778 protein-coding genes, 8 tRNA genes, 3 rRNA genes, 2 other RNA genes, 17 pseudogenes and 2 riboswitches (1 of these 810 running past the window's edge) are annotated in these 922746 nt (G+C 49.9%); of the genes and pseudogenes, 494 read left to right on the forward strand and 314 right to left on the reverse strand.

All coding sequences use genetic code 11. The features are described 5' to 3' along the window. Window positions 1–99 precede the first annotated feature (99 nt). The 14 genes from tssC (AC3ISQ_RS02805) (at window position 100) to AC3ISQ_RS02870 (ending at window position 18983) form a co-directional block, all read left to right on the forward strand. On the forward strand, window positions 100–1524 hold the full coding sequence (gene tssC / locus AC3ISQ_RS02805) for a type VI secretion system contractile sheath large subunit (protein WP_489353100.1): 1425 nt from the start codon (window positions 100–102) through the stop codon (window positions 1522–1524). A gap of 3 nt (window positions 1525–1527) precedes the next feature. Further along, window positions 1528–1944: a type VI secretion system baseplate subunit TssE gene (tssE, locus tag AC3ISQ_RS02810; protein ID WP_489350464.1), complete on the forward strand. Its 417-nt coding sequence runs from the start codon at window positions 1528–1530 to the stop codon at window positions 1942–1944. A gap of 34 nt (window positions 1945–1978) precedes the next feature. Continuing rightward, entirely contained in the window at window positions 1979–3694 is a 1716-nt protein-coding gene (gene tssF, locus AC3ISQ_RS02815) for a type VI secretion system baseplate subunit TssF (RefSeq protein WP_489350465.1), read from the forward strand. Then, complete coding sequence (gene tssG, locus AC3ISQ_RS02820; protein WP_489350466.1) at window positions 3673–4650, forward strand: type VI secretion system baseplate subunit TssG; 978 nt, start codon at window positions 3673–3675, stop codon at window positions 4648–4650. The genes tssF (AC3ISQ_RS02815) and tssG (AC3ISQ_RS02820) overlap by 22 nt, the downstream gene beginning before the upstream one ends. A 2-nt stretch (window positions 4651–4652) precedes the next feature. Beyond that, a complete protein-coding gene (gene tagH, locus AC3ISQ_RS02825) occupies window positions 4653–5888 on the forward strand; it encodes a type VI secretion system-associated FHA domain protein TagH (RefSeq protein ID WP_489350467.1) in 1236 nt (411 codons plus the stop codon). Beyond that, the gene (gene tssJ, locus AC3ISQ_RS02830; RefSeq protein ID WP_489350468.1) at window positions 5885–6409 is read left to right on the forward strand and encodes a type VI secretion system lipoprotein TssJ; all 525 of its coding nucleotides are present in this window, start codon (window positions 5885–5887) and stop codon (window positions 6407–6409) included. Before tagH ends, tssJ (AC3ISQ_RS02830) begins: the two co-directional genes overlap by 4 nt. 10 nt (window positions 6410–6419) lie before the next feature. Further along, entirely contained in the window at window positions 6420–7763 is a 1344-nt protein-coding gene (gene tssK / locus AC3ISQ_RS02835; RefSeq protein ID WP_489350469.1) for a type VI secretion system baseplate subunit TssK, read from the forward strand. After that, the gene (icmH, locus tag AC3ISQ_RS02840; protein WP_489350470.1) at window positions 7763–8530 is read left to right on the forward strand and encodes a type IVB secretion system protein IcmH/DotU; all 768 of its coding nucleotides are present in this window, start codon (window positions 7763–7765) and stop codon (window positions 8528–8530) included. Before tssK (AC3ISQ_RS02835) ends, icmH (AC3ISQ_RS02840) begins: the two co-directional genes overlap by 1 nt. Window positions 8531–8542: 12 nt before the next feature. Further along, complete coding sequence (tssH, locus tag AC3ISQ_RS02845; RefSeq protein WP_489350471.1) at window positions 8543–11185, forward strand: type VI secretion system ATPase TssH; 2643 nt, start codon at window positions 8543–8545, stop codon at window positions 11183–11185. Then, a complete protein-coding gene (gene vasI / locus AC3ISQ_RS02850) occupies window positions 11179–11862 on the forward strand; it encodes a type VI secretion system-associated protein VasI (RefSeq protein ID WP_489350472.1) in 684 nt (227 codons plus the stop codon). The genes tssH (AC3ISQ_RS02845) and vasI overlap by 7 nt, the downstream gene beginning before the upstream one ends. Before the next feature lie 7 nt (window positions 11863–11869). After that, a complete protein-coding gene (tssA, locus tag AC3ISQ_RS02855; protein WP_489350473.1) occupies window positions 11870–13252 on the forward strand; it encodes a type VI secretion system protein TssA in 1383 nt (460 codons plus the stop codon). Between the two features lie 108 nt (window positions 13253–13360). Continuing rightward, window positions 13361–16780 carry a type VI secretion system membrane subunit TssM gene (tssM, locus tag AC3ISQ_RS02860; RefSeq protein WP_489350474.1) on the forward strand — a complete coding sequence of 1140 codons (3420 nt, stop codon included), beginning with the start codon at window positions 13361–13363 and terminating at the stop codon, window positions 16778–16780. A gap of 45 nt (window positions 16781–16825) precedes the next feature. Continuing rightward, window positions 16826–18178, forward strand: coding sequence for a VasL domain-containing protein (locus AC3ISQ_RS02865; RefSeq protein WP_489350475.1), 1353 nt, complete (start codon window positions 16826–16828; stop codon window positions 18176–18178). 28 nt (window positions 18179–18206) lie between these two features. Further along, window positions 18207–18983 carry a lipoprotein YafT gene (locus AC3ISQ_RS02870; protein WP_489350476.1) on the forward strand — a complete coding sequence of 259 codons (777 nt, stop codon included), beginning with the start codon at window positions 18207–18209 and terminating at the stop codon, window positions 18981–18983. A 232-nt stretch (window positions 18984–19215) separates the two neighbouring features. Here the strand turns inward: AC3ISQ_RS02870 and AC3ISQ_RS02875 are convergent, their stop codons facing one another. Continuing rightward, window positions 19216–19917: a pirin family protein gene (locus tag AC3ISQ_RS02875; RefSeq protein WP_489350477.1), complete on the reverse strand. Its 702-nt coding sequence runs from the start codon at window positions 19915–19917 to the stop codon at window positions 19216–19218. Between the two features lie 107 nt (window positions 19918–20024). Here AC3ISQ_RS02875 and AC3ISQ_RS02880 point away from each other — a divergent pair, with 107 nt between their 5' ends. Both AC3ISQ_RS02880 and AC3ISQ_RS02885 read left to right on the forward strand, forming a co-directional pair. After that, a complete protein-coding gene (locus AC3ISQ_RS02880; RefSeq protein WP_489350478.1) occupies window positions 20025–20930 on the forward strand; it encodes a LysR family transcriptional regulator in 906 nt (301 codons plus the stop codon). Window positions 20931–21029: 99 nt separating this feature from the next. Further along, window positions 21030–22355 (forward strand): IS4 family transposase, encoded by a 1326-nt coding sequence (locus AC3ISQ_RS02885; protein WP_489349961.1) that lies wholly within the window; start codon window positions 21030–21032, stop codon window positions 22353–22355. A 36-nt stretch (window positions 22356–22391) separates the two neighbouring features. Here the strand turns inward: AC3ISQ_RS02885 and AC3ISQ_RS02890 are convergent, their stop codons facing one another. The 8 genes from AC3ISQ_RS02890 to exuR form a co-directional block, all read right to left on the reverse strand. After that, complete coding sequence (locus tag AC3ISQ_RS02890) at window positions 22392–23378, reverse strand: glutathione S-transferase family protein (RefSeq protein WP_489350479.1); 987 nt, start codon at window positions 23376–23378, stop codon at window positions 22392–22394. Window positions 23379–23450: 72 nt separating this feature from the next. Then, a complete protein-coding gene (locus AC3ISQ_RS02895) occupies window positions 23451–23846 on the reverse strand; it encodes a DoxX family protein (RefSeq protein WP_489353102.1) in 396 nt (131 codons plus the stop codon). Between the two features lie 255 nt (window positions 23847–24101). Then, window positions 24102–24386 (reverse strand): YqjK-like family protein, encoded by a 285-nt coding sequence (locus AC3ISQ_RS02900; RefSeq protein WP_489350480.1) that lies wholly within the window; start codon window positions 24384–24386, stop codon window positions 24102–24104. Further along, entirely contained in the window at window positions 24383–24781 is a 399-nt protein-coding gene (locus tag AC3ISQ_RS02905) for a phage holin family protein (RefSeq protein ID WP_489350481.1), read from the reverse strand. Before AC3ISQ_RS02905 ends, AC3ISQ_RS02900 begins: the two co-directional genes overlap by 4 nt. Beyond that, a complete protein-coding gene (locus AC3ISQ_RS02910) occupies window positions 24781–25086 on the reverse strand; it encodes an ElaB/YgaM/YqjD family protein (protein ID WP_489350482.1) in 306 nt (101 codons plus the stop codon). Before AC3ISQ_RS02910 ends, AC3ISQ_RS02905 begins: the two co-directional genes overlap by 1 nt. A gap of 94 nt (window positions 25087–25180) precedes the next feature. Beyond that, on the reverse strand, window positions 25181–25552 hold the full coding sequence (mzrA, locus tag AC3ISQ_RS02915) for an EnvZ/OmpR regulon moderator MzrA (RefSeq protein ID WP_489353103.1): 372 nt from the start codon (window positions 25550–25552) through the stop codon (window positions 25181–25183). Further along, window positions 25552–26226 carry a DedA family protein gene (locus AC3ISQ_RS02920; RefSeq protein ID WP_489350483.1) on the reverse strand — a complete coding sequence of 225 codons (675 nt, stop codon included), beginning with the start codon at window positions 26224–26226 and terminating at the stop codon, window positions 25552–25554. The genes mzrA and AC3ISQ_RS02920 overlap by 1 nt, the downstream gene beginning before the upstream one ends. A 317-nt stretch (window positions 26227–26543) precedes the next feature. Beyond that, window positions 26544–27320: a transcriptional regulator ExuR gene (gene exuR, locus AC3ISQ_RS02925; RefSeq protein ID WP_489350484.1), complete on the reverse strand. Its 777-nt coding sequence runs from the start codon at window positions 27318–27320 to the stop codon at window positions 26544–26546. Between the two features lie 341 nt (window positions 27321–27661). Here exuR and uxaC point away from each other — a divergent pair, with 341 nt between their 5' ends. Then, window positions 27662–29071, forward strand: a complete 1410-nt coding sequence (uxaC, locus tag AC3ISQ_RS02930; protein WP_489350485.1) for a glucuronate isomerase — start codon at window positions 27662–27664, stop codon at window positions 29069–29071. A gap of 190 nt (window positions 29072–29261) precedes the next feature. Continuing rightward, window positions 29262–30743, forward strand: a complete 1482-nt coding sequence (locus tag AC3ISQ_RS02935; protein WP_489350486.1) for a DUF1996 domain-containing protein — start codon at window positions 29262–29264, stop codon at window positions 30741–30743. A 59-nt stretch (window positions 30744–30802) separates the two neighbouring features. On the opposite strand, the gene sstT is transcribed toward AC3ISQ_RS02935, so the two are convergent. The 7 genes from sstT to AC3ISQ_RS02970 all read right to left on the reverse strand — a co-directional run bounded on the left by sstT (window position 30803) and on the right by AC3ISQ_RS02970 (window position 37071). Continuing rightward, the gene (gene sstT / locus AC3ISQ_RS02940; protein WP_489350487.1) at window positions 30803–32044 is read right to left on the reverse strand and encodes a serine/threonine transporter SstT; all 1242 of its coding nucleotides are present in this window, start codon (window positions 32042–32044) and stop codon (window positions 30803–30805) included. Window positions 32045–32321: 277 nt separating this feature from the next. Next, entirely contained in the window at window positions 32322–33284 is a 963-nt protein-coding gene (locus tag AC3ISQ_RS02945) for a TerC family protein (protein ID WP_489350488.1), read from the reverse strand. 390 nt (window positions 33285–33674) lie between these two features. After that, window positions 33675–34397, reverse strand: coding sequence for a glutamine amidotransferase (locus AC3ISQ_RS02950; RefSeq protein WP_489350489.1), 723 nt, complete (start codon window positions 34395–34397; stop codon window positions 33675–33677). Window position 34398: 1 nt separating this feature from the next. Further along, window positions 34399–35379, reverse strand: a complete 981-nt coding sequence (locus tag AC3ISQ_RS02955) for a Gfo/Idh/MocA family protein (RefSeq protein WP_489350490.1) — start codon at window positions 35377–35379, stop codon at window positions 34399–34401. 567 nt (window positions 35380–35946) lie between these two features. Further along, complete coding sequence (locus AC3ISQ_RS02960) at window positions 35947–36456, reverse strand: M48 metallopeptidase family protein (RefSeq protein ID WP_489350491.1); 510 nt, start codon at window positions 36454–36456, stop codon at window positions 35947–35949. After that, window positions 36449–36772 (reverse strand): HigA family addiction module antitoxin, encoded by a 324-nt coding sequence (locus AC3ISQ_RS02965; protein WP_489350492.1) that lies wholly within the window; start codon window positions 36770–36772, stop codon window positions 36449–36451. The genes AC3ISQ_RS02960 and AC3ISQ_RS02965 overlap by 8 nt, the downstream gene beginning before the upstream one ends. Before the next feature lie 8 nt (window positions 36773–36780). Then, a complete protein-coding gene (locus tag AC3ISQ_RS02970; RefSeq protein ID WP_489350493.1) occupies window positions 36781–37071 on the reverse strand; it encodes a type II toxin-antitoxin system RelE/ParE family toxin in 291 nt (96 codons plus the stop codon). 228 nt (window positions 37072–37299) lie between these two features. On the opposite strand from AC3ISQ_RS02970, the gene rlmG reads away from it, so the two are divergent. Then, window positions 37300–38439 (forward strand): 23S rRNA (guanine(1835)-N(2))-methyltransferase RlmG, encoded by a 1140-nt coding sequence (rlmG, locus tag AC3ISQ_RS02975; protein ID WP_489350494.1) that lies wholly within the window; start codon window positions 37300–37302, stop codon window positions 38437–38439. Between the two features lie 42 nt (window positions 38440–38481). On the opposite strand, the gene AC3ISQ_RS02980 is transcribed toward rlmG, so the two are convergent. Beyond that, a complete protein-coding gene (locus AC3ISQ_RS02980; RefSeq protein WP_489350495.1) occupies window positions 38482–40503 on the reverse strand; it encodes an oxidoreductase in 2022 nt (673 codons plus the stop codon). A 427-nt stretch (window positions 40504–40930) separates the two neighbouring features. Here AC3ISQ_RS02980 and AC3ISQ_RS02985 point away from each other — a divergent pair, with 427 nt between their 5' ends. From AC3ISQ_RS02985 to AC3ISQ_RS02995, 3 genes are all read left to right on the forward strand, one after another. Then, complete coding sequence (locus AC3ISQ_RS02985) at window positions 40931–42550, forward strand: ABC-F family ATP-binding cassette domain-containing protein (protein WP_489350496.1); 1620 nt, start codon at window positions 40931–40933, stop codon at window positions 42548–42550. Window positions 42551–42780: 230 nt separating this feature from the next. Further along, window positions 42781–43101, forward strand: a complete 321-nt coding sequence (locus tag AC3ISQ_RS02990; RefSeq protein WP_489350497.1) for a helix-turn-helix domain-containing protein — start codon at window positions 42781–42783, stop codon at window positions 43099–43101. Continuing rightward, complete coding sequence (locus AC3ISQ_RS02995; RefSeq protein WP_489350498.1) at window positions 43091–44356, forward strand: type II toxin-antitoxin system HipA family toxin; 1266 nt, start codon at window positions 43091–43093, stop codon at window positions 44354–44356. Before AC3ISQ_RS02990 ends, AC3ISQ_RS02995 begins: the two co-directional genes overlap by 11 nt. 38 nt (window positions 44357–44394) lie before the next feature. Here the strand turns inward: AC3ISQ_RS02995 and pdxR (AC3ISQ_RS03000) are convergent, their stop codons facing one another. Continuing rightward, on the reverse strand, window positions 44395–45864 hold the full coding sequence (pdxR, locus tag AC3ISQ_RS03000) for a MocR-like pyridoxine biosynthesis transcription factor PdxR (protein WP_489350499.1): 1470 nt from the start codon (window positions 45862–45864) through the stop codon (window positions 44395–44397). A gap of 122 nt (window positions 45865–45986) precedes the next feature. Here pdxR (AC3ISQ_RS03000) and AC3ISQ_RS03005 point away from each other — a divergent pair, with 122 nt between their 5' ends. Both AC3ISQ_RS03005 and AC3ISQ_RS03010 read left to right on the forward strand, forming a co-directional pair. Further along, window positions 45987–47252, forward strand: coding sequence for a 4-aminobutyrate--2-oxoglutarate transaminase (locus AC3ISQ_RS03005; RefSeq protein WP_489350500.1), 1266 nt, complete (start codon window positions 45987–45989; stop codon window positions 47250–47252). Between the two features lie 12 nt (window positions 47253–47264). Beyond that, on the forward strand, window positions 47265–48719 hold the full coding sequence (locus AC3ISQ_RS03010) for an NAD-dependent succinate-semialdehyde dehydrogenase (RefSeq protein ID WP_489350501.1): 1455 nt from the start codon (window positions 47265–47267) through the stop codon (window positions 48717–48719). 709 nt (window positions 48720–49428) lie between these two features. On the opposite strand, the gene AC3ISQ_RS03015 is transcribed toward AC3ISQ_RS03010, so the two are convergent. From AC3ISQ_RS03015 to AC3ISQ_RS03025, 3 genes are all read right to left on the reverse strand, one after another. After that, window positions 49429–52536, reverse strand: coding sequence for an efflux RND transporter permease subunit (locus tag AC3ISQ_RS03015; protein ID WP_489350502.1), 3108 nt, complete (start codon window positions 52534–52536; stop codon window positions 49429–49431). A gap of 16 nt (window positions 52537–52552) precedes the next feature. Further along, window positions 52553–53725 (reverse strand): efflux RND transporter periplasmic adaptor subunit, encoded by a 1173-nt coding sequence (locus tag AC3ISQ_RS03020; RefSeq protein ID WP_489350503.1) that lies wholly within the window; start codon window positions 53723–53725, stop codon window positions 52553–52555. Window positions 53726–53975: 250 nt separating this feature from the next. Next, on the reverse strand, window positions 53976–54656 hold the full coding sequence (locus AC3ISQ_RS03025) for a helix-turn-helix domain-containing protein (RefSeq protein ID WP_489350504.1): 681 nt from the start codon (window positions 54654–54656) through the stop codon (window positions 53976–53978). A 377-nt stretch (window positions 54657–55033) separates the two neighbouring features. Here AC3ISQ_RS03025 and AC3ISQ_RS03030 point away from each other — a divergent pair, with 377 nt between their 5' ends. Beyond that, a complete protein-coding gene (locus AC3ISQ_RS03030) occupies window positions 55034–55591 on the forward strand; it encodes an Ail/Lom family outer membrane beta-barrel protein (RefSeq protein WP_489350505.1) in 558 nt (185 codons plus the stop codon). 72 nt (window positions 55592–55663) lie between these two features. On the opposite strand, the gene AC3ISQ_RS03035 is transcribed toward AC3ISQ_RS03030, so the two are convergent. Next, window positions 55664–56044: a Spy/CpxP family protein refolding chaperone gene (locus AC3ISQ_RS03035; RefSeq protein WP_489350506.1), complete on the reverse strand. Its 381-nt coding sequence runs from the start codon at window positions 56042–56044 to the stop codon at window positions 55664–55666. Between the two features lie 200 nt (window positions 56045–56244). Continuing rightward, window positions 56245–56871: a glutathione transferase gene (gene yfcF, locus AC3ISQ_RS03040; protein ID WP_489350507.1), complete on the reverse strand. Its 627-nt coding sequence runs from the start codon at window positions 56869–56871 to the stop codon at window positions 56245–56247. 248 nt (window positions 56872–57119) lie between these two features. Between yfcF and AC3ISQ_RS03045 the strand changes: the two genes are divergently transcribed. The 3 genes and pseudogenes from AC3ISQ_RS03045 to AC3ISQ_RS03055 all read left to right on the forward strand — a co-directional run bounded on the left by AC3ISQ_RS03045 (window position 57120) and on the right by AC3ISQ_RS03055 (window position 60247). Then, window positions 57120–58322, forward strand: a complete 1203-nt coding sequence (locus AC3ISQ_RS03045; protein ID WP_489347145.1) for an IS256 family transposase — start codon at window positions 57120–57122, stop codon at window positions 58320–58322. Between the two features lie 36 nt (window positions 58323–58358). Next, window positions 58359–59738: pseudogene (locus AC3ISQ_RS03050) on the forward strand (chemotaxis protein CheW); the annotation flags it as partial. Further along, entirely contained in the window at window positions 59735–60247 is a 513-nt protein-coding gene (locus AC3ISQ_RS03055) for a chemotaxis protein CheW (protein WP_489350508.1), read from the forward strand. The pseudogene AC3ISQ_RS03050 and the gene AC3ISQ_RS03055, both read left to right, overlap by 4 nt. 85 nt (window positions 60248–60332) lie before the next feature. Here the strand turns inward: AC3ISQ_RS03055 and AC3ISQ_RS03060 are convergent, their stop codons facing one another. The 3 genes from AC3ISQ_RS03060 to AC3ISQ_RS03070 form a co-directional block, all read right to left on the reverse strand. Beyond that, window positions 60333–60647 (reverse strand): BrnA antitoxin family protein, encoded by a 315-nt coding sequence (locus AC3ISQ_RS03060; protein ID WP_489350509.1) that lies wholly within the window; start codon window positions 60645–60647, stop codon window positions 60333–60335. Then, window positions 60634–60864: a BrnT family toxin gene (locus AC3ISQ_RS03065; protein WP_489350510.1), complete on the reverse strand. Its 231-nt coding sequence runs from the start codon at window positions 60862–60864 to the stop codon at window positions 60634–60636. Before AC3ISQ_RS03065 ends, AC3ISQ_RS03060 begins: the two co-directional genes overlap by 14 nt. A gap of 424 nt (window positions 60865–61288) precedes the next feature. Further along, window positions 61289–61365: transfer RNA gene (locus AC3ISQ_RS03070), tRNA-Ile, on the reverse strand. Window positions 61366–61508: 143 nt separating this feature from the next. Between AC3ISQ_RS03070 and mug the strand changes: the two genes are divergently transcribed. Beyond that, on the forward strand, window positions 61509–62012 hold the full coding sequence (gene mug / locus AC3ISQ_RS03075) for a G/U mismatch-specific DNA glycosylase (protein WP_489350511.1): 504 nt from the start codon (window positions 61509–61511) through the stop codon (window positions 62010–62012). A gap of 42 nt (window positions 62013–62054) precedes the next feature. Here mug and rpoD read toward each other — a convergent pair whose 3' ends face one another. From rpoD to rpsU, 3 genes are all read right to left on the reverse strand, one after another. Next, the gene (gene rpoD / locus AC3ISQ_RS03080; protein WP_489350512.1) at window positions 62055–63890 is read right to left on the reverse strand and encodes an RNA polymerase sigma factor RpoD; all 1836 of its coding nucleotides are present in this window, start codon (window positions 63888–63890) and stop codon (window positions 62055–62057) included. Window positions 63891–64051: 161 nt separating this feature from the next. Further along, entirely contained in the window at window positions 64052–65800 is a 1749-nt protein-coding gene (gene dnaG / locus AC3ISQ_RS03085) for a DNA primase (protein WP_489350513.1), read from the reverse strand. A 125-nt stretch (window positions 65801–65925) separates the two neighbouring features. Continuing rightward, entirely contained in the window at window positions 65926–66141 is a 216-nt protein-coding gene (rpsU, locus tag AC3ISQ_RS03090) for a 30S ribosomal protein S21 (RefSeq protein WP_001144069.1), read from the reverse strand. A gap of 304 nt (window positions 66142–66445) precedes the next feature. Between rpsU and tsaD the strand changes: the two genes are divergently transcribed. Next, the gene (gene tsaD, locus AC3ISQ_RS03095; protein WP_489350514.1) at window positions 66446–67459 is read left to right on the forward strand and encodes a tRNA (adenosine(37)-N6)-threonylcarbamoyltransferase complex transferase subunit TsaD; all 1014 of its coding nucleotides are present in this window, start codon (window positions 66446–66448) and stop codon (window positions 67457–67459) included. 30 nt (window positions 67460–67489) lie between these two features. On the opposite strand, the gene plsY is transcribed toward tsaD, so the two are convergent. After that, window positions 67490–68128 (reverse strand): glycerol-3-phosphate 1-O-acyltransferase PlsY, encoded by a 639-nt coding sequence (gene plsY, locus AC3ISQ_RS03100; protein ID WP_489350515.1) that lies wholly within the window; start codon window positions 68126–68128, stop codon window positions 67490–67492. Between the two features lie 155 nt (window positions 68129–68283). Between plsY and folB the strand changes: the two genes are divergently transcribed. Both folB and bacA read left to right on the forward strand, forming a co-directional pair. Further along, window positions 68284–68637, forward strand: a complete 354-nt coding sequence (folB, locus tag AC3ISQ_RS03105) for a bifunctional dihydroneopterin aldolase/7,8-dihydroneopterin epimerase (protein ID WP_489350516.1) — start codon at window positions 68284–68286, stop codon at window positions 68635–68637. A gap of 109 nt (window positions 68638–68746) precedes the next feature. Next, window positions 68747–69571: an undecaprenyl-diphosphate phosphatase gene (bacA, locus tag AC3ISQ_RS03110; RefSeq protein WP_489350517.1), complete on the forward strand. Its 825-nt coding sequence runs from the start codon at window positions 68747–68749 to the stop codon at window positions 69569–69571. A 40-nt stretch (window positions 69572–69611) separates the two neighbouring features. Here the strand turns inward: bacA and AC3ISQ_RS03115 are convergent, their stop codons facing one another. Continuing rightward, entirely contained in the window at window positions 69612–70850 is a 1239-nt protein-coding gene (locus AC3ISQ_RS03115) for a multifunctional CCA addition/repair protein (protein WP_489350518.1), read from the reverse strand. Between the two features lie 93 nt (window positions 70851–70943). Beyond that, window positions 70944–71564 (reverse strand): TIGR04211 family SH3 domain-containing protein, encoded by a 621-nt coding sequence (locus tag AC3ISQ_RS03120; RefSeq protein ID WP_489350519.1) that lies wholly within the window; start codon window positions 71562–71564, stop codon window positions 70944–70946. Between the two features lie 256 nt (window positions 71565–71820). Between AC3ISQ_RS03120 and AC3ISQ_RS03125 the strand changes: the two genes are divergently transcribed. The 4 genes from AC3ISQ_RS03125 (at window position 71821) to yjeH (ending at window position 78749) form a co-directional block, all read left to right on the forward strand. After that, complete coding sequence (locus AC3ISQ_RS03125; protein ID WP_489350520.1) at window positions 71821–73128, forward strand: CYTH domain-containing protein; 1308 nt, start codon at window positions 71821–71823, stop codon at window positions 73126–73128. Between the two features lie 15 nt (window positions 73129–73143). Continuing rightward, the gene (gene glnE / locus AC3ISQ_RS03130; protein WP_489350521.1) at window positions 73144–75981 is read left to right on the forward strand and encodes a bifunctional [glutamate--ammonia ligase]-adenylyl-L-tyrosine phosphorylase/[glutamate--ammonia-ligase] adenylyltransferase; all 2838 of its coding nucleotides are present in this window, start codon (window positions 73144–73146) and stop codon (window positions 75979–75981) included. 63 nt (window positions 75982–76044) lie between these two features. Continuing rightward, window positions 76045–77475 (forward strand): bifunctional D-glycero-beta-D-manno-heptose-7-phosphate kinase/D-glycero-beta-D-manno-heptose 1-phosphate adenylyltransferase HldE, encoded by a 1431-nt coding sequence (gene hldE, locus AC3ISQ_RS03135; RefSeq protein WP_489350522.1) that lies wholly within the window; start codon window positions 76045–76047, stop codon window positions 77473–77475. 29 nt (window positions 77476–77504) lie between these two features. Beyond that, window positions 77505–78749, forward strand: coding sequence for an L-methionine/branched-chain amino acid transporter (gene yjeH, locus AC3ISQ_RS03140; RefSeq protein WP_489350523.1), 1245 nt, complete (start codon window positions 77505–77507; stop codon window positions 78747–78749). Between the two features lie 33 nt (window positions 78750–78782). Here yjeH and ubiK read toward each other — a convergent pair whose 3' ends face one another. Beyond that, complete coding sequence (gene ubiK, locus AC3ISQ_RS03145) at window positions 78783–79052, reverse strand: ubiquinone biosynthesis accessory factor UbiK (protein ID WP_489350524.1); 270 nt, start codon at window positions 79050–79052, stop codon at window positions 78783–78785. 147 nt (window positions 79053–79199) lie between these two features. Next, window positions 79200–79359, forward strand: a riboswitch (FMN riboswitch). A gap of 108 nt (window positions 79360–79467) precedes the next feature. On the opposite strand from ubiK, the gene ribB reads away from it, so the two are divergent. Beyond that, window positions 79468–80121: a 3,4-dihydroxy-2-butanone-4-phosphate synthase gene (ribB, locus tag AC3ISQ_RS03150; protein ID WP_489350525.1), complete on the forward strand. Its 654-nt coding sequence runs from the start codon at window positions 79468–79470 to the stop codon at window positions 80119–80121. 196 nt (window positions 80122–80317) lie between these two features. Here the strand turns inward: ribB and zupT are convergent, their stop codons facing one another. Then, window positions 80318–81085: a zinc transporter ZupT gene (zupT, locus tag AC3ISQ_RS03155; RefSeq protein WP_489350526.1), complete on the reverse strand. Its 768-nt coding sequence runs from the start codon at window positions 81083–81085 to the stop codon at window positions 80318–80320. A 200-nt stretch (window positions 81086–81285) separates the two neighbouring features. Between zupT and ygiD the strand changes: the two genes are divergently transcribed. Next, window positions 81286–82068 carry a 4,5-DOPA-extradiol-dioxygenase gene (ygiD, locus tag AC3ISQ_RS03160; RefSeq protein WP_489350527.1) on the forward strand — a complete coding sequence of 261 codons (783 nt, stop codon included), beginning with the start codon at window positions 81286–81288 and terminating at the stop codon, window positions 82066–82068. Window positions 82069–82270: 202 nt separating this feature from the next. Continuing rightward, the gene (locus AC3ISQ_RS03165; RefSeq protein ID WP_489353104.1) at window positions 82271–82936 is read left to right on the forward strand and encodes a phosphoribosyltransferase; all 666 of its coding nucleotides are present in this window, start codon (window positions 82271–82273) and stop codon (window positions 82934–82936) included. A gap of 283 nt (window positions 82937–83219) precedes the next feature. On the opposite strand, the gene AC3ISQ_RS03170 is transcribed toward AC3ISQ_RS03165, so the two are convergent. Continuing rightward, on the reverse strand, window positions 83220–84227 hold the full coding sequence (locus AC3ISQ_RS03170; RefSeq protein ID WP_489350528.1) for a LacI family DNA-binding transcriptional regulator: 1008 nt from the start codon (window positions 84225–84227) through the stop codon (window positions 83220–83222). 214 nt (window positions 84228–84441) lie between these two features. Between AC3ISQ_RS03170 and AC3ISQ_RS03175 the strand changes: the two genes are divergently transcribed. Genes AC3ISQ_RS03175 through AC3ISQ_RS03195 form a run of 5 tightly spaced genes read left to right on the forward strand, consistent with a single transcriptional unit; the run spans window position 84442 to window position 88792 of the window. Next, window positions 84442–86208: a class I mannose-6-phosphate isomerase gene (locus AC3ISQ_RS03175; RefSeq protein WP_489350529.1), complete on the forward strand. Its 1767-nt coding sequence runs from the start codon at window positions 84442–84444 to the stop codon at window positions 86206–86208. A gap of 3 nt (window positions 86209–86211) precedes the next feature. Beyond that, complete coding sequence (locus AC3ISQ_RS03180) at window positions 86212–86640, forward strand: PTS sugar transporter subunit IIA (protein WP_489350530.1); 429 nt, start codon at window positions 86212–86214, stop codon at window positions 86638–86640. A gap of 10 nt (window positions 86641–86650) precedes the next feature. Then, entirely contained in the window at window positions 86651–87154 is a 504-nt protein-coding gene (locus tag AC3ISQ_RS03185) for a PTS sugar transporter subunit IIB (protein WP_489350531.1), read from the forward strand. A 16-nt stretch (window positions 87155–87170) separates the two neighbouring features. Further along, window positions 87171–87971, forward strand: a complete 801-nt coding sequence (locus AC3ISQ_RS03190) for a PTS mannose/fructose/sorbose/N-acetylgalactosamine transporter subunit IIC (protein WP_489350532.1) — start codon at window positions 87171–87173, stop codon at window positions 87969–87971. After that, on the forward strand, window positions 87971–88792 hold the full coding sequence (locus AC3ISQ_RS03195) for a PTS system mannose/fructose/sorbose family transporter subunit IID (protein ID WP_489350533.1): 822 nt from the start codon (window positions 87971–87973) through the stop codon (window positions 88790–88792). The genes AC3ISQ_RS03190 and AC3ISQ_RS03195 overlap by 1 nt, the downstream gene beginning before the upstream one ends. 39 nt (window positions 88793–88831) lie before the next feature. Here the strand turns inward: AC3ISQ_RS03195 and AC3ISQ_RS03200 are convergent, their stop codons facing one another. Then, the gene (locus AC3ISQ_RS03200; RefSeq protein ID WP_489353106.1) at window positions 88832–89617 is read right to left on the reverse strand and encodes a glucose-6-phosphate isomerase family protein; all 786 of its coding nucleotides are present in this window, start codon (window positions 89615–89617) and stop codon (window positions 88832–88834) included. A gap of 10 nt (window positions 89618–89627) precedes the next feature. After that, window positions 89628–90191, reverse strand: coding sequence for a glucose-6-phosphate isomerase family protein (locus AC3ISQ_RS03205; protein WP_489350534.1), 564 nt, complete (start codon window positions 90189–90191; stop codon window positions 89628–89630). A gap of 193 nt (window positions 90192–90384) precedes the next feature. On the opposite strand from AC3ISQ_RS03205, the gene AC3ISQ_RS03210 reads away from it, so the two are divergent. Together AC3ISQ_RS03210 and AC3ISQ_RS03215 are read left to right on the forward strand one after the other, a co-directional pair. Then, window positions 90385–90681: a type II toxin-antitoxin system RelE/ParE family toxin gene (locus AC3ISQ_RS03210; protein ID WP_489350535.1), complete on the forward strand. Its 297-nt coding sequence runs from the start codon at window positions 90385–90387 to the stop codon at window positions 90679–90681. 11 nt (window positions 90682–90692) lie between these two features. Further along, window positions 90693–90998, forward strand: coding sequence for a HigA family addiction module antitoxin (locus tag AC3ISQ_RS03215; RefSeq protein WP_489350536.1), 306 nt, complete (start codon window positions 90693–90695; stop codon window positions 90996–90998). A gap of 96 nt (window positions 90999–91094) precedes the next feature. Here the strand turns inward: AC3ISQ_RS03215 and AC3ISQ_RS03220 are convergent, their stop codons facing one another. Continuing rightward, on the reverse strand, window positions 91095–92255 hold the full coding sequence (locus AC3ISQ_RS03220) for a glutathionylspermidine synthase family protein (protein WP_489350537.1): 1161 nt from the start codon (window positions 92253–92255) through the stop codon (window positions 91095–91097). A gap of 3 nt (window positions 92256–92258) precedes the next feature. Beyond that, window positions 92259–92921, reverse strand: a complete 663-nt coding sequence (locus AC3ISQ_RS03225; protein ID WP_489350538.1) for a DUF1190 family protein — start codon at window positions 92919–92921, stop codon at window positions 92259–92261. A 194-nt stretch (window positions 92922–93115) separates the two neighbouring features. Here AC3ISQ_RS03225 and dhaK point away from each other — a divergent pair, with 194 nt between their 5' ends. Genes dhaK through dhaM form a run of 3 tightly spaced genes read left to right on the forward strand, consistent with a single transcriptional unit; the run spans window position 93116 to window position 96267 of the window. Continuing rightward, window positions 93116–94186 (forward strand): dihydroxyacetone kinase subunit DhaK, encoded by a 1071-nt coding sequence (gene dhaK / locus AC3ISQ_RS03230; RefSeq protein ID WP_489350539.1) that lies wholly within the window; start codon window positions 93116–93118, stop codon window positions 94184–94186. A gap of 9 nt (window positions 94187–94195) precedes the next feature. Further along, window positions 94196–94825: a dihydroxyacetone kinase subunit DhaL gene (dhaL, locus tag AC3ISQ_RS03235; RefSeq protein WP_489350540.1), complete on the forward strand. Its 630-nt coding sequence runs from the start codon at window positions 94196–94198 to the stop codon at window positions 94823–94825. 11 nt (window positions 94826–94836) lie between these two features. Further along, window positions 94837–96267: a dihydroxyacetone kinase phosphoryl donor subunit DhaM gene (gene dhaM / locus AC3ISQ_RS03240; protein ID WP_489353108.1), complete on the forward strand. Its 1431-nt coding sequence runs from the start codon at window positions 94837–94839 to the stop codon at window positions 96265–96267. A gap of 96 nt (window positions 96268–96363) precedes the next feature. Here dhaM and tolC read toward each other — a convergent pair whose 3' ends face one another. Continuing rightward, window positions 96364–97782 carry an outer membrane channel protein TolC gene (tolC, locus tag AC3ISQ_RS03245; RefSeq protein ID WP_489350541.1) on the reverse strand — a complete coding sequence of 473 codons (1419 nt, stop codon included), beginning with the start codon at window positions 97780–97782 and terminating at the stop codon, window positions 96364–96366. Between the two features lie 274 nt (window positions 97783–98056). Between tolC and nudF the strand changes: the two genes are divergently transcribed. From nudF to AC3ISQ_RS03285, 8 genes are all read left to right on the forward strand, one after another. Further along, window positions 98057–98689, forward strand: a complete 633-nt coding sequence (gene nudF / locus AC3ISQ_RS03250; protein ID WP_489350542.1) for an ADP-ribose diphosphatase — start codon at window positions 98057–98059, stop codon at window positions 98687–98689. Next, the gene (locus AC3ISQ_RS03255; protein ID WP_489350543.1) at window positions 98689–99114 is read left to right on the forward strand and encodes a DUF1249 family protein; all 426 of its coding nucleotides are present in this window, start codon (window positions 98689–98691) and stop codon (window positions 99112–99114) included. Before nudF ends, AC3ISQ_RS03255 begins: the two co-directional genes overlap by 1 nt. A gap of 27 nt (window positions 99115–99141) precedes the next feature. Continuing rightward, on the forward strand, window positions 99142–99969 hold the full coding sequence (gene cpdA / locus AC3ISQ_RS03260; protein ID WP_489350544.1) for a 3',5'-cyclic-AMP phosphodiesterase: 828 nt from the start codon (window positions 99142–99144) through the stop codon (window positions 99967–99969). Continuing rightward, complete coding sequence (yqiA, locus tag AC3ISQ_RS03265) at window positions 99969–100550, forward strand: esterase YqiA (protein WP_489350545.1); 582 nt, start codon at window positions 99969–99971, stop codon at window positions 100548–100550. The genes cpdA and yqiA overlap by 1 nt, the downstream gene beginning before the upstream one ends. Window positions 100551–100597: 47 nt before the next feature. Further along, window positions 100598–102493, forward strand: a complete 1896-nt coding sequence (gene parE / locus AC3ISQ_RS03270; protein WP_489350546.1) for a DNA topoisomerase IV subunit B — start codon at window positions 100598–100600, stop codon at window positions 102491–102493. Window positions 102494–102932: 439 nt separating this feature from the next. After that, window positions 102933–104195 carry a glycoside hydrolase family 68 protein gene (locus AC3ISQ_RS03275; RefSeq protein ID WP_489350547.1) on the forward strand — a complete coding sequence of 421 codons (1263 nt, stop codon included), beginning with the start codon at window positions 102933–102935 and terminating at the stop codon, window positions 104193–104195. A gap of 289 nt (window positions 104196–104484) precedes the next feature. Beyond that, a complete protein-coding gene (locus AC3ISQ_RS03280) occupies window positions 104485–105690 on the forward strand; it encodes an aldose 1-epimerase family protein (RefSeq protein ID WP_489350548.1) in 1206 nt (401 codons plus the stop codon). An 83-nt stretch (window positions 105691–105773) separates the two neighbouring features. Beyond that, window positions 105774–106670 carry a LysR substrate-binding domain-containing protein gene (locus AC3ISQ_RS03285; RefSeq protein ID WP_489350549.1) on the forward strand — a complete coding sequence of 299 codons (897 nt, stop codon included), beginning with the start codon at window positions 105774–105776 and terminating at the stop codon, window positions 106668–106670. Window positions 106671–106682: 12 nt separating this feature from the next. Here AC3ISQ_RS03285 and AC3ISQ_RS03290 read toward each other — a convergent pair whose 3' ends face one another. After that, a complete protein-coding gene (locus AC3ISQ_RS03290; protein ID WP_489350550.1) occupies window positions 106683–107264 on the reverse strand; it encodes an NAD(P)H-dependent oxidoreductase in 582 nt (193 codons plus the stop codon). Between the two features lie 286 nt (window positions 107265–107550). On the opposite strand from AC3ISQ_RS03290, the gene parC reads away from it, so the two are divergent. The 3 genes from parC (at window position 107551) to ftsP (ending at window position 112280) form a co-directional block, all read left to right on the forward strand. Then, complete coding sequence (parC, locus tag AC3ISQ_RS03295; protein WP_489350551.1) at window positions 107551–109824, forward strand: DNA topoisomerase IV subunit A; 2274 nt, start codon at window positions 107551–107553, stop codon at window positions 109822–109824. Window positions 109825–110035: 211 nt separating this feature from the next. Continuing rightward, window positions 110036–110776: a 1-acylglycerol-3-phosphate O-acyltransferase gene (locus AC3ISQ_RS03300; protein WP_489350552.1), complete on the forward strand. Its 741-nt coding sequence runs from the start codon at window positions 110036–110038 to the stop codon at window positions 110774–110776. Window positions 110777–110864: 88 nt separating this feature from the next. Next, the gene (gene ftsP / locus AC3ISQ_RS03305; protein ID WP_489350553.1) at window positions 110865–112280 is read left to right on the forward strand and encodes a cell division protein FtsP; all 1416 of its coding nucleotides are present in this window, start codon (window positions 110865–110867) and stop codon (window positions 112278–112280) included. Here the strand turns inward: ftsP and AC3ISQ_RS03310 are convergent, their stop codons facing one another. Then, window positions 112281–113189 (reverse strand): LysR family transcriptional regulator, encoded by a 909-nt coding sequence (locus tag AC3ISQ_RS03310; RefSeq protein WP_489350554.1) that lies wholly within the window; start codon window positions 113187–113189, stop codon window positions 112281–112283. A gap of 146 nt (window positions 113190–113335) precedes the next feature. On the opposite strand from AC3ISQ_RS03310, the gene xapA reads away from it, so the two are divergent. Together xapA and AC3ISQ_RS03320 are read left to right on the forward strand one after the other, a co-directional pair. Then, the gene (gene xapA, locus AC3ISQ_RS03315; RefSeq protein ID WP_489350555.1) at window positions 113336–114157 is read left to right on the forward strand and encodes a xanthosine phosphorylase; all 822 of its coding nucleotides are present in this window, start codon (window positions 113336–113338) and stop codon (window positions 114155–114157) included. 74 nt (window positions 114158–114231) lie between these two features. Further along, entirely contained in the window at window positions 114232–115491 is a 1260-nt protein-coding gene (locus AC3ISQ_RS03320; protein WP_489350556.1) for a nucleoside permease, read from the forward strand. 54 nt (window positions 115492–115545) lie between these two features. Here AC3ISQ_RS03320 and AC3ISQ_RS03325 read toward each other — a convergent pair whose 3' ends face one another. Then, window positions 115546–115809 carry a hypothetical protein gene (locus AC3ISQ_RS03325; RefSeq protein ID WP_489350557.1) on the reverse strand — a complete coding sequence of 88 codons (264 nt, stop codon included), beginning with the start codon at window positions 115807–115809 and terminating at the stop codon, window positions 115546–115548. 600 nt (window positions 115810–116409) lie between these two features. Here AC3ISQ_RS03325 and AC3ISQ_RS03330 point away from each other — a divergent pair. Continuing rightward, window positions 116410–116733, forward strand: a complete 324-nt coding sequence (locus AC3ISQ_RS03330; RefSeq protein WP_489350558.1) for a hypothetical protein — start codon at window positions 116410–116412, stop codon at window positions 116731–116733. 56 nt (window positions 116734–116789) lie between these two features. Here the strand turns inward: AC3ISQ_RS03330 and AC3ISQ_RS03335 are convergent, their stop codons facing one another. The 3 genes from AC3ISQ_RS03335 to AC3ISQ_RS03345 are packed head-to-tail and all read right to left on the reverse strand — an operon-like array spanning window position 116790 to window position 120130. Beyond that, window positions 116790–117722 (reverse strand): PfkB family carbohydrate kinase, encoded by a 933-nt coding sequence (locus AC3ISQ_RS03335; RefSeq protein WP_489350559.1) that lies wholly within the window; start codon window positions 117720–117722, stop codon window positions 116790–116792. Beyond that, the gene (locus AC3ISQ_RS03340; RefSeq protein ID WP_489350560.1) at window positions 117719–119107 is read right to left on the reverse strand and encodes a purine-cytosine permease family protein; all 1389 of its coding nucleotides are present in this window, start codon (window positions 119105–119107) and stop codon (window positions 117719–117721) included. Before AC3ISQ_RS03340 ends, AC3ISQ_RS03335 begins: the two co-directional genes overlap by 4 nt. Before the next feature lie 6 nt (window positions 119108–119113). Continuing rightward, entirely contained in the window at window positions 119114–120130 is a 1017-nt protein-coding gene (locus AC3ISQ_RS03345; RefSeq protein WP_489350561.1) for an ADP-ribosylglycohydrolase family protein, read from the reverse strand. A gap of 188 nt (window positions 120131–120318) precedes the next feature. Between AC3ISQ_RS03345 and AC3ISQ_RS03350 the strand changes: the two genes are divergently transcribed. Continuing rightward, window positions 120319–121053, forward strand: coding sequence for a GntR family transcriptional regulator (locus tag AC3ISQ_RS03350; RefSeq protein ID WP_489350562.1), 735 nt, complete (start codon window positions 120319–120321; stop codon window positions 121051–121053). Window positions 121054–121142: 89 nt separating this feature from the next. After that, window positions 121143–123317 (forward strand): YgiQ family radical SAM protein, encoded by a 2175-nt coding sequence (locus tag AC3ISQ_RS03355; RefSeq protein WP_489350563.1) that lies wholly within the window; start codon window positions 121143–121145, stop codon window positions 123315–123317. A 46-nt stretch (window positions 123318–123363) separates the two neighbouring features. Here the strand turns inward: AC3ISQ_RS03355 and AC3ISQ_RS03360 are convergent, their stop codons facing one another. The 3 genes from AC3ISQ_RS03360 to AC3ISQ_RS03370 all read right to left on the reverse strand — a co-directional run bounded on the left by AC3ISQ_RS03360 (window position 123364) and on the right by AC3ISQ_RS03370 (window position 126872). Further along, window positions 123364–123969, reverse strand: a complete 606-nt coding sequence (locus AC3ISQ_RS03360) for a transglycosylase SLT domain-containing protein (RefSeq protein WP_489350564.1) — start codon at window positions 123967–123969, stop codon at window positions 123364–123366. 390 nt (window positions 123970–124359) lie between these two features. Further along, the gene (locus AC3ISQ_RS03365; RefSeq protein ID WP_489350565.1) at window positions 124360–125295 is read right to left on the reverse strand and encodes a LysO family transporter; all 936 of its coding nucleotides are present in this window, start codon (window positions 125293–125295) and stop codon (window positions 124360–124362) included. Between the two features lie 374 nt (window positions 125296–125669). Continuing rightward, the gene (locus AC3ISQ_RS03370) at window positions 125670–126872 is read right to left on the reverse strand and encodes an ROK family protein (protein ID WP_489350566.1); all 1203 of its coding nucleotides are present in this window, start codon (window positions 126870–126872) and stop codon (window positions 125670–125672) included. A gap of 107 nt (window positions 126873–126979) precedes the next feature. Between AC3ISQ_RS03370 and AC3ISQ_RS03375 the strand changes: the two genes are divergently transcribed. From AC3ISQ_RS03375 to AC3ISQ_RS03405, 7 genes are all read left to right on the forward strand, one after another. Next, window positions 126980–130270, forward strand: a complete 3291-nt coding sequence (locus AC3ISQ_RS03375; RefSeq protein ID WP_489350567.1) for a DUF5107 domain-containing protein — start codon at window positions 126980–126982, stop codon at window positions 130268–130270. 3 nt (window positions 130271–130273) lie between these two features. Beyond that, window positions 130274–131698: a sugar porter family MFS transporter gene (locus AC3ISQ_RS03380; protein WP_489350568.1), complete on the forward strand. Its 1425-nt coding sequence runs from the start codon at window positions 130274–130276 to the stop codon at window positions 131696–131698. Window positions 131699–131873: 175 nt separating this feature from the next. Beyond that, a complete protein-coding gene (locus tag AC3ISQ_RS03385) occupies window positions 131874–132818 on the forward strand; it encodes a substrate-binding domain-containing protein (RefSeq protein ID WP_489353110.1) in 945 nt (314 codons plus the stop codon). 13 nt (window positions 132819–132831) lie between these two features. After that, complete coding sequence (locus AC3ISQ_RS03390) at window positions 132832–134340, forward strand: sugar ABC transporter ATP-binding protein (protein WP_489350569.1); 1509 nt, start codon at window positions 132832–132834, stop codon at window positions 134338–134340. Window positions 134341–134350: 10 nt separating this feature from the next. Continuing rightward, window positions 134351–135337, forward strand: coding sequence for an ABC transporter permease (locus tag AC3ISQ_RS03395; protein ID WP_489350570.1), 987 nt, complete (start codon window positions 134351–134353; stop codon window positions 135335–135337). A gap of 44 nt (window positions 135338–135381) precedes the next feature. Further along, complete coding sequence (locus AC3ISQ_RS03400) at window positions 135382–136440, forward strand: zinc-dependent alcohol dehydrogenase family protein (protein WP_489350571.1); 1059 nt, start codon at window positions 135382–135384, stop codon at window positions 136438–136440. 9 nt (window positions 136441–136449) lie between these two features. Then, window positions 136450–137328, forward strand: coding sequence for an aldose 1-epimerase (locus AC3ISQ_RS03405; protein ID WP_489350572.1), 879 nt, complete (start codon window positions 136450–136452; stop codon window positions 137326–137328). A gap of 41 nt (window positions 137329–137369) precedes the next feature. On the opposite strand, the gene dkgA is transcribed toward AC3ISQ_RS03405, so the two are convergent. After that, window positions 137370–138206: a 2,5-didehydrogluconate reductase DkgA gene (gene dkgA / locus AC3ISQ_RS03410; protein ID WP_489350573.1), complete on the reverse strand. Its 837-nt coding sequence runs from the start codon at window positions 138204–138206 to the stop codon at window positions 137370–137372. A gap of 134 nt (window positions 138207–138340) precedes the next feature. Beyond that, window positions 138341–139504, reverse strand: a complete 1164-nt coding sequence (yqhD, locus tag AC3ISQ_RS03415) for an alcohol dehydrogenase (protein ID WP_489350574.1) — start codon at window positions 139502–139504, stop codon at window positions 138341–138343. A gap of 209 nt (window positions 139505–139713) precedes the next feature. On the opposite strand from yqhD, the gene AC3ISQ_RS03420 reads away from it, so the two are divergent. After that, window positions 139714–140598, forward strand: coding sequence for an AraC family transcriptional regulator (locus AC3ISQ_RS03420; protein WP_489353111.1), 885 nt, complete (start codon window positions 139714–139716; stop codon window positions 140596–140598). A gap of 199 nt (window positions 140599–140797) precedes the next feature. On the opposite strand, the gene AC3ISQ_RS03425 is transcribed toward AC3ISQ_RS03420, so the two are convergent. Then, complete coding sequence (locus AC3ISQ_RS03425; protein ID WP_489350575.1) at window positions 140798–141457, reverse strand: DedA family protein; 660 nt, start codon at window positions 141455–141457, stop codon at window positions 140798–140800. 130 nt (window positions 141458–141587) lie between these two features. After that, on the reverse strand, window positions 141588–142778 hold the full coding sequence (gene metC, locus AC3ISQ_RS03430) for a cystathionine beta-lyase (protein WP_489350576.1): 1191 nt from the start codon (window positions 142776–142778) through the stop codon (window positions 141588–141590). Window positions 142779–143062: 284 nt separating this feature from the next. Between metC and exbB the strand changes: the two genes are divergently transcribed. Both exbB and exbD read left to right on the forward strand, forming a co-directional pair. Next, on the forward strand, window positions 143063–144040 hold the full coding sequence (exbB, locus tag AC3ISQ_RS03435) for a tol-pal system-associated acyl-CoA thioesterase (protein WP_489350577.1): 978 nt from the start codon (window positions 143063–143065) through the stop codon (window positions 144038–144040). Between the two features lie 3 nt (window positions 144041–144043). Next, on the forward strand, window positions 144044–144466 hold the full coding sequence (gene exbD, locus AC3ISQ_RS03440; protein WP_489350578.1) for a TonB system transport protein ExbD: 423 nt from the start codon (window positions 144044–144046) through the stop codon (window positions 144464–144466). A gap of 656 nt (window positions 144467–145122) precedes the next feature. On the opposite strand, the gene AC3ISQ_RS03445 is transcribed toward exbD, so the two are convergent. Further along, window positions 145123–145941: a shikimate 5-dehydrogenase gene (locus AC3ISQ_RS03445; RefSeq protein WP_489350579.1), complete on the reverse strand. Its 819-nt coding sequence runs from the start codon at window positions 145939–145941 to the stop codon at window positions 145123–145125. A 603-nt stretch (window positions 145942–146544) separates the two neighbouring features. On the opposite strand from AC3ISQ_RS03445, the gene AC3ISQ_RS03450 reads away from it, so the two are divergent. The 14 genes from AC3ISQ_RS03450 to AC3ISQ_RS03515 all read left to right on the forward strand — a co-directional run bounded on the left by AC3ISQ_RS03450 (window position 146545) and on the right by AC3ISQ_RS03515 (window position 158958). Further along, window positions 146545–147093, forward strand: coding sequence for a tyrosine-type DNA invertase (locus AC3ISQ_RS03450; protein WP_489350580.1), 549 nt, complete (start codon window positions 146545–146547; stop codon window positions 147091–147093). Between the two features lie 494 nt (window positions 147094–147587). Further along, entirely contained in the window at window positions 147588–148115 is a 528-nt protein-coding gene (locus tag AC3ISQ_RS03455; protein WP_489350581.1) for a fimbrial protein, read from the forward strand. A gap of 95 nt (window positions 148116–148210) precedes the next feature. Beyond that, window positions 148211–148888, forward strand: a complete 678-nt coding sequence (locus AC3ISQ_RS03460) for a fimbrial biogenesis chaperone (RefSeq protein ID WP_489350582.1) — start codon at window positions 148211–148213, stop codon at window positions 148886–148888. A 109-nt stretch (window positions 148889–148997) separates the two neighbouring features. Next, complete coding sequence (locus AC3ISQ_RS03465) at window positions 148998–151586, forward strand: fimbria/pilus outer membrane usher protein (RefSeq protein WP_489350583.1); 2589 nt, start codon at window positions 148998–149000, stop codon at window positions 151584–151586. 10 nt (window positions 151587–151596) lie between these two features. Beyond that, entirely contained in the window at window positions 151597–152586 is a 990-nt protein-coding gene (locus AC3ISQ_RS03470; RefSeq protein ID WP_489350584.1) for a fimbrial protein, read from the forward strand. A gap of 125 nt (window positions 152587–152711) precedes the next feature. Further along, complete coding sequence (locus AC3ISQ_RS03475; protein ID WP_489350585.1) at window positions 152712–153251, forward strand: fimbrial protein; 540 nt, start codon at window positions 152712–152714, stop codon at window positions 153249–153251. 116 nt (window positions 153252–153367) lie between these two features. After that, entirely contained in the window at window positions 153368–153895 is a 528-nt protein-coding gene (locus AC3ISQ_RS03480; RefSeq protein ID WP_489350586.1) for a fimbrial protein, read from the forward strand. Between the two features lie 37 nt (window positions 153896–153932). After that, window positions 153933–154445, forward strand: a complete 513-nt coding sequence (locus AC3ISQ_RS03485; RefSeq protein ID WP_489350587.1) for a fimbrial protein — start codon at window positions 153933–153935, stop codon at window positions 154443–154445. A gap of 33 nt (window positions 154446–154478) precedes the next feature. After that, on the forward strand, window positions 154479–154628 hold the full coding sequence (locus AC3ISQ_RS03490; RefSeq protein WP_489350588.1) for a hypothetical protein: 150 nt from the start codon (window positions 154479–154481) through the stop codon (window positions 154626–154628). 396 nt (window positions 154629–155024) lie between these two features. Beyond that, a complete protein-coding gene (locus AC3ISQ_RS03495) occupies window positions 155025–155720 on the forward strand; it encodes a LuxR C-terminal-related transcriptional regulator (protein WP_489350589.1) in 696 nt (231 codons plus the stop codon). A gap of 14 nt (window positions 155721–155734) precedes the next feature. After that, window positions 155735–156418 carry a LuxR C-terminal-related transcriptional regulator gene (locus AC3ISQ_RS03500; protein ID WP_489350590.1) on the forward strand — a complete coding sequence of 228 codons (684 nt, stop codon included), beginning with the start codon at window positions 155735–155737 and terminating at the stop codon, window positions 156416–156418. 45 nt (window positions 156419–156463) lie between these two features. Then, window positions 156464–157150, forward strand: a complete 687-nt coding sequence (locus AC3ISQ_RS03505) for a LuxR C-terminal-related transcriptional regulator (protein ID WP_489350591.1) — start codon at window positions 156464–156466, stop codon at window positions 157148–157150. A gap of 63 nt (window positions 157151–157213) precedes the next feature. Then, a complete protein-coding gene (locus tag AC3ISQ_RS03510; protein WP_489350592.1) occupies window positions 157214–157657 on the forward strand; it encodes a hypothetical protein in 444 nt (147 codons plus the stop codon). Continuing rightward, window positions 157654–158958 carry an FKBP-type peptidyl-prolyl cis-trans isomerase N-terminal domain-containing protein gene (locus tag AC3ISQ_RS03515; RefSeq protein WP_489350593.1) on the forward strand — a complete coding sequence of 435 codons (1305 nt, stop codon included), beginning with the start codon at window positions 157654–157656 and terminating at the stop codon, window positions 158956–158958. The genes AC3ISQ_RS03510 and AC3ISQ_RS03515 overlap by 4 nt, the downstream gene beginning before the upstream one ends. Window positions 158959–159072: 114 nt before the next feature. On the opposite strand, the gene AC3ISQ_RS03520 is transcribed toward AC3ISQ_RS03515, so the two are convergent. Continuing rightward, window positions 159073–162240, reverse strand: a complete 3168-nt coding sequence (locus AC3ISQ_RS03520) for an autotransporter outer membrane beta-barrel domain-containing protein (protein ID WP_489350594.1) — start codon at window positions 162238–162240, stop codon at window positions 159073–159075. 499 nt (window positions 162241–162739) lie between these two features. Next, the gene (locus tag AC3ISQ_RS03525; RefSeq protein ID WP_489350595.1) at window positions 162740–163324 is read right to left on the reverse strand and encodes a tyrosine-type recombinase/integrase; all 585 of its coding nucleotides are present in this window, start codon (window positions 163322–163324) and stop codon (window positions 162740–162742) included. A 175-nt stretch (window positions 163325–163499) separates the two neighbouring features. Between AC3ISQ_RS03525 and AC3ISQ_RS03530 the strand changes: the two genes are divergently transcribed. The 21 genes and pseudogenes from AC3ISQ_RS03530 to AC3ISQ_RS03630 form a co-directional block, all read left to right on the forward strand. Then, the gene (locus AC3ISQ_RS03530; protein ID WP_489350596.1) at window positions 163500–164420 is read left to right on the forward strand and encodes a LysR family transcriptional regulator; all 921 of its coding nucleotides are present in this window, start codon (window positions 163500–163502) and stop codon (window positions 164418–164420) included. 925 nt (window positions 164421–165345) lie between these two features. Beyond that, the gene (locus AC3ISQ_RS03535) at window positions 165346–165630 is read left to right on the forward strand and encodes an exopolysaccharide production protein YjbE (protein ID WP_489350598.1); all 285 of its coding nucleotides are present in this window, start codon (window positions 165346–165348) and stop codon (window positions 165628–165630) included. Between the two features lie 63 nt (window positions 165631–165693). After that, on the forward strand, window positions 165694–166338 hold the full coding sequence (locus tag AC3ISQ_RS03540; protein ID WP_489350600.1) for a YjbF family lipoprotein: 645 nt from the start codon (window positions 165694–165696) through the stop codon (window positions 166336–166338). Further along, entirely contained in the window at window positions 166338–167087 is a 750-nt protein-coding gene (locus AC3ISQ_RS03545; protein WP_489350602.1) for a capsule biosynthesis GfcC D2 domain-containing protein, read from the forward strand. Before AC3ISQ_RS03540 ends, AC3ISQ_RS03545 begins: the two co-directional genes overlap by 1 nt. Further along, window positions 167084–169192 (forward strand): YjbH domain-containing protein, encoded by a 2109-nt coding sequence (locus AC3ISQ_RS03550; protein ID WP_489350604.1) that lies wholly within the window; start codon window positions 167084–167086, stop codon window positions 169190–169192. Before AC3ISQ_RS03545 ends, AC3ISQ_RS03550 begins: the two co-directional genes overlap by 4 nt. Before the next feature lie 740 nt (window positions 169193–169932). Then, complete coding sequence (locus tag AC3ISQ_RS03555) at window positions 169933–173775, forward strand: AMP-binding protein (RefSeq protein WP_489350606.1); 3843 nt, start codon at window positions 169933–169935, stop codon at window positions 173773–173775. 115 nt (window positions 173776–173890) lie between these two features. Beyond that, window positions 173891–179500 (forward strand): SDR family NAD(P)-dependent oxidoreductase, encoded by a 5610-nt coding sequence (locus tag AC3ISQ_RS03560; RefSeq protein ID WP_489350608.1) that lies wholly within the window; start codon window positions 173891–173893, stop codon window positions 179498–179500. Window positions 179501–179506: 6 nt separating this feature from the next. Continuing rightward, a complete protein-coding gene (locus tag AC3ISQ_RS03565) occupies window positions 179507–185083 on the forward strand; it encodes an SDR family NAD(P)-dependent oxidoreductase (RefSeq protein WP_489350609.1) in 5577 nt (1858 codons plus the stop codon). Further along, window positions 185083–189750 carry a type I polyketide synthase gene (locus AC3ISQ_RS03570; RefSeq protein WP_489350611.1) on the forward strand — a complete coding sequence of 1556 codons (4668 nt, stop codon included), beginning with the start codon at window positions 185083–185085 and terminating at the stop codon, window positions 189748–189750. The genes AC3ISQ_RS03565 and AC3ISQ_RS03570 overlap by 1 nt, the downstream gene beginning before the upstream one ends. A gap of 33 nt (window positions 189751–189783) precedes the next feature. Further along, the gene (locus AC3ISQ_RS03575) at window positions 189784–195459 is read left to right on the forward strand and encodes a type I polyketide synthase (protein WP_489350613.1); all 5676 of its coding nucleotides are present in this window, start codon (window positions 189784–189786) and stop codon (window positions 195457–195459) included. Continuing rightward, window positions 195460–198561 (forward strand): type I polyketide synthase, encoded by a 3102-nt coding sequence (locus AC3ISQ_RS03580; protein ID WP_489350615.1) that lies wholly within the window; start codon window positions 195460–195462, stop codon window positions 198559–198561. Between the two features lie 17 nt (window positions 198562–198578). Next, window positions 198579–199598 carry a beta-ketoacyl-[acyl-carrier-protein] synthase family protein gene (locus AC3ISQ_RS03585; protein ID WP_489350617.1) on the forward strand — a complete coding sequence of 340 codons (1020 nt, stop codon included), beginning with the start codon at window positions 198579–198581 and terminating at the stop codon, window positions 199596–199598. 52 nt (window positions 199599–199650) lie between these two features. Then, window positions 199651–201537 (forward strand): HAD-IIIC family phosphatase, encoded by a 1887-nt coding sequence (locus AC3ISQ_RS03590; RefSeq protein WP_489350619.1) that lies wholly within the window; start codon window positions 199651–199653, stop codon window positions 201535–201537. A 19-nt stretch (window positions 201538–201556) separates the two neighbouring features. Next, window positions 201557–201784, forward strand: a complete 228-nt coding sequence (locus tag AC3ISQ_RS03595; protein WP_489350621.1) for a hypothetical protein — start codon at window positions 201557–201559, stop codon at window positions 201782–201784. A gap of 13 nt (window positions 201785–201797) precedes the next feature. Continuing rightward, window positions 201798–202580, forward strand: coding sequence for a 2-oxo acid dehydrogenase subunit E2 (locus tag AC3ISQ_RS03600; RefSeq protein WP_489350623.1), 783 nt, complete (start codon window positions 201798–201800; stop codon window positions 202578–202580). After that, the gene (locus AC3ISQ_RS03605) at window positions 202581–203789 is read left to right on the forward strand and encodes an FAD-dependent monooxygenase (RefSeq protein ID WP_489350625.1); all 1209 of its coding nucleotides are present in this window, start codon (window positions 202581–202583) and stop codon (window positions 203787–203789) included. A gap of 27 nt (window positions 203790–203816) precedes the next feature. After that, complete coding sequence (locus tag AC3ISQ_RS03610) at window positions 203817–204893, forward strand: alpha/beta hydrolase (RefSeq protein WP_489350627.1); 1077 nt, start codon at window positions 203817–203819, stop codon at window positions 204891–204893. A 27-nt stretch (window positions 204894–204920) separates the two neighbouring features. Then, complete coding sequence (locus tag AC3ISQ_RS03615) at window positions 204921–205697, forward strand: thioesterase II family protein (RefSeq protein WP_489350629.1); 777 nt, start codon at window positions 204921–204923, stop codon at window positions 205695–205697. Window positions 205698–205711: 14 nt separating this feature from the next. After that, window positions 205712–206143, forward strand: a complete 432-nt coding sequence (locus AC3ISQ_RS03620; protein ID WP_489350630.1) for an SRPBCC family protein — start codon at window positions 205712–205714, stop codon at window positions 206141–206143. Window positions 206144–206534: 391 nt separating this feature from the next. Further along, window positions 206535–206798: pseudogene (locus AC3ISQ_RS03625) on the forward strand (transposase); the annotation flags it as partial. 33 nt (window positions 206799–206831) lie between these two features. Continuing rightward, a pseudogene (locus AC3ISQ_RS03630) lies at window positions 206832–207019 on the forward strand (IS3 family transposase); the annotation flags it as partial. Between the two features lie 105 nt (window positions 207020–207124). Here the strand turns inward: AC3ISQ_RS03630 and AC3ISQ_RS03635 are convergent. Next, a pseudogene (locus tag AC3ISQ_RS03635) lies at window positions 207125–207322 on the reverse strand (transposase domain-containing protein); the annotation flags it as partial. 43 nt (window positions 207323–207365) lie between these two features. Here AC3ISQ_RS03635 and AC3ISQ_RS03640 point away from each other — a divergent pair. Continuing rightward, window positions 207366–207671 (forward strand): annotated as a pseudogene (locus AC3ISQ_RS03640) (IS110 family transposase); the annotation flags it as partial. A gap of 99 nt (window positions 207672–207770) precedes the next feature. Here the strand turns inward: AC3ISQ_RS03640 and AC3ISQ_RS03645 are convergent. The 5 genes and pseudogenes from AC3ISQ_RS03645 to AC3ISQ_RS03665 all read right to left on the reverse strand — a co-directional run. Next, window positions 207771–207983: pseudogene (locus AC3ISQ_RS03645) on the reverse strand (tyrosine-type recombinase/integrase); the annotation flags it as partial. Further along, window positions 207953–208264 (reverse strand): annotated as a pseudogene (locus AC3ISQ_RS03650) (hypothetical protein); the annotation flags it as partial. The pseudogenes AC3ISQ_RS03645 and AC3ISQ_RS03650, both read right to left, overlap by 31 nt. A gap of 110 nt (window positions 208265–208374) precedes the next feature. Then, a pseudogene (locus AC3ISQ_RS03655) lies at window positions 208375–208686 on the reverse strand (hypothetical protein); the annotation flags it as partial. Next, window positions 208683–209936: a tyrosine-type recombinase/integrase gene (locus tag AC3ISQ_RS03660; RefSeq protein WP_489350632.1), complete on the reverse strand. Its 1254-nt coding sequence runs from the start codon at window positions 209934–209936 to the stop codon at window positions 208683–208685. The gene AC3ISQ_RS03660 and the pseudogene AC3ISQ_RS03655, both read right to left, overlap by 4 nt. A gap of 193 nt (window positions 209937–210129) precedes the next feature. Further along, window positions 210130–210205: transfer RNA gene (locus AC3ISQ_RS03665), tRNA-Phe, on the reverse strand. A 643-nt stretch (window positions 210206–210848) separates the two neighbouring features. Here AC3ISQ_RS03665 and speF point away from each other — a divergent pair. Together speF and AC3ISQ_RS03675 are read left to right on the forward strand one after the other, a co-directional pair. Continuing rightward, window positions 210849–213011: an ornithine decarboxylase SpeF gene (gene speF / locus AC3ISQ_RS03670; protein WP_489350634.1), complete on the forward strand. Its 2163-nt coding sequence runs from the start codon at window positions 210849–210851 to the stop codon at window positions 213009–213011. 96 nt (window positions 213012–213107) lie between these two features. After that, window positions 213108–214223 carry a GGDEF domain-containing protein gene (locus AC3ISQ_RS03675; protein WP_489350636.1) on the forward strand — a complete coding sequence of 372 codons (1116 nt, stop codon included), beginning with the start codon at window positions 213108–213110 and terminating at the stop codon, window positions 214221–214223. 33 nt (window positions 214224–214256) lie between these two features. On the opposite strand, the gene mltC is transcribed toward AC3ISQ_RS03675, so the two are convergent. The 3 genes from mltC to mutY all read right to left on the reverse strand — a co-directional run bounded on the left by mltC (window position 214257) and on the right by mutY (window position 216758). Then, window positions 214257–215333, reverse strand: a complete 1077-nt coding sequence (gene mltC / locus AC3ISQ_RS03680) for a membrane-bound lytic murein transglycosylase MltC (RefSeq protein ID WP_489350638.1) — start codon at window positions 215331–215333, stop codon at window positions 214257–214259. A 70-nt stretch (window positions 215334–215403) separates the two neighbouring features. Continuing rightward, window positions 215404–215676, reverse strand: a complete 273-nt coding sequence (locus AC3ISQ_RS03685; RefSeq protein ID WP_489350640.1) for an oxidative damage protection protein — start codon at window positions 215674–215676, stop codon at window positions 215404–215406. Beyond that, window positions 215673–216758: an A/G-specific adenine glycosylase gene (mutY, locus tag AC3ISQ_RS03690; RefSeq protein WP_489350641.1), complete on the reverse strand. Its 1086-nt coding sequence runs from the start codon at window positions 216756–216758 to the stop codon at window positions 215673–215675. The genes AC3ISQ_RS03685 and mutY overlap by 4 nt, the downstream gene beginning before the upstream one ends. Before the next feature lie 167 nt (window positions 216759–216925). On the opposite strand from mutY, the gene trmB reads away from it, so the two are divergent. The 5 genes from trmB (at window position 216926) to AC3ISQ_RS03715 (ending at window position 220256) form a co-directional block, all read left to right on the forward strand. Further along, window positions 216926–217645, forward strand: coding sequence for a tRNA (guanosine(46)-N7)-methyltransferase TrmB (gene trmB, locus AC3ISQ_RS03695; RefSeq protein WP_489350643.1), 720 nt, complete (start codon window positions 216926–216928; stop codon window positions 217643–217645). Continuing rightward, window positions 217645–217971: a YggL family protein gene (locus AC3ISQ_RS03700; protein ID WP_489350645.1), complete on the forward strand. Its 327-nt coding sequence runs from the start codon at window positions 217645–217647 to the stop codon at window positions 217969–217971. Before trmB ends, AC3ISQ_RS03700 begins: the two co-directional genes overlap by 1 nt. Window positions 217972–218043: 72 nt before the next feature. Then, on the forward strand, window positions 218044–218964 hold the full coding sequence (gene glsB, locus AC3ISQ_RS03705) for a glutaminase B (RefSeq protein ID WP_489350647.1): 921 nt from the start codon (window positions 218044–218046) through the stop codon (window positions 218962–218964). 30 nt (window positions 218965–218994) lie between these two features. Continuing rightward, window positions 218995–219717: a YggN family protein gene (locus AC3ISQ_RS03710; protein ID WP_489350649.1), complete on the forward strand. Its 723-nt coding sequence runs from the start codon at window positions 218995–218997 to the stop codon at window positions 219715–219717. 104 nt (window positions 219718–219821) lie between these two features. After that, window positions 219822–220256, forward strand: a complete 435-nt coding sequence (locus AC3ISQ_RS03715; protein ID WP_489350650.1) for a DUF29 domain-containing protein — start codon at window positions 219822–219824, stop codon at window positions 220254–220256. Window positions 220257–220299: 43 nt separating this feature from the next. On the opposite strand, the gene hemW is transcribed toward AC3ISQ_RS03715, so the two are convergent. From hemW to AC3ISQ_RS03745, 6 genes are read right to left on the reverse strand one after another with little or no spacing between them, the layout of a single operon-like run. Further along, entirely contained in the window at window positions 220300–221439 is a 1140-nt protein-coding gene (gene hemW, locus AC3ISQ_RS03720) for a radical SAM family heme chaperone HemW (RefSeq protein ID WP_489350652.1), read from the reverse strand. Beyond that, window positions 221432–222025 (reverse strand): XTP/dITP diphosphatase, encoded by a 594-nt coding sequence (locus tag AC3ISQ_RS03725; RefSeq protein ID WP_489350653.1) that lies wholly within the window; start codon window positions 222023–222025, stop codon window positions 221432–221434. Before AC3ISQ_RS03725 ends, hemW begins: the two co-directional genes overlap by 8 nt. A 16-nt stretch (window positions 222026–222041) precedes the next feature. Then, on the reverse strand, window positions 222042–222332 hold the full coding sequence (gene yggU, locus AC3ISQ_RS03730; protein ID WP_489350655.1) for a DUF167 family protein YggU: 291 nt from the start codon (window positions 222330–222332) through the stop codon (window positions 222042–222044). Then, the gene (locus AC3ISQ_RS03735) at window positions 222329–222883 is read right to left on the reverse strand and encodes a YggT family protein (RefSeq protein WP_489350657.1); all 555 of its coding nucleotides are present in this window, start codon (window positions 222881–222883) and stop codon (window positions 222329–222331) included. Before AC3ISQ_RS03735 ends, yggU begins: the two co-directional genes overlap by 4 nt. A 30-nt stretch (window positions 222884–222913) precedes the next feature. Continuing rightward, window positions 222914–223735, reverse strand: coding sequence for a pyrroline-5-carboxylate reductase (gene proC / locus AC3ISQ_RS03740; protein WP_489350658.1), 822 nt, complete (start codon window positions 223733–223735; stop codon window positions 222914–222916). Window positions 223736–223749: 14 nt separating this feature from the next. Further along, window positions 223750–224457, reverse strand: coding sequence for a YggS family pyridoxal phosphate-dependent enzyme (locus tag AC3ISQ_RS03745; protein WP_489350660.1), 708 nt, complete (start codon window positions 224455–224457; stop codon window positions 223750–223752). 20 nt (window positions 224458–224477) lie between these two features. Between AC3ISQ_RS03745 and AC3ISQ_RS03750 the strand changes: the two genes are divergently transcribed. From AC3ISQ_RS03750 to AC3ISQ_RS03780, 7 genes are all read left to right on the forward strand, one after another. Further along, window positions 224478–225470 carry a type IV pilus twitching motility protein PilT gene (locus AC3ISQ_RS03750; RefSeq protein WP_489350662.1) on the forward strand — a complete coding sequence of 331 codons (993 nt, stop codon included), beginning with the start codon at window positions 224478–224480 and terminating at the stop codon, window positions 225468–225470. Between the two features lie 111 nt (window positions 225471–225581). Continuing rightward, window positions 225582–225797: a type II toxin-antitoxin system RelE/ParE family toxin gene (locus tag AC3ISQ_RS03755; protein WP_489353113.1), complete on the forward strand. Its 216-nt coding sequence runs from the start codon at window positions 225582–225584 to the stop codon at window positions 225795–225797. 8 nt (window positions 225798–225805) lie between these two features. Beyond that, entirely contained in the window at window positions 225806–226186 is a 381-nt protein-coding gene (locus tag AC3ISQ_RS03760; protein WP_489350664.1) for a HigA family addiction module antitoxin, read from the forward strand. A gap of 157 nt (window positions 226187–226343) precedes the next feature. After that, window positions 226344–226985 (forward strand): response regulator, encoded by a 642-nt coding sequence (locus tag AC3ISQ_RS03765; protein ID WP_489350666.1) that lies wholly within the window; start codon window positions 226344–226346, stop codon window positions 226983–226985. Then, window positions 226978–230532 carry an ATP-binding protein gene (locus AC3ISQ_RS03770; RefSeq protein WP_489350667.1) on the forward strand — a complete coding sequence of 1185 codons (3555 nt, stop codon included), beginning with the start codon at window positions 226978–226980 and terminating at the stop codon, window positions 230530–230532. The genes AC3ISQ_RS03765 and AC3ISQ_RS03770 overlap by 8 nt, the downstream gene beginning before the upstream one ends. Before the next feature lie 122 nt (window positions 230533–230654). After that, the gene (locus AC3ISQ_RS03775; RefSeq protein ID WP_489350669.1) at window positions 230655–231095 is read left to right on the forward strand and encodes a DUF1090 domain-containing protein; all 441 of its coding nucleotides are present in this window, start codon (window positions 230655–230657) and stop codon (window positions 231093–231095) included. Between the two features lie 122 nt (window positions 231096–231217). Then, the gene (locus tag AC3ISQ_RS03780; protein ID WP_489350670.1) at window positions 231218–233401 is read left to right on the forward strand and encodes a fimbria/pilus outer membrane usher protein; all 2184 of its coding nucleotides are present in this window, start codon (window positions 231218–231220) and stop codon (window positions 233399–233401) included. On the opposite strand, the gene ruvX is transcribed toward AC3ISQ_RS03780, so the two are convergent. The 5 genes from ruvX to endA form a co-directional block, all read right to left on the reverse strand. Continuing rightward, window positions 233364–233786, reverse strand: coding sequence for a Holliday junction resolvase RuvX (ruvX, locus tag AC3ISQ_RS03785; protein WP_489350671.1), 423 nt, complete (start codon window positions 233784–233786; stop codon window positions 233364–233366). The genes AC3ISQ_RS03780 and ruvX overlap by 38 nt on opposite strands. Beyond that, the gene (locus AC3ISQ_RS03790; RefSeq protein WP_489350673.1) at window positions 233786–234349 is read right to left on the reverse strand and encodes a YqgE/AlgH family protein; all 564 of its coding nucleotides are present in this window, start codon (window positions 234347–234349) and stop codon (window positions 233786–233788) included. The genes ruvX and AC3ISQ_RS03790 overlap by 1 nt, the downstream gene beginning before the upstream one ends. 62 nt (window positions 234350–234411) lie before the next feature. Further along, on the reverse strand, window positions 234412–235365 hold the full coding sequence (gshB, locus tag AC3ISQ_RS03795; protein ID WP_489350674.1) for a glutathione synthase: 954 nt from the start codon (window positions 235363–235365) through the stop codon (window positions 234412–234414). A gap of 10 nt (window positions 235366–235375) precedes the next feature. Further along, window positions 235376–236107, reverse strand: a complete 732-nt coding sequence (rsmE, locus tag AC3ISQ_RS03800) for a 16S rRNA (uracil(1498)-N(3))-methyltransferase (protein ID WP_489350675.1) — start codon at window positions 236105–236107, stop codon at window positions 235376–235378. A 105-nt stretch (window positions 236108–236212) separates the two neighbouring features. Next, window positions 236213–236908: a deoxyribonuclease I gene (endA, locus tag AC3ISQ_RS03805; protein ID WP_489350677.1), complete on the reverse strand. Its 696-nt coding sequence runs from the start codon at window positions 236906–236908 to the stop codon at window positions 236213–236215. Window positions 236909–237184: 276 nt separating this feature from the next. Between endA and AC3ISQ_RS03810 the strand changes: the two genes are divergently transcribed. Beyond that, a complete protein-coding gene (locus AC3ISQ_RS03810) occupies window positions 237185–237595 on the forward strand; it encodes a hypothetical protein (RefSeq protein WP_489350679.1) in 411 nt (136 codons plus the stop codon). A gap of 113 nt (window positions 237596–237708) precedes the next feature. Here the strand turns inward: AC3ISQ_RS03810 and AC3ISQ_RS03815 are convergent, their stop codons facing one another. The 3 genes from AC3ISQ_RS03815 to AC3ISQ_RS03825 all read right to left on the reverse strand — a co-directional run bounded on the left by AC3ISQ_RS03815 (window position 237709) and on the right by AC3ISQ_RS03825 (window position 239013). Further along, a complete protein-coding gene (locus tag AC3ISQ_RS03815; RefSeq protein ID WP_489350681.1) occupies window positions 237709–238092 on the reverse strand; it encodes a type II toxin-antitoxin system death-on-curing family toxin in 384 nt (127 codons plus the stop codon). Further along, entirely contained in the window at window positions 238089–238313 is a 225-nt protein-coding gene (locus tag AC3ISQ_RS03820) for a type II toxin-antitoxin system Phd/YefM family antitoxin (RefSeq protein ID WP_489350683.1), read from the reverse strand. Before AC3ISQ_RS03820 ends, AC3ISQ_RS03815 begins: the two co-directional genes overlap by 4 nt. Window positions 238314–238515: 202 nt before the next feature. After that, window positions 238516–239013 (reverse strand): SprT family zinc-dependent metalloprotease, encoded by a 498-nt coding sequence (locus AC3ISQ_RS03825; RefSeq protein ID WP_489350685.1) that lies wholly within the window; start codon window positions 239011–239013, stop codon window positions 238516–238518. Between the two features lie 219 nt (window positions 239014–239232). Here AC3ISQ_RS03825 and fumA point away from each other — a divergent pair, with 219 nt between their 5' ends. Beyond that, window positions 239233–240879: a class I fumarate hydratase FumA gene (gene fumA / locus AC3ISQ_RS03830; protein WP_489350687.1), complete on the forward strand. Its 1647-nt coding sequence runs from the start codon at window positions 239233–239235 to the stop codon at window positions 240877–240879. Between the two features lie 51 nt (window positions 240880–240930). Here the strand turns inward: fumA and AC3ISQ_RS03835 are convergent, their stop codons facing one another. The 3 genes from AC3ISQ_RS03835 to AC3ISQ_RS03845 all read right to left on the reverse strand — a co-directional run bounded on the left by AC3ISQ_RS03835 (window position 240931) and on the right by AC3ISQ_RS03845 (window position 244125). Then, the gene (locus AC3ISQ_RS03835; protein ID WP_489350689.1) at window positions 240931–242325 is read right to left on the reverse strand and encodes a sugar porter family MFS transporter; all 1395 of its coding nucleotides are present in this window, start codon (window positions 242323–242325) and stop codon (window positions 240931–240933) included. Window positions 242326–242584: 259 nt separating this feature from the next. After that, a complete protein-coding gene (locus AC3ISQ_RS03840) occupies window positions 242585–243550 on the reverse strand; it encodes an XdhC family protein (protein ID WP_489350691.1) in 966 nt (321 codons plus the stop codon). A 5-nt stretch (window positions 243551–243555) separates the two neighbouring features. Next, window positions 243556–244125 carry a nucleotidyltransferase family protein gene (locus AC3ISQ_RS03845; RefSeq protein ID WP_489350693.1) on the reverse strand — a complete coding sequence of 190 codons (570 nt, stop codon included), beginning with the start codon at window positions 244123–244125 and terminating at the stop codon, window positions 243556–243558. A gap of 202 nt (window positions 244126–244327) precedes the next feature. Between AC3ISQ_RS03845 and AC3ISQ_RS03850 the strand changes: the two genes are divergently transcribed. Genes AC3ISQ_RS03850 through AC3ISQ_RS03860 form a run of 3 tightly spaced genes read left to right on the forward strand, consistent with a single transcriptional unit; the run spans window position 244328 to window position 248906 of the window. Continuing rightward, window positions 244328–247117, forward strand: coding sequence for a xanthine dehydrogenase family protein molybdopterin-binding subunit (locus AC3ISQ_RS03850; RefSeq protein ID WP_489350695.1), 2790 nt, complete (start codon window positions 244328–244330; stop codon window positions 247115–247117). Further along, window positions 247114–247668, forward strand: coding sequence for a (2Fe-2S)-binding protein (locus AC3ISQ_RS03855; RefSeq protein ID WP_489350697.1), 555 nt, complete (start codon window positions 247114–247116; stop codon window positions 247666–247668). The genes AC3ISQ_RS03850 and AC3ISQ_RS03855 overlap by 4 nt, the downstream gene beginning before the upstream one ends. Continuing rightward, window positions 247665–248906 carry a c-type cytochrome gene (locus AC3ISQ_RS03860; RefSeq protein ID WP_489350699.1) on the forward strand — a complete coding sequence of 414 codons (1242 nt, stop codon included), beginning with the start codon at window positions 247665–247667 and terminating at the stop codon, window positions 248904–248906. Before AC3ISQ_RS03855 ends, AC3ISQ_RS03860 begins: the two co-directional genes overlap by 4 nt. A 49-nt stretch (window positions 248907–248955) precedes the next feature. Here AC3ISQ_RS03860 and AC3ISQ_RS03865 read toward each other — a convergent pair whose 3' ends face one another. From AC3ISQ_RS03865 to AC3ISQ_RS03875, 3 genes are all read right to left on the reverse strand, one after another. Beyond that, window positions 248956–249906, reverse strand: a complete 951-nt coding sequence (locus tag AC3ISQ_RS03865) for a glycoside hydrolase family 43 protein (protein WP_489350701.1) — start codon at window positions 249904–249906, stop codon at window positions 248956–248958. Between the two features lie 9 nt (window positions 249907–249915). After that, window positions 249916–251316: a glycoside-pentoside-hexuronide (GPH):cation symporter gene (locus AC3ISQ_RS03870; RefSeq protein WP_489350703.1), complete on the reverse strand. Its 1401-nt coding sequence runs from the start codon at window positions 251314–251316 to the stop codon at window positions 249916–249918. A gap of 192 nt (window positions 251317–251508) precedes the next feature. Beyond that, the gene (locus AC3ISQ_RS03875; RefSeq protein ID WP_489350705.1) at window positions 251509–252885 is read right to left on the reverse strand and encodes an amino acid permease; all 1377 of its coding nucleotides are present in this window, start codon (window positions 252883–252885) and stop codon (window positions 251509–251511) included. A 636-nt stretch (window positions 252886–253521) separates the two neighbouring features. Here AC3ISQ_RS03875 and pdhR point away from each other — a divergent pair. The 5 genes from pdhR (at window position 253522) to acnB (ending at window position 264674) form a co-directional block, all read left to right on the forward strand. Continuing rightward, window positions 253522–254286, forward strand: a complete 765-nt coding sequence (gene pdhR, locus AC3ISQ_RS03880) for a pyruvate dehydrogenase complex transcriptional repressor PdhR (RefSeq protein WP_489350707.1) — start codon at window positions 253522–253524, stop codon at window positions 254284–254286. 166 nt (window positions 254287–254452) lie between these two features. Further along, window positions 254453–257116: a pyruvate dehydrogenase (acetyl-transferring), homodimeric type gene (aceE, locus tag AC3ISQ_RS03885; protein WP_489350709.1), complete on the forward strand. Its 2664-nt coding sequence runs from the start codon at window positions 254453–254455 to the stop codon at window positions 257114–257116. A 13-nt stretch (window positions 257117–257129) separates the two neighbouring features. Then, on the forward strand, window positions 257130–259004 hold the full coding sequence (aceF, locus tag AC3ISQ_RS03890; protein ID WP_489350711.1) for a pyruvate dehydrogenase complex dihydrolipoyllysine-residue acetyltransferase: 1875 nt from the start codon (window positions 257130–257132) through the stop codon (window positions 259002–259004). Between the two features lie 222 nt (window positions 259005–259226). Beyond that, window positions 259227–260651 carry a dihydrolipoyl dehydrogenase gene (gene lpdA / locus AC3ISQ_RS03895; protein WP_489353115.1) on the forward strand — a complete coding sequence of 475 codons (1425 nt, stop codon included), beginning with the start codon at window positions 259227–259229 and terminating at the stop codon, window positions 260649–260651. A gap of 1425 nt (window positions 260652–262076) precedes the next feature. Beyond that, window positions 262077–264674 carry a bifunctional aconitate hydratase 2/2-methylisocitrate dehydratase gene (acnB, locus tag AC3ISQ_RS03900; protein ID WP_489350713.1) on the forward strand — a complete coding sequence of 866 codons (2598 nt, stop codon included), beginning with the start codon at window positions 262077–262079 and terminating at the stop codon, window positions 264672–264674. A 67-nt stretch (window positions 264675–264741) separates the two neighbouring features. Here acnB and araD (AC3ISQ_RS03905) read toward each other — a convergent pair whose 3' ends face one another. The 3 genes from araD (AC3ISQ_RS03905) to AC3ISQ_RS03915 are packed head-to-tail and all read right to left on the reverse strand — an operon-like array spanning window position 264742 to window position 268619. After that, entirely contained in the window at window positions 264742–265437 is a 696-nt protein-coding gene (araD, locus tag AC3ISQ_RS03905; protein WP_489353116.1) for an L-ribulose-5-phosphate 4-epimerase, read from the reverse strand. A 7-nt stretch (window positions 265438–265444) separates the two neighbouring features. Next, window positions 265445–266947 (reverse strand): L-arabinose isomerase, encoded by a 1503-nt coding sequence (gene araA, locus AC3ISQ_RS03910; RefSeq protein ID WP_489350715.1) that lies wholly within the window; start codon window positions 266945–266947, stop codon window positions 265445–265447. A 10-nt stretch (window positions 266948–266957) separates the two neighbouring features. Next, window positions 266958–268619: a ribulokinase gene (locus AC3ISQ_RS03915; protein ID WP_489350717.1), complete on the reverse strand. Its 1662-nt coding sequence runs from the start codon at window positions 268617–268619 to the stop codon at window positions 266958–266960. A gap of 263 nt (window positions 268620–268882) precedes the next feature. On the opposite strand from AC3ISQ_RS03915, the gene araC reads away from it, so the two are divergent. After that, the gene (araC, locus tag AC3ISQ_RS03920) at window positions 268883–269725 is read left to right on the forward strand and encodes an arabinose operon transcriptional regulator AraC (protein WP_489350719.1); all 843 of its coding nucleotides are present in this window, start codon (window positions 268883–268885) and stop codon (window positions 269723–269725) included. On the opposite strand, the gene AC3ISQ_RS03925 is transcribed toward araC, so the two are convergent. Beyond that, window positions 269717–270541 (reverse strand): helix-turn-helix domain-containing protein, encoded by an 825-nt coding sequence (locus AC3ISQ_RS03925; RefSeq protein ID WP_489350721.1) that lies wholly within the window; start codon window positions 270539–270541, stop codon window positions 269717–269719. The two genes, araC and AC3ISQ_RS03925, sit on opposite strands and share 9 nt — an antisense overlap. A 239-nt stretch (window positions 270542–270780) precedes the next feature. Between AC3ISQ_RS03925 and AC3ISQ_RS03930 the strand changes: the two genes are divergently transcribed. Together AC3ISQ_RS03930 and AC3ISQ_RS03935 are read left to right on the forward strand one after the other, a co-directional pair. Beyond that, complete coding sequence (locus AC3ISQ_RS03930) at window positions 270781–272184, forward strand: MFS transporter (protein WP_489350722.1); 1404 nt, start codon at window positions 270781–270783, stop codon at window positions 272182–272184. Window positions 272185–272214: 30 nt separating this feature from the next. Then, window positions 272215–274170, forward strand: a complete 1956-nt coding sequence (locus tag AC3ISQ_RS03935) for a glycoside hydrolase family 127 protein (RefSeq protein ID WP_489353118.1) — start codon at window positions 272215–272217, stop codon at window positions 274168–274170. A 51-nt stretch (window positions 274171–274221) separates the two neighbouring features. On the opposite strand, the gene AC3ISQ_RS03940 is transcribed toward AC3ISQ_RS03935, so the two are convergent. Further along, window positions 274222–275934: a carboxylesterase/lipase family protein gene (locus AC3ISQ_RS03940; protein WP_489350724.1), complete on the reverse strand. Its 1713-nt coding sequence runs from the start codon at window positions 275932–275934 to the stop codon at window positions 274222–274224. A 247-nt stretch (window positions 275935–276181) separates the two neighbouring features. On the opposite strand from AC3ISQ_RS03940, the gene yacL reads away from it, so the two are divergent. From yacL to AC3ISQ_RS03975, 7 genes are all read left to right on the forward strand, one after another. Further along, entirely contained in the window at window positions 276182–276544 is a 363-nt protein-coding gene (gene yacL, locus AC3ISQ_RS03945) for a protein YacL (RefSeq protein ID WP_489350726.1), read from the forward strand. Window positions 276545–276610: 66 nt separating this feature from the next. Further along, window positions 276611–277594, forward strand: a complete 984-nt coding sequence (gene ebgR, locus AC3ISQ_RS03950; protein ID WP_489350728.1) for a transcriptional regulator EbgR — start codon at window positions 276611–276613, stop codon at window positions 277592–277594. A 100-nt stretch (window positions 277595–277694) separates the two neighbouring features. Next, complete coding sequence (locus AC3ISQ_RS03955; protein ID WP_489350730.1) at window positions 277695–278024, forward strand: tRNA-binding protein; 330 nt, start codon at window positions 277695–277697, stop codon at window positions 278022–278024. A gap of 170 nt (window positions 278025–278194) precedes the next feature. Then, a complete protein-coding gene (locus AC3ISQ_RS03960) occupies window positions 278195–279151 on the forward strand; it encodes a 2-keto-3-deoxygluconate permease 1 (protein WP_489350732.1) in 957 nt (318 codons plus the stop codon). Then, window positions 279148–280419, forward strand: a complete 1272-nt coding sequence (gene dtnK / locus AC3ISQ_RS03965; RefSeq protein ID WP_489350734.1) for a D-threonate kinase — start codon at window positions 279148–279150, stop codon at window positions 280417–280419. The genes AC3ISQ_RS03960 and dtnK overlap by 4 nt, the downstream gene beginning before the upstream one ends. Before the next feature lie 16 nt (window positions 280420–280435). Beyond that, window positions 280436–281392 (forward strand): D-threonate 4-phosphate dehydrogenase, encoded by a 957-nt coding sequence (locus AC3ISQ_RS03970; RefSeq protein WP_489353119.1) that lies wholly within the window; start codon window positions 280436–280438, stop codon window positions 281390–281392. 3 nt (window positions 281393–281395) lie between these two features. Then, complete coding sequence (locus AC3ISQ_RS03975) at window positions 281396–282154, forward strand: DeoR/GlpR family DNA-binding transcription regulator (protein ID WP_489350736.1); 759 nt, start codon at window positions 281396–281398, stop codon at window positions 282152–282154. Window positions 282155–282237: 83 nt separating this feature from the next. On the opposite strand, the gene speD is transcribed toward AC3ISQ_RS03975, so the two are convergent. The 3 genes from speD to AC3ISQ_RS03990 all read right to left on the reverse strand — a co-directional run bounded on the left by speD (window position 282238) and on the right by AC3ISQ_RS03990 (window position 284453). Further along, window positions 282238–283032 carry an adenosylmethionine decarboxylase gene (gene speD, locus AC3ISQ_RS03980; RefSeq protein WP_489350738.1) on the reverse strand — a complete coding sequence of 265 codons (795 nt, stop codon included), beginning with the start codon at window positions 283030–283032 and terminating at the stop codon, window positions 282238–282240. Window positions 283033–283073: 41 nt separating this feature from the next. Next, window positions 283074–283928, reverse strand: coding sequence for a polyamine aminopropyltransferase (gene speE / locus AC3ISQ_RS03985; protein ID WP_489350740.1), 855 nt, complete (start codon window positions 283926–283928; stop codon window positions 283074–283076). A 177-nt stretch (window positions 283929–284105) separates the two neighbouring features. Next, window positions 284106–284453, reverse strand: a complete 348-nt coding sequence (locus tag AC3ISQ_RS03990; protein ID WP_489350742.1) for a YacC family pilotin-like protein — start codon at window positions 284451–284453, stop codon at window positions 284106–284108. A gap of 147 nt (window positions 284454–284600) precedes the next feature. On the opposite strand from AC3ISQ_RS03990, the gene cueO reads away from it, so the two are divergent. Together cueO and hpt are read left to right on the forward strand one after the other, a co-directional pair. Next, entirely contained in the window at window positions 284601–286238 is a 1638-nt protein-coding gene (cueO, locus tag AC3ISQ_RS03995) for a multicopper oxidase CueO (RefSeq protein WP_489350743.1), read from the forward strand. Between the two features lie 100 nt (window positions 286239–286338). Next, window positions 286339–286875, forward strand: coding sequence for a hypoxanthine phosphoribosyltransferase (gene hpt, locus AC3ISQ_RS04000; protein ID WP_489350745.1), 537 nt, complete (start codon window positions 286339–286341; stop codon window positions 286873–286875). Window positions 286876–286918: 43 nt separating this feature from the next. On the opposite strand, the gene can is transcribed toward hpt, so the two are convergent. Continuing rightward, window positions 286919–287572 (reverse strand): carbonate dehydratase, encoded by a 654-nt coding sequence (can, locus tag AC3ISQ_RS04005; protein WP_489350747.1) that lies wholly within the window; start codon window positions 287570–287572, stop codon window positions 286919–286921. 180 nt (window positions 287573–287752) lie between these two features. On the opposite strand from can, the gene AC3ISQ_RS04010 reads away from it, so the two are divergent. The 3 genes from AC3ISQ_RS04010 to AC3ISQ_RS04020 all read left to right on the forward strand — a co-directional run bounded on the left by AC3ISQ_RS04010 (window position 287753) and on the right by AC3ISQ_RS04020 (window position 290850). After that, a complete protein-coding gene (locus AC3ISQ_RS04010; RefSeq protein ID WP_489350749.1) occupies window positions 287753–288676 on the forward strand; it encodes an ABC transporter ATP-binding protein in 924 nt (307 codons plus the stop codon). Beyond that, window positions 288673–289443: an ABC transporter permease gene (locus AC3ISQ_RS04015; RefSeq protein ID WP_489350751.1), complete on the forward strand. Its 771-nt coding sequence runs from the start codon at window positions 288673–288675 to the stop codon at window positions 289441–289443. Before AC3ISQ_RS04010 ends, AC3ISQ_RS04015 begins: the two co-directional genes overlap by 4 nt. A gap of 126 nt (window positions 289444–289569) precedes the next feature. Continuing rightward, a complete protein-coding gene (locus AC3ISQ_RS04020; protein ID WP_489350753.1) occupies window positions 289570–290850 on the forward strand; it encodes a polysaccharide deacetylase family protein in 1281 nt (426 codons plus the stop codon). A 71-nt stretch (window positions 290851–290921) separates the two neighbouring features. Here the strand turns inward: AC3ISQ_RS04020 and panD are convergent, their stop codons facing one another. The 3 genes from panD to panB form a co-directional block, all read right to left on the reverse strand. Next, a complete protein-coding gene (panD, locus tag AC3ISQ_RS04025) occupies window positions 290922–291302 on the reverse strand; it encodes an aspartate 1-decarboxylase (protein ID WP_489350755.1) in 381 nt (126 codons plus the stop codon). Window positions 291303–291537: 235 nt separating this feature from the next. Then, a complete protein-coding gene (gene panC / locus AC3ISQ_RS04030) occupies window positions 291538–292392 on the reverse strand; it encodes a pantoate--beta-alanine ligase (protein ID WP_489350757.1) in 855 nt (284 codons plus the stop codon). A gap of 17 nt (window positions 292393–292409) precedes the next feature. After that, window positions 292410–293204 carry a 3-methyl-2-oxobutanoate hydroxymethyltransferase gene (panB, locus tag AC3ISQ_RS04035; protein ID WP_489350759.1) on the reverse strand — a complete coding sequence of 265 codons (795 nt, stop codon included), beginning with the start codon at window positions 293202–293204 and terminating at the stop codon, window positions 292410–292412. A 142-nt stretch (window positions 293205–293346) separates the two neighbouring features. Between panB and qseB the strand changes: the two genes are divergently transcribed. Together qseB and qseC are read left to right on the forward strand one after the other, a co-directional pair. Next, on the forward strand, window positions 293347–294009 hold the full coding sequence (gene qseB, locus AC3ISQ_RS04040; RefSeq protein WP_489350761.1) for a quorum sensing response regulator transcription factor QseB: 663 nt from the start codon (window positions 293347–293349) through the stop codon (window positions 294007–294009). Further along, entirely contained in the window at window positions 294006–295370 is a 1365-nt protein-coding gene (gene qseC, locus AC3ISQ_RS04045) for a quorum sensing histidine kinase QseC (protein ID WP_489350763.1), read from the forward strand. The genes qseB and qseC overlap by 4 nt, the downstream gene beginning before the upstream one ends. Here qseC and folK read toward each other — a convergent pair. From folK to thpR, 6 genes are all read right to left on the reverse strand, one after another. Further along, a complete protein-coding gene (gene folK, locus AC3ISQ_RS04050) occupies window positions 295367–295855 on the reverse strand; it encodes a 2-amino-4-hydroxy-6-hydroxymethyldihydropteridine diphosphokinase (RefSeq protein ID WP_489350765.1) in 489 nt (162 codons plus the stop codon). The genes qseC and folK overlap by 4 nt on opposite strands. Beyond that, the gene (pcnB, locus tag AC3ISQ_RS04055; RefSeq protein WP_489353121.1) at window positions 295855–297174 is read right to left on the reverse strand and encodes a polynucleotide adenylyltransferase PcnB; all 1320 of its coding nucleotides are present in this window, start codon (window positions 297172–297174) and stop codon (window positions 295855–295857) included. The genes folK and pcnB overlap by 1 nt, the downstream gene beginning before the upstream one ends. 292 nt (window positions 297175–297466) lie before the next feature. Further along, window positions 297467–298378 (reverse strand): tRNA glutamyl-Q(34) synthetase GluQRS, encoded by a 912-nt coding sequence (gene gluQRS / locus AC3ISQ_RS04060; RefSeq protein ID WP_489350767.1) that lies wholly within the window; start codon window positions 298376–298378, stop codon window positions 297467–297469. 63 nt (window positions 298379–298441) lie between these two features. Continuing rightward, entirely contained in the window at window positions 298442–298897 is a 456-nt protein-coding gene (gene dksA / locus AC3ISQ_RS04065) for an RNA polymerase-binding protein DksA (protein ID WP_489350769.1), read from the reverse strand. A 237-nt stretch (window positions 298898–299134) separates the two neighbouring features. Next, a complete protein-coding gene (gene sfsA, locus AC3ISQ_RS04070; RefSeq protein ID WP_489350771.1) occupies window positions 299135–299842 on the reverse strand; it encodes a DNA/RNA nuclease SfsA in 708 nt (235 codons plus the stop codon). Next, window positions 299839–300381 carry an RNA 2',3'-cyclic phosphodiesterase gene (gene thpR, locus AC3ISQ_RS04075; protein WP_489350773.1) on the reverse strand — a complete coding sequence of 181 codons (543 nt, stop codon included), beginning with the start codon at window positions 300379–300381 and terminating at the stop codon, window positions 299839–299841. Before thpR ends, sfsA begins: the two co-directional genes overlap by 4 nt. Window positions 300382–300449: 68 nt before the next feature. Here thpR and hrpB point away from each other — a divergent pair, with 68 nt between their 5' ends. The 6 genes from hrpB (at window position 300450) to fhuB (ending at window position 311732) form a co-directional block, all read left to right on the forward strand. Next, window positions 300450–302900 carry an ATP-dependent helicase HrpB gene (gene hrpB, locus AC3ISQ_RS04080; protein WP_489350774.1) on the forward strand — a complete coding sequence of 817 codons (2451 nt, stop codon included), beginning with the start codon at window positions 300450–300452 and terminating at the stop codon, window positions 302898–302900. A 202-nt stretch (window positions 302901–303102) separates the two neighbouring features. Continuing rightward, window positions 303103–305580, forward strand: coding sequence for a bifunctional glycosyl transferase/transpeptidase (gene mrcB / locus AC3ISQ_RS04085; RefSeq protein WP_489350776.1), 2478 nt, complete (start codon window positions 303103–303105; stop codon window positions 305578–305580). A 251-nt stretch (window positions 305581–305831) separates the two neighbouring features. After that, entirely contained in the window at window positions 305832–308009 is a 2178-nt protein-coding gene (fhuA, locus tag AC3ISQ_RS04090; RefSeq protein WP_489350778.1) for a ferrichrome porin FhuA, read from the forward strand. Window positions 308010–308056: 47 nt separating this feature from the next. Further along, window positions 308057–308854, forward strand: coding sequence for a Fe3+-hydroxamate ABC transporter ATP-binding protein FhuC (fhuC, locus tag AC3ISQ_RS04095; RefSeq protein WP_489350780.1), 798 nt, complete (start codon window positions 308057–308059; stop codon window positions 308852–308854). Next, window positions 308854–309750 (forward strand): Fe(3+)-hydroxamate ABC transporter substrate-binding protein FhuD, encoded by an 897-nt coding sequence (fhuD, locus tag AC3ISQ_RS04100; protein ID WP_489350782.1) that lies wholly within the window; start codon window positions 308854–308856, stop codon window positions 309748–309750. Before fhuC ends, fhuD begins: the two co-directional genes overlap by 1 nt. Then, window positions 309747–311732, forward strand: coding sequence for a Fe(3+)-hydroxamate ABC transporter permease FhuB (fhuB, locus tag AC3ISQ_RS04105; protein ID WP_489350784.1), 1986 nt, complete (start codon window positions 309747–309749; stop codon window positions 311730–311732). The genes fhuD and fhuB overlap by 4 nt, the downstream gene beginning before the upstream one ends. 48 nt (window positions 311733–311780) lie before the next feature. Here fhuB and AC3ISQ_RS04110 read toward each other — a convergent pair whose 3' ends face one another. The 3 genes from AC3ISQ_RS04110 to metK form a co-directional block, all read right to left on the reverse strand. Continuing rightward, window positions 311781–312371: a methyltransferase family protein gene (locus AC3ISQ_RS04110; protein WP_489350786.1), complete on the reverse strand. Its 591-nt coding sequence runs from the start codon at window positions 312369–312371 to the stop codon at window positions 311781–311783. Window positions 312372–312475: 104 nt separating this feature from the next. Further along, the gene (gene cmoA / locus AC3ISQ_RS04115) at window positions 312476–313204 is read right to left on the reverse strand and encodes a carboxy-S-adenosyl-L-methionine synthase CmoA (protein WP_489350788.1); all 729 of its coding nucleotides are present in this window, start codon (window positions 313202–313204) and stop codon (window positions 312476–312478) included. Between the two features lie 448 nt (window positions 313205–313652). Further along, a complete protein-coding gene (metK, locus tag AC3ISQ_RS04120) occupies window positions 313653–314807 on the reverse strand; it encodes a methionine adenosyltransferase (RefSeq protein ID WP_489350790.1) in 1155 nt (384 codons plus the stop codon). Between the two features lie 473 nt (window positions 314808–315280). On the opposite strand from metK, the gene AC3ISQ_RS04125 reads away from it, so the two are divergent. From AC3ISQ_RS04125 to AC3ISQ_RS04230, 22 genes are all read left to right on the forward strand, one after another. After that, window positions 315281–315424, forward strand: coding sequence for a hypothetical protein (locus AC3ISQ_RS04125; RefSeq protein ID WP_489350792.1), 144 nt, complete (start codon window positions 315281–315283; stop codon window positions 315422–315424). A 98-nt stretch (window positions 315425–315522) separates the two neighbouring features. Continuing rightward, on the forward strand, window positions 315523–315654 hold the full coding sequence (locus AC3ISQ_RS04130; protein WP_489350794.1) for a hypothetical protein: 132 nt from the start codon (window positions 315523–315525) through the stop codon (window positions 315652–315654). After that, window positions 315647–317623, forward strand: a complete 1977-nt coding sequence (gene speA, locus AC3ISQ_RS04135) for a biosynthetic arginine decarboxylase (protein ID WP_489350796.1) — start codon at window positions 315647–315649, stop codon at window positions 317621–317623. The genes AC3ISQ_RS04130 and speA overlap by 8 nt, the downstream gene beginning before the upstream one ends. 196 nt (window positions 317624–317819) lie before the next feature. Beyond that, window positions 317820–318278 (forward strand): hypothetical protein, encoded by a 459-nt coding sequence (locus AC3ISQ_RS04140; RefSeq protein WP_489350798.1) that lies wholly within the window; start codon window positions 317820–317822, stop codon window positions 318276–318278. Between the two features lie 246 nt (window positions 318279–318524). Next, window positions 318525–319793, forward strand: coding sequence for an HlyD family secretion protein (locus AC3ISQ_RS04145; protein ID WP_489350800.1), 1269 nt, complete (start codon window positions 318525–318527; stop codon window positions 319791–319793). Between the two features lie 2 nt (window positions 319794–319795). Further along, on the forward strand, window positions 319796–321961 hold the full coding sequence (locus AC3ISQ_RS04150) for a peptidase domain-containing ABC transporter (RefSeq protein WP_489350802.1): 2166 nt from the start codon (window positions 319796–319798) through the stop codon (window positions 321959–321961). A 168-nt stretch (window positions 321962–322129) separates the two neighbouring features. Beyond that, window positions 322130–323050 (forward strand): agmatinase, encoded by a 921-nt coding sequence (speB, locus tag AC3ISQ_RS04155; protein ID WP_489350804.1) that lies wholly within the window; start codon window positions 322130–322132, stop codon window positions 323048–323050. 190 nt (window positions 323051–323240) lie between these two features. Then, a complete protein-coding gene (gene rluF / locus AC3ISQ_RS04160; protein ID WP_489350806.1) occupies window positions 323241–324107 on the forward strand; it encodes a 23S rRNA pseudouridine(2604) synthase RluF in 867 nt (288 codons plus the stop codon). Window positions 324108–324337: 230 nt separating this feature from the next. Next, window positions 324338–324652 carry a Rieske (2Fe-2S) protein gene (locus AC3ISQ_RS04165; protein ID WP_489350808.1) on the forward strand — a complete coding sequence of 105 codons (315 nt, stop codon included), beginning with the start codon at window positions 324338–324340 and terminating at the stop codon, window positions 324650–324652. 3 nt (window positions 324653–324655) lie between these two features. Continuing rightward, the gene (locus AC3ISQ_RS04170; RefSeq protein WP_489350809.1) at window positions 324656–324964 is read left to right on the forward strand and encodes a recombinase-like helix-turn-helix domain-containing protein; all 309 of its coding nucleotides are present in this window, start codon (window positions 324656–324658) and stop codon (window positions 324962–324964) included. A 22-nt stretch (window positions 324965–324986) separates the two neighbouring features. Then, complete coding sequence (locus tag AC3ISQ_RS04175) at window positions 324987–326030, forward strand: Rieske 2Fe-2S domain-containing protein (protein WP_489350811.1); 1044 nt, start codon at window positions 324987–324989, stop codon at window positions 326028–326030. After that, window positions 326027–326782: an SDR family oxidoreductase gene (locus tag AC3ISQ_RS04180; RefSeq protein ID WP_489350813.1), complete on the forward strand. Its 756-nt coding sequence runs from the start codon at window positions 326027–326029 to the stop codon at window positions 326780–326782. The genes AC3ISQ_RS04175 and AC3ISQ_RS04180 overlap by 4 nt, the downstream gene beginning before the upstream one ends. A gap of 13 nt (window positions 326783–326795) precedes the next feature. Further along, window positions 326796–327590: an IclR family transcriptional regulator gene (locus AC3ISQ_RS04185; RefSeq protein WP_489350815.1), complete on the forward strand. Its 795-nt coding sequence runs from the start codon at window positions 326796–326798 to the stop codon at window positions 327588–327590. A 97-nt stretch (window positions 327591–327687) separates the two neighbouring features. Continuing rightward, entirely contained in the window at window positions 327688–328617 is a 930-nt protein-coding gene (locus AC3ISQ_RS04190; protein WP_489350816.1) for a VOC family protein, read from the forward strand. Further along, the gene (locus tag AC3ISQ_RS04195) at window positions 328614–329825 is read left to right on the forward strand and encodes an NAD(P)/FAD-dependent oxidoreductase (RefSeq protein ID WP_489350818.1); all 1212 of its coding nucleotides are present in this window, start codon (window positions 328614–328616) and stop codon (window positions 329823–329825) included. The genes AC3ISQ_RS04190 and AC3ISQ_RS04195 overlap by 4 nt, the downstream gene beginning before the upstream one ends. A 56-nt stretch (window positions 329826–329881) precedes the next feature. Then, the gene (locus tag AC3ISQ_RS04200) at window positions 329882–331144 is read left to right on the forward strand and encodes an MFS transporter (protein ID WP_489350820.1); all 1263 of its coding nucleotides are present in this window, start codon (window positions 329882–329884) and stop codon (window positions 331142–331144) included. Window positions 331145–331175: 31 nt separating this feature from the next. Continuing rightward, window positions 331176–331700 carry a cupin domain-containing protein gene (locus tag AC3ISQ_RS04205; protein ID WP_489350822.1) on the forward strand — a complete coding sequence of 175 codons (525 nt, stop codon included), beginning with the start codon at window positions 331176–331178 and terminating at the stop codon, window positions 331698–331700. Next, window positions 331700–332518, forward strand: coding sequence for an alpha/beta fold hydrolase (locus tag AC3ISQ_RS04210; protein WP_489350824.1), 819 nt, complete (start codon window positions 331700–331702; stop codon window positions 332516–332518). The genes AC3ISQ_RS04205 and AC3ISQ_RS04210 overlap by 1 nt, the downstream gene beginning before the upstream one ends. Continuing rightward, window positions 332515–333309, forward strand: a complete 795-nt coding sequence (locus AC3ISQ_RS04215; protein WP_489350826.1) for an SDR family oxidoreductase — start codon at window positions 332515–332517, stop codon at window positions 333307–333309. Before AC3ISQ_RS04210 ends, AC3ISQ_RS04215 begins: the two co-directional genes overlap by 4 nt. A 16-nt stretch (window positions 333310–333325) precedes the next feature. Further along, the gene (locus tag AC3ISQ_RS04220) at window positions 333326–334117 is read left to right on the forward strand and encodes an aspartate dehydrogenase (RefSeq protein WP_489350828.1); all 792 of its coding nucleotides are present in this window, start codon (window positions 333326–333328) and stop codon (window positions 334115–334117) included. Between the two features lie 30 nt (window positions 334118–334147). Then, a complete protein-coding gene (locus AC3ISQ_RS04225; protein ID WP_489350830.1) occupies window positions 334148–335617 on the forward strand; it encodes an aldehyde dehydrogenase in 1470 nt (489 codons plus the stop codon). Between the two features lie 39 nt (window positions 335618–335656). Beyond that, window positions 335657–337297, forward strand: a complete 1641-nt coding sequence (locus AC3ISQ_RS04230) for a thiamine pyrophosphate-binding protein (RefSeq protein ID WP_489353123.1) — start codon at window positions 335657–335659, stop codon at window positions 337295–337297. A 42-nt stretch (window positions 337298–337339) separates the two neighbouring features. Here AC3ISQ_RS04230 and loiP read toward each other — a convergent pair whose 3' ends face one another. Beyond that, a complete protein-coding gene (gene loiP / locus AC3ISQ_RS04235) occupies window positions 337340–338092 on the reverse strand; it encodes a metalloprotease LoiP (protein WP_489350832.1) in 753 nt (250 codons plus the stop codon). Window positions 338093–338481: 389 nt separating this feature from the next. On the opposite strand from loiP, the gene tkt reads away from it, so the two are divergent. Then, window positions 338482–340476, forward strand: coding sequence for a transketolase (gene tkt, locus AC3ISQ_RS04240; RefSeq protein ID WP_489350834.1), 1995 nt, complete (start codon window positions 338482–338484; stop codon window positions 340474–340476). Between the two features lie 122 nt (window positions 340477–340598). Here tkt and AC3ISQ_RS04245 read toward each other — a convergent pair whose 3' ends face one another. The 18 genes from AC3ISQ_RS04245 to AC3ISQ_RS04330 all read right to left on the reverse strand — a co-directional run bounded on the left by AC3ISQ_RS04245 (window position 340599) and on the right by AC3ISQ_RS04330 (window position 364186). Beyond that, window positions 340599–340952 carry a DUF6277 family protein gene (locus AC3ISQ_RS04245; protein ID WP_489350836.1) on the reverse strand — a complete coding sequence of 118 codons (354 nt, stop codon included), beginning with the start codon at window positions 340950–340952 and terminating at the stop codon, window positions 340599–340601. A gap of 18 nt (window positions 340953–340970) precedes the next feature. Next, window positions 340971–344426 (reverse strand): type VI secretion system membrane subunit TssM, encoded by a 3456-nt coding sequence (gene tssM / locus AC3ISQ_RS04250; protein WP_489350838.1) that lies wholly within the window; start codon window positions 344424–344426, stop codon window positions 340971–340973. A 10-nt stretch (window positions 344427–344436) separates the two neighbouring features. Next, a complete protein-coding gene (gene icmH / locus AC3ISQ_RS04255) occupies window positions 344437–345960 on the reverse strand; it encodes a type IVB secretion system protein IcmH/DotU (RefSeq protein WP_489350840.1) in 1524 nt (507 codons plus the stop codon). Beyond that, on the reverse strand, window positions 345957–347312 hold the full coding sequence (tssK, locus tag AC3ISQ_RS04260; protein WP_489350842.1) for a type VI secretion system baseplate subunit TssK: 1356 nt from the start codon (window positions 347310–347312) through the stop codon (window positions 345957–345959). Before tssK (AC3ISQ_RS04260) ends, icmH (AC3ISQ_RS04255) begins: the two co-directional genes overlap by 4 nt. Window positions 347313–347317: 5 nt before the next feature. Then, window positions 347318–347845, reverse strand: a complete 528-nt coding sequence (locus AC3ISQ_RS04265; protein WP_489350844.1) for a type VI secretion lipoprotein TssJ — start codon at window positions 347843–347845, stop codon at window positions 347318–347320. Further along, window positions 347842–348207, reverse strand: coding sequence for a PAAR-like domain-containing protein (locus AC3ISQ_RS04270; RefSeq protein WP_489350846.1), 366 nt, complete (start codon window positions 348205–348207; stop codon window positions 347842–347844). Before AC3ISQ_RS04270 ends, AC3ISQ_RS04265 begins: the two co-directional genes overlap by 4 nt. A gap of 7 nt (window positions 348208–348214) precedes the next feature. Then, the gene (locus AC3ISQ_RS04275; protein ID WP_489350848.1) at window positions 348215–348826 is read right to left on the reverse strand and encodes a DUF3540 domain-containing protein; all 612 of its coding nucleotides are present in this window, start codon (window positions 348824–348826) and stop codon (window positions 348215–348217) included. Continuing rightward, the gene (locus tag AC3ISQ_RS04280; RefSeq protein ID WP_489350850.1) at window positions 348819–349952 is read right to left on the reverse strand and encodes a pentapeptide repeat-containing protein; all 1134 of its coding nucleotides are present in this window, start codon (window positions 349950–349952) and stop codon (window positions 348819–348821) included. The genes AC3ISQ_RS04275 and AC3ISQ_RS04280 overlap by 8 nt, the downstream gene beginning before the upstream one ends. 21 nt (window positions 349953–349973) lie before the next feature. After that, window positions 349974–352157: a DUF2169 family type VI secretion system accessory protein gene (locus AC3ISQ_RS04285; protein WP_489350851.1), complete on the reverse strand. Its 2184-nt coding sequence runs from the start codon at window positions 352155–352157 to the stop codon at window positions 349974–349976. A 15-nt stretch (window positions 352158–352172) separates the two neighbouring features. Then, complete coding sequence (locus AC3ISQ_RS04290) at window positions 352173–354224, reverse strand: type VI secretion system Vgr family protein (RefSeq protein WP_489350853.1); 2052 nt, start codon at window positions 354222–354224, stop codon at window positions 352173–352175. A 22-nt stretch (window positions 354225–354246) separates the two neighbouring features. Next, entirely contained in the window at window positions 354247–356826 is a 2580-nt protein-coding gene (gene tssH, locus AC3ISQ_RS04295) for a type VI secretion system ATPase TssH (RefSeq protein ID WP_489350855.1), read from the reverse strand. Window positions 356827–356842: 16 nt separating this feature from the next. After that, window positions 356843–357808 carry a type VI secretion system baseplate subunit TssG gene (gene tssG, locus AC3ISQ_RS04300; RefSeq protein WP_489350857.1) on the reverse strand — a complete coding sequence of 322 codons (966 nt, stop codon included), beginning with the start codon at window positions 357806–357808 and terminating at the stop codon, window positions 356843–356845. After that, window positions 357801–359645 (reverse strand): type VI secretion system baseplate subunit TssF, encoded by a 1845-nt coding sequence (tssF, locus tag AC3ISQ_RS04305; RefSeq protein ID WP_489350859.1) that lies wholly within the window; start codon window positions 359643–359645, stop codon window positions 357801–357803. The genes tssG (AC3ISQ_RS04300) and tssF (AC3ISQ_RS04305) overlap by 8 nt, the downstream gene beginning before the upstream one ends. Before the next feature lie 14 nt (window positions 359646–359659). Then, window positions 359660–360100: a type VI secretion system baseplate subunit TssE gene (locus AC3ISQ_RS04310; RefSeq protein ID WP_489350861.1), complete on the reverse strand. Its 441-nt coding sequence runs from the start codon at window positions 360098–360100 to the stop codon at window positions 359660–359662. Between the two features lie 197 nt (window positions 360101–360297). Beyond that, window positions 360298–360816 (reverse strand): Hcp family type VI secretion system effector, encoded by a 519-nt coding sequence (locus AC3ISQ_RS04315; protein ID WP_489350863.1) that lies wholly within the window; start codon window positions 360814–360816, stop codon window positions 360298–360300. A gap of 312 nt (window positions 360817–361128) precedes the next feature. Further along, entirely contained in the window at window positions 361129–362658 is a 1530-nt protein-coding gene (gene tssC / locus AC3ISQ_RS04320; RefSeq protein WP_489350865.1) for a type VI secretion system contractile sheath large subunit, read from the reverse strand. Next, on the reverse strand, window positions 362658–363218 hold the full coding sequence (tssB, locus tag AC3ISQ_RS04325; protein WP_489350867.1) for a type VI secretion system contractile sheath small subunit: 561 nt from the start codon (window positions 363216–363218) through the stop codon (window positions 362658–362660). The genes tssC (AC3ISQ_RS04320) and tssB (AC3ISQ_RS04325) overlap by 1 nt, the downstream gene beginning before the upstream one ends. 20 nt (window positions 363219–363238) lie before the next feature. Next, on the reverse strand, window positions 363239–364186 hold the full coding sequence (locus AC3ISQ_RS04330) for a type VI secretion system protein TssA (RefSeq protein WP_489350869.1): 948 nt from the start codon (window positions 364184–364186) through the stop codon (window positions 363239–363241). Window positions 364187–365133: 947 nt separating this feature from the next. On the opposite strand from AC3ISQ_RS04330, the gene AC3ISQ_RS04335 reads away from it, so the two are divergent. The 8 genes from AC3ISQ_RS04335 to rbsK are packed head-to-tail and all read left to right on the forward strand — an operon-like array spanning window position 365134 to window position 373180. Further along, complete coding sequence (locus AC3ISQ_RS04335; protein WP_489350871.1) at window positions 365134–365991, forward strand: DeoR/GlpR family DNA-binding transcription regulator; 858 nt, start codon at window positions 365134–365136, stop codon at window positions 365989–365991. Window positions 365992–366010: 19 nt separating this feature from the next. After that, window positions 366011–366997 carry a substrate-binding domain-containing protein gene (locus AC3ISQ_RS04340; protein ID WP_489350872.1) on the forward strand — a complete coding sequence of 329 codons (987 nt, stop codon included), beginning with the start codon at window positions 366011–366013 and terminating at the stop codon, window positions 366995–366997. 2 nt (window positions 366998–366999) lie between these two features. Continuing rightward, window positions 367000–368517 (forward strand): sugar ABC transporter ATP-binding protein, encoded by a 1518-nt coding sequence (locus tag AC3ISQ_RS04345; RefSeq protein ID WP_489350874.1) that lies wholly within the window; start codon window positions 367000–367002, stop codon window positions 368515–368517. Continuing rightward, entirely contained in the window at window positions 368510–369499 is a 990-nt protein-coding gene (locus tag AC3ISQ_RS04350) for an ABC transporter permease (RefSeq protein ID WP_489350876.1), read from the forward strand. Before AC3ISQ_RS04345 ends, AC3ISQ_RS04350 begins: the two co-directional genes overlap by 8 nt. A gap of 10 nt (window positions 369500–369509) precedes the next feature. Then, a complete protein-coding gene (locus tag AC3ISQ_RS04355; protein ID WP_489350878.1) occupies window positions 369510–370580 on the forward strand; it encodes an ABC transporter permease in 1071 nt (356 codons plus the stop codon). 30 nt (window positions 370581–370610) lie between these two features. Continuing rightward, window positions 370611–371291 carry a D-allulose 6-phosphate 3-epimerase gene (gene alsE / locus AC3ISQ_RS04360; protein WP_489350880.1) on the forward strand — a complete coding sequence of 227 codons (681 nt, stop codon included), beginning with the start codon at window positions 370611–370613 and terminating at the stop codon, window positions 371289–371291. 15 nt (window positions 371292–371306) lie between these two features. Next, on the forward strand, window positions 371307–372251 hold the full coding sequence (gene alsK, locus AC3ISQ_RS04365) for an allose kinase (protein ID WP_489350882.1): 945 nt from the start codon (window positions 371307–371309) through the stop codon (window positions 372249–372251). Next, on the forward strand, window positions 372248–373180 hold the full coding sequence (gene rbsK / locus AC3ISQ_RS04370; protein WP_489350884.1) for a ribokinase: 933 nt from the start codon (window positions 372248–372250) through the stop codon (window positions 373178–373180). Before alsK ends, rbsK begins: the two co-directional genes overlap by 4 nt. 83 nt (window positions 373181–373263) lie before the next feature. On the opposite strand, the gene AC3ISQ_RS04375 is transcribed toward rbsK, so the two are convergent. Next, window positions 373264–373593 carry a putative quinol monooxygenase gene (locus AC3ISQ_RS04375; RefSeq protein WP_489350886.1) on the reverse strand — a complete coding sequence of 110 codons (330 nt, stop codon included), beginning with the start codon at window positions 373591–373593 and terminating at the stop codon, window positions 373264–373266. 386 nt (window positions 373594–373979) lie between these two features. Here AC3ISQ_RS04375 and epd point away from each other — a divergent pair, with 386 nt between their 5' ends. The 4 genes from epd to mscS all read left to right on the forward strand — a co-directional run bounded on the left by epd (window position 373980) and on the right by mscS (window position 378457). Then, entirely contained in the window at window positions 373980–374996 is a 1017-nt protein-coding gene (gene epd, locus AC3ISQ_RS04380) for an erythrose-4-phosphate dehydrogenase (protein WP_489350888.1), read from the forward strand. A 65-nt stretch (window positions 374997–375061) separates the two neighbouring features. Continuing rightward, window positions 375062–376225: a phosphoglycerate kinase gene (pgk, locus tag AC3ISQ_RS04385; RefSeq protein WP_489350890.1), complete on the forward strand. Its 1164-nt coding sequence runs from the start codon at window positions 375062–375064 to the stop codon at window positions 376223–376225. Window positions 376226–376325: 100 nt separating this feature from the next. Beyond that, a complete protein-coding gene (fbaA, locus tag AC3ISQ_RS04390) occupies window positions 376326–377405 on the forward strand; it encodes a class II fructose-bisphosphate aldolase (RefSeq protein ID WP_489350892.1) in 1080 nt (359 codons plus the stop codon). A gap of 203 nt (window positions 377406–377608) precedes the next feature. Beyond that, window positions 377609–378457, forward strand: coding sequence for a small-conductance mechanosensitive channel MscS (gene mscS / locus AC3ISQ_RS04395; protein WP_489350893.1), 849 nt, complete (start codon window positions 377609–377611; stop codon window positions 378455–378457). A gap of 730 nt (window positions 378458–379187) precedes the next feature. Here mscS and araD (AC3ISQ_RS04400) read toward each other — a convergent pair. The 12 genes from araD (AC3ISQ_RS04400) to AC3ISQ_RS04455 all read right to left on the reverse strand — a co-directional run bounded on the left by araD (AC3ISQ_RS04400) (window position 379188) and on the right by AC3ISQ_RS04455 (window position 391742). Then, window positions 379188–379889, reverse strand: coding sequence for an L-ribulose-5-phosphate 4-epimerase (araD, locus tag AC3ISQ_RS04400; RefSeq protein ID WP_489350895.1), 702 nt, complete (start codon window positions 379887–379889; stop codon window positions 379188–379190). After that, window positions 379883–380743 carry an L-ribulose-5-phosphate 3-epimerase gene (locus AC3ISQ_RS04405; protein ID WP_489350897.1) on the reverse strand — a complete coding sequence of 287 codons (861 nt, stop codon included), beginning with the start codon at window positions 380741–380743 and terminating at the stop codon, window positions 379883–379885. The genes araD (AC3ISQ_RS04400) and AC3ISQ_RS04405 overlap by 7 nt, the downstream gene beginning before the upstream one ends. Window position 380744: 1 nt before the next feature. Further along, on the reverse strand, window positions 380745–381401 hold the full coding sequence (ulaD, locus tag AC3ISQ_RS04410; protein ID WP_489350899.1) for a 3-keto-L-gulonate-6-phosphate decarboxylase UlaD: 657 nt from the start codon (window positions 381399–381401) through the stop codon (window positions 380745–380747). A 13-nt stretch (window positions 381402–381414) separates the two neighbouring features. After that, on the reverse strand, window positions 381415–382890 hold the full coding sequence (locus tag AC3ISQ_RS04415) for an FGGY-family carbohydrate kinase (protein WP_489350901.1): 1476 nt from the start codon (window positions 382888–382890) through the stop codon (window positions 381415–381417). Continuing rightward, window positions 382890–384185: an MFS transporter gene (locus AC3ISQ_RS04420; RefSeq protein ID WP_489350903.1), complete on the reverse strand. Its 1296-nt coding sequence runs from the start codon at window positions 384183–384185 to the stop codon at window positions 382890–382892. Before AC3ISQ_RS04420 ends, AC3ISQ_RS04415 begins: the two co-directional genes overlap by 1 nt. 213 nt (window positions 384186–384398) lie before the next feature. Next, window positions 384399–385370 (reverse strand): DUF4862 family protein, encoded by a 972-nt coding sequence (locus AC3ISQ_RS04425; RefSeq protein ID WP_489350905.1) that lies wholly within the window; start codon window positions 385368–385370, stop codon window positions 384399–384401. A gap of 15 nt (window positions 385371–385385) precedes the next feature. Next, a complete protein-coding gene (locus AC3ISQ_RS04430; RefSeq protein ID WP_489353124.1) occupies window positions 385386–385850 on the reverse strand; it encodes a NanQ anomerase/TabA/YiaL family protein in 465 nt (154 codons plus the stop codon). Between the two features lie 19 nt (window positions 385851–385869). Beyond that, entirely contained in the window at window positions 385870–386868 is a 999-nt protein-coding gene (gene yiaK / locus AC3ISQ_RS04435) for a 3-dehydro-L-gulonate 2-dehydrogenase (RefSeq protein WP_489350907.1), read from the reverse strand. A 256-nt stretch (window positions 386869–387124) separates the two neighbouring features. Beyond that, window positions 387125–387985, reverse strand: coding sequence for an SMP-30/gluconolactonase/LRE family protein (locus AC3ISQ_RS04440; protein WP_489350909.1), 861 nt, complete (start codon window positions 387983–387985; stop codon window positions 387125–387127). 12 nt (window positions 387986–387997) lie between these two features. Further along, window positions 387998–389098 (reverse strand): ABC transporter substrate-binding protein, encoded by a 1101-nt coding sequence (locus AC3ISQ_RS04445; protein ID WP_489350910.1) that lies wholly within the window; start codon window positions 389096–389098, stop codon window positions 387998–388000. A 15-nt stretch (window positions 389099–389113) separates the two neighbouring features. Continuing rightward, the gene (locus AC3ISQ_RS04450) at window positions 389114–390196 is read right to left on the reverse strand and encodes an ABC transporter permease (protein ID WP_489350912.1); all 1083 of its coding nucleotides are present in this window, start codon (window positions 390194–390196) and stop codon (window positions 389114–389116) included. After that, the gene (locus AC3ISQ_RS04455) at window positions 390189–391742 is read right to left on the reverse strand and encodes a sugar ABC transporter ATP-binding protein (protein WP_489350914.1); all 1554 of its coding nucleotides are present in this window, start codon (window positions 391740–391742) and stop codon (window positions 390189–390191) included. Before AC3ISQ_RS04455 ends, AC3ISQ_RS04450 begins: the two co-directional genes overlap by 8 nt. Window positions 391743–392116: 374 nt before the next feature. On the opposite strand from AC3ISQ_RS04455, the gene AC3ISQ_RS04460 reads away from it, so the two are divergent. The 3 genes from AC3ISQ_RS04460 (at window position 392117) to AC3ISQ_RS04470 (ending at window position 394508) form a co-directional block, all read left to right on the forward strand. Then, window positions 392117–392935 carry an IclR family transcriptional regulator gene (locus tag AC3ISQ_RS04460; RefSeq protein ID WP_489350916.1) on the forward strand — a complete coding sequence of 273 codons (819 nt, stop codon included), beginning with the start codon at window positions 392117–392119 and terminating at the stop codon, window positions 392933–392935. Between the two features lie 124 nt (window positions 392936–393059). Then, window positions 393060–393677: an arginine exporter ArgO gene (gene argO / locus AC3ISQ_RS04465; RefSeq protein WP_489350917.1), complete on the forward strand. Its 618-nt coding sequence runs from the start codon at window positions 393060–393062 to the stop codon at window positions 393675–393677. A 114-nt stretch (window positions 393678–393791) separates the two neighbouring features. Next, complete coding sequence (locus tag AC3ISQ_RS04470; RefSeq protein ID WP_489350919.1) at window positions 393792–394508, forward strand: oxidative stress defense protein; 717 nt, start codon at window positions 393792–393794, stop codon at window positions 394506–394508. A gap of 38 nt (window positions 394509–394546) precedes the next feature. Here AC3ISQ_RS04470 and AC3ISQ_RS04475 read toward each other — a convergent pair whose 3' ends face one another. Continuing rightward, entirely contained in the window at window positions 394547–395440 is an 894-nt protein-coding gene (locus AC3ISQ_RS04475) for a LysR family transcriptional regulator ArgP (RefSeq protein WP_489350921.1), read from the reverse strand. 182 nt (window positions 395441–395622) lie between these two features. Here AC3ISQ_RS04475 and rpiA point away from each other — a divergent pair, with 182 nt between their 5' ends. Beyond that, window positions 395623–396285, forward strand: coding sequence for a ribose-5-phosphate isomerase RpiA (gene rpiA / locus AC3ISQ_RS04480; protein WP_489350923.1), 663 nt, complete (start codon window positions 395623–395625; stop codon window positions 396283–396285). Between the two features lie 287 nt (window positions 396286–396572). Continuing rightward, on the forward strand, window positions 396573–397811 hold the full coding sequence (gene serA / locus AC3ISQ_RS04485) for a phosphoglycerate dehydrogenase (protein WP_489350925.1): 1239 nt from the start codon (window positions 396573–396575) through the stop codon (window positions 397809–397811). A gap of 60 nt (window positions 397812–397871) precedes the next feature. On the opposite strand, the gene AC3ISQ_RS04490 is transcribed toward serA, so the two are convergent. The 3 genes from AC3ISQ_RS04490 to zapA all read right to left on the reverse strand — a co-directional run bounded on the left by AC3ISQ_RS04490 (window position 397872) and on the right by zapA (window position 399044). Then, window positions 397872–398468 (reverse strand): 5-formyltetrahydrofolate cyclo-ligase, encoded by a 597-nt coding sequence (locus tag AC3ISQ_RS04490; RefSeq protein WP_489350927.1) that lies wholly within the window; start codon window positions 398466–398468, stop codon window positions 397872–397874. A 22-nt stretch (window positions 398469–398490) separates the two neighbouring features. Next, window positions 398491–398672: non-coding RNA, 6S RNA (ssrS, locus tag AC3ISQ_RS04495), on the reverse strand. A 42-nt stretch (window positions 398673–398714) separates the two neighbouring features. After that, on the reverse strand, window positions 398715–399044 hold the full coding sequence (zapA, locus tag AC3ISQ_RS04500) for a cell division protein ZapA (protein ID WP_489350929.1): 330 nt from the start codon (window positions 399042–399044) through the stop codon (window positions 398715–398717). Between the two features lie 169 nt (window positions 399045–399213). Here zapA and AC3ISQ_RS04505 point away from each other — a divergent pair, with 169 nt between their 5' ends. The 14 genes from AC3ISQ_RS04505 to AC3ISQ_RS04570 all read left to right on the forward strand — a co-directional run bounded on the left by AC3ISQ_RS04505 (window position 399214) and on the right by AC3ISQ_RS04570 (window position 415781). Then, window positions 399214–399792, forward strand: coding sequence for a YecA/YgfB family protein (locus AC3ISQ_RS04505; RefSeq protein WP_489350930.1), 579 nt, complete (start codon window positions 399214–399216; stop codon window positions 399790–399792). 102 nt (window positions 399793–399894) lie between these two features. Next, a complete protein-coding gene (locus AC3ISQ_RS04510) occupies window positions 399895–402633 on the forward strand; it encodes a sigma-54-dependent transcriptional regulator (RefSeq protein WP_489350932.1) in 2739 nt (912 codons plus the stop codon). Between the two features lie 149 nt (window positions 402634–402782). Continuing rightward, window positions 402783–403205, forward strand: a complete 423-nt coding sequence (locus AC3ISQ_RS04515) for a PTS sugar transporter subunit IIA (RefSeq protein WP_489350933.1) — start codon at window positions 402783–402785, stop codon at window positions 403203–403205. Window positions 403206–403219: 14 nt separating this feature from the next. Beyond that, window positions 403220–403948 (forward strand): BtpA/SgcQ family protein, encoded by a 729-nt coding sequence (locus AC3ISQ_RS04520; RefSeq protein WP_489350935.1) that lies wholly within the window; start codon window positions 403220–403222, stop codon window positions 403946–403948. Then, the gene (locus AC3ISQ_RS04525) at window positions 403945–404418 is read left to right on the forward strand and encodes a PTS sugar transporter subunit IIB (RefSeq protein ID WP_489350937.1); all 474 of its coding nucleotides are present in this window, start codon (window positions 403945–403947) and stop codon (window positions 404416–404418) included. Before AC3ISQ_RS04520 ends, AC3ISQ_RS04525 begins: the two co-directional genes overlap by 4 nt. Window positions 404419–404428: 10 nt before the next feature. Further along, on the forward strand, window positions 404429–405190 hold the full coding sequence (locus AC3ISQ_RS04530) for a PTS mannose/fructose/sorbose/N-acetylgalactosamine transporter subunit IIC (protein WP_489350939.1): 762 nt from the start codon (window positions 404429–404431) through the stop codon (window positions 405188–405190). Further along, window positions 405174–405992 carry a PTS system mannose/fructose/sorbose family transporter subunit IID gene (locus AC3ISQ_RS04535; RefSeq protein ID WP_489350941.1) on the forward strand — a complete coding sequence of 273 codons (819 nt, stop codon included), beginning with the start codon at window positions 405174–405176 and terminating at the stop codon, window positions 405990–405992. The genes AC3ISQ_RS04530 and AC3ISQ_RS04535 overlap by 17 nt, the downstream gene beginning before the upstream one ends. A gap of 216 nt (window positions 405993–406208) precedes the next feature. Further along, a complete protein-coding gene (gene pepP / locus AC3ISQ_RS04540; RefSeq protein WP_489350943.1) occupies window positions 406209–407522 on the forward strand; it encodes a Xaa-Pro aminopeptidase in 1314 nt (437 codons plus the stop codon). A 1-nt stretch (window position 407523) separates the two neighbouring features. Then, window positions 407524–408702: a 2-octaprenyl-6-methoxyphenyl hydroxylase gene (gene ubiH, locus AC3ISQ_RS04545; protein WP_489350945.1), complete on the forward strand. Its 1179-nt coding sequence runs from the start codon at window positions 407524–407526 to the stop codon at window positions 408700–408702. Window positions 408703–408871: 169 nt separating this feature from the next. Then, complete coding sequence (ubiI, locus tag AC3ISQ_RS04550) at window positions 408872–410074, forward strand: FAD-dependent 2-octaprenylphenol hydroxylase (RefSeq protein WP_489350947.1); 1203 nt, start codon at window positions 408872–408874, stop codon at window positions 410072–410074. Between the two features lie 415 nt (window positions 410075–410489). Continuing rightward, complete coding sequence (gene gcvT / locus AC3ISQ_RS04555) at window positions 410490–411587, forward strand: glycine cleavage system aminomethyltransferase GcvT (RefSeq protein ID WP_489350949.1); 1098 nt, start codon at window positions 410490–410492, stop codon at window positions 411585–411587. Between the two features lie 31 nt (window positions 411588–411618). Continuing rightward, window positions 411619–412005, forward strand: coding sequence for a glycine cleavage system protein GcvH (gene gcvH / locus AC3ISQ_RS04560; protein WP_489350951.1), 387 nt, complete (start codon window positions 411619–411621; stop codon window positions 412003–412005). Window positions 412006–412078: 73 nt separating this feature from the next. After that, window positions 412079–414958 carry an aminomethyl-transferring glycine dehydrogenase gene (gcvP, locus tag AC3ISQ_RS04565; RefSeq protein WP_489350952.1) on the forward strand — a complete coding sequence of 960 codons (2880 nt, stop codon included), beginning with the start codon at window positions 412079–412081 and terminating at the stop codon, window positions 414956–414958. Window positions 414959–415034: 76 nt separating this feature from the next. Beyond that, complete coding sequence (locus AC3ISQ_RS04570; protein ID WP_489350954.1) at window positions 415035–415781, forward strand: SDR family oxidoreductase; 747 nt, start codon at window positions 415035–415037, stop codon at window positions 415779–415781. 17 nt (window positions 415782–415798) lie between these two features. Here the strand turns inward: AC3ISQ_RS04570 and AC3ISQ_RS04575 are convergent, their stop codons facing one another. Beyond that, entirely contained in the window at window positions 415799–416407 is a 609-nt protein-coding gene (locus AC3ISQ_RS04575; RefSeq protein ID WP_489350956.1) for an HD domain-containing protein, read from the reverse strand. Between the two features lie 170 nt (window positions 416408–416577). Between AC3ISQ_RS04575 and trhA the strand changes: the two genes are divergently transcribed. Next, a complete protein-coding gene (gene trhA / locus AC3ISQ_RS04580; protein ID WP_489350958.1) occupies window positions 416578–417246 on the forward strand; it encodes a PAQR family membrane homeostasis protein TrhA in 669 nt (222 codons plus the stop codon). Between the two features lie 154 nt (window positions 417247–417400). Here trhA and ygfZ read toward each other — a convergent pair whose 3' ends face one another. Beyond that, entirely contained in the window at window positions 417401–418393 is a 993-nt protein-coding gene (gene ygfZ, locus AC3ISQ_RS04585; RefSeq protein WP_489350960.1) for a tRNA-modifying protein YgfZ, read from the reverse strand. A gap of 281 nt (window positions 418394–418674) precedes the next feature. On the opposite strand from ygfZ, the gene sdhE reads away from it, so the two are divergent. The 5 genes from sdhE to creD all read left to right on the forward strand — a co-directional run bounded on the left by sdhE (window position 418675) and on the right by creD (window position 422900). Then, window positions 418675–418941 carry an FAD assembly factor SdhE gene (gene sdhE / locus AC3ISQ_RS04590; protein ID WP_489350962.1) on the forward strand — a complete coding sequence of 89 codons (267 nt, stop codon included), beginning with the start codon at window positions 418675–418677 and terminating at the stop codon, window positions 418939–418941. Beyond that, complete coding sequence (locus tag AC3ISQ_RS04595; protein ID WP_489350963.1) at window positions 418922–419341, forward strand: protein YgfX; 420 nt, start codon at window positions 418922–418924, stop codon at window positions 419339–419341. Before sdhE ends, AC3ISQ_RS04595 begins: the two co-directional genes overlap by 20 nt. Continuing rightward, window positions 419341–420036, forward strand: a complete 696-nt coding sequence (gene creB, locus AC3ISQ_RS04600; protein WP_489350965.1) for a two-component system response regulator CreB — start codon at window positions 419341–419343, stop codon at window positions 420034–420036. The genes AC3ISQ_RS04595 and creB overlap by 1 nt, the downstream gene beginning before the upstream one ends. Then, window positions 420033–421451, forward strand: coding sequence for a two-component system sensor histidine kinase CreC (creC, locus tag AC3ISQ_RS04605; protein ID WP_489350967.1), 1419 nt, complete (start codon window positions 420033–420035; stop codon window positions 421449–421451). Before creB ends, creC begins: the two co-directional genes overlap by 4 nt. Window positions 421452–421535: 84 nt before the next feature. Beyond that, window positions 421536–422900, forward strand: a complete 1365-nt coding sequence (gene creD, locus AC3ISQ_RS04610; protein WP_489350969.1) for a cell envelope integrity protein CreD — start codon at window positions 421536–421538, stop codon at window positions 422898–422900. Between the two features lie 36 nt (window positions 422901–422936). Here the strand turns inward: creD and fldB are convergent, their stop codons facing one another. Then, the gene (fldB, locus tag AC3ISQ_RS04615) at window positions 422937–423455 is read right to left on the reverse strand and encodes a flavodoxin FldB (RefSeq protein ID WP_489350971.1); all 519 of its coding nucleotides are present in this window, start codon (window positions 423453–423455) and stop codon (window positions 422937–422939) included. Between the two features lie 91 nt (window positions 423456–423546). Between fldB and xerD the strand changes: the two genes are divergently transcribed. The 3 genes from xerD to recJ are packed head-to-tail and all read left to right on the forward strand — an operon-like array spanning window position 423547 to window position 426917. Continuing rightward, window positions 423547–424443 carry a site-specific tyrosine recombinase XerD gene (gene xerD, locus AC3ISQ_RS04620; protein ID WP_489350973.1) on the forward strand — a complete coding sequence of 299 codons (897 nt, stop codon included), beginning with the start codon at window positions 423547–423549 and terminating at the stop codon, window positions 424441–424443. A gap of 26 nt (window positions 424444–424469) precedes the next feature. Beyond that, window positions 424470–425177 carry a bifunctional protein-disulfide isomerase/oxidoreductase DsbC gene (gene dsbC, locus AC3ISQ_RS04625; RefSeq protein WP_489350975.1) on the forward strand — a complete coding sequence of 236 codons (708 nt, stop codon included), beginning with the start codon at window positions 424470–424472 and terminating at the stop codon, window positions 425175–425177. Window positions 425178–425183: 6 nt separating this feature from the next. Further along, on the forward strand, window positions 425184–426917 hold the full coding sequence (gene recJ, locus AC3ISQ_RS04630) for a single-stranded-DNA-specific exonuclease RecJ (protein WP_489350977.1): 1734 nt from the start codon (window positions 425184–425186) through the stop codon (window positions 426915–426917). 46 nt (window positions 426918–426963) lie between these two features. Here the strand turns inward: recJ and AC3ISQ_RS04635 are convergent, their stop codons facing one another. Further along, window positions 426964–427305, reverse strand: coding sequence for a helix-turn-helix domain-containing protein (locus AC3ISQ_RS04635; protein WP_489350979.1), 342 nt, complete (start codon window positions 427303–427305; stop codon window positions 426964–426966). Further along, the gene (locus AC3ISQ_RS04640; RefSeq protein WP_489350981.1) at window positions 427298–427684 is read right to left on the reverse strand and encodes a type II toxin-antitoxin system RelE/ParE family toxin; all 387 of its coding nucleotides are present in this window, start codon (window positions 427682–427684) and stop codon (window positions 427298–427300) included. The genes AC3ISQ_RS04635 and AC3ISQ_RS04640 overlap by 8 nt, the downstream gene beginning before the upstream one ends. A 253-nt stretch (window positions 427685–427937) precedes the next feature. On the opposite strand from AC3ISQ_RS04640, the gene prfB reads away from it, so the two are divergent. From prfB to AC3ISQ_RS04675, 7 genes and pseudogenes are all read left to right on the forward strand, one after another. Then, window positions 427938–429036 (forward strand): peptide chain release factor 2 gene (prfB, locus tag AC3ISQ_RS04645; protein ID WP_489350983.1). Its coding sequence is split into 2 segments (ribosomal slippage): window positions 427938–428012 and window positions 428014–429036, totalling 1098 coding nucleotides; the frame shifts between segments, so codons are not numbered across the junction. 9 nt (window positions 429037–429045) lie between these two features. Continuing rightward, a complete protein-coding gene (gene lysS / locus AC3ISQ_RS04650) occupies window positions 429046–430563 on the forward strand; it encodes a lysine--tRNA ligase (RefSeq protein WP_489350985.1) in 1518 nt (505 codons plus the stop codon). A gap of 159 nt (window positions 430564–430722) precedes the next feature. Next, window positions 430723–430796: transfer RNA gene (locus AC3ISQ_RS04655), tRNA-Gly, on the forward strand. 241 nt (window positions 430797–431037) lie between these two features. Beyond that, window positions 431038–431280 (forward strand): type II toxin-antitoxin system RelB/DinJ family antitoxin, encoded by a 243-nt coding sequence (locus AC3ISQ_RS04660; RefSeq protein ID WP_489350987.1) that lies wholly within the window; start codon window positions 431038–431040, stop codon window positions 431278–431280. Further along, entirely contained in the window at window positions 431270–431554 is a 285-nt protein-coding gene (locus tag AC3ISQ_RS04665) for a type II toxin-antitoxin system RelE family toxin (protein WP_489350989.1), read from the forward strand. Before AC3ISQ_RS04660 ends, AC3ISQ_RS04665 begins: the two co-directional genes overlap by 11 nt. 544 nt (window positions 431555–432098) lie before the next feature. After that, window positions 432099–432344: a type II toxin-antitoxin system Phd/YefM family antitoxin gene (locus AC3ISQ_RS04670; protein WP_489350991.1), complete on the forward strand. Its 246-nt coding sequence runs from the start codon at window positions 432099–432101 to the stop codon at window positions 432342–432344. Then, window positions 432326–432654 (forward strand): annotated as a pseudogene (locus AC3ISQ_RS04675) (type II toxin-antitoxin system death-on-curing family toxin). Before AC3ISQ_RS04670 ends, AC3ISQ_RS04675 begins: the two are co-directional and overlap by 19 nt. 62 nt (window positions 432655–432716) lie before the next feature. On the opposite strand, the gene AC3ISQ_RS04680 reads toward AC3ISQ_RS04675, so the two are convergent. Further along, window positions 432717–433226, reverse strand: a complete 510-nt coding sequence (locus AC3ISQ_RS04680; protein WP_489350993.1) for a P-loop nucleotide/nucleoside kinase family protein — start codon at window positions 433224–433226, stop codon at window positions 432717–432719. A gap of 152 nt (window positions 433227–433378) precedes the next feature. Between AC3ISQ_RS04680 and uraH the strand changes: the two genes are divergently transcribed. Further along, complete coding sequence (gene uraH / locus AC3ISQ_RS04685) at window positions 433379–433804, forward strand: hydroxyisourate hydrolase (protein ID WP_489350995.1); 426 nt, start codon at window positions 433379–433381, stop codon at window positions 433802–433804. A gap of 166 nt (window positions 433805–433970) precedes the next feature. Continuing rightward, a complete protein-coding gene (gene actS, locus AC3ISQ_RS04690; RefSeq protein ID WP_489350997.1) occupies window positions 433971–434699 on the forward strand; it encodes an amidase activator ActS in 729 nt (242 codons plus the stop codon). A 46-nt stretch (window positions 434700–434745) separates the two neighbouring features. Here actS and lldD read toward each other — a convergent pair whose 3' ends face one another. Then, window positions 434746–435888 (reverse strand): FMN-dependent L-lactate dehydrogenase LldD, encoded by a 1143-nt coding sequence (gene lldD, locus AC3ISQ_RS04695; protein WP_489350999.1) that lies wholly within the window; start codon window positions 435886–435888, stop codon window positions 434746–434748. Window positions 435889–436369: 481 nt separating this feature from the next. On the opposite strand from lldD, the gene AC3ISQ_RS04700 reads away from it, so the two are divergent. The 22 genes from AC3ISQ_RS04700 (at window position 436370) to AC3ISQ_RS04805 (ending at window position 459258) form a co-directional block, all read left to right on the forward strand. After that, window positions 436370–436549 carry a DUF4762 family protein gene (locus tag AC3ISQ_RS04700; RefSeq protein ID WP_489353126.1) on the forward strand — a complete coding sequence of 60 codons (180 nt, stop codon included), beginning with the start codon at window positions 436370–436372 and terminating at the stop codon, window positions 436547–436549. 113 nt (window positions 436550–436662) lie between these two features. After that, entirely contained in the window at window positions 436663–437331 is a 669-nt protein-coding gene (locus AC3ISQ_RS04705; protein ID WP_489351001.1) for a DsbA family protein, read from the forward strand. Next, the gene (locus AC3ISQ_RS04710) at window positions 437331–438278 is read left to right on the forward strand and encodes an LpxL/LpxP family acyltransferase (protein ID WP_489351003.1); all 948 of its coding nucleotides are present in this window, start codon (window positions 437331–437333) and stop codon (window positions 438276–438278) included. Before AC3ISQ_RS04705 ends, AC3ISQ_RS04710 begins: the two co-directional genes overlap by 1 nt. A gap of 24 nt (window positions 438279–438302) precedes the next feature. Beyond that, complete coding sequence (locus tag AC3ISQ_RS04715; protein WP_489351005.1) at window positions 438303–440432, forward strand: peptidase domain-containing ABC transporter; 2130 nt, start codon at window positions 438303–438305, stop codon at window positions 440430–440432. A 2-nt stretch (window positions 440433–440434) separates the two neighbouring features. Then, window positions 440435–441601: an efflux RND transporter periplasmic adaptor subunit gene (locus AC3ISQ_RS04720; protein ID WP_489351007.1), complete on the forward strand. Its 1167-nt coding sequence runs from the start codon at window positions 440435–440437 to the stop codon at window positions 441599–441601. Continuing rightward, window positions 441546–443537, forward strand: a complete 1992-nt coding sequence (locus tag AC3ISQ_RS04725) for an ABC transporter permease (RefSeq protein WP_489351008.1) — start codon at window positions 441546–441548, stop codon at window positions 443535–443537. Before AC3ISQ_RS04720 ends, AC3ISQ_RS04725 begins: the two co-directional genes overlap by 56 nt. Continuing rightward, entirely contained in the window at window positions 443534–444934 is a 1401-nt protein-coding gene (locus tag AC3ISQ_RS04730) for an efflux transporter outer membrane subunit (RefSeq protein ID WP_489351010.1), read from the forward strand. Before AC3ISQ_RS04725 ends, AC3ISQ_RS04730 begins: the two co-directional genes overlap by 4 nt. Continuing rightward, the gene (locus tag AC3ISQ_RS04735) at window positions 444927–446177 is read left to right on the forward strand and encodes a beta-ketoacyl-[acyl-carrier-protein] synthase family protein (protein ID WP_489351012.1); all 1251 of its coding nucleotides are present in this window, start codon (window positions 444927–444929) and stop codon (window positions 446175–446177) included. The genes AC3ISQ_RS04730 and AC3ISQ_RS04735 overlap by 8 nt, the downstream gene beginning before the upstream one ends. 2 nt (window positions 446178–446179) lie before the next feature. Next, window positions 446180–446953, forward strand: a complete 774-nt coding sequence (locus AC3ISQ_RS04740; RefSeq protein ID WP_489353128.1) for a MaoC/PaaZ C-terminal domain-containing protein — start codon at window positions 446180–446182, stop codon at window positions 446951–446953. Window positions 446954–446973: 20 nt separating this feature from the next. Continuing rightward, window positions 446974–447219: an acyl carrier protein gene (locus tag AC3ISQ_RS04745; protein ID WP_489351014.1), complete on the forward strand. Its 246-nt coding sequence runs from the start codon at window positions 446974–446976 to the stop codon at window positions 447217–447219. 4 nt (window positions 447220–447223) lie between these two features. Beyond that, complete coding sequence (locus tag AC3ISQ_RS04750; RefSeq protein WP_489351016.1) at window positions 447224–447958, forward strand: SDR family oxidoreductase; 735 nt, start codon at window positions 447224–447226, stop codon at window positions 447956–447958. A 246-nt stretch (window positions 447959–448204) separates the two neighbouring features. Next, window positions 448205–448753 (forward strand): tyrosine-type DNA invertase, encoded by a 549-nt coding sequence (locus AC3ISQ_RS04755; RefSeq protein WP_489351017.1) that lies wholly within the window; start codon window positions 448205–448207, stop codon window positions 448751–448753. Window positions 448754–449251: 498 nt separating this feature from the next. Continuing rightward, entirely contained in the window at window positions 449252–449773 is a 522-nt protein-coding gene (locus tag AC3ISQ_RS04760; protein WP_489351019.1) for a fimbrial protein, read from the forward strand. A gap of 100 nt (window positions 449774–449873) precedes the next feature. Continuing rightward, window positions 449874–450548, forward strand: coding sequence for a fimbrial biogenesis chaperone (locus AC3ISQ_RS04765; protein WP_489351021.1), 675 nt, complete (start codon window positions 449874–449876; stop codon window positions 450546–450548). Window positions 450549–450651: 103 nt separating this feature from the next. After that, window positions 450652–453210, forward strand: a complete 2559-nt coding sequence (locus AC3ISQ_RS04770) for a fimbria/pilus outer membrane usher protein (protein ID WP_489351023.1) — start codon at window positions 450652–450654, stop codon at window positions 453208–453210. 7 nt (window positions 453211–453217) lie between these two features. Beyond that, window positions 453218–454267 (forward strand): fimbrial protein, encoded by a 1050-nt coding sequence (locus AC3ISQ_RS04775; protein WP_489351025.1) that lies wholly within the window; start codon window positions 453218–453220, stop codon window positions 454265–454267. Between the two features lie 45 nt (window positions 454268–454312). Then, window positions 454313–454846, forward strand: a complete 534-nt coding sequence (locus AC3ISQ_RS04780) for a fimbrial protein (protein WP_489351027.1) — start codon at window positions 454313–454315, stop codon at window positions 454844–454846. Window positions 454847–455141: 295 nt separating this feature from the next. Beyond that, window positions 455142–455849, forward strand: a complete 708-nt coding sequence (locus AC3ISQ_RS04785; RefSeq protein ID WP_489351029.1) for a LuxR C-terminal-related transcriptional regulator — start codon at window positions 455142–455144, stop codon at window positions 455847–455849. 20 nt (window positions 455850–455869) lie between these two features. Beyond that, entirely contained in the window at window positions 455870–456538 is a 669-nt protein-coding gene (locus tag AC3ISQ_RS04790) for a helix-turn-helix transcriptional regulator (protein WP_489351031.1), read from the forward strand. 89 nt (window positions 456539–456627) lie between these two features. Next, a complete protein-coding gene (locus AC3ISQ_RS04795) occupies window positions 456628–457449 on the forward strand; it encodes a hypothetical protein (RefSeq protein ID WP_489351032.1) in 822 nt (273 codons plus the stop codon). A gap of 4 nt (window positions 457450–457453) precedes the next feature. Next, complete coding sequence (locus AC3ISQ_RS04800; protein WP_489351034.1) at window positions 457454–457885, forward strand: hypothetical protein; 432 nt, start codon at window positions 457454–457456, stop codon at window positions 457883–457885. After that, window positions 457882–459258 carry an FKBP-type peptidyl-prolyl cis-trans isomerase N-terminal domain-containing protein gene (locus tag AC3ISQ_RS04805; RefSeq protein WP_489351036.1) on the forward strand — a complete coding sequence of 459 codons (1377 nt, stop codon included), beginning with the start codon at window positions 457882–457884 and terminating at the stop codon, window positions 459256–459258. Before AC3ISQ_RS04800 ends, AC3ISQ_RS04805 begins: the two co-directional genes overlap by 4 nt. Before the next feature lie 47 nt (window positions 459259–459305). On the opposite strand, the gene AC3ISQ_RS04810 is transcribed toward AC3ISQ_RS04805, so the two are convergent. After that, complete coding sequence (locus AC3ISQ_RS04810) at window positions 459306–459857, reverse strand: tyrosine-type DNA invertase (protein ID WP_489351038.1); 552 nt, start codon at window positions 459855–459857, stop codon at window positions 459306–459308. 592 nt (window positions 459858–460449) lie between these two features. Here AC3ISQ_RS04810 and AC3ISQ_RS04815 point away from each other — a divergent pair. The 8 genes from AC3ISQ_RS04815 to agaF all read left to right on the forward strand — a co-directional run bounded on the left by AC3ISQ_RS04815 (window position 460450) and on the right by agaF (window position 468281). Continuing rightward, window positions 460450–461418, forward strand: a complete 969-nt coding sequence (locus AC3ISQ_RS04815) for a TerC/Alx family metal homeostasis membrane protein (protein ID WP_489351040.1) — start codon at window positions 460450–460452, stop codon at window positions 461416–461418. A 143-nt stretch (window positions 461419–461561) separates the two neighbouring features. After that, on the forward strand, window positions 461562–463223 hold the full coding sequence (locus tag AC3ISQ_RS04820) for a multidrug ABC transporter permease/ATP-binding protein (RefSeq protein WP_489351042.1): 1662 nt from the start codon (window positions 461562–461564) through the stop codon (window positions 463221–463223). Between the two features lie 372 nt (window positions 463224–463595). After that, on the forward strand, window positions 463596–464369 hold the full coding sequence (gene agaR / locus AC3ISQ_RS04825) for a transcriptional repressor AgaR (protein WP_489351044.1): 774 nt from the start codon (window positions 463596–463598) through the stop codon (window positions 464367–464369). Window positions 464370–464392: 23 nt separating this feature from the next. Further along, entirely contained in the window at window positions 464393–465676 is a 1284-nt protein-coding gene (locus AC3ISQ_RS04830; RefSeq protein ID WP_489351046.1) for a D-tagatose-bisphosphate aldolase, class II, non-catalytic subunit, read from the forward strand. A gap of 2 nt (window positions 465677–465678) precedes the next feature. Continuing rightward, window positions 465679–466155 carry a PTS N-acetylgalactosamine transporter subunit IIB gene (agaV, locus tag AC3ISQ_RS04835; protein WP_489351048.1) on the forward strand — a complete coding sequence of 159 codons (477 nt, stop codon included), beginning with the start codon at window positions 465679–465681 and terminating at the stop codon, window positions 466153–466155. Between the two features lie 14 nt (window positions 466156–466169). Continuing rightward, window positions 466170–466952 (forward strand): PTS N-acetylgalactosamine transporter subunit IIC, encoded by a 783-nt coding sequence (agaW, locus tag AC3ISQ_RS04840; protein ID WP_489351050.1) that lies wholly within the window; start codon window positions 466170–466172, stop codon window positions 466950–466952. Beyond that, window positions 466942–467835 (forward strand): PTS system mannose/fructose/sorbose family transporter subunit IID, encoded by an 894-nt coding sequence (locus AC3ISQ_RS04845; RefSeq protein ID WP_489351052.1) that lies wholly within the window; start codon window positions 466942–466944, stop codon window positions 467833–467835. Before agaW ends, AC3ISQ_RS04845 begins: the two co-directional genes overlap by 11 nt. Window positions 467836–467846: 11 nt before the next feature. Next, a complete protein-coding gene (gene agaF / locus AC3ISQ_RS04850; protein WP_489351054.1) occupies window positions 467847–468281 on the forward strand; it encodes a PTS galactosamine/N-acetylgalactosamine transporter subunit IIA in 435 nt (144 codons plus the stop codon). Window positions 468282–468325: 44 nt separating this feature from the next. Here the strand turns inward: agaF and AC3ISQ_RS04855 are convergent, their stop codons facing one another. From AC3ISQ_RS04855 to AC3ISQ_RS04890, 8 genes are all read right to left on the reverse strand, one after another. Continuing rightward, window positions 468326–468751 (reverse strand): ion channel, encoded by a 426-nt coding sequence (locus tag AC3ISQ_RS04855; RefSeq protein ID WP_489351056.1) that lies wholly within the window; start codon window positions 468749–468751, stop codon window positions 468326–468328. 1 nt (window position 468752) lies between these two features. Then, window positions 468753–469742: a hypothetical protein gene (locus tag AC3ISQ_RS04860; protein ID WP_489351058.1), complete on the reverse strand. Its 990-nt coding sequence runs from the start codon at window positions 469740–469742 to the stop codon at window positions 468753–468755. A 50-nt stretch (window positions 469743–469792) separates the two neighbouring features. Then, a complete protein-coding gene (locus tag AC3ISQ_RS04865) occupies window positions 469793–470887 on the reverse strand; it encodes an HlyD family secretion protein (protein WP_489351060.1) in 1095 nt (364 codons plus the stop codon). After that, window positions 470884–472404: an efflux transporter outer membrane subunit gene (locus AC3ISQ_RS04870; protein WP_489351062.1), complete on the reverse strand. Its 1521-nt coding sequence runs from the start codon at window positions 472402–472404 to the stop codon at window positions 470884–470886. The genes AC3ISQ_RS04865 and AC3ISQ_RS04870 overlap by 4 nt, the downstream gene beginning before the upstream one ends. Then, window positions 472388–473506 (reverse strand): AI-2E family transporter, encoded by a 1119-nt coding sequence (locus AC3ISQ_RS04875; protein WP_489351064.1) that lies wholly within the window; start codon window positions 473504–473506, stop codon window positions 472388–472390. Before AC3ISQ_RS04875 ends, AC3ISQ_RS04870 begins: the two co-directional genes overlap by 17 nt. 395 nt (window positions 473507–473901) lie before the next feature. After that, window positions 473902–475632 carry an ABC transporter ATP-binding protein/permease gene (locus AC3ISQ_RS04880; RefSeq protein ID WP_489351066.1) on the reverse strand — a complete coding sequence of 577 codons (1731 nt, stop codon included), beginning with the start codon at window positions 475630–475632 and terminating at the stop codon, window positions 473902–473904. Between the two features lie 153 nt (window positions 475633–475785). Then, window positions 475786–476430, reverse strand: a complete 645-nt coding sequence (locus AC3ISQ_RS04885) for a DsbA family protein (RefSeq protein WP_489351068.1) — start codon at window positions 476428–476430, stop codon at window positions 475786–475788. 25 nt (window positions 476431–476455) lie between these two features. Beyond that, window positions 476456–477340, reverse strand: coding sequence for an MBL fold metallo-hydrolase (locus AC3ISQ_RS04890; RefSeq protein ID WP_489351070.1), 885 nt, complete (start codon window positions 477338–477340; stop codon window positions 476456–476458). Window positions 477341–477450: 110 nt separating this feature from the next. Here AC3ISQ_RS04890 and AC3ISQ_RS04895 point away from each other — a divergent pair, with 110 nt between their 5' ends. Next, window positions 477451–478368 (forward strand): LysR family transcriptional regulator, encoded by a 918-nt coding sequence (locus AC3ISQ_RS04895; protein ID WP_489351072.1) that lies wholly within the window; start codon window positions 477451–477453, stop codon window positions 478366–478368. Here AC3ISQ_RS04895 and AC3ISQ_RS04900 read toward each other — a convergent pair. Beyond that, window positions 478365–479288 carry a LysR family transcriptional regulator gene (locus AC3ISQ_RS04900; RefSeq protein ID WP_489353130.1) on the reverse strand — a complete coding sequence of 308 codons (924 nt, stop codon included), beginning with the start codon at window positions 479286–479288 and terminating at the stop codon, window positions 478365–478367. The genes AC3ISQ_RS04895 and AC3ISQ_RS04900 overlap by 4 nt on opposite strands. Window positions 479289–479411: 123 nt before the next feature. Between AC3ISQ_RS04900 and lysA the strand changes: the two genes are divergently transcribed. Further along, entirely contained in the window at window positions 479412–480668 is a 1257-nt protein-coding gene (gene lysA / locus AC3ISQ_RS04905; protein ID WP_489351074.1) for a diaminopimelate decarboxylase, read from the forward strand. 20 nt (window positions 480669–480688) lie between these two features. Here the strand turns inward: lysA and AC3ISQ_RS04910 are convergent, their stop codons facing one another. The 4 genes from AC3ISQ_RS04910 to galR form a co-directional block, all read right to left on the reverse strand. Then, window positions 480689–480991, reverse strand: coding sequence for a helix-turn-helix domain-containing protein (locus AC3ISQ_RS04910; protein WP_489351075.1), 303 nt, complete (start codon window positions 480989–480991; stop codon window positions 480689–480691). A 5-nt stretch (window positions 480992–480996) separates the two neighbouring features. Then, complete coding sequence (locus tag AC3ISQ_RS04915; RefSeq protein ID WP_489351077.1) at window positions 480997–481341, reverse strand: type II toxin-antitoxin system RelE/ParE family toxin; 345 nt, start codon at window positions 481339–481341, stop codon at window positions 480997–480999. Between the two features lie 128 nt (window positions 481342–481469). Next, on the reverse strand, window positions 481470–482480 hold the full coding sequence (locus AC3ISQ_RS04920; protein ID WP_489351078.1) for a LacI family DNA-binding transcriptional regulator: 1011 nt from the start codon (window positions 482478–482480) through the stop codon (window positions 481470–481472). Window positions 482481–482633: 153 nt separating this feature from the next. Beyond that, window positions 482634–483653 carry an HTH-type transcriptional regulator GalR gene (gene galR, locus AC3ISQ_RS04925; protein WP_489351080.1) on the reverse strand — a complete coding sequence of 340 codons (1020 nt, stop codon included), beginning with the start codon at window positions 483651–483653 and terminating at the stop codon, window positions 482634–482636. Between the two features lie 786 nt (window positions 483654–484439). Between galR and aas the strand changes: the two genes are divergently transcribed. Together aas and lplT are read left to right on the forward strand one after the other, a co-directional pair. Next, on the forward strand, window positions 484440–486593 hold the full coding sequence (gene aas / locus AC3ISQ_RS04930) for a bifunctional acyl-ACP--phospholipid O-acyltransferase/long-chain-fatty-acid--ACP ligase (RefSeq protein WP_489351082.1): 2154 nt from the start codon (window positions 484440–484442) through the stop codon (window positions 486591–486593). Then, the gene (gene lplT, locus AC3ISQ_RS04935) at window positions 486593–487780 is read left to right on the forward strand and encodes a lysophospholipid transporter LplT (RefSeq protein ID WP_489351084.1); all 1188 of its coding nucleotides are present in this window, start codon (window positions 486593–486595) and stop codon (window positions 487778–487780) included. The genes aas and lplT overlap by 1 nt, the downstream gene beginning before the upstream one ends. A 35-nt stretch (window positions 487781–487815) precedes the next feature. On the opposite strand, the gene AC3ISQ_RS04940 is transcribed toward lplT, so the two are convergent. The 4 genes from AC3ISQ_RS04940 to mutH all read right to left on the reverse strand — a co-directional run bounded on the left by AC3ISQ_RS04940 (window position 487816) and on the right by mutH (window position 490858). Next, the gene (locus AC3ISQ_RS04940; RefSeq protein WP_489351089.1) at window positions 487816–488856 is read right to left on the reverse strand and encodes an NADP(H)-dependent aldo-keto reductase; all 1041 of its coding nucleotides are present in this window, start codon (window positions 488854–488856) and stop codon (window positions 487816–487818) included. Between the two features lie 162 nt (window positions 488857–489018). After that, window positions 489019–489237 carry a YgdI/YgdR family lipoprotein gene (locus tag AC3ISQ_RS04945; protein ID WP_489351091.1) on the reverse strand — a complete coding sequence of 73 codons (219 nt, stop codon included), beginning with the start codon at window positions 489235–489237 and terminating at the stop codon, window positions 489019–489021. Window positions 489238–489372: 135 nt separating this feature from the next. Continuing rightward, window positions 489373–490092: a TerC family protein gene (locus AC3ISQ_RS04950; RefSeq protein ID WP_489351093.1), complete on the reverse strand. Its 720-nt coding sequence runs from the start codon at window positions 490090–490092 to the stop codon at window positions 489373–489375. An 82-nt stretch (window positions 490093–490174) separates the two neighbouring features. Then, window positions 490175–490858 carry a DNA mismatch repair endonuclease MutH gene (mutH, locus tag AC3ISQ_RS04955; protein WP_489351094.1) on the reverse strand — a complete coding sequence of 228 codons (684 nt, stop codon included), beginning with the start codon at window positions 490856–490858 and terminating at the stop codon, window positions 490175–490177. Window positions 490859–491551: 693 nt separating this feature from the next. Here mutH and rppH point away from each other — a divergent pair. The 12 genes from rppH to recD all read left to right on the forward strand — a co-directional run bounded on the left by rppH (window position 491552) and on the right by recD (window position 510089). Then, window positions 491552–492079: an RNA pyrophosphohydrolase gene (rppH, locus tag AC3ISQ_RS04960; protein WP_489351096.1), complete on the forward strand. Its 528-nt coding sequence runs from the start codon at window positions 491552–491554 to the stop codon at window positions 492077–492079. Between the two features lie 12 nt (window positions 492080–492091). Continuing rightward, complete coding sequence (gene ptsP / locus AC3ISQ_RS04965; RefSeq protein ID WP_489351098.1) at window positions 492092–494338, forward strand: phosphoenolpyruvate--protein phosphotransferase; 2247 nt, start codon at window positions 492092–492094, stop codon at window positions 494336–494338. Between the two features lie 164 nt (window positions 494339–494502). Beyond that, entirely contained in the window at window positions 494503–495375 is an 873-nt protein-coding gene (lgt, locus tag AC3ISQ_RS04970) for a prolipoprotein diacylglyceryl transferase (protein ID WP_489351100.1), read from the forward strand. 6 nt (window positions 495376–495381) lie between these two features. Beyond that, window positions 495382–496176 carry a thymidylate synthase gene (thyA, locus tag AC3ISQ_RS04975; RefSeq protein ID WP_489351101.1) on the forward strand — a complete coding sequence of 265 codons (795 nt, stop codon included), beginning with the start codon at window positions 495382–495384 and terminating at the stop codon, window positions 496174–496176. A gap of 214 nt (window positions 496177–496390) precedes the next feature. Next, the gene (locus AC3ISQ_RS04980) at window positions 496391–496897 is read left to right on the forward strand and encodes a prepilin peptidase-dependent protein (RefSeq protein WP_489351103.1); all 507 of its coding nucleotides are present in this window, start codon (window positions 496391–496393) and stop codon (window positions 496895–496897) included. Continuing rightward, window positions 496885–497460, forward strand: a complete 576-nt coding sequence (locus AC3ISQ_RS04985; RefSeq protein WP_489351105.1) for a prepilin peptidase-dependent protein — start codon at window positions 496885–496887, stop codon at window positions 497458–497460. Before AC3ISQ_RS04980 ends, AC3ISQ_RS04985 begins: the two co-directional genes overlap by 13 nt. Then, window positions 497457–497900 (forward strand): YgdB family protein, encoded by a 444-nt coding sequence (locus AC3ISQ_RS04990; protein ID WP_489351107.1) that lies wholly within the window; start codon window positions 497457–497459, stop codon window positions 497898–497900. The genes AC3ISQ_RS04985 and AC3ISQ_RS04990 overlap by 4 nt, the downstream gene beginning before the upstream one ends. Then, a complete protein-coding gene (locus tag AC3ISQ_RS04995; RefSeq protein ID WP_489351109.1) occupies window positions 497890–498243 on the forward strand; it encodes a type IV pilus modification PilV family protein in 354 nt (117 codons plus the stop codon). Before AC3ISQ_RS04990 ends, AC3ISQ_RS04995 begins: the two co-directional genes overlap by 11 nt. 21 nt (window positions 498244–498264) lie before the next feature. After that, on the forward strand, window positions 498265–501636 hold the full coding sequence (gene recC, locus AC3ISQ_RS05000) for an exodeoxyribonuclease V subunit gamma (protein WP_489351111.1): 3372 nt from the start codon (window positions 498265–498267) through the stop codon (window positions 501634–501636). A 184-nt stretch (window positions 501637–501820) separates the two neighbouring features. Continuing rightward, on the forward strand, window positions 501821–504709 hold the full coding sequence (gene ptrA / locus AC3ISQ_RS05005; protein ID WP_489353132.1) for a pitrilysin: 2889 nt from the start codon (window positions 501821–501823) through the stop codon (window positions 504707–504709). After that, complete coding sequence (gene recB, locus AC3ISQ_RS05010) at window positions 504706–508245, forward strand: exodeoxyribonuclease V subunit beta (protein WP_489351113.1); 3540 nt, start codon at window positions 504706–504708, stop codon at window positions 508243–508245. Before ptrA ends, recB begins: the two co-directional genes overlap by 4 nt. Next, a complete protein-coding gene (recD, locus tag AC3ISQ_RS05015) occupies window positions 508242–510089 on the forward strand; it encodes an exodeoxyribonuclease V subunit alpha (protein WP_489351115.1) in 1848 nt (615 codons plus the stop codon). The genes recB and recD overlap by 4 nt, the downstream gene beginning before the upstream one ends. A 26-nt stretch (window positions 510090–510115) precedes the next feature. On the opposite strand, the gene argA is transcribed toward recD, so the two are convergent. Next, entirely contained in the window at window positions 510116–511441 is a 1326-nt protein-coding gene (argA, locus tag AC3ISQ_RS05020) for an amino-acid N-acetyltransferase (RefSeq protein ID WP_489351117.1), read from the reverse strand. Between the two features lie 227 nt (window positions 511442–511668). Here argA and amiC point away from each other — a divergent pair, with 227 nt between their 5' ends. Then, window positions 511669–512925 carry an N-acetylmuramoyl-L-alanine amidase AmiC gene (gene amiC / locus AC3ISQ_RS05025; protein ID WP_489351118.1) on the forward strand — a complete coding sequence of 419 codons (1257 nt, stop codon included), beginning with the start codon at window positions 511669–511671 and terminating at the stop codon, window positions 512923–512925. A gap of 181 nt (window positions 512926–513106) precedes the next feature. Here amiC and AC3ISQ_RS05030 read toward each other — a convergent pair. The 3 genes from AC3ISQ_RS05030 to AC3ISQ_RS05040 form a co-directional block, all read right to left on the reverse strand. Further along, window positions 513107–513183: transfer RNA gene (locus AC3ISQ_RS05030), tRNA-Met, on the reverse strand. A 64-nt stretch (window positions 513184–513247) separates the two neighbouring features. Further along, window positions 513248–513324 (reverse strand) — tRNA-Met (locus AC3ISQ_RS05035). 63 nt (window positions 513325–513387) lie between these two features. Continuing rightward, window positions 513388–513464 (reverse strand) — tRNA-Met (locus AC3ISQ_RS05040). Between the two features lie 213 nt (window positions 513465–513677). Here AC3ISQ_RS05040 and mltA point away from each other — a divergent pair. Beyond that, entirely contained in the window at window positions 513678–514823 is a 1146-nt protein-coding gene (gene mltA / locus AC3ISQ_RS05045; protein WP_489351120.1) for a murein transglycosylase A, read from the forward strand. An 82-nt stretch (window positions 514824–514905) separates the two neighbouring features. Then, on the forward strand, window positions 514906–515712 hold the full coding sequence (gene tcdA / locus AC3ISQ_RS05050) for a tRNA cyclic N6-threonylcarbamoyladenosine(37) synthase TcdA (protein WP_489351122.1): 807 nt from the start codon (window positions 514906–514908) through the stop codon (window positions 515710–515712). Here the strand turns inward: tcdA and csdE are convergent. After that, complete coding sequence (csdE, locus tag AC3ISQ_RS05055; protein ID WP_489351124.1) at window positions 515703–516137, reverse strand: cysteine desulfurase sulfur acceptor subunit CsdE; 435 nt, start codon at window positions 516135–516137, stop codon at window positions 515703–515705. The genes tcdA and csdE overlap by 10 nt on opposite strands. Window positions 516138–516145: 8 nt before the next feature. Then, window positions 516146–517351: a cysteine desulfurase CsdA gene (gene csdA, locus AC3ISQ_RS05060; RefSeq protein WP_489351126.1), complete on the reverse strand. Its 1206-nt coding sequence runs from the start codon at window positions 517349–517351 to the stop codon at window positions 516146–516148. 448 nt (window positions 517352–517799) lie between these two features. Between csdA and AC3ISQ_RS05065 the strand changes: the two genes are divergently transcribed. From AC3ISQ_RS05065 to rlmM, 3 genes are read left to right on the forward strand one after another with little or no spacing between them, the layout of a single operon-like run. Beyond that, window positions 517800–518714: a transcriptional regulator GcvA gene (locus AC3ISQ_RS05065; protein WP_489351128.1), complete on the forward strand. Its 915-nt coding sequence runs from the start codon at window positions 517800–517802 to the stop codon at window positions 518712–518714. A 54-nt stretch (window positions 518715–518768) separates the two neighbouring features. After that, window positions 518769–519164: a DUF423 domain-containing protein gene (locus AC3ISQ_RS05070; protein ID WP_489353134.1), complete on the forward strand. Its 396-nt coding sequence runs from the start codon at window positions 518769–518771 to the stop codon at window positions 519162–519164. After that, window positions 519157–520257, forward strand: coding sequence for a 23S rRNA (cytidine(2498)-2'-O)-methyltransferase RlmM (rlmM, locus tag AC3ISQ_RS05075; protein WP_489351130.1), 1101 nt, complete (start codon window positions 519157–519159; stop codon window positions 520255–520257). Before AC3ISQ_RS05070 ends, rlmM begins: the two co-directional genes overlap by 8 nt. Before the next feature lie 156 nt (window positions 520258–520413). On the opposite strand, the gene xni is transcribed toward rlmM, so the two are convergent. The 3 genes from xni to queF form a co-directional block, all read right to left on the reverse strand. Next, window positions 520414–521172, reverse strand: coding sequence for a flap endonuclease Xni (gene xni / locus AC3ISQ_RS05080; RefSeq protein ID WP_489351132.1), 759 nt, complete (start codon window positions 521170–521172; stop codon window positions 520414–520416). 47 nt (window positions 521173–521219) lie between these two features. Then, window positions 521220–522584 carry a nucleotide 5'-monophosphate nucleosidase PpnN gene (ppnN, locus tag AC3ISQ_RS05085; RefSeq protein ID WP_489351134.1) on the reverse strand — a complete coding sequence of 455 codons (1365 nt, stop codon included), beginning with the start codon at window positions 522582–522584 and terminating at the stop codon, window positions 521220–521222. A 180-nt stretch (window positions 522585–522764) separates the two neighbouring features. After that, window positions 522765–523613 (reverse strand): NADPH-dependent 7-cyano-7-deazaguanine reductase QueF, encoded by an 849-nt coding sequence (gene queF / locus AC3ISQ_RS05090; protein ID WP_489351136.1) that lies wholly within the window; start codon window positions 523611–523613, stop codon window positions 522765–522767. A 63-nt stretch (window positions 523614–523676) separates the two neighbouring features. Between queF and syd the strand changes: the two genes are divergently transcribed. From syd to AC3ISQ_RS05110, 4 genes are all read left to right on the forward strand, one after another. Then, complete coding sequence (syd, locus tag AC3ISQ_RS05095; protein ID WP_489351138.1) at window positions 523677–524228, forward strand: SecY-interacting protein; 552 nt, start codon at window positions 523677–523679, stop codon at window positions 524226–524228. An 818-nt stretch (window positions 524229–525046) separates the two neighbouring features. Then, window positions 525047–525373: a YqcC family protein gene (locus tag AC3ISQ_RS05100; protein WP_489351140.1), complete on the forward strand. Its 327-nt coding sequence runs from the start codon at window positions 525047–525049 to the stop codon at window positions 525371–525373. After that, a complete protein-coding gene (truC, locus tag AC3ISQ_RS05105; protein ID WP_489351142.1) occupies window positions 525373–526146 on the forward strand; it encodes a tRNA pseudouridine(65) synthase TruC in 774 nt (257 codons plus the stop codon). The genes AC3ISQ_RS05100 and truC overlap by 1 nt, the downstream gene beginning before the upstream one ends. 29 nt (window positions 526147–526175) lie before the next feature. Next, entirely contained in the window at window positions 526176–526625 is a 450-nt protein-coding gene (locus AC3ISQ_RS05110; protein WP_489351144.1) for a flavodoxin, read from the forward strand. A gap of 32 nt (window positions 526626–526657) precedes the next feature. Here AC3ISQ_RS05110 and AC3ISQ_RS05115 read toward each other — a convergent pair whose 3' ends face one another. From AC3ISQ_RS05115 to map, 4 genes are all read right to left on the reverse strand, one after another. Next, window positions 526658–527047 (reverse strand): DUF3461 family protein, encoded by a 390-nt coding sequence (locus tag AC3ISQ_RS05115; protein WP_489351146.1) that lies wholly within the window; start codon window positions 527045–527047, stop codon window positions 526658–526660. 124 nt (window positions 527048–527171) lie between these two features. After that, the gene (dapD, locus tag AC3ISQ_RS05120; RefSeq protein ID WP_489351148.1) at window positions 527172–527996 is read right to left on the reverse strand and encodes a 2,3,4,5-tetrahydropyridine-2,6-dicarboxylate N-succinyltransferase; all 825 of its coding nucleotides are present in this window, start codon (window positions 527994–527996) and stop codon (window positions 527172–527174) included. Between the two features lie 43 nt (window positions 527997–528039). After that, window positions 528040–530709 (reverse strand): bifunctional uridylyltransferase/uridylyl-removing protein GlnD, encoded by a 2670-nt coding sequence (gene glnD / locus AC3ISQ_RS05125; RefSeq protein ID WP_489351150.1) that lies wholly within the window; start codon window positions 530707–530709, stop codon window positions 528040–528042. Window positions 530710–530780: 71 nt separating this feature from the next. Then, window positions 530781–531575, reverse strand: a complete 795-nt coding sequence (gene map, locus AC3ISQ_RS05130) for a type I methionyl aminopeptidase (protein ID WP_489351152.1) — start codon at window positions 531573–531575, stop codon at window positions 530781–530783. A gap of 353 nt (window positions 531576–531928) precedes the next feature. Here map and rpsB point away from each other — a divergent pair, with 353 nt between their 5' ends. From rpsB to AC3ISQ_RS05220, 18 genes are all read left to right on the forward strand, one after another. Next, window positions 531929–532654 carry a 30S ribosomal protein S2 gene (gene rpsB, locus AC3ISQ_RS05135; RefSeq protein ID WP_489351153.1) on the forward strand — a complete coding sequence of 242 codons (726 nt, stop codon included), beginning with the start codon at window positions 531929–531931 and terminating at the stop codon, window positions 532652–532654. A gap of 131 nt (window positions 532655–532785) precedes the next feature. Further along, window positions 532786–533637, forward strand: a complete 852-nt coding sequence (tsf, locus tag AC3ISQ_RS05140) for a translation elongation factor Ts (protein WP_489351155.1) — start codon at window positions 532786–532788, stop codon at window positions 533635–533637. 147 nt (window positions 533638–533784) lie between these two features. Further along, window positions 533785–534510 carry a UMP kinase gene (gene pyrH, locus AC3ISQ_RS05145; protein ID WP_337261329.1) on the forward strand — a complete coding sequence of 242 codons (726 nt, stop codon included), beginning with the start codon at window positions 533785–533787 and terminating at the stop codon, window positions 534508–534510. Between the two features lie 121 nt (window positions 534511–534631). Next, entirely contained in the window at window positions 534632–535189 is a 558-nt protein-coding gene (gene frr / locus AC3ISQ_RS05150; protein ID WP_489351157.1) for a ribosome recycling factor, read from the forward strand. Window positions 535190–535346: 157 nt separating this feature from the next. Further along, complete coding sequence (gene ispC / locus AC3ISQ_RS05155) at window positions 535347–536543, forward strand: 1-deoxy-D-xylulose-5-phosphate reductoisomerase (RefSeq protein WP_489351159.1); 1197 nt, start codon at window positions 535347–535349, stop codon at window positions 536541–536543. 280 nt (window positions 536544–536823) lie between these two features. Next, window positions 536824–537582, forward strand: coding sequence for a (2E,6E)-farnesyl-diphosphate-specific ditrans,polycis-undecaprenyl-diphosphate synthase (gene ispU, locus AC3ISQ_RS05160; protein ID WP_489351161.1), 759 nt, complete (start codon window positions 536824–536826; stop codon window positions 537580–537582). 9 nt (window positions 537583–537591) lie between these two features. After that, window positions 537592–538440 (forward strand): phosphatidate cytidylyltransferase, encoded by an 849-nt coding sequence (gene cdsA / locus AC3ISQ_RS05165; protein ID WP_489351163.1) that lies wholly within the window; start codon window positions 537592–537594, stop codon window positions 538438–538440. 28 nt (window positions 538441–538468) lie between these two features. Further along, on the forward strand, window positions 538469–539824 hold the full coding sequence (rseP, locus tag AC3ISQ_RS05170) for a sigma E protease regulator RseP (RefSeq protein WP_489353136.1): 1356 nt from the start codon (window positions 538469–538471) through the stop codon (window positions 539822–539824). A 33-nt stretch (window positions 539825–539857) separates the two neighbouring features. Next, window positions 539858–542263 (forward strand): outer membrane protein assembly factor BamA, encoded by a 2406-nt coding sequence (gene bamA / locus AC3ISQ_RS05175; protein WP_489351164.1) that lies wholly within the window; start codon window positions 539858–539860, stop codon window positions 542261–542263. A 159-nt stretch (window positions 542264–542422) separates the two neighbouring features. Continuing rightward, window positions 542423–542920 (forward strand): molecular chaperone Skp, encoded by a 498-nt coding sequence (gene skp / locus AC3ISQ_RS05180; protein WP_489351166.1) that lies wholly within the window; start codon window positions 542423–542425, stop codon window positions 542918–542920. A 3-nt stretch (window positions 542921–542923) separates the two neighbouring features. Further along, complete coding sequence (lpxD, locus tag AC3ISQ_RS05185) at window positions 542924–543946, forward strand: UDP-3-O-(3-hydroxymyristoyl)glucosamine N-acyltransferase (RefSeq protein WP_489351167.1); 1023 nt, start codon at window positions 542924–542926, stop codon at window positions 543944–543946. A gap of 160 nt (window positions 543947–544106) precedes the next feature. Next, a complete protein-coding gene (gene fabZ, locus AC3ISQ_RS05190) occupies window positions 544107–544562 on the forward strand; it encodes a 3-hydroxyacyl-ACP dehydratase FabZ (RefSeq protein ID WP_021179919.1) in 456 nt (151 codons plus the stop codon). Window positions 544563–544565: 3 nt separating this feature from the next. Further along, entirely contained in the window at window positions 544566–545354 is a 789-nt protein-coding gene (gene lpxA, locus AC3ISQ_RS05195) for an acyl-ACP--UDP-N-acetylglucosamine O-acyltransferase (protein WP_489351170.1), read from the forward strand. Window positions 545355–545357: 3 nt separating this feature from the next. After that, window positions 545358–546506 (forward strand): lipid-A-disaccharide synthase, encoded by a 1149-nt coding sequence (lpxB, locus tag AC3ISQ_RS05200; RefSeq protein ID WP_489351172.1) that lies wholly within the window; start codon window positions 545358–545360, stop codon window positions 546504–546506. Beyond that, window positions 546503–547096 (forward strand): ribonuclease HII, encoded by a 594-nt coding sequence (gene rnhB, locus AC3ISQ_RS05205; RefSeq protein ID WP_489351173.1) that lies wholly within the window; start codon window positions 546503–546505, stop codon window positions 547094–547096. Before lpxB ends, rnhB begins: the two co-directional genes overlap by 4 nt. A gap of 50 nt (window positions 547097–547146) precedes the next feature. Then, window positions 547147–550635 (forward strand): DNA polymerase III subunit alpha, encoded by a 3489-nt coding sequence (dnaE, locus tag AC3ISQ_RS05210; protein ID WP_489351175.1) that lies wholly within the window; start codon window positions 547147–547149, stop codon window positions 550633–550635. A 12-nt stretch (window positions 550636–550647) separates the two neighbouring features. After that, window positions 550648–551607 (forward strand): acetyl-CoA carboxylase carboxyl transferase subunit alpha, encoded by a 960-nt coding sequence (gene accA, locus AC3ISQ_RS05215; protein ID WP_489351177.1) that lies wholly within the window; start codon window positions 550648–550650, stop codon window positions 551605–551607. A 114-nt stretch (window positions 551608–551721) separates the two neighbouring features. Then, entirely contained in the window at window positions 551722–553857 is a 2136-nt protein-coding gene (locus AC3ISQ_RS05220; RefSeq protein ID WP_489351179.1) for a lysine decarboxylase LdcC, read from the forward strand. A 3-nt stretch (window positions 553858–553860) separates the two neighbouring features. Here AC3ISQ_RS05220 and AC3ISQ_RS05225 read toward each other — a convergent pair whose 3' ends face one another. Beyond that, the gene (locus AC3ISQ_RS05225) at window positions 553861–554403 is read right to left on the reverse strand and encodes a MarR family winged helix-turn-helix transcriptional regulator (protein WP_489353138.1); all 543 of its coding nucleotides are present in this window, start codon (window positions 554401–554403) and stop codon (window positions 553861–553863) included. Between the two features lie 148 nt (window positions 554404–554551). Here AC3ISQ_RS05225 and AC3ISQ_RS05230 point away from each other — a divergent pair, with 148 nt between their 5' ends. The 8 genes from AC3ISQ_RS05230 to AC3ISQ_RS05265 all read left to right on the forward strand — a co-directional run bounded on the left by AC3ISQ_RS05230 (window position 554552) and on the right by AC3ISQ_RS05265 (window position 564109). Further along, window positions 554552–554785, forward strand: coding sequence for a glutaredoxin family protein (locus AC3ISQ_RS05230; protein WP_489351180.1), 234 nt, complete (start codon window positions 554552–554554; stop codon window positions 554783–554785). A 116-nt stretch (window positions 554786–554901) separates the two neighbouring features. After that, window positions 554902–555291 carry a VOC family protein gene (locus tag AC3ISQ_RS05235; RefSeq protein WP_489351182.1) on the forward strand — a complete coding sequence of 130 codons (390 nt, stop codon included), beginning with the start codon at window positions 554902–554904 and terminating at the stop codon, window positions 555289–555291. Window positions 555292–555395: 104 nt separating this feature from the next. Further along, window positions 555396–556949, forward strand: a complete 1554-nt coding sequence (gene cadC, locus AC3ISQ_RS05240; protein WP_489351184.1) for a lysine decarboxylation/transport transcriptional activator CadC — start codon at window positions 555396–555398, stop codon at window positions 556947–556949. A gap of 366 nt (window positions 556950–557315) precedes the next feature. After that, window positions 557316–558659, forward strand: coding sequence for a cadaverine/lysine antiporter (cadB, locus tag AC3ISQ_RS05245; protein WP_489351186.1), 1344 nt, complete (start codon window positions 557316–557318; stop codon window positions 558657–558659). Window positions 558660–558754: 95 nt separating this feature from the next. Then, a complete protein-coding gene (gene cadA, locus AC3ISQ_RS05250) occupies window positions 558755–560896 on the forward strand; it encodes a lysine decarboxylase CadA (protein WP_489351187.1) in 2142 nt (713 codons plus the stop codon). A 64-nt stretch (window positions 560897–560960) separates the two neighbouring features. Beyond that, entirely contained in the window at window positions 560961–562409 is a 1449-nt protein-coding gene (gene dtpD, locus AC3ISQ_RS05255; RefSeq protein ID WP_489351189.1) for a dipeptide permease DtpD, read from the forward strand. A 56-nt stretch (window positions 562410–562465) separates the two neighbouring features. Beyond that, entirely contained in the window at window positions 562466–563785 is a 1320-nt protein-coding gene (tilS, locus tag AC3ISQ_RS05260) for a tRNA lysidine(34) synthetase TilS (protein ID WP_489351190.1), read from the forward strand. Between the two features lie 6 nt (window positions 563786–563791). Beyond that, complete coding sequence (locus AC3ISQ_RS05265) at window positions 563792–564109, forward strand: c-type cytochrome (RefSeq protein ID WP_489351192.1); 318 nt, start codon at window positions 563792–563794, stop codon at window positions 564107–564109. Between the two features lie 51 nt (window positions 564110–564160). On the opposite strand, the gene rof is transcribed toward AC3ISQ_RS05265, so the two are convergent. Further along, window positions 564161–564418 (reverse strand): Rho-binding antiterminator, encoded by a 258-nt coding sequence (rof, locus tag AC3ISQ_RS05270; protein WP_489353139.1) that lies wholly within the window; start codon window positions 564416–564418, stop codon window positions 564161–564163. Beyond that, window positions 564411–564611, reverse strand: a complete 201-nt coding sequence (locus AC3ISQ_RS05275; RefSeq protein ID WP_489351194.1) for a YaeP family protein — start codon at window positions 564609–564611, stop codon at window positions 564411–564413. The genes rof and AC3ISQ_RS05275 overlap by 8 nt, the downstream gene beginning before the upstream one ends. A 169-nt stretch (window positions 564612–564780) precedes the next feature. On the opposite strand from AC3ISQ_RS05275, the gene AC3ISQ_RS05280 reads away from it, so the two are divergent. From AC3ISQ_RS05280 to AC3ISQ_RS05300, 5 genes are all read left to right on the forward strand, one after another. Beyond that, window positions 564781–565329: a YaeQ family protein gene (locus AC3ISQ_RS05280; protein ID WP_489351196.1), complete on the forward strand. Its 549-nt coding sequence runs from the start codon at window positions 564781–564783 to the stop codon at window positions 565327–565329. 3 nt (window positions 565330–565332) lie between these two features. Then, window positions 565333–565746 (forward strand): alternative ribosome rescue aminoacyl-tRNA hydrolase ArfB, encoded by a 414-nt coding sequence (arfB, locus tag AC3ISQ_RS05285; protein WP_489351198.1) that lies wholly within the window; start codon window positions 565333–565335, stop codon window positions 565744–565746. A gap of 24 nt (window positions 565747–565770) precedes the next feature. Further along, a complete protein-coding gene (gene nlpE / locus AC3ISQ_RS05290; protein WP_489351200.1) occupies window positions 565771–566454 on the forward strand; it encodes an envelope stress response activation lipoprotein NlpE in 684 nt (227 codons plus the stop codon). Between the two features lie 141 nt (window positions 566455–566595). Beyond that, complete coding sequence (locus tag AC3ISQ_RS05295) at window positions 566596–566838, forward strand: type II toxin-antitoxin system ParD family antitoxin (protein WP_489351202.1); 243 nt, start codon at window positions 566596–566598, stop codon at window positions 566836–566838. Further along, window positions 566831–567145, forward strand: a complete 315-nt coding sequence (locus AC3ISQ_RS05300) for a type II toxin-antitoxin system RelE/ParE family toxin (protein ID WP_489351203.1) — start codon at window positions 566831–566833, stop codon at window positions 567143–567145. The genes AC3ISQ_RS05295 and AC3ISQ_RS05300 overlap by 8 nt, the downstream gene beginning before the upstream one ends. Window positions 567146–567183: 38 nt before the next feature. Here AC3ISQ_RS05300 and proS read toward each other — a convergent pair whose 3' ends face one another. The 6 genes from proS to metN all read right to left on the reverse strand — a co-directional run bounded on the left by proS (window position 567184) and on the right by metN (window position 572901). Continuing rightward, window positions 567184–568902, reverse strand: a complete 1719-nt coding sequence (proS, locus tag AC3ISQ_RS05305) for a proline--tRNA ligase (protein WP_489351205.1) — start codon at window positions 568900–568902, stop codon at window positions 567184–567186. Between the two features lie 120 nt (window positions 568903–569022). Continuing rightward, entirely contained in the window at window positions 569023–569730 is a 708-nt protein-coding gene (tsaA, locus tag AC3ISQ_RS05310; RefSeq protein ID WP_489351207.1) for a tRNA (N6-threonylcarbamoyladenosine(37)-N6)-methyltransferase TrmO, read from the reverse strand. Beyond that, a complete protein-coding gene (gene rcsF, locus AC3ISQ_RS05315) occupies window positions 569727–570137 on the reverse strand; it encodes an Rcs stress response system protein RcsF (RefSeq protein ID WP_489351209.1) in 411 nt (136 codons plus the stop codon). Before rcsF ends, tsaA begins: the two co-directional genes overlap by 4 nt. 114 nt (window positions 570138–570251) lie before the next feature. Then, window positions 570252–571067, reverse strand: a complete 816-nt coding sequence (locus AC3ISQ_RS05320) for a MetQ/NlpA family lipoprotein (protein WP_489351211.1) — start codon at window positions 571065–571067, stop codon at window positions 570252–570254. Window positions 571068–571223: 156 nt separating this feature from the next. Continuing rightward, window positions 571224–571877: a methionine ABC transporter permease MetI gene (locus AC3ISQ_RS05325; RefSeq protein WP_489351213.1), complete on the reverse strand. Its 654-nt coding sequence runs from the start codon at window positions 571875–571877 to the stop codon at window positions 571224–571226. Continuing rightward, the gene (metN, locus tag AC3ISQ_RS05330; protein ID WP_489351214.1) at window positions 571870–572901 is read right to left on the reverse strand and encodes a methionine ABC transporter ATP-binding protein MetN; all 1032 of its coding nucleotides are present in this window, start codon (window positions 572899–572901) and stop codon (window positions 571870–571872) included. Before metN ends, AC3ISQ_RS05325 begins: the two co-directional genes overlap by 8 nt. Before the next feature lie 187 nt (window positions 572902–573088). Here metN and gmhB point away from each other — a divergent pair, with 187 nt between their 5' ends. The 6 genes from gmhB (at window position 573089) to rrf (ending at window position 579298) form a co-directional block, all read left to right on the forward strand. Next, window positions 573089–573652 (forward strand): D-glycero-beta-D-manno-heptose 1,7-bisphosphate 7-phosphatase, encoded by a 564-nt coding sequence (gene gmhB, locus AC3ISQ_RS05335; RefSeq protein WP_489351216.1) that lies wholly within the window; start codon window positions 573089–573091, stop codon window positions 573650–573652. A 391-nt stretch (window positions 573653–574043) separates the two neighbouring features. Then, a 16S ribosomal RNA gene (locus AC3ISQ_RS05340) occupies window positions 574044–575585 on the forward strand. Window positions 575586–575659: 74 nt separating this feature from the next. Beyond that, window positions 575660–575736: transfer RNA gene (locus AC3ISQ_RS05345), tRNA-Ile, on the forward strand. 137 nt (window positions 575737–575873) lie between these two features. Then, window positions 575874–575949 (forward strand) — tRNA-Ala (locus AC3ISQ_RS05350). A 218-nt stretch (window positions 575950–576167) separates the two neighbouring features. Further along, window positions 576168–579077, forward strand: a 23S ribosomal RNA gene (locus tag AC3ISQ_RS05355). Between the two features lie 105 nt (window positions 579078–579182). After that, window positions 579183–579298: ribosomal RNA gene (gene rrf / locus AC3ISQ_RS05360) — 5S ribosomal RNA — on the forward strand. Together the 16S, 23S and 5S rRNA genes with 2 tRNA genes alongside form the textbook arrangement of a ribosomal RNA operon. Window positions 579299–579531: 233 nt before the next feature. On the opposite strand, the gene pssA is transcribed toward rrf, so the two are convergent. From pssA to trxC, 4 genes are all read right to left on the reverse strand, one after another. Continuing rightward, window positions 579532–580887: a CDP-diacylglycerol--serine O-phosphatidyltransferase gene (pssA, locus tag AC3ISQ_RS05365; protein ID WP_489351218.1), complete on the reverse strand. Its 1356-nt coding sequence runs from the start codon at window positions 580885–580887 to the stop codon at window positions 579532–579534. Between the two features lie 281 nt (window positions 580888–581168). Next, on the reverse strand, window positions 581169–583805 hold the full coding sequence (locus tag AC3ISQ_RS05370) for a bifunctional acetate--CoA ligase family protein/GNAT family N-acetyltransferase (protein WP_489351220.1): 2637 nt from the start codon (window positions 583803–583805) through the stop codon (window positions 581169–581171). Between the two features lie 42 nt (window positions 583806–583847). Next, window positions 583848–584543, reverse strand: coding sequence for a tRNA-uridine aminocarboxypropyltransferase (locus AC3ISQ_RS05375; protein ID WP_489351222.1), 696 nt, complete (start codon window positions 584541–584543; stop codon window positions 583848–583850). A gap of 76 nt (window positions 584544–584619) precedes the next feature. Next, complete coding sequence (gene trxC, locus AC3ISQ_RS05380) at window positions 584620–585039, reverse strand: thioredoxin TrxC (protein ID WP_489351224.1); 420 nt, start codon at window positions 585037–585039, stop codon at window positions 584620–584622. Window positions 585040–585205: 166 nt separating this feature from the next. Here trxC and AC3ISQ_RS05385 point away from each other — a divergent pair, with 166 nt between their 5' ends. Continuing rightward, window positions 585206–586288, forward strand: coding sequence for a tRNA/rRNA methyltransferase (locus AC3ISQ_RS05385; RefSeq protein WP_489351226.1), 1083 nt, complete (start codon window positions 585206–585208; stop codon window positions 586286–586288). Window positions 586289–586343: 55 nt separating this feature from the next. Here AC3ISQ_RS05385 and emrB read toward each other — a convergent pair whose 3' ends face one another. The 10 genes from emrB to AC3ISQ_RS05435 all read right to left on the reverse strand — a co-directional run bounded on the left by emrB (window position 586344) and on the right by AC3ISQ_RS05435 (window position 599465). Further along, on the reverse strand, window positions 586344–587840 hold the full coding sequence (gene emrB / locus AC3ISQ_RS05390; RefSeq protein WP_489353141.1) for a multidrug efflux MFS transporter permease subunit EmrB: 1497 nt from the start codon (window positions 587838–587840) through the stop codon (window positions 586344–586346). Between the two features lie 56 nt (window positions 587841–587896). Further along, window positions 587897–589069, reverse strand: a complete 1173-nt coding sequence (emrA, locus tag AC3ISQ_RS05395) for a multidrug efflux MFS transporter periplasmic adaptor subunit EmrA (protein WP_489351228.1) — start codon at window positions 589067–589069, stop codon at window positions 587897–587899. A gap of 38 nt (window positions 589070–589107) precedes the next feature. Further along, window positions 589108–590565: an efflux transporter outer membrane subunit gene (locus AC3ISQ_RS05400; protein WP_489351230.1), complete on the reverse strand. Its 1458-nt coding sequence runs from the start codon at window positions 590563–590565 to the stop codon at window positions 589108–589110. A 29-nt stretch (window positions 590566–590594) separates the two neighbouring features. Further along, the gene (mprA, locus tag AC3ISQ_RS05405; RefSeq protein ID WP_489351231.1) at window positions 590595–591113 is read right to left on the reverse strand and encodes a transcriptional repressor MprA; all 519 of its coding nucleotides are present in this window, start codon (window positions 591111–591113) and stop codon (window positions 590595–590597) included. A gap of 356 nt (window positions 591114–591469) precedes the next feature. Continuing rightward, window positions 591470–592672, reverse strand: coding sequence for an MFS transporter (locus AC3ISQ_RS05410; RefSeq protein WP_489351233.1), 1203 nt, complete (start codon window positions 592670–592672; stop codon window positions 591470–591472). Between the two features lie 144 nt (window positions 592673–592816). Continuing rightward, window positions 592817–593818 (reverse strand): glycine betaine/L-proline ABC transporter substrate-binding protein ProX, encoded by a 1002-nt coding sequence (gene proX / locus AC3ISQ_RS05415; RefSeq protein WP_489351235.1) that lies wholly within the window; start codon window positions 593816–593818, stop codon window positions 592817–592819. Window positions 593819–593878: 60 nt separating this feature from the next. Beyond that, on the reverse strand, window positions 593879–594967 hold the full coding sequence (gene proW / locus AC3ISQ_RS05420) for a glycine betaine/L-proline ABC transporter permease ProW (protein WP_489351237.1): 1089 nt from the start codon (window positions 594965–594967) through the stop codon (window positions 593879–593881). After that, a complete protein-coding gene (gene proV / locus AC3ISQ_RS05425; RefSeq protein ID WP_489351239.1) occupies window positions 594964–596163 on the reverse strand; it encodes a glycine betaine/L-proline ABC transporter ATP-binding protein ProV in 1200 nt (399 codons plus the stop codon). Before proV ends, proW begins: the two co-directional genes overlap by 4 nt. Before the next feature lie 293 nt (window positions 596164–596456). After that, complete coding sequence (gene wzz(fepE), locus AC3ISQ_RS05430; protein WP_489351241.1) at window positions 596457–597578, reverse strand: LPS O-antigen length regulator Wzz(fepE); 1122 nt, start codon at window positions 597576–597578, stop codon at window positions 596457–596459. A 294-nt stretch (window positions 597579–597872) separates the two neighbouring features. Further along, window positions 597873–599465 carry an ATP-binding protein gene (locus AC3ISQ_RS05435; RefSeq protein WP_489351243.1) on the reverse strand — a complete coding sequence of 531 codons (1593 nt, stop codon included), beginning with the start codon at window positions 599463–599465 and terminating at the stop codon, window positions 597873–597875. Between the two features lie 663 nt (window positions 599466–600128). Between AC3ISQ_RS05435 and AC3ISQ_RS05440 the strand changes: the two genes are divergently transcribed. From AC3ISQ_RS05440 to AC3ISQ_RS05450, 3 genes are all read left to right on the forward strand, one after another. Then, a complete protein-coding gene (locus AC3ISQ_RS05440; RefSeq protein ID WP_489351245.1) occupies window positions 600129–606200 on the forward strand; it encodes a non-ribosomal peptide synthetase in 6072 nt (2023 codons plus the stop codon). A gap of 114 nt (window positions 606201–606314) precedes the next feature. Further along, window positions 606315–606602 carry a CopG family transcriptional regulator gene (locus AC3ISQ_RS05445; protein WP_489351247.1) on the forward strand — a complete coding sequence of 96 codons (288 nt, stop codon included), beginning with the start codon at window positions 606315–606317 and terminating at the stop codon, window positions 606600–606602. After that, window positions 606603–606890: a type II toxin-antitoxin system RelE/ParE family toxin gene (locus AC3ISQ_RS05450; RefSeq protein ID WP_489351249.1), complete on the forward strand. Its 288-nt coding sequence runs from the start codon at window positions 606603–606605 to the stop codon at window positions 606888–606890. 36 nt (window positions 606891–606926) lie between these two features. Here the strand turns inward: AC3ISQ_RS05450 and nrdF are convergent, their stop codons facing one another. The 5 genes from nrdF to AC3ISQ_RS05475 form a co-directional block, all read right to left on the reverse strand. Then, window positions 606927–607871 (reverse strand): class 1b ribonucleoside-diphosphate reductase subunit beta, encoded by a 945-nt coding sequence (nrdF, locus tag AC3ISQ_RS05455; RefSeq protein WP_489351251.1) that lies wholly within the window; start codon window positions 607869–607871, stop codon window positions 606927–606929. Between the two features lie 8 nt (window positions 607872–607879). Beyond that, window positions 607880–610024, reverse strand: a complete 2145-nt coding sequence (nrdE, locus tag AC3ISQ_RS05460; protein ID WP_489351253.1) for a class 1b ribonucleoside-diphosphate reductase subunit alpha — start codon at window positions 610022–610024, stop codon at window positions 607880–607882. Next, entirely contained in the window at window positions 610006–610410 is a 405-nt protein-coding gene (gene nrdI / locus AC3ISQ_RS05465) for a class Ib ribonucleoside-diphosphate reductase assembly flavoprotein NrdI (RefSeq protein ID WP_489351255.1), read from the reverse strand. Before nrdI ends, nrdE begins: the two co-directional genes overlap by 19 nt. Before the next feature lie 9 nt (window positions 610411–610419). Further along, complete coding sequence (nrdH, locus tag AC3ISQ_RS05470) at window positions 610420–610644, reverse strand: glutaredoxin-like protein NrdH (RefSeq protein WP_489351257.1); 225 nt, start codon at window positions 610642–610644, stop codon at window positions 610420–610422. Window positions 610645–610901: 257 nt separating this feature from the next. Continuing rightward, window positions 610902–611333 (reverse strand): carboxymuconolactone decarboxylase family protein, encoded by a 432-nt coding sequence (locus AC3ISQ_RS05475; RefSeq protein ID WP_489351258.1) that lies wholly within the window; start codon window positions 611331–611333, stop codon window positions 610902–610904. A gap of 98 nt (window positions 611334–611431) precedes the next feature. Between AC3ISQ_RS05475 and pdxR (AC3ISQ_RS05480) the strand changes: the two genes are divergently transcribed. The 3 genes from pdxR (AC3ISQ_RS05480) (at window position 611432) to AC3ISQ_RS05490 (ending at window position 614005) form a co-directional block, all read left to right on the forward strand. Then, window positions 611432–612850, forward strand: a complete 1419-nt coding sequence (pdxR, locus tag AC3ISQ_RS05480) for a MocR-like pyridoxine biosynthesis transcription factor PdxR (protein ID WP_489351260.1) — start codon at window positions 611432–611434, stop codon at window positions 612848–612850. Window positions 612851–613140: 290 nt separating this feature from the next. After that, the gene (gene asr / locus AC3ISQ_RS05485) at window positions 613141–613446 is read left to right on the forward strand and encodes an acid resistance repetitive basic protein Asr (RefSeq protein WP_489351262.1); all 306 of its coding nucleotides are present in this window, start codon (window positions 613141–613143) and stop codon (window positions 613444–613446) included. Between the two features lie 220 nt (window positions 613447–613666). Next, entirely contained in the window at window positions 613667–614005 is a 339-nt protein-coding gene (locus AC3ISQ_RS05490; protein ID WP_489353143.1) for a DUF2002 family protein, read from the forward strand. A gap of 32 nt (window positions 614006–614037) precedes the next feature. Here AC3ISQ_RS05490 and AC3ISQ_RS05495 read toward each other — a convergent pair whose 3' ends face one another. Then, the gene (locus tag AC3ISQ_RS05495; protein WP_489351264.1) at window positions 614038–614484 is read right to left on the reverse strand and encodes a DUF1198 family protein; all 447 of its coding nucleotides are present in this window, start codon (window positions 614482–614484) and stop codon (window positions 614038–614040) included. Window positions 614485–614542: 58 nt separating this feature from the next. Next, entirely contained in the window at window positions 614543–614875 is a 333-nt protein-coding gene (locus AC3ISQ_RS05500; protein ID WP_489351266.1) for an MbeD/MobD family mobilization/exclusion family protein, read from the reverse strand. Window positions 614876–615063: 188 nt separating this feature from the next. Here AC3ISQ_RS05500 and smrA point away from each other — a divergent pair, with 188 nt between their 5' ends. Next, window positions 615064–615636: a DNA endonuclease SmrA gene (gene smrA / locus AC3ISQ_RS05505; RefSeq protein ID WP_489351268.1), complete on the forward strand. Its 573-nt coding sequence runs from the start codon at window positions 615064–615066 to the stop codon at window positions 615634–615636. A 44-nt stretch (window positions 615637–615680) separates the two neighbouring features. Here the strand turns inward: smrA and AC3ISQ_RS05510 are convergent, their stop codons facing one another. From AC3ISQ_RS05510 to AC3ISQ_RS05525, 4 genes are all read right to left on the reverse strand, one after another. Further along, window positions 615681–616094 carry a DoxX family protein gene (locus AC3ISQ_RS05510; RefSeq protein ID WP_489351270.1) on the reverse strand — a complete coding sequence of 138 codons (414 nt, stop codon included), beginning with the start codon at window positions 616092–616094 and terminating at the stop codon, window positions 615681–615683. A gap of 172 nt (window positions 616095–616266) precedes the next feature. Next, window positions 616267–617004, reverse strand: a complete 738-nt coding sequence (locus tag AC3ISQ_RS05515) for a class I SAM-dependent methyltransferase (protein ID WP_489351272.1) — start codon at window positions 617002–617004, stop codon at window positions 616267–616269. A 20-nt stretch (window positions 617005–617024) separates the two neighbouring features. Beyond that, on the reverse strand, window positions 617025–617555 hold the full coding sequence (locus AC3ISQ_RS05520) for a rhodanese family protein (protein ID WP_489351274.1): 531 nt from the start codon (window positions 617553–617555) through the stop codon (window positions 617025–617027). Then, window positions 617552–617869 carry an ArsR/SmtB family transcription factor gene (locus AC3ISQ_RS05525; protein WP_489351276.1) on the reverse strand — a complete coding sequence of 106 codons (318 nt, stop codon included), beginning with the start codon at window positions 617867–617869 and terminating at the stop codon, window positions 617552–617554. The genes AC3ISQ_RS05520 and AC3ISQ_RS05525 overlap by 4 nt, the downstream gene beginning before the upstream one ends. A gap of 644 nt (window positions 617870–618513) precedes the next feature. On the opposite strand from AC3ISQ_RS05525, the gene tssB (AC3ISQ_RS05530) reads away from it, so the two are divergent. The 14 genes from tssB (AC3ISQ_RS05530) to AC3ISQ_RS05595 all read left to right on the forward strand — a co-directional run bounded on the left by tssB (AC3ISQ_RS05530) (window position 618514) and on the right by AC3ISQ_RS05595 (window position 638323). Further along, window positions 618514–619011 (forward strand): type VI secretion system contractile sheath small subunit, encoded by a 498-nt coding sequence (gene tssB, locus AC3ISQ_RS05530; protein WP_489351278.1) that lies wholly within the window; start codon window positions 618514–618516, stop codon window positions 619009–619011. Between the two features lie 44 nt (window positions 619012–619055). After that, window positions 619056–620600 carry a type VI secretion system contractile sheath large subunit gene (gene tssC, locus AC3ISQ_RS05535; RefSeq protein ID WP_489351280.1) on the forward strand — a complete coding sequence of 515 codons (1545 nt, stop codon included), beginning with the start codon at window positions 619056–619058 and terminating at the stop codon, window positions 620598–620600. Between the two features lie 13 nt (window positions 620601–620613). Beyond that, window positions 620614–621963, forward strand: a complete 1350-nt coding sequence (tssK, locus tag AC3ISQ_RS05540; protein WP_489351282.1) for a type VI secretion system baseplate subunit TssK — start codon at window positions 620614–620616, stop codon at window positions 621961–621963. Then, entirely contained in the window at window positions 621960–622649 is a 690-nt protein-coding gene (tssL, locus tag AC3ISQ_RS05545; RefSeq protein ID WP_489351284.1) for a type VI secretion system protein TssL, short form, read from the forward strand. Before tssK (AC3ISQ_RS05540) ends, tssL begins: the two co-directional genes overlap by 4 nt. Then, the gene (locus AC3ISQ_RS05550) at window positions 622649–624328 is read left to right on the forward strand and encodes an OmpA family protein (protein WP_489351286.1); all 1680 of its coding nucleotides are present in this window, start codon (window positions 622649–622651) and stop codon (window positions 624326–624328) included. The genes tssL and AC3ISQ_RS05550 overlap by 1 nt, the downstream gene beginning before the upstream one ends. A 3-nt stretch (window positions 624329–624331) precedes the next feature. Further along, complete coding sequence (locus AC3ISQ_RS05555) at window positions 624332–624823, forward strand: Hcp family type VI secretion system effector (RefSeq protein ID WP_489351288.1); 492 nt, start codon at window positions 624332–624334, stop codon at window positions 624821–624823. 181 nt (window positions 624824–625004) lie between these two features. Next, window positions 625005–627656 (forward strand): type VI secretion system ATPase TssH, encoded by a 2652-nt coding sequence (tssH, locus tag AC3ISQ_RS05560; RefSeq protein WP_489351290.1) that lies wholly within the window; start codon window positions 625005–625007, stop codon window positions 627654–627656. Then, the gene (locus AC3ISQ_RS05565; RefSeq protein ID WP_489351292.1) at window positions 627653–630010 is read left to right on the forward strand and encodes a type VI secretion system Vgr family protein; all 2358 of its coding nucleotides are present in this window, start codon (window positions 627653–627655) and stop codon (window positions 630008–630010) included. Before tssH (AC3ISQ_RS05560) ends, AC3ISQ_RS05565 begins: the two co-directional genes overlap by 4 nt. A gap of 9 nt (window positions 630011–630019) precedes the next feature. Further along, window positions 630020–632392 (forward strand): hypothetical protein, encoded by a 2373-nt coding sequence (locus tag AC3ISQ_RS05570; RefSeq protein ID WP_489351294.1) that lies wholly within the window; start codon window positions 630020–630022, stop codon window positions 632390–632392. A gap of 103 nt (window positions 632393–632495) precedes the next feature. Next, window positions 632496–633335 (forward strand): hypothetical protein, encoded by an 840-nt coding sequence (locus tag AC3ISQ_RS05575; RefSeq protein WP_489351296.1) that lies wholly within the window; start codon window positions 632496–632498, stop codon window positions 633333–633335. A 445-nt stretch (window positions 633336–633780) separates the two neighbouring features. Continuing rightward, complete coding sequence (locus tag AC3ISQ_RS05580; protein WP_489351298.1) at window positions 633781–635283, forward strand: EF-hand domain-containing protein; 1503 nt, start codon at window positions 633781–633783, stop codon at window positions 635281–635283. 28 nt (window positions 635284–635311) lie between these two features. Further along, window positions 635312–636486 (forward strand): IS3 family transposase gene (locus AC3ISQ_RS05585; protein WP_489349540.1). Its coding sequence is split into 2 segments (ribosomal slippage): window positions 635312–635576 and window positions 635576–636486, totalling 1176 coding nucleotides; the frame shifts between segments, so codons are not numbered across the junction. Continuing rightward, on the forward strand, window positions 636480–637391 hold the full coding sequence (locus AC3ISQ_RS05590; protein ID WP_489351300.1) for a hypothetical protein: 912 nt from the start codon (window positions 636480–636482) through the stop codon (window positions 637389–637391). The genes AC3ISQ_RS05585 and AC3ISQ_RS05590 overlap by 7 nt, the downstream gene beginning before the upstream one ends. Before the next feature lie 2 nt (window positions 637392–637393). Then, window positions 637394–638323 carry a hypothetical protein gene (locus AC3ISQ_RS05595; protein ID WP_489351302.1) on the forward strand — a complete coding sequence of 310 codons (930 nt, stop codon included), beginning with the start codon at window positions 637394–637396 and terminating at the stop codon, window positions 638321–638323. Between the two features lie 49 nt (window positions 638324–638372). Here the strand turns inward: AC3ISQ_RS05595 and AC3ISQ_RS05600 are convergent, their stop codons facing one another. After that, on the reverse strand, window positions 638373–638900 hold the full coding sequence (locus tag AC3ISQ_RS05600) for an IS1 family transposase (protein WP_489351304.1): 528 nt from the start codon (window positions 638898–638900) through the stop codon (window positions 638373–638375). A 651-nt stretch (window positions 638901–639551) separates the two neighbouring features. Here AC3ISQ_RS05600 and AC3ISQ_RS05605 point away from each other — a divergent pair. The 17 genes from AC3ISQ_RS05605 (at window position 639552) to AC3ISQ_RS05685 (ending at window position 663376) form a co-directional block, all read left to right on the forward strand. Beyond that, on the forward strand, window positions 639552–641909 hold the full coding sequence (locus AC3ISQ_RS05605) for a type VI secretion system Vgr family protein (protein ID WP_489351306.1): 2358 nt from the start codon (window positions 639552–639554) through the stop codon (window positions 641907–641909). Window positions 641910–641923: 14 nt separating this feature from the next. Further along, complete coding sequence (locus AC3ISQ_RS05610) at window positions 641924–644827, forward strand: hypothetical protein (RefSeq protein ID WP_489351308.1); 2904 nt, start codon at window positions 641924–641926, stop codon at window positions 644825–644827. Beyond that, window positions 644824–645684 (forward strand): hypothetical protein, encoded by an 861-nt coding sequence (locus AC3ISQ_RS05615; RefSeq protein WP_489351310.1) that lies wholly within the window; start codon window positions 644824–644826, stop codon window positions 645682–645684. The genes AC3ISQ_RS05610 and AC3ISQ_RS05615 overlap by 4 nt, the downstream gene beginning before the upstream one ends. 369 nt (window positions 645685–646053) lie before the next feature. Next, a protein-coding gene (locus AC3ISQ_RS05620) for an IS1 family transposase (RefSeq protein ID WP_489351311.1) occupies window positions 646054–646748 on the forward strand; the annotation gives its coding sequence in 2 pieces (ribosomal slippage) (window positions 646054–646318 and window positions 646318–646748; 696 coding nt in all). 48 nt (window positions 646749–646796) lie between these two features. After that, entirely contained in the window at window positions 646797–647183 is a 387-nt protein-coding gene (locus AC3ISQ_RS05625; protein WP_489351313.1) for a hypothetical protein, read from the forward strand. A gap of 411 nt (window positions 647184–647594) precedes the next feature. Beyond that, window positions 647595–647858: a PAAR domain-containing protein gene (locus AC3ISQ_RS05630; RefSeq protein ID WP_489351315.1), complete on the forward strand. Its 264-nt coding sequence runs from the start codon at window positions 647595–647597 to the stop codon at window positions 647856–647858. Between the two features lie 2 nt (window positions 647859–647860). Beyond that, window positions 647861–649066 carry a hypothetical protein gene (locus AC3ISQ_RS05635; RefSeq protein ID WP_489351317.1) on the forward strand — a complete coding sequence of 402 codons (1206 nt, stop codon included), beginning with the start codon at window positions 647861–647863 and terminating at the stop codon, window positions 649064–649066. Continuing rightward, on the forward strand, window positions 649063–652422 hold the full coding sequence (locus tag AC3ISQ_RS05640; RefSeq protein ID WP_489351319.1) for an ImcF-related family protein: 3360 nt from the start codon (window positions 649063–649065) through the stop codon (window positions 652420–652422). Before AC3ISQ_RS05635 ends, AC3ISQ_RS05640 begins: the two co-directional genes overlap by 4 nt. Further along, a complete protein-coding gene (gene tssA, locus AC3ISQ_RS05645; RefSeq protein WP_489351321.1) occupies window positions 652419–654014 on the forward strand; it encodes a type VI secretion system protein TssA in 1596 nt (531 codons plus the stop codon). The genes AC3ISQ_RS05640 and tssA (AC3ISQ_RS05645) overlap by 4 nt, the downstream gene beginning before the upstream one ends. 33 nt (window positions 654015–654047) lie before the next feature. After that, window positions 654048–655817 carry a type VI secretion system baseplate subunit TssF gene (gene tssF / locus AC3ISQ_RS05650; protein WP_489351323.1) on the forward strand — a complete coding sequence of 590 codons (1770 nt, stop codon included), beginning with the start codon at window positions 654048–654050 and terminating at the stop codon, window positions 655815–655817. Beyond that, window positions 655781–656863: a type VI secretion system baseplate subunit TssG gene (gene tssG, locus AC3ISQ_RS05655; protein WP_489351325.1), complete on the forward strand. Its 1083-nt coding sequence runs from the start codon at window positions 655781–655783 to the stop codon at window positions 656861–656863. The genes tssF (AC3ISQ_RS05650) and tssG (AC3ISQ_RS05655) overlap by 37 nt, the downstream gene beginning before the upstream one ends. Window positions 656864–656896: 33 nt before the next feature. Next, window positions 656897–657421 carry a type VI secretion system lipoprotein TssJ gene (gene tssJ, locus AC3ISQ_RS05660; protein ID WP_489351327.1) on the forward strand — a complete coding sequence of 175 codons (525 nt, stop codon included), beginning with the start codon at window positions 656897–656899 and terminating at the stop codon, window positions 657419–657421. Between the two features lie 4 nt (window positions 657422–657425). Continuing rightward, window positions 657426–659888 (forward strand): type VI secretion system Vgr family protein, encoded by a 2463-nt coding sequence (locus tag AC3ISQ_RS05665; RefSeq protein WP_489351329.1) that lies wholly within the window; start codon window positions 657426–657428, stop codon window positions 659886–659888. 6 nt (window positions 659889–659894) lie between these two features. After that, complete coding sequence (locus AC3ISQ_RS05670; RefSeq protein ID WP_489351331.1) at window positions 659895–660884, forward strand: DUF6402 family protein; 990 nt, start codon at window positions 659895–659897, stop codon at window positions 660882–660884. A 2-nt stretch (window positions 660885–660886) separates the two neighbouring features. Next, on the forward strand, window positions 660887–661270 hold the full coding sequence (locus AC3ISQ_RS05675; RefSeq protein ID WP_489351333.1) for a hypothetical protein: 384 nt from the start codon (window positions 660887–660889) through the stop codon (window positions 661268–661270). 211 nt (window positions 661271–661481) lie between these two features. After that, window positions 661482–661919: a type VI secretion system baseplate subunit TssE gene (tssE, locus tag AC3ISQ_RS05680; protein WP_489351335.1), complete on the forward strand. Its 438-nt coding sequence runs from the start codon at window positions 661482–661484 to the stop codon at window positions 661917–661919. 2 nt (window positions 661920–661921) lie between these two features. Continuing rightward, on the forward strand, window positions 661922–663376 hold the full coding sequence (locus AC3ISQ_RS05685) for a VasL domain-containing protein (protein ID WP_489351337.1): 1455 nt from the start codon (window positions 661922–661924) through the stop codon (window positions 663374–663376). 150 nt (window positions 663377–663526) lie between these two features. Here AC3ISQ_RS05685 and AC3ISQ_RS05690 read toward each other — a convergent pair whose 3' ends face one another. The 19 genes and pseudogenes from AC3ISQ_RS05690 to AC3ISQ_RS05780 all read right to left on the reverse strand — a co-directional run bounded on the left by AC3ISQ_RS05690 (window position 663527) and on the right by AC3ISQ_RS05780 (window position 677019). Further along, window positions 663527–664597 (reverse strand): ABC transporter ATP-binding protein, encoded by a 1071-nt coding sequence (locus tag AC3ISQ_RS05690; protein ID WP_489351339.1) that lies wholly within the window; start codon window positions 664595–664597, stop codon window positions 663527–663529. After that, window positions 664590–666359 carry an ABC transporter permease gene (locus tag AC3ISQ_RS05695; RefSeq protein WP_489351341.1) on the reverse strand — a complete coding sequence of 590 codons (1770 nt, stop codon included), beginning with the start codon at window positions 666357–666359 and terminating at the stop codon, window positions 664590–664592. The genes AC3ISQ_RS05690 and AC3ISQ_RS05695 overlap by 8 nt, the downstream gene beginning before the upstream one ends. Before the next feature lie 146 nt (window positions 666360–666505). Further along, window positions 666506–667594: an ABC transporter substrate-binding protein gene (locus AC3ISQ_RS05700; RefSeq protein WP_489351343.1), complete on the reverse strand. Its 1089-nt coding sequence runs from the start codon at window positions 667592–667594 to the stop codon at window positions 666506–666508. A gap of 282 nt (window positions 667595–667876) precedes the next feature. Continuing rightward, window positions 667877–667966 (reverse strand): annotated as a pseudogene (locus AC3ISQ_RS05705) (2-phosphosulfolactate phosphatase); the annotation flags it as partial. A gap of 275 nt (window positions 667967–668241) precedes the next feature. Then, window positions 668242–669408 (reverse strand): tyrosine-type recombinase/integrase, encoded by a 1167-nt coding sequence (locus tag AC3ISQ_RS05710; protein WP_489351345.1) that lies wholly within the window; start codon window positions 669406–669408, stop codon window positions 668242–668244. Continuing rightward, window positions 669366–669575, reverse strand: a complete 210-nt coding sequence (locus AC3ISQ_RS05715; RefSeq protein WP_489351347.1) for an excisionase — start codon at window positions 669573–669575, stop codon at window positions 669366–669368. The genes AC3ISQ_RS05710 and AC3ISQ_RS05715 overlap by 43 nt, the downstream gene beginning before the upstream one ends. Before the next feature lie 48 nt (window positions 669576–669623). Next, window positions 669624–670202: a 3'-5' exonuclease gene (locus tag AC3ISQ_RS05720; protein WP_489351348.1), complete on the reverse strand. Its 579-nt coding sequence runs from the start codon at window positions 670200–670202 to the stop codon at window positions 669624–669626. Then, window positions 670195–670431, reverse strand: a complete 237-nt coding sequence (locus AC3ISQ_RS05725) for a hypothetical protein (protein WP_489351350.1) — start codon at window positions 670429–670431, stop codon at window positions 670195–670197. Before AC3ISQ_RS05725 ends, AC3ISQ_RS05720 begins: the two co-directional genes overlap by 8 nt. Further along, window positions 670428–671171: a DUF551 domain-containing protein gene (locus tag AC3ISQ_RS05730; protein WP_489351352.1), complete on the reverse strand. Its 744-nt coding sequence runs from the start codon at window positions 671169–671171 to the stop codon at window positions 670428–670430. Before AC3ISQ_RS05730 ends, AC3ISQ_RS05725 begins: the two co-directional genes overlap by 4 nt. A gap of 15 nt (window positions 671172–671186) precedes the next feature. Beyond that, the gene (locus tag AC3ISQ_RS05735) at window positions 671187–671360 is read right to left on the reverse strand and encodes a hypothetical protein (protein ID WP_489351354.1); all 174 of its coding nucleotides are present in this window, start codon (window positions 671358–671360) and stop codon (window positions 671187–671189) included. Between the two features lie 56 nt (window positions 671361–671416). Beyond that, complete coding sequence (locus tag AC3ISQ_RS05740) at window positions 671417–671539, reverse strand: hypothetical protein (RefSeq protein WP_489351356.1); 123 nt, start codon at window positions 671537–671539, stop codon at window positions 671417–671419. After that, the gene (locus AC3ISQ_RS05745) at window positions 671536–672231 is read right to left on the reverse strand and encodes a hypothetical protein (protein WP_489351358.1); all 696 of its coding nucleotides are present in this window, start codon (window positions 672229–672231) and stop codon (window positions 671536–671538) included. Before AC3ISQ_RS05745 ends, AC3ISQ_RS05740 begins: the two co-directional genes overlap by 4 nt. Next, window positions 672228–672416, reverse strand: a complete 189-nt coding sequence (locus AC3ISQ_RS05750; protein ID WP_489351360.1) for a DUF1482 family protein — start codon at window positions 672414–672416, stop codon at window positions 672228–672230. The genes AC3ISQ_RS05745 and AC3ISQ_RS05750 overlap by 4 nt, the downstream gene beginning before the upstream one ends. Next, window positions 672416–672949: an HD family hydrolase gene (locus AC3ISQ_RS05755; RefSeq protein WP_489351362.1), complete on the reverse strand. Its 534-nt coding sequence runs from the start codon at window positions 672947–672949 to the stop codon at window positions 672416–672418. The genes AC3ISQ_RS05750 and AC3ISQ_RS05755 overlap by 1 nt, the downstream gene beginning before the upstream one ends. Window positions 672950–673034: 85 nt before the next feature. Next, a complete protein-coding gene (locus tag AC3ISQ_RS05760) occupies window positions 673035–673862 on the reverse strand; it encodes a YfdQ family protein (protein WP_489351363.1) in 828 nt (275 codons plus the stop codon). 54 nt (window positions 673863–673916) lie between these two features. After that, window positions 673917–674289: pseudogene (locus AC3ISQ_RS05765) on the reverse strand (hypothetical protein). 555 nt (window positions 674290–674844) lie between these two features. Next, window positions 674845–675072 carry a hypothetical protein gene (locus AC3ISQ_RS05770; protein WP_489351365.1) on the reverse strand — a complete coding sequence of 76 codons (228 nt, stop codon included), beginning with the start codon at window positions 675070–675072 and terminating at the stop codon, window positions 674845–674847. A 345-nt stretch (window positions 675073–675417) separates the two neighbouring features. Next, on the reverse strand, window positions 675418–675813 hold the full coding sequence (locus AC3ISQ_RS05775) for a hypothetical protein (RefSeq protein WP_489351367.1): 396 nt from the start codon (window positions 675811–675813) through the stop codon (window positions 675418–675420). Between the two features lie 186 nt (window positions 675814–675999). Further along, window positions 676000–677019 (reverse strand): S24 family peptidase, encoded by a 1020-nt coding sequence (locus AC3ISQ_RS05780; RefSeq protein WP_489351368.1) that lies wholly within the window; start codon window positions 677017–677019, stop codon window positions 676000–676002. A 2-nt stretch (window positions 677020–677021) separates the two neighbouring features. On the opposite strand from AC3ISQ_RS05780, the gene AC3ISQ_RS05785 reads away from it, so the two are divergent. The 40 genes from AC3ISQ_RS05785 to AC3ISQ_RS05980 all read left to right on the forward strand — a co-directional run bounded on the left by AC3ISQ_RS05785 (window position 677022) and on the right by AC3ISQ_RS05980 (window position 707683). After that, entirely contained in the window at window positions 677022–677258 is a 237-nt protein-coding gene (locus AC3ISQ_RS05785) for a DNA-binding protein (RefSeq protein WP_489351370.1), read from the forward strand. Window positions 677259–677303: 45 nt separating this feature from the next. Continuing rightward, window positions 677304–677834 (forward strand): YmfL family putative regulatory protein, encoded by a 531-nt coding sequence (locus AC3ISQ_RS05790; RefSeq protein ID WP_489351371.1) that lies wholly within the window; start codon window positions 677304–677306, stop codon window positions 677832–677834. 194 nt (window positions 677835–678028) lie between these two features. Further along, window positions 678029–678718, forward strand: coding sequence for a phage antirepressor KilAC domain-containing protein (locus AC3ISQ_RS05795; protein WP_489351372.1), 690 nt, complete (start codon window positions 678029–678031; stop codon window positions 678716–678718). Between the two features lies 1 nt (window position 678719). Beyond that, window positions 678720–678899, forward strand: a complete 180-nt coding sequence (locus tag AC3ISQ_RS05800) for a DUF4222 domain-containing protein (protein WP_489351373.1) — start codon at window positions 678720–678722, stop codon at window positions 678897–678899. Continuing rightward, window positions 678896–679735 carry a conserved phage C-terminal domain-containing protein gene (locus AC3ISQ_RS05805; protein ID WP_489351374.1) on the forward strand — a complete coding sequence of 280 codons (840 nt, stop codon included), beginning with the start codon at window positions 678896–678898 and terminating at the stop codon, window positions 679733–679735. The genes AC3ISQ_RS05800 and AC3ISQ_RS05805 overlap by 4 nt, the downstream gene beginning before the upstream one ends. After that, window positions 679732–680418 carry a replication protein P gene (locus tag AC3ISQ_RS05810; protein WP_489351375.1) on the forward strand — a complete coding sequence of 229 codons (687 nt, stop codon included), beginning with the start codon at window positions 679732–679734 and terminating at the stop codon, window positions 680416–680418. Before AC3ISQ_RS05805 ends, AC3ISQ_RS05810 begins: the two co-directional genes overlap by 4 nt. Beyond that, complete coding sequence (locus AC3ISQ_RS05815; RefSeq protein ID WP_489351376.1) at window positions 680415–680957, forward strand: phage N-6-adenine-methyltransferase; 543 nt, start codon at window positions 680415–680417, stop codon at window positions 680955–680957. Before AC3ISQ_RS05810 ends, AC3ISQ_RS05815 begins: the two co-directional genes overlap by 4 nt. Next, window positions 680954–681322 (forward strand): RusA family crossover junction endodeoxyribonuclease, encoded by a 369-nt coding sequence (locus AC3ISQ_RS05820; protein ID WP_489351377.1) that lies wholly within the window; start codon window positions 680954–680956, stop codon window positions 681320–681322. Before AC3ISQ_RS05815 ends, AC3ISQ_RS05820 begins: the two co-directional genes overlap by 4 nt. Further along, window positions 681319–682344, forward strand: coding sequence for a DUF968 domain-containing protein (locus tag AC3ISQ_RS05825; RefSeq protein ID WP_489351379.1), 1026 nt, complete (start codon window positions 681319–681321; stop codon window positions 682342–682344). The genes AC3ISQ_RS05820 and AC3ISQ_RS05825 overlap by 4 nt, the downstream gene beginning before the upstream one ends. Further along, window positions 682341–683177, forward strand: a complete 837-nt coding sequence (locus AC3ISQ_RS05830) for an antitermination protein Q (RefSeq protein WP_489351381.1) — start codon at window positions 682341–682343, stop codon at window positions 683175–683177. The genes AC3ISQ_RS05825 and AC3ISQ_RS05830 overlap by 4 nt, the downstream gene beginning before the upstream one ends. 282 nt (window positions 683178–683459) lie before the next feature. Continuing rightward, on the forward strand, window positions 683460–683720 hold the full coding sequence (locus AC3ISQ_RS05835; protein ID WP_489351383.1) for a type II toxin-antitoxin system RelE family toxin: 261 nt from the start codon (window positions 683460–683462) through the stop codon (window positions 683718–683720). Window positions 683721–683787: 67 nt separating this feature from the next. Next, a complete protein-coding gene (locus tag AC3ISQ_RS05840) occupies window positions 683788–684162 on the forward strand; it encodes a helix-turn-helix domain-containing protein (RefSeq protein WP_489351385.1) in 375 nt (124 codons plus the stop codon). 207 nt (window positions 684163–684369) lie between these two features. Further along, window positions 684370–684765: a phage holin family protein gene (locus tag AC3ISQ_RS05845; RefSeq protein ID WP_489351387.1), complete on the forward strand. Its 396-nt coding sequence runs from the start codon at window positions 684370–684372 to the stop codon at window positions 684763–684765. Then, a complete protein-coding gene (locus tag AC3ISQ_RS05850; protein WP_489351389.1) occupies window positions 684762–685373 on the forward strand; it encodes a glycoside hydrolase family 19 protein in 612 nt (203 codons plus the stop codon). Before AC3ISQ_RS05845 ends, AC3ISQ_RS05850 begins: the two co-directional genes overlap by 4 nt. Window positions 685374–685575: 202 nt before the next feature. Next, window positions 685576–685947, forward strand: a complete 372-nt coding sequence (locus AC3ISQ_RS05855; protein WP_489351391.1) for a DUF2570 family protein — start codon at window positions 685576–685578, stop codon at window positions 685945–685947. Further along, entirely contained in the window at window positions 685883–686101 is a 219-nt protein-coding gene (lysC, locus tag AC3ISQ_RS05860; protein ID WP_489351393.1) for an Rz1-like lysis system protein LysC, read from the forward strand. Before AC3ISQ_RS05855 ends, lysC begins: the two co-directional genes overlap by 65 nt. Continuing rightward, entirely contained in the window at window positions 686101–686298 is a 198-nt protein-coding gene (locus AC3ISQ_RS05865) for a hypothetical protein (protein WP_489351395.1), read from the forward strand. Before lysC ends, AC3ISQ_RS05865 begins: the two co-directional genes overlap by 1 nt. A gap of 19 nt (window positions 686299–686317) precedes the next feature. Further along, window positions 686318–686668: an HNH endonuclease gene (locus AC3ISQ_RS05870; protein ID WP_489351397.1), complete on the forward strand. Its 351-nt coding sequence runs from the start codon at window positions 686318–686320 to the stop codon at window positions 686666–686668. After that, entirely contained in the window at window positions 686665–686889 is a 225-nt protein-coding gene (locus AC3ISQ_RS05875) for a hypothetical protein (RefSeq protein ID WP_489351399.1), read from the forward strand. The genes AC3ISQ_RS05870 and AC3ISQ_RS05875 overlap by 4 nt, the downstream gene beginning before the upstream one ends. A gap of 203 nt (window positions 686890–687092) precedes the next feature. After that, complete coding sequence (locus AC3ISQ_RS05880) at window positions 687093–687566, forward strand: phage terminase small subunit P27 family (protein WP_489351401.1); 474 nt, start codon at window positions 687093–687095, stop codon at window positions 687564–687566. Window positions 687567–687569: 3 nt separating this feature from the next. After that, window positions 687570–689321 (forward strand): terminase large subunit, encoded by a 1752-nt coding sequence (locus AC3ISQ_RS05885; protein ID WP_489351403.1) that lies wholly within the window; start codon window positions 687570–687572, stop codon window positions 689319–689321. Beyond that, window positions 689318–689479 carry a hypothetical protein gene (locus tag AC3ISQ_RS05890; RefSeq protein ID WP_489351405.1) on the forward strand — a complete coding sequence of 54 codons (162 nt, stop codon included), beginning with the start codon at window positions 689318–689320 and terminating at the stop codon, window positions 689477–689479. Before AC3ISQ_RS05885 ends, AC3ISQ_RS05890 begins: the two co-directional genes overlap by 4 nt. Continuing rightward, window positions 689469–690689 carry a phage portal protein gene (locus AC3ISQ_RS05895; RefSeq protein ID WP_489351407.1) on the forward strand — a complete coding sequence of 407 codons (1221 nt, stop codon included), beginning with the start codon at window positions 689469–689471 and terminating at the stop codon, window positions 690687–690689. Before AC3ISQ_RS05890 ends, AC3ISQ_RS05895 begins: the two co-directional genes overlap by 11 nt. After that, complete coding sequence (locus tag AC3ISQ_RS05900; RefSeq protein WP_489351409.1) at window positions 690682–691281, forward strand: HK97 family phage prohead protease; 600 nt, start codon at window positions 690682–690684, stop codon at window positions 691279–691281. Before AC3ISQ_RS05895 ends, AC3ISQ_RS05900 begins: the two co-directional genes overlap by 8 nt. 18 nt (window positions 691282–691299) lie before the next feature. Continuing rightward, a complete protein-coding gene (locus AC3ISQ_RS05905) occupies window positions 691300–692514 on the forward strand; it encodes a phage major capsid protein (RefSeq protein ID WP_489353145.1) in 1215 nt (404 codons plus the stop codon). An 86-nt stretch (window positions 692515–692600) separates the two neighbouring features. Beyond that, complete coding sequence (locus AC3ISQ_RS05910; RefSeq protein WP_489351411.1) at window positions 692601–692894, forward strand: head-tail connector protein; 294 nt, start codon at window positions 692601–692603, stop codon at window positions 692892–692894. A gap of 7 nt (window positions 692895–692901) precedes the next feature. Further along, window positions 692902–693240, forward strand: coding sequence for a phage head closure protein (locus AC3ISQ_RS05915; RefSeq protein ID WP_489351412.1), 339 nt, complete (start codon window positions 692902–692904; stop codon window positions 693238–693240). Continuing rightward, window positions 693227–693616, forward strand: coding sequence for a hypothetical protein (locus AC3ISQ_RS05920; protein ID WP_489351414.1), 390 nt, complete (start codon window positions 693227–693229; stop codon window positions 693614–693616). Before AC3ISQ_RS05915 ends, AC3ISQ_RS05920 begins: the two co-directional genes overlap by 14 nt. Beyond that, window positions 693613–694005: an HK97-gp10 family putative phage morphogenesis protein gene (locus AC3ISQ_RS05925; protein WP_489351416.1), complete on the forward strand. Its 393-nt coding sequence runs from the start codon at window positions 693613–693615 to the stop codon at window positions 694003–694005. Before AC3ISQ_RS05920 ends, AC3ISQ_RS05925 begins: the two co-directional genes overlap by 4 nt. A gap of 35 nt (window positions 694006–694040) precedes the next feature. Beyond that, window positions 694041–694496, forward strand: a complete 456-nt coding sequence (locus AC3ISQ_RS05930) for a phage tail protein (protein ID WP_489351418.1) — start codon at window positions 694041–694043, stop codon at window positions 694494–694496. Between the two features lie 34 nt (window positions 694497–694530). Continuing rightward, window positions 694531–694896, forward strand: coding sequence for a phage tail protein (locus AC3ISQ_RS05935; protein ID WP_489351420.1), 366 nt, complete (start codon window positions 694531–694533; stop codon window positions 694894–694896). Window positions 694897–695127: 231 nt separating this feature from the next. Then, window positions 695128–698457 carry a phage tail tape measure protein gene (locus tag AC3ISQ_RS05940; RefSeq protein WP_489351422.1) on the forward strand — a complete coding sequence of 1110 codons (3330 nt, stop codon included), beginning with the start codon at window positions 695128–695130 and terminating at the stop codon, window positions 698455–698457. A gap of 9 nt (window positions 698458–698466) precedes the next feature. After that, the gene (locus AC3ISQ_RS05945) at window positions 698467–698808 is read left to right on the forward strand and encodes a phage tail protein (RefSeq protein ID WP_489351423.1); all 342 of its coding nucleotides are present in this window, start codon (window positions 698467–698469) and stop codon (window positions 698806–698808) included. Between the two features lie 58 nt (window positions 698809–698866). Beyond that, window positions 698867–699604: a phage minor tail protein L gene (locus tag AC3ISQ_RS05950; protein WP_489351425.1), complete on the forward strand. Its 738-nt coding sequence runs from the start codon at window positions 698867–698869 to the stop codon at window positions 699602–699604. Window positions 699605–699606: 2 nt separating this feature from the next. Continuing rightward, the gene (locus AC3ISQ_RS05955) at window positions 699607–700326 is read left to right on the forward strand and encodes a C40 family peptidase (RefSeq protein ID WP_489351427.1); all 720 of its coding nucleotides are present in this window, start codon (window positions 699607–699609) and stop codon (window positions 700324–700326) included. Continuing rightward, window positions 700319–700936 carry a tail assembly protein gene (locus AC3ISQ_RS05960; RefSeq protein ID WP_489351429.1) on the forward strand — a complete coding sequence of 206 codons (618 nt, stop codon included), beginning with the start codon at window positions 700319–700321 and terminating at the stop codon, window positions 700934–700936. Before AC3ISQ_RS05955 ends, AC3ISQ_RS05960 begins: the two co-directional genes overlap by 8 nt. 55 nt (window positions 700937–700991) lie before the next feature. Beyond that, window positions 700992–704183, forward strand: a complete 3192-nt coding sequence (locus AC3ISQ_RS05965) for a TipJ family phage tail tip protein (protein ID WP_489351431.1) — start codon at window positions 700992–700994, stop codon at window positions 704181–704183. Between the two features lie 6 nt (window positions 704184–704189). After that, entirely contained in the window at window positions 704190–705167 is a 978-nt protein-coding gene (locus AC3ISQ_RS05970) for a DUF6453 family protein (RefSeq protein ID WP_489351433.1), read from the forward strand. Window positions 705168–705235: 68 nt separating this feature from the next. Further along, a complete protein-coding gene (locus AC3ISQ_RS05975) occupies window positions 705236–706381 on the forward strand; it encodes a phage tail fiber protein (RefSeq protein WP_489351435.1) in 1146 nt (381 codons plus the stop codon). Between the two features lie 78 nt (window positions 706382–706459). After that, window positions 706460–707683, forward strand: a complete 1224-nt coding sequence (locus AC3ISQ_RS05980; RefSeq protein ID WP_489351437.1) for a phage tail fiber protein — start codon at window positions 706460–706462, stop codon at window positions 707681–707683. A 477-nt stretch (window positions 707684–708160) separates the two neighbouring features. Here the strand turns inward: AC3ISQ_RS05980 and ssrA are convergent. Both ssrA and smpB read right to left on the reverse strand, forming a co-directional pair. Beyond that, window positions 708161–708524, reverse strand: a transfer-messenger RNA (tmRNA) gene (gene ssrA / locus AC3ISQ_RS05985). Between the two features lie 49 nt (window positions 708525–708573). Continuing rightward, complete coding sequence (gene smpB / locus AC3ISQ_RS05990; RefSeq protein WP_489351439.1) at window positions 708574–709056, reverse strand: SsrA-binding protein SmpB; 483 nt, start codon at window positions 709054–709056, stop codon at window positions 708574–708576. 161 nt (window positions 709057–709217) lie between these two features. On the opposite strand from smpB, the gene AC3ISQ_RS05995 reads away from it, so the two are divergent. Next, entirely contained in the window at window positions 709218–709652 is a 435-nt protein-coding gene (locus AC3ISQ_RS05995) for a type II toxin-antitoxin system RatA family toxin (protein ID WP_489351440.1), read from the forward strand. Next, complete coding sequence (locus tag AC3ISQ_RS06000; RefSeq protein ID WP_489351442.1) at window positions 709645–709929, forward strand: RnfH family protein; 285 nt, start codon at window positions 709645–709647, stop codon at window positions 709927–709929. The genes AC3ISQ_RS05995 and AC3ISQ_RS06000 overlap by 8 nt, the downstream gene beginning before the upstream one ends. A gap of 111 nt (window positions 709930–710040) precedes the next feature. Here the strand turns inward: AC3ISQ_RS06000 and bamE are convergent, their stop codons facing one another. From bamE to nadK, 4 genes are all read right to left on the reverse strand, one after another. After that, window positions 710041–710379, reverse strand: coding sequence for an outer membrane protein assembly factor BamE (gene bamE / locus AC3ISQ_RS06005; RefSeq protein WP_489351444.1), 339 nt, complete (start codon window positions 710377–710379; stop codon window positions 710041–710043). Then, on the reverse strand, window positions 710369–710491 hold the full coding sequence (locus AC3ISQ_RS06010; RefSeq protein ID WP_489351446.1) for a hypothetical protein: 123 nt from the start codon (window positions 710489–710491) through the stop codon (window positions 710369–710371). Before AC3ISQ_RS06010 ends, bamE begins: the two co-directional genes overlap by 11 nt. 66 nt (window positions 710492–710557) lie before the next feature. Continuing rightward, the gene (gene recN / locus AC3ISQ_RS06015) at window positions 710558–712219 is read right to left on the reverse strand and encodes a DNA repair protein RecN (protein WP_489351448.1); all 1662 of its coding nucleotides are present in this window, start codon (window positions 712217–712219) and stop codon (window positions 710558–710560) included. Window positions 712220–712305: 86 nt separating this feature from the next. Continuing rightward, a complete protein-coding gene (nadK, locus tag AC3ISQ_RS06020) occupies window positions 712306–713184 on the reverse strand; it encodes an NAD(+) kinase (RefSeq protein WP_489351450.1) in 879 nt (292 codons plus the stop codon). A 124-nt stretch (window positions 713185–713308) separates the two neighbouring features. On the opposite strand from nadK, the gene grpE reads away from it, so the two are divergent. After that, the gene (grpE, locus tag AC3ISQ_RS06025) at window positions 713309–713890 is read left to right on the forward strand and encodes a nucleotide exchange factor GrpE (RefSeq protein ID WP_489351452.1); all 582 of its coding nucleotides are present in this window, start codon (window positions 713309–713311) and stop codon (window positions 713888–713890) included. A gap of 64 nt (window positions 713891–713954) precedes the next feature. Here grpE and ung read toward each other — a convergent pair whose 3' ends face one another. Then, on the reverse strand, window positions 713955–714638 hold the full coding sequence (ung, locus tag AC3ISQ_RS06030; protein WP_489351454.1) for a uracil-DNA glycosylase: 684 nt from the start codon (window positions 714636–714638) through the stop codon (window positions 713955–713957). Window positions 714639–714996: 358 nt separating this feature from the next. Here ung and grcA point away from each other — a divergent pair, with 358 nt between their 5' ends. After that, on the forward strand, window positions 714997–715380 hold the full coding sequence (grcA, locus tag AC3ISQ_RS06035) for an autonomous glycyl radical cofactor GrcA (protein ID WP_489351456.1): 384 nt from the start codon (window positions 714997–714999) through the stop codon (window positions 715378–715380). 59 nt (window positions 715381–715439) lie between these two features. On the opposite strand, the gene cspE is transcribed toward grcA, so the two are convergent. Both cspE and srmB read right to left on the reverse strand, forming a co-directional pair. Next, a complete protein-coding gene (cspE, locus tag AC3ISQ_RS06040; RefSeq protein WP_489351458.1) occupies window positions 715440–715643 on the reverse strand; it encodes a transcription antiterminator/RNA stability regulator CspE in 204 nt (67 codons plus the stop codon). A gap of 242 nt (window positions 715644–715885) precedes the next feature. Further along, on the reverse strand, window positions 715886–717211 hold the full coding sequence (gene srmB / locus AC3ISQ_RS06045) for an ATP-dependent RNA helicase SrmB (protein WP_489351460.1): 1326 nt from the start codon (window positions 717209–717211) through the stop codon (window positions 715886–715888). Window positions 717212–717298: 87 nt separating this feature from the next. Between srmB and trmN the strand changes: the two genes are divergently transcribed. Continuing rightward, a complete protein-coding gene (trmN, locus tag AC3ISQ_RS06050; protein ID WP_489351462.1) occupies window positions 717299–718078 on the forward strand; it encodes a tRNA(1)(Val) (adenine(37)-N(6))-methyltransferase TrmN in 780 nt (259 codons plus the stop codon). 26 nt (window positions 718079–718104) lie between these two features. Here the strand turns inward: trmN and nadB are convergent, their stop codons facing one another. Then, the gene (gene nadB, locus AC3ISQ_RS06055) at window positions 718105–719706 is read right to left on the reverse strand and encodes an L-aspartate oxidase (protein WP_489351464.1); all 1602 of its coding nucleotides are present in this window, start codon (window positions 719704–719706) and stop codon (window positions 718105–718107) included. A gap of 212 nt (window positions 719707–719918) precedes the next feature. On the opposite strand from nadB, the gene rpoE reads away from it, so the two are divergent. The 4 genes from rpoE to rseC are packed head-to-tail and all read left to right on the forward strand — an operon-like array spanning window position 719919 to window position 722606. Continuing rightward, window positions 719919–720494, forward strand: a complete 576-nt coding sequence (gene rpoE, locus AC3ISQ_RS06060; protein WP_489351466.1) for an RNA polymerase sigma factor RpoE — start codon at window positions 719919–719921, stop codon at window positions 720492–720494. A 32-nt stretch (window positions 720495–720526) separates the two neighbouring features. Continuing rightward, a complete protein-coding gene (rseA, locus tag AC3ISQ_RS06065; protein ID WP_489351468.1) occupies window positions 720527–721180 on the forward strand; it encodes an anti-sigma-E factor RseA in 654 nt (217 codons plus the stop codon). Beyond that, complete coding sequence (gene rseB / locus AC3ISQ_RS06070) at window positions 721180–722133, forward strand: sigma-E factor regulatory protein RseB (RefSeq protein ID WP_489351470.1); 954 nt, start codon at window positions 721180–721182, stop codon at window positions 722131–722133. The genes rseA and rseB overlap by 1 nt, the downstream gene beginning before the upstream one ends. Further along, window positions 722133–722606: a SoxR-reducing system protein RseC gene (rseC, locus tag AC3ISQ_RS06075; RefSeq protein WP_489351472.1), complete on the forward strand. Its 474-nt coding sequence runs from the start codon at window positions 722133–722135 to the stop codon at window positions 722604–722606. The genes rseB and rseC overlap by 1 nt, the downstream gene beginning before the upstream one ends. Here rseC and AC3ISQ_RS06080 read toward each other — a convergent pair. After that, window positions 722603–723445 carry a hypothetical protein gene (locus AC3ISQ_RS06080; protein WP_489351474.1) on the reverse strand — a complete coding sequence of 281 codons (843 nt, stop codon included), beginning with the start codon at window positions 723443–723445 and terminating at the stop codon, window positions 722603–722605. The two genes, rseC and AC3ISQ_RS06080, sit on opposite strands and share 4 nt — an antisense overlap. Window positions 723446–723887: 442 nt before the next feature. On the opposite strand from AC3ISQ_RS06080, the gene lepA reads away from it, so the two are divergent. The 7 genes from lepA to acpS all read left to right on the forward strand — a co-directional run bounded on the left by lepA (window position 723888) and on the right by acpS (window position 730378). Further along, window positions 723888–725687, forward strand: a complete 1800-nt coding sequence (gene lepA, locus AC3ISQ_RS06085; protein WP_489351476.1) for a translation elongation factor 4 — start codon at window positions 723888–723890, stop codon at window positions 725685–725687. Between the two features lie 22 nt (window positions 725688–725709). Continuing rightward, on the forward strand, window positions 725710–726687 hold the full coding sequence (gene lepB / locus AC3ISQ_RS06090; RefSeq protein WP_489351477.1) for a signal peptidase I: 978 nt from the start codon (window positions 725710–725712) through the stop codon (window positions 726685–726687). 185 nt (window positions 726688–726872) lie between these two features. Continuing rightward, window positions 726873–727553 carry a ribonuclease III gene (rnc, locus tag AC3ISQ_RS06095; RefSeq protein ID WP_489351479.1) on the forward strand — a complete coding sequence of 227 codons (681 nt, stop codon included), beginning with the start codon at window positions 726873–726875 and terminating at the stop codon, window positions 727551–727553. Continuing rightward, window positions 727550–728458: a GTPase Era gene (era, locus tag AC3ISQ_RS06100; RefSeq protein ID WP_489351481.1), complete on the forward strand. Its 909-nt coding sequence runs from the start codon at window positions 727550–727552 to the stop codon at window positions 728456–728458. The genes rnc and era overlap by 4 nt, the downstream gene beginning before the upstream one ends. 8 nt (window positions 728459–728466) lie before the next feature. After that, window positions 728467–729198 (forward strand): DNA repair protein RecO, encoded by a 732-nt coding sequence (recO, locus tag AC3ISQ_RS06105; protein ID WP_489351482.1) that lies wholly within the window; start codon window positions 728467–728469, stop codon window positions 729196–729198. Between the two features lie 68 nt (window positions 729199–729266). Beyond that, window positions 729267–729998 carry a pyridoxine 5'-phosphate synthase gene (pdxJ, locus tag AC3ISQ_RS06110; protein ID WP_489351484.1) on the forward strand — a complete coding sequence of 244 codons (732 nt, stop codon included), beginning with the start codon at window positions 729267–729269 and terminating at the stop codon, window positions 729996–729998. Beyond that, window positions 729998–730378, forward strand: a complete 381-nt coding sequence (gene acpS / locus AC3ISQ_RS06115) for a holo-ACP synthase (RefSeq protein WP_489351486.1) — start codon at window positions 729998–730000, stop codon at window positions 730376–730378. The genes pdxJ and acpS overlap by 1 nt, the downstream gene beginning before the upstream one ends. Before the next feature lie 28 nt (window positions 730379–730406). On the opposite strand, the gene AC3ISQ_RS06120 is transcribed toward acpS, so the two are convergent. Next, window positions 730407–730667, reverse strand: coding sequence for a YfhL family 4Fe-4S dicluster ferredoxin (locus tag AC3ISQ_RS06120; protein ID WP_489351488.1), 261 nt, complete (start codon window positions 730665–730667; stop codon window positions 730407–730409). 522 nt (window positions 730668–731189) lie between these two features. On the opposite strand from AC3ISQ_RS06120, the gene AC3ISQ_RS06125 reads away from it, so the two are divergent. Together AC3ISQ_RS06125 and AC3ISQ_RS06130 are read left to right on the forward strand one after the other, a co-directional pair. Further along, complete coding sequence (locus tag AC3ISQ_RS06125; RefSeq protein ID WP_489351489.1) at window positions 731190–731564, forward strand: hypothetical protein; 375 nt, start codon at window positions 731190–731192, stop codon at window positions 731562–731564. Continuing rightward, window positions 731561–732469: a YadA C-terminal domain-containing protein gene (locus tag AC3ISQ_RS06130; RefSeq protein ID WP_489351491.1), complete on the forward strand. Its 909-nt coding sequence runs from the start codon at window positions 731561–731563 to the stop codon at window positions 732467–732469. The genes AC3ISQ_RS06125 and AC3ISQ_RS06130 overlap by 4 nt, the downstream gene beginning before the upstream one ends. Window positions 732470–732524: 55 nt before the next feature. Here the strand turns inward: AC3ISQ_RS06130 and AC3ISQ_RS06135 are convergent, their stop codons facing one another. Then, window positions 732525–733373: a MurR/RpiR family transcriptional regulator gene (locus AC3ISQ_RS06135; RefSeq protein WP_489351493.1), complete on the reverse strand. Its 849-nt coding sequence runs from the start codon at window positions 733371–733373 to the stop codon at window positions 732525–732527. Window positions 733374–733541: 168 nt separating this feature from the next. Here AC3ISQ_RS06135 and murQ point away from each other — a divergent pair, with 168 nt between their 5' ends. From murQ to yfhb, 3 genes are read left to right on the forward strand one after another with little or no spacing between them, the layout of a single operon-like run. Beyond that, window positions 733542–734435 carry an N-acetylmuramic acid 6-phosphate etherase gene (murQ, locus tag AC3ISQ_RS06140; RefSeq protein ID WP_489351495.1) on the forward strand — a complete coding sequence of 298 codons (894 nt, stop codon included), beginning with the start codon at window positions 733542–733544 and terminating at the stop codon, window positions 734433–734435. A 19-nt stretch (window positions 734436–734454) separates the two neighbouring features. Next, window positions 734455–735822: a PTS transporter subunit EIIC gene (locus AC3ISQ_RS06145; protein WP_489351497.1), complete on the forward strand. Its 1368-nt coding sequence runs from the start codon at window positions 734455–734457 to the stop codon at window positions 735820–735822. Between the two features lie 3 nt (window positions 735823–735825). Continuing rightward, entirely contained in the window at window positions 735826–736458 is a 633-nt protein-coding gene (gene yfhb / locus AC3ISQ_RS06150) for a phosphatidylglycerophosphatase C (RefSeq protein ID WP_489351499.1), read from the forward strand. 46 nt (window positions 736459–736504) lie between these two features. Here the strand turns inward: yfhb and yiaY are convergent, their stop codons facing one another. Continuing rightward, window positions 736505–737656: an L-threonine dehydrogenase gene (yiaY, locus tag AC3ISQ_RS06155; RefSeq protein WP_489351501.1), complete on the reverse strand. Its 1152-nt coding sequence runs from the start codon at window positions 737654–737656 to the stop codon at window positions 736505–736507. 305 nt (window positions 737657–737961) lie between these two features. Between yiaY and tadA the strand changes: the two genes are divergently transcribed. Next, complete coding sequence (gene tadA, locus AC3ISQ_RS06160; protein WP_489351503.1) at window positions 737962–738468, forward strand: tRNA adenosine(34) deaminase TadA; 507 nt, start codon at window positions 737962–737964, stop codon at window positions 738466–738468. Here the strand turns inward: tadA and mltF are convergent, their stop codons facing one another. Further along, entirely contained in the window at window positions 738469–739929 is a 1461-nt protein-coding gene (mltF, locus tag AC3ISQ_RS06165) for a membrane-bound lytic murein transglycosylase MltF (protein WP_489351505.1), read from the reverse strand. Window positions 739930–740209: 280 nt separating this feature from the next. Here mltF and purL point away from each other — a divergent pair, with 280 nt between their 5' ends. The 6 genes from purL (at window position 740210) to glnB (ending at window position 750572) form a co-directional block, all read left to right on the forward strand. Then, complete coding sequence (gene purL, locus AC3ISQ_RS06170) at window positions 740210–744100, forward strand: phosphoribosylformylglycinamidine synthase (protein WP_489351507.1); 3891 nt, start codon at window positions 740210–740212, stop codon at window positions 744098–744100. A 758-nt stretch (window positions 744101–744858) separates the two neighbouring features. Continuing rightward, complete coding sequence (locus tag AC3ISQ_RS06175) at window positions 744859–746295, forward strand: sensor histidine kinase (protein WP_489351509.1); 1437 nt, start codon at window positions 744859–744861, stop codon at window positions 746293–746295. A 3-nt stretch (window positions 746296–746298) separates the two neighbouring features. Next, on the forward strand, window positions 746299–747150 hold the full coding sequence (qseG, locus tag AC3ISQ_RS06180; RefSeq protein ID WP_489351511.1) for a two-component system QseEF-associated lipoprotein QseG: 852 nt from the start codon (window positions 746299–746301) through the stop codon (window positions 747148–747150). Next, complete coding sequence (gene glrR, locus AC3ISQ_RS06185; protein WP_489351513.1) at window positions 747147–748487, forward strand: two-component system response regulator GlrR; 1341 nt, start codon at window positions 747147–747149, stop codon at window positions 748485–748487. The genes qseG and glrR overlap by 4 nt, the downstream gene beginning before the upstream one ends. Before the next feature lie 110 nt (window positions 748488–748597). Continuing rightward, the gene (locus tag AC3ISQ_RS06190; protein WP_489351515.1) at window positions 748598–750220 is read left to right on the forward strand and encodes an NAD+ synthase; all 1623 of its coding nucleotides are present in this window, start codon (window positions 748598–748600) and stop codon (window positions 750218–750220) included. 13 nt (window positions 750221–750233) lie between these two features. Beyond that, the gene (gene glnB, locus AC3ISQ_RS06195; RefSeq protein ID WP_004847623.1) at window positions 750234–750572 is read left to right on the forward strand and encodes a nitrogen regulatory protein P-II; all 339 of its coding nucleotides are present in this window, start codon (window positions 750234–750236) and stop codon (window positions 750570–750572) included. Window positions 750573–750626: 54 nt separating this feature from the next. Here glnB and AC3ISQ_RS06200 read toward each other — a convergent pair whose 3' ends face one another. The 4 genes from AC3ISQ_RS06200 to AC3ISQ_RS06215 all read right to left on the reverse strand — a co-directional run bounded on the left by AC3ISQ_RS06200 (window position 750627) and on the right by AC3ISQ_RS06215 (window position 766981). Continuing rightward, window positions 750627–751790, reverse strand: coding sequence for a beta-barrel domain-containing protein (locus AC3ISQ_RS06200; protein WP_489353147.1), 1164 nt, complete (start codon window positions 751788–751790; stop codon window positions 750627–750629). Between the two features lie 7 nt (window positions 751791–751797). Then, the gene (locus AC3ISQ_RS06205) at window positions 751798–753981 is read right to left on the reverse strand and encodes a type I secretion system permease/ATPase (RefSeq protein ID WP_489351517.1); all 2184 of its coding nucleotides are present in this window, start codon (window positions 753979–753981) and stop codon (window positions 751798–751800) included. After that, window positions 753978–755384, reverse strand: a complete 1407-nt coding sequence (locus AC3ISQ_RS06210) for a TolC family outer membrane protein (protein ID WP_489351519.1) — start codon at window positions 755382–755384, stop codon at window positions 753978–753980. The genes AC3ISQ_RS06205 and AC3ISQ_RS06210 overlap by 4 nt, the downstream gene beginning before the upstream one ends. 113 nt (window positions 755385–755497) lie before the next feature. After that, window positions 755498–766981, reverse strand: coding sequence for a BapA/Bap/LapF family large adhesin (locus AC3ISQ_RS06215; protein ID WP_489351521.1), 11484 nt, complete (start codon window positions 766979–766981; stop codon window positions 755498–755500). 885 nt (window positions 766982–767866) lie between these two features. On the opposite strand from AC3ISQ_RS06215, the gene AC3ISQ_RS06220 reads away from it, so the two are divergent. From AC3ISQ_RS06220 to AC3ISQ_RS06260, 9 genes are all read left to right on the forward strand, one after another. After that, window positions 767867–768775, forward strand: a complete 909-nt coding sequence (locus AC3ISQ_RS06220; protein WP_489351522.1) for a LysR substrate-binding domain-containing protein — start codon at window positions 767867–767869, stop codon at window positions 768773–768775. A gap of 133 nt (window positions 768776–768908) precedes the next feature. Beyond that, the gene (locus AC3ISQ_RS06225; protein WP_489351524.1) at window positions 768909–770351 is read left to right on the forward strand and encodes a gamma-aminobutyraldehyde dehydrogenase; all 1443 of its coding nucleotides are present in this window, start codon (window positions 768909–768911) and stop codon (window positions 770349–770351) included. Between the two features lie 62 nt (window positions 770352–770413). Beyond that, entirely contained in the window at window positions 770414–771565 is a 1152-nt protein-coding gene (gene ydcS / locus AC3ISQ_RS06230) for a putative ABC transporter substrate-binding protein YdcS (protein ID WP_489351526.1), read from the forward strand. A 17-nt stretch (window positions 771566–771582) separates the two neighbouring features. Then, on the forward strand, window positions 771583–772611 hold the full coding sequence (locus AC3ISQ_RS06235) for an ABC transporter ATP-binding protein (protein WP_489351528.1): 1029 nt from the start codon (window positions 771583–771585) through the stop codon (window positions 772609–772611). Between the two features lie 7 nt (window positions 772612–772618). After that, window positions 772619–773557, forward strand: coding sequence for an ABC transporter permease (locus AC3ISQ_RS06240; RefSeq protein WP_489351530.1), 939 nt, complete (start codon window positions 772619–772621; stop codon window positions 773555–773557). Then, window positions 773547–774353 (forward strand): ABC transporter permease, encoded by an 807-nt coding sequence (locus AC3ISQ_RS06245; protein WP_489351532.1) that lies wholly within the window; start codon window positions 773547–773549, stop codon window positions 774351–774353. The genes AC3ISQ_RS06240 and AC3ISQ_RS06245 overlap by 11 nt, the downstream gene beginning before the upstream one ends. 23 nt (window positions 774354–774376) lie before the next feature. After that, window positions 774377–775801, forward strand: coding sequence for an aminobutyraldehyde dehydrogenase (gene patD, locus AC3ISQ_RS06250; RefSeq protein ID WP_489353149.1), 1425 nt, complete (start codon window positions 774377–774379; stop codon window positions 775799–775801). 85 nt (window positions 775802–775886) lie between these two features. After that, entirely contained in the window at window positions 775887–777785 is a 1899-nt protein-coding gene (locus AC3ISQ_RS06255; protein ID WP_489351534.1) for an NAD(P)-binding protein, read from the forward strand. Further along, window positions 777782–778957 (forward strand): c-type cytochrome, encoded by a 1176-nt coding sequence (locus AC3ISQ_RS06260; protein ID WP_489351536.1) that lies wholly within the window; start codon window positions 777782–777784, stop codon window positions 778955–778957. Before AC3ISQ_RS06255 ends, AC3ISQ_RS06260 begins: the two co-directional genes overlap by 4 nt. Before the next feature lie 46 nt (window positions 778958–779003). Here the strand turns inward: AC3ISQ_RS06260 and AC3ISQ_RS06265 are convergent, their stop codons facing one another. From AC3ISQ_RS06265 to hmpA, 8 genes are all read right to left on the reverse strand, one after another. Continuing rightward, entirely contained in the window at window positions 779004–780299 is a 1296-nt protein-coding gene (locus tag AC3ISQ_RS06265) for a YhfT family protein (protein ID WP_489351538.1), read from the reverse strand. 11 nt (window positions 780300–780310) lie between these two features. Continuing rightward, window positions 780311–780664, reverse strand: a complete 354-nt coding sequence (locus AC3ISQ_RS06270; RefSeq protein WP_489351539.1) for a DUF2620 domain-containing protein — start codon at window positions 780662–780664, stop codon at window positions 780311–780313. Beyond that, a complete protein-coding gene (locus AC3ISQ_RS06275; RefSeq protein WP_489351541.1) occupies window positions 780661–781554 on the reverse strand; it encodes a phosphotriesterase-related protein in 894 nt (297 codons plus the stop codon). The genes AC3ISQ_RS06270 and AC3ISQ_RS06275 overlap by 4 nt, the downstream gene beginning before the upstream one ends. Next, window positions 781551–782780 (reverse strand): phosphopentomutase, encoded by a 1230-nt coding sequence (locus AC3ISQ_RS06280; RefSeq protein ID WP_489351543.1) that lies wholly within the window; start codon window positions 782778–782780, stop codon window positions 781551–781553. The genes AC3ISQ_RS06275 and AC3ISQ_RS06280 overlap by 4 nt, the downstream gene beginning before the upstream one ends. After that, complete coding sequence (locus AC3ISQ_RS06285; protein ID WP_489351545.1) at window positions 782773–783939, reverse strand: YhfX family PLP-dependent enzyme; 1167 nt, start codon at window positions 783937–783939, stop codon at window positions 782773–782775. Before AC3ISQ_RS06285 ends, AC3ISQ_RS06280 begins: the two co-directional genes overlap by 8 nt. Window positions 783940–784031: 92 nt before the next feature. Further along, window positions 784032–784397: a PRD domain-containing protein gene (locus AC3ISQ_RS06290; protein WP_489351547.1), complete on the reverse strand. Its 366-nt coding sequence runs from the start codon at window positions 784395–784397 to the stop codon at window positions 784032–784034. Window positions 784398–784408: 11 nt separating this feature from the next. After that, window positions 784409–785308, reverse strand: coding sequence for a GntR family transcriptional regulator YhfZ (gene yhfZ / locus AC3ISQ_RS06295; protein ID WP_489351549.1), 900 nt, complete (start codon window positions 785306–785308; stop codon window positions 784409–784411). A gap of 177 nt (window positions 785309–785485) precedes the next feature. Further along, entirely contained in the window at window positions 785486–786676 is a 1191-nt protein-coding gene (hmpA, locus tag AC3ISQ_RS06300; RefSeq protein ID WP_489351551.1) for an NO-inducible flavohemoprotein, read from the reverse strand. A gap of 345 nt (window positions 786677–787021) precedes the next feature. Here hmpA and glyA point away from each other — a divergent pair, with 345 nt between their 5' ends. After that, complete coding sequence (glyA, locus tag AC3ISQ_RS06305) at window positions 787022–788275, forward strand: serine hydroxymethyltransferase (protein ID WP_489351552.1); 1254 nt, start codon at window positions 787022–787024, stop codon at window positions 788273–788275. A 153-nt stretch (window positions 788276–788428) separates the two neighbouring features. Here glyA and fucA read toward each other — a convergent pair whose 3' ends face one another. The 5 genes from fucA to AC3ISQ_RS06330 all read right to left on the reverse strand — a co-directional run bounded on the left by fucA (window position 788429) and on the right by AC3ISQ_RS06330 (window position 795228). Then, window positions 788429–789076, reverse strand: coding sequence for an L-fuculose-phosphate aldolase (gene fucA / locus AC3ISQ_RS06310; RefSeq protein WP_489351554.1), 648 nt, complete (start codon window positions 789074–789076; stop codon window positions 788429–788431). Between the two features lie 257 nt (window positions 789077–789333). Then, the gene (fucK, locus tag AC3ISQ_RS06315; protein ID WP_489351556.1) at window positions 789334–790776 is read right to left on the reverse strand and encodes an L-fuculokinase; all 1443 of its coding nucleotides are present in this window, start codon (window positions 790774–790776) and stop codon (window positions 789334–789336) included. A gap of 59 nt (window positions 790777–790835) precedes the next feature. Further along, on the reverse strand, window positions 790836–792608 hold the full coding sequence (gene fucI / locus AC3ISQ_RS06320; protein ID WP_489351558.1) for an L-fucose isomerase: 1773 nt from the start codon (window positions 792606–792608) through the stop codon (window positions 790836–790838). 32 nt (window positions 792609–792640) lie between these two features. Continuing rightward, entirely contained in the window at window positions 792641–793996 is a 1356-nt protein-coding gene (locus AC3ISQ_RS06325; protein WP_489351560.1) for an APC family permease, read from the reverse strand. A gap of 59 nt (window positions 793997–794055) precedes the next feature. Beyond that, window positions 794056–795228 carry a MalY/PatB family protein gene (locus AC3ISQ_RS06330; RefSeq protein ID WP_489351562.1) on the reverse strand — a complete coding sequence of 391 codons (1173 nt, stop codon included), beginning with the start codon at window positions 795226–795228 and terminating at the stop codon, window positions 794056–794058. A gap of 447 nt (window positions 795229–795675) precedes the next feature. Between AC3ISQ_RS06330 and fucR the strand changes: the two genes are divergently transcribed. Together fucR and AC3ISQ_RS06340 are read left to right on the forward strand one after the other, a co-directional pair. Continuing rightward, the gene (gene fucR / locus AC3ISQ_RS06335) at window positions 795676–796413 is read left to right on the forward strand and encodes an L-fucose operon activator (RefSeq protein ID WP_489351564.1); all 738 of its coding nucleotides are present in this window, start codon (window positions 795676–795678) and stop codon (window positions 796411–796413) included. 97 nt (window positions 796414–796510) lie between these two features. Then, the gene (locus AC3ISQ_RS06340; protein ID WP_489351565.1) at window positions 796511–797656 is read left to right on the forward strand and encodes a 3-phenylpropionate MFS transporter; all 1146 of its coding nucleotides are present in this window, start codon (window positions 796511–796513) and stop codon (window positions 797654–797656) included. On the opposite strand, the gene csiE is transcribed toward AC3ISQ_RS06340, so the two are convergent. Further along, on the reverse strand, window positions 797622–798710 hold the full coding sequence (gene csiE, locus AC3ISQ_RS06345; RefSeq protein WP_489351566.1) for a stationary phase inducible protein CsiE: 1089 nt from the start codon (window positions 798708–798710) through the stop codon (window positions 797622–797624). The genes AC3ISQ_RS06340 and csiE overlap by 35 nt on opposite strands. 155 nt (window positions 798711–798865) lie before the next feature. On the opposite strand from csiE, the gene AC3ISQ_RS06350 reads away from it, so the two are divergent. Further along, window positions 798866–799501, forward strand: a complete 636-nt coding sequence (locus tag AC3ISQ_RS06350; protein ID WP_489351568.1) for a DUF1007 family protein — start codon at window positions 798866–798868, stop codon at window positions 799499–799501. Further along, the gene (locus tag AC3ISQ_RS06355; RefSeq protein WP_489351569.1) at window positions 799492–800514 is read left to right on the forward strand and encodes a nickel/cobalt transporter; all 1023 of its coding nucleotides are present in this window, start codon (window positions 799492–799494) and stop codon (window positions 800512–800514) included. The genes AC3ISQ_RS06350 and AC3ISQ_RS06355 overlap by 10 nt, the downstream gene beginning before the upstream one ends. A gap of 55 nt (window positions 800515–800569) precedes the next feature. On the opposite strand, the gene suhB is transcribed toward AC3ISQ_RS06355, so the two are convergent. Beyond that, window positions 800570–801373 carry an inositol-1-monophosphatase gene (suhB, locus tag AC3ISQ_RS06360; RefSeq protein WP_489351570.1) on the reverse strand — a complete coding sequence of 268 codons (804 nt, stop codon included), beginning with the start codon at window positions 801371–801373 and terminating at the stop codon, window positions 800570–800572. A gap of 154 nt (window positions 801374–801527) precedes the next feature. On the opposite strand from suhB, the gene trmJ reads away from it, so the two are divergent. The 11 genes from trmJ to sseB all read left to right on the forward strand — a co-directional run bounded on the left by trmJ (window position 801528) and on the right by sseB (window position 810413). Further along, window positions 801528–802253 carry a tRNA (cytosine(32)/uridine(32)-2'-O)-methyltransferase TrmJ gene (trmJ, locus tag AC3ISQ_RS06365; protein ID WP_489351572.1) on the forward strand — a complete coding sequence of 242 codons (726 nt, stop codon included), beginning with the start codon at window positions 801528–801530 and terminating at the stop codon, window positions 802251–802253. Between the two features lie 162 nt (window positions 802254–802415). Then, the gene (iscR, locus tag AC3ISQ_RS06370; protein ID WP_489351574.1) at window positions 802416–802910 is read left to right on the forward strand and encodes a Fe-S cluster assembly transcriptional regulator IscR; all 495 of its coding nucleotides are present in this window, start codon (window positions 802416–802418) and stop codon (window positions 802908–802910) included. A gap of 179 nt (window positions 802911–803089) precedes the next feature. Further along, a complete protein-coding gene (locus tag AC3ISQ_RS06375) occupies window positions 803090–804304 on the forward strand; it encodes an IscS subfamily cysteine desulfurase (protein ID WP_489351575.1) in 1215 nt (404 codons plus the stop codon). Between the two features lie 24 nt (window positions 804305–804328). Beyond that, window positions 804329–804715, forward strand: a complete 387-nt coding sequence (gene iscU / locus AC3ISQ_RS06380) for a Fe-S cluster assembly scaffold IscU (RefSeq protein ID WP_489351577.1) — start codon at window positions 804329–804331, stop codon at window positions 804713–804715. Window positions 804716–804799: 84 nt separating this feature from the next. After that, window positions 804800–805123 carry an iron-sulfur cluster assembly protein IscA gene (gene iscA, locus AC3ISQ_RS06385; RefSeq protein WP_489351579.1) on the forward strand — a complete coding sequence of 108 codons (324 nt, stop codon included), beginning with the start codon at window positions 804800–804802 and terminating at the stop codon, window positions 805121–805123. Between the two features lie 67 nt (window positions 805124–805190). Beyond that, window positions 805191–805709, forward strand: coding sequence for a co-chaperone HscB (hscB, locus tag AC3ISQ_RS06390; protein ID WP_489351581.1), 519 nt, complete (start codon window positions 805191–805193; stop codon window positions 805707–805709). 25 nt (window positions 805710–805734) lie between these two features. Continuing rightward, on the forward strand, window positions 805735–807585 hold the full coding sequence (gene hscA / locus AC3ISQ_RS06395; protein ID WP_489351583.1) for a Fe-S protein assembly chaperone HscA: 1851 nt from the start codon (window positions 805735–805737) through the stop codon (window positions 807583–807585). Between the two features lie 2 nt (window positions 807586–807587). Beyond that, complete coding sequence (gene fdx, locus AC3ISQ_RS06400) at window positions 807588–807923, forward strand: ISC system 2Fe-2S type ferredoxin (protein ID WP_489351585.1); 336 nt, start codon at window positions 807588–807590, stop codon at window positions 807921–807923. A 2-nt stretch (window positions 807924–807925) separates the two neighbouring features. Further along, on the forward strand, window positions 807926–808126 hold the full coding sequence (iscX, locus tag AC3ISQ_RS06405) for a Fe-S cluster assembly protein IscX (RefSeq protein WP_489351587.1): 201 nt from the start codon (window positions 807926–807928) through the stop codon (window positions 808124–808126). A gap of 83 nt (window positions 808127–808209) precedes the next feature. Next, window positions 808210–809505: an aminopeptidase PepB gene (pepB, locus tag AC3ISQ_RS06410; RefSeq protein ID WP_489351589.1), complete on the forward strand. Its 1296-nt coding sequence runs from the start codon at window positions 808210–808212 to the stop codon at window positions 809503–809505. Between the two features lie 80 nt (window positions 809506–809585). Beyond that, window positions 809586–810413: an enhanced serine sensitivity protein SseB gene (gene sseB / locus AC3ISQ_RS06415; protein ID WP_489351590.1), complete on the forward strand. Its 828-nt coding sequence runs from the start codon at window positions 809586–809588 to the stop codon at window positions 810411–810413. A gap of 106 nt (window positions 810414–810519) precedes the next feature. On the opposite strand, the gene AC3ISQ_RS06420 is transcribed toward sseB, so the two are convergent. Continuing rightward, window positions 810520–810744, reverse strand: a complete 225-nt coding sequence (locus AC3ISQ_RS06420; RefSeq protein ID WP_489351592.1) for a Hok/Gef family protein — start codon at window positions 810742–810744, stop codon at window positions 810520–810522. Window positions 810745–811104: 360 nt separating this feature from the next. Between AC3ISQ_RS06420 and AC3ISQ_RS06425 the strand changes: the two genes are divergently transcribed. From AC3ISQ_RS06425 to AC3ISQ_RS06485, 13 genes are all read left to right on the forward strand, one after another. Beyond that, complete coding sequence (locus tag AC3ISQ_RS06425) at window positions 811105–816096, forward strand: alpha-2-macroglobulin family protein (RefSeq protein WP_489351594.1); 4992 nt, start codon at window positions 811105–811107, stop codon at window positions 816094–816096. A gap of 58 nt (window positions 816097–816154) precedes the next feature. After that, on the forward strand, window positions 816155–818479 hold the full coding sequence (gene pbpC / locus AC3ISQ_RS06430; RefSeq protein WP_489351596.1) for a peptidoglycan glycosyltransferase PbpC: 2325 nt from the start codon (window positions 816155–816157) through the stop codon (window positions 818477–818479). Window positions 818480–818636: 157 nt separating this feature from the next. Continuing rightward, a complete protein-coding gene (gene ndk / locus AC3ISQ_RS06435) occupies window positions 818637–819062 on the forward strand; it encodes a nucleoside-diphosphate kinase (RefSeq protein WP_489351598.1) in 426 nt (141 codons plus the stop codon). A 242-nt stretch (window positions 819063–819304) separates the two neighbouring features. Then, window positions 819305–820501: a dual-specificity RNA methyltransferase RlmN gene (rlmN, locus tag AC3ISQ_RS06440; protein WP_489351600.1), complete on the forward strand. Its 1197-nt coding sequence runs from the start codon at window positions 819305–819307 to the stop codon at window positions 820499–820501. A gap of 97 nt (window positions 820502–820598) precedes the next feature. After that, window positions 820599–821381, forward strand: a complete 783-nt coding sequence (gene pilW, locus AC3ISQ_RS06445; protein ID WP_489351602.1) for a type IV pilus biogenesis/stability protein PilW — start codon at window positions 820599–820601, stop codon at window positions 821379–821381. Beyond that, window positions 821371–822351: a cytoskeleton protein RodZ gene (rodZ, locus tag AC3ISQ_RS06450; protein ID WP_489351604.1), complete on the forward strand. Its 981-nt coding sequence runs from the start codon at window positions 821371–821373 to the stop codon at window positions 822349–822351. Before pilW ends, rodZ begins: the two co-directional genes overlap by 11 nt. Window positions 822352–822398: 47 nt before the next feature. Further along, window positions 822399–823520, forward strand: a complete 1122-nt coding sequence (gene ispG, locus AC3ISQ_RS06455) for a flavodoxin-dependent (E)-4-hydroxy-3-methylbut-2-enyl-diphosphate synthase (protein WP_489351606.1) — start codon at window positions 822399–822401, stop codon at window positions 823518–823520. A 134-nt stretch (window positions 823521–823654) separates the two neighbouring features. After that, window positions 823655–824929, forward strand: a complete 1275-nt coding sequence (gene hisS / locus AC3ISQ_RS06460) for a histidine--tRNA ligase (protein ID WP_489351608.1) — start codon at window positions 823655–823657, stop codon at window positions 824927–824929. A 13-nt stretch (window positions 824930–824942) separates the two neighbouring features. After that, window positions 824943–825563, forward strand: coding sequence for a YfgM family protein (locus tag AC3ISQ_RS06465; protein ID WP_489351610.1), 621 nt, complete (start codon window positions 824943–824945; stop codon window positions 825561–825563). 11 nt (window positions 825564–825574) lie between these two features. Continuing rightward, window positions 825575–826756, forward strand: a complete 1182-nt coding sequence (gene bamB, locus AC3ISQ_RS06470; RefSeq protein WP_489351612.1) for an outer membrane protein assembly factor BamB — start codon at window positions 825575–825577, stop codon at window positions 826754–826756. An 89-nt stretch (window positions 826757–826845) separates the two neighbouring features. Beyond that, complete coding sequence (gene der, locus AC3ISQ_RS06475) at window positions 826846–828333, forward strand: ribosome biogenesis GTPase Der (RefSeq protein WP_489351614.1); 1488 nt, start codon at window positions 826846–826848, stop codon at window positions 828331–828333. A 78-nt stretch (window positions 828334–828411) separates the two neighbouring features. Next, window positions 828412–829368 carry an AEC family transporter gene (locus AC3ISQ_RS06480; RefSeq protein ID WP_489351616.1) on the forward strand — a complete coding sequence of 319 codons (957 nt, stop codon included), beginning with the start codon at window positions 828412–828414 and terminating at the stop codon, window positions 829366–829368. An 11-nt stretch (window positions 829369–829379) separates the two neighbouring features. After that, on the forward strand, window positions 829380–829601 hold the full coding sequence (locus tag AC3ISQ_RS06485) for a zinc ribbon domain-containing protein (protein WP_489353151.1): 222 nt from the start codon (window positions 829380–829382) through the stop codon (window positions 829599–829601). Window positions 829602–829952: 351 nt separating this feature from the next. Here AC3ISQ_RS06485 and AC3ISQ_RS06490 read toward each other — a convergent pair whose 3' ends face one another. The 4 genes from AC3ISQ_RS06490 to AC3ISQ_RS06505 all read right to left on the reverse strand — a co-directional run bounded on the left by AC3ISQ_RS06490 (window position 829953) and on the right by AC3ISQ_RS06505 (window position 834803). After that, complete coding sequence (locus AC3ISQ_RS06490) at window positions 829953–830087, reverse strand: hypothetical protein (RefSeq protein WP_489351618.1); 135 nt, start codon at window positions 830085–830087, stop codon at window positions 829953–829955. A gap of 333 nt (window positions 830088–830420) precedes the next feature. Next, complete coding sequence (locus AC3ISQ_RS06495; RefSeq protein WP_489351620.1) at window positions 830421–831383, reverse strand: lysophospholipid acyltransferase family protein; 963 nt, start codon at window positions 831381–831383, stop codon at window positions 830421–830423. After that, on the reverse strand, window positions 831370–833559 hold the full coding sequence (locus AC3ISQ_RS06500; RefSeq protein WP_489351621.1) for a peptidase domain-containing ABC transporter: 2190 nt from the start codon (window positions 833557–833559) through the stop codon (window positions 831370–831372). Before AC3ISQ_RS06500 ends, AC3ISQ_RS06495 begins: the two co-directional genes overlap by 14 nt. A 20-nt stretch (window positions 833560–833579) precedes the next feature. Beyond that, the gene (locus AC3ISQ_RS06505) at window positions 833580–834803 is read right to left on the reverse strand and encodes an HlyD family secretion protein (RefSeq protein ID WP_489351623.1); all 1224 of its coding nucleotides are present in this window, start codon (window positions 834801–834803) and stop codon (window positions 833580–833582) included. Window positions 834804–835115: 312 nt separating this feature from the next. Between AC3ISQ_RS06505 and AC3ISQ_RS06510 the strand changes: the two are divergent. Next, window positions 835116–835277, forward strand: a pseudogene (locus tag AC3ISQ_RS06510) (helix-turn-helix domain-containing protein); the annotation flags it as partial. An 18-nt stretch (window positions 835278–835295) separates the two neighbouring features. After that, window positions 835296–835379 (forward strand): annotated as a pseudogene (locus tag AC3ISQ_RS06515) (transposase); the annotation flags it as partial. A gap of 45 nt (window positions 835380–835424) precedes the next feature. On the opposite strand, the gene AC3ISQ_RS06520 reads toward AC3ISQ_RS06515, so the two are convergent. The 3 genes from AC3ISQ_RS06520 to AC3ISQ_RS06530 all read right to left on the reverse strand — a co-directional run bounded on the left by AC3ISQ_RS06520 (window position 835425) and on the right by AC3ISQ_RS06530 (window position 837926). Next, window positions 835425–835757 (reverse strand): protealysin inhibitor emfourin, encoded by a 333-nt coding sequence (locus AC3ISQ_RS06520; protein ID WP_489351625.1) that lies wholly within the window; start codon window positions 835755–835757, stop codon window positions 835425–835427. Further along, complete coding sequence (locus AC3ISQ_RS06525; RefSeq protein ID WP_489351627.1) at window positions 835757–836782, reverse strand: M4 family metallopeptidase; 1026 nt, start codon at window positions 836780–836782, stop codon at window positions 835757–835759. Before AC3ISQ_RS06525 ends, AC3ISQ_RS06520 begins: the two co-directional genes overlap by 1 nt. Before the next feature lie 61 nt (window positions 836783–836843). Beyond that, window positions 836844–837926 (reverse strand): LacI family DNA-binding transcriptional regulator, encoded by a 1083-nt coding sequence (locus tag AC3ISQ_RS06530; protein ID WP_489351629.1) that lies wholly within the window; start codon window positions 837924–837926, stop codon window positions 836844–836846. 361 nt (window positions 837927–838287) lie between these two features. On the opposite strand from AC3ISQ_RS06530, the gene AC3ISQ_RS06535 reads away from it, so the two are divergent. Then, window positions 838288–839595 (forward strand): MFS transporter, encoded by a 1308-nt coding sequence (locus AC3ISQ_RS06535; RefSeq protein WP_489351631.1) that lies wholly within the window; start codon window positions 838288–838290, stop codon window positions 839593–839595. A gap of 11 nt (window positions 839596–839606) precedes the next feature. Continuing rightward, window positions 839607–841973, forward strand: a complete 2367-nt coding sequence (locus AC3ISQ_RS06540) for a glycoside hydrolase family 31 protein (protein WP_489351632.1) — start codon at window positions 839607–839609, stop codon at window positions 841971–841973. 7 nt (window positions 841974–841980) lie between these two features. On the opposite strand, the gene xseA is transcribed toward AC3ISQ_RS06540, so the two are convergent. After that, complete coding sequence (gene xseA / locus AC3ISQ_RS06545) at window positions 841981–843357, reverse strand: exodeoxyribonuclease VII large subunit (protein WP_489351634.1); 1377 nt, start codon at window positions 843355–843357, stop codon at window positions 841981–841983. A gap of 170 nt (window positions 843358–843527) precedes the next feature. Between xseA and guaB the strand changes: the two genes are divergently transcribed. The 3 genes from guaB (at window position 843528) to AC3ISQ_RS06560 (ending at window position 847063) form a co-directional block, all read left to right on the forward strand. Then, window positions 843528–844991 carry an IMP dehydrogenase gene (gene guaB / locus AC3ISQ_RS06550; protein WP_489351636.1) on the forward strand — a complete coding sequence of 488 codons (1464 nt, stop codon included), beginning with the start codon at window positions 843528–843530 and terminating at the stop codon, window positions 844989–844991. 93 nt (window positions 844992–845084) lie between these two features. Then, a complete protein-coding gene (gene guaA / locus AC3ISQ_RS06555) occupies window positions 845085–846662 on the forward strand; it encodes a glutamine-hydrolyzing GMP synthase (protein WP_489351637.1) in 1578 nt (525 codons plus the stop codon). Between the two features lie 182 nt (window positions 846663–846844). Further along, window positions 846845–847063 carry a DUF6500 family protein gene (locus AC3ISQ_RS06560; RefSeq protein WP_489351639.1) on the forward strand — a complete coding sequence of 73 codons (219 nt, stop codon included), beginning with the start codon at window positions 846845–846847 and terminating at the stop codon, window positions 847061–847063. 82 nt (window positions 847064–847145) lie between these two features. Here the strand turns inward: AC3ISQ_RS06560 and rluF (AC3ISQ_RS06565) are convergent. From rluF (AC3ISQ_RS06565) to AC3ISQ_RS06590, 6 genes and pseudogenes are all read right to left on the reverse strand, one after another. Continuing rightward, window positions 847146–847871, reverse strand: a pseudogene (rluF, locus tag AC3ISQ_RS06565) (23S rRNA pseudouridine(2604) synthase RluF); the annotation flags it as partial. Between the two features lie 140 nt (window positions 847872–848011). After that, window positions 848012–848149: a YHYH domain-containing protein gene (locus AC3ISQ_RS06570; RefSeq protein WP_489351641.1), complete on the reverse strand. Its 138-nt coding sequence runs from the start codon at window positions 848147–848149 to the stop codon at window positions 848012–848014. A 214-nt stretch (window positions 848150–848363) separates the two neighbouring features. After that, window positions 848364–849275: a carbohydrate kinase family protein gene (locus tag AC3ISQ_RS06575; protein WP_489351643.1), complete on the reverse strand. Its 912-nt coding sequence runs from the start codon at window positions 849273–849275 to the stop codon at window positions 848364–848366. Between the two features lie 154 nt (window positions 849276–849429). After that, a complete protein-coding gene (locus AC3ISQ_RS06580; RefSeq protein ID WP_489351645.1) occupies window positions 849430–850452 on the reverse strand; it encodes an SIS domain-containing protein in 1023 nt (340 codons plus the stop codon). Window positions 850453–850455: 3 nt separating this feature from the next. Continuing rightward, window positions 850456–851532 carry an ADP-ribosylglycohydrolase family protein gene (locus AC3ISQ_RS06585; protein ID WP_489351646.1) on the reverse strand — a complete coding sequence of 359 codons (1077 nt, stop codon included), beginning with the start codon at window positions 851530–851532 and terminating at the stop codon, window positions 850456–850458. A 17-nt stretch (window positions 851533–851549) separates the two neighbouring features. Further along, complete coding sequence (locus AC3ISQ_RS06590) at window positions 851550–852293, reverse strand: GntR family transcriptional regulator (protein ID WP_489351648.1); 744 nt, start codon at window positions 852291–852293, stop codon at window positions 851550–851552. Between the two features lie 455 nt (window positions 852294–852748). On the opposite strand from AC3ISQ_RS06590, the gene AC3ISQ_RS06595 reads away from it, so the two are divergent. The 5 genes from AC3ISQ_RS06595 (at window position 852749) to ushA (ending at window position 858813) form a co-directional block, all read left to right on the forward strand. Beyond that, window positions 852749–854083: an MFS transporter gene (locus AC3ISQ_RS06595; protein ID WP_489353153.1), complete on the forward strand. Its 1335-nt coding sequence runs from the start codon at window positions 852749–852751 to the stop codon at window positions 854081–854083. A 72-nt stretch (window positions 854084–854155) separates the two neighbouring features. Next, entirely contained in the window at window positions 854156–855052 is an 897-nt protein-coding gene (locus tag AC3ISQ_RS06600) for a nucleoside-specific channel-forming protein Tsx (protein WP_489351650.1), read from the forward strand. Window positions 855053–855214: 162 nt separating this feature from the next. Then, entirely contained in the window at window positions 855215–855985 is a 771-nt protein-coding gene (locus AC3ISQ_RS06605; protein WP_489351652.1) for an oligogalacturonate-specific porin KdgM family protein, read from the forward strand. A gap of 19 nt (window positions 855986–856004) precedes the next feature. Continuing rightward, window positions 856005–857165, forward strand: coding sequence for an esterase-like activity of phytase family protein (locus tag AC3ISQ_RS06610; protein WP_489351654.1), 1161 nt, complete (start codon window positions 856005–856007; stop codon window positions 857163–857165). 22 nt (window positions 857166–857187) lie between these two features. Next, a complete protein-coding gene (gene ushA / locus AC3ISQ_RS06615) occupies window positions 857188–858813 on the forward strand; it encodes a bifunctional UDP-sugar hydrolase/5'-nucleotidase UshA (protein WP_489351656.1) in 1626 nt (541 codons plus the stop codon). A gap of 139 nt (window positions 858814–858952) precedes the next feature. Here ushA and AC3ISQ_RS06620 read toward each other — a convergent pair whose 3' ends face one another. From AC3ISQ_RS06620 to AC3ISQ_RS06645, 6 genes are all read right to left on the reverse strand, one after another. After that, window positions 858953–861799 (reverse strand): RHS repeat-associated core domain-containing protein, encoded by a 2847-nt coding sequence (locus AC3ISQ_RS06620; RefSeq protein ID WP_489351658.1) that lies wholly within the window; start codon window positions 861797–861799, stop codon window positions 858953–858955. Further along, window positions 861799–862017, reverse strand: a complete 219-nt coding sequence (locus AC3ISQ_RS06625; protein WP_489351660.1) for a hypothetical protein — start codon at window positions 862015–862017, stop codon at window positions 861799–861801. The genes AC3ISQ_RS06620 and AC3ISQ_RS06625 overlap by 1 nt, the downstream gene beginning before the upstream one ends. A gap of 33 nt (window positions 862018–862050) precedes the next feature. Further along, complete coding sequence (locus AC3ISQ_RS06630) at window positions 862051–864924, reverse strand: RHS repeat-associated core domain-containing protein (protein WP_489351662.1); 2874 nt, start codon at window positions 864922–864924, stop codon at window positions 862051–862053. A 54-nt stretch (window positions 864925–864978) separates the two neighbouring features. Beyond that, window positions 864979–869382, reverse strand: coding sequence for a SpvB/TcaC N-terminal domain-containing protein (locus AC3ISQ_RS06635; RefSeq protein WP_489351664.1), 4404 nt, complete (start codon window positions 869380–869382; stop codon window positions 864979–864981). A 49-nt stretch (window positions 869383–869431) separates the two neighbouring features. After that, window positions 869432–873898, reverse strand: a complete 4467-nt coding sequence (locus AC3ISQ_RS06640; protein WP_489351666.1) for a Tc toxin subunit A-related protein — start codon at window positions 873896–873898, stop codon at window positions 869432–869434. A gap of 112 nt (window positions 873899–874010) precedes the next feature. Beyond that, window positions 874011–878246 (reverse strand): Tc toxin subunit A, encoded by a 4236-nt coding sequence (locus tag AC3ISQ_RS06645; RefSeq protein WP_489351668.1) that lies wholly within the window; start codon window positions 878244–878246, stop codon window positions 874011–874013. 299 nt (window positions 878247–878545) lie between these two features. Between AC3ISQ_RS06645 and AC3ISQ_RS06650 the strand changes: the two genes are divergently transcribed. Beyond that, the gene (locus AC3ISQ_RS06650; RefSeq protein ID WP_489351670.1) at window positions 878546–879418 is read left to right on the forward strand and encodes a LysR family transcriptional regulator; all 873 of its coding nucleotides are present in this window, start codon (window positions 878546–878548) and stop codon (window positions 879416–879418) included. A 182-nt stretch (window positions 879419–879600) separates the two neighbouring features. Further along, window positions 879601–879690 (forward strand): annotated as a pseudogene (locus AC3ISQ_RS06655) (alpha/beta hydrolase); the annotation flags it as partial. Window positions 879691–879708: 18 nt separating this feature from the next. Here the strand turns inward: AC3ISQ_RS06655 and AC3ISQ_RS06660 are convergent. Beyond that, window positions 879709–880602, reverse strand: a complete 894-nt coding sequence (locus AC3ISQ_RS06660; protein ID WP_489351672.1) for a LysR family transcriptional regulator — start codon at window positions 880600–880602, stop codon at window positions 879709–879711. A 27-nt stretch (window positions 880603–880629) separates the two neighbouring features. Next, window positions 880630–881082, reverse strand: coding sequence for a GNAT family N-acetyltransferase (locus AC3ISQ_RS06665; protein WP_489351674.1), 453 nt, complete (start codon window positions 881080–881082; stop codon window positions 880630–880632). A gap of 127 nt (window positions 881083–881209) precedes the next feature. On the opposite strand from AC3ISQ_RS06665, the gene AC3ISQ_RS06670 reads away from it, so the two are divergent. The 3 genes from AC3ISQ_RS06670 (at window position 881210) to AC3ISQ_RS06680 (ending at window position 883782) form a co-directional block, all read left to right on the forward strand. Further along, window positions 881210–882214, forward strand: a complete 1005-nt coding sequence (locus tag AC3ISQ_RS06670; protein ID WP_489351676.1) for a Fic family protein — start codon at window positions 881210–881212, stop codon at window positions 882212–882214. Window positions 882215–882308: 94 nt separating this feature from the next. Continuing rightward, window positions 882309–882399, forward strand: a riboswitch (TPP riboswitch). Window positions 882400–882434: 35 nt separating this feature from the next. After that, complete coding sequence (gene thiD, locus AC3ISQ_RS06675) at window positions 882435–883262, forward strand: bifunctional hydroxymethylpyrimidine kinase/phosphomethylpyrimidine kinase (RefSeq protein ID WP_489351678.1); 828 nt, start codon at window positions 882435–882437, stop codon at window positions 883260–883262. Window positions 883263–883323: 61 nt separating this feature from the next. Then, window positions 883324–883782: an inhibitor of vertebrate lysozyme family protein gene (locus AC3ISQ_RS06680; RefSeq protein ID WP_489351680.1), complete on the forward strand. Its 459-nt coding sequence runs from the start codon at window positions 883324–883326 to the stop codon at window positions 883780–883782. A 1-nt stretch (window position 883783) separates the two neighbouring features. On the opposite strand, the gene AC3ISQ_RS06685 is transcribed toward AC3ISQ_RS06680, so the two are convergent. Beyond that, entirely contained in the window at window positions 883784–884710 is a 927-nt protein-coding gene (locus AC3ISQ_RS06685; protein ID WP_489351682.1) for a LysR family transcriptional regulator, read from the reverse strand. A gap of 165 nt (window positions 884711–884875) precedes the next feature. Here AC3ISQ_RS06685 and AC3ISQ_RS06690 point away from each other — a divergent pair, with 165 nt between their 5' ends. Beyond that, window positions 884876–885955, forward strand: a complete 1080-nt coding sequence (locus AC3ISQ_RS06690) for a 4-oxalomesaconate tautomerase (protein ID WP_489351684.1) — start codon at window positions 884876–884878, stop codon at window positions 885953–885955. Between the two features lie 56 nt (window positions 885956–886011). Beyond that, a complete protein-coding gene (locus AC3ISQ_RS06695; RefSeq protein ID WP_489351686.1) occupies window positions 886012–887445 on the forward strand; it encodes an anion permease in 1434 nt (477 codons plus the stop codon). Here AC3ISQ_RS06695 and AC3ISQ_RS06700 read toward each other — a convergent pair. The 5 genes and pseudogenes from AC3ISQ_RS06700 to AC3ISQ_RS06720 form a co-directional block, all read right to left on the reverse strand. Next, on the reverse strand, window positions 887393–887761 hold the full coding sequence (locus AC3ISQ_RS06700) for a transposase domain-containing protein (RefSeq protein WP_489351688.1): 369 nt from the start codon (window positions 887759–887761) through the stop codon (window positions 887393–887395). The genes AC3ISQ_RS06695 and AC3ISQ_RS06700 overlap by 53 nt on opposite strands. Window positions 887762–887896: 135 nt before the next feature. After that, window positions 887897–888112, reverse strand: coding sequence for a hypothetical protein (locus tag AC3ISQ_RS06705; RefSeq protein WP_489351690.1), 216 nt, complete (start codon window positions 888110–888112; stop codon window positions 887897–887899). Window positions 888113–888200: 88 nt separating this feature from the next. After that, window positions 888201–889478, reverse strand: a complete 1278-nt coding sequence (locus tag AC3ISQ_RS06710) for a tetratricopeptide repeat protein (protein WP_489351692.1) — start codon at window positions 889476–889478, stop codon at window positions 888201–888203. A 491-nt stretch (window positions 889479–889969) separates the two neighbouring features. Further along, the gene (locus tag AC3ISQ_RS06715) at window positions 889970–890656 is read right to left on the reverse strand and encodes a GntR family transcriptional regulator (RefSeq protein WP_489351694.1); all 687 of its coding nucleotides are present in this window, start codon (window positions 890654–890656) and stop codon (window positions 889970–889972) included. A gap of 104 nt (window positions 890657–890760) precedes the next feature. After that, window positions 890761–891636, reverse strand: a pseudogene (locus AC3ISQ_RS06720) (MFS transporter); the annotation flags it as partial. Window positions 891637–891720: 84 nt separating this feature from the next. Here AC3ISQ_RS06720 and AC3ISQ_RS06725 point away from each other — a divergent pair. Beyond that, on the forward strand, window positions 891721–893046 hold the full coding sequence (locus AC3ISQ_RS06725; protein WP_489351696.1) for an IS4 family transposase: 1326 nt from the start codon (window positions 891721–891723) through the stop codon (window positions 893044–893046). A gap of 12 nt (window positions 893047–893058) precedes the next feature. Here AC3ISQ_RS06725 and AC3ISQ_RS06730 read toward each other — a convergent pair. The 8 genes and pseudogenes from AC3ISQ_RS06730 to AC3ISQ_RS06765 form a co-directional block, all read right to left on the reverse strand. After that, window positions 893059–893523: pseudogene (locus AC3ISQ_RS06730) on the reverse strand (MFS transporter); the annotation flags it as partial. Between the two features lie 57 nt (window positions 893524–893580). Continuing rightward, window positions 893581–895038 (reverse strand): mannitol dehydrogenase family protein, encoded by a 1458-nt coding sequence (locus AC3ISQ_RS06735; protein WP_489351698.1) that lies wholly within the window; start codon window positions 895036–895038, stop codon window positions 893581–893583. Window positions 895039–895119: 81 nt separating this feature from the next. Beyond that, on the reverse strand, window positions 895120–896514 hold the full coding sequence (locus AC3ISQ_RS06740) for an MFS transporter (protein ID WP_489351700.1): 1395 nt from the start codon (window positions 896512–896514) through the stop codon (window positions 895120–895122). A 64-nt stretch (window positions 896515–896578) separates the two neighbouring features. Then, the gene (locus AC3ISQ_RS06745; RefSeq protein WP_489351702.1) at window positions 896579–897592 is read right to left on the reverse strand and encodes a Zn-dependent oxidoreductase; all 1014 of its coding nucleotides are present in this window, start codon (window positions 897590–897592) and stop codon (window positions 896579–896581) included. 14 nt (window positions 897593–897606) lie between these two features. Then, window positions 897607–898818 carry a D-mannonate dehydratase ManD gene (gene manD, locus AC3ISQ_RS06750; protein WP_489351704.1) on the reverse strand — a complete coding sequence of 404 codons (1212 nt, stop codon included), beginning with the start codon at window positions 898816–898818 and terminating at the stop codon, window positions 897607–897609. Window positions 898819–898997: 179 nt separating this feature from the next. After that, entirely contained in the window at window positions 898998–899897 is a 900-nt protein-coding gene (gene yegS, locus AC3ISQ_RS06755; RefSeq protein ID WP_489351706.1) for a lipid kinase YegS, read from the reverse strand. A 467-nt stretch (window positions 899898–900364) separates the two neighbouring features. Beyond that, window positions 900365–901666 (reverse strand): prephenate-dependent tRNA uridine(34) hydroxylase TrhP, encoded by a 1302-nt coding sequence (trhP, locus tag AC3ISQ_RS06760; protein WP_489353155.1) that lies wholly within the window; start codon window positions 901664–901666, stop codon window positions 900365–900367. 290 nt (window positions 901667–901956) lie between these two features. Beyond that, the gene (locus AC3ISQ_RS06765; protein WP_489351708.1) at window positions 901957–902295 is read right to left on the reverse strand and encodes a YegP family protein; all 339 of its coding nucleotides are present in this window, start codon (window positions 902293–902295) and stop codon (window positions 901957–901959) included. Between the two features lie 342 nt (window positions 902296–902637). Between AC3ISQ_RS06765 and AC3ISQ_RS06770 the strand changes: the two genes are divergently transcribed. From AC3ISQ_RS06770 to AC3ISQ_RS06780, 3 genes are all read left to right on the forward strand, one after another. After that, a complete protein-coding gene (locus AC3ISQ_RS06770; RefSeq protein ID WP_489351710.1) occupies window positions 902638–902832 on the forward strand; it encodes an antitoxin in 195 nt (64 codons plus the stop codon). 73 nt (window positions 902833–902905) lie between these two features. Further along, on the forward strand, window positions 902906–903181 hold the full coding sequence (locus tag AC3ISQ_RS06775) for a type II toxin-antitoxin system TacA family antitoxin (RefSeq protein ID WP_489353157.1): 276 nt from the start codon (window positions 902906–902908) through the stop codon (window positions 903179–903181). Further along, window positions 903169–903648 carry a GNAT family N-acetyltransferase gene (locus AC3ISQ_RS06780; RefSeq protein ID WP_489351711.1) on the forward strand — a complete coding sequence of 160 codons (480 nt, stop codon included), beginning with the start codon at window positions 903169–903171 and terminating at the stop codon, window positions 903646–903648. Before AC3ISQ_RS06775 ends, AC3ISQ_RS06780 begins: the two co-directional genes overlap by 13 nt. Before the next feature lie 8 nt (window positions 903649–903656). Here AC3ISQ_RS06780 and baeR read toward each other — a convergent pair whose 3' ends face one another. From baeR to AC3ISQ_RS06810, 6 genes are read right to left on the reverse strand one after another with little or no spacing between them, the layout of a single operon-like run. After that, on the reverse strand, window positions 903657–904364 hold the full coding sequence (gene baeR / locus AC3ISQ_RS06785) for an envelope stress response regulator BaeR (RefSeq protein ID WP_489351713.1): 708 nt from the start codon (window positions 904362–904364) through the stop codon (window positions 903657–903659). Then, window positions 904364–905746 carry an envelope stress sensor histidine kinase BaeS gene (gene baeS / locus AC3ISQ_RS06790; RefSeq protein WP_489351715.1) on the reverse strand — a complete coding sequence of 461 codons (1383 nt, stop codon included), beginning with the start codon at window positions 905744–905746 and terminating at the stop codon, window positions 904364–904366. The genes baeR and baeS overlap by 1 nt, the downstream gene beginning before the upstream one ends. Then, window positions 905743–907170 carry an MFS transporter gene (locus AC3ISQ_RS06795; RefSeq protein WP_489351716.1) on the reverse strand — a complete coding sequence of 476 codons (1428 nt, stop codon included), beginning with the start codon at window positions 907168–907170 and terminating at the stop codon, window positions 905743–905745. The genes baeS and AC3ISQ_RS06795 overlap by 4 nt, the downstream gene beginning before the upstream one ends. Window positions 907171–907174: 4 nt before the next feature. Continuing rightward, entirely contained in the window at window positions 907175–910255 is a 3081-nt protein-coding gene (mdtC, locus tag AC3ISQ_RS06800; protein WP_489351718.1) for a multidrug efflux RND transporter permease subunit MdtC, read from the reverse strand. Beyond that, the gene (locus AC3ISQ_RS06805; protein WP_489353159.1) at window positions 910252–913377 is read right to left on the reverse strand and encodes an MdtB/MuxB family multidrug efflux RND transporter permease subunit; all 3126 of its coding nucleotides are present in this window, start codon (window positions 913375–913377) and stop codon (window positions 910252–910254) included. Before AC3ISQ_RS06805 ends, mdtC begins: the two co-directional genes overlap by 4 nt. Window positions 913378–913385: 8 nt before the next feature. Then, the gene (locus tag AC3ISQ_RS06810; RefSeq protein WP_489351720.1) at window positions 913386–914642 is read right to left on the reverse strand and encodes an MdtA/MuxA family multidrug efflux RND transporter periplasmic adaptor subunit; all 1257 of its coding nucleotides are present in this window, start codon (window positions 914640–914642) and stop codon (window positions 913386–913388) included. Window positions 914643–914841: 199 nt separating this feature from the next. On the opposite strand from AC3ISQ_RS06810, the gene AC3ISQ_RS06815 reads away from it, so the two are divergent. After that, window positions 914842–915795, forward strand: coding sequence for an aldo/keto reductase (locus AC3ISQ_RS06815; protein WP_489351722.1), 954 nt, complete (start codon window positions 914842–914844; stop codon window positions 915793–915795). A 77-nt stretch (window positions 915796–915872) separates the two neighbouring features. Here AC3ISQ_RS06815 and yegD read toward each other — a convergent pair whose 3' ends face one another. Continuing rightward, complete coding sequence (yegD, locus tag AC3ISQ_RS06820) at window positions 915873–917225, reverse strand: molecular chaperone (protein ID WP_489351724.1); 1353 nt, start codon at window positions 917223–917225, stop codon at window positions 915873–915875. A gap of 142 nt (window positions 917226–917367) precedes the next feature. Here yegD and alkA point away from each other — a divergent pair, with 142 nt between their 5' ends. Next, window positions 917368–918843: a DNA-3-methyladenine glycosylase 2 gene (alkA, locus tag AC3ISQ_RS06825; protein WP_489351726.1), complete on the forward strand. Its 1476-nt coding sequence runs from the start codon at window positions 917368–917370 to the stop codon at window positions 918841–918843. On the opposite strand, the gene mgtE is transcribed toward alkA, so the two are convergent. Further along, a complete protein-coding gene (gene mgtE / locus AC3ISQ_RS06830) occupies window positions 918840–920273 on the reverse strand; it encodes a magnesium transporter (RefSeq protein ID WP_489351728.1) in 1434 nt (477 codons plus the stop codon). The genes alkA and mgtE overlap by 4 nt on opposite strands. Window positions 920274–920411: 138 nt before the next feature. Continuing rightward, window positions 920412–920591, reverse strand: a complete 180-nt coding sequence (locus AC3ISQ_RS06835) for a YfgG family protein (RefSeq protein ID WP_489351730.1) — start codon at window positions 920589–920591, stop codon at window positions 920412–920414. A gap of 425 nt (window positions 920592–921016) precedes the next feature. On the opposite strand from AC3ISQ_RS06835, the gene AC3ISQ_RS06840 reads away from it, so the two are divergent. Further along, on the forward strand, window positions 921017–922746 hold the 5' portion of the coding sequence (locus tag AC3ISQ_RS06840) for an EAL domain-containing protein (protein ID WP_489351732.1). It continues 484 nt past the right edge of the window; only the first 1730 of its 2214 coding nucleotides appear in the window; the start codon lies at window positions 921017–921019; the stop codon falls past the right edge of the window.

Below are 922746 nucleotides of genomic sequence, written 5' to 3' on the forward strand. Positions count from 1 at the left end.
ATTTTAGGTTTTAACAAGGGATTGACTATGACTGAAGCTATCGCACAAACAAAAAGCTCTATTCCTAATTCAACGCCACAAGCAGCTGAACCAATAAGTTTGCTCGATCAAATTGCATCGCAAACTAATTATTCACCTACAGATGAAAGTTACGATATTGCCCGGCAGGGAATAGCAACATTAATTTCACATCTGTTGGACACCAATAGTACCGAAGAGCCAGTTAATAAACAGTTGGTCGACCGCATGATTGCCGAATTGGATAAAAAACTGAGTAGCCAACTGGATGAGATTCTACACAACGAAGAGTTACAAAGAATTGAGTCATCGTGGCGCGGATTAAAATTATTGGTTGACCGAACTGATTTTCGCGAAAACATCAAAATTAATCTGATGTATGTCACGAAAGGTGAACTGTTAGACGATTTTGAATTCGCACCTGAAATCACTCAGTCTGGGTTATACAAACATGTTTATTCGGCACAGTATGGGCAATTTGGTGGTGAACCTATTGGTGCAATTCTAGCGGATTATCAGTTCCTGCCGAGTGCGCCAGATATAAAACTGCTGCAATATGTCTCAGCCGTTGGTGCGATGTCTCATACGCCATTTATTTCCTCCGCAGCACCGCAATTTTTCGGTATTGATAGTTACACCCAGCTCGATAGTATCAAAGAACTCAGTTCAGTATTTGAAGGCCCGCTTTATACTAAATGGCGCTCGCTGCGCGAAGCCGAAGACTCCAGAATGCTTGGTTTATTAACGGTACGAAATCTGGCACGTCTACCCTATTCGCAAATGGACAACCCGGTGAAAAGTTTTGGTTACGAAGAGGACGTTAGTCGCGATCATGACCATTACCTGTGGACCAACGCCGTGTATGCATTTGGCACGCGTCTAACGGACAGTTTCGCCCAATATCGCTGGTGCCCGAATATTATCGGCCCAGAGAGCGGTGGTGCAGTTGAAGACCTGCCGGTTCACGTGTTCGAAGCGATGGGTGAATTGCAAACCAAGATCCCTACCGAGACTTTAATCACTGACCGGCGCGAATTTGAGCTGGCAGAAGAGGGCTTTATTGCGCTGACAATGCGTAAAGGTTCCGATAACGCGGCGTTCTTCTCCGCACAATCGGTGCAGAAACCGCTGAAATTCCCGAATACCGAAGAGGGTAAAGCGGCAGAAACCAACAGCAAGTTGGGAACGCAACTGCCGTATATCATGCTTTCAACGCGTATTGCGCATTATCTGAAAGTTATCCAGCGTGAAAAGCTCGGTTCGTATCAGGAATCGGCGGATGTTGAGCGCAACCTGAACACCTGGTTGAAACAGTACGTCTCGGATCAAGAGAATCCGCCAGTAGACGTGCGCTGCCGTCGGCCATTCCGCGCGATTAGCCTCACCGTCAGCGATGTGCCAGGCGAGCCGGGTTGGGTGAAAACACGTCTGTTGCTGCGTCCGCATCTGAAAAGCATGGGATCGTACACTGAACTATCGCTAGTGGGGCGTCTTGACAAGGAGTAACCCATGGCGACGTTGCGGCGTTGGAATACCTCTAACAAAGGCAGCTTATTCGATCGTTTACAGATTGACGGCAAGCAAACTGAAGGCGACGCGGCTTTCATCAAGTCGATCAAGAATAACTTGCGCCATATTTTCAACGCCAGACCTGGTGAGTGTCATGGAACCAAAGAGCTGGGCATCATTGATGTGAATGATGCCCTGCTGGGAACGGAGGAGATCCAAAATGCGATGTGTCACTCCATTCGCCAGTGCATTGCTCGGTATGAACCGCGCATCAGTCATACCGAAGTCAATGTCAGGCAGGATCCACTGACGTTTAACTGGTATTTCATGGTGGTGGCAGATATCGCTCAGTTACGAGATATAGCCAAGATAGAACTGGACATCAGAATAGCTAACAATAAATTAGAAGTTATTTAGTTTATTTTTTCTGAATACTATTAGGGATAATAAGTTGTTAGATAACTATATTAAGCAGGAAAAATATTATCTCAATAATGAGAGCCAAGGATTTGTTGAGGCATTTCCTCAGCTCTCCCAGTTTCTGTCTGAATCCTGTTTGGATCCGGATGTCGTTCGTACTCTGGATGGTTTTACCTACCTGACCAGTTTGCTACACGCTAAACTGCATAGGGAATATCCGCAGCTGACTACCAATTTAATGGATATGCTGTGGCCAAATTACCTGTTGCAAACCCCGAGCATGGCAATTATTGAGTTTCGTGTCGATGGGGAAAGTGGGGAGGACATTACTCCGCAAGCCACGGTGATGAGCGAGCCGACGGCGGAGGTACCACAATCCTGCACCTTCAATATTACCCGCCATACTTGGGTAACCCCTTTTACCGTAACGAAAAGTGAGAAGGTTTCATCTAGCGTTATTCACATAACATTTAGTGCTGGGGATCTGCAAAATTTGCAGGTGGCAGGTATTGATAAAATGCGCCTGTTTCTCGGAGCCGATTTGATGAGTGCCTCCCACCTCTATTTTTGGTTTTCAGAGTATATTGCTCGCGTCACGTTGGTGACAGAGGAGCATAAGATCTCGTTGCCTGATTTTACGATGCATGGGGTGGGGTTTGATGCCGCGGACGCCATACTGGTTTATCCACGCAACACCTATGCGGGTTATCGCCTGTTACACGAATATTTCAGCTTCACAGAAGGGTTTCTCTTTTTGGCGCTGGCGGGGTTGCCTGATTATTTGGCGCAGCTTAACAGCCAACAGTTTACGCTTTGTTTCGAGTTTACTAGGCCGCTACCAGAAACGCTGAAACTGACGGCTAACTCAGTCAAAGTGAACTGTGCCCCAGCGATTAACCTGTTCTATCACGATTGCGAACCCATTCGTCTGACCGGTGATAAAACCGAATATCCGCTCTATATTAGTCACCAGCAGCGTGATTCTATTGAGCTTTTCGCAATTGACAGCGTGACGGGGTGGGCACAAAACCAGACGCGAAAATATGTCCACTTCGATAGTTTTCTGCATCAGACCGAGTATGAGAAGGGGGCGGTGCCGCTCTATTACTATTTGAATCGCAGATCGGCTCGTGAGCCGGAGCGGATCGATTATTCGCTCTACTTTGTGCGCGGTGACGAGACAAAACAGCAGCAGCATGATGAGATTATCTCGATTAACGCCCTGTGCAGTAATGGTGATGAGGCGCAAAAGCTGCGTATGGGGGATATCTCTCGCCGGGGGAAACATATCCCAGCAACTGTTTCACTGACCAATATCACTTTTCCATCAGGGGTGACTCGCCCGAGTTTGAACGGCAGCATGCAGTGGACGGCGATTTCATCCCTATCGCTAAATTACCTCTCCTTGCTCAGTAAAGATGCACTCTGTCAGATCCTGCAAAATTACAATTTTACTGCCCGCTATAACTCGCGTGCAGATAAGCACTTGGCGAAATTATTGGCGAGTATTCATCGCTTTGAATCGTCGGCACATCAGCAATACTATCGCGATTTAATTATTGAGGGGCATAAATCAACGCTTGAGATCGCGCCCGATGCTTTCAGTAGTGAAGGCGAAATGTATCTCTTCGGCGCCGTGCTGGCACATTTCTATTCGATGTATGCCACAGTCAACTCTTTTCATTTTCTGGAACTGGTTAATTCATCAACACGCGAGGTGTACCAATGGCCGTTGATGAATGCCTGATCCCTCCTCAGGCGGAGAAATATGATTTCTATCAGTTGGTTGAACTGCTTGCAAAATCGAGCGATGTTGATATCGATGATTTGTTGAGCTTGCCCGCCCATAAAGAGTTTATTCAGTTTATCAGCGACCCTTCGCTGAGTTTTACTATTCGGGATATTTCTTCGGTAGCATTAAATAATAAACGGGTGGAGATTAAGATCCCCTTCCTCAGCCTGACTGGCGCGCACTCGCCGTTGCCGAATTATTATCTCGAGGATATGGCATGGGAAGAGATCCAACAGGATCACCGCATTATTTCGTTGCTCGATCTGTTTAATCATCGGCTGGCTACTTATTTATTTAAAATCTGGCGTAAATACCGCTACTACATCTGCTACAAACACAGCGGTCAGGATGAGTTTTCTGAGCGAATGTTCGCACTAGTTGGGCTGGAAAATAACAGTATTCGCCAGTCGTTACAGGTCAACCAAAGCAAGATGCTCTCCTACGCTGGAATTATCTCCAGCTCTGGTCGTTCGCCCGCGCTGATGGCTTCATTAATTGCTCACTGTTTTGATTTAGCCGATGTTTGCATTGAGTCGTGGCAATACAGACGTGTTGCTATTCCTCCTGCGCAGCAAAACTATATCGGCCTCGCTAATACTGTGCTTGGGGAGAATTTTATTATTGGTACACATATTCCTGATTACAGCGGGAAATTCATCTTGAAAATAAGCCAGTTGACACGACAGGCAATGGCACTCTTTTTACCCACAGGAGCATTGCATCAGCCTCTGCATAACTTTGTGACGTTTATTTTGCGGGGGCAATTTGCCTGGGATTTACAGTTGATATTGGCTGATAACCAGATTGGTGCCATGGAATTAGGCAGTGACTCCGGATGCTATCTCGGCTGGACCACCTTCCTGAAAGATCCACCAGGCAAGCCCAGCATTATGCTGAAGATGCAGGAGTAATTATGAATAATTTAACTACGCTGACCCTACAAATACTCAACCATGAAAATCTGGCGAGTGGTAAACATGCGCATACGTTAATTGCTCGTGAAGGGGCGACCATTGGTAGTAACGCGGATAATTTTTGGTCAATACAAAACCAGAAGGGTCAAATTGAATCTTTGCATGCCAAAGTGGAGATGATTGACTCCCACTTCTGTATCAGTGCTTATGCGCCCGATCTGCATTTGAACGATATCGATCTTTTCGCCAAAGCGAAGCCAGTGCGTTTACAACATGGGGATGTGATTAAGCTTGCTGATTTTAAGATCAAAGTACAGCTTAACGTGAACGGTAAACTCTATCAGGATCCGCTCTCGGCTCGCCCGGAAGATATCATTGCCAGTCACCATGATCCGATTAACGAGATCCTCACGAAGAAAGTCAGTGCTTCAGTACAGACGCTGACTGATATCGTACCGTCTTCTGCGGTGCTTTCCTCTTTGCCGCGTGATCCGCTTAAAGTGCTGGATGAGGAAAATTCTCTGACGCAGTACGCTACCAACACCATTCCACCCGTGATTACCAGTCAAAATGTGCTTGAACAGGCGATCCAGTTAGATAGGCAGAGCGACCACGGTAGCACTTTGCTCGACAATGATCTGACGCATCTGGCGATCAACCCGTTGTTTCAAGGGTTGAATCACACCGTTCAACTGAAGGATAGCCAACAAGCCTATGAGCTGCTGGAGGAGGTAGGCTACAGTATCAAAGCTGTGATCAATGGGTTAAGCGCGCTACACGAAGCTAACCTCTATTCGTCAGATAAACATTTGCGACCGATTGAGGATAATCCACTGCATCTCGCGCTCAACTACGAGCAAATGGTGGATTTGCTCTACTCCACCAACAAATGTCCAGTACATCTCTCCGCACCCTCGGCATTTGCAGAGAGCTTGAACCAAGTGCGGCTGCACCATGTTGCTAACCAACGAGCCATCTCCGAGGCGCTATCGGCGTTACTACAAGCGCTGTCGCCCCAGGCGCTGATCTCCCGTTTCCAGCGCTACCGGCGCGCGAGCGAAAAAATGCCACTGGACAGCGCTTGGGCGTGGGAGATGTACAGCAGCTACTTTGACGAACTGACCTCCAATCGCCAGCAGGGATTTGAGAAGTTGTTCCAGGAGATTTATGCCCAGTCATACGACAGACATATCCGCCAGCTCCAGCAAGAGTGCGATGGTAAGGGTGAGCTATGAGTCGTGTGCAGATAATGGCTGTGTTGTTAATCAGCCTCTGTGTAACAGGCTGCGAAGTGTCAAAAAAAATCTATACCGTGATTACCGATCCTGAGGTGCCTGTTGGGTATCCGCAAGAGAATCCGAGTGAAATTGAGTTTGAATTACTGGCAGATAATGACATCAACCAGAACCTGGAGGGCGAGCCATCGCCGACGGATCTGCAAGTTATTTATCTGGAAGATGATTCGACACTTCTTAGCACCGACTATTACCAGATTGCGACCGAACCTTTAGAAAAAATATTAGGTAAAAATTATATCGATCATCAGGACTACACCTTAGAGCCGGGGCAGTTTAAGCCAGTAAAGTCAGTAAAAATAGATCCTAAAACGCAATATCTGGCGGTGGTTGCCCACTACATGGGTATCGATTCTGGCAACATTTACTGGATGGATGTGGTGGATATCGATGGGGTAGGTAAGAAGTATAAAATACTAATTCATTTACGCTCTGGCACAGTGGAAATAAAGAAACCATAAAGGCATAAACATGGCAAATAAGAACCGAGTAATCTGGCGAGAAGGACTCTCAATCGCGCCTCAGCATTTACAACAGCAGCAGCGACATATTGATTATTTAATTCATGGCCGGGTTAATACTGCGGTTAATTATGCCTGGGGTTTTAGCCGTCTGGCTATTGATCATGAAATGCTGAAGCTGGGCCGGGTTAGTATTACCGATGCTGCAGGAGTGATGCCTGACGGTACGTTGTTTGATATTCCGTTTGAGGATATTCCACCACAGCCTATCGAAATTAAACAGATCCCGAGCACTGAAAGTCGTGATATCTATCTGGCACTGCCGATTATCAGCGATGTAATCACCGAACTGCACCATGATCTAGAAAGCCAGGGTGAGATCTCAAGATTCAAAAATCATCCTCATCAGATCAGGGATCTACATACACAGAACGGAAATTACGTACAGGTTAATGTTGCCCGATTGACCCCACGTCTTATCCGGGGATCGGATAACCTCAGCGCCTGGACTCTGCTGCCGCTGTGCCGGATAAAAGAGGTTCGTGCTGACGGTACCTTGATGCTAGATGAAACCTTTATTCCCACCATCTCCCGGTTGCAGGTTGCCCCACATCTGCATACCTTCCTGGAAGAGGTGGCGAACTTGGTCGCTGAGCGCGCGAAGCAGCTTTCCGAAAAGATTGGCTCCCCCACACAGCAGGGGATCTCCGGTGTCGCCGAGTTTTTGATGCTGCAACTGCTTAATTCGGCAAAACCAGTGTACCGGCATTTGGCACATACCCAGATAGTCCACCCAGAAACGCTTTATATGATGCTGACTCGCACCTGCTCAGAGTTGATGACATTTACCTCTGAAGCCCGAGCCGCTCAGGATTTTCAGCTATATAACCATGACGATCTGACTCGCACCTTCTCAGATTTAATTCTGAAAACGCGGTTGGCGCTGAGTATTGTATTAACGCCAAGGGCGGTGCCAATTCCGCTGGCCGAGCACAGTGGGATCCACACGGGGGTGATTAACGATATCGATCTGCTTAAAACGGCCAATTTCATTCTGGCAGTCAAGGCGCAGTTGCCGCAGGATCAGTTGATTCGTCTGTTTATCCAGCAAACCAAAATATCGACGCCGGCCAAAATCGAGCATTTGGTCAGAGTGCAACTGCCGGGTATTCCACTCAGCCCGCTTTCAGCGGCTCCGCCTCAGCTTCCTTTCCATGCGGGCTATATCTACTTCCAACTGGACAGCCACGTACCGGAATGGGAGCACATTACTAAAGCCAGCAGTATAGCCTTCCACGTTGCCGGTAATTTCCCAGAACTTGACCTGCAACTGTGGGCCATAAGGAGTAAATAATGAGCGAAGAACTCCTGTGGCACGGTGCCGAACAGACCAGTCGCTATGCCAACAAGTTGGAGCAGTATTCCCTGAATTTGCGCGGTAACAATATCAATCCCATTATTGATGCGGCCACGCCGCTGCTGGGGATGATTTTGCGTATGCAGGATCTGTCGGTGAATATTTCTGAGCCAGAGTATCTCTATCGCCAAATCCAGACGGATATAGAAAGTATCGAGCAGTTTCTTGAGATGGAAGGATATGAGCCCGGCTCGATTATTACCTTCCGTTATATGCTCTGTACCTTTATTGATGAGTGCGTGATGAGTGCTGATTCATCGCTGGCAAAATTCTGGAGCCATAAATCGCTGCTGATCCATTTTCATAATGAAGGATGGGGTGGGGAGCGTATTTTCCAGATCGTCGAGCGGTTAATGAATGAACCCAAGCGCTATAAAGATATGCTGGAGTTTATTTATCTCTGTTTCGGCTTGGGATTTCGTGGGCGCTATAAAGTGCAAAATGCGGCGCAAAATGATGAATTCGAGCGCCTGTTCCGGCGTCTGCACGATATTTTAACCTCACTCAACGGCGAACCTGCCTCGACGTTGTTACACGTAGGTGAAGTACATCCCTCGCGCTACGTTTTACCTAAGCAACTGACTACACGGCATATTGTGATTGCTACTGTCACTGTCTTGGTGTTGATTTATTCGTGCTATGCATTCTGGCTCAGTTCGCAAAGTGCCAGCGTGTTGGATCATCTCAATATGTTGCTCAAATAAAGGGATTTAGCCATGATTCGGATAGAAATTTCCAAGCTTCTTCAACAGCTAAACCCCGTGAGTCGGCACGTTTTTGAAAATACGGCGGCGCTTTGCGTGAATTCTCGTAGCGCAGAAATCACGGTAGTACATTTTCTGTTACAGAGTCTGGACACCGTGCTGTGCGATATCCGACAGATATTATCCCGCGCCAATATTGATACCGATTTGCTGCGTGGTTTGCTGGAGCAAACTCCCAGCGATAATAGCCAGAATGCGGAAACACCAAGTTTCTCACCGTTGTTGGTTGAACTGTTGCAGGATGCGTTATTGCTGAGTAGCGCTGAATTCAAAGAGAGCAACCTCAGAACTGGCGTCATCTTATTGGCGATTCTCCACACGCCAAACCGCTACCTCGCCAAACCAGTCGTTCAGATTTTAACCGCCATCAATAAAGACGAGTTTCAGGCAGAGTTTCACTTCTGGGTCAGTGGTTCGGCGGAAAATAGTGTTCAGAGCGCGCCGCGTACCGGGGGAAATAGTGTTCCTGACCATGAAGCGTCGTTACTCAAAAAATATGCCACCAACATGACTCGACAGGCCGAAGAGGGCAAGCTCGATCCCGTGTTGTGCCGGGATAAAGAGATTGATTTGATGGTGGATATCCTATCTCGACGTAGGAAGAACAACCCCATTGTTGTGGGCGACGCTGGCGTTGGTAAAAGTGCATTGATAGAGGGATTGGCGCTGCGTATTGCCAATAAACACGTTCCGACCCGGTTGGCAGGGACACAAATCATGTCTTTGGATTTGGGGGCATTACAGGCTGGGGCGTCCGTCAAAGGGGAGTTTGAAAAGCGCTTCAAGGGGATTATGGCTGAAGTTACCCACTCTCCTGAACCGATTATTTTGTTTATTGATGAAGCTCACACGCTGATTGGCGCGGGAAACCAGCAGGGTGGGTTAGATGTCTCGAACCTGCTTAAACCTGCGCTGGCTCGCGGTGAGCTGAAAACTATTGCTGCTACCACCTGGAGTGAATACAAAAAGTATTTTGAAAAAGATGCGGCACTCTCTCGTCGTTTCCAGTTAGTGAAAGTGAGTGAACCTACAGCGGTTGAAGCCGTGATTATCATGCGCGGCTTGCGAGAAATTTATGAACAGGCTCACAGCGTCCTGATTGACGATGAAGCCTTACAAGCTGCGGCGCATCTCAGTGAGCGCTATATATCAGGCCGCCAGTTGCCGGATAAAGCCATCGACGTGCTGGACACCGCCTGCGCGCGTATCTCCATTAACCTCACCTCGTCCCCCCGGCAGGTGACGGTGCTGGAAAATACCCAACATCAGATTACGCAAGAGATGACGCTGTTGGAGCGTGAGCAGCGTCTTGGCCTAAAAGAGAATAGCGATCGTATCGCCGACCTGAAGATGCGCGATGATGAGAACCGACTGGCGTTAGAAAACCTGCACGCGCGCTGGCAGAAACAGCAGCAGTTGGTGCACCGCATTATTGAGCTGAGAACCTTGCTACTGTCCGATCCGGCTTGCGCAAGCATGGAAAACGACGCCATTACCGAGTGTGGTCGCGAACAGCAGCAGTTACGTGAGCTCAGCACGTTGACGGCTGAACTCTCAGCGCTACAGCACGAAGGGCTGCTGGTTTCTCCGCATGTCGATAAAGCCCAGATTGCCGCCGTTATTGCGGAGTGGACGGGCGTGCCACTGAACCGCATTTCTCAGAACGAACTGTCGATTGTCACCGAACTTCCCCGTTATCTGAGCGCCGAGATCAAAGGACAAGAGCTAGCGATTGAAAACCTGCATAAACATCTACTGACGGCGCGAGCCGATCTGCGCCGCCCGGGCAGGCCGTTGGGAGCTTTTTTGCTGGTGGGGCCAAGCGGGGTGGGCAAAACCGAGTCGGTGATTCAAATTGCTGAACTGATGTTTGGTGGCAGGCAGTATCTCACCACGATAAATATGTCGGAGTATCAGGAGAAACATACCGTATCAAGGTTGATCGGCTCACCTCCAGGTTATGTGGGCTACGGTGAGGGCGGGATTCTTACTGAAGCCATTCGCCAAAAACCTTGGTCGGTGGTGCTGCTGGATGAAGTGGAAAAAGCGCATCCAGACGTACTCAATCTTTTCTACCAGGCTTTTGATAAAGGTGAACTCGCGGACGGCGAAGGGCGAGTTATCGATTGTAAAAACGTGGTATTTTTTCTCACCTCCAACCTGGGTTATCAAACTATTGTCGACAATGCCGATGTGCCGGAGCGCATCCATGACCCTCTCTATCGTGAACTGACTGACTTCTTTAAACCCGCGTTGCTGGCCCGTATGGAGGTAATTCCTTATCTGCCGCTCTCTCCTGCTGTGCTGAATGTGATTGTGAAAGCGAAGCTGCAAAAGCTTGAGCAGATGCTGCGTAACAAGTTTGACGCCAGCGTGTTGTTTGATGATGTGGTGGCAGAGCAGATTATTGCTCGGGCGACGCGTGCCGAGAACGGTGCCCGTATGCTGGAGTCTATCATTGATGGACAATTACTGCCGCCGGTGGCGCTCCAACTGCTGAATAAAATGGCGGCGGGTGAGGCGGTGCAGTACGTGCATTTCAGCGTTACCGATGACCGTTTCACCTCGTTCGTGGGGGAGGCACCGGCATGCTGAAAGTGAGCGGTTTGCTTCTCTACTGGCTGTTGACATCGATGATGTTGAACAGCTCTGTGGGTGCGATGCCCGTGCCGAAAGTTACCGAGAAAACCGAACTTGAACAGGCCATGATCCGCTGCCGAAGCGAGCAGTCGGCACTGATCCGCCTCAGTTGTTATGACGATTTGCTCAGCAAAACAGAGGTGACCACTCAGTGGCTGGTCGTGACGGAGCGTGCTGACACGGTTAAAAAAGCGATTCAGCTTGAGAAGCAACGCCAGCAGGACTCCAATGTCTTTCTTATCAGCGAGAGCGAAGGCGCTCTCTCCCCCGAGGTGATTATTTCCATCCCAGCCTCCGGGGTTCGCCCTCCGAAGCCGTTGTTGATTTTTAGTTGCCAGGACAACATCACCCGCATGCAGATTGCCTTTTATAAACAACTGACGGCAGGCAGCAGCACGATTGTACTAAAAACCGACCATGGCGCAGCCTTCAAAAGCTACTGGTTTATTCGCGATAACGGCCTGTTGTTGGAAAGCAGTCGGGGGCTTGCGGGAATCGAGGAGATAAAGCGCTTGTTCGAGGCTGAAACACTCTCGATCAGTACAGAGGACAAAACGATCGGTGCACTCTCTTTCCCAATAAGTGGACTGGCAAAGGCTCTTATACCACTACGACAAGCTTGCAGGTGGTGAGTTAATTATGGAATTTATTACGCAACATCCCTGGCGTGACCTGATTCGACAGCCAATGCTCGATGCCCAACTGGGGCTTGCCATCCCGTTGGAAAATAGCGACTGGGAGTATATTGATACCGAAATGGCGAAGCTTGGCACCATAAGCCATGAAATGGTGAATATTCCTACGGTTCAGGATCGGATATTAAAATTACTCTCTGAAGAGACGAAAGATTTTCGCTTGCTGGCGCATTTGCTGAATACCTTACAGCGTGGCGAGCGTACCGATAGTATTTTGTTGGCTATTGCGTTGTTGGGGGATTACGTCGAATGCTGGTGGAACGTTGCCGCCCCGCAGAAAAATAAGTTACGTATTGCTCAAACGGTGTTGCAGCGCTTTACGATGGCCAAAGAGATATTCAGCCAGTTGGCGATAGCTAAAGAACGAGAGAGAGCGATAAGCGAGTTCGTTCGCCTCAAGCTGTTATGGGAAACACATACGCCGCTATGTGACGAATTGGATAAGCTGATTATCAGCTATGGAAAATCCTCTGTGAGTGCCTTGCCGCCCGAGTCTACGCTGTCGCCAGCATCCGATACTCAGGGAAACCTGCGGCCTGCCGTGCTGGCATCAACGGGTACGCTGCCCTCTGTGACATTGGATGACTCCTCTGATCGCGCTTGGTGTAAGACATTACTGAAGATGGCGGAAATCGAATCTACCCGTAGCTTCGCGACACCTATCGGGTTCCAACTGCGGCGCCATGCTGTGTGGTTCAACATTACGGCGCTGCCTGCGTCCAGACAGGGAGTCACCACCGTTCCGGCGCTGCCGATTGAGAAAATTAGCGAGTTTGAACGTGAGCTAGCGCAGCCGACCCAAGCATTGTGGCTCAAAGTTGAAAATACCATTGCCTATTCGCCCTACTGGTTCAATGGTCACTATATGTCGGCCTGTATCGCCAATAAGCTGGGCTATCCGCGTTGTGGCGATGCGATCCGCAATGAGTTGCTGTGGTTTCTCGCCCGTTTCCCTGAGTATCCACCGCTCTGTTTCGCTAACGGCGAACCCTTTATGAATCCGCAAACACAACAGTGGCTGCAACAAAAAGAGAGTCGGGTATCGCAGGATGAACATTTCACTCAAGTACAGGCGCTGTTTGATAGTGAAGGGCTGAATGCCGCTTTAACGTTTATTGAGCAGACCACCAATAATGAACTTCGATCATTGTGCTACAGCCAGTTGCGAACCATCCGGTTATTGCACCAAGCCGGCTGTTATAAGTTAGCTAAACAGCAACTCGACAATCTGGAAAATAAGGCCGCCCAACTCTCGGTCAGAGAGTGGGAACCCTCTTTTTTTGATAGCTGTAATGGACTGAAAGATATATCAGGTAACAAGGAGTAAGGAATGCGGTTGCCATCAATATTTAAGCCTCGGTTACCAAAGCTGGATGGTCTGGCGAAAAAGCCAAGCTTATCAAAAATCCCGGTAAAAAAAGCTCGGCTTTATGTCATGACAGCTATCTGGCTGCTGTTTATGTTTTGGATGTGGAATTACGGCGACAACGTCGAAATAATGGAGATGAAACCGTTTTCTCCCACCGAACGCCGCTGGCTTATTACGCTGATTACCCTATTAGGGGCGATGACAGCCTTCGTATTACGCCTCTTTTTTACTAACAGACGTCTACAGACCACGCACAAACAGGTCAGGCAGGAAGTCAAAGATCCACTTCAACTGGAAGTGGGAATTCAGCAGCGCTATTTCGACCGCTGGCTCATTAACCTGCAAAAACAATTGACGGTCAAAAACTATCTGTATCAACTGCCATGGTATCTGGTGATTGGTAGCAGGGAGAGTGGGAAATCAACGCTGCTGAAAGAGGGGTATAAACTCAACGATCTCTATACGCCGGAGCAGCAGCAGTTGGTTCACTGCTGGATGAACGATAAAGCCGTTATTATTGAAGCCGACGGTGTATTGCTGGATCAGCCAACTGATCTCAGTATGCCCACGCTCTATGAACGACTATGGAAAAATACCCTATCGTGGTTGGTGGCGGTACGTCCGGTTCAGCCACTCAACGGTATTGTATTGACGGTGGATCTGTTTCAGCTCTGTACCTTTAATAAGACGGAAAAAGAGAACCATATTGCCGCGATCAAATCTCGGCTCGGCGAAATAAGCCAATCTCTCTCTACCCGTTTACCTGTCTATGTGGTGTTCACAAAACTGGATCTGCTCTACGGTTTTGGGGCGATGTTTCAGGCGCTGGATAAAACCCAGCGTGAAGCGATTCTAGGCATCACATTTCCGCTTGGAAACCGGGATTGGGAGGCAGCACTCGATGGCTTCTGGCAGCAGTGGCTTTCGCAGCTTAATAGTGCGCTCGCCGGAATGATGGCTAACAACGTCGATATCAGCCAGCGCAGCCAGGTATTTACCTTTATTCGCCAAATCAACGGCATCCGCGACTATATCCATGCGTTTATCAACAATGGATTATTCTCGTTGGAGCAGCCGTTACTATTACGCGGTGTCTACCTGACCTCTTCGGTACAGAAAGGACAGATGGAAGATCTGTTTGTTAAATCTGCGGCATCGCAATACAACTTGCCGGAACAGATCTACCCGAGCTGGCAAACACCTCTCTCACACACCTATTTCACCCACGAGCTATTAAATAATTTGCTGTTTGAAGAGCCGCAAATCGCCAGTAAGAATGAACGCTATCGTAGTGAAAGTCGCCAGCGTTTGCTGCGCTGGGGAACCAGTGCTGCCGGGATTACGGCGGTAATGGTGCTCGGTTGGCAATACTTCTATAGCGATAATTTGAAATCGGGCGAAGTCGTTTTAGCCAAAGCCAAACAGTATGTCGAAATTGAATTGCCGCACCAGAAGGATTACTTGGGAGCGCTACAGCTTCCGCTATTGAATCCGGTCAGTCAGGCTGCGTTTGCCTATGGGGATTACACGCACCGTAGCTTCTTCTCCGATATGGGGCTCTATCAAGGGGCGAAAATTGGGCCTTATGTCGAGTCAACCTATCGCAAACTTTTGCTACAGCGTTTTCTGCCTGCGATCATGAACGGGCTGGAGCGGCAGCTTAGCAGCGAAAAAGAGGGGAGTGACAGTAAGCTTAAAACCTTGCGTATCATGCGCATGATTGAGGATGAGAGTGGGCGCGATAAAACCCTGGTGATGGACTATATGATGGGGCGTTGGAGCGAGGAATTTAAAGGGCAAAATGATGTACAGATGCAGCTCGAAAATCATCTCTCTTACGCGCTGGATAATATCCAATGGAAGGCGGAGCGCGAGAATAAGAACCGCCTCGCTATCGACAGCTATCTGCCTTATGCGCAATCAATTCAGGATGCGCAGGTTGATCTGCGCCAACTCTCTATTTACCGCCGTGTCTATCAGGGATTGCAGGGGCAGGCAAAATCTGCCTTGCCAAACGATCTCAATATTCGTAATCAGGTCGGAGCCAGTTTTGATTCGGTATTTACTGCTGATGATGAAGCATCGTTAAAAATCCCGCAGTTGTTAACCCGAGCCGGGCTGAGTAATTTCTTTGTTCTCCAGGATGAGTCGTTGATCGATTACACCTCGCTTGACAGTTGGGTGCTGGATATCACTAAAGACGTGCATTACAGCAAAGCCGATCGGGAAGAGATCCAAAAGCAAATTACTTCGTTATACCTGAATGACTATGTCACCACTTGGCACCACGGCTACAACAATATTCATATTCGCAAATTCGAGAGCATCCCGGATGCTATTACGGGTTTAGAGCAAATCACTAGTGGTGAATATGTCTTTAAACGCATTATGGGGTTACTGCGTGAAAACACTACGCCGAAGGCCTCGGCGATTGGCGAAGGTTCTAAGCTGCTTAGCACCAGTACGACCTCACAAAGTCAGGATTATCGACTACTTAACTATCTGAGCCATCAGTTCACCAAAGAGAATAGCGTCACCATTGAGGATAAAGATCAGCTAAGCGCTCTAGGTAACATCAGTACCAAAATTACTGAACTGCACCGCTATTTGATGGCTATTCAGAACTCACCGTCGCCAGGACGTTCAGCGTTACAAGCGGTTCAGCTTCGTTTAAGTAACAACGACAGTGACCCTGTGTTTGAAGTACAGCAGCAGGCCAAATCACTGCCAGAACCCCTTGGGCGCTGGGTAAACGAGCTAGCGACTGAAGTGTGGGATGCGATCATGATTGAAGCGATCAGATCGTTGGAAGTGGAATGGAATGACAAAATCGTAACGCCGTATCAACAGACATTTGCGCACCGCTATCCGTTTGCGGCTGGTGCAAAACAGGACGTGCCACTCAGTGATTTTGAGCGCTTCTTTGGCTATGACGGCACGCTGGATACCTTCTATCAAAAGAACCTCAAAGTGTTTATTGATAATGCCCCGGAGATAAATGGTACTGGCGAGCCGCTGATTAATCCTCAGGTTATTCGGCAGCTTGATGTTGCCGAGAAGATCCGCCGTGTCTTCTTTAAAAAGCAAAGTGGGTTGGGTATTCAGTTCTCAATACAACCTATCAATATGTCTGGTAACCGTCGGCGCGGCGTGCTGAATCTCGATGGGCAGTTAGTGGAGTATCGTCACGCTACCAGCGTTCCTGTACGCCTGATTTGGCCAAACTCAATGCGTGATAACGTCGAGAGCAAGCTGACACTAATTGGTAGCGATCGCAGCAACCGTGCTCTCAGTTATAACAATGCGTGGGGATTATTACGGATGATTAATTCAGGCAAGTTAACCAATGTCGACAATAACTCCTTTGACGTGCGTTACGACATTGATAATGGCTACATCATCTACCGTATTTTTGTCGATGAATCTGACAACCCGTTTGCTGGTGGGTTGTTTAGCCAGTTCTCTCTGCCAGAAACCCTTTATTAAAGTACCGTGTGGCCGGCATTGTCCGGCCTTCTCTGGAGAGAAAAGATGCACAAGGATATCCATATTGGCGGCGACCCACGCAACTATCTTGAGTTTTCTGAGATACGTAATGAGATTAACAAGCTTAACCATCCTGCAGCCCCTGAGGTCGATTTCCTACTGATTGTTACGTGCGCGAAGGAGTTATTCAGCAGGAATGGTATGGATCTGCAAACGGTTAATTATTTTATTTTTGCCCAGACTAAATTGAAGGGATTATCAGCCGTTAAGGAGGGCTGCGAGTTACTTGCTGTTTTAATCACTCGGCATTGGCAGCAGTTGTGGCCCGAAGGTGAGACTGCGCGTATCGAGATGCTTAACTGGCTTGCAAACCGGATAAGCGATGACGTGCGCACGTTTGCCTATACCACACAGCACATTCCACTGTTGATTGAGCTGGAACAACCGTTGCACACCATTGCTGACGGAGTGAAGGCACTATTGTTAAAAAAAGAGCCTGCGATTATCGACCTCTATAACTTTGTTCACCACACTCGGGAAACGCTGGAAAAGCGAGCGGCAACCAATATTATCAATGAGCGAAAAAGAACGCGGCAGACCAGAGTGGTTGAACAACCAGCTGAACTGAAACTGCAGCCCGTTGAGGCGCTCGTCGTCGCCGAAGCGCCGGTTGTCACTGCTGCGCTACCGGTTCCTGAGATACCTCCGCTGGTAATCGCACCGTTGCCGGAAAAGTTGATTCCACGATTAAGCGCGTGGCATGGTTTTTTTATGGGGGTGGGGACTAGCGCGCTAGTTTTTCTAACGGCTGTGGTGCTCTTCCAGCAGCCGAACCGTGCGCTGATGGAACCACAACTCTTTTCACCACTCTCTTCACAAGAGATTGTCGAGTATGCCAGTCAGCTACATGCCATACCTTTCTGGCAAAGGCAGCCCGATTTTCAGGTATTTCAGCAGCAACTGACGCAACTCAGCCAGGCATCGCCGGTGGCCAGTTATTTCTATGGTGATAACCTGACAGCGTTGATGGCCCAACTTTGGCCCGACTCTAAAAAAGTGGCGGCGATGGACCAGCGGTGGCAGCAGCGTCTGGCGCAGCAAAGAGCCGTGCAGAACTCTGCTGAGTCTTGGCTAGTGTTGCAGCAACAGGTCTCGGCGCTAATCCGGCAGGTTAATCAGGCACAAGTGCGGGGTTCGACGCTCTCCGATGTGCGGCTGCTCGCGGGACTCAATACGATTCAGCGTCAGCTAAATGACAGTCACCTCCCTGTTGAGAGCCTGATCCTCATGCAAGCTGACGCCACAGAGCGGGATGCCATACAACTCGAGCATATTGAACAGCGTATTAATGGCCTGCTAAGCCGCTACCACGCGTTAATAACCGATGGAAAACAGTAACAAAGACGCTTTTATATAAAGGGACGACATGATGCAATCATTTAAGCGCTGGGGCTCAGTCACGCTGTTATCATTACTGCTTATTTCAAGCGCAATGCTCAACGGCTGCGGTAACTCAGGATCAGAGTTCAAATCCAGAGCTGCGCAACTATCCGGTAAAAACCAGTTAACCGAACAGGAAGTGTTAGATATTGATCCGCTTGCCGAAGTGACCGAAGAGGATATTCAGCAGGTGGTTATCGACGCTAGCCAGCATCAATTTACCATTCCGCGCAATACATCCATTGTGTTAGTTCAGTCCGGAACTAACGTGCCTGACGCCACGATGCAGCAGGAAATGAGCCAATATTATAGTGTTTCAGTCTACTCCGGATTATCGCCGACTAAACCCCGCGTACCTGTTGCTCGCAAAGATGAAGAGCAGACGCTGCTCCCACAGCCGAACTACATTAAATCGCTGCGCTTGGCCTCAGCCAAGGCTCGGTTGGACAAGATAATTGTCTACTGGGGAGATGTGGAGATGGGGTTGTCCAGAAAAAACAACATAGATATCATTTGGTTGCCCTACCGCGAAGGTAGTGATGACAGTACTCTGAAGGAGGCAAAATATTTGCGCTATAGCATCCGGTTTGCGGCGGTGGATGTTAAAACTGGTATGTGGGTGATGTATATCCCCCCCAATGGTGAAACGGAAATTGTGCCTTCTGGCCAGGATCGATTTATGCAGATTCTTGAAATCAAGAAAGCGGCTAGCGTACTGGCGAGTAAAAACTTTGCTGAGCGTTTTAGCGCTGCGAGTTACTAATCATATTGCAAGCGTGTTTTTATTGAAGCACGACTTGTTGCATGATGATTTCTTGATGGCGGATAGCAATGTTATCCGCACCATGTGGAAATTTAAGCGAAACCGCCGTTAACACGAATGACCTAGAGGTTGATCCAGCTTGTATTATGCAGCGGCTTCGCCCTGCCTCGCTTCGTGCTCCACGATTATTCTTTGCAGTGAGTCGCCGCATTTCTGAAACAAGGAGATTTGATTACACGGGCAAATCAATCAACAACGCGCGCAGTGGTGTTTCGGCGCGAATCGTCAGACTGTTTTCCTCACGAATAAACGCACCGTCGCCGCAGGTCAGGCGTTGACTTTCATGGTGTTCGCCAGTGGCATCAATGGTGCCGTGGATCGATTGCAAATAGGCGCGTGGGCCATGCAGCGTCAGCGTTTGTTGTTCACCTGCTTGCAAATCCAAATGATGAATCCATACCTGCTGGCGCAATTGCAGACTACCTTGTGTACCGTCGGGTGAGGCCAGCAAAGTATGAGGTTCTTGTGGCAGTACTAACCGTTGAACGGCCTCATTATTACGCTCAGGGCAGGCATCCAGCCACAGTTGCAATCGGGTTAGTGGTGTCTCATTGCTCAGATTCTGTTCGCTGTAACTTAAGCCGGCTTGAGTACCCAACAGCAAGACATCACCGGCTTTGGCGCGCACGCTATTACCGTCACTGTCGCGGTATTCCGCTTCGCCCTGCAGGATCAGATTGAGAATATCCACGGGTGGATAGGTACGCGGCTGAAACGCGGCTCCTGGAGCCAATACTTCTTGATTCAGTACCCGCAATGAGGCGTAGCCCATCAGCTTGGGATCGAAATAATGCCCAAAGGAAAAAGTGTAGCGAGCCTGTAACCAACCAAAGTCGGCTTGCCCGCATTGTTGTGCTGCTCTGCATGTGATCATGGCAATTGGCTCTCTAATTTCATTCTCTAAATGGTAAGCATCTGGACGCCGGATTGTTAGCCAGTTAATCTGGTCGGCATATTCAAATTTCCTGACAGAGAGAGCTTATGGCCAGAGATCGGGCGTTAACGCTTGAGGCATTGAGGGTAATGGATGCCATCGACCGTCGTGGTAGCTTTGCTGCGGCAGCGGATGAACTGGGGCGCGTGCCCTCGGCACTCAGTTACACCATGCAAAAATTAGAAGAAGAACTGGATGTGGTGTTGTTCGATCGTTCAGGCCATCGCACCAAGTTCACCAATGTCGGGCGTATGTTACTAGAACGCGGTCGTGTACTGCTGGAAGCGGCAGATAAGCTGACCACCGATGCAGAAGCGTTGGCTCGAGGCTGGGAAACTCACCTGACTATCGTCAGTGAAGCACTTTCACCGCCGAGTAAACTGTTCCCGTTGATCGATAAATTAGCGCTGAAAGCCAACACGCAGGTCTCTATTTTTACTGAGGTATTAGCTGGTGCCTGGGAGCGCTTGGAGCAAGGGCGCGCCGATATCGTGATTGCGCCAGATATGCATTTTCGCGCTTCGTCAGAAATTAACACTCGCAAACTATATAAAGTCATGAGCGTGTACGTCGCTGCGCCAGAGCACCCCATCCATCTGGAGCCAGAACCGCTTTCTGAGACTACGCGAGTGAAGTATCGCGGCATTGCCGTGGCGGATACTGCCCGCGAGCGCCCAGTATTGACGGTGCAACTGTTGGATAAACAACAACGTCTGACGGTGAGTACCATAGAAGATAAACGCCGTGCATTGTTGGCGGGGCTCGGTGTCGCTACCATGCCGTATCCGATGGTGGAAAAAGACATTGAAGAAGGGCGGCTGCGCGTTGTCGGGCCGGAATACAGCCGAGAAGTCGAAATTATCATGGCTTGGCGACGTGACAGCATGGGGGAAGCTAAAGCTTGGTTCCTGCGTGAGATCCCACGTCTGTTTGCTCAAACGGAAAGACAATAACCCCGCTTTATCGAACGTAATGCCGATCGTTTAAGAGTACTTGAACGATCCTACCAGTAAGAGACAATCCGGGATCAGCCCTCTGCTCCCGGATTTTTTATGTCTGAACATGATATGGATTTTGTCGTCGATGCTTTTTCTTCTGAGCTGGATGCTTTTTCACGCTCGCTTGACCCCGCTTGGATACACCAAGCGCTGACCGCCTGCCAGAAAGCCAGTATTCGCAGACGTCGCCTGCCTGCTGAACAGGCCGTATGGCTCATCCTTATGATGGGGTTGTTGCGAGACTTATCCATCAAGGACGTCTGTCACCATCTGGATATCGTTCTTCAACCCGATGACACCTACCAAAGCCTCGCACCCAGTGTGTTAACCGCTGCACGCCAACGACTGGGGGAAGCACCGCTTCGCTATCTTTTTCATGCCTGCAATGAAGCATGGCAGCCTGCTGCTCTCGGACCGGCTACTTTCCATGGACTCCGTGTGTTGAGTGTTGATGGGACGCTTTTTCGCACACCGGACTCACCGGATAACGCAGCGGCTTTTGGTTTTATTGACCCCTCCGCGGGCACATTCCCTCAAGTACGTATGGTCGCACTGATGGCAACCCACTCTCATATGTTGCTGGATGCCGCGTTCGGAGGCGTAGCCGAAGGCGAGTTAACGCTGGCTCATCGTCTGATTTCTTCTGCTCCAGACCATACTCTGACACTGTTTGACCGGTGCTATTTCAGCGCCGCTTTTTTCATCGAATGGCAACAGGCGGGACGCTGTACTCACTGGCTGACGCCCGTAAAAAGCAAGCTTCGCTATCAGGTCATCGAACGATACAGCGATTACGACATGCTAATTGAGATGCCGGTTTCTCCACAGGCACGTAAGGCGGCTCCGCATCTACCGGATGTCTGGCGGGCAAGAATGGTGAGCTATGTCAGCGGCGGCGGTAAAGGAAAGATCACCGGATTTCTCACGTCCATGACCGATCCTGCGGCCTATCCGGTAGAAGATTTATTGCGTATTTATTGGGAGCGCTGGGAAATTGAACTGGGTTATGGCGAACTGAAACGGCGACAACTGAAAGGGGAAGTCACCCTGAGGAGCCGCTTTCCAGAGGGCGTAAAGCAAGAATTATGGGGGATACTGATCTCCTACAATCTGCTGAGAAAAGAAATGGTAGATATTGCCGGGGAAGCCGGGGTCATACCGACACGAATAAGCTTTGTCGCTGCGTTAAACATTCTGGTGTCACAGGCTCGGGTGAGTGGTAAAGGTGCCGCAGGGAATATCCCTAATCATCTGAAAGGAATGAGGGAAAATGTAAAAGCGTTTATTCTTCCGGAAAAAAGAAAGCACCGACGATATTCTCGTTCAGTGCTTTATATTCCACCTAAATATCCGTTCAGCTATAAGTCACGTGAGGCTTAAGTGAACGGCATTAGCTTTATCGAACGGGGCTGTTGTTTAACTGAATTGCTGATCGCGTCCGTGTGGCGCGGTCAGATCCTGCTCCGGGCCAATCGAGATAATCCCATGCGGATTGATACCAGTATGGCTGCGGTAGTAATGGTTACGGATATGCGCCACGTCGACTGTTTCTGCGATCCCCGGCATTTGATAAATGTCGCGCAGGAAACCGTACAGGTTAGGGTAATCGCTGATACGGCGTAGATCACATTTAAAATGTGTCACATACACTGGATCGAAACGTATTAGTGTGGTCCACAAACGTAGATCGGCTTCAGTCAGTTGTTTACCTGTCAGATAACGTTGTTGGCTGAAGATTTCTTCTAACCGATCCAGTGCGCCAAATAGGGTACCGACGGCTTCGTCATAAGCGACTTGGCTGGTGGCAAAACCGGCTTTATAGACCCCGTTGTTAACCTGATCGTAAATCCAACTATTCAGAGTATCGATTTCTACCTGTAATGCTTGTGGGTAATAATCCCCGGCCAAGGCACCCACTTGATCAAACTCGCTGTTGAACATGCGAATAATATCGGCAGATTCGTTACTGACGATGGTTTGCTGCCGTTTATCCCACAGTACCGGAACAGTAACGCGACCGCTGTAGTGTGGATCGGCACGTAGGTAAAGTTGATAGAGATAATCGGCATGGTACAGCGGATCACCCGTTGCGGCGGGGAAATCGGTATCGAACGTCCAACCGTTCTCAAACATCAACGGGTTAACCACGGAAACAGGGATAATCTGCTCTAACCCTTTCAATTTACGCATCAAAAGAGTGCGATGTGCCCAAGGGCAAGCCAGTGAGACGTACAGATGATAACGATCTGACTCGGCTTTAAAGCCACCTTTGCCGTATTCACCGGGTTGACCATCGGCGGTCACCCAATTACGGAACTGTGCGGCTGAACGTTGGAAGCGGCCACCAGTGGATTTAGTGTCGTACCAGATGTCCTGCCAAATGCCATCGACTAGTTGTCCCATGGTTTCCCTCATCTAAGTTTTAGGTAAAAAAAACAGAGTCAGGCTGTTACGCCCAACCCTCAGGAATTTAACTTACCATTTCTTGTTCAGTGCGCGGTCGATGCTGAAAGCACCCGGCCCGGTAATCGCTAACAGAATGAAACCGCCTGCGATGGTGAAGTTTTTCATGAACATCAGTTGGTTCACGCCTTCTGCAAAGTTAGTGTGGAACAACAATGCTGTCAGGATGGTGAAGCCCGCAGTGAACAGCGCGGTAGTACGAGTCAGGAAACCGAACAGAATTGCCAAGCCACCGCCAAACTCCAACAGAATGGTCAGCGGCAATAAGAAGCCCGGGACGCCCATGGCTTGCATGTATTGTTGGGTGCCAGCATAAGCATCACCCATTTTGCCGTAACCTGCGACGATGAACAGGATTGGCATCAGAATACGAGCAACCAGCAAACCAGCATCTTCTAATTTTTTCATCATTAACTCCAAAAGTGATTTATTCAGTGGCAGCGTTGTTCTGCCGATGTCTTGTTGATGGAGTGAATGTTAACGGTGAGTCGCGTTGATTGTTAGCAAGTAAAATTGTCGTTTTTCTTCAAAAAATTTGAATTCGCAGTTTGCTAACAAATGACTAGGAATCAAAACGTTGTGATGAACACCAGCGGATCTTGATAACAACTAAAGAAAATTGAGGGGTAATGCTACGGAAGAATTGAAGTAAAAAGAGGGCGGTTACTTGGAGTAGAAAGTCTTACGAATCAATCTAATGGTTCCCCATACGCTAAAGGCGCGACGTGACCAACGGATGAGTTTACTTGGATGACGAGCCCCGTACAGTGCCATCACACTAGAACCGATCAGCAGGTATTTACGCAAGTTATAAACCGTCTGCCAGCCCTGATCGATTCGTTCGGTTTTTTCTAACCACAGCACTTTGCTTTCAGCCAGATCCAAGCGTTGTTGCTGGATCTGCCGAATCAGTTGTTCTTTGCGCTGCATCCGATTTTGCTGGCTCATGCTTTATCTTCCAACTCAGAGCGGTCAATCGCTAGCTGTTGGCGTGTTGAACCGAGGAAAGTTGAGCGGCGTGCTTTCGCTACCGTCCAGATGACGCCAATAATTGCCAGTAGCAGCAATACGGCGGTGGTGGTGGCGAGAGCGATTAAGCGATAAGCCGGATCGATAGCCCAGAAGATCAAAATCAACAGGCTCATCAGGCCGAAAGCGGTGAACAACAAGGTGATGCCAGCCATCAGTAACAGTTGGACAAGATTGGCTTTCTCTTCTTCCAACTCAACTGCGACCAGACGCACACGGGTTTCCACCATACTGACCAGAATGGTCAGTATGCGTTGACCGATATCCAGGACCCCTTTAGCGGGGCCCTGTGCACGTTGTGGCTGTTCAGTCATTAGCGACGCGCCAGCAACACACCTAACACCACACCGACTGCCGCGCCGATACCGACGCCAGCCCACGGATTACCACGTACATACTCATCAGCTTGGCTGGCGACTTGCTTGGTCTGAGTCGCGATTTTGTCACCAGCCTCGCTCAGGCGTGCACGAGACTCTTTCAGCGCACTTTCGGCTTTGGAGCGCAGTTTCTCCACCTCAGCTTTTGGTTTGTCGGTGGAAGTATTCAGTACTTCTTCCAGCGTATCGGCGAGGGCTTTCAGTTCAGCGCGTAAATTTTCTGCATTTGAATCATTTGCCATTTCGATAATTCCTTAACTTTTAACTGCGGGGACTTTTCACCATAACGGATTTCTTCGGTCAGGCAAAGAGACAGGATCTGCTTTCTTGTTGAGATTAGCCGAGATTTAACGGTGCACGGGCAAATTCACGTACCCAATGCGTTGGCGTGGGGACTTCGCTGAGTGCAACGGTGTAACCAGGGGGGAGAATGGTTTGCAGCGCTTCGCGTGCCAGCAATTGTTGCTCGGGAGAATCTAAGCGGATCACCAAGCTATTACGCTCTGGCGTGATGCTTTTGATGCGAATACCACGTTCATCAAGACGTTGATAAACGAAGAAACCATCTGGCAATGACAGCCCTTGCTGGGTAGTGTGGATGCGTAATTCGCTTTCGGTTTGTACCATGCAGGGCACTAATAATGTAACGAGCGCCAGCAGAGCCAGCGCTATCATCAAAACATACTGCCAGCGCGGACGCTGACTTATCACGTCCCATTCCTTTGATTGCCCGAGCGTTTCTTACGCCAGAGCACAATCAAAGAGCCCACCAGACCGGCCACCAATAACACCAGTGGTAACAGCATCAGGCAGAACATGAGTTGGTCTTCGTACTTACGGAATACCGGTGTTTTACCCAGTGCAAAACCCAACGAAGTCAGAATCAGCACCCACAGCAAGCCGCTCATCCAGTTAAAGAATTGGAAACGAGCATTGCTCAGGCCTGAAAGCCCGGCGATGGTTGGCAACAAAGTACGGATGAAGGCTAAGAAGCGACCCACCAGTAGGGCTGATAATCCGTGACGGTGGAATAAATTATGTGCGCGCTGGTGGTAATGGGCTGGCAGGTGTGAGAGCCAACCCTGAACGGTTCGTGTATTCCCGAGCCATTTCCCCTGTATGTAACTGACCCAGCACCCCAAGCTGGCGGCAACGGTGAGGATAAAAACGGTCAGTGGGAAACCCATAGTGCCTTTGGCGATCAGTACGCCAACCAGAATTAATAAGCTATCACCGGGTAGGAACGCAGCGGGTAAAAGGCCATTTTCTAAAAATAAGATTATGAAAAGTATACCGTAGAGGGTCCACACGAGTGATGGGTTGGCGAGGGTCTCGAAATCCTGCTGCCATAAAGCATCGATCAATTGTTTAATGATGTCCATCAGGTGTTCCTAAAAACGTCTGTGTTGCTCTTCTCTCAGCAGGGGATCATTAATTGGCTGAAAGCGCTCGGGCGATCCAAGTTGCTGATAATAATAAAACGGCGTTGCTTTGTTGTTGATTCTCGTCAGCGCGACACCGGTTTTGAATGGCAATTCAACAAGGGTAAAAAAAGAGGCCTAACTCTACCAAAAGCACCGGTTGGGAAACAGGGAAATTTACGCTGTCAGCGGTGAAATACTACACGGCAAAATGGCGTTTCAGGCATCGATTCAGCGGTTTTTACATTACCTGACATAACTCGGTGACTTTTGGCGATTTATTTATTATTGATTGCCATTCCATTTAGGTTGATCACCGGGTTTTCGGCAAACAGATAACGGTCAGCATTATATTCGAAATCATCAGTAGAAGCGTTAAACAGCATCTGTTTAGTATTTTCCAGATGTTGCCACATTGCTAGTTTGGCGGCAGCGGGATCTTTACGCATCAGCGCCTTGAGGATTTGATCGTGATCGTCACACCAACTGGCTATCGAGCGGTCATCAATGTGTTCATGCAGTTTGATCCAATAAGGGTTATTAACCCGTTGAACCCACATCTTTTCTACGATGGTCGCCATGGCGCTGTTTTGGGTTGCCAGCGCGACCTGCACGTGGAATTTGAGATCCCACTGCGAATCGCGGAAACGTTCCTCTTTGCGTGCCTGTTCCTGAATCTCCATCAATTGGACGATATCTTGCTTGGTGACTTGGGTGGCAGCAAATTCAGCAATGTTACTTTCGATCAGTTGGCGAGCCTGCAATAACTCGAAGGGTCCAGCGGTAGCGAACTCCATGCCTTCGCTGGGGATCACTAGGTGCTTTTGCTGGTTGGAAATCACATGAATACCTGAGCCTTTACGCACTTCGACGTAGCCTTCCACTTCCAGCATGATGATCGCCTCACGCACCACGGTGCGGCTGACATTCATCTCTTCGGCGATATAGCGTTCGGCGGGGAGCTTTTCACCCACCAGATAAACGCCGCCTTCAATACGCTGTTTAAGTTCGGCAGCCAACTGTTGATATAAGCGTCGGGTTTCAGTGAATTCCATAGTGAATACTCGTGTAGGAAGGGCGTGTTGTTATACCACTTATCAACGAGTGTCGCCAGTAGTGGCATAGCTCAGTAATAAAGACAAATGTCACTGATCAGGATAGGAAAATAACAACTTGTCATACAGATTTAAAGGTTGAGCGATATCACAAAAATCATTATTCAGCTCAGTCACCATTTTTAGTTGAAAAATGAGTACGTACTGCCGTTTTTAGTCTGTTCTCATGAGGTATAGCGGTGTGAAAGCCAAAAATAGCGCTGGACGCTCACTTTAATTGGTGTGATAACTTTTAAATATTGAATGAAAATGAAATTGGTAGCATAAGGTGAGGAACCGAGATGGTTACGTTTTTGAGTGAAGACTTTTTGTTGGATAGTGAGTTTGCTCGCCGTCTATACCATGACTATGCGGCAGATCAGCCAATATTTGATTATCACTGTCACTTGCCGCCTGAGCAGATCGCCGAAAATACGCGTTTCAGCAATCTGTATGATATCTGGTTAAAAGGCGATCACTACAAATGGCGGGCAATGCGTACCAATGGCGTTGCTGAGCGCTTGTGTACGGGTGATGCTAGCGATCGCGAGAAGTTTGATGCTTGGGCGGCGACGGTGCCGCATACCATTGGTAACCCACTGTATCATTGGACACATTTGGAATTGCGCCGTCCGTTTGGCATTACCGGGACTTTATTATCCCCAGCGACCGCCAATCAGATTTGGCAGCGTGGTAATGAGCTATTGGCACAGGATGATTTTCGGGCGCGCGGTATCATGCAACAGATGAATGTCAAAATGGTTGGCACCACCGACGACCCGATTGACGATCTGCGCCACCATAAGACGATTGCTGCTGACACGAGTTTCTCTATCAAAGTGCTACCCAGCTGGCGACCTGATAAGGCGTTCAATATCGACTCCGAGGGTTTTGCTGATTACCTGTCAAAATTGGAAGCCGCTGCTGATATCACCATCAATCGCTTTAGTGAACTGTGCGATGCATTGAAAAAACGTCTAGACCATTTTGCCGCTCATGGCTGCAAGATTGCCGATCACGCTTTGGATGTAGTGACTTACGGTGAAGCCGACGAAGCCACACTGGATAACATTCTGATGCAGCGCCGGGCTGGAAAAATGTCGACGCCAGAACAGAGCGCACAATTCAGAACCGCGGTACTGCTGTTCCTCGGCGGAGAGTATCAACGCCGTGAATGGGTACAGCAATATCACATTGGTGCATTGCGTAATAATAACCGTCGGATGTTTGAAACTATTGGCCCTGACATCGGTTTTGATTCCATCAACGATCAACCGTTAGCGCAGCCACTATCACGTTTGTTGGACGCTCAAGCCAAACATAGCGGCTTGCCAAAGACCATCCTTTATTGCCTGAACCCGCGCGACAATGAAGTGATTGGCACCATGGTAGGTAATTTCCAAGGTGAAGGGATAGCAGGCAAGATGCAGTTTGGTTCTGGTTGGTGGTTTAACGATCAAAAAGACGGCATGCAGCGCCAGATGATGCAATTAGCGCAACTCGGTCTGCTCAGCCGTTTTGTTGGCATGCTGACCGATAGCCGTAGTTTCCTTTCTTACACGCGCCATGAATATTTTCGCCGTATTTTGTGCCAGATGGTGGGGCGTTGGGTGGAAGAGGGGGAAGCACCAGCAGATATCCTGTTGTTAGGGGAGATGGTAAAAAATATTTGCTTTGATAATGCCAAACAGTATTTCGCGATCGAATTGTAGGTCGACGCCCTCGCACCCTATATCCCAATAGGGTGCTTAGCGATGATTCGATGTGAAGTCTTCAATATTTCTCACAATACCCCATAAAATATTTTAAAGCAGAGCGGTGGATTTACTCCTAAATTGATAGAGGTATAAGGAAATACAAATGTTTCTTCGGGTTCAAACTTCTATCATTAAGGAATAACGCATGAATAAGCTTTACCTCTCGGTTGCTGGAGTGGCACTACTTAGTACTTGTTCGTTGGCTCAGGCAGAAGACGTTCTGACTAATGGTGCCGGTAACGTCGTCTGTAATTATTCACATACTTTGCCGGACGATCCGATTATCTACCCCGAGCGTGCCGGTGTAGCGATGTCACATGATTTTTTTGGTAATACGAAAACTGATGCCCATTCCAACAAAGATACTCTATTAGCCCAAAATGAAACGACCTGTAATAATGTCGCGGATAGCACGGCTTATTGGGCTCCTTCGCTGCGGTTGCCTGATGGTACGGTAGTCCGCCCACTGTACCAAAAAACCTATTACAACAACATTGCAGTACCCAGTAGCAAGCGCTACGCGGTACAGCCATTCCCGACAGGGCTGCAGATATTGGCGGGTAACCACAATGGGACGGCGCCGAACCCAAACATTTCCTTCTTGTGTACTGGGCGTAATTACACGGGCACTATTCCAACCAACTGCGTGCCAGACCCGAAAACAGGGACGCAATTTAATATCGGTGTGAGCTTCCCGACCTGCTGGGATGGTAAGAATCTGGAGCCGGCCATTAACAGCATGATGCAAAATGGTAAAGCGATGAACATGACTCTAGAGAGTATGATGAGTCATAACAATGTCGCCTATGCGAATAAGGATGGGAGTTGCCCGGTGGACTACCCGGTACGTATTCCGCATATCAGTATGAACATCGCCTATAAGTTGGGGAATATCACCGATCTGACAAACGTACAACTTTCACTCGATCCGACGTTGGACGAGCACGGCAAAGTTGTGCAAGAAAACTGGGGATCGCTGTATACCGCCCACGGGGATTTCTTCGCCGCTTGGCGGGAAGCGTCAGCGGACTTCATGGCGAAATACTGCCTTAATGCAGCTCGTGAATGCGATACCAAAATTGCCTACAGCTACAACACAGCGCTGGCTGACAGTTATGTCGTTGGCGGAGCAGAAGCGGATAAAAATTTCGGCACTGCTGATAAGTTGTTATTACAACGTGCGGAGGGAAACACACCTGAAGGTTATGCAGTAATGCGTTTTGCTATCCCTGAAGGGATCGACAAAATTCCTGCCAATTATAACCCGGCCTATCATTTGTTAATTTACGGTGTTAACACCACCGACACGACGTCTAACCTGCTTTATATTTATGGTATGGAAAATCAATGGGATGAGAACAGCATCACCCATAATAATGCTCCAACCTGTGTGACCGGTAGTGGTGCGCCGAGCGGCAATGCAAATTTTAACGGTACGCCAATCTACCGTCCAATAAACATTACCAGCATAGTTAAGGCGGCGGCAGACAAGGGGGAAAAGGAAGTCTCGGTGTGCGTTAAACTCCAATCAGGATCAACTCCGGTGAATTACAGTCTCGACAGCAAAGAAGGGACCAATAAACCGGTACTTTATCTGTTAGGTGTCGATCCAAAAATTAAAGCTTGATAGCAATAAAAATGCCCCGGTTTTAGCCCGGGGCATTTGGCAACTCAATAATAAGCCTGTTATTGGCGAGTCACCTTCAACGGATCTTCGTTAGCCAGACGTTGGTCTTCCGCTTGGCAAGCTGCTGCTGTGAACAGCACGTCGGTTGACGAGTTCAGCGCGGTTTCGGCAGAATCCTGCAACACACCAATGATAAAGCCGACAGCAACCACTTGCATCGCCACATCGTTCGGGATACCGAACATGTTACAAGCCAGAGGGATCAACAACAGAGAACCCCCCGCCACGCCAGAAGCTCCGCAAGCACAGATGGCTGCAACGACGCTCAGCAGCAGTGCAGTCGGGATATCAACCGGAACTCCCAAGGTATGAACCGCAGCCAGTGTCAGTACGGTGATGGTGATTGCCGCACCAGCCATGTTGATGGTGGCGCCCAGCGGGATGGAAACCGAATAGGTGTCTTCGTTCAGGTTCAGCTTCTTACACAGTTCCATGTTTACCGGGATGTTAGCGGCCGAGCTGCGGGTGAAGAAAGCAGTAACGCCACTTTCACGCAGGCAAGCGAACACCAACGGGTACGGGTTACGACGGATTTTCCAGTAAACGATCAGCGGGTTCAGTACCAACGCCACCAACAGCATACAACCGATCAACACCACCAACAGTTGGGCATAGCCCCACAGCGCGCCGAAGCCGGTATCTGCCAGCGTAGAAGCCACCAGACCGAAGATACCTAAAGGTGCACAACGGATCACCGCGCGAACCACCATGGTGACGGCGTGTGACATATCGTTGATCAGTGCTTTGGTGCTCTCAGAGGAATGACGTAGTGCCAGACCTAAGCCAATTGCCCAAGCCAGAATACCGATGTAGTTAGCGTTAATCAGCGCATGGAACGGGTTGGCAACCACGCTCATCAGCAAACCTTTTAACACTTCGACAATGCCGCCCGGTGGGTTGATGTCTGCGTTATTGGTCGCCAGCGCCAGCGTTGAAGGGAACATAAAGCTCACAACAACCGCCACCAGTGCCGCGGCGAAAGTCCCCAACAAATAGAGCACCAGAATTGGGCGAATGTTGGTTTTCTGCCCTTGTTTGTGGTTAGCGATAGATGCCATAACCAGCACTAGAACCAGAACTGGAGCGACGGCTTTCAATGCGCCAACAAACAGCGAACCCAGCAAACCGACGGCGGTGGCGGCGCCTGGAGAGATAAATGCGACAATGATGCCGGCAATCAGGCCGACCATGATTTGTTTAACCAGACTGCCCTGTGTGATCCGTTGGAGTATTTTATGCATGATGCTTTTCGCGTTTCCGCTTCCCAATGTGGTGATGACACAAACCCCAAACCTCGACAGGAACGTTGCCGGGCAAATTATATTCGGGTCTGTAACTAAGTGTGTTTGCCGAGCCAGTATTCAGGAAACGGGGGAGGTTGAAAAGGGGCGAAAGTGAAATTCTATGTACGGATCAACTCTTGATAACATTCTGCTTACATTTGTGTGATCGCAATAACATTTGGCATTTGGGGAGAATTGCCAAACAATAACGGGGCGACTAGCGCCCCGATAATATTTATGACAAGCGATCATTGCGGTGGTTAACCCAAGCATTGATCAACAACGTCAGAACCAGAATGCCGGCTACTACGCCCAACGAAATACCGATAGGGATGTGGAACAGATCGATCAACATCATTTTGCTACCGATAAACACCAAAATGACTGACAGACCATACTTCAACATTGAGAAGCGTTCCGCGACGTTAGCCAGCAAGAAGTACATGGCACGAAGGCCCATGATGGCAAACAGGTTAGACGTCAGCACGATGAACGGATCGGTCGTGACGGCAAAGATCGCTGGGATACTGTCGACGGCAAAGATCACATCACTCAGTTCGACCAAAATCAGCACCAGTACCAACGGCGTTGCAAATAACAAGCCGTTACGACGCACGAAGAAACGTTCGCCTTCCAGATTATCGGTCATGCGTAAGTGGCTACGTAGCCATTTCACTAATGGTTTGTCGCCAATGGCTGAGCCATCTTCTTTCGCCAACGCCATCTTGATACCGGTGAATAGCAGGAATGCGCCGAACACATACAGCATCCATTGGAACTGGGTAATCAGCCAGCTACCGGCGAAGATCATGATGGTACGCAGTACGATCGCACCTAATACACCATAGATCAGGACACGACGTTGCAGATTGGCAGGAACGGCAAAGTAACTGAATAGCATCAACCAGACGAAGACGTTATCTACCGCCAGCGCTTTTTCAATTAGATAACCGGTGAGGAAGGCCAGAGCCTGAGTGTCGGCAACGGCACGTCCGGCGGTTTCGTTCAGGTAATACCAGAACCCTAGGTTGAACAGCAGCGTCATGCTGACCCATACCAACGACCAGCAGGCCGCTTGTTTAAATGTCATCGACTGCGCGCCACGACGACCCTGGAGCAGTAAATCAATTGCAAGCATCACAACTATGATGGCGGCAAAAGCGCCCCATAACCACGGTGTGCCAACGGTATTCATCATTAAAATTTCCTTCAAAACAAAAACGGCCAACGTCGGAAGACGCTAGCCGTTCTATGAACGCTGCAAGCAAACCTCGCCTTCCGGCAAGGTCTCACTTACAACGTTGATGAAGGTTTTTTGAAACCTTTGACATCAGGTTGCCCGGTAACCGGATGCTTGCGCATCGTAATGACGATTAAACCGGCAAGATACCCTTCATCTTTCAAGCCGCCGCTGTGTTGGCTTCCCTCTGTCACCCTAGTCACTTAGTTGATCTAAGCTCCCAGGGATTCCTTCGGTTGCCGCCTTGCCGCACCTTGAAATCTATTGGGTATAAAAGTTACTCCCCTTTGCACGACGGAAAATAATTCAAAATGTGTCAGTGGTCAATGTTTAATAGCAAATAATCTGTTAAGTGCGCTGGGCACCCAGACTTACGACGAAGCCCTGTAGCAATAATTGGCTGTAGGGCGTATCGCTAACCTGTTGTTGCTTCGCTTTATATTCTTCGCATTTTTCTGGCTCTAGCTCGTCAAGCCAAGTTAAATAACTTTGCATGACGGCACCGTTGAATTCTGGATGGAACTGAGTGGTGAGAGCATGATCGCCATAACTCAGGATTTGGTTAGCATCTTGCTGCGAACGCGCCAACACCGTCGCTTCTGCTGGAGGCGTTAGAACGCTTTGCGCATGGATCAGGTTAGTTTTGAAACGCGGAGGCAAAAATGCCAACCGACGATCGGTCGTCGCGGAAGGTAATAACTCAATTTCTAGCGTCCCCACCTCCATCCCTTGCGGGAGATAGCCGACTTCGCCGCCTAAGGCATAAGCCAACAGCTGATGCCCGTAGCAGGCACCGAAGATCGGTAATTTAATCTTCATTGCCTGCCGCAACCACTCTGCGGCCTGTTCGCTCCAAGGGAGTTGTTCAGTCACCATGGCCGGTGAGCCGGTGATCACCACGCCACAATAATGATTGGGATCTAAAGGACGATCGCCGTTTGGCAAATGGACGATCTGTACCCGCTCGGTTGAGATATTGCCTTGTTGCAGGAACATCTGTTCAAAGTTGTGATGCTCTTTGAGGATGGCTTCTGGTGCATCGCCGGTTTGCATCAATAACAATGGCTTCATTTCACACTCCATCCGCTGGGAAAACAACGCCGGTCTGACGACGGATCTCGGTGAGTAAACGCGCGATTCTCAGTGAGTTCTCTAATCCTTGATGCTCAACCTGTTGATTTTTCACTAAGTCAGCAAATACCTGAGCTTCATACAGCATGGTGTTAATGTGCTGTGGTTGGCTGAGATCCTGGCGGTTACCATTACGAGGTGTTAGCGCGACGGCCTGACACTCCGAGATTTTCTCAACGATGAGTGTTCCTTCTTCACCTTGAATCTCACTGGGAATATCCGAGTTACTGACTTTTGAGTGGGTGATGATCGCGTCGAAATCACCATAGTTAAGGATCACAGAACCATGCGCATCCACGCCGGTGTTGAGCAATGTGGCGCTAGCGAGTACCGACTGCGGCTCACCAAACAATGCCACCGCACTAGCCAGACAGTAATAACCGATGTCCATAATCGAACCGTTGGAGAACTGCGGATTAAAGGTATTTGGATTTTCGCCGGCTAAGTAGCGCGGATAACGTGATGAATATTGGCAATAATTCAAAATGGCTTTACGCAATTTACCAATTTTTGGCAGTGCTTGTTGTAGAGCTAAGAAGTTGGGTAGGTGAGCGGTTTTGAACGCTTCGAACAGCACCACTTGATTTTTGCGCGCACAAGCCACCAGTTGCTCGACTTGTTGTAGATTAGATGCCAGTGGTTTTTCGCAAATCACATGCTTTTTATGGCTGAGGAACAGTAGCGATTGTTGGCAATGCAGAGAGTTGGGGCTGGCGATATAAACGGCGTCGATGAGGGAGGATTGCGCAAGTGCTTCAAGGGAATCAAAGAAATGTTCAACCTGATACTGAGCACCAAACGTTTGTGCTTTTTCTAATTCACGCGAATAGACAGCGGTTAAACGCATCTCACCACACTCGTGTGCTGCATCGATAAAACGTTCGGTAATCCAGTTGGTGCCAACAACAGCAAAGCGAATCATAGCTAACTCCGTTCCCAAAAACTGAAAAATTCAGATTATCACGGGGGCGGAAAAAGACGTACTTTAGTGGTGACGCTCAAAACAAAAAAACCGTCCCAAAGGACGGTTTCTCCGTGCTGGCTGGGTTAGCAGTCCTGCCAGCAAATGCGTTATTAATTTAACGCAAGCACACCCAAGCGCATTTATGGTCGGTCACTTTACATACATTGTCAAGTGTTCGCTTCTGTTTGATTCATGTACAATAATTGCGGCCCTTTTCGCCGTGTAGCAACGGGCACCGGGTATGAGAAAAGGATGTTCCATGGCCGTAAACGCGAGCACACCCAAGTGCTTGTATTCGCCGTGATATCTCCGGTGGTATGACTGTGAAGCGGTCTATGCAAGGACCGCGCAATGAAACGATACTGTTGTATTGTGCTCGTTGTATCTGGGGCGCTGTTGTCAACCGGGAATGGGGGTTGGAATATCTCTCATAACTCGTTCACGGTAACCATCAACACCACAGGCAAGTAGCTAGGTAGCCGCTCCTTTTTGGGGCGGCTTTCCTTAAATACACTCATCAAACCATTAATACAACTCGCCCAACAATGACAAATGGGTCAGATACATACGGGTATCGAACTCCAGTTGGTGGTATTGCGGTTCCATATGGCAGCACAGGTTATAAAAGGCTTTGTTATGGTCTTTCTCTTTGAGGTGCGCCAGTTCATGGACTACGATCATTCGCAAAAAAGGCTCTGGTGCGTTCTTAAATACTGTCGCGACGCGAATCTCTGCTTTGGCTTTTAATTTCCCCCCCTGAACGCGTGAAATGGCGGTATGCATTCCCAACGCGTGTTTCATTACCTGGATCTTGCTGTCATAAGCCACTTTGCTTAGTGGCTGAGCATTGCGCAGGTATTGGTTTTTCAGATCGAGCGTAAATTGATACAGCGATTTATCGGTGGTGCAATCGTGTACTTGCGGATAGCGCTGGAGCAAAACCTCGCCCAGACGTTGCTGGTGGATCAACTGTTGTACCTGGCTTTGCAGATGTTCAGGGTAGCCTTGCAGATAGCTGAGTTCGGGGTCATGCATGAGTAATTTTACGCCCTAATATTTCCATAATTGGTGGTAAATGGGCGCGTTTGGCATAGGTTTGACGAGCCTCCCAACGGTCATGAGCGGCTTGAAGATTTAGCCAAAAATCAGGAGTGGTCTCAAATAGATCGGCAAACATATTGGCTTCTTCGACGCTCAGACGTCGGTGCCCTTTACATAACCTATTTACTGTCGCTCTGGTAACACCTAATACTTTAGCTAGGTCTTCTTGCCCGATCCCAAGAGGGGTCAAAAATTCTTCCTGTAGAATTTCACCAACCGTAGTGGGTTCACGGGTCGTGGTATCTAACATAGTACCTCCTAAGTATCTTGGTGCGGATCGAGGTAAACTTGCTCGGCAAAATCGTTATGCCACTGAAACATCAAACGCCACTGAATATTGACTCGCACACTTGACCAACCATGCAAGGTGCCAGAAAGGCGCTTGTAGTAATTGCTAATTGGGATAAATAAATCACATTCTTTTTGAGCCGCAGCTAGCATATCGAGCTTCCTCGCTAACTGTCTCTCTATCGTTGCTGGAATCGAGCGATCTCGTTTCCCTTCTTTATAAAAAAACTCTAGTGCCTTATCGCGAAAAGACTTGATCATCAGCTCACCACTCCATTGGCTATTTCAGTGTAACATTAAAAGTTACTATTTAAGGTATGAAACCTTATCTAAAGGGGGCTTATGACGTGGATGCTATAGTTAACACGGTAAAAATGCTGTTTTGCGCGCAAGATACTCGAGGTGGTACGCAATTTATCTGAAAAAACATTTTACTGATGAACGTTTTTAGGGGATAAACAGCCCAAATTTTATCAGTCAGGAGGGGCAATGAGCCAACTCGATCTGGGAACACAGCAACTTGAGCTGGAGCGTTATCCCCAACAGGAAGAATCCACTCAATTGCAGGCGTGGGAAGCGGCGGATGAATATCTGCTGCAACAGCTTGAAAACGTGAATATTGGCGATCGTCCGGTGCTGATTTTCAACGATAATTTTGGCACCTTAGCCTGTGCGTTACACGGCCATCATCCCTACAGCATCAGTGATTCGTACATGAGTCAGTTGGCAACGCGCCACAATCTGGAGTTGAACGGGTTGGATGTTGAACCGATAACATTGCTGGGTAGTTTGGATGAATTACCTGCCTCTCCGGCGGTGGTGTTGATCCGTATTCCAAAAGCCTTGGCACTGCTGGAACAACAGCTGCGCGCTCTGCGTGATGTGGTGGCGCCAGACACGGTGATTATCGCCGGAGCCAAAGCGCGCGATGTTCATACTTCTACCATGCAACTGTTCGAGAAAGTGTTGGGGCCAACCCGCACCAGCTTGGCATGGAAGAAAGCGCGTCTGATTTATTGTGAAGTGGCGGACATCGTACCGCCAGCCGCGCCAGAAACCACCAACTGGACGCTGGATGGCACCGACTGGCTGATTCACAATCACGCCAATGTGTTCTCACGCGGTAGTTTGGACATTGGTGCTCGTCTATTTATGGAAAACCTGCCACGCGATCTGACTGGCGGCATTGTTGATCTGGGTTGTGGCAACGGCATCATTGGTATGAAAGCATTGGCGCAAAACCCGCAGGCGGATGTGACCTTCGTTGATGAGTCTTACCAAGCGGTGGCATCGAGCGAATTGAATGTGGTGCACAACCTGCCGCAAGACATCGAGCGTTGTCAGTTTATAGTCAACAACTCACTGGCAGGGATGGAAGGGGGCAGCATGCAGGCAGTGTTGTGCAATCCACCGTTCCACCAGCAACATGCGATCACCGATCATACCGCTTGGCAGATGTTTCTCGATGCCAAACGTTGCCTGAAAGTAGGCGGGGAGCTGCGCATCGTGGGCAACCGTCATTTGGATTACTATCAGAAGCTGAAACGTCTGTTCGGCAACTGCACCACGGTGGCTTCGAACCAGAAGTTCTTGATCTTGAAATCAGTGAAAACCGGCGCGAAATATTAATGGTGGTAGGCGCAGTTATCTTTGAACTGCGCCTATCTGTAATTACAACGCCATCGCCAGCCGAGTGCCTTGATTGATCGCGCGGCGGGCATCCAATTCAACCGCGACATCTGCACCACCAATCAGATGCACCGTTTTTCCCATCTCCAGCAGCGGTTGCTGCAATTCGCGGCGGGGTTCCTGCCCGGCGCAGATAATAATGGTATCTACTGGCAAACAACTGGCCTGTTCGGCACGAGTAATATGCAGCCCCTCGTCATCAATACTTTGATAACTCACGCTGTTTAGCATTTTCACGCCACGCATGGCCAAACTGGCACGGTGGATCCAGCCGGTAGTTTTACCCAATCCGTCACCGACTTTGCTGCTTTTGCGTTGTAGCAGGAAGATTTGTCGTGGGCTGGCTGGCATGGCCGAGCCTTGGCTGGCGAGACCTCCGCGTTGATTGAGCTGTCCGTCGATGCCCCATTCATGCATGAATTCTTGCGGATCTAAGCTGCTGGAAGCGCCGTGCTGACTGAGATATTCGGCAGTGTCAAAACCGATACCACCCGCACCGATGATCGCCACGCGTTGACCGACCGGCTTTTTATCACGCAGAACATCCAGGTAAGTCAGTACGTTAGCGTGTTCGATTCCGGGGATCTCCGGGGTACGTGGCACGATCCCGCAGGCGAGGATCACTTCGTCGAATTCTGCCAGATCCGCCGCTTGCACTTTCTGCCCTAATTTCAGCGTGACTTCGTGCAACGCCAACTGACGGCGGAAGTAGCGCAGAGTCTCGTGGAACTCTTCTTTGCCGGGGATTTGTTTGGCGATATTGAATTGCCCGCCGATCTCATCAGCGGCATCGAATAGCGTGACCCGATGCCCACGGCTGGCGGCGGTAGTGGCAAACGCTAATCCAGCGGGGCCAGCACCAACTACCGCCAAGCGCTTAGGTTTGAGCGCTGGCAGCAATGGCATTTCGGTTTCATGGCAGGCGCGTGGATTGACCAAGCAAGAAGTGAGTTTGCCGTCAATAATCTGATCCAGACAGGCTTGGTTACAACCGATACAGGTATTGATCTCATCGGCGCGACCTTCGGCGGCTTTACGCACGAATTCGGCATCGGCAAGGAACGGGCGTGCCATCGAAACCATATCGGCACAGCCATCGGCCAACACCTGTTCTGCCACTGCGGGATCGTTAATGCGGTTGGTGGTGATCAGCGGAATACTGACTTTCCCCATCAGCTTGCGCGTCACCCAAGTGAACCCTGCGCGTGGCACCATGGTGGCGATGGTCGGAATGCGCGCTTCATGCCAGCCGATACCAGTGTTGATCAAGGTCGCCCCTGCTTGCTCAATAGCGACAGCAAGTTGTTCGATCTCCTGCCAACTGGAGCCGTTCTCGACCAGATCTAGCATCGATAAGCGATAAATCAGGATAAACTCTCGTCCTACTGTCTGGCGTACCGCTCGAACAATTTCCAGCGCAAACCGCATCCGGTTTTCGAAACTGCCGCCCCATTGGTCAGCGCGCTGATTGGTGCGTGCCACCAGAAATTGGTTGATCAAATAACCTTCGGAACCCATCACTTCCACACCATCGTAACCAGCCTGCTGCGCCAGAGCGGCACAGTGGGCGAAATCGGCGATAGTTTGCTCAATCTCCTCGTGACTCAGAGCGCTGGGTACGGCGGGATTAATGGGCGCCTGTATCGCAGAAGGTGCAACAGGTTGGGGTTGATAGCTGTAACGCCCGGTATGCAGGATCTGCAACGCAATTTTACCGCCAGCCTGATGCACTGCATCGGTCACTGTGCGGTGATGGGGGATTTGCTCTTCTTGGTTGAGAACGGCACCGCCACGAAAAACCACGCCTTTTTCATTGGGCGCGACGCCGCCAGTGACGATCAGCGCCACGCCCGCCGCCGCGCGTTCGCCATAGAATGCCGCCAAGCGTTCTGGGCCGTTGGGCAACTCTTCTAGCCCGGTGTGCATCGAACCCATCAATACCCGGTTTTTCAGTGTCGTGAAGCCGAGATCCAACGGCGCTAACAAGTGGGGGTAGTTGCTCATCACAGTCTCCAAACATTCATACCCTGCATCTTTCAAACCACAGCGTTGTTGGCTACGTTCGCTCACCCCAGTCACTTACTAGAGTAAGCTCCTGGGGGTTCTCGAACTTGCCGCCTAGCTGTAGCTTGAAAGCTATTGGGTATGATTAGTTGTTATTCTTATGTTAACCTTAAGTGGTCGGATGAGCTAAATCTAGCCGTTGTTTTAGCGCTTGGGAACTCAGTTTTTACCGAATGTGATGGGTGTCATGAATACAGATTGCTGTTTGCATTGCATACAGTAAATCGGTTAGCATTTGCCCGCTTTTACTTTTCTCTCTCTGCGGAGCCATTACCGAAAATGAACAAACACACCTACTGATTTCTGATCCCACGCTGAGCACTGCCGTGCCTGGTGGGGAGGTTTTGATTTCAATTCAGGAGTGCTTATGGCTCATTTTGCGCAGTCCCCTTATCTCGTATTACATCAATTAAGCTGTCAGTTTGCCGATGGCGAAACCTTGTTTGGCCCATTAAATCTCAGCTTGGATCAGCATCATTGCGGATTGGTTGGGCGTAATGGCGTTGGCAAAACTCGTTTGCTGCGTTTGCTGGCCGGTTTGGATCAACCCAGCGCCGGGCATGTGGAAACCCATGGTGCGCTGGTGTATGTCGCCCAACAGACGGATTTCTCACCAGACACCACTTTGGCGCAACTGCTGGGCTATGGTGAAATCTTTGCCGCCCAGCAGCGTTTAGAACGCGGCGAGCCGCAGCTGGATGATATTGAACGGTTGGAAGGGCATTGGGATCTGGCGGAACGCCTGCAAACGGCGTTTATTGACGCTGGGCTGCCCGCGTTTGAACCCTTACAACTTGCCAGCGATCTTAGCGGTGGTGAACGGTTACGCGCGACGCTATGCGGTGCATTTCTGTCTGGCGCTGATTTTTTATTGCTTGATGAACCGACCAACCATCTCGACCAAACTGCGCGTCAATGGTTGTATCAACAGCTTGAACAATGGTGCGGTGGCATGTTGATCGCCAGCCATGATCGGCAATTATTGATGCGTATGGCACGCATCGTTGAACTTTCCCCCGGCGCATTGCGCAGTTACGGCGGCAATTATCAGGATTATCATCACCAACGTGAACTGGAACAACAGGCTGCCCGCGCTAGTTTGGAACATGCTGCTCAAGGACGTAAACGAACTCGAGCTCGCTTGGTAAAAGAGCACTATGCTAGCCAACGTCGTTCGGCACAGACGTTAAAAATGGTCGATACACTGAACATCGCTTCTTTTGAACGTTTTGCCTATAAAACAGCGGCAAAAGAAAGCCTCGGTACGTTACGTAAGCAGCATCAACAACAAAAAACCGAACTCGATAGTGCGGTACGCGAAGCGCGAGATCGGGTCGAACAAGATACCCCGATCATGCTGACGTTGCCGGGAAGCGCACTGGCAGCGGGTAAACAGGTCTTGGTGCTAGAACAGTTGCAACTACCTTTCGTCACCACGCCGACGTTGGATTGGCGGATGGATGGCCCAATGCGGGTGGCGATCACCGGGCCAAACGGCTGCGGGAAATCGACGCTGTTAAAAGTGATCCACGGGCAACTTGCGCCGTTGAGTGGGCATTGCCAACTGGGTGTCACGGCGGCTTATTTGGATCAAACCCTGAATCAACTCGATCTACACTTATCGGTCATGGACCATCTGGGTTTGGATGGCTCACCATTGACTGAAGGCGTGTTGCGCAGCCAATTGGCACAACTGCAACTCACTGCCGACCGGGTGACGTTACCTTTGAGTGCATTAAGCGGTGGCGAGCGACTGAAAGCCGCGCTGGCCTGCGTGTTATGGCGTCAGCAGGCCGCGCAGTTATTGCTACTGGATGAACCAACCAACCATTTGGATCTTGCCTCTTCGCAAGCGATCGAAGCGGCTCTGGCGGAGTTCCCCGGGGCGATGCTGGTGGTATCGCATGATGAAACTTTCTTACAGGCGCTGAAACTGACGCATCGTCTGGATTGGCGGGAAGATGGTTGGCAGTTTCAAGCACTCTGAAGACAGGCCAGCAGCAGCGTAAAAGCGGTTTCTTCTTTTACCATCCGGTTCCGTTCAATTGGGTGGAATGCGCAATAGCGATGTGTGAGATTATAAATCCATTTTAGTGTGGTTTAAATTACTATTTAATATTTAAGTCACATAATATTGGATTTAACTTTCTTTCCTCTTCATCCACCTAACTCTATAATATGGGGTATTAAACTCACTTTATGATTATAAGCCACATTATGATGGATTTAACTCTCAGTAAGCCTGATGAAATAGTGAAACTGCTGTGCGAGCGGCTGCGCAAAGAGCGTCTCTCGCAGTCTATGACGCAGGCCGAGGTGGCGGCTAGGGCAGGGATGGGGGTCAACACCGTGTCTAATCTGGAATCCGGTCGCAATGTGGGATTTGAAAATCTGGTCAGGGTGGCGATGGTGCTTGGGCGGGGCAAAGAGCTGGAGGCGCTGTTTGCACCGAAGATCGACAGCCTTGATGATCTGCAGCGCTATGAAAAAAACACCACCCGTCAGCGCGTGAAGAGGAGCTCTCGCCATGGTGAATAAAGTGGAAGTCTGGTACGAGGGATGGGGAGAGAGTTGGCTCTGGGGAACGCTGGTCTCTTCGACTGCGCTCACCGGGCGCCCGCTGATTATGTTTGAATACAGTGAAGAGGCTCTTCGCCGCAAGTTAGAGCTCGCTTCCCTGACTCTGCCACTGAAAGGCCCCCGTTTGCGCAGAGACTTCCCGGCTCATCAAATGGGGCTACCCGGTCCTGTCTATGATGCACTGCCTGATGGCTGGGGCATGTTGTTAATGGACAGACTATTCCGTCAGCGCGGACTCAATGCGGCACGTATTGGACCTTTAGAGCGGTTGACCTGGATCGGCAGCAATGCGATGGGGGCGATGTCGTTTGAACCTTCCCAGCCTGAAGCCGCGAGCCAGGTGGAAGATATTGCACTCGCGCAACTCTCGGCTGAGGTTCAGGAGGTGCTGGACGGCGCAGGTGGCGAGTTTTTGCAGCGGCTATTGCAGATGGGCGGTTCGCCACAGGGGGCGAGACCCAAAGCGTTGTTGTATCGCGATCCCGCCAGCAGTCACTTCAGCACCGTTGCCTCTCCGGGCTTAGATGCTTGGTTGATCAAGTTCCCTGCCCGGCAGGAGCACCCAGAAGTGTGTGCTATTGAGGCGGTCTATGCGCAGTGTCTGCGCGAGTGCAACATCAGCACGCCAGAAACCGCGTATTTTGCGCTACCCAATGGCCAAGCGGCCTTTGCCTCCCGGCGATTTGATCGGCAAAACGGTTTGTGTGTGCCGATGCAGAGTCTGGCGGCCTACACCGGAGCAAACTATCAGGTACCGGGCGCACTGGACTACACCCATTTTCTACGAGCCACACAGTTGTGTACCAATGACGTTAGGCAGAAAGCGCTGGCGTTTGAGCGGGTCGTGTTCAACGTTGTCTTCAACAATCGTGATGATCATCCGAAGAACTTCGCTTATTGCATGTCAGCCAGCGGAGAGTGGCAACTGGCCCCGGCGTATGACATCACCTACTGTGAAGGGCCGGGAGGGTATCACCAAATGGATGTGATGGGCGAGGCGTTGGATATTCGCCGGAAGCATATGCTAGCGCTAGGGCAGCAGGAGGCCGAACTGACGGCATCGCAGGTCGACGCCGTTATACAGCGGCATTGTGACGTGGCATCTGGCTTTGCCAGGAAAGCGGCCGCGGTATTGCCCGGGCAGATCACCGAAGATACGTTGCGCACCCTTCAGGCGCGTATTAATGACAATATTCAGCGGTTGCTGAAATAATCCTCCGGTATGGATTGGCATGAACAAGGTTGGCAATTTCAAGCACTCTGAAGACAGGCCAGCAGCACTGTAAAGGCAGCTTCCATTTGTTCTTCCGGTACGCTGGCGAAGCCTAACAACAACCCTTGCCGGGCATTAGGTTGCATGTAATAGCGCGACAAGGGGCGCACTAATACGCCACGGTTGCTGGCTGCGGCAGCGATGGCAACGTCATCGGCGTCGTCTGGCAGATTCAGCACCAGATGCAACCCGGCATTGCTGTTGAACTCGCTCAGCGCCGATTTGCCCAAGTGTTGTTCGATCAACCCCACGAGGAACGCACGGCGTTTGGCGTACAATAGACGCATCCGACGAATATGGCCGGTGTAGTGGCCTTCTTGAATGAATTGCGCCAGCGTGGCCTGCATCAGCAAATGGCCACCTCGGTACAGCTCGGCATGAGCGGTTTTCAGTTCATTCATCAACGGCTTGGGTAACACCACGTAACCCAATCGTAGCGCAGGGTACAAGGTTTTACTGAAAGTACCGATGTAGATCACCGGAGCATCGGCCTCCAATCCTTGCAGTGCTGGGATCGGCTGACCCGAAAAGCGGAATTCGCTGTCGTAATCATCTTCGACGATCCAACTGCCAGTATTACGTGCAAGTGCGAGCAAGTGCTGACGGCGAGCCAGAGTCATCACCGAGCCCAATGGATACTGGTGTGATGGGGTGACGAAAATCAACCGAGGTGCGGCGATCGGGGGTTCCGGCAAGGTCATGCCAGCTTCATCCACCGGTTGTGGGCAGATATTCACTTCATTCATGCGCAGAATATTGCGAATGCCCCAATAGCCCGGTTCTTCAATCCAAGCGTCGTCGCCGGGATTACACAGCATTCGTGTGACCAGATCGATCGCTTGATGAATACCTTCAGTAATCAAGATCTGCTCTGGTGAACAGCGTACTGAGCGCGAACCGCGCAGATAATCCACCAATGCCTGTTGTAGCTCCGGGCTGCCGCCTTGATTACTGTAGGTCAAACGCTGGGGCATCGGGCGGCGGCTGATTTTCGCCTGAATCTTGCTGAATAACTGATGTGGAAAAGCGTTAACGTCGGGCACGCCGGGGATAAAAGCTCCCCATTGCTTAGGGCTGGCGCTGGCGTGCTGTAAGAGCGTGATACCGCGTTGCGAAAGCTCAATACCTCGCTCGTTACCCGAACGACTCACGGGCTGACTTATCGACGAGAGATAGTTGTCTGGCACGGTTTCTGCGACATAAGTACCGCTGCCAGCGCGTGCAATAACATAACCTTCCGCCAGTAATTGTTCATAAACTGTGAGTACAGTGTTACGTGAGAGCCTAAGCTCCTGCGCCAGATCGCGAGAAGCGAGTAAACGGCTGGAAGGGGGCAGGCTGCCGTCCAGAATACTGGTGCGGATCGCATTATATAGCCGCTTATGCAGCTTATCATCGGTCTGTTCACCGAGACGCTGTAACAACAGATCACCACTCAATGAGCGCAATTGGATCCCTCAATTATTTGGAACTGGCTCTCGATTATAGAGCCACATCCGGGGTAAATACATGTCATTGCTTCAAAGTTGTGAACGAATTGTTTAACTGGCTGCTGAGCGGAGAGAACAACATGAAAAACGCAGAATTGAATCAACGTCGTCTGGATGCCACCCCTCGCGGGATCGGGGTGATGTGTGGCTTTTACGCTGAACGAGCCGAAAATGCGACGCTGTGGGATGTCGAAGGTAATGAAGTGATTGATTTCGCTGCGGGTATCGCGGTGTTGAATACTGGTCATCGTCATCCGAAAGTGATCGCCGCCATCGAAAAACAACTCAAAGCGTTCACCCACACAGCCTACCAAATCGTGCCTTACGAAAGCTATGTGTCACTGGCTGAACGTATCAATCAATGTGCCCCTATCGACGGCCCATGCAAAACAGCATTTTTCAGTACCGGGGCAGAAGCGGTCGAGAACGCGGTTAAAATCGCCCGTGCTTACACAAAACGTCCGGGGGTGATCACTTTTGGCGGTGGTTTCCACGGTCGTACCTATATGACCATGGCACTGACCGGCAAAGTGGCTCCTTATAAAATCGGTTTTGGCCCATTCCCCGGATCGGTGTTCCACGGCCAATACCCCAATGCGCTGTATGGCGTGAGCACTCAGGATGCCATCGACAGTCTGGAGCGTATATTTAAAGCCGATATCGAAGCCACGCAGGTGGCGGCGATTGTGCTGGAACCGGTGCAAGGGGAAGGCGGTTTCGTGGTTGCGCCAACTGACTTTATGCAAGCGCTGCGTGCATTGTGCGACCAGCACGGTATCCTATTGATTGCTGACGAAGTTCAAACCGGTTTTGCTCGTACTGGCAAGCTGTTTGCGATGGAGCACCATTGCGTCAAACCTGATTTGATCACTATGGCGAAAAGCCTCGCAGGCGGTATGCCGCTGTCGGCGGTGGCGGGACGCGCCGAAGTGATGGACGCGCCAGCGCCGGGCGGATTGGGTGGCACTTATGCCGGTAACCCACTGGCGGTCGCGGCGGCTCACGCGGTGCTGGATGTAATTGAAGAAGAGCAACTGTGCCAACGTTCGCAACGTTTAGGGCAGCACTTGGTTGAGGTGTTGCAAAAGGCACGTAGCCGTTGCCCGGCGATCGTCGATATTCGTGCTTTGGGTTCGATGGTGGCGGTCGAGTTTAACGATCCGGCTACCGGCAAACCTTCGCCGGAAATAACTCGTCAGGTGCAGCAAAAGGCGCAGCAAGAAGGGCTGTTGTTATTGAGCTGCGGAACCAATGGCAACGTGATTCGTTTCCTGTATCCGTTAACCATTCCTGATACACAATTCAACCAAGCGTTGGCGATTTTATCGCGCGCGTTGGTGCTGTAAGGAGCGGACAACATGAAATTGCAAAACCCTGAGTTGCTGCGCAACCAATGTCTGATTAACGGCGAATGGTGTGATGCTCGCAGCGGTAAAAGTGAAGCGGTGATCAACCCGGCGACGGGCGTAGAGCTGTCGACCATCCCGTTGGTGAGTGAAGCTGAAACGGAGCAAGCTATTGATGCGGCGCTGCGTGCGCAACAGAGCTGGAAGCAACTGACGGCCAAACAACGTTCGGCATTACTGCTGGCGTGGGCGGATAAAATCTTGGCAGCGCAGGAAGATCTGGCGCAGTTGATGACCGCCGAACAAGGTAAATCCCTGACCGAAGCGCGTGGTGAAATTATTTATGCAGCATCCTTCATCACCTGGTTTGCCGAAGAAGCCAAGCGCGTCGATGGCGCGGTATTGCAGGCTCCACAAGCGAATCAACGGTTGGTGGTGTTGAAACAACCGATCGGTGTTTGTGCGGCAATTACCCCGTGGAACTTCCCGGCAGCCATGATCACCCGCAAAGTAGCTCCAGCACTGGCGGCGGGTTGTACCATGATCGTCAAACCGGCGGAGCAAACACCGTTGACCGCACTGGCGCTCGGCAAACTGGCGCAGGATGCGGGTATTCCGGCCGGTGTGCTGCAAATCATCACTGGCGAAGCGTCGCAGGTGGGCAAGGTGCTGTGCGACAGCTCGGTAGTGCGCAAGTTGAGCTTCACCGGTTCGACCGAAGTGGGGCGGATCTTGATGGCGCAGTGTGCGCCAACCATCAAGAAACTGTCGTTAGAACTGGGCGGTAATGCGCCAGTCATCGTCTTCGATGACGCTAATTTAGACGCGGTAGTCGCTGGCATTATGGCTTCTAAGTTTCGTAACAGCGGTCAAACCTGTGTTTGTGCTAACCGCATCTATGTGCAGGACGGTATTTACGATCGTCTGGCAGAGAAACTGGTGGCTGCGGTTGAACAGCTTAAAGTGGGTGACGGCACTCAAGACGGCGTGAATCAAGGGCCATTGATTGATTCTGCTGCGGTCAAGAAAGTGCAGGAACACATCGATGATGCGTTGATCAAAGGGGCGCAGATCGCGACGGGGGGGCAGCCACATGCATTGGGACGCACCTTCTTCCAACCGACGGTCATTACCGGTGTGACGCAGAAAATGCGTTTTGCTAAAGAAGAAACCTTTGGCCCGGTAGCTCCGTTATTCCGCTTCCACGATGAAGCTGAAGTGATTGCGATGGCGAATGATACCGAGTTCGGATTGGCGGCTTATTTGTTTACCCAGAACGCGGCGCGTCAGTGGCGAGTACCGGAAGCCTTGGAATATGGCATGGTGGGGGTTAACACTGGTTTGATTTCCAATGAGATTGCGCCGTTTGGCGGTGTGAAACAATCGGGGTTGGGGCGCGAAGGTTCGCGTTATGGCATTGAAGAATATCTGGAGTTGAAATATTTGTGTGTTGATGTTGGGGATTAACTCTTTCATATAAGCTTGGGTTTTTTAGCGGTTTTTGCCAATTCGGTGTCATTAGAATTGCCGCAACTTTTAGCAATTTCTGTCAGTCTTGTGTAACTGGAATTGCCGCAAATGTACGCGATTCTATGCAGCAATAATGCACGGCAATTGAAGGGGCTTAAAGGCGAAGCCCCTTCACCCCGCGCCTACGCTTAACATGGCCTGTTTTCCCTCACTGCGTTACAGTTGTCGGGCGGGTCGGCTCAATTCACGTCCCTGTTCAAATCGCCTCACCGGGTCATCCATGACCCGGTGCCCCTGACAACTGTGCCTTGTTCGGCAGGCCATGATGCGCTCTCAGCGTCAAAACACCCATCCTCAGCCACCGGGCAACCTCATATTATTAAAAGCAAAACAACTGCTGAGTGGAGCTCCGGTGTTAACGCCATTGAAGGCGCCGAACGGAGAAACGGAGCATAGGCAAACGCGCCATGGAGGGCGCGTTTAGGCGAGTTATACATGGACGTATATCGTAGCCGGCCGTGATGCGCAGTGCCGAAGTTCGGGCAGTTGCGCCAGCAACCGCCTGATTTGGCAAGGGCTCGGGGTGCAGGGGGCGCAGCTCTTGGCGCCCCCTGCTCGGTCGCGGTCATCCGCGTTATATGAAATCACGAATGTATAGCGACCGAAACTTACGCTATATCGGCAAAAATACGCTAATTGGCGAGCATTAGGTGCAGTGGCCGCCGAATCGGCGCAATACCACCACGAAGAACACCGGTACCAAGAAGATCGCCAGCAAGGTGGCACTGATCATCCCGCACATTACCCCGGTGCCGACCGCATTCTGCGCACCAGAACCCGCACCGTTACTGAGTACTAGCGGCAATACGCCGAGGATAAAGGCCAGCGACGTCATTAGGATTGGGCGCAAGCGCATCCGCGTGGCTTCTAGCGTGGCGGCGATCAGCGGTTTACCTTCTTTGTCGATCAAATCTTTAGCGAATTCGACGATCAAAATGGCGTTCTTAGCAGATAAACCGATGGTGGTCAGTAATCCGACTTGGAAGTAAACATCGTTGTTGAGGCCGCGCAGGCTGGCTCCGAGCAGGGCACCGACTACGCCGAGTGGCACGACTAACATCACCGAGAACGGGATCGTCCAACTCTCATACAGCGCTGCCAGACACAGGAACACCACGATCAGCGAGATGGCATACAACGCTGGAGCCTGATTGCCCGACAGACGTTCCTGATAGGACATGCCGGTCCAGTCGTAACCGACACCTTTTGGCAACTTGGTGGCCAGTTTCTCCATAAACATCATCGCTTGACCGGAGCTGCGTCCCGGAGCCGGTTCACCGAGGATCTCCATCGAAGGCAAGCCGTTGTAACGTTCCAGACGCGGTGAGCCGTATTCCCAGTGCGCGCTGGCAAAGGCTGAGAATGGCACCATCTGGCCGCGATTGCCTTTCACGTACCAGTTGTCGAGATCGCTCGGTAACATGCGGTATTGAGTATCCGCCTGTACATAAACCTTCTTCACGCGACCACGGTCGATGAAGTCATTGACGTAAGTACCGCCCCAAGCGGTGGAAAGCGTCTGGTTGATGGAATCGATCGACACACCCAGCGCCTCGGCTTTGGCCTGATCAACATCCACTTTGAACTGTGGAGTATCTTCCAAACCGTTCGGGCGCATTTTGGTGACGATATCTGGCCGCTTGTGAGCCATAAACAGCAACTGGTTACGCGCTTTGGTTAAGGCTTCATGTCCTAGACCGCCGTTATCGATCAGCTCGAAGTCGAAGCCGGTCGCGGTGCCGAGATCGGTTATCGCCGGCAGGTTAAAGGCGAAAGCGATACCTTGCTTGATGGTGCGGGCGAAGGTCATATTGGCGCGCTTGATGATCGCCTCAACCTTGTTTTTATCGCCGGGGCGCTGGCTCCAATCTTTCAGGCTGACAAACGCCAAACCGTTGTTCTGACCATTACCGTTGAAACCAAAACCTGCGACGGTAAACACCGATTTTACATTGGCCTTTTCTTTGGTCAGATAGTATTGCGTCAGGTGATTCAGCACGCCTTCGGTGCGTTGTTGCGTCGCTCCGGCAGGTAGCATCACCATATTCATAAACACCCCCTGATCTTCATCCGGCAGGAAGGCGGTGGGTAAACGGATAAACAGCACCGCCATCCCGATGACAATCAACAGATAAATCAGCAGCATGCGCCCCGTGCTTTGCAGAATATTGCCGACGCTATTTTGATAGTGATCGGTACTGCGATCGAAAATGCGGTTAAACCAAGCGAAGAAGCCGGTTTTCGGCGCGTGACCGCCGGGTTTTAGCAATGTGGCGCAGAGTGCCGGGGTGAGGATCATCGCGACCAGCACTGACAGCACCATCGCTGACACGATAGTCACCGAGAACTGGCGATAGATAGCGCCGGTCGAACCGCCGAAGAACGCCATGGGGATAAACACCGCCGACAGTACCATCGCGATACCGACCAATGCGCCTTGGATTTGTCCCATCGATTTGCGGGTGGCTTCTTTCGGCGGCAGTCCTTCTTCCGCCATCACCCTCTCGACGTTTTCCACCACCACGATGGCGTCATCCACCAATAACCCTATCGCTAGCACCATGCCAAACATAGTTAACGTATTGATCGAGAAACCAAATGCCGCAAGGATGGCGAAAGTGCCGAGCAACACGACCGGTACGGCGATGGTGGGGATCAGCGTGGCGCGTAGGTTCTGCATAAACAGATACATCACCAAGAACACCAATACGATGGCTTCAAACAGCGTTTTGACCACTTCGTTGATCGAGATTTTGACGAACGGAGTGGTGTCGTATGGGTAAACCACGTGCATCCCGGCAGGGAAATACGGTTCCAGACGGCTGATGTCGTCTTTCACCGCCTTGGCGGTATCCAGTGCGTTAGCCCCGGTCGCCAGTTTGATACCCAAACCTGCCGCTGGTTTGCCGTTGTATTCGGCGCTGGTGTTGTAGTTTTCACTGCCGAGGGCAATGCGTGCGACATCGCGCAGATGCACCTGTGAACCGTCCTGATTGACTCGCAGCAGAATATTACCGAACTGCTCTGGGGTGCTTAAACGCGTTTGCGCAATGATAGATGCATTAAGTTGTTGATTCTTCTGCGCGGGTAAGCCGCCTAACTGCCCACCGGCAATCTGATTATTCTGCGATTTGATGGCGCGAATCACTTCTTCTGGCGTCATCTGGTAGTTGTTCAGCTTGTTCGGATCGAGCCAAACACGCATGGCATATTGCGCACCAAACAACTGTACTTGCCCGACGCCCGGTGCACGGCTGATGGGATCTTTAATATTGGCGACGACGTAATCCGCCAGATCTTCCTGCGTCATATTCGGGGTATCGGAGGTGAAACCGGCCACCATGAGGAAACTACTGGAGGCCTTTTGGACGTTAATCCCTTGTTCTTGCACCGTTTGTGGCAGTAATGGCATCGCCAGTTGCAGTTTGTTCTGCACCTGAACTTGTGCGATGTCTGGATCGGTACCGGTTTTGAAAGTGAGGGTGATAGTGGCATTACCCTCAGCATCACTGTTCGAAGACATGTACATCAGGCCATCAAGGCCATTCATGTTCTGTTCAATCACCTGAGTCACGGTATCTTGCACGGTTTTGGCATCGGCACCGGGATAGGTGGCGGTGACGCTAACCGCAGGCGGTGCAATGGTCGGATACTGTGCAATCGGCAGTTTGAAGATCGACAGCGCCCCAGCCAGCATGATAATCAACGCAATTACCCAGGCAAAAATAGGGCGACTGATAAAGAAATTAGCCATAAATCAGTAGCTCCTGTTAACCGTGGTAAACGTCAGCCAGTGACTGCGCTGTGGATGGGCTTTCTTCGTCCGCTTTCACCGTCATTCCCGGTTTCAGGCGCATCAATCCGCTGACAATCACTCGATCGCCGGCTTTCAGCCCTGAAGTCACTAGCCATTGATCGCCGATCGCCTGAGCGGCGACCACTTGACGCAGTTCGACTTTATTTTGCTTATCAACGATGAGTGCTGTGGCATCACCACGCGGGTTACGGGTAATACCCTGTTGTGGCACCAGCAAAGCATTGTTTTGCATCCCTTCATCTACTTCGGCACGCACGTACATACCCGGCAGCAGAGTGTGTTGCGGATTCGGGATCACTGCGCGCAGGGTGATGGAACCGGTGGTTTGATCGACCGTGACGTCAGAGAACTCCAACGTACCGGTGAGCGGATAAGGCTGACCGTTTTCCAGAATCAGGCTGACTGGCACCTTGCCGTTACCATGTTCGATGCTGCCGGAGGCAATGGCTTGCTTCAGCTTGAGGAAATCGGTGCTGGATTGAGTGACATCGACATACATCGGGTCGAGCTGTTGTACCGTTGCTAGCGCATCACTTTGTGTGGTTGTCACCAGAGCGCCTTCGGTGACGCTAGATTTACCAATGATTCCGCTTATCGGTGAGATAACCTTGGTGTATACCAAATTGATATGCGCGTTTTCCAGCGCGGCTTTGGCGGCGGCAACGTCGGCATCGGCCTGTTTAGCGGTCGCGACGCTGGTGTCAAATTCTTGTGGGCTAACGTAGTTTTTAGCTCTCAATGGCTGTTCACGTTTGACCGTTAGATGGGCGATTTCGCTGCTAGCCTGCGCCTTTTTCAACTCGCCGAGAGCACTGTCGTAAGCGGCTTGATAGGTCGCGGGATCGATCTGATACAGCGATTGACCGGCTTGCACGTTACTCCCTTCCGTAAACTGACGTTTGAGAATAATACCGCCAACCTGTGGACGAACTTCTGCCGTGCGATAAGCGGTGGTGCGGCCGGGCAGTTCAGACTTCACCGCCAGGGGCTGGGTTTTTAACGTCACCACACCGACCGGATGTGGTGGAGTTTGTGGGGCTTTAGCTGCTTGATCGTTGCATCCGCTGAGCAACAGGCTGCCGGACAGGAGTAAACCGCCTGAGAAGCAAGTGAGTATTTTTTTCATCGTTATCCCATTGGCCAGACGGTGTAAAAGCCCGGCAGCTGATTAATTAATAAAGAGGCATGAATAACGTGGGATTTTACGAAATAATAAGCGGGAAAAGAGTCCGAATTCGGACTGGGTATTTCTGGGATAAAAAGAGAATGGTTGTAATATATGTCCGGTGTGTGAATTATGCTAAAGCAACAAAAATAGATAGTTAGTAGTGTCCGTTGCCCCTATTTGACGATAGGGGCATTTTTTATAATGTTGATTAATAGCGCTGCGGCAAAGTCAATATCTGTGTGAGATGCCCTTTCTCCATTTCAATATATCCACCTGTTTTCAGATCGCTCAGGCACTTTAATATCGTGCTACGTGCTAACGTCGTCCGCTCTTGAATATATCGTAAGGCAGAATACTCTATCCGTGTCACTTCCGGCGCATTCATTAACTCCAGTAATTTCCCTCTGATCGCATCATAGGCGTGGTTATTCAATAAATGCAGATCTCGCAGGCTGGCAAAATGCAGGTGATAAGCAAGAATACGGGCAACATCCGCCCATAACATGGGTTGATCGTTGAGTGTTTGCAGAACTTTATTGCCTGCAACCGCATGGATCTCACAGCCTTTATCGAGATGCAGGTAAGTTTTCCCCACCGGGTGTAACAATTCAGCCAGGCCGATGATATGGGGCGCGTAGATGGTGGTCATCAGTAGATCATCCGACTGACGATGCAAATGTACCGCGCCTTGTAACAGCAGATAAATCTGAGGGTTACTTTTGCTGAACTGCCGGGAGCGGCGAGTGGTGATCGGCGAGGCTTCGGGTAGCAGCAGAGTGATTAGATCGCTAATAGTTTCACTGGGTTTGTGGGGAATGATTTTTTGCAACGCATCGTTGAATGGATCGTTCTCCATGCGTTTTTCTGGTACTGGCAGACTGTTTGGCACCCTAAACCCCTTATCAATCAAACGATATCGTCTGAGTATAGCGGAATATAGGGTGGGGGGAAGAGTGATGATTTCTTGACACTTGAGGCCGTATAGAAAAACTTCCTGTCAAATAATTAATAGTAACAGGGTGGATTAATGCTGACTCATCCTTCGTCATAATAAGATATTCCTTAGCTATTTTTTAGTATTCAACAAATAACGTAGTGACATATTGAAAGTCATCTATTTTTATTTGATACTGTGGTTTCTTGTTCTATATCCATTCATCAAAATAATATTATCTCTAGATAATATTTCTAAACTGTATTCTACATTACTGCATTTAAGTGTTGATGAATTACGTATGTTGCCATTTGAATTAGGGAAAATTCTCAATGAAAAGACTGATTTTAGCGGGTTTTTTGTTTTGTATGTCGGGATTTATCAGTGCTGTGAATGCAGATAGCCATACTGTGATTGTTGACTATGCTTATACTCAGATACCTGATTTTAATAGCTTGCAAGGTGCTAATATAAAATACCGTTATGAATGGGGCTCTCGTCTGAATGTGATGGGTTCCTTTACCGCGATGGAGGGCAGTGAAAGCTATAGCGGGAGCAATGTAGGTGGAAAAACATCTATCAATTACTACTCTCTCACTGCTGGCCCTGGCTACTATGTTAATCAGTATTTAGTCGTCTATGGGTTACTTGGCGTCAGCTATAGTAAAGTAATGAATGGTGCCGCATGGGGTATTGATCACTTTGGTAACTCAGGCTCAGCATCGACGTTAAAAGAAAATAATTTAACGATGGCCTATAACTTCGGTTTTTTGTTCACCCCGACTGAGAATTTTGTTGTCGATGTTGGCTATGAAGGTTCAGAAATAGATATTGGTACTCGAACACGTAATGTAAACGGTATTGCTCTTGGCGTTGGTTATCGTTTTTAGTCATCAGAGCTAGGGTGAAGCGCACTGTATTATCATTTTTATGTAATAGAAATATAGTGCGCTTGATATCAATTATTTTATCATCTTCTGCAATTTCTCTTTTTGTGCCGAAGTTAACGTCTGCATTACTTCAAAGAAATAATGAAAACGGATATAGTCGGCCTGCTGTTTTGCTGCACTTATTTCAGTGATACGTTTTTTAACGGCAAACTCATCCCACTTACCAGATTTAATCACATTCAAGATTAAGTCCCGATCTGCATCATTGCGCTTAATACTATCCAGGTTTTTTTGCGTTTGCTGCTGAATGACATGAATTTGCTTTTGCTGCTGAGGCGTCAATTCAAGAATTTTAGCCAGACGGCTTTCACTTTGTAATCCACCAGCGGCAAAGGTTGAGCTGGCGAAAATTAAGCCGACGCCTGCAACCAGAGTTTTTATTTTATTATTCATTGATAGCACCTTCTTTTGGGAAGGCGGGAGTTTAGTGAATTGTTTATGGGGATAATATTAAACAATGTATCAAAATATATAGAGTGGGTTATTTTTCTTTGTGCATCAACGGCATAAGTTGGCATCTGAATTCAGACTTGGAATGGTTTATTGTTATCAGATTTTTATGTTAATAGGCAGGGCGAACCCCGCCAATAATACTATTTCTGTGATAACGCCAGCCAAGCTTGTACAGAAGGGCGTTGCCATTGCTGTTGGGCGTAGCGTTTTAGATTCTCCGGTACTTCATCGCCATGCATCACCAAACGATTGAGCATCAGCGCCAAATCAGTATCAGCAATACACCAGTCACCCAATAAATTCGCCTTCCCGTGCGACAGTAGTTTCTCAGCACTGGTAATCAGAGTCTGAGCTGCCGCTTGTGCTTCTGTAGAAAGAGGGGCGAACTTTCTCTGATTAAAAATGACTTCGGTTGAGCGTTCAGCGCGAATCGGCATCAGATCGCTACGCAACCATGCCTGAATCTCACGGGCTTTGGCGCGATCTTGTATATCCTTCGGATAAACGGGATGTTGCGGATAACGGTCTTCCAAATATTCGTCGATCGCCGATGATTCGGAAAGTTGGAACCCTTCATCAATCAGTGTCGGCACCCGTTTGGTTAACGATAATTTGCTGTAGCCGGCACCTTGGTGCTCTTTGTTGGCTAAATCGACCTTTTCTAGCGTGAAGGGAATTTTTTTCTCCGTCAGCGTGATAAACACCGACATCACATAAGGGCTAAAGAAGTTGGCATCGCTGTAGAGGACAAGGGCTGGCTGGGTCATCGGTTTTCCTAGGGCGAAGGTGATGGGATTAGAAAGAATTGATGATAGTAAGGAAAAATGCAAGCTAGTTTATGGGGACAGGAAACTCCACCACCAAACAGGGTGGTGGAGTTGAGAAGGCAGTTAACGCACCAAGTGCAGGAAGTGTAGATGCTTCTCGTACTGATCGAGGATATCGTGAATGATCTGTTGGGAGTGTTAGAAATTCTGTGTCATTCCAGTAAAATACCGACAAAAAGGAATGACACATGTCCCAACCCTTCGATTTCGATAAAGCCCTGAAAGCACTTCAGGATGGTCAGGCACTGACAGGTAAAGATGGCATCTTAACGCCATTAATCAAACAGTTAACCGAAGCTGCTCTGGCCGCTGAACTCGACTCTCATCTGGCTCAAGATATTGCCGTTAACCGTAAAAATGGTTCGTCTAAAAAGACACTAAAAACACCCACTGGTGCCTTTGAACTCGCCACGCCCCGCGATCGTAACGGTACTTTTGAGCCTCAACTCGTGAAGAAGCACCAGACCACGCTTTCCGATGAGATTGAGCGCAAGATCATCCGCATGTTTGCACTGGGCATGAGTTACAAGGATATCAGCCAGGAAATTGAAGACCTGTATGCTTTCAGTGTTTCCAGCGCCACGATCAGCGCCGTCACCGATAAAGTGATTCCTGAGTTGCAACAATGGCAACAACGCCCGCTGGAGACGGTTTATCCCTTCGTCTGGCTGGATGCGATTCACTATAAGATCCGCGAAGACGGGCGTTATCAAAGCAAAGCCGTGTACACTGTTCTTGCGCTGAATCTGGAAGGCAAAAAAGAGATCCTGGGTCTGTATCTGTCTGAAAACGAAGGGGCTAACTTCTGGCTGTCAGTACTGACCGATCTACAAAACCGTGGCCTGAACGACATTCTGATTGCCTGTGTGGATGGTCTGACGGGGTTCCCGGAAGCGATAAACAGTATTTACCCGGATACCGAAGTCCAGCTCTGTGTTATCCATCAGATCCGCAACTCGATTAAATATGTCGCCTCCAAGCACCATAAGGCGTTTATGGCCGATTTGAAGCCCGTTTATCGTGCCGTATCGAAAGAAGCAGCAGAAACGGCGCTGGATGAACTGGAGGCTAAGTGGGGCCAGCAATACCCGATGGTCATCCAGTCATGGCGGAGAAAATGGGAGAATTTGTCACATTACTTCCGGTATCCGGCGACGATCCGTAAAGTCATTTACACCACGAATGCCATTGAATCAGTGCACCGCCAGTTCAGAAAGCTGACGAAAACTAAAGGCGCATTCCCTAACGAAAACAGTCTGTTGAAGCTGCTTTATCTGGGGTTAATGAATGCGCAGGAAAAATGGACAATGCCGATCCAGAGCTGGAATTTGACATTGTCCCAGTTGGCGATTTATTTTGAAGGTCGCCTCGATAAAGTGATTACGTTGTAATGATCTTTTAACGTGACACAGAATTCTGAACGCTCTCTGAAAGTGGAGTTGTTGACGAGAACTTCAGCTGACGATCTCACTGCCGTACTCTGTTTTGTGCTTGATGCCGAGCAAATCACGATTAAGCCCGCCGTTCAGGCAGCGGAATCTGTTCTCCCCGTAGCCCCTGATGTTGTTGCAGACACGGCTCCAACGGCTCGTCCGGCTTCGCCTACACGCGGCGTTAACCAGGAGTCGGGCAGCATCCGCGTGGCAGTGAGTAAGGTCGATCAGATTATCAATCAGGTTGGGGAACTGATCATCACTCAGGCGATGCTTTCGCAGCTCTCCCGCACTCTTGACCCTGCCAGCTACGACCTGCTTTCTGGCTGCGTTGCGCAGATGGAGCGTAATACTCGCGAGCTGCAAGAGTCGGTTATGTCTATTCGTATGATGCCAATGGATTATGTCTTCAGCCGTTTCCCGCGTCTGGTTCATGATCTGGGGAGTCGCCTGAATAAACAGGTAGATCTGATCCTCAAAGGCGGTTCCGCCGAGCTGGATAAAAGCCTGATTGAACGCATTATCGATCCGTTAACGCATCTGGTGCGTAACAGCCTTGATCATGGCATCGAAGAGAAAGAGATTCGTGTGGCAAAAGGCAAGCCGATGGTCGGTAGCCTGACGCTCTCGGCAGAACACCACGGCGGCAATATTGTGATTGAGGTCAGCGACGATGGCGCCGGGCTTAATCGGGATAAAATCCTTGCCAAAGCGCGTTCGCAGGGCATGACCATCAGCGATACGATGAGTGATGACGACGTGTGGATGCTGATTTTTGCGGCAGGTTTCTCTACTGCTGAGAGCGTGACGGACGTTTCCGGGCGCGGTGTCGGTATGGACGTGGTGCGACGCAATATTCTGGCGATGGGCGGCCATGTGGATGTGCTCTCTACGCCGGGTGCCGGGACGACCATCCGCATTATCCTACCGCTGACGCTGGCTATCCTTGACGGTATGTTGGTGAAGGTGGGCGAGGAGATTTACGTCCTGCCGTTGGGGGCGGTAATGGAATCGCTCAGGCCGACGGAAGAGATGTTGTGCCGCTTTGTGGGTGAAGAGCGTCTGTTGCAGGTTCGCGGGGAGTATTTGCCACTGGTGATGCTGAGACAGCGCCTCTCTGTGGTGAGCGAAGAGCCTGCCGACGACGGGATTGTTGTTATCGTACAAAGTGCGGGCTGCCGCTATGCAATGTGGGTCGATCAGCTCATCGGCCAGCAACAGGTGGTGGTAAAAAACCTCGAACAAAACTATCGCAAAGTACCTGGCGTCTCCGCTGCGACTATCCTCGGGGATGGCAGCGTGGCGCTTATTCTTGATGTGGTTGAGCTCTCGACGCTCAACGCTCTACAACCCCGTATGGAGGGGAAAGCATGACTGCAGCAATAGCCAGTAAACCCGCCAACGCCGACACCATTGCTCAGGAGTACTTGGTATTCCGTTTGGGTAATGAAGAGTACGGCATCGATATTCTGAAAGTGCAGGAGATTCGCGGCTGCGATCGCCTAACGCGTATTCCTAATGCTCCGAGTTTTATTACCGGCGTGACCAATTTGCGCGGCGTGATTGTGCCGATTGTCGATCTGCGCGTGCGCTTTGAACTGTCTGACCTGTCCCATGATGACAACACGGTAGTCATTGTGCTTAATCTCAACGATCGTGTGGTAGGGATTGTGGTCGACGGTGTAGTGGATGTGCTGTCGATGGACATTGAGCAGATTAAGCCCACCCCGGATGTCGCCTCGGTGTTGTCTAGTCGTTATCTGCTTGGGCTGGGGGTGTTGGAAAACCGAATGATCATCCTAGTTAACATCGAAAAGTTGTTGAGCCCACAAGAGATGGAAATGATGGACTCCGCCACCGAGGCCAGTCAGGCTTTAGTTTGATAGCTTAGGTGAACGGCAAAAGGGTTGGCTCAATATCCAACCCTTATAACTGTAATGCTGGAGATACTCACGCTATCGCTTAGCATCAAATTTTAATGTCTGCCGGTGAGTGGTTTTTAAGCCAATCCTTCATTGCGGCGTCCATGCGGGTTTGCCAACCACGGCCAGTCGCTTTAAAGGCGGCGATGACTTCCGGCGAGTACCTGATACTGACCTGTGCTTTTGGTTCTGCTTTAACGGGACGCCCTTGCTTGCGCATGGCTTTTAGTTCACTGAACGGCATGAGTTTTACGTCTTTGCCTTCTAGTAACCGAGTATCAGGGTCTCTTGCGGCAGCCTCCCGGATTTCACGATCTTCTTCATCCGTTGGGAGGATAGTTCCTAGTTTAAGTTTTGGCATAATTTTTCACCTCCGCGTTAGTGGCTTTTCGCAAACTGATAATGCGGTAAATCTCCTCGTTATCCCCATCACTGTACGTAAAGACGACGACATAAATTCGGTTGTTGAGGTAAGCGAGGCCATAAGTGATTCCAATGTAACGGTCTTCGCTGTATTGGCCGAGGGAGTCCGGCGCGGCAACCATTTGTTCCCAATCAAGATGTTCGGCATCGGCCAAGTACACACCATGCTTCTGCTTGTTGGTCTCGTTCTTCCTTGGGTCGAATATGATTTTCATTTATTTATTGTAGCTACAATAAATCGAAAGTCAAACGGGGTGGTCGCTGGTGGATTGGCGAAAAATAAGGGCTGCATTGTGAATGCTGCCCTTTGGTACGACCTAGATATGAATCATTTTCAGGCGCTTCCTGTTTTGCTCTTTTGCGTTGCCTGGGGACGGGTCACATGGAAGAAGTGGCTCTGAACTACGAGAAAATAACCCATCTGTATAAAGACGGTAATTTGTTGGCTCATGATGCTTGGAACGACCAACCAACGGCATAAGCAAGAAGGGGCGTTATTACTTACTACCTTTTCAAAATATTCTCAGCATATCCCCAAAAAAAAAGACTCACGTTATTAACGTAAGTCCTTGATATGTTTGGTGGCCCTTGCTGGACTTGAACCAGCGACCGAGCGATTATGAGTCGCGCGCTCTAACCAACTGAGCTAAAGGGCCAAGAGGCGGTGATTATACGTAATCATCGAGGGTTGGTCTACTGTTGTTCGCGCGTATGCTTACTTTCCATACAACCCTAGCTTGTTGTAATTGTTAGTGGATTTTGCGATAACCAAGGCCAATACCCCAAATTAGGACAAGTCATGGTTACGGATATTTTGTCAACAAACCTACGCGTGGTGTTCTGCGGTATCAATCCGGGGCTATCTTCCGCCCATCGTGGCTATCACTTTGCCAATGGTAGTAACCGCTTTTGGAAAGTAATCCATCTGGCGGGATTCACCGAGCGGCAGTTGGCACCGGAAGAAGAACAACATCTGTTGGATACGGGGTGCGGAATTACCGCGTTGGTGGAACGGCCAACGGTCGCGGCCAGTGAGTTAGCGCGTAGTGAGCTACATGCGGGCGGTGAAGCACTTCGAGCCAAAATGTTAAAGTATCAGCCACAGGCATTGGCGATCCTCGGTAAACAGGCGTTCAGCACGGCTTTTGCTGTCCGTAAGGCGGAGTGGGGACGTCAGGAATTGATGATAGGTAAAACTGAAATTTGGGTATTACCTAATCCCAGTGGGCTGAATCGCGCGACGTTGGAGCAACTGACAGAAAGTTATCGTGAACTGTATTTAGCTCTGGAAAATAGACAATAAAAAACCCTGCCGAAACAGGGTTTTTGTTCACATCAGTAGATGTTAATCATCCAAGAAACTACGCAGTACTTCAGAGCGGCTCGGGTGACGCAGTTTACGCAACGCCTTCGCTTCTATCTGACGGATACGTTCGCGGGTAACGTCAAACTGTTTACCCACTTCTTCCAACGTGTGGTCGGTGTTCATATCGATACCGAAACGCATACGCAGAACTTTCGCTTCACGCGCAGTCAGGCCAGCTAACACGTCGTGTGTGGCAGAGCGCAGGCTCTCGGAAGTGGCAGAATCCAACGGCAGCTCGAGGGTGGTATCCTCGATGAAATCGCCCAGATGCGAATCTTCATCGTCGCCGATTGGCGTTTCCATGGAGATGGGCTCTTTAGCAATTTTCAGTACTTTGCGGATCTTGTCTTCCGGCATCAGCATACGTTCAGCCAGTTCTTCCGGTGTTGGCTCACGGCCCATCTCTTGCAGCATCTGGCGCGAAATACGGTTGAGCTTGTTGATAGTCTCAATCATATGCACTGGGATACGGATGGTACGTGCCTGGTCAGCGATAGAACGGGTGATCGCCTGACGAATCCACCAAGTGGCGTAAGTTGAGAACTTATAACCACGACGGTATTCAAACTTGTCTACCGCTTTCATCAAGCCGATGTTGCCTTCCTGGATCAGATCGAGGAATTGCAGACCACGGTTGGTGTATTTTTTGGCGATCGAGATAACCAGACGCAAGTTTGCTTCAACCATCTCTTTCTTCGCACGGCGGGCTTTCGCTTCACCGATCGACATACGACGGTTGATATCTTTAACTTGCTCAATGGTTAGGCCAGTTTCTTCTTCGATCTGACGCAGTTTGTGCAGGCTGCGCTGAACGTCGTCATTAACTTCTTTTAGTTTCTCTGACCATGGTTTAGCCATTGCCAGTGCTGCAGCGAACCAAGTTTCACTGGTTTCGTTGCCAGCGAACAGGGTGACGAAGTTTTTCTTCGGCATTTTGCACTGTTCAACGCACAGTTTCATGATGATACGTTCTTGAGTACGAACGCGATCCATCATGGTACGCATGCTGTTGACCAAGAAGTCGAACTGTTTTGGCACCAAACGGAACTGCTTGAACACTTCAGACAGCTTCAGAATTTCCTCTGCTGCACTGGCGTGGCTACGGCCGTTCTTTTTGATCATCAAACGTGCAGCTTCATACTGATCGCGCAGTTCGGCGAATTTCTGACGTGCCAGTTCAGGATCGATGCTGTTGTCGTCTTCCTCCTCCTCGTCCTCTTCCTCATCGTCGTCATCGTTCTGTTCTTCAGTGGACAGTTCAGAACCTACGTGAGTAGCGGTGGGGGCGACTTCTTCTTCGGCGTTAGGATCGACAAAGCCGGTTATCATATCAGACAGGCGTGCTTCACCCGCTTCAACGCGATCGTACTGTTCAAGCAGGTAAGTGATCGCTTCCGGGTATTCGGCAACAGAACACTGCACCTGGTTGATACCGTCTTCGATACGCTTGGCGATATCGATTTCACCCTCACGGGTTAACAGCTCAACGGTACCCATTTCACGCATGTACATGCGTACTGGGTCGGTGGTACGGCCGATTTCAGATTCGACGCTGGACAGCACTTGTGCGGCAGCTTCTTCCGCATCTTCATCTGTGCTGTTTGAGTTTTCAGCAAGCAGCAGGTCATCGGCGTCAGGTGCTTCTTCCATCACCTGAATGCCCATGTCATTGATCATTTGGATGATGTCTTCGATCTGATCGGAATCGACGATATCTTCCGGCAGATGGTCATTGACCTCAGCATAGGTCAGATAGCCTTGCTCCTTACCACGTTGGACAAGAAGTTTAAGCTGTGACTGCGGGTTTTGCTCCATAAGACGGTATCCACACTTCAGAGTATTAGGGTTGGTGTCGGTCGGCGAAACCGCCAACAATAGCATGGGAGCATTTTTGTTATAGCCGCGGCTCCCGTAGCGGCATTTTGCAGGGCTATGCCCTCGCATTTATCGGCACTTAAGCCGTTGTATTCTTTAAATTAGTTTTTCTTTGCTAATACCTGGTTGAGGGAACGAACTTCCTCACGTTCCTCTGGGCTCAATCCATGTGTTCTGGATTGAGCGATCAACGTTTCTAACCGTTGCTCAAGTACCGAGTCATACAGACTGGCCAAGGTATCTAAAAATGTCTGTTCAACCATATCCTCAACGATCATATGGTTCCATGTCGCTAAAGTTTCAAGTTGCTGGCTGAATTTGTTGTCGCGATAAAGCTCTAACAACTGGCCGGTGGTTAGCCCCGGTTGTGATAAACAGGTTTGAACCAGTTCAACAAACAGTGGCAATCCCGCCTGTTTGGTTTGTTCTAATCCTTCCAATGAAGGGATAAGTGTAGCCAAGTGCGGATTTTGTACCAGTAACCCTATCAGTATACGCATGGTTGTGCGTTTTAGCTGGGGTGGCTGATAAGTATTCGCATTTTCCGCCTGTTTTGGCATCAGCTTGTCGAGCTGGCTGTCATCCAACAGACCCAATTTACTGCCCAACTGTTGGCGCAAATATAAACGCAATGTCTCGCCGGGCACTTGGGTGATCAGCGGCAACGCCAGCGTACTTAGCTTGGCGCGCCCGTCTGGGCTACTCAAATCTACCTGCGGTAACAAACTTTCAAACAAGAAAGTGGAAAGCGGCTGTGCCTGCTCCATCCGTTGTTCAAATGCCTGTTTACCTTCTTTTCGTACCAGTGTGTCAGGATCTTCGCCGTCGGGTAAAAACATAAAGCGTAGCTGACGGCCATCGTTCAAGTAAGGCAGTGCGGTTTCTAACGCGCGCCAAGCGGCTTCTCGGCCAGCTCGGTCGCCGTCGTAACAGCAAATCACGTTATCGGTCGCACGGAACAACAACTGAATATGTTCAGCGGTGGTCGAAGTACCCAGCGAAGCGACAGCATAGTCGATGCCGTATTGCGCTAACGCGACGACATCCATATAACCTTCTACTACCAGCAAACGTTGCAGGGTAGGGTGGCTCTGTTGCGCTTCATATAGGCCATACAACTGACGGCCTTTGTGGAACACTTCGGTTTCCGGTGAGTTCAGGTATTTCGGTAAGCCGTCACCCAATACTCGTCCGCCGAAAGCGATAACTCGACCGCGTTTATCGCGGATAGGGAACATCACGCGCTCGCGGAAACGATCGTAAGAACGCCCTTGATCGTTAGTCACCAACATCCCGGCATCGTTCAATGCACTGCGACTGTCGGCATCGCGACCAAAACGTTTTAACGCATTGTCCCAACCTGCGGGGGCAAAGCCGATAGCAAAGTGACGGGTCACTTCATCGCTCAAACCACGCTGTTGCAAATAATCACGTGCTGGTTGCCCAGCGGATTGATGCAGGGACTGTTGATAGAACGCGCTGAGCTGTTCCATCAGTTGATACAGGCTTTGACGCTGATGACGTTCAATCTGGGTCGGCCCGGTTCCTGCCTCGTAAGGCACTTCCAGCCCGTGCATGGTCGCCAGTTCTTCGATGGTTTCGACAAACTCTAGCCTGTCGTAATTCATCAGGAAGTCGACGGCGTTACCGTGCGCACCACAACCAAAACAGTGATAAAACTGTTTTTCGCCATTAACGGTGAATGAAGGCGTTTTTTCATGATGGAACGGACAGCACGCGTGATAATTTTTGCCCTGCTTTTTTAGTTTCACCCGTGCATCGATCAGATCGACGATGTCGGTACGAGCCAGCAAGTCATTGATAAATACGCGCGGAATTCGTCCAGCCATAAGCCCTTACTTCACTAGCCTATAAACGAGAACAAGCCGCGCATTCCTTTCGGAAAGCACGGCCTTGATATACAACTACTCGGTCTGCGCTTTGATAATCACGCGGTGGGGTTGCCCCCAAAAGATTAGTACAGACGAGTGCGGCGTGCGTTTTCGCGGGCCAGTTTCTTCGCGTGACGTTTCACAGCAGAAGCTTTAGCGCGTTTACGTTCAGTAGTTGGTTTTTCATAAAACTCACGACGACGAACTTCAGCTAAAACGCCTGCTTTTTCGCATGAACGCTTGAAACGACGCAGAGCAACGTCAAATGGCTCGTTTTCACGTACTTTAATTACCGGCATGTGCCTCTCACCTCAATAGAATTCGGTTTGCTGCTGGCCAAGCGCCAGCCTTTTCAAAATGGTGCGGAATTTTACTTCAATGGATGCTGCTTTGTAAAGCACCGCAACACATAGAAACCAGCACTATCCTGAGCAAACACACACAATTTCGTATAGGGCGCTGATTATAGACTAATCAGGAAAAATTGCTCGTCTTTAATCTGAGAAACATTCTTTTAGCAGAATCATCAACATAGTCAGAAGTGGCGGTAAAGGGGGGCAATTATGCTAAACTGACGGCCGCACGTGAATGATGGGAAATGTAATGCGAGTACTGGGTATAGAAACTTCCTGCGATGAAACCGGAATTGCAGTGTATGACGATCAAACCGGTTTATTAGCCAACCAGTTATACAGCCAAGTGAAACTGCATGCCGATTACGGTGGCGTGGTGCCGGAACTGGCTTCCCGCGATCACGTGCGCAAAACCGTGCCGCTGATTCAGGCGGCATTAAAAGAAGCAGGCCTGACCGCTGCCGATATCGACGGCGTAGCCTATACGGCGGGGCCGGGATTGGTCGGGGCGCTGTTGGTGGGCGCAACCATTGGTCGCGCGCTGGCGTTTGCCTGGAATGTCCCCGCAGTGCCGGTACATCATATGGAAGGCCATTTGTTAGCGCCGATGCTGGAAGATAATCCGCCGGACTTCCCCTTCGTCGCGCTGCTGGTTTCTGGCGGGCATACCCAACTGATCAGCGTTACCGGTATTGGTGAATATCAATTGTTAGGCGAGTCAATCGATGACGCCGCAGGTGAAGCTTTTGATAAAACAGCTAAATTGCTGGGGTTGGATTATCCCGGTGGCCCAATGTTGTCGAAAATGGCGCAGCAAGGCACCGAAGGGCGTTTTGTTTTCCCTCGCCCGATGACTGATCGTCCGGGGCTGGATTTCAGTTTCTCCGGTTTAAAAACTTTCGCGGCTAATACGATTCGTTCTAACGGCACCGACGATCAAACTCGTGCCGACATTGCTCGCGCTTTCGAAGATGCGGTCGTAGACACGCTGGCGATCAAGTGCAAACGTGCATTAGAACAAACCGGTTTCAAACGCCTAGTGATGGCGGGGGGCGTCAGCGCTAACCGTACATTGCGCACGAAACTGGCGGCAATGATGCACAAACGTGGTGGTGAAGTGTTCTATGCTCGCCCTGAATTCTGCACTGATAACGGTGCGATGATCGCTTATGCCGGGCTAGTTCGGTTGAAAAGCGGTGCGAATCCAGAGCTGAGCGTGTCGGTGCGCCCACGTTGGCCGTTGGCTGAGCTGCCTGCGGTTTAAAACGATAAAGGCCGGAAATCCGGCCTTCTGTTATTCTTTCTTATCTTCTTTTTCCGTTGTTTCTTCTGCTTTTTTCTTACGGAATTTACCCCAAATCTTTCCTTCTTGACCACGCCATAGACGTTGAATATTGTCGTGGTGGCGCAACAAAATCAGGCAAGAGAGCATCGCGACCGGGAAGGTGAACTGGGGTTTGAACCACCAAACATAAAACGGGGCGATCAGCGCACTGACAATCGCACCTAATGAAGAATAGCCGCTGAGTAACACGGTCAACAACCAAGTACCGGTCATCAACCCGGTCAGATCCCAGCCGATCGGCGCAATGGCACCAAACGCGGTCGCCACGCCTTTACCGCCACGGAAGTGGAAGAATACCGGGTAGATATGCCCTAAACAGGCGGCAATGGCGGTTAACCCGAGGTACAACGGCGGCACGTTCAGCTTGTATGCCAACCAAACTGGTAACATCCCTTTTAGTACGTCAAACACCAGCACCGTTGCCGCTGCTAGCCGTCCGCCGATACGTAAAACGTTAGTCGCCCCAGGGTTTCCTGAGCCATTTTCACGCGGATCGGGCAGCCTAGCGATCCGGCAAACTAGGATCGCACTGGAGATTGAGCCACACAGATACGCGAAGATAATCATGCCAAGCGCGGTAGCACTCATAACGCGGTTCCGTTTAATAATGGTCGTTTTACTCGCAACATATAGGGATAATACGCACATTCCGTTGTAAGTGGTATCCCCTTAATCTTCCAAATACTAAGGGGATTAGCCGATTTTGTGCATTTTTGACCAGTTCAAAAACAGAGAGTGATGTGATGGATATCGTATTTATTGAAGAGCTTAGCGTAATCACCACCATTGGCGTTTATGATTGGGAACAGACCATTAAGCAGAAATTGGTGTTCGATATCGAAATGGGGTGGGACAATCGTAAGTCTGCTGCCAGCGATGATGTAAAGGACTGCCTGAGCTACGCCGATGTTAGCGATGCCATCATCCAATACGTGGAATCACAGCGCTTTGCATTGGTCGAGCGGGTGGCGGAAGAGATTTCCGAAATGTTACTCCAACGCTTTAATTCCCCTTGGGTACGTATTAAGGTCAGCAAGCCCGGCGCAGTGGCACAGGCGAGCCGAGTTGGTGTGATTATCGAACGTGGAACGCGTTAATTGTCATGAATATGCAACTAACGGCCACTAGTCTGGTCTGAAATTTTAGCGGCAATATATTGAATACTGCCGCTTTTTTGTATTTTGAATTTATGGGGTAGGCGCTCACATGGCGGACATGCATTCACTGTTTGTGGCATTTGTTCTTGGGGTAGTTGAAGGGGTAACCGAATTCTTACCGGTTTCATCGACGGGTCATATGATTATTGTCGGTGAGTGGCTGGGCTTTACCGGTGATAAGGCCAAAACTTTCGAGGTTATCATCCAGTTAGGATCGATCCTGGCGGTCGTGGTGATGTTCTGGCGTCGTTTGTTTGGTTTGATTGGTATTCACTTCGGCAATAAACCGGTTGAACACGAAGGTAAAACGGCAGGGCAGCTGAAATTAGGGCACATCCTGTTGGCGATGATCCCGGCGGTGGTATTGGGCTTAGTGTTCCATGACTTCATTAAATCGTTGTTTGCACCAAAAAACGTCATGTATGCGTTGGTAGTCGGCGGTTTCCTGTTGCTGGCGGCAGAATGGTTTAAGCCGAAAAAACCAAGCGCGGAAGGGCTGGATGATATTACCTACCGTCAGGCGTTTATGATTGGTTGTTTCCAATGTTTGGCGCTGTGGCCGGGGTTTTCTCGCTCAGGGTCGACCATTGCGGGGGGGATGTTGGTTGGTGTAAACCGTTACGCGGCGTCTGAGTTCTCTTTCATTTTGGCCGTGCCGATGATGATTGGAGCCAGTGGTCTGGATCTGTACAAGAGCTGGCATTTCCTGACGTTGGGCGATTTGCCGATGTTTGCGGTTGGTTTTTTCACTGCTTTCGTCGTGGCGCTGATTGCGATTAAAACCTTCCTGTCGCTGATCAAACGTATTTCGTTCGTTCCTTTCGCGATTTACCGTTTTATCGTTGCTGCAGTGGTTTACATGGTCTTCATGTAATCAATAGTAGAGCGGTGCCGAGGTTTGGCACCGCTTAATCTTATACTGCCATGATTGCTTGCGTCTTTTTCCATTCAGCCAACGCACGTTGGCGACGACGTTGCATTTCATCGCGAATGGCTAAACCTTGTAGTCCTTCAGCGACCACTTCTTTTACCGAAACCGCATTGGCGACCTGATAAGCGGCGCGCAGGTAATCACCCTGTGGATACGGATTATTTTCAAAACCGGTACGGCCACGAGCGTCGGCCTCGCTGGTGAGGATCATCTGTTCCAATCGTTGCGGTTTACGCCAAACATCAATGGCATCAAACAATTTCAGAATGGTTTCAGGTCGCAGTTTGTTCACTGTGTGGATGAGATCGTGATATTCGGCGACCAGTTTCGCTAAATCACGTACTGGATTCGGCGCTCGCAGCCGTTGGCACAATGCCTCAACTAAACGGATCCCCGCCGGGCCATGACCATGATGATGCGGCCAAAACTCTTTAGGTGTTAACCCTTTGCCAAGATCATGGCAAAGCGCGGAGAAACGCACATCGATATCAGGGCTCAACTGCGCGGCGACGGCCAGCGTCATTAATGTGTGAATGCCGGTGTCGATTTCCGGGTGCCATTTCTCTGGCGCGGGTACGCCGAATAATGCGTCTATTTCCGGGAATAACACTGGCAAGGCGTCGCAATCACGCAGAACTTGGAAGTAAATCTGCGGGCTTTGGCTTTGCAGCGCTTTCTCGGTTTCTTTCCACACCCGCTCAGCGGTCAAAGCCGATAGCTCACCGCTATGGGCCATTTGGCGCATCAGTTGCTGGGTTTCTGGCGCGATAGTAAAACCTAAGTGTGCGAAGCGAGCGGCAAAGCGTGCAACGCGCAGCACGCGTAGCGGGTCTTCACCAAAGGCATCGGAGACATGACGCAAAATTCGAGCATGTAAATCGGCCACGCCATGGTAGGGATCGACCAGTTCGCCATCGGTCGTTTGCGCGATCGCGTTGATAGTTAGATCGCGGCGCAGCAGATCTTCTTCGAGCGTCACGTCTGGCGCGGCATAGCAAGTAAAACCGGTATAGCCTTGGCCGGACTTACGCTCGGTGCGTGCTAATGCATATTCCTCATGCGTTTGTGGATTGAGAAATACCGGAAAATCTTTGCCGACCTGCTGATATCCCTGCTCCAGGAGTTCTGCCGGTGTGGCACCCACCACCACCCAGTCACGATCGAATACCGGGATGTTAAGTAGGTTGTCGCGGACAGCACCGCCGACCAGGTAAATCTTCACAGTGATACTCCGAATGCAGGTAAGAATTTACTCATCAGCATACATTAAAAAGGCGCCCGCAGGCGCCCAGTCACACTCTGGCTGATACTAAGATCAGTTCATCCAGCGATTATTGTTCTTACGACGAGGGATCAGATGCGGTAGCACCAGACCTAGAATCAAGCCGATCCCCGCAACGCCACCGCCATACATGAACCATTGCAGAATGATGGTGCGCTGTTTGTCGTCGAGTTGCAGATTAACCGCGCTGACTTTCTTCTGCGCGACCACCAACTGGTTTTTCAGATCTTGATTTTCCTGCTGCAAACCGTTGATGGTGCCGTCGCTGGCGGCCACTTTCTGTTGCATTTCTGCAGTGCGTTGGTTCCAGCTATTGTCGATGTTTGCCAGCTTATCGGTCAGAGTTTTGACCTGTTGCTCCAGCTCTGGCACTCGAGTGCGCAGGCTTGGCGTTTGGCTCAGTTGATCCAGTGGGAGCCAAACGGTACGGCCCTTGGCATCGCGGATCTGACCGTAATTGGTACCGTCGTTAACGCTCAGCAGCTCAACTTCGTCACCAGCATTGACGGTGCCAACGATACGGTATTGGTTGCCCGGGCCACTATGGACATAAGTATTCAGTTCATCGGAGATATAACGTTTATCTTCGGCATGTGCGCCCCAAGTAATGCTAAGGCTTAGCACGGCGAGGCAAATCAGGCGTAATTTCTGCATGAGTTAATCGTTTCTGTGTGAATTTATGGAACGATAGTAGAGGCTTCAGTGTGACGACGCAACGCTAAAACCGGAATGAGAACTATCCTACTGTGCGTGATCCTGTGAGTTGTGCAACATTTTATGGGCAAAGCGCTTTTTTCTACAGTTAGCAGGGTTAAGCCGCAATAAATCGCGGTAAGATAACGGCAACTGTATATTTACGACCTGTGCACTGTGCCACTGTCGAACCGCAACTTATTGGTATAAAAGAGCTATGACCGTTGAAATCGAACTGAAATTTATTGCCACACCGGAAGCGGTTGCTGCGCTACCGAGCCAATTAGCGGCTTGGCCAAGCCAGCATTCTGCCCCGCAGAAACTAACCAATATTTACTTTGAAACCGCCGATAATTTCCTGCGTAGCCATGATATGGGGCTGCGTATCCGTGGTTTTGATGACAGCTTCGAAATGACGATTAAAACCGGTGGTAGCGTGGTAGCGGGGCTGCATCAGCGCCCAGAATACAATGTAGACATCGATAAACCAGAGCTGGCTTTGGCGCAGTTCCCGGCAGAAATTTGGCCGCAAGGCACCGATATCGACGCGTTGCAAAAAGCGCTACAACCGTTGTTTCGCACTGATTTTGTTCGTGAGAAGTGGGTAGTCACTTACGCGGGAAGCGAGATTGAGATTGGTGTGGATCAAGGTGAGGTCCGTGCTGGCGATCTGAGTGAAGCGCTGTGTGAAATCGAATTAGAGTTGAAAAGCGGTAACACGACCGATCTTCTGGCATTGGCTGGTGAATTGGCGGCTCAGGGCGGTTTGCGTCAGGGCAGTTTGAGTAAAGCGGCGCGGGGTTATCATTTGGCTCAGGGCAATGTGGAGCGTGAGCGTCGTTTATTGTCGGTGTTAAAAGTTGCCCCGAAAGCCAGCGTGGAGCAAGGCATGGTCGCCAGCTTTGAATTGGCGCTAAACCATTGGCAGTATCATGAAGAACTGTGGTTGCGTGGCGATGCTAAGGCGCGTCACGGCGTGATGGAAGCCATCGCTCTGATTCGCCAAGCGTTGGTGATTTTCGGCGGTTTAGTCCCACGTAAAGCCAGTGCCGATCTGCGCGCACGCTTGACAGCATTGGAACCGTTGTTGGAAGACAAAACTACGGAGCCACAGGTGCTGTGCTATAGCGTGGAGTATCTACAATGTAAGTTGGCACTTACATCATGGTTGGTGACGGGGGCGTGGCGTGGATTTGTTGATGCCAAATCACAGACCAAGCTGGATGGTTCTTTCAAACGTTTCAGTGACATCATGTTGGCGCGCAGCGCCGCTGAATTAAAAGAAGCCTTCAACCGCACGTTGAACAGCGATGAATATCAAGAACAGTTACCTCGCCTGACGCGCCAGGTTTCGGCCTTTATTCTGCTTTCTGGCGCCTATCCAGATAGTGAAACCCTGCCTTACATCGAGAGCTGGCGTGAGTTGCAGTCGGCGTTGGCGGAGCGTCGCCAAGGTTGGTATGAAGCCAGCCGTAAACAGGCCTTATCCCAGGCACCATTCTGGTTAAACGGCCAAAGGCCGTAGCACAGGTAATCTATCATGTTGCCACTTTCAACTGCGTTACAGGCTCAAGCACAGAATATTGTGCAGCGTTTTCAGGAAGTTCATGGCGATGAGAGGGTTCTCAGCGCACAGGAACAGGCTGTTTTGGCCTCGAGTGATTTTGTCAGTGACATGTTGCTTGGTCATCTCGAGTGGTTGACGACGATACGTGAACAGCCACCAGTGGCTGATGAGTGGCAGCACTACGCCGCCTGGTTGCAGGAAGAGTTGGAAGAGGTGCATGACGAAGCAGCGCTTATGCGTGAACTGCGTTTGTTCCGCCGTGAAACGTTGGTGCGTATTGCTTGGGCGCAAGCGCTGGAACTGTGTACCGTCGAACAGACGTTGCAACAGTTGAGTGGCTTGGCGGAAACGCTGATCGTCAGTGCGCGCGATTGGTTGTATCAAACCTGTTGTCGCGAATGGGGGACGCCGTGCAATGCCGCTGGCGTGCCGCAACCGCTGCTGATCCTCGGAATGGGGAAACTGGGCGGCGGTGAGCTGAACTTCTCCTCAGATATCGATCTTATTTTTGCCTACCCGGAAAACGGCCAAACTCAAGGTGGACGCCGTGAGTTGGACAATGCCCAGTTCTTTACCCGCTTGGGGCAGCGCCTGATCAAAGCGTTAGATCAACAAACCATCGATGGCTTTGTCTATCGCGTGGATATGCGCTTGCGTCCGTTTGGCGACAGCGGCCCGTTGGTGATGAGCTTTGCCGCGTTGGAAGATTACTACCAAGAGCAAGGGCGCGATTGGGAGCGCTACGCGATGGTAAAAGCACGGCTGATGGGCGGCTCTGACGATCCGTATAGCCAAGAACTGCGTAAAACGCTGCGCCCGTTTGTTTTCCGTCGTTACATCGATTTTAGCGTTATTCAGTCGCTACGGAATATGAAGGGCATGATTGCCCGCGAAGTGCGTCGACGTGGCCTGAAAGACAATATCAAACTGGGTGCTGGTGGTATTCGTGAAATTGAATTTATCACTCAGGTATTCCAGCTGATTCGTGGTGGGCGCGAGCCAAGCTTACAAGGGCGTTCGTTACTCCCGACGTTACAAGCGGTCGGCGAGTTGGGGTTGCTACCTCAACCCGATGTTGAAGTACTTAGCGATAGCTATCTGTTCTTGCGTCGATTGGAAAACCTGCTGCAAGCGATTGGTGATCAACAAACCCAAACCTTACCGCAAGATGCGTTAGATCAGGCGCGTTTGGCTTGGGGCATGGGCTTGAATGATTGGTCTGCGTTGCTTGAGGTATTAGAAAACCATATGCAGGCCGTTAGAGGTGTATTTGACGACTTGATTGGCGACGATAGCCCTGATGTTGGCGAAGATCCAAACTATCAGCATTATCACAGTCTGTGGCAGGATGCGTTAGAAGAAGGGGAGCTAGCGCCGCTGGTTCCGCATTTGGACGAAGACGGTCGTCGCCAAATATTGCGTTCCATCGCCGAATTCCGCCAAGACGTAGATAAACGTACCATTGGGCCGCGTGGTCGCGAAGTGCTAGACCAACTGATGCCCCGCTTATTAGCCGAAGTTTGTCCGCGCAACGATGCACCGACGGCATTGCTACGTTTGACCCATCTGTTATTAGGCATCGTCACCCGCACGACCTATCTTGAACTGTTGGTGGAGTTCAACGCCGCGCTCAGTCATCTGATCCGCTTGTGTGCCGCTTCGCCGATGGTTGCCAACCAACTGGCACGCTACCCATTGTTATTAGATGAGTTGCTCGATCCGGCCACCTTGTATCAGCCAGTGGCACCGGATGCTTATAGCAGCGAGTTGCGCCAATATCGCTTGCGTGTGCCGGAAGACGATGAAGAGCAACAACTGGAAGCTTTGCGCCAATTCAAACAAGCTCAACAGTTACGCATCGCCGCCGCCGATATCGCGGGGGCGCTACCGGTCATGAAAGTGAGCGATCACTTAACTTATTTGGCGGAAGCGATTATTGATGCCGTCGTACAGCAAGCCTGGAACGATATGGTGAAGCGTTACGGTCAACCGACGCACATACAAGATCGCGAAGGGCGCGGTTTTGCGGTGATTGGCTACGGCAAGTTGGGCGGTTGGGAGCTGGGCTACAGTTCCGATCTCGATCTGGTTTTCCTGCATGATTGTCCGCCGGAAGTGATGACCGATGGCGAGCGCTGCATTGATGGCCGCCAGTTCTACCTACGTTTAGTACAGCGGGTGATCCATCTGTTCAGCACGCGTACCTTGTCTGGCATTTTGTATGAAGTCGATGCTCGTTTGCGTCCTTCCGGTGCCGCCGGGATGCTGGTCAGTAGCGTGGAAGCCTTTGCCGATTACCAGCAAAACGAAGCTTGGACCTGGGAACATCAGGCTTTGGTACGGGGGCGTATCGTGTATGGCGATCCGGCATTGCATCAGCAGTTTGATGCCATTCGCCACGATATTTTGTGCAAACCGCGGGACGCGGAAAAGTTGCAACAAGAAGTCCGTGAAATGCGTGAGAAAATGCGTAGCCATCTCGGCAGCAAACAGCGTGACCAGTTTGATATTAAAGCGGATGAAGGCGGCATCACCGATATCGAATTTATCGCCCAATATTTGGTCTTAGGCTATGCCGCTAACGAGGCGCGTTTAACGCGTTGGTCGGATAATGTGCGTATCTTCGAGTTGATGGCAAATTACGACATCATGCCGGAAGACGAAGCGCGAGCATTGACCCAGGCTTACGTCACGATGCGAGATGAAATCCACCATTTAGCGTTGCAAGAACACTCCAGCAAAGTGAGCAGCGATTCGTTCAGCGCTGAGCGTGAGCAAGTCCGTGCTAGCTGGGCTAAATGGTTAGGCTGAATGCGAGCGGATATTTTTCTGTGATAATATCCGCGCAATTAAATTTATGTTTGGAGTTATCGGATGAAAGTAACACTGCCTGATTTTCGCCGCGCCGGTGTTTTGGTTGTGGGTGACGTCATGTTGGATCGCTACTGGTATGGGCCGACCAGCCGTATTTCACCGGAAGCCCCGGTGCCGGTGGTCAAGGTAGATACCATTGAGGAGCGTCCGGGCGGTGCGGCTAACGTCGCGATGAACATTGCTTCATTAGGCGCTAATTCACGCTTGGTGGGTTTGACTGGCATTGATGATGCAGCACGCGCACTGACCGCCAAATTGAACGAAGTTAAAGTACGCTGCGACTTCGTTTCGGTGTCGACTCACCCGACCATCACCAAACTGCGTGTGCTGTCGCGCAACCAGCAGTTAATTCGTCTGGATTTCGAAGAAGGCTTCTCCAACGTCGACCCACAGCCGATGATGGAGCGTATTCAACAAGCGTTGCCGCAGATTGGGGCGTTGGTGCTGTCCGATTATGCCAAAGGCGCATTGGACAAAGTGCAAGGCATGATCCAACTGGCGCGTGCCGCCAAAGTGCCCGTACTCATCGATCCTAAAGGTACCGATTTTGAACGCTACCGTGGCGCAACTTTGCTGACGCCTAATCTGTCGGAATTCGAAGCGGTGGTTGGGCATTGCAAAGACGAAGGCGAATTGGTTGAACGTGGTATGAAGCTGGTGGCGGATTTCGAACTTTCCGCTCTACTGGTGACGCGTTCCGAACATGGTATGACGCTGTTGCAACTGAATCACCCGCCGTTGCATTTGCCAACGTTGGCGCAGGAAGTGTTCGACGTAACGGGTGCTGGTGATACGGTGATCGGCGTATTGGCGGCAGCTCTGGCAGCCGGTAATACTTTGGAAGAATCCTGCTTCTTGGCAAACGCGGCGGCGGGTGTAGTTGTCGGCAAACTGGGGACTTCAACCGTTTCGCCAATCGAGCTGGAAAACGCCATTCGTGGTCGTGCTGAAACCGGCTTTGGCGTGATGACCGAAGCGCAGTTGAAAAAAGTGGTAGCACAGGCGCGTCAGCGTGGCGAAAAAGTGGTGATGACCAACGGCATTTTCGACATTCTGCACGCCGGGCACGTCTCCTATTTGGCGAATGCTCGCAAGCTGGGCGATCGCTTGATTGTGGCGGTTAACAGCGACGATTCCACCAAACGTCTGAAAGGCGAAACTCGCCCGGTCAACGCATTGGAAAACCGCATGATCGTGTTGGGTGCGCTGGAGGCGGTGGATTGGGTGGTGCCGTTTACTGAAGATACGCCACAACGCCTGATCGCCGATATCCTGCCGGATCTGCTGGTAAAAGGCGGTGACTATAAGCCTGAAGATATCGCCGGTAGTAAAGAGGTTTGGGCTAACGGTGGTGAAGTGAAAGTGCTGAACTTTGAAGATGGTCTATCAACGACGGGCATTATCAAAGCCATTAAAGATGGACGTGGTTAACATCAACTAAAACGATAACCGGTGGCTCAGTGAGTGGATTGAAGCAAGATTTGGGTTTGGCGCAGGGCGTTGGACTGTTATCGACTTCATTGCTGGGCACCGGGGTTTTTGCTGTCCCAGCATTGGCGGCGCAACTGGCTCAAGGCGATAGTCTGTGGGCATGGCCGCTACTGATTATCTTGGTGTTTCCCATCGCCATTGCATTCGCTGCGTTAGGCCGTCACTTCCCTAGTGCTGGCGGCGCGGCGCACTTTGTCGGCATGGCCTTTGGGCCACGCATGGCAAAAGCCACCGCCTGGTTATTCCTTTCTGTTATTCCCGTCGGGTTGCCTGCCGCTTTACAGATTGCCTCTGGTTTTTGGCAGGCAGCTTTCGGTTGGAGTGCCAATGGTCTGCTGTTAGTACAGATTGCCACGCTGGTGGTGATTTGGCTGTTAGGCACGCGTAGCGCCGGTTCCAGCGCTAATATTCAAACGTTGATTGCTATTTTAGTGATCGCTTTAGTCGCGGCGATCTGGTGGCAAGGCGGTATTACGCCTGCTCACATTCCTTGGCCTGCGATCAATGAAATCTCTCCGCTCAATCTCTCCCATGCATTAGCCGTGATGTTCTGGTGTTTTGTCGGTTTGGAAGCTTTCGCCCATCTGGCGACTGAGTTCCGTAACCCGGAGCGCGATTTCCCTCGGGCATTGTTGATTGGCCTGTTGGTGGCGGGGTTGGTGTATTGGGGTTGTACTGTCGCGGTGTTGCATTTCCACGCCTATGGCGAACATCAGGCTGCTGCGGCTTCATTGCCCGGCATCGTGGTGCAACTGTTCGGTCAACACGCATTGTGGATTGCTTGCGTGATTGGCTATCTGGCCTGTTTTGCTAGCGTGAATATTTATACTCAGAGTTTTGCCCGTTTGGTGTGGTCGCAGGCGCAGGAAAAACCGGACAGTTCATTAGCGAAGCTCTCCCAAGGGCAGGTGCCGGTCAATGCGTTAAGCGCCGTGGTGGGCTGTTGTCTGCTGTTCACTTTGGCGATTTATACACTGCATTTATCGTTGGATACCTTGCTGGTGTACGCCAATGGCATTTTCGTATTGATCTACCTGTTGTGTATGTTGGCGGGGTGTCGGATCTTGTCAGGGCGTTCGCGCTGGATGGCGATCGTAGGGTCGTTACTGAGTGTATTGTTGTTGGTGATCATCGGCTGGAAAAGCCTGTATGCGCTGGGGATGCTGGTGCTGATAGGGTTGGTATTGCCGCGTGGTACGGCCAAACAACAATAAAGGGTACGGAAGGCTCCGAACCCTAAATAGTCATTACTCGTCGGCTGATTTTGGCGCGCTAGTCAGCTTGCTTTCCAGCTCAGTCAAGCGCTGTTCCAGCAGAGCCAGTTTCTCGCGGGTACGCAGTAAGACTTGAGTCTGCACATCGAACTCTTCGCGATTCACCAGATCCAAACGGGTCAGCTGCGCTTGCAGCACCTGGCGGATTTTCTTCTCAACGTCTTCCCCGAATTCACGAACACCTTTAGGCATGGATTCATGGACTTGGCGTGCGATTTGTTCAATTTTTTTCGGGTCAATCATGGCGTTTCCCTTTCTGATATTTGGTGGCTGGTTGCTAGTGTAATGCCTGTTGGCGATGGGATAAAGCGGCAACCGCTTTCATCAGGTTCATCAAGGTTGCACGTTTTGGCAATTGCCCTGATTAATCATAAGCGTTATAGTCATACCGCTTATTCTCAGGGCGGGGTGCAAGTCCCCACCGGCGGTAAATCACCTTCACGGTGAAAGCCCGCGAGCGCTCAGTCTATCGTTTACGGCAGATTAGAGGTCAGCAGATCCGGTGTAATTCCGGGGCCGACGGTTATAGTCCGGATGGGAGAGAGTAACGGCACCTACCGGGTTTATGCCCGCTGGCGTTATTTTTTGGCTATTCCATAGCTACTCCTCAAGATCGCCCTGGTTCTGGTAATCCATAATTTTAATGAGGTTTTTTACCATGAATCAGACGCTACTTTCAGATTTCGGCACGCCGGTACAACGCGTTGAACGCGCGTTAGAAGCATTGCGCAATGGGCGCGGTGTGATGGTGCTTGATGATGAAAACCGTGAAAACGAAGGTGATATGATCTTCGCCGCAGAAACCATGACCGTGGAGCAGATGGCACTAACGATTCGCCACGGTAGCGGTATTGTTTGTCTGTGTATCACCGAAGACCGCCGTCAGCAGCTCGATCTGCCGATGATGGTGACCAACAACTCCAGTCAGTTCCAAACAGCCTTTACCGTGACTATCGAAGCGGCGCAGGGCGTGACCACCGGGGTTTCCGCTTCGGATCGTATTACCACTATCCGTGCTGCAACCGCTGATAATGCCAAGCCAAGCGATCTCAATCGGCCGGGGCATGTGTTCCCACTACGTGCGCAGCCAGGTGGTGTATTGAAACGTCGCGGTCATACCGAAGCGACGATCGATCTGGTATCAATGGCAGGTTTCAAACCGTCTGGTGTTTTGTGCGAACTGACCAACGACGATGGCAGCATGGCTCATGCGCCAGAAGTGATTGTGTTCGCTAACCAACACAATATGCCAGTAGTGACCATCGACGATTTGGTGGCTTACCGTCAGGCGCAAGGGCAGCAAGCTAGCTGATTCACATAGAAAATGGAAAAAGCCGAAAAATTTGGGATTTAGTTCAAACTATGCGGCTTTTTTGTATGAGATATACCCTAAATAATTGGAGTTGCATCAAGGCGGCAACCGAGAGAATCCCGATGAGCTTACGCCAGTAAGTGATTCGGGTGAACAAGGGCAGCCAACACAGAGGCAGCTTCAAGTATGACGGGTATTAGCCGATTCCGCTGCTTTGCAGCAATGTCAGACTAAACCCCATCACCGCCATTCCGCATAACACGCCGTAACTAGGGTTGTTATGAGGATCAATCTCTTTGGCTAATGGCATCAACTCATCCACCGACAGTGCCACCATAATCCCGGCAACGGCTGCCATAATCGCTGCCATCACGACGGGTGAAATCATCGGGCCGAGCAGCAGGAATGCTAGAACACCACCAAGGATTTCTGCCAAGCCAGAGATGCCTGACCACAACAGCGCTTTAGTTTTGGAGCCGGTAGCGGCATATATTGGTCCTGCAACGGCCAAGCCTTCTGGGATATTGTGGATCGCGACTGCCAGAGCAATGCCCATCCCTAAATCCAGATCGCTACTAGCGGTAACAAAGGTGGCAATCCCTTCCGGGAAGTTATGCAAGCTGATACCTAACGTCAGCAGCATCGCGGTGCGTTTCAGGTTGTGTGGTTTCAGCGGTTTTTGAATCAAATCTTGTGGATGCTGATGCGGTAGCAAACGATCCAACGCAAAATAGCCAAGCAAACCGATCATAAACATGCTGTAGCCGAGCACCGGTGACATACCGGGGGTATGCAATGCGGCAGGTAGCATTTCCATCAAAGAAATCAGCAACATGATCCCAGCGGCGAAGCCTAAGGCAAAGGCTAACAACCGATTGGAAGGTTTCTGCCCGATAATGCCAAATAACGCTCCGACGAAGGTCGCACCGCCTGCCAGCAAAGTTAAAAGAAGTGGAATCGACATGCTGGCTCCTTTATGCCAATGATTCTCAATTAGTTTTGATAGTAACAGAGTAACGGCATAAATCGAGTGGGTTTAGCGGATTATTACCATCGTCACAATCTTTCAAATTCATTGAACATCACCATCATGCTTATCCTCTGTGCAGGCATAACAAAGGGCGTAATCTGTTAGCAACAGAACGAATAACCAAGGATTACTTTATGAATACCTCTCGTATGCCGGCATTATTCCTCGGCCACGGCAGCCCGATGAACGTGCTGGAAGAAAACCGTTATACCCAAGCCTGGCGTGCGTTGGGGGAGCAATTGCCACGTCCTCGCGCCATTGTTGCGGTATCTGCCCATTGGTATACCCGTGGCACGGCGGTGACGGCGATGGCACAACCGAAGACCATCCATGATTTCGGTGGTTTCCCGCAGGCGCTGTTTGATACTCAATATCCCGCGCCGGGTTCACCTGAATTAGCTGCGCAGGTGCAGCAGTTGTTGTCACCTATTCAAGTGGCGGCAGATACTAGTGAATGGGGATTAGATCACGGTACGTGGGGCGTGTTGATCAAGATGTATCCACAGGCCGATATTCCGGTGGTGCAATTGAGCATTGATGCCACTCAGCCTGCGGCCTATCACTATGAATTGGGGCGTAAATTAGCGGCGCTGCGCGAGCAGGGGATTATGATTGTCGCCAGCGGTAACGTGGTGCATAACCTGCGAATGGTGAAGTGGCAGGGCGATACTAGCCCCTATCCGTGGGCGGAATCGTTCAACCAATATGTGCGGGATAACTTGAGTTATCAGGGAGATAATCATCCGCTGGTGGACTTTATGCAACATGAAGGTGCGGCGCTCTCTAACCCGACGCCAGAACATTATCTGCCACTGCTGTATGTGCTGGGTGCGTGGGATGGTGAAGAGCCAATCACGGTGCCGATCGATGGGATCGAGATGGGATCTTTGAGTATGTTGTCGGTGCAGGTGGGGTGATCTTTCTTTCTCGTAATAATCCTAAAGGCGTCCTTATGGGCGTCTTTGGTTTTATAGTTGGCGGTATACTTCAAAACAGTGAAACTTGTACTAAGGAAGGTATGCAGTGGGACTCAATCTTCAAGGAAATCATGTCACTGTAGATCATTCACATCAGCGCTGGCTAATTACAATCCCTCAAGGTAACCCGACACGAGAATTTATTGGCAATCTCACCGTTTACTCAATTTTTAAAAGACAAAAAGCGTCTCAGCAAACGCGCCGTAATCGACAGAGCCGTTTGTTAGGTGATAATTGCCCACTTATTTATGCATTGAAAAATAAAGAAGGATTAACGACAGATTTTTCTAGTATCAAAAAATTGAATGTTAGCTTTAAATCTATTCTAGAGATCATTGCATTAAATGAACCAGATGGATATGACATCATTATATCTATGCCATCAGCGCACAATATTAGTCATATTGTAGGTAGGCGATTTTCTAGGTATTTCAACGCAATACATTTAACGAACTTACTACGAAAAATCACTGTCGAAGAAGCGTATCAACTCCTTGAGCATGCAGACATTGATGTGTCAGAGAAAAAGTCACTTCGCTTTCAACTAAAACGGCAAAGAGACAATGTTGAATATCGAGGGAAGTTTTCACTTAAAGGTATCCCGATTTCTCTTAGGAAGATCTTCCCTCCATTGGCGGTTAACCGAATTGAGCAATTATTGATTGAGCCAAGACGAATATTGATTACAGACGATCTACTTGCTTCCGGAACCACCCTTGAAACAGCGGCTAAAATAATACGAAAAATCTATCCCTATACCCAGATTCAAGCCGCCTGTTTGTTTAGCTCAATGGGTAAGTTGACGTAGAAACTAAAATTAATTTAATAGCGTTGAAAGGGGTTAAATGGGGTTTGAATGGTTGAATTTTACGCGGTAGCCGCGTAGACTTTACAACGATTGTGAAAAGAGTGTGCTTGAGTCTCCCCGCTCTCTAAATCCAGATGAGACCCGCGTAAGCACCTTGGCGGTGGTCAGTCTGTAAAAGACGAGTAATCCGCTTGGTTAGGCAGCGGCTAGCCCTTCAACGCAATATTATGTTGTCGTAATGGAAATGAGAGGAGAGCTTTTAGCTCTCCTTTTTCATTTGCGCTTACCGATACCCACATGACTCCCTAATCACCAATGACGGCGGCAAAATAATCCGCTTTGGTGGTTCATCGTTGCCTTGAATACGGCTATACAACAGCTCTCCCGCTTTACGTCCAATCTCTCGCGACGCGACCGAAATCGTCGTCAATCCTGGCTGAACCAGCGAGGCTTCGGTGATGTCATCAAAACCGATCAGTGCAAAATCTTGGCCTATTTGGCGGTTCAATTTACGCACGGCCTGCATCACGCCGAGCGCGACAATATCCTGATAGCAAAGTGCGGCGGTAATCTCGGGGTGAGCGGCGAATAACTGCTCTGCCACTTTAGCCCCTGAGATTTGGCTGGCTTCGCTGCTGACAATCCAGTTGCTGTTTACGGTTAGGCCGTTTTCTACCAGCTTACTGGTGTAACCGCCTAAACGCTGGGCTCGCGCGCTGGAGTCCAGTGAGCCACCGATAAATGCGATGTTTTTATGACCAAGATTCAGTAAATGCTGGGTGGCAAGTTGGGTGCCGAGAAAGTTATCGGTGCCAACGAAATCGAAATGCGCATCGGCCACTGGGCGAACCACCATAATGGCTGGGATTTTACGGCGTTTTAAGGTTTCAAAAAACAACGTCGGGGTTTGCCGTGCGGCGCATAGCACCATGCCGCTAGCGTTGTTTTGCAGTAATGAATCGACAAAGTTTTGCTGGCGCGGTGCCGACTCTTCGCTGTTCGCCAAAAACAGCATCAATTGGTGCCGCTCCATCTCTTGGCTAAGTCCGGCAGTCATTTCGGCATAGAACGGATTGCTGATGTCGTGCAGCAATAACCCAACCTGATTGCTGCTGCGGTTGCGTAGGTTAGCCGCGGTTTGGTTGTACACATATCCCAATTCGTCGATGGTGTGCAGCACGCGTTTACGGGTTTCTTCCGAAATACGGCCACGGTTACGTAGCACCATAGAAACGGTTGCTGTCGAAACTTTGGCCTGCGCGGCGACATCCGCCAGTGTGATTGTGCTCATGCCGAACCTGTCTATCCATTGAATTTAATGTTGAGTATAACGATTAACCTAAATCTAGCAATGATCGAAAATAAAGTGTGAGCGGCTTCGCATTAAATCGGCTTTTACAGCCTGTATTGGTCGTTTTTTGAAGTTAATCCCGTTAACCAACCTGTTTAAAACGAGGTTAATCGATTAATCTTTTGTTATGTGTTTAGACCATGAGCAAAAAAATATGTCGAAGCAACTTCGTAAATCAAACTACGACCACTTTCCTGAGATTAACGTCAGCGGATTTGAAAACGCCGCTTGGCAAGGATGGCCCGCAGTAGGGCAGGCATTGGCGAGTAATATCGCAGCCTTGGGGCTGAAAAAAACCGTACTGGTGGTGGATTGTTATCCTGGCGTCAATCTGACGGAGCTGGCAACGCAACTGATTGACACCTTGCAACCGACCAAAATAATTAATGCTGAGAAGGCTAAGTACGGCGAGTCTCATATTCACGCAATGCTTGAGCGCAATCTGACGGACGATCGCGTATTTGGTGTGATGTCTTGCCATGAATTGCCGGAATTTTTCGATGCAGAGCAACTCCAGCAGCTACTGATTGAGATTGCCGCCGTCGAAACTGGCTTGGTGTTGGTATATGGCGCGGGAGCCAGTCTGGTTACCGAAGGCGATGTGCTGGTGTATGCCGATTTAGCTCGTTGGGAGATCCAGCAGCGTTTCCGTCGGGGTGAACTGGGCAATTGGGGCGTAGATAACCTTGATGAAGATGTATTACGCCGTTATAAGCGTGCCTTCTTCGTCGAATGGCGGGTGTTTGATCGCCATAAAACGCCACTGCTGAAACACGCCGATTTTGTTCTCGATACTAACCAGGCTAATGCGCCTAAGCTGATTAGCGGTTCGGCATTCCACGCTGGCTTGCGTCAGGCTACACAACAACCTTTCCGCGTTGTCCCCTTTTTTGATCCGGGCGTCTGGGGCGGTCAGTGGATGAAACAACAGTTCGATCTCGATCCGACGGCAGCCAACTATGCATGGTGTTTTGACTGCGTGCCCGAGGAAAACAGCCTGCTAATGCGCTTTGGTGACGTTCGGGTCGAGATCCCCTCACAGGATTTGGTGTTGTTATATCCACGTCCATTATTAGGGGAAAAGGTACACGCCCGTTTTGGCGCAGAATTCCCGATCCGCTTCGATTTCCTCGATACCATGGGCGGACAGAATCTCAGTTTCCAAGTGCATCCACTGACAGAATATATCCAACAGCATTTCGGTATGCACTACACCCAAGATGAGAGCTATTACATTCTGGAAGCCGAGCCGGAAGCCATGGTGTATCTGGGGGTGAAAACGGGTACCGAGCCGCAGGAGATGTTAGCGGACTTGGCTGCGGCGCAACGTGGTGAAAAAGCCTTCGATGATCAACGGTTTGTGAACCAGTTCCCAGCGCGTAAGCACGATCACTTCTTGATCCCCGCGGGAACGGTGCATTGTTCCGGTTCCGGCACCATGGTGTTGGAGATCAGCGCCACGCCTTACATCTTCACCTTCAAACTGTGGGATTGGGGACGTTTAGGATTAGATGGACAGCCGCGCCCGGTACATTTGCAGCACGGCGAGCAGGTGATTGATTGGCAACGCGATACCGATTGGGTGCAACAGCATTTGGTCAACTGTATCGAGCCGATTGCCGAAGGACAGGGCTGGCAGGAAGAACGCACCGGTTTGCACGAGCGTGAGTTTATCGAAACTCGCCGTCACTGGTTTAGCGAGCCAGTTTTACACCATACCGAAGGACGAGTGAACGTGTTGAACCTGATTGAAGGGGAAGAGGCGATGGTCGAAAGCCCCGACGGGAACTTCGCTCCATTTGTGGTGCACTACGCGGAAACCTTCATCGTGCCCGCTGCGGTGGGTGAATACCGTATCCGTCCGTATGGTCGTAGCGAGGGGAAAACTCTCGGAACCATCAAAGCTTGGGTAAGGGGATAAGCGATGCTGAAAGTCATAGTGACATCACACGGCCCCTTGGCCGATGCGTTAATGACCAGCGCACGCATGGTTTACGGTGAATTGCCGCATACCAGCAGCGTTAGCCTTAGTGAAGACGGCGGTATTGAAGCCTTCAAACAAGATTTTGCCACCGAACTACAGCAGGTCAGCGCGGGGGCTGATGGGGTATTAGTGTTGTGCGATTTGTTGTGTGGCACACCCTATAACGTTGCTTGTCGCCATGCTTTTGACTCGCAAACAAAAGTACCGCTGGCGGTGGTCACTGGGGTGAATTTCCCGATGCTGCTGATGAGTGCTGAATTGTTGGATGAAACCGACGTTCAGCAAGCGGCACAGGCGTTAGTTGCACAGGGCTGTGAGGGCATGACGATCGCCCGCCCGGCAGATACCACGCAATCGGATGATTTCTGAGGATAAAACCATGGCAATTTCATTTGTACGAATTGACGACCGGGTGATCCACGGCCAATTGGTCACTCGCTGGGCGAAAGAGCTGCCTTGCGACGGTATTGTCGCCATTGACGACGAAGTCGCCGCTGACCCGCTGTTGTCCTCAGTGATGAAAGGAGCGGTGCAAGACACCAAGGTCTGGTTGTTTACGGTGGAACAGGCGATTGAAAAATTGCCGAAGGTGATCGCTAGCGACAAGCAATATTTCGTCATCGGTAAGTCGCCGGTCACGTTGCGTCGGCTGATGGAAGCTGGAATCAATCTCAATAATCGCAATCAGAAAATCAACGTCGGGCCAATGTCGGCTCGTGCTGCAACCACCACCATCGGCCCCAATCAATCGGTCAATGATGAAGAGGCCGCCGCCTTCGATTTCCTGAGTGAAAAAGGACATCAGATTGAATTTCGTCTGGTACCGGATGCCAGCCATTTCAGCTGGTTGGATGCAAAAAAGAAACTAAAACAGTCAGCCTAACTGACAGGAGATAATCATGTGGTTTGAAGCGACGCTTATCGGGATACTTTGTTATCTCGGCGCGCTGAGTAGCCCTTGGCTGCTGGGACTGACGGGAGGCTGGTATATCCTCAGCCGTCCGTTGGTTTCCGGTATGCTCGTGGGGGCGATCCTCGGCGATGTTCAGACCGGTATCATCATCGGTGTAGCGGTACAGGCGGTATATATCGCCATGGTTACGCCCGGTGGTTCGATGCCGGCCGATCTCAACTTTGTCGCCTTCCCGGCGATCGCGTTGGGGATATTATCCGGCAAAGGGCCGGAAGTGGCGGTGGCGCTGGCAGCGACCATCGGCATTATGGGGACTGTGCTGTTCAACGCCATGATGGTCTTGAACTCCTACTGGAACCACCGCGCCGATCTAGCGGTAGAAAGCGGTGATGAGCGTGGTATTTACCTCAACAGCGCTATTTGGCCACAGGTGACCAACTTCCTGCTGCGTTTCATCCCGACGTTTATTGCCGTGTTCTTTGGCGCGCGTTACATCAACGGTTTCATGGATAGTCTGCCAGCTTGGATATTGACCACCATGAACGTAGTCGGTGGAATTCTACCGGCGGTTGGTATCGCTATCTTGCTGAAACAAATCATTAAAAGCTACAGCATGCTGATCTATTTCCTCGTGGGATTCATCTGCATCGTGTTCCTCAAACTGAATATGGTGGCGCTGGTGATCGTCGGCGCGTTGCTGGCACTGATTCATTATAACTACAAACCGGAACCGCAGACGAGCGTCGTATCGGGCAGTAAACCGACTGATGATGAGGATGAGTTCTGATGAGCACACCAACCACAAAACTGACCAAACAAGATCTGCGCCGTTGCTGGCGCAGCTGGATGATGTACAACCTGTCTTCGATGAGTTTCGAGCGTCTGGAGTCTTACGGTTTTTGTCTGAGCATGATGCCAGCATTGAAAAAACTGTATCAGGACAAACAACAACGTATCGAAGCTATCCGCCGGCATACCTCGTTCTACAATACCGAGCCACAATTGGGGGCGGTGGTGAATGGCATGGTCATCGGGCTGGAAGAGAAACGCGCTAATGGTGAACCGATCGACGGCGAAACCATTAACACCCTGAAAGTCGGGCTGATGGGGCCGGTGGCTGGTATCGGCGATTCGATGATACCGGGCATGTTGATCCCGATATTACTCAGCATCGGCATGGCGTTAGCTGCGGGTGGCAGCCTGTTGGGGCCGCTGTTTTACATTATTGCCTTTAGCCTGATCGTGATCCCCGGTTCTTATTGGCTGTTTATGAAGGGCTATAGCATGGGCTCCGGCTCGGTGGAAATGCTGGTCAGCAGCAAATCGACCCGGTTACGTGAGGCGTTATCACTGCTTGGTGTGTTTGTGATGGGCGGCGTGGCGGCCAGTTACGTCAAACTGGGCACCGGGCTAGAGTTTGCCACTAAAGACGGCGTGAACATTCATCTGCAACAAATGCTGGATGGTATTTTCCCGAATCTCATGCCGCTGATAGTGGTGTTGGCGACTTGGTATCTAATGGCGAAACGCGGGCTTTCCCCGGTGAAAGCGATGCTCGGCTTGTTGGTGTTGGCCGCAGCCGGTGTAGCTAGCGGATTGTTTGCGTAACCTCTGTGACGCGGGTGTTTGCCACACCCGCTCTTTTCCTTACGGTTTAAACCCTTCCCACTTTTCCGCCACGCTACCTGGTTTGGAAACAAACTGGAAACGCGCAGGATCGGCTTCAAATTGTTGATATAGCGGCTCGTCGGTTAAACCAAACTCACTGTAATGGCGCGGACCGATCGCATGTAAACGACTGGCCTGATAACGCGGGTTTTGTTGCCAGACGATATTGTCGCCCTGCGATTTATTACTTTGTAGCAGTGGATACCAAGCCAACCCTTTGTAGGCGCGTACGGCATCGTATTCAAAACCATATTCGCGGTCGCACCAAGCGGCAAATGTCAGTGGTTGATTGGGATCGGCAGATATCGTGGCGTGTGCCCAACCGGGCGGCACCAGCACTTTTTCTCCCGGTCCGGCGTGAACCGCGAAGCAGCGTCCCGGATTGTCTTCCACCCGTTCTTGCATATAGATAATCGCCTTACCTTGCCAGATTTCATACAGTTCTGGCGGCGACCAACCACTGTGCGCACTGATGCGGTGAATGTGTCCCTGACTACGAATAGGCTCATCACCTAATTTCCCCTGTGCGTAGGTCACGATGCCGAACAACAACATGCGCTTTTTCAATTCGGCGAGATGTTGTTGTTTTGCTACGTCCATCACGATGGCGTAAACCTGTTCTGGCCCATCGCATTCGGGATCGCGCAACGAAGGGCGGATCTGATCCAACGTGCGGATTTCTGGCACCGGGCCAATCACCTCATCGCCGTAACCAAATCCCATTGGCTGACGAGTGACGCGCACGTCTAACCCGTAGCAGTTCATAGAAACGGCGTTATTCATATTGCGCCTCCGCTTTCCAGCTTTCACCATCGGCAAAGACCCGCAGCTTGAAGCCGTTGGGTTGCAATGCACTGTAATCGTGTCCGGCGACGGTGGGCCAAACCGCCAATGCAGAAAGCACTTCGTCACCGGTATTGATCAGACGATGAGCGGTAAACGAGGGAATGTGATGCACGCTGCCGGGAAAGACTTGCTCAAGCTGGCAATTGCCGTCTTGATGTTGCAGCAGCAACAAGCCGTTGCCACGCAGGCCAAAGTAGAATTCCGCCTGTTCGCGGCGCTGGTGGAAGTGTCCACGCGTCATAAAGAATTCGTTGCCGATCTTACCCGGTTGCAGGTGAGTAGCGCCGACATACAGTTCGCCTTCCTGTTGCGGTGAAGGCAACATTTCGACCTGATAGATCGCCATTTCTTGCGGCAGCGCTTGCCGAGCCTGTTCGTCGGCGAAGATGCCTTCCAGACTGGCGAGGGTAGTGGATTTATATTGCACATCAGGTGCAGTAAAACGCCCAGTCGCAAAATCAAGCTGCGGTGGGAGAATAGCCGTTGGTTTCATATCTGAATACTCCGCCCGAGGAGAACAGACCTAGAGATTATAGTAGATTAATCGATTAACCTCCAGATGGAATGAATAATGAAGTTGCGATTTGTGATGTTCCATTTTGGGATTATAATGTTCCTAAATGGTTTCTAACTGTTCTTTTTGGGGTATATTGGTGGGTATCTAACGGAGATAGCCGGGGACGCCAATGATAGGAAGTTTTAGGGATGGAGAAATAGGTGCGCTCTGCAGGTTCTATCAACACAATGAACGGAGCGGAACTTTCCCCACAAGTATAGAAAGTCAGTTACGGCGAAAGCTCAGTATGCTAGAGGCAGCTAGTACCGAGCGGTCACTGTTTCAGCCACGTAGTAACAACTACGAACGGCTTTCAGGCAATTTTGATGGTTGGTCAAGCATACGAGTCAACATTCAATGGCGGTTGATATTCCATTGGCGAGACGGAACGGCTTATGATGTTTATCTCGACCCACATAAATACTAACGGAGGTTAATATGGACACTATTACTGCGGAACCTACCACGGTTGGTGAAATGCTGAATGAAGAGTTCCTGAAACCTATGAGGCTAACCCAGCAACAACTGGCGGACGCGATGGGGCTATCGCGTAAGGTTATTGGGCAAATTATCAACAATACACGTCGTTTGAGCGTTGAAGAAGCGAGCAAATTGGCTGCATTGTTTGAAGTAGACGATGATTTCTGGATCAACCTGCAAGCGGCACATGATCGCTGGGAAGCTCGTAACCTGATCTCAACTCACCATTTCCAACCGATTAGTTCGTTTTTTGCCGTGAGTTGAAACCCGCTATTTGGTACTTTTAGCAAAATTCGCCGGGATTTTGCTAGTCGGCTGAGGCGTGTATTTTTACACGCCTTGAGTGGTCAAAAAAGAGGCTTAACCGAGAATGGTATGCGGGTAGAAGCGTGACAGATCTTGCGTGATCAGTTCGCGATCTTCGCGCAGGCCGATGCCGCAAGGTTGATCGTTGATCAACCAGCTACCGATCAGCGTGTAACTGCCTTCGAACTGTGGCAGTGGATGGAACTGTTGCACGATCATACCTTCTTCGCCATACGGGCCGTCGACACGCGCCACTTCCTGACCATTTTGCACGATTTGGATGTTGGCACCTTCACGTGAGAACAGCGGCTTGGTGACGTAATGATCCAGAGTGGGATGATCGTCTTCGGCAAAGTAGGCTGGCAGCAGGTTTGGATGATCGGGGAACATCTCCCACAGCAGCGGCAGCAGTGCTTTATTGGAGATAATGCTTTTCCAGGCAGGTTCTAACCAACGCACGCCAGCGTCTTCCAACTTAGTGGAGAACATCTCGCGCAGCATAAACTCCCACGGATAGAGCTTGAACAGATTACTGATTACCTGATCTTGCAGATCGGTAAACTGGCCTTTCTCACCTAAGCCGATCTCTTCCATAAACATGAATTCAGTCGGTAACTCGGCTTCTGCTGCGCAATCTTGTAGATATTGCACGGTACCGCGATCTTCTTCGCTGTCTTGGCAACAAGCCATATGCAACAGGCTAAAACCGTGTTTTTCTTTCAGCTCGGCAAAGCGTTCGATCAATTTTTCTTGCAGGCTATTGTATTGATCTGATTCAGGATCTAACTTTCCTGCTTCAATTTGATCTTCCAGCCACAACCATTGGAAAAATGCCGCTTCGTACAACGAGGTTGGCGTATCGGCATTGTTTTCCAGCAACTTAGGCGGGTTAACGCCATCGTAAGCCAGATCGAGACGAGAATAGAGCGAAGGCTGGTTGGTACGCCATGAGCTGCGCACGAACTCCCAAGTGTGTTTTGGAATACGGAACTTGGTCATCAGCGTATCGCTAGCGACCACTTTCTCTACCACTTTCAAGCACATTTGGTGCAGTTCGGCGGTGACGTCTTCAAGCTCTTCAATTTGTGCCAAAGTGAATTGGTAATAAGCATCTTCACACCAGTACGGTTCGCCGTACATGGTGTGGAAATTGAAACCAAATTCAGTGGCTTTTTCGCGCCAGTCCGGACGCTCGGTAATCGCAACGCGTTTCATGCATTAGCCGCCCATGCTGCGTGAACCTGAGGTCGCGCTGCTGCGTTGCATTGACGTTTGCTTAGCAACGGATTCACCAAAGCCGCCACGGGTCACGGTGCTGGTGGTTGCCGGTTTTGGTGCCATCGCGGTTTTTGGTACGGTCATGGTGCGGCCGCCTGCGGTCGCTGGGCCGTAGCTCTTACCGCTGGAGTCTACAAACTTGCCGTTGGCCGGGCTGGCTGGGTTCTTAGAGGAGAACAGCGGCTGCTGATTATATCCGCCGCCGCCCATCATACGACCCATCATGTAACCTGCCATCAGTGGCATCCAGAAGCTGCCGCTGCTTTGTGATTCTGCGGCCATGCCTGCTTGAGCAGGGGCTGGTGCCTGAGTACATTGTGCTTCACCGAATTCGGCAACGCAATCTTCACGGTTTGCATATTTCGGTGCAGTTTTTTCCGCTTCTTTCAATGCGCTGTTATACGCGGTGGTGCATTGCTCGCTCATCGAAGGGTTGGTGCGCGAACAATCATCGGCATTCTGATACAGCGAGACGGTTTCGTCGGTTTTTTCACAGCCGCTCAGCATCAGTACGGCACCGATCGCCAAAGCCACTGGGGCAACACGGTAGCTGCGCCAAGATTTGCGGAACGTCTCTTGATTGATGTTTTTGGTCCGTTTCATGGTAGTTCAATCCCATATGTGGGCTATTTTTGCCCTATTACCAGTAGTCGCGTAAGGATAGGGGAAAGAGGGTCAGAATTAAAGCGTTAAGCCAGTCTTTACTTAGCTATACGTTAGTATGTGCGTGAGTTCTCTTTCAATAAGAAAAGCCTTGCGACAATGTTCTGTTATGACGCAAAACAGAGGAGTTAGCCGTGAAGAAACTGATCAATAAAGTTGAGTCGGTATTGGAAGAACAATTGCAAGGACTGGCGGAAGCCCACCCTGAGCTGTTGGTTCATTTAGATCCGGTGTTCGTGATGCGTGCTGATGGCCCGGTACAAGGCAAAGTGGCGATTCTCTCTGGTGGGGGGAGCGGCCATGAACCCATGCATTGTGGTTTTGTTGGTGAAGGGATGCTCGATGGCGCTTGCCCGGGGGAGATTTTTACCTCGCCAACACCAGACAAAATGTATGAATGTGCTCAGGCTGTCGACGGTGGCGAAGGCGTATTGTTGTTGATCAAAAACTATACCGGTGACGTACTGAATTTTGAGACCGCCACTGAATTATTGCACGACAGTGGTATCCCCGTAGCGACCGTACTGGTGGACGATGACGTGGCGGTGAAAGACAGCCTGTATACCGCCGGACGACGTGGTGTCGCTAATACCGTATTGATGGAGAAGCTGCTCGGCGCGGCGGCGGTACGCGGTGACGATCTGGATGCTATCGTTAATCTTGGGCACAAAATCAACAACCAAGGGCATTCGATCGGTATCGCGCTGGGTGCCTGTACCGTACCTGCGGCTGGGAAACCTTCGTTCACACTAACCGAAAATGAGATGGAATTCGGTGTCGGTATTCATGGTGAGCCGGGTATCGAGCGGCGTCCTTTCACCACCCTGAATCACGCCGTGGATGAGATGTTCCACACCCTGATCGATCATGGCTATTACCAACGCACTCTCCACGTGTGGGATCGTCAGCAGGGCGAATGGCGTGACGAAGTTCAAACCAAACAACCGTTAAAACGTGGCGATCGAGTGATTGCTCTGGTGAATAACCTTGGGGCGATCCCCTTATCTGAACTCTACGGTGTCTATCACCGTTTGGCCGAACGCTGTGCCGAGGCGGGCTTTATCGTAGAGCGAAATCTGGTGGGCTCTTATTGCACTTCTCTCGACATGCAGGGTGTTTCCATTACTTTGCTGAAAGTGGACGATGAATTGCTGAAATTGTGGGATGCGCCGGTGAATACCCCGGCACTGCGTTGGGGTTGTTAAGGAGGCACTATGGCGTTAAGCAAACAACAGGTTATCGACTGGTTGATGCGCTGCGGTGAGGTATTTACCCAGCAGCGTGATTTTCTGACTCAGTTGGATACCGACATTGGCGATGCTGACCACGGTTTGAACATGAACCGTGGTTTTAACAAGGTGGTAGAAAAATTGCCATCGGAGGCGGATCAAGACATCGGTTCCATCCTAAAAAATACCGGCATGACGCTGCTTTCCAGCGTGGGTGGTGCCAGTGGCCCACTGTTCGGCACCTTCTTCATTCGTGCTGCGCAGGCGGCAAATACCAAGCAAAGTTTGGAGCTGGCCGAGCTGCATCAGGTGATGCAAGAGGGGCTCGCAGGCGTGGTGATGCGTGGTAAGGCTGAACCGGGTGATAAAACCCTTTGTGACGTCTGGTGGCCAGTGGTGGAAAGCCTTGGGCAGTCAGCTCAACAGCAGTTAAGTGTTAGGGAAGCTTTGCAACGTGCCAGTGAACGGGCGCAACAGGCAGCGGAAGGCACCATTCCTATGCAAGCACGTAAAGGGCGTGCCAGCTATTTGGGCGAACGCAGTATCGGGCATCAGGATCCGGGCGCGACTTCGGTGATGTTGATGATGAAAGCGTTGGCAGAAGTTGCGGGCTAGCAGGAGGCATGATGATCAATATCGTTGTCGTTTCACACAGTGCGCTACTGGCGCAAGGGGTGCAAGAACTGGCGCAGCAGATGATGCGCGGCGATGGCTGTAAGTTGGCACTGGCAGCTGGCGTGGATGATACAGAATATCCGGTAGGTACTGATGCTATCAAAGTGATGGAGGCGATCGAATCAGTAGCGGACGGTAGTGGCATTGTGGTGCTGATGGATCTTGGCAGCGCTTTGCTGAGTGCGGAAACCGCGCTGGATCTGTTAGATCCGGCTATCGCCGCTAAAGTGAAACTCTGTGCCGCACCGCTGGTGGAAGGTACGTTGGCGGCAGTGGTGGCCGCTAATTCGGGGGCGTCTTTGGAGCAGGTATTGGTCGAAGCGCAGGGGGCATTACAGGCGAAGCAGGTACAGTTGGGAGACGTTAGCCCAGTCATGCAGCCGGCTGAATTACCCATCGCGCAAGGTAAAAGTGTCAGTTGGAAAGTGCAGAATCAACATGGTTTACACGCCCGTCCTGCGGCACGATTGGTGGAAACATTGGCCCCGTTTGCCGCCGAACTGGTGTTGGAAAAACAAGGGCAGTGCATCAATCCGCGCAACCTAAATCAACTGGCGATGTTGCAGGTGCGGCATGGCGATACCATTCGGTTGATCGCCAGCGGTATACAGGCCGATCAGGCATTGGCTGCGTTCAAGGTATTGGCAGAGCAACACTTTGGCGAAACCGTTTCGCAGCAGCAACAGCCTTCACTGCATGGTATTCCGGTCGAGGACAGCGTCAGTAGTGGGCCAGTGTTCCAAAGCCACAGTTATTGGCCGCAAATTACCGAGCGGAAAATCAGCCCCGACGAAGTGTTAGGCGAACAGCAACGGTTACGTGAGGCGTTGCAAAAGACTTCGGACGATCTGAATAAGTTGGCGGAACGTACGGCTTGCCTAATCGGAAAACCGCAGGCAGGGATCTTCAGTGCGCATAGCATGTTACTGGATGATCCGGATCTACAGCAGGCAGCCTATACCCGTATCGTCCAGCAGTTGTGTAGCGCCGAACAGGCATGGCGGCAGGAATTGGAAATCATTGCTGAAGATTACCGCTCGCTGGATGACGATTATCAGCGAGCGCGTGAACTGGATGTGCGCGATATACTGCGGCGAACTTTGACTCACCTGCAACAACAGACGATTCCGTCGATGGTGTTGGACGTTCCGTCGATTTTGGTGATGGATGAGCTGATGCCCTCTGACGTGGTGCAACTCGATCGTCGGATGGTGATCGGCATCTGTCTAAGTGGTGGTAATGCGTTATCCCATAGCGCGATCCTAGCGAAAGCGATGGGTATTCCGATGGTAGTGGGCATGAGAGATTGCCTGAGCAAAACTCATAACGGCCAGAAAGCGATGCTGGATGCAGCACGCGGTGTGTTGCAGTTAAGTCATTAATTCACCTGATTATAAATCTTTTCCTGTGGACGGTGAGTCAACAAAAAAAACGGGGCGCGGCTTGAGCCGAACCCCGTGATGATAAGAACATAGAAATCAGTTGCTACGACTGCTTGGTGTTGGCGTGTTGTCTTTGTAACCGTCAGCGTAAGCATCCTGAGCCGGATTCGGTGGAGCAATCACGTTTTGCGAGGTTGACGTTGGTTTACCCAAGGAGCCGTTCAACATCATTAAATCGTTTTGGTTCAACGTCCCAAGCGCATTTTTGATGTTCAGTTGGTTGATCAAATAGTTATAACGGGCGTCGGAAAGTTGTTGTTTGGCGTTATACAGTGTAGTGGTCGCATCCAACACATCAACGATGGTACGAGTCCCGACCTGATAACCGGCTTCCATCGCATCCAATGAGCTCTGAGCAGAAACAACCGCTTGTTTGTAAGCGTTGATGCTACTGATTGAGGCATTAACGTTATTGTAAGAGGAACGCACGGTTTGCACGACGCTACGATGCGCGCTTTCCAGTTGCTCACTAGCACCGACGAAGCCGTATTGCGCTTGTTGTACTTGCGAGTTAGTTTGCCCACCGTTGTACAGCGGCAAGTTGAAGCTCAGACCCACTTTGTTTTCGCCTGGATCGCTATCCGGCGTGATATTGCGTGAACCGCTGTAGTTGTTGTTGGAAACGCCAGTCGAAGCGCTGAAATCCACCGTTGGCATATAGCCAGTCTGGGCGGATTTGATTTGCTCACGTGCCAAATCTTGGCTCAGACGGGCAGAAAGCAAACTCAGGTTGCGCGCTTCGGCTTCTTTCAGCAGGTTGTTGACCGCTTCTGGACGCTGAGTTCTGAAGCTGTCGGTATTCAGTGAAGCCAATTCAGGGTAGAAAGTCCCCGTCACCTGACGCAGTTTTTCCAATGCGTTATCCAGGTTATTACGTGCGGTGACTTCGTCCGCCAGCACAGTATCGTAGCTGGAACGGGCATTTTGTACGTCGGTGATCGCCACCAGACCCACGTTAAAGCGTTGAGTGGTTTGATCCAAAGAACGATAAACCGCGTCTTTATGAGCCTGAGTATAAGAGAGCGAATCGATCGCGCGCAGCACGTTGAAATAGGCGGTTGCGGTGTCGAGGATTAGCAGCTGTTCGGCGGTCTGGAACGTCACGTCCGAAATACCGGCAGTTTTTTCCTGCAAGGTCAGCGCACGCCATTTAGACATGTCAAAAATAGTTTGCGTTAACGCCAATGAACCGCTAGTCGAGTTGCTGTTTGCGTCGCGGCTGTCGCGATAACCATTGGTATAGTTATAGCCCGCGGTCAAACCCAACTGTGGCAGTAATGGGCTGCGTGCTTCGTTGATTTTTTCAAATGCAGTGTCACGGTCAGCCGCGGATTTGCGCAGTTCCGGGTTACTTTCCCGAGCCTGTTGGTAAACCTGCATCAGGTTCTCTGCCTGGCTCATTGCACTGAAGCCACCGAGGCTCAGTCCGATAAGAAGGGGGAGCAGTTTCTTCATTTGCATTCCTTGTTGTGCAGCAATATTGCTATGTTAGCGCTGACGATAGACGAAATAGTTGCCGATTCTAGCAGAATCTGTGACCTGCATCAGGTGGCGGAATGTGCCATATGGCCTAACTTTTAACATTTTCGGCCTTGCTGTGTACAGGATGCGCACATGCCACCTGCTATTATGGCTGACAATCTATCACAAAGACGGAAAAGATAACTCGGTCGTTTCTGTCATTAAAACTGTTTATTTTATCGGCATAATCACACAGGAGAATTTGCTTATGAGTCGCTCGCAGCCGTCACCCGTTACTTTCGGCAAAAAGGATGTAGAAATTATTGCACGTGAGACGCTTTATCGTGGTTTTTTTTCACTCAATTTATACAAATTTCGTCACCGTTTGTTCAATGGTGAAATGAGTGAGGAGATAAATCGTGAAGTTTTTGAACGTGGGCATGCTGCTGTGTTGCTACCTTATGATCCGATACGTGATGAAGTGGTGCTGGTGGAGCAATTGCGTATCCCGGCTCTCGACAGCAGCGATTCGCCCTGGTTACTGGAAATGGTGGCAGGTATGATCGAAGTTGGCGAAAATGTTGAAGATGTCTGCCGTCGTGAAGCGGAAGAAGAAGCCGGTGTGGTGGTCGGGCGCTGTAAACCGGTACTGAGTTATTTGGCGAGCCCTGGTGGCACTAGCGAACGTTTGTCGATTATGGTGGGGGAAGTTGACGCCACGACGGCTGAAGGTATCCACGGATTGGAAGAAGAGAACGAAGATATCCGTGTCCATGTGGTGAGCCGTGAGCAGGCCTATCGCTGGGTTGAAGAAGGCGCGATAGATAACGCAGCCTCGGTGATTGCATTGCAGTGGCTGGCGCTGCACCATGAATCGCTTAGAAAAGAATGGAACAACTGATGAACAAACGCTATACCCCTGATTTCCCGGAAATGATGAGAGTGTGTGAAACTAACTTCGCACAATTGCGCCGTTTGCTACCGCGCAATGACGAAGTGGGTGAAACGGTGACTTATCAGGTGAATGGCGCTAACTATCGGCTGACGATTATTGAATCTACACGCTACACTTCGCTGGTGGAAATAGTGCAGACCTTCCCGGCGGTAAGCTACTGGAGCTTGCCGACTATGACGGTGCGGCTGTATCACGACGCGATGGTTGCGGAAGTGTGTTCAAGCCAGCAGATCTCCCGTTTTAAAGCGCGTTATGATTATCCGAATAAAAAGTTGCATCAACGTGACGAAAAGCATCAAATTAACCAGTTTCTTGCTGATTGGTTGCGCTACTGTTTAGCGCATGGGGCGATGGCGGTTCCGGTTTGTTAGACAGACTGAGATTATAAAGGATACCACTTGGAAAGCCTGTTTGAACTGTCCGTAGCGAGTGGGGCTGCGGTCAGGATCCTGCAAATAACCGATACCCACCTTTTTGCCGACCAAGAGAAGACCTTGCTCGGTATCAATACCCATCGCAGTTATCAGGCGGTGTTGGAGACCATTGCAGCCCAGCAACGCGAGTATGACCTGATTGTTGCCACAGGGGATCTCGCTCAAGATCAATCTCTGGCTGCGTATCAGCACTTCGCTGAAGGCATCGCTCAGTTACCAGCCCCTTGTGTCTGGTTACCGGGAAATCATGATTTCCAGCCCGCGATGTTTGATGCGTTGGAGAAAGCCAAAATCTCTCCTTCCAAACATGTGTTGCTCGGCGATCGTTGGCAGGTGATTTTACTGGATAGCCAAGTGTTTGGCGTACCGCACGGTGAATTGAGCGACTATCAGCTTGAATGGCTGGAGCGTTGTTTACTGGCCTATCCAGAACGCTATACCTTGCTGTTGTTGCATCATCACCCACTACCTTCTGGCTGTACTTGGTTGGATCAACATAGTCTGCGCAATCCGCATATGTTAGGTGAGGTGTTACAGCGCCATCCTAAAGTGAATACTTTGCTGTGTGGGCATATTCATCAGGAGTTGGATCTCGACTGGCAGGGGCGTCGTATACTGGCCACGCCATCAACTTGCGTACAGTTCAAGCCTCACTGCACCAATTTCACTATCGACGATGTTTCCCCCGGTTGGCGTTATCTCGATCTGCTGCCCGATGGCCGGATTGAAACCCAAGTTTATCGGTTGGAAAACGATGAGTTCCGCCCAGATATGGATTCAGAAGGTTATTAATGTTAACGCTACTCTATCTGCACGGTTTCAACAGTTCTCCACAGTCAGCCAAAGCGACAGCGTTCAAGGCGTGGTTGGCTGAACATCATCCTAGCATTGAGATGTTAGTGCCGCAGTTGCCTGCATTCCCGGCACAAGCGGCTGAGATGTTGGAAAACATGGTGATGGAGCGCGCCGGGCAGACACTCGGTTTAGTCGGTTCCTCATTAGGCGGCTATTATGCTACTTGGCTATCGCAATGTTTCGCACTGCCGGCCGTGGTGGTGAACCCAGCCGTGAAACCCTATGAGCTGCTGATCGACTATCTTGGGCAAAACGAGAACCCCTACACCGGTCAACAATATGTGTTAGAGTCTCGGCACGTTTACGATCTGAAAGTAATGCAGATCGATCCTCTGGAGTCGCCAGATTTAATCTGGTTGCTGCAACAGACGGGTGATGAAGTGCTCGATTACGGCCAGGCAGTGGCGTATTACACCGATTGTCGGCAGACGGTGGAGTCAGGTGGAAACCATGCCTTCGTCGGTTTTGAGCACTATTTTCCCCAGATTGTGGATTTCTTAGGGCTGAACGCGGTCTGATCTGGCGTTGGCGGCACCTTCCTTTAACCACGAAAAAATAATCAACGATGACTCAATCCAGCTATAACGCTGATGCCATTGAAGTACTCAGCGGTCTAGAACCAGTGCGCCGTCGTCCAGGTATGTATACCGACACGACTCGCCCCAATCACCTCGGCCAAGAGGTGATCGATAACAGCGTCGATGAAGCATTGGCAGGCCATGCCAAGCGCATCGATGTGATCCTGCACGCCGATCAGTCGTTAGAAGTGATTGACGATGGCCGTGGTATGCCGGTGGATATTCACCCGGAAGAAGGCGTCCCCGCGGTTGAGCTGATCCTGTGTCGTTTGCACGCGGGCGGTAAATTCTCGAACAAAAACTATCAGTTCTCCGGCGGCTTACACGGCGTTGGCATCTCGGTAGTGAACGCTTTGTCCAAACGGGTAGAAGTTAACGTGCGCCGTGACGGCAACGTTTACAGCATCGCGTTTGAGAACGGCGATAAAGTGCAAGATTTGACGGTGACCGGCACTTGCGGCAAACGCAATACCGGAACCAGCGTGCATTTCTGGCCGGACGAGCAATTCTTCGACAGCCCACGTTTTTCGGTTTCACGCCTGACGCATCTGCTGAAAGCCAAAGCGGTGCTGTGCCCCGGCGTTGAGATCTACTTCATCGACAAGCTGAACAACACCGAACAGCGTTGGTGTTATCAGGACGGTTTGACCGATTACCTGATGGAAGCGGTCAACGGCTTGATCACGCTGCCCGAAGCGGCGTTTGTCGGTAATTTTGCTGGTGACACCGAAGCGGTAGATTGGGCATTGCTGTGGCTACCAGAAGGCGGTGAGCTGCTGACTGAAAGCTACGTTAACCTGATCCCCACCATGCAGGGCGGTACGCACGTCAACGGTTTACGCCAAGGCTTGTTGGACGCAATGCGTGATTTCTGTGAATACCGCAATATCCTGCCGCGCGGCGTGAAGCTTTCCGCCGAAGATATTTGGGATCGCTGCGCTTACGTGCTGTCGGTCAAAATGCAAGATCCGCAATTTGCCGGGCAAACCAAAGAGCGTTTGTCGTCGCGTCAGTGCGCGGCCTTTGTTTCCGGCGTAGTGAAAGATGCCTTTAGCCTGTGGCTGAACCAGAACGTGCAGGCGGCTGAACAACTGGCTGAACTGGCGATCTCCAGTGCTCAACGTCGTCTACGCGCGGCGAAGAAAGTGGTGCGTAAAAAACTGACCAGCGGCCCGGCGTTGCCCGGTAAACTGGCGGATTGCACCTCGCAGGATCTGAACATGACCGAACTGTTCCTAGTGGAAGGGGACTCGGCAGGCGGTTCAGCCAAACAGGCACGCGACCGTGAATATCAAGCGATCATGCCGCTAAAAGGTAAGATCCTGAATACCTGGGAAGTTTCTTCCGACGAAGTCTTGGCCTCGCAAGAAGTGCATGATATTTCCGTCGCTATCGGTATCGATCCCGACAGCGAAGATCTCAGCCAACTGCGTTACGGCAAAATCTGTATTCTCGCGGATGCGGATTCCGATGGTCTGCATATTGCCACGCTGCTGTGCGCGCTGTTCGTGCGTCACTTCCGCTCGTTGGTGAAAGGCGGTCATGTGTATGTTGCCATGCCTCCGCTGTACCGTATCGATCTGGGCAAAGAAGTCTATTACGCCTTGGACGAAGAAGAGAAAGCCGGTGTGCTGGATCAGTTGAAACGCAAAAAGGGTAAACCGAACGTCCAACGCTTTAAAGGGCTGGGTGAAATGAACCCACTGCAACTACGCGAAACCACGCTCGATCCAAATACCCGCCGTTTGGTGCAGTTGACAATCAACGATGAGAACGTCGATCAGACCATGGCTATGATGGACATGTTGCTGGCGAAGAAACGTTCTGAAGATCGCCGCAATTGGCTGCAAGATAAAGGCGATATGGCGGAGTTGTCGGTGTAGCTATCGATTTCAAAACCAGTGATTTCAAAACCAGTGATTTCAAAACCAGTGGCTAGATAGCCTGTAATTTGAGCAAGGATGCTCATGTAATATCGACTCCAACATGTAGCATCCATTGCTCACCTCTCAAAAAACATTTTTCGCTTTCCTGTCATAAATCCGCTGGTGGGAAAGTAAACCTATTTGAATCCATCCTTGAATCTCCATTCTGCCTACCAGCAGGATGCTATTTGTCATGTTAATTCAATCTATTATGTTGCCATTTTTTGTCTAGTACCTCACACAACTGCAATCGAATGCATTAGCAGAATCGATTTAGCATTATGGCTTCGCGGTCACCACTTGGCCGCCACGTTACAGATAATACTGTGGCGTTTATCGCTCCTACCGCCGTCGTTCCCGGCATGGGGGAGCACATAAAATAAAATGAGGCACTAACATGAAAAACGCATCCTATAAACCAACTCTATGGACTCGCGCTGATGCGCTGAAAGTTAACGAAAACGACCCAACCACGACGCAGCCTTTGGTACGCGCCGATTTTCCGGTCATGAGCGATACCGTCTTTATCTGGGACACCATGCCGCTACGTTCATTGGATGGCACGGTTGTGTCGGTCAATGGCTGGTCGGTTATTCTCACCCTGACTGCTGATCGTCATCCGCATGACCCGCAATACATTGATGGTAACGGCAACTACGACATCAAACGTGATTGGGAAGATCGTCACGGTCGTGCGCGGATGTGTTACTGGTATTCACGTACTGGTAAGGATTGGATCTTCGGCGGCCGTGTGATGGCTGAAGGCGTTTCGCCGACCACCCGCGAGTGGGCTGGTACACCTATTTTGCTGAACAATGCTGGTGACATTGACTTGTATTACACCTGTGTTACTCCCGGGGCCACTATTGCTAAGGTGCGTGGTCGTATCGAAACGTCTGAAGACGGCGTCAAGCTGCTGGACTTCAATGAGGTGAAACCGTTGTTCGAAGCTGACGGTGTCTATTACCAGACTGAAGCCCAGAATGCCTTCTGGAATTTCCGTGACCCGAGCCCGTTCATTGATCCGAAGGATGGCCGCTTGTATATGGTGTTTGAAGGCAACGTGGCTGGCGATCGCGGTTCCCACATTGTCGGCCCGGACGAGTTGGGGGCTATACCGCCTGGTCACGAAGAGGTTGGTGGTGCTCGTTTCCAGGTCGGTTGCATCGGCCTGGCTGTGGCTAAGGATCTCAATGGCGATGAGTGGGAGATCTTGCCTCCTCTGGTCACTGCGGTTGGGGTGAATGACCAGACTGAGCGCCCACACTATGTGTTCCAAGACGAGAAGTACTACTTGTTTACCATCAGCCATAAATTTACCTATGCTGATGGGCTGACTGGACCTGATGGGGTGTATGGTTTCGTCAGTGAGAAACTTACCGGGCCGTATCGTCCGATGAATGCTTCCGGTCTGGTGCTAGGTAACCCGCCTGAGCAACCGTTCCAGACGTATTCACACTGTGTGATGCCTAATGGCTTGGTTACCTCATTCATTGATAGCGTGCCAACCGAAGGCCAAGACTACCGGATTGGTGGCACCGAAGCACCGACGGTGCGTATTGTTCTGGACGGTGATCGTTCATTTGTGCGTGAGGAATATGACTACGGTTATATCCCTGCGATGCAGGACATTATTCTGAAGTCTACATCGCTGATTTAATCGTTCACGAATGATTAAATCTGTACTACCGGCTCGCCAGAGCCGGTTTTTACCTTAACATCCCACAGAAGTCATAGCTGACACATTTCAGCTTTAAGCTAGATATGAATCACGAACAGAACTTTTATTTTTCATTTGTTACACAAGAAATGCGACTTTCATTATAAATAACCCGTTTCCCCTCCTGTTTTTAGCAAGAAAGTGACCCATTTCACATTCGAATTTCCAGCATATAGCTACTTTTTTAGGTATTAGCTAAAACCTTTCAGCTAACTAAGAGGACATAATAATGCAATCACGGCTCGCTTTATCAATCGCTATCTCTTTGATTTCATGCTCTGTTGGTGCACAGACCATTGTGTTGACTGATAGTGAAAAAGGTATTGAAAAAGGCAATTGGCAGATTGACAGCCAAAAGCTGAACATCTCTGGGAATTCCTTCAGCTTGCAACAGCAGGTGTTGCATGGCGGTAAGCAGGAAGGCTCGAAGGTCATCACGCTGACCAGCAACGGCCTGACTATTACCCTCAGTCCGTCCCGAGGGATGGATATTTTGCAGGTGAATGGCTCGGGTGTCCGCCTAGGCTGGGATTCCCCAGTAACGGAGGTAGTTAACCCGAGTTATATCAACCTCGACAGTCGTAACGGTTTGGGGTGGCTGGATGGTTTCAATGAAATGATGGTTCGTTGTGGGTTTGAATGGACAGGGCATCCGGGAGTTGAAAACGGCACCTTGTATACTCTCCATGGTCGGGCGGGTAATACCCCTGCGTCCAAGGTCGTCGTAGAAATTGATGAAAAAGCGCCTTATGAAGTGCGTATTCGCGGGCTTTTGAAAGAAAACACCTTCAAGAAAAGTAATCTGGAAACCTGGACCGAGCTGCGTTATGTTCCGGGTACTCAAACATTCACTATTCATGATCGGCTGACCAACCGTGCTGATTATCCACGCGATTATCAAATCATTTACCACAGCAACTTCGGTAAACCTTTGTTGGAAGAAGGGGCGGTGTTCAGTGCGCCGGTCAAGGAAATCTCACCGTTCAATGATTATGCCAAGTCTGGCTTGAAAAGCTGGCAACGTTATCAAGGCCCGACCAAAGGCTTTGATGAGATGGTGTTTAATATCGTGCCATATGCAGACGCTGAGGGGAAAACATTGGCGATGCTCAATAACAAACAGGGCGATCGCGGCGTGGCGATAGGGTTTGATACTCGGCAGCTACCGCTACTAACATTGTGGAAAAACACCGACACGGAACGTCAGGGTTATGTTACCGGTATTGAGCCCGGCACCAACTACGCCTATCCAGTGAAAATAGAAAGGGAGCAGGGGCGTATCAAACAGCTTCAGCCAGGCCAAAGCACCGATTTTGAACTCACATACACGCTGCTTAAGGATGCTGAACAGGTGAAGACTTACCACCAAAAAATCGAGGCTCTGCAAGGCAAGCGTGAGACTCGACTGATTGATAAGCCAATCGCGGTAGAATAAGACTTGTTTCACTAACTCGATTAAATGACCCTTAGGCGGTTTACCGGTAATGTAAACCGCCATTGTCGGTTTGAGTATCCCATATGAAAATCACCTTCGAAGAATTGCAGGCTTTTACCGCGGTGGTGGATTGCGCCTCTGTCACTGCTGCCGCAGAACAGCTCGGCCAAACCACGTCTGGTATCAGTCGGGCGCTGAGTCGTTTAGAGAAAAAACTCGATACCATCCTGCTACGCCGCACCACTCGCCGTTTAGAACTGACCGAAGAAGGGCAATGTTTTCTGGTTTATGCGCGAGAAATTATCAGCTCGGTAGAGAATGCCGAAGAGCAAATGGCGTTGCGCCGCCAGATCCCGGTCGGGCGATTGCGGGTTAATACTGCGGCTCCCTTTATGGAACATGTGATCGTGCCGTTGGTCGCAGGCTTTCGCCGCCAATATCCTCAGGTTGAACTGGCGCTGAATACCGACAATCACTTTATCGACCTTTTAGAAAAGCGCACTGACATTGCCATTCGCATCGGCGCATTGAAGGATTCTGCGTTGCAATCCCGTCGGCTTGGCTCCAGCCAAGTACGAATTCTTGCCAGCCCGGAATACATCGCTCGTTTTGGCGCGCCGAAGACGGTGGAAGAACTGTGTCAGCATAGTCTGTTGGGATTCACTCAACCGGAATCGTTGAACCAGTGGCCGTTGCGTTATCAGCACTTAGAACACTTTATGATTACGCCGACTCTTTCCGCCTCGAGCGGTGAAACGCTGCGGCAATTGGCGTTGCGTGGGCAGGGGATTGTGCGGTTGTCAGATTTTATGACTCGCGCCGATCAACTGAGTGGGCGACTGGTTCCACTATTGGAACAGCAAACGCTGGATGTACGAATGCCGATCCACGCGGTCTATCACCGTAATACTCAACTGGCAGCGCGTATTACCTGCTTTCTGGATTATGTCAGCGCGCATATCAACGCGCAGACATTGTAGGTATCGTTGTTGTTAGGCAAAAACTTCCGCTAAATGCGTACGATAACGCGCAATGTCGGCCTCGATAGCCGGTTGTTTGATAACGTCATTACTGATAAAGGTCGGTAAGGCTTCCATCCCCAAGAACTGGTTGGCCTTATGGAAATGCAGATAAACACCGTCCACACCCACGCCTTCGAAGAACTGGTTTGGATCGGTAAAGGCTTCCAATGGTGCGTTCCAAGTTAGGCTGAGCATATATTTTTTGCCCTGAATCAGACCGCCAGAACCATACTTGTGGTTGGCATCAGAACGGGTACGACCGTCGCTGGCGTACAGTTTGCCGTGTCCTTCGGTGAAGACTTCATCGATGTATTTTTTCAAGATCCAAGGTTCACCCATCCACCAACCCGGCATCTGATAAATGACCGCATCGGCCCACAGGTATTTTTCGATTTCGGCTTCGATATCGTAACCATCGTCAACTACTGTGACTTGGACGTCGTGCTTACCGTCGCGCAGGAAACTTTCGGCGACATCGCTCATGGTTTGGTTCAAACGGCCATGCGAATGACTAAACTGTTTTTTGGCATTAATAATTAGGATATTGCTCATCGGATACGCTCTCGAAAAATCAGGTTATTGAGGCAGAGTGTAATCCTTCGCGTGATGTGGAAAAATGTGAACAAACGCACAACAGTGTTGACTAAAAATCAATAAAGGCTGGGGTGAGTGGCGAGAAAGCTCATAAATTTGCCATTGCATTCAGGCGATCAATGCAGCAACTGTGACAGCTACCCTGCAGATGAGTTACTATCGCGGGCAGAATCGACAAGCCATTTGTGGGCATCCGACCCTGTTGTCAGGGAACGCCAAGCCACGGTCTGAGGATATTTGAGTAATGAGTGACCTGACTCAAGACGGTGTAGAGCGTTTACCGCTACACACCTTCACTGAAAACGCCTATCTGAACTACTCCATGTACGTCATCATGGATCGTGCGTTGCCCTATATTGGTGACGGTCTCAAGCCAGTACAGCGTCGTATCATCTACGCGATGTCTGAACTGGGGCTGAGTAACAACGCTAAATTCAAGAAATCTGCCCGTACCGTGGGTGACGTGTTGGGTAAATACCATCCGCACGGTGACAGCGCCTGTTATGAAGCTATGGTGCTGATGGCGCAGCCATTCTCCTATCGTTATCCGTTGGTTGACGGTCAAGGGAACTGGGGGGCGCCGGACGATCCGAAGTCGTTTGCAGCGATGCGTTACACCGAGTCACGTCTGTCCAAATATGCCGAAGTGCTGCTGGCCGAACTGGGGCAGGGTACCGTGGATTGGGTGCCAAACTTTGACGGCACCATGCAGGAGCCGAAGATGTTGCCGGCGCGCCTGCCAAACATCTTGCTGAACGGTACCACCGGTATCGCCGTCGGTATGGCGACCGATATTCCTCCGCACAACGTGCGTGAAGTGGCCGCTGCTGCAGTGGCGATGATCGACAAACCGGGTGCCTCGCTCGACTCTCTGTTGGAGTTCGTTCAAGGGCCTGATTATCCAACCGAAGCTGAAATCATCACCCCGCGTGACGAGATCCGTAAGATCTACCAAAACGGTCGCGGTTCGGTACGGATGCGTGCGATCTGGAAGAAAGAAGACGGTAGTGCGGTGATCACCGCTTTGCCGCATCAGGTTTCTGGTGCCAAAGTGCTGGAACAAATTGCCAGCCAAATGCGCGCCAAAAAGCTGCCGATGGTGGAAGATCTACGCGACGAGTCGGATCATGAAAACCCAACGCGTTTGGTGATCGTGCCGCGCTCTAACCGTATCGATCTGGAGCAGGTGATGAATCACTTGTTTGCCACCACCGATCTGGAACGCAGCTACCGCATCAACATGAACATGATTGGTCTGGATAACCGTCCGCAAGTGAAAGGGCTGGTCGAGATCATCACCGAGTGGTTGGCTTTCCGCCGTGATACGGTGCGTCGTCGCCTGAATTACCGCTTAGAAAAAGTATTGAAACGCCTGCATATCCTCGAAGGTTTGTTGGTGGCATTCCTCAATATTGATGAAGTAATCCACATCATCCGCAGCGAAGATGAGCCGAAGCCGGTGCTGATGCAGCGCTTTGGCATCACCGATACGCAGGCGGAAGCGATCCTCGAACTGAAACTACGCCATTTGGCGAAGTTGGAAGAGTTCAAGATCCGCGGTGAGCAGGACGAACTGGCGAAAGAGCGCGATCAGCTACAAGCGCTGCTGGCTTCTGAGCGCAAGCTGAACAACTTGATTAAGAAAGAAATTCAGGCCGATGCGTTGGCGTATGGCGATGACCGTCGTTCACCGCTGACCGAGCGTGAAGAAGCCAAAGCGATGAGCGAACACGATTTCGTGCCTTCCGAGCCGGTGACTATCGTACTGTCGGAAATGGGCTGGGTGCGTAGCGCCAAAGGCCACGACATCGATCCCAGCGGATTGAGCTACAAAGCGGGTGACAGCTACCGCGCCGCCGCGCGTGGTAAGAGCAATCAGCCAGTGGTGTTTATCGATTCCACCGGTCGCAGTTATGCGCTTGACCCAATGACGTTACCTTCCGCACGTGGGCAAGGCGAGCCGTTAACTGGCAAATTGACGCCACCGCCGGGAGCGACTATTGAGCAAGTGTTGATGGCTTCCGACGAGCAGAAACTGCTGATGGCTTCGGATGCTGGTTATGGCTTCGTTTGTACCTTCAACGATCTGGTGGCGCGTAACCGAGCTGGTAAAGTGATGATCACTCTGCCGGATAACGCCAAAGCGTTACCGCCGATGGAGATCCACAGTGACGACGACATGTTGCTGTCGATCACCGTGGCGGGACGGATGCTGATGTTCCCAGTGGCGGATCTGCCGCAGTTATCGAAAGGCAAAGGTAACAAGATTGTCTCTATCCCGGCGGCGCAGGCCGCTTCGGGTGAAGACAAACTGGCTTGGCTGTTTGTGTTGCCACCGCAGACATCACTGACGCTGCACGTGGGCAAACGCAAACTGACGCTGCGTCCTGAAGATTTGCAGAAATTCCGCGCTGAACGTGGGCGCAAAGGCACGTTGTTACCACGTGGCTTGCAACGTATCGATCGCGTTGAGCTAGATTTGCCACAACGTGCTTCGGCAGGTGATAGCGAAGAGTAAGCTGCTATCCCCACTTCCATCGGAGGTGGGGATATTGGCAACGGTTATTTTCAAATAGTTAACATTTCCTGCATAAATTTATTGTATGGATCGCTGGCTGGCAGGAAAATAGCGAAAAAATAGTGACAGTTATTTTGCCAATGGAAGTAGCGTAATTTCGATTTATCTTCGGGTATGGCTACGTTGGCTGTGTGTGCTAATAGAGGTTGTTATGTTATTTATTCTGCGTGCCATTTTTGTGATTTTGTTTTGTATTCTGGTGTGCATTTTCGGTTCTATCTATTGTTTATTCAGCCCACGCGATCCGCGCCACGTGGCCACTTTCGGTCATTTATTTGGTCGTTTGTCCACGATTTTTGGCTTGAAGGTTGAAGTTCGCGTTCCAGCGGATGCAGCTAAAAACGGTAACTGCATTTATATTGCCAACCACCAAAACAACTACGACATGGTGACGGTTTCCAATATCGTGCAACCGCGTACTGTTACCGTCGGTAAGAAAAGTTTGGCCTTCGTTCCTTTCTTCGGCACCTTATATTGGTTGGCCGGTAACTTGCTGATTGACCGGGATAATCGCGCTAAAGCGCACGGGACTATCGCGCAAGTGGTTGAGCAATTTAAGAAGCGAGATATCTCAATCTGGATGTTTCCGGAAGGTACGCGCAGCCGTGGTCGTGGCCTGATGCCATTTAAAACCGGCGCGTTTCACGCTGCTATTGCCGCAGGCGTACCGATTGTGCCGATCTGCGTTTCCAATACTCACGATAAAGTGAAACTCAATCGCTGGCACAACGGCCATGTGATTGTGGAAATGATGGCACCAGTAGATACCAGCAATTACAGCAAAGAAAACGTGCGCGCACTAGCCAGCCATTGCCACGAATTGATGCAAGCCAAAATTGCACAATTAGATGAAGAAGTCGCCCAACGTGAGGCGGCAGACAAAAAACATTAAACAGTATTCATATTGTTAACGCCCAGGATCTTGTATCAAGGTTCTGGGCTTTTGCACACAGTTTAGCTTTTGTTTTCATGGAGAAAATATGTCACTCAGTCGACGTCAGTTCATTCAGGCATCGGGCATTGCGCTGTGCGCTGGAGCCATGCCGCTGAGGGCTGAGGCGAGCGGAGCGCCAACCCCGTTACCGGTTCCCCCGTTGTTGGAGTCGCATCGTGGTCAGCCGCTGTTTTTGACCATGCAGCGTGCGCATTGGGCGTTTATGGCCGATCGCAAAGCTTCCGTTTGGGGCATCAATGGCATGTATCTTGGGCCTACGGTGCGAGTGTATAACGGCGACGACGTTAAACTGATTTACAGCAACCGTCTGTCAGAACCGGTGGCGATGACCATCAGTGGTTTGCAGGTACCGGGAACCTTGATGGGCGGTGCGGCGCGCATGATGTCGCCGGGCGTCGACTGGTCGCCAGTACTGCCGATCCGTCAGGCGGCTACTACTTGTTGGTATCACGCCAATACGCCAAATCGCATGGCGCCTCATGTTTATAACGGTTTGGCCGGGTTGTGGTTGGTGGAGGATGAGATCAGTAAAAATCTGCCATTGCCAAACCATTACGGTGTTGATGATTTCCCTCTGATTATTCAGGACAAACGCCTCGATAACTTCGGCTCGCCAGAATACGATCCGCCAGCAGACGGTGGTTTCGTTGGCGATACCTTGCTGGTCAACGGCGTACAAAGTCCGTTTGTTGAAGTTTCCCGCGGCTGGGTGCGTTTGCGCCTACTCAATGCGTCTAACTCACGCCGTTATACGCTGCAACTGAGCGATGGCCGCCCATTGAACGTAATCGCGAGCGATCAAGGCTTCTTGCCGGTACCGGTGGCGGTGCAACAGCTTTCGCTGGCGCCGGGTGAGCGTCGTGAAGTGTTGATCGATATGTCGAAAGGCGAAGAGGTGACGATTACCGCCGGAGCGGCTGCGGGCATTATGGATCGCCTGCGCGGCCTGTTCGAACCCTCTAGCATCTTGATTTCCACTCAGGTACTAACCTTGCGTCCGACGGGCTTATTGCCGTTGGTCACGGATAATTTGCCGATGCGTCTGCTTGCGGATCAACAGCTTGAAGGTATGGCTAGCCGTTCGCGTGAATTCCGTTTGGGTGACAAGCTACCGGGGATTAATGGTGCGGTTTGGGATATGAATCGTACCGATGTCCCTACCTCGCAGGGCACTTGGGAACGTTGGACGATCCACGCCGATATGCCGCAGGCTTTCCACATTCAGGGCGTTCAGTTCTTGGTGAAAAACGTCAACGGTGCGCAGCCAATGGCGGAAGACCGAGGTTGGAAGGATACAGTGTGGGTCGACGGTAGCGTTGAATTACTGGTGTACTTCACCCAACCGTCATCTGAGCATTTCCCCTTTATGTACTACAGCCAAACGCTGGAGATGGCCGATCGCGGCTCTGCCGGTCAATTGGTGGTACAACCGGCACCCTAATTAGGACGGCGTTCTTAACATCTGTAGGAACGCCTGTACCAAGGGTGTGGCGCTATCGGCATGATAAATCGCATATAAATCTGCTGATGGCGCATCCTTCAAGGGACAAAAACGCACACCCGGCCACGGGATCTGCCCGTAGCTGTTGGGCAGCAGCGTAACGCCATATCCCTCTGCGACCAGCGCCATCAAGGTTTGTGGTTCATTAACCTGATAGGCAATATCTGGAATAAACCCTTGTTGTACGCAGATATTATGCAGGTACAACCCGATGCTGGCCTCTTTGCGCGGCAACACGATAAATTTCTCATTTCGCAGTGCGGCGAGCGGAACGGGGTCTTGTTGTGTGAGTGGATGATCTTGCGGTACGACCAGTGCGATGTTCTCCCGCTCTAACATTTCGCACTGTAACCCGGAGGGGATATGACCCTTGGCTTCGCGCCAGACACCAATATCGATATGTCTCTTTTGCAGTGCGATGATCTGCTGATCAGGAGCAATTTCGTTCAACGCCCAAGTGACATTTTCTGTTTGATTGGTGAAGCGTTTTAACGCTGGAATCAATCCGCCCCAAACCGAAGTCCCGACGATGCCGATCACCATATGCCCAGCTTCACCACGACCCAATTGTTGCACCTGATTCAGCGCATTGCCTGCCTGTTCCAACAACCTTTCCACGTTCTGAAATAGCGTGCGCCCGGCTAAGGTCAGAGTGATCGAGCGAGTGGTTCGTTTAAACAACTCAACACCTAACTGGCTCTCTAACTCTTTGATATGTTTGCTGAGCGGTGGCTGAGAGATGTTGAGCCGCCGCGCCGCTTGGGTGAAACTCATCTCTTCTGCCAGTACGCGAAAGTAATGCAACAAACGAAAGTTGATGCGACTGGGATCGGGCAGCGATGATTTCATGTTTTTTTGTCCTTTGTGATGTAGCTCTAATTATGACGTATTTATTCTGAAATGGAATAAATTAGCAGTGAAGAATGTATTGGTCGTCATTGCACCTCGCTCTCTACTATTGGGGAATATTTCACCTCCCTATAAAAGAGAATATTATGTTTAATCAAGAAGATGCTTTTTCCTGTGCTGAAATTCTACGCGCCAAACTACCCGGTTTTCAGCCACGTGCGGCATTGATTTTAGGTTCTGGCTTGGGTGCACTGGCCGAAGTCATGACCGACACCGTCACCATTGACTACACCGAACTGCCGGGCTTCCCAGTCAGCAGCGTGGTGGGGCATGCTGGGCAGTTGGTTGCTGGTCGTTTGGAAGGTGTCCCCGTACTGTGCATGAAAGGTCGTGGACATTTCTACGAAGGCAAAGGTATGCAGGTGATGACCACTGCAGTGCGTGCCTTCAAACTGATGGGCTGTGAGTTCCTGCTGGCAACCAATGCTGCGGGTTCACTGCGCAAATCGGTGGCACCGGGTCGTTTGGTGGCATTGACCGATCACATTAACTTCATGCCTGAATCTCCACTGGTTGGGCCTAATGACGAACGCTTCGGCCCACGTTTCTTCAGCTTGGCCAATGCCTACGACCGCGACCTACGTGAGCAATTAGCGAAGGTAGCGCAAAGCGCAGATATTCCATTGGCAGAAGGGGTATTTGCCGCTTACACCGGGCCAAACTTCGAAACTCCCGCTGAAATCCGCATGATGCAAACGTTGGGTTGCGATGTGGTGGGGATGTCGATCGTGCCGGAAGTGTTGTCTGCACGTCACTGTGGCCTGAAAGTGTTGGCAGTATCCGCTATGACTAACTATGCGGAAGGTCTGTCTGATACGCCACTGTCTCACGAACAAACTCTGAGCTGTGCAGCCTTGGCCGCAGACGATTTTATGCGCCTGATCCGTGAGTTCTTCAAAACTCTCTAATCAATAGCTATGCGGCAGAGTGTCGGGCTCTGCCGCCCGAATCATCGCTTAATCAAAATAATAAGGTGATGTCGATGGCAATAAAAACAAGATTGAAAGTGATGATCTTTCTCCAGTTTTTTATCTGGGGTGCGTGGTTAGTCACACTAGGTTCTTATATGATCAACACCCTGCATTTCAGCGGGGCGCAAGTGGGTATGGTTTACAGTGCTAAAGGTGTGGCTTCACTGATCATGCCAAGTCTGGCGGGGATTATTGCTGACCGTTGGATGCGAGCTAACTATCTGTATGGTTTATGTCATTTGCTGGGCGCTGGGGCGTTATATTACGCCGCACAGGTCGATCAGCCGATGGTGATGTTCTGGGTCATGCTGTTTAATGCCATGGTCTATATGCCAACGATGGCGCTATCTAACGCGATTTCCTATTTCTGCCTGGAAAAAAATGGCCATGACACGGTGAAAGATTTCCCACCGGTGCGCGTCTATGGCACCGTCGGTTTTATCGCCGCCATGTGGTTTGTCAGTTTCAGCCATATCGAATTGAGCAACATGCAACTGTACTTGGCTTCGGCGGTGTCACTGGCGTTAGCGGTGTACTCGCTGACCTTACCGCAGTGCCCAACCAGCAACGTTAAAAAATCACAAAGCTGGGTGAGCATGTTGGGGTTGGATGCCTTTGCCTTGTTCAAGCAAAAACGTATGGCGATATTCTTCCTGTTCGCCATGTTATTGGGCGCGGCGCTGCAAATTACTAATACTTTCGGCAACCCGTTCCTGCATGATTTTGCGCGTAACCCGTTGTATCAGGACAGCCTGAGCGTGCGTTACCCTTCGGTGCTGCTGTCACTGTCGCAAATTTCTGAAGTGTTCTTCATCCTCACCATTCCGTTCTTCCTGCGTAAATACGGCATCAAACAGGTGATGCTGATCAGCATGATCGCTTGGACACTGCGTTTCCTGTTCTTGGCCTATGGCACTCCGGCAGGATTCGGCTTCCTGTTGTTATTGCTTTCGATGATTGTGTACGGCTGTGCGTTTGATTTCTTCAATATCTCGGGTGCGATATTTGTCGAGAAAGAAACCGATCACAGTATCCGTGCCAGCGCCCAAGGTTTGTTTATGACCATGGTGAACGGTGTGGGAGCCTATGTCGGGGCGATTGTCAGTGGCGAGGTAGTGGATTATTTCACCGTCAATGGCGTGAAGGATTGGCAAAGTATCTGGCTGATATTCGCATTGTACACGTTGATATTAGCGGTGATATTCGCCGTGACCTTCAAATACAAGCATCGTCCAGAAGATGAGGTAGGTGTGTTACAGCGAGGGCATTGATCACCAGTGATAGATGTGGGCACTGGGTGCCCACATCAACAAATGAGTGAACCCTTAATATTTGATATCACGTGCTTTTTCTCTGCCTTCTTGCTTGCTGCTACGTTTGTCCTGACGGCAATCGTTGTTGCTTTTATCATTGCTAGTTATACAGTCACGTTTTTCGGTGCGCGAATCTTGGCGGGTATCCTGTCTGGTATCACGTGCGACTCGGCGTTCCTGCCCTTGTTGAGTTGCCTGTGCAACGTTATTAACCACACCGCTAGTGATTAATATTCCAGTGAAAATAATCTGGAAAACCGCGAGCCTTTTATTCATCAAACCACCTCAATCACATTTTAGAGAATAGGATAATGTGCTCGGTGAGTTCACACCGAACACAAAACTCTAATAGCTTACCCTTGTTCTTTATTGAACGACTAGGACTGGATAATTCAAAAATAAACTAGGCACATCGTTCACTACAAGAAAATGTATAAATATGCTATACCCAAAATAATTCGAGTTGCATCCGGTACCAACTAATTCGTGATTCACATTTGTTAGCCACCTCGAAACAACTTGAATGATCTTGCGTCTGAAATATCTAATGTGAAGGCAATACTGACATAACCATTAGTTTGTTAAGGGTTCATTTGATCTTTCATGTGAAAATCTGTTGATTTTTGGGTAATCAAAATACATTTCAATGAAGATTATCTTAACTATTGTGTGGTTTTTAGGCTGCATGTTAGTTGTATAAAGAACCAAATTCACGATTTCCATGATTATATCTCTTTGTTTTATATTTATATATTCATGAAGTGAGTATTATCAATGATAAGTAACATAATATTATATGCATTACTCTATTGTTGATTGAAAACTGAACTATATTTTACTCTCCATTCATAAGGATGGGTTATTGGAGTGACTATCATGAATAAGACTTTGATTCTGACGATTTTTGCTTTGAGCATGACATCATTTTCTGGTTTTTCTGCTACGGTGACATGCCCAAAACCAGAAAGTATTGCGGCAACTAAACAAGAGGAAGACAGTGATAAAGTGATGAGTATGGTTTATTGCTCTCCCTCAGAAGCAAGTTGCACATGGAAAGGGTTTGATCCGATGGCAGAAAAGGGGAGTAAAGTGACAACACTTCTGAATGCTGGTGAAAAACCGACAGAAAATAATGGATTAACCTATTGTGATTATAAGTTAGAGTCTGGCGATCAAATAAGAATGACGCTAGTTAAATAATATTATTTTCTAACATGATTAGCACTGGCGCATAAACGCCAATGCTTTGTTAATATTCAAACATCAGGGAAGCGCTCTTGCAGTTGCTGCCAATCAGGCGCACCAGCGGCACCGGTGCTGGCGACGACACAGGCGGCGACGCGGTTGGCGAGTGAGACCGCTTGCGGTAGCGGCCAACCGGCGGATAACCCCGCGAGCAAACCCGCGCAGTGGGCATCACCCGCACCGATGGTGTCGACCACATCAACCGGATATACCGGAACATGCAGCGGTGGTGTTTGACCATCGCAGATCCAAGCGCCATCGCGATCCAACCGACAAATCAAGCTGATGTTATGGGCGGCGGCAAAGCGTTGAGCGGCGTCTACGGCATCGCCTTCTCCGCACAGTTGTGCAACTTCATCGCGGTTGAGCGTCAGTAGCGTATGGCTGTCGCTGAGCATGGCGAAGAACTCGCTACTCAACTGATTTACGCGCGGACCGGGATCGATCAGTCGCCATTGATCGAACGGCAGGCGAGTGATCCATTCGCACAATGCTTCCCCTGATTCACCTACTAGCTCATACCCATTGGCATAGACGATGGTTTCCGGCTCCAGCGGTAAGGTGGCTAGTTGCTGTTTATTCCACTGCGCTTCACAGCCAGTGACGGTGACAAAAGTGCGTTCACCGTTAGGCTCGACTAAAGCCAGACACCAACCGTTATCCATCTGGCCGTGACGCAGCAATACTGGCAGATTGAGCTCGTTCATGGCGGCTTCTATTGCCGTGCCCCAGTCGCCATTACCTACTGGCATACCGTTGATCACCGGGACTTCTAAGCGCCGCAGCGCACGTGCCACGTTAAAGGCACAGCCGCCGATTTGCCGCGCTTGTGGCACGGCTTCGATATCTTCACCGCTACGGGGCAGATGCGGCAGCGTCAGCACGATATCGCCGACAGCACCACCCAGTACCAGCACTGGATTGATTGCTAAAAATTCACTCATTTACGTATTCTCAGGTACAGACCGTAGGCTGCCAAGCTAACCAGAAAAGAAACGAACAACCCCAAGCTGGAGTCAGCAAACAAGCCTTTTGCCAGTGGGCCGTCGATAAAGCCGGTTTTTGTGACCAGCAAACCGCACAGCGCGCCCAAGAACCAGCAGAACAGAGGGCCTTTGCGTACGCCGCGATTTTGGCCGTGGAGGCCATACAACGCATTGCCATCATAGCCATGATGACGGCGCAACTTAGCATAATCGAGGATGAAAATCGCTTCCCAGGCTGCGAGGAAGACCCCGCAGAACACCAAGAAGGAGATAAACGGCCCCATAAAGTCGCCGGAAATGAACAACACATAGATAGCGACACCGAGCATCACCACCGCATCGATGGATACCGCTAACGTCTGTTTGACCTTTACGCCGATGGTTAACAAATTCAGGCTGGCAGAGTACAAACTGAGTACCGCGATGGTGACGATCCCGGCGGTTGCCGCTAACAGATAAGGAATTGCCATCCATTTAGGCAACACGGAACCAATCAGCGCTATTGGGTTGGCGGCGCTGGCGAGATCTGGCAACTGTACCGAAAGCAAAATGCCGGTGAACATTAACAAAATCAGCGGCAAACAGGCTCCACCGACCACGGCGGCAAAAATGCTTTTATCTGAAGATTTAGGGCTCTGATAACGGCTGTAATCCGCGCCGGCAATCGCCCAACTGATGCCAGTACCCGCCGCGATGACTGAAACTGCAGGTAAGAAACCGGTCAGCCAACTACCGGAAGGCAGCGCTAAAACCTGATGCCATTCCGTATTGAAAACGATATACAGCACCACAATCAGCGTCATGGTGCCGAAGATGCGGCTGAACCAGCTTTGCATCCACACCACGGTGTTCTGGCCTAGCAGGCTGACCCCGATGGTCAGGCCGCCAAATAGCAGCAAACTCAAAGCGGTCAGCAGATGGCTGTCACCAAAGCCGATGGCCTGAAACAGCGCCGCTAACGTCAGGGTGCCGGTGATGACGTTCACCGCCTCCCAGCCCATTAGGTTGATCCAACTGAAAGTGGTTGGGGCGATATTGCCCTTCAAACCAAAAATCACCCGCGATAAAGTCAACGTTGAGGTGCGGCCTCGTTTACCGGCAAAGCTGGTGTACCCCACTAGCGCGAAGCTAGCGACGCCCACCAAAGCGGCGAGGATCGATTGGATAAACGATAGACCAAAAGCGACGATGATCGCCCCATACACCACGCCGAGGATGCCTATATTGGCTGCTGACCACACCCAAAATAACTCGATGGGCTTGGCGGTCTGCTCGGCATCAGGTACGCGGTCGATACCGGTACTCTCGGCTTTCCATGTCTCACTGCGGCTGATTTCACTCATGATGGCTTATTCCTGATTGCGCAGCGCCCATAAAGCCGCCGCGTATGGCTGAAAGTCAATCTGATTGGCTTGGTTGATAGTTTCAATCCATGCCACCGGAAATGCGTCAATGCCGCGCAGTGCGCCACAAATGGCCGTCGCCATAGCGCCAATAGTATCGGTATCCCCACCCAGATTCGCCGCCAGAATGGCACAACGCTGAGGATCGGTTTCTGCCAATTCCACCAGAGCAAAGGCCATCGGGATCGACTCGATGTTATCCATCCCGGCCCCGATGCTGTGATACAACTCGGCGAGCGCATCGGCCGTCGGCAAGTGGCGGATAGTGCCGGTAAATTCTAACGCCATAACAATACGGCGACTGAGTGATGGGCTGAAGGTGGTGACCTGCTGCTGTTGAACTTGCTCGATTAAAGCCGGCAGTTCCTGCTTAATCGCCGTCCACTCTGCGCCGTCAATCGCGCGGCTGACTGCCCAAGCGATGGCAAAAGCTCCGGCAACGGCGATATCCGACTTATGTGTTGGGCTACAAGCCAAGCGTACCGCTTCGATAAACGCGGGCTGATCTTGCGTCGAGAATAGGCAACCCAATGGAGCCACACGCATCGCTGCGCCGTTGGTCACGCCATTCGCTGGGATCTCCGCCACTGGCGTACCGGCTCGCACAGCTAATAGTGCGGCTTTGGAGGTTGGGCCGAGAATATTTTTGTTAAAGGCATCCGTACGTTCTGCCCATAACATGATGTGATGGGCAATACGTTCGGGTTCGACATGCCCGTTAGCCGCCAGCAGCGCATCCATCAGCGCCACCGCCTGTTGGGTATCGTCGGTATATTCCCCGGCGATGAACCCTACAGCGGCGATATTTTCTTCAGGACCTGGCAGGAACTGGTCTATCCAGCCAAAATAATGGCGTACTTGTTGTAATGGCCAGAGTTCGGAAGGCATCCCCATCGCATCGCCAACTGCTTGCCCGTAGAGCGCGCCCAGTATGGCTTGGTGGGGTTTTATTCTATTTTTCATGGATATTCCCTGGTGTTGGCTGCTGATCTAAAAAACATCAACATGGAGACATTACGTACAATGTAGATCCAATTAAAGTCCAATATGCGAAAAATGTGAAGCCAATCTAACTCCATTGCCTTTCTCTACCACGGAGGGAGAAATTAAGGTAAAAGCGGACGATAAAGAATAACAAGAGGTCGGGTTTGATGAACGATTTTACACTCTGGTTGCGCCAGCAGGTGGCGCAGGCGATCGCGGCTCCCCGTTATATTCAATTGGCGACGGCTGTCGAAATTGCCATCAAGCAGCGGGTATTGGCGGTAGGCGATTTTTTACCCCCGGAACGCTTGATGGCTGAGGCGTTGGATTTATCGCGCGTTACCGTCAGTAAGGCGATGAAATTACTGGAGGATAAGTCGTTAATTTCGCGCCAGCAGGGCGTCGGCACCCGTGTCGCCATGCACATTGGTTATTCGTTGAATCAGGAACAGGGTTTTACCGCACAGATGCTGCGAAATGGCAGCACGGTCAGTAACCAGTGGTTGTTGCGTACCAAAATGACCGCTCCAGCGCATGTTGCCAAGGCATTGCAACTGAGTGGCAGTAATCAAGTGGTCAAACTGCGCCGTTTACGTTTGATGGATGGCAGCCCGGTATCGCTGGAAACCACTTATATCCCACCGTGTTTCCTGCCCGATCCTGAACAGCTAGAACATTCACTGTATGCGTTGTGGCAAACACGCGGCATCGTACCGGAAGGTAAGCATTTCTTGTTGAAAGCCGTTTCCTGTAGCGAAGAAACTGCCAGCTTGCTGAACGTCAGCAGTGGTACGCCGTTGCTGCGCGTTGTGCAGACCAGCCGTAATGCCGCAGGCGCAGTGTTAGAATTCAGTGAAACCTTATGTCGCAGTGATGTATACGAGTTTGAAGTAAATAGTTAAGGGAAATCTGAGAAATATTCATGCTCTTTTAGTGGGGAGTGCGTATAATCGCCGCCCGGCGATAAATTAACCTGCAAAAGAGCACCAGAATGAGCACGACCAGCTTGATCCAACCGGATCGCGAACTGTTTTCCTACAAACCTTATTGGGCGGAATGCTTTGGCACCGCGCCGTTTTTACCGATGTCACGCGAAGAAATGGACATCCTCGGCTGGGACAGTTGCGATGTGATCATCATCAGCGGTGACGCCTATGTCGATCACCCAAGTTTCGGTATGGCGATCATCGGCCGGATGCTGGAAGCACAGGGCTTTCGTGTGGGCATCATTGCCCAACCAGACTGGAGTAATAAAGAAGATTTCATGCGTTTGGGTAAACCGAACCTGTTCTACGGCATCACCGCCGGCAACATGGATTCGATGATCAACCGCTATACTGCCGATCGTAAATTACGTCACGATGACGCTTACACCGCGGGTAATGTGGGTGGCAAACGCCCAGATCGCGCCACCTTGGTTTACAGCCAGCGCTGCAAAGAAGCTTATAAAGATGTGCCGATTGTTCTTGGCGGTATCGAAGCTAGCCTGCGCCGCATTGCGCACTACGATTACTGGTCTGACACCGTGCGCCGTTCAGTGTTGGTGGATTCTAAAGCCGATATGCTGATCTACGGCAACGGCGAGCGTCCGCTGGTGGAAGTGGCGCACCGTCTGGCTGGCGGTGAGAAAATCGCTGACATCCACGACATTCGTAACACCGCAGTAATGCGTAAAGAGCCGTTGCCGGGCTGGGCGGGTGTGGATTCCACGCGTTTGGACAAGCCGGGACGTATCGAACCGATCGTTAACCCTTACGGCGAAGACCTGCCTTGTGCTGACGGCACTAAAACCGTTGAGCCAGAGGCCAAAGCGGTCACTGTGCGTGCCGCCAAGCCGAAGCCGTGGGAGAAAACCTACGTGCTGCTGCCTTCCTTTGAAAAGGTGAAGGCGGACAAAGTGCTGTATGCCCACACCTCGCGTATTCTGCACCACGAAACTAACCCAGGCTGCGCACGTGCGCTGATGCAAAAACATGGCGATCGCTATGTGTGGATCAATCCACCGGCTATCCCGCTGACCACGCCGGAAATGGACAGCGTGTTTGCTTTGCCATACCAGCGTATTCCGCATCCTTCCTACGGCGAAGATCGTATCCCGGCCTATGACATGATTCGTTTCTCGGTCAACATCATGCGTGGCTGCTACGGTGGTTGTTCGTTTTGTTCGATCACCGAACACGAAGGGCGCATTATTCAGAGCCGTTCAGAAGATTCGATCATTCGTGAGATCGAAGAAATTCGTGACAAAGTTCCGGGCTTTACCGGCGTGATCTCTGATCTCGGTGGTCCAACCGCCAACATGTACATGTTGCGTTGTACCAACCCACGTGCTGAACAAACTTGTCGCCGCGCCTCCTGCGTGTATCCAGAAATCTGTACTTATATGGATACCAACCATGAGCCGACCATCAAGCTGTATCGTCGGGCGCGTGAACTGGAAGGGGTGAAGAAGATCCTGATCGCCTCCGGGGTTCGTTACGATCTGGCAGTGGAAGATCCGCGTTATATCAAGGAATTGGCGACTCACCACGTTGGTGGTTACTTGAAGATCGCACCAGAACATACCGAAGAAGGGCCGTTGTCGAAGATGATGAAGCCGGGTATGGGCAGTTACGATCGTTTCAAACAGTTGTTTGATCAGTATTCCAAGCAGGCGGGTAAAGAACAGTACCTGATCCCATACTTCATCTCCTCGCACCCAGGCACGCGTGACGAAGATATGGTGAACTTGGCGCTGTGGTTGAAGAAGAACCGCTTCCGTCTCGATCAGGTGCAGAACTTCTATCCTTCGCCGATGGCGAACTCCACCACCATGTATTACAGCGGTAAAAACCCGCTCAGCAAGGTGGGTTATAAGAGTGAGGACGTATTTATCCCGAAAGGTGATCGCCAGCGCCGTCTGCATAAAGCCTTGCTGCGCTATCACGATCCGGCCAACTGGTCGACGATCCGCGCTGCGTTAGAAGAGATGGGCATGAAACACCTGATCGGCAGCCGCCGTGAATGTCTGGTGCCAGCGCCAAGCATCGACGAACAACGTGAAGCGAAACGGCTGTCGCGCCATACTCGCCCGGCGCTGACTAAGCATACTGATATTACTCGGCAGCGCACGCCGTCGAATAAGCCGCCGGCTCGGAAACCAATTCGTGGTGGTAAGGCTAAGTAACGGATTAAAAGGAGAACTCACGAGTTCTCCTTTTAACTTTTGAAAATCACAACTGCTCGTAAGCTGCTTCCACCTTCATCAAATGACGTGGAGCCTGTGAGGAAGGATGGTATTGACGCACATGCCAGTTGAAGGCTTCCGGCGATAGGGCGTTAATCATTGAGATCGCCTGTTGGCGGTTGCTGGAGAAGGTACGCAGCAGCGCGCCGGTGCCATTCACGTAGGCGATAATGGTGGCGTAACGCAGGGTGACAGGATTGTCGATCCCTTTAAGTTGTTGTTTTTGCAATACGGCTAAGTAGGCCGCACCGAGATCGATATTGGTATCAGGATCGAGCAGATCATCGTCGTCCGGGCAGCCGCTTTTCCCTTTGTAGCGATAAGCATCGCAACCCGCAGTGTCGGCTTTCAACTGCATCAGGCCGATGGCGTTGGACTTACTGATCGCCGCCGGGTTAAAGCCGGATTCCACTTTAATCATCGCGGTAATCAGTTTTTGATCGACATCGTATTTATCCGCAGCATCTTCGATCGCGTCATTGAAGGCCTGAGCATCATAACTGGTACGCGGTTTTTTACTGGAACAACCCGCCAAAACGAGCATCAGGCAGACCATCGCCAAACGTGACCCATGTGAGAAAGAAAATTTCATGCTGCTCCGTTCTGTATTGTTTTTTACTCAGTTTATTTGTCCAAAGTAATTCAAATGGCCGCTTGGCTGCAACCCGAACTTATGAGGAACTGAAACAGCTGCACCGGGAAAATACCCGTTTGAAGGCAGAACGAGAACTATTAAAAAGACGGCTGTAGATGCTTTTAACGGCGCACAGGCATGCCGCACAGTATACTCCTGCTTATGCTGCAATGTGTGTCGAACGAGTTGGAGCGACTGCCTCAATGTCGAGTCACTTTTGCCCGGAAGGTACCACTACACCTCACTTCGTACCGTCTTTTAGCGACTTCGCTCCGAGTAAATAGCTGGCATTGAGCCGGAAATATCATCGTTTTACACACAGAAGTTCTCGCCTAAATGGGAGCGAACTCACATTGAATAAAAGAATGGGATTAGGAATGGAACAATAATTGTAATTATTCCACCAGAAAGTAACGCAACGGGAACGTATGACACTCCACAGTGCTTCTCAATAACAGGTAAAGTCACATCCATAGCGGTAGCATCTGCTACTGCGATAGCAATATTTCCATTACCCACTCTTGATAGGGTTGGTATCAGTAACAATGCAATCGCCTCACGGAAAAGATCACAAAGAAAACCCACCGATCCTAATAATGGGTCACCCATTTTAGTAAATAAAATCCCAGACAATGTATACCAACCAAAACCAGAACTTACGGCCAAACTTTGGCTAAGGGTTAATGGAAGAAACTGAGAGACACCTGCAGCACCGGCATAGGATGCAAGAACCGTCAACAAAGTCATAATCAGATTCTGTTTATTGAAGAAAATTCTCTTAATATTTATACCTGAAAAAGAAAGCTTTACTGCAATAATAAATATCAACAAGTACAATAAAGATGAAATAGTGATATCATAGTCAAGTTTAGGAACCACATTATAGTATGCAGCCATAAATCCGAGTATGACAAGCCCGCCAAGTAGAATTGGATCTTTAATATACCCCATGCTATCGAAAGCCACTTTTTGTTGATTATTAAGTTCTTTTTTTTCTTCGGTGTTATTATTACTGATTAAATAGAATATTTTCAAAACAACAGCAATTGAAAGAGATGATGCAACAGCGATGCTTATAGCCGTAATACCTACGCTACTGAGTTTTTCTGTAATATCTGGAATAAATCCTACGGTAACCCCCATAAGTATTAAAAGAGAATAGAGGCAGAAATTAGACATTTTTTCAATCATATGCATATTTATTCTTGAAAATATTCTTTTAAAATTGAATCCGAAAATAAAAGCAATAAGAATGGGTGTTAAATTATACAGTGCAGTATTCATTAATTAGTCCAAATTAAAAGTAGATATAATGGTTTCAAAACTCTCTGGGCGACGTATCCATTATTTTAAAGTTATGCACATGTAAACCCATGTGATCTACAAGGTCAATTTCCTCATTGAATTCCATCATGATGGAAAAGTTAAAAATACTACAAAATAACAAGATGGCAGCATGAGAAGCCAAAACAAAAAACACACAAGCATTAACCGATAGTTATCACAATTAAATCAGTATTATAATTTTTCTAATGAAATAATTTTAATTATTAGAATCTCTAATTTTAATTAAGAAAGTGTAATGACTCAAAGCTACCTGATGCTGATGTACTCATGGAAGAGAGGCGAAGATCCGTTATGCTTGCAATCTGATGAATCTATAACATCTCCGTCAGCGCCTGCTCGACATATAAATAACCAATGCCCATCACTTGCTGTTGCCGCGTCAACGCACCGAAACCAATATGTGTGGCGTTAGCGCGAGTCTGATCGTGGCGATCGAACGGGCTGAAACCGGTCTGCGCGATGATGGTATCCAACCAATCTTGCCCGAAGCCACAACTGCGACCATACAGATAGATACGGTTGATGTTCAATATATTCAAAAAGTTATACAAACTCAGCCCGATGGCCTGTGCCGCTCGTTGCACCAACACCTGCAAAGCGTGGTCACCCTGATGATAACGAGCAATTAATTCTGCAGTGGAAGGGGTTTTCAGTCTTTCGCCTTCGGGGAGTGGTTGCGGCGTCGCCTTCAGTTGGATGCGCGCCATTTTCTTCAAGGTAGAGAGTGAGGCGATGGTTTCCAAGCAACCGTAACGCCCACAGGAACAAATACCGCCATCGGGGTCGATAATGGTGTGGCCGATTTGTCCGCTGCCGAATAGGCTACCACGGTAAATTTGCTGATTGATGACAAACGATGAGCCAATACCATAATCGACGTTGATCACGCAGAAATCTTGCACGTTAGCGCTATTTTGCCACTTTTCCGCCAATGCCAACATCACGCAGTCGTTATCGATCAACACTTCAGTTTTTAGCCGTTCTTCCAGCAGATATTTGATCTCGATAGGTTCTTGCCACGGGGCTTGTGGCATCCGTTGCGACACGCCAGTCACCGGGTTGACTTGCCCATGAATCGACAGCGCAATCTTCAACGGTACGCCTTGTTGTTGGCGATGCAGGTGGTATATCTGCACCATTTCTTGCAACAGCGCCTGCGGCGTAGTGGCGATAATCGGTAACTGATTAAAGGCGCTACATGGCGTCACCAAACCATCAACCACCACGCTTTCGATTAGATAGGGCGATACATTTAGGCACAGAATGCGTTGCTCCACTGCCGCAATACGATAACTGCCGCCACCCAAGCCACGGCGATGCAGATTCTGCTCGCTATGCTCAACTTGTCGTTCAGCCAATAGCTCATCGAGGATCTTACCTACTGCTGGAATTGAAAGCTGCGACAGCCGCGCCAGCGTGGATTTACTGGCGATTTTCTCCCGATACAGCAGGGCACACAGCACCCGCTTGTTGAAGTTGCGCACCCGTTGGTTATTCAGACCTTGCAATGCCATTTATTAAACTCCGTTTACTGTATTGCGTGAACAGTGTGCATAATGCCGCCGATTTTGTCATCTAGACTGCAAAAAAAGCAACCTTTAGTATTTTTAGTGAGGAAAGCATGCAAGGTACAGTCAAAGTTTGGCAAGAACAGATCGAATTACCGACCTACGGCACCGGGGCGCAAGATCCCCATCCGATGTTCCTAGAACACCGGGTGTACCAAGGATCGTCCGGCGCGGTTTATCCGTATGGGGTGATCGACACTCTCAGTGGTGAGAAAACCACACGCAGCTATCAGGCGATTTGGCTGGAGAATGATTACCTGCGCGTGATGTTGTTGCCAGAACTCGGCGGGCGTATTCATCGCGCCTATGACAAAGTGCAAAAACGCGATTTTGTTTACTACAACGAAGTGGTCAAACCGGCACTAGTGGGGTTGCTTGGGCCGTGGATCTCTGGCGGTATCGAGTTCAACTGGCCGCAGCACCACCGCCCAACCACTTACATGCCAGTCGATTATCGTATTCAGCAGCACGAAAGTGGCGCGCAAACGGTGTGGCTGGGCGAAGTCGAACCGATGCGTGGTTTGCAGGTGATGGCCGGTTTTACTCTGTACCCCGATCGTGCGTTGATCGAAATCAGTGCCAAGATCTACAACGCCAACCCGACGCCACGGCATTTCCTGTGGTGGGCGAATCCGGCGGTGAAAGGCGGCGACGATCATCAGAGCGTCTTCCCACCAGATGTGACGGCGGTCTTTGACCACGGTAAACGCGACGTTTCTTCCTTCCCGATCGCTACCGGCACCTACTACAAAGTGGATTATTCGGCTGGTGTGGATATTTCGCGCTACAAGAATATCCCAGTCCCAACTTCCTACATGGCGCATAAATCGGATTACGATTTCGTTGGTGCTTACAGCCACGATGAACAGGGTGGGTTGCTGCACATTGCCGATCACCATGTTTCACCAGGCAAAAAGCAGTGGAGTTGGGGGCATGGCGAATTCGGTCAGGCGTGGGATCGCAGTTTGACCGACAGTAACGGTCCGTATATTGAACTGATGACCGGCGTCTATACCGATAACCAGCCGGACTTCACTTGGTTGGATGGCTACGAAGAAAAATGCTTCGTGCAAAACTTCCTGCCTTACAGCCAGTTAGGTATGGTGCAGAACGCTAATACTCAGGTTGCACTGAAACTGGAAAGTGACGGACAACATCTGACCTGGGGTGTTTATGCCATTGCCCCATTGGAGCAACATCGTGTGGTGATCCGCTCCGATCGCGATCATCAGATCTTGCTCGATCGCATGTTGGATCTACAACCGGGCAACGCGTTATTGGAGCAGATCAACGGCGATTTCCAAGGGCGATTGACTATCGAGTTGTTGGATGCGCAAGGCAATAGCGTGCTCAGCTATCTCCAGCATCAACCCGACGATGAAGCCATCCTGCCTGAGCCGGCTAAAGCGCCGTTGCCAGCGGCACAAATCAACAGCGTGGATGAAGCCTGGTTTATCGGCCAGCACTTGGAACAATACAACCATGCTAGTTGCGCTTCTCCAGAATACTACCTGCGTGGTTTGGCGTTAGATCCGCTCGATTATCGCTGCAATCTGGCGATGGCGACGTTGGAATACAACCGCGCTAATTTCCCACTGGCAATGACCTATGCCGATGCGGCACTGAAACGCGCCCATCATTTGAACCGTAACCCGCAATGTGGGCTGGCTAGTCTGATCCGTGGCTGCGCGCAGGAACAACTGGGCAATGACGATGCGGCCTACGAAGATTTCTATCGTGCTATTTGGAGCGGCAATGGCAAGCCGGGCGGTTTCTATGGCTTGGCGCGCGTGGCGACGCGGCGTGGTGACATCGCTCAGGCGCTGACGTTCTGTGATAGCAGCTTGAAAGTGAACGCTAGCCATTATCCGCTGATCGCGCTGAAAGCTTTGTTGCTGCAACGGCAAGGTAAAGGCGAGCAGAGCCTGAGTTATATCGACCAACAACTTGCTGTCTTACCGCTGCATTACACCCTGCATTATCTACGCTATGCGCAAACCCGTTCGGCGGCGGATCTTAAGACGCTGCGTGAAGTCACGGGTTGTCGTGGCATCAACGCGCTGACTATCGCTAACCTGTTGAATGAATGGGGATGCAAAGAACAGGCAATTGAATTGCTGACGTTGCTGGATAGCGCAGAAACCTTGCCGCGCTATCTGCTGGCCAGCTTGCGTAAAGAGAGTGACGAATTCCCGCAACTGTTGGCGCAGGCTCGGGCGGCATTCCCGCAACAGGTTCGCTTCCCGAATACCTTGGCGGAAGTGCGCATGTTGCAGCAACTGCCAGAGTGCTATTTCGCACAGCACCTGCTGGCCTGTTTCCATTACAGCAAACGCAACTACGCGCAGGCGATTGAGCTATGGCAACGCTGTGTGGCGCAGCAACCGGACTTTGCCGACGGTTGGCGCAGTTTGGGTATTCACGCCTTCAATAAACTGAAGCAGTACGATGTGGCGCAGCAGTATCTACAGCGTGCTTTTGATCTGGAACCACAAGATGCCCGTTTGTTATTCGAACTGGATCAACTGGCGAAGAAATTGGCAACCTCACCACAGCAACGTTTGGCACAACTGACGCAACATCTGCCAGTCGTGGCGAAGCGTGACGATCTCACCGCCGAACTGCTGAGCTTGTATAACCAATGTGAGCAATTGGAAGCAGCGCGCGCGATCTTGCAACAGCGTGAGTTCCATCCGTGGGAAGGTGGCGAAGGTAAAGTCACCGGCCAGTACTTGATCAACCAACAACGTTTGGCATTCCAAGCCTTGCAACAACAGCAACCAAAACAGGCGCAAGCGTTGCTGCAAGCGGCGTTGCACTATCCGCACAATCTGGCAGAAGGACGACTGGCTGGGCAAAGTGACAACGATATTCACTATTGGCTGGGGGTTTGTGCCTCACTTGTCGGTGAGGATGCCAAAGCGCATTGGCAACGTGCCTGTGCCGGTCACAGTGAAATGACGCAAAGCCGTTATTACAACGATCAGCCGATAGATTATCTGTTCTATCGCGGCATGGCGTTGAAACAGCTAGGGGAAACCGTGCAGGCGGAGGCGTTGTTTAGCCAGATGCTGCAATGGGCGCAGCAACAGCGTACTGAAACGGTCAGCGCCGATTTCTTTGCTGTCTCGCTGCCGGATCTGATGGCGTTGGACAACGATCTGCAATCGGCACATCAGCAACATTGCCTATTGGTGACGGCGTTGGCGCAGTGGGGGCTTGGGCAAACGGCTGCGGCTCAGCAAACGCTGGAAAGCCTGCTTTCTGTGAACCCAAGCCACGACAAAGCGCAGTTATTTGGCCCGTTGTTCACGACGTTGTTGGGTTCAATCACCAGAGGATAGAACATGAAAAATAATAACCTGAACATGCCCTACGTTTGGACCATCTGTCTGGTGGCCGCCTGCGGTGGCCTGTTATTTGGCTACGATTGGGTGGTGATCGGTGGTGCTAAGCCGTTTTACGAAGCCTATTTCGGTATTACCGACCCGGCGCAGTCTGGCTGGGCAATGAGTTCGGCGCTGGTGGGCTGTATTTTCGGCGCACTGATCTCTGGGCTGTTGTCTGATCGCTTTGGTCGCAAATTGCCATTGGCCATCGCGGCGCTGACGTTCGTGATTTCCGCTTGGGGGACCGCCGTCTCCACCACCTTTGATGCGTTTGTGGTTTACCGCATCGTCGGTGGTGTCGGTATTGGTTTGGCTTCGGCGCTGTCGCCCATCTATATCGCGGAAGTCAGTCCAGCGGCGCAACGTGGCCGCTTTGTGGCGGTAAACCAGCTCACCATCGTGATCGGTGTTTTGGCTGCGCAGTTGATCAACCTGCTGATTGCCGATCCGGTGACGGCTAATGCCAGCCAGGCAGAATTGCTAGCGAGTTGGAACGGGCAGGTGGGTTGGCGCTATATGTTTGGTGCGGAATTGGTGCCTGCGCTGGCGTTCCTGTTACTGATGGTGATAGTGCCGGAATCTCCGCGCTGGTTGGCTAAGGTTGGGCGTCACGAGAAAGCACAAGGTGTATTGCGGCGCATTGGCAGTGAACAGTATGCGCAGCAAACATTGGCAGATATTCGTCAGACCTTGGGCACAGAAACCAGCAAAGTCCCGTTCAGTGCCCTGTGGCGTGGCGATGTACGCCCGATTTTGGTGATCGGTATCGTGCTGGCGGTGTTCCAGCAATGGTGCGGGATTAACGTGATCTTCAACTATGCGCAGGAGATCTTCGCCTCCGCCGGGTTTGATATTAACGATACGCTGAAATCGATCGTCGCTACTGGCTTGATCAACCTGATCTTCACCCTGCTGGCATTGCCGTTGGTGGATCGCATTGGTCGCCGTCGTTTGATGCTGATTGGTTCTGCCGGGTTAACGGTGATCTACCTGCTGATGGCAGCGGCTTATGCCTATGGCCTGTTGGGATTACCGGTATTGCTGTTGGTGCTGGTCGCTATCGCGATTTACGCCGTGACGTTGGCTCCAGTCACTTGGGTATTACTGTCGGAGATCTTCCCGAATCGCATTCGCGGTTCAGCGATGGCGGTAGGTACCTTCGCATTGTGGATCGCCTGTTTCGTACTGACTTATACCTTCCCTCTGTTGAACGCAGCGCTCGGCGCATCCGGTAGTTTCTTGCTGTACGGCGTGATTTGCCTGCTGGGGCTGGTGTTTATCCACGCCAAAGTGCCGGAAACCAAAGGCGTGACGCTGGAAGCGTTGGAGAAGCAACTTAGCCCGGCTGGGCGTGCTGCGGGAGGAGATAAAAAGTTCACTTAACTGTGTTTAGTTTATTCCGTGACCATTGGTCATAACGTAATCAGTTTGTTCCATTAGTGTAATTAGCGTGTATCCGGGTCAGCTTATTGCTGACCCGGTTAATAAATAAAAGTGCAGCAAGATGAACACCATTCACTGGAGAATCAAGATGTTGCTAAGAAAAATAAAACACGTGATGTTAATGATGGTGCTAGTGAGCCCGGGGGCGGTTGCTGAAGAAGCGAAAATCACCCTTGGCGCGATTTATCTCGATACTCAGGGCTATTACGCCGGAGTGCGTTACGGCGTGCAAAACGGCGCCACGACCAGCGGTAAAAACATTGAAGTGATTGAAACCAACGCCCAAGGGGATGTTTCCAAAGAAAGCTCTTTTATTGACACCATGGTGGCGCGCAACGTCAACGCGGTGGTGCTCTCCGCCGTTTCTGCCAACGGTAGCGTGCGTGCGATCAAGCGCGCCAGCGAAGCCGATATTCCGGTAATTTGTTACAACACTTGTATTAATGAAAAAGGCGTCGATAAATACGTTTATGCCTACCTGGTTGGCGACCCCGTTGAATTCGGTAAGTTGCTGGGCAACGCGGCGGCGGATTATTTCATTAGTAAACAAATTACCAAACCGCGTATCGCGATCATTAACTGCGAAGCGTTTGAAGTGTGCGTCCAGCGCCGCAGCGGCTTTGAACAGGCGCTGAAGGCGAAAGTGCCAGGAATGGAGATCGTCGCTAACCAAGAAGGGACGGTGTTGGATAAAGCCATCTCGGTGGGCGAAAAACTGCTGATCTCTAGTGGCGATATCGACGCCATCTTTGGCGAATCCGGTGGTGCGACGTTAGGTGCAGTCAAAGCGGTACGTAATCAGAATCGCGTGGGTAAAACCGTGGTATTTGGTTCCGACATGACTACCGAGATCGCGCAAGAATTGGCGAATCAGCAGGTACTGCAAGCGGTGGTCGATATTTCTGGTAAGAAAATGGGGGCGCTGGCCTTTACTCAGGCCATTAATGCCATCAACAAACAACCGGCGGCGCAGAAAGTGATTCAAGTGCCGATCGATCTTTATGCCTCAAGCAAAAACGCCGCAGACTGGCTGACCACCCACCAAGACGGCTTGCCATAAGCCAGGGGGCAATATGCTGGGAAATCAACAACCCGTGGTTGCCCGTATTGAAGCAGGCAACAAGCGTTACCCCGGTGTGGTCGCGCTACACGACGTGAATTTTACGCTACGTCGCGGTGAAGTTCGGGCGCTACTCGGTAAAAACGGCGCGGGAAAATCTACGCTGATCCGCATGTTAACCGGCAGCGAAAAATTGGACAGCGGACAAGTATTCATCGGCGAGCGGCAGTTGGAAGGGACGGAGTCTCAGTTAACGCGTCGTTCTGCTGAGCTAGGTGTGCGTGCGGTGTATCAGGAGCTGAGCCTGATACAAGATATGAGCGTGGCGGAAAACCTGTGTCTGGGCCATTGGCCACGGCGCCGTGGTGGCATGATTGACCACGCGCAGATGCGGGCGCAGGCACAACGCGCGCTGGATACGTTGGGGGTCAATATCGACCCTCAGCAATGGGTACGCAGCCTTAGCCCGGCGCAGCAGCAGTTAGTGGAGATCGCACGGGCTCTGCAGGGCTCCCCTAAATTGGTGATCCTTGACGAACCGACCAGTTCACTGACCCATACCGAGGCGGATCTGGTTGCCGCTGCGGTGATGCGTCTGTCCGCGGCGGGGATTGCGGTGGTGTATGTCAGCCATCGAATGAACGAGATCCGTCGTTTGGCCTCCTCTTGCACCATCATGCGTGATGGTTGCGTCGCCGGTGATGTGGCGTTGGAAAATACCTCCACCGAACAGATTGTCTCTCTCATGTTAGGGCACCAAAACCACCAAACTCAGCAGGTCAAGCAAGCGGTGGAGGGCGAAACGGTATTGTCGGTTAAGGAATTGACCGTGCCGCCTAAATTGCGACGAGTCAGTTTCGAACTTAAACGCGGTGAGGTGCTAGGGGTCGCCGGTTTGCTGGGGGCTGGACGTACCGAACTGTTGAAAGCCATCGCCGGCTTAATCCCCCTCAGCAGCGGTGAATTGGTTATGAATGGTGTGGCATTAACGCAGCCCAATTATGTTGAAATGCTGCGGCGCGGTTTGGCTTACACACCGGAAAACCGTAAAGCGGAAGGCATCGTCCCCTTGTTGGGGGTGGACGAAAACACGGTGATGACCGACAGCGGTTCAGTGAGCCAATGGGGAATGCTGAGCGGAACACTGATTGAACAAGCGACGAGCCAGATTGTTAAGCGAATGCGGGTAAAAACCGCCTGTACCGATACCCCAATTGTCACATTGTCGGGTGGCAATCAGCAAAAAGTGGTGATTGGTCGCTGGGTATATGCTCAAAGCCAGATCCTACTTTTGGATGAGCCGACGCGCGGTGTGGATGTAGAAGCCAAAAATCAGATCTACCGCATAGCCCGCGAACTGGCGGCGGAAGGGAAAAGCATTATTTTCGTCTCGAGTGAAGTGGAGGAATTACCTCAGGTTTGTGATCGAATTTTATTGCTACAACAAGGCACCATCAGCAAGACCTTTATTTCACCAGTAGATGTAGAGCAATTAATGTCGGAAGTATTAATGATAAAATAAAATTGGGATAATGGTTATGTCCACACTTGCACCTGAAGTCAATATTAGAAAAAGCAACGGCCTGACAAAACATGCTAATGAACTGGGGTTGCTGGCAATTATTGTTGTGTTGTATCTGGTATTTTCTATTTATGCCACCGGGTTTATTTCACTCAATAACCAAATGAATATCTTGCGTGATGCGGCCACGATTGGTATTGCCGCATGGGCTATGACGCTGATTATTATTTCTGGTGAAATTGACGTGAGCGTTGGGCCAATGGTGGCGTTTATTTCCGTGATACTGGCCTATTTGCTGCAATATGCGATGCCATTGCCGTTAGCGTTGTTACTTGCATTGTGTTTGGGCGCGGTGCTTGGCTCACTGGCAGGGATATTACGCGGCAGCTTTAACGTACCGAGCTTTGTCGCCACCTTAGGGCTTTGGAGTGCGCTACGTGGCATGGGGCTATTTATGACCAATGCCCTACCAGTGCCGATTGATGAAAACACGGTGCTGGATTGGCTCGGTGGGCAGGTGTTGGGTATTCCGGTTTCGGCGGTGATCATGCTGCTGCTATTCGTGGTGTTCCAGTTTATTAGTAAAAAGACTGCCTTTGGCCGCTCGGTCTATGCCATTGGGGGTAATGCCCATGCTGCGCAACTGTGCGGGATTAACGTCAAGCGCATCCGCGTGCTGTTATTTACCATCGCCGGATTGATGGCGGCAGTGACCGGTATTTTACTGGCGGCGCGATTGGGCTCTGGCAACGCCGGGGCTGCTAGTGGTTTGGAATTCGATGTGATTGCCGCGGTGGTGGTCGGTGGAACCGCACTCTCCGGTGGACGCGGCTCAATGCTTGGCACGTTACTCGGCGTACTGGTTATTACCTTGATCGGTAACGGTTTGGTGTTGTTGGGGATTAACTCATTCTTCCAACAGGTGGTCAGAGGGGTAATTATCGTTCTGGCGGTATTGATTAATATTATGGTGATGCAAAAGAACAATAAACAATAGTTGTATCACCCCCACATTATTTATCTATGTTTGAGGTAGTTGTCATGGAAAAAATGTTAGCGGCTTATTTACCGGGTAATTCTACCGTGGAATTACGTGAAGTGAATATTCCCCAGCCAGGAATCGGTCAGGTATTGATAAAAATGAAATCGTCCGGTATTTGCGGTAGCGATATTCATTATATTTACCATCAACACCGCGCCACGGCGGCGGCACCGGATCAACCCTTATATAAAGGGTTTATTAACGGTCATGAACCTTGCGGTCAAATCGTGGCGCTGGGCGCTGGATGTCGGCACTTCCGCGAACAAGATCGTGTATTGGTGTATCACATTTCTGGCTGCGGTTTTTGTAGCAATTGCCGACGTGGTTTCCCTATTTCTTGCACTGGCGAAGGTAAAGCGGCCTATGGCTGGCAGCGTGATGGCGGTCATGCGGAATATTTACTGGCAGAAGAAAAAGACCTAATTCATCTGCCGGACACCCTCAGTTATGAGGACGGCGCGTTTATCTCCTGCGGTGTGGGTACTGCTTATGAGGGGATCATTCGCGGTGAGGTTTCCGGCAGCGATCATGTGTTGGTGGTCGGGCTTGGGCCTGTAGGTATGATGGCGATGATGCTGGCAAAAGGGCGTGGAGCTAAAACGGTGATTGGCGTGGATGTGATCCCTGAGCGACTGGCGATGGCGAAAAAACTGGGCATTATGGATCACGGTTTTTTACCTAGCGACGGCCTAATCAGCAACATTCAGGAATTAACCTCTGGCGGTGCTAACGTCACGCTCGACTGTTCTGGAAATGCCAGCGGTCGCTTGTTGGCGTTGCAGGCATCTTCTGATTGGGGCAGGGTGATTTACATCGGCGAAACCGGCAAGGTGGAGTTTGAGGTCAGTGCCGATCTGATGCATCACCAGCGGCGGATTATCGGTTCTTGGGTCACTAGCCTGCACCATATGGAAAAATGCGCCACCGACTTGCGCGATTGGAAAATGCATCCGCACCAAGCGATTACTCATCGTTTTACGCTGCAACAGGCGGCAGAAGCTTACGCGCTGATGGCTTCCGGTAAATGCGGCAAAGTAGTGATTAATTTTGCTGATTAGGAAGTGAACATGTCGCTATTTACCTTAGATAACGGGCAGATTGAGCTGGTGGTATCGTCCCTCGGCGGCTGCATATTGAAATGTGTCGCACGGGGCGAAGTGCCCTTGCTGCGCCCGGCGCAAGTAAGCGAAACCACCTCGGTATTGCAGTCCGGTTGTTTTCCGTTGGTGCCGTTTGGTAATCGGGTCAATCACAATCACTTTGCCTTTGAAGGACATGATTACCACCTGCAGCCCAATACTGAATGGGACAGTCATTACCTGCACGGTGATGGCTGGTTGAACGAGTGGCAATGCATCGAACATCGGGCAGATTTTCTGCGGCTGCGTTTTCAGCAGCAAAGCGGCGTTTATCAATACCAAGTAGACCAATGTTTTACGCTGGTCGATAACCAACTCTGTATCGAGCTGGAAGTTGAACATACCGGTGAACAACCGATGCCTTATGGTTTGGGCTGGCATCCTTACTTCCCATTGACGCCACAAACCACCGTCACTGCCAAAGCGGAAGCTTATTGGTTGGAAGCGGAAGAATGGCTGGCAGGGGAGCGAGTGGCGCTGAGTGAAGAACTGAACTTCAACCAGCCAAATACACCGCCGCGTCGTTGGGTGAATAACGGCTTCGCTGATTGGGATGGTCAGGCACAAATCCGCTGGCCAGAGTTGGGAGCGCAGTTGCAGATGCGCACTACACCAGCTTGCCCGGTGTACTTTATGTTTGTCTCCGATCCGAAGTTTGATAAAGGCTACCAGTTCGAGTTTTTCTGTCTGGAACCGATGTCACATGCCGCCAATGGGCACAATCTGCCAGAGTTGGGGGGCTTACGGCGTTTAGCAAAAGGGGAGAAGTTGAAGCAGCAAATGTGGTTGGGTTATTCCATGCTTTAATCTGTCAAATACAGCCCTCTCAGGTTGAGAGGGCTGGCATATCAAAGGGACTCTGGGAAGGTGTCAGGATCTGGCCCTAACCGTTTGGCAATATCTAACTTGGCGATCTCCGCTAGCTCATCTTTGTGGAGTTTAAAATCAAACACTTCGAAGTTTTCTTGAATGCGTGCAGGTGTCACGGATTTCGGGATCACAATCAAACCCTTATCCAAATGCCAGCGTATGACGATCTGCGCTGGCGTTTTATCATAGCGTTTCGCTAATTCTTTAATGATCGGTTGCTCGAATACCCCTTCACCGCCCTGTGCTAGCGGGCTCCAAGATTCGGTCGCAATATGATGCGTGGCGTTCCACGAGTGCAACTGACGTTGTTGCATCAATGGATGCAGCTCGATTTGATTCACTACCGGGGCAACGCTGGTTTCATCCAGCAAACGTTGCAAGTGCGCGGTATGGAAGTTACAAACACCGATGCTTTTGGCTAAACCTTGCTCACGCAATTTAATCAACCCACGCCAAGCATCGACAAACTTGTCTCGTGTCGGCGTTGGCCAATGGATCAGATACAGATCAACATAATCCAGCTTTAACTTTTTGAGGCTTTTATTCAAAGCAGCATGAGGATCGCTCTGATCGTCGTTCCACAGTTTGGTGGTGATAAACAGCTCTTCACGAGGAATTGAGGAGGATTGCAGCGCACTGCCAACGCCTTCCTCATTTTTGTAGATAGCGGCAGTATCGATCGAGCGATAGCCAATCTCCAGCGCTTTCTTTACCGCAAGCTCCGTCTCTTCAATGCTCGCCTGCCAAACGCCGAGGCCCAATTGCGGCATCAGATTACCATCGTGAAGTTTGATGATAGGTTGTTGCGTTGTCATGCGTATCTCCTTTTGAGCAGACAGCCGACGTGGTTAATGTCGGCATATATGATCTTAAAGTTTAGTTGGCAAACAGGGGCACTGCTGAGTTTGCTAACTAAATAACGACAATATCAGAAATTACCATCAAGGGATTAACGCGCGGCTTCATAGATGCGTTGGCTGACATCCAGAGTAATGTCTTGATGTTCACCCAATGCAGTCATCCCATGCTGATTCAGTTTGTCGAGCAGCGCGGGAATGGAGCTACCGTCGAGCTGGTAGTCAGACATGCGAGTTGGCACGCCCATTTGCTCGAAGAAAGTACGGGTTGCGGCAATCGCGCCATCAATACGGCTGTCTTCAGAACCGTCACGCAGACCCCAAACGCGTTCTGCGTATTGCAGCAGTTTCTGGCGTTTTTGCGCTTTTTTCTCGCTCAGTAGCGCAGGCAGAACAATCGCCAGCGTTTGTGCGTGATCCAGACCGTGCATCGCCGTCAGTTCATGTCCCAGCATATGGGTGGCCCAATCCTGTGGTACGCCAGCACCGATCAGCCCGTTCAACGCCATCGTCGCGCTCCACATCACGTTGGCACGCACGGCATAGTTTTCTGGTTCAGCCAGCGCGCGCGGGCCTTCTTCGATCAGTGTTAACAACAGACCTTCGGCGAAACGGTCTTGCACTTTGGCATCCACCGGGTAAGTCAGGTATTGCTCAATGGTATGTACAAAAGCATCGACTACGCCGTTGGAAATTTGACGCGGCGGCAAGGTGTAGGTCACGACCGGATCTAACACCGCGAACAGCGGCTGAACGAACGGTGAGAAGAAATGCTGCTTATCGCCGCTGCTTTTGCGGGTGATTACCGCTGCGATATTAGTTTCAGAACCGGTTGCTGGCAGCGTCAATACGCAGCCCATCGGCACTGCGCTGGTCACTTGGCTGCCGACGGTTTGCAGAATATGCCAAGCATCTGGGTTGGCGGTGTAAGGTGCCGCTGCGGCGATAAACTTGGTGCCATCAACCACGGAACCGCCGCCGACGGCTAGCAGAAAATCAATCCTTTCAGCGCGCACCATCTCTACCGCTTTCATCAGGGTTTCGTAAGTGGGATTCGGTTCAATGCCTGAAAATTCTTGCACGTTATGGCCAGCCAGTGCGGCATAGACCTGATCCAACACGCCATTTTTCTTGACGCTACCGCCGCCGTAGGTGATCAGAATACGTGCGCCAGTCGGGATCTGTTTGCCCAGTTCTGCGATTTGGCCTTCACCGAACAGGATTTTAGTTGGGGTATGGAGAATAAAGTTTTGCATGGCGACTTGCTCTCTTGGCATTAGATGAATGAGTTATGGAGTGTATTGTGGTCAACGGGGCGTTATAGCTCAATGCACATTCCTGTTGGTGTCTTGCCTATTTCTACAAAGCACTGTAGGAATGGAGGATTTTGAATTACTATTTTTGCCATATCGTTGCCAATTCTAGAGAGGTTGTGGTGACTGCAATAGATGCATTGCGCCGCCGTATGGCGCACCAAGCGGCCAGTTTCGCCAAAGGGAAGGGATATACACCTTCGTCCGTACCGCGCGTGAAAGTGTTGTACCTAGACGAATACTGTCCACGGCAGCCAGTGATGTACGAACCGGGGATCGTGATTATTTTTCAAGGGCACAAAGTTGGATACTGCGGCAATAAGGTATTCCAATACGATCCGCGCAATTACCTGCTGATGACCGTGCCGCTGCCGTTTGAATGTGAAAGCTTTGCTAGCCCAGAGGAGCCGCTGGTGGGATTGGCGATTGGTGTCGATAGCCAAATGTTGCAGGATCTGCTGCTGGATATTGGTGATGACGACTACCTGATGCAGCCACGTGCCGAGAGCAACGGCGTTAACTGTGCGGCTCTGACGGAGGAGATGCTGTGTGCCACCGAGCGCTTGCTGGACGTGATGGCTAAACCGTTAGATGCGCGAGTATTGGGAACGCAGATCGTACGTGAGTTGCTGTACTACGTGTTGCGTGGCAGTTGTGGCGCTTCGTTGCAGGAGTTGGTGAATCGGCATACTCATTTCAGCCAGATTGCCAAAGCCCTGCGGCGTATCGAGTACCAGTATGCTGAAAATATCAACGTTGAAGCACTGGCTAGCGAAGTAAATATGAGCGTTTCAGCGTTTCATCATAATTTCAAAGCCGTGACCAACACCTCACCGCTGCAATATGTGAAGTCATACCGTTTGCATAAAGCGCGATTGTTGATGGTACATGACGGGTTGAAGGCCAGCACGGCGGCGATCCGCGTCGGCTATGAAAGTGCCTCGCAGTTCAGTCGTGAGTTCAAACGGTTATTTGGTATGACGCCGAGCGATGAACTCGCCCGGCTTAAAGAGAATAACGTAGTCATGGGCGGTTAAGAGCAAACTCAAATAGGCTATTTTACTTGCCATTCTGAACCTAGGCAGTGCTCACAAAGATTTATCTTTGAACGCCCTTCAGGGTGGCCCGTAGGGTGAGCGGAGCGAATCAAATCCTCACGTACTGCGTGTACGTTCCGGTTTTTCCGCGCTGTCCGTGTTCAAACTGGCGGCGACAATGATGCCTATTTGAGTTGCTCTAAGAGGCAGAACGTTTTTTGCGCCAGACAACCAGCATCGCGCCGAGCAAACCGCCGATCAGTAAAATTAATGGCAGGATCATCAAGCCGGTCATGACCTGATCTTCATAGCGTTTTACCAGTGGGATGTGGCTGAAGGCATAACCCAAACTGACCACGGAACCCACCCAAACCAAGGCGCTTAACCAATTAAAGAATTGGAAGCGCTTGTTGTCGAGGCCTGATATTCCGGCCATTGTTGGCAACAAGGTGCGTACAAAACCCAAAAAGCGACCAATCACTAGCGCCATCAGCCCGTGGCGGTTAAACAGGTTGTGCGCTCGTTGGTGATATTGCGCAGGCAGTTGCAGTAACCAGCCTTTCACCACGCCGGTATGCCCTAGCCAGCGGCCTTGTATATAGCTCAGCCAACAGCCCAAACTGGCGGCGATAGTCAGAATCAGCAGGGTAGGGACAAAACCCATCACGCCTTTGGCGATTAACGCGCCGGATAACAACAACAGGCTGTCGCCGGGTAGGAAGGAAGCTGGTAGTAGGCCATTCTCTAAAAACAGGGTGGTGAAAAGTACCGCGTAAACCACCCAAATCACGCTGGGATTGGCTAATGCAGCGTAATCCTGTTGCCAAAGTGCGTGAATAATCTCTTTTAATACATCCATCTAATATCCCGAATGTGCGGAATAATCTGCACTTATCGATTAACTCATGGGGCTAGTGTACGCCTATAAGCTTAATGGGACATTAACGGTCGGGAAAAAATGATGGGCAGAATTGCTCTACCCGTAGTTATTAGTTGGCAATGCGTGTAAACCCGGCGGCCAAATCGTCGATCAGATCCTGTACGTTTTCCAAACCGATGTGCAGACGAACTAAAGTCCCGCTGAAATCCACCTCGCCAGCGGGACGGATGGCGTTCAGTTGCTCCGGTTGATTGGCCAAAATCAACGACTCATAGCCGCCCCAGGAATAGGCCATGCTGAAATGGGTGAAGTTATCCAGATAGGTGGCGAGCTGAGCATCATCCAATTTCTGTTTCAGCACAAAAGAAAATAGGCCATTACAGCCACTGAAATCCCGCTGATAAAACTCATGCCCTTTACAACTCGGCAGCGCGGGGTGATAAACCGTGGCGACTTCAGGGCGCTGCGCGAGCCAATTAGCGACGGTAATGCTGTTTTGCTGATGCTGCTGTAAACGCACACTCAGAGTACGCAGACCGCGGCTCGCCATATAAGCGGTATCGGCATCCACCATTTGCCCCATCAGATAGGATTGTTCACGCAGTTGATCCCAACAACGGGCATTAGCCACGGCGGTGCCGAGCATATAGTCGGAGTGCCCAATGATGTATTTGGTGCCTGCCTGAATTGAAATATCGATATCAAATTCCAGTGCCTTGAATAGCACGCCCGCCGCCCAGGTGTTATCGATCATAATGATGATGTCTGGGTTGACTTGGCGAATGGCTTGCACCATGGCCGGAATATCCTGTACTTCCATGGTGATCGAGCCGGGTGATTCGAGGAACACCACTTTGGTATTGGGCTGGATCAGGGAACCTATCGCGGCACCAATTAGCGGATCGAAATAGGTGGTGGTGATATTCATTCGACCGAGAACTTTAGTGCAAAAATCCTGTGTTGGTTCATAAGCCGAACCCGTCACCAGCACATGGTCGCCAGCGCTGACGAAAGACAAAATAGCATTGGAAACCGCCGCCGCGCCGCAAGGGTAGAGCGCGCAGCCTGCACCGCCTTCCAGTTCGGTCATCGCATCTTGAAACGCAAAATGCGTCAATGTGCCGCGCCGACCATAAAATAGTTCACCTTGCGCGCGCTTGGCGGTGGCTTGTTTTTTGGCCGCGACAGAGTCAAACACCAATGAAGAGGCGCGCTGGGTGACCGGGTTCACTGAACCCTGGGTATAACGTTTACTACGGCCTGCGCCGATCAGTGCCGTTTCGAGGTTTTTAGACGTCATGTTTGGCTTGCCTTCATTGGATGTTATTTGAGTCGTTCATTACGTTAACATGATGTCAAATAGCCATCCAGACGTTTTTACCTCTGACTTTATGATCTATTTGTTAGCACGTTTAACTGGCGATGTTATCGGCAACACCTTGTTGTTACTGGGTGGATATTATTTTTTGTTTCAGAATCACTAATTAAGCAAATAATAATGATAACCACTATCAATCCGCTATTTGTTTGATATGATCCCACGCTGAATTCTTCTGTAATTTTGATATTGGGTGGAGGCGCAGCGTGAAAACGGCTGGCAACAAGTTGAATCAAGGAGTCCGTGGTATTGGCCGGGGGCAATGGGGGGCGTTCGGACGCAGCATGATCGCCTCAATGGTGCTGGTGGTTGGGTTAGCAGGCCATGCGCAAGCCGCTCCTGCAACGGCACCTGCAGTTGCTGAAAGCGTCACTGCGGTGAATCCGGCAGCGCCAACAACACCTGCTGCGGTTGATAGTCTCACTCCGGTAAATCCTGCTCCGACCCTGCAACCCCCTGAAACTCGCGGTATGGATCTCTCCATTTGGGGTATGTACCAACACGCCGATGCGGTGGTTAAAACCGTGATGATTGGCTTGGTGCTGGCTTCAATCGTCACTTGGACCATTCTGTTTGCCAAAGGTAGCGAATTGGTGCGTTCTAAGCGCCGTCTGCGTCGCGAACAACTGGCTCTGGCCGATGTGCGTTCATTGGATGATGCCTGCGAAGTGGCGCAAAGTTTCTCGCAAGAGAGCATTACCGCCGTATTGCTGAATGATGCACAAAACGAATTGGAATTGTCGGCGGCTTCCGACGACAACAACGGCATCAAAGAACGTACCGGCTTCCGTTTAGAGCGCAAAGTGGCTGCTTATGGGCGTCAACTGGGGCGTGGTAACGGCTTCTTGGCAACCATCGGTGCGATTTCACCGTTTGTCGGGCTGTTCGGCACCGTCTGGGGCATCATGAATAGCTTTATCGGCATTGCCCAATCACAAACCACCAACTTGGCGGTGGTGGCTCCCGGTATCGCCGAAGCCTTACTGGCAACGGCGATGGGACTGATCGCGGCGATCCCGGCAGTAGTAATCTACAACATCTTCGCCCGCGTGATTAGTGGTCACCGTGCTCAAGTCGGTGACGTGGCGGCGCAGGTCCTATTGCTGTTAGGTCGCGATCTGGATCTGGCGGCTACCGCTGACGCTAAACGCGCACAGCATTCACACCAGCTACGGGTGGGGTGATTTATGGCGATGCGTTTGAATGAAGATCTGGACGACAGCGGCGAACTGCATGAAATCAACGTGACGCCGTTTATCGACGTCATGCTGGTGCTGTTGATCATCTTTATGGTGGCCGCGCCGTTGGCCACGGTAGACATTCGCGTCGACTTGCCGGCGTCTTCTGCCAAACCGCAGCCAAGACCGGAGAAACCGGTATTCCTGTCGGTGAAAGCAGACAAACAACTGTACGTGGGCGATCAACCCGTCAGTGCGGATCAATTGACCCGCGTGTTGGATAAGCGTACTCAGTCGAACAAAGAAACCACCATATTCTTCCAAGCCGACAAAACCGTGGATTACGAAACGCTGATGAGCGTGATGGATACGCTGCGCACTGCGGGGTATTTGAAAGTCGGGCTGGTGGGCATGGAAGGCGCAGCGAAGTAGCTGACGTTAATCGTATTACTGTGCGCTTTTTTAATTCGGTGTAATTGGAATTGCCGCAAACGTGCGGTGATCTCTGTAGCAATAATGGACGGCAATTGAAGGGGCTGAAAGGCGCAGCCCCTTCACCCGCGCCTACGCTTAACATAGTCAGCCCGCTGCGCGGGTACCCTCACTGCGTTGCCGTTGCCTGACGGGTCGGCTCAATGAACGTCCATGTTCACATCGCCTCATCTGGCCGTCCTGGCCAGATGCTCCTGACAACTGCGCCTTGTTCGGCTGCCTATGATGCGCTCTCAACGTCAACACCCCCATCCTCAATCACCGGGTAATCTCACCCAATTAAAATCGATAGATTTGGTGAGTGAAGCACGGGTGTTGACGCCATTGAAGGCGCCGAACGGAGAAACGGAGCATAGGCAAAACCGCCAGGACGGCGGTTTTAGGCGAGTTATACAGGGATGTATATCGTAGCCGGCCGTTATGCGCAGTGCCGCAGTGAGGGACGTTGCGCCAGCAACCGCCTGATTTGGCAAGGGCTCGGGGTGCAGGGGGCGCAGCTCTTGGCGCTCCCTGCTCGGTCGCGGTCATCCGCGTTACATGAAACAACCCACGTTTAGCGACCGAAACTTACTCAGCAATGACAAATTAAGCGCTAATTACCCACGCGCATAAGCCGCCGCCCTGGCGATTTGCTCCTCCGTCGGGCGCACACCGGTATACAACACAAATTGCTCCAATGCCTGGATCGCCGCCACTTCTGCACCCGTAATCACCTGTTTACTCTGCTCACGCGCATAGCGAATGAGCGGAGTCTCGACCGGCAGCGCCACCACATCAAAAACAATCTTCGCCGCAGCGATAGTTGCAGGCTCAAACGCCAACTGCTCAGACTCCGCCCCACCGGCCATGCCGATGGGGGTGACGTTGACCACCATATCGACCAGCAAATCACCCACTTCTGGCTGCCACTGATAACCGTATTGTTTCGCTAATGCTTGGCCTGCCTGCGCACTACGCGCAATGATATGGCCGTTTTTGAAACCGGCATCACGCAGTGCGGCGGTGACCGCTTTAGCCATACCGCCACTGCCGCGCAGCGCGAAAGAGGTGGTGTGTGGCACCTGATACTGTTTCAGCAAATTGGCGACGGCGATGTAATCGGTGTTGTAAGCCCGCAGAAAACCGTCGTCATTGACGATGGTATTGACCGAATCGATAGCCTTGGCGGAAGGATCGAGCTGGTCGAGGAAGGGGATGCAGCTCTCTTTGAACGGCATGGAAACCGCACAACCGCGAATTCCCAGAGCCCGGACACCACCGACAGCCGCCTGAATATCCTTGGTGGTAAAGGCTTTGTAGATGAAGTTGAGATCTAACTCTTGGTACAAATAGTTGTGGAAGCGGGTGCCAAAGTTACCGGGGCGACCTGCCAGCGACATGCACAGTTGAGTCTCTTTATTGATTTCACGGCTCATCGAAGCTCCTTTGCTTTGCAAAAAATAACCGTTTCAGCATACGCCAAATAGCGGGAGAGTCAGACTTTTATTTGGAGTGGTGCGGGAAATCATACATTGGCTGTGTTGACGATTTTTGAGATGAGTCTGAGATTAATTATAATTTTTGACACGTTAATTCCCCGCCGTAGCATTAGAGCTTATTTTTCCCTATGGTTAAAATGTTGTTAATGATTTGGATCTGTTTTTTAAATTCGTTTCTAATTATGAATCTATGCGTTTTTATTAATTCCTATGGTAATCATTAAAATATTAACATGATGAATGTTTTTTATTTTACGCATTACTTAACTTGCTAAGTATTTAGCTTATAGTAATGCTTAATTAATATTTAAAAGATTATTTAAAAAACATTCATTATTGTTGTTTTTATGCTCGGATTTATCCTTTGTTAGAATCCCACATAAAAACAATGGCTGATGTGTTTATTTTTATCCTCTATACTAAAAATAGCGAGGATGAAGCTATTGTGGCATAAATGTCAGTTATTTTTTTGACTACTGTAGGTGCGTAAATGGATGAATAACCCTGCGCCAATTTAAGTTTTTAGTACAGTGAGGCTCTATGACAAACCGTAAGCACTTGACCCCCTCTGAAGTTGAACGTCTGCTGGTAGCGACCCAGCATGGGAGTCATCCAGAAAGAGATTACTGCCTGATTTGGATGTGTTTTATTCATGGTTGCAGGGTGAGTGAGATCAACCGTTGGCGCCTTTCTGATCTCGATATCGAGGGGCGGAATATCTATATTCACCGCCTGAAAAATGGCTTCTCTACCATTCACCCTTTATATGCCAAGGAGCTTAAAGCATTACGATCTTGGTTAAAAGCGCGGAAAAACTACAAAGGGGCAGAGAGTGACTGGTTATTCCTTTCAGAGAAGGGAAATCATTTATCGCGACAGCGGATCTATTGGTTAATACGTCATTGTAGTGAACGTGCTGGATTAGAGGTTAACGCCCACCCGCATATGCTCAGACATAGCTGTGGTTTTGCCTTGGCAGACAGGGGAATTGATACCCGATTGATTCAGGATTTCTTGGGGCACCGCAATATTCAACACACCGTTCTTTATACCGCGAGCAATGCGGGGCGGTTTAAAGAAGTATGGTAATTAGAATGTAACGTTTTATTATTAGGGAGACAGTTTGAACCAAACTGGCGCCCACTCTAAGGATTTTCCTTCAGAGTGTCAACATTTTCTCCATGGATATTTTTTTTCTTGTTTTTATCTTTATTTATCAACTAATTATATTGTTAAAATCGTTTTGTTTTCGTTAATTTTTCCCACGTTATTCTTTGTTTTTCCCCTCCTTCTTTGAAACTGTAAAATACCCTTAAATTAAATAATGGTTTTATGTGCTGTTTTATTTCAATTTACCTCGCTTGTTTGGTTTGTATGAACTGTTTTTTGTATTTTTTTAGTGATAAAAACCAGAGGAGACAGTTTGGTTCAGAATGACTCGTCGGGTATTAAAGGCTTATTTGCTCGATGGCTTATTTAACGGGAGAGGTTCCCGCAAGAACTAAATAAAAATGGACTGACATAAGGCTATGTCAAATATCACTGTTATGCACTCGAGTGCATTCATTATAAAGGAAAGTAGTATGAAAAAGAACCTGATTGCTGTTGCTGTATTGGCTTCCTCTGCGTTTGGTGTGTCTGCGTTTGCGGCTGATGGCCAAGTGAACTTCACCGGTGAAATCATCGATGCGGCTTGTACTGTGGTGAATACCCCTGCCAGCCCACTGAATGTGCAACTGGGTAAAGTAGCGAAATCTGCTTTCACTCAAGCCGGTGATAAATCAGCGGCCACCAAGTTCACCCTGGCACTGCAGAACTGCCCAGACACAGTCAGCAGCGCAACTGTGAAGTTTGACGGTGTGTCAGTCAGCGGTGACAACAGTGTCTTGGCGTTGACCCAAGATGCAGGCGTGGCGACCGGTGTCGGTATCCAGTTGTCTGACGATGCTAACACTGTGCTGCCACTGTTTACTGAGTCTAAGTCGTATGCACTGCAGTCTGGCACTGTGACCAACAACCTGGACTTCGTGGCTCGTTATATCGCCACTTCAGCCAACGTGACGGCAGGTCCGGCGAACTCTACCGCCAGCTTCTCCATCAACTACAACTAAGGTTCTGCTTGCCCGGTGTTTTGGGTTGGCATCGTAAATACGGGCCGGCGGCAGCATTGCCGGCCTTTTTTCTCTCTAATGATCGGGAATATGTAATGAAAGTAATATCTACAGCGTTGCTGGCGACCTTGCTGGTGAGTGCCAGTGCCGCTCAGGCCGGGGTGATTGTGGGCGGTACGCGCCTGATTTATGACGGCGGTAAAAAGGAGTCTTCACTGAGCGTCAGTAACCCGGACAAGGTGCCGTACCTTATCCAGACATGGGTAGAGACCACCACTGGTGGCGCTGAGAAAGCCCCCTTTATGGTGACGCCACCGCTGTTCCGTTTGGACGGTGGGCAAGAGAACGTGCTGCGCGTGGTGCGGGCGGGCGGCAGTTTGCCGTCGGATAAAGAGTCCCTGTACTGGATGAATATCAAGTCCATCCCGTCAGCGGCGAAAGACGAGAACAAGAACACCCTGCAGATTGCGGTGAAGACGCGCATCAAACTGATTTACCGTCCGCAGGGGCTGAAAGGGGTGCCGGAAGAGCAGACCGAGAAGCTGAGTTGGAGCCGCAGTGGCAATAACCTGCAAGTGACCAACCCGACGCCGTTCTACATGAACTTCCAGGAAGTGAAAGTGGCGGGTAAAGAGTTGCCGGACGTGACTTACGTGGCGCCGGGTAGCACGGCAAGCTTTGCTCTGCCAGCCGGCGTGAGTGGCGGCAGCCTCAGTTGGAAGCTGATTAGTGACTACGGCGGCGTCGGTGCCGAGCACACCAAAACATTATAAAGACAACCTATAGCGACAAGGCGATACCCACAGCAGTTGGTACCTCACAGGTAGTGTGAGGGCAAGGGACACAGGGTAAAGATTGCCCTGCAGGTAACGGAGTAAATGGATGAATCACCACACAAGTCCGGGCAGGGCTAAACCTGTCCCGCGCGTCAGTCGGTTGGCGTATCTCATCGCCGCACAATTGGCGCTATTAAGCGGTCTGTCGTTTGAAGCGCAGGCACGCGACTTTTTCAACCCGGCGTTGCTGGAAATCGACAACCCGCATCAGGGCAGTACCGACCTGACGGTGTTTGAAGACGGGGCCTCACAGGCACCGGGCACTTACCGGGTCGATGTCTACATCAACAACGAACAGCAGGACACCCGCGACGTGGTGTTCAGCTTGCAAAAGGGTGCAGACGGCAAAGAGAGTTTGCAGCCGTGCCTGACGGTGGCGCAGTTGAATGAGATGGGCGTCAAGACCGACCTGTTCCCAGGATTGGGTGATGCCAAGGCGCAGTGCGCTACCCTCAGCGCCATTCCGCAGGCCAGTGCCGAGTTCCGCTTTAGCGCCCAGCAGTTGCTGCTGAGTATTCCGCAGGCGGCTATCTCGCAACAGGCACGCGGTTATGTACCCGAAAGCCAGTGGGACAACGGTATCCCGGCGCTACTGCTCAACTACAACCTGAGTGGCGCCAACACCTCGGCACGTAACAGTAATAGTAGTGACAGCGACAGCCAATATGCCAACCTGCGCCCGGGTATCAACATCGGGCCATGGCGGCTGCGCAACTACACCACCTGGAACCGTGACAGCAACGGTCAGGACAAGTGGAACACGGTTTACACCTACGCGGCGCGTGACATCGTGTCGCTGAAAAGCCAGTTGGTGCTGGGTGACAGCAGTTCGCCGAGCGACGTGTTCGACAGCGTACCGTTCCGCGGGGCGCAACTGGCCTCTGACGATGACATGATACCGGACAGCCTGAAAGGCTACGCGCCGGTGGTACGTGGGATTGCCCGCACCAACGCGCAGGTGATTATCCGCCAGAACGGCTATGTGATTTATCAGAGTTATGTGTCGCCGGGCGCATTTGAGATTAACGACATGTTCCCGACCGGGGGCAGTGGTGACTTGTATGTGACGATAAAAGAAGCCGACGGCAGCGAACAGCAGTTGGTGGTGCCGTTTGCCTCCTTGCCGGTGTTGCAACGGGAAGGCCGCCTCAAATACGCGGTGACCAGCGGGCAATACCGTTCGTACGACGGCAGTGTCGACAAGACCCCGTTTACGCAAGGCACGGCGATTTACGGTCTGCCACACGGCTTTACCGCCTACGGCGGCGGGCAGTTTACCAGCAAGTACCAGTCACTGGCACTGGGTGTCGGTAAAAACCTGGGTGACTTCGGCGCGATTTCCACCGACGTGACGCAGGCGTGGTCAACCATGGATGAGCGGCAAAAAGAGAATGGTCAGTCATGGCGTATCCGTTACAGCAAGAACATCGTGCAGACCGGCACCAACTTTGCCATTGCCGGTTATCGCTACTCGACCGACGGTTATTACAGCTTGCAGGAAGTGCTGGACACCTACCGTGACCAGAACAGCATGCCCCTGAACGAGCGTCGCCGTAACCGCAGTGAACTGACCCTGAGTCAGAACCTGTGGAAAGATGCCGGCAGTCTGTCGCTGAGCTGGATAAGTGAAGATTACTGGAACAGTGACCGCACCATGCGCTCGATTGGTGCCGGTTATAACAACAGTTGGAATGGCATCAGCTACGGGTTGAACTACAGCTACAACGAGAACGCGACCGCCAGCAGCAGTAACGGCGGCGGCAGTGGCAAGGTCTACAACCGTGACCAGGTGTTTGCCTTCAACCTCAGCGTACCGCTCAACCGGTTCCTGGGTAACACCTACGCGACGTATAACCTGAACACCAGCAAACAAGGCGGCACCACCAACACGGTTGGCCTGAATGGCACGGCGCTGGCAGACAACAATCTGAGCTGGAGTGCACAAGAAGGCTACAGCAGCGGCAGCACCGGAACCGGCAACAGCGGCAACCTGAATGCGGATTACAAAGGCACCTACGCCGAAGTGAATGCCGGTTATGCCTATGACCAGAACAGCCAGCGGGTGAACTACGGCCTGCAGGGCGGGATAGTGGCGCACCAAGACGGCATTACCTTTGGGCAACCGCTGGGTGAAACCATTGCCTTGGTGAAAGCGCCGGGTGCCAGCGGTGTCGGCGTCAGCAACCAGACCGGGGTGAAGACCGACTGGCGCGGTTACGCCATCGTGCCGTACAGCACGCCGTACCGTAAGAACCTGGTGCAACTGAATACCGAAACACTGCCGGATGATGTGGACCTGATGCAGACCACGCAAAACGTGGTACCGACAAGGGGTGCAGTGGTGCGAGCCAACTTTACCGCCAACGTCGGCCAGCGGGTGCTGATGACATTACTGAGACAAAGCGGCGCACCGATTCCTTTCGGTGCCACGGTCAGTGACCCAGCCCAAACCACGGCACAGGGCTTTATCGTCGGTGACAACGGTCAGGTGTATTTAACCGGCTTGGCAGACAGCGGCAGCCTCAATGTGAAATGGGGCAGTGCGGCAGACCAACAGTGTCAGGTGAATTACACCCTGACGAAACAGACAACAGAGAACACGGGCGTTCAGGTAATGAACGGGCAGTGCTTGTGAGATGGATTCTATGAAACGTAATACAACTTTGATACTGGTCTTTTTTGGTGTGTTGGTTGGAGGTGTTTTTGTTCCACGGATTGCTTTGGCTGGGTGTACTGCTGGCGCAGCACAGAACGTGAGTTTCCCTGCTTATGCCATACAACGCGATTTACCGATTGGTTCTGTGTTGGGGGAGGTGACGAGTGCTGGGGGGATAATATATACATGTACGGGCAATGGGCCTCAGAATGTTGGTGGTAGAGCTTATGGGACTATTGGACCTTGGTATAATAATATGCCGACTTTCCCCACCAATGTGCCGGGGATAGGGTATGCTCTCGCTGTTTCATCTGCATGTGATTCTCTTACGTATATTGGTCAGAAAGCTTTATTCAATGGAATTCCGAACAGTTTGAGTAACTGTGGTACTTCTGGGATATGGCCAACTGTTAATGGTTCATTTAAGTTAACATTATATAAGACAGCAAGTTTGAATACTGGTTCGAAATCCGTGCAGGCGCAGAAAGTGGGGGCATTTATTACTTCATTAGATGGTGTAATGCAGCCCGAAGTGCCGATGAATATCACATCATTTAATGTCACCGTTCTGGCTTGTTCTATCAACAATACAGCTATTCAGGTTCCTCTAGATAATGTGAATGGGTCTGTATTTACTTCGGTTGGAACTACAGCCAAGCCAAAAACCTTTAATGTAGGGTTGAACTGTGATAAAGGGGCGAGGATTAACGTCCAGATGACCGGTACCCAAAATACCGACAGCAGCACCGCCGGAGTCTTGCAGTTAACCAACGCTGGTGCGACCAATGTCGCCAAAGGTGTTGGGATACAAATTCTTTATAATAACGCGCCATTGGCACTGAACAATAATATTGTGCTGAAAACCTCTGCTGGCGGGCAAGAAACTTTCCCGTTTGTGGCGCAATATTATCAGACTAAAAATCCGGTCACTGCTGGTGCTGCTAATGCCACTATGACATTGAATATGACCTATCAGTAAATAATCAGGCTATTTATTATAACAGCCAAGTAGTAAATAAAGTTTGCGCAATGGCGCTCAATACACTCAAGGAGATGGGAGGGCTTTCCCTGCCTGAGTACATTATTAAACACAAGGAATTATTTATGAAAAAACAGGCACAACAATCTTTATTAGCCGCATTGGTGTTGGCAGCTGGTATTCATCAGGCGATAGCTGATACGCCGGTGCAGGTAAATATTACCGGCAATGTGATTGCTTCGCCGTGCACAGTCGATACCGCCAACTCAAACCTGAACGTTGATTTAGGCAATATTCCGGCAATTGACATGGCTTCGGCAGGTTCATATGGAGGTATTCAGCAAACCTTTAGCGTAGCGCTAAAAGACTGCCCAGGCAGTACGACTAAAGTTACCGCCACCTTCTCTGGCCAGCAGTATGCTGCTGATAGTAACCTCTTTAAAAACACCGGCACAGCGACCAATCTCGGGGTAAAAATCAAACCAGATGCCGCTGTTTGGACTGACATTACTGTAAACCCGAACCAAAGTACTTGGAGGAAGGATGTGTCTTCCTCTACACACGCGGTTTCCTTCTCATTTAATACTCGTCCTTATACTACAACCGGTAACGTAACGCCCGGCACCATCATCAGTACCATGCAGGTGGCATTTACCTACCAGTAAAGGATTGTGATCGTAAAAGGCTGTGAAGAAATGATGCGCCGTCACGCTGAATTAACTCAAGGACGCAGGGGGGGAGCCCCTGCCCGAGTACATTACTAAACATCAAGGAGTTCTTTATGAAAAAACAAGCACAACAGTCTTTATTAGCGGCATTAGTTTTGGCAGCGAGTATTCATCAGGCGATGGCGGATGCACCAACGCAAATTAATATTACCGGCACTGTGATTGCGTCGCCGTGCACGGTCGATACTGCTAACTCTAACCTGAACGTCGATTTAGGCAATATCCCGGCTACCACCTTGGCTACTGCAGGGAGCAGCAGCAGTTGGACACCCGGTTTTAATGTGAAAATGAAAGATTGTCCGGCAAGTACTACAAGAGTCACTCTTACTTTAAGTGGCACAGCTGACACGGCTAATCCAAACAGTATGTATAGAAATGGCGGAGGTGCCTCGAATACCGCGGTTGAAATACAAGGGATGGGCGGGGAGTTAATGGGCAATGGCAAGAGCTTGCCTGTGGCGACCGTAGCCGCTGACCATACCGCATTATTTACTATGAAAGCGCGTGCCTATACCCAAACTGGGAATGTGATGCCGGGCACTATCAGTACCGTGGTTCAGGCCAGCTTCACTTACCAGTAACCGTTATGGGTTCTCACCGGCCTCAGAGGGAGTTGCCATGCAATACCGAACAGTCAGTTTTATGTTGGCATTCACCGGTCTACTCGGCGTTGCTGCCCATGCCACGGACGTCAACCTGAGTGGCACCGTGATTGCCAGCGCCTGTAACGTCGATACTGGCTCAGTGAGTCAGGACGTCAATCTGGGGCGGGTGCAGAAAAAAGACCTGCAAACCGCGGGCAGTGCCGGGGACTGGCAGCCGTTTCAGGTCAAACTGGTTAGCTGCCCGGCCGCTACCCGCGCAGCGACGGCGCATTTTAGCGGCACGCCATTCAGTGGTGACCCAACGTTGTACAGCAACACCGGCGATGCGCAAGGGGTGGCGGTGCAGATGACGCAAGCTGTCGACAAAACCAAAGTACAGGGCAACGGCAGCAGCATGACGGTGACGATTGATGCCCAGCGTAACGCCACTTATGCGTTGGCTGGGCGGGTGATACGCCCGGCGACCGATACCGTGGTACCGGGCACCGTGAGCAGCGTGGTGCAGATGAACTTCACCTATCAGTAAGTAACACCTAGCCCAGGGAAGGGCAGAGAAAAAATGGATCAGTTAGCGTTTTGGTTAATGGGCGTAGTGGGGCAACATACCAGTTTGGAGCAATTACTGGCCGGGTTGGTGGTGATGTTCTGGCTGTTTGGGGTATTACCGGTGGGATTGGCCTTATGGTTGCTGGACAGTTTGTATGAATAGCCGAGCCACACCACGCCCTCGTTTATTGCTGTTACGTGCGGGTTTGTCATTGTGGCTATTTATGGCCGTGATTACTGGACTAACAGGATTATTATCTTTTTATTGTTAATCCTGTGTTTGATTAATTATGTCGGCACTTTACTTTCTCGTGCCGACGTATTTAAAAATAATAAATTTTATTTAGTAACGGGAATCAGTCTCAACGGAAGGCAATATTATGCTGCTATTAATTGTTGTATTAGGCGCAGTCAGCGCATTCTCGTTTTATAAACACCACCAGAGAATGAAAATAAGAATATTACGTTCACGGTGCGTTAATCATTACAGGAGATGACAGGCTTCCCATTAGGGAAATCATGCGGGCAAGCCGACGTCATTATTAAAGGAAGAAAAAACATGATGACATCTATAGAAAGGATCGAACCGAATTCTTGCGCTGCGTCCCATGACGTTTGCTGTATTGGACAGGTAGCGATCGTTGAAAGTTGCCCAATGATCCAAGCGGGGATCCGTCGCTTGCTCGCACAGCCTTGTTTTACCGTGGACGAATGTTTGGGTACTTCGAAGGTGAATGACCTGCCGCGGATGATGTTACGCCACAAAATCGAACTGGTGGTGATGGAACTGAGCGGTGATGAGGAGTTGATACTGGATGGCCTGCGGGTGATCAGCCAGTTTCAGAGCACTTGGCCAAAGACACCGCTGATTGTCTGCACTGCGCAAGCAGATGCACGGTGGCTAAAACAACTGGTGCCGATGGGAGTTCGTGGTATCTACCTCAAGCAAGATCCGCTATCAGCACTGACCCAGTGTGTAAAGCGGGTGATGGCTGGCTACTACAGTTATAGCCCCCAAGCCAAGGAGTTACTTGAGTCACACAACGTACGCTCGACGCCACTGACCTGCCGTGAACTGGAGGTATTAGAGTGCTTGTTTACCGGTAAAAGCGTCACCAGCACTGCGCTGACATTACACCGAGATGTCAGAACTATCAGTACCCATAAACGTAACGCGATGCTCAAACTCGGGTTCCATAACGACTGTGATCTCTATACTTGGGGCGCTGGGTTGCCTCAGGGCAGTGCAGTGTAAAGGGGAGGATAATCATGACTGATTTATTAGAAAATAATACGCTGGCTATCATCGCCAGCAGCCCGCTGACCCAACTGGGCATCGCTCAGTTTATTCAAGATTTACATCCTGGTTATTGCTGTGTTCTGAATTCATCGTCATTGATTTCATTAGAAAAAATGCTACGGGAGATCCCCATCACTTTGTTGGTGGTCGAACTGAATGGGACACCAGAAGATCAAACACAGATGGCCGATCGGCTGTGGTTGTTGAGCGCACATTACCCACAGTTAAAAATCGTGGTCTACACCGCCAGTCGCGATATGGCGATCTTAACGCTATTACACTCCTTGAGTGGGGTTAGCCTGATTGCCCGGTATGAGCCGCCAGAGCTGATCCGTCAGGATATGCGGCAGGCTTTAACAGGACGGCGGGTTTGTAGTTCCAGTATCAAGAGAAGCCTCAAACGAGACTGGGAAGCGCTGAGCTTGGCACCAAGCACATTGACCAAGAGCGAACGTAATGTGCTGACCCACCTGTTTGCTGGGCTGAGCTTGAGCGAAATTGCCACCTTATATCACCGCAGCATCAAGACCATCAGTGCGCACAAATGTAACAGTATGCGTAAGCTAGGGGTTCGTAGTGATGCGGAGCTTTTCCAGATCCCGCGCAATGAAGTTGTCCTAGCGGGAAACACACTCACCGATAACGCTCACTGATAAACTGGCGTTAACCGGACGTTAATCCACACAGGTAACTGAGTAATGAACCTCGATAACAACAACCCTGTGCTCTCTGTGGCGGTGGTGTCTTCGTGCCAAATGGTGCAACGGGCGTTGCAGGCACTGTGCCACTGTGGTGCGGCGCAGTGGGTCTGGCAGCATGATCAATACGACGTCCAGCAGGTTGAGCGTTTGCTGGTGCGCCCGACGGACGTGATTATCTTGTCGTTGCATGTGTATCAGGACGATGTGCAGCAAGGGATGCGTTTGATTCACACCCTGCGCGCTACCCATCCTGAGCTGCGTTTGATGGTGGTGTTGGATGTGCCTATCCCATTTTTGGTGTCGAGCTTACAACGGTGCGGGGTGGATAGCATCGTGACATTGGCCTTGCCGTTGGCAGACTGGAAAGTGCAGTTGCAGCGCGCGGGTGCGATGACTCAGGGGGATAATCCTGTGGGTGCTCAACGCGAACAACTGTCCCCGGCCGAATCCCGCGTGATGTGTTATCTGGTACAAGGACATTCGATGCGGGAAATCGCCGGATTAACGATGCGCAGCGTGAAAACCGTGACCGCGCAAAAAAGCCGCGCTATGCACAAAATGGGAATAGTGCACTGTGCCCAACTGGTGGCGGTGCAATCGGTGCTGATGGACAGCCTGCGCGTGCACTCGAGGATGGCCTGGCAACCTGATATATCGGGCAGGGACCTCGTTCGATTTTATTGATAGTTCATCTGCCCTGCGAAGGGCTCAGGATACACGCGTTGTCGTGTCTTACAGGAGTTTATTGTGAAGCGAATTTTTCTTTTATCGTCCCGTCCTGTGGTGTTGGGAATATCGTTGTTGTTGCTGGGTTGCCAGAGTGCACCGCCACAAACCGAAAAGCCGGTAAACCGCGCGGTTACCGCCAGCCTATCGACCCCGAAAGTGGAGAGTATTCCGCTACCACCACCGGCGCCACCGGCCAGTCCGGGGCGCGAAAAAATCGGCCAATGCCAGAGCGAACTGGCTTCGCTCAAACAACTTAACGCCAAACTGTATGCACAGCGCAAAGCTCAGTTCGACAGTCTGGTGTCGAGTGCCGGTGTATATACCGGAGTGCGAGAAGCGGTGAATAGTCAAACCAAATACACGCTAGATGCGTTGTATAAATACAAAACCAATCTGGTGTGTGCCGACATTGAACGTGATGTGCTGCAGGCACTGGTGCGGCGTGGAGAGAGTGTGAAATGAAACATCGGTTAGTCTGTGGTGCCCTGCTGGCGCTGACCTGCGGCGGCGTACAGGCCGAGGAAGCCTCCCAAACACAAACGCTGGATTCGCTGGAAAGCATCACCCAACAAACGGATGAGGCGCCGGCTTTGCTGTATTTAACGCCATCACAAGTGGCTTCGGCAGCGGAAGAGATGGCCAAACCGGTACCGCATCGGGTGAAACAAAACCGGGCAAAGGATCAAACTGAAAGTAGCAGCCTGCGTGAGCTCAAGGCGCAGCAGGCGGTGATTAATCAGTTGGCAGCCAAAGCCAGTCAACAGACCGCTGAACTGGCTCAACTACGACAACAACTTTCAGATGCTGGGCAAAACAATGCGCAGTTAACCACGTTACAAGCCACGCTCAAGCAAATGCAGCAAGACGACGAAAACCTGAAACAGCAACTGGCAAGCCAAACCGATGCGCTGAAAGCCACACAAAGCGAGAAAACCACCCTGCAACAAACGCTGACCGCCAACCAAGATGAACGCACGGCGCTGCAACAGACGTTAACTGCCAATCAGACCGAACGCACCGCATTACAAGCCCAACTGGCGGCGATGAAAACCGAACTGGAGAAAGCCCAACAAACGCAAAAACCGACCGTCACCGTACCGCAAACTGGCGATGGCGCACGTGATTATGCGATTGGTACTGAGCTGGGCGCAGAAATACTGGCGTTGCTGGAAGAGCGTAGCCGTGATGGCATCACCGTCGATAAAACGTTGGCATTGGCGGGGGTGGAAGACAGTTTTAGCGGCAAATACCGCCTTTCAGCCGACAAAGTCACTCAGGCTCTGAAAGCGTTAACCACTGCGCAGCAGACCCAAGATCAAGCGCTGAAAACCCAGACCGAACTCAAGGGCAGTAAATATCTGGAGTCGTTCAAAAAGCAACCACGGGCGAAAAAGGCCGCACTCGGTTACTACTACCGGATTGATTATCAAGGTAAAGGGGCAATGGCTGGCGATGATACGGTCGCCATCGTAGTGAAAGAGAGCCTGACCGATGGCACGGTAATCAAGGATATGGAGGTTGCTAACACCTCGATATCGCAGCCACTGAATGCTTATCCCCCGCTGTTTAAAACTGCGCTGGGGCAGCTACAAAACCACGGCAGCATGACGTTGGTGGTGCCGCCTGCGTTGGCGTATGGCGACAAAGGGTTGCCGCCGTCAATCCCGCCGGGCTCCACCATGGTGTATACGGTTCGGGTGTTGGATGTGATCCCACAAGTGGGAGCCACGGAAAGCAAGAAGTCATTGGCCGATAGCAAATAACACCGATTCGATTGCCTTTACTATTCTCCCGGTACTCCCAGTATGATTGGGGGATAGTAAAGGCAGATTTAAAACAAATAGATTGTACAGATCCGCCGTTGGATCAATATGGCATCAGAAATGCCAAGTGGCTGACACATTGCCAGAGAGTGAATCGTAGCCCGAGCGGAATAGATCACTGGCGACTCCCGCACCCAATTCAACATCTTGGTTTATTGGGTAGCGAACACCGGCTTTTAGCCCCATGGAATCACGTCCGACTATTGTGTTCTTGCTACTAAAACTGGCACTGCTGTAATTAGCAAAGCTGGCTGTTTGTACCAAATCGGTATCCAGCAGTTCATGATCCCAAGTCAATTGCAGATTTGTGGTGATCACGGAACCAGAAGCGAGCGGAAGATCCCAATGACCGTTGACACCAAGGCTAGAACGTAGCGAATTGAAGGTATTCGCATCCAGTTGTAAGCGACTGCCATTATTGCCAGATTCTGTGGTGCCTCGACGAGATAATGTCGTGTAATTCAGCGCAACCAGCGGACCGGCGCTGAAACCTTCACTCAGTGCCCAACGATAGCCGCCTCCGGCCATCAGGGAGCCCGTCAACCCACTCCAATCAGCATGGTTTCTGGCGGTATAGTTCTCTACATTCACGCTACGATCCATCTGCCCATCTTCGTATCCAAACCGACCATTGCCGAACAGATAGGTGCCTTTCTGTCGCTCCTCAGCATAACGAGCCTGTATACCGATATCGAAAGCGGTAGTTTTACCGGTCCCGTTTTCCGGTGATTTAACCGTGACTGACTGACCACTCATGGCACCGTGGAAGCCAAATACCCAGTTCCGATAATCTGCACTTTGCTTTTCAGCACCAAAGACAACGCCATAACTGGTGGCGTTATAGCCTACGTGATTACCTTGATTTTTTTGCCAGAAACCACCACCAAAAGGGATGGCAAAACTCCGCCACTCATCATCCACTAATTGTTCTGGTGCTGTCGCAAAATGACGGCCACTGATGATGTCGGCTATCTGTTGCTCTCGGTTGAGAGAGCTGGCAAATAGGGTGCTATAACCTGCGGGAGAAAGCTGTTTTAACGCGCTGCTGATGGTATTGCCATTAGCGGCAGAAAAATCGAGCGTGGTATACAAGGGCTGCATATCCGGTTGTGCAATAGAGACGATGCGATCCAAAGCTTGCCCTACCTGCTGACTATTATTGTCCTGCGCATACTGGCTGTAAGCATCGGGCTTACGCAGCATACTCAGTTGCCAAGTATTTGCCCCTTGCGAAAGGGTTTGCAATGTTAGAGTGGGGGAGTTGAGCTGACTGTTTACGCTGTTGAATTCGCCATGGCTTGCAGCAGCATTAAACAGATCCGTCGAGCCCATTTGCCAGTTTGTGGCGTACCAGTCGCGTTGTGGAATAAAGGTTAGCTGACCATTAAGCGTAGCATTGCCATTGACGGTGAACCGGTCATGTCCGCCATGACCATCTAACTCAAGCAGCAGTTGCCCATTCACACCTTGTTGGTAGTTCCCTGTTACCGTTATTTGCCCCAATGAATTACCCGGTGCGAGGATGCCATTGTTTACAAAACTGCCGGCCTGATTCAGAACATAATCGCTGTTCCCGGCCAATGTAGCCCCCGGAGCGATGGACATACTGTAAATCTGATGTTCGCCATTAAGCGACGTTATCCCGCCGTTGGCATTCAATGCCAAGTTATTAATACCTTCAATGTTCCCTTGATAATTAAACGTGAAGTTAGGATCGATTTGCTCAGTTGCACACCCTTGTGAATCAGCCAAATGACCAAAAGAGAACTGTGTCAGGCGTTGTTGCCCATAGACATCCCGTTGGTCGTAATCGGAGTAAATATTCCCGACTAACTGAGCCCCGTTTAATATGTTGACGTGGTTAACGAGTGCACTTTGCGACATATAAATCGCCGCGCCTTGGCCTGCCACTCGTCCACTGATATCGACATTATTGACCAGTGCTCCGGTTAACTCCGGCATTAATGCCACCGGATCTCCGTTTACTGTGCGTATATAGGAGCCTCGGTATTCACTACTATTCCCCAGCAGGTTGTTACCAAAGTCAAAACTGAGTGCGACGCCGTTTGTTCCCAAGGCTTGAACCTCACCGCGCTGGGTTAGATTATGATCTTTGCCATAGGTAAACATGACGCCTCGCCCATTGATTCCATCCGCATAAATACGTGTGCCGGGTTCGATGCTCAGCCTGTTGTTCTGCCCATCCACGCGAATACCGGCACCACCGGCTCCTTGAGTGAGCAGATCCGCCTCTTGGAATATCCGGTTATTGCTGCCATAGACGTGCAGACCGAGGCCTAATGTCGCGGTATTGTACTGACCGGGAATATAAGCCTTGTTTTGCGTATCACGCAGGGAATAGCCGTGTTGATTAACCCAGGTTTGACCATCGCCATAGATTGAGAAACCAAAAAAGTTACGTCGGTCTATCTGGTAACCCATATCTTGTAGCACAGCCAGTTCCGCTTCCATAAAAGTGGTGTAGTTGCGGTAATTCTGGTGACTCATCAAGCTGTTTTTCAGCTCGCTATGGCTCATGTAATTATTATCAACCGTACCTGCATCATTTAGCATTTTTACCGGGACGCCAGGCATCGCTCCGGCCAATACTTCAGTGACGTTGTTGCCAGCAAAATAGCCTTTATCGAGCCGTACATCGAACCCTTGCGGATCGTAAGGATTATTGCACCCTTGGCAAAGGATCACTTGGCCGGGTTTTGCCGGGTTCCCGTTGTCGTCCCGTAGGTTTTTGGTCCATAAATTAAAAGGTTCATCAGGATTAAAAATAGGGGTAAATGTATCGGCACCATCACGGTCATAAACCATATTTTCGATACCCAACCCGTGAGCCAATTCGTGAGCGGCAACGATTTCAAGATCGGTCTGACCTATACGGGGTAATTGGGCGGGTACATAGGGCTCATGGTCATATTCCAGCTTACCGATAACAAATTGAGCATGAGAACCAAAAGACAACTCTCCCACATCGATGCCATTTAATGTGCCTTGTAACTGTGAGATAGATAACTCGCCGTTGTTTATCCGGTCGCTCTGACCCGCCGCGTTGGCGATATCAAAGGTGCCAACATTGATGATGGCGGGTAGCTGTTCTGGTTCTGGGGTAATAATTTCAGCCCAGTAACGCATAGCGTCGAGTATTTTTGCTTTCTGTTGTTGGTTGATATTCCAGGTTGATTCTAACGCCGTGTTATCGCTAGACATAAAGGGACCATCTCCCACGTCAAAGAATCTCACTTGAAATACGGCACTCCCCTGAGGGTTGTAGACGAGATAATTGTCTGCGGCATGTAAGTAATGGCTAATCGTCGACAAACACGCTAAAGACACGGCCAATGAAAGTTTTTTCATACTGAACATCCTTGTGCTGGTTTAGTTTGTTTTCCATATGATAGGTATCACAGGTTACCTAACAGATAGGTCAACAGATTTTATAAATAGCATGTTAAGTATGGCGGTGAAAGAGGGCTTAATACCGTAGGGGGGCTTGGGGAGAATAAGAGTATATTGTACTGATTTATTAATTGCCTCATGACACAAATATAGCCATTCCATATGTCTATATTTTTGTCATGAGTGGTCGTTAACTCACAGTCAACTGAGAGAATAACTTCTATTGTCAGTTTGCAAATGAAATGGGTGATCAGACTGTCATATGAGTATGGTCGAAATTTTTATGTCATTAATATCGTTAAAGGCTAAGTTAAATCTCGATAGTTCTAAAACGCTCGACATTACTCGCCGTGTAGATAACGGTGTTTTGAATATTTCTATGGCCAAGATAATCTTGGATCAACCGGGTATCCACGCCTTTGTCCGCCAGCGCATAACCACAAGCATGTCGTAACATATGAGGGTGAACCGGAACTTCTATCTCTGCCATCTCACCGTATTTGCGGATGAGGCGATACAGATGTTGGCGAGATAACGTGCCACCATTGCGTGAAAGAAATAGATACTCACCATCGGCTCCTAGGTAGCGAGGGCGTTCTGCTAACCATTTGAGGAGCAGTTCTTTTTCACGGCCTTGGATTGGGTGCTGTACGGAAAAGCCGTTTTTGAGTCGATTCACACTCAAACGATTCTCCTCTAGATCCAGATCCTGCAACCGCAGGCTGCGTAGCTCAGTGATACGTAACCCATGAATGAAGCACATGAGTAGCATACATTTATCACGCAGAGTATTGCCCGTTTCGGGAATAACCTCCAGTAGGCGTCCGACTTCAAGTGAACTTAAAAATTTGCGATTGGTTGTCGTTGTTGTCGTCATTGCTGTTGTCGTTGTCATGATTTATAGCTCCAGAGGTTTTTGAATTTTTCGAAAGAGGTTTGCTTTCGGTGTGGGGCTATTTGACTACAATGAGACATTTCGTATCAATCAATTGGGTAGAAAAGTCATTTTCTAAAAATTAGAAGTAGCTACACTTCGAAGGGACTAATGGTCTAAATAAGAAGACAGATAAATGCAAAAAAACTTCGATTTTAATTTGATTAAGTACTTGGTTGCTATTGTTGATACTAAAAGTATGACTGCGGCTTCAGAGCAACTGGGTTTGGCGCCATCAGGGGTGAGTTATGCCATCAAGAAGTTGCGGGAACACTATAATGACCCCTTGTTTATCAGGGGTAAAAGTGGCATACAGGCCACCCCTTTAGCTCTTGAGCTCTATGAGCGTTATATCCCGATCCTGCAGGACCTAGAGTCAGTCACGACCTTGTTAAGCCCCTCTGATGTGGGAAAGCGGCAACGTTATCGTGTACGGACCAATGGTATCATTGAATATTGGTTATCCTACCATGTCTTGAAAACTGAAAATTTGACAAAGAAATACCATCTTAATTTTGTGCAATCGACCATAGATTCATATGTGCGCATTAATAAACTACGCCGCCGTGAAGTTGATTTGGATATCGGCTTTTCATTGGAAAGAGATGCTAATATTTACAGTGAACATCTCTTTGATGTTTCGTTAACGATTATTTGTCGGAGTCATCATCCCCGAGTCGGGGAGGTGATTACTGAGCGTGACTATCTAAAAGAAAATCACGCGATTTGGTCGTCCATTGAGGTGTATTCTGAACTGACAAATGCCATGGAAGATTTTATTGAAAAACGGAATGAAAATGTTGTACTCAGTGCCAACTCAATGATGACCTTGATCTTGGCAGTGGCAAATAGTGATCTATTGATGATTATACCCACGTTCTTTGTACCATTACTTAAAAAGAGTTTTATGGTGCGCGAAGTGAGTGCAGATTTCATCAAAGAGAGAAAATCTCATATTTACGCCTATATGCATAAATATAGAAGGAACGACGAGTTTATCAGGGAGATGATTAGATTAATGAAGACGGGGGCATCAGATATGGAAGAATATATTTGAACTTCATCACGATCTACACCCTAAATAATACGAGTTGCATCAAGGCGGCAACGCAGTGACAAATCGGTCGTCAGACCGGTTTGAACAGCGCTTGCGCTGGCCCGTAAGGGTGAGCCTCCGGGCTCATAGTCCCGATGAGCTTACGCCAGTAAGTGATTCGGGTGAGCGAGTGCCACTACATTCATATTTTGAACAACGTGAATTCAAATACACTGGTGTGAAAATTAGACCAACATAGGTGATGCTTACGCACGGTTAACAATAAGTCTAGCTTAACTAAATTGAATCGACTTATTTGCCCTGTGAATTAATAAACCTAATGTTTTATTAATTAGCTTGCGAAGGTATGGCATTATTTATCACGCCACTTCTCATTTTTAGAAAAAACTCAAAAATCAGACTTTTGTTATTTTTAGTCCATTTTTTAACCTCAAGCGAGAAATAAGACGGCGTTAACATTTTGCAATCCCTTGCTCTACATGGGTTATAGGTGTGTTTGTAAGAAATTTATTATAAATCAGTGTGATGATCTTTATTGAAGGAAGTTGTGTCATGAAATATTTTGTAACATTAATTCAATTTCAATCAAGTTGTTAAAGTTTTTACACTTGGAAAAATAGAGTTTATTCGAAAATCCCCCCTTCGGATTCATACTCTAAAAACACAGCGTCATGCCATCTTTTGAATGAATGTGTTCGCTTGTTTTCCCTCATTTTGATTTGTATCGCTTCAATGCAAAATGGATGTTGTTGTTCGGTAAGGTTAGCCATTTTTGACCGTGCTGAGTCTATCAAATGGAAATTTTTCCGCGAATTTTGGGTATGTGAAATATATTTTCTGAATTAATGACGATTAATTCACTACTTTTCTACGTGGATGTCTCACTAGGAAAATACACCAATGAAACAATAACTAAGGACTTTAAATGAAAATGAATAAATTATGTGCGCTGCTGCTGTGTGCTCTGTCTGTTCCAATGACATCCATGGCGGCAACTAAAACTGCTGCCGGAGCTGCTGCCGGCACGACTACTGGTACCGCAGCAGGTAGTAGTGCCGTTGCTGCTGGTCTCGCTGCCGGTACTGGTATTGCTATCGGTGTTGGCGCTGTTGGTGTACTTGCTCTTAGTGCCTCAGTAGCAAGCAATAACCGTGGTGGCAGCGGTGCTGCTAGTGGTACCAGCACCAGCACCACAACCTCCACGCGTTAATTACTTTCCTTATGCATGGGGTTCTTTTCGAACCCCACTTTTTTGCCAGCTTACGGCGTCTATATGTATAAAAAAATATGCTTGGTCTGCGCGGTTATTTTACTCAGCGCCTGTAGCCAATATCGCCCCGGTTTTGTTTATCAGACTATTACACAGTCTTTAACCTCGGAGGATGCGGATATCGACAACAATAAAGTGAATCGCGTCCCTTATGCTTCTATGTCACTTAAAGTGGATGACGGCCCACTGGCGTTTATCGTGCTGGCATGGAACGAAAACAATATTCAGAAATGGCTTACGGCCGATTCTAAAATGGTTGCCACCCGTCATGGGCGCATTATTAAAACCATTGGTTTCCCGGATAACTTGTTGGCTCTTGAAAGTGCTTCGCCCGATCCATTAGCCAACCCGTTAACGATTCAGGAAGGGCAGCAGTGGAGTTCGCAAGCGCAATGGCAGAAAGAGTCTTTCCATGCCGCTTCGGTGACTTCACGTTTCCATTGGGCAGGCCGTGAGGATTTCACGGTTCTTGACTCCACCCGTAATTACCGTTTGCTGGAAGAACAAGTTACCGCAGAAACTGACGGCGCCAGTTATACCCAGCGTTACTGGGTTGATGCACAAACCGGGCAGATAGTTCACAGCGAACAAACCCTGCATCCTCACGGCCCGGTGTGGTCACTCACTCTACTTAAACCCTGGGATTGATGATGAAACCTCTATTGCTCGCCGCCACTATGCTGGCGGTCGCCCCGATGAGTTACAGCCAGGGGCAAGTCACCCTTATTTGTCAGCCCGCTTGTTCAGAAGTAACCGTTAGCGCTAACGACTTGAGTGAACTGGTGACTAATCCAACGCTACCTGCGGGGATCGACTGGCGCTCAGCGCTGCTTTCCTCACCGTTAAGCGATGCAGGCCAGCAACAACGTCAGCAGCAGCTTATCGCAAAACTTGCAGCGCTTGCCGATCAGTTACGTACGCAGGGCGATGACCTCCAGGCGCAACGCATTAATGTATTACGTCAGCGCATTGCACAACTGAAAGTGGTTGGGGCGTATCCGTTGTCGCTGGACCCGGACGTCGTGCGGTTGAAACCTGAATTTTCGCCGAAGCTCGCGGGTGATTATCGTCTGCATATCAGCACTATTCCCCTGCGCGACCTTACTCTGTGGAACAGTTCGCACACTACGGTGACCTGGGTTACAGGCCAACAGACGTCTGCCTACGTGGACGTTGACCAACAACAGCCGGGTATTGATGCGGATACCGTCACAGTAATTGCACCAGATGGTACCACTGAGACGGTTGCCACAGGTTACTGGAACCGTCGCTACCATGAGCCACAGCCCGGCAGCCAGATTTGGTTGAACCTGCAAACCTCCACGTTACCTCAGGGTTACCAGACCCTGAATCAAGACATCATCCACATGCTTACACAATGGACTGTCGCACCATGAAGCTCACTACTCTCAGTTCTATGATTGCGTTGTCTCTTGGCGGCTTGAGTACCGCAGCCAATGCCGACTGGGGCACGCCGTTGTACACCCCTTACGTCACGCCTTCGCAGTCAGATTTTGGTGGTGTCGGGTTGCTGCAAACACCGACCGCGCGCATGGCTCCTTCCGGGGATTTCAGCGTGAACTATCGCGATAACGATCAGTATCGTTTCTGGTCGTTATCGCTGCAGTTAATGCCGTGGTTGGAAACCACGATTCGTTATACCGACGTGCGTACTCGCCGTTACGGGGCGGAAGATTTTAGTGGCGACCAGACTTATAAAGATAAAGCCATCGATCTTAAAGCCCGCCTGTGGGAAGAAACTCGCTGGACGCCAGATATATCGCTCGGGTTCAGAGATATTGGTGGTACTGGGCTGTTCGACAGCGAATACCTGGTTGCCAGCAAAGCGGTCGGTCCGTTTGATTTCTCTCTCGGCATGGGCTGGGGTTATGTCGCTAATAGCGGCAATATCACTAACCCGTTCTGCAAAGCGAGCGACCGTTTTTGCCAACGTGACGAAAGTTATAGCGGCAGTGGCGGTTCAGTCGATGCCGACCGTTTCTTCCATGGGCCAGCGGCTATCTTTGGAGGCGTGGAATACCAGACCCCCTGGCAGCCATTACGCTTTAAGGTGGAATACGATACCAATGATTACCGCGACGATCGGGCTGGAAACCTAGCCCAAGACACGCCAATTAACGTCGGGATGTTGTATCGCCTAGGCGATTGGGGTGATCTAAACCTCGGTTACGAGCGCGGCAATACGCTGACCTTCGGCGTGACGTTGAAAACCAACTTTGAATCTATGCGTAGCCCGGCACAAAAACCGGCCAAACCGGTCTTTAATCCAACGACTCAGCCTGCTGATCTTGACCCGCAGATTGCAAATGCCCAGCTTAGCGCATTGCGTGATAACGCGGGTTTGTCTTCACCGGCCATTGAACGGGCAGGCGATACGGTTTACATCACGGGTGAACAAACGGATTACCGTGACCGTACCGAAGGGGTTGAACGTGCTAATCGCATCATGATGAATAACTTGCCGGAAGGCACGCGTCAGATTGTGGTGACTGAAAACAACGGCCGCCTGCCGTTGGTTAGCCATCGCAGTGACGTTGCTTCATTGGATTACGCGTTTAGCGGTGTGCCGTTGGGTGCCGTGCAACCAGAAAACATTGATGTTCGGCAAGAGCCACAACAACCGCAGAATGTTCAGGCACAGTTCGCTGATAAAAAATCACCATGGAGTTTCGACTGGTCGCCGTTGTTAAACCAGTCGTTCGGTGGGCCAGAATCGTTCTACATGTACCAGATTGCATTGAGCGGTAGCGTTGATTATCAACTTACCGACAATTGGGTTGTTGGCGGTGTGGCATGGCTTAACCTGTACAACAACTACGATCAGTTCAACTTCACCGCACCACCACCAGACAGCCATATCCCGCAAGTGCGTACGCATATTCGTTCGTACGTAGACAGTAGCGATCTGTATCTGAACAACCTGCAGCTCACGCGTATTGGCGCATTGGGTAAGGGTTGGTATATGCAGAACTACGGCGGTTATCTGGAGATGATGTTTGCCGGTGTGGGTAGCGAAGTGCTGTACCGTCCGCTAGATAAGCAGTGGGCAGTCGGTGCTGATCTTAACTGGGTGAAACAGCGTGACTGGAATGATCCGATGAAAATGGCGGATTACAGCGTCACGACCGGGCATGTGACTGGTTACTGGCAGCCATGGTTTGCGGAGGAATTCCAAGTGAAAGTCAGCGTCGGCCGTTATCTGGCGGGCGATAAAGGCGGCACGTTAGATGTGTCTCGTCGCTTTGCCAGCGGGATTACTGCCGGGGCTTATGCCACGCTGACCAACGTTTCGTCGCATGATTACGGCGAAGGCAGCTTCACCAAAGGATTCTATATTTCGATTCCACTGGATTTGCTGAGCACCCATCCCACTAACGTGAGCGCAGGTTTCAACTGGGTTCCGTTGACTCGTGACGGTGGTCAGCCGCTGCTGAAACGCTACTCGTTGTATGACTTCACCGATGCGCGAGGCACGGAGTAAAAGAAACAGACTAAACTGATCTGGCAACAGTTTTTCGGACATTTTTTCAAGCGGCTGCTCGTCGTTGTCACTCATAGTCTAAAGGGCTCATATAGCCATTGCTTTGTTGTGGTCAACACATGAGTGCAGCCGCGCCCTCACTTGCCCTGACACAAACCGCCGTGGAAGGCGCGTTTTATCCAGCGGATCAGTCCTTGTCGGTAGATGAATAAAAAATTGTGATTTATATCCAGCAGAAACCTGCAATGTTAGCTATTTTTAAACTGTCTTTTCACAGATAGAGAACAATTTTATGAAGCTAAAATCGTTTTATTGTCTCATTGCTGTAGGTGGTTTGCTCTCTTGGTACAACCTCGAACCTCGAACCTCGCATCTCTAACGACTTCCCACGCTAATTTTTCGTGCTGTTTCATAGCAAATAAAAACTAACTGAACACTGCATTTGGTCGCTATTTTCTGCGCTTTTCAAAGGGGAAATACTGGCTTAGCAGCGTGAGAGGCTATTGGAGAAAGTAATATGAAACGTATTCCTGAACCGTTTCGCATTAAAATGGTTGAAAACATTCGTATGACCACTATTCGCGGGTAGGATCAGAATGGAGCCTTACTGTTATTCTGGATAAACCCTTGACATTGGTAAGTACAGTTGATTACATTAGAAATGTTAATGATTTTATTTGATTATGTGAAATTGGGAAGTATATATTTTTAATATGTAATTAATCAAGGAATGCGGCTCAATGGATAAGAATCGGCAAGTCAATGTAATGCTTTCTTGTAACAGTCTTGTAGAACTTGGTCGTTATCGTGCGATACACAACGCGAAGAAAGTGGCTTATCACATGTTGCGTGATGGCACTAATATTATTAGAAGCTACACATATCATGACTTGGATCTTGAAGCACGTGTGATTGCCAGTAACCTACAAAATAAAGGCATTAAAGCTGGTGATCGTGCATTGCTGTTATTCCATTCTGGTATTGAGTCAGTAATTGCTTTTATGGGATGTTTATATGCTGGAGTCATTGCGGTTCCAGTACATTTTCCAAGTAAAAAAGAAAAAGATTGGAAGAATCTCGATAAAATTGCCAGCAATGCAGAAATCTCTATTATACTGTCACAATCGAAGCATACGGGGTTTATATTTGAATTCAAAGCAGGATTGAATGGTTTTAAGCATGCTGGCTATTTGGAACTGGACAATCTTGACTATGATTTAGTGCATAACTGGTTTGAACCAGATATTGAGAGAGATTCGCTTGCATTCCTCCAATATACTTCGGGTTCTACTGGCGTACCCAAGGGGGTCATGGTTACGCATGGTAATCTGTTACATAATGAAGAAATTATCCGCACTGCATTTAATCACAGTCAAGAATCGGTGATCGTTTCTTGGTTACCGCTCTACCATGATTTAGGGTTGATCGCCAATGTGTTGCAGAATCTTTATATTGGCGGAACCTGTTATCTGATGGCTCCGGTCACCTTTCTGCAAAGACCTGTTGGCTGGTTAGAGGCGATCGCCGAATTTAAAGCGCATAGCGCTTGTGCCCCTAATTTTGCCTATGAGCTATGCCTAAAGCGTGTTACCGATGAACAGCTTGCCCGGTTGGATTTGAGCAGTTGGAAAATGGCTCTCAATGGTGCTGAACCGGTGCGTGCTGATACCCTAGAGAATTTCACCACCCGTTTTGCCCGATGCGGGTTTGCCGCTACGACTTTCAATCCGTCGTATGGTCTGGCAGAGGCGACGTTATTATCATCCAGTTGCCCGATGGATGAAGCCCCTTACATTATTTCAGTTTCTAGCGAACAACTTAATCAGCATCGTATTGTGGATGCAATCAAAGGGGAGCGATCCCAGCAGATGGTCTGTTCCGGGGTGCTTAATACCGACCAGGATATTGCGATTGTTGACCCCGACACTCTAATGCGCTGTGCTGAGAATCAAGTGGGTGAGGTTTGGATCAGCGGTGACAGTGTTGTCAAAGGTTATTGGCGTCAGGAGGAGATGACACGTGAAATCTTTCAGGCCAAAATCATTGGGGGCCATGATCCACAGCGTTGTTATCTGCGTACTGGAGATTTAGGCTTTGTGCGGCAGAACAGGCTGTTTATCTCTGGCCGTATCAAAGACATGATCGTGGTTAACGGACAAAACTATTATCCGCAGGATATCGAGAAAGCGATCCAAGATAATAACCCCGCTTTGAAAGATGGCGGAGGGGCGGTATTTGGTATTGACCATAATGGAGTAGAGCAAGTTGTTGTCGTTCAGGAAGTGGAAAGAACCTATCTGAACAAAATCAATACTGATGAGATTTTTGCCGAAATAAGGAGGGGCGTCCTGGAGGATTTTCAGTGTCCTGTGACAGCTATTTATCTAATTCGCCCGATGACGCTACCTCTCACTTCGAGTGGAAAGATCCAACGTCGTAAGTGTAAGCAATTAGTGTTAAATCAGGGGTTATCAGAGATAGCACACTGGACAATGCTTGATATTGTGCAGCAAGACGCAGTGTCTGTTGCTGACTCTATTTTGCGTCAGGATTTGAGCCGGGAAAAAGCCGATAGGATGATTTCTTGGTTAAAAGAGTATTCCCCCCGTTTTATTAATTCTCGTCTCATTGATGAACGCCGTTGTGTACCTCCACATATTGTGATGAATTTTGCCCGTCATGGTTTGCTGGGGATGGGAGTCTCAGTATCAGAGGGTGGGCAAGGGATGCTGCACGGTGATGTTGTCGATGTGATACGCCACTTGGGTGCGATGGATCCGAATTTATCATTGCTGGTTACGTTGCATAATGTGCTAGGTATCAGGCCGATACTGAATTTTGCTAACCCAGAGCTGAAGGCCCGCTATTTATCCGATTTGGCGCAAGGGACGATCCTTGGTGCTTTTGCGCTTAGTGAGCCCTCTGCCGGCTCTAACCCACATGCGATCCAGGCTACCGCCAGGCCTGATCCGTCCGGGGGCTGGAGGGTGAACGGAGAAAAGTGCTGGATCGGTAATGCTGGGTGGGCTGGTATCATTAATTTTTTCGTCAAGGTTTACGATGAGCAGGGGAACTTTGGCGGTATTACTGCTTTTGTCGTCGACACTGAACGTAAAGGGTTGCAAGTCGGAGAGGAATTGCCAACGATGGGGGTGCGCGGCATGGTACAAAACCGCGTTTATTTCCATAATATGCATGTAACAAAACAGGATATGTTAGGCAAGCTCGGTCAAGGGATGGAAATTGCCCAAGATGCGATGAAGTATGGCCGCTTGATTATTGCTGCAATGGGGCTTGGAGTGATGCAGCGAAGTATCCAATTAACCTTGAAATATGTATCACGGCGACAGGTGTCAAGTGGATTATTACTCGATAATCCGATAATTCATCAACAAGTAAGTGATATGCACGCGGCTACGGTAGCGGCCCATGTACTGGCTAACGGAATTTCCGATCTGCTGGATCACGCTGATACTGGGGAACGTGACTTTATCCCGATGGAGGTTTACGCTGGAGTAAAATGTTTCGCTACAGAATATTGCAGCAAAGTGGTCGACGCCGCGATGCAACTAAGTGGCGGACGGGGCTACACCGAAAATAATATACTTGCCAGGTTATGGCGTGATACTCGTGTGTTTCGTGTATTTGAAGGCCCGACAGAGGTACTGTATGGTTTTGTTGGTGCCAGCGTTAGCCATCAATCCAGCGATTTTAAATGTTTTATCAGCGATACCCTGCAACAGCCGGCGCTGTATCAAGATATGTTGCATTACGTACAGAAACTTGAGGAGTTGGCTACCGGAATTCAGGCGGCGCAATGGGCAAAATATGCCGGTGGGGAACTTGCCTGCCTCCTGTTGGCCAAGGCCTTTCTGCAAAGATCTGCCTCATGCAATGTAGGATATGATACCGATACGCTTCAGCTTACCAAGACATGGTTAGATAAAGAAATTGCCATCTGCTTCTCTGCCAATAAAGCCAACACGATAAATAGTGGTCATTGGCTAAATAGTCAGCAGTTGTCGGCGGAGATGGGGTTACTTGATCACCGGGTCGGAGATTATAAGCAATTTGCCTCCGAGCTGGAAATCGATCTGGATACGGCTTTTACGCCAGCGGAGGACAGTACTGCACCAAACAGATCTGCAGACGTCGAGCAGGTGACGCCCCTTAATAAACTGCCAGAACAGCAGCCACTAATCCCTTCAGACACTAGCGAAACTTTGGCCATGATGTGTGAAGAGTATGAGGCGTTTATTTGCCAGTGGTTAAAGCAGGAGTTGCGCTACTATAAAGGTGAGATAACGCCTGCAACTTTATTTGCAGATTTAGGGATCGACTCTGTTTTATCGGTAGAGTTGGCATATGCCTTACAAGAAAAGGCAGGAGTGAAAGTGGACTCCACCGTGGTATGGAATTATCAGACAGTGCAGGATTTAGCCTCTTACATTGTAAATGCTTGCTCTGAATATCATTCGGTAAGCCAATCTTGCTTAATAGAAAATGCCCATATTGATACTAAGCTGGAGATTCGCTCATCTAGTGACGTTATGGAAAAATTGATAAATGAACTGGGACTGTAAGTTATTTATCATTTAATCCGTTTTTATATTATCAGATGGCTAGGGAGTGGTATCGGACATGTGTGCCCGTCGTTCAATAATATCTGCCGAGGAAAATAAAGGTGAGACTTCCCAAATGGAAGCATTGCTAGAGAAATCATTGGCTAAAATTCTGGAGCAGAAGAATATTATCCATGCTCTGGAAAATAAAAACCATCAACCAATTGCCGTGATTGGTATTGGTTGTCGTTTCCCAGGCAACTGTAATACAGCGGAAGAGTATTGGCAGTTAATTGAAAGCGGGAAAAGTGTTATTGGAACAACGCCTGAAGAACGTTGGAACCGCCAGCGTTATGTTGATCTACAGGGGCAACGTCCTGGCACCATGTATACCGATGCTGGCGCTTATATTAATAATGTAGCGCAATTCGATCCGGGCTTTTTTGGTTTAACACCACGTGAAGCCGAAGCGATGGATCCACAACACCGTCTGATGATTGAGGTCGCTTACGAAAGTCTGGAAGACGCGGGAATTCCGGTAAAATCGTTGGTAGGAAGTAAAACTAGCGTGATTGCCGGCATGGTAGCAGATGACTATCGCCAGTTCGTGAATAACTCGCCAGATGAAACGCTGATTGACGCCTATACCAGCCTGGGAACCACCCGCAGTATTGGGGTGGGCCGTATTGCGTATCTGTTAGGGTTGCAGGGGCCGCTTCTACAGTTGGATACCTCCTGTTCGACTTCATTGCTGGCGATTCATCTCTCTTGTCAGATGTTGCGTAATGGCGAGTCCGATTTGGCGTTGGCAGGGGGTGTCAATTTGATGCTGACGCCGGAAATGAGCATAGGTTTCTCTGCATTACAGGCGTTATCGCGTTCCGGCCAATGCCGGGCCTTCGATGAAGCGGCGGATGGTTATGTTCGTGGTGAAGGTTGCGGCATGGTGGTATTGAAACGGCTCAATGATGCGCTGGCTGATGGCGATAATATTTATGGCGTAATCAAGGGCTCTGCGGTCAATCATGACGGCAAAAGTAATGGTATGACTGCCCCCAATGGCGCAGCTCAGGAGCAGGTGATAAAAACCGCACTGGCTAACGCACGCCTGCAGCCGGGCGATGTACAGTTTGTGGAAGCGCATGGTACTGGTACTAAGTTGGGCGACCCAATAGAAGTATTGGCGTTAGGACGTGTTTATGGCAAACGCTCGTCGGAACAGGGGCCACTGTATTTGGGGTCGGTGAAAGCCAGTATCGGGCATTTGGAGTCGGGCGCTGGTGTCGCGGCATTTATAAAAACCATTCTGGCGCTGAAACACCGAACGTTACCCGTTCAACCTGGTTTTGATACCCCTAACCGCCATATTCCGTGGCATACGTTGCCGTTGCAGGTGGTAACGCAAAAACAACCTTGGCCTGCTGTAACAGAGCTGCCGACGGCGGGTATCAGCGCCTTTGGTATGAGCGGAACTAACGTTCATATGATTGTTTCCGCATTTGAGGCCGTTTCATGCCAGGTAAGCCCACCCCAGCCTGACCCATCCCAACTGGTGATGATCAGTGCTGAATCTCCCAATGGATTGATGCAACTGGCTCAGCGGTACGCTCATTTCCTACAGGCGCCACAATCTCATCTTGATCTTCCCACCTTTGCCCGTTCTTGTAACCTGACACGTTCTCTGTTGCGTTACCGTGCTGCGTTGATTGGCAGCACGGTTGATGAATTCGTTACACAGTTGACAGAGATTGGTGCCGATGTTCAAGGGATAAATCCTGTTTCAGGTGCAGTGCCGAAGGTGGCGTTTTTGTTTAGCGGCCAAGGCGCACAATATCCTGGTATGGGCCAGGAACTGTATCGGAATTGCTCTGCGTTTCGTGAAATCTTTGATCAGATTGCTGCTGCGGTTGATCGGTATCTGGATCTGCCACTGTCGGAAGTTATGTGGGGCGATATGGAGGGAAGCCTGTCCGAAATACAGTGCCAGGAACGTTTAACCCAAACTCAATATGCCCAACCAGCCCTGTTTACACTTGAGTTGGCACTTGCCACGCTGTGGCTGAAATGGGGGGTAACACCGCGTTATGTCTGTGGCCATTCGGTCGGGGAGATCGCCGCTGCCTGCTTTGCGAAAATGATGAGTCTGGAGGATGCGGCAAAACTGGTTTGCGTTCGTGGGCGTCTGATGCAGGAACTGCCTACCACTGGCACTATGATAGCGGTGGCAAGCGATGAGGCTTCATTGCTTCCTTATCTCGCTACCAGCGACGGCGTGGTGATAGCGGGAATCAACTCACCGCAACAGATTGTACTCGCCGGTGCAACAAAAGCCATTGATACTCTGGTGGCCCAGTTTGCGACAGCCCGTATACCTGTTACCCGCCTGAACGTCTCACACGCGTTCCACTCACCCAACATGGAGCCGATGCTGGCAGAATTTGCCTTGATCGCCAAGACAATTCGCTGGCAGCCAGCCAGGGTAACGATGGTTTCAACGGTCGACCCAGAACTCGATGTTCAGGCTTTATCCTGTGCTGATTACTGGTTGGAGCAGATTACCGCACCGGTTCGATTTAGTTCAGCTATACAAAAGTTGGCCGATCTGGGTTGTGCCTATTATCTGGAAACCGGGCCGAAAGCCACGTTGATCGCGATGGCGCAACTCACTCTTAATGATATGCAGTGTGGAGTGGCGAGCTTACGAACGGGTAATCAGGAGTGGCGTAATCTGTTACAGGCTGCGGGAGGTTTAGTACAGCGTGGGGTGACGCTGAACTTCAATGCCTTTTATGCCACGCAAGGCGTTCCTGCACATACTCCACGCCAACGTCTACCTCTCTATACTTTTGATCACCAGAATTATTATGTTTCAGGCCCGATGGTAGAGCGTTATAAGTTGGCTCGTCAGGGTGCAATGGTGCCATTCACACCGCGAAAAACCACGTTGCCGCTGATTGGTCAGCGTCTGATATTGCCGTTGTCGCGGAGCGTACGTTTCCAGCAGCAGTTGACAAAAAATTCCCCCATTTATATGCAGGATCACCGGCTGTTTGATCATGTACTGGTCGCCGGTGCTTCTCATCTTACCGCTTTGATCATGGCGGTGGAGCAGACGCTGATTGCGGAGGAGGGAACCACGCAGATTAAGGACATCCTGATCAGTAAACCACTGGTGCTCAATGAGCTGCCAGTATTGGTACAGGTGGTATTACAGTCGGAGGGGGAAGGTTATCGCGCTAGTATCGTTAGTATGCCTGACGACGAGGTAGTGAGCACGCATGTCAACTCTTGGCTTACGACAACGAGTACTCAACTCCATGCGCTGGAAGATTTTGACCCTCAGTTTCAATTGGATTTGATTCGTCAGGGCAGCAACGTTCTGAGACAAGATGATTTTTCTGCTTCGCTCAATACATTGGGCTTCAGTTTTGGTCCGCTTTTTCAGCTAATTAACCAGTGGTGGCAAGTTGATCCATACCAAGTGATGGTTGAGGTAAAAGCGCAGAAAGAGATCTTGCAATTGGACCAAGATGCAGCTTGTTACCCTATTTACCCAAGTCAGCTTGATATCTGTGTACAGATGCTGGGTGGGTTAATGAATGCACAAATCGATAATACCCAGCATACCTATATTCCCTTTTCCATCAGCAACATGAACTTTGCACATCACCTGTTGCAGGTGGACAAACCGCTGCTGGCAATAGCCCATTTACAGCCGGGGCAGGTACACGGGGGAAACAGTTTACTTGGAAATATATGGATTTGGCAGGAAGGTAGCGGGTTGATCGCCAGTCTGAAAGAATTTGAATGGCGTAAAGTTGAGAATGGCAACATGCGGTCCTCTCTAGACAGTAGTGAGGCGCGAGAAGAGTGCTATCAGCAGGTGTGGATCGATTATCCGTTGCCGCAAAGCGACACTTTGGCGCATAAAGAAACTGAACATCTGGTGATATTTGCTGGAGAAGATGAGCTTTCCGAGGCGGTGTTCCATCAGTGTCAGCAGCATGTTTCCATCGATGTTATACGTCCAGGGGGCAGCTATCATTACCAGCCTGGCAACTGTACTTTGGAACCGGGTAATACCGTACATCTACAGCAACTGGCCGCAGATATTGCCAACAGGGCGATGGGCAAGCGGGTGACTACACTTTGGCTATGCTCTTCGGTTGTGTCGCTAACGACAACCTGCATCACTTTAACTGACTGGTTACAGCAGGCTCCATCTTTAGGTAGGGTCGTGGTGGTTGGTCAGGAACAGGCACAACAACCGGGTGTCGGGTGGGTGAGAATCGAGGTGTTATCTGCCTTGTGGGGTTACTGTCGTAGCCTAATGCTGGAAACTTCTGTTCTGCCTTGCCTCACAATAAATGCCGCTGCCAGTGAACCGGTAGAGGATATTGCCCGGCTGGTGGCTGAAGTGGTGAATCAACAAGATAACGATGAAACGCACCTCAGGCTGCAGAATGGGAAAAGGCAAGTTGCCAGGATGCAACCTTGGATATCTGCTGGTACACGAGTCGTTATACAACCTGATAAAACCTATATGTTGACCGGTTTGTTTGGGGGGATCGGGCGTCTGTTACTGGAATGGCTGGTTGCAGAAGGGGCACAGCATATTCTTGCGCTATCGCATCGTAAAGCCACCGATGAAGAGCAACTCTGGCTCAATGCTCTGGGAATTCCGGTACAGATTGCAGTAGTGGATATTGCCAATGGGGATCACAGAGAATTAAAGGGATGGTTGGATGATTGTCATCCTGCACCTGCGGGCGTTTTTCACCTTGCCGGGTGTCGTGAAGACGCCGTGTTTGACAATCTTGCTGAAGTGCATTTTGAGCGTGCGTTAGCAGCGAAGGCACAAGGGGGCGAGGTACTACTCAATGCGTGCCTTGGCTACCAGCAGACACGTAAGACAAACCTGGATTTTGTTTTGCTGTTCAGTTCTGCTGCCGGGGCATTGGGCTCACCCGGACAGATCCCGTATGCCACAGCTAATGCCGCGTTGGATGGTTTGGCGCACCAAGCAAGGCAACAAGGGCTTGCAGTTCAGAGTATCGCCTGGGGGCTATGGCAGGGAACAGGGATGGCGGCGGATCAACAGGCAACTGCTCATTTACAGCGTGGAGGATTCCAAGCACTTCAATCAGTTGATGCCTTTAATCGTATGGCGAAAATTTTATCCCCTGAAGTTGGTGGCAAACCTGCTGTTTTAAGCGTGTTAACTGTCGACTGGACACAGTACATACACCATTACTACCCGCTGGGAGGTCCTGCAAGTAAATTGTTTGATGACATCGTTTCGTCAACCGTACTTACTAACGCCAGTTCACCTATTGCCAGTTTGGATCAGACAGCACGCCTTTTGTCATTGCCGGAAAGTGAAAGGGAAAACGAGATCAGAAAATTGGTTACTGCTCAGGTCAAGAAAGTGATGTCTATTGAACTGGCCTATCTCGATTATGAGCGCCCGTTACAGGAATTAGGAATGGATTCGTTAATGGCGGTAGCGATACGTGATGGCTTGGGACGGCAATTAAATAAAAATCTACCGGCGATTATTTTATTTAAATATCCATCCGTGGCGGCTTTAACACAATATTTATTAGGTGAGTGCTTTTCGTCGGGAATAGTCGCAGAGATGACGGCCAGAAGTAGAAACTCATTCACTGACGATATTGATTTTTCAGCATTGGGGTTATTATCTGACAACGAAATTGATGCATTACTTGGCTCAACAGGGGACTAGCGCCATATGGAAACATTTATTGAGAAAGTCAAAAATCTCACTTCTAAACAAGTTATGCTTCTGGCTGTCGAACAACAGAAAAAATTACAACAGACGGCACAGATAAAAAGAGAACCTCTAGCGATTGTTGGTGCTTCATGTCGGATGCCTGGTGGCGCTAATACGCTTGAGAGCTACTGGGAACTGATTGCCAATGGGAAAAGTGCCATTATTTCCTCGCATCATGAGCGTTGGGATATGAGCCAGTTTTATCATCCTGATCCCTCAGTAGTGGGAAAAATTCTTACGGATCGTATGGGGTTGGTTGATGCGGTAGAGTATTTTGACGCGGGCTTTTTTGGTATTTCGCCAAAAGAGGCTGAACGAATGGATCCACAGCAACGTCTACTGTTAGAAACGACCTGGCACGCCCTTGAACATGCGGGTTTGGTGGCAAAAGACCTGCACGGTACGCGTACAGGAGTGTTTATCGGGATATGTAACCAAGATTACACCAACTTACGCGTTGGGGTAGCTAACCGCATTGGGCACCACACCGTTTCTCCTTATGATGGTACTGGCACAACATTAAGCGTAGCCGCCGGGCGAATTGCGTACTTTCTGGGGTTGCAGGGGCCTTGTTTTACCCTTGATACCGCCTGTTCTTCTTCACTGGTTGCTATTCACCTCGCGTCACAAAGCCTGCAAAGTGGCGAGTCCGATCTGGCGATTTGTGGTGGCGTTAATCTGATCCTCGATCCCACCATCTCAATTGTTTTTGCTAAAGCCAATATGTTGGCTCCAGATGGTCGCTGTAAGACGTTTGATGCCCGTGCTGATGGTTATGTCCGTGGTGAAGGGTGTGGTGTGGTGATCATCAAACGCCTCAGTGATGCGCAAAAGGCCGGTGACCGTATTTTAGGTGTGGTGATGGGTAGTGCGATCAACCAGGACGGTGCGAGCCAAGGTATGACTGCTCCCAATGAGCTGGCTCAGGTGGCGCTGCTACAGGATGCGCTAAGCTCGGCTGGTTTGAATGTCGATGACATTGATTATATTGAAGCTCATGGGACGGGTACCCCACTGGGAGATCCTATCGAGATGTCGGCATTGGCAACTGTTTTCGCCCAACGTCAAAGTGCTGTGAAGATACGGGTGGGATCGGTAAAAACAAATATTGGTCATACCGAATCGGCGTCGGGCATGGCCGGGTTACTGAAAGTTTTGCTATCGATGCAACATGAGGTCATCCCGCCACATATCAATTTTTCCCAACCTAGTCCTTTGATCCCTTGGCAGAGCATTCCACTAGAGGTTCCTCAGACGTCGATCCCCTGGCGTAAAGGGCCAAAAACACGATATGCCGGGGTTAGCTCGTTCGGTTTTAGTGGTTCCAACGCGCATCTGGTGATTGCTGAGCCTCCGCCCCCGGTTGAAACCAGCTATGGTCATGTACCTGAGCTTAATATTTTACCGTTGTCAGCAAAGAACCAGGCGGCGCTGCAAAAACGGGCGAGTGATTTGGCGACGTTTATTATCCAGCGGCCAGAGCTGGATCTTCTGGCTCTGGCTGCTGCAGCCAGGGCCAGAAGTCACTTTAACTGGCGCAGTGCACTGGTATTTGACGGGCGAGAGTCATTGTTGAGCGCTTTGGAGCACGGCGCGATAGGAGAAGAAATGCATGGCGTGAGGGCGGCGAACTGTGCGTTTCTGTTTAGTGGCCAGGGTTCGCAGTATCTGGGGATGGCACAGCAGTTGTATCAGCAACAGCCCTATTATCGCAAGGTACTGGACGAATGTGCTGGCCTGTTGGATAAACATATGGATATTCCATTGAGTGAAGTCCTGTGGGGTAATGATCTACCGCGTTTAAATAATACCGCCTATACGCAACCAGCATTATTTGCCGTGCAGTATTCCCTGGCGCGTTTGTGGCAACACTGGGGTGTACAACCAGGTTGGGTTATTGGGCACAGTGTTGGGGAATATGTGGCAGCCTGTATCGCGGGTGTATTTAGCCTGCCTGATGCATTGAAACTTATTGCCGCACGTGGGCGTCTGATGATGATGCATTGTCAGCCGGGTGAGATGAGTGTGGTGTTCAGTGATGAACAAAGCGTCCGACAGTTATTGCTACAGCATGGTTGTCGTTTGGATATTGCTGCGGTCAATGGTAATTCAAATACCGTTGTTTCCGGTGAACAGGCAGAAATGACACGCTTTATCACACTGGCAGAAAATAACCTTTGGCGAGTTGTGCCTCTGGCGGTCTCGCATGCTTTTCACTCAGCCATGATGGAACCGATGCTGGCGGCGTTTAAAACCGTGGCGGAGTCCATTAGTTTCCATCTGCCTGCCATCACGGTGATCTCTAATGTTACCGGCCGGGCTGAGCGTGAGCTCTTGTGCCATGCCGATTACTGGGTATCCCATGTTCGTGCGCCAGTATATTTTGCCAATGGGGTCGGTAACCTGTTTGACAATGGCGTGACGGCACTGGTTGAGGTGGGGCCAGGTTCCAGCCTGTTAGCTATGGCAAAAACGGTTGCAGTTGAAAAGGGGGACGCCGCGATCCATGCCTTCCCTTCTCTGGGGCGTAATCAGCGTGATTTATCGGTACTGTTGACATCTCTGGCCGGGTTGTATCAGCTTGGAGTGCATGTCGACTGGGCGGCGCTTTACCCTGGAACTCGTGGTCTGTCTCTTGATTTGCCGGGATACCCATTTCAGCGTTCACGTTACTGGCTGGCACAGCATACGCCCGGAGAGTCATGGGTTATGCCGCTTGGGGAAGCTCATGATACTCATCCTTTGTGCGGCAGCAAACTGCAACTGGCTGGCTCGGAAAAGATTTATTTTGATCACCGGATCGATGTACATCACCCTTCTTATATGGGGGATCACCGACTGTATGGGCTTCCGGTTGTGGCTGGTGCCTCGCATACTGCCGCCATGTTACAGGTTGCGAGCATCCATTATGCGCGTCAGCAGGCAATTCAACTCAGCCAGGTAGCCTTTGCCCGGACGTTACTCTTGCGCGATGCGGCAGACGGAGAAGAAATGCAACCGCCAAACCGGGTGCAGCTCGTCCTTTCGCCACAAAGCACATCGCAGGAAGCGGCTATGCGTGTTGAGCTGTTCAGCCAAGGGGCAGATGGTGAGTGGAGTCAACATGCCAGCGCCACAATGGCACCAGTAACACAGCCTCTGACGTCACCGGTGGTGCTGTCTTCCCTGCAGCAAACAATGGTGGAAGATATCTCCGCCCAGGCCTTCTATCAGAACTTTTGGGACAAAGGTTACACCCTGGGGAACAGTTTTCGCTGGTTTGGTCAGGGTTATCATGGTGATAATCGGGCGCTGCGTGAATTGGTGATTGCTGGTCGCGTGGAACTGGATGAACCCTATCTGATCTATCCTGGCCTGCTGGATGCCTGCTTCCAGGTGGTGGAGCGTGCGGATTTTAATCTGCGTAGTCTTCACGATCCCGACACATTGTTTGTTCCTTTCCAAATTGCTCAGATTCAGTTTTGCCAACCGCTGGTACGAGACAGGAAACTGTTCTGTTACACCGAACTGTTGACCGATACGAACAGTGGGGATGGTTCACGGGTTGTCAGTGATATCTGGCTGTTGGATGAGGACAACCAGGTGATCGTTTGTGCTAAGGGATTTGAAGCCCGGCGTGTTCGGCGTGAAACCTTACAATCCGCACTGTTAATACAACCGGACCCGGTGTCGTCTGGTGGAGTATTCAGCGAACAATGGCAAGCGCTGGAGTCGCCTAAGCACTCACCGGCAGTTCGTCCGCGTATGGTGTTGGTCAATGCCGCGCTGCGGGCACAGGCCGAGGCGGCGCTGGGTGATAGTACGCTAAGGCCGCTGTGGGTCAGCATGGGCGATACCTTCAGCCAGCAGGATCGGAATATCACGTTGTCTCCAACAGATCCGCAACAGTGGCAGCAGCTTTGGCACATTGCACAACAGCTGCATTCAGGGGAGTGGGATCTGGTCTATCTATGGGGACTCGTCATGGAAGAAAAGCCCAATGACGATCGGGCGTTGTGGCAACCGCTGTTGCACAGCTTACAGCAACTGATCGCACAGCAGAGCCTGAAATTTGCTCGGTTGCTGTTTGTCAGCATGCAGGGAAGACAGGTCGCTGTGGCTGAAACCATCGAGCCGTTGCAGAGTATGCTTTGGGGGGTGATACGCTCAGTACGCCTGGAGCAAAGCGCTTTGACGATGCAGTTGGTCGATCTCGCCAAGCCAGATGATCTGTCTGCTTTGGCGACATTGTTGGGTAGCCATGATCCATCTTTGGCGGCTGAACAATTGGCTGTGCGAGACGGGCAATTCTTTGCCTGTCGGCTACTGCCGGTGACAGAGGCCATTCCTACTGAGACGATGAAGCTATCAGCGGATAAATGCTACCTGATCACTGGCGGACTGGGTGGATTGGGTTTGGGGATTGTACAAACCTTGTTAGCGCAGGGGGCACGACAGATTGCCTTGCTATCACGCCGTCCTGCTGATGTTGGTCAGCAAGCTGACTTTGCGGCCTTGGCTGCCCGTTGGCAGGCGCAGATCCACTTTCTCTGTGCCGATGTGGCAGATGCTGATGCACTGGCCTCGGCTGTGGCGGGGCTTCTGCTCAACTCTCCGTTGGGGGGCATCATTCATGCCGCGGGGGTGTTACGTGATGCGATGGTTGACACGCTCAGCGAAGCTGACTTTGCAGTCGTTACACGAGCCAAGGTTCAGGGAGCAATAAATTTGCATAACCTGACGTCAACACACCCTGTTGATTTCTTCGTGATGTATTCCTCGTTTACTGCTGCTTGTGGTGCACCTGGGCAATCCAGCTATGGTGCGGCGAATGCTTTTATGGATGGTCTGGCATGGTCGCGTCGGCAACAGGGGCTACCGGCGGTAAGTTTGCAGTGGGGGCCTTGGCGTGACAGCGGTATGGCTGCTCGTCTGGATCAACGCCATCAGGATCTGATGGCCGCGAAGGGAATTGGTGGCTTAAGCAATTCTCTGGGGATTGAGGTATTACACAAGGCGTTGCAGGGATCTTATCCAATAGTTGGTCTGATCGTTAATATTGACTGGGAGCGCTATGTCGCTGCCTTGCCTGACAGCGCGAGTGGCATCCCGCCGATTTTTACCCAACTGGTCAGCCGTGGGTATCGAGCACCTCAGCGGTTGCTTGAAGAGCTGAATGCGTTATCGGGGGAGGCTCGCAGCCGATATCTGCGTAATTATCTGCAGGCGTTGTTCGCCAGTACTCTCGGATTTCAGGATCAACGTCAGGTGAAAAGTCGCGCCCGGTTATTTGATATGGGTCTGGATTCGCTGTTGGCGCTGGATTTGAAAAGTCAGTTGGAAAAGGCGTTGGCTTGTCGGTTAAGCAACACTTTGCTGTTTGACTATCCCACGTTGGAAAAGTTGGCGGAATATCTTGAGGGTCTGTTAGCGCCGACTAATTTGCCTGATGTCATCGTCTGTGACGGTGAAGAGGTGCTGGACGAAGAGAGTATGGTTGCGCTGTTAAGTGATACGCGCCTAGATAGCATCGACAGCCTGACGGAGAAGTCATAGTGGCCTCTTTAAATGATGAAAAGAACTTGAGTCAGCAATTGGCTCAGCGACTGAAAAAGTCTTATGCGGTCATTGATGCGTTAGAAGCAAAACTGTGCATCGCCCAGCAGCTTGAACCTATCGCGATTGTAGGTATGGGATGCCGCTTCCCTGGTGGCGTTGATTCACCGGATAAATTCTGGCAGCTACTGATGGATGAGCGTGGTGCCATCACCGATGTGCCGCCAGAACGCTGGGATGTTAGTCGTTATTTCGGCGAAAAAGCCTGTTCAACGGTCAAAATGACCAGCTGTCGGGGAGGCTTTGTTGACGATGTGGATCGCTTTGACGCCGGCTTTTTCAACCTATCCTCGAAAGAGGCGATTGCTGTTGACCCACAGCACCGGTTGTTATTGGAAGTGGTTTGGCATGCGCTGGAACAGGGGAACCAGCGGCCTGAAACGCTTCAGGGCAGCGATACGGGTGTGTTTGTAGCGATGAGTTGTTCTGACTATATGCTGGCGCAGGCTAAGTATCAGGGAGAGGATAAGATTAATGCCTACTTTGGTATCGGTAATGCACATGCGGCAGCCTGTGGGCGTATCGCCTACTTTTTAGGGTTGCAAGGGCCTTGTTTTTCGGTCGATACCGCTTGTTCTGCCTCATTGGTGGCACTACATAATGCCGTTATCAGTTTACAACGCCATGAAAGTTCCGCCGCGATTGTGGCGGCGGCAAATCTACATCTGACCCCTGATATCAGCCTGTCATTTTCTGCGGCGAATATGCTGGCACCGGATGGGCGTTGCAAGACCTTCGATCAGTCTGCTGATGGCTACGTGCGTGGGGAAGGGGTGGCGGTATTTATCCTGAAGCGCCTTAGCGATGCAAGAAAAGCGGGTGACAGGGTTTTGGCAGTGATCCGTGGTTCGGCATTGAATCAGGATGGTGCCAGCGGTGGGTTAACGGTACCTAACGGTGTCGCTCAGCAGGCGGTGATCCGTAAAGCGTTGCAACATGCAGGCCTGGAAGCCTCAGCGGTCAGTTATGTTGAAGCACATGGTACGGGTACGGCACTAGGCGACCCGATCGAAATTGCGGCCCTCGGGGCTGCCTATTGTCAGCAACGTAATGACGATAACCCACTTTACGTAGGGGCAGTAAAAACCAACATCGGCCACACTGAAGCCTGTGCAGGTCTGGCGGGATTGCTAAAAGTGGTTCTCTCTTTGCAACACCAAACTCTGCCGCGTCACCTGAATTTCACCCATCCCAGCTCATTAATCGCCTGGGATGAGTATCCGATCAAAGTCGTTGAACGGGCACTGCCGTGGCAAGCCCCTGGTGAACGTATTGCCGGGTTGAGTGCCTTTGGTTTCGGGGGATCAAACGGGCATATCCTTATCAGTGAAGGCGATAGGCCTGGTGATGCCGATGATAGCGGAATGATGGAATATTCCCCCGCACGTTACTGTGTCAAAGTGAGCGCCAAATCGGCCAGTGCGTTTAAAGAACTGGCATTACGTTATGGCCAGCATTTGCAACGATTGCCGCAGACACAGCTGGCGGATTTTTGTTTTACCGCCAATAACGCGCGCAGCGATCACCCCTGGCGTAGGTTGTTTGTCGCAGACAGTAAGAGTGCGCTTGAGACGATGTTATTGAGCCCTCCGGTTGTCAAGGATGTTGCGCCGGAAGATGTGCAAGTAGCATTCTTGTTCAGTGGTCAGGGATCACAATACTGGGGGATGGCAGAAGGTCTCTATAAGACAAATGCAACCTTTAAAGCCGCCCTGGATGAGTGTGAACGGCTGCTGGCGGCACAGATGGATAAACCGTTACGTACCCTGTTGTGGGGGGCTGACCGTACAGCTATCGACTCAACACGCTATACGCAACCCGCACTGTTTGCGGTGGAATACGCTTTGGCTTGTCTGTGGCAACATTGGGGAGTTAAGCCTACGATCCTGCTTGGACATAGTGTTGGTGAATATGTTGCGGCATGTCTGGCGGGGGTCTTCTCCCTGGAGTCTGCACTAACCTTAGTCGCGGCCCGTGGGCGTCTGATGGAGGAGTATTGCGCTGCCGGTGCTATGGCAGTGGTCTTTGCTAGCCGCGATGAAGTGATGCCCTTTTTACTGGATGTACCGCAACAACTGGCGATTGCGGCCTGCAATGGCCCCGAGAATACCGTTATCTCCGGTGATGCAAAGGTATTGGCTACGCAGCTTAATCTGCTGCAACAGGCGGGATATCGTAATCACCCATTAACCGTTTCGCATGGGTTTCACTCACCGCTAATGGCTCCAATGCTGGATGCCTTCCGTCAGGTAGCAGAGAAGGTGGCGTTTTTTTCACCCAAGCAAGCAATTGTCTCTAATGTGAGTGGCAAGCTGGCAGGCAATGAGATGTCCTGTGCGGCTTATTGGGTAGAACATATCAGCGCTCCGGTGATGTTTATGCCCTCGGTGGAAACGTTGCTGGTTGAGGGCGTCGATATTTTACTTGAATTGGGGCCGGCGGCGGTGCTTACCAGTATGGCGCGACAAATAGCCAGTCACTGGTTGGATCAGCAGGGCACGGCGTCGAAAGTGAATCATCCCCTCTATTGCCTGCATTCGTTAAGTGCTGGTGAGCAAGAACTGGATGTACTGCATGCTACGCTGGCTAACCTGTATGCAGCAGGTGTGGTTCTCGACTGGCCGCATCTGGTGGAGGAGCAAGGGAACCTGATCGATCTTCCGACCTATCCTTTTGCTCGTACCCGTTACTGGTATGACTATCAACGGGAGAACACGACGCCTTCGCCGGTCAGTGCGCTAAGCCACGGCTCGCTGGCACAAGACGGATATGAGCTGTGCTGGCAACCGGTTAACTTGCCAGAGGGAGATCAGCAGGTTGGCGCAACGATCACGTTAATTATTACCGATGATGCTGATGAGATAGAGACATTGCAGCAATTGCTGGTCGAGCAGGGGAGCGTAGTCACGGTCCGATTAACAGATGTGGCGGCATTGTTAAAAGATGATCGGGCTGACTGGGCTGACGGCTTGCAGGCACAACGAGTAGAGCGTTGCTTCATTTATCTGAGTCGTGACAGCGAGGATGCCACGCGATACAGCTATGCGGTTACGCGTTGTTTGTCTACCCTGCAAACGCTGGTGCAGCAGTGTCATTGTAGTTTGATTACCCGCGGTGCATCGTTAGCACCCTCTGCTGGTGCCTCATACTCTGCCACTTGCGGTCAGATTTGTGCCCTTGGGGCCAGCCGCGCTTTGGTCGCTGAAGTACCAGAGCTGTTCCGGGGGGTAATCGATCTACCAGTGGCGCATAACAGTGCGATCGGTCGTGCCGAAGCCAAAATCATCTTGGCACTGGCGGGCAGTGCTGAGCAGGAGGAGCTCACCGCACTACGTGGTGATACTTTGCTGGTCCCCCGATTGGAAAAGTGCCAACTGAACAGTGTGAGCAGGACCGTGTTACCCGATGCCAATGGGGCTTATCTGATCACCGGTGCGTTCGGTGCCTTGGGCCAAAGCGTCATACAGTGGTTGGTTGGGCTAGGTGTCAGGCAACTGGCGCTGGTCGGACGCCGCCAAAAGGATGCGCCGGAAGTGATAAATAACATGGCACAGCTACAGGCCCAAGGTGTCGATTGTTGGTATTTGCAGGCCGATGTTGCGGATTATGCTGAACTTACGGCGGCTATTGCCTCGCAGCAGTTGCCTGCGTTAGCGGGTATTTTCCATATTGCTGGTGTAGCGGGTGATATAGTTGCCAATGCACAGTTGAACCTGACACAGTATCGGCAGGTATTACAGCCTAAAGTACAGGGTTTGATGAACCTGCACCGGCTGATTCAGGAATATGAATTTGCTGCCGGTATCCAACTGTTGGTCAACTTCTCTTCCATTTCCGCCATCTGGGGATCTTCGGGTCAGGTGGGTTATTGCGCTGCCAACTATTTCCTTGATTATTACAGTCAACAGCTGCGCCAACAGGGGATCAATACCTTGAGTGTCAACTGGGGGCCGTGGTCAGAGGCAGGGATCGGAGCACAGATTGATCATGCAGCCATACTGGCGAAGTTGGGGATTGGCAGCTTTTCGCACGCTGAAGCGTTGGACTTACTGGCGAGCGCTCTATCACTCAACTTGCCTCAAATCGTTATTGCCCGAGTAAACTGGCCGCAGTTCGTGCCCCTGGTATTTGCCCGCCGAGTCTCCAGGCTTTGTACACCTCTGTTGCCGGAAATCACCGAGTCTGCAACGGTAATCAGTACGACGAGGCTCTCACACTATCAGCAGCTCCCTCCTGCACAGCAGCCGACATTTTTGCTTCACTGCGTGGTGGAAACGGTACGTATCGTTTGTGAACGCCGTGATGATGAGGAGGAGCTCGATCCACGTCTGGGCTTTACTGCTATGGGTATCGACTCCTTATTGTCTGTAGAGGTCAAACAACGTTTGCAAAATGATTTTGGGCTCAAATTACCGGCGACGCTGCTGTTTGATTATCCGACCCCTCGCGCTTTGGCTACATATTTGCACACCCTGCTGTCACCCGCTGAAGGTGCGCTAAACCCTGCACTGACGTTGCAAAACACGACGACTTCCTCTGTTGATTTTTCACAGATGAGTGATGGGGATGTCGAGGCCATGTTGCTCGAAAAACTCAGCACATTATAACCCTGATTAATTATTGGCAAGGAGCCGTATCACGTGTCAGACATCAATCAAAAACAGACGGAAAGGCAAGACGAACTTTCTCCGTTAAAGCGGGCTTTTATCGCTATCGAGACACTACAGGAGAAATTGGCTCAGGCGCAGAACTCATCTGCGGAAGCAATAGCTATTGTAGGCATGGCATGTCGGCTCCCTGGTGAGGTAGAAAGCCCGGAGGCGTTATGGCAACTGTTGGTTAGCGGTGGTGATGGTGTTGTGCACCAGCAGCAGAATGGTAATCAGGCTGATGCGCGTTGGCCGTTATCTCAATGGGTGGATGCCGATCGTGAGGCAGCAGGAAAAACCGTTACATTGGATGCTGGACTTATCAAGGACTATGACAAATTCGACGCTCGTTTTTTTGGCATCTCCCCGCGTGAAGCTGAGAGTATGGATCCACAACAGCGTCTGGCGCTGGAGTTGAGCTACAGCGCCGCACAGGATGCCGGATACTTGTCTACACAGCTGGAGGGGAGTAATACCGGTGTTTATCTTGGTGCAGGAGCAGGTGAATATTTCCGACAGTGCCTGCAGTCAACCAGCCAGGATGCCGGTTTTTTTGTTACCGGTAATACGCAAAACGTTATCAGCGGGCGTATAGCGTTCAATATGGGATTACAGGGGCCTGCGATTGTGATCGATACCGCATGTTCTTCCTCTTTGGCCGCTATTCACTTGGCAATTAATGCGCTGCGTAAAGGAGAGTGCCAGGCAGCATTGGCCGGGGGCGTAAACATGCTGGTTGATCCGGCGGTGTTCGTCTCATTGTCAAAAGCCAATATGCTTTCTGCTGATGGAGCCTGTAAGACTTTTGATCACCGTGCTAATGGCTATGTTAGAGCGGAAGGTGGCGCGATCTTCATGCTTAAAACCTTGTCTCAGGCAAAACGCGATGGCGATCGTATTCATGCGCTGATTTGTGGTTCGGCAGTCAACCAGGATGGACGTAGCAGTAGCCTGACGGCCCCGAACGGTCCTGCCCAGCAGAATGTGATTCGTAAAGCGTTGGCCGATGCCAGAATTGATGCGGCGTCGGTTGATTATATTGAGAGTCATGGTACTGGCACTTCTCTTGGTGATCCGATTGAAGTTCATGCTTTGAATGCAGTTTATGGGCAGCGAACGTCAACGTATCCGTTATTTCTGGGAGCGCTGAAATCCAATATCGGCCATTTGGAGGCGGCCTCCGGTGCAGCCAGCCTGATTAAGGTGGTGATGGCGTTAAAACAACGGCAGATCCCCGGTAATTTGCATTTCCAGCAGGCTAACCAACATTTTGACATTGCCAATTCTCCGATTGTTTTTCCAACTGGACTCACCTCTTGGGAAAGCGAACAGCCACGTCGGGCAGGGGTGAGTTCCTTTGGTTTTAGTGGCACTAACTGCCATGTGATCCTACAGGAGGCGCCTGACGATCGGCCTCTCGTCACCGCTATAGAAGGAAGGCGTAATCTGGATGCGTTTCCACTGTTGGCACTATCAGCAGCCAGCGGTGAGGCATTACGAGCAACAGCGGCGCGTTACCAGCGTTGGTTAACGGACAATCCCACCCTTTCACTGATGCAGGTTGGTTACAGCGCGGCGGTCAAACGCGATCAATTTGAATATCGAGTGGCTTTTACCGCCGCGTCACGCAGCAAACTGACTGAACAGCTGGCCGCATTTGCTAGCGAGTCCCAGCCAGTAAAAAAACGTCACAGGCCGCGCGTCGGCTTCCTCTTCAGTGGGCAGGGGGCACAATATGCCGGTATGGGCCACGAATTGTATCGGCAGGAACCTGTTTTCCGTGACGCAATCGATCGGTGTCAACGGTTGTTGGTTGACTTCATGACTTATCCGCTGACTGACGTCCTATGGGGTGAACATCAGTCGTTGCTAAATCAGACTGCTTATACTCAACCAGCCCTGTTTAGTGTGCAATATGCGTTAGTCACCCTGTGGGCATCATGGGGGGTACAACCGACAGTGGTTATGGGACACAGCGTGGGTGAGTTCGCGGCAGCCTGCTGTGCGGGCGTACTGGCGCTGGAAGAGGCTATTCGTCTGATTGCTGAGCGTGGACGGCTGATGCAGCAGTTGCCTGCAGGCGGTGGGATGCTGGTGGTGATGGGGGGAGGTGAACAGGTCAACCAGCTTATTAGTGCCAATCTGACGATGGAGCAACAGCAAAGGATCGGCGTTGCCGCTTTTAACGCCGATAGCCAGACGGTGTTATCGGGCGATTTGGCATTAATCGAGAAAGTAAAAGTCGCAGCAGAAACACAGCATATGGGCTGCGTTGCTTTACCGGTTTCTCATGCTTTTCATTCCCCCTTAATGCAGCCCGTGCTGGCTGCATTTGAGCAGTATGCGGCGAATGTGTGTTTTAACTCCGCTAACATTGCCGTGGTTTCTACGGTAACCGGAGAGCAAGAGCAGCAACTGTGGCAGCAGCCACAGTATTGGAGTCGTCATATCAGTGCGCCAGTCAACTTTCTGCGAGGGCTGGAGGTATTCAGTGAGCAGGTTGATGTGGTGATTGAAATCGGCCCTCAACCGGTCCTCACCGCGTTAGCGCAGCGCAGCCGTTTCCACAAAAATATCCGTTGGTTATGCAGTATCAATACTCAGGAAGCTAATGTGCAATCCATGCAGCAGACTTTGGCCGTTCTGTATGGAGAGGGGGTCGATATTGATTGGCAAGCCTGGTATCAGCAGGTGTCGATTGAGCTGAAGAATTGTTCTTTACCGGTTTACCCGTATCAACGTCAGCGTTTCTGGGTCACGCCGGAACAACGAGGTCGCCTGGCTAGCCCTAGTGTAAAACACGATATTATCCACCCGTTATTAGGACAGCGTTTATTGACCCCTGGCGTGTCGTCCAGCTACTACCAGAGTTTCTTAAGTACGGATTCCCCTGGCTATCTGGAACATCACCGGTTGTTCGGCTCGGTTATTGTGCCTGGCGCATCGCATGTTTCTATGGCGATTATGGCGATCCAGGATCGTTACCTGGTGGGAGCTTGTGAACTGCAAACTTTGGCATTTTTCCAGACCATCGGTATTGCCGATGAGGGACAGCGCCGCGTACAGATGGTACTGACGCCAGAAATGTCAGCAGCAGGGTCGATACGCGGCGAGTTCAAAGTACTCTCATTACGTGATGAACGACACGGTAACGACGAGCATGATTGGGACGTGAATGCTTCCGGTGTCTACAGTGAATTGACGGATCCAAGTGTGGCCTTGGCGGCTGAGTTGGCGACATTGAATATTGCCAGTGCTCAACAGGAGTGGGCATTGGAACAGCGGGGTGAGGATTTTTACACCACGATTTGGCAGCGCGGCTATACCCTGGGCAGTGGGTTCTGTTGGGTTGGGGATCGCTGGAGCAAGGGGGGATTAACGCTCCACGCGATGGTTGTTCCTGAACTCCCAGATGAGCTGTCCTCTTACCCTCTTTACCCTGGATTGGTGGATTCCTGTTTTCAGGCTTTTGGTAGTTCAGTAGCACTGGATGCCAGTGACGATGACATCTATATCCCTTTCTGTGTCGAGAGAATGAAGTTTTTCCGCCAACCGCGGGCTGACGAGTCTTTATGGTGTTTATCGCGTCCTCATGCAGGTTCACTGGCGGCAAAAGGTGGCGCGATCCGCCATGTTGGCGACCTGGTACTGTTTACCTCTGATGGAGAGGTCATTCTAGATGTACAGGGACTGGAGTTGCGCAAGTCCACTGCTCGCTTGTTGAAAGGGAGCCTCCCAGGTATGCAGGCATCATATTATTACCATAGTCGATGGCTACCCGCGACAAAGGTTGCGGATGGTATAGAGGAGAACGGGCTGGTGATACTACTCGCTCCTCAGGGGGAGAGTGAAGCACTTGCAACCTTGGGAGCCTGTCTTGATGAACGAGGCATTGAGTGGGTGATGGCTTATGGAGGAGAACAGTTTGCGGCTCTGCCAGAGAGCCGGTTCACTCTCAGAATCGATGTCAGTGAGGATTATCTGGCGCTGTTCAAACAGCTTGGCACGCAAGGATATCCTGGCCCCAGCCGCATCATTACCTTGTTCTCGCCACCGGTTTTGGCCGAAGGCGAGGGGGCGTCGGCATTATTGCCACTTGCGCTGTCAGCAACGGCGTTAGTTCAAGCCTGTCAACAAGCTTTTAGCCAGCGGGCACCGCAGATTGCGCTGGTCACACAGCAGGCTCAAGCCTGTTTATCCAGGTCAGAAACCATCGTGGCCGAACACTATGCGCTCTGGTCACTTTGGCGCGTTATTCGCGGAGAACAGCCACAGTTGAAGGTTCGTGCTTTCGATCTGGATTCGACACAGCCATCCAGTATGCGGCTGCTATGCGCTGACATTTTCAGTCAGTCACCGGAAAATGAGGTTGGCTGGCGTGATGGCCAGCGCTTAGTCCACCGTTTTAGCCGTTATGACGCTGTAGCCACGTCAGGTGAGTCGCAGAAATTGGCACTTGATCCGGCAGGGACCTATTTACTGACCGGGGCTTTGGGGGGGATTGGTCTAGCTACTATGCGCTGGTTAGTACAGCGAGGGGCGCGGCATCTGCTGTTATTGGTACGGCACGCTCCTTCTGACCAGCAACAGGAAGCTTTGAACGCGTTGCAGCGACAGGGGGTGACCCTCACCCTATGTCAATGTGCATTGGATGACGCAGAACAGGTGAAGGCGGCAGTCCAGCAGATAGCAGAGCAGCAATCAGTGTTACGCGGTGTATTCCACTTGGCGGGGGCGCTGGACGATAAGCTTATCGAAAAACAGGACATAAACAGCTATGCGAATGTCTTTGCCCCTAAAGTACAGGCAACACGTCACCTGGATGCCATTACCCGCCATCCAGATGTGCAGTATTTTGTCTGTTTCTCTTCGGTCGCGGCGATCTTGGGCACCCCAGGGCAGGCAAACTATGCGGCTGCCAATGGCTATCTGGATGTGGTGGTCAGAGAGCGTCAACGTGCGGGCTTCCCTGCGTTGTCAGTTAATTGGGGCCCTTGGCGTCACATAGGCATGGCTGCTAGACAAGATGATGGCGGACAAAAAATAGCCGCTATGGGCATGGAGGCTTTTGAACCGGAGCAAGGTTTTGCAAGTCTGGAGGCGCTGCTGTTCACAGCGGCTGAATGTAAGGCCGTCGTGGCTTGCTTGCAAATGCAGTGGCAGCGTTTTATGCAACGTTTCCCCGGTGCGGAGAATAACTCTTTATTTCAAGAGTTTGCTGTTCAAAGTGAGTTGGTTCGAGGCAGCTATCTGGCGGCTCTGGCGGCATTGCCCGTAGGGGAGCGTCAGGCACTGCTAAGCCTCCAGATTAGCGGTGTGCTTAAAGCGGTGATGAAGTTTGCTGGTGATGAAGAGATCGATCTCGATCTGGGATTTTTCGATTCAGGTATGGACTCACTCATGTCATTGGAGTTCAGGCAGCAGTTGGAAAAACTCTACGATATTACCCTGCCCCCAACCGTGGCATTTAATTATCCAACCCTACGAGATTTGATGGGGTATTTCATTACAGATGTGCTGGCCTTGGATTTTAGTGAGAGCAATATCCAGCCAGAATCGGCCAGCGCCACTTTATCAATGGATAGCCTGTTAACCAGTGAGTTGAGCGAAGATGTACTGGCGAGAATGCTGGAAGAACAGTTGGCAGCAATGGCGGAGAAGGAATAGATGACGGAAACAAACTCTGGCGCTCAGCACCGTGCGCTGCTGGCGAAAGCGTTACTTGAACTGCAAAAGTCACAGGCGCGCATTCAGGCGCTGGAACAACTGGTTGATAACGCCGTGCCTGCACCGATACACAAAGAGCCTATTGCCATTATTGGCATAGGGTGTCGTTTTCCTGGTGGTGCAGACAGGCCAGAAAAATTATGGCAATTGCTGAAGTCTGGCCGCAATTTGGTTAGCGATATCCCGGTAGAACGTTGGGATATGGATCATTTTTACGATGAAAAAGTGGGTGTTGCTGGGAAGATCTACACACGAAAAGGCTATTTCCTTGACGACGTTAGCCATTTTGATCGTTCGTTTTTCTCCATTTCACCGGCGGAAGCACAGGAGCTGGATCCCCAACATCGGTTATTGATGGAGTGTACCTGGGAAGCACTGGAATGGGCAGGGTATGATCCCCTCAAACTGCGCGGCAGCAATACCGGAGTCTTTATTGGCGCGATGAATGCCGATTATGCGCAATACAGCTTACTGGCTCTGGGCCAGGCCAGTATGTATACCGCCGTGGCTAACGGCAATGGTATGGGGGCTGGGCGTCTGGCGCATAACTTTGGTTTTCAGGGGCCGACGTTGGCGATTGACACCTTATGTTCTTCTTCACTGGTCAGTACTCACCTGGCGAAAAATAGTTTACAGAATGGCGAGTGTGACTTAGCGGTGGTTGGTGGCGTTAACCTATTACTCACTCCTGGCATGTTCGTCGTGACCAGTGCTGCCAATATGTTGGCGGCCGATGGTTTATGTAAAACCTTTGATCACAGCGCTGACGGCTATGCCAGGGGGGAGGCGTGCGGCGTGATTGTACTTAAAAGGTTGAGTGATGCCCGGCGGGATAACGACAATATTCTGGCTATGATCTGCGGTTCGGCAATCAATCAGGACGGGCCCAGCAGTGCCCTGCCGGTACCTAATGGGTTGGCACAAGAGGACGTGATTCGTCGCGCGCTTAAAGATGCCCAACTCGACTCTACGGCCATTGATTATATTGAGGTTCATGGTACTGGTACTGCCCTTGGGGATCCGATAGAAGTGGAGGCCTTGGCAAAAGTCTTTACCTCACCGCGCTCAGAAAAGCTGAAGGTGGGTTCAATCAAAACCAATTTTGGTCATACCGAGGGCGCTGCAGGGATCGCCGGATTAATAAAAGTGGTTCTGGCGATGCAAGAGGCAACGATCCCGGCGCACCTGAACGTCACGCATCTCAGTGAACGTATCGATTGGGACAACGTGGATATTGATGTTTGCACAAAGGCGCAACCTTGGCCGCGCCGAGCAGAACATTATTTTGCGGGGGTCAGTGCCTTTGGTATCGGTGGGACCAACGCACACGTGATACTCAAGTCTGCTGAGGTGCCTGACACGCCATTGGTTCAGCGAGGGGGCGTAATGGTCACATTGTCGGCCAAAACGGCTCCCGCACTACGTGAAATGTTAAAGGAACATCTTGCCTGGATACATCACAATCCCCATGAACTGGCGCGTTACGGCTATACCAGTAACATCAGTCGGAGTAGTTTCAGCCATCGTGTCGGTTTTTGCGTTGACAGCTTAGCGGCCTTGACCGATTCATTGAGCGCGTTGGTTGACAATGACGAGATGCCGCCGCCGATGGCGTTAGCGCAAAAGCCCGCGTTTATTTTTACTGGGCAACTCACTCGCCAGCAGCAAGTAACATTGGTGCGGCAACTTCAACCGATTGCTGCTTTCCACAAGGCACTGGAAAAGTTCGCGCCAGCTTTTCGTCAGATCAGCCAGCATGATTTGGCGGCTATCCTGACTGAGGATACCATTGCCGGGCTGAGCACAGAAAACAGCCTGATACTGGGGATCGTCTTGGAACTGGCACTGGCGGAGAGCCTGCTAGTGCTGGGCGTAATACCAGGGATAGTGATGGGGTTTGGTTTGGGTGAATATGTCGCGGCAGCCTTTGCCGGGGTGATTTCAGTCAGTACGCTGTGTGCTATTGCCAACGCCGAACAGCAACAATGTCAACAACAGCTCGAAGCGTCGATAACGCTACTAGAGGTTAAAACTGAACTGCGTAATATCAGAGCGTTACTCCGTGAACAGAGCGGATTTGAGGGGCGGCAAGCCGTCGTTGCCATCAATGGCGCGCAGGATGTTTGGTTGGCAGTTGCGGATTCATGTCTGGAAAATATGCAACAGGTGCTCAAGTCGCGCGATATTGCTTTTACCTCCTTGGGACAGGCCAGCCATCATCAACGGCGCGGACTACTCCAGGATACAGGTTTTCTTGCACCATTATTAGCGCAAGAGCCGCTGCAAAGGCCGCGTTACACTATGCTGTCAACCATTACCGGTCAACAGGTTCAGTCTGAAATAGCAACCACAGAGTACTGGCTGCGTCAGTTGAACAGTGTGACGAAAGTGAAAAGCGTAGCGGATACGTTAGCAGCGACAGGGGTTGAAACGGTAGTGCAAACTGCGGGTAACAGCATACAGTCACGGCCATTGAGTTCGATGCTTCGGGGGGGAGATGCTGGCACGATCATACACTGGTTCTCTTTGCTAGAGGAGGTTGGGACGACGGAACAGCGGCTGGAGTCTTTCCTTATCCAGCAGTGGCAACAGGGTTTCAGTATCAACTGGGCTGCCTATTACCAAGGGAGCGGCCTATGCGCACTTCCATTACCGAGCTATCCTTTCCAGCGCGAACATTGCTGGTTGGAACATTCTGGGGATTGGCTGAATACTGGGTTAGTGAATAATAGGCAGACGCAGTTAGGAATAAGAGACGAATGGGGCAGTACAAAGCAGGATTTAGCGCTTAGCATTCGGACTCATGTGGCCAGTATCAAAGGGTTATCCCCTGATGAGGTATTACCGGAACACCATTTCCAGTTGCATCTGGGCTATGACTCCATGTCGATTATGGAACTGCGTAGCTTGCTGGAAAAAAATATTTGGCTGAAGGAAAGAATCGAACTCAAACAAATGATGATGATAAGTACCGTTGCTGAATTGATCGAATTTATTATACTGCGGGTGAGTAGCGATCCCGAGTCATTGATACGAGCATGAATAATAGGAAGCGAATAATGAAGAGCCCTCGAATAGTGGGTGTCGGTACCCATTTGCCCGGAAAACCGATTGATAATGTGCAAATTGAGAAAAGCTTTCACGTTAACGCAGAATGGATAGCATTGACTATTGGTAATAAAACCCGTCATATGGTGATGGATCTGAATAGTGGTGAAGCTGTATCTACGTTGAGTGATATCTGTGCGCTCGCCTGCTTTTCTGCCTTAGATAAGGCGGGAATGGGTGTGGACGAAATAGATTTTGTTGTGATGGGTACCGCGACGCCGGATAATTTGATGCCAGCGACGGTAAATCTAGTTTGCGAAAAATTGGGTATTAATCATGTTCCGACCTATCAATTACAATCCGGTTGTGCTGGGGCATTACAGGCACTGGATATCGGTAATACTCTGTTGTGCAGCGGGAGATATAATAGCGGACTGGTGATCGGTGGGGATGTCTGCGCGAAATATATCGATCTACAACGTGATTTCAGCCGTTTGGATTCGTCTGAACTGGTCAACTATGCCCTGTTTGGCGATGGTGCAGGTGCGGTGGTAATGACGATAGAAGCCATGAGTGGTATGGAGATTGTACAGACACTCAACTGTTGCGAAGGATTAAATCGTAAACCGGGACAGGAACTGAACTGGAATGGGGTGAACTTAGCATCCACAGCAGGGCAGAAACCGTTGCTGTATGAGGACTATAAAGCCATTGAAGCGGAAGTTCCGCGTATGGCAAAGGAAACGCTTGCGGAATTATTACATTTAACCGGCTGGAAGGGGGAAATGGTTGATTATTTTATGACTCCGCAATTAGCAGGGCATATGACCGATAAGATTATTGATTTTCTGATGTTACCGGTAGAAAAAACCTTAAATTGTGTCGCTACTACTGGTAATAACGGTAATGCCTTACCATTTTTACAGTTGGAAATGTTGGCAAATAGCTTACAGCGCGATCAGCTAGCGTTGGGGGTCGCCATTGAATCCTCTAAATGGATTAAAGGTGGTATTGCATTACGTGGAATCTGAAAATAGAACAACTCGACGGGTTTAATTCTTCCTCGTTAGGATAGAGAATGTTATGGATGAAAATGAACTGCTTCGCCAGGTGCAAAAGTTAAGAAAGAACATGAGTGTTCCTGATTCAGCGATGAAATTATCTGCGTTATTATCTCAATTGCAGGAGGTGCATTCACTTGCTAAGGCTGGCTATTTGTTGCGTAATCTTCCAGCAGAAATTGAAAATGAATCTGTCTCTTTCCGGCGTGTAAAAATTGCAGTCATCAGTAATTTTGTCAGTGATGAAATTGCGAATTTTCTGCGCGCTGATTGTCTGACTGAGAGGATATTACCAGAAATTTACTGTGCCGGTTATGATCAGTATCTCTGGCATCTGCTTGATACTGATAGTGTACTGTACCGGGAACCGGCGGATATTACCTTCTGTTTGCTGGATGAACATATCTTCCTGGATAAATTGCCTGATGACTGGCAGGTACATGACTTGATTCAGGCAATGGATGAGACGTTGGATAATTTACAGACGGCTTTCAGCCAATATCTGGCGGGAGGTGAAAAATTACTGGTGATCAACAGCTTGGCGTTGAGCCGAGATAGCTATGATGTTGTGATCGATTACCGATCTAAAATGGCTCTGAGCAAGAAGCTTTACCAGTTCAACCAGCAATTGTTGGAATTGTGTAGTCATTATAGTAACAGTGTGATGCTCGAAACTGCGCTGTTTTTACAGCGGCCCAACGTGGGGTTGAAAAACCTCAATATGTCCCACTATGCCAAGATGCACTTCAGTGACGAATTGCTGATGGTATTTGCCAAAGAGTGCGGCAAAATAGCGCGGACAATGACTGGGGCTACTAAGAAATGCTTGGTACTGGACTGTGACAATACACTGTGGGGCGGTGTTATTGGTGATGAAGGTCTAACCGGTATTGAACTGGGGGGAACTCCCTTGGGTGAGATCTACTTGCAGTTTCAGGTTGTTGCAAAACAGCTGGCGAAGCAGGGCGTGATCTTGGCGATCAACAGTAAAAATACGCGTGAAAATACCGACCAGGTGTTCGCCTACCATCCAGATAGCGTTTTAACGGCCACGGATTTTTCCTGGCAGTGTGTGAACTGGCGGCATAAGCACGAAAATCTGCTTGAGATTGCCTCACAACTCAATATCAGTACCGAGCATATCGTTTTTGTTGATGACAGCGATTTCGAATGTGCCCTGGTACAGGATATGTTGCCGGAAATAAAAGTGGTGAAACTGTGTGGACGAGTCGAAGAGCACATACAGCAATTGCTAGAACCCGGTTTTTTCAATACGTTACAACTCACCCAAGAGGATTATCTGCGTGGGCAAACCTATCGTGCGGAGTCCGAACGTAAACAGGAAAGGGAGAAATTCAGCGATCTTGCGGTCTATCTTAGCAGTCTTGATATTCAGGTTACAGTGGGATTTGCTGATGCGTTCACGTTACCCCGTCTTGCGCAGATGACCCAGCGAACTAATCAGTTCAATTTGACCACCCAGCGTTTGTCCGAAACCGAAATAGAAAGGCTCAGTCAGCAGAAAAATTATCGGATTATCGTGGTAGAGGTTCGCGATAAGTTTGGCAGCAGCGGTGTGGTTGGTTGTGTGTTGGCGGAGTTTGATACCGATAATGCCCTGCATATTCGTAACTTCTTATTAAGTTGCCGGGTATTTTCCCGTGGGGTGGAAACAGCGGTGCTTGCTAGCCTGATATCTCTAGCAAAAACGCAGCGAGCTAGCGCTCTTTATGGGTATTTCTCGCCCAGCAGTAAAAATGGTAATTTCCAGGATTTTTACCTGCGTCACGGTTTTCAACTTGTCGATGAAACGCTTCAGGGGGCAAGTTGCTACTGGCTCGATATGGTAAATAAAGACGCAGTAGAAATAGAAACACCCTGGATTACTTTGATTGATCAATTTTTTTGAACTGTGGAGTATAACGTATATGGAAGATTTTTCTGAAATGGTAGATCTGGTGAAAATGGTTTTAGACACTGATGAGGACATTACTGTAGATCAGAATATGGATACCATTCCTGGTTGGGACTCAGTAAATGCCTTACGCCTGTATACTCAGTTAGGGAAAAGTGTGGACAAGAAAATACCGATGGTTGGATATATGCAGGCCAAAACGTTATATGAAATTTATCAGCTAGTTAATAATAGCCATTAACCGAGGGAGTGATATGCCAAATATCAGGGACTTTCCCCAACAACGCCGTCATACCCTATATTTTTTACAAGATGCGCGAAAAACTGCGCCGGTGTTACTCACCATGGAACTCGATGCCAGTGCCATGATTGCCACACGCCAACAATTTCAACAGGCAGGCAGCAAAATCAGTTACATTACTCTGCTTATTAAGGTTATTTCTGAGGCGTTACAGCAGTTTCCTCAAGCAAATTCAGTATTGTTGGACGGTTGGCGCCCAAAAGTTGTGCAGTATGATAGCGTGGTGGCGAAATTTACGTTGGATAAAATGGTTGGCAATGAGCGTATTGTCGTTTCTGCAGTGGTTGAAAACAGCCAGAATCTAGATGTGGAGCAAATTCAATCTATAATAGATGAGTATAAAAATGCTGCTTATGAAGGATCACCACAGTTTAGCAACTTACGGAAGTTGAATAACCTTAATATAAAAATGGGTCAGTGGATTTATCATAGATTAATGTCTAATCCATATAAACGACTCAAATTTCAGGGCTCTTTTACCATCACCTCATTAGGTCACCGTGATATAGGCGTATTTTGTCCAATTAGCAGTAACACTATGGCATTTGGTGTTGGCGCCATCAATAATAAAGCTGTCGTGGTGGACGATCGTATCGTGATTCTTCCTATATTACCTCTCAGTCTGGTTTTTGATCATCGCGTTATTGATGGCGCACTGGCTGCTGATATCTTTCATCATATAAAGACTCATGTTGAAAAAAATATCTATAGTAGAAAAACATTGGAGAATAGATAAATGAGTAGAAAGAAACTGAGTACCCAAATATGTATTGTTGGTGGTGGGCCTGGTGGGGCATTTCTTGGTTTATTACTCGCTAAAGCGGGAGTTCAGACGTTGTTGTTGGAACGGGCAAAAGATTTTAATCGTGATTTTCGTGGCGAGTCGCTATCCCCCGATGCACGACAGTTACTGGAAGATAATGGTCTGACAGAATTTATTTCTGACCATGGTTATTTAGAATCTAAAGTGTTGAACCTTTATGATAATGGCGATAACCTGATGCGTTTTGATTTTTCACAGTTTGACTATCAACACAAGTATGTTATTGAATTTCCCCAACCAGCACTCTTGCAGGGAATTACGGAGCAGGCGTCTCAGTATGATAATTTCACTCTCATGATGGGGAGTTACTGTAAAGAACTTATTTATAATGATGATAATAGTGTTTGCGGTATTGTGGCGATTGGGGCAGATAAAAGTGAACTGGAGATCCACTGTAATTTGGTGGTCGCTGCCGATGGGCGCTTCTCAAAAATGAGGAAAATGGCAGGGCTTGATGCGGATATTCAGAAAAGTAATCGAGATGTGCTGTGGTTAAAAGTACCGCGTCCGAAAAATTGGCCACATGAGGTGAAAATAAAACTGAAAAAGGATCGGCACTTAATTATTTTGCCGACTTTTCCTGACCATTTACGTTTGGGGGTGAATATTCCGGACGGTGAGTTCAGGGACTTTCGAGCCAAAGGTATCGAACATCTGCAGAATTTTATCATTGATCTGGAGCCTGGCATTGAGCAGGAGGTCAGAGAAACGGTCGTTGATTGGTCTGCTGTGGCGCTGCTGGACATCTTTACTGCCAGAGCATCCAAATGGTACGTCGATGGTTTAGCGTTACTGGGAGATGCCGCACATACGATTACTCCGGTTATGGGGCAGGGCATCAAACATGCGTTGTTTGATGCCGTTGCCCTGCACAATATCATTGTTGAGCAGTTGGCCAAACGGCCTGACGAGTTAATTCAACAGGCTATTCTCTCAAGTTACCAGGCAGAACGGCAGCCTGAAACCGACTTTATTTTGCAGGTTCAGCAACGGCAAGAGAAGATTTTCTGTTTCTCCAGTGCAGGCAAGGTACTGCTGCGGCGTAGTATGTACCGGCTGATTAACCATCTTCCGATGGTGAAACGTGCGCTAGTAAAGCGCGTTTACTTTTCAGGTTATTAATGATGAGATTCTTTTTGAGGAGGGGCTATGAGCTATTTGGCGGAACTGTCTGACTTGGTGATGTTACACGCTCATGCTCAGGATATGGATATCAAACGTTGCCGCAATATCCTTGGTCGTATTAATCGGTTGGAAGGTGAATCACCGGGAAGCTGGGGTATTGAATGGATGACTACAGCCAACGATCTCCAGGCCACAGGGCGGCATGGCGAGGCTTGGCAATATTTTAACCTCGCTCGTTTTCCGTATCCAACGAATCAGCAGATGATTGCCGCTCATAAAGCCTGTGTGGACAGCTTTCTGAAATGGATACGGACTATCTTACCTGAGGTTGAACGGCGTGAGTTGTATTATTGTGATACACATATTCCTTTTTATTTTTACCCGTCGATGGACAAGAAAGCACCTTTATTATTAGTTATGGGGGGGATCGTGTCGCTGAAAGAACAGTGGGGACAATTCCTGCTGGCCGGTAAAAAGATGGGATTCTCTGTTATTGTTGCAGAGATGCCGGGAGTTGGAGAGAACCGGTTATGTTACGATCAGCGGGCGTATATTTGGCTAAGCCGGTTGATCGATAACGTGCAGGATCGCGTTGAAAGTGGATACGTCCACGCTGTAATGATGAGTTTTAGTGGTAATCTTGCATTACGTCAGGCCGTTAACGATCAGCGTATTCGTGCCATTACGACCGTAGGTGCCCCAGTGGCTGCATTCTTTAGTAACAGAGAGTGGTGGGATAAGGTGCCACTCACGACTAAAAATACTTTGGCTTATCTGTTTCGTCAGCCAGATGAGGATATCTTTCCACTACTTGCCCCGTTTGCCATTGCAGAGAGTGAGCTTAACGCTTTAGATATTCCCTTATATTATGTCCAGAGCCTCCAGGATGAGATTATCTCCAGTGAAGAAGTTGATATATTAAAGCGTAATATGTCTAAAGTATTTATTAAAGAGTTTGATGATGTTCATGGCTCCCCTAATTATATGTCAACGCTGAAAAAGTACATTCCCTGGACTATTCTTCATGCTAGTGGTAAAAAAAAGGTTATACGTTTTATCTTGGGGAGCGTTTTACTTGCCATACAACACAAACGGAAATAATTAATAATAGTTAAATGGAGTTTAGCCATGATACGAGGTGTGACCGATTCGCAAGAGGTTTTTTCTTGGTTTCCAAGGCTTAATAGTCGCCCTGGTGCACGATTGCGGCTGTACTGTTTCTCCTATGCCGGTAGCGGAGCATCGATTTATTACCCTTGGCATAATCTGTTGCCGGATACGATCGAAGTTTGTCCGCTCCAGTTGCCGGGACGAGAGGAACGATTAAATGATCCCTGTATTGAAGACTTTGACACCATGGTAGCAAGAATTTTACCGTTGATTGTGCAAACGATCGATCGCCCTTTTGCGATCTATGGTCACAGTCTAGGGGCTTGCTTAGGCTATAAAGTAGCACGTATACTTTGCAACCTTAATCATACGCCAGTTTATTTTTTTGCTGGTGCTCATCGTAGTCCCTGCATTCCTTACTATTATCCCAAGACAAAAGAGTGTAGTGATACAGAGTTGATTACCATGGTAAAACGTTTTAATGGTATGCCGGAAATGGTGATCTCCAACCAGGAAATAATGGCGATCATATTGCCTATTTTACGTAATGATTTATCGCTTTGTGAAAGTTTTCAATATAAACCTGAGGGTAAGTTATCTTGTCCTGTAATGATCTTTAATGGGGAACATGATGAGAATGTGACGAGTGATAAACTGACTCCTTGGAAGGAACACTCAACGAAAAATGTGGGTTTTGTTACTCTTGATGGAGGCCATTTTTTTATTAAAACACATGCTGACGAGCTGGTTGGTAACATTGTAGCCTCGTTGGAGCAGGAAATGAGTATTTGCTAATATGGAGGTGAGACATGGCTTATGAAATCAGAACGGAAATAATTATCAATGCTTCCCAAGGGAAGGTTTGGGGAGTTATTACTGATTTTAGTAATTATTCAAACTGGAATCCTTTTATAACATCTATTGAAGGTATCCTACGGGTTGGAGAGAACATCAGTGTAAGCTTGAATATCCCTAATAAAGGACCGATGTTTTTTAAGCCTAAGGTCACTGCCATGGAAAATAATCATAGCTTGGCTTGGTTAGGCAAGTTTCTGTTTACCGGACTTTTTGATGGTGTGCATAGCTTTCAGATTGATGAGATTTCAGAGGGGCAATGTAGATTTGTTCAGCGTGAAATCTTTAGTGGCATTTTGGTAAAAATGATGTGGGGAAAGTTATCAGTTAATACTAAGGCTGGCTTTGAAGCAATGAATCAGGCTGTTAAAGAACGTTGTGAATGACTTGAAGAAAATATAATCTATACCTGTGATAGGGCAAACGCATATGTGCTTTTTTGCCTGCCCAAATTAATGCTAGCCAGTATCACTTGCTTAAAGTAGTTGCTATTCATGGCAGCCATCTTCTGCTTACGCTTGATACTGGCCTTTTTACTGTTATCTCCAAACGCCGCATGTCGGTAAGACAGAATGACTTTCCGTGAGATAGGCGCTGGTCAACGTGGGATATTTAACGCGGGTTAACATCATTGCCAGAGCCGCATGGGCCCTCAGTGTCAGCATAGTTGTCACCCCCTTCTAAAAATGGATCCAGAGGGTGATGGAGTGACAAATGAAACGTATTTCCCCAGAACGTAAAGCCAGCGTGTTGGCAAAATTGCTGCCCCCTTACAACATGACCGTCGCGGCTGTTGCACAGATGGAAGGGATATCGGAAGCTACTCTCTATAATTGGCGTAAGCAGGCTAAATCAGAGGGGAAACTGGTGCCCGGTGCAGAGAAAAACAGTGAACAGTGGCCTGCCGAAGCGCGGCTCGCGGTTATCGTGGAAACCGCCACGTTAAGTGAAACAGAAATCGCCGAATACTGCCGCAAAAAGGGGCTCTATCCCGCGCAGATAGCGCAATGGAAACAGGCTTTTTTGCAGGTTCCTTCTGGTGATGATAAGGCGGCCCTCAAGCAAAGCCAGAAAGAAAACAAGCAGTTGAAAAAGGAACTGCTGCGTAAAGAAAAGGCGCTGGCGGAGGCGGCAGCGATCCTGGTGTTAAGAAAAAAGCTCAGGGACTACTACGGGGAAACGGACGAGGACGACTGATACCCAACGAAGAACGGCAGCAGTTTATCGCGTGGATAAATGAGGCCGTCACTGCCGGTGCCCGCCGGGCGGTGGTGTGGGTGAGCAATTGCTACACCCTGGTATTTCCATCGTAAGCGTACGGTGAACTCGCGTTGTGTGATTAAAGTAATGTAATAAGCTGGCGGATATTAACTGAAGCTGTTTTCGGCGTAGGGTAATAGCTCGCTGATCTGGCTGTTCGGCCATGTGGGTAAACGGGTCAGCACATCGCGCAGCCAGATATAGGGGTCGTGGCTGTTGAGTTTGGCGGTTTCCAGCAGACTCAGGATAGCCGCCATCCGTTGCCCGGCACGCAACGACCCGGCAAAGAGCCAGACGGTATGACCTTGATATAATCACTTCAGCATTAGTGCATTATTGGAGGTCATTATGTTACAGAATTCCCCTTCAGTTTATGTCGGTCTGGATGTTCATAAAGAGTCTCTAGCCGTCGCTATAGCCAACCCAGAGCGTAGTGGTGAAATCCGCTTTTATGGCAATATTCCCAATCAGCAGCAAAGTATTCATCATTTGTTTCTAAAGTTACAGAAACAATATCCGTCAGTGATGGCTTGTTATGAAGTGGGTCCCTGTGGCTATGGTATTTATCACCAGTTAATGGCGATGTACGTTGAATGTATTGTCGTTGCACCATCTCGGATACCGAAATCAACAACAGACCGGATCAAGAATGAAGTGGCACAATGAAGCGTGAGTCCCTAAAACCATCGATACCCTTGGCGATACATAAAAAAGAAAAGGATAGGTAATGCTCAGCCCTGACGGGCTGAGCATTTATGTCGTTGGATTTACCCTTTCCAAGTTGTCGATGTAGTCGGCATACCACTGCATCATTTCCCGCCTGTCGTCCAGATACTGCGCATGGTTATAAGTACCCCGGATACTGTTCTTATCTGCACGCGCTAACTGAAGTTCAATCCAGGCAGTGTTAAAGCCTTTCTCATGCAGGATGGTACTCAGCGCATGCCGGAAACCGTGACCAATAATCGCCCAAGCGTGGCAAAATCGAACGGACTCACCAGCTTCTCCCGATTAACATCAAGAAAATCAGCCCACCATTGCAGCATTAGTCTGCGTTCATCCAGATGCTCGGCTTTATGAATATAAGCTGCACGCACAGAGTTGCGTTCATATGGCTCATCTGCCACTCAACTGCATCCTTCTACCACAAATCTGATGCTACAACACGCCATGGCTCGGAAACCATGACCGCATACTTCCATTTTGGTGCCATACCCCATTAGGAATAATACATCGTTGATGATGTTTTACCCACCACTTGGAGTTTACGGCAAAAAATGACAAAGAATAAGCCACAGCATAAACCAACAACGCCAGTATCTTTACTGACGTTGTTGACTCTTTGCGAGGCTGGTTATTACGCTGCGGGTAGTGTTGGCATCTCCAACCCCATTTCAAGGCTATCTATATAGTCAGCATACCACTGCATCATGTCCCGTCGTTGGTCGAGATACAGGGCATGTGTCAACAACGGGTAAAAAGTGATCCACTTACCGTCACCACCAACGGTCTAATATTGATCCACCTTTCTTACTCAGGATTAGCTTCAGCGATAACCCCGGATGCTGTTCTTATCCACATGCGCCAACTGCATTTCAATCTAGGTAGTGCAAAAACCTTCCAGATTCAAGATTGTACTCAGCGTATGCCGGAAGCTATAGCCGGTCACTGCCTGAGTTTGGCAAAATCAAACGGACTCACTGCTTTTTCCCTATTTGCATCCAGATAATCCGCCCACCATTGCAACATCAACCTGCGTTCGTCCAGATGCTCAGCCCTGTGAATGTATGCAGCACGAACGCCGTTACGCTCTTGGTGACTCATCTGACGCTCTACGGCATCCTTCGACCATAAACCCGACTCGATTAACGAGCTACAGGCCATGGTCCTGAAACCGTGGCCGCAGACATCCACTTTTGTATCGTACCCCATAAGTCGTAGTGCGTTATTCACAGTATTTTCACTCATGGGCTTCCAGGGATTGTGATCGCCAGTAAAGATCAACTCGTATCCCCCGCTGATAGCGTGTATCTGACGCAGAAGCTCCAGCGCCTGTTTTGATAGCGGCACTAAGTGCTCAGTACCCATTTTAGAACCGCGGTGCGAAAATTTAACACCTTCAATGGGTTTGCGCTCCGGTGGGATTGCCCACATAGATTTTTCAAAGTCGATCTCTGACCAACGGGCAAAGCGCAATTCGCTGGAGCGGATGAAGATCAGCAGCGTGAGCGTGGTTACCAGCCGTGTAAGCGGTTGTCCTTTGTAAGCATCTAGGCGAGCTAACAGCTCAGGGGTACGGTTAAGAGCAAGGGCAGGGCGGTGTTGACGTTTAACCGTGGTCAGTGCGCCAGCCATGTCTACGGCGGGGTTATAGTCAATGATCCCTGATTGGGAAGCGTAGCGCATTACGGCAGAAATGCGTTGTTGCAACCGGGCGGCTATTTCGTAGATCTCTTTTGCTTCCGCAGTTTTGACCGGGATCAGCAGATCTGGCGTTTTAAGCGTGGTGATATCCCGTGAGCCAATATAGGGGAACACGTGGGACTCGAAGCTCTTCAGAATTTTAGCACTGTGTGATTCAGACCATTTTTTGTTGCTTTTGTGCCACTGGAGAGTCACCGCTTCAAAGGCTAATGAAGTCTCAGGCACTGATTTCTTAGCTCGCTTTTGTTCGCAGGGGTCAATACCCTCCGCGATCAATTTTCGAGCCACATCACGTTTATCCCGTGCTTCAGATAATGAGATGTCAGGATATACTCCAAGTGCCAGCGTTTTTTCCTTGCCTAGAAATCGATAACGGAGCCGCCAGTATCTGGAGCCGTTGGGGTGAACGAGCAAAAACATATTGCCGCTGTCTGTGAGCTTATAGGGTTTATCTTGCGGTTTAGCTGCACGGATTTTTGCGTCAGTGAGTGCCATAGCCTGGTTTCCTGATGGAAAAAGGGTACAAACATTATCGAATCAGACTATACCCTCAAATATACCCGCACAAGGGTGTTGATGTCGGGTAAGTTCGGTGGAGTCTGGTAGAGTGAAAGTCTTATGGAAACGTGGATTCTGGCGGGGTATACAAACAAAAACGGACCTCCGTGGAGGTCCGTTGATATGAATTTGGTGCCCGGACTCGGAATCGAACCAAGGACACGGGGATTTTCAATCCCCTGCTCTACCGACTGAGCTATCCGGGCAACGGGGCGCATTAAACCGTATTGCCCGCATGGCGTCAATCGCTTTCTGTCACAAAGCCGATCGGTTGCTCCATTTTCATGCAGTGGTGGGGCGGTGACCTTTATCCTCGCCCGTACCTTTCCTTATAGATATGCAAAAAATACGGATACTTATACTATTTTGATTTCTCTCGTTATTTATTTTAATAATTTAAATAACAATGAGTTAAGTGATAAGAATCCTAGCCAAATTGTTGCTTGAACCCCATAAAAAAACATGTAATCATTGCGCAAATTTTAGCATTTCGCTTCCCATAACGGTGATTTTGCCCACTTAATCCAGAGGGTATAGGCATGACTGGTTTTGCTACACAAGCGCCGCCGCGCACCAGATATCTGATGATGCCTTTGTTCCACCGTTATGCTTTTCGAACGCCGTTCTCCAGACATCCTTTGCTCACCATGCGGTGACGCTATCCGATGCTCACTGTTAGGCATTATTAAAAATAGAGCTATGACTCTGATTTTACTGATGTCTATTGGTCGTAGCTGTACTTATCCATGTTTATGCTCGCCAAACATCATTTTGCCGGGATAGCCTTTGCTATCTCATCCTGTGCCTTGTGGCACCGCCTCATCCTTAACCGTTTGAGAGTCAGCGTTTATGAAAGAATTGAAGATAGCAACGAGCGCCAGTCTGGTCGCCAATATTGAAACTTTGCGTCAGGTAGTGCGCGTGGAACAGACCGATTTTACCGATGTGGCTGCGGTGGTAGTGTCGGTGAGGGATGTGGAGGCCGGGATTTTGGCTGAACTGAAAGCCACCGGTTTTGAGCTGCCGACTTTCGTTGCTGTTGAGGGGGATGAACATTTATCCCCAGATTATCTGCCATTGATTACCGGCGTGTTTGCTTTGAGCCATGCGACTAAGGCTTTTTACATGGCGCAGTTGGAAGCTGCAGCGGATGGCTATGAGCGTGCGCTGTTACCGCCGTTCTTCAAAACGCTGAAAAAGTACGTGGAAATGGAAAATTCTACCTTTGCTTGTCCCGGACATCAGGGCGGAGAGTTTTTCCGTAAGCATCCGGCAGGGCGAAAGTTTTTCGAATTTTACGGCGAAACCCTGTTCCGTTCAGATATGTGCAACGCCGATGTGAAATTGGGTGATTTGTTGATCCATGAAGGTTCTGCCAAAGATGCGCAGAAACATGCGGCCCGGGCGTTCAATGCCGATAAAACCTACTTCGTACTGAATGGAACTTCGGCGGCGAACAAAGTGGTGACGAATGCCTTATTGACGCGTGGCGATCTGGTGCTGTTCGACCGTAATAATCATAAGTCTAACCATCACGGCGCGTTGATTCAGGCGGGGGCAACGCCAATCTATTTGGAAACCGCGCGTAATCCGTTCGGTTTTATCGGCGGCATTGATTCACACTGTTTTGACGAGCGTTATCTGCGTGAGCAAATCCGCGAAGTTGCACCTGAAAAGGCTGCAGCGGCTCGTCCGTTCCGTTTGGCGATTATTCAGCTTGGTACTTATGACGGCACGATTTATAACGCCCGTCAGGTGATCGATACTATCGGCCATCTGTGTGATTACATTCTGTTTGATTCGGCGTGGGTCGGTTACGAAGGCTTTATCCCAATGCTGAAAGAGTGTTCGCCGCTGTTGTTGGAATTGGACGAACACGATCCGGGGATTTTCGTTACTCAATCGGTACATAAACAGCAGGCGGGATTCTCGCAGACTTCGCAAATCCATAAAAAAGATGACCATATTAAAGGCCAGAAACGCCACTGTAACCATAAGCACCTGAACAATGCTTTTATGCTGCATGCTTCGACTAGCCCGTTTTATCCACTGTTCGCCGCGTTGGACGTTAATGCAAAAATGCATGCTGGTGCTGCTGGCCGTCGGATGTGGATGGATTGCGTGAAACTGGGTATCGAAACGCGTAAGCAATTGTTGGAACGCTGCTCGCAGTTGAAACCCTTTATTCCGCTGCAAGTCGAAGGAAAAAACTGGCAGGAGTATGACACTGAACTGATCGCTAACGATGCCCGTTTCTTTAACTTTGTACCGGGTGAAAAATGGCACGGTTTTGACGGTTACGCGCAGGATCAGTATCTGGTCGATCCGTGTAAGTTGCTACTGACTACGCCGGGAATCGATGTTGCCACTGGTCAATACACCGAGTTTGGTGTACCTGCGACCATTCTGGCTAACTACCTGCGTGAAAACGGCATCGTGCCGGAGAAGTGCGATCTTAACTCGATCCTGTTCCTGTTAACGCCAGCAGAAAATCCGGCCAAGATGGATAATCTGGTCGATATGCTGGTGCAGTTTGAGCGTTATATCGAAGACGATGCGCCGTTAAGCGTGGTGTTGCCGACAGTGTATCGTAAAAACGAACAGCGCTATCGCGGCTACACTATCCGTCAGTTATGCCAAGAAATGCACGATCTGTACGTCAGTTTCGACGTCAAACAACTGCAAAAAGAGATGTTCCGTCAAAATCACTTCCCAGCCGTGGTGATGAACCCGCAGGATGCCAACGTCGAGTTTATTCGCGATAATGTGGAACTGGTTCCCATCGCCCAAGCGGAAGGGCGTATTGCCGCTGAAGGCGCTCTACCTTATCCACCGGGCGTATTGTGTGTGGTGCCGGGGGAAGTTTGGGGCGGGGCGGTACAGCGTTACTTCCTGGCATTAGAAGACGGAATCAACCGTTTACCGGGCTTCTCGCCAGAGTTGCAGGGCGTATATATTGAGAAAAAAGATCACGGTTGGAAGCGAATTTTTGGTTATATGATCAAACAGTAAGCGGGTTGGGCTGGTGCGCCAGCCCGGTCTTTGCCACATGACAAAAGCTCTGGCTGCGACTATCTTGATAGTAATTTCAGTACGATAGGTTTACCCATGAAACAACAAGAATATGCCGCTTGGGTTAAAAAAGAGAAAAGGAAGTCTATTTTTCACAGCATTAATTGGTTTTTATTAGTCAATGTTCTGTATGCCGTTTTTTTACTGGTTCATTTTTTTAACGTTAATTTGCTGTTGCACCCCATAGTATCGACGATCGTTACTTATTCACTGGTCGTTTTAGTGGCTCTGCATTGGTTAAAAACACGTAATGAGACTTTGGCCTGGCGGGTATTAGTTTTCAGTGTGTTTGTGCTAACCTTTTGTTGGTGCGTAGTTTTTTACCACCTACTTAGTATCAATGATATGTTGGTCGTATTCCCGTTATCCTTGGCATTATTGTTCTCATCGTTGATTCCGTTTTATTTATCGCCCGGGCTATTCTTCCTTTTTACCGCACCGCTGTTAGCCATCATTATTATCGGTAATGTCGTATTGCGTGATGCGGCGACGATTTCCAACATCGTGGCGTATGCGCTGATGTTATTCATTATGTTCTCGGCAAAGAAGATCATGGAGCGATGGTTTTTATTAGCGGTAGAACGTGAGCGTGAGAACAAAACGCTGATTGAACGATTGAGCAAGCTGGCTAGCAAAGATCCTTTGACTGGAATTTCTAATCGTCGTTACTTCAACAACTATTTCGAATCCGTTTACTCGCGCGAAGTAGAAAGCCAAGGGCGAATGGCGGTATTGCTGATCGATGTTGATTTCTTTAAGAAATACAATGATCACTACGGCCATCAAACTGGTGATGAGTGCTTAATTAAAATTGCCGATTGTTTGGAGAATTGTACCCGTCGTTCGCAAGATTTGGTGGCGCGCTACGGCGGCGAGGAGTTCATTATCCTGTTGCCAAAATCCGGTCGTGAGCAAGCATTGGCGGTAGCGGAGCGAGTGAAGGAGAAAATAGCTAAACTGGCGATCCCTCATGAGAAATCCGATGTGGCCGCCACCGTTACGGTGAGCCAAGGCATTGCCGAATGGCATCCGGGTTTAAGCCGTGAACAACTGGTGGAGTTTGCCGATCGCGCGTTATACCAAGTGAAGGCGCAAGGGCGCGATAACTTTGCGCTTTATGTTGATGAAAAGCAGGATGAAAATACAGATTGAAAATGGGGCTGGATAATCCAGCCCCATTGACTATTACTGCCGACGATAACTCTTCTGTGCGGTATTCACCTTCATCAGATAACGTCGTGATTCACCGGCTGGATGCTTGGTGATCAGCGTTTGGTAAACATCACCCGGTTGCATACTATTGATGATGCTAGCCGCTTTGTTTCTGTCGCTAGAGAACACCCGCAATACGCTACCCGCGCCGCCGTTGTAGGCGGTGATCACCGCATAACGTCGTGAGGTCGGGTTTTGAATCCCACCTAAATACGTGTTTTGCAGGATCGCCAGATAAGCGGTTCCGGTATCGATATTGTTGGCGGGATCGAACAGGAAGCTACGGCTCGGCGTACCCGATTTACCCTGCGCTTTGAACACGTCTTTACCTGCACTGTGCTGCATAACCTGCATCAAACCGAGCGCATCGGAGCCGCTGACCGCATACGGGTTAAAGCTCGATTCGGTTTGCATAATCGCCAAAATTAGCGACTCTTCGACACCATATTTCTCTGAAGCCTTACGTACCATTGGTAAATATTTGTGCGCACGTTTATCCAAGTGGTTAGGCACCAGTCGCACTGTGACCGAGTAGATCACATGCAGGCCGGAAGTGCGTTTTTGCAGTTTGGTTTGCACCAGATAATCGGCGAAGTGCGCGGCACGCCATTCCCAACGGATCGGCTGATCGTTGTTATCCAACACCTGACCATAAAGGAACGGTTCTTTACTGATTTGGATGTCGTTGGCGTCGGAATAGAGATCGACTGCACCGGGATCGTCACCCATCAGCAAGGTAGTGATAATGGCTTGGCGCAGACTGGCAGCCGGATCGGTAGTGGCGATGGTTTCAAAGGTGATAGTACCGGCGTCAAAGTTGATGTGGCTACGCGTTAGGTACTGATCGGTATATTTAACGTAATCTTTCGGCCCGGCGATCAGAACTTCGTTCAGACCCCAGATATTCTCGATGTTGTGGGCGAATTGGCCCATCAGAATGTCGAAGCCATTGGTGTCTTTGACCCAGGCTTCGTTGTACTCATCGGTTTTCTTGCTGGAACAGGAAATCAGCAGGGGGGCTATCACTAGCAAAGCTAAAATTTTCTTCATCTTAAGCCATTACATTATTTGAAGAATTTATTTAGGGTGAATCAGGGGGCCGCGCTGGCCCCCAATGCGGTTACTCGCTTGGCGGAGTATAACCTTCGATATGGACGTCGTGCCCTTCGAGCAAGAACTTGACCATCTCGCCTTCCAACAGTTTGCGATCGTCAACGTTCATCATGTTCAGTTTCTTTTCGTTGATCAGCATGGTTTGTTTTTTCATCCACTCGCCCCAAGCTTCTTTCGAGATCTCGTTAAAGATGCGTTTGCCAATCTCGCCCGGATAGAGCTGAAAATCCTGCCCTTCGGCATCACGTTGCAGGAAGGTGCAAAAAATGGTTCTGCTCATGCTAAGTCCTCGTTAATCAATCTATTTGCTTGGATCGGTTGTTTGGCCAGTTGCTTTAGTAGACGTTCAACTGGCGCGGCCAGTCCGACCGATGGGGGCTGCGCCAAGTTATACCAGAGGCCGCTGCCTTCATCCATGGCGCTGCCACTGTTATTTAGTGCCAACCACATGGGGACAATGTCGAGATGGAAGTGACTGAATGTATGACGAAATGCAGTCAACTGTTCCAGATGATTGTTTTTCAGACCGCGCTGTTGCAGCCAGAGTTCCAAATCGATTCGAGAGCTAAATTGTGGGAAGCAGAACAATCCGCCCCATAGCCCAACTGTTGGGCGTTGTTCCAGCCAAACGCGTTCATCTTGCTGGAGCAATAAAAAGTAAGCGGTTTTTTCCGGCAGGGTTTGCTTGGGTTTTTTACCCGGATATTGCGCCCAACTATGATTGGCGTAAGAGAGGCAACCGGTATTGAGTGGGCACAGTTCGCATTTGGGTTTGGAGCGAGTGCAAACCATCGCGCCAAGATCCATCATCGCCTGATTAAACTGACCGACGCCTTTGGCGGGAGTGACGTCTTCGCTAATCTGCCACAGGCGTTTTTCCACCTCTTTTTTACCCGGCCAGCCGTCGACGGCGTAGCAACGTGCCAGCACGCGCTTTACGTTACCGTCGAGGATGGGGTAATGCTGACCCAGCGCCAACGAAAGCACCGCACCCGCAGTTGAGCGGCCAACACCGGGCAAATCGACGATTTCCTCGAAGGTTGTCGGGAATTCACCGCCGTGCTGGAAGGTAATTGTCTGCGCCGCTTTATGTAGATTTCTGGCTCGGGCATAATAACCGAGCCCGGTCCACAGATGCAGCACTTCATCCAGTGGTGCTTCGGCTAAGGCTCGCACGTTAGGGAAACGCGTCATAAAGCGCTGAAAATAAGGAATAACGGTGGCAACCTGAGTTTGTTGCAACATCACCTCAGATAGCCATACTTGATAAGGCGTTTTATCAAGCTGCCACGGCAGCGTTTTGCGCCCGTAGCGTTGATACCAGTCAAGCACCACGTGCGAGAACTGCTGTGCTTGCATCATAACGTTAGATTCATGAGTAAAATAATGAAGCGCGATTGCAACATAGAGTCTGATTGCTGTAAACCGGAACTTTCCTGCTCTGCGATACAGATGAATGCTTGCTAAACCAGACTATCTTTGCATAATGCGCGTTCCCCACATTGGCAGCCAAACAGACAGAAAGCACTATGATTAATAACGTCCTGACCCCGGAATTTGATGAGAACGGCCAAGCAATGCGCCGTATCCGCAGTTTTGTTCGCCGCCAAGGGCGGTTGACCAAAGGCCAGCAACACGCGCTGGACCATTATTGGCCGGTGATGGGCGTGGAATATCAGGCTGAAACTGTCTCCCTTACCGCCTTGTTTGGTCGCGATGCGCCAACGGTGTTAGAGATTGGTTTTGGCATGGGGGCTTCGCTGGTGACAATGGCGCAGCAAAACCCACAGCAGAATTTTTTAGGCATCGAAGTGCATTCGCCGGGCGTGGGGGCTTGCTTGGCCGATGCTCATGAAGCAGAGCTGAGCAACCTGCGCGTAATGTGCCACGATGCGGTAGAAGTGTTGCAAAACATGATCCCAGACGGTTCGTTGGACATGGTGCAACTGTTCTTCCCTGATCCTTGGCACAAGGCACGTCACAACAAACGCCGTATCGTACAGACGCCGTTTGTTGAATTGGTACTGAGTAAATTAAAAGTCGGTGGCGTGTTCCACATGGCGACCGACTGGCAGCCTTATGCCGAACATATGTTAGAAGTCATGCGTGATGTCGCAGGATACCGTAATCTTTCTGTGGATAATGATTATGTTCCGCGTCCGGAATCACGCCCACTGACTAAATTTGAATTACGCGGCCAGCGTCTGGGACATGGCGTTTGGGATTTGATGTTTGAGAGGAAAGAATAATGGCTAAGAACCGCAGTCGTCGTTTACGTAAGAAGTTGCACATTGAAGAGTTCCAGGAAATGGGGTTCTCCGTTGCTTGGCGCTTTGCTGAAGGAACTAGTGTTGAAGATATCGACGCGACTCTGGATGCTTTCATCGACGAAATGATCGAGCCAAATGGCTTGGCATTTGATGGCAGCGGCTATCTGCAATGGGAAGGTCTGATCTGCTTGCAGCAAATCGGTAATTGCACCGATGAACAACGCGAGTTGGTGAAGAAATGGTTGGAAGCGCGTAAACTGACCGACGTTAAAGTCAGCGATCTGTTTGACATCTGGTGGGATTAATCGCCAACCAGACCGCTGTTTGTTACTAAGGTGCCTGTATGGCACCTTTGTTTTATCTGGAGTTCTTAACGAGTGGCAACATTGGATAACTCGTTGCTGGCCGAGATCCTGCAACAAGTCCGCCCGCTGATTGGGCAAGGCAAAGTGGCTGATTACATCCCCGCGCTGGCCGAGGTTGAGGCCAACAAATTGGCGATAGCGGTTTATACCGTTGACGGTGAGATGTTTCAGGCGGGCGATGCTAGCGAACGTTTCTCAATCCAATCCATTTCCAAGGTGCTGAGCCTGACGCTGGCGCTGATGCGCTATCAGGAAGGTGAGATCTGGTCGCGGGTGGGTAAAGAGCCCTCGGGCATGCCATTTAACTCGTTGCTGCAATTAGAAATCGAGCAGGGCAAACCGCGTAACCCGTTTATTAATTCTGGGGCGCTGGTGGTGTGCGATATGCTGCAAACGCGCCTCAGTGCGCCAAAACAGCGAATGTTAGAAGTGGTGCGTCAATTAGCTGATGAAGAGTCATTGGCCTACGACAGCCGCGTAGCACGTTCCGAATTCGAGCATTCCGACCGTAATGCGGCCATTGCCTATTTGATGAAGTCGTTTGGCAATTTCGACAACGATGTGCTCACGGTTCTACAAACCTATTTCCATTACTGCGCGCTGCGGATGAGCTGCGTGGAGTTGGCGCGTAGCTTTGTCTATCTGGCGAATCATGGACGCGACCTGCATGGTAACGAAGTGATCAGCCCATTGCAGGCACGGCAAATCAACGCGCTGATGATGACTTGCGGTATGTACGATGGCGCGGGGGAATTTGCCTATCGCGTTGGCTTGCCGGGTAAGTCTGGCGTTGGCGGCGGTATCTTGGCGATCGTTCCGGGTGAACTGTCGATCGCCGTCTGGTCGCCAGAATTGGATGCTTCGGGAAACTCGCTAGCGGGAACTGCGGCACTGGAACTGTTGTCTCAACGTATTAGCCGCTCGATTTTTTAATCCCATTGCGCAAGGGAGTCAGGAGAAAATATGTTAAAGAAGACCGGGTTAGCCTTACTGCTGTTCACTGCCGCACAGGCGCATGCCGACTATCAGTGCAGCGTTAAACCCCAGGATGACGTGATTATTAGTCAGCAGAGCGTGCAGATAATAGGTGCCAGCGGCAATCTACAAATTTCGCCGGACGGCGATGTGACTCGTGACGGCAAAACGCTGACTCTGAACGACACCCAGCGGCAGAAAGCCTTCAGTTATCAAAGCGCGTTGCGCAAAGATCTACCGTGGATCGACAAGGGCGCGAAAGATCATTTGGAAAAGGCACGTGTGTCGCTGGATAAAGTGATCGTCAAAGAATTGGGTAGCGGCAGCAACGTGCGTAACCGCCTGACGACGCTCGACGGTCAGCTTAAACAACAGATGAACCGCATTATCGAGACGCGCAGTGATGGTTTGACGTTCCACCATAAAGCCATCGATCAGGTAGAGCAGGACGGCCGTAATTTGGTGCAACAAAGCATGGGCGGTATTTTGCAGGACAGCATCAATGAAATGGGCGTCGGTAAAATTGCCAGCGTCGGAGCCAGCAGCAATCCATTGCAAGCCGTTCTGGGCAACCTCGGCGGTTTGCAGCAAGCGATCCGCGATGAGTGGAGCAAGCAAGAACAAGACTTCCAGAACTTCGGCCGTGACGTTTGTGGCCGCGTAACCGCACTGGAAAATCAACGTCAAGACTTGGTTAAGGCGTTGAAGTAATCGAAAACCCTACTGAAATGTAGGGTTTTGACCTCCCGGTGATAATCTGACACACTGAATAAATTATGTACTGTTTTATGGGTGTCTACGGAGAACGCGACGTTATGAGCCATACCAGTTATGAAACCGATGTTGTTGCCTGGGCAAATGAACAGGCTGCTCTTCTGCGCTCCGGAAAATTGTCTGAAATCGATATTGAAAAGATCGCCGAGGAGATTGAAGACGTGGGAAAGAGCGAGCAAAGGGAACTTGCCAGCCACATGACGGTGCTGATTGCCCATTTATTGAAATGGAAATATCAGCCGGTGCGTCGTGGAACCAGTTGGGAACGCACGATTAAAGCGCAACGTAAAGAAGTGCTTTATAGCCTGAAAGAATCGCCAAGCCTGAAAACTAAACTGGCTGATGAGGATTGGTTAGATGTGGTTTGGGCCAAGGCTGTGGCGTTAGCGACCACTGAAACCGGCCTAGATGTATTCCCGGAAACCGGGATCTGGGATATTCAACAGGTGCTTTCCCCGGAGTTTTATCCAGACTAATAGACTAAAAAGCGCTGAACTCTCAGCGCTTTTTCTTTACCTCTCATTCCTCTGCCAAAAACAGCTCTAGCAGTGAATTTAGGAACAGTTTGCCGTGTTCGGTTACCTGCCAATGTTCTGCTGTTTCTAACAGATAACCTTTTACTATTGCTTCATCCAACGCTGCGCGGATGGTGCTTTCATCCAACCCGGTGTAATGGGTGTATTCGGCTCGTGGAGCAGCTTCCAGCAGGCGAAAACGATTCATAAAGAACTCGAACGGTCGATCTGCCAGTTCCACTTCGTGCTGTTTATCCAAATACTTACCTTGCATAAAACCACGCGGATGCTTGGTTTTGGCGGTGCGTAGAATACGGCCATCACTGAATGTCAGCTTGCCGTGCGCCCCACAGCCAATGCCCAGATAGTCACCGAAACGCCAATAATTGAGGTTGTGCTGACACTGATAACCCGGTTTGGCATAGGCTGAGGTTTCGTATTGCTGGTAGCCAGCAGCGCTCAGTAATTCATGGCCTTGCTGGAAAATATCCCACAGCGCATCGTCATCTGGCAGCACTGGCGGACGTGAACTGAATAGGGTGTTCGGTTCAATAGTGAGTTGATACCATGACAGGTGCGGTGGATTGAGGGCGATAGCCTGCCGCAGATCGTCCAAGGCTTCTTCCAATGATTGATCCGGCAAGCCGTGCATCAAATCGAGGTTAAAGCTACGCAACCCCAAGCCAGTGGCTAAATGGGCGGCGCGTTTAGCCTCCTCTGGGCCGTGTATGCGCCCCAGACGCGTCAACTTCTCAGCGCTAAAACTCTGCACACCAATAGAAATGCGGTTAATGCCAGCGCGTTGGTAGCCGCTGAAGCGATCGGCCTCGACGGTGCCGGGGTTGGCTTCCATGGTGATTTCGGCACCATCGGCAACTTTAATGCGCGAGCGTACGCCATCCAGCAAGGCTTGCATGGCTTCGGCGCTGAGCAGGCTTGGTGTGCCGCCACCGATAAAAATAGTGCTGATCTCGCGTCCGCTGGTCAGCGGCAGATCAGCATCTAGATCGGCTAGTAGATGATCCACATACTCTTGGTGCGGTACGTCGCCTTTCAGCGCGTGTGAGTTGAAGTCGCAATACGGGCACTTCTGCACGCACCAAGGGATATGGATATACAAACTGAGCGGGGGCAACTTAAGCATTGCGCATGGCTTCCAACATCAATTTCAGCGCTTTGCCACGGTGCGACACGGCGCTTTTCTCTTCTTTGGATAACTCAGCCGCGGTGCGCTCTAGCTCTGGTACGTAGAAGATAGGGTCATAACCAAAACCGCCTGCACCCGCTTGCTCGAAAGTGATCTCTCCAGCCCAACTGCCGTGAAAAACTAGCGGCGTCGGGTCTTCGGCATGGCGCATATACACCAGCACGCAATGGAATTGTGCGCCACGTTGCTCTTGAGGGACGTCTTTTAAGGCAACCAGCAGTCTATCCAGATTTTGTTGGTCTGAAGCCTCTTCACCAGCGTAACGCGCCGAGTAAATCCCCGGTGCACCGCCGAGGGCGTCTACCGCTAAACCAGAGTCGTCGGCAATGGCGGGCAAGCCAGTGGTTTGCGCGGCGTGACGTGCTTTCAGAATGGCATTTTCGATAAAAGTCAGGCCGGTTTCTTCGGCGGAATCCACACCAAGTTCGGTTTGCGCGACTACATCCAAACCAAAATCAGCCAGCAGACCGGCGAGTTCACGTACCTTTCCGGGATTGCCGGTGGCAAGAACGACTTTTTGCATAGTAATTACCTTGAGCTTATTCGATGAGCGCTGCGATCGCTGCGGGGATCTGCTGCGGATTGACGACGCGTAATTGCTTATGTCGTCCCAATTCGCCTTTCTCGATGATGATGTTGCCTTTTGCCACTTTAAACTGCTTAGCGAGGAATTTGATCAGATGCGTATTGGCTTGACCGTCCACTGGCGGGGCGGTGATGGCGACTTTTAGCTCGTCGCCATGTAAACCGATAATCTGGTCGCGGCTGGCTTTCGGCTGAATATATAGCCTGATTACCAGCCCGTCCAGTATTGGTGTGACTGCACTCACAGCAGGAACCAAATCTCGCCGAAGATATCCATACCCAAGTAGTTGATGAGATACAGGATCAGGATGACTACCATCGCGGAGAAATCGATACCACCCATCGCAGGGAGGATGCGGCGGATTGGGGACATCAAAGGTTCGGTCAGTTGATACATCACATAATCAATCGGGCTGCGGCCTTGGCTAATCCAGCTCATCAGTGCGCGGATAATCATCACCCAGAAAATCAGATAACCGGCGGATTTGACCAACGAGATCAGGCCAAACAACAGGTTATAGGGGCTGAGTGACATCGCACCGCCTTGAATCAACAATAACAGCGGATATTTGATGGTCATCAGCAAGAAAGCCAGCAGCAACGAGGCGCTATCGATCGGCCCTAATGCCGGGATCACCCGACGTAATGGACCGACGATCGGTTGGGTGATTTTGACCACGAACTGTGAAAATGGGTTGTAAAAATCGGAGCGAACCCATTGCATCCAAATACGTAACAGCAACACCATTACGTAAAGATCAATAACGGTTTTGACCAGAAAAGTCAGCGTCAACATGTAATAACCTTTTCATTAATTAATTGTTAATTAAAATAATTTTTCCATTTCTTGCGCACGAGTTACTGCTGCTTGCATTGCTTTGGCGACGGTGGCTGGGAGCTGTTGTTCGTTGAACACTCGCAGCGCTTCGGCGGTAGTTCCGCCCTTGGACGTCACCTGTTCACGCAAGGTAGACAATGGGATATCGGCATTGGCCTCCGCCAGTGCCGCAGCACCGCTGGCGGCTTGTTGCACCAATTCACGAGCGGCTTGGCTGCTAAAGCCCATGCGCTGCGCTTCTTGTTGCATGGCATCCATAAACAGGAAGAAGTAGGCCGGGGCGCTACCGGCGGCAGCGATCACGCCGTTGATACCCTCTTCATCATCCACCCAACAGACTTTACCCACTGAACTCATCAATTCAGCACTGTAATCGCGATCCTGTTGGCTAACCTGTGCGGGAGCATACAGACCACTCATCCCTTTGCCCACCAGTGATGGGGTGTTCGGCATGATGCGCACAATGCTCAAACCATCACCCAATAGCTGGTAGAAACGGTTAACCAGAACGCCAGCAGCGATCGACAACACCAGTTTGCCGTTAAAATCGACTTGCTGCTGTAAGGTTTTGCAAACGTCCGCCATCATTTGTGGTTTGACTGCCAAAACAACGACTTCGGCGTTACTGGCGCTGGCAATGTTGTCTGCGCTGCTGTTGATGCCATATTCCGCCGCCAGGGCATCACGGTTTTTCGGCGAAGGAGCGCAAACGGTGATCGATTTCGCGGGATAACCGCCAGCTACCAAACCCGCGATAATCGCGCGTGCCATGTTACCCGCACCGATAAAGGTAATCTTGCGATGTTGCATTACATCTCTCCGTCTCAGGCTGGTGAATAATCACGAGCGCCAAAAATAGCGGTGCCGATGCGCACCATAGTACTGCCAGAAGTAATGGCAGCGGTCATATCATCGGTCATACCCATCGATAGTGTATCCACATGAGGATACTCTTTTTGCAGTGATAGGAAGGCTTGTTGCATCTGACCAAATACGGCCAATTGACGTTGATAGTCGCTTTCCGGTGCTGGGATTGCCATCAAACCACGTAGTTTGATGTTGGGCAGCGCGGCTATTGCAGCAGCCAATTCCGGTAACTCCGCCAATACAATGCCAGATTTGCTTTGTTCGTCACTGATATTTATTTGAATCAGCACGTTAAGTGGTGGCCTATCGGCGGGGCGTTGATCGCTCAAGCGTTGAGCAATGCGCAAACGATCGACGGTATGACACCAAGCAAAATTCTCTGCTACCAGACGGCTCTTATTGGATTGCAATGGGCCGATAAAGTGCCATTCCAAACCTGCGCCTTCAGGTAACTGAGAGAAGTATTGGATTTTATCCACCCCTTCTTGCACGTAATTTTCACCAAAAGCACGCTGACCTGCCGCGATAGCTTCTGCGATCGCCGCCGCAGGTTTGGTTTTGCTTACTGCAAGTAATGTCACTTCTTCTGGAGCACGTGCGCAACCTTGAGCGGCAGTCGCTATGCGCCCCCTGACATCCTGCAAGTTCTGTTGGATAGTGCTCATTATTGACCCAGGAGAGTGATATGGATATCGATGAATTTGTGGCGCTTAGTGTAAAGCATAATGCATCTGATCTGCACCTTTGTACCGGACATCTACCGATGTTACGTATAGATGGTGAACTTCAACCATCGCAAGAGCATGAAATGTTAACGCCAGAACGGATGGCGATGCTGTGTACGGAGTGGCTCAACACTGAGCAACAGCAGTTATTACAACAATTCGGTCAGTTGGATACGGCACTGACGCTGAGAAATAGCTCCAGATTGCGTGCCAATTTCTTTTTGCAACAGCACGGGGTTTCCATTGCGTTACGTCCTATCGCCGAGCGTTGTCCAACTTTGGCACAGCTATCACCTCCCGACATTTTAACGACATTAATGCAGTTGGAAGATGGGCTGATATTGGTCACTGGCGCGACCGGTAGCGGTAAATCTACCACCTTGGCGGCGATGATCGATCACATCAACAGCCATCAGCGCCGCCATATTTTGACCTTGGAAGATCCGATTGAATTTATCCACCATAGTCACTGTTCGCTGATCCAGCAGCGTGAACTCGGGCGCGATACCCACAGTTTTGACGATGCGCTGCGAGCCGCACTGCGTGAGGACCCTGATGTGATCTTGCTCGGTGAATTACGTGACACCACCACCATTCGCTTGGCACTGACGGCAGCCGAAACCGGTCACTTGGTGCTGGCGACCCTACATACTCGCAGTGCGCCACAGGCGGTGGAGCGGTTGGTGGATGTGTTTCCTGCAGAAGAGAAACCTTATGTACGAGCTCAATTGGCCAATAGCTTGCAAGCGGTGATTGCCCAAAAGCTACTGAGTAAAACCGGTGGTGGTAGGGTGGCTGTTTTCGAGGTTCTGACCGCCACCGCAGCAGTTAGTAGCATGATTCGCGAAGGCAAAACCCATCAACTCGCCAGCGTACTGCAAACCGGGGCGCAGGCCGGTATGCAAACTTTTGAACAAGGCTTACAGCAGCGGGTTAAACAGGGGTTGTTGTAAACATGAAATTGCCAATTGCGCATTGCGCAATACTCAATGGAGGGGTACGATGATTAAATCGTTCGACATAAAGGACTCGAGCAGTTTTTCCTGCATGGTGTTACTTCCGGGATCGATACTCGACATCGACAAAAGTTGCGGGAACGTTTGCACTTTTTACATCGTGCGCAGGTAGTGACTGATTTGAACTTACCAGGCTGGCGATTGCACCGGTTATACGGCTTTGCTTCTGCAGAGTGGTCAATTGTCGTTAATGGTAATTGGCGACTGACTTTTTGTTTCGAGCAGGGCGACGTTTATTTATTGGATTATCTCGATTATCACTGAGGTCGATTATGGATATGTTTAACCCGCCGCACCCTGGCCCCTCAATTAAAAGTAACTATCTGCTTCCACTGGGGATTTCGGAGGTTGCACTGGCGACTGCATTACAGGTGTCACCTTCAACGTTGAACCGGGTGATCAATATGAAAGCAGACATTACCGCAGATATGGCGGTACGTTTGGGTGCTGTATTAGGCACTTCAGCAGAAATGTGGTTGGCGATGCAGGGTGACTACAACTTATGGCAAGCCAAAGAGCATCTGAAAGAGGTTTGTTTTAACGTGTTATATCAACCAGAGAAAGTGCTGGATACCTCTGATGATGGTTCAAGCTCACAGACTGATTTCTCTGAACGGGTAGATAGCCAGCTGATTAATCAGCGATATAAATAATGGAATAGAGCAATAAAATGCACGAGGTATGATGCTGGATTGCGTCAAGTCTATTATAATGACACAATCTCAATTATCTCATTAGCATCTACTTTCCAAAACTGATTGTGGATATTTTTTGGCTTGGGTGTTTTCTGATAAAAATAAGGCAATTCTTATGAGCCCATGGTTAGTGGTTGATGACCATCCCGCAATTGGTTTTGCAGTTAAGTCCATTCTTGCGTCAATAGGAAATAACTCGGTTTTAACCGCAACCGACGGTATGACTGCGCTGGCAAAAATAAAAGAAAAAACGCCTGAACTGGTGATTCTGGACATCATGCTGAATAAAATGGATGGTTTGCAAATTTTGCAGCATATTCGCCAGATTGATAACACCATAAAGGTCGTTGTTTATACTGGTTTGCCCACTGAAATTTATGCTGAGCGTGCCTTACGAGCTGGAGCTTGTGGTTTTTTTAGCAAAGACAATGATATCAGCCAATTAGCACCTCTATGCCAACTCGTGTTGCAAGGGTTCAGTTGTTTCCCCCAGTCAGTAATCGCGCCTTTAACACAACAGGTGGTGAGTAGTGACAGTGATGAAAATAGCTTAGCGCGCCTTTCTGATCGTGAAATTACCGTATTACGCTATTTAGCCAATGGAATGAGTAATAAAGATATTGCTGATAGATTGATATTAAGTAATAAAACCATTAGTACTTATAAACGGCGCTTGATGGAGAAGTTAAAGGTTAATAGCTCAGATGAGTTATCTGCATTTATTGATAATGAAAATAAGATAATTTCAGATGAATAAATTACTGTTGTTATTGTTGCTAGTCTGTTTCCGGCTATTTGCGGATACCACCACCGATGGTAAGGAAATAAACTTAATCAGCCGTAGCCAAGTTCAATTGCCCGAGCCGGCTTTAGCCAGCGCTGATTGGCAATGGCTGCGGCATAAGCGAACACTGATATTTGGCACTTCTGCACCTAACTATCCTCCCTATGACATCACTACAGGCTTACATGATTACGGTGGTATCAATGCCGACTATCTGGGGATTTTGGCTTATAACCTGAATGTACAGGTGAAAGTACGTTCTTATAGTACCTACGCGGCATTGCTTAAAGCGTTAAAAAATGGCGAAGTAGACTTGATCGGTAACATCAGTGCAGACGATGGTGAACGAGATAGCATTCTGTTAACCCAACCTTATCAACCTATTACTCCAGCATTAGTCGTGCGCACAGATAGCCTGCTGCAGAGTAAACCACCCGCTCATATTGCCGTCGAGCAATCGTATAATAGTCGTAAAATTTTAGCGGAACATTTCCCAGGCGTTGACGTACAGGTGTTTGACTCGCCACGACGAGCATTAGAGGCACTGTCGTTTAGTAATATTGATGCCTTTATTGGTGATGCCACATCAGCACAATACTTAATCAATCAAGCCAACCTAAACAACCTGCATTTGCAATTGTTGCCACAGAAGGAAGCCGATGGTTTTTCCTTTGGCTTGGCGCAGAACAATTTACGCTTGCAACGTATTATCAACACCCTGTTACCAACCATCCTAGAAAGTACCACCGCTACCATCAATAGCCGTTGGAATGGCGGAAGTCCATTAGCCTCTAACGGAACACAGTTGCTGTTTACGGCATTGGAACGTAAATGGATAGAAGAGCACCCGAGTATCCAAGTCGCCGTTAATGATGATTTTGCCCCGTTAGGTTTTTTTGATGAGCAGGGGAGTTTTCGGGGGCTGACCGCCGATGTACTTGAAGCTATCGCCAGCCGTACCGGGCTGCGTTTCAATATTATTCGTACTCAATCGTTGCAGCATTCATTAGAAGCGGTGAAAAACAAACAAGCCGATGTTGTCGCGGGTGTGACTCTGGATTCAGTATGGCTCAATGGATTACTGACCACCCGTTCTTACCTGTTCAACTCTTGGGTATTGGTCGGTTATAAATCGCAAAAAGATAATCTGCATCCACAACGTATCGCCGTTGTGGAAGGGCATTCTCTGAGCACGGCTTTACAGCAACAATATCCACAAAGCCGCAGCGTCAGCGTGGCGACGTCACAAGAGGGAATGACGGCGCTGAAAGAGCATCGTGCGGATGCTTTGATATTGCCGATGATCGGTGCCAGTTTCTTACTTTCGCTCGAACCGCAAAGTGGTTTGGCGATCCTGCATGGATTGGATACTGAGCCAGCTCGGTTTGTGATGGGGATTTCCAGAGACGAATATCCGTTAGCGACGATCCTCGACAAGGCACTGCTCAATATCCCGCCAGAAGAAATCCATTCCATGACCAGCAATTGGTATAGCTATGCCTACCTGACGAAGGGGGTATTCCGCGATGAAGATAGATTCGCAGAGTACTATCGGCCACTGTTGTTGGTTCTGGCTTTAGTTGTCTTATTATTGCTGTGGGCCATCTGGCATTATCGTCAGAATTATCGACAGCGATTAGCACGACAAGCAGCTAGTGCAGGTTATCGTCAGCAAGCGCTACTAGATGCGTTGCCAGTCCCTATCTATATCACCGATTTTAGTGAGCGGGTGGTTGCGGCCAACGCGCAGTTTTATCGAGCGTTGGGGGCTCCGGCTGAACAGGTATTGGGTGAGAAATTGGATCACTATCAACTCAATATTTCCGGTGCGCAAGAGGTGGAACTGAAACCCGGTGATAACGAACCACAGGCGTTTTTGATCACTCGTCAGTTGGAGTTGGATGGGAAAATTCGTCTGCTACAACAATGGCGTTCGCTATTGATGGCCGACCCGCGTCAGGCTGAAGGTAACGTGAGCGGTTGGTTTGATATTACTGAACGTGAGCAACTCATCGGCCAGTTGCAACAAGCTAAAGAACTGGCAGACAGCGCCAACCGAGCGAAAACAACGTTCTTGGCTACCATGAGCCATGAAATTCGCACCCCGTTGAATGCGATTATTGGTTTACTGGAATTGACGTTACGTCAGCATCAACAAGGGACACAACCCGATGCGAATTTGCTGGGGGTAGCCTATGACTCAGCCAATTCCCTGCTCGCGCTGATTGGCGATATTCTTGATATTTCACGCATTGAATCCGATCGTTTGGTGCTACAGCCTGAGCGTGCCGAACTGAGGCATTTGATAGAAGCTGTCGCCATGTTATTTGACGGCGTCGCACGGCAGAAGGGATTAGATTTCAAATTGGGCATTGATGCTGCAATGACTGGCGATGTGTTGATAGATCCGCTGCGCTTCAAACAGGTGCTATCTAATCTGGTCAGTAATGCCATCAAGTTTACTTCGCAAGGGCAGGTGACGCTACATGCGATGGTGGAGTCGGCTAGCGATGAACGAATGGATATCAGTATCCGCGTTATTGATAGCGGGCAAGGCATGGATGAAAATCTGCAAAAACGCCTGTTCCAACCCTTCTCTCAAGGGAAAACCACTTCAGGAGGTACCGGCTTGGGGCTCTATATCTGCCGTACACTGGTGGAAATGATGGGCGGCACTATCTCTTTGCGTAGTCAGCCGGAAATTGGCAGTGAAGTCACCGTTTATCTGTCGATCCCCAGGTTGACCAAGTTGAAATTAACAACAGCATCGACTTCGGTGAGTCATGAGCCGTTACCTAGCCTGCGGGTGCTGGTAGCGGAAGATCATCGTGCTGGGCGAATGTTGCTGCTCCAACAGTTGACCTATTTGGGGCATCGTGTTGTGACGGCCGAAGATGGCAAACAGGCGCTGAATATACTAGAACAGCAGCAGTTTGATCTGATTATGACGGATTGTCATATGCCGAATATGGATGGTTATAGCTTTGTTCGGCAACTGCGGAAGATAGAAAAGCAACGTCAGCATGAACCCATGACAATCTGGGGGATGACGGCCAATGCACAAGGCAGTGCGCGCGATGCTTGCCTTGAGGCTGGTATGGATGATTGCTTGTTTAAGCCAGTGAGTTTGCAGATTCTGACAGACAAGTTACGTAGTTTACCGGTGGCAAACGTTGAACATAACGACGACGACGATATTTTCTCACCAGAAAAACTCCCAGCAGAACTACGTCAACCTGCAGTTTTTGCCGAATTTATTGCTACGTTATTGGATTGTCTGCAGGAAGACGGTGCGGCGTTGGCGAAAGAAGCCGAGCACCAACCGTTACGAAGTGAAGACGTTAGTGAATTGGCACATAAACTGACTGGAGCCGCGCGACTGATCCATGCAGATAAATTGGATAAAGCATGCCGAGTGCTAGAAGAAAATGTTGAGCACGGCAATATCGCCCTCGTGATGGGTGAAACTCGACGTTTAATCGTTGCTCTGCAAAACTTACAACGGACTACAAGCGTGTAGTCCGTTCCTACAGACAAATGAGTCCGAGCTGGGATATTAAAGTCACCATCATCTATTTATCATGGCTGTGACTGGAGGGGGGAAGATGACTCTCCCTATTAATACTGATTAAGGACTTCAAAATGAACAAGATGACTAAATTTGCTGTACTGCCATTGGTTATGGCTCTGGGTGTGGGTTTCTCTTCTATCGCTTCTGCGGCTAACGATTGTAACGCCAAGCGTGCTGCGATTGAGAACCAAATCAAACAAGCAGAAAAGTATGGTAATGACTATAAAATCGCTGGTTTGAAGCGTGCATTGAGCGAAGTTAATGCCAACTGCACCAACGGTAGCGTGCTGAAAGATGCTCAAAAGAAAGTGAGCAAGCTGGAAAGCAAACTGCAAGACAAGCAAAAAGACGTGCGTGAGGTTCAGGCTGATCTGCGTGAAGCTCAGGCCAAAGGCGATACCAAGAAAGTCGCCAAATATCAGGGTAAACTGCAAGAGAAACAGGCTGACGTAAATAAAGTTACGGAAGAACTGCGTCAGGCTCGTGCTGAAGTTGCTGCTCTGCAAGGTTAATAAGTTTTGAGTTGTGGCTAGATAAACAACAACTAAAAACCGATTCAATAGAGATCGTCAAGGCGCTGGTTGCAGCGCCTTTTTGACATGATTTCAATATTGTGGAATGACTCAGGGAACGAATGAATTCCATCTTACGTATTGCCGGGCTAGGGTTAGCTCTGGTGTCGTTTTATTGCGTGGCAGAAATTAATAAAGCCTACGTTATTGTCAACAATAACTATAAGGGTGAAATAGCACTCGACTTTATTGTTGGTGAATATCCCTGTCTGACTGCACCCTTATTACGTGAATGGGGGATGCACTATAACGATGTCGCTAAAATGCTGTTCACTTCCAAAGGCTGCGTGTTGCCGCGTTCATTGCGGCAAGCTGAAATCCAAACTTTTTACGACCGTGATGCCACACTCTTGACGCTAGTCATCCCGACGGAACTCATCAGTAATATGGAAAATGCGGTGGCGACCAGTCGTTGGGATGAAGGTATAAACGCCGCTTTTGTCGATTATCAACTTAACTATGCCCATTATGCTGGGGAGCGTTATCGTGACGCTGAGCGCCACGACAGTTTGTACGCTAATTTTACCAGTGGGATCAATGTAGATGCTTGGCGCTTACGTTATCAACCTATCTATCAGCGTGATACTTGGGGTCAGCCTGAATGGTACAGCGAGCGCGTCACTGCTTCTCGTAATATCAAAACTTGGCGCTCACAGTTAGTGGCTGGTGATCAAAGTACTCCGGCAGAATTATTTGATAGCGTGAGATTCCGTGGAGTTAGCCTCGTTTCTGACGACCGTATGTTACCCGATGGTTTACGACCTTTTTCGCCATTGATACGCGGTTATGCGCGTAGCAATGCAGAAGTGCGGGTGCGGCAAAATGGTGTGGTGATTTACCAGACTTTTGTACCACCCGGAGCTTTTGTATTGCAGGATATTCATCCTTCCGATTCTGAAGGAAATATCGAGTTGACCATCAAAGAGAGCGACGGAACAGAAACTGAACGAACCATTCCGTACTCGATGATGCCGAATCTGGTTATGGGGAATCACTGGAAATACGATCTTAACGTGGGACGATATAAACCGTATCACGGTGTTGAACAGGACAAGCCCTTATTTGGTCAGTACTCCATCAGCTATGGATTACCGTTTAAAACGACGCTCTATGGTGGTTCAGTCATGGCTGAGCAACTTTATCGTAGCGGATCTCTAGGGATCGGGAAAAGTTTGGATAAGTGGGGGGCATTGTCCGTCGATTACAATTTCTCTGTTGCGCAAGACTCACGTCGTACCGATGCTGATCGTGGTGGTATGTGGCGTGTACGTTATCTGCGTTCGCTCCTTTCTTGGGAATCGTCCTTAAGCTTGCTGGCGCAATACTATCCAAAACAACGCTATCGCACTTTTTCTGACGCCATCGGGCAACAAGACTCATATTGGTGGGATTGGGAAGACGATATCTTTGTCGGTGAGTTTGAGGCGGAGAAAAAGCACCGTTTGGAAGCGCGTTACAATCAATATCTTTCGGATTCCGATAGTTTATACCTGACTCTTGTGCAAGAGGCTGTTCGCGGTCAGGAAAAGCGTGAGACCAGTATTGAAATAGGCTATAGCGGCACTTGGGCCGATATTGATACCTCAATTTATGCGGAATATAACCGTCAGTCTTATGGCCAAGAACAGAGTTTGGTCGGCATTTCTTTCACTATTCCTTTAAGCAAAATATCGATACCCAGATTGAAACTGAACTATGACCACACCATTGCAAAAAATGGTTCTGACAGCCGTCGTCTCGGTGTTAGTGGCACCGCGCTGGAAGATTACAGTCTGAGTTATGATCTTGGTGCTACGCAAAATCAGAAAGACGGGAGTAGCCAGGATGCGAGTCTGGACTACCAATACAACGCCGGGGACGCTCGCTTGGGTTATTCCCGTGGCAAAGGTTATCGCCAGCAGAATGTCGAGCTTTCTGGTAGTGCGGTGTTACATCGCGGAGGACTGACTTTAGGTCAATCGCTGGGGGAGACTATCGCGATTGTTGAAGTGCCGAAATCACCGGATATTGGTGTGAACAATCAATATGGTGTGACGACAGATTGGCGAGGTTATGCCGTGGTTGGCAGTCTTACGCCGTATCGGGTTAACCGGCTATCGTTGGATACATTCGATCTCGCTGAGGGCTTGGAATTGCCAGTATCAGAAAAAGAAGTAGTGCCAACAGCCGGAGCGATTATGTTCAGTCGCTTTGCTCCGGCGCGTAAAGTTAGCCCAGTTGCTGCTCAAACCAGCTCTCCAGAATAACCACGGCGGAGGCTGAATCAACGCTGCCTTTGTCTAATGCGCGGAAACCGCCGCGGTCGAACAGGTGCGAGCGAGCCTCAACGGTGCTTAGGCGTTCGTCATGCAGTGCAATTTGAACACCAAAGCGACCATTTAGACGGTTGGCAAACTTACGGGCACGTTCAGTTAGCGGTTGCTCCGTACCATCCATATTCAATGGCAGACCGACGATCACCAGATCTGGCTGCCATTCTTTCAACAGTTTTTCGATCTTGAGCCAGTCTGGCGTACCGTCTTGGGCCTTAAAGGCGGCCAGCGCGCGTGCCGTACCGGTGATTTCTTGGCCGATAGCGGCACCGATGCTTTTGGTGCCGAAATCAAAGGCGATGATGGTGCGATTGCTCATCAGGCGTGTCCTGCATGGTTGGCGATACTACGGATGTCGATGCCCAGGCGGTTAGCCGCTTCGCGCCAACGGCTCGCGATCGGTGTGTGGAACAGAATGTCGGTGTCGGCCTCGATCGTCAGCCAAGCATTTTCCAATACTTCCTGCTCTAACTGATCTTTTTCCCAACCGGCATAACCGAGGGCGACGAGCACATCCTCAGGTTGATCCGCCGTACCGAGCGTTTCTAGTACGTCTTTCGATGTGGTGATCATGGTTTTATCGGAGATCTTGATACTCGAAGCAAAACCATCGTGTGGTGTATGCAGAATAAAGCCTCGATCGTCCGCTAATGGGCCACCGGCGAACACCGGTTTGTCTAAGCGAATCTCGGGATCGCGCGTTGTCGGCAAGATCTTCAGTTTGCTCAGTACCGTTTCGATGGTGAATTGTTCCACAGGTTTATTGATCACCAGCCCCATCGCGCCGTCTTCATTGTGCTCACAGATGTAAATGACCGAGTGTTTGAAACGCGGGTCCTGCATGCTTGGCATGGCAATAAGAAAATGGTGCTGTAAATTCATTGTGTTAGTAAAAATAATTATTTGATTTAGAGGTTACGGGCGGCAATGCCGCCCGTTCGAAATTACTTCGCTGCCAGACGTTTTTCGATTGCGTCCATCAGCATACCGGTGACGGAAACGTCTGGGAATGCCGCTTCGATCTCACGGGCGCAGGTTGGGCTGGTGACGTTGATCTCCGTTAGGCGATCGCCAATCACATCCAGACCAACAAAAATCAGGCCTTTTTCTTTCAGCGTCGGCGCCACTGCTCGGGCGATTTTCCAATCACTTTCGCTCAACGGACGGGCTTCACCACGCCCACCTGCGGCTAGGTTACCACGGGTTTCACCCTGTGCTGGGATGCGTGCCAAGCAGTAAGGCACAGGCTCGCCATCAACCACCAGAATACGCTTGTCGCCTTCTTTGATCGCTGGCAGGAAGTTTTGCGCCATGCAGAAACGGCTACCGTACTCGGTCAACGTTTCGATGATCACTGATAGATTAGGATCGTCCTGTTTAACGCGGAAAATCGAGGTTCCACCCATGCCATCCAACGGCTTGAGGATAATATCGCCGTGTTGCTGGTGGAATTTACGGATGTGAGCCGCGCTACGGCTGACCAGTGTATCTGGCGTTAGTTCTGGGAACCAAGCAGTGAACAGTTTTTCGTTACAGTCACGCAGACTTTGTGGTTTGTTGACCACCAATGTGCCTTTAACTTCGGCACGTTCCAAGATGTAAGTGGCGTAGATGTATTCGGTGTCGAATGGCGGATCTTTACGCATCAGGATCACATCCAGATCCTGCAATGCCAGATCTTGCTCGCTGCCGAAGAGATACCAATTATCGTAATTTTGTTCCACGCTGAGTAGGCGAGTACGGGCGCGGCCTTCACCTGCATGCAGGTAAAGATCGTTCATTTCCATGTAATGCAGTTCATAGCCACGGCTCTGCGCTTCGAGCAGCATGCCAAAACTGGTGTCTTTCTTGATGTTGATGGATGTGATGGGGTCCATCACGATGCCGAGCTTGATCATCTTTTCTCCTTTAACCCAAGTCGCCGAAACGTACCTGCAAAGCAGTTATTGCGGTGAGTGCTGTGGTTTCTGTACGCAGAACGCGTGGTCCCAGCAGAATATCAGTAAATCCGTAACCTGTGGTCATGGCAATTTCATCTGCGGATAATCCACCCTCTGGCCCGATCAGCAAACGGACGCGTTCCACCGGTAACGGCAGGGTATTGATGCTGTGATTGGCGCGCGGGTGCAGGTTCAGTTTCAGACTGTTGTCCTGTTCGGCACACCAAGCCTCCAGAGTTATCGCCTCACGAATTTCCGCAATTCGATTACGCCCACATTGTTCGCAGGCGGCAATCGCAATTTTCTGCCATTGCTGAATTTTTTTCGCCAGACGTTCACCATCCAACTTTACACCACAGCGCTCGGAAAACAGCGGGGTAATCACGTTGACACCGAGCTCGATGGATTTTTGGATGGTGAATTCCATTTTTTCACCACGAGAGATGACTTGGCCGAGATGCAGATGCAGCGGTGATTCGCGATCTTCCAACTGACCGACGTTTAAGCGTACCTGTACACTTTTCTTATCTACCCGAGTGATTTCGGCGTCGAAGACTTGATTGCTGCCATCAAACAATTGCAGCATTTGCCCGGCGTTCATACGCAATACACGGCCCACGTGGTTGGCGGCATCGTCGCTCAATGGGATTTCAGCATTGGCGACCAACGGTTCCGGGTGATAAATACGGGGAATTCGCATAGTAATTGTTCAATCCTGAAAGCGCGAAGTAAATTGGACAACAGTATATACCCAATAGATTTTTAGGTGCAGCCAACAACTCGGCAACGAGAAACATGAAGGTTATTAGCTCTTTTGCTGCTGACAAGTCCGTTGGACGTAAGGATTATGATTTCCTTGCACAGTTGCGATGCGTTCTTCACGCAGGCATTCCCAACGGCTGACCGGATACTGGCGGTTCCACGCCTCAAACAATTGGGTTTGCTGGCGTGATAGACGCAACTGATAACGATCGCGCATATAGAAGTAGGTGCGAGCGATGCTGCCACGGGCACGGGCTGGCGGTTCGGCCTGTTTGTTTTTGAAATCGACTTTCATTGGGCATTGGCCGTATTGCCCTTCGCCGCCGCGCCATTGGCTGTACATAAAGTTATTACGGTCGGCATTCACTTCACCAATCGCGGGTTGCAGGTTGTGTAGGTCGCTTTCTATCTTGCGGAATCGAGCATTTTTTTTGCAATTTTTACGCCCGCCTTGTTGCCAGCACTGTAGCTGATGACCAAATTCCCACGCCGGAACCACATGCTCCCACTCGATGCGCGTGGCGCGTTGTCGGTCTTTACGAACTTGATAGCCACAACTACTCAGAACCGGAGTGCCTTTTTTACCCTGCCAGCGGATCTTACAACCACAGTAAAAACTACCGGGAGCATCGGCGTTAATTTTCGCCGCCGCGGTTTTGGCCTGAGAGAAGTTATTGATTTTTTGTGCTTGTACCGTCCCTGAAACAAACATAACAACGAACAAAATTTTGCGAAGCATATTCCAAAACAGCTCAAAATTGTAAAGGTAGCGAGGGTAATGGAAGTTGACGGCGGGGGCAAATAGGGGAAGTCTTGATTTGGTTTATCTGGTGGCTGAGTGCTTGATCTGGTTGTGGTGACTAGGGTTAACTGATCTTACCTGCATTTGTGTGTCCGGAGAACTATAGCCAGATCAGTTATTGTACTTTGCGATGATGGGGTAAGCAGTAATACAAAGAAACGATCGGCAACAACAAATAGCCCCGTTATTGACTAAAATCACGTGATTTTTATTATGGTAGGATTAAAAGTGAAGCTCAAGATATTAATGGTAGTGTTGGGTCTGGTTGCTAGTGTTTCTGTTTGCGCGGCCGATCTACCGTTGGGAGGTAAAGACTATGTAAATCATGACTATACCTGTGTTGGTGTGAGTACGGGAAGGAATGTGGTACTAACCATTCAAGAGATGCCGGGAGCTGCTAATAGCATTATGATCGCGGAGAATACACCAAAGCCAGTAACTATGAGTTTAACCGCAATGGATGATCAGACAAGAGTTACAAGGCAATACAATATAAAGGCTCAAAACGGAATGGAGGAGGTGCTAGAGATATCGGATATAACAGAAATGGCTACAGTAACAATGCTACACGCCGCAGGGATGAGGGTATTTACATCATTAGTGTGCCATGGAGACAAGTCATAATAAGTAGTCTTCATTGTGAAGTTGGACAGAAATGGCTGAATGTCCAATGTGAGGGGGAATTACAGATTGCGGCGGCGCAGTTCGTCGGAGAACACTTCACTTCGGCGGCTAATTTAAAGGGTTATTGCTTTTAAATGGTCGGAAACCATCCTCCATGTATATTCTCCTGTTGCCGCGTTGACGGCAATGATTTGCATTTCATCAAACGAAATCCGTGAACTAATGATTTGTACACCATTACGCTTCAAAAAAACTTGAGCGACAAACAGCGCCGTTCGTTTGTTCGCATCGTTGAAGATGTGACCACGAGCTATGGCGACCAGATACACGGCGGCCAGATCGTAAATGTCCGTTACACCTTCGTAATGGTGCATGTTTAACACACGGTGAATGATGGCATCGGCGCGGCCAGGTTCGGCCATGCCAGTAACACCACCATCACGCGAGATTAAGCGATCATGGAACTCGATCACCTCCTGTGAACTGACTAATTTCATCGTTTTGAAAGTTCCGTGTACGCAGCGCCGTGAGTCTGCATGATTTCGGCAAATTCAGCATCGAGCGCTGCTTTGCGATAACGCTCGAAAGCCTCTTTATTCACTAGGACAGCCGCGCCGCCTTTTCTACGTTGGATTTCAACTGGCTGATTTTCATCAACTGCCAGTTCCAGCAAGGAAGTGAGGTTGTCGCGAGCATGGCTATAGTTACAAGTAAACATGTTTGAATCCTTATTGTTGTACAACTTAATTGTACGTGTTTTTTGTTCAGTAGCTAGTGCGGGTGAAAAGAAAGGTTGTGTATACTTGGACGAGTCAGCAGAACTGGACAGAATAACCTGAATGTCCAAAGAGAGATGAACTCAGTACATTGTGAAGATATATCCGCATCTTGCTCTTAACCGATACTCAAATTCACCCCCCCTACGCCGGAGCCAATTTCTCCCCGCAGTTCCTACAGCGATATTCACTTTCACCGCGCAGCACACGATTATGGCGGCGGATAGTCAGTTGATGTTGTTGGCAAGCGCATCGGTATGGAAAGGTTTTGCTTTGCACTGAACTGATTTCAAAACGATGTGTGCGGCTAGCGGGAACCTGCAATACCGTTTCCATCATCCAGCGCCACTCACTGCCGTGCGGTGCGACGCGGCCAAATCGACGAAACACCAACAAATGTGCCAACTCGTGCGGCACCACTTCATCAATAAATGTCTGCTGATTCTCCAGCAATAACACCGGATTTAAGCGAATCTCCCAAGCCTGTAGCCACGCGGTACCCGCGCTGGTGCCACGTTGTTGGTAAACGATTTTGGGTTCCGGTAGTTCACCGGTAAATTGTTGGCGTGCGAGCTGCAATTTTTCTCGCAGGCAGCGCATGACCGCTTGTTGCAGCGCAATAGGGATACGGGCTTTATTCATGGCGTTTAGGATAATGGGGGAGTCAGGCGCTGGCAACTGGGGAAGTTTGCCGTATTGATAAGTTGATCGCCCTAGATTGATTGTAATCGCTGTGTTAACTGCGGGATAATCGACACTGTTTGATGAACCTGTACCCGATTGATTAAAAATACGTAAGTGAGTTTTTGAGCGCTCAACGAGTGTGAATTTAACGCAACTGGTGTTGCAAGTGAGAGATCAATGTCGAATAAACCGTTCCACTATCAAGATCCATTCCCGCTGAAGAAAGACACTACCGAATACTATCTACTGAGCCGTGAACATGTGAGCGTGGCTGAGTTCGAAGGCCAAGAAATCCTGAAAGTTGCCCCAGAAGCACTGACCCTCCTGACCCAACACGCCTTCCACGACGCTTCATTTATGTTACGCCCGGCGCACCAGCAGCAAGTGGCAGATATCCTGAAAGATCCCGATGCCAGCGAAAACGATAAGTACGTTGCGCTGCAATTTTTGCGTAACTCAGAAATCGCCGCCAAGGGTATTTTGCCGACCTGTCAGGACACCGGCACGGCGATCATCGTCGGTAAAAAAGGTCAGAAAGTCTGGACCGGTGGTGGCGACGAAGAAGCACTATCTCGCGGGGTGTACAACACCTTTATCGAAGATAACCTGCGCTATTCACAGAACGCGGCACTGGACATGTATAAAGAGGTCAACACTGGCAGCAACTTGCCAGCGCAGATCGATCTCTACAGCGTGGACGGCGATGAATACAAATTCCTCTGCATCGCCAAAGGCGGTGGTTCTGCCAATAAAACCTATCTGTATCAAGAAACTAAGGCACTGTTGTCACCGGGGCGCCTGAAAGATTATCTGGTTGATAAGATGCGTACTTTAGGGACTGCCGCTTGTCCTCCTTATCACGTGGCCTTTGTTATCGGCGGCACCTCGGCGGAAGCGACGCTGAAAACCGTGAAACTGGCTTCGACCAAGTATTACGATGGATTACCGACTGAAGGTAACGAGCACGGTCAGGCGTTCCGCGATGTGGCCTTGGAAGAAGAACTGCTGAAAGAAGCGCAGAACCTCGGTTTGGGCGCGCAGTTCGGCGGTAAATACTTCGCTCACGATATTCGCGTGGTGCGTTTGCCGCGTCACGGCGCCTCTTGCCCAGTCGGTATGGGGGTTTCTTGCTCCGCTGACCGTAATATCAAAGGCAAGATCAACCGCGAAGGGATCTGGCTGGAAAAACTGGAGCACAACCCAGGTAAGTTTATCCCGCAGGAACTGCGTCAGGCGGGCGAAGGGGAAGCGATTAAGATCGATCTTAACCGCCCAATGGCTGACATCCTCAAGCAGTTGTCTCAGTATCCGGTTTCTACTCGTTTGTCACTGAGCGGCACCATTATTGTCGGTCGTGATATTGCCCACGCCAAGCTGAAAGAGCGTCTGGATCGTGGCGAAGGTTTACCGCAGTACGTGAAAGATCACCCAATTTACTACGCTGGTCCGGCTAAAACGCCAGAAGGTTATGCGTCGGGTTCATTGGGGCCGACTACCGCAGGACGTATGGATTCTTACGTCGATCTGCTACAAGCCAATGGCGGCAGCATGATCATGCTGGCGAAAGGCAACCGTAGCCAACAGGTGACAGACGCCTGCCATAAACACGGCGGTTTCTACCTCGGCAGTATTGGTGGCCCGGCAGCGGTGCTGGCACAACAAAGCATCAAGAGCTTGGAATGCGTGGAATATCCTGAACTGGGGATGGAAGCGATCTGGAAAATCGAAGTGGAAGACTTCCCGGCGTTCATTCTAGTGGATGACAAAGGTAATGACTTCTTCCAGAAGATTCAGGAAGGGCAGTGCTCTAGCTGCTTGAAGTAATTTAGCTCGTTAAAAAGCCGCCCGGTTCATATGAACCGGGCGGCTTTTTCATTAGCGTGAGCCGATCTCGCGCAACGGCTTACCTGCCATTAGATTACGTTCGATATGTTCCAGCGAAATGCTTTTAGTCTCTGGAATCAACGCAATGGTCAGGAAGATAAAGATCAGGTTGAGCCCGGCGTAAACCCAGAAGGTATGCGCGCTACCCAAGGTATTCAGCATGGTCAGGAAGGTCGCTCCAACGATCATGTTGGCAATCCAGTTCACCGCAGTTGAGCAGGTGATACCGAAATCGCGTCCTTTCAACGGTTGGATCTCAGAACACAGTACCCAAATCAGCGGACCTGCGCTCATAGCGAAACCAACGATAAACATCAGTAACATCAATACCGCGAAGTATTGTGTCGCAGGTGTGGTGATTCCGATGTTCATCATGGTGCCAAGGGTGCCCATACCGATAGCCATCACCAAGAAGCCCAATTTCAGCGTCGGTTTACGCCCCCAACGGTCAACCAAACCGATGGCGATAAAGGTAGCGAGCACGTTAACCAAACCGACGATCACTGTGCCCCACATTTGCTGTGCGGTACTGGCGAAGCCAGCCAGATCAAAAATTTTCGGCGCGTAGTACATGATGACGTTCATGCCGGTGAACTGTTGCATCACCTGTAACAGAATGCCGAGATACACTGCGCGGCGGAAATTCTGGTTGTCTTTGAATAATGACCAACCGCTTTGTTTGATCTTCAAGCTTTCGCGAATTTCGTCCAGTTCGGCTTTGGCCTGCGCCGAGGTGTCGCGCAGCATTTCCAACACTTTTTGGGCTTCGATTTCACGACCGCGTGAGGCCAACCAGCGTGGGCTACGTGGCAGGAAGAATACGCCGACCAACAGCAGTAAAGCAGGAATGGTGATCACGCCGAGCATCCAACGCCATGCGCCAGTGTAACTGAACGCGGTATCGGACAGATAAGCGGCCAGAATACCGATGGTGATCATCAGTTGGTACATGGAAATCATGCTGCCACGAATACGTTCTGGCGCGATTTCAGACAGATACAACGGCGCAGTAAACGAAGCCACCCCAACAGCCAAGCCCAGCAGCACGCGAGCGAGCAGTAATACTTCCACGTTAGGGGCAAAGGCTGAAAACAGCGAACCGGCGACAAACAGCACCGCGCCGATCATCAGGCTGTATTTACGCCCTAAGCGGTAGGAAAGCCAGCCACTGCCGATCGCACCGACGGCGGCACCGAACATCATGGTGCTGACCACCCATTCCTGCTGTGACGAGGTTATTTGGAATTCATGGCTGATGAATGGCAGTGCGCCAGCGATGACGCCGATATCCAGCCCAAACAACAGACCGGCCAGCGCCGCTAGAAAGCAAACAAAGAAAGTCATTTGGGCATTCGAACGACCTTTGCCCGCAGATGATGTACTCATGATGCCTCCGGAAATCCGAAAAATAGAATGCGTAGTTTTATGTTATTCATTGAACTGATAATTGAAAGTGCGCCAGATCACATTAATGTAATCGCTTACACTAATGATGTTTTTTATTACAGATGAAATATCGAATAATTGTGCGGGTTTTTTAGTGGATTGATATAAAGAATTGAGGGGGTTATTTGTTTTTGTGTAACCGCTTTCAATTAATTCGGCATGAAGATAATCATGCCGAAAAGTGAGCGAATGAGTGTTTTTAGGCGTGATTCTTTTGTTGGACGATCGCGGCCATCACCGCCAAAGCAATTTCTGCCGGTGTTTTGCTGCCGAGTGGCAGGCCGATCGGAGCGTGGATGCGTTCCAGATCTTGTGGACTGAACTCGGCGATCTGCTGCAAACGTTGGCGACGACGTGTGCTGTTGTGATGCGATCCCATCGCGCCAATGTAAAACGCTGGAGTGTGGATCGCTTCCATCAGCGTCAGATCGTCCATACGCGGATCGTGGGTGAGTGCTACGACGGCGGTGTTGGCGTGGCAACCGCCGTCTTCGATAAATTTGGCCGGGAATTGGCGCAATAGGGTGACGTTGGGTTTGAGCTGAGCGGCAAAGTTATCCAGCGCTTCGGGGCGGTTTTCGCAGACCAGCACTTCGAACCCGAGCGCACTAGCAAAATCGGCGCAGTACAACGCCACGCTGGAAAGCCCGGCGATCAGCAAACGTGGCGCGGCAGCGATATGCAACGTGATGCGCTGCTGATCGCGCTCTACCAAGGTCGGGCTGGCAAAATCGCTGACTTCGTCCAGACTGCAACAGGCGTTGGGCAAGGTTATTTGTTTGCGTAACGCGTGATGACCATCCAGCGCCCCGGCAATTTTAACCAAATATTGAATGCTGGTTTCTCCTGCCGGTAGATATTCGATCAGAACGTCGAGTACACCCCCGCAGGGCAGAGCCACATTGGGTTCCATGCCGCCTTCACCGTAACGAATCACCTGACTGGCGGCCTGATACTCACCTTCTGCGATGCGGCGCAAAAAATCTTCCTCCACACAACCACCAGACAACGAACCGCTGTAATGACCCTCTTGGGTTGCCGCCATGAGCGCTCCGGGGGAACGTGGCGACGAACCATAGGTATTCAACACGGTACACAACCAGACGGGCTGTTGTTGCAACCAGGTAAGGGCTTGGCTGATTACGGTGATATCAAGATGTTGCATGGTGTTTACTCGTTGGCTGGCAATTGCGAAGGTAAATCAATGTCCTGCACTACCGCAGGTTGTTCAAAGTCTAGTGGATAGACTTCGCGGTTGCGTAACAACTCGCGCGCACCGTGATCGCCACTCAATTGGCAAAGATCGTTGCGCAAACGGGCAGCGAAACCGACGGGATGGCCCGGTTGCTGCTGGTAATAAGGGCGCACAATATCGTGCTCGTCTAAGGCGGTGGCAACCTGTAGGAACACGTCTGGAGTGACGAAAGGCATGTCCGCCAAATGAATCAGCCAACCGTGCCAATCGGGTGTCGCGGCGACCGCAGCGGCAATGGAATCACCTAATCCTGGACTGGTAAGCGTAATGACAGGGATTTGATTTATATGGCAAATCTGTTGCACCGAGTGATAATCGGGGCGAGTTACCACCATCACTGGCATTTTACTCGCTATGGCCTGATGCAATGTGCGTTCAAATACGCTACGACCTTGCCATAGTGCATTGAGTTTATTGCCATTTCCACCAGCTCGTATAAAACGCTCTCCGCGTCCAGCGGCGGCGATGATAATGCCGATCGTCATATTTGAATCTCGAGTTTGCGCAATCACCGATCAACCATGCTAATGGTAGGTGTTTTTCAGATGTATCTTGGTTGGAAATAATTTGTTAATCATCCCATAATTTCACATATAAGCATATACTTATGGCATCTATGCCAAGAGTGCTAGTGTTTGCGCAACAACTACTCTGATAAATAAAAGAAAAAAATCTGAAGGATCATTTATGAGCAATTTCAACTCGTCACGGCGTCGTTTTATTAAAGGCGCGGTGATTGCCGGGGTGTCAGTTTACCTCGCACCGTTGTACAGCCGCGCCTATGCCGCGCTGTTTGAACAAAAAATTCTTCAATCACCAAACTGGGATGCGCAAAACAAACGTATTCGTTTCCGTATCGATGGCCGCGCCAAAGTCATGGGGCATAAAGTATTTGCCCGCGATATTCGCGCCGTAGATATGCCACATTGGCCGCAGAAACAGGCTCATGCCTTTATTCTGCGCGTTACCAAGGCCGATCGCTTGTTTGAAGGCCTCGATCTTTCATTGCTAGGAGACGACCTGCAACCGGACCGTTTAGTGACGGCGGAAGATCTGGCGCGTGACGGTTTAGCCTTCCCGGCGTTTTACGGTGAGGATATGTTGCTGCCAACCGGTAAAACCCCGGCGTATTTGGGGCAGGCAACGGCGATCCTGATCTATCACGACTTTGCTCGTTTCCGTTTTGCTAAAGACAAACTGAAATTCCATGATGAAGTGATTAAATACGGCGCGGAAACTGGCCCATTGGAGCGCGACCCTTGGGGCACGTTCCGTTATGTGCGTGTGGGCGGCGACAAACCGTTCGACGACGATCGCTTCTCCAGCTTGAAAGATATGCCAATTTTCCCTATTGGTATGAGAAGGCATCTACCGGTATGGCCGGAAGGTCGCGAAGGCGGCAAGCTGGATCAAGAAGGCATGTACCACGCTGGGATGATCGCCGACGAGTTGAAAAGCCCACCGCAAGATTGGCTGGTGCTGTCGCGTCGCTATACCACGCAATCAATCGATACCGCAGCACTGGAACCCGATAATGCCAACGGCTGGTTCGACGAAGCAACGCAAACGCTGCATTTAGTGGTGCCGACCCAGTCCCCACAAGAAGTCGCGGACGAACTGCCGCGCATGTTGGCAAAACGCCATCAGCCGGTGAAGCAGTTGGTGTTGCACCCGTGCTACACCGTCGGTTACGGCTCGAAAGATCACTACAACTTCCCATATTACGGTGCTGTAGCGGCGATGTATGGCGACGGTAACCCGGTTCGACTGGCTAATGATCGCTTCGAACAGTTCCAAACTTCGTTGAAACGCCACGCTTTCGACATGAACTACACCATCGCGGTGAACAAGCAAAGCGGAGTGCTGCAATCCTTCTTCGGCGAAATGACCGCTGACGGTGGTGGGCGCAGCAACTTCACACCGTCGGTGGCGATGGTTGGCGCAACTGCGGCGCAATCAATCTATTACTTCCCGAAAAGCGATTTGTCTGCTGTTGGCTTGGCCTCGCGAGCGATTGATGCCGGTTCGGCGCGGGGTTACGGTACGCTGCAAAGTATGGCCGCCACCGAAATGATGGTGGATGAAATTGCTGCGGAACTGAAGATCGACCCGATCGAATTCCGTCTGCGTAACGTGTTGAAGTCTGGCATGAAAAATACCCAAGGGGCGATTCCTGCCGGGGCGATCCGCGCCGATGAAGTGTTAGAGAAAGCTGCCAAGCATGAGATGTGGTTAAAGCGTGCGGAACGCAAAGCCGAATTCGAAAGCAAACATCCCGGCAAGCGTTTTGGTGTGGGCTTTGGCTGCGTGCAGAAAGACTTCGGCACCGGTGCGGAAACCTCATTCGCTCGCGTTGAACTGAGCGAAGACGGCAAGATCTCCTTGCATCACAGCGGGGCGGAAATGGGCACCGGCATGTCGACCTCGCAATCGGTGCTGTGCGCGCAATGGCTCGGTAAACCTGCCGACGAAGCGAATTTCTCGGTGACCGATTGGTCGCTGTTGCCGATGGTGGCGACGGGCGATCCCTACCTGATGTCACAAGAGGAACAAGATAAGTCACAAACCAATCCAAATTGGACGCCAAGCTATTGTTCACCGTCCAGCGCCAGTAACTCGGCGTATTACTTCTCGCACAGTACTCGTGAAGCGGCTCGTGTGGTGTTCGAACATGGCTTGTGGCCAGCGGCGTTGGCGATTTGGCAAACCGGTATCGGTGGTGGGCAAGCAGCGCCTTTAGTGGTGCGCAAAGAAGATGCACGTTGGGTAGAAGGTGGCCTGACGGCAGCGGGAATGGAAGTGCTACCGCTGGAAATGCTAGCGAAAAAAGCCTACCAGATGGGCGGTGTGACCGGTGCTGTGGTGCACGTGTTTAACCGCTGGCAGTGGGCGGAATCGGACTTCAAACTCAATAACCAAAGTGAGCGCTTACCTATCGATGGTTTGGCGCTGCGTAATGCGGGCGGTGAGTTCAAGGTGCTGGCTCGTGAGCAGGTTTATTACCCACCAACGCAGCGTAACAACGCCGCAGTCACTTACTACAGCGCCGTTGGCACTTTGGCGGAAGTGGCGGTGGAAATTGCTACCGGTAAAGTCGAACTGCTGAACCACCATTCGATTATGGAGTGCGGTAACTTGATCGTACCGGAGTTGGTTTCTGGTCAGTTGCAAGGCGGCTTGGCGATGGGTATCGGCCATGCGCTGCACGAATATTTACCTCTGTACGAAGACGGACCGGGTAACGGGACTTGGAACTTCAACCGTTATCACCTGCCGCGCGCCAGTGATGTGGCGGTCTGGCAGCAGACCGGCGACATTTTGCCGGCATTGTCGGAAACCGATCCACCGAAAGGCATGGCCGAAGTGGTGATGATCCCTATTGTTGCCGCGTTGGTTAACGCTATCGCCGACGCTACCGGCCACCGTTTCCGTGATTTGCCTGTCCGTGCAGAAAATATTCGTGAGGTATTACAATGAGCATTAAAACCCAGCCGCTTTCCCTGACCATCAACGGCAAAAAAACCGATCCTATTGACGTGCCGGAAGGCCTGATGATGATCGACTTCCTGCACGAATATCTCGATCTGACCGGTTCACGCCTTGGCTGTGGACAAGGTATTTGCCATGCCTGCGTGGCGATTGTCGACAGTCCCGACGGCACTAGTGAAGAGGTACGCACCTGCATTACCGGTGCTCATTTCTTCAATGGCAAAACCGTGCGTACGGTGGAGGGGCACGCCAAAGTCGATGATAAAGGCGAGGTGATTGAGCTTTCACCGATCCAACAGGCGTTTCTCGACCATTACAGCTTCCAATGCGGTTATTGCACACCGGGCTTCGTTAACGCCGCCACCATTTTTATTGAGAAGCTGAAACGTGAACCGATTGCTGAAGAGCAGTTGGAAGAAGCGATCGGCAAAGCGTTGGAAGACCATATCTGCCGCTGTACGGGCTATGTGCGCTACTACCAAGCGGTGCGCGACGTGGTGATGAAAACGCCAGGATTATTGAAGGAGACGGTGAAATGAAAAAACGTCTCGCGTTATGGGTAGTCCTGATCGCGATTATCGTGATCGCCGTGTTGTGGTGGCGAGAGAACCGTACCAACGACAATCCGGTGCAAAAAGTCACTGCCGATCAACAACAAATCGAACGTGGTCGTTATCTGGCACAGGCCGCTGACTGTGCGGCTTGCCATACTGCCGCTGGCGGTGCGCCAATGGCGGGGGGCTATCCGCTGGAAACGCCGTTTGGTGTGATCTACGGCAGTAACCTGACACCTTCTGTCGATCAGGGTATTGGCCGTTGGACTAAAGACGACTTCTTCTTAGCGCTAACCGAAGGTGTGGCTCCGGGCGGTCGTCATCTGTACCCGGCGATGCCGTACACCTCGTATAAAGGCATTACCCGTCAGGATTCCGATGATATCTACGCTTATCTGATGACGCGCACGCCGGTGGATGTGGCGATCCCAGAAAACGATATGCCGTTCCCATTCAACCAGCGGATGGCGCTGATTGGTTGGAATCTGCTGTTCCGCAATAGCGATCCGCTGCCTGCCAGTTCACAAGGCAACTCTGCCGATTGGCAGCGCGGCCGTTATCTGGCGGATGTACTGGGGCACTGCGGTGAGTGTCATACTCCGCGCGGCAAGCTGGGGCAGATGGAGCTAGATAAGACTCTGCAAGGTGGGGACTTAGGGCGCTTTATGGCACCTGACATCACGCCAAACGGTTTAGCACAGCGTGGTTGGACGCCGACTGACGTGACGCGTTTCCTCAGCACCGGTTTTGCGCCGCAAGGCTCGGCTTTTAGTGAAATGCACATGGTGGTGGATCTCAGCACCGGTCATTTGACACTGGAGGACCATAAAGCGTTGGCGACTTACCTGATGGGCGAGCAACCGCCAGCGGCGATACCGGCTAAATTGGGGCAGGGTAGTGATGCCGGGCGAATGACTTATCTCGACCAATGTGCGGGCTGTCATGCGCGTGACGGGGAAGGCAAACCACACGTCGCCGTTGGGATGCGCGATAACGCAACACTACGTCAGCCGGATGGTAAAAACCTGATCGTTTCGGTATTGGACGGCCTGCCAGCACAGCAATTCCCTAATGGGGAAAGTATGCAAAGTATGCCGGGCTTCGCCGATCGTCTGAGTGATGCCGAAGTGGCTGAACTGGTGAACTACCTGCGCGTGACCTGGGGCGGATTGCCAGCGGATGTGACGGCAGAGAAAGTGAAGGCGCTGCGTAAAGAGAAATAAGTACAACGGGCGCAGCAAGGTTGAACATGCTGCGCCCAATTCAATGGATTTAATCACTATCCGCTGGTGGTTCGCCAAAGATCGGCATCCCCTGTTGATCCCATTCTAATGATTTGATGCGCGTATGACGGTTTGGGTCGTACAGTGGATCGCCCTCAATTTCCCGGTAACTACGAGCGTGGTAGACCAGCACATCATTGCCTTCTTCGTCTTTAGTGAAACTGTTATGACCGGGGCCGTATTGTTGATGGGCGTAGCTGGTGCGAAATACCGGCTGAGGGGATTTATGCCATTGTGTCGGATCGCTGATGTCACTCTCTATGTCTGCCCACAGCAAGCCAATGCAGTAGTTTTCATCGGTCGCGCTGGCGGAATAGCTGATGAAAATTCGTCGACCGTGGGTGATCACTGCCGGGCCCTCATTGACCCAGAACCCAATGGTTTCCCACTCCAGTTCGGGTTTACTGAGTATCACCGGAGTGCCTTTTAGCTGCCACGGGGTTGCCATTTCCGCCAGATATAAGTTTGAATTACCCCGGATTGCCGGATCTCTCTGTGCCCATAAATAGTAGTGTTTACCACGGTGCGAGAAATAGGTGGCATCAAGGGAAAAACTGTCAATGTGGCTGTAAACCCGACCTTTTTCCTCCCATTCTCCCTCCAGTGGGTTGGCAGCTTTGCATTCCAGCGCAAACATGCGGTGCTGGAATAAACCATCAACAATCTCTGGGCTGTGTGCTGCCGCGAAGTAGAGATACCAACTGCCATCGATAAAGTGTAATTCCGGTGCCCAAATTAAATGGCTCATCGGGCCGCTTGCTGGTTTGCGCCAGACCACCTGGACTTCGGCCTGCGCCAACCCGCTGAGCGTGGTCGCGCGACGTAACTCCAACCGATCATATTCAGGTACAGAAGCAACGAAGTAGTAATAGCCGTCGTGGTGGCGATAGATAAAGGGGTCGGCACGCTGTGCTATCAACGGATTTGGATAGTGCTTCATCGCTTGTCCTTACGAATGTTTGGTTTCGAGTTGCTGCTCACGGTATTCCACCAGTTCTTGGTAATTGCTGCGGCGCTTGGTCAGGTCGATTTGGATTTGTTTCATCAGGTTACGATCGACTTTCAACAGGCGCACGACGCCAGCGGTAATCAGATAGCCGACACCTGGGACAACGGTAAACAGCAGCACGATACTATTGAGCGCTTCGGTACTTTGGCTGGTAGCGTCAGCCTGATAACCTGAATAGGACATGACAAAGCCCACCATTGCCCCAGCCACCGCTAGGCCGACTTTGAGGAAGAACAGGTTGCCGGAGAAGCTGATCCCGGTAATACGTTTACCGGTTTTCCACTCGCCATAATCATCGACGTCAGCCATCAACGACCAGTGCAGCGGCGATGGGATCTGGTGCAGGATGTTCAGCAGGAAATAGGCCACGATGACGATGATGGTCAGGTGCGGATTGATGAAGTAGAAACCGCAGGAGAAAATCGCCAGCACGATATTGGTCCAGAAGAAGACTTGTAGCTTGCAGAAGCGATCGGTCAGTGGCTTAGCCAGCGCACTGCCAATCATCATACCGACGACACCTAATGCGATGAATAAACTGGCAAATGATGTCGATTGCTGCATCACATAGGTCACGTAATACATGGTGGCAGCCATGCGGATAAAGCCGGGGCAGACGTTGCAGAAGGTGAGCAGCAGAATGCGCACCCACTGATCGTTTTTCCAAACGTCTTTCAGATCGGCCTTGAGAGCATCGTTAGTGGGAACTGCCGGGCGGATGCGTTCTTTGACGGTGGCAAAGCAGAATAAGAACATAAACAACGCGATCAGCGCCAGTACGCCCATAGCCATTTGATAGCCACGCGCTTTGTCGGCACCGCCAAACCACTCTGCCATCGGTAACAACGTGAGTGACAGGACTAACGTGGCGATCCCGACCATGATAAAACGGTACGACTGGCAAGAGACGCGCTCATGCGGATCGGCTGTGATAACGCCACCTAGTGAACAGTAAGGAATGTTGATCGCGGTATAGGTGAGCGACATCAGGAAGTAGGTGACGAAGGCATAGATCACCTTGCTGTTGTAGCTCCATTCCGGAGTGGTAAACATCAGAACACTGAACACGACGTAAGGCAGAGAAATCCACAATAGCCAAGGACGAAAACGCCCCCAGCGGCTTTGAGTGCGATCGGCTATCGCGCCCATAATCGGATCGGTCACCGCATCCAACACACGCACTGAGAGTAACAAGATACCCACCAAGGCCGGCGTCAGACCGAAAATATCGGTATAAAAATAGTTGAGGAACAACATGATGGCTCCGCCGATCATGTTGCAACCGGCATCTCCCATGCCATAGCCAATCTTTTCTTTTATTGAAAGGGGCGCATTGCTCATAGATATTTTCTCCGCGCTGGCAGGTTCTGATTGAATAGCCAAGATTATTGCCTCAGGTTGGAGGGATCAGTCAGGAGCGTTCGGTCATAGAGATGGACAAAAGTGTTACGGCGGGAAATGTGTGAGCCAGTTTGCAAAATCAGCGGCCACAAAAAAGCCCGCGGCTGCGGGCTTTGAGAAGACCTGTGAAACTTAATGGCTGGTACTGCCCAACGCTTTTTGGCTACGTTGCTTGATGGCGTAACCCACCGCCAGCACCACTACCCAAACTGGGATCAGCAGTACTGAGATCTGGATACCTGGGGTTAAGTACATGATCACCAGAATCCCGGCCATAAACGCCAAGCACAGATAGTTACCGAACGGATACCAGAATGCGCGGAACTTGGTGGTTTCTCCGGCGCGGTTTTTGGCGGCGCGGAACTTCAAGTGTGCGAAGCTAATCATCGCCCAGTTAATCACCAATGCAGAGACCACTAAGGCCATCAGCAGTTCGAAAGCACGGCCTGGGATCAGGTAGTTAATCAGTACGCAGAAGGCGGTTGCCAATGCGGAAACACCGATGGCAACAACCGGAACACCACGGCCATCGACTTTCATCAGGCTTTTTGGACCGTTGCCCTGTTTAGCCAAGCCGTACAGCATGCGGCTGTTACAGTAAACGCAGCTGTTGTACACCGACAGTGCGGCGGTCAGAACCACCACGTTCAGTACCGTTGCTACCAAGTTACTGTTCAAATCATGGAAGATCATCACAAACGGACTGCCGCCCTCCACCACTTTGCCCCACGGGTACAGAGAGAGCAAAATCGCCAGTGAACCGATATAGAACAGCAAGATACGGTAGATAACCTGATTAGTGGCTTTCGGGATGCTTTTTTCTGGGTTATCGGCTTCCGCTGCGGTGATACCGACCAGCTCCAAACCGCCGAAGGAGAACATGATCACCGCCATCGCCATCACCAGCCCCATGGTGCCGTTCGGGAAGAAGCCGCCCTGAGCCCATAAGTTGGTTACGGTGGCTTCTGGGCCGCCTAAACCGGTGAATAGCAGGTAAGCACCGAACACGATCATACCGATGATCGCCACCACTTTGATAATGGCGAACCAGAACTCCATCTCCCCGTACACTTTTACGTTAGCGAGGTTGATGGCGTTGATCGCCAAGAAGAAGACTGCGGCAGACACCCAAGTTGGGATATCCGGCCACCAGTATTGAACGTAGATACCTACGGCGGTCAGCTCTGCCATCGCCACCAGTACATACAACACCCAGTAGTTCCAACCCGAAGCGAAACCGGCAAAGTTACCCCAGTATTTATAAGCGAAGTGGCTAAACGAACCCGCTACCGGCTCCTCGACCACCATTTCCCCCAGTTGGCGCATGATCAGAAAGGCGATAAAACCACCGATGGCATAACCAAGCAGAACCGACGGACCGGCCATTTTTATTGTTTGTGCGATACCGAGGAACAACCCGGTACCAATTGCGCCACCTAAAGCGATGAGCTGAATATGGCGGTTCTTAAGGCCGCGCTTCAGTTGGTCGCCTTGTTGTTGACCATCCATCCATTAACCCTCTGTCGTTGCGAATGTAATGTTGCGAATTACCATGATCGTAAATCAATAACTACGAGCTGTGTATTTTTTTATTTACAGTGATGGATTTGTTAATTCCTCGGCACTGCTACCGTTCAGCAAAGAATAATGGTAGGTGACTGGCTTTGCACCTGCTTTATTCGGTGAGTGATGAAGATTTAAACAATTTAAGCAATTAAATGCGGGGAGTGTGACGGCGACGAAGATTTAGTGCATGAAATGAGCAATAAATCACAAAACGCGCAACAGATTATGAGGTCAGATCAGTTCCTGCTGTGTCATCCCTTTCCGAAATCGTCGAACAAATAAGTATTCATTAAAGCTTAATAAATCGGCCATCAAACACCATCAATAACACGGCAATTTAGCTAACCAAAGGTTTCGTAAAAGTTAAATCAGCGACCTACCTCGTAAATGGTATTACCACCGTAGCGTTATCAGTTTGCAACTAGGTGTCATTGGGGGTGTTAAAATGTGCGGGTAGACATGATTTCGATCAAGGCCTGTATGGACAGCAGGTGAATACTTTGTTACTTTAGCGTCACGTTTTTGAAATTGGTATTACCAATTGACTCCGCGCCATTTCGCAGAGAAGAAATCACCTATATGGCCTACAGCAAAATCCGCCAACCTAAGTTATCAGACGTTATCGAGCAGCAGCTCGAATACCTGATCCTCGAAGGTACGCTACGCCCAGGCGAAAAACTGCCACCGGAGCGTGAGCTGGCGAAACAATTTGATGTTTCCCGTCCTTCTCTAAGAGAGGCGATCCAACGTCTTGAGGCAAAGGGATTACTCCTGCGTCGTCAGGGCGGTGGCACCTTTGTACAAACTAATCTGTGGCAGAGCTTCAGCGATCCGTTAGCTGAACTGCTGGCCGACCATCCTGAATCCCAATTCGATCTGCTCGAAACCCGTCATGCCCTCGAAGGTATTGCTGCCTATTACGCGGCATTGCGCGGTACCGATGAAGATCTGGCACGCATCCGCGATTGCCATTTGTTGATTCAGCAGGCACAGGACAGCGGCGATCTCGACGCTGAAGCCGACGCGGTCATGCAATATCAAGTTGCCGTGACCGAGGCTGCCCACAACGTGGTGTTACTTCATCTGCTACGCTGCATGGGGCCGATGCTGGAACAGAACGTTCGTCAGAACTTTGAATTGCTCTACTCGCGCCGTGAGATGTTGGCAACGGTAAGCAGCCACCGCGCCGGTATTTTTGCGGCGATAGTGGCACGCGAGCCAGAAAAGGCACGCGAAGCCTCGCACCGCCACTTGGCGTTTATCGAGGAAATTTTGTTGGATCTCAGTCGAGAACACACCCGGCGCGATAGATCGCTGCGGCGTCTCCAGCAACGCAAGGATTAAGAACTGCTTCCCACGGGGTAACACCAGCCTGTTGGGATAACGTTCGCAGTACTTAATTGAGTACTTAAGCGGCAACTAAACTGATGAGCCTGTCTTCGTGTGTTCTGCTCCAGAGCACAGGAAGACAGGCTCCAAATAAACCATTAGACAGATAAGGAATACCACCATGTCAGAACGTTTAAACAATGACGTGGATCCGATCGAAACCCGCGACTGGCTGCAGGCGATCGAATCGGTCATCCGTGAAGAGGGTGTTGAACGAGCTCAGTTTCTGATTGATCAGGTACTGGGTCAGGCGCGTAAAGGCGGTGTGAGTGTGGCAGCCGGTGCAGCCGCGCACAACTACGTCAACACCATCGCGGTAGAAGACGAACCTGCTTACCCGGGTAACCTGGATCTGGAGCGCCGTATTCGTAGCGCTATCCGCTGGAACGCGGTAATGACCGTTCTGCGTGCTTCCAAGAAAGATCTGGATCTGGGCGGCCACATGGCTTCCTTCCAATCTTCCGCGACCTTCTATGAAGTCTGCTTCAACCACTTCTTCCGTGCTCGTACCGCACAAGATGGCGGCGATCTGGTTTACTTCCAGGGCCACATCTCTCCGGGCGTTTATGCACGTGCCTTCCTTGAAGGCCGCCTGACTCAAGAACAAATGGACAACTTCCGTCAGGAAGTTCACGGCAATGGCCTGTCTTCTTACCCGCATCCAAAACTGATGCCGGAATTCTGGCAGTTCCCGACCGTTTCTATGGGTCTGGGCCCAATCAGCGCCATTTACCAGGCTAAGTTCCTGAAGTATCTGCAACACCGTGGCCTGAAAAACACCGCCGCTCAGACCGTTTATGCCTTCTTGGGCGACGGCGAGATGGACGAGCCAGAATCCAAAGGTGCGATCACTATCGCGACCCGTGAGAAGCTGGACAACCTGGTGTTCGTCATCAACTGTAACCTGCAACGTTTGGATGGTCCGGTTACGGGTAACGGTAAGATCATCAACGAACTGGAAGGCATCTTCGCAGGCGCTGGCTGGCAAGTGCTGAAAGTGATCTGGGGTGGTCGTTGGGATGAACTGCTGCGTAAAGATACCAGCGGTAAATTGATCCAACTGATGAACGAAACGCTGGACGGCGACTACCAGACCTTCAAGTCTAAAGATGGCGCTTACGTGCGTGAGCACTTCTTCGGTCGTTTCCCAGAAACCGCTGCGTTGGTGAAAGACATGACCGACGACGAAATCTGGGCGCTGAACCGTGGTGGTCACGATCCGAAGAAAGTCTTCGCGGCACTGAAAAAAGCACAAGACACCCAAGGTAAACCAACCGTCATCCTGGCTCATACCATCAAAGGTTACGGCATGGGTGAAACTGCGGAAGGTAAAAATATCGCTCACCAGGTGAAGAAAATGAACATGGAAGGGGTCCACCACTTCCGCGATCGTTTCAATGTGCCAGTTGCTGATGCAGACATCGAAAAACTGCCATACATCACCTTCGAGAAAGATTCCGAAGAGTACAAATATCTGCACGAACGTCGTCAGGCGCTGAATGGCTATGTGCCAACTCGTATGCCGAAGTTCACTGAGAAGCTGGAAATGCCAGCTCTGGAAGATTTCAGCTCGTTGCTGGAAGAGCAGAATAAAGAAATTTCTACCACTATCGCTTTCGTGCGTGCTCTGAACGTGATGCTGAAGAACCCGTCGATCAAAGATCGTTTGGTTCCTATCATCGCCGATGAAGCGCGTACCTTCGGTATGGAAGGTCTGTTCCGTCAGATTGGTATTTACAGCCCGAACGGCCAGCAGTACACCCCGCAGGACCGTGAGCAGGTTGCTTACTACAAAGAAGACGAGAAAGGCCAGATCCTGCAAGAAGGGATCAACGAACTGGGCGCGGCATCTTCTTGGCTGGCGGCGGCAACGTCTTACAGCACCAACAATCTGCCAATGATCCCGTTCTACATCTACTACTCCATGTTTGGTTTCCAACGTATCGGCGACCTGTGCTGGGCAGCAGGCGATCAACAGGCACGTGGCTTCTTGATCGGCGGAACTTCCGGTCGTACCACCCTGAACGGCGAAGGCTTGCAGCACGAAGATGGCCACAGCCACATTCAGTCGCTGACCATTCCTAACTGTATTTCTTACGATCCCGCTTACGCTTATGAAGTCGCAGTCATCATGCATGACGGTCTGGTGCGTATGTACGGCGATGCGCAGGAAAACGTTTATTACTACCTGACTACGCTGAACGAAAACTACCACATGCCAGCGATGCCACAGGGCGCAGAAGAAGGTATCCGTAAAGGTATCTACAAACTGGAAACTGTTGCAGGTAGCAAAGGTAAAGTGCAGTTGATGGGTTCTGGCTCTATCTTGCGTCATGTGCGTGAAGCTGCGCAGATCCTGGCGAAAGACTACGGCGTGGGCTCTGACGTGTTCAGCGTGACCTCGTTCACTGAACTGGCGCGTGATGGTCAGGATTGTGAGCGTTGGAACATGTTGCACCCAACTGAAACTCCACGTGTGCCTTATGTTGCTCAGGTATTGAGCGATGCACCAGCGGTAGCCTCTACCGACTACATGAAGCTGTTCGCTGAGCAGATCCGTAACTTCATCCCAGCGAGCGATTATCGTGTTCTGGGTACTGATGGTTTCGGTCGTTCTGACAGCCGTGAGAACCTGCGTCACCACTTCGAAGTGGATGCATCTTACGTGGTGGTTGCTGCTCTGGGTGAGTTGGCTAAGCGCGGTGAAATCGATAAGAAAGTGGTCGCGGAAGCCATCACCAAATTCAATATCGATGCCGATAAAGTCAACCCGCGTCTGGCATAAGAGGTAAAGAACAATGTCTATCGAAATCAAAGTGCCGGACATCGGTGCAGATGAAGTTGAAATCACCGAGATCATGGTGAAAGTTGGCGATAAAGTTGAAGTTGAGCAATCGCTGATCACCGTAGAAGGCGATAAAGCTTCTATGGAAGTCCCATCCCCACAAGCGGGTGTGGTGAAAGAGATCAAAGTTGCGGTGGGCGATAAAACCGAAACTGGCAAACTGTTGATGATCTTCGAAGCAGAGGGCGCAGCGCAAGCTGCACCAGCGGCTAAAGTAGAAGCCGCTCCTGCTGCGGCCCCTGCGGTAGCTAGCGCCAGCAAAGACGTAGCGGTTCCAGACATCGGTGCTGACGAAGTTGAAGTGACCGAGATCCTGGTGAAAGTGGGCGATAGCGTAACTGCTGAGCAATCACTGATCACTGTGGAAGGCGACAAAGCGTCGATGGAAGTCCCAGCTCCGTTCGCGGGCGTGGTGAAAGAAATCAAAATCGCTACCGGCGCTAAAGTGACCACTGGTTCATTGATCATGGTGTTTGAAGTTGCAGGCGCTGCACCAGCAGCCTCTGCGGCTCCGGCAGCAGCCTCTGCTCCTTCAACTCCAGCGGCTTCTGCTGCGAAAAACGTTGAAGTACCAGACATCGGCGGTGACGAAGTTGAAGTGACCGAAGTGATGGTGAAAGTCGGCGACAAAGTGGCTGCTGAACAATCACTGATCACTGTTGAAGGCGACAAAGCTTCAATGGAAGTTCCGGCTCCGTTCGCGGGCACCGTGAAAGAAATCAAGATCAACGCTGGCGATAAAGTGAAAACTGGTTCGTTAATCATGGTCTTTGAAGTGGAAGGTGCAGCACCAGCGGCAGCCGCTCCAGCTCCACAAGCGGCGACTCCTGCTCCAGCAACTCCTGCATCTTCACCTACACCACAGGCAGCGGCACCAGCGGCGAAAGGCGAGTTCACCGAGAACGATGCTTACGTTCATGCCACTCCAGTCATTCGTCGTCTGGCGCGTGAATTCGGTGTGAATCTGGCGAAAGTGAAGGGTACGGGTCGTAAAGGCCGTATCCTGCGCGAAGACGTTCAGGCGTACGTGAAAGACGCAGTGAAACGTGCCGAAGCAGCTCCTACTGCCACCGGTGGCGGTCTGCCGGGCATGTTGCCTTGGCCGAAAGTTGATTTCAGCAAGTTTGGTGAAATCGAAGAAGTGGAAATGGGCCGTATCCAGAAGATCTCTGGTGCTAACCTGAGCCGTAACTGGGTGATGATCCCGCACGTTACACACTTCGACAAAACAGATATCACCGATCTGGAAGCGTTCCGTAAACAACAGAACGCCGAAGCTGAGAAGCGTAAACTGGACGTGAAATTCACCCCAGTAGTCTTCATCATGAAAGCCGTAGCGACTGCGCTTGAGCAAATGCCACGCTTCAACAGCTCGCTGTCCGAAGATGGTCAGAAACTGACGCTGAAGAAATACATCAACGTCGGTGTTGCGGTTGATACTCCGAACGGTTTAGTGGTTCCGGTGTTCAAAGATGTGAACAAGAAGAGCATCACTGAACTGTCTCGCGAACTGATGGCTATTTCTAAGAAAGCCCGTGACGGTAAACTGACCGCTGGCGAAATGCAGGGCGGTTGCTTCACCATCTCTAGCTTGGGTGGTATCGGAACGACTCATTTCGCGCCGATCGTTAACGCGCCGGAAGTGGCTATCTTGGGTGTTTCCAAGTCAGCTATCGAGCCAGTTTGGAACGGTAAAGAGTTCGCTCCGCGTCTGATGATGCCAATGTCGCTCTCCTTCGACCACCGTGTCATCGACGGTGCTGATGGTGCGCGCTTTATCACTATCATCAACAACACATTGGCAGACATTCGTCGCCTGGTGATGTAATGAAAAAGGGCGCAGCGTGCTGCGCCCTTACCAATTCAGTCGCAGTTTTGTCGGCGTTTGCATAACTCGACAAAATTGTTGAGACACGGGTCACTCGAACCAGCTTTGCAGATTATTAACAATTCTGTAAACTGCTCGCGGTGTAAGCGTCCCGGTGGATGAAGGGCGTCATAAAGATTGATTAATAGTCTGACCCGCCGGACAATAAATTAAGAGGTCATGATGAGTACTGAAATTAAAACTCAGGTCGTGGTACTTGGGGCGGGCCCTGCAGGTTACTCTGCTGCTTTCCGTTGCGCTGACTTAGGTCTTGAAACCATTCTGGTTGAACGTTATTCCACTCTGGGCGGAGTTTGCCTGAACGTGGGATGTATCCCTTCCAAAGCACTGTTGCACGTTGCTAAAGTGATCGAAGAAGCCAAAGCCTTGGCTGAACACGGCATCGTTTTCGGCGAACCAAAAACCGACATCGACAAAGTGCGCGTGTGGAAAGAAAAGGTCATCAATCAGCTGACTGGCGGTCTGGCTGGGATGGCAAAAGGCCGTAAAGTTAAAGTGGTCAATGGCCTCGGCAAATTTACTGGCGCTAACACTCTGGTTGTTGAAGGCGAAAATGGTGCAACCACCATCAACTTCGACAATGCCATCATTGCGGCGGGTTCCCGTCCGATCCAACTGCCATTTATTCCTCATGAAGATCCACGCGTGTGGGATTCTACCGATGCGTTGGCGCTGAAAACCGTTCCAGAGCGTCTGCTGGTCATGGGCGGCGGTATCATCGGTCTGGAAATGGGTACCGTATATCATGCGCTGGGTTCACAGATTGACGTTGTCGAAATGTTTGACCAAGTGATCCCGGCTGCCGATAAAGACGTGGTGAAAGTCTTCACCAAGCGTATCAGCAAGCAGTTCAACCTGATGCTGGAAACCAAAGTGACCGCAGTAGAAGCCAAAAAAGATGGTATCTACGTCACGATGGAAGGTAAAAAAGCACCGGCTGAACCACAGCGTTACGACGCCGTGCTGGTGGCGATCGGTCGTGTGCCAAACGGCAAACTGCTGGAAGCGGGTAAAGCGGGTGTGGAAGTTGACGACCGTGGCTTTATCCACGTCGACAAACAACTGCGCACCAACGTGCCACACATCTTTGCGATCGGCGATATCGTCGGTCAACCGATGCTGGCGCACAAAGGTGTTCACGAAGGGCACGTGGCAGCGGAAGTTATCGCTGGCATGAAGCACTACTTCGATCCGAAAGTGATCCCATCGATCGCCTACACCGAACCAGAAGTGGCATGGGTGGGTCTGACCGAGAAAGAAGCGAAAGAGAAAGGCATCAGCTACGAAACTTCGACCTTCCCGTGGGCTGCTTCTGGCCGTGCGATCGCTTCTGATTGTGCAGACGGTATGACCAAACTGATCTTCGACAAAGAAACTCACCGTATTATCGGTGGCGCGATTGTCGGCACTAACGGCGGTGAACTGCTGGGTGAAATCGGTCTGGCTATCGAGATGGGTTGTGATGCAGAAGATATCGCGTTGACTATCCATGCTCACCCAACACTGCATGAATCTGTTGGTCTGGCTGCCGAGATCTACGAAGGTAGCATCACTGACCTGCCTAACCCGAAAGCCAAGAAGAAGTAATTCTTCTGCTTTGAATGGTTGATCAGCGGCTCCTGCAAAGGAGCCGTTTTTTATGGTTAGATTAAAGTAAAAGGTCGCCCCGAAGAGCGACCAGTAGCTTTACCTGTCCTAGAGTGTTATCTGAAAGATGACGCTGTTGTCGGAAATACTCCAACCCCCTCGTTCAACTCCCAGCGTCGACCCTAGTACAATGATCAGGATAAAGAATGAACTCCTTTTCATTGCGCGGTCCTTATTATAGGTACCACGACCCCCGCGACTTCACCGGAAAACCCACGGTGGAACAAGCGCTTTGTGGACGCTTGCATCGCAGCAGTTACAGAACTGTTCCCAAGCCCGATGACCGGCTGCTATACCGGCGGAACAGACCCACACTAATGGTACATAAATAAGAGGGTTTTTACAGCACTTAAGGTTGATTTTTTAACCAGTATTACGCACAATAGCTTTGCTTTGTGGCGCTTGTATCGTCCTTAACGATGTAAGAAACCCGGTAGGTGCCTGCTATCACTGAACGGGACAAATCAACCGCTTAACTGCGGTTTTTTTGTGTCTGAAATAGGATGGAAAGTAAAAGGTCGCCCCGAAGAGCGACCAGTAGCTTTACCTGTCCTAGAGTGTTATCTGAAAGATGACGCTGTTGTCGGAAATACTCCAACCCCCTCGTTCAACTCCCAGCGTCGACCCTAGTACAATGATCAGGATAAAGAATGAACTCCTTTTCATTGCGCGGTCCTTATTATAGGTACCACGACCCCCGCGACTTCACCGGAAAACCCACGGTGGAACAAGCGTCTGGTAGACGCCTATATCGCAGTAGTTGTAGAACTGTTCCCTAGCCCGATGACCGGCTGCTAAACCGGCAGAACAGACCCGCGCTAATGGTACATAAAAAGGAGGGTTTTTACATCCGTGTCGGTTGATTTTTTAATCAAATTTACGCACAATGCATTTGTCTGGTAGACGCTTGTATCGTACCTCAACGATGTAAGAAACCCGGTAGGTGTCTGCTAACACTGAACGGGACAAATCAACCGCTTAACTGCGGTTTTTTTGTGTCTGTTTTCTGTGATCTCCTTCCTCATAAGAAACTAATACCCATTGTAATTACATGGTCAATGTGGTGTGCTCAATACCCCGGTTTGCCTAGCCCGCAGCCGATTACACTGTACTCAACGATTCAGCAAAGATTTAATGTTGCTTTTATGTGAACGAATTAACAACCGATTCAAATCCTGATATGCTGGCTGAGCGGAACCGGGCACTGTACTTTACAAATTGTACCTTACAAACCGTACCTTACAGTCCAGGATATCGACAGCAGTGCCCCGTCAGGATCAATGGCATCAATACACCGTGCGCTAAACCCGGTTTGTATATCAAACGCCAGGCACAATAAATGACAATGAGAGCGAGGAGAAAGTCGTGCTAGAAGAATACCGTAAGCACGTGGCCGAGCGTGCTGCAGAGGGCATCGTCCCTAAGCCATTAGACGCTTCACAAATGGCAGCGCTGGTTGAATCATTAAAAAATCCGCCAAAAGGCGAAGAAGAATTCCTATTAGACCTGCTGATTAACCGTGTACCACCGGGCGTCGATGAAGCCGCCTATGTTAAAGCAGGTTTCCTGGCTGCCATCGCCAAAGGTGAAGCGGCATCTCCCTTAATAACCCCTGAAAAAGCGATTGAACTGCTGGGCACCATGCAAGGTGGCTATAACATTCATCCGCTGATCGAAGCATTAGATAACCAAAAACTGGCACCGATTGCTGCTAAAGCGTTGTCTCACACGCTGCTTATGTTCGATAACTTCTACGATGTCGAAGAGAAAGCCAAGGCGGGTAATCCACACGCCAAGCAGATCATGCAATCTTGGGCCGATGCTGAGTGGTATCTGTCTCGTCCAGAACTGGCAGAAAAGATCACCGTAACCGTCTTCAAAGTGACGGGTGAAACTAACACCGATGATCTGTCTCCGGCACCAGATGCGTGGTCACGTCCAGATATTCCATTGCACGCCTTGGCGATGTTGAAAAACGAACGTGAAGGCATTGTGCCGGATCAACCGGGCAGCGTCGGGCCGATCAAACAGATCGAGCTGCTAAACAAAAAAGGTTTCCCGCTGGCTTACGTCGGTGACGTGGTCGGTACCGGTTCTTCGCGTAAATCTGCCACCAACTCGGTGTTGTGGTTTATGGGCGACGACATCCCACATGTGCCGAACAAGCGTGCAGGCGGTGTGGTGCTGGGCGGAAAAATTGCACCCATCTTCTTCAACACCATGGAAGATGCCGGTGCATTGCCAATCGAAGTTGACGTTTCTGCCATGAATATGGGTGATGTTATCGACATCTTCCCGTACCAAGGTGAAGTGCGTAACCACGAAACGGGCGAACTGCTAGCTAATTTCGAATTGAAAACCGACGTGCTGTTGGATGAAGTGCGTGCGGGTGGTCGTATCCCGTTGATCGTCGGTCGTGGTTTGACTACCAAAGCACGTGAAGCTCTGGGTCTGCCGCACAGCGAAGTCTTCCGTATTGCTAAACCGGTTGCTGCTAGCAACAAAGGTTTCTCATTGGCGCAGAAAATGGTTGGCCGCGCTTGTGGCGTTGCTGGCGTGCGTCCGGGGGAATACTGCGAACCTAAGATGACTTCAGTGGGCTCGCAAGATACCACTGGCCCAATGACGCGTGACGAACTGAAAGATCTGGCCTGTCTGGGCTTCTCTTCCGATTTGGTGATGCAGTCATTCTGTCATACCGCCGCTTATCCGAAGCCGGTTGACGTCACCACTCACCACACGCTGCCAGACTTCATTATGAACCGTGGCGGTGTTTCGCTGCGTCCGGGCGATGGTGTTATCCACTCCTGGCTGAACCGCATGCTGCTGCCTGATACCGTGGGTACCGGTGGTGATTCACACACTCGTTTCCCGATTGGTATTTCCTTCCCGGCGGGTTCTGGTTTAGTGGCATTCGCTGCTGCGACCGGCGTAATGCCGCTGGACATGCCTGAGTCGGTGTTGGTGCGCTTTAAAGGGAAAATGCAGCCGGGTATCACCTTGCGTGACTTGGTACATGCCATTCCTTACTACGCGATTAAGCAAGGTCTGTTGACCGTTGAGAAGAAAGGTAAGAAAAATATCTTCTCTGGCCGCATTCTGGAAATTGAAGGTCTGCCGGAACTGAAGGTAGAACAAGCCTTTGAACTGACCGATGCTTCCGCTGAGCGTTCTGCTGCCGGTTGTACCATCAAACTGGATAAAGCGCCGATCGAAGAGTATTTGAACTCTAACATCGTGTTGCTGAAGTGGATGATTTCCGAAGGTTACGGCGACCGTCGTACTTTGGAACGTCGTATCCAAGGCATGGAAAAATGGCTGGCTGATCCACAACTGCTGGAAGGCGATGCGGATGCAGAATACGCGGCAGTGATCGACATCGATCTGGCCGAGATCAAAGAGCCAATCCTGTGTGCACCGAATGATCCTGATGACGCTCGTCTGCTGTCTGACGTGACCGGCGAGAAGATCGATGAAGTCTTCATCGGTTCTTGCATGACTAACATCGGTCACTTCCGTGCTGCTGGTAAGCTGCTAGATCAACACAAAGGTCAATTGCCAACCCGTCTGTGGGTGGCGCCACCGACCAAGATGGATGCGGCTCAATTGACTGAAGAAGGCTATTACAGCGTATTTGGTAAGAGCGGTGCGCGCATCGAGATCCCAGGTTGTTCACTGTGCATGGGTAACCAAGCGCGGGTAGCCGATGGGGCGACGGTGGTGTCTACTTCAACCCGTAACTTCCCGAACCGTTTGGGTACCGGTGCCAACGTCTATCTGGCCTCGGCGGAACTGGCGGCGGTGGCTTCGCTGTTAGGTAAGTTGCCGACTCCGGCGGAATACCAAGAGTTTATGGCGCAAGTGGATAAGACGGCTGCGGATACTTACCGTTATCTGAACTTTGATCAATTGAGTCAGTATACGGAAAAAGCCGACGCGGTGATCTTCCAGACCGCGGTATAACGCTAAGTTAAAATAAAAGGCTCCAGCTAATCGCCGGAGCCTTTTTCATTTCGACTCTTTCTTGCCATTACTGTCCGTAATAGGCTTTCGCCCCGTGTTTACGCAAGTAGTGTTTATCTAACAGTGTTTGCTGCATCGGTGGCAAGTGCGGCGCTAGCTGACTGCTGAAAATCCCCATATAGGCAATCTCTTCCAACACGATAGCATTATGTACCGCGTCTAACGCATCTTTCCCCCAAGCGAAGGGGCCGTGGGAATGCACCAACACACCGGGCATTTGCTGCGGATCGATCCGTTGTTCATGGAACAGTTCGGCGATCACTTCACCCGTTTGCCATTCGTAATCGCCATTGATCTCCGCATCGGTCATTTTGCGCGTGCAAGGCACTGCACCGTAGAAATAATCCGCATGAGTGGTGCCAATCGCCGGGATGGCCAAACCGGCCTGTGCCCAGATGGTGGCATGACGCGAGTGGGTATGCACGATGCCGCCCAACGTCGGAAAACGTTGATACAGTAGACGATGGGTCGCGGTATCGGAGGAAGGTTTTTTATTGCCTTCCACAATGGCGCCATCCGCCAAATTAACCACCACCATATCGTTGGCGGTCATTTGCTGATAATCGACACCCGAAGGTTTGATCACCAGCACGTTACGTTCACGATCGACTGCGCTGACATTGCCCCAAGTAAGAGTGACTAGCTGATGGGCGGGTAATGCTAGATTGGCCTCCAACACCTGCTGTTTCAGTTGTTCTAACATCATCACCTCAGCGCTGTAAGCGGTAATAGACTTCGTTCCAACGCAGCTCATTTTTCAGTTCCGGCAAGCGAGTGTGGTTGTCGATAGTGACCAACTCGATGTCGTTCAGCTCGGCGAACTGGCGCATATCGTCCAGAGTGAGTGCTTGACTGAATACCGTATGGTGAGCGCCGCCAGCGATAATCCAGGCTTCGGATGCTGTTTCCAAGTCGGGCTGTGCTTTCCACAATGCGTTAGCCACCGGCAGTTTCGGCAGATCCTGCGGGCGTTTAACCGCATCAACGCAGTTAACCAACAGACGGAAGCGATCGCCCATATCGATCAGGCTAGCGTTAATCGCCGGGCCAGTGCGGGTAGAGAAGATCAAGCGTGCAGGATCTTCTTTGCCGCCAATTCCCAGCGGTTGTACATCCAACAGTGGTTTCTCGTCGTCGGCGATAGAAGGACAAACCTCCAGCATATGTGAGCCGAGTACCAGATCGTTGTCACCGTTGAAATGATAGGTGTAATCCTCCATAAACGAGGTGCCGCCCGTTAATCCGCCGGACATCACTTTCATCATGCGTAGCAGGGCGGCGGTTTTCCAGTCACCCTCGCCAGCGAAACCGTAGCCTTGCTGCATCAGGCGCTGTACCGCCAGCCCTGGGAGTTGTTTTAGTCCGTAGAGATTTTCGAACGTGGTGGTAAAGGCGTGGAAGCCGCCTTGCTGCAAGAAGCGTTGAATACCCAGCTCGATGCGTGCCGCATCCAACACGTTCTGGCGTTTCGCGCCGTTAATCTGCGCGGCGGGGGATAGGCGGTAGCTGCTCTCGTATTCATCCACCAGAGCGTTGATGTCGCCTGCGGAAACCGCATCGACCACGCTGACCAGATCGCCCAACGCATAGCCGTTGACCGCAAAACCAAACTTGATCTGTGCAGCGACTTTATCCCCCTCGGTGACAGCCACTTCGCGCATGTTGTCGCCAAAACGTGCCACTTTCAGTTGACGAGTATCTTGCTTGGACACCGCTTGGCGCATCCAACTGCCGATACGTCGGTGGGCTTTGCTATCCTGCCAATGACCGGTCACCACGCTATGTTGTTGACGCATCCGAGCGCCGATAAACCCGAACTCGCGACCACCGTGGGCGGTTTGGTTCAGGTTCATAAAGTCCATGTCGATACTGCCCCAAGGGATTTGAGCATTGAATTGGGTATGGAATTGCAACAAGGGCTTGTTCAGGATACTCAGGCCATTGATCCACATTTTGGCCGGAGAGAAGGTATGCAGCCACACCACCATGCCAGCACAGCGCGTATTGTGGTTGGCATCGCGGCACAGCGAGGTTATCTCGTCCGGGGAGGTTCCTAAGGGTTTCAGCACCAGTTTGCAGGGTAGCTTGGCCTCGCTGTTCAGGCTGTTAACCACTTGCTGAGCTTGATCGTTAACCTGACGTAAGGTTTCTGCGCCGTACAGATGCTGTGTGCCGATCACAAACCAGATTTCATACTGTTCAAAGATGTTCATCGCGGTGTCCTTAATAGTGGGTTTCTGCGCTGGCACACCAGTGCTGATAGCGTTGATAAAGTTGTTGGAAGCGGGCGGCACGTTGGCTGTCGGGTAGCAATGTGCGTTCGATGGAACAGGCCATGCGTTGTTGTGCGCTGGCAATATCTGGGTGAACCTCGGCGGCGACGGCGGCGAAAATAGCCGCGCCCAAAGCGCAACATTGGTCGGAGGCCACTATCTGGAGTGGGCGATTCAGTACATCGCTACACACCTGCATAATGACCGGGGATTTCCGTGCAATACCGCCGAGTGCCATCACGTTGTCGACGGCGATACCTTGTTCGGTAAAGCATTCCATAATCGCGCGTGCGCCGAAGGCAGTGGCGGCAATTAAACCGCCAAACAGTGCTGGCGCATCGGTGGCCAGGTTGATATCGGCAATCACGCCTTTCAGTCGCTGGTTGGCGAACGGTGTACGGCGGCCATTAAACCAGTCAAGGATCACCGGTAAATGCTCTAGTGAAGGCGATTGCGCCCAAGCCTCGGTGAGTTCTGGCAGTAAGCGTTGTTTGCTGGCAGCGATCTGCTCGCTAAGTTCTGGATGTTGTTTTGCTAATTGATCCAGCGGGAAACTGAGTACGCGGCCAAACCAAGCATAGATATCACCAAAGGCCGATTGCCCAGCCTCCAAACCGATAAAATCAGGCACTACGCTGCCATCCACCTGACCACAAATTCCTTGTACCGCACGGTTGCCGACGCTGGCCTTATCGGCGATCAGAATGTCGCAGGTGGAAGTGCCGATCACTTTCACCAAGGTATTGGGCTGCGCACCGGCACCGACTGCGCCCATATGGCAATCGAACGCGCCACCGGAAATCACTACTTTTTCTGACAGACCCAAACGCTGCGCCCATTCAGGGCTCAAGGTGCCGACGGGCAGATCTGCCGTCCAGGTGTCGGTAAACATCGGATAGGCGAGGTGTTGATTGAGCAAGGGATCAAGCTGATCGAAGAAACTGGCCGGTGGCAGTCCGCCCCAACTTTCATGCCACAGTGATTTATGTCCGGCGCTGCAACGGCCACGACGAATTTTCTGTGGGGCGGTGGTGCCACTGAGCAGGGCGGGCACCCAGTCACAAAGTTCCACCCAAGAAGCGGCGGCCTGCGCGACAGCGGCATCTGTACGGGTGACATGCAAGATCTTCGCCCAGAACCATTCGCTGGAGTAGATTCCGCCAATGTAGCGTGAATAATCGGCGGTTCCTGCTTGATGGCATAAGCGGGTGATCTCTTCGGCTTCTTCAACCGCCGTGTGATCTTTCCACAAAACAAACATGGCGTTAGGGTTTTCGGCAAACTCCGGGCGCAATGCCAACACTTGCCCTTCGGCATCGATCGGTGCAGGCGTGGAACCGGTGCTGTCGACGCCAATACCGCAGACTGCCGCGCGTTGTTGTGGTGTCAGTTGCGCGACTACCGTCTGCAAAGCTTTTTCCATTGCTTCGAGATAATCACGTGGGTGATGGCGAAATTGGTTATTGGCAGGATCGGAATATTTGCCCAGTTGCCAGCGCGGATACCATTCTACTTGGGTGGTAATTTCTTCCCCAGTTGAACAATCCACCGCCAGTGCGCGGACTGAATCACTACCAAAATCAAGACCTATTGCAATGGCTGCTACAGGCATGGCAACGCTCCTTCAAGCGAATCAACATTGCCTGTAACAGTAAGGACAAAAATGCGAAACGGGTCAGAGCAAGACAGGCTAAAAATATGGACTAAAATGCTGATGAGAGGAAAAGTGTGAGCCAGAGCAACAATAAAGCGTCTTAGTTGAAAGGTGTTTTGATGAGGAGTTGGCTTTATGCTATATCATTAACTTACTGTTTATTTTGAATTTTTAATAACCATGTGTAATTCTCATCGGTTGAAAATGGGGATATAGACTAAATGGCTGAAACACAAAGCGATCCTCTGTTGCCGGGATATTCATTTAATGCTCAGTTGGTGGCAGGTTTAACGCCGATTGAAGCCGATGGATTGCTCGATTTTTTTATCGATCGTCCACAAGGGATGAAAGGCTACATCCTCAACTTGACGGTGAAGGGTGAGGGCATCGTGCAAAATGGCGAGCAGCAATTTATCTGCCGTTCGGGCGATATGTTGTTGTTTCCGCCGCATGAAATTCACCACTACGGGCGCGCTCCGGACAGTCCAACTTGGTATCACCAATGGGTTTATTTCCGCCCACGGGCTTATTGGTTGGAGTGGTTAAATTGGCCGCTGTTGTTTGGGCAGACCGGGCATTATCATCTGGATGAAACCAATCAGATTGAGATGGCGTCTTTGTTCCAACAGATTATCGACGCAGGTCAAACCGCCGGACGCTATGCCGAACTGCTGGCGCTGAATCTGCTTGAACAGCTACTACTACGCCGTATGGAGGCGTTACAGGCTTCGCAGCGCCCCGTATTGGATAACCGGGTGCGGGAAGCATGCCAGTACATCACTGATAATCTGACAGATAATCAATTGGATATCACTCGTGTTTCGCGGCACGTCTGTCTTTCTCCCTCACGTCTTTCGCATCTTTTTCGCCAGCAGTTAGGGGTCAGTATGCTGGGGTGGCGTGAGGATCAGCGCATTAGCCAAGCAAAATTTCTGCTTAGTACCACGCGTATGCCGATTGCCACCGTTGGGCGTAATGTTGGGTTTGAAGATCAGCTCTATTTTTCCCGCGTATTCAAAAAAGTCACTGGTGCTAGCCCCAGCGAGTTCCGGGCGCTAATCTGAGTTGATATGTTCTTTGCAATAACGCCGTTTCCACTCAGCCGGTGTTATACCTCGCAGTTTGCGGAAGATTTGCCGGAAGTAGGCCACATCGTTAAAACCGTTGCGTAACGCGATTTCGCTGAGAGAACAGGTATCGGTGAGCAACAGTTTTTCTGCATTATTCACCCGTTGGCGGTGAATGGCGTCGGTGATAGTAATTTGGAAGGTTTTACGGTAGACGCGGCCCAGATAATCAGGATTGCAATGTAACTGCGTCGCCAATGTTGAGGTGGATATCGGCTGGTGGAAGTGAGTATGAATTAATTGTTGAGCCTTCCAAGCCAGGTCATCACCTGCGTTGGATATTATGGTGGTTTCGTTATTAGCCCGTGCGATATGCTGCAATATCAATAATAACAATAAATCTAATATGGCTGAATGATGATAATTTTCCTGTTCGTTTAAAAACTGACGAAATAACGAAGTGATATTCTGTTCATCAGGTAATTTAGTGTGTTGGGGAAGCGAAAGTTGATAGGCGGCGTGTTTATTTAGCGGGTTAATTTCCTCATTCAATTCAAAGTGCAACCAATAAAATTTCAAGTCTTTGGGAAAAATATCGAGCCCTTGATGTTGACGCTGAGGATACAAGATCAGACATTCTCCCTGATTGATGATGAAGTCGCTTTCATCCTCTCTGATCGCCAACGTACCTTGAGCCACATAAATCAACACCCACGAATTGAGAACTCGCTGCGGATGACTGCCGACACCACGGGAGATAAATAACCCACCATTTTGTACTTTTAACGGTAAATTGTATTTTATATCAATCATATGGTGGTTTTTCTCATTGGCAAAAATATTGAGCCAGTCATTTCAGCATGAAACCGTGACGCCATAACCGATCGTCTTCACACTTTTCTCATCAGGTCGGAATCGTCATCTTTTTATACTTTTTTGTACCCTTGTTGTCAGCGTGGCACTGTGCAAAATTTAATGAGCACCGGGCATCGAACCATACGCAGCCAGATATAGTTTCTGGGAAATAACACTCCGATTCGTGAGGCGTTACTATGACTTCTACCTCTATTAATAATAATGACATTGTCGGCGCTAAAGTTAATAACCGGCTTTCCATCAAAGAAAAAATTGGCTATGGCTTAGGAGATGCTGGTGGCACAGTAATTACCTGCCTGATCATGAATTTCCTGACATTTTTCTATACCGATGTCTTTGGTTTAACGCCCGCGATCGTCGGGACGTTATTTATTGCATTACGTGTTTTTGATGCGATTTCTGATCCGTTAATGGGCATTATTGCTGACAGAACCACCAGTCGCTGGGGGCGTTTCCGCCCTTGGCAATTATGGATTGCTGTACCGATTGGTGTGATCGGGGTGTTGACCTTCACCGTGCCGGACGTCGGCATGAATATGAAGATCCTGTGGGCATTCGGCACCTATTTGCTGCTTTCAATCGGTTACACCGCGATTAATGTGCCGTATTGCGCCCTTATCAACACCATGACCACACGCCATGAAGAGGTGGTGTCCTGCCAGTCTTGGCGCTTTGTGTTGTGCGGCGTAGCAGGGTTCTTGGTGTCTGTCGGTTTACCGTGGTTGGTGGTCGAACTCGGGCAAGGGAGAGCGGCAACGGGCTATCAACTTGGTGTTGGCGTTTTGTGTACCGTGGCGGTAGTGATGTTCCTGTGTTGTTTCTTTTGGGTTCGCGAGCGAGTGCCATTGGCGCTGATGGGCAAGTTTAGCCTGCGTGAACACCTCGGCGGCCTGCGTAAAAACGATCAGTTATTGCTGATGTTGGTGATGTCGTTCTTGCTGATCAACGTATTTAATCTGCGCGGTGGTGGTTATATGTACTTCATCACCTATGCCTTGGGTGGTAGCGCCGGTTTTGCTTCATTGTTCTTCACCATGGTGACACTGGCTTCGATCATTGGTGCGGTGATGGTCAATTATCTCACCCGTTATTTTGATGCCGTGCGGCTCTATTACCTGACTAACTTGGTGCTTGCCGCGTTGGCGGTGGCGATGTGGTTTATCCCGATCGGAGCGGCTTATCAATACCTGTGGCTGGCAGTGATCCTCGGTAACGGCATTATTCTCGGTTTTACCTTGCCGTTGCACTTTTCCATCATGGCGTTTGCTGATGATTACGGTGAGTGGAAGAACGGGATTCGCTCATCGGGGATGAACTTCGCTTTTAACCTGTTTTTCATCAAACTCGCTTGGGCGGCCAGCGCAGGCATCCTCAGTTTGGTGTTTATTTATGTCGCCTATCAGCCGGGAATGGAAAACCAAACTCCGGCGTCACTGAAAGGCATCACTGCGTTGGAAAGCTTGCTCCCTGCGTTATTCCACTTGTTATTAGCGTTTGCTATCCGTTACTGCCGTCTTGATAACCCGATGATGGAACGCATTGCTACCGATCTCCAAACGCGCCATGCCCATCAGTCTTAATCGTTCAGGAGTTGTGTTATGTCTCAAGCTATTGAACCGAAAGAAGTTGATTTACACGGTGTAAAGATCACCGACCCGTTTTTTGGCCAGTATCAGCGATTGGTTCGCGATGTGGTGATCCCTTATCAATGGGATGCGTTGAATGATCGGGTCGCTGAAGCCGAACCGAGTCACGCTATTGATAATTTCCGTATTGCGGCTGGGCAGCAGCAAGGGGAGTTTTACGGCATGGTTTTTCAGGATAGCGATGTGGCTAAGTGGTTGGAGGCGGTAGCTTGGTCGCTGGTGCAACAACCCGATCCTGAATTAGAACACACGGCGGATGAAGCGATTGCACTGATTGAGGCTGCGCAGTGTGACGATGGTTATCTCAACACCTATTTCATCGTCAAAGCGCCTGAGGAACGTTGGACGAATCTGGCCGAATGCCATGAGTTGTACTGCGCGGGACATATGATCGAGGCCGGTGTCGCGTATTTTCAAGCTACCGGAAAACGCCGCCTGTTGGAGGTGGTATGTCGCTTGGCGGATCATATCGATCGGGTGTTTGGGCCGGGCGATTCACAGTTACATGGCTATCCAGGGCATCCTGAAATTGAACTGGCGCTGATGCGCTTATATGAAGTGACCGGCAACCCACGGTATTTGCAACTGACGCGCTATTTCGTCGAACAGCGCGGTGCCCAACCGCATTATTACGATGAAGAGTATGAGAAACGCGGCAGAACTTCACATTGGAATACTTATGGCCCTGCGTGGATGGTGAAAGACAAAGCTTACAGCCAAGCGCATCAACCACTGGCGTTGCAAAATACGGCTATCGGGCACGCAGTACGTTTTGTTTATCTGTTAGCGGGCGTGGCGCATCTTGCTCGTTTGCATCAAGACGAAGAAAAACGTCAAACCTGTCTAGGTTTGTGGGACAACATGGTGCAACGCCAACTGTATATCACTGGCGGCATTGGCGCGCAGAGCAGCGGTGAGGCTTTTACTTCTGATTACGATTTGCCGAATGACACCGTCTATGCCGAAAGTTGCGCCTCCATCGGCCTGATGATGTTTGCCAACCGCATGATTCAAATGGAAGGTGATGGCCGGTTTGCTGACGTGATGGAAAGGGCACTGTATAACACGGTGTTAGGTGGTATGGCGCTGGACGGTAAACACTTTTTCTACGTTAATCCGTTGGAAGTGCATCCTAAAAGCATTCCGTTTAATCACATCTACGATCATGTCAAACCGGTGCGTCAGCGTTGGTTCGGTTGCGCCTGCTGTCCGCCGAATATTGCCCGTATTCTGACGTCTATCGGTCACTATATTTATACGCGGCGTGACGATGCCTTGTTGATCAATCTGTATGTCGGTAACGAACTACAATTACCCGTGGATGATCAAATGCTTGGTGTCAAAATCAGCGGCAACTATCCGTGGCAGGAACAGGTGAAAATCACCCTACATTGCCAGGTGCCGATAACGCATACCTTAGCGCTACGCCTACCGGAATGGTGTGAGAACCCGAGGGTATTATTGAACGGCCAACCGTGCCAAGGGGAAGTCATCAAAGGTTATGTGCATATCTCTCGTCAGTGGCAAGAAGGTGACACCCTGCAATTGACGCTACCGATGCCGGTTCGCCGGGTGTATGGCAACCCGCTGCTGCGGCAGGTGGTGGGCAAGGTTGCGCTGCAACGTGGGCCATTGGTTTATTGTTTGGAGCAAGCGGATAACGGCGCTGAACTACATAACATCCAATTGGATTCACAAAGCGAATTCCAACTGATTGAAGGAAAAGGGATCTTCGCTAACAAGATCTTGATTCAGGCACAAGGGAAACGAATTAATAGCGATGGGGCGGAACAGACTCCACTTTACCGTTACGACAGCGCACCTCAATTACTGAGTCATCAAACACTGAATTTTATCCCGTGGTTTAGTTGGGCCAACCGTGGCGAAGGAGAAATGCGTATCTGGGTGAATGCTGAATAAATCTAGGTGGGTTGCCAGCAAAACGGCGCATTGCTGGCAACTCTGTTATCTTTACTCTTGAAGGCCATTCATAAAGAAACGGCCTTCAAATACGCCATTAATAATGTTTTTCTGAGCATCAGTAGTATTTTCTTTCAACTCGTTCATCACGTTATTACGATCCCAATACATCGCTGACACTTCGTTTTCCAACGCATTGTCCGTGGCATTAAAGACCATAATTTTGGGGGCTTCACCCGTTGGTGTCCATTTTGACCAGGCTAAAGTATCGACCACGCTCGGATCACCATGATGTAAAAAATTGCCATAATAAGTCATGACCGATTCTGTCAGTAATTGTCTGCCCGGCGCATTTTCTTGAGTGTAAAGTGGTGCGTTGGCAAACATTTTATTCGCTGGGTTAATTTCATAACCGAAAACAAAATCAACATCTGCACCGTGAGTGGCGCCGATATATTTGACATTTTCCTCACTGGCAACATCCAAATCATGTCCCCAACGCATACGATAGGCATAAATATCCGTCATTCCGGCATTATGTAATCGCTGTGCAAATGTTTCAACGCAGAATGAGGCATATAATTGGCTGCCATATTCGCGTGATTTAGTAAACGTATCAAAATTCTCTGGTTGGTCAAGCTCACCCGTTTTTAATTTCGGGAAAAATGCGGGATCTAGTAAATTAAATGCACCGAATTCATCATAATTACTGCCAAGCATCACCGGAACTTTATTGTAGTTGCCACTGGCAATCACATTAAAACCGGCCTTGGGAATCACCACTCCATCCATGAATAGATGGGTAAAAGGCTGCATTCGAATAATCGCACTGGGTAATGCCTGCACCAGATCTTGTGCCGATTGCCCGTACAAGAATGATGAAATATCTTCATCGGTTGCCGCCACCAACCAATTTTGCGCACTTGCCGTATCACTCACGGTGCCGCTTTTCACCAACAGTGTTTGGATAACCTGATTGGCTGTCGCTTCACCGGCCTCAACGGTTGATAAGGTTTCACCACCACTCATCAAAATCGCTTTTTGATATAACCCCTTAAATTCAGGTGATATCAACGATGCCATCACATCGCGTGCCCCTGCGGATTGACCTGCCAATGTGATATTTTTGCTGTCACCACCAAAACTGGCGGCATTGTTCTGCACCCATTGCAGGGCTTTTTGAATATCAAGTAGGGTATAGTTGCCGGAATCACTTAATGGATCGCCGGTGCGTAATGCTGGCGTTGTCAGATATCCCAAGACATCCAGGCGATAATTAATCGTGATGATAATAGCGTTAGCTTTGACCGCTAATTTATCACCAACATAATTATTCCCGCTATCATTCCGATTACCTCCACCATGTACATAGACCATGACTGGAAGATTCGTCTCATTGGTATTAGGTCGCCATACGTTTAAATATAAACAATCTTCATCCCCAATAACCTTTCCAGCTGAAACCTGGGTACAAACATTGGCATATTCAGTTGCATCACGGACTCCCTGCCAGCTTTCGATATCGGCAGGTTTATGCCACCTTAATTTTCCGATGGGTGCAGCAGCATAAGGAACACCTAACCAAGAGAATGCGGTTGAGTCACTATTTAATGCGCCTTTGATAGCTCCGTTACTAATACTTCGTTCTACATTCTGATTGAATGATGGAGCATCGTTTTGATTGAAGGATGATGAGTTATCACATCCATTTATCATTCCAGTGAATATTAATGTGGTTAAAATGGTTAATGCCGGTTTTTTCATTTCATTAATCCCTATGAAAGTTTATTCGAGTTTATATCTGTGATGCTTTCAGTGACAAGCAGCTCGTTGGAAATATGACGGATATATTGATACTGGACATAAAATCAAGGCAACAAGCTTAAAAGTTGCCAAAAGCTGGCTTTGTGACTCGGCTCACTGCGGCCTCGATGAATAGGGTCATAAAGCCAATAAAGATACAGCTTCAAGTATGGGGGGTATAAACTAATAGAAAGCTCAGGAGGCTGCTATGGACTACGAATTTTTGCGTGATGTGACCGATCAAGTGGTGGTCAAATTTTCGATGGGGCATGAAGCCATCGGCCACTGGATTAATGAAGAAGTCAAAGGGGATTTAACTCTGTTGGATCGCGTTGAAGCGGGGGCGGCAGAGGTGAAAGGCAGTGAACGGCAGTGGATATTGGAAGGGCATGAATACACCCTGCTGATGGACGGTGAAGAAGTGATGATCCGTGCCAACCAACTCGAATTTGAAGGCGACGAGATGGAAGAGGGGATGAATTATTACGACGAAGAAAGTTTGTCTTTCTGTGGCGTAGAAGACTTCTTGCTGGTGTTGCAGGCGTATCGAAAATTCACGCTTGGTAAGTAGAAACGGTGTACATGTCGCAGCCATGCCGTTAATCTTTTAGTTAATCTTATCGAGTTAGAGAGCTTCATGGCCACATTGAAGGAAATTGCTGAAGCGGCGGGTGTTTCAGTCGCGACGGTCTCACGCGTATTGAATGATGACCCGAGCCTAAGCGTGAAGGAACAGACCAAACAGCGCATTCTGGAAGCCGCAGAGCGACTGGAGTATCGCGTCAATCCTCGGCGGCAAGCGCACAATCATGCGCAGCGATTGACCTTTCTGGCGCTATTTAACTATCGCCAAGAAATGGAGATCAACGATCCTTACTACCTCTCTATTCGTTATGGTATTGAAACCCAATGTGAAAAACTGGGTATCAGCCTGATCTCGCAATATGATTATTCCTTCGATCGCGAGTTGCCAACTATTGATGGCGTGCTGGTGGTCGGGCGTCCTTCTGCGGCGAGCGCAGAGCAGATTGCTAAGCTATCCCGCCATATCACCTATATCGATTGCACCAGTCATGATGATCGTTTTGATAGCGTCGATGTTGATCTGGGTAAGATCAGCCAGCAGGTGGTTGATTATTTCATGCAGCATGGCTATCAGCGCATCGGTTTTATTGGCGGACAGGACGATGTGGAACAAGCCGATATTCGTGAAATTGCCTTTACTGATTACGGCTTGCAGCAAGGCGTAGTCTCTACCGATGATATTTATCGTGGCGATTTCTCCAGTCAGTCCGGCTATCAGCTTGCCAAAGAGATGTTAGATAGCGATGCGGGTTGCCCACCGGCGTTGTTTATTGCTTCTGACTCTATCGCCATCGGCGTGCTACGTGCGCTACACGAAAAAGGGATGGCGGTGCCAAAACAGGTGGCACTGATCAGTGTTAATGATATTCCGACCGCACGCTTTACCGTACCTTCGCTTTCTACTGTGCGCATTCACTCTGAACTGATGGGAAGTCAGGGCGTGAATCTATTGGTGGAACGCCTGCGTGATGAGCGAGTTATCTCGCTGAAAGTTTACGTACCGAGCGAATTGCAGTTACGCGGTACGACCAAGTAGCATTTTTTATTTGTGATAAGGTTAATGTTTACTACTGCTTAACCTGATTTTTAGTAAAAATTTCACTAAAGTTTACCTTCCATTGCTGGGAGATAAAAACATGGTGAGTTTTGAGCAATTCAAGGAATTGGATATTCGTGTAGGCCGGGTCAGTGAGATCCGCAGGCATGAAAAGGCAGATAAACTGTATATCGCACAGATCGATATTGGTAATGACACACCGCTGCAAACCGTCACCAGTCTGGCGCCGTATTACAGCGAACAAGAAATGCTGGATAGCACGGTGATCGTTCTGATCAACCTGCAACCGACGCGTATTCGCGGCGAACGTTCTGAATGCATGTTGTTGTGTGCTGAAACGGATGACGAGAGCCAGAGTGTGTTGTTGCAGCCACGTTCTGAAGTACCGATAGGAACGCGGATCGTATAAATAGAACCTATATCAAAGGAAACCGGCAGCGCTATGTTGCCGGTTTTTTTTCGCGCGGACGATAGGAAATAATCATTTTTTGATTTCTAAAACTGAGATATAGCTCTCTATTTTTTATTTTTGACTAAATATAATCATTTTGATTAAAATAAATCAAAATAGAGGGCGGTATGAAACTGAAAGCGGCAATAGAAAGAATTCCAGGAGGGATGATGGTCGTCCCTTTGGTGCTCGGTGCTTTGTTGAACACGTTTGTCCCCGAAGCCTTAAACATCGGTGGGTTTACCACTGCCTTGTTTAAAAATGGTGCGGCGCCATTGATCGGTGCGTTCTTGCTCTGTATGGGAGCCGGGATCAGTTTTAAAGCTGCACCACAGGCGTTGTTACAAGGTGGCACTATTACGTTGACCAAATTATTGGTCGCCATGGCGCTAGGTTTGGGCGTTGAGCGTTTGTTTGGAGCTGAAGGGATCTTTGGCCTGACTGGCGTAGCGATCATTGCGGCAATGAGTAACTCCAACGGTGGACTGTATGCAGCGCTGGTGGGTGAGTTCGGCAATGAGCGCGATGTGGGGGCGATTTCTATCCTGTCGCTCAATGATGGACCGTTCTTTACCATGATTGCTCTCGGTGCCGCGGGTATGGCTAACATCCCCTTAATGGCGTTGGTCGCGGTATTGGTGCCACTGTTGGTTGGCATGATGCTCGGCAACCTTGATCCACATATGCGGGAATTCTTAACCAAGGGTGGGCCAGTCTTGATCCCATTCTTTGCTTTTGCGTTGGGTGCCGGGATCAATTTGGAAATGCTGTTACAAGGTGGGCTGGCTGGCATTCTGTTAGGTGTACTTACCACTTTTGTTGGCGGTTTCTTTAATATCCGTGCGGATCGCCTTGTGGGTGGTAGCGGTATTGCTGGCGCGGCGGCATCCAGCACCGCAGGCAATGCGGTCGCAACGCCTTTGGCCATTGCTCAGGCCGATCCTTCATTGGCGTCAGTAGCGGCGGCGGCGGCACCGTTGATCGCAGCCTCGGTGATTACCACGGCGATCCTCACGCCGATCCTCAGTTCTTGGGTTGCCAAGCGTAATGCGGCCAAGGCGGCTATCGCGGAGAAAGCAGCATGAGAATGATCGTCATTGCGGATGATTTTACCGGCGCTAATGACACTGGCGTGCAATTGGCTAAAAAAGGTGCGCGTACCGATGTGCTGCTGAATGACCAGCAAAAACCACCGCGAGGGGGGGATGTGTTGGTGATTAACACCGAGAGCCGAGCGTTGATCGCTGATGAAGCTCGTCGCAAGGTTGCCGCTGCGCTACAACCTTATTGCAGTAACGGTAATCCACCCTTGGTGTACAAGAAGATTGATTCGACCTTCCGTGGCAATGTCGGCGCTGAAATCGAAGCGGCGATGCAGGCTTGTAATGCACAAATCGCCATTGTCGCTGCGGCGATCCCGGCAGCCGGGCGAATCACGCGGAAGGGGAAATGCTGGGTACATAACGTGCTGTTGGTAGAAACCGAGTTTGCCAGCGATCCGAAAACACCGATTGTGTCTTCACATATCAAAACGTTGATTGCTTTACAGACCGATATTCCTATCCATGAATTGAGTCTGTCGGTAGTGCGCAGTGGAGAACTGCTTAGCAGGTTGCAACATTTGAGTCAGCAAGAGCGCTGCATTGTGGTAGTGGATGCTGAACAAGACAGCGATCTGGCTCAGTTGGCGCAAAGCATCAGTCAACTGGCGGGACGCTTACTGTTGGTGGGGGCTGCTGGTTTGGCTAATGCGCTCCCAGCGAGCTGTTATCTCAGCCCTCGACAACGTTTACCGGTGCTGGTGGTGGCGGGGTCAATGAGTGAAGCGACTCGCCAACAAATTGCTTTTGCCGAGCAGGAAAAATCACTGGGTATTGTCGATATCGACGTTGAGACGCTGTTGACGGCGCAGAATGCCCAAGCGTGCGAACGAATCGTCAACCAAGCGGTTGCGCTGTTGCAGGATCGTCAACATTGCGTGTTACGTACTTGTCGTGATGCTGAGGCTCGGCAATGGGTCGATCAACTGTGTGTAAACACTCAATTGAGCCGCCAACAACTGGGTGAGCGGATTAGCCAGTCTTTGGGGGCTATCACCTTGTCGATTATCAACCATACGCAAATTGGCGGTTTGTTCCTGACGGGAGGCGATATTGCGATCGCCGTTGCCAGAGCATTGGGGGCGGAAGGTTACCGCATTAGCGCCGAGGTCGCCCCTTGCGTGCCTTGTGGCACTTTTATCAATAGCGAAATTGACGACTTACCCGTGATCACTAAAGCCGGTGGATTTGGCGGCCCAACCACTCTTAGAGACGCACTTTATTTTATTGAGGAAATGTACAGTGGCAAATAACACAATTGCAGTCACCATGGGCGATCCCGCAGGGATCGGGCCGGAAATTATTATCAAGGCCTTGGCCGAAGGTGAATTGTCGGGTAGCAAGGCGGTGGTGATCGGTTGTTTACATACGCTTGCGCGCATTCAGGCTTTAGGTATTACCCCACCGGTCGAATTACGGGCAATACAACATGTTTCGCAGGCACGCTTTGCGCCAGGGTTAATCAACGTTATCGATGAGCCGTTGGAAGATCCCGCCGCGCTGACACCGGGGAAAGTGCAAGCTCAGGCGGGTGATCTGGCCTACCGTTGCGTAAAGCGTGCCGCCGAAATGGCGATGGCGGGTGAAGTTCAGGCCATTGCTACTGCGCCGTTGAATAAAGAAGCGCTACATTTGGCCGGGCATATGTATCCGGGCCATACCGAACTGTTGGCTAAACTGACCAACAGCCGGGATTACGCCATGGTGTTGTATACCGATAAATTAAAAGTGATCCATGTTTCGACCCATATTGCTCTGCGCAAATTTCTTGATACGCTCAGCGCACAACGTATTGAAACCGTGGTGAGCATGGCGGATACCTTCCTCAAACGTGTGGGCTTCACTCATCCGCGTATTGCGGTTGCTGGGGTGAATCCACATGCGGGTGAAAATGGTCTGTTTGGCGATGAAGAGATCACTATTGTTAGCCCGGCGATTGCGGCGGTGAAGCAACTAGGAATCGATGTCTATGGGCCTTGTCCACCGGACACGGTGTTCCTGCAAGCTTATGAAGGGCAGTACGATATGGTGGTCGCCATGTATCACGATCAAGGTCATATTCCACTGAAACTGCTAGGCTTTTATGATGGAGTTAATATCACGGCTGGTTTACCGTTTATTCGTACTTCTGCCGATCACGGTACGGCGTTTGATATTGCCTGGACAGGAAAAGCCAAGTCTGAGAGCATGGCTATCTCGATCCAATTAGCCAGTCAACTCGCCTAGTTTATGAAATTACAAAGCCGTTTGAACCAGATTCTGGATTATCTAAAGAGCCATAATCTGGTTACGGTTGAACAACTGGTCACTGCGATTGATGCATCGCCAGCCACTATCCGACGTGATTTGATCAAGCTTGATGAGCAAGGCATTATCAACCGTAGTCATGGTGGTGTAGCACTTAATCGTTTTATCCCCGTTCAGCCAACCACCAATGAAAAGCAATTGCGTTACCAGCAGGAAAAGCGAAATATCGCGCAACATGCGCTGTCGCTGATTAATGCCGGGGATGCGGTGGTGCTAGATGCTGGCACCACGATGCTTGAGTTGGCGCGTAATCTGACTCACTTACCGTTGCGGGTGATCACGGCTGATCTACGTATTGCCTTGTTCCTGTCAGAGTTCAAACAAATCGAAGTCACCATTATTGGTGGTCGGATTGATGACAGCAGTCAGTCTTGTGTCGGCGATCATGGTCGTAAACTGTTGCGTGGTATTTATCCTGATATCGCTTTCATCAGTTGCAACTCATGGAGTTTGGAAAAAGGGATCACCACACCAACGGAAGAAAAGGCGGGATTGAAGCAGGATCTGGCGGCGAATGCACGGCGGCGGGTATTGTTGGCGGATAGCAGCAAATACGGTGCCTATTCACTGTTTTGCGTTACATCACTGGGCAGCTTGACCGATATCGTCACCGATAAGGCGTTGCCAGCGGAGTTACAGCAGCAACTCGCGACTTTACCGAGTAAGTTGCACGTGGTCTAGTGGAAGTGATCGTGATTTAACATCGGGGCAGCAAGGCGCTGCCCCGTGTTGTTATAGAGATAAAGAGTTACGGAGGTAGAGTGTTACAGGTGCGGAATATTCCGCCCGTAATAGATCTCCTGCATTTCTTTCCACAGCAAATCGGTGATGCGTTGGCGTTCAGTGTCGTTCAGCTCTTCTGGCTTGGCATTGAACAGGTAGTGTTTCAGGTCGAAATCTTTCAATAACATCTTGGTATGGAAGATGTTTTCCTGATAAACGTTCACATCCATCATATGGTACAGCGCCTTCATATCCTCAGACATAAAGTTCTGGATCGAGTTGATCTCATGATCGATGTAATGCTTCACGCCGTTGACGTCGCGGGTAAAGCCGCGCACGCGATAATCCATGGTGACGATATCGGATTCCAACTGGTGAATCAGGTAATTGAGCGCTTTGAGCGGTGAAATGACGCCACAGGTGGAAACTTCAATATCGGCGCGGAAGGTGCAGAGGCCGCCTTCGGGATGACTTTCTGGGTAGGTATGAACGCAGATATGGCTTTTATCCAGATGGGCAACCACAGCCTTCGATAGTGGGCCTGGATGTTCCGAGGTATCAACGTCTTTGGGATCGACCGGTTCTTCGCTGACCAAAATGGTCACGCTAGCACCTTGAGGATCGTAATCCTGACGAGCGATGTTCAAAATGTTGGCGCCAATGATCGAGCAAGTTTCGCTCAAGATCTCGGTTAGACGGTTGGCGTTGTATTGTTCGTCAATGTAGGCGATATAGCCGTCACGATCGTCCGCCGTTTTGGCGTAACAGATATCGTAAATACAAAAACTCAGGCTTTTGGTCAGGTTGTTGAAGCCGTGCAGTTTCAGCTTTTGCAATTTGGTTCACCTCCTTTATTTTTATCTTCTCGCTTAACGTATTACGTCAGTGCGTTGAGCAAATACTGTGGCAGAGCAAAGCTGCCGACGTGAATTGCTGGGTTGTAGTAGCGGCAGTTTAAGCCACTTTGATGAAAACGTTGTTGCAGTGTGGTCAAATCCAACTGACGCAACGCTGGATCTTGAGTCGCCCAGGCGAAGGTCATGATGCCGCCGTAATAGGTCGGGATCGCAGCCTGATAAAAACTGACGTCTTTGAAATAGTGGCTCAGTTTCTGGTGGCTGTTAATCGCTTCATCTTGTTGCAGGAAGCACACGCCGTTCTGGGCAACAAAGATACCGCCTTCGTGCAGACAACGGGCACAGCCCTCATAGAATGCAGAGGTGAACAGGCTTTCACCGGGGCCGATCGGATCGGTGCAATCGGAGATGATCACATCGAATTTTTCATCAGTTTGATTAACGAAGTTAACGCCGTCATCAATCACTAGCTTGAAGCGCGGATCGTCATAAGCACCGGCATTGTGGTTCGGCAGGTATTGGCGGCAAAATTCCACCACTCCGGCGTCGATTTCTACCATCGTGATTTGCTCAATACTTTTGTGACGACTGACTTCACGCAGCATTGCACCGTCGCCACCGCCGATAATCAGCACTTTCTTTGCCTGACCATGCGCCAGCAACGGTACATGAGTCATCATTTCGTGATAAATGAACTCATCACGCTCGGTGGTTTGTACCACACCGTCGAGTGCCATCACGCGGCCCAATACCGGATTCTCAAAGATAACCAGATCTTGATGTTCGGTTTTCTCTCGGTACAGCACGTTCTCGACTGAGAAATACTGGCCGAAATTGGCATGTAGCGTTTCATACCAAATCTCTTTTTGGGTCATGTGCGAGCTCCTCCTATTCATAACGGCAACCATAAAAATGGCGCAACATCATAGCTAACTCTGCCAGTCGATGCACGGCTGAATTTCACACAGAATGTCCCTGTAATCCTAAAAGATACAAGGAAGTCAGTCGTATCTCGGAAGATTACAAGGGGCGTAAATAGGGGGAGGGGCAGCTTAGTTGGCGTAGGCCAATAGGCTCAGTGAGTCGCGTGCCAAGGATTTACACTTGGTAGGGGTAGGGATAGCAATGCCACTCAGATCACGATAGCTGTCTTCACCCAGCGCTTTCATGTTGTAGCTATTATAGTTGCTAAGATCCCAACGGTTTTGCTGGGCGAAGTAAACGATCGCACGTTTGATTTGCGCATTAGGCAACTCATTGTAACCACAATCATTTTTAAGATAGACGAACACCGCAGTCAGATCGGCGAGATCTTCTGCTTCAGATTCATTCAGCGCCAGGCTGGCATTAGAGAAGCCCAGCATGGTGAGCAACAGCACCAGTAAGGTTGTTTTTTTCATGGTAAATAAGCCAATGGGACGTCAGCAGAAGTTACCACACTTGCTTGTAAAGACACCAAGTTTTCTTCTGGACAGTTAATGCTTGACCTTCCGCTAAGGGGAAGGTTTAGGCTGGACGACTTATCACTGAATATAAGGAAGTCAGCGATGCAACGCCGTGATTTTATCAAATTGACCGCTGCGCTAGGCGCGGCGAGTGCCTTACCTCTATGGAGTCGCTCCGTTTGGGTGGCTGAACTGCCTGCTTTACCTATCCCACCGTTACTGGCACCTGATGCGCAAGGGAAGCTCGCACTGACGTTACAGACCGGCCAGATGAACTGGTTGCCTAATGTGGCAACCCATACCTGGGGCATTAATGGCGCATTGCTTGGCCCGGCGGTGCAGTTGCAACGTGGTAAACCGGTCTCGGTCGAAATTAAAAATACGCTGCCAGAGGCCAGTACCGTGCACTGGCATGGGCTGGAGATCCCTGGTGATGTCGATGGTGGCCCGCAAGCATTGATCCAGCCGGGTACTATACGCAAGGTCGAGTTCACCGTTGATCAACCGGCGGCGACTTGTTGGTTCCACCCGCACACTCACGGTAAAACTGGTCATCAGGTGATGATGGGGTTAGGCGGTTTAGTGCTGTTGGAAGATGAAGAGAGCAGTAAACTGCCATTGCCTAAAACCTGGGGTAAAGATGATATTCCGGTGATTTTGCAGGATAAACGCCTAGGTAAAGATGGGCAGATTGAATATCAACTGGACGTGATGAGCGCCGCAGTAGGTTGGTTTGGCGATCGCATGTTTACCAACGGTGCACAGTATCCGCAGCATATCGCACCACGCGGCTGGCTGCGTTTGCGTTTCCTCAATGGCTGTAACGCACGTTCATTGACGCTGGCTACCAGTGATAATCGCCCACTGTACGTTATCGCCAGCGATGGTGGTTTCCTCGCTGAACCGGTGAAGCTCAGCGAGTTGCCAATCCTGATGGGCGAACGTTTTGAAGTTCTGGTGGATGCTTCTGACGGTAAACCCTTCGATATCGTGACGTTGCCAGTGAAACAGATGGGTATGACGTTGGCACCCTTCGATCTAGCGCTGCCAGTTTTGCGTATTCAACCGTCATTGGCGAAAGGGATCAAAACCATGCCAGACAGCTTGGTCAAGCTGCCAGCCATACCTGCGGTTACCGGTATACAGGAACGTTGGCTACAACTGATGATGGACCCGAAGCTGGATATGCTGGGTATGAAGGCGTTGATGGAGAGCTACGGGCAGCAGGCGATGGCCGGGATGAGCATGGATCACGGTGGTATGGCAGGTATGGACGCTGGCAGTATGCAAGGCATGGATCATGGCGACATGAAGGGCATGAGTAACAGCAAGATGGCCGGTATGGATCATGGCAATATGAAAGGTATGGATCACGGTAAGAAAGCCGGGTTCGACTTCCATGATGGCAACAAGATCAACGGCAAAGCCTTTGATATGAATAAGCCGATGTTTGCCGCCAAAAAAGGGCAATACGAGAAGTGGACCATCTCAGGTGAGGGCGACATGATGCTGCACCCGTTCCACATTCATGGCACTCAATTCCGCATTCTGAGTGAAAACGGCAAACCACCGGCAGCACACCGTAGCGGTTGGAAGGACACTGTGCGTGTCGAAGGGGCGCGTAGCGAAGTGCTGGTGCGGTTTGATTATCCAGCCAGCGCTGATCACGCTTATATGGCGCACTGCCATCTGCTGGAGCACGAAGATACTGGGATGATGCTGGGCTTCACCGTCGCATAGTGATTAACGGTGGTAGCTCGCGTCGCCACCGTCTTCAGGCTATGCTAAACTCTGCGCCCTTCTTCCGGCAACTGCCTTTAAAACGATTGATCTTAAAACTATGAAACACACTGTAGACGTAATGATTTCCGAGCAGGAAGTTAAGACCCGTATCGCCGAACTTGGCCACCAGATCACCGAACATTACCGTGATAGCGGTAGCGAAATGGTGTTGGTAGGCTTGCTGCGTGGTTCCTTCATGTTCATGGCTGACCTGTGTCGCACCATTGACGTGCCGCACGAAGTCGATTTTATGACCGCCTCCAGCTACGGTAGCGGCATGTCCACCACGCGCGATGTGAAGATCTTGAAAGATCTGGATGAAGACATTCGTGGCAAGGACGTGTTGATCGTTGAAGACATCATTGATTCTGGCAACACGCTGAACAAAGTGCGCGAGATCTTGTCACTGCGTGAGCCTAAATCTCTGGCGATTTGTACGCTGTTGGACAAACCAGAGCGTCGTGAAGTAGAAGTGCCGGTGGAGTTTGTTGGTTTCTCGATCCCAGACGAGTTCGTGGTCGGTTACGGTATCGACTACGCGCAACGCTATCGTCATCTGCCGTATGTCGGCAAAGTGGTATTGTTGGATGAGTAAATAAATATCATGGGGCGCATGATAGATACGCCCCATTAACGGCTTAAGAGGTGGTGTCTTTTAATGTCGAGATAGCCTTGCGGTAACCCATTTCCAAGCTTTCACGGCTGGTTGCCGTCACTTCCAAGTCGTGCAGACGACCATCTTGTAGGCCATACACCCAACCATGGATCATCACTTTCTGACCGCGCTTCCAAGCCGATTGCATGATAGTGGAGTGTCCCAAGTTGTACACTTGCTCAATCACATTGATTTCACACAGTACATCCAGACGCTTCTCAGGTTCGAACTCTCCCAATAGCGAGCTATGCTTGTACCACAAATCACGGATGTGCAGCAGCCAGTTGTTGATCAAACCCAGTTCGGGATTTTCTACTGCCGCTGATACCCCACCGCAACCGAGGTGGCCGCAGATGATGATATGTTCAATTTCCAGTACGTCAACGGCGTATTGCACCACCGAAAGACAGTTCAAATCGGTATGAATCACCAGATTGGCGACGTTACGGTGAACGAAGAGTTCACCGGGCTCTAAGCCGGTCAGTCGTTCAGCAGGTACACGGCTGTCAGAGCAGCCAATCCATAAGAAACGCGGTTTTTGCGCTTGTGCCAGGTTTTCAAAAAAGCCGGGATCCTCTTGGGTCATGGTATCAGACCAGGCTTGGTTATTAGCGATAAGAGCTTCGATTTCTTTCATGGAGGTTATAGACCTGTAACGAACAGATTGCGTTGGGGTAATATAGGGTAAGTGTCACAATTTGGAAATCGGAACAGTTACTCGAGCGCACGGATTCAACTCAGCGAAAACGTGATTGATGGTAAAATCACCATTAAAACCAAGCAGCGATAGACTACTCACCAAGGTACTCTCTAATTTATGAACCATGCACTGGAATTATCGCAACTGACCAAAACCTATGCGGGTGGCGTCAAAGCGTTGCGTGGCATCGACTTGAATGTCGAAGCCGGGGACTTTTATGCACTACTGGGGCCCAATGGGGCAGGGAAATCCACCACCATCGGCATTATCAGTTCGTTGGTGAATAAAACCGCGGGCAAGGTAAAAGTATTTGGTTACGACATTGACCAAGACATCGTCAATGCCAAGCGTCAGTTAGGGCTGGTGCCGCAAGAGTTCAACTTCAACCCGTTTGAAACCGTGATGCAGATTGTCGTCAATCAGGCCGGTTACTACGGTGTGACGCGTAAAGAAGCGCTGGAACGGGCGGAAATTTACCTCAACCAGTTAGATCTATGGGGCAAACGTGATGAACGTGCGCGGATGCTGTCTGGTGGGATGAAACGCCGCTTGATGATTGCCCGTGCGCTGATGCACCAACCGAAATTGCTGATCCTCGATGAGCCGACCGCGGGTGTCGATATTGAACTGCGTCGCTCAATGTGGGGCTTCCTGAAAGAGCTGAACGCGCAGGGCACCACCATCATTCTGACCACCCACTATTTGGAAGAGGCAGAAATGCTGTGCCGCAATATCGGCATCATTCAAAACGGTGAACTGGTAGAAAACACCTCAATGAAAGAGCTGCTGTCCAAGCTGAAATCGGAGACCTTTATCCTCGATTTAGCGGCTAAGAGCCCGATTCCGAAGCTGGAAGGCTACCACAACAAGTTGACGGATACGTCGACACTGGAAGTTGAAGTGATGCGTGAGCAAGGGTTGAACGGTTTGTTCACCCAATTAAGCGCTCAGGGCATTCAGGTATTGAGTATGCGCAACAAAGCCAACCGGCTGGAAGAACTGTTTGTTGGCCTGGTCAATGGCAATGGAGAACAACAATGATGCGTTTGTATTGGGTGGCGTTGCAGAGCATCTGGGCGAAAGAGATCAACCGCTTTATGCGTATTTGGATCCAGACCCTAGTGCCGCCAGTGATCACCATGACCTTGTATTTCATCATTTTCGGCAACCTGATTGGTTCGCAAATTGGTGCCATGCACGGCTTCAGTTACATGCAGTTTATCGTGCCGGGTTTGATCATGATGGCGGTGATCACTAACTCCTATGCCAACGTCGCGGCTTCGTTCTTTAGCGCTAAATTCCAGCGCAATATTGAAGAGTTGCTGGTGGCTCCAGTGCCAACGCACGTGGTTATTGCCGGTTACGTCGGCGGTGGCGTGGCGCGTGGTGTCTGCGTGGGGATTTTGGTCACGGCGATCTCACTGTTCTTCGTGCCTTTGCAAGTTCACGCTTGGTGGGTGATTGCCGTGACGCTGTTGCTGACCGCGATTCTGTTCTCTCTGGGCGGTTTGCTTAACGCAGTGTTTGCCAATACTTTCGATGATATCAGCCTGATACCAACCTTCGTGTTGACACCGCTGACCTATCTGGGCGGTGTGTTCTACTCATTGGCACTGTTACCGCCTTTCTGGCAGGCGGTGTCTAAGCTGAACCCGATCGTCTATATGATCAGCGGTTTCCGTTACGGCTTCCTCGGTATTGCCGATGTGCCGCTGGCTTTAACCATGCTGGTATTGGTGGCGTTTATCGCAGTGTTCTATCTGTTGGCTTGGTATTTGATAGAACGTGGTCGTGGGTTGCGTTCCTGATTAAAATATTCCAAATAATGGGTGCCGTATCTTATGCAGTTGCGGCACCACTTTCTTTAAACGTGTTATGCTAATCCCTTCACATTTCCCCATGTTGTTACCACGTACCCGTAAGCAGAATAAATAATGCAGGTTCAATACAAACTAGCTGCCGGACTATTCGGCATCGTTATGTCGTTGCTGTCATCGGCGGCATTGGCGAGTTTATTGCCAGAAAACAGCGCGTTAAAGCCCACGTACATGGAAGCTCAACGCGATAGCGAAGTGTACGCATTGATAGGTGAACATGTCATTCCTGTCGGTGAAGTTAAGCAAGGGCAACTTATTCAAGTGTTCCCAGCAGATGCTGAATATTACGAATTGAAATTCGGTAATGGCACGGGCTTTATTGATAGAGGCGATCTGGATGAGATCAAAAAGTCGCGCAAGGTAAAGGACTCTCTTGGGGAATTGAATAAACCGCTGACCAATCAGAACCTGATTACTCAGAAAGCGATAAATATCTATACCGAAGCGGATATCCAGAGCGAAGTGTTTGGCTCATTGGAAGAGAATTTACGTTACCCGATTATCGGTAAGTTGAAAGACCGACTGAATAATACCTGGTATGAAATCAACGTGGGTGATCGGTTGGGTTACGTCAGTTCTCTGGATTGCCAGATCGACAACGGTATTCCGGTGTTGACCTATCACCATTTGCTGAAGAATGAAGAGAACAAACGCTTCCGTCATACTTCAACCACCACTTCCGATGTGGCGTTCAGCAACCAGATGACCTATCTGAAGCAGGCGGGTTACGACACGATTTCGTTATACCAGTTGGAAGCCTACCTGAAAAACCAGATTAACCTGCCGGGCAAAGCGGTTGTTTTGACCTTTGATGATGGTTTGAAATCGGTGTATCGCTATGCTTACCCGGTGTTGAAGGATTACGGTTTCCGCGCCACGGCGTTCATCATCTCTTCGCGCATCAAACGTCATCCGCAGAAGTGGGATCCCGCTTCGTTGCAATTTATGAGTATTTCGGAGCTTAAGCAGATCCAGGACGTATTCGACATCCAGTCACATACCCATTTCCTGCACCGGGTCGATGGCAATAGAAAGCCGATTTTGTTAAGCCGTAGTTTGCACAATATTGAGTTTGATTTTGAGCACTCACGGCGTGCACTGTCGCAATTCAATCCGCATGTGCTGTATCTGTCTTATCCATTTGGTGGCTATAACCAGAAGGCGATTCAGGCGGCAAAAGATGCCGGTTTCCATATGGCAGTGACCACGGTACGCGGTAAGGTCAAGCCGGGGGATAATCTTTATACGCTGAAGCGTCTGTATATTCTGCGCACGGATTCGATTCAGACGATGGCAGATCGCATTGCTAATCAGTCGGGAACGGTAGTGACGCAATAGCAGAGATGTTGAGTAGAGAAAGCGGGCGCCCAAAAGCGCCCGTTTTCGTATCAGGTCAAGTATGACGGGTATCAGGCGACTTGCACGGGCACGGCTTTAGCCTTGCGCTGCAACTGGTTTTCACCTTCGAAATAAGCCACTTTCGGGTGATGCTGACGCGCATCGGCATCACTCATCTGCACATAGGAGCAGATGATCAGTTTATCACCCACGCTAGCCAAGCGAGCTGCCGCGCCGTTGACCGAGATAATACGTGAACCGCGCTCGGCGACGATGGCATAGGTGGAAAAACGCTGACCGTTATCAACGTTGTAAATATCGATCGCTTCATATTCCAGAATGCCTGCGGCTTCTAAGAAATCCTGATCGATTGCGCAGGAACCTTCATAGTGCAAGTCGGCCTGAGTCACTTTTACTCGATGCAGCTTGCCTTGCAACATAGTACGAATCATAACGTTACCTAATAAGAATAAGGATTGAACATTTTCCGCATCCTTGCCAAGGCTATCGTTGCCGATCAACCCATATACCCGTCATACTTGAAGCTGCCTCTTTGTTGGCTGCCTTTGCTCACCCTAGTCACTTGGTGGGCCAAGCTCCTAGGGCTTCGCTCAGTTGCCGCCGCGATGCAACTCCAATTATTTAGGGTATATAAATTTAATTGGCAACAACAGTACAAAAAATAACTTATGAAGTCAGGTCAACCTGCTGGTTGTCTATCAAGCGTGCTTTACCTAACCAGGCGGCCATCAACACTACGGCGCGTTGGCTATCGACATTCAGCGCTTGCAGCGTATCGGCATCGCGGATAAACAGTTCATCCGGGGTGAAACCCGCAGCCCGCAATTGGTCGGCAGTTTGCGTTAGCAACTCATCAATTTGACGTTCACCGCTCGCCAGTCTTTCTGCCACACTTTGCATGATTTTGCTAAGTTGTGGCGCGATCTTGCGTTCTTCTGCGGTTAGGTAGCCATTACGTGAACTGAGCGCCAGACCCTCTTTGGCTCGCACGGTCGGCACACCGATGATGCTGATATCATAACCCATATCGGCGGTCATTTTGCGGATCAGCGCCAATTGCTGGTAATCCTTCTCACCGAACAGGGCAAGATCGGGTTGTACCAGATTGAACAGCTTGCTGACCACGGTAGCAACTCCACGAAAATGCCCCGGACGGCTAGCTCCTTCTAAGATGGAAGAAATACCGGGAACATCGACGTAGGTTTGCTTCTCTAACCCTTGCGGATAAACCTCGGCAGGTGCCGGTGCAAACACCAGATCCACTTTGCGGCGCGTCAGCTTCTCGCAATCTTCCTGCAAGGTGCGTGGGTAGCGTGCCAGATCGTCTGGGCGATCAAACTGCATCGGGTTAACGAAAATACTCACCACCACCACATCGGCCGCGGCACGAGCTTCTTCTACCAGTTTCATGTGCCCGTCGTGCAGGTTACCCATGGTTGGCACCAACGCGATACGTTTGCCTTCTTGGCGCCAACGGCGAATCTGTTGGCGTAGTAGTGGCAGGGTTTCGATAATCAGCATGCTGTAGCTCCGGTCACTTAATTGAATGAGTGTTCTGCTGCGGGATAGGTGCCTTGTTCGACTTCTTGAATATAGTGCTGGACTGCGGTACGAATATCCCCACTTTGAGCCAAGAAGTTTTTGGCGAATTTAGGCGTATGGCCGCCGGTAATGCCGAATGCATCATGCATCACCAGAATTTGTCCATCGGTGGCGTTGCCTGCGCCGATACCGATAACCGGAATAGACAGCGACTGAGTGATTTTATGCGCTAACTCGGTTGGCACACATTCCAGTACCAACAATTGAATACCAGCCTGCTCCAGATTTTTAGCATCTTCCAGTAATTGCTTGGCGGCTTGCTCGTCACGTCCTTGCACCTTATAGCCGCCGAAGATATTGACCGACTGCGGGGTCAGCCCCAGATGACCGCAAACCGGCACTGCGCGTTCAGCGAGCATTTTCACCGTTTCACACAACCAACTGCCGCCTTCCAATTTGACCATGTTGGCTCCGGCGCGCATCAATTCTGCTGAACTGGTGAATGTCTGTTCCGGTGTGGCGTAACTCATAAATGGTAAGTCGGCTAGCAGTAAACAAGCCGGTGCACCACGGCGTACTGCGCGGGTGTGATAGGCAATATCGGCGACGGTGACCGGTAGGGTCGAATCGTGGCCTTGCAACGTCATTCCCAACGAATCCCCAACCAGTAGAACTTTAATCCCTTGCTCTTCAAACAGTTTGGCAAAGCTGGCATCGTAAGCGGTCAGGGTAGCGAACTTGCGTTGCTCCTGTTTCCATTGACGCAGGTGGGTCATAGTGGTGGGTTTCATCGCGGTCTCCTGAAAATGACTGATAGCCGGAGCTGGAAAATTTCCGTCATTCTACTGTAACCCTTATAGAGTGAATAGCATGGGTTAAGATGTTCTTAAGATCTCTATGGTGTAATAGTGGGCAAAATTTAAAAGGATGCCTATGAGAATTCTATTGATAGAAGACGACAAACTGATTGGCGACGGCATCAAAACCGGACTGACCAAATTAGGTTTTAACCTAGATTGGTTCACCGATGGCATGGTGGGGAAAAATGCGTTGGAAAGTGCGCCTTATGATGCGGTGATCCTCGATCTTAGCCTGCCGGGACTCGATGGGTTGGATTTACTACGTCTATGGCGACAAGCAGGCCATGACGTGCCGGTGCTGATCCTCACCGCGCGTGATGCGTTGGAGCAGCGGGTTGATGGTTTGCAAAGTGGTGCTGATGATTACCTGTGTAAACCGTTCGCCTTGACCGAGGTAGCCGCACGTTTACAGGCGCTGATTCGTCGTCGTCATGGGCAACTGACACCGCAATTAGTACATGGCAAGGTGGTGTTTGATGCTGCTAGCCGTAGCGTGAGCTGCGAGGGTGAGCCGGTGGTGCTGACGCCGCGTGAACTGGCGGTGCTAGAACTGTTTTTGCACAACAAAGGACGAGTGCTGGCACGACCATTGATCCAAGAAAAACTCTATAACTGGGATGATGATGTCAGCAGCAACGCGGTAGAAGTACATATCCACCATTTGCGACGTAAATTGGGCAGCGGCTTCATTCGTACCGTACACGGCGTGGGCTACACGTTGGGGGATGAAGAGTGAAACGTTTGAGCTTGCGGCTACGTCTGATCCTGATTTTCAGCCTGTTGGCGTTAATCACTTGGGGTATTGCCAGCGTGGTCGCGTGGCGGATGACGAGTCACAATATTGATGAAGTTTTCGATACTCAACAGATGATGTTTGCCAAGCGGTTGGCAACCGCCAATTTGAGTGAGCAACTGACAGGAGAAAGCATTGCTCTCCCTGATACGAAGAAATTGATGCGTCACGGTAAAAAAGGTGATCTGGACGATGACGCTCTGGCTTTTGCCATTTTTAACCGTGATGGTCAGATGGTACTCAATGACGGCGAAAACGGCATGGGCTTCCAATTCGATGCCGATAAAGAAGGATTCACCTACGGCAAAGTCCTCGGTGATGATGACGATGATGTGTGGCGCATGGTGTGGTTGAACAGCCAAGATGGGCGTTATCGCATCGTCGTTGGGCAAGAGCTGGATTATCGTCAGGATATGGCGCTAGGGTTGATGACAGGGCAGTTGGTGCCATGGTTAGTGACGTTACCGATCCTGATGTTGTTGATTGCATTGATGGTTGGGCGGGAACTGCGGCCATTACGTAGCGTCGCTGCCGGATTACGCCAGCGAGCCCCCGATGATGATACGCCGATCGACGCGAAGCAGGTACCGACCGAAGTGCGCCCGTTGGTGGATTCGCTCAACACATTATTTAGCCGTATGAATGCCATGCTAGTGCGGGAACGTCGTTTTACCTCAGATGCAGCTCATGAACTGCGTAGCCCATTGGCGGCGCTACGGGTACAAACTGAGGTGGTACAGCTAGCTGGTGACGATAGCCAGATGCGTGACCATGCGGTGGGGAATTTAACTATTGGGATCGATCGCGCCACCCGGTTGGTGGATCAATTACTGACTTTGTCGCGCTTGGATTCATTGTCCGATCTCAAAGAGCTGGAACTCATCGACTGGAATCAATTAGTACCTATGGTGTTGGCGGAACAGGATCGCTATGCCCATGCGGCGGGCGTTACTCTTCGTTATGAGCAACAAGGCATCCCGAAACCCCAGCGAGGTCAGCAACTGTTGTTATCTTTGCTGATACGTAATCTGGTGGATAATGCGGTGCGTTATACTCCGTCGGGCGGCACGGTAACGGTGACGCTAACGGCATCGCAACTGAAAGTTGAGGATGATGGTCCGGGAGTGACGGCAGAGCATTTGTCGCGCTTAGGGGAGCGATTCTATCGGCCACCGGGTCAGGAACAGACGGGTAGCGGTTTGGGGCTTTCTATCGTTCAGCGGATCGCTCGCTTGCATGGTTTGCGGGTCAGCTTTACTAATCGGCCAGAAGGGGGATTTACGGTGGTTGTGGGTTTGGTTTAGGGCTTATGCCACAGCACCATGCCGTTCTCAGGCACGCGTTTTAGACAACTCTTCAGCGATTCGCCGTCTGGGAAGACCAGATCCGGCGCGATCTCGGCCAGCGGGTACAGCATAAACTCGCGTTCTTTCAGACCGTAATGCGGCACAGTGAGGCGATCAGTGTTAATCACTCGATCGCCATACAGCATAATGTCTAAGTCGAGAGTGCGTGGCCCCCAACGTTCATCTTTTCGCACGCGGCCCTGATTACGTTCTATCGCTTGGGTATGATCGAGCAATTCTTCCGCTGGCAACAAGGTATCCAGTGCCACTACCGCATTAAGAAAATCCGGCTGGTTTTGCGGCCCCAGCGGCTTGGTGCGATAGAACGAAGAACAAATGATCAACTGGGTGCGCGGGAGATGTTCCAGCGCCTCCAATGCGGCTTTGACCTGTTGCAGTGGCTGCGCCAGATTGCTACCTAATGCGATATAAACGCGGATCATTATGCCCCTTCTTTACGCGGTGCTCGGCGACGTGGACGACGTGGACGCGCGCGACGTGGTGCCGGATCTTCGTCTAATGTGCTGACCATATCTTTTTGTATTAGCGGAGTGGCTTCTTGGAACTCACCCCACCATTCGGCCAGACGTTGCATCTCCTGATTGCCTTCAACCTGTGCGCGCAATGCCAACAGATCGTAAGCAGCACGGAATTTTGGATGTTCCATCAGTTTATGCGCGCGCTTACCTTGGCGGCGTGACAGACGCAGTTGCAACTGCCAAATATCACGAACCAGTGTAGTAATGCGTTTTGGAATGGCCAATGAACGGCACTGCTCGTCCAATACGTCATTCATCGCTAGCGCGAAGGCATCGTAATAAGCTAAGCCACTTTCTTGCGCCAGTTTCTGTGCGTGTTCCAACAACGGATACCACAGCATAGCGGAAAACAGAAACGCCGGATTGACGCGCATGTCGGTCTGTATGCGATGGTCAGTATTCTTCAATACCTGCACCAACATACGCTCCATCGGCGTGTTGTGGTTCGGGGTGAAGTTACGCGCAATCAGTGGGAACAAGGGTTGGAATAATTGGTATTCGCACAGCTTCAGATACGTTGGCAGACCATAACCGGCTTGCAGTAGTTTGAGCGATTCCTCAAACAAACGCGCTGGTGGGATCTCATGCAACAGCGACGCCAAACGCGGGATCGGCTCGGCAGTCTCTTCGCAGATATTCATGTCCAGCTTGGCAGCAAAACGCACGGCACGTAGCATACGCACCGGATCTTCACGATAACGTGTTTCAGGATCGCCAATCAGACGAATAATGCCCTGCTGTAGATCGCGCAGGCCACCGACGTAATCGCGTAGACTGAAATCTGCCACGCCGTAATACAGGCTGTTGATGGTGAAGTCACGGCGCTGAGCATCTTCTTCGATCGAACCGTAAATGTTGTCGCGCAGCAGCATCCCGTTTTGTGCCTGCTGAGAGGAGTTCTTATCCGCTTCCTCAGCCTGCTGTTCGTGATGGCCGCGGAAGGTGGCGACTTCGATAATTTCAGGCCCGAACATCACATGCGCTAGACGGAAACGGCGACCGACTAAGCGGCAGTTGCGGAACAGCTTACGCACTTGCTCTGGTGTAGCGTTGGTGGTGATGTCGAAATCTTTTGGTTTTTTACCTAATAACAGATCACGCACGCCGCCGCCAACCAAATAGGCTTCGTAGCCCGATTTATTCAGGCGATACAGCACTTTCAGCGCGTTTTCGCTGATGTCTTTACGTGAGATAGCATGTTGCTCACGTGGAATGACGGTCATTGAGCTCGTGCTCTCGGCAACGGGAAATGGCGAGCGTTTGCGTGGCGCAGGGCGACGGTTAGAATTTTCTTTACCGCGATCGGCAGAGCGTCGCTGCGACGCTGCAGGGGTTGGCTCAACCACGCGTTGTTCGCTGGCTGGGTTTTTATCGTCAGCCGGCGCTTCATCGCGGGTTGACTTGTCATCGCGGATTAGTACCTTACGGCAGAAATTGGCTACTCGGGTAAAAATGGTACACCTCGATAGTGACTGATAAAAATGGTGCTAATAAAAAATAGCGGCTAATCATAGCTCACTGGGGCGGTTTTGAGAATGCCGACGTGTTTTCGTCCAACGGAAGCATTTGTTGACGCGGCACTTTCTCTAATTGCCAATGCTCAACCGCCCAGCTCAATAATAACGGCAGATCAAGATCTTGCCAGCTTTCAGGCACAGGTTGCTGAAGAAATTTCAATGCGGCAACGAGCACTGGGCGGGGATCGCCTGGTGGTAGCGCTGGCGCATGGTTTTGTTTCGACAGTTTGATGCCATGTTCACCCATCACCAGTGGCAGATGTACATAAGCGGGAACCGGAGCCTGCAATTGCTGATACAACGCTATCTGGCGTACCGTCGGCTCGATCAAATCGGCACCACGCACGATCTCAGTCACGCCTTGAAAATGATCGTCAACCACCACCGCCAGGTTATAGGCAAACAACCCATCGCGGCGGCGAATGATGAAATCCTCTTTTGCTAGTGCGGGATCGGCCTTCAATTCACCCTGTAATCGGTCGTGGAATTGATACACCGGTTGAGTCTGACACAAGCGGATTGCCGCACCCGTCGCCCCCAACTGTAAATCACGGCAATGGCCGTCATACAGCCCACCCAGTTGTTGGATGCGACTACGAGTACAGGTGCAGTAGTAGCTCAACCCTTGTTGCTGTAGCCCGTCGAGGGCTGCGCGATAGGCGTCGTGGCGTTGGGATTGATAGATGACCTGGCCGTCCCAGTGGAGACCATAGCGTTCTAATACAGACAAGATACGATCGGCTGCTCCGGCGACTTCGCGCGGGGGATCAATATCTTCAATACGAACCCACCATCGCCCGCGTTGAGCTCGGGCTTGGAGGTAGCTTCCTAGAGCCGCAATCAGTGAACCGAAATGCAGATCCCCGGAAGGTGATGGGGCGAAACGCCCCACATAGTGACTTTGTGGCATAACTGGGGAAGTTTTTTCCCTTTACTCAATGCGGCGCAGAGAACCTACGCCGCCAGTATTCACTTAGCCTGCCATCTGCTTTTCGCGGATTTCGGCCAGAGTTTTACAGTCGATACACAAATCAGCAGTCGGACGCGCTTCTAAGCGACGAATGCCAATCTCCACGCCACAAGATTCGCAGTAGCCGAAATCTTCGTCTTCTACTTTCTTCAGCGTTTTCTCGATCTTTTTGATCAGCTTGCGTTCACGGTCACGGTTACGCAATTCAATGCTGAACTCCTCCTCCTGGGCCGCACGGTCTACCGGATCCGGGAAGTTGGCAGCTTCGTCCTGCATATGCGATACAGTACGGTCGACTTCGTCCCTGAGCTGGTTGCGCCACGCTTCAAGAATTTTCTTGAAATGCAAAAGCTGGGCGTCGTTCATATACTCTTCGCCTGGCTTTTCTTGGTACGGCTCCACCCCAGCGATGGCGAGAATGCTCAAGGACGAGGTTTTACGGGTTTGCCCTTCTTGCATGATGCTTCTCCTACATACACACGCACTATACTCTTCATCTTTCGAACCGCTTTTGTGTCGCCGTTCGAGCATTTTTGAGTATTTCGAATCCCCAATGCGGGGGAAAAACAGGCCGCTATAAATAACAGAAGGGGAGTGGGTTGGCAATTATTCCTGTCGCCTGCTTGACAATGCTGTGAAGGAAGGCGTATTTGGCGAAGCAATATCCAGCTGTCGATTTATTCATGTCCGGCATTGCTAATCGATAAAAAACGGTAACTTATGGTCAATAATCATACCGTCAGGTGATAATTTTGCCCGGTAACAAAAAACTTCCACACCCTGCTGCTGAACCTGCGCCAACAACGCCGCATAACGCGCATCTATATGATGTGCTGGGGAGACCTGATTAATACCGCTGTGCAACACGGCAAAAAACAGTATCGCCCGCTGCCCGCTTTCAACCACACTTTGTAACTCCCGTAAGTGTTTCTGTCCTCTGAGCGTAACGGCATCAGGGAAGTAACCACGTTGTTGTTGCAATAATGTGACTGACTTAACTTCAATATAGCAGTTAACCCGGTTTTCTGCCTGTAATAACAAATCGATACGGCTGTTTTCACTGCCATATTTTACTTCGCTGCTGACTTTACTGTAACCGGATAATTCTGTGATTAGCTTCTGCTCAATTGCCTCACGCACCAAAGTGTTAGCTCGCAATGTGTTGACGCAAATCCAATCCCCTTGTTGAGTATGAGTCAGTTCCCAACTGTGGGCGTATTTGCGTTTGGGGTTGTCCGACGTGGAATACCAAACGGTATCGCCCGGCGTGGCACAGCCGGTCATGGCACCGGTGTTGGCACAGTGCAAAGTAAAGGTTTCACCTTGTGGTGTGACCACATCGGCCAAAAAGCGTTTGTAACGTTTAATCAGCGTGGCGGATTGCAATGGTGGGTTAAATATCATTGATTATCCTGATTTTTTAATGACCATTGAGCCAGTTCATGGTAGCGGGTGCGTCCTTGTTCAAAGACGGACTGATATAAGGAAAAGTGGTCCGCAGTGAATTGCCAGCCGGGCGTGGCGGGGGGAATGGCCACCTGTTTGGTGGCGGAACGCAATAACGTAATGTGCGGATGGAACGGCAACGGACTTTGAAAACAGCCGTTGCGTGCGGCTTGCGAACGTAGCAATTCAGCCAATTGCAATAATCCGCGTGGCGCACGCTTGGTGCCGAGCCACACGACGCCGGGTCGCGGCCAGTGGCCGAGATCGTCCAGCGTGGTGGTAAAGGCCGTTTGCTCAATTCGTCCCGCTAACGTGCTCAACGCTCGTTCTTTTTGTGCACTGACTTCGCCGAGAAATGCCAGCGTGAGATGCAAATTCGCTGCCGCGACAGGGCGACCGTCTTCTGGCTGAAAAGCCCCCGCACGCCAATGGATCACCTGCTGCTGGAGGGCTTCTGGTAACGTCAGGGCAAAAAACAGGCGGCGTGAACTGGGCATAGGGATCTCATCGATAATTGGCGGCAGCATTCTGTACTGTATAGTGTCGGGTTTTGAATGTTACCACCATGGAGAGTTCTGTGCCTTCACTGCCAGTCAGCGCGGTTATTGATGAGTTGCTTGCGGCGTTGCAATCCGCACCGCAAGTGCTGCTGCATGCTCCGACCGGTGCCGGTAAATCCACGTGGTTACCGCTACAACTGTTGGAGCGAGGGGGATTACCGGGGAAAATCATCATGCTGGAACCTCGGCGATTGGCGGCGAAAAACGTAGCTTACCGCTTGGCGCAGCAATTGGGGGAAGAACCCGGTCAAACCGTTGGCTATCGAATGCGCGCAGAAAGCCGTAGCGGTGCTCATACCCGCCTAGAAGTGGTGACGGAAGGCATTCTCACCCGCATGTTGCAGCAAGACGCTGAATTGCAGGGCGTTTCGCTGGTGATCCTCGACGAATTCCACGAACGTAGTTTACAGGCCGATCTGGCGTTGGCGCTGCTGTTAGACGTGCAGCAAGGGCTGCGTGACGACCTGAAATTACTGATTATGTCGGCGACGCTGGATAATGCGCGATTGTCGCAACACTTGCCGCAAGCACCGGTGGTGGTGTCGGAAGGTCGCAGTTTCCCGGTCGATCGTCAGTATCAGCCGTTGTCCAATCATCAACGTTTGGAAGACGGCGTGGCGAGTGCGGTGAAACGTCTGTTGGGCGAGCAATCGGGCTCAATGTTGTTGTTTTTACCCGGTGTGGCGGAAATTAATCGGGTCATGGAACGGCTGCAGGGTGAAGTGGCGAATGATACCGACCTTTGTCCGCTGTATGGCGCATTGCCGTTGGCGCAACAGCAAAAAGCGATTCAACCCGCAACAGCAGGGCGGCGCAAAGTGGTACTGGCAACCAACATTGCCGAAACCAGTTTGACTATCGAAGGCATCCGCTTGGTGGTCGACAGTGGCTTGGAGCGTGTGGCGCGTTATGACGTGCGTAACGGTCTGACTCGACTTTTGACTCAGCGCATCAGCCAAGCCTCAATGGTACAACGCGCAGGCCGTGCCGGGCGTTTGGAACCGGGTATCTGCTGGCATCTGTTCGCCAAAGAACAGGCGGAGCGAGCGGCGGAACATGCTGAGCCGGAGATTTTGCAAAGCGATCTCGCCAGTTTCTGGCTGGAGCTGTTGCAATGGGGTTGTCATGACGCCACGCAGCTCACTTGGCTCGATCAGCCACCAGCTCAGGCGGTCGCTGCGGCGAAACGCTTACTGCGTGCATTAGGTGCGCTCGACGATACAGAAAAACTCACCGCGAAAGGTCGTCAAATGGCGGGATTGGGTTGTGAACCGCGTTTGGCGGCAATGCTGTGTGCGGGCGCTGAACTGAGTGCTGATGGGCTGGCAACGGCGGCATTGTTAGTTGCCTTGCTGGAGGAACCGCCGCGCAGTGGGCAAATGGACATCGGCTATTGGCTGAGCCGTCCGCAGCCACATTGGCAGCGACGGGGAACTCAACTGACTAAGCGCTTGGCGCAGCACACTGGGCAAATCTCACCTGATTTGGCACCGCGTTTGTTGGCTCAAGCGTTCTTCGATCGTATCGCGCAGCGTCGTGGGCAAGAGAGTCGTTATCTGTTGGCAAACGGCATGGGTGCGGCGATGGAAAGGGATGAGGCGTTATCTCGCGCCCCTTGGCTGGTAGCGCCGAGCTTATTACAAGGCGCCAACAGCCCAGATGCGCGGATTCTGTTGGCATTACCAATAGATATCGACAGTTTGGTCGCGCAATTACCCACTATCACCAGCCAACAAACGGCGGTGGAGTGGGATGAAGAGAAAGGCACGTTGCGTGCTTGGAAGCGCCAGCAAATTGGTCGCTTAACATTACGCGCCCAGCCGCTGGCGAAACCCGCAGACGAGGAATTGCAGCGGGCGCTGATCGATTGGATTCGTTATCAGGGATTGGCGGTGCTGAACTGGGACGAAGCCGCCGAACAGTTGCGCCTGCGTTTACAATGCGCCCAGCGCTGGCTGCCGGAAGCCAAATGGCCGGCGATGGATGACGATGCTTTACAAGATGGTTTGGAGCAATGGTTGCTGCCCTCGCTAAATGGTGTGCGTGATTTGCGCGGGCTGAAGCAGGTCAATATCGCTGAAGCATTGAGTCGCTTAATGAATTGGCAACAAAAACAACGGCTGGATAATGCATTACCCACTCATTACACTGTGCCGACCGGTAGTCGCCTGTCGATCCGTTATCATGCTGATAAACCACCGGTATTGGCGGTACGGATGCAGGAAATGTTCGGTGAGCAGCGCAGTCCGTTGTTAGCGGAAGGTCGCATCGCGGTGGTGCTTGAGTTACTCTCTCCGGCGCATCGTCCACTGCAAATCACGGGCGATCTAGCGGCGTTCTGGCAAGGGGCGTATCGCGAAGTGCAAAAAGAGATGAAAGGGCGCTACCCAAAACACGTATGGCCAGATGATCCGGCTAATACTGCGCCGACGCGGCGGACTAAAAAATACCAATAACCCCGCCATACTTGAAGCTGCATCTGTGTTGGCTGCGCTCACTTACCCGAGGAACGATCTGCTGTAAGCTCATCGGGATAAGTGCTCTTGCCGCCGTGATGCAACACCAATTATTTAGGGGGCGAATTCAGATGTTTCTTCTACCTTTTAGTCGGGCAGAAGAACAGATTATGCGACTATCAGAGTCTGGAGAGTGACTGCAATGGCAGATGACGATCGCGAGCCCATCGGGCGCAAGGGAAAACAACCCAAACGCAGCACACCGCGTAAGGCTGTACGTCGCCGCAGGGACGACGACTATGACGATTACGAAGAAGACGAGTATGACGATGATGAGTATGAGGAGGAGGAGCCTGTGTCACGCAAGGTAGCAGCGAAGCCTCCACGTAAAAAGCGCCGTTGGCTCGGCCTAATTTTCAAACTGTTCCTGGTGTTCGCCGTGTTGATGGCGATCTATGGTGTCTATCTGGATTCCCAAATCCGCAGCCGTATCGACGGCAAAGTCTGGCAATTGCCAGCGGCGGTCTATGGCCGGATGGTCAACCTGGAACCGGGAATGCCTTACAGCAAGAAAGAGATGGTTAATCTGCTGGAAGGGATGCAATACCGCCAAGTCACGCGGATGACGCGCCCCGGCGAATTTACCGTGCAGGCTAACAGCATCGAAATGCTGCGCCGTCCGTTTGACTTCCCAGACGGTAAAGAAGGCCAAGTACGCGCGCGTTTAGACTTTCAAAACAATCGCTTGGCGAAGATCAGTAACCTGGATAACCAGCGTAGCTTCGGCTTCTTCCGCCTCGATCCACGTTTGATCACCATGTTGCAGTCACCCAACGGCGAACAGCGCCTGTTTGTGCCGCGTGCGGGTTTCCCTGATCTACTGGTGGATACGCTGATCGCGACAGAAGACCGTCATTTCTATCAGCATGATGGCATCAGTTTGTATTCGATTGGTCGTGCGTTCGTGGCCAACCTGACTGCCGGTCGCGCAGTGCAGGGCGGTAGTACCCTGACGCAGCAGTTGGTGAAGAACTTGTTCCTGACCAACGAGCGCTCGCTGTGGCGTAAGGCCAACGAAGCCTATATGGCGTTGTTGATGGATTACCGTTACAGCAAAGATCGCATTCTTGAGCTGTATCTGAACGAGGTTTATCTCGGCCAAAGTGGTAGCGATCAGATCCGTGGCTTCCCGCTGGCGAGTCTGTATTACTTCGGCCGTCCGGTGGATGAACTGAGTTTGGATCAGCAGGCATTGCTGGTCGGCATGGTGAAAGGGGCGTCGCTGTACAACCCGTGGCGTAACCCAAAACTGGCGCTGGAACGTCGTAATCTGGTGCTGAAGCTGTTGCAAAATCAGGGGATTATCGACGCGGAGCTGTACGATATGCTCAGCGCGCGTCCACTGGGCGTTCAGCCAAAAGGTGGCGTCATCTCACCACAGCCTGCGTTTATGCAATTGGTGCGTCAGGAGCTGCAAACCAAACTGGGCGATAAAGTTAATGATCTGTCTGGCGTGAAGATCTTCACCACGTTGGACCCGGTTTCACAAGATGCTGCCGAAAAAGCGGTGGAGGATGGCATACCGGCATTGCGTGCGGCGCGTCATGTGAAAGATCTGGAAGCGGCGATGGTGATTGTCGATCGCTTTACCGGTGAAGTTCGCGCGATGGTCGGCGGTGCCGATCCGCAGTTTGCTGGTTTCAACCGTGCATTGCAGGCGCGTCGTCTGGTGGGTTCATTGGCCAAGCCACCGACTTATCTGACCGCGTTGTCTGAGCCAGATAAATACCGTCTGAATACTTGGTTAATGGATGCGCCGTTGTCGCTGAAACAACCGAATGGCAGCGTGTGGCAACCGAATAACTACGATCGCCAGTTCCGTGGCAAAGTGATGCTGGTGGATGCGTTGGCGAATTCGCTCAACGTCCCGACAGTCAATTTGGGGCTGTCGGTAGGGCTGGATCAGATCAGTGCGACGCTGCAAAAACTGGGTATCCCGAAAAATGAAATTAACCCTGTGCCTTCGATGCTGTTGGGGGCGATTGGCCTAACACCGATGGAAGTGGCACAGGAATACCAGACTATCGCCAGTGGCGGTAACCGTGCGCCGTTGTCGGCGGTACGTTCGGTGATTGCCGAAGACGGTACCGTGTTGTATCAGAGTTTCCCACAAGCGGAACGCGTGGTGCCTGCGCAGGCGGCTTATCTAACGCTGTATGCGATGCAACAAGGCGTAGCGCGAGGGACTTCCCGTTCATTGTCGGTGAAATTCCCGAACTACAATCTGGCGGCGAAAACCGGTACCACTAACGATCTGCGTGATAGCTGGTTTGCCGGTGTTGATGGTAAAGAAGTGGCGATCGCTTGGGTTGGGCGTGATAACAACGGCCCGGCCAAACTGACCGGTGCTAACGGTGCGTTAACGCTGTACCGTCGCTATCTGGAAAATCAGACGCCATTGCCATTGATGTTGCAGCCACCAGAAGACATCAACCAAATGGGTATCGACTCTGCCGGTAACTTTGTCTGTGGCGGCGGCAGTTGGCGCACCATCCCGGTTTGGACCGATAATCCAGACGGTTTGTGCCAAGCCAGTCAGGCTGCGGTTCAGCAAGAGCAAAGTGAACAAAAAGATGCCAATGGTGTGGCCGGCTGGATCAAGGATATGTTTGGCAAATAGTTGCCATCGATGTTAATCGACGACAAAAAATAACCACTTAACCTTACAAGCCCGTAACTGATGTTGCGGGCTTTTGTGCATTTATCCTCTACTTTATTTCTATTCAGTTAATACACCGTTTGGTTAATCCCATAATAACTTTACCTACTTAAATACGCTTGCAGATCCCCCTCCCTTCTGCATAATATGCGACGCTTATAATAATTATTATCGTTTACATTCGTCATTATTTCATCATTGGGAAACCAGACATGCAGATCAAACGCTCGCTCTTCGCATTACAAGGAATGTATCCAGCTCGGGGATTAGCGCTCGCTATCGCTGCCAGTTTTGCCTTACCTGTTTTTGCTGCCGAAACTACGGCTAATAAAGAAGATACCATCACTGTCACAGGCAGCAGCCTTGGCTCGCAGGAAAGTGCATGGGGGCCAGTGGGTACCTATGTGGCTAAACAGAGTGCGACCGGTACTAAAACTGATACGCCGTTGGTCAAAACGCCGCAGTCGGTGTCGGTCGTGACGCGTGAGCAACTGGATATGCTGCAACCGACCTCGGTCAAAGAATCGCTGGGTTATACCCCCGGTGTGATGACCGGCAGCCGGGGTAGCTCGAATGCCTACGATGCGGTGTATATCCGCGGTTTTGGTTCAGTAAACCAGAACGAATATCTGGACGGCATAAAACTTCAAGGCGATTTCTTTAACGAAGCCTCGATTGATCCTTATTTCTTGGAACGTGTAGAAGTGCTACGCGGCCCTTCTTCCGTACTGTATGGCAAGAGCAGCCCAGGCGGCGTGGTGGCGATGGTCAGTAAGCGCCCGACCACTGAGTCATTGCGTGAAATCCAATTCAAGATGGGCACCAACAACCTGTATCAAACCGCGTTTGATTTCAGTGATTCGTTGGACGATAGCGGCGTTTACTCTTACCGTTTGACCGGCTTGGCAAGCGATGCTGACGATCAGCAAGAAATGGCGAAGCGTAAGCGTTACACCATTGCCCCAGCATTTACTTGGCGTCCTGACGATCGTACCAGCTTGACCCTGTTGTCCTATTTCCAGGATGAGCCGGACGTCGGTTATTACGGTTGGTTGCCAAAAGAAGGCACGGTTGAAAATGCCCCTTACGGCAAATTACCGACCGATTTCAACGAAGGCGAAGCCAGCAACAAGTTCTCTCGCCAGCAGCAGATGATTGGCTATAACTTTGAGCACGGCTTCAACGATACCTTCACTGTGCGTCAGAATCTGCGTTACAGCAAAGTGCATACTGACCAAAACAGCATTTATGGCGTTGGCGTGCAGCCAACCAATCCTAATATGCTGAACCGTGCGGTCACTATTTCTAATGAGCACCTGAATAACTTCAGCGTAGATACGCAAGGGCAGGCAAAATTCACTACCGGTCAGGTGGATAACACCCTGTTGGTCGGCGTGGATTACATGCGTATGCGTAACGACATCGATGCTTATTTCGGTTCCGCCAACCCATTAGATCTGTCGAATCCACAATATGGCAATGATGCCAAATTCAACCTGTCGCCGACTAACCGCTTGGATCGTCAAGAGCAGACCGGCGTTTATATGCAAGAGCAGGCGGAATGGAATAACTGGATCCTGACGGCAGGTACGCGTTATGACTGGGCAGAAACCAGCGTTGACGATCGCGTTAACAACAAGAAAACGACTCAGAACGATAGTCAGTTGAGTAGCCGTGTAGGTTTGAATTACCTGTTTAATAACGGGGTCTCGCCGTATGTTAGCTACAGCGAATCTTTTGAACCGCAGTCTGGTGCCAACTATGATGGCGCGCCGTTCGATCCTTCACGCGGTAAGCAGTACGAAGCCGGTGTGAAGTACATGCCAAAAGATCGTCCGGTATCTGCTACCTTGGCGCTCTATCAGTTGACCAAAACCAACAACCTGACGGCTGATCCTGACCCGAGCCATGCCTTCTTTAGCGTGCAAGGCGGGGAAATCCGTTCTCGTGGCGTAGAGTTGGAAGGTAAAGCGGCACTGACTGCCAATATCAACCTGTTGGCGTCTTACACTTACACCGACGCGGAATACACCGAAGATAACAGCTATCAAGGCAATACTCCGGCGATCATTCCTAAGCACATGGCGTCACTGTGGGGAGATTACACCTTCCATGAAACGGCGTTGAGCGGCCTGACCCTGGGCGCGGGTGTGCGTTACGTTGGTTCAACCTACGGCGATGAAGCGAACACCTTCAAGGTGCCGGCTTACACCGTCTGGAACACCGTACTGAAATACGATCTGGCTCGTTTCAACCTGCCGGGCTCCTCCGTTGCGCTGAACGTGAATAACCTGTTCAACAAAGAGTATGTCTCAAGCTGCTTCGCGACTTACGGCTGCTTCTGGGGCGCTGAGCGTCAGGTCGTTGCTACCGCAACTTTCCGTTTCTAACCGGATCAACGGGGCGACAAGTGTCGCCCCGTGCAAGATAGGGCTTTATGCAGGATAAACACCTAAACCGCGATGCAACCTTCATATTGGATAAAGCGAGCTTTACCGTTCCTGGACGGGTGCTGCTGCAACCGCTGTCTCTGACCTTTCCTCAAGGTAAAGTGTGTGGCTTGATCGGTCATAACGGATCAGGTAAATCCACACTGCTGAAAATTCTTGGTCGCCATCAACCTCCATCTGCTGGCCGAGCACTCCTCAACGATCAACCGTTAGCCCAATGGGATAGCAAAGCCTTTGCGCGCCAAGTGGCTTATTTACCGCAACAACTGCCAGCGGCAGAAGGTATGACGGTACGTGAGTTGGTGGCGATTGGCCGCTATCCGTGGCACGGTGCATTGGGGCGTTTTGGCGTCAATGACCGTCAATGGGTGGAAGAGGCTATTGCGCTGGTCGGGTTGAAACCCTTCGCCGGGCGGCTGGTGGACAGTTTGTCCGGTGGCGAACGTCAACGCGCTTGGTTAGCGATGATGGTCGCACAAGATAGCCGTTGCCTGTTGTTGGATGAACCGACCTCGGCGCTGGACATCGCCCATCAGGTTGAAGTATTGGCACTGATCCAGCGTTTAAGCCATGAACGTGGTTTAACGGTGATTGCGGTTCTGCACGATATTAATATGGCGGCGCGTTATTGCGACCATTTGGTTGCCCTGCGTGGTGGCGCGATGATTGCTCAAGGTGCGCCGTTGGAACTGATGCAAGGGCCGGTGCTGGAAGAGATTTACGGTATCCCGATGGGGACGTTGCCACACCCAAGCGGCGGTGCGCCGGTGAGTTTTGTCTACTGATGTCTGATTCTTTGTATGATCCTCAGCGCCGCCGTTTATTGACGGCGCTAGCGCTTTCTCCGCTGCTATTTTCTTTACCCGGTCGCGGCGATGTATTACCCGATGCTTCACGCATTGTGGCGTTAGAATGGTTGCCGATCGAGCTGTTGATGGCGCTCGGTGTGACGCCATTGGCCGTCGCCGATACCCGTAATTACAATCTGTGGGTGAATGAACCGAAATTACCTTCGACGGTAGTAGACGTCGGTCAACGAACTGAACCCAATTTGGAACTGCTACAACAGATTAACCCTTCATTAATCCTGCTTTCGCAAGGCTATGGGCCATCGCCAGAAAAACTACAAACTATCGCGCCGACCATGGGCTTTGCCTTTAACGATGGCAGTGGTAAACCGTTGACGGTTGCTCGCCAATCGCTGCTACAACTGGGTCAGCGCTTAGGACTGGAAGCGCGTGCGGAACAGCATTTACTGCAGTTTGATCGCTTTATCCAACATGCACGTCAGCAACTGCAGGCTTATACCGCTCAACCGCTGTTGTTGTTCTCCTTGATCGACAATCGCCATGCGTTGGTGATTGGTCAAAAAAGTCTGTTCCAGGAAGTCATGGATCAACTCGGTATCCAGAATGCCTGGCAGGGTGAAACCAATTTTTGGGGTTCGGCAGTGGTTGGCATCGAACGTCTGGCAGCGGTGAAAAATGCCAGAGCGATTTATTTCGATCATGGTAATCAGGCGATGTTTGCTCAGGTCAGCTCAACACCGTTATGGCAAGCGTTGCCATTTGTACGTCAGAACCAGCTAAAGCAGGTACCTGCGGCGTGGATCTACGGTGCAACGCTCTCCGCGATGCGTTTTTGCCGTTTGCTGGCGAGTGCGCAGGGGAGCCAACTATGAGCCGCCAACGTATTTTGCCATTCGGACTGATTCTCCTGCTGCTGGTGATCGCCTGCGCTTTGACTTGGCATAACTTGCTACAACAGTTGCCGCTGGCTCAATGGGCACAGGCACTGAGCAAGCCAGATATTGATAATGTTGAGCAGATGTTATTCAACTATAGCGCGCTGCCTCGTCTATCCGTTTCTCTGCTCGCAGGTGCTGGTTTGGGATTGGTCGGCGTGTTGTTCCAACAGGTATTACGTAACCCGTTGGCGGAGCCTGCGACGCTAGGTGTGGCCTCGGGTGCCAAACTTGGCCTGACGGTAGCGACGTTGTGGATGCTGCCGGGGGGCGAGTTGACCCAACAACTGGCGGCCATGGTGGGCGCGGTTGTGGTCGGCGCATTGGTGTTTGGTGTCGCTTGGGGCAAACGTATGTCGCCGGTCACGCTGATTCTGGCCGGGCTGGTGGTCGGTTTGTATTGTGGTGCGGTTAATAGCTTGCTGGCGTTGTTCCACTATGAACAGTTGCAAGGCTTGTTCCTGTGGGGAACCGGGGCGCTTAACCAGCAAGATTGGAGCAACGTACAATTCATTTGGCCGCGTTTGTTAATCACCATGGTGTTAGCAGCGTTGTTGATTCGCCCGTTGACCTTGTTGGGGTTGGACGACGGTGTTGCCCGCAACTTAGGATTAGGTTTAGCCAGCGCACGTTTCTGTGCTCTGGCTGTGGCGATCATCTTCAGCGCCATGCTGGTCAATGCGGTCGGTGTAGTCGGCTTTATCGGCCTATTCGCTCCGCTGATGGCGAAAATGCTCGGTGCTCGCCGCTTGGTACATCGCATGATCTTGGCGACCTTGCTGGGCGCCTTGTTGTTGTGGTTAACCGACCAAGTGATGATTTGGCTGACCAGCATTTGGCGGGAAATTCCTACCGGTGCGGCTACCGCGTTGATTGGCGCACCGTTGCTGTTGTGGTTGTTACCACGGCTGCGCAGTGCCAGTAAGCCACCACCGATGGACCTTGGGGACAGGGTTCCTGCTGAACGTGGACATCTGGCTCTGTGGATGGGGTTGGGCTGCGTGATATTAGTTATCGGATTGATCACAGCGCTGGCCTTGGGTCAGAATACGACGGGGTGGCATTGGAGCTATGGCGCGGAGCTGGAATCACTATTGCCGTGGCGTTGGCCGCGAGTCGTTTCCGCTTTAGCCGCTGGTATGATGTTGGCGGTTGCTGGCACCTTGATCCAAAAACTGACCGGTAACCCGATGGCGAGCCCAGAAGTGTTGGGGATTAGCTCAGGTGCGGCGTTCGGTGTGGTGGCCATGCTGTTTATCGTACCGGGTAATGCCTTCGTCTGGTTGCTTCCTGCCGGTAGTTTAGGCGCAGCAGGTACGCTATTGATCATCCTGATCGCGGCTGGTCGTGGTGGGTTTTCTACCGAGCGGATGCTGTTGGCGGGGATCGCATTGAGTACCGCGTTCACCACCACCATCTTCTTGCTATTAGCGAGTGGCGATCCGCGTATGGGCGGTGTACTGGCTTGGATCTCCGGCTCAACCTATTCGGTGGATGCGGCTTCGTCGGTACGAACAGCGGTTATCGCCGCAGTGCTGATCGCGTTAGCACCTTTGTGCCGCCGCTGGCTGATGATTTTGCCATTGGGCAGTGCGACCGCCCGTTCGGTGGGGATCGCCTTAACGCCGGTGCGTATGACTATTTTGCTACTCGCCGCCACGCTGACCGCGATGGCGACATTGACCGTTGGCCCACTGAGTTTTATCGGCTTAATGGCTCCGCATATGGCACGGATGTTAGGTTTCCGCCGCGCGTGGCCACAGATGGTCATCGCCGCTTTGCTTGGCGGGTTACTGATGGTCTTCGCTGATTGGTGTGGCCGAATGGTGATGTTCCCGAATCAAATCCCTGCCGGATTATTGGCAACCTTTATCGGTGCGCCATACTTCGTTTATCTATTGCGAAAACAGACGGCATAATCCTTTTTCGAGGCGGAATGGCACCAACATCCACTTGGCCACAACGCCTCAATCCCCCGTGATATATCCCGACTTTTTCATTGCTCGCACGGCAATACACAACAGTGTAGCAACCAAAGCTAACAAGCTTGGCAAGTACAACGAGGAGAGGCTATAACTCTCAACCGTGGCTTGTGTTGTTAATACCAACATCACTAAGAAAGTGATGTAGAGCGTGCTGTATTCTTTGACGACCACGCGTTTCCAATTGAATGACATTGTGCGCAATGTTTGCCCTAAGCCGCTTAAACGCGGGAGAAGACGAGGTGTCCGTTGGCAATACTGACGATATTCTGCCCCAAACTTTTCACCGAGAAAATCCTCCTCTGCCGCAATGATGCAGGCATAGGAAAAATAAAACAGAGGTATGGCGACGATCAAATACCAAACGGAGTCAGAAGCAATGCCGAAGCCTGTCAGCATCAGCAAATTCCCTAGATACAGTGGATTTCGACAGTGGGAGAACAACCCATTTTGCACCAGATGATGAGCATAAACGCGTTTGTTGCGCCCACCACGGACAATATAGTCCAGCCCCACGGTCATCACACGAACCCCTTGTCCGACTAAAACCAGCAGTAGTCCAATCAACAACGACAATTGCGGATTTCTAAATACCGATACACTGTCAATAAACAATAAAAGATATAATAAAGGGAACAGGTTATTACGGGTCTTAAATAATATGTTACCCACGTTAATCATCATTTTAATGCAACCAATCCGCAGAAATTATACCACTTGAAAAATATACTGACATTCCCAAAACCGATATCTTTTAGTAGTTGAATGTTTTCTTCCAGAGTATATGGGATTAGCACGTTTTCTAGTGCCTCTCGTTTTTGACTGATCTCAAGTTCACTGTAGCCGTGACGTCTTTTCATATCATAGTAATAGCGAATATAATTACGATTAAGCGTGGTATCTTTCTCGACAGTTTTTTCAACCAAGATTAGCGCACTACCCTTATTCATTCCCTTATATAATGAAGATAGCAACAATTGCCGTTGTAAAGGTCGAATAAACTGTAAGGTAAGAACGCAGGTGACTACGGAGATATTATCCATCGGTGGTAGTTGGCATAAATCTTCGCACTTCAATGAAATATTCCGTTGCGAACCGCTATGGGATAATTTTTCCTGACACTTATCCAACATCTCCATGGCATTATCGATGCCAATGAGTTCTATCTCGGCGGGGAGGCTTTCATCCAGCGCTAACAGCGTGGTGCCTGTCGCACATCCTAGGTCACAAACTATACCGCCTTCGGCGGCGTAATCAGCCGCTTGCTCAACAACCATGCGTTGAATTTCTCGATAGAACGGGACTGACCGATTAACCATATCGTCAAATACGCCTGCAACAACATCGTCGAAACAAAAATCATCAATAATCTTTGTTTGTGAGAATACGGTGTCTTGAGTTTTTGTCATGTTTTCTCTCCTGGCATCCAATAATATTACATGCATAATTGCGCGAGTTAATGACGATATTTATATTAATACCTGAGTGAGAGAAGTTTATTTGTTTTTCTAAATATTACTTGTGCTGAATATCTTTACACTATGAGTTAATAAATGATTAATTAATTGCATTTAATGTAATGTGATATTGTATCGATTGGATGTGTGTGTCACAGCTTTAATAAATATAACCCACTCTGTGGTTGTCTTAAGGTTTTCTTAACCTGAAGTGGGTATGTTTTATTTGGGGAAGTAATAGCATTTCATTATTTGATCTCGATTTTATTGTCATATCTTTACAAAAAAATGGCGGCTTTAATGGGGAGTGGAGAGCGAAGATTAACCCGATGGAGTTCATTCTTTAGCAAAACAAAAACGGCGAGCACTTGGCTCGCCGTGTTCATTCAACGCGTTTGGCTTATTTCAGGCCGGCAGCATCACGCAGTTGGGCTGCTTTGTCGGTTGCTTCCCAAGGGAAGTGCTCACGACCAAAGTGACCGTAGGCCGCGGTTTCGCGATAGATAGGTTGTAGCAGGTTCATCATCTGGATCAAACCGTATGGGCGCAGATCGAAGAACTCACGCACCAGCAGAGTCAGTTGCTCGGTGGATATTTTCTCGGTACCGAAGGTTTCCACCATGATTGAGGTGGGTTCAGCGACGCCGATCGCGTAGGAAACCTGGATCTCACAACGGTCAGCCAAGCCAGCCGCCACGATGTTTTTCGCCACATAACGTGCAGCGTAGGCCGCAGAACGGTCAACTTTAGAAGGATCTTTACCGGAGAACGCGCCGCCACCGTGACGAGCCATGCCGCCGTAAGTATCAACGATGATTTTACGACCGGTCAGACCACAGTCGCCCATTGGGCCACCGATAACGAAACGACCCGTCGGGTTGATGTGATATTTAGTGCTGGCACTCAGCCACTCGGCAGGCAGAACGGGCTTGATGATCTCTTCCATCACGGCTTCTTGCAGATCTTTCAGCGCAATGTCGTCGGAATGCTGAGTAGACAGCACTACGGCATCAATGCCGACGATTTTGCCATCGTCATACTGGAAAGTGACCTGGCTTTTAGCATCAGGGCGCAGCCACGACAGGGTGCCGTTCTTACGTACTTCAGCCTGACGCTGCACCAAACGGTGTGCGTAGGTAATTGGCGCAGGCATCAACACGTCAGTTTCATTGGTCGCATAACCAAACATTAGACCTTGGTCGCCAGCACCTTGCTCTAGTGGATCAGTACGGTCAACACCTTGGTTGATATCTGGCGATTGCTTGCCGATCGCGCTCAGTACAGCGCATGAATTGGCATCAAAGCCCATATCTGAATGGACATAGCCGATGTCGCGCACGGTCTGACGGGTGATTTCTTCGATATCAACCCAAGCACTGGTGGTGATTTCACCGCCAACCAATACCATGCCGGTTTTCACGTAGGTTTCACAAGCTACGCGTGCTTTCGGATCTTGCTCTAGGATCGCGTCGAGAACCGCATCGGAAATCTGGTCAGCGATTTTATCAGGATGCCCTTCAGAAACAGATTCGGACGTGAAGAGGTGTTTAGCCATGGTGTTCATTACCTTGCATAAGACGGGTTAGAGATTACTGCACAGCGCTGGAAATCCGGGCATCAAAGCGAAGGTTTTTCCGCTGATGGCGAGATGCATCCTGCAACGCCCCTCAGGCAAAGCCGTTAAGCAGTTTATCGGTTAATCGGTATAGATGGATTAACATCTGGACGTCTATTTTAAGACAGGGCTGATATCGATTACCAGTAGTTTTTTATCATTTAACGTTTTTGCGCAAACGTAGTGGCGCCATTTTCGTCGCTTGAAACGATAACTGACAAATTTTCATTTTGCATTTTACCCAGGTTATCGGTATAAACTGCGCGCGCGGTTCATTTGGTGCACAGCATGGAGGGTAAGCAAACCTCTTGGCAATTCACCGACAGCACCGCTTCATCGAACGGTCACGTTCTTACACTATATAGAGGCTGAGTCGTTTACTAAGAACGACAGGCGTGGAGGTGGTTGGGTTAATGATCCGTTGTCTACCGGTTGTTGGTTCTCAGCAGCAGCGCTATCCTGGCGCGCATTATTCTCTTCTCCCCCATTTCGTCTCTACACCATCTACCCGATGTTATACACATCTGGGCGCTACTCAGGATGCTCGGGCCGGTTGACGGTCGCTTGAAGCACTGAACAAGGGTAGCCTGCAGCCTTCCTGTGGGATGTTTCTTGACCTGATTCTCGAGGTTTGAACAAGGTGTCTTACAATTATATGAACGCTGATCGCGCACAGCAGCTTTATTTGCTGCCAAAACGGCGGTTTGCTGGGTTGTTCTCGTGGGTTGTTGCTGCGATAGTGGCTGACTGTATCGTCAGTACGGGATGTGAGGCGAGTAATGTCTGATGATCTGTTGATTCAACGTCCGTGTACTACGGGCGAACCTATATCTTTGCGCTCCATGCAGGAGGTTGCCATGAATGATCGTAACGCGAGCAAAATGCTGCGTACTTATAACGTCGCCTACTGGGGCAACAATTACTATGACGTCAACGAGTTAGGTCACATCAGTGTGTGCCCGGACCCGGATGTCCCACAGGCACGTGTCGATCTGGCTGAACTGGTCAAAGAGCGCCAGAAAGATGGGCAGCGCCTGCCGGCGTTATTCTGCTTCCCGCAGATCCTGCAACATCGCCTGCGTTCGATTAACGCCGCATTCAAACGTGCGCGCGAATCGTTCGGTTATGAAGGTGGCTATTTCTTGGTTTACCCGATCAAGGTGAACCAACATCGCCGCGTGATCGAATCATTGATTAACTCTGGCGAACCGCTGGGGCTGGAAGCCGGTTCCAAAGCGGAACTGATGGCTGTGCTGGCTCATGCCGGTATGACCCGCTCGGTGATCGTCTGTAACGGCTACAAAGACCGCGAATATATTCGTCTGGCGCTGATCGGCGAAAAACTGGGGCACAAGGTGTACCTGGTGATCGAGAAGATGTCAGAGATCAACATGGTGCTGGAAGAAGCTGAGCGTCTGAACGTGATTCCACGTTTGGGCGTGCGTGCGCGTTTGGCATCGCAGGGTTCAGGTAAATGGCAGTCGAGCGGTGGTGAAAAATCCAAGTTCGGTCTGGCCGCGGTTCAGGTATTGAAACTGGTCGAAACGCTGCGCGAAGCGGGCCGCCTCGACAGCCTGCAGTTGCTGCACTTCCACTTAGGTTCGCAGTTGGCGAATATCCGCGATATCGCGACCGGCGTGCGCGAGTCGGCACGTTTCTACGTCGAGCTACATAAGCTGGGTGTGAACATCCAATGCTTCGACGTGGGTGGCGGTTTAGGTGTGGATTACGAAGGTACACGTTCCCAATCTGACTGTTCGGTCAACTATGGTTTGAACGAATACGCCAACAACGTAATTTGGGGCATCGGTGACGCTTGTAATGAGCATGGTTTACCGCATCCGACGGTGATCACCGAATCCGGTCGTGCAGTCACTGCGCACCATACTGTATTGGTTTCCAACGTGATTGGCGTTGAGCGCAACGAATTCAACGATCCACTACCGCCAACGGAAGATGCACCACGTGCATTGGAAAGCTTATGGGAAACTTGGCTGGAACTGAACGAACCAGAGAACCGCCGTTCATTGCGTGAATGGTTGCACGACAGCCAGATGGATTTGCACGACGTTCACACTCAATATGCTCACGGTATGTTGGATCTGACTAAGCGTGCTTGGGCGGAAGAGCTGTACCTGAATATCTGCAACAAGATCCAGAAACAGTTGGACCCGAGCAACCGTGCGCACCGTCCGATCATTGATGAACTGCAAGAACGTATGGCGGATAAGTTCTACGTCAACTTCTCGCTGTTCCAATCGATGCCAGATGCTTGGGGGATTGACCAACTGTTCCCGGTGCTGCCGTTGGAAGGGTTGGACAAGCCACCAGAAGGCCGTGCGGTACTGCTGGACATCACCTGTGATTCCGATGGCACCATCGATCACTACGTGGACGGTGACGGCGTGGCGACGACTATGCCAATGCCGCCATACGATCCAGCGAACCCACCGATTTTGGGCTTCTTTATGGTGGGTGCCTATCAGGAAATCTTGGGCAATATGCATAACCTGTTTGGCGACACCGCTTCGGTGGATGTCTTCGTCTTCCCTGATGGTTCGGTAGAAACCGAATTGTCCGACGAAGGGGATACCGTTGCCGATATGCTGGAATATGTGCAGTTAGATCCTAAAGCGCTGCTGGCTAAATTCCGCGACCAGGTTAAAGAAACCGATCTGGATAGCGAACTGCAAGCGCAATTCGTGGAAGAGTTTGAATCTGGATTATACGGTTATACTTATTTAGAAGATGAATAAGTAATAATTGATATGAATGATGGAAAGGCGCTGAGCATTCAGCGCCTTTTTTAATATCTAAATGAAACTAGAATATTTAAAACCAATAGCTATTTTAATTTATGTTGCATTTAGACAACGGAAGAGATAAATAAGACGTTTGAGTTATAAGTTAACTCGTGTGTTACTGAGTGAAATTTTGATGCAAGGAGGGCATGTGGAAAAACAATGGAAGCGTTGGTTGTTCATTTTTATTTCATCATCGATAGCCTTTTATTGTTGGAGTAGAGGTTTGGTTTTTTACTTCTGCCCAACTGAATGGATGCGATTTGAACCTGCTATTAAGCTGATAGTATTCTTTGGTTTTATTTGCATTTTCTACGGATTGAATGTTTTTTATCGCTGGTTCTTTCATAAACCGAGTAACAATAACTACAATATGAAGGTAGATAACTTAGTATTTTTTACTGTGTTCTTTTGTGCGTTCTGTGTTCCTCAACTATTGGTGAGGGATATGGCTATTTATAGGAATGGATTATTTTCTGATGGTGAAAAGATTGCTTTTCTATTTTTAACTATGTTGGGTATTGAGTTTGTCTTGATTGGAGTCTATCGACTAACATTTTATCTTAGAGATAGTTGGCATTTGAAACGGTGGGGCGGTTCTAAAAGATAAAAAATATATGATCACTTAATTTTATGGTGGCAGCTCAATGAAAGTAATTGACTTTATTAAACTATTCTTTTTCGTCGGTGTTTCCCCTTCATTGATTACCTATTCTTCGCTAAGAATTATGCAACCGGATAATAGTGCGGTGGATATTATGATCGCTTTTTTTGTTTACTTGGGTGTGCTTTCATCATTTTCATGGTTACTGCGATTTTATTATTGGTATAACGGTAAATCAACGGACTAACACCCATGTTACCTAACAACCACCACCTCTATCGCCAAGCCTATTTCACCGCTCAAGCCACGCATACTGAGGGGGAGATATTAATTCCTCCTAGCCTGAATATGACGGTATTCGCTTACGCGAGTATCGCGGTGGTTGGTGCTCTATTCGCTTTTTTGATCTTGGGTGAATATACCCGCAAGGCGCGTTTGGATGGCGTTGTTATGCCATCAACTGGTTTGGTGAAAGTGGTGGCGCGTAGCGAAGGCAGTGTTGAGGCGTTATTGGTCAAAGAGGGCGATAAAGTTGAAGCAGGGCAGTTACTTTATCGTCTTAGTGGTGAACGTTACGATGGTTTGGGCGTAGCGACGTTGGCGGCGGTAAAAATATCGTTAACTCAGCAATATCAAATGCTGGAGCAACAGCGTCAGCAGGAAATGGCGGCTAATACTACCCAACAACAAGGTTTACGTTTACGTCTTGGGCAATTACAAGATGAGTTAAATAGTGCTGCCGAAGCGTTGAAATTATCATTACAGCAAGCCGTATTAATTCGCTCGGTGATGGATCGCTATCGTCAGTTGGTCAGCAAAAAATACGTTTCAGAAATCGAATATCAGCAGAAACAAATCGATCTGGCAGCAGCAGAAGGCTATGTCGAAAGCCAAAGACAGGCGCAGCAGCGATTGAGGCGTGAATTAGAGTCCACCAAAACCGAATTAAGTAGTTTGCAACAGCAAGGAAATAGTCGCCGGGCGGAGTTGGATCGCCAGCTACAAGGTATTCGCCAACAGCAAATCGAACTCCAAGCACAAGAAATTACTACCTTGACCGCACCGGTTGCGGGCAGTGTCGCGGCGGTGTTGATTAAATCTGGGCAAACGGTCAATCAGAATGAAACCTTATTAACCTTGGTGCCAGCCGATGCGCAGCTCCAAGTGGAACTTTACGCGCCGAGTAAATCCGTTGGTTTTATCAAACCTAATCAACGTGTTGGTCTGCGCTTTGCTGCCTATCCATTTGAAAAGTTCGGTGTGCAATATGGCATAACGCGTGAGGTCACGCGTTCCAGTCTCAGCTCTGTTGATGTTATGCAACGTAACCCGGTGACGTGGAAAGAAAATGAAGGTCATTATCGCGTGGTGGTGGCGCTGGATAAGGCCACCGTGACCGCTTATGGCCGACAAGAACCTTTACGAGTGGGGATGGCGGTAGCAGCGGATGTTGATCTGGATACCCGACGGCTTTACGAATGGCTGCTGGAACCTTTATGGAGCCTACGCGGCAAAATATAACCATGGAATGGATCGAAAGTTTGCAGTTGCACTGGCGACGGCGTTTGCCGTTGATTCGCCAAACGGAATCCGCAGAATGTGGCGTGGCTTGTCTGGCAATGGTGGCGGGGTGGCATGGCTACCGTATCGACCTTCCCAGCTTACGCGGACAATTTAGCATTTCTCAGCACGGTATGACTTTCGCGCGCTTGATGGAGTGTGCGGCGGTTTTACGTCTTTCTGGCCGTGCGGTACGGCTGGAGTTGGAAGAATTAGAACAACTCGTGCTCCCTTGCATCTTACATTGGGATCTCAACCATTTTGTGGTGCTCAAACGTGCTCGAGGTCAACAGATTGAGTTACACGATCCTGCCCGTGGCGAAGTAAAAATGTCGCTGACGGAAGCGAATCGCCATTTCACTGGGATCGCGTTAGAACTGACGCCGACTCATGCTTTTGAAAAACGCGATGAGCGCAAGAAAGTACGCTTGACTGCCTTGATAGGTCATACCGTCGGTTTAAAAGCCGCACTCGCGCGCATTTTCTGTTTTGCTCTGGCACTTGAAGTTTTGGCATTGCTCAGCCCGCTGATTAACCAAATTGTGATCGACGAAGTCTTGGTGGCGTTGGATGATAGCCTCTTAGCCTTGATCGTGATTGCGATGTTGCTGATGACCGCAGTTCAAACCCTGATCGGGTTAGTCCGACAATGGGCAACCATTTCCATGGCAGTGAACTTCAATATGCAATGGACGGCGAATGTTTTTCATCATTTGCTGCGTTTGCCGATTGATTGGTTTGAAAAGCGGGATATTGGCAATATCAGCGCGAAATTTGATGCGGTCGACACCATCCAAAATACGCTAACCACCAGTATTTTAGAGGCGTTTCTCGATGTTCTGTTGGTGGTTGGAACGTTAAGCATGATGCTGCTGTATAACGTGCAATTGACGTTGATCGCCATTGCTGCGGCGTTGCTGTACGCCGCTTTACGTATCCTGTGGTTCAGCACTTTCCGCAAGGCGGCCGAAGACAGTTGGATGGCGAGTACCCGGGAGTCGAGTCATTTTTTAGAAACTCTGCACGGGATTCTCAGCTTGCGAGTCAATGGGGCGTTGATGCATCGGGAATCGGCTTGGCGCAACTTGAACATCGCCCGTCGTAATACCCAGTTGCGTGAAAGCAAGTTGGCGATGGTTTACGACATCATCAATACCGTGATCGGTAGTTTGGTGGGGGCGGCGGTTCTATGGTTTGGTGCGCAAGCGGTGTTATCCGGGCAGTTTTCTGTTGGGATGTTAGTTGCCTATATGTCTTTTCAAGGCCGTTTTTCTGCCAGTATCAATGGGCTGATCGACAAGGCATTTGCTTGGCGTATGCTCGATATTTACAACGAACGGTTGGCAGATATTGTGATTACGCCACGGGAGGGCGCGAGGCCGGTAGCCGAATCAGAGCAACTGGAGACTCCGCACGCTTTGGTTATTCCAGTATTAAGACCGGAGCACCCGGTGGTGGTATTGGATAATCTTTGCTTCAGTTACGCTCAAGGCGAACGCGAGATTCTGACGGATATCTCACTACAAATCATGCCGGGGGAAGTGGTTGCGCTGGTTGGGCGCTCCGGCTGTGGCAAAACCACGCTGGCTAAATTGATTTTGGGCTTATATCCGCCGACTTCAGGGCGGCTGTGTACGTTAGGTATTGAGCATTCACAGGCCGGTTATACGCAAATACGCCAAATGATTGGCGCGGTATTACAAGAAGACCAACTGTTTCGCGGCGCGATTCTAGATAACATCACTTTTTTTTCTCACGATACTGATCTGCAATGGGCGCAGCATTGTGCCGAATTAGCACAATTACATCAGGATATTATGGCGTTACCGATGGGCTACCAAACGTTGGTGGGGGAAATGGGTGGCACACTATCGGGTGGGCAAAAACAGCGGTTATTATTAGCTCGGGCATTATACAAACGGCCAAAATTATTGGTATTGGATGAAGCAACCAGCCACTTGGATGTCGAGAATGAAATTATCATCAGCCAAACCTTACGCCAATTGGGTTTACCCATCTTATTGATTGCTCATCGACCCGAAACCATTGCCTCTGCCGATCGCGTTATCGAACTGGATCGCGGTAGGATAGCCACTTCTTCTTCTATACTTGCAGCGACGAGCCAATAGGGTTGAAGCCTTGGCAAAATGCGGCGATAATCCGCGCTATCACAAATCGTTGTGAACAAAACACCGAATCCATCCCTTCCTCGTCGGGTTAACGACGCGGGAGGGATTTTTTTTGCTACTGCCTGAAGGCCTCTGCCGCAGGCAACACGTTGAAATAGAGGGTTTACTATGAGCACCTTAGGCCATCAGTCCGATAACTCCTTAGTGTCCAATGCCTTTGGTTTCCTGCGCTTTCCGCTGAATTTCATGCCTTACGACAGCGATGCAGACTGGGTAATCACCGGTATTCCATTTGATATGGCGACTTCTGGTCGTGCGGGTGGGCGTCATGGCCCGGCGGCGATCCGTCAGGTTTCCACCAATCTGGCGTGGGAAGGTAACCGCTGGCCGTGGAGCTTCGATCTGCGCGATCGTCTGAATGTCGTCGATTGTGGCGACATCGTGTTCAACTTTGGTGATGCACAGGACATGAGCGACAAATTGCAGGCGCACGCAGAAAAACTGCTAAAAGCCGGTAAGCGTATGCTTTCCTTCGGTGGTGACCACTTCGTTACGCTGCCGCTGTTGCGTGCTCACGCTAAGCATTTCGGCAAAATGGCGTTGGTGCATTTCGATGCGCACACCGACACCTACGCGAATGGCAGCAAGTTTGACCATGGCACCATGTTCTTCCACGCGCCGAACGAAGGGCTGATCGATCCGAATCACTCTGTGCAGATCGGTATTCGTACCGAGTTCGACCACGATAACGGCTTCACCGTGTTGGATGCCGCGCAAGTGAACGATCGTGGCGTGGACGATTTGCTGACTCAGATCAAACAGATCGTCGGCGATATGCCAGTGTATTTGACCTTTGACATCGACTGTTTAGATCCGGCGTTTGCACCGGGCACCGGTACGCCGGTGATTGGCGGCCTGACTTCCGATCGCGCCTTGAAACTGGTGCGTGGCATGCAGTCGCTGAATATCGTCGGTATGGACGTCGTCGAAGTGGCTCCCGCTTACGATCAATCAGAGATCACCGCGTTGGCGGCGGCGACACTGGGTTTGGAAATGCTGTACTTGCAAGCGGCTAAAAAGCAGGCGTAAGTATACCCGTCATACTTGGAGCAGCCTCTTTGTTGGCTGCCTTTGCTCACCCTAGTCACTTGGTGAGCCAAGCTCCTAGGGCTTCGCTCAGTTGCCGCCGCGATGCAACTCCAATTATTTAGGGTATAGATCATCACGCTGGCCTGCCAAGGTCAGCGTGCTTGTTGATCAAAAGAGTTATGGAGAACCCATGCTGGAAAAACCTTCTATACGCCTTAACAAGTATATTAGCGAGAGCGGCATTTGCTCGCGTCGCGATGCCGATCGTTACATTGAACAGGGCAACGTATTTATCAATGGTAAACGCGTTGCCCTGGGCGATCGGGTGTTTGCTGGCGACGTTGTTAAGGTTAACGGCCAAACCATTGAGCCTCGCAACGAAGAAAATCTGATCTTTATTGCGCTAAACAAACCGGTGGGTATCGTCAGTACCACGGAAGATGGCGAGAAAGACAACATTGTCGATTTCGTTAACCACAGCACCCGTATTTTCCCGATCGGGCGGTTGGATAAAGATTCTCAAGGGCTGATCTTCCTCACCAACCACGGCGATCTGGTGAACAAGATCCTGCGTGCGGGCAACGATCATGAGAAAGAGTATCGGGTCACGGTGAATAAACCGGTAACCGACGACTTTATCCGTGGTTTAGGTGCCGGTGTGCCGATGCTGGGCACGGTGACCAAAAAATGCAAAGTGAAGAAAGAAGCTCCGTTTGTCTTTCGTATCACGCTGGTTCAAGGGCTTAATCGTCAGATCCGCCGCATGTGTGAGCATTTCGGTTTTGAGGTGACTAAGCTGGAGCGCACTCGCATTATGAACGTCAGCTTGGCGGGATTGCCGTTAGGTGAATGGCGCGATCTCACCGATGACGAATTGATTGAGTTGTTTAAATCGATCGAAGGTTCCACTTCCGAAGCGAAACCGGCGACCAAGAAAGCCAAACCTGCGGTAAGAAAACCGGTCAGCAATGGGGCGAAAAGTGCTGATAAGCCGAGTGCTAACCCGGCGGGTCGTAAGCGTTTTGCTCAGCCGGGTCGCAAAAAGAAAGGGCGCTGAGCCTCTTTAAGTCCTTGGCAGGGTGTGAACGCCCTGCCAGTTTTATTCCTGTCTCACTCCCTCACGTTTCACACTTTTGTGATCTCATTCGCATTTGTCACTATTCAATAACTATTCATTAACATTTCGTTCGCCACTCTCTTGACGAAAGATTCACCAGACCTATAGTGACTGTATTAAATAAGAAACTGAGTTTCACATATGAAACAATCAGCTAGAGGATAAAAGCAATGAGTTGGAAAAACGTGTGTGAAGTTTCACAGGTGAAAGAAGATTTCCCCTTCTCTGGAAAAGTGAATGGGAAAGAGATCGGTGTTTATTTGCTCGACGGTCAATATTACGCCTTGGAAGACGTTTGCCCGCATGCTTATGCCTTGCTCAGCCAAGGGTTTGTTGATGACGGTAAGGTCGAATGCCCACTGCATGAAGCGCTGTTTGATGTGCGCACAGGGCAGTGCCTGCGTGAACCCGGTGGCCGCGATCTGCAAACCTATCCCACCCGAGTGGTCGACAATCAAATCCAGATCACTTTCATAGAGGAGTAACCCATGCAGCAGATCACCGACATCAATCCTTGGTTACCAGATACCCAGCAAGTGATCCCAGCACGCGAAGGCGGTCACGGCCAGATCCATCAACCCGGCAAATATCAAAACGTCATTTGGCAGACCCGCGCTCGTTTGCCGGACGGTTTTGAAACCGCGTTGGTCAGTGCGTTGGAAGAGATCTTCGAACAAGGTGTGGAAGAGTTGGAGCCGATTGTTAGCGCGCTAAACCAACGCCGTTTGTTCGATCGTAACGGCCAGCCGTGGAGCGAAACCACATTCAGCGAGTTCCTTCAGGTTAACGGTTTCTGAGTACATCAAGGAGAAAGCGGCAATGACAACCAATACAAAAGCCTCAGCACAGGCCGTGCAAGATTATCTGGATCAAGGTTTACGCGGTTTGTGGTACCCGGTGTTAGCCAGTTGGGAAGTGGCCAACAACCCGGTGGGTATTACCCGTTTGGAACAACAAATTGTTTTGTGGCGTGATAGTGAAGGTAAAATTCACGCGCTAGAAGATCGCTGCCCGCACCGCGGCGCGCGTTTGTCGATGGGTTGGAACTTGGGCGACCGTATTGCCTGCTGGTATCACGGCGTAGAAGTCGGCGGCGATGGCGAAGTTAAAGATGTGCCAGCGGTGGATAACTGCCCGTTGGTCGGGCAAAAATGCCTGCGTTCTTACACGGTGCATGAGGCTCACGGCACCGTATTTCTGTACTTCGGCGTGACTGCCGACGAACAACCTGCCTCTCTGGTATTCCCGCCAGAATTGGCCGATAGCGAGTCCTACAGCAACTTCCTGTGTACCGCCAGTTGGGACTGCAACTATCAATATGCGTTGGAAAACGTGATGGACCCCATGCATGGCACCTATTTGCACTCTTCTTCGCATTCAATGGCGGAAGGCGATCGCAAGGCCGACATGATGTTGGAGCCGACCGATACTGGTTTTATCTTCAAGAAGAACGGGCAAATTGGCGTCAACTTTGACTGGGTAGAACTCGGTGACAGCGGTGCGATGTGGATGCGTTTGTCGATCCCCTATAAGAAACGTTTCGGGCCGGGCGGTCACTTCTGGATTATCGGCATGGTCGTCCCTGAAGATAAAGATCACTGCCGCGTATTCTTCTGGCGTATCCGTAAAGTGAAAGATTGGCAGCGTAACCTGTGGCGTTTCATGTATCGCAACCGTTTGGAAGCGCTGCACTGGGACGTATTGGAGCAAGATCGCGTGGTATTGGAAAACATGGCACCGAACGCGCGTGACCACGAATACCTGTATCAACACGATGTTGGTGTTTCGCGTCTGCGCCGTATGATGCAACGAGAAGCGCAGAAGCAATTGGCGCAACTCAGCGAACGAGAAATGGTTCAATGAATGGCTTGCTGGCGGGTAAACGCATCGTAGTGACCGGCGCAGCGCGCGGGTTGGGGCGCAGTTTCGCCAGCGCCATCTCTACCGCCGGAGCGCAGGTGGTGATGTGCGACATTTTGGCCGATGAGTTGCAAAGTGCCGCTGCCTCACTGCGTGAACAAGGTGCTCAGGTTGAAGCTCAGGTGATCGATCTAGCTTCACCAGCCTCAATTAGCCATGCGTTCAGCGCCATCGCCCAAGGAGGGGCGATTCATGGCCTAGTCAACAATGCGGCACTGGCGACCGGGGTTGGCGGCAAAACCATGATGGAATACGATATTGAGCTGTGGGATCGGGTCATGCAGGTTAACGTGCGGGGTACCTGGTTGGTCAGTCAGGCGGCAGTCCCGCTGTTAGCGCAGCAGCCGCACAGCAAGATCGTCAACGTGGCGTCTGATACTGCTTTGTGGGGCGCACCGCGCCTAATGGCTTATGTTGCCAGTAAAGGTGCGTTGATCGCCATGACACGTTCGATGGCGCGTGAATTGGGTGAACAGGGAATTTGTGTCAACGCCATTGCGCCGGGGCTGACGCGAGTGGAAGCGACCGAATATGTCCCAGCCGAGCGCCATCAGTTGTATGAGCAAGGTCGAGCGCTGACGGGAGCACAACATCCTGACGACGTGACCGGTAGTGTGCTTTACTTGCTGTCGTCGCTGGCGGATTTCGTTACCGGGCAACTGATTCCAGTAAACGGCGGCTTTGTATTCAACTAGGAAGGAAAGCAATATGGCTGACGAACAAGCATGTAAGTATCTGATCCCAGGGTTGGATCGTGGATTACAGATGCTGCTGGCATTGGGTGAACAACGTAAGGAAATGACCTTTGCAGAACTGCATCGCTTGGTCGACATGCCAAAAGCTACCGCCTATCGCGTGGTACAAACGCTGGAACACCTTGGTTTTCTGGAACGCAACGTGCGCACCAATACTTTTAGTCTCGGCATCAAGGTGTTGCGATTAGGGTTTGAATACATTGCCTCGCTGGATGTGGCGCAGGTCGGGCAACCGGTGATCGAACAACTGCGCGATCGCAGCCAGTGCAGCAGCCACTTGGCAATTCGCGACGAACGCGACGTGATCTACATCGCTCGCGTCAGCGCTGCCGGTTCGCAAATCAATCAGGTGAGTGTCGGCACGCGTTTGCCGGTTCATCAGACTTCATTAGGTCGAATGCTATTAACCAGTACCACACGTGAAGAGTTCGACAAGCTTTATCCGCATGATGTTCTGCCCGATATCGCACCGGGCGCCCCGACTAACCGTGAGGCGCTGTGGCAGATGGTGCAACAGGACAAAGCACGCGGTTATGTGATTGGTGAGTCCTTCTTCCGCCGTGGAATTTCGTCCATTGTTTACCCTATTTTTAACCGGGAACAGCAAGTGGAAGCGGTGGTCAGCATCATGGTGCCATTCGACGAAATCCCAAAAGCGGATCGTGAACGGCTGCGAGCGGAAGTCCGCGATGCGGCACAGAAAATTTCTGGGTTCTTAGGGGCGTCAGTGCAGGCAAACGTCGGCTGATCCCATTCTGATTAATTGATTTAGGCAGGGATTAAGCTCCTGAAAAACAGGAGCCGGGGTTTCTGCACGCCTAAAAACCTATTTATGAGGCAGAATTATGAGCATCATTGGAATCGAAAAGTTGGAATTTGGCGTCGAAGATCTGCCAACGTGCGCCAGATTTATGAATGACTTTGGTCTACAGGCGGTAGCTGAGAGTTCAACGGAATTCACTACGTTGAGCGGCGCTCGGGTGGTGCTGCAACCGCAAAACAGTGACGACTTACCCCCAGCATTTGAAGCCGGTTCCACACTGCGTCGTATGACGTGGGGCGTGGCGAATCCGACCGAATTGGACGCGTTGGCAGTCAAACTGGCGACGATGCCGGGTTTCCAACGTGTCGGTGAAATGTTGGAGTGCCGCGACCCGAATGGGATGACACTGCGCTTTGCCGTGACTCAACAGCATGAAGTGGAGTTGCCGGTACTGCCGATCAACCAGTGGGGCGATGTGCGCCGTATCGATCAGCCAAGCCCGGTTTATTCGCAGGCGCAGCCAGTCAATATTGGCCACGTGGTGTTCTTTGTTGACGATCTGGCTGCGACGGAAAGTTTCTATCGTGAACAACTCGGTTTCCAAGTTTCCGATCGCTATATCGATCGCGCGGTGTTCTTGCGTGCTCAAGTGCGCGGCGGGCACCACAATCTGTTCCTGCTGAAATTACCGAACCGCTCGCGTGGCCTAAACCACGTGGCCTTCACCGTGCGCGATATTCACGAAGTGATTGGCGGCGGTATCGCGATGAATAAAGAAAACTGGAGCACCTTTATCGGACCCGGTCGCCATCCGATTTCTTCCGCTTACTTCTGGTACGTCAACAGCCCAACTGGCGGCGCGTTTGAGTATTACACCAACGACGACTTCTTGACGGAAAACTGGCAGCCGCGTGAACTGGAACATTCTCTGGTGTCGTTCACCGAATGGGCGGTGGAAGGCGGCATCGATCACGATACCCGCCGTCAGCATAAGAAGCCGGGGGCGTTATGAGCCAGCCAATCCGTGCGGGCATAGTCATCATCGGCGGCGGTCAGGCCGGTGGCTGGGCGGCGAAAACGTTACGCGATCGTGGCTACGACGGCACGCTGAGCGTGGTGAGCGACGAGCCTTACGACTTCTATGAGCGCCCTCCGTTATCAAAAGCAGTATTGCTGGATGACGAACCTTCATTCAGCCAACTGTTCAGCGCTGAAGTGGTTACGGCACTGAATATCACTTGGTATCGCCCATTACGTGCCGAAAGCATCGATGCCAAACAGCAAGTCATCACCCTGAGCGATGGTCGTCAATTGCAGTTTGATCAACTGCTGATCGCCACCGGTGGCCGCCCACGTTTGCCGGATGCCAGTTGGTTGGCAAACCCACAGGTGATGACACTACGCTCTTGGGACGATGCACAACGTTTGCGCCAAGAATTACGCAACTGTCAACGATTGGCGATCGTTGGCGGAGGGTGGATCGGATTGGAGATCGCCGCTTCTGCTCGCAAGTTGGCTGTTGAGGTCACGGTCTTCGAACGTCAACCTGGGCTTTGTATGCGCAGTGTCGGGGCGGAGGTTTCGCAAGCATTGTTGGCGTTGCATCAGCAGCAGGGGGTCACCGTACATTGCGATTGTGGTGATATTCAACTGGAGCAACGTGATGGCAAAGCGTGGATCGGCAGTGCCAGCAGCGCTGCGCAATCGTTCGATTTGGTGGTGGTCGGTATCGGTGTCGAATTGAATCTGGAACTGGCTCACAGCGCGGGTTTACTGGTGGAAGCCGGCATTGTGGTCGATGGACAAGGGCGTACCAGCCATCCGGCGATCTTCGCTGCTGGCGACGTGGCGCGTCACCCGCAACTTGGTTTGTGTCTGCAATCTTGGGCTTACGCGCAAAATCAGGCCATCAGCACCGCTTGCGCGATGTTGGATGCTTTTGCAGCTCCTTACAACGACGTCGCTTGGCTATGGTCAGATCAATACGACACCAATATCCAGATCCTCGGCGTCCCGCAAGGCGGTGTTCACCATCTGGTGCGCCGGACTGCGCAGTCGCAAGTGTTTTTCACTCTGAATGCCGACCGGCAATTAGTGCAAATGGTGGCATTCAATGATGCACGTACCATCAAGCTTGGCAAACGCTGGCTAGCCAGTGGGCGAGTACTGGAGCCAGAACAACTGGTGGATGCGGAGTTTTCTCTGATGGCGTTGAAATAACGCCCGAGCTTTCTTTAATGGCGTTGAAACAACGCCTAAATCAATGGGAGCGATTTATGGTTGTGCAAGATATCGATGCCCACGCCAAGCGGGCAGGGGATGCTGTTGCCGAAAAACCGCAAGAACAGGTGCGTTGGTCGATCCCTCTGGCGTTATTTGCCTGCGTATTGTTGGCATTTTTTGACAAGATCAGCATTGCGGCTCTGTTTTCCGACAGTACCTTCCAACAGGCGCTGGGCATTGGTTTTGATCCGACCCGATTAGGGCTACTGATGAGCGCGTTTCTGTTCTCTTACGGTATTTCCTCCATCGTATTGAGTGGGATTGGCGACCGCATCAACCCCGCCAAAGTGTTGATGATCATGATGGCGGTCTGGGGAGGATTGATGCTGATGATGGGATTCACGCATTCCTACCAGGCCATGATGACGTTACGCATTTTGCTTGGCATCGCTGAAGGACCGCTGTTAGCACTGGCTTACACCATCATCCGGCACACCTTCCCGCCACGCTTGCAGGCACGCGCCACCATGATGTGGCTCTTGGGCACGCCGTTGGGAGCGGCGCTGGGGTTCCCGGTCACGCTGTTTATTCTTGAGCGCTTTGGTTGGCAGGAAAGTTTCTTCTTCATGGCATTCCTGACACTGCCAGTGATGCTGTTGGTGATGCTGGGGATGCGTAACCTCAACATCCAACGCCCAGCGAAGGTGGAAACGCATCAACCGACGGTGCACGCACGTAAACAACATCTAAAAGAGCTGCTGCATAACCCGCACTTTTGGATGATCTGCTTGTTTAACATCGCCTTCCTGACCTACCTGTGGGGTATCAACGGTTGGTTGCCGAGCTACCTGATTAAAGGCAAAGGCATTCACCTTGAACACGCCGGTTATCTGTCGTCGCTGCCGTTTATCGCCATGTTATTAGGTGAAGTGTTGGGTGCATGGATGTCGGACAAGCTGGATCGCCGTGCTTTGGCCTGTTTCATCTCGTTGGTCGGAGCCGGAATCGGGCTGGTAGCGGTGCTGCATCTAGAAGGTACTTACAGCGTCATTGGTGCGATGGCATTCAGCACCTTTATGTGGGGAGCCGGTGCGCCGAATATTTTCGCGCTGTTGGCTAAAGCGACGAGCAGCACGGTCAGTGCCACCGCAGGCGGCATATTCAATGGGTTAGGCAATTTCGCTGGTGCACTGGCTCCGGTGCTGATGGGCGTGTTGATCGCGGCCACTAGCAATATGGATAACGGCTTGTTGTTCCTGGTGGTGATGGCCTTTATTGGCAGCATCATCCTACTGCCGTTATTGAAAAAGTACTGATAACCAATTGATTTAACTAAAGGAGTGCATTATGTCTCAAGTCGAGAATAAAGCGGGTATCAAGCCACAAGATATTTCCATGGGTAACTGGGTTGAGTCGCGCATCGCACGTTTTGAAGGTCGTAAATACGACTGGAACGCGCTGAAGTTCCAAGCGGATTTTGATCCGAAATACCGCCGCGCACAAATGCGTTACATCGGTACCGGTGCGACTGGCGTCGTTGCTGACGTCAATACCGTACCCGCGGGTAATTTTACTTTCTCCACCATGGTGTTGCCGTCGAAATGCGAAGGGCCATTACACCTGCACGACGATGTGGAAGAAGTGTTCTTCATGCTGAAAGGCAGCATCACGCTGATGATTCAGGATGGTGATGACTATTACGAAACCATTCTGAAAGAGCGGGATCTGATCTCGGTTCCCGCCGGTATCTACCGTGGCTTGTTCAACCACGGTGAAGAAGAAGCGCTGATGTGCGTGATGTTGGGCACGTCCAAGCCGGAAATCCCGACCTACCCGGCGGATCACCCACTGTCTAAAGTGAAGCGCAACTGATGAACGGCTTACCACAACGTCAACAGGCGGTATGCAGCGGTTATCGCCTAAGCTGGCGCGAAGCCGGACAGGGGCAACCGGTGGTGCTGTTGCATGGCATCAGCTCCAGCTCGGCGTCGTGGGTTAAGCAGTTTAACGATCGACAACTGTTAGCGGATTGTCGGCTGATAGCTTGGGATGCACCGGGCTATGGCGGTAGTTATCCGCTGACTCAATCACAACCGGATGCCGTGGCTTATGCTCAGGCCTTGGCGCAGCTGCTGACGGCGTTGGATATCCAGCAACCGTTGATCGTCGGGCATTCGCTGGGAGCGTTGATTGGCAGTGCTTTTGCCGCCTGTTACCCGAATGCGTTACGCGGGCTGGTATTGGCGGACCCGGCTCAGGGATATGCCCGCGAGCCAGAAACCAAGCGGCAACAGGTGTACGGCCAGCGTCAACAGATGATGGCGACGTTAGGGCCACAGGGATATGGCGAACAGCGCGCTTCAGCCTTGCTACGCCAGGGTGCCGACGAACAGGACATCGCTTGGGTACGCAGCAGTATGCAGTCGCTTGATCCTGAAGGGTTCTTGAGTGCTGCCTGGATGCTGGCGAACGATGATATTCACACTTATCTGGCGAATTATCGTGGCCTGTTAGAAGTGTGGTGTGGCGATGAAGATGGCATCACGCCACCTGCGGCAGCCGCCACATTGGCGCAACAGCACGGGACAACAATACAACTGATCCCGCAGGCTGGACACGCCAGTTATTTAGATGCACCGGAGACGTTCAATCGTTATGTGCAGAATTTTACCGGAGTGATGCAACCATGAATTTCCAGATAGAGAAACGGGTAGCCGTAGTGACCGGGGGCTCGTCAGGCATTGGTTTTGAAACGCTGCGGCTGTTGTTGGCAGAAGGGGCAAGAGTCGCTTTCTGCGGTCGTGACTTGGATAAGTTGGCCGGTGCAGAAGCGCAACTGCGTGCGGAATTTCCGCAAAGCGAAATACTGGCGCTGAGCTGCGATGTGTTAGACGTCGATCAAGTAGAACGGTTTGCCTTGCAAGTGACTGCACGTTTCGGCGCGGTCGATATGTTGATCAACAACGCCGGACAAGGTTTCGTCGCGCATTTTGAACAAACACCACGCAGCGCCTGGCTGCATGAAGCTGAACTGAAATTATTCGGCGTGATTAACCCGGTGCAGGCGTTTTTACCGGCGTTAGAACAGTCGGATATTGCCTCCATTACCTGCGTGAATTCCCTGCTGGCGCTGCAACCGGAAGAGCACATGATAGCTACCTCGGCGGCGCGGGCGGCGTTGCTCAACATGACGCTGACGTTATCGAAAGAGCTGGTGGAAAAGGGCGTCCGCGTGAACTCGATTCTGCTGGGCATGGTGGAGTCTGGGCAATGGCGTCGTCGTTTTGCTGAACGAGACGATCAAAGCCAAAACTGGGAGCAGTGGACGGCGGCGATTGCGCAGCGACGCGGTATTCCGATGGGGCGACTCGGCAAGCCGCAGGAGCCAGCACGAGCGCTATTGTTCTTGGCCTCTCCGTTGGCCTCCTTCACCACCGGTGCGGCGCTGGATGTGTCCGGCGGCTTTAATCGGCATCTGTAAGCGCAGGAGCGGAATAATGAAGAAAATCATGATGATTGGTTATGGCGCGATGGCGAAAGAAGTACTGGCGCGTCTACCAAAGGGTGTCGAACTGGGCTGGATCGTGGCGCGTGAAGCGCACCATGCGGAAATTGCCAATGAGTTTGCCGGGCGCGTTGATGCCATCAATCATCCGGATCAGTGTGATGGTCAACCGGATCTCGTGTTGGAATGTGCCAGCCAACAGGCGGTGGCGGAGTTTGGTGAAGCGGTGATTAAGCGCGGTTGGACGTTGGCGGTGATCTCTACCGGGGCTTTGGCGGATGCCGCTTTGCAACTGCGTCTACAGCAGGCTGGAGAACGCCATCACGGCAAAGTGCAAATCCTTTCCGGCGCGGTCGCGGGTATGGATGGCTTGGCCGCTGCGCGTGAAGGCGGGTTGGCGAGCGTGACTTATCAATCTAGCAAAAGCCCAGCCAGTTGGCGCGGCAGCCTAGCGGAGACACTGATCGACCTTGATGCGGTAACCGCTCCCAAGGTGTTTTTCGAAGGTTCTGCCCGCGAGGCTGCGCGGATGTTCCCGGCCAATGCCAACGTCGCGGCGACCATCGCGCTGAACGGTTTGGGCATGGAAGAAACCAAGGTGCAATTACAGGTTGATCCGCATACCCAGCGCAATACCCACCGTTTGCAGGTTTGTGGTCAGTTTGGCGAGTTCCACATCGAGTTGTGTGGCATGCCACTGGCCAGTAATCCAAAAACCTCAACGCTGGCGGCGCTCAGTGCGGTGCAGGCTTGCCGTCGTCTGGTCGATGGATTCAGCGGCTGAACATCAGCGGAAAAATAATAGGAGTTCCCCATGGAAACGTTAAAGATTTTTGTCGCAGGGCGCTGGTGTGAAGGACGCGGTGACATGATGAGTTCAGTCTTTCCCGCAGATGGTTCGCTGAATGCGCAACTGCGCGCGGCTAACGTGGATGACGTTAATGACGCGGTTGCGGCGGCAGAGCAGGCTTGGCGCGCGCCCTCATGGCGTGGTTTAGTGCCCCATCAACGCGCAGCGATTTTGCACCGCGTCAGCGATTTGATCACCGCGCAGCTAGAAGAATTGGCGCAATTACAAACTCACGACAATGGTAAACCGTTGGCGGAAACCCGTGGTCTGGTTGCCAGTGCAGCAGCCACGGCGCGCTACTTTGCTGCCGCTTGTGAAGTGCTGGAAGGTGAATTGCCGACGCAGCGTAACGCCGAGCTGATGACATTGAGCCAGTATCAACCATTGGGTGTGATCGCCGCGATTACTCCATGGAACTCGCCGATCGCCAGCGAAATGCAAAAAGTGGCTCCGGCATTGGCGGCGGGTAACGCCGTAATCCTCAAACCAGCGGAAGCCACGCCGCTGATGGCGTTGAAACTGGCCGAACTGTTCGAACAGGCCGGGTTACCTGCTGGCTTGCTGAGCGTATTGCCGGGTAAAGGTTCGGTGATTGGCGAAGCCTTGGCACGCCATCCGTTAGTGAAAAAAATCTCCTTTACCGGCGGCACCAGCACTGGACGTCACTTGGCGCATATCGCGGCGGAAAAACTGATCCCAACCTCGCTGGAATTGGGCGGAAAATCGCCGACTATCGTGCTGGAAGACGCCGATTTGGAGCAGGCGGCACGCGGTATCTGTTACGGCATTTTCAGCTCCGCTGGGCAGGCGTGCATCGCCGGTTCACGACTGTTCGTCCATCGTTCGTTATATCAACCCTTGTTGAACCGCTTATGTGAGCTGACTGCTGGTTTACGCATCGGCAACCCGTTGCAACCGGGTGTGCATCTGGGGCCATTGATCAGCGAGAAACATCGCCAAAGCGTGGCGGATTACGTGGCCCTGGCGCAACAAGAAGGCGGCAAGGTATTGATCGGTGGCGAAGCGCCTGCCGATCCGCAGCTTTCCAACGGCAGTTATTACTTGCCGACGATTATTGAAGGGTTGAGCAACGACGCTCGCGCCTGTCAGGAAGAGATCTTCGGCCCAGTGCTGGTGGCATTGCCGTTTGATGATGAGCAGCAATTGATCGAGATGGCGAACGACTCGGTTTACGGACTGGCTGCCGGGATCTGGAGCCGTGATTTCCCACGCACCATGGCACTGGCCGAGAAATTGGAAACCGGCACCGTATGGATTAACACCTACAAAGTGTTCTCGATTTCTACGCCGTTTGGCGGATTCAAAGAAAGCGGGCTAGGGCGAGAAAAAGGCTTGCACGGCATTAAGGCCTATATGCAGCAAAAGAGCCTGTATCTGTCCCTGAGTCATCAATCGAATCGCTGGAGTGATTAAGTCACTAGCGCACTAAATAATCATAATAAGGTAACAATGATGAGCGAAAAAATTACGGTTGGTGAAGCGATTGCTCGAACTCTGGAGCAGTACAACGTGTCGGCGATGTACGGCATTATCTCGATTCACAACTTGCCGATTGCCGATGCGGTCGGCCAACGCGGAGCGATCCGCTTCGTCCCAGCGCGAGGTGAAGCGGGGGCGGTGACGATGGCCGATGCCCATGGTCGTTTTTCTGGTTTGGGTGTGGCGCTGACTAGCACGGGAGCCGGTGCCGGTAATGCGGTCGGTGCGATGGTGGAAGCGTTAAACGCCAACACGCCGATGCTGCACATTACCGGTCAGGTGGAGAAAGCCTATCTCGACGCCGACGCCGGTTTTATCCATGAAACTAAAGATCAGATGGGTTTCCTGCGTGCCTGTTCTAAACGCGCTTATCGCGTCAACTCGCCACAGCAAGCGGTCGCGGTGATCCAACGGGCGATTCAGGAAGCGCAGACTGCGCCTTGTGGCCCGGTGGCGGTCGAGATCCCGATCGATATTCAAAGCGCATTAGTCTCCAGCTCGGTACTGACCGAAGTGGTCTCTGCACCGGCGTTACCCGCGGCAGACGCGGCGGCAGTCGAGCGTTTATATCAGCACGTGCGTAATGCAAAACGTCCGTTGCTGTGGGTTGGCGGCGGGGCGTTGGCCTGTCAGCAAGCGGTCAGGAAATTGGCGGACGTTGGCGTGGCGGTGATCTCCAGTACCCACGGCCGGGGCATTCTACCGGATAGCCATCCACGCAGCCTGCGCGCGTTTCACAACTCGCCAAGCGTAGAGGCGATCATGACTCAGTGCGATTTAACGTTGGTTGCCGGTTCGCGTCTGCGCAGTAACGAAACCCGAACTTGGACGTTACCGTTACCGCATCCGCTGGTGCAAATTGATATCGATCCGGCGGCGGGCAACCGTAACTATTTAGCGGATGAACAGATCAGTGGTGATTGTGCGGCGTTGTTGAATGCCCTAGCGGCGCGGTTTACCGCAGGGGAGAAAGCCAATGCGGCTTGGGACGCTGAAATCATTAGCGCGGTGCAGCAGGCGGAAAAAGCACTACGTGAACAGTCAGGTGAATACGCCAAATTGAACGATGCTATCGCGGCAGCATTGCCGGATGATGGCCTGCTGGTGCGTGATATCACGGTTTCCGGCAGCGTGTGGGGCAGCCGCCTGTTCCGGGCTATTTCGCCGCTGTGTAACATTCACTCGCTGGCGGGGGCGATCGGCATGGGGTTACCGATGGCGATCGGCACGGCGATCGCCAATCCGCAACGTAAAGTGGTCGGGCTGGTGGGCGATGGCGGCTTAGCGCTGGGGTTGGGCGAACTGGCGACCATGGCGCAGGAACAGGCCAATCTCACCTTATTAATCATGAACGACGGTGGCTACGGTGTGATGCGTGGCATTCAAGATAAATACTTTGCGGGTCGCCAGTATTACAACGAACTGCATACGCCGGCATTCACCCAAGTCGCGGAAGCGATGGGGCTGAAAGCGTGGAAAGTGGAGGATGCGGCGCAATTTAACGGCGTGCTGGCAGAGGCGATTAACTATCCGGGGCCATCGGTGGTAGAAGTGGATATGAAAAGCGTCGGACCATTGACCTTCGCCGGACCACCGCAGAAAACGTTGTATTGATTGATAATTGCGCCCAGCGAAATAGCCGGGCGCTTCATTACATTACTTCCCTGCCGCGATACGTTCGCGAATATGTTGCGCACGCTCTTCGGATGGTGGGTGATCGTCAAACATGCTGCTTTGACGGCCAGCATCCAGTTTTGCCAGTTTCTCAAAGCTGGTGACTAAGCCGTTTGGATCGATACCACGTTTTTTCATCAAATCGAATGAATAATCATCGGCTTCACTTTCCTGCTTCTGCGAGAACTGGGCGTTGACCAGTTTTTCGCCGATATCAGCTAATTGTGATTGCGACAACGAACCGACGATGCCACCGGCAGAGGCCGCTGCAGTGCGCAGCGCCACGGTGCCGTAAGCAACCTGCATTGCTTTACGGGTGTGACCTAACGCGACGTGGCCGATTTCGTGACCGACTACACCTTCGACTTCGTTGTCGGTCATCATGTCCATCAGGCCGCTATACACGCGGATACAGCCGTTAGCCATTGCCCAAGCGTTAACATCTTTGGTGATATAAACCTTGTAGTTAGCCGGGACGCCGTTGATATTATCCCCCAAGGCTGCCGCAATTTTGTTTAGGCGTTGGGTGTATGGGCTGTTAGCCGGTGCGATTTGTGCCTTACTGTCCATCTCGGCACAAGATTTATCACTCAGTGTCTTTACGTCGTCATTGCTCAGCGTCGCCGCTTGGAACGCCTGCGCCCCTGATTGCATCAGGGCATTGGGATCAAGGTTTTGACAGCCACTAACTATGGTTACAATGCTTAAAGCAATCAAAGAGGTACGAATTTTCATAACGTCATTTTCCTATGACAGTAATAGAGAGCAGTGCGGTAGTTGTTTAGGGTAATCTAGCCGCACGAGCCTAGTGTACGTCAATCTCTGCGAAAATAGAGTTATTCCGAAAAACGGGCGAATTTGACTAATAAGTTGTGAATACGCTCCTATTTGGCATTAAGGATTGCCGTTTATACCCGGCATACTTCGAGCTGCATCTTTGTTGGCTCTGGAGTAAGCTCATCGGGACTCGCTCGGTTGTGCCGTGCATGGATGCACCAATGTCGCGAGCGCAGGGATGCGCAGGAGCGACCTGCCTCGATGCAACTCGAATTATTTAGGGTATAATGCTGAACCTGAGAAAATAGAAAACTTGACTGCTTTTTTAATCCGACCTGGAGTAGAACATGTCCTCTCGTAAAGAGCTTGCCAACGCGATCCGCGCACTTAGCATGGACGCCGTGCAAAAAGCAAAATCCGGCCACCCTGGCGCCCCGATGGGCATGGCAGATATCGCCGAAGTCCTGTGGCGTGATTATCTGAACCATAACCCGCAGAACCCGCACTGGGCAGACCGCGACCGTTTCGTGTTGTCTAATGGTCATGGTTCGATGTTGATTTATAGCCTGCTGCACCTCACCGGTTACGCTCTGCCAATGAGCGAGCTGGAAAACTTCCGCCAGTTGCATTCCAAAACCCCAGGCCATCCAGAATACGGCTATACCCCAGGTGTAGAAACTACCACTGGTCCACTGGGTCAAGGTATCGCTAACGGTGTAGGTTTCGCGATTGCTGAGCGTACTCTGGCGGCTCAGTTCAACAAACCGGGTCATGACATCGTCGATCACCACACCTATGTGTTTATGGGCGACGGCTGCATGATGGAAGGTATCTCCCACGAGGCTTGCTCGCTGGCGGGTACCATGAAGCTGGGCAAACTGACTGCGTTTTACGATGACAACGGTATCTCTATCGATGGTCACGTAGAAGGTTGGTTCACCGACGATACCGCTAAGCGTTTCGAAGCTTACGGCTGGCACGTGGTACGTGGTGTTGATGGTCACAATGCTGACTCCATCAAAGCGGCGATCGAAGAAGCCCATAAAGTGACCGACAAGCCATCCTTGCTGATGTGCAAAACCGTGATCGGTTTCGGCTCACCAAACAAAGCCGGTACCCACGATTCTCACGGTGCTCCACTGGGTGAAGCCGAAGTGGCGGCAACTCGTGAAGCTCTGGGTTGGAAATACGCAGCATTCGAAATTCCACAAGACATCTACGCCCAGTGGGATGCTAAAGAAGCCGGCAAAGCGAAAGAATCTGCTTGGGATGCCAAGTTTGCTGCCTACGCTAAAGCCTTCCCAGCGGAAGCGGCTGAGTTCAAACGCCGTATGAAGGGCGAACTGCCAGCAAGCTGGAAAGCAGATGCTAAAGCTTTCGTTGAGAAACTGCAGGCGAACCCAGCTAACATCGCTAGCCGTAAAGCGTCGCAAAATGCGCTGGAAGCTTTCGGTAAAGTGTTGCCAGAATTCCTCGGCGGTTCTGCTGACTTGGCGCCAAGCAACCTGACCATGTGGTCTGGTTCTAAAGCGCTGAACGACGATCTGGCCGGTAACTACATTCACTACGGTGTGCGCGAGTTCGGTATGACCGCAATCACCAACGGTATCGCACTGCACGGTGGTTTCCTGCCGTACTCTGCCACCTTCCTGATGTTCGTAGAATATGCCCGTAACGCGGTGCGTATGGCTGCGCTGATGAAGATCCGTAACGTGTTCGTTTACACCCACGACTCAATTGGTCTGGGTGAAGATGGTCCAACGCACCAGCCGGTTGAGCAATTGGCTAGCCTGCGTGTGACGCCGAACATGAGCACTTGGCGTCCATGTGACCAAGTTGAATCTGCCATCGCTTGGCAGTACGGTATCGAGCGCAACGACGGTCCAACTACGCTGATCTTCTCTCGTCAGAACTTGGCTCAACAGCCACGTACTGCTGAGCAGTTGGCGAACGTTTACCGTGGTGCTTACGTGCTGAAAGATTGCGCAGGTCAGCCAGAGTTGATCCTGATCGCCACCGGTTCTGAAGTTGAACTGGCGGTGGCGGCGGCTGATCAACTGACCACCGCAGGCCGTAAGGTACGTGTGGTTTCTATGCCATCGACCGATGCTTTCGACAAGCAAGATGCGGCTTACCGTGAATCTGTATTGCCTGCAGCCGTTTCTGCTCGTGTGGCGATCGAAGCCAGTATTGCGGATTACTGGTACAAGTATGTTGGCCTGAACGGTGCGGTAGTGGGGATGACCAGCTTCGGCGAGTCTGCTCCAGCAGAACAACTGTTCAAAGAGTTCGGTTTTACCGTCGACAACGTGGTTGCCAAGGCACAAGCGCTGTTGAAGTAAAATAATAAAGTCCCCCCGTGCAACTTTTGGGGGGACTTTTTCACCTATGAGTATCGTTCCTTCGGGGTTGTGATACTGACGCGATGATGGTTCGAATGATTTTGGATCGGTATTAATCTAACTTAGATCTTTTTCTTTCCGTTAAGAAAACCGCGATCCTCGTTAGGAAATCCTTTCGCTGTCATTTCTCGCAAATCTTCCATTGTTTGGTGGAAATTCTCGGGTTGTTCCTGCTGCTGCATCTTTTGATGTGCTTCTAAATCATTTTGCAGACTTGCAAAAGCCTTATTCATTTGTGTGCTCATTTGTTGACAAGCTTCTGCCGAACTGCCCATCACAGAACTTGCCCCCTCACCCCCAGAGAGTGACATTGAACTGGCACTCTGCGTGAATTGACCAGATAACTTCGATTGCGCGTTTGAACTCAGTGCGATACCTGATTTGATAGTTTCAAGGATTGCTTTTGTATCTAACATGTTACTTTCTCCTTTTTATTAAAGTGCTTTAGGGCAAGAGAAGTTTTTTAACGCTCTTGACCAAAGAGGAAAATCTTTCATAGTTGAACGTAATTCCAGACGGAATGAACCTGTAATACCTTGTAATGCCATACTTAAATATCGACTATCGGAGCTTGAAGTAGAAATAGTGCTTGAATCATACATGCGGAAAATTGCCCACGGCCCTTCAAACATTGCCGTTTGAATATTACCGTCGATGGTTTTAAAGGTTAGACGGATGTAGCTCCCTCCTTTTGGGCCGGGCCAATCGATTCGTGTGGGTTGGCTAGAACCATGACTGTAGGTAATTTGCTGTCCATCAATATCCAAGGATGCTTCAGCAATATTTGGTGAGAGTGAATCAGGACGGATAAACATCGAAAAGGAGATTTTGTCACCAGTAGAAAAGAAAGTGTCGCGAATTAATGCGGCGTTCTCAAAGGACTTTGTTGTGCTATTACTGACGATATCTTTCTCTTTCACTTTCCAGGGGCGTGAATTGGTATCGACATAATTAGCCAGGTTTTGATCGAAGAAGGTTTGCATCACCCCTGTACGGCTAAATAAGCGAGTAAAGTCTTCAATACCGATTTCAGCATTGGCTGTACGTGTAAACGGATACCGATTGAGCGTAGTTCCATTGCATAATCCTGATGCTAGTGAGGCGGTACTTTGACTGAGGTTTTGACGATTTAGTTGCAGGCTTTGCATATTGCCCGAATCGATCAGATCCATCATTACGCTTCGTACTGGTTCAGGTTGGCGTGCAGCATCAAGATGAGAACGTTTTAATCCCTCATTTTGTTGAAGGACTTGCCCACTGCGTAGCGAAACTGCCAGCGTGGAGATTTGGCTATAAAGTGCATCAAACAACCGCGATAGTCGATCACTGCCATTATTGGGGGCGTTGCTCAATTCTAAACCTAGGCGACGGATTTGCTGGAAGCGATCTTCTACCGTGTCTTCGGGAGTATTACGAAAACGCGAGCGTTCACCTGTAATTTCATCCATGATATCGCGTTTTTGCATAGTAAAATTGTTACGTTGCCGATCGAACCAACTGGTTGCTCCCCCTTGATCTTTGCCCGTAAGACTAGTTTCACGCAGGGTGAAGCGAATCAGATTAGCCAAATGGGATGAGGGATCGGCAAGTTGGCGAGCTAGTTGCGCCGCATCATCTAGGTTACTGACCGGACGAGCCCGGACATCTTGCAAAAATGCATCCCAGGTGTTGGCGTACTCCAATAAGTAAAGCTTGCGAGCCTCGTCGGCGAGTTTTTGCACGGAGGCTAGTGTGGTAAGGGATACATCAGCCGAATCTTGCAGTACCCATGCTTCTTCTTTTGTCACTTCATTAGCCATATTTTCTACCTGGGGCATGAAAACATCGCGATAACTGGCGCGAGTATAAAACTTAGGTATGGCTATATCGGTGAGGGTGGCTTGGCTTTTGCGCCTTAATGTGAGCGCGACATCGGCCCCCGCAGCATCGGCGAGTGAGATATTTTGAGTCGAAGATGCCTGATTTTTTTCATCGATACGGCGTACTACTCGCATCTGGATCGGGATCTCTGCCGCTCTAAGTCGTGCCAACCTGACCAGATCCTCATCTTTTTTCATAGCAGGTGTCGTTTTTAACCTGAAGAGTTCTTGTAGATGATAATTGAGCACTGCTTTATTCATATCGTTGTAGCCTGAAGGGGTGAAATCATCCCAACGTGACATAAACCAACTAGATAAAGCTTCAGCAGAGCGATGTTCAGGTTCAGCTAACATCATATAAACTTTCAATGTGCCATAGATATCATTGTTAGAATGACTAAGGTTACGGGTTAGAGTGCTAGTGACATAATTTTCCACTGCGGGCAGGAAGAATTTTAATAAATGACGATGGTAGGTTTTCTCAGCTGCATCATTTATTAGCTGGTGTTCAATATAAGGGTTCAATAAAGGTGACGTAACACCTTGCAACTGAGTATTCATATAACCCAATTGTTCATAGGCGGTAATCAGACCTTCGCCAGGACGATTAGTCTCTGGTACTTCGTGAACCAAACGCCGTGTTTCATCAAAACGTGCAGTGATGAATGCTAGATAGTCTCTTTCCCAAAAATAACGACTGGCTAATACGCTGAATGTACCGCCTAGTAATAGCACTATTGCGCAGTAACGTAATAGTGATTTCACCCGTTGTGGGTAAGGTTGACTACGTCGGTTTTTTTGCAGAACCCCACGCTCGGCTATGGCCTGATTAAATGCTTCGTTATACATGGTGCCCATTGGCCTATTTTCCCAAGCACCTGACATCAATTGACTTTGGATAGGTAGTGCCAAAGAACTACCAAACCATAGTTGTTGTAGGCGGCCGACATAACCAATAGGGGTCGCCGGGAAAATTTGTTCTAATAGGCTATAAAGCGGGTTTCTGAATGAACCCAACGCCTCTGTGAAATAGAGTAACTCCCGTTGTGTATCTTCAGCAGTAATTTCGTGCAACACCTCAAGGATATATTGACTTACTCGCGAAACCATATCGCGGTATTGTATTTCGGCCAGCGCTAGGTTGTGTAATTTGTATTCATCTTGTACTAGGTTAAAACCGAGTCCTTTTGAGAACAGCTTGTCATCTATGATAGTGAGAAATGTTTTTCCTCCGGGTAGAACGTCAAGATGATTGACAATGAGATAGACAGGAACATCACTGTGTGATTTTTCTGCTGTTTCCAGTATGCGCACACGTAATGCATCGGCCAATGTTTTACGTTCGGTTAATGAAGCATGAAATAACCAATGGGCATTCAGGCAGAGGAAAATGCCATCGATAGGTGGGTGCTGGCGAAAGCGGAGCAGTAGCTTAAAGAGACGAGTTCTCGCTTTGGATGATGCTTCTTTTTGCCCCTGTAGTTGCGTCCATTCTCCAGCGGTATCGATGTAAACCGCTTGGTCAGTCAACCACCAATTACAATCCTGAGTGGGTCCAGTATCCGTCGTTTGAGTTAGTCCATATTGTTCCGCCATCAAGAATTGCTGACCACTTTCGCTAAGAAGTGACGTTTTACCGCTATTTGTAGGGCCGAGAACCAAGAACCAAGGACGATCATTGAGGTAACGATGCTTAAAGCGATAAATAAAGCGCTGCCAGTTGCCGCGTTGTTGCGCTAAACCAACGTAGCGCAGCGTGCGTACGGCATCATGAAAACGTACGGTGACGCGATCTCGCTCACTCTTATTTTCACTTGGTGTAAAAGAAGCACGTATTTGATGTAGAAACCAGCTGAGGAAAAGGGCGACAAAAGGCCATAGCGCCCAGCAACCGATCAATACAACCAGAATCAATCGTACCCAGATGGCTCTCAGCGGTACCCAAGCGCCAATTGAAATCAGTGGACCAATCCACCAAATAATGGCGCAAAGCAGCAATGCTATTACGACTTTGAAGAATCGACGTAACATAACAATTTCCTTATTTTGCATGTCCCATGAGTTCTCTGAGGACCTCAGCGGTATCTGGTGGTACAGGTGAAACGTCGTTATTCTCGGCTTTTACCTCACCACGATTCCCAACTTCCCATAAAATATCCACGCGACGATTGCGACGACGGCCAGCTTCGCTGCTGTTGTCAGTCAGCGGTTCGGCATCTCCTTTCCCTAATGACGTGATTTGGCGTTGATACTTAGTATCGTCCTGCATCACTTCTTGTAACTTATCGGCGACAACCTGTGCTCGCGCTGTAGAGAGTTTGAGATTCGAATTACTGAGGTTTTTACGGAAAGGTTCACTGTCGGTATGCCCGATAACTTCGAGGTTGCCGGGCCACGGTGATAGAGCTTCACCTAAACGCTCAATATTGCGTTTATTTTGGAATTCTTGGGAAAGTACCGATTTACCCGTGGCAAAAGCGCCGTCGGAGGTGAAAATAAGCAGCCAACCGCGCGGGTCTACGCGCGCCTCCAACCAACCTTCGTTCAAAATACGAGGAAGCGGCTGCGGTAAGGTGGTCATAATATTAATTTTGCGTGGTTCTGGTGGAGTCCATGCCATAATTGCATTGCGTAAATTTCGAGATGCATCATGTAGATACCATGATGTTCCGCCATAAAAGAGTAATGATAGGATCAATCCTGCGCCCAACATCCTCAAAGGTGTAACACGCTTACCCTTTACTATTATCTTGGCAGGTTCTGAGTCGGCAAGCGTTTCTATCGGATTACGTTGATAGAGTAATGTGTCAAGTTGATGGCGTAAATCAGCCAACAATACAGGCCCCCGCTCAATCATATGGTATTTGCCTTTGAAACCGAGTGATAATATCAAGTCATAAAAGGCGAGAATATCGTGATTTTTTTGCGGCTCTTGCCAATACATATTTAAGTGCTCGAAGCATTTCTCTCCTCCCCAGGCATCACGGTAAAACTCAACCAGTAATGTTAAGTTACTAGAGGAGGTATTATATGCGCTTGATATATTTTCATCGATATAGGCAAACAGCAAGTAAGTGAAATTATGGATATCCTCTGGAAGGATCTGTTGTTTGGCTAATTGCTGTTGAAAAAATTGGATCTCACGCACTAATTGAGCACGAAGAGCACTATCGTAGGATTGACGATGTGTTTTTATTTTTTCAACTAATAGAAGAAAAGGCATTGCAGCATAAATTAATGGATTTGACCAACTCCCGGCGCATATGCCGGGTTTGGTTAAGGTGCTGCGTCCGGTAAAATCCTCCGACTGGTCGGGGATCTCTTTCATTGGTACGATGCTTTGATCGTTATTTAGTGAAGATGTTGTGTTATCAGGCTTGTGAGTGTTCTCCGACAGTGCTGTTTTTGTTGCCAATAACGCCGATCCCAAGGCAGCTCCCGCAGACAAGTTACTTCCATACTTCATTAGTGGAGTACTGGTAGGTAGGTGCGTGCCGTTTTGGGATGAAGATCCACGCGTTGTCGCCGCCAGCGTTTCGCGAATTTTGTGTTCAAAATTACTCATCCTATTCTTCCTTGCCGTAGGCCCCATACGTCAAAACGGAGTTCGGGAAAATCACCCACGATGCTCAGCGCCATTGCTGCACCAGACATCATTTCTTGGTAAACGGCATCGGAAGTATCGACTTCAAAGTAAATACTATTGGGGTAGTAAGGAATATGGCGTGGTGGTGCAGTCATTGGTAGCAGACGAGCACCGGGAAGTTGTAAATCAACGAATTGAGATATTTTCTCTACAGGCCCCAATTTAGTTTGTGCCGGGAAATAGCCGCGTAACAGATCGGCCGGTAATGCACAGCTGATGGCAAAGACTATCTTCTCCAGTCGTAATTGAGCGTCGTTTTGACACAAGTAAATATTATCGCCACGATCTTTAAACGGTAAAGCGACAGCGGGAGCCTCAATGACCAGTGAAAGGGCTCTACGTATTGAAGTTATGAGGGGAAAGTAACAACGATGAGGCTCTTCGTGCAGATACCTTAAGTCCTCACGATTCCATATACGTTCACCATCAGGAATGATACTCAACCGCCCCAATAGGCCGATTAATGCCACATAGAGCCTTTCGGGATGGATTTGTTTATGGGAAAGCAGATGTGACAGTGTCAGATGATATTCACTGAGCGATTGTAATAGTAGCAGTTCAATCAATTCAGAGAGGCCACCAACAGTTCTGGAAAGGTCAAACTGAAAGACCGCTTCTAATCGTTGTGCCATCAGTCCGACAAGCTCTTTTACTGCTTCCTGCAGCCAGCCAATCGCTCGATAATCAAGCATTGGAGGCAGTATCGACTCATCAAGTTTGATACGTTTATCTCGTTGTCTGTCACTGATCAACGCCACGACTAGCGACGACTCCGCACTACTGATATGTTCTCGTATTTGCAGACGATAGCTTAATTGGCCGAGTTGTAAGGTCACTGAGTTGGGAGTGCCCTCTGACACAATACCGCTGTTGCGATCGGCAATATCTGCATCAATTGTTCGATATCGGCTATGATAATGCGTTGTTGCCAGAGGAATATATTCGTTACCCGGTATATCCATCAAAATGGTCAGGCAGACATATTTACCGATATCCTCCTCTGTAATGCGCAGTGGTGCAGGGGGAGGGCCATCAGTGGGAAAATTAAACGGTGTACCATCGGGAAAAATACCGCTGGCTTTTCTTAGTGCTAACGTTCCCTGTTGTAAGAAACCCTCATCAATTTCTAATTCATTAAAACCCCAATTATAGGCATGTGTGCCGTTGATTCGGGCATCAATAATATGCTCAAAATAGCGTTCTTGTTGTTGAAAATGCTGTGGCTCCATGAGCATGCCTTCTACCCAGGCAATACGTTGTTTTGGGAACATATTATTCATCCTTTTTTGCCATAATCACTGAATAGTCCGTTTTTACTGATGCTGACTTTTATTACTGATGATTGAGAAGGTGCTGAATGGAGTTGAAGTAGCGAGCGCGCACCATTAAGGTTTTGGAATTCGGCACCAATTACCAGCCAGGTTGGGCGATCGTTCGGAAACTCTAGCTGATAGCGTCTCGAGGTAAGCGGTGCAAGGATAGTCGTGAAGGAGCTATTTAACTTCTCATTCGGTGACTCGGGGGCACACACGTTACCTGAAAGTAACCCCTTGGGCACCCATCCAGGTTGGTTCACCTGATACAGGCAAACTTTCACCGGCTGAGGCTGGCCCAATGGTGTTAGATTTACTTGACTGCTAGCAGAGAGATCAACAACAACGGTGTGGCTACTCTTCACGGTTTGCGCATCTGGGTTTACCCCCAGCGTATCTGAGGAGTAAAAGTAGCTACATGCTGTTAGCGAGTGATAAAGAACAACGAGAAAAACCACCCTAATTATTCGAGAGTCCATCCTCAACCTCATGTATTAATAAAATATTTTGTCTGACTTGGTACAACCTGTGTGGTGACCGTATTATTGTTATTGGTCAGACTCGCATCGCTTAACCGTGTAGATGGTAACCCCTGTAGAAAATATTTTGTTGAGCCCTGAATAGGTTGCATCTGTGCTGAATGAGTGCCTGAAGCTGCACCGACTATTGCGCCAGAGTCAATGGTAGTTGTGCGGATCGTCGCGATGTTCTGCGCATTGCAACCACAGATAAAATAGTTTGCTACATTAGGGATACCGGTGCCGTTCGGCGCGAGATTTGGCCCAGGAGCTGGGATCATCGGATCAACACCTGCTATGCTCATTCCACCGCCATTATTGTTTGCTGCTGTCATTGTTGATTTACCCCATATGAATTTGGCCACCATCAATCTTCAAAACAGAAGAAGCATTAATGGAGCCCAATTTGACGTTAAGTGAGTAGCTCTGCTCGGCTTGTTGCATCATGTGCTGAGCTTGGATCTGCTCGATATGTTCTATTACACGATGTGACGTATGGGCTCTGACGAAAAGGCGACGTGAAATTTGTTGCAATGTATCGGTAACCCATTTCCCTGAGCGAGTGAATAGGGAGAGGCTATCACTGGTCAATGAGAGCGATTTTGTGGCTTCCAACTCCAATGTTTGTGCGTGCAGATGCAGCCCTTGGTGCGGGCTGGAAAGTGTTAATACTCGCGTTGTATCGGCACAAAAAAGTAAGTTGAGGATAATGATAAAACCACTGTCTTCGACAAAACGCACGCGATCTCCTACTGCGGGCTGAGCAAGGCAACTCGTTGCAACTTTCAATTCCAAATGGTGATAGCCGTCGATATAGAGATCGCCATTTTTTGCTTTTCTCAATGTTGCGACATAAGCCGTACTTTCCTCGTTAGATATCTTGGGTATCACGCTAAGCTGAATAGTTTTTGACGGTGATAAGTCTTTACGGGCTGATCCTTGATGTTTAGACATAGCGACATGATCCTGAAGGTTGGATAGGGAATGGAAGTGTTGTTGAGTGACCGGGTTGAAAGCGCGTATACCAGCGATCTATTGCTGTTAGCAACGGCTCTTCGGTTAACAGTGGTTGAGTTTGCTCGGGCAAGTGAGCTGCGTGCAGTCGTCCCCCAGCTAATGAGGTTTCCTTACTCAATGACTGAAGACTGGCACCACGTAGATCGGCACCAGAGCAGCACCATTGGTCGGTGCTACACGCATCAAAAGTCGCGCGCTGCAAATGTGCTTTTTGAAACTGTGTCTCGTTTAAATTGCAGCGAATAAAAGTGGCATCTTGCGCCTGAATTGCCTGCAATATGGCACCATGCAAATCACAATCACTGAGTTGTGATTCAATAAACAGAGCTGCTCGGAAGTTGCTTGCATTGAGTTGGCAATGCTTGAGTTGGCTACGATGAAAACTTCCTCCAGGAAGAGACAAATTACTCAGATTGCACTCTACAAACTGAGAGTTAAACCAAATTTGCCCACCACCTTGGATGTCTCGAAACACGCATTTTTCATAATGACTGTGACCAACGACATTGCGGACACATTGCACGTTCTGCCACTCCGCGGTGTGAAAGTGATTTTGATAGCCATTCCAGTCTTGCTGCAGGGAGTTTTGCGCTCTGAAACCATTCACCTTGACTTCAACAATGTTGAAAAAGGCCATTTGGCTGTTCAGGATAGAGACATCTTGCCAGTGACATTGATAAAAAAGAGCTCTTTCTTGAAGCGTATTTTCAATATGCCAAGCGATTAATGTACTGTTGTGATAATAGCCGTCGAAACATGTGGTTTGGTTAAATGTCACTCCTGTCAACTCACACTGTATAAAATGACATTTGTCCAGCTCACAGTGATTTAATTCAATTTGATTGAATTGACACCGTTCGAAGTATAACGTTTTCATTTGTATTTTAGTTAGTTTCATATTTATGAAACGACAATTTTGGTAGCGAGCGTTTTCAACTAATAATGAGGTGTGCTCGAGAGAATTAAAGATTTTATCTTTTATTAGCATAGTTGGAGGCACCACTTTTTGAGTGGTATTGACTATATTTTTATCAATATGCTGATTTAAATTATTTTCCTGCATGTTCGCTCCTTAATCCTGACGTTAACTAATTTTTACTGTGCGTTGTGGTAACCAACAAGCGGCGTCAATCAAGCAATCATCAAAAACTGTTGCGGCATTACGCGTTATCATCGCCAAATTTGCGCCAGCGAGATTACATTGGATAAATAGCGTCCTTTCGAGTTGGGCGTTATACAACAAACCTTGTTGCAGGCTACTCTGACACAAGGTTGAATCGGTCAATTGTGTATCTTTGAGGCGTATGCCTGTTAGATCGCAGTATTCTATATGAGCAGCCCGTAAATCACTTTGGTCAAAATTTGTCTCAATTGCCGTTGTATGGCGCATTTGCAGATGAGGGATTTTTGCGTGGCTCAAACCACAGCGTTTCATCCAGCATTGAGTGATATGCAAATGGCTGAAATCACAAGATAAACCAGTGGTTACGCAATCAAGCTGACTTTCATCAATCTGCATTTTTAGCCATTCGCAACCGATCAGCGAGCTTTTTTCAATGTTGCAATGAGAAAAATGCATTTCATTGGACTGGCACAGATTAAATAGGGCGGAACTCAACGTGCAATGAGCAAATTTACTGGTATTAAACACGGTTCCATCAAAAGTACAGTTTTCAACGCGACAGTTATTTAAATCGAATTGTATCAGTTTGCACTGATTAAAATTACTTTGTTTAATGAGTGATGAAATCAGCGAAAATTGATTTGTTCGACAATGATCAAATGACACGTTTTTAAGTGAGATATTGTCCCATGTTGTTATATTAAATGTAGATTCAGAGAACGTGGTGTGAAGAAATATCACCTGATTCAGCGCCATTTTTTTCCAGTGAGTTCTTTCAAAGCTACAGTTCTCAAATTGGCAACTCTCGATAGTTGCAGTGGAAAAAAAACAGTCAAAAAATCGGCATTGACTAAAATGTTTATTTCTCAATGTGCTGAACGTCAGTGAGGAGAATGATTTTTCGGTGATCTGATCCGTGTTTTGAATGTCTGCCATGGGAGAAAACTTCATCTTTACACGGCCCCAGTCAAAGGGCCTCATACTGGTTTTCTGGGGTTGATAATCAGGGTTATCAATAAGCTCGCGCAGTTGTTGATAATAAATCGTCGTCGCTTCCGGATTGGCATTGGGGCCGCTATAACGTAAAGAGTTAGGGTGTTGAGTGGTGTCAGTAATGACATCAAGGCGCATTCCTTGCGGCATAAGATCAGGGTCATAGAGTGATGCGTATTGAGACGTGTTCTTATCTAAGCGTTGTGCCATTACCTGTGAAAAATGTTGTACGGGACGTTGAGGTTGAGCATGATCCAGACCGCATAATAGCGTCTCAAACGGTTCATCCAGTAGATGCGTTAACGGTAAACTACCGGTAAATATCATCAAAATGATATTGCTATCGGGCAGTAACCAGAGTGTTTTACGTTGCAGTGAGATTTCTTCCACGACACCGTTCGTGCGCTGGGCAAGAGCGATAGCTTTCACCGCCGGTAGCGTACAGGCCATTGTCTGATCATCATTAAACCCCTGGAGTGTTAGCGAAACTTCAGCGGGCCATTCTGGCTGAGTGAGCCATTGATCTGGTGGAGCCAACTGAAAATAACGATGGTCTAACGCTGTCGGCAAGCCAGGAAATACGGTTTCAAGATATTCTTCCGAGTTCATTTCGGCCTGAACTTGTTGAAGCCAATTTTGCCGCAACGGAAAATCATGAGGTACTGGCGTCGGTGCGGCAAGCGCTGCCCGGCTTGAATTGAGCTCCTCCTCATGCTGTAAAGAGATATTGGGTAGTGTTTTCCCTGTGGGATTATCTACTGCATCTTGGCCTGACCATGTGTGCGTATGATCCAATGGCATACGAGTAAAGTGATTGGGTGAGGAAAATGCATCTGTTCGGTCGCCAACGATTTGCCATTGGCGCCGTAGCCCATTTATCTCGACACTGGCATCCGCCATTGTCACTGGCTGGGTACGTTCAATGTGCCCGGCTAGCAAAAATTCGGCATAAGGCTTAGGTTCGGCACTGTCCATAATCGGAAATAGATGTGGGGCAGCATTCCATGCCTGCCACATTTGTGTTTCCGTGATGAATCTTTCGGGATCAGAACAATAGCAACCTGCGATGATGCTAATACCCATGTAGCTTTGCTGGCCCAGTTGATAATTCCCTTTCAGCATAGAGAGCTGTTGTGGCTTGATAATCCTCATCGCATATCCCTTAGCTTAGTTTTTACTTTGCAATCCAATGGTTTTTAGATCGACCCCAACCTGGGAATAAGTTGCACCAGTAAAGGAAATAGACAGTCCGGTCGTGCTAATACTTGAACCTACGGCGCTGATTGATGAACCCGTCACTGAAATGCTGCTGCCTGTGGCGGCGTTATCTGCACCAGTTAGTCTATTACTGATACCTGTAATGCTATTACTAACACCGGTAATTGAGTTGGAAATACCGACCATTGAGGTAGAAATGCCGACGTGTGAGGTGCTGACTCCCGTTGTTGAATTGCTGATACCGACCACAGAATTACTTACTGCGGTATAACTGGTACTGATCCCCGTAGATGTCGTGCTCTCACCTGTGGAGGAGATACTGGTTTTGGTGGTGGTAGCGCTCAAATCGATGGAGGAAACTTTTGTCCCGGTAACATTGATATAGTTATCTCGATAGGCAATATGGTTACCGATTTGCTCCGTTTTGGTTCTTTTGACGACTTCATATTCATCTTGCCCCACATCGGAAACACGATTTCGTTCGGTGGTTTGCTGCATATCACGTTCGGCATGGAGCATGACGCGTTCGTTGTTACGTTTATCGTCAAAGGTCAATTGGCTGGCGTTTTGCTGCTGTCCAAAACGTAAAGAACGTGAAACCAATCCCGAGTAGTTGATTTGCTCAGGTAAACGATAGGGTGGTGGGTTATCGCCGTTATAAACAATGCCGGTTACCATTGGGCGATCGAGATCACCATCCACATAAGTCACTAAAACTTCTTGTCCAACGCGTGGCATTGCCACAACACCCCAACCTTTTCCTGCCCAGGCCTGTACCACGCGGATCCAGCATGAGCTGTCTTCTTCGCTAGTTTTGTAGCGATCCCAATGGAAATGGACTCGAATGCGTGCATGTTTGTCTGTATGAACTTCTGACTCAGGAGCACCTACTACGGTCGCGCTTTGCAACCCTGGCATGCGCGGTGGTGAGGTAACGCGTTCAGGACGCCATGCAATATCGTCATTCATTGCAATGAATGAGCAGGAGATGTTCCGCCCCTGACTGCTGCTATCGGGGCCATCTTGTACAAAATGATAATGACAACTCAGTAGCTTAAAACCACGGTTACGCTGGTTGTCAGGGTGAAGCTGAAGAGAAAATCGTCTCCCAGGCATTAAACCAATGGCATTACTTTCCCCCACTAAGTGTAATCCTTGTGCCTGTAGCTCCTGAAGCCGGATACGTGCTAGCGTTTCCCCGCGTTCGTTATCGGTGTAACCCGCTGCGTAGTCGTACCATTCGAGAGGGGAAGTGGTACTAGTACTTTCTATTTCCGCTGCTTTAGCCTGAAGATTCTTACGTGGATTGAGATAGTCAAAATCGCGCAGTACGATTTCGTTTGGGCGCACTTTGCGATGACGTTGGATACGCTGGATCCCTTCACGGATGGCGCGTCCCTCTTCTCCATCTGGAGTAAATAGCAGTGAACTATAACCAAACTCTAAATCAGGAAACTGCTGGCGATCGCTAATAATTAATGTATGCCCATCTTGATGATGTTCAATAAAGTAACCAATGCCCTCATCCTCTAGTAGACGATTCACAAAGTTGAAGTCACTTTCAGCAAATTGAACGCAGTACTCGCGGCTAGGGTAGCTTTCGGTAATATCAAGACGATAATGCGCTATGCCGTAGCGCTCAAAAATCAGTTCAATGATCTCAATAACATTTTTATTTTGAAAAATACGGCAGTTGCGGTTTTGCTGCAAAAACCACAACCAGCAACTCAGCGTTAGGGAATAAACATACTTATTTCCACGCTGACCGCAATCTTCACCACCAATGATATAGGCATTGAAATGGCGTGAGTGATTAGTCGGCTGCTCAATATTGATGGTTACCGACTGGCCTAACAGAGAGTCGAAATCAATATCAGGGTAGGGTGTCTCAAACTCTAATTGATAGAGTGCGTTATGAGATAAGCTTTCCTCTACCTTGAAACTGAGTGGAAAGGCATCAATAGCGCTAAGTTCATTACTTTCAATTTCAATTAAGGGCATAACGCCTCCCAATGTATAATAGCTAGTCAAAATCGAGCGTCAGTACGCCATCAGTAACGGTGAGCCGAATTTCTCGCAATATTTTTCCGTCACGTTGTCGCATTAAAATTTCATTACTGATCAGCGGTAATACGGTTTGATTAAGTAGATTCTCGACTGCACGACCACGTGAAGGATGAAGCTTGATACGTTCGGTTACCCATGTTTCGATATCACCTTCCATTTTTAATTTGGCACCAGTTTCAATATTCAAACGATTTGTGAGCTGTTGCAGATACTTATTTGCGATATTTTTAATGGCATCGTCACTTAATGGTAGATAAGGGATGATGTTCATACGTGCGATAAACGCAGGCGTAAAAATTCGACTCAGTGCATCATGAACCCGTGGACGTAATGTCGATATTTTCAGTTCATCGCCAGCTTGGGCGGCATTTTCAATCTCTTCCGCCCCGGCATTGCAGGTTAAAATAATAAAACAGTGCCGGAAACTCACCTGCCGGCCCTCGCCATCCTCCATTACACCTTTATCAAACACTTGATAGAAAATATCGTGAATATCGGGATGTGCCTTTTCAAATTCATCGAGCAGGATGACGGACCAAGGTTTACGCCTGACCGCTTCAGTTAGTTTGCCTCCTTTACCATAACCAACATAGCCGGGCGGCGCCCCCTTAAGTGTTGAAACACTGTGCGCTTCTTGAAACTCACTCATATTAAAGGTAATGAGTTGATGGGAGCCGCCATACATGGCTTCAACTAAAGCCGTAGCGGTTTCTGTTTTTCCCGTGCCTGTTGGCCCAGTCAACATGAATACGCCTAACGGACGATGTTGCGATTGAATACCCGCGCGTGCGATCCGCACGGCTTGTGCAATTTCTTTAATTGCGTCCTGCTGACCGAAAATTTGCGTAGCAAGATGTGATTCTAGTTGTAGCGCACTATCGATATCGCTTTGGAGCATCCGTCCCGACGGGATACCTGTCCAATCCGACAAAACTTCAGCAATCACATACTCATCAACCCACGGATAAACTAAGGGTGCGGCACTGCGGGTTTCCTCGAAAGAAAATGCGGCAAGTTTTTCGCTATCTCGTATTTGCTGATTGTCGAAATCAAAAAAATGGCTGAGTTGTTCTGTTTCCGTTGCATGGCGAAGCTGAAGTGCCTGTAATTGCGACTCTTTCTCGCGGATTTTTTGCTCTAATTTATTGATTTTTTTCCGAGCAGTGGCATTAAATTGATCTTCAACAACAAGATTTTCCAGCTCTAGCGTTATTGCAGCAATCTCCGCTACACACTCAGTGATAGCGAGGGGTTGGCAATGGTGGCTTAATGCAACACGTGCACAGGCGGTATCTAGCAAGCTAATGGCTTTATCAGGCAGTTGGCGTGCTGGCAAGTTACGCATAGAGAGTCTGACGGCTGCATGGATCGCCGGTTCACGAATCAGCACATTGTGATGTTGTGAGAATTTGGGAGCAATCGCCCGCAGCATTTTTACGGCGCACGCCTCATCAGGCTCAGCAATCAGGACGGGCTGGAACCGTCGAGTCAATGCGGCATCAGGTTCAATAAACTGCTTATACTCGGACCAAGTTGTTGCCGCAATCATGCGCAGTTCACCCCGGGCTAACATGGGTTTTAGTAGGTTGACCGCATCTCCTGTACCGGCATCGCCACCTGCGCCAACAAGTGTGTGGGCCTCATCACAGAACAAAATGATGGGGTGTTCTGAGCGCTTAATGGTATCAATAAGCGTTTTTAATCGTGATTCAAACTCTCCTCTGACATTCGCGCCAGCTTGCATTCTGGCTAAATCGAGAGAAAGTAACCGAGCATTCTTTAGTAATGAGGGGATGCTATCTGACACCATCTGTTGTGCTAGAGCTTCAACAACTGCTGTTTTACCCACGCCAGCTTCACCCACCAAAATAGGGTTGTTTTGTCTACGACGCTGCAAAATATCAATAAGTTGACGGAGCTCAGTTTCTCGCCCAATGACTGCGTCAATTTGCCCTTCTCGTGCCAGTTGAGTGAGATCACTACACCATTTGAGCAAGATCTCGTCTGTAGGTTGGGGGGAAGGGGACGCAATCACAGGATTGTCTGAAGCTAATGCGGGATCGTTTTCAATTGAGTGAGTAATGATGTCCCAACATTCATCGGAAATTCGTGGTAGCGGTAATTTTTTGAACTCATCGCTGATGCGATATAACCAACGCTGTTGTGCCGGTTCATTTAACAGCCCCAACAAAATATGAGCCGTGCGAACTGAACGACTATCGTCAATTAATTGACTGATTAGCATGCCTTTTTCTACTGCGTTCTCTACACGTGAGGAGAGCGCAGTGGCAATGCTGGAACGATTAGGTGTTGTGTGCAGGATCTTGTTAAGTGCCTCAGCGATGCGCTGCTGATCGAGATTGTAATGTTTGCATAACAGCGGGAAATCCCCATGTTCTTGATTTGATAACACACTAAGCCAATGCTCAAGTTCAACACATTCATGTCGAAAAGTACGACAGAGACGAGTCGCATCAGCAAAGGTTCGATAAGCAAACTGCCCTAAACGGGCAAAAAGTCGTTCACGTTGATACATCTGCACCATCCTTATGTCATGTCGCCGTTCGATAGACGGATTGCTGATAAATACCCGTTTTTGGCCTTAGCCAACCACTACTGCCAAGCCGTGCTTGGCCTAGTTTCCCTGCCATATCGGTAGAGGTTTTAATACGTAGCTGAATATCAATCACTTGCTGATGATTAGTGAACTCATGGCAAATTTTCGCCATGCAGAGTATTCGTGCCCTACCTCGTTGATAATCTTGATAAGATTTGGCCGCGAGGGGGCCAATAACCACTGTGATACTGTGCTGTACGTCATAAAAACGCCGACCAATACGTGTCGAACCCAATTTTCCTATGCGCTGATGTAAAGATGCATCGGCATCACTAACCCATATTCCACTGCGTGGCGTGATAACTACTGGGACTGAAAAATAGCGTGATAGCATTTTTTGCAGGGTTCCCAAGGATGCTCGTCCAGGTAACCAGGCAGCAGGCCATGCCAGTCTCAAACGTTGTATGGGATCGTCCGTAGCCGATGACGAGGGCACTCCGGCTATATGACGTAATCGATTAATAAAATTACTGTTTTCTTCTCCGCGATCATTTCCGACGATCGGATTAAGTTGGTTCCATGCCCGGTAATACATGGTTGCCAATCGCTGGCTAAGAATTCCGGCAAAATCCTGTAATGCCCAATTGTGGGTGGTCAGTGCTTCTGAATGGGCGTGTTCGGTCACGTAAATGGGCAATGGTCCATAGGGGGCGAAAAGGCCGAAATACCGAGTGATGACTTCAATGTGTTTCGGTCCCTGTATTACGCGAGCCACTTCTCTGGATGCAAAAGCCATGTTTGCCTGTTGAACAATTTTCAAATAAGTTAACGAGTTATCGTTTCGTTCCCCAATACGTGGTTGCTGGTTATGGACACGTTCGATGTCACGCAGCAAAGTGAAAAAATCGAGATGTGCGCTCAGCTGTGGTGTTGCCGGTATGCTCGGTGGGTGTTCATTCATTATTTAGCGACTCCCATCGGGCAGCCATTTCACCGTCTAATAAAAGATTCATTCGGAGTGACTGATTTAATTCGCAATACTGGCTTAATGCGTGATGCAGTACTTTGGCAAAAATAAAAGCGCCCAAGTCTGCATGGTGATCAAGGCGCAAGTTGATATTCATCTCCGCACCACGAACCCATGCCAAGGGACCTTTACCTTGGTAACGTTCAAAACGATGGTTAACCGCTGCATGCTGTAGGCTACTTAAACACTTTTGGTGGCGGGCATCGCCAGATACGCAGAATAGTGCCAACCAGTCACGCAACAGAGCGGAACAGTCAGTTATCTGTGGGAGTGCATAGCGTAACGGATTAATCGTCAATAGCTGCAGAGCATGCCAAACCAGCGAGAGTGATGGGACCGGTCTTGGGTTACTGGGGAAACGAATAATTTCCAATGGCTGGATTGGCATGGCGTCTTCCAGTTGGAAGACGGGCTTTTTCAAGTGCATTGGCAATAAATGCCTTTCGCAGACTAAAGCCTCTACATTTAGCGATTTAATTTCATTGAGCGGCAGCCCTCCTTCTCCGAGTGAAAAAGAAATAAACAGATCTTCATCGGGCAAATGAGGGTTGTTGTAGCGTGAAGCTCGTGGTTCTCTTCTGCGTCTGACTGACCACGTAGCGGCAAGATTTTGCTGCTGATAAATAACATCATCTTGCATGGTACTGAAAGGTATACGGCTACCGTTGATATGTAAGCCGTTCACTTGTACAACATCATATATTTCGTATAACGACGTGTTTAATTTATCTACAATCAATGGATATTCAACGTGTTCGTGATTCAGTAGTATTGGGTTGCAACGGCGACGGTAGAGATTAATGATTGGGGTCGCAAAAAGTTTAAAATCGTTCGCGTCGACATGATTGATTAATGCTAATAAACACTTATCTAGGACGAAATAAATTTCGAAATCTGTCGATTTACCCGAATGTTGCAGTAATTCTTCTAAGCCCTGTAATTCAAGCGTAGAGAACCGTCCCGGTAAGGCAAAGTATTCTCGCATAATACGGCTGCCCGGCAACTCACCCAGCACTGGTGGCAACAATAGGGATGTGTCATCGTTCAATCCGTCCAGGCGCAGGGCGTCAGGGGATAATTCTTTTATTAATGACTGCGATTCGTCATGGATCCAAGCAATAATACGTAATGAGTGATTCAGTAACAGCGTCAAAATTTGATTCGATTTAACAAGATCGGCAGAAACAGTTAATGCCAGTGGTGAGAAATTGATCTCAGAAAGGGGAAGCACACCACGCGTACTGAATCTTAATCTGAGCAGCGACTGAGCATCTTGAAAATAACGAGTGATCGTATTCGGTAGTTGAGGTGAAGATGACGTAATATAGCCCGCTTCTTCAATAACAATCGGTTGAATGTTGAGGGTTTTGCCCGTTGTGAAAATAGCGCTTTTTCCATCAAGAGAAGCATCTTCTAGTGTTACTTTACTACCTTTGGGTAGCTGGGTTTGGCCATCCCAACGTGGATAGGTCATATCCGGCTTGATCGCAATAGTGGCAATCGAAGGAGTCGGGGTGTACCAGTGCGGGGCAAGGCGAGCAAGCATATTTAGGGCGAACTCCGGCTGCTCATTGTTCAGTCTTTCCTGCACACGTGTACTTAAAAAGGCGGTACCTTCAAGCAGTCGCTCAATAAAGGGATCGAGTACGCCATTAGGATGCATGCCAAGATGCTGGGCAACTTGGGGGTGTGCGCGAGCAAATTGTTCACCTGCTTGGCGAAAATAGCGCAGCTCATCGTTATATAGTGCAAGAAAAGTATTATCAGGCATATTTTTTCCTGTGTTCATATCACTTTAACCGTGCCACTGGAGTAGTCGAGTGCGATGCGAAGGTTAACGGCTTGGCTGTTTTCTGAGAAAGTACAGATGCCATAAATATCAAAAAGTATGGCTAATGTTGTTGCGCTTTTTTTCTCAACGACTGGGAGTACTTGGATGCTTTTCGAAATGAGCCTCGGTTCAAATGTTTGTAATATATTTTGAATGTGCTTAGCGAGAGTCATTGCATCGGTAGTTATAGGAAACTGTTTCCCCAAAGGAGGAAGCCCATAATTAATGACAGAATGCTTACAGTGAAGGAAATCATACAATTTCATTTCACCACTGCGAGCAGAGTCATTGAGCAAACTCTCAATGTCTCGCAGTAGTATTTGACGCCACGAAAAAGATTGAGCATGAATCTTCAGGCTTAGTTTATCAAAAGTTATGGGCTGTGAAGATTTCATAAGAGCATTCATCCTTGGTATAAATAGCTACTCAAAGCTGAGTAGCTATTGTATTTCGTGTATACCCGTCATACTTGAAGTTGCATCTTTGTTGGCATCGTCTGCTCCTCCTAATCATATGGTTACCTATACTTTTAGGGGGTGTCAAACTTGCTGCCTCGATACAATTCAAATTATTTTTGGTATATACCTTGTGATTAAATTCGAGCATTAAGCTTCAAGTCATAACCTGTTTTAATAACGGCACCCATTGAGCCATCATTTTTCTGTTCTTTGTACTCAAGCTCGATACGAGCAAAGTTCAGTTTAATGACATCGGTGGGGATAACCGTATCCGTCTGTGATACACCCATATGTTCTAGTGGCATATTACCTACAGTTTTGAACGACGAAACTAGGCAGTTGCTGTAAGTGACGGTTAAAAAGTCTTGCTGACCTTGACCTGATTTCCGGCAAACCAATTTTGCTTGTGGAATATGTTCTCCGGTTGCACACATAAGGAAAAGTTTTGGTGAAGCTTTATTGGATACCATGCGAAACTCAAAGTCTTTCATCTCGACTTTACCCGAACCACCACCACTTCCTACCCCCCACCGGCCCGCGTTTTCCTCAGCCCACTGCCAAGCTTGTAGTTGAATCCAACCAGGATAAGCTTGGTCTGGTGATTCTCCATCGACACCTTCAATTTTCAAAAAGTAATCAACTAATGCTGCCATTATTATCTCCTTTGTTGACATTAATGCTTAATATAATGAGTAAGACCTAGAACTTATCTCATTAGGTTATTTCACTTGCCATTTGAACCTAGGTAGTGCTCAAAATCCTCACGTACTACTAGTTCGCTCGGATACATGTTGTACTCGCCTTACAAGTCATAGAAGGCGTTCAAGTGCCCGTATTAAAAATAGCTGCGATAATCACACCTACTAAAATAGGCTCTTTTTCACTTATTTCTTCGATATAACACTGATATTTTAAGATGTAAAAGAAGTCGTTAAGATAGATGCTTCTTTTAGACTTATATTATTCTATTGCTTACCGTCACTTTTTGCTGATGGGAGTTTAGACACTAAACGTAATGAAACGGTCATACCTTCTAACTGGTAATGAGGGCGTAAATAAAACTGGGCACGATAATATCCCGGTTCATCTGCTATTTCTTCAACATTAACCTCCGCAGCAGCTAACGGCCTACGCGCTTTTGTCGCTTCCGTCGAAACACTAGGATCGCCATCAACATAATTCATTAACCAGTCATTAAGCCAAATTTGCATATCAATACGCTCACGGAATGAGCCTACTTTATCCCTGACAATGCACTTCAAATAATGTGCAAAACGACAGGTAGCAAAAATATAGGGCAGGCGAGCTGATAACTTTGCATTGGCTGTTGCATCATCGTCATCATAAATCGCGGGGGAATGTAATGTACACGAGCCAATAAATGCAGCAAAATCAGAATGCTTGCGATAAACTAGCGGTAAAAAACCAGTATCAGAGAGTTCTTGTTCACGACGATCTGAAATGGCCACTTCTGTTGGGCATACCAGTTCATAGCCACCTTCCTCCGAAGGAAAAGAATAAGCTGGTAATTCTTCAACAGATCCTCCAGACTCAATACCTCTAATTTTTGAACACCAACCATATTCGTGAAAAGCCCTGTTAATATTCACACCCATAGCATATGCGGAGTTTGCCCATGAGAAATCGTCATCAACTTCAGGGTTAACCACCTCTTCAAAATTGAACGACTCCACCGGTGAAGTCTTTGCACCATAAGGAAGACGCGATAAAAAGCGCGGCATAGTGAGAACTAAATATCGTGAGTCATTACTCTCCCGTAAGCGCCGCCATGAGGCATATTCTGGGGTGTTAAATATTTTCCCTATATCCCGAGGGTTGCTCAGTTCATCCCATTTTCTCATTTGCATTACCGAAGGGGATGCAGCAGAAATGAACGGGCAATGTGCTGCTGCCGCCACTTTTGCCATCTCAGTCAATAATGCTACGCTGAGTGGACTATGATCAAATTCATAGTCACCAATAATACAACCGAAAGGTTCACCACCGAATTGGCCATATTCGTGTTCGTAAATTTGCTTGAAAATAGGACTCTGATCCCATGCCGCACCTCGATAACGTCGTAAACTACGCATTAATTCATCTTGACTGATATTGAGCACGCGGATTTTTAATATTTCATTAACATTAGTATTGTCGACTAAATAACAAAGCCCACGCCAAGCTGATTCTAATTTTTGGAACTTCGGATGATGGATGACGACATTCATCTGCTCTGAAAGTTTCTCATCAATCTCAGCGATCAAATTCTCTATGGTAAAAATAACATCGCGATTAACTTTAACCTTACTGTCATTGATATAATTAGAAAGTGTGCTAATGGCACGTTTTACCGCCAAGGAAGCTTCTTGTGTACTCGGGCGGAATGAATTTTTCAGTAGCGTATCGAGTTCATTTTCACTTTTTTCGAAATCATTAGGAAAGAAATTATTTTTCTCAGTGATACTCGATTTCGAAACATACTGTTCATCTGCCATTAATTATCTCCTTTTAATTCTTGTTCGTCTCGTTCTACCTGTGCTTGAGCCTCCGCAATACTGCCTTTTGCATCGGTTACTAGTTTATGGAGAAAATCGGGTTGTTCTATTAATGACTTAACAATATCCTCGGCACTGGACTTACCATCCATATAGGTAATGAGTTGAGTCAAATGTTCACGTGCCTCCAATAATGAAGCCATTTGAGGGATGCGACGGGCAATTTCGCCAGGAGAGAAATCTTCCATTGATTCAAACTCCAATTCGATATCAAGTAGCTCGTCATTTTCGCTCAATGTGCTGTCAACATACATTTCAATACGTGGCTTAATTGCTCGCATACGGTCATCAAAATTATCTTTGTCGAAGGTTAAAAATTTACGCTCTTCGATGGATGGTAGTTCTGTTTTTCTATCACCAGAGAGATCGGACATCACACCGGTAACAAAAGGGAGCTCAATTTTTTTCTGCGCACCATAAAGCTCTACATCGTATTCAATCTGTACTCGTGGCGCATTGTTTTTACCAATGAATTTTTGTGAGCTTGAGTCTTTTACCATTATAATCTCCTACTAAGATATTATTTTCCTGTGAATTGCTGCAAGGAGCTAAGTGCTTCAGGTAGCATGTTCTCAACAATCGCAGCGAAGTCCATACCGATCATTTTTTGAGAACGACGAATAAGTATTGGAGCTGGGTGGCTTGGTTCATTCCTTTCAAAATACTCAAGTACTTTATCCAAAGTAAGAATAACATCATGTCTATTTTTTAGCTCGTAGTAGGATTGATAGATCTCTTTTATTTCATTAGTCTGTACTTCATTTCCCTCAGGATAAATCGTTTCTTCTGTTTGATTGAGTGAGGAAATAAAATGAGATGATATTGATAAATAATGTCGTAGTTGGCGACAGTCGAGTCGGTAGTCGTTATGTTTGTCATTAGAAAAATCTTCGATTCGAATTAATGCTTCTTCAATATAAGACAGTTGTTTAGCCAAGGTTGGCAACCCAAGTTGCTGATAGAGCATATTCGTATTAGCAATTGTTAATACAATTTGAGAATAGTGAAGAGAGCGTTGTTCAATATCTTTATTCTGGTTAAGCAATACATCCAATGTGATGGTTGAATCCGGTGTCAGAACGCTATTTTTCACTAGTGATAAACATTGATGGCTAGCTAGCCAACTCAGTTCAATAGAAACATTATGATATTTGTCAGTATATTCATCTGTATTAGAACTTTTCCATTTTTCAAACTGCAGCTCTATGTCCGATATTCGTGAAAAAAGTGCCATGAAACCCTTGGTATTTAATTCTGCGCGGAGAAGCCACAGAACTACACGGCAATCGAAGTCCATCTCTAGTAGCTCGTGACAATAGCCGATAATTACATTCCAATTTGTTGAATCTGATCCGGGGGGGGAATTAAGCGGATCATTGTTGCTGTCTGCTTTTGCTAGCATGAATTCAATCTCTGTATAGCGATGATCAAATTCAATAATATCATTTTCGTAATTATTGATATCCATATCTTCATACCTTTTAACATGCATTCTGAAAACAGAAAATAGGAAAATTTAATTTTAATCATGTGCTGCTAATTATATAGCCATGTTCCAAGGGTTATTTCCAATTGTTTAAATGACTTGATGTGACTCGATTGATTGAAAATAATGGTTGATATTCCACTCTTTAGTTTTCTAATTTGTTAAGATTTTTAATGTGATATTTATTTATTTATTATTGTCACAAACTATTTTTATTCAAGTGTGTGGTTTTTTCTTAGGGAATTTTATAGCAAAATAATTGTTGTTATAATGTCAGTGTATTGTAATTGTTATGTTTTTATTTTTGCGTATAATTAGTCATTAAATATATTAAATACTAATTAGTCACATATTGATTTTATCTTGAGTCTGTAATTTAAGGTGAATAACGTAATTGGGGCAGTTTGCTATTTTTATATCAGTAAATATTAATATTTCGTTAAACAATAGTTCATTGGATGTAAATTAATTAGTATTTTTAATGTATTTCGTTGGGTTTCAAATTTTTGACGGTCTGAAATATGTTTAAGGTAACTGATATATGACGGGGATTTGTCACAAAATAGTGTCTAGAAAATCAGCTGTGACAGCTCATAAGCATAACAGTCAGGTTCGACATCAGTAACAAGGTCACTTCTTTAAGTCCAAACGGTCAAATCCACAAAAACGGTCATTAACGGTCATTGCAAGGGGCGAGGAATTGTGACCGTTTGCAAATCCGCTATTGTCTTCTTGCAGCGTAAATGGCGATTTTATGCCGTTCCCACCACAGATCTAAAGTTTAACATTTCATCTTTTCTCCCCTTTTTGTGACAACTCTCACGTGACGAATGTGGCGAAAATTGCACACGGTCGCTTTTGAGGCACTGCGCATTTCGCGAGCATCGGGCTGCGTATCCTATTTGACATCGGGAAAGAGGAATCACCGTATGCTGCCAGTAGAACGACATCGTTTTATCTCTGAAATCCTCAGCCAGCGCGGGCGCATTCTGGTGCAAGAGGTGGCGCAGTTGTGCCGCATCTCTCTGGAAACGGCGCGGCGGGATCTAACACTGCTGGAAAAACGGGGTGTGTTGTTACGCAGTCACGGCGGTGCGGTATTTATGGCGCATTCTGCGGGCGAAAAAAACGCGGTTCCGGCGCAGATAGAACAGGGGGAGTCGTTCCGTGACCGCAGTAATCAGTCGCCAGATAGCAAAACGCGCATCGCCAAACGGGCATTGCAGTTAATCAATGCCGGTGATTGTTTGCTGCTTGATAGCAGTTCCAGTAGTTGGTTTTTGGCTCGCCAACTGCCGGACATCCCATTGGTGGTACTGACCAACTCAGTACACATCATTCAAACGCTGGCGGTGAAAGCCAATGTGCGCGTGATTGGGCTGGGTGGTGAATATTCGGCGAAGTACGAAGATTTTGTCGGCGTACTTGCGGAGCAAATGTTGAAAGAGTTCGTGATCAACAAACTGTTTTTTTCCTGCCATGGCATCAGTCATGAAGGGGGGATACGTGAGAGTAACGAGCATCATGCGCGGCTGAAACAGCAAATGCTGCTTTCTTCCGAGCACAAAATTTTATTGGTTGATTCCAGTAAATTCGGTCGCCGCTCTTTTGCGCGGATCTGCCACTACCGGGAAATTGACACACTGATAACAGACCATCTGGAGGATGAAGAATTCCGCCAAGAACTGGCCTGGAGCAACGTTAACGTGATTGAAGTTTCTCCTTCACCTCTACAGAGAAAAACTAAAAACAGCCGCAATGGTCCGTTAGCTGCGGTAAATAACTGAACCTCCCAGGAGAGTAAACATGATCAAGAAATCCGTTCTTACCTGTCTGTTCGCCACGGCAATGTTGTCTCTGTCTGCGCACGCCGCTGACAAAATTCGCATGGGCGTGGTGGTGAAAGTCGGCGGTAACGCCTGGTTCAATGCGATGGAGGCCGGGATAAAAAGCGAAGCCGCCAAACGTGGCATTGATGCCTGGCAGGTTGGGCCGACCAGTGCCGATCCGGCGTTGCAGGTGCGTGCCATTGAAGATCTGATCGCGCAGAAAGTCGATGTTATCGGGGTTGTTCCTAATGATGCCCGGGTACTTGAGCCGGTGCTGAAACGTGCGCATGACGCAGGAATTAAAGTCATCGTGCACGAGTCGCCGGATCAAAAATACGCCGATTGGGATTTTGAAATGGTCGATGCCACGCAGCACGGTATCAATCACATGGTCGCGCTGGCGCAGTGTATGAAAGAGAAAGGTGATTATGCGGTGTACGTCGGCAGTCTGACGGTGCCACTGCATCAAAAATGGGCCGATGCCGCTATCAATTATCAAAAAGAGCATTACCCGAATATGCGTTTGGTGGGTGACAAATTTGGCGTTGGGGAATCGTTGGATGACAGCATCCGCACCACCAACGATCTGATGTCCAAAGATGCCAATCTGAAAGGCATTCTGGCGATCGGTTCTCAAGGCCCCATCGGTGCCGGTCGTGCGGTGCTTAATCGTGGCAAAACCGCGGACATTTGCGTGTTCGGGCCATTCAGCCCAGGGCAGGGAGCCAGTCTGGTTAAAGCCGGTGCCATTAAAGGTGGCTTTATCTGGAATCCGATGGTGGCTGGTGAAGTGTTCGTGCGCATCGCCGAAAAACTGGAAAAAGGCGAAAAAATCACTGACGGCATGACTATCGAAGGCATGGGCAAAGTGAAAGTGGACGAGGCGACACGCACTATTTTGGGTAATGAAACCGAAAGTCTGGACAAAGCGAACCTGCCGAAACTGGTCAAAATGGGGCTGTAATCATGGCAATCTCCGAGATCATTCAAATAGACAACGAATCGTTGATTGATGTGCAAAATCTGTCGGTGACTTTTGGTGGGCAGCGTGCACTCAACGATATTTCTCTGCGGTTGATGCAGGGCGAGGTTCACTGCTTGGCAGGCACCAATGGTTGCGGAAAAAGTACGTTGATCAAAGTGATCTCGGGGGGTTATCAACCGGATAACGGTTGCCAGATTACCCTGGGTGGGCAAACTTTTAGCCGGTTGAATCCGGATCAAGCTCGTCAGTTTGGCGTGCAGGTGATTTATCAGGATTTGTCGTTATTTCCGAACTTGAGCGTCTTCGAAAACATCGCGTTTGACCACAATCTGCAAGGGCTGATGGGCTGGTATCGACCATCACGGCTGCGAGAAACTGCGCAGCATATTCTGACTGAACTGAATTACACATTGGATCTCGACAGTAAAGTTTCGATGCTGCCGATTGCCCAACGTCAGCAGGTAGCGATTTGTCGTGCATTGGTCGCCGACGCGCGATTGGTGATCATGGACGAACCGACCGCCTCACTGACCCGCACCGAAGTGAATAAGTTATTGCGCACAGTTCACTATCTGAAAAGCAAAGGCATCAGCGTGGTGTTCGTCAGTCATCGCCTCGACGAAGTGCTGGAGATTTCTGACCGCGTGACGGTGATCCGTGATGGTAAAAAAGTCGGGACATTCCCGGCCGCAGAAGTCAGCAGTGAACGTCTGACCGAGCTAATGACTGGCCTGAAGCTCGATTATCACCTGAAGGCTGCCAACATGAATGACGAACGCATCATGTTGGAGGCCGACAAACTCAGCCGCGCAGGTCAGTACCACGACGTGAGTTTTAAGCTGCACGCCGGAGAAGTACTTGGCCTATGTGGATTACTGGGTTCCGGGCGCACCGAATTGGCACTCAGTCTGTTTGGTATGACCAAACCAGATAGCGGAAAAATCTATCTCGACAGCAAACCGGTGCGTTTTCGCAGCCATGAAGACGCGATCAAATCCGGCATCGGCTATGTCTCGGAAGACCGTTTGACGCTCGGTTTGATCCAGCAACAATCGGTCGGCGATAACACCGTGCTGGCGATCATGGAGCAGTTGCGAAGCCGTTTTCATCTGATCGACGAATACCGGAAAAACAAAATTATCCAGCAGTGGATCGAAAAGCTCGGCGTCAAAGTGGCGAATCCCGATCAGGCGATCTCCACGCTGTCCGGAGGTAATCAACAAAAGATTGTACTGGCGAAATGGGTGCTGACGCAGCCCAAAATCCTCATCCTCGATTCGCCCACTGTTGGCGTAGATGTGGGCGCTAAAGCCAGTATCTATCAGTTGGTACATCAGTTAGCGGAAGAAGGGATTTCAATTCTGCTGATTTCTGACGAAGTGCCGGAAGTTTATTTCAACTGTGACCGCGTGCTGCATTTTCGTGAAGGCACTATAGCGGGTGAATACTTACCGGGCAGCATCACTCAGCAACAACTTGCGGAGGTGGTGAATGCTTAAGCTCAGCCGATTACGTCCGTCGAGTAACGAGGGCTATTTAGCCTGGGTTTTGCTGGTGGTTATCGTCACATTCTCTCTGCTCACCAACCAGTTTCTGACGTTACAGAACCTGTTGGATCTCAGCGAAAGCTACGCCGTCAGCGGTATCTTCGCGCTTGGCCTATTCGTGGTACTGGTGACCGGTGGTATCGACATCTCCTTTGCGGCGGTCGCGTCAGTGGTGCAGTACAGCATTGCCACGCTGGCGATTCATTACGGCCTGAGCAGTCCGACGGGTAGCATTTTACTGGCGATCGCCATCGGTACCCTGCTTGGAATGATCAACGCCATTCTGATCTACTGTCTGCGCATTGTGTCGATCATTGTGACTATCAGTATGCAGTCATTACTGTTTGGCATGTTGATGTGGCTAACCAACGGTACCAGTTTGTATGACCTGCCGGACTGGCTGACCACGCCGATTCGCATCCTGCCGTTTAGCGTCGGTGAGCAGCATTATCAGATTGGTTTGCCGGTGGTGGTGATGTTGGCGGTCGCCGGGCTGAGCTGGATCTTGCTTAATAAAACGCATCTGGGTCGTCAATTGTTTGCGGTAGGCGGCGATCAGGAATCGGCGCGCCGCATTGGTATCCGCGTCGGATTACTGCATCTGTTTGCTTACGGTTATCTCGGCGCAATGGCGGCGATTGGTGGGCTGGTTCAAGTCTACCGTGTCGGCGAAGTGGTACCGAATGCGCTGGTGGGGGGCGAGCTTGACGTCCTCGCTGCTGTCGTGCTTGGTGGCGCTAGCCTCAACGGGGGTAAAGGCAGCGTGGTGGGTACCCTGATGGGGGTGTTCCTGATTGGCGTGCTGAAAAATGGTCTCAACCTGATTGGTGTCTCTAGCTATTTCATGAACATCGTCATTGGCGTGGTGATCGTCGCGGCCATCACCGTTACCCATTATAAAAAACGCAAAGAAACCGAAGTCGGCTTCGCCTGAGGAAATCGCTATGTTCACGAAAAGCAGAGATGTGAGTCTTAAAGCCAAGCCTGATGCTCGACAGCATCTGAAAATCGACAACACAACCCTTGGGTTATCACTGTTATTGCTGGTGGTGATTATCGGTTTCAGCCTAGCGATGCCGGGGCGATTTTTCAGCGACGCGACTTTTATGAGCGTTGCTTTCCAACTGCCGGAACTCGGTTTGCTGACGCTGGCGATGTTTATCCCGATCCTCAGTGGGGGGCTGAATTTGTGCATTATCGCCACCGCCAATCTGACGAGTTTGCTGATGGCATGGGTGTTTCTAACCTGGCTCCCACCGGATGCCGGTATGGCTATGCAGGCTGTCTGGCTAACGTTGGCGCTGATCGGTGCGATGATTTTGGCTCTGGTGATCGGCATGTTGACGGGGGCGCTAGTGGCTTACGTTGGCGCGCATCCGATTTTGGTAACGCTGGCGACGATGACGGCGGTCAATGGCACCGGTATCTACCTTTCACGCGGAGCAGCGATAAGCGGGATGCCGGATATTGTGCGCTTTATTGGCGCGGAAACTCTGCTCGGCGTCCCTGTGCCGCTGATTATCTTCCTACTGACAGCCGCGCTCATCGCGGTGTTTTTAGAGCGTACCCGTCTCGGTAAATATATCTACATGAGTGGCAGCAACATCAACGCGACGCATTTCAGCGGTGTGAACACGCACCGGGTGCTGATCGCCATCTACGTCATTTCCAGCATGTTATGCGTGATTGCCGGGTTAATCATGATGGCGCGTTTCAATTCGGCGCGTATGGGCTACGGCGATTCATATCTGCTGCTGACGGTGCTCGCCATCATTCTGGGTGGCACTGACCCTAACGGTGGTTTCGGCAAAGTGGCGGGTGTCGTGCTCTCGTTGATTGTTCTACAGGTGATTTCCACCGGTCTGAATCTGATGAACGTCAGCCCGCATTTCAGTTTGGCGATGTGGGGCGCGGTACTGATTGTGGTGCTGGCGTTGAAATTCTTTCGCGCGCGCTTTCTTCAGAAACGGGCGGGGCGCATGAGCGCTGCCAAAGCACGCGCTACGCAATCTTAACCTTATTACCTCTGAACCTAGGAACAGAACATGGAATATAAAATTTCTCCGTCGCTGATGTGCATGAGTTTGATCGACATTAAACAGCAGTTGGCTGTGCTCAACCGCCGCGCGGACATGCTGCACATCGACATTATGGATGGTCATTACGTCAAAAATATCACGTTATCACCGTTCTTTATCGAGCAGATTCGCCCGCACACGCCACTGGTACTCGACGTGCATATGATGGTGGAAAACCCCGCTGATTTTATTGAACCGATAGCCAAAGCCGGGGCCGATTTTATTTGTCCGCACGCTGAAACCATTAACCGCGATGCGTTTCGCATCATCAATCAAATCCGCACGTTGGGTAAAAAAGTCGGTGTGGTGCTCAACCCCGCGACCCCAGTGGAGTACATCCAACACTACATTCATCTGCTGGATAAAATCACCGTGATGACTGTGGATCCTGGCTATGCCGGGCAGCCTTTTATCCCTGAGATGTTGGAGAAGATCGCTCAACTTCGCGATCTAAAGCAGCAAAAAGGTTATCACTATTTGATCGAAATCGACGGTTCCTGCAACCTGCGAACCTATCAGGATCTGATGTCTGCGGGCGCAGAAGTATTGATTGTCGGCAGTTCTGGTTTATTCACTCTGGACAGCGATCTGGATAAAGCCTGGGACAAAATGCTCAATCAGATGCGTCAGGCGCGTCATGCAGCCTGAGGGCAGGAGAGCCGTATGCCGCATTTTCTTGGGATCGATGTTGGGGGTACGAATACCCGTTTAATGTTGATGGACAGCCAACAGCATTTTCGCGGCTACCACAAAACGCCGACCCAAAACTGGGCGGGGCAGACTGATCCACTGCGCGGTCTGGAAACGTTGATTACCACTTATCTGCAAGAGCAGGACCCGCATCATCAGGTCGCGCAGATCATGCTCGGTCTACCGGGGGTGCTCTCACGTAATCGGCAGACGGTACTCTCGCTGCCGTTTATTTCCTCGCTGGATAACCAACCCGTGGCGGCGCTACTGTCGGCGAAATTGCAGTTGCCAGTAGCCATGGATAAAGACGTTAACCACTTGATGTGGTGGGATTTGAAACAGCACAGTGAACTGCCGGATGTTGCTGTTGGGTTGTATCTCGGCACAGGGCTAGGCAACAGTTTGTGGATCAATGGGGATTTTTATCATGGGGCACACGGTGGTGCCGGCGAGCTCGGACACATTCCGCTGGCGGGAAATTCGTTACTTTGTCCTTGTGGGAAGACGGGTTGCGTTGAGACGTTAACCTCCGGCAACTGGCTGACCCACTGGGCTCGGCAACATTTACCACAAACACCGTTCGCCGAACTGTTTGTTCGTCACGCAGAACATGTGGATTTAGTCGAGTTTGTGGCGCGTCTGGCGCGAACTGTGGCGAGTGAAATGAACATTCTGGACCCTGACTATTTGGTGCTGGGCGGTGGTGTACTGGCGATGGAGAATTTCCCGCAGGCACGGCTCGAACAGCAGTTACGTAGCCATTTACGCAGCCCCTATCCGGCGAACGGACTGAATATTCACTTCAGTGTTGTCACCGATGAAACCGGTTGTCGTGGTGCGTGTTTAGCCGCACAGCGCGTTTTCCCGTCGCAGCCTGCTTTGGCCGCCGGATCATTTTCTTTCAGGAGAGAGGCATGAACAAAGGCAAGGTATGCGTATTTGGTTCTTTCAACCTCGATATTGTCGCTGGAATGGTGCGTTTCCCACTGCCGGGGGAATCACTGATTGCTCGCAATAGCATGATGGGGGCAGGTGGAAAGGGCGCGAACCAGGCGGTTGCTGCATTGCGAGCGGGTGCGCGAGTGCATTACATCGGCAAAGTGGGGCGAGATGATTTCGGTATGTTCGCTCGCCGTCACCTCGATGGTGCGGGTTTTGACGCCGTGACACTATTTTCCACCAGCGAATGCCCGACGGGTAATGCACTGATTTATGTTGCCGGAGCCGATGCGGAAAATATGATCGCCGTTGATCCGGGGGCGAATTTGACGGTCACTGACGAAGAAGTTGAGCAGTGTCGTCCGGCCATCGCCGCGGCAGATATCTTACTCACGCAATTGGAAAATAATCTTCCCGCTATTGAGAAATTGATTGGTATTGCGAAAGAGAACGGGACTTACATTATCCTCAACCCCGCACCGTTCCAGCCAGTTTCCGACCATTTGCTGGCACAGGTGGATTTACTTACACCGAATGCCACAGAATGCACATTGCTAACGGGCATTGAGGTACAGGATATTCCTTCCGCCCAACGAGCTGCCCATGCGTTACACGCCAAAGGTATTCAGTCGTTGATCATCACGCTGGGAACGCAAGGTGCATTGCTGTCTGTCGATAGAGAAACGCAGTTGATCGCAGCCTGCCTAGCGACTCCTGTTGACACCACGGGGGCGGGCGATGCCTTCAACGGCGCATTGGCTTCACAACTTGCAGCAGGAGAGACACTTTCTGACGCCGCACGGTTTGCTTCTGCATACGCATCCGTCTGCGTAGAACGCGCGGGCGCAGCGGCTTCTATGCCGACCTATGAAGAGGCGATGGAGAGGATGAAAATGTCGGTGATGTGAGCTCAAGTTCTTTGAACGACAGATGAACAAAAAACTGCAATTTGAAGGGCGCTAAGCGCCCTTTGTCGATGTGGCTGGAATAGTTACTTTGATTTTTCCAATTGTTCCATTGGCCGCTGTACGCTGATGCTTTCCAATTTCCCCTCTAAAATCTCTAGGAAATCATCGTGATAAGGCATCGCGATGTGTTTCTTCAGCTCGGCTTCAGACACCCAGCGCTCAATAAACATAAAGGAAACTGTTCCTGGTTTTTCCAGTGCAGTGACGTCGACCGATTGTGTTTCATGTAAATCGTATTGCAGGCAACCGGGTTCTTTATGGGTTGGCCCAACCATCGCTCTCGCGGCTTTTCTTATCGTGTCGACATGCTCTGGTTTTGGGGTCAGTGTGGCAATAATTTTGACTTCAGTCATTTTGGCTCCTTGTTAAGCATAGGCGTACTAAAGATAGAGATTTAAGGGTAGCGAAATTGTGCGCTAGATCATTTTATTTTCGCAAAATGCAATCCAGTTAACAGGCTGCTTGTTGCCGCTGTTCCTTTTGGCAAAACTTTGGTTTATGCTCGGCTGAAGCGTTTCAGTTAAAGGAATTATTCAACTGAAATGCCTGAGTGAGCAATTGCATTGTGCAGACTAAGAATGTTCGCGCAATTTAATTTAGCGATTCATGAGATTAATGTCAGGTTGAGATTCACAGCAGGCGGTGTGCTCAAGTACTCTATGCGGTTATTGATAACCAGTCAGCGCCATCTTGAACCGGCGAGTTTCCCCGGTGGGAAGGCCCTCTTTTCGGGAGCAGCATGACCATCCGCATAGCGGTAAACGGCTTTGGCCGCATCGGCCGTAGCGTTTTACGCGCACTGTATGAATCGGGGAGTCGGGCGGAAATTTCCGTCGTGGCCATCAACGAACTCGCGAACACCGAAGGCATGGCGCACTTGTTGAAGTATGACTCCAGCCACGGTCGTTTTGCTTGGGATGTTCGTCAGGACGGCGATGTACTGAGCGTCGGTGATGATGCTATTCGAGTGTTGCACCAACCAGACATCGAGCAGTTGCCTTGGCGTGAGTTGAACGTTGATGTGGTGTTGGATTGTAGCGGTGTTTACGGCAGTCGAAGTGATGGTGAAGCCCATTTGGCGGCAGGAGCGAAGAAAGTGTTATTTGCTCATCCGGGCGGTAACGATCTCGATGCTACCGTGGTGTATGGCGTGAACCATCAGGATTTGCTGGCAGAACATCGCATCGTTTCTAACGCTTCCTGTACGACCAACTGCATTATTCCGGTGATCAAGTTGTTGGACGACGCCTTTGGTATCGAATCCGGCACTGTCACCACGATTCACTCAGCCATGAACGATCAGCCAGTGATAGATGCCTATCACCCGGACCTACGGCGTACACGCGCGGCGAGCCAGTCGATTATTCCGGTCGACACCAAGCTGGCGGCAGGGATTACCCGTATCTTCCCGCAGTTTTGCGATCGTTTTGAAGCGATTTCGGTACGCGTGCCGACTATCAACGTGACGGCGATTGATCTCAGTGTTAGCGTCAGTTCGGCGGTGACGGTGGCAGATGTCAACCAGTTGTTGCAAACGGCCGCACAGGGATCATTTCGTGGTATAGTTGACTATACGGAACTACCATTAGTTTCTATCGATTTTAACCACGATCCGCATAGCGCCATCGTTGATGGCACACAAACTCGGGTCAGTGGACAGCGCCTGATTAAAACGTTGGTTTGGTGCGACAATGAATGGGGCTTTGCCAACCGGATGTTGGATACAACACGGGCAATGGCCGCCAGCGGTTTCTAGTTACGGCGTGCTTAACGGTACGTCGCTCGGGCAACTTTATAGAGAATCAACCAAGAGGGTTCACCATGTCTGTAATCAAGATGACCGATCTCAATCTGGCCGGTAAACGTGTTCTGATCCGTTCTGATCTGAACGTACCAGTGAAAGACGGTAAAGTGACTTCCGATGCACGTATCCGTGCTTCCCTGCCAACTATCGAAGCTGCACTGAAGCAAGGTGCTAAAGTGATGGTGACTTCCCACCTGGGGCGTCCTACCGAAGGTGAATACAACGAAGAGTTCTCTTTGTTGCCAGTGGTTAACTACCTGAAAGAACATATGAAATCTCCAGTGCGTCTGGCGAAAGATTATCTGGATGGCGTTGACGTAGCTGCCGGTGAGCTGGTGGTTCTGGAAAACGTTCGCTTCAACAAAGGCGAGAAAAAAGACGACGAAACTCTGTCCAAGAAATACGCGGCGCTGTGCGACGTGTATGTGATGGATGCTTTTGGTACTGCACACCGTGCGCAGGCATCTACTCACGGCGTGGGCAAGTTCGCACCGATCGCTTGTGCCGGTCCGTTGCTGTCTGCTGAACTGGAAGCTCTGAGTAAAGCACTGGGTAATCCTGCTCGCCCAATGGTGGCCATCGTGGGTGGTTCTAAAGTTTCTACCAAACTGACCGTGCTGGACTCTCTGTCCAAAATCGCTGACCAACTGATTGTGGGTGGTGGTATCGCTAACACCTTCGTGGCGGCTCAAGGCAACAACGTCGGTAAATCTCTGTATGAAGCGGATCTGGTTCCTACAGCTAAAAAACTGCTGGAAACCTGTGATATCCCAGTTCCTACCGATGTGCGCGTAGCGACCGAGTTCTCTGAAACTGCGGCTGCGACATTGAAGCCAGCAAGCGAAGTTAAAGACAACGAGCAAATTCTGGATATGGGCGACGAGTCCGCTGAGCGTCTGGCCGTGATCCTGAAAAACGCCAAAACCATTCTGTGGAATGGTCCAGTAGGCGTCTTCGAGTTCCCTAACTTCCGTAAGGGTACCGAAATTGTTGCCAACGCAATTGCTGATAGTGAAGCTTTCTCTATCGCCGGTGGTGGTGACACTCTGGCCGCAATCGACCTGTTTGGCATTGAAGACAAAATCTCCTACATTTCTACTGGTGGCGGTGCGTTCCTGGAGTTTGTTGAAGGGAAAGCCTTACCTGCTGTAGTGATGCTGGAAGAGCGCGCTAAGAAGTAATTCAGATGACGGGGGGCGAGAGCCGCCCGTTGTTTTATCTCGCAACCCAATGCGAGTAGAACGGTTTACATTCATTTTGCCGATGAGATAGGACAAAAACATGTCTAAAATTTTTGATTTCGTAAAACCGGGCGTTATCACTGGTGATGATGTTCAGAAAGTATTCGCAGTTGCTAAAGAGAACAACTTTGCTCTGCCAGCAGTAAACTGCGTGGGTACTGATTCCATTAACGCCGTGCTGGAAACAGCTGCGAAGGTGAAAGCACCGGTTATCGTTCAATTCTCCAACGGCGGTGCTGCATTTATCGCTGGTAAAGGCGTGAAAACTGACGTGCCACAGGGCGCGGCAATTCTGGGCGCAATCTCTGGCGCGCATCACGTTCACCAGATGGCTGAGCATTACGGCGTGCCAGTGATCCTGCACACAGACCACTGCGCGAAGAAACTGCTGCCGTGGATCGACGGTCTGTTGGATGCGGGTGAAAAACACTTTGCTGCTACCGGTAAACCACTGTTCTCTTCTCACATGATCGACCTGTCTGAAGAGTCTTTGGAAGAAAACATCGAGATTTGCGGTAAATACCTGGCTCGTATGGCCAAAATGGGTATGACTCTGGAAATCGAACTGGGTTGCACTGGCGGTGAAGAAGATGGCGTAGATAACAGCCACATGGACGCTTCTGCTCTGTACACTCAACCAGAAGATGTTGATTACGCGTACACTAAACTGAACGCAATCAGCCCACGTTTCACTATCGCGGCTTCTTTCGGTAACGTGCACGGTGTTTACAAGCCAGGTAACGTTGTTCTGACTCCAACGATTCTGCGTGATTCCCAAGATTATGTTTCTAAGAAACACAACCTGCCGCACAACAGCCTGAACTTCGTATTCCACGGTGGTTCTGGTTCATCTGCTCAGGAAATCAAAGATTCTGTCAGCTACGGTGTGATTAAAATGAACATCGATACCGATACCCAATGGGCTACTTGGGACGGTATTCTGCAATACTACAAAACTAACGAAGCTTACCTGCAAGGTCAGTTGGGCAACCCGAAAGGCGATGACCAACCGAACAAGAAATACTACGATCCACGCGTATGGCTGCGTGCTGCGCAAAGCTCTATGATCGTTCGTTTGGAACAGGCTTTCAAAGAACTGAACGCAACTAACGTTCTGTAATTATGTCCTGATATTTCTTGCCAAAGGCTCCCTCTGCGGAGCCTTTATTTTTTCTTCTACTTCTGATTGCTTCTCCTAGGTTTTTTCTGTCAAAGTTGGCATCTGTCTTAATTGTTGTTTACCCTTTATTGGGAATTTTCTGTGTCAGTTGGTTGGCACTTTTTGCGAGTAAGTCCCATTGATGGGAAAGATTAGGATGTTATATGAAAGATCTGAATGTAGTAGACGGCATTAATACTGCCAGTAGCTGGTTAGAGAAAAACCAAGATTTATTGATTCAATATGCGGTGAACATTGTTGCCGCGATCGTTATCTTTATCATCGGTTCGATTGTGGCGCGTGTGGTCAGCAATGCTGTCGAACGCGTGATGAAATTGCGTGGCATTGATGCCACCGTGGCTCACTTCTTATCTGCGTTGGTACGCTATGGCATTCTGGCGTTCACCTTCATCGCCGTGCTGGGACGCGTCGGTGTGCAGACCACTTCAGTGATCGCTGTGCTGGGTGCCGCTGGTTTGGCCGTGGGTTTGGCGCTGCAAGGTTCGCTGTCCAACTTTGCTGCAGGCGTGTTGCTGGTGGCCTTCCGTCCGCTGCGTACTGGTGAGTATGTCGATCTGGGGGGCGTGTCTGGTACTGTTGATCAGGTACAGATTTTCTCAACCACCCTGCGTACTCCTGATAACAAAACTGTTGTGGTGCCAAACGGTAAAATCATCGCCGGTAACATTACCAACTTCTCGCGTGAGCCGAATCGCCGGGTAGATATTGTGGTCGGCGTGTCTTACCACGCAGACATCGATTTGGTGAAAAAAGTACTGGGTGATGTGATTGCCGCTGATAGCCGCATCATGCACGACAAAGGCGTTACCGTGCGTTTGAACGAGATGGCGCCTTCATCACTGAACTTCGTCACCCGTTCCTGGACCACTAACGCTCAATATTGGGACGTTTATTTCGACCTGATGGAAAACTTTAAGCGCCAACTGGATGCGCATAAAATCGGCATCCCGTATCCGCAAATGGATGTGCATCTGCACCAAAAAGCAGAATAGTTACAGGGGGCGAAAGCCCTTAATGTTAGCTAGTCAGAGTATTTATTTGCCAATGTGCTGTAAGTTTCGGTCGCTATACATTTGGTGGTTCCATGCAACGTGGGCGACCACGACCGAGCAGGGGAGCCAAAAGCTGCTCCCCTGCACCCCGAGCCCTTACCACATCAGACGGTTGCTGGCGCAACTTCCTTCACTCCGTCCCAGTGCATAACGGCCGGCTACGACAGACATCCCTGTCTGTCTCGCCTAAACGCGCCGTCCATGGCGCGTTTGCCTATGCACTGTGCCTGCGTTCAGCGTCTTCAATGGCGTCAACACCGGCGCTCCTCTCACCCAATTTATCGCTGTCAAAATGTTAAGGTTGTCTGGTGGCTGAAGATTAGTGTTTTGACGTTAAGCGCATCATAGACAGCCGAACAAGGTGCCGTTGTCAGGGGCAGCCGACCATGGATGGTCGGCTGAGGCGATGTGAACAGGGACGTTCATTGAGCCGACCCGTCAGACAACGGCAGCGCCGTGAGGGAACCCGCATCGCGGGCTGGCTATGGTAAGCGTAGGCGCGGGTGAAGGGGCTGCGCCTTTCAGCCCCTTCAATTGCCGAGCATTATTGCTGCATAGAACACCGCACGTTTGCGGCAATTCCAATTACACCGAATTGGCAAAAACCGCTAAAAGATGAAGCATAGACTTAAGCTTAACTGACCAGTATTAGGCGAAAGCCCCTGATTTATTACTGACCGTAATACGCATTCTTACCGTGTTTACGCAGATAATGTTTATCCAACAACACCGGCTGCATACTACCGATCCCTGGCGTCAATTGGCGTGAAAAAATCCCCATATAGGCAATTTCCTCCAATACCACCGCATTATGCACTGCGTCGTGCGCATCTTTACCCCAAGCAAAAGGACCATGAGCATTGACCAATACTGCGGGGACGTCATTTGGGCTGATATCGCGCTTGCGGAAGGTTTCGATAATCACGTTGCCGGTTTTCCGTTCATAATCCTGTTCGATCTCTTCTTGCGTCATTAAGCGAGTGCAAGGGATGGTGCCGTAGAAGTAATCTGCGTGTGTGGTGCCCCAAGCGGGAATATCTAACCCGGCTTGTGCCCAAATGGTGGCGTGGCGCGAATGGGTATGCACAATGCCGCCAATATCGTTAAAGGCACGATACAGAGCCAAATGGGTCGCGGTGTCGGACGATGGTTTTTTAGTGCCTTCGATCACTTGACCGCTAGCCAGCTCGACCACCACCATATCTTCCGCTGTCATATGTTGATATTCCACGCCGGAAGGTTTGATCACCACTACGCCGCGCTCGCGATCGATAGCACTGACGTTGCCCCAAGTGAACGTCACCAGTTTATGGCGTGGCAGGTCCAGATTGGCCTCCAGCACCTGTTGTTTCAGTTGCGTTAATGTCAGCATGATAATCCTCCTTCCTGCATTTTCTGTTCGATCCAACGCCGTGCTTGAATGATTTCTGCCACCGGTTCGGCCGCTTTTTCGGTCCACATTTCAATCAGGAAAGCACCACGATAATTAAGCTGTTTCAAGGTGCGGAATACGCCAACAAAATCGACGCAACCTTCACCGAACGGTACATCGCGGAATTGCCCCGGCGCATGGTCTGTGACCGGGAAAGTATCTTTTAAATGGATGGCCGCGATGCGGTCGATTCCCAAAGTCAGTTCCTGGGGAACATCGTTGCCCCAAGCGCTGAGGTTGCCGACGTCTGGGTAAACCGTGAACCACGGCGAGGCTAGGCAACTGTCCCAAACTTTCCACTTGCTGATCGAGTTCATAAACTCGGTATCCATAATCTCTACCGCCAGCATCACTTGCGCCGCTGCTGCACGCTCTACCGCCCAATGCATTCCCTCGGTAAACCGTGCCAGCGTACTGGCGTCTTGCGGTTCGTAATAAACGTCGTAACCAGCGAGTTGGATGGTGCGAATACCCACGTCTTTCGCCAATTGAATTGCCTGCTCCATCAAGTCAAACGCTTGCTGGCGTGTGGCATCGTCGTGGCTACCAAAGGGAAAGCGGCGATGACCGGACAGGCACATAGAGGGAATAGTGATGCCGGTTTCCAATATCGCGCTGACCAGTGAAAGTCGCTGTTCTTTGCTCCAGCTCAAACGAGCCAAACGTTCGTCACTTTCATCCACCGACATTTCGACAAAATCGAATCCGCAAGCCTTGGCTAATGCCAGCCGCTCCGGCCAAGTCAGATGTTTAGGTAGGGCTTTCTCATAGATCCCTAATGGATGTTGGCGCATATCAACTTCTCCAAATGTCATGAATGGCGGCGCGGAATTGGCGAGCGGCGGCGACTGGATCGGCGGCCTCGGCTAAGGCGCGCCCGGCAATAAAGGCAGTAACGGCGATATCTTTGAATAGCGGCAAATCAGCGGGGGTGATGCCACCGGTAACGGAGAGTTCAATACCCAGATCTGACAGCGCTTTCATCTGATCCAGATCTTGCGGGCTCCAGTTTTGTCCGCTGGCTTGTGCATCGCGCCCACGGTGGTAAATCGCTTGTTTGATGCCGAGTTGCCGCCATGCTTTGGCATCGTCCAAAGTCCAACGTCCAAACAGTTCAATCTGGATTTCCCCATCATGCTGTTCGGCGACGGCTAATGCGCTCGCCATGGTGGCGAGTGGTGCGGCGCAGATAACCGTCATCCAGTTAGCCCCTTGCACGAAGGCCTGTTCGGCTAAAGTGGCACCGGCATCAGCGACTTTCAGATCTGCCACTAACGTATGTTGTGGACAGCGTTCCCGCAGTGCGCCAACGGCCTGAATACCGGCACTGATGCACAAAATAGTGCCCGCTTCGATAATGTCGACATAGGGATGCAGGCGTTCGACGGTATGCAATGCCGCGTCCAGCCTTGTGTGGTCGAGTGCCAGTTGCAGGCGTGGTTGAAGAATCATGTAGCCTCCTTGGCTAATGGGTTGACAGAGTTTGTAATGCCGCTATCAGAGCTTGATAACGCAGGTGTTTTTTGGCGTAAGCGGCGTGCGCTTGCTCATCGGGAAGTAGGCGTTCAATGCGTGGTGCCAGCGCCTGTTGCGCGGTGGTGAAATCGCTGAATGCACCGCTGCCGACCATCGCTGCCATCGCGGCACCCAGACAGCCCGTTTCTTCAATCTGCGGTAATTCGACCGGCAAGCCGCTGACGTCGGCAAACATTTGCATCCAGGGTGCCGATTTGGCTGGCCCGCCAGTGACGCGCAGTGCCTTGGTGTGTGGGAAACGCTGCAACATGCGGTTGAGATGGGTCAGATGGCAGAACACTACACCTTCGTAAATGGCTTGCACTAAGTGTTCGCGCTGATGAAATGCCTGCATACCGTAGAAGCTGGCGGTCAACCCTAAACCCGCGTTGGAACCGTATAGGAAGGGGACAAACAATAGATCGCTACCGGCTTTGGGCAAGGCTGCAACCCATTGGTTGAGCTGCGCGTAGTCGTGCCATCCCCATTGCTGGCAGAACCATTCCAAGTTAGCGGCAGAGGTTGGGCTGGCTTCGTGAACGATATATTTACCGGCCTCGGCATGACGACCATAAACAAAGGGATGGTCGAAACCGGTTTCGATCGCATCGGTGATGCCACTGGTTACTGACCAGGTGCCCATTACGGCGTTAAGGCGGGTTTCATCTTGTAGACCAGCGCAAAGTGCGGTGGAGACGACATCGAACAATCCACCGACGACGGGGGTGCCTAGTGATAAGCCAGTGAGTTTTGCCGCCTCGGCATTAATGCGCCCGGCAATGTCGGCGGAACCGACGATGGGCGGCAGCGCAGGCATGATTTCGCCAATGCCTAATCGCTGTGCCAGCGCCGAGTCGTAACGACCGGAAGCCATCTGATAGAGGTTGGATTCAGAGATATTGGTTTCTTCGCAGGCCAATTCTCCCGTCAGACAATAACGCAGGTAATCGTGCGCCATCAGTACGCTACCGATTTGGCGATAGCGTTCTGGCTGGTGCAACTTAACCCAACGTAATAGCGAAACGGGATGCCCCGTCCACAAGGTCTGACGGGTTTGCTGGTACAACGCCTGTGGGATGCCCTGTTTCTGCCATTCTTGCACCAGAGTCAGCGCTCGCTGATCGGAAGAAAGCATGGCATTGCCCAGCGGCTGTCCTTGTTTATCCAACAAGAACAACCCTTTACCCTGAGCGGAGATACCCACGGCCTGAATGGCACTGGCGGCGGTATTGGTGGTGTGCAATAACTCACGAATCACCTCGGCGGCGGTATGCCATAATCCGTCCATATCGCGTTCAGCCCAGCCGGGTTGCGGCGCAATAATCACCAGATTCTTACGGGCGATCCCCAGTTCATTACCTTGGCGGTCATACAATCCAGCTTTGATAAAAGTGCCGCCGCAATCCAGCCCCAGCCAGTATTCCATTATTCACTCCCTACCTGTTGGTCGCATTTGGCTGGCAGCAGCAGCGCCAGAATGGCCGCGATCGCTAGCGATATCGCCAAGCTATAAACACCGACATCTTTGCTATACAGGCTGATCAGCACCCCCACCATGTAAGGGCCACAGAAACCACCGAGGTTGCCGAGTGCGTTAATCACACCGCGTGCACCTCCGGCCACTTCGGCGTTGAACAGCTTGGGAGGAATGGTCCAGAACACCCCGGCGGCGGCTTGAATAAATACACCGCAACCCACTAAGGCGGCGTACGACCACCAGATGCTCTCTTTGAGCAATACCGACAGCGCCATACAGATGGCGAAGCAGGCTAGTGGCAGGGAGACAAAGACTTTGCGCTTACCGGTACGGTCGGAGAGATTGGAAATCAGCCACATGCCGAAAATGGCGCCGATGTAAGGCAGGATCGCCAGCATCCCGACCTGTTCCATATTGCCGTTGGTCAATCCTTTCAGAATGGTCGGTAGCCACAGGGTGTAACCGTAAATCCCTGTTTGGTAGAAGAAGTTAACCAAAATCAATTGCCACATGATGCGATCAGATAACACATGGCTCAGCGAGGCATTGCGCACTGTTTTACCTTTGATCAGCAGTTGTTCGTCATGCAGGGTTTTGATCAGATAATCTTTTTCGGCTTGTGAGATCCACTTGGCTTCTTGCGGGCGGTTGCTGATGGTGAAATACCACAACAGCATCACGAACAGTGACATCACACCTTCCACCAGAAACAGCATGCGCCAGTCCCAAGCGGTGATGATCCAGCCAGAAAGCGGGGCGGTGAGGATACCGGCAATCGGCACGAACATGATGACGATAGCGTTGGCTCGCCCGCGCTCTTTGTCCGGGAACCAGTTGCTGATCATGGTCAGCACCACCGGTAACATACCGCCTTCCGAGACACCGAGTGCAAAACGCAGGAACAGCAATTGATATTGGTTGGTCACTAATCCGGTCAGTACCGAGATAATTGCCCAAGCCAGCAGTGACCAGCCGATAAATTTCTTACCGTTGCCGTTAACCGCTAATTTACCACCGGGCACTTGCAGGAACAGATAACCGATAAAGAAAATACCGCCAGCCAATCCCGCCATTGAGGCGGTGATACCGAGTTCGGCATCCATACCGCCGGGCATGGCAAAAGCGATATTAACCCTGTCCATATAAGAAATAATGCAGGTAATAAGAATAGGGGGAACTATTCTTAGCCAGCGTAATTTAGGAATAGGCTGGTTTTGGTTAATAGCAACAGACGCTGTATTCATAGTCAATTACCTTTGAGATGTATACCCGTCATACTTCAAGTTGCCTCTTTGTTGGCTGCGCTTTCGCACCCGAATCACTTACCTGATTAAGCTCATCGGGATTTGTTCGCTTGCCGCCGCGATGCAACTCGAATTATTTAGGGTATAGAGTGTCCTCGGGCTTAACCCGATTAATGTTTTTATTGTTTACTTCTTCAGTTAATGTGTTACTGCTTAGCTCGCTGCTAATGTCAGCGCATTAATACCATCCTTGATAATATTCATTCGTTGTTCTATTGACTCCTCTGCCGAGGTAGAAAGTAATTTTATTCCGGCATATTTTAATTGTTCGAGTGGCGCTTGTTTAAATAATGCCTCTGCACTGGATAATGTCATTAATGATTCATGACAAACATATTGGCTGCCGGGGTATGGGGCAAAAGGAGAATGCGTATCTTGCCATTCGCCGTAGCTGCCATGGCTGGCGGTACCGGAGAACATTAATGCTGAGAGTAATCCCGCCTGCTGGCATTGTTTGACATGTTCCAGCGGTAAACGGGTGTTGTGTCCTTCAATCGCCGAACGTCCCCAGTTGACAGCTAGCGTCAATGCAGTGCCGAAATGGCGGTTAATGGTTTGCGCTGCCAGAATTTCATCCGTCAATGTCAGGAAGCCTTTGCGCGGCATGGGGCCAGTCAGCGCGTCGCAATGTTCAATCACCAGATCGCATTCCCACTGCCAATCCGCTATTTGCTCCAGTGAGGCAATAAATGCCTGCCGCGCCGCGGCACTGTCGATTTCACTCCGGTTGGGTGCAGATTGGATCTCCAATGCCAATACACGCCGTTTTCCAGCCTGATCATTGGTGCGTTTTATCTTGTCATTGATAAGGCGCAAATGCTCCACGGCGGCCAGTCGTTCTGGTTCATTACGGGCAGCCAGACCAAAGTCACGGCCTTGTCCACGTTGTTGCATGGTGCCCATGACGGCGGTTATCACTAATTGCCAATGCGCCGGAATATGTTTAAACAGAAAATCATCACCATAGGGATGTAAATCTGTCAGGCATGGTTGTTCAATGCCACGGATCAGCGGTAATTCGGCTAATTGATGCCAGAATTGAATTTCCTGCTGGCGTTCAAGCTGGTGGAATGACGGAGCGCAAGGATAGGCTCCGACAATAAAACCCTGATTATGAATATTCATTATTATTCCCTAAGGTTAAAGTTGTTCTACAGGAATTTTAACCACGACTTTACGAATATTACTGAGCTGGTGATCGATACAAGCAGGGCGATGGACATCCTGTGGGAAAAATACGGCGAAATTTCCCGGTATCATTTTTAACATGGTTTCATTTTCTACCTCTTGGTAGAAAATAATATCGCGCTGTTCCAGTAGTTCTTGATGAACAATATTTTTACCGTTATCAGTAACGATGCCAATTAACTCATTACCGCTAACCAAAAATTGCACATCGATATTTTTACGATGGACCTCTGGACGCAGACTGTCTTTAGTTTGGGTCTGTAAATCCAATACTTGCACCACATAATCGCTGTCTGGTGTATGGTAACGCCCGGCAGGGAGAGCGGTGAAATCGGTTTGCTGCAAATAACGGATAGCGGCGGCGATGGCGGGTGGATAGTGCGCCGGATCGGTATTATCAATATGACCAAATATCATCATCTACCTCATCTTTAGCTCATAGAGCCTGAATACGAGCCCAAACACGCTCATCAACCGGAATGCCGTCGCGTTCGTTAGCGGCGCGTAACCCTGGGAATTTATGCCCCGGCAGACGGATCGCCACTTCCGAGTTGTCTCGTTCAGCCTGGCTGACGTAATCCATTATGCGTTGCAGTTTTTCATCACGTGTTTTGCCGTCGATCAACCTGTCAACTTCAATAGCGATAAAGACTTGTGAGATGCCATATTCATCGCTGTTGTCTTCGGTGATTTCCGCCACGCAAGCGCCGCCGGAAAGCAGGGTGGCGATCATATCCAGCACGATGGACAGGCCAGACCCTTTCCAGTAACCCATTGGCAAAATGCGACGACTTTCTTCGATGGCAGCAGGATCGCGCGTGAGGTAGCCATTGCTGTCAAAACCGCCGTCTACTGCCAGCGTTTTACCGGCTAAGCGGTTCATTTCCAATGCGCCGTAAGAGAACATCGACATCGACATATCCACCATGGTGATCGGATTGCTCGGCACGGCAATGATCAGTGGGTTAGTACCGATACGGCACTCTTTCGCTCCCCACGGCGGCATCACGGCGATCGAGTTGGTCCAGCAAATACCGATGTAACCTTTTTCTGCCGCTTGCCAACCGTAACCGCCGCCGCGCATCCAGTGGTTGGCGTTACGTAATGCCACTACACCGATACCGTGTTGATCTGCCAATGCCATGGCGCGATCCATCATGGTGCGAGCGGTTAAATTACCGATACCTTGATGAGCATCCCATTGCTCAATAGCACCCAACGACAGCAACTTGCTGGGTTTAGCATCGGGCACGATATCACCGGCATCAAGCTGTTGAATAAAACGAGGAAATCGGTTAACGCCGTGGGAATAAACACCGTTGGCGGTGGTGTCGGCGAACATGCCAGCACAATCATCAGCGGTCGTTTCTGCTATGCCTCGCGACAGCAGTACGCGTTTGAATTGTTGTTTCAGCTCGCTGTAACTCACTCTCATACTGATTCTCCGTTAACACCTTGTTGTTTGTTTTTAACTCTCAATATTTCAATATGCGAAATATCATTTCAAATAAATGCTATACCTGTGGGTGGGGGAAGTCAAAGCAAAGGGATGTGAAATTATTTAGATAAAACAAATGATTATATTAATTTTATGGTTTTGTGATCGACTGCGCGTTTTTGGTCGGTGAAGTATTTTAAGCAGGGCAAAGCAGAACGGAACAACTCCGCTCTGCTTGAGTGATTTCTGCCGGTTATCCTTGGGTATTTAGTACCATGCGGTATAACGACGTCGTGGCGGTAATGTACAGTTCATTGCCGTCTGGCCCGCCGAAGGTGCAGTTGGATACTCGTTCCGGTACGTTGATTTTCCCAAGTTGTTGCCCTTGGTTGTTGAAGATCAGCACGCCATCGGCACAACTGCAAAACAGGTTTCCGGCTCTATCGACGCAGAAGCCGTCTGGGAAGCCGGGTGCCACGACAGCGAAACGCCGGCCGACGCCTAATCTGTTCTGCTCTACCGGATACACTCGTAGCTCGCTGCGACCCAAGGTCGGGAAATCCACGATCGACATGTCGGCCACGTATAACAGTGATTCATCCGGTGAAAAAGCCAGACCGTTCGGTCTTTGTAGATCACAGGCGGCAATGTTTAACGAGCCGTTGCGTGGATCAAAACAGTAGAGATAGCAGCCGATCACCTGGCTTTCCGATTTATAACCTTCGTCATCACTGGTGATCCCATAAGGGGGATCGGTAAACCATATTGTGCCGTCGGAACGTACCACCACGTCGTTCGGGGAGTTGAAACGCTTGCCGTCAACACGATCAACGAGCATCTGTACCTCACCGTCGCTTTCGGTGCGACTGATGCCGCGTCGTCCATGTTCGCAACTGATCACCCGCCCTTCGGTATCGCGAGCGTTGCCGTTGGCGTAATGGGACGGGGAGCGCCATAGGCTCAGTTTTCCGTGTCGCGACCAACAAAACATGCGGTTGCCTTTCACATCACTAAACACGATGGCGTTCTGCTGCGGCAGCCACACTGGGCCTTCGGCCCAGATAGCGGGTGAACACAGGCATTCAAGTTGATGATCCGTCATCAGTTTGTTCATACCGACCTCTACTTATTTCACGCCCCAAATGGCTTTATAGTGACCTTGATAGTCATTCTGCGGGTCATACTGGTTGTTATCACCGCCGTCGCTGGTGATGTTGTCATGTGTCACTAAGTGTACTGGGGTGACATAGCCGGATGGGGGCTGTTTGGCGAAAGCGCGGTTGAACTCATCAAGTAATTGCCACCCATGGAGCTTCAACGGTTCCGGCACGGTGGCCGACTGACTGCCGCCGGAACGAATGCGTTGATAAGCCGAAATGGAGCCATCGCCAGCGGAAATGTTGTAAGGCGCACCTTTGCCACCTTTACCGGCGGTTTTCAGTGCCGGCGCCATGAAATCAAAGTACAAATCGTTGATCGCTAACGCATATTGGAACTGGTCACCGTATTTTTGTAGCAGGCTGAAGGTCATGGCTGGCATACGATTGGCGGTGTCCGCCAGTGGGGTATCGATAAATTCCACGACCTTACAGCCACTACATTTGCCAATCTCTTCTTTCATCACGTTGGCTTTATCCAGCGCGATTTGATACAGCGAATCGGTAAAAATCAGGACGTTGGCTTTGCCACCTGATTGCACCACTGCGTATTGGGCGGCGATGCGTGCTACTTCGTTGGAGTCTGAGGTGACGTTATAGAACACGTTGTATTTGGTTATCGGCCCCGGCTCCGGCACTGCGTGCCAAGCGGTGAGCACGATGCCCTGCTGAATAGCCTTTTTCAGCGGGATCTTGGCAACGTTGGGGTTCCAACCGCCGATCACGATGCCATCTGGCTTCTGGGCGATGGCTTGGTTGAGCGACGCGAGCTGATCTTTCACGGAACCGCCGCCATCAAGCGTTTCCAGTTTCCAGCCGGCGGCTTTCGCTGCTTCACTCAGCCCTTGTTGTACGCCTTGTACGCCGCCGTTTTTCATATCTGAGGCAATAAATATGATTTTCTTGTTTGCCTGTAGTTGTGGACCACTGGTTGGGCCGTCCCACTGAGTGACGCTGGCGGTGGCCTTGGTGACCGCTGCCGTCGCTTGATCAAGATAGGCATCGGCCCAAGCTGGGGCGGTGGTACTGACCAGCAGCAGGGTGGCTGGTAATATCCAAAGACGTTTCATTCGAGTAGCTCCTGGTTATGGATTGATCGCTTTTTGGTTGTTTTTATCCGCAGCAATTGCTGAATTGCGTTGTACCGCTTTTTGATTGAGTAACCGGCGGCGCTGGGCATAGCCCGCTAAGGTGATGGACAGCAGCAGCGTCGCGCCGTTGAATAGAGGTTCGACCCAGAACTCACCACCGAACTGTTGAATACCGGCGATGCCGATAGCCAGAATGGCAATACCGACAACGGTTCCCCAGACGTTAACCCGGCCGGGACGAATGGTGGTGCTACCGAGGAAGGCACCGACTAGCGCGGGTAACAGGTAGTCCATGCCGACGCTGGCTTGACCAACTCCTTGTTCGGCGGCGATCAATACTCCACTAAAGCCAGTTAGCACGCTGGAGGCAATAAAAGCACCGATGGTAAAACGATTGACTGAGATGCCGTTTAGCCGCGCTGCAGCCGGATTCCCTCCCACCGCGTACATACAGCGACCCAGTGGGGTATGTTCAGTGATTAACCACAGCACCACCGCGACGATCAGCACGTAAAATGCGACGATCGGGATCCCACCGATCTCGGTGTGATGCAAGGCGATAAAGGCGTCTGGCAAGTCACCGACGATCTGTCGTCCGCCGGAGTGCCACAGGGCGAGTGCATACAGCACGGTGCCGGAGCCTAAGGTGGCGACGAAGCTGTCGATATCCGCGAGAGCCACCAAAATACCGTTCAACAGGCCGTATAACGCGGAAAGCGCCAATACCGTTAGCACCGCCATCTGCCACGAAAATCCATATTGCACTTGCAGAGTGATGGCGAGGATATGCCACAGCACGATACCAAAGCCGACGTTAAGGTCGATTTTGCCGACGATCATCGGAATGGTGGCTGCTAGCGCGAGCAGAGCGATCTTGGCCTTACTGGAGAGGATCGCCTGTAGCGTTAGCATGGAAGCAAATGATGGGGTGATCAGTGAAAATAGAACTACCATCGCAATGCACAGCAGTAACAAACCGTAGCGGGTGAGTATCTGCATCAGCCATGGCCCGGTACCGTCTTGCGACAGACTGACTCTTTGTTCCAGTGCTGTTGATTTAACAGATGTTTTAGACATGGCTTACCTCAGATTCTAACGTTGTCGCGATGGTTTCCCCGGAGCTGGCAGAGGCCAGTTCCAATAAATTGGCGAATGACACCTGTTCATTTTTCAGTTCACCAACCACTTTCCCTCGGTTAAACACCAAAGCTCGATTGCAGATATGGGCTATTTCCTCAAAGTCGTTGGAGATAACCAATACCGCGACGCCTTCCGCCAAGGATTTATTTAACAGATGATAAATTTCCGCCCGTGCCCCAACGTCGACGCCAGCGGTGGGATCTTCCAGGATCAGCAGCGGCGCCCCCAAGTGCATCCAGCGTGCCATCACCACCTTTTGCTGGTTACCGCCAGACAGGGCACTGATATCGATATTGACGTCTTTGGGACGCACGTCGAACATCTGCACCTTCCACCAACTGGCACCGATTTCCGCCCGGCGACTGTAGCGTGAAAGCAGTTTGTGACCACTGGCGCAGGGGTTGAGAAACAGGTTTTCACGCACGCTCATCGACATCACCAAGCTCTCACCGGTGCGATCGCCAGCCACTAATGAGACTCCGCAGGCCATCGCTTGTTGTGGATTGCTGGCGCAGTAGGGTTGACCACGAAAGTGGATTTTTCCTTCGTCGACCTGACGTAGGCCGAATAGCAGCCGACCAATCTCCTCCTGCCCAGCCCCACGCAGACCGGCCAATGCGAGCATTTCACCCGGTTGTAGGTCGAAGCTAACCGAGCCGATATCACCTACCGTGACATTATTGAGTTGTAGCACGGGCTGTTGATTCTCAGGCAGCGGCTCACGCTGGTCGCTGGCAATAGTTTCACCCACGATCATCTGTACCAAATCACGCAGTTGGTAGTCGGCGGTGTTGCCGCCAGCCACGTAGCGTCCATCGCGCATGACACACACGCGATCGGCAATTTCGATCACTTCATCCAACCGGTGAGTGACGTAGATCATGCCGACTTTTTTGGCGCGTAACCGATTGATCACCGCAAACAGATGGCGTACATCGTTGGCGGGAAGTGAAGCGGTGGGTTCGTCTAATACCAGTAGTTCGGCGTTGACCGCCACTGCGCGGGCGATCGCCAACAGTGATTTTTCGGTGCGTGACAGATCAAAGACTCGGGCATCGGGATCCAGTGCAATACCGACATCCTGCAACGCCTGCGCCGCACGGCGGCGGATGGCGCGCCAATCGATTAAGCCAAAGCGACGCGGGAACCCCATCACCAATGCCATGTTTTCTGCTACCGTCATCCATTCGATCAGCCCGAGATCTTGGTGAATAAAGGCAATAGGTTGGCGGCTGTCACTTTTTATCGCGGCGGCGGAGGCTATGCTGGTTCCGTGAAACTGAATGTCACCGCCATCGCGTGGGTAAACGCCAGCTAATACTTTGATTAACGTAGATTTACCTGCACCATTTTCGCCCAGCAAGGCCAGCACTTCACCCGGCATCACCTGTAAGCTGACGTCATTAACCGCGATGTTGCCGCCAAAGCGCTTAACAATATGGCTGAGGGTGAGAATGGGTTGTTGCACATTGTCTGGTGTCATGTGATACCCCTTGGTGTCTGGCATGCGCAGTTGGCGCAATGCAAAATTGGTGAACGTTTGGTTGTTATATGATCCATTAATTTCATTATGCGAAATCAGGTTTCAAAAATGATATGACGTTCGTCGATCTAAAGCAAAGCGAGTGACGTTTTTCTTATCCTTTTAAAACAATTGGTTATTTATTATTTTGTAATATTGTGACGAATAACTCACTTCATAAGTTAGCGAGATGTTGCGCACTTTTAACTTGTTACTGGTAATGAAACGGGGTTCTGTCTTCACCTGATGCAGGCCTTGGGGTAACATTCCCTGCAAAGAGCTGGTTTACCCTGTGCTGATGTTGGCTGGCGGCTCGATACTGGAGAGATTGCGTTATGAGCCTGAAAACTGGCGATGAGAAAGACGATAAAAAAGAAAAACCGCTTGGTAGCCAAAGCCTGTTTCGTGGCTTACAACTGATTGAGATCCTCAGCAATTTTCCCAATGGTTGTCCGTTGGCACACCTTTCCGAACTGGCGGACATGAACAAAAGCACCGTTCACCGGCTGTTACAGGGGCTACACACGAGTGGTTACGTCACTCAGGCGCCGTCCCCCGGCAGTTATCGATTAACCACTAAATTTATCTCTATTGGCCAAAAAGCCCTGTCGTCCCTGAATATCATCCACGTCGCGGCTCCTCATCTGGAGCAACTCAATTTGGAAATAGGGGAGACGGTTAACTTTTCCAGCCGCGAAGACGATCACGTTATTTTGATCTACAAGTTGGAACCGACCACCGGCATGATGCGCACCCGCGCCTATATCGGCCAACATATGCCGCTCTATTGCTCGGCAATGGGTAAAATCTTTATGGCCTATGGCAAAAGCGATTACCCGGATTATTATTGGCAAACTCATCAGCAAAGCATTCAACCGTTGACGCGTAACACCATCACTGAATTGCCGAAAATGTATGAAGAACTGGCAGATATTCGCCAACAGGCTTTGGCGATGGATCGTGAAGAAAACGAACTGGGTGTGTCTTGTATCGCCGCGCCGGTATTCGATATTCAGCAGCGGGTGCCGTATGCGGTGTCGGTTTCATTGCCGACTGCCAAGTTGCAGCAGATCGGTGTTAACGCCTTGATTAAACCGGTGCAAGCTACTGCGCAGCGTATTTCTCAAGAGTTGGGTTTTATTACCAAAGATTGATCATCAGTTCTGCTAATACCTGATTAGAACTATCCATTTCCCCTAATAATTTTCTCTTCGTATGATGCGCGTGTTGATGAAATACACGCGCCGCTTTGCCGGCATTGACTCTCTAAGGAACCGCATGTTAACCACTTTCTTACAAGGCTTTGCCTTGAGTGCCGCGATGATTTTGCCGCTTGGGCCGCAGAACGTTTTTGTAATGAATCAAGGGATTCGTCGCCAATACCATTTGATGGTCGCCTCTTTGTGCGCCTTGAGTGACATTGCGCTGATTTGTGCCGGGATATTTGGTGGCAGCGCTTTGTTAAGTCGTTCGCCGCTATTATTAGCCGTTGTGACTTGGGGCGGTGTGGCGTTCTTACTGTGGTATGGCTGGGGGGCTTTTCGTACCGCATTCAGCCCGCATTTAGCACTGGCAACCGCAGAAGAGATGAAGCATAGCCGCTGGCGTCTGGTGGTGACGATGTTAGCGGTGACTTGGCTCAATCCGCATGTCTATCTGGATACCTTTGTGGTACTGGGCAGTTTGGGCGGGCAGTTGGCTCCAGAAGTGCGTTCTTGGTTCGCATTGGGTGCGGTGAGTGCCTCGATTGTCTGGTTCTTTGCGTTGGCACTTTTGGCCTCTTGGCTAGCTCCTTGGTTAAAGACGCCACTGGCGCAGCGCATTATTAATATCTTGGTGGGCGTGGTGATGTGGGGGATTGCACTGCAACTGGCCTGGCATGGGGCAAATTTCTGATAAATTGTCACTAATCTGAATTCAAATCATCGTGTGCTGTGCTAGGGTTTATGCCACGAGATCTGCTGAAAATGTGGCATTTCTCCCGTTAAACAGCTTGCATAAGGAGACACTGTGAAGCTTAAAGCACTGGCTATGGCCGCAATGATTGGATTAGGAGCGTTACCGATGGCACTCCAGGCAGCAGAAGTCCCGGAAGGGCCACACGTCGTTACCTCTGGCTCCGCCAGTGTGGACGCGCCGCCAGATATCGCGACGCTGTCGATTGAAGTCAGCGTTTCGTCTAAAGACGCCGCAGAGGCAAAAAAGCAAGTCGATGAGCGCGTGGCGCAATACTTCACCTTCTTAGAAAAAAACGGCATTGAGAAGAAAGATATCAGCGCCGCGAATCTACGCACTCAACCTGAGTATGATTACCTGAAAACCGGTAAATCGGAACTGAAAGGCTACCGCGCGGTACGTCAAGTAGAGGTGACTCTGCGTCAATTAGATAAGTTGAATGATCTGTTAGACGGCGCGTTGAAGTCTGGGCTGAATGAAATCCGCTCAGTCGAGTTGGGTGTAGCTAACCCGGATGTTTACCGTGAGCAAGCGCGCCAGAAAGCGATCGAAAACGCTATCCAGCAAGCGAGCTCATTAGCGAAAGGTTTCCACACTAAATTGGGGCCAGTTTACAGCATCCGTTACCGTGCTAACTACCAGCCTGCACCGATGCCGCGTATGTATAAAACCGCTGCCGCTGCACCGGAAAACGATGTAGCGCAGACCTACGAACAGCAAAGCATTCACTTTGACGATCAGGTCGATGTGGTGTTTGAACTACAACGTTAATTCGAACTGGGCAGTGTGAAGTGACACTGCCCAAATTGTTAATCCTGACGTAATACCCGGTGGCCGTGATCCAACAAGGCGTCGGTCACTTTTCTCATCATGCGGCTTTCTGGTGCAAAACGGTGCCAGTACAGCATCCGGCGTTGGAACAAGCCCGGAGTCAGATCGATCAATTCTCCAGACGCCAACTCTTTTTCAATCTGCAAATGTGGGATCATACAGCAGGTAGTGCCTTGGCGTGCCAGTTGTACGAAGGCTTCTGATGAGTTGACGATATGGCATGGCACGCTACCCGGCGACAGATCGAAGTTTTGTTGCAAGAACGCCTGATGCATATCATCAAGATGATCGAACGCCACCGCAGGCGCTTTCAGCAAGGCTGAACGAGTGACGCCATTGGGAAAATAACGATCGGCGAATTCTTTTGAAGAAACAAATAGATAATCAAGTGCACCCAGTTGATCGACCAAACAACTCGGGAGTGGCTGCGGCTGAATACTCACCGCGCCGACCACTTCACCCCGACGAAGACTCTCTTGGGTGCGGGTTTCGTCTTCGACCTGCATATTCAAGCGGATGGGCGAATCTGCCAGCACGGTTTTGAGCGCCGGAAGTAGCCAGGTTGCCAGACTGTCTGCGTTGACCGCCAGCGACAGCAGCAGTGGACTATCGCCGCCGCTATCATTGCCCAGCCACTCTTCTTCCAACAATTCCACCTGATGCAATAACGCCAATAATTTTTGCCCTTGCTCGGTAGGGCGTGGTGGTACGGTGCGCACCAGCAACGGCTGACCGAACAGATTTTCCAACTGTTTGATACGCTGGGATACCGCCGATTGAGTGATGCAAAGTTTTTGTGCCGCGCGTTCAAAGCCACGTTCACGGATCACCGCGTCCAGCGCTTGTAGCGTTCGATAGTCTGGGCGTTTCATCGGAAGGTTATCCCTTAAAGTAAATTGATTTCGGCACTATGCCACAGTTATGCCATAGTTTTTCTGTTTATTAGTGCATTAGCTCGCAGTTTGTCGAGTAGAAATGTGATCCGGTTTGAGTGAAAAGCGGCGAGATACCCTATAATACGCACACGTTTTCGTACATAGGTAATGAGCAAATCATGACGCAGGATGAACTGAAAAAAGCAGTAGGCTGGGAAGCTTTGAAATACGTTAAACCCGGCACTATCGTGGGAGTAGGTACCGGTTCTACCGCCGCGCACTTTATTGATGCGCTGGGTTCAATCAAGGAGCAGATCGAAGGAGCCGTTTCTAGCTCTGATGCTTCCACCGCCAAGCTGAAAAGTTTGGGCATTCATGTGTTTGACAGCAACGAAGTCGATTCCTTGGATATCTATGTCGACGGGGCTGATGAGATCAATGGCCAGATGCAGATGATCAAAGGCGGTGGCGCTGCATTGACGCGTGAAAAGATCATCGCTGCGATTGCGAAGAAATTTATCTGTATCGTTGATGCCACCAAGCAGGTTGATGTGTTGGGGAAATTCCCGCTGCCGGTAGAAGTGATCCCCATGGCGCGTTCCTATGTGGCGCGTGAACTGGTGAAACTAGGTGGTTTGCCGGAGTATCGTCAGGATGTATTGACCGACAACGGGAACGTGATTTTGGATGTGCATAACCTGAGCATTCTGGATGCCATCGCATTGGAAAACAAAATTAACGGTATCGCGGGTGTGGTAACTGTAGGTCTGTTTGCCAACCGTGGCGCGGACGTCGCCTTGGTGGGGACGCCGGACGGCGTGAAGACCGTCGAGCTGAAATAAGCCTTATCTGCGGATCGGGAAAGCCGATCCGCAAATTTTTTGTCGTAAAATAGTTTTAATTCAAACCTGCAAATTTGGTGACATATGTCACATTCCTTCAGTGACCTAAGCTAAGCTCCTGCCGAACTCTTCCCCAATGGCATTTTCTACCAAAAAACCTTGTTGTCACTGAGCCTTGTGCTAACGGGTAGGCAATCGTTTGTATTGCCGGGCGCGTTATTTTTGTTATGTTGGGGTGTGCTGTGTTGCAACAGTCGCTTCTGAAGTCTGAACATAGGGTTGGGGAAATGGCAAAAGTATCATTGGAGAAAGACAGGATTAAGTTCCTGTTAGTGGAAGGGGTTCATCAGAGCACGGTAGATAACTTACGTGCCGCCGGATATAACAATATCGAATACCACAAAGGTGCATTAGACACCGAAGAGCTTAAAGCATCGATTCGTGATGCGCACTTCATCGGCATCCGATCACGCACGCATCTGAGCGAAGAGGTTTTCGCCGCCGCAGAGAAATTGGTGGCGGTGGGTTGTTTCTGTATCGGCACCAACCAAGTTGATCTGAAAGCCGCCACCAAACGCGGTATTCCAGTTTTTAATGCGCCATTCTCCAATACCCGATCCGTCGCTGAAATGGTGCTGGGCGAGCTGTTGCTGATGCTGCGCGGTATTCCTGCCGCTAACGCTAAAGCACACCGTGGTGTGTGGCATAAATTAGCGGTGGGTTCCTATGAAGCCCGTGGCAAAAAACTGGGGATTATCGGTTACGGCCACATCGGGACTCAGTTGGGTATTTTGGCGGAAGGCTTGGGTATGAAAGTCTTCTTCTACGATATCGAAAACAAACTGCCGCTGGGTAACGCACAGCAAGTGCGTCATCTCTCTGATCTGCTCAATATGAGCGATGTAATCACGTTGCATGTGCCGGAAACGCTGTCCACCAAGAACATGATGGGTAAGGAAGAACTGGCGCTGATGAAGCCAGGTGCGATTCTGATCAACGCCTCACGCGGCACGGTGGTTGATATTCCTGCGTTGTGTGAATCTTTGGCTAGTCATCATCTGGCCGGTGCGGCGATCGACGTGTTCCCAGAAGAACCTGCGACCAACAGCGATCCGTTCAATTCACCGCTGTGTGAGTTCGATAACGTGCTGCTGACGCCGCATATTGGGGGGTCGACTCAGGAAGCGCAGGAGAATATCGGTGATGAAGTGGCCGGTAAATTGGCGAAATATTCGGATAATGGTTCAACGTTGTCAGCGGTTAACTTCCCAGAAGTGTCGTTGCCTGCGCATGGTTTGAACGCCAATCGTCTGATGCATATTCACCAAAACCGTCCAGGTGTCTTGACGCAGATTAACCAGATCTTCGCCGAAGAAGGGGTGAACATCGCAGCTCAGTATCTGCAAACCGGCCCTGAAATTGGTTATGTGGTGATCGACATCGAAGCTGAAGCCGAACGCGCCGATGCTGCGTTGCAACGGATGAAGGCTATCGAAGGGACTATCCGCGCTCGCTTACTGCTTTAATCGTTTTACCTAAAATCGAAAAGGCCGGGTTTACAGAATCCGGCCTTTTGCTATTTAGGTTTACCACGACCAAGTTTTTGATGGTGTCATAATCTCTGGCAGCGGAATATCCCAATGCTCGGTGGGCAGTGCTTCCACCTGCTGGCAATCATGCGCCAATCCGATCGGATAGGGGCCATGTTGCTGCCAATCTTGCAAGGTACGATCGTAAAACCCGCCGCCCATCCCCAAGCGCTGACCCTTTTCATCGAATGCCACTAACGGTGTGAGCACCACGTCGAGCTGGCGGGTGGGCAGTACCGCTTGTACATCAAGCTGCGGTTCCAATATATTGAAACGGTTATTAAACAATGGAGTGGTTGCGGTATAACGCAAAAAAAGCAGATTACCCACACTGAATGGGTGTAAAACCGGCAAATAGACCTGTTTTCCCCTCTGCCAAAGCCGTTCAATCAACGGACGGGTGTTCAGTTCACCATCGAAAGACAAAAATACCGCGACGCTTTGTGCTGCCTGAATACGTGGGTGATGAGCGATACGTTCGGCGATCTGTTCGGCAAATTGCTGTTGTTGTTCGGGAGTAAGGGCACGACGTCGCTGACGGATTTGGTTACGGATGATTTGGCGTTGTTGGGCAAACTGAGGTTGGAAATTCATAGCATTAACGCATAAATGAAGGGGAATCTCCGAGATGCCGTCGCAGGCTGTAACCCTTGAACCCATGGTTCAAGGTGAATATGTCGTCGCAATCTTCAGGCTTCTCGACGGGCGAGCATGCACACCGATCGCGGAGCAACACATTCTGTTGGTACTAAATATCGGCTCAGGGGACTGGCCCGCTGGCGAACATCTCAGAGAAATTTTGTACTCGTTACCGAAATCTTCAGCTTTCAGTAACTTAAGTTATTCGAACTGTGCACCCTGACGTTCAGAGATGCGACCTTGTTCAAGCAGCGCTTGTTCAATGGTCTGTTGCAGCATCCGGATGCGTTGTTCCATATTGGCTGCATAATCGCGCGTTTTCAAGCGTTCTTGAGCCAGTTCGTGACATACGTTCAATGCCGCGATGAAAACTAACTGCTCAGTATTTGTGACTCTAGTGCGAACTTTCAGATCTTGCAACCGCTGGTTTAGATCATCCGCCGCCATGTTCAACGCATCTTGTTGTTCTGGCGGACAATTCACTCTCAGCGAGCGACCAAAAATTTGAATATCTACTGGTTGTGCGGACATGCCACCTTCCTGCCTAAATTTCGCGCTCACTCTGGGGTGCCAGAGTGGACGTCACTATAAACACCTCGATGCCAGGATACAACCCTTTTGGCACGGGCTTGTCTAGTATAACCACGGACCTTGGTGGTAGCATAACACGAACTTATGCTGCCAACGATGACGAATCCGCATGTCTATACAGAATACATTTCCAAGTTACCAATCTTTAACCGTTGCGCTCAACCAGCAAGCCGTGGCGCTAACCGCTGCTGAAATGCATGGTTTGATCAGCGGGCTGCTGTGCGGCGGCAACCGCGATGCCAGTTGGCAAACGCTGGTACATGATCTGACTAACGAAGGCGTGGCTTTCCCGCAGACGTTGAGTGCTCCACTGATTCAGTTGCATGATATTACCAAAGAGACGCTGGAAGATGACGAGTTCATGTTCCAGTTGTTGATGCCGGAAGGCGAAACGGTCAGCGTGTTTGACAGAGCCGATGCGTTGGCGGGTTGGGTTAATCACTTCCTGTTGGGGTTGGGAATGATGCAACCTAAACTGGCTCAGGTAAAAGATGAAGTCGGTGAAGCGATTGACGATCTGCGTAACATTGCTCAATTGGGCTATGACGAAGACGAAGATCAAGAAGAACTTGAGCAGTCGCTGGAAGAAGTGGTGGAGTACGTGCGAGTCGTGGCGTTGTTGTGCCATACCGAATTTACTCACCAGAAACCGACTGCCGTAGAAAATCAACGGCCAACGTTGCACTAATTTCCCCACGCGTAACTGAGTTGTCCGATTTGAGCGTTGATGTTTGGGTTATCCCGACATCAACGCGTCTTCACGTGTAGCGAGCTCTAGAATAAGAGGTCTATGGTGTTAAAAGATGATTTATGTGTGTTTCTGGCCGAAGAGACCCGTAGTTTTTCTTTTGCTGCTGTAGACGATTTTCATACCGCTCAATCCATGTCGCAACATTTCAATGTGAAACGCAATACCGTCAGTCACTATTTGAATCAATTGGTTGACGAAAACCTGCTGATCAAGCTCAACACCCGTCCGGTTTATTTTCTGCATAAAGCTGTCTTTGAAGAACATTTCTTCAGCGTTAGCCAATCGGTATTCTCCAGCGTATTAGAATTACAAAATTATCAGCAGCGCCCGCAGCAACAAGTAGATATTTTTGCTGAACTGATTGGCGCTCAAACCAGCCTGAAACCGGTTATCGATAAGCTGAATACGGCCATTTGTTATCCGCCACATGGGCTGTCAGTCATGTTGTATGGCCCGACAGGTAGCGGGAAGAGTATGTTCGCGCACTTAGCTTGGCAGCAGGCGGTGAAGCAAAATATCCTGCCGCCAAACGCCCCGTTTATTGCTTTTAATTGCGCACAATACGCCAACAACCCAGAGCTGCTGTCGAGCCAGTTGTTTGGTTATGTGAAAGGGGCATTTACCGGCGCGGATAAAACCACGGAAGGCATGTTGCAAAAAGCAGATGGCGGGGTGTTATTCCTCGATGAAGTTCATCGCTTACAGGCTGAAAGCCAAGAAAAACTGTTTACCTTTATGGATAGCGGTCGATTCCGTCGCATGGGGGAAAGTGATAAAGAGTTGAGTGTTCAAGTTCGCTTAGTTTTTGCCACCACAGTTGCGCCGAAAGATTATTTCTTAGATACCTTTATGCGACGTATTCCGCTCAGTATTGCCATTCCCTCTTTGGATGAACGAGGGCAAGCGGAGAAGCTACAGTTTATTTATTCGTTTTTCCTCCAAGAATCAAAATTGCTGCAAAGAGACATTACCCTTTCTGCGCAAGTGCTTGAAGCACTCAAGCAGCATGTTTACTCCGGTAATATCGGTGAATTAAAAAATACTATTACTTGCTTGAGTGCTGGAGTCTTTGCCAAGCCGTCATCTGGTCGGGAAATGTCCATTCATTTAAAGGATCTGCCAGAGGCTTTCTTTGTGCAAGGGGCGCTATCAGAACGCTCTGTACAAGGAAAAGCGATCACCTTTACACCAGTGACGACGCTAGGGCAGTTGGTTCAAAATCCATTGCCGATGGTTAATTTTATCAGTGAATTCTGGCGTAAAATCTTGGGCGTTTTTCAGCAGCAGGATGAACCTCGCTTTCTACAAGAAGCCAGCCATGAAATCGAAACGTTATTCGATAAGATTATTTTTAGTCAAACCGCTAAAAACGATCACCCGATCATCTATTTTAATCTGAATACGCTACAGGATATTACCCAACAAATTGAGAGTAGAAACTCAGTCCAATTTAACGGCAGTCGTCTCTATGGTTTAGCTTGGTATCTGTTTTTCAAAGCACAGCAGGGCAGTGAAAGCGATCCAAGGCAGAAACAAGCGATTGAAAAATTACACCACTACATTATTCAGCATTTAGTGGAAGAAAATCTGATTGCTCGCAAGTTATCCGTATTGATCGAACATCGTTTGGATCTGAATATCAGTATGGAAGATGAGATTTTCTTTACCCTATTTCTCAAGAGCATGAAGATGGTGATGGGGACGCCGAGAACCAAAGCACTGATCTTGGCGCACGGTTATGCGACGGCGAGCAGTATTGCTAATGTGGCGAACCGGATGTTGGGAGCCACAATTTTTGCCTCCTTCGATATGCCGATTGACACTGCCATCAAGGATATTGCCAACAATATCCTGCAATATATCAATGATAATGACATGTCCAAGGGATTAGTCATTTTGGTCGATATGGGATCGTTAACAGATATTTATTCTGAATTTAATAAAAGTATTCATTTCCCTGTCGCCATCATTAATAACGTTTCTACTGCCATGGCGTTGCATGTGGGAGAGTTACTGCTGAACAACACCTCTTTGGAAGAAATAGTCGAAGAGGTGACGAGTTACCAGAAGAACGACAGTAAGATTATTTATTCTGAACAGGTCAAACGTCCGATTATTGTCACCAGTTGCTATACCGGCATGGGAACGGCCCATCATTTACAAACCTTGTTGGAAGACAGTATTCCGAAGGACGTGGGGGTAGGTGTGGTTGCCTATGACTACCAGTTACTGCTTTCTGAGTCGTCACGCCAATCGCTATTGCAGTTTTACGATATTATTGCGGTCGTGGGTACGGCGGACCCTTGTATCCCGTTTATCCCTTATATCTCTTTGGAGGATTTGATCAGTGGTCGTGGAGATATTCGGTTGGATACCGTATTCCAAGGGATTGCAGATGCGGCGATGATCCAAACCATCAACGATAAGCTGGTGCATAACTTCTCGTTGAAGCGAGTCATTGGTCAGTTAACTATTTTGAATACTGAGAAAATTCTTGAGCATCTGGATACCTGCATCGGTACGCTGGAAATCTTGCTGAAGAAACGATTAGAGAACGAGAAGAAGATCAATCTGTATGTGCATGTGAGTTGTATGTTGGAACGGTTGATCCGCCAAGTTCCTATCGAAAGCTACCCTGACCAACAGCAACTGAAACAGTGTCAAAAAGAAACCCTGTGTATGATTCAGGATGCTTTTAGTGTCATAGAAGACATCTATAGTGTCACGATCCCGCTTAGTGAAATTGGCTATATTTACGATATCGTAGTGGCTAATTAATTTTAATAATCAATGTATTAAACTCAACTCTCCTTCATCTTACCTGTCAGTTTGACATTAACTGGCACGGTTCCTGCTACTAGTCAGTCAGACCAATCATTTAACGCGATGGAAGTGGCGTTACAAACAGTTTTGGAGATTGAACTGACATGCGTAAGTTTTTGTTTGCCAGTCATGGCCGATTTGCAGATGGGATCAGGGATTCACTGGAAATGGTGGTGGGGAAGAATGAACAGATTTCGACTCTGTGCGCCTATACCGACGATGTCCCGGACTTAAAAGCCAGTGTACAGCAGTTTTTTGCCACCTTAGACAGCCACGACGAAATTATTGTGATCACCGATATTTCAAAAGGGAGTGTGAATAACGAATTTATTTCTTATTTACAGGATCCACGTTTGCATTTGATTACCGGGCTTAACTTACCGTTATTGATAGCCTTGATCTTGGAAAGCCCAGATATCAGCGATACCAAAGTATTAATTAGAACGGCTGTGCAAGAAGCAAAAGAGACCATCCAGTATTACAACGATGTGTTATTGACCAATAATCAAAAAACAGATGAATTCTAAAGCCAGGGGATATAATGAACAATAAAGTACAGAAAATATTCGGCGACAAAAAATTTATTCTTGCCATGTTGCATTTAAAAGGTGACAGCGACCAAGAGGTTTTCGAACGTGCGCAGAAAGAGATTGATATCTACCGCGAAAATGGTGTCACTGCGGTGGTGGTCGAAAACTATTTCGGTACCCCAGAACAGGTTGAAACTGTACTGCAATATCTCGACAGTCATAACCTCGATATTATTTATGGCGTGAACCTATTGGACGACGACCGGCAGGGATTCGAATTAGCAAAGAAATATCATGCCAGTTTCATCCAGTTGGATTCGGTCGCCGGGCATTTAACGCCGGAAGACGATCTGCCGTTTGCCCAGTTTATCGATGAGAACCGTAAAGGCTCCAACATTGCGGTGTTTGGTGGTGTGCGTTTCAAATATCAACCTTACAAATCTGGCCGTAGTTTAGAGGAAGATCTGACGCTAGGGATGCAGCGCTGTGATGCCATCGTGGTCACCAGCGATGCGACTGGGCAAGAAACGGATGAAGGAAAAATTCTGCAGTTCAAGGCGATTATGGGAGATTTTCCACTAATCATCGGCGCGGGGATTACGGTCGACAATTGCCAACAAAAACTGGCTATCAGCTCCGGTGCTGTTGTCGGCAGTTACTTCAAAGATACCTATAAAGATACCGGGGATGTGTGTGCAGAACATGTCGCGCGATTGATGAAGAAGGTGAAACAGTCATGATTAAATTATTACGGGTTGATCATCGTTTATTACACGGACAAGTGGCATTTGCCTGGACTGCGGCGCTACAAGCTGACTGTATTTTAATCGCCAATGACGAGATTATTAGTGATGAATTAAAAATGACCGCGATGAGATTGGCGCGGCCTAATAATGTCAAGCTGGTAATTAAAAACATTGAGGACTCTATCGCGGCATTAAATAGTGGCGTGACGGAAAAATACAATCTGTTTATCGTAGTGGCTTCTATTCACGATGCTCACCGTCTGGCTATGGCGAGTGACAAAGTGACCAGTATTAATTTGGGAGGCATTAAGTCGATGCCAGGGACCCGTCAAATATCTAAAGCGATCTTTATTACCGAACAAGATGTGGTCGAATTAAAAGAGCTGGACAAAAAAGACGTTGAGCTGGAAATTCGGCAAGTGCCGAATGATGCCAAATTAAAAGCCATTGCCTTACTGGGATGAGGTCACGAATATGAGTCTGTTAATGCAGTCTTTCATGTTGGGTGGATTGTCGTGTGTGGGTTACCTGGATTCGATCTTCGGTACTGCCATGCTCCGACGCCCGATTGTCATGGGACCTTTGGTTGGCCTGATTATGGGCGACGTGACCAAAGGTATTATGATTGGTGCGGCGATTGAGTTGGTGTTGCTGGGGGCATTCCAGATCGGTGCTTCTAACCCACCGGATGTGACTTCTGGCGGGATCTTGGGAACGGCGTTTGCCATTGCTTCCGGGCAAAACGTGGCTACTGCGGTCGCCTTGGCGGTACCTATCGCCACTTTGGTTTTGGTATTGCAGAATGCGGTTTATATTTTTGTCCTGCCGATTTTTTGCCGTCAGGCGGATAAACATGCGCTAAACGCCAATATCAACGGCGTGGTTAGGATGCATATTTACTCGACGTTGGCTTGTTCTGTGCCGTTTGCGATCTTGGTCGGGTTTGCGTTCTACGTTGGCACTCCGGTGGTTAATGCGATATTGGAGTCTATTCCTAAAGACATCATGACCGGGATGACCATTGCGACCGGCATCCTGCCTGCGTTGGGCTTCGCCATGCTGGCAAGAATGATCATCAATAAAAAGGTTTTCCCATACTTCTTCTTCGGTTTCTTGCTGGCGGCATATTTAAAACTACCTTTGGTCGGGATTGCGTTGTTTGGTTTGTTCCTTGCCATCGTACTGGTCAATAACGAAGCGAAAAAACAGGAGGTTATCGATGACAACGAATTCTGATAGCAAAATTACCAAGCGAGATTTATGGAGCGTCTATTTCCGTTCATTGACCATGGAATCATCCTGGAACTACGAACGTATGATGCATATGGGTTACACCTTTGCCATGGTGCCGGTGATCCGCAAAACCTGTCAGACCGATCAAGAGATCTCCGATGCGTTAGTCAGGCATTTGGAGTTCTTTAATACCACGCCTCATCTCTCGACGCTGCCATTGGGGATTTCTTCCGCCATGGAAGAGCGGCGGATGCTGGATGATGACTTTGATGCCAACTCGATCAACGCGGTGAAAGCTTCGCTGATGGGGCCGTTGGCAGGTATTGGCGATTCCTTCTTCTGGGGAACGCTACGAATTATTGCCGCGGGATTGGGTATTTCGTTGGCGTCATCGGGCAATATTCTCGGGCCTTTGTTGTTTTTGCTGGTGTTTAACGTTCCGCACTACCTCATTCGTTATTTCTGCCTGATGGGAGGCTATCGGTTAGGGGCCGATTTCTTCAAGAAAGTGGAAGAGTCCGGGATGATGCAGAAAATTACCTACGGTGCCGCGATTCTGGGATTAATGGTGATAGGAGGGATGACGGCCACCATGGTCTCGTTGAATGTGCCTTTCGTGATAGGTGAAGGGGATTATGCGGTTCCTTTGCAGAAGATCTTGAACGATATCATGCCTTGCTTGCTGCCGATGGGGGCGTTTGGCGTCATGTATTATCTGCTGGGTAAGAATATGCGTATTTCACGTATTCTGATCGGTATTATTGCGGTTTCGATTATTGGCGCATATTTGAATATTCTGGGTTAATAAGACCTCATTAACGGCACCGCAAGGTGCCGTTATCAGTACGATGATAGTGACAACCTTAAATGACTAGGGGTAAGCTAAGTACCTTCGCTGGGGGCGCTAATCTTATCGTCAACAGTAAGTACCTTACAAATCATAGGGTTGAATAGAAGTGAGTAAAGTTCGTGCTTTCCTCGCTCCACATAAAAATCACTATAAATCAATGAGGTTAACGCCTTGACTCAACAAGAGTTCCACAATCGTCGTCAGGCGCTGCTGGCGAAAATGGCTCCGGCCAGCGCAGCCATTATTTTCTCTGCGCCAGAAGCCAAGCGCAGCGCGGACACCGAATACCCTTATCGCCAGAACAGTGATTTTTGGTATCTGACCGGTTTCAATGAGCCGGAAGCGGTATTGGTGTTAATCAAAAGCGATGAAACCCATAACCACAGCGTATTATTCAACCGTGTGCGCGATCTGACCGCAGAGATCTGGTTTGGCCGCCGCTTGGGGCAAGAGGCTGCACCGGCGAAGCTGGGTGTGGATCGCGCCTTACCCTTCGATGAAATCAATGAACAACTGCACTTACTGCTGAACGGGCTAGACGTGGTGTATCACGCGCAAGGTGAATATGCCTATGCCGACGAACTGCTGTTCAAGGCGATGGATAAGCTGCGTAAAGGCTTCCGCCAAAATCTGGCCGCACCAAACACGCAAATCGACTGGCGACCTTGGCTGCATGAGATGCGCCTGTTTAAATCGCCGGAAGAGCTGGTGGTGATGCGCCGCGCGGGTGAAATCAGTGCATTAGCGCATATCCGCGCGATGGAAAAATGTCGTCCGGGGATGTTCGAATACCAATTGGAAGGCGAGATCCTCCATGAATTCAGCCGTCATGGCGCTCGTTACCCTTCTTACAACACCATTGTGGGTGGCGGTGAAAACGCCTGCATCCTGCATTACACCGAAAATGAGTGCGCACTGCGCGACGGTGAACTGGTGCTGATTGACGCGGGTTGTGAATATAACGGCTACGCAGGTGACATCACTCGTACCTTCCCGATCAACGGCAAATTCACGAAGCCGCAACGGGCTATCTACGACATCGTATTGAAATCAATCAACACCGCGCTGACGTTGTTCAAACCGGGCATTAGCATCCGTGAAGTGAATGACGTTGTGGTGCGCATTATGGTCACTGGCTTGGTTGAATTAGGCGTGCTGAAAGGTGAAGTAGATCAATTGATTACTGAGCAGGCATATAAGCCATTCTATATGCACGGCTTGGGACACTGGCTGGGGCTGGATGTGCATGACGTCGGCCACTATGGAACGCCAAATCGCGATCGCGTATTGGAGCCGGGCATGGTGCTGACCGTCGAACCGGGACTGTATATCGCGCCAGACGCCGATGTGCCAGAAGAGTACCGTGGTATCGGGGTGCGTATCGAAGACGACATCCTGATCACTAAAGACGGCATTGAGAACTTGACCGCCAGCGTAGTGAAAGACGCTGATGCGATTGAGGCATTAATGGCGGCAGCCAAATAATATGAGCGTGATTATTGTTGGTGGCGGGATGGCGGGTGCAACCTTGGCGCTGGCTATTTCCTCGCTAAGTGCAGGTAAAATCACGGTGGACTTGGTAGAAGCCAGTCAACCTGACGATAGTGCTCATCCGGGCTTTGACGCACGAGCTATCGCATTGGCGCAAGGCACCTGCCAACAATTAGCGCGAATTGGTGTTTGGCAGGCGTTGCGCGATTGCGCGACGCCTATCACCCATGTTCACGTTAGCGATCGCGGTCATGCCGGGTTTGTTAATTTAGCAGCACAAGATTATCGGGTTGATGCGCTTGGGCAAGTCATCGAACTGCATGATGCCGGGCAGCGATTGTTTGCTTTGTTAGCGCAGGCTCCGGGCGTGCGGTTGCATTGTCCTGCCAAAGTCGTGGATGTGGTGCGCAGCGCAGAACAAGCGGAAGTGTTGTTGGATAACGGTCAGCGTTTGCAGGGGCAACTCTTGGTGGCGGCGGATGGTTCTCATTCTGCGCTAGCACAGGCTTGTAACGTGCAATGGCAACGCCACGATTATCCGCAGTTCGCAACCATCGCCAATGTGACAACCTCTGAAGATCCGCAAGGTCGAGCTTTTGAACGCTTTACCCAACATGGGCCGTTGGCACTGTTGCCGATGTCACAAAGGCGCAGTTCGCTAGTGTGGTGCCATGCGCGCGAAGAACGTGAGCAAGTGGACGGTTGGGACGATGAGCGTTTCCTCAGTGAGTTGCAGCAAGCGTTTGGCTGGCGCTTGGGTAAAATGCTCAAGGCGGGTAAACGCCATAGTTATCCATTGGCGCTGCAAACGGCCAATCAGCACGTGAGCCATCGTTTGGCGCTAGTGGGCAATGCTGCGCAGACGCTGCATCCGATTGCTGGGCAAGGCTTCAACCTTGGCTTGCGCGATGTGATGTCACTGGCCGAAACCCTAGCAGAAGCGGCGCAACGCGATGAAGATCTTGGCGCTTATTCCGTGTTGGGGCGTTACCAACAGCGCAGGCAACAAGATCAGCAAGCCACGGTGGGCGTCACTGACGGGCTAATTAAACTGTTCGCCAACCGTTATGAACCGCTGATCGTTGGGCGTAATCTGGGCTTGATGGCGATGGAGTTGTTACCTGCCGCACGCGATGCATTTGCTAAACGCACTCTGGGTTGGGTTGAACGCTAATCTTTTATAAGCCTATCCAATTAGGCTATTTTACTTGCCATTTTGAACCTGGGCAGTGCTCGGAATCCTCACGTACTACGTGTACGCTCCGGTTCCTGTGCGCTGTCCGTGTCCAAACTGTCTGCGACAATTACGCCTATCAGAATAGGCCCAAAGGAATTTAGGCAGTATGCAATCATTTGACGTAGTTATCGCTGGTGGCGGTATGGTAGGGCTAGCGGTGGCCTGTGGCTTGCAGGGCAGTGGTCTACGGATTGCGGTGCTTGAACAACAGCAACCTGATTTAACACCGCCGACGGAATCACTGGCGCTACGTGTTTCCGCCATCAACGCGGCTAGTGAGCGCTTGTTGCAACATATCGGCGTGTGGGATGCCATCCTTAACCTACGCGCCAGCGCTTATAACGCGATGGAAGTGTGGGATCGCGATAGCTTCGGCAAGATTGCTTTCCGTGGTGACGAAGTCGGTTTTAGCCACCTCGGGCACATCATTGAAAATCATTTAATCCAACAAGCGTTATGGCAAAAGGCTGCCACGTTGACCGATGTCACGCTGATCACTCCGGCTGCACTGAAACAGGTCGCTTGGGGTGAGAACGATGCTTTTATCACCTTGGATGATGGCCGCATGTTGAGCGCTCGCTTGGTGATTGGTGCCGATGGTGCGAACTCTTGGCTGCGTCAGCATGCGGATATTCCGCTGACCTTCTGGGATTACCGCCATAGCGCGCTAGTCGCCACCATCCGTACCGACGAGCCACATTTAGCCACGGCGCGCCAAGTATTCCACGGCGATGGTATTTTGGCCTTCCTACCGTTTAGCGATCCGCATTTGAGTTCTATTGTTTGGTCGGTCGCTCCGCAAGAAGCTGAGCGCTTACAGCAATTGCCTGTAGAACAGTTTAACCGTGAACTGGCGATGACCTTCGATATGCGCCTCGGTCATTGCCAGCTTGAAAGTGATCGACTGACTTTCCCATTAACCGGGCGTTATGCGCGTAGTTTTGCTGCTCACCGTTTGGCATTAGTCGGCGATGCGGCGCACACCGTGCATCCGTTAGCAGGGCAGGGCGTGAATTTGGGCTTTATGGATGCCGCTGAACTGATTGCCGAACTGCGTCGTCTGCAACAGCAGGGCAAGGACATCGGTCAACACCTCTATTTGCGTCGCTATGAACGTCGCCGTAAACACGGTGCGGCAGTGATGCTGGCGAGTATGCAGGGCTTTCGTGAACTGTTTGCTGGCAACCATCCGGCGAAGAAACTACTGCGCGACGTGGGTTTACGTTTGGCGGATAACCTGCCTGGCGTGAAGCCTAAATTAGTCCGTCAGGCGATGGGGCTGAATGATTTGCCCGATTGGTTAGCTTAATTCTTTTGCCTTCCGTCATCCGGCGGAAGGCATCGTTCTCACTCTCCTTTAACTCCCCCCCCCTTTTTAACTCCCCCTTCATTTGAGAAATTCTAATTTCGCATTGGTTTTTGCATTACTTTTTCTAATTTCATAACCGGTTATCAAAAATCGAAATCCCGCCAATGGCAGTCTGTTTGTTATATAACGTCGGAGTTTTGTGAGTTTAATTGTTGGTTTTGTGCCTTCCAGCTCAGTTTTCTAGTGAAAAACTCTGCAAACTAATGCGGAATTTTGCTGCCCTGATGCGCTTCTGAACCTATTTTATCTTATGGTTAATGTGGTCGTTCAGTGATAACTTCGGGGAAAGGGTATCGTTTGCGTCGCGACGGTTCCAGTACGTTTCGGCGCTCTGTCTATTGGAAAGAGGGTAAAAATGGCGAAGCAAACCCCACTGTACGACCAGCACGTGGCGTGCGGTGCGCGCATGGTAGATTTTCATGGTTGGATGATGCCTCTGCATTATGGCTCTCAACTTGATGAGCACCACATCGTGCGTCAGGATGCCGGCATGTTTGATGTCTCTCACATGACCATCGTCGATCTGCACGGTGCCCGTACCCGTGAATTCCTACGTTATCTGTTGGCGAATGATGTCGCCAAACTCACCCAGCCGGGTAAAGCGCTGTACAGCGGCATGTTGAATGCCTCCGGCGGCGTTATCGACGATTTGATCGTTTATTTCTTCACTGAAGATTTCTTCCGCTTGGTGGTTAACTCCGCCACACGCGACAAAGATTTAGCTTGGATCGAACAACATGCCGCGCCATACGGTATCCAATTGACTGTGCGTGATGATCTGGCACTGATTGCGGTGCAAGGCCCACAGGCTAAAGAGCGCGCAGCAACACTGTTTACCGCAGAACAAAAGCAAGCTGTAGAAGGCATGAAGCCGTTCTTTGGTGTGCAAGCAGGCGAGCTGTTTATCGCTACTACCGGTTATACCGGTGAAGCCGGTTATGAAATCGCGTTGCCGAAAGAGCAGGCAGTGGACTTCTGGCAAAAACTGTTAGCGGCAGGCGTAAAACCGGCTGGACTGGGCGCGCGCGATACGCTGCGTCTGGAAGCGGGGATGAACCTGTACGGTCAGGAAATGGACGAAGGGATTTCCCCGCTGGCGGCCAATATGGGCTGGACCATCGCGTGGGAGCCACAGGATCGTCAATTTATTGGCCGTGACGTCTTGGAGCAGCAGCGTGAACAAGGCACCGAACAACTGGTCGGCTTGATCATGACGGAAAAAGGCGTATTACGTAATGAGCTGCCGGTGCGTTTCACCGATGCAGCGGGTCAAACGCATGAAGGGATCATCACCAGTGGTTCTTTCTCGCCGACCTTAGGTTTTAGTATTGCCTTAGCTCGCGTGCCCTCTGGTATTGGTGAGCAGGCCATCGTACAAATCCGTAACCGTGAAATGCCGGTTAAGGTCACCAAACCTGGGTTTGTGCGTAACGGTAAATCATTAGTTAATTGATTCTTATTCTTTATTTTAAGGAGTTTTGGTGATGAGCAATGTGCCAGCAGAGTTGAAATACGCATCGTCCCACGAGTGGGTTCGTGACGCAGGTAATGGCGAATACGTGGTTGGCATTACCGAACACGCGCAGGAGTTGCTGGGCGATATGGTGTTTGTCGATCTGCCAGAGGTTGGGCGTAAAGTGGCTGGGGGTGAAGAGTGCGCTGTTGCTGAATCAGTCAAAGCCGCTTCTGATATCTATGCACCCATCAGCGGTGAGATCATAGCCGTGAACGCTGAACTGGAAGGTTCTCCAGAACTGGTCAACAGCGAGCCATATGGCGAAGGTTGGTTGTTCCGCATCAAGGCTTCCGATGCTGCTGAATTGGCTGACCTGCTGGATGATAAAGCTTACGCGGCTTCTATCGACGAGTAATCTGTATTACGCCCCAGTTCTGGGGCGTTCTTGTTCTATCCCGTACCATGCATGAACTCAGGAATTTGTAGCAATGACCCAGACACTCAGCCAACTTGAACACAGCGAATCGTTTATCGACCGCCATATCGGCCCTTCTGCAGAGCAACAGCAGCAGATGTTGGAAACCGTGGGTGCCCGTTCGATTGACGCGTTGATCCAACAGATCGTGCCGGTAGATATTCAACTGCCGGGTCCGCCGCCAGTGGGCGACGCTGCCACTGAACATCAGGCGCTGGCTGAGCTGAAGGCCATTGCCGCGCAGAATCAGTGTTACAAATCCTACATTGGTATGGGCTACAGCGCGGTACTGACGCCGCCGGTGATCCTGCGCAACATGCTGGAGAATCCGGGCTGGTACACCGCTTATACCCCTTATCAACCTGAGGTATCGCAGGGACGTTTGGAAGCGCTGTTGAACTTCCAGACCGTAACTCTGGATCTGACCGGTTTGGATCTGGCCTCGGCCTCACTGCTGGATGAAGCCACTGCCGCTGCCGAAGCCATGGCTCTGGCTAAACGCGCGAGTAAGCTGAAAGACGCTAACCGTTTCTTCGTGGCTGATGACGTTCACCCACAAACGCTGGACGTGGTGCGTACTCGTGCCGCGACCTTTGGCTTTGACGTGATCGTCGATAAAGCCGAAAAAGTGTTGGAGCTGGACGGCGTGTTTGGCGTGCTGTTGCAACAAGTTGGTACTACGGGCGAATTGCATGACTACAGCACACTGCTGGCAGAGCTGAAAACACGCAAAATCGTCACCAGCGTTGCCGCCGATATGATGGCTCTGGTGCTGTTGGTTGCTCCGGGCAAGCAGGGCGCAGACGTGGTGTTTGGCTCCGCTCAACGCTTTGGTGTTCCGATGGGTTACGGTGGCCCACACGCGGCGTTCTTCGCCTGTCGTGATGATTTCAAACGTTCTATGCCGGGACGTATCATCGGCGTTTCTCGCGATGCAGCGGGTAACACTGCATTGCGTATGGCGATGCAAACGCGTGAACAACATATCCGCCGCGAAAAAGCCAACTCGAATATTTGTACCTCGCAAGTACTGCTGGCGAACATTGCTAGTTTGTATGCGGTGTACCACGGTCCACAAGGGCTGCAACGCATTGCCGGGCGTATCCATCGCCTGACCGACATTCTGGCTGCTGGCTTGCAACAAGGTGGCTTGAAGCTACGTCACAATACTTGGTTTGATACTCTGACTGTTGAAGTTAAAGACAAAGCGGCGGTATTGGAGCGCGCTCTGAGCTTCGGTATCAACCTGCGTAACGACATCCACGGCGCTGTAGGTATCACGCTGGACGAAGCCACTTCACGTGAAGACGTACAGACTCTGTTTGCACTGTTGTTGGGCGACAACCACGGTTTAGACATCGAGGTACTGGATACCGCAGCCCGCAAAAATAGCCCATCGATCCCGGCAGCGATGCTGCGTAAAGATCCGATCCTGACTCATCCTGTGTTCAACCGTTATCACAGCGAAACCGAGATGATGCGCTATATGCATCGTCTGGAGCGTAAAGATCTGGCGCTGAACCAAGCGATGATCCCGCTGGGTTCTTGCACTATGAAGCTGAACGCCGCCGCGGAGATGATCCCGATCACTTGGCCTGAGTTCGCTGAATTGCACCCATTCTGCCCGCCAGAGCAGGCGACTGGTTATCAATTGATGATCGGCCAGCTTTCTCAATGGTTGGTACAACTGACGGGCTATGATGCTGTTTGTATGCAGCCGAACTCCGGTGCGCAGGGGGAATACGCTGGTTTGCTGGCTATCCGTCATTATCACGAAAGCCGCAACGAAGGCAGTCGCCATATCTGCTTGATCCCAAGCTCGGCGCACGGCACTAACCCGGCCTCGGCACAAATGGCGGGGATGAGTGTGACCGTCGTGGCTTGCGATAGCGACGGTAACATCGATCTGCACGATCTACGCGTTAAAGCAGAGCAAGCGGGTGATGCGCTTTCTTGCATCATGGTCACTTACCCGTCGACTCATGGCGTGTATGAAGAAACCATCCGCGAAGTGTGCCAGATCGTTCATCAGTTCGGCGGTCAAGTGTATCTCGACGGAGCCAACATGAACGCACAGGTGGGGATTACCACGCCGGGCTATATCGGTGCGGATGTTTCTCACCTCAACTTGCACAAAACCTTCTGTATTCCACACGGCGGTGGCGGCCCAGGTATGGGACCGATCGGCGTGAAAGCGCACTTGGCTCCGTTTGTTCCGGGACATAGCGTAGTTCAGATCGACGGTGTACTGACCCAGCAAGGCGCAGTGTCTGCGGCTCCGTTCGGCAGCGCTTCTATCTTGCCAATCAGTTGGATGTATATCCGCATGATGGGCGCAGAAGGGCTGAAACAGGCGAGCCAAGTGGCGATCCTCAACGCCAACTACATCGCAACGCGTCTGAAAGACGCTTATCCGGTGCTGTATACCGGTCGTGACCATCGCGTGGCGCACGAATGTATTTTGGATATTCGTCCACTGAAAGAAGCCACGGGTATCAGCGAAATGGATATTGCCAAACGTCTGATCGACTACGGTTTCCATGCACCAACTATGTCGTTCCCGGTTGCGGGTACGCTGATGGTTGAACCTACCGAGTCAGAAAGCAAAGTTGAACTGGATCGCTTTATCGACGCGATGCTGGCTATCCGCGGCGAAATCGACCGCGTAGCGAAAGGCGAATGGTCGCTGGAGGATAACCCGCTGGTGAATGCACCACACGTGCAGGCTGAGCTGGTTAGCGATTGGCAGCACGCTTACAGCCGTGAACTGGCGGTATTCCCCTCTGACGCGGTGCGTGAGAACAAATACTGGCCGACGGTAAAACGCCTAGATGACGTATATGGCGATCGTAATTTGTTCTGTTCTTGTGTACCGATGAGCGATTACGAATAAGCGTTGCTATAATGCATTAAGTGAATGGGAGGGCATGAAAATGCTCTCCTTTTTTTATTTGTGCGGAGAAAATAAAATGTCTCAAGTGGCATTGGTGACGGGAGCTAGCCGAGGAATTGGCCGTGCCACTGCGTTATTACTGGCGCAAAAGGGCTACGCCGTTGGGATTAACTATTTGCAAGACGAAACTGCCGTGCAAAAGGTTGTGGATGAGATTCGTTGGCTGGGTGGTAAAGCAATAGCCTTACAGGCTGATATCGCCAAGGAAAGCGATGTGCTGGCGATGTTTGCTGAGCTGGATGCTACGCTCGGCAAGATTGATGCGCTGGTGAATAACGCCGGTATTTTGTTCCAGCAAGCGAGTATCGAACAACTCACTGCGGAGCGAATCAACAAAGTGCTGACTACTAACGTCACTGGTTATTTTCTTTGCTGCCGCGAAGCGGTAAAACGTATGGCGCTGCGCCACGGTGGACGCGGTGGTGCTATCGTCAACGTTTCCTCTGCCGCGGCGCGCATAGGTGCACCGGGGGAATATGTCGACTATGCGGCCTCCAAAGGGGCAATAGATACGCTGACTACCGGGCTGTCGCTGGAAGTTGCGGCACAAGGGATTCGAGTGAACAGCGTGCGACCCGGATTTATCTATACCGAAATGCATGCCAGTGGCGGTGAACCGGGGCGAGTGGATCGGGTAAAAACGACCTTGCCGATGCAGCGGGGTGGACAGCCGGAAGAAGTCGCAGAGGCGGTTGTTTGGTTGTTATCTGATGCGGCCTCATACGTGACGGGGAGTTTTATCGAGGCATCAGGGGGACGTTAATCCCCCCGTTGTAACGACTACTTCAACCAGCCTTTACGCTGCGCATCTTGCAAATGGGTGAGCAGGTGCTGCCAGAGTTCAGGATGGATATCAGCGATCATCGCATTGCGTGCCACGACTTGCTCCAGTGTGATGCCATTCTCTACCCAGCTTTGCCCTTCATTATGCAGGTTCATCAGCATCGGCATGGTGCGATCAAGCACCAATGCGAAACGTGCATCGGCGCTTTCGCCATCTTCATATTCCTGCCATAAAGCGGTGAAATACTCGCGCTGTGGTTCCGGCAACAGACCGAACAACCGACGCGCTGCCGCGACTTCTTGGTCATGGATCGCGGCGCGTGCTGCCAGATCGTAAACCATCACGTCACCAGCATCGATCTCCACGATGTCGTGCAACAGTGCCATTTGGATCACGCGCTGAATATCTACCTCTTCACCGGCATAAGGTGCCAAGCTGAGAGCCGCGATGGCAAAGTGCCAGCTATGTTCGGCTGAGTTTTCCTGACGTTGAGTGCCCATCACCTTAGTACGGCGCTGAACGCTTTTAAGTTTGTCGATTTCCATCAGGAACTGAATGGTTTGGGTCATGGAACCAAAATCTAATGCGGGGACAACGGAAGACATGTGCAACCTCAAAGACAAGTGAATGTGTGAAGCCTGACGATTGTAGACCAGTGAGATGTTACATGCTTTCACATTTTTATTTCAGCGTACATGTGTACACTGGAATTATTCTCAGCTAAGCTTCGATGCGTTAATTTCGAACAATTCTAGTGGTATGAGGGTAAAGCGTTATGGGGAAAAGTCGTGTAGCCGAAGCGGCAGATGAAAAATCCACTGCTTATCCGTGGGCAGAAGAGATAGCTAACAGTATCAGCCACGGATTTGGTGTGGTGTTCGGCATTGTCGGTTTGGTCTTATTGTTAGTGCAGGCAGTCAATAGCGGCGCTGATGCCACAGCGATTACCAGTTACAGCCTGTATGGCTGCAGCATGATCCTGCTGTTCTTAGCCTCAACTCTGTACCACGCAATTCCTCATCAAAGAGCCAAACATTGGCTGAAAAAATTCGACCACTGCGCCATTTACCTGCTGATTGCCGGGACCTATACCCCGTTTCTGCTGGTGGGCTTAGACTCGCCGTTGGCAAGAGGTTTGATGGTAGTTATCTGGAGCATTGCGCTGTTTGGGGTTATCTTCAAACTGGCCTTCGCTCACCGTTTTGAAGTGCTGTCGCTGGTGACGTATTTGGTGATGGGCTGGTTGTCGTTGATTGTGATTTATCAACTGGCAACGCGGTTGGCGACCGGTGGCGTCACGCTATTGGCGGTAGGTGGCGTGGTGTATACGCTGGGGGTGATTTTCTATGCCTCAAAACGTATCCGTTACGGTCACGCCATCTGGCACGGCTTCGTCTTAGGCGGTTGTGTATGCCACTTCTTGGCGATTTATTTGTATGTATAATATCCGCTTCACCTTTCACGCCGCAGCGTTGTTGGCTGCGCGTGCGCACCCCAGTCACTTACTGGCGTAAGCTCCTGGGGATTTACTCGCTTGCCGCCTAGCTGCAACGCGAAATTCATTGCGGATAAAGGCAGGGATCTGAAATCCCCGAGTTTTATTTCTCTTCCACCAACGAATACGGCAACGGCTGGATTGCTAACAGACTGCCAGTATCTTCACGCACACGCAGTCTGCTATCCGCTTCGAGATCGTTGTTCAGCACCGCTTGCACCCAAACCGTGCCATCTGCCAGATGGCTGGCCGCTAGAATGGTACCGGTGCGGCGCCAGTTTTCGCCGAGTTGCAGTTCTAACTCATCAGCGGCTTGTGGCACCTTACTGGCTTTGCCCGCCAACCAATATAAAGCACGCTTGTTGGCTCCGCGGAACTTGGCGCGTGCCACCATCTCTTGCCCGGTGTAACACCCTTTACTAAAACTGATCCCTGCTAACGCTTGCAGGTTCGTCGCCTGTGGGATCAATTGCGCACTGTTTACGGCATCAATAATCGGGAAACCCGCTTCAATATCCAGTGCCTGCCATTGTTGACTATCGTTACGCTCAGCTTGTTCGTTGAGTTTGACCGTGAGCCGTTCAGCGGTGGTGGCATCCGTCACCAGTAAGAAGCGTTCGGCTGGCAAAGCGAAGTGCAGCAGCGTGGTTGCGCCATCTTGCACTACCTGATGTTCTGCATCGGGCAAGGTGTTGAAGATGCCCGCCAGAGCCGCTCGTGCCTGAAAACCAGCAACGCCGAGCAGTACGGCTTCGTTATCCGCAGCGATGGTGATTTTGGAAAACACCGCGTATTTTTTGATTTCGGCTAATTGGCTTTCTTGCACGCTACGACGTTCCAGATAGGCAAAACCTTCACCACGATGGAACAAACGCAGATTGCTCCACATTTTACCTTTGGCGTCGCAGTGGCCGCATAACACATGCTGATCAGCGGCTAACTGGTCGATATCCGCTGTCACTTGGCCTTGAAGATACTTCACCGTATCTGGCCCACTCAATGTCACTAGCGCCCAGTCTTCCAATGAGATCAGGGTGAGTGGCAAATGCGTTGAAGCAGAGGGCTGACGAGGAGGGAATGGAATAGTGAATGCCATAATAAGATCCTGCTTTGGGCTGATGTTGTCATGGTAAAAGAGGATACGCGCTTTGCAAACAGTTATTAAATAGCAGGGCTTTTTTTGGCATTTTGCGCTTTATTGCCTAACGTTCTTCCCGACGAGTATGTCAAATTGTTACTCTATACGTTTATAGCTAGCGGTTACCCTGACCGATGAATCGCTAGTTGACTGAATTATATTGCGTACTTGTTGCCTACAGAGTGTCAATTGAACCCTGCGCTGGCCTTGCTGCGCTGAAAAGAGGTAGTCATAACCACATGGATATTAATAATAAAGCACGAATCCACTGGGCTTGCCGCCGTGGTATGCGTGAGCTGGATATTTCCATCATGCCGTTCTTCGAGTATGAGTACGATACGCTAAGCGATGCGGATAAGGCGCTATTTATCCGCCTGTTGGAATGTGACGATCCTGATTTATTCAATTGGCTGATGAATCATGGTGCTCCGCAAGACGTTGAATTGCAGAGAATGGTGATCTTGATCCAAACGCGAAATAAAGACCGTGGCCCAGTGGCGATGTGATATCCGTATTTCCTGGCGCACTCAGCTATTCTCGTTGTTGACACATGGCGCGCTGATACTGCTGATTCTGATCTCACCTTGGCCGGAAGGCTATGGTCCGATTTGGCTGGTATTGCTGACGCTGGTGGTGTTCGAGTGTATTCGTAGCCAGAAACGTATCGCCTCGCGTCGGGGTGAATTACGGTTGCTGGCAAATCAGCATTTGGGGTGGCATGGGCAGGAGTGGCGTTTGCTGAAAAAACCTTGGATGCCTGCGCGTGGTGTGATGCTGACTTTACAACAGGTCGACGGCAATAAGCGTCGTCGCTTGTGGTTGGCTTCGGATTGCACTAATCAGGAAGATTGGAGTTATCTGCGACAATGGTTGCAGTACCCGCCCTCTGCTGATGAGGATGAGTGATGAAGCCGATGCTGTGGCTGGTAGAAGACGAACCCAGCATTGCCGATACGCTGATTTATACCTTGGAAAGCGAAGGCTTTCAGGTGCGCTGGTTCGAACGTGGCGAACCCGCATTGCAGGCGTTGGTGCATGAGACTCCCGCGTTGGCGATCTTGGATGTTGGTTTGCCCGACATCAATGGTTTTGAGCTGTGTCGCCGCTTGTTAGCGCAGGCGGAAGATTTACCCATTCTATTTTTGACGGCTCGTAGCGACGAAATCGATCGTCTGTTGGGGTTGGAAATCGGTGCTGACGACTACGTCGCCAAACCGTTTTCACCGCGTGAAGTTAGCGCGCGAGTTCGCACCATCTTACGGCGTTTGCAAAAACAGCAACGCCAACAGATGCCAACGCTGTACCACTTCGGTGCTTTTACCTTGGATGAAGAGGGTGCGACCATTGATTATTATCAACAACCACTGACGTTAACCCGTTACGAATTCTTGCTGCTGAAAACGCTACTGCAGTCCCCTGGACGAGTGTTTTCGCGTCAGCAGTTGATGGATCTGGTGTGGGCGCAGGCGGAAGAGAGCCTCGATCGTACTGTGGATACCCATATCAAAACCCTACGCGCCAAACTGCGTGCTATCGATCCCCGTGAACCGCCCATTCATACCCATCGTGGTCTGGGTTACAGCGTGAGTCGCCAGCCATGAGAATCGGCCTGCGGCTGTTATTGGGGTATTTCCTGATCGTCGCGGTGGCCGGTTATTTCGTTTTAAGTATCTTTGTGCAAGAAGTAAAACCTGGTGTGCGGCGTGCCACCGAAGGGACGCTGGTGGATACCGCCAACCTGCTGGCACAGATTGCCCGACAGGATATGCAACACGGCGATCTGACAAAAGGGCAACTGGCGCAGGCATTTACTCAACTTAATCAACGGCCTATTGGTGCGAATATTGCCGGTATTCGTAAGGATCGCAATGAGTACCGTGTTTATCTCACTGATGCCCAAGGCAAAGTGATTTTTGACTCCAGTGGTAAAGCGTTAGGGCAAGATTACTCACGTTGGAACGATGTCTATCTCACTTTGCGTGGTCAATACGGTGCGCGTAGCACGCGAAGCAACCCGCAAGATGAAAACAGCTCGGTGATGTACGTGGCGGCACCCGTTCTTGAGCAGGGCGCGATTATCGGCGTACTGAGCGTGGGTAAACCCAATAGCAGCATGACGCCGGTGATCAAGCGCAGCGAACGCCGTATCCTGTTGGCCGGGGCAATCTTATTAGGTATCGCTTTGCTGATTGGATTGGGATTTGTTTGGTGGATCAACCGTTCGATTGGCCGGTTGGTGCGTTATGCCGATGGTGTGGCGCAAGGGGAAGCGGTGCCTTTGCCACAAATGGGTAGCCATGAGCTCGCTCAACTCGCGCAATCGCTGGAAAGTATGCGTCTGAAACTGGAAGGCAAAGCCTATATCGAACAGTACGTGCATACGCTGACGCACGAACTGAAAAGCCCACTGGCGGCGATCCGTGGAGCTGCCGAGTTATTACAGGAATCGCCACCGCCAGCGACGGCGCAGCGTTTTCTGCACAATATCGAACAGCAAAGCAGCCGCATTCAGCAACTGGTGGACAAATTATTGGTGCAAGCGCGGCTGGAGAGTCGTCCCGGTCTGGAGTTAAGCGCGGTATCAATGAGCGAGTTAATTCGTCAGGTTTTAGCCGGTAAAGAGGCGCAGGCGGTGCAGCGCGGTATTGCGCTACAAATTGAATCCTTGGCGGAAGGTTCGGTAAACGGCGATGCATTATTAATCAGTCAGGCATTGAGCAATCTGCTGGAAAACGCACTCGACTTCACACCGACTGGCGGCGCTATCAGCGTGCGAAGCGAGCGCTTGGAACGAGATTACCAAATCACCATTAACGATAATGGCAGCGGAATTCCTGACTATGCGCAGGATAAAATCTTCGAACGTTTCTATTCATTGGCACGTAGCGATAAACCGAAAAGCAGCGGTTTAGGGTTGAATTTCGTGCAGGAAGTGGCGCGCCTTCATCACGGCAGTATTCAATTACAGAACCGCCAACCGCACGGCGTGACGGCAATTCTCACTTTATCTCTCTGACTTCACCTTCTCTTCACATAACCACATTTCAACTTCATCTGGCCGTTCTATCGTAGCGCTATTACCGATAAGGAGCGCAGCAAAATGATGAAATCAGTCTTGTTTTGGAAAATAACGACGCTACTGGGATTGATGATCCTAATGTTGATCCCGATTGCACAGTTGATGGATATTATTCAGGAGCGCAGCGGTTATCGCCAAAGCGTCGTTGGGCAGGTGAGCGAAAGTACCAGTCGGGCGCAACGGGTTCTGGGTCCGTTGATTGTCATCCCGTATATCGAACGTGAAGAGAAAAAAGATGACAAGGGAAAGGTGACAGTGCAGGCGACGCGGCATTATCGTTATTTGTTACCGGAATCACTCAAGATTGAGGGTAAACCGAACGTAGAAATCCGTAAGTTAGGGATTTACCAAACGCAGATTTATCAAGGCGCATTAAAGTTCCAAGCCACTTTTGGGCAGCCAGAACTAGGGGATCTGCAAAAAAGTAATATAACGCTGGAACAACCTTTCCTCGTGGTGGCGTTAAGTGATTCACGCGGTATCAAAAGTATTTCGCCATTGAGTGGTACGCCGCAGCCAACGGCATTTGAACCGGGAACTCGAATTGGTGTGATGCCTCAGGGGATTCATGCGCCACTGCCATTGGACGCATTACGGAAAAATGGGCTGGATACCAGTTTTACCCTGACACTCGCGGGCACCAGCAGTTTGTCTGTCGTCCCGTTAGGGCGTAGTAGCGAACTGACATTGCAGAGCAACTGGCCACATCCTAATTTCCTCGGTAATTTCTTGCCGGATGAACGCAAAGTGACAGCCGATGGGTTCACCGCTCGCTGGCGCAGTACCTGGTTTGCCAACAACATCAACAGCTCTTTCGCTTATGACGATGGCATTGTGGATGAAGATAAACTGCCTACGTTTAGCACCAGCCTGATCGAACCGGTGGATCACTATCAACTGACCGAACGAGCGGTGAAATACGCGGTGCTGTTTATCGGTTTGACGTTTATGTCGTTCTTCTTGTTCGAAACCCTGACCGGTTTGCGTGTCCACCCCATCCAATATTTGCTGGTAGGTGCGGCGTTAGTCTTGTTCTACCTGATTCTGTTGGCGTTCTCGGAGCATTTGGGCTTTAACGTGGCTTATCTGTCGGCGAGCGTGGCGTGCAGCGGATTGATTGCTTTCTATCTCAGTGCGGTGCTACGCAGTAAATTACGTGGAGTGTTGTTTGCTGCCAGTTTGCTGTTGCTGTATGGCGTGTTGTATCTGCTGCTGCAGTCGGAGGATAACGCGCTGGTACTCGGTTCTGTGTTGTTGTTCGCGATACTGGCAGGGATTATGTTGCTGACGCGCAAGCTGGATTGGTATCAAGTGGCTGATCCTGCTCGTTTGAGCGCGGAGCCAGCGGCTGAGAAGAGTGAACATCGATTCCGCTTGTGGAAGTGATGGTCATGATGGGCGCGGTTTCGCGCCCAATTACGTTTACAGCAGTGGTTCCATTTCCAACAGGATTTGTTCACACCATTGCTGCATTCGTTCTTCACTCATGTCGTACTGGTTTACATCATCCAACGCCAAACCGACAAAATGTTTGCCGTCAGCACTTAATGGCTTAGGGCTGGTGAATTCGAAACCGTCGATCGGCCAGAAACCGATAAATTGGACGCCAAGCGGCGCGATGTGATCGTGCAACATACCGAGCGCATCGAGGAACCATTCGCCATAACCGAGTTGATCGCCCATACCATACATTGCGACGATTTTCCCTTTCAGATCCAGCTCGGTGAGCTGCGGCCAAATGACTTCCCAATCCTCCTGCAACTCACCAAAATCCCAAGTCGGAATACCGAGGATCAGAATGCTGTAATCCTCCATCAACTTAGGGGAAACGTCTTTCAGGTTGTGCAAATCGACCAGATCTTCACCTAGAATTTCACGGATTTTCTCTGCTGCCATCTCGGTATAGCAGGTGCTGGAGCCGTAAAACAGACCAATCTTCATCTTTAAACCGCTTTGTTACCTTACGTAGAATTGCAACGAGTGTACCATAAGGCAATAATGCCGGGGGCGAATGGAATGAAGAGAGGGCGGCGTGCAACCGCAAAACGCATTAATTGAGCAGTTTCTGGATGCGCTGTGGCTGGAACGTAATCTGGCTGAGAATACGCTGGCCTCTTACCGGCTGGATTTACAGGCCCTAGTCAACTGGCTCAATCAGCAAAATAGCAGTCTGTTACAGGCTGAAGCATTGGATTTGCAGGCATTTCTGGCGGAGCGCGTGGAAGGGGGCTATAAAGCCACCAGTTCTGCGCGTTTGCTGAGTGCCATGCGGCGTCTATTTCAATATCTGTACCGCGAAAAGCTGCGCGAGGACGATCCCACTGCGTTGTTAGCTTCGCCGAAACTGCCGCAACGGTTACCGAAAGATCTGAGCGAAGCGCAGGTGGAGGCCTTGTTGCAAGCCCCTTGTGTCGATCAACCGCTGGAGCTGCGTGATAAAGCGATGCTGGAAATGTTGTACGCCACCGGTTTACGCGTATCCGAACTGGTGGGCTTGAACATTAGCGATGTGAGTCTGCGCCAAGGCGTGGTGCGGGTGATCGGTAAAGGTAATAAGGAGCGGTTGGTTCCGCTGGGCGAAGAAGCAGTGTATTGGATCGAAAATTATATGGAGCATGGCCGCCCGTGGCTGGTTAATGGACAGGCGTTAGACGTTTTATTCCCCAGCAATCGTAGCCAACAAATGACTCGTCAGACTTTCTGGCATCGTATCAAACACTATGCGATTCTGGCCGGTATCGACAGCGAACGCTTGTCACCACACGTGTTGCGCCATGCGTTCGCCACCCATTTATTGAACCACGGTGCCGATCTTCGTGTCGTACAAATGTTATTGGGACACAGCGATCTCTCGACTACCCAAATTTATACTCATGTAGCAACCGAACGGTTGAAACAACTACATCAACAGCATCATCCGCGCGCCTAATGCGCCGGGTTGGAAAGGATTGAAGAATGAAAAAAGGTTTAATGCTGCTCTCTCTGCTGGTGGCCTCTGTCACTAGCGTGGCTCATGCCGACGATGCGGCGATCAAAAAAGCACTCGGCAGTTTGGGCATGCAACAAGCGGATGTGCAGCCTTCGCCGGTCGCTGGTTTGAAAACGGTACTGACCGAAAACGGCGTTCTGTACGTTTCAGAAGATGGTAAACATGTGCTGCAAGGCCCGTTGTTTGACGTGAGTGGCAAGCAGCCGGTCAACGTGACCAACCAATTGCTGGATAGCAAACTAGAAGCGCTGAAAGATCAAATGATTGTCTATAAAGCGCCGAAAGAGAAACACGTGATCACCGTGTTTACTGACATCACCTGTGGTTATTGTCACAAGCTGCACCAGCAGATGAAAGAGTATAACGATCTGGGGATCACCGTGCGTTATCTGGCGTTCCCACGTCAGGGACTCAACTCTCCAGCCGAAAAAGATATGCAATCGATCTGGTGTACCGCTAATAAAGCCAAAGCCTTCGATGAGGCGATGAAAGGTGACGCAGTATCCCCTGCGACCTGCAAAACCGACATCAGCAAGCATTACGCACTGGGCGTGCAGTACGGCATTCAAGGGACTCCAGCGATGATCTTGCAAAACGGCATGATGATCCCAGGTTATCAAGGGCCGAAAGAACTGGCTGCGATGTTGGACGCTCAACAAGCTGCGGCGAAATAACCGCTGGTGAGTATCAAAACCCAATTACGCCGTCGAGAGGCGGCGGATGATAGCCATCTTCCCGCTAATTTACCTCCGTTGTTGCGCCGCCTGTATGCATTGCGCGGCGTACAAGGAGAGCAAGAATTAGAACGTGGCGTGAAAGGGATGCTGCCTTGGCAGCAACTGAATGGTATTGATGCCGCGGTAGGTTTGTTGCAACAGGCGTTGGCTGATCAACGCCGCATCATGGTGGTCGGTGATTTCGATGCCGATGGCGCGACCAGTACCGCGTTGACGGTGTTGGCGCTACGAAGCATGGGCGGCAGCAATGTCGACTATCTGGTACCGAACCGTTTCGAAGATGGTTATGGTCTCAGCCCTGAAGTGGTGGAGCAGGCCGACGCACGCGGTGCAGAGCTAATCCTCACCGTGGACAACGGTATTTCCTCTCACGCGGGGGTTGATGTTGCTCACGCCAAAGGTATGCAGGTGTTGGTGACTGACCACCATCTGCCGGGAGAAACCCTGCCTGCGGCAGAAGCGATTGTTAACCCTAACTTGCGAGAGTGTGGTTTCCCCTCCAAATCCTTGGCGGGAGTCGGCGTTGCGTTTTACCTAATGCTGGCGCTGCGTGCCCGATTGCGTGATAGCGGCTGGTTCGAACAACGCGCATTAGCGATGCCTAATCTGGCGGAATTGCTGGATCTGGTGGCACTCGGCACGGTGGCAGATGTTGTGCCGCTCGATGCCAACAACCGCATTTTGGTCTATCAAGGTTTAAATCGTATCCGGGCTGGCAAATGCCGACCGGGCATTCGTGCGCTGTTAGAAGTGGCGAACCGCGAAGCGCGCACGCTGGCGGCCAACGATCTCGGTTTTGCTCTTGGTCCGCGTTTGAATGCTGCGGGGCGCTTGGATGATATGTCGGTTGGTGTGTCGTTATTATTGAGTGACGATATTGTTCAGGCGCGCATGTTAGCGAACGAACTCGATGCGTTGAACCAGACGCGCCGTGAGATTGAACAGGGCATGCAGGTTGAAGCACTACAGCTATGCGATCAACTGGAACGCACCAGCACCGAACTGCCTTACGGACTGGCGATGTACCATCCAGAATGGCACCAGGGCGTGGTGGGGATTTTGGCCTCGCGCATCAAAGAGCGTTTCCATCGTCCGGTGATTGCTTTTGCTCCCGCAGGCGATGGCATTTTGAAAGGCTCAGGCCGTTCAATTGCTGGGCTGCATATGCGTGATGCATTAGAGCGCTTGGATACGCTGAACCCTGGCCTGATGCTCAAGTTCGGTGGTCATGCGATGGCGGCAGGATTGTCGCTGGAAGAGAGTCAATTCGAACAGTTCCGCCAACGCTTTGGTGAATTGGTGGGTGAATGGCTCGATCCGGCGATGTTAGAAGGTGTGATTTGGTCGGACGGCGAACTATTGATGCAAGAACTGACGTTGGAAACCGCCGAACTGCTGCGTGAAGGTGGTCCGTGGGGGCAAGCGTTCCCTGAACCGACTTTCGACGGCAAGTTCCGCATTCTGCAGCAGCGGCTGGTCGGTGAAAAACACCTGAAACTGATGGTAGAACCACTTGGCGGCGGCCCGTTGCTGGACGGCATCGCTTTCAATATCGACACCACTCTGTGGCCGGATAGCAGCGTGCGAGAAGTCGAATTGGCTTACAAACTGGACGTTAATGAGTTCCGCGGTAACCGCAATGTGCAGTTGCTGATCCAGCACCTCTGGCCGCGTTAACGTTGAAGAAGTGCCTGAGTCAACTTGAGAATTCGGGCACTTTTTTCTAGTGTGGTGAAGGTGCGATGATGACGCTCTCAACGCCTTTTTGCTCGATGATTTCCAATATTCTAAGTGCAGCACCTTGTGGCGTGATTGCATTACGTTCCCATTTTTGCACGCTGGTGGTTGACATATTGACTACCGCAGCAAGATCGGACTGACTTAAACCGAGACGTTTACGCATCATCTTGATACGAGCGCCGTTCATGACCAGATTTTGTCGATCGTTTCTCTCTCTGGCTTCTACGCGTTGGTTAATTTTTTCTACGGTCTCATCAGAAACTGCGCCGATGGTATTAAATCGCTGAGCCATCTTTTGCAATCTAAGTAAGCGGTTATCAGTCATGGCAATGTACCTCTCGTAAGTACCCGTTATCTATGGCTATCTTGATAATATCTGGCGTCATGGCAAAGAAGTCTTTGGCTAGATCTCGATAAGTTTCCAGTTCATCATCGGCGATCTCTTTTGCCCCAGTTTGCTTTAGCGTGTTTTTCAGCCAGCCGTCGACAAAGTATTGGTGATGGCCGCTCTTGAATGCCACGATGGATCGCGCACCTGCACGCTTCCCTTGATTGAGTGGTATACGTTTCTTAATCACACCGCCGCCCAAGTCTCCGTCATGCAATCCGTTGACAATCTCTCTTGCTGCTTTGCATATCCTTTTGTCAAGAATATGGTTCTTACCCATAAATTTATCGAAATTATCAGTAACAAAAATATCCATATCATTCTCCGTCCCTTGTCAAATTTTCAGCATTACTATAGTCATTATGGCTATAGCGAACAATAATTATCCACTATTGGTGAGGGGAATGATCCGTGGGATGAAACGGTAAGAGCTCCGAGTTGGGTTGACGAGCTCTGATCATGACAAAAACTCGCCATCTCGCTACAAACTGTCGCCTGGATCCGCTAGAATAATCGGTTCTAATGGCACTCTGCCATTCATGACATCAACCGAAAGAACTCAAAAAACCATGTTTGAAATTAATCCGGTAAAGAACCGTATTCAGGACCTGTCCGAGCGGACGAGCGTTCTTCGGGGGTATCTTTGACTATGATGCCAAGAAAGAACGTCTAGAAGAAGTTAACGCTGAGCTAGAGCAGCCAGACGTGTGGAACGAACCTGAGCGCGCACAGGCGCTGGGTAAAGAGCGCTCGGCGCTCGAAGCCATCGTCGATACCATCGACAATCTGAAGCAGGGTGAAGAAGATGTCACCGGCCTGCTGGAATTGGCGATTGAGGCCGACGATGAAGAAACCTTTAATGAGGCGGTGGTTGAGCTTGATCAACTGACTAGCAAATTGGAAGGTCTAGAATTCCGTCGCATGTTCTCTGGTGAATACGACAGCGCGGACTGCTACCTGGATATTCAGGCGGGCTCCGGTGGTACCGAAGCGCAGGACTGGGCCAGCATGTTGCTGCGTATGTACTTGCGTTGGGCGGAAGCAAAAGGCTTTAAAACAGAAGTGATTGAAGAGTCTGATGGCGACGTTGCAGGTCTGAAATCCGCCACCATCAAAATTATCGGCGACTATGCGTTCGGCTGGTTGCGTACTGAAACTGGCGTGCATCGCCTGGTACGTAAGAGCCCGTTCGACTCAGGTGGCCGTCGCCATACCTCCTTCAGTTCGGTATTCGTCTACCCGGAAGTGGATGACGATATTGATATCGACATCAACCCGGCAGACCTGCGTATTGACGTTTACCGTGCTTCGGGCGCGGGCGGCCAGCATGTTAACAAAACCGAGTCTGCGGTGCGTATTACCCACTTACCGACCAACATTGTGGTGCAGTGCCAGAACGACCGTTCCCAGCATAAGAACAAAGATCAAGCATTCAAACAGTTGCGAGCCAAGCTGTATGAATATGAGATGCAAAAGAAAAATGCTGACAAGCAGGCTCTGGAAGACAACAAATCCGATATCGGCTGGGGTAGTCAAATCCGTTCTTACGTGCTGGATGATTCCCGTATCAAGGATTTGCGCACCAACGTTGAAACGCGTAACACGCAGGCCGTACTGGATGGCGACCTGGATAAATTCATTGAGGCAAGTTTGAAAGCCGGGTTATGAGGAACAGAAATGTCTGAGCAACAAGCAACAAGCGCCGATCAGGCGTTGGATCTAAACAACGAACTGCAATCACGCCGCGAAAAATTAGCGGTACTGCGCGAGAACGGCATTGCGTTCCCGAATGACTTCCGTCGTGACACCACGTCCGACAAGCTGCACGCAGCCTACGACAGCAAAGATAAAGCCGAGCTAGAAGATCTGGGTATCGAAGTGACTGTTGCTGGCCGCATGATGACCCGCCGTATCATGGGTAAGGCGTCTTTCGTTACCCTGCAAGACGTTGGTGGCCGTATCCAGTTATACGTCGCACGTGACGATCTGGCTGAAGGCATCTACAACGAGCAATTCAAGAAGTGGGATCTGGGCGATATCCTGGGTGCTCGCGGTAAGCTGTTCAAAACTCAGACCGGCGAACTTTCTATCCACTGTACTGAACTGCGTATGTTAACCAAAGCACTGCGCCCGTTGCCGGATAAATTCCACGGTTTGGCGGATCAGGAAACGCGTTACCGTCAGCGTTATTTGGATCTGATCGCTAACGAAGAATCACGCAACACCTTTAAAGTCCGTTCTCAAGTGATGGCGGCGATCCGTAACTTCATGGTGGAAAAAGGCTTCATGGAAGTCGAAACCCCAATGATGCAAGTGATCCCAGGCGGTGCTTCTGCACGTCCGTTCGTGACTCATCACAATGCGCTGGACATCGATATGTACCTGCGTATCGCGCCAGAACTGTATCTGAAGCGTCTGGTGGTGGGTGGCTTCGAGCGCGTGTTCGAAATTAACCGTAACTTCCGTAACGAAGGTGTTTCCCCGCGTCATAACCCAGAGTTCACCATGATGGAACTCTATATGGCGTATGCGGATTACAAAGATCTGATCGTTCTGACCGAAGAACTGTTCCGCACCCTGACCGAGAAAGTGTTGGGTAACAGCGTCGTGCAGTACGGTGAGCAGACCTTCGATTTCGGCAAGCCGTTTGAAAAACTGACTATGCGCGAAGCGATTAAAAAGCATCGTCCAGAAACCAATATCGCCGATCTAGACGATATGAACAAAGCGGTGGCGATTGCCGAATCTATCGGTATCAAAATCGAGAAGAGCTGGGGCTTGGGCCGCGTAGTGACTGAAATCTTTGAAGAAGTGGCAGAAAGCCATCTGATTCAACCGACCTTCATCACCGAATATCCAGCAGAAGTTTCTCCGCTGGCACGTCGTAACGACGATAATCCAGAAATCACCGATCGCTTCGAGTTCTTCATCGGTGGTCGTGAAATCGGTAACGGTTTCTCCGAGCTGAATGACGCAGAAGATCAGGCACAGCGTTTCGCTGATCAAGCTTCTGCTAAAGACGCAGGTGATGACGAAGCGATGTTCTACGACGAAGACTACGTTACCGCGCTGGAGCATGGCCTGCCACCGACGGCAGGCTTGGGTATTGGTATCGACCGTATGATGATGCTGTTCACCAACAGCCACACCATCCGTGACGTGATCCTGTTCCCAGCGATGCGCCCGGTAAAATAATTCACCTTGAGTGAAACCAACCGGTGTAGGTGACTGCGCCGGTTTTTTTATGGCTGTGAACTGAGGCCAGACATCTAACCGCTTAAAACATCAGCGATTAACTCAATTCCCCGCTTGCCCGATGTGGATAACCGGTTATAATGCCTACCGCACATCGTTGCGGGTGTAGTTCAATGGTAGAACGGCAGCTTCCCAAGCTGCATACGAGGGTTCGATTCCCTTCACCCGCTCCATGATCATTCTTTCAGTACCTATCTTATTGTATTTCTTAGTTATATCCTCTAAAAGCCTGTAGTTATATCATCAACTCCCACCCTGTAATTCCTGTTTGTCTGGATTAGTTATGTGATGCGCCCTACGTGAGCCAGTAGGCATGCGAGCGTCAACGATAAGAGGGAGTGCTTAAATTGCGTTCAATCCTGTATGAGGTTAAAATACAAATGTAAGTACAATTGTTATTACGTGAGGTGATTTATGGGTACCATTAATATTCGTGTAGATGATGACCTGAAAGAGCGTTCTTATGCGGCGTTGGAAAAGCTGGGTGTCACACCGTCCGAGTTACTGCGCCAAACATTGGAATATGTTGCCCAAAGCGGCAAGCTGCCGTTTAAACAGGCGCTGCTTACCGATGAAGATGCCAAGCTGGTTGAAATTGTCAGAGAACGTTTGGCTAACCCGCAAAAAGGCATAAAGGTTACGTTGGATGACCTATAACCTGATATTTGATCCCCGCGCTTGGAAGGAGTGGGGGAAGTTGGGCGACACAGTGCGCCAGCAATTCAAGAAGAAATTAGCAGCGGTGATCGAAGCGCCCCGCATAGAGGCCAACCGGCTACATAGCTTACCTGACTGCTATAAAATAAAGCTCCGCGCCTCTGGTTATCGGCTTATCTATCAGGTTCAGGATGAGCAAATCACGGTCTTTGTGGTTGCCATTGGGAAACGAGAGAAAGAAGAAGCCTATCAGGCGGCTGAGAAGCGACTTTAATCCCCATACCCCAATCTCATTAATGTGCAAAACGAAACTCAACTACAATGCGTAAATCACCCGTCACCCAGCGCTAGCACTGGGGAAAATCATTATTGCCACCAGCGGTGTACGAAACTCCACATCGAGCTCAAAGAACTTGTCTGCCGTAAGTGTTGGAGGTTTGTTGTGGTCAACACATGCCAGGCAGAGTGAGGACAGGTTAACCAGAATGCGTCGGTTAATCAGAAGCAAGCGCCTCGCCATTTGGAGTGAAGACATGTCGGAACTTATGAACTTGTTTAAAACCCCTTTTCAGTTCACTAAACCCAAAGGGATGAGGTGGGAAACGTTCGAATGTAAACGCTGGCAACTGTTCAGGTTGAAAGAAAAATATTGGCGAGCTTACGTGCCGGTGATCGAGCGTATAACGGGTAGTCCTTTACGCTACTCTGCTAATAGGGTGTGAAGATTTTTGTGTGCGGCCGATGGTTAATAGTGTCACCTGATTGCGTTAAGTACATTTAAGATGTAGATCTTAAATGTACAACACATATAAGGGATTATGATCGTTTACACATCAACACAGGCACGCGCCAATATTTCCGCAGTTCTTGACGCAGCTACGAGCGGGGAGCCGGTAGAAATTACTCGTCGTGATGGTTCTGCCGCCATAGTGATAAGTAAGGCTGAGTTTGAGGCCTACCAAAAGGTAAAACTTGATGCTGAGTTTGACAGTATTATGCAGCGTCATGGGCGAACAATTGAGGCTTTGACTGATAGATGTAGTGGATTAGCTCCAGTGAAATAGTGATATTCCACGATAGAATTTTGCAACTATACCCTGGTGGAGGGTATGCCTGATGTAGGGCGAGCTGAAGCCATTATTCATCGGGTTCACAATCTTGCTCACTATGAAGGTGTGGGTGATCTGTTTGATTTAGCTGCAGCTTATTGGGTTGCTATTGCGCGTGGGCATATTTTCAATGGTGGGAAAAGAGAACGGCATTTTTACCACTATGGCGTTTTTAAAGCGGAACGGCGTGCTAATCCGAGATGAAGATAACACGCTGGAGGAACTGACCGTACAGGCCGCTACGGGTGAATTTACCCCACAATAATTAGCGCAAAGTTTACGAGAGTTGGTCGAATAGAGAAGGGTTGTTTTGAATTACTGGCATCCTTATTCCTTTGTAAAACAAGCAATAATCTTATCTACACTTTGAGTAACCGATAATTTGGCGCTATCGAGTATCAAATGCTCTCTATCCCAAGGTTCGTAATTTCGGCGGGTTACGGTTACGTCATTCCAGTCCGGTAGCTTTAATCCATGAACTTCTGCTTTTCTGCTCTCTACACGTTCACGGTGTTGATTCTGGTTCGAGCAAACAACTTCAATTTCTAAATAGGGTGTCTTGATTGAAAGGGCAACATCGCGGTAGGCATCGCGTGTTAGTTGTAGTGGATTAACAGAATCAACGATGACCGTTGAGCCTATTTTCAGGTTTTCTCTGGCTAATTCATAGGCGACAAAATAGCCAGCAGGCCCCATCTCTCGAACACCTTCTTCGGCTTCACGAATTGCTTGTTCTATGGTGTCGATACGCAGGTAGATGGCGTTCAGTCGTTTAGCCAGTGCTTGAGCAATGGTGCTTTTCCCACTGCCGGGTAAGCCGCCGAAAATGATGAACATAGTTTGTTCCTGTTATGAGTGATGAGAACGATAAGAATAGTGTCCCATATTCAAGCCTAGTCTCAAATATTAGCATTATGATTCAATTGGATAGACATGCAGATTGATTTGTTTTTTACTCCGCTATTAATTCACGAAATGGAGAGTGAAAAATGAAAGGTATCTACTATTTACTACTGGCATCTGTGTTGGCATTTTCGGCATCGGCAGCAGAGAAAACAGATAAGGAAAACATGCGTAATCCGGTCAGCGTACATATTCTTGATCAAGGGACAGGCAAACCCGCCGTGGGTGTGGTGGTGACGCTTGAGCGCAAAGAAGGTATCGGCTGGTTGCCGCTTTCTTCGGTCGAAACAGACAATGACGGTAGAGTTAGTGCGCTGTATCCAAAGGCGAGCCCGCTTTCTACTGGGGTTTATCGCGTCACGTTTAAAACCGGTGATTATTTTAAAAAACATAATCAAAAAACCTTCTACCCTGAAATTCCGATTGTCGTAGATTTCTCATCTGCCGATCAGCATTACCACATTCCTTTACTCGTCAGCCCGTTTGGTTATTCATCGTATCGCGGAAGTTAAATCATTTTTGGCTGCCTTTAGAGACTCTGCTTATCAGTGAACAACTGCAAGCCGCACTCAACTTCTGCACCACCTATGTTAATATGCACTGCTGATGTTTCAACGGTATTGGCTGCATACAACATTTATATGATGAGGGTGGGTTTTGAGCACTGGAAGCAAATTAATGTCGTGGCGTCGAATAGTGGTCTGTATGTTCCTTGGACTGTTGTTGGCGGGGTGTTCGGGCAACGGCACCAAACGCGATTACGACAAACTCCCTAAAGGCAGCCACACCGGCAAGACCTATACCGTCAAGAAGGGCGATACGCTGTATTACATCGCTTGGATTACGGATAACGAAGTCAGCACTCTGGCTAAAATGAACAAACTCCGTGCTCCGTATAATTTGGAGGTCGGGCAAACGCTACGAGTCGTTCCTGGCTCTGCAACTAAATCCAGTGGTAAATCTTCCTCGCGTAGCTCTGGCACTGTGTTAGCGCAATCGGCACCGCCACCGGGCAGTTCCCGCTGTTGGCGTTGGCCGACCAGTGGCAAAATCATTGAAGGTTTCTCATTGTCTGATGGCGGCAACAAGGGCATCGATATTGCTGGCAGCCGTGGACAGGCAGTTTACGCCTCAGCGAAAGGGAAAGTGGTTTACGTCGGCAACCAACTGCGCGGTTATGGCAACCTGATCATGATCAAGCACGGTAATGATTACATCACCGCTTATGCCCACAACGACACCACCTTGGTGCGCAATGCGCAGGATGTGAAAGCCGGACAGAAGATTGCCACTATGGGTAGTTCCGGCACTAACCGCGTCGCGTTACACTTCCAGATCCGCTATCGCGCTACGGCGCTGGACCCGTTGAGGTACTTACCGCCGCAGGGCAAATCTCCGTCTTGCTGACTGTGAAGAACACCGTAAACGGCTCCGACAATGGAGCCGTTTTGGCTTACAGGGAATTTTGTACCAGCGAACCTGCGCCTAATTCAGCAATGCTTTTTGCACCCGTTAGCGTCATCGCGACGCGCATTTCCTTTTCGAACAACTCCAGCAAATTAATCACACCGGCTTCACCAGCAGCGGCTAGCGCATAAACGAATGCTCGCCCGATCAGCACGCTATCCGCGCCCAGAGCAATCATGCGCACAACGTCCAATCCACTGCGAATACCGGAATCGGTCAGAATAGTAATATCACCTTTTACTGCATCGGCGATGGCGGGTAGGGCGCGGGCTGTAGAGAGGACTCCGTCCAACTGACGTCCACCATGGTTAGAAACCACAATGCCATCGGCACCAAAACGCACTGCGTCTTTGGCGTCTTCAGGATCTAAAATCCCTTTGATAATCATTGGGCCGTCCCAGAATTCTCTAATCCACTCCAAGTCTTTCCAACAGATTGAAGGATCGAAGTTAGTTGCCAGCCACCCGATATAATCCTCAAGGCTTGTTGGCGTGCCACGATAAGCGGAGATATTGCCGAGATCGTGCGGTTTACCGTGCAAGCCAACATCCCATGCCCATTGAGGATGAGTAACTGCTTGTAGGATGCGGCGAATTGAAGCATTTGGGCCACTCATCCCCGAATGTGCATCGCGGTAGCGAGAACCCGGAACCGGCATATCGACGGTAAAAACCAGCGTTTTTACCCCGGCGGCTTTGGCTCGTTCTAATGCATTACGCATAAAGCCGCGGTCTTTCAAAACGTAAAGCTGAAACCACATTGGGCGATTGATCGCTGGAGCGACTTCCTCGATCGGGCAAACGGAAACGGTGGAAAGGGTAAAGGGAATGCCTTTACTGGCGGCAGCTCGTGCGGCCTGTACTTCGCCACGGCGCGCATACATGCCGGTCAATCCGACGGGAGCCAGAACCACTGGCATCGCCAATTGTTCACCGAATAGGTTGGTGCTCAGGCTAAGATCTGACATGTTTTTTAACACACGTTGACGCAGAGCGATCTCCGCCAGATCAGTAGTATTACGCCTGAGCGTGTGCTCTGCGTTGGCTCCGCCGTCTATATAGTGGAACAGAAAAGGCGGAAGTTTTGCTTGTGCTGCGGCTCGATAATCGGTTGAGGCGGAAATGATCATTGAATCTCCTTTGCGGTTGCAACCAGCATTTCAGTGTAGGTTCCTATTTGAGGTAATCAATCATTTCCCTGATATCCTGTGATATGCCTCGAATAAAAAAGGCTGGTCAGAGGAGATTGTTTTGCATCGTAGTGAGTAAAAAACAAAGAATAATCCTGCAATAATAATAAGAGGTAAGTACTTATATCTATTATATTGCGAAAAATAAAATAAGAATATTCGAGAATACTCCTGATCTACTTAAAAAGTAGATATTGCAAACAATGCAATTTATAACGATAAATATATTGAATTGTGTCTTTTGCCACGATATTCTTGCCGCGGCTTCACCTAGTGACACTAACTTATAATAAGTTTTCACTTTAAGTAAGAGCGTATTCATATGCTCTTGCATTGAATTGTCCATCATTGAAGATGGTCAATGGTAAGGCTGTTGTACTTAACTTTAAAATATAAGGACGTTGTAATGAAGAAGATGAATATGTCAGAAGCTGGCGCCATCGTTGGCGGTACTTGCACAACTTGTACTAATGCTTACGATTGGGTTCAGAGTGGTGCAACTCAGGTTTGTAACTCTGTTCAGACCTGTACTGACAAGCATGGCGTTGTGACTAAGACTTTCAAGGTTGCTCCGGCATCTAGCTGCAAAGCTATCGGCTAAGTGATATAGCTGAGGTTGCACTTTTAGGCAAGTGTAGTAGCGCTGCTATACTTGCCTGATCATTCCTCGATAAAATGACTGATTGACAACTTTGTATCCAGGATCTCATCCTTATGTTTAAAAGACCTTTATTACTCACAGCCTATACTCTTTTGGTTATTGTTATTTCTGCATTAATAACGACAGCTTATTTCCATTATTTTGTATTAAATCAGAATGGAACAGAGGGAACTCTGAAATCGGTCAGTGCTGAAGACGCTAAAAATAGCCCGATTAAAGATAAAAACACCATTGTAGAAATATTTTCCTATGGCTGTCACTACTGCGCCGTTAGTGAAAACGACATTGCTAAGCTGGAAGAACGTATGCCAGCAGGTACAAAGTTGATTCGTTTACATATCAGTAATCCTGCCAATAGTGGTTTAGCAAGTTTCGCCCCATTATTTGCTACGTTAACGGTGATGGGAATTGAGCCACAGCATCGCAACAGTGCGTATAAAGCGGTGATTAAAGATAATGTCGATCTCGGCGAAACCGCACAACGTAATCAATGGCTACAGGCCAATGGTATTGATGTGAACGAATACCAACGAGTGAGCCAATCGCAGGCAGTGAAAGATCTGTTGGGTTATATGGTCGCCGTCAGTAAGTATTATCAGATCAATGCGACACCGACATTTATCGTTGGTCAGAAATGGTTAGCTCAGCAGGATCGCGAATATCCAAAATTTGCTGATCAGTTGTTGTCATTGTTGCAACAGGATAAACCCTTGGAGAAGTAATGCGTTTCTTAGCTGTTTGGGTTTATTTATCTTGGCGTAATAGTGTTGATAAAGTAACTCGGAGCTTTTACCCATTACATATCCTGTACGGGAAAATAGCCTGCTTTATATTACGACATGGTCATTACCGCTGGTTATTGGCTCCGGCTGCGATTGGTCGAGGATTACGCCTGATACCGCGCAGCTTGAAACGTCGTTCTTGGGTCGCGGCAGCGAATAAAGCCTGTCTGATAAACGATGGACAGAAATTAAATTTCGTCGCGACCACTCAGCGCCGTGGGGTGCTGGAACTGGCGGCAACCTATGGGCAAAGTCCACAGGTATTGGCGCAGTTGGCACATTGTACCGAGCAGTTGAATGCCATTGTGGAACCCTTGCATCAAGCGGGTTCTCCTGTGGTGCTGGCACCGTTGCATATGGTCTCTGATGTGTTGGCTGGCATGGTCGGCGCGGGAGTGTTTCCCGGACAAGCAACGGCGATAGTCTCCTCCAGCGCTGAGTATTATCAGGAACAGGCACGGCAAATGGGCGGAGTGAATCTTTCTTATTGCTCGATTCATGAAGATAACCGTGCCATCGCCGGTAATTTGATGTCAGCGATTACCGAAGCTGCTGAGCAGCAACGTAATATCATGATTTTTCCCGATATTACGCCGGACTATACCGTAAATTCTAATAAAGCAGAAACGGCTAAGCTTTCTTGCCAGTTATTCGGACGTCCTGCTCATTTGCATAGCGGTATTATTCGTATTGCCAGAGCGTTGTCGGCACAGGTGGTGTTTTATTATTTGTATTACGACAAGGGAATAAAGATTCATATTTATCCCGCGATTACCGCACGTCAATTGAAAGAAAAAATGCCGGAAATTATTGAAACATCGATTCGTCAACACCCTGACGACTGGTTGTTATGGCACTCGCATTCGTTATTTTTTATCAATGAATAACCTGGAAATTAAAAGAAATCAATCATGGAAAAGAGTATTCCAACTCTGGTTTTTCAGGGAGAAACCAATGAATGCGGGCTGGCATGTATCTCGATGCTGGCGGAAACCCAGGGTATTGATGCTCCCCTTGAGCGTCTGCGTGAGAGTTACCCGGCTTCGCAGCATGGCACTTCGTTAGCAACCTTATGTACCATTTTGTCGGAACTGGCGGTACCGAGCTATCCGGTGGCGTTCAGCCTTGATGAATTAGCTTCTTTGCCACTACCGGCGATCTTGCATTACGGCGCTAATCACTATGTCTTACTGGCGTATCGCAAAGGGAATTACGTCTGTGTCATGAACCCGGCGATAGGGCAACAATTACTGCCTATCGATGCCTTAAAAGCAGAAATCAGCGGCTACGCGTTAGTGATAGATCAGGAAACTCCCGCCGATCCTGATGCGGTGAAACTGCGCCAAAAAAGTCGACGCTTTCGTGCATTGGAATGCATGAGCCTGAAAGAGACGGCCAATATTCCAGGTATTTATCGCCTGATGTTGTTGGCATTTTTAATTTCTTTGACGCTGTTCATCATGCCGATGATGGTCAGCAGCGCCATCAATAAAGTGTTCTCTTCGGCAGGAGAAACTGAGTTCCCTTATTTCTATTATCTGCTGGCGTTTGTGGTTTCCACTACGCTGGCTTTCGCCGTGCGAGCGATCACTGAGCGTTTTATTAAGCACTTTGTGGTACTGAACAGCGTGGCGGGTTTTTCGCGATTATTAAGCAATACGCTGAATTTTTTCGACAAGCGAGCACCTGGGGAAATTTTTAGCCGCTTTGTTAACTGGCAAATCGCAGCCGGACAAAAAATTGAATTAGATAACGGCCTGCGTACCGATTGGATTATCGGCGCAATCGCGTTGGCGGTGATGTGTTACATGAGTCCAATATTGGCGCTGGTTTCGGCGATTGGTGTGATGCTGATGGGGTTAGTCAGCGTCTGGGCAATCTACCGCGATCGTTACTACACCCAACAATTGCAGGTGAAAAGCGCTGAGCAGAGTGATTTCTTGATGGAAACCATTCAGGGTTTTTCCACCATCAAATCCGCCGGTTTGAGCAGCCAACGCAAAGGCCGTTTTGCCCACTACGCACAGGCGCTGTTTACCTGTCGCCAAAAGCAGAAAGTTTATGAGCAGGTGAAAAACAGCCTGTATCAACTGATCGGCAGCCTGGAAATGGTGCTGTTTATGTTGCTGGCGTTGCCACTACTGAAAAAGGGCACCCTCAGCCTCGGTGATTTTTTTGCTTATAGCTTCGTGCGCGAGATTTTTACCTCGTATATCACCCGAATTTTCTTCTCGATCCTGCAAAAGAACCAGCTTCATGTGATCGATACCCGCGCGCGAGATCTATTCCCGGTGGTGGAAGCCCCGGTTGAAGCCGCGGTTCCGGCAGCGACGCCGGAATTTAAACATCAATTGAGCTACCGCCATATCGTTTTCGCCTACGACGCCCAGCAGTCAGTGCTACGTAATCTGTCGTTCTCACTGGCACGTGGGCAGAGCATTGCCATTGTTGGTAGCTCCGGCGCGGGTAAAAGCACCTTGCTGAAAGTGATGGCGGGGCTGATGCCGCCACAGCAAGGGGAGATCTTAGTGGATGGTCAACCGATCGATTATCGCTTGGCGCACGGTCTGTTCTTCCTGCAAAGCCAAGAGGACATTCTGTTTAACGCCTCGGTGCGAGAGAACATCACCTTATTTGACGACCACTATGAACCGCGTAAACAGCAGCGAATCGACCGCTCGTTACAGGGGCTGAATCTGACCGATGTTGTGGAACAACTACCCGGAGGTCAAAACGCATTAATCCGTGAGAGTCACGCCGCATTGTCGCTGGGGCAGCGTCAACGCTTGCTATTGGCGCGGGCGATGTACAGTGATTGTCCGGTGCTGGTGTTGGACGAACCTACCGCCAACCTAGATGAAGCCACCGCGCAGCAGGTGATGGACACCGTGCTGGCGCATTGCCGTGAATACAACAAAACGCTGATCACCGTTACTCACAGTGAGACCGTGCTGCCGATGTTCGATCGGGTCTATCGCATGGTCGATGGGCAAATAGAAACCATGATGGTTCAACCCAGTTTAACGACGGCGGTTTGCTAAGGATGCGCAAGATGAAAAAGAAATGGCGTATCGCGCTGATAGTGTTGGCACTGGTGTTGGTGGTCGGTGTGATTGCAGCGATAAACGGCTTCTCTTCTGCGCAACAAACTGAGTTGCCAACCGAGGCCGTCAGCCGTGGCGATATTGAAAAAACTGTGTTGGCGACTGGGATCTTGAAACCCGCGTTGCAAGTGAACGTGGGTGCGCAGGTTAACGGTCAATTGAAACGGCTGTATGTGAAGCAGGGCGATCGGGTTCAGCGCGGACAATTACTGGCGGAAATCGATCCGACTTTGCAACAAAACGAACTGCGTAAATCTGAAGCAGAATTACAAAGTTCGCAGGCGCAAAAGCAGGTGACACAGGCCACGTTGAAGCAATATTTGCAAGAACTGACGCGTCAGAAACGGTTGGATCGCGATGGTTCAGGGGTGAAAAGCACGCTGGAAAAAACGCAGGCGCAGTATGCCACTCAACTGGCGCAACTGCGGGTGAATGAGGCGCAAATCATCCAGGCGCAGATGGCGTTGGAAACCGCCAAAGCCAATCTAAGTTATACGCGGATCGTGGCGCCGATCGACGGTGAAGTGTTGGGTATCGTCACCAAAGAAGGGCAAACCATCGTTTCCTCTCAGACCGCGCCGACCATTTTAGTGTTGGCCAATGTCGATACCATGACCGTGCATACGCGGATCTCGGAAACCGACATTCTGAAAGTACGAGTAGGACAACCGCTGTGGTTTTACGTGGTGGCCGATCCTAAGCGTCGCTATGAAAGCGTGATGGGCGCGATTCAGGAAGCGCCGAATGACGCTTTGCTGCAAGACAACCCGCAAGCACCATCGACGTCGCAAACTTCGGCGGTCTATTACAACGGTGTGTTTACCATTGGGAATCATCAGCGCCAGTTGCGCACTTCGATGACGGCGCAGGTGTTTGTCATCACCAATCAAGCGAAGAATGCTTTGCGTGTGCCCGTTGTCGCCCTTGGGACGCAACAAGGGAAGGATCGCTATCAGGTTCAGGTGTTGAAAGGCAAGCAGGTAGAAGCTCGTTGGATACGTATCGGCATTAACGATCGTCAGTTTGCCGAAGTGAAAGAAGGTTTGCAGGATGGCGACCAAGTGGTGCTCACGCAGCACGCAAGCGGGGACAGTCCTCGTGGATAGCTTGATCTCGCTGAAAGGGATTTCGCGTCATTTCACTTCTGGTGGACAGACGGTTGAAGTGTTGAAAAATATTTCACTGACTATTGGTAGCGGGGAAATGGTGGCGATCGTCGGGGCTTCTGGCTCGGGGAAATCGACGCTGATGAATATCATCGGTTGTCTGGATAAGCCGACGCACGGTGAAATGCAGATCCATAACGTTTCGACCCAACTGGCCAGTAGTGAACAATTGGCGCAACTGCGTAGCCAATACATCGGTTTTATCTTCCAACGCTATCACCTGATGCCGTATCTGACGGCGGCAGAGAATGTTGCGATCCCGGCGTTGTACACCGCGATGCCAGCTGCAGAACGGCAGACGCGCGCTGAGTATCTGCTGACTCGCCTCGGACTGGCGGAGCGGATGGGCTATAGACCGGCGCAGCTTTCCGGTGGACAGCAGCAGCGCGTTAGCATTGCCCGTGCTCTGATGAACGGGGCTGAAATTATTCTGGCAGATGAACCCACGGGTGCGTTGGATCGCGCCAGTGGGCAGGAACTGATGGGGATTTTACATTCTCTGCATCAGGCCGGGCACACCATTATTATCGTTACGCACGATCGCGATATTGCTAATCAAGCGCAACGGATCATTGAAATCAGCGACGGTAATATTATCGCCGATCACCCTAACGAGCATGCCGCGAAGATTGAGCGTCGTCAGGCCTTGCCGCAAGCGGTAGCGACCGGGCGCACGCTGTTTTGGCAGAGTGTGAAAGAAGCGGTCCGCATGGCTTGGCGTTCTTTGCTGGGGCATCGGGCTCGCGCTTTCTTATCCATGCTCGGCATTATTATCGGAATTTCCTCCGTGGTGTCGTCGATGGCGGTAGGCGAAGGCGCGCGACAAAGCATTCTTAATGAAATCAGCCAACTGGGCACTAGCACCTTGGAGATTCGCCCCGGTTTAGGCTGGGATAAACCCCGCCCCGATTTTGAACGCTCACTGACGTTGACCGACGTAGAAATGCTGCAACAGCAACCTTATGTCGATAGCGTCTCGCCAGTCGTTACCAAAATGACTGCTGCGGTGCGGGGCGGTAAACAGGTGATGGTGTCGATCTCTGGCGTCAGCAACGGTTTCTTCCGTGTACAAGGTTTGGACTTTACTCGTGGCAACGGTTTTACCCAGCGCGATTTGGATGAGCGTGAGCCAGTGGTGATTATCGATCCTGAGCTACGTAAAACTTTGTTCGATGCTGATGAAGATCCGGTCGGCAAGATTATCCAATTGTCGGGTATTCCTTATCGGGTGATCGGCATTGCCGAACGTAAAGGCCCGAAATACGTTGGCGCATTGCTGGGCGCATGGATGCCCTATACCTCGTTGATTGAACGAATGTCGGGGGATATGCCGATTGAGTTGATCACTATGCGAATCAGTGACGACTATCCGTTAAACACGGCGCAAACCGAAGTGGAACAACGCTTGGAACGTGCTCACGGTCAGCGAGATTTCTTCACGTTAACCAACGATCAAATGACGCAAACCATTCAGAAAGCCTCGGATTCGATGACGTTGCTGATCACCGCCATTGCCGGAATTTCTCTACTGGTGGGTGGTGTGGGCGTAATGAACATCATGCTGGTTTCCGTTACCGAACGGACTCATGAGATTGGCATTCGTTTGTCGGTCGGCGCACGGCCCAGCGACATCATGCGTCAATTCCTGATCGAAGCAATGGTGATCTGTAGCCTTGGCGGAATGATCGGCATCGTCGGTTCTGGCGTTGCTGGTGTGATTTTCTCTTGGGTGACGAAGGAATTCACCATGGTGTTTACTTGGCCACCCATTGTGCTGGCTTGTGGTTTCTCGGCGCTGATCGGGCTGGGTTTTGGCTTTTTCCCAGCGCGCAATGCGGCGCGTCTTCATCCTACGGAGGCGCTGGCGCGCGAATGAAAAAACTTTCTTTGGTCGTGATGGTTTCCTTACTTCTCGGCGGTTGTGGCTCATTACTTAAAAGCGATTATCAACGCCCGATGCTGTCAGTACCGACGCAATGGCAGGTGCAGGATACGGGGCCAGGTTATCTGAGCCACAGCGCACATTGGTGGGATAATTTTAATGATCCGCAGTTGTCGCAACTGATTAACCGTGCATTGAGCAGTAATAACGATCTGGCGATAGCGGGCATTCAATTACAGCAAGCTCGATTGCAGGCTGGGCTGACCAATACCAACCTAACTCCTAACGTGGCGGTTAACGGCAGCGCTGGCAACAGTCAGGGGCTGAAACACAATACCGAAGCGCAGGAATCCTATAGCAGCACGGTGGATCTGAGCTATGAGCTGGATCTGTGGGGCAAGCTGGCGCGTGCTCGCGATCAAGCGGAATGGTTGGTTAAGGCATCGGAACAGGATCGGCAAAACACCGCTTTAACCTTGATTGGGACGACCGCGCAGCTTTATTGGCAGATAGCCAACCTCAACCAGCAAATCAGCAATCAGCAGGCAAGTTTGAAGATTGCCAACGATACCTTGCGCATTGTGCAGTCGCGTTATGCTGCTGGTGATGTCGGGCAGCTCGATTGGCTACAGGCGCAGCAATCTGTATTCGACCGCGAAAACCAATACCGAAGCCTGCAACAACAGCGGGAAGAAACGCGTAATGCGTTAGCGATCTTGTTCAACCGCTCGCCGGACAGCCGTCAACCAGAACGCAAATCACTGGATATGCACCAAGAAGTGCCGATTGCCCTGCGTTTACCGCTGGCAGTTATTGCCCAACGGCCTGATGTGCAGGCAGCGGAATGGCGCTTGCGAGCAACGTTGGCGGGTTCTGACGTCGCTCGTCTCAGCTTCTATCCAACGCTGTCATTGGGGGCGGCGATAGGAGCGAGCAGCGCTATCTTCCAGCAGTGGTTTAACAACCCAGTGAGAACCTTGAGCAGCAGCATCGCACTGCCATTTGTGCAGTGGAATACCGTGCAATTGACGATTGAGAAATCCGATCTGGACGTTCAGCAAGCGGCCATCGAATTTCGCCAAAAAGTCTACAGCGCGTTGTCTGATGTGGATAACGCCATGACGCAGCGCCTCAGCGACCAACAGCGTCGACAAAATCAGTGGCAAAACTTGCAGTTGAGCCAACAACGGCTGACGTTGGTCAACAACCAGTATTTGGCTGGCGATGTCTCTTTCCAAACGTTATTGGATGCACAAGATGCGTTGCTCAGCAGCGAAAACAGCTTATCGGATCTGCAATACAACTACCTCAACGCCACGATGAAACTGTGGTTGGCGCTAGGCGGTGGTGTGACGAATAACAATGATATTGAAGGAGTAAATCATGAATAACGGGAATTTGCCGCGTCGGGTCGTCGTCACCGGATACGGTTCCGTTACGCCACTAGGGATGACGGCTGCGCAAAGCTGGGCGGCGATTATGGATTATCAATTGGGATACCGTTACGTCGATCGATCTGCCGCCGGTGTCAGTTCCCGTTTCTATGGTTTGATTGACGATGAGCCGAACCTGAAGAAAGTCCCGGCGGCGATCCGTCGCCGTCTGCCACGTTTCGCGCGTTTGGCTCTGGCGGCGGCACAAGAAGCGATGACCATGGCCTTCGCCGACGGTAATCCAAAATCCTATTACGATCCGTTGGAGTGCGGCGCGATCATTGGCAGCGGTTGGGCGGGGCAGGATGAAACGCATAATAATTACGAAGGTTACCTTAGTACTGGATTGGGCTCGCCGTTTGGTTGTTTCCTTTCGATGCCTAACGTCGCGACCGCGGCCTGTAGTTTGTATTGGGGGCTGCGGGGCTATCAAAACACGCCCATTGCTGCTTGCGCTACGGGAACCATGGCGATCGGTGATGCTTTTGAGGCGATTCGCGCTGGCCGGGCAGAAATGATGTTGGCCGGGGCGGGAGAGTCGCTGCGCAGTGATGCGGCGGTGTGGAATATCGACGTGCTGCGTGCGTTAACCCAAGAGCAGGAAGATCCCAGCAAAGCCTGTTGCCCGTTCAGTCTGGATCGCAATGGTTTTGTGCTGTCGGAAGGGGCTGCGGTGCTGTGCCTAGAAGAGAGAGAAGCGGCTTTGGCGCGTGGGGCCCATATTCTTGGGGAAATCAAAGGGTACGGTAATTATTCCGACGCTTTTGATTTTACCGCGCCAGCGGAAGATAAGGTGGCACGGGTGAAAACCATTCAGCGCGCTCTGGATCAAGCCGGTCTGAACGCGGCAGAGATTGATTACATTAATGCGCACGGCACATCGACACCGCTGAACGATTTGAATGAAACCGAAGCCATCAAACTGGCATTGGGTAAATCGGCATACAGCACGCCGGTATCCAGTACCAAATCTTATAGCGGTCACTTGATTGCGGCGGCGGGCAGCTTCGAATCGATCGTCTGTTTACAGGCGCTGCAGCATCAACTGATGCCTGCAACTTGTCACCTGAACAATGTCGATCCTGAGTGCGATCTGGATTATATCCGCGAAGGGCACCGCCCTGCAGAATTACGCAACGTATTGAATTTGAGCTTTGGTTTCGGTGGAGCCAATGCGGCGCTGGTGATTGGGCAGGCTTAATGATGAACCTCCGTTACAACCTACAAGATGCTGAACAGTGGGCGGTATTTTCTGGTGACGACAACCCGATCCATTTCGATCTGCAATATGCACAAAAAATGGGACTGGAACAGCTCAGTGTACACGGTATGCGGGCGTTGCTAGATATGAAACGCGGCTTGAGTGCAAGCTCATTACCCACAGGGGAGTTTTTCACTTTTACCACTCGAATGCGTAGTCCGGTGTGGTATCAGACCGATTATCAGTTGCAAATCAATGGGGTGAGCGGTGGTAAGTTAGTGGATGCCGCCAGTGGCGAATGCTGTTTCAGCAGCAAACTGGCGTTGGCGAAATCGTTGGTGTTAGAGGCTGGTGAGGTAGAGCGAAGCCTCTCAACTGTCGAGCTTTTGACCGAGTGGCAACGTTTCCCCGGTGGTGCAGCTCCATTGTGGAGTTTTTTAGACGCTTTACTGTTTCAGCGATTGATCGCTGCGCCAGAAACCTTGGCAACGGTGAAAACGGCATTACCAGAATTAACGGCTGCTCGGCTGGTCGATGTTTTCACTCAACTGCCCGTCGTACAAACCCATCATGAAGTGCATTTCGATGCGCGGTTACATGCCCCGACTGGCGATTGCCTCGCGGCTGGTGGATTGCATTACACCATTTTACCGACACTGGTGATGGGGAATAAGCAAAGCGGCTTCGTATTACGCACCGTTATTCAGGCCAGATCGTCAGACCAACCCTTGATCAGTAGCGCTGTGACATTAAAAACCTGGCCGTTGGCCAATTAAAAATAGGTAAGGGAATCACCATGGAAAAATACCAACAGGTCTATGACATCATTTGTGAAATGTTGTGCGACGCCAAAGATTTAGAAATGACCGATCTTTCCCCAGAGATGCCACTACATCAGTTGAAGTTAGACAGTTTGGATTATGTGGAGTTGATGGTGCTGGTAAAGCGTGAGTTTGGTGCCACCTTGAACGCAGAAATGTTTATGGAACACCCGAATATGACGCTGGGGGAGCTGTGCCACAAGCTGGCAGATCAGCAATAAACTCATGAAAAAACCTTGGGTATTAGTGACCGGTGGCAGCCGTGGCATTGGCCGTGCGGTGGTGGAAGAACTGACGCAACGTTGGAATGTGGTGTTTACCTGGCGTAGTGGCGAGCAGGAAAGTCTTGCCACTATCGCTGCCTGCGCGGGAGCTGCGGGCTGGGTTGAAGCTTATTCTTGCGACGGCAGTGATGAAAGCGCAGTGGCGAAATTAGCGCCTGAATTGTTGGCGCGACATGGAGCCCCTTTTGCCGTGATCCATAACGCCGGAATTACGCGTGATAATCTGCATATTCAACAAGATGGCGAAAGTTGGCGACAGGTAATGGATACCAACCTCAACGCGCTTTTTTACTGGAATCAGCAATTGCTGCCAGCCATGATGGCGCAAGGAGAAGGGGCGTTGGTGCTAATGTCTTCAGTGAGCGGAATTAAAGGCAATATAGGACAAACTGCTTACGGTGCCAGCAAAGCGGCAATGATTGGATTAGGACGTTCTTTGGCATTGGAATTAGGCCGTTTTGGTATTCGCGTTAATTGTTTGTTGCCGGGATTTATTGCCAGTGACATGACGCAAAATATGCCCGCTGAAACGTTAAAAGGGTTACGTAAACAAATCCCATTAAAACGTTTGGGGAAAGCGAAAGAAGTGGCTCGTGTAGTGACTTTTATGATTGATGACGCCAGTAGTTATATGACAGGGCAATCATTGGTATTAGATGGTGGTTTAACCGCCTGATACTTTATTCTCCTCATATTTCCCCGGTAATTAAAGAGTGTGGTGATCCATGCTCTTTTTTTATGAATAATTAAACGAAATATCCCTATCAATACCGTGGCTGTTAGTGAAAAATAAATCCGCTATACTTAAAAATGGATTCAGGAACCTATCCGTAAGTGAGCATTAAGGCTCCGTGTATCTTTTGTGGACGTGAAGAAGGAAAAAGAAATCCACATTTTTCTTTGCTAGAAATAATGAGGCACTATGACTAACCGTAAACATCTAACACCTTCTGAAGTAGAGAAACTGCTCAAGGCAACGCTGAAAGGCAAAAATCCAGAGCGTGATTACTGCTTGATTTGGATGTGTTTTATTCATGGCTGTCGTGTGAGTGAGATCAACAGTTGGCGTCTATCAGACATCGACTTGGAGGGCGGTAATATTTATATTCACCGCCTAAAAAATGGTTTTTCAACGGTTCATCCATTGTATGTTCGCGAAAGGAAAAGCTTGCAGCGTTGGATGGTAAAACGTCAGAGTTATCGTGGTTCAGACAGCGAATGGTTATTTCTTTCTAATCGGGGTTCCCGCTTGTCGCGCCAAAGAATTTATTGGTTAATCCGTAATTATAGCCAAGTTGCAAATCTTGAGGTTAATGCACACCCACATATGTTACGTCATGGTTGTGGTTTTGCTTTAGCCGATAGAGGAATAGATACCCGTTTGATTCAGGATTTTTTGGGGCATCGTAATATTCAAAACACGGTACTTTATACCGCCAGCAATGCTCGGAGATTTAAAGAAGTTTGGTGATAGATAGATAAAAAAAGTATGTCTAATGAGTCACTTTGAACTAAATTGCAACATACTCTAAGGACGTGGAAAAATAATGTCAATACTTCCCGTATAGGATTTTCCTAATGTTACTTAACCCACTGTAAAACAACGTATTACACTCTCTCTTCGTAGAATTATTCAGCATTTCTCGATCAGGTTTTTTCTTAGTCACTCATTTCATTACTTCCCTAACTATTTAATTTTCAATATTTTACTGGTTTTTTGTATTTCTTTTAAAATTTAATCAGAATTTAATTCTGATTAATGTTTGTTTAATGTTCTTTTTTAGTCGTTTTCTCTAAAGGAGTCACTTTAGTTCAAAATGAATCGTTTGGTGGGAAAGGTTCATACCCCTAAAAGTTATCGTTTGAGGGCTTGCTTGGCTCCAGAACTAAATAAAAAGGAATGACATAGGGTTATGTCAGAAATAAACAAGTGCATCTGAGATGCATTATATTTTTAAAGGAAAGTAGTATGAAAAAGAATCTGATTGCTGTTGCGGTATTGGCTACATCTGCGTTTGCAAGCACCGCGTTCGCTGCTGACGGTCAAGTAAACTTCGTGGGAAGCATCACTGATGCAGCATGTACTGTTGACACCGATTCTTTAAACCAAAGCGTAACTTTGGGCAAAGTCGCTAAGACAGCCTTCACTGGTGCTGGCTCTACCGCTGCTGCCAAACAATTCAGCCTGAAACTGAAAGACTGCCCAGCTACCGTTACCGGTGCTACCGTGCGTTTCGATGGTACTCAGGTTGCAGGTAACAACGCTGTGCTGGCTCTGACGGATGCTGCTGATATGGCAACTGGCGTAGGTATTCAGCTTTCTGATAACCAAAACAACGTCATCAATCTGTATCAAGATTCTGCTGTTTATCCTCTGGTTTCTACCGGCCTTAACACGCTGAACTTCACCGCGCGCTACTACGCAACTGCGGATGCTGTGACTGTGGGTTCTGCTAACGCAGTAACCAACTTCACCATCGTGTATCAGTAAGGTTTATCTGCCTGATTTTATTCAGGCTGCATAAAACTGAGCTAGGGGGGCGCTTGCACCCCTGGCTTATTTCACCAGGATAAATGGGTAGAAAAAAATAATGAAAGTTTGGCGGAGCACGCTGGTCGCAGCGCTATTGATAATGGTTGGCTCACAGGTTCAAGCCGGTGTCGTGATCGGTGGAACCCGTTTGGTGTATGACGGCGGCAAAAAAGAATCTTCCCTGAGCGTGAGCAATCCCGACAAGGTGCCATACCTGATCCAATCTTGGGTGGATGCGCAAGAAGGGGATACCACAAAAGCTCCCTTCATTATTACTCCACCGTTGTTCCGCTTGGATGGTGGGCAGGACAACATTCTGCGCGTCGTGCGTGCTGGTGGCAATTTGCCAACCGATAAAGAATCACTCTATTGGCTGAATGTGAAATCCATTCCGTCGGCTGAGAAAAAAGACAATACGTTGCAAATTGCGGTCAAGACACGCATCAAATTGATTTATCGCCCTCAGGGGTTAGCGGGTTCACTGGATGAAGCGGCTAAAAGCTTGAAATGGCAGCGCAATGGTAATGCCCTGCAAGTCACCAACTCATCACCTTATTACATCACTTTCTTCAATGTGAAGGTGAATGGCAGCCCTGTGTCGGATGCCACGATGGTTGCCCCGCAATCCAATGCGCGTTTCACCTTACCGGCAGGTGCGAGTGGCGGTGCGTTGAGTTGGCAAATCATCAATGACTACGGTGGCACTAGCAAGGTCTTGAGCAACAATTTATAAGCCATCTCGTCAGATTCAACACCACAAAGCCCTGCACAGACAGTGACAGGGAAGGACGCGGCTCGCCAATTTACGGCTAGAGCTGAGACATGGAGTTATAAGGATGAATAACCCGAAGCGTATTCGCTCTCGCGGATTTAACCGCACCCCGTTGGCTTGGTTAATTTCATGCCAAGTAGCGATGTTGATGGGGTTTTCTGGTGCAGCACTAGCACGTGATTATTTCAACCCGGCCTTGCTGGAAATCGATAATCCGGAGCAACGTGGCGCTGATTTGTCGGTATTTGAAGATGGTGATGGTAAAGCACCGGGCAAATATCGGGTCGATGTCTACCTGAATGGGGAAATGGTTGATACCCAGGACATTGATTTCAAATTACAAAAAGGCACTGATGGTAAAGATACGTTACAACCTTGCCTGAGTAGTGGAATGTTGGAGTCAATGGGCGTGCGACTGGATGCTTTCCCGGCGATCAAAGCTGGCGGGGAATGCGTCGATCTGGCGCAAGCGATCCCACAAGCATCGGCGACTTTTCGTTTCAACCAACAAAAACTGGATCTGAGTATCCCGCAAGCGGCATTAAACGTACTGGCGCGTGATTACGTTTCACCAGAAAAATGGGATTCCGGTGTTCCGGCGTTGTTGGTGAACTATAACTTCAGCGGGGCCAACAATCAGGCGCGCCGCAGTGACAGCCAAGACAGCAATACTTATTACTTGAACTTACGTTCTGGGGCGAACCTTGGTGCGTGGCGTTTGCGCAACTATTCAACTTGGAACCGTAATAGCGATGGTTCGAGCCATTGGGACTCGATTAACACCTATTTGCAGCGTGATATCGTCACGCTGAAAAGCCAGTTAACGTTGGGTGATAGCGCTTCACCAAGTGACGTATTCGATAGCGTGGCGTTTCGTGGTGGTCAGTTGGCCTCTGACGACGACATGTTGCCAGACAGCATGAAAGGTTACTCACCGGTCGTTCGTGGTATTGCGCGTAGTAACGCACAGATCACGATCCGCCAGAACGGTTATGTGATCTACCAAAGTTACGTGCCACCGGGGGCGTTTGAAATTAAAGATCTGTACCCAACTTCGGGCAGCGGTGATTTGAATGTCACAATTAAAGAGGCCGACGGTAGCGAACAGAACTTGGTAGTGCCATTTGCCTCCGTCCCGGTATTGCAGCGCGAAGGGCGCTTTAAATACAGCATCACCAGCGGTCAATATCGCTCCTCTGACAGTAATGTGGATGAACATCCGTTTACTCAAGCAACGGCCATTTATGGTTTACCGTGGGGCGCGACTATTTACGGTGGGGTTCAGGCGGCCAGTAAATATCAGTCATTGGCGTTAGGTTGGGGGCAAAACATGGGCGAAATCGGTGCGATTTCTGCCGACGTGACCCAAGCCTGGAGCAAACCAGAATTTACACCAAAAGACAGCGGCCAGTCGTGGCGGTTACGTTATGGCAAGAGCTTCGTTGAAACTGGCACTAACTTCAGTTTGGCGAGTTATCGCTACTCGACGGCGGGATATTACAGCCTGCAAGAAACGTTGGATTCTTATACCAATGGCGGCAGCCGGAAGTATACCGATCACAAGAAGAGCCGTGCCGAACTAACGTTGAGCCAGAGCCTGTGGCAAGGTGCGGGAGCGTTGTCTCTTAGTCTGATTAGCGAAGATTACTGGAATAACTCACGTAAGAGCCAGTCGACCAGCGTGGGTTACAACAACAATTGGGAAAGTATCAGTTACGGCCTGAACTATACCTACAGCAAAAATGGTTACGACAGTAACGGCAACCGAACTAACACGAATGACCACATCATTGCCTTTAACCTCAGCGTGCCATTGAGCAAATGGCTGCCGAACAGTTACGCCACTTACAACCTAAGCAGTAGCCGTAATGGTTCAACCACCAACACGGTCGGTCTGAATGGCACGGCACTGGCGGATAACAACCTGAACTACAGCATTAGCCAGGGTTATACCAGTCAAGGGCAAGGTGCCAGCGGTAACGCCAGCGTTGACTACCGTGGCGGTATGGGTGAAGTGAACGTCGGTTATGGCTACGACCACGATCAGCAACGCGTTAACTACGGTTTGCAAGGCGGAATTCTGCTGCATGAAAACGGCCTGACGTTATCACAATCGCTGGGTGAAACCGTGGCGTTAGTAAAAGCGCCTGGAGCGAAGGGCGTCTTAGTGACCAACCAAACCGGGGTGAAAACTGACTGGCGGGGTTATGCGGTAGTGCCTTATGTCACCGCCTATCGCAGAAACAGCATAGGCCTCGATACCACCAGCATGGCGGACGATGTCGATATGACCCTGAGCAGCCAAACAGTCATCCCAACGCGTGGTGCCATCGTTCGCGCAGAGTTTAAACCGAACATTGGTCAACGTGTGTTGATGACGCTGCTCATGCAGGGCGGTGCACCAGTGCCATTTGGTGCCACGGTGAGCGATGCCAGCGAGCAAAATACAAGTAGCAGCATTGTCGGTGACGGAGGGCAGGTCTATCTAACTGGTTTGGCGGATAACGGCAGACTGAATGTGAAGTGGGGTAATGCCGGTTCGCAGCAGTGTCAGGTGACATACAGCCTCGCCAAGCAAACAGAAAATGCAGGCATCCGCTTGATGAACGGTCAGTGTTTATAAGGTATTAATGATGAAGACGTTAAAAGTAATTAAACGATTATTTGTGTGGGGGAGTTTGGTTGTTGCCGGGCTGTTCCTCGCGCCGCAAGCGATGGCCATACCGGGGGCGTGTATTACCGATAAAGGGGCTACGCAGCAGTATAGCTTCGCTTTTACCAAAACGTTGACCGATCCGGCGCAAAACATTACCGGTTTGATTATTTCAGATGCGGCGGGCAGTAACTGGAACCTGTCCAGCTATTATCTGGCGAGTTGTGAATGTTCGACCATGACTAGCGCTTATATCACGGCGGTTCCTGGCCTGACACAGTTGGATCATACCGATGGAACCTTGAGTTATTATGTCTTGAACGATTATTTGGCGGTTTCCAGTGAGGTTTACGTTGCTGGTGGTGTTCAGCGTTATATTCCGGTGCCGTTTAGCAACTTTTCTAACAGCAACTCTGGTACCGGCACTTGTACCAGTCAGCCTTATCTGAGTGGTGCACGTGGGCGGATTAACATCTATTTCCGCCGGCCTTTCGTTGGGCAGACGGTAATCCCGCAAACCAAGTTGGTGGATGTGTATATGTCCTCAACCAGCGGGGTTAGTAGTCCGATGCCTGTGGCAACGGTTTCCATGAGTGGGACGGTCACTGTACCGCAAAACTGTAATATTGGTCCGTCGCCAGTGATCGTGGATTTCGGCGATATTCTGTCGGGCAGTTTCAAAACGAAGAATGCTAGGCCCGCGGGGTTCACATCGGTTAATAAACAGCTAACGTTGTCTTGTCGCAATATTTCGGATGGCGTGAAGATCAGTTTGTCATTCCAGGCGACACCGGATAGCAATGATCCTACAGCATTGAAAACTACCAATGATGATATTGCTGTGAAGATCGAAGACGGTGCAGGTGCGGTAATATCACCGAATAATGGTCGCTTGTCAGTGAATTTGGATTACTCCACGCAACAGGGTACGACGCAAATTAATCTATATCCGATTAATACCACCGGAAATATTCCGGGGGTTGGGGTATTTACCTCAACGGCAACGATAAAAGCAGAAATTCAGTAATGTAAATGCCGCTTCAAATAGGAAGGGCTGATAAGGGAGTCGAAAATGAAGGGAAATAATATGGCACTGTTGAAAAAAACAGGGTTATTAGCTGGTGTTGCTGGCCTCTTGTTGGGGAGTGCGGCACAGGCCGATACGCAATTAAATATCACCGGAACGATTAAGGCTTCGCCTTGTACCGTAGATGCTGCAGGGACTGGGGTTAACGTTGATCTGGGGCAAAATATTCAGGCATCTAGCTTGTCTACCGCCAGTTCTGGTAGTGACTGGGTTGATTTCCCATTGACCTTGAAAGATTGCCCAACCACGACTTCATCCGTCACCGCGACTTTTACCGGATTGCCCGCGGATGAAAAAGCAGATGTTTATAAAAATACCGGTGAGGCGAACAATGTGCAGATTGAGCTCCAGAACTCAGCTGCCCAAAACTTGGGGAATGGTAAAACCATGACTCAACCCGTCAGTACGACCACCAATGATACTACCTTTAATTTACGTGCCCGCGCTTATAGTTTTGCGGGGGGAGCTACACCAGGTAGTGTGATTGGTACCGTTCAGGTCACCTTTACCTATCTGTAATTAATTAACGTTTTAGCGCCCCGGTGGTATTACCCATTATCCCATCCATGACCGGGGCATGTTTTTAGTTAAGGAAGCTTGCGATAGCAAAAGGAAATTTATCATGTTGTCTATATGTTTAATTCTATTGTTGTTCATTATTTTTTATTTTTACATGCATTTGCGAGTTGCCGCTAGGCGAAAAGCTCACTCTCACTGCATGTAGCTAATAAGCTCACAAAAAGGGTGGGCTATTAAAAATCACTAATTCTTTCATTTTAGAATTATATTTCCCTATAGGGGCGGGAGGAATCACATGATAATGGCTCGCAGCTATCAACGTGGTACGGCACATACTTCTACAGAGTTTGAGAAAAAAGAAAGTGAGAGTGTTGTTGTCATGGAGTCTTGTCCCATTACCGCTATTGGTATGCGTAATGTGTTATTAAAGACCTGTGGTACGGCATGTCACGTCGTTGAGGCCTGTAATTTATCTGATATTCCCGGCTTGATGCGTAATTATCAACCCCAGTTATTGGTCATGGAGTTATGCGGTGCTGATGAATCGGTGTTGGATGGATTACGGTTGATTGCTTTATGCCCTGAACACTGGCCTACCATTCCGATCATTGTTTGCACGGCACTAGAAAATTCGCGCGTGCTGCAATTAGTGACGGCATCTGGCATTAAAGGGCTGGTATTGAAACATGAACCGCCCATCGCATTAGCGCATTGTGTGCAACAGGTTTTGCTTGGGCGCCGTAACTATAGCCATAAAGCTCGCCAATTGCTGAATCATGATGATGGCAAAAGTAAACCATTGACCGCACGCGAATTGGATGTGCTGTCTTATTTATTCTCCGGTAAGAGTGTCACTACCGCCGCCTTAATGATGCATCGTGATGTGCGAACGATTAGTACCCATAAGCGTAATGCTATGCATAAATTGGGCTTTCATAACGATGGGGAACTCTTTTTACAAGGTAAGTGGATGGCCAAAACCGGCCCAATGTTTACTCAGTGATTATTTAGACAGGAGCACATATGGACTCTTTAGTGCAAAAACCAATCCGTGTCGCTTTGATGGATCGTTGCCCGTTAACACTGAATGGGCTGTCGTCTTTTATCGAAATGTTAGGCATTGTGAATGAAATTACGATGCAAGAAACCCGTATGGATGCAGTGGTTGAAAATTTACTGTATCAACCGGTCGATATCCTGATTACCGAACTGAATGGGTTGGATGAAACGTTGGTTGGAGGCAAAACGGCATTGCTGGATTTATGTAACCAATTGCCGACATTGAAAGTATTGGTTTATACCCGTTGCCAAAACGGTGATGAGTTGCGCGCATTACTGAAGATGCAAAACATCAGCGTGATTTCCCGTGATGATAGTTTGATGCAGGTGGGGGTATTTTTCAGCCGTGTGTTTGCTGGTGAACGTGTATTAAGCCCGAAAATAGGTACCTATTTGGCGCAGTCCGATAGTGATGATTTCGTGGGAACCTGCTATTTAACTCGTTGTGAAAATGACGTTTTAGCCTTCTTATTCAATGGGATGAGCCTGCAGCAAATTGCTGATTTGCAGCAACGTAGTATTAAAACTATTAGTGCGCACAAATGTAATGCCATGCGCAAATTGCAGGTGAGAAATGATAGCGAGTTATTTTCGCTAAAAGGAAATATTACCCAGCAGTTTGCTACTAATTAAGTCGCACCATTTTTGTTAAATAAAAGCCATAAGGAACCGCATGGCTTGGCCGCGGCGTTGAGCGTCCTGTTTTTCGTAAGGGAATAAGTATGATCACTCGGAACCTTTCGATGTCGCGTGTTGCGCTGTTCGCCCCTTGTCAGATAACTGCCAGCGGTATTCAACATTTGCTGGCTGATGAACAGCAGAATGCTTGTCTGGCTTGGAACACGGGTTCACTGGCAAAAGCCCAGTACCTGCTTTCCGTTCAGCCAGTGGACACCTTGATAGTCTCTTTCTATAGCCAACAGACTGATTGGCAGCAACGGTTGATGCTGATTCGTGCGCAACAGCGACTGCACCCGCAGATGAAGATTATCGCGTTGATTGACGTGTATATCCCGTATTTGCTGCAACAACTGTCCAAGTTATCTATCAGCGGCATCATCAGTCAGCACGATCCGCTATTGGAACTGAGCCGTGCTTTAAGGCTGATGATTCAGGGCATTGGCTATTACAGCCCACGTATTCATGCCGCTCTCTTCACTCCGAGAGACGGAAGGGATAAGCCTCAGGTGCTGTGTTCAAACGAGCTCCTCGTTTTGCAGTATTTACTCAGCGGCTATTCAGTTCAGCAAACGGCGGCATTGATATATCGCCGACAAAAAACGGTGGTGGCATTGAAAGGCAAAGCGATGCGCAAACTGGGCATTACTCACTGTGCAGCGTTAGTGGCGATGAGAGAAATGTTAGAGAACTTATATCAGGAGCGTTCTTCCGCCACAGCCCAATCTCGTCAGCCTATGGCAAGAACGCCAGTTTTTTTGCTAACCGATATCAGCATCAAAACATCAAGAACATGGTTGTCGGTTTTGGATGTTGTCCACACCAATAAAGCCATGACGGGCCATTACCCATTAAGAAAGGAATAGCAACGTGAAACAGTTTCAAACCAATAACGGATATGGGCAATGTCTAGCAGGCATGGCACTGGGAGGCTGCTTACTGTTAGTGGGGTGTCAAACTGCCAGTAAGCCACCGGTGACACCGCGACCTCAGCCAACACCGGCTGTCGTAACCACAGCGACTAAACCTGCGCCAGAAATGAAAGAGAAGCGTATTAGTATCTGTCAGAGCGAATTAACCTCGCTGAAAATGATCAGTCCGAAGGCTTATGCGGTCAGAAAAGCCTATTTTGACAACTTGCTTCGTAGCGCTTCGGTCTACAGCGCGATACGTGGTGATGTGAACATGCAAACCAAAGATACTCTGGATGCACTGTACAAATATAAAACGAATCAGGTTTGTGCGCAGATCGAGCGGGATGTATTAGAAGCTTTGATCCGTAGAGGGGAGGGTGTGAAGTGAAACAAGGGATAAAGTATAGTTTTCTGCTTGGTTTGACTCTGCCGTTTAATCTAGCTCTCGCTGTAGAAGAGCCAAATAATGAGAGTGTCCTACAGTCTCTGGATGCAATTACCAGTCAAGTGGATGGTGCGCCTGCGTTGTTATTGTTAACGCCTTCCCAAATTGATGCCGTCACCCCGCCGAAAGAAAAGGCCGTGTCTCGTCAGGCTAAGAATCAACTGGCTAAACCGAAAGCCGAATCGGCCGCTTCGATTCGTGAGTTGAAAGCGCTACAGGTGAAAAATAACCAATTGAATGTTTCTTTGGCGCAACAGGCTGCGGAGCTCAAACAGTTACGGCAAAGTGTGAAAACCGATGCGGATGCGCGTGGTGAAGTCGAACGTTTGAAACAGGTCTTGCAGAAGAGTTTGCAAAGTACGGACAAAATGCAGCAACAACTGGCTGCCGCAACGACTTTGCAAACAACCAAGCAACAGGACAATGTCCGGTTACAACGGGATCTGGATCGTAGTTTGCAACAAAGCTCTACTCTGCAAAAACAGCTTGATACCTTGACGCGCGCTCAAGCTGAAAAGGCTAAAGAAAACCAACAGATAGCCGAAAAATCACAACAACAAATTGCATCATTAACCACTAATGCGAATGAGAAAGAACAGAAAAACAAAACGTTACAGCAAGATCTAGCGAAGTTAAAAAAAGAGCAAGCCGATGCCAAGGCGGCCATAGTGATACCTAAAACTGAGGCTGAGATTCGCGATTATGCGATTGGCAGCTCATTGGGTAATGACATGTTAGCTCTGCTAAAAGAGAAGGCTGCGCAGGGTGTTCAGGTTGATAACCAACTGGCGTTGGCCGGGGTACAGGACGCTTTCGCAGGGCAGTTTAAGGTCGCACAGGCAGCAATCTCCAAGGCATTGTATGAGACTGAAGTCGCAATGAATGCCAAAGAAGCCAAGATAAAATCGCAAGAAGAATTAACCGGTTCTCGTTATATCGATCAGTTTAAGAAAAACAAACAGGTGAAAAAGGCCGAGTCTGGGTTTTATTACCGCGTTGACTACTTGGGGGTAGGGAAAATAAACCCGGCTGATACTGTTGCTGTCGTCGTTAAGGAAAGTTTGACCAATGGTAAAGTGATCAAGGATATGGACGTCGCTGGAACATCGGTATCTCAGCCATTAAATAGCTATCCACCGATGTTCCAAGCGGCAATTGCACAGTTGCAGAACCATGGCAGCATGACGATGGTTGTTCCTCCGTCCCTTGCTTATGGTGATAAAGGTCTACCTCCTGACATTCCGCCAGGTGCAACGATGGTTTATAACTTGCGGATACTGGATATATTACCTGCTGACAAAATCGCTAATAAGTAATTATCTCACGCGGTAATATTATAATGCGAGTTTTCCATATGCTCGCATTAAATATATATGACCCTAAAGCGCTCAACGTTGCTTGCCGTATAGATAACTGTATTCTGAATGTTTTTATGCCCTAGGTAATCCTGAATCAAGCGGGTATCGATCCCTTTATCCGCTAGCGCATACCCACAAGAGTGGCGGAGCATATGCGGATGCACCTGGACACTCATTCCTGCCATTTCACCATAGGTCTTGATCAGCCGGTACAGTTGCTGGCGTGAAATTTGCCCACCGTGGCGTGACAAGAATAGCCATTGGCTATCTGCCTCAAGATAACGCGAACGTAGCCCTAGCCAGTTCAACAAAGCCCGCCGTTCCCGTGATTGGATGGGGTGCTGAACAGAAAAACCATTCTTCAAGCGTGAAACGTGGATTCGGTTAGTGTCGAGATCAATGTCCTGTAATCGTAGCGAACATAACTCACTTACCCGAAGCCCGTGAATAAAACACATCAATAGCATACAGCGATCGCGTACACCATTTATCCCATCTGGAATAGCTGAAATTAATTGCTCTATCTCAACTTGGCTGAGGAATTTCCGTTTCTTCATTTTCACATTCCCTAAATAAATGTAGGATGTTATAGGATAAACTTTATTATGGCAATGCTATTAATAACACCTAATGATGGTTTGGTTCAAGAGGGATAAATATCCAGTAATCTAGGAATAATCCGTGTAAATTGCCTGTGTGTCACGTCGTTGTTGGCTTTTTAGCAATAAAAATAATATGTAGAGAAAAGTAAATGATTAATAAATGATAGATTGCTTGTTGATTTTATAATGTTCCTGTTAGGTGCTAATGACATTTTTTTTGCATTCCTAGATTTATATAGGTGTTCATGTAAATTGCCCTAGGGCTGGTTATGGATAGGATGATGTAACCACGGTGACGTCTGGTTTTATCTGTCCCACCTGTCATTAGCTGTAAACAGTTTTTTATTCGCCTGGTGTTGTTGCATTGAATTAAATTAGGTATGGTGGCTATGATTATTCGATAATTATTTATCGAGTGAATGAATTGTTGAGCCTTGTAGGCCTGTTCTGAATATATTGTAAGGATTGCCTGCTTACTATCTTCATTCATTTTGTTTCGATATCTTAACCTCTTATAGATTTAAATTTATTTAATTGGAAAAATAAAATGGACGTTGACTTTCCTGTCATAGATGCCTTGGTATTATGTGGAGTTTTGGCATTATCACTGTTCGTCGATTTCTTTGGTCATCGCCAAGGTGATGAAATTAGCGTGAAAAGTGCGCTTAAGTGGTCGGTATTCTGGATCATGCTAGCCCTATTTTACTTTGCGTTTATCTGGGCACGCCATGGCCAGGAGTTTGCTTCACTGTTCCTGAGCGGTTATGTGCTGGAAAAATCCCTTAGTGTCGATAACTTAATGGTATTTATGGCGATTTTTGCCAGTTTCGGTATTCGCAGTACCGCATTGCAACATCGTATTTTGATGTGGGGTATTGCTGGTGCGATTGTTTTCCGCGCGATATTTGTCGCCTTAGGTTCGGCTCTGTTCCACCTGCATTGGTCGGTACAAGTGCTGTTTGGTATTATCGTCGCCTATTCTGCCGTGGTGATTATTCGTGGCAGTGATGATGACGAAGAAACCGATTATACCCAGCACTGGGCAACCCGTTGGGCACGTAAGCTCTACCCGGTGACTCAGCAGTTACATGGTAACCACTTTATGGTGGTGATCAATGGCGTCAAACATATTACTCCGGCGCTGCTATGCGTTATTGTCATTGAACTCAGTGACGTTTTATTCAGCTTTGATTCTGTACCTGCGGTCATTGGTGTTACCAAAGAACCGCTATTAGTCTATTCGGCGATGCTGTTTGCCATTTTGGGGCTGCGTGCTCTGTTCTTTGTCTTGAGTGCGGCAGTGAAATATCTGGTGCATTTGGAAAAGGCGGTGGCCGTGGTACTGATCTTTGTTGGTGCGAAACTGATTTATCACCCGTTTGGCGACGCCGTTCATGCTCGTTTCCCGTTTATCCCTGCTGATATCAGCGCTGGACAGAGTTTGGTTATTGTTCTTGGTACTCTAACTCTGGGCGTGTTAGCCAGCTTGGTGTTCCCGAAGCCGCAAACCTCGTAATCTCGCCGATAAAAGTCAAATCCCCTAAGTCCACTCCCCTGTTGTTTAAAACCAACAGGGGAGTGGATGCGAATTATTATTGCTATCACTCTCACGCTGACTACAATGCCTGCTTTCTTTGTTTCTCGGTATAAGGGTGTTTCATGGAGTTGCTTCGGGTGGTTTATCACCAGTATCGCTGGCCATTCTTGGCAGTTATGCTGTTGACTATGCTCAGTGCGGCATTGGGTATTGGCATCATTGCGTTTATCAACCAACGACTGATGACGGTTTCTGGAGATGCTCTCGCCGTTTTACCTGAATTTCTAGGCTTGTTGGGATTACTGATGGCGGTGACGCTCGGCTCTCAACTCGCACTCACCACTCTGGGACACCACTTTGTTTACCGGTTACGCGGCCAATTGGTGAAGCGTATTCTGGATACTCATATTGAGCGTTTGGAACAGCTTGGCAGCGCTTCGTTGCTGGCGAGCCTGTCGAGCGACATTCGTAATATTACTATCGCCTTCGTACGTTTACCTGAGCTGGTGCAGGGCGTGATTCTGACCATCGGTTCGGCACTTTATCTGGGTTGGTTATCGCCGCAAATGTTGATCGTGACCGCAGTTTGGGTGGCGGTGACTATTTTTGGCAGTTGGTATCTGGTTTCCAAGGTATACAGCCATTTGACTCAGGTACGTGAAGCGGAAGAAAGCCTGTATCAACACTATCAATCCGTTATTGACGGTCGCAAAGAGTTGGCGCTAAATCGCGATCGTGCTCGAACGCTGTATCAACAAGCCTATCAGCCGGATGCTGAGGATTATCGCTATCACGTTATTCGTGCTGATACTTTCCACCTCAGTGCGGTTAACTGGTCAAATATCATGATGTTGGGTGCGATTGGTTTAGTGTTCTATATGGCTAATGGCTTGGGATGGGCAGATACCGCGGTTGCGGCAACCTATTCGTTGACGTTGCTATTTCTGCGCACGCCGTTGTTGCAGGCGGTGGGGGCATTCCCAACCTTAATTAGCGCAGAAGTGGCATTCAATAAAGTCAAAGCGCTCAAGCTGGCGGATTACCAGCCAGCATTCCCCGTGGCTCAAGCTCCTGCATGGCAAACACTAGAACTGCGGGATTTGGTGTTCCACTATACCGACACAGAGCAGAGTGCTGGTTTTGCCGTCGGGCCGATTAACCTGACCCTGCAACGCGGTGAGCTGGTGTTCCTGATTGGCGGTAATGGTAGCGGTAAATCTACTTTGGCAATGTTGTTGACTGGGCTATACCAACCGACCAGCGGACAAATTTTGTTGGATGGCGTCGTGCAACAAAGCACCGAGATGCAGGATTATCGCCGTCTGTTCTCCGCTATCTTTACCGATTTCTATCAGTTCAAACACCTGCAAGGGCCGGAAGGGAAGGAACCGGATGCGGCATTGGTGACTACCTGGCTTGAACGCCTGAAGATGCAACACAAGCTAGAGTTTGACGGTAATCGTGTGACCAATCCACAGCTATCCCAAGGGCAACGTAAACGTCTGGCATTGCTATTGGCGGTCGCGGAGCAACGCGAGATTTTACTATTGGATGAATGGGCTGCCGATCAGGATCCGCAATTCCGCCGGACTTTCTATCGCGAATTGTTACCCTATTTGCGCAATATGGGGAAAACCGTGTTTGCCATCAGCCATGACGATCACTATTTTGAGCACGCCGACCGCTTATTAGAAATGCGTAATGGGCAGTTGAGTGAGCTGAGTGGTGAGGAGCGCGATCGCGCCAGCCGAGATTCTGTGGCGCAGATTGATGGCAATCAATAACACTGATTGATTGAATTTGTTGCCGAACTAGAAGCGACGTATAAAGGTTCAATATTCATTATGTGATCTTCCTCACTTTGGGAACTAAAAGTCAGATTAGCTCCAGATTGAGGCGTCACTTTCGTTTCCCTTACCCGATATGGGCGGATAGCGAGTGTTATACCGTCCTCAACCACATTTCATTTTTGCTTCTCCTTGCGTAAAAAATCTTTCACTCCATTTCGATTCGAAAGGTTTTACCCTCCTTTTTCTGCTAAAACAGCGTTGTAACTCCGATCACAATTTCACTTCTTTCGCTTTGCTGTAATGCCTGCGCAGTAGAGCGAAAGCGATTTCTGCCCCGGCAATACCGGAAATTTGAGGATGTAACTCATGCCAGTGAATACCGCGAAACGACGTGAACAGATTATTGACCAGCTTTGTGAGCACGGTAGCGTGCGTGTAGAGCAGCTCAGCAAACAGTTTGCCGTCTCCACGGTGACGATCCGCAATGATTTGCGTTTTCTCGAGCAAAAAGGTTGTGCGTTGCGCGCCTATGGTGGCGCGATGCTCAACCAGCAATTTGCCTTTGATCGTCCATTGCGTGACAAAGGGCGATTGAACCGCGATGTTAAATCGCAAATTGCTAGCGTGGCTGCCAGCTACGTGTGTGATGGTGATGCGCTGATCCTCGACTCAGGGTCTACCACCACCCAGATTGTCCCGTTTTTGCAAGGGCGGCGCGATCTGGTGGTGATGACTAATGCGCTGAATATCGCCTATGAGCTTTCCGGTAATGATGGGGTAGAAGTGATGGTGTTGGGGGGCAGCGTGCGCCGTAACTCCTATTCGCTCTATGGTCCGGCTGCCGAGCAGCAATTGCGCCAGTACCGTTTCGACAAGCTGTTTTTAGGTGTCGATGGTTTCGATCTGATAGCGGGTATCACCACACCTCACCCCGGTGAAGCACACCTCAACCGTGTGATGTGCGAGGTGGCGCGCGAGATTATCGCCGTGGTGGATGCCAGCAAATTTGGTCGTAAGAGCTTTTGTATGATTCGTGAGGCCGGACAAATTCATCGGCTGATTACTGATAGCCGACTTCCGGAGGAATACGAGCGGGCGCTAATCGATCTGGGCGTGGAAGTTATCATTGCCGATCGTTAACACAGTGCCTGCATGGGGGATTCATGCAGCAGTTGTTACAGCTTGTCGAACAGCACAAAGCCGGTATGCCGGTAGGGATCTTTTCCGTTTGTTCCGCCCATCCTTGGGTTTTGCAAGCCGCATTACAGCAGGCAAAAACACGCGGCACGCCAGTATTAGTGGAAGCAACCTCAAATCAAGTTAATCAGTTTGGTGGCTACACTGGCCAAACGGCGGCACAGTTTCGTGATGCCTTATGGAAGATGGCTGATGAGGTTGGGTTAGCGCGCGATCGCGTGTGGTTAGGAGGCGATCATTTAGGGCCCAATGCTTGGCAAGATCGTCCGGCGCAGGAAGCCATGACCTTGTCGGAAACTCTGATCGAAGATTACGTGCGCGCGGGTTTTCGCAAAATTCATCTGGATTGTTCGATGTCTTGTGCTGACGATCCTACCCCATTGAGCGATGAAACCGTGGCTGCCCGTGCCGCTCGTCTATGTGCGGTCGCTGAAGGTGCATGGCAGCAAAGTGGCGGTGAAGCGCCGGTCTACGTCATTGGAACCGAAGTCCCTGTACCGGGCGGCGCGCATGAAACCTTGGACGGCGTGCAAGTCACGACGCCACAGGCGGTACAGCATACGCTGTCTGCTCACCGTCAGGCTTGGCAGCAGGCGGAATTGACCCACGCTTGGCAACGGGTGATCGCACTGGTGGTGCAACCGGGCGTCGAATTCGATCACCACGGTGTAGAGCACTACCAACCGCAGCAGGCGACGGCGCTGAGCCAGTTCATCGCCCAGCAACCGGGGCTGATTTACGAAGCTCACTCCACCGATTACCAAGCACCGTTAGCCTATAAACAATTGGTTCGCGACCATTTTGCCATCCTGAAAGTCGGGCCGGCGTTGACCTTTGCGCTACGTGAGGCGTTGTTCGCCTTGGATCATATAGAACGTGAATGGCTCGGCGAACATCAATCCGCCCAACTGTGCGCCACGCTCGAACAGGTGATGCGCGAGCAACCCCAACAGTGGAGCCGCTATTACCACGGCAGCCCACATCAACAATACCTCGATCGTCATTACAGCCTCAGTGACCGTGTGCGTTATTACTGGCCACAGCCGCAGGTGCAACAAGCGGTGGATGGGCTGATGGATAATCTACGTCGTCATCCGGTTCCGTTGTCGCTGCTGAGTCAGTATTTACCCGATCAGGCTCGTGCGCTGAACGCCGGAGAGCTGAGTCAGAACCCGCAAGACTGGGTACTGCATAAAGTGACTCAAGTGCTCGATGACTATCACGCTGCTTGTTACCCGGAGGTGCTGTAATCATGCCAAACATCCTAATGACCCGTATTGATAACCGATTAGTGCATGGGCAAGTGGGCGTCACTTGGACCAACACACTGGGCGCTAATCTGGTGGTGGTGGCGAATGATGAAGCTGCCGCCGATCCGGTACAGCAGAACCTGATGGATATGGTGGTCGCGGACGGCGTGCAGACGCGCTACTTCACGCTGCAAAAAACCATTGATGTGATCCACAAGGCGGCGGATCGACAGAAGATTTTTCTGGTGTGCAAAACGCCGCAGGACGTGTTGACGCTGGTGAAAGGCGGGGTGCCAATTACCTTTGTTAACGTCGGCAATATGCATTTTGCACAAGGGAAGCGGCAGATCCATAAAACGGTCTCGGTGGATGACGGTGATGTGACCGCTTTCCGTGAACTGATGGCGCAGGGTGTGGAATGTGAAGTGCGCCGCGTGCCGGATGAAGCTGGCGAGGCTATCAGCAAACTGCTCGGCTGAGCACAGGGGGAATTATGTTAACTGATGCATTATTGATTGCGTTGTTGGCGGGGCTGGCGGGTGTCGATTTGTTTGACGGCCTGACTCACTTTCACCGCCCGGTGGTGATGGGGCCGCTGGTCGGGCTGATTCTCGGCGATGTTTACACCGGTTTATTGGTCGGCGGTACGTTGGAATTGGTATGGATGGGGATGGTGCCGTTGGCCGGTGCACAGCCGCCAAACGTGGTGATCGGTGGGGTGATTGGCACCGCGTTTGCCATCTTGACCAAGGCCGATCCTAAAGTGGCGATCGGTGTCGCAGTGCCGTTTTCGATTGCGGTACAGGGCTGTATTACGCTGCTGTTCACTGTGTTCTCGCCGATGATGCACCGTTGCGATCGTATGGTGAAAGAACTCAATTGGCGCGGCATTGAACGGGTGAACTATCTCGGTATCACCATCTTGTTTGTTTTCTATTTTGTCGTCGCTTTCTTGCCGATTTACTTCGGTGCCGATGCGGCCAGTGCCATGGTGCAAAAAGCGCCAACTTGGCTGCTGGATGGGCTGGCGGTCGCGGGCGGCATGATGCCTGCTATCGGTTTCTCACTGTTAATGAAAGTGATGATGAAAAAGACCTACGTGGCCTATTTCATCCTCGGTTTTATCTGTGTCACTTTCCTCAAATTGCCGATCTTGGCGGTAGCATTGGGCGCACTGGCGATCGCGTTGATCGACTTCTTCAATACGCAGCGGGCTGGCACGGAAACGGCGCAGCAACGACCTGTTCAACCGGAGGACGCAGAAGATGGCATTTAATGATTCCGACGAGCTGTTGGCAAAAAAAGCACAGCAACGCATGGATCAGGCGCTGGCAACCAGCCAAGTTGAACAGGACGATTATGTTGATAGCGAACCTGCCGCCGCACTGACTCGTGGCGACATCAACCGTATGGCTTGGCGCTCGTTGTTATTGCAAGCCTCGTTCAACTACGAGCGGATGCAGGCCGGTGGTTGGCTGTACACCTTGATCCCCGGTTTGCGCAAGATCCACAAGAATCCGCAGGATCTGTCCAACTCGATGAAAATGCACATGGAATTCATTAACGTGCATCCCTTCGACGTGACTTTCTTGTCTGGATTAGTGTTGGCGATGGAACAGAACAAGGAGAAAGTTTCTACTATTCGCGCAGTGAAAGTGGCGCTGATGGGGCCATTGGGCGGGATTGGTGATGCACTGTTCTGGCTGACGTTACTGCCGATCTGCGCTGGGATCGGGGCTTCATTGGCGTTGGAAGGCAGTTTATTCGGCCCAATCGTTTTCCTGCTGCTGTTTAACCTGTTCCACTTTGGCTTGCGTTTTGGCTTAGCGCATTACGGCTATCAGGCCGGCACCAGCGCCATGGCGTTACTCAAAACCCATACCAAGCGAATATCCCACGCGGCCTCGATCGTCGGTATGACGGTGATTGGTGCGCTGGTGGCGTCTTATGTCCATCTTTCCACCCCGCTGGTGATGCACGCCGGTAAAGCGCGTGTTGCTTTGCAAACCGATGTGCTCGATAAACTGATGCCCAATCTGTTACCGCTCTGCTTCACCTTGCTGATTTTCTTCCTGATGAAGCGTGGTTTTTCTCCGGTCAAACTGATTGGTGTGACGGTCGTGATTGGCGTAGTGGGTAAATGGGTCGGGCTGCTGTGAGGAGTTTAAAAATGCCAGGAATTATCATTACCGGTCACGGCGGTTTTGCCAGCGGTTTGTTGCAGGCCGTCGAGCAAGTGGTTGGCGAACAACCGGCCTGTGTGGCAGTTAACTTCCCTGAACAGATGAGCACGGCTCAGCTACGTGACGCTCTGCAATCGGCGTTAGCCATGGTGGATCAACCTGATGGTGTGGTGTTTCTCACCGATATGTTGGGGGGCTCACCGTTCCGCTGCGCCTGCGCATTGGCGGATGAACACGGTAATAGTGAAGTGTTGACCGGGGTGAATATGCAACTAGCCGCGGAAATGATGTTGGAGCGTGAAGGTCTGAGTCTAGATGAATTCAGAGAAGTGGCGCTGGCCTGTGGTAAACGCGGCCTGACCAGCTTGTGGCATGAGCGACGTAAGGTCAGGTGCGAGGATATTTCTTCGGACGGGATTTAACTTCAAAGCGCAAAGGCTGGTGGGTTCCAGCCTTTGCATTCCTGCTACTTATGTTGATTCAACTGTTTGCGAATATGGTGCTGCAACACCGTCAGCATACAGGCACCGGACAGACCTATCATCAAAGCCCCATTCACCGCTTCTAGTGGACCCAGCAATTTCCACTGCGTGCTCATTACGATGTCGCCATAGCCCAACGTGGCAAAGTTGACGCCAGAGTGATAAACCGCTTCTTGTAGAGTCGAAAACTCCCCTAACCACAGGAACAGTCCGCCCCACAACGCGATCTGTAGCAGGTTGCCGAGCAAAACGATGATAATGATGCCGAATAGCGCCAGCACCCCGGCAATCACGCCATCTTTCTCACGAAAACGCTTGGCGTAAAAACGAATACACCAAACCGAAACGATCGATTGCAATAGCATGTTGCATAAGATGACCGGCATTCCCGTCAATAAAACTAATAACATATTAATCACCTACACGGGTTTCCATCGCTGGGCGACCACTAGGACGCCAACGTTCGAGTATCACGACGCAGGCCCAGCCATAGAGGGCAACTGCGACGTATAAAGAGCAACGCATGGCGGCTGCCATCCAGACATCTTTGCCGGTGGCGCTATCTTGGATAGCGGGGCCGAACAAGATAAGGCAGGTAATCCAAGCGTTGTTCCAAAAAGAGGGGGTAAACCGGCTGGCGACTAACCGCACCATGCGGCGTGCAACCCACAGGCTAACCAGCCCCACCCACAGCACTAGCATCAGTAACGATGGCCAACTACTGAGCCCAACCCAAAGTATCAACGCCAACAAGGCACCCATCAGCGTTGATAGCACTAACTCTCGCCCCACCTGTTTTGCCGCCAGGGTATTGGTCTGCTGTGCCAGCATCACGGTTTTCATCACCGCAGGGATGTAGAACGCAGGATTGCTCAATGCCAGCAACCAGACTGGCGATACGATCAACACTGCGCGCAGTGCCAGTTGGTGCGGTGATTCTGGCGGTAGCGACGTCTGGTTTTTAACGGGAGCATTCGGGTTAACTTGTGGCGGAAACAAAGCTAGCGCCATTTGGTTGACTAATGTCCCGATGACGATGCCAACACCCATCATTTGGGCGATACCGATAGCCAATGACTGCTCGATAAGACCGGCGATCGGAATGATAGTGATCGCTACGATCAACAGCATCGCTTGGGTACTTTTCCCCGCCAGTCCCATCAGCATCAAAAAGTAGAGCAGCAATGCCGTCAGCAACAGTGCGGGCAGGGGATAATGGGTGAGTAAAGGCACCAGCAAAACCCCACCAATCATGGTCGTCATCAGTACCACACCACCGATGACTCCTTTTTTAATCGGCATCGGTTTGCCCTGCTGACACAGTACGATCCAGGCCATGATGCATCCCAGATGAGGCATCGGCAGCGCGAGGCCGTAACAGACCAGCGCTGTGATAGCCATTCCGCTGCCAATTCTCAGTACGGCCCGATCTCCGTTATGCATGGCGCACCTTAGTAGATATACGAGAAGAAACTCATCAGCCGTATGTAGCAGGCACCGAAGAAATTCATCAAACCACTGTCACCGGCGTAGACCAATACATCCGCCTGTCCCCCGACCCGCAGGCTCTCAACTGGGGGAAGGTCATCCTTCGAGAATGCAACTTTGACGGGGAAACGTTGAGCCTGACGTAACCAGTCGCGATTGTTATCCACGGTGGGTAACACACCCGCTGGTTGGCTTGGCGCTGCGCTGACGCCATAACCGATACTGCGAACCTGCCCTTTAAAGATATGCCCCGGCATACTGTCGAGCAGGATCGCCACTTCATCGCCGGATTTAACGTGGCCGATGTTGTTCTCGGTCATATCTGCGCTGATCCAGACATCCTGCAATGTCACTAACGTCATCACAGGCGTACCAGCCCCGATAAACTGGCCGATATCGGTACTCAAATCTGTCACCAATCCACGGTTGGTGGCGACGATCTTAGTGTTTTCCCGATCTAGCTCGGCCTTACGCACCGCTGCGCGTGCACTTAATAATTGCGAATTATTGTCACCGGCCAGTCCTGCGGCCTCGGTGGCACGGCGCACATCGGCGGCAGCGGCAACCTTTTGGCTACGCGCCGTCTCGCGCGTGGCTTGTGCAATCTCAAGGCGGCGCACCGAAATCGTGCCCGGATCTTCGCGATACAAGCGTTCTTGACGAGCGGCATCTTTGGCGGCGTTTTCATAGGCCGCTGTTGCAGCTTGTAAGCCCGCTTTGGCGGCGGTGATGGTTTCAGTGTTGGCTTTGACTGAGCTCAGCACCGTGTCATAGTCGGAACGAGCACGCGCTAAAGCGATGTCATAGGGCTCGGGATCGATCTCAAACAGCGGTTCGCCTACCGCGACTTCTTGATTGTCACGGACATACACTTTTTGGATCTGACCTACGATCTGTGCAGAGATTGGGATCACAAACGCTTGAACCCGCGCCTGCGAGGTATAGGGTGTGAGACGATCGGCCAGCAGATACCAACCGAGCAGCAACATGATCAGGAGCAGGACGCCGATCGCGCCGCGATGGCTGGCTTGACCGGCCGGGGATGAAAGATCGTTCATTGCTGTTTACCTTCTTTAATCTCGGTGGCTGCCGGTAACGGCGCATCTAACAGAGGAACCCAGTCGTCCCGCTGGCGTAGGTGGGCATCAGTCTCAGGATCGACCAGCGGGCGCTGCCGCCCTTGCTCCCAACCACCGCCCAGCGCTTTATACAGCGTGATGAGATCGCGCATCTGAGCGCCGCGACTGCTGACTAAGCGTTCTTGCTGGTTGAATAACGCTCTTTGTGAATCCAACACTCGCTGGAAATCCGCCATGCCTTCACGGTATTGCGTATTGGCTATCTCCAGTGAGCGGCGAGCGGCTAGCCCGGTCTGGCTTAACAAGGTGATTTCATTTTTGCCATTGGCATAGGCGACGGCAGCGTCATCGACTTCGCGTGCGGCCTGAAACACTGTGTCTCGGTATCGTTCATGCAATTGCAAGAAGTGGGCATCTTGTACTAAGACCTGATTACCGAGCCGCCCCTGATCCAACAGGTTCCAACTGAAAGTAGGGCCAGCGACCCAAGACAGCGTGCCATCATTGCTACTGCTGCCATTGATGCCGATGCTGCCGATCAGCGAAATAGAAGGATAGAGTTCCGCTTCTGCCACTCCGATCAACGCAGATTGAGCCGCCATTTGCCGTTCGGCAACTCGCACGTCAGGACGGCGTCGCAGTAGATCGGCAGGAAGCTCGGCCACCAGCGATAAACTGCCTTGAGGGATGATGCCAGCATTGCTCGTCATCTCTGGCAATGGGCCGGGTTTGCGCGCTAGCAGCGTGCTCAACGCATTTTGATTCTGCCGCAGACTGCTTTCTAACTGAGGAATGCTGGAAAGGGTGGACAGATATTGCGTTTTGGCCTGTTGGACATCTAACTCCGCGCTATTACCGCTGAGAAACAGCTTTTCGGTGATCTCCAAACTGCGCTTTTGAATTTTGGCGTTATCGTGGGTGATTTGTAATCTGGACTCCAGAGTACGAATATTCACGTACAGCTGTGCGACCTGCGCCGCCATCAGCACCTGTATATCGTCATACTGCGCCAGCGTCGCGAAATAGTTGGCGTCGGCAGATTCAATCCCGCGCTCGAACTTGCCCCAGAAATCTATTTCCCAACCCAGATTGAAGCCAGCCCCATAACTGGCACCGGAGGTGGAGTGCCCGTCACGGCTCTGACCGCTGCGCACCCATTCACCGCTGCCGACGGTGGCTTGCGGCCCAAGTAGGCTTTCGGCAATGCCCAACTGTGCGCGTGATTCCAAGATGCGTAATCCCGCGATCTTGACGTCCGGGTTTTTGCGCATCGCTTCGTTGATCAGCGCTGTCAGCGTGGGATCGTGCAGCTGCGTCCACCACTGCGAGTAATCTTGTGCGCTGTGTTTAGAGGCCATGTTCTGCGTTGTCGGCTGCCATTGTTCCAATTCTGGAACCGGTGGGGTTTTATAATCCGGGCCCAACGTGGTGCAAGCGGTCAACAGACAAACGCCCCCTGCTAACAGAAGGCGTTTGGCATTACGGTTTTTGAGCATTTTGTCCGCTCACAGCACCATCCGCTGAACCTTGGTTAACCCAAGCCATGAAGATGCGATAGCCAATGGAGAGCATGGTTGCACCGATGAACATGCCAAGAATGCCACTGGCCGCCATGCCACCTAAGGCTCCCAGCAGAACCACGGGCATCGGAGCATCAACACCACGCCCCAACAACAGTGGTTTGAGCACGTTGTCGGCCATACCGGCGACAATCAGTAAAACGGAGTAGACGACATTAACCACCGTGCCGTGGTCGCCAGCGCTCCACATAAAGGCAATGGCAGGGGCAGTGACCAGAATCACCGGAACTTGAGCGATACCCAAAATCAGTGCCAAAACGAAGAAGATGCCCACCGCAGGGATACCCGCCAGCGCCATCACGATACCCGCCAACAGCGCCTGAATGAAGGCCACGCCAATAACGCCCATCGCCACGGCACGTATGGTGTTGGTGCACAGTTTGGTTAAGGCGAGCCCCTTTCTTTCATCGGTGATACGTATGGCGATACGATCGGCGCTAGTCGCTCCCGGTGTGCCCCAAGCCATCATGATACCGGCGATAATGAAGGAGAAGACAAAGCCCACCAAACCGCCGCCCATGCTAGCTAGTGTGCTGACGATTTTTTTAGCGATATCACCCAACTGGGGTTGATAGCTGCTAATTAGACTGGGGAGATCGGTTGAAGCTTTTAACCACACGCCATGCAGTTTTTCACCCACTAAAGGGATCGCTGCAATTTTTTCCGAAGGTGCAGGGATCACCAGAGTGTTATTACCCACTTTGTCGATCAAGCTACTGACGCTATCACCTAAAGAGCTGATCATGGCAACGGTTGGCGCAACGATCAGCAATATGCCGAGCATTACCAACAACGTTGAGGCTCTGCCTTGTTTCCCGCCAAGACGTGCGGCAAAGCGTTGGTGAAGCGGATAAAGCGTGACGGCCAAAATAAGTGCCCACAGCATCATATTCATGAACGGTGAAAATACGGTAAAACAAAAAGAGCCTAATGCGAGGATAAGACCAAACTTGATAAACATATCCAAAAATCTGGCAACTAATCTTTTTTCGACTACGGCGAGATCATTATTTTCCATTATGGCATTACCTCTGGCAGGAATTAGTGCACAACTGTTCGGGCTTGGCGCAAAGTCCAAGCCTGTGGAACATTAAATAGGATAAGTATTATCCCAATATATAAATGAATATAGGTTAGCGATGGCTGGATGTCGTTACTGTTTGCAGAATATTCGGCAGGGGACGGACACGCTATCTCTATTTATTATCACTGAAGTGTGCGGTGAGTTGAAATGATTAAATGTTTATTTTTGCACTGAGAGAGTTATTGCGAGCAATAATTAAAGGTCGTATTCGGTTAAAGTTAATTGACCGGAATTGTTAAATTGATAAATGATATTTGATTGTTAAGAAACTAATTAAAAATAACACCTCACTCATATCAGAGAGTAAAGTGTTATTTTATATGGAATGATTATTGTGCGGGTAACGGACTTACCGCCATTTGTGCCACCTCATCTTGCTGACGGCTAAAGCGCCAACAGATTTGATGATATTTCGCCACGCTATTTCGATGTGCCACACTTACGAGCGTCACGCCGGGGAGCTCATCCACCAGCAGGCAATACATCAGTTGCTCGGTTTCGTCATCCAGCGCGCTGGTGGCTTCGTCGAGGAATAGAATATCCGGGCGCGTCAGGATGGCGCGGGCAAATGCCAACCGTTGCTGTTCTCCCGGTGATAGGCGATGGTTCCAGTTGGTGGCGGTATCTAGCCCGGATTGCAGATGCTTCAGGCGACAGTTTTCCAACACCTTCAGCAATTGTTCATCGCTGTACTCGCGATCGCAATGTGGATAGCTCAACGCGGCGCGCAGTGTGCCAATCGGAATATAGCTGCGCTGCGGTAAGAACAGGCTGCTTTGCTTGGCATCTAACCCGATAGAACCTTCGCCATAAGGCCAGATCCCGGCGATGGCGCGCAGTAAGGTAGATTTACCACAACCAGAGGGGCCAACGATCAACACGCGATCGCCACGTTTTAACGCGATGTCGGCGTTATTCATCAATGGCTGGCCATCGGGGAGATGCAGACCCACATGGTGCAGTGCCAGTGGTTTCGGGTTTTCTTGCTGTAACAGAATGCCGCGTGGCTGGTGCTGTACACGTTCAATGGCGGCATTGAATCCGGCTAAACGGTTCACACAGGCTTTCCAACTGGCCAGATCGGTAAAGGCACCGATGAACCAAGATAGCGCCCCTTGCACTTGCCCGAATGCCGAGGCGATTTGCATCAAACCGCCCATCTGGATCGCCCCTGAGAAGTAACGCGGGGCGGAAACCAGCAAGGGAAAAATAATCGCGAACTGCGCGTAAAAGGTAGAAGCCACATTCAAGCGTTTGGTGACTTTCATGATTGACCACCAGTTGGTGCGAATATCTTCAAACTGTGCGCCCAGTTGCTGGGCTTCGCGCCGCTCACCGTGATACAGCGCAATCGCGTCGTTATTCTCACGAATACGGATTAAACCAAAGCGAAAGTTGGCTTCATAGCGCTCTTGGTTATAGCCCAAGCGCACCAGTGGCCAGCCGAAGTAACCTACCAACAGAGAACCGATAAACGCGTACAGCAAGGCGAACCACACCATATAGCCCGGTAAGGAGAAATGGTAATGGCTGAAGGCGAACGTCAATGGGCCGCTGACATGCCACAAAATACCGACGAAGGAGAATAGCGTCACCAAACTAGAGAGCAGGCCGAGAGACAACGAAAGCGACAGCGAAACCAACGAGTTGAGATCGTCAGAAATACGCTGGTCCGGGTTATCCACCGATTGTTGTTGTTCGGCATGGTAATAAGCCTGATTTGCCAGCCATTTCGTCATGTATTTGTCGGTCATCCAGCGCCGCCAGGTCATTTGTAGGCCTTGCGTCAGATAGACTTTATAAATGGAAATAACGATAAAAATCAGTGCTAAATAGCTGAATCGCCACAGTTGTGCTGTGAATACGGGGTAGTTTTTATTTTGCAGAGCGTCGTAGAAAATGCGGTTCCAGTCGTTAAACAGTACGCTGATATACACGCTGCCCAGTGATAGTGCGATAATGGTCGCCAACATCGCCCAAGCTCGCCATTTCTCTTCAGAAAGCCAAAACGGCTTAATTAACTGCCAAATTGCTTGGCGTTGTGAGGTGCTGTTATTCATGCCTATCCAGAGTTTGTTGTCTTCCTCACAGCATGAATTTCTATTAGGTAACAAACAAACCGCGTCTGTAAGCAGTTCTGACGCCTTTCATGGTTTGTAATATTGTCATTGTGGGAAATAAGGGTTCAACGGCGGTTGAACCCTTGAAGAACGCTAGCTGATGGCGCTTTGTAGCCGTTCCTGCCATGCGACAACATTACCCAAATAGTTACCCATTGGGAGTTTCTCAAATTGCCTGTTGTTATCTTGCAATACAAAAGTAGGGAAACCCTGACCACGAACTTTGGCGAGTAACGCGCGACTTTCGGCGATGTGTTGCGCGGTGATGGCACCGGCGGTTAAACGCATTTCGGCAGCAAACTCATCGTCGGCTAAACCCATCTCACTCGCTAATGCCTGCAAAACTGGCATGTCGGCAATACGACGGCCTTCCTGATAATGTGCTTGCTGGATACGATGTAGCATGTCCAAGCCTCGTCCTGCTAGCGATTGTGCGGCTAGGATGGCGGTGATTGGCGGCTCGGAATCCATCACTGCGCTAGTATCGCGTAGCAAACCATTAAAATAGTTGTCTCCAAAAGGCTGGCCGGTCAGTTCGGCAATCCGCTTGTCGTGTGGCATAACATAGTTGCGCCACTCTTCCCCAAGCTGGCGACGATTACTGCCAGTCATCATGCCACCAGCATGCAATGCGATGTTGAGCCCCGGAATGTTTTGCGCGGCTTTAGCGAGTGGAGCCGCGCCGTAACACCAACCACAGAGTGGATCAAAAATGTAATGCAGTGTTGTAGCGCTCATGGCGTTACCTCATTGATTTTTGTGATTACTGTGGCCACTTCATTTCGCCTTTCAATACCTTGGCACTTAATTCCAAGCTCGATTCGTCCTTCAGGTTGGGATAATGCTTTTTCATCGCCGCAATCAGTTGGGCAGAATCTTTACTCTTCGGCAATTCTGTTTCCAGCGTTGTCAGATAGTTTTGTGTGAAGGTGACCGACTCCAACGTTGGTGGCGCGCCCGGCAGGAAGTGCCCCGGAACGACGATCGCCGGCTTCAGGGCTTTGATGCTTTCGAGCGTTTGCTGCCAATGGGCGCGTGACTCTGCGCTCTGAGTATCCGCCATCCACAGGTGAATGTTGTTACCCGAAACTGGGACGCCACCGACCACCGCTTTCAGAGAAGGTATCCACACATAGGTGCGATCCGGTGTTGAGCCTTTCAGACCTTTGACTTCGATCTTTTGCCCGTCGATGGTGAAGCTATCGCCTTGCAGTGGCTGCGGAACGATCACCGCCGTGGGGGCATTTTCTTTCAGGATTGGCCCCCAATAGGCCATTTTGCCGTCTTTAGTGGCGTTGATCTCTTCAATCGTGCCCGGCGATGCGATGATTTTCGCCTGTGGGAAGGCGGCTTTAATTACGTCCAAACCGAAATAGAAATCAGGATCGGAATGGCTGATATACACCGTGGTCAGCGTTTTGCCGGTGGCTTTGATTTTCTTCACCAACTGTTCTGCGTCGTTGCGTTGGAATTGCGCATCGATCAGCGCCACTTCATGTGGGCCGCTCACGATCTCGGAAGAAACCGGGAATACGCTGTTCGCACCGGGATTATAAACTTCCATCGTCAAAGTGCTGGCGGCGGTGGCGTATTGGCTCAGTGCGGCGGTGCTGGCAAAAGCCAACGTCAGTACGGTTTTTTTAAACATGTGCAGGTGTCCTTTTAGGTATCGGGCTAAGTTGCTGACATGTTATGTTGCATAAACCGAATGAAAAACTCGATAATCAGCAATAGTTGGTTGCATAAAACGGACGAATTATGGATCGCATTACGGCTGCTGAAGTTTTTGTCACCATTGTTGAGCGCGGCAGCATGATTGCCGCGGCGGAAACGCTGGATATGTCGCGAGCGATGGTGACGCGCTATCTGGCGCAGATGGAACAATGGGCGGGGACGCGCTTATTGCACCGTACTACGCGGAAATTAAGCCTGACCGATGCCGGTGAACGCACGTTAGAACGCTGTCGCAAAATGCTGAGTGTTGCGGGGGAGATTGACCTGATCGACGGCGAACAGAGCGATGAGCTGCATGGATTATTGCGCATCAGTTGTTCGCAATCGTTGGGGCAAGCGGCGTTGATGAGTGCGGTGACACAATATCTCAAACTGCATCCGCAGGTCGCGGTTGATCTGCAAATGAATAATCGGGCGGTCAATCTGGTTGAGGAACGTATCGATCTGGCGTTGCGCATTACCAACGAGCTAGATCCTAATTTGATCGCCAGACCGCTTGCGACCTGTACTTCGGTGGTTTGTGCTGCCCCTGCGTACTTGGCGCAGCACGGCACACCGCGTCAACCCCCGGATTTGGCAGTACATAATTGCCTGACGTATTCCTACTTTGGTAAAAGTTTGTGGCACTTCGACAATCAAGGCGTGAAATCGGCGGTAGCGGTGAGTGGCAACCTCAGTGCTAATGAATCGGTGGTGTTGCTGGCGGGAACGGTACAGGGGGCGGGGATTTCGCTGCAACCTTACTATTCGGCGGCTCCGTTGTTGGCGAGTGGAAAATTGGTGGCGTTGTTACCGGATTTCCAGCCGCAATCGATGGGGATTTACGCTATCTACACCTCACGTCGCCAAATGCCCGCGACGTTGCGCACCATGCTGGACTTTTTGGTGGCGTGGTTCGCTAATGATGCCGACTGGCAAAATCGAGTCAATGAACCTTTTTAGCGCTTAATCGCTGCGGCTAAACGAGTGGGGAAAGTCTGCGCTTGTTGCTGTAAATGTTGAATAAAGGTGCTGACTAGCGCAGAAGAAGGGCGATGCAGTGGCCGAATTAAACTGACGGTAAAAGGCACCGAGACGCTAAATGGTCGCAGATGAACGCCGTGGCCAACATAATCGAGTGCCGTTAATGGGTTGACGATTGAAATGCCCACGCCAGCTTTGACCATGGCACACACCGAAGCCGCGCTGTGGGTTTCCATCACTAAACGCCGCTCGACATTCATTTCACTGAATAGCGCATCGAGCAGCTGACGATAACTGTCGGTACTCGATAGGCTGACGTAATTCTCCCCGTTAAAATCTTGTGGTGTCAGCACCGATTTCGCTAACAACGGGTGGCCGCTTGGCAATACGCAAACTTCATCCAACGTCATCAATGTCATGCGCTCGGTGCCTGCTGGTGTCACGGTGTTTTCCGTCAAGCCGAGATCGTGGCGTTGCGCAGAAAGCCATTCTTCCAATAGCGGCGACTCTTGCGGGATCACGCTAAAACTCACTTCTGGATATTGCTCGATAAACGGCTGGCAGACGGCGGGTAATAGTGACTGGGAAAATGCTGGCAGGCAGACGATGGAGAGCTGTGCTTGTTGGAATTGGCGAATGCCAGCGGCAGCGTTGATGATGCGATCGAGGCCGTAATAGGAGCGTTGTACTTCTTCGAATAAACGCAAACCTTGCATTGTCGGGTGCAAACGCCCACGCAGGCGATCGAATAGCTGGAGTTGGATCAGTTTCTCAAAACGCGCTAATTCACGGCTCACGGTGGGTTGCGACGTTTGCAGCAACGCGGCGGCTTCTGTCAGGTTGCCGGTCGTCATCACGGCGCGGAAGATCTCAATTTGTCGCAGACTAATGTTGTGCATCATCGCTCCCCGTGGATAAGTCATTCCATATCATAAATGAATAGACTATGGCGAAATAGATATTTTTAATCATTGAAAGGCTACGGCAAGATAAGGTTAATTTTCATTTTGGGGGACGCCACCATGCCACGCGCTTTGAACGAGACTTCTACTGCCCTGAATGCCGCCAATTTGTTGGCGCTACCGCAACGTTTTGGTTGCCCGGTTTGGGCTTATGATGCTGATATTATCAGTCGACAAATTAGCCAGTTATCACGCTTTGATGTGGTACGTTTTGCTCAAAAAGCGTGTTCAAATATCCATATTTTGCGTCTGATGCGTGAGCAAGGTGTGAAGGTGGATTCGGTATCATTGGGTGAAATTGAGCGTGCGCTGCAAGCTGGTTTCCAGCCGGGTGGTGAAGAGATTGTCTTTACTGCGGATGTACTGGATCACGCCACGTTAGCACGGGTTAGCGAATTGAAGATCCCGGTTAATGCTGGCTCGATTGATATGCTGGATCAGCTTGGTCAGGCTTCTGAGGCGCATCCGGTATGGCTGCGTATTAACCCAGGTTTCGGTCACGGTCACAGCCAAAAAACTAATACTGGCGGTGAGAACAGCAAACACGGTATCTGGTACGCTGACTTGCCGCAGGCCGTGGCGAAGATCCAACAGTACGGTTTAAAACTGATGGGTATTCATATGCATATTGGCTCTGGCGTGGATTATCAGCACCTTGAGCGGGTGTGTGATGCGATGGTTCAGCAGGTGATTGAACTGGGGCAGGACATTAGTGCGATCTCCGCAGGTGGTGGTTTGTCGATCCCCTATCAGTTTGGCGAAGAAGCCATTGATACCGAACATTACTTCGGGTTGTGGAATCACGCACGTGAGCGTATCGCCGCACATCTGGGACATCCGGTAAAACTGGAGATCGAACCGGGTCGCTTCCTGATGGCCGAGGCCGGAGTGCTGGTGGCGGAAGTTCGCGCGGTGAAAGATATGGGCAGCCGCCATTTCGTATTGGTCGATGCTGGATTTAACGATCTGATGCGCCCGGCGATGTACGGTAGCTATCACCATATTTCGCTGCTGCCGACCGATGGTCGTGACCTGACCCATCAACCGGTGCGCGATACAGTTATTGCCGGGCCACTGTGTGAGTCAGGCGATGTGTTTACCCAACAAGCTGGCGGTGGCGTGGAAACCCGCGAACTGCCAGCCGTTAACGTGGGTGACTATCTGGTATTCCACGACACCGGTGCTTACGGCTCGTCGATGTCATCCAATTACAACAGCCGTCCATTATTGCCGGAAGTGCTGTTTGAGAAGGGTGAACCGCGTTTGATTCGCCGTCGCCAGACCATTGAAGAGCTGATCGCCTTAGAGCTGGTTTAATCTCTCCTCCAGCATCGATGTTAGATACTCATGCGTCGGTGCTGGCCGTTGGGCAATTGGATGTCTAACGACAACGTACCCCCCATCGCTTCTATATAGCGTTTCAGCGACGAGAGTTTGATTTCGCTGCCGCGCTTTTCCAAATTGGCGACAGAAGGCTGGCTGATGCCTAATCTTTTCGCCAACTCGACCTGAGATATCGCCAATTCTTCGCGTAGAAATGCTAAACGCAACTCGAAGATTTCTTTCTCGGCCTGTTGGCGTGCTGCGTTAACAACAGCGGGATCGAGTTTTTCCAGCAGGGTTGATAAAGGTTTAGCCATTTGCGTTACCTCAAGGTTACCAAATAATTTAAATATTCATGTTCTGCGATGGGTAACAGACGCTGGTAAAAGCGTTTGTCATTGGATTTATCGCCACCACATAACAACACAGCCTGTCGCAATGGATCGAAGGCAAACAATATGCGAAATGGACGCCCGCGATGTTGTACACGCAGCTCTTTCAAATGTTGAACTAGCCCTTCGTGGTGCAATGTGTCGGCATGAGGGCGCGCGAGTAAAGGCCCGAACTCTTGTAGTTTAAATATGCTAACTAGCACACTTTTTTGTTCATCACTGCTTAGAGACAAAAACCAGTTGTCGAATCGTTCGACGGTAATGACTTGCCACATGTCATGCTCCTTAATATAGTCTTTATGCTATATAGTGTAAAGGCTATTGCGAAGACAATATGACGTTTAGTGGCTCAAAGTGGAAATTGAAGATGAGGAAATGCGGCGCGTTACGCAAATCGGACTCGTCATTTGGCGTATGGCCCCGCAACTACCGATTCGCGTAGTTTTAATTCACCGGTAAAAGGTGCCAGTGGTTGCACCTCTTCGCCATTGATCAAACGAAACGCCTGCGTAATGGCGGTTTCGATCATGGCATCAATGGGCAGATAGACGGTGGAAAGTGCAGGTTGTAGGTAGGCCGCGCTGGGTTCGTCGTCGAAGCCGAACAGTGAAACATCTTGCGGTAGGCGCTTGCCGGCTTCATTAAGCGCCTTCATGGCACCGATCGCCATATCATCGTTATTGGAGAACAGAGCGCTGAAGGAAATAGGGCTCGCGAGTAAATCACAACAACTCTGATAACCGCCTGCAACGCTGCTGTCACCGTAAGCCACCAGCGCTTCATCAAATCTAAGTTTATGATGTTCCAACGCTTGTCGATAACCGGCCAAGCGCGCTTGTGCGGTGGGAGTAGCAATGGGACCGGTGATGCAAGCAATCTCGTGGTGGCCTTGCTGGATTAAATAATCCACGGCGCTAAATGCAGCCTGTTGCTGTTCGAAAAACACGCAGCGTTCGCGTGCCTGCGGTAAGTCACGGTTGATCACCATGACTGGCACGGGTAGGTTATCGACTAACTCCATCAGCGCCGTTTCGGACATAAAACGCGTGTAGAGTATGATGGCGTCACAACGGCGATCGGCCAGTAGTTGCACCGCTTGTCGTTCATCTTCTGGCGTATCGTGGCCATCAGTGACGATCAAGTGTTTGCCGCTGGCCTCGATCAGTTTGGCGGCTTGGTGCAGTAAACGACCGAAATAGGGGCCATCGAAATTAGAAACCACTAAACCGATGCTATTGGAGCTTTTATTCGCCAGCGATTGGGCGAGGAAGTTTGGCCGATAGCCCAATTCATCCATCGCTTTATATACCGCTTCATGAGTGCTTTTCTTCACCTGACCGGTGCCATTCAATACGCGTGAAACCGTGGCTTTGGAAACCCCTGCGAGTATCGCGACATCCAACATGGTGATCATGAATAGCTAACCTCTTTCAAACGGCGATGGTAAATAGCGCCCAGTCTAGCATAGGGTTAATCTTTTGAATTCGCCGGATACTACCAACGCCACGGTTGGGACGACATTGGACTATCCGAATAGAAAGGTGCGTCTTTATACTCGTGCTCTCAATTAACCTGGTTCAATCGCGTTATTGAGACTGGCAACCGAATGCCGCCGTACCAGCGTTGGGCTGAACATATTGGTAATTTCTGGCAACGGTTGGTTGTTGGCTAGCGCCAGAGCCAGCTCTGCGGCTTGAGTTGCCATCGCTACCACGGGATAACGAATAGTGGTCAATCTTGGACGCAGATAGCGGGAAATCAAAACATCATCAAAGCCGATTAGAGACATCTGCCCCGGTACGTCGACACTGTTGTCGCTCAACACCGAAAGCGCACCTGCGGCCATCGGGTCGTTATAGCAGGTCACCGCGGTAAAGTTTTTGCCGCGGCCTAACAACTCGGTCATTGCTTGTTCGCCGCCGACTTCGTCTGGTTCTCCGTAAGTAATTAACTTTTCATCCACTGCGATGCCGTGCTCTTGTAATGCGTCCAGATAGCCTTGCAAGCGCTCGGTGGCGTCAGAAATTTGGTGGGTGGAGCAGATGATGGCAATGCGTTGATGCCCTTGCTGGATTAAATGACGCGTTGCTAACCAAGCGCCGTAACGGTCATCCAACGCGACACAGCGAGTTTCATAACCCGGTAAGGTCCGATTAATCAGTACCATACCGGGGATTTGCTGCATCCATTGGCTCAGTTCCTGATCGGAGAGTTTTTTGGCATGTACCACCAAAGCCGCACAACGATGGCGCACCAGTTGTTCGATCGCCTGACGTTCTTTTTCTGCGTCATGATAACCATTACCGATCAGTAAGAAGTTATGGGTGGCGTAGGCGACTTGTTCAACCGCTTTCACCATTGCGCCAAAGAACGGATCGGAGACGTCGGAAACGATCAGCCCCAGTGTTTCGGTTGATTGTTGTGCTAACGCGCGCGCATTGGCATTGGGGTGATACTGCAACTGCTCCATCGCCGCCAGCACTGCAGTGCGTGAGCCTTCGCTCGCTTTTGGGGAATTGTTGATCACACGGGATACCGTAGCGACGGAAACACCCGCCAGCCGGGCAACATCCTTAATGGTAGCCATATCTGTTTTTGCTTTCCTAGGGTAATCGCTTACATCACTCAGTCTTGCGGAAAAAACCGGAGGCTGCAAGCGCTGGTGATGGCAAGTTGTGGTAACCGTTGCAGATATTGCCAATTCTTTGACTTATTGAGCTCAACTGTCGCCTATTTACACCGCTTCTTACACTTTGCGGCTTAATGTTGCGATTGCTCGCTGGCGAGGCAACCTTGTGAGGCAGTACATTAAGCGTCCCAGAGGTATTGATTGGTGAACATCAACACTCCGGTGTTGAGACCCGTTTTATTACACCGACCTACGCAGATGCGTAGGTTTTTTTTGCCTAAAATTCAACTCATTCATCTATCTGCTATATACCCAAAATAATTGGAGTTGCATCAAGGCGGCAAGTGAGTAAATCCCGATGAGCTTACGCCAGTAAGTGATTCGGGTGCGCGAACGTAGCCAACAAAGATGCAGCTTCAAGTATGACGGGTATATTCCCCATTTTTTATTTCTATCCATATAGGATTGTTGAACATTCATTGAGTTATTACCGATAAGTGGGGGAAATTTACAGCTGGTTGCATTTAGAGCCAAACTCTTGCGATTCCGCGGTGGTTTCTTTATCTACACCTCTCTAGAGTAGGTGATCCCAGAGGTATTGATTGGTGAGAAATCAGCATACTCTGTATGTTGAAGCCATTTTCAATTGCACCAACCTACGCGGATGCGTAGGTTTTTTTTTGCCTTGCGTATAGAATCCTTTCTCTACAACTCATTACGTTGGTCTGATTCCAGGGAGAAGGGATGATTTACTCAATACTCCGTGCGCTATTTCGCCTGTTGTTCCGGGTGAAAGTACAAGGTGATGAACGCTACTTTGACCAGCCAAAGTTGTTGATCACGCCAAACCATGTGTCTTTCCTTGACGGTGCCTTGCTGGCGCTGTTCCTGCCGATCAAACCGGTCTTTGCCGTCTATTCCAGTATTTCGGATCGCTGGTTTATGCGCTGGCTAAAACCCTATATCGATTTTGTCTCATTAGATCCCACCAAACCGATGGCGGTTAAACACCTAGTACGTGAAGTACAAAAGGGACGGCCGATCGTGGTGTTCCCGGAAGGGCGAATTACTGTTACCGGATCGTTGATGAAGGTCTACGACGGGGCGGGTTTTATTGCGGCGAAATCCGGGGCGACCGTGCTGCCTGTGCGGATCGACGGTGCCGAATTCAGCTTATTTGGCCGTATGAAGGGGGTATTCAAGCTCCGCTGGTTCCCACAAATCACGATCAGCATTTTACCGCCAACCACCTTGCCGATGCCGGAGGCTCCACGAGCCCGTGAGCGCCGAGTGCTAGCCGGTGATAAACTGCATCAGATCATGATGTTGGCACGTATAGACTCGCTGGAACCGCAAACTTTGCCTCAGGCGCTGCTGGCGGCGGCGAAACGTTACGGTTTTGGTAAACCCTGCATTGAAGACATTAATTTCAAAGAAGATAGCTACCGCACGCTGATTAAAAAGTCGTTAGGCGTTAGCCGTATTCTGCAACGCTTTACTGCGGAAGGCGAACATGTCGGGATGTTACTGCCCAACGCTACCATTACGGTGGCGGCGATCTTCGGGGCTTTATTCCGTCGCCGCATTCCAGCGATGCTCAATTACACCGCGGGTGCCAATGGTGTGAGAAGTGCGATGACGGCGGCAACCATTAAAACTATCGTCACCTCGCGGCAGTTTTTGGAAAAAGGCAAATTAACTCATTTGCCAGAACAAGTTCCAGAAGCGAATTGGGTTTATCTGGAAGACTTAAAAGATACGGTGACGCGGGAAGATAAACTGTGGATTTTGCGATATTTATTCCTGCCTCATAAAGCCATCTTGCCGCAGAAGCCGGACGATGCGGCGCTGGTGTTGTTTACCTCGGGTTCGGAAGGTAATCCAAAGGGAGTTGTACACTCTCACGCCAGTCTATTGGCTAACGTGGAGCAAATCCGCACTATTGCTGATTTCACGCCGAGCGATCGGTTTATGTCGTCACTGCCGCTGTTCCACTCGTTTGGTTTGACCGTCGGCCTGATCACTCCATTGATGACCGGTAGCCGCATTTTCCTCTACCCAAGCCCGCTACATTACCGTGTGGTGCCAGAACTGGTTTATGACCGTAATTGCACCGTGCTGTTTGGCACCGCCACTTTCCTCAATAATTATGCGCGCTTCGCTCATCCATATGATTTTGCTCGCTTACGTTATGTGGTGGCAGGGGCAGAAAAACTGGCTGAAAGCACCAAACAAATCTATCAAGACAAATATGGCATCCGCATTCTCGAAGGCTATGGTGTGACTGAGTGCGCGCCAGTGGTGTCGATCAACGTGCCGTTAGCCGCCAAAGTGGGTACCGTTGGGCGCATCATGCCGGGGATGGAAGCACGATTGATGCACGTGCCTGGCATCGAAAACGGTGGGCGTTTGCAGTTGAAAGGCCCAAATATCATGAAAGGTTATTTGCGTGTTGAACGGCCCGGCGAACTAGAGCCGCCAGCGGCAGAAGATGAAAACGGGGTACTGCAAGCGGATTGGTACGATACCGGTGATATTGTGTCGTTGGATGAGCACGGTTATTGCGTTATTCGTGGGCGGGTGAAACGTTTTGCCAAACTGGCGGGGGAAATGGTTTCTCTGGAAAGCGTCGAATTGTTAGCGCAAAAAGTTTCGCCAGAAGGGCAACATGCCGCCACGGTCAAAAGTGACAGCAGTAAAGGCGAAGCATTGGTGTTGTTTACTACCGATAGTGCCGTCAGTCGTGAAACCTTGCTGCGTGCGGCACGCGAGTTGGGCAGCCCGGAACTGGCGGTGCCACGCGATATTCGACTGGTTAAAGCCTTACCGCTGTTGGGTAGCGGTAAACTCGATTTTGTCACCCTGCGTGAAATGGCGCAGCAGCCGGAGAATGCCTGATGAGTGCAACCGATTCACCTTTGCTGTCACGCGGTATGATCGCTGTGATTAGCGCGCAGTTCCTTTCGGCGTTTGGTGACAACGCGCTGTTGTTTGCCACCTTGGCGTTGATCAAACAACAGCTATATCCCGATTGGAGTCAGCCAATTTTACAAATGGCGTTCGTCGCGACCTATATCGTGCTGGCACCGTTTGTTGGGCAGATTGCCGACAGTTTTGCTAAAGGTCGGGTGATGATGTTTGCCAATGGTTTGAAATTGGCAGGAGCGCTGGTGATTTGTTTCGGCCTGAATCCGTTCTTGGGGTATAGCCTAGTTGGCGTTGGTGCGGCGGCTTATTCTCCGGCTAAGTACGGTATTCTTGGTGAGATCACCAGCGGCGATAAACTGGTTAAAGCCAACGGTTTAATGGAAGCTTCGACCATCGCGGCGATCCTGACAGGGTCGGTAGCGGGCGGTATTTTGGCTGATTGGCACATTCTGGCGGCATTGGCGGTCTGTGCCGTGGTTTACGCAGCGGCGGTGGTGGCTAATCTGTATATTCCTCGTTTGGCGGCGGCGCAGCCTTCTCGCTCTTGGCATCCACGTGCGATGACGCAAACCTTCTTTAATGCTTGCGTGGTGCTGTGGCGTGACGGCCAGACTCGTTTTTCGCTTATCGGAACTAGCCTGTTCTGGGGCGCGGGTGTGACTCTGCGTTTCCTGTTAGTGCTGTGGGTGCCGGTGGCGCTGGGTATTACCGATAACGCCACGCCAACTATGCTGAATGCGATGGTGGCGGTCGGGATTGTGATTGGTGCTGGTGCCGCAGCGCGATTCGTGACGTTGGAAACGGTCAAACGCTGTATGCCTGCCGGGATTCTGATCGGTGTGGCGGTCGCGGCGTTCGCGGTGCAAACCAGCATGATGAATTCTTACCTAATATTGACGGTGATCGGCGTATTGGGCGGGTTCTTCGTGGTGCCATTGAATGCGCTGTTGCAAGAGCGCGGCAAGCAGTCGGTCGGTGCAGGGAATGCAATCGCAGTACAAAACTTGGGTGAAAACACCGCCATGTTATTGATGCTGGGACTCTATTCGCTGGTGGTGAAAGTCGGCGTACCGGTGATCGGCGTGGGGATTGGTTTTGGTGTGGTGTTTGCGTTAGCGATTACTGCACTGTGGTGGTCACAACGGCGAGCCAGATGATGTGATGAAGGGCGCGAAATTCGCGCCCTTAGTATTTATGGTGCCGGGAAAGTAAAGCGGCTATGAATTTCTTCTAGCCCTTGTAGTACTTCTTCATCTAAGACGACATCGAAACTATCGATATTGATCTTCAACTGTTCCAGCGTCGTTGCGCCGAGCAAGGTGCTGGCGACGAAGGGTTGTTGACGTACAAACGCCAATGCCATTTGTGATGGGTCTAGACCATGCTTTTGTGCCAACGTGACGTATTCCGCCACGGCCTTTTGACTTTGCGGTGAAGAATAACGGGTAAAGCGGCTGAACAACGTATTACGTGCCTTAGCCGGTTTCGCACCATTTAGGTATTTACCGCTCAGCGTACCGAAAGCGAGGCTGGAATAGGCCAGCAACTCAACCCCTTCGTGTTGACTGATTTCCGCCAAGCCAACTTCAAAGCTACGATTCAACAGGCTGTAAGGGTTTTGGATCGACACAATACGTGGCAATTCATGTTTTTCTGCCAGTTGCAGATAACGCATCACACCGTATGGGGTTTCGTTAGATACGCCGATGTAGCGGATTTTCCCGGCGCGAACCTGCTCGGTCAGCGCTTCCAGCGTTTCCAGTAGCGTAATCGTGGCTTTATCTTCGGTATACTGATAATTGAGTTTGCCGAAATAGTTAGTACTACGCTGTGGCCAATGCAGTTGATATAGATCGATATAATCGGTATTCAACCGTTTCAGGCTAGCGTCCAGCGCTACGCGGATATTTTTACGATCCAACGCTTGCTGTGGACGGATGCTATGGTCATTGCCACGCACCGGGCCAGAGATTTTACTCGCCAAAATGAATTTTTCGCGATTACCGCGCGCCTTGATCCAACTACCGATGTACTGCTCGGTCAACCCCTGAGTTTCTGCACGGGGTGGTACTGGGTACATCTCTGCGGTATCGATCAGGTTAACGCCTGCGGCCAATGCGTAATCCAACTGTGCGTGGGCTTCGGCCTCGGTATTTTGTTCGCCGAAAGTCATGGTGCCCAGTCCCAGCACACTCACTTCTAAAGAACTGTGGGGGATACGGTGGTATTGCATTAACGGCCTTCCTTTAGTTAGCGCTTACGGGCAGCGTGCCAGGTGAAACCGGGCTCACTCATCCGACTATAACCAAGGCGTTCAGATGGGGAAAGCAGATTTAACAGAGGAGAGAAGGGAGAAAGGCTACCGTGTGGAAAACTGTACGATAGCCAGCAGAGATTAACGTTCAATCACCTGAGTGACCTGATCTTTGTTGATTTGGCGTTGGTTGCCTTGTTCATCTTGATAACTGATCAAACCGGTATCGTTATCAACCTCAGGTTTGCCCTGAGTCAGAATCATATTGCCATCTTTGGTTGCCATGACGTAATTGCTAGAACAGCCAGCTAAACCAGCCACTATGACTAATGCGGAAACAGCCATTACCCATTTTTTCATCCCGCGGACCCTCATTTTATAAAAAAGACTGAGTTATTAAGGTTAGCAAACCACGGAAAAATAAAACCTCGGATAAGTCTTTATTTTTGTTAATGGGAAAATAGTGGGGCACGAGAACCGTGCCCCAACGAATAGTTACTCTTCTACCGCTTTAGATTTTTTGCCACGCATCAAGTTGAGCGCTTCGACTGACATCGAGAAGAACATGGCGAAGTAGATGTAGCCTTTTGGCACATGCACTTGGAAACTTTCCAACATCAGGGTAAAGCCCACCAAAATCAGGAACGCCAGCGCCAGCATTTTGACCGAAGGATGGCGGTTAACGAATTCACCGATTGGGCGAGCGGCAAACATCATCACTGCAACGGAGATAATCACCGCAGCCATCATAATGAACAGGTGATCAGACAAACCCACTGCGGTGATCACCGAATCCAGGCTGAAGATGATGTCCAACAGCATGATTTGCACGATAGCACCGAAGAAGCCGTGTACTTTTGTGTGATGTTCTTCTTCTGATCCTTCGATGGTTTCGTGGATCTCTTTACTGGCTTTCCAAATCAGGAACAAGCCACCGAGCAGCAGGATCAGATCACGCGCCGAAACGCTGTGGTCAAACACGCTGAACAGTGGATTGGTTAAGCGGATCACCCAAGCGATGGAGGCCAATAAGCCAAGACGCATCAGCATTGCTGCGGCCAAACCGATGCGGCGCGCCTTATTCTGCTGCGCCTTCGGTAGCTTCGCGACCACCAAAGAAAGGAAGATGATGTTATCGATACCCAGAATGATTTCCAGAATGGTTAACGTACCTAACGCTAACCAGGCATTGGGATCTACAATCCATTCAAACATTGCTAAAAACGCCTTAAAAAATTCAAAGGATGAATTATACGCGTTTATTGGCGTTTGCTAAATGGTAGTTAAACAAAAGTAATTAAACCAAGAAGTGTCTTGCTAATAATGCGCCAGTGAAGTTTTTTTTCAGGTAAAACCCGCGCGGTAGTGTCATGATCGGTTGCCCTTGCTCACCAATGGCTTCGGTCAATGCTCGGCTGTTCGCTGCTTTAGGGCGTAATTGCAGCACTTCACCGTGGCGAGCGGTGATGCGTTCCACATGGCCGAGGACGATCAGATCCATCAATTCTTCCCAGTCACGACGCAACATCTCTTCTTCTTCTGCATTAGGGCTCCATAAAAGTGGCGATCCGATGCGGCGCTGCGCCAACGGAATTTGTCGTTCGCCTTCCACGGGTATCCATAGCACTCGTGCTAGTTTGTGACGTACATGGCTGCTTTGCCAAGTCACACCACTGTTACCGGTGAGCGGGGCAACGCAAACAAAAGTGGTTTCCAGTGGCTTACCTTGAGCATCAACGGGGATCGTTTTTAACTCGATACCCAGCTCCGGGAAGTCCTGCTCTGGTTTACTGCCTGCCATGGCGCCGAGATACCATTCCAGCAACATGCCAACCCAACCTTTATCACGCTTCAGATTAGCCGGTATCGCGATCTGTGCTCGCTCAGCCAACTCACCTAACGTGAAACCGGCCAACGCTTGCGCGCGTTGGAAAAGTTGCAGTTCATTTGCTGGTGGTGGTAATGAGGAAGTCAGCGACATTGGTCAGGCCTATACAATTGGTTAAAAAACACCCGGCATTTGTGCACAGCCAAAAAGGTTAGAACCAAACTGTGGGAAAAGATAATAGTAGCATGATTTTTCATGGTTTTTTCATCGGTAAATTAATGGAAACTCATTTTGATTTACGCTTGTTCACTAGAAGCCACCGACAATGAACAGGATCTTACCCCTATTTATCCACAGATTTTTGGGATAACCCCCAATTTTCCCGATCACTGGTTTGATTTACAGCCTTGACGAAGGGGTTTTTTTGCGAAATTGTCCGTTTTGTGCCTAACTTGGCGAGTGGTTCTGTGGATAAAAACGGCATTGATGGATCTTTCACCAGGGTAAGATCCTTACCGTGCGCAGATCACATTTTTGCTTGGTGTATTACTGTGGATAATCTTCTATTATTATGTTTTTAATGAATAATTAAATTATCGTCTTACGGGTTAACTTTAATCGCCTTCGAGTTGTACCGACTTATTCCTTGGGTTCTTCACACACCTATCCACAGAAAAAGTGAATAAAATCGAACGGAAATGTCCAAGGGTGTTCATAACTTTGCCAATATCTGTGAGTTATCCCAATGTTATCCGGTTAACGCCGTAGAAAAGCAGTGGTTTACCGCCTGTAGCTTGTGTGAAACAATCAGGACATCTTTACGAATTTTGCTATCGAGGTAGTCCGGTGATCGATGATGATGGCTACCGCCCGAATGTTGGTATCGTAATCTGTAATCGTCAGGGGCAGGTCTTATGGGCTCGCCGTTACGGTCAGCACTCCTGGCAGTTTCCCCAAGGTGGGATAAACCCTGGCGAAACGCCTGAGCAAGCCATGTACCGTGAGCTGTTCGAGGAAGTAGGGTTGAATAAAAAGGATGTGCGTATCCTGGCTTCAACCCGTAACTGGTTGCGCTATAAATTGCCAAAACGTTTGGTGCGTTGGGACACAAAGCCGGTATGTATCGGCCAAAAACAGAAATGGTTTCTGTTGCAGTTAATGTGCAATGACGCGGACATCAACATGCAACGCAGTAGCACGCCAGAGTTTGATGGTTGGCGCTGGGTGAGCTTTTGGTATCCGGTGCGCCAGGTGGTGTCATTCAAACGTGATGTCTATCGCCGGGTGATGAAAGAATTTGCCGCCACCGTAATGCCAATGCAAGAGCAGGCAGCACAGCGGCAGGCTCCCGCTTATCGCCGAAAGAGAGGTTAAGTTAAGCAGACTATGCTGACGCGCTTGCGAGAAATTGTTGAGAAGGTGGCCGCAGCGGCCAGTTTGACAGATTCGCTGGATCTTTTAGTCAACGAAACCTGTCTGGCGATGGATACGGAAGTTTGTTCCATTTATCTGGCTGATAACGATCGCCGCTGCTACTACCTAATGGCGACACGCGGGCTCAAGAAACCGCGTGGGCGCACTATTGCGTTAGCATTTGATGAAGGTGTGGTTGGGTTGGTTGGACGGCGTGCCGAACCTATCAACTTGGCCGATGCCCAAAGTCACCCCAGCTTCAAATATGTTCCCCAAGTGAAAGAGGATCGTTTCCGATCCTTCCTCGGCGTACCGATTATTCATCGCCGACAGTTGCTTGGGGTGCTGGTGGTGCAGCAGCGTGAGCTGCGTCAATTCGACGAAAGCGAAGAATCCTTCTTAGTGACCTTGGCCACGCAAATGGCCGGCATCCTCTCGCAGTCACAACTCAATGCAATTTTCGGTCAGTATCGCCAAACGCGTATCCGAGCTCTGGCGGCATCGCCGGGCGTTGCGGTCGCTGAAGGGTGGCAAGACAGCAGCCAGCCGTCGCTTGATCAGGTTTATCAGGCTTCGACGCTGGATACCGCCAGCGAACGTGAACGCTTGACGCAGGCGTTGGAAGAGGCTGGTGCCGAGTTTCGTCGATTCAGTAAACGTTTTGCCGCCAGTTCGCAAAAAGAAAGCGCGGCGATTTTCGATCTCTACTCTCACTTGCTTAACGATGCGCGTCTCAAACGCGAATTATTTGCTGAGGTTGATGGTGGCGCCGTCGCTGAATGGGCAGTGAAACAGGTGATTGAAGCCTTTGCTGCGCAGTTCGCTAACCTGCAAGATGCCTATATGCGTGAACGCGCCAGCGATCTACGCGCGTTAGGGCAGCGGTTGTTATTCCATCTCGATGATACCACTCAAGGTGCCAGCCAGTGGCCAGCGCGTTTCATTCTGGTGGCGGATGAACTGACCGCAACTCTGTTGGCGGAAGTGCCACAAGAGCGTTTGGTCGGTGTGGTGGTGCGTGATGGTGCCGCCAACTCACACGCCGCTATTTTGGTACGGGCGATGGGCGTGCCGACGGTGATGGGTGCTGATATTCAGCCTTCGTTGCTTAACCAGCGTTTGCTGATCGTTGATGGTTATCGCGGTGAGTTGTTAGTCGATCCTGAACCAGTTTTAGTGCAGGAATATCAGCGGCTAATCAACGAAGAGATTGAACTTAGCAAGCTGGCGGAAGACGACGTTGAGCAACCGGCAGCATTGAAAACCGGCGAGCGAGTTCAGGTGTTGCTGAACGCAGGTCTGAGCCCTGAACATGAACAATTGTTAGGCGGACGTGTCGATGGCGTCGGTTTGTACCGTACCGAAATTCCGTTCATGTTACAGAGCGGTTTCCCATCAGAAGAAGAACAAGTGGCGCAGTATCAGGGCATGTTGCAACTGTACCCGAGCAAACCTGTCACCTTGCGCACGCTGGATATCGGCTCTGACAAACAACTGCCGTACATGCCGATCAGTGAAGAAAACCCGTGTCTTGGCTGGCGGGGTATTCGCGTAACGCTGGATCAACCAGAAATATTTTTGGTCCAAGTACGTGCCATGCTACGAGCCAATGCAGGGACTGGCAATCTGGGTATTCTGCTGCCGATGGTCACCAGTCTGGAAGAGATTGACGAAGCCAAACGCTTGATCGATCGCGCTGGGTGTGAGGTGGAAGAAGATCTGGGTTACGAGATCCCGAAACCGAAAATCGGTGTCATGTTGGAAGTGCCATCGATGATCTTCCTGATCCCGTATCTGGTGGGGCGAGTGGATTTCATTTCGGTGGGCACCAACGATCTGACGCAATATTTGTTAGCGGTCGATCGTAACAATACCCGAGTGGCCTCGTTGTACGACAGTTTGCATCCCTCGATGTTGAAGGTGTTGAAACTGATCATCGAACAGGGGAACGCTGCAGGATTGTACGTTAGCCTCTGTGGCGAACTGGCGGGAGATCCAATGGGGGCTTTGTTATTGGTCGGTATGGGGTATCGCAACCTGAGTATGAACGGACGTAGCGTCGCGCGAATCAAATATCTTCTGCGGCATATCGAACTTGCTGATGCCGAATTGTTGGCGCAACGGGTACTGAACGCCCAAATGACCACCGAAGTACGCCATTTGGTCGCGGCCTTTATGGAGCGTCGTGGTATGGGTGGTCTGATCCGCGGTGGTAAGTAAGCTGCAGGCTGACTGATTTTTTTACAGAACTTTTCCCGGATGACCAATCCGGGCAAGCGTAAGCCTATGTTATGATGCGCAACCTTAAGTGCACATGCCATTGTCGCACTTGGCACCTGCCGCCCCCGGATGGGGAAGAATAAATAGACATATTGTGGTGATAGATGAGCACTAGCTATCTGGCGTTTCCTAAATTTGATCCGGTAATTTTCTCGATCGGCCCGGTATCCCTGCATTGGTACGGTTTGATGTACCTAGTAGGTTTTGTTTTTGCCATGTGGCTGGCAATTCGTCGCGCTAACAAGCCCGGCAGTGGCTGGACCAAAGACGAAGTAGAAAACCTGCTGTATGCTGGTTTCCTTGGGGTGTTTGTCGGTGGCCGCGTCGGTTATGTGTTGTTCTATAACCTGCCATTGTTCTTGGAAAACCCGCTGTATCTGTTCAAAGTCTGGGATGGCGGAATGTCATTCCACGGCGGTCTGATTGGCGTGATCTTGGTGATGTTCTGGTTCGCCCGTCGTACCAAACGCACTTTCTTCCAAGTTTCTGATTTTATTGCTCCGCTGATCCCATTTGGCTTGGGCGCAGGTCGTCTTGGTAACTTCATCAACGGTGAGCTTTGGGGCCGCGTTACTACCGACGTACCTTGGGCTATGTTGTTCCCAGGTTCGCGCAGCGAAGATATCGCGATTGCGGCAGCCGATCCGAAATGGCTACCGTTGCTGAACCAGTATGGAGTGCTACCGCGTCACCCATCGCAGCTGTATGAGTTGCTGTTGGAAGGCGTAGTACTGTTCATCATCCTGAACCTGTTTATCCGTAAGTCGCGCCCAATGGGGGCGGTATCTGGCCTGTTCCTGATCGGTTATGGCGCATTCCGTATCATCGTTGAATCATTCCGCCAACCGGATGCGCAACTTGGCCTGTTCGACGGTGTGATCAGCATGGGGCAGATCCTGTCTATCCCGATGGTTATCGCCGGTATTATTATGATGGTTTGGGCGTATCGTCGTCGCCCTGCGCAACAACAGTCGTGAGGAAAAATGAAACAGTATCTGGATTTGATGAAAACCGTGCTCGAAACGGGCACCCCTAAAGCCGACCGTACCGGCACCGGCACGTTGTCGATTTTCGGCCACCAGATGCGTTTCAATTTGCAGGAAGGTTTTCCGCTGGTGACGACCAAAAAATGCCACTTGCGTTCGATCATTCATGAGCTGTTGTGGTTCTTGAATGGCGATACCAATGTTGCTTATCTGCGCGAGAATAACGTCACTATTTGGGACGAGTGGGCAGATGAAAACGGCGATTTAGGGCCGGTTTATGGCAAACAATGGCGTGCTTGGGGCGCAGCTGATGGTCGTCAAATCGATCAGTTGAGCAATGTGTTGCAGCAGTTGAAACAAGATCCTGACTCACGTCGTATTATTGTTTCTGCTTGGAACGTGGGTGAATTGGATAAGATGGCGTTGGCACCGTGCCATGCATTCTTCCAGTTCTATGTCGCCGATGGCAAGCTCTCTTGCCAGCTGTATCAGCGTTCGTGCGATGTGTTCCTCGGTCTGCCATTCAATATCGCCAGCTATGCGCTGTTAGTGCATATGATGGCGCAGCAGTGTGATTTGGAAGTTGGTGATTTTGTTTGGACTGGTGGTGATACCCATCTGTACAGCAACCACATGGAACAAACTCATTTGCAACTGACTCGCGAACCACGTTCATTGCCGAAACTGGTGATCAAACGTAAACCTGCATCATTGTTTGATTATCGCTTCGAAGATTTTGAAATCGAAGGTTACGATCCGCATCCGCCGATCAAGGCTCCGGTCGCAGTCTGATCCTCACGATATCATCAGCGTGATACCAAGGGCTGGACATTTGTCTGGCCCTTTTTATTTGCTTCATTCTTCTTCCGGTTCTCCCCTCTACTTTTGCGAAACTCACCGCATTTCATTTTGAAGTTTCAGCCGTTGCACAAAAACTTTGCGTAGCGTTTTCCAAGCTCGCCAAATGCCGCTAGGCAAGGTTTTTTAGCCGATTAAACTCAGCGCCATGAACGAATATTTAACTGATAAATGGCGCCGCCAATGTGGAATGACAATGATTGAATTGCTAGTCGTTATGACTTTGGCCGGGATGCTCACCAGTTGGGGCGTGAGTCATTGGCGCCACTACCAACAGGCATTGCGTTTGGAACATACCGCTCAACAACTGTTGGCATTTCTGGGGCGACTACAAAACGACGCTAATTGGCGCAACCGAACCGCATTACTGTGGATAAAAATGGGTAATCCTTGGTGTGTTGGCAGCGGTGAAGTGCCAGCTAATTGCTCACTCGGTGAGGGTTGGGTGTTTAAACCCGATTATCAGGATGTGGAACTGGTGGGCTTTACGCAAAAGGAGATGGGGTTTTATGGATTGCGTAACAATGCGCAGGCTGGGCATATCCAGCTTAGTAACGGAGCAGGGCAACTTCGGTTGGTGTTGTCCGCGAAAGGACGGTTACGGCTGTGTAGTGAAGGGCAAGCCGTGCGGGGGATTACCCCATGCCAGCCTTAGAACGCGGTTTTACTCTGCCGGAAGTCATGCTAGCGATGACCTTTGGCAGCCTGATTGCGTTGGCTGCGGCTAAAACCTATCCGCTGCTGCGGCAACAAAGTGTTTATGTGGGGCAACATTATCGATTGGAGTCTGTCCTGCGCCAATTAGCATTTGGTATTGAAAAAGACCTGAGGCGTACCGGTTTTTGCGCCGGGCAATGCCAAGGGAGAGCATTATTGATCTCCCATGCTGAGGGCGAGATTGCGGGCAGTTGCGTGATTGTTGCCTACGATCTTAACCGCAATGGGCGTTGGGAAAGCAGTGGCGCGGAGGCCGAATATTTTGGCTATCGCCTACGGCAAGGTGCATTAGAAGGGCAACGTGGTGTTAGCCAATGCCGGGGAAATCATTGGGAACGGTTGCTCGATCAAGAAGAAATACAGATTGATACTTTTAGTGTGAGTGTTCAGCCAGAAAGCGTAGGGCGTGTACCTATCATACTGACGCTGGGTGGGCGCTCTACGGTACACGAGGGGATCCAGCGTAGCCTAAGTTGGGTTGTGAGTATGGAGGCGCAATGAGGTTACATCAGCAACAAGGTGGTAGCACGTTGGCGGCGGTGATGCTGTTACTCGTCATGGGGTTGATGTTACTGAATGCCCAGCATCGGCAAATGGATAGCGCTTTGTTACTTGCAGCCGATCAGCAACGTTATCTGCAAGCCTATAATCAGGCAGCATCGTCGTTGAACTGGGGATTGGTACAAACTTGGCCTGCTGCCAGACTCAATAATGCTGGATGGTTTTGCCAGCGTCAGGTGGGGGACTCTCTCCAAGCTTGCGCCCGGCTTTCTGCACGAACGGGCATCGTGTTACTACGCGGTCGTGGTGGAAAAGAAGGCGATGAACCTTTGTGGTTATATCAGCTCACCATACCGGGTAATGCGGGGGGATTGATCGCAGAAAAAGGCGGTTGGTTAGATTTTTGCCCGGAAAAGAAAGAGGATGCCTGTGCAGGATAAACGGCGTCATTTACAAACCAATCAACAAGGGTTCAGCTTGCCAGAGGTATTGATCGCCGCTTTGTTATTCGCGGTATCGTTGCTCGGCCTGTTACAATACCATCAGGTATTATTGCAAGGTTTTCAGCGCCAATGGCAGTATCGACAAGCTTGGACGTTGGCGCATCAGCAGTTGGAGCGCTTTGCCGCCAGCGGAAAAACTGAAGGTGAAGCTCCATCTGGTTGGCAGCAAGATATTCAGTTGCATACCGCTGAAACCTCATGCCAACGGTTAACGATAAAAATACAAACGCCACAGCGGCAGCAAGTGCAGCTTAGTCGCTGGTTTTGCGCCCTGCCATAATACGGGTTTTGAAGGAGCCAAATGTTCACGGTTTACCACTCCAATCAGTTGGATCTGTTGAAAACGCTAACCAGTGCGTTGATAGCCCGCGAGCCATTGGCCGATCCTTTCCAACAGGAAGTGGTGTTGGTGCAAAGCCCCGGCATGGCGCAGTGGCTGCAAATGCAATTGGCGCAGCAGTTTGGCATTGCTGCCAATATAGCCTTTCCGCTACCCGCCACTTTCATCTGGGATATGTTCACCAAGGTGTTACCGGGTATCCCGAAGGAAAGTGCCTTCAGCAAAGATGCCATGACCTGGAAGCTGATGTGGCTGTTGCCGGAAATGCTGACACGACCTGAATTCGCGTCATTACAGCATTACTTGAGTGACGACGGTGATAAACGCAAGATTCACCAATTGGCTGGCCGCGTCGCGGATCTGTTTGACCAATATCTGGTTTATCGCCCTCAGTGGTTAGAAAGCTGGCTGTGTGGCGAACAGGTTGAAGGGCTGGCTGAAGCACAGCAATGGCAAGCACCGCTTTGGGCACGATTGGTGGAGTACACCGAAGAATTAGGCCAGCCGGAATGGCACCGTGCCAACTTGTACCACCGCTTTATCAATGAACTAGAAAAGGCGAAAACCTGCCCTGTGGGTTTACCACCGCGAGTGTTTATCTGTGGTATATCCGCTTTGCCACCAGTGTATTTGTCGGCATTACAAGCACTGGGTAAACATATTGATATTCACCTGATGTTTACCAACCCTTGCCGTTACTACTGGGGTGATATTCAAAGTCAGTCATTTTTGGCGAAGCTGCAAAGTCGCCGTCGCAAGCATTATCGCGAGACTACGGAACATGCCTTATTCCGCGATCCTGATAACGCTGCCAGCTTGTTCAATGAACAAGGTGAACAGGATTTACCGAACCCGCTGTTAGCCTCTTGGGGAAAACTGGGGCGTGATAATCACTTCCTACTTTCCCAGATGGAATCTGCACAGGAAGTGTTCGCTTTTGTTGATGTTCCTGCCGATAACCTGCTGCATGGCATTCAACACGATATGCTGGAATTGAAAAACAGCGCCATTATTGGAACGACACCTGAAACGTTAGAACGTAGTGATAACAAGCGATTGCTTGATCCGCAGGATCGTTCCTTTAGTCTCCATGCCTGCCACAGTCCGCAGCGTGAAGTTGAAGTGTTGCACGATCAGCTACTGACCATACTGGCGGAAGATCCTTCTCTTACGGTGCGCGACATCATCGTGATGGTGGCGGATATTGATAGCTACACCCCTTATATTCAAGCGGTGTTTGGCAATGCTTCCGGCGAACGTTATTTACCGTTTGCCATCTCTGACCGCAAAGCCCGGCAAGCGCATCCGGCGCTACAGGCGTTTATTGCTTTGCTCGATCTGCCGCAAAGCCGTTTTACCTCTGAACAGGTTTTGGCGCTGCTGGAGGTTCCGGCGTTAGCGGCACGTTTCTCCATTCAAGAAGATGGCCTGCGGTTGTTGCGGCATTGGGTGGGTGAATCGGGTATTCGCTGGGGGTTGGACGATGACAATGTGCGGGAGCTTGAGTTACCTGCTACCGGTCAGCACACCTGGCAATTTGGTATCACGCGTATGCTGCTGGGATACGCGATGGACAGTAACGTGGGTGATTGGCAAGGTGTGCTGCCGTATGATGAATCTAGCGGTTTAGTCGCAGAATTGGCCGGGCAGTTAGCGGAGTTGTTAGCGCAACTCAGTCATTGGCGACAGCTTTTGAGCGAGGTACGGCCACTCAGTGAATGGTTACCGCTTTGTCGTCAGTTGTTGGAGGCGTTCTTCGTTTCAGACGATGAGAGTGAAGTGGCGTTAGCACTGATCGAGCAACAATGGCAGAAAGTGATTAATTACGGGATTGATGCACAATATCCCGATGATGTGCCTTTGACCTTATTGCGCGATGAGCTCGCTGCACGGCTGGATCAGGAGCGTATCAGCCAACGTTTCCTCGCTGGGCAAATCAACTTCTGCACCCTGATGCCAATGCGTTCTATCCCATTCAAAGTGGTTTGTTTGTTGGGCATGAACGATGGTGTTTATCCACGCACTTTGCCACCGCTAGGTTTCGATTTAATGGCGCAGCAAGTACAACGTGGCGACCGTAGCCGTCGTGACGACGACCGTTATTTGTTCCTAGAAGCGATCCTCTCGGCGCAGCAACGGTTATATATCAGCTTTATTGGCCGTTCGATCCAAGACAACAAAGAACGTTATCCTTCGGTATTAGTGACGGAATTACTGGAATATCTGGAGCAAAGTTATCGCCTGCCGGGTGATGAAGTGCTGGATGCCGATAGCAGCGCCAAACGAGTGGGGAAACACTTACTCAATTGGCATGCCCGAATGCCGTTTGCCGCTGAGAATTTCTTACCGGGGAGTGAAGAGCAAAGCTATGCCGCAGAATGGCTACCTGCTGCTGATGGTCGCGGTGCGTCGCATCCGGCATTCAATCAACCGCTACTGAGTGAAGAAAAACTCCAAATCTCACTGGACGATCTGCTGCGTTTTTATCGTCACCCGATTCGGGCTTTCTTCCAGCTACGACTGGGCGTCAACTTTATTTTGGAAGAAACAGAACTGCCGGATGAAGAGCCTTTTACGCTGGATAACCTCAGTCGTTATCAGTTCAACAACCAACTGCTCAATACCCTGATTGAAGGGGAAGATGTCGCGCGTCTGTACCAACGTATTCGAGCCTCCGGTGGCCTGCCGTATGGTGCTTTTGGCGAGATATATTGGCAGAAACAGCAGGAAGAGATGGTCGAATTGGCTGAGCAGGTGCGCAGCGAGCGGGGTGAAAGTCACAGTCTGGAATTGGATATTGCCGTTGCTGGTGTGCGTATTACGGGCTGGTTGCATCAGGTTCAATCCGATGGCTTATTGCGGTGGCGGCCAGCAACCTTGTCAGCGGTTGATGGCATCCTATTATGGTTGGAACACTTAGTGTATTGCTGTGTAGGCGGAACCGGGGAAAGTCGTAGTTATGGACGTAAAAATTCGACTTGGCGTTTTGCCCCAATGCAACCAGAAGTGGCGCTAGAGCAGCTTGAACATTTGGTCGCGGGTTATCAACGAGGACTGAACCAACCGTTGATTTTGCTAAACAAAAGCGGTTGGGCGTGGTTAAGTCAGTGTTATCAGGCCGAGAGCCAGCAAATCGATTGGGATGAAGAGGTACAAACTAAAGCGCGGGCGAAGTTACTCCAAACTTGGCAAGGCGATCAGCGCGTACCGGGCGAAGGTGCCGATCCTTATATTCAGCGGGTGTTTCGCCAGTTAGATAATCATTATTTAGAGCAAATTCAGTTGGAAACAGAACGTTATCTGCTGCCGGTGGCACGGCATAACTTAGGGTAACAATCGTACAGTGGTGTTGACGTTGGGCGAGTGGTAAGAATAGTCAGTTTTTATATTCAACTATCGGGGTCATCCCCAGTCTTACATAACGTAAAGACATATAGTTTTAGTATTTTTTTCAGTGCGCCATGAATGCTCGGGAATGAGTGTAGGGTGACGGACAGAATAGGGGTTCATTTTGGATATACGCAGACAGTTTGCTCGTTTTACCGGGTTGTTGTTTTTGGTTATGTTTTGGGCACCGCTCAGTTGGGCTGCACAGGGTTGGCAACCGCTGGCGGAGACGATCCACAAAAGTGATCACGATCCGCGAAACTATCAGGCGATTAAGTTAGCCAATGGCATGACGGTATTGCTAGTTTCTGATCCTCAGGCACCTAAGTCATTGGCAGCGCTGGCATTGCCGGTGGGTTCGTTGGAAGATCCCAACAGCCAATTGGGTTTGGCACACTACCTTGAGCATATGGTGCTGATGGGCTCCAAACGCTATCCAGAACCTGAAAGTCTGTCTGAGTTCTTGAAAAAACATGGTGGCAGCCACAACGCCAGCACTGCCTCTTATCGCACCGCGTTCTATTTGGAAGTGGAAAATGATGCGTTAGAACCGGCAGTTGATCGTATGGCGGATGCTATCGCTGAGCCTTTGTTGGACTCGAGCAACGCCGATAAAGAGCGTAATGCGGTTAATGCTGAACTGACCATGGCGCGTTCCCGCGATGGGATGCGTATGGCGCAGGTCGGAGCCGAAACCTTGAACCCGGCGCACCCAAGCGCACGTTTCTCCGGCGGCAATCTTGAAACGCTGAAAGATAAACCGGGCAGCAAACTGCATGATGAGTTGACCGCGTTCTATCAACGCTATTATTCCGCCAACTTGATGATGGGGGTGTTGTACAGCAACCAGTCATTGCCACAGTTGGCAGAAATGGCAGCTAAAACCTTTGGCAAAATTCAAAACCATGATGCCAGCGTATCGCCAATTACCGTTCCTGCGGTCACTGCGGCGCAAAAAGGTATCATCATTCACTATGTTCCAGCGCAACCGCGTAAGCAGCTGAAAGTAGAATTCCGCATTGATAATAATAGTGCGGAATTTCGCAGTAAAACGGACACTTATATCGGCTATCTGATTGGGAATCGCAGCAAGAATACCCTGTCTGACTGGCTACAAAAACAAGGTTTGGCAGATGCGATCAATGCGGGTGCCGATCCGATGGTGGATCGTAACGGCGGCGTGTTCTCGATCAGTGTGTCGTTGACCGATAAAGGTCTGGCGCAGCGCGATGAAGTGGTCGCTGCGATCTTCAACTACCTGAAAATGCTACGTAGTGAAGGTATTAAGCAGAGCTACTTTAATGAAATTGCCCATGTATTGAATTTGGACTTCCGCTATCCGTCCATTACCCGCGATATGGATTATATCGAATGGTTAGTGGATACCATGCTTCGCGTTCCGGTCGAACACGCTCTGGATTCATCTTATCTGGCTGACCGCTACGATCCAAAAGCGATTGCCCAACGTTTAGATGAAATGACGCCAGAAAATGCCCGCATCTGGTTTGTCAGCCCGGATGAACCACATAATAAGATGGCGTACTTCGTTAATGCGCCTTATCAGGTCGATAAAATCAAACCTCAGCGTTTTGCCGAGTGGCAAAAGATGGGGGAAAAGATTGCTCTGTCTTTACCGGCGCTGAACCCTTACATCCCGGATAATTTCAGCCTTAACAAACCGACTCATAAGTACCGCAAACCAGAAATGGTGGTGGATCAACCGGGCTTGCGCGTGTTGTATATGCCGAGCCGCTATTTTGCTGATGAGCCAAAAGCGGATGTCACCGTGGCTTTCCGCAATGCCAAAACGATGGATTCAGCACGTAATCAAGTGCTGTTCTCCCTGACCGATTATCTGGCTGGTTTGGCTCTGGATCAGTTGAGCTATCAGGCATCAATTGGTGGGCTGAGCTTCTCGACTTCGCCAAATAACGGTCTGATGTTTAACGCCAATGGTTTCACTCAACGTCTACCGCAACTGCTGACTTCACTGATTGAAGGCTACTCCAGCTTTACGCCAACCGAAGATCAGTTAGAGCAGGCCAAATCTTGGTATCTGCAACAACTGGATGCGGCAGAAAAAGGTAAGGCATTTGAATTGGCGATGCAGCCGGTACAGATGTTATCTCGCGTGCCTTATACCGAACGAGAAGAACGTCGTAAGGTGTTGAAGACACTGACATTGAAAGATGTATTGGCCTATCGCAATAGCTTGTTGACTGATGCAACCCCAGAATTGCTGGTGGTGGGCAATATGAGCAAGCAACAGGTGGATACTCTGGCCTCTTCACTGAAACAAAAACTGGCTTGTACTGGCGTCACGTGGTGGCACGGCGAAGATGTACAGATCAACAAAGCGCAGCCGGCGAACCTGCAACGCCTTGGCAGCAGTACCGATTCGGCGTTGGCGGCGGTATATGTCCCGACGGGTTATGATGAAGTGACCGGTATGGCTTATAGCTCATTGTTGGGGCAAATCATTCAGCCTTGGTTCTACAACCAATTGCGTACTCAAGAACAGTTGGGTTATGCGGTGTTTGCCTTCCCGATGGCCGTAGGGCGTCAGTGGGGTGTCGGTTTCCTGTTACAGAGCAACGCCAAACAACCAGCCTATCTCTATCAGCGTTATCAGGATTTCTATCCGAAAACCGAAAAACGCCTGCGTGAGATGAGCACGGCAGATTTCGATCAATATAAGCAGGCGATGATTAATGAGTTACAGCAGCGTCCGCAAACCCTGAGCGAAGAAGCTAGCCGTTTCAGCAATGATTTCGACCGTGGCAATTTCGCATTTGATACCCGTGAAAAAGTGATTGCTCAGGTTAAACAATTGACCCCGGCCAAATTGGCGGACTTCTTCCAACAAGCGGTGATCCAACCGCAAGGTTTGGCCGTATTGTCTCAAGTGAGCGGTAACGACCAGAAGAAAAGCGATTATGCTGCCCCGAAAGATTGGGTGACTTATCCAAATGCTTCTGCGTTGCAGCAAACTTTGCCACGTAAGGTCATTACACCATGACATCAGTAACCCCGCAGAAGTTAGAACCACTCAGCCTGCCATTATTTGGCGAACGTTTGATTGAGGCTTCGGCGGGAACCGGTAAAACCTTTACCATTGGCGCGTTATATCTGCGTTTGCTGCTTGGCTTAGGTCAAGCAGCGGCTTTCCACCGCCGATTGACGGTGGAAGAGATCTTAGTGGTTACTTTTACCGAAGCCGCGACAGAAGAGTTACGTGGGCGTATTCGTAGCAACATTCATGGGCTGCGTATCGCTTGTGTGCGTGGCAAAAGCGATAACCTGTTATTCACTGACTTGTTGGCAGAGCTCGACGATAAATCAGATGCCGCCGCGCTACTGCTGGCGGCAGAACGGCAGATGGATGAAGCTGCTATCTATACCATCCATGGCTTTTGCCAGCGGATGCTCACTCACAACGCCTTTGAATCTGGTGTGTTGTTCGAACAAACGTTGGTACAGGATGAATTACCGCTACGTCGGCAGGCTTGCGCTGATTTCTGGCGGCGCCACTGTTATCCGTTGCCGCTGGGTGTTGCCCGTGCGGTGAGTCAGGAATGGAGTGGCCCAGAAGCCCTGCTGGCCGATTTGGCTGGCTACCTGCATGGTGAAGCACCCAGTTTGCGTCAGCCGCCTAAAGATGAAGAAACCGTATTGATGCGTCATGAAAAGATTATGGCTCGTATCAATGATCTCAAAGCGCAATGGCAGGCAGTTGCAGGGGAATTAGAGGCGTTAATCAGCCAGTCTGGTGTCGATAAACGGAGCTATAGCAGTAAACATCTACCCAATTGGTTGAATAAGGTTGGCGAATGGGTAGGGCAAGACACGCAGGATTACCAATTACCGAAAGAGTTGGAGAAGTTCCGCCAATCGGTACTGCTTGATAAAACCAAAAAGGGCGAAGCTCCACAGCATGTGTTGTTTGTTGCTATCGACGAACTGTTTGCTGAACCACTGACGCTGCGTGATCTGATTATGGCGCGTGCGCTGCGCGAAATTCGCCTTTCCATTCAACAAGAAAAACGTCAGCGTGCGGAGCTGGGTTTTGACGATTTACTCAGTCGATTGGATGGTGCGTTACAAAGCGCGGGGGGGGAGCAACTGGCGCAGGCAATCCGTCAGCGTTATCCGTTGGCGATGATCGATGAATTCCAAGATACCGATCCGCAGCAATATCGTATCTTCCAAAAAATCTATGTCGGACAGCCCGATTGTGGATTGCTGTTAATCGGCGATCCGAAACAGGCAATTTATGCCTTCCGTGGTGCGGACATTTTTACCTATATGCGCGCCCGTTCTGAGGTAAGCGCCCACTATACGTTAGAAACTAACTGGCGCTCGTCTCCTCAAATGGTTGCCAGCGTTAATCGCTTGTTTTCTCAGGTAGAAAAGCCTTTTCTGTTTGGTGAAATTCCTTTTATCAATGTCGCGGCGGCAGAAAAGAACCAAGGGTTGGTTTTCGAGCTACAAAATCAGCCGCAACCCGCGATGCAGTTTTGGTTGCTACCGGGGGAAGGCGTTGGGGTTAGTGAGTACCAACAACTTATGGCGCGCCAGTGTGCTACGCAAATCCGTGATTGGCTCAGTGCTGGGCAGAGCAGTCAGGCGTGGTTAACCGAAGGGACTGACCAGCGGGCGGTGCAGGCATCAGACATCACCATTCTGGTGCGTAGTCGTAACGAGGCGGCCTTAGTACGAGATGCATTAAGCGCTCTGGATATTCCTTCGGTCTATCTTTCCAACCGCGATAGCGTTTTTGATACGCCAGAAGCCAAAGATCTGCTGTGGTTGTTACAGGCGGTATTGACGCCAGAACAAGAGCGCACGTTACGCAGCGCGATGGCGACGGGGTTGTTGGGACTCGATGCTCAAATGCTTGATGCCCTGAATCATGACGAAAGTGCTTGGGATGGACTGGTCGATGAGTTCGACCGTTACCGTACCCACTGGCAGCGGCGTGGTGTATTGCCGATGTTGCGTGAAGTGATGAGCCAACGTCATTTGGCCGAAAATTTGTTGGCTAGCCCCGGCGGAGAACGCCGTCTGACCGATGTGATGCATTTAGGTGAGCTGCTACAAGAGGCTTCGGCTCAACTCGATAGTGAGCATGCCTTGGTGCGTTGGCTGGCGCAACAAATTACCCAACCTAATCGTCAATCCGATAATCAACAACTCCGTTTGGAGAGCGATCGCCATTTGGTACAGGTGATTACTATCCATAAATCCAAAGGGTTGGAGTTTAATTTAGTGTGGCTGCCGTTTGTCGGCAACTTCCGCCAACAACAACAGGTGTTGTATCACGACCGCGATAGTTTCCAAGCGTTGTTGGATTTGAATGCCAATGAAGAGAGTATCGCTTGGGCAGAGGAAGAGCGGCTGGCGGAAGATCTGCGACTGTTGTATGTGGCACTGACCCGTTCGGTCTATCACTGTAGTATTGGCATCGCGCCACTGATTCAAGGAACACGCAAGAAGCAGGGTGAAACTGATTTACATCGCAGCGCATTAGGGTACCTGATTCAGCACGGGCAAGCGGGCGATGCAGTTTACCTGGACGAATGTTTGCAGCAATTACGTGGTGACGGTATTGCGCTGTCGGCGGTCGAAACGTTAGATGAGCAGCCGTGGCAACCACAGATTGCGGCTATGCCGGAGTTGGCTGCTAAACACTTCACGCGGCAGGTACAGGATTTCTGGCGCGTAACCAGTTATACCGGTTTGCAACAGCATGGCTCTGGCACGATACAGGATTTGCTACCGAAGTTGGACGTGGATGCGGCTGGCGAACAGACCACAACAAGTGAGCCAGTACTCACACCTCATACTTTCCCGCGCGGTGCAGCGCCGGGGACTTTCTTGCACAGTTTGTTTGAAACGTTGGATTTTAGCCAACCGTTGGATGATGTTTGGTTGTTGGAGCAAATCCAAAAACAAGGGTTTGCAGAACATTGGTTGCCAGTATTACATGATTGGATGCAAGTGCTACTACAGACACCGTTGAACGACACGGGCGTTGCACTGGCGGCTTTGACACCACAGCAAAAACAGGCTGAATTGCAGTTTTACTTGCCGATCGACCGCTTACTACAAGCCAATGAGCTGGACGCGTTGATTAAACACCACGATCCGCTCTCTGCCCGATGTTCGGCGCTGAATTTCCAGCAGGTTCAGGGGATGTTGAAAGGCTTTATCGATCTGGTGTTCTGCTGGCAAGGTAAATACTACCTGCTGGATTACAAATCTAACTGGTTGGGTGAGGACAGTAGTGCCTATACCCGTCCGGCGATGGAACAGGCCATGGCGGAACATCGCTACGATCTGCAATATCAGCTTTATACCTTAGCGTTACACCGTTATTTGCGTCATCGGCTGGCTGATTACGATTATCAGCAGCACTTTGGCGGTGTTATCTATCTGTTTTTACGAGGTGTTGATGCGCAGCACCCCGGTAACGGTATTTTCGCCTGCCGCCCAGAATGTGCCTTGGTTGAAGGGATGGATGCGCTATTTAGTGGCTCGGAGTGTGAGGCATGATCACGTTATTGCAACAGGCGCTGGCCTTAGGTGTTTTACGCCCTTTGGATGTGCAATTTGCTCGAGTCGTGGCAACTGATAATGAACCTGATATTTTGTTAGCAGCGGCTTGTTTGAGTGCGGAGGCGGGGGCAGGGCATGTGTGCCTAATGCTTGAACAATTGTTGCCAGAGAACCTGTTTGAAGGTCGACAGCCCGAATTAGCGCAGGCGATGTGGCAAGCTGCCGGACAGCCGGATATTGCGCGTTGGCGGCAGCGTTTGTCTGCTTCACCAGCCGTTAGCGATGGCAGTCAAGCCACGCCACTGGTATTGCAGTCATCACGTTTATACCTGCAACGGATGTGGCAAAACGAAGGTGAAGTCGCTGTTTTTATTCGCAGTGATAGCGTTCCTCAGAACGTAGATGAAATGCAATTACGAGCCATCCTCGATCGGTTGTTTGGCGTAGCAACAGGCGAACCCGATTGGCAGAAAATTGCCGCAGCGGTGGCGGCTACGCGGAAAATATCGGTGATCTCTGGTGGGCCGGGAACCGGTAAAACCACCACTGTCGCTAAATTACTGGCGGCGTTGATCCAACTTGCCGATGGTGCCCGACTACGTATTCAGTTAGCGGCACCGACCGGTAAGGCTGCCGCACGTCTGACGGAATCGTTAGGAGCAGCTAGCCGTAAGCTGGGATTGCCGCCGGAGCAACAGATGTTATTCCCGAGTGAAGCCACGACTTTGCACCGCTTGTTGGGCGCTCAACCTAATAGCCAGCGGATGCGTTATCACAGCGGTAATCGACTACATCTGGACGTTTTGGTGGTGGATGAAGCCTCAATGGTGGATTTACCGATGATGGCGCGGTTGATTTCGGCATTACCTGAACAGGCGCAGGTGATTTTCCTCGGCGATCGCGACCAGCTTGCTTCTGTGGAAGCGGGGGCGGTATTGGGTGATATCTGCCGCTTTGCTGAACAAGGTTATAGCGCCGCACGTGCTGAGCAACTCACCCGACTGACAGGGTGTGCACTGTCTGGTAACGATCAATCGCAGGTTGCCAACGTGCGCGAAAGCCTGTGTTTGCTGCGTAAAAGTTATCGCTTTGATGCACAGTCCGGTATTGGTCAACTCGCCTTAGCGGTAAACGCGGGGGAAGTTCAACAGGCTCGTAAGGCACTTAACGGTAGTTTTAGCGATGTGACTGGTTACCCCTTAGCGGAAACCGAAGATTATCAAATGTTGCTCGACCACTGTGTGATGGGTTATCGCCATTATTTACAGCGAATTTCAGCAGGGGCTGAAGCCGTAGAAGTCTTGGCTGAATTTGGTCGTTTCCAACTGTTGTGTGCTTTACGCGAAGGCCCATTTGGTGTGGCAGGGCTGAATGAGCGAATTGAAAATGGCTTACACCGTGCAGGCTTGATACACCGCTCGCCGGGTGGGTTAGGGCGTTGGTATGTTGGTCGTCCGATCATGATTGGGCGCAATGATAGTGCATTGGGGTTGTTCAACGGCGATATCGGTATTGCTTTGCACGATGCCAATGGCGATTTGCGTGTTCACTTCCAACTCCCCGATGGCAGTATAAAATCGGTGCAACCTAGTCGTTTACCGATGTATGAAACCGCCTACGCCATGACGGTTCACAAATCTCAAGGCTCTGAGTTTGACCATACGGCTCTGGTATTGCCAAACCATTATCTACCGGTATTGACCCGTGAGCTGGTCTATACCGCTATCACCCGTGCACGCCAACGGCTCTCGTTATACGCCACCGATAACGTGTTAGCGAATGCCATTCGCACACCGACTCAACGCCGTAGTGGGTTGGTAGAAAGGTTAAAAGCAGAATGACAGGGGAGCATTGCTCCCCTCAAGCATTACAAATCCGCCAGCAGGATCTTGGAACGACGTTGGTAGTTGTACAGCGCTTGTTTTTGCATTGGCAGCACTTCTACATCGGCTGGGGTAAAGCCCCGCTCTTGGAACCAGTGGATACTGCGGGTGGTGAGAACAAATAGCTTTTGCAGCCCCATTTGGCGTGCTTGCGCTTCTACCCGTTGCAACAGCATTTCACCACGCGATGAGCTCCGGTAATCCGGATGTACCGCGACACAAGCCATTTCACCGATGCGTTCTTCCGGGAACGGATACAGCGCCGCACAAGCGATGGTCAGATTATCGCGTTCAATAATAGTGAATTTGTCGATCTCCATTTCCAACTGTTCGCGCGAACGACGCACCAAGATACCTTGTTGTTCCAGGGGACGAATTAGTTCCAGAATACCGCCGATGTCATTAATGGTCGCGCGGCGTACCTGCTCGGCACTTTCCATGACGATTTGTGTCCCGATACCGTCGCGGGAGAACAGCTCTTGCACCAGCGCACCATCCTCTTGATAACTAATCAAATGGCTACGACGTATACCGCTGCGGCAGGCTTTGACTGCGCCACGCAGGAAACGCACGGTGCCTGAGTGGTAATCACCACTGGTTTCCAGTTCCTCGAGGCGACGCTGAGCATCATTGGGAAATAATTCGGAAATAATATTGCCTTCTGCATTGGTCACGCCTTGTGATGAGCAGAAACCGATCATTTTTTCAGCCTTCAATTTGATCGCCAATTGGGTGGCGACTTCTTCGGAGGTCAGGTTAAAACTCTCGCCGGTCACGGAAACCGCGACTGGGCCGATGAGCACAATGGCTTTGCTATCTAGCTGGCGATGAATAGCTTCTTCATCAATACGGCGAATACGACCGCTGTGGCAATAGTCGACGCCATCATCGATGCCTAACGGTTGAGCGATGATAAAATTACCGCTGACCACATTAATGTGGGCACCTTGCAATGGCGTGTTGTTCAGGCTCATCGACAAACGAGCGGTGATATCTAATTGCAATAATCCAGCCGCCTGTTTGACCAGCTCTAACGTCTGGGCGTCGGTCACGCGGGTATATTTATGGTAAACAGGTTCTAAATTATGTTGCGCCAGATTGGCGTCGATCTGGGGGCGAGCGCCATAAACCACAACTAAGCGAATTCCTAGACTATGCAGTAGCCCAATATCGTTGACGATACTGGGGAAGTTTGGGTGTTCGATGGCTTCACCACCGAGCATGACCACAAAAGTCTTGCCACGGTGGGCATTAATGTAAGGTACTGAGTGACGGAATCCTTGAACCAGCTCTGTACTACGTTCCTTCACGGCACATCCTCTTTGCATATTTATACGGTATTTTTGTATTTTTATTCTTTTCTTGTATTGATGGCAAGTAAGAAATTATCCGTGCTCACCTATTAATGGCGTTAATTCGTTAACAAATTGAAAAACCATAGAAAGATTTTCTGATGACAGCACCGGGCGGATTAGTTAAAGTTTTTGCCAATCTTATTTTATTGGCGTTTTTTTAATCTGTTACCTGTTGGAGCCGCATGACAAACTCGAATCACAATCTGGGCCGCCGTCGTTTATTACAAGGGGTTGCCGCAACCTGGTTGCTGAGTGTGAGCCGTGTGGGCTTTGCCGCTTCGTCACATGTTATTGCCGTTCGTGTTTGGCCTTCCTCAACCTATACCCGCGTCACGCTAGAATCCAATATTGCACTGAAATATAAACAGTTTGCGTTGACTAACCCTGACCGTATCGTGGTGGATATTGAAGATATCAACCTGGATAGCGTGTTGAAGGGCATCGCCGAACAAGTGCAAAAGGGTGATCCGTATTTGAAGCAGGTGCGTGTCGGCCAGTTTGACCAAAATACCGTCCGATTGGTGCTGGAGCTTAAGCAAAGCGTGAGTCCGCATATGTTTACCCTCGCGCCAGTGGCTGAGTACAAGAACCGCTTGGTGTTGGATCTTTATCCCACCAAAAGTGCTTCCGGTGAAGAGTATGATCCCCTATTGGCATTGCTAGAAGATTACAACAAGGGCGATCTGGAAAAGACCTTGCCTGCACCGGCAGAAGCGCCACAACCGGGCAAAGCGGGGCGTGACAGACCGATTGTGATCATGCTGGACCCGGGACATGGCGGTGAGGACCCAGGGGCGATTGGTAAATTTAAAACGCGTGAAAAAGATATCGTCTTACAGATTGCACGTCGTTTGAGCACCATGATTAAGCGAGAGCCAAACATGAAGGTGTTTATGACGCGTAATGAGGATGTGTTTATTCCGCTTAAGGTGCGGGTGGCAAAAGCGCGTAAACAACGTGCCGATCTGTTTGTTTCGATTCACGCTGATGCTTTTACCAGCCGTGCGGCACGGGGTTCTTCGGTATTTGCCTTGTCGACAAAAGGGGCGACCAGTAGCGCTGCTAAATTCTTGGCTCAAACTCAGAATGAGTCGGATCTGATCGGTGGTGTGAGTAAAAGTGGTGACCGTTATCTGGATCACACCATGTTCGATCTAATGCAAACAGCGACCATTAATGACAGCCTGAAATTCGGTAAGGAAGTGCTGAACCGAATGGGGAAAATTAACCGTTTGCACAAGAATCGTGTCGATCAAGCCGGTTTTGCGGTGTTGAAAGCACCGGACATCCCATCGATTCTGGTAGAGACCGCGTTTATCAGTAACGTTGATGAAGAGCGTAAGCTGCGCACCAGTCATTTTCAGCAACAAGTAGCGGAATCCATTTTGGCAGGGATTAAGGCGTATTTCTCCAACGGCGGAGCACTGGCACGTCGGTAGAGAGGATTGGCTACCCAAAATAATTCGAATCGCATCAAGGCGGCGACGCAGCGAAGCCCCGGGAGCTTACTTCAGTAAGTGACTGGGGTGAGTGAGGAAAGCCAACACAGAGGCGGTTTGAAGTATGAAGGGTAGATACAAAAAAACACCCGTTAAGGTGTTTAATTGATGTCATCAAGATTGGTTGCGGAGGCCGGATTTGAACCGACGACCTTCGGGTTATGAGCCCGACGAGCTACCAGGCTGCTCCACCCCGCGTCCGTCTTGATGCTTATGTTATCGAAACTAATCTTTCATCTGACACTGCTAATACAGTATCAATTGGTTGCGGAGGCCGGATTTGAACCGACGACCTTCGGGTTATGAGCCCGACGAGCTACCAGGCTGCTCCACCCCGCGTCCGTCTTGATGCTAGATTATCGAAACCAACCTTTCATTTGATACTGCTGGTACAGTATCGGTTGGTTGCGGAGGCCGGATTTGAACCGACGACCTTCGGGTTATGAGCCCGACGAGCTACCAGGCTGCTCCACCCCGCGTCCGATGGAAGCGCACTATACGCTGCATTCATTATGTTGCAACCATTTTTGACCATTAATCTAATGAAATGCATTTTTTTGCTGAATTACTCCCCATGTTGCGTTCTTTTTCATCATTGTCTGCTGCTTGGGCTTTTTTAATTCCTGAGATTCCTTTATCTGGGAGCGTTTGCTATCGTTCGTTGGTAGATCCTATTTGTGTGAGAGCGGGTAATGAAAGGACGTTGGAGTAAGTACCTACTGGGTGGGTTAGTGGTTGCGGTGTTGGCTGGATGTTCCTCTAAGCCAACCGATCGTGGGCAACAGTATAAAGATGGCCATCTGGAACAGCCGTTGGAATTGGTGAATCAACCAAACGCTAAAGGTACGCCGGTGAACGGCAAGGACTACTCAAACCAATTGATGGAAATCCAATATGCGTCTCCGTCTTTGTTTAATCGCAACAACAACACCTATCAGGCGGTAGAGAGTTGGATGGCTTCGGGGGCTGATACTAGCAAGCTCGCGCAGTACGGCCTCAGCGCTTATCAAATGGAAGGGGCAGACAATTACGGTAACGTACAGTTTACCGGTTATTACACGCCTGTATTGCAAGCACGTTACACCCCGCAAGGTGAATTCCGTTATCCGCTGTACCGTATGCCACCGAAAGGTAAAGGCCGTTTGCCGAGTCGCGCGCAGATCTATTCCGGAGCATTGAGCGATCGCTACATCATTGCGTACACCAATTCGCTGATGGACAACTTTATGATGGAAGTCCAGGGCAGCGGTTATGTTGATTTCGGTAATGGTCAACCGTTGGTGTTCTTCGGCTACGGTGGCAAAAATGGTCATGCCTATCGCAGTATCGGTAAAGTGTTGATTGACCGTGGCGAAGTCGCTAAGCCTGATATGTCGATGCAGGCGATCCGCCATTGGGCTGAAACTCACAGTGAAGCTGAAGTGCGTGAGTTAATGGAACAGAACCCTTCGTTCGTGTTCTTCCGCCCTGAAAACTTCGCTCCGGTGAAAGGCGCCAGCGCGGTGCCGTTGATTGCTAAAGCCTCAGTGGCTTCTGACCGTTCACTGATCCCGGCGGGTAGCACGTTGTTAGCTGAAGTACCTTTACTGGATAACCAGGGTAAATTCACCGGAAAATATGAAATGCGTCTGATGGTCGCATTGGACGTTGGCGGGGCGATTAAAGGCCAGCACTTCGATATTTATCAGGGGATTGGCCCAGAAGCGGGACACTCAGCGGGTTTTTATAACCACTATGGGCGAGTTTGGGTACTGCGTGGCGGTAGTCCTAGCCCTTCAGTATTTAGCACTAATACATCGCCAACAACCAACAGTGGCTCGATATTGGTTACCCGCTGATCTACAACCGTTTTTTAACTATGAAGAGCTGGGTTCAGGTTACCCGGCTCTTGTCATTTGCAAAGTAAGGTATTAACGCGTTATGAGCACTCTCTATTCAGAAGCCTATCTGCAACGGTTCGGTGGTACGGCACGGTTATACGGTCAGCAGGCACTGGCGCTGTTTGCCGAGGCGCATGTGTGCGTAATCGGTATTGGTGGGGTGGGTTCATGGGCGGCAGAAGCGTTGGCACGTACCGGGATTGGTGCGATTACGCTCATTGATATGGATGATGTCTGCGTGACGAATACCAACCGCCAAATTCACGCGCTACGGCAGCATGTTGGACAGTCTAAAACCGAAGTGATGGCGGAACGGATTCTGGCAATTAACCCTGAATGTTGTGTCACCTGCGTTGATGATTTTATTACTCCGGATAACGTGGCGGAGCTGCTGAACCATAATTTCAGCTATGTGATTGATGCTATCGATAGCGTGCGGCCAAAAGCGGCGCTGTTGGCTTATTGCCGTCGTTATAAGATCCCTGTGGTGACAACCGGTGGTGCAGGAGGGCAGATCGATCCTACCCAGATTGCCGTCGTTGATTTGGCAAAAACGATTCAAGATCCGTTGGCGGCCAAACTGCGTGAGCGACTGAAGAACGATTTCAACGTGGTGAAAAATAGCAAAGGCAAACTAGGGATAGACTGCGTATTTTCCAGCGAACCGCTGGTTTACCCGCAGCCGGATGGTTCAGTTTGTGCTTCGCGCAGCACGGCAGAAGGGCCAAAGCGCATGGATTGCAGTGCTGGTTTTGGTGCTGCGACCATGGTGACCGCCACATTCGGTTTTGTTGCGGTATCCCACGCGTTGAAAAAGATGATGGCGAAGACGGTGCGTCAGGCGTAGTGGCTTGCGGTGTCTTTCACTGCGGCGGCCAGCGCAGCTAGACCGCTGGCACGCGTGGCACTGAGTTGAGCTCGTAGCGCCAACTGATCGAACAACATCAATGGATCGAGCGCCAGCAACTGTTGTGGCGTTTTTCCTTCGACGGCGGTCAACAGCACCGCCAGTAAACCTCGCACGATGCGGCCTTCGCTGTCGCCATAGAAATGCAGCGTTCCATCGCTCAGTAATTGATGCCCAAACCAGACGCGATTTTCACAACCGCTGAGTTCTAACTCTGACTGACGCTGCTCTTCGGGTAACGACGGTAACTGTTTTGCCAGCATGATCAACTGACGATAGCGATCTTCCCACTGCTTAAGTGCGGTGAATTTGGTGATCAGAGCTTCGGCGGTAATCTCTCGGCCAAAAGGATGGGGGGCAATCATGGCGTCTCCTAATCTGCCAGCAAGTCGATGGCGTTGATCAAGGCATCCACCAGTGCATCGACATCTTCCACGGTGTTGTAGGGGGCAAACGAGGCACGTAATGTACCGCTGACACCCAATGCTGCCATCAGTGGTTGGGCGCAGTGTTGTCCTGCACGCAGCGCGATGCCTTGCTCTGCCAGTAGCGTGACGATATCGCTGTGGTGAATACCGGCGATGTCGAAGGCTAATAAACTAGAGTTGGAACAGCGGAAGCTGCGAAAACCCGGTAATTGTGCCAATCGTTGTTCGGCAATCTGTGCTAATTCTTGACAGTATTGTTCTGCCGCCGCCAGATCTTGTGTTTCCAACCAACTCAGGGCGGCAGATAACCCGAGCACGCCAGCAATATTAGGTGTTCCTGCTTCAAAGCAATGTGGCGGTTTTTGTGGGGTAAAGCCCTCGAAGGAGGCGTGAGTCAGCATTTTACCGCCACCTTGCCACGGAGCCATCGCTGCTAACAGGTCACTTCTACCATACAGTGCGCCGATGCCGGTCGGGCCGTAAAGTTTATGGGCGGAAAAGGCATAGAAATCGATATTCAGAGCTTGAACGTCGGCCGGGCAGTGCACGATGCCTTGGGCGCCATCGATCATCACTTTGGCATCAAACTGATGCGCTAAACTTATCGCTAATGCGAGATCGGGACAGCCGCCGGTCACGTTAGACATCTGGCCTAAGGCCAGCAGACGCGTTTTATCATTCAGCAGTTCGGGCAATTGTGCCAGATTAGGCAATAAATCGTCGCCTAGTGGCAATTTTACTACGCGAGCACCAGTTTGCTCGGCAACCATCAACCAAGGGATCAGATTAGCGTGATGTTCGGCCTCACTGACCAAAATCTCATCACCCGGTTGTAAACGTGAGCGTAAGTAACTCTGCGCCACCAAGTTGATAGCCTCGGTGGTGCCACGCGTCCAGACAATATCATTGGCATTTGGCGCATTGATCAGCGTAGCCACCTGTTGGCGAGTCTGTTCGAAACGTGCGGTCAAATCTTGTGCGGCGCGATGTTGGCTGCGGTGTACGGTGGCGGCATCATCACGATAGAATTGATGAGTGGCGTCGATCACGGCTTGCGGCTTGAGAGCAGTCGCAGCGCTGTCCAGATAGATCCCGGTTTGCGAAATTGCGGGAAACTGGCGGCGGAATTCGGTGGGATTAAAAGGCGTCATACCCTGATTTCACTGGCTGAAGTAAGAAGCGATCCTGTCTTATTTTAGCGGTTGAGACAAATATTTAAGCAAAAAAAAAGCACCGCAAAATTAGCGGTGCTGCATAAAATCACTATGGACAGACAGGGTAAATGTACAGGAAGTGAAAAAAACAGTAGCTTAGCTACTATGTCCGGATTACCAGACAATTTGCAAACACAACATCACAACCACAAAGCCAAAAGTTCATCGACACTTTGAGCGCCCAATCCCTTTTCGTTCCGGCCCGGGGAAGTTGCGTCACTATAGGTATTTGCTGGCGTACTCACAACGGACAATTTATAATGTCTCGGATTAAAAAAACTAATGGCATAGGGTGAGTATTGCGATCCTTTATTAAGCGATATCATGCCATCCGATTTTTTATGCAGAACCATTCATAAAGTTGTTACACAAAAGTAGCTAATTCATGTCAAAACGCTTACCACCACTGAATGCATTGCGGGTCTTTGACGCGGCAGCTCGTCATCTGAGTTTTACTAGGGCTGCTGAGGAGCTGTTTGTCACGCAGGCTGCGGTGAGCCACCAAATTAAGGCATTAGAGGATTTCCTCGGCTTGAAGTTATTTCGCCGCCGCAATCGTTCGTTATTGCTGACGGAAGAAGGGCAAAGCTATTACCTCGATATCAAAGAGATTTTCTCTTCGATCAATGAGGCGACGCGCAAGTTACAGGCACGTAGTGCCAAGGGGGCATTAACCGTCAGTTTGCCGCCAAGTTTTGCCATCCAGTGGTTGGTGCCACGTCTTTCTGGCTTTAACTCAGCTTATCCGGGGATCGACGTGCGCATACAAGCCATTGACCGCGAAGAGGACAAGCTGGCGGACGATGTTGACGTCGCGATTTTCTATGGCCGTGGCAATTGGCCGAATGTACGTGTAGAACGTTTATACGCAGAATATTTGCTGCCGGTTTGTGCTCCTAGCCTGTTAACGGGAGAGCGGGCGATAAAATTACCGGGAGATCTGGCCGAACATACGCTGTTGCACGATACTTCACGCCGTGACTGGTTGGCTTATACGCGTCAGTTAGGATTGCAACATATCAATGTGCAGCAGGGACCGATCTTCAGCCATAGTGCGATGGTGGTTCAGGCTGCGGTTCATGGCCAAGGGGTTGCGCTAGTCAATAATGTGATGGCGCAGACTGAGATTGAAGCCGGACGCTTAGTGTGTCCGTTCAACGATGTGTTGGTCAGTAAAAATGCTTTTTATCTGGTATGTCATGACAGTCAGGCAGAACTGGGTAAAATAGCCGCCTTTCGCCAATGGATTTTGGCGCGTGCTGCCAGTGAGCAGGATAAATTTCGCTTCCGCTATGAATAATGAAACCGTTGGCTGTTACGTGGCCGTCGGTTGATTTTAATAAGGTAAATAATGATGAGTAGCCGTTTAATGCTTATTTTTGCTGCTATCAGTGGTTTTGTTTACGTTGCTCTGGGAGCCTTTGGGGCGCATGTGCTCAGTGGTACGTTAGGCGTGAATGAAATGGCCTGGGTTCGTACCGGGCTGGATTATCAAGGGTTCCATACCTTGGCGATTTTGGCGATGTCGGTCGCGATGCAGCGCCGCGTCAGCCTGTGGTTCTATTGGAGCGCGGCATTCTTGGCGCTCGGAACGGTACTGTTTAGCGGCAGTCTGTATTGTCTGGCGCTGTCGCACCTGAAACTTTGGGTGTTTATCACGCCGATTGGCGGCGTGTGCTTCCTGATTGGTTGGATTTTGATGTTGATAGGCGCTTTGCGTCTGAGGAAAAAGGCCGAGCGCCATGAATAAGATTGCGTTGTATTGCCGCCCAGGTTTTGAAAAAGAGTGTGCGGCAGAAATTACCGATAAAGCCGCACAGCTAGAAATTTTCGGCTTTGCTCGAGTCAAAGACAATAGCGGCTATGTGTTGTTTGAATGCTATCAGCAGGATGATGCCGATCGTCTGGCGAAAGAGATCCCATTCCGTGAGCTGATTTTTGCACGCCAGATGATCGTGGTCGGTGAACTATTACGCGATTTGCCGCCAGAGGATCGTGTTTCGCCGATCGTCGGTATGCTAATGGGCGTGGTCGATCGTGGTGGTGAGTTGCGTGTTGAAGTGGCTGACACTAACGAAAGCAAAGAATTGATGAAGTTCTGCCGTAAACTGACCGTGCCGTTGCGCGCGGCGATGCGTGAGCAGAAAGTGTTAATGGCGCGCGAAAATCCATCTCGCCCGGTGGTGCACGTGTTCTTTATTGCCCCCGGTTGCTGCTATGTGGGTTACTCCTACAGCAATAATAATTCACCGTTCTATATGGGCATTCCACGCCTCAAGTTCCCATCCGATGCGCCGAGCCGTTCTACGCTGAAATTGGAAGAAGCTTTCCACGTATTTATCCCAGCGGATGAATGGGAGGAGCGTTTAGCCAGCGGTATGTACGCGGTGGATTTGGGCGCTTGTCCGGGTGGTTGGACTTACCAACTGGTGCAGCGCAGCATGATGGTGCACGCGGTGGATAACGGCCCGATGGCACCGAGCCTGATGGATACCGGACAGGTAACGCATCACCGCGCCGATGGTTTTAGATTCGAGCCGACGCGCAGCAATATCTACTGGCTGGTATGCGATATGGTGGAAAAGCCAGCGAAGGTCACTAGCCTGATGATTCAGTGGTTGGTGAAAGGTTGGTGCCGTGAGGCGATCTTCAACCTGAAACTGCCGATGAAGAAACGCTACGAAGAAGTTGCTCAGAATCTGCAGGCAATCCGAGAAGCGTTGGATGCTGTGGGTATCAGCTCTGAGATCCATGCCAAACAGTTATATCACGATCGTGAAGAGATTACCGTGCATGTGCGCCGGATGTGGTCGGCGGTACCAGGCCGTCGTGACGAACGCTAAATACCCGTCATCTTTCAAGCTACAGGGGTGTTGGCTGCCGTCACTCACCCTAGTCACTTGGTAGGGCCAAGCTCCTAGGGATTCGTTTTGTTGCCGCCTACCTGTATCTTGAAATCTATAGGGTATTCCATTGCATACTATTTTCAGGATATAGATTCAACGAGCCGGTAACCGCAGTTGTTGTAGGTTACCGGTTAGTGTTAGATCGGTGCGTAGTGTGGCAATTTGCTTGCTGATGTACGCCATTTCGCGATGTTGTTGCAGTTTTCCGTGCCATTTCTCCGGTACTTGTTCTAAATCCTGATACAACGCGTCCAAACTTCCCGTCTGCTGTAATAACAATACTGCCGTTTTAGGGCCAATCCCTGCGACACCGGGGATTTTGCTACTGCTGATACCGGCGAGCCCCCAATAATCAGGTAACTGCTGCGGCAGGACGCCAAATTCATTTTGTACAAATGGCAGATCTAGCCAGCGTTTTTGGAAGTAATCACGGATCTGGATATTTGGTGCTAGGAGTTGGCAATAGTCTTTATCGGTAGACACGATGGTGACCTGATGGCCGCCAGCGGCGATTTTATTTGCCAGCGTCGCAGCTAGATCGTCCGCTTCGTTACCCGGTGAATGCCAACAGGCGACGCCTAAAGCTTCAAATGCCTGACGTAGTTGCGGCATCTCTTGTTGCAAGTTATCCGGCATCGGTGTGCGACCGGCTTTGTAATCGGGTAGACATTGATGACGCCAACTTTCACTGCGATCGTCTTCATCGAATACCGCCACGGCATGTGTCGGCTGACTGTGCTGAATCAACTGTTGTAGCGCATGTTGGCAAGCGGTAACGCATGGGGAGCCCTGCACGGCGTGAATACGGCGGATCAGGTTCAGTGCGTCGACGATCAGTAAATGTATTGGCATGTTTTTTCAATTTAAAAAATGAGGGCGGCTCAGAGCCGCCCGTAGGATTACGCTACGATTTCGTAGCACGGCACGTAAGCAGTGCCCGGTAATTTCATACGATGCTGGGCAACAAAGCCCTGTAGCAGGCTGTCCATCTGCTTCATCATCTGCGGATCGCCATGCAGCTTGTACGGGCCAAATTGTTCGATGGCGTGAATACCATTTTCCTTCACGTTACCCGCAACAATACCTGAGAACGCGCGACGTAACGCCGCAGCCAATTGCTCTGGTGGCTGATTCGGCGACAGGTTGAGGTTCGCCATGTTTTCATGGGTGGGCTCAAACGGCATTTGCAGATCTGGCGCTATACGCATCGACCAGTTGAAACTGTAAGCATCACCGCTATTACGACGGTTCTCTTTCACCAGCGGCATGGCTTTTTTCATCTGCCGCGCCACTTCAGCCGGATCGTCAATAATAATGGTGTAATGGCGACGAGCTTCATCACCCAAAGTATTCATGATGAATTCGTCCAGCACGCGGAAGTAATCGGCGCTTTCTTTCGGTCCGGTCAGGATCAGGGGGAGCACCTGATCGCTGTTTTCTGGGTTCATCAAGATGCCCAATAGATACAACAACTCTTCCGCAGTCCCTACACCGCCTGGGAAAATGATGATGCCGTGAGCGATACGCACAAAGGCTTCCAGACGTTTTTCGATGTCCGGCATGATCACCAATTCGTTCACCAGCGGGTTCGGTGGCTCAGCGGCGATGATCGAAGGTTCGGTCATGCCGATAAAGCGGCTGTTATGGTAGCGTTGTTGCGCGTGGCCGACGGCGGCACCTTTCATCGGCGCTTCCATCGCACCCGGCCCACAGCCGGTACAGATGTTTAGCTCACGCAGGCCGAGCTGGCTACCGACCTTGCGACCATACAGATATTCGTTTTCGTTGATCGAGTGACCACCCCAGCACACAACCATGTTTGGATCTTCATCCAAGTGCAGCGTGCGGGCGTTACGCAGAATGGAAAACACCAAGTTGGTGATGTGTACCGAATTTTCCATGTTCAGATGCTGGAAACGACCAGCGCTGGCGATTTGTCCATGGACGAATAGGATATCGCGCAGTACGGCGAACAGGTTGGCCTGCAAAGAACGGATGATACGGCCGTCAACAAAGGCGTCTTCTGGCGGATTAACCAGTTCTAATTTCACACCACGTTCGCGACGTAATACGTTGATATCGAAGGTTTCGTAGCGTGACAGCAGTTGTTTGCTGTTGTCAGTCTGACTGCCGGAGTTCAATACGGCCAGTGAACAGTTGCGGAATAAACGGTACAGGTCGCTGCTGGCGGTGCGTTTCAGCATGTCTACTTCCAACTGCGACAACAGATCCATCGAGCCAAGCGGGCTGATATGTGTAATCAAAGTTAACTCCTTTGCGTAATATCCATACAGCAGCAGAACAGCATTTCGTTATTAGTTTTGCGCACTGCCAAGAACATCGATTGCCCACTCTGCGTGGGCAATCGATTTAACCTTACCGTCCTCACTGGCTTTTTACCAATACAAACCATTCATTAGCTCAGTTGTTGAACAAGGGTTCAGTTACTGGCGCGCTAAGCGTCCATGAGTGGGAGTGAATGGCACGTTGCTACGCCATGGATTGATGTCTAAACCACCACGGCGGGTATAACGAGCGTAGACCGATAGGCTTTCTGGCTGACAGAAGCGCAACAGATCGTTGAAGATACGCTCAACGCACTGTTCATGGAACTCATTGTGATGACGGAAAGACACCAAGTAGCGTAACAGTGCTTCACGATTGATTTGTCGGCCACGATAGCGAATTTGTACCGAACCCCAGTCTGGCTGGTTGGTGATCAAACAGTTGGATTTCAACAAATGGCTGACCAGCGTTTCTTCAACGATCGATTGATTATCGGTGGCACCTTGCAGGTAATCGGTGCTGAATTGATAGTCGCTGATGGTGATGTCTTGCTGATCGAGGCATTCACCGGAAAAACCAGCAATTGGGCTGCCTTCAAGCTGATCGATGCTAAATAAAGTGACGCTAACCTCGCCTTGTGCACAGTGGGCGAGATCCCGTTGTAGCGTGTCGCGTACGGTTTCCCAGTCGGTAAACTGCGTTTGGTTGAAGCTGTTGAGATAGAGCTTGAAGCTTTTGGATTCGATTAGATTGATGCTGTCCGCATTTAAGCTGATTTCACCGACAGCAACCTGCGGCAGACCTTTGCTGTTTAGCCAAGAAAGCTCATATAGCGTCCAAATATCGGCACCATGAAACGGCAGGCTGTCAGGAAATAATCCTAGCGGCTCACGATTCATGCTGCGTGGAACGGCTTGCAGCAGCGTAGCGTCGTAGCTGTCGTGGTAGGTAGTAGGTTTGCCCAGTGTCAGGCCAGAAAGCGCCTGATGCTCATGATATGAGGACATATGCTGTCACCTCAGTAATAGATAGGTACAATGTGCGTCAGTTTACCGTATGCGAGAAAGAATATGGAATATGATGTATCACAGGCGCTGGGTGAGTTTACCCAGCGCTATGTGGAGTTTTGGCAGCAAGAGCGTGGTCATGCCCCTGCCAGTAGCGACCTGTATGGCGTTCCTTCGCCTTGTGTCGTTGAAAACCGTGATAATGAAGTGCTCTGGTTACCACAGATTTTTGTACCTGCGGCGACATTGGAAAAAGTAGAAACCGCGTTAGAGCTGCGTCTACAACCAGACATTCATACTTTTTACACTCAGCAATATGCTGGAGATATGTACGCTCAATTCGGTGAACATCATCTGACGCTGTTGCAGGCATGGAGTGAAGACGATTTCATTCGTTTGCAGGAGAACCTGATTGGTCATCTGGTGACGCAAAAGCGCCTGAAATTATCCCCGACGCTATTCCTGGCAACTACGGAATCAGAAATGGCGATGATTTCTTTGTGCAACGTCAGCGGCAATGTGATGCTGGAACAATTTGGTAGTGATAAACGGGCACTTTTGGCGACATCACTAGGTAATTTCTTGGACGCTTTGCGACCAACCTTGGGAAGTTGATAACAAACACCCCATTCACGTGTGAGAGATCTCTCACGTGGGCTGTGAGACATCTCTTTTAATTTTCCTAAACTAACAGTAATGATTTTGTTTATTTTAATTTAAATCAAATCGTTATGATTTTTCTAAGATTTATCTTGGGCAAAATACCCACTCGAACTCGCAACAAGCCCTTGTGATTCGGGGGGAATTAAGCGATCTTATGTTCACCGGAAGGAAGCCGGTTGGAGCAGGAAACATCAGGATGATGTAGCTTCAGGAAGAAGAAGTGGATGCACTCAGGAAGAGTGAAAGGACGGTATCAGGATGATACACAGGATGTTTCAGGATTGAAACCAAGGACACCTCCAGGATGGAGAATGAGAACCAGCACAGGATGAGTTGGTGGGTCAGGAAGACTAAGGAAGCACATCAGGAAGGTGTTACAAGGACATAAGCAAGGATTGTTTGGTCAGGATGGCCGAAGGAAAAGTTTTCAAGGATTGAGCAGGGAGCACACTTTGTAGCGGGATAGCTATAAAACGAACCGGGGGCACTGTTAACGCAGTGCCCCCAATTTTTTATGCGTTGCTAAAATTTAAGTATTAATGATGCTTAACTCATATTTCATTCACCGTAATTATTGAAACGTCGTTTCTTTGTTTTTTGTGATTATTTTCACAAAGTATCCTCGATTTGTTACTCATCTCAGTTATTCACACAAAACTATCATCAAGAGCGTCCCAGCCGAATTTTGGCTATAAGGGGTAAAATGCTATGCTTTGCCGCTTTTCGGCCACTTGGCTGGGGAACAAAGCGTAAACCGAGCGGGAAAACAGATGAGTATGCAAAATCAGATTCGTCATAAATTACAGGCGATTGAACAGTCAATGCACGATTTGGCGTTGTGGCAGGCCGTTCCACCGCAGCCTGAGGCATTTACCGATGAACCGTTCTGTGTGAGCAGCATGTCTGCGGAGGAGTGGCTGCAATGGGTATTTTTGCCACGCATGTACGCGTTATTAGATGCCAAGGCTCCGTTGCCAACACGTTTTGCCATGACACCATACTTTGAAGAGGCGTTGAAAGACCGGAGTCCGAGCTGTTTACCGCTTTTGATGCGGTTACAGCAACTGGACAACATGCTGAATAAAGAACCGCAATAATGTTGGAAATTCTTTATCAGGATGAGCATTTGGTGGCGGTCAATAAACCTGCCGGTTGGTTGGTGCATCGCAGTTGGTTAGATCGTCATGAAACGGTGTTTGTGATGCAAACTGTCCGTGACCAAATTGGCCAACACGTATTTACTGTCCATCGTTTGGATCGTCCTACTTCTGGCGTGTTGTTGATGGCGTTGTCCAGTGACGTGGCGCGTTTGCTTTCACAACAGTTTGAGCAGCATCAGGTACAGAAAACCTATCATGCCGTAGTACGCGGTTATTTGCAGGAGAGCGGCACTATCGACCATCCGCTAATCGAAGAGATGGATAAGATAGCTGACAAGCATGCGAGTCAGGATAAAACGCCACAAAACGCGGTGACGCATTATCAATCGCTGGCGACGGTGGAAATGCCGGTCGCGGTGGGGCGCTATCCAACCGCACGTTACAGCTTGGTTGAGTTGAAACCAGAAACCGGCCGTAAACACCAGTTACGACGTCATATGGCGCATATGCGTCATCCGATTATTGGCGATAGCAAACATGGCGATCTGCGACAGAATCGCGGTTTAGCACAGCATTTCGATTGCCAACGTTTGATGCTACATGCCAGCCATCTGCAATTAAATCATCCGGTAACCGGTGAACTGTTGCAGATTAGCGCTGGTTGGGAACCTCGCTGGCAGGGACTGATGTCACAATTTGGTTGGGAAGGTGTTGCCCCTGAGCTTGCTGGGGTTGAGTTTCTAGCGGCTAGCAGTCAGGATAAGTCATAATTTTTCAACGAGATCATGGAGCAGGAGCGATGGCTCAAGTCGGTATTTTTGTCGGGACGGTTTACGGTAACTCATTGCTGGTGGCGGAAGAGGCGGAAAACATCCTCAAAGAACAGGGGCACGAGGTCAAACTGTTCGAAGAAGGGACGCTGGAAAACTGGCAGGAATATCGTCAGCATTATGCGCTAGTGATCACTTCAACCACCGGGCAAGGCTGTCTTCCAGACAGCATCGCGCCATTGTTTGCCGCGATCCGCGATCAAATTGGTTATCAACCAGAACTCCATTACGGATTGATTGCTTTGGGTGACAGTAGTTATGACAACTATTGTGGCGCGGGGCGCACGTTCGATGCCATGCTGCAAGAGCAGGGTGCTACACGAGTCGGGGAAGTGTTGGAGATTGATGCAATCGAACAACCTGAGCCAGAAGCTGTTTCTTGCCCTTGGGTAGAGGAATGGGGCGCATTGTTAAAGTAATGCGCCCGTGGGTTCAGTCGCTTGGCTGAACCTTACTTACCGCGAGTCAGTTTATCCAGATCGGATTCGATCTCGGCGATTTTGTGAGAAACGACGCTTTCCAAGTGGCGTAGATCGTCCAAGATTTTGCGCTTCAGATCCACTTCTACCTGATCGCGTTGGCACAGTTGATCCAGTTCATCAATCACATAGCGTAGGTTCGGGTTAATCTCGTGAATTTCTTTGTAGCCGTTGCCTGCATTATCAGCGACCACGGTTTTGCGTTGGCGCGGGTATTTGAATTTCACGCTTTTGGCAAAGAACTCGCCTTTATCCTTGCGGAAATAAATCTTAAGAATGTCGTTATTGGCCTCCTGACGCAGGCTATAGCGATCGATATCTTCCGGTTGATTGATTCCTAAGCTTTTCAGGTTATCGTACATACAACATCCTCTGATTAATTTTATCCACAACTACCCATTATGGCTGAAAGGCGTGTCCGCGACTGTGACTGCCGACAAAGCACAGACAAAAAAATAGCGGGTGATTTACCCGCTATTTCTAATCTTAGTCGATGGTGCGTAATAACTCATTAATACCGACTTTTCCGCGTGTTTTGGCGTCAACTTTCTTGACGATAACTGCGCAGTACAGGCTGTATGAACCATCTTTGGATGGTAGGTTACCGGAAACGACTACCGAGCCAGCCGGTACGCGGCCGTAATGAATTTCACCGGTCTCACGATCGTAAATACGGGTGCTTTGGCCGATGAATACGCCCATTGAAATCACAGAACCTTCTTCAACAATCACGCCTTCAACCACTTCAGAACGTGCGCCGATGAAGCAGTTATCTTCAATGATGGTCGGGTTGGCCTGCAGTGGCTCCAGAACGCCACCAATGCCGACGCCGCCGGACAGGTGAACGTTTTTACCGATCTGCGCACAAGAGCCCACAGTGGCCCAAGTATCAACCATCGTGCCTTCGTCAACGTAAGCACCGATATTGACGTAAGAAGGCATCAACACGGTATTGCGAGCGATAAATGCACCTTGACGCACGGTCGCTGGTGGCACAACGCGGAAACCTTCTTTCAGGAAGCGCGCTTCATCGTAACCGGCAAATTTCATCGGTACTTTGTCGTAATAACGGGTTTCTGCGCCGTCCATCACTTTGTTATCGTTGATACGGAAAGAAAGCAGCACCGCCTTTTTCAACCACTGATGCGTTACCCACTGACCGTCAATCTTCTCGGCAACGCGCAGGGCACCGCTGTCCAGCAGGCTGATCACCTGGCTTACCGCTTCACGCGTTACGGTATCTACGTTGGCTGGCGTAATGTCTGCACGGCGTTCGAAGGCACTTTCAATAACGTTTTGTAATTGCTGCATATCTATTCTCGTCCTGATAATTTTTATCTAAAGGTTACTTGTATCACATTTTATCGTTTGGATTGAGGGCGTCTGTCAACCGTTGTTCCAACTTTCTGCGCGTTTCTGGGTTAAGCGCTCGGCGTTCGCCATCGGCCAAGATGAATAAATCCTCCACGCGTTCTCCAATGGTTGAAATGCGTGCGCCGTGCAGCGATAACCCCAGATCGGCAAAGACTTCACCGACCCGAGCCAGCAAACCCGGTTGATCGAGAGCTGTCAGTTCCAGATAGCTACGACGATCGGTATGTGTTGGCAGGAAACTCACTTCAGTCGGTACGCTGAAATGGCGCAGTTTGGATGATGGACGACGCACCCGCGGTGGTTGATATTCTTGTTGGGTGATGGCCTGCTCTAACGCTTGACGGATCGCAGCGTGGCGATCGGCCGCCAGCGGGCTACCGTCGGGTTCCAGCACGATAAACGTATCCATGGCCATACCATCGCGATTAGTGAAAATCTGCGCATCGTGTACGCTCAGATTGCGGCGATCCATCTCACCCGCAACGGCGGCAAACAGGTAGGGGCGATCCGGGCTCCAGATAAAAATTTCGGTGCCGCCCCGCGTGGCTTGCCGACTGACTAACACTAGCGGTAGAGCCAAATCATGTGTCAGCAGGTGACGCGCGTGCCAAGCCAACTGATTCGGTGAATGACGTAGGAAGTAGTCGGCGCGGCAACGGCTCCAGATATGGTGCAGAGCTTCTTCATCAATATTATCCATGCGCAGTAACGCCAACGCTTGCAAACGGTGATGACGCACGCGTTCGCGCAGGTCTGGGCTATTTTTCATACCCCGCCGCAGTTGTTTTTCGGTGGCGAAATACAGTTCGCGCAGCAGGCTCTGTTTCCAGCTATTCCATAGGTTTTCGTTGGTGGCGCAGATATCGGCCACCGTCAAACACACTAAATAACGCAAACGAGTTTCGCTTTGCACTTCGCTGCTGAACTGTTGAATAACGGTGGGATCTTGAATATCACGCCGCTGGGCGGTGACGGACATCAAGAGATGGCAACGTACCAGCCAAGAGATCAATTGCGTTTCGCGCGAGTTCAAGCCGTGTAGTTCGGCAAATTCGATCACGTCTTGTGCGCCGAGGATCGAATGATCGCCACCGCGTCCTTTGGCAATATCGTGGAATAGGGCGGCGATCAGCAATAGTTCGGGATGAGGCAACCGAGGATAAAGTTCTACGCACAGCGGATGCCGTGGGCGAGTTTCTTCGTCGGCGAAGCTTTCCAGTTTTTGCAGTACGCGAATAGTGTGTTCATCAACGGTATAGGCATGGAACAAATCAAACTGCATTTGACCGACGATTTTGCCCCACTGTGGCATATAGGCCCACAACACGCTGTGGCGATGCATCGGCAACAGGGCTCGTGCAACCGCGCCAGGGTGACGCAAAATAGCCATAAATAACTCACGCGCTTCTGGAATGGTACACAAAGGTTGCGTCAGATGACGGCGCGCATGGCGCAGTTGGCGCACCGTGGTGGAGTAGATACCTTTGATCTCGCGATTACGCACCATCAAATAGAACATACGCATGATGGCTTCTGGTTGGCGGACAAACAGTGTTTCATCGCGCAGATCGATCAAGTCGCCACGTAGCTGGAAATCATCGTTCAGTGGACGTGGTTTTTCCGTGGCGTCTAGCGCCAGAATCGCCTCGTCAAACAGTTGCAGTAACATGTCGTTCAATTCGCCGACGCGACGTGTCATGCGGTAGAAATCTTTCATCATGCGTTCGATAGGCTCATTGCCTTCGCCCTCATAACGCAGTAGCTGCGCCACGCTGAGCTGGCGATCGAACAGCAGACGGTTGTCATAACGGGTTAACACCAGATGTAATGCAAAACGGATGCGCCACAGGAAGCTTTGGCACTCGTTCAACTCGTTACGCTCGGCTTGGGTCAAAAAACCGAAACCGACCATTTCATCTAGCGAGGTGGCGCCAAAATGACGGCGGGCTACCCACAGCAGGGTGTGAATATCGCGTAAGCCACCGGGGCTGCTTTTGATGTCAGGCTCCAGATTATAACTGGTGCCGTGATAGCGCTGGTGGCGTTCTTGTTGCTCCTGGACTTTTGCGGGGAAGAATTTTGGAGATGGCCAAAAACCGTCGCTAAAAATATGCTTCTGCATTTGTAGGAACAATGCGACGTCGCCGCAAATCAGGCGAGACTCGATCAAGTTGGTGGCGACGGTTAAATCTGCTAGCCCTTCCAACAGACACTCTTCTAGCGTGCGGACGCTGTGTCCGACCTCCAGCTTGAGATCCCACATTAGGGTAATAAACTCCCCGACGCGCTGCGATTGCTGTTCGTCCAAACGACGTTGGCTGAGCACCAGTACGTCAATATCGGAGAGTGGATGCAGTTCACCACGGCCATAACCGCCTACCGCCACCAGTGCGGTTTCTGGAATATCCTCGAAGCCGTAAAACGTCCATAAGCGACGCAACAAGCTATCGATGAACTCACTACGGGCGGTCACCAGGCTCTCGACGTTGGTACCTGCGTCGAAAGCGAGCGCCAGCCAATTTTGGAATTGTTCGAGGTGTTGTTTCAGTTGGAGGCAGTTTAGCTCTTCATCGCCATAGGTATTGGGATAGTCAGGCTGCTGGGGCATGACCTGCGGTGATGTCGCTTGTTCGTGGAAGTTTTCAGTCATAAACGCAGCCCATAAAAAAAGCCGGCATAAGCCGGCCTGTGTCTGTATTGGTAGGTGCGCTAATACCGCACTTACATCTCATGCGTAATGATGTTGGGGATGGTGTCATCCTTGCGCAACGTCATTATCTCGCAGCCGTTATCAGTGACCACAATAGTATGCTCATACTGTGCAGACAAGCTGCGATCCTTGGTTTTTACCGTCCAGCCGTCTTTCATGGTACGGATGCGGTAGTCACCAGCGTTGACCATGGGCTCGATGGTGAAAGCCATGCCAGTCTGCAACACCACGCCGCCGTCATCAGCGTCGTAGTGCAGAACCTGTGGTTCTTCGTGGAACACTTCGCCAATGCCATGACCGCAGTATTCGCGAACCACAGAGAATTTCTCTGCTTCAACGAACTGCTGGATTGCTTTGCCCAAGGTGCGTAGGCGGATACCCGGCTTGACCATTTTCAGCGCCAGATACAGGCTTTCTTGGGTGATGCGGCACAGGCGCTCGCCCTGAATGGTCGGTTTGCCCACGATGAACATTTTAGAGGTATCGCCGTGGAAACCGTCTTTGATCACGGTAACGTCGATGTTGACGATGTCACCATCTTTCAACACTTTGTCGTCGCTTGGAATGCCGTGGCAGACCACTTCATTGACCGAAATACAAACTGATTTCGGGAAGCCGTGATAGTTGAGGCAAGCGGAGATCGCCTGCTGTTCATCGGTGATGTACGCGTGACAGATTCTGTCCAGCTCACCCGTGGTAACGCCAGGTTTAACGTGAGGTTCGATGATCTCCAGCACTTCAGCCGCCAGACGGCCAGCTACGCGCATCTTTTGGATGTCATCAGGTGTTTTAATTGAGATTGCCATGAAATTTGTCCACAGGTGTCGTTGTTATCGACAATGAGAAGCAATAATAATGACACATGGTATCAGCCGGGCTAGGGGACTGCCAAATCCGATTTCTTTTAATGTGGTTAATTGCAACAAAAGTTGGTGTCACTGCCCGGTTTATGGTATAAAGCGCGCCGGCAGATCCGCTCTGTTTTCTTTGTGGGGACGACGGATATGGCCGAAAATACTTTAACTGCACTCACATTGTGTAAATAACACACACGTATCGGCACATCCGCCGGGGTGCCTTGAGATGACTCGTCATTGTCGAGGTCGGCGTTATGGGATACGTGGAGGCATAACCCCATACAATCTATAGAGGTTTAATCATGGCAACTGTTTCCATGCGCGACATGCTCCAAGCTGGTGTTCACTTTGGTCACCAAACCCGTTACTGGAACCCGAAAATGAAGCCTTTCATCTTCGGCGCTCGTAACAAGGTTCACATCATCAACTTGGAAAAAACTGTACCAATGGCTAACGCAGCTCTGGCTGAGTTGACCAAGATCTCTTCCCGTAAAGGTAAGATCCTGTTCGTTGGTACCAAGCGCGCAGCAAGCGAAGCGGTAAAAGAATATGCTACTGGCTGCGATCAGTTCTTCGTGAACCATCGCTGGTTGGGCGGCATGCTGACTAACTGGAAAACCGTTCGTCAGTCAATCAAACGTTTGAAAGATCTGGAAATCCAGTCCCAAGATGGCACCTTTGACAAGCTGACCAAGAAAGAAGCGCTGATGCGTACTCGTGAATTGGACAAGCTGGAAAACTCTCTGGGTGGTATCAAGGACATGGGTGGTCTGCCAGACGCTCTGTTTGTTATCGATGCTGATCACGAACACATCGCGATCAAAGAAGCCAACAACCTGGGTATCCCGGTATTCTCTATCGTTGATACCAACTCCGATCCAGACGGCGTTGACTTCATCATCCCTGGCAACGACGACGCAATCCGTGCAATCAAATTGTATCTGACTGCTGTTGCTACCGCTGTTCGTGAAGGTCGTTCTCAAGATCTGGCCGTTCAGGCGGAAGAAGGCTTCGTAGAAGCTGAATAATAAGGCAAGCTCATTTGAGCCCTTATTAACCAGGTATTGACATATGTTGGTTAGGGGGGCCTTAAAGGCCCCCTTTGCTTATCTGAATGAGAACTATCCCGCTCCGAGCGAGATAACCGAGGAAAAAAGAAATGGCTGATATTACCGCTGCCCTGGTAAAAGAACTGCGTGAGCGTACTGGCGCTGGCATGATGGATTGTAAAAAAGCTCTGGTTGAAGCTAATGGCGACATCGAGCTGGCAATCGAAAACATGCGTAAATCTGGTGCGATCAAAGCTGCTAAGAAAGCAGGTAACGTAGCTGCTGACGGCGTGATCAAAACCAAAATCGAAGGCACTTATGGCCTGATCCTGGAAGTTAACTGCCAGACTGACTTCGTTGCTAAAGATGCTGGTTTCCAAGCGTTCGCGGACAAAGTGTTGGATGCGGCTTTTGCTGGCAAAATCACTGACGTTGACGTGTTGAAAGCACAGTTCGAAGAAGAGCGTGTTGCACTGGTTGCTAAAATCGGTGAGAACATCAACATCCGTCGCATCGCTGCCCTGGAAGGCGATGTGTTGGGTAGCTACCTGCACGGTGCTCGCATCGGTGTTCTGGTTGCTGCTAAAGGCGCTGATGAAGAGCTGGTTAAGCAAATTGCTATGCACGTTGCAGCAAGCAAGCCAGAATTCGTTAAGCCAGAAGACGTGTCTGCTGATGTGGTAGAGAAAGAGTACCAAGTTCAGTTGGACATCGCGATGCAGTCTGGCAAGCCGAAAGAAATCGCAGAGAAAATGGTTGAAGGCCGTATGAAGAAATTCACCGGCGAAGTTTCTCTGACTGGTCAGCCTTTCGTTATCGACCCAAGCAAGTCTGTTGCTCAGGTGCTGAAAGAGCACAACGCAGACGTGACTAACTTCATCCGCTTCGAAGTGGGCGAAGGCATCCAGAAAGTTGAGACTGACTTTGCTGCTGAAGTTGCAGCAATGAGCAAACAGTCTTAAGTCTGTTAAATATAGCCGCCTTAGGGCGGCTGTATTTTATCCAGCCTGAATTACCCGGTGTTTGGCTCTGTGGCGTTATACTCAATACAGACGCATCTCATCGGTTGAAACCCCCAAAACTATTACTGCTTCTTAGGACAGAACACCATGGCTACCAATGCAAAACCCGTATATCAGCGAATCCTACTCAAACTGAGTGGCGAAGCCCTGCAAGGTGCAGAAGGTTTTGGTATCGACGCTAGCGTTTTGGATCGTATGGCTCAGGAAGTGAAAGAGCTGGTCGAACTAGGAATTCAAGTCGGTGTAGTTATTGGCGGCGGTAACCTGTTCCGTGGCGCGGGTCTGGCGCAGGCAGGGATGAATCGTGTTGTGGGCGACCACATGGGAATGCTGGCTACCGTGATGAACGGTCTGGCTATGCGTGACGCACTGCACCGTGCCTATGTGAACGCCCGCCTGATGTCGGCCATTCCACTGAATGGCGTGTGTGACAATTACAGCTGGGCAGAGGCGATCAGCCTGCTGCGCAACAACCGCGTGGTGATTTTCTCCGCCGGTACGGGTAACCCGTTCTTTACCACCGATTCTGCCGCTTGCCTGCGTGGCATTGAGATCGAAGCTGACGTGGTGTTGAAAGCGACCAAAGTGGATGGTGTATACTCCGCTGATCCGGTGAAAAACCCGGATGCAACATTGTACGAACAACTTACCTATCAGGACGTGCTGGAACGTGAACTGAAAGTGATGGACTTAGCGGCCTTTACCTTGGCTCGCGACCATGGCTTACCCATCCGCGTATTCAACATGAATAAGCCTGGAGCACTGCGCCGCGTCGTGATGGGTGAAAATGAAGGTACATTGATTACCAAGTAATTGGTATCCTGAACATATTAATTCACGGGAGCAGGAACCATTGCTCTCGTAAGTAGAATTCACGGGTCGTATTGATACCCAATATGGTCTGCCAAGTAACCCGGTTTAAAAGGTTCGCAACGTGATTAACGACATCGAAAAAGATGCTAACACACGCATGGAAAAAAGCGTTGAAGCATTCAAAACCCAAATCAGTAAAATCCGTACCGGCCGTGCTTCTCCAAGCATTCTCGATGGTATCATGGTCGATTACTATGGTTCTTCCACCCCATTGCGTCAGTTGGCTAGCGTAACCGTAGAAGATTCCCGCACGCTGAAAATCAACGTGTTCGACCGCTCTATCAGCACTGCTGTTGAAAAGGCGATCATGAGCTCTGATCTGGGTCTGAACCCATCGTCAGCTGGTAGCGACATCCGTGTGCCGCTTCCTGCTTTGACCGAAGAGCGTCGTAAAGACCTGATTAAAGTGGTTCGTGGCGAAGCCGAGCAAGGCCGCGTAGCTGTGCGTAACGTGCGTCGCGATGCGAACGACAAAGTGAAAGCGCTGCTGAAAGACAAAGAAATCAGCGAAGATGATGAACGTCGTTCACAAGACGTCATTCAGAAAATGACCGATGGCTACATCAAACTGCTTGATGCTGCACTGGCAGAGAAAGAAAAAGAGCTGATGGAATTCTAATCAGTTTTGAGTAGAAAAAAGCGTCGCTTAGGTGGCGCTTTGTTTTTTTGTGGTACAGATCCCGTTTGATCCTACTGAAAGATCATGGACAAGCGGTGCATGAGGTTCCAAACTTAAGCACCTCCGATCTTATCAGACCGTTAATCAGAGCGAACTCATGAAGCAACTGACTATTCTTGGCTCCACCGGCTCTGTTGGGACCAGCACTTTGGCTGTGGTTAGGGAAAATTCTGACCGTTTCGCGATTAAAGCGCTGGTAGCTGGCAATAACGTTAAGGTGATGGCACAGCAGTGCATAGAGTTCCGCCCAGCGTACGCCTCAATGGCCGATGAAAGCGCCGCGCGTGAATTGAGAATTCTGCTCGCTGAAAACGGCAGCAAAACCGAAGTATTGTCAGGTGTACAAGCTGCCTGTGATTTGGCTGCGTTGGATGATGTTGATCAGGTCACTGCTGCGATAGTCGGTGCGGCTGGCTTGTTACCTACCTTGGCTGCCATTCGTGCTGGTAAGCAAGTGCTGTTAGCCAATAAAGAGTCGTTAGTGACCTGTGGTCGCCTGTTTATGGAAGCGGTACGGGAAAACCAGGCTCAGCTATTACCGCTCGATAGCGAGCATAATGCTATTTTTCAAAGCTTACCGGAAAGTATTCAACGGCAATTGGGGTACTCCTCTTTAGCTGAACACGGGGTTTCACGTATCGTGTTAACCGGTTCCGGTGGGCCATTCCGTACAACTCCTCTAGAGCAATTCGCCAGCATGACGCCGGATCAGGCGTGTGCACATCCCAACTGGTCGATGGGGCGAAAAATCTCGGTGGATTCCGCCACCATGATGAATAAGGGACTGGAGTACATTGAGGCTCGTTGGTTATTCAACGCCTCGGCCGAACAAATGGAAGTGATCCTGCATCCGCAGTCAGTGATTCACTCAATGGTTCGCTATGATGATGGTAGCGTCTTGGCGCAACTGGGAACGCCAGATATGCGCACTCCGATTGCGCATGCCATGGCGTATCCACAACGGGTGAACTCAGGTGTTGCTGCGTTAGATTTTTGCCGTATCGGTGCATTGACTTTCGCCGAGCCTGAAGCGGTGCGCTATCCTTGCCTGTACTTAGCCATTGACGCGTTTGATGCTGGGCAAGCTGCGACTACGGCGCTTAATGCCGCCAACGAAGTGGCGGTGGCGGCTTTCTTACAGTCGCAAATTCGTTTTACTGATATTGCCATTGTGAATCATAAAGTAGTCGAACAGTTGGCAGTGCAGGAACCGTCTTGTATTGATGCGGTCTTAGATATTGATCGTCGGGCTCGTATAGCTGCGAGCGAGTTAGTTCGGACAGTGTGCGCTTAACGGCGGGCACGCTATTGTCCTAATTTGCTGATAAATTGCGCGCGCCGTAGTGGGTTGTTTGTTCGAGCCTGATTGAGATGATATAGTCTGCGCCACCTGTCAGCGGATAGACCGTTGAATAATGGCCTGATTGGCATATTGAATGCCGGTTTTCCCCTGATTTTCAGGGTTCCAGATTGGGCTGATAGCGAAGCCGTGTCGGGCACACGGCTTTTTTTGCGCGCAAGAGCCCTAAGTTCTGGAAAGGTTGTTGTATCTATTGAGGAAATAAGTACGCGTTATGTCGTCCGCAAATCAACAAGAGGCTAATCCGCTCATCTATGGACCGCGCCATGTCGCGATTATCATGGATGGCAATGGACGCTGGGCTAAGCGTCAAGGAAAGCTACGCGTTTTTGGTCATAAAGCAGGAGTGAAGTCGGTTCGCCGCGCAGTCAGCTTTGCTGCTAGTCATCATTTGGATGCGCTCACGCTTTATGCCTTTAGCAGTGAAAACTGGAACCGTCCTGAGCAAGAAGTGTCTGCTTTGATGGAGCTTTTTGTTCGTGCGTTAGACAGTGAAGTGAAAAGTCTACATAAACATAACGTCAGACTGCGGGTGATTGGCGATGTCAGCCGTTTCAGCACGCGTTTGCAAGAACGTATTCGTCGTTCTGAGCAACTGACAGAAAATAACGATGGTCTGACACTCAATATTGCCGCCAACTACGGTGGCCGTTGGGATATCATTCAGGGAGTACGGCGTCTGGCCGAACAGGTGCAAGAGGGTTTATTGCACCCGACGCAGATTAGCGAGGAGTTGCTTAGCGAACAGATCTGTATGAACGATCTGGCACCGGTAGATCTGGTGATTCGCACCGGTGGTGAACACCGCATCAGCAATTTCTTGCTATGGCAAATTGCTTACGCCGAGCTTTACTTTTGTGATGTGCTCTGGCCTGATTTTGATGAACTTGTCTTTGAAGGTGCGCTGAATGCATTTGCACAACGCGAGCGCCGCTTCGGGGGAACAACACCTATCGGCGTTAATGCGTCCTAGGGGGAACTTTTGCTGAAGTATCGCCTTATAACTGCTCTGTTTTTAATACCGATAGTTATCGCAGCGCTCTTTTTGCTGCCACCGGTGGGCTTTGCCTTGGTAACGCTGGTGGTGTGCATGTTGGCCGCATGGGAATGGGGTCAATTAGCCGGTTTTACATCCCGCTCGCAGCGTATCTGGTTGGCTATTTTGTGTGGCTTCCTGTTGGCACTGATGATGCTCAGCATTCCAGCCTATGATCGATCCGTCCATCTGTTGCAGATTGGCGGCCCACTGTGGCTTTCGTTAGCTTGGTGGTTGGCGGCGTTGTTGCTGGTGTTGTTTTACCCCGGCTCAGCCGCACTGTGGCGTAATTCACGCCCTTGGCGCTTAGTCTTTGGCTTGCTGACTATCGTGCCATTCTTCTGGGGTATGTTGGCGCTGCGTCAGTTTGGCTACGAAGAAAATCATTTCACTGGTTCTTGGTGGCTATTGTATGTGATGCTGCTGGTTTGGGGCGCTGATTCAGGTGCTTATGTATTCGGAAAACTGTTCGGAAAACATAAGCTTGCACCTAAGGTTTCTCCGGGTAAAACGTGGGAAGGGCTGATCGGTGGCTTAGTGACTTCTGCCGTGATCTCATGGTTGTTTGGTCGTTATGCTCCGTTGAATATCGTGCCAACGACGCTGTTGATTTGTTCGGTTGTTGCCGCACTGGCTTCAGTGCTAGGCGATCTCACCGAAAGCATGTTTAAACGTGAAGCTGGTATCAAAGATAGTGGTCATCTGATACCCGGTCATGGCGGGATACTGGATCGTATCGACAGCCTGACTGCGGCAGTACCGGTATTTGCCTGTTTGATGCTGTTAGTGTTTTAATCCGTCGTTGACGGGGAGTGAAGGGATGATGGTCAGCGTGCTCTGGAATCTGGTAGCGTTTCTCATTGCGCTCGGTATTTTGATTACCGTGCATGAATTCGGGCACTTTTGGGTGGCTCGTCGCTGCGGCGTTCGCGTAGAGCGTTTTTCCATTGGTTTTGGCCGTGCGCTGTGGCGTCGTACCGATCGTTTAGGTACTGAATATGTTATCGCCTTGATCCCGCTTGGCGGTTACGTGAAAATGCTGGATGAACGTGTAGAAACCGTTGCACCAGAACTCCGTCATCAGGCTTTCAACAACAAAACCGTTTGGCAACGCGCTGCGATCGTCAGTGCGGGGCCTATTGCCAACTTCCTGTTTGCTATTCTTGCCTACTGGCTGGTGTTTATCATCGGCGTACCAAGTTACCGTCCCGTTATCGGTGAGATTTCTCCGCAATCTATTGCCGCACAAGCTCAAATTTCATCGGGAATGGAACTAAAGTCGGTTGACGGTATCGAAACGCCTGATTGGGAATCAGTTCGTTTGGCGTTGGTCACGAAGATTGGCGACGAGAAAACCGATGTAGGGATCGCACCTTTTGGTTCCTCACAAGTCGTGACCAAAACACTGGATTTGCGCCAGTGGCATTTTGAGCCAGACCGTCAAGATCCCGTTGTATCGCTAGGTATTATTCCGCGCGGCCCACAGATAGAATCTATCCTTGCGCAAGTACAGCCAGACTCGGCGGCGCAAAAGGCAGGTTTACAAGCAGGTGACAGGATCGTTAAAGTCGATGGTCAGCCGCTGGGTCGTTGGCAGACACTAGTGAAACGTATTTACGATGGTCCGGGTCAACCGCTGATTTTAGAAGTAGAAAGAAACGGTAGCCCCTTGTCTTTGACGTTGATACCAGATACAAAATCGGTGGGCAAAGACAAGACGGTAGGGTTCGCTGGCATAATACCGAAGGTATTGCCGCTACCTGACGAGTACAAGACGATTCGCCAGTATGGGCCGTTCTCTGCGCTGTATCAGGCTGGGGATAAAACATGGCAACTGATGCATCTTACGGTCAGCATGCTGGGTAAATTAATTACCGGTGATATTAAGCTGAACAACCTGAGTGGCCCTATTTCGATAGCACAGGGCGCTGGGGCTTCAGCAGGAATTGGGTTGGTGTATTATTTGATGTTCTTGGCGTTGATTAGCGTCAACCTGGGTATCATCAACCTGTTCCCGTTACCGGTATTAGATGGTGGGCATCTCCTTTTCTTAGCAATAGAAAAGCTGAAGGGGGGGCCAGTTTCCGAGCGAGTACAAGACTACAGCTACCGCATAGGTTCGATCTTGCTGGTGCTGTTAATGGGTCTTGCACTTTTCAATGATTTCTCTCGCCTTTAGGCAGGGATAGGTTAGGAAGAACGCATAACAACGATGGCGATGAAAAAGTTGCTCATAGCGTCGCTGCTGTTTGGCAGCGCCACCGTATACGGTGCAGACGGGTTCGTAGTGAAGGATATTCATTTCGAAGGCCTGCAACGAGTCGCCGTCGGTGCGGCGTTACTCAACATGCCGGTTCGCGTAGGCGATACCGTCACTGACGATGATATCAGTAATACCATCCGTGCCTTGTTTGCCACTGGCAACTTCGAGGACGTGCGCGTACTGCGTGATGGTAATACATTAATCGTTCAGGTTAAGGAACGTCCAACCATCGCCAGCATCACTTTCTCCGGCAACAAGTCGGTGAAAGATGACATGCTCAAGCAGAACTTGGAAGCCTCTGGCGTTCGGGTTGGCGAGGCACTCGACCGCACCACGATTTCCAGCATTGAAAAAGGCCTGGAAGACTTCTACTACAGCGTTGGTAAATATAGCGCCACGGTGAAAGCCGTTGTGACGCCGTTGCCACGCAACCGTGTTGACCTGAAATTGGTGTTCACTGAAGGGGTTTCCGCCAAAATTCAACAAATCAACATCGTCGGCAACCATGCCTTCACCAACGATGAGCTGATCTCACGCTTCCAATTGCGTGATGAGGTGCCTTGGTGGAACGTCGTCGGCGATCGTAAATATCAGAAGCAAAAACTGGCGGGTGACCTTGAAACCTTGCGTAGCTTCTACTTGGATCGCGGTTACGCGCGTTTCAACATTGATTCGACGCAGGTCAGCCTGACGCCGGACAAAAAAGGTATTTATATCACCATCAACATTACAGAAGGTGAGCAGTACAAGCTGGCTGGTGTGGTGGTGAACGGCAACCTGGCAGGACACTCGGCGGAAGTTGCCCAGTTGACTAAGGTTGAGCCGGGTGAACTGTATAACGGTAGCAAAGTGACCAAAATGGAAGACAACATCAAGAAGATGTTGGGCCGTTATGGTTATGCCTACCCGCGTGTACAGACACAGCCAGAAATCAACGACGCGGATAAGACCGTTAAGCTGCACGTGAATATCGACGCAGGTAACCGTTTCTATGTGCGCCGCATCAAGTTTGAAGGTAACGACACCAGTAAAGACTCCGTACTGCGCCGTGAAATGCGTCAGATGGAAGGTTCTTGGCTGGGTAACGATCAGGTCGAGCAGGGTAAAGAGCGTCTGAACCGTCTGGGCTACTTCGAAACTGTCGATGTAGAAACCCAACGTGTGCCGGGTACTGCCGATCAGGTTGATGTGACCTACAAGGTGAAAGAACGTAACACAGGTACCTTCAACTTCGGTATCGGCTACGGTACGGAAAGTGGTGTTAGCTTCCAAGTCGGTGTACAGCAGGATAACTGGCTGGGTACTGGCTACTCGGTGGGCGTCAACGGTACTAAGAACGATTACCAGACCTACGCTGAATTGTCAGTCACTAACCCATACTTCACCGTTGATGGTGTGAGCTTGGGCGGTCGTCTGTTCTACAACGACTTTAAAGCTGATGATGCGGACCTGTCCGACTATACCAACAGCAGTTATGGTTTAGACGGCACATTAGGCTTCCCAATCAACGAGAATAACTCGTTGCGTGCAGGTTTAGGTTACGTACATAACAGCTTGTCTGATATGCAACCACAGATCGCCATGTGGCGTTATCTGCAGTCTATGGGGCAAGATCCGAACACTATGGATCGCGCCAGCTTCACTGCGGATGACTTCACACTGAACTTGGGTTGGACATATAACAACCTTGACCGCGGCTTCTTCCCAACTTCGGGTAACCGCACCACGTTGAACGGTAAAGTGACCATCCCTGGTTCTGATAACGAATACTACAAGGTTACTTTGGACAGCGTGCAGTACATGCCGATCAATAACGATCGTACTTGGGTACTGTTAGGTCGTGGTCGTTTAGGCTACGCGGATGGGCTGGGCGGTAAAGAAATGCCGTTCTATGAGAACTTCTATGCCGGTGGTTCAAGCACCGTGCGTGGCTTCCAGTCCAATACCATTGGTCCGAAAGCGGTGTACTACAACTCCAATTCATACAGTTGTAGCAACGGTACTGCTATCTGTACTTCTGACGATGCGGTGGGCGGTAACGCCATGGCAATCGCCAGTATGGAACTGATTACCCCAACACCATTCATCAGTGAGAAATACGCCAACTCGGTGCGTACGTCGGTGTTCGTGGATGCGGGTACGGTGTGGGATACTAACTGGCAGAATACTTCTCAGACCGAAATGTATGGTGTGCCAGATTACAGTAAAGCCAGTAATATCCGTGTCTCTACAGGTATCGCTTTGCAGTGGCAGTCTCCACTTGGGCCGTTGGTGTTCTCTTATGCCTACCCGCTCAAGAAATACGAAGGCGACAAAGCCGAACAGTTCCAGTTTAACATTGGTAAGACTTGGTAACGGGTCTCACTTCTGGGTAAGGCAAAGCAAAGAATCGCAATTGCCAGAGATACGGTCAGACATAGGGAGAGGATTCTTATTGTCTGACGAGAGGAATCTGGCAAATTGTGTATTTCAGAGTGTCATATGACACAAACGGGTGATGGTAAGGAGTTTATAGTGAAAAAGTGGTTGTGTGCCGCAGGCCTCGGTTTAGCAATGGCTGCTTCAGCTGGTGTTCAAGCAGCAGATAAGATCGCTGTCGTTAACGTTTCCAGCATTTTCCAACAGCTGCCAGCTCGTGCTGCCGTAGCAAAACAACTGGAAGGCGAGTTCAAAAGCCGTGCAACCGAGCTCCAGAACATGGAAAAAAGTTTGCAGACCAAAATGCAGAACTTGCAACGTAATGCCTCTACTATGAAGGCTAGCGATCGCACCAAGCAAGAAAAAGACATCATGACTCAGCGTGAGCAGTTCTCTCAAAAAGCGCAGGCTTTCGAGCAGGACAACCGTCGTCGCCAGATGGAAGAGCGTAATAAGATCCTGAGCCGTATTCAGGATGCTGTGAAAGCTGTTGCTAGCAAAGAAGGTTATGACATCGTTATCGACGCTAATGCTGTAGCTTATGCAGGTTCTTCTAAAGATATTACTGCTGACGTGCTGAAACAGGTTAAATAACACATGCCTTCAATTCGACTGGCTGATTTAGCACAGCAGTTGGATGCACAATTGCACGGTGATGGCGATCTCGTCATCACCGGCATTGCTTCAATGCATTCTGCCCAGGCTGGCCAAATCACGTTTCTGTCAAATAGCCGCTATCAAGAGCAGCTATCTTCCTGTCAGGCAAGCGCAGTGGTGCTTACCGAAGCAGACTTGCCACATTGCCGCAGTGCGGCGCTAGTGGTGAAAAACCCTTATCTGACCTATGCGCGTATGGCGCAAATAATGGATACCACCCCGTCTCCTGCTCAGAACATTGCGCCAAGCGCAGTGATTTCATCTGAGGCAACGTTGGGTCAAAACGTCTGTGTTGGAGCGAATGCGGTGATTGAACCCGGTGCAGTGCTCGGCGATAACGTGGTTATCGGCCCAGGCTGTTTTATTGGCCAACGCGCGCGTATTGGTGTGGGTACTCGCCTATGGGCGAATGTCACAATTTATCATGAAGTCGAAATCGGCCAAAATTGCCTGATCCAATCAGGAACGGTAATCGGCGCTGATGGTTTTGGCTACGCAAACGAACGCGGTAACTGGGTTAAAATACCTCAGTTGGGCACAGTGATTATCGGTGATCGTGTCGAAATCGGTGCTTGTACCACTATTGACCGCGGTGCGCTGGATAACACCCTGATTGGGAATGGTGTTATCATTGATAACCAGTGTCAGATTGCGCACAACGTGATAATCGGCGAAAACACTGCCGTCGCAGGCGGTGTGATCATGGCTGGTAGCCTGAAAATTGGCCGCTATTGCCAGATCGGCGGAGCCAGTGTGATCAACGGTCACATGGAAATTGCTGACAAGGTAGTGGTCACAGGAATGGGAATGGTTATGCGACCAATCACCGAACCTGGGGTATACTCTTCGGGCATTCCGTTACAACCCAACAAGGTTTGGCGTAAAACAGCAGCGTTAGTGATGAATATCGATGAAATTAACAAACGTTTAAAAGCGGTTGAACGAAAAGTCGATAAAGATTAAACACTGACCGCTCGCCATTTCGGGCATAAAACGAAACGCGTTGGTTTTAAAACCAAAAGCGCAAAGAGCGATTAATTTGCGGCCTGCTTGGTGATCTCCTTTTGGGGTCAACGCAGGCCGTGTTGTTGTTACCATCAGTTTTAGAGACAGGAAGAGTATTTTGACTACTGACACTCATACTCTAGATATTGCAGAGATTTTGGAACTGCTTCCGCATCGTTACCCATTCTTGCTGGTCGATCGCGTACTGGATTTTGAAGAGCACAAGTACCTACGTGCAGTGAAAAACGTATCGGTCAACGAGCCATTTTTCCAAGGCCATTTCCCGGGCAAGCCCATTTTCCCTGGCGTATTGATCTTAGAGGCTATGGCTCAAGCCACGGGTATCTTGGCGTTCAAGAGCGTGGGTAAACTGGAGCCGGGTGAGCTGTATTATTTTGCTGGTATTGATGAAGCGCGTTTTAAACGTCCTGTAGTACCAGGTGACCAGATGATCATGGAAGTCACTTTTGAGAAAACCCGTCGTGGTCTGACCCGCTTTAAAGGCGTGGCGACCGTTGACGGTAAAATTGTCTGCGAAGCAACCATGATGTGTGCCCGCAGCCGGGAGGCTTAATACGTGATCGACAAAACCGCCTTTATCCACCCTAGCGCAATTGTTGAAGATGGTGCCATTATTGGTGCAAATGTGCACATTGGTCCCTTCTGTTATGTCGGTTCCCAGGTGGAAATCGGCGAAGGCACAGTACTGAAATCTCACGTGGTGATAAATGGTATCACCAAGATTGGCCGCGATAACCAGATCTATCAGTTTGCTTCGATTGGTGAAGTGAATCAGGATCTGAAATATGCTGGCGAACCTACACGTGTAGAGATCGGCGATCGTAACCGCATTCGTGAGAGCGTGACTATCCACCGTGGTACCGTGCAAGGTACTAGCCTCACCAAAGTGGGCAATGACAACTTGTTGATGGTGAACGTACACGTTGCGCATGACTGCGTGGTGGGCAACTCTTGCATTTTGGCCAACAATGCTACTTTGGCAGGCCATGTGGAAATCGACGATCACGCCATTATCGGCGGCATGACGGCTATCCATCAGTTTTGCATCATTGGTGCACATGTGATGGTGGGCGGTTGTTCCGGCGTGGCTCAAGACGTGCCTCCTTTTGTTATCGCTCAAGGCAACCACGCAACACCGTTCGGCGTTAATGCCGTTGGGTTGAAGCGTCGTGGCTTCGATAAGGATGAAATGCAGGCAGTGCGTAATGCCTACAAGATCCTATATCGCAGCGAAAAAACTTTCGATGAAGCTAAAGAAGAGATCGAAGCTCTTGCTAAAGAGCAGCCGGTTGTGCAGCAATTCGTTGATTTCTTTGCTCGTTCCACTCGTGGTGTTATTCGCTAAGCTATGTCAAATCGTCCATTGATTATCGGATTGGTCGCCGGGGAAACTTCCGGCGATATTCTTGGTGCCGGTCTTATCCGTGCATTGAAGGCAAAACATCCAGACGCGCGTTTTGTTGGCGTCGCTGGCCCGCTGATGCAGGCCGAAGGCTGTGAAGCTTGGTATGAAATGGAAGAACTGGCGGTGATGGGCGTGGTTGAGGTGCTCGAGCGCCTGCCGCGCATATTGAAGATCCGCAAGGATCTTACCCGTCGGTTCAGTGAGTTGAAGCCGGATGTGTTTGTCGGTATCGACGCACCGGACTTCAATATCACTCTGGAAGGCCGCTTGAAACAACGCGGTATCCGTACTATTCACTATGTCAGCCCGTCTGTCTGGGCTTGGCGTCAGAAACGTGTTTTCAAAATCGGCAAAGCCACCCATCTGGTATTGGCGTTTCTCCCTTTCGAAAAAGCGTTTTACGATCGTTTCGAGGTACCTTGCCGTTTCATTGGTCACACGATGGCCGATGCTATGCCATTGCAGCCGGATAAACAGGCAGCCCGTGCTACGTTGGGGATTTCCCCAGCGGCGCGCTGTTTAGCGTTACTGCCGGGAAGCCGTAATGCGGAAGTTGAAATGTTGAGTGCTGATTTCCTAAGAACGGCTCAATTGCTGCGTACTCGCTATCCGGATCTGGAAGTCGTGGTGCCGCTGGTGAATGCCAAGCGACGCGAACAGTTCGAACGAATCAAAGCCGAAGTTGCGCCAGAGTTGACTGTGCATTTGCTCAATGGGCAAGGACGTGAAGCGATGATTGCTAGCGATGCGGCGTTGTTGGCCTCAGGCACTGCGGCGCTGGAGTGCATGTTGGCGAAATGCCCAATGGTCGTTGGTTATCGCATGAAGCCGTTTACCTTCTGGTTGGCGCAGCGTTTGGTAAAAACGCCATATGTTTCATTGCCTAACTTGTTGGCAGGCCGTGAAATTGTCACCGAACTGCTTCAGCATGACTGTGTGCCGGACAAACTCGCCGCTGCATTAATGCCGTTATTGGAAGACAGCCCACAGACCGAAGAATTGAAACAAACATTCCTTGAATTGCATCAAAGTATCCGCTGTGATGCAGATGAACAGGCCGCTCAGGCTGTGTTGGAGCTGGCATCAGTATGATTGAACCCTTTATCTATCCAACGGCAAGCTTGATTGCTGGTGTGGACGAAGTAGGGCGCGGTCCTTTAGTGGGCGCAGTAGTCACCGCTGCGGTGATCCTCGATCCATCCAAGCCGATCATTGGGCTGGCGGATTCGAAGAAACTGAGTGAAAAACGTCGCTTGGCGTTGTATGACGAGATCGTCGAAAAAGCGTTGTCCTGGAGCTTGGGGCGTGCTGAACCGGAAGAGATCGACCAGATCAACATCTTGCATGCCACTATGTTAGCCATGCAACGAGCGGTAGCCGGTTTGTCCGTAACGCCAGATATGGTGCTGATTGACGGCAACCGTTGCCCAAAATTACCTATGCGTTCACAAGCGGTAGTCAAAGGCGATAGCCGTGTTGCGGAGATTAGCGCTGCGTCGATCTTGGCGAAAGTGACCCGCGATCGTGAAATGACCGAGTTGGATACCGTATTTCCGGAATATGGTTTTGCGCAGCATAAAGGCTATCCCACGGCGTTCCATTTGGAAAAGTTAGCTATTTTTGGCGCAACTGAACACCACCGCCGTAGCTTTGCTCCAGTACGTAGGGCACTCGGGCTGTAAATCCGCCAAATCGGCAAGTGACTTCATCTAATCATCTTGGGTATCTGGATATGGCCGAACCTCGTTTTATTCATCTTCGTGTGCACAGTGACTACTCCATGATCGATGGGCTAGCCAAGATAGGCCCGTTGGTGAAGAGAGCCGCAGCATTATCCATGCCAGCGTTGGCAGTGACCGATTTTACCAACCTGTGTGGTTTGGTGAAGTTTTACGGCGGTGCTCACGGCACTGGGCTGAAACCGATTATTGGTGCTGATTTTCACGTACAAAGCGAGGAGTTGGGCGACGAACTGGCGCAGCTCACCGTATTGGCGGCTAATAATGAAGGTTATCAAAACCTGACGCTGCTGATTTCGCGCGCTTACCAGCGTGGTTACGGTGCGGAAGGTCCAACCATTGATCGCGATTGGTTAATCGAACACCGTGAAGGGCTGATTTTGCTCTCTGGCGCACGTATGGGCGATGTCGGCAAATTTATGCTGCGCGGCAACCAACAGTTAGTCGATCAATGTTTGGCGTTTTATCAGCAGTATTTCCCCGATAGTTACTATCTGGAACTGATCCGCACCGGTCGACCCGACGAAGAAAACTATCTGCATGCCGCGGTCGCATTGGCGACTGAGCGCGGTTTACCTGTCGTTGCGACCAACGACGTGCGTTTTATCGAAGAATCAGACTTCGATGCTCACGAGATCCGCGTTGCTATCCATGATGGCTTCACGCTGGACGATCCGAAACGTCCGCGTAATTACAGTCCACAGCAATATATGCGTAGCGAAGATGAGATGTGCGAGCTATTTGCCGACATCCCGGAAGCGCTGCTGAATAGCGTCGAAATTGCCAAGCGTTGTAACGTGACTATCCGTTTGGGTGAATACTTCCTGCCGCAATTCCCGACGGGTGACATGACTACTGAAGATTTCTTGGTAGTTAAATCCAAGGAAGGGCTGGAAGAGCGTTTGGAGTTCCTGTTCCCCGATCCGCAAGAGCGCGCGAAGCGTCGTCCTGAATATGACGAACGTTTGGATATTGAGCTGAAAGTGATCAACCAGATGGGTTTCCCCGGTTACTTTCTGATTGTTATGGAGTTTATCCAGTGGTCGAAAGATAACGACGTCCCGGTAGGGCCTGGGCGTGGTTCCGGTGCGGGTTCTCTGGTGGCTTATGCGCTAAAAATTACCGATCTCGATCCGTTGGAGTTCGACCTGCTGTTCGAACGTTTCCTTAACCCTGAACGTGTTTCAATGCCCGACTTTGATGTCGATTTCTGCATGGAAAAACGCGATCAGGTGATTGAGCACGTGGCCGAAATGTATGGTCGTGAGGCGGTATCGCAAATTATTACTTTCGGAACCATGGCGGCGAAAGCGGTTATCCGCGACGTAGGCCGCGTATTGGGGCATCCGTATGGTTTTGTCGATCGTATCTCCAAACTGGTGCCACCCGATCCGGGTATGACCTTGGAGAAAGCCTTCGCTGCTGAGCCGCAACTGCCAGAAATCTATGAAGCAGATGAAGAGGTTAAAGCGCTGATCGACATGGCGCGTAAGTTGGAAGGGGTAACGCGTAACGCCGGTAAACACGCCGGTGGTGTGGTTATCGCTCCGACTAAGATTACCGATTTCGCGCCACTGTATTGCGACGCTGAAGGTAACCACCCGGTCACTCAATTCGACAAAAATGACGTGGAATACGCCGGGCTGGTCAAGTTCGACTTCCTCGGCTTGCGCACCTTGACCATCATCGATTGGGCGCTGGCGATGATCAACAAGCGGCGCGCCAAGCAGGGCGAAGAACCGATCGACATCGCTGCCATTCCGCTCCAAGACAAGAAAAGTTTCGACATGCTGCAACGCTCGGAAACCACAGCGGTATTCCAGCTTGAATCACGCGGCATGAAAGATTTGATCAAACGTTTGAAGCCCGACTGCTTCGAAGACATGATCGCACTGGTGGCATTGTTCCGCCCCGGCCCGTTGCAATCGGGCATGGTAGATAACTTTATCGACCGTAAACACGGGCGCGAAGCTATTTCTTACCCGGATATCCAATGGCAGCATGAGTCACTGAAACCGGTGTTAGAACCGACCTACGGCATTATCTTGTATCAAGAACAGGTCATGCAGATTGCTCAGGTCTTGGCCGGTTATACCTTGGGCGGCGCTGATATGTTGCGTCGTGCAATGGGTAAAAAGAACCCGGTCGAAATGGCCAAGCAGCGTGGCGGTTTTGAAGATGGTGCCAAATCGCGCGGCGTTGACGGCGAACTGTCGGTCAAAATCTTCGATCTGGTAGAGAAATTTGCCGGTTATGGCTTTAACAAATCTCACTCTGCAGCCTATGCTTTGGTGTCGTACCAAACGTTATGGCTGAAAGCACACTATCCGGCCGAGTTTATGGCGGCAGTAATGACCGCCGATATGGACAACACCGAAAAAGTGGTGGGCTTGGTGGATGAATGTTGGCGTATGGGGTTGAAGATCCTGCCGCCGGACATTAACAGCGGTCTGTATCACTTCCACGTGAACGATGACGGTGAAATCGTTTATGGCATCGGTGCCATTAAAGGTGTGGGGGAGGGGCCGATTGAAGCGATTATTGAAGCGCGCAACAACGGTGAACAAGGCTATTTCAAAGACTTGTTTGACCTGTGCGCTCGTGCTGATATCAAGAAACTGAATCGTCGTATTCTTGAGAAGTTGATCATGTCTGGGGCGTTTGATCGCCTTGGGCCGCACCGTGCCGCGTTAATGAGTGCATTAAATGATGCGCTAAAAGCGGCTGATCAACATGCCAAAGCCGAAGCCATCGGTCAGGTCGATATGTTTGGTGTATTGGCGGAAGCGCCAGAGCAGGTGGAGCAATCCTACGCTAACGTACAACCTTGGCCGGAGCAGGTGGTACTGGATGGTGAACGGGAAACGCTGGGGCTGTATCTGACCGGCCACCCGATCACCCAGTATCTGAAGGAAATCGAACGTTATGCCGGTGGCCAGCGTTTGAAAGATATGCATCCGACGGATCGGGGCAAAATGACTATTGCCGTCGGCTTGGTGATCGCCTCACGAGTGATGGTCACCAAACGCGGTAATCGCATTGGGATTTGTACCCTAGATGATCGTTCTGGTCGTCTGGAAGTGATGTTATTCACCGATGCATTGGAAAAATACCAGCATTTGTTGGAAAAAGACCGTATCCTGATCGCCACTGGACAGGTCAGCTTTGATGACTTCAGCGGCGGCCTTAAAATGACCGCCCGCGAACTGATGGACATCAGTGAGGCCCGTGAAAAATATGCCCGTGGGCTTGCTATCTCGCTGACGGACAGGCAAATTGATGACCAGCTTTTGAACCGTCTCCGACAGTCGTTGGAACCCCATCGCTCGGGGACGATTCCAGTGCATCTCTACTATCAACGGGAAGATGCACGAGCCAAGCTACGTTTTGGCGCGACTTGGCGCGTGACACCCACCGACCGCTTGCTGATAGATTTGCGGACCTTGGTAGGTAATGAGCAGGTGGAACTGGAATTTGACTAAAATAGGAATGTTATGAGTCTGAATTTTCTTGATTTTGAACAGCCGATCGCAGAGCTGGAAGCGAAAATTGACTCGCTCACCGCGGTCAACCGTCAAGACGAAAAATTAGATATTAATCTGGACGAAGAAGTTCGCCGCTTACGTGAGAAGAGCGTAGAACTGACGCGCAAGATTTTTGCCGATCTGGGCGCTTGGCAGATTGCCCAACTGGCACGCCATCCACAGCGTCCTTACACCCTGGATTATATCAAACACATCTTTACCGATTTCGAAGAGTTGGCAGGCGATCGCGCCTATGCTGACGATAAGGCGATTGTCGGTGGTATCGCACGTCTGGACGGTCGTCCGGTGATGATCATTGGTCATCAGAAAGGTCGTGAAACCAAAGAGAAGATCCGTCGTAACTTTGGTATGCCAGCACCAGAAGGCTACCGTAAAGCGTTGCGTTTGATGGAAATGGCCGCTCGCTTCAATATGCCGCTTATCACCTTCATCGACACCCCGGGTGCGTATCCGGGCGTGGGCGCTGAAGAACGTGGCCAGTCTGAAGCTATCGCTCGTAACCTGCGTGAGATGTCGCGTCTTGGTATCCCCGTGATCTGCACCGTTATCGGTGAAGGGGGTTCCGGTGGTGCACTGGCTATCGGTGTGGGCGATAAAGTGAACATGTTGCAATACAGCACTTACTCAGTCATTTCACCGGAAGGTTGTGCCTCGATTCTGTGGAAAAGCGCCGATAAAGCGCCAATCGCCGCAGAGGCCATGGGCATTACCGCGCCGCGTCTGAAAGAGCTGAAGCTGATTGACTCGGTGATCCCAGAGCCATTGGGTTCCGCGCACCGCGATGTTCCAGCTATGGCGGCAAGCCTGAAAGCCCAGTTGCTGGCTGATTTGAAAGACCTTGATGGTCTGAACAAAGAAGAGCTGCTTAACCGCCGCTACCAGCGTCTGATGAACTACGGCTACTGCTGAGTTTGATCCTGTCAGCCAATCGTTAACCGCTCTCATTTGAGGGCGGTTTTTTTTTGGCTACACACCGCAGTATTTTCATGTTGTTATAACCGACTTAACTGACAAGGAGCGCTAATGAACATCATCGCCATCATGAGCCCGATGGGTGTTTACTACAAAGACGAGCCAATCCGTGAGTTGCATGATGCGCTGGCGGCAATGGGATTCCAACTAGTTTATCCCAAGAGCAGTAGCGATCTGTTAAAGCTGATTGAGCATAACGCCCGGATCTGTGGTGTGGTTTTTGATTGGGATGAATACAGTTTGGAGCTGTGTAGCGAAATCAACGATCTGAACGAATACCTACCGTTGTACGCCTTCATCAACACGCATTCCACTTTTGACGTTAACCTACATGAAATGCGTATGGCATTGTATTTCTTCGAATATGCTTTGAGCGCGGCGGACGATATTGCCCTGCATATTCAGCAATATACCGAAGAATACATGGATACCATTACACCACCGCTGACCAAGGCGTTGTTCACCTACGTGAAAGAGGGGAAATATACCTTCTGTACACCGGGGCACATGGCGGGCACCGCGTTCCAGAAAAGCCCGGTAGGTTGCCTGTTCTACGACTTCTTTGGTGCTAATACGCTCAAAGCAGACATCTCTATTTCGGTCACCGAGCTAGGTTCGCTACTCGATCATACCGGTCCGCATCTGGAGGCTGAAGAGTATATCGCGCGAACCTTTAACGCCGAGCAGAGCTATCTGGTGACTAACGGCACTTCCACCGCGAACAAGATTGTTGGGATGTATTCGGCGCCAGCGGGGAGTACGGTTTTGATCGACCGCAATTGCCACAAGTCGTTGTGTCATTTATTGATGATGAGCGATATTGTGCCGATCTATTTGCGCCCGCTGCGCAATGCTTACGGTATTCTAGGTTGTATTCCTCAACGTGAATTTACTCACGATAGCATTGCCAAGCGTGTTGCTGAAACGGCCAATGCCAGTTGGCCGGTACATGCAGTGATCACCAACTCGACCTACGATGGTTTGCTTTACAACACTGATTATATTAAACAAACGTTGGAAGTACCGTCGATCCATTTTGACTCCGCTTGGGTGCCTTATACCAATTTCCACCCGATCTATGATGGTAAAAGTGGCATGAGCGGTGAACGTATTCCCGGTAAGGTGATTTATGAAACCCAGTCTACCCACAAACTGTTGGCGGCGTTTTCGCAGGCTTCAATGATTCATATTAAAGGGGATTATGACGAAGGGACCTTTAACGAAGCCTACATGATGCACACCTCGACCTCACCAAATTACGCCATCGTTGCGTCGATGGAGACGGCTGCGGCTATGTTGCGTGGTAATCCAGGCCGACGTTTGATCAACCGTTCGGTGGAACGAGCATTGCATTTCCGTCGTGAAATTCAGCGCCTGCGTGAGGAAAGCGATAGCTGGTTCTTCGACATCTGGCAACCAGAGGAAATCGATGAAGCACAGTGCTGGTCATTGAACCCGGATGATAATTGGCATGGTTTTGGCGCGACCGATCGCGATCATATGTACCTCGATCCGATCAAAGTCACCATCCTGACGCCGGGAATGAACGATCAGGGCGAATTAGAAACCAGCGGCATTCCGGCGGCGCTGGTGGCGAAATACTTAGATGAACGCGGCATTGTGGTTGAAAAAACTGGCCCTTATAACTTGCTATTCCTGTTCAGTATTGGCATTGATAAAACCAAAGCGATGAGTCTGCTGCGTGGTTTGACCGATTTCAAACGTGCCTACGATCTCAATCTGCGAGTGAAAAACATGCTGCCGGATCTGTTCGCTGAAGATCCTGATTTTTATCGTAATATGCGTATTCAGGATTTAGCGCAGGGGATACATCAACTTATCTGCCAGCACAATTTGCCGAACTTGATGCAACGTGCCTTTGATGTTCTGCCGGAAATGAAACTGACGCCACACCAGATGTTCCAGCAACAGGTGCGGGGCAACGTAGAAACCTGTGAGATAGACCAACTAATTGGTAAAGTGGCCGCCAATATGATCCTGCCTTATCCGCCGGGTGTACCATTGGTGATGCCTGGGGAAATGATCACAGAAGAAAGCCGTGCGGTGCTCGATTTCTTGCTGATGCTTTGCTCGATTGGTGAGCGTTACCCCGGTTTTGCTACCGATATCCACGGTGCAAAACTGACCGAAGACGGTCGCTATTTGGTAACGGTGTTGAAGGTTTAAGACTTAAGCAAATTCACGGCAGATCAGATTAATGCTGTCGTGCGGCAATGGCTCTTGTGTCAGGCCGCAAAAGGGTTGGCCGTTACGGTGTTGGTGATAGCGACACTGATGACATTCACCGAACAGCGCGACATTACCTTGTTTCTGGAGCTGACGCAGCAATTGCGTCAGCAACGCCAACAGATTATCCCCATCTTGCGCCATCGCCCGTTGTGCATCTTGCAAATAAGCCGGGGGTAGCAGGTCTGCCATCAATTGGCGTGATGTTTCGGTGAGTTGTAACCGAACGCTGCGCCGATCTTTCTCATCTGCGGTACGGGCGATCAGCCCATTACTCTCCAGCTTTTTCAACGACTGTGACACCGTTCCCTTGGTCAAACCGAGGTACTCCGCCACCGCCATTGGCGTATTGGAATAATGGTTGCAGCGCGCCAGATAGTAAAGCGCACTCAGTTGCACCGGCGGTAAGTTATCCAGTTCGCTATGGTTGCGTAACCAGCTACGTTGCAGGCTATTCAGGCGTTCCAGTAGATCAAACAGTGTCAGCATAGTGTCCTCGTCAATTGAGATAATGGTATCGATTAAAAACTATATTGACAAGTGATGGTGAGCGGCTTATTGTGATTTTTGTTTCGAATCGAAACCAAATGAGGAGGTGTCACCTCCACTATCATCAGAATCAAGGAGAATTACGATGACTAAGGCCGTTTTTTATCATGCGGGTTGCCCGGTTTGTGTGAGTGCAGAACAACAGCTGTTAGGTCTGTTAAGCAAAGATGTGCAGGTAGATGTGGTGCATTTGGGCGAAAAACCGAACCGTATTGCTGAAGCAGAAAAGTTCGGCGTGCAAAGTGTTCCTGCATTGGTGGTAGATGGACAAGTGTTGCACATTAATTATGGGGCGGCACTGGCTGACCTGAAAGCTTAAGACTCAATTTGTTCCCTCTATTGCAGTGGCCCCGTTCTCATCAGCGGGGCTTTTTGCGTTGACGCCAGTGGGTAGGGGAGATATTTTTCTTCCTCAACTGTGCATGGGGGAAAATTATGTTAGCGCTACGTCAAGTACATCACATTGCGGTTATCTGCTCGGATTACGCCGTAAGCAAACATTTTTACTGCGATATTCTGGGGTTTACTCTGCAAGAAGAGTTTTATCGTGCCGAACGTGATTCATGGAAGGCCGATCTGGCATTGAACGGTCAGTACACCATTGAGCTGTTTTCTTTCCCGACACCACCGGCACGTGTCAGCTGCCCAGAAGCCTGCGGCCTACGCCATTTGGCGTTCAGCGTTGATGATATTGAGCAGGCGATTACGCATCTGCAAAATGCGGGCGTGAACTGTGAATCAATACGTGTCGATCCTTATACCCAATCCCGATTCACTTTCTTCAGCGATCCAGACGGCTTACCACTGGAATTATATGAGCAATAATTATTTAGGCTAAAAATGCGAGGTTGTGACATAACACGCCAGCCTATGGATGGTTATGGTATTATCCCGCGCTGCCACAAGTTTCCTCAGAGTTATTATTCATCATGCAAGAGCCTGTTTTTCGTGTCGGAGAGTGGCTGGTTACGCCGGCCGATAACAAAATAAGCCGAGATGGGCGTCAACGGACGCTAGAACCGCGCTTAATCGACATGCTGTATTATTTTGCCCAGCATCCCGATGAGGTTCTAAGTCGTGACGAGCTGATCGATAACGTGTGGAAACGTAATATTGTCACTAATCATGTGGTGACACAGTGTATTTCTGAACTGCGTAAGTACCTGAAAGACGGTGATAATGACAGCCCAGAATACATCATCACGGTACCAAAGCGCGGTTATAAACTGGCTGCGGCGGTGGTGTGGTGTGCAGAAGGCGAAGATCTACCGCCTACGTTGCCTCAGGTTGCGGTGGTGGTGCATGAACCGGAAGATGGCGCTGATGAAGACGAAGAGGCTTACGTGCCGCCACGTCCGTCAGCTAAAGCGGCGGTTGTCGCATCCGCCACAGCTAAACCTTCTTTCTACCAGCGCTCTACTTTCTGGGTATGGTTGGCATTTTTAACCGCATTGAGTGTGATCGTGACATTCGTCGGTATTGCGGCTTTATCGAACCGGGTGCCGGTTTCGACTATGCCGATGTTACTCAATCCGCGCGATATCGATATTCGTATTGAAGGCGGTAATAGTTGCAGTAACTGGACGCCGCAGCTTTCTTACGTCGTCGGGCTGAGCGAATTGATCTCGGATTCGCTGAATACCTATTCGACCTTCTTGGTACACGATCAAACCAACTATAACTACAAAGGACCTAGCTCGTCCGGTAAGTCGTTAACCATCGAGTTTGTTAATCAACGCCACTATCGCGCCCAGCAATGCTTCCTCTCGGTGAAACTGGTGGATAACGCCGATAGCTCAATCTTGTTGGATAAACGCTACTTTATTACTACTGATAACCAGTTGCAGATCCAGAGTGATTTCTTAAGCAGTCTTTCGGTGGCATTGAAACAACCTTGGCCGTTACAGCTCGAACAGCGCTTGGATCTGTTGATGCCAAAACAAGGTTTGGCATTGCAACAGTATTATCAGGCGCATCAGTTGCTGCTTCAGGGGGATAACGACTCGTTAAACCGGGCCAGTGATTTACTCGACAACCTGATAAAGAACTCGCCTGATTTTGTTTATAGTTCCGCAGAAAAAGTGTTGGTGGAACTATTGCGTAATTCTTATCAGCCTTTTGATGCTCAGCAATTATCTGAATTACGTAAAGCGCTGGTTCATCTGGAGTCGATCCCAGAGTTGAACAATACTCCAGTCATGCAGCAGATAGTTACCGTGGATGCTTTAAGCCAAGGGCGAATTGATGATGCTTACCGCGCCATCAATAAAGGTATCGAAATGCAGATGTCATGGATGAATTATGTCTTGCTGGGTAAAGTCTATGAAATGCGTGGCGACAATCATTTGGCCGCAGATTCTTATATTACCGCTTTCAACTTACGTCCCGGTGAAAATACCTTGCATTGGATAAAAAATGGTCTCTTCCAAACCTCGATCAGTAATGTTGTTCCCTACCTAGATAACTACGAAACACAAAAATAACCTCTCTACGCCACCACCAGTATTGTTGATAATATTGGTGGTGTTATTTACTTATATCATATTGTTTCTTTTTTGTTATTTTTGGTTGGCATTAAATAGCCATTTCTCTTCGATTGTTATGTCACACTAACGTACTCAGTGTATTGTTTTTAATGAATGTTTACCTTTTCATGACACTGAATTGTCATCTTGATATGTGAATGAAAAAACTCAACTTATCATTTGTATGATCATGACCATTATCTCACCTTATCTTTAGGACTTTACCAAGAGCAATCATTAGCATCCTGATCATCGAGTCGGGTCATTAGTCTTATTACTTATTGACGCGTACTTATAAGAACTATCAATCAGGAGAAACTGACCATGGCTTCATCCAAGAAAATAGGGCTTATTGCCTGCACCGGTGTGGTCGCCGGTAATATGATGGGGAGTGGGATTGCATTATTACCTGCGAACCTAGCAAGTCTCGGCTCCATTGCTATTTGGGGATGGGTTGTCTCTATTATTGGGGCAATGTCGTTGGCTTATGTTTATGCGCGTCTCGCCACTAAAAACCCACAACAAGGGGGGCCAATTGCTTATGCGGGTGAAATTTCCCCGGCGTTTGGTTTCCAGACTGGTGTGCTTTATTACCATGCTAACTGGATTGGTAACTTAGCTATCGGTATTACCGCAGTTTCTTATCTCTCCACTTTCTTCCCCGCACTGAATAATCCCGTTCCAGCCGGTATCGCCTGTATCGCTATTGTTTGGATATTCACCTTTATTAACCTGCTCGGGGGTTCTTGGGTTAGCCGTTTGACGACCTTGGGTTTGGTGTTGGTGCTGATCCCGGTTGTTGTTACCGCCACTGCCGGTTGGCACTGGTTTGATATGGCGACTTACCAAGCTAACTGGAATACCTCTGGTACTACGGATTTCCATGCCGTTATCAAAAGTATTCTGCTGTGCTTGTGGGCGTTTATCGGGGTGGAATCTGCCGCAGTCAGTACCGGTATGGTGAAAAATCCAAAACGTACCGTGCCACTGGCAACCATGCTGGGTACCGCGTTGGCAGGGATTATCTACGTCGCAGCGACCCAAGTCATGAGTGGTATGTACCCCGGTGCTGAAATGGCCGCCTCCGGTGCACCATTCGCTATCAGTGCCTCTACCATCATGGGTAGCTGGGCTGCGCCAATGGTTTCTGCTTTCACCGCCTTTGCCTGCCTGACTTCACTGGGTTCTTGGATGATGCTGGTCGGTCAAGCTGGGGTTCGTGCCGCTAACGACGGTAACTTCCCGAAAGTGTATGGCGAGCTGGATAAAAACGGCGTGCCGAAAAAAGGCCTACTGCTGGCGAGCTGCAAAATGACTGCGCTGATGGTGTTAATCACTATGATGAGCTCCAGTGGGGGTAAAGCCTCTGACCTGTTCGGTGAGTTGACGGGCATTGCGGTACTGCTGACCATGCTGCCTTACTTCTACTCTTGCGTTGACTTGATCCGCTTCGAAGGTGTCAACGTGCGTAACCTGTTGAGCTTGATTGCCGCGACTCTGGGCTGCTGTTTCTGCTTCATCGCACTGATGGGGGCTAGCTCGTTCGAGCTGTCCGGCACCTTCATCGTCAGCCTGATCATCCTGATGTTCTACGCTCGCAAAATGAATACTCGTCAGACTGCCAAAGCCGCAACCATCAACGACGAAGCCACGGCCAAAGCGCACTAATCCCGCGTTCACTGACCTACTGATTTTACCCAGCCTCTTTCTTTCCGACCTGTCGCCGTGATGGGAAGGGGCTTGTTTTGCCTGGAGAAATGCTTATGAACGTTATCGCCATCATGAATCACATGGGTGTCTACTTCAAAGAAGAGCCAATCCGTGAATTGCATAAGGCTTTAGAAAGCCTTAACTTCCGCATCGTCTATCCTAATGACCGGGAAGATTTGCTGAAACTGATCGAAAACAATGCACAGCTGTGCGGCGTGATTTTTGATTGGGATAAATACAATCTTGAGTTGTGTGAAGAAATCAGCGAACTCAACGAATACATGCCTCTTTATGCTTTCGCCAACACCTATTCTACTCTCGATGTCAGCCTGAACGATCTGCGTATGCAGGTTCGCTTCTTCGAATATGCGCTGGGTGCTGCAAGTGATATCGCTGCCAAGATCAAACAAAATACCGACGAGTACATTGACGCCATCCTGCCTCCGCTGACCAAAGCGCTGTTCAAATACGTGCGTGAAGGGAAATATACCTTCTGTACTCCAGGGCACATGGGCGGTACAGCGTTCCAGAAAAGCCCGGTCGGTAGCCTGTTCTATGATTTCTTCGGTGCTAACACCATGAAATCTGACATCAGTATTTCGGTGTCTGAACTGGGTTCATTGCTGGATCACTCCGGTCCACACAAAGAAGCCGAAGAGTATATTTCTCGTGTGTTTAACGCTGAACGCAGCTACATGGTGACCAACGGGACTTCAACCGCCAACAAGATTGTCGGTATGTATTCTGCCCCGGCAGGCAGCACCGTGCTGATCGACCGTAACTGCCACAAATCATTGACTCATTTGATGATGATGAGTGACATCACGCCGATTTACTTCCGTCCGACCCGTAACGCTTACGGTATCTTGGGTGGGATTCCACAGAGCGAGTTCCAACGTGAAACTATCGCTAAACGAGTAAAAGAAACTAAAAACGCGAGTTGGCCAGTGCATGCGGTTATCACCAACTCAACTTACGACGGGCTGCTATATAACACTGATTTCATTAAAAACACTCTGGATGTGAAATCAATTCACTTCGATTCTGCTTGGGTGCCTTACACCAACTTCCACCCGATCTACCAAGGCAAATGTGGTATGAGCGGTGGCCGTGTAGAAGGCAAAGTGATTTATGAAACTCAGTCTACTCATAAGCTGCTGGCGGCGTTCTCACAGGCTTCAATGATTCACGTAAAAGGCGACATCAACGAAGAAACCTTCAATGAAGCCTACATGATGCACACTACCACTTCACCGCACTATGGCATCGTGGCTTCTACCGAAACCGCCGCAGCGATGATGAAAGGCAATGCCGGTAAACGTCTGATTAACGGTTCTGTTGAGCGTGCGATCAAGTTCCGTAAAGAAATCAAACGCCTGAAAACTGAATCCGAAGGCTGGTTCTTCGACGTGTGGCAGCCAGAGCATATCGATGCGGCTGAATGCTGGCCGTTGCGTTCCGACAGTGCATGGCATGGTTTCAAAGATATTGATAACGAACACATGTACCTCGACCCAATCAAAGTGACCATCCTGACCCCAGGGATGAACAAAGAGGGGGAGATGCTGCCGTTCGGTATTCCAGCTAGCATCGTGGCGAAGTATCTCGATGAGCACGGCATCATCGTTGAGAAAGTCGGTCCCTACAACCTACTGTTCCTGTTCAGCATCGGTATCGATAAAACCAAAGCTCTCAGCCTGTTGCGTGGGTTAACCGACTTCAAACGTGCGTTCGATCTGAACCTGCGGGTGAAAAATATGCTGCCTTCTCTGTACAAAGAAGCGCCTGAATTCTATGAAAATATGCGTATTCAGGACTTGGCGCAGAACATTCACCAACTGGTCGAGCATCACAACCTGCCGGATCTGATGTACCGCGCATTCGAAGTGTTGCCAACTATGGTGATGAATCCATTCCATGCATTCCAAAAAGAGCTGCACGGCGAAGTGGAAGAAGTGTATTTGGAAGACATGATCGGCAAGATCAACGCCAATATGATCCTGCCATATCCTCCAGGTGTTCCACTAGTGATGCCGGGTGAAATGTTGACTGAAGAAAGTGGTGCGGTATTGGAGTTCCTGCAAATGTTGTGCGAAATCGGCGCGCATTACCCAGGCTTCGAAACCGACATTCACGGTGCCTATCGTCAGGCTGACGGGCGTTACACAGTGAAAGTGCTGAAAAACAGCAAATAATTACCACTACAGGGGAAGTGCGTGCGCTTCCCCTTCACCGTTATCCGCCCGATGGGAGAGTACGATGAAAACACCCTCACAACCGCGCGCTATCTATTTTGTCGTAGCGATACAAATTTGGGAATATTTCAGCTTTTACGGCATGCGTGCGTTACTAATCCTCTATCTCACTCACCAACTAGGCTATTCCGATAGTCACGCCATTAATCTCTATAGTGCTTATGCTTCATTGGTTTACGTTACGCCGATCCTCGGTGGCTGGTTGGCCGATCGCCTGCTAGGTAACCGATTCGCGGTGATTGCGGGTGCGGCGTTGATGACCCTCGGCCATGTCGTGCTGGGGTTGGGTAATGATTCCGCTAACTCGTTGTATCTAGCGCTGGCAATCATTATCTGTGGCTACGGCCTGTTCAAATCTAATATCAGCTGCTTGCTCGGCGAATTGTATCAACCGAACGATCCGCGCCGGGAAGGGGGCTTCTCTTTACTGTATGCCGCCGGTAATGTTGGCTCGATCCTCGCACCTATTGCCTGCGGACTGGCGGCACAGCGTTATGGTTGGCACGTGGGTTTCGCTTTGGCGGGGATCGGTATGTTTGCCGGACTTATCATTTTTCTGCTCGGCGGTAAACACTTCAGTCATACCCGTGGGGTGAATGTGCGACAGATGCGTGCTGCCACGCTAAGTTTGCCGCATTGGTGTTGGTTACTGGCTGCGTTGCTGCTGTCACCTCTGTTCTTCACTTTCCTATTTATCCACGGTCTGGCGGGTTATCTGCTGGCGTTGGTCTGTGTGGCCGCGGTGATTATCGTGGCGCGTATCATGTTACGTGTCGATCGTGAACAACGTCGGGCTCTGTGGCAGATCGTTTTGTTGATGCTGCTTGGCACTTTGTTTTGGGCGTTCGCTCAACAGGGGGGTAGTTCGATCAGCCTGTTCATCGATCGTTTTGTTAATCGGCAATGGTTTAGTTGGTCGGTGCCGACCGCATTGTTCCAATCGGTGAATGCTTTCGCGGTGATGCTTGGTGGCGTGATGCTAGCTTGGCTGGTGACTGGCAACGGAGGCGGCAATCGAACTTTGCGTATCTGGGGTAAATTTGCTTTTGGTCTATTGCTGATCGGCGCTGGTTTTACTCTGATGGCTTTGAATGCACGCTGGGGACAGGGTTCCATGGGGCTGATGATCGCGGGTTTGGCGCTGATGGGCTTTGCTGAGCTGTTTATCGATCCGGTAGCAATGGCGCAGATCACTCGCGTCAATATCCCCGGCGCGACTGGCGTATTGACGGGGATCTACATGCTGGCAACGGGATCGATCGCCAACTATTTAGCGGGGATCATTGCCACACAAACGGCGGAAAGCGAGATCACCGGTACGGCGATTCAAGCTTACAGCAAGATGTTTGCCGAGATCGGTTGGTGGGCGGCAGGCAGTGCCTTCGTGGTGATGGTCGTGTTGGGGTTGTGGTGGTTGTTAGTGCACCGCAATAACAGCGTGGTTAATGCTTGATTGCTTGGGTGGGGAGGGTTAACGTGCAGCCATGTAACGTATTTTAAGTCCGTTAAATGAAAGCCAATCAACTCCTCATCCAGCTTCAACGACAATTAGGCGCACACCGGCAACTGTTGGTGGCGTTTAGCGGCGGGTTGGACTCCAGTGTGTTATTGCATCAATTGGTGCAACTCCGCCAACAACAACCCGCGCTGCAACTGCGGGCGGTGCATGTGCATCATGGTTTAAGCCGCTACGCAGAATCGTGGGCAGCACATTGCCAACAACAATGCGCTGATTGGCAGGTTCCGTTGGTGGTGCAGCGGGTACAAGTCGATAGTCAGAACGGTGGCATCGAAGCTGCGGCACGTGCTGCACGCTATGCGGCATTGGCGGCCACTTTGAACCCAGGTGAAGCTCTGCTAACGGCGCAACATCTCGACGATCAGTGTGAAACCCTATTGCTGGCGCTCAAGCGCGGTAGCGGCCCTGCTGGGCTTTCCTCAATGGCTGCGCAATCTGCGTTGGGCGAAAATCCGTTATTGCGCCCGCTGTTGGATGTTTCCCGTCAACAACTTGAACAATACACGAACGAACATCAATTGAGATGGATTGATGACGATAGCAATCAAGACACTCGCTTCGACCGTAATTTCCTGCGGTTGCAGATCCTGCCTTTATTGAATCAACGCTGGCCGCACTTCGCGAGTGCGACCTCGCGTAGCGCCAGCCTATGCGCCGAGCAGGAGCAATTACTCGACGAATTACTGGCGGAGCAATTGCAAACATTGCAGGATGCAGAGTGCTCGTTGGCGATTGATGGTTTACAGGCTTGTTCTGCTACCCGACGTTTTGCCCTGTTACGCCGTTGGATCGCGCAGTTTAATTACAGCATGCCATCGCGCGAGCAATTGCAACGGTTGTGGGATGAGATCGCGCTGAGTCGCGAAGATGCTGAACCGCAATTACAGCTAGGCAATTATCAAATCCGTCGTTTTCGCCAACGTTTGTATCTACTGCCGTTAATGGCGGATGTCCGAATTTTACAACTCGATTGGCAGTCTGCTAACCCTTTGTCGCTTCCTGATGGTTTGGGGACTTTGCACCAAGGGAACGAGGGCGTTGCTTTGCGCGCTCCACAGCCACAACAGCGGGTTAGTATTCGTTTTACCGCTCAAGGTTCTTTCCGCATTGTTGGCCGTGCGCATTCACGCTCGATTAAAAAGTTGTGGCAAGAATTCGGTATTCCTCCTTGGCTGCGTGAACGTACCCCATTGATCTATTATGATGAACAACTCATCGCCGCCTTGGGCGTGTTTGTTACCGAAGCGGGACGGGTGGCAGAAGGTGAGCAGCCGTGGTATGTGCGTTGGGATAAAAATAATCACTCCTGAGGAGCAATGATGAAATTTGTGAGCGCAATAGTAATGTTGGCCGGGCTATGTAGTTTACCAGCGTTGGCTGAAGGAGATGCGGCGGCAGGTAAAAACAAAACGGCTACCTGTGTGGCTTGCCATGGCATGGAGGGAAAAGTGACTGTGCCAATGTACCCGAATCTGGCTGGGCAGAATGCCATGTATTTGGAACATGCATTGCAAGCCTATAAAAAAGGCGAACGTGCGGCAGGGCAAGCTGGAGTGATGCAGGCTTATGTTTCTGGTTTGTCCGATCAGGATATCGCCGATCTGGCGGCTTATTACGCCAGTTTGAAGCCTTAAAATGACGAGGGCAGCCACTGGCTGCCCTGTTGGGATGGGGTGACCGCATATTCAGTCGGAAAGACTGACCACCACGGTACCGATTTCCGGATGACTGAAACTACTGATATGGTCCAGGCGCAGATCGCGTTGTTCACCATTTTGTTCGATGGTCAGATATTCAACGTGTTTCTTTTGCAGCAGATCGACAGCCTTAGCCTCGATCACTTCTCCGTCGCGTAACTCCAGCTTCAGAATAAGTTTATGCTGACAGGCGAGTTCCAGGTTGTCATAGTCATCGCAATTGATGGGTTGGTACACATCATTCATCAACATAGTCGCTCACCAATAAGTTAGCGGCGGCATAGGCCGCCTGTTCCCTAACGGAGGACGGCAGGGCGCTATTCGCGGCCACTTCGTCCAATGCCTTCAGCACACAGGCTAGTGCATCAGGCACGTAGCCAAGATCTCCACTGCCTATCTCAGCATAAAAACGACGTACTAACTCACAGTATTGTTGCACAGTTTCCTCCCTTAAGAATCTCTGCGTCATGATTCGATGAGGCAGAGACACTCCGGGTTTACCCTATCTAAACGACTATAGCACAGCTGTTAATAAGTTATCAGCATCGTGCAAGGGCGTTATCACGCGAATTCGGGTACACTGTCGCCGAATTATTATGAGGTCACCCATGGCGTTAAAAGCAACTATCTATAAAGCCACGGTCAATATCGCAGATATGGATCGCCACTTTTACCACGACACCACGCTGACTTTGGCGCAGCATCCTTCAGAAACTGAACAGCGCATGATGCTGCGTTTGTTGGCTTGGATTTGCCATGCCGATGAGCGATTGGTGTTTACTAAAGGGCTGAGTGCGGAAGATGAGCCGGAGATTTGGCAGCGTAACGATCACAATGGATTAGAAATGTGGATCGAAATGGGGTTGCCGGATGAGAAGCGTATCAAAAAAGCCTGCAATCAGTCGCCGCGTGTGGTGCTGTATGCCTACGGTGAACGCGCGGCTCATGTGTGGTGGCAATCGATGCAAAGCAAAGTGGCAAATCACAAGAATCTCAATATTCGTTTTCTCGATGATGGACAACTGGGCAAATTAGCCGCTTTGGCTAATCGCAATATGACGTTACAGGCTACTTTACAAGAAGGCACTATCTGGCTGTCCGATGTTCAGAATAGTCTGGAAATTCAGTTTGCTGAGTGGCAACAGGCGCAGGTGTAATCGGTGCTGGAACTGTCAAGAAATGTCGCTATACCGGACCATGAGCTAGAGTTGACCGCTATCCGCGCGCAGGGAGCGGGCGGGCAGAATGTTAACAAAACCTCAACGGCGATCCATTTGCGCTTTGACATCCGGGCGTCCAGCCTGCCAGAGTACTACAAGGAAAGATTACTTGCGTTAAATCATCACTTAATTACCGCAGACGGTGTGGTGATTATTAAGGCGCAAGAATACCGTAGCCAAGAATTAAATCGTGAAGCGGCGCTGGCAAGATTGGTGGCGCTGATTCAGCAAGCCATGGTAGTGGAAAAAACACGTAGGGCCACCAAGCCCAGTAAAGGGGCTAAATTGCGGCGCTTGGAAAGCAAAGTGCGCAAAGGGGCGACCAAGGCTCTGCGTGGGAAAATCCGTACCTAACACAGTAGAAGATGGAGAATAACTGTGAAACATCTAACTATTGCTTTGTTTTTAGCGGCAGGAGTTTTCTCGTTGTTGGGCTGTAATAATCATTACCAACCAAAAGAACAGCCTCTCCAGCCGATGCAGCAAAGCTATCAAGGTGTATTGCCATGTGCCGATTGTGGTGGCATGGATACTTCTTTATTCCTCGATAAAGACGGCACCTTTGTATTGCAGGAAATTTACCTCGATACCAAAGACGACGATCAGACCTTTGCCAACTACGGCAAATGGGCGCGCACGGCGGATAAGTTGGTATTGACCAATAACGACGGTGATAAACGCTATTTCCGTCCAGTGGGTAATAATCTAGAGATGCTTGATCAAAGTGGTGTACCGATTAAGTCATCTCTGAATTACACGCTAAAACCAGTAGAGAAAACCTTGCCGAAAACGCCGATGGCGATGAGGGGGAGTTACACCTATATGGCCGATGCTGCAGTCTTCAAGGATTGCGCAACCGGTAAGACTTTCCCGGTGAACAATAACGTCACGTTGGAGAATGGTTATGCCAAAGCGCGCAAAGCGCCTGGTGAACCGGTATTCCTGACCTTTGAAGGTTATTTCAGTGTTCAGCCGTCAATGGAAGAAGGGCAGATGGAAAAAACCGTCGTGCCGGAGACCAAGATTGCTTTCGATGATAGTAAGAATTGCGATAGTAAGTAGTTCCTCACGCTTATGATTCTAATGAACCCGCCACTGTGCGGGTTTTTTGTTATTAATTATTATATTACAGGTGATATTGCTCGCTCTGTATACAATAGATATACTGATTGTGTGAACTATTAACACTGTGGGGGAATGATAATGGCGAGAACAACGAGTGTCACGATCGGTGAACAACTTGATGAGTTTGTCAGCCGTATGATTGATAGTGGTCGCTATGGCTCTACCAGTGAAGTTATGCGTTCTGCCCTGCGGCTTCTGGAACAAAAGGAATATCACATTGAGGCTTTACGTACTGCTGTTGAGAACGGTGTGCGTAGTGGCGAAAGTTCTCTGACGCTGAGGGATATTGCAGCCAAGAAAAAGCGGGAGCTCAATGTATAAACTTTCTAATCTTGCAGCTGACGATTTTGCCGGGATTTATGAATATACCGTATTGAATTTTGGTGTTCAGCAAGCGGATAAATATACCGAAGAGATGGAACTCTGTTTAGAAACGTTAGCGGAGTCCCCAAAGATGGGACGTGAATACGTAGACGTTAAATCGGGAGTTCGGCGTTTAGATCATAGCCGTCATGCGATTTTCTATCAGATGCGTGAGTTAGATATTTTTATAGTGCGGATATTGCATCAGCAAATGGAACCTATGCTGCATTTATGGGATGACGATAATCCAATTAAAAAGCCCTGATTGCAAAAATCAGGGCTTTTTCTATTCAGCGGCAATAATTAACGCTTGATCTGCGCCAGCAAGAAATCAACGATTTCGCCGGTTTTGATCATCTGCTTCTCGCCATTACGACGGCCTTTGTACTCGATTTCTTCGTTATCGAGATTACGATCACCGATTACGATAGAGTGCGGTACGCCAATCAGTTCCATATCTGCAAACATGACGCCCGGGCGCTCTTTGCGATCATCGAGGATCACGTCGATGCCGTGGCTGCGCAGTTCGCTGTACAACTTCTCGGCCAGTTCTTGCACACGGAAAGATTTGTGCATATTCATTGGCAGAATCGCAACATGGAACGGGGCAATGGCGTCTGGCCAGATAATGCCGCGATCGTCATGGTTTTGCTCGATGGCAGCCGCGACGACACGAGTCACACCGATACCGTAGCAACCCATGGTCAATACTTGGTTACGCCCATCTTCGCCTTGCACGGTGGCTTTCATCGCCTCTGAGTATTTGGTACCCAGTTGGAAGATGTGACCCACTTCGATCCCGCGTTTGATTTGCAGAGTGCCTTTACCGTCTGGGCTGACGTCGCCTTCTACCACGTTACGGATATCGGCAACCTGAGGAACTGGCAGATCGCGTTCCCAGTTGATGCCAAAGTAGTGTTTATCGTCAACGTTGGCGCCAGCACCGAAGTCGCTCATGACTGCAACGCTACGATCAATGACCACTGGAACCGGCAGATTGACCGGGCCGAGAGAGCCAGGGCCCGCACCAACAATAGCGCGGATCTCGGCTTCGGTAGCGAAAGTCAGCGGCGAAGCTACTTGTGGCAACTTCTCTGCTTTGATTTCGTTCAGTTCATGATCGCCACGAATCAGCAGCGCAACCAGTTTGTGACCGCTTTCTTCTGTGGCTTGTACCAGCAGCGTTTTCACGGTTTTTTCTACTGGTAGGTTGAACTGCTCAACTAGCTCGGCGATGGTTTTAGCGTTTGGTGTATCGACAATACGCAGTTCTTCCGTCGCAGCAGCACGAGATTGAGTGGGTGCAAGAGCTTCGGCAAACTCGATATTGGCGGCGTAGTCGGACTCGGTAGAGAACACTACATCGTCTTCGCCACTGTTCGCCAGCACTTGGAATTCGTGCGAAGCGCTGCCACCGATGGAACCGGTATCAGCTAGCACCGCGCGGAAGTCCAGCCCCATACGGCTGAAGATCTTGCTGTAGGCTTGATACATGTCGTCGTAAGTCGCTTGCAATGATTCCTGAGAAGTATGGAATGAATAGGCATCTTTCATCAGGAATTCACGCGAACGCATCACGCCGAAACGTGGACGAACTTCATCACGGAATTTGGTCTGGATCTGGAACAGGTTCAGCGGCAATTGCTTGTAGGAGCTGATTTCGTTACGGATCAAGTCGGTGATCACTTCTTCATGTGTTGGGCCCAGCACGAATGGACGATCACCACGATCGACAAAGCGTAGCAACTCTGGGCCATATTGCTCCCAACGGCCACTTTCCTGCCACAAATCGGCGGGTTGAACTACCGGCATGGAAACTTCGATCGCATTGGCGTTGTTCATTTCTTCGCGAACGATGTTCTCAACTTTCTTCAATACACGCAGACCGGTAGGCAGCCAGGTATAAAGACCGGAGGCCAGTTTGCGGATCATCCCGGCTCGTAGCATCAGCTGGTGGCTGATGACTTCGGCATCGGCAGGTGTCTCCTTTAGAGTGGAGAGCAGATATTGGCTTGTACGCATGGTGTTTTGGTTCCGTTAGAACTGCAAATTGCAACAGGCTGTCAGAGTGGCAGCCAAAATAAGTGAAAGTGATTCAGTCTACCAGCGTGAGCCGGTTGTCAAAAGAGAGATGACGGAATTTTAACGAGGGTCGAGTGATAACACCTCAGTTTGTTGGTCAACCACCCGCCAACGCACATTGAAATCTAGCAACCAAACGGCATAATCCCGTTCAGTTTCTTCACCTTTACGATAAGCCGGACGCGGATCTTGCGCCAGTACCTGAGTGACGAAACGACGTAGGTGAGGGTAACGGCGTTGCTGTTGTTGCAACTGCTGTTCTGCTAGTGGGGAAAAGTACACTGGCATATCACCTGCAGGAGCGGATTGAGCAAAGCCAGCGCGCGCCTGTGGTTGGCTCTCAGCAAAGGGTAAATAAGGTTTGATGTCGACAATGGGCGTGCCATCAACCAGATCCAAACTGCCTAATTCTAGCGCTACTTCACTGCCGGTAATGCGGATGTCCTTTAATTCAACCAACGACATGCCGAGTGGGTTGGGGCGAAAGGTGGAACGTGTAGCAAATACGCCCATGCGGGCATTACCGCCTAAGCGTGGTGGACGCACAGTCGGACGCCAGCCACCGTCCATGGTTTGATGGAAGATAAACATCACCCATAGATGGCTGAAATCACTAAGACCGCGTACCGCTTCCGGTTGATTGTAAGGCGGTAATAGGATCAGTTCGCCACCACCATCTTCGATTAAACCCGGTTGACGAGGTACGGCGAATTTTTCTTTATATGGTGAACGGATAGTGCCTATCTGATCAAAAACAAATTCGGTCATTTGGACGAAACGTTCAGTGCAGAACCTTGGCAAATAGCCTGTTGATAGCAACCCGCGATGCCGCTGACAATTTGGCAGTCGTGCAGCAACACGGCATTGGCCTTCATGTAAGAAGCGCGGATCTGCATGCGTTTACGGGCGGTCGCCATATTAGGTGGCGAGTCTTGTACGGTAGTTTGGCAAGACTCACCAGAAACTTCGCCCAGATCGCGGAAGGGTTGCCCCACCAACTCTTCAGCACTTTTGTACAGCTTAACCGGTGCCGGACGTGCCGCCGCCTGTGTGGTTTTCGTTGTTGCGGTGCTTGTCGCTGGTTTGCTGATGCTCGTCGCTGGGGTTGGTTCTGTGCGTAGTATGGAACAACCACTCAGCGTAAGTGCTAACAAACAGAGAGGTAAAACGCGCATATAAATTCCTCTGTCTAAAAATAAAGTGGCGCTATTGAAGCAAGCAATGACACAAATAACAAGACGGGCCATAGCCCGTCCTGCAATTATCGGAGTAAATTAGGCGATAAGTAATTACCAGCCTTTAACTGCACCGCCGTTGAAGATCTTATTAGCGGCTTCGTTAACTTCGTCAGACTGGTAAGCCTGTACGAATTTTTTCACGTTTTCTGCATCTTTGTTGTCTTCACGAGCAACCAGCAGGTTCACGTATGGTGAGTCTTTATCTTCTACGAACAGACCGTCTTTCGCTGGAGTCAGGCCGATCTGGCTAGCGTAAGTGGTGTTGATAACGGCCAGTGCGATTTGCTGATCGTCCAATGAACGTGGCAACTGTGGTGCTTCCAGCTCAACCAACTTCAAATTTTTCGGATTACCGACTACATCCAGCACGGTTGGTAGCAGGCCAACACCGTCTTTCAGTTTGATCAAACCGACTTTTTGCAGCAGCAACAGAGAACGGCCTAAATTGGTTGGATCGTTAGGCAGTGCAATCTGAGAACCGTCTTTCAATTCGTCCAGTGATTTGATTTTTTTCGAGTAACCAGCAATGGGGTAAACGAAAGTATTACCGACGGGAACCAGTTTGTAACCACGGTCTTTGATCTGCTGATCCAGGTATGGTTTGTGTTGGAAGGCGTTTAAATCAATATCACCTTTGCTCAGGGCTTCATTTGGCAAGACATAATCGTTGAAAGTGACCAACTCAACGTTCAGGCCGTATTTTTCTTTTGCTACCTTCTGCGCGATTTCAGCAACTTGCTGTTCGGCACCGACGATAACGCCTACTTTGATGTGGTTTGGATCTTTCTCTTCCTGACCACAGCCAACCAGAGCCAGAGTACCGATCAGTGCGCCGATTGCTGCGATGGATTTAAATTTTAACGACATATCCTTTCCTCAATGTGACTTGCCAATGTCCCCGTCATACTTGAAGCCGCATCTTTGTTGGCTGCCTTTACTCACCCTAGTCACTTGGTGGACCAAGCTCCTAGGGCTTCGCTCAGTTGCCGCCGCGATGCAACTCCAATTATTTAGGGTATAGACTTATTTATGGGTTACGGCCTTCACGATCCGGTCGCCACTGAACTGAATCAAATACACCAAAACTACCAGTAATACTAATACCGTATTCATCACTGTAGCGTTATAACCGATATAACCATATTGATAACCGATTTGCCCCAAACCACCGGCACCAACTGCGCCACCCATGGCGGAATAACCTACCAGCGTGATCAGCGTAATGGTCGCCGCATTAACCAGACCCGGCAGCGCTTCTGGCAACAAAACTTTCTTGATGATTTGCATTGGCGTTGCCCCCATCGCACGAGCGGCTTCCACCAGACCTGAAGGGATCTCCAGCAAGGCGTTCTCCACCATACGGGCAATAAACGGTGCCGCACCTACGGTCAGTGGAACAATCGCTGCCTGTAAACCAATGGATGTACCGACGATCATGCGGGTAAACGGAATCATCCACACCAGCAAGATAATGAACGGAATGGAACGGAAAATGTTCACCAGACCGGACAACACTTTATATAGCGTATTATTCGCGATAATTTGCCCAGGGCGAGTGACATACAGCAGCACGCCAACTGGCAAGCCGAGTACGAAACCAAAAAAGCCCGAGACGAAGGTCATCATGACGGTTTCCCACACGCCACGAGCCATCAACCACATCATTGCTTCAGACATAACCCAGAACCTCTACTTTTACCTGATTTTCTTGCAAGAATTTAATGGCTTCCAATGTGGCTTCATCGCTGCCGTGTAGTTCGGTCAACATCACGCCAAACTTCACTCCACCGGCATAATCCATCTGAGCGCTGATAATGTTGTTGTTGACGCTGAAACGACGTGCAGCTTCTGACAACAATGGGGCATCAACCGACTGGCCGGTGAATTCCAGACGCAGTAATGGGTGACGTTCACCAACGCGTTCTGGGCTCAGGCGTAGAGCGTAGTCGTCAGGAATGTCTAAATGCAGTGTGGATTGAATGAATTGCTGTGCCAGCGGGGTTTTCGGATGAGAGAACACTTCGCTGACGCTGTCCTTTTCAATCAATTTCCCTTCGCTGATGACTGCAACCTGATCGCAAATGCGTTTAACCACGTCCATTTCATGGGTGATCAACAGAATGGTCAGTCCCAGACGACGGTTAATGTCTTTCAACAGTTCGAGAATTGAGCGCGTAGTAGCAGGATCTAGTGCGCTGGTGGCTTCATCACACAACAACACTTTGGGATTACTTGCCAACGCACGGGCGATTGCCACACGTTGTTTTTGGCCGCCGGACAGATTAGCGGGGTAAGCGTCGTGCTTATCCGCTAGACCGACGAGCTCCAGTAACTCGGTAACGCGCTTTTTAATATCAGCGCGCGATCGGTTGTCTAATTCCAATGGCAGAGCAACGTTGCCAAATACCGTGCGGGAAGAGAGCAGGTTAAAGTGCTGGAAAATCATGCCAATCTGACGACGGGCACGGGTCAGTTCGCTGTCTGACAAGGTGGTCAGTTCTTTACCGTCGACCAGAACGCTGCCGGAAGTCGGGCGCTCAAGCATGTTGGCGCAACGAATCAAGGTGCTTTTACCGGCACCTGATGCACCGATAACGCCATAAATTTGTCCGGCAGGAACGTGAAGCGTCACGTCCGAGAGCGCATTAATGCTGCGCGAGCCCTGCTGGAACACTTTGGTGATGTTAGAAAGTTTAATCATATTCTTCTTATTTTAGCGTGGTTGCCCGTGGCTAGATAAAAGTAAACCTTGGTGTGGACCAAGGTATGAATCAGATGTTAAGGCGTCTAGACGTCCGAGTCAACGGAAAACCGGGTTCTCAATCATTCTCAGTATCGAGTAAAACATGCGATACTGTGCGCGTTTTCAGGCCATCAGGAGCAAACCGGTGACTCAACGCGTCCCAGCAGTTTTCTTAGATCGTGACGGTACGATCAATGTCGATCATGGTTACGTCCATGAAATCGACGACTTCCAATTTATTGATGGTGTTATCGACGCCTGCCGTGAACTTAAAAATATGGGTTTTGCCTTAGTGCTGGTCACCAACCAGTCAGGCATTGCGCGCGGTATGTTTGATGAAGCTAAGTTCATGTACCTGACGGAGTGGATGGATTGGTCATTGGCCGATCGTGATGTTGATTTGGATGGTATCTATTTTTGTCCGCATCATCCCGATGCAGTAGTAGAAGAATATCGTCAAACTTGTGATTGTCGTAAACCACAGCCGGGTATGTTGTTACAGGCACAGCAAGAATTGAACATCGACATGGTTGCTTCTTATATGGTTGGCGACAAATTGGAAGATATGCAGGCGGCTGCGGCGGCTGGTGTTGGTACTAAAGTTCTGGTGCGTACTGGTAAGCCAGTAACCGAAGATGGCGAAAAAGCGGCTGATTGGGTGATTAATAGCCTGGCTGACCTGCCGGAAGCGATTAAAAAGCGGGTTTAATAGGCGCTGCGAATGAATAGTGAGCGGTTGAAAGAAAAGTGAAGATAAACGCTTGTCATTCTGAACCGACTCCCTATAATGCGCCTCCATCGACAGGGAACATGTGAACAACTTCACAGAGTCTCCGGGGTCGGAAGAGAAAAAACCTGAAAATTAGGGTTGACTCTGAAAGAGGAAGGCGTAATATACGCCACCTCAAGTTAGCAAGCGAAGGCGCGTAACTCACTGCTCTTTAACAATTTATCAGACAATCTGTGTGGGCACTCACAAGATGATATCCAGATGCTTTCGAGCATCAACAAAATATCAAGTCTTGAAGAGTGACACATGAAGTAAAATTCATACAGTAACCTTTGAGCATCGCTTCACGAGTTGAAGCAAATCAAGCTTTTAATTGAAGAGTTTGATCATGGCTCAGATTGAACGCTGGCGGCAGGCCTAACACATGCAAGTCGAGCGGTAGCACAGAAGAGCTTGCTCTTCGGGTGACGAGCGGCGGACGGGTGAGTAATGTCTGGGAAACTGCCCGATGGAGGGGGATAACTACTGGAAACGGTAGCTAATACCGCATAACGTCTACGGACCAAAGTGGGGGACCTTAGGGCCTCACACCATCGGATGTGCCCAGATGGGATTAGCTAGTAGGTGGGGTAATGGCTCACCTAGGCGACGATCCCTAGCTGGTCTGAGAGGATGACCAGCCACACTGGAACTGAGACACGGTCCAGACTCCTACGGGAGGCAGCAGTGGGGAATATTGCACAATGGGCGCAAGCCTGATGCAGCCATGCCGCGTGTGTGAAGAAGGCCTTCGGGTTGTAAAGCACTTTCAGCGAGGAGGAAGGGTTGGATGTTAATAGCATTCAGCATTGACGTTACTCGCAGAAGAAGCACCGGCTAACTCCGTGCCAGCAGCCGCGGTAATACGGAGGGTGCAAGCGTTAATCGGAATTACTGGGCGTAAAGCGCACGCAGGCGGTTTGTTAAGTCAGATGTGAAATCCCCGCGCTTAACGTGGGAACTGCATTTGAAACTGGCAAGCTAGAGTCTTGTAGAGGGGGGTAGAATTCCAGGTGTAGCGGTGAAATGCGTAGAGATCTGGAGGAATACCGGTGGCGAAGGCGGCCCCCTGGACAAAGACTGACGCTCAGGTGCGAAAGCGTGGGGAGCAAACAGGATTAGATACCCTGGTAGTCCACGCTGTAAACGATGTCGATTTGGAGGTTGTGCCCTTGAGGCGTGGCTTCCGGAGCTAACGCGTTAAATCGACCGCCTGGGGAGTACGGCCGCAAGGTTAAAACTCAAATGAATTGACGGGGGCCCGCACAAGCGGTGGAGCATGTGGTTTAATTCGATGCAACGCGAAGAACCTTACCTACTCTTGACATCCACAGAAGGCTTTAGAGATAGAGCTGTGTCTTCGGAAACTGTGAGACAGGTGCTGCATGGCTGTCGTCAGCTCGTGTTGTGAAATGTTGGGTTAAGTCCCGCAACGAGCGCAACCCTTATCCTTTGTTGCCAGCGGTTCGGCCGGGAACTCAAAGGAGACTGCCAGTGATAAACTGGAGGAAGGTGGGGATGACGTCAAGTCATCATGGCCCTTACGAGTAGGGCTACACACGTGCTACAATGGCGTATACAAAGAGAAGCGAACTTGCGAGAGTAAGCGGACCTCATAAAGTACGTCGTAGTCCGGATTGGAGTCTGCAACTCGACTCCATGAAGTCGGAATCGCTAGTAATCGTAGATCAGAATGCTACGGTGAATACGTTCCCGGGCCTTGTACACACCGCCCGTCACACCATGGGAGTGGGTTGCAAAAGAAGTAGGTAGCTTAACCTTTTGGAGGGCGCTTACCACTTTGTGATTCATGACTGGGGTGAAGTCGTAACAAGGTAACCGTAGGGGAACCTGCGGTTGGATCACCTCCTTACCTAAAGATGTTTGACTGTGCAGTGTCCACACAGATTGTCTGATGAAAAAGTAACGAGCAGGAAATACCTTTATAGGCTTGTAGCTCAGGTGGTTAGAGCGCACCCCTGATAAGGGTGAGGTCGGTGGTTCAAGTCCACTCAGGCCTACCAAATTTTCGCCCATGCTGCGTTGTTCGGTTGGCTCGCATAGTTCACTATGTGTCGCAACCTCACGCCTTGCCTGAGCAAAAATTACATTCTTCGGGATGTAATGGTAAATCAAACGGTATTCCTGTGCACGACTGTATGGGGCTATAGCTCAGCTGGGAGAGCGCCTGCCTTGCACGCAGGAGGTCAGCGGTTCGATCCCGCTTAGCTCCACCATATACGTCCTGTAATAATACTTCAGAGTGTACTGGCGACAGTATGCTGCGAAGTATTTTGCTCTTTAACAATCTGGAACAAGCTGAAAATTGAAACATGACGGCTGAAACTTATCCCTCCGTAGCAGTAGTGGGGTAAGGACTAACCCGTCATAGAGTCTCTCAAATGTTTACAGCACGATGTGTTCTCTGTTTACAGAAGACACCTTCGGGTTGTGAGGTTAAGTGACTAAGCGTACACGGTGGATGCCTAGGCAGTCAGAGGCGATGAAGGGCGTGCTAATCTGCGATAAGCGTCGGTAAGGTGATATGAACCGCAATAACCGACGATACCCGAATGGGGAAACCCAGTGCAATACGTTGCACTATCATACGATGAATACATAGTCGTATGAGGCGAACCGGGGGAACTGAAACATCTAAGTACCCCGAGGAAAAGAAATCAACCGAGATTCCCCCAGTAGCGGCGAGCGAACGGGGAAGAGCCCAGAACCTGAATCAGTTTGTGTCTCAGTGGAAGCGTCTGGAAAGTCGCACAGTAAAGGGTGATAGTCCCGTACACGAAGAGGCATGAGTTGTGAGTTCGATGAGTAGGGCGGGACACGTGACATCCTGTCTGAATATGGGGGGACCATCCTCCAAGGCTAAATACTCCTGACTGACCGATAGTGAACCAGTACCGTGAGGGAAAGGCGAAAAGAACCCCGGCGAGGGGAGTGAAATAGAACCTGAAACCGTGTACGTACAAGCAGTGGGAGCCTTCTTTATGGGGGTGACTGCGTACCTTTTGTATAATGGGTCAGCGACTTATATTTTGTAGCAAGGTTAACCGAATAGGGGAGCCGTAGGGAAACCGAGTCTTAACTGGGCGTCTAGTTGCAAGGTATAGACCCGAAACCCGGTGATCTAGCCATGGGCAGGTTGAAGGTTGGGTAACACTAACTGGAGGACCGAACCGACTAATGTTGAAAAATTAGCGGATGACTTGTGGCTGGGGGTGAAAGGCCAATCAAACCGGGAGATAGCTGGTTCTCCCCGAAAGCTATTTAGGTAGCGCCTCGTGAACTCATCTTCGGGGGTAGAGCACTGTTTCGGCTAGGGGGCCATCCCGGCTTACCAAACCGATGCAAACTCCGAATACCGAAGAATGTTATCACGGGAGACACACGGCGGGTGCTAACGTCCGTCGTGAAGAGGGAAACAACCCAGACCGCCAGCTAAGGTCCCAAAGTCATGGTTAAGTGGGAAACGATGTGGGAAGGCATAGACAGCCAGGATGTTGGCTTAGAAGCAGCCATCATTTAAAGAAAGCGTAATAGCTCACTGGTCGAGTCGGCCTGCGCGGAAGATGTAACGGGGCTAAACCATGCACCGAAGCTGCGGCAGCGACGCTTAGGCGTTGTTGGGTAGGGGAGCGTTCTGTAAGCCGTAGAAGGTAGTCTGAGAGGGCTGCTGGAGGTATCAGAAGTGCGAATGCTGACATAAGTAACGATAATGCGGGTGAAAAACCCGCACGCCGGAAGACCAAGGGTTCCTGTCCAACGTTAATCGGGGCAGGGTGAGTCGACCCCTAAGGCGAGGCTGAAAAGCGTAGTCGATGGGAAACAGGTTAATATTCCTGTACTCGGTGTTACTGCGAAGGGGGGACGGAGAAGGCTAGGCTAGCCGGGCGACGGTTGTCCCGGTTTAAGCGTGTAGGGGGAGAGAATTGGTAAATCCGTTCTCTTATCGAACCCTGAGGCGTGATGACGAGTCACTACGGTGATGAAGTAGTTGATGCCAAGCTTCCAGGAAAAGCCTCTAAGCATCAGGTAACATCAAATCGTACCCCAAACCGACACAGGTGGTCAGGTAGAGAATACTCAGGCGCTTGAGAGAACTCGGGTGAAGGAACTAGGCAAAATGGTGCCGTAACTTCGGGAGAAGGCACGCTGGCATTAGGTGAAGAGACTTGCTCTCGGAGCTGAAGCCAGTCGCAGATACCAGCTGGCTGCAACTGTTTAATAAAAACACAGCACTGTGCAAACACGAAAGTGGACGTATACGGTGTGACGCCTGCCCGGTGCTGGAAGGTTAATTGATGGGGTTAGCAGCAATGCGAAGCTCTTGATCGAAGCCCCAGTAAACGGCGGCCGTAACTATAACGGTCCTAAGGTAGCGAAATTCCTTGTCGGGTAAGTTCCGACCTGCACGAATGGCGTAATGATGGCCAGGCTGTCTCCACCCGAGACTCAGTGAAATTGAACTCGCTGTGAAGATGCAGTGTACCCGCGGCAAGACGGAAAGACCCCGTGAACCTTTACTATAGCTTGACACTGAACATTGAGCCTTGATGTGTAGGATAGGTGGGAGGCTTTGAAGCGTGGACGCCAGTCTGCGTGGAGCCAACCTTGAAATACCACCCTTTAATGTTTGATGTTCTAACTCTGGTCCATAATCTGGATTGAGGACAGTGTCTGGTGGGTAGTTTGACTGGGGCGGTCTCCTCCCAAAGAGTAACGGAGGAGCACGAAGGTTAGCTAATCACGGTCGGACATCGTGAGGTTAGTGCAAAGGCATAAGCTAGCTTGACTGCGAGAGTGACGGCTCGAGCAGGTACGAAAGTAGGTCTTAGTGATCCGGTGGTTCTGAATGGAAGGGCCATCGCTCAACGGATAAAAGGTACTCCGGGGATAACAGGCTGATACCGCCCAAGAGTTCATATCGACGGCGGTGTTTGGCACCTCGATGTCGGCTCATCACATCCTGGGGCTGAAGTAGGTCCCAAGGGTATGGCTGTTCGCCATTTAAAGTGGTACGCGAGCTGGGTTTAGAACGTCGTGAGACAGTTCGGTCCCTATCTGCCGTGGGCGTTGGAAGATTGAGAGGGGTTGCTCCTAGTACGAGAGGACCGGAGTGAACGCATCACTGGTGTTCGGGTTGTCATGCCAATGGCATTGCCCGGTAGCTAAATGCGGAAGAGATAAGCGCTGAAAGCATCTAAGCGCGAAACTTGCCTCGAGATGAGTCTTCCCTGGACTTTTTAGGTCCCTAAAGGAACGTTTAAGACTAAGACGTTGATAGGCTGGGTGTGTAAGTGCAGCGATGCATTGAGCTAACCAGTACTAATGAACCGTGAGGCTTAACCTTACAACACCGAAGGTGTTTTGGTGAGATTGTATTTTAATTTTCAGCGAGTTTACAGATTGGTTCTGGTGGTTACGAGAGTAACGGCCGAGAATGAAACAGAATTTGCCTGGCGGCGATAGCGCGGTGGTCCCACCTGACCCCATGCCGAACTCAGAAGTGAAACGCCGTAGCGCCGATGGTAGTGTGGGGTCTCCCCATGCGAGAGTAGGACACTGCCAGGCATCAAATTGGTTGAAAGCCTCATGCGAAAGCATGGGGCTTTTTGCTTTGGAGGAAATAATGCTGCCTTTGTCTTTACCCATCCAACTGTCGTCAGCCCGATGGCTAACCGCTGGTAAATATAACAAAAGGGATAATCGAGATATAAAGAGGGTGCATAATGAGAACATCCTGTTGTCATTGCATATAAAAAACCCCGACGATGCCGGGGTCTGTTGATCAGATTATAGCTTTTTTACAATATACGGCTAATCAATCGGTCGATACGGATACGGCGCAAACGGCGAATCAGTTTACGCACCTTCACCGGGTATTCCTGAATGCTTTGCAGTTCCTGATAATGACCAACCACGTGAGTATGAGTGCGGATGTGTTCCAACTCTTTATGACGCTGTTCACGCATTTCCTGCTTAGGATCGTGGATGAGAACAGCATTCTCTAAGTCCAATCGCCAAGCGCGTGGGTTGAGGTTATTACCGGTAATCAATTGCCATTCATCATCAGCCCACACACCTTTTAGGTGGTAGCTGTTATCACCGTCTTTCCACAGGCGGACAATCAACTGCCCGGTATCGACATAACGTTGTAAACGGCTGATAAAACGACGCAAGTTGATTTCGTATAGATAAGGCAATGCACCAATAATTTTAAATGGTTGATCTTCCGGAATATAAAAATCGTTGGCGGTTTTATCCCCGACAATAATCTCGACCTGCTTACCTTCGCGCAATAGATAAATAATGCCACGTACCAACAGCGCAGGAAGATTGAAGTAAGGCGTACAGAGCGTGAGTTTTTGATCGGTACAAGCCATCAAATGATGAATGGTTTTGTTCAGTATACTTTGCTTACCTAAACCAACCAGCGGAGTAACGGCAAGTTCATCGTTACTTGCTTGCCCTTGGAACTGATAACTGGCACGACGTAGGTTAAAGCGAAACAGGCGGGTTTCGTTCTTGATTTCAGGGCTTTTCGGGCGATCGCAACGATCCAGACGCTGTACTGCACCGGCAGTTAACACGTGTTGTTTGATATAACCCACCATGGTTTGGGTCAATGCCGGGTTGGTGATCAACTGATAGCGATCGTAACGGTATTTCTCGTGCTGATGCAAATAAACATCATTGATACTGGCACCACTGTAGAGCAGTGTATCATCGATGATAGATCCCTTAAGATGCAACACACCCATGGCTTCACGTGTATTAACCGGCACACCGTAGATTGGCACTGAGATGTTTGGGTGCTGGGTTGCCATTGAGCAATACCAGTCGGCATTCGTATCGACAGCGGCAGCACCGATGCGACCGCGTTGGGCACGATGCCAATCAACCAGTATACAAATCTCCAATTCTGGCCGCTGTTGCTTGGCCTGATACAGCGCGTTGAGAATGTCGCGCCCGGCATCATCATGCTCCAAATAGAGCGCAACCAGATAGATGCGTTGAGTGGCGTTGGCGATGGATTCTAGCAACGTGGTACGAAAATCAGACGGGGTGTACAAAGTATGTACATCAGCAACCGTCTGTGGGAGTTTGGGCAGTTGTGCAAGGTGTTGTTGATGTTTACTACGTTTAAATTTTGACAACATCACAGTGCGCTTCTTCTCTCATAATAGGATGGCCGGAACGCCACATTCATATACCCTTCATACTTCAAGCCGCATCTTTGTTGGCTGCTCTTGCTCGCCCGAATCACTTACTAATGTAAGCTCATCGGGACTCACTCGGTTGCCGCCTTGATGCAACTCGAATTCTTTTGGGTATAGAAATATTAAATCGAATAATCGGGCGATAATACCATTAGTCGCCCCGAATGTGCGCATGTTTTGGCGTTAAGTGGCGGATTCGCCATGCATTGCGACATAGGTCACTACCGCAGTGGCAAGGTTAAATTGACGATACCGTCTTCCAATTGCACATCTACGATGAACCCGAGCTTTTGCGCTAATGTCACCATACCACGGTTATTTGGCATGGTTATCCCTGTCAGTTGCGCCAGACCCTGTGCTTTAGCGTAACCGATCATTTTTTCCAATAGCTGGCGACCCAAGCCTAATCCTTTCAGATCGGAGCGTACCAAAACGGCAAACTCAGCATCGGTATTGTCTGGATCGGAAAGTGCGCGAGTAACGCCAATGATCTCACTATTGGCACGAACGGCGACAAAAGCCATCTCACGATCGTAGTCGATCTGCGTCATGTTAGCCAAATCATCATGGGTAAACTCATTGATCTCACTGAAATAACGGTAATAAAGATCTTCTTTGGTGACGTTACCGATAAAGTGTTTTAGCGCTGGTTCGTCCTCTGGCAGGATTGGGCGGAATAGACAATCTGAACCATCTTTCAGTTTGATGGTTTCTTCCAACTCATGAGGATATGGACGGATCGCCAAACGCGCCTGTGGATCGCCAGTAAACGGCGCGAGTTGCATTGATACGTCCAACAGGGTGAATTCGCTGCCGGAAGCCAGTACCGGGTGGATATCCAATCGAGTTATTTCTGGGCAGTCGAGGATCAGGTTGGAAACCTGTACCAGTAAGCGGCTCAAGCCGGGGATGTCTAACGGGCGTAACGCACTGCGCCCACGAATTTTACCGCCTTTCACTGCCTGCAAGACCAGATAGCGAGCCAGCGCCATATTCAATGGTGGTAGAGCCACGGCAACCTGATTTTCTTGCCGCCATTCGACACCACCTTCCCCAAGCATAATTAAGGGCCCGAAAATCGCATCCTGCTCAACCGCAATTCGCAGTTCTTGTGCTCCGGCACGGTTTGCCATGCTTTGTACTAACAAACCGTGGATACGCGCCTGTGGGTAAGCATGTTTAACTCGATCAAGGATCGCTTCGGCCGCACGTTGTACCTCAGTGGCGGTACGTAGATAAAGCATCACCCCCTGAACTTCTGATTTGTGCGGAATATCCGGTGAGCGCAATTTCAACGCCACGGGATAGCCAATCTGTTCAGCGATATGCACCGCTTCTGCGCTGTCACCGGCAATCCAGGTGGGTAAGGTACTCAAACCATAGGCCTGCAGAATGGGTTGAACCTCATGGGTATCAAGTTGATTGGCTCCCTCGTTCAAGGCTTGCTGAATCAACTGGTGTGCATCGGTGGTATTAGCCGTCAGGCCAACGGGCAGAGCAGGGGTTTCTTTGAGCTGTTTTTGGTTACGGCGATATTCCACCATATGCATAAAGGCCGTCACCGCACCTTCTGGCGTGCGGTAAGTAGGGATACCGGCTTCGGTAAATAGGCGGCGCGCTTCTTGCGATGAATATTCGCCACACCAGTTGGTCAGTAAAGTAATACGTTTACCGCGTGGATGTTGTTTGATGGCTTCGATCAGTCGTTCCGCGGTTTCAGTGCCGGGGGCTGCCGCACTAGGTGCATGAATCAGCAATAAGGCATCGTAATCGTTGCAATCGAGCAACGGCTGCAACGCGGCTAAATAACGTTGTGGTGTTGCGTCATCACGTAAATCAATCGGGTTACCGACATGGATAAATTTCGGTAAGACAGCAGTGAGTTGCTGTTGATTTTCCTCAGACAACACCGCCAGTTTACCGTTTCGTCCTAACAGTTCATCTAACGCCATCGCCGCTGGAGCTGCGCCGTTGCTGATAATCATCAACCGTTCACCACGTAACGGGTGCATATGGCTGAGCGTTTCTACTGCAGAGAACAATTCATGAGTGTCTTGTACGCGTAGCAAGCCTGCGCGCTGAATAGCGGCATCGTAGGCAGCGTCTAGCCCTTGTTGGCTATTGAGCAGTAATTGCGCCTGCTGGCTACGACCACTTTTGATGACCAAAATCGGTTTGTTACGTGAGGCACTGCGTGAAGCCGACAGAAAACGACGTGCATCGCTGATGTGTTCCAAGTACAGCAGAATGGCACTGGTTTTGCTGTCACGCGCCAAAAAGTCGAGCAAATCATCGACATCGATATCCAGACTATCACCCAGCGCAATGAAGTAAGAGAAGCCAACTTCGCGCTGCTGTGCCCAGTCGAGAATGGTGTTGGCGACAGCAGCAGATTGTGAAATAAACGCCAGCTTGCCTTTTTGGATCGGTACCGGGGAGAAACTGGCATTGATGCCTTGCCAAGGTGCAAGCAAACCCAGGCTATTGGGGCCGAGTAAACGAATACCGTAACGCTGGGCACAGGTTTTCAATTCGGCAAACTGTTCTGGTGGTGAAGAGAGCACGATAGCCGTTTTACAACCATGTTCACCTAGTGCTTCGAGCAAGGCTAAATTACGAGTAGCGTTAGTGCAGAGTATGGCTAAATCCGGTATTTGCGGCAGACTGGCGACGTCAGGGTAGGCCATCACGCCACAAACAGCTTTATAGCGTGGTGTGACTGGCAATATCGGGCCGTTGAACCCTCCTGCCAGCAGGTTACGCATCATCAGATAACCAGCACGACCGGATTGCTGTGAAGCACCTAGTACGGCGATCGATTTGGGGCGTAACAGCGCTTCTAACCCTCGCTGGCTCATGTGCGGCTCCTTTCGATAATCAATCGCCTGATTTTAGGTGCTTTACTCTAAGTTTGCTGTGACCGGTGCCTCTGGACGCGTGGGTTTTCCTGCCAAGTATTGTTGACGGAAATATGTGAAATGTTGGTTCAGGCCATCAGCAGCCGATTGATCGCCTGCTTGTTGTAATAACGCGGCGGCGACTTCGGCGGTGCAATGTTGTTCGGCACGACTGGCTTCGCGCAATTGATAATCTGAGGCTACAGCGACATTCAGCGAAAACACTGGGAACTGATTCAAATAAGGGCTTTTGCGGAACATTTTGCGTGCTTCTGCCCATGTGCCGTCGAGCATGATAAACAGCGGTGGTTTACTGGTGGTCGACAATTCGCTAAACACCGGACGATCTTCATCGGCGTAAGAAGCCGGGAACACTACATAAGGTTGGCGTGTAGGATCGTTGATAGCAGCAAGCAACGCCGGATCGATCTCCGTACGCGACCAGAGAAACGCCTGAGTTTCAGGCAAAATATCGGCGATCAGACGACCTGTATTACTGGGCTTTAGTGGTTCTGCGCCAAACATGATCAGGCAAAAACGGCTGTTGGCAGTTTGAGGCTTGATGGTATCGCATAGGCAGTTTTTCTGCGGCAGCAAGCAACCCTGACAACGCGCCACACGGCAGCCCCGCGCCAAAAATGGGCGCGTCGCACGATCTAAACGGAATTGACGTAAGCGAAGGACGGCGTTGTCGGTCATAATGATCCTGGTAAAAACCATTATTATACCGTAGAAAAAGGCTCGACGGGAGCGCGCGAGCCTAGATATGGGGCGATTAGACTAACTCATTGAGCCACTTCTCGAAGTGAGCTTTTGGTAATGCGCCATTGAGCATATCGACCATTTCACCTTTCTTGAATACCATAATGGTCGGAATGCTACGAATGCGGAAGCGAGCACTTAAGGCTGGTTCGGCTTCGGTATCCACTTTGACGAAACGAACTTTGCCCGCACGCTCATTGGCGACATCTTCAAAAATGGGTGCGAAGTTGAGGCATGGGCCACACCAAGGTGCCCAAAAATCGACGACCACAGGCAGATCGTCTTGCAGCAATTTATCTAACGTCGTCTCGGTGGCGTTGATCACTTCACCGTCAAATAAATCATGACCGCAACGACCGCATTTCGCGCCTTCATTAAGACGTTCTTCCGGGATACGATTAGTGGCATTACAAGCGGGACAGACAGTATTCATTGTGACCTCAAAGACAGATATGTTTCTTTTATGTTGCCTATTATCGGTAAAATCGGAACCTAGGACAAAGTGGTTTGTTCGATGAGTGCAATAGTTATCGGCTTTTGTTGGCTTAGTAGGCTGACATCAGGTAATCTTCGCGCCCTGCGCGTTGGTGGAGAAGACAATGAACGATTCATATAGTGGCAAGAGCGGTAAAGTTAAAGTGATGTACGTCCGTAGCGACGACAGTAATGGCGACGACCGTAACAAGAATAAGCGTCCGGCAGGCAAAGGTCGCCCGGCTGACAATGCACGTCCAGCACGTGCCGGTCAGGATAAACCGCGTGGTAACGATCGCCGTGGCTCCGATTCTCGCCGTAGTGATAACGATCGTCCTCACCGCCCGGCACGTACTGAAGATCGTGGTTATGATTCGCCGTGGAAAACGGTTTCCCGCGCACCGGAAGAAGAGCCGGCGTTTGATCATGGTGGTATCAGCGGTAAAAGTTTTATTGATCCAGAACAGTTGCGTCGTCAACGTGCGGAAGAAACCCGCGTTTACGGCGAGAATGCCTGTCAGGCATTGTTTGCTAGCCGTCCTGATGCCATTGTTCGTGCTTGGTTTGTGCAATCCGTCACGCCACGCTTTCGTGAAGCGCTGCGTTGGATGGCCGCCAACCGCAAAGCTTACCATGTGGTGGATGAAGAAGAGCTGGCGAAAGCCTCTGGCACTGAACACCATGGTGGCGTGTGCTTCCTGATTAAAAAACGTCAGGGATTGGATGCACAAACCTACCTGAAAAACGCCCCGGCAAAAGATTGCGTATTGGCGTTGGAAGAGGTGGGTAACCCACATAACCTCGGTGCGATCGTTCGTTCTTGTGCTCACTTTGGCGTGAACGGCGTTCTGCTGCAGGACCCGGCATCGCTGGAGTCTGGCGCTGCGGTGCGTACCGCCGAAGGTGGCGCAGAGCACATTAAAGCGATCAATGCTGACGACTTCCTCTCGGTGTTGGATACCTTCCGTAAGGCGGGTTACACCATTGTCACCACTTCCAGCCATAAAGGCACCGCATTGGCGCAGGCTAAACTGCCAGCCAAAATGGTGTTGGTATTGGGCCAAGAACGTGATGGTTTGAGTGATAGCGCATGGCAGCAGGGTGATATGAGCGTTTCTATCGGCGGAACAGGCAAAGTAGAAAGCCTGAACGTGTCGGTAGCAACTGGTATCCTGTTAGCCGACTGGTGGCGTCAAAATCAGGCTTAATCAGCTACGGGTAATAAAAAACGGACGCCTCGGCGTCCGTTTTACTTTTAATTAATCAGTGCGCCCCCCCGCCCCCGCCGCCAGAACTGAATGGCGGTTTGGCGAACCAGACCAAAGCCAGTAGAACCAAGAACACGCCAGCGGATAGCCAAAAGATCTCGTTCGCCGAGATAATCAGCCCTTGGGCGGTGATCTCGTTGGCGATGTAGGCAGAGGCTTGTTGCTTGTTCATATCCACCTGTTCCAACTGACGGTACATCTCTTGCGACTGCGGATTGTAAGGGTTCACAAACTCAGTCAGTTGCGAGTGATGTAGGGCTTCACGTTGTGTCCACAAAGTGGTGGTGATCGAGGTGCCGATCGAGCCCGCTAAGGTTCGAGTAAAGTTCGACAAACTCGATGCTGCCGCCATGCGTTCCGGTGGTAACCCGGACAACGTGATAGTAGTCAGTGGCATAAAGAAGCAGGCGATAGCGAAACCTTGGATAAACTGTGGCCAAGCCGAAGCACCAAAGTCCATTCCTGGTTCAAACGTATAGGCGCGCCAGTAGAAGCACACAGCATACATAATGAAGCTGAATGTCACTAGGCGACGCATATCCAACTTATGACCGAAACGACCAATGACTGGCGACAGCAATACTGGGATTAACCCAACCGGTGCTGAAGCCAAACCTGCCCAAGTGGCGGTATAGCCATAGACCTCTTGCAGCAACTGTGGCAACAGGACGATAGCGCCGAAATACAGCATATACGCTAAACTGATACACAAGCAGCCGATGGTAAAGTTGCGCGATTTGAATAACGACAAATCGACTACTGGGTGATCGTCCGTGAGTTCCCACACCACCAAGAATATCAAGGCAACGACGGCCACCACCGTGAGCGTGATAATTTCTGTTGAGTTAAACCAGTCCAGTTCTTTGCCCTGATCGAGCATGATCTGCAACGAACCGATACCCACCACCAACAACACCAGACCGACAGTATCGATCGGTTTGATCTCGGTTTTGGTTTCCCTGCCTTTCAACGTGGCCATTGCGATCAACACCACAAACAACCCGATAGGGATGTTGATGAAGAAGATCCAGCCCCAGTGATAGTTGTCACTGATATAACCGCCGAGGATTGGCCCGAAAATCGGCGCCACGATCACGGTCATCGACCATAGCGCCAAGGCCATCGCTCGTTTGGCTGGCGGGTAGTTATTTAGCAGCAAACTTTGTGATAGCGGGATCAGCGGCCCGGCGACGATCCCCTGTATCACACGGAAGAAGATCAACATGTTCAGACTGTTGGAGATACCGCACAGCCAAGAGGCGAGGGCGAACAGCGCCGTTGACCATAGGAACAGACGCACTTCGCCAAAGCGTTTTGCCAACCAGCCGGTGATCGGGATCGAGATAGCATTCGCTACCCCGAATGAGGTGATCACCCAAGTGCCCTGTGATATCGAAGAGCCTAAATTACCTGCAATGGTCGGTATTGCCACGTTGGCAATGGTGGAATCCAACACCTGCATGAAGGTCGCCATCGATAGCGCGACCGTCATCCAGATAAGCTGGGCACCTTCAAGCGGTTTTTGTGCCAAGACAGCCCCCTGCGCGCTTAACCGGCGTTAGCATGAATCACATCGGCAATCATTTGATTAACCGGTGCCAGGTTCAGCGTCAGCGCATCACTTTGATACAGCGGCTTGTCACGAACAACGTCAGCCAATACGCGCCCCTCTTGATTGGCGGTATCTACTGTCACCAATGTTGACAAGCCAATCCGTAATGGATGGTCGGCAATTTGTTTGGCGTCCAGCTCAATACGTACCGGTAAACGTTGAACCACTTTGATCCAGTTACCGGTGGCGTTTTGCGCAGGCAGTAAGGAGAAGGCGCTACCGGTACCCATATCGATACCGACCACTTTACCTTGATACACGACATCGTCGCCGTAAACGTCACTGACCACGGTAGCTGATTGACCGATCCGCATATTGGCGATTTGCGTTTCTTTGAAGTTGGCATCGACCCAAACGTGCTCGGCAGGAACGACTGCCATCAATGGCGCTCCGGCGGCGATCTGTGCGCCAACTTGCACGCTACGGCGTGATACATAGCCAGTGATTGGGCTAACGATTTTGGTACGTTGCAACGCTAACCAAGCATCACGTACCTGTGCCGCAGCCTGTTGGATGGCCGGTTGTTTTTCCAGTGGCGTATTCAGCACCATTGCCTGATTGGCATTGTATTGCTGAACGGCGACTTCCAACGCGGCGCGTGCGCTTTCTACTGCATCACGGGCGTGTTGCAGTTCTTCACGGCCGATCGCATCTACGCTACCCAGCACTACGCGGCGTTTCAGATCGCTTTCTGCCTTGCTCAACTCGGTTTTGCGCAGGGTAATGCTGGCCTGATATTGCTTACCGTTGATGATGAGCTGGTGGGTTTGGCGAACGCTATTAGCCAGTGCCGTGCGTGCGCGCTCTAACGCCTGTTCGGCATCGGTGGTATCGAGTGTGACCAGCACATCACCTTGTTTAACGAAATCCGTGTTATCGAAATTGACGCGGTTCACGCTGCCGGAAACCTGTGCCATGATCTGCACCTGATTACCCGCGACGTAAGCATCGTCGGTTTCCTGATGATGACGCAGCACCAGGAACCAATACACCAAATAAGCTACCCCAATGACAACAAAAATCACCGTCAGCAGAAGCAGCCAAAACTTGCGCTGTTTCTTTTTGCCGTTCGGTTGCTGCGGGTTTTGAGTTTCCGCGCCTGTGCTCATACTATTCTCCACGCCATAACGTAACTATTTGACTATTATTATGCTTTTGAATCCGCAGGTGCTGGAGCCTGATAGCCCCCGCCCAGAGCACGGATCAGTCCGATCTTCGCCTGCATTAGATTGCTGCTAGCGTTCAATTCCGCCTGTTGCTGCTGTAAAAGCTGCGTCTGGCTACTTAACTGTTGGTCACGTCCAATGACCCCTGCTTGATATTGCGCATTGGCAACGCGATAGACCTGCTGCATTGATTGAGACGCTGATGCCGCCTGCTGTAGCTGTTGGGTAGCGCTTTGCTGGACGGTAATAGCATCCGCGGTTTCCTGCACGGCATTCAGGATAGTTTGGTTATAAGACTCCACGGATTGGTCATACAACGCGGATTCTTCACCCAACTTGCTACGCAGGGCACCGGCATGGAATATCGGTAACGAAATCGCCGGGGCGAAGTTCCAGGCTTTACTGGCGGCTTCCAGCAACGTCGGATTACGACCCATATAGTTGGCGGTAGTGAAACCAGCAAAACCGGTGATCGACAGGCTAGGGTAGAACTCTTTCCGTGCGGCTTTAACCCGTTGATCGTAAGACTCTACTAACTGACGCTGTGCCGCGATGTCTGGGCGATTACCCAGTAAATCGGTTGTTAGTTCGGCTTTCGGTGCTAACAAGCTCTCGGCCGGTAATGCTACCGGACGCAGGTTTTGCGTGGCGTTTGGCCCTTGTCCGGCTAATGCTGCAAGCTGATGTTTCAACTGGTCGATAATCGATTGCAATTGGGTAATCTGCTGCTGGGCACTATCGGCCTGAGATTTCGCCTGTTGAGCAACTTCCACGCCATACAATCCGGCTTGATACTGCTGTTGGCGCAGAGTGGCAAGACGCTGATAGTTATCGACTTCCTGTTGCAACAGTTTTTGCAGCGCAAAATTACTCTGTAGCTGGTAATAGGTGGACGCCACTGAGCTGGTCAGCGTCAATGCAGCTTGTTGTTGCTCGGCGCGCGCGGCGTCAACTTGAGCTTGCGCAGCATTCACTTGATTGCGGTATTTACCCCACCAGTCGAACTCATAGCTCAGGTTCAAACCCACCTTATTCATTGTTTGGTACAGTGGTTGTGAAGGGTAGTTAGGCGCTAAAGGCTGGATGGTGTTTTGCGAGAAGCGATCGCGCTGCATCCCCGCAGTCAGATCGATATTCGGGCCATTGGCCGCACTGGCTTCGCCCATCACACTTTGCGCTTCACGCACCCGCGCTGCCGCCTGCCGTAATGACGGCGAATTTTGCAGCGTTTGTGTCATCAAAGCATCAAGCTGATGATCGTTAAGTGAACGCCACCACTGTGGGCTAATGGTGAGCGAACTGACCTTATTCTGGCTCAGCTGTAATTGCTGCGGTTCCATCAGTTTGGATTGCGGGGCGATATTGTCGGTAGACGCACACCCTGCCAGCAATAAAACGGCGAACAGTGGGGTGAATCTCCAGTTAAATGGGGATTGCATAAGTCGATTACCTGAACAGAAATGGTTGATTAAACTAACTGTTCTGTGATTTCCATTTGATCCAGACGAGCCAGTAACTTGCGTGTCAGCATCTCCAGCTGTTTTTGCTCGTCGTCACTCAGGGTGGACCAAAGGAAATGCAGACACTTGTGCTGTGGTGGCAGCAATTGGGCTAAAAATTCTTGCCCGGCCTGTGTCAGATGCAGATACAGGCAACGGCGGTCGTTGTCGCTTTCCCGGCGTTCAATCCAACCACGTTTTTCCAGTTCATCGGCAATGCGGGTGGCATTGGTACGCGATGAACCCAGGGCAGAGCTTAGTTCAGAAGGCTGAATGCTGTGGCTTTCTTGTGCGTCCAGCGTGATCAGAGCCATAAATAACGTCTCGTTGATTCCCTGTGCTTTCAGCATTTTATTGCGGTTTTCCAGCAATTTGCCTTGCATATGCATGCATAGGCGCGTCAACAGAATTTCCTGATATGGGAAATCTTTCTGACGTTTAGCGCGGAAATTGAGCATTTGTTCGATGGGAGTAAACGAGCTTTCCATGATTTTGGCCTCATTAATTTCGTTCGTTATAGTAACGATAGTGATTAATAGTGTAAATGTTCGGCAAGCGAAATAATTTAGCTATTCGTGTCATTTGTAAGTTGTTTGTAAACACTGAATGCTAATGGGGACTCTAAAACGTGAGTTGATGCACAGAAACTGTGCCCAAGGTGTTGAGAGGGATAAGCAATACTAATTAGATGACAATGATTATTATTATTTTATCGCCCATTTCGACAAGCTACGGTGCTAAGGCATAGGCGCTAATAGTTTATGCCCAAAACATTACTAGAGAGTGAGTAATGTTAATACCCTGCACCGTTAATAAATTTCTTTGGTTATTGTTCGCTTGCTAATCAGATCGCCGCAGAACCTTGTGGATCGTGACGCTTTCCGCACCACCAAGTCAGCAGGTTAAGGACGCACAACACGCCACCAATCGCTGCCACACCGTTCCAACCATAGTGCTGATAGGCGGAAGCGGAAAGCAGTGAGCCAACGGCGCCACCGATAAAATAACTGGTCATGTAACCGGCGGTCAGGCGGTTACGGGCTTCTGGCATGATGCGATAAATCACGCTCTGGTTGGTCACATGTACCGCCTGAACGGCTAGATCAAGCACCAATATTCCAACGATTAACGCCCAGATAGATTGTTTAGCCAAGGCGATAGGAATCCAAGACAGTAACAGCAGGATCAAGCCGACGCTGGTGGTCAATCCTCCTTTGCCTTTATCGACCAACAGCCCAGCGCGTGAAGCCGCCAAGGCGCCCGCAGCACCGACTAAACCAAACAGACCAATCACCCCTTCGGAATAGTTGAATGGCGGGGCGGCTAACAAGAAGGCCATTGAGGTCCAGAGCACGCTGAAGTTAGCAAAGGATAACGCGCCCAGCGTCGCGCGGGTGCGTAACAGTGGAGTACGGCAAAACAGGCTGAAAATCGACTTCAGCAATTGCGGATAATTCAAACCGGAGTGTTGTTTATAGCGTGGTAAAGCGCGCCACAAAATCAACGCCATCAGAATCATCAGTACGCTCGCCACCCAATAGATGGTGCGCCAACCGCCAATCGAAGCCAAAGCCCCGGCGACGGTACGTGCTAGCAGAATCCCTAGCAGCAAACCACTCATGATAATACCGACGGTTTTACCGCGTTTTTCTGGATGTGCTAGCGTAGCGGCCAGTGGCACCAGTATCTGTGCGACCACCGAGAATAGGCCAGTCAACGCGGTACCGAGGATCATCATTGGTAACGTTTGGGAACTGGCGGTAATTAACATCCCTCCGGCGGCCAGCAAGGTCATAAAGACGATCAAACCACGGCGCTCAAACATATCCCCGAGCGGCACCAAGAATAACAAACCGACGGCGTAACCCAATTGGGCGGCGGTGACGATAAAGCCAGCCTGATTAATCGACAGGTCGAAACTTTTGGCGATGGTTTCCAGCAGCGGCTGGGCATAGTAGTTACTGGCGACGGCGAGGCCAGTGGCAAGTGCGATTACGGCGATGAGTGCAGGACTGAGTCCTTGCGATTGTTCTGTTGGCTGATTCATGTGCTATCGATCACAAAAGGAAAGTGCGCAAAGTATTGTGCAGGATGATGAGTAAGCCAATGTGTATTTGTGCGAATTTTGTTAGAAAAGATGCTATTGGGGTGAGAGCCGGGCACACATTACGCGTACCCGGTAAGCGCTTACTTACTTGTTAGCGGCTTCGGCGGCGGTTTTTACCCAACCGTCGAAGGTGGCTTGGTGTGCTTTGATCCAACCATTGACGTGATTTTCGATATCCGCTTCAGACGCCTGACCTTTGTGCATATACAGGTTTTGTGCGTTCACATCGGCAATAGGCAATTTCATGATGGCAAACAGTTTAGCGGCTGCGGGGTTAGTTGCTGCCCACTGTTTGTTGGCAACGATACGCATGGTATTCACCGGGAAGCCATAGTTAGCGCCGTTTGGCAGCTTGGTATCCATCTCTTTTTGCTTACCCGGCAGAGAAGAGAACGGCACTTGCAGCCAGACGACATCGCGCCCCGGAACTAACACATCGCTGACCCAGTATGGCGTCCAAGTGTAGTACAGCACCGGTTTGCCTTCTTTATAACGGGTGATGGTATCGGCGATCATCGCGGCGTAGTTGCCTTGGTTATGCTCGACAGTGTTTTCCAGTCCATAAGCTTTGATTTGGTGATTAATCACCGCTTCGCAGCCCCAGCCTGGCGTACAACCGGTCAGATCGGCTTTACCGTCACCGTTGGTGTCGAACAACTTGGCGATCTTCGGATCTTTCAGTTGGGCGATATTGGTGATTTTGTATTGCTCGGCGGTTTTTTTGTCGATCAGATAACCTTGAGCGGCACCGTTAACGTAGACCCCTTCGCGGTAGAATTTGGCATCGCCACCCGCGGATTGATATTGGTCAGCGTGCAGTGGGTCCCAGTTAACCGCGAGGAAGGTCGCATCGCCAGAAGCGATTGAGGTGTAGGCGACGTTGTAATCGACTTCACGGGGTGGCTTGACGTCATAACCCAGTTTTTCCAACGCTTTGCTGACGATTAATGTCTGGAAGGTTTCTTCAGACAGCGTGCTTTGGATGGGTTGAACCGAAATACCTTTACCGGGTAAATCAGCAGCGGAAGCAAACTGTGATCCAACCAGTGTAGTAAGGGCCAGTGCCCAAATTCCTGTGGTGCGCATAGTGTGTGTCCTCTGTTTTTATGGTGCGTAGCCCGCCGCATTGGCAGCGGGAACGGGGGGTTAGGCTTTTTTACCGAACAGGCGTGTGATTAGTCCGATTGGTCCGTGGTTGAACCAACGGCCAGTGCCTTTGCTACGGCTGTCGCGTCCCAGCGATTGGGTAAGGCGATCGAGAATGATGGCCAGAATGACGATACCGACGCCGCCGACGGCAGCCAGCCCCATATCGAGACGACCGATACCGCGCAGTACCATCTGCCCCAGACCTCCTACAGCGATCATCGAGGCGATAACCACCATCGACAGTGCTAGCATCAGCGTCTGGTTAACGCCCGCCATAATGGTTGGCATCGCCAGCGGTAACTGAACTTTAAACAGCATCTGACGCGGGCTGGCTCCGAAGGATTCCGCCGCTTCGATCAGATCTTCCGGCACCTGTTTGATACCCAAAATGGTCAGACGCACAATCGGCGGTAGGGCGAAGATAATGGTTACCACCACGCCCGGCACGTTACCGATACCGAATAACATCACGATCGGCACCAGATAAACGAAGGCTGGGGTAGTTTGCATAGCATCGAGCAATGGGCGAATCACTTTGGCGGCGTGCTTACTGCGCGCCAGCCAGATGCCGAGCGGTAGCCCGATGACAATACAAAACAGCAACGCGGTGAGTACCAACGCCAGCGTGACCATCGCTTGTGACCAAGCACCGATGGCACCGATAGCAATCAGTGAAACCAGCGTAGCGGCGCCCATGCCTAAGCTGGAGATCTGCCAGGCAATCAGCGAGAACACCAAAATGGCGATCGGCGCAGGCATACCGAGCAACAACTGCTGGAAGCCGCTCAAGATGAAATCTACCGGTACACGAATACCTTGGAACAGCGGGCGGAAATGCAATACCAACCAGTCGATGCCTTGCGTGACCCAAGAGTCAAACGGCACCCAAGCTTTGTGGAATGGATCAAGCAGACTGAAGTGCTCAGGTTGTGCCGGAGCGCTGTTCAGCCAGTCAGCGCCTTGTGACGCTGCTTGATGGGCGGCATCGGGTGTGGACGTTGCCGGAGCTGTATTCCAGGCATCTGCGGCCTGATTAGCGGTGTCCGCTGCCGGGGTAGCCCATGGATCTGTCGTTTGGTCACTCATTCAGTCGGCCCCTCTTTATCTAACGCCTGCAACAGCATGGCTTTGGAAATCACGCCGATATAGTTGTTCTCTTCACCGACCACCGGGACGGCACAAGGTGCCTGGGCGACCAACGAGATCAACTCGCTTAATGGCATGTCTGCCGGTACCGCTGCCGGTGCTTCTAACAGGGCATCGTCCAATGTTTGATTGGCGGCCAACGCTTTTTTCAGTGAATCGATCGACACCACACCGATAAATTTCTGCCCGCGTTCCAACACATAACCATAATCACGATCTTCATCGCGCAGCAGTTGCAACGCTGAACGTGGACCAAAACCGGGGGTTTTACGAATAAGAGCCACCGGGCGACGCTTGGCGATATCTTTCGCACTGAATACCTGACTGATATCCACGCCACGGAAGAAGGTACGCACATAATCGTTGGCCGGATTATTTAATATTTCATCCGGTGTACCGATCTGAATAACCTCGCCACCTTGCATAATTGCAATACGATCGCCAATACGCATCGCTTCATCCAGATCGTGTGAAATAAACACGATGGTACGTTGATGCTTGGCCTGTAATTTGACTAATTCATCCTGCATCTCGGCACGAATTAAGGGATCGAGCGCTGAGAAGGCTTCATCCATCAATAATATGTCGGGATTATTGGCCATCGCACGGGCTAATCCCACACGTTGACGCATCCCACCGGAGAGTTCATCAGGATAAGAATGAGCATAATTTTCTAGCCCGACCTGACGCAAAGCATCCAGCGCTTTTTCTTGGCGCTCTTGCTGCGGTACACCGGCTAATTCCATACCGAATGCGGTATTGGTTAATACCGTCATATGTGGCATTAAGGCGAACGACTGGAACACCATACTGATCTTATTACGACGTACGGTACGTAACGCACTATCCGATATTTTAGAAATATCTTCACCGTCGATGAGTACCTGTCCGCGAGTGGGTTCTATCAGGCGATTGAGAAGGCGTACCAAGGTGGATTTACCGGAACCGGAAAGCCCCATGATGACGAAAATCTCGCCTTCTTCAATGGCCAGAGAGGCGTTCTTCACGCCCAGCGATAATCCGGTTTTTTCAAACAGCTGGTCTTTGGTTAGACCTTTATCTATCAGTTTAAAAGCACGTTCCGGATGTTCACCAAATACTTTATATAAGTTCTTTACTTCGAGTTTAATTGCCATGCAATTTTAGTTTTCCTTTGGTGTTATTCGAATGATATAAATTTCCTAAATAGAAAATAATAGTGCTTATTACCTTAACACAGTGAGATTCTGTGACAACCCTCAATGTCCAGAACGAAGGATATGCAGGGTTTACATCGATAGGTCAATTCGGTATGGTATTTTCTGCCAGAGGTTATATTCGGTAGCCAATAATTTGGGGTTGTTGTCTGGTAACACTAAAAAAAGAGGGAACAGATATTACCTGTTCCCTTTGAATAATGGTGTGAGCGTTTAGCTGTCAACCTCTAGCCTCAGAGGGCGTTGTTCTCTTTGTGTTTTACATACACATTCCGTAACAAAACAGCTCCGACGGCGACCATGAATCCGACTAATGTGAATAATATAAGTACTATTAATCGTTTAGGACTGTCTTTTTTCGATGGGCTCTCAGGTTGTTGTAACAGCTTAAATGGTTTAAATTCAATATCAGCAATTTTGATATTACTGAGAAGATCAATATTCATCTTTCTATTACGTAAATCAGTGCTCATCATCAGTGGGTCAGTGATGGATTTTTCCACGGCCAGTTTCTGTCTCAGTGCATCTGCGCCTAGGGTGATCGAGTAATCGGGGTCGTCATTGATTACCGTGCCATTAGAATAAACGGGTCTTTTGAGCCCTGCGGCATCGGCAATAGAGAGTGCATATTCAATCCGTTGTATCCGAACATCGCGCTGGTTTTGGATTTTCTGCAATTCGCGTTGGAATAATTCTTTCTCAGACTCTAATTTGAGGGCTACTGCCCGTTTTATTTTATATAAAATATAACTATTAGAGGTTTTTTCAACATATACCATATAACCTTGGAGTAAATCTCTAGCGGCTTCAGAGGTTTCAGCAGAGAAATTCAAACGATAATAGGTGTAAGCCTTAGCATCGTTAGGTTTATCATTATTATTCCCTGAGGTTGTAATGTTGTTATTGCCAATCGAGTCGAGTAAGCGTCGTTTTTGTAACTCATCATCTTTACTTTCATTCAATAACATTTTAAAGTAATCAGTGGTTTGCAAGTAACCATCACGCAAGATATTCGAATCAAAGTATTGCATATAAATTTTTAGCAAGTAATCTTTATTAATTCCGGTCGATACACCGGCAACGCTTAATTCATTCAGTAAACTATTTAACTCCATAGACTCTTGTTCCGATGGAGCAATAATGACTGAGCTACTTGTCCATTTTTGTGGTAGCAATGTTCCAAAGACTAATCCTAAAGCCATAAATAAAGCGGTAATGAAAATGAGGGTTCTTTTTGCCTTTAATAGCATCGAAAATATTTCAAATAAATCTATTTGATCATGTTCAATAAATGAACCATCTACAATGGTAGGATGATTATTATTTTCATTGCTAATACTTATGACTTTGGTCATTTTAAGATCCATTACACCATTTAAAAGGGAGTGAATTCCGGATTCACTATGGGGTGCAGAGAAAGCTAAAGTGTCCCTACTCGCAAATCATGACGTACATCAGCACGGCCTCTGTAACTACGATCTGTTACAAAATTCATGTTTTGCGAGATTTTATCAGATAAATCTAATGTTATCTTCTGATAGAGGTGACTTTTTGTTTTGTTTATTTATAAATTTTTTAAAAACAATATGTTATAAATGGTGAGGTAAAAAATGTGAGCTTATCGCTGAATTGAAAAAGCAACCGGGTGGTTAAATCTTCGGAATAAACAACGAGAAAATGGTGCCGTGTGGCTCGTTATCCGACACTTCTATACTGCCGTGTGCTTGGGCAACATGGCTGGCAACCAGGTGCAAACCAATGCCGTGATCGCCTTTTTCTTTCGTGGTGACACCTTGTTGGAATAGGGTGTCGCGGACTTCTGGTGCAATACCGGTGCCTTGGTCGGCCACTTCAATCACCAAATCATTACTGCTGTCACTGATATATAACTCCACTGGTGCTACTGGAAGCGTAGAGCGCAATGTCGCTTCGATTGCGTTATCCAATAAATTGCCGATGATCGACATCAACTCAGTCTCATTCAGCGCTGTCGGGAGCTGACGCAACTGGCAAGCGGGATCAAAGCGTAGTTCGACGCCTTTCTCACGGGCACTAGAATACTTGCCCAGCAACAGACCACATAGGGTCGCTGAGCTAAAGCGTTGGGAAATGAAGTCGAGGATTTCCTGTGCGCCTTCTGATTGTGCTTCTACATAACGAATCGCTTCATCATAACGTTGCATATGTAGCAATCCGGCCAATGTTGCCGTCCAATTCAACTGTTCGTGGCGCATAATGCGTAGATTATCGGCGTAGCGTTTCACTTGGCTTAACTGACTGCTCAAGGTATTGATGTCGTTTTTATCACGGAAGCTGATCACCCATCCTTGCAATTCATCCTCTTGCATAATGCGCACTCGGCTGGCGATCACCCGTACATGATTGAAACGGCAGACTTCATCATGGGTATCGTGTTGCAACTGGGTACTGGCAAAGAAATTAGGCTGCGATTGAATAAACTCACCAATTTCCCTACCCATCAGGCTGGTGGTGGGTTGGCGTAAATCCAACAAATCGCGTGCTGCGTGGTTGATAGTAATGATGCACAATTGTGGATCGACGGCGATAACCCCTTCATAAATCGCTTCTAATAAGGCTTTTTGCTGACGTACCAGTAGGGCGATTTCTTTGGGTTCCAACCAGAACATTTGGCGTTTTAAATTCTTGGATAATAACCAAGAGAAAATAAATAGAGCAATTAAGAGTAAAACAATCGAGCCGACAATCTGTGTCAGCTTCCGGGCATTTAAATTATCAATATGAGATTTTAAATAACCGACAGAAACAATACCTATAACCTGATTGTTTTCATCAAGGATGGGGGCTTTACTACGCAAGGAAACGCCTATTCCGCCTTTACGAATGGAAATAATACTTTTCCCCTGCAACACTTCCTGATTATCACCGCCGACCATCGGTGTACCATAGCGACCAGGATATTCGGAGTGATAGAGATGCCTAGCCTGATTGTCGCCAATGACAATATAGCTAGCATCGCTGCTGGCACGGATTTTCTTCATCAAGCTGACGATTTGATCGGTATTTTTGTTTTCAACCGCGCTAATGAGGGTTGGAATCAACGCAATCTCACGTGCTTGCACCTGAGCACGTGCACCGAGATCGCGATGCAATTGGGCATTGAGTTGGTAGTAGGTATAAGCGCCGATCAGCGTTAACAGCAGGCAAGAGAAGGCGACTAGGCACAAAAACAGCTTAATTTGAAATGAAAGTTTGAAGTGCATTGTCGAGCGTCGCCAAGAAAACAAAGTGAGTGCTTAGCCTATCATGAACGATGGTTGAAATAATATTGAGGTAAATCAAATTGTGATCGTCTACACGGCATCTATACTGATGCGAATATTGATGGTGTTTAAAATAAAATCGCTGTTAACATTATAAGAATACGTCTATTTTAATACCGTTTCAGTTAACTAGAATGTTTATTTTTCCCGCCGTGATGTATTATGGCCTATTGCTAGGTGTTGTCGTTGAATCAACGACTAAGTTTTATAAAACGACCCGCCGTGATTTACCCGATTGATGTCTTTATTGAGCGTTGACTGCCTCTTCATTAGCGACCTTTTTATAAAGTATATAAATAATTTATAATAAACATGAAAATACCATGGAATTATATAAATATAAGGTTTGTCTTGTTTATCCTTCTCGCTATTGATTTGATTTCAAATTATCCCCTCTCTTGTTTACATTTTATTTAGTTAGCAGACTAACAAGTTCTTGTAACTCGATGACTGCAGGTGTATTTTTTATATTGTCTTATTATCAACTTTAGTGTGAACTTTGCATGTAATTAACCATTTGATTGTGTTGTTTTTTTGTTTAATGGTGTCATCGCTGGTACCGCCAATGATGATAGGGACTCTATTCTTTGAAAGAATGATATTATGGATAATATATATCAAGGCAATGTTTCATTTGCAGATTTGATTTCGGCATTTAATTATCAGGTGCAACAGTGCCCTGATAAGGTTGCGGTGAAATATTTACAGCATTCACTGAGTTACCAACAATTAGATCTCCTATCCGATAGTTTCGCTGAATATTTAAAGAAAGCCCATTCACAATCATTAGAGGGAGAAATGGCCGTCATCGCCATGGAGCGTAGTCATTGGATGATTATTGCTATATTGGCGGCATTGAAAACGGGTATGACTTACGTTCCTTTTGATCCCTCTCATCCCGATGAACGACTGCATTATATTTTACAAGATTGTCAGGCTGGTTTGGTGATTACGCAAAGTGCTTATCAAGGGCGGCAAAAAGATTACCCGGAAGTGTGCTTTGATGAGCAAATGTTAATACCACCAGAGCAAGCCTATCGTCCTGAGCCACATAATCCACTGGCTTATGTGATGTATACCTCCGGCTCCACGGGGCAACCCAAAGGGGTATTGGTGCCGCAAACAGGGATTTTGCGATTAGTGCTGAATGCGCATCCCTTCCAGTTTTCTACCGAGGCAGTGATAGCACAATGTGGCAATAGTGCGTTTGACGCCTCAACCTTCGAGATTTGGGGGGTATTACTGAATGGCGCAACCTTAGTGGTGATTCCTTATGACACCGTGATTGATAGTGTCCATCTACCACAACAATTATGTGAACATGGGGTGACTGATGCCTTCTTCACCGTGGCGCTTTTCAATCAATTGGTTGCGGAAAACCCGGATGTCTTTGGGGAGTTAGATAACGTTTTTGTCGGTGGAGATGCGCTGAGCCCGAGCAGTGTTAAAAGCGTGATGCAGGCAACGATGCCGCCGGGAGCGATTTGGAACTGTTATGGGCCGACAGAAAATACCGTATTCACCACGGTACATCGCATCACTTTGGAAGATTGCGAACGGACGGCAATTCCCATCGGTAAAGCCGTTTCGGGTACGCAGTGCTATGTGCTGGATGAGCAATTACAGCCAGTAATTCCAGGCGTGGACGGTGAACTGTATACCAGTGGATTGGGGCTGGCGGTCGGTTATCTCCATAAACCAGATAAAACCGCGAAGGCTTTTTTACCGAATCCGTTCTATGCCGATGAACAACGCCATTTACCGGCATCTGCCAGTACGATGATGTATAAAACCGGCGACCGGGTACGTGAATTGCCTGATGGCAGTCTGGATTTTATTGGGCGCACTGACGATCAGGTCAAAATTCGTGGCTTTCGGTTGGAACTTGGCGAAGTGGAGCACCGTCTGTGTCAATTGCCAACGGTGGAATTGGCAGTGGTGCAGGCACGTAGCTATCAGGGGCAAAAGCAACTTGTGGCTTGGTGTGTCGGGGAGGGTAAAGCCGACGCGATATTGATGCAATTTCGTCAGCAAGTGCCTGCTTATATGGTGCCGAGCAATCTGCAAATGCTCGAGAGTTTGCCGCTGAACGCCAGCGGTAAAGTGGATAAAAAACACCTACCGGAGCCGGTTTTTGTGGCAGAAGAATACCAAGTGCCGCAAACGTCAACCGAATTGTTTTTGGCTACGCTGTGGCAGCAATTATTACAATTACCGCAGTCAGTAGGGCGTAATGGCCACTTCTTTGCTCTTGGTGGGCATTCTTTGTTGGTGGTGCGGGTGAAGCAGGCAGTGGAAAGTCAGTGGCATAAAATCGTCACGATTGCTGACTTGTTCCGTTTACCCGAATTAGCCGAGTTGGCTAGTTGGTTGGATGCATCGCCAATCGTAGCGTCCAGCCAAGATGTTGTCATCGTACCGCATACGCAACCGGGGCAACGCATTCCACTATCTTATGAGCAGTGCCGTCTGTGGTTAATCAGCAAAAATAATCCTGATTCAACCGAATATTCTATTCCTGCGGCTTATCGACTGAGTGGCGATTTTGAACCACAACGCTTGGAATATGCACTGCAACAACTGATCGCTAGACACGATAGTTTGCGCTTACGTATCCGCGAACAGAATGGTGAAGCCTATCAACAGGTCGTAGACGCTAATTTTGACTTGCCAGTGATCCGTTGTGCCAATGAACAACAGCTGCAGCAGGCACTATGGCAAAGTGTACTCCAACCGTTTGATTTGGCTAATGAACCATTGTTACGCGTGAGACTATATCAATGTCGCGAGCAACAGTGGGTCTTGTTGATCAACATTCATCACATCATTAGTGACGGTTGGTCGATGGGCGTGTTTCACCGGGAACTGTCAGAGCTCTATGCGCAACAAGTTCCACTTGCGCCATTATCGTTACAGTTTAGTGATTATTGTTGCTGGCAACAGCAGCAGAATTATCAGGCTGACTTAGCATATTGGCAGCAGCAATTACAAGACGTTAAACCGTTAGCCCTGCCGCTGTCAGGGCAAGCGAGAAGTGGCAGTAAAAAACAAACTATCACCTTATCAGCCGCATGGCGGACGCAATTACAAGAGCAGGCTAACCTGATGGGGACTGGGTTATTCAATCTGCTCTATTCCGGGTTGGCTCTACTGCTGGCTCGCTATTGCGGGCAGAGCGATATTCCTATTGCCAGTATTTGGGCTAACCGGCCACAGCAAGCACTGGCGGAACAAATTGGCTTCTTTGCTAATACCTTGATCCTGCGCAGCCAGGTAGATCAGCAGCAATCGCTGGCGGAGCTGTTATCTAAAAACCATCCACTGTTACTTGAGGCATTTGAACATGGTTCGGCACCGCTGGCTGAGGTGTTGGCTGGGTTGGATATACCACGTCATTCCAGACAACATCCTTTGTGCGCGGTGTTGCTGGTATTACAAAATACTGAAGGGGGAGATGGTAAGGGACTACAACTGGCACAGACGGAAATTGAGTCTTATCCATTGCCAGCAGAACCGGCCAAAAGTGATTTGTTGATTAACATTGTGCTGCAAACCGACGGTGGCATGGCGATTGAAGCCTCATTCCGCGAAGGTGTATGGCCGAAGGCATTGGCCGATCAATTGTTAGGGCATTATCGCAATATTCTGCAAGGTTTTGGTTCATTGTCTGCATCGTTGTTGCAAATCCCGTTATTGGATGATGCGCAGCGGCAGAAGCAGTTACTGAGTTGGAATCCTGCGGTGGTAGAGATTCCGCAGGATTCAGTGATCGCCTTGTTCAAACGTCAGGTTGAGTTACGTCCTAATGCGCAAGCGCTAGGGTTCATGCAGCAGCGGCTGAGCTATCAGCAATTGGATGAATTGTCCGATACGCTGGCGTGGCAACTGCGTCGTCAATTTGGCTCAATGGAAGGGCGATGCGTTCTGTTTGCGTTGGAGCGGAGCGCGGACATGGTAGCGCTGATTCTGGCGATAATGAAAACGGGAGCCATTTATGTGCCGTTCGATCCTGCGCACCCCGATGAACGTTTGCACTATGTGCTGGAAGATTGTGCGGCACTGTGCCTAATCACTCAGCACCAACAGCGGGGAAGGCAGACATATTGCCCTGAAGTGTACCTCGAAGATCTGCTGATGATTGAAGCGGCGGGAGCATATCCCTGTGTGACGACGGCGCCAGAGGATATTGCCTATGTGATGTATACCTCGGGTTCTACCGGATTACCCAAAGGGGTGCAGATCCGGCAACAAGGGATTATTCGGTTGGTGGTTGACGCAGCGCCTTATCAAGTGTCCACCGATGCGGTGATGGCACAGGCGGGGAATATCGCTTTTGATGCCTCGACGCTAGAAATTTGGGGGGCGTTGCTCAACGGCGCACGGTTGGAGATCATCCCTTATCAAACCGTCATCAATAGTGAGGCGTTGCCTAAATTCTTGCGAGAACGAGGCATCACCGATGCGTGGTTTACGGTGGCTCTGTTTAACCAATTAGCAGTGGAGAACTCCAATGCCTTTGGTGGCTTGCATCATTTATTGATTGGCGGTGATGCACTGAATCCCGAGTTGGTTGCTAGCGTATTGCGTTCAAATACTCCACCTAGGCAGATCTGGAATGGTTATGGGCCGACGGAAAACACCACCTTCACCACCTTACATTCGATCACGCTGGCTGATTGTTCTGGTGCGTCGATTCCTATTGGTAAGCCGATATCAGGCACTTGTTGCTATGTGTTGGATGAGTATCAGCAGTTGTTGCCGCAAGGGATTATCGGCGAATTATACACCAGTGGTTTAGGGCTGGCGGCGGGGTATCTCAATCAGGCGGAGAAGACGGCAGAGGCCTTTGTGAGTAATCCTTACTGGTACGAAACGCATGCCAACCTATCGACTGAAGAAGTGATGTACCGAACCGGTGACCGTGTCCGCTGGCATGAAAATGGCACTTTAGAGTTTATTGGCCGGGTTGATAATCAGGTCAAAATTCGCGGATATCGTTTGGAGTTAGGGGAGGTTGAACACCGTTTATGCCAACTTGAAGGGGTTGAACAAGCGGTGGTCTTGGCGCAGGAACATGAAGGGCAGAAGCAATTGGTCGCCTGGTGTGTCAGTTCATTACCGCGCAGCCAGATTTTACGAGACTTCCGTCAACAGGTTCCGGCTTACATGGTACCTACGAGCTTGCAAGTGTTGGATAAATTGCCGCTAACCGCCAATGGGAAAGTCGATAAGCGCAGTTTGCCTAGCGCCGATTTCGGAACTACATCAGAGTTGGCGATGCCACCCGTCACGACAACGGAGTGCAGTCTGGCTGAGATTTGGCAGCAGTTATTGAACCGCAGCATCGTTATCAATCGTGACGATAACTTCTTCGATATCGGCGGACATTCGTTATTAGTGATTAAAATGACCGATATGATCGCCAAACGGTTAGGTAAAAACATTGAGGTCGCGACGGTGTTTAATGCGGGCACGTTAGCTGAATTAGCACGGCTGATCGACGGTGGTGAGAGCCGAGGTAATAACGAAGAAGCACTGTTGATCGAGCAGGATCAACAATTACCCGTTTTATCTTTCATTTCTGCACCGAAGGTGGCATTCGACAAGGTATTACTGACCGGTGTCAGTGGTTTCTTAGGTATCCACTTGCTGGTGGAATTACAACAGAAGCTGTTGGAAAGCGTGGTCTATTGTTTGGTTCGAGCGGAGAGTGAAGAACAGGGTTTAGCACGGTTATGCAGTGCGGCGGCACGCTACCAATTGACACTGGACGAAGAGCGGATACGCATAGTACTTGGCGATCTTAACCAGCCACGGTTGGGTATCGAATCTTTGCAATGGCAGCAATTGGCAACGGAGGTCGATGCTATTTACCATTGCGGTGCTTGGGTGAACCATCTGCATAATTATACGACGCTGCGTCAGGCCAACGTGCAGAGTACACGGGATTTACTGGTATTTTGCTGTCAGGGGCGTGCCAAACAGTTGTTCTATATCTCAACGCTCTCAGCAGCGGCACAGCGTGGCGATTTAGTGTTGGAAAACACCATTGCCAGTGAACCGGCGATGGCGAACGGTTATGTGCAAGGGAAGTGGGTCAGTGAGCGACTGATGGAGCAAGCTTTCACACAAGGGTTGTATGGCGCTATCTATCGCATGGGGAATATTACCGGCTCAACGCGTCATGGTTCTTCCAACGTGGAAACTAACCATACGCTCAACCTGATTAAGGGTTGCTTACAACAAGGGGTAGCACCGGATTGGCAAGGGTACGGTCTGGATATCAGCCCGGTGGACAGTCTGGCCTATTTGGTCGTCCGAGCCAGCACTTACTCACAGCGGTTTAATCAGCCGACTAACTTGGGCTATCTGGCGACGGTGCCTTGGCGCAAACTGTTGGAGCAGGTGGCGGCGGTGACCGGGCATTCGCTACGCTTTGTCAGTTCTGAAGTCTGGGCCAAACAATGGGTACCGCAAATCACCAGTGACAACGCATTGTATCCGTTTAAATCATTCTATTTGGAACCGCAACAGCATCAGCAAAGTGAGATCGAACAGGAGTTAGTGGTGGGCGCCAACCTGACGTTTGAACTTGAGTCGTTGCTGACCACTTATTGTGGCTATTGGTTGCAAAGCGGTTTCCTTAACCGAGAAGAGGGAGCTATCACGTATTAAAATAATAGTCTTTGGCTGCCACTGGATAATAAATAGACAATGTCCTTGATGTTGTTTTTCGGGTGTAGCACAATTGAGCTACACCCATTTGTTTATCACCGAGGCTAGTGAATTATGTCGACTACTACCATCCGCTTGTCTGATGAACTCAAAGCGAGGGTTGCCGCCGCTGCCGATCTGGCTGGTGTCACCTCACACAATTTTATTTTGCAAGCCATTGCGGAAAAGACGGTACAGGAAGAATTACGTGCTGATTTTGATGCGGAAGCCGAAAAACGTTACGCCACCATTGTGGCGACGGGGAAGACGATCGCTTGGGATGAGATGCGTAATTATCTAGAGAATCAGATCTCCGGTAATGCTCATGTCGTTAAACCCGTGGCAAAAAAATTGGGGCGATAAATGGCGAAAATCGAGTTAGCGCCTGAAGTCATGGATGATATCGAGCGTATTCTCGAACATCTGGCGCGATACGAAGTCATTGATGCGAATGCTCGGATTCAGGAAATTCTGCAAGCCATCGCGGTGCTAGAGTTTAATCCACTAATTGGCCGACCAGCAAAATTAGGGAAGCGTGAGTTGGTGATTGGTCAGCAATCGCGTGGCTATCTGGCTTTATATCGCTATGTGACTGACATCGATACGATATTCGTATTAGCCATCCGTAGCCAAAAAGAACTGGGCCATTAAGTGGTCATGCATGTGTCATGACCACTCAGCGCGGATTTAAAATGCCCAATCCTCATCTTCGGTATTGACCGCTTTTCCCATCACATACGACGAGCCAGAGCCGGAGAAAAAGTCGTGGTTTTCGTCGGCATTTGGCGACAATGCTGACAAAATCGCTGGGTTCACTGCCGCCATTGCGGGTGGAAATAGCGCTTCGTAGCCCAGATTCATTAATGCCTTGTTGGCATTGTAGTGCAGAAAAGTTTTTACCTCTTCGGTCCAACCGACACTGTCGTATAGCTCGGCGGTGTAACGCACTTCGTTATCGTACAAATCCTGTAATAGATCGAAGGCGAAATTTTTGACTTGTTGACGGCGTGCGGCATCGGCCTTCTCCAAACCTTTCTGGAACTTGTAGCCGATGTAATATCCGTGTACCGCTTCGTCGCGGATGATCAAGCGGATCAGATCAGCGGTGTTGGTCAGTTTGGCGCGGCTCGACCAGTACATCGGCAGATAAAAACCCGAATAGAATAGGAAAGACTCGAGAAACACGCTGGCAACCTTTTTCATCAACGGATCGTCACTGCGGTAATGCGCCAAAATGATGTTGGCCTTCTTCTGTAAGGTGCTATTTTCCTCGCTCCAACGATAAGCATCGTCTACGTCACGGGTTTGGCAAAGCGTGGAAAAAATCGAGCTATAAGAACGTGCATGAACCGCCTCCATGAAACTGATATTGGAATACACCGCTTCTTCGTGCGGTGTGATGGCATCAACCATTAACGCCGGCGCGCCAACGGTATTTTGCACGGTGTCTAACAGCGTTAACCCGGTAAACACACGGATCGTCAGTTGCTGTTCTTGCGCGGTCAGCTGGTTCCAAGAAGGAATATCGTTCGACAGCGGCACCTTTTCTGGCAACCAGAAGTTGGCGGTTAGGCGATTCCATACTTCTAAATCTTTATCATCTTCGATGATGTTCCAATTGATGGCTTTCATAAAACTCCTCACAGCGAGCAGGACACGCAGCCCTGAACTTCGGTGCCGACCAACGCCATTTGGCGCAGGCGAATGTAATAGATGGTTTTGATGCCTTTGCGCCACGCGTAGATCTGCGCCCGATTGATGTCGCGGGTGGTGGCGGTATCGCGGAAAAACAGCGTCAGTGATAAGCCTTGATCGACATGTTGGGTGGCGGCGGCGTAGGTATCGATAATTTTCTCGGGGCCGATTTCGTAGGCATCCTGGTAATAGTCCAGATTGTCGTTGGTCATGTAGGGCGCGGGATAATAAACCCGACCAATCTTGCCTTCTTTGCGGATCTCGATGCGCGATACGATCGGGTGGATGCTGGAGGTCGAATTATTGATGTACGAAATCGAACCGGTTGGCGGCACGGCCTGCAGATTCTGGCTATACAAACCGTGCATCATCACCGACTGGCGCAGTGCCAACCACTCTTCACGCCCCGGCAGTACAATATTGGCCGTAGCAAATAGCTGGCGAACGCGTTCCGTCTGCGGTTGCCATTGCTGTTCGATATATTTACTGAAGTATTCACCCGAGGCATAAGTAGAGTTCTCGAAACCGGCAAATGCGCTGCCACGCTCGATGGCTAACTGGTTGGATGCACGAAGAGCGTGATAAGCCACGGCATAGAAATAAATATTAGTGAAATCTATCCCTTCTTCCGAACCATAGAAAATACGCTCACGCGCCAAATAGCCGTGCAGATTCATTTGCCCTAAACCAATCGCGTGGGAGGCCTGGTTACCGGCGGCGATAGACGGCACCGATTGAATGTCGCTCATATCGGCGACTGCCGTTAACCCGCGGATCGCGGTTTCGATCGTTTTAGCAAAATCTGGCGCATCCATGGTTTTGGCGATGTTCATCGAACCAAGATTGCAGGAAATGTCTTTGCCGATGCGCTGATAACTCAAATCATCGTGATAAGTGCTGGCGCTATTCACCTGTAAAATCTCTGAGCACAGGTTGCTCATATTGATACGCCCGGCGATCGGGTTGGTGCGGTTGACCGTATCCTCGAACACAATGTACGGATAACCCGATTCGAACTGGATCTCTGCCAACAGTTGGAAAAACTCACGGGCATTGATACGTGACTTGCGGATGCGCTTGTCATCGACCATTTCACGGTACTTCTCGCTGACGCTGATTTCTGACAGCGGCACGCCATACACTTGCTCGACGTCGTAAGGGGAGAACAAATACATCGGTTCGTTATTCTTCGCCAATTCGAAGGTGATGTCGGGGATCACCACGCCCAGTGACAGGGTTTTGATGCGGATTTTCTCGTCGGCGTTTTCACGCTTGGTATCGAGGAAGCGCAAAATATCCGGATGATGAGCGTTGAGATACACCGCGCCCGCACCTTGACGTGCGCCAAGTTGATTGGCGTAAGAGAAGGCATCTTCCAGCATTTTCATGATCGGAATCACGCCGGAAGATTGGTTCTCAATGCGTTTGATTGGCGCACCGACTTCACGGATGTTGGTCAATAGGAAAGCCACACCGCCGCCGCGTTTGGAAAGCTGCAAGGCGGAATTCACCGAGCGGCCAATCGACTCCATGTTGTCTTCAATACGTAGCAGGAAACAGGAAACCAACTCACCACGTTGCTGTTTGCCGCAGTTGAGGAAGGTGGGGGTTGCGGGCTGGAAGCGTCCGCTAATCATTTCCTCCACCAACTCCTGCGCCAGCGCGGTATTGCCAGCCGCCAGCGTCAGCGCCACCATGCAGATGCGATCTTCGTAACGTTCCAGATAGCGTTTACCATCGAAGGTTTTCAGCGTGTAACTGGTATAATACTTGAAGGCGCCGAGGAAAGTTTCAAAGCGGAATTTCTTGGCATAAGCCTGTTGGAACAGCCGTTTGATAAATGCGAACTCGTACTGTGCCAATACTTCCGGCTGATAATAGCCCTCATCCACCAGATAGCGCAGTTTCTCCGCCAAATTGTGAAAGAACACGGTGTTCTGATTCACGTGTTGCAGGAAATATTGACGCGCAGCCAGTCGATCCTGTTCGAACTGGATACGACCTTCGCTATCGTACAGATTGAGCATCGCGTTGAGCGCATGGTAATCCAGTGCGCAGGATGCTGGTTTGGTCAGTTCTGTTGTTGCCAAAATTGGGTTACTCCCTGTCGAACGTTTGTCACGTCTTGTGTGGTGCCGAGCAGTTCAAATCGGTAAAGAAAAGGCACCTGGCATTTTTGCGCGATGATGCTCCCGGCGATGCCGTAGGCGCTGCCGAAATTGGTATTTCCAGCGGCGATCACTCCGCGTAAATAGCCACGATTTTGTGGGTTATTGAGAAAGCGAATTACCTGAATCGGTACCGCGCCAGTAGCACTGCCACCGCCGTAGCTGGGAACGATCAAGATATAGGGGTTTTCCATCAGCAGTGGGTTGCGCGCTCCAGCAATCGGAATGCGCAACGCCGGTAGTGCCAATTTCTCGACAAAACGATGGGTATTCCCCGAACTGCTGGAGAAATAGACCAGCGGATTCATGGTGTTACCTCACTGTGCCAGCGCGCCAATTTTGTCAGGGCGAAAACCAGACCAATGATCGTTCCCGGCGATAATCACGGGAACTTGCTGATAACCCAAAGATTTGACGTGATTTAATGCTTGTTGATCCTGCGTCAGGTCGATCACTTGATAATCAAGGCCTTGGCGATCGAAAGCACGATAAGTGGCATTGCACTGGACACAATCGGGTTTGCTATAAATAATAATGCTCATGATTCGCATTTACCTTTTAAGTTGAGGGAAAGGCGGATAAAGTCAGCAACGGAGCATTGAACGGCGTTGCTGCGTGTGATCAACCTATAGTCATCGGCTGATGAATAAATACTATATATAGATATTTAATTTATCAACTGCACTATATGTGGTGTTTTTGTGTTTAATGGAGCGAAGCCGCGGTAGGGCTGAAAACCGGAGGGGAAAAATTTTTTCGCGGGGTAAAAAAGCGTAGGCCGGTTTCCCGGCCGGAAGAGTTACTGACGCATACTGACCGCTAAGCGGTTAAAGGCGTTCATGATGCTGATAGCGAAGGTGAGATCGCTGATTTCTACATCGGTGAAATGATCTTGTAGTGCGGCAAAGGCGCTATCCGGTGCGCCAGTGGCTGCGATCAGAGTGACAGACTCCGCCCATTCCAACGCTGCGCGTTCGCGTTCGCTGAAATCATTACTGACACGCCAACCGGCCAAGGTATCCAATTTCGTGTTGCTGATACCGTTCTCACGAGCCGACTTCCCGTGCATATCCAAACAGAAAGCGCAGCCATTGATCTGGGAAATACGCATAAATACCAGCTCAAACATGCCTTTACCGAGCGGGCTTTTATCCAGACTCATTATCGCGGCTAACATGCCTTTATAAGCGGCTGGGGACAGTTCTGAGTACTTCAAGCGTTGCGTAATCATAGAAAACCTCGTGGTGATTGCAGGTGAATAGGTGGCTACTCTAAAGCCAATATGGTCTATGCTATAGAGCCATAAAATAACTATTTAACCAGGCCAAGATGCAGAAAGTTTTTACTTCCCCGTTACGGAGTGACCCACAGGCGGAACCTCTTTTTCGGCAGATTTATCTGCGTATTAAAGACGCGATTACCCAAGGTTCGTTGGTGGCGGGAAGCCGTTTGCCTTCGGTGCGTGGCTTGGCCAGTGATTTGGGCGTAGCGCGTGCGACGGTGGATAATGCTTATGCCCAGCTGGTGGCTGAGGGCTTTTTACAAAGTCGTGGGCAGGCGGGAACTTATGTGTCATCTCAACTGAAAAATGTACTGGGGCGCGATGTATCGGCTGAGATCGAAACATTACCGCTCAGTTCATCGGCTCCATTGTACCCAACGGGAGCCATGCCGCCGTTTCAATTGGGTTTACCTGCGTTGGATGCTTTCCCACGTGCGCTGTGGCAACGGATCGTCGCACGTCAATTACGCTCAACCACCACGGCGATGCTGGCTCACCCTCCCGCTAGTGGATTACCCAACCTGAAAGAGGCTATCGCCCATTATTTATTGCTCTCGCGTGGAATTCGTTGCCAGTCGGAGCAAGTGTTTATCTGTGCGGGTTATCAGGCGTTGTTGACGCTAATTATCAGTACGCTGCTACAAGCGGGGGATCTGGTGTGGCTGGAAGATCCGGGTTATCCGGTCACGCAGCCGTTGTTCCATGCTGCGGGGATCAAAACAATTCCGGTACCGGTGGATGCCGAAGGGATGAATATTGCCGCTGCGCCATTGACGGCGCGTATGGCGGTATTAACGCCGACTCATCAGAGCCCGCTGGGTGTATCTTTGAGTTTGCCACGTCGAATGGCATTGTTGGACTGGGCGCAACAACATAACGGCTGGATTGTTGAAGATGATTACGACAGTGAGTTTCGCTATCAGGGAAAACCGTTACCACCGCTAAAAAGTCTCGATAGTCAGGGGCGGGTGCTGTACGCCGGAACCTTTAGCAAAGCGCTGTTCCCGGCGTTACGGTTGGCTTATCTGGTGGTGCCGGTAGCGCAGGTTGCTGCGTTTGAACAAAGTTGCCGCCTGCGAATTTCTGGTTGCCCGCCGTTGATACAAGCCAGCGTGGCCGAATTTATCCAACAAGGGCATTTTTACCGCCATTTGAAACGAATGCGGCCGTTATATCGCGAGCGGCGTGAGTGGCTGGTGGCCGCTCTTGAGCATCATCTGGGGGACATTCTGACCGTAGCGCCACAGGCGGGCGGCATTCAGTTACTGACGCGATTAAAACCGGGCTGGCAAGATAGCGAGTTAGCGGAAAAAGCCTGGCAGCAAGGGCTGGCGATGCAGGCATTAAACCATTGGCAAACAAAAGAGCGCACTGAACAGGGGTTGTTGATGGGGTTTGCTAATTTTACCCATGCCGATGAAGCTGAAAAGGCGGTTGTTAGGTTGGCTACAGCGTTCAATGTATAAAAAGCAAACGACCCACGGTTTCCCGTGGGTCAGACGCACATTTGCTTGTTTTCTCTTTATGACTACAAGGGGTGTTAACGCCGACTCGGCGGAACGTAGTAATACGTTCCAGCAGAATGAGTTATAAAAACTATAGCCTATTTTATACACAATGGTGACAAAAAAACCGTGATGTACATTTGGTTACTTAGCGAAACCAATCACTCACTGAAGCCTCAACCCTGTTTCTTCTACTATCTGTCCAACGGCTCTTCTGGGGTCAACTGAAAAAACATGCTGAGGAATTAAAGATGAAAAAAGTTATCGCTCTGATCGTTGCTGCTACCATGGGTCTGTCTTCTGTTGCTTTTGCTGCTGAAACTGCAACTCAAGCACCAACAACTGCTCCGGCAGCAACTGCACCAGTAGCTCAAAAAGCACCAGCTAAAACCACTCATCATAAAAAAGCGACGCACAAAGCCACTAAGAAAGCGCCAGAGCAAAAAGCTCAGGCTGCAAAAGCTAAGAAAGCCAGCAAAAAAGCACCGGCTCAGAAAGCGCAAGCCGCTAAGAAACACAAAAAATCTAGCAAGAAAGCCGTTACCCCAGCCGCTTAATGCTGTGAATGCGCGAGGCTGAAAACCGCTTCGCAATAATAAAAAGCACTTGGCTCCCCCCAGGTGCTTTTTGCTATTTACGCCAAAATAAGATGAAAAAATCAGAATAATGGATAGTTCAGGATTATTCCGAAGTAAGGATCCCTAGGGTTAACGCTATTATTTCCTTCTCTGATTGCGGTAAAAGTTGTGCTGTAGTCCAGAAACAGAGGAGAAAATGATGTATTTACGGCCGGATGAAGTGGCTAAAGTGTTGGAAAGTACCGGCTTTACGCGTGATTTTGTTACCGATCAGTCTTACGGTTATCGCAAAGATGAACATTATGTCTATGTGAACCGGGAAGCGCGTATGGGAAGAATGGCGTTGGTGATCCACCCCGCGTTGAAAGAAAGAAGTATTCATTTTGCGACTCCCACAGCGCCGATTCGCACCAGTGAGCAATATCGTGAGTTCCCTTTGGATCTCAGCGCGGATGCGCCAACGATGCGTTACGGTATCCCACACGGGTTTAGCTCGCGCGAGGCACTTTCTCGCTTCCTTTACGGTATGTACCTGTAAGTTATGTTATCCCCCGGTTAAGGGGGACAACCTCACCACTGACTGATAGCTTCGCTGTTAAAGCGTTCGTTATAGGCGCGACGGAATTGCGCCAATTCAAAAGCATCTAACTCCAGATCGGCAAAGTAAAACAGTGCGGCTTCGGTGTGCTCTGCGTGTAATTCTGGCGATAACCCGGCGCGGATCAGCGTGTCACGCCACAGGCCAATCTGCCCATCATCGGCCTGTTTGATAAATGTGATGTAAATAAACAGCAGATAGGCGGCCTTGTGCACTTCCTCGGTATAGCCGTTGTTCAACATGCGGATAAAGGTCTGACTGTTGCGGCTGCCCATTTCCTGAATCATCGATTCGATCAGCATAGGTTTGACTTTCAGCAGGCGTGCCAGTGAATCAATGGCCTTGCGGGTGTCGGAAGTCAGAATACGATAACCAATAATAAAAACCACGATCAGTACGGCGATGATGATCCACGTCATTTATGATGTCTTACACTGTTGGGGCGCTGCGCGCAGCGCCGAATCGTGATGGGCAGGTTCAGGACTGTTCGCCGCTAAAATTGGTCGCTACCCGCTGTTGCAGATGGTGATTGAACGTTGCCGCGTCTTTTGCCAGCGCATCCAGATGTGCCCCTAGCATTTTGATCTGTTTCACTAAGGCATGCTGTTCAGGCACCGAATTAGCGGTCGTCAGTTTGCGGGCAAGTTGTTCGTTCTGCGCCCGCAAAGCGGCTTCACGCTGTTGGGACTCGACCAGTAATTGTTGCAGTGCCTGGTAGCTTTGCTGCCATTCGTAGTGCTGCTTTTCAAAACTGGTTTGCAACTCATTCATTGCATTCTGAAACTGGATATCCAGTTCGCGCATTGTCATGGGCTAGATCCTTTGCGGCGCTCAATAATGGTGGGCAGTATAACTAAAACTGCTCAGAAGCTCACCCGTTGGTGAGAATTGTAGACAATCTTGATCGACAAATCGTGGCTTGCAACCCAGCCACAGCGTTTTACAATCATCACTATTCCCCGTAGCAGAAGGCTCCTTTAGTCTAAGAGTGATGCGCGATGAGCAACGAAGAAAAAGATTTTTTTGAACAAGAAATGGCGGGAGTGACGCCGTTAGCGTCGGGGCAACAGACGCTGTATCTGAAGCCGCAAGATGGCGTCGATAAAAACGCTCGCCGTGAAGCACAAGCGCTGAAATTGGATAATTTCCTCAGCACCGACTTTCTCGACATCATTCCTTGTGATGTGTCGTTGGAATATAAAGCAGAAGGCATCCAACAAGGCGTGTTAGATAAACTGCGCCATGGACGTTATACGCCGCAAGCCAGCCTGAATTTGTTGAAGCGTTCGGTAGAAAACTGCCGACAGGAATTGTTCCGTTTTATTATTCAAGCGGAAAAAGACGACCTGCGTTCGCTGTTGATTGTGCATGGTCGCGGGCGTGAAGATGAAAGCCATTCAAATATTGTACGTAGTTACGTGGCCAAATGGTTGATGCAACTTGAACAGGTACAGGCGTTTTGTCGTGCGCTGCCACATGAAGGCGGTGAGGGTGCTTGCTATGTGACCTTACGTAAATCGGCAGAGGCGAAAGCAGATAATTTCGAGCGCCACGCTAAACGCAGCCGTTAAATAAAAAAGCCAGTGGCTAAAGTGAATACCACTGGCTGCATATTTTATTTATTGAACAGTTTATTATCTAAAGAGTAGCGTCCTGCTCCAGTGATAGCCAACAACAGTAACCCACCAATAATGCTGAAATTTTTATAAAAATTGATTTCATTACCCATCATTTCTGCGCCAGTCATATTCCAATAGGGATGACCGATAATCGCAGTCCCTAAAACATACACGGCGAATATCACCGCAATAGGGCGGGTAAATAACCCGACAATAAGTGCAATGCCGAAAACAAATTCAACAACCACAGAAACAATAGCTGCCAGATAGGGCATCGGTGTGCCATAGCCTTCCATTGCCGTTACCGTTCCAGAAAAATTCGTCAGTTTTAACCAACCAAATATAATAAACAAAATCATAAGCAGTATTCTGGAGAGCAGAATAACGCCATCTTTTGAGTCGTCACTCATGGGGGACTCCTTAGCCACTGTCGAAGTTATATTGCCCATCTGTTTAAATAATAGACAATGGTGGCTATTTCGCTAGTAATGATGTGAGATACAGCACTTTTTTGAGTAGGTTGAGCTGGATTGGGTTGGGGGAGGTAGCCTCCCCAATATTGAATTTAAAAATAAGGTCAGTTTATTTCGTTGGTTTTTGTGCGGCGAGGATAAAGATCATCGGGCGTTCTTTTTCTTCATCGAGCGCTGGGTTTTGTGCAATTTGTTGAGCGGATGGACCCCATTCGTTTAAATAGGTAATGATGAAGCCTTGTTGTACTAACAGATTAATATAAGTCCCTAACATGCGGTGCTGTTTGATCACGCCTTCGGCTAACCAGTTAGAGACACGTTGACCTTCCTGCTGGTAGTGATTTACCGGCCAAGACTTTTGCCCATCTTTATCCGATAGCCATTCTTGTTGCTGAGGAGCGGTATAAATCGGATGTTCTGCGGTAAAAATAAATTGCCCACCACTAACCAACGCCTGATAAATAGTGGCAAACAGTTTTGCTAAATCCTCAATATAGTGCAGCGTCAGTGAGCTGTAGGCGAGGTCATAGGTTTTTGCCGATAACGATAATAACTCTAGGTCTTGCCGACGGTATTCAATGGCGGGATCTTGAGTCATGGCTTGGGCCTTATTCAGCATCTTTTCCGATACATCCATGCCCAATACTTGTGCTGCACCGAGCTCGCGCGCCGCTCGGCAAAACCAACCGTAACCACAACCGAGATCAACCACATTACTCCCTTGCAGATTGGGCAAAATGCTGCGAATGGTAGACCATTCTGGTGCGCCATCTAAACCCTGTACTGAGCGGCTGAGTTGCGCATAACCGTCGAAAAATCTTTGGTTATCGTAAATATTTTGAGCCATAAAAATTCCTTTATCGATGTTTAATTCTTAACCTTATTCCACGGCATTTTGGCAAGCAAAATCGCCATTCCACACCAGCCGCTTAAACCCGCAAAGAGTAAACCCGCACCGACAAATCCGGAGAGTAAAAATAGGCGGGTATCGACGGTATATCCTAATAACACGCCAATAATAATCAACGAGCCAGCTGCGATCTGAACTTGTCGCATGATAGGCAGCGGCTGCTTTTTATCTTCGACCGTCGGGAGATTGGCACTTTTCCAAGCGTTAATCCCGCCTGATAGTAACAATACCGGCGCAGAGCCTGCTGCTTTGATGAGCGTATCCGCATTTTGAGTTGTGCGAGAACCGGCTAAGCAGTGAAAAATGATCGGATGCTGCGCCGATAAGCCAGCAACATTTTTGCCTGCGACGATCTCAGAGAGAGGAAGTGAAGTGGCTCCGGGAATATGCTCACGCAAAAACTCGGCAGGTTCGCGGATATCAACCAGAACCGCGCCCTTCGCCATAAGCTCTCGTACTTCTGCTGGGGTAACGGATTGTGTTGTCATTTGAGATCCTCAGGGCAGTAGATGTCCTTTAACGTTGAAATGATTTTCCTAACAGCTTCATTTTTGATGAAGTAATTCATCCTTTGCGCATCTCTAGCGCATTCAATGAGACCTTCCCCCTTCATCCGCGCCAGATGCTGAGAGGTTGCGGACGGGCTTAATCCTGTCAATTGACTAAGGTCACCAGCAGAAGTACCGGGTGAATCAATGAGCATGCAAAGAATCAATAACCGATGAGGGTTGCTCATCGACTTGAGAATCTTTGTCGCTTGAAGGGCGCTGTCTTGCAACAAAGTGAGTTGGGTGTCTGTCATAGACCTATATTTTAGGGTTATCTAATTTAAGGTAAGTCTAAAGTAAATGAGCGGTCTATGCTAGGTGAAAATTGAGAAGGTAACAGGTTAGTTATGATTAACTGATGTGGTGGGATTTATTTATTTTTTGAATGAATAGAATTACAAGTTGTGAGTCGGCGAAAATTTATCCATTTATTTTGTATTTTATCGATATAGTTCTAAATTCGTATATTTCTTATTTTCATACCTCTTTTACGGTATCCGTAGGAAATAAGACATTTTTAACATTTTACAAACCCTTACTCCACGTGCTTTACAAGGTTGTTTTTGAGAAAGTTCTTATAAATCAGCAAAATGATATTTTGTGATTAAAATTATGTTGAGAAATATTTTGTAACATTAATTCAATTTCAATCATACTGTTAAAGTTTTTACACTGCTTGGACTAGGGTTTGTCTGAAATTTAATTTTCCGGATTAATACTCTAAAAACGCTGCGTCATACCATCATTGTGAATGAATGTGCTCGCTTGTTTTCTCCCATTTTTATTTTCCCCGTTGGTGTGGAAAGGGATTTTTATTAGGCAGGGTTAGCCATTTTTATTAATTTCATATGGTATTGACGAGTTCTGTTATTCAATTGAACAGGGATAGCCAATAGTCATGTCAAATTCCTATCAGTCCGAGATCCCCAAAGCCCGTATTAACATCAAGTTAGATCTACATACGGGCGGCGCGCAGAAGAAAGTGGAGTTGCCGCTTAAGCTGATGGTGATGGGCGATTACAGTAACGGCACTGAGCATCGTCCGTTGTCTGAGCGCGGCAAAATCGACATCAACAAGAACAATTTCAACAGCGTACTGGCCGAATTCGAGCCCAGCCTCAAACTGGCGGTGCCTGACACGTTGGCTGATGACCACAGCGACACTGCTGTCGAACTGTCTTTCCGGGATATGAAAGACTTTGAGCCGGAGCAGGTCGCCCGTCAGATCCCCCAACTGCGCGCCTTGTTGGCAATGCGCAATCTGCTGCGCGATCTTAAATCCAATCTGCTGGATAACGCGACCTTCCGCCGCGAACTGGAGAACATTCTTAAGGACGACACTCTGAGCGACGAACTGCGCGCTGAACTGGCCGCGTTAGCACCGCAAGAACGCTAATCGTTTTAGAGCGTTAATTACCCCGGATTGAGTCGATAAGGAACATGCTGATGTCTGTACAGGAAAGCACCGCGCACGGTAATGAGACCGTCGTATTAGAAAAAGAATCTCAGGGCGTTTACGCCTCACTGTTTGAAAAAATCAACCTCAGCCCGGTTTCGCGACTGAGTGGCATTGATACCTTCCAGAACAACGACATCCTATCGGATGCCACTACCGATGAGCGTGTGACTGCCGCCGTTAGCGTGTTTTTGGAACTGCTGAAGCAATCCTCTCAAAAAGTAGAAAAGCTGGATAAAAACCTGCTTGATCAACATATTGCCTCATTGGATGCACAAATTAGCCGCCAGTTAGATGCCGTGATGCACCATCCAGATTTCCAACGCGTAGAATCCACCTGGCGCGGCGTGAAGTCGCTGATTGATCAGACCGATTTCCGTCAAAACGTACGCATTGAACTACTGGATATCAGTAAAGACCATCTGGTACAGGATTTTGAAGATGCACCGGAGATCTCCCAAAGCGGTTTGTATTATCAAACATATATTCAAGAATACGACACCCCAGGCGGTGAGCCGATTGCTGCCGCGATTTCTAATTACGAGTTCGATCGCAGCCCGCAGGATATCGCTCTGCTGCGTAACATTTCCAAAGTGGCTGCGGCTGCTCACATGCCGTTTATCGGCGCAGTGGGGCCGGCGTTCTTCGGAAAATCTTCGATGGAGGAAGTGGCGGCCATCAAAGATATCGGCAACTACTTTGACCGTGCCGAATACCTGAAGTGGAAAGCCTTCCGCGATTCTGACGATTCTCGTTACATCGGCCTGACCATGCCGCGTGTGCTTGGGCGTTTGCCGTACGGTCCAGACACCATTCCGGTGCGCAGTTTTAACTATGTCGAAGAAGTGAAAGGCCCGGATCACGAGCGTTATCTGTGGACCAATGCGGCATTTGCCTTTGCGGCTAACATGGTGAAAAGCTTCATCAAAAATGGCTGGTGCGTACAAATCCGTGGTCCACAGGCTGGTGGAGCGGTGACGGACTTGCCGATCCACTTGTACGATTTGGGGACGGGCAATCAGGTCAAGATCCCTTCCGAAGTGATGATCCCGGAAACTCGCGAATTTGAATTCGCCAATCTAGGCTTTATTCCGCTGTCGTACTACAAAAACCGCGACTACGCCTGCTTCTTCTCCGCCAACTCGGCGCAGAAAGCCGCGCTGTACGAGACCGTCGATGCGACGGCCAACAGCCGCATCAACGCGCGTTTGCCGTACATCTTCTTGCTGTCACGGATCGCTCATTACCTGAAGCTGATTCAGCGTGAAAACATCGGTACCACCAAAGACCGCCGTCTGTTGGAGCTGGAGCTGAACAACTGGATCCGTGGCTTAGTCACCGAAATGACCGATCCGGGCGATGACTTGCAAGCGTCGCACCCGCTGCGCGATGCCAAGGTGACGGTGGAAGACATCGAGGACAACCCGGGCTTCTTCCGCGTGAAACTGTATGCGGTGCCGCACTTCCAGGTGGAAGGCATGGACGTCAATCTGTCATTGGTATCACAAATGCCAAAAGCTAAAGCCTAAGGCGGTCGCAGGGATGAAAATTTATCGTCCACTGTGGAACGAGGGGGCATTATTGTCCCCTCAGCAGTTCCAACAGCAGTCAGAATGGGAATCTTTCCGCAGTGCTGGCGTTTCCGCTCTGGCCTCTCCCTTCCCTTGGGGGGTGGAGAAGACCGCATTTGATGAACAACTGCTTTCTTCCGGGTTGATTCAAGTCACACAGTTACGGCTCTGGCTTTCAGATGGTTCTCTTATCGATACGCAAAGTAGCGATCTGCCACCTGCACCTCGTGAACTGGATCCCGCGCAGCTTGCGGGCCTTGATGTCGTGACGGTTGTCATTGCATTACCCTTAATGCAACCGGGTGTGGTCAATGTCCAGCAGGACACGGTGACGTCTGACCGGCCTTTGCGTTATCGCGAAGAATGGGTTCGGGTTCAAGATGCCTTCGGTTCTGAAGATGAGTCGATGGCCGTCGCCCGCTTCAATGTTTCAGTTCGGTTTGCCCATGAAAGTAACGAGTCATGGAGAACCTGTCCGATTGCTCGTCTTATCCGTGATGGGCAGAACGGGTGGCGCCAAGATCCGACGTTTATTCCCCCTATGGCGTTATTCTCCGCCAGCTCAACCTTGTGCGAGCGTTTAGTTCTGTTAAACCGTCAGCTTCGCTCTCGTCGTCAGCGTCTTATGGCCATGCGCCGCGAGAGTAATGAACGCTTGGCTGATTTTGCCGTGGCGGATGTTTCCCTGTTTTGGTTGCTGAACGCCCTTAACTCCCATGCACGGGTGCTGACGGAGTATGAGCGTTTCCCAGCGAGGCCCCCAGAGCAAGTGTGGGCAGAACTGGCTCGACTGGCGGGCAGTATGCTGACTTTTTCTCTAGAGCATGATCTGGACGCCATACCCGGTTATGACCATACAGAGCCTGCCAACACGTTCCCGCCGCTGTTCGAGTTGATCACTGGTTTACTGGAAGCCAGTTTGCCATCGCGGGTGATTGCGCTTGAGATGTCGCGCCCAGACGAGCAGACATGGAAAGCCTCTCTGCACGATAGCCGTCTGCGTGAAGAGGCTGATCTGTATCTCTCTGTACGCTCCGATATTCCGGCTTGGCAAATAGCCGATAAGTTCCCGGCACTGTGCCAAGCAGGTTCGCCTGATGATGTGAATGAGATCTACAGCGCTGCCCTCAAGGGGATTCCACTTATTCCTGTAAGTCGAGTGCCGGCCGCATTGCCAGTGCGTATGGAAAACCAGTATTTCGCGCTGGATATGGAAAGCACTGCTGCCCGTGAGATGCAGGAGCAGGGCGTCTGTCTGTTCTATGTGCCTGCCTTACTGGGGACGCTTGAGCTTGAACTCTTTGCGGTGCTGCGATCATGAGACAAGACATTGATATTGACCAACTGATGGCAGAAACCTGGCTGACAGTCACCCTGTTGAAGAAGGGGGCGACAACGTTGGACGGAGAGGCACTCTACGACAAATGCTGCAAGCAGGTTGAAAGTGTGCGTGAGGCACTGAAACATGCCGGGTACGACGAGGCCAGCATTGAGCATATCTCTTATGCCCAATGTGCCTTGCTGGATGAAGCTGTGATGAGTCGTAAACCAGAAAAACCTGAAGAGGGCGAAACACCGCTGGTTGATGAAGGTCAGCTAGCTTGGCGTAAAGCGCCGCTTCAGGCGCGATTCTTTGGTTCACTCCGTGCCGGAGAAGCGCTGTGGGATAAAATTGCCGATGTGCTGCGCCAGTCATCCCCGAATAATGCGGTATTGATCTGTTATCACCGAGTGATTGCACTGGGCTTCCAAGGGTTATACAGCCTGAAGGCGGTGAGCCAAACGCAACGTGATGATGTTGCCAAAGCGCTGTCTGAGCGTGTACCACCACCAGATGCCGGTTTATCTCTGGTTATCCACAGAACGGGTAAACATCGTTACAGCTTGATGCGTTCGGTCTGGTTCTGGGTAGTACTGGCAGGCGTGTTCACCGGTGTCGTCTGGTGGGGAGGGCATCTGTGGCTCCAGGCGCTGTTGTCCGCGCAAATACCGGAGCTGCCACGTTAATGCGTAAATCCCTCATCGCCTCTGTTGTCTTACATATCGTGGTGGGCGCTGCTGCGTTGCTGTGGCTACTGTGGTATTTCGTTCCGGCAGGCAACCTGTTCAAAACTCTGACAACGTTGTTGATTGCCATCCTAGCCATCTGGCTGGGGTGGAGAAGTTGTCACCGCCAAGCTCCACTCGCTGGCGGAACAGGTTCACTGTCAGATTTGCCTCTACTGGATACCCAGGGACCTGTTGTGCTGGTTTGTGGTGATGGCTTGGATGCGCTATTTCAAGGGCAACGGCTGCGGAAAACTGCGCAAGGTTGGTGGCTACGTGTTGGTGCGGCCAGCCAGTTAACGGAGGTGGTGTATAGCATTCAGGAGCAATTTCCCCGCCAGCTCGGTCAACTTTCCGTGATGTACCTCTGCTTACCAGACCAACATCTGGATGAGGCTGTTTTGCGCTCTGCGTTGAAAACACTTCGTCAGCAGGTCAGACAGTTGAGTGCGCGCCTCGGATTTACAATGCCCGTGGTTCTGAGTGGTGAATTCTCGGGGCCACCAACGCCATGGATCATCGTTCGCGGCGACAAGCCAGTGGTGTGTCCAGAAAATGCATCGCCGCAAGCGCTCTTAGACTGGCAACAGACAGAAGATAACCTCGGAGCACTGCCACTACTGAGCCAGGCCTTTGCCTTTATCCGTGAGACGCTGCTGGATGAGCTTGAGAAAGCAGATCGGCTAACCCCACCGGTTCATTCCTTTGCTGTGGCCTTACGCACCGGAGCCACAGACCCAGAACCTCAATCAGTATGGTCACATTGGCTTTATCGTCGCACCTGCTTGCAGCTTCCTCAGATGATAAAGGAATTTGAGCCTGTCAGCCGTTTCCCCGATGTGGTTCTGCCTTTACTGGCCCCTTTCGCCACTCCGGTACAGGGCGGGCAGCGCACTCGTCGTGTTGTTCTTCTGCTGTGGCTGTGTGGCCTAGCTGCACTGGTTTTTTCGGCGGTCAATAATCGGGGTCTCATCCGCAAGGTGGGGGCTGATTTACAGCGCTGGTCCGCTATTCCGATGACGCATTACGCCCCTAAAGCGCAGTCATTGGCGGCACTGAAACAGGATGCATTGTGGCTTGAACGCTGGCAGCGCCAAGGGGAACCGTTGCGTTACAGCCTAGGGTATTATCCGGGCCAACGCCTGTGGTTGGCTCTGCAACAGACTATTGATACCTATGTTCCCCCTCCGGTACCGAAACCCAAACCGGTACCCAAAATTGTTCGCCTCGACAGCATGTCGTTGTTCGACTCCGGTAAATCCGCACTGAAGGCTGGCTCAACCAAAATGCTGGTCAATTCTCTGGTGGATATTAAAGCCAAACCCGGTTGGCTGATTGTGGTCAGCGGGCATACCGACAGCACCGGTAACCCACAACGCAATCAGGTGCTATCTCAACAGCGTGCGCAAGCTGTACGCGACTGGATGCGCGATACCGGCGATGTGCCGGAAAGTTGTTTTGCGGTGCAGGGCTACGGCGACAGCCGGCCAATAGTATCAAACGAAACGCCGGAGGGTCGTGCGCAAAACCGGCGTGTCGAAATCAGTCTGGTACCGCAGGCGGATGCCTGTCAGGTACCCGGCGTAACAGCAACGTCACCGGATGAACGTGACGTATCACCCCAAAAAATGGAGAAGTAAATTATGGCAATTCCAGTCTATTTGTGGCTGAAAGACGACGGCGGTGCGGACATCAAAGGTTCGGTGGATGTGCAAAGCCGTGAAGGCAGCATCGAAGTGGTGGCGCAGGACCATAACCTGTACATCCCAACCGACAACAACACCGGCAAATTGACCGGTACCCGTGTTCACACGCCATTCGTGTTTACCAAGGAAATCGACTCGTCCACACCGTATCTGTACAAGGCGGTGAGTACGGGCCAGACCCTGAAATCTGCCGAGTTCAAATGGTACAAAATTGACGACGCCGGTCAGGAAGTCGAGTACTTCAACACCAAGTTGGAAAACGTGAAGGTGGTGAAAGTGGCGCCGAAGATGCACGACATCAAAGACCCGGGTAAAGAGAAGCACAACCACCTGGAGCAGCTCGAGCTGCGCTACGAAAAAATCACCTGGACCTACAAAGACGGCAACATCATTCATTCCGACTCTTGGAACGAACGTACCACCGCGTAATACCTACAGGGCAGAGGGGTGACCTTCTGCCTTTTTTGCTCAGTGTCTGCGCGGCGGATATTGAGCAAAAAAACATATTGCACCATTGACCCTATGGGCCTCGGTCTCCGAACAGGAAACGGCTATGGGCGGTAGCGTGCCTGCACCTTCCCCATCAGGCCCCCCAACCAAGGACGAATTGATGACTTACCCTTCCGCACAGCTGTTACGTCGACTCAACCCGTATTGCGCGCAGGCGCTGGCCTCGGCGGCCACGCTGTGCCAGACCCGCGCTCATGCTGAAATCACCCTCGAACATTGGTTACTCAAACTGCTGGAGCAGGGCGAAGGGGATATCACGGTGATTGCCCGCCGCTACGAGTGGGACATGGATGCGTTGTGGCAAGGACTGCTGGCACATCTGGAGACCTTACCGCGCAGCATCAAGGGCAAACCGCAGCTGTCGGCCAAATTACAGCGGGCCATTCAACAGGCGTGGATGGACGCGTCTCTACAAGCGGGCAATGAATCAATACGCTCGGTGAATCTGTTCGCCGCCTTAATTAATCAATCCTCCCTGTTAGAGAGCGATGCGGTTTGGCCATTATTGAGCCTGAGCACGGTGCAGTTGCAACGTTTGCAGCCGTTGCTGGATGCGCAATCCGAAGAACGGCCAGAGGTGCAACAGCAGGCGGAGCTTGTCGTCCCCGGTGAACAGATTGACAGCCCAACCTCCCTGAATACGCCGCCACATGGGCTAGGGGATGCTTTGCAAGCGGCACTGGATAAATTCACCCTCGATGTCACCGCCAAAGCGAAAGCCAACCAGATTGACCCGGTGTTTGGGCGTGATACTGAAATCCGCCAGATGATCGACATCCTCTCGCGCCGCCGTAAAAACAACCCGATTTTGGTGGGTGAGCCGGGCGTGGGTAAAACCGCCTTGGTCGAAGGATTGGCGCTGCGGGTGGCCGAAGGGAATGTGCCGAGTAGCTTGAAAAACGTCAGTGTGCGCACGCTGGACTTAGGGTTACTGCAGGCCGGGGCAGGTGTAAAAGGCGAGTTCGAACAGCGGCTGAAAAACGTGATTGAAGCGGTGCAGCAATCGCCGGAGCCGGTGCTGCTGTTTATCGACGAAGCGCACACCATCATCGGTGCGGGTAATCAGGCAGGGGGAGCCGATGCGGCCAACCTGCTGAAACCGGCGCTGGCGCGTGGCGAACTGCGCACCATCGCTGCGACCACCTGGAGTGAATATAAACAGTATTTTGAGCGAGATGCAGCGTTAGAGCGCCGTTTCCAGATGGTGAAAGTGGATGAACCGGATGATGCCACCGCTTGCCTGATGCTGCGCGGGTTAAAGAGTCGTTATGCCGAGCACCACGGCGTGCATATTCAGGACGCCGCAGTACAGACGGCGGTCACGCTATCACGCCGTTATCTGACCGGTCGTCAACTGCCGGACAAAGCGGTCGATTTGCTCGATACCGCCAGTGCGCGGGTGCGCATGAGTCTGGATACCGAGCCAGAGCAGTTGGTACACATCAAAGCCGAATTGGCGGCATTAGCGATGGAGCAGCAGGCGATTGAACAGGACGTGGTGCTGAGCGCCGTCGCCCATCCGGCGCGGTTGGCGGATATCAGCGACCAGTGTCACAGCCTGCAACAACGCCAAACCCAGTTGGAAACGCAATACCTACAAGAGCGTGAACTGACGGAGCAACTGCTGGCGGCGCGAATGGATATCAGCCGTGCCGCTGAACGTGCCGATTTGCAGCGGCAATTGACCGAACTGCAAGGTCTTCAGCCGTTGTTGTCGCTGGATGTGGATGCACGCACGGTCGCCACGGTGATTGCCGACTGGACCGGCGTACCGCTGGGCAGTTTGCTGAAAGATGAACAGGCCAGCTTGCTGCAACTGGAGCACCAACTGGGCGAGCGGGTGATTGGGCAGGAAGCGGCGTTATCGGCACTGGCGCAGCGACTGCGTGCCGCCAAAACCGGCCTGACGCCAGAGAACGGACCGTTGGGGGTATTCCTGTTAGTTGGTCCAAGTGGTGTCGGTAAAACGGAAACTGCCCTCCAATTGGCGGATACGCTGTTCGGTGGTGAGAAGTCGCTGATTACCATCAACCTAAGTGAATACCAAGAAGCGCACACCGTTAGCCAGTTGAAAGGCTCCCCACCGGGCTACGTCGGTTACGGGCAGGGCGGTATCCTGACAGAAGCGGTGCGCAAGCGTCCGTACAGCGTTGTATTGCTCGACGAAGTGGAAAAAGCCCACCGCGATGTGCTGAACCTGTTTTATCAGGTATTTGACCGTGGCTTTATGCGCGACGGTGAAGGGCGCGAGATTGATTTTCGCAACACCGTTATCCTGATGACCGCCAACCTCGGCAGTGACCCGCTGATGGCGTTGCTGGACGAACAACCGGAGGCGACAGACGGCGAGTTACACGAACTGCTGCGCCCGATACTGCGCGACCACTTCCAACCGGCACTGCTGGCGCGTTTCCAAACCTTGATTTATCGCCCGTTGGATTCAGTCGCCATGCGCACCATTGTCGGCATCAAACTGGCTCAGGTCAGCCAACGTTTGCAGCGCCATTACGGTATTTCCACCCATATCGGTGATAGCCTCTATGACACCCTCACCGCCGCTTGTCTGTTACCGGATACCGGCGCGCGTAATGTCGACAGCCTGCTCAATCAGCAAATCCTGCCGGTCCTGAGCCAGCAATTATTAAGCCATATGGGTGCACAGCAAAAACCATCATCCCTATCGCTAAATTGGGATGAAGAGGAAGGGATTGTGCTGGCATTTGATGAACCGATTGAAGGATTGCGACCATGAATGAGTCCCTGATTAACACTGGGTCTAGTTTGGTAAAGCAATTACTGGGTCAGTCACGCTATCGGATGGATGTGCATGGCTGCGCGGATTTTCTGGATGTGCTGCGTTTCAGCGCGGTTGAGTCTCTCAGTCAACCTTGGCGTTATGAGGTGTCTGTCACCTGTTCTTCGCCGGATATTGTTTGCGATACCTTGCTGCTGAAACCCGGCTCGTTCACGCTCCAGACGCCGATGTTTACCGGTGCACCTGCCGTGCCGGTGCGTACCGTCTTCGGCCTCGTTGAATCGTTCCGCCGGGTGTCCACTTCGAAAGAAGACACCGTTTATGCACTGACCTTGGTGCCGCGTATTGCTCTGCTGGCACGGACTAAGGGTAGTGAGGTTTTCCTCAATCAGTCTGTTATTGACGTTGTGGAGCAGGTGCTGCGTAAGCATGGGCTGGAAGGGCCAGACTTTGAATTTCGTCTGTCACGTGACTATCCGGCGCGGGAGCTGATGACTCAGTGGCGGGAAACCGACTTGGCGTTTGTTCAGCGTCTGCTGGCGGAAGTGGGTATTTTCTGGCGCTTTGAGATGGACAGCCGCCGAGAGCAAGATGTGGTGATATTCCAAGACAGTCAGGAACAGTACCAGTTTGGTGTGACCGTGCCGCTGCGTAACCCGGCCGGGATGAGTGACAGTGGGCAGGAAAGTCTCTGGGGTATTCATACGGCATACAACGTCGTCAGTGGCAGTGTTGCGACGCGGGATTACAACTACCGTCAGGCGCTGATACCGCAGGACAGCGCGGAAAGTCTCAGTGGCAAGGAAGGCATCACCGCCGGCGAGACCTACCATTATGCGGAGCCGTTTCTGTCAGAAGGGGATACCGAGAGCCCGGAAACCGGAGCGTATTTTGCCCGACTGCGTCATGAACGTATTCTGAATGCGCAATACCGCGTCAGTGGACGCTCCTCCCGTCCTCATCTGGCCCCCGGGCAGGTGTTGGAAACCGACAGCGGCTTGCCGGATGCAGTAAAAGACGGCATTGTCATCACCACTGTTCGCACTAGTGGTTCACGTAAAAACAGCTTCCAGCTTGAGTTTGAAGGCATTCCTTACAGCGAAACGGTTTGCTTTCGTCCGGCATTGCTCAAGCGACCGATAATCTCCGGCTCTTTGCCCGCACGTGTTGAGAGTAGTGAGAAAAACGACATCTACGCGCACTTGGACGAGCAGGGACGTTACCGGGTGAAGCTGGACTTTGACCGTCACAGCCGCGAACAGGGGTATGCCTATCTGTGGCTACGGATGGCAAAACCTTATGCGGGTGATACCTATGGCTGGCATGCGCCATTACTCGACGGTACGGAAGTCTCGGTGATGTTTGACAGCGGCGACCCGGACCGCCCGTATATTGCCTACGCGCAGCATGATTCTGAACACCCCGACCATGTCACCAGCGACAACCACACACGTAATCTCTGGCGCACGCCGACGAACAACAAACTGCGCATGGAAGATAAGCGGCAGGAAGAGCATATCAAGCTGGCGACGGAATACGGTAAAAGCCAGCTCAACTTAGGGCATCTGGTTAATGCTCAGCGTGAACAGCGGGGCACGGGTTTTGAGCTGCGCACGGACGAATTTGGCGCCGTGCGAGCGGGCAAAGGTCTTTTCCTGACGGCAGATGAACAGGCCAAAGCGCAAGGGCCGGTGCTGGAGATGATGCCGGCTGTTAACCAACTCAACCAGGCCAACAGCCAGATGCAGGCATTGAATGGAGCTGCAGAAAAGGCGCAGACGTTGACGTCAGATATCAGCACGCAGTTGAATCTGGTGAGCGACAGGCTGAAAAACCTGCAGTCTGCGGTGTTACTGACGAGTGCACCACAAGGCGTGGCACTGACCTCCGGCGAGCATCTTCAACTGACCAGCACCGGTAACACGATGATTAACGCTGGCCAGCACCTTGATATCGGCGCAGTCAAAAACCTGTCGGTGACGGTAGAAAAGGCGCTGGGGTTGTTTGTACATAAGGCGGGTGCGAAGCTGGTTGCGAATCAGGGGACGGTGGAGATGCAGGCGCAGCACAACACCATGGCGTTAGCTGCGCAACAGCAGGTCAGTATCACCAGCTGTGATGGAGATATTGTTATTAGCACCCCAGAAACATTGACGTTGAATGGCGACGGCTCATATCTGAAGCTGAGTCAAAACGGGATAGAGCACGGTTCGGCGGGGGACTATATCGTGAAGGCCGCGGATTATTGGGTGACGGGTAAAGGGGATTCTCTGAAAGGTATAAGCCAGACCTTTAATAAGAATACGTTGGAACTCGTTTCACCACGGCGGCAAGGAAAGTTTTCACGCTAAGGAACATTCATGAAGATCTGTTACCCCTTTAGAAACACCAATGGACAGGAATTTCGTTCGCAAGATGAGGTGATGCGACTTATTGACGCAGAGGCGCACGGTTCCTGGTTATTGGGCGCGAATGGGTTGTGGCATGGCGGAATACATATCAGCGATATCACGCAACCTTTCTCTGCGCTGAATCCGGATGCGATCAATATGGGCGATCCGGTTCCCCTGCAATTTATGGCAGACGGGATCTTGGTGGCTTACCGGTTGAACCGTGATTACCTTACGGCTCCCTATTGTGGCGAAGAATTGCGTTTCAGCAGTACATTTGTATTGGTGAAATCGACGTGCATGCCAGACCTAGAACAAGAAAGCACTTGGCTGGATTTCTACAATCTGTATATGCATTTGGCTCCGGCATCGGATTATCCGGCTTCTCCTTGTTACAAAGTAAAAGCCGGTCGTACCAATATTTTGCTCCGTAATTACATCAAAGGACAAAATGGCCTGCCGGAAGGTGAGGATAGTGGAGAATTCGGCACTTATGCGGCATCGAGCAACAGTAAAAAAAGGCTGAACGCGGGCGAACGGGTGGTCTCATCTCGTACCGGACGTTTTTACGTCAAAAAGAATGGGCAGACATCACTCGTTACTTTTGGGCTTGTACGGCTACTGAAGGGTAAGCGTGCAAGTGATAAACAGTACTGGGTGACGCTAGATCCTGAACTGATGGAGCCGGATGGTGAAATTGCCGATCTGATGCCTGCGTGGATGATTAAGGCGCAGGATAAGGGAGAGTTTAACTCGGTAGTCCTGACGGACGAAACTGACGAGTGGAAAGTCAGCGCCGGAACGCCGGTGGGTTTTATGGGATGTATGGAGTCACCCGGCATAAGAGGAGGACTGGTTGACAAGGATTGGTTTGTACACCTTGAGGTGCTGAGTGCCGATCCGAGAATGCCGAGATTTTTGTCTAACCCAGGTGATGTAAAGGGAGAAAAGAGATTTGTCAGCGCCCTGAAGGGCAAGCAGCTCTATATCCGACAGGGAGAAGGGGAGCCGGAAGAGTTTGTGGCAACCACAACGGATCTTGGGAAACAGTGCCTCCTGCCCAGAGATTCCACCACCCCAGTCCAAGATGAGGCTACCAAATGGTGGTACAAAGTGTCAGGCAGTGGCTGGCTACCACAGGACAATGTGGAGGAAATTGGGCAATATGACCTGTTGAAACAGGGATTTCAGCCGCTGGAGGAAAGCAGCAACGGCGATATGATGAACAGCCCTTATGAAAATTGGGTACCGGAAGTTTTCGGGAAAATAAGTCGTGCGGCAGAGCAGGGAAATCATCAGTACAACCTAGTACCGAAGTTTTACCGTGACTTGATGGTGAAGATGGACAGTAACCGTGATGGTAAAGTGAGTGCTGAAGAAATCAGGCAAGCGCTGACGGTGAGAGACTCGCTGGTGAGAGAGGTAGTAAACAGGCTGGTAGTGAAGCACCACAGTGAATGGTTTGGAGGTCGTTCGACGGGTAGGTGGGAAGGATTTTATAAAGACCTTGATGTGCTAGAGACACAATACTGTGAGAAGTGGCAAGGGGATATGGAATGGATGAGCAAAGTAGCCCCGTTTAATCAGGGTGAGCCCGTGTGGCATTTTCATCCGGTGGTGTTTTTGGAGGCTTTTAAAATACAGATGGATTGGTTCGATATTGAAGCGTTTATCTCCAAATATAAAGAGCAGCATCATATTGTTTTTGGTTTCTACGAACGTGGTAATAAAATAAATATCCCTCAACTAAATCAAGAGTCTGAGATTTCATTACGAAGTCTTTTATATGAAATGAAGTCCCAATATTATAACTATTTTGACTCATTCAATGAGAAATTTGTCGCCTATATGTTAGCGACAGTAAGAATAGAATCATATGACTTCAGAAGAAGTGTGTTCTTTAAACCAATAAGTGAGGGTATCTCATATGAGCAAGCAGAACATGATTATGGTTCTGGCCCAACTGCGACTAATAGACGTAGAGCTATTTTGAACCATAATGCGAGTATTGGTGATGGTTATCGGTATAGAGGACGAGGGTTAGTACAGTTAACATGGAAGATTAATTATGAAAAATTCATGAAGGTAACTGGAGCTGATATTGTAACTAACCCAGACTTTTGTCTTGAGGAAAATACAGCAGTGTCAATAATGATGAAAGGAATGAGAGATGGTGTGTTTAGAACTGGACATACTCTCGATGGTTATTTGGGGGGAGGGAAAAGAGACTATTTTAATGCTAGATTAATTATCAATGGCTATAGTCGTGGGATCCCAGACAAAGCGGGTGAATTTCAAGATTTTGCGGAGCTTTTTGAGGTTATAATAAATGAATCCATGTAGATGTCTTGGTGTTTTTTGTTTTTTTCTATTTTCTTTGCATGCATATGCAAATGGTGATCTTGAAAATGTCTACTGTTACAGTGGTAATAATTCAGAGTGCAGTGTGTTACTTGAAAAAAATAATGAGGTTGACCAAGTAAACTATAGTGTATCATTAATTGATTCAGTCAGCGGAAGTAAAATATTTCCAGAGTCAGAGATGAATAGCACTATGGAAAGTGTATCACTATATAAGGTAAATGAGAAATATGCTTTATTGAAAGAGAACTTTGGCAATGAAAGATCAATGGAGTTGTTAACCTTTCGATATATTAAGGATGTGCTGGGTAATGTGAGGTATTATTACTTTGAAAGTTCTATGAATTTTAAAAAAAGAAAAAAAGAATGGTCAGGTGAACAATGTGATTTAAAACATAATGCATTACCGAAAAGTGATGAAAAATCTTTACTGGTAAGATTCTCATCTATATGTGAAAGTAAACTAACGCTTCCATATAATAACAGTTATGCTGGTAATGATATGTTTTTTGATATTGCAAAAATTTCAGATGGAATGCTTAAGGGGAATATGACTTTAGTAGCATTGGATTCAAAAGATACAGATTCCATTAGCACTGATGATTTAGGTTGTAAATCTAATTGTGAACTCGTTATTAATTCGGCTGACTATATAGGTAAGTTGAATGGTAAAATTAGAATTAAACTTCACCTTGATTTTGAAGGCGACAATGCAACTGGATATTACTATTATGATAAAATCAAAGAAAATATAAAGTTAGTTGGAAAGAAGAGTGGTGATAATATAAATTTAACTGCATATGTGAAAAATGGAATGGAGTTATTTAATGGGCAGGTTAATGATGGTCAGTTTAAAGGTGAGTGGAGAAATGCTGATAGAAGTAAAATCTATCCATTCTCTTTATATCTAATGCTAATTCAATGATCTAATTTGTTGTCAGTTAATAGTGGTCAAAATGGTTATAATGATAGGTTCTAAAGTGTCTTTTTGATAAATAGATCATTTAAAGTAAAGCAATTAAGTGAAATTTTCGCATGTTTTTTTGTTTTTTATTGTAATGCAGAAATAAAGAAAATAGCGCTATGTTAGCAACAAGCGAGCTTATCTTTATTTTCATCAAAACGGTACCTTGATATCGGTGCGATGAAAAACCTATCTATTGATGCTCAATGGCGACGGCTCATATCTGAAGCTGAGTCAAAACGGGATAGAGCACGGTTCGGCGGGGGACTATATCGTGAAGGCCGCGGATTATTGGGTGACGGGTAAAGGGGATTCTCTGAAAGGTATAAGCCAGACCTTTAATAAGAATACGTTGGAACTCGTTTCACCACGGCGGCAAGGAAAGTTTTCACGCTAAGGAACATTCATGAAGATCTGTTACCCCTTTAGAAACACCAATGGACAGGAATTTCGTTCGCAAGATGAGGTGATGCGACTTATTGACGCAGAGGCGCACGGCTCCTGGTTATTGGGCGCGAATGGGTTGTGGCATGGCGGAATACATATCAGCGATATCACGCAACCTTTCTCTGCGCTGAATCCGGATGCGATCAATATGGGCGATCCGGTTCCCCTGCAATTTATGGCAGACGGGATCTTGGTGGCTTACCGGTTGAACCGTGATTACCTTACGGCTCCCTATTGTGGCGAAGAATTGCGTTTCAGCAGTACATTTGTATTGGTGAAATCGACGTGCATGCCAGACCCAGAACAAGAAAGCACTTGGCTGGATTTCTACAATCTGTATATGCATTTGGCTCCGGCATCGGATTATCCGGCTTCTCCTTGTTACAAAGTAAAAGCCGGTCGTACCAATATTTTGCTCCGTAATTACATCAAAGGACAAAATGGCCTGCCGGAAGGTGAGGATAGTGGAGAATTCGGCACTTATGCGGCATCGAGCAACAGTAAAAAAAGGCTGAACGCGGGCGAACGGGTGGTCTCATCTCGTACCGGACGTTTTTACGTCAAAAAGAATGGGCAGACATCACTCGTTACTTTTGGGCTTGTACGGCTACTGAAGGGTAAGCGTGCAAGTGATAAACAGTACTGGGTGACGCTAGATCCTGAACTGATGGAGCCGGATGGTGAAATTGCCGATCTGATGCCTGCGTGGATGATTAAGGCGCAGGATAAGGGAGAGTTTAACTCGGTAGTCCTGACGGACGAAACTGACGAGTGGAAAGTCAGCGCCGGAACGCCGGTGGGTTTTATGGGATGTATGGAGTCACCCGGCATAAGAGGAGGACTGGTTGACAAGGATTGGTTTGTACACCTTGAGGTGCTGAGTGCCGATCCGAGAATGCCGAGATTTTTGTCTAACCCAGGTGATGTAAAGGGAGAAAAGAGATTTGTCAGCGCCCTGAAGGGCAAGCAGCTCTATATCCGACAGGGAGAAGGGGAGCCGGAAGAGTTTGTGGCAACCACAACGGATCTTGGGAAACAGTGCCTCCTGCCCAGAGATTCCACCACCCCAGTCCAAGATGAGGCTACCAAATGGTGGTACAAAGTGTCAGGCAGTGGCTGGCTACCACAGGATAATGTGGAGGAAATTGGGCAATATGACCTGTTGAAACAGGGATTTCAGCCGCTGGAGGAAAGCAGCAACGGCGATATGATGAACAGCCCTTATGAAAATTGGGTACCGGAAGTTTTCGGGAAAATAAGTCGTGCGGCAGAGCAGGGAAATCATCAGTACAACCTAGTACCGAAGTTTTACCGTGACTTGATGGTGAAGATGGACAGTAACCGTGATGGTAAAGTGAGTGCTGAAGAAATCAGGCAAGCGCTGACGGTGAGAGACTCGCTGGTGAGAGAGGTAGTAAACTGTTGTGGTTCACTAATCCCGGACACCTCGAAAGCCTGTTAATGTAACAACAGCTAATTGAGGGTTCCAAATGACCAAACAACGACAAACCAAACGACGGTTTTCTCCAGAATTTAAGCTGGAGGCGATTGAGCAAGTGGTGAAATACCAACTTCGGGTGCTGGATGTTGCCCGCTCACTTGAGCTGGATCCGAGCCAGTTACGTAAGTGGATAAAGCAGTATCATGCTGAATTACAGGGGGTGACGCCTGTGGGGGTCGCATTAACTCCAGAGCAGCGTGAGCTCCAGAGCCTGAGGGCTCAGGTCACGCGTTTGGAGATGGAAAAAGAAATTTTAAAGCAGGCGGCCGTGTTGATGAGCGAGATGCCCATCAAGTCTATACGTTAATCACACGGCTGAGCCAACAGTGGCCGGTGAGCGAGTTATGTCGCCTATTTAAGGTATCACGCAGTGCATATTATGCCCGCCAGCAACAGGGCGTTGACGTTGAACGGTTACGATTACGTAGTCGAATACGTGAGTTGCATGCCCAGAGCCGGGGTGCTGCGGGTAGCCGAACAATCAGCCGGTTACTCTGCATGGAAGGACATCAGGTAGGACGTTGGCTGTCACGTCGTCTGATGCAGGAATGTGGACTTGAAAGCAGCCAGCCGGGTGCTCATCGTTATCGGGTATGCCGTGAAGAGGCTGTCGCTTCACCCAATATAGTCAAGCGACAGTTTGCCCCGGAAGAGCCGAACAAGTTGTGGTGTGGAGATATTAGCTTCATTCGCACTGGAAGTGGTTGGAGCTATCTGGCTGTAATAATAGATTTGTACTCTCGGCGAGTTGTCGGTTATGCAATGTCGTCGAGCCCGGATGCGGAGTTGGTTTGTCGTGCCTTGCGTAACGCACTGGAAGTCAGACAGCCGATAGGCAGATTGATATTTCATTCAGATCAGGGAAGTCAGTATAGCAGTAAGAAATATCGGCAACTGTTATGGCGTAACGGAGTAATACAAAGTATGAGTCGACGAGGGAATTGCTGGGATAATTCCCCGATGGAAAGGTTGTTCCGCAGCCTGAAAAGTGAGTGGGTGCCCCGTGAGGGTTATAGGGATATTAACCATGCGATACGCGATATTAGCGATTGGTTGAGCGACTATTATAACTGTCGTCGCCCTCACAGCTATACCGGGGGAGTTACACCGGTTGCCTATGAAGAACAGTGGAAAGAGGCTATGAAAGTGTCCGGTATGTGTTGACCACAACAAACAGGCTGGTAGTGAAGCACCACAGTGAATGGTTTGGAGGTCGTTCGACGGGTAGGTGGGAAGGATTTTATAAAGACCTTGATGTGCTAGAGACACAATACTGTGAGAAGTGGCAAGGGGATATGGAATGGATGAGCAAAGTAGCCCCGTTTAATCAGGGTGAGCCCGTGTGGCATTTTCATCCGGTGGTGTTTTTGGAGGTATTTAAAATATCAACAGAGTTAATTAATGTTGAAGCTTTCCTTGGACTATATGAAAAAGAACATGTTTCATTCTCACCGAATACACCAAAATTGAATCAGGGTTCAAAAAATAATCTAAGAAAATTATTGATAAGTATGAATGATTTTTATTTAGACTCAACGGAATATAAGCCTAACTTATATCGACTGTCTTATATGCTAGCAACAGCAAGACATGAGACATATCATTTCACTACGGGTGAGTATTTTAGTGAGCAACCAGAGGTTGGAAGTATGAGTTATTTTAATAAATACGACCCTGTACTTGCTGAAACACAATCATGGAAAAACAGAGCCATAGCTAATGGAAATACTCAACAGGGCGACGGATATAAATATCGAGGGCGAGGTTGTGTCCATCTCACGTGGAAAAATAACTATCAGAAAGCGAAAGATAAATTTGGACCAGACTATATAGACCAGCCAGATCTCGCAGGTGATTTCAAACATGCGGTGCCAATTATGGTTTGGGGAATGGAAGATGGCATATTTACAGGTAAAAAGGTTTCATCATATATCAACAATGGTGGAGTAGATTATGAAAGTGCTAGAAAGGTTATTAACGGTAATGATCAAAAGGTTTTAATAGCATCTTACGCTAATAAATTCCAATCTATTTTAGAAAAAACATCTTCTGTCCCTACGGAATTCTAGATATGAACAAGTATACGGCTATATTGATGGTCGCTTTAACTGGTCATTCAATGGTTGTTTTTGCCAAAGATACAGTGACATATGGATATGATAAATCAAATAATGAGATTTATGCGCAAAATGGTAAAAAAATAGGGATATTGAAATTTGAGGAAGATTATACAGGAAACCCCTCTTATTCATTCGATTTTTTTTCTAGTGCCCCAGCGATTATAGCTGATGGACAGTCACTACATGACTCCACTGTTTATGCTACCCTAAATTACAGTAATGATAAATTTAACATCGATTGTTTATATTCTAACATTAAAAGTAAAAAAAATGGAGTGTTGGTAAAGGAGGGGGTTTGTGGGTTAAATATTATATCGCCGGAAAGATATTCTGATTACATAGATCAGAAGGTTAACGAAATTGAAACCGTCATGGACTCTACGGACACTAGCTTAATATTAAATGGTAATATGGCTTACCTACCAATTGTAATCTATAATAGCAAAAATGAATTATTATATAAACTGTATAATAACAAGCAAGCAATGTTGGATGATAATTACTCAATTCTATCTGTAACTAACAATGGTGAGTGTAGGGTTTTTGCTAATAACCCATGGGTTATATATAACATTCAAAACCCTCAACAGACAGAAATAATGTCTGAGGAAATTTCCAATGGAAATATTGAACTAAAAAAAGCAGTTCCAAAGGCCTCAGAAACCAATGAGTGTTTATTATATCCTGCGATTTACATTAAGAAGTCTAAATCTTTTTTTTATGATTCATTTTTTAATGTAAAAAAGACATATCTTATTAGAAATGATAAAGTTAATTTGTTATCTGTAAGCGTAGATGGTAAGTGGTGTAAGATCAGATATATCAACAATAAAAACATATCTACTGACAGCAATATTCTGTGTTCCGATTTAAGTATTTAGCCTTTGGTTATAAAATTGTTAGCTTAATAAAAAATGGTAATACCTCCAATTAGTAGAACATGTATTTTTCAATAAAGGCCCCGATGACTTTTTCATGGAGTTCGATAGAGCGTGAGAAGCAGATTGTTTTACGGGTGAGGCGTTTTATTCGGGTGCGCAGCGTCAGGTTGTTTCGTTCAATGCGCTGAGTAAAAATTTTGCCGGTCAGATGCTTCTCTTTCGGTACTTCTCTGGCATAACTGCCCCAGTCATCACTGGTTATCATGCCAATACTGAGAGGAGCCAACAACGCCAGTAAATCCCGGCAGGTTTCATCCGTACGGGGACCGAAGGTGTAGGCCACCACGCCGTCTGTTTTGGTGTTATACGCGTACCAGAGCCAGTGTTGTCGGGCTTTACTGCCAACGAAACCCCATTGTTCATCAAGTTCGCAGATGAGGGCCCCATAAGTATAAGTGAGCAGAAATACGCGATGGCATTCACGGCATCGAAAGCGGTCACGACCTTTAGGATTTTGTCCATAACGATAAACCAAGGCTGACTGATAACGGGGGCAATGAATGGTGATAGTGGCCACTGAAGAACCTTAAAAACCTGTATTTTCCATGAACCTCAACTAATTGGAAGCATAACCCTATTTCAATAAAACTTCCTGAAGATGCACTGAGTGCGCTGACAAAAATACCTTATGTTTTTTATGATCTCACAAAAGGAAAGGGTACTTTCATTAATGGTGGGCTTCTTTGGGAAAATTATCCTTATAAGTTAAAGCTTGCAGATAATAAAAAGGATATCACTGTTAGTGGATTAGGTGATGTTTCTGGTGTTTTGTATAAATCAGCTTGGGTTGCGGTTAGTAAAGACAGACTGATTAATGAGATTAATTTACAGAATCTGGAGTCAGCAAGGGACGAATATGATGAAGTTGACGCGCATTTAAATGCTATCTGGAAAAAATTACCTGATGCAATTAGAAATTCGATGAAGGTGACCCAATTAAGCTGAGTCAAAAAAAACAACTAAATGTGGAAAGATAAGTGATGCGAATTTGGAGTCAGTTGTCATTGATGCACGAATTAAAATACTAGAGTGTCAGACAGCAATGACTAGGGATAGAGTTAGTTTTTTGAGCAATAACAGTAATTAAATGTTGACTTAGGTTTGCAGCGTAATTTTCGTAGGAAAAAAGATTGCTGACCTTTAATTAATAATGTAAAGGAAAACATCAATGAATGAACCCTCGATAAATAACGCTGCCAGTCTGGTAAAGCAATTACTGGGTCAGTCACGCTATCGGATGGATGTGCATGGCTGCGCGGATTTTCTGGATGTGCTGCGTTTCAGCGCGGTTGAGTCTCTCAGTCAACCTTGGCGTTATGAGGTGTCTGTCACCTGTTCTTCGCCGGATATTGTTTGCGATACCTTGCTGCTGAAACCCGGCTCGTTCACGCTCCAGACGCCGATGTTTACCGGTGCACCTGCCGTGCCGGTGCGTACCGTCTTCGGCCTCGTTGAATCGTTCCGCCGGGTGTCCACTTCGAAAGAAGACACCGTTTATGCACTGACCTTGGTGCCGCGTATCGCTCTGCTGGCACGGACTAAGGGTAGTGAGGTTTTCCTCAATCAGTCTGTTATTGACGTTGTGGAGCAGGTGCTGCGTAAGCATGGGCTGGAAGGGCCAGACTTTGAATTTCGTCTGTCACGTGACTATCCGGCGCGGGAGCTGATGACTCAGTGGCGGGAAACCGACTTGGCGTTTGTTCAGCGTCTGCTGGCGGAAGTGGGTATTTTCTGGCGCTTTGAGATGGACAGCCGCCGAGAGCAAGATGTGGTGATATTCCAAGACAGTCAGGAACAGTACCAGTTTGGTGTGACCGTGCCGCTGCGTAACCCGGCCGGGATGAGTGACAGTGGGCAGGAAAGTCTCTGGGGTATTCATACGGCATACAACGTCGTCAGTGGCAGTGTTGCGACGCGGGATTACAACTACCGTCAGGCGCTGATACCGCAGGACAGCGCGGAAAGTCTCAGTGGCAAGGAAGGCATCACCGCCGGCGAGACCTACCATTATGCGGAGCCGTTTCTGTCAGAAGGGGATACCGAGAGTCCGGAAACCGGAGCGTATTTTGCCCGACTGCGTCATGAACGTATTCTGAATGCGCAATACCGCGTCAGTGGACGCTCCTCCCGTCCTCATCTGGCCCCCGGGCAGGTGTTGGAAACCGACAGCGGCTTGCCGGATGCAGTAAAAGACGGCATTGTCATCACCACTGTTCGCACTAGTGGTTCACGTAAAAACAGCTTCCAGCTTGAGTTTGAAGGCATTCCTTACAGCGAAACGGTTTGCTTCCGTCCGGCATTGCTCAAGCGACCGATAATCTCCGGCTCTTTGCCCGCACGTGTTGAGAGTAGTGAGAAAAACGACATCTACGCGCACTTGGACGAGCAGGGACGTTACCGGGTGAAGCTGGACTTTGACCGTCACAGCCGCGAACAGGGGTATGCCTATCTGTGGCTACGGATGGCAAAACCTTATGCGGGTGATACCTATGGCTGGCATGCGCCATTACTCGACGGTACAGAAGTCTCGGTGATGTTTGACAGCGGCGACCCGGACCGCCCGTATATTGCCTACGCGCAGCATGATTCTGAACACCCCGACCATGTCACCAGCGACAACCACACACGTAATCTCTGGCGCACGCCGACGAACAACAAACTGCGTATGGAAGATAAGCGGCAGGAAGAGCATATCAAGCTGGCGACGGAATACGGTAAAAGCCAGCTCAACTTGGGGCATCTGGTTAATGCTCAGCGTGAACAGCGGGGCACGGGTTTTGAGCTGCGCACGGACGAATTTGGCGCCGTGCGAGCGGGCAAAGGTCTTTTCCTGACGGCAGATGAACAGGCCAAAGCGCAAGGGCCGGTGCTGGAGATGATGCCGGCTGTTAACCAACTCAACCAGGCCAACAGCCAGATGCAGGCATTGAATGGAGCTGCAGAAAAGGCGCAGACGTTGACGTCAGATATCAGCACGCAGTTGAATCTGGTGAGCGACAGGCTGAAAAACCTGCAGTCTGCGGTGTTACTGACGAGTGCACCACAAGGCGTGGCACTGACCTCCGGCGAGCATCTTCAACTGACCAGCACCGGTAACACGATGATTAACGCTGGCCAGCACCTTGATATCGGCGCAGTCAAAAACCTGTCGGTGACGGTAGAAAAGGCGCTGGGGTTGTTTGTACATAAGGCGGGTGCGAAGCTGGTTGCGAATCAGGGGACGGTGGAAATGCAGGCGCAGCACAACACCATGGCGTTGTTTGCACGGCAGCAGATCACGGTGACCAGCAGTGACGATGAAATCGTTATCAGTACACCGCAAACCCTGACGCTGAACGGTGGTGGTTCGTACCTGAAATTAAGCCAGAGTGGGATAGAGCATGGTTCGTCCGGTGACTTCATTATGAAAACGGCTGGCTACCTAGTACCTGGTGCAGGTAGTCGTTTGCCTCTGGAAACACCGGACTTTAAAAATACCGAAGTGAAGGTCATCACTAAAAATTCAGCCAAATGGGTCAGTGAATAACAGGGAGGTCATTTATGCCAGCAAAACTACCTAAATTCAGTTATCCGGTCCCGTCGAATAAAAAGGGCCAGGTGTTTGCTTCTACTGAAGCACTGTTGTCCGTACTGAGTGGTGAAAGTTCGGGGCAATATCTCGTAGGCAGTCAAGGGATGTGGCACGGCGGTATTCACATTACGGACGCCACCATACCCTGGTGCGCGCTGAGCACCGACAGTGAGGTGGAGAAAGCGTATTACAACAATACCCCTTACAAAGGGGAGCAGTTCATTCGTTGTATGGCGGATGGTGAGATTGTCGCCTTTCGTGTGTGTAAAGATTATGAAAGTACCGCGATTACGTGGCGTGATGAAAGTTTGCATCTGTCCACGTCATTTGTGCTGGTGAAGCACACTCTTCAGCCGGGCGATACCGCAGACAGTGGACTGACGTTTTATACCCTGTACATGAACCTGGCTCCTTTTAGCGCTTACCGCCAACAAGGGGGAGAGCTTGACCGGAAGACGGCAGGCTCTCAACGATATTACGCCAGTGTGGACGACACACAAGCAGGCACTGTTGCCGGTTCGTTGGTTAAAGATACCAGTCTGACCCTGAGTGACAATATCATTACCCGAGCCAGTGACCGTCGCCAGTTCACTGAGGTAACGCTTACCACGGAGACGAAAAACGCTGCGGGAGCAACCTTGGCTGCGGGGAGCAAAATTTGGACGGTATCTGACCAGGGTTCCCTGAAAGCCGCATCGTCAGCCCCCGTCCCGTCCTGGTGGGCGAAATGCGCCCCCGTTTATGGTACACAACCTCCAGGTAAAGTGAATTGCACCGCCCGTACAAATTGGTCGTATTACTTGAGCGGTGACGATGTGCTGCAAAGAAAAAAGGCGGGTGAGCTGTCGGTGGGGTTCCCGCTGAGCTATGAGCCAGAAAATACTGCACAGCAGGTCACTCGCCCGGTTAAGGGCACGTCGGATGCGCCTCAGACGGAAACTGTGAATACATTCAGTCTGGTCACGCTGGGGCAGGATGTTAAAGGGAAAAAACACAAAAAAGGTGACCGTGTTTGGGTCGTGTCTGATGGTGACAGTCTCACTCCCGTCACACCGGCATCGTCTGGGGCACAACCGGTGTTTGGTGCGGTGGTCAAACCCGAACCACCTGTGGCGATGAGTGCCGGTGACAGCATTGGGCATATGGGTTTTTATCAGTTACCGGAGGAGAACGGCAAACGTTCACGTTACCAGGTGCATATTGAGTGCCTGAGTCTGGATGACATGGCGAAATTTATCACCAACCCGGCGAAGGTGGGCGAAGAAGAACCGGCGTTTGTGAAGTACCCAGAAGGCGCGACATTGTTTATCAAAAATGCCGAAGGGCTGATGGTGGACAGCACACGTAAAACTCGGACGCAGGGGATTGTTACGCGCTTAAAGGTACCGATGGAAGAAAAGGACGGGCAACCAGCGTATTACCAGATACACAAAGAGGGCGGCTGGCTGACTGCTGCTGACATTCAGAAAATATCGCAGTATGCGCTGGCAGACCGGGGTTTTGTGACGTTGGATAAGGCAGGGGCAAGCTTTGACTTGATAAACGGCACCCTGCAACCGGATAACATTGTGAAGGTTATTCTGGAGCAATTGCAGCAAGCCGCGCAGGCAGAAACCCGTACCAGCCACGCCCTGAACCAGTACAACTACCAACGTCTGTTGGAGCAGATTGACAGTAATAAAGATGGCCACTATTCGGAAGAAGAATATCTCCAGGCGATTCAGAACGTCTCTTACCGTGACCGTTTGCAGCGTATTATCGCGAAACACGCCAGCGAGTGGTATTACGGCAAGGATGAACCATTGTGGAAGAATTATCTCGATACGCTGACTAACGATGCATCACACTGGAAAACGTATCTGGAAACGTTTATTGAGAAAATGAAGTGGATGAAGGACGTGCCGGGACTGGGAGCGGAACCGTGGCATATGCATCCGGTGGTGTTTATTGATGTTTTTTATAGTCAATCATGTGAGTGCGAAAATTTATATGCTGATAAGTTTAAAGTTACCAAATATGGTGAGGTTTACGGTCCGATTTATAAGGGGGAGATAAGTCTGAAAAATTATTCTCGCTGGGATTTTCTTGTTTCAACAGAGAAAATAACCTTAGATGAGAAAGAAATACTGATTGCAATGTCAGAAAATGAAGGGAATATGGATGCTATACAATCCTACGATAGTGAAGTAATTACTGCTGGTGCCATGCAGAAAACAGTAAAGGATTATTTTAAACCTAATTCTACTCCTGTAGTTGATCTTAGAGGAAAAGGTGAATTATCCGCGCAGTTTTCAAAATTTAGAGATTTACATTTTGAATTATACAGTAAATATGCAGTAAGCTGTGGTTGGACTGTTGAAGGTACAGGTTCGTCAGCAATTATTTACTATAACGACACCATACTTACTGGTGGTGAAAAAATAACCTCCGCCGAGTTGAAAACTTTGATAAGGCAAGGTAGTAGTAGAACCACATATGGGGAGGTCGTTCATAATAAACCTCTTGCTGCATTACTTAAAATAATTTCACTTCCTGAGTATCTTGATCTACAGGTGTTAGATTTTATTGATAGACTTCATAGTGCAGAAAATAATGCTGTAACTTCTAATGCCAGTATCAGCGATTTTGTTAAGAGTAAGTTTGGAAGGGCTGTTGTCCTAGATCACTCGGTGAATAGACCTGGTTATGTGAAGAAAGATTTCAAGAAAGCTATGGATAACTTTTACGAAACTTATCCAAAAGTAAATCGAGATCCAACTCAGTGGGGAAATGATTTTGATAAAAATGAAAGTAATTTACTGGAGGAGTACAAGTTAACTAGAAGGATGACGGATTCAGTAAATAGATTCAACTCATTAAAGGCTAAGTTATGAAATTAAATTTTTTCGTTAGAACTATTGTTTTTTTATCTATGATTATCCCATCAGTGGTTTTTTCTGATGTTATGATAAACTCATCTTTTGGAACAAAAATAATTTTCTCTGATAAAAAGAATGGAGAGCATTATGATCCTTATTCTTGGGGGGGGTTATCGTTTCAAGACAGCAAAGAGAGGGTTGATCTGAGTATAAAAGGTCGTTATTTCACTGAGGATGGCTCATCTAAATTATCACCATCCGGGAAATATTTAGTCGTAAATAGTATATCTGGAGGGTACGTAGAATTTGCTGATGGAAAGAAAGAATATACTGATAAAGCACATTGTAGTGTTGTTGATATGAGAAACGGCTGTTTTATAAGTGACTGGGATGGAGAGGCTTGTGGATATGATTGGAAAAAAAATGAAGATATACTGATAAGTTCAAACTCACCAGAAGCTGATACATTTGATTTTCTTTCTCTAAGACCCACAATAAAAAGCATGGAAAATAACTTATCATCACTTGATGGAAATGCAGTTAGGAGTTACTTGCGATGTGATGCACCAAATAAAGAAAACATTAACACTTACCAGCAGCTGGTAAAGATAAATAGAGAATCAAAAAAAATAATTGTTGACTACATTGTTAATTATTTAAACAGTATTGACGTGTCGGTAACGGTTAAGGCGAAAACGTATTTATTCCCTTCGCCTAATAATAACAGTCAAGCTAAAGCTTATCTTGTGCCAGGTGATAAAGTAAAAGTAATAAAAACTTCACCTGATAATAAATGGGTGAACATCGGATATATCAACGCAAAAGGTATACCTCTTGTTGCATGGATCATGTCTAATACCTTGGGAGAGTGAATTGTCTTTGAGGTTTTATTGTTTTTTACAGTTGGTTTTTTCGTGCTGACGAAGTCGTCACTAAGGAAATGTCATATTCGATAATAAGAGTTGTCAATCGATATGATTAATACTACGATGATCGGTTTAATAATCTAGAAAGATTTTTACATGAAGGGGTTTTTAATGAGGTTTTTTAGTGCATTAATCATGTTTTTATTTTCCATAGCTATAAATGCCTATGCAATCGATTATGAGTTGAAACCTGGGATGGATGATCTCGATGGTGTTAAGTATTTTACATTGTTCGTGAAAGATAATGATAGAAATATTGGTAATGACTCCAATTAGTTGAACTTGATGTATAATACTCGCTTTTGAGGTCCTCTCATGGCCAGCGTTAAGATTCATTGCCCCCGTTGTCAGTCTGCTCAAGTTTACCGCCACGGTCAGAACCCTAAAGGCAATGACAGATTTCGCTGCCGTGACTGCCATCTCGTGTTTCTGCTCATTTATGCCTATGAAGCCCGTAAGCCGGGTGTCAAAGAGCAGATCACCGAAATGGCGTTCAACGGTGCCAGTGTTCGTGATACCGCAAGGACGCTGAAAATCGGCATTAACACCGTCATTCGCACTTTAAAAAACTCGCGCCATGACGAATAACATCATCTCCGGTTGCTCATGCTGACGTAGCACTTATCTGCGAACTCGATGAGAAATGGAGCTTTGTCGGCAGTAAAGCCCGTCAGCATTGGCTCTGGTATGCATACAACACCAAAACAGGCGGAGTCCTGGCCTATACATTTGGCCCCCGTACTGATGAAACCTGCCGTGAACTACTGGCTCTACTCACCCCTTTTAATATCGGAATGATAACCAGCGATGACTGGGGTAGTTATGGCAGAGAAGTGCCGAAGGATAAGCATCTAACCGGAAAAATATTCACTCAGCGTATTGAGCGTAACAACCTGACACTGCGTACACGCATCAAAAGACTCACTCGCAAAACTATCTGCTTCTCACGCTCTGTTGAGCTGCATGAAAAAGTCATTGGTGCCTTTATTGAGAAATACATGTTCTACTAATTGGAGGCATTACCGTCTTGTTTTATCTATCACAAATTATTAATGGAGATGAAAAAGCAGCTTTCTGTAATCGCCCTTGATAGTAAAGATACTGATGCTATAAACTTAAATGATATTGGTTGTTTAAGTAATTGTGATATAAGTTCTAACTCGATTAATTATATAGGGAAGTTAAACGAGGAAATCAGAATAGACCTGCACCTTGAATATAATGCTGATGATGTTTATGGTTTTTATTTTTATGAAAAAATGAAGAAAAAAATAAATGTAACTGGTCGTCGGGACGGTGACGGATTAATTCTGTCAGCCTCTGTCCCTGAGGGAGTAGAAACGTTTGATGGTTTGTTAGAAAAAGGGCAGTTTAAAGGAATATGGTCAAATGTAGCAGGGGATAAAAAATACTCCTTCGCCTTTTATATGATGTTAATCCAGTGAGTAACAGGAGGTTAAATTATTCTGGGGGGACTGACTGCGATGACACTAGCATCGTCCGGGGCACAGCTGGTGTTTGGTGATGTGGTCAAACTCTAATCTCCTGTGGCGATGAGTGCAGGTACAGTATTGGGCATATGGGTTTTTATCAGGTATCGGAGGAGAACGGCAAACGTTCATGTTACCAAGTGAAATTTCCTTAGTTATAAAATTTAGTAGTGAATATGAAGTTATTTAATATTTAAGAAACTCTCTATGGTTGGCAACTATTAAAGGTGGTTTATGTTTGCTTTTCTCTCTCTCATATTCAACCTCGAAGGGTACCCAGAACGTTGCATGGGTTATGCCTGATTCCCTGAAAATAAATATTCCGGATGTTTTATTCGGCCTGACAATATATTGATGGAGGCACAAATGCTGCAAATTATTCGCAAAGGTGATAAGACCACTCATGGTGGAACCGTATTAACTGGCTCTGACAAAATGAAATTTGGTGGAGTGGGCGTTGCCCGTAAAGGTGATGAAGTTTCCTGTCCGGTATCCGGACATGGACCAACAAAAATCATCGAAGGCAACCCGGACTATCTGGATAACGGTATCCCTGTTGCTTTCCAGGGTCACAAATGTGGTTGTGGCTGCACACTTATTAGCTCCTTTCCGGCTGCAAAGGTTGGTTAATTATGCCTATCTATCTGGATGCAATTCCTGATATAGCTCCCCGAATTCCCCGGCCAGCAACCCGTCGTTGGTTATATTTGCTCGGGACTTTCATGGTTTTGGGAAACGCTCTGACCTTCTGGTTATGGACGCAGGAGCGGTCAGGTTTTGTCTTCTGGTTTATGGCATCAGGTTTGCCATTTTGCCTCTGGGGTTTGTTGTTCAGCATTCGCCGGTTTGGTTACAAGTGCGATCAAGTCTGGGCTGCGTCATGGGACAAAGAAAGAACTCGGTTACTGAATGAGGAAACGACCCGGGGGCAAAGGGCTGCCAGAGTTTTACATACCGGGATGATTACACAACTCGGTAGTGGTACGGATAAATTACTTAATGCTGTTAAGTCTGCAGAGTCTCAGCTCAGTATACAGATCCCTCGAACGGGGGGGATGCCCGTTCGTCATTCCCGATTACTGGGTTTTGATGATAATCGGCAATCTCAGGATCTTGACGCCGGACTGAAAACGATCGCCAGTCAAATCAAACCGATGCTGGCTAAAATTCCTGCCGATGTATCGTGCTGGCTTATGGCTGACTGTGACATTAGTGGTGTTCCAAATGTGGATGAGCAAATTCGCAATACGCTTACTATACAAACAGATAGAGCCTTTCGTTTATTGAACATGAAAGGGGTTACTGCCTACGACTTTTGGTTGGATGAAATATGGAGGCAACCTGCCGTATTTCTTGCTCTGAGTGTAGTCGTTCGTTCGCACCCTGAGGACAATGAAGGGGAGGCCATGACTTGGACACTTTTGCTAAACCGTGACCACTCTGGTTTCCCTGATAGCATTAAATTACATCGTCCTGAAAAAGGGAGTATCGGTACGCTCTCCCAGACGCTGGGCAGAGCACTGTTATGGAGCCTGATTCCTGCAGCAGAAGTTAAGGGAGCCTGGACGACTGGCAGTGCACCGGCGCAAGGAGGAGCGTGGAGTGGAGCCTGTGAAAAAAATGGGCTGACATTCAGCATGACGGAAGATAACCGGGATGTAGATCAGACCACGGGTCACACCGGCAAGGCTGCGCCATGGCTTGCGATCAACCTGGCCGTAGGCATGGCTCTACAAGGTAGTGCGCAGGTTGTCGTCGCTGAAACAAACCCAGGAGAAATCTGGGTTGTTGGTATCACACCTGCCGGTAAAACAGGGATTAATCAGGATCTATTGTGAAAATAAAAACTCTCATCGGGGCAATTGTTGCTGTTTTATTATTTTTGACAGGGATCGTCAGCTTTTTATTCCTGGCTCTGCCTAGACAAATGGTTGACTGGACCGGGATAGGGCCACTGGATCACAGCCGTCTTCTGATCGTCTGTTTATCCATTGCTTCGGTATTGATTCTTCTGGGATGGCTCGTTGAAAAAATATTCGACCGGATAGGGAAGTCAGGTGTTCGGCTGTCATTCCAGAAAAATCAGCAGTCCGCTCGTACCAATGAAGGCCTTCACACACTTCATACTGATGTGATCGCGGATACGTTTGACGCAATTTCAGTTACCGAACACCTCAACCTGCGCTATAGCCGTCGTTGGAAAACCAAAATTCGCATCCTACTGGTTCAAGGTGAAGATGATGATATTGAAAATGCTGTACCGGGGCTGGTGCGTGATTTATGGCAGGAGAGTGACGGTAGTCTCCTGATTTATGGTGGAAATGCGCAATCACAACCAGATGCAGGGTTCCTCGCCGCATTGCAACAGATACGGCCAGGTTACCCGCTGGATGGCATCGTGCAGGTAATCGATACCACCGCGTTACCATCCGATAGTGAGCGTGATGCTTTTTTACGCAGCCGCCAGAAAGCCGACAACATACTGGGTTGGCAGGCTCCTGTGTGGTTATGGCTCACCGATAAAGAGACCGGTGATCAGGAGGGGCGCGAGGCAATCGCAACTGGCGTCATATTTGGCCCCGGTGCGACACCGCAGGAAGCCAGCACAACCCTGGGCGCTCTGGTTCCTCGCTTACGTCAGACCGGGATGGCTCAGGTACTGAGTAACCCTTATCACGACTGGCTACTGCAATTATCCTCTCGTTTGCAAGCTGACCTGAAAGCGAGCCTGAACCTATTGCTCGGCGGGCTGATGCAAGGTTCTGCCGCTTATCGCTTACGAGGCGTCATGTTCAGCCCTGAACTGGCTGTCGCTGCTTCGGTGCCCAATACCCGTCTCGATACCCCGACATGGAAAGCGATTATCGACGACTGCGGTGTGGTCCGTGCCAAAAAACTTACCTTCGACTGGTTAAAGGGGCTGCGCTTACTGCTCCTTGCTCTGGTTGTGTTGTGGGGGGCCGGTACGTTGTTATCTTTGACTGTCAACCGGGCACAAATTTATCAGGCGCAGGACACCGCTCTCCTTGCCGCAGATACGAAACAACCTTTGCCAGAGCGTCTGCGTAACCAGCTTGTGCTTCAGCAAGGCATCGCTCGTTTGCAAAACCGTGAAGCGACTGGTGCACCGTGGTACACCCGTTTTGGCCTTAATCAGGACCGTGACACGTTGGTTGCGCTTTGGCCGTTGTATGCCAAAAATAACGCGCTGTTAATGCGGGATGCGACCGCAGAACATCTGAAGCAGCAGTTGAATGCTTTTGTGCAATTCCCTCCGGCCAGTGACGCCCGTATGCAGGGCACACAACAGGCATACGATGTGTTGAAAAGCTACTTGATGATGTCTCGACCAGATAAAGCTGATGCTGGATGGTTGGCGAAAAACGTGCTGGCAACTTGGCCTGTGCGTCAAGGGGTACCTGAGGGCACCTGGCAGGAATTGGCGCCGAAACTGCTGGGGTTCTATGCACAAAACCTCCCGTCACATCCGGAATGGAAAATAAAGTCTGACGTTGAACTTATCAGCACCGTGCGGCAAATCCTGCTCAAGCAGATTGGTCAGCGTAATGCAGAGTCCGGGTTGTATCAGGACATGCTCAAACGCATTGCCAGCAATTGGCCTGATCTCACGCTGGCGGACATGGCCGGCGACACTGACGCCGCAACGGTGTTCAATACAGAAGAAGTGGTGCCGGGGATGTTCACCCGTCAGGCTTGGGAAGAACAGGTACAAGATGCGATTAACGAGGTGGTGAAAACCCGCCGCGATGAAATCGACTGGGTGCTGACGGACAAAACCCACCAATCGGGTAGTGATATCTCGCCGGAAGCCCTGAAAGCCCGACTGACAGAACGCTATTTCTCCGATTTTGGTAATGCTTGGCTGAATATGGTCAACAGCATTCAATGGCAAGATGCGACCTCGTTGTCAGAAGCCATTGCCCAGTTGAACCTGATAGGCGATGTACGCCAATCACCGCTGGTAGCTCTGATGAATACGCTGGCTTGGCAGGGTAAAACCGGACAGAAAGGCGATGCGCTGGCTGATTCGATAGTGGATTCAGCGAAGAAACTAATCGGCCAGAAGAAGAATGCGAAACAGTTCATTGAACAGGCTCAGGGCCCTAAAGGGCCACTGGATGGAGTCTTTGGCCCATTAATGGGATTGATTGAGGGCAAGGAAGGTACTGGTAGTAACGGCAACTTGAGTTTCCAGTCTTGGCTTGCCAGGGTCACACAGGTACGGCTCAAGCTTCAGCAGGTCACTAGTGCGCCTGATCCACAGGCGATGGCACAGATGCTGGCTCAGACTGTCTTTCAGGGTAAAGCCATCGATCTGACGGACACGCGTGATTACGGCAGTCTGGTTGCTGCCAGTTTGGGACAGGAGTGGAGTGGCTTCGGTCAGTCGTTATTTGTGCAACCATTGGATTTGGCGTGGCGGCAGGTGTTGGCTCCGGCGGCGGGAAGCCTGAATACTCGCTGGCAGGCCACCATTGTTGATCAATGGAACAAGGCTTTTGCCGGCCGTTATCCGTTTAAGGCTAGCGGCAGCGATGCTTCGTTGCCGCTGCTGGCGCAGTTCCTGCGCAGTGACTCCGGTCGTATCGCTACGTTCCTGAAAACCAACCTTGGCGGTATTCTCCATCAGGAAGGGAATCGCTGGGTGGTTGATCCTTCAGCAAGTCAGGGGATGGTGGTCAGCACTGATTTCCTCAAGGCGATTAATCAGTTGGCCGAACTGTCGGATATTGTTTTTGCCCAAGGTGATGCGGGCGTTCATTTCGAATTAATGGCACGACCCACACGTGATGTGGCACGTATGCAACTCACCCTTGACGAGCAGAATCTGGACTACTTCAACCAAATGGAAAGCTGGCAGAGCTTCGTCTGGCCGGGGAATACCTATTATCCGGGTGTCAGCCTGAGTTGGCGCAGTGTAAACAGTGGCATGCAATTGTACGTAAACAACCAAGGGAACTGGGGCTTCATCCGTTTGCTGGATAAGGCTCTGATCACGCCGCTTGATGGTAGTCGTACCCAATTGGTGTGGATAAGCCAAGACGGTAATCCACTTAAATTTGTGATGCGCAGTGAGCTGGGCGAGGGGCCGCTAGCGCTACTTAAGCTCCAGGGTTTTAAGTTACCAATGACGATTTTTAGCGTTGATGCGGGTATGGAGGAGATGGAATGAGCTCACCACAAGCCTTGTTAACGGCATGTACTCCCCACCAAGAAAAGCAGCAGAGCCTTATCGCACAGGCAACCGATGCCCTGTCACTTTGGGATAATTGGTTACGCCCGATCAGCCCTGAGCAGGAAACCGGCGGCGACCCGGCGTATGACGATCACTTCCAGCTGATGCGTGAAGAAATCAATAAGCTCTCAGGTACCGACTCGGAACAACTCTGTAGGCTGGCGGAAAAGATACTTTGTGACAGCGCAAAAGATATCCGGGTTGTGACCTGGTACATACAGGCCCGACTGAACCGCGACGGTGAGAAAGGGCTGGTGGAGGGATTATTACTGCTGGCGGCGATGTTATTGCGCTATGGCAAGCTTTGTCATCCGCAGCGGCCCAATGCCCGTAAGGCCGCGTTGGAGTGGCTCAGTAGCACTAAAGTACTCGATACCCTCACACTTTGGCCAGAGGTAGATCGGAGTGATACCGGTCTCACCGCTGGCGCTGTGAGTCTGCTGTCAAACGCCGTTGCTGACTGGCCTGATAACGATAAACCCTCGTTTGCCGGACTCTGTAGCGCTTTGGAAAATCGCCTAGCACGTTCTGGTGGAATGGATGCGTTGATCCCCCAGAACAGCAGCGGGCAGGATTCAGGTATGAGTAACTCGCCACAACTGTCAGCTGTGAAGTCGGGGCGTGATTTACTCGATCAGGCAAAGTTACTTTCCCGTTGGCTGAGCGAACAACCACAGGGCTGGCTGGCTTCCCACCGGCTGATGAAAACCGTGCGCTGGGATACTGTCGATCAAATCCCGCCGCTAGACAGCCATGGGCGTACTCGTCTGGTACCGCCAAAACCCGAGTACCGGGCGCAGTTAAAGCGTTTATATCTACAGAAAAACTGGGCCGAACTGGTCGAGCAGGCCAGCCAGATGTACTGCGAAGGCGTGAACCATTTTTGGCTCGATCTCCAGTGGTATCTCTGGCAGGGGCTTAGTCACGCGGGGCAGCCATGGGAAACCTGGTCCGACTCCGTCCTTTCCGATCTGCGTTTGTTCCTCAAACGCCTGCCTGGGTTGGAAGGGCTAGCTTGGAATGACGGCACCCCGTTTGCCGACGAAGTGACCGCGGGCTGGATAGCCGAAAAAGTGAACGAGGATGTGCTGCTGTTTCGTGATGAAACGGTATCGGTGGCAGGTGGTCAGGGGGATGATGTGCTGTTATTGGAACCTGAGGCGATGGAGAAGGGGGACAGCGAAGGCCCCGAGGCCGCGCTCGCTTGGCTTCAGTCCCGACCGGGGATGGACACGCCACGCCACCGCTGGTTGGTACGTCTGCTAATGGCTCGAGTCGCAGAGCAGTATGGGCGTAATGACATGGCGCTGCATTTGCTGGGTGAACTGACAGCTTGCGCCCCACAGCTAACACTGAGGGACTGGGAGCCAGCCTTGCTATTTGAAGTGCAGGCTCGTCGCCTGAAGCTACTGCGCATGAAAGCGGGTCGCAGTGAAACCGATAAAACACGTCTGATGCCTGAGATGGATGCCCTATTGGCGGGACTCATTGCTATTGATCCGGCTCGTGCCATGGTGCTTTGTGGCTAATTTTTTATTTGATAACTTTCAGGAACTTCGTGTATGGATGACTTAACCTTGCGCTACTTTGAGGCCGAAATGCGCTATCTGCGCGAGGCCGGAAAAGAATTTGCTCTCGCTCATCCGGATCGAGCGGCCATGCTCAACCTCGATAAACCCGGTGCCCGCGATCCCTACGTCGAGCGTTTGTTCGAAGGCTTTGCCTTCCTGATGGGGAGATTACGTGAAAAACTCGATGATGATCTGCCAGAGCTGACTGAAGGACTGGTCAGCTTGCTGTGGCCGCATTACATGCGCACTATCCCGTCTCTAGCAATCGTCGAGTTCTCCCCTGACTGGCGCAATCTACGTCAGGCGGAAGTACTGACAGAAGGATTCTCTGTGCTATCCCGCCCCGTTGGGGCGCATAAAACCGCCTGTCAGTACCGGACAACTCGTGATGTCCCACTCCAACCGCTCCACTTGGCGGATGCCCGCTTGCATACGGAAACTGATGGTCGCTCTGCTATCCGTCTACGCTTTGAATGCTCGGAAAAAGTGGACTGGGCTAAAGCTGGGATCGACAAGGTTGCCATTTTTCTCAATGCCGAAAGCCCGGTGAGTTCAGCCCTGCATCTGGCGATGACCCGCCGCGTTCACGCCATGTATGCGCGCCATGCCGGTACCCACAGCGAGCGTCGTAAGTTTGACGGTTGGTGTAAACCCATGGGCTTTGATGATAATGACGGTCTGTGGCAGAAAGCCGACTCCGCCTTCAGTGGTTATCAGCTATTACTGGAATACTTCAGCTTCCGACCGAAATTTATGTTTGTTGAGTTACGGGGGCTTGAAACCATTGGATTAAATCCAGCCAGCAACGGGTTTGAAATCGACATGGTGTTGAGTGAGGCTTGGTCATCTGACTTGCCGTTTGAGACCGAAAACTTCCGCCTGCACTGTGCGCCGGTGATCAATCTCTTCACCCTAGAAGCCGACCCGCTCACGCTCAACCCACTGGACAATGAGTACCTGCTCAGGCCGCTGCGCCTTCAGGATGGGCACACTGAGATTTACAGTGTCGATAGCATTCACGGCGCGGTGAAAAATGGCAAATATCCGTATGCGCCGTTTACCAGTTTCCGCCACCGGGGCGGTATGATGCGCCACGATGCGCCCGAGCGTTATTACCACACACGGGTGAAACGCGGAGCCTCCGGCCTGTATGACACTTGGCTGATCCTAGGTGGGCGCTCTTTCGAACTTGATCAATTGTCCGAGAAATCCGAGTCGCTCTCGATGCGTATCACGGGTACCAACGGGCAACTGCCGCGTAAGGCACTGGAAAGCACCTTGCTGGACCGGGTGGTCAAGGCGGGAAAAGTCCCGGTTAGGGTACTGAACGTTTCCGCACCGACGTTACCCTTGTACCCACCGGCTAATGATCGTTTCCACTGGCGGGTGATGAGTCATTTAGGGTCGAATTTCCTCAGCATGATGGATAACCCGGAAGTGCTCCGGGGGACTCTTGCGCTGTATGACTGGACCGATGATGAAATGAACCGACGTCGCCTTGAAGCCATTGTCGCGGTGAAACACCAGCTTATTCGCCGTTTTGAGAAGGGTTTTATGTTACGGGGCGTGGATATCGAGGTCACGCTGAACATAGATAATTTTGCCGGTGAGGGGGATGTGAATCTCTTTGGTGAGATGCTGCATCGCTTCTTCGGCTTGTATGCGGATATTCACCTCTTTAACCAACTCACACTGGTGCTGCAACCGACAGGGAAACGATTGAGATGGAACGAATTTCACAGCCAGCACGTACCGGGCTGACGCAAGCTCTCAATAAGGAAATCTGGCGGGCTAACTTTTATCGCTTCTGCCAACTGCTGGAACAGGAAAACTCGGATGCCCCCAAACTGGGTGCTACCAGTCACCCGAGAAACGATCCGGTACGCTTTCGTCCATGGCCGGGAATGGGCTTTCCGGTCAGCACCCTGAAAGCGGTTGAGACTGACGAAGACCATCCCGAACTTCCTCCAACCGTGCGCACCACTTTTCTGGGGATGTACGGCGTAGATTCCCCCTTACCCAGTTCATATTTGGATGACATTGCACAACGCCGGGAAGGGCATGAAGCGGTTACCTCATTTCTGGATATCTTCAGCCACCGCATTACCACTCAGTATTACCGGATCTGGCGTAAGTATGCTTACCCAGCCACCTTTGAACCAGGAGGGCGCGACGCCACCTCACAGTGCTTACTGGGGCTGGTGGGGCTCGGTATTCCGGGTACGGCACAGCATGTAGCAACACCGATCTCACGCTTTCTGGCTCTGCTGGGTACCATGCGATTACCTACCCGAAATGCGGAGGGTATTCGTGCACTGGTCAGCCTGTTGGCTCCGCATACTCGGGCGAAAATCATCGAGCCCGATCCGGTCAAAGTGCATATCGATAACCGAACTGGGTTAGGGGCCGGGGGGCGCGTGCGGCTTTCACAGCGAGCGACATTGGGCAAAAACGGTAAAGAAGCTTGTAGCCGGGTGTTGGTGGCGCTTGCCACGGAGAACCCTGGGGAAGCGGAAGGATGGCTGCCAGGCGGTCACTTACATACCGACCTGCTAGTGCTGATGCGCGTCTATCTGGGGTATCGCAGCGATGCAAGGTTGCGCCTTACCGTGCCGGTGCTGCTGCTGCCCGAACCCCGTCTGGGAAAAGGTCGGCGCATTCAACTAGGGCGTACCGGCTTACTCGGCTTGAAAGACGGCAAACTCAGCAACAGCCGTGAAACCCTGACCGTCAGTCTGGGCTGCTATGAAGGGCTGCAATGCTCCTCATTACCCTCTGCTGATAGCGGTCATTACCGCTTTGAATAATGACGCATTACCTCTCTCAAAAGGAATTCCTGGATGATAAAAGTAACCCGCTGGCGGGTGCTAACGCTTATTGCCTGCGGCCTGCTTGCAGGTTGCGGACTGACGCAAACCGTCAAGGACGGCACCGTCAGCGTGACTAAATCCATTTTTTATAAAAAGATCAAAACACTACACTTGGACTTTTCTCCGCGTTCAGCCGTTAACGTAGACGGTGCACAAACACCACTGGCGACCATGGTACGGGTCTATCAGCTCAAAGATAGACAAGCCGTGGATGCAGCCGATTACCAGACGCTGTTACGCAATGCCGATACGGCGCTCAAAGAAGATGTACTGGCCTCTAAATCGCTGTTGGTGATGCCCAAAGGCAGTGTGACGCTCAATATGCCAATGGAAGAAGAAGCGCAATTTGTAGCCGTAGTGGGATTGTTCAACCGTCCGGATTTGAAAGACAACCGCTGGCGGTTGGTGCTGACCCGTGACGACCTTGACCCGGATAAACCACGCACTATTGAACTGGGCGATGGCTGGCTCAATCTGGTACCGACAAAGGAGTAAGGTGATGGATAACTGGTTAGCACTTTTTGACGGTCAGACTCGCTATTTTCTTGAGATTAACGACAGCCCGGTACAACCGGATGTGCTGAATTTTCGTGGGTGTGAAGCCTTAAGCGAACCATTCTCTTGGGACATCGAATTCACCACACCTCAATCCAATATTGCCCCGCAGCAGGTGCTGCTGAAGTATGCGACCTTGCGGATGCGCAGTGGCAAAAGGGTGCACGGCATCATCACCCGGCTGGAATGGCTGTCCACAACGGCTGACCAGTCGCACTACAACATCACGCTGAGCTCCCGTTTGGCACTGCTCTCGTACACTCGGCAGTGTGCTTTCTTCCAGAACCAGTCCGTGCCGGACGTGGTGGAGCAAGTGCTGCGTCAACACGGGCTGGAAGGGGCTGATTTTGACTTTCGGTTGGAGCGCACCTATCCGCCGCGTGAGCTCATCACCCAATGGCGCGAAACGGATTTGCAGTTTATCCAGCGTATTCTGGCGGAAGTGGGGATTTACTGGCGCACGGAGATGGACAACACCCGTGAACTGGATGTGTTCATCTTTGCCGATAGCCAATTGAACTATCAGTTTGATGTGCGTTTGCCGTACAGCGAGCCTTCTGGCCTGTTCGATGGGGCGGAGGAATCAGTATGGGACGTACGCACTTGGCACAACGTGGTGACGGGGTCTGTTGCGACGCGTGACTACAACTATCGCACCGCCACCACGCCGTTGGATGCACAGGTCAGCGTTCGTCATGACGCGGTGACGACCGGTGAACATTACCGTTATACCGCCCCGTACCGCGAAGCCGGTGACGACACCGACCCGGAGCCGGAAACTGAAAGCGGGGCGTTTTATGCTCGCATTCACCATGAGCGCGAGCTGAACAAATCCGCCCGTATTCATCTGTTCAGTAACGCATCGCACCTGACACCCGGTCAGGTATTGGAGCCGCAGGGTAATGTGATTAGAGCACTGAAAGAGGGCGTGATTATCACGCTGGCGACCTTCCGGGCCGCCCGTGATTCCCGTTTGCATGTCTCGATATGGGGGCAACCTTATACCGAACGTTACTGTTTCCGCCCGCTCTGCCCTGAACGCCCTGAAATTCACGGCACCCTGTCAGCCCGTGTTGAGAGCCGGGAGAAGCACGACATTTATGCACATCTGGATGAACACGGACGTTACCGGGTGAAGCTGGACTTTGACCGGGAGGACTCAGAGCCGGGTTACGGCTATTTGTGGCTGCGTATGGCAAAGCCCTATACCGGCGACACCTACGGCTGGCATACGCCGCTGATTGACGGCACCGAAGTGGCGATTGCTTACGGCAACGGTGATATTGACCTGCCGTATATCACGCACGCTTTGCACGACTCAGCGCATCCCGACATAGTGAATCGCGATAACCGTAGCCAGAACATCTACCGCACTGCTGCCCACAATGAATTGCGCATGGAAGATAAGCGCGGTGAAGAGCATATCCACCTTTCCACGGAATACGGTAAAACGCAGCTCAGTCAGGGGCATCTCGTCGATGCGCAAGACAAACCTCGTGGCGCTGGGTTTGAACTGCGCACCGATGAACGCGGTGTCATGCGGGTGGCCAAGGGATTATTCATCAGTGCGGACGGTCAACAGAAAGCGGCGGGTGAGGTGCTGGAGATGGACACGGCGCTGCGGGAAATCGAACTCTGCCTGCAACAACTCGAGCAACTGGCGATAGCCGCAGAGCAGGCCCAGGCACTTTGCGCCGATATTGACAGCCAGAGACAGATGTTTAGCGAACGGCTAAAACCGCTGAATGAAATCATCCACTTCTCAGCGCCGGAAGGAATGGCGTTTACTAGCGGTGAACATCTGCAACTGGCCGCCAGCAAGAATGTGGCGATAAATGCCGGTGGTGATATTAGCGTCGGGGTGATGGGCAATATGACGGTGTTGACCGGTGACCAACTGGGGTTGTTTGCCCGCACGGGAGCACTGAGCTTGATATCGGGAGAAGGGCCGATGGAGATACAAGCGCAGAACGGCCCGATGAGCCTGTTTGCGCAGAAGAAGCTGACAATGAGCTCCGAAGGCACTATCTCCTTTGCCGGGAAGAAACGTATTACGCTGATTGGTGGGGGGAGTTATCTGAGGTTGGAGGCCGGAAAGGTGGAATACGGCACCACCGGGACGTATCTGCGTAAGGTGAAAAGGACGGCTGCTGCTACTGCGGTGTCGCAACAAGCAGAGTTTCCCTTTATGCCAGGTGTGGCGGATACGCATAGTCGGAGTTTTATACTGCTTGATGACAGAACACTTCAACCAATCGAGGGGATCAAATATGTATTAAAATCTCCTTCGGGAGACGTGTTTCGAGGGACCACTAGTGATAATGGACTCACTGACTTCTTAAGTCATACCGAAGAGTCTGAAATTGAATTAACCATTTTAGAACAAGACTCTTTAATAATAGGTTAAGAGCTTATGAACGACAAAACGATTAAATCAAAGTTAACTAATAATGAAAATAATAAAGAAAAGGTTCCCGTTAAGTTGTTTAAAATAACGGACATCCCTGATGTGATGGAGAAGGTAGGGTGGGCTGTCTCTGCAAAATTTATGCGTAAATGGTTCTATGATCCTTTTTATGAGATGAGTAAAAATGAAAAGCTAAACAAAGTAGATATGCAAAAAATAAATAAGCAACACATAGTTGATGATTTGAGTTTTGAATGGTTGTATAAAGCATCAAAAAGAGTTGGCCCCGTCATTGATAATTTCATAGGAAACATATCGTATATTCGTGAGTATAATGGTTATCTTGGCAGGAAAGAGGGGTTGACCGATCAGTTATCAAACGGGCTTATTACTATTATTAGCCGTTTGGAACGCATGGGGTTAGTCGATGTAAAGAATAAAACATTAACATCACGCCTTCTGGATTTTAGTGATTTGTCTGCAATGGAGTTGGATAAACAAAGTCAGTTTAATTATATTTCAATAGGAAGTAGCAATTGGGAAAAAGCCACAGATGAGCTGGATGATGTTTATGGTGCATTAGGTGCATTTATTGTAAAGGTTGCTTTTACGGATATGCTGATAAGCAAAGAGGAAAACGGGTTGTTTCGACTAAAAATAACCGAGTTGGGTTTGTATGTCAGAGATACATATGAATTTATGAACGACGGGGATGACCAACCATTGGGTTATTGGGGGTGGGGTGGGGTCATTAAACCTGACATCCTTACTGAACTTATTGGACGTGAACGGATATTTGTGGGGGGCAAGGATTACTATCGAGTGACAAACGGTTCTTTTGTACAATACAAGACGAATTGTAATAAAGGGAAAAAAGAAGAAGAGAAAAAGACTGGGGATTTTTTCGTTTATTCCACAGTGAAAAAAATACCTGTGGATATTACCATTCACTTAAATAGCATAGACATTGAGGAATATGCTGCAAGGAAAAAATAGAAATGCGTAGAACTCTTATGTTTATGTCTATTGTGATAGTGATGGTTGTAATTTTAATATCTGTTTCTTTGCTTTCAGTTAAGATTCTTGCATATAAATATGCCACGCAAAGCAATCAATATTGGAATAAATCTAACACATGCTACTTTATAGTCTACACTCCCAATTATAAACCTTATGGTGGTGTAGGTCGCGTACTGAAATTATTTTCAAACCAATCATTTTTTATTGTCTACAACAAAGATAATGAGAAGTTAAGAAGCTCAGCTTGGTATTTTTGGGAATATCAATTCTCCGATTTAGTTGAGCCTGAATGGTCAGGAATAGATGTCTTATATCCGTCAAGTGATGGATGGTCTGGCTGGACTCTTCATAAATGTAGCTAATTTTTGTTGATGATATATTTAGATAAAATATGAATTTGATAAATATGACATTTGATATCAGAGGTGGGTGGCAGGTTCAATTATTAGAGTGTGCGTTTTTTAATGAAGTCATCGATGGTTTTTTCATGTGATTTTATAGAACGTGAAAATAGGTGGTCGTTGCGGTGTTTTCTATTGATAAATACTACCATTATTAAGATAAGGTCACGCTATGGATAGAAAATCCCCATCGTTATACGAAATACTCACCGGCAGCTTCACCGGGGATTTATCCCTTGATGTTGTAAGTGAGGCTGATCAAGTTATTTTATCTGTACTGGATAATATTCAACGTATCCTGAACTCTCGTGCTGGCACTCTATCTCATCTGCCTGATTACGGATTACCCGACATGACTAAGATCTTACAAGGCATGCCGGGTACTGCCCATCAATTGATAGACATATTCTCTAGTGTGCTGTTGAAGTATGAACCCCGCTTGCAGTCACTGACTGTGACCTTGTTGGAGCAGGATATTCCTGGAGAATTGCGTTATGCCATCGATGTTGAATTGAAGGGCGTGGGGCTGATTCGTTACGGTACGACATTTATGCCCGAAGGCAAAGTGCTGATCCGGCATTTAAAACAGCAGCAACTGATGGAACGCTAACCATGACGATGACGACTGAACACCCGATACGTACCGGCGGTGATCCGCGCACGTTAGCTGAGTTTGCGGCTCTGCGCGATGAGCTGGGCAAATTGACTCATCCGGCGCGGCCTGATGTGGATTGGCATAAGGTGGAGCAACTTTGCCTGACATTGTTTCGGCAAAATGGTGTTGAATTGCAAAGCGCGGCTTGGTTTACCCTAGCTAGAACGCATAACAACCGGTTGGCGGGGATGGAAGAAGGACTGGCGTTGGTCGGCGGTTTGCTGAGTCACCAATGGCCGGGGCTGTGGCCGCTACAAACTCATTCGCGGATGGAGATTTTGTCGTGGTTGACGGCACGTTTGCAGCAGGTACTGCGCACTCGCGATTACCATTATGGTGATTTGGCGGAGATCTACCGTACCGAAACCTTGCTCGAGCGGATGAACAAGGTGCTGGAGCAGTTGGAGTTAAAGCATCTAAGTAAGTTGGATGGTTTGCGTCAGCAAATGCATAACACCGCATTGCGGTTGGAAAGTCTGGAGGTAGAAAAGGATAAATTGGGGACTTTACCAGAGCCACCGCTGACATTGACGCCAGCACCTGAACCCGTCCAAACGCCCTTGATATATGTCGTGCAGCCTCAGCCTGCACCTGTTGAGGGCGCTGTTCAACCGGTCGAATCCTTAGCCGTGGAAACTTTATCCGCGAAAGCTTTATCTGTGAAAACCTTATCCATGAAAACAAGGCACACCACAACAAACTGGCGTAGCTTCGCTGCAGGTGTGGTGTTGACGGCAGTGCTGGGGACCATAGGTGTCGTTAGCTGGCAAATAATGCAGTTACCGCCAGCGGATAACGTGCTATTGGCGAGCGTTGCGCCTTTGCCACAGGCGTTATCATCCGCAGAACTGGCAGTGCTGCGGACCAAACCGGGTGAGCAACTTGCGAAATTACAGCCAGAAGTTTTAACCGCTACGCAGGAGCGCCTGATACAACTTGGCAATTTGTCGCCGTTATGGGCGGAACAACAGGGTTCACGGTTGGCCCAGCAAGCGCAAACACTGTGGCCGGATGCCGCCGCCAGTCGTCAATTGGACGAAGAGTGGCGGCAACATCTTGCAGCTCAGGCGCTGCCCGCAGAGCAGCTCAATAATTGGTATTTGGTGCAGGACCGTTTGCAGCAACTGGCAAATAAGCTTAATAGCTTGGATGCGCAACGCGGACGCTATATGACGGTGTCTGAGTTGAAATCGGCAGTGTTTGCCATTCAACAACCTTTGTTGAGCTCACCCCCGTTGGAGGAGTTGTTACGCCAACTGGCGGAGCAACAGCAGCAGGGTAAAGTTTCTCCCACGCTGTCAATGCAGATTGATAGCCGCTTTAAGCAATTACTAAATCGTTATGCGTTGTTAGTTTCTGAGCCAGTCATTGAGGGGGAGTTCATTACTGAGGGTAGTGATCGTCAGGATTAATGCACCTCTAGCCTGTGTGACATAAACAAAATGATAGGGCCGGTAGCAGGGAAGGGTTGTGTCAGTGCCAACTCTGTATACCGACCTTTGGTTGTGCAGACTCAGTGGCAGAGATAGCAGGGAGCGGCAGGTAACCGCTCCCTAGACGATTCAAGATTTTGGGAAAACCCAGACATGCTGCTCAGGCAATGCCAAATGATAATGCTGTGGATTGCGAACGTCGCTACCGTAAGCGCGGATGACGAAATCATCGCCTGATGTACGGAACAGATATTCCCAGCGATCGCCGAGATACATGCTGGTCAGCAAAGGTAATTCCAACTGATTATCGCCAGGTTCGTCTGTCAGCACGACGCGTTCGACGCGGATCACTGCCGTTCCCTCCTGTCCCGCTTGTACCCCTTCACCGGCCTGTCCCCATAACGCCCAACCACTTCCTTCAATGCGTGCTTTACCGTCTTGAACCTCAGTCACTTTGCCATGTAGACGGTTGTTACTGCCCATGAATTCCGCGGTAAATAGGGTTTTTGGTGAACCGTACATTTCCTGTGGCGTGCCTTGCTGTTCGATTTTGCCGTTGTTGAGCAGCAAAATACGGTCGGAAATAGCCATCGCTTCATTCTGATCGTGCGTCACCATTAGCGCCGACAAACCCAGCTTGATAATTAGTTCGCGCAGGAATACGCGGGCTTCTTCGCGTAGTTTGGCGTCAAGATTTGACAACGGTTCGTCAAGCAGGATAACGGGCGGGTTGTAGACTAACGCCCGACCAATCGCCACACGTTGCTGCTGACCACCAGAAAGCTGATGGGGATGGCGTTTACCGAGATGCCCAAGACCAAGCTGATCCAGCACATTCTGCACTCGCTGGGTTATTTCCCCAGCCGCAACTTTACGTAACTTCAGCGGGTATGCCACGTTTTCAAACACGGTTTTGTGTGGCCACAGTGCATAAGACTGAAACACCAGCCCAAGGTTACGTTCCTCGGCCGGAATTTCACTGCGCGGTGTGCCGTCATACACTTTGTTTTTACCAATGATAATCGTGCCCTGTGTTGGCTTTTCCAGCCCGGCGACGGCGCGCAGCAAGGTGGTTTTTCCGCTGCCGGAAGGCCCTAGCAATGACACCACTTCACCGCGTTTCAGATCCATAGAAACGCCTTTTAACACCGGGTTGTCACCGTAGGTTAAGTGCAGATTCTCGACCGATAATTCAATCATGTAATTTGACTCCAAAACGAAGGGCAATACCCAGGCCTAACACCACGAGCAGGATATTAATGAAGGACAGTGCGGCGACAATATCTATCGCACCGGCCGCCCACAGGGAAACCAGCATCGAACCGATGGTTTCGGTACCCGGCGAAAGCAGGTACACACCGGTTGAATATTCGCGTTCGAAAATCAGGAACATCAGCAGCCAAGAACCAATCAGCCCGTAGCGCGATAACGGAATAGTGACGTGACGGGTGATTTGCCCACGAGTCGCACCGGTACTGCGTGCAGCTTCTTCCAACTCCGGCCCGACTTGTAATAATGTTGAGGAAATCAGCCGCAAACCGTACGCCATCCACACCACGGTGTACGCTAGCCAGACGCTAAAAATGGTACTGCGTAGCGAACGCAACCAGACCACCAGATTGTCGCGCAGCCACTGTGACCAAGGCATGTCGGATAACCAGCCGGATTTGAGTGCATTATCGAGCCACATCGGCAGGAACAGGAACACCCACAGAAACGCCAAGCCCGCCAACAGACCAGGAACGGCACGCGGCACCAGTACGCTGTAGTCGAGGAAACGCGTTACGCCGTCCGGTTTACGGTGCATAGCGATGCCGATAAACAAGTAGCAGGCCACTGCCAGCGCACCCCCTATCACGCCAATCGCCATCGAGTTCACAATGGCACGCAGCAGATTCGGTTGTTCCCAGATATTGCGGAAGGTGTTGAGCGACAGTTCATCCCACAGAGACACACCGACACCCCAATTGGAAATAAATGCCCGCAGCATGACGCCAATCAGCGGAACGCCGATGGTGACGGTCAGCCAGAATGCCACTACGGCGCCAGCCACCCAGCGCCATTTCCCTAGTGGTAATGCGCGAGCTTGCGAGGCTTTACCTTTCACCGTCACAAAACGGTTAGCGGTACGCATCAAACGGCGTTGCAGCATCACCAACGGAATAGTGATACAAATCAGCACCACAGCAACCGCGGCCATCAGATGATAGGACGGGGTGCCGAGCTTATTGGTTAGCTGATACAGATAAGTCGCCAGAACCATGTTGCCTTCTGGGTCGCCGAGTACCAGCATCAGGCCAAACACTTCCAGCCCGAGGAAAAACAGTAAAACCGTGGCATAGAGAATTGATGGGCGCACCATCGGCAGGCTGACTGCTGTCATCACCTGCAACGGTGACGCGCCGGCGGTTCGCGCGGCCTCTTCCACATCCGACCCGACGCTGCGCAGTGCCGATGAGATATAGAGATAGGCGTGCGGAACGTGAGTCAGACCGGCGATCACCACGATGCTCGACATGTCGTAGATATTCCACGGCACAAAGCCAAGCAGGGACTGTGCCCATAGAGAAAAGAAGCCGACTGGCCCAGCAGCCACCACATAACCGAACCCCAATACCATCGGTGAGACGAAAATTGGCACCAAGATTAGTGGCTCAATGATGCGGCGACCCGGTAAATCGGTACGAACCATCAGAAAGGCCAGAATCCCCCCGAGCGGGATAGCAATTACCACTAAGCCGAACGCCAGAATAAATCCGCTTTTTAGTGCTTTGTAAAAGTCTGGATCGGTAAAAATAAATCCGAAAGATTCGAGGCTCCATTCCTTTGACGGAGAAAAGAATGGGGCAGAGAGAAAACTTTGTATCACGATGAACGACAGAGGAATGTAGATAACCAATGCCGTTATCAACACCACAACGCCGCGCGGCAGGCTCTGCCACTTTCTGCGTAATGCACTCATGTTACATCCCTTCGATTAAAACCCTGAACAGCGAAATCAGGTAAGAGAAAGGGAAACGCGACAAATGGTGATGTGCGCGCTCCCGGTATACCCAAAATCATTCGAATGCAGCCAACGCACCTGTGGCTCGAAGGATGACGGGGATATTATTTGGCGGCAGCTGCGCGCCACTGTTTGATATAATCCAGACGTTTTTTCTGTTGCAGGTATTCCAGCAAAGTTTCGTCAACCGGGATAGGTTTCAGCGCGTTACCTAACATTTTGGTCAGGCCATCGATGTCATTTTTACCTTCGATATCATTACGGATTGACGGAATGTCAGCCTGATTAGCCAAAATACTTTGCCCTTTTTCAGACAGTACGTAGTCTAGCCACAGCTTTGCTGTGTTGCTGTTTTGAGCTTGCTGGCTGATGAACGAAACGCGGGACAGTACCAACGTGTAATCCTTCGGATAGGAAATACCCAATGACGGGTCGGTTTTAGCGCGAGCCTCTGCGTAAGAGCCTAGAATGTTAAACCCGATCAGGTTTTCGCCGGATGACACTCTTTCCATCATGGTGCCGGTAGAAGACTGTACTGCTAAGCCACCTTTGGCGACATCAGCCAGCGTTTTGAAGTAATTTGGATCGGCTTTGAAATCTTGCACGGAAAGCATGAATCCCAGACCCGATTTTTCGATGTCGTAGGTGGTGACTTTTTTGTTGAATTTGTCAGTCTGGCTTGCAATCAGTTTTGCCAGAGCCGCATGTGAATCGGGCACATCACCGGCTGGGATCAACCGTTTGTTATAGATAAACACCACTGGCTCGTAAGTGGTGCCATAAGCCTTATCTTTCCACACCGCCCATTTTGGTAACTGGCTCTGCTCGGGTGATTTGTATTCCTGTGCATAATCGGTCGCAAGCCTCAACGCGGTGTCCATTGAAGAACTCCAGACTACGTCGCCGCTAGTGCCACCAGAGGCCTGTTCGCTGATAAAACGGTTGTACAGTTCAGTACTGTTCATGTCGTTATATTCAACTTTGATACCTGGATAAGTCGCCTCGAAACCTTGAATCAGTGGGCCAGCCGCTTTGGTGTCGGTAGTGGAGTACACCACCACCTTGCCTTCTTTGGTCGCGGCATCGACGACTTTTTGGTAGTCAGCCGGATAGCCCTGAGGTAATGCAGACATGGCAGAGGAAGACATCAGAACAGCAATAGCAATCAGAGATACGTGTAATTTATTTGACATTATTATTTAACCTTTTGATTACATTTTGTGGTGATTGTCAACATAGCGCATAACATCTGACAGACAATAGGGGATTGCTTTTATCTTCTCAAATTGTGATTGTTGACGTTTTTTAGGCAATTAACACCATAAAAACCACGAAAAAAGGGGGCGGGGGAGTGAAGTGGTGGAATGGTTTTTTAGGTTGTTGGCCGGATTTGGGGAATTTTAATTTTGTGTTTGTGAGGGGGGATAATGCGTGTTGATCTCATTTCCGTATTTAAAGGCTAAATCATTCTTTCATGGGTATGGATAGACGAATGCTGCTCTATCCAGAGAAAGGCTTATACAAGTCGAAAATGACATAACATCGACAATGACGACACAGTCAACACCTACAGGCTGGTTTGTGTGGAATATTACAGACACAAAAAAGCCCGCTAACCTAGGAGGTATGCGGGCTTTTTTACTATTATCACCGGGTCTATCTGGTTCACTGGTGACCTAATTTGGTGGAGCTGGGGGGATTTGAACCCGCGCCCTAACGTTATGTAACATGTTGAATATTAATGATTCTTGATATGTAACAAAGGTCAAATGCATTTTACGTGCACATCACAGTCTCTTTAACGTCCTGATTCTGTCTAATATTTTGCAGTACCCCCCTGTTACTGAGCTACTGAAATCGCAGTTTTACCGTCATATTCTGCGAGGTATGATCCATAGTGGCGGAACAACATTTCAGGCCCTTTGTGGCCCATTTGCCCGGAAAGCCAGAATAGGTTAACGCCTTGGCTGATCAGACGCGTGGCGTAGGTGTGACGAGTCTGGTAGGCGTTGCGGTACCGGACTCCCGCTTTTTTTAGCGTTGGTACCCAAGCCTTTTTCCGTATAGCATCAGCACCCGCCCACGGTTCCCCTGTCTTTGGATCCTCAAATATAAAAGTGCTCTGTAAGTAGGTGAATTGCTTTTGATCTGCCAGCGCCTTAAGAGCTTCATTATCCAGTTCAACCCCTCTTTTCCCAGCCTTGGTTTTAGTCCCCTTTATCACCCCTGATACACTGGCCGATTTCACATGCGCTACTTTCCCGATAAAATCGATATCACCCCAGCGCAAGGCGCACAGTTCAGAACTACGCATTCCAGTATGCAGAGCAAAGCGAAACAGGTTTTCCCACTGCTTATATTTGGTGCTTTTATAGAGAGCCTCCACTTCCTGTGGCGACAGCGGATCAACTTCATATTCCGAGCTGGTCTCTGGTGTTTCTGTGCTGTATCTTGACGCGCTGACAAGCGTCACAGGATTCATACTGATCAATCCATCAGTGACAGCTTCATCTATAGCGCTGCGCAGAAATGACAAGCGATTCCTGATGGTTTTCAGTGTTGTTTTTTGCTGGGTGATCCAGTTCTTCAATATTGCCGGTGTTAATTCGGTTACTGGGAGCTTATGAAGAGCCGCCAGTGCTGTTTTACATTTCTTGTAACCATCAATGCTTGACTTTGCCAGATTCCTTTTTTCACAGATAACTAGATATTCACTCAAATATTCATGAACAGATCGGGTGTGCTTGATATTACCGAACAGTGCCAGCTTTTTAGATTTCGGAAAGTAATTAACGTAGCAAAAATCATTATTTGCAATTCGGTTTTGGATCTCGCCCAATAGTCTTTCTGCATACTTTATGCTTTTAGTATTTATCTCCATCAGGGAAAGGGGCTCCCTACATAGAACCCCTTTATATGTGAAAGTAATAACCAGAGTTGAGCCGGTTTTATGTTGGCGTAGAGTTACCCCTCTTGGTAATACATATCCTTGTGTTTCCTTGCCCATTTTGATACCTCAACTAAATCAATCCAACGTTCTTTGGAACCATCGACTTTTAAAACATGCACTCCTTCTTTCCATACTCCACGCTGTAACCGCTTATTTACCGCATCAAGTGTTTCGCCCATGGTTCCGCAATATGTTGTAATTGGTACTACATCAAGATTGATCATATTCACCTCACACTTAAATGAAGGCTCGCTGCAACGAGCCATTAATAATTACAACTCTGTGCTTTTTAGATGTGGTTCCAGCAACCGCTGGTGGATCGCTGAAACATACCGCGCCTGATGAATGGCATCAGCCAATGCGTTATGCCGCTCGCCGTCGAATGGCAGATATTGTTTAGGGTCGAAATCAATTGCGCGGCCTAGCTCCACAATAGTGCGGACGTCTCGATCGTTGCGCCAGTTCCAACACGGAACCATACCGCAACGCTCGTAAGCAGATCGCAGGATGACGTTATCGAAAGACGCACCGTTGCCCCAGACCTTCAAATGCTCTGGGCCTTCACAGTTGTGAGTAACAAAGCCCGTCAACCAACGAAGGGCGTCAGCAATTGGTTTTGCTCGTTCGTTGACGATCGCTGCACGTGCCTCACTGCTTTGCTTAAGCCACCAAATAATAGTGTCGCCGTCAGGAACTGCGCCAGCGGCCATAGCACTATCCAGATCAACAGTGGCGCTAAATTGCCGGCCCAGTTCACTGGTTACTGGTTCGAAGAAGACCGCGCCGATCGCGACGATAGGGGCGTTTGGCTTGTTGCCCATGGTTTCTAAGTCAATCATTAAGTTATTCACTGTCTTTTGCCTTCTTGTTATCGATAGCCCGCTCTATCAGCAGAAGCTCTGGATCTTCTAAGTAATGGGCACACATTTGAGCGACTTCTTCGTGTGCTTTGTTCTTGTTCAGAATATTGGCTAATATTGGGCTGAGTGATCGGCGATCAGCATTCCAGCCATACCTAGCCAGAGTGCCGATCAGGTCTTCCACAATAGCGGCATCAGTTAACTGTGGCGTGGCTGTCATCGCTTCTCCAATGGTCCAAGTGGCAGTGGCATCCAGTGTGTGACATTTGTTTCAAGGCAGTCCCAATACTGATTTAATTTCCCGTTGGAAAGCCGCTCAGTGGTGCATGATGATATGAAAACTGCATATCCGTCGGTTACAAGAGCCTCGACAAACATATAACGGCCGTTTTCATCTTGTTCTACCGGCATCCGTTCACTGCACGATATCCATCCGCCCAACTTGTAAGGCTCTCTTACAGGTTCACTGCGCACTTGGAATGAATGCTGCTGATCGCATGTGTACCACCCATTTTTTTCTAACAACGCGTCGTGACCGCACATATCACAAATCATTACCTCGGATTTCAGTTGTTCTGAATTTCCGTACGATTGAGGTGTTGCGGCGCGGCAGTTGGAAATAGCTGTTTTGGCGCGGTTCCATGCCTCATGATCTCGATCGGATATACGAAGCACTTCTTCCATAGCTGTTAAAACTTCATCTATCCAGTCGTCACCCTCTATCTCGATGAAAAATACAGGTTGCGCCTCTCGGATGGCCAGTAGTTCGCGCTCGCTGGCGCGGAACATGTCGATTAGTTTTCGAGTAGTTGATCCAATACCGCCGTGTCGCTCCATTTCGCTCAACAACGCGAGCGAGACATCTTGAACCTCATCATCGCCTTCGTTATGTATGCGCGCGAATTCACATCTAACAGCAATGTCGTAGAGCTCTTGTACCTGTTCAGTAGAGATAGTCATACTTCCCCCGTTCATTTAAGGAATTGCGTGATAGATCCAAAAGAAAGCAATAAGCGCCACGGTTAGACGAGCGATATAACCAGCACCAAACATTTTGAAGCCGTTTTGCCACGTTATAAACGACATTACGGCGATAAATATAGGAACCCCAGAGGCGATCAAAAGGCTGACAATTAATATCTTTTCCATCGTTCACTTCACCTCGACGTTAATGGCATCGACTTCTGACAAGTGGTGACAATCTTCTAGATCAATTTGGAAGGCTGCATCTTCCCAACTGTTTGGGCTTCATCAGCATCAACACCACTGATCACTTTGCGGAATTCAACGGTGGCTGTGCCGGTCAAAACAACGGTTTTCTTGCTCACGATGCAGCCTCCAGTTGATAAACGAAGAATTTATCCATAGAGATATTCACCAGACTGCGCTGGTCGTATCGTTGGATGCCCCAAACGATGGCGTATAGGCACCAGATGAAGTGGCTGCTAGCCTCTCGACAATTGGCTTCGAAGAAGTCGGTAAGTTCGATGTGTTCGCAACTGAAGTTATGAACTGCGGTTACCGCTTCATGCTCATAATCTGAGGCCTGTTTCAGTTCGTCGATGGCCTCCATAGCGTCATCTTTGGCTTCTTCGAATTCGTCCGCATCATCAAATTCATCAGCGGCGTACTCCAGCCAGTCATCCAAATACTGCTGGGCACGGGCTTCGAAAGCCTCTGGTGACCAATCGGTATAAGCGTCACGGCGATAGCCACTGCCATGCTGTAATTTCTCCGCCCAATAACCGGGGTTGATAGACAATCCGCTATCCTTCTTCATGAAGTCGTTATTATTCATTCGGAAGAAATCGAACATGTCATGCAACCGGCTGAAAACGTATGTCCCCATGTCACCGCCAATGCACAGATGGCCTGGCCAAGTTGTCAGCGTAAAGTGATAGATGCTGCTGCGACCGCGTGAGAAGTGGAGGTGACGAAACACTCCATCTTCGTTCTCAACGCTCATAGCGTGTCCGAGAACATCGCGTTCAAAGTTAGTTAGAACATCTGCGTTAGTCATTTGACCTCACTGATTTTCTGGGCTGCAGGGATCACTGAATCCACTGGCAGACATTCATACTGAGGTGGCAGCTGCTGCTGGTGGACGTCCGTCAAGCAGTTAGAACGATCTGGATACACCCATCCCTGTGGCACGTAATCACATGGCTGGTGGGTGTAGCAGACCAATAGGAATAGGCCGAACATCACGCAACCCTCTCATTAAAAAGCTGTCGGAAGCGCTGTATGAATTCGGTGCGTGCCTGAACAGGGTTAAATGGCGTCACTAGAATTTCATCCGACGGTATGATCCCGTCTAGCATCGGCCATGGCGTGCCGTCGTCAATGTCCAGATCACGGCGTTCTGTAGCTAGCATTACCAGATCAGCCTGTTTCACTATTGGGCTAATAGTTGCCGGTAATTCGAATTTGAGGCGTATAGCGAAGTCGATATTGTTTTCGATACCTCGATAATCTGGTATTAACGCCTTTAATGGCGATGGAATATCTTTGCAATAAGCTTCATGTGCATCATGTAATAATGCTTCTAGTGCAAACGAAGGTGGAACAATTTTACTGATTAATACGCAATGCTGAGCTACGCTATAGAAATCAGGAATGTGTCCTGCAAAACGACATTCATGCGATAGCGCTTGTGCAATATCTTCAATGCAAATTGATTTAATAGATGGCTTTACATAGTCAAAATGCAAACCGGTAAACGTCTTAATCCACGACATAAATACTTCTCCTCACGATTTTTGGCAACACTTCACCAAATGCCCCATAAATGAGGCATTTGAGATAACGTTACAGAGTTAAATATTAGGCTTTGAAATTACCGATAAAGGTTTCAACCGATTCACCATCGAATTTACTGATCAGTAGATCGCGAAATTCGGTGGCAATATCTTCTTCCTGTGCTTCAAGTTGAACAATACGTAGAACAAAGCAAGGTTCGTCACTTTTCAGCAGGCTATTACGCAGACTGAAACGACGCTCCTCCAGTCCTTCATAAGGCAAGCATTTAAATTCAAATGCGACCGGCATAACGTCTTTGCTGCTGGCTTCAATGCTTTGCATGAGTGACTTCTTACCACTGAAATCACCATCTTCATGATCAGCTTCTGACATCTGCTTAATACTAACTCGGCGAACCGCAGTAGCTGCTTGAGCGATCTCCATTGTCTTGCCTTCGGCATCGAAGGCTGTCAGGTAGTCACTCCAGTCCTCAAGCCATTCCGCAATTTTTTTCTGGTTTAGACGATTTCCATCGATAGCCAGTAGCGCGCGGAATGGGGCTGTCTTCTTGAGCGTGATCGCGGCGACGTTATCGGCATGTCCAGGGTTTTCTAAAGAGCCGATATTAAACACAGCGCGAGCGCTCATGTTTTCTGCATCAATGAAGCAGCGGGCGGGTGATTCTGCATTGGCATATCCAGTGGAGTAGCGAGCAAAATCTTCAATACTTGTTGTTTCCATAGCGCCACGGAAACGGAACCGGTTTTCGTTGAAGCGCTCAAGGCTTTCAACGCCAACGTTGTTTGGCAGAACAACTACAGGGCAATCGGTAATATTTACATCATCTAGGTATGAAGCAGCCAATGTGAGGTGTTGAATTTTATCGATTGCCGAACCATCTAATTGAGACATAAAACATTCCTTTTGGATTAATAAAGCAAAGAGATTGATGAATATTGACTAATGCTATTTGGCTACGCGTAATTTACCGTCGGTATTACCGTCACGCGTAAATAATTGACCCTGGTCTTCCTGTAGAATAGTTAGCTTTCCACCTTTCCCTACATACATAGGTGTTTCGGTTGTATCTTCTTCCGAAACTTTACCGCGCGGGGTGGGAATTACGTATTTCAACTGATGCTTAATACCCACACGCTTTTCTTCAATTGAATTACTTAGGCGATCAATGTCAAAGGTAACAACTAGCTTTCCTTTGCCACCGTTATTGATAACGCCTAGAGCGATATTATTTAGGGCACCAGATATTTTGTTTTCAAAGATACCGGCGTCCAGCTCGCCCAAAAAAGTCGGGCACGTTGGTCTTGCGGTCTTCACTCATAGATTAATCCTCACACAAGATTAAAAAGGGCGGCCAGACCCATGAACATTATCCTCACCTCTTAGTAGGTTGAAGATAGGCGTGGCCGCCAAAACTACACACAGCAATGGAGCAAGGTTGTGGTGGCTGGTGTTAGGTCCAGCGCCCGGCGGTGCACGTCTATGTCTGCTTTGCCGGATCCTTCACCACAACTAGAAGCCCACTGTCGCTGCTATCCCTAACCGCCAGTCCGCGCATTCCAGTACGGAGTGGGCTTTTAGTTGTGTGCTCCGTAACGTGGAGCGGACGGACGGGGTTTAAGCCTCACGGGGCATTCTTTAACCGGGATTACGTCGTCAACCGGTTTCACTGCCGTGACAGGGAGGGTTACTTGCCGTTCACCTTTTCCAAAACACACCGGCTTGCACCGGGCGGCCCGTTTCGAATCAAATTCAGTTCACTTCAAAAACTGTGTCTAAAAGTTCCTGCTTATCGGCATCAAGCACCGCGACATAACCATTGTTGAAAAGTGCCAATAACCATTCGATCGATACGTTATGGTAATTTGCCATCGCATTACTCCAGCAGTGTGATCCGTCTAGATACGTCATAATCTGAAAACTGCGTGTCACCAAGATCCTGAGGACCATTAAGGCCGGCAAAGCCATCAACACGAATGATGCTATGTGCAGGGCGGTTTGGTTTACCTGCGATGCGCATGATAAATGTGCCGACTTCCTGAGTTACACCAAGCGCCGGCTTGATAAGTACTCGGTCGCCATTTTTCAGTGATGTTGGTTTCATAACACTCCCGCTGCCATCCCGATGTAGTGCAACATTACTGCAATAATCACACCCCAACATACAATCCCTAACATCACTGCCCTACATCCGATCTTGCTCATACCTAGCGCTTCCCTTCTGAAATTGGCCGGGTTTTTAACCACGCCCGGCACGTGGTATCTTGGAGGTGCTTAAACAACCAAGAAAAAGGAATTTGTATGGCATTTTTTGAAACTAAAACCGCTCTTGGCACTTCGTCATCAAATTATGATGCTGCTGCAGAGGCGGTACTTATCTCCCTAGTTACTGTTCTGGCTAGACAAGCTGAAAGTCCGAACAAATTTATCTGGGAGATTGAAAATGAAGTTAAGGCTCGCCTTTCTCCTGATAACCGCAGCTCGTCACTTGAGATTGCTCAGGAGATACTTTCTGCTGTACGGGAGCAAACTCTGAAATAAATTGATGCTTCAGTTGCAGCGAGATCGCTTCGGCGGTTTCGCTTTTATCCTGCATCCGATAGCCTTGTACGTCTGGATAGAGAACCGAACGGATAACGGCGCGCTGCGTTGTAGCCTTCTGCAGTGTGATCTGGGCGCGAAGTAGCTTTTCGGACAATTTCACCATTCCTGCAGCAGCAATTACATCAACATCAACTTTTTTAATGCCCCATGCAGCGCTGGCCATTACCAAGTACTGCAGATCTGCGAGGTGCTTGTCGCGCTCCTCGGTCATGCCTGCAATGATTTTGTTGATCTCTTCCATTATCTAATTCCTTGCTGAGTATCTGGCTGTGTGCCTGTTTGCTGCCGATTGGATTAAATATGAACTAATGGTTCATTAATATCAAGTACCAAAAGTACATAATATTAATGTTTTTATCTTTTTTATTATCAATTCATTGATTTTAAGACGAAAAAAAACCGCATTTGCGGTTCTTTTTGTAGTGGGTTAAGCGAAGTCTACGAATTGCATGGGGAGTTGTTTTATTAGTTTCCCGAAAATATAAAGTTCATACATTTCGTGCTCCTCAATGGTAAATGGAGGGTAGCGGTCATTATCTGAAATCACAGCTAGCTTGCGACCTTTTACTCGCTGCAGACGCTTAACGAACGTGGCATCTTCAAAGCAGAACACATATACACCGTCACCATTAAAGTGATCGACCTTTGAGTCGATGAATAGAAGGTCCCGAGGGCGCAGGGTAGGAACCATGCTATCGCCATCAACGTTCATGATTCTGATGCCGTCGAGATTTTTTCTACCAAAAAGTTCGTAGATCCTTTCTTTTGGAATTTCTATGGAGCGGATTACTTCCGGAAAATCTCGATTGATATAACCGCTTCGGCCTGCGCTGGCGTAAACCTCCAATTGTTCGAGCTTTTCCGAATCATGACTTGCGGGCAACACCTCTCCAACACCATAGTCAAGGTACGGCATTGTCACACCGAAGTGCTTCGCGATTTTCTCTAACTTCTCATCCCTAGGTTTTGCTGTGCCAAGCGTATATCGACGAGCCATTTCATACGAGACCCCACTGATATCTTTAAGTGCATTCACATCAACCTCCTTACTAACCATAAGAGAGTTTAGACGATCAGCGAAGTCTGTGTATTTGGTTTCAGAGGATGGATCTAGATCAGAACCCGGGGATTCACCAACGCCTATTTGTAACCAGGCTTTATCAACCTGAAGAAGATTAGCTAAGACTGAAATTTTTGATGGGCGTGGGATCGCCTCAGCATTTAGCCACTTACTTACAGCCTTGGGAGTGACCTTCAGGGCTTTAGAAATAACTACACCACGGCCACGCTCATCAAATCCGGCATGTTTACAGGCTAGCGCAAGCCTTGCCGAGAACTCTTCGCGCGCTTTTTCATCCTGAACCATTGGTTCAATAATAGATAAACTTGCATGAACTTTCAGTTCAGTATTATCATGTACTTTAAGTTCATTTAAAGGTGGTGACATATATGACCAATCAGACGCTAGAGGATGTAATTAAGGATATTGGCATTCCGGCAGTAGCGGTGGTCTGCGGGGTATCTCAAAGAGCGATATACAAATGGATCTCCAAGGGAGCTCTTCCAAGAACTGACTTTTGTGGGGAAACCAATTACGCAGCAAACATTGCCAAATTATCCGGTGGTAAATACTCAAAAAAGCAAATTCTTGTAATTAGTAAGCAGGCTTTTTCTGCCGACAATTAAACAATTTTATCGACAGAAATAAAACCACATAAGCGGAGAAACATTGTGGACAACAAAGACTTTCCAACTCAGGACGACATCAGTGAGGCAATACACAAGCTGATTACGCTTTTCCCCGGCAAATACGGCGCGATGGCGCAGCAGCTGGATCCGGTAACCGGAACTGAAAACGCGCTTCGTAACCGCGTTCGTCAAGTGGCAGGACAGGTTGTGCCATTAGGAATGGCTGTGGAAATGGAGTCTATCTCCGGGTGCTGCGATATCACCGAAGCGATGTGCAAACGCGCTGGTGGTGTTTTCGTGAAGTTGCCAGCCGTCGAGCAGATGGGTAATGAGGAGCTGCTTTTCAAATTCAACGATCTGCTGTCTTCGCTGGGGCAATTCGCGAGATTCCATAACGAGTCCACTGCTGACGGGGTTTTAGATCGCGATGAAAGCAAGCGTATGAAGGCGAAAGGTTACCGCGTTCAGTCGCTGGTGGCAGAGATCATGGTGGTAACAGAAATGCTATTTGGCGTGGACGACGCCCAGAGTTGCAGCTCCGGGCGTCTGTTTGCGACTAAATCAACTGTGTGAGGAGACTATTCGCATGAGCAGTTTAACAACAACTTATCGCCGGTCGCAACTAAGGTCGCTCCCGGTATCTGGCGGTAAAGCCCCGGTGAGTTATTGCTATGTAGTGAGAGTACCGGGCGGGTGGGAACCAATCAACCACAGCTTCCGTGATTGGTCTGTGGGTGAATTCAATCAGCAGACTGCGGAGGCGCATAGTGAACAGCTTAACTAACGTTATCAGACGTCCAGACTTCCCAGCCATGAGTAGTCTTGAAATCGCTGGCCTGTGTGAAAAGCGTCATGATCATGTCATAGCAGACATTAGAACCATGCTGTTACAGCTCAATATTCAATCTCCCGAGTTTTCGGGAGATTACCGCGATGAGCGTGGCCGTAGCTATCCCTGCTTTAATCTGCCGAAAGATTTGTGTTTGACGCTGGTATCAGGCTATAGCGTCCTGCTACGTAAACGCATCATCGATCGCTGGTTAGAGCTGGAACAGACCAATCAACAAGCTGTTCCGCAATCACTTCCAGAAGCCCTCCGCCTTGCTGCTGACATGGCTGAACAGAAAACCGCATTGGAGCACAAGGTTCAGCAAGACGCGCCGAAAGTGGCTTTTGTCGATCACTATGTTGATGCCAGCGGCGCTAAAGGCCTGCGTGAGACTGCCAAAATCCTGAACATGCCTGAGAAGGCAATGATTGACGCTCTGCTACGCGACAAGGTTCTGTTTCGTCAGTCCGGCAATTTGCTTCCCCATGCCCTAAAACAGCGCGACGGCTTATTCACGGTTAAAACCGGCACATCCGATTTTGGTCACGCGTTTGTTCAAACCCGCGTAACGCCACGTGGCATCCAATGGATCGCCGATCGGTACGCCTCAGAACTGATGGTGGGCTGATATGAGCGAAAACGTCCAAATACTAGACCGCTACTACCGTGACTCTCACGGCATCATCGTGCATGTGATCCGCTATGAGCGAGACACCCAACGGGTTATTTACATGCGTCCCGGCTATGAGTGGGAGTGCGTTGCACCAAAAATCATCTTCAGAGCCAGATTTACCGAGGTTGTTGTATGAGTACGAAATTAACTTCATACGTCTGGGACGGCTGCGCGGCTGCGGGTATGAAGATATCGATGGTGGCGATCATGGCGCGCCTGGCTGATTTCAGCAGTGATGAGGGGTTGTGTTGGCCTTCCGTTGGCACGATTGCCCGTCAGATTGGCGCGGGTGAAAGCACAGTGCGCACTGCGTTGGCAAAGCTGGAGCAGGACGGCTGGATAGTTCGCAAACAGAGACGCAATGGTAACCGTAACGCCTCTAACGTCTATCAGTTGAACGTGGAGAAACTGCGTAAAGCCGCTCAATCATCAGATTCTGACCCGTCAAAATCTGATGCATCAAAATTTGATGCATCAAAATTTGACGCCTCAAAATCTGCCCCGTCGGAATCCAGCAAGAAAGCCGGTTTTCACCCGTCAGAATCTGGCGGGGATCCGTCAGTAAATTCAACACCAGAACCATCAGATAAAAACTCTTGTCAGCTTCCTGCGGAAACCGACGAACCAGCTGGGCTGGTTCTGAATCATTTCAACGCAGTTACCGACTCCAGCTATCGCGATGGAAAAACCACGATGGGTTATATCCGTGGCCGGCTGGCAGAGGATTACACCCCTGAAGACCTGATCTTGGTTGTTGACTACCTCACGGCCAAATGGCTCAACGATCCGAAGATGGGCGATTACTTGCGACCAAAGACCCTGTTTGGCCCAGAGAACTGCGCTGACTATTTCGAGAAGGCCAAAAAGTGGAAAGCGAGCGGTAAACCTGCATGTGTGAATGGTCAGTGGGTTATTCAGCAAGCCCATACAGCGCACTGGAACAGCCAAGAAGCTTGGGAGAACACGCTATGAAAAAACTGATGACTGCAATTCAAAACCGTGATGCCGGTGCATTGGCTAAGTTGATGCCAGCGGAACAACCCCGCGTCGTTAACGATCAGGCTGAAAAGTTGGTTGATGCGTTGTTCGCCAACTTGATGCAGATCTTCCCGGCGGCACGCCAGACCGCACTTAGTACCCCTGGGGACGTAGCAGCTGCAAAACGCCAATGGATACTTGCTTTTGCAGAGAGCGGCATTCGAACGCGTGAGCAACTTTCAGCAGGTATGCGCATAGCGCGTCAGCAGGAAACCGACTTCTGGCCAAGTTGCGGAAAATTTATCGGCTGGTGCAAGGCTGGTGTAGCTGAAGGTGCGGGTTTGCCGTCTCTAGACGAGGCTGTAGCAGAGTTTGACCGCTATAGCGCCACCCGCGATCTGTTTGAGTCAGCAGAGGTATTCGACTGGTCTCATCCTGTTTTGTACTGGGTCGTGCTCGATGTTCGTCGTGCCATGCACCGTTACAACCAAACCGAATCAGAAACCCGTAAGTCTATTCAGCACCAGTTGACGTTATGGGCGAAGCGTTTGGCGAAAGGTGAGCAGATCCCAGCCCCTGCGAAGCAAATTGCAGCACCAAAAAAGTCAGTCGGGCTAACTCCTGCGCAAATGATGATGGCTGAGTACGAGCGTCGCAAAAGGGAGGGTTGGCTGTGACTGTACATGCAAGCAATACACCAGCTGAGCACAAAGATCGCTGGCAGACTCCGATCGAGGTGTTCAACGCTTTGGATGTCGAATTTGGTTTTTACCTTGATGCCGCCGCTGAACGCAGTAACGCGCTGTGCGCACGTTACCTGACTGAGCAGGATAACGCGCTGGCATCAGAGTGGGAGAGCTACGGCGCGATCTGGTGTAACCCTCCATATAGTGCGATCACCCCATGGGTTGAAAAAGCGGCGCAGCAGTGCCGGGAACAAAATCAGCCGATCGTAATGTTGCTGCCTGCCGATACGTCCACCGGTTGGTTCTCGCTGGCGCTGCAGAGCGTTGACGAAGTGCGGTTTATCACCGGTGGGCGGTTGTCATTTATTAGCGCTGAAACGGGGAAGCCCGGTAAGAACGGCAATAGTAAAGGCAGCCTGTTATTCATCTGGCGGCCATTCATCAAGCCGCGCTGCCAGTTTACGACGGTATCCCGTGATGAGTTGATCAGCATTGGTGCTGCTATTCAGGAAGAGGTAAAGGCCGCATGAAATTGACTTTACCATTCCCGCCAAGCGTCAATAGTTACTGGAGAACACCCCGCAAAGGCTCATTGGCAGGGTATACGTTGATCAGCGAGCGTGGGCGTTCATTCCGTGCCGAAGCGATGGCCTGCGTGCTCGAGCAACTCCGCCGCAAACCGAAGACGATCACTGCGCTGGTGGCTGTTTCAATCACCCTGTACCCACCAGATCGGCGATCACGTGATCTGGATAACTTCCTGAAAGCGCCGCTGGACGCGCTGACACATGCCGGGGTATGGAAAGACGACAGCCAAGTGAAGCGCCTACAACTTGAATGGGGCGCAATAACGCCAGGCGGCAAGATTGAGTTATCGATCGAGGTGAGCGGATGAAAGCACTACTGAACCCCATCATCGTCAAGGAACTGGGGCAAGTCATTTTAAAACCGGGTAGTGAGCTGTTGCCCTTGTTCCAAGGTCGCGTGCTAGTGGGGAGTGAGCCCAACGAGTTCAAATCTCTACCCTCTGGCCGTTTGCCCGATGTAAGTCAACACCTATCTGCCGATCAGCGGCTAACGCCCTTCTTTCAAAATAAAAGGGTGATTGCTGCTGCTGGCGGTGTTAGCTCGCTAATATCGAGGCTTGAGCGTTTGAATAAATGCCAATGGCAGTCAGAAAGTCACGATCGGAATATAACGACGTTACGTTATGGCCTGAGCGCTATCCGTATGTGTTGGCATCACGAAGTAAAATACCGGCACATTGAAGAGCCTAGACTCGAAGCATTAGCAAATGCAAATCTGGCAGAGTGGGTTGTCGATCACGTCCGTGGGCATTTCTTATTACCGAAAGACCACCAGCTAACCTGGCCTGAGCTGTGCTATTGGGCCGTGATCCGTGGTGTTCATGATCTGTTGCCGGATTCTATCGCCGCCGCCGCTTTGCGACTTCCCGAGCGCATAATTGCTACAGGGACACGCAAAGAAGTCGATATGGATTGCACTCCGTCGGCGCGGGAAATCATCCAGCAATATATTGAACCGATTAAACCGGTTGTTGCTGTTGACGTCGATCCTGAGCCACCAGCCGGTTTTATGCTACGGCCGAAGATGATGCGCTGGGAAAATGCCAAATACACGCGCTGGGTGAAGTCACTGCCGTGCTGTTGCGGCTGCGGTCAACAAGCGGATGATCCACACCACATTATTGATCACGGCTTTGGCGGTACAGGCACAAAGCCAAGCGACATCTTCACTATTCCTCTAACCCGCCAATGCCATAACAGACTGCACGATGACGTCGCAGCGTGGGAGGCGGAACACGGCAGCCAACTTTATCACCTGGCCAGAACGCTTGATCGGGCGTTCGGCATTGGGGCAATCATCACAGCAAACAAACGCGGGGCAAAGGTATGAAACTCGAAAGCACTGTAAAATTCTTCTCTCCTCAATCCCCGTCAATTACAGATGTGCCAAAGGCGACAGGTGGCGATTCATTAACCGCTACCGATACCATGGCAGCAATAGGTATGTGTCAGGCTCAGGTTCCGTTGGGACTGACTGCATTCTTCGGCAAAATGGGGGTAAGCGACTCGGATAAAGTCAAAGCTGTTCTACTGCTTGCCGGTCGAGGGATGATTGAATCTGTCCGCGTGGCGCCCCTGCGAAAACTACAAGATGATGTTCGAGCTAAGGTTATTTTGATTATGTCGGTGTACGCCTTCTTGGATTACTCCCGCAGTGCTGCCAGCGTGGTGCCTTGTGATGCCTGCTGTGATGGCTTTGTTGAAGAACGGAAATTCGTCATGAATAAATTAGCTCATGTTCACGATACTGTAGCCAGCTTTGCGCGCGGTGACCTGCCTGCTAGCATTCAGCAGATGGAGAGCCGGGAAATGTTGGTAAAACACACCTATTACGATGTTACCCAGAAGGTGTGTAAGAAATGCAAGGGGAAGGGGCTAATTCAAACGTCTTGCAGGGATTGTTCTGGGCGCGGCAAAGCGATCAATAGGAAAGAGTCAGAGAAGCAAGGTGTCCCAGTCAAAATGGATTGTGAACGGTGCAGCGGTCGTGGTTACGAGAGAATTCCGGCATCTCGGGCTTTTGATGTCATTCAAACAGTGACAACCGGCATTTCATCAGCAACGTGGGACAAAACGGTCAAGCCATTTTATGACGATTTGATCCGGATGCTCGACAGTGAAGAGGGCAGCGCTGAACAAGCATTGAGGAAGGTGACCGCATAACGTGGATTAATTCATCAGTAGCTATTTACTTTTTCCGAAAATTGGGTGATTATCTCTCTAACACTAGAAATCCGCCTGATTGTTAGAGTGATTTCTGAAAAGCCCGAGGTTAATAGCCTTGGGCTTTGTCGTTTCTGGGAGGCCGGAAAAGCTGCGAATAATGGTAATACCACCACTCCCGCTTAGTCTTATATTTATATAAGAATTTCATTGACAATATAAGCATTAACCCTTATATTAAGTGCATCCAAACGGATATGCTCTTTAACAACGAGGGAAAAGATGGTCAAAGTGATTTGGTCCAAAGTTGCCGCCAAGCAGCTTATCCGGATCGACACGAGATACCAGAAAGCGATTAAGCAGAAAGTGGCATCGCTAACTGGCTTCCCGTTGGTTGAACTGGATATCAAAAAGCTGAAGGGTGAGGATACAAAATACAGGCTCAGGGTTGGTGATTACCGAGTGCTGTTTGAGGTAACCAATGGCGAACCAAAAGTATTGGAAGTGCAGGAAGTGAAGCGCAGACAGTCAAACACCTACTGACCGGCAAGGCGGGGTAACCCGCCAGCCTTTTCCTCGTTAAGGGTTCACTTATATCGGAGTTCATATTATGGCTGGCATTCAGTTTATTACTGATGAGAACGGCAACAAACAAGCGGTAGTCCTCCCTATTGGGGAGTACGAAAAACTGCTGGCCGCAGCTGATCGTGATGAGGATTACGTTTCTATCCCATACATCTCTGGGCCACATGATGATGAGACAATCCCCCATGAGGTGATTTCCATCATGGTCGATGAGGGGGTGTCCCTACAAGCGGCGTGGCGCATCCACTGCGGCTTTTCACAAACCGAGGTTGCAGGGAAGCTGGGTATAAAGCAGGCGTCGGTCTCTCAGTTCGAAAAATCAGACAGACCGCGGCAGGCGACGCTAGAAAAGCTGGCGAAGCTCTACGGCTGTCGAGAGACTCAGCTAACGCTGGATTAATTGCAACGACTACTATTGAGGCCGCCTTTGGGTGGCCTTTTTGCGTTTTAGTGGATCACATTTCAGCCGCTGGTGGTGTGTAACGGTTGGTGATCCACTGGCGACAATGACAAAAAAACAACGTCAATTACAGGGCTGCACTTCGGTGTGGCCTTTTCCATTTATAGCGCCCGGCGTTCGCTGAGCGGCAATCCTACTGGGTGCCAAATGCCATACAAAGACAACAACATCATTTCCATTTTAGCAGGGTGGTATGCGAATCATGCCCCTCAAATCAACGGAGGGATCATTACATTTATATTGGCCTGCGGCCGGGTTTTGTTTGAGGGCGGGAAGATACGGAAGGCATTTTTTGATGGCTTATTAACCGGATTAGTGTCCGTAACATCCGTTCCCGTGCTCGTCCCGATAGTTATCAGGCTAATCGAAATGGTGCCAGGTCTTGAATCAACGCTTTCAGCTCGAGAGGAATTGCGCGTCGATCTGTTCGTTTGTGCCTTTATCGGTGTCGTCGGTGCCAGGGCATTACGTGAGTTTGCATTATCAATGCTCAAAAAACTGGGTGGGCGTAGAAACAACACAGATGAGGGACAACAACAATGACACTAGAACAATTCAGAATAGCGGCTGATATTAGCCCTAAGTTGGCCGCCCGTTGGTTTCCGCATCTTGAAGCTGCGTTTGCAGAGTTCGGCATTAACGCACTGAATGAGCGAGCGATGTTTATTGCGCAAGTTGGGTATGAGTCCGGTGCATTCAGCCGCACAGTGGAAAACCTGAACTACACCCCTAAAGGGCTAACTAGCACATTCGGTAAGCGCATCACGCCTTATCAGGCCGAGATGCTCGGGCGCACACCGGCACATCCTGCGAACCAAGAAGCGATCGCCAATTTGGTTTACGCCGACCGGCTAGGTAACAAATCCCGTGGCGATGGTTGGAAATATCGAGGCCGTGGCCTGATCCAAGTAACAGGGCTGGATAACTACCGGGCTTGCGGCGCGACGCTAAGACTTGATTTCGTCGGTTCTCCCGAACTGCTCGAACAAGACTCAAACGCCATGCGATCGGCGGGTTGGTTCTGGCGCATGCGTAACTGCGGCAAGTATGCAGGCGACATCCAGCGGGTTACGCAACTGATCAACGGTGGTGATAACGGTATTGCAGACCGAAAGGAACGCTATAACCGTGCTAGTAAGGTGCTGGCATGAAGATAAAATTTGAGTTTTCAACGGCGCATTTTGCAGATGATTTAAAACCGTCACACGGGCCGCAAAGGTGGCCGTGGTGGCGTTTATTTTCATTCCGCGTTGTTCGTATAGATATGCACTGGCCATCTACTGGGCGTCGTATGTGGTTTTATACACGCTGGGGTGCCGGCTATGTGGGTATCATTTTAGACCGGCGTGCATCATGACGAGGATCACACGTTACAGCATGATTGGTGCGATCCTTGTTGCTATCTGCCTTGGTGCTTATAGCTCACTACTTTCGCAACGTTTGGATGCCGCTCAACAGCGAGAAGCCCAACAGCAAAAGACGCTAGCACAACAGACCGAGCTTATCGCAACGCTACAAACTCAGGATGTACAGAACCGAGCGTTGATGGCAGCACAGCAAGCCAAGGAGCAACAGTTACGCCAGCAGGCAGATACAGCACAAAGGAAATTACGCGATGCGATCAAAGACGATGCCTGCGCTGGGCAGTCTATGCCTGGTGATGTTGTTGAGCTCTTGCGCCCGAGCACCAGTAGTACCGCAGCAAGTGATTCTGTTGCCCCCTGAATCGGTTTTTACCCTTTGTGAGCAGCCGGTAATGCAGGGTGAAACGTGGGGCGATGTGGTGAGCTATACGCTGCGACTGCAAACAGCTCTATCAATATGTGCGGGGCAAGTCGCCACGCTAAATCAGTGGCGGATCGCCGCCGGGAGAATGTAATGGGCAAGGTTGTATTGAGCAATGAACAGATTAGGGCTCTAGCGGCGTTCGCTGAGAAAGAGGGGCAACCGATTTACACCATCACTGTGGGGATCGTTCCGGCATTTGAAGCAGAAGACGGAACCCATGTACCGGAATATGGCGGTTTGATCGCTTATTCCGAATCTGCAGAACATGGCGTGTTGCAACTGAACTAATCATTTTGATGGGGGTGGTATGCCAGCAAGAATACCGCGTGCATGCCGCAAGCATGGATGCCGCAAGACGACAACAAACCGATCAGGCTACTGCGCTGACCATCAGAACACTGGCTGGGAGAGTCACCAGCAGGGTAAGAGCAGACACCAGCGCGGCTATGGTAACGACTGGACTATTCGCCGCGCCCGCATCCTCAAGCGTGATAACCACATCTGCCAGGAATGCCTAAGGAACGGTAGAGCGGTACCGGCCACAACCGTCGATCACATCGAACCCAAGGCACATGGGGGTACCGATGATGATTCGAACCTCGAAGGCCTGTGCTGGCCTTGCCATCGCAGCAAGACAGCAACGGAGAGAATGAGATGAAGACTAAGCCCGTTCAGTTTGCCCACCTTTATAGGGGTGGTCTGTTCTTCGGGTACGGACTGACTGTAGATGGCGCGTTGCTTGAGCAACAGGTCGAGACAACGATTGCCTCTGCACCAGGTGAAGTTGCCTGTATTGCTGCAACCTTCCGTCTTACCAATGAAATGGTAGAGAGTCCCGTACGTATCGATCTGGATAATCAGCGCAAGCCAAACAAATGATAATTATTTTCATTCATTGATAACATTGATTGCATTTTGAATCATTTTACATCAAGTGAGAATAATTATCATCAGCGGGGGGGGATCAAATCCCTACTACCCTGGACCCTAAGTACCGCCGCATTACCTTTTCTCACACCGCCGCAGGTTACAGAACTTTTCTTAGGGTACCCCCACGCGGTAATTAATAGGAGTTTTCGATTATGTCAGGACCACCGAGAACCCCGACACACCTACGATTGGTGAAGGGGAACCCATCAAAAAGGCCGATCAATAAAGATGAGCCAAAACCCTCTTCAGGGGCACCCCCAACTCCCAAGCATTTTAACAAACAGGAGAAATACTGGTTTAAGCGTCTGGGAGATCAACTTGATGAGATTGGCGTGATCACTATTCTTGACGGCATGGCCTTAGAATTGTTGGTTGGGGCATATGTGGAATGGCGGAAGCACAGGGATGTTATCGATCAAGAGGGAGATTCATATAAAACAACAACCAGTACAGGTGACATGATCATTCGCGCACATCCACAGGTGGCCATGATGGATAAAGCCGCCAATCGTGTTGCAAAAATGATGGCTGAATTTGGAATGTCCCCGGCCAGCCGCTCAAAGGTTGGAGCCTCTGGCTCATCAGAAGTTGACCCACTGGAAGAATTTCTTAAAAAGCGCAAATGATGAATGTCAACTGTTTCCGAAGGTATTCGTTACGCCGAGCGCGTGATATCTGGCGAGATTGTTGCTGGCGAACTGGTGCGCCTGGCGTGCCTGCGATTTCAACATGATTTAGAGCACGGGCCTGAGCGCGGCGTCTATTTCAGTGAAAGTCGCGCCCAGCACATACTCGATTTTTATAATTTCATTCCACACGTAAAAGGTCATTTAACCGGCAAGCCACTTACCCTGATGGATTGGCATGTTTTCATCCTGATCAACCTGTTTGGTTTCGTGATCCCTCTTATTGATGAGATGACTGGCGAGCAGGTTTTTGATGATGACGGTGATGCGGTAATGGTTCGCCGATTCCGTACAGCCTATGACGAGGTGGCACGTAAAAATGCAAAATCAACCCTCTCTTCAGGCATCGGTCTTTACATGACCGGCGCTGACGGTGAGGGTGGGGCCGAGGTTTACTCTGCCGCTACTGCTCGTGACCAGGCGCGTATCGTTTTTGACGATGCCAAGCAGATGATAAAGCTGGCCTCGAAGACACTGGGCCGCTTGTTCGGTACCAATAAGCTGAATATTCATCAGGAGCGAACTGGTTCGAAGTTTGAACCATTAGCCAGTGATGCCAACAACCTGGACGGAAAGAATATTCACTGCGGTATTGTTGACGAATTACACGCGCACAAAACTCGTGACGTGTGGGATGTTTTGGAAACAGCGACCGGTGCGCGCCTGCAATCGTTAATTTTCGCTATAACGACGGCTGGGTTTAATAAAGAAGGCATTTGTTACGAGCAGCGTGATTACGCGATTAAAGTTCTTAATAACTTTAGCAACCCTGACCCAATGGCCGTAAAGGATGACACCTATTTCGCGATGATCTATACGCTGGATGATGGTGATGATCCCTTTGATGAAGCTAATTGGCCCAAAGCCAATCCTGGGCTTGGTATCTGCAAGCGCTGGGATGATATGCGCCGCCTGGCCAAAAAGGCAAAAGAGCAGGTAACGGCCCGCGTTAACTTCTTTACCAAACATCTCAATATTTGGGTGCAAGGTGAAAATGCCTGGATGGATATGGCTCGTTGGGAGTTGTGTCGGGACAAGTGGGAATCTTCACTTACTGCCTCATGGCCGATGTGGCTAGGGATTGACTTATCGAACAAAATCGACATTTCCGCCGCGGTAAAAGTCTGGTTGGCAACTGATGGCGATATCTATATTAAGTCCAGATTCTGGATACCTGAAGGACGGCTCGAAGCATGCTCTAAGCAGCAGGCCGAGTTGTATAAAAAATGGCATGAAGCTGGTTTTCTTGAGTTCACAGAGGGTGACGTTGTTGATCATGCCCTGATTAAAGAAGAGGTGCTTATCTGGGCCAAAGGCGAGTCGCTGAATGAATTCGCTTATGACCCATGGAGTGCTACCCAGTTCTCTCTTGGTATCGCTGCCGAAGGAGTGCCGATTGTTGAGGTTCCCCAGACAGTTAAAAACCTATCAGAAGCCATGAAGGAAACCGAAGCAAAAGTTTATGCGCGACGTCTCCATCACGATGGCAATCCGGTCATGACATGGATGATGAGCAACGTCACCGTAAAACCGGACAAAAACGAAAATATATTCCCGAACAAATCTACCCCAGAAAACAAAATAGATGGCCCATCAGCACTTTTCACGGGCATAAGCCGACTACTTGTTAATGGTGGTGGTGAGGGCGATTTCCTTTCCACTCTCGATCCAAACGAAGAACTACTGACGCTATGAAATCACTCACTATCGACCTTTGCGGGTTGGCCGGTTTCGGCTTGCTCGTCGCAGGGCTTTACCTGCAATACGGCACCGCGATCGCACTAATGGCTGGTGGCGGTTCAATGCTTGCGTTTGCGCTGGTAGCGGCCAGGAGGAATAAACGTGCTATTTGATGCCCTTTTTCGTAGCGAATCGCTGGAAAATCCATCCACCCCGATCACTGGAGATAGCCTTGATCTGGGGTTTCGGTCTGGGGACGTTTTTGTCAGCCCTGAGACCTCTATGAAATTGTCGGCGGTATACGCCTGTATCTATGTACTGTCTTCTACGCTGGCGCAGATGCCGGTACATGTAATGCGTAAAACCGGAGAAAAGGTGGTGCAGGGCCGGGATCACCCCCTCTTTTATCTAGTACATGACGAACCAAACGAGTGGCAGACAAGTTACAAGTGGCGGGAACTGAAAGAGCGCCATGTTTTAGGTTGGGGAAATGGGTACACGAAGATCGTTCGCTCTCGGCGGGGTGAGGTTACCGCGTTGGAGGCCTGCATGCCATGGCAAACCACATTGATCAACACCGGTGGCCGGTACACTTACGGGGTATACAACGAAGAGGGCAGCTTTGCCATTAATCCCCACGACATGATCCACATCCGGGCGCTGGGTAATAACCAAAAAATGGGGCTTAGCCCCATCTTGCAGCATGCAGAAACGATCGGGATGGGGATGAGTGGACAGCAGTACACCAGTAACTTTTTCGGAGGCAATGCGCGGCCTGCGGGGATCGTATCTGTCAAAACCGCACTGAATGCTGAGTCGTGGGGGCGGCTAAAAGAAATGTGGCAAAAGGCCACGCTGGCACTGCGTAGCCAGGAAAACAAAACCATGCTGCTGCCAGCCGATCTGGATTATAAGGCGCTGACGGTTTCACCTGTTGATGCACAGTTAATCGACCTGATGAAGCTCAATCGCTCACAGATTGCTGGGATCTTCAATATTCCGGCACACATGATCAACGACTTAGAGAAAGCGACGTTCTCTAATATCACACAGCAATCCATTCAATTTGTTCGTCACACTGTCATGCCGTGGATTGTGAACTGGGAGCAGGAACTTAACCGCCGCTTATTCACTGCTGCCGAGCGCAATGCCGGATATTACGTTCGATTTAACCTGACAGGGTTGCTGCGTGGTACGCCACAAGAGCGCGCTCAGTTCTACCATTTCGCGATCACTGATGGGTGGATGAGTCGAAACGAGGCCCGCGCATTCGAGGATATGAACCCGGTTGACGGCCTGGATGAAATGCTGGTCAGCGTCAATGCGGCCAATCCAGCGAAAGATATTACGGACATAACAAAAGAGGAAAAACTCGATGAGTGACAGAGAAACACGCTGTTACGGTGGTGAGGTGCGTGCCCAGCAGGAAGAAAACCAGCCAACGCACATTATCGGCTACGGCTCGGTATTCGATAGCCGCTCAGAAGTGATCTGGGGCTTTCGCGAAATTATCAAGCCTGGTGCTTTTGATGATGTGCTGACGAACGACGTTCGGGGTTTGTTCAACCACGATCCCAACTTTATCTTGGGTCGTAGTTCTGCGGGTACTTTGTCGTTGTCTGTGGATACTCGTGGACTGCAATACAATATTGTGGCACCGGAAACCCAAACTATTCGCGATCTGGTGATCAGTCCAATGCAGCGCGGTGACATCAATCAGTCCTCTTTTTCCTTCCGTGTCGCCCGCGATGGCGAAGACTGGTATCAGGATGAACAGGGAGTAGTGATCCGTGAGATTACCAAAATTTCGCGCCTGTTCGACGTAAGCCCTGTGACCTATCCCGCCTATCAGGAAGCTGATTCAGCCGTCCGATCCATGAAAGCCTGGCAGGAAGCGCGAGACAGTTGCGCGCTCGCTAATGCCGTAAACCAACGAATGGCGCGTGAGCGTCTGCTGACTTTATTAAACGCGTAAGGAAAGACCATGCCTATTATCAAATTGCACGAACTGAAGCAAAAACGTAACACCATCGCCACCGATATGCGCGCGCTCAACGACAAGATCGGGGATACCGCCTGGACGGAGGAACAGCGTACCGAATGGAACAAGGCCAAGGATGAACTGACCAAGATCGATGAGCAAATAACCCGAGAGGAGGAATTGCGCGCACTGGATCAGACCTTTGTTGATGATAACCAGAATGAACAGCGCCAGCAGTTGAACAAAGACAACCCAGAGCACAAACAGCAGGAAGTCCGCGCCGCTGCGTTCGATAAGTTTTTGCGCCAGGGTTTTGCTGAGCTGAGTGCTGAAGAGCGCGCCGCCGTGCGTGAACTCCGAGCGCAAGGTACTGCGCCAGATGAAAAGGGTGGTTACACCGTTCCTACACAGATGCTGGCTAAAATCGTTGAGGCAATGAAAGCTTACGGCGGTATTGCTAGCGTGGCGCAAATCCTGAACTCATCAAACGGGCAGGACATCACATGGTCAACGTCTGACGGCACGGCGGAAGAAGGGGAGCTGCTGGGAGAAAACACCGCGGCATCCGAGCAAGATGTGGAATTCGGTACTGCGATCCTTGGCGCGAAAAAACTCAGCTCCAAAATCATCCGCGTTTCTAACGAACTGCTGCAGGATAGCGGGGTTGATATCGAAGCGTATCTGGCTGGTCGCATCGCCCAACGTATCGGGCGCGGTGAAGCAAAATACATCGTTAAAGGTACCGGCGCAGGCTCACCAGTGCAGCCCAAGGGGCTTGAGGTATCGGTAACCGGTACCGTGGCGGCCAAGGCGCTAACGCTCGACTGGACGGACATTAACACCCTGAAGCACAGCATCGATCCCGCCTACCGCAACGGGCCTAAATTCCGCCTGGCGTTCAACGATTCCACGCTGAAAACGCTCACGGAGCTGGTGGACGGCAATAAACGCCCGCTGTGGTTGCCGGATATTGTCGGCGTTGCGCCTGCGTCGGTGCTGGGTATGCAGTATGTTATCGATCAGGCGATCGACAGCATGGCAACGGGCAAAAAGTTTGTTTACTGCGGCGACTTCGACCGCTTCATTCTGCGCCGTATTACCTATATGACGCTGAAACGCCTGGTTGAGCGCTTTGCCGAGTACGATCAGACCGCGTTCCTGGCTTTTCATCGTTTCGATTGTGTGCTGGAAGATGCGTCGGCGATCAAGGCGTTAACTGGGAAATAATCATTATTTTCGTATTTCCCGTACCCGCTTCGGCGGTTTTTTTATACCTGCAATCTGGCAACAGGTTGTAGGTATCAGGAGTGAAAATGGTACCCACAATAGAAGAGCTACGGCTTCAGTGTCGGATTGATGGGGCAGAGGAAGATGATCTATTAAATACATATTCCTTGGCAGCGAGGAAACGTGCTGAAAATTTCATTAATAGAACGTTATTTGATGAAGTTGCTCCGGAGAACATTAGTGAAGGTCTGGTGATTAGCGACGATATCAAGTTAGCAATTATGTTGGCTGTAGGTTTTTGGTACCAGAACCGCGAGGCTAAATCATTACCCGTAGGTTTTACCTCACTCCTTGAGCCCTATCGATTTATTCCTCTATAGGGGGCTTATGGAATCAATATCAAGTGGAGAGTTAGATCGGCGAATCTTATTGCGCCGCGTGTTTACTGTTCGTGATGAGCGAGCCGGTTCGGAAATTAAAACTTCGGAAGATGTTATTTATGTCTGGGCCAAAGTTGAACCCATCTCAAACCGAAAAATTCGTACAACCGATCAGGGTGCGGTGGTCGAAACTCAACTTTTTACCCTAAGGCCCCGAACAGACGTTGGTGTTGATTGGCAGGTTGTTTTTGATGGGAAGGTGTACACGGTGCGGGCAACAGACCGTACTAAGCGTGATAGGTTATTGATTACAGCGGAGGCCGACACCCGTCATGATCGAGTATGAAATCAAAGCAGCGTTGGAGGCGTTAACCAGTCTGCCAGCCTATCCGCTCTTGCTGCCCGACCTAGAACAGGAAGGGGTGACTTATCAGAAAATTACTGACCCTAAATTTGATACCGGGCTGGCCAGCACCGCGCTGGTGCTGGGCCGCTTTCAGATTTCGCTGTACGTGCTCGACGATTACGCCCGCCTGATTGAGCTTGACAAGGCTATCTGTACAAATTGGGAAGGTATTCAGCACGGACATATTGGCCGCTGGCCGGTTCAAACGGTGACACGTGGCACGATGTTGCAAGGAGCAACCACACTGACCAACAACAGTATCCAGTACAGACTGGTCCGCGATTATATCATCTGCTATCCGGAGGACGCTGTATGATAGGAATTAACATCACAGGTATGGATGAATTGGCGCGTCAGTTGGAAGCGTTGGGGCGTGATGTTTCCACCAAAATATTACGTGATGCTGGCCGCGCAGCCTTGGTGCCGGTACTGGAAGACATGCAGCAACATGCAGGCTATGACGATACCGCCTCCGGTCCACACATGCGAGATAGCATTACTATCCGCTCGACAACCCGAGGCCGTGCGCAGGTAACACTGCGTGCCGGTCCAAGCAAGGCACACCAGATGAAGGCGCTGGCGCAGGAATTTGGCACAGTGAAGCAGGTTGCTGACCCTTTTATACGTCCAGCACTGGATTACAACAAAATCCAAGTGTTACGCATCCTGGCGGTAGAAATCCGCTCAGGCATAGAGAATCGGTAGCGCCCGCTACCACAATCATTAAGAGATAAAAAATTATGACTGATAAAACTTCGCCAGAGTACGCCATGCTGCCTGCGGGTACTATTGTGAAATGGGGCGCGGTCGGAACGGCATCAACTGCGATGAAAGCGCTGGTTAACTGTAAGGCGGTTGGAGAGATGGGACAATCAGGTAGCTTTGTTGATTGCACTACGCTGCTCGATAAAACCAAACAGTTTATTTCCGACTTACCTGAGGGGGCTGAGAAATCTATTGGATTTATTGACGACCCATCCAATGCAGATTTTGCGGCGTTCCTGACTGCGGCAGATAATCGCGAAACCGTTCAGTTCTACGTAGAGCTACCGAACGGCCGTACATCAACATCTATCCTATCGCTGTCTGGCTGGAAAATGAATGAAATCGCCGCACCAGCTAGTGAGGTCATTCAGATCACCGTGCAGGGCAAACAAAATAGCAACACTTGGGGGGCGGTAGCCCCAAAGATTTGATCAGCATTACAACACATTAAGTGAGTAAATCCCGATGTCCGAGAAATACGATTTGAAGGCGTTGAAAGCGGCGCTATTGAAGTCTGACGATCATGTCATTGAGGTGTCAATATTTGGTGTTAAAACCTTTATTCGCCGTCTGAAGGCATCAGAGCTGCAGGATAATGAAGATGGTATGAAAAGCGCCATTGAGGCTGGTGATATCAATAAGTCCGCGCGCCTTAACCTTGAGTTGTTGCTGTCTTGCTTTATGACACCTGATGGTAAGCGTGTTCCGACAAGTGCACTTCCCAGCGCTGATGAGCTACTTAAGGCACATGACAACCCGACATTGGTTGAAGCGATAAGTACCATCAAACGTCATGCTGTTGGCACATTGGAAGACGCGGAAAAAAACTAACTGACTCGCCCTGGTTGATGCTGATTTTTCAGTTGGCCGATCGCTGGGGTGAGTCAGACCCTCGCAAAATCGCCGCATTACCGGCGCAAGTTCTAAATCACTGGCGGGCATACTTCAAACTGCAGGGCATTACTGCCGATACTGCTGAGGATGCCGCTGTTCATCAACCCGTTCAGCTTGTGCAAAGTTCCATTGATGCACAGTGTGCTGATGTTATGCGAGTGCTTGGGAATGGCTGATGTAGCATCGTTGGCGGTTGGGTTGTACCTGAATGACGCCAATTTTAGAAACAAACTGGTGGCTGCGTACCGTACAGCTGGTGATCAATCTGGCAAGTTTAATCGTCAGGCACAGCAGGACGCGAAAAAAACAGACGATGCTTATCAGCGTATAGGCAAAACTGTCGGCAGTCTGAAAGGAACGCTGGCTGGTTTGGCTGGCGTAGCTGGGTTAGGTTTTTCATTGGGCAGTGTCATTACGACAACCCGGCAGTATGGGCAGGCGCTGTCCGATCTTTCTGCTATCACCGGTGCTACCGGTGCACAACTGAAACAGTTCGATGAAGCAGCCCAGCAGATGGGGCGCACCACCGAGTACAGCGCCAGCCAAGCTGCGGAAGCGTTAACGCTGATGGCTAGCGCCAAGCCGGAACTGCTGAAAACGGCAGATGGGCTGACAGCTGCGACCAATAGCGCCCTGATTTTGGCGCAAGCTGCTGGTACGACCTTGCCGGATGCCACCAAGACATTGGCACTGTCCCTTAACCAGTTCGGTGCTAGTGCCAGCCAAGCCGATCGTTACATTAACGTTTTAGCTGCAGGTGCTAAGTATGGCTCGTCTGAAATTGCCGACACGGCAGCAGCGATAAAGAATGGCGGTGTAGCAGCGGCACAGGCCGGGATCGGTTTTGAGCAGCTTAATGCTGCGATCCAGGTGTTGGCAGAGCGTGAAATTAAGGGGAGTGAGGCTGGTACCGGGTTACGTAACGTCATCCTTAACCTTGAAAAAGGCACGGATAAAACGCTCAAGCCCTCGGTTGTAGGATTAAGTACTGCACTGGACAATCTGTCTAAGAAGAACCTATCCACCGCCCAAGCGGTAAAGATGTTTGGTCTTGAGAACATTAACGCTGCTTCTATTCTGGTAAGCAATCGTAGCAAGCTGGACGATCTGACAACGTCATTGACTGGCACACAAACCGCGCATGAACAGGCCGCAACCCGCGTCAATAACTTGAACGGCGATCTCATGGGGCTGACAAGCGCCTTTGAAGGGCTGATCATTAAAGTTGGTCAGGCTAACGGTGGTCCTTTGCGCACTGGCGTACAGAGTGTGACGGATGCGATTAACGGTCTGGCTGATAACTTCAATATGATCGCCAGCGTGGCGATGTATACGCTGATCCCTGTGTTATCCACCAAGTTAACTGCTGGAGTTCGTGAAAGCATTGGAGCATGGCGTGATCAGCAAGCCGCAGTGCGTTCTGCCGCACTGGATCAGGTCAATATTGCTAAGAAAACAATTGACGCAGCTAATGCTACTTTGCTGCAAAATGATGCCGAGTTTGGTCGTATTCGTGCAATGGAAAAAACAGCAAAGCAGCACGGTATGAACATCAGCTATGCGGCTGACTACAATCGCCTTATTCGCGATGAAACCGAGGCTACGCGTGCGGCTACGATTGCCACGGCTCAACTGGATACGGCAAACAAACGGTTATCAGTTTCTGCTCGAGCGGCGTCAGTGGCCACAGGGTTAGCTCGCGGTGCATTGGGGTTAATTGGTGGGCCATTCGGCGCGGCGATGTTGGCGGGTTCTGCAATTTTGTATTTTCATGAGCAAAATAAACAGGCTCGTCAATCTGCCTTGGCATTGAAAGATGCCGTGATCGAAACCACGGGTGAACTGCTTAAACTTTCCCAGACAAAAATAGCAATTAAGGTCGATGATTTTGAAGGGCAGCTAAAAAATCTCGGTGATGAAAAATCGAAGATTGAAAGCCAGTTGGCACAATTGAGTGATACGCGTATCAATGCTGCGCGTGATCGCAACAAGGGAGCGCTAGGCTTTCTCTATTCTGACCCGGCAACACTGGAAAAAGAGCGTAATACACTAAAGGGGCAATTGGAGGACGTAAATACCGCCACTGCTACCGCACAGCAGAATCTAACCAACGCCAGAAATGCAATGTCTGCAACCAGTAATGGCATGGCCGACATGATTACTGGTGGGTTGGCCGATGCTGGCGCACTTAAAAATGCGGTTAACAAATTAGGAACAGCGAGTGTTTCTGTCGAAAGTCCGTGGGGCGGGGAAGACTCTGCTAAGGTCGATAAAAAAGGGCAGCAATCACTAAGTCAGTACAAGCAGCTACGGCAAGAGATAGAAACTGCTCACGCGACCAGCTTAGCTAAGATCAATCTGGAAGAACGAGCCTCACAGGCCAAGCTGATCGCTTTGGCTAAAGCGGTCGGTGCTAGTCAGGTCGACGTGCAGCGTGTGATGACCTTGAACGCTGAAAACTACCAACGTCAGCGGTTAGAGCTGGCTGAGCAATACGCACCCGGTAAAGCTGCGGTTCGCAAAGAGCAAGAAACCAGCCGAGAGTTGAAAGCGTTGTATGACTCTAGGTTGCTGACTGAGCGCGATTATCTCGTTGCACGTAGTACGTTACAGCAGGAAATGGCACGTCAACGGTTGAATGCCGAAGCGGATGCTATTGCTGCACCTCGGCAGAGCTTAGCGGGTGATGTCGATCCTTCAGTTCAACTGAGCAATCAACTGGCACAGCAGCAAGCCCAGTATCAGGCGTATTACCAGCAAGGTTACATCGACAAGCAACGCTATGAGCAGTTGATGAAAGCAGCAACACAGGAGTCAACTGATGCACAATATCAGCAGGCACTGAACTTATACGCAGGCCAGAGCAGCATTAGCAAGATGCAGATCGGGCTGGTGGATGCGGCACGCGAACGTACCACTAATATGCTAACAGGATTACTTACAGGTACTCAGAGCTTCAAAGATAGTATGTCTGGTTTGTTTTCTTCCTTAGCACAGTCGATCATTAAAAGCCTCATCGATATGACGGTTCAGGCTTTAATTACCAAAACGATTTTGTCGTCATTTATGAGCGTCGGCGGAGGGACTGTGGGGGGCGGAAACAATCCGGGGCCGGTTCCAATGATTGCGAATGCCAAAGGCGGTGTTTATTCGTCCCCTTCACTCAGCGCGTACAGTGGGCAAGTTGTTAGTAGTCCCACAATGTTTGCGTTTGCCAAGGGTGCTGGCTTGATGGGGGAGGCGGGACCAGAAGCCATTATGCCTCTTAAGCGTGGGCCTGATGGTTCTCTCGGCGTGCGTGCTTTGTCATCTGGCTCGGATACGACAACAATCCATGTGAATGCTCCAGTAAGCATTACACAAGAAGTTGCCTCTGGTGAAACAAGTAATACCAACACAGAAAATACAGCTAGACAATTACAGGCAATTATTCAAACAACTATTTCCGATCGGCTTAGAAAGGAAATATCTCCGGGTGGGATACTTTATCGAAAATAATGGTGGCGTATGGCTATTGATACATTCAGTTGGCCAGTAAGAATTCAAGCCAATGAAGAAATTAATATCTCAACCATCCAGGTGCAATTTGGGGATGGATATAAGCAGATAGCAAGCTCAGGTCTTAATGCTGCGGTAGAGACTTGGTCACTTTCCTGTAATGGCGAAAAGAATAATCTCTCGTTAGTGAGGGCGTTTTTAAAAACTCATGTAATAAGTTCATTCTGGTGGGTGACTCCATGGAGCGAAAGAAATTTATATAGAGTGAAATCGGATTCTATAAAACCAAAGTTTATCAATAGTCAACTTGTTGAAATAACGTTCACGTTTGAACAAGCATTTTCACCGTAATCATTTTTAACATAACCACGCAGGTCACTACATTGTGGCCTATTTCTACTGGTGTCATATGAGCATAACTCAAGACTTACAATCATTAGAACCTGGAGAGCTAATTCAACTGGTCGAAGTTGACGGCACCGCATTTGGAATGGATCGTGTTCTGCGGTTCCATGCACACAATATACCGACAGACGGTTGGGCGTCATTCGCGGCGGATAATATGCCTTCCATCATTTGGCAGGGGAATGAATACGATCCGCACCCCTACGAATATAAAGGTGCGGAATTGACCAGTACCGGTTCCCAACCAACTCCGACGCTTTCGGTTGGGAATATCGGAAATTATGTCACCGCACTTTGCTTGCAATATGACGATTTAGTACAGGCAAAGGTACGGGTTCATACCACCATGGCTAAATACTTGGACGCGGCTAACTGGACGGATGGCAATCCAAACGCAATGCCTACTGAAGAACGGGTGCAGCTGTATTACATCAATGCCAAAAAAGCAGAAACGCGATCGCAGGTTGATTTTGAGCTATGCACCCCTTTCGATATCCAAAACCTGCAATTGCCAACACGGCAGATCACCCCAGTTTGCACCTGGTGTATGCGTGGCTGGTACCGAACGGGAACCGGTTGTGATTACAGCGGTACCCGGTATTTCAAAAAGGACGGCACGCCGACTGACGACCCCTCGCAGGATGTTTGTGGTGGGCGTATACGGGATTGCGAAGATCGACACGGGAAAAGTAATCCGCTTCCCTATGGGGGCTTCCCTGCAGCGAACTTACAGGGGAAATAACCATGCGCGAAAAATTGTTGGGAGCCATTCGTCAGCACGTCGCCGCTGAGTACCCCAAAGAGGCTTGCGGGGTGATCATTGAAACAGGAGCGTGTCAGCGTTATATCCCATGCCGCAATATCGCCGATAAACCTAATGATTATTTCACATTATGTCCTGTTGATTATGTAGCCGCAGAGCAGAAGGGCGAGATCATTATGATTGTGCATTCTCACCCTGATGTCGTGCAGCTTATCCCTTCTGAGTTTGACCGAATACAGTGCGATTATTCAGGCATAGAGTGGGGGATCATGTCTTGGCCGGATGGGGACTTTTGCACGATTTCCCCTCGTGGGGAACGTGATCTTGTCGGGCGTCAGTGGGTCTTGGGATTTTCAGATTGTTGGACGCTAGTCATGGATTACCACCGGCAGCAGCACGGTATCATCTTGGGTAACTATTCTGTTTCATATGAGTGGTGGCTTGATGGCAAGCAAAACCTTTACGACGACAACTGGGAAAAAGAAGGGTTTATAGAGGTGTCACCGGATTTGATGTGTGACGGAGATATGATCATGATGCGGATTAGCGCACCAGTGACTAATCATGCAGCCATTTACGTTGGTGATAACATTATATTACATCACAACTTCGGTAACCTCTCTGCGCGGGTGCCTTACGGGAAATATTACCGTGATCGCACGGTTCGCGTTGTTCGGCACAAGGAGCTATTTAATGCGTAAAAAAATCACGCTCAAGGGCGCCATGGGTAAGATGTTTGGTCGCCACCATGAATATGCTGTCGCCGACTTGCGTGAGGCGTTACGTGCGATGTGCGCGACTATCCCCGGTTTTAAAAAATACATGTCAACGGCACACCTTGACGGTATTCGGTTCGCGTTTTTCAGTGGGCGAGAAAATATAGGGCTCGAAGAATTCGATATGGCAAAAGGTGCGAATGAATTCGTGATCATGCCAATTATTGAAGGTGCGAAGCGGGGCGGTGTTTTGCAAATCGTTATTGGTGCTGTGGCGCTTGTCGCTGCGTTCTTTACTGCTGGCGCATCTTTGGCTGCATGGGGGGCATTAGCATCAGCTGCCACAATTTCAGCAACATCGGTATTAACGGGGATCGGCATCAGCATGATGCTGGGCGGCGTTGTGCAGCTCCTTACGCCACAACCCAATATGAACGTCGGGGCATCATCAAGCACGGATAATAAACCCAACTACGCATTTGGCGCACCAGTGAACACAGTAGCCATGGGTTATCCAGTTCCAGTGCTTTATGGTGAACGTGAGATAGGCGGTGCCATCATCAGTGCGGGCATATTCTCCAGCGACCAACAATGATCTAACTTTTCTTTTAATGGCTGCCATGTGTAGCCTTTTTTATTGGGCGTGACTTATGAGATTGCTACAAGGGCAGGTTGTAATTCAAGGCCGCAAAGGTGGTGGCGGTAGCGCGCATACTCCTGTAGAGCAGCCGGATGATTTATTATCGGTCGCCAAGCTGAAAATGGTTATCGCGTTATCCGAAGGTGAAATTCAGGGCGATCTCGTCGCGCAACAGATTTATCTCAACAACACTCCGCTTGCCGATGATGCCGGAAATTATAATTTTACCGGCGTTAAGTGGGAGTTTCGCAAGGGTACGCAAGACCAAGCTTATATTCAGGGGCTGCCAGAAATTGATAATGAATCATCGGTAGGAGTTGAAGTTAAGGCAGTGGCACCTTGGATACGCAATTTTTCTAACATCAGTCTTGACGCGATCCGGATTAAGCTCAGCCTGCCCATTCAGTATCAGTACAAAGATAACGGTGACATGGTGGGCACTGTTACGGAATACGCCATTGATTTGTCGACGGATGGGGGCGCATATCAGACAGTCGTCAATGGTAAATTTGACGGAAAAACCACATCGGAATATCAGCGTGATCATCGTGTCGATTTGCCGAAGTCCACGACGGGCTGGTCGATGCGTGTTCGCCGCATTACACCAGACTCAACGTCGACAAAATTAATCAACGCCTTCAAAGTATTCTCATTTGCTGAGGTCATTGATAGCAAACTGCGTTATCCCAACACCGCCTTGCTGTATATCGAGCTCGACTCTAGCCAGTTCAACGGCAGCGTGCCAAAAACAACCTGCAAACCCAAAGGGAAACTGATACGGGTGCCGGATACTTATGATCCCGTAACTCGCACATACAGCGGAACTTGGACGGGTAATTTTAAGCTGGCATACAGCAATAACCCGGCCTGGATTTTCTACGATCTGGTGCTGGATGAAATTTACGGTATGGGGAATCGTATTGATGCCAGCATGATCGACAAGTGGCAGCTGTATAGCATCGCGCAGTACTGTGATGAAAGTGTGTCAAATGGAGCGGGTGGGACAGAACCGCGTTTCGTTTGTAATGTCTTTATCCAGAATCAGCAAGATGCTTATACCGTACTGCGTGACCTATCAGCGGTGTTTCGTGGGATCACGTTCTGGGGTAATGACCAGATTTATGTCAATGCCGATGTACCGCAAAACGATGTGGATTATGTCTACCATGTCTCGAACGTTGTGGATGGTGTTTTTACCTATGCTGGCGGTTCGTATAAAAACCGGTTCAGCTCTTGTAACGTGTCTTATTCAGACGCCATCAATCATTACTCCGATACGGTCGAAGCTGTATACGATGAAGATCTTGTGCAGCGTTACGGTGTTAACCAGATGCAGCTTACGGCGATCGGTTGTACGTCTCAAAGTGAAGCGCATCGGCGTGGTCGTTGGGCGATCTTGTCTAACGCTAAAGATGGTTCCATTTCGTTTTCTGTTGGGTTAGATGGGTATCTCCCGTTGCCTGCGGAAATTATCGGTGTTGCCGATCCGTTCCGTGCGGGTAAAGACAACGGTGGACGCATCAGCAAGGTCAGCGGACGAGAAATTACTGTCGATCGACCTGTAGGTTACACAGTTGGCGATCGGTTGGTTGCCAATTTGCCTGATGGGGCAGCGCAAAGTCGTACTATTAGCGCAATCAGTGCCGACAAAAAAACGTTAACGGTAGCTACCGCGTATCGGCTGACGCCCGTTCACGGTGCGGTTTGGTGTATTGATAGTGACAGTTTGGCAATCCAGTATTACCGCGTGACGTCTATCAGCTCAAATGATGACGGGACGTTTACCGTGGCTGGCGTACAGCATGACCCGAATAAATACCGTTATATCGATGATGGTGTGCGTATCGATCCGCTACCAATTTCGGTAACGCCGCCAAACGTGATGTTAGCGCCGAAGAACATTGTGATTACTGAAGTTGATCATGAGGCGCAAGGTTTGACCGTGGCGTCGATGCAGGTGACGTGGGATCGCGTAGAAGGTGCCATCGACTATATGGCTCAGTGGCGCAAAGATAACGGTGATTGGGTCAATATCGGTCGCACCACAACGCAGGGTTTTAGCGTGCAGGGCATTTATGCGGGTGTATATGACGTTCGTGTACGCGCGGTCAATGCCGTTGATGTGTCTTCCCCGTGGGGGAATGCGGCCTCAACAACGCTCAGCGGAAAAGTAGGTAAGCCTAGTACACCGGTGAACCTATTAGCCACCGATAATGTTGTTTGGGCTATCGATATTACTTGGGCATTTCCAGCAGGTTCTGGCGACACAGCCTACACCGAGATTGAGCAAGCCACTACGGCAGATGGTCAAAATCCGCTATTGCTTGCCAACATGCCTTATCCCGGAGTGAGCTATCAGCACGGCCCTATGCCCGCGGGTGTTCGCCGGTGGTACCGTGCTCGTTTGGTTGACCGTATCGGGAATAAAGGGGATTGGACACAGTTTGTTGAAGGGGTGTCCAACGTTGATGCTGATGATCTGATTGGCTCTGTTGTCGATGACTATCTTAATTCGCCGGACGGACAAGCGCTGCTTGAACCACTGAAAACTAGCCCCGAAGCCATCTTGCAGAATGCACTGGCTAATTACGATACCGTAAACCAAGAGTGGGCCAACTATGGTGAAAATAAGGCCGGTATCATTGAGGCAAGGAAGGTCGCCGCAGATGCTGGCTCTGCTGTTGCTGCATTAGAAACGAATGTCGTTGCGAAGTTCTCCGAACAGGAGGCCGCTATTCAACAGAAAATGACAGCATATGCGGATGTATCAAACCCCTCAGCCATCTATACGTTGAAAACGGGGATACGATATAACGGCACGAATTATGATGCGGGTTTATCCGTGGCCGCGACGGTCAACGGTAATCAGGTTGTGACACGTGTGGCCGTTAATGCCAATCAATTTGTTGTTATCAGTGGCAACAGCGGTAGTTACTATTCACCTTTTGTCATCAAGGATGGGCAGGTTTTAATTAATCAAGCATTCATTGGTAACGCTTGGATAACCAATGCGATGATTGGTAATTTTATCCAATCTAATGACTTTATTGAAAACTCTAGAGGTTGGCGTATTGATAAAACAGGCGGCATTTCAATTAATGGCTCTGTGAGTAATCAAGGACGAATGAAAATAGATAATCTCGCTGTTAGGGTTTTTGATGCGTCGGGTAATGAGAAAATAACTCTAGGTTTTTTGGGGTGATAGAAAATGTCTTATGGACTTAGAATACAAGCCGGTGGAAAAAAGCCCATCGAGTTATCTGATGTGTCTTATGGTACCTGCATTTTTTTTGATAAGCCCAAAAAGATGGAGCCATTTAATGCGAGGCTTTTTTGTGAATTCGATTGGACTGGATTTGATTCGAGTACTGTTTCTGTTGCAATACATAACGGGGCCGACAGACTTAGCTGGTCTGGGAATATCCGTATTGTAAGCAATGGATTGTACCTTGAAAATCCAATAGATTATTCAACAGATCCAAATGAAAACTACCCAATTGGTGGGGTTTATTTTAGGGTCTTAGTTACCGCCCTCCCTTCTTCTACTGGCGATGCATACGGTCTAAGGATTGCTAACTCTAGAAATGTAAATCCAATACTGCTACCAAGTAGGTGCGTTCAGGTTCTTCAATACGCAGCATATATACCAAATCAGATAAGTGATTTTGATATACCGGGAATTCAGAATCGAGATATAGTTTTTGTCGGTGCAACAATACCCGGCAATGAGTTTAGTTGTATTCGTGGGATGTCTAGATATGATGGCAATCATCTGCATTTTGTTGGAAACACTGTGGGCGTTAGGATACTTACGTTTAGGAATGTTGGAGCAGCAAACCAGGGTGGTTATGGATTACGGATCAGGAATCAATCAGGTACAATATCAATATCAGATAGACAACCTCCGATCCTAATAAAAAACACATTTAATAGCTACGCTCAAACATTACCGGGGAAACTTGCATTTACACCAGTAATAACAAGCACAGCTGGATGGTACTCTGGTAAGAGATGGCGAAAAAAAACAAACGCAATATTCTCAAAAACAGACGGGTTATATACTGGATTTTGGGAAGCTAACCATTGGCAAGAGGACTCGGTATACGCAGATGGTTATTTTCAATGTAAATCATCTGTTCTTTGTGTTGACATGGATATGTACCCACAGAGTTTTGGCGGTGGCTGATCGAACAATAACGTATTTATCCAACCTGCTGCGGCGGGTTTTTTATTACCTAAATTCAGGAATTCATCATGCCAGCAGGAACAATTACCCTTACAAATAATTCCGCAATAATTAACGGCGCGGGGACATCATTCAATACAGAGCTAGCCGGTGGTGACATGATCGTTGCCGTTGTCGGTGGTGTAACGTATACGCTGCCAGTAAAAATCGTAGATAGCGCAACGCGAGTTACGCTAATAAAGACTTACGATGGCCCGACACAGGCCGGTGCTGCATGGTCTGCTGTACCACGCGACACACTGAATGCTATTACAGCACAGTTAGCAGCGGAAACAGCAAAAGCGCTTCGAGGATTAAACTACGACAAAGATAATTGGCAACGGCTTTTCAGTGGCACCGGAAATATTTCAGTAAAACTTCCAGATGGTAGCGAATTTACTGGCCCAGCGTGGAATGGAATTATTACAGAGCTGAATGAAAAAGCTGATAAAACGGCACTCGGAACAGCAGCGGCGCTTGATGTACAAACATCAACTTTTGACGCAACAGCTAATCGATTGATGACGAACGGGGCGTGGGGTCTGGGCTCTGCTGGTGCGTTTGCAATGGGTACATCATGCCAATTTCTGGCGTCGCTGGGAGGATCTCCAGAGATCCCGGGGAACGGCGCAGGATGGCAATCGGCATATGCAGCGACCCGCCGTGCTCAATTGTTTATGACAACTAATGAGGTTGTTTATTCTAGATTCTCGCTATCATCGACAGCACTCGACACGACAACACAATGGAATGCTCATTATACGACTAAAAATACCACGGTTGATTCTAACGGTTTTATTAAACGCGCATCACCGATAATTAATATTTTTTGTGGCGGAAATTTTAAAACCAATGACGAATCTAACGGCTGCTCTGTAAATAAAATAAGCGTCGGTGAATATCTCATTAGTGGCTGTATTGGTTTGAATTCAGATATTGGCTGGGGCGGGGTTGACGGAGGGTTTGAAATTCCTCTTGATAAAAATAAGCAACCCCGCATTTGGTTAGATTATGAAGTCAACATGGATGGTTCGATATTAGTTAAAACATATCACCGCACTCATCCCAACGCACCTAATTTTGCACGCAATGAAATTGAAGGTTATTCGGATTGTGACCCTATAGATATTCCGCAAGATTCATTCATCTCTGTACGTGTCGAGATGCCTGAATAATACAGTAAAGCATATGATTATTTTTGATTGGCACTCCAGGATTTATATGAAGTTTCCGTAACTATTAAGGATATTTAAATGGTATTAATCAGCGATGTACTCAGAGACCCGATTGGCAATCCTCGTGTTGGTGTGGCAATAATTCTGAAGTCAATTAAAACATCCGCAACAGTATTAAACATGGCGACATCAAAATCAGTGACCGATGAAAATGGGCATTACTCATTTTCTGTCGAACCAGGTGCCTATGATGTTGTTATCTCCGCATATGGCGAGCAACCACAGCGCGTGGGAAATATTGTTGTTTCTATCAATTCGCAACCCGGAACGTTAAACGATTTTCTAACGATCCCTAATGATGCTGATCTCAATCCTGCGATTGTAGCTACAGTAGATAGAATGCGTGCGGATGCAGCGGCTTCTGCATTAGCAGCAAAAAACAGTGAAACCCTGGCCGCGAAATCTGTCGAGGTAGTGACAGGAAAAGCTGATAAATCATCGCTCGGAACCGCCGCGACGCGTGACGTACAAACATCAAATTTTGACGCAACAGCTAATCGATTGATGACGAACGGGGCGTGGGGTCTGGGCTCGGCTGGTACGTTTGCAATGGGCGCATCGTGTCAATTTCTAGCATCAATAGGAGGATCTCCAGAAGTTCCGGGAAACGGTGCCGGATGGCAATCGGCATATGCATCGACGCGGCGTGCGCAATCATTCATGACGACAAATGGGGTATTCCATTCTAGATTTTCGATGTCACCAACAGCGCTGGACTCGACAACACAATGGTCAATTCACTACACAACTAGCAATACCACTGTTGATTCTAACGGTTTTATTAAACGCGCATCACCGATTGGGAGATTATCAAATAATCCTGACGGTATGGATGCCGACTATATCGATGGCTTCACGCTTGCTGGTTGTGTTGCCGTTAATGCAGAAGCTGAGGGGGTAACGGCAGAAAGGGTTTCGACAGGAATCTATCATGTCACGGGCTCGCTTGGCTTCGCAAAAGAGAGTTGGAAAATCGAAGTTCCACAGGACATGAACGGTAATTTTATGTGCTTTGTCGCAACAGAAACAGCGGAGGATGGCACTATCACAGTTACAGTGAGTAAGCGCCGATTTGATATTGATACTGCAACGATAGTGGCCGGTGAACGGATGGATATACCCGAAGGGCGCTGGATTGATTTGCGCCTAGAAATGCCCGCAGACTCAATCTGGAACCTTGAGCAAAAAGAAATGCAAGCTGCACTCGATAGTGATGCCACGCCAGATCCATCTGACGTGTAAAGCCGGGATCGACGGGCGTCACTTCAAATATCAGTGTTAAGCCCGTAAGTCCCAGTTTGGCAAATTACTTTCACAGATTGGTATCTGACCTACGTAAACAAACAGTAGGCGCTTACATCTACCTAACCCGCCAAGTGCGGGTTTTTGCTTTATGGGGCAAAAATGGGGCAAAAGTATTGCGAATATGGGCATGACTGGGTAGGCGGTAGCGAAAGTGAGTAGGCTAAAAACACTTGAAAAACATAGCCTAAGCAGGCTTGAGCAAGTTCGATAAAATCAGTCTCATTACTGTATAGACGTATTGAGCTACAAAACAAAAAGCCTCAGAGCGAGTCCGAGGCTTTCTGTCAATTCACTTTCAAATGCACGTGCATTTTAAGTGCATTTTTTTGTCCTTTCTGTGTCAGTTCAAAGTCTGGTCTTTGTTACTAACTCATTGTTTCTATTCGTGCCGTCCGTGCACTGTCTTGCTATAAGTGGTGGAGCTGGGGGGATTTGAACCCCCGTCCGAAATTACTACGCCGTCGGCACTACATGCTTAGTCCAATCTTTACATTCGCCTGCCAACTGCGGATGGACACGCCATTAACAAACTAGCCTGATTAAGTTTAACGCTTCAGCCCCAGGCAGGACATCCGCGCGATCTCTTTTGTGTTTGACCTCTCTTGATCCCCGTCCTAAGAGCGGAGGCTAGGGAGAGAGGGCTCTGAGCAGGTTATTAAGCTGCTAGTGCGTAGTTTTCGTCGTTTGCGACTATTTTTTTGCGGCTTTTTACGAGGCCAACCGCCCCTCGGCATGCTCCTTGGGTTTCGCAAATCCCGTCGAATCCAGAATCAGCCCCAAGTACTGTTCGGCAGTATACCAGAAGTTTACCTTGTTACGCCAGTGGCTTAACGATTGGCGTGTTTCATGATACGGGCTTTCGCCGTCTGCCATTCACGATCTTTGATATCATCGCGCTTATCGTGTTCTTTCTTACCTTTGGCTACGCCGATTTTGACCTTGACCCAAGCATTTTTCCAATACATGGATAGGGCAACCACGGTATAACCTTCGCGATTAACGCGACCGAACAGCGAGTCCAGTTCGCGTTTGTTCAACAGCAGTTTGCGGGTGCGTGTTGGATCGCAAACCACATGCGACGAAGCCACGCTGAGCGGCGTGATGGTGCCGCCAAACAGGTAGGCCTCACCGTCACGGAAGGTCACGTAGCTGTCGCTGAGGTTGGCTTTGCCAGCACGCAGCGATTTGACTTCCCACCCTTGCAGGGATAAGCCCGCCTCGATTTCTTCTTCAATGAAGTATTCGAAACGCGCTCGCTTGTTTTGCGCAATGGTGGCTGAACCGGGTTTGTATGCTTTTTTCTTCGTCATAGTGCGGCCATTATACTGGATGCGTCAGCGAAAGAAATCCTTTACTGTTCAACGCCTGCGCAATTTATCGCATTTCTGAACTATCGAATGTGTAGCGGATTTTTTGTCTGACGATAGATAAATGATATTATCTGCGTGTTTTATGTCTCACAGGAAATGATATGCCTCAGATTAGTCGTTCGGCATTAGTGCCGTTCAGCGCCGAGCAAATGTACCAGCTAGTGAATGACGTACATTCTTACCCCGATTTTTTGCCAGGCTGTACCGGTAGTCGGGTGCTCAATGCATCTAACAATGAAATGACCGCTGCGGTAGACGTCGCTAAAGCAGGGATTAGCAAAACCTTCACCACCCGTAACACCTTGTTGGATAACCAAAGCATTAATATGCAACTGGTTGATGGTCCGTTCCGTAAGTTGATGGGCGGTTGGCATTTTACGCCGTTGAGTCCAGAAGCTTGCAAGGTTGAGCTGCATTTAGATTTTGAGTTTACTAACAAACTGATCGAGCTCGCTTTCGGTAAAGTATTCAAAGAGCTAGCGGGTAATATGGTGCAAGCGTTCACTCAACGGGCGAAAGAGGTTTACAGTGTCTGAGATACGCGTAGAAGTAGTTTACGCGTTACCGGAACGTCAATATTTACGCAAAGTGAAGCTTGAAGAGGGCAGTAGCGTTGAGCAAGCTATTCAAGCTTCTGGGTTGTTGGATATTCGCGGTGATATCGATTTAGACAGCAACAAGGTTGGTATCTACAGTCGTCCAGCCAAATTGACTGACATACTCAATGATGGTGATCGCGTCGAAATTTACCGACCGTTGATTGCCGATCCTAAAGAGCTGCGCCGTCAACGGGCAGAGAATGCGAAAAAATAAGGCGCCGAAGCGCCTTGTTTTTTATCAGAATTTTTCCTTCCGAGTTGCAGCCTATTACTGTCGTAAAGATGATTGATTCGTCTTTACGGGCCGAAAGGTAACCAGCAAAAATTAGTTAGTTAATGCCGGTTTATTCTGAATGTCAGTCAACACACCCGCGCTGTCGAAAGTCAGCGTCAGAGTTTGTTGAGTGATTTTCTCATGGCCTGGTTGCTGGCGGAATACGTAGAACCAAGTTTGAGTACCAAATGGATCTTGCAGCATCGGAGTGCCCAGAGTGTAAGCTACCTGCTGTTGGGTCATGCCCTTGTGGACTTTTGCCACATCAGTGGGTGTCAGGTAGTTACCCTGGTTAATATCCGGCCGATAAACCACTTTCTCCAAAGTAGAACAGCCAGCAGTCAGCATCACAAGAACTACAGCGGCAGCAGTTAGCGTTTTACAGCGCATAGTAATCACATTCCTTTAGGGCATAGGATGCCGATGATAATAGACCTTGCAGCCGTTGGAAACCTTTATACCCTTCATCTTTCAAGTTAATGGCTGCATTTTTAGCAGCCATTTTCTATCCTGTGGGCAAACAGCGCCAAAGTCAGACCGCAGGAATGCCAAAAAGTTGAGTGATTTTTTACGCAGCTAGTAATTCTTTGGCGTTTGCCAAGGTGTTACGCGTGACTTCGCTGCCGCCGAGTAAACGAGCCAGTTCTTGTAGGCGGGCTCGTTTATCCAATGGTGACATTTGAGTCTCGGTTTCTGTGCCATCGGTTTGCTTGCTGACGAAGAAATGCTGATGCCCGCAGCCAGCGACCTGCGGTAAGTGGGTGACACACATCACTTGGGTCGATTCCCCCAGTTGGCGTAGCAAGCGTCCAACGATGGCTGCCGTTGGGCCGCTGATGCCGACATCGACTTCGTCGAAGATAAGTGCTGGGGTTTCCATTTTACGTGCAGTGATGACTTGAATTGCTAAAGCAATACGGGAGAGCTCACCACCAGAGGCGACTTTTGCTAATGCTTGTAATGGCTGGCCTGGGTTAGTGGATACGCAAAACTCAATGCGGCTAGCACCTTCAACGTTGAGGTATTCCGGCTCAAAGCGAACATCAATATTGAATTTACCGTGCGGCATGGAAAGGCTGTGCATGCTGTCAGTAATCAAGGTAGTCAGTTCGTTAGCGTAGTGCTGGCGTTTTTGGTGTAGTTGTTCCGCCAACGCCAAAGCTTGTTGATGATGTAGGTTAACGGCTTCACTCAAGTGCTGATGATCGCTCTCCTGTTGCGAAAGCTGTTGTTGTTCTTCCAAGAGTTGCTGGTGCAATTGTGGTAACTCTTCAGGAGTTACGTGATGTTTACGAGCTAAAGCAATCTGACGCGACAGGCGTTGTTCCAATTCGTGTAAGCGGTTTGGATCAAGATCCATACGATCGGTGTAGTGGCGTAATTCGTCGCTGGCTTCACTGATCTGGATTGAGGCTTCCTCTAGCATTTCCAGCAAGGCAGAGAGCTTGTCGTCCATCCCTACTAATTCCACTAACAGATGCTTGGCACTGTAGAGTTGGCTGAGCATGTTGTGTTCTTCGTCATCGGCCAGTAATTGCAACGTTTGTTGGCTGAGTGTCAGCAATTGGCCGCTGTTAGCCAGACGTTTATATTCGCTATCGACTTGCTCAAATTCCCCGGCTTGTGGGGCGAATTCGTTCAGTTCTTTTAGCTGGTACTGCAATAGCTGTTTGCGTGCGTCTTGTTCGATAGATTGTTGTTGGTGGTGCGCGAGTTCGCGGCAGCTTTGATGCCATTGTTGATAGGCTTGCGACATGGCTGTTTGTAACGTGGTTTCACCCGCATAGGCATCGAGCAGGAATTTTTGGTGTTCAGGTTTAAGCAACAGTTGATGAGCGTGTTGGCCGTGGATCTGGATCAAGCGTTGACCCAATTCACGCAGTTGTGAAAGTGGTACAGCAGTGCCGTTGATAAAACCACGGGAGCGACCATCAGTACCGATCACCCGGCGCAGTAAGCATTCATTGCTGTCATCTAGCTGATTCTGTTCGAGCCATTCACGGGCGGAAGGGGTATCAGCCAGTGAGAAACGAGCGCAGATATCTGCGCGTTCGGCTCCCATACGTACCACGTTACCATCGGCGCGGTTGCCGAGGCACAATCCCAGAGCGTCAATGGCAATGGATTTACCGGCACCGGTTTCGCCAGTAATTGCCGTCATACCCGATTGAAAATCGATTTCCAATTCACGAACGATAGCAAAGTTGCTAATGGTTAATTGTGCCAGCATGGGAACCTTCCTGTGTAAAAACACATAACTGTTATTTCATACAGTATAAACTGGTTTTTTATACAGTAAAGTAGCTGGCGCAACTTTTAGAATAATTTTTTTGACCACCCGAGTTTGGTACTTAATGTATTGAAATAGCTGTAATCCTTCGGGTGAATGAGATTCAGGTGGAAATCACTGCGGCGAATTAATACTTCTTCACCTTCCTGAATGGGTAAGGCTATCTGACTATCACAGCTGATCTCTAAGTCACTACCGGTCTGGGAGAATTTCAACCGAATAGTGCTATCACCGTTGATCACCAGTGGGCGAGCAGAAAGGGTATGTGGGAACATTGGCACCAATGCGATCGCTTCTAACGATGGCGTCAAAATGGGGCCGCCAGCAGAAAGCGAATAGGCGGTGGAGCCTGTCGGTGTCGCAATGATCAATCCGTCGGAACGTTGGGAGAACGCGAATCGGTCGTCAATATAGACTTCGAATTCAATCATGTGTGCGACTTTACCGGGATGCAGTACCACTTCGTTGATCGCGGTACTGATACGGCACTGCTGGTGTTGTTTATGGACGATGGTTTCCAGCAAGAAACGCTGTTCGTCTATGTATTCTCCCTCCAACACGTCCGCGAGTTGCTGGAGTGCATTATCGGGGTCTAGGTCGGTGAGAAATCCGAGGTTGCCACGGTTTACACCAATCACTTTAATATCGTAACGCGCTAAGACGCGCGCTGCGCCGAGCATATTGCCATCTCCACCGACGACGACGGCTAAGTCGGCTTGTTGTCCGATATCCGCTAAGCTGCCAGTAGCAACATCTTTTAACCCTAAATCGTGGGCTATTTGTCGTTCGATAATTACCGAATAACCACGGGCAACCAGCCAGTGGAATAGCATCTCATGTGTGGCCAACGCCGAAGGGTGGCGCGGGTGACCAACAATGCCAATACACGTAAATTTTTTATTCATTGTTGTGATTTTCCTCAACGGGGCTGAATTATGCCCTACATTGTGACCGGTTGACTTGAAACACCGGTTTTGATCCCCATAATAAGCCAAGTTGCGAGATTAATGCTAAAACGCGGAGATATTCATGAGTAGTAAAGAACAGAAGACGCCAAACGAGCAAGTTTCGGAAGAAATGGAACAGGCACAATTTGAAGACGCGCTGGCGGAAGCTGCGGAAGGCGTTGATCAGCAAGCAATTCGTATTGCTGATCTGGAAGTTCAATTGGCAGAAGCCCAACAACGTGAGCGTGACAGCCTGCTGCGTGCTAAAGCTGAAGTCGAAAATATTCGTCGCCGTACCGAGTTAGATATTGAGAAAGCGCATAAATTTGCACTAGAAAAATTCTCTGGTGATTTATTGCCAGTGATTGATAGCTTGGAACGTGCATTGGAACTGACGGATAAAAATAATCTGGATCTGGCTCCGATGATTGAAGGTATTGAACTGACGCTGAAATCGCTGGTGGACGTGGTTCGCAAATATGGTATTGAAATCGTTGGCGAGACTCACGTGCCTTTCAATCCAGAAGTGCATCAGGCGATGAGCATGATGGAGTCAGCTGAACACGAGCCTAACCATGTAATGATGGTGATGCAGAAGGGTTACACGCTGAATGGCCGCCTATTGCGCCCAGCGATGGTGGCGGTTGCTAAAGCCAAAGCGTAATTGAGTTTTTAGTTCAAAAGGCACCGTTGTTTGGTGCCTTTTTAGTCTCTGCACTATTCCAGAACTATGCCTGCGGTAGCTGTGGCATCCAATCGATTGGTTTTAGACCTTGCTGCTCTAACAATTGATTCGTTTGCGAGAAGTGATGACATCCCAAAAAGCCGCGGTGAGCAGAAAGCGGTGATGGATGTGGCGCTTTCAACACGTGGTGACGGTTACGATCGATAAAGTTACCTTTTTTCTGTGCATGAGAACCCCACAGCAAGAAAACGATCCCTTCACGATGTTCATTTAACGCGGCAATCACTTTGTCGGTAAAGGTTTCCCAACCCAGATTTGCATGCGAATGCGCTTGTCCACCTTCAACGGTTAACACCGTATTGAGTAGCAAAACACCTTGTTCCGCCCAACTCTGCAAACAGCCGTGGTTAGGGGGTTGGAAGCCGGGGATATCCGTCACCAGCTCTTTATACATATTTTTCAGTGATGGTGGCGCAGGTACGCCGGGTAACACGGAAAAGGATAAGCCATGGGCCTGATTAGGACCGTGGTAGGGGTCTTGGCCGAGGATCACCACTTTGACGTCAACTAGCTCAGTAAAGCGGAAGGCATTGAACACATCTTTCTGTGGTGGATAAATGGTCTTACCAGCTTGGCGTTCGTTGGCAACAAAGGCGAGCGTATCGAGAAAATAGGGCTGTTCTTTTTCCTTGCCGATAACGTCATGCCAAGTGAGGGAGGTAGACATAAGCGCTCTCCTTTGTTTTCGTTAGCAATTAATTTGCCATAGCTTACCTGTTACCAATGCATAGCGAAACCCACTTTTACGATGGGTGTAGTTAAGCTTTTTGTTGTTTTATGCAAATTTTTTTGAAAATTTACAAAATTTATTGTTAATCACGCAAGTGTGAAAATTGATATAAAACATAAATTTGCCTATACCACCCGTATGGGTGGGTGGCAAAAATTGATTTTAATCAAGGAATCGCCCGGTTCGGACTGGTATACAGAACAACAAGACAACAATGGTTTTACCAAATGCCCTGAATCAACATTGGGTTTATTCACGAAATCGAATTTTTCCGCCCTTGTATGGAGGCAACAAAATGATTACTGCTATTCAAATCACTAAAGCGAACAAATCTGCACTGGTGAACTCTTTCTGGCTGCTGGATGACGAGAAATCTGAAGCTCGCTGCCTGTGCGCTAAAGCAGATTACTCTGAAGATCAGATCGTTCCAGTGAGCGATTTGGGTCAGATCGAATACCGCGAAGTGCCAATGGAAATGCAACCGACTGTACGCGTAGAAGGTGGTCAGCACCTGAACGTTAACGTGCTGCGTCGCGAAACTCTGGAAGATGCGGTTAAGCACCCAGAGAAGTATCCACAGCTGACTATTCGTGTTTCTGGCTATGCCGTGCGTTTCAACTCACTGACTCCAGAACAGCAACGTGACGTTATCGCACGTACCTTTACTGAAAGCCTGTAATTTCAGGCGCAGTGTTTAAATGCAAGGGAGCCTCGGCTCCCTTATTAATATCGGCAATATTACAGAGGCCTAATATTTTCTGCCTGTGGGCCTTTCTGGCCTTGAGTAATATCGAATTCTACTTTTTGTCCTTCCTCCAAACTCTTGTAACCACTACTGGTAATTGCCGAGAAGTGGGCAAATACATCAGCTCCCCCACCATCTGGGGTAATAAAGCCAAAACCCTTGTCGCTATTAAACCACTTGACTGTACCTGTAGCCATTATCAACCCTCATTTCAAAGCGCTATAACATTCTCAGGATGATGGTTCCTTCCTGAGTTTCTAGGATATGGGTGCTGTTGATGTGCATTACATGAGGTTTGCTTATCAGAGCAGCCTAATAAGTATAGGCAAGGTTCTCATCAGCGACAGATTAACTGGGTAAAGCGGAAGGGCGTGTTAGAAAGGAAACGCCCCTCATTGCGAAGGTCACAACGAAGGGCGTTTTACGTTAGTGGCTTAATTTACTCAGCGTTACCGCTTTCTGGTTTAGCTTTTGCCACTCGGCGTTTACCAATGTTTTTCGCGTCGCGATGGCGCACTTTCACTTTGGTTTTTTCTTTGTTCTTCGCTTTGGTTTCAGCGCGTTTTGCCAGCACTTTTTTCGACGGTTTGCCGTTACTTTTCTCATCGGGTACTTTGGTTTTTGGCCGCAATTCGTCGATGACTCGAGCCTTCAGTGGCTCATTCAAATAGCGTCCTACCTTGCCCAGCAACAGGTGATCGTGTGCCTCAACCAGTGAAATCGCGGTTCCTTTGCGCCCAGCACGGCCAGTACGACCAATGCGGTGCAGATAGGTGTCGGCGGTGCGTGGCATATCGAAGTTGAATACGTGGGTGATGTCCATAATATCCAAACCACGGGCAGCAACGTCAGTGGCGACTAGCACGTTGACGCGGCCATCCATCATACGTTTCACCGCTTCGTTACGTTTGGCCTGTACCATTTCACCTTCGAGATAGCAGGTGTTGATACCCGCTTCACGCAACCAAGCTGCCAGCTCATGCACTCGCTCGCGCTTACGCACGAAGATGACGGATTTCTGTACTTCTGGTTGGTTCAGCAGATGGACCAGCAGGGCAGTTTTATGCTGTACGTCGTCGGCACGGTAGTACCATTGCAGGATCTTTTTGCGTTCGCGACGTGAAGGATCGGCTTCGACTTCTACCGGTTCGTTCAGGATGCGCTCAGCAAACTCGCGGATGGCTTCGCCTTCCAGCGTCGCGGAGAACAGCAGCGTTTGTTTACGCCAGCGGGTCTCGGCGGAAATGGTTTCGATATCCTGCGCGAAGCCCATGTCCAGCATACGGTCGGCTTCGTCGAGGATCAGCGTTTCTACTGCGCGGCAATCAAAGTTCTCTTCTTTGATGTATTGCAGCAAGCGGCCGGTCGTCGCGACCACCAGATCTTGGTTCTCGCTGAATACTTCCGCGTGGTTCATATAGGCCACGCCGCCAGTGATTGTAGCGATATCCAACGAGGTATGAGCAGCCAGTTCACGCGCCTGTTCCGCCACCTGCATGGCCAGTTCACGGGTTGGCGTGAGAATTAATACGCGCGGCGGGCCGGATTTTTTACGTGGGAAATCCAGTAGGTGCTGCAATACTGGCAGCAAAAAAGCGGCGGTCTTGCCGGTGCCGGTCGGAGCCGAACCCAATACATCGCGCCCATCCATCGCGGGCGGGATCGCCTCGGCCTGAATAGCGGTCGGGCGGTCGTAGCCTTTGTCGCGCAAGGCGTCAATCAGGCGGTCATCGAGATCGAGTTCGGAAAAAGTGGTTGCTGTCATTATCTACCTCTACTTGGGGCGCCGATTATAGACGGGTTAGCCGCCGGGTTCACCTGTTTTAACTTTTACCGCCAATCAGATTGCCTTATGCTACGCCAGTTTTGTTTCTTGGTGGTCATCGTGAGTAATCAATCTAAAGCCAAATTTACCCCACGACGTGGCGGTTTTACCTTCAAAAAGTTTTTTGTTGCTCACGATCGCTGTGCGATGAAAGTCGGCACCGATGGCGTTTTGCTGGGCGCATGGGTTCCGTTGCCCACGAGCGGACGGGTACTGGATATTGGCAGTGGCAGCGGATTGATTGCGTTGATGCTGGCACAACGAACACCGACTGAGGTGACTATCGATGCAGTAGAACTCGATGCTGATGCTGCTGCTCAGGCGCGGGATAACGTGTTGGAGTCGCCTTGGTCACAACGTATTCAGGTTCATGCGCAGGATATCCATCATTTTGCTCAGCAACATGCGCAAAGTTATACGCTGATTGTCAGCAACCCGCCTTATTTTGAACCGGCGGTGGCCTGCCGCGATCAAGCTCGCAATAATGCGCGCTATACCGAAACCTTGACCCACGATGCACTGCTGGATTGTGCTCAACAGCTGATTACCGAACAAGGCACGTTCTGCGTGGTATTGCCGTATAGCATTGGCGAAGCGTTTGAAGCGAAGGCTCGGCAGCGTGGCTGGCATACCGCGCAACGGCTGAACGTGAGCGATCGCGATGGTACGCCGTTGCACCGCATGTTGCTGGCACTCCAGCGTCAGCCAGTGGAAAAACAGGAAACTGAGTTGGCGATCAAGTTGGATGACGGTAGTTACAGCGACGATTTCCGCCGCTTGATCACCGAATTCTATCTATTTCATTAAGAACGATTTTATTAAGAACGATTTTATTAAGGATGCAAAATGGTCGGTGTAGAGTTCGGCAGCATGTCTGGATAATCCAGCGTGTAATGCAGGCCACGACTTTCTTTACGCTCCATTGCGCTGCGCACGATCAATTCCGCCACCTGCACCAGATTACGTAATTCCAGTAAGTTGTTGGAGATACGGAAGTTAGCGTAATATTCGTCAATTTCTGCCTGCAAGGTGTTGATACGGCGCAGGGCGCGTTCCAAACGCTTTGTGGTGCGAACGATGCCCACGTAGTCCCACATAAACAGCCGTAGTTCGTGCCAGTTATGCTGGATCACCACGCGTTCATCTGAATCATCTACTCGGCTCTCATCCCACAGTGGCAACTGTTTCGGCAGTTTGACTGTAGGCAGGCGTTGCAAAATATCCTCTGCCGCCGACCAGCCGTAGACCAAACATTCAAGCAATGAATTAGATGCCATACGGTTTGCGCCATGCAAGCCGGTGTAGCTGACTTCACCGATGGCATACAGACCGTCGAGATCGGTACGGCCAAATTGATCAACCATCACGCCGCCGCAGGTGTAGTGAGCAGCCGGAACGATCGGGATCGGTTGTTTAGTCAGATCAAAGCCCAGCGTGAGTAGCTTTTCGTGGATCATTGGGAAGTGCTGGGTGATGAATTCAGTTGGCTTATGGCTGATGTCCAAATACATACAGTCCGCACCTAACCGCTTCATTTCATGGTCGATGGCGCGAGCGACGATATCACGCGGAGCCAGCTCGCCACGCTCGTCAAAATCGGGCATAAAGCGGCTGCCATCCGGGCGTTTCAAATAGGCACCTTCACCGCGTAGGGCTTCGGTCAGCAAGAAATTACGTGCCTGCGGGTGGAACAGGCAGGTTGGATGAAACTGGTTGAATTCCAGATTGGCGACACGGCAGCCCGCCCGCCATGCCATCGCGATACCATCGCCAGAAGAGATATCTGGGTTGGTGGTGTATTGATAAACTTTTGCAGCGCCACCGGTAGCCAGCACCACGGTTTTGGCGCGATGAGTTTCTACGCACTCCAGCTCACGGTTCCAAACATAAGCACCGACTACGCGCTGGGTTCCGGGTAGGCCGATCTTGTTTGAGGTAATCAAATCAACGGCATTGTGGCGTTCTAAAACGCAAATATTCGGATGGACACTTGCTTTCCCAACCAGTGTAGTCTCTACTTCTTTACCGGTAGCATCGGCGCTGTGTAGGATCCGGCGATGGCTGTGCCCCCCTTCACGCGTCAGATGATAGCGCTCTTCTCCCTGCGCATTGGTTTCGGTATCGAATAATACTCCTTGATCGATCAGCCATTGCACACAGTGGCGCGCGTTGCTGGCGATGAACTCGACGGCGTCTTTATCGCACAGGCCTGCGCCGGCAATCAGCGTGTCATCTACGTGTGAGGCAATGCTATCCGTTTCATCGAAAACCGCGGCAATCCCGCCTTGGGCATAAAATGTGGCACCTTCGTTGAGCGGCCCTTTGCTCAGGACGGTAACCTTGCAGTGCTGTGCCAATCGTAGCGCTAATGACAGGCCCGCAGCTCCGCTACCCACGATGAGGACATCGCTGACATGTTCAGATGATGGTTGCATAACGTATGATCTTGCAGAAGAAGAGTGAAATTCATGTTAGCCTACTTGTCCGTGTAAAAGCCACGGACAGGATGATCGAACATAAAAAACAATGGCAATATGGAACTTAGCGTTCTATATGAACTCCAAGCGAGTGCTTGCTCAGGAAAATAGTGTATGGCTGGCAGTACAATGTTACGCGTGGAGACAGATTTGGGGAGACTTTACCTCGGATGAGCGAGCAGTTAACGGATCAGGTGCTGGTTGAACGGGTCCAAAAGGGCGATCAAAAGTCGTTTAACTTACTGGTGGTGCGCTACCAGCATAAAGTGGCGAGCTTAGTTTCCCGCTATGTACCGCAGGGTGATGTGCCCGATGTGGTGCAGGAGTCGTTCATTAAAGCGTATCGCGCACTGGAATCATTCCGTGGCGATAGCGCCTTTTATACTTGGTTATATCGAATCGCTGTGAACACAGCAAAAAATTATCTGGTTGCTCAGGGGCGTCGTCCACCATCAAGCGATGTTGATGCTATCGATGCCGAAAATTATGAAAGTGCAGGTGCACTGAAAGAAATTTCGAACCCTGAGAACTTAATGTTGTCAGAAGAGTTGAGAAAGATAGTTTTCCGTACCATTGAGTCTCTCCCAGAGGATCTCCGTATGGCGATCACTTTGCGTGAGTTGGATGGGCTAAGCTACGAAGAGATAGCGGCCATCATGGATTGCCCGGTTGGAACGGTACGTTCGCGTATTTTCCGCGCCCGGGAGGCTATCGATAATAAAGTTCAACCGCTGATTCAGCGTTAGCGATGGCGTACACAGGAAAAGGGTACTTAGGCATGCAGAAAGAAAAGCTTTCCGCTCTAATGGATGGTGAATCGCTCGACAGTGAGCTGTTAAGTTCGTTGTCCAAAGACCGAGCGCTTCAACAAAGCTGGCAGAGCTATCACCTGATACGTGACACGTTACGAGGTGATGTCGGGCAAGTCATTCATTTTGACATCGCAGAGCGTGTTGCCGCAGCATTGGAGAAAGAACCTGCTCGTCTGGTTCCTTCGGCGATTCCTGAAGCTCAACCTCAACCTCATACCTGGCAGAAAATGCCGTTCTGGCACAAGGTTCGCCCGTGGGCTAGCCAACTCACTCAGGTGGGGGTAGCAGCTTGCGTATCACTGGCGGTGATCGTCGGTGTTCAGCACTACAATCAACCAACAACACAATCTGTTGGCTCTGAAACGCCAGTATTCAACACGCTACCAATCATGGGACAGGCATCTCCAGTAAGCTTGGGCGTGCCAGCAGACAGTTTCTCTACCGGTAGCGGCCAACAGCAACAGGTGCAGGAACAACGCAAACGCATTAATGCCATGCTGCAAGATTATGAGCTGCAACGTCGTTTGCATTCTGATCAACTGCAACTTGAACAAGGCAACCCACAGCAGGCGGCTATTCAAGTTCCTGGAACCCAGTCTTTAGGAATACAGCAGCAGTAATGAAGCAACTCTGGTTTTCCGTTTGTCTATTGACGGGTAGCCTGCTCTATTCAAACATCGCCCCGGCGCAAACAGCGTCCGGGGCGTTGTTACAACAGATGAGCACTGCCAGTCAGTCACTCGATTATGAACTCGCCTATATCAGCATCAGTAAACAAGGGATAGAGTCTCTACGCTACCGTCATGCGGTGATTGATAAACAACCGCTGGGTCAACTGTTGCATATGGATGGCCCTCGCCGTGAAGTGTTACAGCGTGGCGGCGGTATCAGTTACTTCGAACCTGGTTTGGAGCCGTTCACGTTATCTGGCGATCACATCGTCGATGCGTTGCCGGCTATCGTCTATGCTGATTTTGACCGCTTGGCAAAATATTACGATTTCATCTCCGTAGGCCGCACACGTATTTCTGATCGCCCTTGTGAAGTGATCCGTATCGTTTCTCGTGACGGTTCACGTTATAGCTATATTGTTTGGATGGATGAAGCGACCAAATTACCGCTGCGGGTGGATCTGATTGATCGTGATGGTGAAACGCTAGAGCAGTATCGGGTGATTTCGTTTGTGGTGGGTAGTGAAGTGCAGAACGTAATGCAAGGATTGATTAAAGCCAACTTGCCGCCGTTGCTGTCACTGCCTGCTAGTGATACCGCCAAGTTGGGCTGGAGTGCGGGTTGGTTACCTGCTGGGGTGACGGAAGTGGCGAGCAATCGACGCAAGTTGCCGGGTATAACGGAGCAAGTAGAATCACGACTGTACAGTGATGGTCTATTTAGCTTCTCGGTTAATATCAGTCGTGCCGGTTCCGGTGTTGGTCAGCAGCTTTATCGTCAAGGGCGACGCACTATCCAGACCGAAGTGCGTAATGGCAATGAGATCACCATCGTCGGTGAGCTTCCTCCGGGAACGGCCAAGCGCATTGCAGACAGTATCACCTTCAAGGCATCACCGTAATGATGAAAGAATGGGCCACGGTGGTTTCGTGGCAACAAGGCGTAGCGTTGCTACGTTGTGAACCTAAAGCAGGTTGTGGCAGTTGCACGGCTCGTTCGGGCTGTGGCGCGCGAGCGTTGAATGAATTAGTGCCAGAAACTGAGCATCAGCTACAGGTTCACATCGATCAGCCGCTAGAGCCGGGGCAACGCGTTGAAGTTGGTATTATGGAAGGCAGTTTGCTGCGTTCCGCCATGCTGGTCTACTTGTTGCCATTGGCCGGATTAATCCTCGGCGCTGCGGTACTGCAATGGCTGTTTGGTGGTGATGGTGCAGCGGCGCTGGGCGCACTGCTCGGCGGCGGTGCAGCGTTCTTGCTGACACGTGCTCTAGCTCGACGTTTAGGCGAGCAAAGCAACTACCAACCCGTGGTATTACAGATAGGTTTGCCGCCGACGGCAATGAACCTACCCACCAATAATTCTTCTCTCTAAAACTGCTGCCGCGTCATCGCCGGATTATGGAAGGCGGGGATGCGGTTGTGGATCATATGCTCCAGCAGTGCGATGAATAAATCGGCGCTGTATAGCGAGAAATAGCACAACGTCAGTAATTCATGTCCTTGGTTATCAAACAACCGAAGCGTACCGTGCTGTGGCTCATAGTTGAGTGCACGGATTTGCTCGATCGGCAATGTGCATTGCGTTGCCACCAACGCGGTGGCGCTGAGTTGTAATGTTTGAACTTGGCGCCCTTGCATACTTGCTGGTAGTAAATGACTTAACCAACAAGCCCGGCATTTGAGATAGCCGAAGCTCAGCGTTTTGCCCTGATACAGCGCATTTAACTCCTGTGGCCCACGTTGCTGAAGCTGTTGATTAACAATGGCATCCACCAAACGCCAAGAATTAGCGACATTACTAGAGATGCTATACCAGGGTTGGTCAGCACTGGTACGAAAGGCCATAACATCACAAACGCTACCGAGTAACCGTCCACCACGGCAACGGTAAATATCACCAATCTTTTCGAAAGGAACGAACCGTTCCTTCTGGTTGTGGTGGTTAAACACTCGTACGCCGTGTTCATACAGGCGATAGGTTAGATTGGGCCGCAGATACTGGCGCAATGCCAATAAAATGCACCCTAGTAAGATGATGGCTGCACCAGCTTGTAGCAGGGCCAGAATATTACTTTCATCCTGATTATCGCTCAGCAATGGCAGCAGCAATAACGCCGTACCGATGCAGAGCAGCAGTGTTGCCACCGCTAAAATGCCCCAATTGACCTTAGAAAAATTGTGCCGGCTCAGCATTTGCCCTTTATCGATCATGCTACACCTCAGAGATTATGCTGGTGAACTCCGGTGGGCTGCCGATGTAGTGCCCTGAATTGAATATTTTGTTGCGAAGTTCTGCTTCATTTCTAACCGAGGTTCAGGCTGGGGGATATGGGTTTTTTCCTAAAGAGAATAGGAAGTAACGTGCTGATCCTCATATTATTTTACGTGGTTTTAGGAAGGGGTTTATTGCGGTTTTGGCGCTTATGGTTTAACGGTGTGACAGTTTGGTAACATCTGCTTTCACCAACTACCGTCCCTTGTAACATGAAAGCTGGCATATTAGCGTTGCCGATCGCTAGGTTTTCAGTGTTGCGGCATGTAGAATGCTGCGATTCAGGCGAAATATGGCCGAACCCATTCACTGTCGCTTTATGTCCATCCGGGTTTCCATAGGCGAGTAATTCAGAAATACCAAGGCAGAAAAACTTTTATAATGAAGCATATACGAAATTTCTCCATTATTGCCCACATTGACCACGGCAAGTCTACGCTGTCTGACCGTATCATTCAGATCTGCGGCGGTTTGACCGAACGTGAGATGGCCGCACAAGTTCTGGATTCAATGGATCTGGAACGCGAGCGCGGTATTACCATCAAGGCGCAGAGCGTCACGTTGGACTATAAAGCGTTGGATGGGCAGACCTACCAACTTAACTTCATCGACACCCCTGGACACGTTGACTTCTCGTATGAAGTTTCTCGTTCGCTGGCGGCCTGCGAAGGCGCCCTATTGGTGGTTGATGCCGGTCAGGGCGTTGAAGCTCAGACCCTGGCTAACTGCTATACAGCGCTCGATATGGATCTGGAAGTCGTACCGGTTCTTAACAAGATTGATTTGCCCGCTGCCGATCCCGATCGCGCCGCGCAAGAAATTGAAGACATCGTCGGTATCGATGCTACTGACGCCGTGCGTTGTTCGGCGAAAACCGGTGTGGGTGTTCCTGAGGTGTTGGAGCGTTTGGTGCGTGATATCCCAGCACCAGAAGGTGATCCAGATGGTCCATTACAGGCGTTGATCATCGACTCTTGGTTCGATAACTATCTTGGTGTTGTTTCCTTGGTGCGTGTTAAAAACGGCACCATGCGCAAGGGCGACAAGATCAAGGTAATGAGTACTGGGCAAACCTATAACGCCGACCGTTTGGGGATTTTCACCCCGAAACAGGTCGATCGCGATGTGCTGAACTGCGGCGAAGTAGGTTGGTTGGTTTGTGCGATTAAAGACATCTTGGGCGCGCCAGTAGGCGATACCTTGACGTTAGCACGTCAACCCGCGGACAAAGCGTTACCGGGCTTCAAAAAAGTTAAACCTCAGGTTTACGCGGGTCTGTTCCCGATCAGTTCTGATGATTATGAATCCTTCCGCGATGCGTTGGGTAAACTGAGCCTGAACGATGCTTCGTTGTTCTACGAACCAGAAAGTTCAACGGCGCTGGGCTTCGGTTTCCGCTGTGGCTTCCTCGGCTTGTTGCATATGGAGATCATCCAAGAGCGTCTGGAGCGTGAATACGATCTAGAGCTGATCACCACGGCACCCACGGTAGTGTATGAAGTGGAAACGACGGGCAATGAAACTATCTACGTTGATAGTCCATCCAAGCTGCCACCGTTGAATAACATCGCTGAACTGCGTGAGCCGATCGCGGAATGTCACATGCTGATGCCGCAAGAATATCTGGGCAACGTGATCACTCTGTGTATTGAGAAACGTGGTGTGCAAACCAATATGGTTTACCACGGTAACCAAGTGGCGTTGACCTATGAAATTCCGATGGCGGAAGTAGTACTCGATTTCTTCGATCGACTGAAATCCACTTCGCGTGGTTACGCTTCATTGGATTACAACTTCAAACGCTTCCAGACTTCAGACATGGTGCGTGTTGACGTGTTGATAAACAACGAACGCGTCGATGCGTTGGCGTTGATCACTCACCGCGACAACTCTCAATACCGTGGTCGTGAGCTGGTAGAGAAAATGAAAGAACTGATCCCGCGTCAGCAGTTTGACATCGCGATCCAAGCGGCGATTGGTACGCACATCATCGCGCGTGCCACTGTGAAACAGTTGCGGAAGAACGTTCTGGCGAAGTGCTACGGCGGTGACATTAGTCGTAAGAAGAAACTGTTGCAGAAACAGAAAGACGGTAAGAAACGCATGAAGCAGGTGGGTAACGTTGAATTGCCACAAGAGGCGTTCTTGGCCATCCTGCACGTTGGTAAAGACAGCAAGTAAGACAGTAACTTAGGGAGTTTGCATGGCGAATATGTTTGCCTTGATCTTGGCGTGTGCCACTTTGGTCACTGGGATCATCTGGTGCTTCGAGCGCTTTAAATGGGCGCCAGCACGTCGGGCGAAAATCGCAGCGGTCAATGCTCAGACCAACGGTGCGGTAGACGAGAAAACGTTGGCGAAAGTCGCGAAGCAGCCGGGTTGGATTGAAACCGGTGCTTCGGTTTTCCCGGTATTATTGCTGGTGTTTGTGGTGCGTTCGTTTATTTACGAACCCTTCCAGATCCCATCAGGTTCTATGATGCCGACGTTGTTGATTGGTGATTTTATTCTGGTGGAGAAATATGCCTACGGCATTAAAGATCCTATTACCCAGACCACGCTGATTGAAACTGGCCATCCAAAACGCGGTGATATTGCGGTATTTAAATATCCGCTGAATCCAAAACTGGATTATATCAAACGTGTAGTGGGTCTACCGGGCGATCGCGTGACTTATGATCCGATTAATAAACGTGTCACGGTGCAACCGTCGTGTAATAGCGGTCAAGCCTGTGATAAAGCACTGGCGGTGACCTATAACGAAGCGGCGCCAAGTGATTTCGTGCAAACGTTCAGCCGTAGCGGAATGGGGGAGAGCAGCAATGGTTTCTTCCAGATCCCAACCAGTGACAACGTACCTGCTGGTGGTATTCGTCTGCGTGAGCGTCAGGAAACCTTGGGCACAGTATCACACCGTATTCTGACCGTACCGGGTGCTCAAGATCAGGTAGGCGCTTATTACCAACAGCCAGGTCAGCAATTGGCTGAATGGGTAGTGCCAGCCGGGCATTACTTCATGATGGGTGACAACCGTGATAACAGCGCCGATAGCCGTTATTGGGGCTTTGTGCCTGAGAAAAATCTGGTTGGTAAAGCGACGGCAATCTGGATGAGTTTTGAAAAGCAGGAAGGCCAATGGCCGACCGGCGTCAGATTGAGCCGTATTGGCGGAATTCATTAATCGCGCGCTTATAAACGCAGCATTATATTTCTGCCCGTTGTAGAATACCTTTTCGAGCGATAAAAAAGTTGGCCTCCAGTTGGAGGCCACTGCAAACGAAACAGCTTTGAGTTCCTAATAGGTAAACAGACCTGTTCCGTGTGCTGCAAGTTTTTGACGCATATCTTGATCTTTATTGGTAACTCATGAACCCCATCGTAATAAACAGGCTGCAGCGGAAGCTGGGCTATACTTTTCAACAGCACGAGCTGTTGTTGCAGGCGTTAACTCATCGTAGCGCCAGCAGTAAACATAATGAACGTCTTGAATTTCTGGGTGACTCTATTCTGAGTTATGTCATCGCCAATGCGCTTTATCATCGTTTTCCTCGTGTAGATGAAGGTGATATGAGCCGTATGCGCGCAACGTTAGTGCGCGGTAATACCTTGGCTGAGATGGCTCGCGAATTCGACTTAGGTGAATGTCTACGCCTTGGTCCGGGTGAATTGAAAAGTGGTGGTTTCCGCCGCGAATCGATTCTGGCGGATACGGTTGAGGCATTAATTGGCGGTGTGTTCTTGGATAGCGATATTCAGACAGTCGAACGCCTGATTTTAGACTGGTATCGCAGCCGGTTGGACGAGATCAGCCCTGGTGATAAGCAGAAAGATCCAAAAACCCGTTTACAGGAGTTTTTGCAAGGTCGCCATCTGCCGTTACCTTCTTATCTGGTGGTGCAGGTTCGCGGTGAAGCGCACGATCAGGAATTTACCATCCACTGTCAGGTGAGTGGCTTGAACGAACCGGTCGTCGGTACTGGCTCAAGTCGCCGTAAAGCTGAACAGGCGGCAGCGGAACAAGCGCTGAAAAAGCTGGAGCTTGAATGAGCGAAGTAACACAACACTGCGGTTTTATCGCGATTGTCGGTCGACCAAACGTGGGCAAATCCACGTTACTGAACCAATTGCTGGGGCAGAAGGTCTCTATCACCTCGCGTAAACCACAGACCACGCGTCACCGCATTATGGGTATTCATACCGAAGGAGCCTATCAGGCTATTTATGTGGATACCCCTGGGCTGCATATTGAAGAAAAGCGTGCCATCAACCGTTTGATGAACCGCGCAGCTAGCAGCTCGATTGGCGACGTTGAATTGGTTATCTTCGTGGTTGAAGGCACCAACTGGACTGCTGACGATGAAATGGTGGTCAACAAGCTACGCAGCCTACGTTGCCCGGTACTGCTGGCGATCAACAAAGTTGACAACGTCACTGATAAATCCAAATTATTGCCGCACATCGCCTTCCTCAGCCAGCAAATGAACTTCCTGGACGTAGTACCGATCTCGGCAGAAAAAGGTATGAATGTTGATACCATCGCGAGTATTGCGCGAAAACTTTTGCCAGAAGCGGAGCACCACTTCCCAGAAGATTACATCACTGACCGTTCACAACGCTTTATGGCTTCGGAGATCATCCGTGAAAAACTGATGCGTTTCTTGGGCGAAGAATTGCCGTATTCGGTCACGGTGGAAATCGAACAGTTTGTGCCTAACGAGCGCGGTGGTTACAACATTCACGGTTTGATTCTGGTGGAACGTGAAGGCCAGAAGAAAATGGTGATCGGCAATAAAGGTGCCAAAATCAAAACCATCGGTATTGAAGCCCGTCAGGACATGGAACAGATGTTTGAAACCAAAGTGCATCTGGAACTGTGGGTGAAAGTGAAATCCGGCTGGGCGGACGACGAACGTGCGCTGCGTAGCCTAGGCTATGTCGACGATCTGAAGTAATACATCCGATGGATGGCTGGGAGCGCGCCTTCGTCCTGCATGGACGACCGTACAGTGAAACCAGTTTAATGCTGGATTTGTTCACCGAAGGTCATGGGCGGGTGCGTTTGCTGGCAAAAGGCGCACGTAGTCGCCGCTCCAATCTAAAGGGCTGCTTGCAGCCCTTTACTCCTCTGTTAGTCCGCTGGGGCGGTCGTGGTGAAGTCAAAACGCTGCGCAATGCCGAAGCCGTTTCCTTGGGTTTACCTCTTCGCGGCATGATGCTGTATAGCGGCCTGTATGTGAACGAACTACTGGCGCGCGTGTTAGAGCAAGAAGCCAATTATTCGGTGCTGTTTTTCGATTATCTGCAATGTTTACAAGCATTGGCGGCGGAAGATAGCTCGCCTGAACATGCTTTGCGTCAGTTCGAGTTGGCGTTGCTTAATCATCTGGGTTATGGCGTCGACTTCCTACATTGTGCTGGTAGCGGGCAACCGGTGGATGATGGTATGACTTACCGTTATCGTGAAGAGAAGGGTTTTATCGCTAGTTTGGTGATTGACCACTACAGTTTTACCGGAAGAGAGCTGCGGGCACTGGCTGAACGTCAGTTCCCGGACGTCACCACCTTACGTGCCGCCAAGCGCTTTACCCGCATGGCATTAAAGCCTTATCTGGGCGGAAAGCCGCTTAAAAGCCGCGAGCTGTTTCGTCAGTTCGTGCGTAAACAACCCAACACCCCGGTCGACGACGCTTAATCACTTTTTCCGCCTCTTGCCGAGGTGTAAACTGCTGGCACTACTTATTTGTTATCCAGAGGATTGTTATGGCTGATTTACTGTTGGGCGTTAACATCGATCACATCGCGACCTTGCGTAATGCGCGCGGAACTCAATATCCTGATCCCGTACAAGCGGCGTTCACTTCAGAGCAAGCCGGAGCGGACGGTATTACCGTGCATTTACGTGAAGATCGCCGTCATATCACCGATCGCGATGTACGAATCCTACGCCAGACTATCCAGACGCGTATGAATCTGGAAATGGCCGTCACCGATGAGATGCTGGATATTGCTGTAGAAATTAAGCCGCACTTTTGCTGCTTGGTGCCAGAAAAACGTGAAGAAGTGACCACCGAAGGTGGGCTGGACGTGGCTGGCCAGCTAGACAAAATGACCGTGGCAGTTGAGCGCTTGTCGCAAGCCGGGATCTTGGTTTCGCTGTTTATCGATCCTGATCACCGCCAGATTGATGCCGCGGTTGCCGTGGGCGCACCTTATATCGAAATTCATACCGGTGCCTATGCCGAAGCGCAAGGTGAGCTGGCCGTGCAAGCTGAACTGAAACGTATTGCCAGTGCCGCGACCTATGCCGCAGGTAAAGGGCTGAAAGTGAATGCGGGTCATGGTCTGACGTATCATAACGTTCAAGCGATTGCCGCGTTGCCAGAAATGCACGAATTGAATATCGGCCACGCGATTATTGGTCAAGCGGTGATGAGTGGTTTGAAAGACGCGGTTGCCGATATGAAGCAACTGATGCGGGAAGCGCGTCGCTAATGGCAGTTTTGGGCTTGGGCACTGACATTGTTGAAATGGCACGTATCGAGGCGGTCGTGGAGCGTAGTGGCGATCGTTTAGCAAGGCGTGTACTAAGCGCCGCTGAGTGGGAAGTGTATCAGCAGCATCAACAGCCGGTGCGCTTTTTGGCTAAACGTTTTGCGGTCAAAGAGGCTGCCGCTAAGGCGTTTGGCACCGGTATCCGCAACGGCCTGGCCTTTAACCAGTTTGAAGTATTTAACGATGGGCTAGGTAAACCGAATATTCGCCTGCACGAACGTGCCGCAGAATTAGCACAGGAAATGGGGGTGACGTCGATCCACGTTTCACTGGCGGATGAACGGCGTTATGCCTGTGCGACGGTGATTATTGAAGGTTAGAAAAAGGCTCACGAGGTGAGCCTTTAGCTTAAATCCGGTCTGCGTGATGCAGAACCACGAATTTGTCCCACAACTGCTCGTTGGTTTCTTGGTGCTGTGGATCGATGATGATGGTGTTATCGATCGGGCAAACCTGCTGGCAGGTCGGTGTTTCATAATGACCAATGCATTCAGTGCAGCGTTCGCTATCGATTTGGTAAATCTCATCCCCCATCGAGATTGCTTGATTAGGGCATTCAGGTTCGCACATATCGCAATTGATGCATTTTTTGGTAATCAGTAAAGCCATTTCAACTACTTACCACTTTAATTTTTAATATCAATCAGTTGATTGCTGATTGCATTCCTAGTCGTGTCTAAAATACCTGATGTGTGAGTGAGGCACAGGGCGGTTTTGACAATAAGGAATTTCAATGCCGGGCACTGTAACACAAAATATTGATAGCCCCAATGATAGCGAATTTTTAACCGCTTCGACTAAGAGGTTTGACGGGAGATAGTGAGTAAATATGTATACATGCTAAAATATTGTATGTGTATGTTCCTTCATAAAGTAATGGATGAGTTTTTTAATTAACTTACTGTATTGTTTTGGATCAAATTTTTATCATCAATCATTTAAGTCACTCGCTCTTAGCTTTGAGCATATAACCCATCATCTATCATTGATATTAATCAAGTTGACAATTATTTTGAGTGTGAAATTAATTCAGTCGCAAGTTTTTTGTTTCGAATTTAATATGACATCACAATAAAACTAATTGATACGAACCTGTGTTTTTAATTTAATAATTGATGATGGTGATGTTAGATGAAGGTTAATAAAGTCGTTGTGTTAATGGTGTTAAGTATTTCCACATTACTCGTGGGTTGTTCCCATCGTAATCTGACTGATTCAGAAAGAGCCGCTATCCTTGGTGCTTCTGAAAAACAGGCGATGGAAAATGCTCAAGCCCAATATCCGGTTCAAAAAGCCCAATCTGCAAAGGTGAAAGTTAAGCATTTTGCGGAAATGGAAATTAAAACCACCTCTACTGGACTTACTGTCGATGGTAAACCTGCGGCGGTGATAGAAAAAAACCAAGATGCTACCGCCTATCAACAAGGTGTTTATAATTTTATTGTGTACGCTAGCGGAAAAATAGCAGTGACGAAAGAGGGTGTATTTCAGGGGTACGCAAAATGAAAATTTCTATCCTTGTTTTATTCATGACTATTGCTTCTGTACCTGCTGTTAATGCTCAATATTTTTACAGCATTGGGCAAAAAAATGATGCCATTCAGAAAATTCGTAATGAGGCTAATTCAGCTTTCGAACTCAATTCGCTTTTATTGAATAAATACAATACTGATCGCGCAAATTTTACTTCGGCAGAGAGTGAAGCGATGTCTCATGCTTCTGAGGTATTGAAAACGGCTGGACAGCAAATTGCAACGATCCAGAGTGTCCCTATTTTGGTTCAGCATATCCCGACGCGTCTGGATCAGAATTATGTCGCGCATAATGATCCTACAGGTATCCCGGTTCCTCAGCCTGTGGCTCAATCGACCCCAACAAAACTGAATGGCTCTCAACATCCGACTAATGAGCATCACATTACTAATGCCCCGACCCAGATAAAACAATCTGTACCTCAGACGATTAATATGGGTGAGCATTTAGATGGTCAGCATATCGGGCCTGATCAAGTGACTAAACCTGTTTTACCGCCGAAAGTTGTTTCTGTTGGTAGCATTATGACGACTTCAGCTCCAACCCCAGTAACCCACCAAGTTAACTACGATACTCAGATTGCTGACCATGAGAGCCGTTTAAACAGTTTGGAAGGTCACGAAAAATCACAAGATCAACGGATCGATCAGAATGATAAAAAGGCGATGGCAGGCATTGCAGGTGCGTTAGCTCAATCAGGTTTGCATTACACCAATACAGAAAATTCAATTGCTGCTGGTGCGGGTGCATACGATGGGGAAGATGCTGTAGCCGTTGGTTATTCTCATCAATGGGAAGGGATAAGAGCGAGTGTGCAAAGTAGTGTTGATAGCGCGAATCACTTTGGTGCCTCTGCTTCAATGGCTGTCGGCTGGTAACTAAACTTTACGGAGTTACGTCAACCACGTAGCTTCGTAGTTTTTAATCGATTCATCAGACTAACTTCTTCACCAACTGCTCACTGTGGCGAATGCGGTCACGGGCATGATCAAGATCGTGCTGTATCAACGCCATAAACAGCAAGTCGGTCAATGCGAACTGCGCGGTGGTGGAGGATATCGCCGCACTGCGGGTGTTGGGTTCTTCCGCGATGGTGTAAAGGCAATGATCGGCGCGCTGTTGCAAACCGTTAGGGGAGAAACTGGTCAGCGCCAAGACGCTGGCTCCGGCGTTTCGGGCTTCTTCTGCCGCTAGGTTGATTTCCCGCCGTTCGCCGCTAAACGAGATGGCTAAGAGCAGATCCTGATTATTCAACGCTTGCACCGTTGCCAACTGGACGTGCATATCGGCTTCGGCCACCGCCATCACACCAATTTTCAGCAATTTGAATGAAAAATCTTTGGCTACCAGACCTGACGCGCCAATCCCTACTAACACCACACGCCGAGCCTGACGCAGCATCTCTAATGCCCGGTGCAGGCGTTCTTCACTGTTAATGTCCAGGGTGGCGCGCAAAGCCGACTGCTTTTCTACCAGTAATTTCTCACCCACGGTTTTTAATGCATCACTGCTGAGAACTTGATTGTGTACGGCAATGGCAGGTGTTGTTTGCGGTTGAGCCAGCGTCTCACTCAACGCCAATTTTAAAGCAGGAAACCCTTTGTAGCCCATTTTTTGGGCAAATTTCACTACGCTTGACTGACTGACTCCGGCTAACTGCGCCAGTTTTTGCGAACTGAGATGACGGGCTTGCTCGCCGTTATGCAGTAAAAAATCGGCTAGTTTACGGTCGTTCTGAGCCAGCGCCGGATACATTTGTCGAATACGTAGAAGGGTGCTCATTAGCTTCTTCCTAGGAGTGAACGGGCATTTTGCCACGTCAGAGTTGAAAACGCTCAGTGAAAATTTTTTGTGAGCTTGCTTCTAAAATAACAAATAACACTCGCTTTAATGAATAAAATATTCAAATAATGACTTCAAGTTGTGAATTAAAAATTCAAAGGTGAACCAATGAACTTAGGCGCATTAGTATCCGAAACCCGTAATCCTGCCACTATGACGTTGGATGAGATGTCGACGCTGGACATGGTGAGTTGTTTTAATCAGGAAGATCGCAAAGTACCAGAGGCGATCGCCAAGGTGCTTCCCGCTATCGCTGAGACGGTCGATCTGACGGCGGCGGCGCTCAAAGCGGGTGGGCGGCTGATTTATCTGGGGGCGGGTACCAGTGGTCGTCTAGGTGTTCTTGATGCTTCTGAGTGTCCACCGACCTTCGGTGTGCCGCACGGTCTGGTGATTGGTTTGATCGCGGGTGGGCCGGGGGCGTTACTAAAAGCGGTAGAAGGCGCAGAAGATGATGAGTCATTAGGTGAGAGCGATCTGAAAGCGTTGAGCCTCACCGCAACCGACATGGTGGTGGGTCTAGCGGCTTCCGGGCGCACTCCTTATGTGATAGGTGCATTGCGTTATGCCCGTGCTCTGGGCTGCCCAACGGCGGCTATCTCCTGTAACCCAGACTCACCGATTGCCAAAGAGGCGCAGGTCGCGATCTCTCCTGTTGTTGGCCCAGAAGCACTGACCGGTTCGACACGTTTGAAATCGGGTACGGCACAGAAACTGGTACTGAATATGATCTCGACCGGTGCGATGGTCAAATTGGGTAAGGTTTATCAAAACCTGATGGTGGATGTGAAAGCGACCAACGTAAAACTGGTCGATCGTGCCTGTCGTATCGTCGTTGAAGCCACGGGAGCCGAACGCGCTCAGGCTGAAGCCGCGTTGGCACAAACTGGATTTGAAGTGAAACCGGCCATTTTGATGATTCTGGCCGGTATAAATGCACAAGAAGCGCAGCAGCGTTTGCAGAAACACGATGGTTACTTACGCGCAGCATTGACCCGTTAAACGACTTCTGGGGCTAATAATGGATAAAACAACCACGCTGGCAACGCAGATCCTGGCTGGGATCGGCGGTGAGGGGAATATTCTCAAGTTAGAAAACTGCATGACGCGGGTGCGTGTCGAAGTTAACGACGAGCAGCATTTGGATCTCCCATCGCTGAAACAATTACCGGGTGTGAAAGGCTATATCAAGCAAGGCGATCAGCATCAGTTTATCGTTGGCCCCGGAGCGGCGGCGAAAGTAGTCGATGCTATGCGTTCGTTGTTGACTGGTGCCGAGCCAGTCACTGCGGTGGGGGATGATATTTCCCGTAACAAAGCCGCCGCCAAAGCCAAATATTCTGCCCCAATGAGTGAAGCACTGAAGAAACTGGCGAATATCTTCATTCCACTGATCCCGGCGTTTATCGCTTCGGGTCTGATTACCGGCATTATCAACATACTGAAACGCCCCGATATCGCCGGGGATATCGCGATTAACTACCCGAATATTCTGGGATTACTGGCAATTTTTGGTAGTGCGGTATTTGCCATCATGAATATTTTGGTCGGTGTTAATGCCGCCAGAGTGTTTGGTGGTTCGCAAGCGATGGGCGGCGTGATGGCGGGGATACTCTCTAGTCCGGCGTTAGCACAAATTACCCTGTTTGGTGAAGCCTTGCAGCCGGGGCGCGGTGGGGTGATTGCGGTCTTGCTGGTGGTGGCGTTGATGTGTTGGATCGAAAAGCGGTTACGCAATCTGCTGCCGGAATCGATCGAGCTGATCTTGAACCCATTGATCACTACCTTGGTGACGGCGTCGCTAGCTATCGTTATCTTGCAACCGCTCGGTGGCTATATATCTGACGCCATTGCCCACGGCGCGAATCTGGCGATCGATAAAGGTGGATTGTTGGTCGGAGCGTTACTTTCTGGTTTCTTCCTGCCATTAGTACTGTCTGGTTTGCACCAAGGATTGGTGCCGATTCACGTTGAGCTGGTACAGGCGCATGGTTCTAACCCTTTGTTACCGATTTTGGCGATGGCGGGGGTTGGGCAAGTCGGTGCTGCGCTGGCTATCTTGATGAAAACACGTAATACCCGTTTGAAAAAGGTGATTAAAGGGGCGTTGCCGGTTGGGATCTTGGGGATTGGTGAGCCGTTGATTTTTGGTGTCACGCTACCACTAGGTAAGCCGTTTATTGCGGCCTGTTTGGGCGGCGCTGTTGGCGGAGCGCTGATCAGTTACTGGAAAGTCGCAACGGTGATTACTTTCGGGATATCTGGTTTACCACTGGCGCTGACCATTGTCTCTGGCAAGGTGATGTTGTACTTAGCGGGGATGGCGATTACCATCATCGCAGGATTTATTTTCACTTGGATCATGGGCTTCAATGATCCCGAGGAGTAAGGTTTGAACGAAGGCTGGCGCGTGGTGTTCTTTGATCTGGACGGTACTTTGCACCAAGAGGATATGTTCGGCAGTTTTCTATTGTTTTTGCTACGGAAGCTGCTGTTGAATTTGTTGTTAGTGCTGCCGTTGCTACCCGTTGTGGGGTTAGTGATGTTGATTATGGGACGGGCTGCACGTTGGCCGATGAGCCTGCTGTTATGGGCGACCACTTTCGGGCGTTCAGAGGCGCGATTAGAGCGTTTGGAAAAGGCATTTGTTGACGAGTTCCGTCAACGTGTCACGCCTTTTCCCGTTGTACAAATGCGTTTGCGCCAATACCTCGAAGCCGATGATGTACAGGTTTGGTTGATAACCGGTTCACCTGAACGCTTGGTACAGCAGGTTTATCAAGACTCCGAGTTTTTACCACGAGTAAAGCTGATTGGTAGCCGTATCACGCGTCGCTTTGGCGGTTGGGTGCTGGTAATGCGCTGTCTCGGCGAACAGAAGGTAACGCAACTAGAACAACAGCTCGGTGCTCCGCTAAAACTGTACAGTGGTTACAGCGACAGCAAACAGGATAATCCGTTGTTATTTTGTTGTGAGCACCGCTGGCGGGTCAGCAAGTTAGGTGAGTTACAGCAATTAAAATGAAAAAGGGCGAACGCGATGTTCGCCCTAAAATTTTCGCTGCCGCGTATTACATAGCCGCTTTAAAGATAGCGACAATTTGCTGGTGCTCAGCCTGAATCGGGTTAGTAAAACCGCAAGCATCTTTCAGCGCGTTGGTGGCTAAGGTATCGAAATCCTCTTCTTTAACGTTCAGATCACGTAATCCCGCTGGAATGCCGACGTCTTTCGCCAGCAAGCGAATAGCGGCGATACAGGCGGTTGCGCCTTGTTTATCATTCAGATGTGCCACATCTAACTTCATCGCGACCGCCACCTCTTTCAGCCGTGCGGCAGAAACGCTGGCATTGAACTCTTGAACGTGTGGCAACAGAATCGCATTACACACGCCGTGTGGCAGATCGTAAAAACCGCCTAACTGGTGCGCCATCGCATGAACGTACCCTAACGACGCATTGTTGAATGCCATCCCTGCTAAGAATTGGGCATAGGCCATATTTTCACGCGCTTGCATATTTTGCCCATCGGCGACGGCATCACGCAGAGACTCAACGATCATCGTCACGGCTTTCAGTGCACAGGCGTCGGTAATCGGGTTAGCCGCGCTGGAAACATAGGCTTCGATAGCGTGGGTCAGGGCATCCATACCGGTCGCCGCAGTCAGGCTTTTTGGCATACCGGCCATCAGGTGAGGATCGTTTACCGACAGAATTGGCGTTACGTGTTTGTCGACAATGGCCATTTTGATGTGGCGTGACTCATCGGTAATGATGCAAAAACGGGTCATTTCTGAAGCCGTCCCAGCGGTGGTGTTAATCGCCACCATCGGTAATTGAGGTTTGGCAGAACGATCGACACCTTCGTAATCTTTGATTTCGCCACCGTTGGTGGCGACCAACGCGATACCTTTAGCGCAGTCGTGCGGGGAACCGCCGCCAAGTGACACCACACAATCGCAATCAAAATCCCGTAGCGTTGCCAACCCTTGTTTCACATTCAGTGTGGTTGGGTTCGGATGAGTGCCATCATAAACACAACTTTCGATCTGCTGGGCGGCCAGCAGTTGTTGAACCTGAGTGACAACGCCAATGCTGTTCAGCACTTTGTCGGTCACGATCAGCGCTCGGCGCAGACCTTGTTCTTTAATCGCTTTAGCAGCCTCTTCAAGACAGCCAGAACCGATCATATTGACGCAAGGGATAAAGAAAGTTGAAGCAGCCATAATTCACTCCTTAGAAAGATTTTTTGCTTGTCCCGAACACTACGCTGCTAATGGTTTAGTAAACATGATCTATCGCAATAATCACATAAATAGAGCAGGTTGCTGATTTGGCTTAATAAAAAACTAGTGCGTTGAGGGTATTCACAAAATTATGGCTATCTATAATAAGTCATACTTATAAATACTAGTTCAGTTATTGATAATTCCGCCGGTTATGCACTCATCGCTTTCTTTAAACGACTGCGACACCTCAATTGCCCATACTGTGTATAATGCCCGCCGCAAAGCGCACGAGGAATTATGCGATGACTGAATATAACGATGAATATTGGATGCGCCAGGCATTGAAATTGGCGTTACGGGCGCAAGAAGAGGGCGAAGTACCGGTGGGTGCGCTGCTGGTGCTGGACAATCAAGTGATTGGCGAAGGGTGGAATCGCCCGATTGGTCGTCACGATCCGACGGCTCACGCCGAGATCATGGCGCTGCGTCAAGGTGGAGCCGTGTTGCAGAACTATCGGCTCATTGATGCCACTCTATATGTGACGTTGGAGCCTTGCGTGATGTGCGCAGGAGCGATGGTGCATAGTCGTATTCGTCGCTTGGTGTATGGCGCCGCGGATGAGAAAACCGGGGCCGCGGGATCGCTGGTGGATATTTTGCGCCATCCGGGCATGAATCATCAGATAGACATTACCTCTGGCGTACTGGCTGAAGACTGTGCTGCCACGTTGAGTCATTTCTTCCGTCTGCGCCGTGAGCAGCAAAAAGCGTTGAAACTGGCACAACGTGCCACGAAAAGTCAGGAATAATTAGAACGCTAGTGCCAATGCCGGTGGGACCACCGGATAAGCCTTTCCTTGTTCGGCCAGTTGATTCGCTTCTTGTGCTGCCTTCTTTTCTTTTTCTAGCAAATACCCCACCAGACTGACCTGATAACGGCGGATATTCTCTACATAATTGTAGGCTTCATACCCGCGGGCGTAGCCATAGGTTAACTGCGGGGCATAGCGTTTTTGACTAAGCATCGGCAGACGCTGCTTCACATCGACCCAACTGTCTGGATTCCCTTTTTGCGATTTGGTCAGCTTACGCGCATCCAGCATATGTCCCCAGCCCATGTTGTAGGCTGCCAGAGCAAACCAAATGCGCTCATCCTCTGGCACGGTATCCGGTACTTTTGCCATCAGCCGCTGCAAATATAGTGCGCCGCCTTGAATGCTCTGCTCAGGGTCGAGACGATCCTTCACATCCAAACCGTCGGCAGTGGCGCGCGTCAACATCATCAAACCACGTACACCCGTGGGGGAGGTGGCTTGCGGGTTCCAATGCGACTCCTGATAGGCAATGGCCGCTAGCAATTTCCAGTCGATTTCGTTGGCGTACTTCTCAAATAAAGGCCGGAAGTTGGGCAGCACATTATCAATGGCAGATAAGAAAGTTCGAGTATCAACGTAATCGAAGCTGCCAACGTGGCCGAGGTATTTCTCTTCCAATCGCGCCAGCGTGCCGTCTTCCGTTATCTGGCTGTAGAAATCCAGCATCGCCGCATACAGGCTGTCATCCGTGGTGCGCTTTAAATACCAGGTCACCGGCTCTTCATCCGTGACATCGAATGCGACGGCCAACTGTGGATGAATACGTTGTAGTAGGGCGATGGTCACGGAATCACCGATGGTGTAATCCAGTTTGCCCGCAGCAACCTGTTCCAATAACTCTTTGGAGGCCAGATCGCTGGAGGTTTCCCAACTTAGATTGGGGAATTTATCTTGTTTGAGCTGTTTAAGTGTACTGGCATGTGCCGAACCGGAAGACACTGCTAACCGGCCTTTGAGTTCCTTAAAGCTCTTTGGGCGGGTGCTCCCTAGGCGATACACCAATTGTTGGGAAACCGAATAATAAGCGGGGCCGGTACGGGTGCGATTGAGACGCTCAGGATTGTAGATCAACCCGGCAGCCAAGAGATCGACACTGTCATCATTCAGAGCGTCAAACAGATCGTTGATGTTCTGATGTGGGATCACCACCAGTTTCACCCCAAGGTAATCGGCGAAGCTTTTTGCCAATTCGTAGTCCAGTCCACTCGGACCTTGCTTGGTAGTGAAATAGGTAAGCGGGGAGTTTAAGGTGCTAATACGCAGCTCTCCCCGTGATTTGATCGCTTCGAGTTGTTCACCCTGGCCACCACGCCAGGCAATGTTAGGCCACAGAGCGAGCGCGAGAAGCAAGGTAACAACACCGATTAGAATGTAATTTATTTTTAGGCGTTTCAAATAGTTATCTCGTAATGGCTCTTGTACACTGCTGGCCGGAATTATTGTTTTTGATATGGTTAAATCACCAGTGCCGGGGCATTTTGCGCAACAAAACGTCAGTGTGCAACTTTATTGACACGATATGCCAATTTCAGGGGAGAAATAGCTTTTATCAATAATAGCCACGCAAACGGTTTCGTCCGTGGCGTAGATTCTTTATAATGGCGCGCGTTTTCCCCCTGTTGCGCCCAATGAAGTGCTGAAATCAGTAGCTTCGAAGACGAGAGAACTTAAGATTATGGAAATACTGCGTGGTTCGCCCGCTTTGTCGGCTTTTCGTATTACCAAACTGCTGTCCCGCTGCCAGGACGCAGGGCTCCCGGTCAGTGACATTTACGCTGAATACGTCCACTTTGCCGATGTCAGTGCTCCGTTAAGTCCCGAAGAACATGCCAAACTTCAGCGCTTGCTCAAGTACGGACCTTCTCTCGCCGAACATGCTCCCGCTGGTCGCTTGCTGCTCGTCACGCCGCGTCCAGGTACCATTTCTCCTTGGTCTTCTAAAGCCACCGATATTGCCCACAATTGTGGATTGTCGCAGGTTGTGCGGCTGGAACGTGGTCTGGCGTTTTACGTCACGGCACCAGCGCTGACTGAAAGCCAGTGGCAACAATTGGCGGCTTTGCTGCACGATCGCATGATGGAAACGGTGTTCAGCGAGCTACAACAGGCGGAAAAACTGTTCTCTCATCATCAACCTGCGCCTTACCAGACCGTTGATGTTCTGGGGGAAGGACGTAGCGCGTTGGAGCAGGCCAATATCAAATTGGGTTTGGCACTGGCTCAGGATGAAATTGACTATCTGTTGAATGCTTTTAACGGTTTGGGGCGCAACCCAACGGATATCGAACTGTATATGTTCGCGCAGGCCAACTCTGAGCACTGCCGACACAAGATTTTTAACGCCGACTGGATCATCGATGGTAAAGAGCAACCGAAATCGTTGTTCAAGATGATCAAGAACACCTTCGAACAAACGCCGGATTACGTGCTGTCTGCTTATAAAGACAACGCGGCGGTGATGGAAGGTTCACAAGTCGGGCGTTTCTTTGCTGCACCGGGTAACGATCAATATGACTACCATCAGGAAGAAGCGCATATCCTGATGAAGGTAGAAACCCACAACCACCCAACGGCGATTTCGCCGTGGCCGGGGGCTGCGACGGGTTCTGGTGGTGAAATTCGTGATGAAGGCGCAACCGGGCGCGGTGCTAAACCCAAAGCAGGTTTGGTTGGCTTCTCGGTATCCAACCTGCGTATTCCAGGCTTTGAACAGCCATGGGAACAGGATTTCGGCAAACCGGAGCGTATCGTTACCGCGCTGGATATCATGACCGAAGGCCCGTTAGGAGGCGCTGCGTTCAACAACGAGTTTGGTCGTCCGGCGCTGCTGGGCTACTTCCGTACTTATGAAGAACAGGTTAACAGCCATAATGGCGTTGAACTGCGTGGCTACCATAAGCCGATCATGTTGGCTGGTGGTATCGGTAATATCCGTGCGGATCACGTGCAAAAGGGTGAGATCACCGTGGGTGCCAAACTGGTGGTGCTGGGTGGCCCGGCAATGAACATTGGTTTGGGCGGTGGCGCAGCCTCTTCTATGGCTTCTGGTCAATCAGATGCCGATTTGGATTTCGCTTCGGTACAACGCGACAACCCAGAAATGGAACGTCGCTGTCAGGAAGTGATTGATCGCTGCTGGCAACTCGGTGCTGAAAACCCGATTTTGTTTATCCATGACGTCGGTGCCGGTGGTTTATCTAACGCCATGCCGGAATTGGTGAGCGATGGTGGCCGTGGTGGCCGTTTCGAACTGCGAGATATCCTGAACGACGAGCCGGGCATGAGCCCGCTGGAAGTGTGGTGTAACGAATCCCAAGAGCGCTATGTGATGGCCGTTGCGCCTGAACAGATGGCACAGTTTGATGCTATTTGCCGCCGCGAGCGCGCGCCTTATGCGGTCATTGGTGAAGCCACCGAAGAACAACACCTTCTACTTTCCGATCGTCACTTCGACAATCAGCCGATCGACATGCCGCTGGACGTGTTGCTGGGCAAAACGCCAAAAATGACCCGCGATGTGCAAACCTTGCAAGCCAAAGGTGAGCCGGTATACCGTGAGAAAATCACTATTGCTGACGCGGTGAAACGCGTACTGCATTTACCGACCGTGGCGGAGAAAACCTTCTTGATCACTATCGGTGACCGTACTGTGACCGGTATGGTGGCGCGCGATCAAATGGTGGGACCATGGCAGATCCCGGTGGCTGACTGCGCGGTGACCACCGCCAGTTTGGATAGCTACTACGGTGAAGCCATGTCGCTCGGTGAGCGTGCACCGGTTGCCTTGCTGGACTTCGCTGCCTCTGGCCGTTTGGCGGTTGGAGAAGCGCTGACTAACTTGGCGGCGACTGAAATCGGCTCATTGAAACGAGTAAAACTTTCCGCGAACTGGATGTCCGCAGCGGGTCACCCGGGTGAAGATGCGGGCTTGTACGCGGCGGTGAAAGCGGTCGGCGAAGAGCTTTGCCCGGCGCTGGGAATCACCATTCCGGTGGGTAAAGACTCTATGTCGATGAAAACCCGCTGGCAGGAAGGTAATGAACAACGTGAAATGACCTCGCCATTGTCGCTGGTGATCACCGCTTTTGCTCGCGTCGAAGATGTGCGCCACACGGTGACGCCGCAACTATGTACTGACAAAGGTGAGACCGAACTGCTGTTGATCGACCTAGGTAACGGTCATAACGCCCTAGGCGCGACGGCGCTGGCTCAGGTTTATCGTCAATTAGGCGATAAAACCGCGGATGTACGCAGTGCAGAACAGCTGGCTGGTTTCTTCAACGCGATGCAGCAATTGGTCGCCGATCGCGCATTACTGGCCTATCACGACCGTTCCGACGGTGGTTTGCTGGTGACTCTGGCAGAAATGGCGTTTGCTGGACATTGCGGCGTAGAGGTTGATATTCAGAACTTGGGCGATGATGCATTGGCAGCATTGTTCAACGAAGAGCTGGGCGCAGTGATTCAGGTGACCTCAGAGCAACGTGCCGCGGTGCAGCAAGTGTTTGCCGAGCATGGCTTGAGTGACAACGTTCATCTTATCGGTCGTGTACAAACTGGTGATCGTTTCGTTATCACCAGCGCGGGTCAGCCGGTTTATAGCGAAAGCCGTCAAACCCTACGCACTTGGTGGGCTGAAACCACTTGGCAGATGCAGCGCCTGCGTGACAACCCAGAATGTGCCGATCAGGAACATAAGGCCAAACAAGAAGCTCAGGATCCGGGCTTGAACGTTAAGTTGACCTTCGCACCGCAAGACGATATCGCTGCACCTTATATTGCCAAAGGCGCGCGTCCGAAAGTAGCGGTGCTGCGTGAGCAGGGCGTTAACTCCCATGTTGAAATGGCGGCGGCGTTCCATCGCGCTGGTTTCGATGCTATCGACGTGCATATGAGCGATTTGTTGGCGGGGCGTCGCTCACTGCAAGATTTCCATACTTTAGTGGCCTGTGGTGGCTTCTCTTACGGCGACGTATTGGGGGCTGGTGAAGGTTGGGCGAAGTCTGTGCTGTTCAATGATCGTGTACGCGATGAGTTCGAAGCCTTCTTCCATCGTCCACAGACCTTGGCGCTCGGCGTGTGTAACGGCTGCCAGATGATGTCCAACCTACGTGAATTGATCCCCGGTGCTGAACATTGGCCGCGTTTTGTTCGCAACCTGTCGGATCGTTTCGAAGCGCGTTTCAGCTTGGTTGAAGTGGCAGCCAGTCCGTCGCTGTTTATGCAGGACATGACAGGCTCGCGGATGCCGATCGCTGTTTCTCACGGTGAGGGGCATGTAGAAGTCCGTGACGCGGCGCATCTGGCGGCGCTGGAGAGTCATAATTTGGTGGCGCTGCGCTTTGTCGATAATCACGGGAAAGTGACCGAAACCTACCCGGCTAACCCGAATGGCTCGCCAAACGGCATTACTGCGGTGACCAGTGCCAGCGGTCGTGCGACGGTGATGATGCCGCACCCTGAGCGTGTATTCCGCACTGTGAGTAACTCATGGCATCCGCAAGAGTGGGGCGAAGATAGTCCGTGGATGCGTATGTTCCGCAATGCGCGTAAGCAATTGGGCTAAGCCCATTTTAAAATGACTAAAAAGGCACAAAGGATTGTGCCTTTTTTAATGCATTGATTTTTATTTTGTTTTTATGGTTGTCGGTGTTTTGCGACAAACGCGATTTTTCGTGTCTCCAAAAAGAGACACTTAACTCATTGATTTAAATGGCAGTAAATTTTGCTGGTATTAGCTGTCGGGATTTAGCGACAGAGTGATGAATTATTCATCGTGCTTCTTTGTGGATTAGGCTATGTGTTTTATTGTGATTAAATAAAATTCGTTGTATATCAATTTGTTGATTTTAACTTTTAAAAGTTGGCACGCTTGCTGCATTATTACTATCAGTTGCTCATTCAACTTTGTATGATGGCCCCGTAATTAGACGGAATTGTTGCCTCATAAGCCTTCGAATGATGCCAAAAGTAATGGTGCCTATCGTCCAACTAGACCGATAACAGACGCGTAAGCGGCTTTATCAAGCATCGGGCGACACGTCGAGTGAGGCACCGCCTGTATCCAACTGTGATGAATGGTTCATCAATCTGGGATACTTCTGGATGCTATTCGTCCTATTCGATGCCAGTTCTGTGTGAAAGCACGGTCTACATCACCTGGGGACGAGATTGAAGGGCATCCACTCATTCTTAGCAAAGGGGCATTATTCTTAATGCCCCTTTGTCATTTTTGTCTCTTATTCAAAAAATCATCTTCAACGCAGACGGGCTTTTTTCTTTCCGGCGACTCAGTTAGCATCGTGGCAGACTAGAGAGGATAAGATGATTTCGTTGAAAAAATGGCGTTTATTTCCACGTTCGCTACGACAACTGGTATTGCTGGCATTCTTGTTGGTACTGCTACCGTTGCTGGTGTTGGCGTATCAGGCTTATCAGAGTCTGAATAACCTCAGTGCGCAAGCGGCTGACATCAACCGTACCACGTTAGTGGATGCGCGGCGCAGCGAGGCGATGACCAGTGTGGCGCTGGAAATGGAACGGAGTTACCGCCAGTACTGTGTGTTGGTCGATCCAACGTTAGAGCGTTTGTATCAAAATCAACGCAAACAGTATTCGCAAATGCTAGACGCCCATGCGCCAATTCTGCCAGACGAACGCTATTACCAAACCTTACGCAGCCTACTGACCCAGCTTTCGGCGATCAAATGCCAAAGAAGTGGCCCGGATAAAACCTCATCTGAACTCCTCGAATCCTTCTCTCGCTCCAATGCTGAAATGGTGCAAGCCACGCGCGCGGTGGTGTTCTCCCGCGGGCAACAATTACAGCAGGCGATCGCCGAGCGTGGTCAATTCTTTGGTTGGCAGTCGCTGTTACTGTTTTTGGTCAGCGTGTTACTGGTATTTCTGTTCACTCGCATGATTATCGGGCCAGTAAAAGCGGTAGAACGGATGATCAATCGCTTGGGGGAAGGGCGAGCCATTGGTTCGGTGGAATCATTTAAAGGGCCACGTGAATTGCGCTCACTGGCGCAGCGTATTATCTGGTTGAGTGAACGCTTGGCGTGGCTGGAATCACAACGCCATGAGTTTTTACGCCATATCTCGCATGAATTGAAAACCCCACTCGCCAGTATGCGCGAAGGGACGGAACTGCTGGCCGATGAAGTGGCCGGGCCGCTGACCTCCGATCAAAAAGAGGTGGTCACCATTCTTGATAATAGCAGCCGCCACTTGCAGCAACTGATTGAACAGCTTCTGGATTACAACCGCAAATTGGCCGATGGTCCGGCAGAGCATGAGAATGTGGAACTGGCCGAAATGGTGGAATTAGTCGTTTCCGCCCACAGTCTGCCAGCCCGTGCCAAAATGATCAGTACAGAAGTTAAACTGGATGCAGAAATCTGTTGGGCAGAGCCTACGCTATTAATGCGGGTATTGGATAATCTCTACTCCAATGCGGTGCACTATGGTGAGGAATCCGGTAACATTTGGATCCGTAGTCGTCAGGTCGGGCATAAGGTACAGATTGATGTTGCCAATACTGGTGCGCCAATCCCCGAAGCTGAACAGACAATGATTTTTGAGCCTTTTTTCCAGGGGAGTCACCAGCGAAAAGGGGCGGTCAAAGGAAGTGGTCTTGGCTTGAGTATTGCCCAAGATTGTATCCGTCGAATGCGCGGAGAGTTGCAGTTGATTAGCGTGGATGGCGCTGACGTCTGTTTCCGTATTGAATTGCCATTAACCGCCGAGAACGAATAAATAATGTATACATGGCCTAAATGCGCTCGTCTATCAAAGGCTGAATGCTCGCCGCGTGCCAAACAGGGTACGCGGCTCGGCAAACGTCCACTCTCTTTTTGGGGCAGCTTACTCTTTGCCCCGCTGTTGCTGGCGGGTTGTAGCAACAGCGCCGTAAGCAGCAGTGTGGATCAACCCCAACAAGCCGTCATCCCAGACAGTAAAGTGGTGGATTACCGTATCGCCTCCTGTGACAGCCTATGGCAGTTGACCGAGAAAGATGCGCTAGAAAACTCACTGTATTGGCTACGCGCTGTGGATTGCGCCGATCGTCTTGGATCAACACAGGCTCGCGCGTTGGCGAAAACCTTACCGGGGAGTACCTGGGATGGAGCCATCAAACAGAACATTTTGCTCGGCAGCGCAGAGCCAACCTCTGCGGAACGCCGCCAGATGATTGAACGTCTGAACCGCTATAGTCTGGAATTCCCAAATTCGCTGCGTCCGTTGTTGCAACTGTGGCGTCAGCAGCAGACGCTGCAAATCTCTTTGTTTGATGAGCGTGCACGCTACCAGCGCTTGCAAGAAAGTACTGATAACCAAATCGACAGTCTGCGTCAGAACCAAATTCGCCTACAGGGGGAGTTGCAAGATACCTCACGTAAGTTGGAAAACTTGACCGATATCGAGCGTCAGCTCTCCTCTCGTAAGCAGATGCAGGGCGAATTACCGGACAATCGTGACGCTGATGCGAAAACAGCAGCACCCGCTAAAACGGCTGAACCTGCACCGAGCGAAAAAGGTACGGCTCTACCGGTAGATCCGGAAGATAACGATACGCCACCGGCCGACAACAAGGAGTCTAAAGCGCAATGACCGCTCGTAAACCGGCTAACCTGCTGTTGGTGGATGACGATCCCAGTTTGCTGAAATTATTGGGTATGCGTCTGACCAGTGAAGGATTTCACGTGACCACGGCAGAAAGCGGCCAAGAGGCTTTGCGCCTACTGGTTCGTGAAAAAATTGATTTGGTGATCAGCGATCTGCGCATGGATGAAATGGACGGTATGGCACTGTTTGCCGAAATCCAGAAACATCAACCGGGAATGCCGGTTATCATCCTCACCGCACACGGCTCAATCCCTGACGCCGTTGCCGCAACCCAGCAAGGGGTGTTCAGCTTCCTGACCAAACCGGTCGATCGTGATGCGTTATACAAAGCGATTGACGAGGCGCTGTCACTTTCCGTACCCGGTAGTGGCGACGATAGCTGGCGTGAAGATATTGTCACCCGCAGCCCTATCATGCTGCGCCTGTTGGAACAGGCCAAAATGGTGGCGCAGTCGGACGTTAGTGTACTGATTAACGGCCAGAGCGGGACCGGTAAAGAAGTGCTGGCGCAAGCGATCCACGGCACGAGCCCACGTGGCAAGAAAGCGTTTATCGCCATTAACTGTGGTGCATTGCCAGAGCAATTGCTGGAGTCGGAGCTATTCGGTCATGCCAAAGGCGCGTTTACTGGCGCAGTGAGCAGCCGTGAAGGGTTATTCCAAGCTGCTGAAGGCGGCACGCTATTCCTTGATGAAATAGGCGATATGCCGCTTTCATTGCAGGTGAAACTGCTGCGCGTGTTGCAGGAGCGCAAGGTACGCCCATTGGGCAGCAACCGCGATATTGATATTAACGTGCGTATCATTTCTGCCACCCACCGCGATCTACCAAAAGCGATGGCGAAAAATGAGTTCCGTGAAGATCTTTATTACCGCCTAAACGTGGTGAACCTGAAGATCCCAGCATTGAACGAGCGTGCTGAAGATATTCCGCTGTTAGCCAATCATTTGCTGCGTGAATCCGCGCAGCGCCACAAACCTTTTGTGCGCAGTTTCTCTACCGACGCCATGAGACGCCTGATGACCGCCAGTTGGCCGGGTAACGTGCGCCAATTGGTGAACGTGATCGAGCAGTGTGTGGCCTTGACCTCGGCTCCTGTTATCAGCGAAGCGCTGGTTGAGCAGGCGTTAGAAGGGGAAAACACCGCGCTGCCGACCTTTGTCGAAGCTCGTAACCAGTTTGAATTACACTATTTACGTAAGCTATTGCAAATCACCAAGGGCAACGTCACCCAAGCTGCACGTATGGCGGGGCGTAACCGTACCGAGTTCTATAAATTGTTGTCGCGCCATGAACTGGACGCCAATGATTTTAAAGAATAATATTTTCTTCGTTTGGCAGATCATACCCAAAATAATTCGAGTTGCCTCACGGCGGCAACCGAGTAACGAGGGCAGCCAACAAAGATGCAGCTTGAAGAATGAAGGGTACTATGAGCAGATCACTTTCCATTGCGTTAGCCCAGCTAAATTTGCTGGTGGGCGATATTGAAGGCAACACTGAACGCATGTTGCAGACCGTACAAGAGCAGCAGAAGGCGGGTGCCGATCTGGTCATGTTTACCGAATTGGCGCTGTCTGGTTATCCACCGGAAGACTTGTTGTATCGCAACGATTTTTACCAACGTTGCGACGAGCAACTCAGTCGCTTGCAACAAGCTTCTCAAAATATAGCGATTCTGGTTGGGCATCCGCGGCGTGAAGGCGACAAACTGTATAACGCGCTGTCGTTGTTTGCCGAAGGGCGTTTACTGACTCGCTACTTCAAACAGCAGTTGCCGAACTACGGCGTCTTCGACGAAAAACGCTATTTCCACGAAGGTGATAAAACCTGTGTGGTGGATCTGAAAGGTTATCGTCTGGGGTTGCTGATTTGTGAAGATCTGTGGTTCCCGCAACCGGTAGATGCTGCCAAGGCCGCTGGGGCAGAAATAATTCTGTCGATCAACGCCTCACCTTATAACCGTGAAAAGCCTTATATCCGTAAAACGTTGATGGCGGGGCATTGCCAACGTACTCAATTACCGCTGGTTTACTTGAATCAGGTCGGCGGGCAGGACGAGTTGATTTTTGACGGTTGCTCGAAAGTATTTGATGCTGCGGGCAACATGACGCATCGTTTGGCGGCTTTTGCCGAGCAAACCACCTTGTTGCAGTTCAATGAGCTGGACGTGGTGCCGATGGTTAGCCCAGCCGTTGAACTGCCGCCGTTGGCACAGGTTTATGACGCTTTGGTGTTGGCGGTGCGGGATTACGTCAATAAGAACGGCTTCAAAGGCGCGGTATTAGGGCTTTCTGGCGGTATCGACTCGGCGTTGACGCTGGCGATTGCTGTGGATGCTTTAGGTAAAGAGCGTGTACAGGCGCTGATGATGCCGTTCCGCTATACCGCCGATATCAGCATTGCCGACGCCAAAGAAGAGGCTGACATTCTCGGTGTGGAATTTGATGTTGTGTCGATCGAACCGATGTTTGACGCCTTTATGGGGCAATTGACCCCGATGTTTGTTGGCACCGAACGCGATACCACCGAAGAAAACCTGCAAGCGCGTTGCCGTGGTGTGATGCTGATGGCACTGTCAAACAAACGCCGTAGCATCGTGTTGACCACCGGTAACAAGAGTGAAATGGCGGTCGGTTATGCCACGTTGTACGGTGATATGGCGGGTGGTTTTGACGTGCTGAAAGACGTACCTAAAACGCTGGTGTTCAAGCTTTCTGAATACCGTAATACCGTCTCTTACGTGATCCCGCAGCGGGTGATTGACCGTCCACCGTCTGCTGAGTTGGCACCGGATCAGGTCGATCAGGACAGCTTGCCGCCGTATGACATTTTGGATGCGATTCTGGAAGGTTACGTCGAGCGTGATAAATCCGTCGCCGATCTGGTGGCAGAAGGCTTCGATGAAGTCATCGTGCGTAAAGTGATCCGCCTAGTCGACATCAACGAATATAAGCGTCGCCAAGCCGCCGTTGGGCCACGTATCACCGCCCGCAATTTCGGTAAAGACCGCCGTTACCCGATCACATCCGGCTTTGGCCGCAAAAATTGGTAATTAAGGAAAACAGATGAAAAAGATCGATGCAATTATCAAACCGTTCAAACTGGATGATGTGCGCGAAGCACTGGCAGAAGTGGGCATCACCGGAATGACTGTGACCGAAGTGAAAGGTTTTGGCCGTCAGAAAGGGCACACTGAGCTGTACCGTGGCGCGGAATATATGGTCGATTTCCTACCGAAGGTGAAGATCGAGATCGTCGTTGCTGACGATATTGTCGATACCTGCGTAGAAACTATTATGCAGACCGCGCAGACCGGTAAAATTGGCGATGGTAAAATCTTTGTCTTCGACGTCGCACGGGTAGTGCGTATTCGTACCGGCGAGCAAGACGAAGAAGCGATCTGATCCTCTTTTTGAGCACGGCCTGTCGGACGAGGCAGACCGTGCTCTATCACCTAATCAACGTTCACGCAGCGCTTCGCGGGCGCGGTTAAACGGTTTGATCAAATAGTCGACAATGGTTTTTTCCCCAGTTTTGATGTCCACGGTCGCGACCATGCCCGGCACAATGGAAAAATGGTGCCCCGCTTTATTCACCAAATAGTCTTGTTGGGTGCGGATAAACACTCGGTAATAGACGACCTCTGGTTTGATTTTGTCCTGAATAGTGTCTGGAGAAATCGTCTCCACTTGGCCTTCCAACCCACCGTAAATGGCGTAATCGTAAGCCGTGATTTTCACCAGTGCGCGTTGCCCCGGATGGATAAAGGCGATGTCACGCGGCGAGAGACGCGCTTCAATCAGTAGATGTTCATCAATAGGGACGATTTCCATCATCTCACCGTTGGGCGGGATCACGCCGCCAATGGTCGTTACCTGAATATTTTTCACAATTCCGCGCATCGGTGAGCGCACGGTCATGCGAGTGACAGAATCCTCGCGCCCCTTAATGACCGCCGTTAGCATATCCACTTCGGCATTGGCTTTGGACAACGCCTCGCGTGCCTGCACGTAATATTGCGAACGCAGATCGGTGATTTTCAGTTCTAGATCACTTTGTTGGCGCTGTAGGCGCAGCACTTCCACATGGCTAGCGGCGCCGCTTTTCTCCAAGCGTTGGGTGATCGCCAACTCTTTGTTGACCGAAACCAGCGCATTTTTGAGTTCGGCTTCGGTGTCGGTAAGTTGCGCACGGCGAGTTTTGTACAGCCGGGTTTCGGAGGCGATCAGATCTGGCCACTCTTTCAGCATATCGGGAAAAATAAGGGGCTGATCGTTCACTTCCGCATTCAGACGGGTGCTGGAAGCGAGTGATGCTCGGTAACGCGCAGAACTTTCCCCCACGTTAGATTCCGAGCGTGTCGGGTCAAGACGTGCCACGATTTGCCCGGCTTGCACTTTATCGCCCTCATGCACCAATAATTCGGTGACGATGCCGCCATCCAGCGACTGAAGCACCTGTTCGCGGGAACTGGGAACCACTTTCCCGGTACCGGTGGAGACTTCGTCGAGCTTGCCAAACCAGGCCCAGACGCCAAACAGAATAAACAGCGCGGTGCTGAGCATAATGATGCGACTGGCACCGGAGAACTCGTTTTCACGCTGGATATCCGGGTCATTGATGACGCTATCATGCTGACTGGTTTTCATTTTTCCACTCCCGCCCATTTGCCTGCACCGCCGCTCGGCTGTTATTCAATGCCTGCGCTTTGGGTGCATCCATCACCAGTTGACCTTCTTTCAACACCAATACGCGATCCACCAGTTCCAGCACCGGTACTCGATGAGTAGCAACAATCAAGGTGCGATTACCGAGCCACTGCCCGAGGCGCTGGATAAACTCGCGTTCGGTGTGATCGTCCAGCGAGGCGGAAGGCTCATCGAGCAGCACGATATTAGGGGAGCGCAACAACATGCGCGCCAGCAGGATCGACTGACGCTGACCGCCCGAGAGTCCGACACCGCCTTCCATAATTGGGTGATTGAGTCCTTTCGCCAGTTGTTTCACGAAATGGGCTGCGCCGCTGATCTCCAGCACGTCGAAGATGGCCTCATCACTGGCGTGCAGTGCGCCGAGTGTCAGGTTTTCGCGCAGCGTGCCGTAAAACAGCCGTGCATTTTGGCTGAGAAGGCCAATATTGCGCCGCAGATCCGCCATATCAATTTGCGCCATGCTCAGGTTATCGAGCCGTGCATTGCCGCTGACCAGATCGACACCGCCAGCCAGCGCTTGCAATAGTGTGGATTTCCCTGCGCCGTTGCGCCCGAGCACCGCGATTTTTTCACCGGGTTGGATCTCCAAGTGGGCAATACGCAGCGGAACACTTTGATCGTCGTTGTGATAGCGAAAGTGGGCGCTTTCAAACAGATAGTGACCGTGAAAAATATCCTGATGCACCAGGTTTTCGTCGCGTTGGTTTTCGATGGGGAGTTGCATAATGCTGTCGAGCCCTTGCTTGGCGGCTCTTACTTGCTGCCAGCGCGCCAGCGTGCCGCAAAGATTGGCCATTGGCGCAATCATTCTTGACGCCAACATTGAGGCGGCAACCATCGCACCGGTGGTCATGTTGCCCTCCATCACCAAGGGTGCGCCGAACAGAATAACGGCGGCGTAAACCAGACTCTGGATGGTCATGCCCCAACTGATCAAACCTTGGGTGACCTGCCGAGTGCGCAGGCCAGATTCGGCGGTAATACGGATATAGCTGTTCCACTGTTGCAAAAAGCGGTTTTCCGCTTGCATCAACTTGATGTCTTCCAGCCCTTGCACACTCTCTACCAGCACCGCGTTACGTAGCGTCGCTTCATGTGCCGATTGATTGGCTAAATTAGCCAGCTTCTTTTGTAGCAGCAGGCCGGGTAGCACCATCAAGATGGCGGCGGTGGGGGCGATCCAAGCCAGCGGCGGCGCGATAATCGCCAGCACCACGATAAACAGAAAAAAGAACGGTAGATCGACGATGTTGGCAATGGTCGATGAGGTGATCATTTCGCGGATCTGCTCCAACTCACGCAATTGCGAAATAAAGCTGCCAGTGGAGCGTGGGATCGCGCTGTTACGTAGCCGTAACGCATGGCTGAACACGCAGTCGGAAATGCGAATATCTGCCCGTTTACCCAGTACATCCATGATATGGCTGCGCACCACGCGCAGCAGAAAACCAAACACCACTGCCAGTAGCACGCCGGTCGCCAACACATACAGTGTCGGATACGACTGTGCTGGGATCACTCGGTCGTAAACTTGCATCGAGAAAATAATGCCAGATAGCGACAGCACATTAATCAGAAACGCCGCCAGCATCACTGGGCCATAAGGGCGGATATCCAACATCACCAACTCTTTCAGCCAGTCTGGGCTAAAGCGTGAAATATAGGCATCAACGCGGCTGTCCTTCAACGCTGAGAGGGGGCGCAGTGCAGCGACGAAACGTATTTCCGGCAGCAGTTGGCTGAGAGAGACGCGGTTGCTCTGGCGTTCGCCGTCGATAATGCAAATATCCACGGTGTCTTCGCCGTCAAAATGCTCGATCACCGCTAATTGACCATTGGTTAAATCCACTACCACGGGCAGCCGCCATTGGCTGATGGCTTGCCGGGAGATATCCAGCAAATGAAAGGACAACCCACCTTGACGCGCCAGTTGCGTGAGTGCCGCCAAGGTACTTTGGTCTTTGAACCACGGCGCATTCGCTTGAATGGTGCCCGGTGAGCAGGCTATGCGGTAGTGGGCGGCAATATGGCTGATGGCCTGCGCCCAGTGACTGAGTCCGCGTTGGGTTAACGTTTCGACATCAGGAGGGATATGACTCATGGTTGGATCTCCACGGACTGGATAGTGCGGCGTTCCAGACCAAATGCATTACGCAACCGACCGGTGTTATACAGGCAATTGAGCTGTAATTGGTGAAGTTGGCTGAGTGTTTGTTGTTGGCTAAAACGTGCTTGGAACACTTCCTGTTCGGCATTGAGGACGTCTAGCAATGGCCGGGAACCCAGTTCAAGATACTGTTGTTGATACAGTTCACGGGTGCGTTCGCTGAGCGTTTCTTGGCGTTGTAATACTTGCAGTGCGCCGCTTAGGCTTAATGCTTGGCTGCGCGACTCCATCAGTTTTTGCCGTACATCTAGGCGGGTGCGCTGTACGCCGGATTGCGCGGCGTCCACCGCGTGGCTGGCGGCGTTGCGGCGTGCGGTCAAGCCACCGCCTTGGTAAATCGGCATTTCGACTTTAACAAACGCGGAGTATTGGGTGCGATCCAGCACTTCATGACTGGCGTATTTATCGTTCAGATAGTGCTGAACCTGAGGTTCCAGTGAGATGGTGGGCGTCATTTGCGCATTGGCGTAATCGAGGTTAGCCTGCGCGACGCCGGCCTGCGCCCACGCGGCGAGTACGGCGGGTACTAGCCGATCGTCCGGTTGGGCGACATCACAGCTTTTATCGAGCTTGTCTGGGAAGTCATTGCTGATGTCGTTCAGGTTGTTCCAGCCGAGCCAGCTCATGAGGGTAGCGCGTGAACTATCCAGATTGGCCTGAAACTGAATCAGTTGTGAACGGGCAGATTCGATACGCGCATCGGTTTGCACCACATCCGACATCGAAGTCGCCCCTTCATCGTTACGCTGCTGGGTTAGTCGTCCAATGGCGCTCAGCGCTGCTAGCTGCTCTTTGGCGATCGCCACCATCTGCTGCCACATCTGCACCTGAATAAGGGTAATGGCGGTATCGTGACCGACATTATCGATGCTGACTAACACATTGGCCTGCTCTTGCGCCACGCCTGCGTTTTCGGCGCGTACCTGACTTGAGACTTTGCCAAAGTCATACAGCATCTGTGAAAGCGAGAGCACCAGTGATGGGCTGAATCCGCTATCGGTATAACCATTGCTGTAACCGTTATTCATCCCGGCGCTGATTTGTGGATAGTATTTCGATTTCGCGACATTGACCTGCTCTTGCTGACCGTAGAGCTTGCCGATGGTTTCACTGATGGAAGGGTGCCAAGTAACGGCGCGGTTAACCGCATCGTTGAGTGTGAGTGTACCGGGCGCAGGGGCATTCAGTGGCAGTGAGGATGAACCGTCAAGTGCAGGGAGTTCATGCTGCTGCGCAAGCCCCTGGCTGGTAATGAATGGCGGTGTGTCATCGGCATAGACCTGAACTGTGAACAGGCTACACGCCAGCCATACCGCAGCAGGCTGTAATTTTTCCATTTTTTGTTCCTAATAATAAATATGACAGCATTTTAATTTTTATCCCCAGGCGTCTATGCGCCTGGGGTTATTGTTTTAACGATCAGTTAGTTAGCTATCAGGTTCCTAGGCCATTAGGCGACAAGGTGATTCTGCTGTTCCAGTTCATTGAGTGTGGTTTGTACGTTCTCCAGAGTGACTAGCGTGGTGGAGTTATAGGTCGAGCCACTCCCGTCGCGGTCAATGGAGATAACGGTGTTACTGCCGCTGGTGGTGACGTTCAGATAATTACCCAAGCTGGATTGCTGACCATCCCAGCCCACCAACAGATCGTGGACGTTGATCTGGTCGCCCTGAGCGAGGCTGAAGTTGCTCCAGACGTCAGCCCCGTTACCACCGGTGGCATTGGCACTGTTGAGCAGGTGATAAACCAACGAATCGGCATAGACCGAGCCGTTAATCACATCGCTCTGCGCGGTGCTGACAAACTGCGGATTCATATTGATGGTCAGCGTGGCGCTATCCGTATGACCGTTCTGGTCATTCAGGGTGTAAGTGAAAGTCTCCTTGGTGGTGATGGCGGCTGGCGACACACCGCTGTTAAGCGTGTAGGTGTAAGCGCCATCAATGCCTATTTGCAGCGTGCCGTAATGCCCTTGCACGGTGGTGGTGGCGCTGCTGTTGGTTAACGGATCTAGCGTCGCGGTGCTGCCGTTATAACCGGTGATGGTCATTAGCGTATGCACGCTAGCGAGCTGATCGGCGGCACCCGAGGCGTCACTGCCATCGTAAATATTGCCGTGTATAGTGCTGCCGCTCAGGGTCGAGTAGCTGTCCAGATCGACGGTGGTGCCGGTGACCGATGGGGTAATGGTGATGGTACCGACGGAGAGCGCACCGATGCTGCCGGTGTAACTCAACGTGTAAGTCCCAGCGTGAAGATCCAACCCGGTGAGGTCGACGGTGGCATTTCCACCCAGCAACGCGGAACCGGAGAAGGTGCCGCTGCGAACCAGTGTGGCTCCGTCAAAGATAGACCAATTGACAGACAGCCCACCTAATGCCAGACCGGATGCCACATTAAAATGCAGTACCGGGTTATGCAGGATAGTATTCGTATCGACAACAAAGGTGCCGCTGCCGTTACTCGAAGTGGCGTTAAACAGTGAAGCATTCCATGCAGCGCTGCCGACCGTGGTATCTGAGTAGGCGGCGGTATTTTGCTCGGTGTTCACCGCCATCAGGGCGCTGGTATCGTTAATAGCATCCACTACCTGCGGTGTGGCGGTGATATTCAGCGCCGCAGTATCGGTATCGCCATTTGGAGCCGTCACTGTATAGACGAAACTATCTGCGGTATTAATGCTGTCAGCACCCAAACCACTATGCAGGGTATAGGTGTAATTACCTTGAGCATCAATGGTTAATGTCCCGTACTGACCATTAATGGTGGTAGTGCCACTGCTCGCGATGGCGGTGCCATTGATCTCGGTCACCAGTGTGCCGACCGGTGCCACATCGTCCTGCAACACATTGCCGGTAGTGATGGCAGTAGTGCTATCCACGCTGTAGGTATGATCCTGCAAAATATTCAGCGTATAGCCGGTCAACACCGTCACACCGCTGGCGTTATTGAGCAGGAACAAGTACTCACCACCCGGTAGCGTCATGGTTAACGGCGCCGACTGACCACCGAGCAACGGTGCCGTCAGCCAGGTATTCACTACCTGATACTGTTCAAACTGTTGTGTCACATCGTTAAATTTGTAGATATACAAATCAAACGTGGACAGCAAAGCCACTCCGCCAACGCTTGCCTGTAGCGTCATAGTGCGGGTCGAACCATCCTCGACATTGAAGATGATCGGGTTGGTCATATCCGTCAGCACGTTAACATCCAACACATTCCCCAGCGCGATACCAATCACCGAGAAACCGCTCTGCGATGAGGCACCGTGGTCGACGGCGGCTACATCTGTGCTGTAGGCCAGTGCTGCCGTGTTATCGGTGGCCGTAACGCTATTGTCGGGTGCGCCATTCCCCAGCGTCATCACCAGTTGAGCCGAGTCACTAACGCCATTCAGCGTGATGGTGTAGGTAAAGTTATCGGTATGACCGAGCACCGCTGACGAGGTATCGGTCAGGGTATAGGTGTAACTGCCGTCCTGATTAATATGCAGCGTACCGTACAACCCTTGAATATCGACACCGCCAACGCCAATCGGCAGCGTGACCCCTTGCGAATTGGTAACCTCAGAAACGACAGTGCCTGTAGGCGCATTGTCTTCGCCACCAACCGGATCAATATCCGTGATGACGTTACCGAGGTGCGAAGTTTCCCCGCTGACGATCCCGGCGCTGGTTTGCTCGACGCTGACGTTCAGGCTGGTCAAGGAACCGGTCGCCAGCAAGCTGGTGTTGTAGCTAAGAACCCGGTAGCTTCCGCCTTCCAATCCATCGATGTTGAGCGTGACGCCACTGGCACCGAGCGTCAGCAGATTGACAAACTGCGGCATCGACGAATCGACGATGGTGCTCCAGGTTCCCGTTTCCGAATCATATTTCTGAATCGCGATTTCCAGCGTATTGAGTAGCGACAGCACCACACCGGTGGCTGCGGCATCAATGGTGACGTCACCCGTGCCGCCCGCGGCAATGTCAAAGGTGACTTGCGCCGTGTCATTACCCAGCACCGAAACCACATTGCCCAGCGCACCGACCAACAACAAACCGTAGTCGCTGTAGTGCTGAGTGGTGATCTCTGCGGTGCTGTCGAGTGCTAGATCGATCACGTTACTGCTGGCAGAAAGCGGCAGTGTTGGCGCGGTCAGTGGTGTTGGGCTAGAAATGTTACCCGCTGCGTCAGTCGCGTTGACGGATAACAGTTCCCCGCCAATTTGCCGGGTTGGCAGTGTCACGCTGTAATCACCGCTGCTGTTGGCGGTCGCGGTGACAGATGTGCCACTAGGTAGCGTAATGGTCACGGTGCTGCCCGCTTCGGCAACCCCGCTGACTGTAGCGCCGTCGGCGCTGATCAGCGCGGTCGGTGCGTCCGGAGGCGTGGTATCGACAATCACTGTCGTTGCGCCTGATGGGCTACCGGTGCCGTTGGTGTTGGTCGCCGTGGCGGTGAACGCGTGTGAACCATCAATGAGGGCGGTAGTTGGGGTGTAGCTCCAGTTCCCGTTCACATCTACAGTAGTGGTACCCAGCAGAGCACCGTTGTCATAGACGCTGACGGTTGAGTTGGCCTGTGCAGTACCGTTGAGGGTTGGCATCGCATCGTTGGTGCTCTGCCCATTGGCGATCACGTCAGTTTGCGGAACGACATCATCAATCACGCTGACGATCACTGGCACTCCCGGGACACCAGTAGAAGGAGCGGTAAAGCCGGCAGATATGCCCACATTGCCGGCTGAGTCTTGAGCGAAGGCGAGTAAAGGCTGACCGTTGGTTTGCGCCGGTGAAATGGTGACGCTGAAGCTACCCGTTCCATCTGCGGTGGCGGTACCGAGCACGGTGCCGGTGTCGGAAGTAATGGTCACGGTGCTGCCCGCTTCGGCAGTCCCGGTCACCGTGGTGCCGGTACCGTTAACGGTCATTCCTGTCGGTGCGTCTGGCGGTGTGGTGTCAACTGCAATCGTCAGTGGTTGAGAGCTGGCGCTGGTGTTGCCAGCCGCATCTACGGCGCTGATGGTCAGCGTATGCGTACCGTCGGACAGTGGGGTTGTCGGGGTAAATGTCCAGCTCCCATCGCCAGCCACTGTCGCGCTGCCGATTTGCGTGCTGCCATCAAAGATTTCGATGGTGCTACCCGCCTCACCGGTGCCATTCAGCGTTGGGAGTGTGTCGTTGGTTACTTGTCCATTGTTTAATGAACCATTGAACACGCCACCTGCAACATCATCAATGACCGAAGTGATGACCGGAACCGCTGGTGCAGCCGTATCGATTTCCAGAGTAAATGCGGTCGACGGTGCGCTGACATTGCCTGCCGCATCAGTGGCGGTCAGGGTGAGACTATGACTGCCATCGCTAAGCGCGGTGGTTGGGGTATAGCTCCAGTTTCCGCTGCCGTCTACCGTGACTGTCGTGAGTTGGGTACCGTTATCGTAAAGCGTGATGGTGGTACCTGCTCCGCCCGTACCGCTGATGGCAGGAAGGTTATCGTTCGTCGCTTGACCGCTGACCAGAACGCCGGTTCCCGGTGCGACGTCATCGGTTACTGCCGTAATGGTTGGGGTGGCCGGGACAGTCGTATCGACGGTGAAGCTAAACAGCGGCGACTGACCGCTCGTTGCGCCGCCGGTAATCACTTGGCTAACGGCAAAGGTATGTGCGCCTTCGGTTAATGGTGCGGTGAACTGATAGTTCCAACTGCCAGTGCCATCGGCAGTGACCGTGGTGAATGCTGCGCCATCCACATACAGCGTGACGGTGGCGTTGGCCTGTGCCGTGCCGCTGAGGGTTGGCAGGGTATCGTTGGTGCTTTGCCCGTTATTCAGATCGCCAGCACTTGGTGCGACATCGTCGACCACCTGATCGATAGATGGCGGTTGTGGCAGACCCGAGTTGGAGGCGGTAAACGGTACCGCTGGACTGAGGTTACCCGCTGCGTCCTGCGCGGTGGCGGTTAAGGCTTCAGCGCTGGTTTGTGCTGGTGACAGCGTGACCGAATAATCCCCGGTGGGGCTGGCGGTAGCGGTGCCGATGGTGTTGTCGCTGGCATCCTTGATGATCACCGTGCTGTTCGGCTCGGCGGTACCTGAAACCAACGTACCGTCCGCTGACACCACCAATACTTCCGGTGCTGCTGGCGGCGTGGTATCCACGGTGATGGTAATTGGCGCAGTCGGCGCGGTGGTATTACCCGTGGCGTCACTGGCGACAAAGGTAAAGTTATGCGCGCTTTCGGTTAAGGTTGGCGTGGTGAATGTCCAGTTGCCCGCCGTCACTTGGGCGGTGCCTATCTCGACCCCGTTATCGTAAATCGTGACGGTGCTGCCGTCTTTACCGGTGCCATTGATTTGCAGGGTATCGTCGTTGGTTGACATGCCATTGGTCAGTGGCGTGGTGATCGGCGCGACATCATCAATAATCGCAGTGACCAGCGGCACGGTCAGCGGCGTGGTATCGACCGTCAGCGTAAAGGTATTGGATGCGGTGCTGGCGTTGCCAGCGGCATCAGTGGCCGTGGCAGTCAGGTTATAGGTGCCACTCGCCAGCGGGGCGATCGGGGTCAGCACCCAGTCGCCGCTGCCGTCGACGGTCGCTTGTCCTAACACCGTGCTGCCGTTATACAGCGTAATGGTATCGCCAGCGCTGCCGGTACCGCGGAACACCGGCGTAGCGTCGTCGGTAGTGACGCCATTGAACAACTCGCCCTGAGTATCGCCAGTATTATCAATCGCCAAACTGATCACCGGCGCGACTGGCGCGGTGGTGTCTATGGTGAAGGTCAGGGCACCCGAGGCGGCACTGCTGTTTCCGGCCGGATCGGTGGCGGTCACACTGATAACATATTGCGCTGCGGGTAATGGGCTGGCTGGGGTGAAGCTCCAACTGCCATCAGGTTGCACTGTGGCTTGCCCCAACTCGGTCGCGCCGTTGAACACCGTGATGGTGTCACCCGCATTACCGGTGCCGGTAAAGGTTGGTGTGGTGTCGTTGGTGCTGCCGTTGTCAGTGATATTGCCCAACCCCGGTGCCAAGTCGTCAGTGGCAGTCGGAATGGCAGGCGTCGCTGGCGCGGTGGTATCAACCGTCAGCGTAAACGCCGCAGACGGTGCGCTGACGTTACCTGCTGCATCGGTAGCGACGGTGGTCAAGTTGTGAACGCCCTCACTCAACGGCAGGGTTGGCGTGAAGCTCCAGGTGCCGTCAGTGGCGACAGTCACGCTGCCGATGGGGGTGGTGTCGTCATAAATCGTGATGATAGACCCGGCTTCGCCAGTACCACTCAGTTGTGGCTGGGTTTCATCGGTAGATTGATTATTGGTTAATGGCCCGGTGATGCTGCCAGTGGCATCCGTGACTGTGCCGATCACCGGCGCGGCTGGCGCGGTGGTGTCGACGGTGAAGGTCAGGGTGCCCGACGCCGCACTGCTGTTCCCGGCAGGATCAGTAGCGGTCACGCTGATGACGTATTGCGCTTCGGGTAACGGGCTGGTTGGGGTGAAACTCCAATTACCGTCTGGCTGTACCGTGGTTTGTCCCAACTCGGTCGCGCCGTTGAACACAGTGATGGTATCGCCTGCGTTACCGCTGCCAGTGAAGGTTGGCGTGGTGTCGTTGGTGCTGCCATTGTCCGTGATATTGCCCAATCCCGGAGCCAAGTCGTCAGAGGCGGTCGGAATGGCAGGCGTCGCTGGCGCTGTGGTATCAACCGTCAGCGTAAACGCGGCCGACGGTGCGCTGACGTTACCCGCTGCATCGGTAGCGACGGTGGTCACGTTGTGAACGCCTTCACTCAACGGCAGGGTTAGCGTGAAGCTCCAGGTACCGTCAGCGGCGACGGTCGCGCTGCCGATGGGGGTGGTGTCGTCATAAATCGTGATGATAGACCCGGCTTCGCCAGTACCACTCAGTTGTGGCTGGGTTTCATCGGTAGATTGATTATTGGTTAATGGCCCGGTGATGCTGCCAGTGGCATCCGTGACTGTGCCGATCACCGGCGCGGCTGGCGCGGTGGTGTCGACGGTGAAGGTCAGGGTGCCCGACGCCGCACTGCTGTTCCCGGCAGGATCAGTAGCGGTCACGCTGATGACGTATTGCGCTTCGGGTAACGGGCTGGTTGGGGTGAAACTCCAATTACCGTCTGGCTGTACCGTGGTTTGTCCCAACTCGGTGGCACCGTTGAACACCGTGATGGTATCGCCTGCGTTACCGCTGCCAGTGAAGGTTGGCGTGGTATCGTTGGTGCTGCCATTGTCCGTGATATTGCCCAATCCCGGTGCCAAGTCGTCAGAGGCGGTCGGAATGGCAGGCGTCGCTGGCGCGGTGGTATCAACCGTCAGCGTAAACGCCGCAGACGGTGCGCTGACGTTACCTGCCGCATCAGTGGCGGTCAGGGTGAGACTATGACTGCCCTCGCTAAGCGCGGTGGTTGGGGTGTAACTCCAGTTTCCGCTGCCGTCTACTGTCACTGTCGCCAGTTGGGTACCGTTATCGTAAAGCGTGATGGTGGTGCCTGTTTCACCCGTACCGCTGATGGCAGGAAGGTTATCGTTCGTCGCTTGACCGCTGACCAGATCGCCGGTTCCCGGTGTGACGTCATCGGTCACCGCGGTAATGACTGGGGTGGCCGGGACAGCCGTATCGACGGTGAGGTTAAACAGTGGCGACTGACCGCTGGCGGCACCGCCGGTGATCACTTGGCTAACGGCAAAGGTATGTGCGCCTTCGGTCAATGGTGCGGTGAACTGATAGTTCCAACTGCCAGTGCCATCGGCGGTGACCGTGGTGAATACCGCGCCATCCACATACAGCGTTACGGTAGCGTTGGCTTGTGCCGTGCCGCTGAGGGTTGGCAGGGTATCGTTGGTGCTTTGTCCATTAGTCAGATCGCCAGTACTTGGCGCGACATCGTCGACCACCTGATCGATAGACGGCGGTTGTGGCAGACCGGAGTTGGAGGCGGTAAACGAAGCATCGGGGCTGAGGTTACCCGCCGCATCCTGCGCGGTGGCGGTTAAGGCTCCACCACTGGTCTGTGCCGGCGACAGCGTGACCGAATAATCCCCGGTGGCGCTGGTGGTCGCGGTGCCGATGGTGTTGTCGCTGGCATCCTTGATGATCACCGTGCTGTTCGGCTCGGCGGTACCTGAAACCAACGTACCGTCCGCTGACACCACCAATACTTCCGGTGCTGCTGGCGGCGTGGTATCCACGGTGATGGTAATTGGCGCAGTCGGCGCGGTGGTATTACCCGTGGCGTCACTGGCGACAAAGGTAAAGTTATGCGCGCTTTCGGTTAAGGTTGGCGTGGTGAATGTCCAGTTGCCCGCCGTCACTTGGGCGGTGCCTATCTCGACCCCGTTATCGTAAATCGTGACGGTGCTGCCGTCTTTACCGGTGCCATTGATTTGCAGGGTATCGTCGTTGGTTGACATGCCATTGGTCAGTGGCGTGGTGATCGGCGCGACATCATCAATAATCGCAGTGACCAGCGGCACGGTCAGCGGCGTGGTATCGACCGTCAGCGTAAAGGTATTGGATGCGGTGCTGGCGTTGCCAGCGGCATCAGTGGCCGTGGCAGTCAGGTTATAGGTGCCACTTGCCAGCGGGGCGATCGGGGTCAGCACCCAGTCGCCGCTGCCGTCGACGGTCGCTTGTCCTAACACCGTGCTGCCGTTATACAGCGTAATGGTGTCGCCCGCGCTGCCGGTACCGCGGAACACCGGCGTAGCGTCGTCGGTAGTGACGCCATTGAACAACTCGCCCTGAGTATCGCCAGTATTATCAATCGCCAAACTGATCACTGGCGCTACTGGCGCGGTGGTGTCTATGGTGAAGGTCAGGGCACCCGAGGCGGCACTGCTGTTTCCGGCCGGATCGGTGGCGGTCACACTGATGACATATTGCGCTGCGGGTAATGAGCTGGCTGGGGTGAAGCTCCAATTGCCATCAGGTTGCACTGTGGCTTGCCCTAACTCGGTAACGCCGTTGAACACCGTGATGGTATCGCCTGCATTACCGGTACCGGTAAAGGTTGGCGTGGTGTCGTTAGTGCTGCCGTTGTCAGTAATGTTGCCCAATCCCGGTGCCAGATCGTCCATGGCGGTCGGAGTGGCGGGAGCGGTTGGTGCAGTGGTATCGACGGTCAGCGTAAACGCCGCAGACGGTGCGCTGACGTTACCTGCTGCATCGGTAGCGACGGTGGTCAAGTTGTGAACGCCTTCGCTCAACGGCAAGGTTGGGGTGAAGCTCCAAGAGCCGTCAGCGGCGACGGTCGCGCTGCCGATGGGGGTGGTGTCGTCATAAATCGTGATGATAGACCCGGCTTCGCCAGTACCACTCAATTGTGGCTGGGTTTCATCGGTAGATTGATTATTGGTTAACGGCCCGGTGATGCTGCCGGTGTTATCCGTGACCGTCCCGATCACCGGCGCTGCCGGTGCCGTGGTGTCGATGATGAAGGTGAGGGTACCTGATGCCGCACTGCTGTTTCCGGCCGGATCGGTGGTGGTCACGCTGATGACATATTGCGCTGCGGGTAACGGACTGGTTGGGGTGAAGCTCCAATTGCCATCAGGTTGCACTGTGGCTTGCCCCAACTCGGCCGCGCCGTTGAACACCGTGATGGTATCGCCTGCATTACCGGTGCCGGTAAAGGTTGGCGTGGTGTCGTTAGTGCTGCCGTTGTCAGTAATGTTGCCCAATCCCGGTGCCAGATCGTCAGTGACGGTGGGAATGGCGGGCACGGCTGGAGCGGTGGTATCCGGTGCGGTAACGCTGGCCTCTGGGCTTGGGTTCCCCGCGGTATCGGTTGCGCTAGCTTGCAACACTTCGCCGTTGGTTTGCGGGGTGGTTAACGTGACATCAAAGGCACCGCTGCCATCGGCGGTGGCGGTGCCCAGCACGTTGCCATTGCTATCGGTGATGGTGACGGTACTACCCGCTTCAGCAGTACCTGTTACGTGGAGACCATCATCAGACACCAATAATCCGCTCGGCGTGGTGGGGGCGGTGGTATCCAGAGTGAGAGTAAACGCGGATGAGGTGCCGCTGGTGCCGGATGCGTTAGTGGCAGTTAAGGTAAAGCTGTGTTGACCTTCAGCGATGAGCGTTGGGGTATAACTCCAAGCGCCGCTCCCGTCGGCGGTGGTGACACCTATCTGCACACCGTTATCATAAATAGTTACCGTGCTGTTGGCTTGTGCCGTTCCGCTCAGTTGCGGCGTGCTGTCGTTAGTAGCCTGACCCTCGCTCAATGCGCCAGTGGCAGGGGCAACATCATCGACAACTGAAATCAGTACGGGCACTGGCGGGTAGCCGGAATTTGATGCGGTAAAGTCCACATTCGGGCCGACATTGCCTGCGACATCTTGAATGTGGGCTACCAGCGGCTCTCCACCGGTTTGTGCCGGACTCAATGTGATAACGAAATGACCGCTGCTATCCGTTATCGCCTCGCCCAACAATACATTGCTGGCGTTGATAATCGAAACGTTGCTACCCGGTTCGGCGGTTCCTGAGATAGTGGTGCCATCAACGCTGATGTCGGAGATATTCGGTGCTGCTGGAGGCGTTAGATCGACGACGATGGTAGGCGCGCTGGCGATAGGGCTGACATTACCCGCCGCATCGGTCTGCTGCACGGTTAACGTGTGGCTGCCTTCAGTTAGCGGTTGAGTTGGGGTAAAACTCCAACTTCCGTCGCTGGCGACTACGGTGCTGCCGATATTGACGCCATTATCGAAAATAGTCATGGTTGCACCGGCTTCACCAGTACCATTCAACGCCGGTTTCGCGTCATCGGTTAAGGCATTGGGCGCCAGCGCACCGGTAATGCTGCCGACATCGTCAGTCAACTGACCAATAACGGGAGCGTTTGGTGCGACAGTATCAATCACAATAAGATAACTGGCGGCTTCACCACTTTCGCCTTTGATATTGGTGGCGATGGCGGTAAACACATGGGCTCCCTCTGTCAGCGCGGTGCCCGGTGTATAACTCCAGGTGCCATTCGCACCGACCACCACATTACCGATTTCCACACCGTTATCGTAAATATGTACGGTGGTGCCCACTTCGCCGGTACCTTGCAATGTCGGTTTATTATCGTTGGTTACCTGATGATCCAAGATCGCTCTGGGCAATGTCGCGATGTCGTTCAGCACGTTGGTGATGACGGGGTCTTCCGGCAATGCAATATTGGGTGCGATTATCGTGGCCGAAGGCCCAGTATTACCTGCGGGATCAGTCGCTTGTGCGGTTAGGGTCTCTCCACTGATCTGCGGTGTGTTGAGGCCAATGGTGAAGCTACCATCGCCGCCAGTTGTCCCCGTTCCGATAACATTGCCGTTGCCATCTTTAATGGTGACGGTACTGCCGGGTTCTGCGTTGCCGGTAATGGTTTTGCCATCCGCAGATATCGCCAGATGAGTTGGTGCTGTTGGTGGAGTTGTGTCGGGGCTATTTCCTGGAGGATTATTTGGATTGTCGCCATTGTTGTTATCACTACCACCGTCACTGCCACCACCGCTGGCTGCCGCGATCCCAGCCCCAGCAGCCACGGCTAAGCCACCCAACACCCATGGCCAGATAGCGCCGCCATCAGAATGTCCACCTGCGGCGACTAATAATTCATCGATATTGGCGATATGTTCGAAATGGAAGCCGGTTGCGGTGTCCTGAACCCACCATAAGGCACCGTCTTGCTCTTCGAGCACCAATTGGTTGCCGCCATGATCGGTCGCGGCATAAAAGTTTTTAATAGTAATGGTTTCGCCGGAATGGAGTGTGATCACCATATCTTGTTGATGACGGGTGATGCTGGCGACAGCGGAACGTTGTACGTGAAGTTTAACAATAGAGGCATAATTTAACGTAATTTCAGAGGCTTCTACATTGCTGGTTACGCCAGTTAATTTTGAAATAATAGAGATTGGACGCATTGTTATCACTCCATTCGTAATAAGCTTTGTGTGTAGTGGTATCTGCCGCTCTTCTTGTACGCACAAGAAAATGCTCCTGGCGTAACGATTTTAAATAGATTCATCTATTTTAAGAGAATGAAGACGAACGAGTCCGGACACCAAAAGTATTGATGTTTATTGTCAATGATTAACGGTTAAGCATTCACCGGATGAATAAAAATAGTGTTGTATAAGTATCTAAATCATAAATTTTTATTCAGGTAGGTAATCATGGTATAGACAGGAATAAATGAAAGCGCAAGTCAGGCTCTGATAAGGAAAACATCCATATTATTTAAAGGTTCATTGTATTACCTCTGTCCATTTCCATTTGGTTTGCCGAGGGAAACTGTAAGAACTGGCTTCCAGTAAGGCTCTGTCTCATACGTGTTATTTTTTTCTTTTCCGGCTATATGGTTGTATTCAACGCTTCTTATCGCCAATTCCACTATGTTGGGAAATATCAATCATTATATTCACTATGGTTGTGATGCCTTTATACGTATTTTCATAGAGCTTAAAAACTTAGCGACCTAAGTTTTTAAGCTCTCACTTGGCCGTTGCTCCGTTATTTTAAACCCGTATTTAAACTTGGTTGATTAACAAAAGTTTTTATATTGCATGGAGGGGAATGCTCACAAAATTATGGAGTATTTGATGATGGCTATTACGTTGTCTGCTAATTAATTATTTCAATACCACTACTTTATTGGTGGTTATTATTCTGTGCTTCGTCATTTATTTATCCCTATAGTCGTAAGTCATTCTAAAAAAGAGAACGCAGTCGTGTTTTTCACACTTTTACCGATCGCTTTCTGGTGCTGGCCTACACTCAAAGCAATTGTTTTTACAGAGACTGTTGCCATGATGACCTTACGCCAAATCCGTCATTTTATTGCTGTTGCCGAAACCGGTTCTATCTCCGCGGCGGCGCAGGCGGTGTTTGTTTCCCAATCTTCGTTGACCTTAGCCATCCAGCAATTGGAAGAAGATATTGGCGTGAAGCTATTTGAACGCCACGCTAAAGGGATGAACCTGACTCATCAAGGGCACCAGTTTCTGCGCCAGTCCTACCTGATTTTGGCGACAGTGGATAACGCCAAGCGCAGTCTGCAAATCGGCACTGAAAGTCTGGTCGGCAAGTTAACCATTGGCGTTACTAGCCTAGTGGCGGGGTATTTCTTGGTGGAATTACTGACGCGCTTCAAATCGGCTTATCCCAACGTCACCATTCAGGTGGTTGAGGATGAACGGCCTTATATAGAACATCTGCTGGTCAGTGGTGAGATCGACATCGGTGTATTGATATTGTCGAATATTGAAGACAGGGATGCCTTGCAGACCGAAGTGTTGATGCATTCGCCATACCGCCTATGGCTGCCGCCGTTGCACCCGTTGTTGGATCACGAAAGTATCAGTTTGGCCGATGTGGCTAAACAACCGTTGATTCAGTTGAATGTCGATGAAATGGATGTTCACGCACGGCGTATCTGGGCTCGTGCTGGGCTCAAACCTGAAATAGCCATGAAAACTGCCTCTACCGAAGCGGTGCGCAGTTTGGTCGCAGCGGGGATTGGTATGGCGATTTTGCCGGATATGGCGTACCGCGCTTGGTCGCTGGAAGGCAATATGATTGAAGCGCGTAAGTTGGAGGATCCACTGGAGCCGTTAGATATCGGTTTGGCTTGGCGGCGAGGGAGTGCGCGTCCTGAACTCGTCACTCCGTTTCTCACCATCGCCCGTGAAAAGGGAAACACGGTATCCTCCAAATAAATAGAGCGTTCTAATAAATCGAACGCTCCCTTCAGTATTTAGAATTTGTTGTCCGCTTAGTGCTCGCTTAGTCTGATAAAAACTATCTTATTACATTTTTGTAACGTTTTTATCACTCAATGGTGACACGCATATGAACTTATCCTGTCAGCAATATATCAATGGTGAGTCGATCACGGGTGAAGGTCAGCAGGAAGCCATTGTTAACCCGGCAAATGGTGAAACGTTGACGGTGATTGCCGAAGCGTCAACATCGCAGGTTGCTAGCGCGGTTGCCTCTGCACAGCAGGCTTTCAGCCATTGGTCACGTACTACCCCCGCTTATCGTGCCTCAATTTTGTTACGTATTGCCGACGCCATCGAACAGCAGGCGGGGCATCTGGCTGGGTTGGAAGCGCTGAACTGCGGCAAACCATTGCATCAGGCTTTGAGTGATGATCTTCCCGCGGCTGTAGACGTGTTCCGTTTTTTTGCCGGAGCCATTCGTACTCAACAAGGGCAGCTTGCCGGTGAATATATTGCCGGCCATACCTCAATGATTCGCCGTGACCCGATTGGCGTAGTGGCTTCTATCGCACCTTGGAATTACCCGCTGATGATGGCGGCGTGGAAAATTGCTCCCGCGTTGGCGGCGGGTAACACCGTGGTATTCAAACCTTCCGAACATACTCCGTTGACCATTTTGGCTCTGGTGCCTGCGCTGCAAGAGATCTTACCGCCGGGCGTGCTGAACATTGTCTATGGTGGTGGTGAAGGGGTGGGTAGTCACTTAGTTGGGCATCCGCAGGTGCGTCTGGTTTCGGTCACTGGCGATATTGTTACTGGGCAAAAAATCCTTCAAGCGGCGATAAAAAGTGTGAAGCGCACACACTTAGAATTGGGCGGTAAAGCACCCGTGATCGTGTGTGACGATGCGGATTTGGATGAGGTGGTCAGCAGCATTCGCACCTTCGGCTATTACAACGCCGGACAAGATTGTACTGCCGCCTGTCGAATCTACGCGCAAGCGGGCATCTATCCGAAGCTGGTCGAGGCGTTGGGTGAAGCCGTTGCTAGCCTGCGTTTTGCCCGCAAACGCGATGAAGATAACGAAATCGGCCCGTTGATTAGCGCACGTCAGCGCGATCGCGTCGCCAGTTTTGTCGAACGAGCCTTGAGCCAACCTCATATCGAATTGATTACCGGTGCCGCCGCACATTCCGGCCCCGGTTTCTATTATCAGCCGACGTTGTTAGCGGGTTGTCTGCAAAGCGACGAAATCGTCCAACGTGAAGTGTTTGGACCGGTGGTTAGCGTGACCCGTTTCGAAACCTTGGAGCAGGCGGTCACTTGGGCGAACGATTCCGAATACGGTTTGGCTTCGTCGGTCTGGACGCAAAATATCGATCGCGCATTGCACATCGCTTCACTGCTGCAATACGGCAGCACTTGGATCAATACCCATTTCACACTGGTGAGCGAGATGCCACACGGCGGTATGAAACGCTCCGGCTACGGCAAAGATCTCTCCAGCGATTCACTGCAGGATTACAGCGTTGTTAGACATGTGATGGCGAAGTTCAAAGCCAGTTTTTAAACAATAAAAACAGCGGCAGCCGTTCCCTGCCGCATTAGATCCGCAACTCAGGGGTAATCACGATGAAAAAAACGACTACCGTTATCATGCTTTCCGCACTCTGTAGCGCCGTTCTCAGCAGTATCGTTTACGCCGACGATTTACCACAGCAATTGGCTAAAGGCGAAGGGCGCTTGGATATTATTGCTTGGCCCGGCTACATCGAACGTGGGCAGACGGACAAAAATTACGATTGGGTAAGCCAGTTCGAGAAGCAAACCGGTTGTGCGGTGAACGTCAAAACTGCCGCCACTTCTGACGAAATGGTCAGCTTGATGGCGAAGGGTGGTTACGATCTAGTCACGGCCTCTGGCGACGCCTCGCTGCGTTTGATCGTCGGCAAGCGGGTACAACCGATCAATATTGCCTTGATCCCTAACTGGAAGAACCTCGATCCCCGCTTGCTGAATGGAGCTTGGTATAACCTGAATGGCAAAACCTACGGCGCACCCTATCAGTGGGGGCCGAACCTGCTGATGTACAACACCAAAACCTTCCCGACGCCACCAGATAGCTGGGCGGTAGTTTTCGAACAGCAAACTCTGCCGGATGGCAAAAGCAACCAAGGCCGCGTGCAGGCTTACGACGGCCCGATCTACATCGCTGACGCAGCGCTGTTCCTGAAAGCCACCCAACCGCAACTTGGCATCACCGATCCGTACCAATTGAATGAAGAACAGTATCAGGCGGCGCTGAAATTGCTGCGTAGCCAACACGCGTTGATCCACCGCTACTGGCACGACACCTCGGTACAAATGAGCGATTTCAAAAACGAAGGCGTGGTGGCCTCCAGCGCCTGGCCGTATCAGGCCAACGCTCTGAAAGCGGAAGGGCAACCGATCGCCACCGTATTCCCGAAAGAAGGGGTGACCGGTTGGGCGGATACCACCATGTTGCACGCCGAGGCCAAGCATCCGAGCTGCGCTTATCAGTGGATGAACTGGTCGTTGGAGCCGAAAGTTCAGGGTGATGTTGCCGCTTGGTTCGGTTCGTTGCCAGCAGTGCCAGCCGGCTGTAAAGCCAGCACCTTGTTGGGCGAGAAAGGCTGTGAAACCAATGGATTCAATCAATTCGACAAGATTGCCTTCTGGAAAACGCCACAGGCGCAGGGCGGCAAATTCGTCCCTTATAGCCGCTGGACACAAGACTATATCGCCATTATGGGCGGTCGATAATCTTTAGGAGCGACATCATGACTATTGCCGTGCAATTTATCGATGTTTCGCGAATTTTCGGCGATGTTCGTGCCGTTGACCGTGTGTCGATTGATATTCAAGACGGGGAGTTTTTCTCCATGCTCGGGCCTTCGGGCTCGGGCAAGACCACCTGCCTACGGTTGATCGCCGGTTTTGAGCAACTCAGTGCTGGTTCGATTCGTATTCACGGGCAGGATGCGACCAACCTGCCACCGTATCAACGTGATGTGAATACCGTGTTCCAGGATTACGCGCTGTTCCCACATATGTCGGTGCTGGAAAATGTCGCTTACGGTTTGATGGTGAAAGGCGTGGCGAAGCGTGAACGATTGGCGCGAGCGCAGGAAGCATTAGAAAGTGTGGCGCTGGGGTTTGTGGCGGAACGTAAACCGGCGCATCTGTCCGGCGGTCAACGGCAGCGCGTGGCCTTGGCGCGTGCGCTGGTCAATCGCCCACGCGTGTTGTTGCTGGATGAACCGCTCGGTGCGTTGGATTTAAAACTGCGTGAACAAATGCAGGGCGAACTGAAAAAACTGCAACGCCAACTGGGTATCACGTTTATTTTCGTCACGCATGATCAAAGCGAAGCCTTGTCGATGTCCGATCGTGTTGCGGTGTTCAACAACGGACGTATCGAGCAGGTGGACACGCCGCGTGAGTTGTATATGCGCCCACGCACGCCGTTTGTTGCTGAATTTGTCGGCACCTCCAACGTAGTGCGCAGCGCACTGGCAGAAAGATTGCTGGGGCAAAGCAACAGTTTCTCGATCCGCCCTGAGCATATTCGTTTGTCGGATCACTCCGCCGCCGGGCTTGGCGAGATTCAGGTTCAAGGTATTTTGCAGGAAATTCACTATCAAGGTGCCGCCACGCGTTATGAAATCGCGCTGGATAGTGGTGAAAAACTGTTGGTGAGTCAGGCTAATCCGCAAGAGCAAATGGCGGCCTCCATGCCCACGATCGGCCAGCCGGTGACTGCAAGCTGGGCGCGTGAGGCGATGGTTCCACTGTTGGAGGAGAGGTGAGATGGATATGAGCATCGATTCTCCCGCTGAGCGTGGCGGTAAATTACGTTCACTGTCGACCTTTCTCTATCGACGGCCAACGCTGTATTTACTGTTGTTATTGTTGCCGCCGTTGTTGTGGTTCGGCGCGGTGTACCTCGGTTCATTGCTGACGCTGTTGTGGCAAGGGGTGTACACCTTCGACGATTTCACTATGGCGGTGACGCCGGATCTGACGCTGGATAACTTACGTGCGCTGTTCAACCCGGCGAATTACGACATCATTGTTCGCACGGTAACGATGGCGATACTGGTCTCGCTGGCGAGCGCCGTGTTGGCGTTCCCGATTGCTTATTACATGGCGCGTTACACCAGCGGCAAGATGAAAGCGTTTTTCTATATCGCGGTGATGTTGCCGATGTGGGCGAGTTACATCGTAAAAGCCTACGCTTGGACGCTGCTGCTGGCGAAAGATGGTGTGGCGCAGTGGTTCTTGCAGCATATGGGGCTGGAGCCGTTATTAGCCAGCGTGCTGACCATTCCGGGCGTCGGCGGTAATACCTTGTCCACTTCGGGACTGGGGCGTTTTCTGGTGTTCGTTTATATCTGGCTGCCGTTCATGATTTTACCTATTCAGGCTGCACTTGAGCGTTTACCGCCTTCGTTGCTGCACGCTTCGGCGGATCTCGGCGCACGTCCGGCGCAAACTTTCCGTTATGTCATTCTGCCGTTGGCGATCCCTGGGATCGCAGCCGGTTCGATCTTCACCTTCTCGCTAACGCTGGGCGACTTCATTGTGCCGCAGTTGGTGGGGCCGCCGGGGTATTTCATTGGCAGCATGGTGTATGCCCAACAAGGAGCGATCGGCAATATGCCGATGGCGGCGGCGTTTACGCTGGTACCGATCGTGCTGATTGCACTTTACCTTTCTATTGTTAAACGTCTGGGGGCCTTTGATGCACTCTGAACGCGCACCATTAGGACTAAAATTGGCCGCTTGGAGCGGCTTGGTGTTCCTGCATTTTCCATTGCTGATTATCGCCTGCTACGCCTTCAATACCGAGGATGCGGCGTTCAGCTTTCCGCCAAAAGGTTTCACATTACATTGGTTTAGCGTTGCCGCCGGACGGCAAGACATTCTCGATGCGGTATGGATTTCGGTACAGATCGCCACAGTTGCGACACTGATCGCGCTGGTATTGGGCACGCTGGCCGCGGCTGCGCTGTATCGCCGCGATTTCTTCGGTAAAGACGGTATTTCTCTATTACTGATGTTGCCGATTGCGTTGCCGGGGATTGTCACTGGATTGGCGTTGCTGACGGCCTTCAAAGCGTTGGGAATCGATCCGGGGATGCTAACCATCATTATCGGTCACGCCACTTTCTGCGTGGTGATTGTATTTAACAACGTGATTGCTCGTTTCCGCCGGACTTCCCACAGTCTGATTGAAGCATCGATGGATCTAGGGGCTGATGGCTGGCAGACCTTCCGCTATGTCATTTTGCCTAATCTTGGCTCGGCACTGTTGGCTGGCGGGATGTTGGCGTTCGCGCTGTCGTTCGATGAAATCATTGTGACCACCTTTACCGCTGGGCACGAGCGTACCTTGCCATTGTGGTTACTGAATCAACTCGGTCGCCCACGCGATGTGCCGATCACCAACGTGGTCGCACTGTCGGTGATGATGTTGACGGCCATCCCGATCCTCGGGGCGTATTACTTAACCAAGGGCGGCGAATCCGTCGCCGGTAGCGGCAAATAATGTCAGATAAGCGAGATGATTCTATGCAAAGCCAACTGCTGATTAATGGTCAACTAGTGACAGGCCAGGGTGAAAAGCTGCCGGTATACAATCCGGCGACGGGAGAGGTGATCGCGCAGGTGGCAGAAGCCAGTGCAGAGCAGACTGAACAGGCGGTGTTGGCGGCAGATAACGCGTTTGAGTCATGGGGACAAACGTCGCCGAAAGAGCGTTCCGAGTATCTGTTGAAACTGGCCGGTGTGATTGAACAACATGCGGAAACTTTCGCACGCTTGGAATCACTCAACTGCGGCAAACCTTACCACAGCGTACTGAGCGATGAGATCCCAGCGGTAGCGGATGTGTTTCGCTTCTTCGCCGGTGCCAGCCGTTGTTTGAGTGGAATGGCGGGGGGCGAATATCTGGCGGGACATACTTCGATGATCCGTCGTGATCCGGTGGGGGTGGTAGCCTCGATCGCGCCGTGGAACTATCCGTTGATGATGGCAGCATGGAAACTGGCTCCGGCACTGGCAGCGGGCAACTGCGTGGTGTTGAAGCCTTCGGAGCAAACGCCACTCACCACGTTCAAATTGGCTGAATTGGTTGCGGAGTTATTCCCCGCAGGGGTACTGAATGTGCTGTTCGGTCGCGGTCAAACCGTTGGCGATGCATTAACCGGGCATGAAAAAGTACGCATGGTGTCGCTTACCGGTTCGATCTCCACCGGCGAACATATCATCGCCCACACTGCATCGAGTATTAAACGTACCCATATGGAGCTGGGCGGCAAAGCGCCGGTATTGGTGTTTGACGATGCCGATTTGCAGCAGGTGGTCGAGGGGATTCGCACCTTTGGTTTTTACAATGCCGGACAAGATTGCACCGCCGCTTGTCGTATCTACGCGCAAAAGGGGATTTATCCAAAATTGGTTGAAGCGTTGGGTGCAGCGGTCAGCAGCCTGAAAATCGGTACGCCTGATGATGGTAGTAGCGAGCTGGGGCCGCTCATCACTGCGCAGCATTTGGAACGAGTCGCCGGTTTTGTCGAGCGAGCTAAAGCCTTGCCACATATTCAGGTGGTGACTGGCGGTGAGAAGGTGGTTGGCCCCGGTTATTACTTCCAACCGACGGTGTTAGCCGGTGCGCGTCAGGAAGATGAAATCGTACAACGCGAAGTGTTTGGCCCGGTAGTGACGGTGACCGAATTCGACGACGAACAGCAGGTACTGAGCTGGGCGAATGAATCCCTGTACGGCTTAGCTTCTTCGGTGTGGACGCGAGATGTCGGCCGAGCGCATCGCCTAAGTGCACGTTTGCAGTATGGTTGCACTTGGGTTAACACGCACTTCATGTTGATCAGCGAAATGCCGCACGGTGGGCAGAAGTTGTCTGGCTATGGCAAGGATCTGTCGATGTATGGGCTAGAAGACTACACAACGGTTCGACATGTGATGTTCAAGCATTGATTTTATGATGTTTATCAGCACAATAACGCGGCTTTCAGGCCAGTTACAGCTGGCCTGTTGATAATAAGATAAAAAGGAAGCCAATATGGGCATTACCCGTCGTGATTTTCTCAATGGGGTGGCGATCACCATCGCCGCTGGGTTGACGCCAATGCAGATCCTGCGTGCGTCGCCGCAAACCGCTAATCAAACTCTGTATTATCCACCTGCGCTGACTGGCCTGCGCGGTAATCATCCCGGTTCATTCGAATCCGCGCACCAATTGGGGCGTGATGGTAAGCAGTTCGATTTTGGCCGCGTTCCTTCAACGGAAGAGTTTGATCTGGTGATCGTCGGCGCGGGTATCAGCGGCTTGGCGGCGGCCTGTTTCTGGCAACAGTTAAAAGGCAAACAACAGCGCATTTTGTTGATCGACAACCATGACGATTTCGGCGGTCATGCCAAACGTAACGAATTCAGCAGCGAAAACGGTACCATCCTCGGTTACGGTGGCAGCGAGTCGTTGCAGTCGCCGCGTTCCAACTTCAGCAAAGTCGCGATGGGGCTGCTGGAAAATCTGGGCGTCAGCATCGACGGGTTGGAAAAAGCCTTCGACACCACGTTCTATCCGGATCTGAACCTGAGCCGTGGCGTCTATTTCGATCGTAAAAACTTCGGTGTGGATAAAGTCGTGAGTGGCGATCCGGGGCGGATGGTGGCCGACGATATTCCACGCGATCGCCTCAACGGTCGTTCCTATGCAGCCTTTATCGGCGATTTCCCGCTGCCAGAAAATGATCGTCAGGCGTTGATCGCGCTACACACTATCGATAAAGATTATCTGCCGGGCATGAGCGTCGAGCAGAAAGTGGAATGGCTGGATAGCCACAGTTACAGCCAATTCCTGCGCGAAAAAGTCGGTCTGAGCGAAATGGCGATTCGCTATTTCCAACAAACCACCAGCGATTTCCAAGCGGTCGGTATTGATGCCACGTCGTGCGGCGATGCGCGGATCTGCGATCTCCCTGGCTTGAACGGTATGGGTCTACCGCCGTTGGATGAAGAGTCGCTGGCGGATCTCGAAGATCCTTACGTGTTCCACTTCCCGGACGGTAATGCTTCTTTGGCTCGGCTGATGGTGCGCCATCTAATCCCTGCGGTTGCACCGGGCGGCAAAGATATGAACGACATCGTGCTGGCGAAGTTTGATTATAGCCAACTCGATCGCCCTGATTCGGCGGTAAAACTGCGTTTGAATAGCACCGGTCTGCATGTGGCGAACATCGGCGATAAAGTCGAAGTTGCCTATATTACTGGCGAGAAAATTAGCAAAGTCCGCGCCGGGCAGGTGGTGATGGCCGGTTATAACATGATGATCCCGTATCTGGTGCCGGAGATGTCTCGCGAGCAGCAGGATGCGCTGAAACAGAACGTTAAATCGCCACTGGTTTACAGCAAAGTGGTGATCCGCAACTGGCAACCTTTCATCAAATTGGGTGTACACGAAGTTTATTCTCCAACCGCGCCTTACTGCCGTGTGAAGTTGGATTACCCAGTCAGCATGGGCGGTTATCAGCATCCGCGCGATCCAAACCAGCCGATTGGCTTGCACATGGTGTATGTACCGACGCTGCCGGGCAGCGGCCTGAGCCCGCGCGAGCAGTCACGCAAAGGACGCGCTTTGCTACTGGGCACGCCGTTTGAAGTCCACGAACAAATGATCCGCGAACAGTTGCAGGGCATGTTGGGCTCCGCGGGCTTTGACCATCAGCGTGATATTCAAGCGATTACCGTCAACCGTTGGTCGCATGGTTATTCTTACTTCCTTAATGGCTTGTTCGACGATGAAGATGAATCCAACAAGATTATCGAACTGGCGCGTCAGCCGGTCGGCAAGATTGTGATTGCTAACTCGGATGCAGACTGGAGCCCTTACGCTAACTCGGCAATCGATCAGGCATGGCGTGCGGTTAACGAACTGGTCGCCAAGAAGGAGGGAGCATGAACATGCGTCGATTAACGTTGATGATGCTACTGGTGGTAGGCGCTTCGGTTCATGCGATGTCTGCCGGAGAATATGTCGCCAAAGCGGGGGACTGCGCCGCTTGCCACACTACGCCGGGCGGTGCGGAGTTGGCGGGGGGCATGAAGTTCCCAACACCAGTAGGGGACATCTACGCCACCAATATCACACCGGATAAACAACAAGGCATCGGCAGCTACAGTTTTGAGGATTTCGACCGCGCGATGCGCCAAGGGATCGACAAAGACGGTCATCATCTGTACCCGGCAATGCCCTATACCGCTTACGCCAAGATGAGCGCCGAAGATATGCGCGCCTTGTACGATTACCTGATGAACGAAGTTCCGGCGCAAAACATCGCCAACCGCGAGGGTGACATCAGTTGGCCGCTTTCGATGCGCTGGCCGTTGGCGGTGTGGAATAAATTGTTCCATGACGACAAGCCCTATCAACCGGATAACCAGCAAAGTGCTGAGTGGAATCGCGGCGCTTATCTGGTACAGGGTGCGGGGCATTGCGGTAGTTGCCACACGCCACGTGGTTGGGCAATGCAGGAGAAAACGCTGGATAACAGCGAACCTAATTTCTTGGCCGGGGCGGAGTTGGACGGTTGGTATGCGTCATCGCTGCGTGGGTTAAAACCGGATGACACCATTGCACTGTTGAAAACCGGGCGTAGCCAACATGCAGCTGTTGCTGGGCCGATGGCAGAAGTGGTCACGCATAGTACGCAATATCTGAGCGATGTCGATCTCAGCAGCATCGCGCTGTATCTGCATAGTCTAACGCCAGCCACCGCGACAAAGGCAGCCACGGTTAACGCTGCACCAGCGGGGAAACCGATCTACGCTATGTATTGCTCCACTTGCCACGGTAATAAAGGCGAAGGTAGCGATGGCGTCATCCCGGCGTTAGCGGGCAATGCAACGGTGCTTGCGGATAATCCGTTAACCGCACTGCGCGTAGTGCTGGACGGGGCACATACGCCGGTCACGCAACATGCTCCAGCGCTCGATATGCCGGGCTACGCTTGGACGTTGAATGACCAACAGGCGGCGGATCTGATGAGTTATTTGCGTGGCAGTTGGGGCAATCAGGCGGCATCCGTGACGGCCGAACAGGTTAAGGCGGCACGTGAATTGAGTAAGAAGTAGAAGTAAAGAATAGGGCGCGGTGCTGAATACACCGCGCCCTAATGCGTTAAGCAGGAATGAACAACCCGCACCAAAACGCAATATTCAGCACGATACCGGCAATAATCACCGCGACGACTGGTGCCGCAATTTTCAATACCGGGCGACCCAACGCTTCGTTGAGGAAGTACAACGCGGCGGTAATGGTGAAGCCGGTATAACCCGCCATTTTGATTGCGGCGAAGATTGAACCGATCAGCAACGCAAACTCCATCAATAGATTCATCGAATTACGGATGTTGTCGGAAGCGTTACGTACCGAGGGGAAGTGCCCCATCCATTTACCGATTGAGCGTAGCAGTAAGACTTCCAACGAAATCACCACCGCCCCCAGCACGAAGGCCAATATTGGGTTCGGCACCAGATAACCGACGACAAACACGAAGGTGAAACCCGCGACGGCATAGACGCCGGTAGCCAGTGCGGTGGCGGCGATCATCGGCACAAAGCCCAGCCCACGCATAAACTCGGCCAGCGCCGCTTGGTGAACCAGAACGGCAGATTGCTCTGGGCTAATCCCCGGCGCATAGGCTTTTGCCAAGGTATAAATAGAAACTTCACTCCCGCCGAAAATTTTCATGCTGGCAACGGCCGCGATTAGGCCGCCAACGATGGCAATCATCGGCAAATTCTTCAATATTCGGCTGGTACGCTCTTCAAATACTGAAAGCCCTCCACCTTCGGTTAAATGTGTTTTAGCACGCAGATCGCGGAAGATGGCGATACCGATTAACAGCACCATACCGGCGAAGATCTCGATAGATTCGGGGGACAACGCGGTAAAGCGTACTACCGCCAAGCGCACTAAAAGCACCACAATGGCGGCGAACAGACCGGATTTCCAGCCAAACTGGTAGAAGATGGCTACCAATGGGAACAACGCAAAGGCTGAAATGACCGGCGAGCTTAACTCACCCAGTGAACCGATAAAGTTTACTGGCAATGAGGTCAGCGCACTGTTGACCGCCGGTAAGCTGGTGAACACCAATACGCCCCAAACAGCGCCTAGAGTGAAAGCCAAATAGCTATTGATCGCCAACACACCGATGATGTCGGTGGGCAGGAACAACAGCCATGAGTTGAGTAAGCCGGTCGACAGAGTGAAGGAGATCCCGACTGAAGCAATAAAGCCAACGCTGAGACCGAAGGCGATGCTGCCTGCTTCGCGGCGCGTCATATTGCCCTCAACCAACTGCGGCAAAATCGGGCGGATACCGTCGTGGAACACCGCTACCGAACGGTGCGAGAGCAGGGCGGTCATGCCGGTCAGCAAGGCCACCACGATAATATGCATGTAATCCATGGGTTATCCCTTTAGCCGATCCGGGTGACGAGCAGCGGTATGGCGTGTTCGACGTGCTCTACCGATAAACCAAAGGCGACTTTGCCTTCGGCGATGAATTTATCCAGTTGCTCCGGCTTAGCTTGAATCCCCGGTTTAGCGATGGTGGCACTTTTGTTGTAACCGATAATGGCAATCGCCATCGATAACGCTGCTCCGGCTCCGGTGTTGCAAGCACCAATGTAGTAATCCAGCTCGCCATTTTTCACTTTCATCGCGGCGTCCATATCGGACAGGATGTGAGTTTCAAATTTACCCGGCGTTGTCTGTTCAATCAGTTTTTGGATCTGCTCACGTTGCAGCCCAACGATGCCTATTTTTTTCATTGTTGATTTCCTTTCATGGCAAAAAAGTGGTTAGGGTTGTGGCGCAGCAGGGTTTCTACCTGTTGTTGGTTGATTCCTGCGGCTAAAAGTTGCGGAACAAAAGTGTCGATTAGATAGCTGAAACCCAATCCGCCGTTGGCTTTCAGATGTGAACGGCGAGTGATGTCCATCGACAACATCACTCGTTCCAACAACCCGCGCTCGGCTAATGCCAGCAGCATGGCGATACGTTGGCTATCGGGGAAATAACTGTTCTTGCCGATGGTGTCGAACTGCACGTAAGCACCCTGATCGATGATGCGAATAAGGGTGTCCAACTGTTCTTGCAGATCGCAGTGGCCGATCACCACGCGGTCGAGCGGTACGCCGTGCTTTTTCAGCAGATCGATTTGTTGCAAACCCATGGTGCTGAAACTGGTATGAGTGGAAATCGCCAAGCCAGTAGCATGGTGTGCCAAGGCGGCGGCATGGAACATTTTGGCTTCATCGGCGGTTATCTGGTTTTCACTGCTGCCGATTTCGGCGATTAACCCAGCCTTAAGCGTGGTGCCGTCGATGCCGTTTTCAATCTCATCGATCATGTTGGCGGCTAACTGCTGAGCACTCAATTCACGCACTTCTTCTGGATAGAAACTATCGGTGTAGTAACCCGTGGAGGCGATCACGTTAATGCCGCTGTCACGCATCAGATCCAGCATGAATTGCGGATTACGGCCCATATAGCGGTTGGTGACTTCGACAATATTGGTCACGCCTTTTGCCACTAATTCCTTCATTTCGGTGCAAATCAAATCGTATTGATCCAAGCGGCAATCAATGTTGTTTTTAAAGCCCGACAGATCGATATGCAGATGTTCGTGGGCGTAGGTATAGCCTGCGGGGTTGATCATAAGGTTGGCTCCGAACGACTGAGTAACGGCAGGAAGGAAACACCGCTTTGCGGGGCGGCGGCATTAAAATACTGGCAAACGGTGGCACCGACATCGGCTAACGACTCACGCACCCCCAGATAACCCGCGGCTAAATAAGGGCTGTAAACCAACAGCGGCACCTGCTCGCGGGTGTGTTTGCTGTGGCCGATGGTCGGATCGTTACCGTGATCCGCCATCACCACCAGCAAATCCTCCGCTTGCATCGCCGACATGATGTGCTCGAGTGCGCGGTCAACCACCTGTAAACGCTCGGCGTAACGCGCTACATCTTGAGCGTGACCGGCTAAATCGGTTTCTTGAATATTGGTGCAGATAAAGGCATCGCCGGGGTGTTGCATTTCTTGATAAGTGATGTCGAGAATGGTTGGTGAATCGACCAAACGCGTGTAGTTACGACCATGAGGATTGGTGACGATATCCGCCACTTTACCGATCAGCACGGTTTCGATGCCTTGTTGATGTAATTGCGCCGGAACTTGCACCTGTTCATTCACACCATAACCCAAATGTGCCACTTGGAAATGATGCTGATAAGCGCCGGATTTAGGGGCATTGATGCCAATAAAACGGCCTTGCAAGGTTTCTGCGGCGGCTTGTAATTGTTGACTGTTTTCTAGCTCTCCGCCGAAGGCGATCACCCGTCCGACTTGAACGCAGTTGCGTACGCATTGACCGATAGCCAGTGTTTGTTCGAAGCTCAGTTCGGACAAATTGGCGCTGATGTTATACACCTGACCGGGATCGGCTTCTAAGTTATCGCCAATGGCGGCGGCACCGTTGACCCAAAGGTAGCTCAATCCATCCAGCGAGATGCGCTCTACGTGATAACCTGCGCGGATAAGTGCGGTCTCCACAGAGTCAATCACTTCACTAAAAGGTTGTTCCAGCGGCGGTAACGGCAGGGTGCCCATGATTTCCTGATGCCCCATAAAAGTATCGCCGCCTTGATGGCGTAATAATGCGGTGCCGTAACAGGCACGGGATTCACTCTGCATAATGTTAGCTGCAAAGCCTAGTGCGTTAATCAGCCCCAATCGTTGTAGGGCGGGCAAACGTAAATCGGGCATCACTTGTAAGATATGCGCGCAGGTATTAGCGCCAACGTCTTGCGGACGTACTTGTGGTACATCGGGCATGGCACCGACACCAAAACTGTCGATCACTAAGGTGAGAAATTTAGCCATGTCGTCCCCCAATCGGATTGCCGAGGCTGTCGTATAGCCCCACCAACTTGGCGTTGCCGCTGTGAATTCCGCTGATTAAGGCGACATCGCTGCGAGTGACGAAAATCTGGCTGCGAAAACTCATGATCACCGGACTACCAATCGGATACTGTCTATCCAACCGTAAACAGTAATCGATACTGCTGCTGTCTATCGGCAATACCCGGCTGTGATGGCGTGCTTGCGGGGTGACGATTAAGGCATGTTCTAAATGGCCGCGGCGATAGTAACCGCCGCCAAAACAGTAACTTTGATGCATGAAATGATGTGATATTTCAGACAGGTATAGCATTGCCACTTTTTCGGGTTGTTCGCCGCCGGCATTGGCTGGCATGGTGCCGGTTAAGGCATGGCCCGGCTCGGCATGAGTGACGCCGAGCGCCGCCAATTGGGGCAATGTTTCGACGCTGGTGGCGGAAGGGGCGTTGATTTGCTGCACCTCAATGCCTTGCTCGCGCAGAACGTTCACCGCTTTTAGCAACGTCGTCATATTGCGAGTCGGACGAGTCTGTTGGCTGGCTTGATCAAACATCATGCAAGGGAAGTGCGTCGCGCCGACTACGCGCACGGCGGGTAGGGCGGCGATCTCGGCCAATACCTGTGGCAATGACGCGATGGCAAAACCACCTTCTTGCCCGGCATACAGCAGATCGTCCGGTTGGCAGACTTTTAGCAACAGGTTCTGTGAGAGCTGTAAGCGTTGTGCGATGGCGGAAATCTGCCGTGCTTTTTCTACCGAGAACACGGTGATCACTTCCGGGCGATGTTGCAGGATCTCTTCCAGCATCGACAACGGCGGCTGCACCAAATGCCCGATATGAGCGACCGGTAATTGGTGGTGATAGAGCTGGCGTGCTTCTTTAAAATCTACTGCGACGATGCCATCGAACCCGCTCGCCATTAACATGCGATATAACAGTGGATTACGTCCAAACTGCTTACCCATAATGTACAGTTTGATCTGATGCTGTTCGGCGCAGCTCAACAGTAACCGGGCATTAGCCAGTAGCTGATCAACATCAATAACATAGCAATCTGGGCCGATCATCCCTTGTTGCCACAATGCAATGCTGGCATCGATCAGCGCAGGATTTTGTTTTTCAAGTGCATTTAGGAACATGCTGTATCCTTACTTTTGTTGACCGCTGGTGTATTTAAATCATCATTATTTTGAATATTTAGAGCAAACACATTTCCCTGGCTTGGCTTAATTCAATTAATGTGAGTCACTTTGTTGAGATACAGGCTGTACCAATTCGCGAGTAAATAACCGACTTCACTTTCGGGGACATCAACGGTGAAGTAAGTGAGCGCTTCTTGATGGATCTGGTGGATCACGTCGAACTCTGCGGCTTGCTCGATTTCTGCCAATAATGCCGGATCGAGAGCATTGATCGTTTCTTCACGACGGGCGCGCATCAGGGCGTTTGCCATGTGGGTGAGCGCCATTTCACCTTGCTCGGTGCGCATCGGTAGTTGCCAGTGTTGTTCTAAACGATCAAGCACTTGTTTGATTCCGAGACAAATATCCTCGTCAATAACGCCTGCCTGACAGAGTATCGCTAACCTGTTTTCCACTGTGTTGTTCCCTAATATTGAGGTTCTATTTCACCGCTCTGCACTGCTCTTTGGTGAGCGAGTAGGCGGGGTTTATCAATCATATCTTGCAGCAGGTTACTGAGCGGTGAGCTGTCATTACGGGTTAAAATTACTGCTTCAGAGGCTTGCTGGTAGCGTTCGTCACCACCGAGCGGCCAGGTTTCCAGATTCAATTCGTCAATGTCACGCGTGACGTTCCAAATCACCGCATCAATATGGCCTTTGGCGATCTGCGCCAGACAATCGGTATAAGGGGTTGCCACTCGCTCGATGCTCTGTCCGGCGAAGGCGATATCAGTCAACAAGGCTTGATCTGGGGAACGTGGATCTAACCCGACACGCTGGATGGCGGCTCTTTCACCTTGGCGGCAAATCAACTGATGGCGATCGACATAAGAGCCCGCCCCGAGTGCTAACGCAATACGCACTTGGCCTTGTTGCAGAACACTTTCTGCTGCCAGCCGCGAAACCACTGCCATGTCGTATACGCCATCCAGCAGACATTCGATACGAACCTGCGCACCACGCATATGAGCGAAATACAGTGGTAGCGCGGTGAATTGTTCTTTTAAACCGCTGGCTAAGCCTTCGTATAACTTGGTGTAAGGCAGTGGCATGGCACACACCAGATTGCCGAAATCGGCCTGTTGCAATAGTCCTGTCAGATTGATTTGTGTCAGTAGCGTGCCGTTGCGACCTCGGCGTTCTAGCAGCACATTTTGACTTTGTTCCAACGATTTAAGTGCGTTTTGTACTACGCCGACGGAAAGCGCAAATTCATCCGATAACTCATCAATGGTCTTCAGGCGATTACCCGGCTGCTCGCCTAATAAGTAGCGTGCCATCAGGGTCAGTGCCAGACCTTCTTTTTTGATGAATCTCTTTGCCATGCGATTTACTACCTTGATTTGAAATTGAATTTAAATTTTCGATAATTTGAATATTTAAATCTTCATAGATTTGAAGTTTTAAGGCAACCGTAAAATAAGCGATTTGGTAGAGAGATCACATTTGGGGTAATTGGGGGAAATAACTGGGTGAGCGGAAACTCACCCGGAGACAAGCGGTTACAGTACTTTATGTGGGCCAAAGCATTCGTAATGGATACGATCGGCATCGACACCCATTGCCAGCAGTTGTTGACCCACATGCTGCATAAATGGCACTGGACCACAGAAGTAGTAGTGCATGTGTGGGTTTTTCAGGCTTTCAGCCACGTTATTCAAATCCATCAAACCGCTGCTGTGGTAGTCACTTCCAGCGACATCATCGGCACCCGGCTGGCGATACCACACATGGCGGCTCAGGTTTGGCATTTGCTCAGCGATAGCATCCACTTCATCAGCAAAAGCGTGTGAACTGCCGGTTTCAGCGGCGTGTAGCCACAATACATCAGCCGAATGTTGGTCGCGGTGCAGCATATTCAACATACCCAACATCGGTGTTTGGCCTACACCGCCGGAAATCAATGCAACCGGAGTGGTCGGTTCCACATTCAGGAAGAAATCCCCGTGTGGTGGGGCGATATGGATCACGTCGCCTTCTTTGGCTTGTGTGTGCAGGAAGTTGGAAACAATGCCCTGATCTTCACGTTTTACCGCGATGCGATAATATTGGCCGTTAGGCGCAGTGGTCAGTGAATATTGGCGGATTTCCTGATGTTCCCAATCATTGTTTTCGAGGTAAACCGCCAGATATTGACCCGGCTGATAATCCACGACTGAGCCACCATCGACGGGAGCCAATTCGAAGCTGCAAATCACATCACTCTGTGGTTGTTTCTTCACTATGCGGAATGGACGCAGGCCACGCCAGCCGCCGTTATCAGACTCACTTTCCTGATAAATTTGCTCTTCACGCTGGATAAACACGTTTGCCAACACGCCGTAAGCTTTCCCCCAAGCGTCTAGCACTTCTTGTCCTGGGCTGAATAATTCGTCCAAGGTCGCCAATAGGTGAGTGCCAACAATATTGTATTGTTCTGGTTTGATGTTGAAGCTGGCGTGTTTGTGAGCGATACGTTCAACGGCTGGCAACAACGCCGCCAAATTCTCAAGATTGCTCGCATAGGCGCAGATGGCGTCGAATAAGGCCTGACGCTGATCGCCGTTGCGTTGGTTGCTCATATTGAAAATATCTTTCAGTTCAGGGTTATGGCTGAACATACGATCGTAAAAGTGGGTGGTCAGTTTCGGGCCAGTTTCAGCCAGCAGGGGAATGGTGGATTTGACGGTGGCGATGGTTTGACTATCCAGCATGGGTGATACTCCTATTTAGCAATCTCTATGAGGACTTAATGTTGTATTTTAAATGCATCTTATTGATTTTTACTTTCCCTGTAAATACCCTTGTTTTTGTTATTGATATGTTAAGCGGCGATCGGGTTCACAGAACATGAAAAAACCGCACTATCGATATGAGTAAATCTCGGTTGCTTCCTGCGCATTTTTGTTGAATAAAAACCTGATATCATCACATGCCAATCGTTTGCGTAAAAACCTCTGTCAAGACCTACCTCGGTAGGGGAAAACAGTTTACACTGTTGCCCAGATCCCAAACGGGTGGTTATTTTTAGTTAGCTGATTCAAGTCAGGAGATGCCGGATGTTAAAGCGTGAAATGAACATTGCCGATTACGATGCCGATCTGTGGCGTGCTATGGAGCAAGAAGTTGTGCGTCAGGAAGAGCATATCGAGCTGATTGCTTCTGAGAACTACACCAGTCCGCGCGTGATGCAGGCTCAGGGTTCACAATTGACCAACAAGTACGCGGAAGGCTATCCGGGCAAGCGTTACTACGGTGGTTGCGAGTATGTAGACATCGTTGAGCAACTGGCTATCGATCGTGCTAAAGAGCTGTTCGGTGCCGATTATGCCAACGTTCAGCCACACTCTGGCTCTCAGGCTAACTTCGCGGTTTATACCGCTCTGCTGCAACCGGGCGATACCATTCTGGGTATGAACCTGGCGCACGGCGGCCACCTGACCCACGGTTCACCGGTCAACCTGTCTGGCAAACTGTACAAAGTGGTGCCTTACGGCATCGACGATAAAGGCCAAATCGATTACGAAGATCTGGCAAAACAGGCTCAGACCCATAAACCAAAAATGATCATCGGCGGCTTCTCGGCTTTCTCCGGTATCGTTGATTGGGCAAAAATGCGTGAAATCGCTGATAGCATCGGCGCTTACCTGTTCGTCGATATGGCGCACGTGGCAGGCCTGATTGCCGCTGGCGTTTACCCGAACCCAGTACCACATGCACACATCGTGACTACCACTACCCACAAAACACTGGCTGGTCCACGCGGTGGTTTGATTCTGGCGAAAGGCGGTGACGAAGATCTGTACAAAAAACTGAACTCTGCCGTTTTCCCTGGTGGTCAGGGTGGCCCTCTGATGCACGTGATCGCGGGTAAAGCGGTGGCGTTGAAAGAAGCGATGGAGCCTGAGTTCAAGGTTTACCAACAGCAAGTCGCGACCAACGCTAAAGCGATGGTAGAAGTGTTCTTGCAGCGCGGCTACAAAGTGGTTTCTGGCGGTACTCATAATCACCTGTTCTTGCTGGATCTGGTCGACAAAAACCTGACCGGTAAAGAAGCCGATGCCGCACTGGGTCGTGCCAATATCACCGTGAACAAAAACAGCGTACCAAACGATCCGAAGAGCCCGTTCGTGACTTCTGGTGTGCGTATCGGTACTCCAGCTGTGACTCGTCGTGGCTTTAAAGAAGCCGAAGTGCGTGAGTTGGCGGGTTGGATTTGTGATGTGTTGGATAACATCAACGACGAAGCGGTTATCGAACGCACCAAGAAGAAAGTGCTGGATATCTGCGCGCGTCTGCCCGTTTACGCCTAAGCGAAACGGCGGTCTGTTGTTAATCAGGCGGGAGCGATCCCGCCTTTTTTATAGCTAAAAATCAATAAGCTGCCTGATACAATTCAGCGCTGGCTCCACGCCCGAACCAGGATGTTTCGTTGAGGATCATTCTGTGTGCCATGTTGTTCTCCTTTATTCTTCAATACGTAAGCCGTAGGTTTTGAATTTTTCCAGTACGATCGCCATTTCTTCATCACTCAGTACCGGAACGGGGTCCTGGATTGCCAGTGTTGCCAAATAGAGAGTGGCGAGTGTTTCGACCTCATGAGCCAGCCACAGGGCTTTTTGCAAATTGGCTTCGCAGGTGATTAAACCGTGGTGTTGCAGTAAGGTGGCTTTACGATCTTTCATTGCCACTGCGACGTATTCTGATAGCGGTTTACTGCCGAAGGTGGCGTAGGGCGCGCAAGGGATAGTGGTTCCCCCGGCGGCAGCAATCATGTAGTGGATCGCCGGAATAGGGCGATTCAGGATGGAAACGGCGGCACAGTGAATGGCATGGTTGTGTACCACGGCATTGGCGTCTGGGCGGGTTTGGTATACCGCCTGATGGAAGCGCCACTCGCTGGAAGGCAGTTTGTCTGCTTCATGTTTGCCTTGTGCGTCGATGTACACGATGTGGGATTCGGTGAGATTTTCATAAGGAATACCGCTAGGTGTGATCAACATCCCCCCCTGATAGCGCACACTCACATTTCCTGCCGTCCCTTGGTTTAATCCCAGTCGTGTCATTTCTAGACAGGTGTTAATGATTTCACGCGCTAATATATTTCTTTCCATTTTTTCCTCTTCTACTAATTTTAAAATTCAACAATAGCGGGATAACCGACATTGGGTCATTGTTGTTACTTGTCAAAAAATATTATCTATTGGATGGCAATAATGATGAGCTGTGTCTTCTCCAGACTTTAATAAAATACATTGCCACCGTGAGAGATGTGACAGTTATCAATATTATGATTCGTTACTGAGGTTTGATGCCACACTATTAATAAGAGTCAATATCCGCTTGAATCACAAATACTATTATTTTGATGTCAAATATCTGCCATTATCTGTTGGTATGCTTTGTTTTGTTCCCCTGGGTAGTAAATTTGATAACGATAATCTATTTGTTGTCGCGCCTGTTCTACTGAAGAGTAATATCCGCAGCCATACCAAGCGAACATGGCAGCGCCCAATACTGTGGTTTCCGCATCGTGCAATACCTTGATAGGTAAGTTGATGATATCGGCTTTGATTTGGTTCCACAGGGTATTTTGACTGCCACCACCCACCAGTAATAATTCACTCGCCTGAAATTGGCTGATCTGCTGTAACGTGGTGAGATGATGTTTTAACTGCCACGCCAGTCCTTCTAAGGCTGAGCGATAGAAATGACCGCGTTGGGTGTTGAGACTGACACCACGCCATCCCGCTTCAGTTTGGTTATTCAACAAACCACAATTCATGGTGACTCCGTCACATCCCGGTGGAATGACTGCGGCCTCTTGGATCATGCTGTTATAGGCTTGTGGTAATGGCACATTGCGCCAATAAAGTTGACGCACCCACTCTAATACGCCAGAAGCTAACCATTGCAGGCCAGGATTATACAGGTGATGGCAACTGTCTAATTCGCAGGTTGAGCCTGGGTGTTGCGATAACAGCTCGGTATTAACCCGTGCCGTGCGTACCATCAGGATTTCCCAAGTGCCGGAGGACAACACCGGTTGTTCCAACTCGGCTCCTGAACCGAACAATGCGAATTGGGTATCATGCCCGGCACAGATCACCGGTATGCCCACTGGCAACCCTAACCGTTCTGCCATCTGTGGTAACAGGGTTCCAACTCGTTCCCCAGCGGCGATCATCGGGGGGAACAATTCAGCAGACAGACCAATACTCTGCAAGATGACTTCGCTAAAGTCCCCCTGTTTGATATCCAATAATTGACTGGTGCCTGCCAAGGTGCGATCGGTAGTTAATTTCCCGGTTAACCGATGAGTAATTAAAGAGGAAATAAAGAGCCAAGCATGAGCCTGCGCCAATATCTGTGGGCGATTTTCTTTTAGCCAAATTAATTTATATAACGTGTTAAAACTAAAATGCCCAACACCTGACAGGCGCTGTAGTGTTTCAGGGGCAATATAGCGTGCAATATTGTTCATGATCTCGGTGGTGCGCGGGCATTTCCAACTGATGATTGGAGAGAGGATCTCTCCTTGCGCGTTCACCAAGGCACCATCCACACCAAAGGTTGTGACCGTAATGGCGTGGATTCGATAACCCGCTAATTGTGGAACCAACAGCTCACAGCAGTGAGTGAAGCGTTGCAAGATGTCATCTAGGGACCAGTTATGCCACTGTGCATGTTCAACCGCAGTTTGGCTGGCATTGGCGATAGAGGCCTTAGCCACCATTTTTCCTTGTGCATCAACGGCAATCGCTCGGATATTAGTCGCACCGCAATCAAGGACGATGACAACATCAGGGTTCATAATTTCTCCAGCTTATCTGACAAAGAGGCCGCACCACGGCACGGCCTCTTGCAAGCGATTTATTTTTTATAAAGTGAGCCATAACTTTGGCAAGCACGATAATCCTGACCTTCGATATCCATACCGAAGGCTCCCCAAGCAGAAGGGCGGTAAATATCCTGTTCATCTAGGTTGTGCATACACACCGGAATTCGCAGCATGGAGGCTAGGGTGATCAGATCGGCGCCAACATGACCTATCGTCAATACCCCATGGTTCGCACCCCAGTTGGCCATCACTGAATACACATCGGCAAATGACCCTTTACCAGTCAGGCGTGGTGCGAACCAGGTGGTTGGCCAGGTACTATTGGTTCGTTCGTCCAAGATGTCGTGCACTTCTGGTGGCAGCTCGACACTCCATCCTTCCGCTATCTGTAACACCGGCCCGATCCCCTTGACGATGTTGATACGGCTCATGGTGAATGCCACGCCGCCTTGCGTCAGGAATTGTGAGGAGAAACCGCCGCCCCTGAAATATTCGTGAATGGCTGGGCACCATTGTGTTGCAGCTAGACAAGCCTTGGCATCTTGTTCGGTGACTTGCCAATGGGGGTTGATGGTCGGATTCCCGGCGGCATCGCGTTGGCTACAGGTACCGTCTAACGCCGCGGAACCAGAGTTGATCAAATGAATGATGCCGTGTTCGGCATTACCCGTCAGCGTGCGGCCGGTAACGCGTTTTACTGCTTCTGGCGACCAGTAGGTTCTGACATCGGCAAAGATCTGCGCGGTGCCGGTGAGTTGATGACCAAACAGCATGGAAACTGCGTTCAGGCTGTCGTTCTCAGTGGCAACCACATTGGGTTGGCGTACGCCATTCCAGTCGAATGAGCTGTTTAGGATAGCTTCGGCGGTATCACCATTGGGGTACTGATCAGTCCAATGACGCTGCCCCTGAAAACCGGCAGCAATGGCGTTATAACCTAATGCTTCTTCAGCAAAACCCTGCGCCACTAGCTTGGCATTGCCGTGCATCATGTCGCGAATGCACATCGCCATCAGTAGGCTTTCACGTAGCACTACCCGGTTCTGCTCTGGCGAGCGCCTATATTGCTGCGCATTCAGGTCTGGGCCATAGATGAAATGTTGATCAGCCCATGCCAGGGCCAACTCCAGCTCTTCCGCGTCGAAAATGCCATAATCGATGCGACGACGTAGTTCGGTCATATCGACGGCTTGTACGCGCATACCGAGCCACGATTCAAAGAAATCATGGTCGACAATAGAACCTGCGATCCCCATCGACGTACCGCCCAGAGACAGGTAACTCTTCCCCTTCATATTGGCAACGGCTAAACCTGCGCGGGCGAAACGCAGCAATTTGACCTGCACATCGGCTGGGATGCTGTCATCATCACTATCCTGCACATCATGGCTATAGATGGAGAACGCCGGGAGCCCTTTTTGATTATGCGCCGCCAAGGCCGCTGCCAAATAGACGGCACCGGGGCGTTCTGTACCGTTGAATCCCCAGATGGCTTTGGGACGTAGCAGATCCATATCGATAGTTTCACTGCCATAACACCAACATGGCGTGACTGTGAGGGTCAAACCGACATGGTGAATACTGAATTTCTCTTCACAGGCGGCAGATTCAGCCACTCCCGCAATACAACTGTCTGCAATAATACATTCAACCGGGGTTCCACAGGGATGGCGTAGATTTGCAGTCAGAAATGCAGCCGCGATATGCGCCATATTCATCGTTTGCTGTTCAAGTGATTCACGGACACCCATTCTGCGACCATCAATTACTGGGCGAATACCCACTTTAATCAATTTGCTTTTCATTATCTTGAATCTCGTTTTAGTGTTGGTCTAAATTAACTGGCAGTGGACTCGCTGACTGAATTCATAGTGGAAGTCTGCTCAGTAACAACGTGTTTTTTCCGCGTGATAATCAGCGCGATACCGCAAACAGACCAGACAGCCATAATCATCAGAGTTTTAAAGTCAATATCCTTAAACAACATGATGATCATATAAATCAAAATACAAACACTGAGGCAGGCGGTAATAATATGCAGCCAAGCAGGAATACGGAATGAGGAGGTTTTATAAATATCCCATTGACGTATACGCCAAGAGCAAATAATACATACCACTTGAGCTGCCAGGAAAGTAATGGCTGCCGCACTGGCAATATTAGCTACCGAGATGCCGAAGATAATAGGCACGATGCCGATAATATAGAGCAGTGTTAATAGTAAATAAGGTACGCGTGTACGTTCGCTGACACGGCCAAGGCTACGAGGCAACCAGCCGTCATCACAGGCAACCAACAAACTTTTGCTTCCCCACAGCATTTGGACGTTGGTAATACCCAACATACTGATAATGCCCGCACCGATAGTAAAGAAGAGGAATGAACCCGGTGACATAAACTGTTTAGCGACCACGGTCAGTGGCTGATTTGCCACTTCGGACAACGGTAAAATACCGGTCGCGGTGATGGAAACTAAAACGTAAATCAGCGCGGCAAACGAGGTGGCTCCCATAATAGCCACCGGAATTGAGCGCGAAGGTTTTTTCATCTCCCCGGCCAATTCAGCTACCGTACAGGCGCCGTTAGTGACAAACAGTAACAGAGCAACGGAAGTGGCAAAGGCGGAGAAGCCATTAGGTAAGAAAGTGGTGAAGTTTTCAGGATTAACATGACCAATACCTTCGCCAACAAATAGCATCATACCGCAGAGCATGATAATGGTCAGAACCATACTCAAGCGAGCACTGAGCGCGGCACCCAGCAGGTTGGCTAAATAAATTACGGTGAGGATCCCCAAGCTTATTGCTGTTTTTGGCAATGCTGGGAAAAAGGTTATTAGGTAATCGGAACAAGTTAACGCATAAAGGGATAATGAAACGTGCGTTAATGAGAAGAACCAAAAAACCAAGAACCCTACGGTTGGGCTAAGTAAGCGTGATGGCCAGGAGTAAATTCCCCCGGTGACAGGTAAGGTTGCCGCCAAAACGGCATAAGGAATACCAGCAAGCACGGTAATTGCCGAGGCGACAAAATACGCCAATGGTGTCCCGCCACCGGTATTGGCAATAATAATCCCGGTCAGGGCGATCACACCTCCGCCAATGATCGCTTTTATCGCAGCGAAAAATATCATCGGTGTGCTGAGTGTTTTCCCTAATTTATCCGCATTTCGGGTAATCTTTTGCGTTCCCATATGTTTATCCTCGGTGATATCTTCGATGTTTTTGATATAATGACTTTTAATTTCAAAAGTTAATCTAAGGCAGTGGCGATTTTATTTAATGCTTGAATAAGAAAATCTCGATGACAACCAAAGTTAAGTCGTATAAAACCATCACCTCCTTTAGCAAAGTGATCACCAGGTTCTATCCAAACATTGGCTTTTTTCAAGAAGAATGCTTGTAGGTCAGTCTGCTGTAATTGGCGACAGTCAATCCAGGCTAAATAAAGTGCATCGGCTGGAATTAATTTCATCCTTGGGAAGCTCTCAATAGTGTCATTGAGCAGTTTTCTATTTCCGCGTAAATAACTCAGTAATGTTTCTAGCCATTCATCACCGCCGCGATAAGCAGCCTCACAGGCGACAATACCCGCTTGGTTAGGACGTTCCAATCCACAGCGATAATATTGACGAGTTAATTCGTTACGCAAGCGCGGGTTGGCAATAATTAATGTCGAAGTTTGCAAGCCGGCAAGGTTAAATGTTTTGCTGGGCGCGGTGCAAGTAATACTATTTTCCGTGAAATCAGCACTGAGACTGGCGAAAGGTGTATAACGCTGTGTTTCTGATAGCACGAGATCTTGATGAATTTCGTCGGCAATAACTAATACATTATTTTTTAAACAACATTGCCCAATAGTGAACAGTTCCTCTTTACTCCAAACCTTTCCTATTGGATTGTGCGGGTTGCACAGAATAAATATTTTTACATTCTCCGTGATAGCAGCTTCAAATTTATTCATATCTAATGAATACTGGCCGTCGGTATCCAGATCAAGTTCGACACCGACCACACGACGTCCATTAGATTCGGCACAATGATGGAATGGGCCATAAACGGGCATCAACATCATTATTCCATCGCCAGGATGCGAGAAGGTTTGCACGGCGAGATTCAATGCACTGACAATACCTGGGCTGTGTACCATCCATTCCGGTTTAACCAGCCAGTTATGATGTTTGAGCTGCCAAGTGGCTAGCGCTTCACGTAGGCTTTCTGGCGCATCGGTATAACCAAATATACCGTGATCGGCTAATTGGTGCAGAGCTTGAATAACCGCGGGTGGGCTTTGGAAGTCCATATCCGCAATCCAAAGTGGTAATGGGCGTTCTTGAACATAATCAGGTAGCCAAGGTGATGGGAATGCCCATTTTAATGAGCCATCCTGGCTTCTATCGCGATAATTACCCAGTTTATTTAACATTTAAATACCTCATTATTGCATAATCGAGTTGATTTAATTATTGATGCTCAACCAAGGGGATTCCCAAGTTGGCTTTAAATAGATTAACCATCAGGCACTAAAAATGCTTGGAGATAAACTAGCTCTGCTTATCTTTAAATAATATTATTGTTATCTATTCTTTAAATATTTCCCCTGGCCGTGCTGGTGAGTAAATATTGGAAGTCGTAAGTATCTTTAGGTATTGAACTTGACAAAAATATGACCATAATCACGTTTTGCTTTAAATGCTAAGATTTTGTGATTAACGTCACTTTAACGAAGTGGGTATTTATTTTTTTTATTCATTTGGTTTGTGAAAAATACAGAATCATTGACTGTTTGTTTTTAATTTTTCTAAAACGGTCAGTTAGAACGTATGACATGCTAAAAATAGCTGTTTGATTAAACTTGTTATGGGGCAACGTGATGAAAATGACACGACATCAGGAGATTGTGCAATTGGTACGTCAGCATGAGACGCTGACGACCGAAGCGTTAGCCGAGCTACTGCAAGTGAGTAAAGAAACCATCCGGCGCGATCTGAACGTACTTCAGGTTCAAGGGAAGATTCTGCGTCAACATGGGCGTGCCAAGAGTATCAACCGGGAAACCAAAGACAGTGGCGACCCTTTCAATACGCGTTTAAAAAGCCACTTTAGCAGCAAGGCCGATATCGCCCGGCAAACACTGGATTGGATTCATCCGGGGATGGTGATTGCACTAGATGCGAGTTCTACTTGTTGGTATCTGGCGAAACAACTACCGGACATCGATATCACGGTTTTTACCAACAGTGTGCGAATCTGTCAGGAACTGAGCAAACGTGAACATATTCAACTCATTAGCTCCGGTGGTTTGCTACAGCGTAAATATGCCTGTTACGTCAATCCCGCCATTCTTTCTCAACTCAAATCGTTGGAAATAGATCTGTTTATTTTCTCTTGTGAAGGTATTGATACGGAAGAGAGGCTTTGGGATTCCAATATTTATAATGCCGAGTTCAAAACGCTATTGCTGAAACGCGCTTTGCAGTCTTTGTTATTAATCGACAAGAGTAAGGTGAATCGTACCGGGGAGGTAAAAATAGGCAGTTTGAGCGAGGTGACACAGGTGATTTCTAATCTGGATATTAGTGAGCGTGATGCATCACATAAGGAGCGATAAACTGTGAGCTAGGCGACACTCTTACCCTTTATCCCTGAATCCAGATTGCTGAATGATGTGAGCTATGTCAAGGTATTGCCGAAAATCCGGAGGGAACATGGTTCTGCAATCAACGCGTTGGCTCGCTCTCAGTTATTTCACCTACTTCTTTTCATATGGCATTTTCTTACCTTTCTGGGGTGTTTGGTTAAAAGGTGAAGGTTTAGAACCTGAAACTATCGGTATTTTGCTCGGCGCTGGCTTGGTTGCTCGTTTCCTCGGTAGTTTATTGATTGCTCCTCGCGTTAAAGATCCTTCTCAATTAGTCACCGCATTACGTATTTTGGCACTATTGACGCTGGCATTTGCTATTGGTTTCTGTTTTGGCAACGGTTGGGGCTGGTTGATGTTGGTGATCGCCGGATTTAACCTATTTTTCTCACCGCTGGTGCCGCTCACCGATGCGTTGGCGGCGACTTGGCAAAAACAGGTAACCATGGATTATGGCCGAGTGCGGCTATGGGGTTCATTGGCCTTTGTGGTGGGCTCGGCACTCACCGGTAAATTAGCCTCAGTGTGGGGGCATGACGCCATTCTCTACAGTTTGCTACTCAGCCTGTTGGCGATGCTGCTTGGGATGATGTTGAAACCCAGCGTGATGCCGCAAGGTGAACTTAGAACTCAAACTGAACCTCAACGTTCATGGCGTGAATTATTGAGCGAAAGTGCAGTGTGGCGCTTTTTGCTCTGCGTAACCTTGCTACAGGCGGCGCATGCGGGTTATTACAGCTTCGGTTCAATTTACTGGCAAGAAGCCGGTTATTCCGCCGAAACTGTGGGTTATTTGTGGTCGCTCGGCGTAGTGGCGGAAGTGATTATCTTCGCCAGCAGTAACTTCCTGTTCCGCCGCTGGAATGCCCGTAATCTGTTATTGCTTTCTGCCGTGTGTGGCCTTGTGCGCTGGAGTTTGATGGCGTATAGCACCGAGCTGGGCTGGTTGCTGTTGATCCAGATATTGCACTGCGGAACCTTTACCATTTGCCACCTGGCTGCGATGCGTTTTATCGCCGCGCGACAAGGTGGAGAAGTGATTCGCTTGCAGGCCATCTACTCGGCGCTAGCGATGGGCGGCGGCATTGCCATCATGACCGTGGTGGCCGGATTCCTGTTCGAACACATGCAAGGTGGAGTGTTCTGGGTGATGGCTTTGGTGGTGGTGCCCGCGTTGTTTATCCGTCCGCCAGCGGTGGATATGGGGCGCTAGAGGTCTCTAACAACTCTTGGATAATTTCGCGTAGCAGAGGCTCTGGTGCTTGTTCTATCAACAAAGGATAGTCCTGCATCAGCCAAGCGCCGAAACTGATTGCCACCAGTCCGACTTCCTCACGAGAAAAACGAATCGCGTAATCCTGCTCGAAAGGTTCCATCGCTTGCTGCGTCGTATGCATCAGGCGAGGGTACTTACGCAAAACTTCCTCTAGCAAACTATTGTCGATACCGATATCAAACTGGCAGCGCTCTAGTGCAGGAGCGAGATGAGCGAACAAATGGGTGATCAGTTCTTGATTGTCGCTAAACGTCATACCGGAAATTTGCTGGAAGCGTGCAACCATTTGTTCGATCGCCTGCATCAACCGCCGATCTTCCGCTGAATCATCGCTTTGATAACTGTGATTTTTCATCATGGTGAACATCAGTACCAGAAAATCACTTTCAACCTCAGTTAGCGAGTAACCGAATTGTTTATGCAACGCTTGGTGCAGAGCGATGGCGGCCGAATGCTGTGTCTTTTGATGCAACCAGTCGCTTTGGTTTTGTTCAAAATCGGGATGGCGTTGGCGACGATTTTCCCATAGGCAATAGCACAGGAAGTGCTGCAGAAACTGATGATCGCGCGGCTCCAAATTCTGTTGCAACTGTTGTTCACAGTGGTTGATACATTGTTCTAGCTGCATCAATGAATCGGACGTTAACCCCAGCCCTTGTAATAAATTCGGGGTGAAATGTTGTTCGATAAATTGCGGACTGCAGCGCAGGGCTCGGCGCAGCCAGTGGATCAGGCATAGACGTTGATTTAACTCGCTGCCCACTATCTGGTAGTGACCGTTGGGATTGCTGCAAAGTTCCAGATGGTGGAAACGCTGGATCTCGCTGGCAACCTCAGCTATATCTTGCCGGGTAGTGGGGAGGTCGACGCCATTAGTTTGGCTGATGGTCTCCAGTTGTACTGCGGGCAACGGCGTATATAGCATCAGTAACAGATGGCAGCGCCGTTGTTGACCGGAGAGCTCAGGCACAGAATAAGTGTCTAGGCTCATATCACCTTCTGGTAGATCAGGTATCAGTAATGCATAAGCATAGCAAAAGGTTTGAGTGTGACAGGAGAATCTGCTGTGGCTTATAACTTTCGTCACAGTTATGCTGCGATTTATTCATCGTGTTCGTTATGTTATAACAGTTAAGAGTCTCCTTGATGATGAAATTTGCAGGTTTGCTGGTGGGTTTTCTGGCGTTATTCAGCGCGAATGTTGCCGCTCATCCACACAGTTTTATTGATATGAACACCACGTTTGTCGCGCAGAACAACAAATTGGTTGGACTAAAAATGGTTTGGGTGATGGACCCGATTACGTCAGCCGATCTGTTGTATGACGCCGAAAACGCCAAAAGCGATTCTGAAGTGTGGAAAAAACTGGCGGCGGAAGTGATGGCTAACGTGTTGGGGCAACATTATTTCACCGATATTTATCGCGACGGTAAAGCGGTGAAATATCTTAACTTGCCGACTGAATATCAGCTCTCTCGTCAAGGAAATCAGGCGGTACTGGAGTTTGTGCTGCCACTTGCCGAGGCGCAGCCATTAGCGGGCAAGCCATTTGACATTTCCACTTATGATCCGACTTACTTTGTTGATATGAGCTATCAAAATCAAAATGCGTTGCACTTGCCACCTGAAATGGCAAAGCAGTGCAAATTCAAGTTAGTCACGCCCAAACCTGATGCTTCGATGCAGGCTTATGCGTTGTCTCTCGATAAAAATGACTCACCCGGTGAGGATATGGCGCTTGGGCAGCAGTTTGCCCAGCGGGTGACGTTGCAATGTCAGTAAATTTCAATCCTCATCCAACGCGGAATTACCATTGGCTGATGGGGCTGTGGCCGTTGCTGCTGTTCATTATTGTGATGGCGTTTGTGGCGCAGCAGGTATGGCAATTTTGGCCACAAATCTTGCTGCAAAGTGTGGTGTGGCAGAAAACGTTGCATCAAGAAATGGCTGAACTATTACAGCAAGTGAAAGCGGCTCCGCAGCAGGCTGGGGTGACGCTGATGCTGTTCAGTTTGGGTTACGGCATTTTGCACGCGCTCGGCCCCGGTCACGGTAAAGTGGTGATCGCTACCTATTTGGCGACGCATCCGGCACGTTTGAAAAGCAGCCTGAAATTAACTTTCGCGGCTTCATTAGTGCAAGGACTGGTGGCGATTGCCTTGGTGACGTTGGTGCTGGTGGTGTTGCAGCTTTCGACCCGTCAATTACACCAAAGTAGTTTCTGGCTGGAGAAGGGCAGTTTCATTCTGGTGATGTTGCTGGGATTGCTGCTGACCTGGCGGGCGCTGAAACGTTTGTATTTGGCGATTAAGGCGATGAAACCCGCTCCGGCGTTGCGTATCAACAGTTTGAAACCGTTAGCTGCCGATCATGTGCATAGTGACAACTGTGGTTGTGGCCATCGACATTTGCCGAGCGACAGTGAATTACAGGCGGGGAATGATTGGCGTACTCGCGTGGCGATCGTGCTAGCAATGGGGATGCGGCCCTGCTCTGGGGCCATCTTGGTGCTGTTGTTTTCGAAAGTGATCGGTGTCTTTGTATGGGGTGTGATTTCTGCCTTGGCGATGGCACTAGGCACTTCGTTGACCATTTCTTTATTAGCGTTATTTGTGCATTACAGCCGTCGTTTGGCGGTTCGTATTAGCCGTTCGCGTGCGCCAGCGGTTTGGAGTGCAATGGCTTGGGGATCGCTTGCATTGGCAGGAGGATTGATTCTGCTGTTCGCCGGGGTGCTATTGTATGCCAGCGCGCAACCTGAATTTGGTAGCGGCATCAGGCCATTCGCTCGTTGATATAAAAAAGGCGCTGCCAACGAATTGGCAACGCCTTTTAAATTCAATTTGAGGATTAACGCTTCAGCGCTTCGCTCAACTCTTCACGCATCGTCGACAACAGCGCTTTGACTACGCGCGGGTTGCCAGCAACCACATTGCCAGAGCTCAAGTGGTTATGGCCGCCAACGAAGTCAGTCACCAAACCACCAGACTCACGCACCAGCAATTCACCTGCGGCGAAATCCCACGGCTTCAGGCCGATCTCGAAGAAACCGTCAACGCGACCTGCGGCCACATAGGCCAGATCCAGCGCCGCGGAACCGGTGCGACGAAAATCTGCACATTGGGTGAACAGCTTGCCAACCAGATTGATGTAAGCCGGAGCATGCTGTTTTACTTTGAATGGGAAGCCAGTCGCCAAAATGGTGCCGTCCAGATCTTTAGCATTGGTGCCGCGCAGACGGTAACCGTTGAGCTGTGCGCCCTGACCGCGAGTGGCGGTGAACAGTTCGTTACGCATTGGATCGTAAACCACAGCGACTTCGGTGCGGCCTTTAATGCGCACGGCGATAGAAACAGAGAAGTGTGGGAAACGTTTGATGAAGTTTGAAGTGCCATCCAGTGGATCGATCACCCATTGTACATCCTGATCTTCACCGACAAGCTCACCGCATTCTTCACTGATGATAGTGTGTTGCGGGTAAGATTTACGGATGACATCGATAATCAGATGCTCTGCATCGCGATCGACGTTGGTAACAAAGTCGTTAGTCCCTTTTTGGCTCGCTTCTACAGCGTCCGGGGTCTCGTAGTTTTTGGCAATTAGGTTACCGGCCTTACGCGCAGCGCGTATGGCGATAGTCAGCATCGGATGCATGGGTATCTTCCACTAGGATGTTAAAGAACAGGAAACGGCGCGGAGTATAGCAGGCATTCTTTAAAATACCTAATGCCCTTCACGGTATCTCGAATGATTTTGGCTAGCGGTCTGTGCTAAGATACTGCGATTTTCCGCTACGCTTAGAGTTTGTATGCTGCACAATATCCGCATTGTTTTGGTAGAAACCTCCCATACCGGTAACATGGGCTCGACTGCTAGAGCCATGAAAACGATGGGATTAACCAACCTTTATCTGGTTAACCCACTGATCAAACCCGATTCTCAAGCTATCGCTTTGGCTGCAGGTGCCAGCGATGTGATTGGCAACGCCACTCTGGTTGACACTTTCGATGAGGCCATTGCCGGTTGTAGTCTGGTGGTCGGCACCAGCGCACGTTCGCGCACTTTGCCTTGGCCAATGCTGGAACCGCGTGAATGCGGGGTCCGTGCCGTACATGAAGGCGAAAAAGGGCCAGTGGCGTTGGTATTTGGTCGTGAACGCGTTGGTTTAACCAATGATGAATTGCAGAAATGCCATTATCATGTCGCTATTCCAGCCAACCCAGATTACAGCTCGCTGAATTTAGCGATGGCGGTACAGATTCTGGCTTATGAAGTGCGTGTTGCCTATCTCGATCGCCAACAAGCTGGTGTTCCGCAGTTGACCGACGAAGTGGAATACCCGCTGGCAGACGATCTTGAGCGTTTCTATCAACATCTAGAACAAACGTTGCAAAATACTGGCTTTATCCGTCCGGCACATCCAGGGCAGATAATGAGCCGCTTGCGCCGCCTGTATGCGCGGGCTCGCCCTGAAGCTCAAGAGCTTAATATCCTGCGCGGAATGCTTTCTTCTATAGAGAAAAGTAATAAGTAATAGATGAGTTATTCATTATATTGTCGACGTCGATTGCAGTTATATAATGTGCCCTACAAAACGTGCTAATACTTGAGTAAATTGGTTGGTTAAATAGTTGACTGATTTACTCGGGAATGTCAGACTTCCGGCCATGTTTCACCAACAGGTAACCATTTAGCTATGAGACTGACATCAAAAGGCCGTTATGCCGTAACCGCTATGCTCGACGTGGCATTGCACTCCCAGGAAGGGCCTGTTCCACTGGCGGATATTTCTGAGCGCCAGGGTATCTCGCTCTCTTATCTGGAACAATTATTCTCTCGCCTGCGCAAGAATGGCCTAGTGTCTAGTGTGCGTGGGCCGGGCGGTGGTTATCTACTGGGCAAAAGCGCCGGTGAAATCGCCGTAGGTGAAGTGATTACTGCTGTCGATGAATCTGTTGATGCAACCCGTTGCCAAGGTAAAGAAGGCTGTCAGGGCGGCGATCGTTGCCTGACCCATACCTTGTGGCGCGATCTGAGCGAGCGCATCAGTGGATTCCTGAACAACATTACGCTGGCCGAACTGGTAAACAACCAGGAAGTGCTGGATGTGGCTGACCGTCAGAATAACGATACGCGCCGCACGGCCAACGGTCGTCAGCAAGAAACGATCAACGTTAATCTGCGCGCATAAGCAGCTGACGATATTTTATATACAAAGTCATTCAAGTTGCATCAAGGCGGCAAGTGAAAGAGTCCCCCGGAGCATAGATAACTATGTGACTGGGGTGAGTGAACGCAGCCAACACAGAGGCAATTTGAAGGACGACGGATATTTTCGTTTTTGGAAGTGATGTACGGAGTACAAGAGCAATGAAATTACCGATTTATCTGGACTACTCAGCGACTACGCCTGTCGATCCGCGTGTTGCTGAGAAGATGATGCAGTGCTTGACCTTGGACGGAACTTTCGGTAACCCGGCTTCCCGTTCCCACCGTTTCGGGTGGCAAGCGGAAGAAGCGGTGGATATCGCTCGTAACCAAATTGCCGAGCTGGTGGGTGCCGATCCGCGTGAGATCGTGTTCACTTCTGGGGCAACCGAGTCCGACAACCTGGCGATCAAAGGTGCAGCCAATTTCTATCAGAAAAAAGGCAAGCACATCATCACCAGCAAAACCGAACATAAAGCGGTGCTGGATACCTGTCGCCAGCTCGAACGTGAAGGTTTCGAAGTGACTTATCTGGCACCGCAGAGCAATGGCATCATTGATCTGCAAGCGCTGGAAGCCGCATTGCGTGAAGACACTATTTTGGTTTCTATCATGCATGTTAACAACGAAATCGGCGTTGTGCAGGACATCGAAGCTATCGGTGAAATGTGCCGCGCACGCGGTATTATTTACCACGTTGATGCAACCCAGAGCGTGGGCAAATTGCCTATCGATCTGAGCAAGCTGAAAGTGGATCTGATGTCGTTCTCCGGTCATAAAATCTATGGCCCGAAAGGCATCGGCGCGCTGTATGTCCGTCGCAAGCCACGTATTCGCATCGAAGCACAAATTCACGGTGGTGGTCATGAGCGCGGTATGCGTTCTGGTACGCTGCCAGTGCATCAGATAGTCGGCATGGGCGAAGCCTACCGCATTGCCAAAGAAGAAATGGCGAGCGAAATGGCGCGTCTGAGCACGCTGCGTAACCGTCTGTGGGACGGCGTGAAAGATATGGAAGAAGTGTATCTGAACGGCTCACTGGAGCATGGCGCACCGAACATTCTCAACGTCAGCTTTAACTATGTTGAAGGTGAGTCGTTGATCATGGCATTGAAAGATCTGGCCGTTTCCTCCGGTTCTGCCTGTACTTCTGCCAGCCTGGAGCCTTCCTACGTACTGCGTGCGCAGGGAATGAGTGATGAATTGGCGCACAGCTCGATCCGTTTCTCTCTGGGACGCTTCACCACTGAAGAAGAGATCGATTACACCATTCAACTGGTGCGTAAATCCATTGGTCGTCTGCGCGATCTTTCTCCTCTGTGGGAAATGTTCAAGCAGGGCGTGGATATCAACAGCATCGAATGGGCACATCATTAATTCTCAGGATTCAGGAGCAACGACATGGCTTACAGCGAAAAAGTAATCGATCATTATGAAAATCCACGTAACGTGGGTTCCTTCGACAACGAAGATCCAACCGTAGGTAGCGGCATGGTGGGTGCCCCCGCCTGTGGCGACGTGATGAAACTGCAAATCAAGGTTAATGAAGAGGGCATCATTGAAGATGCGCGCTTCAAAACTTACGGTTGTGGTTCTGCTATTGCTTCCAGCTCGTTAGTTACTGAGTGGATGAAAGGCAAATCTCTGGATCAGGCGCAAGCGATCAAAAATACCCAAATCGCCGAAGAACTGGAGCTACCGCCGGTTAAGATCCACTGCTCAATTTTGGCAGAAGACGCCATCAAAGCAGCCATCGCCGACTACAAGAGTAAGCACAGCGCCAAATAATTTTTTGAAAGTTTATCCCCAATAGATTTCAAGGTGCGGCTAGGTGGCAACTTGAAAGATAAAGGGGATTCGAGTGAGGTTGTTATGTCAATAAGTATGAGTGACAGCGCTGCGCAACGCGTCCGGGCTTTTCTGGATAACCGCGGTAAAGGTCTCGGCCTGCGTCTGGGAGTGAGAACTTCTGGCTGTTCCGGGATGGCGTATGTGTTGGAATTTGTTGACGACATGAACGATGACGACATCGTGTTTGAAGACAAAGGCGTCAAGGTAATTATCGACGGTAAAAGTCTGGTCTATCTTGATGGCACCGAACTTGATTTCGTAAAAGAAGGCCTGAATGAAGGCTTCAAGTTCAACAACCCGAACGTCTCAAGCGAGTGTGGCTGCGGCGAAAGCTTCAACGTCTGACACGCCATCGTGCTCCCCCGTGTAACGCGGGGGAACCTCAATCATCGCGATAACGCCAGAGCACGCTATGGATTACTTTACTTTATTCGGGTTGCCCGTGAGTTATTTCCTCGACGGCAATCTACTTGCATCCCGCTTTCAGGATCTGCAACGCCAATTCCACCCCGACCGCTTTGCCAATCAACCCGAACGTGAGCGTCTGATGGCAGTACAGCAGGCCGCCACCATCAATCAAGCCTACCAAGCGCTGAAGCATCCGTTAAAACGTGCCGAGTATATGTTATCTTTGCACGGTTTTGATCTGGGTAATGAGCAGCACACGATGCGTGATACGGCATTCCTGATGGAACAGTTGGAATTGCGCGAAGAGCTAGACGCCATTGGTTGTAAAGCGGATGAAAGTGCCCTCGCGGCTTTTGCTGATCGTTTGAATCGCGCTGTTAAGCAGCGCAGCAGCCAAATGGTGCAAGAGCTGGGTAATCAGCAATGGTCACAAGCCGCGGATACCGTGCGCAAATTACGCTTTTTGGACAAACTCCAGCAACAGGTTGAACAACTCGAAGAAAAACTGCTGGGTTTTGAGTAATTTCTGATTTTGGAAGCATCTATACATGGCCTTATTACAAATTAGTGAGCCTGGCCTCAGCGCCGCGCCACATCAACGCCGCTTGGCCGTTGGTATTGATTTAGGCACCACCAACTCACTGGTCGCGACCGTGCGTAGTGGTCAGGCGGAAACGCTGGCCGATGCTGAAGGTCGCCATTTATTACCTTCAGTGGTGCATTATCAGCGTGAAGGATTGCAGGTCGGTTGGGCGGCACGCGCGCAGGCGGCACAAGATCCGGCCAACACCGTCAGTTCCATCAAACGCATGATGGGTCGTTCGCTGGCAGACGTGCAGCAACGTTACCCAAACCTGCCTTATCAGTTCCAAGCCAGTGATAACGGCTTGCCGTTAATTGCTACCGCGACCGGGTTAGTTAACCCAGTCGGCGTCTCTGCCGATATCCTTAACGCGCTTGCCACTCGTGCGAAAGCCGCGTTAGAAGGCGAATTGGATGGCGTGGTGATCACCGTTCCGGCTTACTTCGATGACGCTCAACGCCAAGGCACCAAAGACGCTGCGCGTCTGGCGGGCTTACACGTATTACGTCTGTTGAATGAACCGACCGCAGCCGCGATTGCCTATGGGCTGGATTCTGGTCAGGAAGGTGTGATCGCGGTTTACGATCTGGGCGGCGGCACCTTTGATATTTCTATCTTGCGTTTAAGCCGTGGTGTCTTCGAAGTGCTGGCGACTGGCGGCGATTCGGCGCTGGGTGGTGACGATTTCGATCATCTGCTAGCTGATTGGTTACGCGAGCAGGCTGGTGTGAACGATCGCAGCGATCATGGCGTGCAACGCCAACTGCTGGATGCTGCCATTAGTGCCAAAATTGCCCTGAGTGATGCGGACTCTACCACAGTCAAGGTGGCGGGTTGGCAAGGGATCGTTACTCGTGAACTGTTCGAAAGCCTGATCGCCACACTGGTTAAACGCACTTTGATGGCTTGCCGTCGTGCATTGAAAGATGCAGGTGTCAGCGCAGAAGAAGTGCTGGAAGTGGTGATGGTGGGTGGCTCGACTCGTGTGCCGTTGGTGCGTGAGCAAGTGGGTCAGTTCTTTGGCCGCACGCCGCTGACATCGATCGATCCAGACAAAGTGGTTGCCGTTGGTGCCGCGATCCAAGCCGATATTTTGGTGGGTAATAAGCCTGATAGCGACATGTTGCTGCTGGATGTGATCCCGCTGTCGCTCGGTTTGGAAACTATGGGCGGACTGGTTGAAAAAGTGATCCCGCGTAACACCACCATTCCCGTGGCGCGTGCGCAGGAGTTCACCACCTTCAAAGACGGCCAGACAGGCATGATGATTCACGTGCTGCAAGGCGAGCGCGAACTGGTGCAAGACTGCCGTTCGCTGGCACGTTTTTCACTGCGTGGTTTGCCGCCACTGCCTGCTGGTGGTGCGCATATTCGTGTGACTTTCCAAGTTGATGCCGATGGGTTGTTGAGCGTTACCGCGATGGAAAAATCCACCGGTGTTGAAGCCTCCATTCAGGTGAAACCGTCTTACGGTCTGTCCGATGACGAAATCGCTGGCATGATTACGGATTCAATGAAGAACGCACAAAGCGATATCGGTGCGCGCAAATTGGCAGAGCAGCGAGTGGAAGCCTCGCGCGTACTGGAAAGCTTGCAAGGTGCGTTGGCAAGCGATGCCGCGTTACTGAGTGAAGATGAACGTCAGGCGATCGATAGCGCGATGGCCGCTTTGCAACAGGCGGTGCAAGGTACTGAACCTGCGACTATCGAAGACGCGATAAAAACATTAGATGCAACAACGCAAGATTTTGCCGCACGCCGCATGGACGAGTCCATTCGCCGCGCGCTGGCTGGCCATTCTGTGGACGAGGTTTAACCATGCCGAAGATTGTTTTCCTGCCCCATCAAGATTTATGCCCGGAGGGGGCAGTACTGGAAGCGGAAGTAGGGGAGACCATCCTCGACGTCGCATTGCGTAACGGAATTGAAATTGAGCATGCCTGCGAGAAATCCTGCGCTTGCACCACTTGTCACTGCATCGTGCGTGAAGGTTTTGATTCCCTCGCCGAAAGCAGCGAACTGGAAGATGACATGCTGGATAAAGCTTGGGGGCTAGAGCCAGAAAGCCGTCTAAGCTGCCAAGCCAAAGTCACCGATGAAGATTTGATAGTAGAGATGCCACGCTATACCGTTAACCACGCACGTGAGGGATAATAATGGGACTGAAGTGGACTGACAGCCGTGCAATCGGCGAAGCCCTGTACGATCAATACCCCGATACCGATCCGAAAACCGTGCGCTTTACTGATATGCATCAGTGGATTTGCGATTTGGAAGAATTCGACGACGATCCGCAGGCTTCCAATGAAAAAATACTGGAAGCGATCCTGCTGGTCTGGTTAGATGAAGCAGAGTAAATAGCATAATGGGCTGCCTTGGGCGGCCCGTTTAATTTGTATCCGACATGATTAATAGAAGAATAATCCGGAGTAAGTAAGCTATGACAACAGAACTGATGAACATCACGCTATCCCATGAACCTGCCGATGCCCGTTGGGGCGAGAAAGCGTTGCTGAGCAGCAACAGCGAAGGTATCACCGTTCACCTGCTCGGTAACGGCAAGCTCGGTGCTATTCAACGCGCTGCACGTAAAATCGACGGGCAAGGTATTAAGAGCGTTAAGCTGTCTGGCGATGGCTGGGGACTGGAGCAAAGCTGGGCGTTCTGGCAGGGGTTCCGTGGGCCAAAGGGCAAACGTAGTGTCGAATGGGCGGAACTGCCAGAGGCAGAACGCCAAGAGTTGGAACAGCGCCTGAAAATTGTTGACTGGGTCCGTGACACCATCAATATGCCAGCGGAAGAACTGGGGCCAGAGCAATTGGCAACCCGCGCTGTCGATTTGATGTGTGATGTCGGCTGTGATGCCGTGAGCTACCGTATCACTAAAGGTGAAGATCTGCGTGAGCAAGGTTATGCCGGTATTCATACCGTTGGCCGTGGTTCTGAACGTCCGCCGGTATTGTTGGCATTGGATTTCAACCCGACTGGTAATCCCGATGCGCCAGTATTTGCGTGTTTGGTGGGTAAAGGCATCACCTTTGACTCCGGTGGCTACAGCCTGAAACAGAGCGCCTTTATGGACTCAATGAAGTCCGATATGGGTGGTGCTGCGACCATCACCGGTGCTTTGGCAATGGCGGCGGCTCGTGGCCTGAAACAACGTGTGAAACTGTATCTGTGCTGCGCCGACAACATGGTGAGTGGCAATGCTTTCAAACTGGGCGACATTATTCGCTATCGCAATGGTAAAACCGTTGAAGTGATGAACACCGATGCGGAAGGGCGTCTGGTTTTGGCCGATGGTTTGATTGACGCCGCCGAGCAAAATCCACAATTGATCATCGACTGCGCAACGCTGACCGGTGCGGCGAAAACAGCGGTGGGCAACGATTACCACTCTCTGTTCAGCTTTGACGATGCATTAGCGCAAGAACTGCTGGTGAGTGCCGAAGCAGAGCTCGAACCTTTCTGGCGTCTGCCATTGGCCGAGTTCCACCGTAGCCAACTGCCGTCTAACTTTGCTGAATTGAACAACGTAGCGGCTCCGTCTCACACGGCGGGGGCTAGCACGGCAGCGGCTTTCTTGTCGCACTTTGTTAAAAATTACCAACAGGGTTGGCTGCATATCGACTGTTCTGCAACTTATCGCAAAGGTGCGGTAGAGCAGTGGTCTGCCGGTGCGACTGGGTTGGGGGTTCGCGCTCTGGCGAATCTGTTACTGAGTAAAGCACAGTAATCATTGTGTCGTTGTATGATTGACTATGAGGGTTCGACGAATGTCGAACCCTTAATCTATTTGAGTAAGTGGAGTAGACCATGGGTTCCCATCACCACGATGCCATTCCCGGCGAAAACGAACTTGAGCGTTTATTGAAGCTGGCTGTCAGTGAGGTCGCTCATCGCCCGGCATTTTTCCGCGAACTGCTCGATGCCACAGTTTATATTTTGGGCGATAGCGAACAGGTACAACAGCAGGGCGAAATTACGCTTAATGCCGATACGCCAGTAAACATCCAACATTGGGAAAAACAGGATGGTAACAGCGTTGTTCCGTTCTTTTCCTCGTTAGAGATGTTGCAAAAAGCGGTAGAAGGGGAACAGCCATTTATTGCTTTGCCTGCGCGTGTATTGTTTGAAATAACCCAAGGGGCAGAACTGTTCCTCAATCCAAAAGCGGAATACGGAAAAGAGTTTTTCCCTGAAGAAGTCGCAATGCTGCTGGCAACCGGCGGCGTGGTGAAACCGGCTGAGCACTACGTTGATAAAGACACTCAAATCTTACTGGGACAACCAGAAGAATATCCGGCAGCGATGGTGGATGCTTTGACCACATTATTCAGCCAACGTAAGCCTGTGCGTCGCGCATTTTTGGCGCTGATGCATGATAAATCGGCGGATGAAAAGCCTAATTTGTTGATTGGTTTGGAGGTGGAAGCTGAACCGGCGGAAATTGAAAGTCTGATTAATGAAGCGGGGAGCGTTGCCAGTGAAACAGCACCTAACGATGATCCGGTCGATTTCTGTCTGGTCTCGGAACAGGAGCGTGGTATCAGTCATTATCTGATCAACCATACCCAACCGTTCTACCAACGTCGCTGGGGCAGTTGGCTGCGCAATATCATTCCTTCAACGGATAAGAGCTAATAAAGAGTGCCAGCCCCGAAAGGCTGGCTAACTCTAAAAAGGGGCGCTAAAGAAACCATTGCCCTCACACCAAACAGGCGGGGCGAACCCCGCCGCTGGTGGTCACTTACCGTTCAATGTTGCAGATAAACATGGCTGCGACCTCTGTTCCTCCCTGCTTAAATGTGAACTCACAGAGTGAGCCACGTATCAGCCAGATGAATACCAAAAAGGTTATACAACCAACTGTAAAACCTGGTAAAAACAGTTTTCGCATCATGTTAGCTCTCCATTGCATTTCTGCGGTTAAGAGACTACCATCATGGTGTTGATGCATGGTGGTAAGCCTCATTCTGATTAATAGTCAGTTTGGGGCTTTCTTCTTTCTGCATCTTACCTTTTACATCCTATCTTCTTACATCTCCCTATGGGCTTGAAACAGAAAGTCTCAAGCGCCCGCCAGCATTCTAACCACGGCTTGAATCATAGAGCTATACCGTCAAATATCTGGTTATGCATCCAGCTATTTACGGTAAGTATTGTTCATCTGGGAAAGCCCTACCCACCAGGCCTAGATAAAAACCAACATCAATTAAATCACATCGAAAAATATAGAAATATTTCGCAACTTCGTAAAATAGCCCTGTTATCATTATCGGTTATGCGGATAGTACGTCACTCAGGTCATCTTACTGTGCCAGGGAGTTAAACGATGGAACCATGTACTGCGAAGGTATTCACAAATGGCAAAAAGCTTTGTCAGGGAATGTTATTAGCTGTGGGGGTGATGTTTCTCTCCGCCTGTGATGAGACAAATACAGCCCCACCTATAAACTCTGCTGCAGAGCAAACCCGTAGTTCACCAGCACCAGCGAAGAAACTAGATGCTGCAACTTTGGCTGAGTTAGCAAAGCGTGATGCGGGTAAACCCCTGACGCTGCTGGATGCCTCGGAATTGCAATTGGAGGGTGCCAGCGCGATGGTGCTGACATTCTCGGTGCCATTGGACCCGAATCAGGACTTCGCCGCACGAGTGCATTTGGTCGATAGCGTAAATGGCAAGATTGACGGTGCTTGGGAGCTTTCCGACAACCTGATGGAATTACGTTTGCGGCATTTGCAACCTAACCGCAAGGTGGTGCTGACCATCGAAGCAGGCGTAAAAGCGGTGAATGGGGCGGAACTGGCTGAACAACAACAGCAAACCATCACCACGCGTGATATTAAACCTAGCGTCGGTTTCGCCAGTAAAGGTTCATTGTTGCCGACCAAACTGGCTCAAGGTTTACCGGTAATGGCGCTTAATGTTGATAACGTTGACGTTAACTTCTTCCGGATTAAAACCGATTCTTTACCCGCGTTTCTGACTGAATGGCGCTATCGCAGCGCGATGACCAGTTGGGAGTCTGACGATCTGCTAAAAATGGCCGAACTGGTCTACAGCGGTCGTTTCGATCTGAACCCTGCGCGTAACACTCGTGAACGCATTCTATTACCACTCAATAGTATTGAAGCTTTGCAAAAGCCAGGCGTTTATTTGGCGGTGATGCAGCAGGCGGGACACTACAGTTACACCAATCCGGCAACCTTATTTACCCTCAGCGACATCGGTGTATCGCTGCATAGCTATCACGATCGCTTGGATGTCTTTACCCAAGGTTTGGAGAATGGCGCGGCATTAGGTGCGGTCGAGTTGCGCTTGTTAGATGAAAAAGGCCAGACATTGGCGCAAGCGACCACCGATAAGCAAGGTCATGCGCAGCTCGCTAAAAGCGATAAGGCCAAACTACTGCTAGCGACTCAACAAGGGCAAACCAGCTTGCTCGATCTCAATACGGCGGCACTGGATCTGACCGAGTTTGATATTGCTGGCCCAGAAGGCTATAGCAAACAGTTCTTTGCGTTTGGCCCACGCGATCTGTACCGGCCGGGTGAGACGCTAATCATCAACGGCCTGCTGCGCGATGCCGATGGTAAGCCTTTGCCTGCGCAGCCAGTGAAAGTCGACATTATCAAGCCGGACGATCAAGTAGCACGTAGCTTTGTCTGGCAACCGCAAAACGGCCTGTATCAATACCAATATTTGATCCCGCAAGAAGGGCCAACCGGTAACTGGGCGCTGCGTTTTAATCTGGGTGATAACCAAGCACGCCGTTACGAATTCAAAGTTGAAGACTTTTTACCAGAACGTATGGCGTTAGAGATTAGCGCCAGCAAAACGCCACTGAAGCCAGATGATCAATTGGTATTTGATATCAGCGGTCGCTATTTATATGGTGCTCCCGCTTCTGGCAACCGCTTGCAAGGGCAGGTATTCCTACGTCCATTGCGTGAAGCGGTAACGAGCCTACCGGGCTATGAATTTGGTTCCGTGATGGAGGAGTCACTGTCGCGCAACATGGATGAGTTTGACCAAGCATTGGATAACGCGGGAAAAACTCAGATTGAAGTCGACAGCACTTGGGCCGAAGTGAAATCGCCGTTAAAAGCCATTTTACAAGCTAGCCTGCTGGAGTCTGGTGGGCGTCCGGTGACGCGTCGTGCTGAACAGATGATTTGGCCTGCCGATGCGTTACCCGGTATTCGTCCATTGTTCAACAAACAGCAGATTTACGACTATCGCAGCAACGATTACCAATCACAACCGATGGTGGATGAGAACTCTCAAGCCAGCTTCGACGTGGTTTATGCCAATGCCAACGGGGAAAAACTGGCGGCTAACGGTTTAAAAGCACGATTGATCCGTGAACGTCGTGATTACTATTGGCAGTGGTCGGAAGGCGAAGGTTGGCAGTCGCTGTACGATAAAAAAGATCTGATGCTGGCGGAGCAAAACCTAGATATTGCCGCTAACGGTAGCAGCAAGGTGACTTTCCCGGTTGAGTGGGGCTCTTACCGCATCGAAGTGGTTGATCCTAAAAATAATCTACTGAGCAGCCTGCGCTTCTGGGCGGGTTATAGCTGGCAAGATAACACCGATGGCAGCGGCGCAGTACGACCGGATCAGGTGAAGTTGAAACTGGATAAACCGGCTTATAAACCGGGCGAAAAAGTGAAACTGCACATAGAAGCTCCGGCGGCCGGTAAAGGTTATGTTTTAGTTGAGTCCAGCGACGGTCCACTGTGGTGGCAAGAGGTGGATGTGCCGGAAAAAGGCATGGATGTTGAAGTGCCCATTAATCAGGAATGGAAACGTCACGATCTCTACCTCAGTGCATTGGTGATCCGTCCCGGTGACAAACAATTGCAATCGACGCCAAAACGCGCAGTGGGTTTGTTGCATCTGCCGTTAGTGGATGAAAACCGCAAACTGGCGTTAACCCTAGATGCACCACAGCGGATGCGTCCGAACCAGACGTTGACGGTGAAAGTGAAAGCCGCTCGTACCGGCGGCGAGTTACCGAAGCAAATCAATGTACTGTTGTCGGCGGTTGATAGCGGCATCTTGAGCATTACCGATTACGCCACGCCAGATCCGTACCAAGCGTTCTTTGGTCGTAAACGTTACAGCGCCGATCAATATGATGTTTACGGTCAACTGATTGAAGGTAAAGGACGTTTAGCCAATCTGCGTTACGGCGGTGACGGTGGTGAAGATGATGCGCTGTCACGCGGGGGTAAAAAACCGATCACCGAAGTGACCATCGTGGCGCAACAGGCGCAACCTGTCGTGTTGGATGTCAATGGCGAAGGCACGATCCAACTGGCTATCCCGGAATTTAACGGCGAACTGCGTTTGATGGCGCAGGCATGGAGCGACGAAGATTTCGGTCAAGCCGAAAGTAAAGTGGTGGTTGCTGCGCCAGTGGTAGCGGAATTGGCCACGCCGCGCTTTATGGCGGGAGGCGATAGCTCACAATTGGCGCTAGATGTCAGTAACCTTTCCGGTCAACCGCAGACGTTGGCGGTGAAACTCGTCGCTAATGGTTTGGTTGCTTTGCAAGGTTCTTCCGATCAACAAGTGACGTTAGCCAATGGTGAACGCACCACGCTGTTAATACCGGTAAAAGCTTTGGACGGGTTTGGGCAGGGAGAAGTTGCGTTGACGGTGAGTGGTTTAGCGCTGCCGGGCGAAACGCTAAAAAATTACCAACGTAACTGGAAGATTGGTGTGCGTCCGGCGTATCCGGCGGAAACTCGTCAGTTCTCTGCGGTCGTTCACGCTGGCGAAAGTTGGAGCTTGCCAACGGATGCCATGGCGGGGCTGGTAGCGAGTACCGCGGAAGGACAATGGTTGTTGACCAGTCGTCCACCAATCAATCTGGCGCGTTACATCAGTGAGCTGTATGCCTATCCGTACGGTTGCTTGGAGCAAACGGCCAGTGGGTTGTTCCCATCGTTGTATACCAACCGTGCACAGTTGACGGCGTTGGGCATCAAAACGGGCACCGATGAGAATCGACGTCAGAGCATTGATGCGGGTATTGAACACTTGCTCAGTATGCAGCGTTTCAATGGTGGATTTGGTTTGTGGAGTCGCGATAGTCAGGAAGAGTTCTGGCTAACCGCTTACGCGACCGACTTCTTGGTACGTGCTAGCGAGCAAAATTACGCGGTGCCAGCCGAGGCACTGACTAAAGCCAATAACCGTCTGCAACGTTATTTGCAGGATCGTAATCAGATTGATGTGGCGTACAGCCAATACCCGGATCACACCCGCTTTGCGGTACAAGCCTATGCGGGATTGGTATTAGCACGTCAGCAAAAAGCATCGTTGGGGGCACTGCGTCAGTTGTATGAGCGCCGCGCCGACAGCCGTTCTGGTTTGCCGTTAGTGCAATTGGGTGTTGCGCTCAAACTGATGGGTGATATGCCACGCGCTAATCAGGCGATCGAACAAGGGTTGACAACACAGCGAAACGGTAAAGATTACTGGTTGGAGGATTACGGTAGCCAAATTCGTGATGACTCATTGATTCTGGCGTTGCTGACCGAAAACAACTTGCTGCCAGCGGTGCGCGATCAACGTTTGTTGGCCTTGTCCAGTGAGCTTAATGGGCTGCGTTATCTATCCACTCAGGAAAGCAATTCATTGTTCCTGGCGGCGCGTAATATGATTGGTACAGCGGAGCCACAGTGGCAAGCTCAGACCGAGCAAGGTAATCTTTCTGGTGATAAAGCGCTGACCCAGAGTCTGACCGCCGACAAGTTGGCGACAGGAGTGCAACTGAGCAATACCGGTAACAGCACGTTGTACAGCCGCTTTGATTTGGTGGGGTATCCGCAACAGGCGAGTGCACCGAACAGTAATGTATTGAAGGTGCGCCGTGAGTTCCTTGGGTTGGATGGCAAACCAGTGGCGTTGGATTCACTGAAAAGTGGTCAACTGATTTTGGTGCATCTGACGGTTTCTGCCGATCAACATGTTCCTGATGCGTTGGTGGTCGATCTGCTCCCGGCTGGATTGGAGCTGGAAAACCAAAACCTAGGTGATAGCAGTGCCAGCTTGGGGGAAAGCGCCAGCAGCGTGACCGAACTGCTGCAGGACATGCAACAAGCGGAGATCAAGCATCAGGAGTTCCGTGACGATCGCTATGTTGCGGCAGTGAATGTGGATGGTTATCGTCCGACGACCTTGTTGTATTTGGCTCGTGCGGTAACACCGGGCACTTATCTGGTGCCAGCGCCGCAGGTGGAATCAATGTATGTTCCCGCTTGGCGCGCTACCGGGGAAACCCCTGCTCAATTGACCATCGGTAAATAATCACTTGGCCCCGTTCTGGTTGTCTGACTAGAGCGGGGCAAGTTGATACGCTTCTGTTATGAATAAACTTCTCACTCATCTGCGTCGCCGTTGGCACTTTTGGCTGCTGGCTTTTTGCCTGCCACCACTGTTGCTGTGGCTAGCCGATCGGTGGTGGCCGTTGCCACTGACCGAAGCGCAGATGGCGCGTGTGGTAGTGGCAGAAAATGGCACGCCGTTGTGGCGCTATGCCGATAGCGAAGGGGTATGGCGCTATCCGGTCAGCTTGCAACAGGTTTCACCCTATTACCTACAAGCGTTGCTGACTTATGAAGATCGCTGGTTCTTCCGCCATCCCGGTATCAATCCGTTATCTTTAATGCGTGCTGCTTGGCAGGATCTGAGCAATGGACAGATTGTTTCCGGTGGCAGTACGTTGTCGATGCAGGTCGCACGGTTAATCGATCCTCACCCGCGCACATTGACGGGGAAACTGCGACAAGTGTGGCGCACGGTGCAGCTTGAATGGCATTTGTCGAAAGATCAGATTCTAGAAATTTACCTTAATCGTGCCCCTTATGGCGGAACTTTGCAGGGGATTGGTGCCGCGAGTTGGACCTATCTTGGCAAACCTCCGTCGGAGTTGACGCGCGCCGATGCGGCGTTGTTGGCGGTATTGCCACAGGCACCGAGCCGTCTGCGCCCCGATCGTTACCCTGAGCGAGCCAAAGTGGCGCGAGATAAAGTCTTGGAACGCTTGGCTTATTATCAGGTGTGGTCACCGGAACAGGTGGCTGAAATTCAACAGGAAGAAATCTGGCTAGCGCCACGTCAGGTGCCACAGTTGGCTCCTTTGTTAGCACGGCGAATGACACAGGGGAATCAGCGGCAAATTGTGACCACGACTTTGGACGCTAACTTGCAACGGCACTTAGAAGAGTTGGCGCGCGGTTGGAAAAGTCAATTGCCGGAGAAAACCTCGGTGGGAGTGTTGGTGGTTGATCATACCGACATGAAAGTACGGGCTTATTTAGGTTCGTTGGATTTTACCGACAATAGTCGTTTCGGTCATGTAGATATGATTTCAGCGTGGCGTTCGCCGGGCTCGACGCTCAAACCCTTTCTTTATGGCATGGCGCTGGATGAGGGTTTGATCCATGCCGAATCATTGTTGCAAGACGTGCCGCGTCGTTTTGGCGATTATCGCCCCGGTAATTTTGATACCGGTTTTCATGGGCCGGTCAGTGCCAGTGAAGCGTTGAGTCGTTCGTTGAATTTACCAGCAGTGCAGTTACTGGAAGCCTACGGGCCAAAACGTTTCACCGCCAATTTACGTAATGTGGGGATTGAGTTACGTCTACCCGCTCATGCGGAACCTAGTCTAGCGGTGATCCTCGGTGGTACGGGCGCGCGGTTGGATCAACTGGTAATGGGCTTTAGCGCTTTAGCACGGCAGGGTAGAGTTGCTCCGCTGCGTTTCACGCCACAAGATCGGTTGCAGGGTCGTCAGCTGTTATCTCCGGGCTCGGCGTGGATAGTGCGCCGTATTTTGGCAGGAGAAGCCCGACCGTTACCGGACGAAGTCTTGCCCACCAATGTACCACTGGCTTGGAAAACCGGTACTAGCTATGGCTATCGCGATGCTTGGTCGATTGGGGTTAACGCACGATACACCATCGGTGTGTGGGTCGGCAGACCAGACGGTACACCGGTCGCGGGGCAATTCGGCTTTGCCACTGCAGTCCCCTTGATGAATCAAGTTAACAACCTGCTGCTGGCATCGTTACGCCAACAAGGGCAAGGTACTCCCGCCGATCCACGACCGGTCAATGTGAGCCGTGGGGCGATCTGCTGGCCGGGTGGGCAACCGTTACCTGCGGGAGACAATAATTGCCGTCAACGACGTTTGAGTTGGGTTCTCGATGGAACTATCCCGCCAACCTTATCTGCTCCGGGGCAAGAAAGTCATTTGGGTAACCAACCGTTGTTGTGGTTGAACGATCGCGGTCAGCGAGTAGCGGCGGATTGTCCGGGAGCCAAAGCGCGTAAATTGATGTTATGGCCATTGCCGTTAGAACCTTGGTTACCGATGGCAGAACGTCGTGCCCAGCGGTTGCCGCCAGTAGATAAACAATGCCCACCGTTGCTACAACAAGAAGCGCCGCCACTGTTATTGTTAGGGCTGCGTGATGGCGCTGCCCTGCGTCGTTTACCGGGTAAAAACGCGGTTGAGTTGCGTATTGCCACCCAAGGCGGCAGTGGGCAGCGTTGGTGGTTCCTCAATGGGCAATTGGTCGGTGAAGGTGATTCTTTACTGCTAAGTTTGCATGAAACGGGGCGCTATCAACTTAGCGTTTTGGATGAAAGTGGGCAGGTCGCAGTACGTAATTTTTCTTTGGAATGAAATATGAGTAATTACGCTAAATTTTTTTTAATGAAATGTTGATTTTTCCATAGGCAACGTCTAGCACTGCACATATAATCTGCGCCGCATTGAGAATATATCAAGGCCGGCACTACCTATGAGTCCGGCCCGTTTTGGAAGTTAGATAGAGGCCATCATGACCGTACAACGTACCTTTTCCATCATCAAACCAAACTCCGTAGCTAACAACGACATCGGCGCAATCTATGCCCGTTTTGAGCGCGCGGGTTTCAAAATCATTGCATCTAAAATGTTGAAACTGACTCGCGAACAAGCGGAAGGTTTTTACGCAGAACATAAAGGCCGCCCATTCTTTGACGGTCTGGTTGAGTTTATGACCTCTGGCCCAATTATGGTGCAGGTTCTGGAAGCGGAAAATGCTATCCAACGTAACCGTGACATCATGGGTGCGACCAACCCAGACAACGCGCTGGCGGGTACCCTGCGTGCTGACTATGCAGATAGCTTCACGGCTAACGCCGTACACGGTTCTGATTCAGAAGATTCCGCTAAGCGTGAAATTGCTTATTTCTTCGTTGATAGCGAAATCTGCTCACGTTAATTGGCATGGTTTCTTGCCTGAAAAAGCGAATTCACTGGCTGAAACAATAAAAATAGCCTGAATACCTTTCAGACATGGAAACCCGCTACTAGAATTTGTACAATGCCGCGCCCCAGTTAAGACGACTTAGCTGGGGCGTGTTTTTAACTTTTAGTTTTTTAACTTCTAGTAGTGTTTTTAACAACACACTTACTTTCCATTCTTTAGCGCCGCAACGTGTAACAACGAGGCCAGAGATCATTATGTTAGAACCCATCGCGCCCGAGCACCACATGCCTGAAAATAATTCGCTGACTGATCAATCTGTTAAAACGGAACAACTGGCTACGGCCAAAATTAACCTGCTGGATCTGAATCGTCAGCAATTGCGTGAATTCTTCGCTGCCATGGGCGAAAAACCTTTCCGCGCCGATCAGATAATGAAGTGGATGTACCACTATTGCTGTGATGATTTTGAGCAAATGACCGATATTAATAAGGTCTTGCGTCAAAAATTGCAGAATATCGCTGAGATCCGTGCGCCAGAAGTGGCAGAAGAACAACGTTCAGCCGATGGCACCATCAAATGGGCGATCAAGGTGGGCGATCAACAGGTAGAAACCGTATACATCCCGGAGGGCGACCGAGCTACGTTGTGTGTCTCCTCGCAGGTAGGTTGTGCTCTGGAATGTAAATTCTGTTCAACGGCGCAGCAGGGCTTTAACCGTAATCTGCGGGTGTCGGAAATTATTGGTCAGGTATGGCGTGCGGCAAAAATCATCGGTGCGATGAAAGTGACCGGCCAGCGTCCGATCACCAACGTGGTGATGATGGGCATGGGTGAACCGTTGCTGAACCTGAATAACGTCGTCCCCGCGATGGAAATCATGCTGGACGATTTTGGTTTTGGTCTGTCCAAACGTCGTGTCACTTTGTCGACCTCTGGTGTAGTGCCAGCGTTGGACAAACTGGGCGATATGATCGACGTGGCGTTGGCTATCTCGCTGCATGCGCCGAACGATACCATCCGTGATGAGATAGTCCCGATCAACCGTAAATACAATATCGAAACTTTCTTGGCGTCAGTGCGTCGTTATTTGGAAAAATCCAACGCCAACCAAGGTCGAGTTACGGTGGAGTATGTGATGCTGGATCACATCAATGACAGTACCGACGATGCACACCAGTTGGCTGAGGTACTGAAAGACACACCATGTAAGATTAACCTGATCCCTTGGAACCCGTTCCCAGGTGCTCCTTATGGCCGTAGTTCTAATAGTCGCGTCGATCGTTTCTCCAAAGTGTTGATGGAATACGGATTCACGACTATTGTTCGTAAAACCCGCGGTGATGATATTGATGCCGCCTGTGGGCAGTTAGCGGGGGAAGTGATCGACCGTACTAAGCGGACTCTGAAAAAGAAAATGGCAGGGGAACCTATCAACGTACGGACGGTCTGATTTCTATAGCATGATTTTTTGTTATCTAACAGCCTGTTATGTGAGCAGTAATCCATACGGCAATCGGATAACATCAGATAAGGAAATGAGTGCAGGCATGAAGCTGAATCTGTGGGGATTGAATCTGCCGGGGCGGAGTTTGCAACTAGCAATCGTTCTGGTAGGCGGTCTGTTGGCGGGTTGTTCGGGTTCAACACCGGAACAACAAAATATGCCGACAGAAGTGGGTCAGACAAGGTTGCAATTGGGGCTGGAATACCTGACTCAAGGGGATTTATCCGCGGCCAAGCAGAATCTGGAAAACGCGGCAGAGGCTGCTCCACAAGATTACCGCACTCAATTGGGTATGGCGCTTTATGAACAGCGAATAGGCGATAACGGTGCCGCTGAGCAGCGTTATCAACAAGCGCTTAAACTTGCGCCAAACAATGGTACGGTACTGAATAATTACGGTGCGTTTCTTTGTAGTTTAGGGCAGTATGTACCAGCACAACAGCAGTTTAGCGCTGCAGCAACGGCACCGGATTATGGTCAGGTTGCTGACAGCCTGGAAAACGCAGGTTACTGTTTCCTTAAAGCTGGTCAAAATGATGAAGCTCGTAGCTTATTAACTCGCGCTTTGAAGGTTGACCCAGATAAAGGCGTCCCTTTGTTGGTGACGGCAGACAAGCAGTTTGAAGAAGGGAAACGCGCACAGTCGCAACTTTTATTGGATGTTTACCAGCATGTTCTGCCGGCTAGTGCCGACAGTTTATGGTTACAGATTCGTTTCGCCGCGTTAGCAGACCGCCAAGATAACGTTCAACGTTATGGCAAACAGTTAGCGCGAAGTTTTCCACAATCTAAACAGTACCAGCAGTTCTTAGCTAATGAATACTGAAGCCTCCCAAGATAATACCGTATCCATGACGACAGGTGAGCGCCTGCGTCAAGCCCGTGAAAAACTCGGGCTAACTCAGCAGGCCGTTGCAGAACGCCTGTGCCTAAAAATCTCTACCGTGCGCGACATTGAGGACGATAATGTTTCGGCCGATCTCGCCTCGACTTTTGTACGCGGTTATCTCCGTTCTTACGCCAAACTGGTGCATGTGCCAGAAGAAGAAGTATTGATTGGGCAAGCGCCGCTGAAAGCGTCCAAAGTTGCACCAATGCAGAGTTTCTCATTGGGCAAACGTCGCAAGAAGCGTGACGGTTGGCTAATGAGTTTTACCTGGTTGATTGTTTTTGTGGTGGTCGGTTTGACCGGCGCTTGGTGGTGGCAAAACCATAAAGCGCAACAGGATGAAATCGCCACTATGGCCGATCAATCCTCGGCTCAGTTATCGCAACAAAACGAAGGTCAGTCGATCCCGTTGGGCGATAATACCGCCGCCAGCACGCCAGACCACAGCGCGTCAGTGGTTGACAACGGTACGGCACCTGCGGCTAACGTTAGTGAGCCAGCAGCACCGGTTACGCCAGCGCCAGCCACTACGGGGGCTGAAACGGCACAACAGCCAGCCGTGGTTGCTCCTAGCCAAGCTGCAATCCCTGATGCTACTGCGCCAGCGGCTCAACCAACTCTGCCAACGGCGGAAGCGGGTGTTGCTGCGGGAGCGGTTGATCCTAATGCATTGGTGATGGATTTCTCCGCCGATTGTTGGTTGGAAGTTACTGATGCGAATGGTAAAACGCTGTTCAGCGGTATGCAGCAAAACGGTGGCAAGTTGAATTTGGTAGGTACAGCGCCTTATAAACTGAAAATTGGTGCACCCGCTGCCGTACAGATCCAATATCAAGGTAAACCGGTGGATTTGAGCCGGTTTGTTAAGTCAAACCGAGTTGCCCGTCTGACCGTTGCCGCGCAGTAATGCGCGGTTATTGTTGTTAAGTCGTCGCAACAACGGAGAATTAATCAATGCATAACCCGTCTCCTATCAACCGTCGGAAATCAAAGCGTATTTACGTCGGTAACGTGCCTATTGGCGATGGGGCGCCGATTGCCGTGCAATCGATGACCAACACCCGTACCACGGATGTAGAAGCCACGGTTAACCAAATTAAGGCACTGGAGCGCGTCGGCGTTGATATCGTCCGCGTTTCTGTTCCAACGATGGATGCAGCAGAAGCTTTCAAGTTGATCAAGCAACAGGTCAACGTGCCGCTGGTTGCTGATATCCACTTCGATTACCGCATCGCCTTACAGGTTGCAGAATATGGCGTAGATTGCCTGCGTATCAACCCAGGTAACATCGGTAACGAATCCCGTATTCGTTCAGTCGTTGATTGTGCTCGCGACAAGAATATCCCAATCCGCATTGGTATCAACGGCGGCTCATTGGAAAAAGATATTCAGGAAAAATACGGCGAACCAACGCCTGAAGCCTTGCTCGAGTCGGCGATGCGCCATGTCGATATTCTCGATCGCCTTAATTTTGACCAGTTTAAAGTCAGCGTAAAAGCCTCCGATGTGTTCTTGGCTGTGCAGTCTTATCGTCTGTTGGCGGCAAAGATTGATCAACCGCTGCATTTGGGTATTACCGAAGCCGGTGGTGCTCGCAGTGGTTCGGTGAAATCGGCTGTAGGTTTGGGTCTGTTATTGTCTGAAGGTATCGGCGATACCCTGCGTATTTCACTGGCTGCCGATCCGGTAGAAGAAGTGAAAGTGGGCTTCGATATTCTGAAATCTTTACGCATTCGCGCGCGCGGCATCAACTTTATCGCCTGCCCGACCTGTTCACGTCAGGAGTTTGACGTGATCGGCACTGTGAACGCGCTAGAACAACGCTTGGAAGACATCATTACGCCAATGGATGTTTCCATTATCGGTTGTGTGGTCAATGGTCCGGGTGAGGCATTAGTGTCTACGTTGGGCGTCACGGGTGGCCACAATAAGAGTGGTTTCTACCAAGATGGCGTGCGTCAGAAAGAGCGTTTTGACAACGAAGATATGATTGACCAATTGGAAGCGAAGATCCGCGCCAAGGCTGCGATGTTGGACGAGTCTAACCGCATCGAAGTTAATCATCTGGAAAATTAAAGCCAACTGCGGGACGTGGATCCCGCTTGAAGTATGAAGGTTATATGAACCCGAGGGGCAAACCACGTTGTATAACGATGGCTAAAGTCCCTATAATCGGGTTCATTTTTATATAAAACGGATAGAGAACTCACGTGGCAAAGAATATTCAAGCCATTCGCGGCATGAACGATTACCTGCCGGAAGAAACGGCGCTGTGGCAGCGTATCGAAGGCACTCTCAAACAGGTGCTGAGTGGCTACGGTTATAGCGAAATCCGGTTACCGATTGTAGAACAGACCCCGTTGTTTAAACGCGCCATCGGTGAAGTGACCGACGTGGTGGAAAAAGAGATGTATACCTTTGAGGATCGCAACGGCGAAAGCCTGACACTGCGTCCAGAAGGGACGGCGGGTTGTGTCCGCGCCGGTATCGAGCATGGTCTGTTGTACAATCAGGAACAGCGTCTGTGGTATATCGGGCCGATGTTCCGCTATGAGCGTCCGCAGAAAGGTCGTTATCGTCAATTCCATCAACTGGGTGCGGAAGTGTTTGGTCTGCAAGGCCCAGACATTGATGCTGAGTTGATCTTGCTGACAGCCCGCTGGTGGAAAGCGTTGGGTATCTCCGAGCACGTGAATCTGGAGCTGAACTCTATCGGTTCGCTAGAGGCTCGTGCTAACTACCGCGATGCGCTGGTGGCGTTCTTGGAACAGCATGTCGAAGTGTTGGATGAAGATTGTAAGCGCCGGATGTACAGCAACCCGCTGCGCGTGCTGGACTCGAAAAATCCAGACGTACAGAAATTGCTGAACGACGCGCCGCGTTTATCCGAATATTTAGATGAAGAGTCCAAGGCGCATTTCGCTGGCCTATGTGAACTTTTGGCACAAGCGGGTATCCCATATACCGTTAATGAACGCTTAGTTCGTGGTCTGGACTATTACAACCGTACGGTGTTTGAGTGGGTAACCACCAGCTTAGGTGCACAGGGTACGGTTTGTGCAGGCGGTCGTTATGACGGTTTGGTTGAGCAACTGGGCGGTCGTGCGACACCGGCGGTCGGCTTTGCTATGGGCTTGGAGCGTTTGGTGCTGCTGGTTCAAGCAGTTAACCCGGACTTCAAAGCGCCAGCAACCATCGACGTGTATGTGATTTCTTCCGGTGCCGGTACACAAAGTGCAGCAATGCAACTGGCAGAACACGTACGTGATGCTGCACCGCAATTGAAACTAATGACCAACTACGGCGGCGGTAACTTCAAAAAGCAAATCACCCGTGCTGATAAATGGGGCGCTCGCGTCGTACTGATCTTGGGTGAGAATGAAGTTTCCACGCAGCAGGTGGTAGTGAAAGACCTGCGCAGTGGTGAACAAGAAACGCTGGCGCAAAGCGAAGTCGCTGCGCGTCTGGCTATGATGTTAGGTTAAGGAGAAGGACACCGTGGAAGTCTATACCACTGAAAACGAACAAGTTGACGCACTGCGTCGGTTCTTTACCGAAAACGGTAAAGCACTGGCGGTGGGCGTGGTGCTCGGTATTGGTGCCCTGGTCGGCTGGCGTTACTGGCAGAGCCACCAAAACTCCAACATGATGGAAGCATCGCAATCTTATCAGCAAGCCAGCGAAGCATTGGCAGCGGGTAAACCAGGCGACGTTGCCGCTGCACAGAAGTTCATCCAAGCCAATGACAACAGCTATGGCGCATTGGCGGCTCTGGAACTGGCGAAGTACTATGCTGGGCAAAACGATTTTGCCAAAGCGCAGCAGCAATTGGTTCTGGCTCAAGGCCAGGCCAAAGATGACAATATGTTGTCGATGGTTAATCTGCGTCTGGCGCGTGTCCAGTTGCAGGAGAAAAAGCTGGATGAAGCGCTGAAAACGTTGGATGGCGTGAAGGGCGACGGTTGGACAGCCATGCAGCAAGATACCCGTGGTGACGTTTTGCTGGCAAAAGGTGATACCAAAGGTGCACGTGAAGCCTACAGCAAAGGCATCGAATCTAACGCTTCTCAGGCGCTGCAAGCATTGATGCGCATGAAATTGAATAACTTGTCCAGCTAAGGGGAATTCCCATGCAATTGCGTAAAACACTCTTGGTTGGGCTGGTTTCTGTCGCCTTATTGAGCGGTTGTTCGCTGTTTAACAGCGAAGAAGACGTAGTTACTATGTCACCGTTGCCGAAAGTTGAGAATCAGTTCACACCAAATAAAGTGTGGAGCACTTCTGTCGGTGATGGCGTCGGTGAGTTTTACTCTCACCTGCGCCCAGCGTTCCAAGATGACACCGTTTATGCGGCTGATCGCCATGGCATCGTGAAAGCGATGGATGCGAGCAACGGTAAAGAAAAATGGAAAGTCGATCTTTCTGAAAAGACCGGTTTCTTTTCTAGCAACCTACCCGCACTGCTGTCGGGCGGTATGACGGTTTCTGGCTCGAACGTTTATGTTGGTAGTGAGAAGGCCGAAGTTTACGCGCTGAACACCGCAGACGGTAAAGTCACGTGGCAAACTAAAGTGGCTGGCGAAGCGATTTCTCGCCCAGTGGTTAGCGACGGTATGGTGCTGATCCACACCAGCAATGGCCTGTTGCAAGCATTGAACGAATCTGACGGTGCAGTGAAGTGGACGGTCAACCTAGACATTCCATCACTGTCACTGCGCGGTGAGTCTGCACCTGCGGTAGCCTTTGGCGCTGCCGTGGTTGGTGGCGACAATGGCCGTGTCAGTGCGGTGTTGATGCAGCAAGGTCAATTGATCTGGCAGCAACGTATTTCTCAACCGAGCGGCGCGACTGAAATCGATCGCCTGAACGATGTTGATACTACGCCTGTGGTTGTTGACGGCATCGTGTATGCATTGGGTTACAATGGTAACCTGACCGCACTGGATCTGCGTTCCGGCCAAATCGCGTGGAAACGCGAACTGGGTTCCGTGAATGACTTCATCGTCGATGCAGGCCGTATCTATCTGGTTGATCAGAACGATCGTGTTGTTGCGCTGAACACCGAAGGTGGTGTCACCGTCTGGACACAGAGCGAGTTGCTGCACCGTAACCTGACCCCGCCAGCGATGTATAATGGTTATCTGGTCGTAGGTGATAGCGAAGGTTACTTGCACTGGATTAATACCACCGATGGTCGTTTTGTGGCCCAGCAAGAAGTGGATAGCTCTGGATTCTTGTCTGCACCGCAGGTGGCTGGCGATAAGCTGATCATCCAGGCGAAAGGCGGAAAAGTTTACGCCTTCACGCGTTAACCGTCGGTTATCAAAACGTTTTTTCAAACGGCTCCTAAACATAGGGGCCGTTTCGTATTTTTATAATTTGTCAGTAATGAGGCTTCACAATGATACCTGTCGTCGCGCTAGTCGGGCGCCCGAATGTGGGTAAATCCACCTTGTTTAACCGTTTAACACAGACGCGCGATGCGTTGGTGGCGGATTTCCCTGGGCTCACGCGAGACCGCAAGTATGGTCGTGCTGAAGTCGAGGGTAATGAGTTCATTATCGTCGATACTGGCGGTATTGACGGTACTGAGGATGGCGTCGAAACCCGTATGGCGGGGCAGTCGCTGCTAGCTATCGAGGAAGCGGACATCGTACTGTTTATGGTTGATGCTCGCGCCGGGTTGATGCCTGCCGATCAGGGCATTGCACAACATTTGCGTAATCGCCAGAAAGCCACGTTCTTAGTAGCAAACAAAACTGATGGTTTGGATCCTGACGTTGCTGCAGCAGAGTTTTATTCGCTGGGGCTGGGTGAGGTCTATGCCATTGCGGCTTCTCATGGCCGTGGTGTGACGCAGTTGATCGAGCACGTTTTGGTGCCGTTCATCCCTGAAAAGCCAGAAGAAGTCGAGCTGACCGAAGAAGAGGCTAATGCTGCCTACTGGGCGGAAGTGAATGGTGAAGCTCAGGAAGGTGAAGAGGAAGAGCCGGAAGACGACTTCAACCCGCAAGATTTACCGATCAAGTTGGCGATCGTTGGGCGTCCGAACGTAGGTAAGTCAACGCTCACCAACCGTATTCTCGGTGAAGAGCGTGTGGTGGTTTACGATATGCCAGGCACCACCCGCGACAGTATTTATATCCCGATGGTGCGTGATGAGCGTGAGTATGTGCTGATCGACACTGCCGGGGTGCGTAAGCGCGGCAAAGTGACCGAAACCGTTGAGAAATTTTCGGTAATCAAAACGTTGCAAGCGATCGAAGATGCTAACGTCGTACTGTTGGTTATCGATGCGCGTGAAGGCATCTCCGATCAAGATCTCTCACTGCTTGGTTTTATCCTCAATAGTGGACGCTCACTGGTGATTGCGGTCAACAAGTGGGACGGCATGAGTGAAGAAGATCGTGAGCATGTGAAAGAGATGCTGGATCTGCGTTTGGGCTTTGTCGATTTCGCTCGCGTGCATTTCATTTCTGCACTGCACGGTAGCGGCGTGGGTAACCTGTTCGAATCGGTGCAGGAAGCCTATGAGTGCGCTACACGTCGTGTGAACACTTCAATGCTGACCAAAATTATGACTATGGCAGCCGAAGATCACCAGCCACCTTTGGTGCGTGGCCGTCGTGTGAAACTGAAATATGCTCACGCCGGTGGTTATAATCCACCAATCGTGGTGATCCACGGTAATCAGGTTTCTGATCTGGCGGATTCCTACAAACGCTATCTAATGAACTACTTCCGTCGTTCACTGAAAGTGATGGGAACACCGATCCGGATTCAGTTCAAAGAGGGCGAGAACCCGTTTGCTGGCAAACGTAATACCTTGACGCCAAATCAGATGCGTAAGCGTAAACGCTTGATGAGCCACCTGAAAAAGAGTAAATAAATAAAGGGCGCGGTATTGATACCGCGCCCGTTTTTTTAGCGAAATATTGAATACTTGTTCGTCTTAAGGAACCCCCCCATGTCTTGGGAAACTTGGAGCTTTGCATTCAACGTTACCGTCCCCAATCTCCTCATGATGTTGTTGGGCATTCTGTTGCGCCGTATGCGCTTGATGGACGATCGCCTGATCGATGGTGCGACCAAGCTGGTATTCAATCTGGCACTGCCTTGTCTGCTGTTTTTTAGTATTGCTACTAATCATCCTCAAATACTCAACAATCTATCGCTGGTGATGTTTGGTGCGGTAGGCACGCTGACGACTTTCTTACTGCTAGAACTCGCTGCTCGTTGGCTGGTGAAAGAACCACGTGAACGTGGCGTGTTTGTGCAAGGTGGTTTCCGTGCCAATACCGCGATTGTCGGCTTGGCCTATGCCATGACGGCCTACGGCAGCGAAGGCGTAGCACTAGGGTCGTTATATCTGACCGTCACGGTGATCCTATTCAATATTCTGTCGGTAATTACCTTAACTCGCAGCTTGCAGGGTAGTGCAGGTAGTAAGGCTAGCCCTGGGGCATTTTTACACGGCATTGTCACCAATCCGCTAATTATTGGCTTGGTTTGCGGTTTGTTATATGCCCAAACGGGCTGGGGTATTCCTCATGTGATTACCCAAACAGGTAGCTATATATCTGGGCTATCATTGCCGTTGGCGTTGTTGTGTACAGGCGCTAGTTTGGATTTGCGCGCGATGTTCCGTTCGTCCAATGTGGCGGCATTGTCATCGTCGGCCAAACTGTTTGTGGTACCGGTAATCATGACGCTCGGTGGCTGGTTATGTGGTTTTCAGGGCGCGGCGTTAGGGATTATCTTCTTATTCTCTGCTACACCAACCGCATCCGGTAGCTATGTGATGACGCGCGCGATGGGCGGTAATGCCACGCTAGCGGCGAATATTATTGCGATTACTACCGTGGGGTCTTTCTTTACCACGGCGCTTGGGATTTACTTCTTACGCTTATGGGGCGTTATCTGATGGGAAGAACAATGGAAGCACTTTGTCCACAATGCCAACAACCGATGGAGTGGGTGAATGGTCACTATCACTGTGAACGCTGCAATAGCGATTATCAACAGCTAGCCAGTTGCCCTGACTGCGGGCAACCGCTGCAAGAACTGAAGGCCTGTGGCGCAGTGGATTACTTTTGCCAACACGGCCACGGGCTGATTTCCAAAAAACGGGTGAATTTTAGTTATCAGCCTTTATAACTCGAATAATTCGAGTTATATCACTCTGATCAGTTCGAAAATGATATTGGGGAAACGGACGCATAGCTTAAAAAGAAGAGTTTGAAATGTCGAAGGTATTAGAACAACCTTGCTGTCTAAATGGCATACGCCTAAGCCAGCAAGGTTTATTAATTACACTATACACGTCATCCTTCAAACTGCCTCGGTGTTGACTGCGCCTGCGCGCCCTAGCCACATAGTTATCTATGCTCCCAAGGTCTTACAGACTTGCCGCTTTGATGCAACTTGAATGATTTTTTGTATATCAGCAAAAGGTTAATTTCTGCTGAATAGTGTTTCCATTGCTAAATTTAGCTAGGATGATTCTAATTATTTCTTGCTGTTCAGGTCTTTTACAGCAGTTTTCACGCCATTCCAGATGGTATCAATAGCGTCTAATATGTCAGATGTAGAAGCTTTACCACCACGGACTTTTTTAACTTCGTTCATAGATAAAGTTTTCATTTTATATCCTTATATGAATTGAGAAATAACTTATTGATTATACCTTTCATACTTCAAGTAAGCACGTATTTGCGCCATGAATTATTTGGGTATATATATTTACTACCGTACAACAACTTAATGCTACTATCATCAGCACTAAGGCACTGCTAAAACATATAGACCTTATTGGGAGTCATATATGTATTTTATTAGTTACACTGGTGAATGTTTTTTCTTAATAATTTTATTATAACGAATAATGGTGCTATTTATGATAAATAGTGTCTTTATGCTAATTGTCAATTCAGTATTTTTTATCAGTATAGTACTCTTAGTTTAAAAAGCAACCCATCATCTATTAATATTCTTTTTTATTTTTCTACGGTGGTGAAAATAAGTTTCCATATAAGGTAAAAAATACCAACTTTCGGCATGATGAAAAATAAAGTTCGATAGTTCATCATTGACAGTATTAAACATACTATCTTCATCTGCCGCAGGTACTCTTCGGATTATATGTAAGTGGCTTTGAAAGTTATCATCTATGCTGGATGCTAATACAAGTAAATCTCTACCTGCTTTCGATGCCAGCAAGGTAATACCTTGGACAAAATATGCAGGTCTACCCAATAAGAGCCTTTGTTTTGGTGTGCCGTATTTTTTTCCAGCTAAATCTGGTGGTAAGTCAGCAAATACGATCACATTATGCCCTAGTTTTAAGCTTTTATAGAGGCGGATGGTTGCCGAGTGCTCGAAAGCCTCATAAATATGAACTCGATGCCCAAAATTCTCTAAAGAACGTAATGCTGTTTCTTCATGCCTATCTTCATGATTGGCACGGATAAAGACGAGATCAGAAGATTCTTTCAATTGACTCATCAAGAATATTAAATTCATCCAATAATCACCTGAATGAAACATGACTGCTACTGTAGATTGATTTGCATAACTCCCTGCGATATTTTTTTCGTCGTTCACAATCAAGTGTTTTAATCGTCCTAGCCTTTCCTCTGTACTCATCCATGAGTAGGCTATTTTCATCGATGCCCTGATTTGATGAATAATAATATATCGGACAGCCAATAGATGACGCTGATTTTCGTTATAGGGTAACAGCGATAAATTTTGTTTGGCTAAGTTGTATTGGCTTCCCAGCAACGATGATGGAATTTTTTTGATCAGTATGAAACTAAATTTTGCTAGTTTTGTGATACCAAATCGTCTAAAAAGAATGGCGAAGAAATAGGTGAGCAATTTTGCTAGGCACCGCTTAATAGCAAGTAATAACATCTTAGCTTTATTAAACAGTTGCATGAGATAATTCATCCATTGGCACATTGAAAGGGCATAACTTTCCATCGGCCATTTTGTATGCAGAATTACAAGCTGCTAATAATGCATCGTCATGAGTAACAATAACACAAGCTATATCCAACAGTTGAATTGTTTGAATAATTGCATCTCGGGATACGGTATCTAAATGAGATGTTGGCTCATCTAAGAATAAAATATCAGGCTGACGATATAATGCACGAGCGATCAATAGCCGCTGTCGTTGTCCCGATGAAAGCCTGACTCCACTATGTCCAATCCGGGTATTTAAACCGTTCGGTAACGAGTCAATGCAATCTTGCAAGCTAGCACTATCAATACTACGATGTAAACGCTCACCATCAACTGACATTCCCATTTCCGTATCATCGAAAATAATATTCTCTAGTACTGTCGCTTCCAGAATCTCCTCCATGCCGGACACGTAAGAAATATTTTCACGGAAATGTCGGAAACCGAAGTGATATAGTGCATGTCCGTTGACCTGAACACTGCCTTCTACTGGTTGATACAGACCTGCCATTATACGTAATAGGGTACTCTTTCCACAGCCTGAGGGGCCATAGATAGCAATTTTGTCATTTTTTGTCACGTTAAGTGAGACATCATCCACGATGTTGTCTTCAAATGAACCGTAATTGAACCGGATATTATTTAACGATAATGAGGCTATGTCTTCACGTTGTTTATTGATATTCGTGGTATAACGTTGCTCTTTCAGCGGCTCAGCATCCTCATTAATAATATCACCAATCCGACCCAATTCTACTTTAAGCATCCTAAGCCCAACGAAACGATCGGCTGTGTTCAGAACTAAATTCATAAAAATATCTTTGTATAAAACAAAGGCAAAAAGCTCACCCAAAGTATTTTCACCATTAATTACCGCCATTGCACCTACCGCAGATACAATCAACGAATGGAGATCTGAAGTTGAACCATGCAGTGAACTGATGATGGATTGAACCCGTTCTTGCTTGGCTTTGAGCGTTTCGGTTTCTGCCTGCTGGTTTGACCAAGCGGAAAGTTTCGCACTTTCATAGCCATAAAACTTTACAGACTCAATATTGCTCACACTTTCAAACAGGGTGCTATCTCTGCGTGTTTCTGATTCCAGTATCTCTTTTTGTTTGTTCTCTAACCAAGGTATAGAGCCAAAACGTACAATGAAAAATAACATTGATGCTGCTAATACAATAATGGTCAATTTAATGTTAATAAAACCGATTAGGACTAAAAATATTAATGCAAATATGGAGTCTATCGTAATGTTAATCCAACCAGAGGTAAATTGTACATAAATTTGATCGCCACTGCGTATGCGACGTAAAATGTCAGCAACATGTCGTCCTTCAAAAAAGGTTACAGGTAAGCGTAATAGCCAATTTACAATCGAGGTTGTTGTTTCATGGGTAACGGATACTCGAACTTGTGCCGTAATCAAAGTATAAAGATATTTTACTGCAAAGTTGATGATAAATATCCCGCCAAAAATCATTAGCAGCAAGTATAGTAACTGGTCATCATTTTTGACGATGACTTCATCAACCGTTAAGTTAAAGAGTTTTGGTGAGACGATCATCACCAGATTAGTAATGATCGCCAGCATAGACATCAATATTATTTTGCTAGCTAATCCATGGCTATTTTTTAACAGCGTTGTAAAATTCAGTAAAACAGATTTATCTTTACTTTTTTCTTTTTGGAAGTCAGCTGTTGGTGTCAACTCCAATGCAATGCCACTAAAGTAAGCTGAAGCCTCATCAAAAGTATAATAGCGACGCCCAACAGCGGGGTCGATAATGTGGATACCTTTGAGAGTAACACTTTCCAGTACGACAAAATGCATCTTATTCCAGAAAAGTATAGCTGGAGTTTTTAACTGGCCAATGTCTTCGAGTCCCAGTTGTAATGGACGGGTTGCTAGCTCATACTCATGAGCTATTTTAATTACTTGGTATAACGATATTCCGTCTGAGGATATACGATACTTCTGCCGTAATCGACTTAATGGTTTTTCATTCCCATAGAAGCCCATAATCATTGCCAGACACGCTAAGCCACATTCAGAAATTTGCGACTGCAATATCTCCGGGACTCTCTTGCGATGCATGCCATTTAACGCTTCCCATGCTTTTTCTTTGTTTTTACTTTCCATAGTTCGTATCCGGGAGTCCATTAAAAGTCAGGGTTGCGTTTTAGGGCCCTATTTACTGGTAAGAATAACCATTCAATCAATGATAGTTTCTCCAATGCGATTGATGTATTAACCGTCATCCCATCCTTGAGAAACTCCATTGGCAAACTACCTCGTTGCCCCGTGATTTCTGCTTCTACCAAATAAGATAAGGGTCTATTATCTCTTTCTGCTACAGATTCATAGGGCATTGAATCCAAGGTGCTACCAGTGACTTGTTTGACGCGTGCTTTCAATACACCATACCGTTCATAAGGAAAAGCGTCGACTCGGACTAATACTTCATCACCGGGTTCAATATAGGCAATTGCGTCAGGTGTTACGACTAGGTTGAGTATCTGATGAGCGCTATTATTGTTGAAAGATCGCAATAACATCACTGTCGTATTGGGGGCGACTAATGCTCCTTGATACAATGGACTCATATCTACAATACCATCGATGGGGGAAATGATACTGTATTCACGATTCTTTTTCGCATTGTCCAGTTTGCTACGAATGTCCTCTTCTAACGACAATAGGTCGCTCTTTCTTCGATTTAACGTATTTTTCAGATCGGCTGAACTTTGCTGTAGTTGCAATATTTGTTGCTGGTTCACTAATTGATCTGATTCATTAATATTTAACTCAGCCAGTATACTATTATAGCGGCTTTCTCCATCTTGCAGCTCAAAGCTTTTTACAACACCAATTTTATTGAGTTGTTGGTATGATGATAGTTGTTTTTTTGCCAGCGCTACTCTACGTTCTACAGAAACTCTTGCTTTTGCAATTTCTGTTGACTTTCTCTTCAGCCTCTCAATTTGTGAAGCGATAAGTTTTTGTTGATTGACCTCGTTGCTGATTTCGTCATTGAAATCATTTTCGCTATTTTTCAGTAGTTGCTCATAGCGTTGTACTTGCTCGGAGGATGTAACCGAGCTTCCATTAATCAGGTCACCTTCTATTGGTCTAACAGAAAATAATAATTGATCTTTTTTTACCATTTGCCCTGTTTCCACGGCAATAGACGATATATGACCAGGCTGCATCGCTTGCAACCTGATAACATTCTTCATGGTAATAACCCCTTTGGCGTTTTCCTTACGGGCGTAATTTCCAGTTGTCATAATAAAAACAAAAAATGCAAAAAAAATACACACTAACAGTGTGATTGGCATCACTAAACTTCCATTTTTCGGTGAAATACGACCTAAATCAATCATCCTTGGCACCTAAAGTCCATATATCGTGCTGTGTGTGTTTATCCTTAGTTACCCGTGACTTTGGGAATTTATGGATCTACCCATCTTGATGTAATTACAATTATTTTTATTGTAGATGTAATCGTTTTTGGTGTTTTTACAATGATAAAATACAAAGCCTATACGAAATATAATGGTATCCAACTTAAAAAACAACCAAATATAATATTAATGAGATGTTTTTTGTGTTCTGTTGTACCTTGATTGTTCAATGTAAATAGGTTGTGAGTTATGGTGTTATTTAAGGTATATACCCGTTATTATTGAGAAAGTTTAATCAATCACTTATATCAGCACCTCTTTCATCATGCCTGTGAATATATGAGCGATGTGCTGGGGTATCACTTTTAGCGTTCCCGGTATGAACAAATGGCTGTATCGTCATGGATTTTCATACAAAAACCGGCGGGTGTTCCTCATAAATTCAGTGAAGAAAATTAGCGATAATCTATTTATCTGCTGCCCTACAGCCCAAATCTGAACCCGATAGAACGGGTATGGAAGGTGATAAATGAACAGGTGCTAAAATCTGTATTTTGAAGTTTTTTGGGCACCGCTCCAAATATGACGAGTGTCATCAAATTACTCCTCAATCACCCCTTTTTTCCACAGTTCTACCAACGCCTCCGGAGCCTCGGTTTCTGGAATCAGCCATACCACTTGGCTATAGCTGTGTTGGCTGGTGTAGCTAATCTGGATACGGAAGTAACGTTGATCGCCGCAACCTGCTTGACCCTCTTCTTGTGCGTAGGGCTGCGTTTGTTCTAGCAGCAGATACACGCGCTGGCGTTGCTCTGAGGGAATATCGTTAAACTTGATCTGGCGCGGTGCGGCGAGTTTGGGGATAAAGGCAAAACCGCCTTCGCGCGCCAGTTCGATAACGGAGTCCTGATCGAGTGGGGGGAGCGGCTCCATTATTCCACCCCCACCTGATGCCAGGCTTGCTGCACTTTCTCTGCTATCGCTTTGTCGAAACGCTTATTGGCATGTTTCACCGTGGTATGTGCGAAGGTTGAGAAATCAGCGTCCTGCGGCAGTGTTTTATCACAGAGAGTGTCGTACCAGATATAACCGGCTTTTTCCCACGAGAAGCCACCGATAGCTGTTGCAGCCAGATAGAAAGCACGATTGGGAATACCGGAGTTGAGGTGGACACCGCCGTTATCTTCTTTGGTTTGGATATAGTCTTTCATGTGGGCGGGTTGTGGATCTTTACCGAGCAGTGGATCGTCATAGGCGGTGCCGGGCTGTGACATCGAGCGTAACCCTTTACCGTTAATTCCCTTGGCGAGTAATCCGGCGCCAATTAGCCAGTCCGCCTGCTGCGCGGTTTGTTTCAGGTGGAATTGTTTGACCAACGAACCAAAAACGTCAGACAGCGATTCATTCAACGCCCCAGCCTGCTGGAAATAAGCCAATCCGACTTCGCTTTCGGTGACACCGTGCGCCAATTCATGACCGACCACGTCAATTGCGATGGTAAAACGGTTAAAGATTTCACCATCACCGTCTCCGAACACCATTTGCTGCCCATTCCAAAACGCGTTTTGATACTCCTTGTCGTAATGTACCGTGCCGGTTAACACCAGCCCTTTATTGTCCAATGAGTTACGCTTGTAGGCTTGCCAGAAGAAATCATAGGTGACGCCAAGATAGTCATAGGCTTCATCCACCGCCACGTCTTTGTTACTGGTTTGCCCCTCTTTGCGTACCCTTTTTCCCGGCAATTGCGTGGTGTTTTGTGCATCGTAGATATCGCGTTCTACGGTACCCGCTTTGACTGTTGGTGTGGACGGAGTATGAAGGGGTTTATTGCCTAGCAGCTTATTAACGTGTATCAGGGTGCGCTGAGCGCAGTTGCGCTGCGGTTCGCTACCGTTGTCGACAATGCGTTTGAGAATATAGGGAGGAATAACTGAGCGTGCTGTCAGGTTTCGCATAGTGGCTCTCCTTAGTCTTGCATGAACCTCATTGATTAAACTCACTATGCTTAAGTGTAGCTCACTCGTCATACAACCGATGGTTATGCGTGCTAACCGCCGGTGTCACCTTATTTGAACTCAGGCGTTTAACCGAGGCACGTACCGCCAGTTTGCCGTGCAGCAGTAGGTTGCATGGTGGAGCTTGCGGGCGCAGCATGCGGCGTTGCAACAGTTGAATCGCCTCAAAGCCCAGTTCGTCGCGCGGCACTTGAACCGAGGTTAATTGGATGTCATGAATTTCGGCCAGATTAAACCCGTCGGTACTCATCACCGAAATATCTCCCGGCACGTTGAATTGTAGCTTTTGCAGGGCGTTGACTGCGCCAACAGCCATATAGTCGCCACCGGCCAGAATAGCGGTCGGTAATTGTGAGGTATTAGTGATGAGCTGAATAAAGGTGGTCAGTGCTTGTTCAGCTTCTTCTGCGCCAAAGCCGGACGTGGTGATCAGATGCTGACGATCATCGAACGGGACGTTGTGTCGGGCATAAGCCTGTTTGATGCCCGATAGCCGCAACTCCATCGTGGTTCGACGTAGGCATTGCAGGTTGAGGATGCGGCGGTGGCCTTGCTGGAACAGGTAGTTGGCAGAATATTCACCGATCAACTGATGATCTGGAGATACGCTGTCCAGTCGCATTTGGTGATCGCTGCAATTAATCAGTATGCAAGGTTTGTTCAGATCGGTAGCTAGCGTATGGATGTGCTCATCGTCGATGCCGATAATTAATGCGGCCTGCGTGAGCGGATCACTCATTTTCTCCAAAAACAACGCGCTGTCACTGCTTTCCTCTTCCAATCCGCAATAGCGAATACGGACTTCATGCTCTGCTAGAGCGCTGGTAATGCCTTGGATCACCTTGTAGTAAAAGATGTCTGTCCGCACATCAAAGGCGCGTGATGGAGCAAACACCACCACGTTATTCAGCATCAAGCGACCGCTGGATAATCCTTGCAGGATGCCGTTCTGCTGCGCGCATTCCAGCACTCGTTGGCGAGCTGCGGCACTGGTGTTGGCTTTTCCGGCGAGCACGCGTGACACGGTGCTGATAGAAAGCCCGGTTTGTCGCGCGATTTCTTGGATTTTCAGCTTTCCGTTCATTCTGTGATCTCCTTCAAATTAGGCTGTGAGAATTTTTTCATCACAGCTATCTCGCGTAATAACGGCCTAAAAACGCTTCGGTGATGATTATCTACCCAGTGTATGAAAATTTTTGCAAAAAATTGCATTCCACAGATCAATTCAGCTGACTAGTCTGTATTGGTGAACCAATTCCATTAACTTATCAGTCCAATCCTACGGTTCTCAATAAGTAAAAACAGGTTAAATCATTGTGTTGTGCGTTTTTGATGTGGTTTTTTGCGAGCTGCTTCTCAAAAACAATGCCCATAACACCTTCAATGCGGAAATTTGCCTTACCAAAAGGTGAGCTGTTTACAGGTCGGCTCGCTGGAGAAGAAAGATGAGTGTTGAGATTAATCAGACCGTTGCTCATAGCGGCCACAGAAAGTTCAAATCATTACGTTGGTGGATGTTGGCGTTGTTCCTGTTGGGGGTGACGGTTAACTACATTACCCGTAACTCGCTCGGTATTCTGGCACCGGAATTGAAAACCAGCCTGAATATGACCACCGAGCAATATTCATGGGTGGTAGCCTCATTCCAATTGGCTTATACGGTATTCCAGCCGCTTTGTGGCTGGTTGATTGATGTCATCGGCTTGAAGATGGGCTTCCTGATCTGCGCCAGTATTTGGGCGGTGGTGTGCATGCTGCATGCCGGTGCGGGTAGTTGGCTACAACTGGCGATTTTGCGCTTCTTTATGGGCGGAGCGGAAGCTGCCGCGACACCGGCGAACGCCAAAGCGATCTCAGATTGGTTCCCGAAAAAAGAACGGCCTATTGCTGCTGGTTGGGCGGGGGTAGGTTTCTCGATTGGTGCCATGTTGGCACCGCCGATCATCGTGCTGGCTCATGTCTCCTTCGGTTGGCAAGGTGCGTTCTTGTTCTCTGGTGCGTTGGCGATGATATGGGTAGTGCTGTGGTGGCGTTTCTACCATGCACCACTGCAACACCCGAACCTCAGCAGTGAAGAGCTGGCGCTGATTAGGGAAGATAACGAGCCAGATCTGCCAAGACTACCGTTCTTTAAGTCACTGGTTATCTTGAGTAAAAACAAAAAATTCTACGGTATTGCTATCCCGGCATTTTTAGCAGAACCGGCTTGGGCGGTGTTCAGTTTCTGGGTGCCGCTGTATTTGGCGACTGAACGTGGAATGGATCTGAAGCAGATCGCCATGTTTGCCTGGTTGCCATTCTTGGCGGCGGATATCGGCAGCGTCGCCAGCGGTTATCTCACTAATCTGTACCGTAAATGGTTTGGCTGTACCCGTATTAATTCGGTAGTGGCTAGCTCGGTGACCGGTGCATTCATGATGGTATCGCTGGCCTTTGTGGCTATCACTAAAGATCCTTACCTCGCTATTTTGCTGATCTCGATCGGTGGTTTCGGCCATCAGGTGATCTCCTGCATGTTGAGTGCACTGGTGGTGGAATCCTTCGATAAAAATCAGGTGGCGACCGTCAACGGTATGCGCGGCTCCAGCGCTTGGATCGCCAGTTTCCTATTCACGCTGCTGATTGGTGCGGTTTCCGACACCATCGGCTTCAACCCGCTGTTTATCGCCATGGGCTTCTTCGATTTGATCGGCGCTGTATTCCTAGTCGTTCTGATTGCCGAGCGCGGTAAGAATAAATCTCTATCTCAATAAGACGGATCACTATGAAAACGCTAAAAAACTGGACGTTAGCAAGTCAACATAACGATCACATTGAACTACTGGTCGATGGTCGTCATTTGTTTTGCTTGTATGTGCTGGAAGACTCTCTGTTTCGCGTGCTAATTAAACGCAATGGCGAATTGGCGCTGAACCGCACTTGGAGTATTGCGCCGGAAAATGATGTGCCGTGGGAAGGGCGCGAACGCTTGAGCGTAGCCGGTTTCAGCTTGCCGGGTTATCAGTTGCAACAGCATGAAGATCGATTAGTGGTAGCAACGGTGAGCCTGCGTGTCACCGTGCATCAACCGCTGTGGTTAGAGTGGGAATATTGCAACGCTGCCGGAGAATGGCAACCGCTGGCTGCTGATCGTCCAACCAGTGCTTACTTACTGAATGCCCACGGCGATGGCGTGGCGCACTATCAGCGTCGTTTTCCACAAGAACGTTATTATGGCTTGGGTGAGAAATCTGGCGATCTGGAACGTACTGGCCGCCGCTATGAAATGCGTAATCTGGATGCAATGGGCTACAACGCTGCCAGCACCGATCCGCTGTACAAACATATTCCGTTTACCATTACGCGTCGTGATGACGTCAGTTTTGGCCTGTTCTACGACAACCTGAGCAGTTGCTGGTTGGATCTGGGTAATGAAATAGACAACTACCACTTGGCTTATCGCCGCTATCAGGCTGAAGCAGGGGATTTGGATTACTACCTGTTCCTCGGTGAACGAGTGTTGGACGTGACCAAAGCCTTCGTGCGTCTGACCGGTAAAACCCAATTTGGCCCGAAATGGAGCTTGGGTTACAGCGGTTCGACCATGCATTACACCGATGCGCCGGATGCGCAGCAACAGTTGATGAAGTTCATTGAACTGTGCAAACAGCATGATATTCCATGTGATTCGTTCCAGTTGTCCTCCGGCTATACCTCGATCGGCAATAAGCGCTATGTGTTCAACTGGAACGATGACAAAGTGCCGCAACCAAAACAAATGAGCCAAGCGTTTCACGATGCAGGGCTGAAGCTGGCGGCTAATATCAAACCTTGTTTGTTGCAGGATCACCCCAAATACCAGCAAGTGGCGGAGCAGGGGCTGTTTATCAAGGATTCGCAAAGCGATGCACCAGAGCGTTCTAGCTTCTGGGATGATGAAGGCTCGCACCTTGATTTCACCAACCCGGCGACGGTGAAATGGTGGCAGGAAGGCGTCACCAAACAACTGCTAGAAATGGGCATCGACTCCACCTGGAACGATAACAACGAATACGAAGTATGGGACGGTGAAGCCCGTTGCCACGGATTCGGTCAGCCGGTTGCGATCAAGCATATTCGCCCGGTGATGCCATTACTGATGATGCGTGCATCGTTGGAAGCTCAGCAAAGTTTTGCACCGAACTTGCGACCGTATCTGATTTCTCGTTCTGGCTGCGCCGGTATGCAACGCTATGTTCAGACTTGGAGCGGTGACAACCGTACCAACTGGCAAACTCTGCGCTATAACATCCGCATGGGTTTGGGGATGAGCCTGTCAGGGCTGTACAACATTGGGCATGACGTCGGTGGTTTTTCTGGTGTGAAGCCTGATGCCGAGCTGTTTGTACGCTGGGTACAAAACGGTGTGATGCATCCGCGTTTTACCATTCACTCATGGAATGATGATGCAACGGTCAATGAGCCGTGGATGTACCCGACAGCGACGCCGATGATCCGTGAGGCGATCAATCTGCGTTATCGGCTGATGCCGTATTTCTACACCTTGCTGTGGCAGGCCTGTGCCGATGATGAGCCGATGCTGCGTCCTACTTTCCTTGATCATGAGCATGATGAACGTACGCTACGTGAAACGGATGACTTCTTGATCGGCCGCGACATTTTGGTAGCTAGTGTCGTAGAGCAAGGGCAGCGCGAGCGCGAAGTTTATCTGCCAGATAACGGTGACGGTTGGTACTGCCTCTACAGCGGCCAATGGTACAGCGGTGGTCAAAGCATCGTGTTAGATGCACCGTTAGAACGCCTGCCGTTGTTGGTCCGTGCCGGTGCTGGTTTACCGATGTCGCAACGTTTAGCGCATGTGGATATTGCCGCAGATAGCAGCCGTGAGCTGAAACTGTTCCCAATCAAAGGCTGTGGTCAGAGTTCTGGTTTGCTGTTTGAAGACGATGGCGAAAGCCACGGCTGGCAGCAGGGTAACGCGCTGTGGCTACGTTGGGATATGGTCAGCGACAATGCGCGCATTGAGCTGACTATCACCACCGAAGGGCATTTCCAACCGGCTTGGAGTACGTTGGAAATCAGTCTACCAGCAGGAGAGACGCGTGAGCTGTGGGTTAACGGTGAGTGTCGCAGTCAATTTGTTCGAAAATAAGCGTTAATTATTCCGCCGCGCGTTTCTTGCGCGGCTTTTTCTCTTTGGTGATGGTTTTCACTTCACTCTCTACCCAACCATCCTGCAAGCGGGTTTTCAGCATTTCGCCGATCTGCGCTTGTTGGGTGGTTTTCAGCAATTCACCGCGTGGGGTTTGTGTCACGCTATAACCGCGCGCCAAGGTTGCTAATGGGCTAACGGCTTCCAACTGACTACAGGCTACGCCAAAGCGTTGACGATAACCGTTGAGCTGACGATCTAGCGCCTGTTGTAGACGGTATTCTTGCTGCTGAATGCGTTGTTGATAGCGGTGAATGCGGCCTTGTGGCTGCATCTGTGCCAAACGTTGTTGTGCGCGTTCACTACGGCGAGCCGATTGGCGCAACTGGTGTTGCATCCCGTCTTCTAATCGGCGTTGCAGTTTGAGCAACAGCGTCTGCTGACGCGCCAAACGTAAATGCGGGTGTTGCTGCTGCAAACGGTGATTGATGCGGCTGAACTGCTGCTGACGCTGCGCCAAATAGTAATCCATCGCCATTTCCAACCGCTGCTGTTGCGATTGCAACTGACGCAGCAATTCCAACTGATTACGGCTGACCAGCTCGGCGGCGGCAGAAGGGGTTGGCGCACGCAGATCGGCAACAAAGTCGGCAATAGTGACGTCGGTTTCATGGCCGACGGCGCTGACGATTGGGATATGGCTGGCGAAGATGGCTCTGGCGACACGCTCGTCGTTAAAGCTCCACAGATCTTCTAACGAGCCACCGCCGCGTCCGACAATCAACACATCACATTCGTCACGTTTATTGGCGGTTTCGATAGCGCGAACGATCTGCAACGGCGCTTCCGTACCTTGTACCGACGTTGGGTAAATCACAATTGGCAGCGAAGGATCGCGTCGTTGCAGCACCTGCAAAATATCGTGCAGAGCGGCACCACTGGCGGAGGTAATCACCCCAACGCGTTTAGCCGGGCTAGGTAGCGCTTGCTTGAATTGCTGATCGAACAAACCTTCCGCGGTGAGTTTTTGCTTGAGTTGCTCGAACTGCTGTTGCAACAGGCCATCGCCGGCGGGTTGCATGCTTTCGGCAATCAGTTGGTAGTCACCGCGCGGTTCATACAGCGTGATGCTGGCGCGAACCAACACCTGCTGGCCATTTTGCGGGCGGAAAGTGGTGCGACGGTTGCTGTTGCGGAACATCGCGCAACGAACCTGCGCACGATCGTCTTTCAGCGTGAAATACCAATGGCCGGAAGAGGGTTGGGAGAAGTTGGAGATCTCGGCGGAGAGCCAAATCTGCCCCATTTCCATTTCCAACAGTTGTCGAACCGTCTGATTTAGGCGGCTTACGGTAAAAATTGGCGGAGAGGAAGGTAGCGACATGTGACCCAGATCAAATTTCAAAACAAGCACTTAATCGGTCGATAGTACATGGCTAAAAAAGGTAATCAAGAGTTTTTGTGAGAAAGTGCTGGAGGCAACCGATTACGCTCTGTATAATGCCGCGGCAATATTTTATCTTTTTCACAGCCCACTCTGGTGAGATATTGCCCATGCTACGTATCGCGAAAGAAGCTCTAACGTTTGACGACGTCCTCCTGGTTCCAGCTCATTCCACAGTACTGCCTAACACCGCAGAACTCGGTACTCAACTGACCAAAACTATCCGCCTGAACATCCCTATGCTGTCCGCAGCTATGGACACCGTAACCGAATCTGGCTTGGCTATTGCCTTGGCACAGGAAGGCGGTCTGGGCTTCATCCACAAAAATATGTCCATCGAGCGTCAGGCTGAAGAAGTCCGCCGCGTGAAGAAACACGAAAGCGGCGTGGTGACCGATCCACAAGCCGTGACCCCATCAACCACCTTGCAAGAAGTGAAAGAACTGACCGTTCGCAACGGTTTCGCCGGTTACCCGGTAGTGACCGAAGACAACGAGTTGGTTGGGATCATCACTGGTCGTGACGTGCGTTTCGTGACCGACCTGAACCAACCCGTGACTGCGGTAATGACGCCGAAGGATCGCTTGGTAACGGTGAAAGAAGGCGAAGCGCGTGAAGTCGTGCTGCAAAAAATGCACGAAAAACGCGTAGAAAAAGCGCTGGTGGTGGACGACAGTTTCCATCTGCTGGGCATGATCACCGTTAAAGATTTCCAAAAAGCCGAACGTAAACCGAACGCCTGTAAAGACGAACACGGCCGCCTGCGCGTCGGTGCTGCGGTTGGTGCGGGTGCGGGTAACGAAGAGCGTATCGACGCGCTGGTTGCCGCTGGCGTTGACGTATTGCTGATCGACTCCTCGCACGGCCATTCCGAAGGTGTACTGCAACGTATTCGCGCGACTCGTGCTAAATACCCAGACCTGCAAATCGTTGGCGGTAACGTCGCGACTGGCGCTGGTGCTAAAGCGCTGGTGGAAGCTGGTGTGAGCGCGGTGAAAGTGGGTATCGGCCCTGGTTCTATCTGTACCACTCGTATCGTTACCGGCGTGGGCGTACCACAGATCACTGCTATCGCTGATGCGGTAGAAGCGCTGGAAGGGACGGGGGTTCCGGTTATCGCCGATGGCGGTATCCGCTTCTCTGGCGACATCGCTAAAGCCATCGCTGCGGGGGCATCTTGCGTGATGGTCGGCTCAATGCTGGCAGGAACCGAAGAGTCACCGGGCGAGATCGAACTGTATCAAGGCCGTTCATTCAAGTCTTACCGCGGCATGGGCTCACTGGGCGCGATGTCCAAAGGCTCTTCTGACCGTTACTTCCAGACCGATAACGCCGCCGACAAACTGGTGCCGGAAGGTATCGAAGGCCGCGTCGCTTACAAAGGCATGCTGAAAGCGATTGTGCACCAACAAATGGGTGGCCTGCGTTCCTGCATGGGCTTAACCGGTTGTGGCACTATCGACGAACTGCGCACCAAAGCCGAGTTCGTGCGTATCAGCGGTGCGGGTATTCAAGAAAGCCACGTGCATGACGTGACCATTACCAAAGAGTCACCAAACTACCGCATGGGCTAATTCCAAGGGCTATGGCGAGGCCATCTATTCGGTCTCGCCACTTGGAATTCACGAAGATTTTTTCTTTTTCTCTGTTGCTGGAATTCGCCTCACATGACACAAAATATTCATAAGCATCGTATCCTGATCCTGGACTTCGGTTCGCAATACACTCAACTGGTCGCTCGCCGTGTGCGCGAGATCGGCGTTTACTGTGAACTGTGGGCGTGGGACGTCAGCGAAGCGCAAATTCGCGAATTCAACCCAAGCGGCATCATCCTTTCCGGTGGCCCAGAAAGCACCACCGAAGCCAACAGCCCTCGTGCACCAGAATACGTGTTCAACGCTGGCGTACCGGTATTTGGCGTATGCTACGGCATGCAGACCATGGCGATGCAATTGGGCGGTAATGTTCAGGGTTCCAACGAGCGTGAGTTCGGCTATGCACAGGTTGAAGTTAAGACCCAAAGCGCTCTGATCCGCGACATCGAAGACGCTATTAGCCCAGCCGGTAAACCGCTGCTGGACGTCTGGATGAGCCACGGCGATAAAGTCACCGCTATTCCGTCTGGTTTCGAAACTGTTGCCAGCACCGATACCTGCCCGTATGCCATTATGGCGAACGAGGAAAAACGCTTCTACGGCGTACAGTTCCACCCAGAAGTGACTCATACCCGCCAAGGTCAACGCATGTTGGAACGTTTCGTTCTGGACATCTGTGGCTGTGAAGCGTTATGGACGCCTGCCACCATCATCGAAGACGCCGTTGCGCGCATTCGTGAGCAGGTAGGGGAAGATCACGTGATCCTCGGCCTGTCTGGTGGCGTAGATTCTTCTGTTACCGCCATGCTGTTGCACCGCGCCATCGGTAATCGCCTGACCTGCGTGTTCGTCGATAACGGTCTGTTGCGTTTGAACGAAGCCGACCAAGTGCTGGAAATGTTTGGTGATCACTTCGGTCTGAACATTGTGCACGTAGCAGCAGAAAACCGCTTCCTGAACGCACTGGCTGGCGTTGATGAACCAGAAGCTAAACGCAAAATTATCGGCCGTGTATTTGTCGAAGTGTTCGACGAAGAAGCCTGTAAGCAAGAAGCAGTGAAATGGTTGGCGCAAGGCACCATCTACCCAGACGTGATCGAGTCTGCCGCTTCTGCCACCGGTAAAGCGCACGTGATCAAATCTCACCACAACGTGGGCGGCTTGCCGAAAGAGATGAAACTGGGTCTGGTCGAACCGCTGAAAGAGCTGTTCAAAGACGAAGTGCGCAAGATCGGTCTGGAACTCGGCCTGCCATACGACATGCTGTACCGCCACCCGTTCCCAGGGCCTGGCTTGGGCGTGCGCGTATTGGGTGAAGTGAAGAAAGAGTATTGCGACCTGCTGCGTCGTGCCGATGCTATCTTCATCGAAGAACTGCACAAAGCCGATCTGTACAACAAAGTCAGCCAAGCGTTCACCGTGTTCTTGCCAGTCCGCTCTGTCGGCGTGATGGGTGATGGCCGTAAATATGATTGGGTTGTTTCACTGCGTGCAGTGGAAACCATCGACTTTATGACCGCGCACTGGGCACACCTGCCGTATGACTTCTTAGGCCGTGTTTCTAACCGGATAATTAATGAGGTCAACGGTATTTCGCGGGTAGTTTATGATATTAGCGGTAAGCCACCGGCTACGATTGAGTGGGAGTGATTAACGGCTAATTACTGACTACCAGTGATTATTAAAAACCCTCGTAACAGCTAGTTTGTACGAGGGTTTTCTCTTTCTGACTATCGTTGGCTATTATTGGAAGCATCTTATTTTTGACGGTATTAAAACGGCGAGAGAGTTCCACGTGCTCACCAATCGCGACGGTTTTTAAAGAGGACACCATGAGACCAAGCCTTAGAGCGAAAGCTATTTCAGTTTGCGAGGACAAAATCGCGAAAAAGGGGGAAGGCGTTGGCCTATCATTTTATGCATTCTTCGCGAATAAGAATGATGATCCTATCCTTCTTATGGAAGCTGCTGAGTGGTGGATCAAAACCCACGCTTTGGATCATTTCGAGAAGGCAGTCAAAATCCGTGAGATGATCAAGTCTGGGCAATGAGCCATGATCATTTTGTCTTAATGATGTGGAGCATCTAGCGTGAAATCACGATCGGTGTAGTGTTTTTTCTATCGCTCTTTTATTCAGACGACGAGCCCTCAACCAACCTAAATAACTCGCCTATCTCCTCGAGGGTTAAATCCCGCCACTCACCCAGAGCCAAACCAGCCAAATTAACATTCATAATACGAACCCGCTCGAGCTTAGTGACCTGATAGCCAAAGTATTTACTCATACGGCGGATCTGACGGTTAAGGCCTTGTACCAGCGTGATGCGGAACACATTGGTGGATTCTTTTTCCACTTTGCATGTTTTGGTCACCGTTCCTAGTATCGGCACGCCCACGCTCATGCCTTGAATGAACTCATCGGTCACGGGTTTGTTCACGGTGACCAGATACTCTTTTTCGTGATTATTACCGGCGCGGAGGATCTTATTGACCAGTTCGCCATGATTGGTCAGGAAAATCAGCCCCTGAGAATCTTTATCTAAACGCCCGATCGGAAAGACGCGCTGGCTGTGGTTAACGAATTCACCGATGTTATCCCGCTTACTCTCTGCCATCGTGGTGGTGATGCCTACAGGCTTATTCAGCGCGATAAGCACGAGGTTTTCTTCATCACGTGGTGCGATCAACTGACCATTAACTGTGACCACATCTCCGGCCGCCACCTGAATGCCCACAGTGGCTGGCTTATCGTTAATAAAAACATTGCCTTGCCTGATGTGACGATCGGCGTTGCGGCGAGAGCAAATTCCGCTATCGCTGATGTATTTGTTAATACGAATGGGTGAGGTGTTCAGCATGGTTTCTCCGTAAAAAACGGATTATACGCCAATTATGCTGTAGTGCTTGCCAGTTAAGCTTTTTGGGTGTTTACCATGGTCAGAGCTGTAATGGCTCTGACCATGTGAATAGTGAAAACCGTCAGTTAATAATGCAAAATTTAATGACAGTGGTAATCACCGGTTTTTTTATTGTTATGGCATCCATCTGAATTGGTACCACCCGAATGAGCGAGAGCATTGCCAATAGATAATGTCATAAGTATCAGAGTTAAAGCTGTGATTATTAGTTTTTTCATTATAAAAATCCCTTTGTAATTTAATTATTAATATACTTCTCCATCAATATCACTGAGAGGGCGTGTAAAGGCAATTTATTTTTCTTGAGCAAGTCAATTACAATGATAATAATATCAATTTGAATTATTTTATATTTTATGAGCAGCTCATTGTGGGTTGCTTAGTTTAAGCAACCATATCATAAAAACAGTAGCTATAATCCATCCTGTAATACTAATGGCTTCGTAGAAACTCTGTAATTTCATCAATAGTTGCCAGATGCCCTCTTGCTCCTAATGATGAAATATTTATAGCGGCTGCCGCACTGGCAAATGCTAACGCATCGTTGAGGCTATAATGATTAAGTTGAGTATAAATAAATGCTGCATTGAATGTATCTCCGGCTCCTGTGGTATCGACAATAGGGATCTTAAAACCATCGTGTTGTGCTGCATCATATTCTGTTACTGCCATAACACCTTTAGCGCCCAGAGTGACGACTAGAGCATCCAGTGAATATTGTTTTCTCAATTGGCGCAGGATTTCTATCTGTGGTTCACATTGACAGCCAGTAATAAAACCATCCTGATTAAATATCACTATATCTGCTAATGTAAGAATGCTTTCCAGATCCACCTTACGGTCAGCAATGTGAGGTTCGATATCGACAGCCACTTTCGTTTGGTGTAAATGAGCATGTTCAGCCAGCAATTGAAATTTCGAGATATCAGCAGGCATGGAGTACATGATTTTACTCTGAGCAACAGCTTGCCGAGCTTTATTTTTATCCCATCCCGTATCAGCACTTGGAGCATAAACCAATGATTTCTCCCCACTGCCATCAATGAAAATTATGGCAGTGTTGGCTTGCAAACCAGGAATGTGCGTGACATGTTCTAAATGCACATTGTAATGGGTAAAATCATCAAGAATTGCCTTGGCATGATGATCATCGCCAACGCAAGATACCGTGGTAACTTGCAGTCCAAGATTACTCATGGTGCAGGCACAATTAGCGACAGTGCCACCGATTTGTTCGGCAAGTTTTTTCCCGATAACTTTGTCATCATTTTTTGGCAGTCGCGGAACACTGAATATTAGATCAATATTACCGCTACCTATTGCAGCGACATCAAAACGTTTCATAATTTTCCCTCAGACAACTTTATACGTTGCTATTACACATGTATACCCGTCATACTTGAAGTTGCATCTTTATTGGCTGCGTTCACTCACCCGAATCACTTACTGGTGTAAGCTCATCGGGACTCATTCACTTGCCGCCTCGATGCAACTCCAATTATTTTGGGTATATTGTTACACGTGAATTTCCTCGAGCTGTAAAATGCTGGGCTAAATGCCATGCCATTTCATATAACCACTGCATGTTTTTCAGTAACATGATGATTTCAGAATTAGAATCAGTATTATTAATACAGGTGACACTCACGCCTTGAGATCTTAACTTTTGAGCCATGGCTGAATAAAAAGGATATTCGGCGGTTGAGTTTGGAAACATGATGATGTGATGCTTCTCGGTAGCTTGATTAAGGCGTAACGAATGATAGAACTCTTCGATATGCCAGGCATTTGCAATTATTTGTGGTCCGCAAGACAACAAGTTAGCACCTGCCAATGCCACTCCCCAAGTCATGCCACTGCCTAAAAAAGTGACTGATGAAGTAAACCAGGGATCTTTATCACATTGTTGCCAATATTTTTTACTGCTAGCACATTGTTGCCAATATTCATCAAATTTATTTTGCGTATCATCATGTGGTTGCCCGCTTGATGTATTGCGAATAATGGCGGCGAACTGACATAAAACTAATAAGGTAGCGGAAGTACTTTGGGTAGGAATACCTTTTTTTATGGCATGGGTAAAAATCATATTTTTAGTCAATAAACTAAAAGGTGTCCCTGGGGAATTAGTGATGCCTACGGTTTGTGCACTGGAGGTTAATGCATGGGAAAGTGCATCCAGCACCGGAGAAGGACGACCGCTGGCACTAATAACGAGTACCAGCGTGTCGTGAGTTAACATCTCGATAGGATAATTTAAAAAATCAAATGTCTGTTTGGCATAACATCGCAGCCTTGTCTTCTTCTCGATATATTCGGCGGCAATAAATGACACTGCATAGGAATCCCCTGAACCGACTAAAATGATTTGTCTAACAGCAGAGTAATTAATATCAATATTGGCAAAAGTTTCTGACTGTTTAGTCAACAGGTGCCTCAATAGATCGGGTGTGCCATCAATTTCTGAGCGTGTTGCACACAATGGCATAATAGCCAGAGGATCCTGATTGCAGATTGTCATTGATTACTCCTGCAGCGATTGAGTCGCCAGAGAGGTTAATCCTCGGGCTATTTCCGGCAGGTTAAAGTCTCGGCTATTTACCGCACTGAATATTTGATATTTATCCTGTGGTAAAGCTGAGAATCCTTTCCATGCACCCGCAATGGCGCCAGCCATGGTTGCAATACTGTCTGTATCATTGCCAACGTTTGCTGAGGCGACTATCGTGGCCCAAGGATCTCCCTGACTAAATACCAATAAACCGATGGCAGTAGGAATTGATTCATGTGCCGCGACAGAGTTACCGATTAATCCTTCCATCTCCCGTAAGCAAGATTCAAAGTTTTCTGCCCGTTGTGCGATTTCTACCGCTAAACGGATACGCATTGATATTGACGGCCCAGCAACGCATCGAGCATGTTTTTTGGCCAATACTTCACCGTAATCGGCTCCCCAAAGGGCCGCATTAATAATTTCATTAAGGGATGAGTTATCAACCATCGCCTGTGCGGTGGCCGCTGCAATAGCACAGGCGCTGGCTATGGCAATATTGGTATCATGCGAGGGTAAACAAGTGACTAGCGCCAGTTCACAAGCCTTCTTCATATTCCCGGGGTAAATTAAACCTGCTGGTGCTACACGCATACCCGCACCATTTGTGGTACCGATATTAGGTGCTTGGCGCTGTGAAGTACCAATACGACCAATGGTATTGGTAGGGCGTCCTTCTTTAAGTGCTTTTACCACCAGTTCCGTTGTGGGGCCTTTGTAATTAGCATAGGGTTGCATCTCAGCCCAGCGCAACAAACAAGTCAGCCAGTGGCTATTATCAAATTTACCATAACCAGCAGCAATCAGCCCTTCAGCAAGCACATACATTTGGCTTGCATCATCAGTAATCAATCCCGTAATACCTTTTAATGAACCTGCAAAGGTATCTTCTGGGGGGAGAACGAAAGTCTCCAGCCATCCTCCCCATGTTTCTTTTATTTCGTCAATACTGTACAGCTCTGTCGAGGCACCTAGTGCATCCCCCATTCCAGCGCAGGCCAATGCGCCTAATATTTTCTCGTAAATAACGGGCTGATTTATATGTGACATATATCTTCCTATGATTTTTAAACAACAAAATTTTCTCGAGTGACTTTAATTTTGTAAAGGTAGCGACTTGATGGATAAACCATCTCAACATATTCCATAGGTTCACGTTTTATGGATAAGGTGATCCTGGTACAACTGAGCACAACATCTTCACTCGAAATCTCAAGCAAAGTACGTTCAGCGGCCGAAGGCAAACGAGCACCAATGGATTCATAGGCTTCGAGGGGCTTAATATTCAGTTTATCCTCAAGTAACCGATATAATGAGCCGCTATTCATCAGCTCATCTTCTGTTATTTGTTGGTCAGGTTTTAATGGCAAATAAGAGGTCTGAATACCCATCGGCGTGGTATCAGAAAAGCGTAACCGCTTAATACGAAAGACATGGGTAATACTCAGAGGTAATTCAAGGTTACTACGAATCACTTCGCTGACAGGTACAAAGCCCATTTCCAGAATGCGTTGTTTCGCTTTACCACCTTTAGCCTCAATATCATCACTGAAACTATGTAATACCAAGCTTTCTCTGCTGCGCTGCGGCAAAATAAAGGTTCCACGGCCATGTTCACTGTGCAGGTAACCGTGCTGCTTGAGGTATTCAATCGCTTTACGGATGGTGGTTCTGCTACTTTGATAAAGATCAGCTAACTCTCTTTCTGTTGGAATAACTTGGTTTTCAAGCCATTCTCCGCTATCCACCCGTTGCTTTATGTCTTTGTAGATCTCTTTATATTTCAGTTGTTGATAGTGTACGTTTGCCATTTTTGTCAGCTTTTTAATGATGTGTGCTTGGAATTGTTATGTGGTACATACCAATTCGCATGATACGCGTAATTTTATAAAATTCAAACGTACTTTGGTGACTCACTTCACACAAAAAAGAACATCTTACAAATCATCTGATTATACTTTATTGATTAAGCGTTATTGTTAATTGAATTGGTAACTTACTTATATATAAGAATTAAATATAAATTAACCTTCGTATTCTTATGCCTGTATGGGGAATGTGATTGCCATCATAGTTTGAAAAATGGTTTGTTGTGGTATCTACCAATTTAAAGCTAGCGTAGCCGGTGTTGGGATGTACGTGTTGTTTTACGCTTGTTACTGATAGGTATTTCATGGCGCTGCGTACAACCAATAATATTGCAAGCTAGCAAAATTTGCTGGATTGACTGTTGTTCAATGATTTTCAAGACAAGAGCAACTTAATGATGAAACTTTCAATAAGTGAAAAAATTGGTTTTGGGGCAGGGGATATGGCTATTGCCATTGTCATGATGTCAATGGCAATGATTATTACTTATTTCTATACGGATATTTATGGTCTGAAAGCAACAGATCTAGCTCTATTGCTATTAGTTGTGCGGGTAATGGATGCCATTATCGATCCGTTAGTTGGCATGCTTACCGATAAAACAACAACCCGTTGGGGACGTTATCGACCCTATCTACTTTTTTTCGCTATACCGTTTGGCGTTACTATCTGGCTAATGTTTACTACGCCGGACTTCGGTTATGCTGAAAAACTAATATGGGCTTATGCGACTTATATTTTACTCACGTTAACTTATACTTTTATTGCAATACCCTATGTCTCGCTCATTGGCGTGATTACGGATGATCCAAAGGAACGTTTAAGCGCCAATGGTTATCGGTTTATCATGACCAAAATTGCCATGTTCTTAGTGACGATTATTGTTCCTCTGTCAGCAACTTATTTCGGTAGTGATAATCTTGCGCGAGGATACCAAATTGCTATGGGGTCAATGGGTATTGTTGCTGTACTACTCTGCCTGTATTGTTTCTTTTCTGTCAAAGAGCGTACTCAACATCCGTTACCTGTATTGTCTATAAGAGAGCAATTTCGTCACCTTCGTGGAAATGACCAATGGATAATTTTAGGCATTGCTATCACTATTATTATGTTTGGTGGCATTGTTCGTAGTTCGGTTGCTGCTTACTATGCCAAATACTATCTTGCAGGTGGTGATCAGCTTATTTCTCCATTCCTGACGACCGGGGTTGTTGCTTCAGTGCTTGCTATGGTGGCATGTACCTGGATAACCCGCAGCTACGATAAGATAAAGATGTTCCGTTATACCCAGTTTTTGGCCTTTATTGCTGGTGTTGCCATGTTTTTACTGGTTAAGCAGGAAAGTATTTATCTGGCTTTTGTCTTCTACTTTCTGGTCACTTTCCTGACAGATATACAATTACCGGTCTATTGGGCCTCTATTGCCGAGTCAGTTGACTATGGTGAAGTAAAAACGGGCAATCGCGTATCTGGTCTGGCATTTGGTGGGATCTTGTTCTTCCAAAAACTCGGTATGGGGTTCGCTGGTGGATTTGTGGGGTTAGTATTAGGTTATATTAATTATCAACCAGGAGTGACTCAATCCTCACAGGCCTTATGGGGGATTTCACTCATGATGACGTTGATTCCTGCTGTTTTTAATTTGGTTGTTTGTGTTTTAATGAGAAAGTACATTATTAATGATGATTATTATAAAGAATTAAAATATACATTAGAAAATAAATCGCATTAATCTAAATGTCTCAATGGTATTGCTGTGGTGAACTTAAAATAAACAGGGCTTTCATATATCACGGAGCAGATCATGACCAGATGCTTGTTCTTGAAAATTATTATAGTACTGACTTTTATAAGTACCGCTATGGGTTCTTATGCTGTTGAGAATACACGAGAGGGATTCTTATCTGATTGGTGGCATCAGCGAATTAATGTTGTCAGTAGTAGCCAAATCCGTTTTTCTCCCCAGCCGGTGAATGATGTTTATCTTGAATATGAAGCTTTTGGTAGAAAGGGGTTCTTTGATTTTTATGGTTATTGGGATGTGCCTAAATTTTTTAGTATGGGTAATAACGCTGACCACGGTGTTTGGGACAATGGCTCACCACTATTTATGGAGATTGAGCCTCGATTTTCTCTCAATGAACTAACGGGAAAGTCATTAGTAATCGGGCCGATAAAAGAGTGGTATTGGGCTAATGACTACATTTTTGATATGGGAAGAAATAACAACTCACGTGGTAGTACGCTATTTACAGGGGTTGGTGTTGATCTGAATACCGGTCTACCAATGTCTTCTTCTATTAATTTATACGGTAAGTACCAATGGCAAAATTATGGGGCGGCGATAACCAATGAATGGGATGGCTATCGTGTTATGTTCAGTTATTTTGTTCCTGTCACTACTATTTTGGGTGGCCAATTCAACTATAGTAGTTTTTCTACCTACGACTGGGGATCTAAACTAGGCAGTGAATCGGGTACCAGTTCGGTCAATGGAAAAGCAATTCGAACCAATAACGCCTTTGTGTCCAGCCATATATTTTCTCTTTCTTACACTCGTTGGCATTATGCAGCTGTTTTTAGATATTTTTATCATGGTGGACAATGGAATAATGGTGCTGTCTTAAATTTTGGTAACGGTGATTTTAGTGTGGACTCTATTGGTTGGGGATATTACTTAGTCGCAGGATTCGATTTCTAACTTCTGGCTGTATATACATAAAATACTCGAGCTTCATCAAGGTGGGCCGCTCTAACGCGTCCATGTACGGCACAAGTCTGTGAGTTACTAGGAACATAGATGTACGATGCCAACAGAAATACAGTTTAAAGCATGAAAAATATAAAAAGGAATAGTTATAAAATGGAAAAATTAAACAAAATATATATTAATACAATGCTTGGGACGTCATTGGTTTTTATTACTACATCAGTATTCGCCGCAGGGGGATATCTAGATTATCGTAATGAATATCTAACAACAACGCGTGTAGATTATGATCGCGCTAAAATGGGTTATTTTTTTGACAACGGTTTTAATGTTCATCTCGAGATTATGTGGAAATCTGGTGATCATAAAGAACCCGTGAAGAATGCAAATGGCCAAACGACCAAACCTGCTAATCGAGATCGGATGTGGGATTTTGAAAACAATGGCAGCGGAATTATTCTTAATTATAATTATACTAATCCAGATTTTAAAAGTTGGGTATTCATTCCTACATTCTCGCTTTATACTTCAAGTTATTGGACTACTTATGAACCTGGGTTGGAGGTTAACTATAAGATAACACCACAATATGTCGTTCGTGGGCGTATTCGTTTTGATTTTGATAAACCAACCAGTACCAATACCTCTGATGATCAGATGACGACTCGCTATGATTTCTGGTTTGATTGGAAACCTCAAAGTTTACCTATTGCCATGACATATAATTTTGTCTGGTATGATACGGAAACAATTAGATGGAATAATAAGACTTATGATTGGGCTCAAGAGATAAAATTTACCTATATGTTTGGTGAGAAGAAATCTTGGAGACCTTATCTTGGTCTTGGCGATGTTAAAGGGCCTGATAAATACGATGATAATCGCCAGTTTCGTATTAGAACAGGGCTGACTTATGTGTTTTGAAAGTTAAGGGGAATTAGACATGTTTAATATTAAACGTAACGTTATTATCATGGCTACCTTGCTGACTATTTCATTATATGCAGGAGCCAAACTGAATGCGCCGGTATTTAATAGTACTCTCTCAATGCAGTTTTTGGGCGAAAATCAAATAGCAACTGGAACTTTGTTCGAACAAGTACCTATTGGTGGCTTATCAGGCATTCACTATGATAGTCAACAAAAACTCTATTATGCCATCTCTGATGCCCGTAATACCAAACAAGAAGGTATCGCGAGGTTTTATACTTTTCAATTAGATATCTCTTTAATGGGTATTAATAACATCACCACTGTCGGTGTTAAAAATTTGGTGGGTGAAAATGGTCAACCATGGTCTACAGGAACTGTTGATGCAGAAGGGATTGCCCCAACCCCAGATGGGAAAAACCTATATTGGTCATCTGAGTTGGGAAGTCCGTTACGTATCAGCGATATGCAAGGGCGTTTGGTTGCCGATCTGAAAGATGCGATCCCTACTTATTATAATGCAGAAGCAGAAGGGCGGAAGGAGGATGCAATTGGTGTCCGTTCAGGTGTTAGTTTTGAAGGACTATCGCTGACAAAAGATAAAAAATATTTATATGTCGGCGTTGAGGCCCCCCTCAAGCAGGATGGTCCACTTGCCAGCCCGACTCATTCAGGCGTTATACGCATTTTAAAATATCAGATTAATCCTTCTGATAACTCATTAAAACTCGATAGTGAGTTCATTTATAATTTAGATGCCGTACCGCAAGTGAGTGAGTTTGGTGTTAATGATAACGGTTTGTCAGAGCTTCTGGCGATAGATGAACATCGCGTCATTATTATTGAGCGTGCTGGACGTAATGCCAGTAAAGGATTCAAGGATTTTGATTTCAATGTTCGTGCTTATTTGGTTGATTTGCGTCAGAGCACAAATATAAAGGACACCATTAGCCTGGTGGACATTAATCATCCACAAATGTTGCAACCTGCACAAAAAAAATTACTTATTGATTTTAATCTGTTAACGGATAAGCCAGATTGCATAGAAGGCGTGACTTTTGGTCCAGATATTGATGGTAAGAAAACATTGGTTTTTGTTTCTGATAATAATTTCCAACCTTATCAGACAACCAAGTTTTACCTGTTCTTAGATAATCGTAATCTATTGAAGTAACTCATTTTTAGGTGATGACATTATGAGTATATTGATACTTAGATATATTAGGTATGGGTGTGTCGTTTCTTTTTTGTCTTTGTTCTTTGCCACACAAGCTAATGCTGTTTGGCAAAAAGATAAGGTTTATACTATTACGCTATTGCATACGAATGATCACCATGGACATTTTTGGCAAAGTAAACATGGTGAATATGGATTAGCGGCTCAAAAAATAGTCGTGGATCAAGTTCGTACTGAAGTGAATAAGGCCGGAGGGAGTTTGCTGGTACTCTCTGGGGGGGATGTAAATACCGGAGTACCAGAGTCTGATATGTTAAATGCTGAACCTGACTTTTTGGGCATGGATGCTATTGGCTATGACGCGATGGCGGTAGGGAATCATGAATTTGATAACCCGTTGAGTGTTATTCGGCAGCAGGAGCGTTGGGCTAAGTTCCCTTTTTTGTCCGCCAATATTTATGATGCGAAAACGGGGCGGCGACTTTTTAAGCCTTATCAGTTGTTCAACAAACAAGGTCTGAGTATTGCAGTTATTGGCCTAACCACTGACGATACTAAACGCTTAGGTAGTAAGAAAATACTTGCGGGTATTGAGTTCCGTGATCCGGTAGTAGAGACTAAATCGTTACTTAAAAAAATACGCGCTAAAAATAAGCCTGATATTATTATTGCTGCCACTCATATGGGGCATTATGAGGATGGTAATCATGGCTCAAATGCACCGGGAGATGTTGAGTTGGCTCGATCTCTGGATCTTGGTTCATTAAATATTATTGTTGGTGGTCATTCACAAAACCCGGTGTGTATGGAGTCAGTCAATCAACGTCAGGCTTCTTACGTACCAGGAACTCCATGTATTCCTGACATACAAAATGGGGTTTGGATAGTTCAGGCGCATGAATGGGGCAAATATGTTGGCCGTGCAGATTTTACGTTTATCAATGGTAATTTGACATTGCGGAAGTATCAGTTAATACCGATAAATCTGAAAAAGAAAATTGTAGCAGAGGATGGTAAAGCCCAATATGTTAATTATGGTGATACGATTGAACAAGATGCTAAACTCGTCACATTACTGGAGCCTTATCAAAAAAAAGGAGCAGAGAAACTCGATGAGATTATCGGAAGGAGTGATGTCTATCTAGAAGGTGAGCGTTCTGTCGTCCGCTCCCAACAGACTAACTTAGGTAAACTCATCATTACTGCGCAGATGGCTGCAACCCATGCTGATCTGGGGTTAATTAGTAGCGGTAGCGTTCGCGCTTCTATTGATGCTGGTCCAATTAGCTATCGAGATGTATTAACTGTGCAACCGTTTGGCAACACCGTAGGTTATGTTGAGATGCGGGGGGGGGAATTAATAACTTATTTACAGGCTGTGGTAAATAAAAAGGCGGGGTCTGGAGCCTATCCACAATTAGCTAATGTTACCTTCACGTTGGATGACAATAAAATAACCCATGTTATTATTGGGGGGCGTGTGCTAGAGGCGAACAAAAAATACCGGATCAGTATGCCAAGTTATAATGCAAGCGGCGGTGATGGTTACCCTAATGTTCAAGGGGAATTTATTAATACAGGATTGTTAGATGCTGAAGTTCTTAAAAAACAGGTTGAACAATTAGGCATTGTTTCCATGAAATGAATGTTGTGATATGATTTACATTAGTCATGCTTAAAGTTTCAAATGTGCGCATTTTTGCATGTCGAGATATTTTTATATCCCTGTAGCGCGCCCCCTCTACTTAAATTAAAGGGGGCTGTTATAAATGTGTTTAATTAATTTAGGCTGTTTTATGTAACCTGGGTTTCGAATTGATTTTAGTGCCAAAACGATAGTCTCTGACTTTAATGTCACTATTTTTCCAGATAGAATCTGGCATTTCCTCTAGCATTATGTTTGGACCGAACTGTTCATCTTTAACACCTACCACTTTAAAGATAACTCCTGGCGACATTAAAACTTCTGCCTGCTTTATTGCTGTGAATCGGGTAATATTTCTACCACTAGACCCACTGATCTCAAAGACTACAGATTTGAGGGAGTGCTCCATACCAAAACGTTGTCGCATGACAAATTCACTGGCAACTTTCTTTTCTGCACTGGTCGAGAAAAATGTTTGTGTTGTTACATAATCTCCTTTTTTAATTATGTTTTGAACATTGCCGCCATTGCAGGCTTCCGGATTATTGTCGGGTTGATATATTGTGTTATCTAACATTGCTCCTCTAAAAGTAAGTCTTTTATAGGCGGGTATCATTTTAAGCTCTGCATCTAACTCAGCTACTTTACCCTCTGAGTCTTCTCCGATATTGAGTGCCAATTTATGGAGTAGAGCTGAATCTTTAGAGTATTCTGTTATATTTACTCCAAAACCTTCGGGGAGTTTATACTGTCCTGCCTCCTCAAATAGTGTCTTATGCATCTGTTCTGCTACTCTACTGATAATTGGTGAGAAAGGATTAGTGTCACGATCATTTTTCAGAGCCTCTATTTTATCATTTCTCTCTTTGACTTTATTTTTAGCGTCGGGACTTTCATCCTCATATCCATCTGGGTATTTTTCGCCCGTATCTTTCATCAGCATGAGAAGCTCTGGTGAGAGATCTTTTTCGTCAATAAAACCACCGACATCATAAGATGTGACAGGGTTATTTTTAACGAAACAATAGAGATTCAACCCATCTGCCGTTCCTGAAGGATCTGGGTTCAACCAGCGCCCTAACCACGGCATATAGTATCGATGACCATAGTAATACAGCCCGGTACTGTCGAGTTCTTTGCCAGAGTAGCGGATATATTTGTATTTTACTTCGCTACTACTCCCTCCCCATACGGCAGTGCCGCCGAACGGATAATATTCCTCCACGGTGAGAATGTTGGCATCACCATCTAACTCCAAATTACTGGAACCAATTTGATTATTAAAACTATAGCGTAGTTGTCCGTTGGGAATATCGGGTGTCCCTGTTTCCCAATAGAGATGACGTACCGCTGCTCGCCCGGTGGCCTGAGCCACCAGAACAGTAAAGTCTTCAGTAGTGGTGACTCCATTGCCATTATTACTTTGTGTGGTACGTAACTCTAAACCTGGTAGATAAACCACCTGTTGGGTTTGTGTGGTACCGCTGGTTAATGCGATGGTTTGTTTGCGCCCCCGCATCCCTTCCGCGTTGTATTGGTACACTTCGCGATCATCAGGCTGACCATCACGGCTCACCAGTATGACTTGCTGTAAACGGTTATTGCCCAGCCACCCTAAACTTTGTCCGCTTTGTAGCCATAGTGCATTACCGCTGGCATCAAAATAGCGATTCTCTACATCTATATCTTGCGGTTGCAGATTCGTCCCCATGGCGCTAGAAACTGCGTGGTTACTGGTATTAGAAACCACCATCTGTTGGCTATAACTGGTTGCGCCAATATGCTGGATATTGAATAAATTACCTGATTTATCATAGCTATAGCTTCTACTGTAAGTAATAAGTTGGCTACTATCCGTAATCGGTTCGGGTAACGCAGGCCCTTGTTGTTTGGCATTGGCGTTCTCTCGTCCGTTAGCGCTGATCAACTGATAAAGTGCATCGTAGCTATAGGTGTTTTCAGGCGTGACTTTGCGGTTACGATAAAAACGGGTCGCGGCAGTACTGTCGCTAATGCCAATAATATTCCCTACCGGATCATAGCTGTAGCTGAGGTTCTGCAATTCGTCCCCGAAGGAGCGGGCCATACGCATAGTTAGCAGGCGTTGTGTCTGCGCCTCGTAGGTATAGTTTGTTGTCACGCCATTGCCGGCCACTTCCTGCAACACTTGGCCGGCGGCGCTGTAATCAATGCTACTGAGTGTTGTACTGGGTGTTGACTGAGCGATAATACTGCTACTGGCAATTTGCCCGGCTACGTTGTAGCTCACCTGCTGTTGATTTCCCTTGGCATCGGTCAACGTCAGCCATTTCCCGTCAGCATCCCCGGTCCATTGAGTTATGTATTGAGTGCTCTCCAGCAATGCATCCCATTCATCGCTGCTGGCTCCTTGCCAGTCGGGGAGCGATTCGGCATTGAGTAACAATTGTTGTGTTTGTTGCTGTACCACGCCTTGTAATGAAAATGCGGCCTGTGTGAGCAACCCTGCACCATCGTAACGTTGGTAGCATTGTCCACGCAGATTGTTCTCTGCGGGTTGTTCAAGGCTTTCGCCATAAATAAATCGACCAGTAATCGTTTCACTGGCACCTGGCAAGGTTTGATAACATAGCGTTGGGCGCCCTTGTACGTCATACTCTGCGCGCTGTGAAATCTCTGCTCCGCTTTGCCCCCACACCGGGTTGCCTGTGACATCAAATAACGCGAATGCAATACCAGCATCCACACTGTCGCTACGCAATACTTTTCCCGTAAGAGAAGATTGGTAGCGAAAGTTTTCCACTACATTTGGGTCGTCAAGCTTTGCTGTATATAAGCGTGGATCAATTTGCGTAATCAATAAGCCATTCAAACTATATGTACTGCGGGCGACGAGTTCATCCTGTGGAGTATCAATTTGTATACGGTTATATTGCAAATGACGAATGGATTGTCCACGGTTATCTACCACGCTAATGGTGGGTGTTGCTGTATATAATGTGGTCATTATTTCCCCTCGAGTTTTTTTATTGCATTGATTATTTTCCCACCTTTGGAACCTTTTTTTTCTTCATTGGTGTCTTTTTCCTCTTGTATATCCATATTTTCTTTCGCATTGCTGTCCATCGTGGCCGGGACTCCCGTTTGGTAGCCGAAGATATTAAGGTTGTTTATTTTTCCACTGCAACCACAGATTAGTAATGTAATAAGAGGTAAAACTCTCATTTGTGCACCTCATTGATTATTGTTTTATTATTTTTACCGCCATGAGCCTTCACCTTGCATATTAAAGTATTCCCCAAGTACGTTATATTTATGTATTGGCTCGCGCTCGGCATTAAATCTCTCTCGTTCATCTTTTGGAAGGCTAGCGTAAAATGCTTTCCTTTCTTCTCTAGGTAGGCAGTTTACTCTGCTGCGGTAGGCCAAATGAGTCTGATTGAATTTTTTAAAGGCGGAGTTTCGTTCTTCGTCATATAAATTTGTATATGTGGTGAAGGCCTGAACACCAACGGTACTAGTGAGTAATTCAAATTTAACCATTGACTTCTCTTCACCATGCTGAGCGTCAATAGTTGACTCAACTTTTGAAATATGATCCATAGTCTCTGGAAGGAAGTTTGTAGCGATGTGTTCTTTTAAATCTGTTAATGGGTTTTCATTAGGTAATGAAGCAAAATAGCAATTATTCCATAACGCATATTTGTTGCTATCGATAACTGTTATAAATCCGGTTAATAATTGATTGTTTTGAATATCAAAAGGTTTTTTTGGTAAGGCGGATGTTGGTGGATTATCTAGATCGTTGTAGATGCCACCAAAGTGATTAAGTATGGTGTATCTTAAAGTGTCGCAAGCGAATGCATAGTATTTTACTCCACCACTTTTCAATTTCTCATACACATCAGCATTACTATTATTGGCTTTGTAATACTCTTCTGTCGGAATGTCTTTAATCTCAATAGCTCCGTTGGTCGCTGACGACAGTCTATTAATCACTGCACCGTATCGATTTTTGTCGACATCAAGATGTAGCATGATTTTATAATGTGGATTGAGTTCAGCACAGTTAATTATGTTTTTTTCGAATTTGTTTAATCCAGCGACATTGTCTCCGATCCAAATATAATGAATAATCATAGGGATTTTATCTAATCCACGGCAATCAGCGTAGGAAATTGGATTGTTATTCACCATGCAATATAAATTCAATCCATCGACTGTTCCTGCTGGGTCTGTACTCAACCAGCGACAACTCCAGGGGATATAATAACGATGGCCGTAGTAATACAATCCGGTACTGTCCAGTTCCTTACCTGAGTAGCGAACATATTTATATTTTACTTCACTGCTGTTCCCTGCCCAAATGGCGGTGCCACCAAACGGGAAGAACTCCTCGATGGTTAATATATTCCCTACACCATCAAATTCAATGTTTTGTGAGTTAATCAGGTTGCCAGTGCTGTAACGCCATTGTGGATTTTTAATGCTCTCTTCACCACCTATTTCCCAACTTAATATGCGTAACTGAAATGAGCCTGCGCTAATGGTCAAAATATCCAACTGTTCGGTAATGGTTTCTCCAGCCATGGTGGTGCGTATTTCCAGCCCTGGTAGATAGATAACCTGCTGGTTATTCTGCCCACTATTCAGTTGCGTTTTTTTGATAATCCGTTGATGGTTACCTGTATAGTAATAACGTTCCCAATCACTGTCGTCATCACTGGTGCGTTGCACCAACGTCACTTGTTGCAATTGATTGCGTATATCCCAACGCAAGGGTTGGCCTGGCTGTAAATTCAGTGTATTACCGCGAGTATCAAACCCGGCATCAATATCGTCAGGTATTATTCCCCCAGTCTGCAGTAAAGCTCGGTTGTTGTTATTTGCTACCACCATCTCAGTGGTGAAACTCTGTTCACTGTTATGGGAAAACTGCGTCATATTGCCAGCAGTGTCATAGCGATAGCTACGGCTATAAGTCACTAGGTTACTGGCATCAATAATTGGAGCAGGGAGGGCGGAACCTTGCTGAGTCAGAGTGTTATTTTGGCGGCCACTGGCATCTATCAATTGGTATAACGCATCATAGGCGTAAGCATTTTCTGGTGCCACGCGGCGGTTTTTGTAAAAACGAACTTCGTCAGCTAGGTCAGTGACCAATGTGACGTTACCTACAGGATCATACTCATAACGTAGATCGCACACGGTGGTGTTACCGGAGCGCAGAGTGGTGACGCCTAACAAACGTTGGGTCTCTACTTCATAACTGTACTGCGTTATTACACCGTTACCGGCGGTTTCACTGAGGATTTGCCCAGCGGCGCTATAATCGATAGCTCCGACGACTTGCTGTTCCGTTCCCCCTTGCAAGGTCATCCAATGGGCACTTAATCGGCCAGCAATATCCAGTGTCCAGCGCTGCTGGTTGCCTTTGGCATCGGTTTGTTGTGTTATCGCCCCGGTTGCGTTGTATTGCCAGTGGGTCTGGTAATTTTCTGTGTCTAGTAATGCTTGCCATGCAGCTTCATCATCTCCTTGCCAGTCGCTGGCATTATCCATATCGGCCAAAAGCTGTCTGTTGCTGTTCAATGGCATACCCAGCAGGCTAAAGCTATCCTGACTGAGTAAACCCGCGGTGTCATAGTAATGAATCACTAGGCTATTTTGATTGAGGGTTTTATCGCTGCCGTAAATAAAGCGTTCGCTATTACGTGCAGTTTCACCCTGTGGTTGTTCAATAACCAGATTAATGCGGCTCAATATATCGTATTGCTGCCAACGTTGATTTGTATTGCTATCCTGCCCCCAGCAAACACGTCCTTCAATGTCCAGCATTTGCCAGGATGAACCGGCATCCACGCTGTCAGTTTTTAGCGATTGTCCTGTGAGTGAATAAACCACCTGCATATTCGGTTGAACGTCTTCTCCTTGTTGTTGCCGGGCAAACAGACGTGGATCCGTGCTTTGTAGCGCAAACCCTTGCAGGCTGTAACTGCTATGAATAATCAACTCTTGCAATGGGGAATCTACGACGCTTCGGTTGTAACGTAAGCCACGAACCAATAATCCTCGATTATCGTAAACGCCAATATTCGGTGTTTGATGGTATAAACTAGTGGATGGTTTCATTAACACTCCCTATCTAGGTTATGAACGGATCCAGCTAACCGGATCCGTGATGGTCTACGCTGTCAGTGTGTCATTCTCATCTTCACTCACCACAAACCACGGGTAGTAACTTTGGCGTCGGTAGTAACCTTTGGCGGTGATCACCTGTATTTCACGTCCGGTCGCATCGTAGTAGTGACAATCTGCATAGCCGTCGGCACGCATCGCACTGTCTTTAACGTACTGCCAGTCATTGACGAAATAAGGTTGATAACTGCGCACTGACAAACCTTTGTTGTCATACTCTACCCGGCCAGAAACAGCCCAGCGTGGGTCGGCCGCGGCGACCACCAGTTGTCCGTTTTCATCCACAACCAATTCACCTTGTTCATCACGTTGCCAGGCATCCCCGGCAGGGACTTTGCCGCAGGCTTGCAACATACGGCCAAAACCATCCTGATAACTCACCGTTACCCGAACTTGCTGTTCTGGATCATCAGGATAGCGGTCTGCTAACAAGGTGGCAGTTTGTACCGGCACGATTTGCGCTTCGCTCAGAACGTAATGTACTGCCGTAGCTAAACCTGGGATCGGGTAGTATGTTTTTACCCAGTGGTGTCCTGCACTGCGGATATGGCCCTGTGGCGTGATAAAACGCAGGGCTATCAACCGTTGCCACTCATCTGCCATCAATAAAGAGGGCTCAACCCGCCCCATCCAACTGAATAGGTCATACGCCACTACGCAGGCCAACTGTTGTGGTGCTTGCCCGGCACTGGCTATCACATCCGAGACACTTTGCCCGGTGGTGACCGGGCTGGTGATCACAGAATCAAATCCAATCGCTGTTCCTTGTTCGGTACCATAAAAACTGTTCCCGAGGGGATTGCCTAACGCATCGCGCTGAATTTCCTGGGTGTTGTCGTTAATGTCGATAACCTGCCAGGGTTGCAAAAAATGGTAGTCAGGGGTGCTGTATACCGTGTTGTCTAACGCATCTGTTATCTGTATGACCAAGCAGATGTATTTGTCGTAAGTGAGGGTGGTTGCGCCAGTCAATACTGTGCTTTGTTGAGTCAGCGGGCGGTAAAAATTAGCGGCCGATTGATAAGTAGTAAAACCTTGCTCAACGACCCAGACCGGATTTTCCTGCGCATTCTCTACCGGTAAAACACGTTCAGCTTGTACATAACCAGCGGTTGTCAACATGGTTTGCAATGCGGTGCTGTCGAGTACGCCGTCATAGGCTGCCAGAGCCGTATCATCTAGTTCGGCCACTTCCTGATGATCTACTAGGGCGATAAAATCTGGACCCGCATCATTCAAATAATGCACCTCGCTTTGCCCGGCGAAGGTACGTGTTTGTTCTGTCCCCAAGAAACCATCAGGCTCGATCAAATCTTCGTAACTCAAACCGTTACTGCTATAGCCTGATTGGCTCAGGCAGTTCTGGCGCTGTTGATGTGGCAACCCCAGGCGCCAAGCCTGCGGATCAGCCTGATGATAAATGGCGTTCCGCTGCTCATTAATGCGTAGCAGTTGCTGTTGATCATCGTAACTGCTGCTCCAAGTGGTGGGGGGCAAGGTATCAGGGTAGGGATTAGTGGTGGGTTGTGAGCGACGTGGATAATAAAGACTAATTGCCCACAGTGGGGTGGCATACTCATCAAGCTGGATGACTACTTGTTGACTTATCTGAGGGTCTTCCACCAGACGTTCATAGTGGTAACCCCATTGTTCCAGTGCAACCACTAGAGCGACACAAGATTCTTGTGCATGAGCCGGTTGTACCTGGCGTACCAGATAACGGCAAAGGCTGATGCCATAAGGGGTATCTTGCTCACCACTACCGTCGAGTCCATAACTTTCACTACGTAATAGCTGTCCTTTTAACGCCCTATATAGCCACCATTGGCTGTTAGCATCAGGTTCTAAGGGCTCATCCATCTGTTCATTAACATCATATTCCGTTAAGTATGTCGCTTTTACCTCATAGGCCTGTTCATCTTTATATGGGGTGCCATAGAGGGACGTTTCATCTTGTTGTTGCCCGGTGTGGTACCAACTTTTGCTTAATAGAGGGGGGGTGAAGCTTAATTCGCCGCCATTACTGTCTTTATCCTGTTGGCTATCTTGTGCCTCCAGATAACCAAAACCACGGAATTCCCGTTCCTGGCCGTCGTACACCCCTTTACGATAACGGTATTGTTGGGTCAGCACATTACCGGTGATTTCATCGGTGCTCACGACTTGCGATACCACATGTACCGGGAATGGCAGTTGGCTCACAGCGCCCGCATCAGCCTGTTTTTCATCCAACCATTCCTGCGCTGAACTGCGGTATATCAGGGTGCTATCTCCACCCATATTGTTATTGGACCCGCTCAGTAACCAGGGTTTGGCGGTAGCAAAATCGTAGCGCCAATGTTGTGGCGTCATATGAGGTAACGAGAACACTAGGCTTGCCATACCTTGCCCCTGAACATCCGCTGCGTTTAGTTGGCATAAACGATCGTAGCGAGTGTCTGTGGGAAGTGGCAGAGTGCAAGGATCCGATAAACTGTTACCAGCCTGATTAAACCAGATGCGCAGTTGATCACTTTCCATATACAGCAGATCGGCGGTGCCGGAGCCGTCCAGATCGGCTAGCAGAACTTGGTCAGGGTTAAAGCTTTGTTCATCAAAATCTAGGGCTGCCAGTTGGAATGGGGCCGCAAAGTTGCCGCGCCCTAAGTTGGGCCATACGGTAATGCTGTCGTAACGGATTCGTACCAGATGCATTTGGCCACTGCCCAACACATCACTGAAGGCCACCAATTCACGTGCATTGCGCCCGGCAATAGGTAGATCATGGTCTTGTGACACCTCTTGTCCCGGGGCAAAGCCTTCACGTTGGTTGGCATAGAGTCGTACACTCTTCGGGCCAATCATAGCCAGATCGCTTAAACCATCGCCAATCAAATCGATCAATTGCGCTTGGGGGTGGAGAAACTCGGTCGGGAAGGTGTTAAACGCAGTAAAATTCGACCAGTTGGTGTCGGGATTGAGGGTAAAGAAGCCAGCCAACCCGGGTTGTGCCACCAGCCAGTCCAACTTGCCATCACCGGTAATATCCATTAATCGGTTTTGCCGTGGTTGCAGTGCCGGAACCAGTGGTAATGTCTGCCAGGTGCCATAACTCACGGCGTCTCCCCCGGCAGAGGCACGTTCCGCTGCCCGGTAATGCCATTGCTGCCCCGCACGATACAAAATGCCGGGAATGCCTTCTCCGTACAAATCTACCAGTTGGTATAGCGGACTTTCGTTCAACCCCGGCATCGGATCAAACGCTTGCCAGGCACTGGCCTCCAATGTGGGTTCGAATGGGTTATAGCGCAGATCCAACGGGGGCATCAGTTGTACCGTGCCTTGTGTGTCATAGGCCATATGCTGCGCGCCGACCAGTAAGGTGAGTTTGGGGTCTTGCTGGTATTCCAACAGTAGGCGTGCCACCAAGGTACTATCTTCGCCCAATTCATCAGGGAAATGATGAAACATCAGCACTTGCTGGCATAACCGATGGGTGCGAAGCTCAAATCCATAGTCATAACGCGAGAACGGATCCTGACGTAGTGGCCAAGGTGTGGTGGTCGTGTAGGGCGGTGGTGTGGTGGTATCCGTACCGCGTTCACCGTAGTCAACAATTAGGCTGAATAACCAGTTCTGACTGGCAGCATCGTCTTGCCAGGCATAGAGATCGGTGGCTGCGGTTGCGTTGCCATAATAAATACCCGTCAGATAGAGTTGGTTACTGTAGTCACGGCTGGCTTCTACGCTGCCATCGACAATACCGTCCGCTGTTTCACGCTGGTACTGGTAGTAAATATGTTCTCCCGTAGGAGAGACCGACTCTTCCAGCAGCCATTCGGCTATATGTGTAGCATTGGTCGAGTCAACAATTTGACTATCGGCATTTTTCCCTAGGCAGTGCAGTTGCCCATCGGCACCATGCAGTAGCCAGAATTGCAGTGCGCCACTTTGCCAGAGTTCTAGGCGGTTAAATGCACCTTCGATTCGCGGATAATAACGTGTTACCTGCCAACTCGGCTCCAGAACAACATCACCATACGTGCTACACGTGGTGGTGATCACCTCACCGTCGTCGTCTCGTTCTGGCAATAGCACTTCGCCATCAGGGCCAAGAAACTCATCTTGCTCGTTATACTGCGGTACACCTTGGCTGGTGCGGCGGCTGATGCGCATGGCACCAGCCCCCCAACCTAACCCGAACACCCCGTTACCCGCACCGCTACTGTAGTTCAGTGCCATGTTAGGAGCGTAGCCCCGTCCAGCGGATATAGGTAATGGGAGCGTCATACTAGCCAAACCAGTGGGTCCTACATTGGCCAATGCTTCTCCCATACCGGGTAGTGCACCGCCACCTTTAGGTAATGAAGGTGGGGTAATGGCCACCGAGTGGGATTGATTTGATGGTTGCATATTCAATTCTCCTGCCACCGACACATTGCCGGTGGCGTATCCGTGGGGGTTAACTGCTCAGCGTCTGCATGACGGCCTGTTCGAAGGTGGAGCCACCGTAGACGGCGGTGTAATGCACCTGGACAATCACGTCGCTTAGCGCTGCCAACAAGGCGCTTTGTTCTGTTGAGGTTGGATTGGGGAAACTCAAGTGCCAACTAGAAACCGCACCAGTCCCTTCGAATGGCAGGTAACGTTCATCGCCAAAACTCAGCTCAAACAGGCCACTGTCGTTTAACCCGGTAGAAACCGCCACCTGTTGGCTGGCACGCAGATTTTTGATCACATTACTGTCGCTACCGCTGTTGGGATCGTTCAAGTAATTCACCCCAGTGATATCTGCTTTCAACAAAGTACTACTGCTAGTCTGCGTTAGGGTGGCGCGCACATCTTGGTATGGGCCCAGCAAGGTGGGGAGTGAGACGGTGACGAATTTCACTTGGCGCTGGTAATGACCGGGGTAATCGTTGTCAAACAGGGATTCATTAAGTGTGAAGTCCAAACTGCCGCTGCTGATAAATGCGCTCCAGGCGGAATCGTCACTCACCAGTTGTTTCAGGGATAAGGTCTTGGTCAATTCCAGGCGGCGCTGGTTACGGCTAAGCCAAGCAGATTCCATCTGGTGCAGGTTAAGTTGCAGTGATTCTCCTACCAGCAGGCCGTGGTAGCTGTCGTTCCAAGCATTAGTCTGAATAAAGCGCGTGGTGACATCGCACATTTCGTATTGCCAACAAGCTTCTGTACTCAGGCACAGCGACAGTACCGCATCATAGGCTTGGTAATACAGCGCTGAGAGTTGCCCACTCAGCCAGTTGTACAACGAGGATTGGGTAAAGCGGGTGGTCAAGAAGCTCAGTGTGGCTTGCTGATTAGCTTGCTCGGCCTGCGCTTGTTGTAGTGAGGTTTGTGCTGCCGTTTGGCGGATAGCCAATGCATCCAGTTGGGCATCAATAGCGGCCACTTGCAGATCGGCCTGATCGGCCTGGAATTGCCAGTCTTCACCACGACGGCGGTACTCTTCTGAGGTTTGGATGCGTTGGGCGGTTAACTCCATGGTTTGACCTTTAAACTGTAAGATTAGTCCACTAACATAGGCAGCTCCGCCCCATATGGAGCCACCATCCGCCAGGCCAAAAATATCAGGAGTCAAATTCAGATCTGCCCCTACCGCCATCAATGGTTCGGAGGCCGTCACCATGGCACTGCTACTGGTTTGTAGGTTCATGGCCTGGCTTTCCCCAGAGGAAACGCCGTTATTACTGAGCGTTGAGTAGTATGTGCTCACTCCACTGGCTATGGCTTTGCTGGCTTCAAGGGCAGTTTGATCGGTGTTCAACGCATCTAATGCCTGCTGTTGTAGGCTGATGGTAAAACTGGAAATATCCAGCATTTGCTGCTGCTGTAGTTGTTGCAGTGAAGCGCTATCACCACGCTCATAGTAACTGAGCAGCGTTTGACCAAATTGGCTAAGAGTATTGACTGCCCCATAGGCGCTTTGCAGCATGGAGCGGAAACGGTAAGGCGGAATAGTGGCAGAAAGCCCGGCATTGGCACTGCTCAGGGATCCCCCTTGGGCGGTTTGCTGCATTAATATGGTCGGGTTGACTGGAGTGGCATACAACGGAATATTCAGCGGTTGGCCGTCAATTGATAGGTTATGGCGTAGGTTATACAGTCGTGAATCCAGAGTATTCCAGTAGCTCAACAACTGAGTATTAAGCGGTAGGATAAAGTTCGGATTTTCACTTACTGTTAGCGCTGTCGATGGGGTGCCGGGTAGGGCATACAGCGTATCTGCCAGTTGGTTTTCCAGTTGGCTTAATTGTGGTGTGGTAGCCGTGGCAATAGTGGCTAACGTATCTGGTTGCCAATAATTAACCAACTGCACATTCGGGCGTGGCCCCAACAGATTTTTTGCCTGACAGTAGCGCAGCTTGGCCTGACTGAGGCCATCGTTAGTTAATAAACGGTAATCGGCATCCCCGGTAGCAATCATATTACGCACATAGGCCATAAAAATGGCTTTTTGGTAATGCACTGGATCGGCAGTGGCGAGCGCGTCAGGATCAACTGGGTATTGTAATGCTTCGCTTTGTGCTTCGGCACTTTGCCCTTCTACTAGTGGGCGCACACTCCAATAGTCGGGTTCATCGTTATCCCGACCGCGCGCGGAGGGATCGAAAATATAATTAAACCAGCTTTGTGCTTCGTCATATTGCTGTTCCTGATTTAGGCGATAAGCCACCAGATACGGCATATGGAAAAACAGTTCCCAGAAATAAAGGCCATTGGCGCCGTTAAAATCCATCGGCACCGGATCGTCACCGTTGGTTAATGCAGGCTCCTCGGTCATCTGGGTATCCCAGGCCAGTAGCGCATCAATGCTGGTGCTGGCTTTATTGATCAACTCTTTGGCAAATAGGGTGTTGAGGCGGATGGGGGCGATAGCGGTGCCGTCAGAGAAAGTTGAGGTTCCGAAATCAAGAAATTCTGCGGTACCCAGAGTAGCGTCATCTTGTTCAGCCAGAGTTGGAACAGTAATTTCTGTAACAGTATCGAACTTTAGCGTTACTGTTCTATATGCATAACCCCGTGATACGCCATCTACCGACTGTTCCACACCATAAATAAGCATAATATCTTCCGGTGTAGAAGGGGAATTCATGGTGAATGGTACAGAAGTAACACTGCCAAAATTATTTATTGGGATAGTTGCTATCTTGTTACTATCATCAATGGAATCTTGATATACAACTAGTTGGTATATGTCAGAAGGATCAGTAAAGTTGAAGGATAGATTATTCCAATAATTATCGGGTTGAAACTCAAGTTTAAGCTGATAATTGTCGGAAAGTGTAATAAAACCGTCTTCAGTATAAGTAAACTCAATATCTGACATGGTATATTCAGCGCCGGAGTCCGTCTTGATGATTGGAATACTGAGATTGTCCCTTTCGACTTCGCGCTGGTTATCATTATCAATCAATATAATATGATCTATTATTGAGGATGTAGCAGAAGCGGCGATGCGTGCTGTGCCGGAGAGAGTGATTTTTTTTTCACTACACTCAAGGGTGAAATCAGAGGGCGTAATAGAGAGGATATCGCCTTGAAGTATACCAGATATATTATACGTTTGGTATGTTGTCATATCGTGAGCTGTGAGATTAACTTGTATCTCTATGCTGAGATGGTCATTACTATTGGTGATGTCGGATAGAGTTAAAATAGGAATGGCAGAAAGCATGGTGTTAACGTCGGAGGTTTGATTATCATCAACCACATCATCAACATCATATAACTCACCCGTGCCTGTTATAAACTGTATTGTTTTTTGCCCATTATCTATATATTTATCATAGTAATTTGTTAAAAATAAGCATTGCCGCTGCGCTATATTCCCCCAGTCATCTAATCCGGTTGAATAGTAAGTGTAATCTACACTACCTTCTACTATTGAAAATAACGAAGTGTAGAACATCGTCTCGGTTGGATCGGAGGATGAGTTATAACCACTCATTGAACAGAGCTCACTATTGTCTGCAGTAAATAATTTCATCTCAATTCCGGTATCATTTCCTACACGTACAATATCATTACTTAATACCGAATCAATAAGTTGTGGTGCAGACCAAGTATCGTCAAAGCGTAAGTAGGCCATGTAAGTGCTAATTTTAATAATATCATCTGCTTCATCATCATCAGTTTGTCCGACAAGAGTACGCTCGAACCATGATACATAGAGACGGTTATTATAAATAACCGGACGTACAGTAGATACGACATTATCTTGGCTTAATGGTAGGTTAATCTCACTCCATTCACTCCAGCCTCCTAGTGCAACAATATTATTTGCATTTTGACTCATATCTAATGAACGCCAATAATAGGTGTATGGGGTACTACGAGTACGCCCTAGGAAGTAATACATACTGGTGGTTTGATCTACTCCATCCAGATAACCACTGACCATTTCCAGGTTCGCTACTTGTTCAAACTCATTTAAATAATTGAGTACTGCATCTTGTGCGGTATCTGAATTGATCTGATTTTGATTGAGTACCGTTTCCAGATCGGTAAAACAGGTGGTTTTGTTTTCCCTCAGTGTTGGATCAATATAATCTTCTGGGTAATCTTGTAACTCCATCTCTCCGGCCCAAATAGCATATTGATTAGCCCCTCCATTCCAAGTGGCTAATTGGTCTGTGCCAATAATACTACTGTCAAATCCCGGCTCCATATTCAATGCCATACTGTTCATATATTGTTGAATACTGGACATCGCTGCTGCCACTTGTGAAGTGGTGACATCATTCGATACCAAAGGGTCAATTAGCAAATATTCATAAGCATCCTCTGGTGTTTGAATATATTCTTTTAGATCGTCATTATTCGCCACGTACTGGCCAAGATAATAGGCCAGTAATGCACTACGATGGGTTTGATTTAATTGTGCAGCAATTGAAGTTGTCATCATTAATATTCCTTTCAATATTCATCGTATACCTGAGGTTGCCACCGTGATAGTGGCAACGCTCAGGTTGTTGGATAGAGAAAATAGGTGGGGTGCCCCACAGGTTATTCGGTAATTAGGCTGTTACCTGTGCTGCTACCAACGATTCACCTACGGGTTGCCAGTCGCTATAAACGGAACTAGTACTGAGTACTGCGGTTTGCAATAACGGCGTCACGGAAAGACCGCTTTGCTGTCCCATGGTTTGTAGGCGCATCACACAATCAACTTGGGTGAGTGTCGTGGCGATAGCGTCCGTGCCTGTAAGGCTGTTGGTAGCATAATTTACTGCCAGTTGTACTTCGCTGGCCTCCCAACCTAACAACTCTGCTAACACTTGTGCTGCTTTGGTCGGAGTGGGAACAATTGTGGGGCTTACCGCATTCACCCAGCTTAAATAAGCCAGAATATCGTCTTCATCTGCCGTGGTTTGCGTCATCCAATCCGCATAACGGCTGAATTGGTAGAGCATAGCCGTATCAATGGTGTTATCTAATAACCCAAACCATGCGGTATGGTTCAAGTAATTGTTTAACATGGCAGGTGTTAACTGGAATTGTTGAGTGATACCTGCCCGGCATCCTACACTCAACAATAAAGCCAGATAAGTGAGTAACGTTGGATCTTGTGGGTCCGTGGTGTCTTTCAGCGTCCAGCTCTGGCTGAGGAATTGATAAGTACTAGCGTTCGCCCATTGTAATAATAATGGCGGTAGACTTGGTTCCAGGTTAAAGGTTTTGGCTATACTGCTATTGGCAATACCATCTTGGGTAAGCTTGGTCTGATAAATTAGGTTGGTCAGAATGTTGGCGATATCGTCATCGGACATGGGGCTGTTAAAACTTATTTGGTCAATATCTAAATTAACGGCTTGATAGATGGTGGAGAAAATACTTACGCCATCACTAGGTACTATAGCTTTAATCAGCCCATTATTATCAATAAGATCACTAAGCACTTCCATCCAGTTTATCGTGTAGGTCTCTTCATCACTAATTTTATATGTGGCATCGGTGACCTGTGTATTAGCACTGATAATACTTGCCACTTGATCGCTGGATAATGCAGAGTTCCACAATGATATATCGCTGTAGTATAATGTTGCATCAGTGTGTGCGGGGTAATATGTTAGGGCACCATCTTCGTTGAATGCCCAGTAATTACCGTCGGTAAAGGTGGAACCGGTAAATGTCTCTGTATCTAAGGTAACCGCTGTACCATCAACGTAAACAGTGAGTTGTTTGTTTGATGTGGAATAGACTAGGGTGATATATGACCATGACCCAACGATATACGACAGAGTGCTGTCACTTATGGTGATGTTATCGCTGTCGGTAAATGTAACTAACAATTTACCTGAAGATTGAGCCATGATTGATATGCCAGTGGGAGTCTCTGCTGATGGTACGGAGCAGCATATTACAGGGGCATTGTCTGTGAGTGTCTGTGGCACATTCAGCCAAAAACCTATACTGCAATCGGACTGAAGAGAAAACTGGGAGTTGATATCTGAAGGTAATTGAAGATATTGCCCTTTGGAGGCATCTAGAGAATAGGAAGGCTCAAATTTTGCATCAGTATCGGTGAGTAACATATAAGTCGAACCTTCAGCAAGCGTGTTTGCTTCATTTGGCACACCACAGGTTTCCAGTTCTGTTTCATTTAGCAAGGCTGAAGCCAACTGTTGGTCAATATCCGCAATTAAATTAAATTGCGCTGTGGTGGCATATTGTGGTGTGTTTTGTGTGTTAGCTAGTGTCACCAACGCCAGCATTACCGTAGGTGAAAGGCTATGTTGTTGTAACCATTCGTGGGTGTTGGCCAATGTCATCAGGCTGTCCAACATATCAGCGCTGTCAGTATCGGTTGGATTGATTACAGGCACTGCTGCAAATTGCGGCAGAGTGCTATCCCCCAGCAGTTGCATCAGCGCCATACCCTCTGCCAAAGTCAACCCTAAAAGACGTGGCAGCATCACTAACCGGTAAAATGCGGAGACTACTGCTAATGAGCATGACAATAAATTGGCCGCACTACCAGGCTGTTCAGCATAGATTTTATCTGCGAGGAAACGGAACTGGGTTTCACTAATGCTTAAACCAGCACACAGTTGTTTCACAATGCGTTCCTGTGGATCGGTATAATCGAAATCTGCATCAGTAATGGTAAAAGGTGTTTCAAACAAAGCCGGCGAATTAAATATCTGGTCCAAGAAAGGCACCGCAGGTGTGATGGCATAAGGGGGAATTTCATGTAGGATAGCTGCAAATTGAGATGGTGTTACAGCGTAATTATCCTGATAATAGTTAAATACTCCTAACATCCTGACGGTATTAGCATTCATTGTTTGCGTGGTGCTACTTTCAGCCACCATTGTCGCTGTGAGCAATAAATCAACCTGATCGTAAGGTAATGCTAGCCAATGCTGTAAGCGCACCATGCGGTTAATGCGATCCATACTGTTATCAGACGTGTTTTTTAAACGCGGGAAACCCCCAATAGATCCATCTAGTGGGTAATAATGAGTCATGCTAGTGTAGCCACCTCCAGGTTTATTATTGGTGATAAATCCGTCAATTTCACTTGCTGATAAACAACGTTCCCAAACCGTGATGTCATCAATAGCCATCACAAAGCGTCTATCAGGATAACTGGTATAATAACTATTTCCGAGATTACCATTGAACCCCCAGGCTTTATTATCGATCAGTATTGAACCCAAGTTGGCACAGTCAATTGGGGTTGGAGTGACAGTGGTGCCATCAGTACAAAAATAACCAGTCAATAATGGGCTGGTGCCATCTGAACTGCCATTAGCATCCAATGTAAGTGCAACAAACATCCAACTATCGGTTGGGAGTGGTACATTAGCCGTATCAGTAGTAGTTGTTGTTCCGTCACTGACCGTTAGTTGGAATACTTTATTCTGATCATTATCAAGATGTACAAATAATGCCATACCGGTAGTGGAAGTAGCAGCATCATCGATTTTATTTGTGGTGATTAACGCCAGATCCTGGGCACTTGCATCAATCTTGCACCAAAAAGCGAGGGTAAAATCACTAAGAACCCCGCCACGAGCACTGACATCATAATCCAGATAAACTTGAGCTGATTGTAATGCATCAATTTCTAATGCATTGCCAAACTTACCATCGATTGCTTCAAGGCCGTTATCCGAAAAAATCAGTGTTGTCTCTTCACTTTTAGTATCGGTTTGAATATTGTTTTCACTTACAATAGTAATAGGGGGACTCGTGGTGTTATTAATAAATACGGCACCGTAATCGGTTGGAATTTCTGTTGGTGTACCAACACAATAATTCTGTGAGGCAGTCACTAAATATCCGCCCGCAGTCCCGGCGATCAACTGCTCTACCTGAGGTACCGTAAGCGCTGTTCGTTGAGTAAAAATATCCAATGGCGCCAGAGCATTGTAAGAATCCGTCACCATACCAAAGTTATTTAAATAAAATGCACTTAATGCCTCAGGATCATCGATGTCCACCTCAGTTTCTGTAATGATTTCATATTGTTCAGGTGATAAATTAGCCCCCATCCGGCTGGCTTCCTGGCTTTTCCCTGGTTTGTTGGCGGCAGATAAAAAATAAGGCCAGGTGGTATCAGCTTGAGCAATAACTTGTTGCAGACTGAGTTGGCAATTAGCCAGTGACAATACTGTTTGTTGTTGTGGGAATGTGTATGGCAGCAGATTAGGGTAACGTGTTTCCGCCAGTGTTTGGTCTGCCTTGTCATCTATGTAACTCTCTATCGCCGCAGTCAGCACATCGTTCACTACATCCAAGGCGGGGATCACTTGGTTAATGGCATTGTCGTTGATCATGAGTTTAGGTATGTCGGGACGACGGTTTGCCAATGTGAAAATTTCTGCAAGGCCGGGTTCATTTATTTCCCAATTGTGTGCCTGATTATACAGCCATACCAAGTAAGATACTGGTGAGTCGTTAGCCTCTGGCGCACTACTTAAGCAGTAGCTAGACCAATTATCGTCAAACAATGATTGGTAGGTTGGGCTATCTTTTTGTAACCCTTTAAGGCCCCCTGCATGAGCCACTCCCCTCATAAGACCATTTTTCCGAAATACACGGCTGACCTGAGTAGCAAAGCCTACCGCCAAGTCATACACTTCAGCGGTATGTCGACTAAAATCACGCCGATGTTTTTTGATAAATTCACTTTTACTGAGTTTTATGATGTCAAATACTGAGTAATAACCGCACTCTTGAAGTTTGTTAGTGAGTTGTAAAACATCTTCAATTCGACTAATAAGTTTACTTGTTGAAGTATCCATGCCATTTCCTTTATTTTTATGGGCTATTGATTATTCAATGTGTATATTTATTTTTTATAAACATGAAGAATTAACATTTGATTGAATCTGTAAAATAATTAGCAAATAAACTTAAAAAACAATTTTGGTGTGGAGTTCTTGAGTAAGATTACTTGACATTGGTGGTATTTCAAGTTCATTCTTTACCAGTAAAGTTATCATTATTTGCTCTTTAATTTTATGAATTAAAGGTAAAATTAACGCACTCATGTAACTTAAGCACGCCTCTTCCGTAAATGATAAATAGAGAAGGTATCAAAATGAGTGATTTTATTGCAAAGAAAATGCAGCACTTTATTATCGTGGCACAAAAAAAGAGTATTTCTCATGCAGCAGAATCTATATGTATAACTTATTCACCGTTAATTAAGAGCATCAACGAGTTAGAGTCGAGGTTGGGTAGGAAACTTTTCTGCAAAAAAGAAGGGAGATTGGAAATGACAGAGTTTGGTGCTTCACTGTATGAGGTATTACTTCCTATTTATCAGGATTTAGTTAATATAGAGAGTGATATTTTTCTACACAAAAACAATAAAAATGTCACATTTTTTATTGACAACCAATGTCCCGACATTATCAACTATAGGTTTTTTTCATCTGGAGGGAACAACACGGAGAGCATCAATATCTTGCAAGAGGAACTTAATGAATATTCGTTGGCAAGAATATTGTTCAATAATACCAATGGAGTGGTGGTTTCATTAAGTGAGTTCACTCACTCTGACTTGATTGATTTTTTGGATATTACTCCGGTTGAGTGTTGTTTTGCAATACCAGAAAAATATAAAGAACAACCTATATCAAAAGTCATTAGTGTGCTTCCTATTTTGCAAGGTGCATCTAATAAAACAAAAGACATGTGCTCATTTTCTCGCGTGATCAGTAATGTACTCTCCGAAGGGGAGATTATTCCGAGAGTAATTCCATGTCAATTTGATATTGAAACTAGGTTGAGATTGATTTCCAATGGGGAATATATGGGTGTATTTACTTGCAAGGCTGCCTCTTTCATTAATTACCCCGGTGTCAGTTTTGAATGCTTGGATGGTGGAAGATTTCTGGTTCCCTATCGAGTTTATTTCCTTAAAGAACGATATAATAAAATGGAAAAAACTCTCGCGAGAATAAATTGAGTTAATTTTTATCTGTTAGTTGTACTTTTTAATTTTTTTTACCAGGGAAATGGATGAATATTCAACCCAGTGGTTATTTTATACCTTAAATTGATGAGCATTTATGAATACCATTCATAGTGTCTATCCCCTACGCAGTGATTATCCGCAAGTATAACCCCAGTAAGATAAGTGCATTCACTATTCCAGAAAAACCAACCGCTATGCTTGCAAAGGACAGTTGGCGAGGCCGGTTAGCGGTGGCTCGCCAGTGGCGAGACGTGGTAAATAAGCGCAGTGTTGCTGGTGGCTTATTCTGAATAACGCAAAGCATCAATGAGTAGCGCGAAAGCGGGCGGATGTTGCTTTCGGCTTGGATAGTAGAGGTAATAGCCCGGAAACATGGGGCTCCACTCTTGTAAAACTTGGATCAGAGTTCTTGATTTCAACGCATCCTGAACCGTGTCTTCAGGCACACAGGCGAGCCCAAAGCCAGACAGTGCGGCGTCGATCCTCTCAGCCAGCGGATTAAAGGTCAGTTGACCTTCCACCTTCACGCGTAGCGGTTTGCCGTCTTTTTCAAACTCCCAGTGATACAAGCCGCCTGCCGTTGGTAAACGCATATTAATGCAGCGGTGATGCTGAAGGTCATGAGGGGTTTGTGGCATCGGCTGCGTTTCGAAGTAGGAAGGGGCACCGACCACCACCATGCGCATATCCGGCCCGATCCTGACCGCCACCATGTCTTTATCGACACTTTCCCCCAAACGAACGCCAGCATCAAAACGTCCGTCCACAATATCGACAAAACCGTTATCGACCACCAGTTCGATGTTGATCTCTGGATATTGCTTAAGGAAAGGTTTGAGCTTTGGCCACAGCAGGCTGCGCGCTGAATGCTCCCCGGCGGAAAGACGGATATTGCCTGATGCGCTGCCATGCGACTGAATGATGGATTCCAATTCATCTTCCAGTTCGTCGAGACGAGGCTCAAGGCAAGCGATGATCTGCTCGCTCATTTCCGTCGGTGCGACACTGCGAGTCGTCCGCGTCAGAAGGCGGATATTTAAACGTTCTTCTAAGGCTTTGATCGCATGACTTAATGCTGACTGCGAGACGCCAAGTTTGCCTGCGGCTTTGGTAAAACTCCTTTCCCGTGCGACGACGAGAAAGATCTGGAGCTCATTGAAGTTTTCTTTAAGCATTGAGTGTGTCCTAAACGAGAGACAGAATTAATGGTATGTGTTGAAACCTGTGGGGTTCTTGTTTGCTGAATGCATCAAATAATAATCTTCACTGCCATCGTTACCGGTTTCGACAATCTGCCAGCCATGTTTACGATAAAAATTCAGCGCTTTTTCATTCTTAACCAAGCACTTTAGCGAACCCGTTGAGGTAAATGTCGCCTCCGCTGCACGCAACAGGGCGCTGCCAATCCCTTGTGGTGGTAAATGCGGATCGATATACAGGTGATGGATGAAGTTCTCCGCTTGGTAAATCGCCACAAATCCTAACAGTTCACCGTTTTGTTCAGCCACCCAGATCTCTTCACCCAATACCGAGCGATCAAAATCCATCAATTGGTGATCGCTAGCGTCGTGCCAAGGAAAGGCGGCGTTGCGAGCCGCGAGGTATAGCGCGCGTAAGCTTGGACGATCGTGTTCTTCGAATTTTCTTATTTGCATGAAAGAACCTGCGATAGTGTGATTATCTGTCATTCAGGGAGGCCAACTGCTTGATATTTCGTATTCAACCCTCCATGATTTGCCCAATACGGTAGGTTTGTGAGTAATAGATGATAAGGGGAGCAAGATGGCCGATTACCAGCCACCTTATACCATAACGCCAACCATACTGAATCAAGTGGTTGAGGTGGGTGAATTATTGGGACGTTGGGCAGCGCAAGCTGAACAATCCTCCCCTTTATTACGCAAAGAGAATCGCATCCGTACAATACAGGCGTCACTCGCTATTGAGCATAATAGTCTGTCGACTGAACAAGTTACTGCAATTATGGACGGCAAACGAGTCCTAGCTCCGGCAAAAGATATTCAAGAAGTACGTAATGCTATTTTGGCTTATGAAAGCCTACCGGACTGGCGGAGTCATCAATTAGATGATTTGTTGAATGCACACCGCTTACTCATGATGGGATTAGTCGATACTCCAGGGCAACTGCGCCAGGGTAATGTGGGCGTCTATCGTGAAAGACAACTGATCCATATGGCTCCACCTGCCAATCAGTTACAACGTTTGGTTGGCGATCTACTCACATGGTTGCAGCACACTGACATCCACCCGCTAATTGCCAGTTCTATCTTCCATTATGAATTTGAATTTATTCATCCATTTGCTGATGGTAATGGGCGTATGGGGCGTTTATGGCAAACACTGATTCTCAGTGAGTGGCGCTCAGAGCTGGCTTGGCTACCGGTAGAAACGTTGATTCATAATCAACAACAGGAATATTACCGAGTATTAGGGGAGTGCGATAGAGTCAGTGATTGCACGCTTTTCATCCAATTTATGTTGGGTAAGTTGGTTGCGGCATTAACTGAAGGGATCAGCTCACAGAGTGCTGAGATGTCGGTAGAAATGTCGGTAGAAATGTCGGTAGAAAATAAGCCACCTTTAAGCTCGACGGCAGAGCGTATTCTCGCGGTAATTACTGGCAACCCCACTATCACCATCGTTCAACTGGCTGGTGAGTTGGGCGTCAGCAATCGTACTATTGAACGCAATATCAATACATTACAGGAAAGAAGACGCTTAGTGAGGGTAGGGGCAACGAAAAACGGTTATTGGCGAGTTGTTTGATGAAGGCGTATGTTTGCCAAGAGGCCGACTTCCGCAGGTGATTTACAAGTTTCTTTACTGACAGTACTCTATCAACGCTTTATTAAAATTTGATTTAAATGACTCGGGGTGCCTATCTAGGCTGAGAAATACCCGTATTACCTGAACTGGATAATGCCAGCGGAGGGAAGTCTCGGTGCCCCAACCGGCCCCGCCTTCTTGAACGCCGGTTGGGAGTAGCATGAACACTCGACCTACCTTAGTGGCTCAACCACGCATTAATGCGCTAACCATTGCAGGCACCGATCCTAGCGGTGGAGCCGGCATTCAAGCCGATCTGAAAGCCTTCTCTGCGCTTGGTGCTTATGGCACCAGTGTGATTACCGCATTGGTTGCGCAGAATACTCGTGGTGTGCAATCGGTCTATCAAATCGAACCCACTTTTGTTGCCGCTCAATTGGACTCGGTATTGAGCGATGTGCGTATCGACAGCGTCAAGATGGGTATGTTGGCGAATGCGCAGATTGTCCAAACGGTGGCGGAGCGTCTGCGTCATTATCAACCGCCGTTTGTGGTGTTAGATACTGTGATGCTAGCAAAAAGTGGCGATCCGCTATTAGCACCGGAAGCGGTGGAATCAGTCCGTCGTGAGCTATTGCCGCTGGTATCGATCATTACCCCTAACTTACCGGAAGCCGCCGCGTTGTTGCAGTGTGCCCCGGCACAAAATGAAATGCAGATGCGTGAACAAGGTCGGGCACTGCTCGCGATGGGATGTCAGGCGGTGCTGATGAAGGGCGGCCATCTTAGCGAGGGGGAAAGCCCAGACTGGTTGTTTAGCGCACAACAAGAACAACGTTTTACCGCACCACGCATTGCGACCCGTCATACCCACGGCACTGGCTGTACTTTATCTGCGGCATTGGCGGCACTGCGTCCACGTTATGATTGTTGGGCAGATACAGTCGCGGCAGCAAAGAATTATCTACAACAGGCGTTGCAGCAGGCGGACTCCTTGGAGGTTGGACAAGGGAGCGGACCGGTACATCATTTTCATGCATGGTGGTAACTCAACTTTTTCAATCAATAGTGGTCTGATTGATTTAGGTGTTATTTAACAGGATCGGGCCATGACAGGAAAAAGCGCAGCTTATCTTATATTATGTGGCGCATTACTCAGTTTTAGCCTGAGTAGCACCGCCGAAACGCTCGATACCACCGCAGATTTGATCCAACAGCCGGGCTATCAAACCAGTTGGCAGAGTATGGTGAAGGGGCAGGCCAAATTACCTGGTTGGGCGCGCAAAGGTGTGGGGACTTCAACACCGCCAACGACGGTTAATTGGCAAGGGCAAAACTATCTAGTGGGCAATATTTGTAAACCCCATGATTGCTCTAATAATTTTATGTTAATCGCGTTCAAAAGCGATAAATCCCAAGTATGGGGTGTGCGGGTAGAAGTGGCTGCTCAACCGGGCGCGATAGAGCACCCTAAAAAATACGCTAAGTATCAGTGGTTGGGGAAACCTAACGACAGCATTAAGGCATTGCTGAATCAGCAGTTAGCTGAAGATCCTAATTGGAAGTAAGTTACAAATGAAATCGTTCTGACCACGGGTGATGTTCCTCTTGGTTCCACAATGTCATGAGCAACTCGACAAAGCTGTTGGCGCAAGGGGATAACGATGCATCGCGGCGTTTGACCAATCCTAAGGTGCGCCGGATGACGGGATCAACCAGTGGTTTGCTGACTAAGGTCGGATGACCATGTTTGGGCATTGCCAAGCTAGGCAGTGCCGCAATGCCCAGCCCCGCCTCGACCAAACCCAGTGACGTCGACAAATGGCGAACTTCATAGAACCATTCCGGGCGTAAGCCAATCTTTTTTAATTCTTCTTCGATCAACAGCCGATTACCGCTGGAACGTCGTACACCAATCAGTTTGTGTTGCAGTAACTCCTGCCATGACACCAGTTTTTGCTGGCTTAAAGGATGATCGTGCCGGCAAGCGACGACAAAAGGTTCGCTGACTAGTGGGGTAAATTCGATATTGGCGTTTGTGACGTTGTTCATATTAATACCAAAATCGGCATCCCCACTGAGTACGGCTTCGAGACAGTCATACGCGCTATGCTCCAGTATACGGATACCAATATTGGGGTATTTATTGTTAAAGGTTTTGATCACATCAGGCAAAAAATAGAAGGTTGCGGTGGGGACGCAAGATAAGGTGATGTGACCCGTTTGGCTAGCAGCTAACTCATCGATACTGAGTAATGAGCTATCAAAAATAGTGATGAGATTCTGTGCATTGGGCAGTAGTTGCTGACCGATGCGTGTTAAGGTTACTTTTCTGGTGGTGCGCTCAAATAACGGTTTACCTAAATTCTCTTCGAGTTTTTTAATTCTGCGTGTTAAAGCAGATTGAGTGATATTTAACATGCTGGCAGCTTTAGTGAAGCAACCGGTCTGCGCTATCTTAACAAAAGCCTTAATTCCCTGTAGTTCATTTTTCATAAAAATCCTTGTTCATGCGGGTATGTGGTAAATAAAATTAATTAAATACTTTTCATTTATGATCAAATGGCATTAATCATTTCTTATTTTGCATTAGTGTCGCCGTTGTCCTCATGGGATTATGCGCGAAATTTCGCGATTGACATAATTTAATGAGGATATGTGATGCTAAAGATTCCTTGTGTATTAATGCGAGGTGGAACCTCGAAAGGCGCTTTTATTTTGGCTGAGCATTTGCCTGATAATATAGATGAGCGTAATGAAATATTGCTTTCCATAATGGGAGCCGGTCATGAGTTGGAAATAGACGGCATTGGTGGAGGGAGCCCACAAACCAGTAAAGTTGCCATTATCAGCCCTTCTTCCGACCCGAATGCTGATGTGGATTACCTGTTTGCTCAGGTTATGGTGCAACAACGTCAGGTCGATACCACCCCTAATTGCGGCAATATGCTGTGTGCTGTTGGCCCGTTTGCCATTGAACAGGGGCTAATCCCCGCGACCGATCCCGTCACACAGGTTCGTATTCGTAACGTTAATACCAACACCTTAGTCAATGCGGAAATACAAACACCAGATGGTGTAGTGACCTATGAAGGCGACACGACTATTGATGGCGTTCCGGGGCAAGCGGCACCTGTGGCACTGACTTTCTTGAATGCCTGTGGGGTAAAAACGGGGCATTTATTACCGACGGGCAACCTCGTTGATAACTTCTATGGTGTAGAAGTGACTTGCATCGATATGGCGATGCCGCTGGTATTGGTAACGGCAGAGGCATTAGGGAAAACCGGGGACGAAACACCGCAACAGTTGGACGAAGATAAAGCCTTTTTGCAACGTTTGGAACGGATCCGTCAGGCTGCGGGTTTGGCGATGGGGTTGGGTGATGTTAGCCAGAAAGTGATCCCAAAACCGGTACTACTGACCCCTTCACGCAACGGCGGTACATTGAGTTGCCGTTACTTCATGCCGCACCATTGCCATAAATCTTTGGCAGTAACCGGTGCTATTGGCATTGCTACGGCCACTACTTTACCCGGCAGTATCGCAGCGCGCATGGTGCATCAACCAGAGGGTGTTCGTTTCCTCCAGCAAGTTGATGTCGAGCATCCTAGCGGCAAAATTAGAGTGAATTTATTTAATGAAGGTGAACAACCAGAAACATTACAAGCGTCCGTAATACGCACTGCGCGTAAATTACTCTCTGGTGATGTTTACGTTTCTGAATGCTCCCATAAATAATTTTTACGTGGTAGGGAAATAACATCCTCCACTATTCTGCTAACAGGGAAATAACAATGAGCAGAGAACGAGCATGGAAGTTAGGCATATTATTAATCATTCCACTATTAACATTTATTTTTCCCTGTCCTGAAGGATTGACCGAGCTGGCGTGGAAACTTTTTGGTATTTATCTGGCGGCGATTGTCGGGTTGGTAATAAAACCCTTCTCTGAACCTGTCGTATTATTGATCGCCATTGCTGCCTCAATGGCCGTTGTTGGGAATTTAGGCGGGAGTGAAGTGAAAATTGCGGCGGTGCTCAGTGGTTATTCCTCTGGCACCACTTGGTTAGTTTTTTCTGCCTTCACCCTGAGCGCCGCTTTTGTGTTGACTGGATTGGGAAAACGCATTGCCTATATTTTGATTGGTAAAATTGGCGGGACAACGCTGGGATTAGGCTATGTCACTGCATTTCTTGATCTGATCTTGGCACCAGCGACACCTTCGAATACGGCACGGGCTGGTGGCATTGTTTTGCCGATCATCAACAGCGTTGCCGTGGCGTTAGGTTCTGAACCGGATAATGGTCCACGTAAGGTGGGGCATTACCTGATGCTCAACGTTTATATGCTGACCAAAACCACCAGCTATATGTTTTTTACCGCGATGGCGGGCAATATTTTGGCGTTGAAAATGCTCGTCGATATTTTGCAGATCAAACTGAGTTGGGGGGGCTGGGCACTGGCCGCATCAGTGCCGGGCATTATTATGCTGCTGTTGATCCCATTGATTATCTACAAGATGTACCCACCAGAAATTAAACGTGTCGATAATAAAGCTATTTCTGCACAAGGACTGAAAGAGCTAGGCCCAATGACACTGCGGGAAAAAATGCTGTGTTTGCTATTTGTTTTGGCTTTATTGGGTTGGATATTTAGTTCTTCGATCGGGATGAACGAAGCGGCAGTCGCTATTTGTGTCATGGCATTGATGCTGGTGCTGGGGATCGTTACCTGGGATGACGTGCTGAAAAACAAAGGTGGCTGGAACACCCTGATTTGGTATGGCGGCATTATTAGTCTCAGCTCCTTGCTCACGAAAACCGGCTTCTTTATCTGGCTGGCTGACACCATGGCGAAGCACATCAATTTTGGTGATCACGGTAACGTCGCCTTCTTAGTGATCGTCTTCCTGAGCGTGATTGTTCGTTACTTCTTTGCTTCTGGTAGCGCCTACATTGTGGCGATGGTGCCAGTGTTTGCCACCTTGGCGAATATCTCTGGCGCTCCAGCGATGCTAACTGCTCTGGCTTTGTTGTTCTCCAATTCTTACGGCGGTTGTGTCACGCACTATGGTGGTGCGGCTGGCCCAGTGATCTTTGGTGTGGGTTATAACGATATCAAATCTTGGTGGTTAGTCGGCTTGGTGATCACGCTAGTGACCTTTGTTTTACAGGTTACGCTGGGTGTCTGGTGGTGGGAGTTGCTGATGGGTTGGGGCTATCTGTAACGTATCGCCGGAGCAATATTATGTTTTCTGACGAGTTTATCTTCAAATAGATCATGCGGCGACTCAGCAGGAGATTGCGGATATCCAACAGTTCCTGCGCCGCAATGATCTGAATATTGATGTTTCGGTTGATGTGTTGATCAGCGTTCACACCGTGTTCGGCCATCATCTCCATGGGTAGCCGATGCTTACGGATTGTCACGATACCAGTACCAGCTAGGCACTCATCGATAAGCTCAAGGGAAAGTAGGTCAGAAAGTGCAACAAACTCTTTAGGTGTAAATTTATGAACGGCATCAATCTCCTGAAGTAACATAATAAAAAAATCCGTAATCGCATTGCTGGATTACGGATTTTTACCCAGCTACTGGGTCATTCAAGTGATCCTTAACTGACCGGCATTAGGCCTGAAGCTTGGGTTAATTTTTAGCACTCATTGAGAATTATATTACTACCACTGGTTAGTGGGGGTGGGGGGGGGAATGCTTAAGGTGGAAACTTGAAGTGGCTCCTCTTTCATTGACACCTTGCTATTGAGCCCATCGACAGCGTTTTGCAACTCACCAACCCGGAAGCTTTCAACTTTCACTTTTTTTGCAAGCTCAGAAGTGATACCAAAAGCCCCGGCTAACTGCTCCTCGGTGTATTTATCAAAAATATTCGCCATACTGTTCGACTCCTTAGTGAGATGGAAGTGAAATTATAGTTTACTTTTCGTACACTGAGGTGAACTAAATATTTGCGGCAGGCATCGTTCATGGGATGGCCTCATTCACTACCTCAACCCGTACCTCACCGCGATGGAAACCATCAGCAAGAAAAAAGGGAACCGGTAACCGCCACTGGCCATCACACACCGCTGCCGTGTAGCGATAGCTCGCACCTTCAATCTTCAGTATCAACGCCTGCTTTTCTCCCTCGGCTTTGCTGCTCGTACCAGACAGTACGGTAAAAGCAGCATTACTGCCGACGTGGAAATACTTGGCATGCCAGCGTATGGGAGGGTGCGGAGGCCAAGAACGGGCATGGTAAAAACAGAAGAGCTCATCGTGATTTAAAATACTCTTCCGCACCGTCGGCCACAGCGCAACTTCAAGAAAACGCTGATCCATAAAACGTGCACTCCCTTGATAGTTCGTCACAAAGTGACGCATCATTTCCTCGACATTTGGGAGCAGTCCACCGCAGCCGCCCCACATTCCAGCAAGTAATAGCTGGGTATGGGTGAAATAGTCGCGCATATGGTGGTAATAAAAAGGTGATTGCAACCATTCGGCAACACTGACTTGTTCGCGCTCAGACAGCAGAGAATCGGCATCGCGTACCAAAAATCGCTCAACCTGCGGATCGTCCATCACCAAAAAACGCCATAGTGTTGGATAAATACCTTTTTCATGGCTCATATCGATAAGGTTGGCACCCGCGCACTCAAGCCGCTGCCAGACATGCTGTGGAACAGAGTCATCCAGATAAACACGACAACGCCAGGCTGGAAACAACTCTGCTGCTGTGCGAACATTTCTGATTAAAGTTTCGCAATAACGCGGTTGGTCGCCATACAGGCTAAACGTAATGACGTTTTTTTCCGGCTGCGTAACATTGAAAGGGCGCGGAGGTGAAGGCGGCAATGGCCAGCTTTTCCCCCGGGCAAAATGCTGATCCGCCAGAATTAAAGATTCCAGACCATAAATGCGCATTTGGTCAATTTTCCCCATATGACCGCACAGTTCCGTCAGACCCTCTAACCAATGTTCAGGAATTTCATTCCGCCGAGGTGACTGATAAATATTCAAGTAATATTTATATGCCTCATTATACTTGCCCTCGCGCATCAGGCTAAGAGCATAATCGCTTTGTAGTTGTATACTTTCAGGGATCAACTTCAGTGCTTGTTCGCAATATGATGAAGCGGTTGCATAGTCATTTTGAGCCATCGCAGAATGAAAAAGCGCAGCGATGGCTTCAATATCTTTTGTCTCAACCTCAGCGTTAATCTGATTCGATCGGCAAGTGTGGATGAAGGAGGTGGGCATAGTTTTTAATTCATCTTGTTATTAAAGATATTTAAACATTAGCCTATACCCGTCATACTTGAAGCTGCATCTTTGTTGGCTGCTCTCACTCACCCGAATCACTTACTGGCGTAAGCTCATCGGGACTCCTTCGATTGCCGCGTTACTCGGCTACGCCTCGCCCTGTTAGGGCCAGCGCAAGCGCTGTTCAAAAAGGCTGGAGCCTTTTTGTGATGCAACTCCAATTATTTAGGGTATAGTTTGAGCGCCAAACGTACGGTAAGAGGAAAAACTGATCTGAAAAATCGATTATTAGGCAGAGGGGGCTGTTAATTATCTTGCAGGTGAAAGTATTACCTCTACTCAGGTGGCACAAATTCAGTGTGCCACTACTTACAGTAATTGAAACCGTTAAAACGAAACTAATGAAATAGGCGCAAATAGGTACGATTGATAGTGAATTCCATCTTTGGGCGGATTAACGAGGTGATCGGCTGACCACCACGAGAACGTTACTCTTCGGCGAACCATTCGTTGTTTTGCAGGGAAATTGGGGTGATCGAGTAGATCATTTCCTGCAAATGTTCGTGGATCGCGCGTTCGGCGGCATCGGGATCGTGCGCTTTCAATGCCTCGAAGATACGGTAATGTTGTTGGATTAGGCTTTCCGGCGGTGAGACTTCACTCAGGCTGAGGAAGCGCACGCGATCCATCGTCGCCTTGATGGTTTCAATGGTTTCCCACGCTAACGGGCAATTAGCTACCTGGGTGAATAGTTGGTGGAATTCATCATCCAGCTCCAGAAACTCACGTGTTTGCTGATTCTGTGCTGCTAATTCTTGGCGATGCAGATTATGTTCCAGCATCATCAACTGTTGTGGCGTGATGCTGACCGCCACGCGACGGATGATGGCACATTCAACCGCCTGACGAATAAAGCGTCCATCGGCGACCCGCTTGGCAGATATTTTCATCACGAAAGTTCCACGTTGCGGTAATACCTGTACCAATCCCGATTCCGCCAGTTTGATAAAGGCTTCGCGTACCGGTTGGCGTGAAACGCTAAAACGGGTAGAGATCTCTTTTTCGGAAAGCAAGGTACCGGGAGGAATGGTGCAATCAACGATATCCTTACGCAGGAATCGATAAATTTGCTGATTGACCGGCAGGGTATTGGTGAGACTGTAAGATTCAGACATGGCTACAAGTCAGCTACTAAGGCTTTGAATTGGGATGCCACCATACTAGCAGATTATCGCTTGGCTGCGGGTGGATTAAATCCACCCGCATCGAGAATGTCACCTCAATGATGCCAATCCTGAAACTCATTTTTCCGCCGTTGCGGTGCGGTTTCAGGCATTAAACTCAAACCAATCGCCGACACAATACCCAGCACGATCATATAACCTGCCAGACCATAGTAATGCCCACCTGTAACTTGCAGGATTTTCACCGCAATTAAACCGAGAATACCGCTGCCGATCAAGGAACCGATTTGCCAAATCAATGCGATGCCGCTACAGCGGATGCGAGTTGGGAATAGTTCTGGGAAGTAAGACGCTTGTGGGGCATAACACATACTATGACCGAGTGTGAGCACAACGATCATCGCGATTTGAGTCAGGAAGAAATTATCGAGATTAATCATTAAGAAGAAAGGCACGATGCAAATCACCTGAAGCAACGCGCCAGTAATATATATCGGTTTACGCCCCAAACGATCAGATAGATGCCCCATGAGTGGAATGGCAAAAATCTCCAACACCACTGCGACAATCATGGTTTCCAGCAAAATACTTTCGTTGAGATGATTAGCTTTGCCATAGGCCAAGACGATGACGGTAAACATGGCGAAAGCGCAGGCTTCGATCAGTTTGGCGCAAACGCCTTTGGTGATTAGACCAGGATAGGTGCGAATGACTTCCACCACCGGGCGTGTTTCTACGGCTTTGGTCTCACGGATCTGCTCAAATACCGGTGACTCATCGATTCTCAGGCGGATAAACAGACCCACAATCACCAGTAGCAGACTAAGCAGGAAAGGGATACGCCAGCCCCAATCGAGCATCTGTTCCGGGGACAGTGTGGTTGTCAGTAAGGCAAATAACCCCGAAGGTAGCAGGAAACCAGCAGGCGCGCCGATTTGTACCCAACTGGCATAAAACCCACGCCGTGGCGGCGTAATGCCGATCGTTTAAGAGTACTTGAACGATCCTACCAGTAAGAGACAATCCGGGATCAGCCCTCTGCTCCCGGATTTTTTATGTCTGAACATGATATGGATTTTGTCGTCGATGCTTTTTCTTCTGAGCTGGATGCTTTTTCACGCTCGCTTGACCCCGCTTGGATACACCAAGCGCTGACCGCCTGCCAGAAAGCCAGTATTCGCAGACGTCGCCTGCCTGCTGAACAGGCCGTATGGCTCATCCTTATGATGGGGTTGTTGCGAGACTTATCCATCAAGGACGTCTGTCACCATCTGGATATCGTTCTTCAACCCGATGACACCTACCAAAGCCTCGCACCCAGTGTGTTAACCGCTGCACGCCAACGACTGGGGGAAGCACCGCTTCGCTATCTTTTTCATGCCTGCAATGAAGCATGGCAGCCTGCTGCTCTCGGACCGGCTACTTTCCATGGACTCCGTGTGTTGAGTGTTGATGGGACGCTTTTTCGCACACCGGACTCACCGGATAACGCAGCCGCTTTTGGTTTTATTGACCCCTCCGCGGGCACATTCCCTCAAGTACGTATGGTCGCACTGATGGCAACCCACTCTCATATGTTGCTGGATGCCGCGTTCGGAGGCGTAGCCGAAGGCGAGTTAACGCTGGCTCATCGTCTGATTTCTTCTGCTCCAGACCATACTCTGACACTGTTTGACCGTTGCTATTTCAGCGCCGCTTTTTTCATCGAATGGCAACAGGCGGGACGCTGTACTCACTGGCTGACGCCCGTAAAAAGCAAGCTTCGCTATCAGGTCATCGAACGATACAGCGATTACGACATGCTAATTGAGATGCCGGTTTCTCCACAGGCACGTAAGGCGGCTCCGCATCTACCGGATGTCTGGCGGGCAAGAATGGTGAGCTATGTCAGCGGTGGCGGTAAAGGAAAGATCACCGGATTTCTCACGTCCATGACCGATCCTGCGACCTATCCGGTAGAAGATTTATTGCGTATTTATTGGGAACGCTGGGAAATTGAACTGGGTTATGGCGAACTGAAACGGCGACAACTGAAAGGGGAAGTCACCCTGAGGAGCCGCTTTCCAGAGGGCGTAAAGCAAGAATTATGGGGGATACTGATCTCCTACAATCTGCTGAGAAAAGAAATGGTAGATATTGCCGGGGAAGCCGGGGTCATACCGACACGAATAAGCTTTGTCGCTGCGTTAAACATTCTGGTGTCACAGGCTCGGGTGAGTGGTAAAGGTGCCGCAGGGAATATCCCTAAGCATCTGAAAGGAATGAGGGAAAATGTAAAAGCGTTTATTCTTCCGGAAAAAAGAAAGCACCGACGATATTCTCGTTCAGTGCTTTATATTCCACCTAAATATCCGTTCAGCTATAAGTCACGTGAGGCTTAAGTGAACGGCATTACGCCGTGGCGGCGGGGAATATTCCGCCGTCATCAGCACCGCACCTGCTTGCTCGCCACCAACGCCAAAACCTTGCAATACACGAATAAAAATCAACGCAATGGGAGCCCAAATACCGATCTTTTCATAGGTTGGTAGTAGACCGATGCAAAAAGTGCCTAAACCGACGATTAATATTGTGATAACTAATGCTTTCTTGCGACCAACTTTATCACCGATATGACCAAAAACGATGCCGCCCAAAGGGCGAGCAAGGAAGCCAACTGCGTAGGTGGCAAACGCGGCGAGGGTGCTGATTAGCGGATCTGCGTTGGGGAAAAAGAGTTGACCAAAAAATAGAACCGCCGCCGTACCATAAGCAAAAAAATCATAATATTCTGCGGCGGTACCGATGGCGGATGCACTAGCTACCCGCTTCAATAATGGAGTTTTATCTTGCGGTATCACTTCATTGTGCGTTGTCATTATTTACTCCTTATGGAACCAGTCCATAGATTCAGAAAATCTATGGACTGAAATTTATCAAGACAAAAACTGACCAACAGTATTTTTGGCTCCGTTCGCTAACAGAGCCAAATAAGCCTGGGTGATGGTTTGAACGAAGGTTTGGTTATCCGGCAGATCGCGACCAAATACGCTTTCCATTTGTAGCAGAGCCAACACGCGTTCTTGTCCTTCGGTGCTATTGGCGACCCGTTGGGCGAGCTGTTCCCGCAGAGGATCGCTGATTTCAATCGGTTGGCCTTGTTCGTCTTTACCGCCGACATAACGCATCCAGGCTGCGACTCCCAGCGCCAGACAACGGAAATCGCTGCCATTAGCCAAGTGCCAGCGGATTGAATCTAACATCCGTTGGGGTAGTTTTTGCGTGCCATCCATCGCGATTTGCCAAGTGCGATGTTTCAGCGCGGTGTTGCGATAGCGAGCCAGCAGCGAATCTGCGTATTTCTCCAGATCGATGCCTTGAGTTCTCAGCGTTGGAGCCTGTTCTGCCAGCATCAGATGGCGCGCGGCTTGAGCGTAGTTTTCATCTTGCATACAATCGCTAATGTGCTGATAGCCGGCCAGATAACCAAGATAAGCCAAGAACGAATGGCTGCCGTTCAGCATGCGTAGTTTCATTTCTTCGAACGGCAATACATCATTGACCAGTTCTGCACCGACCTTTTCCCACGCCGGGCGCCCAGCCACAAAATTGTCTTCAATTACCCATTGGCGGAAGGGTTCACAAGCCACCGCGACAGGATCTTGCACACCAGTTTGTTGTGCGACTTGTATCAGGGTTTCTGCGGTCACTGCCGGGACAATGCGATCGACCATGGTAGAAGGGAAGGTCACATGGCTGTCTATCCAAGTAGCCAGAATAGGATCGCGCGCTTTGGCATAGGCGGTAATGACATTGCGAGTGACATGGCCATTTTCTGGCATGTTGTCACAGGACATAACGCTAAAGGCGGGCAACCCAGCGGCTTTACGTTGTGCTAAGGCTTCAACAATGACTCCAATGGCCGTCTGTGGTTGTTGTGGGTTAGCCAGATCTTGGGTAATCAAAGGATGTGCCAACTGGAGTTGACCTGTCGCTGGCGAATGGTAATAGCCTTTTTCGGTTATCGTCATGGAAACTATCGCAACTTCAGGCTGAGTCAGGGCGCGGAATAGGGTATCGAGCCCATCGATTTGTGCATGTAATGCTTGTTTGATGACACCGACGACTCGACATTGCCAAGCATCGGCAGACATCTCCGCCACACTGTAGAGATAGTCTTGCTGCTTGAGATCGGCAATTTGTTGTTCGCCACCGATCAAGTTAACTTCACAATATCCCCAGTCGCTGCCATGTTCTTGCGCCAGAATATCGGCGTATACCGCCTGATGGGCGCGATGAAAAGCACCAAATCCTAGGTGAACCAGACGAGGGACCAGTTTACTGCGATCGTACTGCGGAAGAGTGGCGTTAGCCGATAATAGCTTGCTGTCCATATTAGAACTCGCTGTGTGATTATTGATTGCCGCAGAACTCGGTCTGCGGCAGGTGTTAAGGTTAGGGATTAGGGAAAGCAGTTAATGGCTGTGAACGTTTTTTGCTACTGGAAGCGCAGGGCTTTCTGCTGCATCTTCAGCGACGCTCAAATCGCGATCTCTCACCTCCGGCATGAGGATCGCCGCCAATAAGCCGATAATGGAATAAGCAATCATCATGACTGCAATTGGCCACCAAGAGCCGGTCATATTGCAGAAGATACCGGCTAATACTGGGCCGAAACCGACCGCCACTAAACCGCCCGCTTCTTTGGAAATGGCCATGCGAGTAAAGCGGTTACGCGAACCGAACATTTCCGCCATAGTGATATTTTCTAGTGCAAATAAGCCGAGGACCGCAACGTTATGGATAATAATAATTGAGGCCATAATCACGTTGACTTCATTACTCTTATCCACAATCATCGAAATCATCGGGTAAGCAAGAATAATGGCGGAGATGTTAACCAGAATATAAGGCACCCGACGACCAATCTTGTCGGAGATCCAACCCAATAATGGAATGGTAATAAAGCCGATGGCGGAGCTAATCATTAAGGCATCGGTCGGGATCGCTTTCTCAAATAACAGCGTCTGCACCAGATAACCGGCCAGGAAAGTTTGGATCAGACCCGAATTGCCTGCTTGGCCAAAACGTAACCCGGTAGCCAACCAGAAGGATTTGCTACTGAACATCGCCGACAATGAATGAGTGTTATCAGCTGCGTTTGCAACTGGTGCGACACTGACACCATCATCGTTAACTTTTTCAAACACAGGGCTTTCTTTCAGATTCATCCGCAGCCAGATAGCGAAGAGCATGACCACCACGCTCGCCAGGAATGGCACGCGCCAACCCCAAGCCAACAACTCTTCTTTTGACAGGAAGAAGAACATAACTGCCCAAATGGCTGTGGCGGACAACGTCCCGCAATTGGTGCCCATCGCTACCAGTGAAGAAATAATCCCACGTTTACCTTTGGGCGCATATTCCGCCAGCATGGTGCCAGCACCGGATATTTCCGCACCAGCCCCTAAACCTTGAATAATACGCAGTACGACCAGTAGGATCGGAGCAAAAATACCGATCTGGGCGTAAGTAGGTAAAACTCCGATTAAGGTGGTGCAGATCCCCATCATAGTAATGGTAATAAACAGCACTTTTTTACGGCCGATGGTGTCGCCCATTCGACCAAAAATAAATGCCCCGACGATACGGGCAATATAACCCGCACCGTAAGTTCCCATCGCCAGTATTAACGCCATAGCGGCAGACTGTTCCGGGAAAAATATTTCATGAAAAACTAATGCTGCCCCTAGTGAATAAAGTTGGAAATCCATAAACTCCAGCGCGGTACCAAGCCAGCCGGAAACGGCGGCTTTGATCAAATCAGAGGTACTTCTTTCCGGCTGTGTGGCGTTGTGTCCTGTTTTCATAGTTATGTTCTCTGTAATTTGTTGTTTTTAAATACAGTGAATTTTGGGGTACAGAGTTTGTCGCTTAGAATTTCAATAAGACCTTACAGCACTGTTTTTGGTCTTTCTCGAAGATTTCCATCGCATCAGTAACCTGTGTGTAATCAAATTGATGAGTAATGAGTTTTTCAGGATGGATTTTTTTCTCCGTCATCCAGCTGATCACTTGCGGGAAGCGATTGCTGTTTAAGCGTGAGCTGTAAATCGCCAGTTCTTTACTGGTGATGGCCTGCTGGCTCAGTACGCAAGGATCGGATGAGAACCCCATAATACCGATGCGTGCCGCAGGGGATGCCAGATTAATCGCTTCTGGCAGAATGCTTGGATGGCAAGCGGCATCGACGATCAGCGTGGGGCGAATGCCTTGTTTTTCCAACGCGCTTTGCAGCGAAGAAGTGCTGTTATTGAACACTTGATCAGCACCGTTTTCCTGTGCCATTTCCAGGCGCTCAGGAATACGGTCAGCGACAATCACCTGCTTAACGCCGTAAACGCCTTTCAGTGCCTGAATAATGGTCAAGCCCATCGGGCCAGCGCCGTAGATCAACGCGATGTCTTGCGCTGTCGGTTTTAAATGGGCAGTCATGTTGGCGGCGATAGTAAAGGGTTCGACCATAGTGGCATGGCGATCACTGATATTGTCTGGGATCAGGTAGGCATTACGTGCCGGTGCGCAAGCATAATCGCTGAAGCCGCCGTCACGGTGCACACCAATCACCTGCAACTGGGTACAAACGTTAGGGCGACCGACCGAGCAAGGGTAGCAATGGCCGCAGCTCACCACCGGATCGACCGACACGCGCTCACCGAGTCGTTTGGGATCGACATCGCTACCGACTGCGTCGATCACGCCGAAAAATTCATGACCGATGACGCGTGGATATTTCGCGAACGGGTTATGCCCATGATAAATATGCACATCAGAACCACAGATACCGGCAAACTTGACCTTCACCCGCACTTCATTGGCAGCAGGCTGTGGCAACGGGCGCTCTTGGAGAGCCAATTGACCCGGTTGTTCGATTACTACACTTTTCATTTCGTGCTCTCCTGTTACCAATTCCACAAAGTGCCGTCTTCCAGACGGGCAACGGGTAAGTAAGCCGGGTCATACGGATATTTAGCGGCCAGTTTTTCATCGAAATCGATACCTAATCCCGGTTTGTCGCTTGGGTGCATGTAGCCGTTGTCGAAGGTCCAGTTATGTGGGAACACTTCCAACATTTGCTCGGAGTAACCCATGTATTCCTGTACGCCGAAGTTCGGTACCCACAGATCGAAATGCAGTGCAGCAGCCATACAAATAGGGGAGAGATCGGACGGGCCGTGTGAACCAGTACGGACTTGGTACAGCGAAGCGAAGTCAGCTATGCGGCGCATACCGGTAATCCCGCCAGCATGAGTAATGGTGGTGCGGATGTAGTCAATCAGTTGTTCTTCGATCAACTGCTTACAGTCCCAAATGCTGTTGAACACTTCGCCCACCGCGATTGGCGTGACGGTGTGTTGACGGATCAGACGGAAGCATTCTTGGTTTTCTGCCGGAGTCGGATCTTCCATCCAGAACAGACGATATTGCTCGATGCTTTTACCAAAACGCGCGGCTTCGATGGGCGTCAGACGGTGATGCATGTCGTGCAGTAAATGTTCGTCGAAACCGAATTTGTTTCGCACCGCTTCGAAAAGTTTTGGTGTGAAATCGAGGTATTTTTCTGATGACCAAAGCTGCTCTTCTGGGCGACCTTTGGTGGCCGGCTCGTAGGCTAAACCTTTACCTTTCGCCATGCCGTAGGTGGTTTTCATACCCGGAACGCCGCACTGCACGCGGATGGCTTTGAAGCCTTGTTCTTTGTGCTTGGCATAGTCGTCCAACACTTCGTCGACTGAATGACCGGTGGTGTGGCAATACACCATGACGCCAGTGCGTGACGCACCACCGAGCAATTGGTACAGCGGCATATTGGCGGCTTTGGCTTTGATGTCCCACAGCGCCATATCAACGGCAGATATTGCCGACATAGTCACCGGGCCACGACGCCAGTAAGCGCCTTTGTAGAAGTATTGCCATATATCTTCAATCTGATGGGCGTCACGACCGATCAACTGTGGACAGACGTGATCTTGCAAATAAGAGGCAACAGGGAGTTCACGGCCATTTAATGTAGCATCACCAATACCGGTCAGACCGCTATCGGTGGTGATTTTCAACGTGACAAAATTTCTTCCGGGACAAGTAACAAACACTTCGGCTTTAACAATTTTCATGACATCGACATCCTGATCTTCGAATATGATGGGCGAAAAATACGCCATGAGTTAACTACCATACAAGTATGATTTTCAAAATTTGCTAGGAATGATCACATTTCATCGTGGTATGGGGTTATGGATATAAGATGAGGGGAAATGACATTTGGCTCAGGAATCTGAGCCAATACAGTTAATTAGCCTAACAATTCACAGTTAGGAGGCAGGCGGCACTGGATCGCATTGGGTAAGACCTCAATGCGAAAATGTTTGCCTTTCAGCGGTTCACCATCAAGGTTAAAGGTGATTTCGTGTGGTGCGTCGATCTCTAACCAAGGTAGTGCCGCACTCACCACGTTTTTGTTCTCTTCTCCATTGAATAAGCTGGTGATAATGGCTGGCAGCAATTCCTCGGCGACCAACAACCGTAATTGCAGTAAACCGTCATTGATCAAAGCATCTGGACAAAGTTGCTGGCCGCCACCGGCTTGTTTACCATTGCCGATGCCAATCACTAGGGCGTCGCCATCCCAGTGAAAATCCGGCCCACGGATTCGGCAACGATCAGCCTTCAGCGTATCCATGCGCAGTAAGCCATGAATGAAATAGGAGACGCCGCCTAACGCGGCTTTCAACCGCTCTGGCGTTTCGGTTGTGATGCGGGTGCCGAAACCACCGGTCGCCATGTTGATGAAATAACGCTCATCGTTGACCTTAGCCAGATCGATCGGCACCGCGCGTCCTTTTACGGCTAGCTGTAATGCCAGCTCTACGTTGGGAGGAATGTTACAGGCCACGGCAAAATCATTGGCAGTGCCCAACGGTAGAATAGCCAAAATAGGCCGTTGTTCTGCAGGGAGGGAAATTAACGCAGCTGCGATTTCATTGATAGTGCCGTCACCGCCGCCAGCGATAATGGTGGTGACCTGCAATTGGCGGGATTCTTCGACATAACGGGCGGCATCGCCATATTCCCAAGTAACGCGAACATGTAGCGTTTCACCTTCGTCACGCATTTTTTGCACTGCGGTACGAACGTCTTCATTACTGGCACTTTTGCCGTTAATGATAAGTAATGTTGGCGTTTGTTGCGTCATTATCACTCCCTCAATTGAGTTAATGAGATAAACCATAAACGAGTGATGGGGCGTAGGCTATCAGAATATTCAGTTAAATTTTAAGTGCAATCGCTGACATAAAAATAATGAACCTAGGTAATAAAAGCGATTAAACGATACTTGAGATGGATGACGGTTAATTTTATTTATTTTTGAGATAATAGATGAGAGTCTTAATTAATAAAGCGATATTATTAACTTTAGAAGAATAGTAGTTCTAACTAATTAGCCATGTTAATGCTTTAATTATTGTTTTTGCAAAAGAAAAAGCCAACCCAAGGGAGATTAGGTTGGCTAAGGAGGTGGTTCCTAGTATTGCTATACAAATATTTTCGTTCTTGGTTTTAAGCGGATTTATAGTAACCAAAAGAGTAGCTCATTGATGTGATCAGATTCTAATATTTGAGAGAAATCGTCATCCAAGGATGACGATGACTTTTTTAGGATTACGCGTTATTTGTTCCCGGCAAATTGCGTATCAATAACGCATAATTGAGGTCGACATCTTCTGGGATCGGCAAATAAACCATATGGCCGTTCCCTGGAGCCACATCTATCGCTTCACCTTTTTTATTTTGCATATTTCCCAATGTGAACATCACATTGCCGCCGGGCGTCATCAACTCGATGCTATCGCCAAGCAGGAATTTATTTTTTACGTCAACTTCAGCCCAACCATTACGGCGTACACCGGTAAATTCACCGACAAATTGTTGACGCTCAGAAAGCGACGAACCGTATTCGTAATTTTGTTGAGCATCGTGCGTATGGCGGCGCAGGAAACCTTCGGTATAACCGCGATGTGCCAACCCTTCCAACGTCGTTAGCAGGGTGGCATCGAATGGCTTACCCGCAACAGCATCGTCAATAGCACGGCGATAAACTTGAGCGGTACGCGCGCAGTAATAAAACGATTTAGTGCGACCTTCGATTTTCAGTGAATGGACGCCAAGTTGGGTCAGACGCTCCACATGCTGGATTGCCCGTAGGTCTTTCGAGTTCATGATGTAAGTGCCGTGTTCATCTTCAAAGGCACTCATATACTCGCCCGGTTTTTGCGCTTCGGACAGCATGAAGACTTTATCGGTTGGTGCGCCAATGCCCAGCGTTGGCTCAACGGTTTGCACCGCAATCGGCTCATACATATGCACGATGCTACCGGCGTCGTCTTCTTTACCTTCTTCCGCTTTATACTGCCAGCGGCAAGCGTTGGTGCAAGTACCTTGGTTTGGATCGCGCTTATTGATATAGCCCGAGAGCAGACAGCGACCGGAATAAGCCATGCACAAGGCTCCGTGGACGAAAATCTCCAATTCCATGTCGGGAACTTGGCTACGGATTTCGGCAATCTCTTCCAAAGACAATTCACGCGACAGGATCACGCGCGTCAGCCCCATTTGCTGCCAGAACTTCACTGTTGCCCAGTTCACCGCATTGGCCTGTACCGAGAGATGGATATCCATTTCTGGGAAGGCTTCGCGCACCATCATGATTAAGCCAGGATCGGACATTATCAGCGCATCTGGCCCCATTTCGACCACGGGTTTCAGATCACGCAGGAAGGTTTTCAACTTGGCGTTATGCGGCGCAATATTCACCACCACGTAGAATTTTTTACCTAGCGCGTGAGCTTCATTAATGCCCTGAGCCAAGTTCTCGTGGTTGAATTCGTTGTTGCGCACCCGCAGGCTGTAGCGTGGTTGCCCGGCGTAGACAGCATCTGCACCATAGGCGAAGGCGTAACGCATGTTTTTCAGCGTTCCCGCCGGGGAGAGGAGTTCTGGTGTAAATGGTGTTGGAGCAAACTGCGTCGTAGCAAACTGTGTCGTAGCAAACTGTGTCGTAGCAAACATAGGGTAATCTCGGTCTGATTTCAGGTCAGTACTGCGCCACTCAATGGCGCAGCAAAAGCGGGGAATTGTAGCCGCAGTACGATCAGAAATCAGTAATTAACCAGAATTATCCAAGGGGAATTGATCTTCATCATAAGAAAAACGCGCGATGTAGAGGGAACACCGCGCGTATGAGTGACATGAAATTACACGCTTAAATCACGAATATCCGTTGTCGGGCCATTTTTTATCACCGACTGGATACCATTTTTTGCTGCGGCTTCAGAAGTATACATTTGGCTATTACCAATGATCTGATGGTTTTTAGCCTTCAAGACAAAGTAAGGTTTATTACTGGTGCTGACTTTTAATTCGTATTGCGCCTCATTCGGTGAATTGGTCTGCACTGAAGCAATACCATTCTCTGCGGAGGCTTTGCTGGCGTACATCTCGCTGGTAAGGATGATCTCTCCATTACTGGCTTTCAGGTTAAAGTGGAACTGTCCATTGGTCGATTTTTTCAACTCATAATGCCCGTTTGCCATGATCCTTCTCCTATTTCTTTCGATAATTGATGTCAGTGTAGCCAATGGCTTGAGAATCGGTGCTTCTGAAGTGTCACTAACAGATTAGCTCAATAAACGGACAATTTATTTGCGCTGACTCGGAGTTTTTTTGCCAATTGATGTAACCGCACCAGAAGCTAACAAAGAGATTGCGTAGCTGATCGCAAGGTTGGAAAAAACGGTGGTTTTCATTTTTCATGCTGGGAAAACAAGGTGTATGTTGGCGTAGTCTTAATTTTGTTGTGGATAAAAGATAAGCGGCTTAGCTCTTGGCAATCTCCTCATGTAGGCATATGCCAAGGTTATTTGTGGGGATGGTCGATGGAAAGAGTCGCTAAACTTTTTAAGAATGGTCGGAATCAGGCGGTGAGGTTACCCGTGGAATTTCAATTCGATACAGATTTTGTTTACATCCACCGTGAAGAGAATGGTGATGTTGTATTATCGACTCGGGCAGCTAAACCAAACAATTGGGAGGCTCTATTTGGGTTGTTAGTTGAGGATTGGGCGGTTTAATAATTCGTATAGCAGTTAGCTACACATGGAGGTATGATTAATGTCCATTGTTTTGTTAGATCAGGATTGGACGATGAAAGTCGAATTGAAAGAAACACCGATCAATATTCGCGCGAAAGCTTTTCAACGCGAGTTGATCGATGCTGCGGCACAGCTAAGTGCAAAATCGCGGACAGATTTTATTTTGGACGCGGCTTGTCAGGCTGCGAAGGACGTATTGTTGGATCAACGTTTATTTATGGTAGACGAGGCGCAGTACGCGGCATTTGAGCAACAGTTGGAACAACCCGTTGCTAACAATGATAGGCTCCGGGCGCTATTAGATAGGAAGTCACCTTGGGAAAAATAAACGCACCAGAGTTACTGATAGCACAGCATTCTACGGTTGAGTTTGATTGTTCCGAACCCACGTTGAATCAGTGGTTGCAGCGAAATGCGTTAAAGAACCAGATGACTGGCGCATCTCGTACTTTTGTTGTTACGGATAGCCAAAAACGGATTGTGGGCTATTACGCTTTAGCTACAGGAGGCATTCAACGTAGAGTCGCCTCTGGCGGTATTCGGCGTAATATGCCCGATCCCATCCCTGTTTTGGTTCTAGGGCGTTTGGCGGTTGATCGTCGCTTGCAAGGGCTGGGCGTGGGGAGTGGTCTATTAAAAGATGCAGTGTTACGTTCACTACAAGTGGCCGATCAAGTTGGCACTCGGGCTTTATTAGTTCATGCGCTTTCTGAATCGGCTAAAGATTTTTACTGTCATTGGGGTTTTATTCCATCGGAATTACAACCAGACACTTTGATGCTGCCGCTGTGGTAACGCCAGACTTAAACCCCATTCACCAACCGGCAAGCCTCGGCTTCCCAACGATACCCCACACCATACACTGAGCGAATAAACGCTTTTTCACCGTCGATTGACTCCAACTTACGGCGTAAATTCTTGATATGACTATCGATGGTGCGATCGGTGACGACGCGATAATCGTCGTAAAGATTATTCAGCAACTGTTCGCGTGAAAATACGTTACCCGGCTGGCAGGCTAAGGTTTTTAACAGACGGAATTCTGCTGGGGTGAGATCCAGCAAGTGCCCCATATAGTTGGCTTGAAAACGGGGTTCATCGATATTCAACAGCGCTTCTTCGGTGATTTCCATCGGGCGTTGGCAGCGGCGTAAAATCGTTTTTACCCGAGCAACCACCTCACGTGGGCTATAGGGTTTACAGATATAATCATCGGCACCGATTTCTAACCCTAGCAGACGATCAATTTCTTCGATTTTGGCTGTCACCATCACTACCGGGACATCAGTAAACCGGCGTAACTCACGACAAATAGTCAGACCATCGCTTCCCGGCAACATCAGATCCAGCAGAATCAATGCCGGTGATTGTTGATGTACGGTAGGTATAACGTCATTACCGTTCGTCAGCCATTGAGTGGCGTAACCTGCAGCCTGCAAATAATCCACCAGTAACTGACCCAGTTTGGGTTCGTCTTCCACAATCATGATCTGTAAGGGTTGGTTTTCCATCACGACACCTTGCTGTTAGCAAAAAGGGGAAATTCTACGGTAATACGTACACCGCCCAAAGGTGAATGCTGTGCGCTGATGGTCCCGCCGTGGGCTTCAACGATATTCAAGCTGATCGATAATCCCAAACCGGAGCCGCCGCTGGCACGATTACGGGAACCTTCGGTGCGATAAAAGCGCTCAAAAATACGGGTTAATTGTTCATCACTAATGCCCGGTGCGCTGTCTTGCCAATAGAATGTTAATCGATCGGATTGTTGTTCGATACCGATCTCCAAGCATCCGCCGCTATCGGTATAGCGCAAGCTGTTTTCCAGCAGGTTATTGAACAACTGATTGAGACGATCCGGATCGCCAAATAGCATAGCGCGCGGTGGCAAATGGGTGATGATTTCCAGCCCCTTAGCACGAAAACGTTCTCGGAATACGGCTACGGCGATTTGTAGCAGATGTACGCAATCTACCGATGATTTTCGATACGCCAACGCACCGAGATCAGACAGAGAGAGTTGATGTACATCATCCACCAGCTTAGTTAAGGTCGCGACCTCTGCCAGCAGCGAATTGAGCGAAGCGGGGGTGGGTTGGCGCACGCCGTCCTGTAAAGCTTCCAATTCGCCACGCAGTACCGCTAACGGGGTGCGCAGCTCATGGGAAACATCGGCCATCAGGGCGTTGCGGATCTGTTCGTTTTTTTCCAACGTGATGGCGAGTTGATTGAAATCTTGCGCTAACCGACCCAATTCGTCTTGGCTACTGACGGCGACGCGGGTGGTGAAATTACCAGCCGCCAGTTGGTTAGTACCTTCGACCAATCGTTTGACTGGCGCTAACAAACCGCGCGACATGAGCCAAGTTACACCAGCGGCTAGCAGGGCGGATAGTGCCACAATCATCCAACTGGTACGCCGTTGTTGGAGATCGAAATTGATGTCGGCATTGCGTGTCAGGCGCTCTGGCGGTGTGGAGATGACCCAGCCAACAATTTGATTTTTGTAACGGATCGGAGTGCGACGCCCTTCTTTTTGCACTGGATCAGAATAACCCACCAGTTTGCGAAATTGCTTATCAACCACCCAGAAATGGGTGCGCCACCCCTTGGGGGGCAAACTGTTACGGCGGTCATCATTTTGTTCATATGAACGCATGATCTGAAAGACTATTTGGCTGTTATTGCGCAAAAAATCCCAATTGCCGTGTTGACTGTATTGATCTTCCAGAGCGTCGCGCAGCATATTGATGCGCTGTTCGTTACCGTGCTTGATATAGTCGGTAAAGCCGCGTTCAAAGCTGACGCGTACTCCCCAATGCATGGTGATGAGCACCAACATGCAGGTGGCGAAAATGGCCAGAAACAGTTTCCCGGTGATGCCTATTCTCATTGCAACCTCGTGGAGCCTTTACCCGGCTCTTTAGTTAATGCGCGATTGGGCGCGGTATCGGCAGGTACGCGCGCAAACGCCAAAGCAGGGAGTGCGATAATCAACGCCATACAGGCATAGGTGTACATAAAGGCGCTGTGAATCGCCGGGCTGTCGGCGACGATTTGATGATGAGCGAAACTACCGATCAAGATCCCGGCCAGACTAACGCCCAGACTCATCGAAAGTTGCATCACCATCGACAGCAAACTGTTACCGCTGCTGGCTAAGCGGTCTGGCAAGTCTTTCAATGTCAGGGTATTCATCGCTGAGAAACGCAAAGCATTGACCGTTCCCAACAAGAACAACACGACTGGCAGTAGATACACCCAACCGAGCAAACCCATCAGCGGGAACATCAGGTTAACCAAAGCTAGCATCAGCGTGGCGGTGACCAGCACGTTGCGATAACCAAAGCGGTTTACCACCTGTACGACGATGCGCTTCATCCCCATGCTGCCGAGAATCATTGGGATCATCATCAAACCCGCGTGGAATGGGGAAAAGCCCATACCAATCTGCAAGAACAGCGGGGTCATAAACGGGATCATCCCGCTGCCGATTCGTGCTAACAGGCTAGCGATCAAACCAACTTTGTAAGTCGCGGTTTTGAATAACCTCAGTGAGAACAATGCCCGATTGTTGCCGCGAGCATGCCACCAATAACCGGCCAGTGCCGCCAGACCACAGGCGACCAGTCCGGCGATGGCGATAGGGGATAAGCCCATGCCTTTGTGCCCGTCGAGTGCTAACGTCAGCGTCGCCATGCCAATCGCTAGCATAATAAAACCACTGATGTCGAAACGTCGGGTTTGCATCTGATAATTGGGCATGATCATCAATGTGGCGATGGCACCGACGATACCGACGGGAATATTGATCAAGAAGATCCAATGCCAACTGGCGTATTGCACCAGAAAACCGCCTAACGCTGGGCCAACTAATGGTCCGATTTGACCGGGCAACGTGACGAAGGTCATCGCCGCCATATACTGACTGCGTGGCACGATTTTCATCACCGTTAAGCGCCCAACCGGCACCATCATGGCACCGCCGATCCCTTGAATCACCCGCGAGAAAATCAGTTCATTCAAGGTTCCTGAACGTGCGCACAGAATCGAACCGAGAGTGAAAAGGATAATGGCGCTGAAAAATACCCACTTTACCCCGACACGATCGGCCAACCAGCCGCTGGCCGGAAGCATTACCGCCACCGTCAGCACGTAGAACACGATCACCGACTGCATGCGCAGCGGGCTTTCACCCAAACTAAGTGCCATTGAGGGCAGGGCGGTATTGACGATAGTGGTATCTAGCGTTTGCATAAAGAAGCCAAACGCCACGATCCAAAGTTGCCATTTCACTGATGCGGGCTGTGAGTTCATAGGGCTACTCGGGTAACGGCTCCAGTTTTTTGCCGCGGCGAAAACGCATCTGCAAGCGGTCAAAGTACAAATAAACCACTGGTGTGGTGTACAGCGTCAGTAACTGACTCATGATCAAGCCGCCGACGATGGTGATCCCTAACGGTTGGCGTAGTTCCGCACCGTCACCACTGGTCAGCACTAAAGGCAAAGCACCAAACAGCGCCGCTAACGTGGTCATCATAATCGGGCGAAAGCGCAACAGACTCGCTTGGAAGATGGCGTCGTGCGCGCTAAGACCGCCGTTCCGCTGCGCGTCGAGAGCAAAGTCCACCATCATAATGGCATTTTTCTTCACGATACCTATCAACAGCATAATACCGATCAAGGCGATCAAACTAAACGGTGCGCCAAACAACTCCAGTGCCAATAGTGCGCCAACCCCGGCAGAAGGGAGTGTCGACAGAATAGTCAGCGGGTGAATGTAGCTCTCATACAATATGCCGAGCACGATATATACCGTCGCGATCGCCGCCAGAATCAGGAATAGCTGCGACTTCAAGGTTTCCTTGAATACTTGCGCGGTGCCAGCAAACATACCGCGTACCGTCGGCGGCACACCAAGCTGCGTCATGGTGCGATCTATTGCGTCGGTAGCATCTGACAGACTGCCGCCTTCCGGTAAGTTAAATGAAATAGTCGATGCCGCCGACAGCCCCTGATGATTCACCGAAAGCGGGGCATTGGCGGGTTGCCAATGGGCGAAGTACGACAGCGGGATGGCCTTGCCATCACTATTAACCACGAACATTTTGTCTAGTGAACTGACGTCTTGTGTGTAAGGTGGCGCGACTTCCATCACCACTTTGTATTGATTCAGTGGCTGATAAATGGTGGAAATCTGCCTTTGGCCAAAAGCATTGTTCAACAGATTGTTGGCGTCGGAGACCGAAATCCCCAGCCGCGTCATGGTTTCACGGTCATAAACCAGATCCATTTCTGAACCTTTGTCTTGCTGATCTGAATTGACGTCTGCCAGTTCAGGCAATGCTGACAATGCGTTGCGGACTTTAGGTTCCCACTCGCGTAGTGCACTGAGATCGTCCGCCAACAGCGTGTATTGATAACTGGCATTGGCCTGCCGTCCACCTATGTGGATATCTTGCACTGCCATCAGGAATAGGCTGGCCCCCGGTTCTTTTGCCAGTTTACCTCGTAGACGGGCGATGACCTCTTGGGCGTTGTCTTTGCGCTCCGACAGCGGCTTCAATGAGATAAACATCGAACCCGCGTTGGTGCGTGAGCCGCCAGTAAAACCGGTCACGTTATCGACATCGGGGTCGTCATGTACAATCTTCATAAAATCTGCCAGCTTGACGCGCATGGCCTGAAACGAAATGCTTTGGTCGGCCTGAATAAAGCCCATTAAGCGTCCGGTGTCTTGCTCGGGGAAGAAGGTTTTCGGGATGCTGATATACAGCCAGACGTTTAGCGCGATGGTTGCCAAGAATAGCATTAACACCCAACGCGCATGACCCAGCACCCAGTTGAGTGAGCGGCCATAACCTTGCTGCAAGGCTGACAACATGCGACCAAAACCACGCACGCGGCGTTGTGAGCGAGCGGGCTGGTGGCGCAATAAATAAGCGCACATCATTGGTGTCAGTGTCAGTGAAACCAGCAACGACAGGCCAATCGATACCGAAAGCGTGACGGCAAATTCGCGGAATAATCGGCCCGGTAATCCTTCCATCAACAGCAATGGGATAAACACCGCCACCAACGACACGCTCATCGACAGCACGGTGAAGCCCACTTCAGTAACCCCTTTTAGTGCCGCGTTGATGGGTTTCATCCCGGCTTCGACGTGCCGTGAGATGTTTTCCAACACCACGATGGCATCATCAACCACAAAACCAGTGGCAATAGTTAACGCCATTAGTGACAGGTTATTGAGGCTGAAATCGCACAGATACATGGCGGCGAAGGAGCCAATCAACGAGACGGGTACGGCTACCGCAGGAATTAAGGTGGCGCGACCCGAGCGCAGGAAAATAAACACCACCAAGATCACCAACGCCATTGCGATGACTAACGACTGTTCTACTTCTGCCAGCGAAGCACGAATGGTCGGCGAGCGATCTTGGGCAATATTCAAATGAATCGAGGCCGGAATATTGGCTTGTAATTCGGGCAATTCGGCGCGGATACGATCAACCGTTTCAATGATATTGGCATCTGGCGAGCGGCTGATGGTGAGTACGATCGCGGGAATGCCGTTAGTCATACCGGCGTTACGCACGTCTTGCACCGAGTTTTTGACATCGGCAACGTCACTCAAGCGCACAGCCGAACCGTTGTTGTAGTGAATGATCAACGGTTGATAATCGGCGGCGGTTTTCAACTCATCGTTGGTTTGTAATTGCCAGCGTTGTTGTTGATTTTCCACCGCCCCTTGTGGCTTACGCACGTTGGCATCGCTAATGGCCTGACGCACTGAATCGAGCGAAATACCTTGATTGAACAGTGCGCTCGGGTTCAGTTCTACCCGTACCGCTGGCAATGAACTCCCACCGACTGAAACATCACCGACACCTTCGGTTTGGGCGATTTTTTGCGCCAACTGAGTCGAGGCAAAATCGTAGAGCTGGCCTTGGCTATAGGTATCCGACGTCAGCGTCAAAATCATGATCGGTGCGTCGGACGGATTCACCTTGCGATAACTGGGTCGGCTGGGCATTCCGCTGGGCAGCAGGCTTTGAGCGGCATTGATTGCCGCCTGAACGTCACGCGCCGCGCCGTTGATATCGCGATCGAGATCGAACTGCAAAATAATGCGCGTACTACCAAGCGAGCTCATCGAGGTCATTTCATTGACCCCTGCGATGCGACCTAGCGCCCGTTCCAGCGGTGTGGCGATCGACGAAGCCATGGTTTCTGGGGAGGCTCCCGGCAACGAGGCACTGATCGAAATCACCGGGTAATCGACCTGCGGTAGCGGCGCAACTGGTAACAGGCTAAAGCCAATCACACCGCTGATGGCAATCGCCAACGTCAATAGCGTGGTCGCTACCGGACGATAGATGAACAGAGCGAAGAATTTCACGGCTGCTCCTGCTCATCTGGCTGACGGTGAGTATTGCGCGCCAGTTTATCAAACAGCAGGTAAATCACGGGGGTGGTGAACAGCGTCAGGAGCTGGCTCATCACCAGACCACCGACCATACACACACCGAGCGGCTGACGCAGTTCGGCACCGACGCCGGTACTGAACATCAGCGGCAATGCACCGAACAGCGCTGCCAAAGTGGTCATTAGAATTGGGCGGAAACGCAGTAAACAGGCCTGATAAATCGCGTCATACGGTGACATACCTTGTTCACGTTCGGCGGCCAAGGCGAAGTCAATCATCATGATGGCGTTCTTTTTGACGATGCCGATCAGCAAGATAATGCCGATGATGGCGATCACATCCAGTTCCTTGCCTGCCATTATCAAGGCTAACAGCGCCCCGACCCCCGCAGTGGGTAGGGTAGAAAGGATCGTCACCGGGTGAATAAAGCTCTCATACAGAATGCCGAGTACGATATACATCGCGACCACTGCCGCCAGAATCAGCCACAACGTATTGCCGAGTGCGGCTTGGAATGCCAAGGTCGCGCCTTGGAACTGAGTTGTAATGTCGTTCGGCATCTCAAGGCTTTTTTCTGCCTGCGTGATGGCTTTCACTGCCTCGCCGAGCGAATAACTATCCGCTACGTTGAACGAGATGGTGGCCGACGGGAACTGATCGAGATGGTTGACTGACAATGGACCGTAACGTTCTTCAACTTTGGCGATAGTATTCAGCGGCACCGTGGTGCCATTGCTGCTGGTCAGGCGAATATCATTTAGCGCGTTTAAGCCGGGAGAATGGCTGACGTCGTGCTCCAGTACGACACGATACTGGTTGGCCTGAGTATAAATGGTCGAAATCAAGCGTTGCCCGAAAGCGTTATACAATGCGTTATCGACGTCACTCATGCTGATACCGAGACGAGAGGCCGAGTCGCGATCGACATTGATGTAAGCCACTAATCCCTGAGCCTGCCAGTCGCTGGTTACGTCCGCCAGTTGCGGCGTTTGTTTCAGTTCATCCAGTAATTTAGGCACCCACAGACCGAGTTGATCTAACGACATCGCCTGTAACGTGAACTGATATTGTGTGCGGCTAACTTGAGTATCGATAGTCAGATCCTGCACCGGTTGCAGGTACAGTTTCACGCCGGGGAATTTATCAGCCTGTTGTTGCAAGCGGGTGATCACCGCTGGAATACGTTCGCTACGTTCACTCAATGGTTTCAGGTTGATTTGCAAACGTCCACTGTTCAACGTGGCGTTGCTGCCATCGACGCCAACGAAGGAGGTCAGACTTTCCACCGCCGGATCTTTGAGAATTTCAGCCGCTACCTGTTGCTGGCGTTCCGCCATATTGCTAAACGAAACACTCTGTGGTGCTTCCACGGTGCCCTGAATAATGCCGTTGTCTTGCAGCGGGAAGAAACCTTTCGGGATCAACAAGTACAGTAATACTGTCAGTGCCATGGTGCCGAAGGCGACGCCAAGCGTCAGCCATTGGTGATTCAGCACCACTTTCAGCCACACGCCGTATTGCGCAATCACACGCTCAAAAAAACGTTCCGAAGCACGTGAAAAGCGGTTCTGTTTGCGCAGCGATTCGTGGCTCAACATGCGGGCGCACATCATCGGCGTCAGCGTCAGTGACACCACTGCGGAAATTAAAATCGCTACCGCCAGTGTGACGGCGAACTCGCGGAACAGACGACCCACAATGTCGCCCATAAACAACAGTGGGATCAGTACCGCTACCAGCGAGAAGGTGAGGGAGATAATGGTAAAGCCGATTTCACCGGCACCTTTTAGCGCGGCGGTCAGCGGCTTCTCGCCTTTCTCGATATAACGCGAGATGTTCTCGATGACCACGATGGCATCGTCTACCACGAACCCGGTGGCAATGGTGAGCGCCATTAGTGTTAGGTTGTTGACGGAGAAGCCAAGGAAATACATCACCGCAAAGGTGCCGACCAACGACAGCGGCACCGCGACGCTGGGGATAATGGTCGCAGGGACGTTACGCAGGAACACGTAAATCACCATCACCACCAGTGCAATCGCCAGTAGCAACTCGGTTTGTACGTCGCTAACCGAAGCGCGGATGGTGGTGGTGCGGTCAGTGAGGATCTTCACATCCACTGATTTCGGCAGACTTTTTATCAACGTGGGCAGCATTTCGCGAATACTGTCGGCGGTGGTGATGACGTTGACGCCTGGTTGACGCTGGATGTTTAACACGATCGCGGGTTGTTTATTCGCCCAAGCAGCCAGTTTGGTGTTTTCTGCCGCTTGTTCGATAGTGGCGATGTCTTGCAACCGGATCGCGGCACCGTTCTTATAGGCAACGATTAATTGCCGATAATCGTCGGCGGATTTCATCTGATCGTTAGCGGAAAGCGTGACCGAGCGTGTTGGGCCATCAAGACTCCCTTTAGCGGAGTTGACGTTAGCATTGGTGATGGTGGTGCGAATGGTTTCGCTATCTAGCCCATAGTTCGCCATCGCCGCAGCATTCAATTTTACCCGCACTGCTGGGCGTTGACCGCCGGAAATAGTGACCAAACCAACGCCACCGACCTGCGATATTTTTTGCGCGACGCGGGTTTCCACCATGTCCTCAACCTGAGTCATTGGCATGGCGCTGGAGGTAACTGCCAGCGTCAGGATCGGCGGATCGGCAGGGTTAACCTTGCTGTAAATCGGTGGATAGGGCAGATCAGTGGGGAGCAGGTTAGTGGCGGAGTTGATCGCCGCTTGAACCTCCTGTTCGCCAACGTCGAGCGGCAACTCCAATTGAAATTGTAAAGTGATAACCGACGCACCGCCGGAGCTTTGCGATGACATCTGTTTCAGGCCTGACATCTGACCGAACTGGCGTTCCAGCGGCGCAGTAATAGCCGAGGTCACGACATCAGGGCTGGCACCGGGATACAGTGTGACGACCTGAATGGTGGGGTAATCCACTTCCGGCAGAGCAGAAACCGGCAACGCGCGGTAGCCGATAATCCCCGCCAACAGGATCGCCACCATCAACAACGTGGTAGCTACCGGACGCAGAATAAACAGGCGTGAAGGGCCGCCGCTATTGTTTGGAGGCGTCTTATCGGTGGGCATCTCCTGCATCAGGAATTCCCCTGAGCTTTTTCTTTGGCAGGTGCCAATACTTCAACTTTCATCCCTTCGGTTAAGCGGTCGATGCCGTCAGTCACCACACGGTCACCGACGTTCAATCCTGCGCTGATCACCACTTGCTGGCTGTCTTGTATACCGGTGGTGACCAGATGTTTGCTGACTTTGTTATCAGCACTTAACGTCCAAACGAAGCTGCCTTCGTTACCCATTTGCAGCGCGGCAGTCGGGATGACGACCGCATTATGCAAGGTATCGACCTTCAGGCGAGCGTTAACGAATTGATTCGGGAACAGTGAGTCGTCTTGATTGGTGAAACGGGCTTTCAGCTTGATGGTGCCGGTGGTGGTGTCGATCTGGTTATCTAAACTGAGCAGAGCGCCAGTTGCCAGTTTTTGTTGATTGGTACGATCCCAAGCTTCGACTGTGACCGAGCCAGCTTTTTGCGCTTTGATCAGATCGGCAATATTACCTTCTGGCAGGGTAAATACCACGTCGATAGGATGCGTTTGGGTGATCACCACAATACCGGTCGTCGTGTTGTCGCTGCTATTGTTGCTGGTGGTGGTATTGCTGCTGTTGCCGCTGCCGATGTAGTTGCCGACATCGACCAATTTCAGCCCGACACGACCGTCGATCGGTGCAGTAATACGGCTGTAGGTCAGCTGCAATTTGGCACTATCCACTGAGCCTTGGTCGGCTTTGATAGCGCCTTCGCTTTCACGCACCAACGCGAGCTGGGCATCCAATTGTTGGCGTGAAATCAGGTTGGTTTTCACCAACTGCTGGTAACGCGCTAAATCCTGTTTGGCGTTGGCGAGCGTGGCTTGATCTTTTGCCAATTGTCCTTGCGCCTGTGTCAGCAGAACTTGGAATGGACGAGGATCGATTTCTGCCAGTAGATCACCGGCTTTCACCTGTTGACCTTCGGTAAAGTGGATCGCCATCAATTGCCCTTCGACCCGACTGGTGACGGTGACGGTATTGGCTGCTGTCGCGGTGCCTAAGCCAGAAAGATAACGTGGCACGGATTGTTCGGTCGCTGAAGCCGCCTGTACCGGAGGCATTGGCAAACTACGGCGTCCACCCGCAGCCGATTTCCCTGCGTGCGCATGTCGAGCCCCCGGCGCTTTGTTGGCTTCATGTCGTGGCGTATGGAAATGACGCCAAGCCAGAACGGCGGCAATAATCACGATAGCTAATACGACTAGGCGCAGTATCGGTGAACGTTTAGTGGGTTTCGCATTCATGGCGCTGAAAATCTCTCCAAAGGGCAGGCGTGCGGGCAATCATTTGCCGGGCAGTCTATATAGGATACTAGTTTAATCGGATTGGCAGGCACAAAAATGGAGGAAATATGGAGGAACCGTCAGGTTAGTATGAAGGGAGAGTAAGGTTGAGTATTATTCTAATGGTTGAACCCTCTACACCCATTCACAGGAGTGATTTATGCATAAAAGAACATTAGGTCGTTCGGGTATTCAGGTGCCCAAACTCACTTTTGGCGGCAATGTGTTTGGTTGGACAGCCGATCAGGCAACATCATTCGGTTTATTGGATGCGTTGCTAGAGAATCAGCTCAACTTTATTGATACCGCAGACGTCTACTCATATTGGGCTCCGGGTAATCAAGGTGGTGAGTCGGAAACGGTGATTGGCAACTGGTTAAAACAAAGTGGCAAACGCGATCAGGTGATTATTGCTACGAAAGTTGGTAAGCCAATGGGAGAGGGAAAACAAGGACTGTCTCCACGTTATATTCAGCAGGCGGTCGAAGATTCGTTACGTCGTTTGCAGACGGATTATATAGATTTATATCAATCACATGATGACGACAAAGAAACTCCGTTAGAGGAGACGCTCACTGCGTTTGATGCCCTGATTAAAGCCGGTAAAGTGCGGGCTATAGGAGCATCAAACTATCAAGCTGAACGTTTGGAGGAAGCATTAAAAATCAGTGAACAGCATGGGTTAGCGCGTTATGAAACGCTACAACCTGAATATAATTTGTATGCGCGCGAAGGATATGAAACGGCGTTAGAGGCTACGGCTCAGCGCAATGGTTTGGGGGTGATTAACTTTTTCTCGTTAGCGAGTGGTTTTCTGACGGGTAAATATCGTAGTGAACAGGATATGGGTAAGAGCCAGCGTGGTGACAGGATTGTTGACCAATATCTTAACCCCCGTGGTTTCCGCATTCTGGCAGCACTGGATCAAGTGGCAGATAAATATGAAACTTCACCAGCACAGGTTTCGTTGGCTTGGCTGATTGCTCGACCCAGTATCACTGCGCCGATCGTTAGTGCGACTTCACTGCAACAATTGGATGAGTTGATCAGTGCCACCCGATTGCAACTGGACGTTGACGATATTCAGATGCTGAACGAAGCCAGCGCTTGGTGATATGGGTTGCGGGTGATGGAACCCATTTAACAGATGTATGCTGGAAGGTGTGGCGCGGCAACCCGCGCCATTAGCGATTAACGGAACAGCGTTTGCGCCCAGCGTGCGAGACCTGCGGTCACCGAGCCGAAGTCGTTACCACCGACGATCGGGATGCCCGGTAATTGCTGTTGCAGCGCAGTACGCAGCAACGGTGAGCGCGCGCTGCCGCCAGTTAAGTAAATCACCTGCGGCGTGGTCTGGCTGGTGGCAAGAGCCGCGCTGACCTGTTCTTGAATTCGTTGCAACGGTTGAGCAATGGCTTCGGCAAGTTGGCCTTGGCTGATAACTTCACTCAGATCGGTTTGTACAAACCCTAATGGCGCGTTGAAACTTTCCTGCCCAGACAGTGCAATCTTACCTTCTTCCGCGGCGCGAACCAGACGATAGCTTAGACGCTGTTGGTAGATTTTCAACAGGCGCTGTACTTTTTCTGGTTCGGCGGCATCGCGGATTAAATCGCGTAGGAAGCGGCCATTGGCGGTACTGTAAAAATCATTCTGCGCCGGGACATCGTTGGTCGCGACCGCGTTCCAATAAGGTAAGGCGGGCATCGCGATGCCTTTTTCCGTTTCGCCACCCATGCCAAATAGCGGCATCAGTTGCTTGAAGGCTAGCATGATGTCGAGATCGTTACCGCCGACACGGCAGCCGCTGTGCCCCAGTAGGCTTTGCTGACGCTCGGCTTGATCGCGCCATTGCGGCCCCATCAACAACACCGAACAGTCGGTGGTTCCGCCGCCAATATCCACCACCAGCACGGTTTTCTCTTCGCTTAGCGTGGCTTCAAAATCTAATCCAGCGGCAACCGGTTCGAATTGGAATTCGATTTGCTTAAAACCGGCGCGCTCAGCGGCACGTTGCAAAATGCCTTGCGCCTGCTGGTTAGCGTCTTCGCCGCCAATGCCTTGGAAGTTAATCGGGCGACCGATTACCGCCTGTTCAATGCCGCTTTGCAGCACGTTTTCTGCTTGGCGTTTGATGTGGAACATCATGGCGCACACCAAATCTTCAAACAACGCGATCTGTTGCGGTTTCAGGCCGTTAGCTCCCAAAAACGATTTGGGTGAGCGGACGAAGTACACTTCTTCCGGATCTTCAATGTAATGCGCTAACGCTTGCAGGCCGAACAGCACACTGTCGCGATTGACTGGAATGTCTTCTTCGCGGTTATAGCTGATGGCGCGACGCAGTAACTGCTGGTTTTCTTCGCTGCCGGTGGGGACTTGCCAGTGGCGGTGCAAACATTCACTCACGGCTTCGCGTGTTGGTGCGCACAGCATTGACGGCAAATATGGCTCGTTGTTTTCCAAATTCAGCAATTCGGCATTACCGTCTCGCATCACCGCAACGGAACAGTTGGCTGTTCCATAATCAAATCCAATAAACATCTTTTTCATTTCCCCATGCCAATGAAGGGGGGCGACTTTACCCGAGACAAGGGATCTGTGCAAAAAATTTCGTGGCTCTGATTATGCTGTGCTTAACTTAATGTCCGAATTCCGCACGTCAGCCTGGAAGATGAGTTCCATAATGATGAAAAAACTGACCCAGAGCGTGATTATGAGCAACCAACAGGCACTGTATGAAGCGCTGAGCGCACGTGACCGCAAATTCGACGGACGTTTTTTTGTCGGTGTGTCTTCGACCGGTATTTATTGTCGTCCGGTGTGCAGTGCTCGCACGCCAAAGATTGAAAATTGTACTTTTTACCCCAGTGCCGCTGCAGCGGAGTTGGCCGGGTTTCGTCCGTGTTTGAAATGCCGCCCCGAGTTGGCACCCGGTTTGGCGTTGATCGATCTGGGCAATCGCTATGCACAAGTGGCGGTGCAATTGATAGAGCAGGGTTATCTTTCTGAGCACAGTTGTGAAGAACTGGCGGCGCGTCTGGGGATTTCTGATCGTCATCTGCGGCGTATTTTTGCCGAACAGTTCGGCGCATCACCGATCGATTACGCCCAATCACATAGGCTGTTACAGGCCAAACGACTACTGGCGGATACCGAATTGCCGTTGAGTGAAGTGGCGTTCGCCGCCGGTTTTGGCAGTTTGCGACGCTTTAATGAGCTGTTTCAACATCGTTATCGCCTGAGTCCATCGGCACTGCGCAGTGCCAGCAATGTCCGTGCGGCAACCAGCGGCTTAGTGTTCCACCTCGGTTATCGGCCTCCTTATGATTGGGAGCGGATGCTCGGTTTTTTGCAGGCGCGTGCGGTAGCCGGGGTTGAAACGGTGCAGGGGACGCAATATCAACGCTCCATTTCTGTCAATCAAGCTGGCGTGACTTATCGCGGTTGGGTCACCGTTCAGCCCGAAGAGGCACGGAATCGGGTACGGATTGAAGTCGCACCTGCGTTGAGCCGCGTGACTACCGAGGTTTTGCGCCGGATACGACAACTGTTTGATCTGGATGCCGCGCCGGATTTGATTAGTCATGCGTTGGGCGATTTGGCCGCCGATGCACCGGGGTTGCGCTTACCGGGCTGTGTGAATAGTTTTGAACAAGCGACTCGCGCGGTGCTGGGGCAGTTGGTTAGCGTGAAAATGGCGGCCACCTTTGCTGGCAGAATGACCGAGTGCTGGGGAGAAGTGCTGGAACAACCTTACGGTGAGATTACTCACGTGTTTCCTAGCGTCGAACGCGTCGCCCAGTTACAGTCAGAAGAATTGCGTGCGCTCGGTGTACAACTGAAACGAGCCGCTGCGTTGATCGAGCTTGCTAAAGCGGTGATGGAAGGGCGTTTGCAACTGGATAACGTGCTGGATATTGAGCAGGGCATTAAAGCCTTGACCGCGTTGCCGGGGATCGGCAGTTGGACGGCTAATTATATCGCCATGCGTGCTTGGTCGTGGCCGGATGTTTTCCTCGCCGGGGACTATCTGATTAAACAGCGTTTCCCTGATATGACGCCACGGCAGATTGAAAACTACGCCGAGCGTTGGCGACCTTGGCGCTCTTATGCCACTTTACATCTGTGGCATAACGATAATTGGACGCCGGAAATCTAAAGTAGGAATATCGTCGCCAGCCCGAGGAAAATAAAGAAACCGCCGGTATCGGTGAGCGCGGTGATCAATACGCTGGAGCCGACCGCCGGATCGCGCCCCAGTTTGAGCATCATCATGGGGATAATGACGCCCATGAGCGCGGCAACCAGTAGGTTGAGGATCATAGCCAGCGTCATCACGCCGCCCATCGCCCAATCGCCATACAGCAGATAGGTGACGAAGCCCATAATACCGCCCCAGACCACGCCGTTAATGATTGCGACACCCAGTTCTCTGAGCAGCAGGCGCGAGATATTACCGACTTCGATCTGATGCAATGCCAACGCACGCACGATCATAGTGATAGTCTGATTACCTGTGTTGCCGCCGATCCCGGCAACGATCGGCATTAACGCCGCCAACGCCACCAGTTGTGAAATGGTGTGTTCGAACAGACCGATCACCCGCGAGGCGATAAACGCGGTACATAAGTTGATGGCCAACCACGCCCAACGGGTTTTTACCGCTTTACTGACCGGGGCGAACACGTCTTCTTCTGGGCTTAAGCCCCCCATGCGGCGCAAGTTGCTATCGTTCTCTTCATTGACCACGTCGACCACTTCTTCAATGGTTAAACGCCCCATCAATTTGCCTTTGGCGTCGATGACCGGAGCGCTGATTAAGTCGTAACGTTCGAAAGCACTGGCTGCGGCTTCGGCTTTATCCTCGGGTTGGAAGGTCGCGGGATCGCTGTCCATCAACGCGCTGACCGGCGTTTCTGGCGAATTTAACAATACGGCGGTTAACGGTAATTCGCCCAGCAGAGTATTTTTCTTGTCGGTGACGAACAGTTTGTCCGTTGCATCGGGAATGGATTGGCGTTGGCGTAGAAAGTCGTGAACTTCTCCTAATGTCATCTCTGGGCCGATGGTAATCAGCTCGAAATCCATCATCCACCCGACGGTTTCTTTGCCATAGTGGATCACTTCACGCACTTGATCGCGCTGCTCTGGCTCCATCGAGGTCAGCAAGCGTCCCATCAGATTACGCGGCAGGTATTGGGCTAAATAAGCCTGCTCGTCGACATCTAGCGGTTTGATCGCTTTAAGCAGATCTTTGTCGCTCATCTCTTTGATCAGGCTGTCCCATACCGGCTCGGCGACCTCCACCAGCGTTCTACCACGTTTGGCGTTACCTACTAAACGCCATAATGCTAAGCGTTCCTCTTGCGGTAGGGCTTCCAGCAAATCCGCCAAGTCTGCTGGGTGCATGTCATCCAGTAGACGGGTAATTTCAGCGGTCTGGTTGAGCCATTCGCTCTGGCTAAGCGTGGTGCCATCGCCATCTTGACCCAAGATGCCATCAACCAATGGCTTGTTATTCAATAGTAGCGTCAGGATACGCTGGCGATGTTCTGCGACTTTCTTAACGTTGTGGGTTGCGACAGACATGGAATTCCTTAACGCAGGGGCGCATCAATGCTAACTAAGATAGAGCATAGCGGTGACCCGCGTCATTTTTATGAAATGGGTGAAAATAGTGAAATAAGTCATAGAACTGGTAGATTGTGTGGTGATAAATCAGACCGTTTATTTATCGATGGGAGATGTAATGGGAACGCTAATCTCGGTAGATTCACTACTGTTTCGTACTTTTTCTTGATGATAAGGCACCGCAACAATGGCGGCATACAGTAAGCGAGCAATTAAAATGATAAAACTGACAAATAACACTATTTTAGTCATTTGTCCGGTGGTTTTCTTACGCATATATCATTCGGATATACCGACTCCTAAAAATATAACTTAATGGAATGTGTTCTATTTTATCGTTTATTAGGAATTGTCACTAAATTTTAGTAGTCACGACTCAGAATTGTCTATTTATTTCAGTGCTTGTGAGTTGAGCATTTAACGATTGTTTAGGTTTTGTTGGTTTTTATGTTGAGTATTGAGAGAGTAATTCAATACAATAAGCCGCATAACAGATTTTTATTAGCCTTTTATCTATTAATTGATCTTGGTCAAATTTCGTACTGTCACAGGGAATAGAATTCACCTCCATTCTTGATGTTGGCCGCTAAGGCTCCAGCATACCCACAGAATGATTATGAGGCTGGATCGGATTTGGCCTTCCTGCGATTAGAATGCTAAAGCGACGAAGTGAATCACGCCTCTGCGGAAACTATATTTTCATGGGTATTTTGCAACTCTGGAATAACTTACGCGATCGTTGGTGGGGCCAGCCCATTATCTGGAGCCTACTACTGATCCCCCTTGCTGGCTGGCTTTCGCCGAAAATTCTGTTGCCGGAAGGTAAAGTCTATCTTATCTATTTACCGCTAGCGGTCTGTATATCATTGATGATGGTTTATGACTGGCGGGCTATTCCTGGCATCACTATCGCTATTTTGTATCGTTATGCGAGTCGCCTAGGATTAGAAATCGGCATCATCATGACGCTGCTGTATTTATTTTGTCTCTGCGTTTGTTGGTTGGGCTATCGTTGCCAAACCCAGCGCCGGTGGTGCGCGGCTTTTGGTGAGCTGTCTTTGACCAAAGCGCGTCTGATTTGGTTGGTAGTCTTGCCGCCGTTGTTTTTCATCCTCAGCTTGCAATTAGTTGTGGGTTTAGGGCTGTTGCCTGATGAAACTGGCCTGATGTCCGGCGGGGAAAGTTATTTACGTGCTTTGGTTAACTTCCAAGCGTTGCTGATCGGTTGTATGTCCTCCATGCAACTGTTCAGTTTTATTTTGCGTGTTTTAAACCGGCCCGCATTTGCCTTGACGCTGTGGCACCGTATGCGTACCGAAGTTGCGCCTAACGTGAAGAAAAACGAATTGCTTTCGTGGCTGCTGGTTATGGCGGGGTTGGTTTTCGCTCTGTGTTACCACGCGGAAAATTCGACTAACCTGCTACTCACCGACTACAGTTTGACCCTGTTGCTGCCAGTCATGCTGTATGGCGCGATGCGCTTTGGTTATCAGCTTAATTGTATCGTTTGGTCAGTCTCGCTGATCGTGCTGTTCTTCAATTATCCGGGTTACGTACAGTGGGGTAATTTGCTGCATAATTTGGCGTTTATCTCTTCGATGATGCTGGTGTTTACCCTGAGTATTTTCCTGATGTCGGCGGTCAATACCCGGCAACGTAGGGCGCATCAAAAAGCCCAAATGGCGTCATTGAAAGATCCGGTGATCGGTTTACCCAATCTGCGGGCACTGAAACAAGACTTGGGCAAAGTGCCACGTTCGACACTGTGCTTTCTGCGGATTGCGGAATTAGATTTGCTGAGCCGCAATTATGGTATGCAATTACGTATTCGTTTTAAGCAGCAATTGGCTGCGATGCTAGATAAAACGCTGGATGCGGGGGAAGGGGTTTACCACCTGCCGGGTTACGATTTGGTGTTGCGCCTTAATGGTTACGACGCCGAAGATAAAGTGCTCGCTGTTTATCGTTCGTTAGAAAAATTCCGACTGGTCTGGAATGGTTTGCCGATCCATCCGCCCATCGGGGTCAGTTATTGTGGTGTTTACTCTGAAGTCGGGCACTTGAACGTGCTGTTGGGGGAGTTGAGTTCTCTGGCGGAAGTCTCATTGACCAGTGGTAAACCCGAAAATGTACAGAATGACCGTCGTTTGGTTCAGGATGAAATCAAGCGAAAAGTGGCGTTATTGCACTGGGTCCAACGCTCATTGGATAACGACAGTTTTGTGCTGTTAGCACAACCGATTGCTGGTATTCGTGGCGATCGTTATCACGAAATTTTGTTGCGGATGCTGGACGATGAAGGCCAGATCGTACCACCGGATGAATTTTTGCCCGTCGTTCATGAATTTGGCTTGGCTTATCAGTTAGACCTGTGGGTGTTGCGTCATACCCTGATATTTATGGATACCCACCGTGAGCGTTTGCCGAGTGC

Source organism: Serratia sp. KH_031, assembly GCF_057839655.1.

Coding starts and splice junctions, on each gene's coding strand:
- tssE (WP_489350464.1), top strand. CDS start 1,528: ATGGCGACGTTGCGGCGTTGGAATACCTCTAACAAAGGCAGCTTATTC.
- tssG (WP_489350466.1), top strand. CDS start 3,673: ATGGCCGTTGATGAATGCCTGATCCCTCCTCAGGCGGAGAAATATGAT.
- tagH (WP_489350467.1), top strand. CDS start 4,653: ATGAATAATTTAACTACGCTGACCCTACAAATACTCAACCATGAAAAT.
- tssJ (WP_489350468.1), top strand. CDS start 5,885: ATGAGTCGTGTGCAGATAATGGCTGTGTTGTTAATCAGCCTCTGTGTA.
- tssK (WP_489350469.1), top strand. CDS start 6,420: ATGGCAAATAAGAACCGAGTAATCTGGCGAGAAGGACTCTCAATCGCG.
- icmH (WP_489350470.1), top strand. CDS start 7,763: ATGAGCGAAGAACTCCTGTGGCACGGTGCCGAACAGACCAGTCGCTAT.
- tssH (WP_489350471.1), top strand. CDS start 8,543: ATGATTCGGATAGAAATTTCCAAGCTTCTTCAACAGCTAAACCCCGTG.
- vasI (WP_489350472.1), top strand. CDS start 11,179: ATGCTGAAAGTGAGCGGTTTGCTTCTCTACTGGCTGTTGACATCGATG.
- tssA (WP_489350473.1), top strand. CDS start 11,870: ATGGAATTTATTACGCAACATCCCTGGCGTGACCTGATTCGACAGCCA.
- tssM (WP_489350474.1), top strand. CDS start 13,361: ATGACAGCTATCTGGCTGCTGTTTATGTTTTGGATGTGGAATTACGGC.
- AC3ISQ_RS02865 (WP_489350475.1), top strand. CDS start 16,826: ATGCACAAGGATATCCATATTGGCGGCGACCCACGCAACTATCTTGAG.
- AC3ISQ_RS02870 (WP_489350476.1), top strand. CDS start 18,207: ATGATGCAATCATTTAAGCGCTGGGGCTCAGTCACGCTGTTATCATTA.
- AC3ISQ_RS02875 (WP_489350477.1), bottom strand. CDS start 19,917: ATGATCACATGCAGAGCAGCACAACAATGCGGGCAAGCCGACTTTGGT.
- AC3ISQ_RS02880 (WP_489350478.1), top strand. CDS start 20,025: ATGGCCAGAGATCGGGCGTTAACGCTTGAGGCATTGAGGGTAATGGAT.
- AC3ISQ_RS02885 (WP_489349961.1), top strand. CDS start 21,030: ATGTCTGAACATGATATGGATTTTGTCGTCGATGCTTTTTCTTCTGAG.
- AC3ISQ_RS02890 (WP_489350479.1), bottom strand. CDS start 23,378: ATGGGACAACTAGTCGATGGCATTTGGCAGGACATCTGGTACGACACT.
- AC3ISQ_RS02895 (WP_489353102.1), bottom strand. CDS start 23,846: ATGAAAAAATTAGAAGATGCTGGTTTGCTGGTTGCTCGTATTCTGATG.
- AC3ISQ_RS02900 (WP_489350480.1), bottom strand. CDS start 24,386: ATGAGCCAGCAAAATCGGATGCAGCGCAAAGAACAACTGATTCGGCAG.
- AC3ISQ_RS02905 (WP_489350481.1), bottom strand. CDS start 24,781: ATGACTGAACAGCCACAACGTGCACAGGGCCCCGCTAAAGGGGTCCTG.
- AC3ISQ_RS02910 (WP_489350482.1), bottom strand. CDS start 25,086: ATGGCAAATGATTCAAATGCAGAAAATTTACGCGCTGAACTGAAAGCC.
- AC3ISQ_RS02920 (WP_489350483.1), bottom strand. CDS start 26,226: ATGGACATCATTAAACAATTGATCGATGCTTTATGGCAGCAGGATTTC.
- exuR (WP_489350484.1), bottom strand. CDS start 27,320: ATGGAATTCACTGAAACCCGACGCTTATATCAACAGTTGGCTGCCGAA.
- uxaC (WP_489350485.1), top strand. CDS start 27,662: ATGGTTACGTTTTTGAGTGAAGACTTTTTGTTGGATAGTGAGTTTGCT.
- AC3ISQ_RS02935 (WP_489350486.1), top strand. CDS start 29,262: ATGAATAAGCTTTACCTCTCGGTTGCTGGAGTGGCACTACTTAGTACT.
- sstT (WP_489350487.1), bottom strand. CDS start 32,044: ATGCATAAAATACTCCAACGGATCACACAGGGCAGTCTGGTTAAACAA.
- AC3ISQ_RS02945 (WP_489350488.1), bottom strand. CDS start 33,284: ATGATGAATACCGTTGGCACACCGTGGTTATGGGGCGCTTTTGCCGCC.
- AC3ISQ_RS02950 (WP_489350489.1), bottom strand. CDS start 34,397: ATGAAGCCATTGTTATTGATGCAAACCGGCGATGCACCAGAAGCCATC.
- AC3ISQ_RS02955 (WP_489350490.1), bottom strand. CDS start 35,379: ATGATTCGCTTTGCTGTTGTTGGCACCAACTGGATTACCGAACGTTTT.
- AC3ISQ_RS02960 (WP_489350491.1), bottom strand. CDS start 36,456: ATGCATGACCCCGAACTCAGCTATCTGCAAGGCTACCCTGAACATCTG.
- AC3ISQ_RS02965 (WP_489350492.1), bottom strand. CDS start 36,772: ATGTTAGATACCACGACCCGTGAACCCACTACGGTTGGTGAAATTCTA.
- AC3ISQ_RS02970 (WP_489350493.1), bottom strand. CDS start 37,071: ATGATCAAGTCTTTTCGCGATAAGGCACTAGAGTTTTTTTATAAAGAA.
- rlmG (WP_489350494.1), top strand. CDS start 37,300: ATGAGCCAACTCGATCTGGGAACACAGCAACTTGAGCTGGAGCGTTAT.
- AC3ISQ_RS02980 (WP_489350495.1), bottom strand. CDS start 40,503: ATGAGCAACTACCCCCACTTGTTAGCGCCGTTGGATCTCGGCTTCACG.
- AC3ISQ_RS02985 (WP_489350496.1), top strand. CDS start 40,931: ATGGCTCATTTTGCGCAGTCCCCTTATCTCGTATTACATCAATTAAGC.
- AC3ISQ_RS02990 (WP_489350497.1), top strand. CDS start 42,781: ATGATGGATTTAACTCTCAGTAAGCCTGATGAAATAGTGAAACTGCTG.
- AC3ISQ_RS02995 (WP_489350498.1), top strand. CDS start 43,091: ATGGTGAATAAAGTGGAAGTCTGGTACGAGGGATGGGGAGAGAGTTGG.
- AC3ISQ_RS03005 (WP_489350500.1), top strand. CDS start 45,987: ATGAAAAACGCAGAATTGAATCAACGTCGTCTGGATGCCACCCCTCGC.
- AC3ISQ_RS03010 (WP_489350501.1), top strand. CDS start 47,265: ATGAAATTGCAAAACCCTGAGTTGCTGCGCAACCAATGTCTGATTAAC.
- AC3ISQ_RS03015 (WP_489350502.1), bottom strand. CDS start 52,536: ATGGCTAATTTCTTTATCAGTCGCCCTATTTTTGCCTGGGTAATTGCG.
- AC3ISQ_RS03020 (WP_489350503.1), bottom strand. CDS start 53,725: ATGAAAAAAATACTCACTTGCTTCTCAGGCGGTTTACTCCTGTCCGGC.
- AC3ISQ_RS03030 (WP_489350505.1), top strand. CDS start 55,034: ATGAAAAGACTGATTTTAGCGGGTTTTTTGTTTTGTATGTCGGGATTT.
- AC3ISQ_RS03035 (WP_489350506.1), bottom strand. CDS start 56,044: ATGAATAATAAAATAAAAACTCTGGTTGCAGGCGTCGGCTTAATTTTC.
- yfcF (WP_489350507.1), bottom strand. CDS start 56,871: ATGACCCAGCCAGCCCTTGTCCTCTACAGCGATGCCAACTTCTTTAGC.
- AC3ISQ_RS03045 (WP_489347145.1), top strand. CDS start 57,120: ATGTCCCAACCCTTCGATTTCGATAAAGCCCTGAAAGCACTTCAGGAT.
- AC3ISQ_RS03055 (WP_489350508.1), top strand. CDS start 59,735: ATGACTGCAGCAATAGCCAGTAAACCCGCCAACGCCGACACCATTGCT.
- AC3ISQ_RS03060 (WP_489350509.1), bottom strand. CDS start 60,647: ATGCCAAAACTTAAACTAGGAACTATCCTCCCAACGGATGAAGAAGAT.
- mug (WP_489350511.1), top strand. CDS start 61,509: ATGGTTACGGATATTTTGTCAACAAACCTACGCGTGGTGTTCTGCGGT.
- rpoD (WP_489350512.1), bottom strand. CDS start 63,890: ATGGAGCAAAACCCGCAGTCACAGCTTAAACTTCTTGTCCAACGTGGT.
- dnaG (WP_489350513.1), bottom strand. CDS start 65,800: ATGGCTGGACGAATTCCGCGCGTATTTATCAATGACTTGCTGGCTCGT.
- rpsU (WP_001144069.1), bottom strand. CDS start 66,141: ATGCCGGTAATTAAAGTACGTGAAAACGAGCCATTTGACGTTGCTCTG.
- tsaD (WP_489350514.1), top strand. CDS start 66,446: ATGCGAGTACTGGGTATAGAAACTTCCTGCGATGAAACCGGAATTGCA.
- plsY (WP_489350515.1), bottom strand. CDS start 68,128: ATGAGTGCTACCGCGCTTGGCATGATTATCTTCGCGTATCTGTGTGGC.
- folB (WP_489350516.1), top strand. CDS start 68,284: ATGGATATCGTATTTATTGAAGAGCTTAGCGTAATCACCACCATTGGC.
- bacA (WP_489350517.1), top strand. CDS start 68,747: ATGGCGGACATGCATTCACTGTTTGTGGCATTTGTTCTTGGGGTAGTT.
- AC3ISQ_RS03120 (WP_489350519.1), bottom strand. CDS start 71,564: ATGCAGAAATTACGCCTGATTTGCCTCGCCGTGCTAAGCCTTAGCATT.
- AC3ISQ_RS03125 (WP_489350520.1), top strand. CDS start 71,821: ATGACCGTTGAAATCGAACTGAAATTTATTGCCACACCGGAAGCGGTT.
- glnE (WP_489350521.1), top strand. CDS start 73,144: ATGTTGCCACTTTCAACTGCGTTACAGGCTCAAGCACAGAATATTGTG.
- hldE (WP_489350522.1), top strand. CDS start 76,045: ATGAAAGTAACACTGCCTGATTTTCGCCGCGCCGGTGTTTTGGTTGTG.
- ubiK (WP_489350524.1), bottom strand. CDS start 79,052: ATGATTGACCCGAAAAAAATTGAACAAATCGCACGCCAAGTCCATGAA.
- ribB (WP_489350525.1), top strand. CDS start 79,468: ATGAATCAGACGCTACTTTCAGATTTCGGCACGCCGGTACAACGCGTT.
- zupT (WP_489350526.1), bottom strand. CDS start 81,085: ATGTCGATTCCACTTCTTTTAACTTTGCTGGCAGGCGGTGCGACCTTC.
- ygiD (WP_489350527.1), top strand. CDS start 81,286: ATGAATACCTCTCGTATGCCGGCATTATTCCTCGGCCACGGCAGCCCG.
- AC3ISQ_RS03170 (WP_489350528.1), bottom strand. CDS start 84,227: ATGAGCACAATCACACTGGCGGATGTCGCCGCGCAGGCCAAAGTTTCG.
- AC3ISQ_RS03175 (WP_489350529.1), top strand. CDS start 84,442: ATGTCGAAGCAACTTCGTAAATCAAACTACGACCACTTTCCTGAGATT.
- AC3ISQ_RS03180 (WP_489350530.1), top strand. CDS start 86,212: ATGCTGAAAGTCATAGTGACATCACACGGCCCCTTGGCCGATGCGTTA.
- AC3ISQ_RS03185 (WP_489350531.1), top strand. CDS start 86,651: ATGGCAATTTCATTTGTACGAATTGACGACCGGGTGATCCACGGCCAA.
- AC3ISQ_RS03190 (WP_489350532.1), top strand. CDS start 87,171: ATGTGGTTTGAAGCGACGCTTATCGGGATACTTTGTTATCTCGGCGCG.
- AC3ISQ_RS03195 (WP_489350533.1), top strand. CDS start 87,971: ATGAGCACACCAACCACAAAACTGACCAAACAAGATCTGCGCCGTTGC.
- AC3ISQ_RS03200 (WP_489353106.1), bottom strand. CDS start 89,617: ATGAACTGCTACGGGTTAGACGTGCGCGTCACTCGTCAGCCAATGGGA.
- AC3ISQ_RS03205 (WP_489350534.1), bottom strand. CDS start 90,191: ATGAAACCAACGGCTATTCTCCCACCGCAGCTTGATTTTGCGACTGGG.
- AC3ISQ_RS03210 (WP_489350535.1), top strand. CDS start 90,385: ATGATAGGAAGTTTTAGGGATGGAGAAATAGGTGCGCTCTGCAGGTTC.
- AC3ISQ_RS03215 (WP_489350536.1), top strand. CDS start 90,693: ATGGACACTATTACTGCGGAACCTACCACGGTTGGTGAAATGCTGAAT.
- AC3ISQ_RS03220 (WP_489350537.1), bottom strand. CDS start 92,255: ATGAAACGCGTTGCGATTACCGAGCGTCCGGACTGGCGCGAAAAAGCC.
- AC3ISQ_RS03225 (WP_489350538.1), bottom strand. CDS start 92,921: ATGAAACGGACCAAAAACATCAATCAAGAGACGTTCCGCAAATCTTGG.
- dhaL (WP_489350540.1), top strand. CDS start 94,196: ATGGCGTTAAGCAAACAACAGGTTATCGACTGGTTGATGCGCTGCGGT.
- dhaM (WP_489353108.1), top strand. CDS start 94,837: ATGATCAATATCGTTGTCGTTTCACACAGTGCGCTACTGGCGCAAGGG.
- tolC (WP_489350541.1), bottom strand. CDS start 97,782: ATGAAGAAACTGCTCCCCCTTCTTATCGGACTGAGCCTCGGTGGCTTC.
- nudF (WP_489350542.1), top strand. CDS start 98,057: ATGAGTCGCTCGCAGCCGTCACCCGTTACTTTCGGCAAAAAGGATGTA.
- AC3ISQ_RS03255 (WP_489350543.1), top strand. CDS start 98,689: ATGAACAAACGCTATACCCCTGATTTCCCGGAAATGATGAGAGTGTGT.
- yqiA (WP_489350545.1), top strand. CDS start 99,969: ATGTTAACGCTACTCTATCTGCACGGTTTCAACAGTTCTCCACAGTCA.
- parE (WP_489350546.1), top strand. CDS start 100,598: ATGACTCAATCCAGCTATAACGCTGATGCCATTGAAGTACTCAGCGGT.
- AC3ISQ_RS03275 (WP_489350547.1), top strand. CDS start 102,933: ATGAAAAACGCATCCTATAAACCAACTCTATGGACTCGCGCTGATGCG.
- AC3ISQ_RS03280 (WP_489350548.1), top strand. CDS start 104,485: ATGCAATCACGGCTCGCTTTATCAATCGCTATCTCTTTGATTTCATGC.
- AC3ISQ_RS03285 (WP_489350549.1), top strand. CDS start 105,774: ATGAAAATCACCTTCGAAGAATTGCAGGCTTTTACCGCGGTGGTGGAT.
- AC3ISQ_RS03290 (WP_489350550.1), bottom strand. CDS start 107,264: ATGAGCAATATCCTAATTATTAATGCCAAAAAACAGTTTAGTCATTCG.
- parC (WP_489350551.1), top strand. CDS start 107,551: ATGAGTGACCTGACTCAAGACGGTGTAGAGCGTTTACCGCTACACACC.
- AC3ISQ_RS03300 (WP_489350552.1), top strand. CDS start 110,036: ATGTTATTTATTCTGCGTGCCATTTTTGTGATTTTGTTTTGTATTCTG.
- ftsP (WP_489350553.1), top strand. CDS start 110,865: ATGTCACTCAGTCGACGTCAGTTCATTCAGGCATCGGGCATTGCGCTG.
- AC3ISQ_RS03310 (WP_489350554.1), bottom strand. CDS start 113,189: ATGAAATCATCGCTGCCCGATCCCAGTCGCATCAACTTTCGTTTGTTG.
- xapA (WP_489350555.1), top strand. CDS start 113,336: ATGTTTAATCAAGAAGATGCTTTTTCCTGTGCTGAAATTCTACGCGCC.
- AC3ISQ_RS03320 (WP_489350556.1), top strand. CDS start 114,232: ATGGCAATAAAAACAAGATTGAAAGTGATGATCTTTCTCCAGTTTTTT.
- AC3ISQ_RS03325 (WP_489350557.1), bottom strand. CDS start 115,809: ATGAATAAAAGGCTCGCGGTTTTCCAGATTATTTTCACTGGAATATTA.
- AC3ISQ_RS03330 (WP_489350558.1), top strand. CDS start 116,410: ATGAATAAGACTTTGATTCTGACGATTTTTGCTTTGAGCATGACATCA.
- AC3ISQ_RS03335 (WP_489350559.1), bottom strand. CDS start 117,722: ATGAGTGAATTTTTAGCAATCAATCCAGTGCTGGTACTGGGTGGTGCT.
- AC3ISQ_RS03340 (WP_489350560.1), bottom strand. CDS start 119,107: ATGAGTGAAATCAGCCGCAGTGAGACATGGAAAGCCGAGAGTACCGGT.
- AC3ISQ_RS03345 (WP_489350561.1), bottom strand. CDS start 120,130: ATGAAAAATAGAATAAAACCCCACCAAGCCATACTGGGCGCGCTCTAC.
- AC3ISQ_RS03350 (WP_489350562.1), top strand. CDS start 120,319: ATGAACGATTTTACACTCTGGTTGCGCCAGCAGGTGGCGCAGGCGATC.
- AC3ISQ_RS03355 (WP_489350563.1), top strand. CDS start 121,143: ATGAGCACGACCAGCTTGATCCAACCGGATCGCGAACTGTTTTCCTAC.
- AC3ISQ_RS03360 (WP_489350564.1), bottom strand. CDS start 123,969: ATGAAATTTTCTTTCTCACATGGGTCACGTTTGGCGATGGTCTGCCTG.
- AC3ISQ_RS03365 (WP_489350565.1), bottom strand. CDS start 125,295: ATGAATACTGCACTGTATAATTTAACACCCATTCTTATTGCTTTTATT.
- AC3ISQ_RS03370 (WP_489350566.1), bottom strand. CDS start 126,872: ATGGCATTGCAAGGTCTGAATAACCAACGGGTGCGCAACTTCAACAAG.
- AC3ISQ_RS03375 (WP_489350567.1), top strand. CDS start 126,980: ATGCAAGGTACAGTCAAAGTTTGGCAAGAACAGATCGAATTACCGACC.
- AC3ISQ_RS03380 (WP_489350568.1), top strand. CDS start 130,274: ATGAAAAATAATAACCTGAACATGCCCTACGTTTGGACCATCTGTCTG.
- AC3ISQ_RS03385 (WP_489353110.1), top strand. CDS start 131,874: ATGTTAATGATGGTGCTAGTGAGCCCGGGGGCGGTTGCTGAAGAAGCG.
- AC3ISQ_RS03390 (WP_489350569.1), top strand. CDS start 132,832: ATGCTGGGAAATCAACAACCCGTGGTTGCCCGTATTGAAGCAGGCAAC.
- AC3ISQ_RS03395 (WP_489350570.1), top strand. CDS start 134,351: ATGGTTATGTCCACACTTGCACCTGAAGTCAATATTAGAAAAAGCAAC.
- AC3ISQ_RS03400 (WP_489350571.1), top strand. CDS start 135,382: ATGGAAAAAATGTTAGCGGCTTATTTACCGGGTAATTCTACCGTGGAA.
- AC3ISQ_RS03405 (WP_489350572.1), top strand. CDS start 136,450: ATGTCGCTATTTACCTTAGATAACGGGCAGATTGAGCTGGTGGTATCG.
- dkgA (WP_489350573.1), bottom strand. CDS start 138,206: ATGACAACGCAACAACCTATCATCAAACTTCACGATGGTAATCTGATG.
- yqhD (WP_489350574.1), bottom strand. CDS start 139,504: ATGCAAAACTTTATTCTCCATACCCCAACTAAAATCCTGTTCGGTGAA.
- AC3ISQ_RS03420 (WP_489353111.1), top strand. CDS start 139,714: ATGGCGCACCAAGCGGCCAGTTTCGCCAAAGGGAAGGGATATACACCT.
- AC3ISQ_RS03425 (WP_489350575.1), bottom strand. CDS start 141,457: ATGGATGTATTAAAAGAGATTATTCACGCACTTTGGCAACAGGATTAC.
- metC (WP_489350576.1), bottom strand. CDS start 142,778: ATGACGTCTAAAAACCTCGAAACGGCACTGATCGGCGCAGGCCGTAGT.
- exbD (WP_489350578.1), top strand. CDS start 144,044: ATGGCGATGCGTTTGAATGAAGATCTGGACGACAGCGGCGAACTGCAT.
- AC3ISQ_RS03445 (WP_489350579.1), bottom strand. CDS start 145,941: ATGAGCCGTGAAATCAATAAAGAGACTCAACTGTGCATGTCGCTGGCA.
- AC3ISQ_RS03450 (WP_489350580.1), top strand. CDS start 146,545: ATGACAAACCGTAAGCACTTGACCCCCTCTGAAGTTGAACGTCTGCTG.
- AC3ISQ_RS03455 (WP_489350581.1), top strand. CDS start 147,588: ATGAAAAAGAACCTGATTGCTGTTGCTGTATTGGCTTCCTCTGCGTTT.
- AC3ISQ_RS03460 (WP_489350582.1), top strand. CDS start 148,211: ATGAAAGTAATATCTACAGCGTTGCTGGCGACCTTGCTGGTGAGTGCC.
- AC3ISQ_RS03465 (WP_489350583.1), top strand. CDS start 148,998: ATGAATCACCACACAAGTCCGGGCAGGGCTAAACCTGTCCCGCGCGTC.
- AC3ISQ_RS03470 (WP_489350584.1), top strand. CDS start 151,597: ATGAAACGTAATACAACTTTGATACTGGTCTTTTTTGGTGTGTTGGTT.
- AC3ISQ_RS03475 (WP_489350585.1), top strand. CDS start 152,712: ATGAAAAAACAGGCACAACAATCTTTATTAGCCGCATTGGTGTTGGCA.
- AC3ISQ_RS03480 (WP_489350586.1), top strand. CDS start 153,368: ATGAAAAAACAAGCACAACAGTCTTTATTAGCGGCATTAGTTTTGGCA.
- AC3ISQ_RS03485 (WP_489350587.1), top strand. CDS start 153,933: ATGCAATACCGAACAGTCAGTTTTATGTTGGCATTCACCGGTCTACTC.
- AC3ISQ_RS03490 (WP_489350588.1), top strand. CDS start 154,479: ATGGATCAGTTAGCGTTTTGGTTAATGGGCGTAGTGGGGCAACATACC.
- AC3ISQ_RS03495 (WP_489350589.1), top strand. CDS start 155,025: ATGATGACATCTATAGAAAGGATCGAACCGAATTCTTGCGCTGCGTCC.
- AC3ISQ_RS03500 (WP_489350590.1), top strand. CDS start 155,735: ATGACTGATTTATTAGAAAATAATACGCTGGCTATCATCGCCAGCAGC.
- AC3ISQ_RS03505 (WP_489350591.1), top strand. CDS start 156,464: ATGAACCTCGATAACAACAACCCTGTGCTCTCTGTGGCGGTGGTGTCT.
- AC3ISQ_RS03515 (WP_489350593.1), top strand. CDS start 157,654: ATGAAACATCGGTTAGTCTGTGGTGCCCTGCTGGCGCTGACCTGCGGC.
- AC3ISQ_RS03520 (WP_489350594.1), bottom strand. CDS start 162,240: ATGTCTAGCGATAACACGGCGTTAGAATCAACCTGGAATATCAACCAA.
- AC3ISQ_RS03525 (WP_489350595.1), bottom strand. CDS start 163,324: ATGACAACGACAACAGCAATGACGACAACAACGACAACCAATCGCAAA.
- AC3ISQ_RS03530 (WP_489350596.1), top strand. CDS start 163,500: ATGCAAAAAAACTTCGATTTTAATTTGATTAAGTACTTGGTTGCTATT.
- AC3ISQ_RS03535 (WP_489350598.1), top strand. CDS start 165,346: ATGAAAATGAATAAATTATGTGCGCTGCTGCTGTGTGCTCTGTCTGTT.
- AC3ISQ_RS03540 (WP_489350600.1), top strand. CDS start 165,694: ATGTATAAAAAAATATGCTTGGTCTGCGCGGTTATTTTACTCAGCGCC.
- AC3ISQ_RS03545 (WP_489350602.1), top strand. CDS start 166,338: ATGATGAAACCTCTATTGCTCGCCGCCACTATGCTGGCGGTCGCCCCG.
- AC3ISQ_RS03550 (WP_489350604.1), top strand. CDS start 167,084: ATGAAGCTCACTACTCTCAGTTCTATGATTGCGTTGTCTCTTGGCGGC.
- AC3ISQ_RS03555 (WP_489350606.1), top strand. CDS start 169,933: ATGGATAAGAATCGGCAAGTCAATGTAATGCTTTCTTGTAACAGTCTT.
- AC3ISQ_RS03560 (WP_489350608.1), top strand. CDS start 173,891: ATGGAAGCATTGCTAGAGAAATCATTGGCTAAAATTCTGGAGCAGAAG.
- AC3ISQ_RS03565 (WP_489350609.1), top strand. CDS start 179,507: ATGGAAACATTTATTGAGAAAGTCAAAAATCTCACTTCTAAACAAGTT.
- AC3ISQ_RS03580 (WP_489350615.1), top strand. CDS start 195,460: ATGACGGAAACAAACTCTGGCGCTCAGCACCGTGCGCTGCTGGCGAAA.
- AC3ISQ_RS03585 (WP_489350617.1), top strand. CDS start 198,579: ATGAAGAGCCCTCGAATAGTGGGTGTCGGTACCCATTTGCCCGGAAAA.
- AC3ISQ_RS03590 (WP_489350619.1), top strand. CDS start 199,651: ATGGATGAAAATGAACTGCTTCGCCAGGTGCAAAAGTTAAGAAAGAAC.
- AC3ISQ_RS03595 (WP_489350621.1), top strand. CDS start 201,557: ATGGAAGATTTTTCTGAAATGGTAGATCTGGTGAAAATGGTTTTAGAC.
- AC3ISQ_RS03600 (WP_489350623.1), top strand. CDS start 201,798: ATGCCAAATATCAGGGACTTTCCCCAACAACGCCGTCATACCCTATAT.
- AC3ISQ_RS03605 (WP_489350625.1), top strand. CDS start 202,581: ATGAGTAGAAAGAAACTGAGTACCCAAATATGTATTGTTGGTGGTGGG.
- AC3ISQ_RS03610 (WP_489350627.1), top strand. CDS start 203,817: ATGAGCTATTTGGCGGAACTGTCTGACTTGGTGATGTTACACGCTCAT.
- AC3ISQ_RS03615 (WP_489350629.1), top strand. CDS start 204,921: ATGATACGAGGTGTGACCGATTCGCAAGAGGTTTTTTCTTGGTTTCCA.
- AC3ISQ_RS03620 (WP_489350630.1), top strand. CDS start 205,712: ATGGCTTATGAAATCAGAACGGAAATAATTATCAATGCTTCCCAAGGG.
- AC3ISQ_RS03660 (WP_489350632.1), bottom strand. CDS start 209,936: ATGGCACTCACTGACGCAAAAATCCGTGCAGCTAAACCGCAAGATAAA.
- speF (WP_489350634.1), top strand. CDS start 210,849: ATGAAAGAATTGAAGATAGCAACGAGCGCCAGTCTGGTCGCCAATATT.
- AC3ISQ_RS03675 (WP_489350636.1), top strand. CDS start 213,108: ATGAAACAACAAGAATATGCCGCTTGGGTTAAAAAAGAGAAAAGGAAG.
- mltC (WP_489350638.1), bottom strand. CDS start 215,333: ATGAAGAAAATTTTAGCTTTGCTAGTGATAGCCCCCCTGCTGATTTCC.
- AC3ISQ_RS03685 (WP_489350640.1), bottom strand. CDS start 215,676: ATGAGCAGAACCATTTTTTGCACCTTCCTGCAACGTGATGCCGAAGGG.
- mutY (WP_489350641.1), bottom strand. CDS start 216,758: ATGATGCAAGCACAGCAGTTCTCGCACGTGGTGCTTGACTGGTATCAA.
- trmB (WP_489350643.1), top strand. CDS start 216,926: ATGATTAATAACGTCCTGACCCCGGAATTTGATGAGAACGGCCAAGCA.
- AC3ISQ_RS03700 (WP_489350645.1), top strand. CDS start 217,645: ATGGCTAAGAACCGCAGTCGTCGTTTACGTAAGAAGTTGCACATTGAA.
- AC3ISQ_RS03710 (WP_489350649.1), top strand. CDS start 218,995: ATGTTAAAGAAGACCGGGTTAGCCTTACTGCTGTTCACTGCCGCACAG.
- AC3ISQ_RS03715 (WP_489350650.1), top strand. CDS start 219,822: ATGAGCCATACCAGTTATGAAACCGATGTTGTTGCCTGGGCAAATGAA.
- hemW (WP_489350652.1), bottom strand. CDS start 221,439: ATGCTTAAGTTGCCCCCGCTCAGTTTGTATATCCATATCCCTTGGTGC.
- AC3ISQ_RS03725 (WP_489350653.1), bottom strand. CDS start 222,025: ATGCAAAAAGTCGTTCTTGCCACCGGCAATCCCGGAAAGGTACGTGAA.
- AC3ISQ_RS03735 (WP_489350657.1), bottom strand. CDS start 222,883: ATGTTGACGCTGACTTTTCTGGTCAAAACCGTTATTGATCTTTACGTA.
- proC (WP_489350658.1), bottom strand. CDS start 223,735: ATGCAACATCGCAAGATTACCTTTATCGGTGCGGGTAACATGGCACGC.
- AC3ISQ_RS03745 (WP_489350660.1), bottom strand. CDS start 224,457: ATGAGCACTATCCAACAGAACTTGCAGGATGTCAGGGGGCGCATAGCG.
- AC3ISQ_RS03750 (WP_489350662.1), top strand. CDS start 224,478: ATGGATATCGATGAATTTGTGGCGCTTAGTGTAAAGCATAATGCATCT.
- AC3ISQ_RS03760 (WP_489350664.1), top strand. CDS start 225,806: ATGGATATGTTTAACCCGCCGCACCCTGGCCCCTCAATTAAAAGTAAC.
- AC3ISQ_RS03765 (WP_489350666.1), top strand. CDS start 226,344: ATGAGCCCATGGTTAGTGGTTGATGACCATCCCGCAATTGGTTTTGCA.
- AC3ISQ_RS03770 (WP_489350667.1), top strand. CDS start 226,978: ATGAATAAATTACTGTTGTTATTGTTGCTAGTCTGTTTCCGGCTATTT.
- AC3ISQ_RS03775 (WP_489350669.1), top strand. CDS start 230,655: ATGAACAAGATGACTAAATTTGCTGTACTGCCATTGGTTATGGCTCTG.
- AC3ISQ_RS03780 (WP_489350670.1), top strand. CDS start 231,218: ATGAATTCCATCTTACGTATTGCCGGGCTAGGGTTAGCTCTGGTGTCG.
- ruvX (WP_489350671.1), bottom strand. CDS start 233,786: ATGAGCAATCGCACCATCATCGCCTTTGATTTCGGCACCAAAAGCATC.
- AC3ISQ_RS03790 (WP_489350673.1), bottom strand. CDS start 234,349: ATGAATTTACAGCACCATTTTCTTATTGCCATGCCAAGCATGCAGGAC.
- gshB (WP_489350674.1), bottom strand. CDS start 235,365: ATGATCAAGCTCGGCATCGTGATGGACCCCATCACATCCATCAACATC.
- rsmE (WP_489350675.1), bottom strand. CDS start 236,107: ATGCGAATTCCCCGTATTTATCACCCGGAACCGTTGGTCGCCAATGCT.
- endA (WP_489350677.1), bottom strand. CDS start 236,908: ATGCTTCGCAAAATTTTGTTCGTTGTTATGTTTGTTTCAGGGACGGTA.
- AC3ISQ_RS03810 (WP_489350679.1), top strand. CDS start 237,185: ATGGTAGGATTAAAAGTGAAGCTCAAGATATTAATGGTAGTGTTGGGT.
- AC3ISQ_RS03815 (WP_489350681.1), bottom strand. CDS start 238,092: ATGAAATTAGTCAGTTCACAGGAGGTGATCGAGTTCCATGATCGCTTA.
- AC3ISQ_RS03820 (WP_489350683.1), bottom strand. CDS start 238,313: ATGTTTACTTGTAACTATAGCCATGCTCGCGACAACCTCACTTCCTTG.
- AC3ISQ_RS03825 (WP_489350685.1), bottom strand. CDS start 239,013: ATGAATAAAGCCCGTATCCCTATTGCGCTGCAACAAGCGGTCATGCGC.
- fumA (WP_489350687.1), top strand. CDS start 239,233: ATGTCGAATAAACCGTTCCACTATCAAGATCCATTCCCGCTGAAGAAA.
- AC3ISQ_RS03835 (WP_489350689.1), bottom strand. CDS start 242,325: ATGAGTACATCATCTGCGGGCAAAGGTCGTTCGAATGCCCAAATGACT.
- AC3ISQ_RS03840 (WP_489350691.1), bottom strand. CDS start 243,550: ATGCAACATCTTGATATCACCGTAATCAGCCAAGCCCTTACCTGGTTG.
- AC3ISQ_RS03845 (WP_489350693.1), bottom strand. CDS start 244,125: ATGACGATCGGCATTATCATCGCCGCCGCTGGACGCGGAGAGCGTTTT.
- AC3ISQ_RS03850 (WP_489350695.1), top strand. CDS start 244,328: ATGAGCAATTTCAACTCGTCACGGCGTCGTTTTATTAAAGGCGCGGTG.
- AC3ISQ_RS03855 (WP_489350697.1), top strand. CDS start 247,114: ATGAGCATTAAAACCCAGCCGCTTTCCCTGACCATCAACGGCAAAAAA.
- AC3ISQ_RS03860 (WP_489350699.1), top strand. CDS start 247,665: ATGAAAAAACGTCTCGCGTTATGGGTAGTCCTGATCGCGATTATCGTG.
- AC3ISQ_RS03865 (WP_489350701.1), bottom strand. CDS start 249,906: ATGAAGCACTATCCAAATCCGTTGATAGCACAGCGTGCCGACCCCTTT.
- AC3ISQ_RS03870 (WP_489350703.1), bottom strand. CDS start 251,316: ATGAGCAATGCGCCCCTTTCAATAAAAGAAAAGATTGGCTATGGCATG.
- AC3ISQ_RS03875 (WP_489350705.1), bottom strand. CDS start 252,885: ATGGATGGTCAACAACAAGGCGACCAACTGAAGCGCGGCCTTAAGAAC.
- pdhR (WP_489350707.1), top strand. CDS start 253,522: ATGGCCTACAGCAAAATCCGCCAACCTAAGTTATCAGACGTTATCGAG.
- aceE (WP_489350709.1), top strand. CDS start 254,453: ATGTCAGAACGTTTAAACAATGACGTGGATCCGATCGAAACCCGCGAC.
- aceF (WP_489350711.1), top strand. CDS start 257,130: ATGTCTATCGAAATCAAAGTGCCGGACATCGGTGCAGATGAAGTTGAA.
- lpdA (WP_489353115.1), top strand. CDS start 259,227: ATGAGTACTGAAATTAAAACTCAGGTCGTGGTACTTGGGGCGGGCCCT.
- araD (WP_489353116.1), bottom strand. CDS start 265,437: ATGTTAGAACAACTGAAACAGCAGGTGTTGGAGGCCAATCTAGCATTA.
- araA (WP_489350715.1), bottom strand. CDS start 266,947: ATGAACATCTTTGAACAGTATGAAATCTGGTTTGTGATCGGCACACAG.
- AC3ISQ_RS03915 (WP_489350717.1), bottom strand. CDS start 268,619: ATGCCTGTAGCAGCCATTGCAATAGGTCTTGATTTTGGTAGTGATTCA.
- araC (WP_489350719.1), top strand. CDS start 268,883: ATGGCTGAAACACAAAGCGATCCTCTGTTGCCGGGATATTCATTTAAT.
- AC3ISQ_RS03925 (WP_489350721.1), bottom strand. CDS start 270,541: ATGATTGATATAAAATACAATTTACCGTTAAAAGTACAAAATGGTGGG.
- AC3ISQ_RS03930 (WP_489350722.1), top strand. CDS start 270,781: ATGACTTCTACCTCTATTAATAATAATGACATTGTCGGCGCTAAAGTT.
- AC3ISQ_RS03940 (WP_489350724.1), bottom strand. CDS start 275,934: ATGAAAAAACCGGCATTAACCATTTTAACCACATTAATATTCACTGGA.
- yacL (WP_489350726.1), top strand. CDS start 276,182: ATGGACTACGAATTTTTGCGTGATGTGACCGATCAAGTGGTGGTCAAA.
- ebgR (WP_489350728.1), top strand. CDS start 276,611: ATGGCCACATTGAAGGAAATTGCTGAAGCGGCGGGTGTTTCAGTCGCG.
- AC3ISQ_RS03955 (WP_489350730.1), top strand. CDS start 277,695: ATGGTGAGTTTTGAGCAATTCAAGGAATTGGATATTCGTGTAGGCCGG.
- AC3ISQ_RS03960 (WP_489350732.1), top strand. CDS start 278,195: ATGAAACTGAAAGCGGCAATAGAAAGAATTCCAGGAGGGATGATGGTC.
- dtnK (WP_489350734.1), top strand. CDS start 279,148: ATGAGAATGATCGTCATTGCGGATGATTTTACCGGCGCTAATGACACT.
- AC3ISQ_RS03970 (WP_489353119.1), top strand. CDS start 280,436: ATGGGCGATCCCGCAGGGATCGGGCCGGAAATTATTATCAAGGCCTTG.
- AC3ISQ_RS03975 (WP_489350736.1), top strand. CDS start 281,396: ATGAAATTACAAAGCCGTTTGAACCAGATTCTGGATTATCTAAAGAGC.
- speE (WP_489350740.1), bottom strand. CDS start 283,928: ATGACCCAAAAAGAGATTTGGTATGAAACGCTACATGCCAATTTCGGC.
- AC3ISQ_RS03990 (WP_489350742.1), bottom strand. CDS start 284,453: ATGAAAAAAACAACCTTACTGGTGCTGTTGCTCACCATGCTGGGCTTC.
- cueO (WP_489350743.1), top strand. CDS start 284,601: ATGCAACGCCGTGATTTTATCAAATTGACCGCTGCGCTAGGCGCGGCG.
- hpt (WP_489350745.1), top strand. CDS start 286,339: ATGAAACACACTGTAGACGTAATGATTTCCGAGCAGGAAGTTAAGACC.
- can (WP_489350747.1), bottom strand. CDS start 287,572: ATGAAAGAAATCGAAGCTCTTATCGCTAATAACCAAGCCTGGTCTGAT.
- AC3ISQ_RS04010 (WP_489350749.1), top strand. CDS start 287,753: ATGAACCATGCACTGGAATTATCGCAACTGACCAAAACCTATGCGGGT.
- AC3ISQ_RS04015 (WP_489350751.1), top strand. CDS start 288,673: ATGATGCGTTTGTATTGGGTGGCGTTGCAGAGCATCTGGGCGAAAGAG.
- AC3ISQ_RS04020 (WP_489350753.1), top strand. CDS start 289,570: ATGCAGGTTCAATACAAACTAGCTGCCGGACTATTCGGCATCGTTATG.
- panD (WP_489350755.1), bottom strand. CDS start 291,302: ATGATTCGTACTATGTTGCAAGGCAAGCTGCATCGAGTAAAAGTGACT.
- panC (WP_489350757.1), bottom strand. CDS start 292,392: ATGCTGATTATCGAAACCCTGCCACTACTACGCCAACAGATTCGCCGT.
- panB (WP_489350759.1), bottom strand. CDS start 293,204: ATGAAACCCACCACTATGACCCACCTGCGTCAATGGAAACAGGAGCAA.
- qseB (WP_489350761.1), top strand. CDS start 293,347: ATGAGAATTCTATTGATAGAAGACGACAAACTGATTGGCGACGGCATC.
- folK (WP_489350765.1), bottom strand. CDS start 295,855: ATGATCCGCGTTTATATCGCATTAGGTAGCAATCTGGCGCAGCCACTG.
- pcnB (WP_489353121.1), bottom strand. CDS start 297,174: ATGACCGTCATTCCACGTGAGCAACATGCTATCTCACGTAAAGACATC.
- gluQRS (WP_489350767.1), bottom strand. CDS start 298,378: ATGCCACAAAGTCACTATGTGGGGCGTTTCGCCCCATCACCTTCCGGG.
- dksA (WP_489350769.1), bottom strand. CDS start 298,897: ATGCAAGAAGGGCAAACCCGTAAAACCTCGTCCTTGAGCATTCTCGCC.
- sfsA (WP_489350771.1), bottom strand. CDS start 299,842: ATGATATTTAACCCACCATTGCAATCCGCCACGCTGATTAAACGTTAC.
- thpR (WP_489350773.1), bottom strand. CDS start 300,381: ATGCCCAGTTCACGCCGCCTGTTTTTTGCCCTGACGTTACCAGAAGCC.
- hrpB (WP_489350774.1), top strand. CDS start 300,450: ATGGAGAGTTCTGTGCCTTCACTGCCAGTCAGCGCGGTTATTGATGAG.
- mrcB (WP_489350776.1), top strand. CDS start 303,103: ATGGCAGATGACGATCGCGAGCCCATCGGGCGCAAGGGAAAACAACCC.
- fhuA (WP_489350778.1), top strand. CDS start 305,832: ATGCAGATCAAACGCTCGCTCTTCGCATTACAAGGAATGTATCCAGCT.
- fhuC (WP_489350780.1), top strand. CDS start 308,057: ATGCAGGATAAACACCTAAACCGCGATGCAACCTTCATATTGGATAAA.
- fhuD (WP_489350782.1), top strand. CDS start 308,854: ATGTCTGATTCTTTGTATGATCCTCAGCGCCGCCGTTTATTGACGGCG.
- fhuB (WP_489350784.1), top strand. CDS start 309,747: ATGAGCCGCCAACGTATTTTGCCATTCGGACTGATTCTCCTGCTGCTG.
- cmoA (WP_489350788.1), bottom strand. CDS start 313,204: ATGACAAAAACTCAAGACACCGTATTCTCACAAACAAAGATTATTGAT.
- metK (WP_489350790.1), bottom strand. CDS start 314,807: ATGGCTAAACACCTCTTCACGTCCGAATCTGTTTCTGAAGGGCATCCT.
- AC3ISQ_RS04125 (WP_489350792.1), top strand. CDS start 315,281: ATGATCCGTTGTCTACCGGTTGTTGGTTCTCAGCAGCAGCGCTATCCT.
- AC3ISQ_RS04130 (WP_489350794.1), top strand. CDS start 315,523: ATGAACGCTGATCGCGCACAGCAGCTTTATTTGCTGCCAAAACGGCGG.
- speA (WP_489350796.1), top strand. CDS start 315,647: ATGTCTGATGATCTGTTGATTCAACGTCCGTGTACTACGGGCGAACCT.
- AC3ISQ_RS04145 (WP_489350800.1), top strand. CDS start 318,525: ATGTTACCTAACAACCACCACCTCTATCGCCAAGCCTATTTCACCGCT.
- AC3ISQ_RS04150 (WP_489350802.1), top strand. CDS start 319,796: ATGGAATGGATCGAAAGTTTGCAGTTGCACTGGCGACGGCGTTTGCCG.
- speB (WP_489350804.1), top strand. CDS start 322,130: ATGAGCACCTTAGGCCATCAGTCCGATAACTCCTTAGTGTCCAATGCC.
- rluF (WP_489350806.1), top strand. CDS start 323,241: ATGCTGGAAAAACCTTCTATACGCCTTAACAAGTATATTAGCGAGAGC.
- AC3ISQ_RS04165 (WP_489350808.1), top strand. CDS start 324,338: ATGAGTTGGAAAAACGTGTGTGAAGTTTCACAGGTGAAAGAAGATTTC.
- AC3ISQ_RS04170 (WP_489350809.1), top strand. CDS start 324,656: ATGCAGCAGATCACCGACATCAATCCTTGGTTACCAGATACCCAGCAA.
- AC3ISQ_RS04175 (WP_489350811.1), top strand. CDS start 324,987: ATGACAACCAATACAAAAGCCTCAGCACAGGCCGTGCAAGATTATCTG.
- AC3ISQ_RS04180 (WP_489350813.1), top strand. CDS start 326,027: ATGAATGGCTTGCTGGCGGGTAAACGCATCGTAGTGACCGGCGCAGCG.
- AC3ISQ_RS04185 (WP_489350815.1), top strand. CDS start 326,796: ATGGCTGACGAACAAGCATGTAAGTATCTGATCCCAGGGTTGGATCGT.
- AC3ISQ_RS04190 (WP_489350816.1), top strand. CDS start 327,688: ATGAGCATCATTGGAATCGAAAAGTTGGAATTTGGCGTCGAAGATCTG.
- AC3ISQ_RS04195 (WP_489350818.1), top strand. CDS start 328,614: ATGAGCCAGCCAATCCGTGCGGGCATAGTCATCATCGGCGGCGGTCAG.
- AC3ISQ_RS04200 (WP_489350820.1), top strand. CDS start 329,882: ATGGTTGTGCAAGATATCGATGCCCACGCCAAGCGGGCAGGGGATGCT.
- AC3ISQ_RS04205 (WP_489350822.1), top strand. CDS start 331,176: ATGTCTCAAGTCGAGAATAAAGCGGGTATCAAGCCACAAGATATTTCC.
- AC3ISQ_RS04210 (WP_489350824.1), top strand. CDS start 331,700: ATGAACGGCTTACCACAACGTCAACAGGCGGTATGCAGCGGTTATCGC.
- AC3ISQ_RS04215 (WP_489350826.1), top strand. CDS start 332,515: ATGAATTTCCAGATAGAGAAACGGGTAGCCGTAGTGACCGGGGGCTCG.
- AC3ISQ_RS04220 (WP_489350828.1), top strand. CDS start 333,326: ATGAAGAAAATCATGATGATTGGTTATGGCGCGATGGCGAAAGAAGTA.
- AC3ISQ_RS04225 (WP_489350830.1), top strand. CDS start 334,148: ATGGAAACGTTAAAGATTTTTGTCGCAGGGCGCTGGTGTGAAGGACGC.
- AC3ISQ_RS04230 (WP_489353123.1), top strand. CDS start 335,657: ATGAGCGAAAAAATTACGGTTGGTGAAGCGATTGCTCGAACTCTGGAG.
- loiP (WP_489350832.1), bottom strand. CDS start 338,092: ATGAAAATTCGTACCTCTTTGATTGCTTTAAGCATTGTAACCATAGTT.
- tkt (WP_489350834.1), top strand. CDS start 338,482: ATGTCCTCTCGTAAAGAGCTTGCCAACGCGATCCGCGCACTTAGCATG.
- AC3ISQ_RS04245 (WP_489350836.1), bottom strand. CDS start 340,952: ATGTTAGATACAAAAGCAATCCTTGAAACTATCAAATCAGGTATCGCA.
- tssM (WP_489350838.1), bottom strand. CDS start 344,426: ATGTTACGTCGATTCTTCAAAGTCGTAATAGCATTGCTGCTTTGCGCC.
- icmH (WP_489350840.1), bottom strand. CDS start 345,960: ATGAGTAATTTTGAACACAAAATTCGCGAAACGCTGGCGGCGACAACG.
- tssK (WP_489350842.1), bottom strand. CDS start 347,312: ATGTTCCCAAAACAACGTATTGCCTGGGTAGAAGGCATGCTCATGGAG.
- AC3ISQ_RS04265 (WP_489350844.1), bottom strand. CDS start 347,845: ATGAGGTTGAGGATGGACTCTCGAATAATTAGGGTGGTTTTTCTCGTT.
- AC3ISQ_RS04270 (WP_489350846.1), bottom strand. CDS start 348,207: ATGACAGCAGCAAACAATAATGGCGGTGGAATGAGCATAGCAGGTGTT.
- AC3ISQ_RS04275 (WP_489350848.1), bottom strand. CDS start 348,826: ATGTCTAAACATCAAGGATCAGCCCGTAAAGACTTATCACCGTCAAAA.
- AC3ISQ_RS04280 (WP_489350850.1), bottom strand. CDS start 349,952: ATGCAGGAAAATAATTTAAATCAGCATATTGATAAAAATATAGTCAAT.
- AC3ISQ_RS04285 (WP_489350851.1), bottom strand. CDS start 352,157: ATGAGGATTATCAAGCCACAACAGCTCTCTATGCTGAAAGGGAATTAT.
- AC3ISQ_RS04290 (WP_489350853.1), bottom strand. CDS start 354,224: ATGCCCTTAATTGAAATTGAAAGTAATGAACTTAGCGCTATTGATGCC.
- tssH (WP_489350855.1), bottom strand. CDS start 356,826: ATGTATCAACGTGAACGACTTTTTGCCCGTTTAGGGCAGTTTGCTTAT.
- tssG (WP_489350857.1), bottom strand. CDS start 357,808: ATGAATGAACACCCACCGAGCATACCGGCAACACCACAGCTGAGCGCA.
- tssF (WP_489350859.1), bottom strand. CDS start 359,645: ATGCCTGATAATACTTTTCTTGCACTATATAACGATGAGCTGCGCTAT.
- AC3ISQ_RS04310 (WP_489350861.1), bottom strand. CDS start 360,100: ATGAAATCTTCACAGCCCATAACTTTTGATAAACTAAGCCTGAAGATT.
- AC3ISQ_RS04315 (WP_489350863.1), bottom strand. CDS start 360,816: ATGGCAGCATTAGTTGATTACTTTTTGAAAATTGAAGGTGTCGATGGA.
- tssC (WP_489350865.1), bottom strand. CDS start 362,658: ATGGCAGATGAACAGTATGTTTCGAAATCGAGTATCACTGAGAAAAAT.
- tssB (WP_489350867.1), bottom strand. CDS start 363,218: ATGGTAAAAGACTCAAGCTCACAAAAATTCATTGGTAAAAACAATGCG.
- AC3ISQ_RS04330 (WP_489350869.1), bottom strand. CDS start 364,186: ATGGATATCAATAATTACGAAAATGATATTATTGAATTTGATCATCGC.
- AC3ISQ_RS04335 (WP_489350871.1), top strand. CDS start 365,134: ATGCTGCCAGTAGAACGACATCGTTTTATCTCTGAAATCCTCAGCCAG.
- AC3ISQ_RS04340 (WP_489350872.1), top strand. CDS start 366,011: ATGATCAAGAAATCCGTTCTTACCTGTCTGTTCGCCACGGCAATGTTG.
- AC3ISQ_RS04345 (WP_489350874.1), top strand. CDS start 367,000: ATGGCAATCTCCGAGATCATTCAAATAGACAACGAATCGTTGATTGAT.
- AC3ISQ_RS04350 (WP_489350876.1), top strand. CDS start 368,510: ATGCTTAAGCTCAGCCGATTACGTCCGTCGAGTAACGAGGGCTATTTA.
- AC3ISQ_RS04355 (WP_489350878.1), top strand. CDS start 369,510: ATGTTCACGAAAAGCAGAGATGTGAGTCTTAAAGCCAAGCCTGATGCT.
- alsE (WP_489350880.1), top strand. CDS start 370,611: ATGGAATATAAAATTTCTCCGTCGCTGATGTGCATGAGTTTGATCGAC.
- alsK (WP_489350882.1), top strand. CDS start 371,307: ATGCCGCATTTTCTTGGGATCGATGTTGGGGGTACGAATACCCGTTTA.
- rbsK (WP_489350884.1), top strand. CDS start 372,248: ATGAACAAAGGCAAGGTATGCGTATTTGGTTCTTTCAACCTCGATATT.
- AC3ISQ_RS04375 (WP_489350886.1), bottom strand. CDS start 373,593: ATGACTGAAGTCAAAATTATTGCCACACTGACCCCAAAACCAGAGCAT.
- epd (WP_489350888.1), top strand. CDS start 373,980: ATGACCATCCGCATAGCGGTAAACGGCTTTGGCCGCATCGGCCGTAGC.
- pgk (WP_489350890.1), top strand. CDS start 375,062: ATGTCTGTAATCAAGATGACCGATCTCAATCTGGCCGGTAAACGTGTT.
- fbaA (WP_489350892.1), top strand. CDS start 376,326: ATGTCTAAAATTTTTGATTTCGTAAAACCGGGCGTTATCACTGGTGAT.
- mscS (WP_489350893.1), top strand. CDS start 377,609: ATGAAAGATCTGAATGTAGTAGACGGCATTAATACTGCCAGTAGCTGG.
- araD (WP_489350895.1), bottom strand. CDS start 379,889: ATGCTGACATTAACGCAACTGAAACAACAGGTGCTGGAGGCCAATCTG.
- AC3ISQ_RS04405 (WP_489350897.1), bottom strand. CDS start 380,743: ATGCGCCAACATCCATTAGGGATCTATGAGAAAGCCCTACCTAAACAT.
- ulaD (WP_489350899.1), bottom strand. CDS start 381,401: ATGATTCTTCAACCACGCCTGCAACTGGCACTCGACCACACAAGGCTG.
- AC3ISQ_RS04415 (WP_489350901.1), bottom strand. CDS start 382,890: ATGGAATACTGGCTGGGGCTGGATTGCGGCGGCACTTTTATCAAAGCT.
- AC3ISQ_RS04420 (WP_489350903.1), bottom strand. CDS start 384,185: ATGAATACAGCGTCTGTTGCTATTAACCAAAACCAGCCTATTCCTAAA.
- AC3ISQ_RS04425 (WP_489350905.1), bottom strand. CDS start 385,370: ATGAATATTCATAATCAGGGTTTTATTGTCGGAGCCTATCCTTGCGCT.
- AC3ISQ_RS04430 (WP_489353124.1), bottom strand. CDS start 385,850: ATGATATTTGGTCATATTGATAATACCGATCCGGCGCACTATCCACCC.
- yiaK (WP_489350907.1), bottom strand. CDS start 386,868: ATGAGAGTGAGTTACAGCGAGCTGAAACAACAATTCAAACGCGTACTG.
- AC3ISQ_RS04440 (WP_489350909.1), bottom strand. CDS start 387,985: ATGAACAAACTGATGACGGATCATCAACTTGAATGCCTGTGTTCACCC.
- AC3ISQ_RS04445 (WP_489350910.1), bottom strand. CDS start 389,098: ATGAAACGTCTTTGGATATTACCAGCCACCCTGCTGCTGGTCAGTACC.
- AC3ISQ_RS04450 (WP_489350912.1), bottom strand. CDS start 390,196: ATGTCTAAAACATCTGTTAAATCAACAGCACTGGAACAAAGAGTCAGT.
- AC3ISQ_RS04455 (WP_489350914.1), bottom strand. CDS start 391,742: ATGACACCAGACAATGTGCAACAACCCATTCTCACCCTCAGCCATATT.
- AC3ISQ_RS04460 (WP_489350916.1), top strand. CDS start 392,117: ATGAGCCTGAAAACTGGCGATGAGAAAGACGATAAAAAAGAAAAACCG.
- argO (WP_489350917.1), top strand. CDS start 393,060: ATGTTAACCACTTTCTTACAAGGCTTTGCCTTGAGTGCCGCGATGATT.
- AC3ISQ_RS04475 (WP_489350921.1), bottom strand. CDS start 395,440: ATGAAACGCCCAGACTATCGAACGCTACAAGCGCTGGACGCGGTGATC.
- rpiA (WP_489350923.1), top strand. CDS start 395,623: ATGACGCAGGATGAACTGAAAAAAGCAGTAGGCTGGGAAGCTTTGAAA.
- serA (WP_489350925.1), top strand. CDS start 396,573: ATGGCAAAAGTATCATTGGAGAAAGACAGGATTAAGTTCCTGTTAGTG.
- AC3ISQ_RS04490 (WP_489350927.1), bottom strand. CDS start 398,468: ATGAATTTCCAACCTCAGTTTGCCCAACAACGCCAAATCATCCGTAAC.
- zapA (WP_489350929.1), bottom strand. CDS start 399,044: ATGTCCGCACAACCAGTAGATATTCAAATTTTTGGTCGCTCGCTGAGA.
- AC3ISQ_RS04505 (WP_489350930.1), top strand. CDS start 399,214: ATGTCTATACAGAATACATTTCCAAGTTACCAATCTTTAACCGTTGCG.
- AC3ISQ_RS04510 (WP_489350932.1), top strand. CDS start 399,895: ATGGTGTTAAAAGATGATTTATGTGTGTTTCTGGCCGAAGAGACCCGT.
- AC3ISQ_RS04515 (WP_489350933.1), top strand. CDS start 402,783: ATGCGTAAGTTTTTGTTTGCCAGTCATGGCCGATTTGCAGATGGGATC.
- AC3ISQ_RS04520 (WP_489350935.1), top strand. CDS start 403,220: ATGAACAATAAAGTACAGAAAATATTCGGCGACAAAAAATTTATTCTT.
- AC3ISQ_RS04525 (WP_489350937.1), top strand. CDS start 403,945: ATGATTAAATTATTACGGGTTGATCATCGTTTATTACACGGACAAGTG.
- AC3ISQ_RS04530 (WP_489350939.1), top strand. CDS start 404,429: ATGAGTCTGTTAATGCAGTCTTTCATGTTGGGTGGATTGTCGTGTGTG.
- AC3ISQ_RS04535 (WP_489350941.1), top strand. CDS start 405,174: ATGACAACGAATTCTGATAGCAAAATTACCAAGCGAGATTTATGGAGC.
- ubiH (WP_489350945.1), top strand. CDS start 407,524: ATGAGCGTGATTATTGTTGGTGGCGGGATGGCGGGTGCAACCTTGGCG.
- ubiI (WP_489350947.1), top strand. CDS start 408,872: ATGCAATCATTTGACGTAGTTATCGCTGGTGGCGGTATGGTAGGGCTA.
- gcvT (WP_489350949.1), top strand. CDS start 410,490: ATGGCGAAGCAAACCCCACTGTACGACCAGCACGTGGCGTGCGGTGCG.
- gcvH (WP_489350951.1), top strand. CDS start 411,619: ATGAGCAATGTGCCAGCAGAGTTGAAATACGCATCGTCCCACGAGTGG.
- gcvP (WP_489350952.1), top strand. CDS start 412,079: ATGACCCAGACACTCAGCCAACTTGAACACAGCGAATCGTTTATCGAC.
- AC3ISQ_RS04570 (WP_489350954.1), top strand. CDS start 415,035: ATGTCTCAAGTGGCATTGGTGACGGGAGCTAGCCGAGGAATTGGCCGT.
- AC3ISQ_RS04575 (WP_489350956.1), bottom strand. CDS start 416,407: ATGTCTTCCGTTGTCCCCGCATTAGATTTTGGTTCCATGACCCAAACC.
- trhA (WP_489350958.1), top strand. CDS start 416,578: ATGGGGAAAAGTCGTGTAGCCGAAGCGGCAGATGAAAAATCCACTGCT.
- ygfZ (WP_489350960.1), bottom strand. CDS start 418,393: ATGGCATTCACTATTCCATTCCCTCCTCGTCAGCCCTCTGCTTCAACG.
- sdhE (WP_489350962.1), top strand. CDS start 418,675: ATGGATATTAATAATAAAGCACGAATCCACTGGGCTTGCCGCCGTGGT.
- creB (WP_489350965.1), top strand. CDS start 419,341: ATGAAGCCGATGCTGTGGCTGGTAGAAGACGAACCCAGCATTGCCGAT.
- creC (WP_489350967.1), top strand. CDS start 420,033: ATGAGAATCGGCCTGCGGCTGTTATTGGGGTATTTCCTGATCGTCGCG.
- creD (WP_489350969.1), top strand. CDS start 421,536: ATGATGAAATCAGTCTTGTTTTGGAAAATAACGACGCTACTGGGATTG.
- fldB (WP_489350971.1), bottom strand. CDS start 423,455: ATGAAGATTGGTCTGTTTTACGGCTCCAGCACCTGCTATACCGAGATG.
- dsbC (WP_489350975.1), top strand. CDS start 424,470: ATGAAAAAAGGTTTAATGCTGCTCTCTCTGCTGGTGGCCTCTGTCACT.
- AC3ISQ_RS04635 (WP_489350979.1), bottom strand. CDS start 427,305: ATGACTGATAACCGCTTACTTAGATTGCAAAAGATGGCTCAGCGATTT.
- AC3ISQ_RS04640 (WP_489350981.1), bottom strand. CDS start 427,684: ATGGATATTTTTGTTACTGATAATTTCGATAAATTTATGGGTAAGAAC.
- lysS (WP_489350985.1), top strand. CDS start 429,046: ATGTCTGAGCAACAAGCAACAAGCGCCGATCAGGCGTTGGATCTAAAC.
- AC3ISQ_RS04660 (WP_489350987.1), top strand. CDS start 431,038: ATGGGTACCATTAATATTCGTGTAGATGATGACCTGAAAGAGCGTTCT.
- AC3ISQ_RS04665 (WP_489350989.1), top strand. CDS start 431,270: ATGACCTATAACCTGATATTTGATCCCCGCGCTTGGAAGGAGTGGGGG.
- AC3ISQ_RS04670 (WP_489350991.1), top strand. CDS start 432,099: ATGATCGTTTACACATCAACACAGGCACGCGCCAATATTTCCGCAGTT.
- AC3ISQ_RS04680 (WP_489350993.1), bottom strand. CDS start 433,226: ATGTTCATCATTTTCGGCGGCTTACCCGGCAGTGGGAAAAGCACCATT.
- uraH (WP_489350995.1), top strand. CDS start 433,379: ATGAAAGGTATCTACTATTTACTACTGGCATCTGTGTTGGCATTTTCG.
- actS (WP_489350997.1), top strand. CDS start 433,971: ATGTCGTGGCGTCGAATAGTGGTCTGTATGTTCCTTGGACTGTTGTTG.
- lldD (WP_489350999.1), bottom strand. CDS start 435,888: ATGATCATTTCCGCCTCAACCGATTATCGAGCCGCAGCACAAGCAAAA.
- AC3ISQ_RS04700 (WP_489353126.1), top strand. CDS start 436,370: ATGTCAGAAGCTGGCGCCATCGTTGGCGGTACTTGCACAACTTGTACT.
- AC3ISQ_RS04705 (WP_489351001.1), top strand. CDS start 436,663: ATGTTTAAAAGACCTTTATTACTCACAGCCTATACTCTTTTGGTTATT.
- AC3ISQ_RS04710 (WP_489351003.1), top strand. CDS start 437,331: ATGCGTTTCTTAGCTGTTTGGGTTTATTTATCTTGGCGTAATAGTGTT.
- AC3ISQ_RS04715 (WP_489351005.1), top strand. CDS start 438,303: ATGGAAAAGAGTATTCCAACTCTGGTTTTTCAGGGAGAAACCAATGAA.
- AC3ISQ_RS04720 (WP_489351007.1), top strand. CDS start 440,435: ATGCGCAAGATGAAAAAGAAATGGCGTATCGCGCTGATAGTGTTGGCA.
- AC3ISQ_RS04725 (WP_489351008.1), top strand. CDS start 441,546: ATGGCGACCAAGTGGTGCTCACGCAGCACGCAAGCGGGGACAGTCCTC.
- AC3ISQ_RS04730 (WP_489351010.1), top strand. CDS start 443,534: ATGAAAAAACTTTCTTTGGTCGTGATGGTTTCCTTACTTCTCGGCGGT.
- AC3ISQ_RS04735 (WP_489351012.1), top strand. CDS start 444,927: ATGAATAACGGGAATTTGCCGCGTCGGGTCGTCGTCACCGGATACGGT.
- AC3ISQ_RS04740 (WP_489353128.1), top strand. CDS start 446,180: ATGAACCTCCGTTACAACCTACAAGATGCTGAACAGTGGGCGGTATTT.
- AC3ISQ_RS04745 (WP_489351014.1), top strand. CDS start 446,974: ATGGAAAAATACCAACAGGTCTATGACATCATTTGTGAAATGTTGTGC.
- AC3ISQ_RS04750 (WP_489351016.1), top strand. CDS start 447,224: ATGAAAAAACCTTGGGTATTAGTGACCGGTGGCAGCCGTGGCATTGGC.
- AC3ISQ_RS04755 (WP_489351017.1), top strand. CDS start 448,205: ATGACTAACCGTAAACATCTAACACCTTCTGAAGTAGAGAAACTGCTC.
- AC3ISQ_RS04760 (WP_489351019.1), top strand. CDS start 449,252: ATGAAAAAGAATCTGATTGCTGTTGCGGTATTGGCTACATCTGCGTTT.
- AC3ISQ_RS04765 (WP_489351021.1), top strand. CDS start 449,874: ATGAAAGTTTGGCGGAGCACGCTGGTCGCAGCGCTATTGATAATGGTT.
- AC3ISQ_RS04770 (WP_489351023.1), top strand. CDS start 450,652: ATGAATAACCCGAAGCGTATTCGCTCTCGCGGATTTAACCGCACCCCG.
- AC3ISQ_RS04775 (WP_489351025.1), top strand. CDS start 453,218: ATGATGAAGACGTTAAAAGTAATTAAACGATTATTTGTGTGGGGGAGT.
- AC3ISQ_RS04780 (WP_489351027.1), top strand. CDS start 454,313: ATGAAGGGAAATAATATGGCACTGTTGAAAAAAACAGGGTTATTAGCT.
- AC3ISQ_RS04785 (WP_489351029.1), top strand. CDS start 455,142: ATGATAATGGCTCGCAGCTATCAACGTGGTACGGCACATACTTCTACA.
- AC3ISQ_RS04790 (WP_489351031.1), top strand. CDS start 455,870: ATGGACTCTTTAGTGCAAAAACCAATCCGTGTCGCTTTGATGGATCGT.
- AC3ISQ_RS04795 (WP_489351032.1), top strand. CDS start 456,628: ATGATCACTCGGAACCTTTCGATGTCGCGTGTTGCGCTGTTCGCCCCT.
- AC3ISQ_RS04810 (WP_489351038.1), bottom strand. CDS start 459,857: ATGAAGAAACGGAAATTCCTCAGCCAAGTTGAGATAGAGCAATTAATT.
- AC3ISQ_RS04815 (WP_489351040.1), top strand. CDS start 460,450: ATGGACGTTGACTTTCCTGTCATAGATGCCTTGGTATTATGTGGAGTT.
- AC3ISQ_RS04820 (WP_489351042.1), top strand. CDS start 461,562: ATGGAGTTGCTTCGGGTGGTTTATCACCAGTATCGCTGGCCATTCTTG.
- agaR (WP_489351044.1), top strand. CDS start 463,596: ATGCCAGTGAATACCGCGAAACGACGTGAACAGATTATTGACCAGCTT.
- AC3ISQ_RS04830 (WP_489351046.1), top strand. CDS start 464,393: ATGCAGCAGTTGTTACAGCTTGTCGAACAGCACAAAGCCGGTATGCCG.
- agaV (WP_489351048.1), top strand. CDS start 465,679: ATGCCAAACATCCTAATGACCCGTATTGATAACCGATTAGTGCATGGG.
- agaW (WP_489351050.1), top strand. CDS start 466,170: ATGTTAACTGATGCATTATTGATTGCGTTGTTGGCGGGGCTGGCGGGT.
- AC3ISQ_RS04845 (WP_489351052.1), top strand. CDS start 466,942: ATGGCATTTAATGATTCCGACGAGCTGTTGGCAAAAAAAGCACAGCAA.
- agaF (WP_489351054.1), top strand. CDS start 467,847: ATGCCAGGAATTATCATTACCGGTCACGGCGGTTTTGCCAGCGGTTTG.
- AC3ISQ_RS04855 (WP_489351056.1), bottom strand. CDS start 468,751: ATGTTATTAGTTTTATTGACGGGAATGCCGGTCATCTTATGCAACATG.
- AC3ISQ_RS04860 (WP_489351058.1), bottom strand. CDS start 469,742: ATGGCTATCACAGCGCTGGTCTGTTACGGCCTCGCGCTGCCGATGCCT.
- AC3ISQ_RS04865 (WP_489351060.1), bottom strand. CDS start 470,887: ATGAACGATCTTTCATCCCCGGCCGGTCAAGCCAGCCATCGCGGCGCG.
- AC3ISQ_RS04870 (WP_489351062.1), bottom strand. CDS start 472,404: ATGCTCAAAAACCGTAATGCCAAACGCCTTCTGTTAGCAGGGGGCGTT.
- AC3ISQ_RS04875 (WP_489351064.1), bottom strand. CDS start 473,506: ATGGAAAATAATGATCTCGCCGTAGTCGAAAAAAGATTAGTTGCCAGA.
- AC3ISQ_RS04880 (WP_489351066.1), bottom strand. CDS start 475,632: ATGAATAACAGCACCTCACAACGCCAAGCAATTTGGCAGTTAATTAAG.
- AC3ISQ_RS04885 (WP_489351068.1), bottom strand. CDS start 476,430: ATGAGCGCTACAACACTGCATTACATTTTTGATCCACTCTGTGGTTGG.
- AC3ISQ_RS04890 (WP_489351070.1), bottom strand. CDS start 477,340: ATGTTTAAAAAAACCGTACTGACGTTGGCTTTTGCCAGCACCGCCGCA.
- AC3ISQ_RS04895 (WP_489351072.1), top strand. CDS start 477,451: ATGGATCGCATTACGGCTGCTGAAGTTTTTGTCACCATTGTTGAGCGC.
- AC3ISQ_RS04900 (WP_489353130.1), bottom strand. CDS start 479,288: ATGCACAACATTAGTCTGCGACAAATTGAGATCTTCCGCGCCGTGATG.
- lysA (WP_489351074.1), top strand. CDS start 479,412: ATGCCACGCGCTTTGAACGAGACTTCTACTGCCCTGAATGCCGCCAAT.
- AC3ISQ_RS04910 (WP_489351075.1), bottom strand. CDS start 480,991: ATGGCTAAACCTTTATCAACCCTGCTGGAAAAACTCGATCCCGCTGTT.
- AC3ISQ_RS04915 (WP_489351077.1), bottom strand. CDS start 481,341: ATGTGGCAAGTCATTACCGTCGAACGATTCGACAACTGGTTTTTGTCT.
- AC3ISQ_RS04920 (WP_489351078.1), bottom strand. CDS start 482,480: ATGATCACCATGTTGGATGTCGCGATACTCGCAGGGGTTTCCAAAGCC.
- galR (WP_489351080.1), bottom strand. CDS start 483,653: ATGGCTACCATTAAGGATGTTGCCCGGCTGGCGGGTGTTTCCGTCGCT.
- aas (WP_489351082.1), top strand. CDS start 484,440: ATGATTTACTCAATACTCCGTGCGCTATTTCGCCTGTTGTTCCGGGTG.
- lplT (WP_489351084.1), top strand. CDS start 486,593: ATGAGTGCAACCGATTCACCTTTGCTGTCACGCGGTATGATCGCTGTG.
- AC3ISQ_RS04940 (WP_489351089.1), bottom strand. CDS start 488,856: ATGCAATACCACCGTATCCCCCACAGTTCTTTAGAAGTGAGTGTGCTG.
- AC3ISQ_RS04945 (WP_489351091.1), bottom strand. CDS start 489,237: ATGAAAAAATGGGTAATGGCTGTTTCCGCATTAGTCATAGTGGCTGGT.
- AC3ISQ_RS04950 (WP_489351093.1), bottom strand. CDS start 490,092: ATGTTTGAATGGATTGTAGATCCCAATGCCTGGTTAGCGTTAGGTACG.
- mutH (WP_489351094.1), bottom strand. CDS start 490,858: ATGTCGCTGACTTCCTCATTACCACCACCAGCAAATGAACTGCAACTT.
- ptsP (WP_489351098.1), top strand. CDS start 492,092: ATGCTGACGCGCTTGCGAGAAATTGTTGAGAAGGTGGCCGCAGCGGCC.
- lgt (WP_489351100.1), top strand. CDS start 494,503: ATGAGCACTAGCTATCTGGCGTTTCCTAAATTTGATCCGGTAATTTTC.
- thyA (WP_489351101.1), top strand. CDS start 495,382: ATGAAACAGTATCTGGATTTGATGAAAACCGTGCTCGAAACGGGCACC.
- AC3ISQ_RS04980 (WP_489351103.1), top strand. CDS start 496,391: ATGAACGAATATTTAACTGATAAATGGCGCCGCCAATGTGGAATGACA.
- AC3ISQ_RS04985 (WP_489351105.1), top strand. CDS start 496,885: ATGCCAGCCTTAGAACGCGGTTTTACTCTGCCGGAAGTCATGCTAGCG.
- AC3ISQ_RS04990 (WP_489351107.1), top strand. CDS start 497,457: ATGAGGTTACATCAGCAACAAGGTGGTAGCACGTTGGCGGCGGTGATG.
- recC (WP_489351111.1), top strand. CDS start 498,265: ATGTTCACGGTTTACCACTCCAATCAGTTGGATCTGTTGAAAACGCTA.
- recB (WP_489351113.1), top strand. CDS start 504,706: ATGACATCAGTAACCCCGCAGAAGTTAGAACCACTCAGCCTGCCATTA.
- recD (WP_489351115.1), top strand. CDS start 508,242: ATGATCACGTTATTGCAACAGGCGCTGGCCTTAGGTGTTTTACGCCCT.
- amiC (WP_489351118.1), top strand. CDS start 511,669: ATGACAAACTCGAATCACAATCTGGGCCGCCGTCGTTTATTACAAGGG.
- mltA (WP_489351120.1), top strand. CDS start 513,678: ATGAAAGGACGTTGGAGTAAGTACCTACTGGGTGGGTTAGTGGTTGCG.
- tcdA (WP_489351122.1), top strand. CDS start 514,906: ATGAGCACTCTCTATTCAGAAGCCTATCTGCAACGGTTCGGTGGTACG.
- csdE (WP_489351124.1), bottom strand. CDS start 516,137: ATGATTGCCCCCCATCCTTTTGGCCGAGAGATTACCGCCGAAGCTCTG.
- csdA (WP_489351126.1), bottom strand. CDS start 517,351: ATGACGCCTTTTAATCCCACCGAATTCCGCCGCCAGTTTCCCGCAATT.
- AC3ISQ_RS05065 (WP_489351128.1), top strand. CDS start 517,800: ATGTCAAAACGCTTACCACCACTGAATGCATTGCGGGTCTTTGACGCG.
- AC3ISQ_RS05070 (WP_489353134.1), top strand. CDS start 518,769: ATGAGTAGCCGTTTAATGCTTATTTTTGCTGCTATCAGTGGTTTTGTT.
- rlmM (WP_489351130.1), top strand. CDS start 519,157: ATGAATAAGATTGCGTTGTATTGCCGCCCAGGTTTTGAAAAAGAGTGT.
- xni (WP_489351132.1), bottom strand. CDS start 521,172: ATGCCAATACATTTACTGATCGTCGACGCACTGAACCTGATCCGCCGT.
- queF (WP_489351136.1), bottom strand. CDS start 523,613: ATGTCCTCATATCATGAGCATCAGGCGCTTTCTGGCCTGACACTGGGC.
- syd (WP_489351138.1), top strand. CDS start 523,677: ATGGAATATGATGTATCACAGGCGCTGGGTGAGTTTACCCAGCGCTAT.
- AC3ISQ_RS05100 (WP_489351140.1), top strand. CDS start 525,047: ATGAGTATGCAAAATCAGATTCGTCATAAATTACAGGCGATTGAACAG.
- truC (WP_489351142.1), top strand. CDS start 525,373: ATGTTGGAAATTCTTTATCAGGATGAGCATTTGGTGGCGGTCAATAAA.
- AC3ISQ_RS05110 (WP_489351144.1), top strand. CDS start 526,176: ATGGCTCAAGTCGGTATTTTTGTCGGGACGGTTTACGGTAACTCATTG.
- AC3ISQ_RS05115 (WP_489351146.1), bottom strand. CDS start 527,047: ATGTACGATAACCTGAAAAGCTTAGGAATCAATCAACCGGAAGATATC.
- dapD (WP_489351148.1), bottom strand. CDS start 527,996: ATGCAGCAATTACAAAACGTTATTGAAAGTGCCTTCGAACGCCGTGCA.
- glnD (WP_489351150.1), bottom strand. CDS start 530,709: ATGACTGAAAACTTCCACGAACAAGCGACATCACCGCAGGTCATGCCC.
- map (WP_489351152.1), bottom strand. CDS start 531,575: ATGGCAATCTCAATTAAAACACCTGATGACATCCAAAAGATGCGCGTA.
- rpsB (WP_489351153.1), top strand. CDS start 531,929: ATGGCAACTGTTTCCATGCGCGACATGCTCCAAGCTGGTGTTCACTTT.
- tsf (WP_489351155.1), top strand. CDS start 532,786: ATGGCTGATATTACCGCTGCCCTGGTAAAAGAACTGCGTGAGCGTACT.
- pyrH (WP_337261329.1), top strand. CDS start 533,785: ATGGCTACCAATGCAAAACCCGTATATCAGCGAATCCTACTCAAACTG.
- ispC (WP_489351159.1), top strand. CDS start 535,347: ATGAAGCAACTGACTATTCTTGGCTCCACCGGCTCTGTTGGGACCAGC.
- ispU (WP_489351161.1), top strand. CDS start 536,824: ATGTCGTCCGCAAATCAACAAGAGGCTAATCCGCTCATCTATGGACCG.
- rseP (WP_489353136.1), top strand. CDS start 538,469: ATGGTCAGCGTGCTCTGGAATCTGGTAGCGTTTCTCATTGCGCTCGGT.
- bamA (WP_489351164.1), top strand. CDS start 539,858: ATGGCGATGAAAAAGTTGCTCATAGCGTCGCTGCTGTTTGGCAGCGCC.
- lpxD (WP_489351167.1), top strand. CDS start 542,924: ATGCCTTCAATTCGACTGGCTGATTTAGCACAGCAGTTGGATGCACAA.
- lpxB (WP_489351172.1), top strand. CDS start 545,358: ATGTCAAATCGTCCATTGATTATCGGATTGGTCGCCGGGGAAACTTCC.
- rnhB (WP_489351173.1), top strand. CDS start 546,503: ATGATTGAACCCTTTATCTATCCAACGGCAAGCTTGATTGCTGGTGTG.
- dnaE (WP_489351175.1), top strand. CDS start 547,147: ATGGCCGAACCTCGTTTTATTCATCTTCGTGTGCACAGTGACTACTCC.
- accA (WP_489351177.1), top strand. CDS start 550,648: ATGAGTCTGAATTTTCTTGATTTTGAACAGCCGATCGCAGAGCTGGAA.
- AC3ISQ_RS05220 (WP_489351179.1), top strand. CDS start 551,722: ATGAACATCATCGCCATCATGAGCCCGATGGGTGTTTACTACAAAGAC.
- AC3ISQ_RS05230 (WP_489351180.1), top strand. CDS start 554,552: ATGACTAAGGCCGTTTTTTATCATGCGGGTTGCCCGGTTTGTGTGAGT.
- AC3ISQ_RS05235 (WP_489351182.1), top strand. CDS start 554,902: ATGTTAGCGCTACGTCAAGTACATCACATTGCGGTTATCTGCTCGGAT.
- cadC (WP_489351184.1), top strand. CDS start 555,396: ATGCAAGAGCCTGTTTTTCGTGTCGGAGAGTGGCTGGTTACGCCGGCC.
- cadB (WP_489351186.1), top strand. CDS start 557,316: ATGGCTTCATCCAAGAAAATAGGGCTTATTGCCTGCACCGGTGTGGTC.
- cadA (WP_489351187.1), top strand. CDS start 558,755: ATGAACGTTATCGCCATCATGAATCACATGGGTGTCTACTTCAAAGAA.
- dtpD (WP_489351189.1), top strand. CDS start 560,961: ATGAAAACACCCTCACAACCGCGCGCTATCTATTTTGTCGTAGCGATA.
- tilS (WP_489351190.1), top strand. CDS start 562,466: ATGAAAGCCAATCAACTCCTCATCCAGCTTCAACGACAATTAGGCGCA.
- AC3ISQ_RS05265 (WP_489351192.1), top strand. CDS start 563,792: ATGATGAAATTTGTGAGCGCAATAGTAATGTTGGCCGGGCTATGTAGT.
- rof (WP_489353139.1), bottom strand. CDS start 564,418: ATGAATGATGTGTACCAACCCATCAATTGCGATGACTATGACAACCTG.
- AC3ISQ_RS05280 (WP_489351196.1), top strand. CDS start 564,781: ATGGCGTTAAAAGCAACTATCTATAAAGCCACGGTCAATATCGCAGAT.
- AC3ISQ_RS05295 (WP_489351202.1), top strand. CDS start 566,596: ATGGCGAGAACAACGAGTGTCACGATCGGTGAACAACTTGATGAGTTT.
- AC3ISQ_RS05300 (WP_489351203.1), top strand. CDS start 566,831: ATGTATAAACTTTCTAATCTTGCAGCTGACGATTTTGCCGGGATTTAT.
- proS (WP_489351205.1), bottom strand. CDS start 568,902: ATGCGTACAAGCCAATATCTGCTCTCCACTCTAAAGGAGACACCTGCC.
- tsaA (WP_489351207.1), bottom strand. CDS start 569,730: ATGACCGAATTTGTTTTTGATCAGATAGGCACTATCCGTTCACCATAT.
- rcsF (WP_489351209.1), bottom strand. CDS start 570,137: ATGCGCGTTTTACCTCTCTGTTTGTTAGCACTTACGCTGAGTGGTTGT.
- AC3ISQ_RS05320 (WP_489351211.1), bottom strand. CDS start 571,067: ATGTCGTTAAAATTTAAATCCATCGCAGCAATCGGCGCACTGATCGGT.
- AC3ISQ_RS05325 (WP_489351213.1), bottom strand. CDS start 571,877: ATGTCTGAAGCAATGATGTGGTTGATGGCTCGTGGCGTGTGGGAAACC.
- metN (WP_489351214.1), bottom strand. CDS start 572,901: ATGATTAAACTTTCTAACATCACCAAAGTGTTCCAGCAGGGCTCGCGC.
- pssA (WP_489351218.1), bottom strand. CDS start 580,887: ATGTTGTCAAAATTTAAACGTAGTAAACATCAACAACACCTTGCACAA.
- AC3ISQ_RS05370 (WP_489351220.1), bottom strand. CDS start 583,805: ATGAGCCAGCGAGGGTTAGAAGCGCTGTTACGCCCCAAATCGATCGCC.
- AC3ISQ_RS05375 (WP_489351222.1), bottom strand. CDS start 584,543: ATGACCGACAACGCCGTCCTTCGCTTACGTCAATTCCGTTTAGATCGT.
- trxC (WP_489351224.1), bottom strand. CDS start 585,039: ATGAATACTGTCTGTCCCGCTTGTAATGCCACTAATCGTATCCCGGAA.
- AC3ISQ_RS05385 (WP_489351226.1), top strand. CDS start 585,206: ATGAACGATTCATATAGTGGCAAGAGCGGTAAAGTTAAAGTGATGTAC.
- emrB (WP_489353141.1), bottom strand. CDS start 587,840: ATGACGGTCGCGCTATCGATGGCGACCTTCATGCAGGTGTTGGATTCC.
- emrA (WP_489351228.1), bottom strand. CDS start 589,069: ATGAGCACAGGCGCGGAAACTCAAAACCCGCAGCAACCGAACGGCAAA.
- AC3ISQ_RS05400 (WP_489351230.1), bottom strand. CDS start 590,565: ATGCAATCCCCATTTAACTGGAGATTCACCCCACTGTTCGCCGTTTTA.
- mprA (WP_489351231.1), bottom strand. CDS start 591,113: ATGGAAAGCTCGTTTACTCCCATCGAACAAATGCTCAATTTCCGCGCT.
- AC3ISQ_RS05410 (WP_489351233.1), bottom strand. CDS start 592,672: ATGAATCAGCCAACAGAACAATCGCAAGGACTCAGTCCTGCACTCATC.
- proX (WP_489351235.1), bottom strand. CDS start 593,818: ATGCGCACCACAGGAATTTGGGCACTGGCCCTTACTACACTGGTTGGA.
- proW (WP_489351237.1), bottom strand. CDS start 594,967: ATGAGTGACCAAACGACAGATCCATGGGCTACCCCGGCAGCGGACACC.
- proV (WP_489351239.1), bottom strand. CDS start 596,163: ATGGCAATTAAACTCGAAGTAAAGAACTTATATAAAGTATTTGGTGAA.
- AC3ISQ_RS05435 (WP_489351243.1), bottom strand. CDS start 599,465: ATGCACTTCAAACTTTCATTTCAAATTAAGCTGTTTTTGTGCCTAGTC.
- AC3ISQ_RS05440 (WP_489351245.1), top strand. CDS start 600,129: ATGGATAATATATATCAAGGCAATGTTTCATTTGCAGATTTGATTTCG.
- AC3ISQ_RS05445 (WP_489351247.1), top strand. CDS start 606,315: ATGTCGACTACTACCATCCGCTTGTCTGATGAACTCAAAGCGAGGGTT.
- AC3ISQ_RS05450 (WP_489351249.1), top strand. CDS start 606,603: ATGGCGAAAATCGAGTTAGCGCCTGAAGTCATGGATGATATCGAGCGT.
- nrdF (WP_489351251.1), bottom strand. CDS start 607,871: ATGAAAGCCATCAATTGGAACATCATCGAAGATGATAAAGATTTAGAA.
- nrdI (WP_489351255.1), bottom strand. CDS start 610,410: ATGAATCCGCTGGTCTATTTCTCCAGCAGTTCGGGGAATACCCATCGT.
- nrdH (WP_489351257.1), bottom strand. CDS start 610,644: ATGAGCATTATTATTTATAGCAAACCCGATTGTGTCCAGTGCAATGCC.
- AC3ISQ_RS05475 (WP_489351258.1), bottom strand. CDS start 611,333: ATGATTACGCAACGCTTGAAGTACTCAGAACTGTCCCCAGCCGCTTAT.
- pdxR (WP_489351260.1), top strand. CDS start 611,432: ATGCAGAAAGTTTTTACTTCCCCGTTACGGAGTGACCCACAGGCGGAA.
- asr (WP_489351262.1), top strand. CDS start 613,141: ATGAAAAAAGTTATCGCTCTGATCGTTGCTGCTACCATGGGTCTGTCT.
- AC3ISQ_RS05490 (WP_489353143.1), top strand. CDS start 613,667: ATGTATTTACGGCCGGATGAAGTGGCTAAAGTGTTGGAAAGTACCGGC.
- AC3ISQ_RS05495 (WP_489351264.1), bottom strand. CDS start 614,484: ATGACGTGGATCATCATCGCCGTACTGATCGTGGTTTTTATTATTGGT.
- AC3ISQ_RS05500 (WP_489351266.1), bottom strand. CDS start 614,875: ATGACAATGCGCGAACTGGATATCCAGTTTCAGAATGCAATGAATGAG.
- smrA (WP_489351268.1), top strand. CDS start 615,064: ATGAGCAACGAAGAAAAAGATTTTTTTGAACAAGAAATGGCGGGAGTG.
- AC3ISQ_RS05510 (WP_489351270.1), bottom strand. CDS start 616,094: ATGAGTGACGACTCAAAAGATGGCGTTATTCTGCTCTCCAGAATACTG.
- AC3ISQ_RS05515 (WP_489351272.1), bottom strand. CDS start 617,004: ATGGCTCAAAATATTTACGATAACCAAAGATTTTTCGACGGTTATGCG.
- AC3ISQ_RS05520 (WP_489351274.1), bottom strand. CDS start 617,555: ATGACAACACAATCCGTTACCCCAGCAGAAGTACGAGAGCTTATGGCG.
- AC3ISQ_RS05525 (WP_489351276.1), bottom strand. CDS start 617,869: ATGACAGACACCCAACTCACTTTGTTGCAAGACAGCGCCCTTCAAGCG.
- tssB (WP_489351278.1), top strand. CDS start 618,514: ATGTCAAATTCCTATCAGTCCGAGATCCCCAAAGCCCGTATTAACATC.
- tssC (WP_489351280.1), top strand. CDS start 619,056: ATGCTGATGTCTGTACAGGAAAGCACCGCGCACGGTAATGAGACCGTC.
- tssK (WP_489351282.1), top strand. CDS start 620,614: ATGAAAATTTATCGTCCACTGTGGAACGAGGGGGCATTATTGTCCCCT.
- tssL (WP_489351284.1), top strand. CDS start 621,960: ATGAGACAAGACATTGATATTGACCAACTGATGGCAGAAACCTGGCTG.
- AC3ISQ_RS05550 (WP_489351286.1), top strand. CDS start 622,649: ATGCGTAAATCCCTCATCGCCTCTGTTGTCTTACATATCGTGGTGGGC.
- AC3ISQ_RS05555 (WP_489351288.1), top strand. CDS start 624,332: ATGGCAATTCCAGTCTATTTGTGGCTGAAAGACGACGGCGGTGCGGAC.
- tssH (WP_489351290.1), top strand. CDS start 625,005: ATGACTTACCCTTCCGCACAGCTGTTACGTCGACTCAACCCGTATTGC.
- AC3ISQ_RS05565 (WP_489351292.1), top strand. CDS start 627,653: ATGAATGAGTCCCTGATTAACACTGGGTCTAGTTTGGTAAAGCAATTA.
- AC3ISQ_RS05570 (WP_489351294.1), top strand. CDS start 630,020: ATGAAGATCTGTTACCCCTTTAGAAACACCAATGGACAGGAATTTCGT.
- AC3ISQ_RS05580 (WP_489351298.1), top strand. CDS start 633,781: ATGAAGATCTGTTACCCCTTTAGAAACACCAATGGACAGGAATTTCGT.
- AC3ISQ_RS05595 (WP_489351302.1), top strand. CDS start 637,394: ATGAACAAGTATACGGCTATATTGATGGTCGCTTTAACTGGTCATTCA.
- AC3ISQ_RS05605 (WP_489351306.1), top strand. CDS start 639,552: ATGAATGAACCCTCGATAAATAACGCTGCCAGTCTGGTAAAGCAATTA.
- AC3ISQ_RS05610 (WP_489351308.1), top strand. CDS start 641,924: ATGCCAGCAAAACTACCTAAATTCAGTTATCCGGTCCCGTCGAATAAA.
- AC3ISQ_RS05615 (WP_489351310.1), top strand. CDS start 644,824: ATGAAATTAAATTTTTTCGTTAGAACTATTGTTTTTTTATCTATGATT.
- AC3ISQ_RS05625 (WP_489351313.1), top strand. CDS start 646,797: ATGAAAAAGCAGCTTTCTGTAATCGCCCTTGATAGTAAAGATACTGAT.
- AC3ISQ_RS05630 (WP_489351315.1), top strand. CDS start 647,595: ATGCTGCAAATTATTCGCAAAGGTGATAAGACCACTCATGGTGGAACC.
- AC3ISQ_RS05635 (WP_489351317.1), top strand. CDS start 647,861: ATGCCTATCTATCTGGATGCAATTCCTGATATAGCTCCCCGAATTCCC.
- tssA (WP_489351321.1), top strand. CDS start 652,419: ATGAGCTCACCACAAGCCTTGTTAACGGCATGTACTCCCCACCAAGAA.
- tssF (WP_489351323.1), top strand. CDS start 654,048: ATGGATGACTTAACCTTGCGCTACTTTGAGGCCGAAATGCGCTATCTG.
- tssG (WP_489351325.1), top strand. CDS start 655,781: ATGGAACGAATTTCACAGCCAGCACGTACCGGGCTGACGCAAGCTCTC.
- tssJ (WP_489351327.1), top strand. CDS start 656,897: ATGATAAAAGTAACCCGCTGGCGGGTGCTAACGCTTATTGCCTGCGGC.
- AC3ISQ_RS05665 (WP_489351329.1), top strand. CDS start 657,426: ATGGATAACTGGTTAGCACTTTTTGACGGTCAGACTCGCTATTTTCTT.
- AC3ISQ_RS05670 (WP_489351331.1), top strand. CDS start 659,895: ATGAACGACAAAACGATTAAATCAAAGTTAACTAATAATGAAAATAAT.
- AC3ISQ_RS05675 (WP_489351333.1), top strand. CDS start 660,887: ATGCGTAGAACTCTTATGTTTATGTCTATTGTGATAGTGATGGTTGTA.
- tssE (WP_489351335.1), top strand. CDS start 661,482: ATGGATAGAAAATCCCCATCGTTATACGAAATACTCACCGGCAGCTTC.
- AC3ISQ_RS05685 (WP_489351337.1), top strand. CDS start 661,922: ATGACGATGACGACTGAACACCCGATACGTACCGGCGGTGATCCGCGC.
- AC3ISQ_RS05690 (WP_489351339.1), bottom strand. CDS start 664,597: ATGATTGAATTATCGGTCGAGAATCTGCACTTAACCTACGGTGACAAC.
- AC3ISQ_RS05695 (WP_489351341.1), bottom strand. CDS start 666,359: ATGAGTGCATTACGCAGAAAGTGGCAGAGCCTGCCGCGCGGCGTTGTG.
- AC3ISQ_RS05700 (WP_489351343.1), bottom strand. CDS start 667,594: ATGTCAAATAAATTACACGTATCTCTGATTGCTATTGCTGTTCTGATG.
- AC3ISQ_RS05710 (WP_489351345.1), bottom strand. CDS start 669,408: ATGGGCAAGGAAACACAAGGATATGTATTACCAAGAGGGGTAACTCTA.
- AC3ISQ_RS05715 (WP_489351347.1), bottom strand. CDS start 669,575: ATGATCAATCTTGATGTAGTACCAATTACAACATATTGCGGAACCATG.
- AC3ISQ_RS05725 (WP_489351350.1), bottom strand. CDS start 670,431: ATGACAGCCACGCCACAGTTAACTGATGCCGCTATTGTGGAAGACCTG.
- AC3ISQ_RS05730 (WP_489351352.1), bottom strand. CDS start 671,171: ATGACTATCTCTACTGAACAGGTACAAGAGCTCTACGACATTGCTGTT.
- AC3ISQ_RS05735 (WP_489351354.1), bottom strand. CDS start 671,360: ATGGAAAAGATATTAATTGTCAGCCTTTTGATCGCCTCTGGGGTTCCT.
- AC3ISQ_RS05745 (WP_489351358.1), bottom strand. CDS start 672,231: ATGACTAACGCAGATGTTCTAACTAACTTTGAACGCGATGTTCTCGGA.
- AC3ISQ_RS05750 (WP_489351360.1), bottom strand. CDS start 672,416: ATGTTCGGCCTATTCCTATTGGTCTGCTACACCCACCAGCCATGTGAT.
- AC3ISQ_RS05755 (WP_489351362.1), bottom strand. CDS start 672,949: ATGTCGTGGATTAAGACGTTTACCGGTTTGCATTTTGACTATGTAAAG.
- AC3ISQ_RS05760 (WP_489351363.1), bottom strand. CDS start 673,862: ATGTCTCAATTAGATGGTTCGGCAATCGATAAAATTCAACACCTCACA.
- AC3ISQ_RS05770 (WP_489351365.1), bottom strand. CDS start 675,072: ATGAAACCAACATCACTGAAAAATGGCGACCGAGTACTTATCAAGCCG.
- AC3ISQ_RS05775 (WP_489351367.1), bottom strand. CDS start 675,813: ATGGAAGAGATCAACAAAATCATTGCAGGCATGACCGAGGAGCGCGAC.
- AC3ISQ_RS05780 (WP_489351368.1), bottom strand. CDS start 677,019: ATGTCACCACCTTTAAATGAACTTAAAGTACATGATAATACTGAACTG.
- AC3ISQ_RS05785 (WP_489351370.1), top strand. CDS start 677,022: ATGACCAATCAGACGCTAGAGGATGTAATTAAGGATATTGGCATTCCG.
- AC3ISQ_RS05800 (WP_489351373.1), top strand. CDS start 678,720: ATGAGCGAAAACGTCCAAATACTAGACCGCTACTACCGTGACTCTCAC.
- AC3ISQ_RS05805 (WP_489351374.1), top strand. CDS start 678,896: ATGAGTACGAAATTAACTTCATACGTCTGGGACGGCTGCGCGGCTGCG.
- AC3ISQ_RS05810 (WP_489351375.1), top strand. CDS start 679,732: ATGAAAAAACTGATGACTGCAATTCAAAACCGTGATGCCGGTGCATTG.
- AC3ISQ_RS05820 (WP_489351377.1), top strand. CDS start 680,954: ATGAAATTGACTTTACCATTCCCGCCAAGCGTCAATAGTTACTGGAGA.
- AC3ISQ_RS05825 (WP_489351379.1), top strand. CDS start 681,319: ATGAAAGCACTACTGAACCCCATCATCGTCAAGGAACTGGGGCAAGTC.
- AC3ISQ_RS05830 (WP_489351381.1), top strand. CDS start 682,341: ATGAAACTCGAAAGCACTGTAAAATTCTTCTCTCCTCAATCCCCGTCA.
- AC3ISQ_RS05835 (WP_489351383.1), top strand. CDS start 683,460: ATGGTCAAAGTGATTTGGTCCAAAGTTGCCGCCAAGCAGCTTATCCGG.
- AC3ISQ_RS05840 (WP_489351385.1), top strand. CDS start 683,788: ATGGCTGGCATTCAGTTTATTACTGATGAGAACGGCAACAAACAAGCG.
- AC3ISQ_RS05845 (WP_489351387.1), top strand. CDS start 684,370: ATGCCATACAAAGACAACAACATCATTTCCATTTTAGCAGGGTGGTAT.
- AC3ISQ_RS05850 (WP_489351389.1), top strand. CDS start 684,762: ATGACACTAGAACAATTCAGAATAGCGGCTGATATTAGCCCTAAGTTG.
- AC3ISQ_RS05855 (WP_489351391.1), top strand. CDS start 685,576: ATGACGAGGATCACACGTTACAGCATGATTGGTGCGATCCTTGTTGCT.
- lysC (WP_489351393.1), top strand. CDS start 685,883: ATGTTGTTGAGCTCTTGCGCCCGAGCACCAGTAGTACCGCAGCAAGTG.
- AC3ISQ_RS05865 (WP_489351395.1), top strand. CDS start 686,101: ATGGGCAAGGTTGTATTGAGCAATGAACAGATTAGGGCTCTAGCGGCG.
- AC3ISQ_RS05870 (WP_489351397.1), top strand. CDS start 686,318: ATGCCAGCAAGAATACCGCGTGCATGCCGCAAGCATGGATGCCGCAAG.
- AC3ISQ_RS05875 (WP_489351399.1), top strand. CDS start 686,665: ATGAAGACTAAGCCCGTTCAGTTTGCCCACCTTTATAGGGGTGGTCTG.
- AC3ISQ_RS05880 (WP_489351401.1), top strand. CDS start 687,093: ATGTCAGGACCACCGAGAACCCCGACACACCTACGATTGGTGAAGGGG.
- AC3ISQ_RS05885 (WP_489351403.1), top strand. CDS start 687,570: ATGTCAACTGTTTCCGAAGGTATTCGTTACGCCGAGCGCGTGATATCT.
- AC3ISQ_RS05890 (WP_489351405.1), top strand. CDS start 689,318: ATGAAATCACTCACTATCGACCTTTGCGGGTTGGCCGGTTTCGGCTTG.
- AC3ISQ_RS05900 (WP_489351409.1), top strand. CDS start 690,682: ATGAGTGACAGAGAAACACGCTGTTACGGTGGTGAGGTGCGTGCCCAG.
- AC3ISQ_RS05910 (WP_489351411.1), top strand. CDS start 692,601: ATGGTACCCACAATAGAAGAGCTACGGCTTCAGTGTCGGATTGATGGG.
- AC3ISQ_RS05915 (WP_489351412.1), top strand. CDS start 692,902: ATGGAATCAATATCAAGTGGAGAGTTAGATCGGCGAATCTTATTGCGC.
- AC3ISQ_RS05920 (WP_489351414.1), top strand. CDS start 693,227: ATGATCGAGTATGAAATCAAAGCAGCGTTGGAGGCGTTAACCAGTCTG.
- AC3ISQ_RS05925 (WP_489351416.1), top strand. CDS start 693,613: ATGATAGGAATTAACATCACAGGTATGGATGAATTGGCGCGTCAGTTG.
- AC3ISQ_RS05930 (WP_489351418.1), top strand. CDS start 694,041: ATGACTGATAAAACTTCGCCAGAGTACGCCATGCTGCCTGCGGGTACT.
- AC3ISQ_RS05935 (WP_489351420.1), top strand. CDS start 694,531: ATGTCCGAGAAATACGATTTGAAGGCGTTGAAAGCGGCGCTATTGAAG.
- AC3ISQ_RS05940 (WP_489351422.1), top strand. CDS start 695,128: ATGGCTGATGTAGCATCGTTGGCGGTTGGGTTGTACCTGAATGACGCC.
- AC3ISQ_RS05945 (WP_489351423.1), top strand. CDS start 698,467: ATGGCTATTGATACATTCAGTTGGCCAGTAAGAATTCAAGCCAATGAA.
- AC3ISQ_RS05950 (WP_489351425.1), top strand. CDS start 698,867: ATGAGCATAACTCAAGACTTACAATCATTAGAACCTGGAGAGCTAATT.
- AC3ISQ_RS05955 (WP_489351427.1), top strand. CDS start 699,607: ATGCGCGAAAAATTGTTGGGAGCCATTCGTCAGCACGTCGCCGCTGAG.
- AC3ISQ_RS05960 (WP_489351429.1), top strand. CDS start 700,319: ATGCGTAAAAAAATCACGCTCAAGGGCGCCATGGGTAAGATGTTTGGT.
- AC3ISQ_RS05965 (WP_489351431.1), top strand. CDS start 700,992: ATGAGATTGCTACAAGGGCAGGTTGTAATTCAAGGCCGCAAAGGTGGT.
- AC3ISQ_RS05970 (WP_489351433.1), top strand. CDS start 704,190: ATGTCTTATGGACTTAGAATACAAGCCGGTGGAAAAAAGCCCATCGAG.
- AC3ISQ_RS05975 (WP_489351435.1), top strand. CDS start 705,236: ATGCCAGCAGGAACAATTACCCTTACAAATAATTCCGCAATAATTAAC.
- AC3ISQ_RS05980 (WP_489351437.1), top strand. CDS start 706,460: ATGGTATTAATCAGCGATGTACTCAGAGACCCGATTGGCAATCCTCGT.
- smpB (WP_489351439.1), bottom strand. CDS start 709,056: ATGACGAAGAAAAAAGCATACAAACCCGGTTCAGCCACCATTGCGCAA.
- AC3ISQ_RS05995 (WP_489351440.1), top strand. CDS start 709,218: ATGCCTCAGATTAGTCGTTCGGCATTAGTGCCGTTCAGCGCCGAGCAA.
- bamE (WP_489351444.1), bottom strand. CDS start 710,379: ATGCGCTGTAAAACGCTAACTGCTGCCGCTGTAGTTCTTGTGATGCTG.
- AC3ISQ_RS06010 (WP_489351446.1), bottom strand. CDS start 710,491: ATGGCTGCTAAAAATGCAGCCATTAACTTGAAAGATGAAGGGTATAAA.
- recN (WP_489351448.1), bottom strand. CDS start 712,219: ATGCTGGCACAATTAACCATTAGCAACTTTGCTATCGTTCGTGAATTG.
- nadK (WP_489351450.1), bottom strand. CDS start 713,184: ATGAATAAAAAATTTACGTGTATTGGCATTGTTGGTCACCCGCGCCAC.
- grpE (WP_489351452.1), top strand. CDS start 713,309: ATGAGTAGTAAAGAACAGAAGACGCCAAACGAGCAAGTTTCGGAAGAA.
- ung (WP_489351454.1), bottom strand. CDS start 714,638: ATGTCTACCTCCCTCACTTGGCATGACGTTATCGGCAAGGAAAAAGAA.
- grcA (WP_489351456.1), top strand. CDS start 714,997: ATGATTACTGCTATTCAAATCACTAAAGCGAACAAATCTGCACTGGTG.
- cspE (WP_489351458.1), bottom strand. CDS start 715,643: ATGGCTACAGGTACAGTCAAGTGGTTTAATAGCGACAAGGGTTTTGGC.
- srmB (WP_489351460.1), bottom strand. CDS start 717,211: ATGACAGCAACCACTTTTTCCGAACTCGATCTCGATGACCGCCTGATT.
- trmN (WP_489351462.1), top strand. CDS start 717,299: ATGCTACGCCAGTTTTGTTTCTTGGTGGTCATCGTGAGTAATCAATCT.
- nadB (WP_489351464.1), bottom strand. CDS start 719,706: ATGCAACCATCATCTGAACATGTCAGCGATGTCCTCATCGTGGGTAGC.
- rpoE (WP_489351466.1), top strand. CDS start 719,919: ATGAGCGAGCAGTTAACGGATCAGGTGCTGGTTGAACGGGTCCAAAAG.
- rseA (WP_489351468.1), top strand. CDS start 720,527: ATGCAGAAAGAAAAGCTTTCCGCTCTAATGGATGGTGAATCGCTCGAC.
- rseB (WP_489351470.1), top strand. CDS start 721,180: ATGAAGCAACTCTGGTTTTCCGTTTGTCTATTGACGGGTAGCCTGCTC.
- rseC (WP_489351472.1), top strand. CDS start 722,133: ATGATGAAAGAATGGGCCACGGTGGTTTCGTGGCAACAAGGCGTAGCG.
- AC3ISQ_RS06080 (WP_489351474.1), bottom strand. CDS start 723,445: ATGATCGATAAAGGGCAAATGCTGAGCCGGCACAATTTTTCTAAGGTC.
- lepA (WP_489351476.1), top strand. CDS start 723,888: ATGAAGCATATACGAAATTTCTCCATTATTGCCCACATTGACCACGGC.
- lepB (WP_489351477.1), top strand. CDS start 725,710: ATGGCGAATATGTTTGCCTTGATCTTGGCGTGTGCCACTTTGGTCACT.
- rnc (WP_489351479.1), top strand. CDS start 726,873: ATGAACCCCATCGTAATAAACAGGCTGCAGCGGAAGCTGGGCTATACT.
- era (WP_489351481.1), top strand. CDS start 727,550: ATGAGCGAAGTAACACAACACTGCGGTTTTATCGCGATTGTCGGTCGA.
- recO (WP_489351482.1), top strand. CDS start 728,467: ATGGATGGCTGGGAGCGCGCCTTCGTCCTGCATGGACGACCGTACAGT.
- pdxJ (WP_489351484.1), top strand. CDS start 729,267: ATGGCTGATTTACTGTTGGGCGTTAACATCGATCACATCGCGACCTTG.
- acpS (WP_489351486.1), top strand. CDS start 729,998: ATGGCAGTTTTGGGCTTGGGCACTGACATTGTTGAAATGGCACGTATC.
- AC3ISQ_RS06120 (WP_489351488.1), bottom strand. CDS start 730,667: ATGGCTTTACTGATTACCAAAAAATGCATCAATTGCGATATGTGCGAA.
- AC3ISQ_RS06125 (WP_489351489.1), top strand. CDS start 731,190: ATGAAGGTTAATAAAGTCGTTGTGTTAATGGTGTTAAGTATTTCCACA.
- AC3ISQ_RS06130 (WP_489351491.1), top strand. CDS start 731,561: ATGAAAATTTCTATCCTTGTTTTATTCATGACTATTGCTTCTGTACCT.
- AC3ISQ_RS06135 (WP_489351493.1), bottom strand. CDS start 733,373: ATGAGCACCCTTCTACGTATTCGACAAATGTATCCGGCGCTGGCTCAG.
- murQ (WP_489351495.1), top strand. CDS start 733,542: ATGAACTTAGGCGCATTAGTATCCGAAACCCGTAATCCTGCCACTATG.
- AC3ISQ_RS06145 (WP_489351497.1), top strand. CDS start 734,455: ATGGATAAAACAACCACGCTGGCAACGCAGATCCTGGCTGGGATCGGC.
- yiaY (WP_489351501.1), bottom strand. CDS start 737,656: ATGGCTGCTTCAACTTTCTTTATCCCTTGCGTCAATATGATCGGTTCT.
- tadA (WP_489351503.1), top strand. CDS start 737,962: ATGACTGAATATAACGATGAATATTGGATGCGCCAGGCATTGAAATTG.
- purL (WP_489351507.1), top strand. CDS start 740,210: ATGGAAATACTGCGTGGTTCGCCCGCTTTGTCGGCTTTTCGTATTACC.
- AC3ISQ_RS06175 (WP_489351509.1), top strand. CDS start 744,859: ATGATTTCGTTGAAAAAATGGCGTTTATTTCCACGTTCGCTACGACAA.
- qseG (WP_489351511.1), top strand. CDS start 746,299: ATGTATACATGGCCTAAATGCGCTCGTCTATCAAAGGCTGAATGCTCG.
- glrR (WP_489351513.1), top strand. CDS start 747,147: ATGACCGCTCGTAAACCGGCTAACCTGCTGTTGGTGGATGACGATCCC.
- AC3ISQ_RS06190 (WP_489351515.1), top strand. CDS start 748,598: ATGAGCAGATCACTTTCCATTGCGTTAGCCCAGCTAAATTTGCTGGTG.
- glnB (WP_004847623.1), top strand. CDS start 750,234: ATGAAAAAGATCGATGCAATTATCAAACCGTTCAAACTGGATGATGTG.
- AC3ISQ_RS06205 (WP_489351517.1), bottom strand. CDS start 753,981: ATGAGTCATATCCCTCCTGATGTCGAAACGTTAACCCAACGCGGACTC.
- AC3ISQ_RS06210 (WP_489351519.1), bottom strand. CDS start 755,384: ATGGAAAAATTACAGCCTGCTGCGGTATGGCTGGCGTGTAGCCTGTTC.
- AC3ISQ_RS06215 (WP_489351521.1), bottom strand. CDS start 766,981: ATGCGTCCAATCTCTATTATTTCAAAATTAACTGGCGTAACCAGCAAT.
- AC3ISQ_RS06220 (WP_489351522.1), top strand. CDS start 767,867: ATGATGACCTTACGCCAAATCCGTCATTTTATTGCTGTTGCCGAAACC.
- AC3ISQ_RS06225 (WP_489351524.1), top strand. CDS start 768,909: ATGAACTTATCCTGTCAGCAATATATCAATGGTGAGTCGATCACGGGT.
- ydcS (WP_489351526.1), top strand. CDS start 770,414: ATGAAAAAAACGACTACCGTTATCATGCTTTCCGCACTCTGTAGCGCC.
- AC3ISQ_RS06235 (WP_489351528.1), top strand. CDS start 771,583: ATGACTATTGCCGTGCAATTTATCGATGTTTCGCGAATTTTCGGCGAT.
- AC3ISQ_RS06240 (WP_489351530.1), top strand. CDS start 772,619: ATGAGCATCGATTCTCCCGCTGAGCGTGGCGGTAAATTACGTTCACTG.
- AC3ISQ_RS06245 (WP_489351532.1), top strand. CDS start 773,547: ATGCACTCTGAACGCGCACCATTAGGACTAAAATTGGCCGCTTGGAGC.
- patD (WP_489353149.1), top strand. CDS start 774,377: ATGCAAAGCCAACTGCTGATTAATGGTCAACTAGTGACAGGCCAGGGT.
- AC3ISQ_RS06255 (WP_489351534.1), top strand. CDS start 775,887: ATGGGCATTACCCGTCGTGATTTTCTCAATGGGGTGGCGATCACCATC.
- AC3ISQ_RS06260 (WP_489351536.1), top strand. CDS start 777,782: ATGAACATGCGTCGATTAACGTTGATGATGCTACTGGTGGTAGGCGCT.
- AC3ISQ_RS06265 (WP_489351538.1), bottom strand. CDS start 780,299: ATGGATTACATGCATATTATCGTGGTGGCCTTGCTGACCGGCATGACC.
- AC3ISQ_RS06270 (WP_489351539.1), bottom strand. CDS start 780,664: ATGAAAAAAATAGGCATCGTTGGGCTGCAACGTGAGCAGATCCAAAAA.
- AC3ISQ_RS06275 (WP_489351541.1), bottom strand. CDS start 781,554: ATGATCAACCCCGCAGGCTATACCTACGCCCACGAACATCTGCATATC.
- AC3ISQ_RS06280 (WP_489351543.1), bottom strand. CDS start 782,780: ATGGCTAAATTTCTCACCTTAGTGATCGACAGTTTTGGTGTCGGTGCC.
- AC3ISQ_RS06285 (WP_489351545.1), bottom strand. CDS start 783,939: ATGTTCCTAAATGCACTTGAAAAACAAAATCCTGCGCTGATCGATGCC.
- yhfZ (WP_489351549.1), bottom strand. CDS start 785,308: ATGGCAAAGAGATTCATCAAAAAAGAAGGTCTGGCACTGACCCTGATG.
- hmpA (WP_489351551.1), bottom strand. CDS start 786,676: ATGCTGGATAGTCAAACCATCGCCACCGTCAAATCCACCATTCCCCTG.
- glyA (WP_489351552.1), top strand. CDS start 787,022: ATGTTAAAGCGTGAAATGAACATTGCCGATTACGATGCCGATCTGTGG.
- fucA (WP_489351554.1), bottom strand. CDS start 789,076: ATGGAAAGAAATATATTAGCGCGTGAAATCATTAACACCTGTCTAGAA.
- fucK (WP_489351556.1), bottom strand. CDS start 790,776: ATGAACCCTGATGTTGTCATCGTCCTTGATTGCGGTGCGACTAATATC.
- fucI (WP_489351558.1), bottom strand. CDS start 792,608: ATGAAAAGCAAATTGATTAAAGTGGGTATTCGCCCAGTAATTGATGGT.
- AC3ISQ_RS06325 (WP_489351560.1), bottom strand. CDS start 793,996: ATGGGAACGCAAAAGATTACCCGAAATGCGGATAAATTAGGGAAAACA.
- AC3ISQ_RS06330 (WP_489351562.1), bottom strand. CDS start 795,228: ATGTTAAATAAACTGGGTAATTATCGCGATAGAAGCCAGGATGGCTCA.
- fucR (WP_489351564.1), top strand. CDS start 795,676: ATGAAAATGACACGACATCAGGAGATTGTGCAATTGGTACGTCAGCAT.
- AC3ISQ_RS06340 (WP_489351565.1), top strand. CDS start 796,511: ATGGTTCTGCAATCAACGCGTTGGCTCGCTCTCAGTTATTTCACCTAC.
- csiE (WP_489351566.1), bottom strand. CDS start 798,710: ATGAGCCTAGACACTTATTCTGTGCCTGAGCTCTCCGGTCAACAACGG.
- AC3ISQ_RS06350 (WP_489351568.1), top strand. CDS start 798,866: ATGATGAAATTTGCAGGTTTGCTGGTGGGTTTTCTGGCGTTATTCAGC.
- AC3ISQ_RS06355 (WP_489351569.1), top strand. CDS start 799,492: ATGTCAGTAAATTTCAATCCTCATCCAACGCGGAATTACCATTGGCTG.
- suhB (WP_489351570.1), bottom strand. CDS start 801,373: ATGCATCCGATGCTGACTATCGCCATACGCGCTGCGCGTAAGGCCGGT.
- trmJ (WP_489351572.1), top strand. CDS start 801,528: ATGCTGCACAATATCCGCATTGTTTTGGTAGAAACCTCCCATACCGGT.
- iscR (WP_489351574.1), top strand. CDS start 802,416: ATGAGACTGACATCAAAAGGCCGTTATGCCGTAACCGCTATGCTCGAC.
- AC3ISQ_RS06375 (WP_489351575.1), top strand. CDS start 803,090: ATGAAATTACCGATTTATCTGGACTACTCAGCGACTACGCCTGTCGAT.
- iscU (WP_489351577.1), top strand. CDS start 804,329: ATGGCTTACAGCGAAAAAGTAATCGATCATTATGAAAATCCACGTAAC.
- iscA (WP_489351579.1), top strand. CDS start 804,800: ATGTCAATAAGTATGAGTGACAGCGCTGCGCAACGCGTCCGGGCTTTT.
- hscB (WP_489351581.1), top strand. CDS start 805,191: ATGGATTACTTTACTTTATTCGGGTTGCCCGTGAGTTATTTCCTCGAC.
- hscA (WP_489351583.1), top strand. CDS start 805,735: ATGGCCTTATTACAAATTAGTGAGCCTGGCCTCAGCGCCGCGCCACAT.
- fdx (WP_489351585.1), top strand. CDS start 807,588: ATGCCGAAGATTGTTTTCCTGCCCCATCAAGATTTATGCCCGGAGGGG.
- iscX (WP_489351587.1), top strand. CDS start 807,926: ATGGGACTGAAGTGGACTGACAGCCGTGCAATCGGCGAAGCCCTGTAC.
- pepB (WP_489351589.1), top strand. CDS start 808,210: ATGACAACAGAACTGATGAACATCACGCTATCCCATGAACCTGCCGAT.
- sseB (WP_489351590.1), top strand. CDS start 809,586: ATGGGTTCCCATCACCACGATGCCATTCCCGGCGAAAACGAACTTGAG.
- AC3ISQ_RS06420 (WP_489351592.1), bottom strand. CDS start 810,744: ATGAGGCTTACCACCATGCATCAACACCATGATGGTAGTCTCTTAACC.
- AC3ISQ_RS06425 (WP_489351594.1), top strand. CDS start 811,105: ATGGAACCATGTACTGCGAAGGTATTCACAAATGGCAAAAAGCTTTGT.
- pbpC (WP_489351596.1), top strand. CDS start 816,155: ATGAATAAACTTCTCACTCATCTGCGTCGCCGTTGGCACTTTTGGCTG.
- ndk (WP_489351598.1), top strand. CDS start 818,637: ATGACCGTACAACGTACCTTTTCCATCATCAAACCAAACTCCGTAGCT.
- rlmN (WP_489351600.1), top strand. CDS start 819,305: ATGTTAGAACCCATCGCGCCCGAGCACCACATGCCTGAAAATAATTCG.
- pilW (WP_489351602.1), top strand. CDS start 820,599: ATGAAGCTGAATCTGTGGGGATTGAATCTGCCGGGGCGGAGTTTGCAA.
- rodZ (WP_489351604.1), top strand. CDS start 821,371: ATGAATACTGAAGCCTCCCAAGATAATACCGTATCCATGACGACAGGT.
- ispG (WP_489351606.1), top strand. CDS start 822,399: ATGCATAACCCGTCTCCTATCAACCGTCGGAAATCAAAGCGTATTTAC.
- bamB (WP_489351612.1), top strand. CDS start 825,575: ATGCAATTGCGTAAAACACTCTTGGTTGGGCTGGTTTCTGTCGCCTTA.
- der (WP_489351614.1), top strand. CDS start 826,846: ATGATACCTGTCGTCGCGCTAGTCGGGCGCCCGAATGTGGGTAAATCC.
- AC3ISQ_RS06480 (WP_489351616.1), top strand. CDS start 828,412: ATGTCTTGGGAAACTTGGAGCTTTGCATTCAACGTTACCGTCCCCAAT.
- AC3ISQ_RS06485 (WP_489353151.1), top strand. CDS start 829,380: ATGGAAGCACTTTGTCCACAATGCCAACAACCGATGGAGTGGGTGAAT.
- AC3ISQ_RS06490 (WP_489351618.1), bottom strand. CDS start 830,087: ATGAAAACTTTATCTATGAACGAAGTTAAAAAAGTCCGTGGTGGTAAA.
- AC3ISQ_RS06495 (WP_489351620.1), bottom strand. CDS start 831,383: ATGCAACTGTTTAATAAAGCTAAGATGTTATTACTTGCTATTAAGCGG.
- AC3ISQ_RS06500 (WP_489351621.1), bottom strand. CDS start 833,559: ATGGAAAGTAAAAACAAAGAAAAAGCATGGGAAGCGTTAAATGGCATG.
- AC3ISQ_RS06505 (WP_489351623.1), bottom strand. CDS start 834,803: ATGATTGATTTAGGTCGTATTTCACCGAAAAATGGAAGTTTAGTGATG.
- AC3ISQ_RS06520 (WP_489351625.1), bottom strand. CDS start 835,757: ATGGAGCCGCTCCCCCCACTCGATCAGGACTCCGTTATCGAACTGGCG.
- AC3ISQ_RS06525 (WP_489351627.1), bottom strand. CDS start 836,782: ATGCGAAACCTGACAGCACGCTCAGTTATTCCTCCCTATATTCTCAAA.
- AC3ISQ_RS06530 (WP_489351629.1), bottom strand. CDS start 837,926: ATGAACGGAAAGCTGAAAATCCAAGAAATCGCGCGACAAACCGGGCTT.
- AC3ISQ_RS06535 (WP_489351631.1), top strand. CDS start 838,288: ATGAGTGTTGAGATTAATCAGACCGTTGCTCATAGCGGCCACAGAAAG.
- AC3ISQ_RS06540 (WP_489351632.1), top strand. CDS start 839,607: ATGAAAACGCTAAAAAACTGGACGTTAGCAAGTCAACATAACGATCAC.
- xseA (WP_489351634.1), bottom strand. CDS start 843,357: ATGTCGCTACCTTCCTCTCCGCCAATTTTTACCGTAAGCCGCCTAAAT.
- guaB (WP_489351636.1), top strand. CDS start 843,528: ATGCTACGTATCGCGAAAGAAGCTCTAACGTTTGACGACGTCCTCCTG.
- guaA (WP_489351637.1), top strand. CDS start 845,085: ATGACACAAAATATTCATAAGCATCGTATCCTGATCCTGGACTTCGGT.
- AC3ISQ_RS06560 (WP_489351639.1), top strand. CDS start 846,845: ATGAGACCAAGCCTTAGAGCGAAAGCTATTTCAGTTTGCGAGGACAAA.
- AC3ISQ_RS06570 (WP_489351641.1), bottom strand. CDS start 848,149: ATGAAAAAACTAATAATCACAGCTTTAACTCTGATACTTATGACATTA.
- AC3ISQ_RS06575 (WP_489351643.1), bottom strand. CDS start 849,275: ATGAAACGTTTTGATGTCGCTGCAATAGGTAGCGGTAATATTGATCTA.
- AC3ISQ_RS06580 (WP_489351645.1), bottom strand. CDS start 850,452: ATGACAATCTGCAATCAGGATCCTCTGGCTATTATGCCATTGTGTGCA.
- AC3ISQ_RS06585 (WP_489351646.1), bottom strand. CDS start 851,532: ATGTCACATATAAATCAGCCCGTTATTTACGAGAAAATATTAGGCGCA.
- AC3ISQ_RS06590 (WP_489351648.1), bottom strand. CDS start 852,293: ATGGCAAACGTACACTATCAACAACTGAAATATAAAGAGATCTACAAA.
- AC3ISQ_RS06595 (WP_489353153.1), top strand. CDS start 852,749: ATGAAACTTTCAATAAGTGAAAAAATTGGTTTTGGGGCAGGGGATATG.
- AC3ISQ_RS06600 (WP_489351650.1), top strand. CDS start 854,156: ATGACCAGATGCTTGTTCTTGAAAATTATTATAGTACTGACTTTTATA.
- AC3ISQ_RS06605 (WP_489351652.1), top strand. CDS start 855,215: ATGGAAAAATTAAACAAAATATATATTAATACAATGCTTGGGACGTCA.
- AC3ISQ_RS06610 (WP_489351654.1), top strand. CDS start 856,005: ATGTTTAATATTAAACGTAACGTTATTATCATGGCTACCTTGCTGACT.
- ushA (WP_489351656.1), top strand. CDS start 857,188: ATGAGTATATTGATACTTAGATATATTAGGTATGGGTGTGTCGTTTCT.
- AC3ISQ_RS06620 (WP_489351658.1), bottom strand. CDS start 861,799: ATGACCACATTATATACAGCAACACCCACCATTAGCGTGGTAGATAAC.
- AC3ISQ_RS06625 (WP_489351660.1), bottom strand. CDS start 862,017: ATGAGAGTTTTACCTCTTATTACATTACTAATCTGTGGTTGCAGTGGA.
- AC3ISQ_RS06630 (WP_489351662.1), bottom strand. CDS start 864,924: ATGAAACCATCCACTAGTTTATACCATCAAACACCGAATATTGGCGTT.
- AC3ISQ_RS06635 (WP_489351664.1), bottom strand. CDS start 869,382: ATGCAACCATCAAATCAATCCCACTCGGTGGCCATTACCCCACCTTCA.
- AC3ISQ_RS06640 (WP_489351666.1), bottom strand. CDS start 873,898: ATGATGACAACTTCAATTGCTGCACAATTAAATCAAACCCATCGTAGT.
- AC3ISQ_RS06645 (WP_489351668.1), bottom strand. CDS start 878,246: ATGGATACTTCAACAAGTAAACTTATTAGTCGAATTGAAGATGTTTTA.
- AC3ISQ_RS06650 (WP_489351670.1), top strand. CDS start 878,546: ATGAGTGATTTTATTGCAAAGAAAATGCAGCACTTTATTATCGTGGCA.
- AC3ISQ_RS06660 (WP_489351672.1), bottom strand. CDS start 880,602: ATGCTTAAAGAAAACTTCAATGAGCTCCAGATCTTTCTCGTCGTCGCA.
- AC3ISQ_RS06665 (WP_489351674.1), bottom strand. CDS start 881,082: ATGCAAATAAGAAAATTCGAAGAACACGATCGTCCAAGCTTACGCGCG.
- AC3ISQ_RS06670 (WP_489351676.1), top strand. CDS start 881,210: ATGGCCGATTACCAGCCACCTTATACCATAACGCCAACCATACTGAAT.
- thiD (WP_489351678.1), top strand. CDS start 882,435: ATGAACACTCGACCTACCTTAGTGGCTCAACCACGCATTAATGCGCTA.
- AC3ISQ_RS06680 (WP_489351680.1), top strand. CDS start 883,324: ATGACAGGAAAAAGCGCAGCTTATCTTATATTATGTGGCGCATTACTC.
- AC3ISQ_RS06685 (WP_489351682.1), bottom strand. CDS start 884,710: ATGAAAAATGAACTACAGGGAATTAAGGCTTTTGTTAAGATAGCGCAG.
- AC3ISQ_RS06690 (WP_489351684.1), top strand. CDS start 884,876: ATGCTAAAGATTCCTTGTGTATTAATGCGAGGTGGAACCTCGAAAGGC.
- AC3ISQ_RS06695 (WP_489351686.1), top strand. CDS start 886,012: ATGAGCAGAGAACGAGCATGGAAGTTAGGCATATTATTAATCATTCCA.
- AC3ISQ_RS06700 (WP_489351688.1), bottom strand. CDS start 887,761: ATGTTACTTCAGGAGATTGATGCCGTTCATAAATTTACACCTAAAGAG.
- AC3ISQ_RS06705 (WP_489351690.1), bottom strand. CDS start 888,112: ATGGCGAATATTTTTGATAAATACACCGAGGAGCAGTTAGCCGGGGCT.
- AC3ISQ_RS06710 (WP_489351692.1), bottom strand. CDS start 889,478: ATGCCCACCTCCTTCATCCACACTTGCCGATCGAATCAGATTAACGCT.
- AC3ISQ_RS06715 (WP_489351694.1), bottom strand. CDS start 890,656: ATGTCTGAATCTTACAGTCTCACCAATACCCTGCCGGTCAATCAGCAA.
- AC3ISQ_RS06725 (WP_489351696.1), top strand. CDS start 891,721: ATGTCTGAACATGATATGGATTTTGTCGTCGATGCTTTTTCTTCTGAG.
- AC3ISQ_RS06735 (WP_489351698.1), bottom strand. CDS start 895,038: ATGGACAGCAAGCTATTATCGGCTAACGCCACTCTTCCGCAGTACGAT.
- AC3ISQ_RS06740 (WP_489351700.1), bottom strand. CDS start 896,514: ATGAAAACAGGACACAACGCCACACAGCCGGAAAGAAGTACCTCTGAT.
- AC3ISQ_RS06745 (WP_489351702.1), bottom strand. CDS start 897,592: ATGAAAAGTGTAGTAATCGAACAACCGGGTCAATTGGCTCTCCAAGAG.
- manD (WP_489351704.1), bottom strand. CDS start 898,818: ATGAAAATTGTTAAAGCCGAAGTGTTTGTTACTTGTCCCGGAAGAAAT.
- yegS (WP_489351706.1), bottom strand. CDS start 899,897: ATGACGCAACAAACGCCAACATTACTTATCATTAACGGCAAAAGTGCC.
- trhP (WP_489353155.1), bottom strand. CDS start 901,666: ATGCGTTACGCCTTCGCCTATGGTGCAGATGCTGTCTACGCCGGGCAA.
- AC3ISQ_RS06765 (WP_489351708.1), bottom strand. CDS start 902,295: ATGGCAAACGGGCATTATGAGTTGAAAAAATCGACCAATGGACAGTTC.
- AC3ISQ_RS06770 (WP_489351710.1), top strand. CDS start 902,638: ATGGAAAGAGTCGCTAAACTTTTTAAGAATGGTCGGAATCAGGCGGTG.
- AC3ISQ_RS06775 (WP_489353157.1), top strand. CDS start 902,906: ATGAAAGTCGAATTGAAAGAAACACCGATCAATATTCGCGCGAAAGCT.
- baeR (WP_489351713.1), bottom strand. CDS start 904,364: ATGGAAAACCAACCCTTACAGATCATGATTGTGGAAGACGAACCCAAA.
- baeS (WP_489351715.1), bottom strand. CDS start 905,746: ATGAGAATAGGCATCACCGGGAAACTGTTTCTGGCCATTTTCGCCACC.
- AC3ISQ_RS06795 (WP_489351716.1), bottom strand. CDS start 907,170: ATGAACTCACAGCCCGCATCAGTGAAATGGCAACTTTGGATCGTGGCG.
- AC3ISQ_RS06805 (WP_489353159.1), bottom strand. CDS start 913,377: ATGCCCACCGATAAGACGCCTCCAAACAATAGCGGCGGCCCTTCACGC.
- AC3ISQ_RS06810 (WP_489351720.1), bottom strand. CDS start 914,642: ATGAATGCGAAACCCACTAAACGTTCACCGATACTGCGCCTAGTCGTA.
- AC3ISQ_RS06815 (WP_489351722.1), top strand. CDS start 914,842: ATGCATAAAAGAACATTAGGTCGTTCGGGTATTCAGGTGCCCAAACTC.
- yegD (WP_489351724.1), bottom strand. CDS start 917,225: ATGTTTATTGGATTTGATTATGGAACAGCCAACTGTTCCGTTGCGGTG.
- alkA (WP_489351726.1), top strand. CDS start 917,368: ATGATGAAAAAACTGACCCAGAGCGTGATTATGAGCAACCAACAGGCA.
- mgtE (WP_489351728.1), bottom strand. CDS start 920,273: ATGTCTGTCGCAACCCACAACGTTAAGAAAGTCGCAGAACATCGCCAG.
- AC3ISQ_RS06835 (WP_489351730.1), bottom strand. CDS start 920,591: ATGCGTAAGAAAACCACCGGACAAATGACTAAAATAGTGTTATTTGTC.